The organism is Streptomyces sp. NBC_01296, assembly GCF_035984415.1.
Classification (GTDB): domain Bacteria; phylum Actinomycetota; class Actinomycetes; order Streptomycetales; family Streptomycetaceae; genus Streptomyces.
The window spans coordinates 621,512-1,522,737 of the sequence record NZ_CP130720.1 but is presented as its reverse complement, the minus strand read 5'-3'; the positions used below and the strand labels follow the sequence as shown (position 1 = coordinate 1,522,737).

Annotated in this window: 825 protein-coding genes, 2 tRNA genes and 23 pseudogenes (2 of these 850 running past the window's edge); 415 read left to right on the top strand and 435 right to left on the bottom strand. The window is 72.3% G+C overall.

Features of this window, described 5'->3' with window-relative positions; all coding sequences use genetic code 11:
• Nucleotides 1–377 carry the beginning of an ergothioneine biosynthesis glutamate--cysteine ligase EgtA gene (egtA, locus tag OG299_RS07250; RefSeq protein WP_327360955.1) on the bottom strand. The gene continues 952 nt to the left of window position 1, outside the view, so only the first 377 of its 1,329 coding nucleotides appear in the window; the start codon lies at nt 375–377; its stop codon lies beyond the left edge, outside the window.
• A gap of 130 nt (nt 378–507) precedes the next feature.
• Here egtA and OG299_RS07245 point away from each other — a divergent pair, with 130 nt between their 5' ends.
• Both OG299_RS07245 and OG299_RS07240 read left to right on the top strand, forming a co-directional pair.
• Nucleotides 508–1,350, top strand: coding sequence for a TIGR02452 family protein (locus OG299_RS07245; protein ID WP_327360954.1), 843 nt, complete (start codon nt 508–510; stop codon nt 1,348–1,350).
• Nucleotides 1,351–1,370: 20 nt separating this feature from the next.
• Entirely contained in the window at nt 1,371–1,688 is a 318-nt protein-coding gene (locus tag OG299_RS07240) for a hypothetical protein (protein WP_327360953.1), read from the top strand.
• A 34-nt stretch (nt 1,689–1,722) separates the two neighbouring features.
• Here OG299_RS07240 and OG299_RS07235 read toward each other — a convergent pair whose 3' ends face one another.
• From OG299_RS07235 to OG299_RS07210, 6 genes are all read right to left on the bottom strand, one after another.
• Entirely contained in the window at nt 1,723–2,187 is a 465-nt protein-coding gene (locus tag OG299_RS07235; protein WP_327360952.1) for a type II toxin-antitoxin system PemK/MazF family toxin, read from the bottom strand.
• A gap of 46 nt (nt 2,188–2,233) precedes the next feature.
• Entirely contained in the window at nt 2,234–2,668 is a 435-nt protein-coding gene (locus tag OG299_RS07230) for an ester cyclase (RefSeq protein ID WP_266635387.1), read from the bottom strand.
• Between the two features lie 51 nt (nt 2,669–2,719).
• Nucleotides 2,720–3,394: an O-methyltransferase gene (locus OG299_RS07225; RefSeq protein WP_327360951.1), complete on the bottom strand. Its 675-nt coding sequence runs from the start codon at nt 3,392–3,394 to the stop codon at nt 2,720–2,722.
• 1,344 nt (nt 3,395–4,738) lie between these two features.
• Nucleotides 4,739–6,205: an amidase gene (locus OG299_RS07220; protein ID WP_327360950.1), complete on the bottom strand. Its 1,467-nt coding sequence runs from the start codon at nt 6,203–6,205 to the stop codon at nt 4,739–4,741.
• A 58-nt stretch (nt 6,206–6,263) separates the two neighbouring features.
• Nucleotides 6,264–6,968: an alpha/beta fold hydrolase gene (locus OG299_RS07215; protein WP_327360949.1), complete on the bottom strand. Its 705-nt coding sequence runs from the start codon at nt 6,966–6,968 to the stop codon at nt 6,264–6,266.
• Between the two features lie 141 nt (nt 6,969–7,109).
• Nucleotides 7,110–8,384 carry an MFS transporter gene (locus OG299_RS07210; protein ID WP_327360948.1) on the bottom strand — a complete coding sequence of 425 codons (1,275 nt, stop codon included), beginning with the start codon at nt 8,382–8,384 and terminating at the stop codon, nt 7,110–7,112.
• A 353-nt stretch (nt 8,385–8,737) separates the two neighbouring features.
• On the opposite strand from OG299_RS07210, the gene OG299_RS07205 reads away from it, so the two are divergent.
• From OG299_RS07205 to OG299_RS07185, 5 genes are all read left to right on the top strand, one after another.
• The gene (locus OG299_RS07205) at nt 8,738–9,751 is read left to right on the top strand and encodes a LacI family DNA-binding transcriptional regulator (protein ID WP_327360947.1); all 1,014 of its coding nucleotides are present in this window, start codon (nt 8,738–8,740) and stop codon (nt 9,749–9,751) included.
• 233 nt (nt 9,752–9,984) lie between these two features.
• A complete protein-coding gene (locus tag OG299_RS07200; RefSeq protein ID WP_327360946.1) occupies nt 9,985–11,202 on the top strand; it encodes a thiolase family protein in 1,218 nt (405 codons plus the stop codon).
• Between the two features lie 163 nt (nt 11,203–11,365).
• Nucleotides 11,366–12,805 (top strand): aldehyde dehydrogenase family protein, encoded by a 1,440-nt coding sequence (locus OG299_RS07195; protein ID WP_327360945.1) that lies wholly within the window; start codon nt 11,366–11,368, stop codon nt 12,803–12,805.
• Between the two features lie 111 nt (nt 12,806–12,916).
• Nucleotides 12,917–13,315: a thioredoxin family protein gene (locus OG299_RS07190; RefSeq protein ID WP_266635402.1), complete on the top strand. Its 399-nt coding sequence runs from the start codon at nt 12,917–12,919 to the stop codon at nt 13,313–13,315.
• Nucleotides 13,316–13,486: 171 nt separating this feature from the next.
• A complete protein-coding gene (locus OG299_RS07185) occupies nt 13,487–14,917 on the top strand; it encodes a dihydrolipoyl dehydrogenase family protein (protein ID WP_266635930.1) in 1,431 nt (476 codons plus the stop codon).
• Here OG299_RS07185 and OG299_RS07180 read toward each other — a convergent pair.
• The gene (locus OG299_RS07180) at nt 14,889–15,209 is read right to left on the bottom strand and encodes a DUF2087 domain-containing protein (RefSeq protein WP_327360944.1); all 321 of its coding nucleotides are present in this window, start codon (nt 15,207–15,209) and stop codon (nt 14,889–14,891) included. The two genes, OG299_RS07185 and OG299_RS07180, sit on opposite strands and share 29 nt — an antisense overlap.
• A 165-nt stretch (nt 15,210–15,374) precedes the next feature.
• On the opposite strand from OG299_RS07180, the gene OG299_RS07175 reads away from it, so the two are divergent.
• Nucleotides 15,375–18,131 (top strand): penicillin acylase family protein, encoded by a 2,757-nt coding sequence (locus OG299_RS07175; protein ID WP_327360943.1) that lies wholly within the window; start codon nt 15,375–15,377, stop codon nt 18,129–18,131.
• Between the two features lie 92 nt (nt 18,132–18,223).
• Here the strand turns inward: OG299_RS07175 and OG299_RS07170 are convergent, their stop codons facing one another.
• The 6 genes from OG299_RS07170 to OG299_RS07145 all read right to left on the bottom strand — a co-directional run bounded on the left by OG299_RS07170 (nt 18,224) and on the right by OG299_RS07145 (nt 22,545).
• A complete protein-coding gene (locus tag OG299_RS07170; protein ID WP_266635407.1) occupies nt 18,224–18,874 on the bottom strand; it encodes a hypothetical protein in 651 nt (216 codons plus the stop codon).
• Complete coding sequence (locus OG299_RS07165; RefSeq protein WP_327360942.1) at nt 18,871–19,311, bottom strand: DUF6114 domain-containing protein; 441 nt, start codon at nt 19,309–19,311, stop codon at nt 18,871–18,873. The genes OG299_RS07170 and OG299_RS07165 overlap by 4 nt, the downstream gene beginning before the upstream one ends.
• Nucleotides 19,302–19,952 (bottom strand): DUF6230 family protein, encoded by a 651-nt coding sequence (locus OG299_RS07160; protein WP_442817494.1) that lies wholly within the window; start codon nt 19,950–19,952, stop codon nt 19,302–19,304. The genes OG299_RS07165 and OG299_RS07160 overlap by 10 nt, the downstream gene beginning before the upstream one ends.
• A 107-nt stretch (nt 19,953–20,059) precedes the next feature.
• The gene (locus OG299_RS07155) at nt 20,060–20,884 is read right to left on the bottom strand and encodes a MerR family transcriptional regulator (protein WP_327360941.1); all 825 of its coding nucleotides are present in this window, start codon (nt 20,882–20,884) and stop codon (nt 20,060–20,062) included.
• Between the two features lie 52 nt (nt 20,885–20,936).
• Nucleotides 20,937–22,133, bottom strand: coding sequence for a methyltransferase (locus OG299_RS07150; protein WP_327360940.1), 1,197 nt, complete (start codon nt 22,131–22,133; stop codon nt 20,937–20,939).
• Between the two features lie 61 nt (nt 22,134–22,194).
• Nucleotides 22,195–22,545, bottom strand: coding sequence for a tetratricopeptide repeat protein (locus OG299_RS07145; RefSeq protein ID WP_327360939.1), 351 nt, complete (start codon nt 22,543–22,545; stop codon nt 22,195–22,197).
• 105 nt (nt 22,546–22,650) lie between these two features.
• Here OG299_RS07145 and OG299_RS07140 point away from each other — a divergent pair, with 105 nt between their 5' ends.
• The 5 genes from OG299_RS07140 (at nt 22,651) to OG299_RS07120 (ending at nt 27,832) form a co-directional block, all read left to right on the top strand.
• On the top strand, nt 22,651–23,616 hold the full coding sequence (locus OG299_RS07140) for a pirin family protein (protein ID WP_327360938.1): 966 nt from the start codon (nt 22,651–22,653) through the stop codon (nt 23,614–23,616).
• Nucleotides 23,617–23,712: 96 nt separating this feature from the next.
• Nucleotides 23,713–24,150, top strand: a complete 438-nt coding sequence (locus OG299_RS07135) for an NUDIX hydrolase (RefSeq protein WP_327360937.1) — start codon at nt 23,713–23,715, stop codon at nt 24,148–24,150.
• Between the two features lie 259 nt (nt 24,151–24,409).
• Nucleotides 24,410–24,709 carry a hypothetical protein gene (locus OG299_RS07130; protein WP_327360936.1) on the top strand — a complete coding sequence of 100 codons (300 nt, stop codon included), beginning with the start codon at nt 24,410–24,412 and terminating at the stop codon, nt 24,707–24,709.
• A 154-nt stretch (nt 24,710–24,863) separates the two neighbouring features.
• Nucleotides 24,864–25,262 (top strand): hypothetical protein, encoded by a 399-nt coding sequence (locus OG299_RS07125; protein WP_327360935.1) that lies wholly within the window; start codon nt 24,864–24,866, stop codon nt 25,260–25,262.
• Between the two features lie 86 nt (nt 25,263–25,348).
• Nucleotides 25,349–27,832: a sensor histidine kinase gene (locus OG299_RS07120; RefSeq protein WP_327360934.1), complete on the top strand. Its 2,484-nt coding sequence runs from the start codon at nt 25,349–25,351 to the stop codon at nt 27,830–27,832.
• Between the two features lie 21 nt (nt 27,833–27,853).
• Here OG299_RS07120 and OG299_RS07115 read toward each other — a convergent pair whose 3' ends face one another.
• The 8 genes from OG299_RS07115 to kdpF (OG299_RS07080) form a co-directional block, all read right to left on the bottom strand.
• A complete protein-coding gene (locus OG299_RS07115; RefSeq protein ID WP_327360933.1) occupies nt 27,854–28,414 on the bottom strand; it encodes a hypothetical protein in 561 nt (186 codons plus the stop codon).
• 111 nt (nt 28,415–28,525) lie between these two features.
• Entirely contained in the window at nt 28,526–28,771 is a 246-nt protein-coding gene (locus tag OG299_RS07110; RefSeq protein ID WP_327360932.1) for a hypothetical protein, read from the bottom strand.
• Nucleotides 28,772–28,833: 62 nt separating this feature from the next.
• Entirely contained in the window at nt 28,834–29,328 is a 495-nt protein-coding gene (locus OG299_RS07105) for a hypothetical protein (RefSeq protein WP_327360931.1), read from the bottom strand.
• Nucleotides 29,329–29,354: 26 nt separating this feature from the next.
• Nucleotides 29,355–31,418, bottom strand: coding sequence for a hypothetical protein (locus tag OG299_RS07100; RefSeq protein WP_327360930.1), 2,064 nt, complete (start codon nt 31,416–31,418; stop codon nt 29,355–29,357).
• Nucleotides 31,418–31,627, bottom strand: coding sequence for a hypothetical protein (locus OG299_RS07095; protein ID WP_327360929.1), 210 nt, complete (start codon nt 31,625–31,627; stop codon nt 31,418–31,420). The genes OG299_RS07100 and OG299_RS07095 overlap by 1 nt, the downstream gene beginning before the upstream one ends.
• A complete protein-coding gene (locus tag OG299_RS07090; protein WP_327360928.1) occupies nt 31,624–33,888 on the bottom strand; it encodes an NAD-binding protein in 2,265 nt (754 codons plus the stop codon). The genes OG299_RS07095 and OG299_RS07090 overlap by 4 nt, the downstream gene beginning before the upstream one ends.
• Before the next feature lie 5 nt (nt 33,889–33,893).
• Nucleotides 33,894–36,470, bottom strand: a complete 2,577-nt coding sequence (locus OG299_RS07085; protein WP_327360927.1) for a sensor histidine kinase — start codon at nt 36,468–36,470, stop codon at nt 33,894–33,896.
• A gap of 2 nt (nt 36,471–36,472) precedes the next feature.
• On the bottom strand, nt 36,473–36,562 hold the full coding sequence (kdpF, locus tag OG299_RS07080; RefSeq protein ID WP_327360926.1) for a K(+)-transporting ATPase subunit F: 90 nt from the start codon (nt 36,560–36,562) through the stop codon (nt 36,473–36,475).
• Between the two features lie 212 nt (nt 36,563–36,774).
• On the opposite strand from kdpF (OG299_RS07080), the gene OG299_RS07075 reads away from it, so the two are divergent.
• Complete coding sequence (locus tag OG299_RS07075) at nt 36,775–38,337, top strand: Na+/H+ antiporter (RefSeq protein ID WP_327360925.1); 1,563 nt, start codon at nt 36,775–36,777, stop codon at nt 38,335–38,337.
• Between the two features lie 161 nt (nt 38,338–38,498).
• Here OG299_RS07075 and OG299_RS07070 read toward each other — a convergent pair whose 3' ends face one another.
• Nucleotides 38,499–39,032 (bottom strand): hypothetical protein, encoded by a 534-nt coding sequence (locus tag OG299_RS07070; protein ID WP_327360924.1) that lies wholly within the window; start codon nt 39,030–39,032, stop codon nt 38,499–38,501.
• A gap of 106 nt (nt 39,033–39,138) precedes the next feature.
• Between OG299_RS07070 and OG299_RS07065 the strand changes: the two genes are divergently transcribed.
• Nucleotides 39,139–39,486 (top strand): GntR family transcriptional regulator, encoded by a 348-nt coding sequence (locus tag OG299_RS07065; RefSeq protein ID WP_327360923.1) that lies wholly within the window; start codon nt 39,139–39,141, stop codon nt 39,484–39,486.
• Nucleotides 39,483–40,475, top strand: a complete 993-nt coding sequence (locus OG299_RS07060) for a DUF1648 domain-containing protein (RefSeq protein WP_327360922.1) — start codon at nt 39,483–39,485, stop codon at nt 40,473–40,475. Before OG299_RS07065 ends, OG299_RS07060 begins: the two co-directional genes overlap by 4 nt.
• A 19-nt stretch (nt 40,476–40,494) precedes the next feature.
• Here the strand turns inward: OG299_RS07060 and OG299_RS07055 are convergent, their stop codons facing one another.
• From OG299_RS07055 to OG299_RS07045, 3 genes are all read right to left on the bottom strand, one after another.
• A complete protein-coding gene (locus OG299_RS07055) occupies nt 40,495–41,286 on the bottom strand; it encodes a GNAT family N-acetyltransferase (RefSeq protein WP_327360921.1) in 792 nt (263 codons plus the stop codon).
• Between the two features lie 455 nt (nt 41,287–41,741).
• Nucleotides 41,742–42,968, bottom strand: coding sequence for a hypothetical protein (locus tag OG299_RS07050; protein WP_327360920.1), 1,227 nt, complete (start codon nt 42,966–42,968; stop codon nt 41,742–41,744).
• Entirely contained in the window at nt 42,965–43,954 is a 990-nt protein-coding gene (locus OG299_RS07045) for a hypothetical protein (RefSeq protein WP_327360919.1), read from the bottom strand. Before OG299_RS07045 ends, OG299_RS07050 begins: the two co-directional genes overlap by 4 nt.
• Nucleotides 43,955–44,413: 459 nt before the next feature.
• On the opposite strand from OG299_RS07045, the pseudogene OG299_RS07040 reads away from it, so the two are divergent.
• Nucleotides 44,414–45,099, top strand: a pseudogene (locus OG299_RS07040) (response regulator).
• A gap of 333 nt (nt 45,100–45,432) precedes the next feature.
• On the top strand, nt 45,433–46,836 hold the full coding sequence (locus OG299_RS07035; RefSeq protein WP_327360918.1) for a GlnX family signal transduction membrane protein: 1,404 nt from the start codon (nt 45,433–45,435) through the stop codon (nt 46,834–46,836).
• 88 nt (nt 46,837–46,924) lie between these two features.
• Here the strand turns inward: OG299_RS07035 and OG299_RS07030 are convergent, their stop codons facing one another.
• The 11 genes from OG299_RS07030 to kdpF (OG299_RS06985) form a co-directional block, all read right to left on the bottom strand.
• Nucleotides 46,925–47,620 carry a MerR family transcriptional regulator gene (locus tag OG299_RS07030; protein WP_327360917.1) on the bottom strand — a complete coding sequence of 232 codons (696 nt, stop codon included), beginning with the start codon at nt 47,618–47,620 and terminating at the stop codon, nt 46,925–46,927.
• 570 nt (nt 47,621–48,190) lie between these two features.
• A complete protein-coding gene (locus OG299_RS42700; RefSeq protein WP_371681089.1) occupies nt 48,191–48,265 on the bottom strand; it encodes a 50S ribosomal protein bL37 in 75 nt (24 codons plus the stop codon).
• Between the two features lie 14 nt (nt 48,266–48,279).
• On the bottom strand, nt 48,280–49,086 hold the full coding sequence (locus tag OG299_RS07025; protein WP_327360916.1) for an SDR family NAD(P)-dependent oxidoreductase: 807 nt from the start codon (nt 49,084–49,086) through the stop codon (nt 48,280–48,282).
• A gap of 645 nt (nt 49,087–49,731) precedes the next feature.
• Nucleotides 49,732–52,275, bottom strand: coding sequence for an ATP-binding protein (locus OG299_RS07020; protein ID WP_327360915.1), 2,544 nt, complete (start codon nt 52,273–52,275; stop codon nt 49,732–49,734).
• 39 nt (nt 52,276–52,314) lie between these two features.
• On the bottom strand, nt 52,315–53,004 hold the full coding sequence (locus tag OG299_RS07015) for a response regulator (RefSeq protein ID WP_327360914.1): 690 nt from the start codon (nt 53,002–53,004) through the stop codon (nt 52,315–52,317).
• 98 nt (nt 53,005–53,102) lie between these two features.
• Nucleotides 53,103–53,780 (bottom strand): potassium-transporting ATPase subunit C, encoded by a 678-nt coding sequence (locus OG299_RS07010; RefSeq protein WP_327360913.1) that lies wholly within the window; start codon nt 53,778–53,780, stop codon nt 53,103–53,105.
• Nucleotides 53,781–53,783: 3 nt separating this feature from the next.
• The gene (gene kdpB, locus OG299_RS07005) at nt 53,784–55,889 is read right to left on the bottom strand and encodes a potassium-transporting ATPase subunit KdpB (protein ID WP_327360912.1); all 2,106 of its coding nucleotides are present in this window, start codon (nt 55,887–55,889) and stop codon (nt 53,784–53,786) included.
• The gene (gene kdpA, locus OG299_RS07000) at nt 55,886–57,550 is read right to left on the bottom strand and encodes a potassium-transporting ATPase subunit KdpA (protein WP_327360911.1); all 1,665 of its coding nucleotides are present in this window, start codon (nt 57,548–57,550) and stop codon (nt 55,886–55,888) included. Before kdpA ends, kdpB (OG299_RS07005) begins: the two co-directional genes overlap by 4 nt.
• 6 nt (nt 57,551–57,556) lie before the next feature.
• On the bottom strand, nt 57,557–57,646 hold the full coding sequence (gene kdpF / locus OG299_RS06995; RefSeq protein WP_037789535.1) for a K(+)-transporting ATPase subunit F: 90 nt from the start codon (nt 57,644–57,646) through the stop codon (nt 57,557–57,559).
• 240 nt (nt 57,647–57,886) lie between these two features.
• On the bottom strand, nt 57,887–58,636 hold the full coding sequence (locus OG299_RS06990; protein ID WP_327360910.1) for a DUF4118 domain-containing protein: 750 nt from the start codon (nt 58,634–58,636) through the stop codon (nt 57,887–57,889).
• Nucleotides 58,637–58,671: 35 nt separating this feature from the next.
• The gene (gene kdpF / locus OG299_RS06985) at nt 58,672–58,761 is read right to left on the bottom strand and encodes a K(+)-transporting ATPase subunit F (RefSeq protein ID WP_327360909.1); all 90 of its coding nucleotides are present in this window, start codon (nt 58,759–58,761) and stop codon (nt 58,672–58,674) included.
• A gap of 245 nt (nt 58,762–59,006) precedes the next feature.
• Here kdpF (OG299_RS06985) and OG299_RS06980 point away from each other — a divergent pair, with 245 nt between their 5' ends.
• From OG299_RS06980 to OG299_RS06965, 4 genes are all read left to right on the top strand, one after another.
• Nucleotides 59,007–60,890, top strand: coding sequence for an APC family permease (locus tag OG299_RS06980; RefSeq protein WP_327360908.1), 1,884 nt, complete (start codon nt 59,007–59,009; stop codon nt 60,888–60,890).
• A 260-nt stretch (nt 60,891–61,150) separates the two neighbouring features.
• Complete coding sequence (gene kdpB / locus OG299_RS06975; RefSeq protein WP_327360907.1) at nt 61,151–63,301, top strand: potassium-transporting ATPase subunit KdpB; 2,151 nt, start codon at nt 61,151–61,153, stop codon at nt 63,299–63,301.
• 406 nt (nt 63,302–63,707) lie between these two features.
• The gene (locus OG299_RS06970) at nt 63,708–65,645 is read left to right on the top strand and encodes an APC family permease (RefSeq protein WP_327360906.1); all 1,938 of its coding nucleotides are present in this window, start codon (nt 63,708–63,710) and stop codon (nt 65,643–65,645) included.
• Nucleotides 65,646–65,719: 74 nt separating this feature from the next.
• On the top strand, nt 65,720–65,893 hold the full coding sequence (locus tag OG299_RS06965) for a hypothetical protein (protein WP_327360905.1): 174 nt from the start codon (nt 65,720–65,722) through the stop codon (nt 65,891–65,893).
• Nucleotides 65,894–65,937: 44 nt separating this feature from the next.
• On the opposite strand, the gene lysA (OG299_RS06960) is transcribed toward OG299_RS06965, so the two are convergent.
• Both lysA (OG299_RS06960) and OG299_RS06955 read right to left on the bottom strand, forming a co-directional pair.
• Nucleotides 65,938–67,275, bottom strand: coding sequence for a diaminopimelate decarboxylase (lysA, locus tag OG299_RS06960; RefSeq protein ID WP_327360904.1), 1,338 nt, complete (start codon nt 67,273–67,275; stop codon nt 65,938–65,940).
• A gap of 11 nt (nt 67,276–67,286) precedes the next feature.
• Nucleotides 67,287–67,640 (bottom strand): SAV_915 family protein, encoded by a 354-nt coding sequence (locus tag OG299_RS06955; RefSeq protein ID WP_327360903.1) that lies wholly within the window; start codon nt 67,638–67,640, stop codon nt 67,287–67,289.
• Between the two features lie 255 nt (nt 67,641–67,895).
• Between OG299_RS06955 and OG299_RS06950 the strand changes: the two are divergent.
• Nucleotides 67,896–68,297: pseudogene (locus OG299_RS06950) on the top strand (universal stress protein); the annotation flags it as partial.
• Nucleotides 68,298–68,450: 153 nt separating this feature from the next.
• On the opposite strand, the pseudogene OG299_RS06945 reads toward OG299_RS06950, so the two are convergent.
• Both OG299_RS06945 and OG299_RS06940 read right to left on the bottom strand, forming a co-directional pair.
• Nucleotides 68,451–68,852, bottom strand: a pseudogene (locus OG299_RS06945) (SDR family NAD(P)-dependent oxidoreductase); the annotation flags it as partial.
• A 511-nt stretch (nt 68,853–69,363) separates the two neighbouring features.
• Nucleotides 69,364–70,413, bottom strand: coding sequence for a lytic polysaccharide monooxygenase auxiliary activity family 9 protein (locus tag OG299_RS06940; protein WP_327360902.1), 1,050 nt, complete (start codon nt 70,411–70,413; stop codon nt 69,364–69,366).
• A gap of 503 nt (nt 70,414–70,916) precedes the next feature.
• Here OG299_RS06940 and OG299_RS06935 point away from each other — a divergent pair.
• Entirely contained in the window at nt 70,917–72,560 is a 1,644-nt protein-coding gene (locus OG299_RS06935; RefSeq protein WP_327360901.1) for a flavin monoamine oxidase family protein, read from the top strand.
• 427 nt (nt 72,561–72,987) lie between these two features.
• Nucleotides 72,988–73,155 (top strand): annotated as a pseudogene (locus tag OG299_RS06930) (pirin family protein); the annotation flags it as partial.
• A 485-nt stretch (nt 73,156–73,640) separates the two neighbouring features.
• Here the strand turns inward: OG299_RS06930 and OG299_RS06925 are convergent.
• Nucleotides 73,641–74,030 carry a hypothetical protein gene (locus OG299_RS06925; protein WP_327364696.1) on the bottom strand — a complete coding sequence of 130 codons (390 nt, stop codon included), beginning with the start codon at nt 74,028–74,030 and terminating at the stop codon, nt 73,641–73,643.
• Here OG299_RS06925 and OG299_RS06920 point away from each other — a divergent pair.
• A complete protein-coding gene (locus OG299_RS06920; protein ID WP_266635933.1) occupies nt 73,960–74,340 on the top strand; it encodes a DUF4232 domain-containing protein in 381 nt (126 codons plus the stop codon). The two genes, OG299_RS06925 and OG299_RS06920, sit on opposite strands and share 71 nt — an antisense overlap.
• 110 nt (nt 74,341–74,450) lie before the next feature.
• Here the strand turns inward: OG299_RS06920 and OG299_RS42695 are convergent.
• Nucleotides 74,451–74,741, bottom strand: a pseudogene (locus tag OG299_RS42695) (hypothetical protein); the annotation flags it as partial.
• A 64-nt stretch (nt 74,742–74,805) separates the two neighbouring features.
• Between OG299_RS42695 and OG299_RS06910 the strand changes: the two are divergent.
• Nucleotides 74,806–75,309 carry a hypothetical protein gene (locus OG299_RS06910; RefSeq protein WP_327360900.1) on the top strand — a complete coding sequence of 168 codons (504 nt, stop codon included), beginning with the start codon at nt 74,806–74,808 and terminating at the stop codon, nt 75,307–75,309.
• Between the two features lie 73 nt (nt 75,310–75,382).
• Here OG299_RS06910 and OG299_RS06905 read toward each other — a convergent pair whose 3' ends face one another.
• Together OG299_RS06905 and OG299_RS06900 are read right to left on the bottom strand one after the other, a co-directional pair.
• Nucleotides 75,383–77,578: an eCIS core domain-containing protein gene (locus tag OG299_RS06905; protein WP_327360899.1), complete on the bottom strand. Its 2,196-nt coding sequence runs from the start codon at nt 77,576–77,578 to the stop codon at nt 75,383–75,385.
• Nucleotides 77,579–77,759: 181 nt separating this feature from the next.
• Nucleotides 77,760–80,816, bottom strand: a complete 3,057-nt coding sequence (locus OG299_RS06900) for a LuxR C-terminal-related transcriptional regulator (protein ID WP_327360898.1) — start codon at nt 80,814–80,816, stop codon at nt 77,760–77,762.
• An 80-nt stretch (nt 80,817–80,896) separates the two neighbouring features.
• On the opposite strand from OG299_RS06900, the gene OG299_RS06895 reads away from it, so the two are divergent.
• The 3 genes from OG299_RS06895 (at nt 80,897) to OG299_RS06885 (ending at nt 84,537) form a co-directional block, all read left to right on the top strand.
• Entirely contained in the window at nt 80,897–81,535 is a 639-nt protein-coding gene (locus OG299_RS06895) for a response regulator transcription factor (RefSeq protein WP_327360897.1), read from the top strand.
• Nucleotides 81,536–81,712: 177 nt separating this feature from the next.
• On the top strand, nt 81,713–82,402 hold the full coding sequence (locus OG299_RS06890) for a Pvc16 family protein (RefSeq protein ID WP_327360896.1): 690 nt from the start codon (nt 81,713–81,715) through the stop codon (nt 82,400–82,402).
• Entirely contained in the window at nt 82,399–84,537 is a 2,139-nt protein-coding gene (locus OG299_RS06885) for an ATP-binding protein (RefSeq protein ID WP_327360895.1), read from the top strand. Before OG299_RS06890 ends, OG299_RS06885 begins: the two co-directional genes overlap by 4 nt.
• Nucleotides 84,538–84,657: 120 nt before the next feature.
• On the opposite strand, the gene OG299_RS06880 is transcribed toward OG299_RS06885, so the two are convergent.
• Nucleotides 84,658–86,181, bottom strand: coding sequence for a COG1470 family protein (locus OG299_RS06880; RefSeq protein ID WP_266635441.1), 1,524 nt, complete (start codon nt 86,179–86,181; stop codon nt 84,658–84,660).
• Nucleotides 86,182–86,525: 344 nt separating this feature from the next.
• Between OG299_RS06880 and OG299_RS06875 the strand changes: the two genes are divergently transcribed.
• The 13 genes from OG299_RS06875 to OG299_RS06815 all read left to right on the top strand — a co-directional run bounded on the left by OG299_RS06875 (nt 86,526) and on the right by OG299_RS06815 (nt 100,770).
• Nucleotides 86,526–88,154 carry a phage tail sheath family protein gene (locus OG299_RS06875; protein WP_327360894.1) on the top strand — a complete coding sequence of 543 codons (1,629 nt, stop codon included), beginning with the start codon at nt 86,526–86,528 and terminating at the stop codon, nt 88,152–88,154.
• 81 nt (nt 88,155–88,235) lie between these two features.
• Nucleotides 88,236–88,676: a phage tail protein gene (locus tag OG299_RS06870; protein WP_266635445.1), complete on the top strand. Its 441-nt coding sequence runs from the start codon at nt 88,236–88,238 to the stop codon at nt 88,674–88,676.
• Nucleotides 88,676–89,158, top strand: coding sequence for a hypothetical protein (locus tag OG299_RS06865; RefSeq protein ID WP_266635447.1), 483 nt, complete (start codon nt 88,676–88,678; stop codon nt 89,156–89,158). The genes OG299_RS06870 and OG299_RS06865 overlap by 1 nt, the downstream gene beginning before the upstream one ends.
• A complete protein-coding gene (locus tag OG299_RS06860) occupies nt 89,155–89,313 on the top strand; it encodes a DUF6760 family protein (RefSeq protein WP_266635449.1) in 159 nt (52 codons plus the stop codon). Before OG299_RS06865 ends, OG299_RS06860 begins: the two co-directional genes overlap by 4 nt.
• Nucleotides 89,314–92,555: 3,242 nt before the next feature.
• Nucleotides 92,556–92,933, top strand: coding sequence for a hypothetical protein (locus OG299_RS06855; protein ID WP_327360893.1), 378 nt, complete (start codon nt 92,556–92,558; stop codon nt 92,931–92,933).
• Between the two features lie 155 nt (nt 92,934–93,088).
• On the top strand, nt 93,089–93,526 hold the full coding sequence (locus tag OG299_RS06850) for a phage tail protein (protein ID WP_266635453.1): 438 nt from the start codon (nt 93,089–93,091) through the stop codon (nt 93,524–93,526).
• A gap of 3 nt (nt 93,527–93,529) precedes the next feature.
• Entirely contained in the window at nt 93,530–94,252 is a 723-nt protein-coding gene (locus tag OG299_RS06845) for a CIS tube protein (RefSeq protein WP_123081168.1), read from the top strand.
• On the top strand, nt 94,252–96,150 hold the full coding sequence (locus tag OG299_RS06840) for a VgrG-related protein (RefSeq protein ID WP_327360892.1): 1,899 nt from the start codon (nt 94,252–94,254) through the stop codon (nt 96,148–96,150). The genes OG299_RS06845 and OG299_RS06840 overlap by 1 nt, the downstream gene beginning before the upstream one ends.
• Nucleotides 96,150–96,593 (top strand): GPW/gp25 family protein, encoded by a 444-nt coding sequence (locus tag OG299_RS06835; protein WP_266635459.1) that lies wholly within the window; start codon nt 96,150–96,152, stop codon nt 96,591–96,593. Before OG299_RS06840 ends, OG299_RS06835 begins: the two co-directional genes overlap by 1 nt.
• Complete coding sequence (locus tag OG299_RS06830; protein WP_327360891.1) at nt 96,593–98,551, top strand: putative baseplate assembly protein; 1,959 nt, start codon at nt 96,593–96,595, stop codon at nt 98,549–98,551. Before OG299_RS06835 ends, OG299_RS06830 begins: the two co-directional genes overlap by 1 nt.
• 14 nt (nt 98,552–98,565) lie before the next feature.
• Nucleotides 98,566–99,213, top strand: coding sequence for a phage tail protein (locus OG299_RS06825; protein WP_327364470.1), 648 nt, complete (start codon nt 98,566–98,568; stop codon nt 99,211–99,213).
• Nucleotides 99,214–99,608: 395 nt separating this feature from the next.
• A complete protein-coding gene (locus OG299_RS06820; RefSeq protein WP_323179127.1) occupies nt 99,609–100,613 on the top strand; it encodes an NADase-type glycan-binding domain-containing protein in 1,005 nt (334 codons plus the stop codon).
• A gap of 28 nt (nt 100,614–100,641) precedes the next feature.
• On the top strand, nt 100,642–100,770 hold the full coding sequence (locus OG299_RS06815; protein WP_327360890.1) for a helix-turn-helix domain-containing protein: 129 nt from the start codon (nt 100,642–100,644) through the stop codon (nt 100,768–100,770).
• Nucleotides 100,771–100,845: 75 nt separating this feature from the next.
• Here OG299_RS06815 and OG299_RS06810 read toward each other — a convergent pair whose 3' ends face one another.
• Nucleotides 100,846–101,292 (bottom strand): Lrp/AsnC family transcriptional regulator, encoded by a 447-nt coding sequence (locus OG299_RS06810; protein ID WP_266635467.1) that lies wholly within the window; start codon nt 101,290–101,292, stop codon nt 100,846–100,848.
• A 93-nt stretch (nt 101,293–101,385) separates the two neighbouring features.
• Here OG299_RS06810 and OG299_RS06805 point away from each other — a divergent pair, with 93 nt between their 5' ends.
• Nucleotides 101,386–102,204, top strand: a complete 819-nt coding sequence (locus OG299_RS06805; RefSeq protein ID WP_327360889.1) for an LLM class flavin-dependent oxidoreductase — start codon at nt 101,386–101,388, stop codon at nt 102,202–102,204.
• Nucleotides 102,201–102,641, top strand: a complete 441-nt coding sequence (locus OG299_RS06800) for a nucleoside deaminase (protein WP_266635471.1) — start codon at nt 102,201–102,203, stop codon at nt 102,639–102,641. Before OG299_RS06805 ends, OG299_RS06800 begins: the two co-directional genes overlap by 4 nt.
• A 37-nt stretch (nt 102,642–102,678) precedes the next feature.
• Here the strand turns inward: OG299_RS06800 and OG299_RS06795 are convergent, their stop codons facing one another.
• Nucleotides 102,679–103,269, bottom strand: coding sequence for a TetR/AcrR family transcriptional regulator (locus tag OG299_RS06795; RefSeq protein WP_266635473.1), 591 nt, complete (start codon nt 103,267–103,269; stop codon nt 102,679–102,681).
• Nucleotides 103,270–103,337: 68 nt separating this feature from the next.
• Here OG299_RS06795 and OG299_RS06790 point away from each other — a divergent pair, with 68 nt between their 5' ends.
• Both OG299_RS06790 and OG299_RS06785 read left to right on the top strand, forming a co-directional pair.
• Nucleotides 103,338–104,510, top strand: a complete 1,173-nt coding sequence (locus OG299_RS06790; RefSeq protein WP_327360888.1) for an FAD-dependent monooxygenase — start codon at nt 103,338–103,340, stop codon at nt 104,508–104,510.
• A gap of 255 nt (nt 104,511–104,765) precedes the next feature.
• Nucleotides 104,766–105,671, top strand: coding sequence for a hypothetical protein (locus OG299_RS06785; RefSeq protein ID WP_327360887.1), 906 nt, complete (start codon nt 104,766–104,768; stop codon nt 105,669–105,671).
• Nucleotides 105,672–105,870: 199 nt separating this feature from the next.
• On the opposite strand, the gene OG299_RS06780 is transcribed toward OG299_RS06785, so the two are convergent.
• Nucleotides 105,871–106,521: a LecA/PA-IL family lectin gene (locus tag OG299_RS06780; RefSeq protein ID WP_327360886.1), complete on the bottom strand. Its 651-nt coding sequence runs from the start codon at nt 106,519–106,521 to the stop codon at nt 105,871–105,873.
• Between the two features lie 820 nt (nt 106,522–107,341).
• On the opposite strand from OG299_RS06780, the gene OG299_RS06775 reads away from it, so the two are divergent.
• Nucleotides 107,342–107,785, top strand: a complete 444-nt coding sequence (locus OG299_RS06775; RefSeq protein WP_266635480.1) for an aggregation-promoting factor C-terminal-like domain-containing protein — start codon at nt 107,342–107,344, stop codon at nt 107,783–107,785.
• A gap of 254 nt (nt 107,786–108,039) precedes the next feature.
• Here the strand turns inward: OG299_RS06775 and OG299_RS06770 are convergent, their stop codons facing one another.
• Nucleotides 108,040–108,489 carry a Crp/Fnr family transcriptional regulator gene (locus tag OG299_RS06770; RefSeq protein WP_327360885.1) on the bottom strand — a complete coding sequence of 150 codons (450 nt, stop codon included), beginning with the start codon at nt 108,487–108,489 and terminating at the stop codon, nt 108,040–108,042.
• 315 nt (nt 108,490–108,804) lie between these two features.
• Between OG299_RS06770 and OG299_RS06765 the strand changes: the two genes are divergently transcribed.
• Nucleotides 108,805–109,848 carry a YncE family protein gene (locus OG299_RS06765; protein ID WP_327360884.1) on the top strand — a complete coding sequence of 348 codons (1,044 nt, stop codon included), beginning with the start codon at nt 108,805–108,807 and terminating at the stop codon, nt 109,846–109,848.
• A 49-nt stretch (nt 109,849–109,897) separates the two neighbouring features.
• Here the strand turns inward: OG299_RS06765 and OG299_RS06760 are convergent, their stop codons facing one another.
• The gene (locus tag OG299_RS06760; RefSeq protein WP_327360883.1) at nt 109,898–111,760 is read right to left on the bottom strand and encodes a copper resistance CopC/CopD family protein; all 1,863 of its coding nucleotides are present in this window, start codon (nt 111,758–111,760) and stop codon (nt 109,898–109,900) included.
• Nucleotides 111,761–112,187: 427 nt separating this feature from the next.
• Between OG299_RS06760 and OG299_RS06755 the strand changes: the two genes are divergently transcribed.
• Nucleotides 112,188–112,919, top strand: coding sequence for a CPBP family intramembrane glutamic endopeptidase (locus OG299_RS06755; RefSeq protein ID WP_327360882.1), 732 nt, complete (start codon nt 112,188–112,190; stop codon nt 112,917–112,919).
• A gap of 16 nt (nt 112,920–112,935) precedes the next feature.
• Here the strand turns inward: OG299_RS06755 and OG299_RS06750 are convergent, their stop codons facing one another.
• Nucleotides 112,936–114,630 (bottom strand): alpha/beta hydrolase, encoded by a 1,695-nt coding sequence (locus OG299_RS06750; RefSeq protein ID WP_327360881.1) that lies wholly within the window; start codon nt 114,628–114,630, stop codon nt 112,936–112,938.
• A gap of 154 nt (nt 114,631–114,784) precedes the next feature.
• On the opposite strand from OG299_RS06750, the gene OG299_RS06745 reads away from it, so the two are divergent.
• Nucleotides 114,785–116,122 carry a diacylglycerol/lipid kinase family protein gene (locus tag OG299_RS06745; protein ID WP_327360880.1) on the top strand — a complete coding sequence of 446 codons (1,338 nt, stop codon included), beginning with the start codon at nt 114,785–114,787 and terminating at the stop codon, nt 116,120–116,122.
• Between the two features lie 44 nt (nt 116,123–116,166).
• Here the strand turns inward: OG299_RS06745 and OG299_RS06740 are convergent, their stop codons facing one another.
• From OG299_RS06740 to OG299_RS06665, 16 genes are all read right to left on the bottom strand, one after another.
• The gene (locus OG299_RS06740) at nt 116,167–117,966 is read right to left on the bottom strand and encodes a SulP family inorganic anion transporter (protein WP_327360879.1); all 1,800 of its coding nucleotides are present in this window, start codon (nt 117,964–117,966) and stop codon (nt 116,167–116,169) included.
• A 13-nt stretch (nt 117,967–117,979) separates the two neighbouring features.
• The gene (locus tag OG299_RS06735; RefSeq protein WP_327360878.1) at nt 117,980–120,700 is read right to left on the bottom strand and encodes a cation-translocating P-type ATPase; all 2,721 of its coding nucleotides are present in this window, start codon (nt 120,698–120,700) and stop codon (nt 117,980–117,982) included.
• 63 nt (nt 120,701–120,763) lie between these two features.
• Complete coding sequence (locus tag OG299_RS06730) at nt 120,764–121,753, bottom strand: polyphosphate kinase 2 family protein (RefSeq protein ID WP_327360877.1); 990 nt, start codon at nt 121,751–121,753, stop codon at nt 120,764–120,766.
• A 34-nt stretch (nt 121,754–121,787) separates the two neighbouring features.
• On the bottom strand, nt 121,788–123,200 hold the full coding sequence (locus OG299_RS06725) for an MFS transporter (protein ID WP_327360876.1): 1,413 nt from the start codon (nt 123,198–123,200) through the stop codon (nt 121,788–121,790).
• A gap of 139 nt (nt 123,201–123,339) precedes the next feature.
• Nucleotides 123,340–124,743, bottom strand: coding sequence for a HAMP domain-containing sensor histidine kinase (locus tag OG299_RS06720; protein WP_327360875.1), 1,404 nt, complete (start codon nt 124,741–124,743; stop codon nt 123,340–123,342).
• The gene (locus tag OG299_RS06715; RefSeq protein ID WP_327360874.1) at nt 124,740–125,462 is read right to left on the bottom strand and encodes a response regulator transcription factor; all 723 of its coding nucleotides are present in this window, start codon (nt 125,460–125,462) and stop codon (nt 124,740–124,742) included. The genes OG299_RS06720 and OG299_RS06715 overlap by 4 nt, the downstream gene beginning before the upstream one ends.
• A gap of 9 nt (nt 125,463–125,471) precedes the next feature.
• A complete protein-coding gene (locus OG299_RS06710; RefSeq protein WP_327360873.1) occupies nt 125,472–126,056 on the bottom strand; it encodes a hypothetical protein in 585 nt (194 codons plus the stop codon).
• A 67-nt stretch (nt 126,057–126,123) separates the two neighbouring features.
• Nucleotides 126,124–126,906 (bottom strand): cytochrome c biogenesis CcdA family protein, encoded by a 783-nt coding sequence (locus OG299_RS06705; RefSeq protein WP_327360872.1) that lies wholly within the window; start codon nt 126,904–126,906, stop codon nt 126,124–126,126.
• Nucleotides 126,903–127,526 carry a TlpA family protein disulfide reductase gene (locus OG299_RS06700; RefSeq protein WP_327360870.1) on the bottom strand — a complete coding sequence of 208 codons (624 nt, stop codon included), beginning with the start codon at nt 127,524–127,526 and terminating at the stop codon, nt 126,903–126,905. The genes OG299_RS06705 and OG299_RS06700 overlap by 4 nt, the downstream gene beginning before the upstream one ends.
• Nucleotides 127,523–128,290: a thioredoxin family protein gene (locus OG299_RS06695; protein WP_327360869.1), complete on the bottom strand. Its 768-nt coding sequence runs from the start codon at nt 128,288–128,290 to the stop codon at nt 127,523–127,525. Before OG299_RS06695 ends, OG299_RS06700 begins: the two co-directional genes overlap by 4 nt.
• A 336-nt stretch (nt 128,291–128,626) precedes the next feature.
• A complete protein-coding gene (locus OG299_RS06690; protein ID WP_266635518.1) occupies nt 128,627–129,178 on the bottom strand; it encodes a hypothetical protein in 552 nt (183 codons plus the stop codon).
• Between the two features lie 192 nt (nt 129,179–129,370).
• Nucleotides 129,371–130,168, bottom strand: coding sequence for a CAP domain-containing protein (locus OG299_RS06685; RefSeq protein WP_327360868.1), 798 nt, complete (start codon nt 130,166–130,168; stop codon nt 129,371–129,373).
• 404 nt (nt 130,169–130,572) lie between these two features.
• Nucleotides 130,573–130,929: a UBP-type zinc finger domain-containing protein gene (locus OG299_RS06680; protein WP_327360867.1), complete on the bottom strand. Its 357-nt coding sequence runs from the start codon at nt 130,927–130,929 to the stop codon at nt 130,573–130,575.
• A complete protein-coding gene (locus OG299_RS06675; protein WP_266635524.1) occupies nt 130,926–132,407 on the bottom strand; it encodes an ATP-binding protein in 1,482 nt (493 codons plus the stop codon). Before OG299_RS06675 ends, OG299_RS06680 begins: the two co-directional genes overlap by 4 nt.
• Complete coding sequence (locus OG299_RS06670) at nt 132,404–134,080, bottom strand: NAD(P)/FAD-dependent oxidoreductase (RefSeq protein WP_266635526.1); 1,677 nt, start codon at nt 134,078–134,080, stop codon at nt 132,404–132,406. Before OG299_RS06670 ends, OG299_RS06675 begins: the two co-directional genes overlap by 4 nt.
• Nucleotides 134,081–134,249: 169 nt before the next feature.
• A complete protein-coding gene (locus tag OG299_RS06665) occupies nt 134,250–135,599 on the bottom strand; it encodes a transcriptional regulator (RefSeq protein ID WP_327360866.1) in 1,350 nt (449 codons plus the stop codon).
• Nucleotides 135,600–135,811: 212 nt separating this feature from the next.
• Between OG299_RS06665 and OG299_RS06660 the strand changes: the two genes are divergently transcribed.
• From OG299_RS06660 to OG299_RS06650, 3 genes are all read left to right on the top strand, one after another.
• The gene (locus tag OG299_RS06660) at nt 135,812–136,573 is read left to right on the top strand and encodes a DUF4232 domain-containing protein (protein WP_327360865.1); all 762 of its coding nucleotides are present in this window, start codon (nt 135,812–135,814) and stop codon (nt 136,571–136,573) included.
• Nucleotides 136,574–136,899: 326 nt separating this feature from the next.
• The gene (locus OG299_RS06655) at nt 136,900–139,020 is read left to right on the top strand and encodes a PIG-L family deacetylase (protein WP_327360864.1); all 2,121 of its coding nucleotides are present in this window, start codon (nt 136,900–136,902) and stop codon (nt 139,018–139,020) included.
• Nucleotides 139,021–139,193: 173 nt separating this feature from the next.
• On the top strand, nt 139,194–139,709 hold the full coding sequence (locus OG299_RS06650) for a hypothetical protein (RefSeq protein ID WP_266635534.1): 516 nt from the start codon (nt 139,194–139,196) through the stop codon (nt 139,707–139,709).
• A 30-nt stretch (nt 139,710–139,739) separates the two neighbouring features.
• On the opposite strand, the gene OG299_RS06645 is transcribed toward OG299_RS06650, so the two are convergent.
• A complete protein-coding gene (locus tag OG299_RS06645; protein WP_327360863.1) occupies nt 139,740–141,221 on the bottom strand; it encodes a glycoside hydrolase family 15 protein in 1,482 nt (493 codons plus the stop codon).
• Between the two features lie 249 nt (nt 141,222–141,470).
• Between OG299_RS06645 and OG299_RS06640 the strand changes: the two genes are divergently transcribed.
• Nucleotides 141,471–143,024 carry a hypothetical protein gene (locus OG299_RS06640; RefSeq protein ID WP_327360862.1) on the top strand — a complete coding sequence of 518 codons (1,554 nt, stop codon included), beginning with the start codon at nt 141,471–141,473 and terminating at the stop codon, nt 143,022–143,024.
• A 134-nt stretch (nt 143,025–143,158) separates the two neighbouring features.
• A complete protein-coding gene (locus tag OG299_RS06635; RefSeq protein WP_327360861.1) occupies nt 143,159–143,719 on the top strand; it encodes a hypothetical protein in 561 nt (186 codons plus the stop codon).
• On the opposite strand, the gene OG299_RS06630 is transcribed toward OG299_RS06635, so the two are convergent.
• Nucleotides 143,716–144,459 (bottom strand): amidohydrolase family protein, encoded by a 744-nt coding sequence (locus OG299_RS06630; protein ID WP_327360859.1) that lies wholly within the window; start codon nt 144,457–144,459, stop codon nt 143,716–143,718. The two genes, OG299_RS06635 and OG299_RS06630, sit on opposite strands and share 4 nt — an antisense overlap.
• Before the next feature lie 6 nt (nt 144,460–144,465).
• Between OG299_RS06630 and OG299_RS06625 the strand changes: the two genes are divergently transcribed.
• Nucleotides 144,466–144,873 (top strand): hypothetical protein, encoded by a 408-nt coding sequence (locus OG299_RS06625; RefSeq protein ID WP_327360858.1) that lies wholly within the window; start codon nt 144,466–144,468, stop codon nt 144,871–144,873.
• Nucleotides 144,874–144,970: 97 nt separating this feature from the next.
• Here OG299_RS06625 and OG299_RS06620 read toward each other — a convergent pair whose 3' ends face one another.
• Nucleotides 144,971–146,542: an MFS transporter gene (locus OG299_RS06620; protein ID WP_327360857.1), complete on the bottom strand. Its 1,572-nt coding sequence runs from the start codon at nt 146,540–146,542 to the stop codon at nt 144,971–144,973.
• Nucleotides 146,543–146,621: 79 nt separating this feature from the next.
• On the opposite strand from OG299_RS06620, the gene OG299_RS06615 reads away from it, so the two are divergent.
• The 9 genes from OG299_RS06615 to OG299_RS06575 all read left to right on the top strand — a co-directional run bounded on the left by OG299_RS06615 (nt 146,622) and on the right by OG299_RS06575 (nt 153,897).
• On the top strand, nt 146,622–146,792 hold the full coding sequence (locus tag OG299_RS06615) for a ribbon-helix-helix domain-containing protein (protein ID WP_030301855.1): 171 nt from the start codon (nt 146,622–146,624) through the stop codon (nt 146,790–146,792).
• A complete protein-coding gene (locus OG299_RS06610; RefSeq protein WP_266635549.1) occupies nt 146,789–147,133 on the top strand; it encodes a VOC family protein in 345 nt (114 codons plus the stop codon). The genes OG299_RS06615 and OG299_RS06610 overlap by 4 nt, the downstream gene beginning before the upstream one ends.
• Before the next feature lie 245 nt (nt 147,134–147,378).
• Nucleotides 147,379–148,482, top strand: coding sequence for an NAD(P)/FAD-dependent oxidoreductase (locus OG299_RS06605; RefSeq protein WP_266635551.1), 1,104 nt, complete (start codon nt 147,379–147,381; stop codon nt 148,480–148,482).
• A 296-nt stretch (nt 148,483–148,778) separates the two neighbouring features.
• Nucleotides 148,779–149,744, top strand: a complete 966-nt coding sequence (locus tag OG299_RS06600) for a cucumopine synthase-related protein (protein WP_327360856.1) — start codon at nt 148,779–148,781, stop codon at nt 149,742–149,744.
• Nucleotides 149,737–150,864 (top strand): NAD(P)/FAD-dependent oxidoreductase, encoded by a 1,128-nt coding sequence (locus OG299_RS06595; protein ID WP_266635554.1) that lies wholly within the window; start codon nt 149,737–149,739, stop codon nt 150,862–150,864. The genes OG299_RS06600 and OG299_RS06595 overlap by 8 nt, the downstream gene beginning before the upstream one ends.
• 67 nt (nt 150,865–150,931) lie before the next feature.
• On the top strand, nt 150,932–151,969 hold the full coding sequence (locus OG299_RS06590) for a class I SAM-dependent methyltransferase (RefSeq protein ID WP_266635555.1): 1,038 nt from the start codon (nt 150,932–150,934) through the stop codon (nt 151,967–151,969).
• Nucleotides 151,966–152,346 (top strand): cupin domain-containing protein, encoded by a 381-nt coding sequence (locus OG299_RS06585; RefSeq protein WP_266635556.1) that lies wholly within the window; start codon nt 151,966–151,968, stop codon nt 152,344–152,346. Before OG299_RS06590 ends, OG299_RS06585 begins: the two co-directional genes overlap by 4 nt.
• Nucleotides 152,343–153,407 (top strand): pyridoxal phosphate-dependent aminotransferase, encoded by a 1,065-nt coding sequence (locus OG299_RS06580; RefSeq protein ID WP_327360855.1) that lies wholly within the window; start codon nt 152,343–152,345, stop codon nt 153,405–153,407. The genes OG299_RS06585 and OG299_RS06580 overlap by 4 nt, the downstream gene beginning before the upstream one ends.
• Before the next feature lie 22 nt (nt 153,408–153,429).
• Nucleotides 153,430–153,897, top strand: coding sequence for a VOC family protein (locus OG299_RS06575; RefSeq protein WP_266635560.1), 468 nt, complete (start codon nt 153,430–153,432; stop codon nt 153,895–153,897).
• A 60-nt stretch (nt 153,898–153,957) separates the two neighbouring features.
• Here the strand turns inward: OG299_RS06575 and OG299_RS06570 are convergent, their stop codons facing one another.
• Nucleotides 153,958–155,364, bottom strand: a complete 1,407-nt coding sequence (locus OG299_RS06570) for a M1 family metallopeptidase (protein ID WP_266635561.1) — start codon at nt 155,362–155,364, stop codon at nt 153,958–153,960.
• A 37-nt stretch (nt 155,365–155,401) separates the two neighbouring features.
• Nucleotides 155,402–159,307 carry a Pls/PosA family non-ribosomal peptide synthetase gene (locus OG299_RS06565; protein ID WP_327360854.1) on the bottom strand — a complete coding sequence of 1,302 codons (3,906 nt, stop codon included), beginning with the start codon at nt 159,305–159,307 and terminating at the stop codon, nt 155,402–155,404.
• A gap of 270 nt (nt 159,308–159,577) precedes the next feature.
• Here OG299_RS06565 and OG299_RS06560 point away from each other — a divergent pair, with 270 nt between their 5' ends.
• Complete coding sequence (locus OG299_RS06560; RefSeq protein WP_327360853.1) at nt 159,578–161,125, top strand: hypothetical protein; 1,548 nt, start codon at nt 159,578–159,580, stop codon at nt 161,123–161,125.
• Nucleotides 161,126–161,173: 48 nt separating this feature from the next.
• On the opposite strand, the gene OG299_RS06555 is transcribed toward OG299_RS06560, so the two are convergent.
• Both OG299_RS06555 and OG299_RS06550 read right to left on the bottom strand, forming a co-directional pair.
• On the bottom strand, nt 161,174–161,812 hold the full coding sequence (locus OG299_RS06555; protein ID WP_266635564.1) for a sigma-70 family RNA polymerase sigma factor: 639 nt from the start codon (nt 161,810–161,812) through the stop codon (nt 161,174–161,176).
• A gap of 156 nt (nt 161,813–161,968) precedes the next feature.
• Nucleotides 161,969–162,613, bottom strand: coding sequence for a hypothetical protein (locus OG299_RS06550; RefSeq protein WP_266635565.1), 645 nt, complete (start codon nt 162,611–162,613; stop codon nt 161,969–161,971).
• Between the two features lie 212 nt (nt 162,614–162,825).
• Here OG299_RS06550 and OG299_RS06545 point away from each other — a divergent pair, with 212 nt between their 5' ends.
• A complete protein-coding gene (locus OG299_RS06545) occupies nt 162,826–164,034 on the top strand; it encodes an MFS transporter (RefSeq protein ID WP_442817493.1) in 1,209 nt (402 codons plus the stop codon).
• Nucleotides 164,031–165,095 (top strand): sugar ABC transporter permease, encoded by a 1,065-nt coding sequence (locus OG299_RS06540; RefSeq protein WP_327360852.1) that lies wholly within the window; start codon nt 164,031–164,033, stop codon nt 165,093–165,095. Before OG299_RS06545 ends, OG299_RS06540 begins: the two co-directional genes overlap by 4 nt.
• Nucleotides 165,096–165,109: 14 nt before the next feature.
• On the opposite strand, the gene OG299_RS06535 is transcribed toward OG299_RS06540, so the two are convergent.
• Entirely contained in the window at nt 165,110–166,240 is a 1,131-nt protein-coding gene (locus tag OG299_RS06535; protein ID WP_327360851.1) for an acyl-CoA dehydrogenase family protein, read from the bottom strand.
• Between the two features lie 208 nt (nt 166,241–166,448).
• Here OG299_RS06535 and OG299_RS06530 point away from each other — a divergent pair, with 208 nt between their 5' ends.
• On the top strand, nt 166,449–168,293 hold the full coding sequence (locus OG299_RS06530) for a CoA transferase (protein WP_327360850.1): 1,845 nt from the start codon (nt 166,449–166,451) through the stop codon (nt 168,291–168,293).
• Nucleotides 168,290–169,969, top strand: coding sequence for a class I adenylate-forming enzyme family protein (locus tag OG299_RS06525; RefSeq protein WP_327360849.1), 1,680 nt, complete (start codon nt 168,290–168,292; stop codon nt 169,967–169,969). Before OG299_RS06530 ends, OG299_RS06525 begins: the two co-directional genes overlap by 4 nt.
• A gap of 109 nt (nt 169,970–170,078) precedes the next feature.
• Here the strand turns inward: OG299_RS06525 and OG299_RS06520 are convergent, their stop codons facing one another.
• The 4 genes from OG299_RS06520 to OG299_RS06505 all read right to left on the bottom strand — a co-directional run bounded on the left by OG299_RS06520 (nt 170,079) and on the right by OG299_RS06505 (nt 173,138).
• Nucleotides 170,079–170,900, bottom strand: a complete 822-nt coding sequence (locus tag OG299_RS06520) for a metal ABC transporter solute-binding protein, Zn/Mn family (RefSeq protein ID WP_266635571.1) — start codon at nt 170,898–170,900, stop codon at nt 170,079–170,081.
• A complete protein-coding gene (locus tag OG299_RS06515) occupies nt 170,858–171,724 on the bottom strand; it encodes a metal ABC transporter permease (RefSeq protein WP_327360848.1) in 867 nt (288 codons plus the stop codon). Before OG299_RS06515 ends, OG299_RS06520 begins: the two co-directional genes overlap by 43 nt.
• Nucleotides 171,721–172,356 (bottom strand): metal ABC transporter ATP-binding protein, encoded by a 636-nt coding sequence (locus tag OG299_RS06510; protein ID WP_327360847.1) that lies wholly within the window; start codon nt 172,354–172,356, stop codon nt 171,721–171,723. Before OG299_RS06510 ends, OG299_RS06515 begins: the two co-directional genes overlap by 4 nt.
• A 95-nt stretch (nt 172,357–172,451) precedes the next feature.
• Complete coding sequence (locus tag OG299_RS06505) at nt 172,452–173,138, bottom strand: DUF4389 domain-containing protein (protein WP_327360846.1); 687 nt, start codon at nt 173,136–173,138, stop codon at nt 172,452–172,454.
• Nucleotides 173,139–173,299: 161 nt separating this feature from the next.
• Here OG299_RS06505 and OG299_RS06500 point away from each other — a divergent pair, with 161 nt between their 5' ends.
• Together OG299_RS06500 and OG299_RS06495 are read left to right on the top strand one after the other, a co-directional pair.
• Complete coding sequence (locus OG299_RS06500; RefSeq protein ID WP_327360845.1) at nt 173,300–174,280, top strand: GlxA family transcriptional regulator; 981 nt, start codon at nt 173,300–173,302, stop codon at nt 174,278–174,280.
• 85 nt (nt 174,281–174,365) lie between these two features.
• Nucleotides 174,366–175,013: an isochorismatase family protein gene (locus OG299_RS06495; protein WP_327360844.1), complete on the top strand. Its 648-nt coding sequence runs from the start codon at nt 174,366–174,368 to the stop codon at nt 175,011–175,013.
• A 59-nt stretch (nt 175,014–175,072) separates the two neighbouring features.
• On the opposite strand, the gene OG299_RS06490 is transcribed toward OG299_RS06495, so the two are convergent.
• On the bottom strand, nt 175,073–175,423 hold the full coding sequence (locus tag OG299_RS06490) for a hypothetical protein (protein WP_327360843.1): 351 nt from the start codon (nt 175,421–175,423) through the stop codon (nt 175,073–175,075).
• Between the two features lie 123 nt (nt 175,424–175,546).
• Between OG299_RS06490 and OG299_RS06485 the strand changes: the two genes are divergently transcribed.
• Both OG299_RS06485 and OG299_RS06480 read left to right on the top strand, forming a co-directional pair.
• The gene (locus OG299_RS06485) at nt 175,547–176,743 is read left to right on the top strand and encodes a Gfo/Idh/MocA family protein (protein ID WP_327360842.1); all 1,197 of its coding nucleotides are present in this window, start codon (nt 175,547–175,549) and stop codon (nt 176,741–176,743) included.
• Between the two features lie 115 nt (nt 176,744–176,858).
• Nucleotides 176,859–177,602 (top strand): carbonic anhydrase, encoded by a 744-nt coding sequence (locus tag OG299_RS06480; RefSeq protein ID WP_327360841.1) that lies wholly within the window; start codon nt 176,859–176,861, stop codon nt 177,600–177,602.
• 60 nt (nt 177,603–177,662) lie between these two features.
• On the opposite strand, the gene OG299_RS06475 is transcribed toward OG299_RS06480, so the two are convergent.
• Nucleotides 177,663–180,362 (bottom strand): SpoIIE family protein phosphatase, encoded by a 2,700-nt coding sequence (locus tag OG299_RS06475; RefSeq protein ID WP_266635583.1) that lies wholly within the window; start codon nt 180,360–180,362, stop codon nt 177,663–177,665.
• A gap of 59 nt (nt 180,363–180,421) precedes the next feature.
• Entirely contained in the window at nt 180,422–180,823 is a 402-nt protein-coding gene (locus OG299_RS06470; RefSeq protein ID WP_327360840.1) for a DnaJ family domain-containing protein, read from the bottom strand.
• A gap of 173 nt (nt 180,824–180,996) precedes the next feature.
• Here OG299_RS06470 and OG299_RS06465 point away from each other — a divergent pair, with 173 nt between their 5' ends.
• From OG299_RS06465 to OG299_RS06390, 16 genes are all read left to right on the top strand, one after another.
• Nucleotides 180,997–182,358 (top strand): MFS transporter, encoded by a 1,362-nt coding sequence (locus OG299_RS06465; protein WP_327360839.1) that lies wholly within the window; start codon nt 180,997–180,999, stop codon nt 182,356–182,358.
• A 133-nt stretch (nt 182,359–182,491) separates the two neighbouring features.
• A complete protein-coding gene (locus tag OG299_RS06460; RefSeq protein WP_327360838.1) occupies nt 182,492–183,772 on the top strand; it encodes a lysine N(6)-hydroxylase/L-ornithine N(5)-oxygenase family protein in 1,281 nt (426 codons plus the stop codon).
• Complete coding sequence (locus OG299_RS06455; protein ID WP_327360837.1) at nt 183,772–185,310, top strand: class I tRNA ligase family protein; 1,539 nt, start codon at nt 183,772–183,774, stop codon at nt 185,308–185,310. The genes OG299_RS06460 and OG299_RS06455 overlap by 1 nt, the downstream gene beginning before the upstream one ends.
• Complete coding sequence (locus OG299_RS06450; RefSeq protein WP_327360836.1) at nt 185,307–186,392, top strand: NAD(P)/FAD-dependent oxidoreductase; 1,086 nt, start codon at nt 185,307–185,309, stop codon at nt 186,390–186,392. The genes OG299_RS06455 and OG299_RS06450 overlap by 4 nt, the downstream gene beginning before the upstream one ends.
• On the top strand, nt 186,389–187,711 hold the full coding sequence (locus OG299_RS06445) for an MFS transporter (protein WP_327360835.1): 1,323 nt from the start codon (nt 186,389–186,391) through the stop codon (nt 187,709–187,711). Before OG299_RS06450 ends, OG299_RS06445 begins: the two co-directional genes overlap by 4 nt.
• Complete coding sequence (locus OG299_RS06440; protein ID WP_327360834.1) at nt 187,708–188,985, top strand: ATP-grasp domain-containing protein; 1,278 nt, start codon at nt 187,708–187,710, stop codon at nt 188,983–188,985. Before OG299_RS06445 ends, OG299_RS06440 begins: the two co-directional genes overlap by 4 nt.
• Nucleotides 188,982–190,268 (top strand): lysine N(6)-hydroxylase/L-ornithine N(5)-oxygenase family protein, encoded by a 1,287-nt coding sequence (locus tag OG299_RS06435; RefSeq protein ID WP_327360833.1) that lies wholly within the window; start codon nt 188,982–188,984, stop codon nt 190,266–190,268. Before OG299_RS06440 ends, OG299_RS06435 begins: the two co-directional genes overlap by 4 nt.
• A complete protein-coding gene (locus OG299_RS06430; RefSeq protein ID WP_266635601.1) occupies nt 190,265–191,563 on the top strand; it encodes an ATP-grasp domain-containing protein in 1,299 nt (432 codons plus the stop codon). The genes OG299_RS06435 and OG299_RS06430 overlap by 4 nt, the downstream gene beginning before the upstream one ends.
• A gap of 31 nt (nt 191,564–191,594) precedes the next feature.
• Complete coding sequence (locus tag OG299_RS06425; RefSeq protein ID WP_266635603.1) at nt 191,595–192,809, top strand: acyl-CoA dehydrogenase family protein; 1,215 nt, start codon at nt 191,595–191,597, stop codon at nt 192,807–192,809.
• Between the two features lie 21 nt (nt 192,810–192,830).
• Nucleotides 192,831–194,042, top strand: a complete 1,212-nt coding sequence (locus OG299_RS06420; protein WP_327360832.1) for an acyl-CoA dehydrogenase family protein — start codon at nt 192,831–192,833, stop codon at nt 194,040–194,042.
• 46 nt (nt 194,043–194,088) lie between these two features.
• Nucleotides 194,089–195,810, top strand: coding sequence for a tryptophan 2-C-methyltransferase (gene tsrT / locus OG299_RS06415; RefSeq protein WP_327360831.1), 1,722 nt, complete (start codon nt 194,089–194,091; stop codon nt 195,808–195,810).
• Between the two features lie 151 nt (nt 195,811–195,961).
• On the top strand, nt 195,962–196,729 hold the full coding sequence (locus tag OG299_RS06410; RefSeq protein WP_327360830.1) for a response regulator: 768 nt from the start codon (nt 195,962–195,964) through the stop codon (nt 196,727–196,729).
• 227 nt (nt 196,730–196,956) lie between these two features.
• Nucleotides 196,957–197,367, top strand: a complete 411-nt coding sequence (locus OG299_RS06405; RefSeq protein WP_327360829.1) for a cupin domain-containing protein — start codon at nt 196,957–196,959, stop codon at nt 197,365–197,367.
• A complete protein-coding gene (locus OG299_RS06400; RefSeq protein ID WP_266635613.1) occupies nt 197,364–197,687 on the top strand; it encodes an avidin-fold protein in 324 nt (107 codons plus the stop codon). Before OG299_RS06405 ends, OG299_RS06400 begins: the two co-directional genes overlap by 4 nt.
• The gene (locus OG299_RS06395; protein WP_327360828.1) at nt 197,684–199,057 is read left to right on the top strand and encodes an FAD-binding oxidoreductase; all 1,374 of its coding nucleotides are present in this window, start codon (nt 197,684–197,686) and stop codon (nt 199,055–199,057) included. The genes OG299_RS06400 and OG299_RS06395 overlap by 4 nt, the downstream gene beginning before the upstream one ends.
• Before the next feature lie 75 nt (nt 199,058–199,132).
• Nucleotides 199,133–199,642 carry an ATP-binding protein gene (locus OG299_RS06390; protein WP_266635617.1) on the top strand — a complete coding sequence of 170 codons (510 nt, stop codon included), beginning with the start codon at nt 199,133–199,135 and terminating at the stop codon, nt 199,640–199,642.
• Here the strand turns inward: OG299_RS06390 and OG299_RS06385 are convergent.
• Complete coding sequence (locus OG299_RS06385) at nt 199,581–200,414, bottom strand: RNA polymerase sigma factor SigF (RefSeq protein WP_266635619.1); 834 nt, start codon at nt 200,412–200,414, stop codon at nt 199,581–199,583. The two genes, OG299_RS06390 and OG299_RS06385, sit on opposite strands and share 62 nt — an antisense overlap.
• A gap of 121 nt (nt 200,415–200,535) precedes the next feature.
• Complete coding sequence (locus tag OG299_RS06380; RefSeq protein ID WP_327360827.1) at nt 200,536–201,735, bottom strand: AI-2E family transporter; 1,200 nt, start codon at nt 201,733–201,735, stop codon at nt 200,536–200,538.
• Nucleotides 201,736–202,045: 310 nt separating this feature from the next.
• On the opposite strand from OG299_RS06380, the gene OG299_RS06375 reads away from it, so the two are divergent.
• Nucleotides 202,046–203,146, top strand: coding sequence for a carboxylate-amine ligase (locus tag OG299_RS06375; RefSeq protein ID WP_327360826.1), 1,101 nt, complete (start codon nt 202,046–202,048; stop codon nt 203,144–203,146).
• A gap of 81 nt (nt 203,147–203,227) precedes the next feature.
• Nucleotides 203,228–204,031, top strand: a complete 804-nt coding sequence (locus tag OG299_RS06370; RefSeq protein ID WP_327360825.1) for a VOC family protein — start codon at nt 203,228–203,230, stop codon at nt 204,029–204,031.
• Nucleotides 204,032–204,062: 31 nt separating this feature from the next.
• On the opposite strand, the gene OG299_RS06365 is transcribed toward OG299_RS06370, so the two are convergent.
• On the bottom strand, nt 204,063–204,794 hold the full coding sequence (locus OG299_RS06365; RefSeq protein WP_327360824.1) for an SDR family NAD(P)-dependent oxidoreductase: 732 nt from the start codon (nt 204,792–204,794) through the stop codon (nt 204,063–204,065).
• Between the two features lie 145 nt (nt 204,795–204,939).
• Between OG299_RS06365 and OG299_RS06360 the strand changes: the two genes are divergently transcribed.
• Nucleotides 204,940–205,893 carry a tellurite resistance/C4-dicarboxylate transporter family protein gene (locus tag OG299_RS06360; RefSeq protein WP_327360823.1) on the top strand — a complete coding sequence of 318 codons (954 nt, stop codon included), beginning with the start codon at nt 204,940–204,942 and terminating at the stop codon, nt 205,891–205,893.
• Here the strand turns inward: OG299_RS06360 and OG299_RS06355 are convergent.
• Together OG299_RS06355 and OG299_RS06350 are read right to left on the bottom strand one after the other, a co-directional pair.
• Nucleotides 205,890–206,609, bottom strand: a complete 720-nt coding sequence (locus tag OG299_RS06355) for a YoaK family protein (RefSeq protein ID WP_327360822.1) — start codon at nt 206,607–206,609, stop codon at nt 205,890–205,892. The two genes, OG299_RS06360 and OG299_RS06355, sit on opposite strands and share 4 nt — an antisense overlap.
• Nucleotides 206,606–207,292, bottom strand: coding sequence for a response regulator (locus OG299_RS06350; protein WP_327360821.1), 687 nt, complete (start codon nt 207,290–207,292; stop codon nt 206,606–206,608). Before OG299_RS06350 ends, OG299_RS06355 begins: the two co-directional genes overlap by 4 nt.
• Before the next feature lie 131 nt (nt 207,293–207,423).
• Between OG299_RS06350 and OG299_RS06345 the strand changes: the two genes are divergently transcribed.
• The 5 genes from OG299_RS06345 to OG299_RS06325 all read left to right on the top strand — a co-directional run bounded on the left by OG299_RS06345 (nt 207,424) and on the right by OG299_RS06325 (nt 211,188).
• A complete protein-coding gene (locus tag OG299_RS06345; RefSeq protein WP_266635634.1) occupies nt 207,424–207,858 on the top strand; it encodes a VOC family protein in 435 nt (144 codons plus the stop codon).
• A gap of 18 nt (nt 207,859–207,876) precedes the next feature.
• A complete protein-coding gene (locus tag OG299_RS06340) occupies nt 207,877–208,563 on the top strand; it encodes a Rossmann-fold NAD(P)-binding domain-containing protein (protein ID WP_266635636.1) in 687 nt (228 codons plus the stop codon).
• Nucleotides 208,564–208,624: 61 nt separating this feature from the next.
• On the top strand, nt 208,625–209,839 hold the full coding sequence (locus OG299_RS06335) for an RNA ligase (protein WP_327360820.1): 1,215 nt from the start codon (nt 208,625–208,627) through the stop codon (nt 209,837–209,839).
• A 4-nt stretch (nt 209,840–209,843) separates the two neighbouring features.
• A complete protein-coding gene (locus OG299_RS06330; RefSeq protein WP_266635640.1) occupies nt 209,844–210,776 on the top strand; it encodes a phosphatase domain-containing protein in 933 nt (310 codons plus the stop codon).
• 31 nt (nt 210,777–210,807) lie between these two features.
• A complete protein-coding gene (locus OG299_RS06325) occupies nt 210,808–211,188 on the top strand; it encodes an NTP pyrophosphohydrolase (RefSeq protein ID WP_327360819.1) in 381 nt (126 codons plus the stop codon).
• A gap of 9 nt (nt 211,189–211,197) precedes the next feature.
• Here OG299_RS06325 and OG299_RS06320 read toward each other — a convergent pair whose 3' ends face one another.
• Nucleotides 211,198–211,932, bottom strand: coding sequence for a hypothetical protein (locus tag OG299_RS06320; RefSeq protein ID WP_327360818.1), 735 nt, complete (start codon nt 211,930–211,932; stop codon nt 211,198–211,200).
• A 314-nt stretch (nt 211,933–212,246) separates the two neighbouring features.
• Here OG299_RS06320 and OG299_RS06315 point away from each other — a divergent pair, with 314 nt between their 5' ends.
• Both OG299_RS06315 and OG299_RS06310 read left to right on the top strand, forming a co-directional pair.
• The gene (locus OG299_RS06315) at nt 212,247–212,480 is read left to right on the top strand and encodes a DUF397 domain-containing protein (protein WP_327360817.1); all 234 of its coding nucleotides are present in this window, start codon (nt 212,247–212,249) and stop codon (nt 212,478–212,480) included.
• A gap of 86 nt (nt 212,481–212,566) precedes the next feature.
• Nucleotides 212,567–213,490, top strand: a complete 924-nt coding sequence (locus tag OG299_RS06310) for a helix-turn-helix domain-containing protein (RefSeq protein ID WP_327360816.1) — start codon at nt 212,567–212,569, stop codon at nt 213,488–213,490.
• A 36-nt stretch (nt 213,491–213,526) separates the two neighbouring features.
• Here the strand turns inward: OG299_RS06310 and OG299_RS06305 are convergent, their stop codons facing one another.
• Nucleotides 213,527–214,369: an SAM-dependent methyltransferase gene (locus OG299_RS06305; RefSeq protein ID WP_405699929.1), complete on the bottom strand. Its 843-nt coding sequence runs from the start codon at nt 214,367–214,369 to the stop codon at nt 213,527–213,529.
• Nucleotides 214,370–214,643: 274 nt separating this feature from the next.
• On the opposite strand from OG299_RS06305, the gene OG299_RS42690 reads away from it, so the two are divergent.
• From OG299_RS42690 to OG299_RS06290, 3 genes are all read left to right on the top strand, one after another.
• A complete protein-coding gene (locus tag OG299_RS42690; RefSeq protein WP_442817492.1) occupies nt 214,644–215,204 on the top strand; it encodes a LuxR C-terminal-related transcriptional regulator in 561 nt (186 codons plus the stop codon).
• Between the two features lie 71 nt (nt 215,205–215,275).
• On the top strand, nt 215,276–215,650 hold the full coding sequence (locus OG299_RS06295) for a YbjQ family protein (RefSeq protein WP_266661159.1): 375 nt from the start codon (nt 215,276–215,278) through the stop codon (nt 215,648–215,650).
• A gap of 152 nt (nt 215,651–215,802) precedes the next feature.
• Nucleotides 215,803–219,279: an endo-alpha-N-acetylgalactosaminidase family protein gene (locus tag OG299_RS06290; protein WP_327360815.1), complete on the top strand. Its 3,477-nt coding sequence runs from the start codon at nt 215,803–215,805 to the stop codon at nt 219,277–219,279.
• Between the two features lie 147 nt (nt 219,280–219,426).
• Here the strand turns inward: OG299_RS06290 and OG299_RS06285 are convergent, their stop codons facing one another.
• Both OG299_RS06285 and OG299_RS06280 read right to left on the bottom strand, forming a co-directional pair.
• Nucleotides 219,427–220,299 (bottom strand): helix-turn-helix domain-containing protein, encoded by an 873-nt coding sequence (locus OG299_RS06285; protein ID WP_327360814.1) that lies wholly within the window; start codon nt 220,297–220,299, stop codon nt 219,427–219,429.
• 51 nt (nt 220,300–220,350) lie between these two features.
• Complete coding sequence (locus OG299_RS06280) at nt 220,351–221,301, bottom strand: EamA family transporter (protein ID WP_327360813.1); 951 nt, start codon at nt 221,299–221,301, stop codon at nt 220,351–220,353.
• Nucleotides 221,302–221,330: 29 nt separating this feature from the next.
• Between OG299_RS06280 and pdxR the strand changes: the two genes are divergently transcribed.
• From pdxR to OG299_RS06255, 5 genes are all read left to right on the top strand, one after another.
• Nucleotides 221,331–222,926, top strand: coding sequence for a MocR-like pyridoxine biosynthesis transcription factor PdxR (pdxR, locus tag OG299_RS06275; RefSeq protein WP_327360812.1), 1,596 nt, complete (start codon nt 221,331–221,333; stop codon nt 222,924–222,926).
• Between the two features lie 69 nt (nt 222,927–222,995).
• Complete coding sequence (locus OG299_RS06270) at nt 222,996–224,582, top strand: glycosyltransferase family 2 protein (protein ID WP_327360811.1); 1,587 nt, start codon at nt 222,996–222,998, stop codon at nt 224,580–224,582.
• 131 nt (nt 224,583–224,713) lie between these two features.
• Nucleotides 224,714–225,145, top strand: coding sequence for an LAETG motif-containing sortase-dependent surface protein (locus tag OG299_RS06265; RefSeq protein WP_266635663.1), 432 nt, complete (start codon nt 224,714–224,716; stop codon nt 225,143–225,145).
• A gap of 15 nt (nt 225,146–225,160) precedes the next feature.
• Entirely contained in the window at nt 225,161–225,850 is a 690-nt protein-coding gene (locus tag OG299_RS06260; protein WP_327360810.1) for an RNA polymerase sigma factor, read from the top strand.
• On the top strand, nt 225,847–226,362 hold the full coding sequence (locus tag OG299_RS06255) for a hypothetical protein (protein WP_327360809.1): 516 nt from the start codon (nt 225,847–225,849) through the stop codon (nt 226,360–226,362). The genes OG299_RS06260 and OG299_RS06255 overlap by 4 nt, the downstream gene beginning before the upstream one ends.
• Here OG299_RS06255 and OG299_RS06250 read toward each other — a convergent pair.
• Nucleotides 226,359–226,811, bottom strand: coding sequence for a MarR family winged helix-turn-helix transcriptional regulator (locus tag OG299_RS06250; RefSeq protein ID WP_266635669.1), 453 nt, complete (start codon nt 226,809–226,811; stop codon nt 226,359–226,361). The two genes, OG299_RS06255 and OG299_RS06250, sit on opposite strands and share 4 nt — an antisense overlap.
• 203 nt (nt 226,812–227,014) lie before the next feature.
• On the opposite strand from OG299_RS06250, the gene OG299_RS06245 reads away from it, so the two are divergent.
• The 4 genes from OG299_RS06245 to OG299_RS06230 all read left to right on the top strand — a co-directional run bounded on the left by OG299_RS06245 (nt 227,015) and on the right by OG299_RS06230 (nt 230,969).
• Entirely contained in the window at nt 227,015–228,235 is a 1,221-nt protein-coding gene (locus OG299_RS06245) for an MFS transporter (protein ID WP_327360808.1), read from the top strand.
• A 66-nt stretch (nt 228,236–228,301) separates the two neighbouring features.
• Nucleotides 228,302–228,742 (top strand): GlcG/HbpS family heme-binding protein, encoded by a 441-nt coding sequence (locus tag OG299_RS06240; protein WP_327360807.1) that lies wholly within the window; start codon nt 228,302–228,304, stop codon nt 228,740–228,742.
• 71 nt (nt 228,743–228,813) lie between these two features.
• Nucleotides 228,814–230,475, top strand: coding sequence for a beta-N-acetylhexosaminidase (locus OG299_RS06235; protein WP_327360806.1), 1,662 nt, complete (start codon nt 228,814–228,816; stop codon nt 230,473–230,475).
• A gap of 62 nt (nt 230,476–230,537) precedes the next feature.
• Entirely contained in the window at nt 230,538–230,969 is a 432-nt protein-coding gene (locus OG299_RS06230; protein ID WP_266635677.1) for a GNAT family N-acetyltransferase, read from the top strand.
• 13 nt (nt 230,970–230,982) lie between these two features.
• Here OG299_RS06230 and OG299_RS06225 read toward each other — a convergent pair whose 3' ends face one another.
• Together OG299_RS06225 and OG299_RS06220 are read right to left on the bottom strand one after the other, a co-directional pair.
• The gene (locus tag OG299_RS06225; RefSeq protein ID WP_266635679.1) at nt 230,983–231,294 is read right to left on the bottom strand and encodes a DUF3040 domain-containing protein; all 312 of its coding nucleotides are present in this window, start codon (nt 231,292–231,294) and stop codon (nt 230,983–230,985) included.
• 117 nt (nt 231,295–231,411) lie between these two features.
• Nucleotides 231,412–232,236, bottom strand: a complete 825-nt coding sequence (locus OG299_RS06220; RefSeq protein WP_327360805.1) for an endonuclease I family protein — start codon at nt 232,234–232,236, stop codon at nt 231,412–231,414.
• Nucleotides 232,237–232,497: 261 nt separating this feature from the next.
• On the opposite strand from OG299_RS06220, the gene OG299_RS06215 reads away from it, so the two are divergent.
• Nucleotides 232,498–233,064 (top strand): DJ-1/PfpI family protein, encoded by a 567-nt coding sequence (locus OG299_RS06215; protein WP_266635683.1) that lies wholly within the window; start codon nt 232,498–232,500, stop codon nt 233,062–233,064.
• 166 nt (nt 233,065–233,230) lie between these two features.
• A complete protein-coding gene (locus tag OG299_RS06210) occupies nt 233,231–234,193 on the top strand; it encodes an SMP-30/gluconolactonase/LRE family protein (protein ID WP_327360804.1) in 963 nt (320 codons plus the stop codon).
• On the opposite strand, the gene OG299_RS06205 is transcribed toward OG299_RS06210, so the two are convergent.
• On the bottom strand, nt 234,177–234,992 hold the full coding sequence (locus tag OG299_RS06205) for a glutamate ABC transporter substrate-binding protein (protein WP_327360803.1): 816 nt from the start codon (nt 234,990–234,992) through the stop codon (nt 234,177–234,179). The two genes, OG299_RS06210 and OG299_RS06205, sit on opposite strands and share 17 nt — an antisense overlap.
• Before the next feature lie 471 nt (nt 234,993–235,463).
• Here OG299_RS06205 and OG299_RS06200 point away from each other — a divergent pair, with 471 nt between their 5' ends.
• Nucleotides 235,464–236,021: a TerD family protein gene (locus OG299_RS06200; RefSeq protein WP_327360802.1), complete on the top strand. Its 558-nt coding sequence runs from the start codon at nt 235,464–235,466 to the stop codon at nt 236,019–236,021.
• 151 nt (nt 236,022–236,172) lie between these two features.
• Here OG299_RS06200 and OG299_RS06195 read toward each other — a convergent pair whose 3' ends face one another.
• Nucleotides 236,173–236,805: a TetR/AcrR family transcriptional regulator gene (locus OG299_RS06195; RefSeq protein ID WP_266635691.1), complete on the bottom strand. Its 633-nt coding sequence runs from the start codon at nt 236,803–236,805 to the stop codon at nt 236,173–236,175.
• 231 nt (nt 236,806–237,036) lie between these two features.
• Here OG299_RS06195 and OG299_RS06190 point away from each other — a divergent pair, with 231 nt between their 5' ends.
• The 12 genes from OG299_RS06190 to OG299_RS06135 all read left to right on the top strand — a co-directional run bounded on the left by OG299_RS06190 (nt 237,037) and on the right by OG299_RS06135 (nt 248,830).
• Nucleotides 237,037–237,855, top strand: coding sequence for a phosphatase PAP2 family protein (locus OG299_RS06190; protein ID WP_327360801.1), 819 nt, complete (start codon nt 237,037–237,039; stop codon nt 237,853–237,855).
• Nucleotides 237,852–238,769 (top strand): hypothetical protein, encoded by a 918-nt coding sequence (locus OG299_RS06185; RefSeq protein ID WP_327360800.1) that lies wholly within the window; start codon nt 237,852–237,854, stop codon nt 238,767–238,769. The genes OG299_RS06190 and OG299_RS06185 overlap by 4 nt, the downstream gene beginning before the upstream one ends.
• A 133-nt stretch (nt 238,770–238,902) precedes the next feature.
• A complete protein-coding gene (locus OG299_RS06180; RefSeq protein WP_266635697.1) occupies nt 238,903–239,169 on the top strand; it encodes a GlsB/YeaQ/YmgE family stress response membrane protein in 267 nt (88 codons plus the stop codon).
• A gap of 72 nt (nt 239,170–239,241) precedes the next feature.
• Complete coding sequence (rraA, locus tag OG299_RS06175; protein ID WP_266635699.1) at nt 239,242–239,742, top strand: ribonuclease E activity regulator RraA; 501 nt, start codon at nt 239,242–239,244, stop codon at nt 239,740–239,742.
• 103 nt (nt 239,743–239,845) lie between these two features.
• Nucleotides 239,846–241,582 (top strand): peptide-N4-asparagine amidase, encoded by a 1,737-nt coding sequence (locus OG299_RS06170; protein ID WP_442817491.1) that lies wholly within the window; start codon nt 239,846–239,848, stop codon nt 241,580–241,582.
• A 27-nt stretch (nt 241,583–241,609) separates the two neighbouring features.
• Nucleotides 241,610–243,307, top strand: a complete 1,698-nt coding sequence (locus OG299_RS06165; RefSeq protein WP_327360799.1) for a serine/threonine-protein kinase — start codon at nt 241,610–241,612, stop codon at nt 243,305–243,307.
• A gap of 66 nt (nt 243,308–243,373) precedes the next feature.
• Nucleotides 243,374–244,294 carry a phytoene/squalene synthase family protein gene (locus OG299_RS06160; RefSeq protein ID WP_327360798.1) on the top strand — a complete coding sequence of 307 codons (921 nt, stop codon included), beginning with the start codon at nt 243,374–243,376 and terminating at the stop codon, nt 244,292–244,294.
• A gap of 10 nt (nt 244,295–244,304) precedes the next feature.
• The gene (locus tag OG299_RS06155; protein ID WP_327360797.1) at nt 244,305–245,132 is read left to right on the top strand and encodes a nucleotidyltransferase domain-containing protein; all 828 of its coding nucleotides are present in this window, start codon (nt 244,305–244,307) and stop codon (nt 245,130–245,132) included.
• A 79-nt stretch (nt 245,133–245,211) separates the two neighbouring features.
• Entirely contained in the window at nt 245,212–246,210 is a 999-nt protein-coding gene (locus tag OG299_RS06150; RefSeq protein WP_442817490.1) for an ABC transporter ATP-binding protein, read from the top strand.
• Nucleotides 246,210–246,932 (top strand): ABC transporter permease, encoded by a 723-nt coding sequence (locus OG299_RS06145; protein WP_266635941.1) that lies wholly within the window; start codon nt 246,210–246,212, stop codon nt 246,930–246,932. Before OG299_RS06150 ends, OG299_RS06145 begins: the two co-directional genes overlap by 1 nt.
• A gap of 3 nt (nt 246,933–246,935) precedes the next feature.
• Nucleotides 246,936–248,228 carry a sensor histidine kinase gene (locus tag OG299_RS06140; protein ID WP_442817489.1) on the top strand — a complete coding sequence of 431 codons (1,293 nt, stop codon included), beginning with the start codon at nt 246,936–246,938 and terminating at the stop codon, nt 248,226–248,228.
• A complete protein-coding gene (locus tag OG299_RS06135; protein WP_327360796.1) occupies nt 248,225–248,830 on the top strand; it encodes a response regulator in 606 nt (201 codons plus the stop codon). The genes OG299_RS06140 and OG299_RS06135 overlap by 4 nt, the downstream gene beginning before the upstream one ends.
• A 102-nt stretch (nt 248,831–248,932) precedes the next feature.
• Here OG299_RS06135 and OG299_RS06130 read toward each other — a convergent pair whose 3' ends face one another.
• The gene (locus OG299_RS06130) at nt 248,933–249,685 is read right to left on the bottom strand and encodes a transglycosylase SLT domain-containing protein (protein ID WP_266635711.1); all 753 of its coding nucleotides are present in this window, start codon (nt 249,683–249,685) and stop codon (nt 248,933–248,935) included.
• A gap of 455 nt (nt 249,686–250,140) precedes the next feature.
• Nucleotides 250,141–251,034 (bottom strand): dihydrodipicolinate synthase family protein, encoded by an 894-nt coding sequence (locus tag OG299_RS06125; protein ID WP_266635713.1) that lies wholly within the window; start codon nt 251,032–251,034, stop codon nt 250,141–250,143.
• 71 nt (nt 251,035–251,105) lie between these two features.
• Here OG299_RS06125 and OG299_RS06120 point away from each other — a divergent pair, with 71 nt between their 5' ends.
• The 7 genes from OG299_RS06120 to OG299_RS06090 all read left to right on the top strand — a co-directional run bounded on the left by OG299_RS06120 (nt 251,106) and on the right by OG299_RS06090 (nt 257,544).
• Nucleotides 251,106–252,119 (top strand): LysR family transcriptional regulator, encoded by a 1,014-nt coding sequence (locus OG299_RS06120; protein WP_327360795.1) that lies wholly within the window; start codon nt 251,106–251,108, stop codon nt 252,117–252,119.
• 73 nt (nt 252,120–252,192) lie between these two features.
• Complete coding sequence (locus OG299_RS06115; protein ID WP_327360794.1) at nt 252,193–253,293, top strand: S-(hydroxymethyl)mycothiol dehydrogenase; 1,101 nt, start codon at nt 252,193–252,195, stop codon at nt 253,291–253,293.
• Between the two features lie 321 nt (nt 253,294–253,614).
• Complete coding sequence (locus tag OG299_RS06110) at nt 253,615–254,142, top strand: hypothetical protein (protein ID WP_327360793.1); 528 nt, start codon at nt 253,615–253,617, stop codon at nt 254,140–254,142.
• Between the two features lie 17 nt (nt 254,143–254,159).
• Nucleotides 254,160–254,303, top strand: coding sequence for a hypothetical protein (locus OG299_RS06105; RefSeq protein WP_327360792.1), 144 nt, complete (start codon nt 254,160–254,162; stop codon nt 254,301–254,303).
• Between the two features lie 238 nt (nt 254,304–254,541).
• Nucleotides 254,542–255,846, top strand: a complete 1,305-nt coding sequence (locus tag OG299_RS06100) for an alpha/beta fold hydrolase (RefSeq protein ID WP_266635944.1) — start codon at nt 254,542–254,544, stop codon at nt 255,844–255,846.
• Between the two features lie 42 nt (nt 255,847–255,888).
• Nucleotides 255,889–256,653: a PIG-L deacetylase family protein gene (locus OG299_RS06095; protein WP_266635723.1), complete on the top strand. Its 765-nt coding sequence runs from the start codon at nt 255,889–255,891 to the stop codon at nt 256,651–256,653.
• A 57-nt stretch (nt 256,654–256,710) separates the two neighbouring features.
• Nucleotides 256,711–257,544, top strand: a complete 834-nt coding sequence (locus OG299_RS06090; RefSeq protein ID WP_327360791.1) for an enoyl-CoA hydratase/isomerase family protein — start codon at nt 256,711–256,713, stop codon at nt 257,542–257,544.
• On the opposite strand, the gene OG299_RS06085 is transcribed toward OG299_RS06090, so the two are convergent.
• From OG299_RS06085 to OG299_RS06075, 3 genes are read right to left on the bottom strand one after another with little or no spacing between them, the layout of a single operon-like run.
• On the bottom strand, nt 257,531–258,331 hold the full coding sequence (locus tag OG299_RS06085) for a hypothetical protein (RefSeq protein WP_327360790.1): 801 nt from the start codon (nt 258,329–258,331) through the stop codon (nt 257,531–257,533). The two genes, OG299_RS06090 and OG299_RS06085, sit on opposite strands and share 14 nt — an antisense overlap.
• Before the next feature lie 36 nt (nt 258,332–258,367).
• On the bottom strand, nt 258,368–259,267 hold the full coding sequence (locus tag OG299_RS06080; protein WP_266635729.1) for an SDR family oxidoreductase: 900 nt from the start codon (nt 259,265–259,267) through the stop codon (nt 258,368–258,370).
• Nucleotides 259,268–259,316: 49 nt separating this feature from the next.
• The gene (locus tag OG299_RS06075) at nt 259,317–260,474 is read right to left on the bottom strand and encodes a hypothetical protein (protein WP_327360789.1); all 1,158 of its coding nucleotides are present in this window, start codon (nt 260,472–260,474) and stop codon (nt 259,317–259,319) included.
• 188 nt (nt 260,475–260,662) lie between these two features.
• On the opposite strand from OG299_RS06075, the gene OG299_RS06070 reads away from it, so the two are divergent.
• The 7 genes from OG299_RS06070 (at nt 260,663) to OG299_RS06040 (ending at nt 268,032) form a co-directional block, all read left to right on the top strand.
• A complete protein-coding gene (locus OG299_RS06070; protein WP_266635733.1) occupies nt 260,663–261,640 on the top strand; it encodes an NADPH:quinone oxidoreductase family protein in 978 nt (325 codons plus the stop codon).
• Nucleotides 261,637–262,830, top strand: a complete 1,194-nt coding sequence (locus OG299_RS06065; protein ID WP_327360788.1) for an acyl-CoA dehydrogenase family protein — start codon at nt 261,637–261,639, stop codon at nt 262,828–262,830. Before OG299_RS06070 ends, OG299_RS06065 begins: the two co-directional genes overlap by 4 nt.
• Nucleotides 262,827–263,939: an acyl-CoA dehydrogenase family protein gene (locus OG299_RS06060; RefSeq protein ID WP_327360787.1), complete on the top strand. Its 1,113-nt coding sequence runs from the start codon at nt 262,827–262,829 to the stop codon at nt 263,937–263,939. The genes OG299_RS06065 and OG299_RS06060 overlap by 4 nt, the downstream gene beginning before the upstream one ends.
• Nucleotides 263,940–264,108: 169 nt before the next feature.
• Nucleotides 264,109–265,341 (top strand): FAD-dependent oxidoreductase, encoded by a 1,233-nt coding sequence (locus tag OG299_RS06055; RefSeq protein ID WP_327360786.1) that lies wholly within the window; start codon nt 264,109–264,111, stop codon nt 265,339–265,341.
• 71 nt (nt 265,342–265,412) lie between these two features.
• The gene (locus OG299_RS06050) at nt 265,413–266,654 is read left to right on the top strand and encodes a cytochrome P450 family protein (protein WP_327360785.1); all 1,242 of its coding nucleotides are present in this window, start codon (nt 265,413–265,415) and stop codon (nt 266,652–266,654) included.
• Nucleotides 266,655–266,755: 101 nt separating this feature from the next.
• Nucleotides 266,756–267,121 (top strand): tyrosinase family oxidase copper chaperone, encoded by a 366-nt coding sequence (locus OG299_RS06045; RefSeq protein ID WP_266635743.1) that lies wholly within the window; start codon nt 266,756–266,758, stop codon nt 267,119–267,121.
• Between the two features lie 47 nt (nt 267,122–267,168).
• The gene (locus OG299_RS06040; protein ID WP_266635745.1) at nt 267,169–268,032 is read left to right on the top strand and encodes a tyrosinase family protein; all 864 of its coding nucleotides are present in this window, start codon (nt 267,169–267,171) and stop codon (nt 268,030–268,032) included.
• 144 nt (nt 268,033–268,176) lie between these two features.
• Here OG299_RS06040 and OG299_RS06035 read toward each other — a convergent pair whose 3' ends face one another.
• Together OG299_RS06035 and OG299_RS06030 are read right to left on the bottom strand one after the other, a co-directional pair.
• The gene (locus OG299_RS06035) at nt 268,177–268,455 is read right to left on the bottom strand and encodes a chaplin (RefSeq protein ID WP_327360784.1); all 279 of its coding nucleotides are present in this window, start codon (nt 268,453–268,455) and stop codon (nt 268,177–268,179) included.
• An 81-nt stretch (nt 268,456–268,536) separates the two neighbouring features.
• Nucleotides 268,537–268,887, bottom strand: a complete 351-nt coding sequence (locus OG299_RS06030; protein WP_266635749.1) for a hypothetical protein — start codon at nt 268,885–268,887, stop codon at nt 268,537–268,539.
• A gap of 139 nt (nt 268,888–269,026) precedes the next feature.
• On the opposite strand from OG299_RS06030, the gene OG299_RS06025 reads away from it, so the two are divergent.
• On the top strand, nt 269,027–270,481 hold the full coding sequence (locus OG299_RS06025; protein WP_266635751.1) for a carboxylesterase/lipase family protein: 1,455 nt from the start codon (nt 269,027–269,029) through the stop codon (nt 270,479–270,481).
• Here OG299_RS06025 and OG299_RS06020 read toward each other — a convergent pair.
• A complete protein-coding gene (locus OG299_RS06020; RefSeq protein WP_266635754.1) occupies nt 270,459–271,703 on the bottom strand; it encodes an alpha/beta hydrolase in 1,245 nt (414 codons plus the stop codon). The genes OG299_RS06025 and OG299_RS06020 overlap by 23 nt on opposite strands.
• Before the next feature lie 259 nt (nt 271,704–271,962).
• On the opposite strand from OG299_RS06020, the gene OG299_RS06015 reads away from it, so the two are divergent.
• Genes OG299_RS06015 through OG299_RS06005 form a run of 3 tightly spaced genes read left to right on the top strand, consistent with a single transcriptional unit; the run spans nt 271,963 to nt 275,233 of the window.
• Nucleotides 271,963–272,844 carry an alkaline phosphatase family protein gene (locus OG299_RS06015; RefSeq protein ID WP_266635756.1) on the top strand — a complete coding sequence of 294 codons (882 nt, stop codon included), beginning with the start codon at nt 271,963–271,965 and terminating at the stop codon, nt 272,842–272,844.
• Nucleotides 272,845–272,846: 2 nt separating this feature from the next.
• Nucleotides 272,847–274,157: an MFS transporter gene (locus tag OG299_RS06010; RefSeq protein WP_327360783.1), complete on the top strand. Its 1,311-nt coding sequence runs from the start codon at nt 272,847–272,849 to the stop codon at nt 274,155–274,157.
• Between the two features lie 47 nt (nt 274,158–274,204).
• On the top strand, nt 274,205–275,233 hold the full coding sequence (locus OG299_RS06005; RefSeq protein WP_327360782.1) for a TolB family protein: 1,029 nt from the start codon (nt 274,205–274,207) through the stop codon (nt 275,231–275,233).
• Between the two features lie 83 nt (nt 275,234–275,316).
• Here the strand turns inward: OG299_RS06005 and OG299_RS06000 are convergent, their stop codons facing one another.
• Nucleotides 275,317–276,003: a GNAT family N-acetyltransferase gene (locus OG299_RS06000; protein WP_266635762.1), complete on the bottom strand. Its 687-nt coding sequence runs from the start codon at nt 276,001–276,003 to the stop codon at nt 275,317–275,319.
• 545 nt (nt 276,004–276,548) lie between these two features.
• On the opposite strand from OG299_RS06000, the gene OG299_RS05995 reads away from it, so the two are divergent.
• From OG299_RS05995 to OG299_RS05970, 6 genes are all read left to right on the top strand, one after another.
• The gene (locus tag OG299_RS05995; RefSeq protein WP_327360781.1) at nt 276,549–277,790 is read left to right on the top strand and encodes an MFS transporter; all 1,242 of its coding nucleotides are present in this window, start codon (nt 276,549–276,551) and stop codon (nt 277,788–277,790) included.
• Nucleotides 277,791–277,860: 70 nt separating this feature from the next.
• Nucleotides 277,861–279,123 (top strand): SIS domain-containing protein, encoded by a 1,263-nt coding sequence (locus OG299_RS05990; protein ID WP_327360780.1) that lies wholly within the window; start codon nt 277,861–277,863, stop codon nt 279,121–279,123.
• 35 nt (nt 279,124–279,158) lie between these two features.
• Entirely contained in the window at nt 279,159–279,707 is a 549-nt protein-coding gene (locus OG299_RS05985; RefSeq protein WP_266635768.1) for a hypothetical protein, read from the top strand.
• A 1-nt stretch (nt 279,708) separates the two neighbouring features.
• Nucleotides 279,709–280,383 (top strand): (2Fe-2S)-binding protein, encoded by a 675-nt coding sequence (locus OG299_RS05980; protein ID WP_327360779.1) that lies wholly within the window; start codon nt 279,709–279,711, stop codon nt 280,381–280,383.
• Between the two features lie 76 nt (nt 280,384–280,459).
• Nucleotides 280,460–281,104, top strand: a complete 645-nt coding sequence (locus OG299_RS05975; protein ID WP_327360778.1) for a hypothetical protein — start codon at nt 280,460–280,462, stop codon at nt 281,102–281,104.
• On the top strand, nt 281,101–281,874 hold the full coding sequence (locus tag OG299_RS05970; protein WP_327360777.1) for an alpha/beta hydrolase family protein: 774 nt from the start codon (nt 281,101–281,103) through the stop codon (nt 281,872–281,874). The genes OG299_RS05975 and OG299_RS05970 overlap by 4 nt, the downstream gene beginning before the upstream one ends.
• Before the next feature lie 19 nt (nt 281,875–281,893).
• Here OG299_RS05970 and OG299_RS05965 read toward each other — a convergent pair whose 3' ends face one another.
• A complete protein-coding gene (locus OG299_RS05965; protein ID WP_327364465.1) occupies nt 281,894–283,660 on the bottom strand; it encodes a S8 family peptidase in 1,767 nt (588 codons plus the stop codon).
• Nucleotides 283,661–283,928: 268 nt separating this feature from the next.
• Entirely contained in the window at nt 283,929–285,287 is a 1,359-nt protein-coding gene (locus tag OG299_RS05960) for a cation:dicarboxylate symporter family transporter (protein ID WP_327360776.1), read from the bottom strand.
• 108 nt (nt 285,288–285,395) lie between these two features.
• Between OG299_RS05960 and OG299_RS05955 the strand changes: the two genes are divergently transcribed.
• Nucleotides 285,396–287,000 carry a sensor histidine kinase gene (locus OG299_RS05955; RefSeq protein WP_327360775.1) on the top strand — a complete coding sequence of 535 codons (1,605 nt, stop codon included), beginning with the start codon at nt 285,396–285,398 and terminating at the stop codon, nt 286,998–287,000.
• Nucleotides 286,997–287,743, top strand: a complete 747-nt coding sequence (locus OG299_RS05950) for a response regulator (RefSeq protein WP_327360774.1) — start codon at nt 286,997–286,999, stop codon at nt 287,741–287,743. Before OG299_RS05955 ends, OG299_RS05950 begins: the two co-directional genes overlap by 4 nt.
• Here OG299_RS05950 and melC2 read toward each other — a convergent pair.
• Both melC2 and melC1 read right to left on the bottom strand, forming a co-directional pair.
• Nucleotides 287,695–288,546: a tyrosinase MelC2 gene (gene melC2 / locus OG299_RS05945; RefSeq protein ID WP_327360773.1), complete on the bottom strand. Its 852-nt coding sequence runs from the start codon at nt 288,544–288,546 to the stop codon at nt 287,695–287,697. The genes OG299_RS05950 and melC2 overlap by 49 nt on opposite strands.
• Entirely contained in the window at nt 288,543–288,941 is a 399-nt protein-coding gene (gene melC1 / locus OG299_RS05940; protein WP_327360772.1) for an apotyrosinase chaperone MelC1, read from the bottom strand. Before melC1 ends, melC2 begins: the two co-directional genes overlap by 4 nt.
• Before the next feature lie 293 nt (nt 288,942–289,234).
• On the opposite strand from melC1, the gene OG299_RS05935 reads away from it, so the two are divergent.
• Complete coding sequence (locus tag OG299_RS05935) at nt 289,235–290,626, top strand: glutamate decarboxylase (RefSeq protein WP_327360771.1); 1,392 nt, start codon at nt 289,235–289,237, stop codon at nt 290,624–290,626.
• Here OG299_RS05935 and OG299_RS05930 read toward each other — a convergent pair.
• From OG299_RS05930 to OG299_RS05910, 5 genes and pseudogenes are all read right to left on the bottom strand, one after another.
• Nucleotides 290,623–291,168: an FAD-dependent oxidoreductase gene (locus tag OG299_RS05930; protein ID WP_405706144.1), complete on the bottom strand. Its 546-nt coding sequence runs from the start codon at nt 291,166–291,168 to the stop codon at nt 290,623–290,625. The two genes, OG299_RS05935 and OG299_RS05930, sit on opposite strands and share 4 nt — an antisense overlap.
• Nucleotides 291,169–291,187: 19 nt before the next feature.
• Nucleotides 291,188–291,614, bottom strand: a pseudogene (locus OG299_RS05925) (sigma-70 family RNA polymerase sigma factor); the annotation flags it as partial.
• 147 nt (nt 291,615–291,761) lie between these two features.
• The gene (locus tag OG299_RS05920; protein WP_327360770.1) at nt 291,762–294,257 is read right to left on the bottom strand and encodes a DEAD/DEAH box helicase; all 2,496 of its coding nucleotides are present in this window, start codon (nt 294,255–294,257) and stop codon (nt 291,762–291,764) included.
• Between the two features lie 99 nt (nt 294,258–294,356).
• Nucleotides 294,357–296,141, bottom strand: a complete 1,785-nt coding sequence (locus OG299_RS05915) for a sigma-70 family RNA polymerase sigma factor (RefSeq protein ID WP_327360769.1) — start codon at nt 296,139–296,141, stop codon at nt 294,357–294,359.
• Between the two features lie 76 nt (nt 296,142–296,217).
• Nucleotides 296,218–296,889 (bottom strand): MerR family transcriptional regulator, encoded by a 672-nt coding sequence (locus tag OG299_RS05910; protein WP_327360768.1) that lies wholly within the window; start codon nt 296,887–296,889, stop codon nt 296,218–296,220.
• Nucleotides 296,890–297,002: 113 nt separating this feature from the next.
• On the opposite strand from OG299_RS05910, the gene OG299_RS05905 reads away from it, so the two are divergent.
• Nucleotides 297,003–297,998, top strand: a complete 996-nt coding sequence (locus tag OG299_RS05905) for a hypothetical protein (protein ID WP_327360767.1) — start codon at nt 297,003–297,005, stop codon at nt 297,996–297,998.
• Between the two features lie 77 nt (nt 297,999–298,075).
• On the opposite strand, the gene OG299_RS05900 is transcribed toward OG299_RS05905, so the two are convergent.
• Entirely contained in the window at nt 298,076–298,873 is a 798-nt protein-coding gene (locus OG299_RS05900) for an IclR family transcriptional regulator (RefSeq protein WP_327360766.1), read from the bottom strand.
• Between the two features lie 207 nt (nt 298,874–299,080).
• Between OG299_RS05900 and OG299_RS05895 the strand changes: the two genes are divergently transcribed.
• Nucleotides 299,081–299,722, top strand: a complete 642-nt coding sequence (locus tag OG299_RS05895; protein WP_327360765.1) for a bifunctional 4-hydroxy-2-oxoglutarate aldolase/2-dehydro-3-deoxy-phosphogluconate aldolase — start codon at nt 299,081–299,083, stop codon at nt 299,720–299,722.
• Between the two features lie 2 nt (nt 299,723–299,724).
• On the top strand, nt 299,725–300,714 hold the full coding sequence (locus OG299_RS05890; RefSeq protein ID WP_327360764.1) for a PfkB family carbohydrate kinase: 990 nt from the start codon (nt 299,725–299,727) through the stop codon (nt 300,712–300,714).
• Here the strand turns inward: OG299_RS05890 and OG299_RS05885 are convergent.
• The 4 genes from OG299_RS05885 to OG299_RS05870 all read right to left on the bottom strand — a co-directional run bounded on the left by OG299_RS05885 (nt 300,711) and on the right by OG299_RS05870 (nt 304,627).
• On the bottom strand, nt 300,711–301,595 hold the full coding sequence (locus OG299_RS05885; RefSeq protein ID WP_327360763.1) for an aldo/keto reductase: 885 nt from the start codon (nt 301,593–301,595) through the stop codon (nt 300,711–300,713). The two genes, OG299_RS05890 and OG299_RS05885, sit on opposite strands and share 4 nt — an antisense overlap.
• Complete coding sequence (locus OG299_RS05880) at nt 301,592–302,776, bottom strand: serpin family protein (RefSeq protein WP_327360762.1); 1,185 nt, start codon at nt 302,774–302,776, stop codon at nt 301,592–301,594. Before OG299_RS05880 ends, OG299_RS05885 begins: the two co-directional genes overlap by 4 nt.
• 125 nt (nt 302,777–302,901) lie before the next feature.
• Nucleotides 302,902–304,227 (bottom strand): glycoside hydrolase family 18 protein, encoded by a 1,326-nt coding sequence (locus OG299_RS05875; protein WP_266635806.1) that lies wholly within the window; start codon nt 304,225–304,227, stop codon nt 302,902–302,904.
• Between the two features lie 127 nt (nt 304,228–304,354).
• Complete coding sequence (locus OG299_RS05870; RefSeq protein ID WP_327364464.1) at nt 304,355–304,627, bottom strand: DUF4352 domain-containing protein; 273 nt, start codon at nt 304,625–304,627, stop codon at nt 304,355–304,357.
• A gap of 41 nt (nt 304,628–304,668) precedes the next feature.
• Here OG299_RS05870 and OG299_RS42685 point away from each other — a divergent pair.
• Both OG299_RS42685 and OG299_RS05865 read left to right on the top strand, forming a co-directional pair.
• Nucleotides 304,669–304,866: pseudogene (locus tag OG299_RS42685) on the top strand (ankyrin repeat domain-containing protein); the annotation flags it as partial.
• Nucleotides 304,867–304,978: 112 nt separating this feature from the next.
• Nucleotides 304,979–305,052: transfer RNA gene (locus OG299_RS05865), tRNA-Trp, on the top strand.
• A 71-nt stretch (nt 305,053–305,123) separates the two neighbouring features.
• Here the strand turns inward: OG299_RS05865 and OG299_RS05860 are convergent.
• From OG299_RS05860 to OG299_RS05835, 6 genes are all read right to left on the bottom strand, one after another.
• Nucleotides 305,124–305,519 (bottom strand): VOC family protein, encoded by a 396-nt coding sequence (locus OG299_RS05860; protein ID WP_327360761.1) that lies wholly within the window; start codon nt 305,517–305,519, stop codon nt 305,124–305,126.
• A gap of 123 nt (nt 305,520–305,642) precedes the next feature.
• Complete coding sequence (locus OG299_RS05855; RefSeq protein WP_266635811.1) at nt 305,643–307,265, bottom strand: N,N-dimethylformamidase beta subunit family domain-containing protein; 1,623 nt, start codon at nt 307,263–307,265, stop codon at nt 305,643–305,645.
• Nucleotides 307,266–307,275: 10 nt separating this feature from the next.
• A complete protein-coding gene (locus tag OG299_RS05850) occupies nt 307,276–309,735 on the bottom strand; it encodes a polysaccharide lyase 8 family protein (RefSeq protein WP_327360760.1) in 2,460 nt (819 codons plus the stop codon).
• 87 nt (nt 309,736–309,822) lie between these two features.
• Nucleotides 309,823–310,599 carry a sugar phosphate isomerase/epimerase family protein gene (locus OG299_RS05845; protein WP_327364462.1) on the bottom strand — a complete coding sequence of 259 codons (777 nt, stop codon included), beginning with the start codon at nt 310,597–310,599 and terminating at the stop codon, nt 309,823–309,825.
• Nucleotides 310,600–310,658: 59 nt separating this feature from the next.
• On the bottom strand, nt 310,659–311,822 hold the full coding sequence (locus tag OG299_RS05840; protein ID WP_327360759.1) for a dihydrodipicolinate synthase family protein: 1,164 nt from the start codon (nt 311,820–311,822) through the stop codon (nt 310,659–310,661).
• Entirely contained in the window at nt 311,819–312,943 is a 1,125-nt protein-coding gene (locus OG299_RS05835) for a Gfo/Idh/MocA family protein (protein WP_442817581.1), read from the bottom strand. Before OG299_RS05835 ends, OG299_RS05840 begins: the two co-directional genes overlap by 4 nt.
• A 209-nt stretch (nt 312,944–313,152) precedes the next feature.
• Here OG299_RS05835 and OG299_RS05830 point away from each other — a divergent pair, with 209 nt between their 5' ends.
• Nucleotides 313,153–314,229, top strand: a complete 1,077-nt coding sequence (locus tag OG299_RS05830; RefSeq protein ID WP_327360757.1) for a LacI family DNA-binding transcriptional regulator — start codon at nt 313,153–313,155, stop codon at nt 314,227–314,229.
• Nucleotides 314,226–315,047: a sugar phosphate isomerase/epimerase family protein gene (locus OG299_RS05825; RefSeq protein ID WP_327360756.1), complete on the top strand. Its 822-nt coding sequence runs from the start codon at nt 314,226–314,228 to the stop codon at nt 315,045–315,047. The genes OG299_RS05830 and OG299_RS05825 overlap by 4 nt, the downstream gene beginning before the upstream one ends.
• Here OG299_RS05825 and OG299_RS05820 read toward each other — a convergent pair.
• The 5 genes from OG299_RS05820 to OG299_RS05800 all read right to left on the bottom strand — a co-directional run bounded on the left by OG299_RS05820 (nt 315,035) and on the right by OG299_RS05800 (nt 320,852).
• Nucleotides 315,035–316,021: a hydroxyacid dehydrogenase gene (locus tag OG299_RS05820; RefSeq protein ID WP_327364461.1), complete on the bottom strand. Its 987-nt coding sequence runs from the start codon at nt 316,019–316,021 to the stop codon at nt 315,035–315,037. The genes OG299_RS05825 and OG299_RS05820 overlap by 13 nt on opposite strands.
• 44 nt (nt 316,022–316,065) lie before the next feature.
• On the bottom strand, nt 316,066–316,836 hold the full coding sequence (locus OG299_RS05815; RefSeq protein WP_266637256.1) for a carbohydrate ABC transporter permease: 771 nt from the start codon (nt 316,834–316,836) through the stop codon (nt 316,066–316,068).
• A 170-nt stretch (nt 316,837–317,006) separates the two neighbouring features.
• The gene (locus OG299_RS05810) at nt 317,007–317,855 is read right to left on the bottom strand and encodes a carbohydrate ABC transporter permease (RefSeq protein WP_327360755.1); all 849 of its coding nucleotides are present in this window, start codon (nt 317,853–317,855) and stop codon (nt 317,007–317,009) included.
• Nucleotides 317,856–318,256: 401 nt separating this feature from the next.
• Nucleotides 318,257–319,582 (bottom strand): ABC transporter substrate-binding protein, encoded by a 1,326-nt coding sequence (locus OG299_RS05805; RefSeq protein ID WP_327360754.1) that lies wholly within the window; start codon nt 319,580–319,582, stop codon nt 318,257–318,259.
• A 136-nt stretch (nt 319,583–319,718) separates the two neighbouring features.
• Nucleotides 319,719–320,852 carry a substrate-binding domain-containing protein gene (locus OG299_RS05800; RefSeq protein ID WP_327360753.1) on the bottom strand — a complete coding sequence of 378 codons (1,134 nt, stop codon included), beginning with the start codon at nt 320,850–320,852 and terminating at the stop codon, nt 319,719–319,721.
• A 193-nt stretch (nt 320,853–321,045) separates the two neighbouring features.
• Between OG299_RS05800 and OG299_RS05795 the strand changes: the two genes are divergently transcribed.
• From OG299_RS05795 to OG299_RS05780, 4 genes are all read left to right on the top strand, one after another.
• Nucleotides 321,046–322,833 (top strand): glycoside hydrolase family 35 protein, encoded by a 1,788-nt coding sequence (locus tag OG299_RS05795; RefSeq protein ID WP_327360752.1) that lies wholly within the window; start codon nt 321,046–321,048, stop codon nt 322,831–322,833.
• A 118-nt stretch (nt 322,834–322,951) separates the two neighbouring features.
• Nucleotides 322,952–323,992 (top strand): galactose-1-phosphate uridylyltransferase, encoded by a 1,041-nt coding sequence (gene galT / locus OG299_RS05790; RefSeq protein ID WP_327360751.1) that lies wholly within the window; start codon nt 322,952–322,954, stop codon nt 323,990–323,992.
• Nucleotides 323,989–325,275: a galactokinase gene (gene galK / locus OG299_RS05785; RefSeq protein ID WP_327360750.1), complete on the top strand. Its 1,287-nt coding sequence runs from the start codon at nt 323,989–323,991 to the stop codon at nt 325,273–325,275. Before galT (OG299_RS05790) ends, galK begins: the two co-directional genes overlap by 4 nt.
• A gap of 136 nt (nt 325,276–325,411) precedes the next feature.
• On the top strand, nt 325,412–326,353 hold the full coding sequence (locus OG299_RS05780; RefSeq protein WP_327360749.1) for an aldo/keto reductase: 942 nt from the start codon (nt 325,412–325,414) through the stop codon (nt 326,351–326,353).
• A 34-nt stretch (nt 326,354–326,387) separates the two neighbouring features.
• Here OG299_RS05780 and OG299_RS05775 read toward each other — a convergent pair whose 3' ends face one another.
• The 3 genes from OG299_RS05775 to OG299_RS05765 form a co-directional block, all read right to left on the bottom strand.
• A complete protein-coding gene (locus OG299_RS05775) occupies nt 326,388–327,119 on the bottom strand; it encodes a carbonic anhydrase (RefSeq protein WP_327360748.1) in 732 nt (243 codons plus the stop codon).
• A gap of 142 nt (nt 327,120–327,261) precedes the next feature.
• Complete coding sequence (locus tag OG299_RS05770) at nt 327,262–328,140, bottom strand: ABC transporter permease (protein WP_266660946.1); 879 nt, start codon at nt 328,138–328,140, stop codon at nt 327,262–327,264.
• Entirely contained in the window at nt 328,137–330,875 is a 2,739-nt protein-coding gene (locus OG299_RS05765) for an alpha/beta fold hydrolase (RefSeq protein ID WP_266637230.1), read from the bottom strand. Before OG299_RS05765 ends, OG299_RS05770 begins: the two co-directional genes overlap by 4 nt.
• Nucleotides 330,876–331,027: 152 nt before the next feature.
• On the opposite strand from OG299_RS05765, the gene OG299_RS05760 reads away from it, so the two are divergent.
• The 6 genes from OG299_RS05760 (at nt 331,028) to OG299_RS05735 (ending at nt 335,833) form a co-directional block, all read left to right on the top strand.
• Nucleotides 331,028–332,566, top strand: a complete 1,539-nt coding sequence (locus OG299_RS05760) for an ATP-dependent DNA ligase (protein ID WP_327360747.1) — start codon at nt 331,028–331,030, stop codon at nt 332,564–332,566.
• Nucleotides 332,567–332,629: 63 nt separating this feature from the next.
• Nucleotides 332,630–333,304: a helix-turn-helix domain-containing protein gene (locus tag OG299_RS05755; RefSeq protein WP_266637226.1), complete on the top strand. Its 675-nt coding sequence runs from the start codon at nt 332,630–332,632 to the stop codon at nt 333,302–333,304.
• Nucleotides 333,305–333,319: 15 nt separating this feature from the next.
• On the top strand, nt 333,320–333,442 hold the full coding sequence (locus tag OG299_RS05750; protein ID WP_037635127.1) for a DUF6126 family protein: 123 nt from the start codon (nt 333,320–333,322) through the stop codon (nt 333,440–333,442).
• Between the two features lie 59 nt (nt 333,443–333,501).
• Nucleotides 333,502–334,161 (top strand): MSMEG_1061 family FMN-dependent PPOX-type flavoprotein, encoded by a 660-nt coding sequence (locus OG299_RS05745; protein WP_327360746.1) that lies wholly within the window; start codon nt 333,502–333,504, stop codon nt 334,159–334,161.
• Nucleotides 334,162–334,274: 113 nt separating this feature from the next.
• Nucleotides 334,275–335,357, top strand: a complete 1,083-nt coding sequence (locus OG299_RS05740; protein ID WP_327360745.1) for an NAD(P)H-dependent amine dehydrogenase family protein — start codon at nt 334,275–334,277, stop codon at nt 335,355–335,357.
• Complete coding sequence (locus tag OG299_RS05735; RefSeq protein WP_327360744.1) at nt 335,354–335,833, top strand: carboxymuconolactone decarboxylase family protein; 480 nt, start codon at nt 335,354–335,356, stop codon at nt 335,831–335,833. The genes OG299_RS05740 and OG299_RS05735 overlap by 4 nt, the downstream gene beginning before the upstream one ends.
• 69 nt (nt 335,834–335,902) lie before the next feature.
• Here OG299_RS05735 and OG299_RS05730 read toward each other — a convergent pair whose 3' ends face one another.
• The 3 genes from OG299_RS05730 to OG299_RS05720 all read right to left on the bottom strand — a co-directional run bounded on the left by OG299_RS05730 (nt 335,903) and on the right by OG299_RS05720 (nt 339,792).
• The gene (locus OG299_RS05730) at nt 335,903–337,558 is read right to left on the bottom strand and encodes a GMC oxidoreductase (protein WP_327360743.1); all 1,656 of its coding nucleotides are present in this window, start codon (nt 337,556–337,558) and stop codon (nt 335,903–335,905) included.
• Nucleotides 337,559–337,649: 91 nt separating this feature from the next.
• Nucleotides 337,650–338,276, bottom strand: coding sequence for a DUF6629 family protein (locus OG299_RS05725; RefSeq protein ID WP_327360742.1), 627 nt, complete (start codon nt 338,274–338,276; stop codon nt 337,650–337,652).
• 10 nt (nt 338,277–338,286) lie between these two features.
• The gene (locus tag OG299_RS05720) at nt 338,287–339,792 is read right to left on the bottom strand and encodes an MFS transporter (RefSeq protein WP_327360741.1); all 1,506 of its coding nucleotides are present in this window, start codon (nt 339,790–339,792) and stop codon (nt 338,287–338,289) included.
• A 122-nt stretch (nt 339,793–339,914) separates the two neighbouring features.
• Here OG299_RS05720 and OG299_RS05715 point away from each other — a divergent pair, with 122 nt between their 5' ends.
• Nucleotides 339,915–343,544, top strand: a complete 3,630-nt coding sequence (locus OG299_RS05715; RefSeq protein WP_442817488.1) for a S8 family serine peptidase — start codon at nt 339,915–339,917, stop codon at nt 343,542–343,544.
• Between the two features lie 60 nt (nt 343,545–343,604).
• Here the strand turns inward: OG299_RS05715 and OG299_RS05710 are convergent, their stop codons facing one another.
• Nucleotides 343,605–344,336 carry an ATP-grasp domain-containing protein gene (locus tag OG299_RS05710; RefSeq protein WP_266637208.1) on the bottom strand — a complete coding sequence of 244 codons (732 nt, stop codon included), beginning with the start codon at nt 344,334–344,336 and terminating at the stop codon, nt 343,605–343,607.
• A 198-nt stretch (nt 344,337–344,534) separates the two neighbouring features.
• Here OG299_RS05710 and OG299_RS05705 point away from each other — a divergent pair, with 198 nt between their 5' ends.
• From OG299_RS05705 to OG299_RS05685, 5 genes are all read left to right on the top strand, one after another.
• On the top strand, nt 344,535–345,446 hold the full coding sequence (locus OG299_RS05705; RefSeq protein WP_327360739.1) for a serine hydrolase domain-containing protein: 912 nt from the start codon (nt 344,535–344,537) through the stop codon (nt 345,444–345,446).
• A gap of 54 nt (nt 345,447–345,500) precedes the next feature.
• Complete coding sequence (locus tag OG299_RS05700; protein WP_327360738.1) at nt 345,501–345,659, top strand: hypothetical protein; 159 nt, start codon at nt 345,501–345,503, stop codon at nt 345,657–345,659.
• An 88-nt stretch (nt 345,660–345,747) separates the two neighbouring features.
• Nucleotides 345,748–347,037, top strand: coding sequence for a cytochrome P450 (locus tag OG299_RS05695; RefSeq protein ID WP_327360737.1), 1,290 nt, complete (start codon nt 345,748–345,750; stop codon nt 347,035–347,037).
• Nucleotides 347,038–347,072: 35 nt separating this feature from the next.
• Nucleotides 347,073–347,858, top strand: a complete 786-nt coding sequence (locus tag OG299_RS05690; protein ID WP_327360736.1) for a hypothetical protein — start codon at nt 347,073–347,075, stop codon at nt 347,856–347,858.
• Entirely contained in the window at nt 347,855–348,094 is a 240-nt protein-coding gene (locus tag OG299_RS05685; RefSeq protein ID WP_327360735.1) for a hypothetical protein, read from the top strand. Before OG299_RS05690 ends, OG299_RS05685 begins: the two co-directional genes overlap by 4 nt.
• A 70-nt stretch (nt 348,095–348,164) precedes the next feature.
• Here the strand turns inward: OG299_RS05685 and OG299_RS05680 are convergent, their stop codons facing one another.
• From OG299_RS05680 to OG299_RS05665, 5 genes and pseudogenes are all read right to left on the bottom strand, one after another.
• Nucleotides 348,165–348,923 carry a hypothetical protein gene (locus tag OG299_RS05680; protein WP_266637196.1) on the bottom strand — a complete coding sequence of 253 codons (759 nt, stop codon included), beginning with the start codon at nt 348,921–348,923 and terminating at the stop codon, nt 348,165–348,167.
• Nucleotides 348,924–349,160: 237 nt separating this feature from the next.
• Nucleotides 349,161–349,754, bottom strand: a complete 594-nt coding sequence (locus OG299_RS05675; protein ID WP_327360734.1) for a hypothetical protein — start codon at nt 349,752–349,754, stop codon at nt 349,161–349,163.
• Nucleotides 349,754–350,106, bottom strand: a pseudogene (locus OG299_RS42680) (hypothetical protein). Before OG299_RS42680 ends, OG299_RS05675 begins: the two are co-directional and overlap by 1 nt.
• 149 nt (nt 350,107–350,255) lie before the next feature.
• Nucleotides 350,256–351,653 carry a GntT/GntP/DsdX family permease gene (locus OG299_RS05670; RefSeq protein WP_327360733.1) on the bottom strand — a complete coding sequence of 466 codons (1,398 nt, stop codon included), beginning with the start codon at nt 351,651–351,653 and terminating at the stop codon, nt 350,256–350,258.
• Nucleotides 351,654–351,663: 10 nt separating this feature from the next.
• A complete protein-coding gene (locus tag OG299_RS05665; RefSeq protein ID WP_327360732.1) occupies nt 351,664–352,239 on the bottom strand; it encodes a gluconokinase in 576 nt (191 codons plus the stop codon).
• Nucleotides 352,240–352,344: 105 nt separating this feature from the next.
• On the opposite strand from OG299_RS05665, the gene OG299_RS05660 reads away from it, so the two are divergent.
• Both OG299_RS05660 and OG299_RS05655 read left to right on the top strand, forming a co-directional pair.
• Nucleotides 352,345–353,061, top strand: a complete 717-nt coding sequence (locus OG299_RS05660; protein WP_266637188.1) for a FadR/GntR family transcriptional regulator — start codon at nt 352,345–352,347, stop codon at nt 353,059–353,061.
• A 50-nt stretch (nt 353,062–353,111) separates the two neighbouring features.
• Nucleotides 353,112–354,029 carry a hypothetical protein gene (locus OG299_RS05655; protein ID WP_327360731.1) on the top strand — a complete coding sequence of 306 codons (918 nt, stop codon included), beginning with the start codon at nt 353,112–353,114 and terminating at the stop codon, nt 354,027–354,029.
• On the opposite strand, the gene OG299_RS05650 is transcribed toward OG299_RS05655, so the two are convergent.
• From OG299_RS05650 to OG299_RS05640, 3 genes are all read right to left on the bottom strand, one after another.
• Nucleotides 354,026–354,886: an NAD(P)-dependent oxidoreductase gene (locus OG299_RS05650; RefSeq protein ID WP_327360730.1), complete on the bottom strand. Its 861-nt coding sequence runs from the start codon at nt 354,884–354,886 to the stop codon at nt 354,026–354,028. The genes OG299_RS05655 and OG299_RS05650 overlap by 4 nt on opposite strands.
• Before the next feature lie 67 nt (nt 354,887–354,953).
• Nucleotides 354,954–355,334 (bottom strand): VOC family protein, encoded by a 381-nt coding sequence (locus OG299_RS05645; protein ID WP_327360729.1) that lies wholly within the window; start codon nt 355,332–355,334, stop codon nt 354,954–354,956.
• Between the two features lie 64 nt (nt 355,335–355,398).
• Complete coding sequence (locus tag OG299_RS05640) at nt 355,399–357,300, bottom strand: ABC transporter ATP-binding protein (RefSeq protein ID WP_327360728.1); 1,902 nt, start codon at nt 357,298–357,300, stop codon at nt 355,399–355,401.
• Between the two features lie 129 nt (nt 357,301–357,429).
• Between OG299_RS05640 and OG299_RS05635 the strand changes: the two genes are divergently transcribed.
• Nucleotides 357,430–359,544, top strand: a complete 2,115-nt coding sequence (locus tag OG299_RS05635; RefSeq protein ID WP_327360727.1) for an AMP-binding protein — start codon at nt 357,430–357,432, stop codon at nt 359,542–359,544.
• On the opposite strand, the gene OG299_RS05630 is transcribed toward OG299_RS05635, so the two are convergent.
• Entirely contained in the window at nt 359,469–361,337 is a 1,869-nt protein-coding gene (locus OG299_RS05630; RefSeq protein WP_327360726.1) for a GNAT family N-acetyltransferase, read from the bottom strand. The genes OG299_RS05635 and OG299_RS05630 overlap by 76 nt on opposite strands.
• 127 nt (nt 361,338–361,464) lie before the next feature.
• On the opposite strand from OG299_RS05630, the gene OG299_RS05625 reads away from it, so the two are divergent.
• Nucleotides 361,465–361,887, top strand: coding sequence for a DUF350 domain-containing protein (locus OG299_RS05625; protein WP_266637178.1), 423 nt, complete (start codon nt 361,465–361,467; stop codon nt 361,885–361,887).
• 73 nt (nt 361,888–361,960) lie between these two features.
• Here the strand turns inward: OG299_RS05625 and OG299_RS05620 are convergent, their stop codons facing one another.
• The 5 genes from OG299_RS05620 to OG299_RS05600 form a co-directional block, all read right to left on the bottom strand.
• On the bottom strand, nt 361,961–362,371 hold the full coding sequence (locus OG299_RS05620; protein ID WP_327360725.1) for a hypothetical protein: 411 nt from the start codon (nt 362,369–362,371) through the stop codon (nt 361,961–361,963).
• 170 nt (nt 362,372–362,541) lie between these two features.
• Nucleotides 362,542–363,753, bottom strand: coding sequence for an acyltransferase family protein (locus OG299_RS05615; RefSeq protein ID WP_327360724.1), 1,212 nt, complete (start codon nt 363,751–363,753; stop codon nt 362,542–362,544).
• Nucleotides 363,750–364,793, bottom strand: a complete 1,044-nt coding sequence (locus OG299_RS05610) for an alpha/beta hydrolase (protein ID WP_327360723.1) — start codon at nt 364,791–364,793, stop codon at nt 363,750–363,752. The genes OG299_RS05615 and OG299_RS05610 overlap by 4 nt, the downstream gene beginning before the upstream one ends.
• A gap of 114 nt (nt 364,794–364,907) precedes the next feature.
• Nucleotides 364,908–365,588 (bottom strand): response regulator, encoded by a 681-nt coding sequence (locus OG299_RS05605; protein WP_266637174.1) that lies wholly within the window; start codon nt 365,586–365,588, stop codon nt 364,908–364,910.
• Entirely contained in the window at nt 365,585–366,961 is a 1,377-nt protein-coding gene (locus OG299_RS05600) for a sensor histidine kinase (protein ID WP_327360722.1), read from the bottom strand. The genes OG299_RS05605 and OG299_RS05600 overlap by 4 nt, the downstream gene beginning before the upstream one ends.
• Before the next feature lie 84 nt (nt 366,962–367,045).
• On the opposite strand from OG299_RS05600, the gene OG299_RS05595 reads away from it, so the two are divergent.
• The 3 genes from OG299_RS05595 to OG299_RS05585 all read left to right on the top strand — a co-directional run bounded on the left by OG299_RS05595 (nt 367,046) and on the right by OG299_RS05585 (nt 368,996).
• A complete protein-coding gene (locus OG299_RS05595) occupies nt 367,046–367,993 on the top strand; it encodes an AEC family transporter (RefSeq protein ID WP_327360721.1) in 948 nt (315 codons plus the stop codon).
• Complete coding sequence (locus tag OG299_RS05590; protein ID WP_327360720.1) at nt 367,990–368,535, top strand: HXXEE domain-containing protein; 546 nt, start codon at nt 367,990–367,992, stop codon at nt 368,533–368,535. Before OG299_RS05595 ends, OG299_RS05590 begins: the two co-directional genes overlap by 4 nt.
• Nucleotides 368,536–368,600: 65 nt before the next feature.
• Nucleotides 368,601–368,996 (top strand): hypothetical protein, encoded by a 396-nt coding sequence (locus OG299_RS05585; RefSeq protein WP_327360719.1) that lies wholly within the window; start codon nt 368,601–368,603, stop codon nt 368,994–368,996.
• On the opposite strand, the gene OG299_RS05580 is transcribed toward OG299_RS05585, so the two are convergent.
• The 3 genes from OG299_RS05580 to OG299_RS05570 form a co-directional block, all read right to left on the bottom strand.
• Nucleotides 368,950–369,867, bottom strand: a complete 918-nt coding sequence (locus tag OG299_RS05580; protein ID WP_327360718.1) for a S1 family peptidase — start codon at nt 369,865–369,867, stop codon at nt 368,950–368,952. The two genes, OG299_RS05585 and OG299_RS05580, sit on opposite strands and share 47 nt — an antisense overlap.
• Before the next feature lie 11 nt (nt 369,868–369,878).
• Complete coding sequence (locus tag OG299_RS05575; RefSeq protein WP_327360717.1) at nt 369,879–371,399, bottom strand: FAD-binding oxidoreductase; 1,521 nt, start codon at nt 371,397–371,399, stop codon at nt 369,879–369,881.
• A gap of 242 nt (nt 371,400–371,641) precedes the next feature.
• On the bottom strand, nt 371,642–372,229 hold the full coding sequence (locus OG299_RS05570) for a DinB family protein (protein WP_266637429.1): 588 nt from the start codon (nt 372,227–372,229) through the stop codon (nt 371,642–371,644).
• Nucleotides 372,230–372,434: 205 nt separating this feature from the next.
• Here OG299_RS05570 and OG299_RS05565 point away from each other — a divergent pair, with 205 nt between their 5' ends.
• Complete coding sequence (locus tag OG299_RS05565) at nt 372,435–372,860, top strand: hypothetical protein (RefSeq protein ID WP_327360716.1); 426 nt, start codon at nt 372,435–372,437, stop codon at nt 372,858–372,860.
• A 72-nt stretch (nt 372,861–372,932) separates the two neighbouring features.
• Nucleotides 372,933–374,069 carry a hypothetical protein gene (locus OG299_RS05560; protein ID WP_266637425.1) on the top strand — a complete coding sequence of 379 codons (1,137 nt, stop codon included), beginning with the start codon at nt 372,933–372,935 and terminating at the stop codon, nt 374,067–374,069.
• Here OG299_RS05560 and OG299_RS05555 read toward each other — a convergent pair.
• Together OG299_RS05555 and OG299_RS05550 are read right to left on the bottom strand one after the other, a co-directional pair.
• Entirely contained in the window at nt 374,066–374,743 is a 678-nt protein-coding gene (locus OG299_RS05555; protein ID WP_327360715.1) for a class I SAM-dependent DNA methyltransferase, read from the bottom strand. The genes OG299_RS05560 and OG299_RS05555 overlap by 4 nt on opposite strands.
• Nucleotides 374,744–374,754: 11 nt before the next feature.
• Nucleotides 374,755–376,302, bottom strand: coding sequence for an IucA/IucC family protein (locus OG299_RS05550; RefSeq protein ID WP_327360714.1), 1,548 nt, complete (start codon nt 376,300–376,302; stop codon nt 374,755–374,757).
• 111 nt (nt 376,303–376,413) lie between these two features.
• On the opposite strand from OG299_RS05550, the gene OG299_RS05545 reads away from it, so the two are divergent.
• Nucleotides 376,414–377,997 (top strand): IucA/IucC family protein, encoded by a 1,584-nt coding sequence (locus OG299_RS05545; protein WP_327360713.1) that lies wholly within the window; start codon nt 376,414–376,416, stop codon nt 377,995–377,997.
• A 30-nt stretch (nt 377,998–378,027) separates the two neighbouring features.
• Here the strand turns inward: OG299_RS05545 and OG299_RS05540 are convergent.
• Together OG299_RS05540 and OG299_RS05535 are read right to left on the bottom strand one after the other, a co-directional pair.
• Nucleotides 378,028–378,774, bottom strand: a pseudogene (locus tag OG299_RS05540) (transposase); the annotation flags it as partial.
• Between the two features lie 37 nt (nt 378,775–378,811).
• The gene (locus OG299_RS05535) at nt 378,812–379,207 is read right to left on the bottom strand and encodes a VOC family protein (protein ID WP_327360712.1); all 396 of its coding nucleotides are present in this window, start codon (nt 379,205–379,207) and stop codon (nt 378,812–378,814) included.
• 201 nt (nt 379,208–379,408) lie between these two features.
• Here OG299_RS05535 and OG299_RS05530 point away from each other — a divergent pair, with 201 nt between their 5' ends.
• Nucleotides 379,409–380,227: a GntR family transcriptional regulator gene (locus OG299_RS05530; RefSeq protein ID WP_327360711.1), complete on the top strand. Its 819-nt coding sequence runs from the start codon at nt 379,409–379,411 to the stop codon at nt 380,225–380,227.
• Nucleotides 380,228–380,246: 19 nt separating this feature from the next.
• Here OG299_RS05530 and OG299_RS05525 read toward each other — a convergent pair.
• A pseudogene (locus tag OG299_RS05525) lies at nt 380,247–380,580 on the bottom strand (S8 family serine peptidase); the annotation flags it as partial.
• A gap of 238 nt (nt 380,581–380,818) precedes the next feature.
• Between OG299_RS05525 and OG299_RS05520 the strand changes: the two are divergent.
• The 4 genes from OG299_RS05520 (at nt 380,819) to OG299_RS05505 (ending at nt 385,238) form a co-directional block, all read left to right on the top strand.
• Nucleotides 380,819–381,739, top strand: coding sequence for a SigB/SigF/SigG family RNA polymerase sigma factor (locus tag OG299_RS05520; protein ID WP_266637413.1), 921 nt, complete (start codon nt 380,819–380,821; stop codon nt 381,737–381,739).
• A gap of 179 nt (nt 381,740–381,918) precedes the next feature.
• A complete protein-coding gene (locus OG299_RS05515) occupies nt 381,919–382,980 on the top strand; it encodes a quaternary amine ABC transporter ATP-binding protein (protein WP_266637411.1) in 1,062 nt (353 codons plus the stop codon).
• On the top strand, nt 382,980–384,770 hold the full coding sequence (locus tag OG299_RS05510) for an ABC transporter permease/substrate binding protein (protein ID WP_327360710.1): 1,791 nt from the start codon (nt 382,980–382,982) through the stop codon (nt 384,768–384,770). The genes OG299_RS05515 and OG299_RS05510 overlap by 1 nt, the downstream gene beginning before the upstream one ends.
• Nucleotides 384,771–384,986: 216 nt before the next feature.
• On the top strand, nt 384,987–385,238 hold the full coding sequence (locus OG299_RS05505; protein ID WP_327360709.1) for a hypothetical protein: 252 nt from the start codon (nt 384,987–384,989) through the stop codon (nt 385,236–385,238).
• Here the strand turns inward: OG299_RS05505 and OG299_RS05500 are convergent.
• A complete protein-coding gene (locus tag OG299_RS05500; RefSeq protein WP_327360708.1) occupies nt 385,228–386,019 on the bottom strand; it encodes a hypothetical protein in 792 nt (263 codons plus the stop codon). The two genes, OG299_RS05505 and OG299_RS05500, sit on opposite strands and share 11 nt — an antisense overlap.
• A gap of 191 nt (nt 386,020–386,210) precedes the next feature.
• On the opposite strand from OG299_RS05500, the gene OG299_RS05495 reads away from it, so the two are divergent.
• Both OG299_RS05495 and OG299_RS05490 read left to right on the top strand, forming a co-directional pair.
• Nucleotides 386,211–386,402, top strand: a complete 192-nt coding sequence (locus tag OG299_RS05495) for a hypothetical protein (protein ID WP_327360707.1) — start codon at nt 386,211–386,213, stop codon at nt 386,400–386,402.
• Nucleotides 386,403–386,670: 268 nt separating this feature from the next.
• Nucleotides 386,671–387,189 (top strand): NPCBM/NEW2 domain-containing protein, encoded by a 519-nt coding sequence (locus OG299_RS05490; protein WP_327360706.1) that lies wholly within the window; start codon nt 386,671–386,673, stop codon nt 387,187–387,189.
• Nucleotides 387,190–387,299: 110 nt separating this feature from the next.
• Here OG299_RS05490 and OG299_RS05485 read toward each other — a convergent pair whose 3' ends face one another.
• Complete coding sequence (locus OG299_RS05485) at nt 387,300–388,328, bottom strand: hypothetical protein (protein WP_327360705.1); 1,029 nt, start codon at nt 388,326–388,328, stop codon at nt 387,300–387,302.
• A gap of 419 nt (nt 388,329–388,747) precedes the next feature.
• On the opposite strand from OG299_RS05485, the gene OG299_RS05480 reads away from it, so the two are divergent.
• Nucleotides 388,748–391,972 carry a TIM-barrel domain-containing protein gene (locus OG299_RS05480; RefSeq protein WP_327360704.1) on the top strand — a complete coding sequence of 1,075 codons (3,225 nt, stop codon included), beginning with the start codon at nt 388,748–388,750 and terminating at the stop codon, nt 391,970–391,972.
• A 13-nt stretch (nt 391,973–391,985) separates the two neighbouring features.
• Here the strand turns inward: OG299_RS05480 and OG299_RS05475 are convergent, their stop codons facing one another.
• Nucleotides 391,986–392,615: a DUF6817 domain-containing protein gene (locus OG299_RS05475; protein ID WP_327360703.1), complete on the bottom strand. Its 630-nt coding sequence runs from the start codon at nt 392,613–392,615 to the stop codon at nt 391,986–391,988.
• Between the two features lie 205 nt (nt 392,616–392,820).
• Here OG299_RS05475 and OG299_RS05470 point away from each other — a divergent pair, with 205 nt between their 5' ends.
• A complete protein-coding gene (locus OG299_RS05470; RefSeq protein WP_323179152.1) occupies nt 392,821–393,729 on the top strand; it encodes a LysR family transcriptional regulator in 909 nt (302 codons plus the stop codon).
• On the opposite strand, the pseudogene OG299_RS05465 reads toward OG299_RS05470, so the two are convergent.
• The 4 genes and pseudogenes from OG299_RS05465 to OG299_RS05450 form a co-directional block, all read right to left on the bottom strand.
• Nucleotides 393,667–395,031 (bottom strand): annotated as a pseudogene (locus OG299_RS05465) (MFS transporter); the annotation flags it as partial. The gene OG299_RS05470 and the pseudogene OG299_RS05465 overlap by 63 nt on opposite strands.
• Nucleotides 395,028–395,651 (bottom strand): TetR/AcrR family transcriptional regulator, encoded by a 624-nt coding sequence (locus OG299_RS05460; RefSeq protein ID WP_327360702.1) that lies wholly within the window; start codon nt 395,649–395,651, stop codon nt 395,028–395,030. The pseudogene OG299_RS05465 and the gene OG299_RS05460, both read right to left, overlap by 4 nt.
• Nucleotides 395,652–395,711: 60 nt before the next feature.
• Nucleotides 395,712–396,180: pseudogene (locus tag OG299_RS05455) on the bottom strand (hypothetical protein); the annotation flags it as partial.
• Between the two features lie 154 nt (nt 396,181–396,334).
• Entirely contained in the window at nt 396,335–397,459 is a 1,125-nt protein-coding gene (locus tag OG299_RS05450) for a M20 family metallopeptidase (RefSeq protein ID WP_327360701.1), read from the bottom strand.
• Nucleotides 397,460–397,552: 93 nt separating this feature from the next.
• Here OG299_RS05450 and OG299_RS05445 point away from each other — a divergent pair, with 93 nt between their 5' ends.
• Nucleotides 397,553–397,795: a DUF6158 family protein gene (locus OG299_RS05445; RefSeq protein ID WP_266637387.1), complete on the top strand. Its 243-nt coding sequence runs from the start codon at nt 397,553–397,555 to the stop codon at nt 397,793–397,795.
• 110 nt (nt 397,796–397,905) lie between these two features.
• Here the strand turns inward: OG299_RS05445 and OG299_RS05440 are convergent, their stop codons facing one another.
• The gene (locus tag OG299_RS05440; RefSeq protein ID WP_266637385.1) at nt 397,906–398,070 is read right to left on the bottom strand and encodes a DUF6126 family protein; all 165 of its coding nucleotides are present in this window, start codon (nt 398,068–398,070) and stop codon (nt 397,906–397,908) included.
• 208 nt (nt 398,071–398,278) lie between these two features.
• Between OG299_RS05440 and OG299_RS05435 the strand changes: the two genes are divergently transcribed.
• On the top strand, nt 398,279–399,814 hold the full coding sequence (locus OG299_RS05435) for an MFS transporter (RefSeq protein WP_327360700.1): 1,536 nt from the start codon (nt 398,279–398,281) through the stop codon (nt 399,812–399,814).
• A gap of 46 nt (nt 399,815–399,860) precedes the next feature.
• Here the strand turns inward: OG299_RS05435 and OG299_RS05430 are convergent, their stop codons facing one another.
• Entirely contained in the window at nt 399,861–401,195 is a 1,335-nt protein-coding gene (locus OG299_RS05430; protein ID WP_327360699.1) for a tetratricopeptide repeat protein, read from the bottom strand.
• A gap of 151 nt (nt 401,196–401,346) precedes the next feature.
• On the opposite strand from OG299_RS05430, the gene OG299_RS05425 reads away from it, so the two are divergent.
• On the top strand, nt 401,347–402,714 hold the full coding sequence (locus OG299_RS05425) for a M64 family metallopeptidase (protein WP_327360698.1): 1,368 nt from the start codon (nt 401,347–401,349) through the stop codon (nt 402,712–402,714).
• 15 nt (nt 402,715–402,729) lie between these two features.
• Here the strand turns inward: OG299_RS05425 and OG299_RS05420 are convergent, their stop codons facing one another.
• Together OG299_RS05420 and OG299_RS05415 are read right to left on the bottom strand one after the other, a co-directional pair.
• Nucleotides 402,730–403,881, bottom strand: coding sequence for a serine hydrolase domain-containing protein (locus OG299_RS05420; RefSeq protein WP_327360697.1), 1,152 nt, complete (start codon nt 403,879–403,881; stop codon nt 402,730–402,732).
• 124 nt (nt 403,882–404,005) lie between these two features.
• On the bottom strand, nt 404,006–404,557 hold the full coding sequence (locus OG299_RS05415; RefSeq protein ID WP_327360696.1) for an HPP family protein: 552 nt from the start codon (nt 404,555–404,557) through the stop codon (nt 404,006–404,008).
• A gap of 185 nt (nt 404,558–404,742) precedes the next feature.
• On the opposite strand from OG299_RS05415, the gene OG299_RS05410 reads away from it, so the two are divergent.
• From OG299_RS05410 to OG299_RS05395, 4 genes are all read left to right on the top strand, one after another.
• Nucleotides 404,743–404,967, top strand: coding sequence for a hypothetical protein (locus tag OG299_RS05410; protein ID WP_327360695.1), 225 nt, complete (start codon nt 404,743–404,745; stop codon nt 404,965–404,967).
• 65 nt (nt 404,968–405,032) lie between these two features.
• Entirely contained in the window at nt 405,033–406,106 is a 1,074-nt protein-coding gene (locus OG299_RS05405; protein ID WP_327360694.1) for a GNAT family N-acetyltransferase, read from the top strand.
• Between the two features lie 118 nt (nt 406,107–406,224).
• Complete coding sequence (locus tag OG299_RS05400; RefSeq protein WP_266637369.1) at nt 406,225–407,217, top strand: isopenicillin N synthase family dioxygenase; 993 nt, start codon at nt 406,225–406,227, stop codon at nt 407,215–407,217.
• Between the two features lie 84 nt (nt 407,218–407,301).
• Nucleotides 407,302–407,835 (top strand): GNAT family N-acetyltransferase, encoded by a 534-nt coding sequence (locus OG299_RS05395; protein ID WP_266637367.1) that lies wholly within the window; start codon nt 407,302–407,304, stop codon nt 407,833–407,835.
• A gap of 35 nt (nt 407,836–407,870) precedes the next feature.
• Here the strand turns inward: OG299_RS05395 and OG299_RS05390 are convergent, their stop codons facing one another.
• Together OG299_RS05390 and OG299_RS05385 are read right to left on the bottom strand one after the other, a co-directional pair.
• Nucleotides 407,871–408,170: a hypothetical protein gene (locus OG299_RS05390; RefSeq protein WP_266637365.1), complete on the bottom strand. Its 300-nt coding sequence runs from the start codon at nt 408,168–408,170 to the stop codon at nt 407,871–407,873.
• On the bottom strand, nt 408,167–408,901 hold the full coding sequence (locus OG299_RS05385) for an HNH endonuclease family protein (protein WP_327360693.1): 735 nt from the start codon (nt 408,899–408,901) through the stop codon (nt 408,167–408,169). The genes OG299_RS05390 and OG299_RS05385 overlap by 4 nt, the downstream gene beginning before the upstream one ends.
• A 230-nt stretch (nt 408,902–409,131) precedes the next feature.
• Here OG299_RS05385 and OG299_RS05380 point away from each other — a divergent pair, with 230 nt between their 5' ends.
• The 5 genes from OG299_RS05380 (at nt 409,132) to OG299_RS05360 (ending at nt 422,042) form a co-directional block, all read left to right on the top strand.
• Nucleotides 409,132–410,001 carry a DUF4132 domain-containing protein gene (locus tag OG299_RS05380; RefSeq protein ID WP_327360692.1) on the top strand — a complete coding sequence of 290 codons (870 nt, stop codon included), beginning with the start codon at nt 409,132–409,134 and terminating at the stop codon, nt 409,999–410,001.
• Nucleotides 409,998–414,977, top strand: coding sequence for a DNA-binding protein (locus OG299_RS05375; protein WP_327360691.1), 4,980 nt, complete (start codon nt 409,998–410,000; stop codon nt 414,975–414,977). Before OG299_RS05380 ends, OG299_RS05375 begins: the two co-directional genes overlap by 4 nt.
• Before the next feature lie 101 nt (nt 414,978–415,078).
• A complete protein-coding gene (locus OG299_RS05370; RefSeq protein WP_327360689.1) occupies nt 415,079–416,242 on the top strand; it encodes an ATP-binding protein in 1,164 nt (387 codons plus the stop codon).
• Nucleotides 416,239–420,120, top strand: coding sequence for a DUF5682 family protein (locus OG299_RS05365; protein WP_327360688.1), 3,882 nt, complete (start codon nt 416,239–416,241; stop codon nt 420,118–420,120). The genes OG299_RS05370 and OG299_RS05365 overlap by 4 nt, the downstream gene beginning before the upstream one ends.
• Complete coding sequence (locus tag OG299_RS05360) at nt 420,117–422,042, top strand: hypothetical protein (protein WP_327360687.1); 1,926 nt, start codon at nt 420,117–420,119, stop codon at nt 422,040–422,042. The genes OG299_RS05365 and OG299_RS05360 overlap by 4 nt, the downstream gene beginning before the upstream one ends.
• Before the next feature lie 196 nt (nt 422,043–422,238).
• Here the strand turns inward: OG299_RS05360 and OG299_RS05355 are convergent, their stop codons facing one another.
• Complete coding sequence (locus OG299_RS05355; protein WP_327360686.1) at nt 422,239–422,631, bottom strand: hypothetical protein; 393 nt, start codon at nt 422,629–422,631, stop codon at nt 422,239–422,241.
• Nucleotides 422,632–422,714: 83 nt separating this feature from the next.
• Nucleotides 422,715–423,239: an HAD domain-containing protein gene (locus OG299_RS05350; protein ID WP_327360685.1), complete on the bottom strand. Its 525-nt coding sequence runs from the start codon at nt 423,237–423,239 to the stop codon at nt 422,715–422,717.
• Between the two features lie 77 nt (nt 423,240–423,316).
• Here OG299_RS05350 and OG299_RS05345 point away from each other — a divergent pair, with 77 nt between their 5' ends.
• Nucleotides 423,317–424,009, top strand: coding sequence for a hypothetical protein (locus OG299_RS05345; RefSeq protein ID WP_327360684.1), 693 nt, complete (start codon nt 423,317–423,319; stop codon nt 424,007–424,009).
• 7 nt (nt 424,010–424,016) lie between these two features.
• Here the strand turns inward: OG299_RS05345 and OG299_RS05340 are convergent, their stop codons facing one another.
• The 3 genes from OG299_RS05340 to OG299_RS05330 all read right to left on the bottom strand — a co-directional run bounded on the left by OG299_RS05340 (nt 424,017) and on the right by OG299_RS05330 (nt 426,561).
• Nucleotides 424,017–425,606, bottom strand: a complete 1,590-nt coding sequence (locus OG299_RS05340) for a carboxylesterase/lipase family protein (protein WP_327360683.1) — start codon at nt 425,604–425,606, stop codon at nt 424,017–424,019.
• A gap of 142 nt (nt 425,607–425,748) precedes the next feature.
• Nucleotides 425,749–426,258 carry a mycothiol transferase gene (locus tag OG299_RS05335; protein ID WP_327360682.1) on the bottom strand — a complete coding sequence of 170 codons (510 nt, stop codon included), beginning with the start codon at nt 426,256–426,258 and terminating at the stop codon, nt 425,749–425,751.
• 114 nt (nt 426,259–426,372) lie between these two features.
• Complete coding sequence (locus OG299_RS05330) at nt 426,373–426,561, bottom strand: DUF6381 family protein (RefSeq protein WP_383513136.1); 189 nt, start codon at nt 426,559–426,561, stop codon at nt 426,373–426,375.
• 384 nt (nt 426,562–426,945) lie between these two features.
• Here OG299_RS05330 and OG299_RS05325 point away from each other — a divergent pair, with 384 nt between their 5' ends.
• Nucleotides 426,946–427,359, top strand: coding sequence for a hypothetical protein (locus OG299_RS05325; RefSeq protein ID WP_327360681.1), 414 nt, complete (start codon nt 426,946–426,948; stop codon nt 427,357–427,359).
• A gap of 79 nt (nt 427,360–427,438) precedes the next feature.
• On the opposite strand, the gene OG299_RS05320 is transcribed toward OG299_RS05325, so the two are convergent.
• Genes OG299_RS05320 through OG299_RS05310 form a run of 3 tightly spaced genes read right to left on the bottom strand, consistent with a single transcriptional unit; the run spans nt 427,439 to nt 430,102 of the window.
• Nucleotides 427,439–428,464: an NAD(P)/FAD-dependent oxidoreductase gene (locus OG299_RS05320; RefSeq protein ID WP_266637333.1), complete on the bottom strand. Its 1,026-nt coding sequence runs from the start codon at nt 428,462–428,464 to the stop codon at nt 427,439–427,441.
• Nucleotides 428,461–429,012, bottom strand: a complete 552-nt coding sequence (locus tag OG299_RS05315; protein ID WP_327364460.1) for an isoprenylcysteine carboxyl methyltransferase family protein — start codon at nt 429,010–429,012, stop codon at nt 428,461–428,463. The genes OG299_RS05320 and OG299_RS05315 overlap by 4 nt, the downstream gene beginning before the upstream one ends.
• A 28-nt stretch (nt 429,013–429,040) precedes the next feature.
• Complete coding sequence (locus tag OG299_RS05310) at nt 429,041–430,102, bottom strand: type III polyketide synthase (protein ID WP_266637331.1); 1,062 nt, start codon at nt 430,100–430,102, stop codon at nt 429,041–429,043.
• Between the two features lie 76 nt (nt 430,103–430,178).
• On the opposite strand from OG299_RS05310, the gene OG299_RS05305 reads away from it, so the two are divergent.
• Complete coding sequence (locus OG299_RS05305; protein WP_327360680.1) at nt 430,179–431,117, top strand: UbiA family prenyltransferase; 939 nt, start codon at nt 430,179–430,181, stop codon at nt 431,115–431,117.
• A gap of 50 nt (nt 431,118–431,167) precedes the next feature.
• Here the strand turns inward: OG299_RS05305 and OG299_RS05300 are convergent, their stop codons facing one another.
• The gene (locus tag OG299_RS05300; RefSeq protein ID WP_327360679.1) at nt 431,168–432,220 is read right to left on the bottom strand and encodes a PHP domain-containing protein; all 1,053 of its coding nucleotides are present in this window, start codon (nt 432,218–432,220) and stop codon (nt 431,168–431,170) included.
• Nucleotides 432,221–432,403: 183 nt separating this feature from the next.
• On the opposite strand from OG299_RS05300, the gene OG299_RS05295 reads away from it, so the two are divergent.
• Entirely contained in the window at nt 432,404–433,765 is a 1,362-nt protein-coding gene (locus OG299_RS05295) for an FAD-dependent oxidoreductase (RefSeq protein WP_327360678.1), read from the top strand.
• A gap of 80 nt (nt 433,766–433,845) precedes the next feature.
• Here OG299_RS05295 and OG299_RS05290 read toward each other — a convergent pair whose 3' ends face one another.
• Both OG299_RS05290 and OG299_RS05285 read right to left on the bottom strand, forming a co-directional pair.
• Nucleotides 433,846–434,313 (bottom strand): hypothetical protein, encoded by a 468-nt coding sequence (locus tag OG299_RS05290; RefSeq protein WP_327360677.1) that lies wholly within the window; start codon nt 434,311–434,313, stop codon nt 433,846–433,848.
• Nucleotides 434,314–434,435: 122 nt separating this feature from the next.
• Complete coding sequence (locus OG299_RS05285) at nt 434,436–435,455, bottom strand: AfsR/SARP family transcriptional regulator (RefSeq protein WP_327360676.1); 1,020 nt, start codon at nt 435,453–435,455, stop codon at nt 434,436–434,438.
• A 30-nt stretch (nt 435,456–435,485) separates the two neighbouring features.
• Between OG299_RS05285 and OG299_RS05280 the strand changes: the two genes are divergently transcribed.
• Nucleotides 435,486–436,289: an NADPH-dependent F420 reductase gene (locus OG299_RS05280; protein ID WP_323179151.1), complete on the top strand. Its 804-nt coding sequence runs from the start codon at nt 435,486–435,488 to the stop codon at nt 436,287–436,289.
• A gap of 193 nt (nt 436,290–436,482) precedes the next feature.
• On the top strand, nt 436,483–437,223 hold the full coding sequence (locus OG299_RS05275) for a hypothetical protein (protein WP_266637319.1): 741 nt from the start codon (nt 436,483–436,485) through the stop codon (nt 437,221–437,223).
• A 54-nt stretch (nt 437,224–437,277) separates the two neighbouring features.
• Here OG299_RS05275 and OG299_RS05270 read toward each other — a convergent pair whose 3' ends face one another.
• Nucleotides 437,278–437,859, bottom strand: coding sequence for a TetR/AcrR family transcriptional regulator (locus OG299_RS05270; RefSeq protein ID WP_327360675.1), 582 nt, complete (start codon nt 437,857–437,859; stop codon nt 437,278–437,280).
• 78 nt (nt 437,860–437,937) lie between these two features.
• The gene (locus OG299_RS05265) at nt 437,938–438,828 is read right to left on the bottom strand and encodes an SDR family NAD(P)-dependent oxidoreductase (RefSeq protein ID WP_327360674.1); all 891 of its coding nucleotides are present in this window, start codon (nt 438,826–438,828) and stop codon (nt 437,938–437,940) included.
• 207 nt (nt 438,829–439,035) lie between these two features.
• Between OG299_RS05265 and OG299_RS05260 the strand changes: the two genes are divergently transcribed.
• A complete protein-coding gene (locus OG299_RS05260) occupies nt 439,036–439,650 on the top strand; it encodes a HutD/Ves family protein (RefSeq protein ID WP_327360673.1) in 615 nt (204 codons plus the stop codon).
• Here OG299_RS05260 and OG299_RS05255 read toward each other — a convergent pair.
• The 11 genes from OG299_RS05255 to OG299_RS05205 all read right to left on the bottom strand — a co-directional run bounded on the left by OG299_RS05255 (nt 439,622) and on the right by OG299_RS05205 (nt 453,817).
• Nucleotides 439,622–441,040: a GH1 family beta-glucosidase gene (locus OG299_RS05255; RefSeq protein ID WP_327360672.1), complete on the bottom strand. Its 1,419-nt coding sequence runs from the start codon at nt 441,038–441,040 to the stop codon at nt 439,622–439,624. The two genes, OG299_RS05260 and OG299_RS05255, sit on opposite strands and share 29 nt — an antisense overlap.
• A gap of 43 nt (nt 441,041–441,083) precedes the next feature.
• On the bottom strand, nt 441,084–441,917 hold the full coding sequence (locus tag OG299_RS05250; protein ID WP_327360671.1) for a carbohydrate ABC transporter permease: 834 nt from the start codon (nt 441,915–441,917) through the stop codon (nt 441,084–441,086).
• Complete coding sequence (locus OG299_RS05245) at nt 441,914–442,897, bottom strand: carbohydrate ABC transporter permease (protein ID WP_327360670.1); 984 nt, start codon at nt 442,895–442,897, stop codon at nt 441,914–441,916. Before OG299_RS05245 ends, OG299_RS05250 begins: the two co-directional genes overlap by 4 nt.
• Nucleotides 442,884–444,197, bottom strand: coding sequence for an ABC transporter substrate-binding protein (locus tag OG299_RS05240; RefSeq protein WP_327360669.1), 1,314 nt, complete (start codon nt 444,195–444,197; stop codon nt 442,884–442,886). The genes OG299_RS05245 and OG299_RS05240 overlap by 14 nt, the downstream gene beginning before the upstream one ends.
• Nucleotides 444,198–444,416: 219 nt before the next feature.
• Nucleotides 444,417–445,460 carry a LacI family DNA-binding transcriptional regulator gene (locus OG299_RS05235; protein ID WP_327360668.1) on the bottom strand — a complete coding sequence of 348 codons (1,044 nt, stop codon included), beginning with the start codon at nt 445,458–445,460 and terminating at the stop codon, nt 444,417–444,419.
• A 110-nt stretch (nt 445,461–445,570) separates the two neighbouring features.
• The gene (locus tag OG299_RS05230; protein ID WP_327360667.1) at nt 445,571–446,785 is read right to left on the bottom strand and encodes a glycoside hydrolase family 64 protein; all 1,215 of its coding nucleotides are present in this window, start codon (nt 446,783–446,785) and stop codon (nt 445,571–445,573) included.
• Nucleotides 446,786–446,813: 28 nt separating this feature from the next.
• Nucleotides 446,814–448,247 (bottom strand): glycoside hydrolase family 16 protein, encoded by a 1,434-nt coding sequence (locus OG299_RS05225; protein WP_266637299.1) that lies wholly within the window; start codon nt 448,245–448,247, stop codon nt 446,814–446,816.
• 201 nt (nt 448,248–448,448) lie between these two features.
• Nucleotides 448,449–449,513, bottom strand: a complete 1,065-nt coding sequence (locus OG299_RS05220; RefSeq protein ID WP_327360666.1) for an ABC transporter permease — start codon at nt 449,511–449,513, stop codon at nt 448,449–448,451.
• 56 nt (nt 449,514–449,569) lie between these two features.
• Entirely contained in the window at nt 449,570–451,120 is a 1,551-nt protein-coding gene (locus OG299_RS05215) for a sugar ABC transporter ATP-binding protein (RefSeq protein ID WP_327360665.1), read from the bottom strand.
• Nucleotides 451,120–452,175: a substrate-binding domain-containing protein gene (locus tag OG299_RS05210; RefSeq protein ID WP_327360664.1), complete on the bottom strand. Its 1,056-nt coding sequence runs from the start codon at nt 452,173–452,175 to the stop codon at nt 451,120–451,122. Before OG299_RS05210 ends, OG299_RS05215 begins: the two co-directional genes overlap by 1 nt.
• 115 nt (nt 452,176–452,290) lie before the next feature.
• The gene (locus tag OG299_RS05205; protein WP_327364459.1) at nt 452,291–453,817 is read right to left on the bottom strand and encodes an NPCBM/NEW2 domain-containing protein; all 1,527 of its coding nucleotides are present in this window, start codon (nt 453,815–453,817) and stop codon (nt 452,291–452,293) included.
• Between the two features lie 479 nt (nt 453,818–454,296).
• Between OG299_RS05205 and OG299_RS05200 the strand changes: the two genes are divergently transcribed.
• Both OG299_RS05200 and galT (OG299_RS05195) read left to right on the top strand, forming a co-directional pair.
• Nucleotides 454,297–455,121, top strand: a complete 825-nt coding sequence (locus OG299_RS05200; protein WP_266637294.1) for a DeoR/GlpR family DNA-binding transcription regulator — start codon at nt 454,297–454,299, stop codon at nt 455,119–455,121.
• The gene (galT, locus tag OG299_RS05195; RefSeq protein WP_266637348.1) at nt 455,118–456,164 is read left to right on the top strand and encodes a galactose-1-phosphate uridylyltransferase; all 1,047 of its coding nucleotides are present in this window, start codon (nt 455,118–455,120) and stop codon (nt 456,162–456,164) included. Before OG299_RS05200 ends, galT (OG299_RS05195) begins: the two co-directional genes overlap by 4 nt.
• 24 nt (nt 456,165–456,188) lie before the next feature.
• Here the strand turns inward: galT (OG299_RS05195) and OG299_RS05190 are convergent, their stop codons facing one another.
• A complete protein-coding gene (locus OG299_RS05190; RefSeq protein ID WP_266637293.1) occupies nt 456,189–456,629 on the bottom strand; it encodes a MarR family winged helix-turn-helix transcriptional regulator in 441 nt (146 codons plus the stop codon).
• 137 nt (nt 456,630–456,766) lie between these two features.
• Here OG299_RS05190 and OG299_RS05185 point away from each other — a divergent pair, with 137 nt between their 5' ends.
• Nucleotides 456,767–458,278: an MFS transporter gene (locus tag OG299_RS05185; RefSeq protein ID WP_266637292.1), complete on the top strand. Its 1,512-nt coding sequence runs from the start codon at nt 456,767–456,769 to the stop codon at nt 458,276–458,278.
• A gap of 130 nt (nt 458,279–458,408) precedes the next feature.
• Nucleotides 458,409–458,699 carry a hypothetical protein gene (locus OG299_RS05180; protein WP_266637290.1) on the top strand — a complete coding sequence of 97 codons (291 nt, stop codon included), beginning with the start codon at nt 458,409–458,411 and terminating at the stop codon, nt 458,697–458,699.
• Here the strand turns inward: OG299_RS05180 and OG299_RS05175 are convergent.
• Nucleotides 458,696–459,454, bottom strand: coding sequence for a hypothetical protein (locus OG299_RS05175; RefSeq protein ID WP_327360663.1), 759 nt, complete (start codon nt 459,452–459,454; stop codon nt 458,696–458,698). The two genes, OG299_RS05180 and OG299_RS05175, sit on opposite strands and share 4 nt — an antisense overlap.
• Nucleotides 459,455–459,567: 113 nt before the next feature.
• Entirely contained in the window at nt 459,568–459,927 is a 360-nt protein-coding gene (locus OG299_RS05170) for a DUF6204 family protein (RefSeq protein ID WP_327360662.1), read from the bottom strand.
• A gap of 665 nt (nt 459,928–460,592) precedes the next feature.
• On the opposite strand from OG299_RS05170, the gene OG299_RS05165 reads away from it, so the two are divergent.
• Nucleotides 460,593–461,672 carry a hypothetical protein gene (locus tag OG299_RS05165; protein ID WP_327360661.1) on the top strand — a complete coding sequence of 360 codons (1,080 nt, stop codon included), beginning with the start codon at nt 460,593–460,595 and terminating at the stop codon, nt 461,670–461,672.
• A 234-nt stretch (nt 461,673–461,906) separates the two neighbouring features.
• Nucleotides 461,907–463,610, top strand: coding sequence for an Ig-like domain-containing protein (locus OG299_RS05160; RefSeq protein WP_327360660.1), 1,704 nt, complete (start codon nt 461,907–461,909; stop codon nt 463,608–463,610).
• A gap of 63 nt (nt 463,611–463,673) precedes the next feature.
• Here the strand turns inward: OG299_RS05160 and OG299_RS05155 are convergent, their stop codons facing one another.
• From OG299_RS05155 to OG299_RS05140, 4 genes are all read right to left on the bottom strand, one after another.
• Nucleotides 463,674–464,573, bottom strand: coding sequence for a pirin family protein (locus OG299_RS05155; protein WP_327360659.1), 900 nt, complete (start codon nt 464,571–464,573; stop codon nt 463,674–463,676).
• Nucleotides 464,574–464,677: 104 nt separating this feature from the next.
• A complete protein-coding gene (locus tag OG299_RS05150; protein ID WP_327360658.1) occupies nt 464,678–465,328 on the bottom strand; it encodes a hypothetical protein in 651 nt (216 codons plus the stop codon).
• 116 nt (nt 465,329–465,444) lie between these two features.
• Complete coding sequence (locus OG299_RS05145; protein ID WP_327360657.1) at nt 465,445–467,523, bottom strand: RICIN domain-containing protein; 2,079 nt, start codon at nt 467,521–467,523, stop codon at nt 465,445–465,447.
• A gap of 232 nt (nt 467,524–467,755) precedes the next feature.
• Nucleotides 467,756–468,673, bottom strand: coding sequence for a DMT family transporter (locus OG299_RS05140; protein WP_327360656.1), 918 nt, complete (start codon nt 468,671–468,673; stop codon nt 467,756–467,758).
• Between the two features lie 39 nt (nt 468,674–468,712).
• Here OG299_RS05140 and OG299_RS05135 point away from each other — a divergent pair, with 39 nt between their 5' ends.
• Nucleotides 468,713–469,249 carry a MarR family winged helix-turn-helix transcriptional regulator gene (locus OG299_RS05135; RefSeq protein WP_327360655.1) on the top strand — a complete coding sequence of 179 codons (537 nt, stop codon included), beginning with the start codon at nt 468,713–468,715 and terminating at the stop codon, nt 469,247–469,249.
• Nucleotides 469,250–469,267: 18 nt separating this feature from the next.
• On the opposite strand, the gene OG299_RS05130 is transcribed toward OG299_RS05135, so the two are convergent.
• On the bottom strand, nt 469,268–471,139 hold the full coding sequence (locus OG299_RS05130) for a galactose oxidase early set domain-containing protein (RefSeq protein WP_327360654.1): 1,872 nt from the start codon (nt 471,137–471,139) through the stop codon (nt 469,268–469,270).
• Between the two features lie 217 nt (nt 471,140–471,356).
• Between OG299_RS05130 and OG299_RS05125 the strand changes: the two genes are divergently transcribed.
• On the top strand, nt 471,357–472,028 hold the full coding sequence (locus OG299_RS05125) for a DUF4360 domain-containing protein (RefSeq protein WP_389868286.1): 672 nt from the start codon (nt 471,357–471,359) through the stop codon (nt 472,026–472,028).
• A gap of 85 nt (nt 472,029–472,113) precedes the next feature.
• On the opposite strand, the gene OG299_RS05120 is transcribed toward OG299_RS05125, so the two are convergent.
• Nucleotides 472,114–473,043, bottom strand: a complete 930-nt coding sequence (locus tag OG299_RS05120) for an AraC family transcriptional regulator (RefSeq protein WP_327360653.1) — start codon at nt 473,041–473,043, stop codon at nt 472,114–472,116.
• A 101-nt stretch (nt 473,044–473,144) separates the two neighbouring features.
• Between OG299_RS05120 and OG299_RS05115 the strand changes: the two genes are divergently transcribed.
• Nucleotides 473,145–474,062, top strand: a complete 918-nt coding sequence (locus OG299_RS05115; RefSeq protein ID WP_327360652.1) for an MBL fold metallo-hydrolase — start codon at nt 473,145–473,147, stop codon at nt 474,060–474,062.
• On the opposite strand, the gene OG299_RS05110 is transcribed toward OG299_RS05115, so the two are convergent.
• The 3 genes from OG299_RS05110 to OG299_RS05100 all read right to left on the bottom strand — a co-directional run bounded on the left by OG299_RS05110 (nt 474,044) and on the right by OG299_RS05100 (nt 478,777).
• Nucleotides 474,044–476,002 carry a helix-turn-helix domain-containing protein gene (locus tag OG299_RS05110; RefSeq protein ID WP_327360651.1) on the bottom strand — a complete coding sequence of 653 codons (1,959 nt, stop codon included), beginning with the start codon at nt 476,000–476,002 and terminating at the stop codon, nt 474,044–474,046. The genes OG299_RS05115 and OG299_RS05110 overlap by 19 nt on opposite strands.
• A gap of 32 nt (nt 476,003–476,034) precedes the next feature.
• A complete protein-coding gene (locus OG299_RS05105; RefSeq protein ID WP_327364458.1) occupies nt 476,035–477,408 on the bottom strand; it encodes an MFS transporter in 1,374 nt (457 codons plus the stop codon).
• Nucleotides 477,409–477,637: 229 nt separating this feature from the next.
• Nucleotides 477,638–478,777 (bottom strand): amidase domain-containing protein, encoded by a 1,140-nt coding sequence (locus OG299_RS05100; RefSeq protein WP_405699750.1) that lies wholly within the window; start codon nt 478,775–478,777, stop codon nt 477,638–477,640.
• Nucleotides 478,778–478,996: 219 nt separating this feature from the next.
• On the opposite strand from OG299_RS05100, the gene OG299_RS05095 reads away from it, so the two are divergent.
• Nucleotides 478,997–481,171: a transglycosylase domain-containing protein gene (locus tag OG299_RS05095; protein ID WP_442817487.1), complete on the top strand. Its 2,175-nt coding sequence runs from the start codon at nt 478,997–478,999 to the stop codon at nt 481,169–481,171.
• A gap of 37 nt (nt 481,172–481,208) precedes the next feature.
• Here the strand turns inward: OG299_RS05095 and OG299_RS05090 are convergent, their stop codons facing one another.
• The 3 genes from OG299_RS05090 to OG299_RS05080 form a co-directional block, all read right to left on the bottom strand.
• Nucleotides 481,209–482,531, bottom strand: coding sequence for a polysaccharide deacetylase family protein (locus OG299_RS05090; protein ID WP_327360648.1), 1,323 nt, complete (start codon nt 482,529–482,531; stop codon nt 481,209–481,211).
• A 510-nt stretch (nt 482,532–483,041) separates the two neighbouring features.
• Nucleotides 483,042–483,224: a hypothetical protein gene (locus OG299_RS05085; RefSeq protein ID WP_327364695.1), complete on the bottom strand. Its 183-nt coding sequence runs from the start codon at nt 483,222–483,224 to the stop codon at nt 483,042–483,044.
• A gap of 440 nt (nt 483,225–483,664) precedes the next feature.
• Nucleotides 483,665–484,888: an IS701 family transposase gene (locus OG299_RS05080; RefSeq protein ID WP_327364457.1), complete on the bottom strand. Its 1,224-nt coding sequence runs from the start codon at nt 484,886–484,888 to the stop codon at nt 483,665–483,667.
• A gap of 192 nt (nt 484,889–485,080) precedes the next feature.
• Between OG299_RS05080 and OG299_RS05075 the strand changes: the two genes are divergently transcribed.
• The 5 genes and pseudogenes from OG299_RS05075 to OG299_RS05055 all read left to right on the top strand — a co-directional run bounded on the left by OG299_RS05075 (nt 485,081) and on the right by OG299_RS05055 (nt 487,539).
• Complete coding sequence (locus OG299_RS05075) at nt 485,081–485,389, top strand: type II toxin-antitoxin system PemK/MazF family toxin (protein ID WP_327360647.1); 309 nt, start codon at nt 485,081–485,083, stop codon at nt 485,387–485,389.
• A 154-nt stretch (nt 485,390–485,543) separates the two neighbouring features.
• Complete coding sequence (locus OG299_RS05070; RefSeq protein ID WP_327280728.1) at nt 485,544–486,665, top strand: IS630 family transposase; 1,122 nt, start codon at nt 485,544–485,546, stop codon at nt 486,663–486,665.
• A 16-nt stretch (nt 486,666–486,681) separates the two neighbouring features.
• Nucleotides 486,682–487,251: pseudogene (locus OG299_RS05065) on the top strand (CorA family divalent cation transporter); the annotation flags it as partial.
• Complete coding sequence (locus OG299_RS05060) at nt 487,244–487,402, top strand: hypothetical protein (protein WP_327360646.1); 159 nt, start codon at nt 487,244–487,246, stop codon at nt 487,400–487,402. The pseudogene OG299_RS05065 and the gene OG299_RS05060, both read left to right, overlap by 8 nt.
• Nucleotides 487,399–487,539 (top strand): CorA family divalent cation transporter, encoded by a 141-nt coding sequence (locus OG299_RS05055; RefSeq protein ID WP_327360645.1) that lies wholly within the window; start codon nt 487,399–487,401, stop codon nt 487,537–487,539. Before OG299_RS05060 ends, OG299_RS05055 begins: the two co-directional genes overlap by 4 nt.
• A 115-nt stretch (nt 487,540–487,654) precedes the next feature.
• On the opposite strand, the gene OG299_RS05050 is transcribed toward OG299_RS05055, so the two are convergent.
• From OG299_RS05050 to OG299_RS05045, 3 genes are all read right to left on the bottom strand, one after another.
• On the bottom strand, nt 487,655–487,975 hold the full coding sequence (locus OG299_RS05050; RefSeq protein WP_327360644.1) for an immunity protein CdiI family protein: 321 nt from the start codon (nt 487,973–487,975) through the stop codon (nt 487,655–487,657).
• A gap of 189 nt (nt 487,976–488,164) precedes the next feature.
• On the bottom strand, nt 488,165–488,470 hold the full coding sequence (locus OG299_RS42675) for a chromate transporter (RefSeq protein WP_442817580.1): 306 nt from the start codon (nt 488,468–488,470) through the stop codon (nt 488,165–488,167).
• Between the two features lie 328 nt (nt 488,471–488,798).
• Nucleotides 488,799–489,011, bottom strand: coding sequence for a hypothetical protein (locus tag OG299_RS05045; RefSeq protein ID WP_327360643.1), 213 nt, complete (start codon nt 489,009–489,011; stop codon nt 488,799–488,801).
• Nucleotides 489,012–489,215: 204 nt separating this feature from the next.
• On the opposite strand from OG299_RS05045, the gene OG299_RS05040 reads away from it, so the two are divergent.
• Nucleotides 489,216–489,491, top strand: coding sequence for an isoamylase early set domain-containing protein (locus OG299_RS05040; protein WP_327360642.1), 276 nt, complete (start codon nt 489,216–489,218; stop codon nt 489,489–489,491).
• A gap of 121 nt (nt 489,492–489,612) precedes the next feature.
• Here OG299_RS05040 and OG299_RS05035 read toward each other — a convergent pair whose 3' ends face one another.
• From OG299_RS05035 to OG299_RS05005, 7 genes are all read right to left on the bottom strand, one after another.
• Nucleotides 489,613–490,023, bottom strand: a complete 411-nt coding sequence (locus OG299_RS05035; RefSeq protein ID WP_327360641.1) for a SixA phosphatase family protein — start codon at nt 490,021–490,023, stop codon at nt 489,613–489,615.
• Complete coding sequence (locus OG299_RS05030) at nt 490,020–490,850, bottom strand: cysteine--tRNA ligase (RefSeq protein WP_327360640.1); 831 nt, start codon at nt 490,848–490,850, stop codon at nt 490,020–490,022. The genes OG299_RS05035 and OG299_RS05030 overlap by 4 nt, the downstream gene beginning before the upstream one ends.
• 199 nt (nt 490,851–491,049) lie before the next feature.
• Nucleotides 491,050–491,745 carry an MBL fold metallo-hydrolase gene (locus OG299_RS05025; RefSeq protein WP_327360639.1) on the bottom strand — a complete coding sequence of 232 codons (696 nt, stop codon included), beginning with the start codon at nt 491,743–491,745 and terminating at the stop codon, nt 491,050–491,052.
• A gap of 111 nt (nt 491,746–491,856) precedes the next feature.
• Entirely contained in the window at nt 491,857–492,375 is a 519-nt protein-coding gene (locus OG299_RS05020; RefSeq protein WP_327360638.1) for a LeuD/DmdB family oxidoreductase small subunit, read from the bottom strand.
• Nucleotides 492,375–493,628 (bottom strand): 3-isopropylmalate dehydratase large subunit, encoded by a 1,254-nt coding sequence (locus OG299_RS05015; protein WP_327360637.1) that lies wholly within the window; start codon nt 493,626–493,628, stop codon nt 492,375–492,377. Before OG299_RS05015 ends, OG299_RS05020 begins: the two co-directional genes overlap by 1 nt.
• Nucleotides 493,628–494,518 (bottom strand): isocitrate lyase/PEP mutase family protein, encoded by an 891-nt coding sequence (locus OG299_RS05010; RefSeq protein WP_327360636.1) that lies wholly within the window; start codon nt 494,516–494,518, stop codon nt 493,628–493,630. The genes OG299_RS05015 and OG299_RS05010 overlap by 1 nt, the downstream gene beginning before the upstream one ends.
• Before the next feature lie 26 nt (nt 494,519–494,544).
• A complete protein-coding gene (locus OG299_RS05005; protein WP_327360635.1) occupies nt 494,545–495,879 on the bottom strand; it encodes an MmgE/PrpD family protein in 1,335 nt (444 codons plus the stop codon).
• A 226-nt stretch (nt 495,880–496,105) separates the two neighbouring features.
• Between OG299_RS05005 and OG299_RS05000 the strand changes: the two genes are divergently transcribed.
• On the top strand, nt 496,106–496,792 hold the full coding sequence (locus OG299_RS05000) for a GntR family transcriptional regulator (RefSeq protein WP_327360634.1): 687 nt from the start codon (nt 496,106–496,108) through the stop codon (nt 496,790–496,792).
• Between the two features lie 392 nt (nt 496,793–497,184).
• On the opposite strand, the pseudogene OG299_RS04995 reads toward OG299_RS05000, so the two are convergent.
• Together OG299_RS04995 and OG299_RS04990 are read right to left on the bottom strand one after the other, a co-directional pair.
• Nucleotides 497,185–497,385: pseudogene (locus OG299_RS04995) on the bottom strand (Lrp/AsnC ligand binding domain-containing protein); the annotation flags it as partial.
• Between the two features lie 163 nt (nt 497,386–497,548).
• Complete coding sequence (locus OG299_RS04990) at nt 497,549–498,109, bottom strand: TetR/AcrR family transcriptional regulator (protein ID WP_327360633.1); 561 nt, start codon at nt 498,107–498,109, stop codon at nt 497,549–497,551.
• A gap of 115 nt (nt 498,110–498,224) precedes the next feature.
• Between OG299_RS04990 and OG299_RS04985 the strand changes: the two genes are divergently transcribed.
• The 4 genes from OG299_RS04985 (at nt 498,225) to OG299_RS04970 (ending at nt 501,447) form a co-directional block, all read left to right on the top strand.
• On the top strand, nt 498,225–498,911 hold the full coding sequence (locus OG299_RS04985; RefSeq protein ID WP_327360632.1) for an SDR family oxidoreductase: 687 nt from the start codon (nt 498,225–498,227) through the stop codon (nt 498,909–498,911).
• 48 nt (nt 498,912–498,959) lie between these two features.
• Nucleotides 498,960–499,568: an aldo/keto reductase gene (locus tag OG299_RS04980; RefSeq protein ID WP_327360631.1), complete on the top strand. Its 609-nt coding sequence runs from the start codon at nt 498,960–498,962 to the stop codon at nt 499,566–499,568.
• Nucleotides 499,569–499,769: 201 nt separating this feature from the next.
• The gene (locus tag OG299_RS04975) at nt 499,770–500,774 is read left to right on the top strand and encodes an NADP-dependent oxidoreductase (protein WP_327360630.1); all 1,005 of its coding nucleotides are present in this window, start codon (nt 499,770–499,772) and stop codon (nt 500,772–500,774) included.
• An 88-nt stretch (nt 500,775–500,862) separates the two neighbouring features.
• Nucleotides 500,863–501,447, top strand: a complete 585-nt coding sequence (locus tag OG299_RS04970; RefSeq protein ID WP_327360629.1) for an alpha/beta fold hydrolase — start codon at nt 500,863–500,865, stop codon at nt 501,445–501,447.
• Nucleotides 501,448–501,517: 70 nt separating this feature from the next.
• Here OG299_RS04970 and OG299_RS04965 read toward each other — a convergent pair whose 3' ends face one another.
• Nucleotides 501,518–502,108: a DUF5994 family protein gene (locus tag OG299_RS04965; protein ID WP_327360628.1), complete on the bottom strand. Its 591-nt coding sequence runs from the start codon at nt 502,106–502,108 to the stop codon at nt 501,518–501,520.
• Between the two features lie 170 nt (nt 502,109–502,278).
• Nucleotides 502,279–502,665, bottom strand: coding sequence for a BON domain-containing protein (locus OG299_RS04960; RefSeq protein WP_327360627.1), 387 nt, complete (start codon nt 502,663–502,665; stop codon nt 502,279–502,281).
• Nucleotides 502,666–502,801: 136 nt separating this feature from the next.
• On the opposite strand from OG299_RS04960, the gene OG299_RS04955 reads away from it, so the two are divergent.
• Nucleotides 502,802–503,890 carry an alcohol dehydrogenase catalytic domain-containing protein gene (locus tag OG299_RS04955; RefSeq protein ID WP_327360626.1) on the top strand — a complete coding sequence of 363 codons (1,089 nt, stop codon included), beginning with the start codon at nt 502,802–502,804 and terminating at the stop codon, nt 503,888–503,890.
• 570 nt (nt 503,891–504,460) lie between these two features.
• Here the strand turns inward: OG299_RS04955 and OG299_RS04950 are convergent.
• Together OG299_RS04950 and OG299_RS04945 are read right to left on the bottom strand one after the other, a co-directional pair.
• Complete coding sequence (locus OG299_RS04950; protein WP_327360625.1) at nt 504,461–505,324, bottom strand: slipin family protein; 864 nt, start codon at nt 505,322–505,324, stop codon at nt 504,461–504,463.
• Nucleotides 505,325–505,535: 211 nt separating this feature from the next.
• Entirely contained in the window at nt 505,536–506,168 is a 633-nt protein-coding gene (locus tag OG299_RS04945; protein ID WP_327360624.1) for a CBS domain-containing protein, read from the bottom strand.
• A gap of 269 nt (nt 506,169–506,437) precedes the next feature.
• Here OG299_RS04945 and OG299_RS04940 point away from each other — a divergent pair, with 269 nt between their 5' ends.
• Entirely contained in the window at nt 506,438–507,355 is a 918-nt protein-coding gene (locus OG299_RS04940; RefSeq protein WP_327360623.1) for a universal stress protein, read from the top strand.
• Between the two features lie 130 nt (nt 507,356–507,485).
• A complete protein-coding gene (locus tag OG299_RS04935) occupies nt 507,486–509,204 on the top strand; it encodes a sensor histidine kinase (RefSeq protein ID WP_327364456.1) in 1,719 nt (572 codons plus the stop codon).
• Between the two features lie 9 nt (nt 509,205–509,213).
• On the opposite strand, the gene OG299_RS04930 is transcribed toward OG299_RS04935, so the two are convergent.
• The 7 genes and pseudogenes from OG299_RS04930 to OG299_RS04900 all read right to left on the bottom strand — a co-directional run bounded on the left by OG299_RS04930 (nt 509,214) and on the right by OG299_RS04900 (nt 514,255).
• Nucleotides 509,214–509,903 (bottom strand): response regulator, encoded by a 690-nt coding sequence (locus OG299_RS04930; RefSeq protein ID WP_327360622.1) that lies wholly within the window; start codon nt 509,901–509,903, stop codon nt 509,214–509,216.
• A 43-nt stretch (nt 509,904–509,946) separates the two neighbouring features.
• Nucleotides 509,947–510,432 (bottom strand): Crp/Fnr family transcriptional regulator, encoded by a 486-nt coding sequence (locus tag OG299_RS04925; RefSeq protein ID WP_327360621.1) that lies wholly within the window; start codon nt 510,430–510,432, stop codon nt 509,947–509,949.
• 117 nt (nt 510,433–510,549) lie between these two features.
• A pseudogene (locus OG299_RS04920) lies at nt 510,550–511,007 on the bottom strand (phosphoketolase); the annotation flags it as partial.
• A 129-nt stretch (nt 511,008–511,136) separates the two neighbouring features.
• A complete protein-coding gene (locus OG299_RS04915) occupies nt 511,137–511,562 on the bottom strand; it encodes a nuclear transport factor 2 family protein (protein ID WP_327360620.1) in 426 nt (141 codons plus the stop codon).
• A 492-nt stretch (nt 511,563–512,054) separates the two neighbouring features.
• Nucleotides 512,055–512,864, bottom strand: a complete 810-nt coding sequence (locus OG299_RS04910) for an MBL fold metallo-hydrolase (protein WP_327360619.1) — start codon at nt 512,862–512,864, stop codon at nt 512,055–512,057.
• A gap of 132 nt (nt 512,865–512,996) precedes the next feature.
• Nucleotides 512,997–513,641: a DsbA family protein gene (locus tag OG299_RS04905; protein ID WP_327360618.1), complete on the bottom strand. Its 645-nt coding sequence runs from the start codon at nt 513,639–513,641 to the stop codon at nt 512,997–512,999.
• 119 nt (nt 513,642–513,760) lie between these two features.
• On the bottom strand, nt 513,761–514,255 hold the full coding sequence (locus tag OG299_RS04900; RefSeq protein WP_327360617.1) for a MarR family winged helix-turn-helix transcriptional regulator: 495 nt from the start codon (nt 514,253–514,255) through the stop codon (nt 513,761–513,763).
• A 132-nt stretch (nt 514,256–514,387) separates the two neighbouring features.
• On the opposite strand from OG299_RS04900, the gene OG299_RS04895 reads away from it, so the two are divergent.
• A complete protein-coding gene (locus OG299_RS04895) occupies nt 514,388–515,602 on the top strand; it encodes a sensor histidine kinase (RefSeq protein ID WP_327360616.1) in 1,215 nt (404 codons plus the stop codon).
• Between the two features lie 415 nt (nt 515,603–516,017).
• Here OG299_RS04895 and OG299_RS04890 read toward each other — a convergent pair whose 3' ends face one another.
• On the bottom strand, nt 516,018–517,187 hold the full coding sequence (locus tag OG299_RS04890; protein ID WP_442817486.1) for a serine hydrolase domain-containing protein: 1,170 nt from the start codon (nt 517,185–517,187) through the stop codon (nt 516,018–516,020).
• 178 nt (nt 517,188–517,365) lie between these two features.
• Between OG299_RS04890 and OG299_RS04885 the strand changes: the two genes are divergently transcribed.
• Entirely contained in the window at nt 517,366–518,409 is a 1,044-nt protein-coding gene (locus OG299_RS04885) for a response regulator (protein ID WP_327360615.1), read from the top strand.
• A gap of 220 nt (nt 518,410–518,629) precedes the next feature.
• Here the strand turns inward: OG299_RS04885 and OG299_RS04880 are convergent, their stop codons facing one another.
• On the bottom strand, nt 518,630–520,048 hold the full coding sequence (locus OG299_RS04880; RefSeq protein ID WP_327360614.1) for a cellulase family glycosylhydrolase: 1,419 nt from the start codon (nt 520,046–520,048) through the stop codon (nt 518,630–518,632).
• Between the two features lie 287 nt (nt 520,049–520,335).
• On the opposite strand from OG299_RS04880, the gene OG299_RS04875 reads away from it, so the two are divergent.
• The gene (locus OG299_RS04875) at nt 520,336–520,677 is read left to right on the top strand and encodes a PRC-barrel domain containing protein (protein ID WP_327360613.1); all 342 of its coding nucleotides are present in this window, start codon (nt 520,336–520,338) and stop codon (nt 520,675–520,677) included.
• A 39-nt stretch (nt 520,678–520,716) separates the two neighbouring features.
• Here OG299_RS04875 and OG299_RS04870 read toward each other — a convergent pair whose 3' ends face one another.
• The 3 genes from OG299_RS04870 to OG299_RS04860 all read right to left on the bottom strand — a co-directional run bounded on the left by OG299_RS04870 (nt 520,717) and on the right by OG299_RS04860 (nt 523,114).
• Nucleotides 520,717–520,905: a hypothetical protein gene (locus tag OG299_RS04870; RefSeq protein ID WP_327360612.1), complete on the bottom strand. Its 189-nt coding sequence runs from the start codon at nt 520,903–520,905 to the stop codon at nt 520,717–520,719.
• Between the two features lie 299 nt (nt 520,906–521,204).
• Nucleotides 521,205–522,104 carry a hypothetical protein gene (locus OG299_RS04865; protein ID WP_327360611.1) on the bottom strand — a complete coding sequence of 300 codons (900 nt, stop codon included), beginning with the start codon at nt 522,102–522,104 and terminating at the stop codon, nt 521,205–521,207.
• The gene (locus tag OG299_RS04860; protein WP_327360610.1) at nt 522,101–523,114 is read right to left on the bottom strand and encodes an SPFH domain-containing protein; all 1,014 of its coding nucleotides are present in this window, start codon (nt 523,112–523,114) and stop codon (nt 522,101–522,103) included. Before OG299_RS04860 ends, OG299_RS04865 begins: the two co-directional genes overlap by 4 nt.
• Here OG299_RS04860 and OG299_RS04855 point away from each other — a divergent pair.
• From OG299_RS04855 to OG299_RS04845, 3 genes are all read left to right on the top strand, one after another.
• Nucleotides 523,113–523,307, top strand: coding sequence for a hypothetical protein (locus OG299_RS04855; protein ID WP_327360609.1), 195 nt, complete (start codon nt 523,113–523,115; stop codon nt 523,305–523,307). The genes OG299_RS04860 and OG299_RS04855 overlap by 2 nt on opposite strands.
• Nucleotides 523,308–523,413: 106 nt before the next feature.
• Nucleotides 523,414–524,643 carry a hypothetical protein gene (locus OG299_RS04850; protein WP_327360608.1) on the top strand — a complete coding sequence of 410 codons (1,230 nt, stop codon included), beginning with the start codon at nt 523,414–523,416 and terminating at the stop codon, nt 524,641–524,643.
• Nucleotides 524,627–525,400, top strand: coding sequence for an alpha-ketoglutarate-dependent dioxygenase AlkB (locus OG299_RS04845; protein WP_327360607.1), 774 nt, complete (start codon nt 524,627–524,629; stop codon nt 525,398–525,400). Before OG299_RS04850 ends, OG299_RS04845 begins: the two co-directional genes overlap by 17 nt.
• A gap of 128 nt (nt 525,401–525,528) precedes the next feature.
• On the opposite strand, the gene OG299_RS04840 is transcribed toward OG299_RS04845, so the two are convergent.
• Both OG299_RS04840 and OG299_RS04835 read right to left on the bottom strand, forming a co-directional pair.
• Nucleotides 525,529–528,009 carry a SpoIIE family protein phosphatase gene (locus OG299_RS04840; RefSeq protein ID WP_327360606.1) on the bottom strand — a complete coding sequence of 827 codons (2,481 nt, stop codon included), beginning with the start codon at nt 528,007–528,009 and terminating at the stop codon, nt 525,529–525,531.
• 164 nt (nt 528,010–528,173) lie between these two features.
• Nucleotides 528,174–529,217 carry a hypothetical protein gene (locus OG299_RS04835; RefSeq protein ID WP_327360605.1) on the bottom strand — a complete coding sequence of 348 codons (1,044 nt, stop codon included), beginning with the start codon at nt 529,215–529,217 and terminating at the stop codon, nt 528,174–528,176.
• A 115-nt stretch (nt 529,218–529,332) separates the two neighbouring features.
• Here OG299_RS04835 and OG299_RS04830 point away from each other — a divergent pair, with 115 nt between their 5' ends.
• Nucleotides 529,333–530,553 carry a serine hydrolase domain-containing protein gene (locus OG299_RS04830; protein ID WP_327360604.1) on the top strand — a complete coding sequence of 407 codons (1,221 nt, stop codon included), beginning with the start codon at nt 529,333–529,335 and terminating at the stop codon, nt 530,551–530,553.
• Between the two features lie 216 nt (nt 530,554–530,769).
• A complete protein-coding gene (locus tag OG299_RS04825) occupies nt 530,770–531,834 on the top strand; it encodes a hypothetical protein (protein ID WP_327360603.1) in 1,065 nt (354 codons plus the stop codon).
• A gap of 70 nt (nt 531,835–531,904) precedes the next feature.
• Here OG299_RS04825 and OG299_RS04820 read toward each other — a convergent pair whose 3' ends face one another.
• The 4 genes from OG299_RS04820 to OG299_RS04805 all read right to left on the bottom strand — a co-directional run bounded on the left by OG299_RS04820 (nt 531,905) and on the right by OG299_RS04805 (nt 535,469).
• Nucleotides 531,905–533,092, bottom strand: coding sequence for a cytochrome P450 family protein (locus tag OG299_RS04820; RefSeq protein ID WP_327360602.1), 1,188 nt, complete (start codon nt 533,090–533,092; stop codon nt 531,905–531,907).
• Complete coding sequence (locus OG299_RS04815; RefSeq protein WP_327360601.1) at nt 533,089–534,279, bottom strand: MAB_1171c family putative transporter; 1,191 nt, start codon at nt 534,277–534,279, stop codon at nt 533,089–533,091. The genes OG299_RS04820 and OG299_RS04815 overlap by 4 nt, the downstream gene beginning before the upstream one ends.
• The gene (locus OG299_RS04810; RefSeq protein WP_266637471.1) at nt 534,276–534,803 is read right to left on the bottom strand and encodes a M48 family metalloprotease; all 528 of its coding nucleotides are present in this window, start codon (nt 534,801–534,803) and stop codon (nt 534,276–534,278) included. The genes OG299_RS04815 and OG299_RS04810 overlap by 4 nt, the downstream gene beginning before the upstream one ends.
• Nucleotides 534,804–535,013: 210 nt before the next feature.
• A complete protein-coding gene (locus OG299_RS04805; RefSeq protein WP_266637469.1) occupies nt 535,014–535,469 on the bottom strand; it encodes a helix-turn-helix domain-containing protein in 456 nt (151 codons plus the stop codon).
• Between the two features lie 1,059 nt (nt 535,470–536,528).
• On the opposite strand from OG299_RS04805, the gene OG299_RS04800 reads away from it, so the two are divergent.
• The 5 genes from OG299_RS04800 to OG299_RS04780 are packed head-to-tail and all read left to right on the top strand — an operon-like array spanning nt 536,529 to nt 540,768.
• Complete coding sequence (locus OG299_RS04800; RefSeq protein WP_266637467.1) at nt 536,529–537,980, top strand: ATP-binding protein; 1,452 nt, start codon at nt 536,529–536,531, stop codon at nt 537,978–537,980.
• 20 nt (nt 537,981–538,000) lie between these two features.
• The gene (locus OG299_RS04795) at nt 538,001–538,390 is read left to right on the top strand and encodes a roadblock/LC7 domain-containing protein (protein ID WP_266637479.1); all 390 of its coding nucleotides are present in this window, start codon (nt 538,001–538,003) and stop codon (nt 538,388–538,390) included.
• Nucleotides 538,387–538,743 (top strand): DUF742 domain-containing protein, encoded by a 357-nt coding sequence (locus tag OG299_RS04790; RefSeq protein WP_266637465.1) that lies wholly within the window; start codon nt 538,387–538,389, stop codon nt 538,741–538,743. The genes OG299_RS04795 and OG299_RS04790 overlap by 4 nt, the downstream gene beginning before the upstream one ends.
• Nucleotides 538,724–539,347, top strand: coding sequence for a GTP-binding protein (locus tag OG299_RS04785; RefSeq protein ID WP_327360600.1), 624 nt, complete (start codon nt 538,724–538,726; stop codon nt 539,345–539,347). The genes OG299_RS04790 and OG299_RS04785 overlap by 20 nt, the downstream gene beginning before the upstream one ends.
• Entirely contained in the window at nt 539,344–540,768 is a 1,425-nt protein-coding gene (locus tag OG299_RS04780; RefSeq protein ID WP_266637461.1) for a cytochrome P450, read from the top strand. Before OG299_RS04785 ends, OG299_RS04780 begins: the two co-directional genes overlap by 4 nt.
• Nucleotides 540,769–540,897: 129 nt before the next feature.
• On the opposite strand, the gene OG299_RS04775 is transcribed toward OG299_RS04780, so the two are convergent.
• Nucleotides 540,898–541,980, bottom strand: coding sequence for a terpene synthase family protein (locus OG299_RS04775; RefSeq protein WP_327360599.1), 1,083 nt, complete (start codon nt 541,978–541,980; stop codon nt 540,898–540,900).
• A gap of 437 nt (nt 541,981–542,417) precedes the next feature.
• Here OG299_RS04775 and OG299_RS04770 point away from each other — a divergent pair, with 437 nt between their 5' ends.
• The gene (locus OG299_RS04770) at nt 542,418–543,515 is read left to right on the top strand and encodes a MerR family transcriptional regulator (RefSeq protein ID WP_327360598.1); all 1,098 of its coding nucleotides are present in this window, start codon (nt 542,418–542,420) and stop codon (nt 543,513–543,515) included.
• A gap of 370 nt (nt 543,516–543,885) precedes the next feature.
• On the opposite strand, the gene OG299_RS04765 is transcribed toward OG299_RS04770, so the two are convergent.
• The 3 genes from OG299_RS04765 to aceA form a co-directional block, all read right to left on the bottom strand.
• Nucleotides 543,886–544,755: a 3-hydroxybutyryl-CoA dehydrogenase gene (locus OG299_RS04765; protein ID WP_327360597.1), complete on the bottom strand. Its 870-nt coding sequence runs from the start codon at nt 544,753–544,755 to the stop codon at nt 543,886–543,888.
• Nucleotides 544,752–546,344: a malate synthase A gene (gene aceB, locus OG299_RS04760; protein ID WP_327360596.1), complete on the bottom strand. Its 1,593-nt coding sequence runs from the start codon at nt 546,342–546,344 to the stop codon at nt 544,752–544,754. The genes OG299_RS04765 and aceB overlap by 4 nt, the downstream gene beginning before the upstream one ends.
• A gap of 201 nt (nt 546,345–546,545) precedes the next feature.
• A complete protein-coding gene (aceA, locus tag OG299_RS04755; RefSeq protein WP_327360595.1) occupies nt 546,546–547,829 on the bottom strand; it encodes an isocitrate lyase in 1,284 nt (427 codons plus the stop codon).
• 381 nt (nt 547,830–548,210) lie between these two features.
• Between aceA and OG299_RS04750 the strand changes: the two genes are divergently transcribed.
• Nucleotides 548,211–549,620: a short-chain fatty acyl-CoA regulator family protein gene (locus tag OG299_RS04750; protein ID WP_327360594.1), complete on the top strand. Its 1,410-nt coding sequence runs from the start codon at nt 548,211–548,213 to the stop codon at nt 549,618–549,620.
• A gap of 9 nt (nt 549,621–549,629) precedes the next feature.
• Here the strand turns inward: OG299_RS04750 and OG299_RS04745 are convergent, their stop codons facing one another.
• On the bottom strand, nt 549,630–549,809 hold the full coding sequence (locus OG299_RS04745; protein ID WP_266637453.1) for a hypothetical protein: 180 nt from the start codon (nt 549,807–549,809) through the stop codon (nt 549,630–549,632).
• Nucleotides 549,810–549,899: 90 nt separating this feature from the next.
• Between OG299_RS04745 and OG299_RS04740 the strand changes: the two are divergent.
• Nucleotides 549,900–549,980: pseudogene (locus OG299_RS04740) on the top strand (enoyl-CoA hydratase); the annotation flags it as partial.
• A gap of 65 nt (nt 549,981–550,045) precedes the next feature.
• Here OG299_RS04740 and OG299_RS04735 read toward each other — a convergent pair.
• The 5 genes from OG299_RS04735 to OG299_RS04715 all read right to left on the bottom strand — a co-directional run bounded on the left by OG299_RS04735 (nt 550,046) and on the right by OG299_RS04715 (nt 554,146).
• A complete protein-coding gene (locus OG299_RS04735; RefSeq protein WP_266637452.1) occupies nt 550,046–550,708 on the bottom strand; it encodes a deoxynucleoside kinase in 663 nt (220 codons plus the stop codon).
• Nucleotides 550,709–551,217: 509 nt separating this feature from the next.
• A complete protein-coding gene (locus tag OG299_RS04730; protein WP_327360593.1) occupies nt 551,218–551,880 on the bottom strand; it encodes a DUF4232 domain-containing protein in 663 nt (220 codons plus the stop codon).
• A 184-nt stretch (nt 551,881–552,064) separates the two neighbouring features.
• A complete protein-coding gene (locus OG299_RS04725) occupies nt 552,065–552,928 on the bottom strand; it encodes a hypothetical protein (protein ID WP_327360592.1) in 864 nt (287 codons plus the stop codon).
• Nucleotides 552,925–553,362 (bottom strand): PadR family transcriptional regulator, encoded by a 438-nt coding sequence (locus OG299_RS04720; protein ID WP_442817485.1) that lies wholly within the window; start codon nt 553,360–553,362, stop codon nt 552,925–552,927. Before OG299_RS04720 ends, OG299_RS04725 begins: the two co-directional genes overlap by 4 nt.
• Before the next feature lie 112 nt (nt 553,363–553,474).
• Nucleotides 553,475–554,146: a MerR family transcriptional regulator gene (locus OG299_RS04715; RefSeq protein WP_327360590.1), complete on the bottom strand. Its 672-nt coding sequence runs from the start codon at nt 554,144–554,146 to the stop codon at nt 553,475–553,477.
• A 133-nt stretch (nt 554,147–554,279) separates the two neighbouring features.
• On the opposite strand from OG299_RS04715, the gene OG299_RS04710 reads away from it, so the two are divergent.
• Complete coding sequence (locus OG299_RS04710; protein ID WP_266637447.1) at nt 554,280–555,614, top strand: YhgE/Pip domain-containing protein; 1,335 nt, start codon at nt 554,280–554,282, stop codon at nt 555,612–555,614.
• A 365-nt stretch (nt 555,615–555,979) separates the two neighbouring features.
• On the top strand, nt 555,980–557,179 hold the full coding sequence (locus tag OG299_RS04705) for an alpha/beta fold hydrolase (RefSeq protein WP_327360588.1): 1,200 nt from the start codon (nt 555,980–555,982) through the stop codon (nt 557,177–557,179).
• 260 nt (nt 557,180–557,439) lie between these two features.
• Here OG299_RS04705 and OG299_RS04700 read toward each other — a convergent pair whose 3' ends face one another.
• Complete coding sequence (locus OG299_RS04700; protein WP_327360587.1) at nt 557,440–558,795, bottom strand: (2,3-dihydroxybenzoyl)adenylate synthase; 1,356 nt, start codon at nt 558,793–558,795, stop codon at nt 557,440–557,442.
• Between the two features lie 296 nt (nt 558,796–559,091).
• Between OG299_RS04700 and OG299_RS04695 the strand changes: the two genes are divergently transcribed.
• Complete coding sequence (locus OG299_RS04695) at nt 559,092–559,709, top strand: CatB-related O-acetyltransferase (protein ID WP_266637444.1); 618 nt, start codon at nt 559,092–559,094, stop codon at nt 559,707–559,709.
• Nucleotides 559,710–559,727: 18 nt separating this feature from the next.
• On the opposite strand, the gene OG299_RS04690 is transcribed toward OG299_RS04695, so the two are convergent.
• The gene (locus OG299_RS04690; protein ID WP_327360586.1) at nt 559,728–560,801 is read right to left on the bottom strand and encodes a class I SAM-dependent methyltransferase; all 1,074 of its coding nucleotides are present in this window, start codon (nt 560,799–560,801) and stop codon (nt 559,728–559,730) included.
• Nucleotides 560,802–560,864: 63 nt separating this feature from the next.
• Nucleotides 560,865–561,536, bottom strand: coding sequence for a pyridoxine/pyridoxamine 5'-phosphate oxidase (locus OG299_RS04685; RefSeq protein WP_327360585.1), 672 nt, complete (start codon nt 561,534–561,536; stop codon nt 560,865–560,867).
• 153 nt (nt 561,537–561,689) lie between these two features.
• Between OG299_RS04685 and OG299_RS04680 the strand changes: the two genes are divergently transcribed.
• Together OG299_RS04680 and OG299_RS04675 are read left to right on the top strand one after the other, a co-directional pair.
• Nucleotides 561,690–562,397, top strand: coding sequence for a M24 family metallopeptidase (locus OG299_RS04680; RefSeq protein WP_266637442.1), 708 nt, complete (start codon nt 561,690–561,692; stop codon nt 562,395–562,397).
• Between the two features lie 88 nt (nt 562,398–562,485).
• Nucleotides 562,486–562,923 (top strand): VOC family protein, encoded by a 438-nt coding sequence (locus OG299_RS04675; protein WP_327360584.1) that lies wholly within the window; start codon nt 562,486–562,488, stop codon nt 562,921–562,923.
• A gap of 45 nt (nt 562,924–562,968) precedes the next feature.
• Here OG299_RS04675 and OG299_RS04670 read toward each other — a convergent pair whose 3' ends face one another.
• The gene (locus tag OG299_RS04670; RefSeq protein ID WP_266637440.1) at nt 562,969–563,283 is read right to left on the bottom strand and encodes a hypothetical protein; all 315 of its coding nucleotides are present in this window, start codon (nt 563,281–563,283) and stop codon (nt 562,969–562,971) included.
• A 163-nt stretch (nt 563,284–563,446) separates the two neighbouring features.
• Nucleotides 563,447–564,478: a medium chain dehydrogenase/reductase family protein gene (locus tag OG299_RS04665; RefSeq protein WP_327360583.1), complete on the bottom strand. Its 1,032-nt coding sequence runs from the start codon at nt 564,476–564,478 to the stop codon at nt 563,447–563,449.
• A 170-nt stretch (nt 564,479–564,648) separates the two neighbouring features.
• Here OG299_RS04665 and OG299_RS04660 point away from each other — a divergent pair, with 170 nt between their 5' ends.
• Nucleotides 564,649–565,311 carry a TetR/AcrR family transcriptional regulator gene (locus OG299_RS04660; protein WP_327360582.1) on the top strand — a complete coding sequence of 221 codons (663 nt, stop codon included), beginning with the start codon at nt 564,649–564,651 and terminating at the stop codon, nt 565,309–565,311.
• 6 nt (nt 565,312–565,317) lie between these two features.
• Here the strand turns inward: OG299_RS04660 and OG299_RS04655 are convergent, their stop codons facing one another.
• Nucleotides 565,318–569,520 carry a bifunctional nitrate reductase/sulfite reductase flavoprotein subunit alpha gene (locus OG299_RS04655; RefSeq protein WP_327360581.1) on the bottom strand — a complete coding sequence of 1,401 codons (4,203 nt, stop codon included), beginning with the start codon at nt 569,518–569,520 and terminating at the stop codon, nt 565,318–565,320.
• 250 nt (nt 569,521–569,770) lie between these two features.
• Between OG299_RS04655 and OG299_RS04650 the strand changes: the two genes are divergently transcribed.
• On the top strand, nt 569,771–570,562 hold the full coding sequence (locus OG299_RS04650) for an N-formylglutamate amidohydrolase (protein WP_327360580.1): 792 nt from the start codon (nt 569,771–569,773) through the stop codon (nt 570,560–570,562).
• 121 nt (nt 570,563–570,683) lie between these two features.
• On the opposite strand, the gene katG (OG299_RS04645) is transcribed toward OG299_RS04650, so the two are convergent.
• Entirely contained in the window at nt 570,684–572,870 is a 2,187-nt protein-coding gene (gene katG, locus OG299_RS04645) for a catalase/peroxidase HPI (protein ID WP_327360579.1), read from the bottom strand.
• Nucleotides 572,871–573,147: 277 nt separating this feature from the next.
• Between katG (OG299_RS04645) and qcrB the strand changes: the two genes are divergently transcribed.
• Entirely contained in the window at nt 573,148–574,842 is a 1,695-nt protein-coding gene (gene qcrB, locus OG299_RS04640; RefSeq protein ID WP_327360578.1) for a cytochrome bc1 complex cytochrome b subunit, read from the top strand.
• 13 nt (nt 574,843–574,855) lie between these two features.
• Here qcrB and ctaF read toward each other — a convergent pair whose 3' ends face one another.
• The 4 genes from ctaF to OG299_RS04620 all read right to left on the bottom strand — a co-directional run bounded on the left by ctaF (nt 574,856) and on the right by OG299_RS04620 (nt 578,439).
• Nucleotides 574,856–575,242: an aa3-type cytochrome oxidase subunit IV gene (ctaF, locus tag OG299_RS04635; protein WP_266637939.1), complete on the bottom strand. Its 387-nt coding sequence runs from the start codon at nt 575,240–575,242 to the stop codon at nt 574,856–574,858.
• Nucleotides 575,239–576,876, bottom strand: a complete 1,638-nt coding sequence (gene ctaD / locus OG299_RS04630; RefSeq protein ID WP_442817579.1) for an aa3-type cytochrome oxidase subunit I — start codon at nt 576,874–576,876, stop codon at nt 575,239–575,241. The genes ctaF and ctaD overlap by 4 nt, the downstream gene beginning before the upstream one ends.
• A 176-nt stretch (nt 576,877–577,052) precedes the next feature.
• On the bottom strand, nt 577,053–577,823 hold the full coding sequence (locus tag OG299_RS04625; protein ID WP_327360577.1) for a cation diffusion facilitator family transporter: 771 nt from the start codon (nt 577,821–577,823) through the stop codon (nt 577,053–577,055).
• A gap of 58 nt (nt 577,824–577,881) precedes the next feature.
• Nucleotides 577,882–578,439, bottom strand: a complete 558-nt coding sequence (locus OG299_RS04620; protein ID WP_266637941.1) for a type 1 glutamine amidotransferase domain-containing protein — start codon at nt 578,437–578,439, stop codon at nt 577,882–577,884.
• Nucleotides 578,440–578,669: 230 nt separating this feature from the next.
• On the opposite strand from OG299_RS04620, the gene OG299_RS04615 reads away from it, so the two are divergent.
• Together OG299_RS04615 and OG299_RS04610 are read left to right on the top strand one after the other, a co-directional pair.
• A complete protein-coding gene (locus tag OG299_RS04615; RefSeq protein WP_266637943.1) occupies nt 578,670–579,143 on the top strand; it encodes a DUF6328 family protein in 474 nt (157 codons plus the stop codon).
• A 123-nt stretch (nt 579,144–579,266) separates the two neighbouring features.
• The gene (locus OG299_RS04610; RefSeq protein ID WP_327360576.1) at nt 579,267–579,488 is read left to right on the top strand and encodes a hypothetical protein; all 222 of its coding nucleotides are present in this window, start codon (nt 579,267–579,269) and stop codon (nt 579,486–579,488) included.
• Nucleotides 579,489–579,529: 41 nt separating this feature from the next.
• On the opposite strand, the gene OG299_RS04605 is transcribed toward OG299_RS04610, so the two are convergent.
• The 3 genes from OG299_RS04605 to OG299_RS04595 form a co-directional block, all read right to left on the bottom strand.
• A complete protein-coding gene (locus tag OG299_RS04605) occupies nt 579,530–580,252 on the bottom strand; it encodes a DUF72 domain-containing protein (protein WP_327360575.1) in 723 nt (240 codons plus the stop codon).
• Between the two features lie 12 nt (nt 580,253–580,264).
• Complete coding sequence (locus tag OG299_RS04600) at nt 580,265–581,266, bottom strand: glutathione S-transferase family protein (protein ID WP_327364453.1); 1,002 nt, start codon at nt 581,264–581,266, stop codon at nt 580,265–580,267.
• Nucleotides 581,267–581,338: 72 nt separating this feature from the next.
• Nucleotides 581,339–581,809 carry a hypothetical protein gene (locus tag OG299_RS04595; RefSeq protein ID WP_327360574.1) on the bottom strand — a complete coding sequence of 157 codons (471 nt, stop codon included), beginning with the start codon at nt 581,807–581,809 and terminating at the stop codon, nt 581,339–581,341.
• 324 nt (nt 581,810–582,133) lie between these two features.
• On the opposite strand from OG299_RS04595, the gene OG299_RS04590 reads away from it, so the two are divergent.
• The 3 genes from OG299_RS04590 to OG299_RS04580 all read left to right on the top strand — a co-directional run bounded on the left by OG299_RS04590 (nt 582,134) and on the right by OG299_RS04580 (nt 584,710).
• Nucleotides 582,134–582,850, top strand: coding sequence for a cyclodityrosine synthase (locus tag OG299_RS04590; RefSeq protein ID WP_266637951.1), 717 nt, complete (start codon nt 582,134–582,136; stop codon nt 582,848–582,850).
• The gene (locus OG299_RS04585; RefSeq protein WP_327360573.1) at nt 582,847–584,064 is read left to right on the top strand and encodes a cytochrome P450; all 1,218 of its coding nucleotides are present in this window, start codon (nt 582,847–582,849) and stop codon (nt 584,062–584,064) included. Before OG299_RS04590 ends, OG299_RS04585 begins: the two co-directional genes overlap by 4 nt.
• A gap of 124 nt (nt 584,065–584,188) precedes the next feature.
• Entirely contained in the window at nt 584,189–584,710 is a 522-nt protein-coding gene (locus tag OG299_RS04580; RefSeq protein WP_266637955.1) for a putative immunity protein, read from the top strand.
• A 15-nt stretch (nt 584,711–584,725) separates the two neighbouring features.
• Here the strand turns inward: OG299_RS04580 and iolD are convergent, their stop codons facing one another.
• The 13 genes from iolD to OG299_RS04515 all read right to left on the bottom strand — a co-directional run bounded on the left by iolD (nt 584,726) and on the right by OG299_RS04515 (nt 598,147).
• Nucleotides 584,726–586,654: a 3D-(3,5/4)-trihydroxycyclohexane-1,2-dione acylhydrolase (decyclizing) gene (iolD, locus tag OG299_RS04575; protein WP_327360572.1), complete on the bottom strand. Its 1,929-nt coding sequence runs from the start codon at nt 586,652–586,654 to the stop codon at nt 584,726–584,728.
• On the bottom strand, nt 586,654–587,577 hold the full coding sequence (iolB, locus tag OG299_RS04570; protein WP_327360571.1) for a 5-deoxy-glucuronate isomerase: 924 nt from the start codon (nt 587,575–587,577) through the stop codon (nt 586,654–586,656). The genes iolD and iolB overlap by 1 nt, the downstream gene beginning before the upstream one ends.
• 57 nt (nt 587,578–587,634) lie before the next feature.
• On the bottom strand, nt 587,635–588,558 hold the full coding sequence (locus tag OG299_RS04565) for a Cgl0159 family (beta/alpha)8-fold protein (protein WP_266637971.1): 924 nt from the start codon (nt 588,556–588,558) through the stop codon (nt 587,635–587,637).
• A gap of 5 nt (nt 588,559–588,563) precedes the next feature.
• Nucleotides 588,564–589,637, bottom strand: coding sequence for a 5-dehydro-2-deoxygluconokinase (iolC, locus tag OG299_RS04560; protein WP_327360570.1), 1,074 nt, complete (start codon nt 589,635–589,637; stop codon nt 588,564–588,566).
• Nucleotides 589,634–590,551, bottom strand: a complete 918-nt coding sequence (locus OG299_RS04555; protein ID WP_327360569.1) for a TIM barrel protein — start codon at nt 590,549–590,551, stop codon at nt 589,634–589,636. The genes iolC and OG299_RS04555 overlap by 4 nt, the downstream gene beginning before the upstream one ends.
• Entirely contained in the window at nt 590,548–591,591 is a 1,044-nt protein-coding gene (locus OG299_RS04550; protein ID WP_327360568.1) for a Gfo/Idh/MocA family protein, read from the bottom strand. The genes OG299_RS04555 and OG299_RS04550 overlap by 4 nt, the downstream gene beginning before the upstream one ends.
• 73 nt (nt 591,592–591,664) lie before the next feature.
• Nucleotides 591,665–592,477 (bottom strand): ATP-binding cassette domain-containing protein, encoded by an 813-nt coding sequence (locus OG299_RS04545; RefSeq protein ID WP_327360567.1) that lies wholly within the window; start codon nt 592,475–592,477, stop codon nt 591,665–591,667.
• Nucleotides 592,474–593,550, bottom strand: a complete 1,077-nt coding sequence (locus OG299_RS04540; RefSeq protein ID WP_327360566.1) for an ABC transporter permease — start codon at nt 593,548–593,550, stop codon at nt 592,474–592,476. Before OG299_RS04540 ends, OG299_RS04545 begins: the two co-directional genes overlap by 4 nt.
• Nucleotides 593,547–594,602 (bottom strand): sugar ABC transporter substrate-binding protein, encoded by a 1,056-nt coding sequence (locus OG299_RS04535; RefSeq protein ID WP_327360565.1) that lies wholly within the window; start codon nt 594,600–594,602, stop codon nt 593,547–593,549. Before OG299_RS04535 ends, OG299_RS04540 begins: the two co-directional genes overlap by 4 nt.
• Before the next feature lie 216 nt (nt 594,603–594,818).
• Complete coding sequence (locus tag OG299_RS04530; RefSeq protein ID WP_327360564.1) at nt 594,819–595,562, bottom strand: GntR family transcriptional regulator; 744 nt, start codon at nt 595,560–595,562, stop codon at nt 594,819–594,821.
• A 120-nt stretch (nt 595,563–595,682) separates the two neighbouring features.
• Complete coding sequence (locus OG299_RS04525) at nt 595,683–596,606, bottom strand: alpha/beta fold hydrolase (protein WP_327360563.1); 924 nt, start codon at nt 596,604–596,606, stop codon at nt 595,683–595,685.
• A complete protein-coding gene (locus tag OG299_RS04520; protein ID WP_327360562.1) occupies nt 596,603–597,361 on the bottom strand; it encodes a TetR/AcrR family transcriptional regulator in 759 nt (252 codons plus the stop codon). Before OG299_RS04520 ends, OG299_RS04525 begins: the two co-directional genes overlap by 4 nt.
• A 12-nt stretch (nt 597,362–597,373) precedes the next feature.
• Nucleotides 597,374–598,147 (bottom strand): class II aldolase/adducin family protein, encoded by a 774-nt coding sequence (locus tag OG299_RS04515; RefSeq protein WP_327364452.1) that lies wholly within the window; start codon nt 598,145–598,147, stop codon nt 597,374–597,376.
• A 363-nt stretch (nt 598,148–598,510) separates the two neighbouring features.
• On the opposite strand from OG299_RS04515, the gene OG299_RS04510 reads away from it, so the two are divergent.
• Entirely contained in the window at nt 598,511–599,980 is a 1,470-nt protein-coding gene (locus tag OG299_RS04510; protein WP_327360561.1) for an APC family permease, read from the top strand.
• 75 nt (nt 599,981–600,055) lie between these two features.
• On the opposite strand, the gene OG299_RS04505 is transcribed toward OG299_RS04510, so the two are convergent.
• Complete coding sequence (locus OG299_RS04505) at nt 600,056–600,826, bottom strand: CAP domain-containing protein (protein ID WP_327360560.1); 771 nt, start codon at nt 600,824–600,826, stop codon at nt 600,056–600,058.
• A gap of 686 nt (nt 600,827–601,512) precedes the next feature.
• Between OG299_RS04505 and OG299_RS04500 the strand changes: the two genes are divergently transcribed.
• Complete coding sequence (locus OG299_RS04500) at nt 601,513–602,280, top strand: NPP1 family protein (RefSeq protein WP_327360559.1); 768 nt, start codon at nt 601,513–601,515, stop codon at nt 602,278–602,280.
• Nucleotides 602,281–602,377: 97 nt separating this feature from the next.
• On the opposite strand, the gene OG299_RS04495 is transcribed toward OG299_RS04500, so the two are convergent.
• Entirely contained in the window at nt 602,378–602,743 is a 366-nt protein-coding gene (locus OG299_RS04495; protein ID WP_327360558.1) for a hypothetical protein, read from the bottom strand.
• 293 nt (nt 602,744–603,036) lie between these two features.
• Between OG299_RS04495 and OG299_RS04490 the strand changes: the two genes are divergently transcribed.
• Nucleotides 603,037–603,513 (top strand): DUF4231 domain-containing protein, encoded by a 477-nt coding sequence (locus OG299_RS04490; protein ID WP_327360557.1) that lies wholly within the window; start codon nt 603,037–603,039, stop codon nt 603,511–603,513.
• Between the two features lie 306 nt (nt 603,514–603,819).
• Here the strand turns inward: OG299_RS04490 and OG299_RS04485 are convergent.
• The 6 genes from OG299_RS04485 to OG299_RS04460 form a co-directional block, all read right to left on the bottom strand.
• A tRNA-Trp gene (locus OG299_RS04485) sits at nt 603,820–603,894 on the bottom strand.
• A gap of 49 nt (nt 603,895–603,943) precedes the next feature.
• Complete coding sequence (locus OG299_RS04480; RefSeq protein ID WP_442817484.1) at nt 603,944–605,083, bottom strand: substrate-binding domain-containing protein; 1,140 nt, start codon at nt 605,081–605,083, stop codon at nt 603,944–603,946.
• A gap of 46 nt (nt 605,084–605,129) precedes the next feature.
• Nucleotides 605,130–606,209 (bottom strand): ABC transporter permease, encoded by a 1,080-nt coding sequence (locus OG299_RS04475; RefSeq protein WP_327360556.1) that lies wholly within the window; start codon nt 606,207–606,209, stop codon nt 605,130–605,132.
• Nucleotides 606,206–607,792: a sugar ABC transporter ATP-binding protein gene (locus OG299_RS04470; RefSeq protein ID WP_327360555.1), complete on the bottom strand. Its 1,587-nt coding sequence runs from the start codon at nt 607,790–607,792 to the stop codon at nt 606,206–606,208. The genes OG299_RS04475 and OG299_RS04470 overlap by 4 nt, the downstream gene beginning before the upstream one ends.
• A 169-nt stretch (nt 607,793–607,961) precedes the next feature.
• Entirely contained in the window at nt 607,962–610,706 is a 2,745-nt protein-coding gene (locus tag OG299_RS04465) for a SpoIIE family protein phosphatase (protein WP_327360554.1), read from the bottom strand.
• A gap of 111 nt (nt 610,707–610,817) precedes the next feature.
• Nucleotides 610,818–611,795 carry a cyclase family protein gene (locus OG299_RS04460; protein ID WP_327360553.1) on the bottom strand — a complete coding sequence of 326 codons (978 nt, stop codon included), beginning with the start codon at nt 611,793–611,795 and terminating at the stop codon, nt 610,818–610,820.
• Nucleotides 611,796–611,969: 174 nt separating this feature from the next.
• On the opposite strand from OG299_RS04460, the gene OG299_RS04455 reads away from it, so the two are divergent.
• The 4 genes from OG299_RS04455 to OG299_RS04440 all read left to right on the top strand — a co-directional run bounded on the left by OG299_RS04455 (nt 611,970) and on the right by OG299_RS04440 (nt 617,047).
• Nucleotides 611,970–613,094, top strand: a complete 1,125-nt coding sequence (locus tag OG299_RS04455; protein ID WP_327360552.1) for a PP2C family protein-serine/threonine phosphatase — start codon at nt 611,970–611,972, stop codon at nt 613,092–613,094.
• Between the two features lie 256 nt (nt 613,095–613,350).
• Nucleotides 613,351–614,760, top strand: a complete 1,410-nt coding sequence (locus tag OG299_RS04450; protein ID WP_327360551.1) for a family 2B encapsulin nanocompartment shell protein — start codon at nt 613,351–613,353, stop codon at nt 614,758–614,760.
• Between the two features lie 128 nt (nt 614,761–614,888).
• On the top strand, nt 614,889–616,136 hold the full coding sequence (locus tag OG299_RS04445) for a family 2 encapsulin nanocompartment cargo protein terpene cyclase (RefSeq protein WP_327360550.1): 1,248 nt from the start codon (nt 614,889–614,891) through the stop codon (nt 616,134–616,136).
• Between the two features lie 14 nt (nt 616,137–616,150).
• Complete coding sequence (locus tag OG299_RS04440; RefSeq protein WP_327360549.1) at nt 616,151–617,047, top strand: geranyl diphosphate 2-C-methyltransferase; 897 nt, start codon at nt 616,151–616,153, stop codon at nt 617,045–617,047.
• Nucleotides 617,048–617,108: 61 nt separating this feature from the next.
• Here the strand turns inward: OG299_RS04440 and OG299_RS04435 are convergent, their stop codons facing one another.
• Complete coding sequence (locus OG299_RS04435; RefSeq protein WP_327360548.1) at nt 617,109–617,786, bottom strand: TetR/AcrR family transcriptional regulator; 678 nt, start codon at nt 617,784–617,786, stop codon at nt 617,109–617,111.
• A 164-nt stretch (nt 617,787–617,950) separates the two neighbouring features.
• Here OG299_RS04435 and OG299_RS04430 point away from each other — a divergent pair, with 164 nt between their 5' ends.
• Nucleotides 617,951–620,188 carry an MMPL family transporter gene (locus tag OG299_RS04430; RefSeq protein WP_327360547.1) on the top strand — a complete coding sequence of 746 codons (2,238 nt, stop codon included), beginning with the start codon at nt 617,951–617,953 and terminating at the stop codon, nt 620,186–620,188.
• Between the two features lie 11 nt (nt 620,189–620,199).
• Nucleotides 620,200–620,928, top strand: a complete 729-nt coding sequence (locus OG299_RS04425; protein ID WP_327360546.1) for an LmeA family phospholipid-binding protein — start codon at nt 620,200–620,202, stop codon at nt 620,926–620,928.
• On the opposite strand, the gene OG299_RS04420 is transcribed toward OG299_RS04425, so the two are convergent.
• From OG299_RS04420 to OG299_RS04405, 4 genes are read right to left on the bottom strand one after another with little or no spacing between them, the layout of a single operon-like run.
• Nucleotides 620,921–621,736: a class I SAM-dependent methyltransferase gene (locus tag OG299_RS04420; RefSeq protein WP_327360545.1), complete on the bottom strand. Its 816-nt coding sequence runs from the start codon at nt 621,734–621,736 to the stop codon at nt 620,921–620,923. The two genes, OG299_RS04425 and OG299_RS04420, sit on opposite strands and share 8 nt — an antisense overlap.
• 25 nt (nt 621,737–621,761) lie before the next feature.
• A complete protein-coding gene (locus OG299_RS04415; protein ID WP_327360544.1) occupies nt 621,762–622,733 on the bottom strand; it encodes an antibiotic biosynthesis monooxygenase in 972 nt (323 codons plus the stop codon).
• Between the two features lie 4 nt (nt 622,734–622,737).
• Nucleotides 622,738–625,455, bottom strand: coding sequence for a molybdopterin-dependent oxidoreductase (locus tag OG299_RS04410; protein ID WP_327360543.1), 2,718 nt, complete (start codon nt 625,453–625,455; stop codon nt 622,738–622,740).
• Nucleotides 625,452–626,279 carry an FAD binding domain-containing protein gene (locus OG299_RS04405; RefSeq protein WP_327364450.1) on the bottom strand — a complete coding sequence of 276 codons (828 nt, stop codon included), beginning with the start codon at nt 626,277–626,279 and terminating at the stop codon, nt 625,452–625,454. Before OG299_RS04405 ends, OG299_RS04410 begins: the two co-directional genes overlap by 4 nt.
• Nucleotides 626,280–626,470: 191 nt before the next feature.
• Between OG299_RS04405 and OG299_RS04400 the strand changes: the two genes are divergently transcribed.
• Nucleotides 626,471–628,975, top strand: coding sequence for an MDR family MFS transporter (locus OG299_RS04400; RefSeq protein WP_327360542.1), 2,505 nt, complete (start codon nt 626,471–626,473; stop codon nt 628,973–628,975).
• 33 nt (nt 628,976–629,008) lie between these two features.
• Here OG299_RS04400 and OG299_RS04395 read toward each other — a convergent pair whose 3' ends face one another.
• From OG299_RS04395 to OG299_RS04385, 3 genes are all read right to left on the bottom strand, one after another.
• Nucleotides 629,009–631,909 carry an ATP-binding protein gene (locus tag OG299_RS04395; RefSeq protein WP_327360541.1) on the bottom strand — a complete coding sequence of 967 codons (2,901 nt, stop codon included), beginning with the start codon at nt 631,907–631,909 and terminating at the stop codon, nt 629,009–629,011.
• Between the two features lie 191 nt (nt 631,910–632,100).
• The gene (locus OG299_RS04390) at nt 632,101–633,453 is read right to left on the bottom strand and encodes a cytochrome P450 (protein ID WP_266637856.1); all 1,353 of its coding nucleotides are present in this window, start codon (nt 633,451–633,453) and stop codon (nt 632,101–632,103) included.
• Nucleotides 633,454–633,467: 14 nt separating this feature from the next.
• Nucleotides 633,468–634,400, bottom strand: a complete 933-nt coding sequence (locus OG299_RS04385; protein WP_327360540.1) for a terpene synthase family protein — start codon at nt 634,398–634,400, stop codon at nt 633,468–633,470.
• Nucleotides 634,401–635,190: 790 nt separating this feature from the next.
• Here OG299_RS04385 and OG299_RS04380 point away from each other — a divergent pair.
• Nucleotides 635,191–635,640, top strand: a complete 450-nt coding sequence (locus OG299_RS04380; RefSeq protein WP_327360539.1) for a hypothetical protein — start codon at nt 635,191–635,193, stop codon at nt 635,638–635,640.
• A gap of 309 nt (nt 635,641–635,949) precedes the next feature.
• Here the strand turns inward: OG299_RS04380 and OG299_RS04375 are convergent.
• Nucleotides 635,950–636,825 (bottom strand): annotated as a pseudogene (locus tag OG299_RS04375) (aminoglycoside phosphotransferase family protein); the annotation flags it as partial.
• A gap of 4 nt (nt 636,826–636,829) precedes the next feature.
• Nucleotides 636,830–637,639 (bottom strand): dienelactone hydrolase family protein, encoded by an 810-nt coding sequence (locus tag OG299_RS04370; RefSeq protein WP_266637861.1) that lies wholly within the window; start codon nt 637,637–637,639, stop codon nt 636,830–636,832.
• Nucleotides 637,640–638,063: 424 nt separating this feature from the next.
• Between OG299_RS04370 and OG299_RS04365 the strand changes: the two genes are divergently transcribed.
• Genes OG299_RS04365 through OG299_RS04355 form a run of 3 tightly spaced genes read left to right on the top strand, consistent with a single transcriptional unit; the run spans nt 638,064 to nt 642,165 of the window.
• A complete protein-coding gene (locus tag OG299_RS04365) occupies nt 638,064–639,530 on the top strand; it encodes a lipase family protein (RefSeq protein ID WP_266637863.1) in 1,467 nt (488 codons plus the stop codon).
• Nucleotides 639,531–639,587: 57 nt separating this feature from the next.
• Nucleotides 639,588–641,084, top strand: coding sequence for a cytochrome P450 family protein (locus tag OG299_RS04360; RefSeq protein ID WP_327360538.1), 1,497 nt, complete (start codon nt 639,588–639,590; stop codon nt 641,082–641,084).
• Nucleotides 641,085–641,097: 13 nt separating this feature from the next.
• Nucleotides 641,098–642,165 carry a beta-ketoacyl-ACP synthase 3 gene (locus OG299_RS04355; RefSeq protein WP_327360537.1) on the top strand — a complete coding sequence of 356 codons (1,068 nt, stop codon included), beginning with the start codon at nt 641,098–641,100 and terminating at the stop codon, nt 642,163–642,165.
• 22 nt (nt 642,166–642,187) lie between these two features.
• Here OG299_RS04355 and OG299_RS04350 read toward each other — a convergent pair whose 3' ends face one another.
• The gene (locus OG299_RS04350) at nt 642,188–642,967 is read right to left on the bottom strand and encodes a lysophospholipid acyltransferase family protein (protein ID WP_327360536.1); all 780 of its coding nucleotides are present in this window, start codon (nt 642,965–642,967) and stop codon (nt 642,188–642,190) included.
• A gap of 166 nt (nt 642,968–643,133) precedes the next feature.
• Here OG299_RS04350 and OG299_RS04345 point away from each other — a divergent pair, with 166 nt between their 5' ends.
• The 9 genes from OG299_RS04345 to OG299_RS04305 all read left to right on the top strand — a co-directional run bounded on the left by OG299_RS04345 (nt 643,134) and on the right by OG299_RS04305 (nt 652,751).
• The gene (locus OG299_RS04345; protein WP_266637871.1) at nt 643,134–643,385 is read left to right on the top strand and encodes an acyl carrier protein; all 252 of its coding nucleotides are present in this window, start codon (nt 643,134–643,136) and stop codon (nt 643,383–643,385) included.
• A 119-nt stretch (nt 643,386–643,504) separates the two neighbouring features.
• On the top strand, nt 643,505–645,616 hold the full coding sequence (locus OG299_RS04340) for a SpoIIE family protein phosphatase (protein WP_266637873.1): 2,112 nt from the start codon (nt 643,505–643,507) through the stop codon (nt 645,614–645,616).
• 47 nt (nt 645,617–645,663) lie between these two features.
• A complete protein-coding gene (locus OG299_RS04335; protein ID WP_327360535.1) occupies nt 645,664–646,275 on the top strand; it encodes a nucleoside/nucleotide kinase family protein in 612 nt (203 codons plus the stop codon).
• A gap of 345 nt (nt 646,276–646,620) precedes the next feature.
• The gene (locus OG299_RS04330) at nt 646,621–647,199 is read left to right on the top strand and encodes an RNA polymerase sigma factor (RefSeq protein ID WP_266637877.1); all 579 of its coding nucleotides are present in this window, start codon (nt 646,621–646,623) and stop codon (nt 647,197–647,199) included.
• A gap of 962 nt (nt 647,200–648,161) precedes the next feature.
• Nucleotides 648,162–648,968, top strand: coding sequence for an IclR family transcriptional regulator (locus tag OG299_RS04325; RefSeq protein WP_266637885.1), 807 nt, complete (start codon nt 648,162–648,164; stop codon nt 648,966–648,968).
• A gap of 139 nt (nt 648,969–649,107) precedes the next feature.
• Nucleotides 649,108–649,743, top strand: a complete 636-nt coding sequence (locus tag OG299_RS04320) for a hypothetical protein (RefSeq protein WP_266637879.1) — start codon at nt 649,108–649,110, stop codon at nt 649,741–649,743.
• 107 nt (nt 649,744–649,850) lie between these two features.
• Nucleotides 649,851–650,102 carry a ferredoxin gene (locus OG299_RS04315; RefSeq protein ID WP_266637887.1) on the top strand — a complete coding sequence of 84 codons (252 nt, stop codon included), beginning with the start codon at nt 649,851–649,853 and terminating at the stop codon, nt 650,100–650,102.
• The gene (locus tag OG299_RS04310) at nt 650,095–651,486 is read left to right on the top strand and encodes an NAD(P)/FAD-dependent oxidoreductase (RefSeq protein ID WP_327360534.1); all 1,392 of its coding nucleotides are present in this window, start codon (nt 650,095–650,097) and stop codon (nt 651,484–651,486) included. The genes OG299_RS04315 and OG299_RS04310 overlap by 8 nt, the downstream gene beginning before the upstream one ends.
• A gap of 26 nt (nt 651,487–651,512) precedes the next feature.
• The gene (locus OG299_RS04305; RefSeq protein ID WP_327360533.1) at nt 651,513–652,751 is read left to right on the top strand and encodes a cytochrome P450; all 1,239 of its coding nucleotides are present in this window, start codon (nt 651,513–651,515) and stop codon (nt 652,749–652,751) included.
• A gap of 99 nt (nt 652,752–652,850) precedes the next feature.
• On the opposite strand, the pseudogene OG299_RS04300 reads toward OG299_RS04305, so the two are convergent.
• The 6 genes and pseudogenes from OG299_RS04300 to OG299_RS04285 all read right to left on the bottom strand — a co-directional run.
• Nucleotides 652,851–653,792, bottom strand: a pseudogene (locus OG299_RS04300) (5-methyltetrahydropteroyltriglutamate--homocysteine S-methyltransferase); the annotation flags it as partial.
• Nucleotides 653,793–653,845: 53 nt separating this feature from the next.
• Nucleotides 653,846–653,893, bottom strand: a pseudogene (locus tag OG299_RS42670) (hypothetical protein); the annotation flags it as partial.
• Between the two features lie 48 nt (nt 653,894–653,941).
• A complete protein-coding gene (locus OG299_RS42665; protein ID WP_442817613.1) occupies nt 653,942–654,064 on the bottom strand; it encodes a hypothetical protein in 123 nt (40 codons plus the stop codon).
• Nucleotides 654,065–654,302: 238 nt separating this feature from the next.
• The gene (locus tag OG299_RS04295) at nt 654,303–654,977 is read right to left on the bottom strand and encodes an HAD family acid phosphatase (RefSeq protein ID WP_327360532.1); all 675 of its coding nucleotides are present in this window, start codon (nt 654,975–654,977) and stop codon (nt 654,303–654,305) included.
• Between the two features lie 116 nt (nt 654,978–655,093).
• Nucleotides 655,094–655,852 carry a 3-hydroxybutyrate dehydrogenase gene (locus OG299_RS04290; RefSeq protein ID WP_327360531.1) on the bottom strand — a complete coding sequence of 253 codons (759 nt, stop codon included), beginning with the start codon at nt 655,850–655,852 and terminating at the stop codon, nt 655,094–655,096.
• A gap of 111 nt (nt 655,853–655,963) precedes the next feature.
• A complete protein-coding gene (locus tag OG299_RS04285) occupies nt 655,964–656,995 on the bottom strand; it encodes a CE1 family esterase (RefSeq protein ID WP_266637809.1) in 1,032 nt (343 codons plus the stop codon).
• An 85-nt stretch (nt 656,996–657,080) separates the two neighbouring features.
• Between OG299_RS04285 and OG299_RS04280 the strand changes: the two genes are divergently transcribed.
• The 5 genes from OG299_RS04280 (at nt 657,081) to OG299_RS04260 (ending at nt 661,333) form a co-directional block, all read left to right on the top strand.
• Nucleotides 657,081–658,049, top strand: coding sequence for a LysR family transcriptional regulator (locus OG299_RS04280; protein WP_266637807.1), 969 nt, complete (start codon nt 657,081–657,083; stop codon nt 658,047–658,049).
• Nucleotides 658,046–658,918, top strand: coding sequence for a serine hydrolase (locus OG299_RS04275; protein ID WP_266637805.1), 873 nt, complete (start codon nt 658,046–658,048; stop codon nt 658,916–658,918). The genes OG299_RS04280 and OG299_RS04275 overlap by 4 nt, the downstream gene beginning before the upstream one ends.
• Nucleotides 658,919–659,030: 112 nt before the next feature.
• Complete coding sequence (locus OG299_RS04270) at nt 659,031–660,242, top strand: sensor histidine kinase (RefSeq protein ID WP_266637803.1); 1,212 nt, start codon at nt 659,031–659,033, stop codon at nt 660,240–660,242.
• Complete coding sequence (locus OG299_RS04265; RefSeq protein WP_266637801.1) at nt 660,239–660,904, top strand: response regulator; 666 nt, start codon at nt 660,239–660,241, stop codon at nt 660,902–660,904. The genes OG299_RS04270 and OG299_RS04265 overlap by 4 nt, the downstream gene beginning before the upstream one ends.
• Nucleotides 660,905–661,033: 129 nt before the next feature.
• Nucleotides 661,034–661,333 (top strand): SHOCT domain-containing protein, encoded by a 300-nt coding sequence (locus OG299_RS04260; protein WP_327360530.1) that lies wholly within the window; start codon nt 661,034–661,036, stop codon nt 661,331–661,333.
• 77 nt (nt 661,334–661,410) lie between these two features.
• Here the strand turns inward: OG299_RS04260 and OG299_RS04255 are convergent, their stop codons facing one another.
• Nucleotides 661,411–661,917, bottom strand: a complete 507-nt coding sequence (locus tag OG299_RS04255) for a GNAT family N-acetyltransferase (RefSeq protein ID WP_327360529.1) — start codon at nt 661,915–661,917, stop codon at nt 661,411–661,413.
• A gap of 168 nt (nt 661,918–662,085) precedes the next feature.
• Between OG299_RS04255 and OG299_RS04250 the strand changes: the two genes are divergently transcribed.
• Both OG299_RS04250 and OG299_RS04245 read left to right on the top strand, forming a co-directional pair.
• Nucleotides 662,086–662,847, top strand: coding sequence for a carbonic anhydrase (locus OG299_RS04250; RefSeq protein ID WP_327360528.1), 762 nt, complete (start codon nt 662,086–662,088; stop codon nt 662,845–662,847).
• Nucleotides 662,848–662,957: 110 nt separating this feature from the next.
• Nucleotides 662,958–663,638: a hemerythrin domain-containing protein gene (locus OG299_RS04245; RefSeq protein WP_327360527.1), complete on the top strand. Its 681-nt coding sequence runs from the start codon at nt 662,958–662,960 to the stop codon at nt 663,636–663,638.
• Here OG299_RS04245 and OG299_RS04240 read toward each other — a convergent pair.
• Together OG299_RS04240 and OG299_RS04235 are read right to left on the bottom strand one after the other, a co-directional pair.
• Nucleotides 663,635–664,354 carry a LamG domain-containing protein gene (locus OG299_RS04240; RefSeq protein ID WP_266637791.1) on the bottom strand — a complete coding sequence of 240 codons (720 nt, stop codon included), beginning with the start codon at nt 664,352–664,354 and terminating at the stop codon, nt 663,635–663,637. The two genes, OG299_RS04245 and OG299_RS04240, sit on opposite strands and share 4 nt — an antisense overlap.
• Before the next feature lie 73 nt (nt 664,355–664,427).
• Nucleotides 664,428–664,832 carry a DUF5997 family protein gene (locus tag OG299_RS04235; RefSeq protein WP_266637789.1) on the bottom strand — a complete coding sequence of 135 codons (405 nt, stop codon included), beginning with the start codon at nt 664,830–664,832 and terminating at the stop codon, nt 664,428–664,430.
• A 58-nt stretch (nt 664,833–664,890) separates the two neighbouring features.
• Here OG299_RS04235 and OG299_RS04230 point away from each other — a divergent pair, with 58 nt between their 5' ends.
• Nucleotides 664,891–665,688, top strand: a complete 798-nt coding sequence (locus OG299_RS04230) for a LysR family substrate-binding domain-containing protein (RefSeq protein WP_327360526.1) — start codon at nt 664,891–664,893, stop codon at nt 665,686–665,688.
• Nucleotides 665,689–665,694: 6 nt separating this feature from the next.
• On the opposite strand, the gene OG299_RS04225 is transcribed toward OG299_RS04230, so the two are convergent.
• The 3 genes from OG299_RS04225 to OG299_RS04215 form a co-directional block, all read right to left on the bottom strand.
• On the bottom strand, nt 665,695–666,435 hold the full coding sequence (locus OG299_RS04225; protein WP_266637785.1) for a PP2C family protein-serine/threonine phosphatase: 741 nt from the start codon (nt 666,433–666,435) through the stop codon (nt 665,695–665,697).
• Nucleotides 666,436–666,516: 81 nt separating this feature from the next.
• Nucleotides 666,517–667,650, bottom strand: coding sequence for a site-2 protease family protein (locus OG299_RS04220; RefSeq protein WP_266637815.1), 1,134 nt, complete (start codon nt 667,648–667,650; stop codon nt 666,517–666,519).
• A 120-nt stretch (nt 667,651–667,770) separates the two neighbouring features.
• Nucleotides 667,771–668,127, bottom strand: a complete 357-nt coding sequence (locus OG299_RS04215) for a hypothetical protein (RefSeq protein WP_266637783.1) — start codon at nt 668,125–668,127, stop codon at nt 667,771–667,773.
• Nucleotides 668,128–668,441: 314 nt separating this feature from the next.
• Between OG299_RS04215 and OG299_RS04210 the strand changes: the two genes are divergently transcribed.
• The 3 genes from OG299_RS04210 to OG299_RS04200 all read left to right on the top strand — a co-directional run bounded on the left by OG299_RS04210 (nt 668,442) and on the right by OG299_RS04200 (nt 672,915).
• A complete protein-coding gene (locus OG299_RS04210) occupies nt 668,442–670,559 on the top strand; it encodes a hypothetical protein (RefSeq protein ID WP_327360525.1) in 2,118 nt (705 codons plus the stop codon).
• A 51-nt stretch (nt 670,560–670,610) separates the two neighbouring features.
• Entirely contained in the window at nt 670,611–672,257 is a 1,647-nt protein-coding gene (locus OG299_RS04205) for an ABC transporter substrate-binding protein (RefSeq protein ID WP_327360524.1), read from the top strand.
• A gap of 67 nt (nt 672,258–672,324) precedes the next feature.
• Nucleotides 672,325–672,915, top strand: a complete 591-nt coding sequence (locus OG299_RS04200) for an NIPSNAP family protein (RefSeq protein ID WP_327360523.1) — start codon at nt 672,325–672,327, stop codon at nt 672,913–672,915.
• A gap of 12 nt (nt 672,916–672,927) precedes the next feature.
• Here OG299_RS04200 and OG299_RS04195 read toward each other — a convergent pair whose 3' ends face one another.
• A complete protein-coding gene (locus OG299_RS04195; protein ID WP_327360522.1) occupies nt 672,928–673,860 on the bottom strand; it encodes an alpha/beta fold hydrolase in 933 nt (310 codons plus the stop codon).
• 391 nt (nt 673,861–674,251) lie between these two features.
• Between OG299_RS04195 and OG299_RS04190 the strand changes: the two genes are divergently transcribed.
• The 16 genes from OG299_RS04190 (at nt 674,252) to hypE (ending at nt 690,042) form a co-directional block, all read left to right on the top strand.
• Nucleotides 674,252–674,731 carry a beta/gamma crystallin family protein gene (locus tag OG299_RS04190; protein ID WP_266637774.1) on the top strand — a complete coding sequence of 160 codons (480 nt, stop codon included), beginning with the start codon at nt 674,252–674,254 and terminating at the stop codon, nt 674,729–674,731.
• A 233-nt stretch (nt 674,732–674,964) separates the two neighbouring features.
• Nucleotides 674,965–676,734 carry an enoyl-CoA hydratase-related protein gene (locus OG299_RS04185; protein WP_327360521.1) on the top strand — a complete coding sequence of 590 codons (1,770 nt, stop codon included), beginning with the start codon at nt 674,965–674,967 and terminating at the stop codon, nt 676,732–676,734.
• 98 nt (nt 676,735–676,832) lie between these two features.
• Nucleotides 676,833–677,891 carry an NADH-quinone oxidoreductase subunit B family protein gene (locus OG299_RS04180; RefSeq protein ID WP_266637772.1) on the top strand — a complete coding sequence of 353 codons (1,059 nt, stop codon included), beginning with the start codon at nt 676,833–676,835 and terminating at the stop codon, nt 677,889–677,891.
• 97 nt (nt 677,892–677,988) lie between these two features.
• On the top strand, nt 677,989–679,773 hold the full coding sequence (locus tag OG299_RS04175) for a nickel-dependent hydrogenase large subunit (protein ID WP_266637770.1): 1,785 nt from the start codon (nt 677,989–677,991) through the stop codon (nt 679,771–679,773).
• Entirely contained in the window at nt 679,770–680,291 is a 522-nt protein-coding gene (locus OG299_RS04170; protein WP_266637769.1) for a NifU-related iron-sulfur-binding protein, read from the top strand. The genes OG299_RS04175 and OG299_RS04170 overlap by 4 nt, the downstream gene beginning before the upstream one ends.
• An 86-nt stretch (nt 680,292–680,377) precedes the next feature.
• On the top strand, nt 680,378–680,995 hold the full coding sequence (locus OG299_RS04165; protein WP_405706099.1) for a DUF5947 family protein: 618 nt from the start codon (nt 680,378–680,380) through the stop codon (nt 680,993–680,995).
• Nucleotides 680,992–681,693, top strand: a complete 702-nt coding sequence (locus OG299_RS04160; RefSeq protein WP_327360520.1) for a DUF6084 family protein — start codon at nt 680,992–680,994, stop codon at nt 681,691–681,693. Before OG299_RS04165 ends, OG299_RS04160 begins: the two co-directional genes overlap by 4 nt.
• Entirely contained in the window at nt 681,690–683,129 is a 1,440-nt protein-coding gene (locus tag OG299_RS04155; RefSeq protein WP_266637767.1) for a hypothetical protein, read from the top strand. Before OG299_RS04160 ends, OG299_RS04155 begins: the two co-directional genes overlap by 4 nt.
• Nucleotides 683,126–683,656, top strand: a complete 531-nt coding sequence (locus OG299_RS04150) for a hydrogenase maturation protease (RefSeq protein ID WP_266637766.1) — start codon at nt 683,126–683,128, stop codon at nt 683,654–683,656. Before OG299_RS04155 ends, OG299_RS04150 begins: the two co-directional genes overlap by 4 nt.
• 11 nt (nt 683,657–683,667) lie before the next feature.
• On the top strand, nt 683,668–683,772 hold the full coding sequence (locus tag OG299_RS42660; protein WP_405699583.1) for a DUF6893 family small protein: 105 nt from the start codon (nt 683,668–683,670) through the stop codon (nt 683,770–683,772).
• Nucleotides 683,773–683,928: 156 nt separating this feature from the next.
• On the top strand, nt 683,929–684,336 hold the full coding sequence (gene hypA / locus OG299_RS04145) for a hydrogenase maturation nickel metallochaperone HypA (protein WP_327360519.1): 408 nt from the start codon (nt 683,929–683,931) through the stop codon (nt 684,334–684,336).
• Between the two features lie 3 nt (nt 684,337–684,339).
• Entirely contained in the window at nt 684,340–685,098 is a 759-nt protein-coding gene (gene hypB, locus OG299_RS04140; RefSeq protein WP_327360518.1) for a hydrogenase nickel incorporation protein HypB, read from the top strand.
• Nucleotides 685,098–687,512: a carbamoyltransferase HypF gene (gene hypF / locus OG299_RS04135; RefSeq protein WP_327360517.1), complete on the top strand. Its 2,415-nt coding sequence runs from the start codon at nt 685,098–685,100 to the stop codon at nt 687,510–687,512. Before hypB ends, hypF begins: the two co-directional genes overlap by 1 nt.
• Nucleotides 687,481–687,834, top strand: a complete 354-nt coding sequence (locus tag OG299_RS04130) for a HypC/HybG/HupF family hydrogenase formation chaperone (RefSeq protein ID WP_327360516.1) — start codon at nt 687,481–687,483, stop codon at nt 687,832–687,834. Before hypF ends, OG299_RS04130 begins: the two co-directional genes overlap by 32 nt.
• The gene (gene hypD / locus OG299_RS04125; RefSeq protein ID WP_327360515.1) at nt 687,831–688,964 is read left to right on the top strand and encodes a hydrogenase formation protein HypD; all 1,134 of its coding nucleotides are present in this window, start codon (nt 687,831–687,833) and stop codon (nt 688,962–688,964) included. The genes OG299_RS04130 and hypD overlap by 4 nt, the downstream gene beginning before the upstream one ends.
• Nucleotides 688,965–689,052: 88 nt before the next feature.
• Entirely contained in the window at nt 689,053–690,042 is a 990-nt protein-coding gene (gene hypE / locus OG299_RS04120; protein ID WP_399849549.1) for a hydrogenase expression/formation protein HypE, read from the top strand.
• Between the two features lie 10 nt (nt 690,043–690,052).
• Here hypE and OG299_RS04115 read toward each other — a convergent pair whose 3' ends face one another.
• Complete coding sequence (locus OG299_RS04115) at nt 690,053–690,844, bottom strand: polysaccharide deacetylase family protein (protein WP_327360513.1); 792 nt, start codon at nt 690,842–690,844, stop codon at nt 690,053–690,055.
• A gap of 83 nt (nt 690,845–690,927) precedes the next feature.
• On the bottom strand, nt 690,928–691,767 hold the full coding sequence (locus OG299_RS04110) for a class II glutamine amidotransferase (RefSeq protein WP_327360512.1): 840 nt from the start codon (nt 691,765–691,767) through the stop codon (nt 690,928–690,930).
• 642 nt (nt 691,768–692,409) lie between these two features.
• On the opposite strand from OG299_RS04110, the gene OG299_RS04105 reads away from it, so the two are divergent.
• A complete protein-coding gene (locus OG299_RS04105) occupies nt 692,410–694,338 on the top strand; it encodes a serine/threonine-protein kinase (RefSeq protein WP_327360511.1) in 1,929 nt (642 codons plus the stop codon).
• A gap of 52 nt (nt 694,339–694,390) precedes the next feature.
• On the opposite strand, the gene OG299_RS04100 is transcribed toward OG299_RS04105, so the two are convergent.
• Entirely contained in the window at nt 694,391–694,759 is a 369-nt protein-coding gene (locus OG299_RS04100; protein ID WP_327360510.1) for a hypothetical protein, read from the bottom strand.
• Nucleotides 694,760–695,044: 285 nt separating this feature from the next.
• Here OG299_RS04100 and OG299_RS04095 point away from each other — a divergent pair, with 285 nt between their 5' ends.
• The 3 genes from OG299_RS04095 (at nt 695,045) to OG299_RS04085 (ending at nt 696,850) form a co-directional block, all read left to right on the top strand.
• Complete coding sequence (locus tag OG299_RS04095) at nt 695,045–695,689, top strand: DUF4360 domain-containing protein (protein ID WP_327360509.1); 645 nt, start codon at nt 695,045–695,047, stop codon at nt 695,687–695,689.
• 52 nt (nt 695,690–695,741) lie between these two features.
• Nucleotides 695,742–696,428 (top strand): DUF4360 domain-containing protein, encoded by a 687-nt coding sequence (locus OG299_RS04090; protein ID WP_389873624.1) that lies wholly within the window; start codon nt 695,742–695,744, stop codon nt 696,426–696,428.
• 176 nt (nt 696,429–696,604) lie between these two features.
• Nucleotides 696,605–696,850 carry a hypothetical protein gene (locus OG299_RS04085; RefSeq protein WP_327360508.1) on the top strand — a complete coding sequence of 82 codons (246 nt, stop codon included), beginning with the start codon at nt 696,605–696,607 and terminating at the stop codon, nt 696,848–696,850.
• 10 nt (nt 696,851–696,860) lie between these two features.
• Here the strand turns inward: OG299_RS04085 and OG299_RS04080 are convergent, their stop codons facing one another.
• The 3 genes from OG299_RS04080 to OG299_RS04070 form a co-directional block, all read right to left on the bottom strand.
• Complete coding sequence (locus OG299_RS04080) at nt 696,861–698,264, bottom strand: L,D-transpeptidase (protein WP_327360507.1); 1,404 nt, start codon at nt 698,262–698,264, stop codon at nt 696,861–696,863.
• Nucleotides 698,265–698,564: 300 nt separating this feature from the next.
• A complete protein-coding gene (locus OG299_RS04075; RefSeq protein ID WP_327360506.1) occupies nt 698,565–698,792 on the bottom strand; it encodes a DUF6296 family protein in 228 nt (75 codons plus the stop codon).
• A gap of 72 nt (nt 698,793–698,864) precedes the next feature.
• On the bottom strand, nt 698,865–699,530 hold the full coding sequence (locus tag OG299_RS04070; RefSeq protein ID WP_327360505.1) for a maltokinase N-terminal cap-like domain-containing protein: 666 nt from the start codon (nt 699,528–699,530) through the stop codon (nt 698,865–698,867).
• 187 nt (nt 699,531–699,717) lie between these two features.
• Between OG299_RS04070 and OG299_RS04065 the strand changes: the two genes are divergently transcribed.
• Both OG299_RS04065 and OG299_RS04060 read left to right on the top strand, forming a co-directional pair.
• A complete protein-coding gene (locus OG299_RS04065; protein ID WP_327360504.1) occupies nt 699,718–700,143 on the top strand; it encodes a guanyl-specific ribonuclease in 426 nt (141 codons plus the stop codon).
• Nucleotides 700,144–700,258: 115 nt separating this feature from the next.
• Nucleotides 700,259–701,200, top strand: a complete 942-nt coding sequence (locus OG299_RS04060; RefSeq protein ID WP_327360503.1) for a hypothetical protein — start codon at nt 700,259–700,261, stop codon at nt 701,198–701,200.
• A 37-nt stretch (nt 701,201–701,237) separates the two neighbouring features.
• Here the strand turns inward: OG299_RS04060 and OG299_RS04055 are convergent, their stop codons facing one another.
• Nucleotides 701,238–701,858, bottom strand: a complete 621-nt coding sequence (locus tag OG299_RS04055) for an L-threonylcarbamoyladenylate synthase (protein WP_327360502.1) — start codon at nt 701,856–701,858, stop codon at nt 701,238–701,240.
• Between the two features lie 9 nt (nt 701,859–701,867).
• Nucleotides 701,868–702,590, bottom strand: coding sequence for a TetR/AcrR family transcriptional regulator (locus OG299_RS04050; protein WP_327360501.1), 723 nt, complete (start codon nt 702,588–702,590; stop codon nt 701,868–701,870).
• A 120-nt stretch (nt 702,591–702,710) separates the two neighbouring features.
• Between OG299_RS04050 and OG299_RS04045 the strand changes: the two genes are divergently transcribed.
• Nucleotides 702,711–703,457 carry a DUF4386 domain-containing protein gene (locus OG299_RS04045; RefSeq protein WP_327360500.1) on the top strand — a complete coding sequence of 249 codons (747 nt, stop codon included), beginning with the start codon at nt 702,711–702,713 and terminating at the stop codon, nt 703,455–703,457.
• On the opposite strand, the gene OG299_RS04040 is transcribed toward OG299_RS04045, so the two are convergent.
• The 6 genes from OG299_RS04040 to OG299_RS04015 form a co-directional block, all read right to left on the bottom strand.
• Complete coding sequence (locus OG299_RS04040) at nt 703,382–705,025, bottom strand: FAD-dependent monooxygenase (protein WP_327360499.1); 1,644 nt, start codon at nt 705,023–705,025, stop codon at nt 703,382–703,384. The two genes, OG299_RS04045 and OG299_RS04040, sit on opposite strands and share 76 nt — an antisense overlap.
• Before the next feature lie 207 nt (nt 705,026–705,232).
• Nucleotides 705,233–706,567, bottom strand: a complete 1,335-nt coding sequence (lysA, locus tag OG299_RS04035) for a diaminopimelate decarboxylase (protein ID WP_327360498.1) — start codon at nt 706,565–706,567, stop codon at nt 705,233–705,235.
• Nucleotides 706,568–706,581: 14 nt separating this feature from the next.
• Nucleotides 706,582–706,944 (bottom strand): SAV_915 family protein, encoded by a 363-nt coding sequence (locus tag OG299_RS04030; protein WP_327360497.1) that lies wholly within the window; start codon nt 706,942–706,944, stop codon nt 706,582–706,584.
• A 208-nt stretch (nt 706,945–707,152) separates the two neighbouring features.
• Nucleotides 707,153–709,558, bottom strand: coding sequence for an ATP-binding cassette domain-containing protein (locus tag OG299_RS04025; RefSeq protein WP_327360496.1), 2,406 nt, complete (start codon nt 709,556–709,558; stop codon nt 707,153–707,155).
• Nucleotides 709,559–709,732: 174 nt separating this feature from the next.
• The gene (locus tag OG299_RS04020; protein ID WP_327360495.1) at nt 709,733–710,089 is read right to left on the bottom strand and encodes a VOC family protein; all 357 of its coding nucleotides are present in this window, start codon (nt 710,087–710,089) and stop codon (nt 709,733–709,735) included.
• A gap of 112 nt (nt 710,090–710,201) precedes the next feature.
• On the bottom strand, nt 710,202–711,230 hold the full coding sequence (locus OG299_RS04015; RefSeq protein ID WP_442817483.1) for a cation diffusion facilitator family transporter: 1,029 nt from the start codon (nt 711,228–711,230) through the stop codon (nt 710,202–710,204).
• Between the two features lie 70 nt (nt 711,231–711,300).
• Here OG299_RS04015 and OG299_RS04010 point away from each other — a divergent pair, with 70 nt between their 5' ends.
• Nucleotides 711,301–711,657, top strand: coding sequence for an ArsR/SmtB family transcription factor (locus tag OG299_RS04010; RefSeq protein ID WP_327360494.1), 357 nt, complete (start codon nt 711,301–711,303; stop codon nt 711,655–711,657).
• A gap of 10 nt (nt 711,658–711,667) precedes the next feature.
• Nucleotides 711,668–712,324 (top strand): hypothetical protein, encoded by a 657-nt coding sequence (locus tag OG299_RS04005; RefSeq protein ID WP_327360493.1) that lies wholly within the window; start codon nt 711,668–711,670, stop codon nt 712,322–712,324.
• 44 nt (nt 712,325–712,368) lie between these two features.
• Here OG299_RS04005 and OG299_RS04000 read toward each other — a convergent pair whose 3' ends face one another.
• From OG299_RS04000 to OG299_RS03955, 10 genes are all read right to left on the bottom strand, one after another.
• A complete protein-coding gene (locus OG299_RS04000; RefSeq protein WP_327360492.1) occupies nt 712,369–712,623 on the bottom strand; it encodes a hypothetical protein in 255 nt (84 codons plus the stop codon).
• Nucleotides 712,620–714,542: a peroxidase family protein gene (locus OG299_RS03995; RefSeq protein WP_327360491.1), complete on the bottom strand. Its 1,923-nt coding sequence runs from the start codon at nt 714,540–714,542 to the stop codon at nt 712,620–712,622. Before OG299_RS03995 ends, OG299_RS04000 begins: the two co-directional genes overlap by 4 nt.
• Nucleotides 714,543–714,601: 59 nt before the next feature.
• Complete coding sequence (locus OG299_RS03990) at nt 714,602–715,957, bottom strand: alpha/beta hydrolase (RefSeq protein ID WP_327360490.1); 1,356 nt, start codon at nt 715,955–715,957, stop codon at nt 714,602–714,604.
• 170 nt (nt 715,958–716,127) lie between these two features.
• On the bottom strand, nt 716,128–717,543 hold the full coding sequence (locus OG299_RS03985; RefSeq protein WP_327360489.1) for a cytochrome P450: 1,416 nt from the start codon (nt 717,541–717,543) through the stop codon (nt 716,128–716,130).
• Nucleotides 717,540–718,946, bottom strand: coding sequence for an FAD-binding oxidoreductase (locus OG299_RS03980; protein WP_327360488.1), 1,407 nt, complete (start codon nt 718,944–718,946; stop codon nt 717,540–717,542). The genes OG299_RS03985 and OG299_RS03980 overlap by 4 nt, the downstream gene beginning before the upstream one ends.
• Nucleotides 718,947–718,983: 37 nt before the next feature.
• Nucleotides 718,984–720,591: a benzoylformate decarboxylase gene (mdlC, locus tag OG299_RS03975; RefSeq protein ID WP_327360487.1), complete on the bottom strand. Its 1,608-nt coding sequence runs from the start codon at nt 720,589–720,591 to the stop codon at nt 718,984–718,986.
• A gap of 294 nt (nt 720,592–720,885) precedes the next feature.
• On the bottom strand, nt 720,886–721,272 hold the full coding sequence (locus OG299_RS03970; protein ID WP_266638136.1) for a VOC family protein: 387 nt from the start codon (nt 721,270–721,272) through the stop codon (nt 720,886–720,888).
• A gap of 51 nt (nt 721,273–721,323) precedes the next feature.
• Nucleotides 721,324–721,722, bottom strand: coding sequence for a WD40 repeat domain-containing protein (locus OG299_RS03965; RefSeq protein WP_327360486.1), 399 nt, complete (start codon nt 721,720–721,722; stop codon nt 721,324–721,326).
• On the bottom strand, nt 721,722–722,612 hold the full coding sequence (locus OG299_RS03960) for an nSTAND1 domain-containing NTPase (RefSeq protein ID WP_327364447.1): 891 nt from the start codon (nt 722,610–722,612) through the stop codon (nt 721,722–721,724). Before OG299_RS03960 ends, OG299_RS03965 begins: the two co-directional genes overlap by 1 nt.
• Before the next feature lie 649 nt (nt 722,613–723,261).
• On the bottom strand, nt 723,262–723,735 hold the full coding sequence (locus OG299_RS03955; protein ID WP_266638142.1) for a MarR family winged helix-turn-helix transcriptional regulator: 474 nt from the start codon (nt 723,733–723,735) through the stop codon (nt 723,262–723,264).
• A gap of 123 nt (nt 723,736–723,858) precedes the next feature.
• Here OG299_RS03955 and OG299_RS03950 point away from each other — a divergent pair, with 123 nt between their 5' ends.
• Complete coding sequence (locus OG299_RS03950) at nt 723,859–724,269, top strand: organic hydroperoxide resistance protein (RefSeq protein ID WP_266638144.1); 411 nt, start codon at nt 723,859–723,861, stop codon at nt 724,267–724,269.
• Between the two features lie 145 nt (nt 724,270–724,414).
• Here OG299_RS03950 and OG299_RS03945 read toward each other — a convergent pair whose 3' ends face one another.
• The 6 genes from OG299_RS03945 to OG299_RS03920 all read right to left on the bottom strand — a co-directional run bounded on the left by OG299_RS03945 (nt 724,415) and on the right by OG299_RS03920 (nt 730,508).
• Nucleotides 724,415–725,470, bottom strand: coding sequence for a M4 family metallopeptidase (locus tag OG299_RS03945; RefSeq protein WP_327360485.1), 1,056 nt, complete (start codon nt 725,468–725,470; stop codon nt 724,415–724,417).
• A 104-nt stretch (nt 725,471–725,574) separates the two neighbouring features.
• Nucleotides 725,575–726,300, bottom strand: a complete 726-nt coding sequence (locus OG299_RS03940; RefSeq protein WP_327360484.1) for an alpha/beta fold hydrolase — start codon at nt 726,298–726,300, stop codon at nt 725,575–725,577.
• On the bottom strand, nt 726,297–727,106 hold the full coding sequence (locus OG299_RS03935; RefSeq protein WP_327360483.1) for a DUF1295 domain-containing protein: 810 nt from the start codon (nt 727,104–727,106) through the stop codon (nt 726,297–726,299). Before OG299_RS03935 ends, OG299_RS03940 begins: the two co-directional genes overlap by 4 nt.
• Nucleotides 727,103–728,380 carry a class I SAM-dependent methyltransferase gene (locus OG299_RS03930; RefSeq protein WP_442817482.1) on the bottom strand — a complete coding sequence of 426 codons (1,278 nt, stop codon included), beginning with the start codon at nt 728,378–728,380 and terminating at the stop codon, nt 727,103–727,105. Before OG299_RS03930 ends, OG299_RS03935 begins: the two co-directional genes overlap by 4 nt.
• Nucleotides 728,377–729,165 (bottom strand): DUF1365 domain-containing protein, encoded by a 789-nt coding sequence (locus tag OG299_RS03925; protein ID WP_442817481.1) that lies wholly within the window; start codon nt 729,163–729,165, stop codon nt 728,377–728,379. The genes OG299_RS03930 and OG299_RS03925 overlap by 4 nt, the downstream gene beginning before the upstream one ends.
• Before the next feature lie 8 nt (nt 729,166–729,173).
• On the bottom strand, nt 729,174–730,508 hold the full coding sequence (locus OG299_RS03920; RefSeq protein WP_327360482.1) for an NAD(P)/FAD-dependent oxidoreductase: 1,335 nt from the start codon (nt 730,506–730,508) through the stop codon (nt 729,174–729,176).
• Between the two features lie 272 nt (nt 730,509–730,780).
• Between OG299_RS03920 and sigK the strand changes: the two genes are divergently transcribed.
• The 4 genes from sigK (at nt 730,781) to OG299_RS03900 (ending at nt 734,434) form a co-directional block, all read left to right on the top strand.
• Nucleotides 730,781–731,401 (top strand): ECF RNA polymerase sigma factor SigK, encoded by a 621-nt coding sequence (gene sigK, locus OG299_RS03915; RefSeq protein WP_405699550.1) that lies wholly within the window; start codon nt 730,781–730,783, stop codon nt 731,399–731,401.
• Nucleotides 731,398–732,147, top strand: coding sequence for an anti-sigma factor (locus OG299_RS03910; protein ID WP_266638121.1), 750 nt, complete (start codon nt 731,398–731,400; stop codon nt 732,145–732,147). Before sigK ends, OG299_RS03910 begins: the two co-directional genes overlap by 4 nt.
• A gap of 135 nt (nt 732,148–732,282) precedes the next feature.
• A complete protein-coding gene (locus tag OG299_RS03905) occupies nt 732,283–733,818 on the top strand; it encodes an alkaline phosphatase (RefSeq protein WP_266638120.1) in 1,536 nt (511 codons plus the stop codon).
• 64 nt (nt 733,819–733,882) lie between these two features.
• Nucleotides 733,883–734,434: a hypothetical protein gene (locus tag OG299_RS03900; protein ID WP_266638119.1), complete on the top strand. Its 552-nt coding sequence runs from the start codon at nt 733,883–733,885 to the stop codon at nt 734,432–734,434.
• A 13-nt stretch (nt 734,435–734,447) separates the two neighbouring features.
• Here the strand turns inward: OG299_RS03900 and OG299_RS03895 are convergent, their stop codons facing one another.
• On the bottom strand, nt 734,448–735,107 hold the full coding sequence (locus OG299_RS03895) for a helix-turn-helix domain-containing protein (RefSeq protein ID WP_327360481.1): 660 nt from the start codon (nt 735,105–735,107) through the stop codon (nt 734,448–734,450).
• A 161-nt stretch (nt 735,108–735,268) separates the two neighbouring features.
• Here OG299_RS03895 and OG299_RS03890 point away from each other — a divergent pair, with 161 nt between their 5' ends.
• Both OG299_RS03890 and OG299_RS03885 read left to right on the top strand, forming a co-directional pair.
• Nucleotides 735,269–736,144: a class I SAM-dependent methyltransferase gene (locus OG299_RS03890; protein ID WP_327360480.1), complete on the top strand. Its 876-nt coding sequence runs from the start codon at nt 735,269–735,271 to the stop codon at nt 736,142–736,144.
• Nucleotides 736,141–737,589 carry an MFS transporter gene (locus OG299_RS03885; protein ID WP_327360479.1) on the top strand — a complete coding sequence of 483 codons (1,449 nt, stop codon included), beginning with the start codon at nt 736,141–736,143 and terminating at the stop codon, nt 737,587–737,589. Before OG299_RS03890 ends, OG299_RS03885 begins: the two co-directional genes overlap by 4 nt.
• A 1-nt stretch (nt 737,590) precedes the next feature.
• On the opposite strand, the gene OG299_RS03880 is transcribed toward OG299_RS03885, so the two are convergent.
• Entirely contained in the window at nt 737,591–740,848 is a 3,258-nt protein-coding gene (locus OG299_RS03880; RefSeq protein ID WP_327360478.1) for an amidohydrolase family protein, read from the bottom strand.
• Nucleotides 740,849–741,076: 228 nt separating this feature from the next.
• On the opposite strand from OG299_RS03880, the gene pgm reads away from it, so the two are divergent.
• The 4 genes from pgm (at nt 741,077) to OG299_RS03860 (ending at nt 745,478) form a co-directional block, all read left to right on the top strand.
• Complete coding sequence (gene pgm, locus OG299_RS03875; RefSeq protein WP_327360477.1) at nt 741,077–742,717, top strand: phosphoglucomutase (alpha-D-glucose-1,6-bisphosphate-dependent); 1,641 nt, start codon at nt 741,077–741,079, stop codon at nt 742,715–742,717.
• A gap of 105 nt (nt 742,718–742,822) precedes the next feature.
• The gene (locus OG299_RS03870; protein ID WP_327360476.1) at nt 742,823–744,040 is read left to right on the top strand and encodes an FAD-dependent monooxygenase; all 1,218 of its coding nucleotides are present in this window, start codon (nt 742,823–742,825) and stop codon (nt 744,038–744,040) included.
• 151 nt (nt 744,041–744,191) lie between these two features.
• Nucleotides 744,192–744,419 carry a hypothetical protein gene (locus OG299_RS03865; protein WP_327360475.1) on the top strand — a complete coding sequence of 76 codons (228 nt, stop codon included), beginning with the start codon at nt 744,192–744,194 and terminating at the stop codon, nt 744,417–744,419.
• Between the two features lie 324 nt (nt 744,420–744,743).
• The gene (locus OG299_RS03860) at nt 744,744–745,478 is read left to right on the top strand and encodes an SOS response-associated peptidase (protein ID WP_327360474.1); all 735 of its coding nucleotides are present in this window, start codon (nt 744,744–744,746) and stop codon (nt 745,476–745,478) included.
• A gap of 63 nt (nt 745,479–745,541) precedes the next feature.
• Here the strand turns inward: OG299_RS03860 and OG299_RS03855 are convergent, their stop codons facing one another.
• Nucleotides 745,542–745,790, bottom strand: coding sequence for a putative antibiotic biosynthesis monooxygenase (locus OG299_RS03855; protein WP_327360473.1), 249 nt, complete (start codon nt 745,788–745,790; stop codon nt 745,542–745,544).
• A gap of 137 nt (nt 745,791–745,927) precedes the next feature.
• On the opposite strand from OG299_RS03855, the gene OG299_RS03850 reads away from it, so the two are divergent.
• Nucleotides 745,928–746,509 (top strand): TetR/AcrR family transcriptional regulator, encoded by a 582-nt coding sequence (locus OG299_RS03850; RefSeq protein ID WP_327360472.1) that lies wholly within the window; start codon nt 745,928–745,930, stop codon nt 746,507–746,509.
• Between the two features lie 25 nt (nt 746,510–746,534).
• Here OG299_RS03850 and OG299_RS03845 read toward each other — a convergent pair.
• The 7 genes and pseudogenes from OG299_RS03845 to OG299_RS03815 all read right to left on the bottom strand — a co-directional run bounded on the left by OG299_RS03845 (nt 746,535) and on the right by OG299_RS03815 (nt 752,022).
• Nucleotides 746,535–747,485: pseudogene (locus OG299_RS03845) on the bottom strand (alpha/beta hydrolase).
• Between the two features lie 233 nt (nt 747,486–747,718).
• The gene (locus OG299_RS03840) at nt 747,719–748,924 is read right to left on the bottom strand and encodes an anhydro-N-acetylmuramic acid kinase (protein ID WP_327360471.1); all 1,206 of its coding nucleotides are present in this window, start codon (nt 748,922–748,924) and stop codon (nt 747,719–747,721) included.
• Nucleotides 748,921–750,219, bottom strand: coding sequence for an MFS transporter (locus tag OG299_RS03835; RefSeq protein ID WP_327360470.1), 1,299 nt, complete (start codon nt 750,217–750,219; stop codon nt 748,921–748,923). Before OG299_RS03835 ends, OG299_RS03840 begins: the two co-directional genes overlap by 4 nt.
• A gap of 92 nt (nt 750,220–750,311) precedes the next feature.
• Entirely contained in the window at nt 750,312–750,638 is a 327-nt protein-coding gene (locus tag OG299_RS03830; RefSeq protein WP_266637068.1) for a DUF4288 domain-containing protein, read from the bottom strand.
• Between the two features lie 9 nt (nt 750,639–750,647).
• Nucleotides 750,648–750,950, bottom strand: coding sequence for a hypothetical protein (locus tag OG299_RS03825; protein ID WP_327360469.1), 303 nt, complete (start codon nt 750,948–750,950; stop codon nt 750,648–750,650).
• Nucleotides 750,951–750,953: 3 nt separating this feature from the next.
• The gene (locus OG299_RS03820) at nt 750,954–751,427 is read right to left on the bottom strand and encodes a hypothetical protein (RefSeq protein WP_266637064.1); all 474 of its coding nucleotides are present in this window, start codon (nt 751,425–751,427) and stop codon (nt 750,954–750,956) included.
• A 70-nt stretch (nt 751,428–751,497) separates the two neighbouring features.
• Nucleotides 751,498–752,022, bottom strand: coding sequence for a DUF5133 domain-containing protein (locus OG299_RS03815; protein WP_327360468.1), 525 nt, complete (start codon nt 752,020–752,022; stop codon nt 751,498–751,500).
• A 266-nt stretch (nt 752,023–752,288) separates the two neighbouring features.
• On the opposite strand from OG299_RS03815, the gene OG299_RS03810 reads away from it, so the two are divergent.
• Nucleotides 752,289–752,540 carry an EF-hand domain-containing protein gene (locus tag OG299_RS03810; protein WP_266637060.1) on the top strand — a complete coding sequence of 84 codons (252 nt, stop codon included), beginning with the start codon at nt 752,289–752,291 and terminating at the stop codon, nt 752,538–752,540.
• A gap of 23 nt (nt 752,541–752,563) precedes the next feature.
• Here the strand turns inward: OG299_RS03810 and OG299_RS03805 are convergent, their stop codons facing one another.
• On the bottom strand, nt 752,564–753,118 hold the full coding sequence (locus OG299_RS03805; RefSeq protein WP_327360467.1) for a DoxX family membrane protein: 555 nt from the start codon (nt 753,116–753,118) through the stop codon (nt 752,564–752,566).
• Nucleotides 753,119–753,379: 261 nt separating this feature from the next.
• Nucleotides 753,380–753,664: a hypothetical protein gene (locus OG299_RS03800; RefSeq protein WP_266637058.1), complete on the bottom strand. Its 285-nt coding sequence runs from the start codon at nt 753,662–753,664 to the stop codon at nt 753,380–753,382.
• Nucleotides 753,665–753,885: 221 nt separating this feature from the next.
• Here OG299_RS03800 and OG299_RS03795 point away from each other — a divergent pair, with 221 nt between their 5' ends.
• Nucleotides 753,886–754,776, top strand: coding sequence for a calcium-binding protein (locus OG299_RS03795; RefSeq protein ID WP_327360466.1), 891 nt, complete (start codon nt 753,886–753,888; stop codon nt 754,774–754,776).
• A 40-nt stretch (nt 754,777–754,816) separates the two neighbouring features.
• Here OG299_RS03795 and OG299_RS03790 read toward each other — a convergent pair whose 3' ends face one another.
• Nucleotides 754,817–755,497 (bottom strand): TetR/AcrR family transcriptional regulator, encoded by a 681-nt coding sequence (locus tag OG299_RS03790; RefSeq protein WP_327360465.1) that lies wholly within the window; start codon nt 755,495–755,497, stop codon nt 754,817–754,819.
• A 115-nt stretch (nt 755,498–755,612) separates the two neighbouring features.
• On the opposite strand from OG299_RS03790, the pseudogene OG299_RS03785 reads away from it, so the two are divergent.
• Nucleotides 755,613–757,262: pseudogene (locus OG299_RS03785) on the top strand (FAD-dependent monooxygenase); the annotation flags it as partial.
• 467 nt (nt 757,263–757,729) lie between these two features.
• Here OG299_RS03785 and OG299_RS03780 read toward each other — a convergent pair.
• From OG299_RS03780 to OG299_RS03770, 3 genes are all read right to left on the bottom strand, one after another.
• Nucleotides 757,730–758,137, bottom strand: a complete 408-nt coding sequence (locus OG299_RS03780) for a VOC family protein (RefSeq protein WP_327360464.1) — start codon at nt 758,135–758,137, stop codon at nt 757,730–757,732.
• Nucleotides 758,138–758,352: 215 nt separating this feature from the next.
• Nucleotides 758,353–759,822: a polyprenol phosphomannose-dependent alpha 1,6 mannosyltransferase MptB gene (mptB, locus tag OG299_RS03775; RefSeq protein ID WP_327360463.1), complete on the bottom strand. Its 1,470-nt coding sequence runs from the start codon at nt 759,820–759,822 to the stop codon at nt 758,353–758,355.
• A gap of 91 nt (nt 759,823–759,913) precedes the next feature.
• On the bottom strand, nt 759,914–761,146 hold the full coding sequence (locus tag OG299_RS03770; RefSeq protein ID WP_327360462.1) for a cytochrome P450 family protein: 1,233 nt from the start codon (nt 761,144–761,146) through the stop codon (nt 759,914–759,916).
• 208 nt (nt 761,147–761,354) lie between these two features.
• Here OG299_RS03770 and OG299_RS03765 point away from each other — a divergent pair, with 208 nt between their 5' ends.
• Nucleotides 761,355–761,951 (top strand): GNAT family N-acetyltransferase, encoded by a 597-nt coding sequence (locus OG299_RS03765; protein ID WP_327360461.1) that lies wholly within the window; start codon nt 761,355–761,357, stop codon nt 761,949–761,951.
• 52 nt (nt 761,952–762,003) lie between these two features.
• Here the strand turns inward: OG299_RS03765 and OG299_RS03760 are convergent, their stop codons facing one another.
• Together OG299_RS03760 and OG299_RS03755 are read right to left on the bottom strand one after the other, a co-directional pair.
• The gene (locus tag OG299_RS03760) at nt 762,004–764,319 is read right to left on the bottom strand and encodes a family 20 glycosylhydrolase (RefSeq protein WP_327360460.1); all 2,316 of its coding nucleotides are present in this window, start codon (nt 764,317–764,319) and stop codon (nt 762,004–762,006) included.
• A gap of 134 nt (nt 764,320–764,453) precedes the next feature.
• Nucleotides 764,454–765,869, bottom strand: a complete 1,416-nt coding sequence (locus tag OG299_RS03755; protein ID WP_327360458.1) for a glycosyltransferase family 87 protein — start codon at nt 765,867–765,869, stop codon at nt 764,454–764,456.
• Between the two features lie 113 nt (nt 765,870–765,982).
• Between OG299_RS03755 and OG299_RS03750 the strand changes: the two genes are divergently transcribed.
• Both OG299_RS03750 and OG299_RS03745 read left to right on the top strand, forming a co-directional pair.
• Nucleotides 765,983–767,131: a molybdopterin-dependent oxidoreductase gene (locus tag OG299_RS03750; RefSeq protein WP_266637039.1), complete on the top strand. Its 1,149-nt coding sequence runs from the start codon at nt 765,983–765,985 to the stop codon at nt 767,129–767,131.
• Entirely contained in the window at nt 767,131–767,535 is a 405-nt protein-coding gene (locus OG299_RS03745) for a hypothetical protein (RefSeq protein WP_266637037.1), read from the top strand. The genes OG299_RS03750 and OG299_RS03745 overlap by 1 nt, the downstream gene beginning before the upstream one ends.
• A 73-nt stretch (nt 767,536–767,608) precedes the next feature.
• Here OG299_RS03745 and OG299_RS03740 read toward each other — a convergent pair whose 3' ends face one another.
• Genes OG299_RS03740 through OG299_RS03730 form a run of 3 tightly spaced genes read right to left on the bottom strand, consistent with a single transcriptional unit; the run spans nt 767,609 to nt 769,628 of the window.
• Complete coding sequence (locus OG299_RS03740; protein WP_327360457.1) at nt 767,609–768,268, bottom strand: class I SAM-dependent methyltransferase; 660 nt, start codon at nt 768,266–768,268, stop codon at nt 767,609–767,611.
• Complete coding sequence (locus tag OG299_RS03735; protein ID WP_327360456.1) at nt 768,265–768,915, bottom strand: TIGR04282 family arsenosugar biosynthesis glycosyltransferase; 651 nt, start codon at nt 768,913–768,915, stop codon at nt 768,265–768,267. Before OG299_RS03735 ends, OG299_RS03740 begins: the two co-directional genes overlap by 4 nt.
• On the bottom strand, nt 768,912–769,628 hold the full coding sequence (locus OG299_RS03730) for a glycosyltransferase family 2 protein (protein ID WP_327360454.1): 717 nt from the start codon (nt 769,626–769,628) through the stop codon (nt 768,912–768,914). Before OG299_RS03730 ends, OG299_RS03735 begins: the two co-directional genes overlap by 4 nt.
• A 124-nt stretch (nt 769,629–769,752) precedes the next feature.
• Between OG299_RS03730 and OG299_RS03725 the strand changes: the two genes are divergently transcribed.
• Nucleotides 769,753–770,613 carry a response regulator transcription factor gene (locus tag OG299_RS03725; protein ID WP_442817480.1) on the top strand — a complete coding sequence of 287 codons (861 nt, stop codon included), beginning with the start codon at nt 769,753–769,755 and terminating at the stop codon, nt 770,611–770,613.
• The gene (locus OG299_RS03720; RefSeq protein WP_327360452.1) at nt 770,606–771,721 is read left to right on the top strand and encodes a sensor histidine kinase; all 1,116 of its coding nucleotides are present in this window, start codon (nt 770,606–770,608) and stop codon (nt 771,719–771,721) included. Before OG299_RS03725 ends, OG299_RS03720 begins: the two co-directional genes overlap by 8 nt.
• Before the next feature lie 37 nt (nt 771,722–771,758).
• On the opposite strand, the gene OG299_RS03715 is transcribed toward OG299_RS03720, so the two are convergent.
• A complete protein-coding gene (locus OG299_RS03715; protein WP_327360451.1) occupies nt 771,759–772,784 on the bottom strand; it encodes an NAD-dependent epimerase/dehydratase family protein in 1,026 nt (341 codons plus the stop codon).
• A 180-nt stretch (nt 772,785–772,964) separates the two neighbouring features.
• On the opposite strand from OG299_RS03715, the gene OG299_RS03710 reads away from it, so the two are divergent.
• The gene (locus OG299_RS03710; RefSeq protein WP_327364443.1) at nt 772,965–773,495 is read left to right on the top strand and encodes a MepB family protein; all 531 of its coding nucleotides are present in this window, start codon (nt 772,965–772,967) and stop codon (nt 773,493–773,495) included.
• A 9-nt stretch (nt 773,496–773,504) separates the two neighbouring features.
• Here the strand turns inward: OG299_RS03710 and OG299_RS03705 are convergent, their stop codons facing one another.
• From OG299_RS03705 to OG299_RS03695, 3 genes are all read right to left on the bottom strand, one after another.
• A complete protein-coding gene (locus OG299_RS03705) occupies nt 773,505–774,608 on the bottom strand; it encodes a mechanosensitive ion channel family protein (RefSeq protein ID WP_266637025.1) in 1,104 nt (367 codons plus the stop codon).
• Between the two features lie 218 nt (nt 774,609–774,826).
• Nucleotides 774,827–777,640 (bottom strand): glycoside hydrolase family 2 protein, encoded by a 2,814-nt coding sequence (locus tag OG299_RS03700; RefSeq protein WP_442817479.1) that lies wholly within the window; start codon nt 777,638–777,640, stop codon nt 774,827–774,829.
• A gap of 17 nt (nt 777,641–777,657) precedes the next feature.
• Nucleotides 777,658–778,440 (bottom strand): class I SAM-dependent methyltransferase, encoded by a 783-nt coding sequence (locus OG299_RS03695; RefSeq protein WP_327360449.1) that lies wholly within the window; start codon nt 778,438–778,440, stop codon nt 777,658–777,660.
• A gap of 246 nt (nt 778,441–778,686) precedes the next feature.
• On the opposite strand from OG299_RS03695, the gene OG299_RS03690 reads away from it, so the two are divergent.
• From OG299_RS03690 to OG299_RS03680, 3 genes are all read left to right on the top strand, one after another.
• Nucleotides 778,687–779,856 carry an aminotransferase class V-fold PLP-dependent enzyme gene (locus tag OG299_RS03690; protein ID WP_327360448.1) on the top strand — a complete coding sequence of 390 codons (1,170 nt, stop codon included), beginning with the start codon at nt 778,687–778,689 and terminating at the stop codon, nt 779,854–779,856.
• Nucleotides 779,857–780,046: 190 nt separating this feature from the next.
• Nucleotides 780,047–780,466 (top strand): Ig domain-containing protein, encoded by a 420-nt coding sequence (locus tag OG299_RS03685; protein WP_327360447.1) that lies wholly within the window; start codon nt 780,047–780,049, stop codon nt 780,464–780,466.
• 332 nt (nt 780,467–780,798) lie between these two features.
• On the top strand, nt 780,799–782,220 hold the full coding sequence (locus tag OG299_RS03680) for an NADP-dependent succinic semialdehyde dehydrogenase (RefSeq protein WP_327360446.1): 1,422 nt from the start codon (nt 780,799–780,801) through the stop codon (nt 782,218–782,220).
• A 16-nt stretch (nt 782,221–782,236) separates the two neighbouring features.
• Here OG299_RS03680 and OG299_RS03675 read toward each other — a convergent pair whose 3' ends face one another.
• The 3 genes from OG299_RS03675 to OG299_RS03665 all read right to left on the bottom strand — a co-directional run bounded on the left by OG299_RS03675 (nt 782,237) and on the right by OG299_RS03665 (nt 784,108).
• Nucleotides 782,237–782,590: a PRC-barrel domain containing protein gene (locus tag OG299_RS03675; protein WP_266637013.1), complete on the bottom strand. Its 354-nt coding sequence runs from the start codon at nt 782,588–782,590 to the stop codon at nt 782,237–782,239.
• A gap of 96 nt (nt 782,591–782,686) precedes the next feature.
• A complete protein-coding gene (locus OG299_RS03670; RefSeq protein WP_327360445.1) occupies nt 782,687–783,661 on the bottom strand; it encodes a low temperature requirement protein A in 975 nt (324 codons plus the stop codon).
• 60 nt (nt 783,662–783,721) lie between these two features.
• Entirely contained in the window at nt 783,722–784,108 is a 387-nt protein-coding gene (locus tag OG299_RS03665; RefSeq protein WP_327360444.1) for an STAS domain-containing protein, read from the bottom strand.
• Between the two features lie 186 nt (nt 784,109–784,294).
• On the opposite strand from OG299_RS03665, the gene OG299_RS03660 reads away from it, so the two are divergent.
• The 6 genes from OG299_RS03660 (at nt 784,295) to OG299_RS03635 (ending at nt 787,570) form a co-directional block, all read left to right on the top strand.
• Nucleotides 784,295–784,609, top strand: coding sequence for a helix-turn-helix transcriptional regulator (locus tag OG299_RS03660; RefSeq protein WP_266637010.1), 315 nt, complete (start codon nt 784,295–784,297; stop codon nt 784,607–784,609).
• A gap of 150 nt (nt 784,610–784,759) precedes the next feature.
• The gene (locus tag OG299_RS03655) at nt 784,760–785,035 is read left to right on the top strand and encodes an isoamylase early set domain-containing protein (RefSeq protein ID WP_053789379.1); all 276 of its coding nucleotides are present in this window, start codon (nt 784,760–784,762) and stop codon (nt 785,033–785,035) included.
• A gap of 151 nt (nt 785,036–785,186) precedes the next feature.
• Nucleotides 785,187–786,239: a hypothetical protein gene (locus OG299_RS03650; protein WP_327360443.1), complete on the top strand. Its 1,053-nt coding sequence runs from the start codon at nt 785,187–785,189 to the stop codon at nt 786,237–786,239.
• A 71-nt stretch (nt 786,240–786,310) separates the two neighbouring features.
• Complete coding sequence (locus OG299_RS03645; RefSeq protein ID WP_266637008.1) at nt 786,311–786,700, top strand: GvpU-like protein; 390 nt, start codon at nt 786,311–786,313, stop codon at nt 786,698–786,700.
• A gap of 121 nt (nt 786,701–786,821) precedes the next feature.
• Nucleotides 786,822–786,977 carry a DUF6131 family protein gene (locus tag OG299_RS03640; protein WP_266637006.1) on the top strand — a complete coding sequence of 52 codons (156 nt, stop codon included), beginning with the start codon at nt 786,822–786,824 and terminating at the stop codon, nt 786,975–786,977.
• 227 nt (nt 786,978–787,204) lie between these two features.
• Nucleotides 787,205–787,570 (top strand): SH3 domain-containing protein, encoded by a 366-nt coding sequence (locus tag OG299_RS03635; RefSeq protein ID WP_327360442.1) that lies wholly within the window; start codon nt 787,205–787,207, stop codon nt 787,568–787,570.
• Here the strand turns inward: OG299_RS03635 and OG299_RS03630 are convergent.
• Entirely contained in the window at nt 787,567–788,763 is a 1,197-nt protein-coding gene (locus OG299_RS03630) for an FUSC family protein (protein ID WP_266637002.1), read from the bottom strand. The two genes, OG299_RS03635 and OG299_RS03630, sit on opposite strands and share 4 nt — an antisense overlap.
• 282 nt (nt 788,764–789,045) lie before the next feature.
• Between OG299_RS03630 and OG299_RS03625 the strand changes: the two genes are divergently transcribed.
• From OG299_RS03625 to zapE, 3 genes are all read left to right on the top strand, one after another.
• Nucleotides 789,046–789,783, top strand: a complete 738-nt coding sequence (locus OG299_RS03625; RefSeq protein ID WP_266637070.1) for a VOC family protein — start codon at nt 789,046–789,048, stop codon at nt 789,781–789,783.
• 15 nt (nt 789,784–789,798) lie between these two features.
• On the top strand, nt 789,799–790,014 hold the full coding sequence (locus tag OG299_RS03620; RefSeq protein ID WP_327360441.1) for a hypothetical protein: 216 nt from the start codon (nt 789,799–789,801) through the stop codon (nt 790,012–790,014).
• Nucleotides 790,015–790,196: 182 nt separating this feature from the next.
• Nucleotides 790,197–791,255 carry a cell division protein ZapE gene (gene zapE, locus OG299_RS03615; RefSeq protein ID WP_327360440.1) on the top strand — a complete coding sequence of 353 codons (1,059 nt, stop codon included), beginning with the start codon at nt 790,197–790,199 and terminating at the stop codon, nt 791,253–791,255.
• A gap of 44 nt (nt 791,256–791,299) precedes the next feature.
• On the opposite strand, the gene OG299_RS03610 is transcribed toward zapE, so the two are convergent.
• From OG299_RS03610 to OG299_RS03590, 5 genes are all read right to left on the bottom strand, one after another.
• Nucleotides 791,300–792,805, bottom strand: coding sequence for a glycoside hydrolase family 18 protein (locus tag OG299_RS03610; protein ID WP_327360439.1), 1,506 nt, complete (start codon nt 792,803–792,805; stop codon nt 791,300–791,302).
• A gap of 147 nt (nt 792,806–792,952) precedes the next feature.
• On the bottom strand, nt 792,953–793,594 hold the full coding sequence (locus tag OG299_RS03605; protein ID WP_266636994.1) for a response regulator transcription factor: 642 nt from the start codon (nt 793,592–793,594) through the stop codon (nt 792,953–792,955).
• Nucleotides 793,558–794,829, bottom strand: coding sequence for a sensor histidine kinase (locus OG299_RS03600; RefSeq protein WP_327360438.1), 1,272 nt, complete (start codon nt 794,827–794,829; stop codon nt 793,558–793,560). Before OG299_RS03600 ends, OG299_RS03605 begins: the two co-directional genes overlap by 37 nt.
• Before the next feature lie 11 nt (nt 794,830–794,840).
• On the bottom strand, nt 794,841–795,665 hold the full coding sequence (locus tag OG299_RS03595) for a CPBP family intramembrane glutamic endopeptidase (protein WP_327360437.1): 825 nt from the start codon (nt 795,663–795,665) through the stop codon (nt 794,841–794,843).
• Between the two features lie 177 nt (nt 795,666–795,842).
• Nucleotides 795,843–796,385: a hypothetical protein gene (locus OG299_RS03590; RefSeq protein ID WP_327360436.1), complete on the bottom strand. Its 543-nt coding sequence runs from the start codon at nt 796,383–796,385 to the stop codon at nt 795,843–795,845.
• 222 nt (nt 796,386–796,607) lie between these two features.
• On the opposite strand from OG299_RS03590, the gene OG299_RS03585 reads away from it, so the two are divergent.
• Nucleotides 796,608–797,207, top strand: coding sequence for a DM13 domain-containing protein (locus OG299_RS03585; protein ID WP_327360435.1), 600 nt, complete (start codon nt 796,608–796,610; stop codon nt 797,205–797,207).
• 33 nt (nt 797,208–797,240) lie between these two features.
• Here OG299_RS03585 and OG299_RS03580 read toward each other — a convergent pair whose 3' ends face one another.
• The 3 genes from OG299_RS03580 to OG299_RS03570 all read right to left on the bottom strand — a co-directional run bounded on the left by OG299_RS03580 (nt 797,241) and on the right by OG299_RS03570 (nt 799,528).
• Entirely contained in the window at nt 797,241–797,990 is a 750-nt protein-coding gene (locus OG299_RS03580; RefSeq protein WP_327360434.1) for an MBL fold metallo-hydrolase, read from the bottom strand.
• Between the two features lie 87 nt (nt 797,991–798,077).
• Entirely contained in the window at nt 798,078–799,097 is a 1,020-nt protein-coding gene (locus OG299_RS03575; RefSeq protein ID WP_266636982.1) for a GlxA family transcriptional regulator, read from the bottom strand.
• Nucleotides 799,098–799,333: 236 nt separating this feature from the next.
• Complete coding sequence (locus tag OG299_RS03570) at nt 799,334–799,528, bottom strand: hypothetical protein (protein ID WP_327360433.1); 195 nt, start codon at nt 799,526–799,528, stop codon at nt 799,334–799,336.
• Here OG299_RS03570 and OG299_RS03565 point away from each other — a divergent pair.
• The 3 genes from OG299_RS03565 (at nt 799,512) to OG299_RS03555 (ending at nt 801,818) form a co-directional block, all read left to right on the top strand.
• On the top strand, nt 799,512–800,591 hold the full coding sequence (locus OG299_RS03565) for a glycosyl hydrolase family 18 protein (protein ID WP_327360432.1): 1,080 nt from the start codon (nt 799,512–799,514) through the stop codon (nt 800,589–800,591). The two genes, OG299_RS03570 and OG299_RS03565, sit on opposite strands and share 17 nt — an antisense overlap.
• Before the next feature lie 62 nt (nt 800,592–800,653).
• Complete coding sequence (locus tag OG299_RS03560) at nt 800,654–800,965, top strand: hypothetical protein (RefSeq protein ID WP_327360431.1); 312 nt, start codon at nt 800,654–800,656, stop codon at nt 800,963–800,965.
• A gap of 391 nt (nt 800,966–801,356) precedes the next feature.
• Nucleotides 801,357–801,818: a hypothetical protein gene (locus tag OG299_RS03555; RefSeq protein WP_266636974.1), complete on the top strand. Its 462-nt coding sequence runs from the start codon at nt 801,357–801,359 to the stop codon at nt 801,816–801,818.
• 33 nt (nt 801,819–801,851) lie between these two features.
• Here the strand turns inward: OG299_RS03555 and OG299_RS03550 are convergent, their stop codons facing one another.
• Nucleotides 801,852–802,385 (bottom strand): DoxX family protein, encoded by a 534-nt coding sequence (locus OG299_RS03550; protein WP_327360430.1) that lies wholly within the window; start codon nt 802,383–802,385, stop codon nt 801,852–801,854.
• Between the two features lie 151 nt (nt 802,386–802,536).
• On the opposite strand from OG299_RS03550, the gene OG299_RS03545 reads away from it, so the two are divergent.
• Nucleotides 802,537–802,992: a Rieske (2Fe-2S) protein gene (locus tag OG299_RS03545; RefSeq protein WP_327360429.1), complete on the top strand. Its 456-nt coding sequence runs from the start codon at nt 802,537–802,539 to the stop codon at nt 802,990–802,992.
• 56 nt (nt 802,993–803,048) lie between these two features.
• On the opposite strand, the gene OG299_RS03540 is transcribed toward OG299_RS03545, so the two are convergent.
• The gene (locus OG299_RS03540; protein WP_327360428.1) at nt 803,049–803,630 is read right to left on the bottom strand and encodes a putative glycolipid-binding domain-containing protein; all 582 of its coding nucleotides are present in this window, start codon (nt 803,628–803,630) and stop codon (nt 803,049–803,051) included.
• Between the two features lie 965 nt (nt 803,631–804,595).
• On the opposite strand from OG299_RS03540, the gene OG299_RS03535 reads away from it, so the two are divergent.
• The 3 genes from OG299_RS03535 to OG299_RS03525 all read left to right on the top strand — a co-directional run bounded on the left by OG299_RS03535 (nt 804,596) and on the right by OG299_RS03525 (nt 806,266).
• On the top strand, nt 804,596–804,838 hold the full coding sequence (locus OG299_RS03535) for a hypothetical protein (RefSeq protein ID WP_327360427.1): 243 nt from the start codon (nt 804,596–804,598) through the stop codon (nt 804,836–804,838).
• A 35-nt stretch (nt 804,839–804,873) separates the two neighbouring features.
• Nucleotides 804,874–805,776, top strand: coding sequence for a hypothetical protein (locus tag OG299_RS03530; RefSeq protein WP_327360426.1), 903 nt, complete (start codon nt 804,874–804,876; stop codon nt 805,774–805,776).
• A gap of 109 nt (nt 805,777–805,885) precedes the next feature.
• The gene (locus OG299_RS03525; protein WP_327360425.1) at nt 805,886–806,266 is read left to right on the top strand and encodes a VOC family protein; all 381 of its coding nucleotides are present in this window, start codon (nt 805,886–805,888) and stop codon (nt 806,264–806,266) included.
• Between the two features lie 426 nt (nt 806,267–806,692).
• Here the strand turns inward: OG299_RS03525 and OG299_RS03520 are convergent, their stop codons facing one another.
• The 4 genes from OG299_RS03520 to OG299_RS03505 are packed head-to-tail and all read right to left on the bottom strand — an operon-like array spanning nt 806,693 to nt 809,479.
• On the bottom strand, nt 806,693–807,121 hold the full coding sequence (locus OG299_RS03520; protein WP_266636962.1) for a universal stress protein: 429 nt from the start codon (nt 807,119–807,121) through the stop codon (nt 806,693–806,695).
• A gap of 33 nt (nt 807,122–807,154) precedes the next feature.
• Complete coding sequence (locus OG299_RS03515) at nt 807,155–808,663, bottom strand: APC family permease (protein WP_327360424.1); 1,509 nt, start codon at nt 808,661–808,663, stop codon at nt 807,155–807,157.
• A gap of 10 nt (nt 808,664–808,673) precedes the next feature.
• Entirely contained in the window at nt 808,674–808,994 is a 321-nt protein-coding gene (locus OG299_RS03510; RefSeq protein WP_327360423.1) for a DUF3817 domain-containing protein, read from the bottom strand.
• A 2-nt stretch (nt 808,995–808,996) separates the two neighbouring features.
• Nucleotides 808,997–809,479, bottom strand: a complete 483-nt coding sequence (locus tag OG299_RS03505; protein WP_266636956.1) for a hypothetical protein — start codon at nt 809,477–809,479, stop codon at nt 808,997–808,999.
• Between the two features lie 224 nt (nt 809,480–809,703).
• Between OG299_RS03505 and OG299_RS03500 the strand changes: the two genes are divergently transcribed.
• Complete coding sequence (locus OG299_RS03500; RefSeq protein WP_327360422.1) at nt 809,704–810,663, top strand: GlxA family transcriptional regulator; 960 nt, start codon at nt 809,704–809,706, stop codon at nt 810,661–810,663.
• Nucleotides 810,664–810,748: 85 nt separating this feature from the next.
• Nucleotides 810,749–812,026 (top strand): Nramp family divalent metal transporter, encoded by a 1,278-nt coding sequence (locus OG299_RS03495; protein ID WP_327360421.1) that lies wholly within the window; start codon nt 810,749–810,751, stop codon nt 812,024–812,026.
• 35 nt (nt 812,027–812,061) lie between these two features.
• Here OG299_RS03495 and OG299_RS03490 read toward each other — a convergent pair whose 3' ends face one another.
• The gene (locus OG299_RS03490; RefSeq protein WP_266636950.1) at nt 812,062–813,045 is read right to left on the bottom strand and encodes an ArsR/SmtB family transcription factor; all 984 of its coding nucleotides are present in this window, start codon (nt 813,043–813,045) and stop codon (nt 812,062–812,064) included.
• 117 nt (nt 813,046–813,162) lie between these two features.
• Between OG299_RS03490 and OG299_RS03485 the strand changes: the two are divergent.
• Nucleotides 813,163–813,993, top strand: a pseudogene (locus tag OG299_RS03485) (MFS transporter); the annotation flags it as partial.
• A 260-nt stretch (nt 813,994–814,253) separates the two neighbouring features.
• Here the strand turns inward: OG299_RS03485 and OG299_RS03480 are convergent.
• Nucleotides 814,254–815,258, bottom strand: a complete 1,005-nt coding sequence (locus OG299_RS03480) for an EamA family transporter (protein WP_327360420.1) — start codon at nt 815,256–815,258, stop codon at nt 814,254–814,256.
• Between the two features lie 70 nt (nt 815,259–815,328).
• On the opposite strand from OG299_RS03480, the gene OG299_RS03475 reads away from it, so the two are divergent.
• Complete coding sequence (locus tag OG299_RS03475) at nt 815,329–816,189, top strand: LysR family transcriptional regulator (protein WP_327360419.1); 861 nt, start codon at nt 815,329–815,331, stop codon at nt 816,187–816,189.
• A gap of 64 nt (nt 816,190–816,253) precedes the next feature.
• On the opposite strand, the gene OG299_RS03470 is transcribed toward OG299_RS03475, so the two are convergent.
• The 6 genes from OG299_RS03470 to OG299_RS03445 all read right to left on the bottom strand — a co-directional run bounded on the left by OG299_RS03470 (nt 816,254) and on the right by OG299_RS03445 (nt 819,193).
• Nucleotides 816,254–816,655, bottom strand: a complete 402-nt coding sequence (locus OG299_RS03470) for a response regulator (RefSeq protein ID WP_327360418.1) — start codon at nt 816,653–816,655, stop codon at nt 816,254–816,256.
• Between the two features lie 93 nt (nt 816,656–816,748).
• Nucleotides 816,749–816,982 carry an ATP-binding protein gene (locus OG299_RS03465; protein ID WP_327360417.1) on the bottom strand — a complete coding sequence of 78 codons (234 nt, stop codon included), beginning with the start codon at nt 816,980–816,982 and terminating at the stop codon, nt 816,749–816,751.
• On the bottom strand, nt 816,979–817,110 hold the full coding sequence (locus OG299_RS03460) for a hypothetical protein (protein WP_327360416.1): 132 nt from the start codon (nt 817,108–817,110) through the stop codon (nt 816,979–816,981). Before OG299_RS03460 ends, OG299_RS03465 begins: the two co-directional genes overlap by 4 nt.
• Before the next feature lie 23 nt (nt 817,111–817,133).
• On the bottom strand, nt 817,134–817,568 hold the full coding sequence (locus tag OG299_RS03455; RefSeq protein WP_327360415.1) for a hypothetical protein: 435 nt from the start codon (nt 817,566–817,568) through the stop codon (nt 817,134–817,136).
• A 75-nt stretch (nt 817,569–817,643) separates the two neighbouring features.
• On the bottom strand, nt 817,644–817,904 hold the full coding sequence (locus tag OG299_RS03450; RefSeq protein ID WP_327360414.1) for a hypothetical protein: 261 nt from the start codon (nt 817,902–817,904) through the stop codon (nt 817,644–817,646).
• Between the two features lie 122 nt (nt 817,905–818,026).
• On the bottom strand, nt 818,027–819,193 hold the full coding sequence (locus OG299_RS03445) for a CopD family protein (protein WP_327360413.1): 1,167 nt from the start codon (nt 819,191–819,193) through the stop codon (nt 818,027–818,029).
• Between the two features lie 299 nt (nt 819,194–819,492).
• Between OG299_RS03445 and OG299_RS03440 the strand changes: the two genes are divergently transcribed.
• Nucleotides 819,493–820,029, top strand: a complete 537-nt coding sequence (locus OG299_RS03440) for a hypothetical protein (protein ID WP_327360412.1) — start codon at nt 819,493–819,495, stop codon at nt 820,027–820,029.
• Nucleotides 820,030–820,171: 142 nt separating this feature from the next.
• Nucleotides 820,172–820,690: a hypothetical protein gene (locus OG299_RS03435; protein WP_327360411.1), complete on the top strand. Its 519-nt coding sequence runs from the start codon at nt 820,172–820,174 to the stop codon at nt 820,688–820,690.
• A 347-nt stretch (nt 820,691–821,037) separates the two neighbouring features.
• Here OG299_RS03435 and OG299_RS03430 read toward each other — a convergent pair whose 3' ends face one another.
• The 3 genes from OG299_RS03430 to OG299_RS03420 form a co-directional block, all read right to left on the bottom strand.
• A complete protein-coding gene (locus OG299_RS03430; protein WP_327360410.1) occupies nt 821,038–822,672 on the bottom strand; it encodes a PKD domain-containing protein in 1,635 nt (544 codons plus the stop codon).
• A 230-nt stretch (nt 822,673–822,902) separates the two neighbouring features.
• Nucleotides 822,903–825,029, bottom strand: a complete 2,127-nt coding sequence (locus OG299_RS03425; protein WP_327360409.1) for a SpoIIE family protein phosphatase — start codon at nt 825,027–825,029, stop codon at nt 822,903–822,905.
• Nucleotides 825,016–825,957, bottom strand: a complete 942-nt coding sequence (locus OG299_RS03420; RefSeq protein ID WP_327360408.1) for a DUF5996 family protein — start codon at nt 825,955–825,957, stop codon at nt 825,016–825,018. Before OG299_RS03420 ends, OG299_RS03425 begins: the two co-directional genes overlap by 14 nt.
• Nucleotides 825,958–826,329: 372 nt before the next feature.
• On the opposite strand from OG299_RS03420, the gene OG299_RS03415 reads away from it, so the two are divergent.
• Nucleotides 826,330–826,500: a DUF6194 family protein gene (locus OG299_RS03415; protein ID WP_327360407.1), complete on the top strand. Its 171-nt coding sequence runs from the start codon at nt 826,330–826,332 to the stop codon at nt 826,498–826,500.
• A gap of 60 nt (nt 826,501–826,560) precedes the next feature.
• On the opposite strand, the gene katG (OG299_RS03410) is transcribed toward OG299_RS03415, so the two are convergent.
• The gene (katG, locus tag OG299_RS03410) at nt 826,561–828,792 is read right to left on the bottom strand and encodes a catalase/peroxidase HPI (protein WP_327360406.1); all 2,232 of its coding nucleotides are present in this window, start codon (nt 828,790–828,792) and stop codon (nt 826,561–826,563) included.
• A gap of 217 nt (nt 828,793–829,009) precedes the next feature.
• Between katG (OG299_RS03410) and OG299_RS03405 the strand changes: the two genes are divergently transcribed.
• A complete protein-coding gene (locus tag OG299_RS03405; RefSeq protein WP_327360404.1) occupies nt 829,010–829,420 on the top strand; it encodes a Fur family transcriptional regulator in 411 nt (136 codons plus the stop codon).
• Here OG299_RS03405 and OG299_RS03400 read toward each other — a convergent pair whose 3' ends face one another.
• A complete protein-coding gene (locus OG299_RS03400; protein ID WP_327360403.1) occupies nt 829,421–830,077 on the bottom strand; it encodes a class I SAM-dependent methyltransferase in 657 nt (218 codons plus the stop codon).
• 87 nt (nt 830,078–830,164) lie between these two features.
• Here OG299_RS03400 and OG299_RS03395 point away from each other — a divergent pair, with 87 nt between their 5' ends.
• Nucleotides 830,165–831,073: an aminoglycoside phosphotransferase family protein gene (locus OG299_RS03395; protein ID WP_327360402.1), complete on the top strand. Its 909-nt coding sequence runs from the start codon at nt 830,165–830,167 to the stop codon at nt 831,071–831,073.
• Between the two features lie 19 nt (nt 831,074–831,092).
• On the opposite strand, the gene OG299_RS03390 is transcribed toward OG299_RS03395, so the two are convergent.
• Both OG299_RS03390 and OG299_RS03385 read right to left on the bottom strand, forming a co-directional pair.
• Nucleotides 831,093–832,301: an MAB_1171c family putative transporter gene (locus OG299_RS03390; RefSeq protein ID WP_327360401.1), complete on the bottom strand. Its 1,209-nt coding sequence runs from the start codon at nt 832,299–832,301 to the stop codon at nt 831,093–831,095.
• 10 nt (nt 832,302–832,311) lie between these two features.
• The gene (locus tag OG299_RS03385; protein WP_327360400.1) at nt 832,312–833,256 is read right to left on the bottom strand and encodes a GDSL-type esterase/lipase family protein; all 945 of its coding nucleotides are present in this window, start codon (nt 833,254–833,256) and stop codon (nt 832,312–832,314) included.
• Nucleotides 833,257–833,418: 162 nt separating this feature from the next.
• Between OG299_RS03385 and OG299_RS03380 the strand changes: the two genes are divergently transcribed.
• The 3 genes from OG299_RS03380 to OG299_RS03370 all read left to right on the top strand — a co-directional run bounded on the left by OG299_RS03380 (nt 833,419) and on the right by OG299_RS03370 (nt 836,405).
• Nucleotides 833,419–833,784, top strand: coding sequence for a hypothetical protein (locus tag OG299_RS03380; RefSeq protein ID WP_266637923.1), 366 nt, complete (start codon nt 833,419–833,421; stop codon nt 833,782–833,784).
• A gap of 150 nt (nt 833,785–833,934) precedes the next feature.
• The gene (locus OG299_RS03375) at nt 833,935–835,641 is read left to right on the top strand and encodes a serine/threonine-protein kinase (protein ID WP_327360399.1); all 1,707 of its coding nucleotides are present in this window, start codon (nt 833,935–833,937) and stop codon (nt 835,639–835,641) included.
• A 227-nt stretch (nt 835,642–835,868) separates the two neighbouring features.
• Nucleotides 835,869–836,405, top strand: a complete 537-nt coding sequence (locus OG299_RS03370) for a CAP domain-containing protein (RefSeq protein ID WP_327360398.1) — start codon at nt 835,869–835,871, stop codon at nt 836,403–836,405.
• Nucleotide 836,406: 1 nt separating this feature from the next.
• Here the strand turns inward: OG299_RS03370 and OG299_RS03365 are convergent, their stop codons facing one another.
• Both OG299_RS03365 and OG299_RS03360 read right to left on the bottom strand, forming a co-directional pair.
• Nucleotides 836,407–838,020 carry an FAD-dependent monooxygenase gene (locus tag OG299_RS03365; RefSeq protein ID WP_327360397.1) on the bottom strand — a complete coding sequence of 538 codons (1,614 nt, stop codon included), beginning with the start codon at nt 838,018–838,020 and terminating at the stop codon, nt 836,407–836,409.
• Between the two features lie 56 nt (nt 838,021–838,076).
• Nucleotides 838,077–838,511 carry a DUF7144 family membrane protein gene (locus OG299_RS03360; RefSeq protein WP_389865416.1) on the bottom strand — a complete coding sequence of 145 codons (435 nt, stop codon included), beginning with the start codon at nt 838,509–838,511 and terminating at the stop codon, nt 838,077–838,079.
• Nucleotides 838,512–838,869: 358 nt separating this feature from the next.
• On the opposite strand from OG299_RS03360, the gene OG299_RS03355 reads away from it, so the two are divergent.
• From OG299_RS03355 to OG299_RS03340, 4 genes are read left to right on the top strand one after another with little or no spacing between them, the layout of a single operon-like run.
• Complete coding sequence (locus tag OG299_RS03355; protein WP_327360396.1) at nt 838,870–839,196, top strand: hypothetical protein; 327 nt, start codon at nt 838,870–838,872, stop codon at nt 839,194–839,196.
• Complete coding sequence (locus OG299_RS03350; RefSeq protein ID WP_389865414.1) at nt 839,190–839,444, top strand: helix-turn-helix transcriptional regulator; 255 nt, start codon at nt 839,190–839,192, stop codon at nt 839,442–839,444. The genes OG299_RS03355 and OG299_RS03350 overlap by 7 nt, the downstream gene beginning before the upstream one ends.
• Nucleotides 839,441–840,466: an NAD(P)-dependent alcohol dehydrogenase gene (locus OG299_RS03345; protein ID WP_327360395.1), complete on the top strand. Its 1,026-nt coding sequence runs from the start codon at nt 839,441–839,443 to the stop codon at nt 840,464–840,466. The genes OG299_RS03350 and OG299_RS03345 overlap by 4 nt, the downstream gene beginning before the upstream one ends.
• A gap of 50 nt (nt 840,467–840,516) precedes the next feature.
• Nucleotides 840,517–841,359: a helix-turn-helix transcriptional regulator gene (locus OG299_RS03340; RefSeq protein ID WP_327360394.1), complete on the top strand. Its 843-nt coding sequence runs from the start codon at nt 840,517–840,519 to the stop codon at nt 841,357–841,359.
• Here the strand turns inward: OG299_RS03340 and OG299_RS03335 are convergent.
• Nucleotides 841,342–841,932: a TetR/AcrR family transcriptional regulator gene (locus OG299_RS03335; RefSeq protein ID WP_266637909.1), complete on the bottom strand. Its 591-nt coding sequence runs from the start codon at nt 841,930–841,932 to the stop codon at nt 841,342–841,344. The genes OG299_RS03340 and OG299_RS03335 overlap by 18 nt on opposite strands.
• Before the next feature lie 296 nt (nt 841,933–842,228).
• On the opposite strand from OG299_RS03335, the gene OG299_RS03330 reads away from it, so the two are divergent.
• The 5 genes from OG299_RS03330 (at nt 842,229) to OG299_RS03310 (ending at nt 847,428) form a co-directional block, all read left to right on the top strand.
• Nucleotides 842,229–843,635, top strand: a complete 1,407-nt coding sequence (locus OG299_RS03330) for an amidohydrolase family protein (RefSeq protein WP_327360393.1) — start codon at nt 842,229–842,231, stop codon at nt 843,633–843,635.
• A 168-nt stretch (nt 843,636–843,803) separates the two neighbouring features.
• A complete protein-coding gene (locus tag OG299_RS03325; protein ID WP_327364441.1) occupies nt 843,804–844,679 on the top strand; it encodes a peptidoglycan DD-metalloendopeptidase family protein in 876 nt (291 codons plus the stop codon).
• Nucleotides 844,680–844,725: 46 nt separating this feature from the next.
• On the top strand, nt 844,726–845,472 hold the full coding sequence (locus OG299_RS03320) for an FHA domain-containing protein (protein ID WP_266637905.1): 747 nt from the start codon (nt 844,726–844,728) through the stop codon (nt 845,470–845,472).
• Entirely contained in the window at nt 845,469–846,842 is a 1,374-nt protein-coding gene (locus OG299_RS03315) for a protein kinase domain-containing protein (RefSeq protein ID WP_327364440.1), read from the top strand. The genes OG299_RS03320 and OG299_RS03315 overlap by 4 nt, the downstream gene beginning before the upstream one ends.
• Before the next feature lie 94 nt (nt 846,843–846,936).
• On the top strand, nt 846,937–847,428 hold the full coding sequence (locus OG299_RS03310) for a hypothetical protein (RefSeq protein ID WP_266637903.1): 492 nt from the start codon (nt 846,937–846,939) through the stop codon (nt 847,426–847,428).
• Nucleotides 847,429–847,435: 7 nt separating this feature from the next.
• Here OG299_RS03310 and OG299_RS03305 read toward each other — a convergent pair whose 3' ends face one another.
• Nucleotides 847,436–847,813, bottom strand: coding sequence for a MerR family transcriptional regulator (locus tag OG299_RS03305; protein ID WP_442817578.1), 378 nt, complete (start codon nt 847,811–847,813; stop codon nt 847,436–847,438).
• 74 nt (nt 847,814–847,887) lie between these two features.
• Here OG299_RS03305 and OG299_RS03300 point away from each other — a divergent pair, with 74 nt between their 5' ends.
• Nucleotides 847,888–848,697 (top strand): alpha/beta fold hydrolase, encoded by an 810-nt coding sequence (locus OG299_RS03300; protein WP_327360391.1) that lies wholly within the window; start codon nt 847,888–847,890, stop codon nt 848,695–848,697.
• Nucleotides 848,698–848,711: 14 nt separating this feature from the next.
• Here OG299_RS03300 and OG299_RS03295 read toward each other — a convergent pair whose 3' ends face one another.
• The 5 genes from OG299_RS03295 to OG299_RS03275 form a co-directional block, all read right to left on the bottom strand.
• Nucleotides 848,712–849,068, bottom strand: a complete 357-nt coding sequence (locus tag OG299_RS03295) for a PHD finger domain-containing protein (protein ID WP_327360390.1) — start codon at nt 849,066–849,068, stop codon at nt 848,712–848,714.
• A 139-nt stretch (nt 849,069–849,207) separates the two neighbouring features.
• Entirely contained in the window at nt 849,208–849,813 is a 606-nt protein-coding gene (locus OG299_RS03290; protein WP_266637897.1) for a GOLPH3/VPS74 family protein, read from the bottom strand.
• Nucleotides 849,814–849,855: 42 nt separating this feature from the next.
• Nucleotides 849,856–850,098 carry a type B 50S ribosomal protein L31 gene (locus tag OG299_RS03285; protein ID WP_266637895.1) on the bottom strand — a complete coding sequence of 81 codons (243 nt, stop codon included), beginning with the start codon at nt 850,096–850,098 and terminating at the stop codon, nt 849,856–849,858.
• A gap of 67 nt (nt 850,099–850,165) precedes the next feature.
• Complete coding sequence (gene rpmG / locus OG299_RS03280) at nt 850,166–850,330, bottom strand: 50S ribosomal protein L33 (RefSeq protein WP_327360389.1); 165 nt, start codon at nt 850,328–850,330, stop codon at nt 850,166–850,168.
• Between the two features lie 152 nt (nt 850,331–850,482).
• Nucleotides 850,483–850,977 carry a pyridoxamine 5'-phosphate oxidase family protein gene (locus OG299_RS03275; protein WP_266637891.1) on the bottom strand — a complete coding sequence of 165 codons (495 nt, stop codon included), beginning with the start codon at nt 850,975–850,977 and terminating at the stop codon, nt 850,483–850,485.
• Between the two features lie 249 nt (nt 850,978–851,226).
• On the opposite strand from OG299_RS03275, the gene OG299_RS03270 reads away from it, so the two are divergent.
• Nucleotides 851,227–852,438 carry a serine hydrolase domain-containing protein gene (locus OG299_RS03270; protein WP_327360388.1) on the top strand — a complete coding sequence of 404 codons (1,212 nt, stop codon included), beginning with the start codon at nt 851,227–851,229 and terminating at the stop codon, nt 852,436–852,438.
• Between the two features lie 45 nt (nt 852,439–852,483).
• Here the strand turns inward: OG299_RS03270 and OG299_RS03265 are convergent, their stop codons facing one another.
• Nucleotides 852,484–852,891 carry a RidA family protein gene (locus tag OG299_RS03265; RefSeq protein WP_266638092.1) on the bottom strand — a complete coding sequence of 136 codons (408 nt, stop codon included), beginning with the start codon at nt 852,889–852,891 and terminating at the stop codon, nt 852,484–852,486.
• A 147-nt stretch (nt 852,892–853,038) separates the two neighbouring features.
• On the opposite strand from OG299_RS03265, the gene OG299_RS03260 reads away from it, so the two are divergent.
• Complete coding sequence (locus OG299_RS03260; protein ID WP_266638090.1) at nt 853,039–853,419, top strand: winged helix-turn-helix transcriptional regulator; 381 nt, start codon at nt 853,039–853,041, stop codon at nt 853,417–853,419.
• 42 nt (nt 853,420–853,461) lie between these two features.
• Here OG299_RS03260 and OG299_RS03255 read toward each other — a convergent pair whose 3' ends face one another.
• The 7 genes from OG299_RS03255 to OG299_RS03225 form a co-directional block, all read right to left on the bottom strand.
• On the bottom strand, nt 853,462–854,964 hold the full coding sequence (locus OG299_RS03255; RefSeq protein WP_327360387.1) for a SulP family inorganic anion transporter: 1,503 nt from the start codon (nt 854,962–854,964) through the stop codon (nt 853,462–853,464).
• Nucleotides 854,965–855,067: 103 nt separating this feature from the next.
• A complete protein-coding gene (locus OG299_RS03250; RefSeq protein ID WP_327360386.1) occupies nt 855,068–856,333 on the bottom strand; it encodes a hypothetical protein in 1,266 nt (421 codons plus the stop codon).
• A gap of 29 nt (nt 856,334–856,362) precedes the next feature.
• A complete protein-coding gene (locus OG299_RS03245; RefSeq protein ID WP_327360385.1) occupies nt 856,363–857,727 on the bottom strand; it encodes a pyridoxal phosphate-dependent decarboxylase family protein in 1,365 nt (454 codons plus the stop codon).
• Between the two features lie 71 nt (nt 857,728–857,798).
• Nucleotides 857,799–858,377: a hypothetical protein gene (locus tag OG299_RS03240; protein ID WP_266638082.1), complete on the bottom strand. Its 579-nt coding sequence runs from the start codon at nt 858,375–858,377 to the stop codon at nt 857,799–857,801.
• 56 nt (nt 858,378–858,433) lie between these two features.
• The gene (locus OG299_RS03235; protein WP_327360384.1) at nt 858,434–859,288 is read right to left on the bottom strand and encodes a DUF5995 family protein; all 855 of its coding nucleotides are present in this window, start codon (nt 859,286–859,288) and stop codon (nt 858,434–858,436) included.
• Complete coding sequence (locus OG299_RS03230; RefSeq protein ID WP_266638078.1) at nt 859,285–859,860, bottom strand: hypothetical protein; 576 nt, start codon at nt 859,858–859,860, stop codon at nt 859,285–859,287. Before OG299_RS03230 ends, OG299_RS03235 begins: the two co-directional genes overlap by 4 nt.
• Nucleotides 859,861–859,940: 80 nt before the next feature.
• Nucleotides 859,941–860,930, bottom strand: a complete 990-nt coding sequence (locus OG299_RS03225) for a GlxA family transcriptional regulator (protein WP_327360383.1) — start codon at nt 860,928–860,930, stop codon at nt 859,941–859,943.
• A gap of 96 nt (nt 860,931–861,026) precedes the next feature.
• Between OG299_RS03225 and OG299_RS03220 the strand changes: the two genes are divergently transcribed.
• Nucleotides 861,027–861,845, top strand: a complete 819-nt coding sequence (locus OG299_RS03220; RefSeq protein ID WP_266638074.1) for a dienelactone hydrolase family protein — start codon at nt 861,027–861,029, stop codon at nt 861,843–861,845.
• A gap of 27 nt (nt 861,846–861,872) precedes the next feature.
• Here OG299_RS03220 and OG299_RS03215 read toward each other — a convergent pair whose 3' ends face one another.
• Complete coding sequence (locus tag OG299_RS03215) at nt 861,873–862,634, bottom strand: maleylpyruvate isomerase family mycothiol-dependent enzyme (RefSeq protein WP_327360382.1); 762 nt, start codon at nt 862,632–862,634, stop codon at nt 861,873–861,875.
• A 170-nt stretch (nt 862,635–862,804) separates the two neighbouring features.
• On the opposite strand from OG299_RS03215, the gene OG299_RS03210 reads away from it, so the two are divergent.
• On the top strand, nt 862,805–863,173 hold the full coding sequence (locus OG299_RS03210; protein ID WP_327360381.1) for a hypothetical protein: 369 nt from the start codon (nt 862,805–862,807) through the stop codon (nt 863,171–863,173).
• An 84-nt stretch (nt 863,174–863,257) separates the two neighbouring features.
• A complete protein-coding gene (locus OG299_RS03205) occupies nt 863,258–863,482 on the top strand; it encodes a hypothetical protein (RefSeq protein WP_327360380.1) in 225 nt (74 codons plus the stop codon).
• Between the two features lie 34 nt (nt 863,483–863,516).
• Here OG299_RS03205 and OG299_RS03200 read toward each other — a convergent pair whose 3' ends face one another.
• The gene (locus tag OG299_RS03200; RefSeq protein WP_327360379.1) at nt 863,517–864,461 is read right to left on the bottom strand and encodes a nucleoside hydrolase; all 945 of its coding nucleotides are present in this window, start codon (nt 864,459–864,461) and stop codon (nt 863,517–863,519) included.
• A 178-nt stretch (nt 864,462–864,639) separates the two neighbouring features.
• Between OG299_RS03200 and OG299_RS03195 the strand changes: the two genes are divergently transcribed.
• The 3 genes from OG299_RS03195 (at nt 864,640) to OG299_RS03185 (ending at nt 867,277) form a co-directional block, all read left to right on the top strand.
• Nucleotides 864,640–865,365 (top strand): ribonuclease H family protein, encoded by a 726-nt coding sequence (locus OG299_RS03195; protein WP_327360378.1) that lies wholly within the window; start codon nt 864,640–864,642, stop codon nt 865,363–865,365.
• A gap of 230 nt (nt 865,366–865,595) precedes the next feature.
• On the top strand, nt 865,596–866,969 hold the full coding sequence (locus OG299_RS03190; protein ID WP_327360377.1) for a ferredoxin reductase family protein: 1,374 nt from the start codon (nt 865,596–865,598) through the stop codon (nt 866,967–866,969).
• Between the two features lie 59 nt (nt 866,970–867,028).
• Complete coding sequence (locus OG299_RS03185) at nt 867,029–867,277, top strand: hypothetical protein (protein WP_327360376.1); 249 nt, start codon at nt 867,029–867,031, stop codon at nt 867,275–867,277.
• 22 nt (nt 867,278–867,299) lie between these two features.
• Here OG299_RS03185 and OG299_RS03180 read toward each other — a convergent pair whose 3' ends face one another.
• Complete coding sequence (locus OG299_RS03180; RefSeq protein WP_327360375.1) at nt 867,300–868,421, bottom strand: PI-PLC domain-containing protein; 1,122 nt, start codon at nt 868,419–868,421, stop codon at nt 867,300–867,302.
• 326 nt (nt 868,422–868,747) lie between these two features.
• On the opposite strand from OG299_RS03180, the gene OG299_RS03175 reads away from it, so the two are divergent.
• The 6 genes from OG299_RS03175 to OG299_RS03150 all read left to right on the top strand — a co-directional run bounded on the left by OG299_RS03175 (nt 868,748) and on the right by OG299_RS03150 (nt 877,304).
• Nucleotides 868,748–872,344, top strand: a complete 3,597-nt coding sequence (locus tag OG299_RS03175) for a nitrate reductase subunit alpha (protein ID WP_327360374.1) — start codon at nt 868,748–868,750, stop codon at nt 872,342–872,344.
• Nucleotides 872,344–874,005, top strand: a complete 1,662-nt coding sequence (gene narH, locus OG299_RS03170) for a nitrate reductase subunit beta (protein WP_327360373.1) — start codon at nt 872,344–872,346, stop codon at nt 874,003–874,005. Before OG299_RS03175 ends, narH begins: the two co-directional genes overlap by 1 nt.
• A complete protein-coding gene (gene narJ, locus OG299_RS03165) occupies nt 874,002–874,631 on the top strand; it encodes a nitrate reductase molybdenum cofactor assembly chaperone (RefSeq protein WP_327360372.1) in 630 nt (209 codons plus the stop codon). Before narH ends, narJ begins: the two co-directional genes overlap by 4 nt.
• Nucleotides 874,628–875,335 carry a respiratory nitrate reductase subunit gamma gene (narI, locus tag OG299_RS03160; RefSeq protein WP_266637542.1) on the top strand — a complete coding sequence of 236 codons (708 nt, stop codon included), beginning with the start codon at nt 874,628–874,630 and terminating at the stop codon, nt 875,333–875,335. The genes narJ and narI overlap by 4 nt, the downstream gene beginning before the upstream one ends.
• A gap of 96 nt (nt 875,336–875,431) precedes the next feature.
• Nucleotides 875,432–876,673, top strand: a complete 1,242-nt coding sequence (locus tag OG299_RS03155; RefSeq protein ID WP_327360371.1) for an MFS transporter — start codon at nt 875,432–875,434, stop codon at nt 876,671–876,673.
• Nucleotides 876,674–876,749: 76 nt separating this feature from the next.
• Nucleotides 876,750–877,304, top strand: a complete 555-nt coding sequence (locus tag OG299_RS03150) for a hemerythrin domain-containing protein (RefSeq protein ID WP_327360370.1) — start codon at nt 876,750–876,752, stop codon at nt 877,302–877,304.
• A gap of 57 nt (nt 877,305–877,361) precedes the next feature.
• On the opposite strand, the gene OG299_RS03145 is transcribed toward OG299_RS03150, so the two are convergent.
• Together OG299_RS03145 and OG299_RS03140 are read right to left on the bottom strand one after the other, a co-directional pair.
• A complete protein-coding gene (locus OG299_RS03145) occupies nt 877,362–878,921 on the bottom strand; it encodes a mucoidy inhibitor MuiA family protein (protein ID WP_327360369.1) in 1,560 nt (519 codons plus the stop codon).
• Nucleotides 878,922–878,927: 6 nt separating this feature from the next.
• Nucleotides 878,928–881,069 (bottom strand): DUF4139 domain-containing protein, encoded by a 2,142-nt coding sequence (locus OG299_RS03140; RefSeq protein WP_327360368.1) that lies wholly within the window; start codon nt 881,067–881,069, stop codon nt 878,928–878,930.
• A 466-nt stretch (nt 881,070–881,535) separates the two neighbouring features.
• On the opposite strand from OG299_RS03140, the gene OG299_RS03135 reads away from it, so the two are divergent.
• On the top strand, nt 881,536–882,216 hold the full coding sequence (locus OG299_RS03135) for a hypothetical protein (RefSeq protein ID WP_327360367.1): 681 nt from the start codon (nt 881,536–881,538) through the stop codon (nt 882,214–882,216).
• Nucleotides 882,217–882,425: 209 nt separating this feature from the next.
• On the opposite strand, the gene OG299_RS03130 is transcribed toward OG299_RS03135, so the two are convergent.
• A complete protein-coding gene (locus OG299_RS03130) occupies nt 882,426–883,094 on the bottom strand; it encodes a DNA alkylation repair protein (protein ID WP_266637548.1) in 669 nt (222 codons plus the stop codon).
• Nucleotides 883,095–883,376: 282 nt separating this feature from the next.
• Here OG299_RS03130 and OG299_RS03125 point away from each other — a divergent pair, with 282 nt between their 5' ends.
• The gene (locus tag OG299_RS03125; protein WP_327360366.1) at nt 883,377–884,303 is read left to right on the top strand and encodes a hypothetical protein; all 927 of its coding nucleotides are present in this window, start codon (nt 883,377–883,379) and stop codon (nt 884,301–884,303) included.
• 89 nt (nt 884,304–884,392) lie between these two features.
• Here the strand turns inward: OG299_RS03125 and OG299_RS03120 are convergent, their stop codons facing one another.
• Together OG299_RS03120 and OG299_RS03115 are read right to left on the bottom strand one after the other, a co-directional pair.
• A complete protein-coding gene (locus tag OG299_RS03120) occupies nt 884,393–886,273 on the bottom strand; it encodes an ATP-binding cassette domain-containing protein (protein ID WP_327360365.1) in 1,881 nt (626 codons plus the stop codon).
• 347 nt (nt 886,274–886,620) lie between these two features.
• Complete coding sequence (locus tag OG299_RS03115; RefSeq protein WP_327364439.1) at nt 886,621–887,361, bottom strand: SDR family oxidoreductase; 741 nt, start codon at nt 887,359–887,361, stop codon at nt 886,621–886,623.
• 114 nt (nt 887,362–887,475) lie between these two features.
• Here OG299_RS03115 and OG299_RS03110 point away from each other — a divergent pair, with 114 nt between their 5' ends.
• The 3 genes from OG299_RS03110 (at nt 887,476) to OG299_RS03100 (ending at nt 889,331) form a co-directional block, all read left to right on the top strand.
• On the top strand, nt 887,476–887,970 hold the full coding sequence (locus OG299_RS03110; RefSeq protein WP_327360364.1) for an RrF2 family transcriptional regulator: 495 nt from the start codon (nt 887,476–887,478) through the stop codon (nt 887,968–887,970).
• Nucleotides 887,971–888,061: 91 nt separating this feature from the next.
• Complete coding sequence (locus OG299_RS03105) at nt 888,062–888,448, top strand: VOC family protein (protein ID WP_327360363.1); 387 nt, start codon at nt 888,062–888,064, stop codon at nt 888,446–888,448.
• A 106-nt stretch (nt 888,449–888,554) separates the two neighbouring features.
• Entirely contained in the window at nt 888,555–889,331 is a 777-nt protein-coding gene (locus tag OG299_RS03100; protein WP_327360362.1) for a polysaccharide deacetylase family protein, read from the top strand.
• A gap of 50 nt (nt 889,332–889,381) precedes the next feature.
• On the opposite strand, the gene OG299_RS03095 is transcribed toward OG299_RS03100, so the two are convergent.
• A complete protein-coding gene (locus OG299_RS03095; RefSeq protein WP_327360361.1) occupies nt 889,382–890,005 on the bottom strand; it encodes a TetR/AcrR family transcriptional regulator in 624 nt (207 codons plus the stop codon).
• 101 nt (nt 890,006–890,106) lie between these two features.
• Here OG299_RS03095 and OG299_RS03090 point away from each other — a divergent pair, with 101 nt between their 5' ends.
• Complete coding sequence (locus OG299_RS03090) at nt 890,107–891,141, top strand: aldo/keto reductase (protein ID WP_327360360.1); 1,035 nt, start codon at nt 890,107–890,109, stop codon at nt 891,139–891,141.
• A gap of 19 nt (nt 891,142–891,160) precedes the next feature.
• On the opposite strand, the gene OG299_RS03085 is transcribed toward OG299_RS03090, so the two are convergent.
• Both OG299_RS03085 and OG299_RS03080 read right to left on the bottom strand, forming a co-directional pair.
• Nucleotides 891,161–891,565, bottom strand: a complete 405-nt coding sequence (locus tag OG299_RS03085) for a hypothetical protein (RefSeq protein WP_327360359.1) — start codon at nt 891,563–891,565, stop codon at nt 891,161–891,163.
• A 424-nt stretch (nt 891,566–891,989) separates the two neighbouring features.
• Nucleotides 891,990–893,258, bottom strand: coding sequence for a YhgE/Pip domain-containing protein (locus OG299_RS03080; RefSeq protein WP_327360358.1), 1,269 nt, complete (start codon nt 893,256–893,258; stop codon nt 891,990–891,992).
• Nucleotides 893,259–893,506: 248 nt separating this feature from the next.
• Between OG299_RS03080 and OG299_RS03075 the strand changes: the two genes are divergently transcribed.
• Nucleotides 893,507–894,124 carry a TOPRIM nucleotidyl transferase/hydrolase domain-containing protein gene (locus OG299_RS03075; protein ID WP_327360357.1) on the top strand — a complete coding sequence of 206 codons (618 nt, stop codon included), beginning with the start codon at nt 893,507–893,509 and terminating at the stop codon, nt 894,122–894,124.
• Nucleotides 894,125–894,294: 170 nt separating this feature from the next.
• Entirely contained in the window at nt 894,295–895,080 is a 786-nt protein-coding gene (locus tag OG299_RS03070) for a DUF4190 domain-containing protein (RefSeq protein ID WP_266637513.1), read from the top strand.
• Between the two features lie 20 nt (nt 895,081–895,100).
• On the opposite strand, the gene OG299_RS03065 is transcribed toward OG299_RS03070, so the two are convergent.
• The 3 genes from OG299_RS03065 to OG299_RS03055 form a co-directional block, all read right to left on the bottom strand.
• The gene (locus OG299_RS03065) at nt 895,101–896,615 is read right to left on the bottom strand and encodes a class I adenylate-forming enzyme family protein (protein WP_327360356.1); all 1,515 of its coding nucleotides are present in this window, start codon (nt 896,613–896,615) and stop codon (nt 895,101–895,103) included.
• A gap of 88 nt (nt 896,616–896,703) precedes the next feature.
• A complete protein-coding gene (locus OG299_RS03060) occupies nt 896,704–898,323 on the bottom strand; it encodes an alpha/beta hydrolase (RefSeq protein WP_327360355.1) in 1,620 nt (539 codons plus the stop codon).
• Between the two features lie 233 nt (nt 898,324–898,556).
• Nucleotides 898,557–899,129, bottom strand: coding sequence for a TetR/AcrR family transcriptional regulator (locus OG299_RS03055; RefSeq protein ID WP_266637507.1), 573 nt, complete (start codon nt 899,127–899,129; stop codon nt 898,557–898,559).
• A gap of 123 nt (nt 899,130–899,252) precedes the next feature.
• Between OG299_RS03055 and OG299_RS03050 the strand changes: the two genes are divergently transcribed.
• Nucleotides 899,253–899,702 (top strand): nuclear transport factor 2 family protein, encoded by a 450-nt coding sequence (locus OG299_RS03050; protein WP_327360354.1) that lies wholly within the window; start codon nt 899,253–899,255, stop codon nt 899,700–899,702.
• Nucleotides 899,703–899,807: 105 nt separating this feature from the next.
• The gene (locus tag OG299_RS03045) at nt 899,808–900,644 is read left to right on the top strand and encodes a hypothetical protein (protein ID WP_327360353.1); all 837 of its coding nucleotides are present in this window, start codon (nt 899,808–899,810) and stop codon (nt 900,642–900,644) included.
• Nucleotides 900,645–900,992: 348 nt separating this feature from the next.
• Here OG299_RS03045 and OG299_RS03040 read toward each other — a convergent pair.
• A pseudogene (locus tag OG299_RS03040) lies at nt 900,993–901,226 on the bottom strand (carboxylesterase family protein) (its annotated part continues 234 nt past the right edge of the window); the annotation flags it as partial.

The following is a 901,226-nucleotide window of genomic DNA, read 5'->3' as shown; positions in this document are numbered from 1 at the left end:
CCGTGCAGGACCAGGCCCCGGGACCTCAGGGCGGACCGTACGGCGGTGAGATCGGCCTGCAGGCCGTCCAGGCAGCCGGAGAGGGAGCGGGCGGGGGCCGAGCTGAGCTCGAGCTGGCCGCCGGGCTCGATGCTGAGCCGGGAATTCAGGGGCAGGGCGCGGGCCGCGTCGTGCGCGGCGGTCAACCGGTCGGGCGGCAGTATCCGACCGGGCCGCTCCGCGTCCAGTACGAGCCATTCGAGCTCGGCACCGAGGGTGCGGGGCGGGCCGGTCTTGAAACAGATGCCGTGGATCAGGTCCTCGGCGGCGGTCTCGCTCAGCGCAGCTGAGGCACCCGGTGTCTGGGGGGTGGGTGGTGCAGGTGAGTCCTGAGGCATGGACGGGTCTCCTGTCCAGTGTTGTGACTTGACCATGCCTACCCGTCCTTGTCGGCCTGAAAGGTGGGAACGGGCCACCGCGCGGAAAAATCTCTGGCCGCGGGTGCACCGCGCTGCCGATGATGGCTACGTGAGCAGCAGATTGCGCGAGATCGCGCGGGAGAACGCGACCATAGTGGCGGCCGGTGGATACCGGACGCGATCGGGGCGGCAGGTCTCCCTCGCCACCGCCCTGGCGGAAGCCAGGGCCGGAACCAGGATATATGGGCCAAACCAGGTCATTCCAGACGAGAACCTTCCCGCCGGGCGCCGTGAAACGGCCGTCGAGGTCACGGGAGAGAGCAGCACGGTCGCAGCCCGTAGGCTCGCCGCCGACGGTCCGGCGCCGGTCCACGGGGCTGCGGTTGCCGTCCTGAACTTCGCCTCGGCCCGCAATCCCGGGGGCGGCTACGTCCGCGGGGCCAAGGCCCAGGAGGAGGCGCTGTGCCGCGCCTCGGCCCTGTACGAGACCCTGCTGGAGGCCCCGGAGTACTACGAGATCCACCGCGCGGGCCGCAGCACCTTCTACACCGACCGGGTGATTCACTCGCCCGGGGTGCCCGTCTTCCGCGACGACCGGGGCGAACTGCTGGACACCCCCTTCCGGGCGGGCTTCCTCACCTCCCCGGCGCCGAACGCGGGCACCATCCGCCGCCAGGAACCGGAGCGCGCCGCCGAGATCCCGGCAGCACTGGCCCGGCGCGCGGAGCGCGTCCTGGAGACGGCGGCGCTGCACGGCTACCCGCGGCTGGTGCTGGGGGCGTGGGGGTGCGGGGTGTTCCAGAACGACCCCGCGCAGGTCGCGGAGGCCTTCCGGGCACTGCTGGCGGGACGCTTCGCGGGGGTCTTCGAACGGGTGGTGTTCGGGGTACTGGACCGCAATCCGGGGCCCCGGGAGGCGTTCGAGCGGGCTTTCGCCGGGTTCGGGAGGTAGGGGGCCGCCATACTCGTCCTGTGACGGACCTCGATGCGCTGTTCGACCACATCGCCGCCGACCTCGCGCCGCGCGGCGTCACCGCGGGCGCCATGTTCGGCGCCCGCGCCCTCAAGGCCCACGGGAAGGTCTTCGCCTGCCTCAACGGCGATGCCCTCGCCGTGAAACTCGGGGTGGGCACCCCGGCGCACACCGAAGCCCTGTCCCTGCCCGGCGCCGAACTCTTCGACCCCTCCGGGGCAGGGCGCCCCTTCAAGGACTGGGTCGCCCTGCCCGCTGCGCAGGCCGGCACCTGGCCGCACTACGCCGAGACCGGACTGGTCGGCCTCGGCGGCTGACCTGCGGCCGCGGCTGACCCGCGGCCGGCGCCGGCTACCGCCAGCCGTAGCGCTCGCGGAGCCGGTTCACGACCAGCTGGAACCGGCCCCGGTCCAGGGCGCACGCCTCGCGCCGCATGCCCGCCTCGTGCACGCGCAGCACCCGGTCCACATCGACCCAGGACTCCCGCCCGGCGCCGTCCCACGGCCCGGTCCCGATCGGCACCCACTCCCGGTCGTTGTCGTGCCGCTTGCTGGACAGCTGTACGGCCAGCAGCGTCCGCCCGCCCGCCTCCCGGGCGACGACCAGCACCGGGCGGTCCTTGCCGCGGCCGTCGTTCTCCTCGTAGGGGACCCAGGTCCAGACGATCTCGCCGGGGTCCGGATCACCGTCCTTGTCGGGCGCGTACTCGGTGCGCACCGGCCCGATGGCGTGCGGATCGGCCTCGGTGGTGGCGGTGGCCCCGCCGCGCCCGGGCTGTTCGATGGGGTCGGAGCTGTGGTGGGAAAGTGCCGTCATTCGGGTGAGGTTACTGGTTCGGGCCTGCTCTGCGCGGCAGCGCCGGTCAGTCGGCCTGCGGCCAGTCCCAGCCCAGCTGGAGGAAGATGCCGAGGCGGTCGCTGACCGCCCGGATCTGTGCGATCTTCCCCTCGGCGAGGGTGAAGATCCAGATGGCCTCCACCTCGAAGTCACGCCCGGTCGGCTGCGGCATCCGCGGGTGGGTGCCGTTGTGCGTGCCACGCTGGGTGACGCGGGCGACGACGCGGTCGCCCTCGCCGACGAGTTCGTCCACCCGGACGAGGAGCGGGTCGAAGGCGGCGAGCTGGCTGCGGATGCCGTCGAACGCGGCGCCGGGCTCGTCGGCCTCGCCGTGGATGATCTTGTTGTGGTCGATGACGTCCGCAGCCATGAACTTCACCAGATCATCCGGACGGCGCTCGCTGACGGCCGCGAAGAAGCCGAGGACGGTCTGTTTGTTGTCATCCACGATCGTGCTCATGCGGTTCCCCTGTGAGTCGTTGGTCGACGCGAGCATACGAGGGGGTGCAGGTCAGGCGGTGACCAGGGCCAGGACGAGACCGTCGTAGCCCTTGCTGCCGACCGTCTGGAGGGCGGTGGCGGTCAACCTCGGGTGCTCGGCGATGAGTTCGGTGAACCGGCGGACGCCCTGGACGCGCGGGTCGGCGCTGTCCGGATCGACGACGGCGCCGTCGCGGACGACGTTGTCGCCGATGATGACACTGCCGGGGCGGGTGAGCTCGAGCGCCCACTTCAGGTACTCCGGGTTGGACGGCTTGTCGGCGTCGATGAAGACGAGGTCGAACGGGGCCTGGTCCTTGAGCTCGGGCAGCAGGTCGACGGCCCGGCCGCGCCGGATGTCGACGACCTCGTCCAGACCGGCCCGGGCGATGTTCGCGGCGGCGACGTCGGCGCAGTGCTCGTCGACCTCGAGCGTGACGAGCCGCCCGCCGGCGGGCAGGGCGCGGGCCAGCCAGATGGTGCTGTAGCCGCCGAGGGTGCCGATCTCGAGGATGGTGCGGGCACCGTGGATACGGGCGAGGAGATGGAGTAGCTTGCCCTGATTCGGAGCCACTTGGTGCGCGGGCAGCCCCGCGGCGTCGGAGTCGACGTTGGCCGCGGCCAATGCCTCGTCCTCTTCGACGAGCAGCCCGCCGAAGTAGTCGTCGACGGCGGTCCATAGCTGCTGGTGCTGATGCTGACCCATGAGTGCTCCCGATCTCCTTCGGTTTCGCTTTCGCGGGTGATTAGTTCCCAAAGGGAACTTACATGAGATCGGGGATCTTTCAACGGGTTGTTGAGGGGTGGGGGTGGGGGTGGGGCGGGGCGGGGTCGGGAGAGCTGGTCGGGATGCCGGGGGTGGGGTCCGAGCTGACCGGCGTCGGTGTGGGTACGGGGGCTTCCCGGCAGTCCACTGTCCTTCCGTGTCGTGCCGGCCCGTCAAGGGCGCTCTCTTCGTTCGCGTCGCTTCGCGATGGCCTTCGGCCACCCTTGACCGACCGACCCGCCCCGGAAAGACAACAGACTGCCGGGAAGCCCCCGAAGGATGGCCGGGGGGTTCGTGTTCCGATAAGGGCCCATCAGAGATCCTGACGGCCGCCCCATCCATCCGCGCCCGGCCAACCAGGACCACCGAGCCGGGCCGGTGATCGGGCCGCGGGGAGGGGCGCGGTCCCTGAAGGGCCCAGATGAAGCCCTTTCCGGACCCGGGTAGGGTCAACCTGCACCAGACAGCGACCAGATGCCCATCTCGGTAGCGGTGGGCCCGCAGGCGCCCGAGATCGCTACGTGCTTCTCTCTGCGTGGCGTCCTCGCCCCGCCTTGGGCTGGTCATAGGCCGCCCACGACCGTCGGAGAGGCGGCCGGGCGTGCGACAGCGGGTCGTTTGTCCCCTTTTGGCGCCCACTTGGGAGCCAAGAGACGTCCTGCCGGGGTGAGGGGTTGAGGAATCCGGCATCAGGCTCCTTCTCGCCCTCTTTTCGCCCCAGATAGCGTGCAGACGCTCGAAAACCGCCCCCTGGGAGGCGTCTGGGCGGCCTATGCCCAGCCCCAGACGGCCCCAGGACGCAAGAGATGAGGAGCGCGTAGCGATCTGACGCGTCCACGGGCCCAGGTGGACTGCCATGGGTATCTGGTCGCTGTCTGGTGCAGGTTGACCCTGCCCGGGTCCGGAAAGGGCTTCCCATGGGCCGTTGAGGGAGTCGCGGCCTCCCTGCGGGCCGATCACTGGTCCGGCTCGGTGGTCCTGGTGAGCGGACTCCGGATGGACAGGGGCCCCTGCTCGGCATCTGTGATCTGGGCAGGTCGGAATCCGAACCCCCGGCCATCCTTCGGGGGCTTCCCGGCAGTCTGTTGTCTTTCCGGGGCGGGCCGGTCGGTCAAGGGTGGCCGAAGGCCATCGCGAAGCGACGCGACGAAGGAGCGCCCTTGACGGGCCGGCACGACACGGAAGGACAGTGGACTGACGGGACGCCCCCGTACCCACACCGACGCCGGTCAGCTCGGACCCCGGCCCCGGCATCCCGACCAGCTCTCCCGACCCAGACCCCCCTCACCCCCCGCCCGGCCACCTCTGCGTCCAGGCTCCCGCCGCCTCCGCCTGGGCAGCCAGTGCGAGCAGTAGCGGTTCCGCTCCCTCCGGGCCCAGGAGTTGGGCTCCCATCGGGAGGCCCTCGGCCGTGAGGCCCGCCGGGATGTTGACCCCCGGCCAGCCCAGGACGTTCCACGTCCAGGCGTACGGGCAGGCCGCGATCATCGCCCGGTCCGTGGCCATCGCCCCGAGTCCGGACAGGGCCCCGATCCGGAGCGGTGGAGTGGCCGTCGTCGGGGTCAGGACCACGTCGAACCGGCCGAAGATCTCCCCGATCCGCCGCCGCAGCAGCGCTTCCGCCCGGCGGGACACCCGGAGCGGCAGCCCGCCCAGGATGCGGCCCGTGCGCATCGCCTCGTGCGTGCGCGGGTCCAGCAGGGCGGGATCCGGCACCCGCGACGCCCAGTCCCGTACGCCCCGGGTCGCCCGGGGGACGAAGGTCAGGCCGATCTGCCCGTAGCGCGGGTCCTCCGGGACCACCTCGTGGCCCAGCGCCTCGAGCTGCCCGGCCAGTCGCTCCACGGCCGAACGCACCTCCGGGTCAAGGGACTTCGGAGTCGCCGTGAAGGCCATCCCGAACGACAGGGCGATGCGCAGCCGGCGCGGCGTGCGGCGGATCGCCTCGACCGCGGAGACGGGTGCCGGGTGGTGCCGGTCCCCGGGGTGCTGGCCGCTCGCGGCGTCCAGCAGGAGCGCCGCGTCGGCGACGGTGCGGGCCAGCACGCCGTTCACCGTCAGCCCGTGGAACGACTCCGGCTCCGGCCAGGTCGAGATGCGTCCCCGCTGCGGCTTGACCCCCACCAGATGGGTCCAGGCCGCGGGGATCCGTACCGAACCCGCCCCGTCGGACCCGAGCGCCGCCGGGACCAGTCCCGCGGCCACGGCGGCCGCCGAGCCGCCGGAGGAGCCGCCGGGCGTGTGGGCGGGGTTCCACGGATTGCGGGTCTCGCCGAACGCCGGGCCCTCGGTGAAGGGCCACTGCCCCAGCTCCGGAGTCTGGGTCTTGCCGACGATGATCGCGCCGGCGGCGCGCAGCCTCCGTACGGCCTCGCTGTCGGCGGTCTTCGGCGGGAATTCCCCGGGGCAGCCGAACGCCGTCGGCTCCCCGGCCATGTCCATGTCGTCCTTGACGGCGAGCGGTACGCCGAGCAGCGGGAGCCGCTCACCGGCAGCCAGCCGCCGGTCGGCTGCGTCCGCCTCGGCGAGTGCGGCCTCGGTCCGTACGATCCGGAAGGCGTTGAGCTCGGGCTGCGCGGCCGCGATCCGCTCGAGGGCCTCCTCGGTCAACCGGCGTGCGCAGACGTCTCCTTCGGCGAGTGCCTTCGCCGTGTCCACCAAACCGGAACAGACGGAAGAGACAGCAGAAGGGACAGAAGAAGAGACAGCAGAAGAGACAGTTGAAGCCTTCGTACCTGACGTCACCGACATCGGACCTCCCCGTTACCGCTCGGTAGGACCGACGGTAACGGGGAGGGGCCGAGGGTGGCTAGAGCGGGTGGACCCAGCCTTCCAGCGAGGCCATGAAGCCGTCGAAGTCGTCCCGGTGGATGGTGTGTCCGGCGCCGGCGACCGACCGCACCTCGAAACCGCGCCCCTCGAGGAGCGCGGCGCGCTCCGGGGAGATGAGGAAGCTCGGGTCGGCGAGCTGTACGAGCGAGGGAACCACCGGCGCCGCCGGCATCAGGTCCGTACCGAACAGCGGGGCCAGGCTCAGCGCCGTCGACTCGTCCCACAGGGCCAGGGTCTCCAGCTCGACGTCGACGTCGGCCTCCTCCCAGCGCGGGTTCATCGCCTGGATCTGCTCCCGGGGCGCGGACTTGAACTGCGCGAACACCTGCGGACCCAGGCCCTCGGACGGGCTGGCCAGATGCCAGGCCGGGTCGGAGAACACCGCCCGCGCCGGCTTCAGCCGGTCCGCGGCCAGGGAGAGGGTCAGCCCGCCCAGCGAGTGGCCTATGGCGAGGTCGGCGCCGGTCGGCAGGGTCTCGGCCACGTCGTCCGCGAAGAGCTCCGGGCTGTACTCGCCGCGCCCGCTGGCGCCGTGGCTCCGCAGGTCCACGGCGATGACACGGTAGCCGCGCTCGGCGAGTGCGGGACCGACCCGGCGCCAGGTCCGGTGGTCGGCCATCATGCCGTGGATCAGGAGCGCGACGCGGTCGCCCTCGCCCCAGGTGTGGGTGTGCAGTTGCACGGTGATGCCTTTCTCGGGAAACGGGGTGCACGGCAAAAGCGTGGGAGGGAAGAGCCGGAGGGGGGAGTGGGGGAGTGGGGGAACGTAGGAGTAGGGGGTAGGGGAGATCCCCGGAATCGAGGCGGCGGTCGTCCCCGCCCCTCACCGCACGCTGCGGATCGGCTTCACCGCCAGGGCGCCCGCCCCCGACAGGACCGCTGCGACGACGAACAGCGCGGTGTAGCCGCCGCTCAGCGAGACGATCACCGAGGCGATGAACGGCGCGATGATCTGAGGTCCCGCGTTGGCGATGTTGAGCACGCCCATGTCGCGGGCCGCATCCTGCGCCTTCGGGAGCACCATCGTCACCAGCGCCGTGTCCACGGCCATGTAGCAGCCGAACGCGAGCCCGTTGACGGCCGCGAAGGCCAGCATCGCCGTCCAGCTCGTCGACACGGCCGGGATCACGAGCGCGACGGCCGACAGCAGCGCGGAGGCGCCCACGAAGAGCTTGCGGCGGTCGAACCGGTCGGAGAGGTAGCCGCCGAGGACCGTGGAGACGACCATCGCCACGCTCGTCAGCGGCATCAGTACCGCCACCGCGGCCTCCGGCTCCATGCCGTGGGGCAGCACCGTGTGGTCCTGGAGGATGTACAGCTGGTAGCCGCTGACCGCGAAGTACCCGAGGACCAGCAGCGCCCGCCCGATGAAAGCCCACCGGAAGTCGTGGTCCCGCAGGGCGCCGGCGAAGGCGGCGAGCTGCGCCCTGACGGGCATCGGGGCGCGCGTCGGGAGCCGCTCCTCGCGGGTGCAGGCGGTGAACAGGACCGCGGCGCCCGCCACGATCGCGCCGAACACGAGGTACCCGGTGCGGTAGTCCTCCGAGAACGCCGCGCCGATCAGCGCGCCCAGGGTGGAGCCGAAGGGCAGGCCGAGCCCGACAGCCGCGGAGGCCCTGCCGCGGGCGGACTGCGGGACCCGGTCGGGGACCACGGAGGTGAGGGCGGCCTGGTAGACGTTCATGACGGCCTGGCCGAGGCACCAGGCGATCGTGATCAGCAGGATCGTGTCGGCGAAGCCGAGCAGGAACATCGCCGGTACGGCGGCGAGTCCGCCGCCGAGGATCCAGGGGTTGCGCCGTCCGCTGCGGTCGGACAGCGCGCCGGCGACCGGGTTGAAGACCGTGGCGAAGATCGCCGAGACCCCCGCGATCAGGCCGAAGTCGGAGACCTTGTTCGCCGGGTCGATGTCTTCGACCTGCAGGGCGAGCAGGACACCGGCGACGCCGATGTAGAGGGCGTACATCGCGCCGTTGCCGACGAGCAGCAACGGGAACAGGCCGCGTCCGGGACCGTGCGGGGCGGTGGCGGCGGGTGCGGCGGACGCGTCGTCGGGGGTGGCTCCGGCGGTACCGGCGCCGGGGGAGGAAAGGGCCACGGTGCCCTCCTGGGCGGGTTCTTCGGACGGATGAGGGTGGGTGAGGGTGGGGCGGGAGTGGGGTGAGAGGTACGGGGGAGGGGTGCAGGGAGGTGCTGGGAGGGGGCGTGGAAGGGGACTCGGAGGGAGTGCGGGGAGGGTGCGCGCCGCTCTGTCGTGGCGGCGGGGGTGCGACGGAACACGACAGGGCGACGGCACGGCGGGACATGGTCGGACACGTGCTGCGCGGCCCCGGGGAAGGGGATGTGAGCCGGGGTTACACGTGTCAATGAATCGTGTAACCACTGTGTAGCATTCGTTTCCGGCCATCCGCTAGCCCCCGGGCGCAATCGGTCTGGAAAGATGCCACGGCAATGTCACAGTCATCGAAATCGCCGAAGCCGACCCCCGTGCCGACCAGCGCCGACGTGGCCCGGCTCGCCGGTGTGTCGCGCGCGACGGTCTCGTACGTCCTGAACAACGCGGAAGCCGTACGCATCAGCGAACCGACCCGTCGCAAGGTCCGCCAGGCCGCCGAGGAACTCGGGTACGTGCCGCACGCCGCCGCACGCAGCCTGCGCGCCGGGCACACCCGGATCGTGCTGCTGCCCACCTCGCACGTGCCGATCGGACCGCTCTACAGCGCCTTCCTCAATGAGCTCCAGTGGTCGCTGCGCCGCCTCGACTACACCGTGGTCCAGTACGGCAGCCTCGGCCTCAGCGGCGACGAGGCCGCCCGTGCCTGGGCCGAGCTGCGCCCGGTCGCGGTGATCTCCCTCGGCGAGATCGCCCTGTCCGCGCACAACGTGGCCACGCTCAAGCGGGCCGGCGCCCGCGCGGTGATAACGATGGGCCCGGTCGGCGTCCCCGGGGCCCACGCCCTCGTCATGGACCAGAGCGAGGTCGGCGCCCGGGCCGCCGCCCATCTCGTCGAGCGGGGTCACCGGCGGATCGGCGTGGTCGTCCCCGAGGAGGAGGGGCTTGAGCTCTTCTCCACGCCCCGGCTGGCGGGCGCCCGCTCGATCGGGGCCGCCGCGATCGAGCCGCTCCCGATGGCCTACTCGGAGGAGTCGGCCGCCGCCCTGGCCGCCCGCTGGCGCTCCCTCGGCCTGGCCGCGGTGTTCGCGTACAACGACGAGTACGCGATGCTGCTGATGCGCGCCCTGCTCGACGAGGGCCTGCGGGTCCCCGAGGACGTCGCGGTCATGGGCGCGGACGACCTGCTCATCGGCCGGCTGCTGCGGCCCCGGCTGAGCACGGTGCAGATCGAGCTGCCCACCGGGGACCATCTGGCCGCGCTGGTGGACCAGGCGGTGCGCGAGCCGTCCGAGATCACGCAGCGGCACGACCTGATCGCCGCCGTGGCCGTCCACCGGGAGTCGACCTGACGGCGGGCCCCTGACCGCGGGCCCCTGACGGCGGGCCCGCGACAGCAGCCCGTGACCGTCCGCCCCCGCCGGCCGAGGCCGTCCGCGCATGGCCGACGGAGGGCCGTTGACAGGCGGTGACCTGCGGACGGAGACTGCGGGCGCGCCCCACCGGGCGCGCCCGGCGCCGCACCGGGTGCCGAACCCGGCACCACTCCGGCGCCGCCCGTACGGATCCGCCCAGGAGAGCCCCGATGAGCATCCGCACCGCCCGCGACGGACGCAGCGTCCGCGACGTCTACGTCGTCGACGCCGTCCGCACCCCGATCGGCAAGTTCGGCGGCGCCTACGCCGGGGTCCGCCCGGACGACCTCGCCGCGCACGTCGTGCGGGCGCTGGTGGACCGTACGCCCGACCTCGACCCCGCCCGCATCGACGACGTGGTCTTCGGCGATGCCAACGGCGCGGGCGAGGACAACCGGGACGTGGCCCGGATGGCCGTCCTGCTCGCCGGGCTCCCGGTGTCCGTCCCCGGGGTCACGGTCAACAGGCTCTGCGGTTCGGGCCTCGAAGCGGTCATCCAGGCCGCCCGGGCCATCGCGCTGGGCGATGCCTCCGTCGCCATCGCGGGCGGAGTGGAGTCGATGAGCCGCGCCCCCTGGGTGGTGCAGAAGCCCGAGCGCCCCTTCCCGGCCGGCCACCAGCAGATGTGGTCCACCACCCTCGGCTGGCGGATGACCAACCCGCGCATGCCCGCGGAGTGGTCGGGCTCGCTCGGCGAGGGCGCCGAACTCATCGCGGAGAAGCACGGCATCACCCGCGAGGCCCAGGACCTCTTCGCCCTGGAGAGCCACCGCAAGGCCGCGGCCGCCTGGGCCGCCGGGCAGTACGGGGACGAGGTCGTCGCGTACCCCGGTGTGGACCTCGTACGCGACGAGTGCATCCGGGAGGGCTCCACGCCCGAGTCGCTGGCCCGCCTGAAGCCCGCCTTCCGGACGGACGGCACGGGTACGGTCACGGCCGCCAACGCCTCCCCGCTCAACGACGGCGCCGCGGCGCTGCTGCTGACCGACGAGGAGGGGCTGGCGGCCACCGGCCGGGAGCCGCTGGCCCGGATCAGTGCCTCCGCGGTCACCGGCATCGAGCCGCAGCTCTTCGGCCTGGGCCCGGTCGACGCCGTGCGGAACGCGCTCGCCAAGGCGGGCCGGAGCCTGGCCGATCTGACCACGCTCGAGCTCAACGAGGCTTTCGCTGCGCAGGCGTTGGGCTGCCTCGCGGCCTGGCCGGAGCTGGACCCGGCCGTGCTCAACCCGCGCGGTGGTGCCATCGCGATCGGTCACCCGCTCGGCGCCTCCGGGGCCCGGCTGGCCGGCTCGGTGGCCCACCAGCTGGCCGCGGCCGGCTCGGGCACCGGCATGGCGACGCTGTGCATCGGGGTCGGGCAGGGCATCGCGCTCGTCCTGGAGCGCTGAACGCCCGCCCCGAACTCGCGTACGCGGCCCGGCCGTCGATCGTTTCCGGTCACGGCGGCCCGTCAACTGCCCAATAACTGAACTGATGTGGTGCCTCCGGTCTGGCACGATGGCGCGTGCTGCCGCCCCCCGCCCCGCCCATCCCCACCGGAGGCCCCGCGCCATGCCGCTCCTCGAACCGACGCTCTGGCAGGACGGAACGACCCTGACCGGCGGCTCCGCCCCGGTCGTCGAACCCGCCACCGGCCTTGCCCTCGCCGCCGTCGAGCTGGCCGCCCCCGCCGATGTCCCGGAGGCCGCCGTACGGGCCCGGGCCGCCCAGGAGGACTGGGCGCGGGCCGGCCACATGGAGCGGGCCGCCGTCCTGCGCCGGGCCGGCGACCTGTTCGCCGCCCATGCCGAGGAGCTGCGGGAGTGGCTGGTGCGGGAGTCCGGTTCCATACCGGGCAAGGCCGACTTCGAGCTGCACGTCGCCGCCCAGGAGTGCTACGAGGCCGCCGCGCTGGCCTCCCGTCCGGCCGGTCAGGTGCTGCCGAGCGAGGCGCCGCGGCTCTCGTTCACCCGCCGGGTCCCGGCCGGGGTGGTGGGTGTGGTGGCCCCGTTCAACGCTCCGCTGATCCTGGCGATCCGCTCGGTCGCCCCTGCCCTCGCCCTCGGCAACGCGGTGCTGCTCAAGCCGGACCGGCGCACCGCCGTGTGCGGCGGCCTCGCGCTCGCCGCCGTCCTCGCCGCGGCCGGGCTGCCGGGCGGGCTGCTGCACGTGCTGCCCGGGGGCGCCGAGACCGGGGCCGCGGTGGTCGCCGACCCGCTGGTACGGGTGGTGTCGTTCACCGGGTCCACGGCCGCCGGGCGGCTCGTCGGGGAGCTGGCCGGCCGTCATCTCAAGCGGGTACACCTGGAGTTGGGCGGGAACTCGGCCCTCGTCGTACTCAAGGACGCCGATGTCGAGGCCGCCGTCGCACAGGCCTCGTGGGGCTCGTTCTTCCACCAGGGCCAGATCTGCATGACGGCCGGCCGACATCTCGTCCACGCCTCGCTGTACGACGAGTACGTCGAGCGGCTCGCCGCGCGGGCCGAGGAGCTGGCGGTGGGGGACCCGTACCGCGACCGGGTGCACCTGGGCCCGCTGATCGACCGCGGCCAGCTGGAGCGGGTCCACGGCCTGGTCGAGGCCAGTACGGAGCAGGGCGCGAAGCTCGTCGCCGGGGGCACCCACGAGGGGCTGTTCTACCGGCCGACCGTGCTGGCGGGCGTCGCGGACGACACCCCCGCCTACGCGGAGGAGGTCTTCGGCCCGGTGGCGCCCGTACGGTCCTTCGCGACGGAGGAGGAGGCGGTGGCCCTGGCCTCGGCCGGCCCGTACGGCCTCGCTCTCGGGATCGTGACCCGGGACGCGGCGCGCGGGCTGGAGCTGGCGGGGCGGATCCCGACCGGGATCGCGCACGTCAACGACCAGACGGTGAACGACGAGGCGGTGGCCCCCTTCGGCGGGGTCGGCGCCTCCGGCACCGGAGCCCGGTTCGGCGGCGAGGCGAACCTCGACGCGTTCACGGAGCTGCGCTGGACCACGGTCCGCTCGGCCCCGGCGGGGCACCCCTTCTGAGGGCCGCGGGCCCGGGACCCGCCGCCCGCGGGGCCCGGGCCCGCGGGCGGAATGCACGGGGCCGGCCGATCGTTCAAGGGGCATACGAACCACTCAGGAGGTCTGGAAGCCGTGGCTACTGTCGAGCTCACCAAGGACAACTTCGACCAGACGGTCAGCGAGAACCCGTTCGTGCTGATCGACTTCTGGGCGGGCTGGTGCCGGCCGTGCCTGCAGTTCGCCCCGGTCTACGAGAAGGCCTCCGAGGCCAACCCCGACCTGGTCTTCGCCAAGGTGGACACGGAGGCGCAGCAGGAGCTGGCCGCCGCCTTCCAGATCAGCTCGATCCCGACGCTGATGATCGTCCGGGACCAGGTGGCCATCTTCGCGCAGCCCGGCGCACTGCCCGAGAACGCGCTGACGGACCTCATCGGGCAGGCGCGGGAGCTGGACATGGACGAGGTGCGCGCGAAGATCGCCGCGTCACAGCAGGACGGCCAGGGCGGCAACGGCGGCACGGCGCAGGCCTGAGCTCCGGCGCACCGAACGGCGCACCGACGGGGGCACTGAACGGCCCACCGACCGGCCGACGCGTCCCCGCCGACCGATCGCGGGGACGCGTCGCCGCGCGTCTGCCGCGTCTCCCACGGTCCCCACGTAAGGTGACAGGGACATGAGCCCCTGGAGCCCCGGAAGGTGACTGTGTCGGAAGCGGTGGAGTACGACGTCGTGGTGCTCGGCGGGGGACCGGCCGGCGAGAACATCGTGGACCGGACCCGAGCCGCCGGGCTGACCACGGCCCTCGTCGAGGCCGAACTCGTCGGCGGGGAGTGCTCGTACTGGGCCTGCGTCCCGAGCAAGGCGCTGCTGCGCCCGGCGCTGGCCAGGGCCGACGCCCGGCGGGTGCCCGGCCTCGCGGGCTCCGTCGGCGGGCCGCTCGATGCGGCGGCCGTACTCGCGCACCGCGACTACTGGACCGGCAGCTGGAAGGACGACGGCCAGGTCGACTGGATCGACTCGATCGGCGTCCACCTCTACCGGGGCCACGGCCGCCTGTACGGCGTCCGCAAGGTGGCCGTCACCAGCCCGGAGGGGGAGCACCACGTACTCGCCGCCCGGCACGCGGTGGTCGTCGCCACCGGCACCCGCGCCATGGTCCCGGACGTGCCCGGGCTCGCCGGGGCGCGGCCGTGGACCAGCCGCGAGGCCACCTCCGCCCAGCAGGCGCCGGGCCGGCTGCTGATCGTGGGCGGCTCCGTGGTGGCCGCCGAGATGGCCACGGCCTGGCAGGCCCTCGGCTCGCAGGTCACGGTCCTCGTACGCGGCTCCGGGCTGCTGCCGCGGATGGAGCCCTTCGCCGGAGAGCTGGTCGCCGAGGCGCTGCGCGAGGCCGGCGCGGTGGTCCGTACGGACGTCTCCGTCGAGGCGGTCGTACGCAGCGGCTCGACCGGGCCCGTCCAGGTCGTCCTGGAGGGCGGGGAGATCCTGGAGGGCGACGAGCTGCTGATGGCGACCGGCCGCTCGCCGCGCACCGGGGACATCGGGCTCGAGACCGTCGGGCTGACGCCCGGCGACTGGATTCCGGTCGACGACAGCTGCCGCGTCCAGGGCCACGACTGGCTGTACGCCGTCGGCGATGTGAACCACCGCGCGCTGCTGACCCACCAGGGCAAGTACCAGGCCCGGATCGCGGGCGCCGCGATCGCGGCCCGCGCGGCGGGCGGCGGCGAGCTCGACACCGGCCGCTGGGGCGCGCACGCGGCGACCGCCGATACGCAGGCCCTGCCGCAGGCGGTGTTCACCGACCCGGAGGCGGCGGCGGTGGGCCTCACCCTCGCCGAGGCCGAGCGGGCCGGCCACCGGGTGCGTGCCGTCGACTACGACCTGGGCAAGGTCTCGGGCGCGGGCCTGTACGCCGACGGGTACCGCGGGCGGGCCCGGATGGTCGTCGACCTGGACCGGGAGGTGCTCCTCGGGGTCACCTTCGTCGGCCCGGGCGCGGCCGAGCTCGTGCACGCGGCCACCATCGCGGTCGCGGGGGAGGTCCCGATCGACCGGCTGTGGCACGCGGTCCCGGCGTTCCCGACGATCAGCGAGATCTGGCTCAGGCTGCTGGAGACGTACCGGGGATAGCGGACGTACCGGCGAGGGCCGAGTCCACGACGCAGGCCCGGCGGTAGCTGCTGCCGTCCCGGGTGCGCGTCAGCAGGCCCGAGGTGATCAGGTAGCGGCGCAGCGCCGAGCAGTCCTCGTGCACCGTGCGCAGCGCGTCGTTCACCTCGGGCTCCGTGTACGTCCGGCCCTCCTCGAAGAGGGTCTCGGTGAGGTGGGCGAGCAGCTGCTCGCGGCGGGCGGCCTTGCGCGGGATGGCGGTGAGCCGGCCGCCTGAGAAGAGGTCGGCGACGTGGCGCTCTTTCTGTGACATGAAAGCGAGCCTCTCCGACGTCCCGCATGTCCGGCAACGGATTTATGCCACCGGCCGGGGCCCGGCGCCAACTCCCGCAAAAAGTGACGGTCGTTCATCTTACTGAGTGGTAGACCCGCCAGTACCCTCCCCCGTGACCGCTTCCTGCCCCACGGAGGAGCACGTATGCGACGTCCCACCGCTCGCCTGAGAACTGCCGTCGCCGCCGGGGTGATCGCCCTCGGCGCGGCCCTGCTCTCCCCGCTCGCGTCCGCGGCCGCCGCGCCGTCCGCCGACCCCGTCCCGCTGCCCGTCGCCGACTACTGCGGCGGCCGGTGCGCGGACATCCTGCCGCCCGGCCAGAACGGCAACGCGACCCTCGCCCAGATCCTCCTGCACAAGGCGTTCGGCGCGATGCCCGCCCACGCCTCCGACCAACTGGCCCGCTACGACTCGCTGGCCGCCGGCTACCCCGGGCTCACCGACGCCAAGGTCAACGACTTCTTCAACGACGCCTCCTTCGGCGTCCCCGCCGACCAGGTCGAGTCGACCTCCAGCCCGCGTTCCGACGTCACCATCACCCGCGACAAGAAGACCGGCGTCCCCCACGTCAAGGGCACCACCCGCTACGGCACTTCCTTCGGCGCGGGCTTCGCCGCCGCACAGGACCGGCTCTGGCAGATGGACCTCTTCCGCCACGTCGGCCGCGGCGACCTGACCCCGTTCGCCGGCGGCGCCCTCGCCAACCAGGGCCTGGAGCAGCAGTTCTGGCCGCAGGCCCCGTACACCGAGGCCGACCTCCAGGCCCAGGTGGACCGGATCCGCACCACCGAGGGTGATCGCGGCCGCCTGGCGATGGAGGACGCGCAGGCGTACGTCGACGGGATCAACACCTACCGCGTCCAGTCCAAGAACGGCCGCTACTTCCCCGGAGAGTACGTGCTCACCGGCCACATCGACTCGATCACCAACGCCGGTGAGATACAGCCCTTCAAGATCACCGACCTGATCGCCCTCGCCTCCGTGGTCGGCGGCCTGTTCGGCGGCGGAGGCGGCGGCGAGGTGCAGGCCGCGCTCTCCCTGCTCTCCGCGCAGCAGACGTACGGCCTCGAGGAGGGCACCCGGGTCTGGGAGTCCTTCCGCGAACGCAACGACCCCGAGGCCGTGCTCACCGTCCACGACGGCACGAGCTTCCCGTACGCGCAGAAACCCGCGAACCCGCAGGGCACCGCGCTGCCGGACCCCGGATCGGTCACCGCCGAGCAGCTCGTCTTCGACCGTACGGGCGCCGCGGCCACGGCGGCCGCCGCCAACCCGCCGAAGCCGGTCAAGCAGAGCATGTCCAACGCCCTGCTCGTCTCCGGGGCGAAGACCGCGAGCGGCCATCCCGTCGCCGTCTTCGGCCCGCAGACCGGCTACCTCGCGCCCCAACTCCTCATGCTCCAGGAGATCCAGGGCCCCGGCATCAGCGCCCGCGGCGCCTCCTTCGCCGGTGTGAGCATGTACGTCCAGCTCGGCCGCGGCCAGGACTACGCCTGGAGCGCCACCTCCGCCGGCCAGGACATCACCGACACCTTCGCCGTCGAGCTGTGCGAGCCCGGCGGCGGCGCCCCGACCACGGCCAGCGCCTCGTACCTCTACCGCGGCACCTGCACCCCCATGGACAAGCTGGAGCACACCAACGCCTGGAAGTCCTCGGTGGCCGACCCGACGCCGAACGGCTCGTACCGGATGCAGGTCTGGCGGACGAACTACGGCATCGTGACCCATCGCGCCACCGTCGCGGGCAAGCCCGTGGCCTACACCGCGCTGCGCTCCACGTACCGCCACGAGGCCGACTCGATCATCGGCTTCCAGATGATGAACGACCCGTCGTACGTGAAGGACGCCCGGACGTTCCAGGAGGCCGCCCAGCACATCGGCTACGCCTTCAACTGGTTCTACGCCGACTCGCGCGAAGCGGCGTACTACAACAGCGGGTTGAACCCGGTCCGGCCGGCAGGAGTCGACGCGGCGCTCCCCGTGCACGCCCGGCAGCAGTACGAGTGGCAGGGCTTCGACCCGGCGGCCAACACCGCGGCCTACACACCGCCCGCCGAGCATCCGCAGTCCATCGGGCAGGACTACTACATCAGTTGGAACAACAAGCAGGCCGAGGACTACAGTGCGGCCGGTTTCGGGATGGGCTCCGTGCACCGCGGCGACCTCCTCGACCAGCGGGTCAAACCGCTCGTCGCCGCGGGCGGGGTCACCCGTGCCAAGCTCACCCAGGCCATGGCGGACGCGGCCGTCACGGACCTGCGCGCCGAGAACCTGCTGCCCGAACTGCTCGCCGTGCTGCGCAGTGCACCGGTCACCGATCCGGCCGTCGGCGCCGCCGTCGACAAGCTGGCCGCGTGGCAGGCGGCGGGGACCGAGCGCAAGGAGACCGCGCAGGGCTCGAAGGCGTACGCGCACGCCGATGCCGTCCGGATCATGGACGCCTGGTGGCCGCTGCTGATCGAGGCGGAGTTCAAACCGGGGCTCGGGGCGCCGCTGTACGACGCCCTGCGCGCCTCCCTGAGCGTCGACGAGGCGCCCAACGCGGGCCACGGGCCGACCGGTTCGCATGCCGGGTCGGCGTTCCAGTACGGCTGGTGGAGCTACGCGGACAAGGACCTGCGGACGGTGCTCGGGCGCCCGGTCGCCGGTCCGCTGGCCAAGGCGTACTGCGGCGGCGGCTCGCTGTCCGCCTGCCGTGACGTCATGGCGGCCACCCTCAAGCAGGCGGCTGCCGCCACCCCGGCGGCCGTGTACCCGGCCGACGGGACCTGCGCGGCCGGCAACCAGTGGTGCGCGGACTCGATCGTGCAGCGTCCGGTGGGCGGGCTGAGCCATCCGCAGATCAACTGGCAGAACCGGCCCACGTACCAGCAGGTGGTGGAGTTCCCGGCCCACCGCTGAGGCCCCGTGGGCCCGTTGCGTACGAAAGGCCCGCCGGCCCCGGATCGCTCCGGGGCCGGCGGGCCTCCCCGCACACGGGCTGCCGCCGCCCGTCAGGGGCCGACGGTGATCTGCTGCGCCGGGTCGGTCGTGTCGGTGACCTTGTACACGGCGTTGAAGACGGACGAGGTCGCGCTGGTCGGGCAGCCGAACCCGCCGGTGACCGTGACCGGCACGGAGGCGTTGGCGAAGGTCAGGCTCGGCGGTGCGCCGTTCGCCCAGGTCCCGGCGACGTTCGCCGGGGCGGAGGGGGCCGCGGTGACCGTACAGGTGGCCAGGCCGGACGTCTGCACGACGAGCCCGCCCACCGGGACGGTCATGGTGGCGGTGATCGGGGAGCCGTCCTGCATCGAGACCGACCAGGAGCCGCTGGTGGTGACCGTCGGGGTCACACCCCAGACGCTGGACGTGCACGAGCTGTACGTCGGCGGCGAGATCGGCGACGAGACCGGCCCGGCGGCGTTCTGGTTCCCGGGGGCGGCCGGGACCGTGCCGGTGGAGACGGAGACCGTACAAGTCACCGTGACCGAACCGGCCTTGAGGGTGGCCTTCCCGCTGAGGGTGGCCTTGAAGGAGTGTCCGGCCGGGGTGACGGTGGTCGATCCGGCCAGGGGTGAGGGCGCGGCTGTGGCGGTGACCGAGGCCACCGACAGCGCTCCGGCGGCGGCCAACCCGAGGGCGAGCGCGGTACGCGTGCGGCTCATGGCTGTGCTCCTTGGGGATCGGGGTGCGCGGTGGTGCCGGCTGGGGTGGGGGACTGCGGGACGGGGGACTGCGGGGTGGGGGACTGCGGGGCGGCGGCGTGCGGCTGCCAGGCGAACATCAGCCCGCCGCCGAGGATCCCGAGCAGGGTGCCGATCAGGAACCCGCCGAGGTTCGACAGGACGAGCGCGGCGGTCGCGATGAGTGTGGTGAGGACACCGGCGAGGCTCCGCTGTGCGGGCGAGAACCAGGCGGTGAGACCGAGCACGATCATGACGATGCCCATCAGGACTGACGGGATGCCCGCGACGCCCTGCTGGAGCATCACCTTCAGCGGTGCCAGCGGCAGGGCGCAGATCTCGGCCCCGGCGAGGACGGCGAAGAGCCCTCCCCAGAACGGCCTGCCCCGCCGCCACCGCCGCCAGCGGCTCAGAAGCATTCCTTCTTGCCCTTGCTGATGTTCATGCTGAGCCCGGAGAGCTTGAAGGTGCCCGCGTTCGTGGCCCAGGCCGTCTGCTGCAGATCGCTGATGGTGACGGTGTCCGCCTGCTGGGCGAACAGGTCCTGCATGCCCACGGCTTCCGTCGGTCCCTTGTCGAGGGTCGAGGCGTCGCGGCCGATCTCGATGTTGGTGAAGACGGCGTTGCCGGAGAGCTGGGTGGCGTCGACGAACAGGTTGCTGGCCTCGACGGGGGTCTTCTTGCCCGCGGTGAGGTTCAGCGAGATGTCGCCGACGACCGGGAGCGTGGTCACCACCGATTGGCAGAGGCTGTGGAGCTTGGCCTCCTTGATGGCGGTCACCGCCACCGGGATGAGCTCCTCGCGGGCGTTGACGTCGATGCTGCCGTACTGGGCGAAGCCCTCGCCCTCCAGGCTCGTCGCCGACACCTTGAACTGCTGGCCCGACACGGCGAAGGAGGCGGCGAGCGCGCCCTGCGCGAGGGCGATGCCGAGGCCCGCGGTCACGGCGATGGCGGGGACGGTCAGAACGGCGAAACGGCGCCAGCGGACGCGGCCGCCTCCCTCGTCGTTTCTGCCGGGCGGGGCGGAGGAATCCGATAAGTTGGGGGAATCTGCCATGAGATCGTCCCTTATTTCGGCTGTGCACCGTTGTTACCGACGAGTTGAATGTAAGAGTGCCAATGGGGGTTGGCAAGGTTGTTCGACCGTGCCTTTTCGGCCGACTCCTACTGATCGGTTACTGCTTCTTCCGCATCCTTGCGCAGCAGTTCGGCGACCTCCGCCGCCACCCGCCGGGCCATCGCCCGGGCGAACTCCGCGGCCACGACCTCGCCCGCCACCGGACGCAGCGCCGCCGCCGCGTCCGAGATGTGATCCAGTTGACTGGCCGAAAGCTGCTCCAGCCCGTCCGGGCCGATCACATGCCGCCGGAACAGTCCGACGAACCGGTCGGCGAGCGCGGCCGCCTGTGTCTGTACGAAGTCCCCCGCATCGAGGATCTCCGCCAGCGGCACGCCCTGCCGCACGAGCGTGAGCGTCGCCTCCAGCAGCCGCCGGCTCCGGTGCGTGACCCGGTCGCCCTCGATCCGTACGTGACCCAGCTCGACGGCCCGCCGGGTGTCCTCGGCCGTCGCGGACGGGCCGAACAGCTCGCGCAGTTCGGCCAGGGTCATGGTGACCGGGTCCTCCTGGACCCAGTCCCGGGTCATCGCCCGCTCCAGGCCCAGGAGTTGGGACAGGCCGCCGCCCGCCTCCCAGGCGTGCAGCAGCTCGGCGATCCCGTTGACGGTGTACCCGCGCCCCAGCAGATTGCTGATCAGCCGCAGCCGGGTCAGGTGCTCCGCGGAGTACCACGCGATGCGGCCCTCGCGGCGCGGCGCCGGGAGCAGCCCGCGCTCCTGGTAGTAGCGCAGGTTGCGCACCTTGACGCCGGCCGCGCGGGCCAGGTCCTCCCGGCGGTAGCGCTCGCCGCTGGGACCGCCGGCCGCACGGTCGTGCGTACCGTCGTGCGTGCCGTCGTCCGTGCCGTCTTGTCGCACCAGGCTGCTCACGCGGCCGAGTGTAGGACGTACCGCGCGCTGTACCGACGGGTATACCGGCAGGTCACATGGGGCGCGGTCGCATCTCCTGCTTGACCGCCCGCAGTACGACGAACTTCGGCTCGCTCGCGACGACTTCACTGTTGCCGAAGAGGCGGCGCAGATGCGTGTGGTAGCCCATGTGGCGGTTGGCGATCACCCACAGCTCACCGCCCGTACGCAGCACCTTGCGCGACTGCGCGAACATGCGCAGCGCCGTCGCGTCCGTCGTCGCCTGGTGGGAGTGGAACGGCGGGTTGCACAGCACCAGGTCGACCGAAGCCGGGTCCAGCATGGACACGCCGTCGCCGACGAGGAAGTCGGCCCGCTCGCGCTCGTGCTGGACGTTGGCGCGGAACGTGGCCTTCGCCGAGGCGACCGCCTGGTACGACTCGTCGGTGAACACGATCTCCGCGGCGGGGTCCGCGATCGCGATCGCCGTGCCGACGATGCCGTTGCCGCAGCCGAGGTCAACGACCCGGGCGCCGTTCGTGTTGTTCGGGATGCTCTGGAGGAAGAAGCGCGTGCCGACGTCGAGCCGGTCCGCGCAGAAGATCCCGGCGTGGTTGACGGCGGTCAGGCCGGAGCCCGATCCTGCTTCCGCGTCCAGCGTGTACGTCACCGGCCACGGGTCGACGGCGCGCGGCGACGTGGCGCTGGGCGTGCAGAAGATCAGGCGGGCCTTCTTGTCGGCGAGCGAGGTCTTCGTCGGGCCGAGGATCTTTTCGAAGAGTTTCAGCGTGGAGGTGTGGATCTCCTTGACCATGCCCGTGCCCACGACGACGGTGCCCGCGTGCACGTGCGGGGCCAGCCGGTACAGCTGGTCCTCGAGCAGCGCCAGGCTCTTCGGCACCCGGACGAGGAGTACGTCGATCCGCTCGGGCGGCGCGTCCTGCGTGGTCAGCAGCCGCACCGTGGTCTTGGCGGTGCCGATCCCGGCCCGGTCCAGGTTGGCCGCGGTGCCGGCCCGGGCGAGGTAGGAGTCGGTGATCTGCGTCGGGTGGTACGCGGCCAGCGCGGTCGTCAGCGCCCCCCAGCGGTCCCCGAGGATGGTGATCTGCCCGGCGCCGGCCAGGTCGACCGGGCCGTGTTCCCCGGTACCGGACTCGAGGTGGCGCAGCAGGTACTCGTCGGCTGCGTCCCAGGCGCGGAGCTGGTCGCGCGGGTCTTCGGGGAAGCGGGTGAGCTCGTAGGAGCCGAAAGGCGTGGTCAGACGGTTCATCGTGCCCCCAGGCTAACCGAGGAGGCCGCCCGGCCCGGCACGCACGGGGCCGGTGGGTGCGCTACTCGGGGAATTCGCCGGCCATGGCGGCGGCCAACCGCAGGTAGGGGCGGGCTTCGGCGGCCCGGCCCCGACGCTCCAGTGTCCGGCCGAGCATCAGCTGCGCGTAGTCCTCCACGGGCCAGCGCTCCAGGATGGCGCGGAGCTCGTGCTCGGCGCGCGAGAGCTGGGCGGAGTGGTAGTAGGCGCGGGCCAGCAGCAGCCGGGGCGCCAGCTGCTCGGGGGCCTCGCCGGCCAGTGCGACCAGGATGTTTGCGGCCGTCGCGTACTCCTTGGCGTCGAAGAAGAGCCGGGCCCGGTCCCAGCGCTCGGCTGCCGTCCCGTGCTCGAAATACTCCGTCGGCGCGTTCATCGCGTCCCTTCCGCCGTTCAGGTGGTGCGTCCGTCCCTCCAACACGTGACAGCAGCCGGACATTCCACCGAACGCGGCGCTGGTGGCGGTACTAAGTTGTGAGGCATGAGCAATCTCGATCGCCAGCCCGCTCTCTCCGCCTGCGGCGGCCGCGGCTTCGTCGTGGCCGAACCCGTGCGCGAGCTCCTCAGCCCGCGCACGGTCAAGCTCGGGGAATCCACCGAGGTCCGCCGACTCCTGCCCAACCTGGGACGCCGCATGGTGGGCGCCTGGTGCTTCGTCGACCACTACGGCCCGGACGACATCGCCGGCGAGCCCGGCATGCAGGTCGCCCCGCACCCGCACTCCGGACTCCAGACCGTGAGCTGGCTGCACGACGGCGAGGTGCTGCACCGGGACAGCGTGGGCAGCCTCGAGACGATCCGCCCGCGAGAGCTCGGCCTGATGACCTCGGGCCGCGGCATCAGCCACTCCGAGGAGAGCCCCCGCTCGCACGGCCGCCTCCTGCACGGGGCGCAGCTGTGGGTGGCGCTCCCCGAGGCCCACCGCCATGTGGAACCCCATTTCCAGCACCACGCGGAGCTCCCGCACGTGACCGCCCCGGGTCTGACGGCCACGGTCATCCTGGGCACCCTGGACACGGCGACCTCGCCGGGCACGGCGTACAGCCCGATCGTCGGCGCGGACCTCGCCCTCGCGTCGGGCACGGAGACCCGGCTCCCGCTGAACCCGGACTTCGAGTACGCGGTCCTGTCGATGTCGGGCGAGGCCCACGTGGACGGCGTCCCGGTCCTCCCGGGCTCGATGCTCTACCTCGGCTGCGGCCGCACGGAACTCCCCCTGCGGGCCACGTCGGACACGAGCCTGATGCTCCTGGGCGGCGAGCCGTTCGAGGAGGAGATCGTGATGTTCTGGAACTGGATCGGGCGCTCCAACGAGGAGATCGTACAGGCGCGCAAGGACTGGATGGAGGGCACCCGGTACGGCGAGGTGAAGGGCTACGACGGCCCTCCGATCCCTGCCCCTCCGCTCCCGCCGGGGCCCCTGAAAGCACGCGGAAGGGTGCGCTGACCTGCGATTTTCTTCCGTAGGCCGACCAGCCGACACCAGCCGAGGAGAGGCCGCATCCCGGACTGAGACCGTCAACAAGCAAGGAGACAGACCGACATGATCGAACGAGTCCGCGCCGTCCTCGTCACCGCTGACGACACGATGCTGGTCATCCGCCGAACCAAGCCCGACATCCCCGTGTACTGGGTACTGCCCGGCGGCGGCGTCGAGCCCAGCGACGAGTCACGGGAGGCCGCTCTCCACCGGGAGATCCACGAGGAGATCGCGGGGAAGGCCGACATCGTCCGGCTCCTCCACACGATGGAGTCCGACGACGAACGTCAGCTCTTCTACCTCGCCCGCATCGCCACCTGGTCCTTCGAGGACCGCACCGGGCCCGAGTTCAGCGCCGAGGGCCGCGGCGAATACGCACTGGAGGAGATCCCGCTGACCGTGGCGGGGCTCGACGGCATCGACCTCAAGCCCGAGGAGATCGCCCAGGTCCTCCGGGGCGCCATCGGCGCCGGCACCCTTCGGGCCGAGGCTGCGAAGTAGCTGTCCGTCTTTGTGGACTTGCCGTCGGGACCGACGCCGAGGTGCGTCGGCCCCGACGGCGCCTTCGGTGTGCTGCGGCTGCTGGTTGCTGTGAGCTGCTCGGGTTGGGACAGGTGCAGCTCGCGCTGCACCCTGGTGCCGGAACACCTGCCGTGGTCGGCCTTCGTGCCTCTCCGCGGTGAGCTTGGCCTTGGGGGCTGCACACCTTCCCCATGATCTGCCCTGGCATCATCACACCCACAGAAGGCGGAGGGGTGTTATGGGATTTGGCCTGTATCTTGCGGTACCGATCGGTGTGGTGGCGCTGTTGCTCGCCGTGTCCGGTGTTGCGACACTCAGCCGTGGCTGGCTGCTCCCCTGGCAGCGTCGGCACATCGTCCGCCCGCGCTTGTTCGGTTGGGCCCAGCTGCTCATCGCCGCCGCGCTCGGCGTCGAGCTGGTCGGCCTCCTGGTGGTCGACTCCGGCTACCGGTCCGTCGTCACCATGCCGGGCGTCGTGGGTCTCCTCTTCGCCTTGGTTCTGAGCACACGAGCCCAGCGTCCGCCGCGTACCCGGTGAGATGGGATCAGTGGAAAGAGCACGCCGGACGGTGCTACATCGGAAGTCCTTCATAGCCCTGTCGCTGATGTTCACCGTGTTGCCCGGAGGGTTCGTCCTCGGCGCCCGGGCGAGTATGGCCTGCAGGGTGCCGGACTCGGACACGCTCACAGTCATGGCCGTATGCCTGGGCGGGATCGCGTTCATCCGGCGGATCACAGGGTCGCGTGTTGTGCTCGGCCAGAAGGTGCTGTCCGTGGTGAATCCGGTGTTCACCCATGACGTCCCCTATCGGTACGTGGCCAGGGTCGAGGCTGATAGCGGGGGGAACCTGGTCATCACGACGACGCAGGCCGTCGAGATCGCGGCTTTCGGGTTCGCCGGGTCGATCATCGACCATTTCGTCGGTTCCACCGACAGGGCCGTCGCTCAGATCAAGGCCGGGCTTGCGGAACGGCGGGACCTGAGGGGGAATTCCCGTACGGTCCGGCGCTTCACCCGGGCGTGGATGGCCGACGGCTGCACCGTGGGGATGCTCGCGTGCATTGCCCTCGCCGTGGCCATCGGCGGCTGACCTGGAGGCCTGAGAGCGCGGCCGAGGCGAGCGCGGAGCACCATGGAGGTGGGCGAGCGGTGTGACGGCCGGGCAGGAGCCCTCCCATGGCGCGTGGGCGGTTGCGGATCTACCTCGGGGCGGCCCCGGGGGTGGGGAAGACGTACGCCATGCTGGAGGAGGGGCAGCGCCTTGCCGCGGCCGGTGCCGAGGTCGTCGTCGGGTTCGTCGAACCGCACGGGCGACGGCCCACCGCAGCCCTCACCGAGGGTCTGGAGATCATTCCCCGGCGAACCATGGAGTACCGCGGGGCGACGTTCACCGAGATGGACCTGGACGCGGTGCTCGCCCGCCGCCCACAGGTCGCCCTGGTCGACGAACTGGCCCACACCAATGTGCCCGGCTCACGCCATACCAAGCGATGGCAGGACGTCGAGGAACTCCTGGACGCGGGGATCGACGTCGTCACCACGCTCAACGTCCAGCACCTGGAATCCCTGGGCGACGTGGTCCGGCAGATCACCGGCGTCCCGCAGCGGGAGGCCCTGCCCGACGAGGTGGCACGCCGCGCGGACCAGATCGAACTGGTCGACCTGCCGCCCGAGCTGCTGCGCAGGCGCATGCTGCACGGCGAGATCTATCCCTCGGAGCGCATCGAGGCCGCCCTCACCCACTACTTCCGTGTCGGCAACCTCACCGCGCTACGGGAGCTCGCCCTGCTGTGGCTCGCCGACCGCGTCGAGGAAGGGCTTCAGCGCTACCGCGCCGAGCAGGGCATCACCACCCCCTGGGAGACCCGCGAGCGCATCATGGTCGCCCTCACCGGCGGCCCCGAGGGCGACACCCTGATCCGCCGCGCGGCCCGGATCACGGCCCGCGTCCCCGGCAGCGAGCTGCTGGCGCTGCATGTGGTCCCGAGCGACGGCCTCACCCATGGGGGTCAGGCCACCCTCGCAACCCAGCGCGAGCTGGTGGAATCGCTGGGCGGGAGCTATCACCAGACCACAGGCGACGACATCCCCGAGGCGCTGCTGCAGTTCGCGGAGGCCGAGAACGTCACCCAGATCGTGCTGGGCGCGAGCCGCCGCGGCAGGCTCTCCACGTTCCTCCGCGGCGGCGTCGGGCACCGGACGATCCAGCGGTCCGGCCCCATCGACGTGCTCGTGGTGACCCACGAACACGCTGCGGAGTCGTCTCCCGCCCTGCGGCTGCCGCACCCGAGCCGCGCCACCGGCCCGCGGCGCTTCTGGGCGGCGATCGTACTCGCGGCGATCATGCTTCCCGCCCTGACCCTCCTGCTGGTTCTCCTGGGCGAACACGTGGACCTCTCCCTCGCCCTGGTGCTCTACCTGCTGGCCGTCGTCGTGATCGCCCTGGTCGGAGGCCTCGTCCCCGCACTGCTGGCTGCGCTCGCCGCGGGACTGCTCGCCAACTATTACTTCACCAGGCCCTTGAACTCGCTGCGCGTCGAGCGGCTCGACGACGTCCTCGCACTGGTGGTCTATGTCGTCACGGCCGTCGTCGTCGGCATGGCCGCGGGCACGGCTGCCCAACGTACGTACCAGGCCGTCCGCGCGAGCTCCGAGGCCCGGGCGCTGAGCCGGCTTGCCACCGCCATGATGCGCGGCCAGGACCTCCCGACCCTGCTCGAGCAGGTACGGGAGGACTTCGGCCTGGACGCGGTCAGCCTGCTGGAGAGGGATACCGGGCATGCCGCCGAGCCCCGCTGGTACGTCGTCGCCAGCACCGGCGAGGATCCACCCGAGCGGCCCTATGACGCCGACGTGGAGAGTCCCGTTGGCGACAACGTCACGCTGGCCGCCCGCGGGCGGCCGCTGAGCAGCGACGACCAGCGCGTACTGGCAGCGTGCGCGGCCCAGTTGGGAATGGCGTACTCCCACGGTCGCCTTGCCGCCCACGACGCCGAAACGGGCGTACGAGCCGAGGCCGAGCACACCAGGGCCTCGCTGCTCCTCATCGCGAGTCGAGACCTGCGGGGTCCGCTCCGCACGGCTGACGACGCGCTGAGCAGCCTGGGTACCCCCGCGGACCTCGGGGACGGCCGCCTCCTCGACACGGCCCGATCGGCCTTGCGTCGAGCGGGCCGGCTCGTCTCGGATCTCGACGACCTGAGCCGACTGCACGCCGGCGCACTCGACCTCTACCTGCGCCCGGTCGACCTGGACGAGCTACTGACCGCAGTGATGGACGCCCTCGGTCCCGGCCATACGCTTCGCTGCATGCTCCCGGAGCAGCTGCCCGACGTGATCGCCGACGCGGCCGTCCTCACCCGCGTCCTTACCACTCTGGCGGCCGAGGCCCAGCGGCACAGCCCGCCGGACCGGCGCGCGCGGCTGACGGCCGAGACCCGGCCCGGCCTCGTGGAGATCCACATCACTGACGGAACCCGCGAGGGGGCGGAGGAGACAGCGTCAGGGACGCGCCCGGTCCACACTGCCGACAGCCTGGCGCTGAGGATGTCCCGCGACCTCACGGAGACCATGGGCGGCACCCTCGAACCCACCACCACCGGGCCCGGGTTCGCGTTGAAGCTCACGCTTCCCGCAGCAGCCCGCAGGCGGGATCAGTGACCGGCACGAGGGCGTGAGTGGTCACTGCAAGCCGGAGGTTTTGAAGACCGTGTGGGCCGTCTCGCGGTCGATGCGCTGCGCCAGTTGTCGCAGAGCGGTCGCGCCGTGCAGCAGAGTGCCGCGCCGGATCGATGCGCGGGTGTCGGTGTCGAGGCGGTGCCACATCGCCGGATTGCGGATCATGACGGTCGGGTCGATCTCGACCTGACTTCCCTCCGTGTCTCGGAGGACCATCCGCTGGGCCACCCCGTCGGACCACCGAACCGAGACGAGGGAGTCGGTTCGGACGGTGTCCGTCACCAGCAGTCCACGGGTGATCAGCAGACCGGGGCGCACGGAGACCCGAGGCGGGTGCAAGATCACGAAGAGAAGGCCGGCCAGACCCGTCCAGAGGGCGCCGCGGGAAACATTGAGCTCTCCGAAGCCCGCGTCCATGGCGAACAGGGCCGTGAGCAGGAGGAACGCGACACCGATCGCCGAGCGCCTCTCACCGGCCCAGTGGATGTCCTGTGCGAAGGGTCCAGGAGGCGCCGCTTCGGTGCCCTGTGCACCGGTCGCGGCCTGAGTGAAACGTCTTCCCATGAGAGCGACGTTAGGGCTGGTGGAGGCCTTGGAGGCCGACCCTGACGCATCGCTGATGTGATGGCTACGCCATCTTGATGGGGTTCCCGCCGGGCGGGAACCCCATCGGCGTCATTGGCCCGGTGGGCTGAGCGAAGGGGACGGCCGGGAGTAGTCGTACGGCGGCGGGCTCCACGGTGCGGGGGCGGGCGCGGGCTTGAACGGTCCGGCCCGGTTGGCCATGAGGATCATCATCGTTCCGACGAAGAGCAGCGTGATGATGATGAGGGCGAGCCCGACGGGGTTACCAGGGTTGTAGGAGTAGCGGTTCGTTCCCCACTTGCTCCGTTTGAAGACCGGTTCGTCGTCGTACCGCACAGGCTGCGTCCTAGGTCGAAGGTCTCGGGGACCCGCTGTGCCCCAGCGGGTGGCCCTTCCGGTCAAGAGGTACAGCCTGCCGCCTTCTGGGCCGCCGGCAGGTACGCCGCGATAAAGCGGGTGAGGTCCTTGCGGCGCTCGTCGACGTCGGTCGGCGGATTCTGCATCCATAGCTCCACCACGTATCGGTGCTGTTCACCTTTGTAAGTGCACGCGCTGTATGCCATGGCCGCGTTGTCCGCGATGCGTGCGTCGCTGCCGATATCGGCCTTCTGTGGATTCCCGGCGCGCAGGAGGTTGGTGCTCTTGACCTGGAGCGGGTCCAGATCGGCAGCCACCAGGCTTGCCTGGAAGGTCAGTTCGCGTCGATTGTCGACGTCCATCGCGCAGCCGGTGATGTCTTCACCCCCCTCCTGGGTCTTCCTCTGTTTGAACGAATCACCGGGCGGCAGCAGCGGTTTCAGGAGAGCCGACTGAACCTCGACGCCGCAGACGTCGCCGGGTACGGCGTACTCCTGGCCCTGTGCGCACCCGGCCGTACCGGCGAGCAAGAGCACGACCAAGGCGATGGCGCAGCGGCGGCTCACTGGGCGCCCGCCAGACCCTGGGCCTTCTGGTTTCCGTCGAAGGCAGCCCCGTTGATCTCGGAGGTGAGCACGTAGCGGTTGTTGCCGCCGCTGGGATTGACCTGTGCCCATTCGTCGGCGAGGGCCTGGAGCTGCCGCTCACGGGCGGTGAACGTCTCACCGTTCTGGCGCGTGGTTTCGGCGTTGATCCGTGCCTGTTCGTCGAGCTGCCACTGGTAGGCGAGGGCGTCGACGCCCCGCTGTGCGGCGTCTCCGACGACGGGGATGAAGTTCGCGGCACCGCCGAAGCCGTGGTAGAGCCACTTGGCGTCCCAGGAGGGGTCGTCCTTGTCGGTCTTCAGGGCCTGGTAGCGGGCCTCTTCCAGGAAGCCCACGGTGGCACCGGCCCGGAGCAGGTTCTCCTTGGGGTCGCTGGGGTGGTCCGCGTGGATGTCCTTGATCATTTCGCGGTTCATGGCCTCGTTGAGCATGCCGTAGGAGTCCTGGTCGCGGGATACCTGCTTGCTGACCTCCAAGAGCTGGTGGCGGTCCAGCAGACGGGGGTCGTTGCTGTCGTCGGCGAGTGAGCTGGCTGAGTGGTGGACGACGTCGCTGTGGGTGGAGAGGATCTTGGCCATGTCGTCGCGCATCTCGGAGGGGAAGTCGTCGCCGCGCTCGGAAAGGTACTTCAGGGAGCGGTCGAGGACTTGACGGTGTTCCGGGGTGAGGTCCGCGGGGCGTGCGGTGGGGTCGTTCGGGTTGACTCCTGTTGCGGCGGAGACCAGGGCGGCGCCGGTGGCCTCGCGTGCGGAGTTGCCGTCCTTGCTGTTGAGCGGGGTGTCGTCGAAGGTCTGACGGTCACCGAGGACGTACTGGGCATTGTCGGTGGGCTGGGTGGTGTTGAAGAACTCGGTCGCGGTGTGCGGGCTGGCCGCCAGGCCGGTCATGAAGCCCGTCATGGGGTCGCGGCCGAAGTCCTCGCCGATGAAGTTCATCTTCGGCACCGGCGGGACGCCGCCGTTCCAGTAATTGCCGGGGAGCTTCATCTTCTTCTCGGTGGCGACCAGCGCGTTGCCGTAGTCGTTCAGGAACCGGTTGTCCCAGTCCCCGCTGCGCATGAGGTTGCTCATCACCTGGTAGCCGTAGACCTGGCTGCCGCGGGTCTGGATCCGCTCCTCGCCCAGCTTGACCATGTCGTTCTCCCAGGTGCGCATCGCCGGGCTGTCTGACTGGGTGGCGCCGGCCAGGGTGAGGGAGAGGTTGCGCTGGAAGTCGCCGAACTGGTCGTGACGGGAGCGCTGGAGAGTGCCGCCGTCGGAGGGGTCGGCCAGGTCCGCCCAGAAATCGAGCAGGCCGCGCGGGCCGATGGTGGTGGCGAGCGTCTCCTGGAAGAGGCGGTCGTCCTTGTACTTCGCCAGGTCGGCGCCCAGCTTGTCGAACTCCTCCGGGGACATGTCGTCCCCCTTGGTCTTGAGGAGCTTCGCGATCCGGTCGGCGTCCTTCATCGCATCCGCCGCCCGGTCGCGGTCGCAGTAGGCGGCGTCGGAGAAGCCGTACGGGGTCTGGCTGACCAGCATGGTCAGGGCCTGGGCGGCCGTTGAGTCGCTTTCGGTGGCCCCCTGCAGGATCCGCTGCACCTCGTCGCGGAACGCGGTCGCGTCGGCTTCGGTGTGCTCGGGGACCGTGTGACCCTTGGCCGCGCGGTCGGGGTGGATGTTCATCGTGACGGTGAAACCGCCGTCACCGGTCCCGACTACGGTGAGGTTCTTCTCCAGGGCCCGGGAGATCGCCTCGTTCAGCCGGGTCTTGTAGTCGACGAGTTCACCGCGGGTGTCACGCAGGATGTTCCCGATGCTGGTGGCCTCGGTGGCCGCGTCGGCGAACTCCTTGGCGGTCTTGCCGATGAACTCCCTTGTCACGGTCGCGTTCACCCCCGCCCAGTCGGCCTTCGCCGCTTTCCCGCCGAGATCGCCGCGGGCGTCCGACTCGAGCTCCCACAGCTTGGTCGCCATGGCCGTCCAGTCGGCCACGGCCGTGGACAGCTTCGAGAAGTCCGCGAAGCGCAGTGCGTCCAGATCCATCAGTGCTGCGCCCTTTCCTCGAAGCCCTTGTCCAATTGCGCGAACTTGAACTGGGTCGCGATCCAGTACTCGTCCTCGGCGTGTGCGTTCTGCGTGTAGTCCAGGTGGTTGGAGATGTGAGCGCAGGCATCCAGCAGGGTGCCGACCTGGTCGTGCCATTTGTCCGCGAGCGTCGACAGGGCCCCGCCGAGGGCGAAGTCCTTCTTCAAGGAGCCTGCCGCCTCGTACGTACTGGCCTTGGCGTGGTCCCCGTCGGTGCCGAGTCTCTGGCGGAGCTTGAATGCCGCGTCGCCGACGGCCGCAAGATCCTTCTGCGTGACCACCAGATCCCCCTGCGGCCCCGGCCCACCGCCCCCTCCGGGGTCGAGATGATTGAGCCGCATGGCGGTCTGCCTCTCGACAGCGGCTGACCTGAGCTCCGCCCATTCCTCATCGAACGACATAAGACCCCCATGGTGAAAATGACTTCCCCTGCGTGATCCAGGGTTTGAGCCGGCCGGTGCGGCGATTGCGCGCCATACGAGATCAATGGGCCGGATGCTGTCTGCGGCCTACCGGGATGGGTTGGACTCCCGTCATCAGGAAGTCGAGACCCCGGCGTGTGGTCACCAGCACGACTCGGTCGTCGTGTCGCAGGATCCGTCCGTGTGGTGGGCGCCAGTCGAATGCGGGCCGGTCCGTGCGGAATCCGCCGAGCGTGTCCGTGGACGAGGCAGAATGCCGGCTGGTCGAAGGGCCGACGGCGAGCACGCGCCACTCGTGCTCCTTGAAGGCCTCGTGTATCGAGTGCCCTTCCAGCTCCGGGTGGCCGGCGACGTCCACGACGGTGAAGAGCAGGGATCCGCGCTCCACCCGGCATCACCCCCAGCACGTGGCGGCCCATCATCGCGGCGGCGAAGGACGGTGCCGCCAATGCCGAGACACTGCGGCTGCGGGTGAGAGCGTCCGGGTAGCCGGCGCGCATGGTGCGCGAGACGGTGGCGGCGAAGTCGTCGCCGTACAGGCGCATCACCGCCCGCACCCGGGGATTGCTCTCGCGGGCTGCCATCACGATGTCGAGGTTCTCGCCGTCGTCGTGGGTGAGGACGAGCAGCGACTTGCTGGTGGTGATGCGGGCGAGGTCCAGCACTCCGGGGGCGGCGGCGTCCTCGAGGAGCAGGTGCACACCGAGCTCGCGCGCCAGGGCGACCCCCCGGGCCTGCGGATCACGCTCGATGACCACGACCTTGTGGTCGGTGGTGCACAGCTGCGCCAGGACGCGCGTGCCGATCTTGCCGAGGCCGACCAGGACGATGTGGTCGTGCAGGCTCGTATCCGGTACGTGGTTGGCCGATGCCGTACGGAAGGCCAGGGTGGCGTTCATGGCGGCGGCCACGACGAGCGGTAGTACGGCCAGGCCCACGAAACCCGCGATCAGCTGAAGCACCTGGCGGGCCGTGGACTCCTCGGTGGCCGGGTCGCCCATGGTGAAGATGTCCAGTAGCGGCAGGTACACCGACTTCCACAGCGGTCCGTCCTCCACGACGGCCGTTGCCGTGGCCAGGAGCACCACGGCCGCGCCGAGGACTCCGAAGACGGCCGTCACCTCGCGGGAGACGAAGATCTTCCAGGGCAGGTGCCCGATCCGGTCGCGCAGCCAGCCACCGTAGGCCCGCCGCCGCCGCCGCCGTCGTCGGGAGGGGGACGCCGGCGCATGGTGCTGGGTCACCTCTTCGAGCATGAGGCGGCCGTGCGTGAACTGCCGGTGGTACGCGGTCGCGGTGTCGGGGAGCAGCTGGGTGCCGCTCGCGCCGGGGGTTTCCGCACTGTCCTCGCCCAGCGGATCGTCCATGTGGGTTCCGGAGAGGACGGCGAGGGTGGCGAGGTCCGTCGCGTGGGGTGGCGTTCCGGCCGGGCGTACGACACCGCGGAACACTTTGCCCTCGACCTGGAGCGTGTGGCCGCGTCCGACCGCGGCGGCGGCGACCAGCTCGGGTACGGCGGTGTCGGCGTCGGAGAGGATCGTCGTGGACGCGTCGATGGATGTGTCGTCGTCTCGCGTGTATGCGGCGGCGGCGCGGTCGAGGAGGCGTTCCAGGTGGCGGCCGCGGTCCCGGTTGAACATGCGGATGACCAGGCGCACGGACGGATTGATGCTGCGGGCCAGCAGGGCAGCGGTCATGTTCATCTGGTCGTCGCCGTACGTGAGCGCGAGCGCGGCGGCACGTTCGACGCCGGCCGCCCGCAGGGCCTGCTCGTCCGGCCTGGCGGAGATGAGCAGTTCGACGGGGGAGTGGGGGTCGCGGTGCAGGGCGACGACATCGGCGCCGTGCCCGTCGCGCCGCGACGGCAGCACGACCGTGACGGCCTCACCGCAGACGGCGTCGAGCTCCTGTGCCAGGCGGTGCACGAGTCCGTCGTCCCCGCAGATGATCATGTGCTGGGATCGCTGTCCGAGGCCCGTTCGGAGGTGGAGGGTGGAGGAGGACATACGGGTCAGAGCCGCCCTGCGGCCGCGTCGGCGGCAACGGGCAGGGACAGGACCATGGTCAGACCACCGCCAGGGGTGTCCTCGGGTGTGAGGGTGCCGTTCATCGCCTCCGTGAGCCCCCGGGCCAGGGCGAGGCCGAGGCCGAGCCCGACGGTGTTGTCGCGGTCGCCGAGGCGCTGGAACGGCTCGAAGGCGCGCTCGCGGTCGTCGGCGGCGATCCCGGGCCCCCGGTCGGCGATCCTGACCTCGACCCGGCCGGCCAGGGCGCTCGCCGTCACCAGCACCGGACGGTCTCCGGGGGCGTGGCGGACCGCGTTGCCGACCAGGTTCGCCAGCACCCGTTCGAGCAGAGGTGGGTCGGCCTGCAGCGCCGGTACGGTCTCCAGGTTCTGCACGTCGATGCCGGGCGCTTCCGCCGACGGCAGGTCCAGTGACTCCAGAGCTGCGGGCAGGACCTCCTCGAGGGTGGTGGCCCGCAGTTCGAGGGTGAGGGCGCCGGCTTGCAGACGGCTGAGATCGAGCAGGTTCTCCACCAGGCGGTTCAGCCGGTTCAGCGACATTTCGGCGGATCCGAGCAGCTCCGCCCGGTCCTCCTGGGAGAAGTCCACGTCCGGGGTGCGCAGCGAGGTGATCGCGGCCAGTGCCCCGGCCAGCGGGGTCCGCAGGTCGTGGCTGACGGCCCGGAGCAGGGCGGTGCGCAGGCGGTCGGCAGCCTTGATGGGTTCGACCTCGGCGGCGGCCTCGGCCAGGCGGGCCCGCTCGACTGCGGCGCCGACGTGCGCGGCGAAGGCGGCCAGGACGCGGCGCTCGGAGGACGGCAGCGTACGGCCGCGCAGGACGAGGAAGCCCCCGGGTCCGGCCGCGACCACCAGGGCGGGGGCCGGACCGCCACGTGTGCGGTGTCCGCTCTCGGTACCGGAACCGGCGTCAGGGGCTTCCGGAGACAGCTCGACGGTGTCCATGCCGAAGGTCTCCCGGGTGCGTTCCAGCAGCGCCGGGATCGTCTGGTCGCCGCGGACGATGCTGCCCGCGAGGGAGGACATCGTCTCGGCCTCGGCCGTGGCCCGGGCAGCGCGGCGGGAGAGCCGCAGGGATCTGTCCGCGGCGGCGGCCACGGTGGCGGCGACGACGGCGAAGACCACCAGGGCCAGCACGCTGTCCGGGTCGCTCATGGTGAACTCGCCTATGGGCGGCATGAACCAGTAGTTGAGGAGCAGCGCGGCGGTCAGTGCCGCGATCACCGCGGAGGCGACCCCGCCGATGCATGCCACGCCGACGACGGCCACCAGGAACAGCAGTGCCTCGCTGGTGAGGTTCAGGGTGCCGCGCATCTGGTCGAGGGCGAGGGTGAGCAGTACCGGGAGGACCACACCGACCACGGGTCCGGCGATGAGCCGGGAGGTGGGGAGCGTGCGGCGGCGGGACGGCAGCAGCCGTCCGTGGCCGGCCCGCTCGTGCGTGACCATGTGGACGTCGATGTCCTCGGAGAGCCCGACGACGGTCTCGCCGATTCCCCTGCCGGTGAGGAAACGTTCCAGTCTGCGGCGGCGGCTCGTACCGAGGACGAGCTGCGTGGCGTTCTCCGCCATGGCGAAGTCCACCAGTGCGGTGGGTACTTCGTCGCCGACGACGGAGTGGTAGCTACCGCCCAGGTCCTCGACGAGCGCCCGTTGCGCGGCGAGCGCCGCGTGCGAGACCCCGGCGGCGAGTGCGTCGCTGCGTGCGATGTGCACGGCGAGCAGTTCGCCGCCGGCGGACCGACCGGCGATGCGGGCGGCGCGACGGATCAGGGTCTCGCCCTCGGGGCCGCCCGTGAGTGCCACCACCACCCGTTCCCGGGTCTCCCAGACGTCCCCGATGCCGTGCTCGATGCGGTACTTGTGGAGGGCCTCGTCCACCCGCCCGGCCAGCCACAGGAGGGCCAGCTCTCGCAGCGCGATGAGGTTGCCGGGGCGGAAGTAGTTGGCGAGGGAGGCGTCGATCCGTTCCGGGGGATAGATGTTGCCGTGAGCCATCCGGCGTCGAAGTCCCTCGGGGGGTATGTCGACCAGCTCGATCTCGTCGGCGCGGCGTACGAACTCATCGGGGACCGTCTCGCGCTGCGGTACTCCGGTTATCTTCTCGACGACGTCGCTCAGCGACTCCAGGTGCTGGATGTTGAGCGTGGTGACGACGTCGATCCCGGCGGCGAGTATGTCCTCGACGTCCTGCCAGCGCTTCGGGTGCCGGTCGCCTCCCGGGACGTTGGTGTGGGCGAGCTCGTCGATCAGCACGACCTTCGGACGCCTGGACAGCAGTGCTTCCCGGTCCAGCTCCGCGTACCGGCTGCCATGGTAGTCGTGGCCGGCCAAGGGGAGTATCTCCAGGCCGTCGAGCTTCGCCTCGGTGTGCCGGCGCCGGTGGCACTCCACGAAGCCGACCACCACATCGGCGCCACGGGCCGCCCGGCGGTGTGCCTCGTCGAGCATCCGGTACGTCTTGCCGACGCCGGGGGCCGCGCCCAGAAAGACCTTGAGCCTTCCGAGCCGGACGACCGGCTGTGCCGCCCCTGCTGCCAGGCCGGCCTCGTCCCTGGTCGTCATGCTCAGAACTTCTCGGGAAAGAAGAACGCCAGGATCAGATACCCGACCAGGCAGACCGCAACGATGATGCCGACGACATTCTCCGTACTCACCCGTACCCGACTCCTCCGGACGCCCTCAACCGCACCAGCGAACACCAGCGAAGTCGCGAACGAAACGTCCCTGATGCACTCCTAACGGCACTGGGGTGGGACTTTGACGGTGTATTGACGGCCGTTACATCGATAGGGTGAAGGCGGTGTGCCGGGAAGCCTGGTCGGCGTCGCGTGACCGCATGGTCCGCGTCGACTCGGGTGGGGGCGGAATGCGCAGCGTCGGTACGGTCTTGTTCCTCGTGGTGCTGGCCACGGTCGTGGCCACGGGTGCCCGCCGCTGGCGAATCCCCGCGCCCTCACTGCTCGTTGTCGCAGGCCTCGTCGTCGCGCTGATACCGGGCACCCCCGAGATCAGGGTCAGTCCCGAAGTCATCGGGCTCGTCGTGCTGCCGCCCCTGCTCTACGCCAGCGCGGAGGAACTGTCCTGGCGCGAGCTGCGCCTGGTGTGGAAGCCGGTCAGTGTGCTCGCCGTCGGCCTGGTGCTGGCCTCGGCGGCCACGGTCGGGGTGATCGCGTCGCTGATCACTCCTCTGACGTGGCAGATGGCGCTGGTGCTCGGGGCCATCCTCGCGAGTACGGACCCGGTGGCGGTCACCGCACTCGGCCGGCGCCTCGCCCTGCCGCCCCGCGTCCAGGTCCTCGTACAGGCCGAGAGCCTCTTCAACGACGCCACCTCGCTCGTGCTCTTCCGAGTCGCCGTCGTCGTCGCGGCGGCCTCCGCCGGAGTGTCCTGGCAGGCGGCGGGCACCGAGTTCGCACTGCTCGCCGGAGGTGGCACCCTCATCGGGGGAGCCGTCGCCGGGGTGGTGGCGCTGATCCGCCGCAGGACCGAGGACCCGCTACTGGAAACAGTCATCGCCCTGGTGACCCCGTACGCCGCCTACGTGCTGGCGGAGGCGGTGCACGCGTCGGGTGTGACCGCCGTCGTCGTGGCGGGCGTTGTGCTCGGAGGTCGGGCCGAACGGTTGACCAACGCCCGCATCCGGATCCAGTTGCACGCCGTCAACGGCACCGTGGTCTTCCTGCTGGAGAGCGTCGTCTTCAGCCTGATCGGGCTCACCCTGCCGGGACAGGTCGCCGCGCTGACCGCTGCCGACGGACTCTGGCCGCTGTACGCCCTGGCGGTTGCCGCGACCCTGGTCACCGTGCGTCTGCTGTGGGTTCTGCCGCTCTCGGCCGTCGTCCAGCGGAACGCCGGCGTACGCCCGTCTTGGCGCGTCCCGGCCGTGCTGACCTGGGCGGGAACGCGTGGCGTCGTCCCGCTGGCCGCGGCGCTGTCCATCCCGGTCGCCGCAGACGACGGAAGTCTGCTGGGCCAGCGGCCACTTGTACTCGTACTGACGACGTCAGTGGTGGTGGTCACCCTTGTCGCTCAGGGCTTCACGTTGGCCGACGTGGTACGCCGCTCCGGAATCGCCCTCGAACCGGACCACACCGAACGCGAGGAAGCCTCCGCCCGGTGCGCCCTCGCGGCCGCCGGGATCCGGCGACTGGACGAGATGTCCGACCTCGAAGCGGTGCCGGACGTCGTGGCGGACCGGCTTCGGCGCAGTCTGCAGGCCCGTCTCGAACATGCCCGCGACCGTCTGGAGGAAGCCGACCTGGCCGAGTCCGCGGACTACGTGTACCGGCTGCTTCGTCGCGACCTCATCCGGGTCGAGACGGCCGAACTCCAGCGGCTTTACGACGAACACCGCATCAGCGACACCACCCGCCGGAACCTCCAGCGCTCCCTGGACCTGGAGGAGGCACGGCTGGACCTGGCGAGATGATGATCAGCTGGCTCCGCCTACTCCCCAGGCTTCAGGACCTCGTTGCGGATGCCCTGTCGACGGCCGATCTGTACCCCGGTCCAGCCGGCGAGTCGCGCCGTCAGCAGCGCGCGTTGGCATGGGGCCGGGGTCTGCCGGGGGTAGCAGCCGTTTCACACGAATCACGACGGCGTGGAGTTACGGTCTGCTCGGCGCAGCTCTCCGGCTGCCAGGACGACACATGCAGCACCGACGAAGAGCAAGGCAGGGGTGGCGAACATGCTGCGCTGATCGCTCTCCAGGACAGCCTGGTACTGACTCTGGGAGACCTCGACCGTGCCGCGCGCGTGCGGCGTGGTGTCGAAGGCGAAGTACTGACCGTCCTTCACTTCGGCAGCCTGCAAGTTCCCCTCCGTGGCCGCGCTGATGACCGTGATCCCAACACCCGAAATCGCCAATGCCGCAAGGCCCATCTGGGCCTTGCGAGGAAGGCACCTGAACGCCAGCCATACCGAGTGCCGGTCCGCGCGCGTCAGGAGCATACGCACCAGGGCGGATATGAAGATCGGGAAGAGCAGCACGGCAATCACCGCCATCGGCCACCCCGACACGGTCAGCGACAAGGTCCCGGGCAGCCAGGTGAGCGCGGCCAGCACCAACAGCGCGGCGCCCAGCGCGGCCGCGACACCACCATGAGCTTTGAATGTCCAATCCACGCCCCGCAGCCTGACACAGGTGCCCCTCCAAGTCGTTGCCATATCCCGGCGACGACCAATGGGCCTTTCTCAACTTGAAGATGATGGTGCTAGTGTCATTAGCACCATGCTGTTGAGGCTGAACATCGCAGACAACCGCCCCCTGCACGAGCAGGTGGCGGGCGCCATCAGGCGTGCCATCGCTGAGGGCGAGTGTGGTCCGGGTGACCGACTGCCCTCCGCACGCGACCTCTCCCTGGCGCTGGGGGTGAACGTCAACACGGTCCTCCGTGGCCTTCGCGGGCTGCGTGACGAGGGACTGCTGGAGTTCCGGCGCGGTCGCGGTGTGACCGTGACCGAGGGGGCGGACCAGCGGTCGGTGCTGCTCGACCGCGTGCGCGAACTGGTCGGTGATGCGGCGCATCTGGGCTACAGCAAGGCCGATCTCATAGAAATGATCAGGGGGCTGGAATGAACGAGGTGACGGAGCGAAAGCGCGGAGCATGGTGGGGTGTTGCGGGCTGGGTCGTGGCGATCCTGGCCGCGCTCGTCGCACTTCCCTGGGCCGCGAGCGGCCGGCTGCCGGAGCGGCTGGCGACCCACTGGGGCACAGGTTCCGGCGGACCGGACGGCTCGATGCCCCTGTGGGCAGCCGCGCTCTTCCCGGCCTTGATCTGGGTGGTCCTCGTGCTGCTGATCGTCGCGCTCGGGCGGTGGCGTGGGGGAGCGACCTCCGGGCCGACGGTGCGCGGCCGGCCCGTAATGGGGCTGTTGTCCGGCGGTTTCCTCCTCGTCGGCGCGCAGGCATCCATTGTCAGGGCGAACCTGGATCACACGGACTGGCGGCAGGCCGATTCCGTGAGCCTGTGGACTGTGGCGACGCTCGGGGTGGCGGCCATGGCGGGGCTGGCCGAGTGGGCGGTGGCCCGCCGGGATTGGGCTGCGGCGTCACACGCGGTCGCGAGTGGTACGAGCATGGAGATTCCGGCCGGTGAGAGGTTCGTGTGGCTCTCCCGTACGACGAATCCGTGGCTCCACTGGATCGGGGCCCTGGCCGGGCTGGTCGCGCTGGCCGCTGTGCTGCTCGCGGTGAGCGGACTGGTGGATTTGCCGTGGGCGGTCGTCGCACCGTTCGCCACGGTCTCTGTGGCGGTTCTCTCTTGCGCCTCCGTGCAGGCGCGTGTCACCGAGAAGGGTCTGAGCGTGGCCTTCGGCCCGATCGGCTGGCCGGTGCGGCGCTGGCCCGCTCAGGACATCGAATCGGCGCGTGCCGAAAACCGAACCCCCGCTCAGGTGGGGGGCTGGGGGTACCGGCTGAGTGGGTTGGGCACGACGGTGATGCTCCGCAGCGGCGAGTGCCTGGTGATCCATCCCCGGCGGGGGCGCGAGTTCGCGGTGAGCGTGGACGATGCCGAGCGCGGCGCAGCGCTGCTGAACGCCCTGAGTGCGCAGCGCCCCCACTGAGCTGTCAGCGACGCTTGGCTCACGCGGGGACCGGGGTCGCCCGCACCTCGCGTGCCAGGGCCCGGCCGGTGGCGTGGTGGAGGTATTCGCGGGTCAGCCGGAAGCCGGCCGTCCAGGCCAGCAGTCGGCTGGGTCGGTTGTCGCGCGAGCAGCACCAGCTCGCGGTGCGTCCACGTGCCTGGACATCGGCTGCCAAGCTGGCGACGCAGGCCAGTGCGAGACGTTCGCGGCGGCGATCGGGCACGGTGACGACCGCGATGTCCTGGTATGCGGTGCCGAGAAAGTAGGTGCAGGCGACGGAGAGGATCCGGCCCTTGGCGAAAGCGGCCCAGGCGTGGCCTGAGGCAGCCAGCCCGGAGGGTCCGCCCCAACTGGCGTGGATCCAGGCGTTCTCGGAGTGCAGCTCGGCCAGTGCCGGAACGTCCTCGGGTGTCAGCCGCCGCACCGTCACGCCGCGCGGCGTACGGGGGAGGGATACCGATGCCTGAGCCTGGTGGACGTACAGCATCCGTTCCCAGGGGATGACGCGCTCGAACGCGGAGCCGAGGGCGGGCCAGAAGCGTGAGGGCGTCTCGACGTACTGGTCCGCGAACCGAGCCAGGGCGTCCGGGGTGAGCGCGCTGGGGTCGCCGCGCAGCAGCACGTGGTCCGCGCAGGTGACGGCGAGGACGCGGGGCCGGTCAGGACGATCGGCCCACCAGTAGCCTGCGCCCGTGGTCAGTACGTGCTCGGAGAGTGCCCCGAGACCGGGGGAGCCGGTGGGAAACCAACGGCTCAGGGCAGGCAGTTGCTGCGGTGCGATTTCGATCATCAACGCTCCTCGGTGGCGCAGGCGGCCGGGGCAACGCGCTCGTCAAGGTCGTAGTACGCACCGTTGACGATCTCACTCGCGCCCGTGCGGTGCAGCTAGGACCTCGTTGCCGTCGACCGTGACGTTGTGATGAGGCCCGGTGCCGGCTAGGGGCGGGCAGGCACCGGGTGGAAGCGGCCGCCCGCTGTACGGGTGGGGGCGGGCGGCCGCGGATCGGGAACGGTGCGTCAGCGCACCGGCAGGTGAGCAGCGCGCGAGGCCTGGCGCACCGTATGCGGTGGCCGGTCGTCGTGGCGCAGACCGCTGTTCACATCACTCATCCAACTGCCTTGCGAGGCAGGGCTCAAGACAGTCGACCAGTCCTTGACACAGCTCTGATGCCGGCATGACCCGGACGGGTGATGCCGGCATCAGAGCAGAGCGTGTTCACGCCGTAATGCCGTGTACGGGATCAGTCAGGGCAGCGTGACCTTCTCCTGGCCGCAGCCGATACGGATGGACTCCGCCTCGACGTAGGCGGGCAGTAGGTCATGAACGAACGTGAAGTCGTGCTCCCCGAACCGGTCCTTCTGCTCCAGCATGAAGATCACGTCCCCTGTCTGGCACTGCGCCCGGTACACGGCCCGGCTCACATTGAACGATCCGAAGCCGCTGGTGCCCTTGAAAGAAGTGCCGCCCTTGAGCAGATCCTGGGAGAAGGGAGCAGTTAGTGCCGGGTCCACGACGGTCGTCATCCGAACTGCGGCCCTGGGATAGCTGCCGGCCGCCTCGCAGACCCGGGCAGCGCCGCCGGCGCCGCTGACCCGGTCACGTGACAGGCTCTCGCGGTAGGCAGCCGGGAGGGTAAGACCCTTGATGCCGCAGAAGGAGTCCGGCTGGGTGTCCCGCCACGCGACTACGTCCTTCGGTAGATCCGGTGATCGGTAGACCCCGGAGCAGCCCAGCTTGCGTATGACGCCGTTGGTCGTATCCACCACGGCGTGCGCCAGGGCGGCGCGGTCCTCCCGCTCGTACTCCGACGAGATGTCCAGGCCTGCCGGCCCCATGCCGACGTCGACCACGACCGGGCCCTCGAACTGGTCCGGTTTGCCGGTACAGGACTGGGGGAGCGCCATCCAGGCGCGGGAGGAGGAGGCCATGCCGGGGAGGCCTTCTCCGAGCGCCACCATGCCTGCCGCGAGGAACTCCTCGGGCCACTGCCGCCCGTCGCTTCCGTAGAGACCGTCCAGCTTGTGCACCCGTACAGTCAGCTGCCTTCGGGCCCTGTCGTCCTTGTAGCTGGTGATGCGGCACTGGCCGTAGGACAGTCCTTGGCCGTGGGGGTCGGTCTGCAGTATCTGCTCCTCGACCTCGGTCCTGCGGTCGCCGAAGAGGGAGGACACGGTCGAGTCGCCGAGGGAGTCCCAGCAGGGGGCGGGGCCGAGCAGCGGCAGGGTGTCCGTACGCCAGGCGACGGAGCCGGCCCCGAGGAGGCCGCCGACCAGGACGCCTGCGGTGGTGGCCCGGACGGTGCGGTTCCGCAGGAGCCGCCGCAACAGCGGGGGCCGCGCGGGGGAGGGCTCCTGGTGCTTGTCCTGCTGGTCGGTCGGCGTCGCTTCGCTGTCCACTGCAGGTGACACGTTCTCCCCGTCGTCCGCCACGGTGTCCTTTTCCGTTCCGGCGCCGCTGCTGTCCGCGGTCACCTGTTCTCACCGGCCTGGCACCCGATGCGCTTGCTCACCGACGAGGTGAAGTTCGCGAACACCTGCTGTCCGTCCGGGCGGCTCAGGCCCTTGAGGCCGGGCTCGATGTTCCCGTAGAACACGGTCCGCCGACCGTCACAGGTGGCTCGCACGAGGCCCTGGCCGATGCCTTCGGGAAGCCCGTCGAACAGTGCGGCCATGCGAGGCTCGGAGGCCATCAGGAACTGCGCCGCCGGCTCATCGGGTACCCCTCGGGAGCGCCACACCACCGAACAAGTCTGGAGCCGCTCGCCGACCACGCCCACCTGCTGCTGGTAGGCGGAGTCCTTTCCGAACTCGAAGGTCACCCCGGGAATTCGGCACAGAGTACTGGTGGCCCTTTCGTCCTTCTCGGCGGTGACCACCATCGGCGAGGACAGGCGCAGTGGCTTTCCGTGCTTGCAGCCTGCCTTCGCCGCCGCCGTGTCGGCCGCGTCCAGCAGCATCCGCGCGACGTCCATCCGGTTTCCGATGGTGAAGGGCATGGCCTTCTTCCCCAGGTGGCCGTTGCCCCAGCTCTCGCTGCGGATCGTGACCGTGGACGGTCTGCCGTCCACATCACAGGCCTCGGGCAGCACTAGCATGGCCCGGTCGCCGCCGACCAACCCGTTCAGGCCGTCGGGCAGCGGCGAGGCCGAACCGTCGAAGAAGTGGGCTATCCACTCACGGCGCTCCCCGGCTGAGACCGGTACGGGGCCGTACTGGAGGGTGACGCGCTCATCGAAGGTGAGCGGGTCGGTGGAGTCGTCGTCGGCGACCGACGACGAGACGGCGACCGTGCACGTGGCGTTCGGTCTGGCGGGTGAGGGCGGCGCAGATGCGTTGGCCTTGCGGGCGGATCCGGACTTGGTGAGAGCCTTCTCACCGAGGAAGGACGGACCACTGTCCTCCTGCCAGGCCCCCCAGCAGTAGCTCGCCCGGAACGGCCAACTTCCGGTCGCACTCAATCCGTACAACCCGGCACCCGAAACCAGGACCACCCCACCCGCGACAAGGGCGAGGAACCTCCCTCGTCGCCTGCCACCGACGCCCATGACATTCCCCCTCGTGAACCACGTAGATCAGAGCAAACGCACCGATGGTACGTCCCGTGTTCCGTTCCCTGACGGCATCCACATGCCCGACATCAGCGGCGCGTCAAGAAGTGCAGGCTTGCCGTGAGAGGGGCGTCAACGTGGTGCATCGGCTCCCGGCGGTGATCGCAGACTGAGCGGCAAGGGGGGAATCGGACGGCCGTCCGTGATGCGAGGTTGGAGGGCGCGAGTGATCTCCGCCGAGACCATGCCCGGTCCGTACCGCGGCGGGCCGGACCCGAGCCGGGACGCATCACGGTCCGGCCGTCGCCTCCGGGGGAAAGCCAACGGTCCGGTCCGGATCTCCAACTGCGACAGCAAGGCGGCGCCCCGATGACCCGGGTGCTGGTGGTGGATGACGAACCGCAGCTTGCACGGTTGCGGGTCATCAATCTGAAGGCGCGGAAGTACGACGTGGACTGCGCGCAGGACGGGGGCACGGCCCTGGAGGCCGTGGCGGCCTGCCGCCCGGACGTGGTCCTGCTCGACCTCGGGCTGCCCGACATGGACGGGATCGATGTGATCAAGCGGCTGCGCGTGTGGTCGCAGGTGCTCGTCCTGGTGGTCTCCGCCCGCCACGGCTGCGGGAGAAGATCCAAGCCCTGGACGCGGGTGCCGACGACTACATCACCAAGCCTTTCAGCATGGACGAACTGCTCGCCAGGCTGAAAGCCGTGGCTCGCCGCACCCTGACACAAGGCTCGGCCGCCGCGGACGAAGCGGTCGTCGAGACCGAGGAGTTCACGGTCGACCTGCTCGCCAAGAAGGCCAGGCGCAGGGAGAAGAGCATCAGGCTCACGCCGACGGAATGGCATCTGCTGGAGGTCCTGATCCGCAACCGGGGCCGGCTCGTCAGCCAGCGGCATCTGCTCCAGGAGGTGTGGGGTTCCTCGTACGGAACGCAGACCAACTACCTGCGGGTGTACATGGCTCACCTGCGGCGGAAGCCGGAAGCGGACCCGTCGCACCCGCGCCATCTGATCACCGATCCCGGCATGGGCTACCGCTTCGAGGCGTGAGTGAGGCCAGGCTGACGGGGCGCCGTCAAGGTCCCGTCAATTCCGTGCCTACCGCGTATGGATCGCGCCAACGTAACTGGTGAGTCGCACTGTTGAGCCAGATGCTGGCGTGCACGCGGGGCCGTACGAACGGCCCGGGTGGGGGCTGGAGCGCGAGTGACGATCACCGCCGGTACGGAACAGACTCAGGGCGCGGGCGCGCCGGAGGCCGTCGCCGAAACCCCGATACCTGACGTACCGCGCTGGCTGCTCCCCGGGTCGTCGAGCCATGGGGAGGAACCGCCAGGACGGCAGCCTTGGCGTTCTCACCAGGCCGTCGCCCGGGTTGCCCGCTTGCTCGTCAGCCGCTTCTGGGACACCTTGCCCGGCCGGCTGCGCCTCGTACGTGCGGCGTGTGTGCTGCTCGCAGCCGGGCTGCTGATCCTGCTCGCGGTCGCGGCGACGGGTATGACCACCGCGTGGGATGAGACAGTGCAGCGCGACGCGCCCCGCACGATCTCGGCGACACAGCTCAGCCTCGCCCTCAACGACATGGACGCGCAGACCGCCAACATTCTTCTCTCCAGCGGAGATTCAGGTACCGGCAAGGGCCGTTTGGAAGAGTCGTACGCCAAGGCGAACGGCTTCTACCGGGAGGCACAGGAGACCATCAGCCGCTCGCTGCGCACGCTCGCCGCCGCCTCTGAGGGAGATCCCGCCACCGAGGCGACCGTCGTGACGCTCACCGACGACTTCGCGCACTACCAGGAACTGATCGGGCGGGCACTGGAGAACGACAATCGCCCCGGCGGGAAGGACGCCGCCCGGGAGGACTACCGGACCGCGACAGACCTCCTCGCCGGCCGTCTGCTCCCGGAGGCCCGCAAGCTCGTCGACGCCAACAACGCCGTGTACGAGCGCCAGTACGCCGCGGCGCGAGGCGACCTCGAAGTGCAGCGAACCGCGGAAGCCGTGCTCGGCGTGTTGCTGATCGCGGCGCTCGTAGTCCTCCAGATCCACCTCGCCCGCCGCTTTCACCGAGTCTTCAACCCGGGACTGATCGCCGCCACCCTCTGCGCCGCGGTCGCGGTCGTTTCCGCCGCCCAGCTGCTCACGATCACCCACGACCGGATGAAGGTCGCCCGCCGGGACTCCTTCGACTCCGTCATCGCGCTGTCGCGGTCCAAAGCGATCGGCTACGACGCCAACGCCGACGAGAGCCGCTACCTCCTGGACCCGGTCCGCCGAGCCGCGTACGAGCTCTCATTCCTCAACAAGTCTCATCAGCTGTACGGGATTCAGAGCGCCGGGCTCGACACGTATGACAGGAAGCTCGCCGACACGTGGGCCGCCTACCGGAGCAACCACGAGGACAAGACCTTCACCGGAGAGTACCGGCGCGAACTGGACAACATCACCTTCGCGGGGGAGCGGGAAGCCGCCGAGAAGACGGTCGAGGCGTACGCCGTCTACCAGCGCGACGACCGGACCTTCCGGCGACTTGTGGCCAAGGGGAAGCAGCAGGAGGCGACGGTCTTCTGCATCGGCTGGGCGTCGGACACCTCCAACGCCCACTTCGGGGAGTGGATGAAGGCCCTGGACCAGGTCACGGCCATCAACCAGCGACACTTCGACCTCGCCGTCCGAGAGGGCCGCGGGGCACTGACCACCCAGGCTCCGATGGCCGGCACGGCGCTGCTGCTCACGGCAGGTTTGACTGTGCTGGGGCTGCGGCGACGGCTGGCCGAGTTCCGGTGAGAGGGACCCGTCAACGTGTGCCCTGTAGCTCGTCGCGCGCTGGCTGACTGTGGCGCGCGGCCGGAACCGGGCCGCCCCGCACGTCGCGTCATACGCCCAGTTGTGTGCGAATGAGCGTGTCGAGCCGCTGCCATGCCGGGGACGAGGCGTTGACCGTGCCCTGGATGAGGGAGGGGATCTCGGAGGCGGTATCCAGCCCGGGTAGAGCGTCGGATCCGTAGCGTTCCCGGGTCGCCCCGGCGATCCGGTGGGCGAGGTCGTCGATGCGTGGGTCGTCGGCGTCGAGGTCGTACGCGTGGTCGTAGTCGAGGTAAAGCTGTCGTAGCGCTGGGTCGGCCGTGGTCTCGGCCTGGTCGTGGAACAGGGTGAACGCGCGGTCCGGGTGGGTGGCGAACACGAGGATCCACAGATCGCGTTGCAGGTCCACCCAGCGAGGCGTGAATCCCCAGCGAGCCAGGCGCTCGAGATGGGCCCCGACCTCGGCGGGCAGCGGCGCCAGCTGCCCGGCGGCCAGCTGGCGCAGGCGCCCTTGCGTTGCCCGCAGACCACGGATACGGGCCGTGAGCTCGTCGTCGTTCTCGCGCAACGCCTGCTGGAACTCCTCGTCGGTCGCCGATCTCAGGTCCCGGATACGGGCCAGCGGGATGCCGGCTTCGGCGAGCGTCCTGATCTTGATCAGGTCGACGGCGTCGTTCGCGCCGTACCGGCGGTAGCCGGAAGCATCGCGGTCGGGTTCGGGGAGCAGGCCCTTGTCGTGATAGACGCGGATCGTCTTGGTCGACACTCCGACATACCTGGAGGAAGTAGGTGCAGGTCACGGCCACGATGCGGTCGCCTTGGAATGTGGCCCATGCGTAGCCGGAGCGGGCGAGGGCCTCGGGGCCGCCCCAGGTGCGGTGGATCCAGCTCATCGAGGGCGGAAGCGTGGTGAGCGCCCGGACATCCCGCGCGGTCAGCCTGCGCACGGTGGCACCCCTCGGCGGTCGGGCGGCCGGTACGGGGGATCGCTTGACGTACACCACGCGCTGGAAGCGGCCCGGAGCCTCGACGTAGTGGTCCGCGAATACCGCGAGATCCCTCGGTGTGAGGGCCTGCGGGTCTCCGCGCAGGAGTAGGTGGTCCCCGCACTCGGCAGCGATCACGCGCGGCTGGATGACGCGGTCCACCCACCAGCGGCCGGCCTCGGTGGTCAGCACGTGCTCGGTCAGGGCGGCCGAGCACGGGGCACCTATCGGGAACCAGCGGACGAGGGCCGGGAGTCGGTGGGGCGGCAGGTTGATCACGAGACTTCCTTGCTGGGACATGGAAGTGGGGCGGACCTGTCGCAGGGCCGCCCCACGGGGTGGGCTGATGACTAGCAGTTGGGCTTGCTGCCGTGGTTGGAGCCTTTCTTGCGGCGGGCCCTCTTCTTGCGTGCGCGCTTGGACATGTCCGTGGATCCCTTCAGGCGGTGTGGCCGACGAGCAGGTCGGCGAGCTTGTTGAGGCGCTTGACCGTGCGGTCCTCCGTGGCGGCCGGGGCCGGGGCGACCCGCTCGGAGCGGTCGTAGTACGCGCCGTTGACGATCTCGGTCGCCGGGTCGCAGAGGCGTACGACGTGCTGGGCGCCCTCGGCGGCCGGCGCGCCCTCGTGGCCGTACAGCGGGAGAAGACCGGTCTCGCAGACGCCGGGGTTGACGGAGACGGCGGTGACGCGCGGGTCGGCGGCGAAGACGGTCAGCGCCAGCTGCGACTGCGCGTACGCGGCGAGGCGGGAGTAGCGGCGCACGCGCTGCGGGTCGTTCCACTGGATGGCGCCCGAGCGGTGGAGGGCGGAGGAGACGTTGACGACGCGCCCGCCGGGGTCGCTGGTGAGGGCGGGCTCCAGGAGGTTGGTGAGGAGGTAGTGGGCCAGGAAGTTGACCTGGAAGGAGATCTCGTTGCCGTCGGCGGTGAGCGTGTGGCGCTCGGGTGCGGCGATGGCCGCGTTGTTGACGAGTACGTCCAGGCGCGGGTGCTCCCGTACGACGGCGTGGGCGAGGTTCTCGACCTCCTCCAGCCGTACGAAGTCGGCGGCGAGCGGCCGGAGACGGGCGCCGTCCACACCGGCGGTGGCAACGAGCCGGTCGGCGGCGGCCTGGGCCTCCTCGGGCGTGCGGCCGTGGAGGAGGACGGTGGCACCGCGCTGGGCGAGCTGACGGGCGGTCTCGTAGCCGATGCCGGAGGTGGCGCCGGTGACGAGGACGGTACGTCCGGACAGGGATGAAGACATGTGGGATTCCTGGAAGCAGGCATGGCCGAAGTGCCCGGCGCCCCAGCGAGAGGCTGGTGCGTGGGCTTGGACCATGCGGTGAAGGTGAGGATGCGTACGAGGCCTCGGTCAGCGCCCTTCAGGGGGCTGACGGCAGGTACGCCGAGGACGGCGCGGCCGAAGTCAGAAGGCCGGGCGGACAGCGGGCGCCGTCGGCTGCACCGGATTCGGTGGCCGATCGTCATAGCGCGGACCGCTGTTCATGGCGCAATCCCAGCGCATCGGGGACCCGGAGGCAAGCGCTCGAAGGCTTCTTGACGACCTTCTGATGACCTTTCGTCAGAGCCGCATCAAAGATCGACTTCCGCGCGGAAGGAACCCGTCAAGGAGTACTGCCGGAGCTGTCTGCCTGGCGCAGACTGGTTGGAGCGACGGAGCCGGACGACGGACCGGCGGCACGCGGCTGGTGGGCGGTGACCTGAACACTGCCCGAGAGACGCATGGTCCCACCGTGGGGGTACGGACCGATGCGACCGCGTGTCGGTCACCCGTCGCACAACACATGAGCCGTCCGGCTCTCCGGTGTGGGGATACCGGGGCCGGACGGCTCGCGTGTTTCGGTCGGCAGCCCGTATTCGGGGAGTCGCCCTGCCGGTCGCCTCGTTGTCAGGTGACCGCAGACGTCGGGAGCTCCGGTGACACCTGGGGGACGTCCCCTGCTATGGGGAGGGTGATGACCATGGTGAGGCCGCCGCCGGGGGTGTCCTCGGCGGTGAGGGTGCCTCCGATGGCCTCGGTGAAGCCGCGGGCGACCGCGAGGCCCAGGCCCACGCCCGCGCCGCGCGGGGCGTCGCCGTGGCGCTGGAACGGCTCGAAGATGCGGTCTTTGGCTTCGTCCGGGACGCCGGGCCCGCGGTCTACGACGCGCAGCTCGACGCGGCTGGCGAGGGCGCTGGCGGAGACGTGCACGGGTTGGCCGTCGGGGCTGTACTTGACGGCGTTCTCGACTATGTTGGCGACGGCCCGCTCCAGGAGGCCGCGGTCGACGGCGACCATCGGCAGGGTCTCGGGGATGTCGAGCGCGACGCTGTCCTCGGGTACGCCGCCCAGGGCCATGGGGACGACCTCGTCGAGGTCGGTCTCTCGGATCAGCGGGACGACGGTGCCGGTGTTGAGGCGGGACATGTCCAGGAGGTTCCCGATCAGGGCCGCGAGACGGTCGGCTCCGTCCTCGATGCCTTCGAGGAGTTCGGCCTTGTCGTCCTCGGACCATTCGACGTCGTCGGAGCGCAGGGAGCTGACGGATGCCTTGATGCCGGCGAGCGGGGTGCGCAGGTCGTGGCTGACGGCGGCGAGGAGCGCGGTACGGATGCGGTTGGCCTCGGCGAGTTCGCGGGACTTCTCGGCCTCGTCGACGAGACGCTGGCGGTCGAGTACGACTGCGGCCTGGGCGGCGAAGGCGCCGAGGACGCGGCGGTCCTCGGCGGGCAGGACCCGGCCCGTGAGGGCGAGGGCCATGTTGTCGCCTATGGGGAGGTCGACATCCGCGTCCTCGGGGCGGCTGACGGGACCGGTGCCGACGGACGCCGCCGTCGTCCAGGGGTCCACCTCGCTGCTGCGTTCCAGCAGGACGACCGACTGCATGGCGAAGGTCTCGCGGAGCCGCTCGAGGAGCGCGTCGAGGGAGTTCTCGCCGCGCAGGACGCTGCCGGCGAGGAAGGAGAGAATCTCGGATTCGGCGCGCAGGCGGGCCGCTTGGTGGGTGCGCCGGGCGGCCAGGTCGACCACGGAGGCCACCGACACCGCCACGCCGACGAAGATCACGATGGCGACGATGTTCAAGGGGTCGGAGATCGTGAACTCGTGCAGCGGCGGCGTGAAGTAGTAGTTCAGCAGCAGGGACCCGAACGCCGCCGAGGCGAGCGCGGGGAGCAGCCCGCCGAGCAGGGCCGCCGCCACCGTGAACGTGAGGAAGAGCAGCATGTCGTTCGCGAGCCCGAGCTCGGGGACGAGCTGGCTCAACAGCACGGTGAGCAGGGCGGGGCCGGCGATGCCGGTGAGCCAGCCCCAGATGATGCGCGAGCGGCCGAGCCGCGCGCCGCGGGCGACGGGCAGTCCGCGGCCCTTGGCGGCCTCGTCGTGGGTGACGATGTGCACGTCGAGGTCGGGCCCGGATTCGCGGGCGACTGTGGCGCTGACGCCCTGGCTGAACGCGTACTGCCAGGACCGGCGGCGGCTGACGCCGAGCACGATCTGGGTGGCGTTGACGCCTCGGGCGAACTCCAGCAGGGCGTCGGAGACGTTGTCGCCTATGACGTGGTGGAACGTGCCGCCCAGGTCCTCGACCAGGGTCCGCTGGACGGCCAGCTCCTTGGGGGAGGCGGAGGTGAGTCCGTCGCTCGCGGCGATGTAGACGGCGAGGACCTCGCCGCCCGCGCCCTTCTCGGCGAGGCGGGCGGCGCGCCGGATGAGCGTACGGCCCTCCGGGCCGCCGGTGAGGCCGACGACGATGCGTTCGCGGGCCTGCCAGGTGGAGCGGATGTTGTGCTCGCCGCGGTATTCCTGGAGATACTCGTCCACCCGGTCGGCGACCCACAGCAGCGCCAGCTCGCGCAGCGCGGTCAGATTGCCGGGGCGGAAGTAGTTCGAGAGGGCCGCGTCGACCTTGTCGGGCTTGTAGACGTTGCCGTGTGCCATGCGTCGGCGCAGCGCCTGCGGCGACATGTCGACGAGCTCGATCTGGTCGGCGCGGCGCGCGACCTCGTCCGGAACGGTTTCCCGCTGGCGGACGCCTGTGATCGTCTCGACCACATCACCCAGCGATTCGAGATGCTGGATGTTGACGGTCGAGACGACGTCGATGCCGGCCTGGAGCAGCTCCTCCACGTCCTGCCAGCGCTTGGCGTTCCGCGAGCCCGGCACGTTCGTGTGCGCGAGTTCGTCCACGAGCGCCACCGCGGGGCGACGCGCCAGGATCGCGTCGACGTCCATCTCGGTGAAGGTGCTGCCCCTGTACTCGATCTCGCGCCGCTCGATGAGCTCAAGGCCGTGCAGCATCACCTCAGTCCGCGGCCTGCTGTGGTGCTCGACGAAGCCCACGACGCAGTCGGTGCCCCGCTCGACCCGGCGGTGCGCCTCGGACAGCATCGCGTACGTCTTGCCGACGCCGGGTGCCGAACCGAGGTAGATGCGGAGCTTGCCGCGTCCCATGTTCAGACTCTTCTTCTCTGTTGACGATCGGGCAGGTGGTCAGGGTTCGAAGCGGTAGCCCATGCCCGGTTCGGTGATCAGGTACCGGGGGTGCGAGGGGTCCGCTTCCAGCTTGCGCCGTAGCTGAGCCATGTATACGCGCAGGTAGTTGGTGTTCTCCCCATAGCTCGGGCCCCAGACTTCCAGCAGGAGCCGTCCCTGTGTGATCAGCCGGCCCGGGTGGGTGATGAGGATTTCCAGCAGGTGCCACTCGGTCGGGGTCAGCCGTACAGTGCGGTCGCCCCGGTGTACCTTCTTCGCGACCAGGTCGACGGTGAACTCGTCGGTCGTGATGACGGCGACCTTGTCGGCCTGGGAGGCAGCAGTCGGCTCCTGCCTACGGGCTGCCGCCCGCAGCCGGGCCAGGAGCTCGTCCATGCTGAACGGTTTCGTCACGTAGTCGTCCGCGCCGGCATCCAGCGCTCGGATCTTGTCCTCCGAGGTGTGACGCGCGGAGAGGACCAGGATGGGGACCCGGCTCCAGCCGCGGACGCTCTTGATGACTTCGATGCCGTCCATGTCCGGGAGGCCGAGGTCCAGCACTATGACGTCCGGCTTGCGGGCGGCCGCGAGCCGCAGGGCCGAGCCCCCGTCGGAGGCCTCGTCGACGTCGAACTTGCGCGCCTGGAGATTGATCTTCAGTGCGCGGACGAGCTGAGGGTCGTCCTCCACCACCAGCACCCGGGTCATCGGTGTGCAGCCTTTCCTTCGTTGCGGGCACGGTAAGGGGCCGGCGGGACGCGAACGTTCCGCGTCCCGCCGGCCCCCGGTTCGTGCGATGTGGAACATCAGCTCTTGGTCAGTGCCTTGAGTGCGGTGTTGAGTTCGAGGACGTTGACGCGGGGTTCGCCCATGAAGCCGAGGGTGCGGCCGGTGGTGTGGTCGGCGACGAGCTTCTCGACCTGCTTGACGTCGAGCTTGTTCTGCTCGGCGACCCGGTGGATCTGCAGCTTGGCGTAGGTGGGGGAGATGTTCGGGTCGAGGCCGGAGCCGGAGGAGGTGACGGCGTCGGCCGGGACGTCCTGCGGCTTCACCGTGTACGAGGCCGTCGTGTTGTCCGCGATGACCGCGGCCTTGGCGTCCTCGACCAGCTTGACCAGGTCCGGGTTGTCGCCGGCCTTGTTGGTGGCGCCGGAGAGGATCAGCGAGTACTGGGTGTTGACGCTGTTGGAGCCGAGGCCGTTGGAGGGGCGCGGCTGGAACCACTTGAGGTCCGGCTTGGCGGTCTCTTCGGGGTCGTCGGGGTTCTGCTTGGGGAGGTTGTAGGTCTGGCCGATGAGGGAGGAGCCGACGACCTGGCCGCTCTTGTCCTTGATCTCGGAACCGTTGGCCTGGTCGCCGAAGGCGACCTGAGCGATGCCGGTGACGGCCAGCGGGTACAGGACGCCGCAGACGATCGTCAGAACCAGCAGCGCGCGCAGACCGGCCCACAGCAGACGAGCGGTGTTTCCTACGGAGTTGTTCATGGCTCAGCCGATTCCGGGGATGAGGGAGATGAGCATGTCGATGATCTTGATTCCGATGAACGGGGCGATCAGACCGCCCACGCCGTACAGCCCCAGATTGCGGCGGAGCATCTTGTCGGCGCTGGTCGGCTTGTACTGCACGCCCTTGAGGGCGAGCGGGACCAGGGCGATGATGATCAGCGCGTTGAAGATGACGGCGGAGAGGATCGCCGACTCGGGCGAGGAGAGGCCCATGATGTTGAGCTTGTCCAGGCCGGGGTAGACCACGGCGAACATCGCGGGGATGATCGCGAAGTACTTGGCGACGTCGTTGGCGATGGAGAACGTGGTCAGGGCACCACGCGTGATCAGCAGCTGCTTGCCGATCTCAACGATTTCGATGAGCTTGGTGGGGTTGGAGTCCAGGTCCACCATGTTCCCGGCCTCCTTGGCGGCCGAGGTACCGGTGTTCATCGCCACGCCCACGTCCGCCTGCGCGAGCGCGGGGGCATCGTTGGTGCCGTCGCCGGTCATCGCGACGAGCTTGCCGCCGGCCTGCTCCCGCTTGATGAGGGCCATCTTGTCCTCGGGAGTGGCCTCCGCGAGGAAGTCGTCGACACCCGCCTCCTCCGCGATCGCCTTGGCCGTCAGCGGGTTGTCACCCGTGATCATCACGGTCTTGATGCCCATGCGGCGCAGCTCGTCGAACCGCTCCCGCATGCCCTCCTTGACGACGTCCTTGAGGTGGATGACGCCCAGGATCCGGGCGCCCTTCTCGTCCTCGACGGCGACGAGCAGCGGGGTACCGCCGGCTTCCGAGATCTTGTTTGCGAGGAGGTCGGCGTCGTCGGAGACCTCGCCGCCCTGCTCCTTGACCCAGGTGATGACCGAGCCGGCCGCGCCCTTGCGGGTCTGCTTGCCGTCCACGTCCACACCCGACATACGGGTCTGGGCCGTGAAGGCGATCCAGTCGGCGTGCGCCAGCTCGCCCTGGTGACGCTCGCGCAGCCCGTACTTCTCCTTCGCCAGGACGACGATGGAACGGCCCTCGGGCGTCTCGTCCGCGAGGGACGACAGCTGGGCGGCGTCCGCCAGCTCGGCCTCGGTCGTGCCCTTGACGGGTACGAACTCCGACGCCTGGCGGTTGCCGAGGGTGATCGTGCCCGTCTTGTCGAGCAGCAGGGTCGAGACGTCACCCGCGGCCTCGACGGCTCGGCCGGACATGGCGAGGACGTTGCGCTGGACCAGGCGGTCCATGCCCGCGATGCCGATCGCGGAGAGCAGGGCGCCGATGGTGGTCGGGATCAGGCAGACCAGCAGTGCCGTGAGCACGATCATCGACTGCTTGGCCCCCGCATAGATCGCGAAGGGCTGCAGGGTGACGACCGCGAGCAGGAAGACGATCGTCAGCGAGGCGAGCAGGATGTTCAGCGCGATCTCGTTCGGCGTCTTCTGCCGCGCAGCGCCCTCGACCAGGGCGATCATGCGGTCGATGAAGGTCTCGCCGGGCTTCGTCATGATCTTGACGACGATCCGGTCGGAGAGGACCTTGGTGCCGCCGGTGACCGCCGAGCGGTCGCCGCCCGACTCCCGGATCACCGGGGCGGACTCGCCCGTGATGGCGGACTCGTCGACCGACGCGACGCCCTCGACCACGTCACCGTCGCCGGGGATGACGTCCCCGGCCTCGCAGACCACCAGGTCGCCGATCTTCAGCTCGGTGCCCGGGACCTGCTCCTCGCCCTTGCCGTCCTTGGTCAGGCGGCGGGCGACGGAGTCGGTCTTGGCCTTGCGCAGGGTGTCGGCCTGGGCCTTGCCGCGGCCCTCGGCGACGGCTTCGGCGAGGTTGGCGAAGATCGTGGTGAGCCACAGCCAGGCGGTGATGGCCCAGCCGAACCAGTCCGTCGGGTCCTTCAGCGCGAGGACGGTGGTGACCACCGAGCCGATCAGGACCACGAACATGACCGGAGACTTGATCATGATCCGGGGGTCGAGCTTGCGCACCGCGTCAGGGAAGGACTTCAGCAGCTGCTTCGGGTCGAACAGGCCGCCGCCCACGCGTCCGGCGCCCGGCTTGTGGCCGGTGGGCACGTCCTGGTGCGGAGCCCTGGTGGGTGTGGCGGTGCTCATGATGCGAGCCCTTCGGCGAGCGGACCCAGCGCCAGGGCCGGGAAGTAGGTGAGTCCGGTGATGATGAGGATCGTGCCGACGAGCAGGCCGGTGTAGAGCGGCTTGTCGGTGCGCAGGGTGCCGGCGGTCTCGGGGACGGGCTTCTGCTCGGCGAGCGAGCCGGCCAGCGCGAGGACGAACACCATGGGCAGGAAACGGCCCAGCAGCATGGCGATGCCGATGGTGCTGTTGAACCACTGGGTGTCGGCGTTCAGGCCCGCGAACGCGGAGCCGTTGTTGTTGGCGCCCGAGGTGTAGGCGTAGAGAACCTCGGAGAACCCGTGTGCGCCGGAGTTCAGCATCGAGTGGGGCGGGGTGGGCAGGGCCATGGCCGCGGCGGTGAAGCAGAGCACCAGGGCGGGGGTGATGAGGATGTAGCAGGCGGCGAGTTTGATCTCGCGGGTGCTGATCTTCTTGCCCAGGTACTCGGGGGTGCGGCCGACCATCAGGCCGGCGATGAACACGGCGATGATCGCCATGATCAGCATGCCGTAGAGGCCGGAGCCGACGCCGCCGGGCGCGATCTCGCCGAGCTGCATGCCCAGCAGCTGGATGCCGCCGCCGAGACCGGTGAAGGAGGAGTGGAAGGAGTTGACCGCACCGGTCGAGGTGAGCGTGGTGGCGACCGAGAAGATCGCGGAGGCGCCGATGCCGAAGCGGGTCTCCTTGCCCTCCATCGCCCCGCCGGCGACCTCGAAGGCCGGGCCGTGGTGGGCGAACTCGGTCCACATCATCAGCGCGGTGAAGCCGAGCCAGATCGTGGCCATCGTCGCGAGGATCGCGTAGCCCTGGCGCAGGTTGCCGACCATGCGGCCGAAGGTCCGGGTCAGGGCGAAGGGGATGACGAGGATCAAGAAGATCTCGAAGAGGTTCGAGAACGGGGTGGGATTCTCGAAGGGGTGGGCGGAGTTGGCGTTGAAGTAGCCGCCGCCGTTGGTGCCCAGCTCCTTGATGGCCTCCTGCGAGGCGACCGCGCCGCCGTTCCACTGCTGGGTGCCGCCCAGGAACTGGCCGACCTCGTGGATGCCGGCGAAGTTCTGGATCGCGCCGCAGGCGACCAGGACGATCGCGCCGATCACGGCGATCGGCAGGAGGATGCGGAGGGTGCCGCGGACCAGGTCGGACCAGAAGTTGCCGAGTTCGCCGGTGCGGGAGCGGGCGAAGCCCCGTACGAGGGCCACGGCGACGGCCATGCCGACCGCGGCCGAGACGAAGTTCTGCACCGCGAGGCCGCCGGTCTGTACGACGTGGCCCATGGCCTGCTCGCCGTAGTACGACTGCCAGTTGGTGTTCGACACGAAGGAGGCGGCGGTGTTGAAGGCCTGGTCCGGGTCGATCGCGGAGAAGCCGAGCGAGCCGGGCAGGATCCCCTGGGCCCGCTGCAGGGCGTAGAGGAAGAGGACGCTCACGGCGGAGAAGGCGAGGACGCCGCGCAGGTACGCGGGCCAGCGCATCTCGGCCGAGGGGTTGGCGCCGATGGCCTTGTAGATCCACTTCTCCGGGCGGTAGTGCTTCTCGGAGGAGTAGACGCGGGCCATGTAGTCGCCCAGGGGGCGGTAGGCCAGCGCGAGCGCGGCCATCAGTGCGAGGAGCTGGAGCACACCAGCGAGAACGGGACTCATCGGTGGCTAGAACCTCTCCGGGTACACAAGGGCGAGGACGAGGTATCCGAGCAGGGAGACGGCCACGACGAGGCCGACGATGTTTTCGGCGTTCACAGCTTGGTCACCCCCCGGGCGATGAGAGCCACCAGCGCGAACACCGCGACCGTGGTGACGACGAAGGCCAGATCGGCCACCGTGAGCTCCTGGATGATGTGGAAGAAATGAAATCGGCCAGATGGCCGATGACGAGATAACCGTGTCTTCAGCCCGGCGTTAAGACACCTTGACGGGGTCCATACGGGCGCACGGGAACTCTTAACGCCACCCTTACGGGAAGCGCCGGAGAAGGCCTGGTCAGCCCTGGTGGGACAGGCCGGCCGTGTCCAGGGCGGCGCCTGCCTGTGCGGCCAGCGCGACGGCCACCAGGCGGTCCTGTTCCGGGGGCAGCGGGCCGGGGAGGGGATCCAGCAGGAAGCGGCCGTAGTAGTGCCCGCCGCCGACGACTCGCAGTTCGGTCTCGCCGTCCGGCCAGTCGGCGTACTCCGTCACCCGGCCCGGGCGGTGCAGCCACAGGCCGCCCTCGTGCCCAAGGCGCGGCAGGTTTCCCATCAGGGTTCCGTATTCGAAGCGGCAGCCGCGCAGCCCCAGCAGGCCGACGAGTTCCCGGCGTACGTACTCGACCACCGCCTCCGGCGAGCGGCCGTCCTCGGTCAGCCGGGCGGTTCCCTGGAGGCTCGACAGATGGGCGGCGTCGGTGATCACGGTCGTCTGGAGCCGGCGTGCGCGTACCGCCAGCTGCGAGACGATCAGGCCGACAACAAGCAGCAGGACCGCCGTCTCGATGTCGTCGCGGTCAGCGATCACGAACCGCTGATAGGGCTCGGTCAGGAAGAAGTCGAACCAGACGGCCGCCGACAGCGCGGCCGCCGCTCCGGCGACACGTGTACCGACGGCGGCAACCGCTACCACCGCGACGGCAAGGATCAGAGCCGCGTTCGGCGCCGAAAGATCCGTGCGGAAGGGCACGAGTACGAACGCCACGAGGAACGGGACCACGAGGGCCGCGAGCAAGGCGGCCGTGTCGTGAAATCGATACCCGGACATGTGATGCCTCCTGTCCGGACACGAGGGGTTCGAAATCAGAACTTCTCGGGCCTGATCAGTGCGACCACGAGATAGCCGAGCAGAGCAAGGGCGATGACCAGCCCGACCACGTTCTCCGCTTCCATCTGGACCTTCTCCCTCTTCCGGGGGCGGGGCGGGGTACCACCCTCATCAAACCCTGCCCCCTGTCGGAGGGACAGCCACACACCCCGGCCAGGTTTTGACGCACCTCATACGGCTGTCCCGCCTCGGCATCAAAGGCGCGTGAAGACTCGAGTGGCGACCGTATGGATAACGCCAAGAACACTGGCAATCCGGCCACGGCGTTCCGACGCTGTCCTCACTTTGTCCAACGGAGGAACAGCGAAAGATGTCCATAGACATGGGAGAGCCGAGCACGGCAGGACAGGCCCCCGGCACGGAGGAACCTCCTGATACCGGCGTACGGACACCGGCGGCTGGGGACCGGCACCGGCTGACCGCCCTCCAGGGACTGGCCGCGCTGTCGCTGGACGCCATGGCATCCGTGGCGTACGGGCCGGAGTCGATCGTGCTCGTCCTGGCCGCGGCCGGTGCCTATGGGATGGGTTTCACCCTCCCCGTCACCCTGGCGATCGCCGCCCTGCTGGCGGTGCTGGTGGCCTCGTACCGGCAGGTCATCGCCGCGTTCCCGGACGGCGGCGGCTCGTACGCCGTGGCCAAGAAGCACCTCGGCCGACGTACGAGTCTGGTCGCCGCGGCCTCGCTGATCCTGGACTACGTCCTGAACGTGGCCGTGTCCGTCACGGCCGGTGTGGCCGCCCTGACCTCGGCGTTCCCGGAGCTGTCCGGGGAGCGGGTGTGGATCTGCCTGGGCATCCTGGTTCTGGTCACCGCGGTGAACCTGCGCGGGGTCGTGGAATCCGCCAAGGCGTTCCTCGTACCCACCGCCGTGTTCGTCGGGTCGATCCTCGCGATGGTCGTCGTGGGACTCTTCCGCGACGGTCCCGTCAGCACCGTCTCCGCTGCCGGGCACGCCTCCGCCCTCGGCGAGGGCGCGACCACCGTCGGCGCGCTCCTGCTGCTGAAGGCCTTCGCCGCCGGCTGTTCGGCCCTGACCGGCGTCGAGGCCGTCGCCAACGCAGTGCCCTCGTTCCGGGCCCCGGCCGCCCGCCGCGCCCAGCGCACCGAGGTCGCCCTCGGCGCGCTCCTGGGCGTGATGCTGATCGGCCTGTCGATCCTCATCGGCCGCTTCCACCTCCAGCCCGTCGAGGGTGTCACCGTCCTCGCCCAGCTCGCGGACGCCTCCTTCGGCCACAACCTCGCCTTCTACGTGGTCCAGTTCGCCACCATGGTGCTGCTCGCGCTGGCCGCGAACACCTCCTTCGGCGGGCTGCCCGTCCTGATGAGCCTCCTGGCCCGCGACAACCACCTGCCGCACGTCTTCGCCCTCAAGGCCGACCGCCAGGTCCACCGCCACGGCGTGGTCTGGCTGGCGCTTGTCTCGGCCCTCCTGCTCGTCTTCTCCGGCGGCGACACCAACACCCTCGTCCCGCTCTTCGCCATCGGCGTCTTCATCGGCTTCACCATCTGCCAGGTCGGCATGGTCCGGCACTGGTACGGGGAGCGGCCGCGGGGCTGGCAGGCGAAGGCGGCGCTCAACGGCTTGGGCGCCCTGCTGACCGGGGTCTCGGCCGTCGTCGTCACCGCCACCAAGTTCACCGAGGGCGCCTGGATCATCGTCCTCGCCCTGCCGCTGCTCGTTCTCGGCTTCGAGAAGATCCACCGCGCGTACACCGAGATCGGCGAACGCCTGGAGCTCGGCCGGATTCCGCAGGCCCCGCGGCGCTCCGGCTCCGTGGTCGTGGTCCCCGTCTCCGGTCTGTCCCGCCTGACCAGCCAGGCCCTCACCGCCGCCCGCTCACTCGGCGATGACGTCCTCGCCGTCACCGTCACCCACCCGACCCCCGAGGACCGCCAGACCGCTGAAGCCCTCAGGCGTGACTGGGAGTTGTGGAAGCCCGGCGTCGAACTGATCGAGCTTTCCTCGGAAACACGCTCCCTCGGCCGCCCCCTGGCGGCGTACGTGCGGAAGCTGTCCCAGTCCCACCCGGACGCCCAGGTGACCGTCCTGATCCCGGAGACCGAACCGGCCCACCTGTGGCAGCGGCTGCTCCAGAACCAGCGCGGCTCCGTCGTGGCCCACGCGGTCCGCCGCGACACCGACGCGGTGATCTGCCGGCTGCGCTTCCGTATCACGGCCGACGCACGCTGACGTGCGTTGACGTCCCTCTGACGGCGGCTTGACGCGTCTTGTGCGCCGCCATCAAGAAGGTGCCAATTCCCGCGCCCACATGGGAATTTCCCATGGAACGGGCAGTAGTTTCCTGCCTGTTGCGCCGCCGGGGACCTCGAATACTCACATGACGGCCGAGGGGGTCCATGGAGACAGTCCCCGGCGGCGACACCCTCTCCCGCACCCTGGCCACGACTGCCGGGGCTGCCACGCGTCGAACCCATTCAGAAGGTCGCTTCATGCCTCCCGCCGCCGCGCAGCACGTTCCTCCGGGTCTCGGGACACCTCCGCGGACTCCGACCAACCGACCCTCCCGGAAACGCTCCGGCCAGGTGAACGTGGTGGACCCCGAGCTCCTCGCCGCCTCTGCACGGGAGGCCGTCGGCAAGCTCCACCCGCGCGAACTGGTCAAGAAACCGGTGCTGTTCGTCGTCGCCGTAGGATCCGTGCTGACCACGCTCTCGGCGCTCATCCACCCGTCCGTCTTCACCTGGGTGATCAGCGTCTGGCTCTGGCTGACGGTCCTGTTCGCCAACCTCGCCGAGGCCGTTGCCGAGGGCCGGGGCCGCGCCCAGGCCGAATCGCTGCGCAAGGCGCGTACGGACACGGTCGCGGTGCGGCTGAACCACTGGACGTACGGGGCGAACCTGAACCGGGCCGAGACCGAGGTGGTCACGCCGGCCGAGCTCCAGCCCTTCGACTTCGTCCTCGTCGAGGCCGGCGAGCTGATCCCGGCCGACGGCGACGTGGTCGACGGGGCCGCGATGGTGGACGAGTCGGCCGTCACCGGCGAATCGGCCCCCGTGTTGCGGGAATCGGGCGGCGACCGGTCCGGTGTCACCGGCGGTACGACCGTGTTGTCCGACTCGATCGTCGTACGGGTCACCTCGCGCCCGGGGAACAGCTTCATCGACCGCATGATCGCCCTGGTCGAGGGCGCCACCCGGCAGAAGACCCCGAACGAGATCGCGCTGAACATCCTGTTGGCCGCCCTGACCGTCATCTTCATCCTGGTGGTCGTCGCCATTCAGCCGATGGCCGCTTATGCGCACGCTGCACAGTCCACGACCGTCCTGGTCGCCCTCCTCGTCACCCTCATCCCCACCACGATCGGCGCGCTCCTGTCGGCGATCGGCATCGCCGGCATGGACCGGCTGGTCCAGCGGAATGTCATCGCGATGAGCGGACGAGCCGTCGAGGCGGCCGGCGACGTCAACACCCTGCTGCTCGACAAGACCGGAACCATCACTCTCGGCAACCGCGAGGCCGCGGCGTTCATCCCGCTGCCCGGCGTGGACCACATCAAGCTTGCGGACGCCGCCCAGCTGTCCTCGCTCGCCGACGAAACGCCCGAGGGTCGGTCCGTCGTCGCTCTAGCCCAGCAGTACGGGCTTCAGCCGGCCGCCGCGGAGGACCTCAGCAATCCGCGGTTCACCGAGTTCAGCGCCCGGACCCGGATGAGCGGCGTCAACCTGAGCTGGGACAACGGCGCCGGCTGCGCCATCCGCAAAGGGGCGACGGCTCAGGTCTGCGACTGGGTGACGATGCGCGGGGGGACCGTACCGCCGGAAGCAGCGGCGTGGTCGGCCACCGTGTCGGAGTCCGGGGGCACGCCTCTGCTGGTGGCGGTCCACGACTGGGACGGCCCGAGGGTGCTCGGGATCATTCACCTCAAGGACGTGGTCAAGGAGGGGATCCGGGAGCGCTTCGAGGAGCTGCGCCAGATGGGGATCCGTACGGTCATGGTGACGGGCGACAACGAGCTGACGGCCCGCGCCATCGCCGCCGAGGCCGGTGTCGACGAGTACCTGGCGGAAGCCACCCCCGAGGACAAGCTGGCTCTCATCAGGCGGGAGCAGGCGGGCGGCAAGCTCGTCGCGATGACGGGCGACGGCACCAATGACGCCCCGGCCCTCGCGCAGGCGGACGTCGGCGTGGCCATGAACACCGGTACCTCGGCCGCCAAGGAGGCAGGGAACATGGTGGACCTGGACTCCAACCCCACCAAGCTCATCGACATCGTCGAGATCGGCAAGCAGCTCCTCATCACCCGAGGCGCGCTCACCACGTTCTCCATCACGAACGACGTCGCGAAGTACTTCGCGATCATCCCCGCCATGTTCACCGCGGCCTACCCGGGACTCGAATCCCTCAACATCATGGGCCTGAGCAGCCCGACCTCCGCCATCACCTCGGCGATCATCTTCAACGCCCTGATCATCGTCGCCCTCATCCCGCTGGCCCTGCGCGGCGTCCGCTACCGCCCCGCCTCCGCACACGACCTGCTGCGCCGTAACCTCGGCGTCTACGGCCTCGGCGGCCTGATCCTGCCGTTCGTCGGCATCAAGCTCATCGACCTGCTGGTGTCCACCATCCCCGGCCTCGGCTGAACCTCCTCTCCTCTTGCCCGGCTGCATCCAGCGGTCGCCGAGTGGCCCGCAGCCGTTCCGAAGCCTCTTTTCTCACCACAGACCACGGCCGTACGAGGCCGGCCAGCGTTGATCCACATTCCGCCGGTTCCCCTGCGGGGGCGGCCCCCGTCCGGGCCCGCCCCCGCTCCTTCGTCCGGCGCCCTCCCAGCCCAGCTCCCGTGACGACCGCAGTGGTTGCCCGCTTGTCCGGGAATCAGCCTCCCCCCTGAGCGTGAGTGCCTTCACTACGCCACAGGTGGCACTGTTCGCGTTAAGGACGCGTCAGGGTTTGCTCGCTCGCGTGCATGAGTGATCAGCCTGCGTACGCTTGCTCAGCCGTCGATGTCGATGGCTGATTCTTTGCGTACGACAGGAGCACCCCACGATGGCCACCCCTGCCCGCTCCTCGCGCCTGCGCGCGTGGATGCTGGAAGGCTTGACCGCCCAGACGAGTTCGCCCGCCGCCAAGGAGGCGGCGGCCCAGCCCCACGGCCGGCCGTGGTGGCGCGTCATGTGCCTGACCGGTCTCGACTACTTCTCCACCCTCGGCTACCAGCCTGGCATCGCGTTCCTGGCGGCCGGTCTGCTGTCGCCGCTGGCGACCATCGTGCTCGTGTTGTTGACCCTGTTCGGCGCGCTGCCCGTCTACCGGCGGGTGGCCGAGGAGAGCCCGCACGGCGAGGGTTCCATCGCCATGCTGGAGCGGCTGCTCACCTTCTGGAAGGGGAAGCTGTTCGTCCTGACCCTGCTCGGATTCGCGGCGACCGACTTCCTGATCACCATCACCCTCTCGGCTGCGGACGCGACCGCGCACCTGGTGGAGAACCCGCACCTGACCTCCACCCTGCACGGCCACGAGGTGCTGATCACCCTGATCATGATCGCGCTCCTGGGTGCGGTGTTCCTCAAGGGGTTCAGCGAGGCCATCGGCGTCGCGGTGGTCCTGGTGGCCACCTATCTCAGCCTGAACGTCGTCGTGGTGGCGGTGGGGTTGTGGAACGTGTTCGCCGAACCGCAGGTCATCACCGACTGGACGACCGCGCTGACCGCCGAGCACGGCAACGTTTTCATGATGATCGCCATCGCTCTCGTCGTGTTCCCGAAGCTCGCGCTCGGCCTCTCCGGGTTCGAGACCGGCGTGGCGGTCATGCCGCACGTCCACGGCGACGCGGACGACACCGAGGAGAAGCCCGCTGGCCGGATCCGTGGTGCGAAGAAGCTGCTGACCACGGCCGCCGTGATCATGAGCGTCTTCCTGATCTGCTCCAGCCTGATCACCACCCTGCTGATCCCGGCCGCCCAGTTCCAGCCGGGCGGCGAGGCCAACGGCCGCGCCCTCGCCTATCTGGCGCACGAGTACCTGGGTTCTGCCTTCGGCACGGTCTACGACATCTCGACGATCCTGATCCTGTGGTTCGCCGGCGCCTCCGCGATGGCGGGCCTGCTGAACCTCATGCCGCGCTACCTGCCCCGCTACGGCATGGCCCCGCACTGGGCCCGCGCCCTGCGCCCGATGGTCATCGTGTTCACCCTGATCGCCTTCCTGGTGACGTGGATCTTCGACGCCGACGTCGACGCCCAGGGCGGCGCGTACGCCACCGGTGTCCTCGTCCTGATCACCTCGGCGGCCGTCGCCGTGACCATCGCCGCCCGCCGGGCCGGCGAGCGCGGCTGGACGATCGGCTTCGGCATCATCTCGGCCGTCTTCATCTACACCACCGCCGTCAACGTCGTGGAGCGCCCCGACGGCGTGAAGATCGGCGCCTGCTTCATCGGCGGCATCATGGCGCTGTCCCTCCTGTCCCGGCTCGCCCGGGTCTTCGAGCTGCGCGTCACGCACGTGGAGTTCGACGACATGGCGCAGCGGTTCATCCGTGACACGGCCAACCGCACGATCCGTTTCATCGCCAACGAGCCCGACAACCGGGACCTCGACGAGTACCGGCTGAAGAAGGCGCAGATCCGCGCGGACAACGACATCCCGGCCGAGGACGACGTCATGTTCGTCGAGGTCACCGTCCTGGACGCGTCGGAGTTCGAATCCGGCATGCGGGTGCGCGGTGAAGTCCTGCACGGCCGCTACCGCGTCCTGACCCTGGAGAGCTCCAGCATCCCCAACGCGCTGGCCGCCCTGCTCCTGCACGTACGGGACGAGACCGGGCAGCGGCCGCACATCTACTTCGAGTGGACCGAGGGCAACCCGATGGCCAACTTCTTCCGTTTCTTCCTCTTCGGGCAGGGCGAGGTCGCCCCCGTCACCCGCGAGGTCATCCGCGAGGCCGAACCCGACCGCGCCCGCCGCCCCCACGTCCACGCCGGCTGACACGGCGTAAGGACACCAACAGGAATCCCGCTGGACCCTCGCCATGGCGAAGGTCCAGCGGGATCCTCACTACTGTGACCGCTCGCTCGCGCCCAGACCGCGAAATCCGCCGGACCGTACTCGCGCTCGGGGCGGCCGGACTGACCGTCATCGCCACCGGCGCCGTCCTCGACGCCCTGTGGCTGCTCGGGATCGGGGTCTGGGGCGTCATTGCCGCGATGGTGATCGAGCTCGTCTACCGGCCGTAGACGAGCACTTCACAGCCTGCTCCGCCGGATCGACGAGGTCGGCCCTAGCCGCCGATGTTCCGGCTGCGGACGTCCTTGAGCGTCTCGCGCCGGACAAGCATCCGGGCCGCGCCCTCGTGGACCGCGATGACCGCGGGGCGGCCCACGAGGTTGTAGCCGGAAGCCATGGACAGCTGGTACGCACCCGCCACCGGTACGGCGAGCAGGTCGCCGGGGTGGATGTCGCGGGGCAGTTCCACGTCGGCCGCGAGGATGTCGCCGGCCTGGCAGTGCCGGCCGACGACCGTGGCCGTACGGGGTCCGGCCGTCGAGGCGCGGCCGATCAGACGGGGCGCGTAGCGCACCCCGTACAGGGCGGGCCGCGGGTTGTCGCTCATGCCTCCGTCGACGGCGACGAACACCTTCTCGCCGGTGTGCTTGACGGCGAGCACCCGGTACAGGGCCACTCCGGCCGGTCCCACGATGGCCCGCCCGGGCTCGACGACGAGCCGGGGTACGGTCAGCCCGGCGGCCGCGCAGCCTTCGATGAGCTCGGCGCGCATCCTGAGTGCCACCGTCGTGAGGTCGAGGGCGGGTTCGCCGGGCCGGTACGCGATGCCGTGGCCACCGCCCATGTCCAGCTCGGCCAGGACGACCCCGTGAGCGTCACGGACACGGGCCATCAGCCCGACCATGCGGCGCAGCGCCACCAGATAGGGCTTCACGTCGGAGATCTGGGAGCCGATGTGGCAGTGCAGCCCGGTGAGTTCGAGCCGCGACTGACCGAGTACCCGGGTGATTGCGTGCTGTGCGCCCCCGTCGGTGAGGGAGAGACCGAACTTCTGGTCGCCGGTACCGGTACGGATCTTGTCGTGTCCGCCGGCCGCGACGCCCGGCACCACCCGCACCATGACCTTCTGGCGCGTGCCGGGGCCGACGGCGGCCGCGATCCTCGCGATCTCGGATGGGCTGTCGATGACGATCCGCCCCACGCCGAGGCGCAGCGCCGCCTCCAGGTCGCGGGGTGACTTGGCATTGCCGTGCAGCACGATGCGGTCGGGCGGGAAACCGGCGGTGACGGCGAGCTCCAACTCACCCGCCGAGCACACGTCGAGCCCCAGGCCCTCCTCATCGACCCAGCGCACCATGGCACGGGAGAGGAACGCCTTGGCGGCGTACAGGACGTCGGCTTCGGGGAACGCATCGCGATAGGTTCGACAGCGCTCGCGGACCTCGCCCTCGTCCAGGACATAGGCCGGAGTGTCGAACCGCTCGGCGATCTCTGCCAGCGATACTCCGCCGACGGCCAGCCCACCATGCGATACCTGAGTCGTGGATGCAGGCCAGATCGACAGATCATCCGCTCTGGCCTTGCCCTCGGACAGAACGGCTGTGGCCACCATGTGATCCCCCATCAGGCGACCCGGGCTGCGATCGGGGAGGCCTGGGGCAGTGGAGCCGCGACCGGAGGTCCCGCGGCGACCGCCGGAGCGGTGAATGTCGGGTCGACGGTCAGAAGGGATACACCGAGCGGCTCGGCCATCGCGCGGAGCGAGGACTCGGAGAGCCGGATCCACGGCTGCTCGACGCCGAGTGCAGCGACCAGACGGTCCGGGCTGGTGTAGCCGACGGCGGTGCGAGCTCCCAGCGGGGTGCGGAACAGGCGCACCACCACCTCTGCTCCTCCCGGCCGGACAGGCACGTACAGAGGTCCGGCCGGGTCCTGTTCTTCAGGCTCGGGATCGTCGTCGTACTGGAACAAACACATGGGGCCCTCCCTGAGGAACCACGAGCAGCAGGTGACGCCCCGGGTGCGGGGAGGCAGTCCGGGGCGCGGGTTCGAAGCTATCCCCGCGCCCACGCACCTATGGCCACCCCGTAACGAGACCCATACGGGGGCGGGCCAAGTCCTGACGGATCACTGACGCCGGAGCGTTGTGGCATCAGAAACCCGTCATGGTCGCGGATCTCCGCGCTAGAGGCCCATCAGCAATCGCACCTCATCTTCCGATGAGGCCCTTTCATGGGGACCGTCGGACGAGATGAGAGGGAAGAGGCCATGCGGAGAGTCGTGGTCGGTGTGACCGGAACGGCGGGCAATCTGACCGCGCTGCACCGGGCCGCCGCGGAAGCGCGCGTGCGCGGTGCAGACCTGTGGGCCGTCCTGGCCTGGCAGTCACCGGGCGGCGAATTCGGAAGCCGCAACGGCCTCGGGCCCAATGCCCTGGCCCAATGCCGTGCCGCGGCCGTCGAAAGACTCCGCGAGGTCCTCGATACGGCCTTCGGTGTAGTGAAGCCCGGTGTCACCCTCGAGGGCTGCACGGTACGGGGAACCCCGGGCGCGGCCCTCGTGGACACCGCACGCGATCCGGAAGATCTCCTCGTGGTCGGCACGGGATCCCGCGCCGCGCTGCGCCGCCTCGTCCGCCCCTCGGTGGCCCGCTACTGCCTCGCGCACGCCGCCTGCCCCGTGTTGGTGGTTCCCCCGTCCCCGCTCCAGGCCGAACTCGCCGCGGCGCACCGCCGCAACTTCTGGAGAATGCCGTTGGACCCGCGGGAGCGGAGCTTGCGCAGTGATTCGCAGTCCACTGCCTCTTCGCATCATCAGGGGCAGCGCAGCGCGCATGCCCAAGAAGACGCCGGTCTGGTTGACCGCCACCACTCGGTTGTAGTCCTCCAGCGACGTGCTGTGGAGCGGGCTGGGGCGCACGGTGCCGGCATTGTTCACCAGGACGTCCAGGCGTCCGAAACGCTCTTCGACCTCCCCGATCACACGGCTCCAGGCGGTCTCGTCGGCAACGTCGAGCTCACGCAGTAGGCACCGATTGCCGGAGTCGGGGGCGATGTGCCTGTCTTCGCGCGGTGACAGGTCGGTGGCGACGACGGTGGCGCCGCCGTCCAGCAACGCCCGGGTGACAGCGGAGCCGATCCCGCCGCACGCACCGGTGACCAGGGCGATCCGTGGAGCGATGTCGTTCATGACTGGTCTCCCGCGGGAGGGCAGATCTGCTGCATGAAGTCTGCGACGTTCCAGTAGACCTCTTCACGGTCGAAGAGCCCGTCGTCCGTGAGATTCAGAATGCTCACGCCGTCGATGCTGAAGCGCGCACCGTTGACGGCTGACGAGGGCCCGGCGGGCGGACCGAACGCAGGGCGGCCCGTACCCGCAGCTGGATCCCGCTGCGGGTACGGCGACGTCCAGGAGCCGGTACGCCTCCGCGCGGCTGATGCCGAACTCCGCGTCAGTACGCCTCCCACGAGCCGTAGCCGAGCGAGAGCCACACCCGGGCGGGGCGCGTGTCACGGACCCAGGTAGTGAGCACCGCCACGGAGCGCCGGACGTCGTCCGCCTCATAGACCTCTCGGTTCGGGCTGACGTGACATCAGGTGCGCGTGTCCTCTGACACCGAACCCGGATCGTTTGCCAGCGATGTTGGACAACCACCGGGCACTACGGCTTGCTGTGAGACTGGTGGGCTCGCAGCGCGGGCCTAGCGGAATTCGACGTCGGAGACGCTGACGAAGAACTCGCCCTTGAAATCGTGTCCGGCGTCGCCGCCGCCCCAGATGTTGACGATGGCGTGCCGTCCCTGCCGGGATGCCAGTGCCTCGGTCGTGTAGTGCAGCTGCTGGTCGGCGTGGGTGCCGCCGCCGTGGTACTCGACCATGAAGGGCGTCGGCTCCAGCACGTCCCAGGAGATTCCTTGGGCCGGGTCCCAGTCCTCTGTGGTGATGAACCACTGGTGAGTCCACTTCGGGCCCATGTGGTTCTGCCTGTAGTTGTAGGTGAAGGTGTGTCGGCCGTCGACGGCCTCTAGCGTGCTGGTCGGCCAGTCACCCAGGCCGTCCCCGCCGGGCAGGTCCAGGCCCTGGAAGGCGGGATTCGCTGCCGATGCCACGTCGGCGCCCTGGAAGAACTTGCGGTACTCCAGGTACCCGCGGGCCTCGTTCCACGGCGGGTTGCCGGCCGTGCCGGGAGGCACCACTTCCTGCCAGGTGGTCGAGGTGTTCAACTCGCGCGCCTTCTGGCAGATCGGCGCATCGTCCTCGTCACGGATCGCCCGGATCGCCCGGCTGACCGGGAACTCCAGACTCCCGTGCCGCTCCCGGCCGTCATCCCCACGCTCCTCGGCGCGCTGGGGGATGTGCACGTTGTAGGGCGTGGACGTGGACGTGTCGACGGTGACCTCATCCGTGAACGGCCCCCAGGCGCCGTCGGCGTGCCGGGCCCGGACCTTCACCCGGTACTCGCGAGCAGGGGCCTCTCCGAGGCACACCCAGTGCCGGTTGGCCGACTGCCAGTGCGGATACCAGGCCGCCCAGTACAGGTCCACCGTCTGCGCGGGACGCCCGTCCAGCCACACCTCGTAGTGGTGCGGGTAGTCCGGGCGCCCGTTGTTCCAGTCGGACGGCTCCGTGGTGCCCTGGTCGGGGGCGTTCGCGCCGATCTGCCAGGTGAGTGAGATGCCTTCAAGCTTGACGTCACCGTCATCGCGGTAGGTCGCCACCGCGCGCAGGTCCGCCGGGTGAGACTGCTGCATCTTGGGAACTCCTCCAGTCGCACGGAACGGGTGGTCCAGCGCGAAACCACGCACCGAACCACCCTTATTGCCACTAATCAGACTATTGACGGCAGCATATGCCGCAAGCGCGGTGAGCCACAGGTGGCATGCAGGGGCTCTCTGAAGCGTCAGGCCGGGGTTCCGGACTGCTCCTGGCCGTGCCCGGCACCGCAGTCACCTCCCTGCGGCCGCACACGGCTTCTTGCAGGTTGTCCGCCGCGGGCCGGCAGGCGCGGGCGCACACCGGCGTGCGCCCGCTTCCGCTCCGTGCGCTCACTCGGACGGTCGGCGTCCGCTCTCGACAGACCGGGAAGGACCCCCTTGCACAGGCCGAACTCGCACTTCGCGCGGCACTTCATGGCCAGGTCTCGTCACCTTCGGGGCCATCCCGCGGCCGGTCCCACGGGCTTCTTCACCGCACAAGCCACAGGAGCCAGACGAACCGGGAGCGGCACCGTCCCGCCCGACCCAAGAGGTGAGCCATGAGTACACGCACGTCCGCCGCCCCCTCCGAGTCCGCACAGTCGCTCTACCACGCCATGTCCGGCCTCGCCGGCCCGCTGAGCTCCGGCGAAGGCACCGCGCCGGACTTCGCCGCCGCACCACGCCCGGCGGCCGGCGAGGAGCCGTCGGTACTCATCCTCGGCGCAGGCGTCGGCGGACTCACCACTGCCTACGAACTAGGCAGGCTCGGCTACCGGTGCACGGTCCTGGAGCCCCAGACCCGCACCGGCGGCCGCAACCGCACCGCCCGCAAGGGCGACAAGCTGTACGAACTCGACGGCGAGGGCAACAGCCCGGTGCTGACCCACACCTGCGCGTTCGACAAGGGCTTGTACCTCAACCTCGGCCCCGGCCGCATCCCGTACCACCACCGCCGAGTCCTCAAATACTGCACCGACCTCGGGGTGCCTCTGGAGCCGTACATCATGGAGACGACGGCGAACCTCCTGCACAGCGCGGGACACACCCCGCCCGGCCAGCCCTGGCGCAACCGGCGGATCGCCAACGACACCCGCGGCCACCTCGCCGCGCTCCTGTCCGCCACCCTGACCGAGAGCGACGAGTTCACCGGACTGCTGCGGGACCTGCTGCGCAAGTTCGGCGACCTGGACGAGGAAGGCGAGTACCACGGCTCCACCCGCTCGGGCTACGACGAGCCCCTCGACGTCCACGAATTCCCCCGGCCCGCGCCCCCGCTGCCCCTCGCCGAACTGATCCAGTCGGAGTTCTGGAAGCACAGGTTCTACCAGCCGGTGGACTACCTGTGGCAGGCCACGATGTTCCAGCCGGTCGGCGGCATGGACAAGATCGTCCACGCCCTCACCGAGCGGATCACCTCCGAGTACGACGTGACCGTCGAACTCGATGCCGAGGTCACCTCGATCGACCTGACGGGCGACGGGGTCAGCGTCACCTACCGCACGGGCGGACAGGAACTGACGACGACGGCCGACTACTGCGTGAGCAACATCCCGCTGCCGGTCCTGAAGCAGCTCACGCTGACCGGCTTCTCCACGGGGTTCCGGAACGCCGTGGAGGCGGTGGGCTTCGCGCCGACGTGCAAGGTCGGCTGGCAGGCCAACCGGCGGTTCTGGGAGGACGACCACAACCAGATCTACGGAGGCATCAGCTGGACCGACCACCCCATCACCCAGTTCTGGTACCCGTCCAACGACTACTTCTCCAAGACGGGCACCCTCACCGGGGCGTACAACTTCGGCGACCACGCCGAGCACATGGGCAAACTCGCGCCGGCTGACCGGCTGCGCCTGGCCCGGGACGGCGCCGCACAGATGCACAGCGAGTTCCGGGAGAAGACCACCGTGCCCCAGGACCTGGGGGTGACCATCGCCTGGCACAAGGTGCCCCACCAGCTCGGCGGCTGGGCCGACTGGGACCCGGCCGACCCCGACCACCAGGTCGCCTACAAGCAGCTCCTGCAGCCCGAGGGCGACGGCTGCTTCTACGTCGTCGGCGACCAGGCATCACCGCTGCCCGGCTGGCAGGAGGGAGCCATGATGTCGGCACAGTACGTCGTCGCTCAGATCCTCGGCCTCCTCCCCCGCACCGCCCCCGAGACCGTCCAGGTCCCGGACGCCGTCTTCCTGACGCAAGGTCTCTGAACACACGCTCGGGGCCCGGTCCACAGCAGCCGGGCCCTGACCGACCCGCTGACAGCCAGGTCATTCCCGCTGGTTCAAGGCCCTGGTCACTGGAGACCGACCCGAGGTCTCGTACATAGCCGAGCACCTCGGCGCCGCCTCCATCCCCACATCCAGCAACGACGTCCACCGGTACCTGGCGTCCGTCCGCCACGAACTCGCACCCGGCAAAGCGGCCCTGGACACCGTCGAGTTCCTGCGCGGCCTGGGCGCGGACGGGGCCGGCGGCTACCGTCTTCAGCGCTCCTCTTTTTTGGAAGGTGCCCATGCCGTGGGGCAGAGACTTCGTTGCCATGCGGTGCGGGACTCCTCGGGCGCCAATGCTGACCTTTTGCTGGCGCCGGAGGGTCCAATACGTTCCTGACCTGCACGAAGACGGATATCTCGTGTTACGTTCTGGAACTGGATCGGGCGCAGCCAGGCGGACATCGAGGAGTTCCGGGAGGACTGGATGACGGGCACCCGCTACGGCGAGGTAAAGGGCTACGACGGCCCCCCGATTCCTGCCCCGGAGCTCCCTGCAACTCGCCTGAAAGCACGCGGAAGAGTCCGCTGATCAGGGATCTTGTGTGGTGAGTGTCCATCCGGCGTGCGGAGGCCGTGCCCTCCGCTTCGGATGGGCCAGCTGGTGTTGACTCGACCCCCTGTCTGAGCCGAACGTTCACAGCGCCGGGGATCACAGCCCCGGCGTCCAGGGCGCCGGCGATCGGCCGCGGGTGCTGCGGCAACTGCTCACTCGAGCACATGGCCCGACGGTATCCATTCCGCGAGTAGACCCGCAGCACCCCACCGCCCGCCGGGACGTCCGGTAGCAGGCGGCAATGGCCAATCGCGTCGAGGGCCCCGTGGTGGGATGCGCGCCGCTGGTCTGCGCGAGGGCCCGTCATCGTGATTCCTGCCAACTGGCCTCGCAGAGATGTGACTTCAGCCTGCCGGGCGTGTTGGTGCAGTCGATGTCCGTCCGTAACAGAACGAAGACGTAGTGGGGAAGCTTCTGTAACTCGGTGCGGGATACAAAGAGTGCTGACCGTTTGTATCGCGCTACCTGCTGGGGATCATCATGAAGCTGTCCCGTACCGCCGGGCTCGCCGTTTTCGGCCTCGCCGCGGCTCTGTCGCTTACCGCCTGCAACAACGGTGAGGATTCCGCGCAGGCCCCGGCAGCCAAGAATCCCTCGTCCTCGTCTTCGCCGTCTTCGTCGTCGGGCGGTGGGTCGTCCCCGGACAGCGGGTCGGGCTCCGGTGGTGCGAAGACGGGCAGCCCGAAGCCTGGCTCAGGGACGAGTTCCTCGTCGTCTTCCGGTGTCGCGAACGGCCGGGCGGAGAGCGGTGGCCAGACTACGTTCTGCAAGACGGAGGACCTGGCCTTAGACGCCACGAACGCCGCGCCTGACCAGAGCTCCGGCAGGATCAACATAACGATGGTCAACAAGGGTTCGGCGACCTGCTCGGCGACAGGCTTCGCGGGCGTCGACATCAAGGACGCCGACCACACCTCGAACCCCGTCGAGCGCGGGCAGGCCCAGCCGCGCGTCACCACTCTGAAGCCCGGCGACGCCGCTGTCTTCGATCTCGCCTACACCATCGACGGCAGCGGCAAGAGCCTCGCACACCCGACCGACATCCTGGTGACGCCGCCGAACGAGACCCACACGGTGAGCCTGAAGTGGCCCGCGGGCGCGGGCGGGATCAAGGGCGCCTACACTGACGTCCAGGTCTACCCCACACACACGACCAACTAGGCACGAATGCCGCTCTGGCATCGCCGGGAGCCTGGCCTTCTCCTCGTATCGCATGTGCTCATCGTGCTGATCTTCGTTGTCGCTTGTCAGCCTGTTCGTCGGGGTCTCGCGTCGACCTTGTGGTGTGCGGGGCGGGTGTAGGACTCGCCGGTGGCGAGGACTCGGCCCACGTCGTGACGGGTGGCGGGGCGGTGGGCACGAGTGGAGGCACCAGCCGAATGCTGATGAGCGCTGCAAGTCGTGGAATCGACGCTGACCATGCTCCAGTCGATCCGGCCTTCAGCGTCAGCATCAGCGTCAGCGTCGGCCTGGACAGCCCGCGGGATTCGCTCCCACGTTCCGTTCGCCGAACATTTTCGATGACGGTCGTGAACCGTCTTCCACCTGCCCGGATGGGGCGGCCGAAGGCCGAGTTGACGCTGTCGGATCGTTCTGGCGTGTGCTGACGGTGTCTCGAACAAGGACGTGGCTGCTCAACTCGGTTCCACACCACAGGCAGTGGGGCGCTGGCCGGCCCGGTTTGTGCGGTACCGGATTGCCGGCCCGGGTGACATGCCGCGTCCGGGTGGCCCCAGGACAGTGACGGACGAGCAGGTCGACACGGTGGTCACCAGGACGCTGGAAGCCACGCCGAAGAACGCGACGTACAGGTCGACCCGTTCGATGGCGAAGGAAAGGGGCTTGTCGCAGTCGTCGGTGTCGCGGATCTGGCGGGCGTTCGGCTCACCTGCAAAGGGCCAGACGGCGAAGCCGCCGCCCGGGGCATCGGCGTCGCTGCCCTCTGCACAGCCGCCCCGTCCTTGCCCGGGTTCGCCCTCCACGCACAACTGCTGTGCCGACACCGCACCATGGCGTATATCGCCATTGCCCGCGGATCGGCGGCTGCGGCGTTGGTCGCCCTTGCGGTGGGCCGGAGGGTCACCCGGCGGTGCGGGGCCCGCTGATGGCACGGCGCGGCCGCAATCGTGATCCTGGCCGGCGCTGTGTGGGCGGCGCGCGGCGCGGCGGGGTTTGCCTTCCCCGACCAGTCGTGGTTGCTCCCTTACCTGGGCCGGCGGCTGCGGCTGCGCTTCGGCGGAGCGGCGTAGAGGTCTTCCTCGACGTCGGATTCCGCGTAGCTGGTGGGGACGACGGTGGGGCGGCCGCTGTCCGTGAAGAAGGCCATCTGGCTGGACGAGGGGCGGCGGCTGCGGTTGCGCTCCCGCTGCGGTGCGGGTTCGGAGGGGCCGCCGGAGAAGGCGTCCCTCGTGTCGACGGCGCGGCTGCTCGACCTGAGGCTGTCCGGTGCCCGGCTCGACGTCCGGTGGCGCCCGCGCTCCCGCTCCCGCTCCCGTTCCCGTTCGGGCGCCGGTGTGGGTTCGGAGGGGCCGCCTCCGTACGAGTAGGCGCCTTCGATGCTGACCGAGCCGCGGCGACTCCTCCTGCCGGAGCGCGCCCCCTCGTCCCCGGAGTCGTAGGCGAAGTGGTGGCCGCCGCCGCGGTGGCGGGACTGGCTGCGGCTGGGGATCTGACTGCCGACGGGGTAGTCGTCCTCGTACTCCGGCGCCGCGTAGTTGACGGGGGCGGCGGCGGGGGCGGGAGGACGGCCCGACCTGCTCAGGGGCGGGCGGCTCGACCTGCGCCGACGGGCGGGGGCAGGGGCGGGAGTCTCGCTGACGCGGCTCCTGCTCTTGCTCCTGCTGCGGTACGAGGAGGGGCCGGCCTCCTCCTCGGGGCTGTTGCTGCGCGAGGCCGCCTCGAACCGGTAGGTTTTCCGGCGGGCGGCCACGTCGGCCCCCTTGTCCTTCGTGGTCTGCCGGTGACCGTAGCCGTACTCCTCCAGGTCCGCGTCCTCGTCGGAGACGCCGCCCGCGTATCTCATGCCCTCCGGCACGGCCTTTCGGTTCAACACCCCGTAGAAGCTGTTGTGCGTCGACTCCCTCTCGTACATGGACGGATGGGGAAGGGTCTGGCTCACCGTCACATCGGGCCGAGCGGCGTTCTTGGGGAGCTTGTTGGTGTCTCTCACGAGCTTTTGGGTGGAGTAGCCCGCCTCTCGTCCCGTGCGCGGCATCTGGACGTGCACGTTGGCGTTGGGGGCGAGCTTGCGGACGAGACCGGCGGCCTTGCGCTCTCGCATGTCGACACCGTTGATGACGGGGACGTTCAGGCGCCGCAGGTCCTCGCGGTTGGTCTCGTACTGCTGGTAGTCGGGCTGCTCCTCGAACGTGGTGACGGCGGTCCTGCCCGCTTCGCGCGGGTTCTTGCGCAGCCGCGCCCGCACCCCTGACAGGTCGGCCTCGGACATGAGGAGCTGGCTGCGGTCGTGCAGGTTCTCCTCGGGCGGGCGGACCTGGCCCGGCGGGTGCAGGTTGCCCACCGTGGGCCTGACGCCGATGATCTGGTCGGGGTACACCGATATGCGCCCCTGCTCGGAGGTGTCGAAGATGTGCATCACGCCGTCCGACGAGGCCCTGACGTACCGGCCCATGACCGAACCGCGTGCGGTCGCGATCTCGAACATCTGGCCCCGGTCGCTCGGATACATCCTCCGGCCGTCGGTGGACCGCGCGCGGGCCACAGAGATCCTGTCACCGGTGTGCACGGGCGCGGGGGCCGGCGCGGAGGCACCGGATCCGGGGCCCGACAGGTCGGGCATGGCGCCCTGGGCCATGCGTCTGCCGTTCGCCGTGGCGTGGCGCTCGAACGGGTCGTCCTGATGGGAGAGCTTCACTCCCGCCCCGTTGTCGGTCCCTGAGACGGAGCCCAGGGACTGCTGTCGGACGTGGTCGAGTTCGTGGAACATCGTCTCGTCGTCCGTGCCCTGCGGGCCGACGACGATGTCACTGCCGGTGGTGTAGGCGCGGGCGCCGAGTGCCATCGCCGACCGCTGTGCGACCGGGTCGCTGTGGACGCGCACGTGGCGGAAGGACATGCCGTAGCCCTGCTCCGCCCTCGCCAGGAGACGCGGGTCCAGCGGACGCCCCGGGGAGCGAACGGCGTCGAGCACGGACGACTGGTCGGCGGAGGCCTGATGGACGGGCGTCTGGTCGGCGATCGGCTGCTCGGCGGCGGGCCGGTCGTGACCGCAGCCGGCGGCGTGCTCGTGTTGCTCTTCCTCGATGGCGCGGCTCACGCTCGCGTTTCCAACCGAACGCTGGAGCGTCAGTACGCGCTGCGCGAGCGTACGCGGTCTCTCCGTGCGTCCGCCGCTCTTGCGGCCACCGGACTGCTCGGCCTGTGCCTTGTATGCGCGCACGGTGCTCCTCGCCACTCGACGCCCGATCAGGAATGGTCACCCGCACCGCGGCGGGAACGAAAGGTCCGCGAGGGCAGAGTCTCGGCGGGCCCGGATGGACGGGAGGGCCGTAAGGGCAACGTTCGCGGTCGAGGCGACCCCCGGACCGGCCGGGTCCGGGGACTCCGCCGGATGGGTCGGTTCAGGCGGGCTCTTGCGCATCGCTGTTCAGCACGGCGCGCAGGTCCACCCGCCGCCGTATGCCGAGCTTGCGGTACGTGCTGGTCAGGTGGGTTTCCACGGTACGCAGCGCCAGGTGCAGAAGCTCGGAGATCTCGGCGTTCGTGCGGCCGTCGGCGGCCAGTGCGGCGATCCGGCGTTCACCGGCGGTCAGTGAACCCGGGCCGGTGAGGGAGGTGTTCCAGCGGCGGGAGCCGCTGGCGCGCAAGGCCCGTTCCGCGCTGCCCGACAGCCGGATCGACCCGAGCCGCTCGGCCGCCGTCGCGGCCTCCCTGAGCAGCGGGCGGGCCCGGCGGGGCTGCCCGGCGGCCGTGAGCTGGAGGCCGTGGGTGACGAGCGCGGGGATCAGCTCGACGTCGAGCGAGGTGCCGCGCAGGATGCCGACGGCCTCGGCGGTGAGTTCGAGGCCGCGTCGGCCGCCGGTGGCCGCGCCCAGGACGCGCAGCGCGCGGCCCCGGACCCGGGGCGTGCCCCAAGCGGCGGCGTACCGGCTGTCCTCCTCGGCGAGCGCGAGCGCCTGCGGCGTTTCCCCCAGAAGGAGGAGGCATTCGGCGGCAGCCGAGCGCCACGGTGTGATGACGAGGCTCTCCACGTCGCGGCCGAGTTGGCGCCTGCCGCACTCCCGGAAGTCGGCGAGGGCGCCCGCCGGATCGCCGACGGACGCACGCAGAACGCCGCGCGCGTAGAGGAACCGGTTCAGCTCCCCACTGTCCTTCGCTTCCTCGACATCGATGTCGGCGATGAGCCGCTCGGCCTCGGCGGCGCGGCCGCACTCGGCGAGTGCGATGACGCGATGGGCCAGGAAGTTGCCCACACCGGTACGAGCCGCGTCGGCCGGTGTCCGCAGCTTGTCGGCGGTCTCCTCCAGCAGCCACTGGTACTGGCCGCGTGCGGCGGCGGTGTCCGCCCGCGAGTCGAGCAGGGAGCGGTGGACGGGGTGCAGCGGCGTCAGCAAGTGCTCGGTCAGCCCGGCCCTGACGAGCCGTTCGGCGTCGTCCGGCGCGTCGGCCCACTGGGCCACGGCGGCGGCCGTTGCCAGTAGGTACGGCACCAGCAGGGGATCCTCCGGGGCGGCCATCAGTTGCCGGATCTGTTCCACGGCCGACTCCGCGGACAGCGCTCCGGCCGCCGCCCTGTGGCGGATCAGCAGGGCGCGCAGGGCCGGGCTGATCCAGTCGGGGGATCGCTCGGCGCGCTCGCGGAGCCGGGTGTGGACGGCCCTGCGGATTTCCGGATCGTGGTCGGAGAAGAACGCCGATGCCGTCTGGACGGTACGGGCGAGGACGGGTTCCGCGTCCAGCGGACCCAGATCGCGCAGGACGTCGAGCGCGGCGTGCGGCCTGCCCTGGTTGGCCAGGGCGTTGCCCAGGTTGACGGCGGCCAGCACCCGCCCCCTGGGCTGCTCCTGCAGTCGCAGCGCTTCGGCGAGCCGGGGTATCCCGCCCGTCCGCTGGGTGGTGAACTCCAGTTCGCCGAGTTCGGTGAGGACCGCGGACCGTCGCTCTCGCGGCAGCGGTTCGTCCAGCGCGCGGCGCAGATAGAGCGCGGCGGCGTCGGTCCTGCCGGCCCTGGACGCTTCGGCCGCCGCGTCCAGGAGGGCTCTGTCGACGGGCGCCCCGCCTCCGGCCGCACCGGGCGGCGCTGTCCTTCCGGCCGCGCCGGCGGGGGAGGTGCGCAGCAGATGCCCGGCCACTGCTTCGGCCCCGTCGCCCCGGCGTCGGCGCAGTTCGGCCGCACGGTGGTGCAGGGACTGCCGGTGCGAGCGGGGCCAGCCGTCGAGGACCGCTCCGCGCAGCAGCGGATGCGCGAAGCGCGGGACGCCGGTGCCGGGGGAGCGGCGCAGCAGCCCGAGCCGGATCATCGCGGCGACCCAGCCCGCGACGCGGTCGGGATCGGCCCCGGTGAGCTCGGCGAGGAAGTCGACGAAGTCGTGGCCCGGGTCGGGCTCGCCGTGGCCGGCGGCCCCCGGGCGGAGGTCGGACGTTCCGGCCCCGTCGGGGAACCCGCTTTCCCCGACTCCCTGTTCGCCGTCCTCCTGCCTTCCCTCGTCGTACTGCTGCGGAGCCGAGCCCTCCAGTTCTGCCAGCGCGCGGGCCACCAGGGTGTTTTCGTGACCCGCGCTCTTCAGCCACCACGAGACAGCCGCGACGAACGCCCCCGGGTACAGCTCGGCGCACCTTTCGGGAAGCCGCGGCTCCGGGCCGCCGCTGTCCGACGCGCCGTACGGGAAGACCGCCCGCAGGTCGTCGAGCAGCGAGTGCAGCAGCAGCGGATTGCCGGCGCCGGCCCGTACGCAGCCGTCAAGCCAGGCGTCGCCGGTGTCCGGGCCCAGGGCTGCGCGGACCAGTTCCTCGGCGGCGGAGCGGCTCAGCGGCGCGAGCGCGTGCATCCGCACCGTGTCGGGGGGCAAGGAGTACGCGAGGCCCGCTCGGGGCGGGGTGATGTCGTACTGCCCTCGTTCGGTGACCACCATGAGGACCGGCATTCCGGTCAGCCGCCGGGCGGCCTCGGTCAGCCAGTTCCGGGAGGCCTGGTCGGCGAGGTGCACGTCCTCCACGGTGATCAGCAGGGGGGACGCGGCCGCGTGCTCGCACAGTAATCGCCACAGGCGGGACGAGTGGCTCGAGAGCTGCAGAGTCTGCGGGGCGCTGTGGAGGTCGCCGGGATCGGACTCCGCGTCGAGAAGCCGCTGCACGAGGGCGAGGGGGGCGCCGGGGCAGTCGGCCGAGGCGTGGGCCCGCAGGACCTGCATGCCGAGCTTCGCGCCCTGTTCGGCGGCGACCTCCAGCAGTGCGCTGCGGCCCGTTCCGGTGGGCGCGCGGAACAGGACCAGCCGACCCGATCCGTTCAGGGCTCGATCGGTCTCCGCCGCCAGCAGCTCCAGCGCGCCGTCGCGTTCCAGGAGCCCGGCGGAGCCGGGACCCGGGATCGACGGTGTGGCCGGAACAAGTGGGTGACGCCGTGGCCGGATCGATCCCGCTGTCACGCCGATCTCGTGGTCGGTCTCGTGGTAAGCCACGGTGGTGGTCGTCCCCTCGGCGAAGGAAGGATGTAGCAGGCACGTTTTGTTCTGTTGAGTTAGACGCGAGGACGTATGGCATGGTTCTTCGAAGCCCGAACAGAATCCCGGTGGAGGTCCACGCGTCGGACCCGCTGTCCCTGGACGGAGCGGTCAGCCAACTGCGCCGCCACTCCGAGGTGGAGCTCGTCGAGGAGGGCGCGAGCCGGCCGGGCACGGTCGCGGTCCTGCTCGCGGAGGTGCTGGACGAACCCACGCTGTCGCGGCTGAGGCGGCTGACGCGCGCGGACGGCATCAGGGCGGTCCTCGTCACGAGCCTCATCCGCGAGGCGGAGCTGCTCCAGGTGATCGAGTACGGGGTCGGCGCGATCGTCTGGCGGCGCGAGGCCACCGGACACCGCCTTCTCCAAGCGGTCCTCGCGGCCTCCCGGGGCGATGGGGACCTGCCATCGGACCTGCTGGGACGGCTGATGGCCCAGGTCGGCACGCTGCAGCGCGGCACGACCAGCGTGTCGGGAGCCACGGTGTCCGGCCTGGCGCCGCGTGAGATCGATGTGCTCCGACTGGTGGCCGAGGGGCTGGATACCGCGGAGATCGCCGGCAAGCTCTCGTACTCCGAACGCACGGTCAAGAACGTCATGCACGGCCTGACGACCCGCCTGCAGCTCCGCAACCGGGCCCATGCCGTGGCCTACGCCTTGCGCGAGGGCTACATCTGACGTCTCGCGCCGGTACCGCGCCGGTACAAGGTCCCCGAGGACAGGAGCAGGGCGACGCGGGGGCAGCGGAGTTGCCCCCGGATCGTCCCCCGGGTGCCTCGCGGGCCGGCGCCCCGGCGGCCACGATGGACCGGGCTCCTCCATGCCCGGGCGTCGACGACGAAGGGCAGCGCGACCGTGATTCACGAGGTGGACGACATCCTGAGAGGGCTGCTCATCCGCGGCTCCTTCGCGGGGTCCGATGTCGAAGTCACCTTCGACGCCCCGACGCGAGACTGGGCGGCCCGGCGCAACGCGCCGACCATCGACGCGTACCTCTACGACATCCGCGAGGACACCAAGCGGCGCCAGCGCGGCAGGATCGGGCTCCGCGACGAGCAGGGGATCATCGTCAAGGAGCACCAGCCGCCGCGCTGGTTCCGGCTCTCGTACCTCGTCACGGCCTGGACCAAGCGTCCGCAGGACGAGCACCGGATGCTCTCCGCGGTACTGCACACGCTGCTGCCCAAGGAGATCCTGCCGCCGGAGGACCTGACGGGCACCCTCGCCGGACTCGGCCTGTCCGTCCAGTTGACCGTCGCGGGGCTGCACACCGAGGCGCGCTCGCTCGCGGACATCTGGTCCGCGCTGGGCGGTGAACTCAAGCCCTCGCTCGACGTGGTGATCACCGCACCCTTCCTGGCGTCCCCCGACTACCGCGTCGGTCCGCCGGTCACGGAGGGGCTCGGCGTCCGGGTCCGGGGCACGGACGGCGGGTCCGACGACGGTCCCACGCGCCACCACAGCGCGAAGAGCGTGGCCGCCGCCAAGGAGGACTTCGTGCGGAGGAACGGCAGGACGGGAACGGTTCAGGAGCAGCGGAAGTGAACGACTCCTCCCCCCTGCTCGAACGGCTCGCGGAACTGCGCGCGCGGGTGGCGCTCCTCGTCGATCGCCGCAGCGCCAAGGACCCGACGGCCACCGACCCGATGCGCGGGATGTATCTGACGGAGGAGGCGGTACAGCACCTGCTGTTCGGGCGGACGGAAACGAAAGGCCTGATGCCGTCCGGCCCGGACGAGCGGCAGGGGTCCGGCGAACCAGGCGCGGCAGAAGAGCCGGAAACCGAGGACGCGGCGGAGCCGGACGAGACCTGGCCGTCCGAGGACGACCGCCTCCACTGGCTCGCCCACTGGCTGCGCCTGAGCCCCCTCGACACCCAGATCCTGCTGATCGCGCTGGCGCCCGACCTGGACCGCTCCTTCGAGGCGCTGTACGGCTACCTCAACGACGACGTGACCCGTCGCCGGGCGACCGTGGCGCTCGCGCTCGACCTGTGCGGGGTGCCCACGCACTCCGCCGCCGGACGCTCCCGGTTCCATCCGGCCGCACGGCTGCTCGCGCGCGGGCTGATCGAGGTGGACGACCCCGAACGCCCCTTCCTCAGCCGCTCCTTGCGCGTCCCCGACCGGGTCGTGGCGCATCTGCTCGGTGACGACACCCCGGACCCGGCGCTGCAGGGCACCGTACGTCCGCTTCCGTACCGGCCCGGCGCGGCGGACGAGGAGAACGCGGTGGCCACCGTCACGCCGGACGGCGGCGACCCGCTGACCCGGAGACTGGCCGGGCACCTCGCGGCGCGCCCGCTCACCGCCTACCTGCGCGAGCACCGCGACGGCGACGGCCTCGCCTGCGCCACCGTCGCCCTGGGCGCGGCCGGCATCCCGGCCCTGCACTTCGCGCCGGCAGGACGCCCCGAGGAGCACCGCCCCGAGGAGCACGCTCCGGAGCACCGTCCGGCGGGGGAGCGCCTCCCGTACCGGGAACTGCTGCGCGAGGCACGGCTGACGGGACGCGCGATCGTGGTGACCTCGCTGCCCGAGAAGCCCGGGGAACTGATCCGGGCGCTCACCGTGAAGGACGTCCCGGTCCTGTTCGCGGATCCGCGCCCGTACGACCCGAAGTGGTGCGACAGCGGACGCGACCCGATCGTGCTGGACGCGCCCCGGCAGCGGGCCGGCGATCTCGACGCCTGGCGGGCGGCGCTCGGCCCCCAGGAGCCGGCGTTCGACCTGGCGCCGGTCGTCGCCGCGTACCGGCTCGGGCCCGCCGGGATCGACCGTGCGTCCCGCGCGGCGCGCGACCTCGCCGCGTTCGACGGTACGGAACTGTCCGCCGCGCACCTGCGGTTCGCGGCCCGGCAGCAGTCCGCGTCGGGCCTCGAGCGGCACGCCCGCCGCATCCGGCCCGACGTCGGCTGGAACGATCTGGTCCTGCCCGCAGGCCCGCTGGCGCAGCTGCGGGAACTGGTCCTTCGCGCCCGACACCGCGACCGGGTGCTCGGCGACTGGCGGCTGAGCACGGGCGGCGGGCGCGGGCGGGGCGTGGTGGGGCTGTTCGCGGGCGACTCCGGGACCGGGAAGACGCTCTCCGCCGAAGTGGTCGCGGGGGAACTGGGCCTGGACCTCTACGTCGTACAGCTACCGTCCATCGTGGACAAGTACGTCGGCGAGACGGAGAAGAACCTGGAGCGGATCTTCACCGAGGCCGACCGTACGGACACGGTGCTGCTCTTCGACGAGGCGGACGCGGTCTTCGGCAAGCGCTCCGAGGTCAGCAGCTCCAACGACCGCCACGCGAACATGGAGAGCGCCTACCTCCTGCAGCGTCTGGAGTCGTTCGACGGAATCGCCCTGCTGACCACCAACCTGCGCTCCAACATCGACGACGCCTTCACCCGCCGGCTGGACCTGGTGGTCGACTTCCCCTTCCCGGATGAGAAGCAGCGCCTGGCGCTGTGGCGGCACAGCCTCGCCCACGTCCCCTGCGCCGAGGACATCGATCCGGCCTTCTGCGCACGGGACTTCGAGCTGGCGGGCGGCTCGATCCGCAGCGCGGTCGTCACGGCCGCGTACGCGGCGGCGGGTCGGGGCGACGGTGTATCGACGGCGGATCTCCTGGCCGGCGCCCAGCGCGAGTACCGCAAGGCGGGCCGCCTCGTCCTGGACGACGCGTCCTGGTAGACCGTCTTCGGACGGCGTGTCCCGGCCAGGCCGCGTCCCGGCCGAACGGTTACGTGCCGCGGGCCCGCTGCGGCCGGACCGCGAGGGTCCGGCCGCAGCGGGCGACGACCCGGGCCGCGGCTACTTCATCGGTGCCGGGAGCCAGTCCTTGGCTGTCACCGTGCCCGGCGTGCCCTGCTCGTGGACCCAGCCCAGTTTCGTCTTCGTGAGAGTCGGCTCGTCGAGGACCCCGGTCTGCTCGGCCCCGAACTGGGCCTGGTACTCCTTGATCCGGTCCGTGTCGGCCTGAGTCGGCTTCTCCTGGAGCTGTACGTGCTTGCGCAGGTAGTCGATGTTGGCCTTCGTGTACGTGACCGTCGTGGCCAGGTCGCCGTCGTCGAACTCGCCCTGCGTGCCCCAGAGCAGGATGTTCCGTACCCAGGGCACCTCCGGGCTGGCCTGGTTCTGGTTCAGCGACAGGTTCTTGCTGGCGACGAAGTGCGCTGCCAGGAGCGCGGTCATCGTGGTGCGGCCCAGGTTCCCGGGCCCGTCGGTCTTCGCCATCTGGCTGAACTGGCCGTACTTTGAGTCGTTGGACTGCTGGAAGCACGTCAGCGCCTGCTGGGTCGCCGCGTCCAGCTTGCCCACGGTGTAAGGGGCGGTCAGCTTGCAGTCGGCCGCCCCCTCGGCCAGCCGTACCTGTGCGAACTGCACGAAGAGGTTCGGCTTGTCCTGCGACGTGATGGGCAGCGGACCCCGCGCGGGCTTGGCCCCCTCCGGGGGCTTCTTCTCACCCCCTCCACCGCCGGCGTCCGGTCCCTCGGGCTGCGCCGTGGGCGAGACCGCCGGCGTCGGCTTGCCGGTCGGCTGCTCCGGCAGCGCGGTGGCCGCCGCCTGCTGCAGCTTCTCCTGCGCGAGAGTGCGGACCGGCGCCTTGTAGGTGAGCCAGAGTATGACTCCGGTGACGGTGAGGGCGAGCAGCAGGCTCAGCGCGGTCATCATCCAGACCGGCAGCAGCGTGCGCTGCACGTATGTGCCGTTCACCACCAGGGGGTCGAAGCCCGAGCGCCGCACCGACAGCTCGTACGGCCGCTGCTGCTTCTGCCCCACCCAGGTGATCTGCCGGGGCTTGAGCGTCGCGTCGACGAAGGCGGCACGACCGGGTTCGATCTGGACGTTGGACGGGACGATCTCGTACGAGAGGTCGTCGCTGGTCTTGTCGCCGCCACCGATCGACGCCGTGAGCACGGTGTTGCCGAGGTTGTCGACGGCCAGCTTGGGCCGGCCCCTGAAGCGACCCTTGACGGTCTGCGGGACCAGCTCGGCCCGCACCTCCATGAACGTGGTGAAGGTGACGTTCCCCTCGGCGACCGTGGCCGACCCGGGGTGTTCGGTGGGCAGGATGCGCACACCGTACGGGTGCGGGCCCGCGGTCGCGTCCGGGGTACGGGGTGGGGCGACCGTCAGCTCCACGATGCCGGTGGTGCCCGGAAAGAGCCTGATGGTCGGCGGTTCCACCGAGACGTACGGGGCGATGTCGCCGACCGCCTCGAAGCGGTACTCGTCGACGACGTCGCCGGTGTTGCGCAGACGCAGTCGTACGGTGGTGCTGCTGCCCGGGTCGACCGTGGTCGAGGCGGGCTCCAGGGATGTCCAGGTCGTCACCCGATGGACGCTACTGCCCACGGGAGGGCCGGCATCAGGGGCCGCCGGGTAGCGCCGCTGCCCGAAAGGTAACGCCCGCTGCCCTCGAACACTCCTGCGTGCGCCTGCCGTCGAGGGACGCGGGACCGAGCCCGCGGCCGCGTTCCACGGCGCTCCGCCCGGCGCCGCCCCGGTACGTCCGCGCCGCGGGCACCACGCGGCGGCCCGGCCTCGCGGTCATCCTCCCGTTGCCCCTGGGGACATGGCCACTGCCCCCGACAAGGCACCGGAGGACGTATCCCCGGTCGTGTGCGGGGCGCGAGGGTGAGTCTGGTCTTGTCTTGGTACCCCGAGGAGAGCAGAGCATGCCGTCTTACCTGTCGCCGGGCGTATACGTGGAAGAGGTGGCCAGCGGCTCTCGTCCGATCGAGGGGGTCGGCACCTCGGTGGCCGCATTCGTCGGGCTGGCGCCGGACGGTCCGCTGAACGAGCCGACGCTGGTCACCAACTGGACGCAGTACGTCGCCTCCTTCGGCGAGTTCACCGACGGATACTTCCTGGCGCACGCGGTGTACGGCTTCTTCAACAACGGTGGCTCCGCGGCCTACGTGGTACGGGTGGGCGGGGCACGCGACGGAGTGGCGGGCGCACCCGGCGAAGGCACCGAATCGATCGGCGGCCGGCGCGGCCGCGCGGTCGCCGCAGGCGGTGCGTCGGCGCCCGCCGCGCTCACGCCCGGGCCGGCGCAGGTACTGGGGACGTTCAAGGTGTCGGCCGTCGCGCCCGGCGAGAACGGCACGCTCAGCGTCGAGGTCGCGGACGCGGAGGGCGAGGGCCCCGCCGAGCGGTTCCGGCTGGTCGTCAAGGACGGCTCGAAGCCCGTCGAGACCTTCGACGTCTCGGCGAAGAAGGGTGCCCGCAACTACGTGGTCACCCAGGTCAAGGAACACTCCAAGCTGATCTCCGTACAGGAGGGGGCCGCGGCCGCGCAGCTCGCCCGCCCCGACAACCAGACGGTCGCGCTCGAAGCGCCCGTCGCCGCCGCGCAGGCCCCCGCGGTCCCGGACGCGGCGCAGGGCGAGCCGGTCGGCATCGCCGAGTACCTGGGCGACTCCGCGGACCGCACCGGCTTCGGCGGCCTCGAAGCCGTGGACGAGATCTCCATGGTCGCCGTCCCCGACCTGATGGCCGCCTACCAGCGCGGCGCGATCGACCTGGAGGCCGTGAAGGCCGTCCAGCTCGGTCTGATCGCCCACTGCGAACTGATGGGTGACCGGCTCGCGATCATCGACCCGCCGCCCGGCCTCAACGCCCGGCAGATCCGGGTGTGGCGCCAGGAGACGTCCAACTACGACTCCAAGTACGCCGCGCTCTACTACCCGTGGATCAAGGTCTTCGACCCGGCCGGCGGTCAGACCCGGTTGATCCCGCCGAGCGGCCACGTCGCCGGCATCTGGGCCCGCAACGACTTCGAGCGCGGCGTGCACAAGGCCCCCGCCAACGAGGTCGTGCGCGGCGCCGTCGACCTGGAGCTGCAGATCACCCGGGGCGAGCAGGACCTGCTCAACCCGGTCGGCATCAACTGCATCCGCACCTTCCCCGGCCGCGGCATCCGCGTCTGGGGCGCGCGCACCCTCTCCTCCGACCCGGCCTGGCGCTACCTCAACGTCCGCAGGTACTTCAACTACCTGGAGGAGTCGATCCTCAACGGCACCCAGTGGGTGGTGTTCGAGCCCAACGACCAGGCGCTGTGGGCCCGGATCAGGCGGAACATCTCCGCGTTCCTGGTCACGGAGTGGCGCAGCGGCGCGCTGTTCGGCGCCACGCCGGAGGACGCCTACTACGTGAAGTGCGACGCCGAGACCAACCCGACGGAGTCGGTGGACCTCGGGCGGGTCATCTGCCAGATCGGTGTCTCGCCGGTCAAGCCTGCCGAGTTCGTGATCTTCCGGCTGGCGCAGTTCTCCGGCGGCAGCGGGGAGTTGGAGGAGTAGCGGTCCGGCCGCCTCCGACCCTCGCTCGACAGCGCGTAACAGCCACAGGTCCCCGCATCAGCAGATGGAAAGGCTTCTTTCATGGCCGCTCAGGGTGATTCCCTCACCACCAACAACTTCGGCCTCCAGATCGACGGCGTCATGGTCGAGTACCTGCACGGCGTGGGCGAGATCGGGATGGAACAGGACGTCATCGAGTACCAGCAGGTCTCGGCGAACGGACAGCCCATCACCAAGAAGATGCCCGGCGTGAAGAAGGCCGGTGAGACCACCGTCACGCGCGGTATGGAGCAGTCCACCGCCTTCACCGAGTGGATCAACGCCTCGCTGCGCGGCGACATGGGGTCGGCGCGCAAGAACGCGAGCATCATCTACATGGACTCCCAGTACAACCCGGTCAGGCGTCAGCATCTGCGCAACGCCTGGTGCAGCAAGGTGATGGGCGCGGCGGCGACGGCGGGCGAGGCCTCCGTGATGACCGAGACCGTGACGATCGTCTACGAAGAGCTGGTCACCGAGTAATGCGCCGCGGACCGGTCAGGCCCGCCACCGACGCCGCTGCCGCCACCTCCGCATTCGCGGACGTGGCGGTCCCGGCCGTCGGGCCGGCGGAAGCACCGCCCGCACGACAGCAGTTGCGGACCGAGTTCGCGTTCGAGCTGCCACGCGGGTACGTGGACGACATGGGCACCGTGCATCGCGAGGGCGTGATGCGACTGGCGACCGCCCGGGACGAGCTGATCCCGCTGCAGGACATGCGGGTGCAGCAGAACCCCGCGTATCTCTCCGTGGTGCTGCTCGGCCGGGTCATCACCCAGTTGGGCACCGTGGCACACATGCACGACGGTGTGGTGGAGAACATGTTCGCCTCCGACCTCGCCTTTCTGCAGGACTTCTACCGGCAGGTCAACGCCGAGGGCCACACCAGGGCCGGCGTCTCCTGCCCGCACTGCGAGCAGCCGTTCGAGGTCGAGCTCGGCGGGAGCCGCCTGGGGGAATCGTGACGTACGCGACCGACCGGATCCATGACGAGATCGCGTACATCGCCTACCACTTCCACTGGAATCGGGACGACATCCTGGACCTCGAACACCGTGAGCGGCGGCGATATGCCGAGCAGATCGCCACGTTGGTGACGCGCGCTGCAACGGAGCGGTGATGGGTATCTTCGACCGGCTCAAGGGCCGGGGCCGGGAGCGCGGCGCGGGCGGGAACGGCACGGCGGCGGGCCCCGCCCCCGAGGCGGCCGCAGGGAGCGGGGCCATTGCCGGTAACGGTGCTGCTGCGGGCACCGGTGCTGCCGCGGGTGCCGGCGGCGATGCTTCCGGAGGGGGACGTGGCTGGGCTGCTCTGCCACCGATCCAGCGCGCCATGCTGGCTCCGGCGCGGCAGACGGTCGCGTCCGCGGATTTCGGCGGCTCCCTGACCACCTGGCAGAACCACTCCTTCTCCGGGACGCTCTCGCACGCCGTGCTGGACGGCGCCCCGACCGGTCTCATCAAGGACACGCTGTCGTTCGCCCGAGGATCCGGGCCGGGCGGCCCCGCCAAGGAAACGCTCTTCCCGGCGCCTGCTGTCGTCGACGGCGGTGACGGAGTGAAAAGTGACCGAGGGGGAAGTGACGGAGGCGGCGGTGACGCGCGCCGGCCGGTGCCTTTCGTGCAGCGCGCCCAGGGTCCGCGGATCGCTCCCGTACGGCCCCGGCCGCCGCGACCCGCGCCCTCGGCGCTGACGCGGGCCTCCGCCCCGCGCACGGGACACCGCAGGGTGCTTCCCGCAGTGGCACCGGGCAGCGTGACGGCCGCCCCGGCAGGCGCTGGGGGAGCGGCGCGGACGGCTGCGCCCGCGCCCCTTCCGGCGCCGGCGTCCTCGTCCTCGCCTTCCGGTGCCGACTCGCCGAGGCCCGCTCCCAGATCTCCCCTCCGTCCCCTCCCTCCTTCCTCCGTAACCGCGGCTGCCCCGGTGAGCGTCCAGCGCTCCGGGGGAAGCCAGGACGGCCCCCGGCGGTCGGGTCCGGCGGCCCCGCCCGCGGCAGCGCCCCCGGCCGACCGGACCCCGCCGGCTCGCACCTCCTCGCTCCCCGTACAGCGAAGTACGGCGAGCGTTCCCGGGCCGGCGACCGGGCGGGCCGCCGTCACGCCACCTCGGCGCCCGCTGCTCGGGCCCCCGCTGTCAGGACCTGTGGTTCCGCCGGCCGCTCCGCCGACGCCCGCTCCGCAGACGCCCGCCGCTCCGCCGACGCCCGCTCCGCAGACGCCGGCCGCTCCGCCGACGCCCGCTCCGCAGACGCCCGCCGCACCGGTGCAACGGCGTCGTGGCATCGCCGGCCCCGTCGTGGCACCGTCCCCGCCAGGACCGGCCTCGCCCGTGGCTCCGGCGGACCGGGTGCCTGCGTCCGGCAGCGTCGCGAACAGCGGAACGCGGCCCGTACAGAGGACACCGGCGGCCGGGCCGGAAGCTGCGGTGCGTTCGGCGGCAGGAACGTCCGGGTCAGGCGTGTCGTCCGGAACCGGTACACCCGCAATGCCTGCGCCCGTCTCCCGCCCGGCCGCACGGCCGAGGCTGGGCGCTCCGTCGAGTGGACCTGTCGGCGGTCAGACGGCGATCCCGCCGTCGGCTGCCCCGGCGGCGCGTCGGCAGACGGGCGCCCCGGCTCCCGGCCGCGCCCCTCTCGTGCAACGTTCCCCGGCGCCGCCGACCACCCGTCCGGTGGCGGGCCCCGTGACGCCCGCCACCGCACCGGCGTCGCCCGTGCAGCGGCGCGATTCCGCCGGGCACGACGGTTCCTCCGAGTCGACCACCTTCCCCAAGTCCTCCGGACCCTCCAGTCCTTCCGGCTCCGGTGCGGGTGCGGGTGCGAGCGCCGGGGGACCGGGATCCGGCACGGTCGCCGGACTACCCGTCGCTCCGACGCGTGCGCCTGCGGAGCGGACCGGCGGGCCGGCGCCGGTGCAGCGGCTCGCTGCCCCGGGGACATCCGGCCGTGGTGGTACGCCGACGCCGAGCCGTCCCAGTGGTGGGTCCGGTCCTGCGGGCACAGCGCCCACCGGCTCCCGTGCGAACGACCCTGCCGTACCTACGCGTCCGCCCGTGGTGCGTACTTCCGGTCCGCCGGCTTCCGGTCCGGCGTCCAGCGGTCCGGTGGTCGGTAGTGGCGCGCCGGTGCCCGGCGCTCCCCTTCGGCCGTCCGGCGTCTCCGGCGGGAACCCTGCCGATGAGGCAACCCCGTCGACGCGCCCATCGCCGCCCATGGCGGGCGGATCCGGAGTCGCCCGGTCCGCCGCTGTGCTTCCGGTGCAGCGGGCAACGGCGGCGCCCTCCGTACCGGCGCGACGGCCGGCCTCGACCGTACCGCCGGCGGGCGGCCCACGGCCGGTGCCCGCACCCGTAGCCGTGTCCGCGCCCGGCGTCCGTCCCGCTCCCGCTTCGCCATCCGGTTCCGCGGCGGGAGCGCCGGTGCGCCCCGCGGTGAACAACGCGTCCGGATCGGTTCGTTCGGGTGGCGCGCCGCCCGTGCAGCGGTCGTCCCTCGCCCCGGCGTCGGTCCAGCACCCGGCGTCGGTCCAGCACCCGGCGTCGGTCCAGCGCCCGGCCTCGGCCCGGACCCCTTCCCGTGCCCGGACCGCTGCCTCCGCTGCGGCCCCCCGCACCTTCGCGGCCCCGGCGGCGAGTGCCGGGCCATCCGTGACGCGGTCGTCCGCCGTGTCCGTTGCGTCTGCCACACCCCTGGCGTCGGCCGCGGGGCGGGGGCTGCCGCCCGTCGCTCCGCTGCTGGGTTCCTCACGGCCGGTCACGGCCGCCGGGTTCACGCCGCCGCCGGTGGGGCGGCGCTCCGCGACTCCTGCTCCGGCAGCCGTCGCGCCGCGACGTGTTGATCCCCCCGTGGTCGGTGCCCCTCCGGTCGTCGCGCGGCGGCCCGTCGCTCCCGGGGCGGCCGCGCTCCCGGGCGTCCGCAGTGCCGTACCACCGTCCTCGCCGTCGCCGGCTCCCGCACCCATCGCGAAGGGCACTGCGGCCGCCGTGCGTCTGCACCGCGTTCGGACCGCACCTGCCGCTGCTGCCGGCGCTCCTCGTCGGCCTGCCGTACAGCGTGCCGTGCCGCGTGCCGTGGCGCAGCCGTCCGCCGCCCGGCCTGCCGCCGCCCGTCCGCTGCCGCGGACAGCCGCTCGTTCCCCGGCCGCTCCCGCCACGGCGCCCGCGCCCGTGCGACCCGGCGGCTACGAGGGATCCCGTCCCTACGGCGCACCCGCAGGTTTCCCGGTCGTTCAGCGCGCCGCGGCCGCGGCCGCGTCCGTATCGGCATCGGCGGCGCCCGTCCCTGGCGGGATCGCCCGCATGCCGGTGCGGGACGCTCCCGCTGTCCCGACCGCCTCCGTGGCCCGGCCGGTCCGGAGCCCCGTCGTGTCCCTCGCGCCGGTCCGGTCCGCTCCGGCCGCCGCGCTCCCGGTGCAGCGGGCCGCGCCCGCCACCCCGGCCGCGCTGCCCGCCCTTCCCCCGGTCGCGATACCGGCGTCGGTCCGTACACCGGCGTCCGCCCCCGCGCGGGTGTCCGCCCCGCACCGCGCCCCGTCCGTCGAGGTGCGGCGCAGTAGCGACGGCGGGGGCTCCTCGGGCCGGCCCGCGCCCTCCGCGACGAGCCAGTTCACACCGCGTGATCTGAAGGAGGACCAGGTGGCCGAGCTGGCCCACCGGCTGATCGGGCCGATGACACGGCTGCTGCGTACCGAGCTACGGCTCGACCGCGAGCGGATCGGCAAGCTGCGCGATCCACGCCACTGACCCCCGCGCGCGAGCCCGAGCCGTGCGAGCTGCCATGTGAGCGCGTCAGCGCGTGAGCCCCGAAGGCCGTGAGCCCGAAGGCCGTGAGTCCCGACACCCATGCCCCATGCCCCATCGCCCCAGCCCCACGTGGAACCGCAGGAAGGCCCCACCCGATGCCCCAGGAACTCGACGCAGGCTCCACCATCTTCTTCAACCTCACCATCGACGGTGAGAGCCTGGGCTACTTCAACGGTTGCGAAGGGCTCGCCTCCCAGGTCGAGATCGAGCAGCGGCAGGAGGGCGGCAACAACGGATTCGTCTGGCAGCTGCCTTCCCGCGTCACCTTCTCCAACATCACGCTGACCCGGCCCCTCACCGAGGAGACCGCGAAGGTGGCGGAGTGGATCTCCTCGGTGACCACGGGGGTGACCCGTCCCACCGGACAGATCGCCGCGCTGCGCGCCGACGGCTCGACGGTCGCGCAGTGGGGGTTGATCGACGTACTCCCGGTGAGCTGGCGCGGTCCTTCCTTCGACCCGGCGAACCCCGCCGTGGCCACCGAGATCCTGGAGATCGCCCACCACGGATTCACGGACGCGGGGGAGGCGTAGCCGATGGACCTCTCCAGCTTCGGCATAGGCGACAGCCTGGTGCGGGCGACGCTCGCCATCCATCAGCCGCCGATCGGCAGCAGCACCAGCCCCGGCGCGCTCATGAAGACGTTCCACTTCGACTTCAACCCGTCCCAGCTGTCACTCACCCGCAGGGCCCAGTGGAAGACCACACCCACCGCCGCCGTGCGGGACGGTGCGGTCCCTGAGTTCATGGGGCCCGAGCCCCGGGAGATGGCGGTGGAGATCTTCCTCGACCGCTCGGACGACCCGGACAGCAACGACGTGCGCAAGAAGGTCGAAGCCCTGTTCTCCTGCTGCGAGACGACCACCGCCAGCATCGCGGCGAACCAGCCGTCGACCCCGTGGGTGGTCTTCGAGTGGGGTGCCTTCTCCACCGCCCGCTTCAACGCGTACGTCAGTTCCGTGGAGGCCCAGTACACCCTCTTCAACACCAACGGGATGCCGATCCGGGCCGTCTGCCAGGTGAGCCTGCACGAGATCCCGAGCAGCACGCTCGGCCAGAACCCCACCTCCGGCGCGCTCACCACCCGCCGCGTGCACCGGGTCGTGGCCGGCGACTCGCTGCCGCTCCTCGCGTGGCGCGAGTACGGGGACGCCACCGTGTGGCGCACGATCGCCGAGGCCAACGACATCGACGACCCGAAGACGCTGACGCCCGGCGTCGAACTGATGCTGCCCGCCGCGGAAGAGGTCGGCGCCTGATGTCCGACATCGGCTTCTCCAACATCCTCACGGTGCAGATCGCCGGAACCAAGCTCAAGTCCCCGGAGAACAAGGACCTGGTGGCCGGCCGGGTCGATTTCGGCGCGGGCGTTCCCGGCGCCTTCCAGCTCACCTTCCGTGACGACGCGAAGGACATCCTCGCCAAGCTGAACGTCGAGATCGGTGTTCCCGTGGTCATCGCGCCCTTCTCCGACGGCAAGGGCACACCGCTGATCACGGGAGAGGTCACCGCGCTGGAGACCGACTATGACCGCCTCGGCACCTTCACCGTCATCCGGGGCTACGACAAGGGTCACCGCATGCTGCGGCAGCGCAGGGTGGCGGCGTACAAGAACAAGACCGCCACCGAGATCGCCGTCGAACTGGCGCGGGAGAGCGGCATTCCGCTGGGAAGGACCCAACGGACCAAGGGCCAGTACGCGTTCATCAGCCAGGCCAATGTCAGCGACTGGGACTTCGTCCAACGACTGGCGGACGAGAACGAGATGGTGATGTCCATCAACTCGAAGGGGAGGTTCCAGTTCGTCAAGCGGCAGAGGGCGATGACGGCTCCACCGGAGAGCATGCCGAGCTCGCGGAGCCCGCTCCTCCTGAAGGGCGGCGAGGAGATCCTGCGCTGCCGCGCGGCGGTCACCTCCGCCGACCAGGTGACCGCTGTAGAGGCGCGTGGCTGGAACGTCACCACCAAGCAGTCCCTCGTCTACAAGGCGCCCGCCCTGGACAACCCGGGCTTCGTCATCGGTACGAAGCCGTCCGAGGCGTCCAGGAGGTTCGGTAAGGCCGAACTCGTCGACACAGCAACGCCCTACGACAAGCTGGACGAGGTCAAGCACGCCGCCGACGCCCTGGCGGAGGACGTGACCTCGTCCTTCGCCGAAGTGGAGGTCACGGCGCGCGGCAACACGGAACTGCGGCCGGGCGTCGCCGTCACCCTCAAGGGCGTCGGCAAGCCGTTCCAGGGCAAGTACACGATCACGGCCGCCCGTCACACCTTCGGTGACCAGGAGCACTACCAGACGTTCCTGAACGTCAGCGGCCGCCAGTGGCGTTCGCTCTACGGGCTCACCTCCGGAGGCGGAGGGGCGGGCCCGGCCAGGCTGCCCAGCGTTGCCAATGCCCTGGTCACCGATATCAAGGACCCGCTGCGGCAGGGCAGGGTCAAGCTGACGTTCCCCTGGCTGGACGACATGTACGTCAGCGACTGGACCCGGACCGTGCAGCTCGGCGGGGCCAAGGGCGGCAGCATGATCTCCCCGGACGTCGACGACGAGGTGCTGGTGGCCTTCGACCGCGGCGCTCTGGACCACCCGTACGTCATCGGCGGCCTCTACAACGGCGTCGACAAGCCGGACCCCGTCGATGTGCCGGTCTACGACCCGACGCGCGGCAAGGTCACCCGGCGCACCCTGTCCGACCGCAGCAACAACCGCATCGACCTGCTCGACCAGAGCGTCGGTCTCAAGCGCGGGGTGCGGCTGTCCACCGGAGACGACCGGCTCACCATCAACCTGGACCGCACGAAGACCGAGATCGTCGTGGACAGCAAGGGCGCCGTCTCCATCAGGGGATCCGCCGGGGTGGCCGTCAACGCGGGAGGCAACCTCTCGCTGAACGCGGTGGGCTCCCTGACGATCCGCAGCGGCGGGCCGATGAACATCAACGCGGCGTCCGTCCTGTCCGTACAGGCGGGCGGCGTCGCGTCCGTGACCGCCGGCGGGGCGCTCACCATGACGAGCACGGCGGCCATGACCTTGACCGCCGGGGTCTCCCTGCAGATGACCGCCGCCATCAACATCGGCCTGCAAGCCATCACGATCAAGTCCAGCGGCCTCCTCACCTCCAACAACAACAAGGTGCTGACCATGGGGGCGGGCTGATGGCAGAGCAGTTCGTCGGCTCCGGATGGGCGTTCCCGCTGCGCATCGGCCCCACCGGCGGTATCGCCCTGGTCAGCGGGGAACGCGAGGTCGAGGAGGCCATCAGGCTGGTCCTGTCCACCGCGCCCGGAGAACGGCCGATGCGCCCCGAGTTCGGCTGCGCCATCCACGACATGGTTTTCGCCCCGGTCAACGAGGCCACCGCGGGCCGCATCCAGCACGAGGTGCACAGCTGCCTGGACCGCTGGGAACCGCGCATCGAGGTGGACGAGGTCGCGGTGACGGCCGGCGCGGACGAAGGCGTGCTCTTCATCGACGTCCGCTACTCGATCACCGGCACCAACAACCCGCGCAGCCTGGTCTTCCCGTTCTACGTGATCCCCTCCCACGACGGACCCGATGGGTCCGCCGCGCCCGACGAGCACCTTGGAAGCGACCGCTGATGGCCCTGCCCTCCCCGAACCTCGACGACCGGCGCTTCCAGCAGTTCGTCGACGACGCCAAGCGCTACATCCAGCAGCGCGCTCCCGAGTGGACCGACCACAACGTCTCCGACCCGGGCGTGACCCTCGTCGAGACGGTCGCCCACATGGCGGACCAGATCGTGTACCGGCTCAACCGGGTGCCGGAGAAGAACCACCTCGCGTTCCTGGACCTCATCGGGATCACGCTCTTCCCCCCGTCCGCCGCGCGCGCCGGCGTCACGTTCTGGCTGTCGGCGCCGCAGAAGCAGCCCGTCGTGCTGGCGACGGGTACCGAGGTCGCCACGGTCCGCACCCAGACCGAGGACGCGGTGGTGTTCGCCACCGAGCGCGAACTCACCGTGGTGCCCTGCGAGCTGTCGTACCTCGTGGTCCAGCGAGCCGATCAGGAGGCGGCCGACCGCACCTCGGACCTCGCGGGGGCGAAGGACGTGCACTGCTTCTCGGAGGCTCCGCGCCCCGGTGACCGCATGCTGTTCGGGCTCAGCTCCGCCGTTCCCCAGTGCGTGGTCGTCCTGGAACTCGACAGCCAGGTCGACGGTGTCGGTGTCGACCCCAGGCAGCCGCCGCTGGTCTGGGAGGCGTGGACCCCCGACGGCTGGGCCGGCTGCGACGTCGACCGGGACACCACCGGCGGGCTCAACCGCCCCGGCGAGGTGGTGCTGCACGTCCCCGGCGGCCACGCGCTCTCCCGCACCGGGCGGCGCGAGGCGGGCTGGTTGCGCTGCCGGGTCACCGATCCGGAGCAGGGCCAGCCGTTCTACACCACCTCGCCCACCATCCGCTCCGCCGAGGCGTTCACCATCGGCGGCAGCACCGGCGTCGTGCACGCCGAGACGGTCCGCGACGAGGCGCTGGGGGAGGCCACCGGCCTGCCGGGCCAGCGGCTGCGGCTGGCCAACAGCCCCGTCGTCGGCGACGCGCAGCCGCTGCTCCTCGAGGTCGCCGAGCGCGACGGCTGGGTCGGGTGGGAAACCGTCGGCCATTTCGCCGCCTCGGGGGCCGACGACCGGCACGTCACCCTGGACGCGGCCACCGGTGAGATCGCCTTCGGCCCGTCCGTACGCGAACCGGACGGCACCCTGCGCCAGTACGGGGCCGTACCGCCCAAGGGTGCGCCTGTCCGGGCCCGCCGCTACCGCACGGGCGGCGGAAGGGTGGGCAATGTCGCCAGGGGCGCGATCCAGGTGCTGCGCGACTCCATCCCGTACGTCTCCGACGTCGTCAACCGGGAGGCCGCGCGGGGCGGGGTCGACGGTGAGACCGTCGAGGAGGCGAAGGTCAGGGCGCCCATCGCGCTCAGGGCGCAGGACCGCGCCGTGACCCTGCGGGACTACGAGGAACTCGCGCGCCGCGCGGCACCCGAGACCGCACGCATCACCTGTCTCGCGGCCGAGCCGGACGAGCACGGCGCACACGCCGTACGGGTACTGGTCGTCCCGCAGGCCGTGTCCGACCCGGGCGGCCGGCTGCGCTTCGAACAACTCGTCCCCGGAGACGCCCTGTTGGGGCGCATCACCCGTTACCTGGACGAGCGGCGACTGATCGGCACCCGGCTGGCGGTCGGTCCGCCGTTCTACCAGGGGGTGACGGTCGTCGCGACGGTGCACGCCTTCCGCGGCACCGACACCGACCGGGTCAGGCGACAGGCGCACGACGCCCTGTACCGCCATCTCGACCCGCTGACCGGGGGAGCGCACGGCACGGGCTGGCCCTTCGGCCGCCCGGTGCAGGCGGGCGAGGTGTTCGCGGTGCTGCAGCGGGTGCCCGGCGTCGAGCTGGTGGACGAGGTGCTGCTGCACCCCGCCGACCCGCTCAGCGGCCGGCGCGGCGACCCCACGGAGCGGATCGACCTCGAACCCTCCGCGCTCGCCTTCTCGTTCGACCACCGCGTCCGGGTGATAGGAGACGCGTCGTGAGCGCCGGCGGGAGCATGCGCGGCTCCGTCGACGGACTCGGCTCCTCCGCGCCGCTGGGCGTGATGCTGCCGGCGGTGTTCGCCGACGACGATCTCGCGCAGCGCTTCGTCGCGGGTATCGACGAGGCCCTCGCACCGCTGCACAACGTGCTCGACTGCCTGGACGCCTATTTCACGCCGTCGCTCGCGCCAGCGGACTTCACCCGCTGGCTCGGCAGCTGGGTGGGTGCGGAAAGCGACGGGCCGGACGCTGCCGGGGGCGCCGACGGCCCCGCAGACGCCGAACCGGCGAAAGCCGCGTCGGCCCCACCGGCCGCCGGCCGTCCGCAGGACACGGAAGCGACGGTCGCGCTGCGCGCCGCGGTGACCGCCGCGGTACGGCTGCACCGCATCCGCGGCACCCGGCGCGGACTGTCCGAGACGATACGGCTCGCCTTCGGCGTGGAGCCGGAGATCATCGAGAGCGGCGCGGCCGCCTGGGACGCCCGGCCCCTGGGCCCGGTCCCCGGCGAGCGGCGCCCGCATCTGCACGTCACCGTACGGCTGCCGGAGCCCGACCCGGCCGCCGAACACCGGCTGGAGCGCCTCGTCGCGGCAGCTCGCCCCGCCCACATGCCTTACACGGTCCAGGTGACCGCCCCCGAAAGGACTCCCGACAGGTGACCGATCAGCAGGGTTCCCCGTCCACCCCGTCGTCCGCAGCTGTCGGCGCCGACGCGGGGAACGCGGGGAACACGTCACATCATTGTGCTGAATGCGGCACGCGCTCGACTCCGGGGCAGTCGTTCTGCGACGGCTGCGGCGCGGTACTGAGCTGGACCCCGGGTCAGGAGGAACGGGGTACGGGTACGGGTACGGGTACGGGTACGGCAGGCCGGCAAGGCGGCGCGGGTGCGTGGGGTTCGTCGGGCTCGGGCGGGGGTACGTCGGCCGACGGCGATACCGAGGCCGATCCTGAGGGCAGTCCGGGTCCCGACCCCGGCCTCGGTCCTGATGCCGGTGATCCCGCCCCCCGGGCCGGGAGCGCGGGCCCGGTGCGGGAAGCCGTCCACGGACCCGTGAGCGCCGCATCGCCGACGACGGCGCGCCCGGAGGAGGAGACCCCGCCCACGGTCCCGGTGGATCCCGTCGCACCGGCCGCCTCCCCGGCGGCCGCGACCCCGGACGCGAGCGCGCGCGCCAGGGCGCTGCTCGTTCCGGTCGCCGACCAGCGCGCCGCCGCACCGGCACCGGATGTCGCGCCGGTCCTCCCCGGCGTGCCCGCCGCGGCCCGCCCCCGCGTCCAGGCTCCCAGCGCGGAACCGGCCGACGAGACCGGTCCGCCGTGCCCCTGGTGCGAGGTCGGCAACCGCCCGGACCGGCACTTCTGCCGGCGCTGCGGCATGTCACTGGCGGAGCGTCCCGGTGCCCCGGAGGCTCGGCACCCCTGGTGGCGCCGGATCTGGAACGTCGGCGACCGCCCGGTCCCGTGGGCGGGCGAGCGCCCGCGGCTGCGCCGAGGCATCGGCCGCGCCTTCACCTGGATCGCGTACGGCCTCGTGCTCGCGCTGGTGATCTACGGGGCGTTCACCGTGGATACGGCGTGGAGCGCGGCGCGCGACCACTTCGCGAAGCGGGCCCAGGTCACCCCGGATTCCGCCGCGGCGTCCCGTTCCTTCGACGGTCACCCGCCGAAGGTGCTCTTCGACAAGATCAACAACAGCTGGTGGGGCCCCGGCGTCTCGCAGTCCGCCGACGGGGAGTGGATAGAGGCGCGCTTCAACGAACCCACCCGCCTGCTGGACATCCTGATCACGTCCGGCATCTCCACCAAGGCTTCGGACCTCTCCGAGGCCGCGCTGCCGCACCGCATGGACGCGATCATCACCACGGCCGACGGGAAGCAGACCACGCGCCAGATCACACTCGACCAGGTGAGCGGGCCGCAGCAGCAGAAGTTCCGGGCGCAGAACGTCGTCAGCGTCAGGTTCGTCATCCGCTCGGCGTTCAACGTGGGCGCCGACAAGCAGGTTTCGATAGCCGAGATCGAGTTCTTCACCCGCGCCGCGACCAGCGGCTCCTAGTGTTCTGAGTCGGAAATTCTGTACAGATGTGTGCCGGATCGTTCTGGCGTGTGCTGACGGTGTCTCGAACAAGGACGTGGCTGCTCAACTCGGTTCCACACCGCAGGCGGTGGGGCGCTGGCGGGCCCGGTTTGTGCGGTACCGGATTGCCGGCTGACAAGGGTTCGGCAGCATCCGTGACGTTGCCGGACCCTTCCGCGCCCCGTACGTCCCCACCCGGTCAGCCGTTCGTTCAGGGCCGGTTGGGTCCTCGATACGGCAGCGTCTGGCTGTAGACGACGCTGGTGGTCGTACTGCCGAATCCTGCCAGCTCGTCCATGAGTGTCTCCAGGTGTTCCATGGAGGTTGCGGCCACCTTCAGGGTGTAACAGTCGTCGCCGGTGGTGCGCAGACACTCCAGGATCTCGCGCCGATCGGCGAGTAGCCGGCGCAACGGTTGGTGGCGGTTGCCCGGGTACTTCAACCGGACGACGGCCAGCACGGGGTAGCCGACCTTGGCCAGGTCGACCACGGCGCGGTAGCCGGCGATGACGCCCGTCGCCTCCAGCTGTCGCACCCGTTCCGTGGTGGCTGACGAGCCGAGACTCACGCGCCGCCCCAACTCGCTCATGGAGATGCGCGCGTCCCGTTGCAGCTCGTCAATGATCGCCCAGTCGATGTCGTCAAGATTCCCGGTCATTTCGCGACCCTACCGGGAAATTGATGGAAGAGTAGCAAGCCTGCCGGGAGAAGCGTCTTTCAAATTTCTTGATCACCGAGATAGCCTCCGATCATGCAACTTGGCGTGAACGTACCGAACTTCGGGCCTGGAACCGCTCCGGGCGTGCTGAGCGAGTGGGCGCGGATCGTGGAGGGGCTCGGCTTCGACCTCCTCATGGTGTCGGATCACGTGGTGAACACTCCGGACGTGGCCGGGCGCTATCCGGCACCGTTCTACGAGCCGTTCACCACGCTGTCCTGGCTTGCCGGCATCACCACCAGAGTGCGGCTGGGCACGACCGTGCTCGTGCTGCCCTACCGGCATCCGCTGCTGGTGGCGCGCATGGCCACCAACCTCAACCAGCTCAGTGGCGGCAGACTCGTGCTCGGGGTGGGAGTCGGCTGGGCACGTCAGGAATTCGACGCGCTCGGCGTGCCGTTCACCGCACGTGGCAGGCTGACCGACGAGTACCTCGTCGCTCTGCGGAAGGCCTGGCTCGATGAGGCCGACGGGCACACCGCCCCGGTTCCCGTCTGGGTCGGCGGCAACAGCGAGGCGGGAATCCGGCGCGCCATCAGGTTCGGCGACGCCTGGCATCCGCTGCGGGGCACCCTTCCCTGGATGCGTTCGGTCGTCAGGAACCACTCTCTGCCGGCGTTCGCGCCCCGCATCGCCCTGCGGCTGACCACCGCACCCATCAGCGACCCCGAGCGGCTCGCGGGCACCGGCACCCTCGATCAGATCCTCGACGATCTCGACGAGCTTCACCGCCTCGGGGCCCACACCGTCGTGCTCGACCCGTACCACGGAGACCCGGAGGAAACCCGCCGGCCCCATGAGGCGTGGCAGGCGCTCACCGCCATTGCCGCACGCTGGAGGACATCCTCGTGATCACCACTGCCGACGCCGCACTGCTGCGGCGGGCCATCGCCGTCGCAGCCCATGCCGCCACCCACGGCGACGCACCGTACGGTTCCCTGCTGGTTGGCTCGGACGGCACGATTCTCGCCGAAGCCCACAACACGGTACGACGCGACAACGACATCACCGCCCACCCGGAACTGAAGCTCTCCCGCTGGGCGGCTCGCGAACTCGACCGTGACGCGGCCGCACTCACCACTCTGTACACAAGCTGCCAGCCGTGCGGCATGTGCGCCGGCGCCATCGTTCGCTCCGGACTCGGCCGTGTCGTCTACGCGCTCTCCACGGCGCAACTCGTGGAACTCAACCCGGATTCGGGCGCATGGCCGACGGTGGCACAGGACGGCCCGGCCCTGTTCGACGAGGCACGCGCTCCCATCGACGACTACTACCGGCCAACACGATGAAGGCCGGCCAGCGGCCGTCTCGGCGGCCGTCGGTGCGTCAGGCGGGGAGGTGCGGATTGAGGCCATCCAGCAGGACGGTGAGGTAGGCGTGGACGAGGCCGGGCGAGGACGGCTCGGCGCGGGCTACGGCCAGGGCGGTGGCGCTGATGAGGGCGGTGGTGACGGCGGGGTCGAGGTCGGCGCGGACCCGCCCATCGCGGCGTGAGCCCTCGATCATTTCCTCGACAGCGCCGACCAGGCCGGCCCGCAGTGCGGTGGTGGCGGGCAGGTCGAGGCCGGTGAGCTGGTCGTTGATGGCGTGATGTGCAGTTTGGAAGGCGATCAGCTCACGCAGGAACGTGCGCAGGGCCTCGTAGGGGGTCGTCGCGGCGAGCAGATCGCGGGCGCGCTGGACGAGGGGTTCGAGCAGCCGGGAGACAGCGGCGTCCAGCAGCGCGTCCTTGCCGCCGAAGGCGCGCACGACGGTGGCGGCGCCCAATCCGGCGCGCTTGGCGATGGCCTCGACGGTGAGGGACGCACCCGGTTTCGCCAGTAGCGCCATGGCGGCGCCCACGGCCAGGTCTCGGTTACGCACGGCATCGGCGCGGCGCTTCGGCGCGGGCCCCGGCTGCTCCGAAAGCGTTGACAACTGAAATGCTCCTTCCACATAGCTATCTGGAATGCATGTTTCACTTGAGTCTAGCGGGAGGAGCCACCATGAACGAGCGGATCCTGATCTCCGGAGCCGGCATCGCCGGACTCACCCTGGCCTATTGGCTGGCCCGGCACGGCTTGCGGCCCACCATCGTTGAACGCGCCCCCGAGCTGCGCACCGGAGGCAACGGGGTGGACGTGCGCGACGACGCGGTCACCGTGGCCGAGCGAATGGGCCTCATGAACCGCATCCGCGAACTGGCCACCGACGTGAACGGCATGAAGTTCGTCGACGCCGCCGACCGCGCCGTCGCTCGGATCAGCATCCGCGAGACTGCCTCGGTCGAGATCATGCGGGGCGACCTGGTCGCATTGCTGCGCGAAGCGGCCGATGACGTGGAGATCCGATTCGGTGACTCGATCCGGGCCCTGAAGCAGGACGCCCACGGTGTGACGGTCGCCTTCGAGCGCGCTCCCGTCCGCCGCTTCGACCTGGTGATCGGCGCCGATGGAATGCACTCCAACCTGCGGCGGCTCGCCTTCGGCCCCGAGGAGCGGTTCGTCCGGCACAAGGACCACTACTTCGCCTTCGCCAACGCCGACGGCAGGCTGGGCGAGGACCGCTGGGTGACGATGTTCAACACGCCAGGCAAGATGACGGGGATCTACCGGTCGGGCACCCACACCCAGGCCAAGGCCTACTTCATCTTCCGTTCCGAGCGGCTGAACTGCGACCACCGCGACATCGCCGAGCACAAGAGGCTGGTCGCCGAGGCATTCGCCGACCAGCCGTGGCAGCCCACCCGGGGCTTGCTGGAAGCGGCCCTGGCCGACCCCGACTTCTACTTCGACGCCCTTGGCCAGGTACGGATGGACTCCTGGTCCAACGGCCGCACAGCGCTGATCGGTGACGCCGCCTGGTGCGCTTCCCCGGCCTCGGGCGCCGGCGCCGAACTGGCCCTGGTCGGGGCGTACCGGCTGGCGGGGGAGCTGGCCGCGGCAGGCGGCGACCACCGGGTCGCCTTCGCCCGCTACGACGCCGTCCATCGGCCTCTGGTCGACCGCAAGCAGCAGATCGGCCCGAACCTGCGCCTCATGGTGCCCAGGACCGAGGGCGGCCGGCGCGTGCGCGACGCTCTGGTCCGGCTGCCACTCATGAAGGCTGTCGGAGGGATCGAACGCCGCCTGCAGTCCCGCGCCGCCGAAACCCTGCCTGTCTACCGCCGTGCCGCGTGAAACGACGAGCCCGGCGTCGGCAGGCCCGTCGCTGTCGGGCGGCTCCCGCCGGTGCCCCTGAAGGCGCGCGGCCGAGTGCGCTGACCTGACGGGTCACCTGGATGTCGCACGGGTTCGCCTGGACGGCGCACATCCTGTCGGCGTGCTGTTGCGTGGTGCACGGGACGCGTTGAGGCTCGACGCATGGCCTGGATCGCGTGTGTCGAGGCGGCCCGGCGTTCTCAGAGCGACGGGGGAGAGCCGTGACGGCTCCGGATGCGTCGGACGACGGTACTGGATCGCCGCCTGAGGGTCTCGGAGACCGAGGGCCGGCAGCGCACCCTCGCCGAAGTCGGGAGCGAGGCGCGAACTCCCCCGGACGCGAGGCAGGAACTCGCGGTCGACACGCTGGTGGCGGACGTGTCGGACCGGAATCGGATCACCGTCCGCACCCTGCCCTCGCTGCGCCGAGTGGCCGAGTTCACCACCGCGGAACCACCCACCGTCCTGGAGGGAAAGCCGCAACCACTGCAACTCGGCTTCCTCGACGACGATCAACTCTTCACGGTCTCCGGCACGCTCGTCGAGTACTGGGACGCCCGCGACGGCCGCGCCCTGTCGCAGCCGATCGATCTCAAGAGCCTGCGGCTCACCACGAAGGACCGACCGACCTACTTCCTGAGGAGCGACCCCAGGCCGGGGTATGTGGCGGTCACGGTGGATGGCGAATCCGAGATGCACACTATCGATCTGCGCACGGGCAAGGAGAACGAGGCCCTCGGCGTACGTCTCGGCGACGGCCTCATCGCGGCCTTTCCCCTGCAAGACCCGCGCTACGTGGCCGCGTTGACCACAGGCGGCATGGTGGAGCTGTGGTCGTTACAGCCGGGGAAGCCGGCGAAGAGGGTGGTGGGCCCGCTCGGGCCGATGAACGCGGATCGGTATGTGGTGGGAATCATCGGAGACTCCGGGTTCTTCCTGGCCAATGGCAGTTCCGTGCATTTCTTGAAGGCGGACGATCCCGGGTACCGACAGACGTACCAATTTGCGCAGGACCGAGGCTTCCTGGCTGCTACCAGGGACGACGAAGGTCACCCTCGCCGTGCACGAGATGAAGCGGCTCGGCCGCGGCGCCATCGAACTCCTCAAGGTCGCCGAGGAACTGCGCGACGCCGAGATTGATCTTGACTTCCTCACCGGCCCGCTCCAGGGCAAGCGCGACCCGGCTGGACACGACGCCGCCCTGTTCGCTTCCTTCGCCGCCGGACCTGCTTTCGCCGGGTCCGCCCGGGGCGGGCCTGGCGCATGTTGTGACGTCGACGTTCCTCGGCCCCCGCACCGGGTGTGACCGGGAGCAGGGGCCGGGAGACGGCGGGGTGCGTTACGAGGGCTTGCCGTGGTTCTCGATCAGTGCGGTGTATTCACCGGAGTTGTCGCCGTACATTCCGGCGCGGTCGTTGTATGCGACGGTGATTTCGCCGTCCTCTTGGGCGCAGAAGGTCTGGCAGCAGCCGGCTGCGAACCACGGGCCCGTACCGACGCGGGCGATCAGTGTCCCCACCGGCACTCCGGGAAGGACGGTGGCCGCCACGTGCGCTCCGGCGAACTTGTCGTTGATGTATCGGGTCCCGTCGGGGTACGTCACGCGCGGGGTCTGGTCGTACTCTGCCCGCCCGCTTCCCGAGATGGTGAAGACGTCGTCGCGCCGTACCATCACGCCGGACTTCACCCCGCCCTCAACCTTCGCGGGCACGGCGACGATATTGAAATCACCCATGGTGACACCTCCTGGTTGGTTACTTTCGGTAGTCATTGTGTCACCTTGAGTGACGACGATGTCAAGCGCATCGCCGGACCACCGGCAGAAGACGACGAGCGCGCCGTCGCCGATCGGGTTGCGCGCCCCGGCACTCCGGCCCCGCAGCGTTGCGCGATCACCGGCACTCTCGCCCGCCACGATGATGCGAGCCGGTTGCGCACGGTCGGCCTCACTGTGGTGCTGCGGCCGGGTCGGTCGGCGACCATCCTCCATGCCTACGAGGTATGTGTGCAGGCCGCCCGTCGGGTCGTGGTGGCCGGGATTCTCGTACGCGGGAGGATGGGAGGGCGTCGAGTTATGCACCGATTCGGCGGGCGCCGATGTCCCTGTCCGTGCCCTGCTGCTCGCGGGCGGAAACAGCCGGTCACGGCGACCAGGACCACGCACTGCGCCGCATGCAGCGCGGCGTCACCGTCCCCGCGGCGTTCACACTGCCCGCCGCGCCCGACGGAGCACCGGTCGAGCCGGCTTGACCTGGGGGGCACCGTTGTCGACGCCGTACACGTGGACCCGGCCAGCCATCATTGTCCGTCTCAGTCCCTGTACGTACCGCAACTGCAGCTTGTGTGACCGCCCCTACGACCATGTCCCGGCCGTGGTCTTCAGCGAGGCGGCGCGCAGTGCGCCCTGCTGCTCGGTCGAGCGGACGGAGGTCGTCGGCCGGGCGTGGTTCGCGCAGCACCTGCGGCGGAGGCCGGCCTGACCGCACGCCCCTCCCGTAGCGGGCCGGCACCTGGGCCTGCCGGGTATGAGTGGTGACGTTCGGTGAGGTTCGGGCGTCCTGGGGGTGAGCCGTCCCATAGGGCGCACGTCACACACGAACCGGGGTAGTAGGTCTTGTAGGGGTTGATTCCGGTCCCTTGTGCGCCGGTCCGGGGGTGGGGGCGGTGGGCTGCGAGGGTGGCTAGGTGGGGTCGTTGTCAGGGGGTGGGGGTGTGGGTAGAACTGGATGTGTCGCCGGGCGGCCCGGGTGGTTCACCCGCCGCTGTCGATCCCCTCTCCTGTGTGTGAGTGGCTCTCGCATGTCTTCGGCATGTGGCGATCGTCCTTGTTCCCGTCGGAAGGTTCGTCCGTGTCCCACGCTGTCATCCGCCGCATCGCCGCTTCGAAGAAGACCCTCGCGGGTGCCGTCGTCGCCCTCGGTGTCGCCGGTTCCATGCTTGCCACGGTTCCCGCCCAGGCGGCCCCGACGAGCGCGAAGGCGATCGCCCAGCAGATGATCAAGGACCCGGCGCAGTTCGCGGCGTTCAACAACATCGTTTCGCGTGAGAGCGGCTGGAACCACACGGCCACGAACGCCTCCTCGGGTGCCTATGGCCTGGTCCAGGCGCTGCCGGCCTCGAAGATGGCTTCGGCGGGTGCGGACTGGAAGACCAACCCGGCCACCCAGATCAAGTGGGGCCTGGACTACATGAACTCCCGCTACGGCAGCCCCGTCGGCGCCTGGGACTTCTGGCAGACCCACCACTGGTACTAAGCCGCCAGCAGGTAGAGCAGACGCACGCAAACGCCCGGCCGGGACCTCCCGGCCGGGCGTCCTTGCGTATCCGGGTGGGGGCGGCTCGTCCGTGCGCTGCTCTCGTTCATGCCCCATGGCCGGCCCTCACCACAAGGCAGCCGCGTACGCGGCGGTGCCCAGCAGCAGGCAGCACACCGCCGCGCGCATCCACCGGTACTTGACCGCCAGGATCGCCCAGGATGGCGACGTACCGGCATGCTGTATGTAGCCGTTTACACACCCGGCCGCGATGCGGGCGGGCCGCCGTCGGCGAGCAGCCGCAGCGGTTCGAGGTCGGTGACGACCAGCCGGCGGGAGCCGGTGCGGACGATGCCCCGCTCGCGCAGCAGGCGCAGGGCCTTGGCCACCGCCTCGCGGGTCGAGCCCACGGACGCGGCCAGGTCGTGCTTGGCGCTGCGTGGCCGCAGGTCCATGGCGGCCAGCTCGCCCACCAACTCCCCTGCGCCGCGCAGGGCGAGGAGCAGGCGGTTGCCGCGCTCGGTGGTCACGGACACCACCGCCCAGCCGCCGGTGATCGCCACGACGTGGGAGGTGGTGGCGCGTTCCGACAGGATGACCGCACCGGGCTCGTAGCGGCGCGGTACGCCGAGGGCCAGCAGCGCTGCCCGGTCCTGCGGGCGTAACCCGTGGAGCAGGGGCTGCTCCTGTTCGATGAGACTCACGTCGACCGCTCCCCGTCCCGCACCGGCCCGCCGCTCTCGTGGCGGGCCCAGGGAATGACACATACACGTCAATGGCGCCGGCCGTACGGCAGTTTCCGGAATCCGCCGGGATGTTCCCGGTGATCCGCCGCGCTCGCTCGACGGCGCCGAGCACCCATGGAGGGCGCCCTGATGAGGGTGTCGCGCGGCATGAGTTCCGGTTGCAGGCGCGGCCGAAGGGGTCATGCTGAGGAGGGGGAGCGCACCACGATCGGTGTCCTGCCCCGGCACGCGTGGTTCACGGCCCGCCTGACGCACCACGGACAGGAGGCCGCCATGAGCACCCTCGATCCCCACCGCCGGTACTCGGTCCTTGCGGGCCTGTCCGGGCGCTGTGCGGTCCGGTTCACGCTGGCGGTCCTGCTCGCGCTGGCCGGCGTGCTGATGCCGCCGTGGGCAGTCGCCCCGAGTGCGGTGGCCGCCGGCCCCGTCTTCATCAGCGTCGGCGTCAGGCCGCTGGGCGTCGCCGTCACGCCGGACGGCCGCCACGTCTACGTCACGGACTCAGCGCTGTCCAGGGTGTTCGTGGTCGACACGGCGACCGGCAAGGCGGTCGGCCGCGTGCACGTCGGCAGCTCTCCCTCCGGCGTGGCGGTCACGCCCGACGGCCGTCGTGTCTACGTCACCAATGCCGGATCGGACGAGGTGTCCGTGATCGACACCGCGACCGACGAGGTCGTCGCCAGCGTGCATGTCGGCGACTTCCCCTTCGGGGTGGCGGTCACGCCCGACGGCCGTCGTGTCTACGTCACCAATGCCGGATCGGACGATGTGTCCGTGATCGACACGACGCGCAACGAGGTCGTCGGCAGCCCGCTGCGCGTCGGCAGCACCCCGGTCGACGTGGCGGTCGCGCCCGACGGCCACCATGCCTACGTCACCAACGCCGGCTTCGGTTCTCCCACTCCCGTTTCGGTGATCGACACCAGCACCGGCGTCGTCGTCGGCCTGCCCGTCTCCGTCGGCAACTTCCCGTTCGCGGTGGCGGTGACGCCCGACGGGCACCACGCCTACGTCAGCGACCGGACAGGTACCGTCTCCGTGATCGACACGGGGACCGGCAAGGTCACCGGCGCGCCCATCCCCGTCGGCCTCGAACCGGCCGATGTCGCCGTTTCCCCCGACGGCCGCCGCGCCTACGTCACCAGCGTGCAACCGGGGAAGGTGTCCGTGATCGACACGAGCACGGGAAAGGTGACCGGCACCGCCCTCTCCCTCGACATGGGCGTCTCCGTGGACCGCGTCGCGGTGAGCCCCGACGGCCACCACGCCTACGTCACCGTCTCCTCCGGCGGCGTGCTGGCGGTGCTCGACCTCTGAGTCCCCCCGCTACGGCGAGGTCAAGGGCCACGACGACCCCGACCTGCGGTCACGGCGTGACGCGCAGCGTCGTGCTCACGGTGACCTGGTCGATGTCGGTGGTGCGAATCGTGACGTCCAGGTTCCACGTGCCGGCCATCGGCAGCCTCAGGTCGTACGTGGCCCAATAGCCCTTCCGGTTCTCGAGCTTGGCGTCGAGCGGGCCGATTTCCCGGTCGCGCTGGGTGAGGGCGAGCCGTAGCTCGGGGACGCTGGAGATGCCGCCGTCCGGCGTGAACACCACCGCTTCCACCGTGTTCTCGCCGACGTGGCCCGGCGCCAGAGTGATCTGCACCGTGCCGCGATGTTTCGCCGTCCCCATGTCGAACGGGAGCGTGACCACTTTCACCGCCGGTTCCTGCCCGGGTGCCGTGGTGGCGGCGGCGCGGCTCGGCTGGCTGCCCGTGAGCAGGGTGGAGAGCACCAGGACGACGGCGCCGACGGCGGCCTCGGCACCCACGGTGCGGCGCAACCGGCGCCGGTACCTTTCGGCGTCGAAGACCGGCTGCTCGACGTCGTCGCCCGGCCCGCTTCGACCGGACGCGACCTCCTTGCCGCCCGGCCCGGTTCCCTCCGGCGCACTCGGCGCGCCGACGGTCTGCGGGACACGCACCTGCTCGAGTTCGACGGCAGCCGGCTCCGTCGCGCTCGGCGCCGCCCCGCCCACCAGGCGGCCGGTCCACCGTCGGGAGAGAGCCGCCACGCACAGCATCAGAACCACCGCGGCGACTTTGAGGCCCAGGGTCCTCCCGTACGAGGTGGTGGTGAGGGCCGTCCAGGAGCCCACCTGCCGCCATGACTGGTAGACCCCGGTGCCGACCAGAACGACCACGGCGCCGAAGGCCAGCGCAGAGAAGCGCGAGATCGCGGAAGCCGGGACCTCAGGGCCGTCGGGCCCGCGGTGGCGCAGGGCGCTCAACAGGGTGATCAGCCCGCCCAGCCACACGGCCATCGCCACCAGGTGCAGCACGGCGACGGGGATGGCGAGCGGCACCTGGATGCCGGCGGACGCGTGCTCGGCGCCGGCCCAGGTGAGCGCCAGGCCCAGGGCGAGGGCCGGCCCGGCGACGAGCCGGAGACGGACACCGAGTCGTACGCGCGTCTGCCGCCAGAACAGGGCGGCGAGCACGAGCAGTACGAGCCGAGCGGTCAGGGCGATCCCCGGTCGCCCCGCGAGCGTCCGGCCCAGCAGGGACGGGTCGAACGCCGACGACAGGGGGCCGCCCGCCTCGTACGGGCTGCGCAGCAGCAACAGGGCCACCGTCGACGCCAGCAGCGTCGCCCAGCCGACGACCAGCAGTCGGCGCAGCGGACGGATCCCGCTCGCGCCCGGCCAGCAGACGAGGACGAACGCCGCGGCTCCGACGAGCAGCGCCAGGCCGCTGTAGGCGACGTAGCGGAAGAACCCGTACAGGCGGCTGGCCGCCGTGTCGTCCGGGGAGGTCTTCGCCGGCACCGCGGTGGTCCCGGACGGCTTCCCGACGGAGAAGACGAGCGCGCCGGAGATCGGGTGACCGTCGGCGGAGACCACCCGCCAGGCCACCGTGTACGTGCCCTGGGCCAAGTTCTCCTCCAGCGGCACCTGGGCCGTGTTCGCCCGGCCGTCCGCATGGTGTGCCGGGCGCGGGCTCACGCGGTCATCGGCGGGCGACAGCACGCGCAGGGACCCGTCGAGGAAGCTCACCGATTCGGTGAACGTGAGGGTGACCTGCTTCGGCGCTGCGTCGAGGACGGCGCCGTCCGCAGGGTCGGAGCCGCTGAGCCCGGCATGCGCGAGGGCGGGGCCGGCCCCGCCGAGGACCAGGGCGCACAGGGCGGCGACGAGCGACAGGACCGCCGCGAACTTCCTTGCGAGGCTTGATCCGCTGGGCATGGACGGCGGCCTCCGGGGTGGTCGTCATCGACGGCGTCGCCGTCCGTGCGGCCGCTCGGGGCCGCCGTCGGACGGTATGGCTCGCCTGAGGGTGCAGGGAACTACGGCAGGTAGGGGCCTCTGCCGCAGTGGTGGACGATAGCCCCGCCGACCACGGGACAGGACGGGTTGCGCAACTTCCGCCAAAGGCCACCGCCTTGTTCGCGGCCGACGCCTCCCTCCTGCTATGGGTCCGGCCGTCGTGCGGACTCCTCGGGCGTCCATGCCGACCCGCTGCCGACGGCCGGGGGTGCAAGAAGATGCCGACCTGCACGGAGACGGAAATAATGTGGAGCGTCCTGGAACTGGATCAGCCGCAGCCAGGCGGACATCGAGGAGTTCCACGCCGAATGGATGACCGGCACCCGCTACGGCGAGGTCAAGGGCCATGACGGTCGACGCCACCGGGCCGCGGCGGCGCCGACGGCGGATCGGTACCTGGCCTGCCGTGGGAGTCACGGTGGTCGTCCTCGTCGCCGCCAACCTGGCCGTGCACCGCTGGCCGGGCCTGTGGGGCCTGGTGACGGCCGTCGTGGTCAGCGGCGTGCTCCTCGGTGTGCTCCGCTGGGCCGGCGGTACCCTCGCGGACGCGGGTCTGGCGCCGGGCACGCTGGCCCGCGGTGCCCGCTGGGCGCTGGCCCTGATCGGCCTGGTCGCCGTCGTCTACCTGGCCGGGGCCCTGCTGCCGGCGACCCGGACGCTGTTCGAGGACCGGCGGTACAGCGCGATGGACGGGGGCGAGGTGATGCTCCGCGCCTTCGTGCTGGTCCCCGTCGGCACGGTCCTCGTGGAGGAGATCGCCTTCCGCGGCGTGCTCTACGGTCTGGTGCGCCGCGCCCGCGGGACGGTGTGGGCCACCGCCGTGTCGAGCCTGCTGTTCGGCCTGTGGCACGTGCTGCCGTCGCTGCACCTGGCGACCGCGAAACCGGCCGTGACCTCGGTCGTCGGCCAGTCCGAGCTCGGGGCCGTTCTGGCGGTCCTGGGGGCCGTGCTGTTCACGGCGGCAGCGGGCGTCCTGTTCTGCGAACTGCGGCGCCGCAGCGACAGTCTGCTGGCTCCCATGGGCCTGCACTGGGCGGTCAACGCGCTCGGCTACCTCGTCGGGTTCCTGCTGCGCTGACCGCACGGCGGTGCGCTCACTTCGGCGGCGAGACGATGTCCCTCAACCGGTCCAGGTCCTGCGCGGTGAACCCCTCGGGCCGCATGGTGGCGTTCCAGGCGTCGACGTACGAGGCCTTGTACGTGTGGCCGTGGCCGTCCGGTACACCCGTGGCGAACGGCAGGTCGGCGGTGACCTGCCAGAAGGTCACGAACGGGATCCAGAACATCGAGCCGAGCACGTCCGAGCCGGGATGCTCGCCGATCCAGTCGGGCTCGGAGAGGGCCAGCTTGGGGCTCCACCAGACGATCGGATCGGACGGGTGCATCAGGTACAGCACCCGCGTGCCGTCCCACGGCCGGTCCGTGGGAGAGATCCCGGCGGTCGGGTCGTCGGTGAACCGGACGGTCCGGCCCTCCCGGTAGACGGGCTCGATCTCGGGGCTTCCCGCGTCGCGGTGGTCGCTGAACTTGCGGAAGAGGGTGTTGAAGTTGGGCGGGCCGGCGAACAGGGTGCCGGCGGTGCGGTTGCGCAGGTCGGCCTCCCCGCTGAAGGCCGTCTCACCGCCGAACGAGCCCAGGCTCTCGCCCGCCACGAACAGGCGCGGACGCCGGTCCTGGGGCAGCTTGGACCATTTGTCGTAGACCGCGTCGAAGAGGTCGCGGCCCGCCTCGCGCGCCTTGGACTGGTCGACCAGGTACGACATCCACGACGGCAGGTACGAGTACTGGATCGCCACGCTGGCCGCGTCGCCGTTCGCGAGGTACTCGTACGAGTCCACGGCGGCGGGATCGACCCACCCGCTGCCCGTGGTGGTCATCACGAGCAGGTTCTTGCGGGCGAAGCCGCCCGCCCGTTCGAGGTCCGCGACGGCCCGGGCCGCCCGCGTCTCCGTGTCGTCGGAGGTTTGCAGCCCGGCGTAGGCCCGGATGGGCTCCTGCGCCGTACGGTGGGTGAACGCTCCGATGCTCTGGGCCGACGGTCCGCTGCCGGTGAACGCCCGGCCCTGATAGCCCAGCGAGTCCCACGGCACCAGCGAGTCGGGCCCGCCGGAGCGCAGCATCGACGTGGGCTGGTGCACGCCTTCCGGGGTCTCGTTGTCCCGCAGCGAGAACGCCTCGTTGGCCGCGTTCACGATGCCGCTCAGCAGCAGCCCGGAGAACGCGGCCCACGCCAGAGCCGCCACCAGGATCCAGCCGACCACCCGCGCCGCCCGCATGCCGATCCAGCGCCCGAGCAGACCGGAGGCCCGGCGGTACAGGGCCCGGAGCCCCCGCCCGGCCAGGAGCAGCAGCAGGAAGACGAGGGCGGCGACGAAGGGGCAGGCGACGGTGGCGAGGGCGCTGTAGTCGGTGACGTCCATGAGCCGGCGGATCTGGTGCTGCCAGTACTGGCCGAGCCCGAACGAGACACCGAAGAGCACGATCGCGCTGACGAGCAGGACGAGCCATGACCTGCGCGAGGGGCTGCGCGCCTCCCGGTCGGCGAAAGCGCGCCACACGTAGGCGGCGACCACGCCCAGCCCGTACCCGATGGCCGCGCTGATGCCGCAGATCAGCCCCTGCAGTACGCCTCCGCGGGGAAGCAGCGACGGGGTGAAGGACAGGCACGCCAGGAGGAGGGCGCCCCAGCAGCCGGGCAGCGTGAAGCGGAGCCGTCGGCGGTGCTTGCGCGGTGCCGGCTCCTGCGACGGAGGGACGGTCGGGGGGACCGGCGGGGGGTCAGGGGTCATGGTGTCCTCCGCGGTCATCGTCCCAAGGCCGGGTCGGTCGTGCCATCCGACGCGGGCGGCCGCTGCCGACGGGCCGCGCGGGGTCGGCGCTCGTAGCCTGAGGTGGATGTCCGACTTCTGTCCGGCAGCCGGTGAAGCGGCGGGAGGTGGTCCCATGAGCAGGCGTTGGACCGCACGTCTGGCCCTGGCGACGGGCCTGGCGGCGCTCGCGGTACTGGTGGTGTTCGGCGGCCTCGCGAGCCTCCTGCTGATGGCGGTCGGGTGGGCAGGACTGGTCCTCACCGCGGCAGGTGTGTGGTGGATGCTCACCCACACGGGCTGGATCAGGGTGCTCGCCGGGCTGCTGGTGGTCATCGCACCGCTCGCCGTCCTGCTCCTCTACTCGGCGGCCGGGCTGCTGTGGGTCGTGCTGGTCTCGCTCGCCCTGTGGGCGCTGGCCGTTGCCGCGGGCAGCGCCGCCCTCGCCGAGGACGCCTCGAGCATGCCGGAGCGCGCCGTCGTCCGGGCCGAGCGGCCCTTCCTGATCATGAATCCCCGCTCGGGTGGCGGCAAGGTCGAGAAGTTCCGCCTGGCGGAGCGGGCCAGGGCCCTGGGCGCCGAGGTCGTCGTACTGGATCCGGCCCGGCACCAGGACGTGGCCGAGCTGGCGCGGCAGGCCGTCGAGGACGGGGCCGATCTGCTGGGCGTCGCAGGCGGCGACGGGACGCAGGCCCTGGTCGCCGCCGTGGCCGTGGAGCACGACATTCCGTTCATGGTGATCAGCGCCGGCACGCGCAACCACTTCGCCATGGATCTGGGTCTGGACCGGCAGGATCCCTCCCGGTGTCTGGAGGCCCTGACCGACGGAGTCGAACTGCGCGTCGACCTCGGCTACATCCATGAGGGGGAACCGGCGGACGGGAACACGGGGCGGGTCTTCGTCAACAGCGCCTCGTTCGGCGTGTACGCGGAAGTCGTGCAGAGTCCGGCCTACCGCGACGACAAGGCCCGCACCATTCTGGAGATGCTGCCGGCCCTGCTGACCCGGGACAGCGGCTCGCGGCTGAGCGTCCGTGCGGATGCGCTGGTCCTGGACGGTCCGCAGGCCGTGTTGGTGAGCAACAACCCTTATCAGAAGGGCGATTCGGCGGGGCTCGGGCGCCGGGAGCGCCTGGACTCCGGTGAGCTGGGGGTGCTCGGCGTCGAGGTCTCGAGCGCCGCCGAAGCGGCGGGGCTGCTGCTGCACGGCAGGCAGGGCCGCGGGCTGACCGCCGTCACCGCCCGCGAGGTCGTCGTCGACACGGACGCTCCCGCCATCCCGGTCGGTGTCGACGGCGAGGCGCTGGTGCTGTCCACTCCCGTGCACTGCCGTATCGCGGCCGGCGCCCTGCGCGTGCGCGTGCCCCGGAACCGTCCCGGGGTGCCGCGGACCGCGCCGCCGATGGACTGGCGCCGGGTGCGGCGGCTGGCGCTGACCATGGGACGGACCGCGGCAGGACACGGCGCCGCCTGACAGGCGGCCGTCGGGGCCTTCGGGGTCCTTCCACCGGCGGGCGGTCACTTCCCGCCGGTGGGCGCGGGACCGATGGACCCGGGTTCGGGCCCGGCGGGCGGTCCGGCGGTGTCGGGAGAGGTCCACTGCGCTCCGGTGCGCAGGCGGAAGGCGGCGACGGCGGCCTCCACCGTGGGGAAGAAGTGACGGGGGTCGATGGTCCGGGTGAGTTCGTACCGCTCGATCTTTCGCCGCACCGGGTCCTTGATCTCGGCGAACACGAGGTGGACGTCTTCCGCGTTGAGCGCCTCGTCGAGCTCTTCCAGGACGTCGGCGGCAGTCGTGTCCACGTCCGTCATGGGTTCGGCCGCCACCACGATCCAGCTCGGCCGCGGATCCGCGCCGGCCAGCCGCCTGATCTCGTCCCGGAAGGCCCTGGCGTTGGCGAAGAAGAGCGGGGCGTCGAAGCGGTAGATCACCAGGCCCGGCAGCTGTTCGGCCTGCGGGTAGGAGCGGAGGTCGTGGTAGCCCTCCAGGCCCTGCACCCGCCCCAGGACGGTGTCGTACGGCCACCAGGCGCGCCGGAAGACGTTGAGGACGGACAGGCCCACGGCGATGGCGATCCCGGGCAGCACGCCGAGCAGGGCCACGCCGGCGAAGGCCGCGAAGCACAGCAGGAACTCCGTCCGGCCCTGCCGCCACAGCCGTACGGCTCCCGGTACGTCGGCCAGGGACAGCGACGCGGTGATGACCACGGCGGCCAGGGCCGGCTGGGGGAGGTTGCGGAACAGCCCCGGAGCCAGCACGAGCATGAGGACGATGAGCGCGGCTCCGACGACCCCGGTGAGCTGGCTCCTGGCCCCCGCGCGCTCCGCGACCGCCGTCCGGGACCCGCTCGTGCTGACGGGGAACCCCTGGAACAGGGCGGCCGCCAGGTTGGCCGCACCGACGCCCGCCATCTCCTGGTTGCCGCGGACCTCCTGCCCCGTACGGGCCGCGAAGGCGGACGCGTTGGAGATCGTGTCGGCCAGGGACACCAGGGCGATGCCCAGCGCACCGCCGAGCAGCGGCGCGAGGTCGGCGAGGCGCACGTCGGGGATCGTGAACGGCGGGAAGCCCTCGGGCAGTACCCCGACCAGGCCGACGCCGTGCTCGTCCAGGTCGAAGGCGGCGGCCGCGGCGATCGCCAGGACCACCATCACGAGCACCGCGGGGACCTTCGGCAGGAAGCGCTGCAGGACGAGGATCAGGGCGATCCCGCCGAGGCCCACGGCGGCGGCGGCCGGCACCGTCGCCCCGTCGGCGATCTTCTGCACGAGGCCGGCGCACTCGCCGATCAGGCTGTCCGCCTCGACCTTGAAGCCGAGCAGCTTGGGCAGCTGACCGATCAGAATCGTCAGGGCCAGGCCGTTCATGTAGCCGATCATCGTCGGTTTGGAGATCAGGTCGGCGATGAAGCCGAGCTTGGCCACCGAGGCCAGGATCATGATGGCCGCCACCATGACGGCGAGCATCGACGCCAGTGCGACGGCCCGGTCGGGATCCCCGCCGGCGGCCACCAGGGGCAGCACGGTGGCGGCGATCATCGGCCCCAGCGAGGAGTCCGGGCCCAGCACCAGGATCCGGGACGGGCCGAACACCGCGTATCCGAGCATGCAGAGGATCGTCGTGTACAGGCCGGTGATGGCCGGCAGGCCCGCCAACTCCGCGTACGCCATGCCCTGCGGCACGAGCAGCGTTGTCAGGACGACTCCCGCGACCAGGTCCTTGACCAGCCACGCGCGCCGGTAGGACGAGGCGGCGCGGATCCCGGGAACCGCGCGGAAGAGGGAGAGCACCCCGTGGCCCTCGCGCCGGGTGGTCACGGACAGGCCTTCCTCAGGCGGCCTTCGAGTGGCGGGCCACGAGCTTGCCCAGTTCCCATACGAGCAGGAGCGCGACGGCGGCCAGCAGCGCCCAGCCGAACTGCCGCGCGTCGATCTCGGTCGTCCCGAGGATGTGCTGGAAGCCGTCCAGCTGGGTCACCAGCACCGAGAGCACGAACTGGGCCAGGGCGACCCAGTTCATCTGCTTGCTGTCGAAGGTGGAGGTCGTCAGCACGGATTCCGTCTCGCTGCGGCATTCGAAGGCGGCCACGATCAGACAGAGCGAGAAGGCCGTGAACGCGATCGACTGGCCCGTCGCGACGCTGTCGTAGTGGGTCTGGCCGAGCCGGATCAGGCCGAGCAGGAGGATGGTGATCGCCAGCCCGCCCAGTCCGACCGTGATGAGCACGGGCCGTGTGAGCACCGATTCCCCGCGCGGGCGCGGCCTGCGCCGCATGAGTCCGGCGCTCTCGCGGTCGAAGCCGAGCGCGAAGCCGAAGGAGGCGTTGACGACGAAGTGGATCCACAGCACCTGCGGCGGAGTGAAGGGCTCACCGGCGGCGATGTTGAAGACGGTGGCCCCGAGGAAGGTCAGTACGAACGTGACCAGCAGGAGCAGCACGAACCGGATGTACTTGGTGAGGTTGTCGTAGATCGTCCGGCCCTGCTCCACGGCGTAGACGATGGTGGCGAAGTTGTCGTCGGAGAGGATCATGCGTCCGGCGTTCTTCGCCACGTCCGTGCCGCTGCCCATGGCGATGCCGATGTCGGCGGCCTTGATGGCGGGCGCGTCGTTGACGCCGTCCCCGGTCATCGCGACGACCTCGCCCTTCTTCTTGAGCGTGTTCGCGAGCAGCACCTTGTGCTCCGGCGCGACCCGCCCCACCACGCCGATCCCCTCGATGCGGGAGAGCTGCTCGTCCTCGCTCATGGCGGCGAAGTCGGAGCCGAGGACGGCCTCGCCGGGGATGCCGATCTGCCGGGCGATCGCCGCCCCGGTGGTGACGTCGTCCCCGGTCACCAGGCGGACCCGGATGTGCGCCGCCTGGGCGTCGGCCACCGCGGCCTTGGCCTCCTCGCGGGGCGGATCGACCATGCCGACGAGGCTGGTCATCCGCAGCTCGGTGACGTACGCGAGCAGGTCGCCGTCCGGGTCGAAGCCGGCCGGGTCCAGGTCACGGGTGGCCGCGGCCATCACGCGGCGGCCCTCGCCGCCCATCCGCTCGCTCGCCGCCTCGGCCCGGCCGAGCAGTTCGGCGTCCCACGGCACCGTTTCGCCCGCCGCGAGCGCGGTGGCGGCCCGCGCCATCACCGCCGGGGCCGCCCCTTTGACGAAGCAGCGCACGACCTGCCGCCCGGAGGCGTCGGCCGCCGCGTGGAAGGTGGCCATCAGCTTGTACTCGGGGTCGAACGGGAGGGTGGCGAGCCGGGGCAGGGCGTCCCGGGTGGCGTCGGTGTCCAGGCCGGCCTTGTGCGCGAGCACCAGCAGCGCGCCCTCGGTGGGATCGCCCACCACCGCGCCGCCCACCAGCTTGGCGTCGCTGGCCACCACGTACGGGAGGATCGCGTCCTCGATCCCCGCGGCGGATCCGGCGGCATGGTGGATCTTCCCTTCGAGCCCGTAGCCCGTGCCCGACACGGTGTACCGGTCGGTGGGACTGAGCACTTCGACGGCGGTCATCTGGTTCATCGTCAGGGTGCCGGTCTTGTCCGAGTTGATGGCCGACGTGAACGCCAGCGTCTCGACCGACGGCAGTTCCTTCACGATGGCGTGCCGCTTCGCCAGGTTCAGGCTCCCGACGGAGAGGATCGCCTGGGTCACCGTCGGCAGGGCCTCGGGGATGGCGGCGATGGCCAGCGAGACCGCGCTGACGAACAGGACGTCCCAGGCCTGGTCCCGCTGGCGTCCCAGGGCGAACATCACGATCATGGTGAGGCCCGCCGCCGACGTGATCCACAGGGTCAGCCGGTCGAGCTCCTTGGTGAGCGGCGGCACCTCCTTCTCGGTGGCCGACAGCATCCCGGAGATCTTGCCGAGCTCGGTGTCCGCACCCGTCGCGGTGACGACCATGACGCCGCTGCCGTGGGTGACCGGCGTGTTCATGAACGCCGTATTGGTCTGGTCGCCGGGCGACAGCCGGCTGCCCGCCAGCGGGCCGGTGTCCTTCGCGGCGGGAACGCTCTCACCGGTGAGCGCCGACTCGTCGATCTGCAGGGCGCTGGCCTCGATGAGCCGTCCGTCGGCCGGCACCTGGTCACCGGCGGAGATGAGCACGACATCGCCGTCGACGAGCTGTTCGGCGGGGATCTCGGCCTCCGTACCGTCCCTGCGCACCCGCGCCGTCGCCTTCATCATCGACTTCAACGCGTTCATGGCGCTCTCGGCCTTGCCCTCCTGGCGCAGGCCCACGACCGCGTTCAGCAGCGTCAACACGATCAGCAGGATCGCGGTGGTCCACTCCTGGATGAGCAGCGAGACGATCGCCGCGGCCACGAGGACGATCTGCATGTAACTGCGGTACTGCGCGAGGAACCGGCGCCAGGCCGGGGTCCGCTCCTCCTCGGGCAGCGCGTTCGGGCCGTGCGCGGCCAGGAGTTCCGCGGCCCGCGCCGCGGACAGGCCGACCGCAGGATCGACACCGAACGCCGCCACGACCTGCTCGGGAGAGCGCGTGTACCAGCCGTCCCCGCCAGCCCGGGGCGCTTCCGCCACGGAATCCGACCGCACCGTCATGGTTGTGCCTCCGATCCGGGGCCGCGGACGCATCCGGGCCGGTCGCGCGCCGTACGAGGGTCGCTAGCCGCGCGTCTTTCCCCGCTTCTTCCCGTGCCCATGGCCCCGGGCCGCCGACGGGTGTTCGGCGGCGTACGGATCGGCCGGGGCCCCGGCCGGGGCCTCCCGCTCCAGGCTCCGCTTCGTGACGAGGAGGTCCTTGCGGGCCTCCTGCGCCATCTCGGGGTACTGCGGATCGATCTCCATCAGGGTGTGCGCGAGGACCGCCGCCGCGCAGATCCGCGCGAACCACTTCCGGTCCGCCGGTACGACGTACCACGGCGCCCACCGCGTACTCGTGGCGGACAGCATCTCGGAGAACGCGTGCTGGTAGTCGTCCCACCGGCGCCGTTCGCGGACGTCGGCGGCGGAGAACTTCCAGTTCTTCTCCGGCAGGTCGATCCGCTTCAGGAAGCGGGTGCGCTGCTCCTCCTTGGACAGGTTCAGGAAGATCTTCACCACCTTGAACCCGTTGTCCGTGAGATAGCGCTCCCAGCGGTTGATCTCCCGGTAGCGCTGCTCCCAGATGCCTTCGCCGAGCCCGTGCTCGGGGAGCTTCTGCCGCAGGAGGATCTCGGGGTGGACCCGTACGACGAGGACCTCCTCGTAGTGCGAGCGGTTGAAGATGGCGATCTCGCCGCGCGAGGGCAGCCGCTGGGCGTAACGCCACAGGTAGTCGTGGTCGAGTTCCTCGGAGGAGGGCACCTTGAAGCTGCTGACCCGTACGCCCTGGGGGTTGACGCCGCTCATCACATGGCGGATCGTCCCGTCCTTGCCCCCGGCGTCCAGCGCCTGGAGACAGAGCACTACGCCGTACGTGTCCTGGGCGGCCAGCCGCTCCTGGTACTCGGCGAGCAACGACACCCCGGACTGCAGCAGCTCGGCCCCGTCCCGCTTCTTCATGCCGCCCTTGTAGCGGGGATCGAAGTCCCGGGCCAGGTGCACCTTCGACCCCGGGCGCACCCGTAGCGGCCCGATGAACTCCGCGATGCGTTCGGCTCTCTCGTCAGACATCAGCCGTCACCTCACCTGAGGATGTCCGTCCTGGTCATTCTCTGCTCGGCCGGACATGATCGCTCTCCAGGCGCGGTTTCCTCGGAAGGAGCAGCGCGGCGGTGAGTCCGGCGAGTCCGATCACCGCCAGCGCGATCATTGCGGCGGCGTAGGCACCGCTGGTCAGGCCGGCGACGAGGATCGTGCCGGCGACTGCCGTACCGAGGGAGGAACCGAGGTTCGACACGCTGCGGGAGAGGCCGGATATCTCGCCCTGCTGCTCTTCGGGGAAGCTCGACTGGACGACGTTGACCGAGGGGGTCAGCATCACGCCGAGGCCCAGGCCGATCAGCAGGAGTCCGGGGGCGAGGGCCCAGGGGTTCGGGGAGCTGCCGGCCAGCGCGATCAGGACGACGATGCCGGCGACGGTGACGAGGAAACCGGTCACGATGAGGGTCCGCTGGGGCCGCCGCTCGGCGAGCCGTTCGGCGGCGAGCGAGGACGCGAGCAGGCCGACCGTGGCGGCCGTGAAGATGACGCCGGTCTGGATGGCGTCGTAGCCGCGCACGACCTGGAGGTACGTCGCGACGGTGAACGAGGAACCCATCAGCAACAGCCACTGGACGTTCTGCGTGACGAGGCCCAGGTTGGAGGTGCGGTCGCGGAACAGACTGGTGGACAGCAGAGGTTCCTTGCCGGCCCGTTCCTTGGCCCGTACGGACCGGAAGAACCACAGGAGTACGAGGGCGCCCGCGGCGAGCAGGCCGATCATGAGCCAGACGTTGTTGTCGGCCGCGAGGATGCCCATGACGACGAGGATGAGGCCGGCGGCCGACAGGACCGCTCCGGTGGTGTCGAAGGGACGCGTCGGATCGGCCGGCAGCGGGTCCTCGAGGTTCCGGCTCAGCACGATGATCACGAGGATGACCAGGGCCTGGAACACGAAGGCCGCGCGCCAGCTCAGCCACGAGGTGATGAGCCCGCCGATCAGCGGCCCGGCGGCGGCGCCGATGCCGCCCAGCGCCATGATGACGCCGAAGGCGCGGGCCCGTGAGGTCAGGTCCGTGAAGATGAGCGTGGTGAGGATGTAGACGGGCGGGATGAGCAGCGCCGTTCCGATGCCTTCCAGGATCGAGTTCCCGAGGATCAGCACGCCCAGACCCGGGGCGGCGGCGCTCAGCAGGGCGCCGATGCCGTAGACGACGAGGCCGACCAGGAGACAGCGCTTGCGGCCGTAGAGGTCGGTCAGCTTGCCGCCGGGGATCATCAGCGCGGCCATGACCAGCAGGAAGATCGTGATGGCGATCTGCACGCCCTGGACGGTGGTGTCCAGGTCCTCGCTGATGTCGTTGATCATCACGTTCATGTTGGACCCGGCGAAGCTGCAGATGAACTGCGCGAGCGCCAGCGGGGCGAGGACGCGTCGCTGTGCGCTGGACGGTCGCTGCGGGGTTCGTGTCTCGGCCACCGGTATCACCTCCGGACGTCGGTCCGCCGGCCACCGGTCGGCCGTGCCTCCGGAAGACACCCACGCTCCAGCGTGCGCCGCATCAGCACCCGGCGCATGCCGGAACAGGAAGGGGGTGCCGGGGTCCCGGTGGCCGGTCCTACCGTCCGCGCGGGCGGGTCGGGCGGCGGCGGGAGATGCGGGGCCTGCGGGCGGACGGGGCCGGTGGGGCCAGGGCGAACGTCACGGTGATGTGCGCGCCCCCCAGCGGGCCGCGGCCGATGTGCATGGAGCCGCCCGTGACGCTCGCGGCCCGTTGCGCGATGTCGAGGCCCAGCCCCGTGGAGCCGGTGCTGCTCCCGCGGGAGAGGGCCCGGTCCGGATCGGGGATGCCCGGTCCGCCGTCCTCCACCACCAGCTCCACGGCCTGTGCCGTGCGTACGACGCGGACGGCGAACGGGGTCCCGGGCGCGGTGTGCCGGAAGATGTTGCCGATCAGCGCGTCCACCACCGCGGCGATGTCGTCGTCGGAGAGGGCGATGGCCGTGGGTTCCTGGGTGAGGTCGAGGGAGCAGGACCGGTTCTGCTGCTCGGCCAGGACCGTCCAGAAAGCCGTGCGGCGCCGGACGACGTCGGCGGTCTCGCAGCGGGGGCCGGACGCCCCCGCGCCGACGGAGTGACGGTCTGCGGGCGGTTCCGTGCCGAGCAGGCCCTGAGCCATGGGGCCCACGGCGAGCGGGGTGCGCGCCGCCGCGATGATGGCCCGGAGTTCGGCCTCCAGTTCGCCGACCGCCGCCTCCACCCTGGCCGACTCCGGTGTGCCGGCCATGCGCTCGGACGCCAGGTGCAGGGCGGTCAGCGGGGTGCGCAGCCGGTGGGACAGGTCGGCGACGAGTTCGCGTTCGACGGCGAGCAGCTCCGTCATCCTGTGGGCCATCGCGTTGAAGGCGACGCCCGCGTCGCGCAGTTCCCTGGGCCCCATGGGGTCCACCCGGGTGTCCAGGTCGCCCTGGCCGAGGGCGCGCGATGCCCGCGCGAGCCTCTTCGAGGACCTGACGACCTTCGCGCCGAGGCGGTCGGCGACGAGTACGGAACCGCCGACCAGCCCCACGGCAAGAAAGGCCATGACCGCCCACGACTCCTTGACGCCGCGGGTCAGTTCCGCCTCGGGTACGAAGTTCTCGATGACGGCGACCCGGTCGCCGGGGAGCACCACCGGCTGCAGGCATATCCAGCCGCCCGGGATCGCCTGGGAGATGGACTCGCGTGCCTGCTGGGCCCGTTCGAGCAGGTTCGCGGGGGCCTTCGAGCTGCCGAGGGCCCCCGAGTCCGGCAGATGCACGACCAGGTGCTCGGACGCGTCCAGGCTCGCAGCGGACTCCTGCAGGGCGGCGGGATCCGTCGTCAGGGTGAGGACGGGGGCCAGGGCGGCGGCACGCTGCTGGGCCGCGGTGACGCCCTGCTCCTTGACGAGCGACATCACCAGCGCGGCCAGCGGTATGAGGAAGGAGAGGGCGACCATGGAGGTCACGGCGAGCGCCACTCCGGCCAGTGAGCGTCTCAACGCGGTGCCACCAGCTTGATGCCGACGCCCCGGACGGTCAGCAGGTAGCGCGGGGCCGCTGCGCGTTCCCCGAGCTTGCGGCGCAGGGACGACAGGTGCACGTCGACGGTCTGGTCGTCCACGTACGGCTCGCGCCAGACCTCGGTCAGCAGACGGCGTTTGGAGACGACCTGGCCGCAGTGGTGGGCGAGGAACGCCAGGAGGTCGAACTCCCGGCGGGTGAGACGGAGCTCCTGGCCGGCCAGGTACGCCGTGCGCGCGCCCGGGTCCACCGCCAGCTCGCCCACGGTGGTGGGCCGCAACGGCTCGCTCGTCGCCGCCACCGGTGCACCCGCCGGGGCACCGGCAGGGGGGACGTGGCTGGTGCGCCGCAGCACGGCGGTGAGGCGCGCGATGAGCTGCCCGCCGGAGAAGGGCTTGACCAGGTAGTCGTCGGCGCCCGCGTTCAGGAGCTTGATGATCTCCCTCTCGTCGTCGCGGGCGGTGGCCACCAGCACGGGTACGGAGGAAATGCCCCGGATCATGCGCAGGGCGTCGCCTCCGTCCAGATCGGGCAGTCCCAGGTCGAGGACCACGGCGTCGACGGGGGCCTGGGTGACCTCCCGCAGCGCGCCGAACCCGTCGGCAGCGCTGCGTACGGCATACCCGTGCTCCGTCAGGACCTCGATCAGCGACTGGCGGATGCTGGGGTCGTCTTCCACGATCAGGACGCTCGGCATGGGGACACCTTAGGGTGCGTCGAACGCCGGGCCGTCGTCGGTGACGTGCAGGTGCACGGGGTGGTCGGACACCGGGATGGTGCAGCCGTCCTGTGTGCTGCAGCTCGCGTAGCCGAGGAGCACCGTCGCGTCGCCGTCGGTATCGGCGCGGACGGGCAGGGTGGTGGTGACCGGGCCGTCCGGGTAGACGGGGACCGGGGCGTCGACACCGGGCACGCTGATCGACCGTACGTCCGCGCCGGCCGTCAGCCTGCCCCGGGCCTTCAGGGCCCCGTTGACGGCCATCGCGGTCGGTCTGCCCACGCCCTCGATGCCGGTGGGCGGCAGATCGGTGCTGTAGAGGTGGAACCCCTTGGCCTCGGGCGTGAACACCGCGGTGAGGGTGCCTTGCGAGGCCTGCCAGTCGGACACCGAGAGCGTGACGGTGACGCCGTTCTCCGTGAAGCGCGCCGTGCGCGTCGCGGGTGCGGAGCCGCCGGCGTCCTTGGCGGGCTGCCCGCCGCAGGCCGCGAGCGCGGCGAGGGAGACGAAGGTGAGCAGGGCGGCCGCGACGGGGGCCTTCCGGGAAGGTCTCGTATGCGTGGAAACGTTCATATGTGCCTCTGTGTCATGTGTCGGGGAGGGAAAAGGGTTTTCGACCCGGGAGGGGCGGGCGGCGGCCCTAGAAGGCGGTGGTGAAGTTCGCGCTCCACAACTGCATGCGGTACACCAGGTCGTTCCACACACCGCAGACCAGCAGCACGCCGACGAGTACGAGCAGCCCTCCGCCGAGCCGCAGGACCGCCGGGTAGTGGCGTTTGACCAGGCCGAAGGCGCCCAGGGCCCGCCGGAAGGCCAGCGCGGCCAGGATGAACGGCAGGCCCAGCCCCAGGCAGTAGGCGGCCATCAGCAGGGCTCCGCGGGCCGCGCTCGCCTCGGTCCAGGCGAGCGCCTGGACGGCGGCCAGCGTCGGGCCGATGCACGGGGTCCAGCCGACCGCGAACACCGCGCCGAGCAGAGGTGCCCCGGCGAGCCCGAGCGCGGGGCGCCGGTGGCTGCGGAACTCCCGCTGTGCGAAGCCCGGCAGGAACCCCATGAAGGACAGCCCCATGAGCACGGTGAAGACCCCGAGCACCTGGGTGACCGCCTCCTGGTGGGCCATGAAGAGACGCCCGGCATGGCCGAACAGCGCGCCTCCGGAGACGAGGACCGCCGTGAAGCCCAGGACGAACAGCAGCGCGCCCGCCGCCATCCGGCTGCGGCGCCCGCCCTGCGCGTCCGCCAGATCGGCGACCGACAGGCTGGTCACGTAGCTGAGGTAGCCCGGTACGAGCGGCAGCACGCAGGGCGAGAGGAAGGAGACGAGCCCCGCGGCGAACGCCACGGGAGCCGCGATCGTCAGGGTTCCGTTCACGAGGGAAGGGGCGTCCGCGGCGGCGAGCGCCCAGTCCGTGGCCGTCGTCACGAGTCCTCCTCCACCACGCGCGTGAGCAGGGGCCGCAGCTGCTCCTCCGTGACGGCGCCCCCGATGCCGACGGCGATGCGTCCGCGGCGGTCGATCACGAGGGTCGAGGGAATCGACTGCGGATTGAGCAGCGCGGGAGGGAAGCGGAGCAGGAGTTCGCCGGTGGGGTCGTGGAGGCTGGGAAAGCTCAGCCCGTGCGCCCGGACGAACGACCGGGCCGCAGTCCGGTCCCGGTCCCGCGTGTTGATCCCGAGGAACCGGACCCCCTCGTCCCGGGTCTGCCGGCTGAGCCGCTCCAGGCCGTCGGCCTCCGCCCGGCAGGGGCCGCACCAGGAACCCCAGACGTTGAGGACGACGACCTGGCCCCGGAAATCGGTGAGACCGACGGGCTGCCCGTCCAGGTCGGCACCGGCCAGTGCGGGCGCCTCCTGCCGGGCACCGGGATCCACGACCGCCGCCCCGGCGGCGGCCCGGACGGCGCTCCCCCGTCCGTCCGGCGCCCCGGCGCCCGTACCGCCGGAGGCGAGGACAGCGCCGACCGCGACCGCGAGGCCGCCCCCGGCGAGGAGGGCGGCGCAGAGCCGGCCACGCCCCGGGAGCTGCGGGGCGGGTCGTCTCACGGCGCCCACTTGCGCAGGAAGGAGTTGATGCCCTCCGAGGTCAGCGACGGATTGCCCGTGACGTGGGTGTCGGTGCGCACCGAGCCGGAGGGCGAGACCACGACCAGTACGGGCATCGTGTAGGTCCCGCCCGAAGGGCTGTACTTGCGCAGCAGCGCGGAATTGGCGGAGCTGTTGCCGCCGATGTCCACCTTGACCAGGTGGTACGAGGCCCCCAGGATCGCGGCGGTCTGCGACTGGCCGAACACCTTGTCGGCGGCCTTGCAGTTGCCGCACCAGTTCGCGCCGAAGTCGAGCAGCACCGTCCGCCCGTCCGACTTGGCCGCGCGCAGCGCCGCGTCGATCTGCTTCTGCGCGTCGGCGGCACTGTCGTAGCCGGGGCCGGGTATCCGGGCCGGCTCGGGCGGGGCGGACGTACGCGGCGCCTTGGCGGGCGTTCCGGCGGGGGCGGCGGAACCGCTCCGGGCGCTCGAGGGGCTCGGCGAGGAGCCGGGCAGTGCGGTGGCGGACGCGGACGGCGAGGCCGAAGCGGTCGGCGACGCCTCGGGGGACCCGGTCGCGGACTCCGCTCCGGCAGCGAGGGCCTGCGAGGACTGTCCGGGCGCGGTCGGCGCCGCGGATCCGGCGGGCTGGGACGACGGGCCGCAGGCGGCGGTCAGGCCCGCCGCGACCACGGCCGCGGCAACCAGCGGCAGCCGCGTCCCCAGGGGCGCGGGGGAGCGGCGCGGGGTCGTACCGCGGTCGGCAGGGACGGGTCGGAGCATGTGAGGACGCATGGCGAGGACACCCCAAGGCACGGTTCGGACTGCGGGAGGGCAGAGCGCCCCCTCGGCTCGGTGAAACCGGCGGCCCGACGGTCCGCCGGGGTGTCACGCCCCGGCGCCGAGGGCCGCTCGGCTGACGCGAGCATAGGACCGCTGCGGGTGGCCGGAAACGTATCGGCGTGATCTTGAGGTTGCCCTAAGGTGCCCTAAGGAACAGCTCACCTTCCGCTGGGCCGGAACCCGGTTCATCAGCCCATATGGCGGGGTGAATTGGGTGAAAGGGACCGAAGCGGCCTCGTGCTGCGGATCGGTCGGGACGGCTGGGGGGACCGGGCCTCAGAACGACGACTCGCGGACGCTGGCCTTCGCCCCCGGGTCGACCGTCGCCGTGATGACCGACCGGTGGTCGGCGCTGGTGAACGTGACGGTGAGGGTGTCGTCCGCGGTCTGCGAGGTGGTGGCCTTGAAGCCGAGGGCGGGGATCGCCGAGATGAGGCACACGCCCCGGCTCCCGTACCGCACGGTGGCCTTGCCGCCCTGCGAGGGGACGGTGTACAGGCCCGCTCCGCCGTCCTCGCAGTCGACGGCGGGTTTCGGCGCGGCGGGCCGGGGGGTCTTCGACGAGGCCTTGGCGGGGGTGGGGGCCGCGGCCGAAGGGGAGGGCTTCTGCGACACCGTGGGCGAGGGGCTCGCGGACGCGGTCGGGGGCGGCGGGCTCTGGCCCGCCTGCCAGGCCGGCGGCGTTTCGATGACCGTCGGGGCGGACCGCGCGACCGGGGGCGTGTGCCTGGTCGTGCCGACCACGAACTGGACCGTGACGAGTACGGCAGTCACGCTCGTGGCCGTGCACGACAGCCATATGAACAGGTAGCGCGGAATTCGAGGCACGGCCCCATAGTGGCCGACGCGCCGGCCGGCCCGTCACCCGTCCCCCCTCGGAGGGGCGGCCGGGATCCCTCGCGCGGCAACGCCGACGTCCTCCGCACCCGCGTACGGGGTCGGAGGACGTGGACGCCGCTCGGGCGCCGGTGGGGGGTTCGGTCGGCGGCCGGTGGAGGTCTGTTCGAAAAGCGGGGTCGGCTACCTCGGGGTCCCGAAGTCCTGCGTCCACCACGGGCCGCCGTCACCCTTGTGGACGCCGATGCCGATCTCCTTGAACGAGCAGTTGAGGATGTTCGCCCTGTGGCCGGAGCTGTTCATCCACGCGTTCATGACCGCGTCGGCGTCGGACTGGCCGCGGGCTATGTTCTCGCCCAGGCCGGACCACCCGTATCCGGCGGCCTCCACCCGGCTCGTCATGGTGGACCCGTCGGGTCCGGTGTGGGACATGACGCCGCTGCGGGCCATCGTGTCGCTGTACGTCCGCGCGGCGGCGCTCAGCTTGGCGTTCGTGGCCAGCGGGCCGCATCCGGCAGCGGCCCGCTCCTTGTTGACCAGGGCAAGGACCGCGGACTCGGAGTTGGCGTCGACGGTGCCGGAACCACCGGAACCGCCGGAGCTGCCGGAGCCACCGGATCCGCCGCCCGTCGTGGTGGCGGGCTTGCGCGGGGCCTTGCCGGCCTCGCCCGACGCCGACTTGGCCGCAATGCTGCTCTCCGATGCCGCGGGCTTCGTCGGAGCTGCGGAGGCCGAGGCACTCGCGTCGGGCGTCCCGGACGGACTCGGGCTCGCCGTGGCCGAGGCGTCGCCGGCCGGTGTGGGGGCGGCGGGGGTGGAGGTTCCCGTCCCGGCACCGTTGCCCGCCGTCGGGGACGCCGTACCGGCCGCACCTTCGGTCCGCCGGTCCGCGCGGGCATCGCCGCCGGAGTCGGCCACCGCGACGCCGACCGCCACCGCCGCGGCGGCCGCGGTGACGGACAGCACGATGCGCGTACGCACCGTCTTCCTCCGCCGAGCCTCGACGCGGGACGGCGTTTCGGGACCGGTAGTTCGGCTGCGGCTCATGCCGGTAACACCTCACAGGAGAGGGGGAAGAGGGGAGTCCGTTCGAGCCTAGGCCGGTGATCAGCGAAAAGGGCCGCCTGGAGGGGTTCTTCAAGTTCCCTTAAGGAAGCCCGCAGGGTCAACACAGGGACGATCCCGACATTGCCCCCAACACGACCGGCCCGGTCCGGCGGGGGAGCCGCCGGACCGGGCCGGGGGAGTGCGGATATCAGGCCACGAGGTGTTGGTGCGAGGGCCTCTCCGAAGACGTTGCGTCCTGCCGGGTCGGCTCCTCGCCTTCGACGTCGATGTTCGGTACAGGGATGGGACCGGGGTGATCGCGATGTGGCGCCGTACGGTCAGCCGTGCAGCCGTCTCGTCCAGTCCTGCGGGACCCGGCCGGCCGGGCCCGGGGTCGGCTGGTCCGCCGGGTGGGCCGCCGGTGGCTTCAGCTCGGGCCCGGACTCGTACAGCTCGTCGGTGGCGTAGTCCCAGAACCACTCCTCACCCGGCTCGAAGCTCTGCACCAGGGGATGCCCGGCCGACTTCCAGTGGGCGGTGGCGTGCTGGGCCGGCGAGGAGTCGCAGCAGCCGATGTGGCCGCACTGGGCGCAGCGCCGCAGATGGAACCACCAGCCGCCCACCGCGTCGCAGTCGGCGCAGCCGGTTCCGGAGGGCGGGACGCTCGGGTCGATTCCGTTGATGTCGTCGGTCATGCCGGCTCCTCGGCGGTCTCGGATACGGGGGAGGGCTCGGGTTCGGGGTCGGGGGCGGTCAGCGGCAGCAGCACCTGGAACCGGGTGTCACCCGGAGCGGACTCGACCTGGAGGCTGCCGTGGTGCTTGTTGACCACGATCCGCCAGGAGATGTCGAGCCCGAGCCCGGTGCCCTCGCCGACCGGCTTGGTGGTGAAGAAGGGATCGAAGATGCGGCTGCGGATGTCCGCGGGGATGCCGGGCCCGGTGTCGCGGAACTCCACCAGCAGCCGGTCGCCCTCCCGCGCCGTGCGGACCGTCAGCGTGCCCTCGCCGCCGGTGCTCCCGATGGCGAAGACGGCGTTGTCGATGAGGTTCGTCCAGACCTGGTTGAGCTCGGCCGGGTAGGCGGGCACGTCCGGCACGGAGCGGTCGTAGTCCTTGACCACCCGCACCCGGGAGCCGATCTTGCCGGACAGCATCAGCAGGGTGCTGTCCAGGAGTTCGTGGACGTCGACGACTCGGTACGGGGCGCGGTCGAGCTGCGAATACTGCTTCGCCGCGTCCACGAGGTGGGAGATGCGGGTGGTGGAGTCGTCGATCTCGTCCATCAGCAGCTCTGTCTCGACCGTGTAGTTGAGCCAGCCGATGGCCCCCGGCAGGATGTCCTCGGCCACGGTCGCCGCGACCTGCTCCAGCCAGTCCGTGTCCAGCCCGGCCTGGACGAAGGTCGGCGCGATCCGCCAGCCCTCCGCGATGCCGTGGTCGTCGAGCCAGTCGGCCAGCTCGTCCTCCCGGTCGGAGGCCTCCAGCGGGCTGAGCGCCGTGGCCTTCGCGACGCGTTCGGCGGTGCGCTCCTGGATCTCGATGAGCTCGGCGAGCGCCTCGCGGGAGTAGGGGCCCTGGGCGATGACGGCCAGCTTGTGCCGCATCTTGCCGACCCGTTCCCGCAGCGTCGCGGTGGCCCGGACGGCCGCCGCGGCCGGGTTGTTGAGCTCGTGGGTGAGACCGGCGGACAACGAGCCCAGGGCCAGCAGCCGTTCGCGCTGCCCGATGGCCCGCTGGGTGTTCCTCGAACCGAAGAACAGCCCCTCCAGCAGGTGCGCCGCCATCGGGAACCAGTCCCGCATGACGTCCGCGAAGGACTGCGCGGGCAGCACGAAGAACCGGGTCGGCTCCGTCACCCGCATCGAGTTGTTGTACGTCTGCGGCACCTGGTCGCCCAGGTACGCCTGCATCGCTCCCGCGTACACGCCGCGCTGCGAGGTGCGGCTCACCTCCACGTCGTCGCCGCCGACCCGGCGCGACAGTACGACGGTGCCCTCGATCATCACGTAGAAGCAGGTGGCCGGGTCGCCCTCGGTGTACACCGGGCCGGCCTCGAACCGCTCCACCCGCCCCTCGCCGCACAGCCGCCCGAGCTGCTCCGGGGAGAGCTTCTCGAACAGGAACAGCGAGGCGATCTCCTGCGGACTGCACGGCATGGCCCGTCCGCTCATGACTGCTCCAGGTACCGGTGGACGAGCATGACGGCCATGGCTCCCTCTCCGACGGCGGACGCGACGCGCTTCGCGGACCGGGCGCGCGCGTCGCCCGCCACGAACACGCCCGGAACGTTGGTCTCCAAGTGGTAGGGCGGCCGGTCCAGTTCCCACTCGCCCGGCGGCCGCCCGTCGGGCGTGAGGTCCGGCCCGGCCAGGATGAATCCGTGCTCGTCGCGCAGCACCGTCCCGTCCAGCCAGTCCGTCAGCGGGGCCGCGCCGATGAAGACGAACATCCACTGGGCGTCGACGAGCTCGGTCGCACCGCTGTCCACGTCCCGCAGGGTCAGCTGCTCGAGGTGCCCCTCGCCGTGCGCCGCCTCGACCTCGGTCCGGGTCCGCACCGTGATGTTCGGCGCCTCCTCGATCTGCTGGATCAGGTAGTACGACATCGAAGCCCGCAGGGACTCCCCGCGTACCAGCAGCGTCACCGACTTCGCGCCGCGCGCCAGGTACATGGCCGCCTGTCCCGCGGAGTTGGCGCCGCCCACGATGTACACGTCCTCCCCCTGGCAGGAGGAGGCCTCGGTGAGCGAGGAGCCGTAGTACACGCCGCGGCCCGTCAGGTCGTCGCAGCCCGGCGCCCGCAGCTGCCGGTACGACACGCCCGTCGCCAGGATGACGCTCTGCGCGGCGACCGCCGAGCCGTCCGAGAAGCGGACGACACGTGCCGCCCCGTTGACCTCGAGGCCCGTGACCTCGCGCGCCGTGAGGATCTCGGCGCCGAACCGGCCGGCCTGGCGGCGGGCGCGTTCCGTGAGCTGCGCACCCGACACGCCGTCCGGGAAGCCGAGGTAGTTCTCGATGCGGGAGCTCTGGCCGGCCTGCCCGCCGGTCGCCGACCGCTCGACCAGTACGGTCCGCAGCCCCTCGGAGGCCCCGTACACCGCCGCGCCGAGCCCGGCCGGGCCGCCGCCGATCACGACGAGGTCGTAGAAATCGGCCGTCGGCGTCGTCGCGAGCCCCACGTGGGCCGCCAGCTCGGGCGCCTCCGGCTCGATCAGCACGGTGCCGCCCGGTGTGACCACCAGGGGCAGCCGCTGTCCGTCGGCGCCGGCTGCCGCCAGCAGGCGCCGTCCCTCGGGCTCGTCGGAGGAGTACCAGCGGTACGGCACCTGGTTGCGGGCCAGGAACTCCCGCACGCTCGAGGAACGCGCCGACCAGCGGTGCCCGACCACCTTGGTGGCGGGTACCGGCCGGTAGTCGCTGGAGCGCCAGGCCGTGAGCAGATCGTCCAGGACCGGGTAGAGCTTCTCCTCCGGCGGGTCCCAGGGCTTGAGCAGGTAGTGGTCGAGGTCGACGACGTTGATCGCGTCGATCGCCGCGCTGGTGTCGGCGTACGCGGTCAGCAACACGCGCCGCGCGCCCGGGTACACGCCGAGGGCCTGCTCGAGGAACTCGATGCCGTTCATCTGCGGCATGCGGTAGTCGGCGAGGATCACCGCCACCAGGTCGCCCCGCAGCTTCAGCTCGCGCAGCGCCTCCAGTGCGGACTCGCCGGACTCGGCGCGCACGATCCGGTACCCGGCGCCGTAGTGGCGCCGCAGGTCACGGGCGATGGCCCGGGAGACCCCCGGGTCGTCGTCCACGGTCAGGATGACGGTCCGCGCTGTGTCGGCGGGCTGTGCCATACGTCTCCACCCCGAGTGCTCTGGGCGGGCAGCCCGGCGAGGCGCCCGCGCCGGTTCCCGCCCATCGTATGTTCGATCGTCCGGGACCGCCCCGGGACGCCGCGGGATCCCCGGGAACCCCCTGGGCGTCGGGGCCGTGCGCTCCGGGTACCCGCCCGGTCGCTCCTGGTCAGCGGGAAGTCGTCCCCGCCTTGACCCATCCGTCGCCGCCGAGGGGGAACTCGTGGCCAGGCCGCCCCTTGCGGCCGCTGGTGCGGAAGGGCTTGCCGTTGTGGTCGATTTCGAGGGTGCCGTGGCGGGAGCCGCTGGACCAGGAAAGCTCCAGGTACCAGCTCACGTCGTACGCGGAGGCGCCGGCCCTGATGTGGAACACCTCCGGTTCGGACTCGCTCACCTTGAACGGGAAGTCCGGCTGCCCCGCCTCGGGCACGACGGCCGGGCGCGCGGCGTCCAGGGCCACGGTGAAGGAGCGGGTCGGGACGCCGGAGCCGCAGCCGACCCCCGGGTAGCCCATGGCGTAGTCGTTCCAGGCCAGGGGCGTGCGCTTGCCGGCCGTACGGACGGTCAGGCTGTCCAGGACCACCGTGTCCTTGCCGGAGCCCTGAAGGGTGAGCGTGACGTACTGCTCGCCCGCGGACACGGCTCCGGACGCCGCAACCCATGCGGGCGCGTCCCGTTCCACGGGCGGCGGGCCCACCTGGGCCGGAGGCTTGTCGATCAGGTAGTGCTGGCCGCAGGGCGCCTCCCAGGTGTAGGGCTGGGTGGTCACCTTCACCGGCGTACCGGGCGCGGGGTCGTCGCCGCGGCCGGCAGGTGACGGGGTCGCGTCGGCGCCGGTACCGGCAGTCCCGGGACCGGCGCCGGCTCCGTCGGCGGCGGGTGCGGAGTCCGAGGGCGAAGCTGCTGACGGATCTGCGGACGCTGCGGAGGCCGTACTGCCCTGCGTACGTGCCCCCTCGCCCTGTGCGGCGGATGCGGCGCCGACGGGGCTGTCCCGAGCGTCGGCGTGCTGTCCCGCCAGGCTCGCGGTGAGCGCGACCGCCCCGGTGACGGCGGCCACGGCGATCCCGGCGAGAACGGCCCGGCGCAGACGACGCCGTTCCTTCGGCGAGGGGCGGTCCGAGGGGACCGTCGGGTCGGCCGGAGGCATCCCGGTACCCGTCGGCGTCTGCGCGGTCGGCTCGGGTTCCACCTCCGCCGCACGGGGCTCGGCGGCCACCGGGGCGGCTCCGGCCTGCGCCTTGGCTCCGCTACCACCGCCCTTGTGACTGCGGTCGGTGTCCGCCAGCACCCAACTCCGGTGCAGTGCGACGAGTTCCTCGGGCGATGCCTTGCAGAGGCGGGCGAGCCGTTCGACCGGCGCGTAATCCGTCGGGACGACATCGCCGTTGCAGTACCGGTGCAGCGTCGACGTACTCATGTGGAGCCGTTTGGCGAGCGTCCCGTAGCTGTGACCGGACCGGTCCTTCAACTCGCGCAGCAGCCGGGCGAACCCGGCCGCGGCAGTGTCTTCCGACACCGTTCCTCCCACCCCGTGTCCCGTCCCGCGTCCCAGGAACAGGTTGTTTCAGCAGCTCAGCGCCTGTTTCGGCGTTCCAGCGTCCCTGACCGCCCGTCGTGTGTGGCGGCTGGGACGGATCACCGCACAGCCTTGGGCCATCCAAGCACACCGCTCCGGGAGACCGGCCTCGACCGGCCCCCGGAGCCACGCCACATGAGAGGCCGTCAGCCATGACCGCATTCCGCAGCACCCCCGCCACGAACAGCGCCCGCCCGTCCCGGGCCCGCGCCTCCCGCCGGCTCGTGGGCGCAGCCGTTGCCGCCCTCGCCGCACTCGCCCTCACGGCGTGCCAGAACGGCACGGGCATCAAGGACGGGGGAGCCGTTGCCGCATCGGAGTTCGCCACGGCCACTCCGTCGGCGACGGGCGGTACGGGCAATGGCCAGGGCACCCCGGCCCCGGGCCCCGCGGCGCCGACCGGCGGGGCCAAGACGACCGGCGGCGCGAAGACCGGCAGCGGCCAGGGGGACGCGAAGGGTTCGGCGGACCCGTCCGCCGCGGGGAACCGCGTCCTGTGCAACGGCTCCAACACCGACGTCACCGTCCAGACGGTCCCCCGTCCGCTCAACCACATGCTGATCACGGTGAAGAACACCGGCTCGAAGATGTGCGACCTGCCGTACCACCCGGAGCTCCGCTTCGACGAGATGCAGTGGGCGCCGACCGCGCAGGAGGGGACTCGGCCCCAGGCGGTGGTGTCCCTCGCGCCCGGCGAGTCGGGCTACGCGGCGGCCGTGCTGTCGGCGGCCGACGGCAGCGGAGAGGGCGGTACGACCGCACACCGGCTCACGATCGCCTTCCAGGGCCGGACGCCGCACAGCAGCGGCGGCGCTTCCGCCACCCCGTCCCTCCCGGCGGCGGGTGTCCACTACGACAGCTCGCTGACGGTCACGTACTGGCAGCAGGACATCGAGGACGCACTCGGCTCGTGATCAGAGGTTCTGTCCTCCGCAGACCTCGGTGTTCCGGGCGGTGATCCAGCGGCTTCCTCGGAGACCAGGGTGGCGATCACCATCCCGATGTGATCCGGCTCACCGACCCGGCCGAGCGTGAATGACCCCATAGGTAATAAATCGGGCAAGTGGTGCATTGTTCCCATTCAACTAGGTTTCCGTCATATGCCCCTTGAGGGTGTGTCAGGTGCAAACGTGCGAGGCATAATCGGCCCCGGTCGTCTCCGGAAGCAGTGGAGCCATCGGGACATCGACCGACCTCCCAGGCGGAACACCGCACCGGACCGACCCTCAAGGCGCCGTACATGTCCCTGGCCAGCCGCACCCGCATCGCGGCCCTGCTCGCGGCGGTCTCCGTCGGCGTCGCCGGCGTGACGACCTGGGCCTACGGATACGGGACCGACCAGCAGTCGGCGGCCGCCGAGGCGGTCGTCAGTCCGAGCGTGACCGAGGGCTCGGCCCTCCAGGTCGTCGCGCACCCCGACGACGACCTCTTCTTCATGAACCCCGACCTGAGCCGCTCCATATCGACGGGCATCAAGGTCACCACCGTCTACCTGACCTCCGGCGAGTCCGACGGCAGGAACGAGGCCCACAGCCCGCACCTCGACGACGCGGCCGGGCCCGCCGACCGCGCCGCCTATGCGGAGGCCCGGCAGAACGGCATCCGGGGTGCCTATGCCCAGATGGCCACCGGCGACCGCACCAGCGCCTGGCAGCGGAAGTCCGTGCCCACCGCCGGCGGGGGCAGCGCCGAGGTGGACGTCCTCGTCGCCAGGCCCGAGGTCAACCTCGTGTGGATGCAGCTCCGCGAGGCCCGCAGCATCTCCGGCGACAATCCGGACAGCCTGCGCGGCCTGTGGGACGGCCGGATACCCGCCCTGGGAGCCCAGCTGACCTCCGGGACGCCGGTCAAGGACGCGTTCTCGTACACCAAGGACCAGGCGACAGCCTCCATCGCGGGCGTGTTCGCGCTCTACAAGCCGACGACGATACGGACGCAGGACCCGACCCCCGGCAGGTCGGGAGGCGGCGCCTTCCTCGACCACCAGGACCACATGTACGGCGCCCGCTTCGTCCAGGCCGCCGCCGAACGCTACGCGCAGTCCACGGACCGGCCGCACTTCTCGGTCCAGAACTACATGAGCTACCCGAACAGCTCGCTGCCGCCGACGCTCGACCCGCAGACGGCCGAGGAGAAGCTCGGCTACCTCAAGACCTACGCCTGGACGGACCACGAGGACTGGTGCGGCAGCCCTGCGGGCTGCGGTGACCGCAAGACCGCGACGAGGCCCACCGGCGCCGGCTGGAACCAGACCATCCGCTACAGCCGGGGTGACAGCACCTCCTGGATGGCCGAGGGCGTCTCCGGACGGCTCTGGGCCTTCGCCGTGCTCGACAACCGGATGGCGTACTGGTCGCGCAGCGGCCCGCAGGCCCCCTGGCAGGGCCCCCGGTTCCTGTCCGACGCCGGCCCCGGCACCGGAATCGACGCCGGCGCGACGGCCGTCCGGCTCCCCGACGGCAGGATCGCGGTGTTCGCCACCCGCACCACCCTGGGCACGACGCCCCAGGGCTACGGCCGGGACATCGTGTACGCCGTCCAGGCCAGGGCCGACGGCGCATTCGGCCCGTGGCAGTCGCTGGGCACCCCGGACACCACCGACAGGTCCGTCACCTCGGCGATCAGCGGACCGGCCGTCTCCGTGGACCCGGCCGGCCGGATGACGGTGTACGTACGCGACTCCGGGCGCACGCTGCGCGCCCGGGCCCAGACGACCCCGGGCGGCATGTTCGGCGCATGGCAGGCCCTGGGCGGCGCCGGCCTCCTGGGCGATCCGGTCACCGCGACCGACGGCTCGGGGCGGCGGCACGTGTACGCCGCGACGGCCGGCTCCGTACTGGCCTGGGTCCAGCCGACGCCGGGCGCCCCGTTCGGCGGCCCCTTCCCGACCGGGCTGCCGCAGACCACGGGCGTGCTCTCGGTGCGCCCGGAGGGCGACGGGGTCCGGCTGTTCTTCCGCCGGCCCGGCACGGGCTCCGTCGGTACGAGCCTGGCCACCGCGGGCGGGCCCGCACCGCAGTTCTCCCGGGTCGCCGCGGCCGGCGGTCTCGGCGGGTACGGCGCGGTGGGCGTCGCGGGCCACCTGCTCGCGGGCCGCGCGGGCGCGGGCACGGTCAGCGTTGCCGGCACGGGCGGTCCCGAAGCCTGGCAGGAGTCCCAGATGCTGTACACGGGGGCCCCGGCAGGCGTGGCCGACCCGGGGGCCGGAACGGCCGTCGCGGCGGCCCTCGGCCTGGACGCCGATCTGCACGTCGTGACGACGGTCCCTGCGGCCCGATCCGAGCAGATCGACAGCCGGCCCCCCACCCCCTGGCACCGGGCGGTCCAGCCCCGGACGCTCGCGCAGGCCGGCGGCCGGTAGCGGTGGTGACCTGCGCCGCAGTGCGCGCCCGCGGCCCCTGGGCCGCCGGGTGGCAGTGCGGATCGGGGCGGGCGAGGATGGCGGCCAAGGCCACCTTGCCGGTCAGTGGCGGGGATGCCGCCCCGGCGGCGGCCGGACTCTGACCCTCTGACCCTCGGGCGATCGGGGCTCACATGACCCCTCTCTTCCTCTCGTGCCGACGCGTCCGCATACGCCTGCCCCGAGGAGCGGGAACGGTCCGCGCCGTGGCCGCCTGCGCGGCCCTCACAGCCCTCACGGCCCTCGCGACCGGATGCAGGAACGACACCGCGCCCCCCTGGGAGTACCCGGAGCTCGGCGCGACCCTGAGATCGCTTTCCCATGATCTGGACGAGGGCTGCGCCGAGACGGCCCCCGCGCGCTGCGTGGACGAACTCGACCGGCTCGGCGTGCTCGCGGAGCGGGCCTTCGCCGAGGTCCTCGACCACAAACTGCTCGCCGGCGGATATGTGGCAGCGATGGACGACCTGGCCGGAGCGAGGGAGCTCCGCCTCGCCGCCGCCCAGGAGGCCCTGGCACGCCGTGATCCGCACTACCTCCCGTTCCGGCAGGCGGTGCGGGCGGAGCGGCTCGCGTACGGGCGCCTTCTCGCCGAGCTGGAGAGCCTCCGTACCGCTCCGCCCCCGGCTGACGGGACCGAGCCGGTCTGAGGCGGCGCCCGGAGCCCGGGACGCCAGGACCTACCGGGACCGCAAGGGCGGGGTGGGGAGGGGCCTGCCGTCGAGTGCCACGAGGGACAGGAGGGTGATCGAGCCCGTCCAGGCCAGCGGTGCGACCGACGAGGGCCTGCCCGCTCGGTTCACCTTCTCGGGCAGCTCCCCGAGCGAGTTCCGCCGGGAGAGGACCCAGTCCAGGACCTGCCTCGCCTTCGCCGTCTTCCCCGTCCCGGCCCATGCGAGGGCGAAGAACGAGGTACTGGGCGTCCAGGCGTTCCCGCCCCAGGGCGCCGTCGGATCGTTTCCGGGCGTGAGGCCCCCGTTGGGCAGGAGCAGCGCCTTGTACGTGGTGTCGAGTGCCCGGGGCAGATCGGCCGGCGCCGCGTTGAAGGGCGGCGCCATGAACGCCACCGCGCTGTCGTGTCCGTGCTGCCCGTCGACGGTGCGCTGGTAGCCGAGGGGAGCGAACCTCTTCGATATCCCGGCCGAGAGCCGCCCGGCGGCAGCGCTCCAGCGTGCCGCATCGTCCGGACGGTTCATCTCCCGGGCGAGGTCCGCGGAGGCGTTGAGCCCGGCGAGCAAGGGGGCGGCCGTACCGATGTTCGCCGTGGTCGTCATCAGCTCCCAGTAGTCCGGGGAGGCCGGGGGCAGCCCGTCCGCAGCCAGGGAGGCCGCCGTGCGGTCGGCCGCCTTGCGGACCATCGGGTAGAGGGCGGCCAGCCGGGCGTGCCGGGTGGTGGGGGGCGCCGTCTGGTACCACTGCCAAGTGGCCCAGGGGACCCAGCCGTTGGCGTCGAGCTGCCACCGCCTGCCGTCCGGCGGTCCGGAGCCGTCGAGCTTCGTCCGCGCGTCCCAGGTGCCGTCCTTCCGCTGGGTCGCGGCGCTGTAGCGGAGGATCCGGTAGGCCTCGGGGTCATGGCCGGTGTGCGCGAAGGCGGCCGAGGCGAAGCTGGAGTCGCGCGGCCAGGAGTACATCCAGCCCGGCGTCCACGCCGCCGCCATGGCACCGTTCGGCCGGAGCAGCGCACGCATGGTCAGCAGGGCCCGCTCGGCCGCCGCGCGCTGCGCGGGCGAGCTGCCCGGGACCCGGCCGGCCGCCAGCCAGGCGCGGCTCTGCGCGATCTGCTGCCGGGCCGTCGGATCGTCGGGGGCCACCACGGCCGACGCCGTCCTGCCGACGGGGAGGTACTTCCACCGGCCGGAAGGAAGCCGCAGTACGTTGCTCCGCTCGACGTACCGCGCGTCCTGCGCGACGGCCCGGGTGATGCCCTCGGTGGCGGTCGTGTTGGAGAGGAGGCCGACCGTGGGCGCGGCGAGCACCGACAGGGGCGCGTAGCTGCCCTCGGCATCGCCACGGCTGTGGTGTCCCGGCGGCCTGACCAGGAACACCGGCCGTTCCTCGCCGGTGTGCCGGCCGGCCGGGGCTCCTGCGACGCACACGGGAAGGGCGACGCTCGCGAGGGACGCGGTGACGACCGCCCAGCGAAAGAGCCGGACAGCAGGCATCGCCACTCCCTCCGTCGGGCTTCCGCGAGTCTCCGTGCGTCTGCGTGCGTCTGCGTGCTTCCGTGCATTTCCGTGCTTCCGTGCATTTCCGTGTGCCCGGCACTCCGGAATTCCCATCGTGGCCGACCGCTCCGGAGCCCGCCACGACATGCCCGCCGCTCGGGTGACCGACGGGCCACGACCCACCTCGTGTCATCGCATGGCGTAGCAGCCCTGGCAGGGACGCAGGCCCGCGCAAAGGATGGGTGAATGAGCACTGCTCCGTTGCTGTCCGAGGGCGAGGGCCGTCGAACGCATTCCCCCGGAGCGGACGGGCGGGGAAGCCGCCGTCGCCCGTCCGTCCGCAGGCTCTTGCTGGGCGCGGGCGGCACCCTCGTGGCGGCGGCCGGTGCCCTGGTGGCCGTCGGGTGCTTCCTCGGGCTCTACGTACGGCCCACGTCGGACGACTGGTGCGCCGCGTGGAAATCCCGTGATCTGGGAGTCCTCGGCATCACGTCCGACTTCTACACGACCCAGAACGGGCGGATCGCCAATGCCTTCCTGAGCGGCGTCATCTACGGCGGCGGACTCGGCGGAGTGAAGATCCTTCCGACCGTCATGGCCGTCACGTTCACGCTCGGTCTGGTTCTGCTCGGGTGCCGGTTCGTCCGGCTCCTCGGTGGAAAACCCCAGGTGTTGACCCTGTTCGCCTGCTCCTTGGCCATCCAGGCGCTGATCTACTACGCCGGAACGCGCAGTTATCAGGTATTGCTGTGGGCTCCTGCGACCATTTCCCACACCATTCCCAGCGTCATCGGGGTGTGGGCGCTCCTGCTCGGCATCTGGACCGTGCGCCAACCCCGTGCCGCCCTGCGTGCGGGCGGCTTCGCCGCTGCATTCCTCATCGCGTTCGGGCTCGGCACCCTGAGCGAGCCGTTCGCACTCGTCAGCGGTCTGCTCGCGGCCGGAGTCGGCCTGCTGGCCCTGCCCCGCCTCAAACTGGCGCAGACCTGGCGTCCGTTCACCTGGTGCGCGCTCTGGTGCTCCGGGCTCGCCTGCGGTCTGATCGTGCTCTACACCTCCCCCGGCGCCCGGTGGCGCCGTGCCCAACAGCCGGACCGGGAGTCCGTGCTCTCCGCGGGCGAACTCAGGGGCACCTTCGAGGACTGGCTGCACATGTGGGACGCCGTCACGGGCCAGTGGGCGTACCTCGGAGCCGCCGCCGTCGGTGTCCTCCTCGGCTGGGGAGCAGGTCTGCGGGCGCGTGCACCCGGGTCGCGGGGGTGGAAAGGGCGCCGGTCCGCCCCGCGGAACATGCTGATCGCCGTGTTGCTGCTCCCCGTGCCGGTGGTGGTGCTGGGGTCGTTCGCCGTGGTGCTGGGCCTGCGCAGCGGCTACGGTCCGAGCGGGTGGACGTACGCCCGGACCTGGACGAACTACCTCGTGCCGATGGAACTGGCGCTGTGCGCCTACGGCGCTCTGCTGGGGGAGTGGGCCGGCCGGTTCCTGGCCCGCCGAGGCGCCTCCGCCCTGGTCGTGTCGGCCGGCATCGTGGCCGCGGGCGGCCTGGCGCTGGCCGCGCTGGCCGTACTGGTCCCGAGCGTCCAGCAGCTCACCACGGCCACGGTCACCCGCGCCGCGGCCTGGGACGCGCAGAACTCCCGCATCCGGAGCCAGGCCGCGCAGGGCGCCGCCGATGTCGGATACCGGCCCTTGTATGTCGGGAGCCTGGCCGAGCCCTTCTACACCTCCGACTACACGCGGGACTGGGTCGCCGCCTGTGTCTCGAAGTGGTACGGCATCGACCGGATCCACCGCCTCTGAGCCCGTGTTCCGCGGAGGCCGGACGGGCGGTGCTCCGTTGCGGACCGGTCGGCGAGCGACCCCCGGGGTACCCGTTGGAGTGATCATCGGGGTGTCCGCGTGTCAGGGCACGGCAGGGTCGCCAGGATGCGGGCATGCCTCCTTCCCCCTCCTTCTCCCGCCGCGCCCTCCTGCCGTTCGTGGCTGCCGTCGCGCTGCTGGCCAGCGCCTCCTCGTCGGTGGCCGGCGCGGCCGAAGCATGCGGTTCGATCATCACCGCGCCGCTCGCCCGCCCCGTCCCCGCCGACGATCCGTGCCCCAGCACCGACCCCGTCGTGTGCCGCATCCGCGTCCTGCCGATGGACGAGAAGGTCGAGGCCCAGCGGACCCGGATGAGCTACCACGGGCTCCTCGAGGACATGCACCGTACGGAGGCCGACATGCGCGCGGCCGGGGCCACCGACGAGGAGATCGCCCGGGAGCTGGTCGACATGCGCAACCAGGCCAAGGCGATCACCCGGGCCGGCATGACCCCGGAGGAGGTCCGCATCCTGGAGGAGCGGAACACCGCCAAGTACGGCAACCCCCTCGGCCCCACCGCGGACCAGCTCTACGCCAAGTACGGCTCCTGGCAGCAGGTCATCGACGCCTCGATGCGCACCAGTTACGCCGTCGACCGCGAACTCGGCCTCGAGTACCGCCCCTGCCCGGTCTAGGCCGTCAGGCCGAGCAGGCCGGCCGCATTGGTGTCGAGGATCATCGCGGCCTCCTCCCGGGTGAGCCCGGCGTCGCGGACATAGTCCACGGCCCGCAGGAAGACCTCCCCGTCCAGGATCCGCATCCCCGGATGGCGTGCGGGGATGCCCGCGAGGATCAGGTGCATGAGGGCCACCGTGTCCTCGACCGGTGCTCCCACCATCCAGGTCATGCCGTGCTCGGTGATCAGCGGGCTGCCGGCCCCCTCGCCGGCCGGGTGGATGCTCAGGACGGCGCCGCGCCGGTCGAGCTCCTCGTAGACGGGGCGGAAGAGCGGATCGTCGAGGGTGCGGCCGAGCACGGTCGTGGTCACGCCGGCCCCGACCGCGCCGAGGTCGTCGAAGGCGTGGGCGATCTCGCGCAGCGCCGCGTCGACGTGGGGGAGGGGCAGCGCGGCGAAGGCCCGGAAGCGTCCGGGGTGGCGGGCCACCAGCTCCGCGTACGCCTCGTTCGCCGTACGGGCGACCGCCACGGCGTCGGACTCCCTCGCCAGGTGCGGGGACTGCGGTGCCACGGAGAGCACCTGGAGGTCGATGCCCGCCCGGTCCATCAGAGCGAACCGGCGCTCCAGATCGGCCTCGGTGGCGTCGGCGCCGATCCCGCGCTGGGTACCCGTATCGGCCTTCCCAAGCCGCTCGAGGCGGTCGAGGTACTGCGCGGTCCACAGGTGGGCGTGCACGTCGATGCGCAGAGGGCTCACCCCTCGATGGAACGCCTCCCGCACGGCAAGGGCCAGTCGGGCACCGCGGTGTGGGTGCTGGGCTCGCTCGTGGTCGAACCCACCGGCCTGGACGACCTGACCGCCACCGACGGTGCCGGCGGAGCCGCCCGCCAACTCGCCGTGTCGGGAGGGGTCCTGATCGTGGTCCTGGCCGGCTGGCTGGCCGTGGGGGTGAAGATGCGGGCGGGCCGCCGCTGGGCCCGTACGGTCCTCGGCATCGCCGGCGTCGCATCCCTGGTCTTCGCGGCCACCGACCTCGGCACGGACGGGCTGTGGCCCGACGCCTGGTCGGTCCTGGCCACCCTCCCCGACCTGCTCACGGCAGCCGTCGCGGTCCCGCTGTACCTTCCCGCGGCCCGCGCCCACTTCCCGGGCCCTGCACGCCGAGCCTGATCCGGCCGCGGCACCTGCCCCGCTCGACGCGTTGATGGCCGCGGCGGCCCGTCAGTGCCGGCGTGCGGGGCCGGGTACTGACGGGCGCCGGGGTTGGTCAGCTCGGTTGCGGGGCCTGCGTGGTCTGGGCCTGGGGCGGCCGGGCCGGCTGGCCGGGGCCGCCCTGGGGGGCGACGAAGTCCTTGCTGCGGATGAGGGCGAACGCCAGGACGCCGCCCACCAGCGCCACGATGCCGCTGACGACCAGCAGGTCGTTCATCGACGTCGCGAAGCCGGCCTGGACCGCCTGCTCCACCTGTCCCCGCAACTCCGCCGGGGCCGAGGCGATCGCCTGCCCGGGGGAGCCCATGCGGATGGAGTCCGCGATCTGGTCGCTCTGCCCCTGCAGCGCGGGGACACTCGAGAGCCGCTCCCGCAGGGCGTCGTGCAGCGAGGCGGTGAAGAGCGAGCCGTACACGGCGATGCCGACGGCGATGCCCACCTGCCGGAAGGTCTGGTTCACACCGGAGGCCATTCCGGCGCGCCACACCGGGACGACACCGATCGCGGTCGAGGCCAGCGGCGGGTTGACCATGCCGGCCCCGATGCCCGTGACGATGAACCCCGGGATGAGGTGGGTCCAGTCGGAGTCGGCGGAGACGCCCGTCATGAGCAGGAGGCCGATCCCTACGATGACCAGGCCGGGGCCGATCAGCCACCGGGTCGGGACCTTGCTCATGAGGCGGCCCGCCGCCATGGCGGCGACGAGCGTGCAGCCGGAGCTGACCAGGAGGCGGACGCCGGTGCCCATCGCGCTGTAGCCGAGGTCGTTCTGCAGGTACAGCACGAGGTAGATGAACATCGCGAACAGCGAGGCGTTCATCGCGAAGGCGGCGATCGAGCCGCCGAGGAAGGTCGGGGTGCGCAGCAGCTTCAGGTCGAACATCGGCTCGGACACGCGCGATTCGATCACCGCGAACGCCACGAGGAACACCGCGGCCAGGCCGAAGCAGATCAGCACGCCCTGCTCGCCCCATGCCGTGTCGCTCGCCCTGATCAGGGCGTACACCAGGCTGAACAGGCCCGCGGTGAGCGGCACGATGCCCAGCCAGTCGATCTTGGAGGCGCGCGGCGGACGGGACTCGTCCACCAGCCGGAGGGTGATGAAGATCGCGGCGATGCCGATCGGCAGGTTCACGAGGAAGATGCCGCGCCAGCTGATCCCGCTGGTGATCACACCGCCGAGCACCGGGCCGAGCGCGGTGGCGACACCCGCGACGGCACCCCAGATGCCGAAGGCCGAACCCCGCTCCCTGCCCTGGAACGTGCCGGCGAGCAGCGCCAGGGAGGTGGCGAACAGGATCGCGCCGCCGATTCCCTGCACCGCGCGGGACAGGATCAGCATCAGCTGGTCCTGCGCGACGCCGCACAGCAGCGATCCCGCGGTGAAGACCGCCAGCCCGATGACGAACAGGCGCCGCCTGCCGTACAGGTCGGCCAGGGAGCCCGAGGTGAGCAGGAGCGCCGCCAGGCTTAACGCATAGGCATCCGTTGTCCATTGCAGGCCGCTGAAGCTCGCGTCCAGCGAGTGCTGGATGTCGGGGAGCGCGACCGCCACGATCGTGACGTCCAGCAGCAGCATGAACGTGGCGGCGCACACCACCAGCAGCGTCCACCATTGGCGTTTCATTGTTGAGAGCCCTCCTCGGTTCGTAACTCTTGTTCGATCAGCCCTAGTTGAACGAGCGGACGGATGCTAGCATCCTAGTATGCGTGCAGAAGTAAAGCAGTTCAACGTCTACTTGCCGGTGGAACTCATCCGGCAGATCAAGCACCATGCAATCGAGAACGAGTCGTCGCTCTCGGCCCTGGTTGCCGAGGCGTTGCGCACGTATCTCGCCGTCCACGAGCAGGAACCGCGGAAAGGAAAGCAGGCATGAGCACCGAAGGTGTCGAAGGCGTGTACCTCGAGACCCATAACTGGGGCAAGGCGGCCAAGTTCTTCCAGTCGCTGGGCTACAACGTCGAGTTCGCGACCGAGGAAGGCTCGGGGATGCTCCGCAACGGGGACGGCCCCTACCTGCTGCTCGCCGAGATCCCCGAGGACCAGAAGCCCGACTTCCAGGTCGTGCTGCGGGTCGGGGACGCCGGCGAGTTCGCGGTCGACCCGTCCGTCGAGGTGGTCGCGCCGTTCGAGGAGACCCACTACGGAACGCAGGAAATGAAGGTGCGCGACCCCGACGGGCGCGTCTGGAGCCTCCAGGCGCCGCTCAAGAAGTAGGTGCGGGGCAGCTGTCCTCATGTGCCACATGGTCCGCCTCTTCGGCGCAGCAGCCGACGAAGAGGCGGACTTTTCGTCAACTCGGGGGCGGGCCGCCCCGTTGACCTGACAGACCCGCGCCATTTTTCCCCGTACGGCTGCGTACCGGCTTCCATGCTGCACTCCGTCGGCCACACCACCACTCGGCATACCCGGCTGTTCGAATTCCGGGCCGACGCGGGCAGGCCACGTTACGGAGATTGCGGATGTCTGAGCAGAAGAACACGGCGGAATTGCTGGTCATCGGTACCGGGGTGATCGCGATGTCCGTCGCCCACCACTGCGCGGAAGCGGGCGTTGACGTCGTCGTGCTGGGACGGGATCAGCCCGGCGCCACCGCGACACAGACCGCCGGCGCATTTCGCACCTATTTTCCCGGGCGCGTGTACGACTCCGAACTGGTGGCGCGCAGCCTGGCCGATTTCCGTTCGTTCGGCGCCACCACGGGCGCCGATCTCGAGGTGACGGAGACCGGGATGCTCGTGGTGGCGGCCACCGCGGACGAGGCGGACGAGCTGCTGGCGGAGGTGCCCGACCAGCGCGAGGCCGGGGTGCAACTGGAGCTGCTGACCGCGGCGCAGGCCGTCGAGCGCAATCCCTGGCTGGATCCGGCCGGCGTCGAAGCGGCGGTCTGGTGCCCGCAGATGATCCGCCTCAGGGCGGACGAGGTGCTCCGGGGCTACACCGAGGGCGCACAGAAGCACGGCGCGCGCCTGGTCAGCGGCGCCACCGTGACCGGGCTGGACGCGTCCACCGGCCACGTCGCCACCACGGCGGGCGATTTCACCGCGGAGGCGATCGTCCTCGCGGACGAGCACGGCAGCGGTGACATCGCCGCGCTGGCCGGCTTCGAGCTCCCGGTGTGGGGCCAGTTCGCCGAGCTGTTCCACACCGACCCGGTGGGCGACGGCGACGTCGCATCGCCGTTCACCTTCCACCCCGCTGCCGGACTGAAGACGATGGGGATGGGGCCGTCCTTCCTGGTGGGCCTCGAGCGTTTCTCCCGGCAGCCGGGCATGCGGGACATCTGGCACGAGGCGGCCATGGACGAGGTGGCGCAGCGGTACCCGCGACTGCGGGACGTCACGCTGCACAGCGCCTGGACCGGAACCCTCGACATCACGCCCTCCAGGAGCGCCCTCATCGGCCGGGCGGGCGGCCGCCACGAACGGATCCTCTTCGCCACCGGCTTCACCGGCCACGAACTCGGCCAGGCCCCCGCCACCGGCAAGATCATTCGGGACCTCCACCTCGGCCGCCACCCCGGCGTCGACATCACGCCGTTCTCGCTCGCCCGCAACGGGGCGTAACCCGCCCGGACTTCACCCCCGCGCCGTTGCCGGCCCGGGCTCTCCCCCATGGCCGCCGCACTGTCCACAGTGCGGCGGCCATGTGTTTTTCACGCGAATCCATGAATTCCGCATTTCTGGAATCGGAATTCCGAATTCCCGAGAATCGGCCGGGACGTGCGAAGTGACAGGGAATCGGCAATGTGACAGAAAAGCGCCCCCTGTCGGCCGATCGAATGTCGCCATTCGTATATTCGATTTGCGACGGCAGCGTGGCCGTCGCTCGTATTCCAACCCCGATTTGAGGTAGGAGCACAATGCGGCAAATCGAGATCTCCTGGGAGCCGATCGGCGCCAAGGTTCGCGTCACCCTCCTCGAGGGGCGCAATGCAGAACTGGTGGAGCCGTTGTGGGCGGCATTGCCGTACACGACCCTTCAGGGGCATGCGCTTGTGGCCGGCGACTGCATGTACCACGTACCGCCGGCGCACGACTTGCTGCACGCGGTTCCGGATTGCAAGGTGAATCGCAAGATCCAGCCCAATGGCACGGTGTTCCTTTCCCCCGTGCAGCACCTGACCATCAAGTACGGCGAGCTCACCGAGCCGATGCCGACCTCGCCGATCGGGCACGTCGTGCCCGAGGACGTCGACCTGCTGCCGAAGATCGGTCAGCTGGTCTGGGAATCCGTCCACGGCAACGGTGTGCCCGTGATCGCCCACGTACGGCGGGTGGACGGGCCGGCCGGCCAGGGCGTGCAGCGGCTCGCCGCCGAGTCCGAGCTGGTCCGCGAGCTGATCGAGAAGATCGCCGCGGAGACCGAGCGGGTGCTGGTCGACCCGACGGACGAACTGCTGGACATCCACGAGGGCAAGTCCCGGGGCACCTCCGGAGCCGGGACGAAGAACTCGGTCCTGACCACCCTCGTCGCCGTGAACGGCGAGACGCGGCCGCTCGGCTACGTGAACTACAGCACCCTGGTGCGGGCCGGCCGGAAGATCGACATGCCGTTCCCGTCGCTGGTCGAGCTGGCCAAGATCCTGCTGGTGAAGCCCACCGAGTTCCTGGGCTACTGCGGAATGAACACCCTCTGGGACATCACCAAGGAGGTGGTCGCCGCACTCGACGTCATCACCACCCGGGAAGAATTCGTCGCTCTGATGGCGCAGATGGCCACGTACGTCAACGCCCTCGGTGCATGGAATCTGCAGCTGTTCCCGTGGGATCTCACGGGAGACGACTGGACCTACCGTCCGAACGTTGCGAGGAGCACGAATGTCTGAGCAGAAGAACACGGCGGAAATGCTGGTCATCGGCGGAGGGGTGATCGGCACTTCCATCGCCTACCACGCGGCCAAGGCGGGCATCGACGTCGTCCTCGTGGAAAAGAACCAGTTCGGTGCCGCGACCACGTCCCAGACCGCGCGCGCATTCCGTACCTATTTCCCCCGCAAGCCGCACGACTCCGAGATGGCGACGCGCAGCCTCGCCGAGTACAAGCAGTTCTCCGCGGCCATGGGCGTCGACGTCGGGCTGCAGAACCTCGGGCTGCTGACGGTGCTGACCAGCCCGCAGCAGGCGGCCGAGCTCGAGGCGGACCTCGCGGACCACCGCGAGGCCGGAGCGACGGTGGAAATGCTCACCGCCGCCCAGGCGGTCGAGCTCAACCCCTGGCTGGACCCCGACACCATCGAGGCCGCGGTCTGGAACCCGGACACCTACCGCATCAAGCCCGAGCTGATCGTCCAGGGGTACGCCGAGGGCGCCAGGCAGCACGGCGCCCGGCTGTTCTCCAACGTCGCCGTGACCGGCCTGGACGGCGAGAGCGGCGTGGTCAACACGACGGCGGGTGACTTCACCGCGGACGCGATCGTCATCGCGGCCGGACCGTGGAGCGGCGACGTCGCCAAGCTGACCGGCCTGGACCTGCCGGTGTGGGGGCAGTTCGCCGAACTGCTGCACACCGACGCGATCCGCACCGACCGCGACGTGCACAACTCCCCGTTCACCTTCCACCCCGTGTCCGGGCTGAAGACGATGGGCATGGGCAAGGCCTTCCTCGTCGGCCTGGAGCGCATCTCCAAGCAGGACGGGCTGCGGGACATCTGGTACCAGGCGGCCGTCGACGAGCTGCCGAAGTGGTACCCGCAGCTGGAGGGCGTCAAGCTCTACAGCGCGTGGACCGGAAGCCTGGACGTCACGCCTACGAAGTCGGCCATCATCGGCAAGGGCACTGGTCAGCATGAGCGGATCCTCTACGCCGCCGGCTTCACCGGTCACGGACTGGCGCAGGCGCCCCTCGCCGGCCAGATCATCCGCGACCTCTACCAGGGCCGGCCGCCGGGCGTCGACCTCACCCCGTACTCGCTGGGCGTCAACCTGGCCCGGCTCGAGGCCTTCTGACCAGGTCAGTCTCGCGGCGGGCGGCGCTCCCACGGCCCGCCCGCCGCATTCCCGAGAGGTGTAGACGATGCCGCCGGTAGACACATCGACCGCACAATGGCTAGGCGAGGCGCCGACGCCACTGAACCCCGACACCGCCTTCAACGGCTTCATCTGCGCGCACGTGCTGCACGCGCTGGAGCGCCTTGGGCTGCTGCGCACACTGCAGGACGACGGCTCCGCCGACGTGGCCCCGTTCTGCCGGGAGAACGGCCTGGACGAGGCCGTCTTCCGCTCCCTGATCCGCGCCGCGGAGTCCTTCGGATACCTGGAGGTGCACGGCGACCGCGTCCGGGCGACCCGGACCGGTGAGGAGGCCCGCCAGAAGCTGGGCTTCTTCACCTGGGGCGTCGGCGGTTACCACGACGTCTTCGCGAACGCCGCCGCCGTCGCCCGCGGGGACCGCCGCTTCGGCGTCGACCTCCACCGCGACGAGGGGATGGTGGCCCTCGGCTCGGCGCAGGCGGACACCGCCCTCATGCGGCACATCCTGGACGAGGAGATCTCCAGGCTCGACTTCACGACGCTCGTCGACCTCGGCGCCGGCGTCAGCGAGCGGGTCTCCCGGCTGGTCCAGGCCCGCCCCGGAAGCCGCGGACTCGGTATCGACATCAGCAAGTCCGCCACCGAGCTCGGGGCCGACACCGTCGACCGGTACGGCCTCAAGGGCACCGTCGAGCCCGTGTGCGCGGACGTACTCGACATCCTGTTCAACGGGCAGCGGATCGACGGCGCCGACGAAGCCGACGTCGTGATGAGCTTCATGTTCCTGCACGACCTGCTGGTCGACCCGACCCGCCGCGACGAGGTGATTCCCCGGCTGCGTGCGTCCTTCCCCAAGGCCAACACGTTCCTGCTCGGCGACACCACGGTGCGCCCGCGGGGCGGGGAGAGCACCCTGCCTGTGTTCTCCAGCGGCTTCGAACTGGCCCACGCACTGATGGGCGTCCCCATCTACACGCTCGAGCAGTACCAGGAACTCTTCGACAAGGGAGGCATGCATCTCCGACGCGCGGTGCCCTTCGGTGCGCCGCACACCTATCTCTTCGTGCTGGAGGCAGCGTGAGCCGCACGGCCACCCCCGAAATCGTCTCCGCCCTTCCCATTCCGCTCGCGGTGGCGGGGCACCACCAGCCCGCGCCCTTCTACCTCACGGCGGACATGTTCGGCGGCATGCCGGTGCAGATCGCGGGCGGTGAGCTCAGCACGCTCGTGGACAAGCCGGTGGCCGCACCGCACACCCACGAGGTCGACGAGATCTACTTCCTCGTCTCGCCGCTCCCCGGCCAGGCGCGCATCGAGGTCCATCTCGACGGGGTCCTTCACGAACTGACCTCGCCGGCAGTGATGCGCATCCCGGCGGGCAGCGAGCACTGCTTCGTCACCAAGGAGGCGGCGGTGGGGAGTTACTGCTTCGGGATCCTGTTGGGATCCCAGCTGTGAGTGCGCCCGCGCGGCCGGAGCCGAAGGTCTACAACACCAGCGTGCCGGATGCGGACACGATGGTGCGGCTGCACCTGAGCGAGAGCCCCTACGGGGCGAGCCCGGCGGCCGTCACCGCGGCGGCCGGAGCACTGGAACGGGTCAACCGCTATCCCGCACCGCAGCGGGAGGCCCTTGTCAAGGCCCTCGCCGTGCACTGGGGCGTGTCGGAGGACCAGATCGCCGTGGCCAACGGCAGCGACGAGCTGGTGCTGGCGACCGCGTTGACGCTCGGTGACCTCTCGCGGCCCGGTCTGGTCGCGGCCGGCACGTTCCCCGGCTACCCGGAATCCCTGGAACGCACCGGCCGGGGGTCCGTGGCCCTCCCCTTGCGGGACGGCGCCCTCGACGTCAAGGAGTTCGCGAACGCCCTGCCGGAGCACGGCATCGGATACGTGTGCAATCCACACAACCCGTCCGGAACCGCACTTCCGGAGGAGGCGTACGCCACTCTGATCGACGCGGCGCAGGCCGGCGGGGTACCTCTGGTCTTCGACGAGGCGTACCAGGAGTTCAGCGATCAGGGCCTGCCCCAGACGAGGGACTTCCTCGACCGGGACGCCCCGGTGGTGGCGCTGCGCACCTTCTCCAAGGCGTACGGGCTGGCGGCCCTGCGGATCGGCTATGCCGTCGGCCGGGCCGATCTCATCGCCGAAATCCGCCGGACCCTGAACGTCCTTCCGTTCAGCGTCAACCGGGTCGCACAGGCCGGAGCACTGGCCGCGCTCGCCGACCAGCAGTTCCTCGGCGAGGTCCGCGAGGGCACCGCGCAGCGGCGGGCGTGGTTCACCGCGGAGCTGGAGCGGCGCGGGTACCGGTACCTCCCGTCGGTGACGAACTTCGTCGCCGTCCGGGTCGACGCCTCTCGGGAGGCCCAGGACGCCCTCGCCAAGGAGTTCGGGATTCTCGTACGGGACACCGGCCTGTTCGGATTTCCCGGCCACCTGCGCGTATCGCTCGGCACCGAGGAGGAGTTGCGCAGCTTCCTCGACGCACTCGACCAGCTCAACGCCCGCAAGTAATCGAAGATCACGGAGGTCCAGAATGGTCAAAGCAATCCCGGACGGGTACGCGGAGCTGACGGCGTACCTGTCCGTCGACGGGGCGAGCGAGGCGATCGCCTTCTACACCGAAGCCTTCGGTGCGAAGGAGCTGGCCCGTTCCACCGCTCCCAACGGCAAGATCATGCACGCCCAGATCCAGATCGGCGGCACGATCGTGATGCTGTCCGACGAGCTGCGGGAAGCCGGCCTGCTCGGCCCCCACTCCGTCGGCGGTACCCCGGTCACGCTGTACCTGTTCGTCGAGGACGTCGACGCCACCTTCGCCCGCGCCCTGCGGGCCGGGGCGAAGCAGCAGCGAGAGGTCCAGGACCACTTCTTCGGCGACCGGGCGGGGCAGGTACTCGACCCGTTCGGCCACCGGTGGACGATAGCCACCCACATCGAGGACGTGTCCCCGGACGAGTTCGAGCAGCGCGCCGCGGCGCACATGCGCAAGGCAGCCGGCTGACCGGCAGCTACGGGGCGAACCGGCCCTGCGCCGCAACCGCGGTGCAGGGCCAAACCCGTGTCAGGCGGAGGTCCGTCCGCGGCGCGCGGGCTCGCCGTTCGTGGGCGGGTACGCGGGCTTCGCCGGTGTCGTCAGCCGCGCGGGCGGCGAGGGCAGCGGCGGGAGGGCCGGCTCGTACAGCCAGGCCGAGAACAGGTCGTCCAGCGACTCGCCCGTATAGCGGGCCACGTGCTGGGTGAAGCCCGCGGTGGTCACCACACCGTGGCGGTGCACGGTGGGCCAGTCGCGCAGCATGCGGAAGAACGCGGCGTCGCCCAGGGCGCAGCGGATCGCGTGCACGACCAGACCGCCGCGCTGGTACAGACGGTCGTCGAACATCAGCTTGCGGCCGGGGTCGACCAGCCGCAGGTCCTGCGGCTGCGAGGCCAGCAGCCGGTGCGCGGCGGCCGCCAGCGCATGCGCGGTGCGGCCGCCGGAGCGCTCCGACCAGAGCCACTCGGCGTACTTCGCGAAGCCCTCGTTCAGCCAGATGTGCCGCCAGTCGGCGATGCTCACGCTGTTGCCGAACCACTGGTGCGCGAGCTCGTGGGCGACGAGGCGCTCCGAACCGCGGCCGCCGTCCACGTGGTTGGCGCCGAACAGGGACAGTCCCTGGGCTTCCACCGGCACGTCGAGTTCCTCGTCGGCGATGACCACCGCGTACTCGCCGAAGGGGTAGGGCCCGAACAGTTCCTCGAACAGCTGCATCATGGCGGGCTGCCGGGCGAAGTCGCGGGAGAACTGCGGCAGCAGGTGCGCCGGCACGTGGGCGCTCTGCGGAACACCGCCGAGCCCGGGGTCGCCGAGCAGCACCGTCTGGTACACGCCGATGGACAGCCCGACCAGGTAGCTGGAGGTCGGCGCGGACTGCTCGTACACCCACGTGGTCGTGCTGGCCCGGGTGGTCCGGGTGAGCAGCCGCCCGCCGGCCACCACCGTGTAGGCGGACGGGGTGTTGATCGAGATCTGGTACGAGGCCTTGTCCGCGGGCCGGTCGTTGCACGGGTACCAGGAGGGCGCGCCGACCGGCTGGCTGGCGACCAGCGCGCCGTCGCTCAGCTCCTCCCAGCCGAGCCCGCCCCAGGGGCTGCGGACCGGCTTCGGATTGCCCGCCCAGTGCACCTCCACCGTGAAGGCGGCGCCGGCGGGCAGCGGCTTGGCCGGCCGGATGCGCAGCTTCCCGCCCCGGTGGGTGTAGTGCGGCGCCCGGCCGTTCACCAGCATCCGGCCTATCTTGAACTCGGCCAGGTTCAGTTGGAACTCGGTGAGCGGCGCCCGTCCGGCGATCGCACTGAGCCGGGCCGTCCCGGCCAGCCGGTTGGGGCCGGGACGGTACTCCAGAGCGAGTTCGTACCGGTGCACGCGGTAACGGGAGTCTCCGTTGTCCGGGAAATACGGGTCCGATGCCGCTGTTCTCTGGCCGCTCATTGCCGCTTCCGCTCCCTGCGCTGTGCCCGGGCCCTTGTCAGGTCCGCCATGCCTCGATCGGGTTGCCCAGCCAACGCGTGTCGGCGGGGACGGATTCCCCGGCCATCACGAGAGAGGCCGGACCCAGTGTGCTGTGAGCCCCGACCGTGCTTCCGGGCAGGACGATTCCGCCCGGGCCCAGGGTGGCACCCTCACGGAGGACCACAGTATCCGTCCTCAAGATCCGGTCGTGGAAGAGGTGCGTCTGCAACACGCAGCCGCGGTTCACGCTGACCGCATCGCCCAGCACCACCAGGTCCGTCTCGGGCAGCCAGTAGCTCTCGCACCACACGCCCCGGCCGATCCGCGCCCCGAGCCCGCGCAGCCACAGGTTCAGCAGCGGCGTACCGGGAACCGCTCCGGCCAGCCACGGCACGGCCAGCACCTCGACGAAGGTGTCGGCCAGCTCGTTGCGCCACACGAAGCTGCTCCACAGCGGGTGCTCGCCCGCCCGGTGCCGGCCCACCAGCAGCCACTTCGCGGCCACGGACACTGCGCCCGCGGCCAGACCGGCGGTCAGCAGGACCGCTCCGGACAGCAGCGCGGCCTCCCCGGTGCCGAGCCCGCTCGCCGTGCTGAGCGCGCAGAGCGCCGCCACGGTCAGGACGGCCAGCGCGGCCGAGCAGAACACCGGGACGAGTCGGCACAGCTCCACCAGTCCGCGCGCCCACAGCAGCCGCGCGGGCGGGTCGTACGTCCGGCTCTGGTCGGCGTCGGCGGCGGACCGCGGCAGCCGCACGGGCGGCAGGCCCAGGTACGAACTGCCCTTCTTGGCCTTCTTCGGGGTCGCCGACAGCACGCCGACCAGCCCGTCGTCCGGCACGCTGCGGCCCGGCGCGGTCATGCCGGAGTTGCCGAGGAACGCCCGGCGGCCGATCTCGGAGTGGCCGATCCGCATCCAGCCGCCGCCCAGCTCGTAGGGCGCGGTCAGGGTGTCGTCGGCGAGGAACGCGCCTTCGCCGACCGTGGTGAGGCTCGGCAGCGCGAGCACGGTGGACACCTCCGCGCCCCGGCCGATCTTCATGCCGAGCAGCCGCAGCCACACCGGGGTGATCAGCCCGGCGTACAGCGGGAAGAGCGTCTCCCGGGACAGGTCCATGAGCTGCGTGACGGTCCAGGCCTGCCAGCCGACCCGGCTGTGCGTCGGATGGGTCCCGGTGCGCAGCCCGAGGCTGAGCAGGCGTACGGAGACCAGCAGGAGCAGCGCGTACGTGAACCCGTACGCGAGCGCCCCGGGCACCACGGCGAGCAGGGCTCCGCGCAGTGCCTCCACCAGCCCGGCGTCGGCGGGCACGAACCGGCTCACCACGAGCAGCGCGGGCAGGGTGGAGAGCACGGGAAGGGCCGTGAGGCCGAAGCCCGCCGCCCCGTAGGCGGCCCGCCAGGGGAGCCCGCGCGGCGGGCGCTCCTTGGGCCAGTTCCGCTTGGCCCTGCCGAGCTTCACGGCGGGCGCGCCGGCCCAGCGCTGCCCGGTCGGAATCTGCCCGACCACGGCGGAGCCGGGGGCCACCTCGGCCCGCTTGCCGACCCGCGCACCGGGGAACAGCAAGCTGCGGGTGCCGACCACCGCACCCGCGCCGACCTTGACCGGGCCGATCTCCAGCCGGTCGCCGTCCAGCCAGTGCCCGCACAGGTCCACCTCGGACTCCACGGCGCAGCCGCGGCCGAGCTTGAGCATGCCCGTCACGGGCGGCAGCGAGTGCAGGTCCACCTCGGGGCCGACCTTGGCGCCGAGCGCCCGCGCGTACCGCTCCAGCCAGGAGCCGGTGAGCGAGGTCGCGCCGACGTACTCGGCCAGCCGCTCGGCCGTCCACAGCCTCAGGTGCACGCTTCCACCGCGCGGGTGGCGCCCCGCCTTCACCCCGCGCAGCAGCAGCCGCGCGCCGCCGGCCGCGATCGCGAGCCGGCCTGGCGGGCTGAAGAGCAGCGCCGCACCGGGGACGACGAACCACCACGAGGCGGTCGGCGCCCACGGATACGCCCCGAACCAGTGCAGTGCGTTGCCCAGCGCCAGCAGCGCCACGCTCCAGCGCAGACCGACCAGGGTGAACAGCGGCAGCAGCAGGAGCGACTGCACCACCTTGGACCGCAGCGGAACGGGCGCGACGGTCCGGGCCGCGTCGTCGTCCCGTACGGACTTCTCCAGCCGCCGGGCCAGCTTGCGCAGGACGGGCTGCTGGTAGATGTCGAGGACGGCCGCCCGCGGGTAGCGGGTGCGCAGCCGGGTGGTGAGCTGCGCGGCGGCGAGGCTGCTGCCGCCGATCGCGAAGAAGTCGTCGGCGGCGCTCGTGACGGCCACGCCGAGGGTCTCGCTCCACTGCTCGGCGAGCCAGGCCTCGGTGCCGTACAGGTGCTCCGCCGGGCCCGTGGTCTCCAGCTCGGGCAGCGGCCAGGGCAGCGCGTCGCGGTCCACCTTGCCGGAGGTGCGGGTGGGCAGCTCGTCGACCGGTGCGAGCAGGGGTACGAGGGCTGCGGGCAGCTCGGCGCGCAGGCGCTCGACGGCCGCCGCGTGGTCCCAGCCCTCCTGGGCGACCAGGTAGCCGACGAGCAGCTGGTTGCCGCTGCGCGCCGTACGGACGGCCGCGGCCGCTCCGGCGACGCCCGGCAGGGCCTGGAGCGCGGCGTCCACCTCGCCCAGCTCGATCCGGCGGCCGCCGAGCTTGATCTGCTCGTCGCCGCGGCCGAGGAAGACCAGGCCCTCGGGTTCCGCGCGCACCAGGTCGCCGCTGCGGTAGGCGCGCTCCCAGCCGAGGGATTGCAGCGGGGCGTACTTCTCCGCGTCCTTCTCGGGGTCGAGGTAGCGGGCCAGGCCGACGCCGCCGATCACGAGCTGGCCGCTGCCGCCCATCGGCACCGGCTCGCCGGACTCGTCGACCACGGCCAGTTCCCAGCCGTTCAGCGGGAGGCCGATCCGGATCGGCTCCTCCCCGGTCAGGAGCGAGGCGCAGGCGACGACGGTGGCCTCGGTGGGGCCGTACGTGTTCCAGACCTCGCGGCCCTCGGTGACCAGGCGCTGGGTCAGCTCGGGCGGGCAGGCCTCGCCGCCGAAGATCAGCAGCCGGACCTCGTTGAGGGTCTCCGGCTCCCACAGCGCGGCCAGGGTCGGCACGGTGGAGACCACGGTGATCTCCTGCTCCACCAGCCAGGGGCCGAGGTCGGCGCCGCTGCGCACCTGGGAGCGCGGGACGGGTACGAGGCAGGCGCCGTAGCGCCAGGCCAGCCACATCTCCTCGCAGGAGGCGTCGAAGGCGACGGACAGGCCGGCCATGACCCGGTCGCCGGGGCCGATCGGCTCGTCGGTGAGGAACAGCGCGGCCTCGGCGTCCACGAACGCGGCGGCGCTGCGGTGGCTGACGGCGACGCCCTTGGGCTTGCCGGTGGAGCCGGAGGTGAAGATGATCCACGCATCGTGCTCGGGGCCGGGCCGCGCGGCGGACACGGCGGCGTCCGCGAGGCCGGTGGCGTCGATGCGCCCTCCGGCGCCGAGCACCGCCCGCACCCCGGCCTCGCCGAAGACCAGCTCGGCCCGCTCGTCCGGGTCCTCGGCATCGACCGGCACGTAGGCCGCGCCGGCGGCGAGCACGGCGAGGATGGCCGAGTACAGCTCGTTGGTCCCGGAGGGCACGCGTACGCCCACCCGGTCGCCGAGGCCCACGCCGGCGGCCTCGAGGGCGCGCCTGCGGCGTTCGACCTCGACGGCCAGCGCCCGGTAGGTCAGCCGGGTGGTGCCGTCGTCCAGGGCGAGCTCGTCGGGGCAGGCTCGTACGGAGGCCTCGAAGATGTCCACGAGGGTGCGCGTCGGGGCGGCGGGTCCGGCGCAGAACCGGGCGGATTTGCCGGACTCGTCGTGCAGGTCCCCGTCGTCGAGCAGGGTCATCTCACCGCGCTCAGGTGTGGCTGCCATCGGCCCTCGCGTCTCGGTCCCGGAAGAAGGTCCGGGTCGCCGGCGGAGCCCAGGTTTGCCCGGGTTGTTCCGGTCCAGCGCCAAACAACCGGCCAGTCTAGTGCGTCATCAAGGATTTTCCCGCTGAAGCCTTGCGGGTGGCGGAGAAGGGACGGTATGGCGGTGGCGCCCGTGACGGATGCGCCGAGTGACTGGCCGACTCCGGTGCGGGGTACACACGCGGGGTACGCGGTCGAACGAATCGAGCGGGTCGACGTCGGGGGGGCGCTGATGGGCCGGGCACTGCGGGTGGGGATACCCGTCCTTCTTCTGGGACTGTTCTTCTGGTGGGCTTCGTACGCCACCACGATCATGGTGTGGGAACTCCGGAAGATCCTTTCGTGGCTGGCTGCGCCGCTGCTGGCCGCCGCCCTCGTCACCCTGCTGTGGCTGGTGGTGAAGGTGCTCCGCGGAAAGCGGGACGGGCCGGGCGGTGCGGGCCGGGGGAGCGGGGGCGCGACGCTGACCCTCGGATGGCTGGCCGGCATCCTGGGGCTGGGCATCGCGATCTGGTGGCTGGTGTACGGCTCCTACCTCCAGGATCGCGCGTACATGCAGAACGTGCAGATCGTGGCCGAGCCGGTGCCGGAGCTGGCGGCCCGGGCACCGTACGTGGTCGGAAAGGCGCAGGCCGCGCCGCACCTCGGCGATGTCACCGGCGAGATCTCCGACATCACGTACCTGCCCGACTCGAACCGGTTCGCGACCCTGGTCGAACGGCGGGGCTGGCTGTCCGGCTACGAGGTCGGCCTGGTGCAGGACATTGCGCTCGGCGGCAGCAGCCGCAGCCGGCAGCGCTGTTCGTTCGACGTGGAGAGGGCGGACGCGCGGATCGGCGGCTGGTTCACCCACAACCTCGGCCGGAAGATATCGGCGCAGAAGCGCTGGCTGCGCTTCGAGGCCGACGACGCCTACGTGACCTGCTCGGGCGACACCCCGATCGTGGTCGTCCCCCTCAAGCGCCAGACCGGGATCCTGGTGGTGACCGAACGGCCCGCCGGGGTCGCGCTCTACAACGGGCGGACCGGGAAGCTCACCCTCACCGACGACACGGCCGCGGTACCCGGCCCGTCCTATCCGCTGAGCCTCGCGGCCCGGCAGCGCGAGGGAACGGCCGCGGTCGGCAGCTTCAGCGACTGGTGGTTCGAACGCAGTGGCTGGGACGCGTCCGAGGACGGCGCCAACGAGGGCAACGAGTCGGAGTTCACCCTCCAGTACCGCGACGCGACCGGGAACAGCGCGTACGTCACCCCCCTCACCCCGCAGGGGGAGGCCAGCTCGGTGGTGGCCGTGTCCACCGTGCCGACCCGCCATCAGGGCGCCGGGCTCGCCCCGATGACCGTCCACCGGCTCAGTCCGACCTGGTCCTCCCCGAAAGCGCTCGTCGCGCTCATCAAGGCCGAGTACCGGGACGTCTGCTGCTACAACGACGACAGGGTCTTCGAGGTCGTCCCCACCGGCGGCAGCACCTGGACGGCCACGGTCGGCAGCGAGCAGGACATCCGCTACCGGGTGGAGGGCAGGGGCCAGGTGGGCGGGCGCGAGGCGACCTGCCTGAAGGCCGCCGACGGAGCGCTCATCCGGTGCGCGTACGCGGCCCCCGGCTCGCCGGAGGAACAGGAACTCCAGCGCAGGGAGCAGGAGAAACAGAAACAGAAGGAGCAGGGCGCGGGCGGCCCCGGGGCCCCGGGCGACCTGACCGCGTACACCCCCGAGCAACTCGCCGACCTGCAGCGGCGCGTGTCCGACGAGGTCGTCCGCCGGCTGAAGGGCGGATAGGGGCGGGCGGTCGGGCCGGGGCAGGGTCCCTGCCCCGGCCGGTGGCGGTCAGGCGGCCGTGGCCGCCAGGGCCGGTGTTTCGGCGTCCGCGAGGAGCTCCATGAGCGACGTACGGGCGCGGGCCACCCGGGAGCGGATCGTGCCGATCGGGCAGCCGAGGGCGGTCGCCGCCTCGGCGTAGGGGAGCCCCAGGATCTGCGTGAGGACGAAGACGTCACGGCGTTCGGCGGGGATCGTGCCCAGCAGATCGGCGAGGGCGATCCCGTCCTCGAACCCGGGCAGGCCGCGGGGCTGCGTCCGTTCGGCGGCGGTCTGCCAGTCGTCCCGGTCCGAGATCCTGGGACGGGCCGCCTTGTGGCGGAGGCTGTCGATGACGGTGCGCCGGGCGATGGACAACAGCCAGGTGCGGGCGGAGGAGCGGCCCTCGAAGCGGTGCAGGCTGCCGAGGGCGCGCAGGAACGTCTCCTGCGTCAGGTCGTCCGCCGCCTGCGGGTCGGCGCTGAGGTACGCCACGTAGCGCCGGACGTCGCGCTGCAGGGCGCGCACGAAGCGGTCCACCGCGTCGGGGTCGCCGTCGCGCGCGGCGAGCGCCAGCAGGGTGGTCGGCTCGTCCGCACCGCCCGTGCGGCGGGCGGGCGCCGTCGCCGTCTCGGCGGCGGTCGGACGGGGATGCAGGGCAGGGGTCATCGCCTGATGTCCTTCTGGGAATCCGGGATCCGGAGCCGGCACCGCGCACGCGCTGCGGGGCGAGGCGGGCCGGTGAGCGGTACGGCCTGCCGGACGGCGAGGCCGATGACCGAGGCGGGCGGTGCAGCTGCGTCGCGCGCGTCGGTGAGCCGGCTGTCAGCTGACAGCGGTCCCGGGGGGCGGACCCCGTGAGGTGAGGGCGTGGACGAGCAGGAGCCCGCGCAGACGGCGCGGTCCGAGGCCCCGGCGGGCGCGCAGGCGCGGCCGGTGCGGGGGCGCGGGGAGGCGGAGGGCCGGCCGCAGCGGTACGAGGAGCAGACCGGCCACGGCGCGCAGGACCCGGAACGCGCCCCGCTCCCCGTACGCGAGCCAGAGCCCGCAGAGCAGGGCGGCGAGCAGGTGCGCGGCCGGCATGCCGGTCGGTGACATGGAGCCCATGTCGTGTCCGGCGGGCACGGCCATCCGCACCGGCATCCGCACGGGCATCGGCACCTGCATCGGCATCTGCAGGGCGGTGCCGCCGTCCGTCATCGCCTGCGCGGCGTGATGCGCGTGGCCGGCGCCGCCCGGCGCGGACGGCCGGGCGGCCGCCTGGGCCAGGGAGAACCCGGTGTGCAGGGCGGCCTGGACGGCGACCGTCGCCGAGAGGACGGCCAGGAGGCCGCGTTCGGACGCGGCGAGGAACCACGCGAGCGCGCCGGTGGTGCCCGAAGCCGTCGCCACGGCCCACCAGGGGACTCCCGTCCCCGTCATGAGGACGTGGGCGAGGGAGGCGAGCAGCACGCAGGTGGCCGCGAACATCGCAGCCCGTACCGCGCGACAACAGCGTCCCTGGGTCATGGCGGGCTCATCGTCGCATCCCTCTCAAGGCGGCTACAGAGGGGCGAAGGGAATTGGCATCACCGGACAAAACCATATGTGTCGCACGCCACAACAGGGCCTGGGAACCCGGCCGTTTCCCCTTCCGACTCCTGCCGTGGACCGAAATGACAGGTGGGGGAACGGAGTCTGCAGTGGCAGAACGGACGACCTCGGCGAAGGTGGCCGGGGCAGGGGCGGAGGGCCGCCTGACGGCGCTGCTGACCGGCGCCATGGCCTTCTCGATGCTGCAGCTGTTCCTGCTCGGGGCGCTCGGCCCGCGGCTGGTGGGCGAGCTGGGTGTGTCGCCGACCGCCCTCGGCCTGACGACGGCGATCGGCTTCGCAACGGCGGCCGTGCTCTCACCGGTCGGTGGGCGCATGGTGGACCGGACGGGTCCGCGCCGCTCCCTCGTCGTCCTGCTGCTGGTTTCCGCGGCGGCGCTCGCGCTGATCGGCGCCGCTCCGGGGCCGAGGTTCCTCCTCGCCGCCGTCGCGCTGGGCGGACTGCCGCAGGCGCTCGCCAACCCCGCGACCAACAAGGCGATCCTGGCCGCCGTTCCGCCCGCCCGGCGGGGGTCAGTGACCGGGATGAAGCAGTCCGGAGTGCAACTGGGCGCGTTTGCCGCCGGGTTGCCCCTGGCGGCGCTGGCCGGCGGGGTCGGCTGGCGCGGGGCGGTGTGGACGGCGTCCGCCGCGGCCGCGCTGGCCGCGCTGTGGGCGCATCGCGCCCTGCCCGCCGATCCGCCGGCGAAGGCGGCGGCGCCGCGCTCGTCGCTGATGCCGCGGGGCGCCATCGCCTGGCTGGCGGTCTTCTCCCTCTTCCTGGGCTGCGGAATCGCCTCGGTCAACACGTACGTGGCACTGTTCGGAGCCCAGCGGCTCGGCATGGGGCCGACGGCGGCCGCGGCCCTGGTCGCGGTGCTCGGCATCGCGGGCATCGCCGGCCGGGTGGGCTGGTCGAAGGCGGCCCGGCCGGGGCGCGCCGAGTGGCTGCCCGGCCTGCTGGCGGCCGGGGCGGTCCCGGCGGCGGGCCTGCTGGCCGCCGCGCTGTACGTACGGCCGCTGGTCTGGATCGCGGCCGTCGCGGTCGGGGTGTTCGCCGTCTCCGGCAACGCCGTCTCGATGGTGCTGGTGATGCAGCGGGCCGCTCCGGGCCGGGCCGGCCAGGACTCCGCCCTCGTGGCGGCGGGGTTCTTCGCCGGCTTCGCGGTCGGGCCGCCGCTCTTCGGCGTGTTGGCGGAAGCGGGCCGGTACGGGCCGGGCTGGCTGCTGGTCGCCGCCGAGTTCGCCGGGGCCGGCGCCGTCGCGACGACCTGGGCCGTACGCGAACGGCGCCGCCCGCGTACGGAGGCCGCAGCGTGACCCGGACACCCCCGGAATGGGCCGGGCGGGCGCTGGGCGACGTACTGGACCGCGCGGCCGCCACCTGCACCGAGACCGGCGACCGGTTCCCGCTGTACGCAGACCCGGACACCGGCCGCTGGACGACCACCGGCCGCGGCGCGTGGACCGGCGGCTTCTGGGCGGGGCTGCTGTGGCTGCGGGCCCGGCACACCGGCAACGCGCAGGACCGGGCGGCCGCGGCCGCGTGCACCGCACGGCTGGCCGACTGGGTGGAGGCCGACACCGCCACGCGCGGGCTGATCCTCTGGTACGGGACGGCGCTCGCCGACGCGGACACCGGGGTCCGGGAGCTGCGGACCCGGGCGGCCAAGGCCGCTCTCGCCGCGCTGGACCCCGAACTCGGCCTGGTGCCCTGGGGGTCGGCCTTCGGCGGCCCCCGGCTGCTGGCCCGCGTGGACGGCGTACCGGGCATGGTGGCGCTGCTCGCCGCCGGGGGCCCGGAGGGCGAACGGGCCGCCGCGTCCCACCTGCACCGGCACCTCGACCTGTGCCTCGGCGGGGGCGGTCGCGTCGTACCGGCCCGGGAGTTCGACGCCGCGTCGGGCTGGCAGACGTACGGGGAACCGCCGGCCGGCTGGAGCCGGGGCAGCGCATGGCTGCTGCTGGCCGTGGCCGACGCCCTGCACCGCCCCGAGGTCTCCCGCAGCGCCCCGGACCGGCTGGAGGCCGTCGCGGAGCGGCTCGCCGACACGTGGACGCGGCCCTGCACCCCGCTCGTCCCCCTGGCCGACGAGGCGCGGCCCGCCGGCCCGCTGGACACCTCCGCCGCCGCCATCGCGGCGGTGGCGCTGCTGAAACTCGCCCGCCTGCCGGGCTGCCGGGCCGCGCAGTACGCGTACCGGGCAGTGGCGATCCTGGAGCGCCTGGTGGGCGAACACCTGACCCGCGGCATGCTGCTGGACGGCTGCTACGACGCCGGGAAGGGCGTCGCGGTGCGGCACGAGCTGGTCTGGGGCGACTTCTTCCTGGCGCTCGGACTGGCCGCGCTGACCGGGCTGGTCGAGATCCGGGACGTCTGACCGGCCCCGTAGGGCTATGTCGCGTACGTACGGAGCACCCGGCGGGCCACCGAGGTGATGTGGAGCTCGTCCGGGCCGTCGAGGATGCGGGCCGCCCGTCCGGTGCGCAGCAGCGCGGGCAGCGGGGTGTCGGGGCCGAGTCCGGCCGCGCCGTGGACCTGGACGGCCGCGTCCGCGACCTGCTGGAGCATGCGGGCCGCGGCGACCTTGGCCAGCCCCACCTCCACGTGTGCGTCCTCGCCCGCGCCGATCCTCGCCGCTGCCTCGTGGACCAGCGGGCGGGTGGTCCGCAGGGCGAGCAGCGCCTCGAAGACGTGCTGCTGCACGAGCTGGTGGCCGGCGAGCGGACCGCGGGATCCCGTACGGGAGTTGGCGCGCTCGCACATGAGGTCGAAGGCGCGCTGGGCCTGGCCGAGCCAGCGCAGACAGCGCAGGGTGCGGCCCAGCCGGAGGCGTTCCGCGGCGATCGCCAGGGCCTGCCCGCGCCTGCCGAGGAGGTGGTCGGCGGGTACGGCGACCCGGTCGAACTCGATCTCCCACTGCCCGGTGGCCCCGAACACCGGCAGCTCGCGTACGACGCGGAAGCCGGGGGAGCCGGTGGGAACCACCAGGAGGGAGAGGCCCTCGCGGTCGCCGGGCTCCCCGTCGGTCCGTGCGAGGACGGTGACCAGATCGGCCCCGGCCGCCCCCGAGATGAACCACTTGCGGCCGCTGACGCGCCAGCTGCCGTCCGGCTGTTCCTCGGCGCGGGTCGCCGTGCACAGCGGTTCGGTGCCCGGGGCGTCCGGTTCCGTCATGGCGTAGCAGGCGCGCAGCTCCCCGGCGGCCAGCCGCCCCGGGTACAGGCCGCGGACCCGGTCGCCGCCGTGCCTCCGGATCATGGTCGCGTCGAGCAGGGAGGCGGAGCCGAGGGCCGCCGGTCCGTGCTCGCTGGCCCCCTCGGCCTCGGCGATGCCGACGTACTGCGCCAGGGGGAGTCCCTGGCCGCCCAGTTCGGCGCCGAGCGGCAGCGCCCACAGGCCCTCCTCCCTGGCCTGCGCCTGCAACTCCCGCAGGACCGCGGCAGCCCGTGGGCCACCCGCGTCGAGTACCGGCTCGCAGGGCATGACCCGGCTCCGGACGAACTCCGCCACCCGGTCACGCAACTCGGCTTCCCCCGCAGGCGGTTCGGGACAGGCGTGATCCGTATCTCCAAAGCTGTGCACCACTTTCCTCCAGCTTGCCGGGAACCCGTGGGAACGACAGTCCGACTGCCTCCCCGAGGAACTGGTCGGGTGCGCACCCTCCCCGGTTCCCGTGTTGCGCACATCCGGGGCGCCGGCCACCGCCGCGCGCCACGAGAAAAGGAGAGGCATGGCGTCACCAGCCGTCACTCGGACCGTCCGGCCGCTCGAAGGACTGCACCTCGCCGCCTCGGGTCCACCCGGGCTGACCGGCCTGGTCGTGGAGCACCTCACGCTCCTCGGCGCGAGCACGGGAGCCCGCAGCGGAGCCCGCGCCGGAGCCCGTACGGGAGCCGGCTGGGGAGCCGGTACGAGAGCGGGGCAACACGAGCGGGGCGACGGCGCCGCGACGCGCCTCACCCTGTCCGGCAGGGGGTTCGACCGGCAGGACGCGTCCATGAGCTGGGCGGCGCATCCCGCGAGCGGCGTGACGGACGAGGCCACCGTTCAGGCGGCCACCGGCATCATGGCCGTGCACGGGCGCCGCGACGGCGCGCCGCGCGGCCTCGCCGTCGACTACGCCGCCACCGCCACGGGCGTACTCGCCGTGCAGGGGGTGCTCGCCGGGCTGCTGGCCCAGGCCCGGGGCGGCGGGGCGGGCCGGGTGGACACGAGCGCCGACCGGGCCGGGCTGCTGACGGTCTCCCAGTACCTCGCCGCCGCCGGGGCCGACGAGGGCGAGGCAGCCGAACTCGCCCCCGGCGGACCGCCGTTCACCTCCGCCGACGGTGTCCTCTTCGAGCTGGAGACGCTGGACCCGGGTGCCTGGGCCGCGTTCTGGCGGGCCCTGGAGGCACCCTTCGACGCCCTCCGGGCCGGCTGGCGGCCGTTCCAGTTCCGGTACGCCACGGCCTGCGCCCCCTTCCCGCCGGTCCTGCACACCACGGCGCGCTCGCACACCTGGCAGCGCATCGAGGCGGCCGCCGCGACGGCGGGCGCCGAAGTCTGCCGGCTGCGGACCCTCGCCGAGCGCGCCGCCGAACACGACGGCGCCGCGCCCTGGTCCCTGGCCCCGTACGGATCCGGCCACCGCCCGCTGGCCGCACCCCCCTCCGCCGCACGGCCGCTGGCCGGGCTGACCGTGCTCGAGGCGGGCCGCCGGATCCAGGCGCCCCTCGCCGCCCACCTGCTGCGCCTGCTCGGCGCCGATGTCGTACGGATCGAGCCGCCGGGCGGCGACCCGCTGCGCGCAATGCCGCCCGCCTGCTCGGGGATCTCCGCCCGCTGGCTCGCCCTGAACCGGGGCAAGCAGGCGGTGGAGGTGGACATCAAGTCCGCCGCCGACCGCCGCCGGCTGCGCGAGATGGCCGCCGAGGCCGATGTCTTCCTGCACAACTGGGCCCCCGGCAAGGCGGCCGCACTGGGACTCGACTCGGCCGATCTGGCCGCCGTGAACCCGGCTCTCGTCTACGCGTACACGGGCGGCTGGGCGGGCCGGATCCCCGGCGCCCCGATGGGTACGGACTTCATGGTCCAGGCCCGCACCGGCGTCGGCGAAGCCGCGCGTCCGCAGGACGAGCCCCCGGCTCCGTCCCTCATGACCCTCCTCGACGTCCTGGGCGGGCTCATGGGAACCGAGGCCGTACTGGCCGGACTGCTCCTGCGCGAGCGCACCGGAGCGGGCGTCCGCGTCGACTCCTCGCTGCTCGGGGCCGCCGACGCACTCACCGTCCCCGCCCTGCGCCGGGCGCGCCGTGGTGCGGACCCGCGCCGCCCCGCCGGATTCCGCCGCCCGCTGCGCACCGCGGACGGCTGGATCGCCCCCACCGACACCTGTGCGCCGGCGGCCGCCGCGTACGACCTGCGCGAACTGCCGACCGGCGAGGCCCTGGCGCAGCTGCGCAACCACGGCCTGTCCGCGACCGCGGTCACCACCGATCCGGCCGACCTGCACCACGACCCGCGCTTCACCGGCTCGATCAGCCGCGACGCGCACGGTGCCCCTGCCGTTCCCGACCCCTGGAGCTTCGTATGACCGTCGCCCTGCACGACCTGCTGCCCGCCGGCCTCCGTCGTACCTGGGCGGTCGACGGGACCTGCCCCGACCTCGACCTCTACAGCCTGTTCCGGGCCCGGCAGATCGCCGACCTGCACGCCACGGCCGTCATCGACGCCAAGGGCAAGCTCTGCTACACCGCGCTGGACCGCAAGGTGCGCGCGCTCGCCACGGGGCTCCGGGATGTCGGCGTACGGCCCGGCGACGTGGTCGGCGTCCAGCTCCCGAACGGCCGGGGCGCGGTCATCGCCGAACTGGCCCTCGCCGCCGTCGGCGCGGTGGCCCTCCCCTTCCCCGTCGGCCGGGGCATCCGGGAGGCCGCGTCCCTGCTGCGCAAGGCGGAGGCCGTCGCGGTCATCGCCGCCGTCGAGCACCGCGGCGACCACCACGCCGCCGGCCTGCGGGCCCTGCTCCCCGCCCTGCCGGCGCTGCGCCATGTCATCGCCGCCGGGCGGGTCGGCACCGCACCTGAAGGAACGATTCCGCTGTCCGCGCTGCTGCGCTCCGACCCGGCCGCCTTCGTGCCCGCACGGCCCGATCCCGACAGCGCCGCCCGCATCCTGGTGTCCTCCGGCTCCGAGGCGGAGCCCAAGATGGTGGCGTACTCCCACAACGCGCTCGCCGGCGGCCGCGGCAACTTCCTCGCCTCGCTCATGCCCGACGGAACCCCGCCCCGCTGCCTGTTCCTCGTACCGCTGGGGTCCGCGTTCGGGTCCCACGGCACGGCCGTCACGCTCGCCAGGCACGGCGGAACACTGATCCTGCTCGACCAATTCACCCCCGAGGCCGCCCTCGCCGCCGTGCGCGAGCACCGGCCCACGCACGTCCTGGGCGTCCCCACGATGGTCCGCATGATGCTGGACCGGCTGGAACACCGCGGGTCCGACAGGGGCGAACTGCCCCCGCCCACCGCCCTGGTCCTCGGCGGCTCGGCCCTGGACGAGACCACGGCCGAGGACGCCGGCCGTGCCTTCGGCTGCCCGGTCGTCAACCTGTACGGCTCGGCCGACGGAGTCAACTGCCACACCGGACTCGGCGCCGAGGCCCTGGAGGCCGACGGCCCGGGCATCGTCGCCGGGCGGCCCGACCCCCGCGTCTGCGACATCCACATCACCGACCCGGACACGCACGAGCAGCTCCCGGACGGCGAGATCGGCGAGATCCTCGCCCGCGGCCCGATGACCCCCATGTGCTACGTCGCCGCCCCGGACCTGGACGCCCGCTACCGCACCCCCGAGGGCTGGGTCCGTACCGGAGACCTCGGCCTGATCGACGGGGACGGCGTCCTGCACCTCGTCGGCCGCCTCAAGGACATCGTCATCCGCGGCGGGGCCAACATCAGCCCCGCGGAGGTCGAGCGGGAGCTCGCCTCCCATCCCCTGGTGCGGGACGTGGTGTGCGTCGGCGTCCCGGACGAGCTGATGGGCGAACGCCTCGCGGCCTGCGTCGTACCGCGCGGCCCCGAGGCTCCCACCCTCGGCTCGCTGGGCGCACACCTCACCCGCCGGGGGCTCGAACTGCGCAAGCACCCCGAGCGGCTGCTGGTACTGGCAGAACTTCCGCTCACCCCGGCCGGCAAGCCCGACCGGACGGCCCTGCGCGAGCGGCTGGCGCAGCAGACGCCCGTCGCACCTCCGCTCGCCCACGCGGGCTGAGTACGCGGCCCGCGGCACGGTGTGGACACCGCCCGCGGCCGGGCGCCCGTAAACGCAGGAAGGGCGGGGAGCACGCTCAGCGCTCCCCGCCCTCCGGGTGTGCCCCGGGTCAGGAACCCCCCATGGCCTTCTTCAGCTCGGCCGCCGCGTTGCGGTAGACCGGCAGCAGATCGAGGTCCGCGCCCGGGTAGTTGACGATCTCGACCTGCCGGGCACCCGAGTCGGGCAGGACGGTCCCGGTCGACATGTGGGCGTTGTCCAGGACCAGGGCCGGCTTCTTCCCCGAGAGCTCGGCGAGCTGCGCCGGGGTGACGGCCTCCGGACCGTACGTGCCGACCGCCGTGGCCCCGGCCAGCTTCGCGGACCAGGTGGTGAACACCTGGCTGACGACGGCCGGGCTCTTCCCGCCCGGCCAGGAACCCTCGACGTCCTTCGACAGCTTCGCGTACTCGGTGTCGAACGAGGCCGACCACTTCGTGGCGGCTTCCTCGGTCCCGAACAGCTTGCCCAGGCGCGCCACTTCGGCCCTGACCTTGTCGGCGTCGTTGTCGAGGTTCACCTCGACCAGCTCGGCCTTCGAGCCGGCGGCCTCCTTGATCTTCGCCGCGTAGGGCTCGAAGGGCGCGTAGAGGACGAAGTCGGCCTTGCCGACGGCGGCGAGGTCGGAGGGCTTGGGGTCGTAATCCGGCGCGTGGTGCACCGACTGGGGCACGATCACCTTGACGTCCTCGGCTCCGGCGGCCTTGGCGAAGGCCCCCTCCCAGGTGGTGGTGACGACAACGACCGGCTTCCCGCCGTGGTGGCCGGGCGGGCCGTCCTTCGAGGCGGTGTCGCCGTTGCCGTTGCCGTTGCCGTTGCCGCAGCCGGTGACGAGGGCCAGTGCCGCGCTCAGTGCGAGGAGGGAAGAGAATCGGACGCGGGTGCGCGCCATGAGCTGATGCTCCGTTCGGGGACGAGATGGACCGCGAGGACGAGCGTCCCCGCGGTGAGGACGAGGACCGGCCCCGGCGGCCAGTCGAGCCGCAGGGCGAGGAGGAAGCCGGTCAGGTTCACGGCGACCCCGATGCCGACCGCCCACAGCGTGATGGACCGCAGCGAGGTGCCCAGGCGGCGGGCGGCGAGCGCCGGGAGCAGCGTCAGGGCGTCGACCAGCAGCGCGCCGGTGAGCTTGATCGCCCCGGCGACGGCCACCGCGACGAGGACCAGCAGCACCGCGGTCAGCGCCCCGACCGGGACGCCGGAACACTGGGCGAGCTCACGGTCGTACAGCAGCAGCGCCACATCGCGCCGCCGCCACCAGAACAGGCCCGGGACGAGGACCGCCAGCGCGCCGAGCACCACGAGATCGGCGGTGCCCACGGACAGGATCGAGCCCCACAGCAGCGCGAACGCACCGGAGGCGTTGACCCCCGACACGGCCAGGACGAGCAGGGCTGCGGCGATGGCCAGGCTCATCAGCAGGCCCATCGCACCGGACAGCCCGTCCGGGGTACGGGCCAGCGGGGCCACCCCCGCACCGGCCAGGGCGCAGGCCACCAGCGCGCACAGCATCGGGTCGAGCCCGGTCAGCAGCCCCACCGCGATCCCCAGCAGGGCGACGTGCATCATCGCGAAGCGCACCGGCATGATGTCGAGGCCGACGATGACCACCCCGATCACCGGCAGGCCGACCGCCGCCAGCAGCAGGGCGAACCCCGCCCGCTGTACGGGGACCAGCTGCAGCAGCTCGCCGAGACCGGCGGTCGCGAGGATCACCCGACCTCCCGCAGCCGGCCCGCAGCCATCTCCAGTACGCGGTCACAGCGCTCCGCGAGCGCCCGGTCGTGCGTCACGACGACGAGGGTGACCGGCAGGGCGGCCAGTACGTCGGCCGCCTCCTCCTGGCCGCCGAAATCCAGCGCGGCGGTCGGCTCGTCGGCCAGGAGCACCTCGGCCCCCGCGGCCACCGAGCCGATCGCCCGGGCCAGGTACATGCGTTGCAGCTGGCCGCCGGACAGGGTGTGCAGCGGCCGTCCGAGCAGCGCCCCGACCCCCAGCTTGCGTGCCGCTTCGGCGGCTTCGGCCGGTGCGCCGCCGCTGGCCAGCAGTTCGTCGCCGAGGAGCGGGAAGCGGCCGGCCGCCGGCTTCTGCGGGATCCAGGCGCAGGAGCGCCGCCGCCAGGCCCATTCGGCGGCCGATCCGGTGCCGCGGCCGCCGACCAGGATGCTCCCGGACACCTGGCGGTGCAGCCCGAGGACCGCACGCAGCAGCGTGGTCTTGCCCGAGCCGTTGGTCCCGGTCAGCGCGACGCGCTCGCCCGCCGCGATCTCCAGGTCCACGTCGGCGACCGCCTCGACCCGGCCGTGGCGGCAGGCGACCCCCCGCATGCGTACGTCCAGCCCGCCCATCCGTCGCCCTCCCGTCGTCCGGTGCCGGGTGGTTCCCCGCACACGGAGTTGGTCGGACGCGGGCGCGTCCCGGTTCCGTCGGCGACGGAACGGGTTCAGGTCATTGGCGATGAGGCAGGGGCCTCGGCCGGGGCGGGTGCCGGGTCGTCGCCGCCCTGGTCGAGCCGGAACGGCGGGTACTCGTCCGTCATGAGCGCGGCGTACGCGGCGACGCGCAGCACCCACCGGTGCAGCCCCACGATCAGGTCGAACACGTCACGCGGGTACTTGGCGGTGAAGGCGAGCACCACGGCCGCGATGATCGCCAGCAGCATGATCAGACCGCCCCCGCCGCACCAGCCGTGGCGCATGCCGCCGGTGAAGAAGGCGATGACCAGGTAGTGGGGGATCGCGAAGAGCCACCACTTCACCAGGACCAGCGGCCGGGACAGGCGCTCCGGGTAGGCGATCTCGAGGCGCGCCGGATAGCCGGGCTCGGGGCCCAGGCTGAAGGGCGGGTACCGGTCGGTGGCCAGGGCTCCGTACGCGTAGTACGAGACCCGCCACGACCAGCGGAGCACGCCGACGTTGAAGTCGAACAGGCCGCGTGGGTAGCGCTCGGTGAACAGGATCGCGAAGAAGGCGATCACGCTGACCACGATGAAGCCGATCCACAGGAACAGCAGCACGATGTAGTGCGGGATCGCGAGGAGCCACTTGAACAGCCACAGCCAGCGCGACAGCGGGCTGTCCAGATCGGCGTTCACCCTGACCGAGCGATACGAGGAAACGTTCGCGGACATGATTGCGTCACCGTCCCGTGTCCGGCGTCCTGAGCCCCCCCGACCTTGTGCCCCTCCATCATCCGCGCCGCACGGGGCATGCTCCAGTCGGCACCTGCGGAGTCCGGATGTGACAGACAACCGTCATTGCGGACACCTGCCCGTCCGGCCAGGATGGACGCATGTCCACGCCCCACCGCGTCGTGATCGCGGTCTTCCCCGATGTCGACCTGCTCGACGTCACCGGCCCCGCCGAGGTCTTCGCCCTCGCGAGCCGGGAGGCGGGGCGCCGGCTGTACGACGTACGCCTGGCGGGCCCGGAAGGCGGCCAGGTCACCACCTCGGCCGGCGTCCGGCTGGTCACCGACCTCTCCTTCGGCGAGGTCGGCGGCGCCGTGGACACCCTGGTGGTGCCCGGCGCCGTCGAGCAGACGCAGGACGGCCCGGTCGCTCACGTGGACGACGCGGTGGTCCGGTGGATCGCGGCCACCGCCCCGCACGCCGGGCGCGTGGCCTCGGTGTGCGTCGGCGCCCACCTGCTGGCGGCGGCCGGCCTGCTGGACGGGCGCCGGGCCACCACCCACTGGTCCACGGCCGGCCAGCTGGCGGCCGAGCACCCGCGGGTGGAGGTCGACCCGGATCCGATCTTCGTCCGGTCGGGCCGGGTGTGGACCGGGGCCGGGATCAGCGCCTGCATGGACCTGACGCTGGCCCTGGTGGCCGAGGACCACGGCGAGGAACTGGCCCTCGCGGTCGCCCGGCAGCTGGTCATGTACCTCAAGAGGCAGGGCGGACAGAGCCAGTTCAGCGTGCCGCTCAGCCGCCCGGCGGCCTCCCGCCGGGACATCGACGCCCTGCGGGTCTACATCACCGAGCACCTCGGCGCGGACCTGTCGGCGGCCGCGCTCGCGGCGCGGATGAGCCTGAGCGAGCGCCATTTCGCCCGTACGTTCCGCAAGGAGCTGGGCACCAGCCCCGCCGCCTACGTGGAGGCCGTACGGGTGGAAGCCGCCCGCCGGCTGCTGGAGACCACCGACCAGCCGCTGGAGCAGGTCGCCGCGGCGGCCGGTCTGGGCTCGGTGGAGACCCTGCACCGGGCGTTCCGCAAGCAGATCGCCACGACCCCGGCCGCGTACCGCCGCCGCTTCCGCACCGCCCACTGACCGTCCCGACCCACTGACTGCCCGGCGCGACTCCGCGCCGGCGCGGCTTCGCCGTGCCCATTTCCCAAGAGAAGGACGCTTCAACATGTCTGCATCCACTGCATCCACTGCATCCACTGCATCCACTGCATCCGCGCCCTCGACCACCCTGCGCGAGGTGATCGGCCTGCCCGGCACGCTGCCCCGCCTGGCCGAGGCCGCCCTGATCATGGTCGACTTCCAGAACACCTACCGCTCCGGCGTGATGGCCCTGGAGGGCGCCGAGGAGGCCCTGGCGGCGGGCGCCCGGCTGCTGGCCGCGGCCCGCGCCGCCGGAGCGCCCGTCATCCACATCGTCAACGACGGCGGCGAGGGGACCCCGTACGACATCCGGGCCGAGATCGGTGCCATCAGCGCCGAGGTCGCGCCGCGCGAGGGGGAGGCGGTCGTGGTCAAGCAGTTCCCGAACGCCTTCCACGCCACCGGGCTCGAGAAGACCCTCCAGCAGCTGGGCGCCGGCCCGGACCTGGTGATCGCCGGGTACATGACGCACCTGTGCGTCACGTTCACCGCCCAGGGCGCCTTCAACCTGGGCTACCGCCCGACGGTCGTCGCGGAGGCCACCGCGACGCGCACGCTCACGGCGCCCGACGGCACCCTGATCCCCGCCGCCACCCTCCAGGCGGCGAGCCTCACGACGATCGCCGACCTCTTCGCCCCGGTGGCCCCCACGGTCGACTCCCTCCCGGCCTGACGCCCCGGCACACGGAAGGGCCCCGGACCGAACGGTCCGGGGCCGCCCCTGGACCGGGGTCAGTGGATGACGCTGAAACTGCGCCAGGGGAGGCTGACCGGGGCCGTCACGTTCGAGAGCGTGGTGCCCACGTAGATGCCGTCCGCCCCGTCGGCCTTCTTGCAGTCCAACGTCCGGTACAGGACGACGTCGACGAGGGTGTTGTTCTCGACGTGGGTGGCGCCCGCCGGGAGGGCGATCTTGTGGCATCCCGTCACCAGGGTGTTGGAGTAGCTCAGCTCGACCGGCGAGTCGTGGCCGCGGAAGGTGAGCACGCCGACGGTGCTCCGGCCCAGGCCCGAGCAGGCGGTGGCGGTCAGCAGCAGTGCTGCGGCCGCAGTGATGACGCCGGTACGCCGGCTGTGGGACATGGCGCGGTCCTCGTCTGTGCGGTGGTGACTGGCCTTGCCCACAGCCTGCCCCGGCGGCGTGCGGGCGGCATCCGGTGCTCGGCCGGGCGGATGAACGCGGCCGGGACGGGAAGGGAGTCGGCCATGACTGACCTTCGCATCGGCGTCCTCGGATTCGGGCTGCGCGGCAGCATCGCGCGCACGGCACACCGCCCCGGCCGCGGGTCGGCCGTCACCGCGGTCGCGGACCCCGATCCGCGGGCCCGGGCGGATGCCGCCGCGGCCTTCCCGGGCGCGCACGTCACCGCCGGCCACCGGGCGGTGATCGAGGACCCCGAGGTCGACGCCGTCCTCGTGCTGACCCCCGACCACACCCACGCCGACCTGGCCTGCCGGGCACTCGTCGCCCGCAAGCCCGTCTTCGTCGAGAAGCCGCTCGACATCTGCGTCGACCGCTGCGACGAGCTCCTGCGCACCGCCCGTGAGAAGGGCACCCGCCTGTACGTCGGGCACAACATGCGGCACATGCCCGTGGTGCGGACGATGCGCGCGTTGATCGCGGCCGGCGAGATCGGCCGGGTCAGGACGGTCTGGGTCCGGCACTTCGTGGGGTACGGCGGTGACTGGTACTTCAAGGACTGGCACGCCGAGCGCCGGTACACCACGGGCCTGCTGCTCCAGAAGGCCGCGCACGACATCGACGTCCTGCACTGGCTGGCCGGCGCCTACACGGACGACGTCCAGGCGATGGGCGACCTGATGGTCTACGGGGACAACCCGCACCGCCGCGTGCCCGGCGAACCCAAGGGCGAGGACTGGTACACGGAGGAGGGCCACTGGCCCCCGCACACCCAGCGCGGCCTCAACCCGGTCATCGACGTCGAGGACGTCTCGCTGCTCAACCTCCGGCTCGCCAACGGCGTGCTCGCCGCCTATCAGCAGTGCCATTTCAGCCCCGACTACTGGCGCAACTACACGGTCATCGGGGATGCCGGACGCCTGGAGAACTTCGGCGACGGCCCGGGCGCCCAGGTCCGGGTCTGGAACACCCGGCGCTCCGGATACCGGGCCGAGCCGGACGCGTCCCACACCGTCCCGGACGCGGCGGCCGCGGGCGGGCACGGCGGCGCCGACCCGCTCCTGATCGACGAGTTCCTGCGCTTCGTACGCCACGGGGGAGCCACGGACACCTCGCCGGTCGCCGCCCGCATGGCGGTCGCGGTGGGCTGCCTGGCGACCGAGTCCCTGCGGGCCGGAGGCACGCCCCGGCGGGTGCCGCCGCTCGACCCGGAGCTGGCGGCGTACTTCGACCGCGGCCAGCGGCCCGCCGAGCACCGGTGAACGGCCCGGCGACGCCCGCCGGCCCGCGCGGTGTCAGGCGGCATTTGTCCAAGAGTTCCCCAAGGGCGGGCCTGCCTCCGGCCCCCGCGCCCGCAGGGCCCTAGCTTGGGCCCGTATGAGCGTCGTTGCTGAGCGATACCGCGCCGACGGGACTGCCGGGCGGCGCGGACTCGTGCGGGGCGCCCTGACCGGCGCCGTGGCCCTGTGTGCCGGCCTGGCGTCCGGGGCCGGCTCCACGGCGGGCGGTGCGCGTACCGGTCTGCACGGCCCGCGGCCCGACACGCCCGAGTCGGCGCTGCGCGCGCTGTCGGCCGGCAACATCCGCTGGCGGACGTTCCACGAGCGGCATCCCGACGCCACCCGGACCGTACGGCAGGCGCTGGTCGGGAGCCAGCACCCGTTCGCCGTCATCTTGGGCTGCGTCGACTCCCGCGTCCCGCCGGAGCTGGTCTTCGACCAGGGGCTCGGCGATCTGATGACCGTACGGTCGGCCGGTGAGGTCCTGGACGACGCGGTGCTCGGAAGCATCGCGTTCGGGGTCGTGGAGCTGGCGATCCCGCTGGTCGTGGTGCTCGGGCACCAGTCCTGCGGGGCCGTGACCGCCGCGGTCCGCGCCGTCGAGGGACTGGAGCAGCTGCCCGGACACCTGCGCTACCTGGCGCAGCAGATCCGTCCGGCCGTCGACCGCAGCCTGCGCCGGGAGGCCCGCGTCGATGCGGCGGTCACCGAGAACGTACGGCTCGTACGCTCCCGGCTGGCGGCCGAGCCCGATCTGGCCGCCCGGGTCACGGCCGGGAGGCTGGCCGTGGTCGGCGCCCGGTACGAACTCACCACCCAGAGGGTGCGCCGGATCCGCTGAGGCCCGCACCTCGCGGACCTCGTGGACCTCGCGGACCTCACCCGAGGCCTGCCGGGGGGTTCAGGTCTCCTCGGGTTCCGGCAGGGGCTGCTCGCACCAGATGACCTTGCCCTCCGGGGTGTACCGGGCCCCCCAGCGGCGGCTGATCTGGGCCACCAGGAAGAGGCCGCGGCCCCCCTCGTCCGTGGTCGTCGCGTAGTGCAGCCGCGGCGAGCTGCTGCTGCCGTCGAAGACCTCGCAGGTCAGCACCCGGTCGTGCAGGAGCCGTACGCGGACCGGCTCGGCGCCGTGCCGGATCGCGTTGGTGATGAGCTCGCTGAGCACCAGCTCCGTGCCGAAGGCCAGCTCCGACAGGCCCCATTCCTCCAGCTTCTCCACGGCGAGGGCCCGCATGGTTCCGACCGCGCTCGGCTCGAACGGCACCTCCCATTCGGCGATGCGGTCCGCCGACAGCGCCGACGTCCGCGCGACCAGCAGCGCCACGTCGTCGCGCGGGCGCACCGGCAGCAGCTCCGCGAGGACCGCCCGGCAGGTCTCCTCCGGGCTGCGGTCCGCGTGGGCCAGGGCCGAGCGGAGCAGTGCGAGCCCCTCGTCGATGTCGCGGGCGCGGTCCTCGATCAGCCCGTCGGTGTACAGCACCAGCTGGGTGCCCTCGCTCAGGTCCAGCTCCGCCGACTCGAAGGGGAACCCGCCGAGCCCCAGCGGCGCCCCAGCGGGCAGCTCCGGGATCTCCACCGTGCCGTCGGGGCGCACCACCGCCGGCGGCATGTGGCCCGCCCGTGCCACCGTGCAGCGCTGCGTCACCGCGTCGTACACGGCGTACAGGCAGGTGGCTCCGATCAGGCCGCCTTCGCCGCCGCCGCCCTCCACGCTCTGGTCGATGTACTGGACGAGGTCGTCGAGGCGGGCGAGGAGCTCGTCGGGCGGCAGGTCCAGGGACGAGAAGTTCAGTACGGCCGTACGCAGCCGGCCCATGGCCGCGGCGGCGTGCAGACCGTGCCCGACGACGTCGCCGACGACGAGGGCGACGCGGCTGCCCGGGAGCGGGATCACGTCGAACCAGTCGCCACCCACCCCGGACTGCGCGGGCAGGTAGTAGTGCGCGACCTCCACGGCGCTCTGCTCCGGCAGGTCGCGCGGGAGGAGGCTGCGCTGGAGCGTCTCGGCCAGGGCGTGCTCCCGGGTGTAGCGGCGCGCGTTGTCGATGCTGACCCCGGCCCGGGCGACGAGCTCCTCCGCCAGCGACACGTCCTCCTCGTCGAACGGCTCCCTCTCCGCGCGCCAGAAATTGACCACGCCGAGGGCGACCCCGCGGGCCTTGAGCGGAGCGGTGATCAGGGAGTGGACGCCGTAGTCGATGATGGCCTGCGCCCGGGGCGGGTCCTGGGCGTGCCAGCCCGGTGCGTCGGTCAGGTCGGTCACCACCTCGGCCCGGCCGCTGTTGAGCCCGCGCGCCTGCGGGGTGGAGGGCAGGAAGTCGATCAGCCTGCCCTTCGGGTAGAGCGGGACGTCGTCCCGGATGCCGCTGACCCCGGTGCGGCGCAGGTCGGCCGCGACGGCGGTGGGCTCGTCGCCCAGGAGTACGGGCTCCGCCAGGTCGACGGTCACGAAGTCCGCGAACCGGGGTACGGCGACGTCCGCGAGCTCCTGGGCCGTCTTCTTCACGTCCAGGGTGGTGCCGACGCCGACGCCCGCGTCGTAGAGCAGCCTGAGCCGTTTGCGGGCCGCCTCGGCGCGGGTGCTGAGCACCTGCATCTCGGTGGAGTCCCGGATGGTGACCGCCGTGCCCTCGGGCCTGCCGCGGGGCCGGGTCGGGCGCTGGTTGACGACCAGCAGCCGGTCGCCGGCCTCGTGCACCTCGTCGGTGGCCACCCGGCCGGACAGCAGGAGGTCGGCCATCTGCCGGTCGAGCTCCGACAGCTCCCGGATGTGCTGCCCCTCGGCGTCGGGCGGCAGCCGCAGCAGCCGTTTCGCCTCGTCGTTGGCGAGGAGGAGCCGGCCGCCGCCGTCGGTGATCAGCACCCCTTCGCGTACGGAGTGCAGCACCGCGTCGTGGTGCTCGTACATCCGGGTCATCTCGAGGGGGCCGAGCCCGCGGGTCTGGCGGCGCAGGCGCCGGCTGATCAGTGCGGCGCCGGCGGTGGCCAGGGCGAGGGCCGCCGCGCTGGTGCCGAGGATGACGGGCAGCTGCCGCTGGAACACACCGGTGACGTTCTTCACCGTGAGGCCGGCCGACACGAGGGCCACGACCGGGCCGCCGTCCTTGTAGGGGTCGGCGAACACGGGGACCACGGCCTGGATCTCCTGGCCCAGGGGTCCCTTCACGCTCTCGGTGTACACCTGGCCGGCCAGTGAGGGCGCGATGGTGCCCACGAACTGTTTGCCGATGCGGTCGGGGAGCGGATGGGTGTAGCGGATCCCCTGGTCGTTCATCACGACGATGAAGTCCACTCCGGCGTCCTTGCGCGTCACCTCGGTGAGCGGCTGGAGGATCTTCGAGGGATCGGGGGTGAGGAGCGCCTGGCGCAGTCCGAGCGAATGGGCGAAGGTCTGCGCGACCGCCACCGAGCGCGTCCGGGCCTCCCGGTCCACGTCGTGCCGGGACTGGAGTACGAGGGCCAGTACCGCCCCGGCGGCGAGCAGCACCACGATCGCCACCTGAAGGACGAATACCTGTCGGGCGACGCTGCGCGGGCGCTTTCTGCTCAGTGACCGCACCGACGTCCCCGGCACGGGTTGCAAGGATGGGCCACGAACCATTTGTAGCACTGTCGGTGCTCCGCAGCCGGGAGAGCCGCGACCGCCGCCCGGGCGCGCCGTCACTCGGTCCGGCTCTCCCGCCAGGTCCTGAGCACTTCGTCGACGTCGAATTCGGTGAGCCGCAGGGGCGGCCCCGGCGGCGGCATGCGCAGGGCCGCGCGGATCTTCTCGTTGATCTCGGCGAGGACCGCCCGCGCCTGGCGCTCCGAAGGGGCCGCCCGGACCGCCTCCAGGGCGTCCTCGGCCTCCTTGCGCAGGGCGAGCGCCGGGGGCAGGGCCGCGAACCCCTCGCGGTGCATCTTGTCCCGGATCCACCACAGCTCGTCGTACGGGGCGTCGATCGAGGCCAGCGGCTTGCCGTAGCCCGGCAGCTTCTCGAACTCGCCGCGCTCGGCGGCCTCCCTGATCTGCCGGTCCACCCAGGACTCGAAACTGACGCCCGGCGGCTTGCGCTCGGTCACGGTTCCCTCCTCGGCACGCTCTGCGGATCAGCGTATCGCCGGGTCGGCTGTAGGCGGCAGGTCGCCGACCGATCACCGCAAGAATTATCTTGACGTCAAGATTAATCTCGGGCAGGCTACCGCGAGGTATCTCGACATCGAGATACTTTCGCGGGGGATGCGGAGGCGCGGGGATGATCCGGCGGCGCGGTGCGGGGAACCGGAAGGACCGGCGGGACGGGGGACTGCTGGCGCAATTGCGCCGGCCGCCCGGCGGCCGGGACGCGCGCATCATGCTGTTCGCCCAGCTGCTGGACCGCACCGGGACCGGGGTCTGGGCCGCCTCCTGCGTCCTCTTCTTCACCTTCGTGGTCGGCCTGGACGCCCGGCAGCTGGGCCTGCTGCTCGGCGCGGCCGGCGTGGCGGGCATCGCGGGCTCCCCGCTGGCCGGCCACTTGGCCACCCGCTTCCCCGTACGCACGCTGCTGATCGGCAGTCACCTGCTGCGCCTCGGGACGGTCTGCGTGATGCTCGTGATCACCCGCTTCGACGTGCTGCTGCTCGTGGTCGCCGTCACCTCCCTCGGCGAGCGGGCGGCCAAGATGCTGGAGATGCTCTTCGCCACGCGGGCGGCGGGCGAGCAGCGCGCCACGTACCAGGCGCTGTCCCGCAGCGCGGCGAACGCCGGCTTCGCGCTCGGCGCGGGCATCGCCGCCATCGGTCTCGCCGTGGGCACCCGCGAGGCGTACCACGTCCTGATCCTGGGCAACGCACTGTCGTTCCTCGCGGCCGCGGCGCTGGTGTGGCGCACCCGCGAGCAGGACGGGCACGGGCCCGGCCACGGGAGTGCCCAGGTGGCCCCAGGGGCCGGGGAAGCGGCCGCGGAGGGCCCGACGGCCGCCGCGAACCCGTGGCGGGACCGCGGCTACCTCCGCTTCGTCCTGCTGGACATCCCGATGTGCCTGGACGACTCGATCCTCGGGGTCGGGCTGCCGCTGTGGCTGGTCGACCACACCCAAGCGCCGCACGCCGTGGTTCCGGCCTTCCTCTTCCTCAACACCGTGCTCGTCGTGGTCCTGCAGCTGACCGTGTCGGCGAGGGTCCGGCGGCCGCGCCAGGCCGCCGGAGCGGTCGGGCTGTACGGGCTGGCGACGCTCGCATGCTGCACGCTCCTGGCCCTCACCCCCGAACACGGGGCCTGGGCCGCCTCGATCACCCTGCTGGCCGCCGCCGTGCTGGTCACCGCGGCGGAGCTGATCCGCTCCGTGACCTCCTGGGAGCTGGCCGTCTCCCTCGCGCCGCAGGAGGCGAGGGCCTCGTACCTGGGGGTGGCGGGCATGTCCCAGTCCATCCAGAAGTCCGCCGGGCCGCTGCTGCTGACGGGCGCGGTGATGGCCGCCGGGCCGGCGGGCTGGCTCGCGCTCGGGGCGGCGGTGGCGGGGCTGTCCGTCGTCCAACGGCGGGCGAGCCTGCGGCGGCTGGACGCCCTGCAGACCCCCGCGGCCCCGGCCGGCTCCCGCACCGCGGCAGGGAAAGGCTCCGCAGCGGTGTCCTGACCCCCAGGGGGAACTTGTCCCGTCGCAGATTCCCCAGTCGACGGGACAAGTTCCCCTATCTCTCGGGAACGGCAGAAATCTAGCCTCGCTACTGCCTGACCGGGACTGGGATCACTGTGAGCGAGGGGGAAGTGTGACTGTTCGGGAGGTCGGTGTTCTGGCGATCGGCGCGGGTCCGGCGAATCTGGCGCTGGCGGTGGCCATCGAGGAGTCGGGTTCGGCCGAATTGGCGGACGGCACGCTGCTGTTGGAGCAGAGTCCGGACGTCACGTGGCAGCGTGATCTGCTGATGCCGTGGGCGCGGAGTCAGGTGTCCTTCCTGAAGGACCTGGTGACGTTGCGGAACCCGTCGAGCAGGTTCACGTTCCTCAATTTCCTGCACGAGCAGGGGCGGTTGGACGAGTTCGTGAACCTGGGGACGTTCCATCCGTTCCGGTGGGAGTTCTCGGACTATCTGCGGTGGGTCGCGAAGTCGCTGGAGCGGGTGGAGATCCGTTACGGGGCGCGGGCGGCGCAGGTCGATCCGGTGTGCGGGCCGGACGGGGCCGTCTCCGGGTGGAGCGTGCTGCTGACGGACGGGGACGAGATCCGCTGCCGGGACCTCGTCGTCGGCGGCGGCCGCGACCCGCGCGTACCGGAAGTGTTTTCCGGCCTTCCGCGCGACCGGCTGATTCACAGTGGGCAGTACCGGACGCGGATCGCGAAGATTCCACGGGACGAGCCGGTCCGGGCCGTGGTCATCGGCGGAGCGCAGAGTGCGGCGGAGATGTTCTACGCGCTGCACGAAAATCTGCCGCAGAGTCACGTGACGATGCTGGTGCGGTCGATCGGCCTGCAGACCTACCAGACGAGCAAATTCGTGAACGAGTTGTTCTTCCCCTCCTTCGTGGACGAGTTCTACGAAAGTCCGGCGGAAGTCAGGGCGCAGCTGCTCGACGAAATGCGCTTCACGAATTACGCCGGTCTGGCACCGCCGTTCCTCGACGAGCTGTACACGATGCTCTACCGGCAGAAGACGCTCGGCCCGCAGCGCTCCGAGGTCCGCGCGATGACCGAGGTCGTCGGGGCCCGGCTCGAGGACGGGGAAGTGGTCCTGGACCTGCGGGACCGGATGAGCGGGAAGACCGAGCCCCTGCGTTGCGACCTCGTCCTTCTCGGCACCGGCTACGACCCCCGCAAGCCCGCCCTCGTACGGGAGCTGGCGGCCCGCGTCGGCATCGACGAGGTCGCGGTGAGCCGCGCTCACCGGGTGGAACTCGGGGAGTCCGCCTGGGGCGCCGTCTACCTCCAGGGCGTCAACGAGGAGACCCACGGCATCGCCGACTCCCTCATCAGCGTCCTCGCCCACCGCTCCCAGGACATCCTCACCGACCTGCTGTCCCGCCGTGCCGGCGCCGAATCCAGGAGCGCCTGATGCAGCAGCGGACACTGGTGATCGCCCCCGGCCCGACCGCGAACGGCGATCTGCACCTGGGCCACCTGGCCGGCCCCTTCCTCGCCGCCGACGTCTGCGCGAGGTACGCCCGCGCAGCGGGCCACGACGTGCTGTTCGGCACGGGCGTGCACTTCACGCAGAACTACATCGTGACCACCGCCCGCCGACTGGGTGTTACGCCCGAAGAGCTGCGCGTCCGCTCGGCCGGGCAGGTGGAGCAGACCCTCGCGGCCATGGGCATCCGGCCGGACGGGTTCGTCCGGTTCGGCGACCGGTACGTCAAAACCGTCCGGACCTTCTTCGAGCGCCTGCACAGCAGCGGCAAACTACGGCTGCAGGGCGTCATGTTCCCGTACGCGCCGCGCACCGGCGAGTTCCTCACCGACGCGTACGTCCGCGGCGGCTGCCCGGTGTGCCTCGCCGAGGGGTGCGCCGGACTCTGCGAGAACTGCGGGCACTGGATCGCATCCGGCGACCTGATCGGGCCGCGCTCCACCCTGCACCCCGAGGACCCGGTCGAAATGCGCGAGCAGCAGGTCCTGGTGCTGCCGCTCGAAGACCACCGCGAGGCGCTCGTCGCCTACTTCGCCCGGCAGAGCGCGACGATGCGCCCGCGCCTGGCGCAGATGATCGAGGAGATCCTCGCCCGGCCGCTCCCGGACTACCCCGTGACCCTCCCCATCGCGTGGGGCATCCCCGCTCCCTTCCCGGAGGTCGCGGGCCAGGTGATCTACGCGGATGCCGAGACCATCGCGTGGAGCATGCACTGCACCGCGCTCGCCGCCGAGGAACGCGGCGAAGTGCTCGCGGCCGACGATGAGTTGTGGTTCTCCGAGACCGGCAACAAGGTCGTGTACTTCTTCGGGTCGGACGCCGGCTTCGCCTTCGCGGTCGTCGGGGCGGCCATGCTGGAGGCGCTGGGCGGCTACACCCTGCCCGAGCACTTCGTCACCAACGAGTTCTACGAGCTGGACCACGACAAGTTCTCCACCAGCCGCGGCCACGTCGTATCGGGCCGGGAGCTGGCCGCCGAGGTGCCCCGGGACGTCATCCGCTTCTACCTCGCCGCGACCAGCCCGGACTTCCAGCGCACCAACTTCACGCGCGAGGCGCTGGACCGGGTGACCGGCGAACGCCTCGTGAGGCCGTGGAACCGGGTCGCGGACCAGGCCGGCAGCTGGGCCGGCCGGGGTCCGTTACCGGTGTCCGGGCGGTCCCGGGAGGCGGCCGCGCGCCTCCTGGAGCGCTTCGCCGCCGCCTACGACGTCCGCCGCTTCAACCTGACCGCAGCCGCGTTCACCCTGTCCGAGCAGCTGGCACGGCTGGACCGGTGGGAGGTGGGACCGGCCGACGCGGGCGACTTCTGCCACGAGGTCGACGTGTTCCTGCGCTGCGCGGCGCCGCTGCTGATCGACCTGGCCGAGGCGGGCCTGCCCGACGGCGCGATCCCCGCCGAGCCGCACGCCACGGAGTTCACCCCCGTACGGCTGCCGCGCCTGGCGGAGCCGGGACGGTGAAGGCGGCGCCTTCCGCCCGGCAGACCGGGGACCGGGCCGCGGTCGTGGTGGTCGGAGCCGGCGTCACCGGGCTGCTGACCGCCGTGGAGTGCGCGCTCGCCGGCCACCGCGTGACCGTGCTGGACAGGGGCCCGATCCCCAACCCGCACGCCAGCTCCTTCGACCAGCACCGGGTCATCCGCACCTTCAGCCCGGACGACCCGGACGCCACCCGGCGGATGACCGCCGCCCACCGCCGCTGGCAGGACCTGGAGACGCTGCTCGGCGCCCGCTTCCGCCGCCGGGTCGGAGTGGTCACCGCCCGGCCCCGGGAACGCCTCGCCGCGCTGGCCGCCTCGGCCGCCGAGGCGGGGGTCCGCGTACGGACGGTGGAACCGGAGACGCTGCCGCACCTGGCGTTCCCGCCGGACTCGGCGGGCCTCCTGGAGGTGGACGGCGGGGTGCTGCTCGCGCAGCGGGCCCTGCACGCCGCCGCCCGCCGGCTCGACGGGCATCCGGCGGTGACCCTGCGCCCGTACACCGCGGTGACCGGGATCGACACGGACTCCGGGAAGGTCCGGCTCGCCGACGGCGAGCGGCTGGGCGCCGACCTGGTCCTCATCGCGGCCGGCCCGTGGACACGCGACCTGGTCGGGCCGCCGGTCGTACTGCACCGCCAGACCATGGTCTACCTGCATCCGCCGGCCGACGCGGCGCGGTGGTGGGCACACGCACCCGCGGCCGGCGGGCTCGGCGCGGACGGCCGGGCCTGGGCGGTGCCGCCCGGGGACGGCACGCTCCTGAAGATCAGCTCCGACGCGGTCTGCCGCACGGTGGACACCACCGCGGACTGCGCCGCCGAGGACCAGGAGCCCTGGGCCGAGCGGCTCGCCGCTGCGCCGCCGCTGACCGGCCTGCACCGCTACACCGTGGCCGCCGTGAAGCCCTGCCACTACGCGGCCGACGCGGACACCGGCGGCGCGCTGCTGGCCCGGGTGGGTCCCGCCGTCTGGTCGCGGGCGGCGTGCGGCGGATCCGGATTCAGTGCGGCCCCGCTCGTCGCGGACCGCATCGTCGATGTCTTGAGGGAAGGGGCGGCATGACGGAGGATGCTCCGGTCCGGGTGTTCGATGCGCTGAAGGCGACCCCGACACCGGTCCGATATCTCCTCGGCGGCGTACTGGTCAACCAACTCGGTGCGTTCGTCCAGACGTTCCTCGTGCTGTACCTGACCTTCCGCGGCGCGTCGGTCAGCGCGGCGGGGCTCTCGCTCGTCGCGTACAGCATCGGTTCGATCTTCGGCACGATGCTGGGCGCCGAGATCACCCAACGGTTCGGCCCGCGCGCCACCATCATGGCGGCCATGGGGGCCTCGGCCCCGCTGGTGGCGTCGATCTCCTGGCTGAGCGGGCCGGGGACGCTGGGGGCGCTGCTCGTCGTGGTGGGGCTCGCGGGCCTGTTCACCCAGGCGTACCGGCCGGCGGCCGCCGTGATGCTCAGCGACCTGATGCCGGAGCGGTACCAGGTCATGGCGTTCTCGATGATGCGGATCGCACTGAACATCGGCGCCGCCCTGGCCCCGCTGATCGCCGCGGTGGTCATCCTGGTCGACTGGGACCTGCTGTTCTGGATCGACGGCGGGACCGCGCTGGTCTACGCCCTGCTGGCGTTCGCCCTGCTCCCGAAGAAGGCCGTGGAGGCGGAGGGGGAGGCGGAGCCGGAAGCCGAGGCCGCGGGCGCGGCCGAAACCGGAGCCGCAGCGTCCGGAGCGGCCGCCGACGGCCGTTCGGCGTACGCCACGATGGTCCGCGACCGGAAGTACCTGCTCTACCTGGGCGCCATCCTGCTCGGCTCGCTCACCTACGCGCAGGGCCACATCGCCCTGCCGCTGGAGCTCGCCGCGGACCACTACCCGACCAGCTTCTACAGCACCGTGCTCACGGTGTCCTCCGTCGTACTGATCACCTGCGAGCTCAAGATCACGGCCTACCTCAGCAGGCTGCCGAAGCACGTACGGGTGATCACCGGCCACCTGGTGGAGGCCGTCGGCCTCGCCGTCTACGGGCTGACCTCCCGGTCCGGTGCGTTCACCATCGCCGGTGCGGTGCTGGTCGTCTTCGGGATCATGATCGCCGCGCCGAGCATGTTCGCCCATCCGGCGACGTTCCCCGCGGCGGTCAAGGCCCGCTACATCGGCACCATGCAGGCCGTGGGCGGAGCGGCCTCGGCACTCGCGCCGCTGTTCGGCGTCTTCCTCTGGACCCGGCTCGGCGGCGGGTTCTGGCTGCTGTGCGGCGTCGTGACCGCCGCCGCCGGACTGCTCGCCCTGGCCGGTGTGAAACAGCCGCCCGAGCCGTCCCCGGCGAAGGACGCGGGCGCCGGCACCGAAGGACAGCCCGAAGTCGTCGGAGGCACGTCATGAACGAGCAGCAGCCCGGCCCGGCCGCCGGGCCGGTCCTGATCGTCGGGTTCGTCGGCGTCACGCTCGCCGCCATCGGGGAGTTCCAGCCCGACGACTCGGTGATCTACATCGAGGAGCCCGACGTCGTCCGCAAGCGGCACGTGCACGAGCAGCTCGACGGGGTGGCGTTCGTCCGCGGCCTGATCGAGTGGGAGTACCACCTCGCGGGCAAGGCCGACGAGTTCCACAACGCCCACCCCGACCTCGCTCCCGCCGCGGTCGTCCCGGCGATCGAGTACGCGACCCCGTTCGCCGCGCGCCTCGCGGAGCGCTACGGCCTGCCCGGAGCCGGCCTCGGCGCCGCCCAGATCCTCCGCGACAAGGCCCTGCTCCGGCAGGTCAGCGCCGGAGCCGGGATCGCGAACCCGACCAGCGTCCGGGTGAGCGGACCGGCCGACGTACGGGACTTCCTGCGCGGCCAGGCCGGCCCGGTCGTGCTCAAGCCCGCCAACCGGCAGGCCGCCGTGGGCACCCGGGTGATCCGCGACCCGGCCGAGGTCGAGCAGGCCTGGGCCGACTGCCTGGTCCAGGACGAGGGCGTCTTCGTGCCCGACCGGCCCATGGAACGGTCCATGCTCGCCGAGCAGTACGTCGACGGACCGGAGTTCAGCGTCGAGATGCTCGTGCGCGACGGGCAAGCGCTGTTCGTCAACGTCACCGGCAAACAGCTCTTCCCCGGGCCCCACCCGGTGGAGATGGCGCACACCGTCCCGGCGGACATCCCCGAGGACCTCGCGCAGGTGCTCGGTGCCCAGACGGCGCGCGTCGTCGGGGCCGTCGGCTTCCGCGACGGGATCGTGCACTGCGAATGGATCGTCGCCGACGGTGTCCCGTACCTCGTGGAATGCGCGGGCCGGCTCGCCGGCGGCGGGATCGTCGACACCATCCAACTCGCCTACCCCGTACAGCTCATGCGCAGCTACTACGCGGTGCTGAAGGGCGAGGAGCCGCCGGCCGAACTGCCCCGGCGGGCCAAGGGCGGAGCTGCCGTACGGTTCCTGGCCGCCGGGCCGGGCCGGGTCACGGCCGTGCACGGCGTCGAGGACGCCCGGCAGGTCGACGGCGTGTTCCTGGTCGCGGTCACCGCCGGGCCGGGGGACCGGTTCACCGGGCTGCGCCACTCCTGGGACCGCGCGGGGATCGTCATGGCCACCGCGGACAGCTCCGCCGAGGCACTGCTGCGGGCCGAGGCCGCCGCGGCCGCAGTCCGGATCGACATCGAGGGGGAAGCATGACGGTACGGGAGGTCGGTGTCCTGGCGATCGGCGCCGGTCCGGCGAATCTGGCGCTCGCGGTGGCCATCGAAGAATCGGGCTCGGCCGAACTGGCGGAGGGAACGCTGCTGTTGGAGCAGAGTCCGGACGTCAAATGGCAGCGGGACCTGCTCATGCCGTGGGCGCGCAGCCAGGTGTCCTTCCTCAAGGACCTGGTGACGCTGCGCAACCCGTCCAGCAGGTTCACGTTCCTCAACTTCCTGCACGAGCAGGGGCGGTTGGACGAGTTCATCAACCTGGGAACCTTCCACCCGTTCCGGTGGGAGTTCTCCGACTACCTCCAATGGGTCGCCACCTCGCTGCGGCGGGTCCGGATCCGGTACGGCGCCCGCGCTGCGCAGGTCGACCCGGTCGTGGAAGCGGACGGCTCGGTCTCCGGGTGGAGCGTGCTGCTGACCGACGGGGACGTGATCCGCTGCCGGGACCTCGTCGTCGGCGGAGGCCGCGACCCGCGGGTGCCGGACGTCTTCGCCGGCCTGCCGGCCGACCGGCTGATCCACAGCGCCCAGTACCGGACCCGGATCGGGCTGCTCCCGAAGGACGAACCGCTCCGCGCCGTGGTGGTCGGCGGGGCCCAGAGCGCCGCGGAGATGTTCTACGCGCTGCACGAGAACCTGCCGCAGAGCCGCGTGACCATGGTCGTACGCTCGGTCGGGCTGCAGAACTACCAGACGAGCAAGTTCGTGAACGAGCGGTTCTTCCCCTCGTTCGTGGACGAGTTCTACGACAGCCCCGCGGAGGTCCGGGCACAGGTCCTGGACGAGATGCGGCTGACGAACTACGCCGGTCTGGCACCGCCGTTCCTCGACGAGCTGTACACGATGCTCTACCGGCAGAAGGCCCTCGGCCCGCAGCGCTCCGAGGTCCGCGCGATGACCGAGGTCGTGGGCGCCCGGCTCGAGGACGGGGACGTCGTACTCGACCTGCGGGACCGGATGAGCGGCAAGACCGAGCCCCTGCGTTGCGACCTCGTCCTCCTCGGCACCGGCTACGACCCCCGCAAGCCCGCCCTCGTACGGGAGCTGGCGGCCCGCGTCGGCATCGACGAGGTCGCGGTCACCCGGGCCCACCGGGTCGAGCTCGGCGAGTCGGCCCGGGGCGCCGTCTACCTCCAGGGCGTCAACGAGGAGACCCACGGCATCGCCGACTCCCTCATCAGCGTCCTCGCCCACCGCTCGCACGACATCCTCACCGACCTGCTCGCCCGCCGCGCCGCCGCCGGCGGAGCCGGGAGCGCCCGATGACCGCCGACAAGGGCGCCCTGCTGGTCATCGGCAGCGGGCTGAAGGTGTACCGCGAGTACCTCGTCGCGCCGATCCGGCGCCGCGCCCGCGCGGCCGGCCTGGACATGGTGCTGCTGAACAACCTCAACCCCACTTGGCAGCACGAGTACTTCGACGAGATCATCGTCGCCAACGTCTTCGACTCCGAGGCGATGGGCGCGGCGGCACGCGAGGTCGCCGCGCGCCGCCGCATCGTCGGCCTGATGTGCTGGGACGAGCCGCTGGTCCTGGACGCCGGGCTCCTCGCCGCCGAGTTCGGGGTGCCGGGGCTGTCCGTGCCCGGCGTACGCGGCTGCCGGGACAAGCAGCTCACCCGGGCCGAGCTCACCGCGGCGGGCCTGCACCAGCCGGGGTTCGAGCTGACCACCACCGTGGAGCAGGCCAGGGCGGCCGCCGGGCGGATCGGCTATCCCGTCGTGATCAAGCCGCGCGCGATGGGCGCCAGCATCGGCGTGGTGTTCGCGGCCGACGAGGCCGAGCTGGACGCCGCGTTCCGGATCGCCCTGGCCGCGAGCCGGGTCGACCCGGGCCCCTACCGGGCGAGCGCCATCGTCGAGGGGTACGCGCCCGGGCCGGAGATCAGCATCGACGGCGCCGTGCACAAGGGCGAGTACCTGCCGCTGTTCGTGGCCCGCAAACACAGCAGCGACCAGCCGTACTTCGAGGAGGTCGGACACCTCGTCGACGCGGCCGACCCGCTGATGGCGGACGCCGAGCTGATGCGCACCCTGGCCCGGGCCCACCAGGTGCTCGGCATCGAGGACGGCATCACCCACAGCGAGGTCCGGCTGACCGGCCGCGGCCCGCTGATCATCGAGATCAACGGCCGGCTCGGCGGGGACCTGATCCCGTTCCTCGGCCGGACCGCCACCGGCATCGAGCCCGGCGAGGTGCTGTTCGACGTGGCCACCGGGCAGCGGCCGGACACCCGCCCCAGCCGGCGGGCCGTCGCCGGCATCCGGTTCGGCTACCCGGAACGGGACTGCCTGCTGCGCTCGGTCACCGTTCCGGCCGAGGGGCCCGGCCTGGTCGCCGCCGCGCCGATGGCCGAGCCCGGCACCACGCTCCGGCTGCCCCCGGGCGGCTACCTGGCACGCCACTCCTTCGTGGTGTGCGAGGCCGACGACACGCAGACCTGCCTGGAGCGGCTGGACGCCGCGGCCGCGCGCGTCGCACTGGACGCCGAACCGATCGGACCGCCGGATCCGGACGCGCCGTTCGAGATGCCGGCCGGTCTGCTCGACGTGGACGAATGACCGGCACACACCACCACTTGAGGGGGAACGCATGAGCACGACCCGGAACCCGGGCACCGAAGCACCCACGACCGCGGCAGAGATCCTGCAGCGGGCCAAGGCACTGGCTCCGCGGCTGCGGGAGCGGTCGGCGGAGATCGAGCAGGCCCGGCAACTCCCGGCGGACGTCGTGGACATGCTGCGCGAAACCGGAGTGTTCCGGATGTGCTTCGGGCCCGAGTGGGGTGGACCCGAGCTGACGTCGATGCAGCAGGCCGAGGTCGTGGAGACGCTGGCCTACGCAGACGCCTCGGCCGGCTGGTGCGCGGCGATCGGCGCGATGACCGGGGCGATCAGCAACTTCCTGGACCCCGCCGTGGTCAAGGAGGTGTTCCCGAGCCTGGACATGATCACCGCCGGGCTGATCGCGCCGGCCGGGCACGCCGAGCGGGTTCCCGGCGGCTTCCGGCTGACCGGCCGGTGGTCGTTCGGCAGCGGGATCACCCATGCGGACTGGGTGACCTCCGGGGCGTTCATCTACCAGGACGGCAAGCCGTGGGCGAGTCCGGACGGCAGCAACGCGCACGCGTCGCGCCAGTTCCTGGTGCCGGCCCACGAGGTCGGGGTCGTCGGGAACTGGGACACCACCGGCCTGTGCGGCAGCGGGAGCAGCGACTACACGATCACCGACGTGTTCGTGCCCGAGGAGCACACCTACACCTTCTACAAGGTGCGGGGCCGCACGGACACCCCGATCGCCCAGCCCGACTCCTTCATGCGCAGCCTGTGCGCGGTGCCGCTCGGGGTGGCCAGGGCCGCCCTGGACCACGCCCGGGAGACCGCGCTGACCCGGGTGGACAAGATGACCGGCACGGTGTGGGCGGACACGTTCCGCGTGCAGGTCACCCTCGCCGAGTGCGAGGCGGAGTTCAACGCCGCCCGCAGCGGCGTCTACAGCAGCTCGCAGCGGCACTGGGACGTACTGGCCGGCGGCGGAACCCTGGACGATCTCACCGCCACCGAGCGGGCCGCCTCATCGCTCGCCTGGGTCCACGCCTTCCGCACCTCGCGGGCGATCGTGAACCGGCTCTACGACCTGCTCCAGGCCTGGTCGATCAACAGGTCCTCGCCGATGGACCGCTGGATGCGCGACACCGCGACCATGTGCCAGCACGTCGCCGCCTCGGACCTGATCCTCGAATCCGGCGGCGCCTACCTGCTGGGCCGGCCGCCCAAGTTCCGGATGAGCCTCGGCATCGTCAAGTAGGGCCAAGTGAAAGGCGATCACATGACCATGACCCGGACCCCGGGGGCCGAGGTGCCCGCCACGGCGGCGGAGCTCCTCGCCCGCACGAAGGAGCTGGCGCCGCTGCTGCGGGAGCGGTCGGCGGAGATCGAGGAGGCGCGGCGGCTGCCCGCGGACGTGGTGGACATGCTGCGCGACGCCGGGGTGTTCCGGATGGCCTTCGGCCGTGAGCTGGGCGGCCTGGCGCTCACCACGATGGAGCAGACGCAGGTCGTCGAGACGCTCGCGCACGGGGACGCCTCCGCTGCCTGGTGCGCGGTGATGGGCGCGAGCGGCGGCATCTTCAGCGCCTTCCTCGACGAGACGGTGGCCAAGGAGATCTTCCCGACCCCGGACACGATCATGGCCGGGCTGCTGCAGCCGACGGGTCGCGCCGAGCGGGTTCCCGGCGGTTTCCGGCTCTCCGGCCGCTGGTCGTTCGGCAGCGGCATCACCCACTGCGACTGGGTGACCTCGGGCGCGTTCGTCTACCAGGACGGGAAGCCGTACGCGAGCGCGGACGGCAGCAATCCGCACGAGTCGAAGCAGTTCCTGGTGCCCCGGGCCCAGGTGGAGGTCATCGACAACTGGCACACCATGGGGATGCGCGGCACCGGCAGTTGCGACTACACGATGGCCGATGTCTTCGTCCCCGAGGAGCACACGTACAGCTTCGGCAAGGTACGCGGCCGGCCCGGCCCGCTCGCCCAGCCGGACGCGTTCACGCGCAGCATGTGCGGGGTGGCGCTCGGGGTGGCCCGGGCCGCCCTGGACCACGCCCGGGAGATCGCCCGGACCCGGGTCGACCGGATGACCGGGGTGGCGTGGAAGGACCACTTCCGGGCCCAGGTCACGCTCGCCGAGTGCGAGGCGGACTTCCTCGCCACCCGGTGCGGGGTGTACGGGAGCCAGCGGCGCCAGTGGGAGGTGCTGGCCGCCGGGGGCACCCTGGACGACCTCACTCCCGAGGAGCGCGCCGCGTCGCCGCTCGCCTGGGTGCACGCCTTCCGCACCTCGCGGTCGATCGTCAGCCGGCTCTTCGACCTGCTCCAGACCTGGTCGATCCACCAGTCGTCCCCGATGGACCGCTGGATGCGCGACACCACCACCATGTGCCAGCACGCCACCGCCCAGGACCGCATTCTCCAGTCGGCCGGCGCCCATCTGCTGGGCGGGAAACCCGAGTTCGGGATCAGCCTCGGCATCGTCAGATAACGCAATTCGCCTGCGTGAGCGTGCAGGCCAGGGGGGAGAAATTCCGATGGGCCGAGGCCTGGTGCTTTTGGTCAATCCCAACAAGGTGCACCCACCGATCGCGCCCTATGCGCTCGATGTGCTCACGACCTCGTTGGAGGCCGCCGACTTCGAGGTCGAGGTGGTCGACCTCACGTTCCACCGGGAGGACTGGAAGTCCTGCCTCTCCGAATACTTCGGAGCGCGCAGTCCGGTCCTCGTCGGTGTCACGATCCGCAACACCGACACCGTCTACGCCTTCGAGCAGCGCCCCTTCATCGGGGAGCACAAGGAGATCATCACCGAGATCAAGCGCCTGACGGACGCGCCGATCGTCGGCGGCGGCATCGGCTTCTCGTCCATGCCCTTCGCGCTCGTCGACTACTTCGGCATCGACTTCGGCGTCAAGGGCCCCGGCGAGCAGATCATCTGCGATCTCGCCGACGCGCTGGTCACCGGGCGCGACACGGGCACGGTGTCCGGTCTGCTGTGCAACACGGGGGAGGGGGTCGTGCGGGTACCGCCGCCGGCGCTCTCCCCGGCGCCCCGTCACGCCTTGGCACCGCGGCCCGCCGGGCAGTTCGAGGACCGGGTGTGGCAGGTGGACCAGGCCGGTACGTATCTGCGCCGCTCCGGCTCGCCGCACAAGGTGGACAACCTGCTCTACTACCAGCGCGGCGGGCTGGCCGGCATCCTCACCAAGAACGGCTGTACCTACCGCTGCTCGCACTGCGTCGAACCGGACGCGAAGGGCATCCGGTTCGGCCGGCGCGACGTCGCCGCCGTGGTCGACGAGATGCAGTCCCTCGCCGCGCAGGGAATCCTCGACCAGCACACCACCGACAGCGAGTTCAACCTGTCGATATCCCACGCGAAGCAGCTGCTGCGCGAGATCGTCCGCCGCAGACACGCCGACTCCGGCAATCCGCTGAACGAGCTGCGGCTGTGGGTCTACTGCCAGCCTTCGCCGTTCGACGAGGAGTTCGCCGAGCTGCTCGCGGCCGCGGGCTGCCGAGGGGTGAACGTCGGCTCCGACCACGTACGGGCGGACATGCTGCGCGGCTGGAAGGTCACCGGGAAGGGCACCACGTACTACTCCTTCGCCGACACCGAGAAACTGGTCCGGCTCTGCCACGCCAACGGCATGATGACCATGGTCGAGGCGCTGTTCGGAATGCCGGGCGAGACGCCGCAGACCATGCGCGAATGCGTCGAGGCGTTCATGGCACTGGACGCCACCGTGACCGGGTTCTCGCTCGGGCTGCGGCTCTTCCCCCACACACCGCTCGGCATCGCGATGGCAGAACAGTGCGACGGGGTGCGGACGGTGCCCGGACTGCAGTCGAACACGGCCACCGGGCCGATCGTGCTGAAGCCGCTGTCCCGGTGCTCGGGCCCGGTCGAGTACGAGCGGCAGTTCATGTTCGACGAGTCGGGCAACTTCCGGCTCGTCTGCTACTTCTCGCCGGATCTTCTCGAGGACGCCGAAACGGTCAAGGACCCCTCCGGGCGGTGGAGCCGGTCCGTGGAACTGCTCTGGGAGCTGGTCGACCCCTCCGACCACCACCGGGTCATGCTGCCGACGCTGGCAGGATCGAGCGAGCACGACAACAACTACGCGGACAATCCGTTCCTGACGAGTCTCAGTGGACTCGGATACACCGGAGCATTCTGGGCGCATTGGCGAGACCGGGAGGCAATTCTCCGTCAAGCGCAAGAGGTAGGAATGGCAGAGTCCGCAGAAAACTGACATGGCCGGATGTGAATGTCGCTGCCGACATGGCGACCGCACCGCGCGGATATCCCCCTGACCGTTGCGGTAAGACTGACCCGTGCACCATTCTGGTGACGGCCGGTCGGCCTGGGCCACCGTAAAAGATCGATTCGGGGGGAAGGTAGAAATGCATCAGACGACAAACATCAAGGGGCTGCTCTGGCCGCTCTCGTCACAGGGTGAGGCGCAAAGGGAGTTCACGGGCCGACGACCCGACGGTGATCTCGCGGTCGTCGCCAGACCCATCGCCACCGTCACCGTCGTGCTCGCCGACGCGCAGCCCGCGATTCGCCACGGAGTCCGTTCCGTCCTGGAACGGTCCGGGGGGATATCCGTCGTCGGCGAGGCCGCCACGGCGGACGAGGTGATCGCGGAGATCTGCCGCTGCCGGCCCCACGTCCTCGTGGTCGACCCGCTCATGGATGAACGCGCCGGTATGCGGGTGATATCCGAAGTGCTCAGATTATGGCCCGAAACGGGCATCCTCGTCTTCAGCTCGGTCGACGACGACCGCGTCATCACCGCCGCCCTCCAGGCCGGTGCGCGCGGCTATCTGTTCAAACGGGCCGACGCGGACCGGATCCTGCGCGGCATTCAGGCCGTCGCGGCCGGTGAGGGAATCGTCGACAAGTCTATCGCCAACAGGCTCGGAGCCCTGATGTGCCCGGAGTCGACCGGGCGGTATTACTACCCCTTCCCGCAGCTGACCGACCGGGAGCGGGACGTTCTGGAACGCATCGCCGCGGGCAAGTCGAATGCCGCCATCGCCCGTGAGCTCGTGCTCGCATCGAAGACCATCAGCAACCGCGTCTCCACGATATTCGGAAAACTCGGCGTGGCCGATCGGTCCCAAGCCATCGTGCTGGCCCGCGACGCGGGTCTGGGGCACGGCTGATCGGCCGATATCACCACATGCGACAGCGTGCGGCAGATTCCCTTTCGATGAGGGAACAATTCCCCTGTCGAAAGGGAGCCGCCTTCTCCTAGCCTGATCGGCGTCGCCCGCCGCCGGAATGCCGCAGTGCCGGAAATACCGCAACGCCGCAACGCCCCAACGCCCCAACGCCGCAACGCCGCAATGCCGCAATGCCGCAATGCAAAGACGTCGAACGGAGCGGAACGTTGACCGACCAGGAACACCCCGACGTGGAGATCCGCACGGCGGAGCCGGACCACCTGCTCCGGGAACACGGCCTGGACCTCAAGCTGCTGTACCCCTGGCCGGGGCTGGAAGCGCCGTTCCGCGGGGCATGGTGCGTCCTGCGCCCCGGCGACGTGTCGCAGGCGCACGCCCACCGCGAACGCGAGATGTTCATCGCCATGGCCGGCCGCGCCGAGGTGGTCTGCAACGGCCGCCGGTGGAAGATCGCGGCGGGGGACATCGCGTTGATGAAGGGCGGAGCCGAGCACCACATCGTCAACGAGCACGACACGGACTTCTCCTACTACGCGATCTGGTGGGGCCGGAGCATGTCGGCCGAGTTCCTCGCCGGGCAGCCCGCGCAGGACACCGAAGCGGACACGGCCCCGTGATCGACTACGACGGCCGCAGGTTCCGCAAACCGCAGGGCGACATCCGCACCGTCGCCGTCTACCACCAGCAGGGCGACCTGGTCTGGGGCGAGGTCGTCGGCGGCGAGGTGCGGCGCGGGTGGACCGTCGGCACCTGCACGCCGGACGGCACCCTGTCCATGGGCTACACCCTCGTGTTCGCGACCGGCGAGGTGGTCTGCGGGCGCACGGTCAACACACCCGAGGTGGCCGAGGACGGCCGCCTGCGGCTGCGCGAGGTCTGGGAACGCTACGGCCCGCACGCCGCGACGGGGATCTCCTACATCGAAGAGGTGCAGTGAACGGCGCATCCGAGGCGGACTGGCAGCGTCTGGAAAAGACGGTGGCGGGCCGCGTACTGCGGCCCGGCGATGCCGGTTTCCGCGAGTCCAGCACCCCGTTCAACACCCGCTACGCCTCGACCACGCCGAACGGCGTCGTGTCCGCGGCGAACCACGGCGACGTACGGCGCGCCCTCGCATGGGCCCGCGACACGGGCGTCGGCCTCGTCGCCCGCAGCGGCGGCCACAGCTACGCGGGCCACTCGGTCAACACCGGCCTCGTCCTCGACCTCAGCGCGCTGAACACCGTCGTCGCCGACGGCTCCACCGGGCTCGTCACGGCCGCCGGAGGGGCCCGCATGGCCGACGTCCACGCGGCGGTCCAACCCCATGAGATGGCGTTCGCGCTGGGCAACGGAGCCTCCGTCGGCATCGCCGGCCTCACGCTCGGCGGCGGCTCCTCCGCCACCTCGCGCAAGCTCGGACTCACCGCGGACGCCCTCGTCCGGACCACCCTCATGACCGCCGAGGGCGAGGTGCTGACCTGCGACGCCCAGGAGAACCCGGACCTGTACTGGGCCTGCCGCGGCGGCGGAGGCGGGAACTTCGGCATCAACCTGTCCTTCACCTTCCAGGCCACCGCGGTGCCCGACGTCTCCACCTGCCTGCTCCTCTGGGACGGGGCCGACGCCCCCGCTGCCTTCGCGGCGGTGCAGGAGGCCGCCCGCCACGCACCGGACGAGTTCTCGCTCCGGCTCGGCGTCGCGGCCGCCGACGGCGACCCCGTGGTGTCGGCCGTCGGACTGCACCTGGGACCCGCGAGCGAACTGCGGGAGCTGCTCGCCCCGGTCCTCGCGGCGACCCGGCCCGTACGCGAGGACATCGCCGACCGCACGTTCTGGGAAGCCAAGGACTACCTGCTGCACGAGACCTCCGCCGGGGCGTTCGCCGTACGGACGAACTTCGCCGCCGAGCCGCTGCCCCCCGAGGCCATGGCCGCCGTCATGGCTCGGCTCGCCGGCCGGCCGGGCAGCGGCAACCCGGACGGCTGCGGCCTGGCCCTGTACACCTGGGGCGGCGCGATCAACCGGGTGGCCCCGGCCGACACCGCGTTCGTCCACCGCGACGCACAGTTCCTGGTCACCATGGACACGTCCTGGACCGGGCAGGACGGTCCGGACACCGTGGAGGCGAACCTTCGCTGGCTCGCCGGTCTGCAGGAAGAGGTCGCGCCGTACGCAGGCGAGGGCGCGTACCAGAACTTCATCGACCCGGACCTGCCGGACTGGCGCACCGCGTACTACGGCGCCAACTATCCGCGGCTCGTGGAGATCAAGAAGCGCGTGGACCCGGACGGCTTCTTCACCTTCGGGCAGGGCATCGGATCGTGACGGGACCGTGTCGGTCCCGCCGGTAGCCGTGCGCATCCTGCGCATCTTCTGTACCGGCCTGGGTAGGCGGCTTCCATGAGCGAGGAGACCCGCACGCTGCTTCTCGGCGGCGGGACGCACGGAGTCGTCACCCGCTGCCGGGACTTCACGCGCCAGGCGCTCACCGAGTGGCGCTGGATCACTGACGAGCCCGCCGGCGGGCCCGGCGCGCAGCACCCGTACGGCGCGGACCGGCAGGAGGCCGCCGAGGACGTCCTGCTGCTGGTCTCCGAGATGGTGAGCAACGCCTGCATCCACGCCGGCGGCCCCCGCGCGCTGGTGCTGCGCCGCAGCGCCGGCCGGCTCCGGATCGAGGTCGGCGACGGGAGCCCCGAGCACCCCCGTCGCCTGCGGACGACCGGTTCCGCCCTGCCGGGCGGGCACGGCCTGCTGGTCCTGGAGCGACTCGCCCGCAGCTGGGGCTGTGAGCCCTACGCCGACGGGCAGGTCGGCAAGACGGTGTGGGCGGAAGTCCCGGCGCCGCTCACGGCTCCGGTGGCCCGTCCTCGAGGAGGCCCGACCGCAGAGCGGTCAGCGTCCGGTTGAGCAGCCGCGAGACGTGCATCTGCGACAGCCCCAACCGTTCGCCGATCTCGGACTGCGTCAGCCCGTGGCCGAAGCGCAGCGACAGCAGGGTGCGCTCCCGCGCGGGCAGTTCGGCCAGCATCGGCTTGAGCGACTCCAGACACTCGATCGTGTCGTACGCCGGCTCCTCCTCGCCGAGCGAGGGCCGGTCTGCGTACGCGTTCCGGTCGCCGTCCTCCTGCACCGGCGCGTCCAGCGAGCGCGCGGAGTACGCGTGCGCCGCCTTCTGCCCTTCCACGAGCTCCTCGGGCGAGACGCGCAGCCGGCCGGCCAGCTCGGCGTCCGTGGGCTCGCGGCCGAGGTCCTGCTCCAGCGCGTCGTGTGCCTTGGCCGCGTCGATCCGCAGTTCCTGGAGCCTCCGGGGCACCTTGACGGCCCAGCTCGTGTCGCGGAAGAACCGTTTGATCTCGCCGACGATGGTCGGCATCGCAAAGGTGGTGAACTCCACGCCGCGCTCCGGGTCGTACCGGTTGATGGCCTTGATCAGGCCGATCGTGCCGACCTGGACGATGTCCTCCATCGGCTCGCTCCGGCCGCGGAACCGGCGGGCGGCGAATTTCACCAGGCTCAGGTTGAGCTCGACGAGGGTGTTGCGCACGTACGAATACTCGGCGCTGCCCTCGTCGAGGGCCCGCAGCCGGTGGAACAGCGCCCCCGACAGCGTCCGGGCCTCACCGGTGCTCACACTCAGCGTGTCCTGCGGAATGCTTTCGGTGATGTCTGCGTACGGCATCTCTGCTCCTCCGACGGATGGTCGCGTCGCAGAGGGCTGCGGCACGGCCGTCTCGTGAGCTGTCCTTCGGGGTATACCCCCGTCCGGGTGATATGAAGCGGCGCATTCCGGAAGCCGCAGCTCAGAGCCCTGCCTCCGGGGAGCGCAGGGCCTGGCGCACCGACCAGACGACCGAGACCAGCGGTACCGCGACCACCGCGCCCAGCACGCCCGCGGCGATGGCCCCCGCGACCACCGACAGGGCCACGACCACCGGATGCAGCTGCACCGCCCAGCTCATCAGCATCGGGTGCAGCACATGCCCCTCGATCTGCCCGATGATCACGATCAGACAGACCACCAGCGCCGCGACCAGTGGCCCCTTGGCGGCCAGTGCGACCACGACGGCCACCGCGAGGGCCACCGGCGAGCCGATCAGCGGGACGAACGCGGCGAAGAACTCCAGCAGCGCGAGCGGCACCGCCAGCGGCACGCCCAAGGCGTAGAGCGCGATCCCCACCAGGATCGCGTTGGTCGCGGCGACGAGCACGATGCCGTGGGTGTACCCGGTGAACGTGCGCCACGCGGCCCGCCCGGCGACCGAGATCCGCTGCTGCGCGCCCTGCGGGAACTGGGAGCACAGCCAGCGCCACTGCCTGTCACCCGAGTAGATGAAGAAGACCGAGCAGAACAGTGACAGGGCCACCACGGTCAGGGCCGCCACCAGCCGCCCGGCGCCGGTCACGGCCGTGCTGAGCAGGGTCGCGCGATGGCTGGAGAGGTACACGCCGATCTTGTCCCGCAGATCGCCCAGCGCATGGGGGCTCAGCCGCAGGGGCGGCCGCTCCAGCAGGGGCTCGAGCCGGTCCAGCCCCGCCCGGAACTCCGCCACCAGCGAGTTCCACTCCGCCGCCACCGTCTCGCCGACGAACGCGAGCGCGCCCAGCCCGAGCACGATGCTGCCGACGAGTGCGCAGGCCACGGCGAGGGAGCGGGGAATCCACCGGGCCAGCAGATCGGCCACCGGGCGCAGCAGCGCGGTGGCGACCAGGCCGAGGAAGACGGCCACGCCGACCTCGTGGAACCGCCCCAGCACGATGAACACCGTGTACACGACCGCGCCCACCACCAGCAGCCGCCAGGAGTAGGCCGCGGCCGTCCGCAGCGGGGGCGACACAACCGAGGGCACGTACGGCCTGACGGCGGGCCTCCCGCCCGGGCGGCGGCCGCGGGCACGGGCGCGGCGCGCCGCCACCCGGCCGCGCGGGCCCTGCGTACGCGGCCTCTCCGTACGCGCCCCGGCCGGGCGGGACTCCGGCCGCCCTGCGGATCGCCTGGTCATGTACCGCCTCTGCCGGTGGCCCGATGGGTGCATTTCCCTGTGAACTGCCACGCTGGATCCGGTACCCCACGCACGAGGGGCCAGATTCGCCCGAAGGAACCGCCGAATGCCCGGGCCCGAGGCCGGGTCCGCCTCTCCGGCTTGAGGCGCTCCCCGCGGGGCAGGAGCAGGGCCCGCGGGACCGCGGACGGACGGGCGCCGACCGCGCCGGGGCCTTCCGGACCACAGGAGGTGAAGCTGGTGCGCATCGCTCTTCCGACGGCGTCCACAGGCGCCGAGGAGCCCGAAGAGAGCAGGAGTCCGGCGCGACATGATCACGATCGGGGTTGAGGAAGAGTACGTCCTGCTGGATCCCGTCACCCATCTGCCCGTGGCCCGGGCGGAGGAGGTGCGGGCAGCGGCGGGTCTCGTGTCATGGGTGGGCGAGGGCGAGGTGCAGAACGAGCTGCTCCAGGCCCAGGTCGAGGTCGCCACACCCATCTGCACGGACCTGGACGAGGTCGCGGGCCACCTGCTGCGGCTGCGACACGCGGTCGGCTCCGCCGCCGAGGAGTACGGCTGCCGCCTCGCCAGCTCCGCCGCGGCGCCCCTGCGCGACACGGTGCCGGTCCCGGTCACCCAGACCGCGCGGTACCTCAAGATGCGGGACGAGGCCTGCCGGCTGGTCGACGAGCAGCTGATCAACGGCATGCACGTGCACGTGGCGGTGCCCGACCGGGAGATGGGCGTGGCGGCCCTGAACCGGCTGCGCGTCTGGCTTCCGACGCTGCTGGCCATGTCGTCGAACTCGCCGTTGTGGGACGGGTGCGACACCGGATTCGCGAGCTGGCGCACGATCGTCTTCGGCCGCTGGCCGGTCAGCGGCCCGACACCCTTCTTCCGTACGCTCGCCGACTACGAGGAGCGCATCGAGGCGCTGCTGGACGCGGGCCTGATCGCCGACCGGGGCCAGCTCTACTGGCAGGCCAGGCTGTCCGAGCGCTACCCCACGCTGGAGGTGCGGTGCCTGGACGTGCAGCTGGACGCCAGCGACGCGGTGCTGCTCACCGGGATCGTGCGTGCGCTGGTCAGCACCGCGATCGCCGAGGAGAAGGCCGGAATGGCGCCCCCCGAGTGCTCGCACGAGCTGCTCCAGGCGGCCATGTGGCACGCGGCCCGGCACGGCTTGGACGGCACCCTCATGGACCCGCAGGGCCACCGGCGCAGCGCCGGCGACGTGCTGTGGCTGCTGATGCGGTACATCACGCCCGCCCTGGAGGAGGCCGGGGACCAGCGCGAGGTGGGCTCCCTGCTGCACCGGCTCCTGCAGCAGGGCACGCCCGCGGACCGGCAGCGCCGGGCCCTCGCGGACGGGGGCATGGCGGCCCTCGCCGACCTGATCACCGGGCAGGGCGCCGTGACCGGGGGCTGAGACCTGCCCGGGCCGCCCCGCGCCGACGTGCGGGGCCGCCGCCCGGACGCGACGATGAGCGGGACGAAGGACGGAGCGTGCATGGTGGAGATTTCTACGAGGGAGGTCTTCGGCGCCCCCTGCTGGGTCAGCCTGATGGCCCGAGATCTCCAGGGAACCCAGCAGTTCTACGGTGCGGTCCTCGGCTGGAAATTCCGGCCCGCGCGGCTCGGCGAGGGGTGGACGGTCGCCGAGCTGGACGGGCTGCCGGTCGCCGGGATCGGGACGCTGACCGCGGACCTGGCGGTCGCCGTGGCGTGGACCCCGTACTTCGCGGTCGACGACGCCGATGTGGTCGCGGACCGCGTCCGCGAGCGCAGCGGCACCGTCGCCGTCGGTCCGGTCTCCTTCCCCTCCGGCGGCCGCGGCGCGCTCGTCGCCGACCGGGACGGCGCGGTCTTCGGCATCTGGGCCGGCGGGGTGTCGGCCGACTGGCGCGTGGGCCACGGCCCGGCGCCCGCCTGGCTGGAGCTGCGGACGAGGGACGCCTTCGAGGCGGCGATCTTCTACGGCGAGGTACTGGAATGGGCCACCGGCCGTCCCGGCTGCTGCGAGGTCTCGTACGAGAACGACCAGGTCGTCCTGCGGCAGGCGGGCGAGCCCGTCGCCCGCCTCGACGGCGGGATCACCGAGGCCGCTGCGCACGCACCGGAGACCAGGCCCCGCTGGCACGTCTACTTCCGCGTCCCGGACCTCGACGAGGCCATCGAGGCGGCCACCGCCGCCGGCGGGACCACCCTGTCGACCGTCGTCTCGAGCGCCACCGACCGCTGGGTCACCCTGCGCGACCCCGAGGGGGCGATGTTCACCGTCACGGCCGCCCGCGAGGAGCCCGGGACGGGCTGAGCACGGGCGGCGAGGTGCACCGGGCGGCGGGTCAGACCTGGGCGGCTCCGCCGTCCACGAACAGTTCGATGCCGGTGATGTAGCTGCTCTCCTCCGAGGCGAGGAACAGCGCCGCCGCGGCCACTTCCTCCGGACGGCCGGTCCGCCCCATCGGCACCCCGGACGTCACCTCCTCCAGGATGGCGGCGGGAGCCCGGGACAGCGCGGGAGTGTCGATCGGACCGGGGCTGAGCGCGTTCACCCGGATCCCGCGCCCCGCGAGCTCCAGCGCCAGGCTGCGCGCCATCGAACGGACGGCCGCCTTCGTGGCTCCGTAGATGCCGAACCGGGTGGACCCCGCCGAGCCTGCCGTCGAGCCGAGCAGGATGACCGAACCGCGCTCCCCGAACAGCGGCAGCGCCCGCTGCACCGTGAAGAAGGTCCCGCGGAAGTTCAGGTCCGAGACGGTGTCGAACTGCTCCTCCGTGAACTCGGCGACGCCGCCCGCCTTCCCGCCGCCCGCGTTGGCCACCAGGACGTCGATCGCCCGGCCTTCGGCCGCGACCGCCGCGAACAGCCGGTCGAGGTCAGCCGCCTTGGTGACGTCACCCGGCACCCCGACGGCTCCGCTCCCCAACTCCTCCACCGCCGAGGTGAGTTCGGCCTCACGGCGCCCCGAGACGAACACCCGGGCACCCTCCCGTACGAACCGGTGCGCCGTCGCCAGTCCGATGCCGGCCGACCCGCCCGTGATCACCGCGACCTTGCCGTCGAGCTGTCCCATGAGCGCAGAGAGTCCGGCAGCCGCCCGCGGAAGTCAAGGGCCGCGCGCTGCCCACGCGGGCCGGAGCCCGCCCGCCCGCGCGGCCCTGTGGGCCCAATGGCCCACCGCGCTCGCGGGCCGCGGGCGGGCGGTGTCCGCTGGCAGGGTGAACCAGGTGTTCCCCCTGCCCGGCCGCCGATGGTGGACGGGGCTGCCCCCGGCCGCGGGCGCCCCCGTCATGGCCGCCGGCATCCTCTCCGTCGGGCTGCACCTGATCGGGTCCGACGTGCTGTCCCTGGCGGCGCTGGTCGTCGCCGCCGCGCTGTGGCTCGTACTCGCCGCCGATTTCACCGCCCGGCTCGTGGGCGACCGGGGCCGCTTCCGGGCCGAGGCGGACACCCCGGCAGCCCTGACGGCCGTGGCCGCCACGACCGTGCTCGGCTGCCGGTTCTCCCTGCTGGGGTGGCAGGGCCTCGCCGCCGCCCTGCTGGTGCTGGCGACTGCGCTGTGGCCCTGGCTGCTGCTCGCCGTCCTCCTGCACTGGAAGCGGCGGATGCCGGGGGCCGCGTTCCTCGTCTGCGTGGCCACCCAGGGGCTCGCCGTCCTGGCGGCGATCCTGGCCGCCGCCGTCCACCGCGACTGGCTCGCCCGGGCCGCGCTGGGGGCCTTCTGCCTCGGCCTGCTGCTGTACGCGGTGGCCCTCGTCCACTTCGACTTCCGCGAGGTGGTGCGGGGCGCGGGCGACCACTGGGTGGCCGGCGGCGCACTGGCCATCTCGGCGCTGGCGGGATCGAAGCTCACGGCCTCACCCGTATGGACCGGTTCGGTGCACACGGCGCTGCGTACGGTCACGCTGGTGACACTCGCCCTGTCCCTCGGCTGGTACGTGCTCCTCCTCGCCGCCGAGCTGCACCAGTGGCGGCCGCGCTACGACATCCGGCGCTGGGCGACCGTCTTCCCGCTCGGAATGACGGCCACCGCCTGCCTCTCCGCGGCCGACCCCACCGGGGTGGGATGGCTGAGCCCGCTGGGCGAGGTCCTGCTCTGGATCGCCGTGGGCGCATGGCTGCTGACCTTCGCCGCCCTCGTCGCCGACCGCTCCGGCGCGCGGCAAGGCTAAGGGGCCTCGGGGCCGGCCCGCTCGGCGGCTGTCACGGCGCCCGCCGCCGCGATCCACAGGAGCAGGGCCACCGCCAGCGCCAGCGCCCAGTGGGATCCGTGGTGGAGCGTCAGCAGCCCGCCCGCCAGGGCCCCGCAGAACAGCACCGCCACCGACACGAGCCGGCGTACGGCGGTGCGGTCCCACGGCTCGGCGGCCAGGCCCGTCAGCGTCCGGGTGACGACGGTGGTCGTCAGGTCGGGCACGCCCAGCCGGAGCACGACGGCGTTCTGCAGGCCCATGCCGAGCGCGAGCAGCCCCACGACCGGCAGCGGCCCGCCCCCGCCCGCCGTCAGCGCGAGCGCCCCGGCCACCAGTACGGCCTGCACCGCCACCAGCGGCGCGAACATCCGCACCGGCTCCCGGCCGCGGCGCAGCCGCCCGGCGGCCGTCGCACCGGCCAGGAAGGCGGCGAGCGCCAGCAGGGAGGCCGTGGCCGACAGTTCGCGGTCCCCGGCGAGCGCGAAGCCGAGGAAGACCACGTTGCCGGTCATGTTGGCGACGAAGACGTGGTCGAGCCCGAGGAAGCTCACCGCGTCGACCACCCCGCTCACGAAGGTCAGCGCGACCAACAGCGTCGGCAGCACCCCGTGCGGCCCGCTCCCGCCCTGCGGCCCCGGCGGGAACAGCAGCGCGGCCAGCGGCCGCAGGAACCCGCGCCGGGCGGCGGCCCTCACCGCGGCGGACCTTCCCCCTCCGGGCCGGCGGTATGGGCCAGGAGGGCGAGCTGAAGCCGGTTCGCGGCGTCCAGCTCGGCCAGCATCCGGCCGACCAGGTCCTTCACCGCGTCCCGCGTCAACTGCAGCCGCTCGCCGATCGCCCGGTTCGCCAGCCCCTCGGCGACCAGGCCCAGTACCTCGGCCTCCCGCGCCGAAAGGACCTCCAGCCGCTCCCGCGCCTCCCGGCGCTGCGCCGCGGCCGGGGTGCGCAGGCCGTCCAGGACGCTTCGCAGCACCGGCGGGGACAGCGCGGCATCGCCCTCCTGCACCGCGCGCAGGGCGGCGAGCAGTTCCTCGCGCGGGGCGTCCTTGGGGAGGAAGGCGTCCGCGCCGAGGGCCAGGGCCCGCTCCACGTCCGCGTCGAGCCCGAGGCCGGTCGTGACGACGATGTGCGCGGCGGCACCGGAATCCGGTGCGCGCAGCGCCGCCGTCGCCTCCAGCCCGTCCATCCGCGGCATGTGGATGTCCAGCAGCAGGATGTCCGGCAGGTGCGCCCGTACGGCCTCGACGGCCTCGTGCCCGTCGGCGGCCTCGGCGACCACGTGGAACGCGCCGGTCGACTCGACGGACGTCCGCAGCCCCCTGCGGACCACGGGCTCGTCGTCGGCGACGACCACCCGCCCCACGCGGCCGAATTCCATGCGCGAACCCCGTTCGGAAAGGGACGTCCGGCAGAAACCGTACCCGCCGCAGGAGCGGCATCGACCGAACGACCCGAGTCGAGGAGGCTCGCCGCGTGGCGACTGCCAGTGGCCGTCAGTAGGGTCCCCTCATGGCATACACGTTCCAGGTGACCATCGATTCCGCCGACCCGCACCCCCTCGCCGACTGGTGGGCCGACGCCCTCGGCTGGGAAGTGGAGCAGACCGACGCAGAGTTCATCCGCAAGATGGTCGCCGAAGGCCACGCCACCGAGGACGACACCGCCACCCACCGGGGAGCCCTCGTCTGGAAGGTCGGCGCCGCCATCCGCCACCCCGAGGGGATCGAGCGCGCGCCCCGCGTCCTCTTCCAGCTCGTCCCCGAGCCGAAGACGGCCAAGAACCGGGTCCACCTGGACGTCCGCACCGGCTCCGACAACCCGCAGGAGGTCGTCGGGCGACTGCTCGCCAAGGGCGCCCGGCACCTGCACGAGGGCCGCCAGGGCCCCTACACGTGGACCACACTCGCCGATCCGGAAGGCAACGAGCTCTGCGTCTCGCACTGAGAGATCTAGGCTGTACCCGTGAACGTCATCCTCTTCGGCGGAACCGGAATGCTCGGCCGGGGTGTTCTGCGTGAGTGCCTGCGCGACGACACCGTCACGGCCGTCCTGTCCGTCGGCCGCACCCCGCTCGGCGTCTCCCACCCCAAGCTGCGCGAGCGCATCCAGGACGACCCGTCAGACCTCAGCGCACCGGACCTGGACCTGGCCTCGTACGACGCCTGCTTCTTCTGCCTCGGCGTCTCCGCCGTCGGCATGAAGGAGCAGGACTACCGCCGCATCACCCACGGCCTCACCCTCGCCGCGGCCCGTACGCTCGCCGCCGCCAACCCCCGGCTGACCTTCGCCTACGTCTCCGGGGAGGGCACGGACAGCACCGAGCAGAGCCGCACCATGTGGGCCCGCGTCAAGGGGGAGACGGAGAACGACCTGCTCCAGCTGCCGTTCCAGGCCTACATGTTCCGCCCCGGCCTCGTGCAGCCCGTACGCGGCATGCCCTCCAAGACCCTCCTCTACCGGGCCGCCTACCTGGTCACCGCGCCGCTCTTCCCGCTGCTCCGCCGCTTCGCGCCGAACCTCGTCACCACCACCGAGGCGCTGGGCCGCGCGATGATCAACGTCGCGAGGCCCGGAGCCGACGTCCGCACCCGCATCCTGCGGCCCCAGGACATCAACCGCCTCGCCCAGAGCCCTCCGGACCAGCGATAATTCAGTACCGGGCAGCTCCTCCCGCACGTGAGAATGAACCATCTCGAACCGGGAGGAACCCATGGGCCACAACCAGGCCTACCCGACGCTGCACGACCTGCTGCCGCAGCAGGAGCTGGCGGCAGCCATCGACGCCGGGCACGTCACCCGCAAGCCGCACCCCGAACTGCCGCTGTCCATCTACACGTACACGCGGACGGCACAGTACGAGCGCGTGTGGAACCGGGTCACCATGTGCTGCCGCGGACTCGTCGCCGACGATGCCACCGGCGCGATCGTCGCCCTTCCGCTGCCGAAGTTCTTCAACGTCGGCGAGCACGAGGAGGGCCGGCCGTACGCACCGGCCCTGCCTGACGAGCCGTTCGAGGTGTACGACAAGGTCGACGGCAGCCTCGCGGTGGTCTTCCACTACGCCGGCAGCTGGCGCGTCGCGTCCAAGGGATCCTTCATCAGCACCCAGGCCACCTGGGGCCAGCGCTACCTCGACGGCCGCGACACCTCGGCCCTCGACCCCCGCGTGACCTACCTCGCGGAGATCCTGTACCCGCAGAACCGTATCGTCGTCGACTACGGGGACCGCCGGGACCTGGTGCTCCTCGCCGCGTACGGCCTGGACGGCACCGAGGTCCGGCTCGCCGAGGCCGCGGTCGACTGGCAGGGGATCGGATCCGTCGTCACGGTCTGGCCCGCCATGCCGCTCGCCGAACTGCTGGCGCTGGCCGCGTCGAACACCCTGCCCGGCGGCGAGGACGCGGCCGGCACCGACGCCGAGGGCTTCGTGCTGCGGTTCGCCTCCGGCGTGCGCGCGAAGGCGAAGCTGTCCGAGTACGTACGCCTGCACAAGCTGGTCACCGGAGTCACCGAGCGGGACATCTGGCGCACCCACGGCATCGAGCGCTTCGCCGGCCTTCCCGCCAAGGAGCTGGCGCAGGGCCTGAACTGCACCGCCGCCGACATCGAGGCCTCGGGCGGCAAGCCGCTCGAAGCGCTGCTGCAGCAGGTGCCCGACGAGTTCGACGCCTGGGTGCGCGAGGTGGTCGGCCGCCTCGAGGACGCGGCGGCCGCGCGCGAGCGCGCCATCGACGAGGCGTACGCGGCGCTCGCCCACCTGGCGGGCGACCGGGGCGCGTTCGCGCGCGCCGCCAAGGCCCTGCCCGACCGCTGGATCCGCGCCGCGATGTTCCTGCGGCTGGACGGCCGGTCCACCGAGCTCGTCGTATGGCGGCACGTGCGGCCGGAGGCGTCCGACCCTTTCACGACCGATGAGGAGAACTGAACCAGTGTCCGAAGACCCCGCCCGCCCCGTCGTCCACGTCATGACGGGGCTGCCGGCCTCGGGGAAGACGACGGCCGCGCGCGCCCTGCAGGCCGAGGCCGCGGGCCGGATGCGCCGCGTCAACCTGGACGACCTGCGGGCCATGCTCGACCTGCCCGACCCGGAGCGCGGCCGCTCGTACCGGCACGAGCAGACCGTCCTCGCGGTCCAGGACGCGGCGGTGCGCGCGGCCGTCGACGGCGGCTTCGACGTGGTCGTCGACAACACGCACCTGACCTCGCACATCCCCAAGCGGCTCAAGGCGGCGGTCGCCGGACGGGCCACCTTCGTCGTGCACGACTTCACCGACGTGCCGGTGGAGGAGTGCCTGCGCCGGGACGCCGCCCGGGAACGGCCGGTCGGCGAGGAGATCATCCGGATACTCGACGACAAGCGCAGGAACGCCAAGAAGGGCGGCTGGCGGCTCACCGCGGAGTGGCTGAACGACCAGCCCACGGTCGAACCGTACGTGGCCGACCCGGCGCTGCCCTCGGCGGTGATGTGCGACATCGACGGGACGCTCGCGCTGACCGGCGACCGCAGCCCGTACGACTTCTCGCGCTGCGGGATCGACGTGCTCAACGAGCCGGTGCGGTACGCGCTGGACGCCTTCCGGCGCGCCGACGGCGACACCATCGTGCTGCTGTCCGGGCGCGGCGAGGAGCACCGGCCGCAGACGGAGGAATGGCTGCAGCGGCACGAGGTGCCGTACGACGAGCTGTGGATGCGCCCGCTCGGCGACACGCGCCGCGACGACGTGGTGAAGGCGGAGCTGTTCGACGCGCACGTGCGCCACCGGTACGCGGTACGGGTGTCGCTGGACGACCGGGACCGGGTGGTCGCGGTCTGGCGGCGGATGGGCTTGCCCACCTGGCAGGTCAACTACGGCGATTTCTAGGCGCCGGCAGCCGCGGGCCCATACTGGGGCCATGACCGTGTTGATCGTGGACGCCGCGAACGTCGTCGGTTCCGTACCGGACGGCTGGTGGCGGGACCGGCGGGGCGCGGCCGAGCGGCTGCGCGACCGCCTCGCGGAGCGGGACCCGGCGGGGGGCGGGGAGATCGAGGGGATCGGCGCGATCGAGGAGATCGTCCTCGTCGTCGAGGGCGCCGCCCGGGGCGTCGAGTCCGTGCCCGGAGTACGGGTGGACTCGGCGCCGGGGAGCGGTGACGACCGGATCGTGGAGCTGGCCGCCTCCTTCGCGGAGCGCGGGTGTGTCGTGGTCACGGCGGACCGGGAACTGCGCGAGCGGGTCCGGGCGTACGGGGCGGAGTGCGTGGGGCCGCGTACCGTACGCCCGGCGGCCTGACCGGAGGGGTCAGTCGCACCACTTCACGTGGTCCAGGTTCTTCACGTAACGGGCGGTGATCCACGCCTTCTTGTGCTCCTTGCGGTCCTTCCGGTCCTTGTCGTCCTTCCGGTCCTTGCGGTCCTTGCGGTCCTTTTCGTCCTTGCGGTCCTTCCGGTCCTTCCGGTCCTTGCGGTCCTTGTCGTCCTTGCCGCCCTGTCCGTTGCGCAGGCCGTCCTCGTCCTCGTCCTCGTCCCGCGCGTCCTGCCGTCCGTCGTGCTCACCGCGCCCGCTGTGCTCATCGCGCCCGCTGTCTTCATCGCGGCCGCCGTGCTCACCGCGCCCGCTGTCTTCATCGCGTCCGCTGTCCTCGTCGCGCCCGCCGTCCTCACCCCGTCCGTCCTGCGACTTGTGGTCCTCCTTGACGTGAAGGCGGTACCAGATGTTGTTGCCGTCGATCGACTCGCCGTACGCCTTGCACACGATGGCGACCTTGTGGTCCGGCTTCACGTGGCCCACCACGTCGGCGCGGGTGTTCGGCTTGCTGCGGACTTTCAGCGGGCCCCGCGAGATGATCTTGCCGACGGTGTACTTCTTGTCGTCGTAGGTGCCGGACTGGTCGTTCTCCGGCTCAAGAAGGACGGCCTCGTCCGACGGCGTGTGGGCCTTCGGGCCGTCGTCCGCGGCGGCGGCGCCCGCGCTGACCAAGCCGAGCACCAGGCTTCCGGCGGCGAGAGCGAGGACGGTCCTGGTGGGCTTCTGCATGTGCAGGCTCCTCTGCGAAGACATCCGCCCGGCCGCGGTGTGCCGCGGGCCGGGGCGGCGACCAGTCGGTCGCCACGGTCGACTATGGCGAGGGCGGGTCGTACCGGCCCGGTGGCGCACCGCCGTTTAGCCCGAAATGCCCAATGAGTTCCCCTCGGGGCGGGGGTCGGGCCGTCGGGACGCCGCTCAGCCGAGGCACCCGTTCGAGGGACTCCGGTGTCCCCTACATCTGGCTAGCATTTCTGTCAGCGCTCGCCGTGCGGTCCCACACGGGTTCGCACGGGCGTGCGCGTCCGACGAGGAGGGGTCCGATCATGCAGATGAACAACGGCGTGGTGGCGAGCGAGATTCCCGGCGCGGTGTGGGTCAAGAGCAGGGCCAGTGTGGGCAACGGCAACTGCGTGGAGGTCGCCGCCCTGGCGGGTGGCGCCGTGGCGCTGCGGAACTCGCGCTTCCCCGACGGTCCGGCCCTGGTGTTCACGACCGCCGAGATCGAGGCGTTCATCGACGGCGTCAAACATGCGGAATTCGACCACCTGACCGGATGACACCCCAAGCCGGGGCCATGGCTTGAGGGGCAGGGGGAGGCGGCCCATGCTGTGACGGACCATTGCCCCAGTCATAGGGAGTTCTGATGCCCGCCCTCCCTGAGCCGCTGCCCGAGCCCGTCGCTCCCGTCCTGCCGATGGGAAACGATCCGGCCCGGGCGGCGGCCGACCGCCTGCTGGGGCGGGAACTGCGCAGGTGCCGCGAGGCCCGCGGCCTGACCCTGCGCCAGGTCGCACCGGTCATCCGCGGATCGGTGTCGAAGATCAGCCGGCTGGAGCGCGGCGAGAGCCCGCCGAAGCCGCGCGACGTACGCGATCTCGCCCGGCACTACGGCGTCGACGCCGAAGAGATGTGGGCGATCGAACGGCTCCTGGAGCACGCGCAGGACTCCGAGTGGTACGAGCAGTTCAGCGACGTCACCCCCGACTTCCTCAGACGCCTCATCCAGCTGGAGGGCGACGCCGAGGAGATCTGCGTCTACGAGAACCTCGTCGTCCCCGGCATCCTCCAGACCCGCGACTACGCCCGGTACATGGTCCGGGCCGTCATGCCCAGCGCCGAGCCGCAGGAGGTCGAACGGGTCGTCGAGCTGCGCACCGAACGGCAGCTGCGGCTGATGGACAGCCCGCTGCCCCGGGTGACCGCCCTGCTCGAGGAAGGCGTACTGCACCGCCGCTGCGGGAACGCGGCCGTGATGCACGAGCAGCTGAACCACCTGCTGCGCGCCGGCGACACCGACAAGGTCAGCATCCGCATCCTCAGGATGACCCGTGAGTACGGGGCCACACCGCCCTACCCGATCACGCACCTGAAGTTCCGCGACGGGGAGCACGCCGAGCTGGCGTACGTGGAGCACATCAACGGCGCGAACTACGTGACCCGGCCGCGGGCCCTCGACGACTACCGCCACGCCCTGAGCAACCTGCGGAACGTGGCGTCCTCCAAGGACGAGAGCGTCGGCCTGATCCTCGAGGCGAAGCGCCAGTTCCGCGACAGCGGTGACGACTAGGACGCGGCCGGCACCGGCAGGGGGGTCGGCCGCCTCTCAGAGGCGGCCGACCCCGCCCCACTCCACCCAGTCCCGCGGCCGGCTCCCTGCGGGCGGCGGCGCGGTGTCGGGCCGCCAGTCGACCACGTCGACGAGCCCGGGCCCGAGGATCTCCAGCCCGTCGAAGTACCGGCGCACCTCGTGGGTCTCCCGCACCCGGCCCCAGGTGCCGTGCGTGGTCACGTCCATGAGCCGCGTCACGTCGCGGCGTACGACCGGATCGTCGCTGACGAGCTGGCAGATCACCATGAAACTGCCCGGCGGCAGCTGCGCGGCGGTGGTCCGTACGACCGCGGCGGGATCGTTCTCGTCGTCCGTGTCCCGCAGGCAGTGCAGCACGGACACGAACAGGGCCGCGATGGGCCGGTCCCAGTCCAGGAAGCGGTCGGTGTCCTGCCGGATCTGCCGGGTCAGCCGCAGGTCCTTGGACAGCACGAGCGTGCGGCCGTCCTCGTGCAGTGTGGTCTGGGCGTGCGCCAGGACCATGGGGTCGTTGTCGATGTACGCGACCTTGCAGCCGGGATCGGCCCGCTGCGCCACCTCGTGCACGTTGTCCTGGGTGGGCAGACCGGAGCCGTGGTCGAGGAACTGCCGGATCCCGTACTCCTCGACCAGGATGCGCACGACGCGCCGCAGGAACGCCCGGTTGTTGCGGGCCAGGAGCTGGGTGCTGGGGGCGATCTCCAGCAGCCGGGCACAGGCCTCGCGGTCGCTCGCGTAGTTCTCCACCCCGCCCAGCAGCCAGTCGTACATCCGGGCGACGCTCGGGGTGTGCATGTCGACGAGGGGGGTCTGCGGGCGTGCGGGCGGGTGTCCCGACGGATTCTGCGGCGACTCCATGGGCGCTGTCCTCCACCTGAGGGGACCGCCCATGGTAGGCAGTCGGCCGCGGGCCGGCCACCACCCGTACGGACGTACGCACGGCCGTGCCCGCCCCCGTGGGGCACGGCCGCGCGGCGGGGCCCCCGGGGGAGCAGGGCCGGTGCCGGTCGGTCCGGCTCGGGGAAATCTACGCGCGGGGGTCCGCCGCTCTCGCCCCTCCACAGGGTGAAATCCGCCTACCCCGTGGGGAGGTCACCCTGTACAACCAGGGGGTGTACTCAGGGGGGTTGACGTGCAGTCGTCCGCGCATCCGGCGGTGGTCCGGCTCCGCGCCGTGCTGCCGGCCGTCGCCGTGTGCGGCCTCGCGCTCGCGCTGTACACCGTCGCCTCGCTCCGCGAGCGGCGAATTTCGGCCAGATGTGCGGTCGGCGCACTGCTCGTCCTGCTCTGGGGGAGCCGGCTCGCCGAACATGGCATCGGCCCGCTCAGCGTCGGCTTCGTGACCGTCACTACCATCGTCTGCTGGGTGACCGGCGACGGCGCCCGGCGGCTGCGCGAGCTCACCCGGCAACTGCGCCGGGAACAGGAGGAGAAGGCCCGGCGGGCCGTCATGGAGGAGCGCATCCAGATCGCCCGCGAGCTGCACGACGTCATCGCCCACCACGTCTCGGTGATCTCCGTCCAGACCGGCCTCGCTGGCCTGTCCAAGTCCGACATCGCCGAGCGGCTCGTCCCCAGCGCCGCCACCGTCAAGACGCACGTGCACCGCTGCATGAGCAAGCTCGGGGTGTCCGGCCGCGCCCAGGCCGTGGTCCTGGCCCACGAGTCCGGCCTCGTCGCCCGCCTGCCCTGACCCCGGTTCCGGACGGCCGGAACGGCCCTCTCCGGATGCGCGGGCCCGGGCCCGCCGCCACAGTGGGTGCCATGGGTATCGATGACTACAGCGGCGGCCCGGGGGCCCAGCAGACCGGCGTCCTGGTCGTGACGACGAACGACGTCCCCGGCTACCGGGTCGAGCAGGTCATCGGTGAGGTCTTCGGCCTCACCGTCCGCTCCCGCCACCTCGGCAGCCAGATCGGCGCAGGCCTGAAGTCGATGATCGGCGGCGAACTCAAGGGCCTGACCAAGACCCTGGTGGAGACCCGCAACCAGGCCATGGAGCGGCTCATCGAGGCAGCGAAGGCCCGCGGCGCGAACGCGGTCCTGATGATGCGGTTCGATGTGACCGACGCCTCCGACGTCGGGACCGAGGTGTGTGCGTACGGGACGGCCGTCGTGATCACCCCCGCCTCCACCTGATCCCTCATCCGCCACGTAAGTCCAGGACCGGGCTCTGCTTTGTCCATGGGCCTGCGGCGGTGCGGTCCGCAAGCTGACAGGTCAGTGAGCGGACCGCTGGCCTCCGGGCCGTGCGGTCTTCCGCCAAGGAAGCGCCGACTCCCGGAGGCCCGATGCGTACACCCTTCCGGCCCACCGCAGCAGCCGCGGTCGCCGGTCTCCTCGCCACCCTGGTCGTCTCCGGGCCCGCGCCGGCCGCGGCGGCGGCCGCCGCACCCGTGACGATCAGCTCGGCCGAGCTGTCCGTCGCCGTGGACAGCGGTTTCCCCCGGGTCGTCGGCTACACCCGGCGGGCCACCGGCGACGTGCTGAACGGCAACGAGGACGCCCTCTCCGCGATCGTCGTGAACGGGACCGCGTACACCCCCGCCGTGACCTCCACCCCGTCCGCGTCCGCGGTGGACTACGCGCTGTCCTTCTCCGGGGTGACCATCAGATCCCGGCTCTCGGTGACCGGTTCGGTCGTCGAGTTCAAGGTCACCGCGATCGAGGACACCCCCGCCCTGCGCGTCCGCAGCCTTGCCATCCCCGACCACAGCCTCGTCAGCGTCCGCAGCGACCAGCCCGGCGCCGCGCTGGCCACCGCGACCATGCACACCGCCACCACCGGCACCGGGGACACCTTCACCCCCGTCACCTCGAGTACCCCCGTGGACCCCGCCGCGACGACGGTCATGTACGGGCTCGCCAACACCGCCAAGCTGGCCGCGGCCATCGACTCCAACTCCCTCTACGACACCCCCTCCGGCGGCACCGCCCGCGAGAACGGCCGGATCAGCAAGCGGGTCACCGACAAGGGGGCCTACCGCCGCGCCGGCCTGTGGAGCGGAGCCTGGCTCTACCGGGCCGCGGGCGCCGCCGACACCGACACCGAGCCGCTCCCGTACGCGCGGATCGCGATCACCGGCGACCGCAACGGCGACGGAGCCGTCGACTGGCAGGACGCCGCCGTCGCCTACCGCGACATCTGGACCCCGCCCACCGGATGGCAGCAGACCGCCGACCGGGTCGTGCAGCGCATCCCCTTCAACTTCGCCTCCCAGGCCACCCACCCGTTCACCGAGACCCTCGACGAGACCAAGCGCGTCAGCCTCGCCACAGACGGCCTCGGCCAGTTCGTCCTCCTCAAGGGGTACGCCTCCGAGGGCCACGACTCCGCACACATGGACTACAAGAACATCGGCTCCAAGCCGGGCGGCGCCGCCGACCTGAACACCCTCACCACCGCCGGACACGCCTACAACGCCGACTTCGGCGTCCACATCAACGCCACCGAGGAGTACCCGGTCTCCGCGACCTTCGACCCGGCCCACCAGAGCGGCGGACTCGGCTGGGACTGGCTCGACCAGTCGTACTCCGTGGACACGCGGAAGGACGGCCAGTCCGGCGAGCGGCTGAAGCGGCTCCAGGACCTGAAGGCGGCCGTGCCCGGGCTCGACTTCCTGTACGTGGACGTCTGGTACGGGGACGGGTACGTATCGCGCAAGCTCCAGCGCGAGATCGGCGGACTCGGCTTCCAGCTCGCCACCGAGTTCCCCAACACGTTGACCGAGCAGTCCCTCTGGCACCACTGGGCGGCCGACGTCAACTACGGCGGCAGCGACCTCAAGGGCATCAACTCCACCATCGCCCGCTTCATCGCCAATCACACGAAGGACGACTGGATCGCCGCGAACCCGCTGCTCGGCGGCGCCGAACTCACCGCGTACGAGGGCTGGCAGGGCAAGAAGGACTACACCGCGTTCCTGAACACCACCTTCGCCGTCAACCTGCCGACCAAGTACCTCCAGGAATCCCCGATCGTGAAGTGGACCGCCGACTCGGTCACCCTCGCCAACGGCGCCACCGCCACCACCACCGGCAACACCCGGAAGATCACCACCGGCGGACGCACCGTGCTCAGCGGCGGGAGTTACTTGCTCCCGCGCGACGGCAAGCTGTACCACTGGAACGACAAGGGCGGCTCCACGACCTGGACCCTGCCCGCAGGCTGGTCCGCGCCCAGGCTGTACCAACTGACCGACACCGGGCGACAGTTGGTCGGCGACCTGCCCGTCACCGGCGGCCAGGTCACGATCAACGCCACCGCGAAGACCGCCTACGTCGTCACCGACGGCGGCGCGCCCGCCCAGGCCGACCCGAAATGGGGCGAGGGCACCCCGGTCAAGGACCCCTCCTTCTACGCGGGCAACCTCGACGCCTGGACCGTCACCGGGACCGGGGCCGCCGTCGCCCGCAACGCCCAGGGCCAGAACGAGCTCACGTTCGCCGCCGCGACCGCCCCCGCCGTCTCCCAGCAGCTCGCGGGCCTGACGCCCGGCACCTACGCCGCCTCCGTCTGGGTCTCCACCCCGACCGGCCGGGCCGCCACCCTCGGCGTCACCCCCGCAGGGGGCAGCGCGGCCTCCGTGTACGCCGACTCCTCGCCCCTGACGAACGACCTGGGCGGGAGCGAGAAGAACGGCACCAGGATGCAGCGCATGAAGGTGTTCTTCGACGTCCCGGCAGGCCGGTCCACCGCCACTCTGAAACTCTCCGCCGCGGCCGGGTCCGGCACCGTCCACCTGGACGACGTACGCGTGGTCCGCTCCGCCCGCACCCCGCTCGGCGGCCACACCTTCGCCGAGGACTTCGAGAACGTCGACGCCGGCTGGGGCCCCTTCGCCTTCGGCGGCGCAGGCGGCTCCGCCACCGACCCGCGCACCCACCTGGCCCAGCGCAACGCCCCGTACACGCAGGCCGGCTGGGGCGGGAAGCTCGTCGACGACGTGATCGGCGGGCAGAACTCCCTCAAGTCGCACGAGGAGCGCACCGGACTCGTCTACCGCACCCTGCCCCAGACGCTGCGGCTGACCCCGGGGCACGCGTACAGGGTCGCCTTCCGCTACGAGAGCGGCTTCGGCGGGGACTACCGGTTCATCACCGGCTCCGGCAGCACCGAGACCGCCACCGCGCTGGACCAGGCCCGTACGCCCACCGCCCTCGGTACCACCTTCACCGCCGGGGCCGACGCCTGGATCGGCGTACGGAAGGTGACCCCGGAGGACTCGCACGACGAGGCCGACCTGGTCCTCGACGACCTGACGGTGGACGACCTCGGGCCGGCGGGCGGCGGTGAACTCCTCGTGCCGCAAGGGCAGATGAGCGTACAGGCCGTCGACAGCCAGGAGACCGCCGGCGAGAACGGCGCCGCCGCCAACGTCCTGGACGGCGACGCCTCCACCCTCTGGCACACGCAGTGGTACGCGGCCACCGCGCCGATGCCGCACGAGATCACCCTGGACCTCGGCGCCTCGTACGACGTCTCGGCCCTCCACTGCCTGCCCCGGCAGACCCAGAGCAACGGCCGCATCGCCGACTACCAGGTGTTCACCTCCGCGGACGGGGTCACCTGGGGCACGGCGGCCGCCGCCGGGACCTTCCCGAACACGACGGCCCGGCAGGACGTCACCTTCACGCCCCGCACCGCGCGCTACGTGAGGCTCAAGGCCACGAGCGAGGTGTCCGGCAACCCGTGGACCTCGGTCGCAGAACTCAACGTCGGCTACCGGCCTCCGTCCGCTACCGCTTCCAGAGGGTCACTTCGGTGAGGTACGTCGGGACCTTGTACCGCGTGTCGGTCGAGTCCTCGACCGTGACGGCCGTCCGGCCGAGGGCTGGCTCGGGAGACGCGTAGTGCGCCGTGCAGCCGATCAGCTGGAAGACCGCGGGCAGCGGTGGCGCACGGTCGGACTGCGTCAGCTGGCCGGGCTTCGTGCGGACTGCTGGGCGCGGAAGCGGACCGGAGCCATGCCCACCCGGCGGCTGAACAGCCTGCTGAAATACGCCGGATCCTCGTAACCGACCCGCCGGGCGACCCCGGCGACCGGCAGGTCGGTCCGGGCCAGGAGCTCCTTCGCCCGGCTCAGCCTGATCCCGAGGAGGTACTCCTTGACCCCCTCCCCGGTGCTGCGCCGTACGGCCCCGCGCAGTTCGGGCAGCGGTATCCCGAGCCGGGCCGCGTGCTCGGCGACCGAGATGGGCAGCAGCGCGTCCCGGGCCAGGGCGTCCATGACCGCGTCCCCGTGCCGGGACACCTCGGCGCGGGCGTAGCGCAGCGCCACGAGCAGTCCGTGCACGGCAGCTGCGGCCTCCACCTCCAGCAGCGGCCCGCCGCGCCGGGCCGCCCGGACGATCCCGTCGACCACGTGCCGCACCCCCTCCGTGCCGCTCAGCGGCACCAGCGGGCGATCGGGGGTGACGTAGCCGAGGTCGGTGTAGGCCTCCACACTGCGGCCCGCGAAGTCCACGAAGCACTCGTCCCAGCCGGTCTGCGGATCGGGCCCGTAGTGGTGCTCCACCCCCGGCACCAGCCAGAGCAGCGCGGGTGCGGTGACGGGTTGCGGCGGGCGCCCGGCGTGGCTGAACCAGCCCCGCCCGCGGGTGACGACGACGGCGACGTGGTGGTCCAGGGCCCGCGGCCCGACCACCGGCAGCAGGCCCTGCTGGATCCCGACGCCGAGGCAGACCAGCCCGAGCCGCCGGTGGTTGGCGGTGGGGGAGAAGTACCGCATCCAACTGCTGTACGGGGGGCTGCTGGAGGGGACACTGGGGTGCGCGGGCGTCGGCATCTGCGGATTGTGATCCACCGGGCCCGGGCTCTCAAGGGGAGGCGGCCGCCCTCAAGGGGACGCAGGCGCCCGGTCCTTCGGCTGCCGCGGCTCGTTCCGCCGCCGCGGCTCCTTCCGTACGCTCGGCCCCTGCTGCGGGCTCCGGAGCCCGCCCGCCAGTCCGGCGACCACCACGACCAGGCCGATCCACACCGGCAGGCCCGGCATCCCGCCGCCCGAGAGCGCGCCGATGGCGGCTGCGGCGAGGGGCGCGACCCCGGTCAGCAGCCCGGCCCGGCCGGCGCCGACGGCGGCCACCGTGCGGTACCAGAGGAGGAACGCCACCGCGGTCACCATGACGGCGAGGTACCCGGCGGCGGCCCACTGGGCCGGACCGACGGCCGGCAGATCGGCCGGGCGCTCGGTGAGCAGCGTCAGCACCCCCAGCATCACGGCCCCCAGCCATACCGCGTGCACCGACACCCCCCACGGCCCGTGCCGCCGCAGCACCGGTACGGCGAGCAGCGTGAAAGCCGCCTCGCATGCGAGTGCGAGCGCAGCCCAGGCCACCCCGGCGGCGTCCGTCCGGCCCGTGCCCTCCACCAGGACGGCTCCGGCCACGACCACCGCGGCGGCGAGCAGGATCCTGGGGCGGGGACCGCGGCCCTCCAGCAGCGGGCCGAGCACCCCGAGGACGACCGGTACGGAGGCCACCGCGACGGCGATCACGGCCGGTTCGGCGTGTGCGACGCCGCGTACGACGGCCACGTTGAACAGCACGAGTCCGGTGGCCGCGATCCCGGCCAGCCACAGCCACTCCCGGCCGCGAGGCCGCAGGATCGGCACCCGGGCGGCCCGGGCGAACGCGAGCAGGAGCAGGGTGGCGGCCGCGTAGCGGACGGCCTGCGTGGCGAACAGCGGGGCGTGGACCAGGGAGCGCGAGACGGTGACGCTGCTGCCGACCAGCACCATGCCGATGGTGCCGGGGGCGAGGTCGCGCAGGGCGCCGGGGGAGGTGTTCATATGGCCCAGGCTCTGTCAGCATTGGACCCATGGACAGTGCCGAAGAGCATCGATCCAAGGGGTCCAAAAGAGCGGAGGCCGTCAGCGGCTCGGACTTCCTGCAGCTCGACGTCGGCCAGGCGCCGCCGGGCGGCCGTACCGAGTGGCTGACGGACCGCATCCGAGCCGCCATCGCCGACGGGACGCTCCCGGTGGGCAGCAGGCTCCCGGCGGGCCGGGTGCTCGCGGCGGAGCTCGGCGTCTCCCGCGGGCTGGTCACCGAGGCCTACCAGCGACTGGCCGACGCCGGCCAGGTGCTGGGCCGCGGCCGCGCGGGCACGACCGTGGTGGCCGGGCCCATGCCCGCGTCCGTGCCCGCGCCGGTGCCCTCGCCGATGCCCGCGCCCGTGCCGCGCGCACCCCTGTCGGCCGCCCCGACCGGACCGGCCGCCCCGACCGGGCAGCTCGGAGCGATCCCTTCCGGCGGATCGCACGGTCCGGCCGGGCCATTCGCCCCGGCCGTACCGAGCGCGCCGGTCGTCGATGCCCTGCGGGGCGTGCCCTGCCGCATCGACCTCTCGCCGGGGGTACCCGACCTCACCGCCTTCCCGCGTACGGCCTGGCTCCAGGCCGAGCGCCGCGTGCTGGCCGGGCTCACCGCCGCCGACTTCGGCTACGGCAACCCGCAGGGCACGCCCGCCCTCCGGGCGGCGGTCACCGGCTGGCTGGCCCGCAACCGCGGGATCCGCGCCGACCCCGACGAGGTCGTCGTCGTCGCGGGCGTCGCCCAGGCACTGGGCCTGCTGGCGCACGTGCTGCGCGAGAACGGCGTACGGCGGGTCGCGGTGGAGGACCCCGGCTCGCTCGGAGCACGGCAGCAGCTGGAGTACGGGCGGCTGGAGACGGTGCCCGTACCGGTGGACGGGAGCGGGATCGACACCGCCGCGCTCCGGGCGGGCGGAGCCGGGGCGGTGCTGCTGACCCCGGCGCACCAGTTCCCGACCGGGGTCGTCCTCGACGGCGAGCGCCGCCGGGAGCTGCTCGGCTGGGCGGCGGCCGGGGGACTGGTCATCGAGGACGACTACGACGCCGAGCACCGCTACGACCGGGCACCGGTCCCCGCCCTGCGCGCCCTGTTCCCCGAGGGCGTCTGCTACGCCGGGAGCGTGTCCAAACTGCTCGCCCCCGCGCTGCGCCTGGGCTGGCTGCTGGTCCCGCCGCGCCTGCGCGACGCGGTGGTCGCCGCGAAACGCTACGCCGACCTCGGCAATCCGATTCTCGCCCAGCTGGTGCTGGCCCGGCTGATGGACTCGGGCGAGCTGGAGCGCCACCTGCGCTTCGTCCGGCGCCGCCACCGCCGCCGGCGCGACGCCATGCTCCGGGCCATCGCCGCGCACCTGCCCGGCGCCCGGATCCACGGAGCGGCGGCGGGCCTGCACCTGATGGTCACCTTCGACGGTGCGGACTTCGAGGACACCGCCCTCGCGGCGGCGGCCCTGGCCCTCGGGGTCAAGGCCCACCCGCTGTCCTGGCACCGCATCCGGCCGGGCTCCCCGGGGCTGGTCCTCGGCTATGCGGCAGGGCCGCCGGGCGAGCTGGAGGAGGGGATCGCCCTCCTCGGCCGCGCCCTCGGCCGGCTCCGCTGAACACCGCGCGCTTCCGGCCACGGCATACCCCCTCGGGAGCCGAAGAAGCGGAACTTTATGCTCGGGTGCATGCACCACGCGTCCGCCCCCGACATATCCGTGATCATCGCCGTCTACAACGCGATGCCTTACCTGAACGAGTGCCTCGACTCGGTGCTCGGACAGACCCTGGGGGCCGACCGCCTGGAGGTCATCGCGGTCGACGACGGTTCCACCGACGGCAGCGGCGCCGAACTGGACCGCTACGCCGCCCGGTATCCGCAGCTGCGCGTCCTGCACCAGCCCAACTCCGGCGGCCCCGGCGGGCCCCGCAACCGGGCCCTGGACCTGGCCCGCGGCCGGTACGTCTTCGTCCTCGACGCCGACGACCACCTGGGCCCCGAGGCGCTCGAGCGGCTGCTGGACATGGCCGAGTCCCAGGGCAGCGACGTCGTGCTCGCCAAGCAGGTCGGACTCGGCCGGACGGTGTCGGACAAGGCCCACCGGCACGCGGAGGAGGCCGACCTCTACACCTCGGAGGTCTACCGCTCGCTCCACTCGGCCAAGCTGGTACGCCGCCAGGTCATCGAGGACGCGCACCTGCGCTACCCGGACGACCTCTGGTACGGCGAGGACCAGGTCTTCGTGACGGAGGTGTTCCTGGCCGCCGGGAAGATCTCGGTCGTCGGCGACTACGACTGCTACTTCCTGCGCCTGCGCGACGACGGGCAGAACATCACCTCCCGCGCCCGCACCGCGGGCGAGACGGTGGTGCACATCGAGCGCGTCATGGCCCTGGTGGCCGAGCGGGTGCAGGACCCGGTGGGACGGCGCCGCATGCTCGGCCGGCACTTCCGCAGCCTGCTGCGCACGGCGCTGCGGCCGGCCGTCGAGGCCCGCCACGGGAACCCCGGCTTCACGGCCGAGGTGTACGAGCGGTCCCGGGCGCTGGTGCAGACGTACTGGCGGCCGGACATGGGCGGCGAACTGCCGCGGATCGACTGGATCCGGCTCTACGCGTTCGCCTGCGGCCCGCTGTCCGCCTTCGAGCAGCTGATGGAGTACGACCCGGCGAAGGAGCCGGCGCCGCAGGAGATCGTCGACAACGGCCGCGTCTACCGCTGCTACCCGCTGTTCCGCGATCCGGCGGCGGGCCTGCCGGACGTGCTCTTCGACGTGACCGAGAAGCTCAAGACGCTCCACCGGCTGGCCTCGCTGACCTGGCAGGGCGGCCGCGTACGGCTGACCGGCCACGCGTACATCCAGACGCTCGGGACCGGCCGCATGGAGAGCGAGCTCGTCCTGCGGGCGCGGGAGACGGGCAGCGAGCACCTCGTACCGGTCCGGGCCCGCCCCGCGCCGGAGCTCACGGAGCTGGACCCGGAGCTGGCGATGGCCGGCTTCCTGGCCGAGCTCGACCTGACCACGGTGGCCGGGGGCGGGCCGATCCCGCCGGGCACCTGGGACTGCTTCCTGAACGTCCGGGCCGACGGGGTCACGCGCACCGTCCGGCTGGGCCGTCGGCACGCGCCGGAGCTGGACAGGACGGCCCGTCGGGCCAAGGTCGTCGCCCGTGACCCGGGCGGCGCCACCGAACTCGCGGCCGCCGCCTTCTTCACCGCGTACGGGAACCTGAGCTTCGAGGTGGTCCGCAGGATCCCGCTGCCCACGGCCTGACAGAAATTCTTCGCCGGAAAGTTTTTCGCAATCGGCGGCAACCTCGCGGGGGGTCGCGCGTCGTGCGGGGGTGAAGGGCGGCATTCCGCGTCCTCGCACCGACCGTGACCCGACCGTGGAGAACCACTGTGATGAACCTGAAGCGCGTCCCCCTGACCGTCCGCCGGGCGGCCGTCACCGCTGCCGCCGCCGGGGCGGTCCTCGCGCTCGCCGGGCCCGCCTGCGCCGCACAGGGGGCCTCGGCCACCCCGTCGCCCGCCCCGAGCGCGCCGTCGAGCGCGATGCCGAGCGTCTCGCCCACCCCCTCGCGCAGCGTCCCGCCGACGGCGGCGCCGAGCGCCCACCCGACGCCGTCGCGCAGCGTTCCGCCGACGTCCGCGCCGAGCGTGCAGCCCACGGGCCAGCCCAGCGCGGCGCCCTCGGCGGCCCCTTCGCCGGCCGGGGACGAGCTCGCGCACACCGGCTCCTCCGCCACCACCGCCGCCATCGGAGCCGGGGCCGCCACGCTCATCGCCGCCGGGGCCGGCACCCTCTACGCCGTCCGCCGCCGCGCCAACGGCTGAGAACCCGGGAACACCGTGCTCCACCTCGCTCCACCCGCACCCTCCGCACGCCCCTTCACGCTCGGCCTCGGCCGGGCGTGGCGGGGCTTGTGGTCGTCGGTGCTGCGCCGCGAGCGCGCCACCCCGCCGACGCCGGTGCAGCCGTACGGTTCCGGGTACCAAGGGACCGTGCCCGGGCCCGGGTCGGCGTACGACGCCGTCCTGCGCGGGGATGCGCCGCAGCCCACCGTCACCGAGCTCTACCACGCACACCGCCTGCGCATGGTCCGGCTGGCAGTGCTGCTCGTCGATGACCTGGCCACCGCCGAGGACGTGGTCCAGGACGCCTTCACGGCCCTGTACCGGCGCCACGGGGAGCAGATCAGCGAGGTCGACAACGCGCTGGGCTATCTGCGCACCGCCGTCGTCAACACCTCCCGGTCCGTGCTGCGCCGCAGACGCACGGCCCGGGCCTGGACCCCGCCCGCGGCGGCCGACATCCCGTCCGCGGAGGACCACGTCGTCCTCGATGAGGCACACCGCGAGGTCCTCGCCGCACTCGGCCGGCTGACCCCGCGCCGCCGGCAGGTCCTCGTCCTGCGCTACTGGGCCGACCTCAGCGAGGCGGAGATAGCGGCCACCCTCGGGATCAGCCGGGGCGCGGTGAAGTCGAACGCGAGCCGCGCCCTGGACGCGCTGGAACGCATTTTGGAGGGACGGATATGACGCACGGCGAACGCCCCGTCGAACGCAGGCTGCGCCAGGCCCTCGACACCCGCGCGGCCGGGATCACCGTGCGCGAGCTGCGCCCCGCGGATCCGCCGGGCCCCCCTCTGCGGCGGCTGCCGGCCGTGCGGCTGCGGCTGAACCTGCGCCGGTTCGCGCTGCCGCTGGCGGGGCTGGCCGCGGCTGCCGCCGCCGTGGCCGGGTACCTCGTACTGGCCCCGGACTCCGCCCCGCCCCGCCCGGTGCCGCCGGCCTCGCCGCCCGAGCTCACCGGACCGGGGCCGACACCGGATTCCCCTACGGGCACCGGTGCTCCGCATCCCTCGGTGGCGCCGTCCCCGCTGCCCTCCAGGGCCCCCGGGAGCCGCTCGGCGCAGCCGCCCGGGACGACGCCGACCCCGTCGGGTGCGCGTCCGGCCCAGCCGTCGAGGTCCGCACCCCCGTCCGCCGTACCGTCGTACTCGCCCGTGCCGTCGTCACCGCCCCCGAGCCCGGGACCGTCCAGGAGCTAACTCCGGGTGTTCTCCACCGCCGCGACCAGCGGGGCGAGTTCGGGGTTGTGCGCGGCCGCGTCCAGCGCCTCGCGCAGCGCCGTGTCGTTGGTCGGCCGGGCGGCGGCCAGCAGGGCCAGGCCGGCCTCGCTCACGTCGGTGTAGATGCCCCGCCGGTCCGTGTCGCAGATGTAGCGGTTCAGCAGCCCGCGGTCCTCGAGCCGGCTGACCAGCCGGGTCGTCGCGCTCTGGCTGAGCACCACCGAGTCGGCCACCTGGTGCATCCGCAGGTGGCCGCCCGGGCCGCTGTGCTGGCGGCTCAGGACGTCCAGCAGTGAGTACTCGCGCACGCTCAGGCCGTGTCCGGCCTGCAGGGCCCGCTCGATGTGCGCCTCGATCCGCCCGTGCAGGAGCGAGAGGGCGCACCAGCCCTGGGCGAGGCCGGTCAGTGCGCTGTCGGTGGCCGTCATGGGCTGCTCCTTCGAACCGTGTCCCCGTTGCCCGGTTTCCCTGTGTTCCCACAGGTGCCCTTCCAGAATAGGCCACTGCCGCAATAGCCCGCGTTTGCAAATATCCCGCGTCTGCAATTAATGTGGACGCACGTAAACGGCGATGGCAAGTGCCGCGACAGCGCCACCGCACCACCACCTCCCCCCTTGAAGGGCACCCCCTCATGCCTCTCGCACTCCTCGCCCTGGCCATCGGGGCCTTCGGGATCGGCACCACCGAATTCGTGATCATGGGCCTGCTCCCCGAGGTCGCCGCCGGCTACGGCGTCTCGATCCCCACCGCCGGCTTCCTGGTCACCGGATACGCCCTCGGCGTCGTCCTCGGCGCCCCGCTCATGACCGTCCTCGGCACCCGCGTCCCCCGCAAGCGCATGCTGATGCTGCTCATGGGCCTGTTCATCGCGGGCAACGTGCTCTCCGCACTCGCCCCCGCCTTCGGCGTCATGCTCGCCGGGCGCGTCCTCGCCTCCCTCGCCCACGGCGCCTTCTTCGGCATCGGCTCGGTGGTCGCGGCCGGGCTGGTCGCCCCCGAGAAGAAGGCCGGCGCGATCGCCATTATGTTCACCGGCCTGACCGTGGCCAACGTCGTCGGCGTCCCGCTCGGCACCCTCGTCGGCCAGAACCTCGGCTGGCGCGTCACCTTCCTGATCGTCGCCGCCCTCGGCGTCCTCGGCCTGCTCGGCATCGCCAAGCTGGTCCCCGAACTGCCCCGGCCCGAAGGCGTCCGGATCCGCCACGAGCTGGCCGCCTTCCGCAACGTCCAGGTGCTCCTCGCCATGGCGATGACCGTCCTCGGCTTCGGCGGCGTCTTCGCCGCGATCACCTACATCACGCCGATGATGACCAACGTCGCCGGCTTCGCCGACACCTCCGTGACCTGGCTCCTCGTCCTCTTCGGCCTCGGCATGGTCGCCGGTAACCTCATCGGCGGCCGGTTCGCCGACCGCGCCCTGATGCCGATGCTCTACGTCTCCCTGGGCGGCCTGGCGGTCGTCCTGGCCGTCTTCACCCTCACCGCCCACACCAAGACCGGCGCCGCCGCCACCATCGTGCTGATCGGGGCGCTGGGCTTCGCGACCGTGCCGCCGCTGCAGAAGCGGGTCCTCGACCAGGCCGCCAGCGCCCCCACCCTCGCCTCCGCCGTCAACATCGGCGCCTTCAACCTCGGCAACGCGCTCGCCGCCTGGCTCGGCGGGCTCGTCATCGCCGCCGGGCTCGGCTGGACCGCCCCGAACTGGGTCGGCGCCGCCCTGGCCGCCTCCGCCCTGGTCCTCGCCCTAGTCTCCGGCGCGCTGGAACGGCGTACGGCCTCCCGCACGGGCACCGACGGCCGGGCCGTCACGGCCGCAGCCCGGGCCTCTGCCCCCGTGCCCGCCCACCGCTGATCCACGACCCCTCGTACGGCAGCCCCCGTACGACACATCCCGCCCCACGATCCAGGAGAACCCCGCATGTCCGGCGCCACCACCACCCCCGCCCGCACCGCCGTCGCCCCGCTGACCACCGAAGACGCCGAACTCCTCCTCTCCGCCGCCCGCGCCGCCGCTGAGCGGGCCGGGGCCACGGTCAGCGTCACCGTCCTCGACGCCGGGGGCCACCTGCTCGCGTTCCGCCGCGACGACCGCGCCGTACTGATCTCCGGCGAGACCAGCACCCGCAAGGCCTTCACCGCCCTCCAGCTCGACGCCCCGACCGCCGACCTCGTCGACGCCGTCCGGCCCGGCGGGCTCTTCCACACCCTGCCCACCGCCCTCGACCGGCCGCTGCTGTTCATCGCGGGCGGGCTGCCGGTCCACCGCGACGGCCGCCTCATCGGCGCCATCGGCGTGGGCGGCGGCGCCCCCGACCAGGACCACGGCTTCGCCGCGGCCGCCCTCGACGCGCTGGTCTGAAGCTCCCGACCCGGCCTCCGGGTCGCGCCCCCCTGTCCCCCGTGCCACTTTGGTACGGGGGACAGGGGTGCATGATGCGAGAGTCCAGTCAGGTCCGGTCCAGGCAGGTCAGGCGGAGCCACGCCATCGCCACGGCGGTCGCGGCCGCGCTGGTCTCCCTCGCCGTGCCGGGATGTACGGCCGCCTCCGACGAGGCCCGCAGCCCCGGGGACGCCATCACCACCGGCCCCGCCGCCCCCGCCACCACGGCCTCCGCGCGCAGCGCCCCGGCCCCCTCGCCGACCCCGTCGTACGCGCTGTCCACCGCCCCGCGCACCATCCCGGCCGTACGGGAGCACACCCCGGCCCGCGGCCCCGGCTGGAAGCCGGCCGCCGCCGCGCGGGTCGTCGTACCGCCGGCGAACGCCGCGGCCCTCGCCGACGAGGGCAGGCTGCTCGCCGGCGAACTGCGCATGGGCTTCGCCGAGACCGCGGATGCGCGTCCCGGCGACGTGGAGCTCGCCCTCGGCGCCAAGAACTCCGGGCCGCCCGAGTCGTACACGATGACCGTCCAGGACGGCCGGGTCCGGGTCACCGGCCCGGACGAGGCCGGGGTCTTCTACGGCACGCGCACCCTCAAGCAGGCGGTGAAGTCCGCCGGTTCGGCCCCCGAGGGCACCGTGCGCGACGGCCCGGCCAAGCCCCAGCGCGGCCTGAACCTCGACATAGCCCGCAAGAACTTCACCGTGGGCTGGATCGAGAACCAACTGCGCCGGATGGCCGACCTCAAGCTCAACCAGCTCGGCCTGCACTTCTCCGACGACCAGGCCTTCCGGATCCAGTCCGACACCCACCCCGAGATCGTCTCCACGCCCCACCTCAGCAAGGCCGACGTCCGGCAGATCACCGCGCTCGCCGCCCGCCTGCACATCACGGTCGTCCCCGAGCTCGACTCGCCGGGCCACCTCGGCGCCGTGCTGCGCGCCCACCCCGCCCTCCAGCTGCGCGACGTACAGGGCAGGGCCGTCAAGGGCGCCGTGGACATATCGAAGCCGGCCTCGGCCAAGCTCATCGACGAACTGCTCCGCGAGTACCTGCCGTTGTTCCCCGGCGCGTTCTGGCACCTGGGCGCCGACGAGTACCAGGCGCTGGTCTACCGCGACCCGCAGGCCTCCTTCCCGCAGCTCGCCCAGGCGGCCCGGCAGAAGTACGGGCCTTCGGCGCGCATCCAGGACCTGGCCGAGGGCTGGCTGAACGACCGTGCGGACGTGGTGCGTCCGGCGGGCAAGGTGCCCAAGGCGTGGAATGACGGCTTCTTCACCGGAGGCGTGGTCCAGGCGGCCAAGGACATCCAGGTCGAGTACTGGACGGGCAAGGAGCTCGGGGCCCGGCCGCCGCTGGAGTACCTGCGCGAGGGCCGCAAGCTGGTCAACCTGAACGACGAGTACCTCTACTACGTGCTCGGCCAGCCGAACCAGTTCACCTACCCCACCGGCCGGCGGATCTACGAGCAGTGGACCCCGCTCGTACTGCGCGGCACGACCCCGGTGCCGGCCCGGTACGCGGCGCAGATACTCGGCGGACGGCTCGCCGTGTGGTGCGACCTGGCCGGTGCCCAGACCCAGGCCCAGGTCGCCGAGGGGATCCGGCTGCCCCTGGCGGCGCTGTCCCAGAAGGTCTGGGACGCCCGCCCGCCGCAGCCCGCCTGGGCCGACTTCAAGGCACTCGCCGACCGGCTCCAGCCTCCGGGCTGACCCCTCCGGACGCCGCGTAAATTCGCTGGCCGGAGCCCTGCCCGCGTTGCTTGGATGCCGGGATGAACACGGAACTGCCGGACGGCTGCGAGTTGTCCACCGACCCCGCCCGACTCGACGCCGAGCTGATCCACCGCTGGCTGTCGGAGGACTCGTACTGGGCCCTCGGCCGGAGCAGGGAGAAGCAGGACGAGGCCATCGCGCACTCCCTGAACTTCGGCGTCTACGACACGGCCTCGGGCACCCAGCTCGGCTACGCCCGCGTCGTGACCGACCGGACCACCTTCGCCTGGCTGTGCGACGTCTACGTCGACCGCGCCGCACGCGGCAGGAACCTGGGAACGAGCCTCGTCGCCGCGATCCGCGACCACCTGGCCCCGTACGGGCTGCGCCGGGTGATGCTCGCGACGGCCGACGCGCACGGCGTCTACGCCAAGGCGGGCTTCGAGCCCCTGGCGGACACGGAGAAGTGGATGCTGCTCGGCGAGCAGTAGCGCAGCGGTCGCGCTACGAGCGCTCGGCGGGCTCCCGGCGCTGCCAGCTGCGGCGGATCCACCGGCCGACCAGCGGCAGGGCCAGGACCACGGTCAGGGTCCAGGCCGCGGCGAACCCCCAGATCAGCGGGAGGGACACGGTGACCGCGGCGGCCACCAGCAGGGCCAGGGTCAGCGCGGCGAGGAGGCAGGCGGCCACGGCGCGGTACCGCGGGCGGGTATGTGCGGCGCGCAGGATCCGCTGCAGGGAGCGGTCCGCTTCGAGGTCGGCCTCGATCGCCGACAGGGCGCGCCGCTCGTGGTCGGACAGTCCCGCTCCGTCCATGACGACCTCCATCGGCCGGCGTCGCCGGGCGGCGCGCACCACAGCCTCTGGCCTGCGAATACCCGACCAGGGGGCGGCCCAACCCTCGCGGGCCGTCCCCTGGCTGCCGGGAGAGGGTCACCAGATGGAGTTGACCCACTCCGGGTGGTCGATGAACGGGTTCCGGTTGTGCTGGAAGGTGTCGAATATGACCTGGTTGCGGCGCTGCTCGAAGGCGTCCGGCGGGTCCTGCTGGTTCCACTGCTTCAGCAGGCTGATACGGCCGAAGAGCGGGGCGGTGCCGTTGTTGACCTTGTCGTTCATCTCGAGGTCGGCGAAGCCGTCGCCGCCGTCGTAGCGGACGGCCATGTAGAGCAGCATGCGTGCGACGTCGCCCTTGACCGCGTCGCGCGGCTCGAAGGAGTCGGAGTCGGTGAAGCTGCCGGGGGCCTCGGCGACCGGGCTGCCGCCCATGTCGAAGTCCTTGTTGCCGCGGGTGCTGTTGACCGTGACGTCCTCGGGGCGCAGGTGGTGCAGGTCGGTGCCCGGGCCGGTCGCGGTGCCGAAGTCGCCGTGGCTCTTGGCCCAGACGTGCTCGCGGTTCCAGTCGTTGGCCCCGCCGCCGTTGGTGGACTTGGACTGGGAGCGGCCCGAGTAGACGAGGATGACGTTGTTCGGGTTCGCCGGGTCCTGGTCGGTGACCTTCAGGGCGTTCCACACGCCGTCGTAGGTCACCTTGGACTGGTTCTTGATGATGTCGTGGAGCGCGGTCTTCAGCGCGGCTCCGGTCTTGCCCTCGGCGGCCGCGTAGTACGCGTCGACCGAGGTCGCGGTGGTCGTGGCGGCCGCGTCGGCGTGGGGAGCAGCCGTCCGCTGCGAGCCGGCCGACGCAGTGGCCGGAATGAGGACCAGGGCCGCTACGGCGAGCCCGGCGACCCAGGGGGTACGTGGGGAGATTCTCATGGTGTGGGGGATACCTCTTCGCAGGCACCGCCCCCGCCATGGCAGTTGGCGGGGCATCAGGTGGCAGAGCAGAGGCTCACATTGTCATGTGCCTTACAGGTAAAATCCATGTGTCGGAAGGCTGGATTCTGCTCCTGGTGGCCGCTGGGCCGAACGGGTGAGGACCTCTTGGCAGAACGCGCCGCTGCGGGCACGGTGGCGGGGGCCCCGGCCGGGGCCGCGCGGACCGTGCACCGTGAACACCCCTACCGGGAGCAGCCCATGGCAGCGAAGATCCTCATCGTGACCGGCGACGCGGCGGAGTCGCTGGAGGTCCTCTACCCGTACCAGCGCCTGCGCGAGGAGGGGTACGAGGTGCACATCGCGGCGCCGGCGGTGAAGAAACTGCGGTTCGTGGTGCACGACTTCGAGGAGGGCTTCGACACGTACACCGAGAAGCCCGGCTACACCTGGCCCGCCGACGTGGCGTTCGCCGACGTGGTTCCCGAGCAGTACGCGGCCGTGGTCGTCCCGGGCGGCCGGGCGCCGGAGTACCTGCGCAACGATCCCGAGGTACGGCGGATCCTGGCCGCCTTCACAAGCTCCGACAAGCCGATCGCCCAGATCTGCCACGGCCCGCTGATCACGGCCGCGAGCGGCGGGCTGGACGGCCGCCGGGTGACCGCGTACCCGGCGCTGGAACTCGACATGAAGGCCGCGGGGGCGGCGTACGAGGACTCCGAGGCCGTGGTCGACGGCACCCTGGTCTCGGCGCGCGCCTGGCCCGACCACTCCGCCTGGATGCGGGAGTTCCTGAAGGTGCTTCGCGCCAAGGCGCCGCTGGCCTGACGTACGCAGAGGGGCGGTGAAGGGGAGGCTCCCCATTCCCTTGTGAAGGGTCCGGGCCCGGGACTGACGGGGCGGCTGCGGTGTGCTGAGGTGGCAGGGTCAACCGATGTGGTTCAACTCCCGCTGTTCGCACGGCAGTTGGTGCGGCCGTTGAAAGGACACCACCGTGACTGGACCCTTGGGCCGGCGCAGCTTCCTCGGCGCGGCCGCAGCCCTCGGCGGCGCCGCGCTCGTGGGGCCGCTCGCACCGCTCGCCCAGGCCCGGCCCGCTGCGTCCCGGCCGGACACCCTTCCCACCCCGCCCGGATTCCAGCCCGAGGGCATCGCCGTCTCGCCGGGCGGGCTCGCGTACACGGGGTCGCTGATCGACGGTGCGGTCTACCGCGTGGACCTCGCCACCGGGGCCGGGCGGATCCTGACCGAGGGGCAGGGTCCGGGCGCGATGTCCGTCGGGCTCAAGCTCGACGGGAACGGCCGGCTGCTCGTCGCGGGCGGTGCGGACGGCCGGATCCGCGTCGTGGACGGCGGGGACGGCCGGGTGCTCGCCACTCACCAGGCGGCCACCGGGACGGCCTTCGTCAACGACGTCGTCGTCGGCTGCGGCGGAGCCTGGTTCACCGACTCCTTCAACGACGTGCTGTACTTCCTGCCCGCCGGGTCGGGCGCGGGCTCCGGCCGGGCCCCGCGCGCCGTGGCGCTCACCGGTGACTGGGTCCCGACCCCGCCCGGCGGCCAGGTGTGGGGCTCCAACGGCATCGAGCGCACCCCGGACGGCCGGGCGCTGCTGGTGGTCAACGACAACGTGCGGGCGCTGTTCCGCGTCGACCCGCGCACCGGCGCCGCCGCCGAGGTCCCGCTCGACGGGGGATCGGTGGCCAACGGCGACGGGCTCGTGGTGCACGGCCGCACGCTGTACGTCGTCCGCAACCGGGACTACGCCGTCGAGGTGTTCACGCTCAGCGCGGACGGCCGCCGGGGCCGGTTCGTCAAGCGGATCACCGATCCGCGCTTCGACGAGCCGACGACCGCGGCGGTCCACGGCGGACGCCTCTACGTGGTGAACGCCGCCTTCGACTCGGACTGGTCGAATCCGGCCACCGCGTCGACGATCGTCAGCTGCCCGTCGTGATCACGGGAGCGGGCTCGTTCCGGTAGTTGGCCGGGCCGAAGTTCTTCTTCACGGCCGCGTCCCAGGACCCGTCCTGGACCATCTTCTTCAGGGCGGCGTTGATCTTGCCCTGCAGCTCCTTGTCGCCCTTCTTGACGCCGATGCCGTAGTTCTCGTTGCTCAGGCTCAGCCCGACCAGCTTGAACTTGCCCGTGTTGCCCTTCTGCGCGGCGTACCCGGCCAGGATGGAGTTGTCCGTGGTCATGGCGTCGACCAGGCCGTCCTGGAGCGCGATGACGCACTCCGAGTAGCCGTCGAGCTCCAGGACGCTCGCCTTGGGGGCCAGCTTCTCCTTGACGTTCTGTGCCGAGGTGGAGCCGGTGACCGAGCAGAGCTTCTTGTTGTTGAGGTCCTCGGCCTTGGTGATCGTGGCGTCGTCGGCGCGGACCAGCAGGTCCTGGTGCGCGAGGAAGTAGGGGCCGGCGAAGTCGACCTTCTCCTTGCGCTTGTCGTTGATCGAGTAGCTGGCCGCGACGAACTTGACCTCGTTGTACTGGAGCAGCAGCTCGCGGTCGGAGCTGTCGACCTTCTTGAACTCGATCTGCTCGGGCTTGTAGCCCAGCTGCTTGGCGATGTACGTCGAGACGTCCACGTCGAAGCCGGAGAAGGTCCCGCCCGGCTCGCGCAGCCCGACACCCGGCTGGTCGAACTTGATGCCGATGGAGAGGTTCCCCTCGGGGCCGCCGTCACCGCCGCACGCCGTGGCGGTCAGGGCGAGGCCGATCACTGCGGCCAAAGCACCGGCCTGGGGAACCTTCATGCTGCACTCTTTCCTCGGGAACGCGGGACGCGCTGCGGGATCGCCGGCAGCGTGTGGAACCGCGGGTTCGTAAAAAGCGTCAAGACGCGTGTACGAGGAAGCTAGGAAGCCGGTGGGCGCGGTGTCACTGGAATTGAGCAAAGCTTGAGGTAACGATCCGGCGTGACCGGCGTTTCTATGGTGCATTGCGCTCCGAACGGGATAAAAGGGGCCGCGCGGGGTGTGGCGATCGGAGCCGGCCGGTGACGGAGAGTGGCGGGTCGCCAGGGGGTTTTGTCGAACAAATGGTCGATTCCGGCTCGCGGATGCGTGTGCTCTCCCGCAGCAGACCGGGACCTGCGCGGACGGCCCCGCCGAGCATGCCGGGCGAACCGGCCCAACTGGCCGGGAACGTACGCTCGTCCGGACCGGCAGGGCCGCGGCGTGACAGCATGGCCGGGGGCAACGCCCGTCAAGCGGAGGGGGAGTTCGGTGAGTACGTCGACGGCGAGCGGAGTACGCAAGAGCCTGGCCAAGGTGGAGATCGCCCTGCGGTGGGATCCGAGCCCGTCGGGTGCACCCGCCCACGACCTGGACATCATCGCGGCGGTGTACGGCGCCGCGGACCCCTACGGGGAGCCGGTCCACCTCGTGCACTTCGGCAGTCGTTCCCCCGACGGCACCATCACGCTGAACCGCGACAGCCACACCGGTCAGGGCTTCGGGTTCGACGAGGTCATGACCCTCGAGCTGAACCGGATGTCCTCCGCGTTGGGGCGCGTGGTGGTGGGCGTGGTGATCCAGGAGACCGGCCCGCGCGGTGCCCGTACGAAGACCTTCGCGGCCATAGGCGGTACGGGGGTCCGGATCCGGGAGGGCTACACCGACCTCGCGGTGTCCGATTTCGCAGGGGTCCCGGCCGCCACCGCGGCCACGGTCGCGGAGTTCACCCGCGACGCCTCGGGGGTCTGGTCGCTGGACGCCGCCGTACGGGGCTTCGACGCCGATCCGGAGGAGTTCGCCCGGGTCATGGGCGCCCTGCGGTCCTGACGCAACGCGCGCCGTGGGGCCGCACAGACCGGGCGGTGGCCACTCCCTCGAGTGAGTGACCACCGCCCCGTCCGGGTGGCGCGCTGCCGCCGTCCCCACGAGGCAGCGCGGGCGGGTCGCCGTCAGGTCATCAGGGCGGCGGCCCACCGGTTCAGGGGGCCGGAGCCCGGTTCCGGTCCGGGACGGGGATCGGGGCCAGGCCCAGGGCGGGCAACAGGGCCCCGTCGACGAACCGGACCAGGTAGTCGGCGTCGGCGTAGCGCCCCTCCAGTACCGGCCGGATCCGCAGCACGCCCATCAGCTGGGCCGGCAGGAACTCCAGGGCCGGGTGGTCCGCCGCGATCTCGCCGCGCGCCACGGCCCGCGCCACCATCGCGTCGAACGCGGCCAGCTCCGGCTCGACCAGCGCCTCGCGCAGGGCCGCCTGCAGCTGCTCGTCGCTGAGCACGGCATGCCCGAGGGCCTGGGTGAGGCGGGTGTCGCGGCCCGAGTTGCCGGCTGCGATCCGGGCCGCCTCGCGCAGGTCGCCGGCGAGCGTGCCGGTGTCCACCGCGACCAGAGTGCCCTGCCGGTTCGCCCGCAGGGCGGCCGCGACCAGCTGGGGCTTGGTCTTCCACTGCCGGTAGAGCGTCGACTTCCCGCAGCAGGCCCGGGCGGCGACGCCCTCCATGGTCAGTGCCTCGTACCCGTGCTCGCGCAGCTGCTCCAGGACGGCGTCGTAGAACTCCTGCACCCGCTCCGGGGTGATCTTGGAGCGGCGCGCGGTGGGCGGCGTCGACGTCATGGTGAGCGGCTCTCCTCGGGGGCTCCGCGGCGGTTGGTTCCGTAGGGAAAGTGTACGGGAACGCGAGCGTATCGGTACACCAGCGTATCGATACGCGAATGTATCGATACACTGGCGTGTCGATGTGCACGCGGCCGGCTCCGGACGCCGTACACCGGCGCATCAGCGCGCGACCATCCGCACCATCCGCGTTCGAGCGGCGCGCGAGTACAGGAAGAGAGAGTTGGGGGAATGAGCTCCCACACGACACCTGGCGGGCCGGCCGACGGCCCGGGAACCGGGCAGCGGCGACGCCTCATACGTGAGCTGTTGCTCGTCGCGGGTCTGTTCGCCGTCTACAAGGCGGGCCGGATGCTCTCCACGGACCGCACCGACGAGGCCTTCCGCAACGCCGGCCGGATCTGGGACATCGAGCGCACCCTGCACCTGCCCGGCGAGGGCGTGATCCAGCGGCTGCTCCTCCACGGGGACGCCCTCGTGCACACCGCGAACACGTACTACGCGGCCGTGCACTTCCCGGCGACCGCCGTCTTCCTGATCTGGCTGTACCTGCGCAGACCGGGCCACTACCTGTGGGCCCGGCGCGTACTCGCCGTCCTGACCGGCGCAGCCCTCGCGCTGCACCTCGCCTTCCCGCTCGCACCGCCGCGGATGCTCGGGGCCGCGCACCTGGTGGACACCGGGCTGGTCTACGGGCCCTCCGTCTACCGGGCCGCGCCCGCCGCCGACACCATGGCCAACCAGTTCGCCGCGATGCCCTCACTGCACTTCGGGTGGGCGCTGATGCTGGCGCTCGGCATGATCGCCGCCACCCGGTCCCGCTGGCGCGTGCTGTGGCTGCTGCACCCGCTGCTGACCCTGCTCGTGGTCGTCGGCACCGCCAACCACTACTGGCTCGACGCGATCGTCGCCACGGTGCTGCTCGGCGGGGCGCTGCTGCTCGTCCCGCGCCCGCAGGCGCGCACCGGCTCGCTGCCCGTCGTACGGCACCTGCCGCGCCCGCGCAACGCCGTGGGCGCCGGATCCGACGTCGTGGGGGTCGGCCGATGAACGCCACCGTCCTCGCCGTCGCGCTCTGCCTCGCCTCGGCCGTGGCCTACGCCTCCGCCGCCGTGGCCCAGGAGCGGCTCGCCCGGGCCGCGGTCGCCCGCAGCGCCGGTGCCCTGTTCGGGAACGGAGCCTGGTGGTGGTCGGCCGGGCTGAACGCCGGCGCCGCGCTGCTGCACGCGGCCGCCCTGCGCTACGGCCCGCTCACCCTGGTCCAGCCGCTCGGCGCGCTCACCCTCGTCGCCGCCGTCCCGCTCGGGGCCCGCGGAGCCGGCCGCCGGGTCGCGGCCACCGAATGGCGGGGCACCCTGGCCACCGTCGTCGGGCTCGGCCTGCTGCTGCTCCCGGCCTCCGGACCGGCCCCCGACGACACCCTCACCCTGGCCGAGGCACTCGCCGTGTCCGGGGCGACCGCCTTCGCGATCGTGGCGCTGACCGCGCGCCGGGACGTGAGCTCGGGGCTGCGGCACGCGACGGCGTCCGGGCTGGCCTCCGCCGTGGCCTCCGCCCTGACCCAGACGGTGGCCGTCGCGGGCGGCCGCGGCGGGGCCCTGCTCAGCGTGCGGGTCGTCTCCGTGGCCCTGCTCGTCGTGGTGTTCGCGGTCGGCGGGATGCTGCTGTCGCAGCGGGCCTACCGGGGCGGACTCGGGGCGCCGCTCGCCGTCGTGAACCTGGCCAACCCGCTGGCCGCGGCCGCCATCGGCACGGTCCTGCTCGGCGAACGCCTCCAGGGCGGCGCGATGGGGATCCTGCTCGCGGCGGCCGGCGCGCTCGCGGCGGCGCGCGGGGTACTGCTGCTGACGCGGACGGCCCCGAGCGCGGCGCCCGCCCCCGCACCCGCCCCCGCACCCGCCCCCGCACCGGCGCCCGTACCGGCATCGGCCGGCGCCGTGTCGATCACGCGTGTACCGGTATGACGGCTGTGGCCGGGGTCGTGCGCGTACGGACCCGCCGCAGCTGAGAACCGTTTAGCCGGTGTTCGCGTCCTCCCCGGTGAACGCGAACATCACGCACGGAACGCGCACGCACGACGAAGCGGAGTGAACACACATGGGGATCGTCAGCTGGATCGTCCTGGGACTGCTGGCCGGCTTGATAGCCAAGGTCCTGCTGCCCGGCCGCGACCCCGGCGGCCTGATCGGGACCACCCTCATCGGCGTCGCCGGAGCCTTCGTCGGCGGCTGGCTGTCCGCGAAGTTCCTGGACAAGCCGATCGCCAACGAGTTCTACGACCCCGCCACCTGGGGCTCCGCGATCGCGGGCTCGCTGGTCCTGCTCATCGGCTACCGGATCCTGTTCGGCAACTCCCGCGACTGAGCGGCGCCGGGAGCACTGCTTAGGCTGGGGCCGCACGGCGCGACGTACGAGCTGCGAGGAGCCCCGAGTCACATGAGCGTCACTCCCGACACCCCCATCAAGCCCGTTCCCACGAGCGACCTGTACGACGAGCACGGCGAGGGCCTGGCCATCTGCACCACGCCGTTCCGCCAGTTCGGCGGACGCCGGCTCTTCGCGGGCCCGGTACGGACCGTCACCTGCCACGAGGACAACGCGCTGCTGCGCGAGCTGGTCAACACCCCGGGGGAGGGAGCGGTCCTCGTCGTGGACGGCGGCGGATCCCTGCGCACGGCCCTCACCGGCGACCTCATCGCCGGGGCCGCACGGCGCAACGGCTGGGCGGGCCTGATCATCAACGGCGCGGTCCGCGACAGCGTGGCCCTGGGCGGACTCGACCTCGGCATCAAGGCACTGGGCACGGTCCCCCGCAAGAGCGGCAAGACGGGCGCGGGCACGGTGGACGAGCCGGTCACGATCGGCGAAGTCACCTTCCGCCCCGGGGACACGGTCCACGCGGACGACGACGGCACGGTCGTCCTGCGCACCTCGTAACCCCGCGCGGAGCCGTACGCGGGGTCCCGGGGGGCGAGATTCGGCCAGGGGCGGGGCAGGAGCCCTGGTGCCCACCCGGTCGGGCGGGATTCACTGCGGGGCCATGAGACGACACAGGATCATGGGCCTGCTCGGCGCGCTCGCGCTCGCCGCAGGCACCCTGGCCGGCACCGCGGGACCCGCGGCCGCGGCCGACACCACCGCGCACGCGGGCGGGGCCCGCCACGCCACCGAAGCGGTCCCGGGTGACCCGGCGGTCCCGGCGGCCGGACCGGCCGCGCCCCGGCCCGGCGCCGGCGCCGAGCCGCCCCCCGAGTTCGGCACCGACTGGCACGACCCCCTCACCGCCGCCCCGCCCGTCGCCCGCCCCGCGACCCGGTCCTGCGAGGTGACCGTCGCCGAGGCACAGTTCCGCGACTACACGCCCTACCTGGGGAACTACACGCCCCCGACCGCATGCGGCAGCGGGTCCTGGGCCAAAGTCGTCCTGCGCCTCGACGGCAAGGTCAAGGGCCGGCAGTACGACCGCCTCGGCCACCTCTCCCTCGGCGGCGTGGAAATCCTGCGCACCTCCACCCCCGAGCCCTCGCCCGACGGCATCACCTGGTCCGTCGAGAAGGACGTGACCCGCTACCGCGACACCCTCAGCCGGCCGCAGCCCGTCGAGATGCTGATCGGCAACGTCGTCAACGACACCTACACCGGCGTCATCGACGTCAAGGTCACCCTCACCTTCTACGCCGCCGACCGGGACCGGCACACCCCCGCCCCCGACACCCCCGACCGCGTCCTCCCGCTCACCACCCCCTCCGTCACCACCCCGCGCAACACCGAGCGGCTCCTCGCCGAGGTGTACGCCACCGGCTCCGGCGGCGGCTGCGAGGAGTACTGGTACATGACCGCCCCCGATGCCGCGCCGTACTCCTGCAAGGCCGCCGACGGCCCGTACCGCGAGGTCCGGATCTCCGTCGACGGGCAGCTCGCCGGCATCGCGGCCCCCTTCCCGACCGTGTGGACCGGCGGCTGGTCGAACCCCTTCCTCTGGTACGTCACCCCCGCGCCCCGCGCCTTCGACGTCCAGCCGGTCGTCTACGACCTCACCCCGTACGCCGCCCTCCTCAACGACGGCCGCCCGCACCGGATCGAGGTGTCCGTCGCCGGGGTCCCGGCCGGACAGAGCGGCTGGAGCACCCCGACGAACCTCCTCCTGTGGCAGGACGAGGGCCGTACCGTCGTCACCGGCTCCCTCACCCGGCACGAGGAGGGCGACACGGCCAACTCCACCCGCTGGACGCCCGCCACACCCGGTGCGCCCGGTGCGCAGCACCGCCTCGACACCGAGGGCGGCCACCGCCTGACCGTCGCAGGCCGCCTCGACACCTCCCACGGCCGGGTCACCACCACCGTCACCCGCGCCGTCCACAACACCTCGGTGCACCGCTGGACGGAGGGCGAGAACCAGGACGCCCTGACCGCCGCCTGGACCGACGAGGAGAGCGTCACCCGCGGGCCCACCACCGTCCGCACCGCGCGCACGTACACGATGGACGGCGAGACCACCCTCGGAGCCGGGGACCGGCTGCGCACGGTCATCGCACTCGGCGACCGGGCCGAGACGAGCACCCTGCGCGGCGGCCGGACCGTGGACCGGACCCTGCTCGACGACCGGTACACGGGCGACGCCGCCTACACGGCGAACGTCCCGCGCGAGCAGCGGCACGCGGTCGGCACCAGCTCCGAGCACTACCAGTTGTACGGGTCGGACACCGGGCGCGGCTGCTACGACCGCACCCTGTCCACCGCCCAGGGCACCGTGACGGTGGACCGCCGACGCTGCTGACACCGGCTGCGCCTACGATGACCGGCCATGGACATGAGTGAGGCCGGCAGACAGCTGGTCGACGGCCGCTTCGAACTGATCGCGCCGCTGGGCGCCGGCGGTATGGGCACGGTGTGGCGCGCCCGCGACATCGCACTGCACCGCGACGTCGCCCTGAAAGAGGTGCGCCCGCCGGACCCGGCGACCGCCGCCGCCCAGCCCGGGCTCACCGTCCAGCTGCGCGAACGCGCCATCCGCGAGGCCCGGGCGCTCGCCCGGCTGGCGCACCCGCACGTGGTGACGATCCACCACATCGTCGAGCCCGCCGCCGGCACGGACGGACATCCGTGGATCGTGATGGAGCTGGTCAAGGGCGGCTCCCTGTACGACCGGCTGGAGTCGGGGCCGATGCCCGTCGCCGACGTGCTGCGGCTCGGCCTCGACGTGCTGTCCGCGCTGCGGGCCGCCCACGCCGAAGGAGTGCTGCACCGCGATGTGAAGCCGGCCAACGTGCTGCTGCGCCCCGACGGCTCGGCCGTGCTGACCGACTTCGGCATCGCGGCCCTGCACGGCTCGACCGCCCTCACCTCCACCGGCGTGCTCATCGGCTCGCCGGAGTACATCGCCCCGGAGCGAGCGCGCGGTGAGGAGGGCCTGGCGGCCTCGGACCTCTGGTCGCTCGGCATGCTGCTCTACGTGGCCTCGGAGGGGGCCCATCCGCTGCGCCGGGCCACCACCCTGGCCACCGTCGTCGCCGTGCTCGACGAGCCGATCCCGGCTCCGGTGCGCTCCGGTCCGCTGGGGCCCGTACTGGAACGGCTGCTCGTACGGGACCTGTCCGTACGGCCCGACGCGGCGCAGCTGGAACAGCTGCTCCGGGACGCGAGCGCTGCTCTCGGCGGTGCCACACCGGTCGTGCCTCCGGTGGTCCTGGGCCAGTACGGGCCGCCGAACCCGCAGCCGGGGATCGGCGTCGGTCAGACCGGCCCCGCGCAGCCGCAGATCCCGCAGCCCTACGCGCCGGCGGCGCCGTTCACCCCCGGGGGCGGGTCCCCCTACTCGGTCACCGCGCCCGTCCCGGCGGCACACGCGCCGCGCCGCCGTCCGGTGCTGCTCGGCGCCCTCCTCGCCCTGGTCCTGGCGGGCGGCGTGATCGGGCTCGTCAAGTGGATCCCCGACGGCGAAGGCGGCAGCGGCGCCGCGAAGGGCGGTGACACCGTCGCCAGTACGGGCCCCTCCACCGCCTCCAGCTCCAAGCCGAGCCTCCCCAAGTCGATCGGCAGCCCGGTCGCCGCCCCCAAGGGCAGCCTGCTCACCCCGGCCAACGTGCGCACCGCGCTCGAAGCCCTCAAGCAGAAGTCCGGCACGACCGAGTTCGTGGAGATGACGGTCTACGAGGAGTACGTGCTCGCCTCCATCCCCACCGGCCCCGGAGCCAAGACCTACGACCGCTACCAGTACCGCGACGGCGAGGCGAAGCGCACCGGACCCGGCGGCACCGTCGAGGCGGACGAGCCGCTGATCGACATGGCGGCCGTCAACTGGGACGCCCTGCCCGGCCTCCTCGACAAGGCCAAGCAGGAGCTCGGCGTGGCCAACCCGACCTCCCGCTACGTCATCGTCGAGCCGTGGATCCTCGATCCGACCTCCCTGTCCATGCGGCCCTACCTCAGCGACGAGTACGGGCAGGGCGGCTACGTCTACGCCGACACCCAGGGCAACGTGAAGAAGGTCTACCGCTCCTGACATCGTGTACCCGCACGCATGCCGCACCTGCGTACGGCCCTTCACGGTTCGAGGAGTACCACCACCATGCCCAGCTGGCGCACCACCCTGACGGCGGCCGGTATCGCGGACCCCCGGCTGCGCGACGACTACACGAGCGTCGCCCGCCGGGTCCTGCGCCGAGAGCCGGCCCCGTACCTGACGCTGCGCCTGCTCGCAGCGCCGCCGCTGGTGCCCTGGCTGACGGCCGGGGTGGGCTTCATGAACCTGGTCGACGACGTGGCCGAGACCGGCACCCCGCAGGAACGATCCGCCGGTCTGGCCGCGCTCGCCGGGCAGGTGGAGGCGGCCCTGAAGACCGGCGACAGCCCCGACCCGCTGCTGCGGGCGTACGCCCACGCCGTCGCGTCCCGCGGCCTGCCCGAGCACTGGGTCTCCCGGTTCCTGGCGGGCGCCGCCACCGCCGAGGCCTGCTTCGACGGCTTCGAGACCGACGAGGACTTCCAGGCCTACCTCGACGCCTACGCCTGGCCCGGGGTGCTCGTGTTCACCGGACTCCAGTACCAGGGCGGCCCCGACGAGGAACAAGCTGCCGGATGGCGGCGGTTCGTCGACGCCGCCCAGCGGGTCGACTTCCTCGCCGACCTCGCCGGAGACCTCGCGGAGGGCCGGCTCTGCCTCCCGCGGGCCCGCCTCGCCGAGCACTCCGTCACCCGGGCCGACCTCGAACAGGCCCGCGACACCCCGGCCGTACGCGCGCTCCTCGCCGCCGAAACCCGGCTCGCCCGGACCGCCCTGGACGCCACCGACGGCATCCTCGACCTGGTCGAGCCTGGCCTGCGCCCGGTGATCGCCACCATGTCGGAGCTGATGGGCCACCAGCTGACCGCCGTGGAACGGGCCGGCGTCCGGGCCCTGCGCAAGGACGTCGGCTACGGCCTGGCGGCCCCCGTCCGCACCCTGATCCGCGCCCGCGCCCGCGCCCGGCGGGCCCGCAGCCTGGGCTAGCGTGATCGGCATGTCTTCGCCGTCCGTCCCCGCTGAGGTCCTCCGTTCGGCCCGCGCCTACAGGGAGTTGACCGACCGGGCCGCACCCGGCCTCGTCGAGGGGCTGTACCTGGTCGGTTCACCCATCTACGGGGACTACCGTCCGGGACGCAGCGACATCGACTTCGTCGCGGTGCTGAGTGAGCGGCCCGCCGATCACCTCGTACGGCGTCTGGGCGACGCCCTCGCCGAACTCGGCCGCCGCCACCCGCGACCGTACTTCGACGGACTCCATGTCACCCGCGCCGATCTGGCCGGCCCGCCGGACGACTGTCCGGACGTGCCGTGCATCGGGGAATGGGAGTTCCGGCCCGCCGGCCGCCTTGCCGTCGATCCCGTGACCTGGCACGAACTGGCTCGTGGTGCGATCACCGTGAGCGGTCCTCGACCGGGGCCGGGCGACGTGTGGACCGACGAGACGGCGCTGCGCGCCTACTCCCACGCCAACCTCGCCGACTACTGGAGGCCGGCGGTCGAAAAACTGCGCGCCGGTCAGGGGACCGTCGCGACCGGGCCGACGGAGCGGGCGGAGCTGATGACCGAGTGGTTCGTGCTCGGTGTCGCCCGGCTGCACCATCTGCTGGCCACGGGCCGCCTCACGTCCAAGGGCGGCGCCGGCCGGTACGCCCTGGGTGCCTTCGACAGGGCTTGGCATCCGATCGTGACCGAGGCCCTCCGCATCCGGAACGGAGCCGGTACCCGCTCGCCCGGTTACGACGCCGACCCGGCCGCGCGGGTGCGGGACACCATCGCGTTCGCCGAGACGGCTCTCGAGGCAGGTCTCCGGCTGGGCGCCTAGCGGTCGGGACATTTGTACTGGTGGGGTCCGTACATGCGGATCTGCCGGGGGACCCCGCCCGGTCCATAGCGTGGTGGGCATGACGAAGACGACGCCCACCACGCAGACGACGCGGCCGACGCGGACCGCGAAGCCGCCGAACGACGAGCCCGCCATCCGGTTCCGGCACGCCGCCAAGTCCTTCGGCCCCGTCCACGCCGTCTCGGGCATCGACCTCGACGTCCGGCGCGGCGAGACGGTCGCCCTGCTCGGCCGCAACGGCGCCGGCAAGTCCACCGCCATCAGCCTGCTGCTCGGCCTGAACGAGCCCGACGCGGGCAGCGTACGGCTCTTCGGGCAGACCCCCGCGCAGGCGGTCCAGAGCGGCCGGGTGGGCGCGATGCTCCAGGAGGGGCGCGCCGTACCGCGGATCACGGTGCGCGAGCTCATCGGCTTCGTGGCCCGGACCTACCCGGCCCCCCTGCCCGTCGCCGAGGCGCTGGAGCTCGCCGGGCTCACCGACCTCGCCGGCCGGCGCATCGACCGGCTCTCCGGCGGCCAGGCCCAGCGCGTCCGGTTCGCCGTCGCCCTCGCCGGCAACCCGGAGCTCATCGTGCTCGACGAGCCGACCGCCGCCCTCGACGTGGAGGCCCGCCGCGCCTTCTGGGAGTCCATGCGCGGCTACGCCCGGCGCGGCAACACCGTCCTGTTCTCCACGCACTACCTGGAGGAGGCCGACGCCCACGCCGACCGGATCGTGGTCGTGGACGCCGGCCGGATCGTCGCCGACGGCACGGGGGAGCAGCTGCGCCGCGCCGCCGGCGGGTCGCTGGTCTCCGTCGACCTCGCCGGGCGCCCGACCGAGGGCCTCGGCGAACTGCCCGGGGTGGTCTCCCTGGAGGTACGGGGAGACCGCGCGCGGCTGCGTACGGAGGACCCGGACGCGACGGTCGTCGCCCTGGCCGGCCTCGGCGCCGTCCGCGGGATCGAGGTCACCGCGCCCTCGCTCGACGACGCCTTCCTCGCGCTCACCGCGACCCACACCCGCACCCACACTCACGCCCACACGCCCACCGCTGCCGCCGGGAGCGCCCGATGATCACCGCCTACGTCCGCCTGGAAGTCCGCCGGACCCTGCGCGACACCTCCTACGTCGTCTTCGGCATCGGCATGCCGGTGCTGATGTACCTGCTCTTCACCAACCTCGGCACCGACGCCGACACCGGCGACTGGCAGACGGCCTCCATGGTGGCCATGGCCGCCTACGGGGCCCTGGGCGCAGCCCTGTCGACCGGGAACGGCGTCGCCGAGGACAAGGGCATCGGCTGGCTGCGCCAGCTGCGGGTCACCCCGATGACCCCGCGCCAGGTGGTCGTCGGCCGGGCCCTGACCGGCTCGGTGATCGTGCTGCCGGCCGTCGCCGCGGTGCTCGCGGCCGGCGCGTTCGTCAACGGGGTCCGGCTGGAGGCCTGGGAGTGGGCGGCCGTCGCCCTCGTCCTGTGGCTCGGCGCGCTCCCCTTCACCCTGCTCGGCATCGGCAACGGCTACCGGCTCACCGGCCAGAGCACGGGCGTGGTCAACGTCGGGTGCAGCCTCGCGCTCTCCATCGCCGGCGGACTCTGGTTCCCGGTCGAGCTGTTCCCGGACTGGCTGCGCTCCGTCTCCGGTTTCACCCCCACGCGCCGCTTCGCCGAGATCGGCCAGTCCCTCGCCGCCGGCGCCGCCCCCGGCCTGAGCGCGGTCGCCGTACTGGCGGTATGGGCCCTGCTGTTCGGTTCGTACGCGGTGCTCTCGTACCGTCACTCCGCGAGGACGGTGTAACGCATGAAGCAGGGAACGGGAATGAAGACGAACTGCAGGCGAGCGGCCAAGGAGGGCCGGAAGGCCGACTGGGCGGTCCGCAAGGCCGAATGGCGGGCGCAGGAGAAGCTGCGCAAGGCGCGCGGCGAGGCCCCCGACTACGGCCGCGGCCCGATGGGCCCGCCCCATGCCTTCGCGCTGCTGCCGTGGCTGCTGATGGGCATGGGCGCCATTTCCAACGTCATCAAGGGCGAGACCCCCAACCCCTGGATCGGCGCCCTCGGCCTGCTGGTCTTCAACTCCCTCTACATCACCCTGGTGTTCCGCGCCTTCGACCGGCGGGCCCGGGAGGCGGCCAGTACCCGCTGGTGCCTGGCCGCCCTCGGCGCGGTCACCTGCGCCCTCGCGCTCGCCTACGGGGGCAACTGGCTGCTGTTCTTCCCGCTGTGGGGCTTGGCCACCGGCGCGGTGGTGAGGGGCCGCAAGCTCGGCTTGGTGATGTTGGCCGGCACCGCCCTGGCCGGGGCGATCTCGGCAGGGGAGGAGGGCTGGGTCACCCTCGGCATCGTCTACGGGACCCTGCTGTCCGGCATGGTCACCGCGTCCATCCTCGCCCTGTCCGAGACGGTGAAGGAACTGCGGGACACACGGCAGGAGTTGGCCCGGGCCGCCGTGGACCAGGAGCGGCTGCGCTTCTCCCGCGATCTGCACGACCTGCTCGGCCACACCCTCTCGGTGATCGTCGTGAAGTCGGAGGCAGCCCGCCGGATCGCCCCCCGCGACATGGACGCGGCCCTCGCCCAGGTCGCGGACATCGAGTCCGTCGGGCGCCAGGCGCTCACCGAGATCCGCGAGGCCGTCACCGGCTACCGCGAGGCCAGCCTCGCGGCCGAACTCGACCGGGCCCGCGGCGCGCTGACCGCCGCCGGGATCGAGCCCGTCGTACGGCAGTCCGGGCCCCCGCTGCCCCCGCAGGCGGCGGCCCTGCTCGGCTGGGTGGTCCGCGAGGCCGCCACCAACGCGATCCGGCACAGCGGCGCGACCAGCTGCGAGATCGAGGTACGGAGCTTCGCGGAACGGGTCAGCCTGGTGATCACCGACGACGGGAACGGCGTAGGCTCGACCCCGCCGGGCAGCGGCCTGACCGGCCTGACCGAACGGCTCGCCGCAGCGGGCGGCACCCTCGTCGGCGGCCCGGTCGCGGGACCGGGCCGTGGCTTCCGGGTCACCGCCGAACTCCCGGTGGAGCCGGCCGGACCGGAGGGCGAGGGGAGCGCAGAGCACCCGGAGACCCGGGAGAACGAGGAGATCCGATGATCAAGGTCCTGCTCGCGGAGGACCAGGGCATGATGCGCGGTGCGCTGGCCCTGCTGCTCGGCCTGGAGGAGGACATCGAGGTCGTGGCGCAGGTCGGAGCCGGGGACGAGATCGTGCCCGCAGTGATCGCGACGCGGCCGGACGTGGCCCTGCTCGACATCGAACTCCCGGGGCTCAGCGGGCTCGACGCCGCCGCCGAGCTGCGCACGCGCTGCCCCGACTGCAGGGTGCTGATCCTGACCACCTTCGGGCGCCCCGGCTATCTGCGCCGGGCGATGGAGGCGGGGGCCACCGGGTTCCTGGTCAAGGACGGGCCGGTGGAGGAACTGGCCGCCGCGGTACGCCGGGTGCTCGCCGGGGAGACCGTGATCGACCCCTCGCTCGCGGCCGCCGCGCTCAGCGCCGGCCCGAATCCGCTGACCGCGCGCGAGGCCGACGTACTGAACGCCGCGGTCGACGGGGCCACCGTGGCCGACATCGCGGCCCGGGTCCACCTGTCCGAGTCGACGGTACGGAACTACCTGTCCTCGGCCATCGGCAAGACCGGCACCCGCAACCGCATGGAGGCCGTCCGGGCGGCCCGCCGCCAGGGCTGGCTCTGACGGCGCGGACGGGGTGCGGGAACGACGCGGACGTACGGGGCAGACGCGGAGGATGCGGGGCCGCGGGGTTCTCGAGCGGGGCGGCCCCTGCCTGCTGCCGGGTCAGTACGGGCCGTTGACGTTGTCGATCGAGCCGTAGCGGGCGGCCGCGTAGTTGCAGGCGGCCGTGATGTTGGCGACCGGGTCGTACGAGTCCGTGGACGTGCCGGGCACGTGGTAGGCCCGGAACGTCGGGTCGATGACCTGGAGCAGGCCCTTGGAGGGGATGCCGGCCGCGGCGTTGGAGTCCCAGTTGTTGATGGCCAGCGGGTTGCCGGAGGACTCGCGGATCACGTTGCGGTGAATTCCGTTGTAGCTGCCGGGGATTCCGTGCTGGGCCATGATGTCCAGCGACTGCCGGATCCAACCGTCGAGGTTGTTCGCGTACGTGGTGGCGGTCTTGGCCGCAGCCGTCGTCGCGGTCGCCTTGGCCACGGCCGCCTTCGCCGCCGCGCCGAGGCTCAGCTTGAGCCCGGGGCGAATGATCGAGGGGTTGCCGCCGATGGCGTTGCGGTTGCTCTCGTAGAGGGCCTGCCAGCCGCCGCTCACCGAATGCTCGACGGCGATCTTCGAAAGGGTGTCGCCGACGGTCACCGAATAGGTCAGGGGAGCGGCCGCCTTTTCCACCGCCGGCTTGACGGCGGGCAGCGTGACGGTCGCCGCGGCGGGCGCCGAAGCCGGCTGCGTCACGGCCGCCCCGGCGGTGGTCGCGCTGATCAGCGGCAGGGCGAGGGCGGCTCCGCCGGTGCCGGCGAAGGCCAGCTTGCGGGCGATCGGGCGCTGCTTCGGCCGACGGTGCTTTCCGAGTCCGGGCATGGCGGAATTCCTCACGTGCGGAGTGCGGGGGATCCCTGGCGGCGACCGGTTTAGGAAGCTGCCCGCTGGGAACGACGTGACCGTAAGCGAGCCCGCCGGGCCGGAACAAGGCTTGAATTCCACCGGGTGATCGACTTCCCCGTACCGGGGTCGGAAATGACCTTGGGGGCACCTTCCGGGAATGACGAAATTCCTTTCCGGGAAAAGGGAATAGTCAGCTCCGCATAAATGATGTTGTCCCTATTCGAGTGACCCACATCACCAGCCCTCGAAGCCCCCCGGGGGAACGGACAAGTCGCCCACACTCATGCCTGATTCGGGCATCTCGCCCGTTGTTTGTGAATCGCCCACAGTGCACCCTTCCCGGCATGCCCGGCATGATCCACAAGGTGCGGACACCTCCCAGGGGGTGTCTTGCCGATCGGGCCGGGCTCGCCCGATCGACAAGACGCCCCCTAGAGCTCCGCCAGTCGCGCCAGCGCCACCGAAACCGCCTCCTCGCCCGCCGGCAGCAGCGGGAGCCGCACGTCGGGTGTGGGGATCCGGCCCCGGGCGTGGAGCACCGCCTTGACCACCGCGGGATTGGGCTCGGCGAAGAGCGCCGCCGACAGCCGGGCCAGGCCGTGGCCCAGGGCGCGCGCCCGCGGCACGTCACCGGCCTGCCAGGCCGCCGTCAGCTCCGCGTACCGGGCCGTCGCCAGGTGGGCCGAGGCCAGGATCCCGCCCGACGCGCCCAGCGCCAGCAGTGGCGACAGGTACACGTCGTCGCCCGCCAGCACCGCGAACCCGTCCGGCGGCGCGCCGAGCAGCGCCACCGCGTCCTCGCCGATGCCGCCGCCCGCGTACTTCATCCCGGCCACCCCGGGCAGCTCCCCGAGCGCCCGCAGCGCGGCCGCGTCCAGCGGCTGCCCGGTCCGGTACGGGATGTGGTAGACGACCAGCGGTACGGGGCTCACCTCGGCCAGCCGCGCGAAATGCGCCAGCACCCCCGCCGCCGCCGGCCGCACGAACGACGGCACCGTCACCAGCGCCGCCCGCACCTCGGGCCACCTCGCCAGCCGGCCGAGCGCCGCCTCGGCGGCCCGGGTGCCGTTCGCCCCGGCGCCCACGGTCAGCATCGCGCCCCGCTCCCGGCAGACCCGGGCGCAGACGTCGGTGACGAGGTCGCGCTCCGCCTCGTCGAGGGCGGCGGGCTCGCCGGTGGTGCCGAGGGCGACGATCCCGGTGGCGCCCTCGTCGAGCACCGTGTGGGCGAGTGCCTCGAGTGCGTCGGCGGCGACGTCCCCGCTGCGCGTGAAGGGGGTGACGAGCGGTACGTGAATCCCGTGGAGGGAGAGGTTCTGTGCCATGCCCACGAGCTTCATCTGCCCGGAGCATCAAATCCAGTTCGCGTTTCTTACCGGAAGCGTAAGCTGAGCCGATGCTCGACGTACGACGCCTGCGCCTGCTGCGCGAACTCGCCCGCCGCGGGACCATCGCCGCCGTGGCCGAGGCGCTCGCCTTCAGCCCTTCGGCGGTGTCCCAGCAACTCGGCGTCCTCGAACGGGAGGCGGGCCTGCCGCTGCTCGAGCGCACCGGCCGCCGGGTCCGGCTCACGCCCGCCGGGCAGAACCTGGTCCGGCACGCCGAGGCCGTGCTGGAGCGGCTCGAACAAGCCGCCGCCGAACTCGCCGAGGCGCGCAGCGGCCCGGCCGGCGCCCTGCGCATCGGGGCCTTCCCCACGGCCATCCGGGCCATCGTCCCGGCCGCCCTGGTCGCACTGGCCCGGCGCCATCCCGGGCTGGAGCCGATGGTGTCGGAGACCGACCCGGCGGCGGTCGCGCACGCGCTGCGCGCCGGGGACCTGGACGTGGCCCTGATCCACGAGTACGACTTCGTCCCCGCGCAGAAGGAGCCGGGGCTCGCCACGGAACCGCTGTACCGGGAGGCGATGTACCTGGCCGCCCCGACCGGCACGGCGGCGGACACCGCGACCGCCGAGCGGGACCTCGGCGAGGATGTCGGCGAGGGCGCCGACCGGAGCCGCGACCGGATCCCCCGTCAGGGTTCCGGCCAGGGCTTCGACCAGGGTTCCGTGCTGCGGGCCCACGCCGACGCCCCCTGGATCACCGCCACCCCCGGCACCCTCTGCCACACCATGGCCCTGCGCGCCTGCCAGGCCGCCGGTTTCACGCCGCGGATCCGCCACCAGGTCGACGAGTTCCCCACCGTGCTCGCCCTGGTCGCGGCCGGCCAGGGCGTCGCGGTGGTCCCGCAGCTCGGCATCATGGGGTCCGCCGGCCCGGCCGTCTCCCTCACGCGTCTCCTGATGGAGCGGCGTACCAAGGTCGCCTTCCGCAGCGGCGCCGCCGCCCACCCGGCCGTGGCCGCCTTCGGTGCGGCACTTCGCGCCGCCGTGCCACCGGAACTCGCCACTCCGGCTTCCGCGGCTTGACGCAACTCCCCTCCGCCGCCGCGTCCGTGTACGTTCGTTGATCCAGACAGATCCGAACAGAGCGGGGTACGACGTGACGCATCGCGTACGAGGGGTCATCGCCCGGAGCAAGGGCGCACCGGTGGAGACGACGACGATCCTCGTGCCCGACCCCGGGCCCGGCGAGGCCCTGGTCAAGGTGCAGGCCTGCGGGGTCTGCCACACCGACCTCCACTACCGCGAGGGCGGCATCAACGACGAGTTCCCCTTCCTGCTCGGCCACGAGGCCGCCGGGATCGTCGAATCCGTCGGCCCGGACGTCACCTCGGTCGCGCCCGGCGACTTCGTGGTCCTCAACTGGCGTGCGGTCTGCGGCACCTGCCGTGCCTGCAAGCGCGGCCGCCCCTGGTACTGCTTCAACACGCACAACGCCACGCAGCCCATGACCCTCGAGGACGGCACCCCGCTCTCCCCGGCGCTCGGCATCGGTGCGTTCGCCGAGAAGACCCTGGTCGCGGCAGGTCAGTGCACCAAGGTCGACCCGGCCGCCGCGCCGGCCGCCGCCGGACTCCTCGGCTGCGGGGTGATGGCCGGCCTCGGAGCCGCCCTGAACACCGGCAACGTCGGACGGGGCGACTCCGTCGCCGTCATCGGCTGCGGGGGGGTCGGCAACGCGGCCGTCGCCGGCGCCCGCCTCGCCGGCGCGGGCCGGATCATCGCCGTCGACCTCGACGACCGGAAGCTGGAGTGGGCGCGGGGCCTCGGCGCCACCCACACCGTCAACGGCCGCACGGAGGACGTGGTCAAGGCCATCCAGGGGCTCACCGGCGGAAACGGTGCGGACGTGGTCATCGACGCCGTGGGCCGCCCCGAGACCTACCGGCAGGCCTTCTACGCCCGCGACCTGGCCGGCACCGTGGTCCTGGTCGGCGTGCCGACGCCGGAGATGAAGCTCGAACTGCCGCTCCTCGACGTCTTCGGCCGCGGCGGCGCCCTCAAGTCCTCCTGGTACGGGGACTGCCTGCCCGAGCGCGACTTCCCCCTCCTCATCGACCTCTACCTCCAGGGCCGCCTGGACCTCGACGCCTTCGTGTCCGAGACCATCCCGCTCGACGGGGTCGAAGCCGCCTTCGCGCGGATGGAGCGGGGCGAGGTCCTCCGCTCGGTGGTGGAGTTCCAGGCGGACACCCACTAGACCCGACCCGACCCACCTGACCCACCCGACCGGCCCCGGCGCTCACGCGTCGGGGCCGGTGCCGTTCCCCCGTTCCCCCGCGTCCGCCGGCCGTCGTCCGATCCGGTACGGCCGGGCACTCGGCGTCAAAGGATCGTGCGCGCAGCGCCAAGGCCCCGGGGCCGGGGCGTGTCCATACTCGTGACCAGGAGCCACCGACCGCCGACGGCCGCACGCCGAGGCGGAGCACGACACCCGTGCAAGCACCGGCGTTCCCCGGCTCACCCTCATGTTCGCGCTTCCTCGGGCATCGCATGCCCGAAAACAGGAAGGAACGGCTGAATGTTCAAGAAAGCGGCACTCATGGGAGCAGCCCTCGGGCTGGTCCTCGCGTCGATGGCGGGCACCGCCTCGGCCGAACCCGTCCGATCCGACCCCCTCTCGGCCGTCGCGCCCCGCCCGGACGGCGCACTGGACCCGTCCGGGGCCGCCGGTCTGTCCTGCGGATGGGGCTACCAGTGCGACGACAAGGATCCCGCCACCTACTCCTGGGACGCCAAGGACACCGACGACCGGGCGAGCGACCCCGGCTGCGCCACGGTGGAACTGCGCTCCGCGAAGAAGGACGGCGCCTGGTACGCCTGGGCCCGGCTCACGGTCGCCAGCGGCTGCGGCTACTACGAGGGCTGGATAGACCGCTCGTACGACGGCGGCAAAACCTGGTCCCCCTGCGCCTGCGGCTTCTTCGAGACCCAGGACTCCAACTACGGCAACATGTTCTACTGGCCGGACAACGCCCTGATCAGGGCCGGGTTCAAGCGCCGTGGCGAGCCGTGGAGCAAGTCCGGGCTGACCAAGTGGCACGGTTGAGGCGGGCCATGCGGAAGATGCGCAGCACCGCGCCCGCCCTCGCCGCGGTGGCCCCCACCCTGACCACGGTGGCCCTCGCCGTGCCGGCCCTGGCCGGCCCGTCCGCGCTGGAAGGCCCCAGGAGGCTCGTCGACGCGGCGACCGGCCGGTTGCTGCCGTGAGGGACCCGTGATCCCTGCCGCTGGGTCAGGTTCAGGTCGGTGCGGTTCCTTCCCCGCGGTGAACTCGGAGCACACGGACCGGCGAGCGCGGCCGGGCCCGGCAGGGCAGGCCCTCGGCCGTCGCCGGTAAGGTGCGGGGCAGCCGGTGGGTCCGTACTACACTCGGCCGGGCCGCCAGACCCGTGACCCGGTCGCGATCCGCCCGGGACAGCCGCACACCCAGGGGCCGTTCGTGACCATCGACCGCAGCTACCGCCAGCCCGGTGTCGTCCTCACCGACCACCGCTTCACCGTCCCGCTCGACCACACCCGCCCGGACGGCGAGCACATCGAGCTGTACGCCCGCGAGGCCGTCGCCACCGGCAAGGACCCCGCGACCCTGCCCTGGCTGCTCTACCTGGAGGGCGGCCCCGGCTTGGGCGTCCGCCGCTTCGTCGGCCGGCAGGCCTGGCTGGAGCGGGCCCTCACCGAGTACCGCGTCCTCCTGCTCGACCAGCGCGGCACCGGCCGCTCCACCCCCGCCAACCGGCAGACCCTGCCCCTGCGCGGCACGCCCGCGCAGCAGGCGCAGTACCTCGCCCACTTCCGCGCCGACTCCATCGTGCGCGACGCCGAGGCCATCCGCCCCGGCCTGACCGGCGGCGCCCCCTGGACCGTGCTGGGGCAGAGCTTCGGCGGCTTCTGCACCACCCACTACCTCTCCACCGCGCCCGAGGGCCTGACCGCCGCCCTGATCACCGGCGGCCTCCCGTCCCTGAGCGCCACCGCCGACGAGGTGTACGAGGCCGCGTACCCCCGCATCGAGCGGAAGAACCTGGCCCACTACGCCCGCTACCCGATGGACGTCGAGCGCGCCCGCCGCATCGCCGCCCACCTCGTGGAGCGCCCGGCCGAACTCCCCGGCGGCCACCGCCTCACCGCCGAGGCCTTCCAGTCCCTCGGCATCCTGCTCGGCACCGGTGACGGCAGCCACCAGCTGCACTACCTCCTCGAGGACGCCTTCGTCCCGACCCCGGCGGGCCCGGCCCTCGCCGACGCCTTCCTGGAACACGTGCAGGGCCTGCTCTCCTTCGCCGCGCACCCCCTGTACGCCTTGCTCCACGAGCCCATCTACGCCCAGGACCCGGCCGCGCCCACCGCCTGGGCCGCCGAACGGGTCCGCGCGGGCCACCCCGCCTTCGACGCCGACAAGACCCTCGCGGGCGACGGGCCCCTGCTCTTCACCGGCGAGACCATCCACCCCTGGCACTTCACGGCCGATCCCGCGCTGGCCCCGCTGCGCGAGACCGCCGAGCTGCTGGCCGCCCGTACCGGCTGGCAGCCCTTGTACGACCCGGCCCGACTCGCCGCCAACGAGGTGCCGGTGGCCGCGGCGGTCTACCACGACGACATGTACGTGGACACCGCGCACTCCCTGCAGACCGCCCGGGCGATCCGGGGCCTGCGCACCTGGGTGACGGACGAGTTCGAGCACGACGGCGTACGCGCCGGCGGCCCCCGCGTCCTGGACCACCTGCTGGCCCTCGTGCGCGACGAGGTCTAGAACACCGCTTCCGGTGCGCGGGGTACGTCTATTGTGCGACGCATGACCGAACAACTGGATCAGCCCGCGCCCCTGGAGCCCATGCCCACCGACTGGCAGCGCGCCCTCGCGGTGGTCGCCCACCCCGACGATCTGGAGTACGGCGGCGCCGCGGCGATCGCCGACTGGACGGACGGCGGCCGCGAGGTCGTCTACCTCCTGGCCACGCGGGGCGAGGCCGGCATCGACACGATCCCGCCCGAGGAGTGCGCCCCGCTGCGCGAGGCCGAGCAGCGCGCGAGCGCCGCCGTCGTCGGGGTCTCCACGGTGGAGTTCCTCGACTACCGCGACGGCATCGTCGAGTACGGCCTCGACCTGCGCCGGGACATCGCTGCCGCCATCCGCCGGCACCGCCCCGAACTGCTGATCACCCTCAACCACCGCGACACCTGGGGCGGCCAGGGCGGCGGGGGCTTTTGGAACACCCCCGACCACAAGGCCGTCGGCCGGGCCACCCTGGACGCCGCCGCCGACGCGGGAAACCGGTGGATCTTCCCGGAACTCCAGTCCGAGCAGGGCCTGGAACCCTGGAACGGGGTGCGCTGGGTCGCGGTCGCCGGGTCCTCGACGCCGACTCACGCGGCGGACGCCGGCCCCGGCCTGGAACGCTCGATCAAGTCGCTGATGGAGCACAAGGCGTACATCGAGGTGCTCACCGACCAGGACCCGGAGGAGTACTGCCGGAACTTCCTCACCGGCTTCGCCCAGCAGGCGTCGGCGCGCTTCGGCGGCCGCCCGGCGGTGACGTTCGAGGTCTTCTCGCGCTGAGCTGCGCCCCTCTAAACTGACGGCTCATCAGTTCTCGTCAGGGGGGCGGGTCGTTCGGTGATCGACACCATCGGCAACGACATCGCGGAGGGTGAGGAGCGCATCCGTCTGGAGGTCGCGGACGGGATCGCGGTCCTCACCCTCTGCCGCCCCGACCGGCTCAACGGCTGGAGCTGGGAGTCCACCCGCCAGCTGGGCCTGCTCGCCGACCGGATCCGCTTCGATCCGGCCGTACGGGTGGTCCTGCTGCGGGCCGAGGGCCGGGCCTTCTGCGCGGGCATCGACGTGACCGCCCCCGGCGGTGACATCACGGGGGCGACGGCCGCCGAGCGGACCCGCAACTACTACGAGGGCATCCGCTGGGTCCACGAGCGCTTCGCCGTGCTCTCCCGGCTCCCGCAGCCGGTGGTGGCCGCCGTACAGGGCTACTGCCTCGGCTTCGGCTTCGAGCTGGCCCTGATGGCCGACCTCCGCGTCGCCGCCGAGGACGCCGTCTTCGCCCTGCCGGAGGCGCAGCTCGGCGTGGCGGTGGACGCGGGCGGAGATCTGCGGATCGCCCGCGAGGCGGGCGCGGGCTGGGCCAAGTTCCTGGCGCTGACCGGCCGCCGCATCGACGCCGCGACGGCGTACCGCCTGAACCTGGTCCAACTGCTCGTCCCCCCGGCCGAGCTGGACACCACGGCCCGCGCGTTGGCCGCCGAGATCGCGGCCAACGCCCCCCTCGCCGTCCAGGGCATCAAGCGTGCGATCGACGCCTATGCCGACGCCGCCCTCGCCCCGGCCCTCGACCGCGTCGCGATGACGGCGGCCCTCACCCTCACCTCCGAGGACTGCCGCGAGGGCTACACCGCGAAGGCGGCCCGCCGCCCGCCCCACTTCAGCGGAGGCTGAACACGGGCCGGGTCGAGAACTCCTCGTACATCCCCTCGCCGTCCGGTCCGTACACGAACTCGGCCATGGACGGGTTGCGGTTGGCGGTGGCCAGCGGCAGCCACGCGAGCAGGTCGCCGTATCCGCCGCACACGGCCTCGCCGCCGTCACCGCCGTGCACCGCGGTCCGGTCGCTGCTCAGCTCCGTTCCGTAGCTGTCGTACGCGATGTGCAGCCCGAAGGCGTTCGGTCCGTGCCGCAGGGCGCTGTCGCCCCCGTACGGGGGCTCGTCCAAGGGGCACTCGTTCCCCCACCGGAACAGGGTGCCCGCACCGGCCCCGCAGGCGTGCTCCCACTCGTCGGCGCTCGGCATCCGCAGCCCGCGCGCCGCGAGAGCCTGCGCCATCGCGTCCGGGCGCGCGGTCAGCGTCTCGTCCTCCACGGCCATGAGCACGGTGGCCGGTGTCGCGGTACGGACCGGGCTGAGCACCTCGGCGAGATAGGACTTCAGGTCGAGCTCGTACCCGTACCCCTCGTCCGCGCTCTGCGCGTAGTCGGCGCTCTGCGCGGGCGTCGGCACCCAGGCGTCCGGATCGAACCCCAGCCGCACCGGCCCGCCGGGTATGAGGGCGAACTCCTGCCCCCGGCGCTCGATGCGTACGCGGTGCAGCGGCCCGCCCAGGTGCTCGACGGTGTCGAGCAGCACCACCCGGCCGCCCGCCTGTGCGGCGGCCTCGTGGGCGATGCGCCCGGCGGCGGCCGGGTCGAGCGAACGCCAGTGGTCAAGGGTCAGATCGGCGAGAGACATGACCGGATCCTCGCACCGGCCACCGACAACCGGCGCTCAGGGGGTGAACGGGCCGCGGCCCAGCTGGGTACGGATCGGGATCACCTCGGGGTTGACCAGGGCGCGGCGCTGCCAGTTCGCGCCGTCGACCACCAGCGTGTGGCCGGTGATGAACCGGGCGAAGGGGGAGGCCAGGAAGGTGGCGGCCCAGCCGAGTTCGCGCGGGGCGCCGACCCGCAGGGCGGGTTGGCGGGAGTCCTTCGCGTCGGGTGCGGCCCGCTCCAGCCCGCCGCGGATGTCCTCGGTCATGTCGGCGTGCGGGAACAGGCCGGGGACGAGGCCGTTGACCTGGATGCCGTACGGGCCCCACTCGACGGCGAGCGTCTCCACCAGGTTCTTCACCCCCGCCTTGGCGGCCGCGCTGTGGGCGAAGCCCGGTCCGCCCGTCCAGGCGTACGAGGCGCCGATGTTGACGAGGGAGCCGGGTGTCGCGGCGGCCAGGTGGCGGCGGCCGAACTCACGGGTCGTGAACCAGGTGCCGGTCAGGGTGGTGTCGACCACCGCCCGCCAGGCGCCCGGCGTCAGGTCCTCCGCCGGGCAGGGGAAGTTGGCGGCCGCGTTGTTGATGAGGACGTCCGGCAGGCCGAGCGCCGCCTGCGCCGCGTCGAAGACCTCCGCGATCCGCTCCGGATCCCGGATGTCGCAGACGGCGGACGTCACCCGGCCCGCGCCGGGGACGGCCGCCAGCTCCTCCTGCGCCGCCTCCAGCTGCTCGGCGCGCCGGCCCGCGATCACCAGGTCCGCGCCGAGCCGCGCGAACTCGGCGGCGATGGCCTTGCCCAGCCCGGTCCCGCCGCCCGTTACGAGGACCACCTGCCCGCCGTACGTACCGGGGGGCAGCGCGGCCGTGCCGAGCGGCGGGGGCGCGGGCAGCCCGCGCGGGATCTCGTCCGTCATGGGGCATCGATAGCGCGCGGGCGCCGAGATCACCATGCCCGGGACGGGGTCAACTCTGCGGTACGTAGGCCTGCTTGCTCGCGCAGGTCCAGACGACGGCGCTGCCCGTGCCGGATTCCCGGTCGCTGAGGCTGCCGCCGACCCGGTCGTCGTCGGTGGCGGCGAAGGCGCGGCTGAGCGGCTTGGCGCCCGGGGCGCCCGCCGGGAAGGGGAGTGCCTTCGGGGTCCCCTGGCCGGGCCAGTAGACGGCCTGGAAGCTGCTGGGCCAGCTCTCCTCGAAGGTGGTGGCGGTGCCGACGGCCGCGTTCGTGGTCGGGCTGCTGCCGTTGAACTCCAGGTGGCCGAAGCCGGCCAGCCGCCCCGGGTCGGTGGGCAGCGCGTCGTACGGCTTCTTCCAGACGGCCGGGGTCAGCCGCGGGTCGTTGCGGTAGTAGTAGTCCTCCAGGCCGACCACGCGCCCGCGGTCGTCGATGTCCCGGCCGATCGTGGAGAACGAGGAGTGGTAGCCGTTCCACACCTGGAGGCTGTACGGCGGGTAGCCGCCCCCGGCGGGCCACACGACGGGGAAGGTCTTGGTGACCTCGATGTCGTTCTCGGCGTCGAAGTAGGAGCCGCTGGCGGTGCCGACGATGTCACCGCGCTTGTTGATGCCGCTCAGCGAGACGACCTTGGTGCCGGGGATCGCGTCGGCGGGAACCGGCAGTTCGCGCACGGCCGTGCCGTTCACCCACTCCTTGGCGACGCCGTTGTCCACGGCGACGACCCGGCCCGACTCGTTGACGTCGATGTCCACGGCGCGGCCCTCGGCGACGGGCGTGGTGAGCGCCTCGGAGGTCGCGGCGCCCTTCTGGTGGGTGAAGGTGACCCGGGCGCGGTCCGCGTCGCGCGTGGCCGTGCCCACCATCAGGCCCTTGGCGCTGACGGCCTTGATGCTGCCCCGGTCGAAGCCGGCGGGCAGCGGAACGGCGTGGACCGTGTGCTCGGCGCCCGTCCAGTAGGCGGGCCGGTCGCCGCTGTCGCCGACCACGAGCCCGCCGGCGCCGAACCCCGCCACGGCGCCCCCGCCGGCCCCCGGCAGGGCGGGCAGCAGCTCGATGGCCGGGCTGCACGCCGTCGTACCGGCCGCGGCCGCGGCGGCCGGTCCGGCGGCGGTGACCAGCCCCGCGAGCACGGCGGCGGCCCCTGCCGCGGCCGTCACGCTTCTCATCCCGATTCCGCTCACTGGTGAAGTCCCCCTGATGATGCGTGTCATATGCCGTACGGCATCTGCATGTTGATCTACGACGGCCATGATGCCCGACCGGTGGATCACCCGCACCAGGGTTCACAGGATGGCAAGCGACCGCTTAGTATGCCCGCGGAGCGTGGTTCCTCGACGGCGGCTGGAGGCCCCGGATGCAGGCTTGGCGAGTACATACCCCCGGCGAACCCCGAGAGGCCCTGCGCCTCGAGGAGATTCCCGAACCGGTCCCCGGCGAGGGCGAGGTGCGGCTGCAGGTGCTCGCGGCGAACCTCAACTTCCCCGACGCGCTGCTCGTGCGCGGCCAGTACCAGATCCGCCCGCCGCTGCCCTTCACCCCCGGCGTCGAGATCTGCGGCCTCACCGACGACGGCCGCCGCGTCATCGCCACCCCGAGCCTGCCCCACGGCGGCTTCGCCGAGTACGTGATCGCGTCCGAGCGGGCCCTGCTCCCGGCCCCCGAAAGCCTGAGCGACGCCGAGGCCGCGGCCCTGCACATCGGCTACCAGACCGGCTGGTTCGGCCTGCACCGCCGGGCGCGCCTCCAGCCGGGCGAGACCCTGCTCGTGCACGCCGCCGCCGGCGGGGTCGGCAGCGCCGCCGTCCAGCTCGGCAAGGCCGCCGGGGCCACCGTCATCGGGGTCGTCGGGGGCAAGGCCAAGGCGCGCACCGCCGAGGAACTCGGCTGCGACCTGGTGATCGACCGTACGACCGAGGACGTCGTCTCCCGGGTCAAGGAGTTCACCGGCGGGCGCGGGGCCGACGTGGTCTACGACCCCGTCGGCGGCGACTCGTACACCGCCTCCGCCAAGTGCGTGGCCTTCGAGGGCCGGATCGTCGTCGTCGGCTTCGCGAGCGGCAGCATCCCCGCCCCCGCCCTGAACCACGCCCTCGTCAAGAACTACTCGATCCTCGGCCTCCACTGGGGCCTCTACGCGGCCAAGGACCCGGCCGCGATCCCGGCCTGCCACGCCGAACTCACCCGGCTCGCCGCCGAAGGCGCCATCAAGCCCCTGGTCAGCGAACTCATCGCACTCCCCGCCGTCGCCGACGCCGTGCAGCGCCTCGCCGACGGCGCCACCACCGGCCGGGTCGTCCTGGCCATGCCCCGGCAGCCGGGTGTGTCCCGATGACCGCGATCACCGCCGACCAGCTGCTCACCCGCGTCCGGGACCTGCTCGCCGCGCACCCGCCCGCCGACACCGGCCGCGCCGACTTCCTGCGGGCCCGCTTCGACGCCGGCCTCGCCTGGGTGCACTACCCGCAGGGCCTCGGCGGACTCGGCGCACCCCGCTCCCTCCAGGCCGTCGTCGACGCCGAACTGGAAGCCGCCGGCGCCCCCGACAACGAGCCGCGCCGGATCGGCATCGGCCTCGGCATGGCCGCGCCCACGATCCTCGCGTACGGCACCGAGGAGCAGAAGCAGCGCTTCCTGCGCCCCCTGTGGGTCGGGGAGGAGGTCTGGTGCCAGCTCTTCAGCGAGCCCGGCGCCGGCTCCGACCTCGCCGCGCTCGGCACCCGCGCGGTCCGCGAGAGCGGCACCGGCGACTGGATCGTCGACGGGCAGAAGGTGTGGACCTCCAGTGCCCACACCGCCCGCTGGGCCATCCTGATCGCCCGCACCGACCCGGCGCTGCCCAAGCACCAGGGCATCACGTACTTCCTCTGCGACATGCACGCCCCGGGCGTCGAGGTCCGGCCGCTGCGCCAGATCACCGGCGAGGCCGAGTTCAACGAGGTCTTCCTGACCGGCGTCCGCATCCCCGACAGCCACCGGCTCGGCGCCGTCGGCCAGGGCTGGGCGGTCGCCCGCACCACCCTGATGAACGAGCGCGTCTCCATCGGCGGCATGCGGCTCCCCCGCGAGGGCGGCATGATCGCGCCCGTCGCCGCGGCCTGGCGCGAGCGGCCCGCGCTGCGGACCCACGCACTGCACCAGCGGCTGCTGCAGCTGTGGGTCCAGGCCGAGGTGGCCCGCCTCACCGCCGAGCGGCTGCGCCAGCAGCTCGCCGCGGGGCAGCCCGGCCCCGAAGGGTCCGGCATGAAGCTCACCTTCGCCCGCCTCAACCAGGAGATCAGCGGCCTCGAGGTGGAACTCCTCGGCGAGGACGGCCTGCTGTACGAGGACTGGACGATGCGCAGGCCCGAGCTCGTCGACTTCACCGGCCGCGACGCCGGCTACCGCTACCTGCGCGCCAAGGGCAACAGCATCGAGGGCGGCACCAGCGAAATCCTCCTCAACATCGTCGCCGAACGCGTCCTCGGCCTGCCCGCCGAGCCGCGCGACGACAAGGACCTCGCCTGGAAGGACCTGGCCCGATGAGCGACGCCTTCGACCTGCTGTACTCCGAGACGGAGGAAGAGCTCCGGTCCGCCGTACGGGCACTGCTCGCCGACCGGTGCACACCGGCGGACGTGCTCGCCCGGGCGGAGACCGGCCGCCCGCACGACCCCGAGCTGTGGCACACGCTCGCCGCCGAGATCGGCACCGCCGGGCTGCTCGTACCGGAGAAGCTCGGCGGCCAGGGCGCGGGCCACCGGGAGGCGGCCGTGGTCCTGGAGGAGCTGGGGCGGGCCGTGGCGCCGGTGCCGTACCTGACGAGCGCGGTGCTCGCCACGGAGATCCTCCTCGGGCTCGGCTGCGAGGTGCCGGAAGCGGCGGGCCTGCTCGGGGAGTTGGCCGCGGGCCGGCAGGTGTGCGCACCGGCGCTGCCGCTGACGCAGGCCCCGGGCGCGCCACTGCCGGGCGCCGTACGGGACACCGGGGGCGGGGTCTTGACGGGCACCGTCACCTCGGTGGCGGACGCGGTGGCCGCCGATGTGCTGCTGGTCCTCGCGGACACGGGGCTGTACGCGGTCCCGGCCGCGGAGGTCGCGCTGACCCCGCTGGTCCCGCTGGACCTGACCCGCCCGCTCGCCACCGTGACGCTGGAGGGGGCCGCGGGGACCCGCCTCGCGGACCCGGCCACAGCCCGCGCGGCGGTCGCCGGAGCACTGCTCTCGGGGGCCGGACTGCTGGCCTCCGAGCAGGTCGGGCTCGCGGAGTGGTGCCTGACGGAGACGGTGCGGCACGTGCGCGGCCGCCACCAGTTCAACCGGCCGGTCGGCTCGTTCCAGGCGCTGAAGCACCGCCTGGCGCAGCTCTGGCTGGACGTGGCCTCGGCCCGGGCGGCGGCCCGCGCCGCGGCGGACGCACTGGCCACCGGGGCCCCCGACGCCCCGCTCACGGTGGCCGTCGCCCAGGCGTACTGCTCCGGGGTCGCGGTCCGCGCGGCCGAGGAGTGCGTACAGCTGCACGGCGGCATCGGCATGACGTGGGAGCACCCGGCGCACCTGTACCTGAAGCGCGCCAAGGCCGATTCGCTGGCCCTGGGCACCCCCGGCCACCACCACGCCCTCGTGGCGGACTTCGCCGAACTCCCGTCTCCTTAGGTCGTGTCCTTCTCGCCGCGCGATCGGGTTCGTACCGCGGCCGGGTGGGGGAGGGATGCGTGCGGTGACAGCGCCTCGCGGCGCGTCGCCGTCGCTGCCGTCCCCGCCGCCGCGGGTGCGGTATACGTCCTGTGGGGCTTGCCCGATGCCGGCGAAGGGAGTGGTTGCCGTGGAACATACGGCCTGCTGTGTGGTGGGAGGCGGGCCCGCCGGGATGGTGCTGGCCCTGCTGCTGGCCCGGGCCGGGGTGGAGGTCACCGTCCTGGAGAAGCACGGCGACTTCCTGCGCGACTTCCGCGGCGACACCGTGCACCCGTCCACCCTGTCGCTGCTGGACGACATCGGCCTCGCCGACCGGTTCGCCCGGCTCCCGCAGCGGCGGGTGACCTCGGTGCAGCTGCCCATCGGGCCGGACCGGTCCCTCGTCACGGTCGGGAACATCGGGGCGCTGCACGGGAAGTACAACTACATCGCGATGGTTCCGCAGTGGGACCTGCTCGACCTGCTCGCCGACGAAGCGGGCAAGGAGCCCTCCTTCCGGCTCCGCATGGAGACCGAGGCGACGTCCTTCCTGATGGAGCGCGGCAGGGTCGCGGGCGTGCGGTACCGCACCGCGGACGGCGCCACCGGCGAGCTCAGGGCCACGCTGACCGTGGCCTGCGACGGCCGCGGATCCTTCGCCAGGGTCCTGCCCGAGCTCGGCCTGGAGGGCTTCCCGTGCCCGATGGACGCCTGGTGGTTCCGGCTGCCGCGCCACGAGGACGACCCCAGCGGCCTCGTGGGAGGCCTGGGCGAGCGGTTCTTCAGCGCGCTCATCGACCGCGGGGACTACTGGCAGTGCGCGGGGCTGATCCCCAAGGGAACCGATGCCGAACGCCGCGCCGAGGGCCTGGACCGTTTCATGTCCCAGTTCACGGAAGCCGTCCCGTGGCTGGCCGACCGGGCGCACTCCGTCACCTCCTGGGACGAGGTCAAGCTGCTCGATGTACGGCTGGACAGGCTGCGCCGCTGGCACCGGCCGGGGCTGCTGTGCATCGGCGACGCCGCCCACGCCATGTCGCCGGTCTTCGGCATCGGCATCAACCTCGCCGTGCAGGACGCGGTGGCCGCGGCCCGCCATCTGGTGGGCCCGTTGCGCGAGGGCGCCGTGGGGCTGCACGACGTACGCCGCGTACAGCGCCGCCGCATGCCCACGACCGTGGCGACCCAGCGCCTCCAGCGCCTGGCGCACACCCAGGTCATCGAGCCGCTGCTGGCCGGCCGCACCGCTTTCGGCCACCCCCAGCGGGCCGAACGGCTGACCGAGCTCGTCACCGACTCGCGGTGGCTGAACCGGGTGCCCGCCTACTTCATCGGGTACGGGGCGCTGCGCGAACGGCCCCCGAAGGAATCGCTCCGCTGAAACGGCATCCCGGATACCGGTGCATATACCCTCATTCTTCGTAGAGAGGAAGATCCGCTTCGGGAGGCGACATGAGCGAGCAGCCGGTCCTTCTGCCCTATGGCGACCCGGCCTTCGTAGCGGACCCGTTCCCGCTGTACCGGCAACTGCGCGAGGACGGCCCGGTGCGCCGCACCGTCATCGCGGGCGGCCTGGAGGCCTGGCTCGTCACCCGCTACGAAGACGGACTCGCGGCCCTGTCCGACTCCCGCCTCAGCAGCGACGTGCGCGACGCCTCGGACACCCGCATCCTGCGCCAGCTGCCCGCAACGGAGCGCGAGTCGATGCTGAGCAACATGCTCCGCAGCGACCCGCCCGACCACACCCGCCTGCGCCGCCTGGTCTCCAAGGCGTTCACCGCCCACCGCGTGGCCGGGATGCGGCCGCGGATCCAGGCGATCACCGACCGGCTGCTGGACGCGGTCGTCCCGGCCGGCCGGGCCGAGCTCGTCGCGGACTTCGCACTGCCGCTCCCGGTCGCGGTGATCAGCGAACTGCTCGGGGTGCCGGTGGACGAGCGGCACGACTTCCAGCACTGGACCGACCGCATGATCAGGCGGGGCCCGGAGCTGCCGGATCCCGCCGTGGTGGACGAGGCGTGGCAGCACATGCGCGGCTACGTCACCGAGCTCATCCGGGACAAGCGGGCACACCCCGGCGACGACCTGCTCAGCGCCCTCGTCACCGCCCGCGACGAGGAACAGCAGCTGACCGAGGACGAGCTCGTCGCCATGGTGTTCCTGCTGCTGGCCGCCGGATATATCACCACGGTCAACCTGATCGGCGGCGGCATCGCCATGCTGCTCGCCCACCCGGGCCAGCTCGATCTGCTGCGCTCCGACCCGGAACTGCTGCCGGGCGCGATCGAGGAGTTCCTGCGCTACGACGGCCCGGTCAGCCCCGGCATCGCCCGGTTCGCGCGCGAGGACGTCGAGATCGCGGGCGTGACCATCCCGCGCGGCGCGACCGTGCTGATCGGCTCGGCCGTCGCCGACCGCGATCCGGCGCGGTTCCCCGACCCCGACCGGCTGGACATCACCCGGCAGGACAACGCCCACCTCGCGTTCGGGCACGGCATCCACTACTGCCTGGGTGCCCCGCTGGCCCGGCTGGAGGGGCAGATCGCCATCGGCACCGCCCTGCGCCGGCTCCCCGGGCTCGCTCTCGCCGTACCGCCGGACGAGATCAGCTGGCGCCCGGGCGGACTGCGCGGCCCCCAGAGCCTGCCGGTGACCTTCACCCCCGGCGGCCAGGACCCGTCCCGGGGAACGTAGCCCCGCGATCCTCTTCTGCAAGCACCCTGAGCAGCCGAGGTGACCTCGCCCGCCGCGCCGCGTTAGACCCGTAGCGCGGACCACCGAGCGAGGGAGACCACATGTACGCCACACCCGCCTCCGCAGTACCGTCCCGCCGCACGTTCCTTCGTACGGCCTTCACCGCGGCGGTGCTCGCCGGCGCAGCCGCGGCCCTGGCACCCGTACTGCGTGCCCGCCGCCCCCGGCAGACCCTCACCCCGGCGCCCCTCACCGAGGAGACGTACCGCGGCCGGCACATCGCCGTCGACCTCGCCGGGGTCCGCATCGACGGCCGCCCCCTGCACGTCATGCGCCGTGCCGACGGCAGCTACCTCAGCGGGATCAACCACTTCCAGTCGTTCGAGAGCCCGCTGGAACTCGCCCGCGCCGCCGTCGACGAACTCGGCACCAACCAGCTGGCGCTCGCAGCCCCCCACCACGGCTGACGGACGGACGGACGGGACGGCGCAGGACGGAACGGGAGGAGCCCCGCATGTACACCCGGCAGAATCAGAAGGACCTGACCAGCGCTCAGAAGAAGCGGTTCACGGCGGCCGTGCTGGAGCTCAAGCGCAACGGCACGTACGACCAACTCGTGCGCACCCACGGCAAGTACTTCGTGCCCGACAAGGACAGCAAGCTCCGCGTCGGGCACATGTCCCCGTCCTTCTTCCCCTGGCACCGGCGCTACCTGCTCGAGTTCGAGCGGCTGCTCCAGGACGTCGACCCGGGCGTCTCGGTCCCGTACTGGGACTGGACCACGGACAGCAGCCCGGTCTCCTCCCTCTGGGCCGATGACTTCCTCGGCGGCACCGGCCGGGAGAGCGACCGCCGGGTGCTGACCGGTCCGTTCGCCCACGAGAAGGGCAACTGGGAGATCACCGTGGGCATCACGGAGGCCCGCTTCCTAACCCGCAACCTCGGCCGGCCGCAGAACCCGATCGCCCTGCCCACCGCGGCCGAGCTCCAGTGGGCGCTCGACGACCCGACGTACGACACCTCGCCCTGGGACTCCACGGCGCAGGGCGGCGGCTTCCGCAACAAGCTGGAGGGCTGGGCCGCGCCGAAGAGCGAGCGCTGGCGCAACCACAACAAGGTGCACCAGTGGATCGGCGGCCACATGACGGGCGGTACGGCCCCCAACGACCCGGCGTTCTGGCTGCACCACGCCTTCGTGGACCTGCTCTGGGACCGCTGGCAGCTGAAGCACCCGGTCTCCGGCTACCTGCCCGCGGCCCCGCTCGAACTGGGCGACCTCCAGCGCGGCCGGGTCATCTCGCTCGACGAGCCGATGCCGCCGTGGAACATCACGCCGCGCGACATGCTCAGCCACCAGGGCATCTACCGCTACGAATGAAAGGCCGGCCGTTCAGCCGGACGGCGGAACGAAAGACGCTTCAGCCGTACGGCGGAACGGAAGAAGGGCCCCCGCCGTACGGCGGGGGCCCTCAGTCCTCAGTCCTCGGTCCAACCGGTCAAGCCGGCCGACAGGCGCAGACGATCAGTTGCCGTAGCCCTCGGTGTGGTGCTTGTCGCCGCCCGACGCGTTGACGCAGGTGTTTCCGAACGCCGGGTTCAGCAGGGCGATCACGTTCACGGTGTTGCCGCAGACGTTGACCGGGACGTGGACCGGAACCTGGACCAGGTTGCCCGACAGGACACCGGGGGAGCCGACCGCCGCACCGTGCGCTCCGGCATCGGCGACGGCCAGACCGGCACCGGCGGCCAGGGCGCTACCGGCAACAGCGGTGACGGCGATTGCCTTCGCGATACGCGACATCAAGATCTCCTCGTGAGATTGGGGTGCCACAACGGAGCTGCGGCATTTGACATGGCATACAACGCAGCGGGAGCCCAGCGGTCACGGCCGCTGGGCCTTACTGATGAAGGAAAAGCGCACGGAGGCGAAGAACGGCTCGATCTGGCCCCCGGCACCCGGCTGCAGGACCGCCACGACGTCACCCGTACAGCCCGCGCCGCGGTAGAGGGTCGCGGTGCTGCGGGTGGCGTTGGTGACGGCCTTCTGACCGCCGCCCTTCGCCGCGACGCAGCCCCGCGGGTCGGTCAGCCCGTGGACCTTGTCGTCCTGGCCGACGTACTGGAAGTCGGGCCCTGCGGCCTGCGCCGCGCCCGCGGCCGCGAGCAGGAGCAGGGGGACCGCGCCGGCCCGGGCGAAGCCGCGGACGCCGGGGTGGATACGCATCGATCGCATGGCCGGTCCAACCCGGCCCGCACCCGACCGGGTCACGCCTTGTCACCCGTCGCAGGCCTGTGCGACCGTGCCCGGGAAGAGGAACAGCGGATTCACCGGATTCACCGGATTCACCGGAGTCGGCGGAGGAGCGGAAACGATGAGCGCAGCGGGCGGCAGCGGCCGGCCCCGGGTCAGGACCGGGTACGGCACGGTCGAGGGCCGGACCGGGCCGGACGGCATCGCCGCCTTCCGGGGCATCCCGTACGCCGCCCCGCCCGTCGGCGCCCTCCGCTTCGCCGCGCCCGAGCCCCCGGCCGCCTGGGACGGCGTACGCGACGCCGGCGCCTTCGGTCCCACCGCGCCCAAGGTGCCCTACCCGCCGAAGTTCGCCGCGCTGCTGCCCGACCCGGAGGTCCCCGGGGACGACTGCCTGAACCTCAACGTGTGGACCCCGGCCCCGGCCCCCGGAGCCCGGCTGCCGGTCATGGTGTGGCTGCACGGCGGGGCGCTCACCCGCGGCTCCTCGGCCGTCCCCGTCTACGACGGCTCCGCCTTCGCCCGCGACGGGGTCGTGCTCGTCTCGGTCAACTACCGCCTCGGCGTCCTCGGCTACGGCCTGTTCCCCGACGCCCCCGCCAACCGCGGCCTGCTCGACCAGATCGCCGCCCTGACCTGGGTCCGGGAGAACATCGAGGCCTTCGGCGGGGACCCCGCCCGCGTCACCGTCTTCGGCGAGTCCGCCGGGGCCATCAGCGTCGGCGCCCTGCTCGGCGCCCCGCGTGCCGCCGGGCTCTTCGCGCAGGCCGCGCTGCAGAGCGGCGCCCCCGAGGTGCTGCCGCGTGAGAAGGTGCGCGCCATGGTCCGGCGGATGGCCTCCCTCCTGAAGGTGCCCGCGACCGCGGAGGCCTTCGCCGCCACCGCCCTGCCCGACCTGCTCGCCGCCCAGGGCGCCGTGCTGCGCCGCTCCAGCCCGCTGGTCGCAGGCCCCGCGTTCGGCCTGGTCGCCGACCAGGCCACGCTCCCCGGCGACCCGCTCGAGGCCGCGGCGGCGACGGAGGTCCCGCTGCTGCTGGGCTGGACCACCGAGGAGTACCGGCTCTGGCTCGCCCCCACCGGCGCGCTCCGGCTGATGGACCGGTTCGGTCCGCTCACCGTGGCCCTGGCCCGCGCCCGCAGCGGCAAGGACCGGGCCGCCGTACGGGCGCTGCGCGCCGCACGGCCCGGGGCGGGCCCGGCCGAGCTCGCGGGGCAGCTGCTGACCGACCGGCTGCTGCGCGACCCGCTGCGCCGGCTCGCCGGGGCGCGGCGGACCGCCTCGAGCTTCCTGTACGAGTTCGGCTGGCCGTCCGGCGTTCCGGGGCTCGGCGCCTGTCACGCCCTGGAGCTGGGCTTCGTCTTCGACACGCTCGACGTGCCGGAGGCCTCCTGGCTGGCCGGGCCGGACGCCCCGCAGGAGCTGGCCGACCGGATGCACGCGGCCTGGGTGCGCTTCGCCGCGACCGGGAACCCGGGCTGGGCGGCCTGGGACGGCAACGGCCCGCCGATGGTGTTCGGCGGGCCGCAGCGCGTGGAGTCGGTCGAACCGGCGGTTACTCCACCGGTCCTTCCATGACCTTGCTGATGAACTCGATCGGGCCCTCACCCATGTTCGGGACGTAGGTCTTGGCGTTGTGCTGGCCGCCGGGGATGACCCTCAGGCTGGTGTGGATCGGCCCCTTGCCGTACGTCGCGACGAACTTCTGCACATCGGGCAACGTCTTCTTGTTGCTCTCGTTGTCGCCGACCTGGAAGGCGAGGTAGACGTCCGGAGAGCCCTTCTTCTCGAGCATGGCCTTCGCCAGCAACTCCGGGTTGTTCTCGGCCTTCTCCTTCTCGTGGCCCTTCCAGAGCGAGGAGTCGGGCACGATGTCCGGGCCGGAGCAGATCGCGGCCTTGAACTTGTCCGGGTACTTGAGCACGGCCTTCAGGCTCGCGAAGCCGCCGGTGGAGGAGCCCATGTAGGCCCAGCCGTCACGGGACTTGATGGTGCGGAAGTTCGCCTTCATCAGGTCCGGGACGTCCTCGGTCAGCCAGGTGCCCATCTTCGGCTGGTCGGGGATGTCGGAGCCGTCCCAGTAGATGCCCTTGTCGTCCGGGCCCGGGTTCAGCACGGGCATGGCGAGGATGAACGGCTTGCTCTTGCCCTCGGCGTACCACTTGCTGATGCTCGTCTGGAGCCCCAGGTCGGTGCCCATCCAGTAGTTGTTCGGGTAGCCGGCGCCGCCCGGCAGGGCGATCATGACCGGGAAGCCGCTCTTGGCGAACTTCGGGTCGTTGTACTCCTTCGGAGCCCAGACCCACACCTTGCCCTTGAAGCCGGACTTCTTGCCGTCCAGCGTGGTGACGGCCACGTGCGTGCCGTCGGCCAGGGTCATCGAGTTCTTGAACTCGGACTTCGGGCCGGTGGGCATCAGGGCCTTGGAGTTGGCCGCCTGCTTCGCAGTGCCGTCGGCGCCGCCCGCCTGGCCGCCGCCCGCGGCCGGCTGGCCGAAGGAGATGTCCTTGCCCTTGTCGGTGAAGGGGGGTATCTCGAAGTGGTACATCACCCCGGCGGCTATGCCGGCGAGCGCGAGGACGGAGACACCCGCGATCAGCCAGCGCCTGCCCCGGCGCGGACGGCGGCGGTCGTCCTCGGGCTCCTCATACCCGCCGTACGGCGGCTGCGGTGGCCCGTACGGGGGCTCGTGGTGCTGTTGGGGTTCGTACGGCTGCGCGTACGAAGTGCCGTAGGGCTGCTGCTGGTACTGCCCTTCCGACCGGTACGGCTGGTGCTGTCCGTCGGGTGAGTACGACATGTGCGGTTGCTCTCCGGCTGGTGCTGCCCCGTCGGGGGGTGGTCTCTTCTTGTTCGAAGGATGAGCCTACGTGCTCAGTGGTTCCCCATTTTCCCTGCTCTTGGGTTGACCGAGGGCCGGACGTTGCCTAACACCGGGATGGCCACCGGAGTTCCCGGTCTGTTCGCCGCACGTCCCTGGCCCATGCACATGCCCCTGGGTATGGTGCGTCCGCGCCGCCCCCAGACCCCCCTGCCCGGAGGTATCTTCCGTGTTTGGCATGCCCTCTTCACGGTCCCGCCGCAAGACCGCCCTCGCCGCCGCCTTCGGCCTCACCGCCGCAGGTACGGCCCTGTGGGCCGGCATCGGCTCCGCCCAGCCCGCGCACGCGGCCGGCCTGCCGGCCCCCGACCACGTCGTCGTCGTGGTCTTCGAGAACCACGCCTACAACCAGGTCATCGGCAGCTCCAGCGCCCCGTACATCAACTCCCTCAAGAGCGGGGGCGCCAACCTCACGCAGTCGTTCGGCATCACGCACCCCAGCCAGCCCAACTACCTCCAGCTGTTCTCCGGCTCGAACCAGGGCGTCACCGACGACAGCTGCTACACGCCGGGCTTCAGCTCCGCGCCCAACCTGGCCTCCGAGCTCATCGCCGCGGGCAAGAGCTGGGGCAGCTACAACGAGACCCTCCCCAGCCAGGGCTCCACCACGTGCAGCAGCGGCAAGTACGCCCGCAAGCACAACCCGTGGTTCGCCTTCTCCAACGTGCCCACCAGCACGGCCAAGACCATGACCCAGTTCCCGACGGACTACACCACCCTGCCCAAGGTGTCCTTCGTCGTCCCGAACCTGTGCAGCGACATGCACGACTGCTCCGTCGGCACCGGCGACACCTGGCTCAAGAACAACCTCAAGGCCTACGCCGACTGGGCCAAGACCCACAACAGCCTGCTCGTCGTCACCTTCGACGAGGACAACCGGCTCTCCGGCAACAAGATCCCGACCGTGCTCTACGGCCAGCCCGTCACCCCGGGCAGCACCTCGGGCACCACGTACAACCACTACGACATGCTGCGCACCCTGGAGGGCCTGGCCGGCCTGACCACCCACGCCGGGAACGCGGCCACCGCCAAGGACATCACGGGTATCTGGACCTCCTGACCATGTACGTTGCGGACAGTCGCGGTACTCCCGCGCCCGCCGTGACCCCCGAGCCGCAGGCCGTCGCCCCGGGCACCAGCCCGGGGCGGCGCGCCGCGCTCGCCCCCACGGTGCTCGCCCTCGGCACGGTCAGCCTGATCACCGACGTCTCCTCCGAGATGGTCACGGCCGTGCTCCCCCTCTACCTCGTCGCCGGCCTCGGCCTGTCCCCGCTCGGCTTCGGGCTGCTCGACGGGCTCTACAACGGCATCAGCGCGCTGGTCCGGCTCACCGGAGGCCACCTCGGTGACCGCTTCGGCCGCCACAAGGCCCTCGCCGGCCTCGGCTACGGCCTCTCGGCCCTGTGCAAACCGCTGCTCCTGCTCGCCCACACCCTGCCCGCCATCGGCGCGGTGCTCGCCCTCGACCGCACCGGCAAGGGCCTGCGCACCGCCCCCCGCGACGCGCTGATCTCCCTGGCCGCCGCTCCCGAGGACCGCGGCCGGGCCTTCGGGGTCCACCGGGCCATGGACACCGCCGGCGCCCTGATCGGGCCGATCCTCGCCTTCCTGATCCTGCGCGGCGCCGCCGACGGCTACGACGCCGTCTTCACGGTCAGCGGCTGCGTCGCCGCCCTCGGCGTGCTCGTCCTCGTCCTCTTCGTCCCCGGCCGCCGCACCGCACCCGCGCCCGGTGCGGAGCCCGTCTCGCTGCGCGCCGCCCTCGGGCTGCTCGGCCGCCGGGACCTGCGCCGGATCGGCCTGTGCGCGCTGCTGCTCGGGCTGTGCACCGTCAGCGACGCCTTCGTCTTCCTGCTGCTCCAGCGCGCCACCGGGATCGCCGACCGCTGGTTCGCGCTGCTGCCACTGGGCACCGCCGCCGCGTTCTTCCTGCTCGCGCTGCCGCTCGGCCGGCTCGCCGACCGGATCGGCCGCTGGCGCGTCTTCCTCGGCGGCCACCTCGCGCTGCTCCTCGCGTACGGGCTCCTGCTGGTCGGCGGCGCGGGCCACGCCCACGTCACGGCGTTGCCGTACGCCGTGCTCCTGCTGCACGGCGGCTTCTACGCGGCCACGGACGGCGTCCTGATGGCCGCGGCCGCCGGAGCCGTGCCCGAGGAGCACCGCGGCGGCGGCCTCGCCCTCGTCCAGACCGGCCAGGCCCTCGCCCGGTTCGCCGCCTCGCTGGGCTTCGGCGCAGCCTGGACCGTCTGGGGCGCCCGCCCCGCCCTCGCGGTCGCCGCCGTGCTGCTGGCCGCCGCGGCCGGCGTGTGCGCCCTGCTGCGCCCCGCGGACGCGATGGCCGGCGAGTCCGCCGCCGAGGCGCGGGCCGGCTGAGGGCTCAGCCGCCTCCGAAGTTCCCCCACATCCCCGAAAGGCCCCCCATGACCCTCCAACGCCGGATCCTGATCCTCGTCTCCGCCGTCGTACTGCTCGCCGCGGTGGGGGTGCTCGCCGTCGTACGGGCCTCCTCGCGGGCCGAGGAGAAGAACCAGACCCGGGCCGGCGGGCCGCAGATCACCCGGGGCGAGGTGACCCTGGCCCCGGGCGGGGCCGAGCGGCGGATCGTGTTCCGGAACATGGCGTGGGGCCCGCACCGCGACGAGCTCGCCACCGTCCCCGCCGATGCCCCCCAGGGCCCCCGTACCGCCTCCGGCGTGAGCTGCCTGCGCTTCTACGCGGCCGCCGGGACCGGGATCTGCCTCCAGGCCGACAAGGGAGGGGTGCAGGAGAGCTACCGGGCCGTCGTCCTCGACGCGCACCTCAAGGAGGTCTCCGCGCACCCGCTGGCCGGCATCCCCACCCGCGCCCGGGTCTCGCCCGGCGGACACCTCGTCGCCTGGACGGTCTTCGTCGGCGGGGACTCGTACGCCGGGACGAACTTCTCCACCCGCACCTCGCTGCTCGACCTGCGCACCGGCAAGCTCGACGCCTCGCTGGAGGACTTCGCGATCCGCAAGGACGGCAAGGCGTACCGCAACACCGACGTCAACTTCTGGGGCGTGACCTTCGCCGCCGACGAGCGGACCTTCTACGCGACGCTCGCGACCGGCGGCCAGACCTACCTGGTCCGCGGCGACCTCGCCGAACGCACCGTGACCACGCTCCGCGAGAACCTGGAATGCCCGTCGCTGTCGCCCGACGGGACCCGGCTGGTGTTCAAGAAGCGGGTGCCCGGCCTGTCGGCCGACGCCCCGTGGCGGCTGTACGTCCTGGACCTGGCCTCGATGCAGGAGACCCCGCTCGCGGAGGAGCGCAGCGTGGACGACCAGGTGGTGTGGACGGACGACAGGACGGTCGTCTACTCCCTGCCCGGAGACTTCGGCGCCGACCTGTACGCCGTACCGGCCGACGGCAGCGGGACTCCCGCCCCTCTGATGACCTCGGCCCTCGCCCCGGCCTTCCTCGGCTGACGCCGTGGGGAAGGGCCGGGGCGGGGGCCGCTGCCGGGACCGATGCGCCGCCGCGCCGGACCGTTACGCCGAATGCAGGACCGTTACGCCGGGATCAGCGTCTTGCGTCGCCGCTTGCGCTGGGCCCCCGCGGACAGCCTCAGCTCGATGATCGACCGCACGGCCGGCCACTCCTCGTCGAGGATCGAGTAGAAGGCGGTACTGCGCACGGCACCGTCGAGCCCCCGCGAATGGGCCCGGCGGACCCCCTCGCAGGTGAACCCGAGCCGCTCCATCGCGGCGCGCGAGCGCCCGTTGCGGGCGTCGGCGCGCAGCGAGATGCGGCGCACGCCCCAGGTCTCGAAGGCGTGGCGGAGCATGAGCAGCTTCGCCTCGGTGTTGATGCCCGTCCCCTGGGCGCCCGGGGACAGCCAGGTATTGCCGATCTCGGCGGCATCGGGGATCGCCGTCGCCGGATCGCCGAACGGGACGCCCGGCACCGCGGGCCACACCAGCGGTCCCTGCCAGTAGTCGAGTTCCAGGAACCGGGTCGAACCGACGACCCGGCCGTCGGTGGCTCTCACCACCGCGAAGGGGAGTGATCGACCCGCCGCCTGATCTGCGAGGGCGCGGTCGATGTACTCGTGGGACGCCTGCACCCCATGGGGTACGGGGGTGAAGGCGTAAGTCGTACGATCCTCGGCCCCGGCCAGGGCCAAGGCCTCGGTGTGGTGGGGGGCGAGGGGCTCGAGCCGCACGCTGCGGCCGGCGAGGAGTACGGGTACGGGCACGGAGCCTTCGGTCCTTCTGGGCGGTGGGGTGGTTGCACAGTGTGCGCTCCTGACGTCGCCCCCCGTGCAAAACACGAGTGAAAGGCAACGGGCTGTCAGGTGAACGCGAGTGGCTCAATGTAGCCCCTAAATCTCCTCTCATGAACCCCCAAATTGGCAACGTCGCGGCCATCTTTTTCGATCACTTTGGTCCCCGGCCCGGAGTGCCCGTAATCCTGGTCCGCGGACGTCCGTTCCACCACACGGCAAGGGCCCCCCGGACGGCGGTCCCGACGGCTTCCAGCTGCCGTACAAACAACCTCTGACCTGTGAGGATGTGAGAAAGCCCGGACGTGCCCGCGGAAGGCCCCGGCCGTCGGCCGGGCGGATGATCCCGGTCCCCTCCCCGACCGCCCGGAGATCGAACGGACGGCCGTCGGTGACGTGTCCGCGGGCAGGTGCCGGGGCCGTGCCCGGCAGCGCTTGGCGCCCTGCACCAAGTGGCCCGGCAGGACGGGGTCGAATTGGACCGATCCGTTGGGCCATCCGGCTGGTCCAATGGGCAGGTGACGATACGGATCCTGCCCCCGCCCGGGGCCCCGCGCCGACTGGCCGCCGCCCAGCTGAGCAATTCCGTCGGAGACGGCGCCTACTACGTGTGTTCGGCCCTCTATTTCACCCGGGTGGTCGGTCTCTCGCCCACCCAGATCGGCCTCGGGCTGACGCTCGCGTGGGCGGTCGGCTCGGTCGCGGGCGTTCCGCTGGGGGCGCTCGCCGACCGGCGCGGCCCGCGCGGCACCTCGGTGCTGCTGGCGCTGGCCACCGCCGCCTCCGTGTCCTCGTTCCTGTTCATCCGCTCGTTCTGGGCCTTCCTGCTCGCCGTCGTCGTCTACGCCACCGCCCAGTGCGGGCTGGCGGCCGCCCGGCAGGCGCTGCTCGCGGGGCTCGTGGCCCCGCAGGAGCGGACGGGGGTGCTGGCCCACCTCCAGTCCGTGCTGAACGCCGGGCTGGCGCTGGGCGCCGCGCTCGGCGGGCTCGCCCTGAGCGCCGACACCGAGCGGGCCTACCTCGCGGTGTTCGTGCTCGACGCGGTGAGCTTCCTGGTCTGCGCCGCCGTACTGCTGCGGCTGCCCGCGGTGGCCCCGGTACCGCAGCGGGCGGCGGGGGAGCCGCGGCTGGCGGTGCTCCGCGACCGGCCGTACGCGCTGGTCACGCTGCTGAACGCGATCCTGCTGCTGAGGATGCCGCTGCTGAGCCTCGCGATCCCGCTGTGGATCGTCGAGCGCACCAGCGCCCCCGGCTGGCTGGTGTCGGCCCTGTTCGTGCTCAACACCGTCGCCGTGATGCTGTTCCAGGTGCGGACGGCGCGGCCCGTGACCGACCTGGACCGTGCCCGCCGGGCGGTCCGGACGTCCGGGCTGGTCATGGCCGCCTCGTGCGCCGTGTTCGCCCTCTCGGCGCTGCCCGGGGCGGGCTGGGCGGCCGCGGCGCTGCTCGTCGCGGGGGCGGTGCTCCAGGTGGACGCCGAGATGCGGCAGTCCGCCGGGTCCTGGCAGATCGGCTTCTCGCTGGCCCCGGCCGATCGGATCGGCCAGTACCAGGGCTTCTTCGGGACCGGGGTACCGATCGCGCGGACCCTGGGACCGCTGGTGCTGACCTCGCTGCTCCTGCTCTGGGGGATCCCCGGCTGGCTGCTGCTCGGCGCGGTCCTGCTGGCCGCCTCGTACGCGATGGGCCCGGCGGTCCGCCGGGCCGGGGCGGTGCACCGGGGGACCGAGCCCGCGGGGGCCGTCGTAGGGGCGCCGTAGCCGCAGGCGGCGGCGGTCCGGCCGGGGACGGTCGTCAACTTCGCGGGCACCGGTCATCCTTGGCTCCACCGTGGCGGGCCGCGCCTTCGCCGCGGTCGCCCGCGCGCTCTTCCGCTGGGCGTTCGCGACGTCCGGCCCGGCGACCGCGGGCCGGGAGCGCGCGCAGGACGCGGCGGCCGGCGCCCGGTCCCGCCGCCTGCCCCTTACCGTCCCCAACACACCGTTCCCGCACAGCGCTTCACGGAAAGACGAGACACCCCCCACCATGTCCGGATCCCGCATCACCTTCCTCGAGGGCCAGGCCGGCCAGGGCGCCGCCCTCGCCCGGATCGCCGACCGCGTCCGCAGCCAGCTGGCCGCCCCGGAGCGCGCCGCGCTGCGCGCCGCCCGTCGCCCCCTGTTCACCGGCATCGGCGCCTCGTACGCCGCCCTCGCCGTCCCCGTACAGCAGTTGCGGAAGGCCGGGGTCGTCACCCAGCGCGTCCTGTCCAGCGAGATCGAGACCGGCACCGCCGGCTTCGACACCGACTGCCTGATCGCGGTCTCCCAGGGCGGCCGCAGCCGCGAGACCGTCGCCGCCTGCCGGTCCGCCGCCCCCGGCATCACGCGGACCGCGCTGCTCAACGTCTTACCGTCGCGGCTCGGCGAGCTCGCCGACCTCACTGTCGGCCTCGGCAACGAGCCCGACTCGTACGCCTCGACCATCGGCTACACCGGCACGGTCGTCGCCCTCGACCTGATCGCCGGGGCCGTCGCGGGCCGCGCGCAGGACCCGTGGGGCGACATCGCCGAGCAGACCGCGGCAGTCCACGGGCAGGCTGCCGAGGTGGTCGCGGGCCTGCGCGAGCGCGGCGCCCGCTGCATCGCCTCCGACACGGTGGCGGCCGGGGCCTCGTGCGCCTCGGCCGAGGAGGGGGCGCTGCTGCTGCGCGAGGTGGTCCGGATGACCGCGGCCGCCTCGGCGACCCGCAACTACCTGCACGGGGAGATGGAGTCGGCGGGCAACACCCTCCACCTCGTCTTCGGTGACGGCCGCGAGATCGAGCTGGCCCGCTCGCTGGCCGGCGCCGGGCACCTCACGCTGCTGCTGACGACGGCCCGGGTCGAGCCGGCGGACAGCCTGTCGGTGATCCGCCTGCCCGAGGTGCCGGACGCCGTGCGCGTGGTGCTGGAGACGGTGGTCCTGCAGGAGCTGGTGGCCCGGCTCAGCGCCGAACGGGGCGTACCGATCGAGTCGTTCGTCTTCGCCCACGACGACACGAAGTGGCCCGACCCCAGGGCTGCCGCGAGGAACGCCCGGCCTCCGGCGCCGGTCGCCCCGTGCAGGCCGTGAGCCGCCGGACCGTGGCCACCTGAGATCATCCGTGCATGGACTTCGTGACGGAACTGGCCCGCTTCGCGGCCACGGGGAGGCTCGGTGCCTTCCACGTCGGCGCGCACCTGCACGACCTGGTGGCCGTGCACGGCGAGCCGGACTGCTCGTGGCCGGTGCACAAGGGGCGGCGGTGGCCGCACTGGTTCCATCACGGGAGCCTGGAGAACGTGTACTGCCGGTGCCGACTGCTGCACTCGATGAGCGTGGACACCTGGCGGGACGCGCTGGAGATCCCGGGCCCTGGCGCGGGGGAGTCGTACCGCGGACCGGTGTCCGTCACCGAGTCGCGGCTCACCGCGGCGCTCGCCGACGCCGGGGTCGCGTGGCGTACCGAGTGGTCCGAGCGGCTGCCCGAGCAGCGGACCCTCTACGCGGAGCCCGTGCCGCAGACCATGGTGAGCTTCGTCTTCGTGGCCCGCTGCTGTGACACGGAGCCGATCGCGGAGGACTGGCTGCTGCACACGGTCTCCTCGTACGCCCTGGACCACCGGGAGTGCCCGGCGGCCGACCCTGCTCTGCCCGACGACGGATACGGAGCCTGAGGTGGAGGACGTACTGCGCCGGCTGGCCGCCGTCGGGCCCTTCTTCGCCGTGCCGTACGGGAAGGAGCCGCCCGGGGACGGTTTCCGGCCGCTCGGCGAGCTCTACGGGGCGCAACTCGAGCCGTACGTCGCCGAGGTGGGGCGGCGGATCCGGAGCGGTTCCGGCCGGGTCGCGGCGTCGACCGCGCAGTTCGGGATCGCCTCGCGGCTGTGGTCGCTGGGCCTGGGCTGCGCCGCGCTGGGCGGGCGGATCCCGGACCTGGGGGCCGAGCGGGTGTGGTGGCGGCTGCCCGCGGCGGGGTCGCTGGAGCTGTGGCTGCCCGAGCCCGCTGCGGGAGCGCTGCCGGCCGCGGCGCTCGGGGAGAGCGTGCTCGGCAACCTCGGTGTCCTGGACGCGCGCCTGCGGGAGCGGTACGGGGTGTCGCCCAAGGTGCTGCGCGGGAACGCCGCGTCGGGGCTGGTCGGGGCGCTGCGGGTGCTGATCGACCGGGTCCCGGGCGGCCCGGCGGTGTCCATGGCCGCCGAGCTGCTGGCCGAGGGCGGGGCGCTCGGCGGGACCGGCACCTTCATCCACGAAGAGGGGCTCGGGGTGGCCTTCGTACGGCGCAGCTGCTGCCTCTACTACCAGGTGCCCGGCGGCGGACTCTGCGGCGACTGCGTGCTGCGGACCAGGTAGCCGGACAGGGCCGTTCGGAGCAGCCGAGGGTGTGGCGGGCACCGATCCGCCGGGGCCGCCTCCTACGGTCCCTGCCATGACGCACGCTCGCCCACCGCAGCCGCAGCCCCGCCCGGAGACCTCCTGGGTGCTGTCCCGGCGCGCCGCCCTGACCGGCCTCGCCGCAGGCGCCGGAACCCTCGCCGTCGGCGCCGCCGCCGGCTGTGCGGCCGCCACGCCCCGGGCGGCTGCGGCGGCCCCCGACCCCTCGCCGGGAGCCATGAAGCTGTTCGACGACCCCGGGTACAACTTCGCCGGGCTCCTCGCGCTCGGCGCGGCCGGCATGCGCGCCTCCGAGGTGGGCGAGGTGCTCACCGCCGTCAACGCCATCAATACCGCCGGGCTGTCCGCGCAGACCTTCACCGACACCTTCCGCGCCTGGGGCGACCGGCTCGCCGCGCCCCCGGCCGCAGGCCGGCACGGTGGCGAAACCCCCTCGCAGACCCGCCGTTCCGCTCGCTGCGGGCCGCGCAGTACTACGCCCAGGCCCTGTTCTACGTCCTCGGCACCCGCAGCCCCGGCGACGAGGAGGCGGTCTACCTGGCCGGCCGCAAGGCCTGGGACGCCTTCGCCCGGCTCTGCTCCCCGGCCGCCGTCCGCGCGCAGGTCCCGTACGCGAAGACCCGCCTGCCGGTCTGGTTCTTCCGGCCCGACGACCGGGACGAGCCCCGCCCGACGGTGATCCTCACCAACGGCAGCGACGGGCAGAACCTGGACATGTGGACCTACGGCGTCGCGGCCGCCCTCGGGCGGGGCTGGAACGCGGTCGTCTACGACGGCCCGGGCCAGGGACAGCTGCTGTTCGTCGAGGAGATCCCCTTCACCACCCGGTGGGAGCAGGTGGTGGCCCCGCTCGTCGACTGGCTCGATGCCCGGGGGGACGTCGACAGCAGCCGGATCGCGATCACCGGCCTCAGCATGGGCGGGAACCTGGTCGCCCGGGCCGCCGCCTTCGAGCCCCGGCTCGCGGCCGTGGTGTGCATGCCCGGAGCGCCGAACCCCTGGCTCGGCTTCGACAAGGAGATCCGCGACATCGTCACCGCCGACAAGGCGGAGACCAACCGCGTCTGGAACGAGGACGTCGTCCCCGAACTCACCCCGGAACTCGCCACCACGGTCAAGAAGCGCTTCGAGATCTTCTCGCGGGAGGCCCTGCGCGAGGCGCGCGCCGGCCGGGTGTTCAAGGACCTCTGGACTCCCGCGCAGGTCGCGATCGGGCTCGACATCACCAAGGTCGTGCCGCGGATCAAGGCGCCGACGCTGGTCCTCGACTACGACTTCGAGCAGTTCTACCCCGGCCAGCCCCGGCAGATGTACGAGCTGCTGCGCTCCAAGCGCGAGTACGTGAAACTGACGGCGGCCACCGGGGCGCAGTTGCACTGCTCCCCGATGGCCCCGCAGCAGCACTGCGACGTCGTCTTCGACTGGCTCGCCGACGTCCTGCAGCGTTAGTGCTTCAGCTCGACGGACCTCAGAACGTGAGGTTCCAGGCGTCGATCTTGCCGGTGTCCGCGTTGGCGTTGTCGTTCACACGGAGCTTCCAGAGGCCGCCTGCGACCTCGGAGGAGGCGTTGACGGTGAAGCTCTGGACGATGTTGTCGGTGCCGCCGCCGGCCCGGTTGCTCAGGGTGTAGACGGTGCCGTCCGGTGCCACCAGGTCGACCTTGAGGTCACCGATGTAGGTGTGCTTGATGTCCACGCCCACCTTGAGGGTGGCCGGCGCGTTGCCGGTCACCCCGCTGACGGTGATGGGGCTCTCCACGGTGGCGTTGTCGTTGATCGCGAAGTCGCCGAGGTTCTCGAAGTACTTCCCGGGCGGCGGGGTGGAGCCGACCGCCTTCAGCGCGTCGACCTGGCCCTCGCCGAAGAACGAGTTGTTGGCCGCGGTGCCGGTGCAGCGGTTGTCCGAGGGGCAGGCGATGTCGTTGGCCTGGGTGGCCAGCTTGTCGCGCAGCTGCGCCGGGGTGATGCCGGGGTTGGTGCTGGCGAGCAGCGCCGCGACGCCCACGACGTGCGGGGTGGCCATTGACGTGCCGCTCTTGGTGCCGTACTTGCCGCCCGGCAGGGTGGAGTAGACGTCGCTGCCCGGGGCCGCGACGTCGATGACGCCCGAGCCGAAGTTCGAGAACGAGGCCTTGGTGGTACCGGTGCCGTTCGCCGCGACCGTGACGACGCCCGGGAGCTCGGTCGGGATGTCGAGGCAGGCGTTGGTGATGGTGCGGGTGACCGGCGTCGAGTCGTTCGGGCTCGCGGAGTCGGTCGTCTTGTGGGCGAGGTCGTAGTCCTCGTTGCCCGCCGCGGCGACCTGGAGGGAGCCCTTGCCCTCCGCGTACTCCTGGGCGCGCTTGACGCCTTCGATGATGGCGGCCTGGTCGATGTTGTCCGGGCAGTTGAACTGCCACGGGTCCGTGTAGTAGCTGTTGTTGGTGACCTTGAAGCCGTGGTCACCGGCCCACACGAAGCCGCAGATGGTGTTCTCGGCGAAGAAGAACGAGTTGCCCGGCTCGGCGACGCGGACCGCGGAGATCTTCACGCCGGGGGCCACGCCGACGACGCCCTTGCCGTTCTTGGCGGCCGCGATGGTGCCCGCGACGTGGGTGCCGTGGGTGTCCACGTCCCGCCAGGCGCCCGTACGGGTGTCCGGCTTGCCGTACGCGCAGGAGACGGAGTCGGCCGCGTTGAAGTTCGGCGCCAGGTCCTGGTGCTGGTCGTCCACACCGGTGTCCAGGATGCCGACCTTGACGGAGGCGGAGCCGGTGGTGACGGCCCAGGCCTGGTCCGCCTTGATCTGGCTCATGTCGGCGCGGACGGGCTCGCCGGCCGGGGTCGCCGACTGCGCCGGGTTGGCGGGCAGCGCCGGGTTGTAGGCATCGGCCGGAACGTCCGAGGTGCGGGTGGCCCCGACCTGCTGGACCCCGCCGACCCCGCGCATCGCCGTGGCGAAGCCGGCGGAGGAGGAGTGGGCGACGATCACGCCGATGGCGTCGAAGTTCGAGAAGACGGTGCCGCCGTTGGCAGCGACGGCGGAACGGACCGCAGAGCTGTCACCGGGGGCGGTGATCACCAGGTAGGCGCGGGTGCCGGCAACCCAGGTCGCACTCTGGGAGGTCGGCGCCGCGGCCGCAGCCTTGGCGGGGGCGGACGGGACGGACTGGCCGGACGGGGAGACCGGGGCGGTGCCGGCGAGCGCGGCGGGTGCCCCGAAGGCGAGGGCTGCGCCGAGCGTGGCGGCGAGCACGAGAGTGCGTCGAGGTCGGCTGGATATGTGGGGTATCAATGCGTCCTCCGAAGACGGCCCGGTGGTGCTCATGGCACCTACCGGGCCGTACGAAACGAGTGGTGGACGCAAGATGTCAGACGCGTGCCCCGGTATGGAAGTACCTTTTACCGCACGACACTTCACAGCCCCATGGCCGAAAATCGACCATGGGGCTGCGTGAGGGCCGACCGGGCTGGGCACCATGGGGGCGAGCCCTGCCCGGCCGGCCCCTGGCGGGGCGTGCCGCTTACACCGGCACACCCTCCTTGGCGTCGGCCGGCGACTGGCCGGGCACGGTGGGGAGCTCCGTGCCGTGGCCGTCGTCGACCAGCGTGGTCTCGTCGAACTCCAGGCGTCCTGCGAGGACTTCGGTGGCCCGCTCGCGGTCGAACTCCTTGGTCCACGTACCGATGAGCACCGTCGCCACCGCGTTGCCCGCGAAGTTCGTCAGCGCCCGGGCCTCGCTCATGAAGCGGTCGATGCCCACGATCAGCCCGACGCCGTCGACGAGTTCCGGCCGGTGCGACTGGAGCCCGCCCGCCAGCGTCGCGAGCCCCGCACCGGTCACGCCGGCCGCGCCCTTCGAGGCCACGATCATGAACAGCAGCAGCGAGATCTGCTCGCCGATGGCCAGCGGCTTGCCCGTCGCCTCCGCGATGAACAGCGAGGACATCGTCAGGTAGATCGCGGTCCCGTCCAGGTTGAAGGAGTAGCCCGTCGGCACCGTGATGCCGACGACCGGCTTGGAGACGCCCAGGTGCTCCATCTTCGCGATCAGCCGGGGCAGCGCCGATTCCGAGGACGAGGTGGAGAGGATCAGCAGGAACTCGCGGCCCAGGTAGCGCAGCAGCGAGAAGACGTTGATCCCGGTGCACACCCGCAGCAGGGTCCCGAGGACCACGAACACGAACAGCAGACAGGTCGTGTAGAAGCCGATCATGATGACGGCGAGCGACTTCAGCGCGTCGATGCCGGTTGCGCCGACCACCGCCGCGATGGCGCCGAACGCGCCCACCGGCGCCGCCCACATGATCATCGCCAGCACCCGGAAGACCAGCTTCTGCACGTGCCCGATCCCGCGCAGCACCGGCTCGCCCGCCGTGCCCATGGCCTGGAGCGCGAACCCGCACAGCAGCGCCACGAGCAGCGTCTGGAGCACCTGGCCCCCGGTGAACGCGGAGACCAGGGTGGTCGGGATGATCCCCAGCAGGAACTCGGGCGTCGTCTGCGCCGCGCCCGCCTTGGCCTGCGCCTCTCCCGCGTGCTTGACGGCCTCCGTCAGGTGCAGTCCGCTGCCCGGCTCGAGCAGGTTCCCGACGACGAGCCCGATGGCCAGCGCCACCGTGGACATGATCATGAAGTAGCCGAGGGCGAGGCCGCCCACGGCGCCGACCTTCGCGGCCTTGCGCACCGACCCGATGCCCAGCACGATCGTGCAGAAGATCACGGGCGAGATCATCATCTTGATGAGGTTCACGAAGCCGGTGCCCAGCGGCTTGAGCTCCACGGCCGTGTCCGGCGCGGCGAAGCCGACGGCGATGCCGAGGAGCACCGCGGCGATCACCGCGATGTAGAGATAATGGGTCTTGTCGCGTCTGCCGGCCACGGCTCGCCTCCTGGTGGTGAATACGTCCCGGGAGGACCATCGCCCGAGGCTGTGACCCCGGTCACCCTTGCGTTCATTGAGTTCACGGCCGGGTGCACACTGAACGCCATGTTCCGGTTCCCTCGCCCCCCGCGAAGTCTCGCCGGCCAGCTCTTCGCCATGCAGGTGCTGCTGGTCGCCGTGGTCGTCGCCGGCTGCGCGGTCTTCGCGTACGCCACCGCCCGCGGGCAGGCCGAGGAGTCCGCCCGGCGCCAGGCGGGGGCCGTGGCCCGCGCGGTCGCCGACTCCCCGTCCGTCCGCGAGGCCGTACGCGGCGCAGCCCGGGGCGCCGACCCCTCGGCGGCGCTCCAGCCCTACGCCGAGCGGGTCCGGGTGGATTCCGGGGTGGACTTTGTGACGATCATGGCCCCGGACGGGCGGCGCTGGACCCACCCCGACCCCCGCCGCATCGGTGAGCCCTTCATGGGGAACACCGCCCGCGCCCTGCGCGGCGAGACCTTCAGCGAGACCTACACCGGCACCCTCGGGCCCTCCATCCGCGTGGTCACCCCGCTGATGGACGACGGCAAGGTCATCGGCATGGTCAGCTCCGGCATCACCGTCCGCGCGATCAGCGCCCGGCTCGCGCAGCAGCTCTCCGTCCTCGCCTGGGTCGCGGCCGGTGCGCTCGCCCTCGGCGGAGTCGGCACGTACATCGTCAACGCCCGGCTGCGCCGGCACACGCACGGGATGAACGCGGCCGAGCTCAGCCGGATGTACGACTACCACCAGGCGGCCCTGCACGGGGTCCGCGAGGGCCTGCTGATGCTCGACGGTCAGCGCCGGATCACCCTGATCAACGACGCCGGGCGCGAACTGCTCGGCCTGCCGGGGGACATCAGGGGCACCGGCGCCGCCGACCTCGGCCTGCCCGCACCGCTCACCGGCGCCCTGCTCGCCGACCGGCCCCGGGTGGACGAGGTGCACCTGACCGCGGACAGGGTGCTGGTCCTCAACAGCTCGCCCGTCGCGGGCGGCGGCCGCCGCGGCACCGTGGTCACCCTGCGCGACCACACCGAACTCCAGTCGCTCACCGGCGAGTTGGATCAGGAGCGGGGATTCACCGAAGCGCTGCGGTCCCAGGCCCACGAGGCGGCCAACCGGCTGCACACCGTGGTCTCCCTCATCGAACTCGGCCGCGCGGACGAAGCGGTGGAATTCGCCACCGCCGAACTGGAGCTGGCCCAGGCCCTCACCGACGAAGTGGTCACCGGCGTCGGAGAACCCGTCCTGGTGGCGCTGCTGCTGGGCAAGGCCGCCCAGGCGCACGAGCGGGGCGTCGAGCTGGTCCTCACCCCCGACAGCCGCGCCGTCGACGGCCGGACCGGAACCGTCCCCGCCCGGGACCTCGTCACCGTGCTCGGCAACCTCCTCGACAACGCCGTCGACGCCCTCACCGGCGTCCCCGCCGCCAGGATCGCGGTCACCGTCCGGCCCGAGGGGGACGCGCTGCTGCTCCGCGTCACCGACAACGGGCCCGGCCTGCCCACGGGCGCCGCGGCCGATGTGTTCCTGCGCGGCTGGTCGGGCAAGGGAGAGGGGCGCGGCCTCGGCCTCGCCCTGGTCCGCCAGGTGGCCCACCGGCACGGAGGCAGCGCGGTCGCCTCCGAAGGGCCGGGCGGGGGAGCGGAGTTCACCGTACGACTGCCCGTGCGAAGGGAGCCCACGCCATGAGCGACGCACGCGAGGTGCGCGAGGCACGCGAGGCGCCCGCGGTATCCGGGGTGCGGGTGCTGGTGGTCGAGGACGATCCCGTCGCCGCCGACGCGCACGCCCTGTACGTCGGGCGGGTGCCCGGCTTCACCGCCGTCGGCGCCGTCCACTCGCTCGCCGAGGCCACCCGGGCCCTGGAGCGGACCCGGGTGGACCTGCTGCTGCTCGACCTCACCCTGCCCGACGGGCACGGGCTGCGCTTCGCCCGCCGGCTGCGGGCGTCCGGGCATCCCGTGGACGTGATCGTGGTGACCTCGGCGCGGGACCTGGCCGTGGTGCGCGAGAGCGTCTCGCTCGGCGTGGTCCAGTACGTACTGAAGCCGTTCGCCTTCCCGACGCTGCGCGAACGGCTGCTGCGCTACGCCGAGTTCCGCGCGACGGCGGGGGAGGCGGCCGGCCAGGACGATGTGGACCGGGCACTCGCCGCCCTGCGCGCCCCGGGCCCCGCCGAGCTCCCGAAAGGGCTCAGCGCGCCGACCCTGGACCGGGTCGGCGCGCTGCTGCGGGCGGCGCCCGAGGGGCTGACCGCCGCGGGGGCGGCCGAGGCGGCCGGGATCTCCCGGATCACCGCCCGCCGCTACCTGGAGCACCTGGTGGACACCGGGCGGGCGGACCGCACCCCCCGGTACGGCCAGGTCGGCCGCCCCGAGCTGCACTACCGCTGGCTGGCGGCGGCCGGGACCGGCTCGGTGTCGAACGTGTAGAACTTCCGGTGGTCCAGCATGTCCGCCGGGGTCACGTCGTTCCACGGCCGCATGGTGTCGTGCAGGTCGACGACGTTCGTGGTGCCCGCGGCCGGCAGGTACGCGGACTTCGGGTTGCGGGCCTGCCACTCGGCCCACAGCTTGTCGACGAAGGCGTGGTGCATCCAGAACACCGGGTCGTTGGGGGAGACGCCGGTGCCCATCTGGCCGCCGACCCACACGTGGACCCGGTTGTGGAGGTTGGCGCCGCGCCAGCCCTCCAGGTGGTTGCGGAAGCCGTTCGAGGAGCTGTTCCAGGGGGCCATGTCGTACACCGGCATGTTGAGCACGGCGTCCACCTCGGCCTTCGTCGGCAGCTCGGACACTCCCGCGCCGAGCGCCCGGCGCAGGTACGCGCGTCCGTCCACCCGTACGTTTATCGGCCACTTGCCGTTGGCGGACGCGAACGGCCCGTCGAGGACCTGTCCGTCGCGGGCCCGGCCGGTGCCGCCCAGGAAATCGGCGGCCCAGAGGGAGGAGCGGGTGGTGCGGTCCGCGCTCCAGTCCCAGTACGGGAGCGAAACCTTCGGGTCCACTTTCTGCAGCTCGGCCTCGAACTCCAGCAGGAAGCGGCGGTGCCAGGGCAGGAACGAGGGCGAGCGGTGGCCGACCCGGTCGCCCGAGTCCGTGTCGGCCATGATGAACCCGTTGTGGGTGGTGACGAACCGGTCGTAGGTACCGGTGCGCTTGAGCTCGAGCAAGGCGCTGGTGAAGGCGCGCTTCTCCTCGGCGCTGAGGGCGGCCTGGTTCTTGCGGACGGTCATGCCGTGCCTCCCATGGGCGCGAACGGGGCGAGGACGGCGCCCTGCAGCTCGCGCACGGCGGCGCGGGCGAGCGAGGTCGGATCGGCGAAGGTCTCGTAGTGGTTGACCACGCTGATCCAGGTGTCGTCGGCGTTGCGCATGACGTGCAGTTCGCTGCCGTCTATCCGGACGGTCGGCAGTCCGTCGTGGCCGCCCCCGTGGTGGCCGCCGTGGTGGCCGCCCCCGCCCGGGGTGATCTGTATGCGGCGGCCCTGGTACACCTCGTCGACCGTGCCGGTGGGTAGGGAGGCGCGGGAGTCGGTGGCGGCTGCGTGCGCGGTGGCGCCGGCGATGCCGAGGACGGTGAGAGCGCCGGCGGTGGTGCCCAAGGCCTGCCGGCGGGTGATCTTGTTCATGGGTCGAAGAAGTATCAGGACGGCAAAGGCCGTTGACCGGTATCCGGACATCCATGGATAAGTTGCCCGTAGAACCAGTTGGCTGATCTTCCCGTCCGCACCGGTTTCAGCGGCCCGGACGGAAAGATCTTCGAACAGAAGGCTACTCGACAGTAAGTTATCCCGTCGCGTGTGGCTCCTATGGAGAGGGTCACACCGCGGAGTCGGCCGGAAGCTCTCGGTGTCGGCGCCCGAATCCTCCGCGGAGGGGGTTGAAGCGGTCCTTGTGATGATCAGTCACCTATAGTCCGGATATGGCTCTTCATGAGACGAAAGACGTACCCGCCGGTGACACCGACACGGACGTGTTCACGTCCGCGCTGAGCGGCCAGATCCTCCCCAAGTACCGGATGCCCGACGATCACTCGCCCACCGAGGTGGTCTACGAGCTGCTCAGCAACGAGCTCCTCCTCGACGGCAACGCGGCCCAGAACCTGGCCACCTTCTGCACCACCTGGTCCGACGACGGCGTACACCGGCTGATGAACCAGTGCCTCGACAAGAACATGATCGACAAGGACGAGTACCCGCAGACCGCCGAGATCGAGGCCCGCTGCGTCAACATCCTGGCCGACCTGTGGAACGCGCCGGTCGGCGGCGCGGCCACCGGCTGCTCCACCACCGGGTCCAGCGAGGCCGCCATGCTCGGCGGCCTCGCCCTCAAATTCCGCTGGCGCACCCGCCGCCAGGCCCAGGGCCTCCCCGTCGACCGGCCCAACCTGGTGTGCGGGCCCGTCCAGATCTGCTGGGAGAAGTTCGCCCGCTACTTCGACGTCGAACTGCGCCCGGTCCCTCTCGAGCCCGACGCCACCGGCCTGCGCCCCCATCAGCTCGCCGAGTACGTCGACGAGAACACCATCGGCGTCGTCGCCATCGTCGGCGTCACCTACACCTGCGACTACGAGCCCGTCGCCGAGATCGCAGCGGAACTCGACCGGATCCAGGCCGAGCACGGCTGGGACATCCCGGTCCACGTGGACGGGGCCAGCGGCGGCTTCGTCGCCCCCTTCCTCCACCCCGACGTGGTGTGGGACTTCCGGCTGCCGCGCGTCGCCTCCATCAACACCTCCGGGCACAAGTACGGGCTCGCGCCCCTCGGCGTCGGCTGGATCGTGTGGCGCACCGCCGACCTGCTGCCCAAGGAGCTCGTCTTCGACGTGGACTACCTCGGCGGCGACATGCCGACCTTCGCCCTCAACTTCTCCCGCCCCGGCGGCGAGGTCATCGCCCAGTACTACCTGTTCCTCAGGCTCGGCCGCGCCGGCTACCGGCGCGTCCACGAGGCCTGCGTCGCCACCGCCCAGTACCTGGCCGGGGAGATCGCCGCCATGGGCCCGTTCACCCTGCTCTACGACGGCCTCGGCGGCCTCCCCGCCGTCTCCTACCGGCTCACCGACCCGGCCGCGGCCGGGTTCACCCTCTACGACCTCTCCGACCGGCTGCGGATGCGCGGCTGGCAGGTGCCCTCGTACCCGCTGCCGGCCGCCCGCGACGACACCGTCATCCAGCGCGTGCTCATCCGGCACGGCGTGACCCGCGACCAGATCGCCCTGCTCGTCCAGGACCTGCGCCAGGCGGTGGACCACCTCACCGCCACACCCCCGCCGGTCCCGGCGACCGAGCCCCGCTCGGGGTTCCATCACTAGGGTGCGGTCGGGCTCGCCGCCGGGCGGTTGCGGCTGCCGCCGCGGGTCCACATCGCGCGCGCGGGGATCACGTACCGCCGTGCCATGCGGAACGCGGGGAGCGGGCTGCTGCTGACGGACTCCTTGTACGCCACGGCGGCCCGCCCCGTGAGGTACCAGCGGCGCGGGGTGTCGTCGCCGCGGGCGAACTGGATGACCGCGTCGCGGCGGCCGAGGCTGACCGGCTGGTGGACGTACCCGAACCGCAACGGCCGGGGCTCGCGGCCGGCCAGCCGCAGGGCGATGGCGTCGGCGGCGTACACGGCCGTGGGGATGCCGCTCTGGCACGTGCCGTGCACGACCCCGTACGCCTGGCGGACGGCGGCCGCGTCGCCCACCGCGTAGACCGACGGGTGGGAGACCGAGCGCAGGGTGGGGTCGGTGACGATCCGGCCCCGCCCGTCGGTGGTCAGGCCCGCTTCGGCGGCCAGTGCGGGCACCCGTACGCCGGTGGTCCACACGACCGCGTCGGCGGCCACGTGCGCACCGCCGGCCAGCGCCACACCGTCCGGCAGGACCTCGATGACCTCCGCGCCGGTGCGCACCCGTACGCCGAGCCGCGGCGCCCGGGACGGCGCCGGTGTCGCCGATCTCCGCGTAGGCGTACCCGAACGCCTCGCGCAGGACGAACACGGCCCGCTCCAGCGGCGACAGCGACTCCAGGATCAGCAGCATCGCGGTGGAAACGGTGTCCGCCAGGGCCACGTCGTCCGCGACGTCCGGGCCGGTCAGGAGCGGCTCGGGCAGCCAAGGCCCCACGTACGACTCCCGGCGGGCCTGGGCACTGCGCAGCCGGTCGATCGCCAGCCGGGTGGACGCGGACCAGATACGCCTCGGGGTCGGCCACCTGCTCCGCGTCCACCCGGCTCCAGCGCAGCCAGGCCTCCTGGACGACGTCCTCGGCGTCGGCGGCCCGGCCCAGGACGCGGTACGCGACCGCATGGAGCAGACCCCGGTGCTCGTGGAAGGCGCGATGCGCCTCGCTCTCCGCCGTTACAGCCGAAGCCCCTCCGTGTCCCTGTCCCTGTCCGTGCCCGTGTCGGTCCCGCGCACCCGGTGCATCGTAGTCAGCACGTCCCCGGCCGGACGGCGCCGCTCAGGCGGACGCCGGCCAGCGCATGCCGAGCGCGTCGAGGGCCGCGACCCGGTCCGGGGCGAGGGCCGATGCGCGCGAGCGCTGGTTGGCGATCCACGCGCCCAGCTGCAACTCCCGGCCGCCGACGCGTTCCACGTGCTTGCGGGGGACCCGGAGGTGCTGTTCGCGCAGGTGGAACTGGCGGGCCGCGGACAGGTGTTCCGCCCATTTCTCGGCCTGCGTGCGCCGCGGCTGCGGACGCTCGGCCGCGCTCGCCTCGGTCACGCCCAGCGTGTGCTCCAGCAGCCAGCGCTGCGCCCAGGTCAGTTGCTCCCAGGCCAGCCGCTGGGTGCGCACCCAGCGGCCCAGGTCCTCGCCCTGTACGACCACCTCGCCCGGGGTGAGCGGCAGCCGGCCGCCCGCGTCCAGGTGGACGCGGGTCAGGTGGAAGGCGCGCTGCCAGGAGATCTCCCAGGCCGGGCACCAGGACGCGTCGACGGCGTCCAGGGCCTCCCGGCGCTCCTCGGACAGGGCGCCGGGGCCCTCGCGACGGGCGGCGGCCCGCTGGTTCTTGACCCACACCCCGACCGGCGCGCCGCGCCAGGTGGCCTCCACGGGCGGCAGCAGGTGGCCGTGTTCCGCCGCCCAGCCGCGGGCCGCCGCGAGGCCCTCGTCGAAGGCCACGTCGAAGTGGCTCCACACCATGCCGAGTTCGTCGAGCTGCGCGATCCGCTCCCGGCCGAGGGCGCCCCGGCGGTGGGTGCGCCGCACGTCCGCGATCCACTGGCCGAGCGGGAACCGGGCCAGCCCGGGAGGCCAGGCCTCGGCGGCCGGCTGCGTGCCCGGCAGGGCCTCCGCAGCGGGCGGGGTCCGGGGCGTCTTCGGCTCCTTCGGGACCTTGAAGGCGAACGGCACGCGCAGATCCCCGGCCCCGGCCGCGTAGATCCGGGCGGCCTCCACCCCGCGCCGCCAGTGCTCGCGCTCCGGGTGCAGCACGCGCAGCCGGATGAACGCCGCCAGCAGCGCCGGATCCCGGGGTGTCGAGAAGCTCAGCAGGGCCTGCGCCCCGGTCCGCATGCCGGCGCCCGTCACGGCCTCGGTCGCGGATTGCGCCCGCGGCCGGCTCGGCGCCTGCGGCTGCGCCAGCGATTCGACGAGCCGGGTGTCGTGCGCCCGCAGTGCCTCCAGCAGCCGCGCGAGGTCCCCGTACGCGCGCGAGGTCAGCATCGACTCGGGCGTCTCGCCCGGCCCCAGCAGCACCGGGACCACCAGCGAGGCGACCTTGCCCTCGCCGGGTTGGATGCGCAGCGCCCGCCCGACGGCCTGGACCAGGTCCGGCATGGCACCCCGTACGTCGGCCCAGTAGACGGAGTCGCACTCCTTCGTGTCCACGCCCTCGCCCAGCACCCGGACACTGCCGAGGAAGGCCTTGTCGGCGGCCCCGTCCGCCGCGAACGCGTCCAGCACGCGCCGCCGCTGCGCCGCCGTGTGCTGCCCGCACAGCCAGTCCGCCCAGACGGTACGGGGATACGCCGGCTCCGGCGCGTCACGTGCGGCCCGCAGCCGCTGCGCCACCGCCGGCAGCCCGGCCGCGAAGGCCTCGGCCTCCCTGGTCAGGTGGTGGAAGACGAGGGTCCGCCGGAACCCCTGGTCGGCGGCGGCCTTGATCAGCGCCGCCTGCAGGGCCGCCAGCCGCGCCCCGCGCACGGCGTCCGAGCGCCCGTCGGCGCCCAGCAGCACCGCCGCCTGGAACCCCGGATCGCTGACGTCCACGCACACCACCCGGTAGGGGGCGCAGATGCCGCGGTCGATGGCCTCCGCGAGGGACAGGGTGTGGCAGCGCGCGCCGAAGGGGCCGTCCGGGTCGTCCTCCATGGACGCGACGAGATCGCCCCGCCCGCGGCCGCCCTCCTCGGGCTCCGCGCCCTCCTCCGCCTCCGCGCCGTCCTGCCAGACCCGCGGCGTGGCCGTCATGTACAACCGCCGGACGGAGGGGATCCGGGTGTTGTCGTGCACCACGGCCCAGGGTTTGCCGATCCGCCCGGACGTACGGTGCGCCTCGTCGACCACGACCAGGTCCCAGCCCGGCAGGCCCGCGAGGTGGGCGCGCTCGATCGTGCCGAGGCCCAGCGAGGCGTACGTGGCGAATACCGTCAGCCGCTCCGCCGACCGGCCGGCCCAGCGGGCCAGTTCGGCCGGATCGGTGGTGGCGGGCACGCCCGCGTCCTCGGCGCGCAGCGAGCACACGGCGAGGGCGCGCCCGGTCCGGCCGCCCTCCTGCCAGGCCGTCACCGTCTGCACGAGCAGGTCCAGCGAGGGCACGAGGACCAGCACCCGCCCGGCCCGCAGCTCCTCGGCGGAGCGCACGGCGACCAGGGACTTCCCGGATCCGGTGGCCATGATCACCTGGGTCCGCAGCCCGGTCCCGGGCACCCGGCCGCCGGCCGGCAGCTCGAGGGCCCGGAGTACGGCGTCGACGGCCTCGCGCTGGTGCGGCCGGAGCTCCTTCTTAGCCATGTGCCGTACTCCGTCCGCTCTGATCAGCCTCTTCGGCTCCAGTCTCCATCCTGCACGAAGTTTGAAGCATTCGGGGCCTGCTCGGGCGGAGCGTTCGGGTCACATCTTGGCGCCGAAGTTCTGCGTCCACCAAGGGCCGCCCGGGCCCGTGTGGATGCCCACGCCGATGTCCTTGAAGGAGCAGTTGAGGATGTTGGCGCGGTGGCCCGGGCTCTTCATCCACGAGTCCATGACCGAGGCCGCGGTCTGCTGGCCCTTCGCGATGTTCTCCCCGTACGTCGACCAGCGGTACCCGGCGGCGGTCGTGCGCTTCCCCGGGTCGGCGCCGTCGGGGTTGGTGTGCGAGAAGAAGTCCCGGGCCGCCATGTCGTCGGAGTGCCCCTGGGCGGCCGTCCGCAGCTGCGGGTCCTCCTTCAGGGGGCCGCAGCCGGCCGCCGCGCGCTCGGAGTTGACCAGCGCGATGACCTGGCCCGCGACCCCGGCCGGGGCGGGCGCCGGAGCCGGCGCGGGCGGACGCGGCGCCGGCGCCTTGGACTTGGTCGGCGACGGGCTCGGACTCGGGCTCTCGGTCGACGGGCTCGGGGAGGCGGAGGCCGACGGCGAGGGGGAGGCGGACGCGGAGGGCGAGGCGGAGTCCGAGGGGGACGCCGAGCCGTCGGGCGCCGACAGTGCCGAGAGGGGGGCGGCGGGCGCGGCGCCGGTTTCCTTGTCGTCCGAGCCGGGGAAGCCGCCGAGGTAGGCGAGCCCGCCGCCCGCGACGCACGCGGCGAGCACGGCGCCGCCGACCGCGCGGCGGCGGCTCTGCCGGCGCTTGCGCAGGACGCTGCGGCCACCGCCGGGGGCGGCGTCCGGTATGCCGCCCTGACCGGAGACGGTGGGGGTGAGCTGGGTCGCGGCGTCGGAGAAGTCCGTGCCGCCGAAGCCCGTGCCGTCGAAGCCCGTGCCGTCGAAGCCCGCGCCGCTGAAGTCCGTTCCGTCGAATCCCGGGCCGGTGCCGGTGCCGGTGCCCGTCCCCGGACCGCCGGGGCCGCCCGCCTGGGCGCCCGCGCCGCCGTCGTAGGCGTACGCCGCCCCCGCCGGGACGATGCCGCCCGCCGTGGCCGCCCGTACGCCGGCCAGCAGGGCCACCGAGACCGGGACCAGGGCCAGACCCGCCAGCAGCCCCTCCGCCGGGAGCAGCCCGCTCCACAGTCCTGCGCACCGTACGCACTCGCGCGCGTGCCGGGCTATTCGCTTGCGCCACAGCGTCGACGGCGCCCCGTCCCAGGTGCCCGTCACCCCGCGCAGACCCTCGCACGGCGGCTGCGCGTCCAGCGCCCGCTCGACCACCCGGGCCGATTCCAGCTGCGCCTTCATCCGCTGCACCCGTACCGCCGTGTGCTGCGGGGACAGTTCGAGCGCCGCGGCCACCTCGGCTCGGGTCAGCTCACCGGCGCATTCCAGCCACCACAGCGACAGCAGCGCCCGGTCGTCGGTCTCCAGCCAGCGGGTGGCGCGGGCCGTCTCCCGCTGCTGGCCTTCGAGCTGGAGCCGCAGGACGGTCAGATCCACGAAGTCGGCGCCGGGGTCGGCCAGTTCCCAGGCGGCCTCGAGTCCGCTCTCGCCGGGGGCGCTGTGCCGGGCCTGCCAGTGCGCCCGCACCCGGTTCATGGCGATGGCGACCAGCCAGGACCGGAAACTCTCGTCCGACCGCAGGGTGCCCAGCCCGTCGAGCGCCCGCAGCATCGTGTCCTGCACCACGTCGTCCACGTCGACGGAGCCGTTCAAGGCGCGCCCGACGACGTTGTAGACGAGCGGCAGGTAGGTGCCGACCAGCTCGTCCTGCGCGCGGGGATCGCCCGCGCGGGCGGCTGCCACCAGCGCTGCCGTGTGCTGTGTAGTCATGTGAGGTTCCCTGTCCGTACCGGCGGTCGATGATGCCCGATACCTGGGAGACCGTCGAGCACGGCCCGGATAACGGTTATCCGGAAGAAGAACCCGAAGAATTTTCCGGAGCCTGCGGAGGATAGCGCCGCGCCGAGGCATCCACCTGGGCGATCCGACGCAGTGCCGCGAGCATCGCATCCCCCAGTACGGTGCCCACCACCACGCGTTCGACCAGGTCCTCCGGCTGCTGCCGGCGGGCCACGAAGGCGAGGTCGGCGGCGGCGATCAGCTCCCCGGCGGCCGCGAACTCGTCCAGGTGGTCGAGGTAGTCCCCGTGTCCGACCGACAGGACGGAGGCCATCGCGGTGGTGAGGGCCTCCACCGCCGGGTGCTCCGGCCCGATCTGCCAGCCGCGCCGTGCGATCAGCTCGTCGGCCATGGCCCGGGCCCGGGTCCGTACGGCGCTGTCGGAGTCGACCGGGTCGGGGACGGCGACGTCCACCGCCCGCGCGGCCGCACCCAGGAGCTTGTGCACCGGGCGCTCGTGGTCCTCCACCGCTTCGACCACCTTGCCGACGGAGGCGAGCGGTAGCCCGCCGACGTCGGTGAGGGCCCGGATCAAGTGCAGTCGGCGCAGGTGGGCCTCGCCGTAGCGGGCCTGGTTGGGGCTGGTCAACTCCCCGGCGGGGAGCAGTCCTTCGCGCAGATAGAACTTGATGGTGGGCACGGGGACACCGCTCGCACGGCTCAACTCTCCTATGCGCACAGTGAATTCTCTCCTTCGGGCGGGCCGGGGCCTTGCGGCGGCCGACCTCGGTATGGATAGTGTAGCTATCGGAAAGTGGACAGTGTGACTATCCATTACGGGGGGATCGTAGGATGCGGATCCACATAGCAGGATGGCATCGGCCACTGCTGGTCTTCGCGGCGGCCATGGGGGTGATGACCCTGGTCTCGGGAGTCGGGCTGCTCGTGGACGACCGGATGCTCGCCGGGTCGCCGATCTGGCACAAACCCCTCAAGTTCTCCGTCTCGTTCGTGCTGTACGGGCTGACCCTGGCCTGGATGCACTCGCTGCTCACCCGCCGGCAACGGACCGGCTGGTGGGCCGGGATCGTCGTCGTGGCGGCGAGTGTGTTGGAGATGGCGATCATCGTGGGGCAGGTGGTGCGCGGCAAGCGCAGCCACTTCAACACCGAGACCTCGACGGATGCCGCCCTCTACAGCCTGATGGGCACGACGGTGGTGGTGCTCTGGCTGGCCACCCTGCTGATGGCGGTCGTGCTGTGGCGCCAGCCGCTCGCCGACCGGGCCACCCAGTGGGCGATCCGGCTCGGCACGGTCATCGGGCTGGCGGGGCTCTCCGTCGGGTTCATGATGACCCAGCCCACCGCCGACCAGTCGGCGGGACGGATCACCGGCGCGGCCGGCGCGCACAGCGTCGGGACCGCGGACGGTGGACCGCACCTGCCGGTCACCGGCTGGGAGTCCACCGGGGGCGACCTGCGGATCGCCCACTTCGTCGGCATGCACGCGCTCCAGGTGCTGCCGCTGCTGGCGCTGGCGCTCGCCCACGCGGCCCGGCGGTACGGATGGGCGGCCGACGCGGGGGTGCGGCCGCGCCTGGTACTGGTGGCGGGGCTCGGGTATGCCGGGGCGGTCGGGCTGGCGACCTGGCAGGCCCTGCGCGGGCAGGCGCTGACCTCGCCCGACGCGCTGACGCTGGGCGCCGCCGGGGCGCTGGCCGCGGCGGTGGCCGTGGCGGCGGCGTTGGTCCTGCTGGCCGGGGCCGCGCGGCGCCGGGGCGGTCCGGGCGCGGCCGGCGGCCCGGGTGATCGGCCCGAGGCCCTGGCCGGTTCCGGGCTGCGCGGCTGAGCGCACACCGGGCCGACCGGTGAGGGGTCCCGCGTCCGGGTCCGGGCGGGGGACCCCTTCCGTGTCCGGGCCCCGTTCTACAGCAGCGGAGCCAGCGCTTCGGTGGCCGCGCGCAGGGCGGGTGCGTACGCCTCGATCTCCTCGCGGGAGACGAGGAAGGTGACGGTGGTGACGCTGACCCCGCCGACCGGCCGGCCGGCCGGGCCCGGGATCGCGGCGCCGATGCACCGGATCGTCGGCTCGTTCTCCTCGTCGTCCACGGCGAAGCCCCGGGCCCGGACCGCCGCCAGCTCCGCCAGCAGCGCCGCCGGGCCGGTCAGGGTCCGCGGCGTGCGGCGCGGCAGCCCCGCGTCCGCGATCAGCGCCCGCACCTCCTCCTCGGGCAGGCCCGCCAGGATGGCCTTGCCGATGGCGGTGCTGTGCAGCGGCATCCGCATCCCGACCCGGGAAGCCGTCCGGAAGGGCTGGCCGCTCTCCAGTTTCCGGATGTAGGTGAGCGTCTCCCCGCTGTGCAGGGCGAGGTGGACCGTCTGGCCGGTGGCCTCGCGCAGCTCGCCGAGGATCCGCCCGATGCTCGGTGGCTCGCCGCCGCTGACCAGGGCGGACAGTCCGCGCAGCCGAGGGCCCACCCCGTACCGCGCTTCGCTTTCCGGGCGTACGAAACCCTGCTCGATCAGCGAGGAGAGGATCCGGAAGGTGCTCGACTTGGGCACGGCCGTGGCCGCCACCACGTCGGTGAGCCGGTGCGGACCGCCGGGCGCGGCCACGGCCTCCAGGATCCGCATCGACTTCTCCAGCGCCGTGCCGGCCGCCGAGGTCCGGCCGCCGCGCGCGGGGCCTGCGGCCTCGTCCGTCGTGACCCCGTCGTCGGGCATGCGCTCTCCAAAGGCAGGGCGGGTGGGGGTAGGGTCTGCGGGAAGCGTTCCGGTACACGGTACAGCGTTCCGCTACGTGGAACAACTGCCCTGCGCGGGACCGCTGTCCTGCGTGGAACGACTGGCCAGCGCGGAACGACTGGCCAGCGCGGAACGACTGGCCTGCGTGGACGGCACCTGCCGCCGGGAACAGATGGAGGGGTCCTCTTGTCCTGCCACCCGTACGACGCCCTGGCCGCCCAGTGCCTGCTGCCGGTGCTGCGCAACGCCGACGCGGACGAAGCCGTCCGCCGGACCACCGCCCTGCTGGCCGCCGGCTGCCGCACGGTCGAGCTGACCACCTCCACCCCCGGCTGGGCCGAGGCCGTCGCCCGGACCGCCCCGCTCGCCGACGCGTACGACCGGCCCGCCCTGGTCGGCGTCGGCACCGTCACCACCGCGACCGCGGCCGAGACCGCCCTCGACGCGGGCGCGGCCTTCCTGATCTCCCCCTACCCGGCCCCCGAGGTCCGCGCCGTCGCCGCCCGCCGCGGGGCGGTCTTCATCGAGGGCGGTTTCACCCCAGGCGAGATCGCCTCGGCCGTCCGGTCCGCGGGCGCCGCCAAGGTGTTCCCGGCGCACGTCGGCGGCCCCCGGTTCATCCGCTCCCTCAAGGCGGTCCTGCCCGAGGCACTGTTCATCCCGACCGGTGGCATCCGGCCCGGCGAGATCCCGCAATGGCTCGCCGCCGGGGCGGCCGCCGTGGGCATCGGCAGCGGCCTGCCCGACGATCCGGGTGAACTGGCCGCCGTCTTCGCCGGACTGGCCCGGCCGTGCTGCTCCGGCTGCGCCGCGGCCGCGGGGAGCTGAGCATGGCGCCCGCGCCCCGTACCGGCTACGACGTACTCGTCCTCGGCGAGGTCCTCGTCGAGATCCACGCCGACACCGCCCTGAGCGAAGCCGCCGACGGCACCGGGGCCCGGATCTCCTACTCCGGCGACGCCCTCAACGCAGCGGCCGCCGCCGCGGCCGCCGGGGCCCGGACCGCCCTGCTCGCCGTCGTCGGCGACGACGAGCTCAGCGTTCCGCTGCTGCACCGCGCCGCCGAGCTCGGCGTGGACGTCTCCCACGTACGCCGCGCCCCGCGCCCCAACGGCGCCTACCTGCTCGGCTCCGACACCGAGGGCGACCGGGCCTTCGTCTACTGGCGCACCCACAGCGCCGGTTCGACCCTCTCCACCCGGCACATCGAGTCCTGGCGGGACCTGCTGACCGGCGCGAAGGCCCTCGTCACCAGCGGGATCACCGGCGCGCTGTCCCCGAGCAGCCGGGACGCGGTGGTGGCCGCCGCCGAAGCCGTGCACGACGCCGGCGGGCACGTCTCGTACGACCCCAACTTCCGCTCCCGCCTGACCGGTCGGGCCGAGGCCCGCGAACTGCTGGCCCGTATCGCCCCGCTGACCGGGCTGCTCAAGACCTCCTGCCCGGCCGACGCGCAGGCCCTGGTCGGCACCGGCGATCCGCGCACCGCCGCCGCCCGCTACCGGGCCCTGGGCGCCCGTACGGTCGTCGTCACCGCGGGCGCCGGGCGGCTCCTGCTCGACGACGGCACGCGGGCGGAACACCACCCCGTACCCGTCAACCCGGCCCCGGTCGACGCGACCGGGGCCGGGGACTGCTTCACCGGCACCGCCACGGCCCGGCTCGCCCTGGGCGACCGCCTTGCCGACGCCGTCGCGTACGGCATGGCGGCCGCCTCCCTCTCGGTGTCCGGCCGCGGCGGCACCGGGCGCGTCCCCACGTTCCCCGAAACGGCAGCCCTGGCCGCCGAAACGGCAGACCTGCCGCCGCCCGCCTGCTAGGCAGTTTCGAGTAGCGCCATCTCCTCCGGGGACAGCCGCAGCGCCCCGGTGGCGATGTTCTCGACCAGGTGGTCGGGGTTCCCGGTGCCCGGGATGGCCAGGACGTGCGGACCGCGGTTCAGGGTCCAGGCGAGCCGCAGCTGCGCGGTCGACACGCCGTGGGCCTTGGCTGCGGTCCGTACCTGCTCGGCCTCCTCCGCGACCACCCCGGCCTCCTTGCCCGCGCCGGCGATGGCGAAGAACGGCACGAAGGCGATGCCCTGCTGCCCGCACGCGTCGAGGAAGGCGTGGTCCTCGGCCGGGGAGCCGATCCCGTACGGGTTCTGCACGCACACGACCGGCGCGATGGCCTGCGCCTCGGCGAGGTGTTCGGGCTGCACGTTGGACAGGCCGAGGTGGCGGACGAGCCCGGCCGTACGCAGCTCGGCGAGGGCGCCGAAGTGCTCGGCGATCGAACCGGTCGTCTCGCGCCGCGGTACACGCAGGTTGACCACGTCGAGGTGGTCCCGGCCCAGCTGGCGCAGGTTCTCCTCGACCTGCCCGCGCAGCTGCTCGGGGGTGGACCACCACCACTCCCCGGCGAAGTCCCGGCCCGGCCCCACCTTGGTGGTGATGACGAGGTCGTCGGCGTACGGGGCCAGGGCCCGGTTGATCAGCTCGTTGGCGGAGCGCAGCGCAGAGAAGTAGAAGGCAGCGGTGTCGATGTGGTTCACGCCGAGCTCGACGGCCCGGCGCAGTACGGAAGTCACCCGCTCACGGTCGCTGGGGGAGCCGTCGGCGAGATGGGTCAGGCGCATGGCGCCGAAGCCGATGCGGCGGACGGAGAGGTCGCCGAGCCGCCAGGTGCCGGAAGCTGCCGCGGTGATCGTTTCGGAGGTCATGGCGTGAGGGTAACCGGCTCGGCGACCCACCCCGCGGCGAGCACCAGGCGGGAGGTGCGGTGGACGGCGAGGAAGCCGAAGGGCCGGTGGAAGGTGACCTCGGCCTGGCGGACCCGGTACCGGTAGCGGGGGAGGGCGCAGCCCGCGGCCAGAGCGACGGCGGTCACGGCGGTGGCTTCGAAGCCTTCGGCGTGGAAGCGGGCCATCGCCGACTGCCGGGCCGATCCGATGGCCAGGGGTTCGGGGCCGATCCCGGGGAAATGCCCGGACCGCGTGTCCGTGGCTGTGTGCAGGCCGAACAGCCGGGCGTGGGCGAGGAGATCGTGGTCCGCGCCGACATCGAAGGCCACCGTCTTGACGTGCAGGCGGGGTTCACGATCCGTCGACCGGACCGTCCCGATGCGCAGCCCCGGCCCCGGGTTTCCCTCGGGCAGCAGGCTCGCGCCCGTCGACGGCACGGCCCGGGTGACGGCGGCGGCGCCGGCGGCGAGGACCTCCCCCGGGTCGGTGTCGGGCTCGCCCAGCACCAGGTGGACGTCCACCCCGCCGTCGCCGACCACTTCGAGCAGCGTCACCGGGCCGGTCGGTGTGTGCGCCACGCGGACGCGGTCCAGGAGGGAGGTGCTGCGGTACAGCGCGAGCGCCGACCGCCCGGCCCACGGGCCCTCGGACAGATCGGCGCATCCGGTTCGGAAGGGCTGGATCCACTTCAGCCGCAGCGCGAGCGCCGAGGCGAGGACCAGCCGGGTGTCCTCGTTCAGCGGGGCGGGCATCTGCTCGATCAGCCCGCCGGTCCGGTCCGCCGCCCATCCGTCGAGGGCCTTGCGGTCGGTGTCCTCGTCGCCGGTCAGGGCGGAGCGGGCGCCGTCCGGGAGTCCCGTCAGCCAGGATTCGTACAGGGGGAGATCCGCCCTGGTCCAGAGCCCGGTGGCCGCCTGGAGGCCCCGTACGCCGGCCAGGCCGGTCAGCAGCTCCCGGGCGGCCGCGGTCGCGGACCCGGCCGGTATGCCCAGGGCTTCGGCGAGTTCGGCGCGGGCCGGGCCGCCCGCGCCGTCGGCGAGGAAGGCCAGCAGGGGCCATACCCCGGCCGCGGTGAGGACGGTGCCCTTCTCGCCCGTCACCGCCTGCCGCGCCCAGCGCGTGGTGAGTCGGTTGACCGCCCGTACCGTCGTGTTCCTCATGGCGGGGAGCGTACGTGGTGGGGCGCCGCCGGGCCGGGTCGTTTTCCGCGGCCCGGCGGCGCCGGTCTCGTGGCCGATCGGCCGGTCTGCCGGTCTGCCGGTCAGCCGGTTAGGGGGTCAGCCGGTCAGCGGCCGTGCAGGCCCCGGTCGACGGCCGTCATCAGCTCGCCGTCGGCGGTGTCCGCGTCCAGCGACCAGAACATCGCGCCGCCCAGGCCGTTCTCGCGGACGTACTCCGCCTTGGTCCGCAGCACCTGCGGGTCGTCGTACGTCCACAGCGTGCTGCCGTCGAACAGCCAGGCGTGGCCGCCGCGCCGGTCGCGGTACACCTTGTACGCGCCCGAACCGGCGAGCTTCTCCAGCGCCTTGTAGTCCTCGTACCCGGCCGCCCAGGTCGCCGGCGCCGGGCCCGTCGCCGGCTGCCCCATGCCGTCCCCGCCGCCGCTGACACCGGTCCAGCCCTGCCCGTAGAACGGCATGCCCATCACCAGCTTGTGCGCCGGCGCCCCGCGGTGGCGCCAGGCCTCCACCGTGCCGTCCACGCTGAAGTCGCCGCGGGCGCGGAGCGCGGACTGCTGGGCGGTGGTTCCCTCGCCGGATACGTGGAAGTCGTAGCCCTGGAGGGTCACGAAGTCGAGGTCGCGCATGATGCGGCGGACGTCGAAGCCCGCGTCGATCTTGGCGGGGGCGGTCGGGACGAACGCCGTCAGCTCGTACGTCTCCTTCCGCTTCTGGCTGCGTGCGTACGCGTCGAGCTGCGTACGGAACTCCTTCACCAGGGCCGTGAAGTTCTGCTTGTCCTCCGGCCGGAACTTCGTGTCCGTGTCACCGGCCGAGCCGGGCCACTCCCAGTCGAGGTCGATCCCGTCGAAGACGCCGGCCGCCGCCCCCGCGCCGCCGCGGGCGCCGTCCTGCGGCAGATTGCCCTTGATGTAGAGGTCGATGCAGGACTGTACGAGGGCCTTGCGGGAAGCGGGAGTGAGCGCGGCGTCCGAGAAGTGCGTGGACCAGCTCCAACCGCCCAGCGAGAGCAGGACCTTGAGGCCCGGGTGCTTGGCCTTGAGCTCGCGCAGCTGGTTGAAGTTCCCGGCCAGCGGCTGCTCGGCGCTGTCGGCGACCCCGTCGACGGAGTTCGCGGCGTCGAGCGGGCGCACGTAGTCGGCCCAGGCGTCGGCCTCGCCCGGCACGTTGCCGGTGAAGCACTTGCCCTCCGCGCTGATGTTGCCGAAGGCGTAGTTGATGTGGGTGAGCTTGCCGGCGGTGCCGCTCGTCTCGAGGTCCTGGACCTGGAAGTCCCGTCCGTAGACGCCCCATTGGGTGAAGTACCCGACCCGCTTGTACGAGCGGTCGTGACCGCCGTCGCCCTGCGCGGCAGCGGACGGCGCGAGGGCGGTGAGCAGGGAGAGGGAACAGGCGGCGACGGCCAGTCTGCCGAGCATGCTGCGGCGCATGGGCTTCCTTTGCGGATGCGGGAGCGGTGCGGGGACGCGTGCGCGGTGCATGCCGGAAACTATTGGTCTGGACCAGAGCGGTCAAGGGGGCGTCCGCAACTCGGGCCGACAGGCCTCAGGGGAGGCTTCAGTGGCCGACGTCGTCGGCGAGGCCGGAATTCAGCGCGAACTGGACGGCGGCGAGGGCGGCGTCGTTCGGCAGCCGGAAGGTGACGAAGCCGAGCGCCGAGCCGCCGGGAGCCAGGGTGACGGTGTCCGGGAACGCGGGACCGGCGGTGGTCGTGGTGTTGGAACCGGTGAACCGCCGGCCGTCGGAGTCCACAAGGTGCGAGGACTTGGCGGGGGAGTCCTCGTACGCGTCGGTCCCGGTGTTCTCCAGCCGGAACCGTACGGCGACCAGCCGATCGGGGTCGGGGTCGGCGGACCCCGTCAGGGTCCCCGCTGCACTGGTCCGCCGGCAGCGACGACGCGGAGGCGGCCGACGCCCTCGTCACGGCCGGCGCCTTCCGGTCCGCCTGCCACGGGGGTCAACTCCCCACCGCCCAGTACCCCCTGTCTCACGGGGTGGACGTGGACCGGCTCGGGCGCGGCCGCCCTACCCCGCTGAACATCGCTCTGACCAGCGGAAACGAGTCCCTGATCGACTGGCTTCGCACTGCCGGCGCCGACATGCGGGCCGAACTTCCACCCGCATCACCCATGAATTCATTTGGATCTCCGCTGCGCTCCGTGTCAGAGTTGGCCTCACCGAAGGGGTGTAGCTCAGCTGGTCAGAGCGCTGGTCTCCAAAACCAGATGTCGCAGGTTCGAATCCTGCCGCCCCTGCAAGCAGTACGCGCCGTCGGGCCCGTCCCCTCCACAGGGGCCGGGCCCGACGGCGTTCTCATCGCAAGTGGCTAGGCCTTGGGCTCCACGTAGCCGTAGGGGCGGGTGATGATCTCCATGCCGTGGCCCGACGGGTCGAGGAAGTAGACGCCGCGGCCGCCGTCGTTGTGGTTGATCTCGCCGGGCTGCTTCATGTACGGGTCGGCGAAGTACGGGACCCCGCCTGCGCGGATCTTCCCGAACGACGCGTCGAATTCCTCCTCGGAGACGAGGAACGCGTAGTGCTGGATGGTGATGGACTCGGCCGGGGCGGTCGCGAAGTCGAGGGTGACGCCGTTCGCGGTCTCGACGGGGATGAACGGGCCCCACTCGGTGCCGACCTCGAGGCCGAGGATGTCCGCCAGGAACTCGGCGGCCTCCCGGTGGTTCCGGGAGTGGACGATCGTGTGGTTGAGCTGTACTGACATGAGTGAATGCCTCCGCAAGGCACATCACGGGCGCCTCCATGCCTCACCCGGTCGGTGACCGACACGCGATGCCGTGATCACGATCCTAAACGCCGCTTCCGGGTCGAGTCCACCGCAATCCGGTCATGGCGAACCCCCGTACACCTCCTTGACGTTGTCCTGAGCGGGATGCGTCCGCCCCGCCGGGCCCGCCGCGAAGATCCGCAGCAGGTTCTCCGTCACACGGGTGGTCAGCGCGCCCGCCTTCGCGTCGAGGCCGTGGTTGGCCCCGCTGCGGCCGTCGCCCGTGGCGTCCAGGGCCTCCACCCAGCGCATGGTCCCGGTCGCGAAGACGCCCGCGCCGCTCGCCGCCGTGTAGTACGCCGTGTCCTGGTGGCTGGGCCGGCCCTCGCACACCACGGGGGAGTGGGCCAGGATCTCGATCGGCCGGGGCGTCGGAAAACCGGTGTTGACCTTGTCGTACTCCACCCCCACCAGGTGCGGGAAGTGGTCGTCCGCCTTGACTCCGGTGCCCTCGAACAGCCAGTGGCCGGGGTGGGTCACCACGTAGGGGGCGTCCACCGGGTAACCGTCGTAGATCACGCCGAGCAGCGAGCTCTCCGGGTCGGCGCCGGGCGCCGAGCGGAAGTCGACCGTAGCCGGGTGGCCCCGCTTGAATCCGGGGTCCTGGTCGTAGGAGGACTTGTAGCAGACGACCGTGCGGTCCGGTCCGAGATCGGAGGGCTCCAGCCGGATCCGGCGGAAGCAGCAGTTCGCCCCCAGGATCGCGATGTTGGTCCCGGCGTCCCGGGCGGCGGTGAAGTGGGCCCGCTGCTCGGGCGACCAGTACTCGTCGTGGCCGAGCGAGAGGACCGCCGCGGCCCCTTCCAGCAGCCGCTTCTCCCGCGCCACGTCGGTGGTCGTCGTGTAGGCCAGCGGTATGCCGAGCCGCTCGGCGAGGGCGAGCAGCGGGGCCTCGTACACCAGGAACAGGCCGGCGCCGTCGTCGTACTCGTACGGCCGGTCGAACGTGACGGCGAGGGAGCGCGAGGCGTAGGCGCCGTTGGGCCCGTCGTAGCTGCCGTATCCGCCCCACCGGTTGTACGCCTGCCAGGTCGCCACCGAGTTCACCACCACCGTACGGCCGGCCGTCGCCGCCGAGCGCACCGTCACCGGGACGAAGCGCTGGCCCTCGCCGCCCTGTGCGTCGAGCCGCAGCAGGTAGCAGCCTTCCGGCCACTCCTTGGTGTCGACGGTGGTGGTACGGGGCCAGCGGGTGCGGACCATCCGCGTCGCGGAATCCACCGTGTGTTCGGGCTGCCGTACGCCGGGCAGGGCCTCGGAGCGCCACACCAGCCGGGCCCGGGCGCCGCCGTACCAGCCCATGCGGTAGGCGGAGACGGTGAACCGGGGCGCCGTGGTGGACACGTGCAGGCCGAAGGACTCGCCGGGCAGGACGCTCACCTTGTCGGCGAAGCCCTCGATCGCCTTGGCCGGGCCGGCCTTGGCCACGTGCCAGTCGGCATGCCCGGGCTTGGCGTTCTCGGCCTTGACGTCGAATCCGGCCGGTCCGCCGGGCGTGGGGCCCTTGCTCTTGCCCGTTGCCGCCCCGCCCGTCCCGCCGTCCGCTCCGTCGGCGGCACCGTGGGCGCAGCCGGCCGTGGCCCCGAGCCCGGCGGCGGTTGCCGCACCTGTCGCGATCGCGAGGAACCGCCGCCGTCCTGCGCCGTCGCCGTCCCCGGTCCCGGCTGTGTGCTCCTGATCCATGGAGGGCACGTTATGTCACGCTTGGCTCCCCTCTGATACCGGCCCGGCCCTGCGCCACCGCTGTCGACGAAGTGGCCGATCCCAGCCGCACCACCACCTCCTGGCCGGCACCCGCCGCCGTGGTGAGGTCGCCGAAGCCGAGCCGCAATTGCGCACCGGTGGCCTGCGACACCAGACTCGACGGCCGGGTCAGCACCGCCGCGACGGGCCGGTTCCACACCACGGTCAGCGAGGTCAGCACCCGGGCCGGGTCCGAGACGCAGACGGCGGCCGTTCCGTCCGGTCTCTCCCGCACCGTGACCGAACAGGGTGCTCCCGCCTCCAGCGGACCGGCCGACCCGGCCTGCCAGAAGTTGACCCCGGTGAAGCCCAGCGACGGCACCGAGACGCCCTGGGCCGTCTCCGAGTTGGCGAGCACGGAGAGCCACCCCGGAGCAGCCGCCCGGGCGGCGGTCCGGGCGGCCGTCGCCCCCGGCATCACCTGGTGGACGAACCCGGCGCCGGCCGGGGCCGTGCCGTGGTCGTACCAGAGGGTGAGGTAGCGCCGGGTCAGGGCCGTGGCGGACCCGCCCCGGTTGACGTCGCTCCACCGGCCGGTGCGTGCCTCCCGCAGGGCCTTGAACGACCCCGAGCCCGACATCACGTATCCGCCGAAGCCCGCCAGGTGCGCCCAGCCGGGGGAGGGGAAGGCCGCCGACCAGCCGAGGGCGCCCGGCTGGACCGCACCGCCCACGGTCAGCGCATGTGTGCCGGAGGCGCCGAGATTGCGGTTGTCGATCACCGTTTCGACCGCGGCCCCGTCCGTGCAGCGGATGCCGGCGCCCAGGCAGACGATCGTGTCGTCGAGGAAGAACCAGGACTTGTGGGCGGTGAGCGTGCTGCCCAGGCCCCGCAGGTGCTGGCCCACCGAGGCGAACTCCCCGTCGGTCGTCCCGCCCACCCAGGCCGCATCGGGCCGGGACGCCCCCCAGTCGCCGCCCGCCCCGTCGGCGAGCACCTTCCGCGACACGGTGGTCCCCGGCAGCCGGTACGGGTCCACCGTGGGCCAGAAGGCGTCCGAGTACTGGCCGTTGCCGTACGTGGCCCCCCACCAGGAGAGCATCCCGCTCCCGGTGTGCCAGCCGCGCAGGTTCTCCCCGTTGCCCGTCTCGTAGTGGGCGATCCGCTTCGAGGCCATGGACAGCGACGCCGCCCAGCCGGGCCGCCGGTGCGTGGCCCGGTCCATGGACGCGAACAGCCTGTGCCCTACCGGCTCGGGCAGCGCCGTGACCGACGCGTCGGACTCGACCTCCGCCAGCCGGGCGAGGGAGGACAGCGCGAGCGTTGTGTCCGCGAGGGGGCGGCTGTAGTGGTCCCGGGCCGTCCAGCCCTTCACCAGCCCCCGCCAGCGCGCCCGTTCGGCGGCGCTCGCACCTTCCGCGAGGAGGAGGATCGCCGCGAGCACCGCATGCCCCCGGGCATGGTCGTCCTGCTGGACCTGCCGCGGATCGGCGACCATCAGACCCCGGCTCACCGCCCGCCCCGACACGGCGTCCATCACGAGCCCGTTGAACAGGAACGGCGCCCAGGCCCGCTCCACCGCGTCGAAGGCGATCTGCGCCCCGGGATCCGTGACCTGCCACGCAGTGCCCTTCAGCAGAGCGAACAGCATCCCCAGCCCGCCGAGCAGCACCGCCCCGTACGTCCCCGTGTAGGGCACCCACGTGTGCTGGACGAACGACCCGTCCCGGTAGAGCCCGTCGCCCGCGGTGACGTACGGGAACACCGGCCCGAGCGCGTCCCGGGCCAGGGCGATCTTCGCCGGGTCCCCGCCGACCACGCCGCGCAGCGCCAGCACCCGGCACAGGTCCACCCGGTTCGCACCCGTACTGGTCCCGGTGTACGAGCCGACGGCAGAGTCGGGGACGAAGTGGTCGACGGCCGCACACGATTCGGCGAGCCGGGCGGCCGGCAGCTCCTCGTACAGCAGCACGCACAGGTCGAGCAGGGCCTGCGGGGCGCCGATCTGCCAGCAGTACCAGTTGCCGTACCGCACCTGGCCGGCGTGGTAGACGTCCGCGTGCAGATGGTCCAGCCCGGCCAGCAGTGCCGCGCGCAGAGAGCCGTCCCCGGTGAGCCCGGTCCCGGGCCGGACGTAGGCCTCCGCCATCGTCCGCAGCCGGTAGTGACTCTGCATCATCATCTCGGGGTCGGTGCCGTACCCCAGGTCGGGCCAGAGCGAGCCGGCCGCCGGCGCCATGGCGGAGCGCCATCCGCCGGCCAGGGCGCCGAGATCGGCGAGTCTCGAGCGGAACGGCTCGGCCGCGGCCGGGATGTCACCGCCCAGGAAGAGACCGCGCCACACCGCCCTCATCGCGTCGTGGACCCCGTCCGCCGGCGCGGCGCTCGCCCGTGCGGCGGGCGCTCCCACCAGGAGCGCACCCCCGCCCGCGGCGGAGAGGAAGGCACGCCGACTCCACACGTCTGTCATCGCTTGCTCCTTGTCCGATCCCGTACCGATTCCCGTGCCGATTCCCGTACCGGCCCCGGCCGGCCCGTCCATTGCCCTCGGCCTGCTTCACGCCACGTGCTCGCGGTAGCGGTCGATCACCTCCCTCAGCACCTCGGCGCCGTCCCGTTTCCACAGACCCGTATGGAAGATCTCCACCTCCACCGGGCCCCGGTAGCCGGCCTCGTCCGCCAGCTCCCGGAACGCCCGCAGGTCGATGCAGCCGTCGCCCAGCTGCCCCCGGCCCAGCAGCACCCCCTCGGGGAGCGGGGTCACCCAGTCGGCGACCTGGACCGACACGATGCGCCCACCCGCACCCGCCCGGCGCAGAGCGGCCGGCAGCCGCTCGTCCCACCACAGGTGGTACGCATCGGCGACCACCCCCACCTGCCGCGCCGGGAACTGCTCGGCGATGTCCAGCGCCTGGCCGAGGGTGGAGACCACACAGCGGTCCGAGGCGAACATCGGATGCAGGGGCTCGATCCCGAGCCGTATTCCGTGCGCGGCGGCCCACGGGGCCAGTTCGCCCAGGACGTCGGCGATCCGCCGCCGCGCCCCCACCAGGTCCCGGTCGCCCTCCGGCAGGCCCCCCGAGACCAGGACCAGCACGTCGGCCCCCAGCTCGGCCGCCTCCTCCACGGCCCGCCGGTTGTCCTCGAGGGCCGCCGCCCGCCCCGCCGGATCGGCGGCGGTGAAGAACCCGCCGCGGCACAGCGAGCTGACCCGCAGCCCGGCCCCGGCGACCAGCTTGGCCGTCTCGCGCAGCCCGAACTCCCGGACCGGATCCCGCCACAGCCCGACGGCGCCCACCCCGGCCTCCGCGCACCCGGCGACCAGCTCGGGCATCGACCACTGCCGGACCGTCTCCTGGTTGAGGCTGAACCGGGCCGGGGCCGGCCTCCGGCTCACGACGCCGCCCCGTACACCGCGAGGAGCCGGCGCATCCGCGCCTCGGCGAGCTCCGGATCGGGGAACAGACCCAGCAGATCGGCCTGTTCGTACGCGGTGGCCAGATGGGGGAGCGGCCGGGCCGACTGCAGCCCGCCCACCATCGTGAAGTGCTCCTGGTACCCCGCGAGCCAGGCCACCAGCACCACCCCCGTCTTGTAGAAGCGGGTCGGCGGGGCGAACAGGTGCCGCGACAGCGCCACCGTCGGATCCAGCAGCTCCCGGAACCCTGCGGGATCGTCCCGGTCCAGGGCGAGCGCAGCACGGGCGGCCAGCGGGGCGATCGGGTCGAAGATGCCCAGCAGGGCATCGCTCGCCAGATCTCCGGCCCCCTCCCCGGCGATCAGTTCCGGATAGTGGTAGTCGTCGCCCGTGTAGCAACGGACGCCCGCCGGGAGTCTGCGCCGGATGTCCCGCTCCCGCTCCGCGTCCAGCAGCGAGACCTTGACCCCGTCCACCTTCTCCGGGCAGTCAGCGATGATCTTCAGGAGCACCTCGGTGGCCGCGTCGAGGTCGGCGTGCCCCCAGTACCCGGCCAGTTCCGGGTCGAACATCGGGCCGAGCCAGTGCAGTACGACCGGCCGGGCGCTCTGCCGCAGCAGTCTGCCGTACACCTCCAGGTAGTCCTCCGGGCCGCGCGCCGCGGCCGCCAGGGCCCGGGAGGCCATCAGTACGGCACCTGCCCCGCACGCCTCGATGTGCGCGAGCTGTTCCTCGTACGCGGCGGTGATCGCGGCCGGCGAGTGCCCGCCGCCCGAGGCGAGCTGGTCGGTGCCCGCGCCGCAGACGATCCGGCCGCCCACCGCCCGGGCCTCGGCGGCCGACCGGCGGATCAGCTCCGCCGCGGTCGGCCAGTCCAGGCCCATCCCGCGCTGCGCCGTGTCCATGGCCTCGGCGACCCCGAGGCCCTGCGCCCACAGCCGGTGCCGGAACGCCAGCGTCGCCTCCCAGTCCACCACCGGACCGGCCTGCGCCGAGGCGGTGAGGGGATCCGCGACCACATGCGCGGCCGCATAGAACCTGCGGCTGCGCGCCGGACCGCAGACCAGCGGCGCGAGCGGATCGGTACAAGGCCGGTGCAGGCGGTACCCGCCGTCCGCCGAGGGGAGCCGGATGCTCACAGGACCACCTCCGGCACCGGCAGCCGCCGGCCCTCCGCCGAGGACCGCAGCCCCAGCTCGGCGAGCTGCACCCCGCGCGCACCGGCCAGCAGGTCCCACGGCCAGGGCTCGTCGAGCACGACATGGCGCAGGAACAGCTCCCACTGCGCCTTGAAGCCGTTGTCGAAGGGCGAGTTGTCCGGGACCTCCTGCCACTGGGTGCGGAAGGACTCCGTCTGCGGCAGATCGGGATTCCACACCGGCTTGGGCGTCGCCCCGCGGTGCTGGATGCGGCAGCCGCGCAGCCCGGCGACCGCCGACCCGTGCGTCCCGTCCACCTGGAACTCCACCAGTTCGTCCCGGTGGACCCGCACCGCCCAGGAGGAGTTGATCTGCGCGACGGCGCCGCCCTCCAGCTCGAAGACTCCGTACGCGGCGTCGTCCGCCGTCGCCTCGTACGGTTTGCCCTCCTCGTCCCAGCGGCGGCCGATGTGCGTACGGGCCAGGGCCTGCACCGTCCGGACCCGGCCGAACAGCTCGTGCAGCAGGTACTCCCAGTGCGGGAACATGTCGGCGACGATGCCCCCGCCGTCCTGCGCCCGGTAGTTCCAGGACGGCCGCTGGGCGGGCTGCCAGTCCCCCTCGAAGACCCAGTACCCGAACTCCCCGCGCACGGAAAGGATCTCCCCGAAGAAGCCGCCCTCGATCAGCCGCTTCAGTTTCAGCAGACCCGGCAGGAAAAGCTTGTCCTGGACCACGCCGTGCTTGACCCCGGCCGCCGAGGCCAGGCGGGCCAGCTCCAGTGAGGACGCGAAGGTCAGGGCGGTCGGCTTCTCGCAGTACACGTGCTTGCCCGCCGCCACGGCCTGCCGGACCGCGGCCGCGCGGGCTCCGGTGACCTGCGCGTCGAAGTAGATCTCGACCTCGGGGTCGGCCAGCACGGCAGCCAGGTCCGTGCTGACGTGCTCCAGTCCGTGCTCCTCGGCGATGGCCCGCAGCGCCGGCTCCCGGCGCCCGACCAGCACCGGCTCGGGCCACAGCACCCTGCCGTCGCCCAGATCCAGCCCGCCCTGCTCGCGCAGGGCGAGCAGCGAGCGGACCAGATGCTGGCGGTACCCCATCCGCCCGGTCACGCCGTTCATGGCGATCTTGATCTTCCTGCGCTCCACGGTGTCCCCTCCTTCAAGCTCGTCGTCCGATAGAAAGCGCTTTCACTCACATCAGGCTAGGGTCGGAATCAGTGGCGGCGCAACAATCGTTCGAGTGATGGAAAGCGCTTTCTGAATCGTGGAGTATGGAGATCCGCACCCGGATGAGACGATGACCGGGGACGAGCAGGAGGGGGTGCAGGATGGCGGTGACTCTCGCCGAGGTGGCGGCGCACGCGGGCGTATCGCCCGCGACGGTCTCGCGGGTGCTCAACGGCGGATACCCGGTGGCCGGGGGCACCCGGACCCGCGTGGAACAAGCCGTCGAAGAGCTCGGATACGTGGCCAACGGCCCCGCCCGCGCCCTCGCGGCCGCCACCTCCGACCTGGTCGGCGTCCTCGTCCACGACGTCGCGGACAGCTTCTTCGGCATCCTCGCCGGATCCCTGCAGAGCGCCCTCGCCCCGGCCGGCCGATCGGACGCCCGCCGGCTCGCCGTCGTCTGCAACACCGAGGGCGACCCCGCGGCCGAACTCGCCTACCTCACCCTGCTGGAGGGCCAGCGGGCGGGCGGGGTCGTCCTGACGGGCGGCGCCGTGGAGGAGCCCGGGCACACCGCCGCGCTCACCGCCCGCATCACCCGGATGGCGGGCACCGGCGCTCCCGTCGTCCTGTGCGGCCGGCCCCCGCTGCCCGTACCCGCCGCCCTGCCCGTCGTCACCGTCATGTTCGACGACCGCGGCGGCGCCTTCCGCCTCGCCGAGCACCTGCTGACACTCGGCCACCGGCGCATCGCGTACGTCGCGGGCCCGCCGGGCCTGAGCACCACGCGGGAGCGGCTCGGCGGACACCGCGAGGCGCTGCGGCGCCACGATCCCGGACTGCCCGCAGCCTGCGACCCGCTCACCGTGCACGCCGGCTTCGAGCGCTCCGCCGGCTATGACGCCACCCGCGAACTGCTGCGCCGCGCAGAACCCTTCACCGCCGTCGCCGCGGCCAACGACACCGTCGCCACCGGCGTGGCCGCGGCCCTGCGCGAGGCCGGACTGCGCATCCCCGAGGACGTCTCCGTCGCCGGCTTCGACGACCTCCCCTTCTGCGTGGACACCGCCCCCGCGCTCACCACCGTCCGGGTGCCGCTGCGCGAGGCGGGCATACTCGCAGCCCAGCTGGTCACCGGCCGCAGACCGCTGCCCCCGGGCGGCATCACCACCCTGCCCACCGAGCTCATGGTGCGCGGCTCCACCGCGCCGCCCCCGGCCGACGGGGGCCGACCGTGAGGTACGCCTTCTCGACGCTCGGCCTGCCCGGCACGCGGCTCGACCGGAGCGCCGCCCTCGCCGCCGCCCACGGCTACGACGGCCTCGAACTGCGCGCCCACCCCGAGGAGCCCCTGCACCCCGACAGCCCGCCGGCCGACCGCGCGGCGGGTCTGCGCACCCTCACCGCCGCCGGGGTCGGCGTCCTCGGGCTCGCGGGCTACACCCGGGTGGCCGCCCCCGGCGCGGACGAGCCGGTCCTCGCCGAACTGCACGGCCTGGTCCGGCTCGCCGCGGACCTCGAAGCCCCCTACGTCCGCGTGTTCCCCGGCGGAGCCGAGCAGTCCGCGGCCGTCGCCGATGCACATGCGGTACGCCGTCTGGCCGCCGCCGCGCCGTTCGCCGAGCGGCTCGGGGTGCGGATCCTGCTCGAGACGCACGACTCGCACCGGACCGGAGCGGCCGCCGGGCGGGTCCTGGACCGGGTCGCGCATTCCGGCGCGGGCGCGCTGTGGGACGTACTGCACACCTGGCTCGGCGGCGAGTCCCCGGCCGAGACGCGGCGGGCCCTGGCCCGGCACCTGGGCTACGTACAGGTGAAGGACGTGGCGTCGGCGCAGGAGCTCACGCCCCTCGGGCTCGGCGCCGGAGTGCTGCCGCTCGCCGAGGCGGTGGCCGCCGTACCGCAGGACGGCTGGCTCTGCTGGGAGTACGAGAAGCGCTGGTATCCCGGCGCCGCCGAGCTGCCGGGGCAGCTCGCGCGGGGCCGGGAGCACCTGGAGAGCCTGGTGGCGGCGACGACGGCGACGGCGACGGCGGCGGCGCCTCACGCCGAGTAGGCGAGCCGCCCGCGGTCGACGGCGTAGCGGAAGCCCAGGCCCATGGCGTACCGCTCCAGCTCCTCGACCGCCGTCGCCGCCAGCCGGTCCAGCTCCCCGCCCAGTGAACCCGCCACGTGCGGGGTGAGCAGCACGTTCGGGAGGTTGTACAGCGGGGAGCCGGTGGGCAGCACCTCGGGCTCGGTGTGGTCGAGCACGGCGTGCAGCCGTCCCGCGACCAGCTCCTCGGTCAGCGCCACGGTGTCGACGAGCGAGCCCCGCGCGGTGTTGACGAGGGTCGCGCCGTCGGGCATCAGCGCCAGCCGGGCGGCGTCCAGCAGGTGGCGGGTCTGGGGGAGCGCCGGGGCGTGCAGGCTCACCACGTCGCTGCGGCGCAGCAGTTCGTCGAGCGCGCAGGACTCCCCGCCCAGCGCGGCCAGCTCGCCGGGGTCGGCGTACGGATCGTGGACGAGCACCCGCAGGTCGAACGGGCGCAGCAGCTCCATCACGCGGCGGCCGATGAGCGAGGCGCCGACGATGCCGACGGTGCGGTGGTAGTTGCCGACGGCCGGGTAGCGGCGCAGCAGGTCGATCGGGCCGCGCGCCGCCCGGTAGGCGTGGGCGGATTCCAGGACCCGCTTGTTGGCGAACAGGATCGCGGCGAGCGTGTACTCGGCGACCGGAACGGCGTTGGCCGCGGCCGCGCTGGAGACCAGCAGCCCGCGCTCCCAGCAGGCCTCCGTGACATGGTGTTTGACGCTGCCGGCGGCATGCACCACGGCGCGCAGCCGCGGCATCCGCTCCAGCGCCCCGGCATCGAGCGGCGGGCAGCCCCAGCCGGTGAACAGCACCTCGGCCTCTGCGAGGCGTCGGTGGAGCTCGGGCTCGTCGTGGTCGAAGCCGGTCAGCAGCAGATCGGCGTCCACATCGGCGACCCGGACGAGCTCGGGCAGCATCCGGCCGCTGAGGACGGCGGCCCGAGTGCCGGGGCTCATGGCGAGCACGGTGGCGGGGCGCCGCCGGGGGAGGAGGCGGTGGGTCACTTGACGGCTCCTGCGGTGAGACCCGAGCGCCAGAACCGCTGCAGGCCGAGGAAGGCCAGCAGGAGCGGGACGACGGCGACGAGTGAACCGGTGATCACCAGGGGATAGAGCTCGGGCTGCTGGTAGACGCTGCGGTTCCACATGAACAGGCCCAGACTGACGGGGTAGAGCCGCTCGTCGTTCAGCATGGTCAGCGCGCCGTAGAAGTTGTTCCAGATGGCCGTGAAGGTGAACAGGAAGATGGTCACAAACCCCGGCCACAGCATCGGGAACGACACGTGCGCGAACAGCCGCAGTTCACCCGCCCCGTCGACGCGGGCGGCGGCCAGCACCTCGTCGGGGACGTAGCCCTCGGCGAACACCCGGGCCAGGTACACCCCGAAGGGGTTGACCAGGGCGGGCACCAGGTAGGCCCAGTACGTGTTCACGGCGCCGGCGGCCGAGGCCATCAGGTACAGCGGCAGCTGGAGCACGGTGGCGGGGACCAGGATCCCGGCGAGGACGACGGCGAAGAGCTTCTCCTTGTGCCGGAACTCGTAGGCGTGGAAGGCATAGCCGCAGGCCACGCTGACGAGGGCCGAGAGAGTGGAGCCGACGACGGTGTAGAGCAGGCTGTTGGCGAGCCAGCGGCCGAAGATGCCGTCGTCGTACGTGAAGACCTCGCCGAGGTTGGCGAGGAGGCTGAAGTCCCCCGGGGCGTAGGGATCGGTGGCGAAGAGGTCGCGGCGGTTCTTGGTGGCGGCCAGAACCAGCCAGGCGAGGGGCATGAGGGTGTAGGCCGCGACGAGCAGGAGCGCCGCGTTGACGGCGGTACGGGAGAGCAGGGCGCTCCTCGGTGCGAGGCGGGTCGGGGCCGTGCCGGAGTCCGTGCCGGAGGCCGTGCCGGAGGCAGGGCCGCGGGTCGGGGGCGCGGCCTCGGCCGGGGCGAGCGAGGCGGTCATGCGGACCTCCAGCGGTTGCCGAGCTTCGTGACGAGGTAGGAGGCGGCGCCGGCGACCAGGGCGAGGAGCAGCGCGCTCGCGGCCGCCAGCCCGTAGTCGTGGCCCTTGAACGCGGCGCTGAAGATGTACATGGTCGGGGACCAGGACTCGCCCATCTCGGTGGCCCGGAGCTGGAGCAACTGCGGGGCGTCGAAGAGCTGGACGGCGCCGACGCAGGTGAACAGGACGGTCAGCACGAGGGTGGGCCGGATGCTCGGCACCTTGACCTGGAAGGCGGTGCGGATGGCTCCGGCACCGTCCATCCTGGCGGCCTCGAGGGTCTCGCGGGGGACGGCCTGGAGCCCGGCGTAGAAGATGATCATGTTGTAGCCCGTCCACTGCCAGGCCGAGATGTTGACCACGGACAGCAGGGCCTCGTCGCGGCCGAAGAAGTTCCAGGAGATCCCGGCCGAGTCGAGGACGTCGAGGACGGGGCTGAGGCCGGGCGTGTAGAGGTAGAGCCAGATCACCGCGGCGATCAGACCGGGGACGGCGTGCGGCAGGTAGAAGGCGATCTGGAAGAACCGCCGGGCACGGGCGAGGGCGGAGTCCAGCAGCAGGGCGAGGAGCAGGGCGCCGCCGACCATGACGGGGATGTAGAGCAGGCAGTAGACGGCGACGTGGCGGAACGAGGCCAGGAACAGGGGATCGGACAGGGCCTCGGTGTAGTTCCCGATTCCGCTGAAGACCTGCCGGGCTCCGCCGAATCCGAGGCCGGACTGCTCCTCGCGGAACAGGATGAGCCAGGCGGCGTACCCGACGGGGGCGAGGGTCACGAGCGCGAAGAGGAGGAAGAAGGGCGCCATGAACCCGGCGGCCGCCCCAGCGCCGGTGCCTCCGGCGGTTCGACCGGGGCCGGGTGACTGCGCCGGGCGGGATGCGCCTGCCGGTCGGGGCGCCCGTGCGGGCAGGCCGACGCCGGTGCCTCCGGCGGTTCGGCCGAGGTGGGACGGCTGGGCGGTGCGGTGTCCGGCTGCCGAACCGGTGGGCCCGTGGGTCGAATCCGCCGCCGGGGCCCCCGCCGGTTCGACGCGCGAGATACGCGCTCCCGCGCCTGTGCCACCCGCCGGGCCGTCGGCGCCCGCGGTCGGGCTGGTGCCCGCGCCTGAGGTGGACCCTGCGCCCAGGGTGGAGCCCGCGCCTGAGGTGGAGCCTGTGCCCGGGGCGGTCGGTTCCGGGGGCTCGGGCCGGGGCTCGGGGGTGGGCATCAGCCCGCCAGGCCCAGGCCGCGGTCCTTGATGGCCTTCTCGGCGGCCGACTGGCCCTCGCCCAGGGCCTTGACCAGGTCCGGGCCGGCCGCGTTCTGCGCCGAGTTGACCTGGAGGTGGACCGGGCCCCAGGTCCAGCCCGGCACGATGGTGTCCGCGGCGGCGCCGGCCAGGCCGTACGGGTCCTGTCCCTCGAAGTACGTCGTGTCGAACAGCTTCGCGGCCTCGGCCCGCATCTCGGCATTGGCCGGCAGGGCGCTGCTCGGTGACTTCAGCGAGCTGAGCCGGGCCTTGATCGCCTCCGGGTCGGTGGTGACCCACGTGATGAACTCTGCCGCGGCCTTGGTCTGCTTGCTGCCCTTCGGCACGATGTACGAGGTGCCGCCGTACATGCCGGTCGCGGGCCTGCCGTCCCAGGTCGGCAGCGGCGCGATGCCCCATTTCCCCTTGAGGTCGGGGTAGTTCGCGAGGAACGTGCCCGCCGTCCAGGCGGCGCCGATGACGGTCGCGATCTGCCCGGAGGAACGTTCCTTCACCTCACCCTCGCCCCATAGCGGGGTCTTCGACGCGACCCCCGAGGCCATCAGGCCGTTCCAGTACTCCGCCACCCTCTTCGAGGCGGGGTCGTTGATCGCGACCTTCCACTTCTCGCCCTCGGTGCCGTACCACCGGGCGCCCGCCTGCCAGGAGAGGCCCGCCAGCACCGCCGGGTCGCCGCCGCCGAAGTTGGTGATCCGCACCGACGGGTCGGCCTGGTGGATCTTCTCCGCGGCCGCCTTGTACTCGTCCCACGTCTTCGGCACGGCCACCCCGTGCTTGTCGAAGATGTCCTTCCGGTAGAAGAGTTCGAGCGGGGTGACGTCGAAGGGCACGGCCCACGTCTTGCCGCCCAGCTTCACCAGGGACTGGACCGCCTCCGGGAACTTGTCCGAGACGAGCTTCCCGTAAGTCCCGCTCAGGTCCTCCAGATTCCCGCCGCTCGCGAACTCCGGGAGCGCCGAGTAGTCCATCGTCGCGATGTCCGGCGCGTTGCCGCCCTTGACCGCATTGGCCAGCTTGGCCGCCCCGTCGGGCCCGCCCGGCACCGCCGAGAACCGCACCCGGATGTTCGGGTGCGTCCGGTTGAAGGCGTCCGCCGTCTGCTGCGCACCCGCGGACGAGGACCAGTACGTGACGGTGACCGGCTGCTCCGGCGAGCCGCCGGCCGCCCCGGCCGCGCCCGGTGCCGCTTCCCCGCCGCACGCGGTGGCGAGCAGGGCGAGCGAGGCGGCCGAGGCGGTCAGGGCGCATCGGGGCATGCGGAAGGAACGGAAGGTGCGCGACATGGAGTGACTCCTACGGACGACCGCAGACGGCGGCGGATGGGAGAACGCGGCCCATCTTTTGTGCGGACGAGCACACCGTCAAGAGCGAATGCGCAACTCGATCGAAATGATCAGTCCGAGAGTCCTTTCCTGTTCCTTATGAGCGGATCGTCAGTCGGGGCAGCAGCTCCAGATGCTGCCGCGACCCCGTCTGCCGTCCCGCGTCCCGTCCTTCGCCCGCCGCCGTCAGCCGGTCCAGCAGCAGCCCCGCCGCCCGCGCCCCCACCTCGTGCTTGGCCGGCGCCACCGCAGAGAGCGGTACGTCGGCCAGCCCCGCCACCTCGTCGTCGTACGTGATCACGGCCAGGTCCTCCGGCACTCGGACCCCGCGCGCCTGGAGCCTCGGGATCAGCATGATCGCGTCGGTGTCGCTGTGGATCAGGGCCGCGGTCACCCCGCCCGCCGTCACCGCCCCGCACAGGTAGTCCAGCGTCCGCGCGAACAGGTCCGCGTCCGAGAGCGGACCGGGCCCGGCCGTCGGCCACGGCGGCGCCGGCTCCAGTCCGAGCGCGGCCACCGCGGCCTCGTACCCGGCCCGCAGCCGCGGCGTCGTCGGCGTCGCACGGCTGGCCAGCGCGATCCGCCGGTGGCCCCGTTCCACCAGGTGCTGTACCGCCGTCGCAGCCCCGTACGCATGGTCGGAGGCCACCCGGTCCAGGGCCGCGGCCGGATGCCCGGGCGGGGCCCACCGCTCCACCAGCACCGTCGGAACCGGCAGCTCCGCCGTCCAGGCCCCCTCCCCGGGGCCGGGCGAACCGGCGTCCCAGTTCGGGGTGAGCAGCAGCCCGTCCGCCCCGGTGGACAGCAGCCGGTCGGCCTGCGTCCGGTCCTCGCCGGGCAGGTACCGGGTCAGGCCCACGGTCAGCCGCGCTCCCCGCGCCTCGACCACCTCGCGGGCTCCGCGCACCACTTCCGCGTAGTAGTACTCCGTGGTCGGCACCACCATCCCGATCACCAGCCCCGCGGCCCCCGCCGGGGCCGGCGACCGGCTCCCGCCGGGCCCGGGGGCCGGCGCCGAGGCCGCCGCAGCGCCGGGCCGCCCGGCCTCCACCCGGCTGATCACCCCGTGCATCCGGTGGATCTCTCCCCGGGCCGCCATCGCCTCGATGTCGCGCCGCAGGGTGACCGGCGAGACGCCCAGCTCCTGTGCCAGATCCGCCACGCGCACGCTGCCCCGTGCCCGGACGAGCGCGAGCACCTGCGCCTGGCGCTGGTCCACATGTGGTCTCAAGGTTTCCCTACCCCCTGCGGTCTTCCGACGGCGTCCGTCTGGGCATCCGTGTCTGCACCGCCATCATAGAGAACCGAACCGATCGTTTCGATCGTTTCTGTTCAACCGGTCATTGACGGCGTGGACGGTGCGTTCATATATTCGGCGGCGTCCGGCACCTCACGGCATCACGACCTCTCTCGGGAGTCAGCGCATGCTCACGTACGACCAGGACGGATTCCGGCGCGCAGGCCGCCCCCACCGCATCGTCTCGGGCGCCCTGCACTACTTCCGGGTCCATCCCGGCCTGTGGGAGGACCGGCTGCGGCGGCTGCGCGCCCTGGGTGTCAACACCGTGGACACGTACGTCCCCTGGAACTTCCACGAGACCGCCCCCGGCAAGGCCGACTTCACCGGACCGCGCGACCTCGGCCGCTTCCTGCGCACCGCCCGGGACCTCGGTCTCGACGCCGTCGTCCGCCCCGGCCCGTACATCTGCGCCGAATGGGACTTCGGCGGCCTGCCCGCCCGGCTCCTCGCCGTCGACGGCCTCCACCTGCGCTGCTCCGACCCCCGCTTCGAGGCCGAGGTCGACGGCTGGTTCGACCTCGTCGCCCCCGAGCTGCTGCCGCTGCTCGCGAGCCGCGGCGGTCCGGTCGTCGCCGTACAGATCGAGAACGAGTACGGCTCGTACGGCAACGACACCCGCTACCGCGCCCATGTGGAACAGGCCCTGGTCGAACGCGGCGTGGACTGCCTCCTGTTCACCGCCGACGGGCCCGAGGACGCCATGCTCCAGGGCGGCATGCTCCCGGGCCGTCTCGCCACCGCCACCTTCGGCGCCCGGCCCGCCGAACGCCTCGCGCACCTGCGCCGCTACCAGCGGACCGGCCCGCTCGCCGCCATGGAGTTCTGGATCGGCTGGTTCGACCACTGGGGCGAGGACCACCACGTCCGCGCCGTCGAGGACGCGGCGCAGTCCCTCGACGAACTCCTCGCCACCGGCGCCTCCGTCAACCTCTACATGGCCCACGGCGGCACCAACTTCGGCTTCTGGGCGGGCGCCAACCACACCGGGTCCCGGCCCGGCGACCCCGGCTACCAGCCCACCGTCACCAGCTACGACTACGACGCTCCCATCGGCGAGGCCGGCGAACTCACCCCCAAGTTCCACGCGCTGCGCGAGGTCATCGGCAAGTACGTGCCGCTGCCCGACGGGCCGCTGCCGCAGCCGCCGCCCCGTATCACCCCCGCCCTTGCGGTCCCCGCCGGCGCCGCCCCGCTGCTGGACCACCTCGACCTGCTCGGCGGGGAGCCCGTGCTGCGCCCCGCGCCCGAGTCGATGGAGAAGCTCGGCCAGGCCCACGGCATGATCCACTACCGCACCACCGTCACCGGCCCGCGCCCCGCCATGCCCGTCCGGATCGACGGCCTCGGCGACCGCGCCTACGTGTTCGCCGACGGGGAGCCCCTCGGCATCCTCGACCGCAACCGGCCCGACGAGGGCCTCGACCTGCCCGTCGGCGAGGCGGGGGTCGTCCTCGACGTCCTCGTCCGCGCCCAGGGCCGGGTCAACTACGGCCCGCTCCTCGACGACCGCAAGGGCATGTGGCGCGGTGTCCGCCACGGCCACCAGCAGCTGTTCGAGTGGGAGATCCGGCCGCTCCCGCTCACCGACCCGACCGGCCTGGACTGGTCGCCCGACACCCCCGACGCGGGCCGCCCGGCCTTCCACCGCTTCACCCACGCCCTCCCGGGCGCCCCCGCCGACGGATTCGTCGACGTGTCCGGCTGGGGCGCCGGCCTCGTCTGGCTGAACGGTTTCCTCCTCGGCCACTACGACACCCCGCGCGGACCGCAGCGCACCCTGTACGCCCCCGCGCCCCTGTGGCGGAGCGGCCGGAACGAGATCGTCCTCCTCGAGCTGGAGCGCCCCGGCGCCGACCTGCCGCTGCGCGACCGCCCCGACCTCGGCCGCCCCACCGTCGTCACCCTCGAGTGAACCCCGGCGAGCCGCGCGAAGGCCGCGAGCCGGGCGAGGCCCGCGAACCGCGAGGACCCTGCGAACCGCGAGGACCCCGGTGAACTCCAGTGACCATCCCCCGAGAGAAGCTCTTCCTGTGAAGCGAACGAGCACCCGCCTGGCCGACGGCCGCGAGATCCTGTACTACGACGCCGACGACGGCGCGGCCCGCGCCGTCCCCGACACCCGCCCCCTCGACGCGTCCGCCACCTCCTCCGAGGTGCGCCGCGACCCGCTGCTCGGCGACGCCGTCGTCATCGCCTCCCATCGCCAGGGGCGCACCTACCTCCCGCCCGCCGACGCCTGCCCGCTGTGTCCCTCCACCGAGGGGCACGCGAGCGAGATCCCGGCCCCCGACTACGACGTGGTCGTCTTCGAGAACCGCTTCCCCTCCCTCGCCGGCGACACCGGCCGCTGCGAGGTCATCTGCTTCACCCCCGACCACCTGACCTCCTTCGCCGAGCTCGACGAGGAGCGCGCCGCGCTGGTCCTGGCCGCCTGGACCGACCGCACCGCCGAGCTCTCCGCCCACCACCGGGTCCGTCAGGTCTACTGCTTCGAGAACCGGGGCACCGAGATCGGCGTGACCCTCGCGCACCCGCACGGCCAGATCTACGCCTTCCCCTTCCTCACCCCGCGCACCACCCGCATGCTCGCCACCGTCGCCGCCCACCGTGCCCGCACCGGCGGCAACCTCTTCGAGGAGGTGCTCGCCGCCGAACGCGCCGAGGGCACCCGGGTCGTCCTCGAAGGGGAGCACTGGACCGTCTTCGTGCCCTACGCCGCGCGCTGGCCGTACGAGGTCCACCTCTATCCGCACCGCCGCACCGCCGACCTGACCACGCTGGACGACGCGGCCCGCGCCGAGTTCCCCTGCCTCTACCTGGAGCTGCTGCGCCGCTTCGACCGGCTGTTCGGGAGGCCCGGGCCCACCCCGTACATCTCCGCCTGGCACCAGGCGCCGACCTCAGGCGAGGGCCGGGACGACTTCGCGCTCCACCTCGAGCTCTTCACGGTCCGCCGCACCGCTGACAAGCTCAAGTACCTGGCGGGAACCGAATCCGGGATGGAGGCCTACATGAACGACGTCCGGCCCGAGGACGCGGCCGCGCGGCTGCGGGAGGTGGCGAGCCGATGAAGGACCGCGAACCGATGAAGCACGGCGAGCCGATGAAGCACGGCGAGCCGATGAAGCACGGCGAACCGATGAAGGACGGCAAGCCGGTGAAGGACGGCAAGCCGGCGAAAGGCGGCGAGCCGGCGAACCAGGCCGCCGCAGACGGGTTCCGCCGGCTGTACGGGTCCCCGCCCGAGGGGGTCTGGGCGGCTCCGGGCCGGGTCAACCTCATCGGCGAACACACCGACTACAACGACGGCTTCGCCCTGCCCTTCGCGCTCCCGCAGCGCACGGAGGTCGCCGCCGCCCGGCGCTCCGACGGGATCCTGCGGCTCCACTCCGCCGACGTCGCCTCCGGCGTGGTCACCGTCCGCCCCGCCGACCTCGACCCGGCCCGCCCGCCCACCGGCGCCGCAGGCTGGGCCGCGTACCCGGCCGGGGTGCTGTGGGCCCTGCTGGACGCCGGCCTTCCGGTCGGCGGCGCCGATCTGCACGTACGGTCCGACGTGCCGGCCGGGGCCGGGCTGTCCTCCTCAGCCGCCCTGGAGGTGGCCACCGCCCTGGCGCTCACCGACCTGTACGGGATCCCGCTCACCGGGACCGGACTGGCCGCGCTCGCCCGGCGTGCCGAGAACGCCTACGTCGGCGTGCCCTGCGGGGTGATGGACCAGACGGCCTCGGCCTGCGCCACCGAGGGCCACGCCCTCCACCTGGACACCCGCACCCTCGAACAGCGGCACATCCCCTTCGACTGCGCGGCGGCGGGCCTGCGCCTCCTGGTCATCGACACCCGGGTCAAGCACGACCTGGCCGACGGGGCCTACGCCGAGCGCCTCGCCTCCTGCCACGGGGCCGCCGCCGAGCTCGGGCTGCCCGCCCTGCGCGACCTCCCGTACGAGGCGCTGGACCAGGCCCTGGCCCGCCTCGACGACCCGGTCCGGCGCGCACGGGTCCGGCACGTCGTCACCGAGAACGAACGGGTCGTACGGGTGGAGGAGCTGCTGCGCGCCGGTCGGCTGCGGGAAGCGGGCCCGCTGCTGACCGAGGGCCACGCCTCGCTGCGGGACGACTACGAGGTGTCCTGCGCGGAGCTCGACCTGGCAGTCGCCACCGCCAACGCGGCGGGCGCGTACGGGGCCCGGATGACCGGGGGCGGGTTCGGCGGCTCGGCCCTGGCCCTGATCGACGCCGACGCCGAGCCGGCCGTGACCCGGGCGGTCACGGAGGCCTTCGTCGCGGCGGGGTTCAAGCCGCCGCGCATCACGGCGGCGGAGCCGTCGGCCGGGGCGGAGCGCATCCGCTGACGGGGCGGGACGCGCGCCCGCTGCGCTGCACGTCGTCGCACGCGTCGTCCACCGGCACGTGCCCGGCCGAACCCGGTCCTCCTAGACTGATCACTTGGTCGATCATGTGCCGGACGAGTGCGGAGGAACGAAACGCATGCGCTACATCCCGCTGGGCAGTTCAGGTCTTCAGGTCTCCGCCGTGGGGCTCGGCTGCAACAACTTCGGCGGCCGCCTCGATGCCCGGGCGACCCGCGCCGTCGTCGACGCCGCGCTCGACGCGGGGATCACCCTCCTCGACACCGCCGACATCTACGGCGGCCGCGGCGGCTCCGAGCGCCACCTCGGACAGGCCGTCAAGGGCCGCCGCGACCAGATCGTCCTCGCCACCAAGTTCGGCTACGCGGGCATGGACATGGAGTACGGGCCCGCCGCCGGATCCCGCGGCGGCCGCGCGTACATCCGACGGGCCGTCGAGGAGTCCCTGCGCCGCCTGGACACCGACCACATCGACCTCTACCAGCTGCACAGCCCCGACCCGGCCACCCCCGTCGCCGAAACCCTGGCCGCGCTCACCGAGCTGGTCACCGAGGGCAAGATCCGCTACATCGGCCACTCCAACTTCAGCGGCTGGCAGCTCGCCGAAGCCGCCCACGTCGCCCGCGAAACGGGCGCGGCCCCCTTCGTGTCGGCGCAGAACGAATGGTCGCTGCTCCAGCGGAACGCGGAGGCCGAGCTGGTCCCGGCCGCCGTGCACTACGGCCTCGGCGTGCTCCCGTACTTCCCGCTCGCCAACGGACTGCTGACCGGCAAGATCCGCCGGGGTTCCCCGGTGCCGGCCGGCTCCCGCCTGGAGGGGCGCGACGCGTACCTCACCGAGGAGCGGCTCGACACGGTCGAGGCACTGGCCGCCGTCGCCGACAAGCACGGCCGCAGCGTCCTCGAGCTCGCCATCGGCTGGCTCCGCGCCCAGCCGGGCTGCGCCTCCGTCATCGCGGGCGCCACCAGCCCCGAGCAGGTACGGGCCAACGCGGCCGTCGCCGACCGCCCGCTGGAGCCCGAACTGCTGGCGGACATCGACGCGATCGCGGGGGCGTGAGCCGCGGCGCAGTGCACTGCTCCGGCGGGGCGGCTCAGACCGGCGCACCCGTCAGGACCTCGACCTTGCCGGTGTCCAGCGAGTAGTAGGCACCGACGACGGCCAGGGCGCCCTTCTTCACGAGGGGCCCCAGGTCGGCGTTGGCCCGCAGATCGTCCGCCGTCACCTTGATCTGGTGGTGGGTCATGGTGTCGACGGGGTCGGCGCCGGGGTTCTTGGCCGTCAGCTCGTACGCCGGCACCATGGCCTTGGCGATGGCCTGCAGATTTCCGGGCAGCGGCGTGCCGCCCTTCAGCGACTTGTACGCGGCCTCGATCGCGCCGCAGCGCTGGTGCCCGAGCACGACGACCAGCGGAGTGCCGCCCGTCATGGGCCCGTACTCGACGGAACCGGTCACGACCGGGCCGACCGCCTGCCCGCCCGTGCGCAGGACGTACAGGTCGCCGAGCCCGGTGTCGAAGATCAGCTCGGGCGCCACCCGCGAGTCGATGCACGAGAGGACCACCCCGAAGGGGTCCTGTGCCTCGGCGACGAGCTCGCGCCGCTCGGGGTCGCGGTCGGGGTGTTCGAGGTTTCCGCTCACCCAGCGCTTGTTGCCTTCCATCAGGCGCGCGAACGCGGCCTCGGGTGTGGCCGGCCGCGGCGGTGGGGCTGCGGTCGTCAGCCGCGGCGCCCTCGGGGACGAGCATCCCGAGAGCGCGACGACGGCGGCCACCAGGCCACCGGTCAGCACGGCCCTGCGAGCCGGAAGTCCTGATGTGTGCATCGGTGGTACCCCTCGGTGCCGCGCAGACGCATCCGTACGTCGCGACGACCGCGATTGTTCAGCGCGCCGGGGGCGCCCCGACGGCAGGCGCACGCGGGCGCGCACCCCATTGCCACGGACGGCCCACACACCGGGCGACGGCTCAGGACACGATGTCCTTGCGGGCGAACCCGCGGAACGCGAGCGCGAACAGCACCAGCGCGTACGCCACCGACACCGCCGTCCCCTTGACCATCCCGCCCCACTCCAGCTGCGGCTGCAGCGCGTCCGCCCACGCGAACTGCCAGTGCGCGGGCAGGAACTCCCGCCACGATCCGAGCGCCGTCACCGCGTCCAGCACGTTGCCGACGATCGTCAGGCCGACCGCCCCGCCCACCGCGCCCAGCGGCGCGTCCGTCCGCGTCGACAGCCAGAACGCCAGCCCGGCCGTGACCAGCTGCGACACGAAGACGAACGCCACCACCAGGGCGAGGCGCGGCACGGTGTCCGCGGCCGCCAACGAGCCGCCCGTGGGCAGCTTCAGCGGTCCCCACCCGTACGCGGCCGTGCCTGCCGCCAGCGCCACCACCGGCAGCAGCACCATCGCCGCCAGGCTGAAGCCCAGCGCCACCACCAGCTTGCTCCACAGCAGCCGGGCCCTGGGTACCGGCGAGGCCAGCAGGTAGCGCAGCGAGGACCAGCTGGCCTCCGAAGCCACGGTGTCCCCGCAGAACAGCGCCACCGGTACCACCAGCAGGAAGCCGGCGGACACGAACAGACAGGTGGCCGCGAAGTTCGCCCCCGAGGCCGTCGCCGTGTCGATGAGCGTGATCCGGCCGTCCCCGCCGCCCCGGCCGCCGTCCTGTCCGCCGCCCACCGCGAACGCGATGATCATGACGAACGGGAGGGCGGCCAGTACCCCGGCCATCACCAGCGTCCGCCGCCGGCGCCACTGCCGCAGCGCCTCCACGCGCAGCGGCAGCGTACGGCTCGCCCGGTAGCCGGGGGCCACCTCGGTCACGGTCTCCGTCACGGCGCTCACGCCGCACCTCCGATCAGGGTGAGGAACGCGTCCTCGAGCCGGCGGTGCGGCCCCACTGCGGACACCGGCACCTCCAGCCGTACCAGCTCGGCGATCAGCCCGGCGGCCGTCGCTCCCTCCAGCCGTACCAGCAGTCCGTCGTCGGCCGTCGCCACGGAACCCACTCCCTCCAGCGCGGCCACCTTCCCCACGACCACTTCGTCCACCGGTTCGGCCAGCGTCACGAGCAGCACGTCCCCGCCGCCTGTGATCTCCGCGACCTCGCCCGCCTGTACGAGCCGTCCGCGGTCCATGACCACCAGGTGGGTGCACGACTGCTCGACCTCCGACAGCAGATGGCTGGAGACGATGACCGTCCGCCCGCCCGCCGCGTACCGGATCATCACGTCCCGCATCTCCCGGATCTGCGGCGGGTCCAGACCGTTCGTCGGCTCGTCGAGGATCAGCAGGTCCGGCATCCCGAGCATGGCCTGCGCGATGGCCAGCCGCTGCCGCATGCCCTGCGAGTACGTGCGCACCGCGCGCTCCAGCGCATCGCCCAGTCCGGCGATCTCGAGGGCATCCGCCATGTGCGCGTCCCCGGCCGGCCGGCCGGTGGCCTGCCAGTACAGCTCCAGGTTGGCCCGCCCCGACAGGTGCGGCAGGAAACCGGCCCCCTCGACGAAGGCGCCGACCCGCGACAGCACCGGAGCCCCGGCCCGTACCGCGTGCCCGAACACCCGGATCTCCCCGGCGTCCGGCGAGATCAGCCCCATCAGCATCCGCAGCGTGGTGGTCTTGCCGGCGCCGTTGGGCCCGAGCAGGCCCAGGACCTGCCCCTTCTCCACCCGGAACGACAGGTCCCGCACCGCGTACCGGTCCTGTGCCTTTGCGTACCGCTTCGTCAGACCGGTGATTTCAAGCGGTACGTCGGCCAGCGCGGGGTCGGGCTGCGGTCCCCCGGCCCGCGCCCCCGCACCCTCCCGGCCGGTCCTCCGGATCCCCAGCAGCGCCGCGGCCAGCAGCGCTGCACCCAGCGGCAGCCCCCAGGTCCACGCGGGCAGCCCCGCCGAGGCCGTCCGCACCCCGTCGGCCACCGGAACGGCCAGGGCGCCCTGCGCCGTGACCGTATAGGTGGCCGGCGCGGCTGGGGACGCGTAGCCGAGGTCGGTGGCGGCGACGACCAGCCGCAGCCGGTGCCCTGCCTCCACGGCGTGGTCGACGGCGGGGAGCCGCAGCTCCACGTTCGCCCCCTGCTGCGCGTTCTCCACGCGTACCGGCGCGACCAGCTGACTCGGCAGCACCGCCTGGCGCCCGTCGGGCCCGACGTCGTACAGCTTGCCGAACAGGACGGCCGAACCGTCCGCAGCCGTCGACCTCACGTTCAGGGTGACGGTCGGCGTCCCGGTGATCCGGACCTCCTCGGCCAGCGGCTCCGACTCGAACCGGGCGTTCTGCCCGGGGAAGTCCAGCGAGAGCCCGGCCCCGAACGCGGCGAGCTGCCCGCCTATCCCCGGCAGGGAGGACAGTGCGGGCGGAGCGCCGCCCGCCGGATTGGCGAAGCCCTGCTCCCGGCCGCTCAGTGCGAACTCCCGGGGACCGGACGTCAGCCCCGGGTAGCGCTCGCCGCTCGCGCCGCGCAGCCGGACGGCCCCGTCGGTGGAGTCGATGCCGCCGGAACGCGAGACGCGGAAGGCCGGGCCGGTGTCAGCGCCGTGGTCCTCCTTCAGGTAGCGGTCGAACCAGGCGGCCACCCGGGCCTCGACCCGGCCGGATTCGCGCAGGCCGCCGTCGTGCCCGCCGGCCGCCCAGTCCACGGAGACGGGCGCACCGTTCGCCGTGATCGCCTTCGCCATGGCGTCGGCCTGGTCCAGCGGGAAGAGGGAGTCCTCCTGGCCCTGCACGATCAGGGTCGGCACCTTGATCCGGTCCCCGACCGCCGACGGGCTGCGCCGCTCCAGCAGCGCGCGGGCTTCGGCGTCGGGCTTCCCGGCCACCGCTACCCGCTCGTACATGGCGCACAGCTCGGGCTGGAACCGCCCGCAGGCGGTGGCGGCCTCCGGGGAGCCGGCGGCGGCTGCCGCCCCGGCGCCGCCCGTCGGCAGCGCCCCGGGCTGCATCCCGCCGGCCGAGCCGGTGGTGAAGAACAGCCCCGCCCACAGCTTCTTGAACACGCCCTGCGGGAACAGGGAGTCCGCGAGGTTCCAGTACGTGATCTGCGGGGCGATCGCGTCGATCCGCCGGTCGTATCCGGCGGCGAGCAGCGAGATCGCCCCGCCGTACGAGGCCCCGGCGACGCCGACGCGCGGATCGCCGTCCCCGTCGAGCCGCACCTCGGGCTGCTGCGCGAGCCAGTCGACGAGCCGCGACACGTCCTTGACCTCGTGCTCGGGGTCGTTCAGCCCGATCTGCCCGCCGGAGCGGCCGAAGCCGCGGGCCGACCAGGTCAGGACGGCGTACCCGTCCCGGGCCAGCTGCTCGGCCTGCGCGCGGACATCGTCCTTGCTGCCGCCGAAGCCGTGCCCGAGGAGCACGGCGGGCCGCTTGCCCCCGCCGCCGGCCGTGAAGTACGAGGTGTCGATCCCGGCGCCGGGCATCTCCACCGTCCGGTCCTGGCGGTGTACGGGGGGCGCCCCGCCGGACGCGGCGGCGGTCCACGTACCGGCCCCCGCGACGACGGCGAGCGCGGCGGCGCCCGCGAGCAGGCGGCTTCGGCGGCGCCGTGGCAGCCGGAGCTTCGGCGATCGGAGCTTCATACGGGAACCCTAGACGCCGGGCCGTCGAGTCCTGAGCGCCCCCAGGCGGAACCGCCCACCTCCTCGAGGAGTACACGGGCAGCCCGGCATACCGCACCTGCGGTACCCGGACCCGACCTGCGCCGTGCGCCGAGCGGCGGGAGGATGACGGCATGCTGCTCGCCGAGGTCGCGCGCGTGTCCCGGGAGGTCGCCGAGACCTCCGCCCGGTCCCGGAAGACCGCGCTGCTCGCGGAGCTCTTCGCCGCGGCGCCCCCCGAGGAGGCCGGCCTGGTCATCTCGTACCTCGCCGGGCGGCTCCCGCAGGGCCGGCCCGGGATCGGCTGGCGCGCGCTCGGCCGGGAGGTCGAACCCGCCGCCGAGCCCACCCTGACCGTCACCGCCGTCGACACGGCGGTGACGGAACTCGCCGGCGTGGCGGGCGCGGGCTCGCAGGCCGAGCGGCGCCGGATCCTCGACGCCCTGCTCGGCGCGGCCACCGGGCCCGAGCAGCGGTTCCTGCGCAGCCTGCTCTCCGGCGAGGTCCGCCAGGGCGCCCTCGACGCGGTCGCGCTGGAAGGGGTCGCCGCGGCCGCCGGGGTGCCGGCCGCCGAGCTGCGCCGGGCCGTGATGCTCGACGGCTCGCTGCCCCGGGTCGCCGCGGCGGCACTGGCCGACGGCGCGGCGGCCCTGCGCGAGGTCACCCTGCGCGTCGGGCAGCCCGTACAGCCGATGCTGGCGAACACCGCCAAGTCGGTGGCCGAGGCCCTGGCCGCGCTCGGCCCCTGCGCGGTGGAGGAGAAGCTCGACGGGATCCGCGTGCAGGTGCACCGGGACGGGGACGACGTCCGGGTGTACACGCGGTCCCTGGACGAGATCACCGACCGGCTGCCGGAGGTGGCGCAGCGGGCGCGGGCGCTGCCGGGGGAGCGGTTCATCCTCGACGGCGAGGTGATCGGGCAGACGCCGGACGGCCGGCCGGTGCCCTTCCAGGAGGTCGCGAGCCGGGTCGGATCGCGGGTGGACGTCGAGACCGCCCGGCGGACGCTGCCGGTCGTCCCCTACTTCTTCGACGTGCTGGCGGCGGGGGACGAGGTGCTCCTCGACCTCCCGGTGCGCGAGCGGTACGCGGCGCTCGCCGCGCTCGTGCCGGAGGACTGTCGGGTCCGCCGGCTCGTCGTCGAGGACCCGCAGGAGCAGGGGGCCGCCGCCGAGGAGTTCTGGGCCGAGACCCTGCGCCGCGGCCACGAGGGGGTCATGGTCAAGGCCCTCGACTCCGCCTACGCGGCCGGGCGGCGCGGCAAACACTGGCTCAAGGTGAAACCGGTGCACACCCTCGACCTCGTGGTGCTCGCCGTCGAATGGGGGCACGGCCGGCGCACCGGACTGCTGTCGAACCTGCACCTCGGGGCCCGGGCCGCCGACGGCACGTACGCCATGCTCGGCAAGACCTTCAAGGGGCTCACCGACGAGATGCTGCGCTGGCAGACGGGCCGGCTGCGGGAGCTGGCGGTGGAGGACGACGGCTTCACCGTGCGGGTGCGGCCCGAACTGGTCGTGGAGATCGCGTACGACGGCCTCCAGCGCTCCCCGCGCTACCCGGCCGGGGTCGCCCTGCGCTTCGCGCGGGTCCTGCGGCACCGCCCGGACAAGAGCGCGGAGCAGGCGGACACGGTGGAGACGGTGCTCGGCGAGGGCCGGCACGGCGACTGAACGCTTTTTGCCTCAGAGGCAACGGAAATTGCCAGGCAGGCAGGATTCTGGCTCAATCGGGGTATGACATCCGGTCCTGCCCCCGGCCCCGAAGGTCTTGAGCGTCCCGACGAACCCGTCGGCCCCGACCCCGGCGCCGCAGACGAGCTGCCCTCCGTGGCTCCGCAGCTGCGTGAGCTGCGGCGCCGCGCCGGGCTCACCCTGGAGGCCGCCGCCGCGCGGGCCCGGCTCTCGCCCGCGCACCTGTCCCGGCTGGAGACCGGGCGGCGCCAGCCCTCGCTGCCGCTGCTGCTCGGACTCGCCCGCACCTACGGTACGACGGTCTCGGAGCTGCTCGGCGAGACCCCCGCCGTCGCCGATCCCATCGTACGGGCGGGCGGTCCGGGCGCCCGCGAGGCCGACGGGTGGACGTACTGGCAGGCCGGCGGCTCCGGCCGCGGGATGCAGGCGCTGCGCGTGCACGTCCCCCACGGCCGGAGTCAGGGCGAGCTGGTCCGCGTCCACCCCGGCGAGGAATGGCTGTACGTCCTCAAGGGGCGGCTGCGGCTGCACCTGGCCGAGGCCGAGTACCTGCTGGAGCCGGGGGACAGCGCGCACTTCGACTCGCTGACCCCGCACCGGATCGGCGCGGCCACCGCGGGCGGAGCCGACCTGCTGTTCGTCCACACCCTGCTGCAGAGCAGCCTCGCCGGGCTGTGCCTCGGCGGCGGCGCCTCCGGCGCACTCCACCACACCTAGCCCAGGAGCCCCACCATGAACATCCAGTCCAAGTTCCCGCGCGGTCTGGTGATTCGGTTGATCGCCTACCTGTTCGTCGGCCACCTCTTCGCGTTCTTCGTCTACCTCCTCTTCGTCCTGGGCGGCCAGAACCAGTAGCCTGCGCCCCGCCCCCACCGGCCAAGATCAATCGCAGTCGGCTCGTTAGGGTCGGAGGCATGACGACACCCCTTGCCGGCAGTGCCTTCGACTCGCTCCGCCTCGATGCCGTGCCCGACCAGGAGGCGTTGCGCCGGGCGTACGAACTCCCCGGCGACGCGGCCGTACGCAAGCAGATGACCGAACTCACCGAGCACACCCGGCGGTTGATCGGCTGCTCCTCGCTGGTCCTGATCGCCAGCACGGACGCCGAGGGCAACTGCGACGTCTCGCCGCGAGGCGGCCCCGCCGGGTTCGTCGCCGTCCTGGACGCACGGACGGTGGCGATACCGGACGCGACCGGCAACAAGCGGCTGGACACCCTGCAGAACGTCATCGCCACCGGACGGGCCGGGCTGCTGTTCGTCATCCCCGGGCGGACCACCACCCTGCGGGTGAACGGCCGGGCCGTCGTCTCCACCCGCCCGGAGCTGCTGTCGCAGCTGACCGCCGTGGGAAAGCCGCCGGCCAGTGCGCTGGTGCTGGGGATCGAGGAGGTCTACCCGCACTGTCCCAAGTCGCTGCTGCGCAGCGGGGCCTGGAAGCCGGAGCAGTGGCTGCCGGCGGACGCCCAGCCGACCTCGGCCGAGGTGACGCTGGCCCAACTGCGGATGCCGGAGCTGACGATCGCCGACATCGAGCAGGCGGAGGCGGACTCGCTGAAGTACCGGTACGAGTAACGGGCCGATCTCCGAGCGAACACCAGCCGGCCGAACCCCCAGGCCGGCACGCCCCGGGAAGGCCGGGGCCCGCGGCTCTGGAAACGTGCAGGTCCTGTCGCTACCCTCCGCGCATGATTTCCACGGTTGTCTGGGGTACCGGCAACGTCGGCCGTTTGGCCATCCGTGCCGTAGAGGCCCATCCGGCGCTGAAACTGGCCGCCGTCATCGTCCACCATCCCGACAAGATCGGCCGCGACGCGGGCCGGCTCGGCGAACTCGACCACGACACCGGGGTCCTGGCCACCGACGACATCGAGGCGGTCCTCGCCGCCGGGCCGCAAGCCGTCGTCTACGCGGCCTCCGGCGACACCCGCCCCGACGACGCCCTCGCCGACATCACCCGGGCGATCCGGTCCGGCGCGGTCGTCGTCAGCCCCGCCCTGTACCCGCTCTACGACCACCGGAGCGCCCCGCCCGAGTTCCGCGATCCGGTGGCCGCCGCCGTCGCGGAGGGCGGCGGCTCGCTGTTCGCCTCCGGCGTCGACCCCGGCTGGGGCAACGACGTACTCCCGCTCCTGCTCAGCGGACTCGGCAGCACCATCGACGCCATCCGCTGCCAGGAGATATTCGACTACTCCACCTACGACCAGCCCGACTCCGTCCGCTACCTCGTCGGCATGGGACAGCCCATGGACTTCGAGCCGATGATGCTCATGCCGTCCGTCCCGACCATGGTGTGGGGCGGGCAGATCCGCATGATGGCCCGGGCGCTCGGCGTCGAACTCGACGAGATCCGCGAGACCGTGGACCGCCGGGCCCTCGACACCACCGTGACCACCCGCACCATGGGCGAGTTCACCGCCGGCACCCAGGGCGCCATCCGCTTCGAGGTGCAGGGCATCATCGAGGGCGAGCCCCGCATCGTCATCGAGCACGTCACCCGCATCCACGCCTCCTGCGCCCCCGACTGGCCGACGCCCCCCGGCGGCGGCGACGGCGCCCACCGGGTGATCATCGAGGGCCGCCCGCACATCGAGGTCACCATCGAGGCCACCGACGAGGGCGAGAACCGCTCGGCAGGCGGCAACGCCACCGCCGTCGGCCGTCTGGTCGGCGCCATCGACTGGCTGGTGGAGGCCGAACCGGGCCTCTACGACGCCCTCGACGTCCCCCTGCGCCCCGCCATCGGCAAGCTCGGAAGGAAGAAGCCATGAGGATCGACATACCCGAGGGCCAGCACCCGATCGAGTACGTGTGGGGCGACATGGTCCCCGGGATCGGGATGGCCGCCGCGAACTTCTCCCTGTCCGTGTACGCCCACACCACCATGGGGCTGCGCGAGTTCGAGGCGGCACGGCTGCGCGTCGCGCAGATCAACGGGTGCGTGTTCTGCCTCGATTGGCGGACCGAGCGGGACGGGGAGAAGGTCGAGGAGGAGTTCTCCGACGCCGTCACCGAGTGGCGCACCACGGACCGGTTCGACGAACGGACCCGGCTGGCCGCGGAGTACGCGGAGCGCTACACGCTCGACCACCACCACCTCGACGAGGAGTTCTGGGAGCGGATGACCGCGCACTACAGCCAGCTCGAGATCGTGGAGCTGACGATGAGCATCGGGTCCTGGCTGGCCTTCGGCCGGCTCAACCACGTGCTCGGCCTCGACAGCGTCTGCGTGCTGCCGGGGCACTGAGGTTGGTTGCGGCAACGGGTCCGGGGCCGGTCGGTACCTCCGACGGCCCCGGGTCTGCGGACGGACCACCTACAGGTCGGTGGCGATGATCTTCTCGATGTTGCGCTCGGCGAGCGCCGTGATGGTGACGAACGGGTTCACGCTGGTGTTGCCGGGGATCAGCGCGCCGTCGATCACGTACAGGCCGGTGTAGCCGTGCAGGCGGCCGTAGTTGTCGGTGGCCTTGTCCAGGACCGCGCCGCCGAGCGGGTGGTAGGTGAGGTGGTCGCCCCAGATCTTGTTGGTGCCGAACAGGTCCGTCCGGTAGATCGTCCCCTCCTTGGAGTTGATCTTGTCGAAGATGCTCTTGGCCATGTCGATGGACGGCTGCTTCCATGCCGTCTGCCAGTTCAGCTCGACGTTGCCCGAGGCCGCGTTGTACGTGAACTCGGCGCGGTTCGGGTTCTTGGTGATCGACAGGTAGAAGGAGGCGTACGTCTCGATCCCGGTCGGCAGCGGCGCCACCTCGGCGAACGCCCCGCCCGCGTCCCAGTTGTCGATGCCGCCGCAGGGGATGGAGGCCTGGACCTTGCCGGTCGGGTCCCACAGGTGGTTGGCCCGCCCGCACATCACGTTGCCGTTGTCGCCCCAGCCCTTGCCGATCTCGCCGTTCAGCGCGGGCAGCGCTCCGGTGGCCTTGAGCCTGACGAGCAGCTTGCTGGTGCCGACGCTGCCGGCCGCGAAGAACACCTTGTCGGCGATCACGGTCTTGGTGGCGGTGGTGGCGCCGGTGGTGTCGATCTGGTCGATGGCGACCGTGTAGCCGCCGCCGGCCGCGGGGGAGACGGAGGTGACCTTGTGCAGCGGGGAGATGGTGACCTTGCCGGTGGCCCTGGCCTGGGCGAGATAGGTCTTCTGCAGCGATTTCTTGCCGTAGTTGTTGCCGTAGAGGATCTCCCCGGCGACCGCGGACTTGGGGGCGGTCCCGGCGGCCTCCTGCTTCATGTAGTCCCAGTCGTACACGTCCGGGACGAAGACGAACGGGAAGCCGGAGCGCTGGGCGTGCATGCGGCCGACGCGGGCGAACTGGTAGCAGTCGACGGTGTCGAACCAGGCCGGGTCGACCAGGCCGACCCCGAGCCCGGCGTTGGCCCGGGGATAGTAGGTGGTGTACATCTCGTCGGCGTTCACCGACGGGAGGATGGCGGCGAAGTTGGCCCGCCTCGGCGTGACCGCCATACCGCCGTTGACCAGGGAACCGCCGCCTACGCCGCGGCCCTGGTAGACGATGATGCCGCCCATCTCCTCGGCGTCCAGGATCCCGGTGTAGCGGGGGATGTCCCTGTCGATCGGGAAGCCGAGGAAGTTGCTCAGGGGCTGTTTGGTCTTGGTCCGCAGCCAATAGGAGCGCTGGTCCGGACTGGTCGTGTTGCAGAAGATCTTGCCGTCCGGACCCGGGGTGTCCCAGGCCATGCCCATCTCGATCATGTGGACGTCGACGCCGGCCTGGGCGAGCCGCAGGGCGGCGACGGAGCCCCCGTAGCCGGTGCCGATCACCAGGGCCGGGACGTGCGCCCCGTTGTCGATGGGGCCGACGGCCGCTGCCGCCGCGGCGGCGGTCTGCGCGTGGGCCGGGGTGATCTGACCGGCGAGGGCCGCGGCCCCGAGAATGGAACTTGTTCCAGCTATGAATCCACGGCGTGAGATTCCATTGGAGCCGGATTTGTGCAGGCCTTTGTCACTCATGTGACGTTCCTCACTCTTGGCGGAATGGGAACGAGTTCTACTGCCGGGTGCATGGGAAGTCACTACATACGTCTAGGTAACTTTCGGCCTGTCATGTCACAGGGGCGCCGGGCCGGGGGCGTCGTACCCACCCCAGGACGAGCAGGGACGCGACCGCCGCGAAGGCGCACCAGGTGGAGGCGAATTCCAGCCGCCACAGCGCTGAGCAGGCGAATGCCCCGGCGCCGAGCACCGCACCGAGGAGCCGCAGCCGCCGGTCGCCCGACAGCAGCAGGGCGCCCAGCGTCGCGAACAGGTAGCCCGCGAGGACGAGCGGCATCCACGGAACCTTCACGCCGTAGCCGAGGGTGTGCCCCCGGATCTCGGCGGTCGCCGGCCGGGTCGCGAGGCAGTATGCGAGCACCGCGGTCGTGGCGAGACCGGCGGCGAGCGGCCCCCACAGGCGGCGGCGGTCCGCCGGAGCGGCCGCGAGCAGCACCCCGAGCGGCACCCACACCGGCAGCACCGGGAGGGCGATCACCACCCAGGCCGTGGTGGCCGGGCCGCAGCCGCCGCCCGCGTGCCACACCGCGGCCTCCACCAGCTGGTGGACGCCCAGCAGCAACGGCAGCGCGGCGACGGGCAGATCGCGGGCCCGCCGTACGCGCGCCACGCACACGATCCCGACGGCGGTGATCACCGCGCCCGCCGTCAGATCGGCCGTGGCGTTCCAGCACATGGCGGGCCGGTCACGGCTCGGCCGTCCTCGGGGGTTCGAGCGGCGGAGAGGTCGTCGCGCAGTACGTGTGGCACTGCGGGTGGCACGCCGCCCCCGGGGCGGGTGTGCGTACGGTCGCCCAGGCCACGGCGGCGCCGAGCAGCAGCACCCCCGCGCACCACAGCATGGCCCGCCCGAAGGCGGCGTCGAACTCCGCCGGCTCCCGGTACGCGTCCGGGCCCATCCCGGCCAGCAGCGGCAGCGCCGCCACCGCCAGCAGCCCGGCCGCCCGCGCGGCCGCGTTGTTGATGCCGCTGGCCAGGCCCGCCCGGCCGGGGTCCACCGAGGACAGCACGGTCGCCGTCAGCGGCGCCACCAGGGTCACCATCCCCATGCCCATCACGAGCAGCGCCGGCAGCACGTCCTGTACGTACGAGGCGGCCGGCCCCACCCGCAGCATCAGCAGCATTCCCGCCGCGCACAGCAGCGGCCCCACCGTGAGCGGGATCCGCGGCCCGATCCGCTCCCCGAGCGCTCCCGACCGGGCCGACAGCAGCAGCATCAGCGCGGTCGTCGGGAGCAGCGCGGCGCCGGCGGCCAGCGCCGAGTATCCGGAGACGACCTGGAGCTGGAGCACGACGAGGAAGAAGAACCCGCCGAAGGCCGCGTACACGCACAGCGTGACCAGGTTGACGGCGGTGAACAGCCGGGACGCGAAGATGTCGAACGGCACCATCGGATCGGCCCGGTGCCGCTCCACGTACACGAACGCGGCGGACAGCAGCACGCCCCCGACCGCCGAGGCGATCACCAGCGGGGACCCGGACCGGGCCTCGATCAGCGCGTACGTCAGCAGGGCCAGGGCCGCGGCGCCCAGGAAGGCGCCGAGCACGTCGAACCGCCCGTGCGCCTGCGGGTCCCGGGATTCCGGTACGTGCCGCAGGGCGACGGGCACGCACAGTGCGGCCACCGGCACGTTCAGCAGGAACACCCAGCGCCAGCCGGGCCCGTCCACCAGCCAGCCGCCGAGGAACGGCCCCACGGCCGCGCCCACCCCGCCGAACCCCGACCACAGCCCGACGGCCCGCGCCCGGTCCCCGGGGGCGATCGAGCCCTGGATCAGCGCGAGTGAACCGGGGGTCAGCAGTGCGCCGCCGATGCCCTGGAGGGCCCGCGCGGCGATCAGGATCCCGGCGTTCGGCGCGATTCCGCACAGCAGGGAGCCGGCCGCGAACCACACCACGCCGAGGACGAAGATCCGGCGCCGCCCGTACCGGTCGCCGAGCGCCCCGCCGACCAGGATCAGCCCCGCCAGGGTGACCAGGTACGCGTTGGCGGTCCACTGGAGCACGGCCAGATCGGCGTCGAGATCCTCCCCGATCCGGGGGAGGGCGACGTTGACGACGGTCGAGTCGAGCAGGGCCATGGTCGATCCCAGCACCGTGGCCAGCACGATCCACCGGCCCCGGGCGGACGCGAGTGCGACACCGGGTCCGGCCGGAACGTTCTCTGCCGCTCCCGGCGCTGGATCGCTCATGCCTTCAGGCTGGCCCGCCCGGCCCGGAAGGGCCAGCCAGGCGCGTGGCCGGAAGGGCGGTCCGGGCGCGCAGCATACGGCTCATTAGGCCCCCTTGTAATGAGCATGACCCATCCTTCACCATGACCGCGCACGTCACGCACGCCCTGCCCGCACAACCTGCACACGGCGTCCGAGGAGGACCACACGTGGCCCAACGCAACAGACGACGATCCTTACGCGCGGCGCTCGCCGCTCTCACCGCAGTCCTGCTGTTACCCGTCGGGGCGGGCGTGGCAGCGGCCGCGCCGGAGCCCGGGCCCACCCCGAAAGCCGCCGAGCGCAAGATCGAGCCGAAGCTCCGCGCCCAGCTCGACGACTCCGCCAAGGCCGCCTTCTGGGTCTACCTGGACAGCGCGGCCGACCTCACGGCGGCGGGCACGCAGAAGACCCGGGCCGCCAAAGCGGAAACGGTTCTGCACGCCAAACAGCAGCACGCCGCGCGCAGCCAGGCCGAGGTGATCAAGGCCCTCGACGGAGCCAAGGCCGAGTACACCTCGTACTGGATCGTGAACGCCGTCCGCGTCGTCGGCAGCCAGAAACTCGCCGGGACCCTCGCGCAGCGCCCCGAGGTCTCCCGGATCGACGCCGACGACAAGGTCACCCTCCCCAAGCCCGCCGAAGGCACGCGGGAGAAGGCCGCCGCCGACGCCGTCGAGTGGAACATCGACCGCATCAAGGCCCCGCAGGTCTGGGACCAGCTCGGTGTGCGCGGCGAGGGCATCGTCGTCGCCAACATCGACAGCGGCGTCGACTACACGCACCCGGCCGTGAACGGCCAGTACCGCGGCAAGAACGCCGACGGTTCGTACGACCACAACTACAACTGGTTCGATCCGGCCGGTGTCTGCCCCACCGCGGCCCCCTGCGACAACAACGACCACGGCACCCACACCATGGGCACGATGGTCGGCGACGACGGCGGCGCCAACAAGATCGGGGTGGCCCCCGGCGCCAAGTGGATCGCCGCGAAGGGCTGCGAGACCAACTCCTGCTCCGAGGCCTCCCTCCTCGCCGCCGGCCAGTGGATCGTCGCCCCGACCGACCTGAACGGCCAGAACCCCCGCCCCGACCTGGCCCCGCACGTCGTCAACAACTCCTGGGGCAGCGCGACGCACGACGAGTGGTACCAGCAGATCGTCGACACCTGGCGCGCCGCAGGCATCTTCCCCGCCTTCTCCAACGGGAACTCCGGCCCCGGCTGCGCCACCAGCGGATCGCCCGGCGACTACGCGAGCTCCTACAGCTCCGGCGCCTTCGACATCAACGGTGCGATCGCACCGTTCTCCTCGCGCGGCGCGGGCCCCGGCGGCATCATCAAGCCGAACATCGCGGCCCCCGGCGTGAACGTCCGCTCCTCCGTCCCGGGCGGCGGGTACGAGTCCTTCTCCGGCACCTCCATGGCCTCACCGCACACCGCGGCCACCGTGGCCCTGCTCTGGTCCGCCGCACCCGCCCTCGAAGGCGACGTCGCGCAGACCGAGCAGCTGCTGAACGGCACCGCCCAGGACACCGACAACGGCCAGTGCGGTGGCAACGCCGCCGACAACAACGTCTTCGGCGAGGGCAAGCTCGACGCGCTCGCCGCCGTCTCGGGCGCCCCGCGCGGCGCCATCGGCGCCGTCTCCGGCACCGTCCGCTCCGGCGGCGAGCCGGTCGCGGGCGTGAAGGTCACCGCCACCGGACCGATCGGCCGTACGACGACCAGCGCAGCAGACGGCACCTACGCCTTCCGCTCCCTGTCGGTCGGCGCCTACACGCTGACGGCCGCCAAGTTCGGCTACGGCCAGGAGACCGCCACGGCGACGGTGACCGAGAACGCCACCGCCACCGGCGACTTCACCCTCACCCAGGCCCCCTCCGGCAAGCTCACCGGCACCGTCACCTCGGCCGCCGGACCCGCCGCGGGCGCCACCGTCACCGTCACGGACACCCCGGTGACCGCGACCGCCGATGCGCAGGGCCGCTTCGAGGTCACCCTGCCGCACGGCACGTACGAGGTACGGGCCGCGCACTCCTCCCGCTGTGTCACCGGCGGCAGCGCCCAGGCCACCGTCGCAGGCGACACCACGGTGGCGGTCACCCTGCCCGAGCGCACGGACGGCTACGGCTACGGCTGCTCCACCGCCGGGGGCCGCCCGTACGCGACGGGGGACCGGCAGCTCGCGCTGACCGGAGACAACACCACCGAGCGCGTCGACCTCCCCTTCCCCGTCCCGCTGTACGGCAAGACGTACGGCCAGGCCTGGATCGGGACGAACGGCACCGTCAGCTTCGGCGGCAACAACACCGGTGACATCAACGGGGACATCCCGAGCACGGCCACGCCCAACGCGGCGCTGTACCCGTTCTGGGACGACCTCGTCGTCGGCGCGGCCGGCAGCGGATCGGGCGTCTTCACCGGCGTCACCGGCACCGCCCCGCACCGGACGTACGTGATCGAGTGGCGCGAGGTGTCCCACTGGTCGGCGCAGACCGACAAGTTCTCGTTCTCGGCGGCGATCGGCGAGGACGGCACCGTCGCGTACACGTACAAGGGGACCGGCGGCACCGGCATCAAGGGCGGCTCCACTGCCACCGTCGGCGTGGAGAACGCGGCGGGCACGGACGCCTTCAAGTACTCCTTCAACCAGGCGGTCATCACCGACGGCCTCGCCATCGCCTTCAAGACCACCAAGAGCGGCGTGGTCGCGGGCCGGGTGCTCGACGCGAACGACGGCAACGGCGTCGCGGGAGCCACGGTGACCGTCGGCACCGGTGACACGGCGGTGTCGGCGACCACGGCGGCGGACGGCGGATACGTCGTCCAGAGCCCGTCCGGCGGGCGGGCGGTGTCCCTCACCGCTCCCTCGTACGAATCCGCGGCGGCGACCGTGGACGTCAAGGCGGCCGACGTCACGACGGTCACGCAGTCGCTGCGCACGGGCCGGGTCACCGCCGCCAAACCGGCGGTGGAGGTCGTCCTCCCCGCGGACCAGCAGCGGACCCGCACCCTCGACCTCACCAACCCGGGCCTCGGCACGGACTTCACGGTGACCGAGGACGCGGCCTGGCTGACGGCCACCCCGGGAACGGGGAACCTGCCGACGGGAGGCAAGGCCGCGGTCACCCTGGCCGTGGACACCAAGGGCCTGGCGGCCGGGACCGTCCTGACGGCCGACCTGAAGATCACCTCGGCCAGCGGGCGGGCGCCGGTACTCACGGTGCCGGTCAAGGTCGTGGTCCCGCGCTACCAGGTCGCCCTGGACGCGGGTTCCGACTACACGGCCACGGACACCCTGGGGGACAGCTGGTCCCCGGACCGCAAGTACACGGCCGGCTCGTACGGCTACCAGGGCAACTCCTCGGTGCACGCCACCGGCCGGACGATCGCCGGCACGGCCGAGCAGAAGCTGTTCCGCAACGCCCGTGAGGGCATGTACGAATACCGCTTCGACAACGTCCCGAACGGCACGTACACCGTGGAGCTCGGCTTCGCGGAGCTGTCCTCGACGAAGCCGAACAAGCGCGTCTTCGACGTCCTGGCCGAGGGCACGCAGGTCCTGCCCTCGCTGGACATCTCGCTGGAGGCGGGCACGTACACCGCCCTGACCCGGACGTACACGGTCACGGTCACGGACGGGGTGCTCAACGTCCGCTTCGTCGCGCACGGGGGCTACGGCAAGCCGTTGCTGAACTCCCTGCGGGTGACGGACCGCCCCGACAAGAGCTGACGCGGTCGGGCGGGACTTCCGGGGGCGGGGCGCCGTGGGCGCCCCGCCCCTTCCGGCCCGTCAGCGAAGGAACGCCCGGTCGCGGTCGGCGAGGGAGTGCACCGGGGCGGCGGCGCGCAGGACGACGTCGAGGGCGCGTTGCGGATCGCAGGCGTACGTACCGCTCGCCCAGGCGGCGTTGGCCTCGATCACCGACCAGCGGCCGTCCGCGACACCGACGTCGACGACGATCGCGGACGGGAGGGTGGCGAACGGGAGCCGTTCTGCGAAGGCCACCGCCTCGTCGGCGGCCGGGCCGAGGCTCAGACGGCCGCCCTCGGCGTACCGGCTCGCGGTGTGCACGGCGCCGTCGAGGAGGTACATCCGGTACTCGGCGGTGAAGCGTGCGACATCGCTGACCAGCACCTCCGTCTCGGGATCCACGGCGTCCGGGCCGGGGAGGCGGGAGCCGTCTGCGTAGACCAGGGCCGGGATGGACTTGTCGTTGGGCGACTTCACGAAGACGGGCCGGCGCAGTGCGTAGGCCTCCCGGATCGGGACCAGGCGGACCTCCCGGCCGGTGAACTCCCGCGGCAGCCGCGCCAGCCAGTCCGCCGGGGCCTCCAGCAGCCCGATCCCGAGCCGGGGCGCCACGGCGTCGGCGAATCCCGGCCCGGCATGCAGATGCCGGGCCCGCAGCCCTTCGGGCACGGCGAAGGTGTCCAGCCGTACGGTGCCCAGCCCACGCAGGTGGGCGGCGTCCCGGAGCCGGGCGGCGGAGTCGGTGATGCGGGGCGGCAGGATCAAGGTCACGGACAGACCCTGCCAGCCGCCCTGCCGGCCGGCACATGGTTTTCCGGCCTGCAGGGCCGCCTGGTCCGGCAGGTCGCCTGGGGCGCAGGACGGCACGTGGCACGCGGCTGGCATTCGGGTGGCCCCGGGGCGAATCCGGGCCGACTTGTTGGCGACGCGCCCGCGAGGGCGGTCGGCGGGTGGCTAGCGTGGGGAACCATGACGCTCCAGAGCGACCATCCCGATGCGGCCGACGCGACCGAGGCGGGCGACCGGGCCCGTGCGGCCCGTGCAGCCGACCGCGCGGGCGCGCCCGATGCCGTCGACCAGACCGGGGTGGTCGAGCCGGCCGGGGTGGTCGAGCCGGCCGGTGTGGCCGGCGTGGCCGCCACCGACCGGACCGAGCGGACCGGCCTGGGCCGTGCGGCCGACGTGGCCGAGCGGGTTCGGGCCGTACTGCAAGCCGCGGACCCCGATGCGGTGTGGGCGGTCGGAGGGCCGGACGGGCTGCACACCGGATCGGCGGCCGACGGTGACGGTTCGCCCCTCGACGTCGGCGGACTGGTGCCCGTGCTCGCCCTGTGGCCCGTGATCGGGAGCCTCGTCGCCGAAGAGGCCCTGCGGCTGCACACCCCCTTCACGGCGTACGGGACCGAGGCCCCCGCCGGGACCACCGCACACCACCTGCTCAGCCACTCCACCGGCCCCGCGGCCCAGGCCGCCCTCACCCGTCTCGCCGAGCACCTCACCGGCAGCCCCCTCGCCGAGCTCGCCGCCACCCGCATCTGGCACCCCCTCGGGATGACCGGCACCCGCTTCGCCGACGGCACCCTGCGCGCCCCCCTGGCCGACCTCGTCCGCTTCCTGAGCCACCTCCTCTCCCCGGCGGACCACCCCGTCTCCCGCGCCTGGATCACCGAGTCCCTCCGCATCCGGACGGGCGAGCTGACCCCCGCCCGGGGTCTCCTCTGGCACCCGGCCCCGCACGGCACCTGGGCGTACGGCGAAACCCCGACGGCCTGGGTCTCCCCCCGCCACCACCGCTGGGCGCTCCTCCTCCCCACCCACCCCCCGGGCCCCCTCCGCCAGACCTTCCGCGACGCAGCCCTCGACCCAACTCCCTCTCCTTGAGCCCGCGTTGACGTGACAGGGGGAGTGGGCCGGAAGGGGCTCTCTCGTTCGGGGGTGGCGGCGCTCGACCGGGGGTGGCCGGTCGACGAGGCCGTGGCGCTCGTGCGGCGCCGGCGGTCGCCCTGGGAGCCGGGCAACGACGCCTTCACCTCCTACCTCTCCGCCGGGCTCGATGTGGCCGCGCTGCTCGTGGGGCCGGATCCGCTCGGGTAGTGCTCGGGGCGCGGTCGCCGCGCGGCCGACGTACGGTGAGCTCGATGTCACCGACCGTTGGTTTCCGGCTGCGCGCGGAGGTACACGGATGCGCACGCTTCACGAGGCCGCCCTCGACGCGCTGCGCGTGCGGCGTCGGCGCCCGCCGGAGGACCCCGCCGCCCGGACCGGCCGCCGCGCGCGGCCTGCGGCGGCCCGATCCCAGGGAGGCGGTGCAGCCATGACCGGTCCCGGTACGACCCAGTCGGCCGTCTCACGCGGACAGCAGGCGCGGGCCGGGCGCGCCGGATCCGGCCGGTTCGTCGCCGGCCGCGCCCTCCCGCTGTTCGTCCGCGGCTCCGGCGGCGTCCGCCCGGTCTTCTCCGCCGATACGCTGCGCGCCCTGCGGGTCCGCCACGGCGGGGCGCCCGTCCTCGTCCGCGGGCTGTCCGGGGCCGTACTCGTCCTCCTGGACCGGCAGGAACTGCGGCAGTTCTACGCGGCCGAAGCCGAAGCCGAAGCCGAAGCCGAAGCCGAGGCCGAGGCTGCGGCCGAAGCCGCCGTGCTGTCGCCCGGCGCCGGCGAAATCCGCCCGTGCGCAGCGGTCCGCAGGATCATCGCCGAGGAGGCCCGGCACCTGACCGCCGCCGCCACCCTCGACCTGGCCCGCGCCCGGCACACCGTGGGCCGCGCCGCCCGGCGTATCGTGCTCGGCGACGCCGCGGCCGCGGGGGACGACCAACTCACCGGCCTGCTCGGCCGGCTGCGCCGCCGCGGCCGGGAACGCGCCGGCGCGGCCGAAGGGCACACCCGGCTCGGCGGGGCCGGCGCGTACGCCGACCGGGAGGAGCGGGCCCTGCGGGCCATGGACTGCATCCCCGCGACCCTGCTGCGCACCCTGCTCCTGCTCGCGGCCCATCCCGCCGAGCAGGACGCGGCGGCCGCCGAAGCCGCCGGATCGGCGGCCGCGGGGGAACTGCCCCGGCTGCGCGCCTGCGTAAGGGAGTGCCTGCGCCTGTACCCGGCGGTGCCCGACCTGCTCCGGGTCACCCGCACCGAGACCGAATGGCGGGGCGTGCGCCACCCGGCCGGCACCTCCGTCCTGCTGCCCGCCCACTTCCACCAGCGCGACCCGGAACACGTGCCCGCCGCGCACGTCTTCGTACCGGGCCGCTGGAAGACCCCCGGCGCGGACGAGGACATCCGGATGGCCCCGTTCGGGCACGGCCCGGGCCGCTGCCCGGGCGACCGGATGGGACTGCTGATCACCACCGCACTGTGCGCCGAGGTCCTGCGCCGGCGCCGCATCACCGGCACCCGGCCGGTGCTCGACCCGCCCGGACCGCTGCCCGTGGGGCTGGACCCGCGCGGCATCCGGCTCACCCTCACCCGCCGTTGACGCCACCCTCCCCACCGACATCCCGAGAGGATTCCATGTCCGACGCCGCGACCTCCGCGCCCACCGACCCGGACGTCGAACTGCTCGACGCCCTGTGCCGCGAGCTCGCCGAGGCCGCCGACGCCGTCGGCGAAGCCGCCCGGCACGCCTCCGAACTGGCCCTCGGCCCCCGTCTCCCGGCCGCCGCCCTGAGCCGCCGCCGGGCCCGTGCCCGCGCCCGTTCGCGGCTCGGCTGGCGCACCCTGCTGCGCACCCTCACCGATCCGGCGGGCCTGGGCTGGGCCCCGCGCGGCCGGGGCGTCGCGCGGGCCGGCTGGTTCGCCGGGATCCTCACCGGCCGCGAGAGCCTCGCCGTCAGCCTCGCCGTCTGCGGTCTCAAGGCCCGGATCCGGGTGGCGAGTGCGGGCCGCCCCGATCTGCTGGACGACCCCGACTGCGCGGCGATCCTGCGCGCCGTGGACGAGGACCGGCAGGCGGCGGCCGTCCGCGTGTTCCGCCGGCTCGTGCGGGACCGGGGGGCGGAGCGGGCGTTCGCGCTGCTGTCCCCGTCCTTCGCCGACCTGTTCGCCTGGAACGCCCTGACCGACGTGAACCCCTTCAACGACCACGCCGGCTGGCAGGTCGCCACCGGCCGGGCCGTGCCCGCCGAACCACTGCTCGGACTCGGCGCCGCCGTACGGGCGTTCTTCGACCGGGACCGGGAGTCGCGCCACCGGCCCACCACGACCGCCCCGGCCGCCCCGCACAAAGGCTGCGTCCACACCATCGGCCTCATCGGCACCGGCGGGATCCTCCTGGTCCAGCCCTGGCGCAGCCGGTGAGCCCCGCCACCCGGCTGCGGTCCGGTCCGCCGGACCCGGCCGACGGCCTGCGCAGCCACTCCGCCGTCCTGCGCGGCCACGCGCTCCGGCTGCGCGCCGCCGCCGAAGCGCTGGACTGGCAGGGCCCGCAGGCCGATGCGTTCCGCGCCGAGGTCGCCGCCCTGGCCGACCGCTGCGCCACCGCCGCGAACGGGCTCGCCGTGGCCGCCGCGCAGTTGGAGGACGGCGGCCACTGAGGCCGGGGTTCACCCAAGGGCCTGGTGACCGTCCGTCACCGTCGCGCGCCGGCCGCCGTCGACGGTGAGGTCACCGGTTCCCGTAGTCCTCCACCAGCTCGGCGATCAGCGAGTGCAGGGCGCCAACGCGGTGCCGGTCGTCGTTCTGGCTGCGCAGGGCTTCGTCCAAGGCCCGGAGCCGCTCCAGGGCGGCCGGGACCCGGTCCCGCACCTGGTCCAGCAGCTGCGTGGTGACCAGGTCCATGCATGCGGTGAACAGGTGCCGGGTGGCCCGGGTCGGAGGAGCCGGGTCGGGGTCGGTGAAGGCAACGGTCAGGTACCGCACGGGGTCGGTCAGGCTCCAGCCGACGACGGCGCCGTGCTGGACCAGGAGCGCCACGTCGGGGGCGATGCCGACGCGGGCCTCCAGCGGCTCGTCGAGGACGTCGAGGTCGCGCAGGCAGGTCAGCACGGAGTCCCCGGGACCGCGGCACAGGTCCGAGGTCACCTCCAGGCGGAAGTCCCGGTGCTCGTCGGCCCGGAGACCACCTGGGCGGACGGGGGGTGCGGCGGGAACGCGGGCCGAGTCCTCGGCGGCGGCAAGCCAGGCGGGCACCCGGAACTCGGCGCCGACCAGCTGCAGGCCGGCAGGATCGAAGCGGAGTTCGTCGGGGGTGTCCCACACATGGTCCTGGCTGCCGAAGGTGTCCAGCTGGAACCGCTCGCGCTCCTGCACGTCCGTGTAAGGCGCGATGGACACGATGAAGTCCCGGAAGACGAAGCGCGGCGCGATGCTCAGGGGTTCGCCCGTCACTGTCGCGGTCCAGTCGTCGTCGAGGATGAGTCTCATGGGGAATGCCGCCTCATCGGATCTGTACGGCCGGAGCCATGTAGCCTTGCTTGGCCGGAATTCTGCCCTCCACAACGTCTTCGTGGGTAATCGGATTGCCGCGGTCGGTGGGCAAGCCACCCGTGGCCTTCGCCCCGGACTCGCCGAGGACGCCTGACGGACCGTACGCCGTGATGGCGTTGCCCGCTCCCGGAGGACCACCCGTCGTCACCACGACGTCCTCGCCCTGCCTGAAGATCAGGTTTCCGCTGTTCGCCGTCGAGTGGTACACCGCGTCGGGGTTCTTGAGGATCTCGAGGACCCGTTCGTCGGTGAAGCCGTGCCGGGTGTCCCCGTGGTAGTTGCCGGCCTTCTTGATCTTCCCCTCCTGCGCCTGTCCTGCGCGCCCTTCTCGAACGACTCGGCGCTGTAGTCCGGCTTGTAGACGTCCGCGCTGAAGATGTCGCCCCAGGACTTCTGCTCGATCTCGTCCTCACTGGCGTGCGGATTGCCGTACGAGGCGTTCGCGGCCACCTTGAACGCGCCCTGGACGTACTGGTCCTCCTCCCACATCGTCCCCGCGGCGATGCCGAGGTTCGCCGCCAGGGTGGAGGCGTCCTGGATCAGGGCGCGTACCCCCCATTCCCAGCGCTCGCAGAAGTCCTCGAAGTCCGTGGCCAGCCCCGCGTGCCCGGTTTCCATCCCCGTCATCGACAGGTTCTCGAACCCCGAGCCCTGCGAGGCCCCGGCCGCATCGCCGGACTCCCGCAACTCCGCTATCGCCGCCCGCAGACCGACTTGGATGGACGCGACCGCCGCCGGCGAGACCTCAAGGTCACCATCGCCCGCCATCAGGCCACCGCCCCGTCGGGCGCGACGTCGACGGCGCAGGCGTCGGGAACGATGCCGGCCACCGGCGGGAACAGCATCGACCCGTCCTGGTCGGCCACGTTCACCGCCACTCCCGGCCGTCCTCCCCGCGGGCCCTGGCGAACCGGAACAACGACTCCTCGTCAGTGAACCCGTAGAACCAGCGGATCCCGCCCGACAGAGCCGACATCAGACCGCCGGCGGCGTCACCGGCACCCGCTCCCGCTCGGGTGGCGCCGGTGACCGGAACGAGCAGGGCCGTGCGGTGGAACTCGCCGACCAGCCGCCCTGGATCCCCCCGGCCTTCCCGGTAGTCGGATATCTCCTCGCTCAGTCCCGTGGTGGTGCGCCCCCTCCGCGTGGTCCATGTACGAGGAGCGAAATAGTATCTTGATCGCCAAATGGCCTAAAGCAGCGGTGGCCCAAGGCGGCGAGGTGTCGCAAACACCCGCGGCCCGCGGCCACGGGCGGCCGGTCCTCTCCTCACAGGACCAGTGACAGCAGCAGGACGAAGCCCAGGCCGACCACCGAGATGATGGTCTCCATCACCGACCAGGTCTTGACCGTCTGTCCGACCGTCATGCCGAAGTACTCCTTGACCAGCCAGAACCCGGCGTCGTTGACGTGGCTGAAGAACAGCGAGCCCGATCCGATCGCCAGCACCAGCAGCGCCGTCTCCGTGCTCGACATGCCCGCCGCGAGGGGGGCGACCAGGCCGGCCGCCGAGATCGTGGCGACCGTCGCCGAGCCCGTGGCCAGGCGGATGGCCACCGCGATCAACCAGGCCAGCAGCAGGGCGGGGATGGACCAGCTCTGCGACAGCTCCAGGATCATCCGGCCGACACCCGCGTCGATCAGGGTCTGCTTGAAGCCTCCGCCCGCGCCCACGATCAGCAGGATGCCCGCGATCGGGGCCAGCGACTTCTCCACGGTCGTGGAGATCCGCGCCTTGGTGAACCCGGCCGCCCGGCCGAGGGTGAACATGCCCACCAGCACTGCCGTGAGCAGGGCGATCAGCGGGGATCCCGCGGCGTCCGTGACCCGCTGCAGGCCGTTCTCGGGGTCGTCGACAACGATGTCGACCAGTGCCTTGATCAGCATCAGCGCCACGGGCAGCAGCACGGTGAACACCGTCGCCCCGAACCGGGGGCGGTGCTCGAGCTCCGCCGACGGCCGCTGCGGGATCATGTGCTCGGGCGCCGGGATGTCCACCCAGCGGGCCGCGTACTTCGAGAACAGCGGCCCGGCGATGATCACGGTCGGGATCGCCACCACCACGCCGAGGGCGAGGGTGACGCCGAGGTTCGCGTGGAGCGCGTCGATGGCGACGAGCGGGCCGGGGTGCGGCGGGATCAGCCCGTGCATCACGGAGAGCCCGGCCAGCGCCGGGATGCCGATCCGCATCAGCGAGTAGTTGCCGCGCTTGGCCACGAGCAGCACCACCGGGATCAGCAGCACGATGCCGACCTCGAAGAAGAGCGGCAGCCCGATCACCGAGGCGATCAGCACCATGGCCCAGGGCATCGCCCGGCCCTTGGCCTTGGCGAGGATGGTGTCGACGATCTCGTCGGCGCCGCCCGAGTCCGCGAGCAGCCTGCCGAGGATCGCGCCGAGCGCGATCAGTACGCCGACCCCCGCGACCGTGGCGCCGAGCCCGGCCGTGAAACTCGCGATGGTCTTGTCCAGCGGGGCGCCCGCGAACACCCCGAGGGCGAGCGAACCGACCGTCAGCGCCAGGAAGGCGTGCAGCTTGAGGCGGGTGATGAGCAGGACGATGACGGCGATGCCCGCGAGGACGGCCACGCCCAGCCGGGCGTCCCCGGCCGAGGTGATCGGGGCGGGCGCGGCCGCGGCCAGTATCTCGACGCTGAGACCTGTCACGGTGGGTTCCTTAGCTTTCTCGGGAGGGAGCGGCGGGCGGGCACATGCCGGGCAGCGCGGACAGCGCGGCCAGGGCCCGTTCGGTGATCTCCTCGGGTGATCCGGACACGTCGACGACGACGCCGAGTTCGTCCTGCTGGAGCGGCTCCAGCGTGGCGAACTGCGAATCCAGCAGGGCGGCCGGCATGAAATGGCCCGTGCGGGCCGCCATCCGCCGCTCGATCAGCGGGCGTTCTCCGGTGAGGTGCACGAACACCGCGTCGGGCGCGGCGCTGCGCAGCCGGTCGCGGTAGGCGCGCTTGAGCGCCGACGAGGCCAGCACCGCGCCCCGGCCCGCGGGCCGGGCGCGGATCCACTCCCCGATGGCGTCCAGCCAGGGCCACCGGTCGGCGTCGTCCAGCGGAATCCCGACGGACATCTTGGCGACGTTGGCCGCCGGGTGGAACGCGTCGCCCTCCACGTACGGAAGGCCGAGCGCGTCCGCGAGCAGCCTGCCCACGGTCGTCTTGCCCGTGCCGGCCACGCCCATCACCACCAGCACGCGCTGGGTGCCGCTCACGTCGTACCTCGCTGTCTTCGTCGACATCGGTTCGTGCGCCCTCACTGAAACCTATTAAGTAGTACTTATTCAAGAGTCCGGCGGCAAACATCACATCTTTGGTTCGCCGAGACGTCACCGTACGCTTGCGCCATGACCACTGAAGGCCAGGGACTCCACTCCCACGTGCTGGACACCCTCGGCCTGGCGATCACCGCGGGGGAGCACCCGCCGGGCAGCGTCCTGCGCACCGACGAGATCGCCGAGCGCTTCGACGCCTCGCGCACCGTGGTCCGCGAGGTCGTCCGCGTGCTGGAGTCCATGCAGTTGGTCGAGTCCCGCCGCCGGGTCGGCGTCACCGTGCGCCCGACCGAGGAGTGGAACGTCTACGACCCGCGCGTCATCCGCTGGCGCCTCGCCGGCACCGACCGCCCCCGCCAGCTGCGCTCCCTGACCGTGCTGCGCTCCGCGATCGAGCCGGTCGCGGCCGGCCTCGCCGCCGCCCGGGCCACCCCCGACCAGTGCGCCGCGCTCACGGAGGCCGCCCTCGGCATGGTCCGCACCTCGCGCGGCCACCAGCTCGACGGCTACCTGCACCACGACGTCGCATTCCACCGGATCGTGCTGAACGCCTCCGGCAACGAGATGTTCGCCCGGCTCGGCGATGTCGTCGCCGAGGTCCTGACCGGCCGTACGCAGCACGCGGTGATGTTCCACGACCCCGATCCGGCCGCCGTCACCCTGCACGTCCAGGTCGCCGAGGCCGTACGCGAGGGCGACGCGGCCCGCGCCGAGGCGCTGACCCGGCAGATCGCGGTGGGCGCCCTGGAAGAACTCGACGTCCTCGCGCCGGCGCCGACCACCCCGTGACGGGCCTCCCGGCCGACAGAACGGAATAAGTCATTCAATAGAGTCGGGCCATGAAGTTCTTCCGGTCCAAGTCCGCCACCTCGTACGATCCCCACCTGCCCGCCCTGACGACCCACCAGGCCGAGCACCTCCGGGAACTGGTGCACCGTCACCATGCCGCCCAGGGCGTACAGGTCACCGTCGCCGGTGACTCCGTCCACGCACCCCAGGGCACCCGGGCCCTGCACAACCTCGCCGAGTTCGTCCGCCGCGCCGACCCGCGGGACTGGCCCCGCATCGTGGAGCAGCACTTCACCGCCCTCGACAACGCCTCCCGGTCGACGGCGGACGCCCCCGACCGGACGCTGCGCAGCGCATACCTGCGGCTCGTGCCCGAGGACTCCATCCCGCCGCAGGCCGCCCCCTCCTTCGGCTACACCCGGCGCATCGCGCCCGGACTGCTGGAGGTGCTCGCACTCGACCTCCCCGACGCCGTGCGGATCCTCGACGACCAGGACGTCGCCGGCATCGGCCTCGAAGCGCTGCGCACCGCCGGCCGTGCCAACCTGGTCGCCGAGCCCGTCGAGTACGAGACGACGCGCACGCAGAGCGGCGGGCTGCTGCACATCGTCTCGGGCGAGTCCATGTTCGTCGCGAGCAAGGCGCTGGTCCTCGACGAGCTCGTCCATTGCGTGACGGGAAGTCGTCTCCCTGCCGACGGCGCCCTGTTCACCGTGCCGAGCCGGCACCACCTGGTCTTCCACCCGCTGGCGGACCACCACGTGGTCGACGCCGTCAACGACCTGGCCGCCTTCGGGCTCGGTGCCTACCAGGACAGCAATCCGGGCCCGCTTTCACCGCGGCTGTACTGGTGGCACCAGGGCGCCGTGACGAGCCTGACGCAGATCGACGACGCGACCCGGTCCTTCTCCGTGGTCCCGCCCGACGAACTGATGGCGGTCATGCGCCGCCTGGCCGCGAACGCCTAAGGCTTGTCGGCGAAGCCGGCGAAGTAGGCGGCGGCCATGTCCTGTTCGGCGTGGCCGCCGGCCGCCGCGCGGTGGAGGCGGGCGGCGGTGGCCCGGGCCAGGTCGACGGCCACGCCCGCCCGGTCCGCCGCCTCCGCGATCAGACCGGTGTCCTTCTCGGCACCGTGCACCGTGAAGCTCGGGGCGAAGTCCCGTTCCAGGACCGCCTTCATCTTCGCCTGGAGGTACGGGTTGTCCATCGGGCCACCGGTCACCGCCTGCGCGAACAGGCCCGGGTCCACCCCCAGGCCCTCCGCCAGCGCGATGGCCTCGCCGACCGCAGCCGTCAAGGTGATCGCGTACCCGACCGTCGTCAGCTTCAGCCGCGTCGCCGCCCCCGCCTCCTCCCCGGCCCGGAGCGTCTTGGCGCCCACCGCGGCGAACACCGGCTCCAGCCGCGGATCCGCCGGCCCGGAGGCCAGTACCACCAGCGTCCCGGCCTCGGCGGGCTGCCGGGTCCCCTGCACCGGGGCGTCCACGAACACCAGGCCGTGCTCCCGGGCGAAGGCGGCCAGTTCCTCGAGCGCGGGCACGCCGACCGTGCTCATCTGCGCCCACACCTGCCCGGCACGCAGCCCCGGCGCGGCCGCGGCCATCGCCTGAGCCACCGCCGGGCCGTCCGTCAGCATGGTCAACACCACATCGGCCCCGGCGACCGCCTCGGCCGGGCTGTCCGCGACGACCGCGCCCTCCGCGGCCAGCGGCTCGGCCTTCTCCCGGGTCCGGTTCCACACCCGCAGCCCGAGCCCGGCCCGCAGCAGGTTCCGGGCCATCCCCGAGCCCATGATCCCGGTGCCCAGCAGTGCGACAGTCTCCATGGCGCCACTTCCCTTCCGGATGCGTCCAGTTGCCCGCCCAGTCTGGACGCCGCGCGCCACCGGTGTGTCACCCCGCGCCCGTCGGGCGCGGGGTCGTCTGCTGCACCGCCCAGCCGTTGCCGTCGGGGTCGGAGAAGTAGACGAACGAGCCCCACGGCATGTCCTGGATCTCCGTCACCTCGACGCCCCGGCCGCGCAGGTCCTCGTACGCCTCCTCGATGTCGGTGACGACGACCTGCAGGTTGTCCAGCGAGCCGGGGACCATCCGGGTGAGGCCCTTGCCCAGGGCGATCGAGCAGGCCGACCCCGGCGGGGTCAGCTGCACGAAGCGGATGTCCTCGCTCACGGTGACGTCGTGATCGGCGTGGAAGCCGACCCGCTCGTAGAAGGCCTTGGCCCGGTCGACGTCGGTGACGGGGACGGCGACCAGCTCCAGCTTGATGTCCATCGGTGCTCCACGTGCTCCACGGTCGGTGGTCGGCGGCGGCCCGCCGCTCGCGGGCCTCCCGGCATCATGCTCCCGCAGCCGGTACGGCGCCGCCCGGAGCGGTGGCGTCCGCCGCCGCGAACTGGGTCCGGTACAGCTCCTCGTACCGCCCGCCCGCGGCCAGCAGCTCCGTGTGCGTCCCACGCTCCACGATCCGGCCCTCCTCGACGACCAGGATCAGGTCGGCCGCCTGCACGGTCGACAGCCGGTGCGCGATGACGACCGCGGTCCGGCCCGCCAGGGCCTCGCCCAGGGCCTCCTGCACCGCCGCCTCCGAGGTGGAGTCCAGATGCGCCGTGGCCTCGTCCAGGATCACCACCCGCTGCCGGGCCAGCAGCAGCCGCGCGATGGTCAGCCGCTGCCGCTCACCGCCCGAGAGGCGGTAGCCGCGCTCGCCGACCACCGTGTCCAGCCCGTCCGGCAGCGAGGCGACCAGCCCGTCCAGCCGCGAGCGGCGCAGGGCCTCCCAGATCTCCTCCTCGCCCGCATCGGGCCGGGCCAGCAGGTTGGACCGCACCGTCTCGTGGAACAGGTGCCCGTCCTGGGTGACCATGCCCAGCGTCTCCCGGATGGAGTCGGCCGTGAGGTCCCGTACGTCGACCCCGCCCAGGCGGACGGCGCCCGCATCGGCGTCGTACAGCCGCGGCAGCAGCTGCGCGATGGTCGACTTGCCCGCGCCGGACGAGCCGACCAGGGCGATCATCTGCCCGGGCTCGGCGCGGAACGACACCTCGTGCAGGACCTGCGTACCGCCGCGCGCGTCGAGGACCGCGACCTCCTCCAGCGAGGCGAGCGAGACCTTGTCGGGGGAGGGGTAGCCGAAGGAGACCCGGTCGAACTCCACGGCCACCGGCCCGTCCGGCACCCGGCGGGCGTCCGGCTTCTGGGCGATCAGCGGCTTCAGGTCGAGGATCTCGAAGACCCGCTCGAAGCTCACCAGGGCGCTCATCACCTCGACGCGGGCCCCGGCGAGCGAGGTCAGCGGGGCGTACAGCCTGGTCAGGAGCAGGGCGAGGGCGACGACGCTCCCGGCGTCCAGGGTCCCGCGCAGGGCGTAGTACCCGCCGAGCCCGTAGACGAGCGCGAGCGCGAGGGCCGAGACCAGGGTGAGCGCGGTGATGAACGCCGACTGGGCCATCGCCGCACGGATCCCGATGTCCCGTACGCGCGCCGCCCGCGCCGCGAATTCCGCGGACTCGTCCGCGGGCCGCCCGAACAGCTTGACGAGGGTGGCGCCCGGAGCGGAGAAACGCTCCGTCATCTGCGTTCCCATCGCCGCGTTCAGCGTCGACGCCTCCCGCTGCATGGCGGCCATCCGCGTCCCCATCCGGCGCGCCGGCAGCACGAACACGGGCAGCAGGACGAGGGCCAGCAGGGTGATCTGCCAGGAGATGCTCAGCATCACGGCCAGCGTCAGCAGCAGGGTCACCGTGTTGGCGACCACGCCGGACAGGGTGTTGCTGAACGCCCGCTGGGCGCCGATCACATCGTTGTTGAGCCGGCTGACCAGCGCGCCGGTGCGGGTCCGGGTGAAGAAGGCGACCGGCATGCGCTGCACGTGGTCGAAGACGGCCGTGCGCAGATCCAGGATCAGCCCCTCCCCGAGCGTGGCCGACAGCTTGCGGGTGAGCAGCCCGAGCCCCGCCTCCGCAACCGCGATCACCGCGATGAGCACGGCGAGCCGGGTGACCGCACCGCTGTCCCGGCCGTCCACGATGGCGGTGACCACCCGGCTCGCGAGGACCGGGGTGGCCACCGCGAGCAGTGCGGTCACCACGCTGAGCAGCAGGAACAGGGTGAGCCCGCGGCGGTGCGGGCGGGCGAATGCGGCGACCCGGCGCAGGCTCGCCCGGGAGAGCGGGCGCCGGTCCTGCTGGGCGTTCATCGCGCTGTGCAGCGATGTCCAGGCGGTAACTTCCATGTCCATGGTGGGAACGCTAGGACCTCAACCAAACTTGAGGTCAACCTTTTGGCCGGATCGGTACCGAACTCCAGCTCGTACGGGGGATGTTCGGACCTCCTGCCCACTGTCGGCAGGGGGTGCCATCATCGGGGGATGACCCAGGCATCGACGCAGGGATCGCCGCAGGAACCCGGGTCCGACCGCTCCGGTCGGACGGCCGCCGACACCGTCCTGCACCTGTTCGAGGAGCAGGCGCGGGACACCCCGCAGGCATACGCCGTCATCGCCGACGCGGACAGCCTCACCTACGGGCAACTGGACGTCCGCGCCAACCAGTTGGCGCACCACCTCATAGCCGACGGACTGCCGGCCGGCGCCGTCGTGGCCATCGGGACCCCCCGCCGGACCGAGATCGTCGTCGCCCTCCTGGCCGCCCTCAAGGCCGGCGGTGCCTACGCCGTCATCGACGTCGAGGTGCCGTTCACCGGGCAGCGGCAGCTCGCCGCTCTCACGCCGTACGTCCTGCTCACCGACGCCGCGCACCACGCCCGGCTGGACGACGGCAGCGGGCTGCGGGTGATCCGCCTCGGCGCGGAGGCGGCCGAGATATCCGGCCGGCCCACCGAAGCACCGCAGCGGCCCGAGCCCGGGGTGACCGCCGCCGTCCTGTTCACCGGAGCGGCGCTTCCGCGCGCCGTCCCCGTCGGGCACGCCCGGCTGCTCGCCGCCCACGAGGGCTGGGCCGAGGTCGTCCGGCCGGTCCCCGCGGACCGCCACCTGATCACGCAAGGCCCGGCCCTGACCGCCTTCTCCGCCGGCTGGACCCGGGCCCTGTGCTCGGGCGGCGCCCTCGTCGTGTCCGCGCGCGCGCCCTGGAGGCCCGAGGGGATCCGGCGGGCGGTCCAGACCGAGCAGGTCAGCGTGGTGCACACCGACCCGGTGGGTGCCACCCGGCTGCTCATACGGGACGCCAGGGCCGCCGGACCCGGCGAGCGATCCGCGGCAGGCGGCGCGCGCGGCCGCCGCGACTCCGACCCGGCCCTGCGGTCGCTGCGCCTGGTCACGGTCACCGGCGACCGGCTCTTCCTCGACGAGCAGGACGCCCTGCAGTCCGGGCTCCGGGCCGGCGCCCGGCTGCTCAACGTGTACGGGCTCACCGAGGCGGCGGGCACCGGAACCTGGTTCGAACTGACCCAGCTGCCCCGCCCGTTGGACGACACCGAGCAGCTCTCCCTGCTCGGCTCCCCCTTCCCCGGCTGCCGCGCGGACGCCCGCGACGGGCAGCTCGGCCTCACCCCGCCCGACGGCGGCGACGCGATCCCCACCGGCGACCTCGCCGAGCTCCGCCCGGACGGGCTGCTGGAGTTCCACGGCCGGATGCGTGACCGGATCACCACGGCCGAAGGCGCGTTCGACCCGCACGCCGTCGAAGCCGTCATCCGCAGCCACCCCGACATCGGCGCCGCACTGGTCACCGAGGTCCCGGAGGGCAGGACCGGTCAGCCCCGGCTGGTAGCCCACCTGGCACCTCCCGCCGACGCGCAGTCCTGGCCCCCGGCCGTCGACCTGCCGGACGGTGGGAAGCTCCGCGAACACCTTCTGGGGAAGGTGCCCCGGGAGCAGATACCGCAGGCCGTGATCCGGCTGCGCGCCCTCCCCCGCAACCGCGCGGGCCAGGAGAACCGCAAGGCCCTGCCCCAGCCCGTGCTCACCGGAAAGCCGGGCCAGGGCGGCGCGGGGGTTTCCGGAAAGTACACGGCCGTCGGCAGCGGCAGCCTCACGGCGTTCGAGGCCGCCTGCTTCGCCCTTCTGTTCCTGGTCGGCACCGGCATGGTCTTCTTCGTCCTCTCGAAGATCTTCTGGCCGGGCGCGACCGACCTGAGCGGTGTGCCCTACCCGTGGGCGTTCCTCTTCTTCGTGCTCTACCTGTTCGAGGGTGCCGCGTTCGCCGCCGGGCTGATCTTCCTCTTCGCAGGCCGCGCGGTGATGCTGCGCCACGACCCGGGAGTGCGCCCCGGCCAGAGCCCCGGCTTCACCACGGCCGCGCACCTGGCGGTGGTCTACCTGCTCATGGCCTGGTGGCCGCAGGACAATTTCTACCGGCTCGCGGCCAAGCGCGACTGGCCGGTCCAGGCCGCCCTCGTCTACGTCTTCAACATCCCGCTGATGATCGCGGCCGTCGTCCTCGCCTTCTACGTCACCCGCAAACCGCCTTCGCCCTTCGACTTCGAGGAGGCCGACGCCCCCGAAGGCTCCTCCGGCCGCTGATCGTCGGCGAACGCCGCCCCCACGGCGAGCGCCTCCGCCCTCACCAGTGCCTCGGCCGCGTCCAGCACCTCCCCGCTGTACGCGGCCACCAGCACGCCCAGCCAGGGCGCCGGGTCGAAGGCGCCCGTCGGGATCGCGGGCAGGAACACCGCCCCGAGCTCCGCGCAGCCCCGCTCCAGCGTCTCGCACAGCTCGTCGAGCGCGGCCCCGGGCAGCCTGGCCCCCAGCTCCACCCGGTCCGCGATCCGTACGAAATGCCCCGCGCCCCGCAACGCGTCGAGCCGGGCCGCCACCATGAAGGCGATCGACGGCCCGGTGAGCCGCAGGTTCGCCTCGGTCGGCGCCAGCCGGCCCGCCCCGTCGGCGACGAAGTCCACGTCGAACCAGCCCCGGTAGCCGGCGGCCGACAGCTCGCGGCCCACCGCCTCCCCGAACGCGAGCAGCGGTTTCTCCGCCCACGCGGGCACCACGCCCGGCCCCACCGTCGCCCCGCGGTACCCGGAGCCCGCGACGTCCATCACCGCGCCGCCCACCTCGTGCACCCGGCCCGCCTCGTCGACGAACCCGTCGTACGTCAGGTCCCGCGGCTCGTGCGGCTCGGCCGGGCCGGACACGTACTCCTCCACCAGCAGGGGCCCGCGCGGGAGCGTGCGCAGCACCGCGCGGGCGCTGCCCGCGGCCCGGATCCGGTCGGGCGTCACCACGGCGGTGCCCGAACCTCCGACACCGTGCTCCGATTTCAGAACACTGCTCTCGCCCGCCATGGCCCGGGCGGCCAGGAGCCTGGCCGCCGCCCGCCGGGTGGGGGCCGGCCACTGCTCGGGGAGCAGGATCCGGGGGTGCCCGCCGCCCGCCAGGATCCGCCCGAACAGGCCGTGCGACGCCGACTTGGACTCGTAACGCAGCTCGCGGGGCCGCCACGGCCGCCCGGCCAGCCGCGCGAAGCCGGCCGTCCGCCCCCACGGTACGAGGGGCAGCCCGGCCGAGGCCAACCGCCCGGCCAGCGCCGGCCGGGCCCGTACGGCGTCCGACAGTCCACCACCGGCCGGCAGCCCGGGACCCCCGTCCGCCAGGCCGTCGTACACCTCCACCCCCTCCCATTCCAGGAGGCGTCCGACCCGCTCGATCCACCCCAGTGGCACCACCGCGGGCAGCACCAGCGCCCCCGGACACGGGCTGTAGAAGGCGGCCAGGCAGGCGTAGTGACGGGCGGCCCGCTGCTCGCGGTCCAGGGAGGCGTCGGCGAACTGGGCGTTGTATTCGGCGACATTGCCCACGTGCACGGCCGGTCCGCCGCCGGTCCAGGCCTGCGCCCAGCCGGCGAGCGGCGCGGGCGCCGCCTCGAACCGCACGAGCCCGGCGGGCGGTTCACCGCCGCCGGCCGCGCGGGACTCCGGCGAACTCAGCGCGCCCATCGCCCGGTAGAACCCCGCCGCGTACGGATCGGCTTCGATGAGCAGTCGGCGGAACCCGAGTCCGGCGGCCCGGCGGAGCGCGTCCCGGTACAGCCGCCGCCCCACGCCCCGGCCGATGGCCTCCGGCTCCACGAACAGCAGTCCCAGCCGGGCCACCGGCGCCGTGCCCTCCAGAGAAGCGAGCCCCAGCACCCGCCCGCCGGAGGCGTCTTCGGCCACCACGATCCGGCGGGCCGCCACCTCCCCGGCCCGGATCCGCAGTTCCGGCGCGCACGAGGCCAGGAACGCGGCGTCGTATCCCCAGTACGCCTTGGAGCGGAGCACGAGTCCGGTCAGCTCCTCCGCCTCACCGGGCCGCGCCGCTCTGAGCTTTACCATTCCCTGACCTCCCCATGGCCTGTCGCGGGACCGTGCGATAGATTCGGCCACCCTGAGCCCCCCTGACGGGAGGTGTCCCGTCACGTACGGCAGGTCCTTCCTACCCTCCGCGGAGAACGGCTTCTCAATGAGCGACATCATCAACGGACTTGGCCGTACCAGCGCCTTCGGTGCCCTCGGCCTGGTGCTGCTGATCCTCGGCATCGTCCTGGTGGACGTGCTGACGCCCGGGAAGCTCCCGAAGCAGATCTGGGAGGAGCGCAACCGGAACGCGGCCGTCATGCTGAGCTCCGCGCTCATAGGCGTCGGCGGGATCGTCTTCACCTCGATCTGGACGACGTACGACGACTTCGGCAAGGGCCTGCTGTCCACCGCCGCCTTCGGCCTGCTCGGCCTGGTCCTGATGGGTGTGGCCTTCCTGGTGCTGGACTGGGTGACCCCCGGCAAGCTCGGTGCCATCGTCGTCGACCCGGAACCGCACCCGGCGGTCTGGGTCACGGCCTGCTGCAACCTGGCGGTGGCCGCCATCGTCGCGGCCTCGATCGCCTGACCTGCTCGCCGACCACGCCGAGAGCGCCGCTCCCCTCAGGGAGCGGCGCTCTCGGCGCGGGCCACCGGGTTGCCTACGTGGCCACGGTCGGGGCCAGCGACGGGGGACCACACGGAGCGGCGACGCAGATCCATACGGGTTCCCTGTACGGGTTCGTCACTCCGGTGTTCTCATGGCGGTCGGTCTTGCCGGGGCGGAGCTTGCCCAGGTCCGGCTTCACCGCATCACCCTTGCCCTGTCCGTCCTGGGCGTCGGGCTTGACGACGATCCTGCCGTCGTCACTGTCCTCGGGAACGATCAGGAGCAGGGTGGAGTTGCTGTCGCTGTGCGCGGGATTGGGGCCGGGTTCGCCCTGCGCTACGACGGTGTGCGGCGTCGCCGCAGTGGCGGCGAAGGCCCCGGTGGGCAGCAGTACGGCGCCTGCAGCCGCGGCGGTCGAGGCGGCGAAGACGAACATGCGTCGCATCCGAAAGGGGTGCGTCATGGGGATTCTCCTAGAGTGAGTAGGCCGGTCCGGGTGGGCCACTTCGCTGCGTGAGCCCATGTCCAGTAAGGCCCGGCCCTCGCGTCGCGTCATGCCCCTGCATCCCGTGGCTTGACGGACGGCAACGGTCCTGTTGGATCCCCGTACTCACGCAGCCCCGCGCCGGAGCGTCAGGCCAGACCCAGCGCGAACACCGCGAACCCGGCCGCCAGCAGCCCCGCGAGCGTCCGCCGCACCGCCGTGGCCCGCTTCCACGGCTCCTCGAACCGGCGCGCGTACCGGGCGATGCCCACCAGCAGCGCCGCGAACACCGGCATCCACGCCAGGCGCGCCGCGATCCACCCCAGGCTGTCCGGCGCGGTCGTCAGACCCGCCAGCTCTCCCGCGAAGGAACCGGGCACGGCCGCCGCCAGCATGGCCGTCTGGTGCCAGCACAGGATCGTCATCGCGCACAGGTTGATCACGACCACCGGCGCCCACAGCGCCGGCCGGGCGAGCAGCCCCGCCAGCCGGTCCCGCAGCAGCATCGCCGCCCCCGACTGCGCCGCGGCCAGGGCCAGCACCAGCAGCGACGGCGGGTGCGAGTTGGTCCGCGCCTCGCCCGGCACCCCGACCATCGACGCCGGGTAGTGGAAGACCATCAGCAGGGCCGCGAACAGCACGGTCCCGCCCGCCAGCAACAGCCAGGCCCCGCGCCGCCCGATCCGCCGCTCGCCCCACGACACGCCCAGCTGGTACGCGAACAGCCAGCCCGGCAGGATGTTCACCACCGCCAGCCACGAGGGCACGGAGTCCGCGAGCGGCCCGTAGCGCAGGAAGTCCACCACCGCGACCGAGGCGAGCAGCGGGGCCGCCGCCCAGCCGCCGAGCCGGCGGGCCGCCCGTACGCAGTACGGGGTCAGCGCGGTGACCACCACGTACACCCCGACGAACCACAGCGGCTGGATCACCAGCGTGGCCCCCGTCCGCAGCGTGGCCTCCGGCACCCCCGCCGCGTACAGCACCGGCGCGGCCAGCGCCCACACCGCCGTGACCCCGAGCACCGGCCGCCCCAGCCGGGCGATCCGGCCCTTCAGCCAGGCCCCGGCGGATCCCGTGCGGCGGTGGTACGAGAGCACCGAGGCATAGCCGCCGACCAGGAAGAAGATGCCCAGCATCTGGAGCACCCAGCTGGCCGGCGCGAGCCCGCCGAACGCGGACAGCGGGCTGGCGTTGTGCAGGCCGCCCTCGGCGTCGAGGGTGAATCCGCCGAGCAGCCAGTGCCCGGCCGGCACGGCCAGCAGGGCGAGGGCGCGCAGCCCGTCGACGGCCCGGTCGCGGTGGGCGGGGGTCTGCCGCTCGATCCGGTCGGCCGTCCCCTTGAGCAGGGTCAGGGTGCTCATCGGACCTCTCCCCTCGCGATCGCGGCGAAGGCCGCCAGGGACTGGCTGCCGGGTGCGAGGTAGCCGGTGTGGCCCCGTACGTCGGCTGCGGGCACCTTGCGGGCGCCGAAGGCGGCGGAGGCCGGATCGGCTCCGTGGCCGATCCCGGCGAGCTGCACGTTCGGCACGTCGGCGATCCAGTCGGAGGGCCCCCGGGCCGCCCAGACGCGGGCCCCGGTGTGCAGGCCGGCCGCGTTGTCGGCGCGCATGCCGGGGGAGCCGAACACGACGATGTCCGTGGCGTCCGTGTGCCGGGCGGCAAGGCCCCCCACGACCGAGCCGTAGCTGTGGCAGAACAGCACAGGGTCGGGCGCACCGACCGCGTCGAGCCCGGCCGTGAACCGGGCCAGCCGGTCCGCGCCCGCCTTCGCGAGCCGCCCCGAGGCCGCGTCCAGCCCGACCCCGACGGGGGTGGTGTAGCCGGTCCAGGCCACCACCGCGGTGTTCTCGCCGGCCGCGGCGTGCAGCGACCGGGCCATCCCGGCCGGACCGGTGTTCGGCGCGCGCTTCGCGTCGTACGTGGTGGCGTCGCTGTCGGAACCCGGCACGATCACCGACACGTGCGCGGCCCGCTCCAGATCCCCGAAGACCTCGACGACCTGCCCGCGCCCGCGCGGGTCGAACGCGAGGATCTGCCGCCCCGGCGAGGCGAGCGAGGCGTAGCGGGCCTCGCCGGTCGCGAGGACGGCCAGCCGGTTGGCCTCGTACCTGAGGGTGACCGGAGCTCCGTCGAGGTTGCCGACCACCAGCGGGTGGCGCCTTGCGAGCTCCCGGCGCTCGGCGTCGTCCAGTCCGGCGAAGAACCGGGCCGCGTCGTGCGGCGAGGCGCTCGCGGGATCGGGGAGCGGGCGGCCGGACGCGGTGTCGGCCCGCCAGGCGGCGGTGCCGGGCGGCGGTCCGGTGACCGCGTGCTGGCTGTCGCCGGAGGCCCATCCCGCGGTCCCCCCGACCACGGCCACGGCCAGTGAGACCGTGACCAGGGTCCTTCCGAAGCGGCGCATGCCCCTTCTCCTCTCCTCGTGACGAGGGAGAAGGTAGGAAGGAGGTGTCGGGCCGGACGTCGGACCGTGGAGCCAAGTCGGATGTCATACCCCGGTAGGGGGTGGAGGAGATGTTCAGTCCGAGTCGCCGGGGCGCACCAGCCCCGCCTCGTACGCGAAGATCACGGCCTGCGCCCGGTCCCGCAGGTCCAGCTTGGCCAGCACCCGCCCGATGTGCGTCTTCACCGTCTGCTCCGCCAGCACCAGGTGCCCGGCGATCTCCTGGTTCGACAGCCCGCGCGCGATGAGCTCCAGTACCTCGGTCTCCCGCGGGGTCAGCCCGTTCAGCCGCAGCGCCGGGTCCTTGCGCGGGGCCGGCCGCTGCTGGACGAAGTCCGCGATCAGCCGCCGCGTCACCGAGGGCGCCAGCAGCGCCTCGCCCGACGCGACCACCCGGACCGCCGCGATCAGATCGGCCGGCGGCGCGTCCTTCAGCAGGAACCCGGAGGCGCCCGCGCGCAGCGCCTCGTACACGTAGTCGTCGATGTCGAACGTGGTCAGCATCAGCACCTTCGGCCGGTGGATCACCCCCGGCGGCGGGCTGAGCAGTTCCCGGGCGGCCGTGAGCCCGTCCATCTCCGGCATGCGCACGTCCATCAGCACCACGTCGGGATGCACGGTGCGCGAGACCTGCACTCCCTGCCGCCCGTCGGGGGCTTCGCCTACCACGTCGATGTCGGCCTGCGCCGACAGCAGGGCGGCGAACCCCGCCCGCACCATGGCCTGGTCGTCGACGATGATCACACGGATGGTCAACTGGAGTCCTCGGTCAGGTCGTTCGGCGCATCGTCGGTCGGGTCGTCCGTCGGGTCGTGCAGGGGCAGGCGGGCCGCGACCCGGAAGCCGCCGTCGGGCAGCGGACCGGTGTCCAGCGTCCCGCGCGTCAACCGTACGCGTTCCTGCATGCCGACCAGCCCGTGCCCGGTGCCCGAACTCTCCAGTGCCACCACGGCATCCCGGGCCGCCGGCCCGTTCACCACGAGCACCAGGACCTCTTCGGCGTCATGCGTCACCGACACCCGGGTCTCGGCCCCCGGCGCGTGCCGCACCACGTTCGCCAGGGCCTCCTGCACGATCCGGTACGCCGACAGGTCCACGGCCGGCGGCGCCGCCTGCGCCGCCCCGGCGGCGAGCGACAACTCCACCGGCTGCCCGGCCCGTACGGTCGCCTCCACCAGCTGCTGGATCCTGCCGATCCCCGGCTGCGGGGCCGGCGCGCCCCCGCTCTCGGCCGTCCCGTTCCGGCCGTTCGCCTGGTCGCTGCGCAGCACCGTCAGCAGCCGCCGCATCTCGCCCAGCGACTCGCGCGCGCTGGCCGCGATCGCCGCGAACTCCTCCTGCACCGGCTCCGGCATGCCGGGCAGCCTGTACGGCGCGGAATCCGCCTGCACGGTGATCACCGACATGTGGTGGGCCACCACGTCGTGCAGCTCCCGGGCGATCCGGGCCCGCTCCTCGAGCAGGGTCCGCCGGGCCCGTTCGGCCTCGCTGATGCTCTCCTGCTCGGCGATCCGCTGCTGGGCGTCGCCGATCCCGCGCAACGCCCCGGTCACCGCGAGGAAGCTTCCGCTCAGCACGAAGAGCAGCGCGACCGTGGTGGTGACCCCGTCGGGCTCGAAGAAGCCGAGCACCACCCCGACGGCGCCCGTCACCAGCCACACCCCGATCAGCGTCCGGATGGACTCGCGCAGTCCCAGGCAGATCATGAGCAGCAGGTAGCCGACGATGGCCATCGGGGTCCACGGCCAGGCGTGCCCGGCCATCTTGTCGGCGTGGGTCAGCACCACCGCCCCGACCGTGTCCGCGAACAGGATCAGGGCCCACGCGAGCAGCGGCCGCGTCACCGCCAGCAGCAGCGGGAGCGTCTGGGCCACGCCCAGCGCCCCCGCCCAGCCGCCGCCCACCTTGTAGTCGTTGGTCAGAACGGAGATGGTCGTCGGCAACAGCGACACCACGAAGATGCCGGCGACGATGTACGGCAGCATCCGCTGCCAGGCCTTCGGCGCCTGCGCGAACAGGGGCTCCGCCGCCCGGGCGGGCGTGCGCAGCACCACCGTGAACCGCACCGGCGCCCGGGCCGCCTTCGCGGGGGCCGGCGTACGGGGGCGGGCTTCGTCGCGATCGCTCATGATCGGTCCAGCCTATGCTCCGGAGGTCCTCCAGGAAGGCAGGAGTACGCTGCTCGCGGTCGATCACAGGGGGAGCCGGTACACATGGGCACGGCAGCCGCACTCGAGAAGCTCGTGCCGGTACTGCTGGCCTTCGGAGGCGGCGTACTCCTCGCCCGCCGCAAGATCGTCCCGGCCGAGGCCTCCAAGGCCTTCGCCGACTACGCCTTCCTCTTCGCCGTCCCCTGCTACCTGTTCGGCAACATCTACGCCAGCGACCTCGGCGCCCTCTTCAACTGGCGGGCCATCGGCGCCTACGCCGCGGCAGCCGCCCTCGCGGTGCTCGCCATTGCCTTCGTCTCGGGTGCCCACGGCGTACGGGAGCCCCGCGACGTGGCGCTGCGCGTGATGGCCGGAGTCCAGGTGAACACGGCCTATTTCGCCGTCCCGGTGTTCATCACCCTCTTCGGGACCGCCGCGCCGATCTTCCCCGTCCTGCTGTTCCAGGTCTGCGTGCTGTCCCTCGTCGTCATCTCCATCATGGAGCTGGGCCGCGCCGGCCCGGCCTCGGGCGGTCCCGGACGGCGGCTCCTGCGGGCCGTCGGCGCCTCGCTCTCGACCCCGCTGGTGCTGGCCTGCAATGCCGGGATCCTGCTCAACCTGCTCTCGGTGCACGTCCCGAAGGTGGTCCTGGACGGGGCCGCCTTCGTCGGCGACAGCGCCTCGCCGATCGCCCTGTTCGCCCTCGGGCTCCACCTCGGCGGCCTGGGGCTGGACATCCGGGGCACCGGCCGCGAGGAGCTGGCCCTCATCGCCTTCAAGTGCCTCGGCTTCCCGCTGCTGGCCTGGGCGGTGTGCGGACTGCTGTTCGGCGTACGGGGGGAGTGGCTGACGTACCTCGTCCTGATCGCCGCGATGCCGACCCCGCAGAACCTGTTCGTCTTCGCCCAGCGCTACGACGTCGGCGTGGACCTCTCCGCCTCGCTGGTGATCAAGAGTTCGGTGGTCTCCCTGCTGCTCCTCCCCGTCTGGCTGCAGACCGTGGCCTCATGAGTGCACCGACGCGAACCGCCGCTGCCGCTGCCGCCGCCGCCGCCGTCACGGGCTTGGGGCTCCTGGCCGCCTGGGCCGTGCACGACCTGGAGGAGGTGGCGACGATGGGGCGTTGGTCCCGTACCCGGGTCCCCGTACTGCGTGAGCGCCATCCCCGGGTCCCCGACCGGATCTGGGACCGGCTGGGCAGCACGGACGGCCGGGAGTTCGCGCGCGCCGTCGGGGTCATGGGCCTCGTGGTGGCCGCGGCGGCCGCGGACGGGTACCGCACCGGTGGCCGGTCGGCCTTCTACCAGACGAGCCTGAACGCCTTCGGCCTGCACGGCCTCGTCCACCTCGCGCAGGCGGCCGCCACCCGCGGCTACACACCGGGCGCGGCCACCTCGCCGCTGGTGGTGGTCCCCTTCACCCTCTGGGCGCGGGGCCGGCTGCGGCGCGCCGGGGTGCTGCGGCCCGCGCGGGCGCGCGACGCGGTTCAGGGACTGGCGCTGGCCACGGCGGCCGCCGCGGGGGCGCAGGCCGTGGCCCGGCGGCTCGGGTGAGCCGCGAGCTGCGAACCGGCGGCCGACCGGTCGTTCCCCGCGGGGGCTTCGGTCGTTGACCCGGCATGGATCTGCTGCCGACCATCGCGGCGCCGGGCGTCGGTGAACGGGCCGATGCCGCGGCCGATGCCGCCTGCCACCTCTACGACGCCGTCGCCCCCTGGAGCTCCGCCGAGCCCGGCGGGTGGAGCCGTACGGCGGCGGAGGACGCCGCCGAGGCCATCGAGACCACCGCGCACGCACTCGCGTACGCCGACCCGCGCGCCGAGGTCATCCTGGCGCCGGTGCACGCCGCCCTCGCCGACCTGCGGCGCGGGCTCGGACTCCCGCCCGCCGACCCGCTGACCGCCGACGGGCTCCCGGCCGCCCCGCGCACGGTGGGGAACCCGCGGCGCACCCGCTGGGTGCGGGTGCTCACGCCGCCTTTGCCCCGGCAACCGCCTGCTCGTACAAATTCTTGATCTCCGGGCCGAAGTAGGAGCTGTACGAGGTGTCGGCGGTGTCCCCGCCCGTCTTCCAGCCGCCGATGACCCCGACCACGTCCCCGGTCTCGGTCACCTTGTCGTAGTTCTTCAGGAACGGGCCACCGCTGGTCCCGCCCGGGTATCCGGTGCAGTCGATGCGCAGGAACGATCCGGGGATGCCCGCATCCTTGCTGGTGAACTTGGTCGTACTGTTCACGCACAGCCGCGGGCGCGCGGCCGATGCCGGATATCCGATCAACGAGACCTTCGCGTGCTCGTAACCGGCCCCCGTGACCAGGCGGTTCCCGCCGACCACGTCCTCGACGGGGAACCCGTCGGCGTCCGGCCCGACCTGCGCGAAGGCCACGTCGAGCGTGGCCCCCTTGTCGGCGCCCAGGCTCTTGTAGCGCGGGTCGATCCACACCTTGGACTTTCCGTCCGCGGCCCGCAGCACCGGGAACATCCCGTACGGCTGCGGGTTGTCGGCCGTGTACAGCGGTACGAAGGCCACCTGGCGGGCGTCGGTGCCGAGCAGGCAGTGGGCCGCGCTCAGCACCAGGTTGCGGCCGGGGGAGGCGACCACGCTCGCGGTGCAGAAGTACGCGCCGCCGTCCTTCATCACGAACATCCGGCCGACGACCGGGATCCCGTCGAAGTCCTGCCCGGTGCCGGGGTCCGTGGCCGGAGCCGCCGACGCGGGGGTCATGGGGGCCGCAGCCGCCATCCGGTCGGCCGTCCAGAAGTTCTCCGCCTCGCGGGCGGACCACTTTCCGGGCGGCAGGGCGCTCCCGGCCTCGGCCACCGGCAGCGGCCCGGCGGGCAGCAGCAGGGCAGCCGTCGCCGCCGCCACGGTCAACGTACGTCGCATGTCGAGCTCCTCTAGAGGGCCTGTGGGAAGCGGAACAGCCGGTCCGGGTCGTAGGTGCGCCGGACCTCTTCGAGGCGGGCGAGGTTCGGCCCGTAGTAGGCCTCGCGCCAGGCGGGCAGTTTTGGATCGATGTAGTTCTGGTACGCGCGGCCGCTCGCCCAGGGGCGCAGGTCCTGCCACAGCCGGTCGAGCCAGCCCTGGTGCCCGGCCACCTGCGCGGGCGTCGCGGACGCGGGCCAGTAGGCGAGGTACTGGGTGAGGAAGGTGCTGTCGCGGTGCACGAACGCGGTGTCGGTGGCCGCCGGCCGGTTCACCGCCCCGCCGCATTCGCCGCTGAACTGCACGACCCCGAGCCCGCCGGCCGGCACGGTCTGCCCGTACCGCCGCACGGCGGCCAGCACCGCCGAGACCCCCGCGTCCGGCAGCCCGGCACCGCCCCAGAAGTCGGAGCGCCCGCCGTACGAGTCCCGGCCGATCCGCCCCTCGGGGGTCCGGCCGGGCAGGGTGCCGGGCAGATGGCACTGGGCGGAGCTCCGGTCCTCGCAGCCCGACATGGCCCGCAGCGTCTCCTCGTAGGTCCGTACGACGATCCAGCTGTCCCGCAGCGGCCTGCCGACCAGGTCGGAGAGCCGGGTCAGCTCCCGGTCGAGCTCGGCGCGCCCGTCGAAGCACAGGATGCGTACGGCCGGGGCCGGGGCCGCAGTCCCTTCGACGAGGAACTCGACCTGGCTCCAGAAGGGGTCGGGCAGGGCGGCCAGCCAGCGCTGCCAGGCGCGCAGGACGGCGGCGGAATCGGCTTCGGTCCAGTGGAGTTCGGCGTAGGCGCAGTCGGTGGCCGGGTGGGTGCGGAAGCGGAACTCGGTGACCACGCCGAAGTTGCCGCCCCCGCCGCCCCGCAGGGCCCAGAACAGCCCCGGGTCCCGGGTGGCGTCGACCTCGCGCACGACCCCGTCGGGGGTGACCACGGTGGCGCCGGTGAGGGCGTCGGAGGTGGTCCCGTACGCCCGGGAGGCCAGACCCAGCCCGCCGCCCAGGGTGAGTCCCGCGATGCCGACGGTGGGGCACAGCCCGGTCGGGATGCCGAGGCGCTGCGCGGCGAGGGTCCGGTTGACGTCGCCGAGCCGGGCTCCGGCGCCGATCCGCACGCCTTCCGCTCCGTCGGCGACGAGCCCGGCCATGGCGCCGACGTCGACGACGAGCCCGCCGGCGCAGGTGGACCAGCCGGCGTAGCTGTGGCCGCCGCCGCGCGGCACCACGGGGACGGCGGAGCGCCGGGCGAAGTCCAGACAGACGGCCACGTCGGCGGCGTGCGCGGGATAGGCCACCGCGCCCGGCGCGACGGTGTCGTACCGGGGCTGGAACAGCTGCCGGGCCTCGGGGTAGTCGCGGTCGCCCGGCAGCACCACCCGCCCGTCGATCCCGCGGGCGAGCGCCGCCCAGTCGGGTGCGCGGGCCGGCGCCGCCGTGACGGCGAAGGCGGCCAGCAGGGCTGCGGGTGCGCTGCCCAGCAACCGGCGGCGAGGGAGGCTCATCCCTCCTTCCTGCCATCGCCCGGCCCGATCGCAGCGAAGGCGGGCCCACGGGAACACCGCTGCCCCCCGAACGGCCCACGGCATCGGGCATCGAAGGAGGCGGAGCCGGTGGCGGTGCCGGTGTGCGAGTGGATGCGGGTCCGGACGGAGCGGGGCGAAATCACCCCGCGCCCGGGGGCGTTGACCGAGACGCCTTGGTCAGCGGCTTGGTGGGCGACCGACGCGTCGCCGCCGACGTTGCGCTACGCGTCCCGGTCGGCTTCCTTCGCCGCGCGTTCCAGCCGGGCCCTGTGGTTCTGCCAGTAGGCAGCGTCGCCGGGGGCCACGCTGCCGGATCCGATGCGGAGCCCGACGGTTCCGTCGACGAGTTCCCGGACGATGTCCGCGTGGCCGGCGTGCCGGTCGGTCTCGGCGATCAGGTGGACGAGCGTCCGGTGGAGCGTCACTTCGCTGCGCGCCCCCCAGGGCACCCGGCCGACCGCGTCGAGGGCCAGCGAATCGATGGTCCGGTCCGAGTGGTCCCATACCCGGCGGTACAGCCCGACGATCTGCTCCCGCGTCTCGTCGGGCCTGGCCCACAGGTCGGAGTTCGGCTCGGCGTTGCCCGTGATCCAGAGCCCCGGGGCCTCGAACGCCCGCCCGAAGGCCTCGCCGAAGTACACGGCCTCGGCGCTGGTCACGTGCTTGACCAGCCCCAGCAGATTGGTGCCGGTCGGGGTCATGGGGCGCCGGACGTCGTATTCCGACAGCCCTTCGAGCTTCCACAGCATGGCGTCGCGGGCGTCCTGCAGGTATACGCGGAGGTCGTCCTTGGGATCGGTTCCAGTCATACCGGCAGTCTGCGGCTGCGGTGACCTCCGCTCACGGCAATAGTCCACGGCTCGAGACGACTTGGCCCGGCCAGCCCGGCACCGTGGTCGAGGGGCTGCCCCGGGAATTTCGTCGCCGACAGCGGGGCGGCCGTGGGCGCTGTTCGGTGTCCGCGACACCGCGCCCTTCCTGCCCCTTGCCGCCGACCGCGGGCTGCCGCGGGACGTGTCGGACGAGGCCCGGGCCGGCTTCGACGGCTGGGGGCGCGATGCGCACGGCGCGACCTGGATCACCTGGGCCGAGCTGACGGCGGTCGACTGGGACGAGGGCGCTGCCGAGGTCGACGAGTGCGTCCACGAGTACCGCCGCGGCCCCGACGGCTCTTGGGAGCTGTACGGCCGAAACAGCAGCCTCACCCGCTTCGCCGAGGTGTCCGGCCTGAGCGGTCCGCGCGATCTGTACCGTGCGGGGCGCACGCAGCCGGAGGGGAGTGAATGGTACGACGGCGACCGGCTCTTCCGGGTCGGCAGGCTTACGCGGAAGCAGGCCGTACCGGACTCCGACTGGGGAGCGGTCTGGGCCGTCATGCGCACTCTTGCGGGCCTCCACGGTGACGAGGGCGTCCGTCTCGTCGTCTGGTTCGACTGCTGACCCCCTCATCGGGTTGGGGGAATGCGATCACCCGGGGCTGCGACCGGGGCGGGAGGTGAGTACGGTCTGCCCATGCAGATCGACGGAGCCGGCAGGCAGCAGCGGGGGCATGTTCTTCTCATAGCGGGCGACGCCGCCGTACGGCGGCGGGCCGTTCAAGTCGCGCCCAGTGCGAATCTGGCCGCGCTCGGAGTGCTGCCCGCAGCGGCGCTGCTGAACAGCCAGGTCCCGGCCGACACCACGTACCTCGACGGGGCCCGGGATCCGAACACCGTGCTGATGCGGCTGCGCACCGCCGCCGCCACGCCGGGGCCGCTGCTCGTCTACCTGTCGGGGCGGCTCACGCTCGACCGCCGCGGGCACCGTCTCCACCTCGCGCTGGCGGGGACCACGGCCTCCACCGTCCGCTACACGGCCCTGCCTTGGGACTGGCTGGGTACCGAGCTCGGGGCCCGCCCCACCGGCCCGACCGCGGTGGTGCTCGACCTCGTCGCCGACAAGTCCGCCTGGCCGGTGCTCCAGGAGTACGGGAGCCTGCCCGCGCCGCCCTCCGCCGAGGTGTACGGGGTCGTCGTCCCGCCCGCCTTCGCCGGCGGGCCACAGCAGGTGAGCGCGTACACCCGGCAATGGATCGACCAGTTGCGCCGCAGCCCCACCCGCCCCGCCAACCTCCAGCTGCACGCCTTCGCCGTCGGAGCCGCCGCCCTGCCGCCCGGCACCCTCGTCCTGCCCGCCACGCGCGAACTCAGCGCCACCGCCGCCCAGCAGGTGCCGCAGGAGCAGGTTCCCGACCCGCGGCCGCACATCCACGCCCTCGCCTCCGGCGGCCGGCACCAGGAGGCCGCCACCCTCGCCCAGGCCTGGGAGCAGCACGTCCTGCAGACCCACGGGTACACCTCACCCGAGGCCACCCACTGGGCCGAGATCCGGGCCGACCTCGCCCGGATGGCCGGGAACTACCGCTCGGCGACCCAGCTGTGGATCAACGCCGGGCACACCCGCCTGGAGCACCAGCCGCCGGACGCCCCCGAGGTCCTCGCGGCCGCGGCGGGCGCCCTGTACTGCTGGACCCAGCTCAAGGACCAGGCGGAGGCCCGCGACGCCGGCCCCGAACTCGTCCGCCTCCTGCGCGCCCTGCCGAGCCTCGAACCGCGGCTCCTGCGGCTGACCCAGCAGCGGCTGGACGTGCTGGAGGGCAGCAGGTCCTAGGTGTGTTGTTCGGGCAGGTTGGCATGCTTGCGGGCCAGGAGGAAGCCCTGGGGGGATTTCTCGTCGTCCGCGGGCTGCCGGACCAGGCGGGCCACTTCCTCCAGGCCGGCCCCGGCGAGCAGGCCGGCGATCAGCTCCGGCGGGGTCCGGTACACGTCCAGGTCGACGGGGTGCCCGTACGCGTGCTCCAGCCGGATCCGCTCGTCGCCCGCCTTGAACGCGATCAGCAGATGGCCGCCCGGCGCGAGCACCCGGGCGAACTCCGCGAACAGCGAGAGAAGTTCCCCCGGCGGGGTGTGCACCGTCGAGTACCAGGCCAGGACCCCGCCGAGCACCCCGTCCGCGACGTCCAGCGCCGCCATCGAGCCCACCTCGAAGCGCAGGCCCGGATACGTCCGCCGGGCCACCGCCACCATCGCCGGGGACAGGTCGACGCCGAACGTCCGTACACCGAGCCCGTCCAGATGGGCCGTCACACGTCCCGGGCCGCAGCCCAGGTCCGCGACCGCCCGGGCCGCGCCGCCCTCGTCGCCGCGCACGCACTCGGCGAAGGCGGCCAGCATGGCCCGGTCCAGCGGCTTGTTCGCCAGCTCCGCGCCGAGGAGCCGGGCATAGTCGACGGCGACGGCGTCGTAGGACGCTCGTACGGAGTTCAGGTCCGAGGTCTCCTTCATGCCCTCGGACACTATCCCGCCCGCCCCCGTCCGTCGGCCCCGGCCAGCGGATTGTCCAGCTCCGCCCACTGGTCGCCCGGGATTCCGGGGCTCAGCCGCATCAGTGTCAGGGCCTTGGTCGGCAGCGGCGCGGTCAGCAGGGCCTCGGTGTCGGCGGTGGCCGGGAGGCCCGCGGCCTGGGCCAGCGCCTCGCCGAAGGCCGCCGCGGAGCCCGTCGTGGCCCCCAGCGTCCCGGTCAGCAGGGAACCGAACAGTTTGCGCCGCAGCAGGGCCACGTCGTCGGTGATCAGCCGGCCCGACAGCGGCGGCACCGGCAGGCCGTGCCGGACGAGCCGCTCCGGGCTGATCCGGATGTCGGCCAGATCGCGGTAGACCAGCCGCAGCGGGTCCCCGGCCGGGGACAGGACCACGAGGAGGTTCTGGCCGTGTGCCTCCAGCGCCACCCCGAGGTCCAGCACCCGCAGGCACACCGAGAGCGCGAGCCGGGCGAACTCGGCCCGCCAGGCCGCCGAGCGCGCGAACGGCGACAGGGCCAGGGCCGCCACCGGGGCGACCCACTCGCCCGCCGCAGCGTCCGCGTACACCTCGGGCGGCTCGCGGAGCACCGCGGCCAGGTCCGGGCTGTGCGCGGTCGCGGCGCCGAGGGTCCGGGTGATGTGCAGCCGCCCGTCGAGCCGTTCGGACAGCGCCTGCGCGAACGCGGACACCGCGGCCGCCGTCTCGATGGAGTACTCCGAGATGTCCCGTACGGAGGAGGTCAGCCGGGTGCTCAGCGCCGTCTTGACGTGGGCCCCGCCCGCCACCGGGGCGAGGGTGCGCAGGGCCATCAGCGGATGTGCCGCGAAGCCGGGGCGCACCGCCCCCGGCCCCCGGCCCGTCTGTTTCAGGACGTGTTCCGCCTGCCACGGGTGCACCGGCAGCAGGAGCCGGCCGCCTGCCCGCAGCTCGGCCGGCCAGGCGCCCGTGACCAGGCATTCCTCGGCCCGTACGGCCACCAGCCCGAGCTCGACCACCGGCCGGTGCTCCGGCGCGTACGCCAGCTGCTCGGCCACCGAGAATCCGGGCCGGGAGCGGCAGTTGGGGTGGTACGGATGGCCGTCGACCACCCGCTGCTCCCACTCCCAGCAGGCCTGCGGGGCCTCGTCCTGAGCCGTCGGCCGTCCGGCCCGGGACAGCGCGAGCGAGGCCGTGCTGTCGTCCAGCTCGGCGGCGAAGGCGTCCCCGTGCGGCACCCGCAGCGCCGCCACCAACCGCCCGGCCTGCCGGTACGGGGTGCCGTCGAGCAGCACCTCGGCAACGTACGGGTCGGTCGCGTACGGGTCCGGCAGCGGGCCCTCCAGCCGTCTGCCCCCGGACAGCAGGAGCGCCAGCCCGCCGGGCCCGCGCTCCCGGCGCTCCACCCACGGCAGCGGTTCGAAGGCCAGCGCCCGCCACAGCCGGGTCAGTACGGCGGCCCGGGCGCCGCCGAGCGCGGCGCCGTAGGCGGCACCGAGCGCGGGGCGCACCTCGGCCAGCTCGGCGGAGACGGCCTCTTCGGCCGGGGAGGCGGGAAGGTTCATGCTGGGGTCCAGGGCCCTGTTCCTCTCACGGGTGACGTGGTGATCACTTCATCATCGCGGATACTGAAGATCACGGCCGGTGGTACGCCCCGCGAACTCCCGGCGCATTGGATGGACCGAATGGAATCCGTGGACCTCAACGCCGCCGCCGACGCGTACGCCGGCACCCCTCTGCTGAACTGCCTGCTGCGGGAAGCGGCCGATCCCGCCGAGGAACTCGCAGCCACGACGGAACACGCCGACGCAGGGCGCGTCCACCGGCTGCGCGGCAGCGGGCGGCTGCTGCGGGTGCGGGGCGGGCGCCGGCCGGTGCGCCCCGAGCTGCGCACGGCGGAGGGCTGGCATCCGCTCAGCCACACCGAGCTGGTCAAACTGACCGCCGACGAGCTGTACCGGTACACGGGCGCGGCGAACGACGAGCTCCCGGTCGAGATCGCCGACAGCCGCGAGGCCGTCGCCGCGCTGCTGGCTGCCCGCGCCGCGACCGCGCCCCCGCAGGACCCGTACGTGCTCTCCGAGCAGTCGCTGGTCATGGGACACCCGTACCACCCCGCCCCCAAGGCCCGGGGCGGCGCGCCCGCCGCGAGCTGGCTGCCGTACGCGCCGGAGGCGTACGCCCGGTTTCCGCTGGTCTTCCTGGGGCTGCGCGAGGACCAGGTGGCCGAGGAGGGCGGGCCGGCCGCAGCCGGTGCGATCGACTCGCTGGCCGGGCTGCTCGACGGACCGCGACCGCCCGCCGGGTACCGGCTGCTGCCCGCGCATCCGTGGCAGCTCGACCTGCTGGGCTGCTCGGCGGCCGTACGCGAGGCCTTCGCCGACGGGCGGCTGCTGCGGCTCGGCCCGGGGCGGCTCCCGGCCTGGCCGACCGCCTCGATCCGGACCCTGTACGTACCCGGCGGGAGCGGCCGGGAGCGGGACCTCTTCGTGAAGTTCAGCCTCGACGTCCGGATCACCAACGACGTGCGCCGGCTGTGGCGGCACGACCTGCTGAAGCTGCGCCGTACGGACGCCGCGGTCGAGGCCGGGTTCGCCGATCTGCGCAGCTCCGGGTCCAACGCGGTCTGGCTCGCCGACCGCGGCTACCGGACGGCGGCCTTCGCCTTCGAGGAACTCGCCGTCCTGGTCCGCGACGGCCTGCACGCACAAGTGGAGCCCGGGGCCGCGCCGTTGGCGTCCGCCGCGCTCGCCGAGGGCTTCGCGGGCAGCCCGCTGGCCGCGACGAGCGATCCGGGCGGCTGGTGGCGGGCGTATCTGCGCCATGTCGTCCCGCCCGTGCTCGAGTTGTTCGCCCGGCACGGAGTCGTCCTGGAGGCGCACCTGCAGAACACCCTGGTCGCGGTCGACGCCCGGGGCCTGCCGGTACAGGCCCTGTTCCGGGACGCGGAGGGGGTCAAGCTCCTGCCGGACGTGGAGCGCGAAGCCGCCTGGCAGCGGCTGGTGTACTGCCTGGTGGTCAACCACCTGACCGAGGTGGCGGGGGCGCTCGCCGAGGCGCACCCGGACGCGGCCGCCGCGGTGTGGCCGGCGGTGCGCGAGGAGTTCCTGCGCTACGACGCCGAACGCGGCCTTCCCGAGATCGCGGAGCTGCTCGCGGCCCCCGCCCTCCCGGCCAAGACGAACCTGCTGCTGCGCTGGACCCGCGCCGACGGCGCGGACGCACGCTACATCCCGCTCCCGAACCCGCTGCGCGGCTAAGGCGTTTCCTTCGGATCGTCTTGTTGACCGGATGAAGATGGCGGCGAGGTGGAGCCCGGCAAGGTAGACGGTGGCAGGCTTGTCATCCCGAGTGGCCAAGCCTCGCCACTGCTTGAGCTTGTTGATGCGCCGCTCGACGGTGTTCCGCTGCTTGTAGGCCTCGCGGCCGAAGGCTGGCGGGCGGCCACCGTGGCGGCCGAGTCGTTTGCGGTTGGCGGCCTGGTCGGCGGGCTGTGGGATCACCGTGCGGATGCCGCGTCGTCGCAGGTGGCGGCGGATGGCCCGGGATGAGTACGCCTGGTCCGCCACGACTGCGGCCGGTGTCGACCGTGGTCGGCCGACCGGCCGGGGCACCGGATCCGGGCCATGACCCGCTCGAACGCGGGCGCATCACCGGCCTGGCGCGGCGTGAGGACAAATGCCGGCGGCCGGCCGCAGCCCCTTTTGACGGGCTCCGACGGCGTGTTGGTGAGCGCGGACGGTCGTGGAGTCCACCGCGACGGCCCAGTCGAGATCACCCTCGGCATCCGCCTGGGCAAGCAGGGCGCTGAAGGCCCTCTCCCAGGCCCCGTCGATCGCCCACATCCGCAGCCGGTTGTGGGCACCCTTCGACGACCCGAACTGCTCGGGCAGGTCCATCCACGGAGTCCCGGTGCGGTACTTGAACGCGATCGCGCCGATCACCTGACGGTGATCCCGCCACCGGCCACCCCGCCGAGGCGTCCGGTCCGGCAGCAACGGCTCGATCCGCGCCCACTGCGCGTCAGCCAACGACACACACCAACCAACGCTCAGATGATCGGAAGGGAACGCCTTAGGTCTGCGGTGCCAGGGTGCGCACGACGTCGAACTCGTTGCCTTCGGGATCGGCCATGACCACCCAGCTGCGGTCCGGGCCCTGGCCCACGTCCACCTTGGTGGCGCCGAGGCCGAGCAATCGGGTCACCTCGTCCTGCGTGCTGACGTCGATCGGGCTGACGTCGAGGTGAAGCCGGTGCTTCACGGTCTTGCCCTCGGGCACGCGGATGAACACCAGGGTGGGCGGCATCTGACGAGCCCGGACATCGTCGACGGTCGGCACCCAGGAGCCGATCTCGACCTCGGCCTCGCTCCGGTCGATCACCTTGAAGTCCAGGACCTCGCACCAAAAGGCCGCGAGCCTCTCCGGATCGTGACAGTCAACGGTCAACTCGGTGAACCTACTTGTCATGCTTCTCCCAGATAGTGCGGACGGGCTCAGAGTAGGCCGCACGTCCCACAGATCCGAGATCGGTGGCGTCGGGGCCTCGGGGCGTCGGGATCCGGCCAAGGTGGGTGGGGATCCCGGAGCCCTCCCACCGAGAGGTATAGACCAATGCTAGGTTGGTCGGGCAGAGCGAGCAGTCCTTGACCACCCGTCAGAGGAGAAGCCATGCCCTCCCCTTCGCGGGACGGCGGCCCGGCCGCCGTGCCCAAGTACCAGCGGATCGCCGCAGCACTGCGGCGCGAGCTCGAGAGCGCCGCGGCCCCCGGCGGCAGACTGCCCTCCGAACGCACCCTGGCCGCCCGCTACCAGGTCAACCGGCAGACCGTCCGGGCCGCGCTCCAGCACCTGCGCGAGGACGGCCTCGTCGTCACCGAACGCCGCGGCACCCGGTCGGCCGTCGAGGCCCCGGCAGCGCCGCGGCGCAGAGCAGCCGCACAGGCGGCCGGACCGGTCGCCGTACCCGGCGCCGCGCCGGTCGCCGCAACCGCCGCCGTGCCCGCCGCCGAGACCGCCCAGAGCCGGCTCACCCTGGTCACCGTGCCGCCCTCGCTCGCCGCGCTGCTCGGCATGCAGGGCGGGGACCGTACCCTGGTCCACCACCGCCGAGAGCGCGGCCCGTCGGGGGAGACGCTCCGGCACGCCGTCACGTACCTGTGCCCGCGCGTGATCGCCGAGAGCCCCGAACTCGCCCGCTACCGCTACCGCTACCGCTACCGCGACCGCTCGGCCGTCCGTGACGAGGACCTCGGGCCGCTGCACCGGTGGCTCGAGCGGGCCGCCGAGCAGGGCCGGGTCGCCGAGACCCTCACCATGACCCGCAGCAGCCACCCGCAGGCCGCCGCCGCGGTCTGCGGGCTGACCGTGCGCCGCACCCTGCACGACGGCACCGGCCGGCTGCTCGCCGTCACCGACCTCGCCTTCCCCACCTGGGACCGGCTGACCTTTCACCGGGACCGTGAGGCGGCCGGGTTCCGCGTCACGTGAACCGGACCCTTCGGAAGCGCAGATCCACCAGGGGGCCGTGGTCGGAGTGCGAGGCGCGCGCGTCGCCGTCGTCGGTCGCCCCGACCGTGAGCGCCGCGGGCACCCCGCGGGGAAGTGGGTGGAGGCGTCCGCGCTCCGGTTGCCCGCGGCCACCGCGTACGTGATGCCGGAGGCGATGAGTTCCGTACGGCGGCGTCCGGCACGTCGTCGGGGTCGCCGCCCAGGCTCATGTTCGCGACGGCGGGCTTCCCGGCGTTGCGGGTGACCCGGTCGATTCCGGCGACCACCTGCTCCGTGGTGCCCTGGCCCGACCAGTCGAGCACCCGTACGGACACGAGCTTCGCCTCCTTCGCGTGTCGAGGACGTACGCGGTCACGCCCTGCCCCGCCGCACGAGGTAGCTGCCGGCAACGGTTCCGCTCCGTCGCCATCCGAACCGCCGGTCGCGCGCGCGGATGCGCCTCGCGTGCGCGCGCGGGTAAACGGACGGCCGCATTTCCGGCAATTCTTGACGTATAAGATGAAAGAGACCACCATCTACGGCAGTCAAGGTCCCGCGCCGCAAGCCGACAAGCCCAAGGAGCGAACCCCCATGCCCGCCTTTGCCCCGTCCTCCACTTCCGAAACCGTCTCAGTCGTCCCGCGTCCGCGCCGCGGCATCCAGGCCGCCCGGATCGCGGACCTGCCGCGGATCGAGGAGCCTAGGGAGGTGGCTCCCGCCGATGCGAGGGAGCTCTCACGGGTGTTCTTCCGGCGGCTGCACGAACTGCCCGAGGGCACCCCGGAACACCAGTACGTCCGCAACGCGCTCATAGAGATGAACGCCTCACTCGTCCAGTACGCCGTGCGCCGCTTCCGCGGCCGGGGTGACGGAGGCGACATCGAGGACATCGTCCAGGTCGGCACCATCGGCCTGATCAAGGCGATCGACCGGTTCGACCCGGCCCGCGAGAACGAGTTCGCGACCCTCGCCATGCCGTACATCACAGGTGAGATCAAGCGGCACTTCCGCGACACGTCCTGGGCCGTCCGCGTCCCGCGCCGGCTCCAGGAGCTGCGCATCGACATCGCCAAGGCGAAGGAGCAGCTGACCACCACGCTCGACCGCTCGCCCACCGTCGCCGACCTCGCCGACCACCTCGGCCTCTCGGAGGAGGAGGTCATAGAGGGTCTCGTCGCCGCCAACGGCCACACCAGCGGCTCGCTGGACGCCCCGCACACCGCGCACGCGGAGCGCGGCGAAGGCTCGGCCGACGGCCACACCCTCGCCGACGTCATGGGCGAGGAGGAGCCGGCCCTGGAGCGCGTCGAGGACATCCAGACCCTCGCGCCGCTGCTCGAGCAGCTCACCGACCGCGAGCGCCGCATGCTGCAGATGCGCTTCGGCGAGGAGCTGACCCAGGCGCAGATCGGCGCCGCGCTCGGCATCTCGCAGATGCAGGTCTCGCGCCTGCTGACCCGCCTCCTGGCGCACCTGCGCGCCTCCATGCTGGAGGACCCCGACCCGGCGTGAGGTGGATCACCTCGGCGTTTACCCCGGAACACCCTGGGCACCCGCGGATCCGGAGCGGACCCGTCCGCCGGCCGTGACACGGCCGGCGCGGGGACGGGCGGATCCCGTACCGCTCCACGGCTGCGCCCGGCCCCACCGGCCGGGCGCGCGCCGTTCCCGGTACGACCCGCGAGGTGTATGTGTCCACGCTCCAGGCCGAGCACGTCTACAAGGTGTTCGGAAGGCGACCCGGCGACGCCGCGGCCGCGGTCCGCGCGCTCCGATCCGGAGCCGGCCGCGACGAGCTGCGCGCCGACGGTACGACGGCCGCTGTGATCGACGCCACTTTCCGCGTCGAGCCCGGCGAGATCTTCGTCGTCATGGGTCTGTCGGGATCCGGCAAGTCCACGCTGCTGCGCATGCTGAACGGACTGCTCGAACCCACCGAGGGGCGCATCCTCTTCGACGGCCAGGACCTCACCTCGCTCTCCCGGCGTGAGCTGCGCCACGTCCGCTCCACCAAGATCAGCATGGTCTTCCAGCACTTCGCGCTCTTCCCGCACCGCAGCGTGCTCGAGAACGCCGCCTACGGGCTGGAGGTGCAGGGCGTCCCCCGCGCCGACCGCGAGCGCCGCGCCGCCGAGGCACTGGAGCTGTGCGGGCTCGCCGGCTGGGAGGCCTCCTGGCCCGACGAGCTGTCCGGCGGCATGCAGCAGCGCGTCGGCCTCGCCCGCGCCCTGGCCACCGACGCCGACCTGCTCCTGATGGACGAGTCCTTCAGCGCGCTGGACCCGCTGATCCGCCGCGACATGCAGGACCAGCTGCTGGAGCTCCAGCAGCGGCTCAAGAAGACCATCGTGTTCATCACGCACGACCTCAACGAGGCCATGCGCCTCGGCGACGGCATCGCCGTCATGCGCGACGGCCGCATCGTCCAGCAGGGCACCGCCGAGGACATCCTCACCCGCCCCGCCGACGACTACGTCGCCTCCTTCATCCAGGACGTCGACCGCTCCCGGGTGCTCACCGCCGACGCCGTGATGACCGACCCCGACACCGGCAGCCGCGCCTGCGACTGCCCCAGCGTCACCGCGGACACCCCGCTCGCCGACCTGTGTGCCGTCAGCGCCGTCGTCCCGCACCCCGTCGCCGTCACCGACGACGCCGGGACCGTCGTGGGCTCCGTACCGCAGGACCGCCTCATCGCCTTCATCGGCGACGAACAGCGCCCCCCGATGGCCTGCGTGGAGGTGGCCGCCTGATGCCCCGCCTGCACCTCGGCGCCTGGGTCGACAGCGGAGTCGACTTCCTCCAGCGCCACCTCTCCTGGCTGTTCGACGCCGTCAGCGCGCTCGTCACCGGCCTGTACGACGGCATCCACGCCGTGCTCGACGCACCCGCCCCGCTGCTGTTCGCGGGCATCCTCGCCGTCGCCGCCTGGTGGCTGCGCGGCCTGCTCGCCGCGCTCCTCGCCTTCGCCGGCTTCGCACTCGTCGACTCCGTCGGCCTGTGGGCCGACGCGATGTCCACGCTCTCCCTGGTCCTGGTAGCGACCCTCGTCACCCTCGTGTTCGCGGTCCCCCTCGGCATCTGGGCCTCCCGGTCCGACCGGGTCAGCGCCGTCCTGCGGCCCGTCCTGGACTTCATGCAGACCATGCCGGCCATGGTCTACCTGATCCCCGGCATCATCTTCTTCGGGGTCGGCGTCGTGCCCGGCATCATCGCGACGATCATCTTCTCGCTGCCGCCCGGCGTCCGGATGACCGAGCTCGGCATCCGCCAGGTCGACACGGAACTCGTCGAGGCCGCCGACGCCTTCGGGACCACCCCGCGCGACACCCTCGTACGCGTCCAGCTGCCGCTGGCCCTGCCCACCATCATGGCGGGCATCAACCAGGTCATCATGCTCGGCCTGTCCATGGTCGTCATCGCCGGTATGGTCGGCGGCGGCGGGCTCGGCGGCGCCGTCTACCGGGCCATCGGCAACGTCGACATCGGCCTCGGCTTCGAGGCGGGCATCTCCATCGTCATCCTCGCCATGTACCTGGACCGGATGACCGGCGCCCTCGGCCGCCAGGTCTCCCCGCTCGGCCGGCGCGCGCTCGCCAAGGCGCGGGCCGCCACGAGCGGCGCCGCCAGGCTGTGGAACCACCGCCCCCAGCCCGCCTACGCCGTCACCGGCGCCGTGGTCCTCGCCCTCGTCGCGGGCGGCCTGAACACCTTCGGCGGCTCCGGTCAGCCGGCTGCGGCCGGGGCCGGCGCCGTCGGCAAGGGCCGCAAGATCAGCATCGGCTACATCCCCTGGGACGAGGGCATCGCCTCGACCTACCTGTGGAAGGAGCTCCTGGAGCGCCGCGGCTTCCGGGTGGAGGCGAAGCAGCTCGAGCTCGGAGCCCTGTTCACCGGGATGGCGGGCGGCCAGGTCGACTTCCAGACCGACGCCTGGCTGCCGGTCACGCAGGCCCAGTACTGGGAGAAGTACGGGAACAAGCTGGACGACCTCGGCTCCTGGTACGGACCGACCTCCATCGAACTGTCCGTCCCCTCTTACATGAAGGACGTCACCTCCCTCGCCGACCTCAAGGGCAAGGGCGGCGAGTTCAAGGGCCGGATCATCGGCATCGAGCCCAGCGCGGGCGCGATGGGGATCCTGAAGGGCAAACTGCTCAAGGAGTACGGCCTCGACGGCGAGTACCAGGTCGTCGACGGATCGACCCCCGGCATGCTCGCCGAACTGAAGCGGGCCTACGAGAAGCAGGAGCCGGTGGCGGTCGTGCTCTGGTCGCCGCACTGGGCGTACGCCTCGTACGACCTGAAGAAGCTCGAGGACCCCAAGGGGGCCTGGGGCAAGGGCGACGGCATCCACACCCTGGCCCGCAAGGGCTTCGCGGCCGACGAGCCGGAAGTGGCCTCCTGGCTGCGCTCGTTCAAGCTGACCGAAGCCCAGCTGACCGGACTGGAGGCGAAGATCCAGGAGGCCGGCAAGGGCAAGGAGCAGCAGGCCGTCCGCGCCTGGCTGACGGAGCACCCGGAGATCGCGAAGGCCGCGTGACCGCCGCGAGGCCGTGAGGACGCCGGCGGTCGGTGGGGAGTGCGCGCCACCGACCGTCGGGCTCCGGATCTCCGCGGCGGGGGCCGAGCCGGTTCGGCGGGTCTGCACGGGGAACGCACCCCTGACCAGCCGAGATCCTGGAGGATCGGCCCGTGCCCCGGAGGGGCGGTCCATGGCACAGTGCCAGGAGCACAACCGCCGGACCAGGGAGCCCCCATGCGCGAACCGCCCCCCGTGCCCCGGCTCGCGTCCGCCCCCGCAGCCCCGGCGGAGCCGAGCCCGCTGCCGCGCTGCCCCGAGTGCGCGAGCGCACCGGAGCGCATCTCCTGGCGCCAGCGCCCGGGCTGGCCGGTGGTGCTGGTCTTCGACCCCTGCGGTCACCGGTACACCTCGCCGGCCCCGCCGGTCCTGGCCGTCACCCCGCCGCCGCCCGAAGCGTACGAAGGGCCCGCACCGCTCAGCTGGTGAGGAACGCGCCGATCCGCTCGGCGAACGCCTCCTCGCCGACGATCTCGATGCCCGCCTCCTGCGCCTTGGCCACCTTGCTGTCGGCCTTGGCGCCCGCCACGAGCAGCGTCGTGCGCCCCGCTATGCCGCTCGCGGCCCCTCGGCGACGAGGAGCTGTGCCCGGGCTGCCGCCAGGAGCGTCCGGAGGTGCCGCCCCGCCGACCGCCGACCGCCGACCGCCGACCGCCGCACGGGGCGCGTCAGCCGCGAGGACGGCGATGCCCTTGGGCGGGCACCTCACGCCCCCCCTTGGCAGACGACTGATGATCGCTCCAGGATGGTGTGCGACGAACTCGAACAGGTCGTCCGCCCAGGCAGTCCCCTTGGCCTTGACCCTGTCCACGAAGTCGTCCCAGGCGTTCGCAGCCCTGGGGGTGCGCTGTGCGGGCGGTGGATCGAATGCCTCGTGGATCGGCTTGCATGCCTCCACGGTCTCCGAGGCGGTGGCGAGGTGGCCAATGACGTCTTGCATGGGCGCCGGCCGATCGGTGGTGCTGAGATGCTCCCAGAGTGCGGTCGCGGCGGAAGCGCACTCTTCGACGTTGCGCCGAAGGTTGATGCGTGCGTCGAGCCAGGTCGCATACGGGATTCTCTTGAACGTGAACTCGCTGACCTGGACAGCGAACTCGGCTCTCCACTGGGTCTGGCGATCCGCCATCCAGAAGGTGAAGCGAGTGGGCAGCTCGTTGTACTTGATCACCGCATAGCCACCGCTGAGGATGGGCACTTGGGTGTCACTCATCCCCCCGATGGCCTGAGCACCGGCGTCCTGTGACGAGCTCTTGTGGACTCGGCCGACGATGCTTCCGCATACCCCGGCCACCGGGGCACACCGGACCGGCGAGGACGTCGTCGCGGACATGCGGAGGCACCGCAGCCGGAGGAGGATGGAACCTGGCCTGACCCCCGGTGCCGCTGTGGGCAGGGGCGACTGTGACGGACCGCGCTGCTTCCGGAGCCGAGGCCGACAGCGGCTTCTCCTTCGAACCCTCCCGGTTCGAGCTCTCCCGGCACTGGCCGTCGGCGGCCGTGGTCCTCGACGCGAAGTACGCGGCCCTGGCCCTGCTGCCTGCCGCCATCGTCTGGCGCTCTCCATCGGGAGGCTCGACGTCGTGGCCGCCTTGATGGACGTCAACGAGAGGATCGCCGGCGTCGATGTCGGGTGGTCCCCCCCGGGCTCGGGCTCGGGCTCGGACTCCTGTTCTCCGCAGGGACGGTGGCCTTCCTGCCTGGTGGCCGTGCGGCTCGACCGGAGACGGCGGGCCGGCGAGGGCGGGACGCGCCAGGTGCCTCCGTGCCCCTCGTACCCGCGGGAGGTCCCGGCCGAGGGCCGAGGCCGAACCGGCCGACCCGATTCCACCGGGTGAGGTGACTCGGCGAGGGGATGGTGCAGATGAGCACGACCGGACAGAAGGGCAGGATGCTTCGCCGGGCGGCGGTTGCCGCGTGCGCGGTGCTCGCCGCAACGTTCACCGGGACCACCACGGGTGTCGGCACCGCGGCCGAGCCGAGGCCCGACGTGGTCTACCTGATCGCCGCCGCCCCGCTGGACGGGGCCGTCGTGCGGGGCGGGGCCGAGGTCAACGGACGGGTCTACCCCCGCAGCATCGTTCAGCGCGTCGGCCCCGCCGACCCGGTGAACCAGGTCGAATACCATCTCGGCCGACACTGGAAGAGCTTCCTCGCGACCGTGGGGCTGCGCGACGACTCCCCGACCGGAGGCACGGTGTCCTTCGAGGTGTCACTCGACGGAACGCCCGTCCACCGCACCGAGCTCACCGTCGGCCAGTCCCGCGACATCGTCGTCGACACCGGCGGCGCCTTCCGGATGAAGCTGACGGTCACCGGACCCGGCCGGCAGGGAGGGATCAACTACGGTGCCTGGGGCGATGCCCGGCTGACGACCTCGTGAACGCCCCCGGCGGCCCCTCGTCCGGGAGGTCCCGGCTGCGTCCGGCGTCTGTGCGAGGCCATGTACGCGCTGTTCCGGTACCGCACGCACTTCCAGGACTGGACCGCCGCCTACGGGCTGGGCATTGAGGCCGCGGACGGATGAAACGCCGAGAGAAAACGACCTAGAACCGTCAGCTTGTGCGCGGTCGCCCCGTGCGGGTGGCGCGAGCCGGTCCCGGCAGCTGCCTGCTCGGCCAGGGAGTCCAGCTTGACGACGACCCCGTCGATGCCGAAGGGCAGCCGGGCGCGCAGGGCCGCGATCCGGTCGACGTGCTCCTGCACTTCGGCGACCGTGGCCACCACCGTCAGCCCGGCGGGGGTGGCCGCGGCCGTCTGGACGCCTGCGGCGGCGACGAAGGCCATCACCTCCGCATGCGTGCTCCCGGGCAGCACCGCGGGGCCATCGGTGCGTTCGGGGCCGTCGAGTTCGACCGCCCCGAACGCCCAGAACGTCATCTCCACCGTGTACGGACGGCCCTTGGCCCGGAGCGTGCCGGCCGCGCCGTTGCGCGCGTTGGAGAACGCCCCGGCGCCGTGCGCGGCGCGTATCTCATTGGCCCGTGCGAACTGGACCGTGGTCAGCAGGGCTTCGCCGCGCACCTCGAAGGAGACGTCCGAGGCCAGCCGCTCCGGCAGCCCGACGATGGTCCCGATCGCATGGGACACGTCCGCGCCGCTCGTCCCGTTGTCCCGGGTGACGAGCTGCACCAGCCGGCCGTTCCGGTACCGGGCCGCCAGCGAGGCCCCGTCGAGCTTCGGCTCGACGACGAAACCGCCCCTGACCGGTGCGCCCAGCCGGCGAACCACCGAGGCCTCCCAGTCGAGCAGGTCCTGCGAGCCGAACGCGTTCGCCGGCGAGAGCATCGCCGCCGTGTGCGCCACCTCCCCGGTCGGCGTGGCCGGGTCGATCTGCTGCGGGTACCGGTCCTCGTACGCCTGAATCAGCGAGACGAGGAGGTCGAACGAGGCGTCGTCGAGCGGCGAATCGCCGGACCCGTAGTACGCGGCGGCGGCCCTGATGGCCGTACCGATCGCGTCGGCGTGATCGTCCCGGGTACCGAGGGCGGAACCGGCAGGAGCGCCGGTGGTGATCGTCATGCCCCGATCCTCGCGCAGGGGTCTGACAAGGCCCGCCGAGTGCCGGGAGACGTGCCAAGGTGGCGGTGAAGAACCGCCGCTGCCGGCTGTTGTCGTCCTGGTTGCGGCAGCTCCAGTGTCCGAAGTGTTCCAGTGTCTTCACCATCTCGGATGAGTACGAGGCCGCCAACCGGCCGGTCCTGCGGTAAGGCCGGGTTTCGCCAATCGCGCACGCGCAGTTCACCCGGCTGCGCCGCGACCAGAGCCCCGAGTCCCTGCGCCTGATGCGCCGTCCTCGGGCGTCCTGACACATGCTCAAAGATGCTTGATTGGAGACTACTTCGAGCAGCATCCTTCAAGTGATCTCCGTGGGCCGCTATCTTGCCAGGCGCATGCCAAAGCGGTGTGTCCGCAATCCGGACCGCACGAGGAGCTGCCCCATGAGACTCATCCGCATCCCCAGGCGCACGCACAGCCGTATCCCCACCCGCATACGCAAGAAGGCCAAGCGGCAGCGCGCGTCCCTCGCCGCGCTGCTCGCCGGGGCCCTCGCCGTGGCGGGGCTGGCCGCCGCCGGGCCGATGACCTCGCCGGCCGCCGCGGCTCCCGCGCCCGCCACGGCGGGCAATGCCACCGGGCTCACCCAGTCCGGGAACACCTTCACCGTCAGTACGGCCAGCGGAGCGAAGGCCCGCGTGGTCGTCGCCCGCGCCGACATCTTCCGGCTCTGGCTGTCACCCGACGGCGCGTTCACCAACGACCCGGCCGGCTCCGACCTCGCCCCGACCACCGACTTCGGCTCCGTCGACACCGCCTTCACCGACGCGGGCGCGTACTACCGGATCAGCACCGGAGCCCTGAACATCCGCGTCAACAAGACACCCCTGCAGTTCTCCGTCTACCGCGCCGACAACTCCACCCTGATCTGGCAGGAGACCCGGCCCACCTCCTGGACGGCCGCCCAGACCACCCAGTACCTGGCCCGCGGCGCCGACGAGCAGTTCTACGGGACCGGCCTGCGCCTCGGCGAATGGGCGCTGCGCGACAAGACCGTCCCCGTCGCCGTCGACAACAAATGGCGCGAGAACAACAACGCCAGCCCCGCCCCCTTCTACATGTCCACCAACGGCTACGGCGTCATGCGCAACACCTGGGCCCCGGGTTCGTACGGTTTCAACGCCCCCACCACCCTCACCCACGACGAGAAGCGCTTCGACGCCTGGTACTTCACCGGCGATTCGCTCAAGTCCGTACTCGACGCGTACACCGACGTCAGCGGAAAGCCCTTCATGGCGCCGATGTGGGGCTTCGAGCTCGGCAATGCCGACTGTTTCAACGCCTCCAACCCCGACTACCAGGGCGACCACAACCGCCTGCGCCACCAGACCACCCCCGACGTGGTCGGCTACGCCACCGACGCCCGCGCAGCCGACATGCCCTCGGGCTGGTTCCTGCCCAACGACGGCTACGGCTGCGGCTACACCGCCCCGCTCAAATCCACCGTCGACGCCCTGAAGGCCAAGGGCTTCCAGACCGGACTGTGGACCTCCACCGGCCTCGGCTCCATCGCCGACGAGGTCGGCGTCGCCGGCACCCGCGGCGTGAAGACGGACGTCGCCTGGATCGGCGGCGGCTACAAGAGCGCCTTCACCGGCGTCCAGCAGGCCGTCGACGGCATCGAGAAGAACTCCGACGCCCGCCGCTACGTCTGGACCGTCGACGGCTGGGCCGGCACCCAGCGCAACGCCGTCGTCTGGACCGGCGACACCAACGGCACCTGGGACGACATGCGCTGGCACGTCCCCGCCATCGCCGGCGCCGGCCTGTCCGGCCTCAACTACGCCTCCGGCGACGTCGACGGCATCTTCGGCGGCAGCCCCAAGACGTACACCCGCGACCTCCAGTGGAAGGCCTTCACCCCCGCCTTCATGACCATGTCGGGCTGGGGCGCGACCAACCCGTCCGCCGGCTATCAGGACAAGCAGCCCTGGCGCTTCGCCGAGCCGTACCTCTCCATCAACCGCAAGTACCTCCAGCTCAAGATGCGGCTGATGCCGTACCTCTACACCATGAGCCGCACCGCCCACGAGAGCGGCGTGCCGAGCACCCGCGCCCTGGTCCTGGAGTACCCGGACGACCCGGTGGCCCGCGGCAACCTCACCAGCGGCCAGTTCATGGCCGGCGACTCCTTCCTCGTCGCGCCCGTCGTCTCCGACACCTCCGTCCGCGACGGCATCTACCTCCCCGCCGGGACCTGGACGGACTACTGGACCGGGAAGACGTACGCCGGCCCGGGCTGGCTGAACAACTACCAGGCGCCTCTCGACACCCTGCCGCTCTTCGTCAAGGGCGGGGCGATCGTGCCGATGTGGCCGCAGATGAACCACTCGGGCGAGAAGCCCGTCTCCACCCTCACCTACGACATCCACCCGCGCGGCAACTCCTCCTTCAGCCTCTACGAGGACGACGGGCTCACCCGCGCCCACCAGTCCGGCGCGTACGCCCGCCAGCAGGTGGACGTCACCGCCCCGGCCGCCGGCTCCGGCACGGTCAGCGTCTCCGTCGGCGCCCCCACCGGCAGCTACACCGGCAAGCCGGCCTCGCGCGGCTACGAGTTCACCCTCCACGTGGCCTCCGCCCCGGGCACGGTGACGGCGGACGGCAGCGCCCTGGCCCGCCAGAGCTCCAAGGCCGGCTACGACGCGGCCGCGTCCGGCTGGTACTTCGACCCGGCCGACCGCGGCGGCATCCTGTGGGTCAAGACCGGTACAAAGTCGGGCGCGTTCGCCGTCACGGCCACCGGCACCTCCGTCCCGGCCGCCGACCCGATCCCGGCGACCTCCGCCCCGATCCCGCAGTCGGCCTGGACCCTGGTCTCCGCCGACAGCCAGGAGACCGCCGCCGAGAACGGCGCGGCTGCGAACGCCTTCGACGGCAACCCGGCCACGCTCTGGCACACCGCCTGGTCCTCGGGCACACCGGCCGCGCTCCCGCACGAGATCCGCATCGACCTCGGCGCCCGCTACGCGGTCGACGGCCTCGGCTACCTGCCCCGCCAGGACGGCGGAGTCAACGGCCGGATCGGCGGCTACGAGGTGTACGTCTCCGACACCGCCACCGACTGGGGCTCCCCGGTCGCGACCGGAACCTTCGCCGACACCGCCGCCGCCAAGTCCGTGTCCCTGCCCGCGAAGACGGGCCGCTACCTCCGCCTCAGGGCCCTGACCGAAGCCGGCGGCCGCGGCCCCTGGACCAGCGCCGCCGAGATCAGCCTCACCGGGCGCGCCGCCCCGCTCCCGGCCGACGCCACCCTCGTGAACGCGGCCTCCGCCCGCTGCGCGGACCTGCCGCACAGCGCCACCGCGCCTGGTACCGAACCCACCCTGTACACCTGCCACGGCGGCCCCAACCAGCGCTGGAGCCTGAAGGCCGACGGCCACGTCACCGGCCTGGGCGGGGTCTGCCTCGACGGTACGAGCGCCTCCCGGATCACCGTCCAGACGTGCAGCGGGGCCGCCGGCCAGACCTGGCAGCCCGGGCCGGACGGCAGCCTCCGTACGCTCGGCCAGTGCCTGGCACCCGTCGGCGCCGCCGCGAACGGCACCGCACTCACCCGCACCGCCTGCGACAACGGCCCGGCCCAGCGCTGGACCTTCACACCCTGACACCGGTCACGGCTCAGGGCGCCGCGCCGCCGAGCACGGCCTGGCAGTCCCGCCAGGCCGGCTCGGTCAGCAGCCCCCGCAGCCGGGTGAACAGGGAGAGGAGCCCCGGCCCGTGGGCCGCTCGGAACGCCGGGTCGATCCGGGCGAGATCCAGCTCGTTCGCCGCGGACAGCTCGGCGAAATCCCGCCGGGACTGCCGGTCGGGGGAGTGGACGTGGCCGGTGAACCGGTCGCGGAACGCCGGCGCCACCGACGACACCGCCTCGTTGTCGGCGGCGCCGGCCCCGGCGGCGTCGGCGCCCGCCGGGTCATCGGCGGCGAGCGTCGGATAGGAGGCCGCGCGGTCACAACTGGCGTAGAAGTAGACGATCTCCTCGGCCCCGGCCCCGATCACCGCGGCCAGTTCGGCCCGCCGGCCGACCGGCAGCAGGGCGGTGGCGAAGCCGTCCGTCCCGTAGAACGCGTGGCACAGGCCCGCGAGCCGGAGATCCGGCCGGGCTCCCCACACCCCGAGCCGCGCGTGGACGCGTTCCAGATGCGCGAGCAGGGTGCCACCGGGGTGGTCCAGCTGCCCGGCGCCGAGTTCGCGCAGCAGCGCGAGGGCGCGCGCCTCCCGGTGCTCGGCCTGAGTCGGTGCCGGCATGGGCGTGGTCCTTTCCCGCGCGCGTGAGTGAGGTGGGCGGGTGGGTCGACACCCGTCCGCGCCCGCGCCGGGTCCGGACCGTGGCGCGGGCGCGGACGGGTTGCCGCCCTGGGCCCTGAATTGATCGTTGTCCACCCGCAGACCCAAGTCAATCCTCTGATTCCCTATCAAGACCCAAGCTGGAGCTTGGAGTAGCCTGGAATCCATGACTCTCGACGATCTCCGCGTCTTCGTGGCCGTCTGCCGGGCCGGCAGCCTCAGCGCCGTCGCCCGCGACCTCGGCTGCACCCAGTCGGCCGTCAGCCAGCACGTCCGCCGGCTCGAGAAGCAGACCGGCACCGATCTGCTGGAGCGGCACGCCCGCGGCGTCGTCCCCACCGAGGCCGGGCGCATCCTCCAGGCGGCCGCCGCCGACGGCATCGCCGGGCTCGACGGCGCCCTGCGCCGCCTCGACGACCTCGTCCGCGGGGACACCGGGTCGGTGCGCATCACCACGGGCGCGACGACCGTACGGCACTTCATGTCCGAGGCCGTCGTTGACTTCCGGCGCCGCCACCCCCAGGTCAGCCTGGAGTTCCAGACCGAGAACTCCAGCCGCAGCTGCTTCGACGCGCTCGCCGCCGACGACCTGGACCTCGCCTGGATCACCATCGGCAGGCCCGTGCGCGGCATCGAACAGCGCCCGGTGATGGAGCTGCCCTGGGTGCTCGCGGTCTGTGCCGACGATCCCCTCGCCGACCGGCCCCGGATCGAGCCGGCCGACCTGGCCGGCATCCGCCACATCAGGCTCCCGGAGAACTCCGCGTCCCGCGCCCACCTCGACGCCGCCTTCGCGGAATCGGGCATCCGGATACGGTCCGACACCAGCGTGGCCGACTGGGACACCGCCCTGCTGCTGGCCGAACTCGGCCTCGGCCACGCCGTCGTGCCCGCCCTGCCCGGCTGGCGGGTCCCCGGATCAGACGGCCCGCTGCGCCTCGTCCCGGTCCCGGCCCTGCCGCCGCTCGCGGTCGGCTGGGCCGTCCGCCGCTGGTCGGCCCTCTCCCCGCTGGCCCGCGTCTTCGCCGACGACGTGGCCCGCAGCTGTACGGCGCGCGCCGCGCGGCAGCAGTGAGGCCGGCAGCAGTCCCACGGCGGCCAGCGCCGCCAGTACGAACAGGGCGGTCGGCGAGGCTCCGGCGCCCGCGGCGACGGCGATGCCCAGGGTCGGCCCCACGTTCATCGCCGTCTGCTTGAGCCCGCCCACCACCCCCGCGTACCCGGCCGGGGCGTCCCCGACCACCGTGCCGGTGGCGGTCACCATGACCGCGGCGAACCCGGCGCCGAGCACCGCGAAGGCCGCCATGACCGCCGGGCCGGACCACACCCCCAGCCCGCCGACCCCGAGGACGACCAGGCCCGTACCGGTGAGCGCCGTCCGGCGCGGCCCGTACCGGCGCAGCGCCGTCGCGGCCAGCGGCGCGCCCGCGACCATGCTGCCGGTCAGCGGGAGCACCAGCAGGCCGGTGGCGAGCGGGTCGAGACCCCGTACGTCCTGGAGCAGGAAGGTCGCCGTGAACAGCGCCCCGAACATGCCGCCGGAGACGGCCAGCAGCAGCGCCATCGAGGCCGCGACCGGCCGCGACCGCGCCACGGCGGCCGGTACGAGGGGCTGCGCGGCCCGCCGTTCGTACCGTACGAGCATGACCGCGAGGGCGGCGGCCCCGCCGAGCCCGAGCAGCGTCGGCGGCCCGGTCCAGCCGTGGGCGGGTACGCCGGCCAGCGCATGGACGAGTACGGCGAGGGCCGCGGCCAGCAGCGCCGCACCGGTCAGCGCGGGCCGACCGGATCCGGGACCGTCCGATCCGGTCCGGGGCGGCGGGGGCACCCGTACGGCGAGGGTGAGCGCGGCGAGCGCGAGGGCGATCGGCACGTTCAGCACGAACACGGAACGCCAACCCGACTGCGCGACCAGTACGCCCCCGAGCAGCGGACCGGCCGCGGCGGCCACGCCGATGGCACTGGTCCGGACGGCCACCGGGGTGGCGAGCCGGTCCGGCGGGTAGGCGAGGCGCAGCAGCGCCAGGGTCGCCGGTTGCAGCAGGGCCCCGAACACCCCCTGGGCGGCGCGCAGGGCGATGACCCAGCCGATCCCGGGCGCGAGAGCGATCCCGGCGGAGGTCGCGGCGAAGCCGAGCACGCCGATGAGCAGCAGCCGCCGATGCCCGTACCGGTCGCCGAGGCGGCCGGCGATGACGAGGAACGCGGCCACGGCGAGGAGATAGGCGGTGCTGGTCCACTGGACCTGGGCCACGCTCGCTCCGAGATCGTGGCGCAGGCTGGGCTGCGCCACGCTGAGGACGGTGCCGTCGAGGGCGACGAGCATCGCGCCGCCGACGCTGACGAGCAGCGCGATCCGTTGTCCGGGTCCGGTCATGGGGTGACCGCCCCGAGGTGGGCGTCGAGGGCGGCGTCCACCAGCCGTTCGACGCCGGCCCGGTGGCCGGCCGCGTCGCCGAGGACCAGGGGCAGGCTGCCCCAGGCCCACAGCTGGGCCACGCCGTGCAGGTTGGCCCACAGGGCGGCGGCGGTGACCTCGGGGTCCCCGCCGGCCCGGCAGCGGGAGACGAGACCGACGAGCAGGCGGAACAGGGGGAGGGTGGACTCGCGCAGCTTCGGCTGTTGCCCGGATTCCCCCTGCCCGGCGCCCTCCTGTCCCTCGCTGTCGAGCAGGTCGTGGCGGAACATCAGCTCGAACATCCCGCGGTGCTCCAGCGCGTAGCCGACGTACGCGCACCCGAGCGCCCGCACCTGCCCGCGCGGCGAGGACGCGCCGGCGGTCGCGGCCACGAACCGGCCGCCGAGGTCGGCGAATCCGCGCCGGGCGATCGCCGAGAGCAGGGAGTGGTGGGTGGGGAAGTAGCGCCGGGGTGCGCCGTGCGACACCCCGGCCCGGCGGGCGATCTCGCGCAGGCCGAGGGCGGCGGTGCCCTCGGTCAGCACGAGGTCGACACCGACGTCGATCAGTCGTTCCCGGAGCGGGCTGTGCTGTTCCATGGACAGTGTCTACCAGGCGGTGTAGACACTGTCTACTCCCTGCCGTTCAGCCGATGGAGTGATGGTGCGCAGTTCGTCCTCGGTCAGCGGCTGCGGGCTGGGCCGGCGGATCCGGTACGCACGCACGCTGAGCATGACCATCGCCCGCAACTCCGGGGCGATGAGCACCGGTTGGTCCAGCCAGGCTGCCATGCGCCGCCGGATCGCCGAGGGTGTCGACCGCGAACACCGGCCGCTCGGCGCTGAGGGCGGCGAGATTCGGGTACCACATCGAGGAGTCGGAGCCGGCGCCGTGGAGCACCACCGGGGTCCGGGAGGCGGCCTGCGGATCGGCGGGGCCGAAGCGGCAGACGTGCGTGCTCCCGAAGCTCGTTTCGACGTCCGTCTCGGCGTCCGAGGCCGGCGCGAGGGCGTAGACGGCCCCGCAGGCGGCGAAGTGCCGCTCGCGCAGCTCCTCGTTCACGTAGCGGCCGACGTCGGCCGGGCCGCGGTTGCGGTCGCGCGTCGTGGTCTCGGGCGCGGTGGGCACCTCCGGCGGCGCAGCCAGATCGCGGAGGCGCTGGGCCTCGGCGCCAGCATCCTGGTGGGCCGGCGCACCCACGAGTCGGCCGCATCGGTGCTCCGTCACCACCTGGACCGCCTCGTCCCGCTCCCGCCTTCGGCGGTCAACTGAGGGGCAGGCGCTACGCGTTCCCGCTCCCGCCCGCCTGCGCGTTCTGGATCGCGTGCACCAGCCCGGCGACGAGGTTCGCCCGTTCCGCCATGGCTTCGATCACCACGTACTCGTGGTCGGCGTGGGCGCCGCCTCCGACGGCTCCCAGGCCGTCGAGGGTCGGCACCCCCAGCGCGGCCGTGAAGTTGCCGTCGCTTCCGCCGCCGACCGACCTGCCTTCGAGGCCGGGAAGCAGCTGCCGGGCCACGGCGAAGAGACCGGCCGCCGCCGACTCCGGCATCGGGGGACGGCCGATGGATCCGTGCACGGTGATCCGGGCGTCTTCGAGATGCGGAGCGAGCGCTGCGAACGCGGATTCGATGCGTTCCTTCTCGTCGGCCGACTCGACCCGGACGTCGACGATGACCGTCGCCTCGGCCGGGACGACGTTGTCCAGGGTTCCCGCGGACGCGACGGTCGGGGTGACGGTCGTGCCGATCCCGGGCCGGCCCAGCGCCGCGATGTCCAGTACCTGGTGCGCTGCCTCGATCAGGGCGTTGACCCCGGCTTCGGGCTCGAGGCCCGCGTGCGAGGCCCGGCCGGCGACGGATACGCGGAAGGTGCCGCAGCCCTTGCGGCCGGTCTTCAGGGCCCCGCCGTCGGCGGCGCCTTCGAAGACGAGGACGGCGCCGCAGGCGAGGGCCCGCTCCTCGATGAGGGAGCGGGAGGAGTGGGAGCCGACCTCCTCGTCGGCGGTCACCAGGATCTCGACGCCCGACCGGTCCTCGAGCGCCGCCAGACCGTGGATCGCCTGCACCAGACCGCCGAGCATGTCGAAGACCCCGGGGCCGGTCGCGTGCCCGTCTTCGACCGCGAACGGGCGGCGTGCGAGGGTGCCGAGCGGGAACACGGTGTCGTGGTGACCGAGGATCAGCACCTTGGGATCGCCGCCGGCCGACCAGTGGACGTGCGGTCCGGCTTCGCTGTCGATGAGGACGGCGTGTCCGCCGAGGCGGCTCTCGATGACGCCGGCGACGGTTTTGGCCGATGCGGCCAGGGCCTCGAGATCGCGCGACGGAGACTCGGTTTCGACGAGTGTCCGGAGGTCCTCGATCATCGCGTCAACACTCACGTTGACGGTCGTGCGCAGCGTCATGCGGCAAGGGTAGCCGGGACGCCGCGGCGGAAGGCCGCGGCCGGGACGAACGCGGCGGTGGAGGGGATGATGGAGTGGAGGAGGTGCAAGGCCATGGCGGAGCATGACGGCGGTCCGTCGGCTGGGAAGCTGGAGGAAGGCAGGCTGCTCAAGGAGCTGGAGGCCATCCACCGGACCCGCCACGAGACCCTGCTGTACGGGTCGGACGAGGCGCTGGTCACCCATACGCAGCGGATGAACGAGCTGGAGCACGAGTACGTGCGCCGGCACCCGCAGCGCGCCCAGACGCCGGGGCGGACCCGGTCGGGCGCCCGCGCCCGGACCGGCGAGCCCTGAGGGCCTGCGGACCCGAGGGCTTGAGGGCCTGCGGACCCGAGGGTCTGAGGGCCTGCGGACCCGAGGGACTGAGGGCCTGAGGGTCCGAGAGGCCTGAGGAGCCTGGGGCCTTACTTCTTGGCGTGCTCGCCCAGGTAGAACAGCAGCCAGACGAACCCGGCGAACACGTGCGTCCCGAAGATGTAGAAGAACGCGCGCAGTGCGACGCCCTTCTCCTTCCACTTCTCGTGCTCCGCCACCGCGGAGGCGTGATCCTCGGTCTTGTCGTCCGGCACAGCGGATCTCCGTTCGGGGGCGGGGCGGGGTCAGAGGCAGGGGCAGGGGCAGGGCGGGGCGGGGCGGGTCGGAGAAACAGCGTACGTGGATCCCCGATATGAGCCTCCTTTGCATCGAATGAGACAAATTTGTATCATTTGAGGCGAGGGGGGCTCACTGTGATGCGATGCGACCGCCTCCTCGCCGCGCAACCCCGAACGGAACCCCATGCACGCCCGCCGCACCGCCGCTCCACTCGACCCGCGTCGGTGGATCGTCCTCGCCATCCTGTCCGGCAGCCTTCTGCTGATCTCGATGGACACCACGATCCTGAACGTGGCCTTCCCCTCCCTCGTCGGCGACCTCCGGCCCGGCGCCGTGCAGCAGCTGTGGATCATCGACGTCTACGCGCTCGCCCTCTCCGGCCTGCTGGTCACGGCCGGCGCCCTCGGCGACCGCTGGGGCCGCAAGCGGCTGCTGATGGCGGGCTTCGGGATCTTCTCCGCCGCCTCCCTCATCGCCGTCTTCTCCACCGAGGCCTGGCACGTGATCGCGGCCCGCGCCCTCCTCGGCATCGGCGGCGCGGCGATCATGCCGTCGACCCTGTCGATCCTGCGCAGCGTGTTCACCGACGCCAAGGAGCGGGCCTTCGCGCTCGCCGTCTGGGCGGCCGTCTTCGGCGGCGGCATGGCCTTCGGTCCGGTCGTCGGCGGGCTCCTCGTCCAGGACTACGGCTGGCACTCCGCGTTCCTCCTGAACCTCCCCGTCGTCGCCGTCATCGTCGCGGCCGGCCTGCGCTACCTCCCCGAATCCCGCTCCGCGCGCAGCGCCGGCCGCTGGGACCGGTGGGGCGTCGGCCAGTCGATCGTCGGCATGCTCGCCCTCGCGGGCGGCATCAAGCAGCTCGGCAAGAGCGGGGTCGCCGATCCCCTCCCGTGGGCCCTGCTCGCCCTGGCCGCCGCCGCGCTGACCGTCTTCGTACGCCGCCAGCTGCGCGTGGAGAACCCGCTGCTGCAGGTACGGCTGTTCGCCAAGCCCGCCTTCAGCGTCGCCGCCACCGCGATCTTCCTGCCCATGGTGGGCATGGGCGCGATCCTCTTCCTCGTCACCCAGTGGTTCCAGTACGGCCAGGGCTACACCCCGCTCGAGGCCGGGCTGCGCCTGCTGCCCGCCCCGCTCGCCCTGATCTGCGCCTCGATGGTCGCCCCGACGCTGATGCAGCGCTTCGCGATCCGGCACGTGCTGGGCGCCGGACTGGTGGTGCTGGCCGCCGGCATGGCCCTGCCCTGGACCTTCCAGCAGTTCGCCGACCTCGGCTACCCGGCGTTCGCCGTCGCCCTGACGGTCATGGGCCTGGGCGCGGGCATCGCCACCACCGTCGCCTCGGTCACGCTGATCTCGGCCGCGCCCGCGGACGAGGTCTCCAGCGCGGCCGCCATCGAGGAGACCTGCTACGAACTGGGCTCGGCCATGGGCGTCGCCGTCCTCGGCAGCACCGCGGCTGCCCTGTACCGCGGCAACCTGCCGGCCCTCGACCTGGACGGCTCCACCGTCGCGGCGGTCCGCGAGTCCGTCGGCGAAGCCGCCCACATCGCCGAACAGCTCGGCGGCACGGTCGGCAAGGGCCTGATCGAGGCGGCCTCCCAGGCCTACACCCTCGCCATCACGCCGGCGTTCCTCATCGCGGGGCTCCTCGCGGTCGCCGCGGCGGCCACCACCTGGACGGTGATCCCGCGCGACCTCCGGCCCACCGAGAACCACTGACGAGGCCGGCCCCGCATTCGGCGGCCCGCATCACCGCATCGCCGCATCACCGCCGCAGCGGTGAGGCGGGCGCCGGGCCCAGCGTGGTGGTCCCCGGCGCCGCGCGGTGGCCCAGCCCCGTGCGGTAGGCGTCGAGCGCGGCCTCGGTCCGACCCGTACGCCGCAGCAGGTCGCCCAGCAGCCGGCACAGGTCCGCGAGATCGCCGCTGGCCCCGCTGCGCTCCAGCAGGGTCAGCGCCTGGACGTAGTGCTCCTCGGCGGCCTCGGTCTCCCCGCGCTCCTCGGCCATCAGGCCGAGCAGCCGGTGCGCGCCGCCCGCATGCACGGCGCCGTGGCTGTCGCCCAGCTCCAGCAGTGCGGAGAGCAGCCCGGCGGCCTCCTCGCAGCGGCCGAGCCGGCGCAGTACGTCGGCGAGCTCCACCTCGACCTGCGCCGTGAACAGGGCGGCCCGCCGGGCGGAGAGCATGTCCCGGGCCGTGCGCAACTCCGCCTCCGCCGCCACGAGATCACCGTTCTGCGCCTGTACGTAGCCGCGCATCCAGTGGCAGTGCGCCAGATCGGTCCGCAGCCGCAGCTGCCGGTAGATCGCCTGCGCCTTGGCGAGGGAGTCATCGGCGTCGGCCGGCCGCCCCGCGGTGAGGAAGGTGCGCGCGACCTGCCGGTGCATCCCGGCCACCAGCGCCGGATCGGCCACCTCCGGAGCCAGCGCCAGGGCCAGTTCGGCGGCGTGCGCGGCCCGGGCGTGGGCGCCCATGTCGATGTACGGGCCGATCACGGCCGCGTACAGCAGCACCAGCGCCTCCGGATCGGCCAGCCCGCTCGCGTTCAGCTCGTCGATGGCGGATTCGAGCAGGTAGCAGGCGTAGCGGAGCTCCCCGGCGAGCAGATGCGCGACGGCCCGGCCGCGGATCGGGCGGGCCCGGCGGGGCAGCGGCTCGTCGGCCAGCAGCCGCTCCGCCGCCTCGAAGTGGCCGATGGCGTCCGGTAGTTCCCCCGACTCGATGGCGCAGTCGCCGAGGCCCAGCAGCGCCTCCGCCCGCTCGGCGTCGAGGCCGAGCCGTTCCGCGTCCGCGAGGAGCTGCCGGTAGCGGACGGCGGCCTCGGCGGCGTCGCCGGTGGCCAGCGTCTGCTGGGCGTCGGTGAGGGCGAGGCGCACCTCGGTGGCCAGGTGGGCGGGCCGCCCGGTGGCCAGTTCCTCGTACGAGGTGCCGAGCCGCCCGGCGAGGAAGCGCAGCGCCGTCTCGGAGGGCCGGACCTTGCCCGACTCCAGCGTCGAGATGTAGGCGGAGGTGTACGAGGGCTCCGCCAACGCCCGTTGTGTCAGGCCGAGTTCCGCGCGCATGCGCTGAACCCTGCGGCCGATCTCGGCCGGTTCGTCCATGAAGACCCCCTGGTTGCTCCAACTCCCCATGGTGCAGGGGCGGCAGGCCATTGCGCACGTCCCGTGCGCCCCTTAGTTTAAGCAACTGCTTCAGCCCACTTATCAAGCCGCTTAACTTGCGGCAATTTCCGGCTCCCCGGGGGAGAACTCCATGGACGCGTCCCTTCGCCTGACGCTGCGCGCCGCCCTCGCCGCGGTCTGTACGACGGCCCTGCTGCTGGCCGCAGGCCCCCTCGGCACGGCGGCCGCGGCCCCGCCGCCGATACCCTCGCCGACACCGGCGAAGAGCGGGACCGAGGTGGAGATACCGGGGCCGGAGGACGGCACGGCCGCCGGATCCGGCCACACCCGCGTCCCCGTCGCCGGGCAGGCGAAGAAGGCCCCGCAGCTGTCCGAGGCCGAGCGGGCGGCCGACGGCGACGTCGCCAAGATGGTCGACAACGGCCCGACCGCCGACCGCCTGGACATCGTCGTCATCGGCGACGGCTACACCGCCGCCGAGCAGGACCGGTTCCACGCCGACGCCCGGGCCAAATGGGCCGAGATCGCCGCCGTCGAGCCGTACTCCACGTACCGCAACCTCTTCAACGTCTGGACGGTCGACGCCGTCTCCCACGACTCCGGCGTATCCGGCGACCCCACGCCGGCCACCGTCCGTGACACCGCCCTCGGCTCGTACTTCTGGTGCGAGGACATCGAACGGCTGCTCTGCATCGACCAGCCGAAGGTGGACGCGTACGTGGCGAAGGCGCCCGAGGCCGACCTGGTCCTCGTCCTCGCCAACAGCGCCAAGTACGGCGGGGCCGGCTACAACGAGCCCAGCCCCACCCTCGGCTACGCGGGGATATCGACGGCGTCGGCGGGCAACGCGAAGTCGGGCCAGGTCGCCATCCACGAGACCGGCCACTCCCTGGGCAAGCTCGCCGACGAGTACTTCTACCCCGGCACCCCGGGCTACGAGAAGTACGAGGGCCCCGAGCCCGCCGACTCCAACACCTCCACCCTGCCCGCCGACCGGATGGCCGCCGAGCAGGCCAAGTGGTACCGCTGGCTCGGCGCCCCGTCGCCCGACGGCGGCACGGTCGGCGCGTACGAGGGCGGCGGCTACTACGTCACCGGCCTGTACCGGCCCACCGACAACTCGATCATGCGCGTGCTCGGCAAGCCGTTCAACCTGCCCGGCACCGAGGCGATGATCGCCGGCTTCTACCAGCACGCGAAGCCCGCCGCCGCGCTCACCCCGACCGGCCGCACCCTGCGGCTGCGAGGCACGGCCAAGGTCTCCGTACCCCGGCTGGCCGGAGCGGACGGCCGGCAGCTCGACGTCCGCTGGTACCTGGACGGGCGGGAGCTGAAGCGGTTCGCGGGCCGGACCGAGGTCGCGGTGTCCGAGCTGTGGCTCTTCGACCTGCGCACGCACAAGCTGTCGGTCACGGCCGAGGACCGCACGCCCTCGGTCCGCGACCCGAAGATCGCCCGCAGCCTCAAGTCCACGGTCGTCTGGAGCGTCCGCCTGTAGGGGCGGCCGGGAGTTTCAGGCGCCGGACGCGTACGTCCAGAAGTCGCGCATCACGGCGGGCGGGGTCGGGCCGGTCATCTCCCGCTGGGTGAGCAGGACGGAGACGGCGCCGGTGGCCGGGGTGATGTGGGCCGCGGTCCCGGTGCCGCCGACCCAGCCGTACCGGCCCGGCACGTTCCACGGGTCGCGGGCCGTGACGTCCACCGAGCCGCCGAACCCCCAGCCCTGGCCCTCCAGGAACAGTTCGCCGCCGGACCGCTGGGCCGCGGTCAGCCAGTCGGTGGTCATCTGCCGCACCGACTGGGCCGACAGGAGCCGGCCCCGGTCCCCGTCCAGCGCGCCCTGCGCGAGCATCATCCGGCCGAACGCGTACCAGTCGTCGGCGGTCCCGACCAGGCCGCCGGTGCCGGAGGGGAAGGCCGGGACGCTGCTCCACTGCCCGTGGGGGGCGTCGGCCAGTTCGAGGCCGCCGTCGCCCCCGCGGTAGAAGCTCGTGAACCGGCCCAGGTCTGCCGGCAGGACGGCGAACCCGGTGTCCGCCATGCCCAGCGGCTCGAAGATCCGCTCGGCCAGGAACTCGGGCAGCGACTGCCCCGACACCCGGGCGATCAGCACGCCCAGGATGTCCGAGCAGGTGTTGTACAGCCAGGCCTCGCCCGGCTGGTACAGCAGCGGAATGCCCGACAGCGCCTTCATCCACGCGTCCGGCCCGGCGATGTGCTGCGGCTGCGGCGGCCCCTGCTTCAGCTCGCTGACCAGCAGACCGACCGCGGGCAGCGAGAAGTCGGACGGGAACCCGTACCCGGCGCGGAACGTGAGCAGGTCGAACACGGTGATCGGGCGGGCCGCGGGCACCACGTCGTCGACCGGGCTCGCGGGCGTACGGACGGCGACGCGCGACGCCAGTTCCGGCAGCCACGGCTCGACCGGGTCCTCCAGCGCGAACCGGCCCTCCTCGACCAGCATCATGACCGCCGCGGCCGTCACCGGTTTGGTGAGCGAGGCGATGCGGAAGATCGAATCCCGGACCATCGGAGCCGTGCCCTCGACGTCGGCCGAGCCGACGGCCTCGACCTCCACCCGGTCGCCCCGGGCCACCAGGCCCACCGCCCCGGGCAGCGATCCGCTGCTCACGTGCCGTTCCAGGATGTCGCGCAGGCCGGTCATCACTCCACCTCTCCCGATGCCTCTCCCGAGGCGGGGGCCGGCCGAGCGGGCCGGCCCTCGCAGACAAAGACTCCCGCAGCGGCGTGGATTCATCGGCCGGACGCGCGGCGCACGACCGGACGGGTCACCACCAGTAGGCGGGATACCGCGGTGCCTTGCGCCGGATGCGCGAAGCGGCGTAGCCGGTCAGGACGAGCAGCACCGTCGAGCCGAACAGCAGGGGCACGAACCGGGCCGGGGCCGGGGTCTGCAGCACGATCACGACGGAGGTGGCACAGGCGGGCGAGTGCGGGGTGCGGGCGACCAGCAGCAGCGCGAGCGTGACGCCGACCGCGACGGCCGCGGCCCAGGCGCTGCTGCCGGCGGCGGCGAGGACGCCGTATCCGACGGCCATGCCCAGCAGGTGGCCGACGACCACACCGCGCGGCTGGGCCAGGGGCAGGGTGGGAGCGCTGTGCACGAGGGCGACGCTCGCGGCCAGCGGCGGTATCAGCACCGGCTCGTGGAGCATCGCGCCGATCCCGACGAGCCCCAGCAGGACCGCCGTGACGGCGCTGATGCTGTGGAACGCGGCTGCGGGGGTGGGACGCGCGGGAGCCCGGCCGGCGGCGGTCCGGGACGGGGCCGGCTCGGCGGCGGATTCGGGGGCGGACGGGGAGGGCAGGACGGTGGTCATGTGCGGTTTCCGGGGCAGGACGACAGGGCGAATGCGGTCGAGGCGGCACTGAGGCAGGGTGATCAACCGCCGCCTCGGCCTCGCGCCTGTCCCTGGTACGGCCGACGCAGACCGGGTACGACCTTATCCGCCAGGTGTGCGAGGGCCGCCTCGGGGGAGGAACAGGGGTACGGGAAGGACGGAACATGACGACGCACGCCCACGGCGCAGAGGTGCACGGCCCCGAGGGCCCGAGGGACTGCGACCAAATGACCGCGCCCCCACCCGCGCCCGCCCCCGCCCCCGCCTCGGGCGGTGAGCCGGCCTGCCTGCTCCACCTGGTCTGCCCCGACTGCGGACGGCTCGCCACCGGACGAGGCGCCCCGGCCTGCTCCCACTGCGGCAGCCCGCTCCCGGACCCCGGCCCCTGACGGCTCCGCGGCCGTCCCGGATATCCGCTGGCTCGGGCGGCGGGCGCCGACCTAGGGTTCCGCCCATGACGATCATGGGCTCCGACGCCGTAGACCGATCCGTTTCCCTCACCGCACAGGCGCTCCGACGGGTGGCGCAGCTCGACTGGTCCGCCCCGGCGGCCGACCTCGAGTGGAGCTGTTACGACACAGCCGTCCACGTGGCGAGCGATTTCACCGGGTACGCCACCCAGCTGACCGGGCGCTCGACCAGCGGCTACGCCCCCTTCGACATCAGCGCGGACCCCGGCACCACCCCCACCGGCCTGATCCAGGTCATCGAGGCCACCGGAGGCCTGCTGTCCGCCGCCGTGGCCGTGACCGGCCCCGAGGTCCGGGCCTGGCACCCTTACGGCATGGCGGGCCCGGACGGCTTCGCCGCGATGGGCGTCGTCGAGACGCTGCTGCACACCCACGACATCCTGGTCGGCCTCGGCGTCCGCGACTGGGAGCCCGACGCGGACCTGTGCGAACAGGTCCTCGTCCGGCTCTTCCCGCAGGCTCCGCGCGACCTCGCCGCTCCCTGGCCGACCCTCCTGTGGGTGACCGGCCGGGCCGGACTCCCGGGCCTGCCCCGCCACCGGGCCTGGCGCTGGTACGCCGAACCCATCGCCACGGAACGCGTCGTGCTCTGCGAGATCTCCCCGCTCGTCGCGGGCGACCTCCGCGACGGCGGCACCGGCGGTTTCGCCTGGGCCGAGGACGGCCCCGGCGAGGGCACCCGGGTCGCCTCCGGGATGGTGGCCAAGGCGCGGGAGGAGGGCACGTTCCGCCCGGGGTGGGGCGCGTACGCCATCGTCCGTACGCAGGACCGGCGCGCCATCGGCGGGATCGGCTTCCACGGCGCGCCCGACGCCGAGGGGAACGCGGAGATCGGCTACGACCTCGTACCGGCCGCCCGCGGCAACGGGTACGCCACCGAGGCGCTGAAGGGGCTGATCGGCTGGGCACTCGGGCAGCCCGGTGTGACCGCGCTGCACGCCCGCGTCGACGCGGACAACGCGCCCTCCCACGGGGTGGTCGTCCGGGCGGGGTTCGAGCGGACGGGCTCCACCGGGGAGGGCGAAGCCCGCTACACCCTGCGGGCCGCAGCTCGGTAGCCGCAGCCGGAGACCCGCGTGCGGCAGGAGACGCGGTCGTTCCACTCGGGCCCGGCGGGTGTCCGGGGCGATAGCCTCGCAAGCGGACGCCCGACACCGGCTCGGAAGGCAGGTCCCGATGGCGAGTTCTCCGATTTCCTCCGCCTCCGCTCGTTCCCAGGTGCCCGTGATCGACCTCGGACCGTGGCGGTCCGGGGAGCCTGGGGCGCGGGAGCGGATCGCCGCCCGCGTCGACGAGGCCCTCCGGGCCGCCGGGTTCCTGCTGATCACCGGGCACGGTGTGGACCCGGAGCTGCCCGCACGGATCCGGGCGGCCGCCAAGGAGTTCTTCCGGCTGCCGGCGGAGGCGAAGGAGCCGTACGCGGTCGCGGTCGGCGGCCGCGGCTGGCTCGGCCCGGGCGCCGAGGCCAACAGCTATGCGGAGGGGGCCGCCTCGCCGCCCGACCTCAAGGAGTCCTGGTCGTGCGCGGCGGACGAGCCGACCGGGGACCCGTCCGTGGACGCGGAGTGGTTCCGGCCGAACGCCTGGCCGGCCGAGGTGCCCGCGCTGCAGTCGCCGGCCGTCGAGTACATCGCGCAGATGCGGGCCCTGTCCGACGAGCTGCTGGAGCTCCTCGCCACCGCGCTGGGCCTCGCCGAGGACCATTTCACCCGCCACACCGGGCACCCCACCTGGGGGTTCAACCTCAACTGGTACCCGGGCACCGAGGTGCTCGGCGAGCCGCTGCCCGGCCAGTTCCGCATCGGGGCGCACACGGACTTCGGGACGGTCACGGTCCTCGACCGCGAGCCGGGCGCGGGCGGGCTCCAGATCCACACCGACGCCGACGGCTGGCAGGACGCCCCGTACGACCCGGCCGCGCTCACCGTGAACATCGGCGACCTGATGGCCCGCTGGACCGGGGACCGCTGGCGCGCGGGCCGCCACCGGGTGCTGCCGCCGCCCGCCGACGCACCGGCCGAGGAGCTCATCTCGCTGGTCTACTTCTACGAATGCGACCCGCACACCCGGGTGGAGTCCCTCCCGGCGCCGGTCGGCCGGGTGGCGCACGACCCCGTGGACTCCCACACGTACCTGCGGGGCAAGCTGGACGCGATCACCGTCTCCTGACGCCTCCCACCCTCGCCGGGTGCGTGCCGTTCGCCCGGGAGGGGCCGATTACCGCTGGTCGGCGGTGTTCGGCAGGATGGGGGCATGACCGAGATCCGTACCCCCCGACTCCTCCTCCGCCGCTGGACCGACGACGACCTCGTCCCCCTGTCGGAGATCAATGCCGACCCGGACGTGATGCGCTGGATCGGCGACGGCTCCACCCTCGACCTCGAGCAGACCGCCGAGGAGATCGAGCGCTGGGAGGACGAGTGGGACGAGGAGGGCTTCGGCCTCTTCGCCGTCGAACTGCTGGCTTCGGGGGAGCTGATCGGGGCCGTCGGCCTGTCCGTGGCGCAGTCCCCGGCGCAGGCGCGGGACTTCGTGGCGGTCAGCTGGCGGCTCGGCCGGCAGTACTGGGGCCAGGGCTACGCCTCCGAGGCCGCGCAGGCCACCTTGGAGTTCGCCCTCCAGGACCGCGGCCTCGACCGGGTGATCGCGGTGAACAGGTCGGGCCACGAGGAATCCGAGAACGTGATCCGCAAGCTCGGCATGGTGATGGACCTCGACACGACGGACCCGGAGCACGGCCACCTGATCCAGATCCACAGCATCGACCTGTCGGAGTACGAGGGCTGACCACCGGCTCCGCACGGGGACCGGGACCGGGCCGGTCAGGCGGGGGCCGCGCCCGGGGCCTCGGCCGCACGCCCCGCGCGGACCGCGGCGAGCGCGGCGGCGTGGACGGCGGCCGGGTCGCCGTGGTGGGGGACCGGGCTGCCGGTCAGGGTGTACCACTCCTCCGCGTCCGTGTACTGGATCTCGATCCGGACCCGGCCGCCCGCCACCGCCGTCGTCCGCACGGTCAGCGGGCCCGTGATGACACCGACCTCGTCGGTCATCGCCCCGCCGGGCCCGGCCGGGACCTCGTCGCACCACTGCTGCCGTCCGGTCATGTGCTGTCGTCCGGTCATGCCGCGCAGCTGTCCAGCATCGTCCCGAGCATCTTCTTCTCCGGTTCCGTCACGGTCAGGCCGTACGTCGATTTCACGGTGGTCCAGGCCCGCCCGTACTGGCACCAGCTCGACTTGTCCGGCGGCTGCCACAGGTCCGGGCTCTGGTCGCCCTTCGACCGGTTCGTGGCCGCGGTCACCGACAGCAGCTGGGGGTGGGTCAGGTCGTTCGCGAAGGCCTTGCGCTGCGCGGCGTCCCAGCCGGCCGCACCCGAGCGCCAGCCCTCGGCGAGCGGCACGATGTGGTCGATGTCCATCTTGGACGCCTCGGTGACCACCGCCCCGTCGTACAGGCTCTTCCAGGTGCCGGAGACCGCCTTGCACTCGGAGTCCTGCTTGACGTCCGTGCCGTCCCGCTTGAGGACGACCTCGCGGGTGTCGCACTTGTTGCCCTGCTCGGCCCAGTGCGTGAACTTGGCCCGGCTGTAGCCGGCCATGGTGCCGGGCGCCGCGACCTTCAGCGCGGCCAGTCGGGTCCGGGCCACCTGGACGGTGACCATGCCGGGCAGTACGTCCCCGGCGGCCGGTTTGGCATCGCCCGCCCCCGGAGCGGAGGGCGACGTGCCGGCCGGGGCCGGCGGCGCCGAGGCCTTCCCGTCCTTGTCCGTCGTGCCGGTTCCCGAGCACCCGGCCACGGCCAGCAGCACCGATGCCGCCAGGACCGCACCGCGTACACGTATCTGACGTCCCATGAACCCCACCCCGAGCCGGCTCCACACCCTGTCCGGGAAAGACTACCCAGAACCGGACATTCAACCGGACACCCAACCGGCCGCGCCCACGCCGACGTCGAGCAGGGCCCCCTCGTGAGGCGTTGTCAGTGGCCCTCGCTAGTCTCCCCGCATACCGCAGCTCAGGGGGTCCTTTCCCCCTGGTCGACGCTGCGCGCATCCGGATCGGGCAGGCGGAGGGGCACGTACTGATGGCATGGCTGGCGGCGGGCGAGGGGTACGAGATCGCTCTGGTGGAAGGGAAGGTGGCGGCGAGGTCCGCCACGGGCCGCACGGCGGGACGGCAGTTGAAGACGCTGCCCAAGGCGCTGCGCGACCACCCCGAGGTGGACCGGCTGCGCCGGCTCGCCGAATGGCTGGATCGACACGAGGCCGCCTGCATCGCCCAGGTGGACACCTGGATGGTGTCCTCGCTGCCCGTGCCGACGGCGCTCCTCGCGCAGGTCTGGCCGGACGAGGCCTGGCAGAACGCGCTGCGCGACATGGCCGTCGTCGGCGAGGACCCGGACGAGGTGGGCTTCCTGCGCGACGCCACCGCCTCCGGCGAGCTGAGGGTGGTCAACCTCGACGGCGAGACCGTACGGCTCTCCCCGCGCACGGTGACGCTGCCGCACCCGGTGCTGCTGCCCGACCTGGACGACGTACGGGACTTCGCGGCCGAACTCGGCATCGTGCAGCGCGTCGAGCAGATCCACCGGCCGACCTGGCAGAAGCCGCAAGGCCTGGCGGCCACCGCCACCGAGGTACGGGACTACGCGGGCGGGGTCTTCGCGAGCAGGTTCGGCCTGGCCGCCCGGGCGACGGGCCTCGGCTACCGGGTCTCCGGCGGCTACGCGACCTGCAAGGTCCGCGACACGGGCGGGGGCACGGAAGCGGCGGTCTGGATCGGCGAGCCGTACTACGAGGACGAGACGAGCACCGGCGCCCTGAGCTGGCACGACGAGAACGGCCGGGCGGTGCGCCTGACGGAGGTCGGACCGGTCGCCTGGTCCGAGGGCATGCGGATGGCCGCGGCGCTGTACGCCGGGCGCAAGATCGAAGAGGGCGGGGACGCACGATGAGCACCACCACCACCGGCACCACAGGGGCGACCGACACCGCGGCCGACGCCGAACTGCTGCTCAAGGCGGGCGCCGTGCTGCCCCGCGGCACCGACGACGCAGGCCCGTCGGCCGTCGACCTGACCGCGCGCATCTACCGCCACCCGGCCCTCGACGACGAGCGCGTCGTCGTCCGGCTGGCCGCCGCCGAACTGGGTCCGGCCGAGGACCTGGCCGCCGGGTTCCTGGGACTCGTACGCGACGAGGGCGAGCCGCCCGTGGTCGGCCTCGGCCAGCGCCAGGCCCTCGGCTTCCCCGAATGGGTCCTCGTGCACCACCCGGAGGACGGACACCACGCCCTCGCCGTGGTTCCCGAACTCGACCGGCTCGCCCGCCAGGCCAAGACCAAGCCCAAGGCCGCCCTCGACGCCTGCCACGAACTGGCCGGCCGGCTCGCCGCCGCCGTCCCGCACTTCCTGCCCGTCTTCTACGAGCAGGCCGCCCGCGTCTTCCTCGCCGTCGAGAACACCACGTACGCCGCGCAGCTGTTCGGCCGCGCCCGGACCAGCGAGGCCCAGCACGGTCTCGCCGTCGACGAGGACCGCCTCGACGGCGTGTTCCTCGAATTCGCCCTGGTCGGCGCCCTCCCGGTGAAGGTGCTCACCGGCTACGCCAAGGAGCTGTCCGGCCGCGTCAGCCCCGCCGAGGCCCATGAGCGCTTCCGCCGGCTGTGCGTGCGCCGCACCGCGGGCGGACTGCCGCCCTCTGCGCAGGCCGCGACCGAGCTGCGCCGCCTCGCCCGGGCCGCCGGCCTGACCGGCACCGAGGCCGAGCAGGACTACCTCGCCGAGCTGCTGCCGCTGCCCGCCACCCTGCGCGCCGCGTTCGGCTGGTGGAAGGCGCACCGCACGGCCCTGGTCGCGCTGGCCCGCCGGGTGCCGGCCGTACGGGGCACCCTGCTCGGTCTGATGCCGCCCGGCGGCGGCGACGGCGAACTCTCCGCCCTCTGGCTGGGCGTGCTCGAGGAATCCGGCGCCACCGCCGGTCTGATCGCGGCCGAACCGCCCGCCGAGCAGCGCTGCTCCGACGGCGCCGCCGGCTGGCTCGAACGCTTCCACGCCGCCCGTCACACCGGCTGGGGCTCGCGCCCCACGCTGCCGGCCCTGCTCGACCTCGTCACCCGGGCGGCCGACCGGCTGCGCGCCGAACTCGCCGAGCCCGGCCGCGAAGCAGGCCTGAAGGTGGGCGTCGAGGACGCCGACCTGCTGGACCTGCTGCTCTCCCTGGACATCCCGGTCACCGACCCCGAGACCGAGTCCCGGTCCCACCGGCGCCACGTCCAGCTGAACCTGACCGACTGGGCCGGCTCCGACCAGCGCCGGGACCTCCTCGCCATCGCCGCCGACCCGCGCTTTTGGCCCGCCTTCCGGCGCGCCGCGTACAGCCTCGGCGGTGACGCCGAAGCGGTGAACGTCATGCGGCTGCTCGCCGCCTCGCCCGGCGGCCGCCCCCTGCTCACCGAGTGGATGCACAAGGTGGCCGGAGCCTCCACCGCCGCCGGTCTGCCCGGCCTGCCCGAGGCCATCCGCCGGCTGACCTGGCTGCCCGCCGAGGCCCTCGAACTCGCCCGCGAGGAGGTGGCCGCCGCGGCCGCCGCCGACCTCGGCGAGACCCTCGCCCGCACCCTGCGCGCCGGCCTCTTCGAGGAGCTCTCCTGGCCCGCCTGGGAGTCCGCGATCGCCGAGCTGAAGCCCGCCCAGGGCGGGCACGGGCTGACGGTCGTCGAGGCCTGGCCGTACCTGATCGTCGCCAACTCCACCCAGGTCCGCGTCATCGACGCCGACTCCACCGTGCTCACCCACGACCTGCGGGTTCCGGTCGACAACGCGCGCCGGTGCGGGTTCCACTACGTCGACGGCGAACTGCTCGTCTTCTGGGCCCACTACGGCTCCGGGGGCGCCGAGGGCTACTGGCACACCGCCCCCGGCGACGTCTTCACCCTGGACTTCGAGGGCAGCTACTGGAACCTGCGCTCCGAGGACATCAGCCTGCCGCTGCCCGGCGGCGGCCGCACCACCGGCGGCGGCGTCCTGCACGCGGGAGACACCAGGCTGCCGAGCGGGCGGGCCCTGCTGTCGGACGGGACCTCGTACTGGGTGTGGCAGCGCCGCGACCAGGAGAACGACGGCGGCTGGCGCGAGTACGACCCCGTCAGCGGAGCACTCGGCCGGCTTTCGCTGCCCGGCTTCCTCGCCGACGCACTGCGCGCGCACCCCGCAGACGGCACCGGGAACGACGCCACCGTGCCCGCCCAGTCCTGCTGGCTGCGGCCCGCGCCCACCGTCGAGGGCTCCGTCCTCGGCGCGCCCGTGGACGGCCTGCTCGGCTGGCGTGCCGTACGCGTGGCCGGCCGGGGCTGGCAGGCCTCCGACACCGGCGGCCGCAGCGTCGGCGCCCCCGAGGGCGCCGAAATGCCCGTCGCGGCGCTCCTCTTCCCCGGCGACGAGCGGCCGCGCGCGCTGACGCACCGCTGGCGCGAGCTGAGCATCAGCGACCCGGACGGCGTGGTCACCGCCCAGTCGCGCAGCGACTACCGCAACGCCGCCTTCTCCACCGGCAGCGTGGACCTGCCGCCGCTGCCCTTCTGGTACGCGCTGCGCCCGCGCGACCCCGAGGGATCGGCCGCCCTGCGCGCCGCCGAAGGCGCCCCGGTCGGCGCTCTGCTCAAGGCGGCCGGCGCCGCCGAGACGGCCACCGGCCTGCCCGACCTGGTCCGTGCGGCGCTGCCGCAGGTCACCGCCCCGGAGCTGATCGGGGGCATCGTCGAGGTGCTGCGCTTCGCCCTCACCCAGCAGCTGGCGCTGGACGAGGTCGCCGCCAGGCTGGACCCCGACACGTGCGCGGCCGCCGACCGCGAGCCCGAAGGCCCCACCGACGAACTGATCGCCGACGCACTGCGCGGGCTCGCCGGCACCGGCTACTACCGCCACGGCGCCCAGACCGACGCCGCCTACCGCTACCTGGGCGGGCTGGCCCGGGCGGCCGCCGACACCGACGCCGAGGCCGTCCCCGGCCGCCTCCACTTCGACCTGCCCGAACTTCCCTACTCCGCCTTCCCGTTCACGCAGCTGCTGGACCAGCCCGCGGCGATCGCGTACCGGGCCGTCGCCGTCGGCACCACCGACGAGCAGCGGACCGCCCTGTGCACCCTGCTCGGCCGGGTGGACGCCCTCGGGCTCGCCTCGGCCGAGGGCTCCGCCGACCGCTGGCGCCGGGTCCTGGTCCACCTCGACCAGCGCCATCTGCGCACCCCCGACGGCATCGAACGCAACACCTCGCACCGCAGCGTGCTCCCGCTCGGCGGCGGAGCCGTCCTCGGCCTCACCGAGCACTGCACGTCCGTATCCGACGGCCACGAGTTCGGGGCGCTGTTGTACGACCCCGCCGGCCGTTTCGCCGTGCCCGGCCCGTACACCCTGCGCGGTGACGCCCCGCTCGGCGACCGGGAACGCGGCCCCGGCTGGCTGACGGCCTTCCTGGCGGAGGCCGCAGACCGCGGCTCCGCGCCGTTCTTGCCCGAAGCCGCCGAGGAGTTCGCCCGCCTCACCGGCATGTCCGGCACCGTCGCACGGCTGCTGCTGGCCAGCCTGCCGAACATCGAAAGCTGGCAGCACGATTTCCTGCCGACCGCACTGCGCACCGCCGTGGGCGTCAAGGTGGCCGACGCGAAGCGCGCCCGGGCCGAGCTCCAGGGTCTCGACGCCGAGGTGCGGCGTGCCGTCGTCGCCGCGCTGCTGCCCGCCGACCCGGCGCGGCTGTGGACCGAAGGACCGGACGTGGCCGCCGCCGCGCAGGAGTGGAACCGCCGCGTGGGCCGCCGTACGCCCGTGCCGGAGTGGCTGCTCGCCGAGGCCGCGCGCGCCAAGGCCACGCACGCGAGCACCGGCTGGTCCACCCACCGGGCCCTCTCCGCGATCCTCGAGCCGGCGACCTCCCCGCCGCTGAGCGTGGATGTCGCCTGGGAGGTGAAGGGGGACCACGTCGAGCCCTGCGAACCGGCCACCGAACCCTTCACCTCGGCCATCCTGACCGGTGCGCTGACCTTGACGGCCTGGATGGCCCACCGGCTGCCCGCCGGCGACCCCCTGCGGACGGCCCTGCCCCCCACCCTGACCGCCGTACGGCAGCGGCTGGCCGCGCCCGGACTGATGCTCACCATCGGGCACTTCACCAGCCTCCCCGACTTCCGGAAGGCCGCGGGCACGCCGACCGAGACGGGCGAGGGCTACGAGCGGTACGGCGCGGTGGTCATGGCCACCCACGACGACCGGCCCAAGCCCGCACTGCGGACGGCCCTGCTCGACTCCACCGGCTCCGACCCGTACCTGCCGGCGCTGCGCGGCGACGACCAGCTGCAGTCCCCGGTGGAGACGGCGCTGCGGGCCGTCCACGACCCGCGCTTCGCCGCGCTGCTCGCGGATCCGGGCGCCCCGGCGGCGGGGGCCGCGGTCGACAAGGACGGCACGTGGTGGCCGCAGGACCCGAGCCGCTCGGTGCCCGAGCTGGTCGCGGAGGTCTCCGGGGCCCACGGCCTGGGCGCCGACGCGGCCGCCCTGTACCTGGCACTGCTCGCCATGCCCGACCCCACCGACCGCAACGTGGCGCGCTGGACGGGCTGGAAGCCGGTCCGGCTGAAGGCCGCCCGCGCCGAACTGGCCGCCACCGAGCTGGTGGTGACGGCCTCGCGGACCCGGGCGGGACGCTCGCTGTTCCTGCCCGGCGGCTGGGCGGAGATGTCCTCGCCGGTGCTGCCGGTGGAGCAGTGGAAGCTCCCGATGTACGGGCTGGCCCCGGGCGGTCGGCCGGTGCTGGGCGTGCTGGTCCCGGACGAGCCGGCCGCGGAGCTCTACCGGCGGGCCTGGCAGCGGGTCCGCGAGGGCGACGTACCGCGCTTCGAGGCCCTGAAGGTCAAGCGCACCCGCACGCGCCGCCGCTGACGGTCGACCGCCGGACCGGCCGGGCGGCGCAGTGCGCCGCCCGGCCCGTCCGCACCCGTCCCACTGACTTCGCACCTACTCCGAAGGACACGACACACCTCATGACCGCGACCGAAACGGCCGCCCCGGCCGCCACCCGGCAGGCCCTGCCCGCCGAAGAGCGCCACGCCGCCGAACTCGCCTTCCTCGTCGCCCAGGACACCGGCCCCCGCCCGCCCGGCTGGGCGCTCACCCCGCGCGCGGTCGTCACCTTCGTGTGCGGCAGCGAGGGCGTGGAACTGGCCCTGCCGGGGCGCCGCCGCGCCGGGCTCCCCGCCAAACTGGCCATCGCCCCGAAGTTCGTCGGCGAACGGGCCCTGGTGGAGCGCTGCGTCGTCACCCTCGCCGGCGAACGCGGCCTGCTGCTCACCGGCGAGCCCGGTACCGCGAAGTCGATGCTGTCCGAACTGCTGGCCGCCGCCGTCTGCGGTACCAGTGCGCTGACCGTGCAGGGCACCGCGGGCACCACGGAGGACGCCTTCCGCTACGGCTGGAACTACGCCCTGCTGCTCGCCCAGGGCCCCACCTCCCAGGCGCTCGTCGACTCCCCGGTGCTCTCCGCGATGCGGACCGGGCGCGTGGTGCGCGTCGAGGAGATCACCCGCTGCCTGCCCGAGGTGCAGGACGCGCTGGTGTCGATCCTGTCCGACCGGCGGGTGAGCGTGCCCGAACTGACCGCCACCGAGGACGCGGTGGTCTCGGCGGCCTCCGGGTTCACGGTCATCGCCACGGCCAACCTGCGGGACCGCGGGGTCTCCGAGATGTCCGCCGCGCTCAAGCGGCGCTTCAACTTCGAGACGGTCGCGCCGATCGCGGACGCGGACGCCGAGGCCACGCTGATCCGCCGCCAGGCGGTGGCCGCGGTGCAGCGGGCGGGCGCGGCGTTCGCAGTGGACGACGCGGTCCTGGACGCGCTGGTCACGGTTTTCCGGGACCTGCGCTCCGGGCGCTCGGCGGAGGGCTGGGACGTGGAACGCCCCGGTACGGTCATGTCCACCGCCGAGGCGGTCCAGGTGGCGGCCTCGCTGGGCGTCGCCGCGGCGTACCTGCCGGGCGGCGACGTGCTGGACCTGCTGCCGGGCCACCTGCTCGGCGTGGTCCGCAAGGACGACCCGGCCGACCACGGCCGCCTGCTGGGCTACTGGGACGGCCCGGTCCGCCGCCGCGCGGAAGACGGCTCGGCGATGTGGCGCCGCCTCTGGGACCTCCGCGGAAACCTCCGATGACCGAGCCGATGCCGGGCGCTCGGCCCGGGGAGCCCGCCGTCCCCGCCGTCCCCGCCGCCTCGGGCGCGGGGGCTGCCCCGGATGCCGATCCGCGGGACGCCGTGGACGCGCTCGCCGCGTCCCGTGCGCCGTACCTGCTGGGTGTGCGCCACCACAGCCCCGCGCTGGCGGCGGTGGTTCCGGCGCTGCTGGACGCCTCGGAGGCGGAGGTCGTGTGCGTCGAGCTGCCGACCGACTTCCAGCCGTGGCTGGAGCACTTGGCGGATCCGCAGACCGTGGCCCCCGTCGCCCTCGCCGGCACGGTCCGGGAGGGCGGGCCGGCGTTCTACCCGTTCGCGGACTTCTCCCCGGAGCTGGCCGCGATCCGCTGGGCGCGTGCGCGCGGTGTGGAGGTCCGCTGCTGCGACCTCCCCCTGGCCGACCCCGGCTGGACCCTGCGCTCCCCGGACCAGGACACCTCCGAGGGCTCGGCCCCCGGCCGCCGGCTGTTCGCGCAGGCGCTGACCGCGTCCGGGACCGGCCGCGACGGCGATGACCTGTGGGACCGGGCCGTGGAGGTGCTGGCCCCCGGCTGCACCCCGGAAGCCGTCCGGCGGGCCGCCCTCGGCGTCGGCTGGGCGCTGCGCCAGGACGGCCCCGTCCCCGCGACCGACCTGGCCCGCGAGGCCCACATGCGCAGCGTCGTCAACGCCGCCGCCGTGGGGGGCCGGAAGGTCGCCGCCCTGATCGGCGCTTTCCACGCCCCGGCCCTTCTCGTCGCCGACCCGGCACCGGCGGGTGTCGCCCCCGCCCCGACGGATGCTGCCGTACGGGCCGTCCAGGGCGCTCCGTCGACCCCGTCCCGGACCGCCGATGCGGACCGCGCGCCGGGCATGGAGCCCGCGGCCGTCGTGGTGGCGCAACCCTCTCCCGGTACGGGGAACAGCGCCCCGGCAGCGGACGAGGTGCCGGTGCCCCGTTCCGGGGCGGACGCTTCCGCCTCGCACACGCCGGCGCCCGGTGGTGGGCGCGGGGCGGGCTCCGTCACCCGCAGTGGCCCGGGCACGGCCGTCCGCGCAGTGGCCGCGGGGCCGGCTCCCGTGCCCGAGGCGGACGCCGGCGAGGGGGCCGTCACCTCGTTCGTGCCGTACTCCTTCGACCTGCTCGACTCCCGCTCCGGGTACCCCGCCGGGATCCGGGATCCGCTCTGGCAGCAGGCCGTGCTCGAGGCCGGTGGGGATCCGGTGCGGGTGCGGGATGCCGCCTCCGTAGCCGTCACCGGCATCTGCCGGGAGCTGCGCCGCGCCGGGCACACCGCCGGGACCGGCGAGGCCGCCGAGACGCTGCGGCTCGCCTGCGACCTGGCCGTCCTGCGCGGGCTCCCCGCCCCCGGCCGGGGCGAACTCCTCGAGGCCGTCACCACCGTGCTCGGCCAGGGCGAACCCCTGGGCCGGGGCCGGGCGTTGGCCCGCGCGCTGGAAGCCGTGCTCGTCGGCACCGGCCGCGGCCGGACCACCCCGCACGCCCCGCGCTCCGGACTCGGCCCCTCCGTCGAGGCCGAGCTGGCGGAGCTGCGGCTGCCGGGCCCCGAGGAGCCCGCCTCCCGCGAGGTCCGCCTCGACCCGCTCCGCTCCCCGCTGGACCGGCGGCGCGAGGTCCTGCTCCAGCGGCTGGCCGTCTGCGGGGCCTCGTACGGGGAGCCCCTCGACGTGGCCGCGACCGGCGACGGCACCGCCCTCGGCACCAAGTGGCGGCTGACCTGGACGCCTTCCGTCCCGGCCCGCCTCGACCTGGCCGGCGTCCGCGGCGTCACCGCCGCCCAGGCCGCGGCCGGGACCCTGCGCGAAACCGCCCGCCGGGCCGCCGCCGACGGCGGTCCGACCCCGGAACGGATCCTCACCGGCCTGGCCGCCGCCGCGCGGTGCGATCTGCCCGAGCTGGTCGACGTACGGCTGGACGAGGCCGCCGAGATCCTTCCGCAGACCGCGACCCTGCCCGAACTCCTCGCGTCGCTGGATCTCCTGGAGGGGCTCGCCCGCGGGCACTTCCCCGGTACCTCCGACGGCTCCCGCACCGCCGCGGCCGCGCTCACCGGCCGGCTGCTCGAAGCCGCGGTACGGTCCCTGCCCGGTCTCGCCGGCAGCGAGGACCACGCCGACGCGCGCGCCCTCGTGGCCCTCGCCGACCGGGCCGCCACCCTGCACCTGGGCCTGCGGATGGACACCGCCCTGGCGGAACTGACCGCCACCGCGTCCCCGTTGATGCAGGGCGCGGCACTGGCCGTGCGGGTCCTCCTCGATCTCGACCCGGCCGCCGCTCTCGGCGAGCGCGCCGCCGGATGGATCGACGGCTCCGCCGCCCCCGACGGCCGGCGCTCCCTGGCCCGCCGCCTCGGCGGAGTCCTGGCCGCCGCCGGACCGCTGCTCGACTCCTCCGCGGCCGCCCTCACCCCGGTCCTCGACCGGATCGACGGCCTCGACGACCAGGAGTTCCTCGACCGGCTCCCGGCCCTGCGCGGCGGTTTCGACGTACTCGCCCCGGCCGCCCGCGACCGGCTGCTGGACACCGTCACCGAGCGCCTCGGCGACCGCATCGACCTGTCCCTCGACGCGCCGCCCGCCCTGCTCGCCCTCTGGGCCGCCGCCGACGCCGCCGGCGCCGCGGCCCTCAAATCCCTTCCGCTGCCGGTCGCGGACACCCCGGCTCCCGCACCCGGCGCCGATCCGGAGGTACCCGTACCGCCCGTACCCGCGCCCCTGCGCGCAGAGCACCGGCTGGCCCCCGCCGACCGCTGGCGACTGCTGCTCGGCCGCCAGCGCGACCGGCTTCCCGCCGGCGCCCGCCGCTACGCCCACGCCCTCGACGAGCTGTACGGCAACGGCCGCGGCGAAGGCGCCACCGACCTCGAAGGCGGCCGGGGCAACGGCGGCAACGGCGGCGGCCAGGAGCCCTCGTTCCCGACGGCCCGCGAATGGTCGCAGGAGCTCGAATCGCTCTTCGGCGCCGACGTACGCGAGGAGGTGCTCGCCGACGCGGCCGACGCGGGCCGCTCCGACGTGCTGAGCCAGCTCGACCCGGCGGCCGTCCGCCCCTCCGTGGAACTGCTCAGCTCGGTCCTGTCGCTGGCCGGCGGCATGCCGGAGGCCCAACTCGCCCGGCTGCGGCCCCTGGTCAGACGGCTGGTCGACGAACTCGCCAAGGAGCTCGCCACCCGGATGCGCCCGGCGCTCTCCGGGCTCGCCACCCCGCGCCCCACCCGCCGCCCCGGCGGCAGGCTCGACCTGGCCCGGACCCTGCGGGCCAACCTCGCGCACACCCGCCGCCAGGGCGACGGCCGGGTGGTCGTCGTCCCGGAACGGCCCGTGTTCAGCACCCGGGCCGGCCGTGAGGCGGACTGGCGGCTGATCCTCGTCGTCGACGTCTCCGGCTCCATGGAGGCCTCGGTCATCTGGTCGGCCCTCACCGCCGCCGTCCTCGGCGGTGTACCCACCCTGTCCACCCACTTCCTGGCCTTCTCCACGCAGGTCGTGGACCTCACCGACCGGGTCGAGGACCCGCTCTCGCTGCTCCTGGAGGTCCGCGTCGGGGGCGGTACGCACATCGCGGCGGGTCTCGCTCACGCGCGCTCGCTGATCACCGTGCCGAGCCGCACCCTCGTCGTCGTGGTCAGCGACTTCGAGGAGGGCGCGCCGATCGGCGGACTCCTCGGGGAGGTCCGCGCGCTGGCCGCGTCCGGAGCTCATCTGCTGGGCTGCGCCGCGCTCGACGACGCCGGAGCCCCCCGGTACTCGGTCCCCGTCGCCCGGCAGCTCGTCGCGGCCGGCATGCCGGTGGCCGCCCTCAGCCCGCTCGCCCTCGCCCGCTGGGTCGGCGACCGCCTCCGTGGAGAACCCCGTTGAGTACCGAGACGAACGCCGATACCGAGCTGAGCGCCGATGTGAACACCGTGCTCCTTCCGCCCGTCGCCCCCGAGGTCCTCGCCGAGGCCGTCGAGAACCTCACCGCCCGGCTGCGCAAGAAGCTCGACGCCGCCATCGAGGGCTGCGCCGCGGGCGCCGCCCGGGCGGACGACGGGAGCGTCGCCGTCCGCTTCGGCGAGGACGCGCTGGTCACCCTGCGGCCGGGCCCCGCCGGTACGGTCACCGCGGCCGAACAGGCCCTCTGCACCTGCCTGCTGGCGCCGCGCTGCCTGCACCGGGCCGCGGTGCTCGGCGCGGCGCCGCTCGCGGACGCGGAGCAGCTGCCGCCGGAGCCCGATCCGGAGCCTGTTCCCGCGCCTGATCCCGCGTCCGGCTCGGTGCCGGGGGCTGCGCCCGCCGCCGGTCCCGGAGCGGCCGAAGCCGCCTCGGGGCCTGCGGCCGCCGCTCCGCCGAGCACGCCCGAACCGGTCCCGGATGCCCTCACCGCCGCCCAGCTCGGCGCTGCCGCCGCGCTCTGGCAGGCCGCCGCCGAGGCTCTCGCGGCCGGCGTCACGGCCGGCGGCGCCGTGGTCCAGGCCGAGCTGCTGCGGGCCGCCCACACCGCGCGCCTCGCCGGGCTGCCCCGGGCCGAGGCCGCCACCCTGCGTGTCGTACGGGGCCTGCGCGCCGCCCGGGAGCGCAGCGGCGCCCACCGGCTCGGCGACCTCACCGGAGCCTTCCGCGAACTCCTGCACACCGCCGGACTGCTGGCCTCCGGCACGGCCGGCCCGGCGCTCACCGCCGCCGTACGCCGCGCCTACCAGCCGGGCGGCAGCCTGCGGGTGTACGGCCTGTGCCGGGAGCCGGTCCTGTCGGCCACCGGCTACGGGGGAGTGGTCACCCATCTGCTCGCCCCCGACGGCGCCCGCTACTCGGTCTCCGACGTCCGCCCCGGCGGCCTGGCCCGCGCCCGAGGCGCCGGCTCCGCCTCCGTGGCTCTCGGCGGAGCCGCCCTCGACCACGCGGGCCTCGCGCGCGGGGGACTGCGTATCGCCGGGGCCACGGTCTCGGCCGACGGCCGCCTCGGCGCCGGACGCGGGGTCCAGGCGACCCCGCTGCGCGGAGTCCCGTGGACCGAGGAGCCGGCCGCCGCGCTCTTCGCCCGCCCGGCGGCCGAGGTCGTGGCGGCCCGGCTCGCCGACCGGGACACCGACCCGGACGGGGCCGCGCCCGCCCTCCTCGGCTGCGAGGTCACCGTCGTCGGGGCGGCCGGCGAGGACCTGCTGGTCCGCGAGGCACGGGCGGACGCGCCCCTGCTGCGGCTGCGCGCCGCGCACCCCCACCCGGAACTGCCGCACACGGCCAACCTGCGCCGTATCGCCGCCCATCCGGGGTTGGCGCTCCGCGTCCTGGGCCGGCCCGACCTGGACCGCGCCGCCACCCTGCGCCCGCTCGCCGTCGGGCCGGTGCCCGGCGCGGAGTACACCCTGCGCCTGCCCGAGGAGTGGCTGGGCCGCGCCGACCTCGGCTACGACCTGCTCCAGGGCAGCCACTTCCCGCCGGGGACGGCCGCGGCCCCCGCTCCCGCCGGTGCTGCGGAAGGCCCGGACCTGCTGGCCGACTCACCGCTGTGGCGGGTACGCCGGCTGCTGGAAACCGGGGTCGCGGGCGGCCGGCGCGCCGTCGCCGAGGCGGCACGCACCGCCGAGCCGCTCACCTCGTACGGGCCGCTGCGCCGGGCCGGCTTCACCGCGGCGGCGGAGCTCGCCACGGCCCTCGCCGCGGAGGCGGACCGCCGCCCCCGCGACTCCTTCGGCCGCCTGACGGACCCCTCACCCGACGCCTACGCCTGGGCCTGGCTCGCCGCCTCCACCCACCTGGCCGCGGCGGAACGCTCCTTGGTGGCGGCGTCCTGGTCCTAGGGGGTGTCGTCAAAGTCCCTCCCCCAGCTACCGCTGGGAGGTGCCCCCAGGCCGGCGGGGTCTGGCACGCGCGCTCGCCGCGTTGTCGTCGGTCGCCGACGCGAGCGTCGCCTCCCTCCTCCGCCTTGCGATCACACGCACCAGACCCCGCCGGCCCCGCCCTCACGGGCGGCCGACGCTACTTTGACGACACCCCCTAGCGCCATTCCCTCGAGGTTCGCGGAGGGTCGTTGAGCCGGGCGGCGTAGGCGTCGGTGAGGATGCCGCAGGTGCACCAGTCGCCTGCGCACGGGGTGCCGGCCTCGGTTCCGTAGGGACCGAGGCCGGTCATGAGGGCGAGTACCTCGACACGTTCCGACGCGGTCAGGGCGGGAAGCGCGGAGCCGGGCCACAACTGCCAGGTGTCCGGCACGTCATCCACGTCACCGATGACCTGTCCGTCGATGAACAAGGTGCAGAGGGGGTGCTCGGGGAAGTCGTTGAGCCGCAGGACCCACCAGCGCCCTTCGGTCCGGGCCGCCCAGCGGAAGACGCGTGTGTCCGTGTCGTGCCAGGTGACCTGGGCGGGCAGGGCGGGGACAGGCTTCATGCCCGGACCTCCTGGGGCCGATGTGTGCCGCCGTCGAGGCACAGCGCCCCATCCTGCAGCCTTTCGCCCGCCCCGGGCCAGGCTCACGGTCCGGCGTGGGCGGGTCCGCGCAGCCATGCGGTGAGTGTGGCGAAGTCCGCGGGTGTGAGGCCGAAGCGGGGATCCACGCGGTGGAGCAGGGACCGGCCCGGGTGGTGTGCGGCCACCCAGGTCCGGTCGGCGCCGGTGATCTCGTCGTCGACCCAGGCGAACGGGCGGCCCGCGGCGCAGTCCACGAGGGCGCGGGTCTTCCAGTGGATCCGCTCCCGATGGCCCTCCTCCTCGTACGGGTCCGGCCACGCCACCACCGGCAGATCCGGCAGTCCGATGCGCGGCGCGATCCACTCGTTCGCGTCGTCCATCCAGGTCGTGGCCCACACCAGTTCGCACGGCAGCGCCAGCAGACGGGGTCCGAGCGCGGGATCGATCCTGGCGAGGAGGGGGTTTGCGTCGGGCCGCGTCCCGTACGTCGGATAGCCGTCCGGCAGTTCGTCAGGCGTGGCCCCGAACGGGATGAGCGGTCCGTCGACGTCGAGGAAGAGGAGAGGGTGCTGCCCGGGGCCGGTCATGGCGGCACGATAGCCGCCCCCCGGACGGGGAACCGCGGGTGGCGCGATCCCCTCTCCCTGGGCAAAGGGGGAGGACCATGACGAGGACAGCTGTGTCCATGGCCGGGAGGGCGGCAGTGGCGGGGCTGCTGTGCGCCGCGCTCGCGGCCTGTGGCACGAGGCACGCCGGGGAGGCCGCCGCGCCGCCCGCGCCGGCGAAGGAGACCTGCGGCCTCGACCGGACGACGGGCGGCGGCACGGGTCTGCCGGATCCGCCGACGGAGGAGCAAGGCGGCGGGTACGCCGGTCCGCCGACGGATCAGGAGACGGGTGGTTACGCCGGTCCCCCGACCGACCAGGAGACGGGCGGCTACGCCGGTCCGCCCACGGATCAGGAGACGGGCAGCTACGCGGGGCCGCCCACCGATCAGGACACCGGGGCGCCGAATCCGCCCACCGACGGGGACATCACCAACGGCGCCGGACCCTGCGGCGGTGCGGGGTGGTTCGACATGACCCGGGACTTCAACGCCTACTACGCCGAGCGGCGCACCCGAGCGGACCTCTTCCTGCCCGAGCAGGCCGTCAGGGAGGCCCGGGTCCGCAAGGGGCGGGACGCCGGCGAGGCGCTCGTGACCTTCACCACCGGATCCGTCGGCAAGGGCCTCGCGGAGGACGGCCGCCGGGTGGCGCAGATGTTCGTGTCGTGGCGGCAGCAGGTGTACGGGGACCACGGCACGGTGTCCGTCCGGACGCCCGACGGGGAAGTCGTCACCACCGCGCCCTGGTGAGTGGAGCTCAGGGCCACTGCGCGTCCCAGAACGCGCAGTGGTGCTCCGCAGGCCCGTCCACCACGTGGATCCCGCCCGATCCCGGGGCGAGCGACCGTACGGATCCGTTGGAATCGAACCGCGGCCATGCGGCGGGCGGCCTGCCGGTGCGGGCGAACGCCGTCCAGTCGCCGGTCATCCGCTTCGACAGCTCGCGCTGCGGTGCGGTCAGGGCGGCATCCATCGTGAACAGGTAGGGCAGTTCGAAGCCGTGCGAGGCGCCGTACGGGAACCCCGCCACCTCCGGCAGGCCGGTGAAGTTCGGCGCGTCCCGGTCGCTGAACCGGTACACGTACGTCGGCACGTGCCGGGCCAGCGCCCTGCTGTCCCGCAGCGCCGGGCAGGTGAACGAGGCGTCGGACAGTACGGCGGCCCAGGCCAGCGCCGGTGTCGGGTAGGCCGCCACCGGGTACTGCGCCTCGACGGCCGGGACGGCAGCCGCGCCGAACGACTGCTCCACCCGGGCCCGGTAGGCACCCGCGTCGGGGAGGGGGAACGCCGCCAGGCTCTGCGCCAGGAAGATCCGCATCTCGTCCCGGGTACTGCCCTCGATCACCGGCACCCGGTGGAAGCGGCCGGCCTCCAGGGCCCGCCGGGGCTCCTCGGGCAGCAGGCGGTTGCCGTAGGAGACGAGGGAGAACTGCTGCATCAGCTCCGGGGTCGCGAGCTTCGCCGCGTCCCTGCCGCGCAGGCAGTCCAGTACGGCGCCGGGCTCCGGCCGGTCGTCGCAGCCGAGCGCAGCCGCTGCCGCGACCCCGGCCGCGACGGTGCGCCGCTCGGGCACGAAGGGCTCGTACCGGCCCTGGGTGGGCAGCAGCGAGCGGGGCGGCATGGTGGTGGAGCACGAGCCGCTCTGCAGGATCGCCCGCTGGAACAGGCCGCCCGAGGCCGGTGAGGTGAGGTGGGCGCAGATGCTCAGGCCGCCCGCGGACTCCCCGAACAGCGTCACGTCGGACGGGTCGCCGCCGAAGCGCGCGGCGTTGGCCCGTACCCAGCGCAGCGCCGCCTGCTGGTCGGCGATGGCGAAGTCGGGGGCCCCGCCGAGCGCCGGATGCCCGAAGAAGCCGAAGATTCCGAGCCGGTGGTTGACGGTGACGACCACCGCATCGCCCTGTACGGCCAGCCGCTCGGGCTGGTACAGGTCCCCGGCCCCGTTGACGAAGCCGCCGCCGTGGAACCAGACCATGACCGGCCGCCGCTGCCCGCCGGAGGCCGACGAGGCCGACGTGTTCGGCGAGGTGACATTGAGGTACAGGCAGTCCTCGGAGCCGCTCGGCCCGCCCGGTCCCACCGGCGGCAGTTGTACGCAGCGCGCCCCCGGGACCCCGGCGTCGCGTACGCCGGTCCAGCGCGCCGCGGGCTGCGGGAGCCGCCAGCGCAGCGGCCCCGTCGGAGGAGCCGCGAACGGGATCCCCTCGAAGGTGCGGTACGCGCCGTGCGCGGTGCCGCGTACCGGCCCCCGGTCGGTGTCCACGACGGGCCGGTCCGTGGCGGATGCGCCCGCCACGGCGGACGCCGGTCCGGCGCCGGCGGCGAGCAGGAGGAAGGCACACCACACGGCGCACCACCGGGCGCTCCGGCGTCGTGGGCAACGGGCACGGGACACGGGCCACCGCCTTTCGTCTCTGCCATGCCTTCCCCGAAGTCGGCCGGAGATCCGGCCAACGCCCGGGCTGTGCACGGGCTTTCGGCGCCGGCGGCTACCGCCGCTGCAGCGCGCCCCGTACGAAGGCCGCCTGGCCGGCGTGCTGCAGGTCGTCTGCGATGACGCTGACCAGCCGCACCCCCAGGGTGACCGGCGGGTCCCAGCGCTCGTCGACCACCCGTTCCAGGTCGGCGGCGGCGAGTCCGCGGATGAACGCGGTGCTCTGCTCATGGACGGCGTCGTAGTACCCCAGCAGCAGTTCGCCCGACTCGACCACGACCTTTCCGACCTGCGTCGCGGTGTGCCCGAAGCCGGTGGCCTCGGCGGGCACCGGCAGGGCGAAGCGGGCGAACCAGTCCTGTGCCGTCCAGACCTGTTCCTGGCCGGACGCGTCCGCCACGTGGTCGTCCTGTACCCGGGCCAGATGCCACACCAGCCAGGTGATCGAGTTCGCCTTCGGGTCGATGCGCGCGTTCAACTCCTCGGTCGAGAGCCCCTCGACCACGTCGTGCACCACCTCCCGGACGCGCCCGTAGGCATCGGCCAGTACCTCCGTAGCCTTCATGCACCGTCCCCAGACGTGTCCGCGAAACCACCGATATGACGTGAAGTGACGTGACGTGACGTACGGCATCGGCCGGTGCCCGTGGCCACCGGCCGATGTGTGGGGCGACCGGGGCTACATGGGATCCATGCCCCGATCGTCGATCTTGCCTTCCTTCTCGCTCTGCTCCTGGAGTCGGCGGGCCTTCTCCTGGAGCCTTCGGCGCTCTTCCGGATCGGTGGAGCGTTCCGCCGCCTTGCTCAGCTCCTGTGCCTTCTCGCGCAGTTGCCGGACCCGGCCTTGGGTTTCGCCAGCGCTCATGATCACTCCTCGGGTGTGGGGGGTAAGGAGGCCGGATTCAGCGAACCAGCAGCGCCGCGCGGGCGCATCTCGAACCGTCTGCTCCGGTGACCGCCGGGAGGCCGGCTCCCCCGTTTGCCCGCCCCGAATGGCGCAGCGGAGCGGGGTGCCGATGAATGTGACTGAGCATGCACTTCCGATGACGCACGTTGACCGGCGCGCGATGTGCAGACCCGCGCGGCGGCGAACGGAGCTTTCCATGAATGACCCCGTCGCGCTCGCGGCGACACAGGGCGACAGCCCCCGCGCGTTCCCCGCCACCACCGGCGCAGCGACAGCGACAGCGACGAGTGCCGAGCCGATACGCACCCTGCTCGAGACGGCCGGCACTGCCGGCCGCTCGAGGAGGTGGCCGAGCCGTACGAGTCCGTCGAGCAGTACCGGCGGCGGCCGTACGGGCGCATCGCGAACGGCACCCCGGCCGCCCCCGCCCGCGCCGGGGCGCTGCGCCACGTCCTGCGCCGGCCCGTGGCCGCCGCCCTGCTGGTCTGTGTCGTCCTGCACCTGCCGGGCGACCTGACGGCGCTGTGGTCCCAGACCCCGACCGCCCTCCTTCCGCTCCTCGCCACCGTGCTGTGCCTGGGACTCGGCGCCCTGCCGGCGGTGCGCGACACCGCCGCCGCATGGCGGGCGGGTGCGGCGAGCGCCTCCCCGGCCTGGGCGGGCGTCACGGCGGTGCTCTGCGCCGCGGCCGCCGCCGTCCTGGCCGGCCTGGCGCTCCTGAACCGGTCGCCGCAGGCCCGGGCGGGCGCCGACGGCTGACCGCGCGACGGGGGCGGGACCGGCGGTACGTGCCGATCCCGCCCCCGTGGCATGCGTACGCACGGCCGGTCCCGCCGTCCTACGCGAGCAGGTTGACCCCGTGCGTGAAGACCCTCGGCAGCCGGGCCGCCAACGGGACGATCCGCCCCGCGAGCCGGGGCTGTTGGCGTGCCCAGAGCAAGGACGCGGTGAGCGTGCGGTAGCTGCGCGACAGCTCCCGCCAGGCCCGCTCGTACGCCTGCGGCCGCCCCTCCCGTACGCAGCGGACGAGAGCGCCCGCGGCGGTCACGGCCAGGGTGAGCCCCTCGCCGGTCAGCGCGTCCACGTACCCGGCGGCGTCCCCGACGAACAGCACCCGCCCCGCGACCCGTACCCGGGCCTGCTGGCGCAGCGGCCCGGCGCCGCGCACCGCCGAACCGGAACACCCGGCCAGCCGCTCGCACAGCAGCGGGAACCGGGCCAGTTGTACGTCGAAGGGGGCGCGTTCGGTGGTGAGGACCGCCACGCCGACCCGGCCGGGCCCCAGAGGGGTCACGTACGCCTCGCAGTGCGCCGACCAGTGGACCTCGACCAGGTCGCTCCAGGGCTCCACGGCGTAGTGGCGGCGCAGCCCGTAGCGGGGCGGCCGGCCGGGGGCGGGCGGCGCCGCGAGGCCCAGACCGCGCCGGACGGGGGAGTGCAGGCCGTCCGCCGCCACGAGGTGCCGGGCCGTCAGGCCGGCCGCACCGACCCGGTCCTCGTCCTGGCGGACCTCGCCGACGCGCCGCGCGAGCACCCGTACGCCCAGCCGGTCGGCGCGTTCGGCCAGCGCCGCCTGGAGGACGGTACGGCGGGTGCCGAGACCCGGCCCGGTGCGGAACAGCCCCTCGGCGTGCAGGCCGCTCACCCCGTCCAGGTAGCGGATGCCGCGGAACGGGCTGCCCGGAACACGGACGCCGAGCTCCTGGAGCCGGCGGACGGCCCCCGGCATCAGGCCCTCGCCGCAGGCCTTGTCGATCGGGGTGGGGCGCGGCTCCAGGACCACGACCTCCATCCCGGCCAGCGCCCCGTGGATGGCCGTGGCCAGCCCGGCCGGGCCGCCGCCGGCGACGAGCAGGTCGATCACCGGGCCCTGCCCTCCGCCGGTACGGCACTGCGGTAGACCGGCGCGGCATGGGCCAGTGCGTCCTCCTCGCAGCGGATGCGTACGCCGAGCAGCAGGAGGTTCAGTACGGTGAAGCCGGCCGCCGTCATCCAGGCGGTGTGCACCAGCGGCAGCGCCGCACCCTCCACGACGACCGCGATGTAGTTCGGGTGGCGCAGCAGCCGGTACGGCCCCGCCGCCACCAGCGGCAGCCCCGGGACCACCAGCACCCGGGTGTTCCACCGCGGGCCGAGGGTGCTGATGCACCACCAGCGCAGGCCCTGGGCCGCCAGTACGAGGGCGAGTGCGGGCCAGCCCAGCGCGGGCAGGAACGGGCGGTCGGCGACGAGCGGCTCCACCACACAGCCGGCGAGCAGCGCGGTGTGCAGGGCGACCATGGCGGGGTAGTGGCCGCGGCCGTACTCGATGGCGCCGCGGGACAGGCTCCAGCGCGTGCCCCGGCGGGCGACGGCGAGTTCGGCGAGCCGCTCGGCCACGACGAGGGCCATGAGCAGCAGGTACAGGTCCATCGGGTTGATCGGGTTCATCGGCATGAGGTCACCAGCGCAGGAGGACGAGTTCGGAGGCGAAGCCCGGTCCGAAGGCGATCATCAGCCCGACCGAGCCCGGTGCGGGCGGCCCGGCGGCCTGGACCGCGTTCAGGACGTGCAGGACGGAGGCGGAGGAGAGGTTGCCCACCTCCGCCAGCGAGCGCCGGCTCGCCGCGAAGGCGGAATCCGGCAGCGCCAGCGCGTCCGCCAGCACGTCGAGGACCTTCGGCCCGCCGGGGTGGACGATCCACGCGTCGACGTCCGGCGGCTTGAGGTCGTGCCCGGCGAGGAACGTCTCGATCTCCTCGGCCACGTGCAGCCTGACCAGGGCGGGCAGTTCACGGCCGAGCACCATCCGGAAACCCCAGTGGCCGATGTCCCAGCCGAGGAGCCCCTCGGTGCCGGGGTACAGGCGGCTGCGGGCGGCCACCACCGAAGGCCCCGGCCTGGTGCCGTGCAGCGGATGGCCGCGGCCCACGGCGAGCAGCGCCCCGGCCCCGTCGCCGAAGAGGGCGCCGGCCACCAGGTTCGCCACCGAGGCGTCCGAGGGCTGCAGGGTGAGGGAGCAGAGCTCGGTGGACAGCAGCAGGGCCGCGTGGTCCGGGCGGCCCGCCAGGTAGTCGTGGAGGTGGCCGAGTCCGGCGGCGCCGGCCGCGCAGCCGAGGCCGAAGAGCGGCAGCCGTTTCACGTCGGGGCGCAGACCGGTGCGGGCCGCGAGGCGGGCCTCCAGCGAGGGCGTCGCGAGCCCGGTCACCGTGGTCGACATGACCAGGTCGATCTCGCGCGCCGTCAGATGGCCCGCGGCCAGGACGGTTTCGATGGCGCGGGCTCCGAGCTCCTCGGCCGTCTCCACGAAGAGGGCGTTCGTCCCGCCGAAGTCGTTCGACGGACCGTAGCGCTCCAGCGGGAGCGCGAGGTGGCGGGAGCCGACGCCCACCGAGGCGTGCAGCCGGTGGAGCAGGGCGGTGTCGGCCCCCGGAGGCAGGAAACGGGCGAGCGCCGCCGCGATCTCGGACTGGCGATAGCGGTGGGGCGGGAAAACACTGCTCACTGCCAGGACACGCGTCATTGATTCAACATAGGGAACAACTGACACTTCGTGATGAATCCCGCATACCGGGCGCGGCGCGGCATAGCGTGATCGCGTGCCCCCAGCCCGAGCCGCAGACGGAACTCCGCCGACTCCCGCCGCGACCCCGCAGACCGGCCGGCCCGCGCCTGCCGGCGGCCCGTCGTCGGCCGCCGCGTCCGGTCGGTCCGGCCCGTTCGGGCTGCTGGGGGCCTGCCATCCGCTGCCCGCGGCCGCCGTGACGCTCTTCGCCGCCGCCCTCGCCGCGGCCGTGGGGCGCAGCCTCCCGGGGGCGGCGCTCACCGTGGCCGCGGTGGCTGTGGGCCAGCTGTCGGTGGGCTGGTGCAACGACCGGGTGGACCTCGGCCGGGACCTGGCGACGGGCCGCCGCGACAAACCCCTGGTCCGCGGGGCGGTACGGCCCGCCGCGGTGACGGCCGCGGCGCTCACGGCCCTGCTGCTCTGCGTCCCGCTGTCGCTGGCCTGCGGATGGCTCGCCGGCTGTGCGCACCTGTGCGGGGTGGCCGCCGCCTGGGCGTACAACCTGCGGCTGAAGGGCACCGCCGTCTCCTGGCTCCCGTACGCCCTCGCGTTCGGGCTGCTCCCCGCGTTCGTCACCCTCGGCCTGCCCGGTGCGCCCTGGCCGCCGTGGTGGCTGACGGCCGCGGCGGCCCTGCTGGGTGCGGGCGCGCACTTCGCCAACGCGCTGCCCGACATCGACGACGACCTGGCCACGGGCGTGGTGGGCCTGCCGCACCGGCTCGGCGCCCGGCGCTCGGCGGCCGTCGGGGGGCTCCTGGTCCTCGGCTCGGCCGTGGCCCTGGTCGCCGGACCGCCGGGCCGGGTGCCGCCGTACGGCTGGGTGCTGCTCGCGGCGACCGCTGCGGCGGTACTCCTCGGGGCCGTCCTGCCGACCGGCCGGAGCCGGATCCCCTTCCTGGTCACGATGGCGGTCGCGGGGGCCGATGTCGTGCTGCTGCTGGTGCGCGGGGCGGACCTGGCCGGGCTCCGCTGAGGCGGTCTGCGAACGCCGGGGGGCGCCCGCGGCGCCGCGCCGCCCTCGGCTCAGGCCGCGGCCGCCGAGGTGGGCGGGCGGCGGGTCCGGGTCCACTCCAGCAGCTGCTCCCGCGGCCAGGTGTTCACGACGCGCTCGGCCGGCACCCCGCACTCCACGGCCCGTTCGCAGCCGAGCAGCTGCCAGTCCAGCTGGCCCGGGGCGTGCGCGTCCGTGTCGATCGCGAACAGGGTGCCGGCCTCCACGGCCGACCTCAGCAGCCGGCGCGGCGGGTCCAGCCGCTCGGGCCGGCTGTTGATCTCCACGGCGGTCCCGGACTCCGCGCAGGCGGCGAAGACCGCCTCGGCGTCGAACCGGGACTCGGGGCGGGTCCGGCCCGTCACCAGCCGTCCCGTGCAGTGGCCCAGGACGTCCATCAGCGGGTTGCGTACGGCCGCCAGCAGCCGCCGCGTCATCGCGGGCGACTCCATCCGCAGCTTGGAGTGCACGGACCCGACGACCACGTCCAGCTGATCCAGCAGCTCCGGCTCCTGGTCCAGCGAGCCGTCGAGCAGGATGTCGCATTCGATACCGGTGAGCAGCCGGAACGGCGCCCACATCTCGTTCAGCTCCGCCACCGCCTCCAGCTGCTCGCGCAGCCGCTCCGGTGAGAGACCCCGGGCGACGGTCAGGCTCGGCGAGTGATCGGTGAGTACGGCCCACTCGTGGCCCAGCTCTGCCGCCGTCCGCCCCATGGCCTCGATCGGGCTGCCGCCGTCGGACCACTCGGAGTGCACATGGCAGTCCCCGCGCAGGGCCGCGCGCAGCGCGAGGGCGGCCGGGCTCGCCGGGGGGCCTTCGGGGTGCGCCGCGACCTCGTCCTCGAGGTTCTGCAGGTACGCGGGGATCGACCCGCCGAGCGCCTCCCGCACCGCCTGGGCGGTTTTCGGCCCGATGCCCTTGACCGCTTCGAGGGTTCCGGCCCCGACCCGCTCCCGCACCTCGCGTTCGCCCATTCGGGTGAGGGCTGCGGCCGCCGTCCGGAAGGCCTGTACCCGGTAGGTCGGTGCCTGCCCGCGCTCCAGCAGGAAGGCGATCCGCTCCAAAGCCGCGACCGGATCCATCGGCGTACCTCCTGGTTCCAGTGTGACGGGCCGGTTCCAGTGTGACGGGCAACCCCAAGGATGTCTTGGGAAGGTCATAAGTTTTGTTTATAGGGTCATAACCAGGGGGCGGGTGCCGGGTTAGGGTCGCCTTAGTTTAGGGTTCTCTTGATCCAGTCTTTTGTCGGTCGAAGGGAACCTGTCATGCCTCGCCCCCTGCGGGTAGCAATCGTCGGTGCCGGCCCCGCCGGAATCTACGCCGCCGATGCGCTGCTGAAGTCCGAGGCGGCCGCCGAGCCGGGTGTCTCCATCGACCTGTTCGAGCGGATGCCCGCCCCCTTCGGCCTGATCCGGTACGGCGTCGCCCCCGACCACCCGCGGATCAAGGGCATCATCACCGCCCTCCACCAGGTGCTCGACAAGCCGCAGGTCCGCCTGTTCGGCAACGTGGACTACCCGAACGACATCAGCCTCGACGAACTCCACTCGTTCTACGACGCCGTGATCTTCTCCACCGGCGCGACCGCCGACCGCGCGCTCGCCATACCCGGCGTCGAGCTCGAGGGCTCCTACGGCGCCGCGGACTTCGTCTCCTGGTACGACGGCCACCCCGACGTTCCGCGCACCTGGCCGCTGGAGGCCGAGAAGGTCGCCGTGCTCGGCGTCGGCAACGTCGCCCTCGACGTCGCGCGCATCCTGGCGAAGACCGCGGACGAGCTGCTGCCCACCGAGATCCCGGCGAACGTCTACGACGGCCTCAAGGCCAACAAGGCGCTCGAGGTGCACGTCTTCGGCCGCCGCGGCCCGGCGCAGGCCAAGTTCAGCCCCATGGAGCTGCGCGAGCTCGACCACTCGCCCAACATCGAGGTCATCGTCAACCCCGAGGACATCGACTACGACGAGGGCTCGATCGCCACCCGCCGCTCCAACAAGCAGGCGGACATGGTCGCGAAGACGCTGGAGAACTGGGCGATCCGCGACATCGGCGAGCGCCCGCACAAGCTCTTCCTGCACTTCTTCGAGTCGCCCGCCGAGATCCTCGGCGAGGACGGCAAGGTCGTCGGCCTGCGCACCGAGCGCACCGAGCTCGACGGCACGGGCAACGTCAAGGGCACCGGCCAGTTCACCGACTGGGACGTCCGGTCCGTCTACCGCGCCGTGGGCTACCTCTCCGACGAACTGCCCAAGCTGCCGTGGGACGTCGACAGCGGCACGGTCCCGGACGAGGGCGGCCGCGTGATCGAGGCGGGCGGGCACCTGCAGTCGACGTACGTCACCGGCTGGATCCGGCGCGGACCGATCGGCCTCATCGGCCACACCAAGGGCGACGCGAACGAGACGGTCGCGAACCTCCTCGAGGACCACGCGGGCGGCCGCCTGCAGACGCCCGCCGCGCCTGCGCCGGAGGCCGTCGAGGCCTTCCTGGCCGAGCGGAACGTCCGCTTCACGACGTGGGAGGGCTGGCACAAGCTCGACGCGGCCGAGAAGGCGCTGGGCGAGCCGCAGGGCCGCGAGCGCGTGAAGCTCGTCGAGCGCGAGGACATGCTCAAGGCGAGCGGCGCGTAGTCGCAGCGCTTGGTCACAGCGCGTTCTTGATCGGGTGGGGGCCGCCGGCGGTGGCCCCCACCCGCATGTCCGGAGCGTCGTCAGTCCGTGATGGAGAGGATCTTCCGGGTCTTCAGGTCGGCCTGGACGTGGAGCCGGGTGGTGTCGGTGCCGCTCCAGGTCAGGGTGACGGTGGCATTGGTCTTGCCCATGCCGCTGTCGACGTAGGTGACCTTCCACTCCAGCGGCACGTTCTGGGCGCGCAGGACGCCGTCCGCGTGGTTGGTCTCCTCCCACTTCGCCAGCTCGCGCTGGAGCGGCGCGGAGAGGTAGGCGGCCCGCAGCTGCTTGGCGCGCGTGCCGTCGTTGTCGTAGACCGCGTCGATGTACGCACCGTAGAAGGTGGCGATCCGGGAGAACGCGCCCTCCGGGCTGCCGGACACGGACGGGGCCGCGGCGGCGGTCGCGGAGGCGCTGGTGACGAAGGCGAGGGTGAGTGCGGCCGTCGCGGCGGTGGCCGCGAGGGCGAGGGAAGCGGTGCGCTTGGCCTTGGCCGGAGACTTGAACATCGTCGGGACCTTTCGCCGTGCTCGGTTGCCGAGTAGCTGAACCCACCGACGCCGCCACCCCGGCGGACGGTTCTCGGAACGTGCGAAATGGCCTGAATGCGACGCAGATGGCGTACAGCCGCCTATCGGGGCGAACCCAGGCAGGCCGGCGCCGCCGCCCGCAGGGCCCGTACGCCCGCCGGGAGCGCCGTGCGCACGTCCGGCGCGAAATCCGGGGCATGGTCGGCCGGCAGGACCTGTCCGGCGCCGGCCGCGTCGTCGAGGACGAGGAGCCGGCGTCCGCCGTCGCCGGGGCCGGGCAGGAGTTCCTGTGCTTCGTCCGGGCTCAAGGGGCTGCCGTCGGGCCGGGTCAGTGCGAAGGTGAAGACCCCGCCGGGGAACTCGTCCCGGACCTCGTAGGCGCACTGGTGGGTCGGCGCGGACTTCCCGCTGCCGGGCGCTCCGGAGACCACGACGCGCTGCGGCCCTTCGGCCGAGGTCAGACGTGCGGCGATGGCCGCGCGGTCGGCCTGCCGTTCGGCGAACCTGGGCGCGGGCGACAAGCCCGGGCGTCCGGGGCGGGTTCTGGGCACCCCGCGCCAGCCGCTGTCCGACGCGGGTTCGGCCGGCGGGGCCGGCACCCCGGGGGCGGCGGCCCGCGTCAGGGCGGGCCGTGCGCCTGCCGGTTCGGGCCGTCCGAGCTCCTCGGAGCGCAGGATCGCCAGCCCCGGGCGGCGCAGCCCGGCGCCCGGGTCGACGCCGAGCTCGTCGCGCAGCCGGTCCCGTACGGTGTGGTATTCGGCGAGGGCCTGCGCCTGGCGCCCCGTGCGGTAGAGGGCCTCGATGAGCTGCTCGGTGCACCGCTCGCGCACCGGATGCCGGCGGCCGCTCTCGTACAGGTCGACCAATACCTGATGGCAGTTCCCGGCGGCGAGTTCGAGGTCGCAGACCCGCTCCGGCACGCGCAGCCGCTCCTGTTCGAGCGTCGGCGCCGCGTCGAGCCGGAGCATGCCCGAAGCCACGTTGGCCGGCGGTGGCCCGTGCCACGGGGACAGCGCCTCGCGCAGGCGGTACAGCTCCTCGCCCGGGCCGAGCCCGCGCGCCGCGTCCCGGGTCGCGATCCCGAGGGAGAGGCCGTACGGGCCGGCCGAGGCCAGGGCCACGGCCTCCTCAGGTCGGCATGGTCGAAATACATGGCTGAATCCGTGTGGCGTGGATCCGGCCACTCGAACGGGGGATCCGCAGACGGGAGGGCCGTACCCGGAATGCGCGGCGGCTGCCGGTGGTTCGGACTCCACGCGGAACCCGACCACCCTGCACGCACTGGAGAGCTCATGAAGATCGGCATCATCGGCGCAGGCAACATCGGCGGCAACCTGACGCGCCGCCTGACCGCGCTCGGACACGACGTGTCCGTGGCGAACTCCCGTGGCCCCGAGACCCTGTCCGACCTCGCGAAGGAGACCGGAGCCACGGCGGTCACGGTGGCGGAGGCGGCCCGCGGGGCCGAGCTCGTCGTGGTCACCATCCCCCTGAAGAACGTGCCCGAGCTGCCCGCCGGGCTCTTCGACCGGGCGGCCGAGGACTTCGTCGTCATCGAGACCGGGAACTACTACCCGAAGCAGCGCGACGGCCGCATCGCCGAGATCGAGGACGAGGGACTGACCGAGAGCCGCTGGAGCGAGCGCCACATCGGGCACCCGGTGGTCAAGGCCTTCAACGGGACGTACGCCGAGGACATCTTGGACCGGCACCGGCCGGCCGGGGACCCGGACCGCATGGCCCTCCCGGTCGCCGGCGACGACGGGGCGGCGAAGCAGACCGTCCGGGTGCTCATCGACGCACTCGGCTTCGACTCCGTCGACGCGGGCGGCCTCGACGACTCCTGGCGCCAGCAGCCGGGCACCCCCGTGTACGGTCTGCGGGCGGGGACCGACGCCGTGGTCAAGGCCCTCGCCGAGGCCTCCCCGGTCCGGACGGCGGACTTCAAGGGCTGACGGCCCACGGCCGGGCGCGGGAGCGCGGGGGCTCCGGTGCCCGGCCAGGGCGTCGGCGCGGGATCCGGGCGCCGGCTCCGGGCGGCCCCGGGCCCGGTCGACAACCGTGACCGAAGTGTCATGCGCCGCGCCGCTGTACGGGCGCGCCGCCCTTGCTACCGTCCTGCCGTCACAGGAGTCGTAGGAGGGCACATTGCACGTCAGACCCCGTCTGCTGATCGCCTCGGCCGTACTGGCGGCGCTGTCGGCCGTCCTGACGGCCTGCTCCGGTCACCCGGACGCCCCGGCCGCTCCCGCCCGGTCGTCCGGCGCCTCGCCCTCGGGCCCGGCGTCGCCGGCGGCGACCGGGTCGGGGACCCCGGCCGTGTCCTCACCGGCGCCCACGCCCACCTCGACCACCGCACCCACGTCCTCGGCGACGCCCGCGATGACGCCGACCGCATCGGCGGCCCCCGCCCCTGCGACCCGGCTGTCCCTGACCGCGGCGGCCGCGGGCGGCGGGCTGAACCTGGTCCGCGGCGGCCCCGCCCAGGAGTTCACGGTCACCGTCCGCAACGGCAACTCCCGGGCCTACGGGCACCTGCTGATCGCCTTCCAGATGGAGCCCCTGACCGGCGAGCCCGGCGACCTGCCCGGACCCGCGTCACCGTACGTACTGGAACGGCGCGACCCGGCCACCGGCACCTGGCGCGCCGTGGACCTGCGCATGGCCACCGACGCCAAGCCGGCCCACTTCTACGAGGGCGGCGCCCCCCTCGCCCGCGACGCCGTCCGCACCGAGCGCTACCGGCTGCGCGCCACCGCCACGGGCCCCAGCGGCAGCAGCCCGCTCATGGTGTACGCATTCGACACGGACGCCGCCGAGGGCGCCCCGCTCGATGCGGGTCGCCCGGGGTACTTCTCGCTGCCGCACACCACCCGGCGCATCCTGTAACTCCCGTTCCCACCCCCGTACGCACCGCGGCCGGACCGAAGCGGTCCGGCCCCCTCAGGCGTGCGGTGGCGCGGCCCGCAGACCCCCGAGCAGGGTGGCCAGATAGCGGCGGGCTGTGTCGATGCGGTCATCGGCGGCGCTGCCGTGGACCTGCACCGCGTAGGCGATGCCGCACATGAGCGGGACGAGGTCCGCCGGGGCCAGGTCGGGACGTACCGCCCCGGCCCGGCGGGCCCGGTCGAGGAGTGTGGTGCCCGCCGACCGCAGCGACTGCTTGAGTTCCGTGGTGCGCGGCAGGGTGTCTTCGGAGGCGGCGGTGACCGGGGCCAGGGAGGCGTCGGTGACCTGCGCCTCGACCGTGCGGGTCAGGAAGCCCTCCAGCGCGCGCCAGGGGTCGGTGTCGGCCAGCGCCTGCTCGCCGTGGGCGGCCAGGGCTTCCAGGCAGGGGGTGGCGACGGTCTCCAGCAGCGCCTCGGGCGTGGCGAAGTGCCGGTAGACGGTGCCGACACCGAGGCCGGCGCGGCGGGCGACGTCGTTGAGCTGCAACGGCGTGCCCTGGTCGACCAGGGCACGGGCGACGTCGACGATCCGGTCCCAGTTGCGGGCCGCGTCCTTGCGCAGTGGCGTCGTCGTCATGGGGTCATGCTAAGGGGATGGCCCATCCGGATGCTCCCGCCGCCCGTGCCGCCGCCGGCCGGCAGATCGGCCGGCAGATCAGACGGCAGCCAGGGGCGCGTGCCGTTCGCTGAGGCGGCGTACGGCTTCGGCGACGCGGGGGTCCGTCGCGGCGCGGAACGGCGCCACCGGGCTCGCCTGGGCGCCGATCACGACGCCGGTCCGGCCCGTCAGGGCGGCGTCGGTGGCGGCGACGATCGAGGGCCTGGCCGCCACGGACGCCGGACCGGACGTCGACCGTGCGAACGTGCGGCGCACCAGCGGCCACATCAGCCGCAGCGCGGGCGAGACGATCTTGGAGTCGGTCATGGTGCCGTCGGTCATGTCGGTCGCGGCGCCTCCGGGGTCCGCGGCGAAGACCGACACGCCCGTGTCGTCCAGCCGCTTCGCCAGGTCGAGCGTGTAAGCGAGGTTGGCGAGCTTTGCGCGGCCGTACCAGTGGAAGCCGTAGTAGCCGCCGGGCGGCTCGACGGCGTCGAACACCCGCTTCGCGACCCCGACCGCGCCCGAGGTCACGTTCACGATCCTGCTCGGCGCACCGGCCGTCAGTGTGGGCAGCAGCAGCTCGGTCAGCAGGTACGGCGAGAGGTGGTTGACGACGAACGATGCCTCGAGCCCGCCCCGGTCCCGGCGGTCCGCGAACATCGCCCCGACGTTGTTGACCAGTACGGTCAGCGGTTCGCCCGAGGCGGCATGTTCCGAGGCGATCCGGCCGGCGAGTCCGCGCACCTCCTCGAGCGAGGCGAGGTCGACGGACAGGAAACGGCCCGGGTGTGCCGGGTCCGTCGCGTCGATCCGGTCGACCGCCCGGGCGCCCCGCTCGGCGTTGCGTCCGATCACGGTGACCGCGTACCCGGCAGCGGCCAGCCCCAGCGCCGTCTCCAGGCCGATCCCGCCGGTTCCGGCCGTGACCACAGCAGTCCTCTTCATGGCTTCCATCCCCACTCGCTATCCGGATAGATCATCCGCTTGATGCGACCGTAACACATATGCGGATGACCTATCCGGTTATCTGGTCGGCCGCCGCGCTGGTCTCCGGGACGGTCGCGGTCTGCCCGCGGGACGCCCTCCCGTCCGGGGTGGATAGGCTCGGCCGGGCCGCAGGAGCGGCGCGTACCCGACGCGAGGAGCAGTGCCATGACCGGCGGCGACGAGGTCCGGATCCTGCGCGCGGGCGACCGCGCAGCCGTCGCGTGGAAGAACGGCGGCGGCGTGACCCGGGAGATCGCGGCCTGGCCCGAGGACGCCGGCATGGCCGATTTCGGGTGGCGGGTCAGCCTCGCCGAGGTGGCCGCGGACGGGCCCTTCTCGGCCTTCCCCGGCGTCGACCGCACCCTGACCCTGGCCGAGGGGGCGGGCATGGACCTCGCGGTGGCCGGCGCCCGCCGCCTCGTCGACGAGCGCTACGCGCCGCAGGACTTCCCCGGCGACGCCCCCACCGCGTGCCGGCTCCTCGACGGGCCCGTCGTGAACTTCAACGTGATGTACCGCCGCGACCGCGTGCACGCGCAGACCGCCGTCGTACGGGGCGCCCTCGCGCTCACCGCCGCGCCGGGGGAGACCCTGCTGGTGGTCGCGCTCCAGGGCCCGGCGGAACTCGAACGCGAAGGCGCAGCCGGCCCCGCAGTCGCTGCCGGCCCCGTCGCCCTCGGCCCTTACGACGCGGTCCGGATCACCGGCGCCGGCACCTGGCGCCTGCGTACCCCGGGGCGCGCGGCGGTGGTCAGCCTGGCAGGGCGCCCCGGGCGATGACGTCGGCGTACCAGCGGGCACTGTCCTTCAGCGTGCGCCGCTGGGTCGCGAAGTCGACGTGGACGAGGCCGAACCGCTGGCTGTACCCGTACGCCCACTCGAAGTTGTCCAGCAGCGACCACACGAAGTACCCGCGCACATCGGCCCCGTCCGCGATCGCCCGGTGCACCGCGGCCAGATGGCCGTGCAGGTACTCGATCCGCTCCGGGTCGTGCACATCGCCCTCGGGGTCGGCGTAGTCCACGTACGCCGCACCGTTCTCCGTGATCAGCAGCGGTACGCCGGGCAGTTCGTCGCGCAGCCGGACCAGCAGCTCGTGCAGGCCGTCCGCATCCACCGGCCAGTCCATGGCCGTCCGCGGCCCCGGCGCGGGCAGGAAGCGCACGTGTCGTTCGGCACCCGCCCAGGGCGAGGGCCCGGCGGAGGGCTCCGGGTCCCCCGGCTCGGCGGCCGCGACCACCGTCGGGGCGTAGTAGTTGAGGCCCAGCCAGTCGATCGTCGCCGCGGCGGCGGCCAGATCGCCGTCCCGGACGAAGGACCAGTCCGTCACCCCGGCGGTGTCGCGGACCAGGTCCTGCGGGAGGCGCCCGTGGAAGACCGGGTCGAGGAAGATCCTGTTGCCCACCGCGTCGATCCGGCGCACCGCGTCCAGATCGGCGGCGGAGCGCGTCCGCGGCCGCAGCGCGTGCAGGTTCAGCGTCAGCGAGACCTCGGCCGACCGGGGGAGGACCGCGCGCAGCGCCGCCACCCCCATGCCGTGGGCCAGGTTGAAGTGGTGCGCGGCCCGCAGCGCGGACGCCGGCTCGGTGCGGCCCGGGGCGTGCACCCCGGACGCGTAGCCGAGGAAGGCGGCGCACCAGGGCTCGTTGAACGTGGTCCAGTCGGCCACCCGGTCGCCGAGCGCCCCGGCCACGAGCCCCGCGTACTCGGCGAACCGTTCGGCGGTCTCCCGCCGCGGCCAGCCCCCCAGGTCCTCGAGCTCCTGCGGCAGGTCCCAGTGGTAGAGGGTGGCGACGGGCCGGATCCCGGCCGCCAGCAGCTCGTCGACGAGCCGCCGGTAGAAGTCCAGGCCCTGCTGGACGGCGGGCCCGCGGCCGGTGGGCTGGACCCGCGGCCAGGCCACCGAGAAGCGGTAGTCGCTCACGCCGAGCCTGCGGAGCAGGGCCACGTCCTCGCTCATGCGGTGGTAGTGGTCGGCGGCCGTGTCCCCGGTGTCGCCGTTGTGGACCTTGCCGGGGGTGCGGCTGAAGGTGTCCCAGATGGAGGGCGTCCGGCCGTACAGGGCGGCCGCGCCCTCGATCTGGTACGCGGCGGTGGCCGTGCCCCAGCGAAAGCCGGCCGGGAAGGAGAGGCCCGTCTTCGTGACGGGAGACGTGTCGAGCGTGGTCATGGGAGGACTCCAGGAAGGTGAGGGGAAGGCCGGGGCGGCCGCGTCAGCCCTTGACCGCGCCCTGCATGATGCCGCCGACGATCTGCCGGCCGAGCAGTCCGAAGACCAGCAGCACGGGCAGCGTGCCGAGCAGGGTGCCCGCCATGATCACGGACTGGTCGTGGACGTATCCGCCGCCCAGCTGGCGCAGCGCGACCTGGACGGTCGGCTCTTGCGAGGACAGCGCGACGATCGGCCAGAAGAAGTCGTTCCAGGCCGTCATGAAGGTGAGCAGGCCCAGGACCGCCATCGCCGGACGGGCGATCGGCACGACGATCGACCAGAAGATCCGGGCGTGCGAGGCCCCGTCCACCCGGGCCGCCTCGATCAGCTCGTCCGGCAGCGACTGCACCAGGAACTGCCGCATGAAGAACACGCCGAACGCAGAGACCAGTCCGGGCAGTACGACGGCCTGCAGCTCGTTCACCCAGTGCAGTTTGACGATCAGCATGAACAGCGGGATCACCCCGAGCTGCGGCGGGATCATCATCGAGGCGACGACGGTGCCGAGCAGCGCCCCGCGGCCCCGGAAGCGGAGTTTGGCGAAGGCGAACCCGGCCAGCGTGGAGCACAGCACCGTGCCGAGGGTGATCGCCCCCGAGACGATGAGCGAGTTGAGCAGCGCCGTGCCGATCGCCGCCTCGTCCAGGACGGCCTGCAGATTGTCCAGGAGTCGCGGACCCGGCAGCAACGCCGGCACGGGACGCGCCAGTTCGGCATTGGAGCGGCTCGCGGCGACGAGGATCCAGTACAGCGGGAAGGCCGAGACCAGCACCGCGCAGATCAAGACCGCGTACGTCAGCCTTCCGCCGCGCCGCGCGGAGACGTGCGCGCTCATCGGCCGGCCTCCTTACGGGTACGGCGGCGCACACTGCGCCGATGAGAGAAGGAGGCGTTGGCCCCGACCAGCACCACGATCAGCAGGAACATCACCCAGGCGATGGCCGCCGCCCGGCCCAGGTGGAAGAAGCCCCAGCCCTGCTCGTACATGTACAGGCCGAGGGTCTGGTACTGGTGCGAGATGCCGCCGGACATCGACCCCTCGAACAGCAGCGGCTCGCCGAACAACTGGGTGGCGCCGATCGTCGAGACGATCGAGGTGAAGACGATCGTCGGGCGCAGCCCCGGCAGCGTCACGTGCAGGAACTGCCGCAGGCGGGAGGCCCCGTCGACCTCGGCCGACTCGTACAGCTCGGCCGGGATCGTCTGCATGCCCGCCAGGTAGATCAGCGTGTTGTACCCGGTCCAGCGCCAGACCACGATGGACGAGACGGCGATCTGGGAGGCCGCCGTACCGTTCTGCCAGTCAACCGGATGGATGCCCACCAGGTCCAACAGGCGGTTCACGAGCCCGAAATCGTGCCCGAAGAGCTGCGCGAAGATCAGCGACGCAGCGGCGACCGAGGTCGCGTACGGCAGCAGCAGGGCGGTACGGAAGAACGTGCGGGCGCGCAGCCGGTAGTTGAGCAGGTGGGCCAGGCCCAGCGCCATCAGCAGCTGGGGCACCGTGGACAGGACGCCGATGGTGAACGTATTGCGCAGCGCCGTCCAGAAGAACGGGTCGGTGAACAGCGCCGTGTAGTTCCCGAGGCCGCGCCACTCCAGCTCGCCGGGGGTCTGGAGTTCGGCGCGGTAGAGGGAGACGTACGCCGTGTAGAGCAGCGGGAAGATCCCGAACGCGGCGAACAGGGTGAAGAAGGGGGCGAGGAAGGCGTACGGGGACAACGCGGCCGGCCGCCCGCGCCGCCGGGCCGGCGGCCGCGGCGGCCTACGGGCGGTCAGGGGCGCCGGCGGTGCCGGCGGCTCAGCCGAGGGCATTCTTGACGGCCTTCTTCGCGTTGGACCAGGCCGTCTCGGGAGCCGTGCCCTTGCGTTCCACCTCGCTGAGCGCGTTGTTGATCTGGTCGGCGATGTCCTTGTCGTGCAGGCCGAGCACCTGGACGGGGGCCTGTTCGGCGGCGTCCCCGAAGATCCGGCCGATCGGCGCGTCGGAGAAGTACGGGTCCTTGGCGTCGGCTATCTGGCTGATGGACCCGGTGGCGGAGGGGAAGTTGCCCTGCTTGCGGAAGACCTTGGTCTGCTGCTCGGGCGCGGTGAGCCATTTGATCAGCTCGTACGCCTCCTTCTTGTGCTTGGCGGCGCTCGGGACCGCCAGGTAGGAGCCGCCCCAGTTGCCCGCGCCGCCGGGCAGCTTCGCGACGTCCCACTTGCCCTGGCCCGCGTCTGCGGCCTGGCCCTTGATGTAGCCGAGCATCCAGGCGGGGCAGGGCAGGGTGGCGAAGGAGCCGGACGCGAACGCCTGGTTCCACGGCGGCGACCACTGGTCCAGTTTGGCGCTGAGCCCGTCGCCGGCGGCCTTGACCGAGGCGTCCCAGGCGGCCTTCACGGCGGGGCTGTTCTCGTAGACCAGAGCGCCCGAGGCGTCGTAGTAGCGCTCCTTCTGTTGCCCGACCATGACCGCGTTCAGGCTGCCCACGCTGTCGAGCCAGGCGCTGCCGGCCGGCGCCTTCTCCTTGTACTGGCGGCCGAGTTCGAGGTATCCGTCCCAGGTGGCCCACCGCGCCGCCAGTTCGGTGCGGTCGGTGGGCAGCCCGGCGGCCTGGAACAGGTCGCGGCGATAACACATCGCCTCGGGGCCGACATCGGTGCCCAGGCCCAGCACCTTGCCGTCCTTGGTGGCCGCGGCGGACCACTTGGCGGGGGCGAACTCCCCCTTGAGCGCCCCGGCCCCGTACTGGTTCAGGTCCACGAACTTGCCGGCCTGCTGCTGGGCGACCGAGGCGATGCGGCCGACCTCCACGGCCTGGACGTCGGCCAGGCCGCCGCCGCCCGCGAGGCGGGTCTGGAGCGACTTCCAGTAGTCCTGCTCGTCCTCGGTGTCGGTCTGCTTGATCTTGACGCCGGGGTGGAGCTGCTCGTACTCGGCGTAGAGCCCGGACTCCTGGTAGCCGAACGCACCGAACAGGTCGACGGTGAGCGTGACGTCGCCGCCTGCGGCGTCGCCGGAGGACGCACCGCCCGACCCGGACCCGGATCCGCAGGCGGCCAGGAGCACTCCGGTGAGCGCGACGGCGCCGAGTCGGACCATGGCTCTGGGGGTGGTTCGGGGGATGGACATGGGGCGGCCTCCTTGGCCTGGACGGGCAGGGTGCGGGGGTGGGAGTGCGCCAGCGTTGAGAGCGCTCTCAGAGCGCGACTGGAGCGTGCACCCGCAGCCCGGGCCCCGTCAAGAGTTGTACGCACAACAGCACGCCTTCGTCCACAATCTTCCCTGCGGCACGACGAGTTCACGCCGCGCCGGCCCGACGGACCGGGCGGACGGGAGGGATCGGGCGGATCACGCGGAGGCGCGCCGCACCAGCGCCGTCGGAGTGACCACCGAGGCGGGTACCCCGCGCTCGCCCTGGACCTTGTTCAGGGTGCGCAGCAGCAAGCGGGCCATCAGATGCCCCATGCCCTCGATGTCCTGGCGCACGGTCGTCAGCGGCGGATCGGCGCTCTCCGCGACCGGTTCGGCATCGTCGAAGCCGACCAGCGCCACGTCCCCGGGCACCGCGAGGCCGCGCTCCCGCAGCACCCGCAGGGCCCCCGTCGCCATCAGGTCGTTCGCCGCGAACACCGCGTCGAGGTCCGGGCAGCGCTCCAGCAGCCCTGCCATCGCGCGGGCCCCGCCCTCCGCGGTGAAGTCCCCCTCCGCGATCAGCGCCGGATCGGCGTCGAGCAGGACGTCCCGGTAGCCGTCGAGCCGGTCCACCGCCGAGGTCTGGTCCAGCGGGCCGGCGATGTGCGCGATCCGCTGCCGACCCTGCTCCAGCAGGTACCGTACGGCCTCGCGGGCGCCCCCGCGGTTGTCCGCGTCGACGTACGCGACACCGCCGTGCTCCCCGGATCCGGCGGTCCAGCCCGGTCGGCCGCCGTAGACCGTGGGCATCCCGATGCGGCGGGTGATCGCGGGCAGCGGGTCGTCGGTGTGCAGCGAGAAGGCGAGCGCCCCGTCGACGTGGCCGCCGGCCAGATAGCGCTCGATGCGGTCGTAGTCCCCCCGGTCCTCCACGAGCAGCAGGACCAACTGCGTGTCATGTGCGGTCAGTTCCTTGCTGATGCCCCGGATCTGGCGGGAGAAGAAGGGGTCGGAGAAGATCCGGATCTCCGGCTCGGCGATGATCACCGCGACGGCCCCGGTGCGCCGCGTGACGAGGGTGCGGGCCGCGGGATTCGGCACGTACCCGAGCTCCCGTACGGCCTCGCGGACCTTCTCCACCAGATGGGCGCGCACACCCTCGCCGCCGTTGACGACGCGGGACGCGGTGGCCCGGGACACCCCGGCGCGCTCCGCCACGGCCTCCAGGGTGGGCCGGCGGCCGGGAAGCTGTTCGGGCACGGGCGCTCCTCCTGCATGTCCGGGGGCTGTTGGCTGCCGAACAGCAGGGTAACCCGTGCCGCCGGGAGCCTGAGAGCGCTCCCGGTGGCACGGGCAGGACATGCCCCGAGTCACCAGCCGATGCCGAGGGTCAGACCGGTCGGCGGCTCGGCGTTGCCGAGGATCTGGACGGAGGACTGGTCGTTGACGTCGTCGTAGGGGAACCCGTAGGCCCGCTTGTCCAGGCCGACGGTGTGGAAGAAGCCGGCGTAGTCGTTCTTCGCGGTCCCGGCGTAGTACGCGGCCGGGGCGTACCAGGCGGTGGTGTCGAGGGCGACACCCCGGTTGAACGCGGCACAGAACTCCGCGCCGAGCTGTTTCTCGGTGTCGTTGCCCGAGGCGAGCGCCCCCGCGCAGGCCATGACGTCCGGCGAGGTGGGCTTGCGGAGGGTGAAGGGGCCGGTGCCGTTCTTGCTGAAGGTGAGCGTGGAGCCGGAGACCCGCCCGGAGAAGGTCTCGCCGAGCCGGGTCAGGGCGAACGGGTGGGCGGTGTAGTAGGACCAGGCCCGGTCGATGGCGGTGGTGAGGTGGTTCTGCTGCGCGCCGCCCGCGAGGAACAGGTTCGAGGAGCGCGGCGCCACGATGCGGTAGCCGTTCTGCAGCGGCTTGAAGGCGGCCCCGACGGAGGCCGCGTACTGCTGCATGACCTCGGCGCGGGTCCGGGTGATGCCGCGGGTGGTGTCGTAGCCGCTGGAGGTCTGGCGCAGCCGCGAGGTCATCGGGAAGCCGAACTGGTCGACCTGGGTGGTGTTCCCGCCGAAGGCGACCTGGCCCTGCACGTAGGTGTACTCGTACCAGTCGTAGTACACGTCGCTGTTCGGGGCATCGGGGTTGCGCAGGTCGGGGCCGCCCCAGCCCTGGTCGTCGGGGGAGACCGGGAGGTAGAGGGGCGAGCCGAGGGAGATGTAGATCCGGCCCCCGCGGATCGATGCCGGGGAGGGCACCGTCCCGCCCACCTGGGCCAGGGTGAAGGACATGTCGGGGTAGCTGACGCCCTTCTTGACCAGGTGGCCGGGCGCGGTGGCGTCGAGGTGGTCGATGTGGGCCATGGAGCCGTCGGGCTTCATGTACGACCACTGGCCCGGGACCACCTGGCCGAGCACGGTGACGAAGATCTGTGAATCGGCGTACGTGCCACGGGTGTTGTTCTGGAAGGTGATCGGGAAGCTCCCGGGCCCGCCCTGAGCGGAGTTCGCGGCGGCGCCGGTCGGGGCCGGCGGGACGAGCCCCAGCAGGGCGATCAGCACGGCCGGCACGGTCAGCGCGAGCCGTTGTCGGATGTTCACGGGTGTCTCCTCGGTCCGCTCGGTGCGGTCAGTGGCCGAAGCCGAACCAGTTGACGTTCACGTAGTCGGCGCCCTGGCCGCTGGTGAAGGTCAGGTAGACGTCGTGCGTGCCGGTGACGGCGCTGATGTTGGCCGGGACGGTCCGCCAGCTCTGCCAGCCGCCGGTGTTCGCGACCGAGAAGCTGCCGATCGGCGGGCCGGTCCGGCTGTCCAGCCGGACCTCGACGAGCCCGCTGACCCCGCCGGCCGCACCGCCCGCGACCCGTCCGTAGAACTGCTTCGCCGGGCCGGAACCGAAGTCGACGCCCCGGTAGAGGGCCCAGTCGCCGTTGGCGATCGTGCTCAGGTTCTGGCCGCCGCCCGTGTCGGTCGTGGTCTCCTTGGCCAGCCCGGCCTGCTCGTCGTACGACTCGGCCTCGATGGTGCCGTAGGCGTCGCGGTGACCGGACGGAGGTGTGGTGGGCGGCGTCGTCGGGGGCGTGGTGGGGGGTGTCGTCGGCGGGGTCGTGCCGCCCGTCGACTGCAGTACGGACACGTAGTCGACGGCCATCGCGTAGCCGGGCTGCGTGCCGGCGTCGGGTCCGCCGCCGAAGGCGTCCGGGAAGCCGCCGCCCATGGCGAGGTTCAGGATGATGAAGTAGCCGTGGTTCGTGGCGTTGGCCCAGGTGGCGGCGTCGACCTGGTTCGCCCGTACGGTGTGGAAGGTGTTCCCGTCGACGGAGAAACGTATCTCCTCGACGGCGGTGGACCGGTCCCACTCCGCGGCGTACGTGTGGAAGCCGCCCTGGCAGCTGGTGCCCGGGCAGACGCGCTGGCCGCCGATGCCGGAGGTCTCGTTGCACGGGCCGCCGGGGCTGGTGCCGCAGTGCAGGGTGGCCCAGACGTTGTTGATGCCCTGGACGTTCTCCATGATGTCGATCTCGCCGATGCCGGGCCAGTTCCACCAGTTGCCGCGGTAGGGCGCTCCCAGCATCCAGAACGCCGGCCAGTAGCCCTTCGCCGCCGCTCCCGTGACGTTCGGCATCTGTATCCGGGCCTCGGTGCGCAGCTTCCCGCCCGCCGGGGGCTGGAAATCGGTGCGCCGGGTCTCGATGCGGCCGGAGGTCCAGTTGCCGGCGGCGTCCCGGCGCGGGGTGATCCGCAGGTTCCCGGCGCCGTCGAGGGAGACGTTCGCGGTGCTCGAGGTCATCGTCTCGACCTCGCCCGTACCGAAGTTGGCGGGCCCGCCGGGGTAGCTGGTCCCGGTGGTGTACTGCCAGTCGGCGGTGTTCACGCCGGAGCCCGCGGCCCCGTTGAAATCGTCCAGGAACACCTGGGACCAGCCCGCCGGCGGCGGGGGAGCGGCGGCGTTGGCGGGCAGGGTGACCACGGCCGCGGCCGCCGCGGCCACGCCCATCGCACTGAGCGCGGCGACGACGGCCCGGCGGACGGTCGACCGTTTTCTACCGGATGTGGGACGCATGGGTGTGCCCTCTCTCGGGGGGAGCGGTCCGCAGTATGAGAGCGCTCTCAAGCGGAGCCGCTGGCCACTGTGCTCCCGGCGTCCACGGGCGTCAAGACTTCGAACCGTCAACGGCCATATGGACGGACGGAGTTCAACGCTTGAAGGGCGGTTGGGGGGCGGGCCGCGTGCGTGCGGCGCCGCCCTTCGTGCGGGCCCCCGTCAGGTGGGCAGCCCCACTGCCCGCTCCCCGGCACGCCGCTTCTGGATCACGACGGCCACCACGAGCAGGGCGCCCTGCGCGACGTTCTGCCAGAACGGGTTGACGCCCTGCACGGTCAGGCCGTTGTCCAGCGCCCCGAGCAGGGTGATGGCGAGCAGGGTCCCGCCGACCCCGCCCTTGCCGCCCGCCAGGAGGCAGCCGCCGAGGGCGGCGGCCGTGATCGCCTTCAGTTCGAGGCCCTCGCTGCCGGAGACGGGGTGGCCGAATCCGGTGCGCGCCGTCAGCAGGACGCCGGCGACCGCGGCGACCACCCCCGCCAGGCCGTAGACGGCGATCAGGTACTTGTTGATGTCGATCCCGGCCAGCCGGGCGGCGGTGTCGTTGCCGCCGATGGCGTAGATGTTGCGGCCGATGTCGGTCGACTTGAGCAGCAGGTGGATGGCGAGGGTGACCACGGCAAGCACCCACAGCAGCACCGGGATTCCGGCGATCGAACCGTTCGCGAGGAAGACGAAGACGTCGTCGTTGCTGACGTAACCCTGCGCCGCGCCCTTGGACAGCAGCTGCGCGACCCCCTTGTACGCGGCGAGGGTGGCCAGGGTCGCGATGACCGGGTTGACCCGGCCGAAGACGATGACCGCGCCGTTGAGGAGCCCGGCCAGCAGGCCCGCGCCGAGCGCGGCGGCGATGCCGAGCAGGGCGCTCCCGCCGGTGGAGGTGAAGACCATGGCGCAGACCACGGAGGCAACGCCGACCTGCGAGCCGACGGAGATGTCCAGCGCGCCGCAGATGATCACCACGGTCTGGACGAGGGCGAGCAGCCCGGAGATGGTCACCGCGTCGCCGATGACCTTGATGTTGGCCCAGGTGAGATAGGCGGGGTTGAGCCAGCCGAACAGGGCCAGCACCAGCACCAGGGCGCCGATGAGACTGAGGTTCTGGCCGCCGACGGAGCCGAGGAGCGAGCCGATCCGCTGCCCGCGGCCCGCCGCCGGCCCGCCCTGGTCGGTGGCGGCCGGAGTGCCGCCCGTAGCGGCCGTCGTGTCGGCCGTCCCGTCGGACATGCCGCCTCCTGCGGTAGCCGTGTTCGCCGTGTCCGCTGTGTCCGCTGTGTCCGCGTTCACTTCGCCCCTCCGTTGCCCGTCGCCGTCGTGGTCAGGTCGTCGGCCATCGCCAGGGCGAGGACGGCCTCCTCGGTGGCCTCGGCCCGGTCGAGCGCGCCGGTGATCCGGCCGCCCTGCATCACCAGCACCCGGTCGGCCAGCCCCAATACCTCCGGCAACTCCGAGGAGATGACCAGGAGCGCCACCCCGGCCTCCGCGAGGTCCGCGATGATCCGGTAGATCTCGGCCTTCGCGCCGACGTCGATGCCGCGGGTGGGCTCGTCGAGGATGAGCACGGCCGGCCGGCGGGCCAGCCAGCGGGCGAGCACCACCTTCTGCTGGTTGCCGCCCGAGAGGGTGCGTACCTCCCGTTCCACGGACGGGGTCCGCACCCGCAGCAGGCCGGTGTACTCGCGGGCGAGCTCCTGCTCCGCCGCCCGGCGTACGAAGCGCAGGCGGCGCAGCCGGTCCAGCACGACCAGCGCGATGTTGTCGCGGACCGACCGGTCGAGGAACAGCGCCTGCTCCTTGCGCTCCTCGGGGGCGAGGCCGATGCCCGCGCGGATCGCGTCGGACGGCCGGCGCAGCCGCAGTACCGCCCCCTGCACCGAGACCGTTCCGGCGCGCAGCGGGAGGTCGCCGATCAGGGCGCGGGCCAGCTCGGAGCGCCCGGCGCCGACCAGCCCGGCCAGGGCCACCACCTCACCCGCCCGGACCTGGAAGGTGATCCCGCGCACGGCGTCGGTGGTCACCCCGCTCACGTCCAGGACGACCCGGTCGGTGGCCACGTGCGGGCGGGCGAACACGGCGGAGAGGTCCCGGCCCACCATCATCCGTACGAGGTCGCCCTCGTCCGTGGCGTCGGCGGCCTTGACGCCGACCAGCGCCCCGTCGCGCAGGACGGCCACCCGGTCGGCCAGCCGGAAGATCTCCTGCATGCGGTGGGACACGTAGACGACGGCGAGGCCCTGCGCGCGCAGTCTGCGGATCAGCGCGAACAGGGCCTCCACCTCGTGTTCGGAGAGGGAGGACGTGGGTTCGTCGAAGGCCACCACCTTCGCCTCGCCGGTCAACGCCCGCAAGATCTCCACCAGTTGGCGCTGGGCCGGAGTGAGGCGGATGCCGGGCGTGTCCGCGTCGAGGACGTGTCCGAAGCCGATCCGGACCAGGTCCTCCCGGAGCCGGCGACGCAGCGCCGCCCGGTCGAAGCGGCGGCCGCCGCGGGTGGGCAGGGCGCCGAGGTAGACGTTCTCGGCGACCGTGAGGTGCGGGACGATCTCCGGCTCCTGGGGGATGAGCCGGATGCCGGCGGCGCGCGCGTCGGCCGGGGAGCGCAGCCGCACCTCGGCGCCGTCGACGTGGACCGTGCCGGAGTCGGCCGGGTGGTCACCGCAGACGATCTTCAGCAGGGTGGACTTGCCCGCGCCGTTCTCGCCCATCAGCGCGGTGACCGAGCCGGCCGGGAAGTCCAGGCTGATGTCGCGCAGGGCCGGGACGCCGGCGAAGCTCTTGGCCAGCCCGGCCACGCGCAGTCCGGCGGCCATCACGGGGGCGGGGGCGGGGGCCATCACTTGCAGCCGAATCCGGCGTCCCGCCAGGTGCCCGCGTCGACCATCCTGGTCGGGGCGAAGGCCTCGGGGGCGAACTCCGTACCGTTCTTGAGCCGGTCGTACATGGCCTGGACGGCCAGCTTGCCGACCTCGTCGCCGGGGATGTAGAGCGCGGCCTTCATCCCGTTGTCGGCGCCCGCCTGCCAGTCCTTGCAGGCCAGATAGGCGCCGAGGCCGACACCGACGATGTCCGCGCCCTTGACGCCCGCGTTGTTCAGGCCCTTGACCCCGCCGGAGACGTTCTCGTCGTTGCAGCCCATGACCACCCAGTGCCTGACCCCCTGGTTGGCCGTCACCGTCGCCTCGACCTTGGCCTGCGCGCCCGCAGGGGTGTTGTCCGTACCGAGCTCGATCGCCTGGACCTCGGGGCCGCCGGCCTCCTTCCACGCGGCCTTGGCGCCGTTGATCCGGTCGGTGCAGACGGTGGTGTCCTGCTTCCAGGCGTAGACGATCCGGGTGTCCGCGGGGTTCCAGCCCGTCTTGGCGAACTCGGCCGCGGCGCGTTTGCCGACCTCGCCGCCCATCTGGACCCCCGAGAAGCCCACGCGCGCGACGAGATCGGCCTTGCCGCACGCCGCGGGCTTGGGCCCGCTGACGCACACCTGGTCGTCGGAGGTGAGCAGCGGGATGCCCGCCTTCTTGGCCTCGGCGGCGACCTGCGGGCCGACCGCCGACTCCGGTACGACGATGATGATCCCCGAGTTCTTCTGCGCGATCGCCGACTTGACCTCGGTGATGGTCTTCGAGGCGTCGTTGCCGAGGTTGACCACGGTGAGCTTGATGCCCAGTTCGTCGGCCTTCTTCTTGGCGCCCGCGGCCTCGGAGACGAAGTACTCCTGGTCGCCCTGCTTCTGGAGGTAGGCGATGGATATCGGGCCGTCCGTCTTCTTGCCAGTTCCCGTTCCCGCTCCCTGGGCGGGAGCGGGCTTGCCGGAGGAGCAGGCCCCCAGGGTGAGCGCCAGCGCGAGGGCGCCGGTCAGGGCGGCGCCGCGGCGATACCGGATCATGGACATGTACGAGTGCTCCCTCATCGGGCCGGGTCGGTGGATCGGCGGATCGGCGGATCAGCAGGTCGGCGGATCGGCCAGTCGCCAGGCTGACAAGTCGCCAAGTCGCCAGGTCGGTGGGTCAGTTGCAGGTGAGCCGGGGCGCCGCCCAGTCCGCGTGGTCGTAGTCGATGCCGTTGCCGCCGTCGGTGACGACGAGCCTCAGCGTCTGGCCGCCGGTCAGATCGGCGGTGAGCTTCCTGGCCGCGTCCGCCGTGGTGACGACCCCGCTGTCGGCGACCTTGGTGGCGTCCCGGTAGATCTGGAAGGCGACCGCGCCGGTGCGGGAACTCTCGTCGTCGACGCCGACGTCCACCGTCAGGCCGGTGCACCTGCCGCCGAGGTGGTAGGTCACGGTGCTGGCCGCGTGGACGCCCAGGCCCTTGGCGTACATGGCGCCGCCCACGGTCAGGGTCCTGCCGTCGCCGGCGGCCTGCTCGCCGTTGCTCCGGTCCTTCTCCACCGGGCCCCAGCCGCTGCTCACCCCCGTCCAGGCCAGGTCGGACAGGTGGGAGGTGCCGGCCGGCGGGAGCGGCGCCGGCCCCGGGGTGATCCGGTAGACGACGGTGGCGTGCGGGGCGACCGACGCGCTGATGGTGCCGCTGGTGTTGGTCGAGGAGGCCTTGGTCCACAGCTCCTTGAGGGCGTACGGGGCGCGGTTGCCGATGCCGAGGGCGTCCGTCCTGGCGGAGATCGTGGCGGTGGAAGCGGTCTCGTTGGTCAGGGAGAGCGCCCGGTCGCCGTTCGCCAGCTCCTTGGCCATCACCACCAGGCCGCCCGAGCCGGAGACCACCGTGCCCTGCTTGCCGAGGCTGTCCTGGTCCAGGGCGATGACATCGGGGTTGGACAGGATGTCGAAGGTCTCGGCCGTCGCTTTGCGCAGGTCGCTACCGATCAGCAGCGGCGCCGACATCATCGACCAGAGGGTGAAGTGCGTGCGGTACTCGGCGGCGGTCATCCCGCCGTTGCCGACCTCCAGCATGTCCGGGTCGTTCCACCGGCCGGGGCCCGCGTACGGCGCGAGCGGCTGGTTCTTGTGCGCGATCCCGATCATCGAGGACCAGCTGTCGCCGATGTCCCCGGTGGTCCGCCACAGATGGCCGAGATCCGACGCCCAGGTCCACGGCTGGTTCTCGCCCCACTCGCACAGCGAGAAGACGATGGGACGGCCCGTCCTCTTCAGGGCGTCGGCCATGTCCGTGTACCGCTTCTTCGCGTCCACGCCCTGGTTGTTGCAGTTGTCGTACTTGAGGTAGTCGACGCCGAACGAGGCGAACAGATCGGCGTCCTGCTGCTCGTGACCGAGGCCGCCGGGGAAGCCCGCGGTGTCGCAGGTCTTGGTCCCGGCGCTGGTGTAGATGCCGAACTTCAGGCCTTTGGAGTGCACGTAGTCCGCGAGGGCCTTGATCCCGCCGGGGAAACGGACCGGGTCGGCGACGAGGTTGCCCGAGGCGTCGCGGTTCGGCAGGGCCCAGCAGTCGTCGAGATTGACGTACCGGTAGCCGGCGGCCTTGAGGCCCTTGGCGACGAAGAGGTCGGCGATCCCCTTGACCATCGCCTCGTTGAACTCGGCCCTGCAGTGGGTGGAGTTCCAGTTGTTGAAGCCCATGGGCGGGGTCAGCGCCTGCCCGTCGGGGACGGCGGCGGCGGGGGAGGCGGCCGCGACCACGGCGGTACCGGCCAGCGCGGCGGCCCCCGCCGCCGGGACCAATAAGGGCAGGGCCGCGAGCGCCGCGGTCAGGCGACGGGCGACGGCGCTTCGTAACGTGTGCACAGACGGCTCCTGGGGGGAGTGGGGCCCGGGGAATCCGGGAGAGCGTGTGCGGAAATGCGCCCTGACGGTGCGTAGGTCCCGCAGAAGTCCTCAGGAACGAACGGACTCCAACGGGAAGGCCCACATCACACTGCCGCCGCAGGGACATGTCAAGACGGCGGACGATGCCGGTCCGCCGCCGTATCAGCGGCCGGCGGGCCTCAACTGCGTGTTTGTCGAGGTCTGTTGACTTCTGTTGGATCCGTCAGGATGCTTCTGTCGACCGGGGACACGGGTACCCCAGTGCCCCAGTGCCCCAGGAGAGGAACCGCCGCATGGCCGATCCCGGCAGTCTGCTGGCCCATCAGCGCCGCGCCCTCATCCTCGACGAGGTCCGCCGGCGCGGCGGGGTGCGCGTGAACGAGCTGACCCGCTCCCTGAACGTCTCCGACATGACCATCCGCCGCGACCTGGACGTCCTCGACCGCGAGGGCCTGCTGCGCAAGGTGCACGGCGGCGCGGTGCTCGGCGACGAAGCCAGCAGCCACGAGCCCGGGTTCGAGGCCAAGTCGGAATGGGAGACGGCGGCGAAGCACGCCATCGCCAAGGCGGCGGCCGCCCTCGTGGCACCGGGTTCGGCCATCGCCCTGTCCGCCGGGACCACGACCCATGCGCTGGCCCGGGAGCTCACCGAGGTCACCGACCTGACGGTGGTCACCAACTCGGTCCGCACGGCCGAGGTCTTCGAGGCCGCCCGCCGGGCCGGCAGCGCGGGGAGCGCCACCACCGTGATCCTCACCGGCGGCATCCGCACCCCGTCGGACGCCCTCGTCGGGCCCATCGCCGACCAGGCCATCCGCTCCCTGCACGTCGACCTTCTCTTCCTCGGCTGCCACGGCCTGGGCACCGACACCGGGCTGACCACGCCCAACCTCGCCGAGGCGGAGACCAACCGGGCCTTCCTGCGCTCCGCGCGGCGCACCGCGCTCCTCGCCGACCACACCAAGTGGTCGACCGTCGGGCTCACCACCTTCGCGGCCCTGGAGGAGGTCGACGTCCTGGTCACCGACTCCCTTCCGCAGGAAGAGGCCGCCCCGGTCACCGAGCGGGTCGGCGAAGTGCTGCTGGCCGCAGGTCCCGCGCAGGAGCACCCGTGGTGAGGAAGACCCGTACGACCCTGTCCGACGGGCGCGAGCTGATCTACTACGACGCCGAGGCCGCCGCCGAGACTGCTGCCGGGGGATCCGTACGCGACCACGCAGACGCCCGCGGCCTGCCGCCCACCGCGACGCTCTCCGAGCGGCGCCACGACCGGCTCCTCGACGAGTGGGTGGTGATCGCCTCACACCGCCAGGGCCGCACCCACCTGCCGCCCGCGGACCAGTGCCCGCTCTGCCCTTCGGCCCCGGGCCGGCCCACCGAGATACCGGCTCCCGACTACCAGGTCGCCGTCTTCGAGAACCGTTTCCCCGCCCTGTCCGGACCGGGCGCCGGCCGCTGCGAGGTCGTCTGCTTCAGCCCCGACCACGGGGCCTCGTACGCCGACCTCGGCCCGGCCCAGGCCCGTACGGTCCTCGCGGCCCTGGCCGACCGCACCGCCGAGCTCGCGGGACTCCCCGGTGTGGAACAGGTGTACTGCTTCGAGAACCGGGGCCCCGAGATCGGCGTGACGCTCGCCCACCCGCACGGCCAGGTCTACGCCCTGCCCGTCCTCACCCCGCGCACCCGGCGCATGCTGGACACCGTCTCCCGCCACCACGCGGCCACCGGCCGCAACCTCTTCGACGAGGTCCGCGACGAGGCGCTGGCCGACGGGCGCAGGGTGGTGGTCGCGGGGGAGCACTGGAGCGCGTTCGTACCCGAGGCCGCGCGCTGGCCGTACGAGGTGCACCTCTACCCGCACCGGCGCGTCCCCGACCTGCCCGCCCTGACCGGGGCCGAGCAGGCCGAGCTGGCCGGCCTCCACCTGGATCTGCTGGGCCGCTTCGACCGGCTCTTCCCCACGCCGGCCCCGTACATCTCGGCCTGGCACCAGGCACCCGTACGCACCGGCCGGGACCTGTACGCACTCCACCTGGAGCTGTTCACCACCCGGCGGGCCGCCGACAAGCTCAAGCACCTGGCCGGGACCGAGTCCGGGATGGGCCAGTTCGTCAACGACATCACCCCCGAGCACGCGGCCGCGACCCTGCGCGAGGCCTGACGCCGGTCGGGCACGCCTGATGGGTCAGGCGTCCTTCTCCATGGTCGGGCGCAGGCGTTCCAGCAGGGCGTAGAGGGTCGCGCTCTCGGTCGCGTCGAGGGTGTCGAGCGCGCCGTGCGTGGCCTGCATCTCCTCGCGGACGCGCCGGATGATCTCGCGGCCCGCGTCCGTCGCCACGACGTTCTTGACGCGGCGGTCGGCCGGGTCGGGCTCGCGGCGCACCAGCTGGCGGGCTTCCAGCCGGTCCACGATCCCGGTGACGTTCGATGCGTCACAGACCAGGAGGGTGGCGAGGCCGCGCATCGGCAGCGGGCCGTTGAGCTGGGCGAGGACGCGGGCCTGCGTGGAGGTCAGGCCGTAGTGGGACGCCGCGGCCGCGAAATCGCGCCACTGGGCGGTTCCGATCGCGGCGAGCAGCTCCAGGAGCTGGAGCTTGGTGGGGGCGTGGGGGGTGGTGGCGCTCATGCCGTCGAGCGTACTCGGGTGGTTGACATTGTCAATTGTTTACTTGACCTCCTTAACTATCGACGTTTACCGTCTACGGAGTTACTTGATGACATCAAACATCTGCGATCTGAAGCACTAAGAAGGTCCTGCCAGACATGAGCACCGCCGCCGCCCCCCTCCCCGCCGAGGCCAAGACCAGGAACGAGACGGTCATCGTCTTCGCCCTGAGCCTTGCCGCCATGGTCGTGTCGATGATGCAGACCCTGCCGGTCCCGATCCTGGGCCTCATCCGCACCGACCTGGGCACCTCGACCGCCAACGTGAGCTGGGTGACCACCGCCACGCTGCTGTCCGCCGCCGTCTTCACCCCGCTGCTCGGCCGCTTCGGCGACCAGCACGGCAAGAAGCCCACGCTGGTGGCCGTGCTCGGCGTCATGGTCGTCGGCTCCGTCGTCGCCGCCCTCGCGACCTCGCTCCCGCTGCTGATCCTGGGCCGCGTCCTCCAGGGCGCCGCCACCGCGATCTTCCCGCTCGCCCTCTCGGTGCTGCGCGAGGAAGTCCGCCCGCAGAAGCTCCCCGGAGCGATGGCCCTGGTCAGCGGCACCCTCGCCTTCGGCAGCGGCCTGGCGCTCGTCGCCACCGGCCTGCTCACGTCCGGCTCCGACGCCGACTACCGCAACGCTTTCTGGATGGCGACGGGCTTCGCGACCCTCGCCCTGCTCGCCGTCGCGTTCCTGGTCCCCGCGACCCGGCACAAGACCGGCGGCCGCACCGACTTCCTCGGAGCGCTGACCCTCGGCATCACCCTCCTGCTGCTGCTGCTGCCGATCTCGCAGGGCCACGAGTGGGGCTGGACCTCCGGCCGTACGCTGGGCAGCTTCGCCGGCGCCGTCGTCATGACCGCCGTCTGGGTCTTCACGGAGCTCAAGGTCAGCGAGCCGCTCGTGGACATGCGGATGTTCGTCCACCGCCCGGTGCTCATGGCCAACCTGGCCGGCATCCTCGTCGGCTTCGGCATGTTCGCCAACTTCCTGGGCGTCTCCTACCTCGTCCAGATGCCGGAGAAGCTCACCGGCTACGGGTTCGACGCGTCCATCCTGCGTGCCTCCGTGCAGTTCCTGCTGCCCGGCGCGATCGTCTCGCTGCTCGCCTCGCCCGTCGGCGGCCAGCTGGTCCGCCACCGCGGCCCGCGCGTGGCCCTCGGGCTGGCCGCCGCACTCGGCGCCGTGGGCTTCGGCTGGCTCGCGCTCGACCACCAGCACAGCTTCTCGGTGATCGGCGCAGGCCTGGTCGTCGGCGCGGCCGTCAGCTTCGGCTACGCGGCCATGCCCGCCGTCATCATGGCGAGCGTCCCGCACCACCAGAGCGGCATCGCCAACGGCATCAACTCGATCTCCCGCTCCACCGGCAGCGCGATCGGCAGCGCCATCGTCACCACGATCCTGGCGTCGAAGACCATCGAGCACCTGCCCGCCGGCGTCCCGGCCCTGCCCGCCGAGTCCGGGTTCACCCTCACCTTCTGGATCGGGGCCGTCGCCTTCGCCCTGGTCGCGGTGATCAGCTGGATCGGCCTGCGCGGAGCGCACGGACCGCGCACCGTCGAGGCGGGTGCCCCGGCTGAGGCTCCCGCGAAGGTGGCGCAGCCGGAGCCGGCCGAGACCGTCTGACCCGGCCCTTCGAGGGGACGGCGCCGCTTGCGGATGCCGTCCCCTCGTTCGCGTGCTGTCCTGTCCCCGTGGACAGGGGCCGCCACCGGGCGGCGGGGGGCCCGGCCCCGCAGGCGAGGAGTGATCTGCCATGGCGATCCTGATGCACGCCGTCGTCCCCGGCATCACGGCGGACCAGTACGACGCCCTCCACGCGAAGCTCCTGCAGACCCCCGGGATGTTCGAGGGCTGCCTCTCCCACGTCTGCGTCGCGACCGCCGAAGGCCTGGACATCTACGACGTCTGGGAGAGCGAGCTCCACATGAACGTGTTCGCGGAGAAGATGCTGCCCGTCGCGGAGGCACTGGGCTGGCAGACCACGGGCGGCCGCCCCGAGGTGTTCCCCGTGTACAACTACGGCTTCCCCGCGGTCGACCGCTAAGAAGCCGAAGCAGCCGTTCCCTTCGCGAACTTCTCCCACTGCCCGGCGACGATCTCCTGCGGCACCCCGCCGAAGTCCTTGGTGTCGATGACGTCGGACCGGAACGCGAGCGTGACCGCCCCGGAGCGGACCAGCGTGAGGTACTTGTACAGCGAGATGCCCGGGTCCTTCACGTCCTGCGTCACGATGCGGTACGCACGCGCCTCGTCGCCCAACGCCGGAGCCCGGACCGCCTCCACCTTGAGCACCTTCGCCTCCGCGAGCGCACGGTCCTCCGTATAGCCGCCGGCGCACCGGCCGCCGGCGTCCGCCAGCGACTTCACGGCGGCGGCCGCGGCGCCGGCGTCCCGGTACGAGCGCAGCAGGATCTCGGTGCCCACCGCCTGGAACTGCCCCGGGACGCTCGCCTTGGCGTACGCCTGGGCCGTGTGGCCCGCCTTGCCGAGACTGGTCAGCGGCAGGCATCCCGCCGGCCGGGCCTCGTAGAGCTCGCTCATCGGCTCGTCGAGCAGCGGCTCGGTGACCTCGTACGGGCCGAACTTCTCGCCCTCCGCGACGACGAGCTCCTTGAGCCGCTCCACGCCCGGCCCCGGCGCACCGGCCGGGCTCGCGACGGCGCTGCCGGTCGGCGCACCGGCCGCGGCCCCCTCCGTTGCGGGGCCGCTGCATCCGGCCGTTCCCGCCAGCAGTGCGGCGGCGCCGATGACGGCTCCTGCCGCGCGCCGCAACTGCTGCCCGTTCCCCACCCCGTACATGTGCTGTCGTCCCCCGAAATCATGTGGAAAGCGCGATTATCGCAGGCCGCAGCGGTGCCCCGGGCGGGTCGCACGCCTCCGCCTCGAGGACCCGAGGCTGCGCGCCGACGGCGTCAGGCGGTGCCGCGGGCGGCCGCCTGGCGCTGGCGCTTGCTCAGCGGGGCCAGCGAGAGGTCCTGGGCCCGTGAGGTGAGGCGCTTGAAGCCGTAGCCGCGCTCGCCGAGCCGGCTCTCGGCCGCCAGCTCGGCGCGGGCCGTCGCGTCGAGGATGTCCTCCTCGGCCTCGCCCGAGTCGAGGAAGCGGAAGGTGAAGAACGGGCCGAAGCCCAGGTCGTACGCGAGGTGGCCCTCGGCGGTGTAGGCCGCATGCAGGACCTCGTGCTCCGGCGCGGCGGCGAGCAGCTCGGCGTGCTGGTCGGCGGTGAGGGCGTCGAAGGAGCCGCGGACGGTGATCCGGAAGGTGCGGGTGCTCATCCCGGCGGCGTAGGCAGGACGGACCGGCCGGCGCACCGGGATTTCCGCGGGCCGGCGGGGGCGCATGCGCCGGAGTGAACGGCGATGTACGCGCCTCACCGTGCGCCCCCACACCTCCGAGGCGGCCGCAGCCGGACACCGCGGACGGCAGGTGCCGTTCCGCCCCGGCCGGGTCCGCCGCACAGGGCATTCCGCTTGGTGGCCGCCGGCCCGGCCCCGCCGCCGTGACCTGCGGGAGCCGCCCGGTACGCGCAGACCGCCGCCCCGCGGCTCGGGGGCTACTGGAAAGTCACATAGGAGCCCGCCCCGCCCGCCCCGCCGTATCCGCCGCACAAGGAATTCCACGCTTCCGCATCTGCCAGTTCATCCTTCGAAATACCTATGTAGATGCCGGGCTCGGACCCTGTTAGAGTCCGCATGCGCGACTCCGAGACGAGGGTGGCGATATGGCCGGTCCGCACCCGTGATCTGCCCCTGAGCGGCCTACATCCGCGAAGCAGGCAGCCGTTGTGATGCCGTGGCACCTCCGCACCGACGACGTCGGCGCCCCCGTCACCCCGGGGCGTATCCGTCGTGGCGTTTCAGTACTTCCGCCCAGTCCGGTTCTCAGCCGCCGGATGCCGAGCCATGCCGCCTTCATCGCCTATCAGATGGGGAGAACACAAGTGAACACGGGACTTCTGCGGCGTCATGCCGCAGGCAAGGCGCTCGTCATGGGCGCCATACTCGCCCTGGCCCTGCCGGGCACCGCATACGCGAACACCGTGAGCGTCACCGTGAAGACCCCCGGGGCCACCGCCGGACCCGGGACGACCTTCTCCGAGATATCCACCCACGCGGACTGCAGCAGCGGCCTGATCTCCGGAGGCGGGATCAACCAGGCCATCGGCACCGGCACCTCGTCGAACGGCAACAAGATCAACGGCACTTCGCCGAGCCCCGACGGCAGCACCGAGTACCTCGGCACGACCGGGGTCGTCGGCACCGACGTCACCCACTGGCTCGGCATCGGCGGCAGCGGCGGAGCGGTCAACGCCTCCTTCTCCAGCACCCCGTACGCGATGTGCTTCACGAGCAACCTGATCAACCACACCCAGGTGGTCATGAACAAGATCACCGGACCCGCCGGCAGCGGAACGGTGGGCCTGGTCGTCGCCACGTGCCCGGCCAACACCCGGCTGATCGGCGGCGGAGCCCGGATCACCCCGGCCGGCGTCGGCAGCCTGAAGCCGATCGCCAGCTTCCCCACCTTCAACGACTCCGGACACGCCTTCGGTCAGAAGGCCGCGGCCGACGGTGAGACCAACCCGGACTCCTGGGCCGCGGTCGGCTGGAACGGCGGCGGAGGCGACAGCAGCAACACGACGTACGCCTACGCCATCTGCAGCGGCAACAACATCAACATCAGCGGCACCACCGTGAAGGTCCGCTTCAGCGAGGCGAGCGGCCCGACCTCGGCGACCACCGGCCAGACCCTGACGGTCGGCTGCGGCCAGAACGACGGCAAGCTGGTCAGCGGGGGCGCCGCCATCAGCGGCGGCAGCGTGACGACCACCAACTTCACGGGCCCGGGCTCCGTCGGCGACCACCTCAACGGCAGCTACCCCAGCGACTCCGGCGGCACCCCCGTCAGTGACGGGGCCACCACCGCCTCGTACTGGACGGCGTTCACCCACACCGGGGGCACCAGCTCACCGAGCACGTACTCCGACGTCTGGGCCCTCTGCGCCAACGACGGCGTCTGACAGATCGCCTGACACGGCGCCCGATCCGGCGCGTGCAATACGGCGCGCCCGATACGGCGTCCGGTACGGCATCGACCCCGATCGGCGGGCGGGCACGGCATGCACCCCTGCCCGCCCGCCGGTCACCCCATCCCACCTCGGGCATCCCTCAGCGGGCCCGGAGAGGCAGCGTCACTTCCCATGAACCGCCGTTTGACCCCACGCTCCACCTCGCGCGCCACCCCTCGTACGCGCATGTCCACATCGAAGACGGCGATCGTGCTCAGCGCGACCGGCCTGCTCGCCGCCGTCCTCGTACCCTTCGCCGCCGCAGACCCGGCGGCCGCGTCCTCGCCCTGCGGCTCCGGCGGGACCTTCACCGCCTCGCCGCCCACCTGCACGTACGCCACCGCCGGGACGGACACCTTCACGGTGCCGGACGGGGTCGGCGCCATCAGCGTGGACCTGTTCGGAGCCGAGGGCGGCAGCGCGGCCGGCTTCGTCTCCCCGAACCCGCCGAACACCGGAGCCCCGGGCGGACTCGGCGGCGAGACCCGCGCGACCCTGGCCGTGAGCGCCGGGCAGAGCCTCCAGATCACCGTCGGCTCCGTCGGCAGCTCCGGCACCTCCCGGCACGGCGAGTACGCCCGGCCCGGTGGCACCGGCCACGGAGCCGGCGGTGGCGGCGCGCACGGCGGCGGAGGCTCCGGCGGCGGCGGTTCCGACGTACGGGCCGGCTCCTTCGGCCCCACCGACCGGATCCTCGTCGCGGGCGGCGGCGGGGGCGCCGGCAACGGCGGCCCGCTGCTGCACGGCGGCAACGGCGGCGGCCCCGAAGCGCAGGACGGCGGCGAGGGCGGCGGCCCGGCCGGCTCCGGCGCCGCCGGCCGCGGCGGCACCCAGACCGCCCACGGCGCCCGCAACCCGAACTCAGCCCAGGGCGGCCCGGGAGTCGCCGGCGGCGACATCGACCCCAACACCGGGCAGCCCAACCCCGGAAGCGGCGGCCCCGGCGGCAACGGCGGGCAGGGCGGCAACGGCGGCGGTGGCGGTGGCGGCGGCTACTACGCCGGCTCGGGCGGCTCCGGCGGCGGCAACATCGGCAACCTCTACGGCGCCGGCGGCGGCGGGGGCAGCAGTTTCGCGGTGACCTCCGCAACCGACGTCTCGCTCCTGCAGGGCGTCAACCACGGCAACGGCAAGGCGGTGGTGTCCTTTCGGTACGGGACGACGCTCTCGCTCACCGCGGACACGAACACCCCGTTGTTCGGGCATGCGCTCACGCTCACCGCGGCCGTCGACCCGGCGAACCCCGCCGCGGGAACCCCGGGCGGGACGGTCACCTTCTCCGACGGGACGAAGCAGCTGGCGACGGTGCCGCTGACCGGCGGCCGGGCCGAGTTCAGGACCAGCGCGCTGCGCCCCGGCACCCATGCGGTCACCGCCACCTACAGCGGTGACCCGGCGAACGCGGCGAGCGCCACGGCGGGAGCCACGGACGTCACGGTCGGATTCAGCCGCCCGTGCATCACGACGGCCCACCGCGGCCCGCTGAGCGTGGCCACCGGCGAGTCGTTCTGCATCGCACCCGGCGGCAGCCAGACCGGCCCGGTCACGGTCCGCTCCGGCGGGGCGCTGGCCGTGACGGACGCCGAGATCACCGGCCCCGTCTCCGCTGACGGCGCCCTGGCCATGGCGTTCTGCGGTTCGAAGTTCACCGGCCCGGTCACCGTCGGCCGGACCACCGGCTCGGTGCTGATCGGCTCGGACGATGCCGCTGCGGGCTGCGCCGGCAACACGGTCCGCGGTCCGGTGAGCCTGAACGGGAACACCGGAGGCGTCGAGCTCTCGGCCAACACGGTCGTCGGCCCGCTGAACTGCGACGCCAACGTCCCGGCCCCGCAGCAGGGCGACAACACGGTGGAGGGCCCGCGCTCCGGCCAGTGCCGCCAGCCGTGAGCCGCTGACCGCGGCAGGACAGGGCCGCCCCGGCCGGGGTGGCCCTGTCCCGTCTCGGACGTCTCAGATGTCGATGTGCCCCATCAGGCCGTGCTGGTAGTCCAGCTGCGCCTGGCGGATCTCGGCGGCGGTGTTCATGACGAACGGGCCGCTGCGGGCCACGGGCTCGCCGATCGGCTCGCCGGCCAGGACCAGCACCTCGGCCGCATCGCCGGGGGCCTCGACGGTGAAACGCTCCGCGTCCCGGCCGAGGATCGCGAGGTGGCCGTCGGGGAGCTGGGCGTCGGGGGTCGCGGCGGTCCCGGACAGCACGTACAGCATGGCGTTGTGCCCGGCCGGGACGGTGAACTCGGCGCGGCCGCCGGCCCGGAGGCGGGCGTGTACGACGAGCACCGGGGTGTGGGTCTCGAAGGGACCGCTGACTCCGTGGGTGCTGCCGGTGATCACGGTGAGCTCGGCGCCGCCGTCCTCGGTGGTGACCGTGGGGATGTCGCCGGTGGCGGAGCCGTACTGGACCCGCGGGGGCGTCGCCTTGAGCCGGGCCGGCAGGTTCACCCAGATCTGCAGCAGGTGCTGCGGGCCGCCCTCGGCGAGCAGTTCGGGGGTGGGGCGGGCGAGGTGCACGAGCCCCGACCCGGCGGTGAGCCACTGGACCTCGCCGGGGTTCATGACGCGCTTGTGCCCCTCGGAGTCGATGTCCTCCATCGCGCCCTCGATGACGTACTGGATCGTCTCGAAGCCGCGGTGCGGGTGCGGCGGCGCGCCCTTGGCCTCGCCCGGGCCGAGCACGTGCGGGCCGACCTGGTCGACCATCAGGAAGGGGTCGACCAGCGGCAGTTCCGGCTGCGGGAACGGGCGGCGGACCGGGAAGCCCTCGCCCTCGAAGGTGTGGAAGGGGCGGACGACGCGGGTGGTGGAGCGCACGGCGGCGGTGGTGATGTCCATGTACCGAATGAACGGCACGGCGAATTCCACTGTCAACGCGGACCCGTTTGGTTGTCAGGTCGTGCCGACGGCTTCAGCCACCCGTCTCCCGTCCCCTCTCGCGCTGCCCCCTTCCGCAGGCCTCAGCGCCTGCGGGCCCGGGCGCGCCGCAGCAGCACACCGGCGGCGGCGCCGGCCAGGGCGATCACGGCCACACCCGCCGTGGTCCACCAGACGGTGCTGTCCTCGCCTTCGCCGGCCGGGGCCGCGGACGGGCCGCTCGCGGGCGACGGGTTCTGCGCCTGCCCGGGGGCCGGCGACGCGGACGACACGGGCGGGACCGACGCCGTGGAGGGCGCGGACGGCGCGGCTGCGCTCGGCGTGCCCGCGGACGGCGCCGGGTCGACCACCGGTACGGCGATCTCCTTCTCCCCGTGGCCGAGGGACGGGAACCCCACGTCGACGGTGACCTTCCAGTTGCCGGGCGGCAGTACCTCGGCCGTGCTCCAGCCGGTGCGCGTGCCGGCGTCGCGGACCAGGCGCCAGGGGCCCATCGTGCGGGAGCCGTCGGGACTGGCCGAGTTCACCGTGGCGCCGACCGCCTCCTCGATGGCGTCCCCGTCGTTCTCCCAGGTGATTTCGGTGGTGACATGGCCCTCCCGCTGCCCGGTGACCACGACCTTGACGGTGTCGCCGTGGGCGTGGGCAGCGGTGGGTACGGCCAAGGCCTGGGCGAGGAACAGGAACAGGAAGCCGAGTCCGGCGCGGACCGGGAAGGCGGGGCGTGTACGCATCGTGGGGTGCTCCTGGTGCGGTGGGATGCGATGAGCTGTGGTGCGGGAGATGAGGGGGCCGGTGGACGGCCGCGCAGGGCGGCCGTCCACCGGCGGAAGGCGTTGGATCCGGGAGGTCAGCCGACCTTCTGGACCGTCCACACCTGGGTCGCGCGGCCGTCCGCGCGCTGGAGGTCGAGCAGCCAGGCGCCGTAGTACGGGCGGTTGCTCAGGGTCAGGGCGTAGCCGCCGCTGGAGTCCGTGACGTTCACGCCGCCACCGCGGGACGCCAGCTTCCACTGCTGTGCGGAGCTGTTGCCGCACGGCTGCTGCGCGATCCACATGCCGGCGGCGGGAGCGCCGCCCGTCTGCAGGCACTTGCCGGAGACCGCGGACTTGATGCGGACGAGCCCGCTGCCCGCGTCCTCGAAGAGCCACTGCTGCTGGGCGTACCCGTTGGAGCGGCTTCCGACGAGCACCGTGCCGTCGGCGCTGCGGCCGCCCCACAGCTCGGCGGCCATGCCGGTGCTGCCGTTGCCGAGGGTGTAGCGGGTACCGGGAGTGGTGGTGCCGCCGCCCGCGCCCGTCGTACGGAAGGCCGTGGTCGGGCCGGCTCCGCTGTCACGGCCGGAGGTGTCGCGGACCGAGACGGCGACCTTGTACTCCGTACCGGGCTGGAGGTTGTAGATGCGCAGGGCCTGGGACTGGACCCAGGTCAGGTGCTTGCCGTTCAGCAGGACCTGGTACCACGCGGCCCCGTCGACCTTCGGCCAGCTCACCACGACGGAGTTGGACTGGAGCTGGGCCGCCGTCACCTTCGGGCCGCCCGTGGGCTTCTTGGTCGGCGTCGGGGTGGGCTTCTTGGTGGGGCTCGGTGTGGGCTTCGGGTTCGGGTCGGGGTTCGTGCTCCCGTCGCCGCCGTTGGCCTTCATCAGGAACTGGTTGTTCGCGATGTTCCAGTGCGTGGCGAGGTAGCTGCCCGCCTTGGGATTGGTGTGGAAGTAGTCGTCGTGGTTGCAGTCCAGGATGTTCTCGGCGGCCTGGTTGGAGCACATGATGCGCATCTGCGGGTAGTACGGGGTGTCCGAGTAGCACATGACGTCGTACTCGTCCGTGCAGTGGGCGCCGCGGCTGGTGTTGGGGGCGCTGTTGTTGACCGCGCCGAGGTTGTGGCCGAGTTCGTGCGCCGCGGTGTGGCCGCCCCAGCAGCCGGAGTCCGTACGGCCGTAGGAGGGGCCGAAGTTGCTCTGGTTGTCCTGGCCGGGCCGCTCGTCGCCGGCGAAGGTGCCGATGCCGCAGTAGACCTGGGTGTCCGAGAAGATCATGTACTTGCGGTCGCGGCGGTTGAGGCCCTTGTCGGCGAGCGCGTTGTTGGTCGCGCTGAACTCGGAGAGCGCAGAGGCCGGAAGCTCGATGTTGAGCACCGTCGGCGTGCAGTCCGCGGCCGTGACGAAGCGGATGTGGCGGATGCCGCCGGTCTCCTGGGCGCTCGTGGAGTAGATGAGGTCGGCGTCGGCCGCCCACTTGCGGAACGAGCCGAGGTACTCGGAGTAGCGGTCGCGGTCGGAGCCGTGGACGTACACGACCTGGACGCGGTTGCCGGTGCTGCCGTCGCCGTCGCACTGGACGGTCTGGCCGGCGGGACCGGCGGCGACGGCCTGGCTGCTGCCGGACGCGGCGGGCGCGGGCGCGGCGGCGGGGGCCCCCTTGGCGGAGCCGGCGTCGGCGGCGGGCGCGTCCTGAGGACGCCCGCTGCCTTCTGCGGCGGCCGCTTCGCCGGCCTCCGGCTTCGCCGGGTCGGCGGCCGGGGCCTTCGTCTTCACGACGGGGGCGACGTCGGCCTTGATGTCGACGTCCTTCGGCGGGGCGTCGGGGCCGTGCGTGCAGAGCCCGGCCTCCGTGCGGTAGACGCCGACGCAACGGTCGCCCTTCGGCGCAGCCTTGAGGCCGTCGAAGACCATGCCCTTGGCGGTCTCGTTGGCGGGCTCGCCCACGATGGGCGCCGGCTCCGCGTCGCGGGCCGGTGCGGCGGCCGGTGTGAGGGAGTCCGCGGCCGCCTCGGCCAGTGCGGGAGTCCCTGCCTGGGCGTCGTCGCCGAGCCCCGAGTAGGCGATGCCGCCTGCTATCACCGCCGCCGTGGCCATGGCGGCGGTGAGGAGTATCAACCGGCGCGGTTTGCGCCGGTGTTCGCGCTGCTTCCTGCGATGTCTAGTCATGCGCACCTCAAATCCTTGGTCGGAGGAGTGGGTGCGCTGGAGCCTGCCAGATGGGCGCGGTGGAGAATTCGGACAAACGGGAATGCGGCCCGAGATACCGGACTGTTACCTGCTGGCCAGATTTGATGAACAGTCAGTTCGCTTTAAAATTAGGCGAGTTACGCGCGTAGGCCGTTAATGGTCCAGGCCATTTTAAGGATCTCGTTATCAAATCGAGATACGACTCAAATCCTTATTGACGGTAATTCAGCCGCGAATTTACGTTATCGCTACCTACTGAATTCCTCCCGTTACGAGCGGTGAGGAATCCTCCCCTCCGCCCGAGTAGGATGCCCGCCACGGTCAGCAGGAGCCCACAGATCTGTCGGAAGGTGAGCGTTTCCCCGGCGATCGCCGTGCCCAACAGGACGCCAGTGACCGGGTTCAGCAGCCCCAGCAGGCCGACCGTCGCGGCCGGCAGCCGCCGCAGGCCGGCGAACCAGGCCGCGAACGCCAGCGCCGTCGCGACGACCGTGACATACCCGAATCCGAGGAGCTCGCAACCGTCCAGGGCCGGCGGAGATCCCTCCACCGCGGCGGCGAACGGCAGCAGCAGGAGCCCGCCGCCCAGCAGCTGCCACGCCGTCGAGGCGAGCACCTCGACCTCGGCGCTCCACCGCTTGGCGAGGACGTAGCCGAACGAGGACATCGTCATGGCGGCCACGGAGGCCGCCACGCCGAGGGCGTCCATCGGCGCGGACCCGGTCAGCAGCATCAACGACACCCCGGCCACGCCGAGTCCTGCGCCCGCCAGCTGGCGCGGCCCCGGCCGTTCGGATATCAGCGCCCAGGCGAACAGCATCATCACCAGCGGCGCGGTCGCCATGACGGTCGAGGCCGCGCTCGTCGGCAGCCGCTGCGCGGCGACGTAGACCAGCGCGAAGAACCCGCCCATGTTCAGGAAGCCGAGCAGCAGGGACTTCCACCACCAGGATCCGGCGGGCAGCTTCCGGGAGGCGGCCAGGAGCAGCAGCCCGGCGGGCAGCGCCCGGAAGCCCGCCCCGTACAGCGGGTGGTCGGCGGGCAGGAACTCCCGGGTGACGTAGTAGTTCGTGCCCCATGCGATCGGCGCGACCGCCGTGATCAGCGACCACCGTAGATTAGCTTCCATGGAAGATATAATACCTTCCATGGAAGGTATACTGGGGTGGTGAAGCAGGAACCGTATGGAACGCAAGCGGCAGCGCCCGCCGACCACGTCGCCCGCATCCAGGCCGAGTGGGCCCGTGAACGCCCGGACGTCGACGTCGCCCCGCAGGGCGTGATCGGGCGGCTGCACCGGCTCGGGCTGCTGCTGACGGACCGCCTCTGCCTCGTCTACCGCCGCTACGGGCTGAGCGAGGGGGAGTTCGACGTGCTGGCCGCGCTGCGCCGCGCGGGCGAACCGTACGAGCGGGCGCCCGGTGAACTGGCCGTGCACACCATGGTGACGACGGGCGCGATGACCAAGCGGATCGACCGGCTCGAACGGGACGGCCTCGTCGCACGCCGCCGTTCCGCCGCCGACGGCCGGGGCCGGGTGGTCGCGCTCACCCCGGCGGGGCGCGAGCTGATCGACCGGGCGTTCAGCGAGCACATGGAGAACGAGCGGACCCTGCTCGAGGGCCTCACCCCGCAGCAGGCCGCACAGCTCGAGTCGCTCCTCACCGCCTGGCTGGCCCGGGTCGAGCCGCCGCCCGCGCCCTGAGAGCGGGGTCGCCCCCCGTTATCGGCGGGCGCCGAGCTTGACCCACTTCGCCGTGCTCGGCACCCCTTTCCCGTCGAGCAGGAACAGCATGTAGTACCCGGGCGGGGCGTCGGCCGCACTCGGCGGTGTCCGCAGCCCGATCGCGTCGCCGTGTACGCCGGTGATCGGGAGTTCCAGATGGCGCTGGCTGGTGTTCACCGCGTGGGTGACGGTGGTCGGCGCCAGGAGCACGGCCCGGGTGACCCGGGCGGCGGTGGAACTGCGCACCTCGAAGCCCGCCCCGTAGCCCAGCTCGCCACCGGGTGCCCGGTCGAGCGCCGGCCGGACGCCCCGGTGCAGGTACGCGGGCTCGTAGAGCTCGATGCTGCCGTCCATCTTGTCCCTGATGTCAGGGTCGTTGGCGATCTGCTGGAGCTCGTCGCCGGTGACCATCATCCGGCCGTCCGGCAGTACGAGGGCGTTGGAGTGGTAGCCGCGGGGCAGCCGCTGCGCCGGTCCGAGCCGCCAGCGGCCCCGCGCGTCGCGCAGTTCGATCTGGCGGTAGGAGAGGTCGGCCTGCGGATTGAACGGCCCGTGCCCGTAATTGCGGGTGTCCAGGGCGCCGTTGACCGTGAGCAGCGTCCCGTCCGGCAGGATCAGCGTGTCGTCCTGGGTGCGGCCGAAGGCCCGCGGCTCCTCGGTGGTCCACCGGCCGCCGGACAGCCGGTAGGTGTTCGGGTCGTGCGGATCGCCGCCGAGCACCAGTACGGAGTCGGGGCCGCGGAACCCGGCCGGCAGCGGCACCGCCGAGCCGTAGCCGCGGAAGTCGGCGGGCCGCCGGGGCAGATCGGTCCGGGTCTCCTTCACGGGGTCGAACAGCCACTGCTGGTCGGCGTCCCGGCCGAGGCCGTAGATCATGCCGTCGCGCAGCGAGAACAGGTGCGGATAGTCGTTGCGGAACGGGGCGTCCGCCCGCAGCCGCTCGGAGGCGAGGTCGATGGGGATGTCGTACGGCCCCCAGGGCACGGGATGGCGCAGCGCGGGGAAGCGCTCCACGACCGGGGTGGGCGTGCCCGTACCCCGCTCGGACTGGCCGGACATGATGATCTGCCGCCCGTCCGCCCCCGTCACGACCGAGGGGTACCAGCGGCCGACGGACATGTCCTGGTTGCGGAACCACTTCTCGGTCCACGGGTCGAACACGAACGACAGCTTGGCGCCGCTGCCGCCTTTGCCGCCGGTGTTGCCGCCGAAGACCCCGACCATGCCGTTGGGCAGGAAGGCGTGCCCCGCGCAGAAGAACGGCGCCGGGCGCGGTGTGTGCGTACTGTCGGGCATCAGGACGGTCGGCGGTTCCACTTTCTTGAACGCCCGGGCTCCGGTGCCCCGGGCCGGGTCCCACAGGAAGGCGCGGCCCGCGTTGGTCCGGCCGATGCGGTCGGTGGGCCCGGTCTCCTTGGTGGGGTTGACCTCCACGCGTTCGAAGGAGAAGAGCAGCACCTTGCCGGTGGGCAGCAGGGCGGTGTGGACGCCGAAATCGGGGGAGGGGAAGAACTCCGTGAACCGGCCGAACCGCGCAGGGGGAAAAGCGGCGTTGGCCTTCTGCTGGGAGGCTCTGAGGGAGGCGAGGCTCTTGGTGCGCTTCTCCTGCGGGTACTCCTTGGGGCCCTTGGCGTCGTTCCGCCGCTGCGCGTGCGCCCGGGCGTGCTCCTCGCCGATCACGGCGGCCTCGTCGGCGTCCGCCTCGACCCGGGCAGCGCCCTCGTCGGCCCGGTGCTGTCCCGGCGGGGATTCGTGGCCGACCGCCGCGGCGGAGGCGGGCGGTGCGGGGGCGGCGAGGGGTGCGAGAGCGGCGGCCACGGCCACGCATGCGGACAGCACGGCGGACCGCCGTACGAGCGGACCGGGCATGAGCTCTCCTCGATCGACGGGATGTCCATCATAGGAAAAATGCCTGATTTGGCAGGGAGGGGCGCGGGTGTGGCGGGTGAAGGTGCGTCACGTGGGCCATTCGGGCGCCCGGTCCCGAGCGCTGAATCGTTTCTTCGGTGAACCGGGCCGTCCGACCGGGTGATGCTGCGTACCCGGTCGGGCTCGGCCACCCTGCGCGGCGGCTATCCATGGCGACGTGATCAAGTCACTTCGCACCGCTCGCACCGTACTGACCGCCGCCGCCGTGACCGGATGCCTCGTCACGCTCACCCCCTCGGCCGGGGCCGACGCCACGACCGCCGCCGCACCCCCCGGCCGGGTGGCCGTCGACGTCGCCTCGGTCAACGGCTCGGGCTGCCGTCCCGGCAGCGCCGCCGTCGCCGTGGCTCCCGACAACTCGGCCTTCACCGTCACCTACAGCGAGTACCTGGCCTCGGCCGGCGGCGGCGTCGCCGCCACCGAAGGCCGCAAGAACTGCCTCCTCTCCCTCCTCGTGCACGTCCCGCAGGGCTACACGTACGCCGTGTCCCACGTCGACTACCGGGGCTACGGCAAGCTGGAGCCGGGCGCGACCGGTACCCAGAAGGCCAGCTACTACTTCCAGGGCATGAGCCAGACCGCCAACCGCACCCACCAGTTCCACGGCGAGCTCGACGACAACTGGCAGGTGACCGACACCACCGGCATCGAAGCCCTCGTCTTCGCCCCCTGCGGCGAGCAGCGCAACTTCAACATCAACACCGAGCTGCGCGCGGACGTCGGGACTTCCGACAAGAACAAGACGAGCTACATGACCGTCGACTCCACGGACGGCAGCATCAACAGCGTGTACCACTTCTCGTGGAAGCAGTGTCCGGTCCGGCGCTGAGCCGGCCGGTTCCCCGGACCCCTGAGTGGCGGTGGCGGCGATCCGTCCCCGCCGCTCACGGGCGTCCGGCCGGCCGGCCGGCCGTCTACCAAGCCTTCGCCACCGCGTCCCGGTAGCGGCCCGGTGTGGTCCCGAACTCCCTGCTGAAGGCGTGCGAGAAGGCGTACGGCGTGCCGTACCCCACCCGGCGCGCGATCGCGGCCAGCGGATCCGGGGTGTCCCGGAGCAGGGTGGCGGCGTACGTCAGCCGCCACCACGTCAGGTACGCCATCGGCGGGCGGCCGACCAGCGCGGTGAACCGGCGCGCCAGCGTGGGACGGGAGACGCCCGCCTCGGCCGCCAGCCGGTCGTTGGTCCAGGGCGCGGCCGGATCCGAGTGCAGCGCCCGCAGGGCGGCGGCCGCGACCGGGTCGCCGAGGACGGCCGACCAGACTCCGCCCGGGCCCTCGGCCATCCAGGAACGGATCATGTAGACGAGCAGCAGGTCGAGCAGGCTGGGCACCGCCATACAGGCCCCCGGCCGCGGCTCGCCGCCGAGCTCGCCGCCCAACAGGGAGATCGCCGCCCGCAGTTCGGGGTGCACTCCCACCCGGTTCGGCAGGTGGACCACCTTCGGCAGCTCCAGCATGAGCGGGTGGACCCGGCTGCGGTCGAGCCGGTACTTGCCGCACAGCATCTCCACCTCGCCCGGGGCGGCCGCCGCGGCCCGGCCCGGCAGCGTCCCGGCGGGCCGCAGCTCGAACGGCACCGCCCGCGCCACAGCCGCCGCATCGGCGGGGGAGTCGGCGATCACGTGCCCCGTACCGTGCGGCAGCAGCACCGCATCGCCGGGGCCGAGGGAGACCGGCGGGCCGCCGTCGTCGGGCAGCAGCCAGCAGCAGCCCTCCAGCACCACGTGGAAGCCCGCACCCTCGTACGGGGCGAAGCGCGTGCACCAACGCCCGCTCACCCGGACACGGTTGGAGGAGGGTCGGCCGATCCGTACGGCCGCGATGGCGTCGCTCACCACATCCATGAGGCCAGCTTAGCCATAGGCCTCAGGTGTGAGACGAGCACGTATCCATATGAGCCGGACGGGCATTGAGAGGCTCAGTGGCGCTTCCTAGACTCGACGACATGAAGAACGAGAGCAGGCAGAGCATCATGCTGGGCGACGTCGAGATCACCCGGGTCATCGAATGGACAGGGCCGTTAGGGCCGCCGCGCAACCTCGTGCCGGGCGTCGGGGCAGAGGTGTGGAAGGAGAACGAGGACTGGCTGTCGCCGGACCACTGGGAGACGGACAGCGACCGGACGGTGCTCGCCCTGCAGACCTGGGTCCTGCGCAGCGCCGGGAAGACCGTCCTGGTCGACACGGGCGTGGGCAACGGGCGGGAGCGGCCCGGCTCGCCGCTCTTCCACCACCGGCAGGGCGATTTCCTCGGGGAGCTGGCACGGGCCGGAGTCCGGCCGCAGGACGTGGACATCGTCGTGAACACCCACGTGCACGGCGACCACGTCGGCTGGAACACCGTGGCCGCGGACGGGGGTTGGGTGCCGGCCTTCCCCAACGCCCAGTACCTCATCCCGGCCGCGGACGACCACCACTTCGGGCCCGGCAACGGGTACGGCGGCGGCCTCCGGGAGGACGACCGGCTGATCTACGAGGACAGCATCGCGCCCGTCCACCACGCCGGGCAGGCGGTGCTCTGGGACGGCGCGCACCGCATCGACGAGCACCTCACCCTCGAGTCCGCGCCCGGACACACCCCCGGATCCGCCGTCCTGCGGCTCGCCTCCGGGACCGACCGGGCCGTCTTCGTCGGCGACCTGCTGCACAGCCCGGTGCAGATCCTGGAGCCCGCCTGCAACAGCTGCTTCTGCCTGGATGCCGGGCAGGCCGCCGCCAGCCGCCGCCGGATCCTCGAACGCGCCGCCGACGAAGCCGAGTTGCTCGTACCCGCTCACTTCGGCGGGACGGGAGCGGTGGAAGTGCGCCGCCAGGGGCAGAAGTTCGCCCTCGGGGAGTGGGCGGGCTACGTCGAGGTCGGGTAAGGCGAGCGGGGGACCGGCGCCTTCGGGAGCGGGCGGGGCCGGGACGGCCCGGCCGCCGTCACCCGCAGGATCCGCAGGGCCAGCTGGATCTCCAGCGCCCCGGCCGGGGTGTTCCAGTCCTCGCCCAGGATCTGCCGGACCCGGTCCAGGCGCTGCACCACGGTGTTGACGTGCACGTGGAGCGCGTCCTTGGTGCGGGCCAGGCCGGCCCCGTGCGCGAAGTACGCCTCCAGGGTGCGCACCAGTTCCGTCCCGCGCTGCGTGTCGTACGCGATGACCGGCCCCAGCACCCGCTCGACGTAAGCGCCCACGTCCGCCCCGTCACCGAGCAGCACCCCGAGGAACCCGAGGTCGGGCAGGCCCGCCCCGCCGCCGGTGTGGCCGAGGGCGTGCAGGGCCTCGAGGCAGCGCAGCGCCTCGGCGTACACGCCCGGCAGCCCCTCCGGTCCGGCGGCGGGCCCGGCGGAGCCCGCGGTGACCGGGGCGCCCAGGGCCTGACCCAGCTCGGCGGCGAGCGAGCGGGCGAGCGGGCCCGGGCCGTCGGTCGGGGCGAGGAGGACGACGCGGCCCTGGTGCAGCCCGGCCAGGCCGTCGCGGGCGCGTGCGTGGCGGGCGGCCTCCGCCGCAAGCCGGGGCCGCAGCGCGGCGTCGCAGTGCAGCACCACGAGGGCGTGCGGGCGGGTGAGGTCGACCCCGAGTTTGCGGGCCCGCAGGGTCTGGCTGTCGGTGTCGCGGACACGGCCGGGCGCCGCCGGAGCCAGCAGGTCGCCGAGCAGTTCGCCGCGGACCCGCTCCTCGGCGTGGGCGACGGTCCGGCGCAGCAGGAGCAGGAGGGCCGTCACCAGGCCGGCCCGCTCGAACAGCCGCCGCTCGGTGTCGGGCAGGTCGCCGCGTCCGCCCAGGGTGATGCTGCCCAGCAGCTCCGGCCCGGCCAGGACCGCGCAGACCCATACCCCGTCCACCGCGACGGCCCGGCCGCCGGAGCGCGACGCCGCCAGGCCGCGGGCCGGCGGGCCGACCGGATCCGTGCCGACCCGCGCGAGCTCGGTGCCATCGCCGTCGTGCACGACCAGGCTGCCGCCCAGCAGGGCGGCGACCTCCTGGGCGACGTCGGCCACGTCGCCGCCGCGCAGGACGAGGCGGGTGAGGCGGTCGTGGGTCTCGGCGGCGAGCCGCATCGCCTCGCTCTGGGCGCGGGCCGTCTCGGTGGCGACCCCGAGTTCGACGAGGGCGGCGCGGGTCTCTTCGAGCAGCCGGGCGCCGTCGATGGCCACGGCGGCATGGGCGGCGAGGGAGGAGAGCAGCGCGACCGCATCGGGGGCGAAGTCGCGCACCGCCCGATCGGCCGCGTACAGCACCCCGATCACGCGGGTGCCGACGCGCAGCGGGACGCCGAGGATGCCGCGCAGGCCCTCCTCGCGGACCCCGTTGTCGATGGTGTCCGTGTGCCGGAAGCGGTCGTCGGTGCGGTAGTCGGCGCTGGCGTACGGACGGGCGGTCTGGGCGACCAGACCGCCGAGCCCCTCGCCCATGCCGAGCCGCAGCTGCTGGAAGGCGGCCGACACCGAGCCGTCGGTGACGCGCATGAACGTGTCCCCGACGACCGGGTCGTTGAGCGTCATGTACGCGATGTCGGTGCCCAGCAGCATCCGGGCGCGGTGGACGATGGCCCGGAGCACCGCGTCGAGATCGCGCAGGGCGGCGAGGTCGCCGGCCGTGTCGAACAGGGCCGTGAGCTCGGCCTCGCGCCGCCGGTGCTGATCGAGCGTACGCCGGATGTCCAGAGCCACCCGCGTGGCCTCGGCCACGAGGGCCTGCTCGGCAGGGCCCGCCCCGGCGGTACGTGCGTCCGCCGCGGGGCGGTCGAACTGCTCGACCGGCGCGCCGCGGCGCAGCAGACCGAGCAGTTCGAGCAGGGCGGATGCGTGTCCGGAGGTCATGGGGGCATTCTTCCGTGGCCGGCCGGAGCGTATCAGGCCGGGTCCGCGGCGGCCGGGAGCGGAGCCGCCTGCCCGCCGGAGGCGGCGGCGGGCCCGCTACCCGCCTGTGCCAGATCACGGCCGCGGGTCTCCCGGGCGAAGGCGACGGTGAGGGTGGTCACCACGGCGGCCGCACAGAGATAGAGGGAGACGGGAACGGAGGAGCCGTAGTCCTTGAGGAGTTCGACGGCGATGAGCGGAGCCAGCGCTCCGGCGACGATCGAGGCGAGCTGCGAGCCCATCGAGGCACCGGAGTAGCGCACGTCGGTGTCGAACATCTCGGAGATGAAGGCCGCTTGGGGCCCGTACATGGCGCCGTGCAGGAGCAGTCCGGCGGTGACGGCCACGGTGATGACGGCGAAGGACTTCGAGTCGACGAGCGCGAAGAACCCGAACGCCCACAGGGCCATGCCGACCGAGCCGATCAGGGTCACCGGGCGCCGGCCGATCCGGTCCGAGAGCGCGCCCCAGGCGGGGATGGTGACGAAGTGGACGGCAGAGCCGATCAGCACGGCGTTCAGCGCGGTGCTCTTGGGCAGCCCCAAGTGCACGGTGACATAGACCAGCAGAAAGGAGGTCAGTACGTAGTAGGAGATGTTCTCGCCGAACCGGGTGCCGATGGCGGTCAGCACCTGGCGCGCGCTCTTGCGGAACACCTGGACGACGGGGGCCTCGTCCTCGCGCCCCTGCCGGGCGGCCTGCGCGGCGAGGAAGACGGGGGACTCGGAGACCGACAGCCGGATCCACAGTCCGACCATCACCAGGACACCGGAGAGCAAGAAGGGGACGCGCCAGCCCCAGGCCAGGAACGCGGCATCGGACTGCACACCGGCGAGCAGCGCGAGCACCCCGGTGGCCAGCAGGTTCCCGCCCGGCGCACCGGACTGCGGCCAGGAGGCCCAGAACCCGCGGTGCTCGGCCCCGCCGTGCTCGGACACGATCAGCACCGCCCCGCCCCACTCACCACCGAGGGCGAAGCCCTGCACCAGCCGCAGGACGGTCAACAGTACGGGTGCCCCGACGCCGATGCTCGCGTAGGTGGGCAGGAGCCCCATCGCGAAGGTGGCCCCGCCCATCATGAGCAGGCTCAGCACCAGCAGCTTCCTGCGCCCGACCTTGTCCCCGAAATGCCCGAAGACCACCCCGCCGAGCGGCCGGGCCAGGAACCCGATGGCGTAGGTGATGAAGGCGATCAGGGTCCCGGTCAGCGGATCGCCGGTGGGAAAGAACAGCTTGTTGAACACCAACGCGGCGGCAGTGCCGTACAGAAAGAAGTCGTACCACTCGACGGTGGTCCCGATGAGACTGGCGGCGACGATTCTCTTGATGGATCCGGCGGTCGGGGGAGCGGTCTCGGGGGAGGCCATGAACACCACTTCCAGGGGGTCTGCGGGGACGATCGGTGTCGCCACAACGTAGAAGTCCCCAGCTCACCGGCATATGTGGCCGGTCATCATATTCAGCCCCGGCCAAGTGTGCCCGCACACCACATCACCCCTACCGCCCCTCTCCGGGCTCGCCAGGAGGAGGTCGGCAAGCCCTGCCGGCTGCTCCTGCCGCGGGGGTTCCGCGGCAGGAGCAGCCGAAGGGCACCCGTCAGGTGCGGTACGCGTAGTAGATCGCGTCCGGGTAGGACGCGATGATGCTCGCGAGCGACTTGCGGTAGGTGTTGGTGGAGTGGTACGTGAGGTACGGCATTCCGGCGTTGCTGCGGTACGTCACCATCATGGAATGGTCCTTGGACCCGTCCCTGTTGAAGTCCACCTGCACGATGTCACCGACGTCCGTCTGGTAGACGTTGGCCAGGTTGGCGGCCCGCTGGTTGGACAGCGTGAACCACGCCCACTCGTTCGCGCCGACCCAGGAGTCGGTCTGGCGGGTGCCGTCGTACGACCAGTTGCGGTAGTCCGTCGTGGGGCCCGGAACGGTCTTCCAGCCACCCGCCTTGAGCGCCTGGCTGATGAAGTTGGTGCAGTCGCCCCCCGCTCCGCCGAACTTGCGGTACGCCGGGTTGTAGTTGCTCCAGTACTTCTCCGCGTACTTCGCCATGGCCGTGTAGTCGTACGCACCGCCGGTCTTCGCCTTGGGCTTCGCCGGGGCGGGGTACTTGGTGGACGCGGGAGTGCCGTCCGGATACTGGTTGCCGTCGTCCTTGGCGACCTTCGTCTTGGCCGCCACGGGCTCGTTGATCGCGACGGGGCCGTTGTCCAGGGACTTGATCGAGGTCAGCTCCCAGGCACCGCCCCGCTTGCTGGTGAGGGTCAGTTCGTAGCGCGTCCGGAAGTCGGTCGTGGCCGGCTCGTCCCCGCGCAGTTTCTTGTAGGCGAGCGTGGTGTCCTCGGAGACCTCGACGGTCGCCTTCCCGCCGGTGACCGTGGCCCGGTCCACGGCGACGTGGGTGGTGGCACCTGTGTAGGCCTCGCCGAGCGCCGCCAGGCGCGTCTTACGGGACTGCAGCGACGAGATCGCGGCGTCCTCGTCCTTCTTCAGCTGGGCCGTCATGCGCGTCTTCGCGGAGGACGGGCCGGAGTTGCGGTGTCCCGGCTGCTCCTCGACCAGAGCCTGGGTGCGCTGGGAGAGCACGTCGTCGGCTATGCGGGCGAAGGCGTCGACGGTCGCGCGGTCGGCTGCCTCGGGCCCGGAACCCGCACTTGCGGAGTAGGCGAACAGCGTCGCGGACGACAGGGTCACGGTCAAGGCTGCGCCGACGGCAAGCCTGAACCTCTTTGGTATCACTGCTTTTCCCCTTGTCACCCGGTCCACACGAACCGGGGGACGGAATCTTCGCACAACCAGGCGGCTCCTTCGTCTCCTTCGGCGCGTTCCGCTTCGTAGACGGTCACCTGACAGGAATCGCCTCGAGCGCAGGGCGACCTGCCTCCGGTTGTCACCCTCCGCCACTGGCGCCGTACCTCGCGGCCGGAAGCCGATGCCACCACGCCGACCTCACAGCAAATGCCTCTAGGGTATGCAGGAAAGCGCAGCAAGGGGGCATTCCTAGTGGGCAGGCAGGATACGTCCGCAAGAGGGCGATCGTGGGGCAGGCGGGCGGCACCGGAGGGCAGCGGAGCAGCCCCGTCGGGCCGCCGGAGGAAGACCGGGACGCGCCGTCGGCCCCAGGCGGCGGCCGGATTGCCGGGCGCCCTCGCGCCGGCCGCCGCTGCGGCGCGCACACAACTGCGGCGCCTGCGACCCGCCTTCCCGAGACCGGGCCGCAGTGGCTGGCGCCGGTGGATACCCTCCTGGCGCCAGTGGCTGGGTGCCTGCCTGTACGCGTTCATAGTCCTGGCGGGCTTCATCACGTACGCCTACGCGACCACGGACATACCCGAAGACCTCAACTCGTTCGCCACCCAGCAGGACAACGTCTACTACTGGGCCGACGGCTCCACGATGGCCCGGACGGGCTGGGTCAGCCGGCAGGAGATGCCGCTGGACAAGGTGCCTCCCAAGGTCCAGGGAGCCGTTCTCGCTGCCGAGAACGCGAGCTTCTACTCGGATCCCGGCGTGTCACCGTCCGGCGTCCTGCGCGCCCTGGGCGCCGCGGCGACGGGGGGCGAGACCCAGGGCGGGTCCACCATCACGCAGCAGTACGTGAAGAACGCCTACCTGAGCCAGGACCGCACGATGTCCCGGAAGTTCACCGAGCTCCTGCTCGCCGTGAAACTGGACAACCAGCGGAACAAGGAGCAGATCCTCCAGGACTACCTCAACACCAGCTGGTTCGGGCGCGGGACCTACGGCATCCAGCGCGCGTCCCAGGCGTACTACGGCAAGGACGTATCGCAGCTCAATGCCGGCGAGGGCGCCTTCCTGGCCTCCCTCCTCAAGGGCGCCGGGCTGTACGACCCGGCCCTCGGCAAGGAGAACCACGAGCGGGCCGTCGAACGCTGGGCCTGGATCCTGGACCGCATGGTCGAGACCGGCCGGCTCACGCGCGCCGAGCGCGCCACCTACACCACATTCCCCGAGCCCTTGGGGGCCGCCCTCCCCGGCACTCCAGGCGCGCAGACCGGATATCTGGTCGAGCTGGCCAAGGCCTACGCGATCAAGGCGGGCCACATCACGGACTCCGACTTCGACCTCGGCGGCTACCAGATCTACACGACCTTCGACCGGACCCGCATGACGGCCCTGACCTCTGCCGTCCAAAAGGCGCAGAAGGACTTCGACGCCGAGCGGCGTCCCGACACGGACAAACACGCGAAGATCGGCGCGGCGAGCGTCGCCCCCGACGGGCGGCTGCTCGCCGTGTACGGCGGCCCCGACTATCTGAAGCAGGGCTTCAACGAGTCGAACGCGACGACGATCCCGGTCGGCACGGCGTTCACACCGATCGTCTACGCCGCCGCGCTCGACGAAGGGGTGCTGCGCTCACGCGGCAAGACCCGTACGCCCGTCTCCCCCTCCACCACGTACAACGGCGACGACCAGGTCACCGTGCAGACGCCCGAGGGGCCGTACTGGGACCGCAGCGGCAAGGTGGTGAAGGGACGCAACGACGAGGGTCGCAACTGGGGCCAGGTGACGTTGCGCCAGGCCGTCGCCAACTCCGTCAACACTCCCATGCTGCAACTCGGCCTCGATGTGGGCCTCGACGGGGTGCAGTCGTTCGCCCAGCGCGCAGGCCTGCTCGGATCGAGTCTCGGGCCACGGATTCCCACGTTCGCGCTCGGAGAGAATTCGATGCCCAGTGCGATCCGCATGGCCGGCGCCTACGAGACCTTCGCCGCCGACGGCATGCACACCGACCCCTACTCGGTGCGCTCGGCCAGCCGCAACGGCTCTGCAGTCCCGCTCGACATGCCGCAGCCGAGCCGGGCCGTGACGGCCAAGACCGCCCAGGCCGTGACGGACGCCTTGCGGGATGCGGTCACCGAGGGTTCGGCGAAGACGGCGGGCGAGGCGCACGCCGGGGCGGCGGGCAAGACCGGAACGACGGCCGCGAATACGGCGGGCTGGTTCGTTGCGAGCACCGAGCAGGAGTCCACGGCCGTGGTGGTCTACCGGATGTCGCTGACCGACCTGGTGCCGCTGCCGCTGACGGGACTGGGCGGCGACGCCCCGGGCACGCCCGGCAGCGAGCGGGCGGTGCGTCTGTGGACCGACTACATCAAGGCGGTGAAGTAGGCCGGGCAGCGCACGCTGCCCGGCCCCGGGCCCCCGTCTACTTGATGAGCGAAGCCCAGTCCGGTGCCTGCGCGGGGTCGAGCGTGCGCAGTTGGGCCAGGACCTTCGGGTCCTGCGCGTCGAGCCAGTCCGCCAGCTCCCGGAACGACACGCAGCGGACGTCCTGGCGCGGGCAGACGTCCTTCATCACGTCCTCGACGGCCTTCATGTAGATGCCGCCGTTCCAGTCCTCGAAGTGGTTGCCGACGAACATGGGCGCCCGGCTGCCGTTGTAGACACGGTTGAAGCCGTTCAGATACGAGGCCCGGGTCTGCGCCTGCCACGCTGCGAACTTCGCCGGGTCGCCCTGTGTGCTGTCGCCCGACTGGTTGAAGAGGAAGTTGAAGTCCATGGAGAGGACCTGCACCTCCTTGCCCTGCAGCGGTACGAGCTGCAGGGGAAAGTTCCAGATGCCGTCCTGCTTGGACGGCCACAGCTGGAAGTCTCCCGCGGAACTCGCGTCGTAGCGCCAGCCGTACGGCTTGATCGCGGTCAGGAGGTTCTTCTGGCCCTCCAGGCAGGGCGCCCGGCCTCCGACCACTTCCCGGTCCGGGTCGAAAGGCAGCGGCGCCTCCTTGGTGAAACCGGTGTTGGTCTTCCAGTTCTTGACGAACGAATACGTCTGGTCGATCTCGCTCTTCCATTCGGCGGGGCTCCAGTCCCCGCCGCCCTTGGGCCCGCAGAAGTGCCCGTTGAAGTGCGAGCCGATCTCGTCGCCGTCGCCCCAGGCGCCGCGCAACTGCTCCAGCGTGCCCTTCACGTGCGGGACGGTCGGGTAAGAGATGGCGGCCGAGCCCGGGTTGTGCTGCGGCGGCCGGTAGAGCGTCTTCTTGCTTTCCGGGAGCAGGTAGATGCCCGTGAGGAAGAAGGTCATGTGAGCCTTGTTCTCGCGGGCGACCTGGCGGAAGTGAGAGAAGAGGTGGTCGTCGCCCTCCAGCGCGCCGTCCCAGGAGAACACCACGAACTGCGGCGGCTTCTCCCCGGGTTTCAGCCGCTCGGGCTTGAGCTGTCCCGGCTGTGGCCCGGTGTAGGAGGTCGAGCCGTCTCCCAGCACCTTGACCTTGCCGTCCCAGGCCTCCTCGGCCTTCTTCGCGGCGGCGGCCCCGTCGGCCGCACCGCCCGGAGCCCCGAGCTTCGCATCGCCTTGGGCGGCCCCCTCGGAACCGCTCCTCGTGAAGGCGAACGCGGCGGCGGTGGCCCCGGCTATGGCGATCACGGCGACGCCCAGGCCCAGGCGTCTGCGGTTCTGCGCCTTCCTCCGTACTTTGCGGGAACTCCGGGACTCCGCCCGGGCAGCCGGAGCGGTGTCGGTGTCGGCCATCGCAGTCGTCTCCCTGAGATCCCCGCAGCCGGGCCGCGTGTGGATGGTTCATACGAATATAGAACTTGTCCGCACTCATCCCACACTCCAGCCTCCTCAACCCGTCGCTTCACAGCCAACTCACAGCCCCACACTGGCTACCCGCCTCGGGGACGGGGCCCCGGCCTCAGGGGCTGTGGCCGTGCTCGGACGAATGCGACCCGATGTCGTCGTCACTGGCGAGTGGTCAGGTGAGTGTTGGCCGGGGGCGTCGACCTGTCCGGCGAAGGGCGGCGCTGCCGACGCGCTCGCCGACTGGAGCGGGCCGAGGCTGATCAGTTCGTCCGGCCGGTCGCTGGCGTCCATCGGCCACACCCGACCACGAGTGCGCCCAGCCACCCCTGTCCGCGTGGTCGACCACCTGGGGAGGTCATGAGCGACGGTGTCTTCGTGCTGCTTCAGCTGTGCGGCCTCACGGCGCCACAGGGCCACGCCGCTTTCCGGTGCTGGTTTCGTGCTGACCTTTCTGTCTCAGGGGTGGGGAAACCGCAGGTCGTAGCTCTGGTTGGGTGAGTTGTCGTACCACTCGATGGTGGTCCCGATGAGGCTAGCGGCGACGATCCGTCTGATGCCGGACGAGGCCTTCGGGGCGGTTGCGGGGGAGACCATGTGCACCACTTCCAGGGTGTCTTCGGGGACGTCGGGTGTGGCCACAACGTAGGAGTCCCCAGGTCAACCGCATATGTGGCCAGCCATCACAATTAGCCCACGACTAATGTGTCCACACACCACATTGCCCGAACACCTGCCCCGCAACCCCTCCGGAACGGGGTTGCGAAGCCCTGTTGGAATTGCAGAGTTACACCTGGTTTGGGGAGGTTGTGCTGGCTCCCGTGCTGGTTTGGTGCTGACCTGAAACCCCACGTCAGCACCCCTCGCAACCCACCCCGTGCTGGTTCGGTGCTGGTTACGCTGCGTTGAGCACGACCTGTTTATGGTCGAGGTGGGGCAAAGTGGATGCGCAGGGAATCAGGCTGAGTTCTGCCTCTTGAGCCCGTTTCGCACCGGGCGTTGGTTGGCGCGCCTTGTTGATCAAATGCGAGTGCACGACCCACCCCGGCATGCCCTAGTACTCCAGCCGTAGATCGTGATCTTCATGCCTGAGTGGCTTGTCGACGGTAGTGGCTGGCCTGGGATCGGGCCTGGTGGCGGCGCCGCCAGTCGGACCAACCGAGCCGGTGGGCGGCATCGTGGACGGGTCGGACAACGAGTGTGATGAACAGGCGCTGGATCTCGTTGCAGGTGAGCGGAATGAGGGCATCGGGTGCGGGGCGGGTGTGCTCGTCTGCGCGTACGACGGCGAGGAAGGCGTGCGCGAGCATGGCGAGGGTGACCCAGCGGGACCAGGAGGCATAGCGGCGGACCTGGTGCTCCTCGAGTGCGGCCAGGCCCTTGCCCGACTGGAAGAACTCCTCCACCCGCCATCTTGATCCAGCGACTCTGACCAGCACGGTCAGCGGCACGGGTGCGCGCGAGTAGCAGCGGTAGTAGGCGAGTTCGCCGGTGCTGCGGATCAGCAGCTGACGACTCCCGGGTCGGGGGTCGGCGAGGTCGATGACTGCCCAGTCGTAGAGACGGTGGCCCTTGGCCCCGGCCCCTGCGGAGAGCTTCTGCCAGGCCCGCTTGGGCACCTTCTTGGTCAGGGTGTCCGCACGGAACCTCCCCGCCCCGGTGGTGACTTCGTGCGAGCAGGCCACCGCGAGGACGTAGCCGGTGCCGCGTTCCTCCAGTGTGGTTCGCAGCTTGGGGTTGCCGCCGTAGACCTCGTCGCCGGCGACCCATGCGGCCTGGTGGCCGGCGTCCAGGCACCGGCCAACCATACGAGTGGCCAGTTCCGGCTTGGTGGCGAAGGCGGTGTCCTGGTCGAATCCGGCATCCCGGCAGCGGTCAGGGTCGGAGGTCCATGAACGCGGGACGTACAGTTCCCGGTCCACTGCCGCGTGCCCGCGCCGGCCGGCGTAGACCAGGTAGACGGCGACCTGGGCATTTTCGATCCTGCCCGCGGTACGGGTGTACTGGCGCTGGACGCCGACCGTGTCGGTGCCCTTCTTCACGTCCCCGGTCTCGTCGACCACCAGTACCGCCTGGTCGTCGCGCAGGTGGTCCACCACGTAGTCACACACATCGTCGCGGACCCGGTCGGCGTCCCACTTGGCCCGGCCGAGCAGGTGCTGCATGCCGTCCGGGGTCCTCTCCCCGGCCCATTCGGCGATGGTCCAGCAGTTCTTGCACGGCAGGTCCGACAGCAGTCCGAGCACCAACTTCCGGACCCGGAACCGAGGTTCGACCCGTGTGAACCGTCCCGCTATCCGGCTCATCAGGCCCTCGAACGCCTCCTGCCAGCGGGCAGGGTCTACGCTGTGACCTGCGGCCACCGCGTGATCGTTTGTCTTCACACACCGATGATCAACGGGTGGCCGCACCCGTCTCCACAGCGCGTCGGGGTCGCCCAGCATCCGCCCGCCGTTCCTGTGTCAGGAGGACATGTGCAACGTGGCGAAGTCTGGTGGGTGGAGTTCGACGAGCGGCGGCCGGTCGTGCTGCTGTCGGGAGACGACGCGTCCGGGATCCGGGTGATGCAGGTCGTCGCTCGGGCGGGTGTCGACATCACCGGTCTGGGCGTCGAAGTGGCAGTAGGCGCCGTGGAAGGACTGCCCTTTGAAGGCGTGCTGCGGTTCGCGTTGCCGCGTCCGGGCTTTACCCCTTGCACGTGGCTGACCACCGTGTCCCGGGACGACCTGATCGAGCGGGCGGGCGCCCTGTCCTCCGCGAAACTCAGCGAGATAAGGAACGCCCTCCGTCTGGGTGGACTCGGGTAGGCGGAGAAGGAACCGAACGCCCGCGACGGCGTGGTCGGTCTCGTCCAGATGATCGACGCTGCCAGCTGCCTCCTCGGCGCCCCTCACGATCGAGATCACGAACTACGGCTGGAGTACTAGTGTCCTGCGCCGGAGATCCGTCGTTAGTTTATGTATGACTGCTTCTGCGGATGTGCCGGTGCCTCGTCGTGGTCCGAAGTTGGAACCGTTGTTGTTGTCTTCCGATGAGCGTGTGGTGTTGGAGCGTTGGGTCCGCAGGGCGTCATCTGCGCAGGCGGTGGCCTTGCGGGCCCGCATCGTGTTGGCGTGTGCCGGTGCTGATGTGCCGCCGATTGTCGTGGTGGCACGGGAGTTGCATATCGCGGCCGACACGGTCCGCAAGTGGCGTCGCCGGTTCCTGGCGGCCCGGCTGGACGGGCTGGTCGACGAGCCCCGGCCTGGCCGGCCACCCACCATCAGCGTTGATCAGGTGGAGGCGGTAGTGGTCGGCACGCTGGAGGAGATCCCGAAGAACGCCACTCACTGGTCGCGTTCATCGATGGCCGCCCGCAGTGGCCTGTCGAAGTCGACAGTGGGCCGGATCTGGCGGAAGTTCCAGCTAAAGCCCCATTTGAGCGACACGTTCAAGCTGTCGACGGACCCGCTGTTCGTGGAGAAGCTCTACGACGTGGTGGGGCTGTATTTCAACCCGCCCGAAGGAGCGGTGGTGCTGTCGGTGGACGAGAAGTCCCAGATCCAGGCTCTTGACCGCTCTCAGCCAGTGCTGCCGATGATGCCCGGCATGCCCGAGCGCCGCACTCACGACTATGTTCGCAACGGGCTGACCACCTTGTTCGCGGCCTTCGACGTCGCGACCGGTGAAGTCATCACCTCACTGCACCGTCGCCACCGGGCCGCGGAGTTCAAGAAGTTCCTCATCAAGATTGACAAAGAGGTCCCCGAACACCTTCAGGTCCACCTGATCTGCGACAACTACGGCACCCACAAAACCCCGGCCATCAAGACGTGGCTGGCCAAACACCCACGGTTCCACCTGCACTTCACACCCACCGGCTCCTCCTGGATCAACCAGGTTGAGCGATGGTTCGGCTTCCTCGCGGACCAGAAGATCCGCCGTGGCGCCCACAAGAGTGTGCGCTCCCTGGAAGCCGACATCCGAGCCTGGGTCAAGCAGTGGAACGAAAACCCGACCCCGTTCACCTGGACCAAGACAGCCGAAGAGATCCTCGACTCACTCGCCCGCTTCTGCCAACGGATCTCCGGCGCAGGACACTAGGGGCGAGGAGCAGCTCCAGGAGGTCGCCGGGGCCTTCGGTCTGCACCCCCTCGCCGTCGAGGATGCCGTCCACGCCCACCAGCGGCCCAAGCTGGAGCGCTACGGCGACATGCTGTTTCTCGTGCTGAAGACGATCGTCTACGTCGACCACGACAAGGCCAGCGCGACCAGCGAGATCGTCGACACCGGCGAGATCATGGTCTTCGCCGGCCCCGGCTTCGCGATCACCGTCCGCCACGGCAGCGCCCCGCCGCTCGATGACGTGCGCCGGCAGCACCAGGACGATCCGCAGCAACTGGGCTCCGGCCCCGCGGCCGTCCTGCATGCCGTGTCGGACATGGTCGTCGACCGCTACGTCGAGGTCGCGGACGCCTTCGCCGGCGACAGCGACTCCCACTCCCTGGAAGCCGAGGTCTTCTCCCCGGACCGCCCGGTGGACGCCGGGCGGATCTACCAGCTCAAGCGCGAGCTCCTCGAATTCAAGCGAGCCGTGATGCCGCTCGACGGCGCCCTGCAGCGCCTCAGTGAAGGCAACGGTCCCCGGGATTCCGTCGAAGGTCGCCACGTACTTCCGGGACGTGGCTGACCACCACCAGCGGGTCAGCGAACAGATCCTGTCCTTCGATGAACTCGTCTCCGGCATGCTCAGCGCCAGCATCGCCCAGCTCGGCGTCCAGCAGAACGCCGACATGCGCCGCATCCGCGCCTGGGCCGCACTATCGCCGTCCCCACCATGATGGTCGGCGTCTACGGCATGAACTTCGAGCACGTGCCCGAACTCAAGTCCCCGTACGGCTACCCCGCGGTCTGGGCCTTCATGGCGATCGTGTGCACGGTCATCTACCGCGCGCTGCGCCGCAACAAATGGCTCTAGCGACCCGCCCGGTGTAGGGGTAGGCAGCCGCCACGATGACTTCTCCATGGTCGAAGGGCTGTGACTGAGCATCACGGTTGGCCAGCCGAGCACACCTGTTGGCCACAAGTGAGGATCAGCCCCGTCGGTCCTCAACCGTCCAGTCGTCTCCGAGCTCGCGACGCAACGCCTTCAGCGCCGTGTCGGCCTCACGCCGGAACGATTCCTGCTGCTCACAGGTCCAAGGCGAGGGGCCCGATGGGTGGTCCCAGTCGAGTGAGGACTGGTACAGGTCGGCAAGTCTCGTGAGCTCGTTGCTGGTGGTCGGAGTGATGGGCAGTCTCTCCAGGGCGCAGGGGTACCCGTAGGGGCTGTCGAGGTCGGGCATGCCCGACGGGCCTGGCCACAACGGAGTGTCGACTCCGTACTCGAAGAAGAACCGCAGGTGATAGGGCATGCCACAGCCTTGCACGGCGCTGAGCACACGGGCGGCCAACTGAAATGCTCAGTGGCCAACTGTGGCGCTCAGTCACAAGGGCTGACAGCTCCACAGCGATCACTGCCGGGAACTCGCACGTTAGAGCATCTGTCCACAATCTCTCTCGATGGGGGCGAGGGCTGCGCGGAAGAGGTGACGTCACTGTCGTCACAAGGCTTGGACAGCCGCGCTTGCGAGGCCTAGTGCGGCGCAGACGCCGAGGGTGCGCAGGACGCTCCACCGCAGCCTGAAGATCATCAGCAGGGCTGCCGCCGTGATTGCCAGCGCGCTCGGGCGGATGCTCGCCAGGTCGGGGAGGAGGAGGTGCAGTGAGCCCCAGCCAGTCTCGTCCACCTCCTTGAAGAGGGTGTGGAAGGCGAAGTACAGGCCGAGGCTGGCGATGACTCCGACGACGGCGGCGGTGATGCCGCTCAGTGCGGCGAAGACGGAGCGGTTGCCGCGGAGGCGCTCGATGTAGGGGGCGCCGAGGAAGATGAAGAGGAAGCAGGAGGGTAAAGGTCACCCATGCGCCACCGGCTCGAAGAACACTCCAAGGAGACCGAACACCCTGGCCACGGGGACAAGGACTCAGCAGGGCTCAGGGGAACTCACGGGATGTCGCGCATTGCAGGGTAGATCCGCCCTCCGCTGGTGGCTTCCCGGACAGCGCAGGCCTGCCGTGGCGTCGACGTCGTGTGCAGCTGCGGGCCTCAGGGACGGCATCGGGCGCGACGTGACAGAGCCCGGCCGGGGTGACTGTGGACCGGCCGGGCTCTGCGTACGGGGACGAGTCGTGCTCTGGTCAGAACGTCTCGTCGTGCAGGTCCTCTTCGCGCAGCAGGTCGTCCTCGCGACTACGTGTCGCCTCTTCCTCGCCCGGCTTCTGGACCGGCTTCTGGCCCTGCTCGCGGGACGGCTTGCCCGGCTGGGGCTGCGCAGGGTCTCCGGGGCGACGGTGCTCCTGCGCCTCGCGGCCCTTGCCCGGCGCCTGATGCTTGTCCTGCGTACCGCCCATGACGGCGACTCCTCTTGATGCGTGGGGTACGGATTCCTCTCGGATCACGCTGACACGCAGCGTGACGGTCTGCATCATGTCGACTGCGAAGCGAGGCACACGGGTGACGCCCGTCCCTCGATGTGGCGGCGTCGGAAGGCGGGCCATCCCTTCAGGTCCGATGGGCACGACCTCCACCCCCACTTGCTGTCAGGAGCCCGCACCATGCTGGAGCGCACGCTGCGCAAGAACCGCACGGAGGTCACCTTTGTCCTGCCCGCTGACACCCCACCCGGCCCCGTCAGCGTGGTGGGCGATTTCAACGACTGGCAGCCCGGTGCCCACACCCTGCGGCCCCGCAAAGATGGGAGGCGGGCCATCACGGTCGAGCTGCCGAGCAAGAGCACGCATTCCTTCCGGTACCTGGCCGCCGGGGATTACTGGTTCAACGACGAGAGCGTGGGCGACCAGGACGCACCCAACAGCCGCCTGCACACCTGATCAGCCCAACCAGGCATGACCGGGCACGGCTCGTCACGTCGAGCCCGTCATTGCTCGCGCCTCGTCTGCGGGCGGGTGGGGTCGGACCTGGGCGATGACGAGGGCGTAGGCGTCGGCGGCATCAGGGCTCCAGCGCGTAGCCGTCAGCCTCATCGGCAAGCGTCAGCACCAGCTCTTGCACGCCAGGGTTGTGCCCGATCAGCATCAGCGTCCCGACCTGCGCGGGGATCTCCCGTACGACGCTCAGCAACTCCTCCGCGCTCGCCCCGTAGAGGCGTACCTCGTAGATCACCGGCATGCTGGCGCCGAACTCGGCCTCAGCTGCGACGAGGTCCCACGTCTGGCAGGCACGCCGGGCGGAGGAACACACGACGAGGTCGGGAACACAGCCGGCCTCACGCAGCCAGTGGCCGGCTGCCGGGGCCTCGCGGCGGCCGCGCGGGGCGAGCGGCCGTTCGTGGTCGGCCGGCAGTGGCCAGGCGGACTTGGCGGGCCGCAGGACGACCAGGCGCCGGGAGTTGCCTGACGTCATGGCATCGCCGGGTGCTGGTGCCCCACCTCGCGCGCGAGGTCCAGCCCGAGGATCCGGTCGAGGAAGGCGAACGTCTCGAATTTGGCACCGGCCGGCACATCGGCGCGCCCGGCCACGATGCGCAGCATGTCCAGGACGACGGGGACGCCGAGATTGTCGGCGAGTGCGGCCTGGGCCTGTCGCAGCACGTCGGCGGGGATCGGCCTGGAGGGCTCCTGCGCCCAGTCGGCCACCTGCTGCCGCCAGCGCCGCAGCATCCGCCGGGCCTCGGTGAGCCCTGCGCCGGTGACCGTGACCGGCGTGTGGTGGGCGTGCCCGAGCAACAGCATCCTTACAGCCAGCGGATCGGTCCCCGCCGGGGCGAACTCGTCCAGAAGACCCGGGGCGAGGAGAGGGGCTCCGTCCGGGACATCCCCGTCCGGAGGTGCCGGGCTGACCTGGCCCACGTCGACCCGGACTCCGCCGACCCCGTCCTGAGTGGCAGCGCCGTACGCGAGAAGGTGCACGTCGGCAGCGGCGCACAGTGTCTCGGTGAGTTGGTGTGCACCGACAGTGGCGGGCGGGTGGATGCCGAGAACGGCCATGGCGCGATCGAGTGCCTGGCCTTGCTCATGTGGCAGGTCCGGTGTGATGAGGACCGTGAGGGCCTGCAGACCACGCAGCTCCGCGGTACGCGCCAGCACGTCACCGACCAGGGGCGCCCGCAGGTCCACCGCGCCGACCCGGGTGCCGATGGCCGGCAGGTGGACACAGACGCGTAGCAGGTGGCGGTGTCCGGAAGGAATCTCCACGAAGCGGCCAGTCCGGGTGTCGGCAATGCGCAGCATGATGCGAAGGCTAGTCCTGAAAACCTCCGGTACCGGGGAGGACCTGAGCAGAACGCAGACGTTGCCGCTGCGCCCGCCAGAGGGAGGCGCAGCGACGCCCCGCCTCAGTACTCGATGGTCACTGCCCCGGCGTTTCCTCGGGTACCGTCGGCGCCCGCGGATTGGCCACCTCTGCCGCTCGCGCCGCCACCCTCCGCGTTCAGGTGCTGCTGTGAAGCTGTCGGAGGAACTGCTGGAAGGCGTGTACCTCGCGGCCGGCAAGGGGGGCGCCGTGGGCGAAGCCGACGGCCTTCACGTCCTGTGGAATGCGGGCGAGGCTGCCGGGCCGCAGATCCGGGTCTGCGGCCAGAGCCGACGGGCCCAGTGCGAACGTGCCGCGGTTGAACGCCGCGTCGCCCATGAGCACGGTGCAACTGGGTTCGTGGAGGAGGACGACGTGCCCGGGGGAGTGGCCGGGGGTGTGGACGACGCGCAGCCCGCCGCTGCCCTCCACCACGTCACGGTCGGCAACCGTGCCGTCGGGGTCCGTGGGGTTCCAGTGGAGCTTGGGCAGTCGGTCGATGAGGCGTCCCACCGGGCCGGAGCGGCCCTCGGCCGGGACGCGTCCGGCCTCCAGCCATGCCCGGTCCGCGGCGTGGATGAGGATCTGCGCGCCCGTGTGACGGCGCAGTTCGGCCGCGCCCTGGACGTGGTCGGGGTGGGCATGGGTGAGGACGACGCGTCGGATGTCGGAGGGCTTGCGGCCCAGGTCGGCCACCGCGTTCAGCAGGACGCGCGGGGCCTTGGACCAGCCGACGTCGACCAGGGTGAAGCCGTCGTCGCCGTCGACGAGGAAGGCGTTGTCGCGCTTGCTGGTGGCGATGCGGGTGACGCCGGGTGCGAGCTGGCTGTGCATGGAGCGGTTCCTAGGGTCGTGGAGTGCGGGAGTGCGGGAGCGCGGCCGGGTGGCTCCCGAAGAGGGCAGGGCGAGTTGGCGGGGTGGCGCTTGGGCACCCCGCCACCGGACTCAGCGGCCCGAGCCTGCTGGGATGGGTACGTAGCCTTCGCGGGCGAGTTTCGGCACTATGCCGCCCGCCGCGAGGATGTCGAGGACCAGCGACGGCAGTGCGCCCCCCGCCAGACGGGTTCCGGACCCGAGGTTCTCGGCCCAGCCCTCGGCGAAGTCGAGGCGGGCTGTATCGCCGTCCGTGAAGGACCGGGCGACGCCGGGCACGGTGAGCGCGGGGAGCCCGTGGTTGATGCAGTTGCGAAGGAACAGGGAGTTGAACTCCTCCGCCATCAGTGCGGCGACGCCCAGTTCACGGAAGAGAGCCGCGACGGGGCGGGAGGAGCCGAGCCCGAAGTTGCGGCCGGCCACCACGATGTCACCGGGCTGGACTTGGTCCGTCCAGCCGGGCCGCAGCTCGTAGAAGACGTGGCGCGCGGCCTCGGCCACGGGCAGTTTCATGGCGAAGGCGGGGTACATCGCGTCGGTGGTGACCGAGTCGCCGACGACCCATACGCGGCCGGTGACGAGGGTGTCCATCAGTTCAGCTCCCCTCGGGGGTCGGTGACGTGGCCGGTGAGGGCAGAGGCGGCGACGGTGGCGGGTGAGGCCATGTAGATCTCGGCGTCGGGGCTGCCCATGCGGCCGGTGAAGTTGCGGGTGGAGGAGGTGAGACACACCTCGCCGGGGGCGAGCAGGCCCATGTGGTAGCCGAAGCAGGCGCCGCAGGTGGAGTTGGTGACCACCGCTCCGGCATCCGCGAGGTCCTGGAGGTAGCCGGCGCGCATCGCGTCCTTGTAGACCTCCTGCGAAGCGGGTGTGATCAGCAACCGCACGCCGGGGGCGACCTTGCGGCCGCGCACGATGTCCGCGGCGATCCTCAGATCCTCCAGCTGTCCGTTGGCGCAGGAACCGATGAAGCACTGGTTGACCGGACGCTTCCCGATGGCCGACACCGGAAGGGAGTTGTGGCTGACGGTGCCGGGACGGGCGACATAGGGCTCAAGCGAGGACAGGTCTACGGTGCGCACCGCCGCGTACCCGGCGTCCGGGTCGGCGTCGGCGGCCCGGTACGTGGCGGGGGCGGCGCCGTGGTCGGCGAGGAAGTCGCGGGCCAGGTCGTCGATGGGGAAGGTGGAGAAGTCTGCGGAGATCTCAGCGCCTTGGGTGGCGATGGTGCGCCGGTCGTTCATCGGTACCGAGGCCAGGCCGGTCCCGCCGTACTCGATGTTGTGGTTGGTGGCGTCTCCGTAGGTACCGGCGATGTACAGGAAGATGTCCTTGCCGGATACGGCGGTGGGCTTGGTGCCGGTGAACTCGTAGCGGATCGTGGGGGCGGCCTGGAACCAGGTCTTGCCGGTGCACAGGATCGAGTACACCTCGGCCGGGCCGAGGCCGCGGGCGGCGGTGTTGTACGCCCCGGCCGCGCAGGTGTGGGAGTCGGTGCACGCGAGGATCTCGCCGGGGCGGGCGAGCCCGTTCTCGGCGATGACCTGGTGGCAGATGCCGTGGCGGCCGACGTCGTAGAACCTCTCGATGTCGAAGTCGCGGGCGAAGGCCCGGGCGTGGGTGCCGCCTATCGCGTCGTGCACGTTCGGTGCGGGAACCGCGTGGTCCATGATGACCGCGACCTTGTCCGGGTCGTTGATCTTCAGGGGCTGGACCCAGCCGGTGGCGAACTGAAGGTCGATCATGGCCGTCATGTCGACGTCGCAGACCACTGTGTCGCCGGGCTTCACGTGTTCCACGCCGGCCTTCCGGGCGAGGATCTTCTCCATCATGGTCATGCCCATCAGGCGACGTCCTTCGAGCGATCGCGGTAGCGCTCGCCGATCGAGGCCCATTCGCGCAGGCCGACGAGTTCGAACAGGCCCTGCGGGTCGGGGGTGGCCTCGGGGATGGTGCCGCCGAGACGGTCCAGGGCGTCAAGCCCGTGCAGGACGTAGGGGGCGAGGAGGGCGCCGGGGTGGATGGCGATGCGGTAGCCGAGTTCGGCCAACCGGTCGGGCGCGGTGTCGGGGGTGAGCCCGCCCTGCACCATGTTGATCAGCAGGGGGACGCCGACCTCGGCGGCGATCCTTTCGATCTCCTCGGCGCTCTGCGGGGCCTCGACGAAGATGACGTCGGCCCCCGCCTCCGCGTACCGGCACGCCCGGTCGATCGCCTCGGTCAGCCCCAGCGGACCGCGGGCGTCGGTCCGGGCGATGATGACGAAATCGGGGTCGGTACGGGCCTGCAGCGCGGCGTCGAGCTTGTCCGTGAACTCCGCCGCACTGAGCAGTTCCTTGTCGGGGAGGTGTCCGCACCTCTTGGGGAACGCCTGATCCTCGAGGTGGAGGGCGGCCACGCCGGCCCTCTCGTACTCGCGCACGGTACGGGCCACGTTCATCGGTGCTCCGTAGCCGGTGTCCGCGTCCGCGATGAGCGGGATGCCGTCGAGTACGGCGGCGACGGCTCGGGCCCGGTCGGTCATCTCGGTCTGGGTGAGCAGCCCGATGTCGGGCAGCCCGTACCCGGCGACGGACACGCCCGCGCCGCTCAGATAGGCGGCCTTGAAACCGGTGCGCGCGACGAGGTGGGCCGAGAGGCCGTCGAAGACCCCGGGAGCGGTGATCAGGCCGTCCTGGGCCAGCAGCGAACGCAACCGGCCGCCGGCGGTGAGAGGAGAACTGGGCTGGGGCATGAGGAGTCCTTTGGGGTGAATGGCGTTCAGCCGAGGGCGCCGCGCGCCGGGGCGGCGAGGAGATCCACCAGGGGGCCGAGGTCGGCCTGGCCTTCGAGGTCCAGGACGATCTGCTCGATCCGTGCCGCCCGGCCGGGATCGACGACCTGGGCGGTCAGCGCCCGGTACTTCTCGCGGATCTCGGCGTTGGTGAGTGGGTCGTCGGGGCCGCCGTGCGGCTGGTTGAGGGCCCGCGTGAGCACCTCCCCACCGCGCAGGGTGAGGGTGAGGCGGGTGTTGTAGCCGGGCTGGCCCCAGGCCGGTTCGTGCTGTTCGTCGACCTGGTGGACCTGGGTGCGGCCGATCAGTTCCCACAGGTCGTCGGCGTCCAGCCGGGAGGGTGTGAACTGTTCGGGGCGCACATGACCGTCCAGGAGGGCGGCGGCAGTGGCGTAGGCGATGTTCATCTGGGCGCCGATGGCGGTCAGCGGGCGCTCCGGGGTCCACCAGCCGTGGTGGTAGATGGCGTGCGGCACCTCGATGCGGATCGCCTCGATGCCCCGGGCGGTCAGTTTGCGTCCGTCCGTGAGCGCGATTGCGGCGTCGATCGCGGGATGCAGGCCGCCCATCGCCGCGTGGATCTTCACGGTGATCTTCTCGGTGTTCCACTCCGACCCCAGGTTCTTGGTGATCTGGGAGGCGTCAGGGTCGTGGCCCTCGCCGAAGGTCGAGAGGAATCCGCCGTACTCGCGTTCGAAGACCCGCTTGATGCCGGTGTAGCCGCTCTGTGCGAGCCCGGCGGCGTAGAAGCCGTTGCGGGAGGCGAAGCCGTGGTGCATGCGCTTGGACATGGCCTCGTACTGGGCGGCCATCAGGCCGGCGGACTGGGTGCCCGCGAGGCCCAGTGCGTCCTCGAACTGCGCGGCGTTCAGGCCGCGGAGCACGCCGGAGGCGGCGGCCGCCGCGTGGGTGCCGAAGACGGATCCGGAGTGCCACCCCCGCGAGAGCATCTCCGGGCCGCCCAGGGCGAGACCCACCCGGGTGCCGGTCTCGAAGCCCAGGACCGTCGCCCGGAGGAAGTCCGCGCCGCGTACCGGGACGCCCTGGGAGGCGGTGGACAGCAGGGCGGGGAGCACCAGGGAGGTGCTGTGCAGCGGGGCTGCCGGGTAGTAGTCGTCGAGTTCGAAGCCCTGGATGAAAGTGCCGTTGAGTACGGCGGCAGCCGGGCCACTGGTGGTGCGACCCCAGCCGATCACCGGGGTGTTCCCGCTTCCTTCCAGGGGGAGGACTGCCTCCACGGCGGTCCTCGACCAGGGCAGCTGGGCCCCGATCAGCGCGCAGCCCAGTCCGTCGAGGATCAGGTGTGCGGCCCTCTCCCGCACCTGCGCGGGGATCGCTCCAGTGTGGTCTCCGCGAGCCACGTGGCCAGCCGGCCGGTGGGGCCCTCGGGGTCGGTGGAGTGCCGTGTGGTCGTCGGCGTCGGTGCGGGCACCGCGCTCACCTCCAAGTTCGTGCAGCGGGCGGACCGGACTGTTGCGGTTCACGATAACCGCTGAGATTAGAATTTATAACATCTAGTTTCGCAGGGATGCTGGGTAGCATGAGCGCGTGGCACTGAAACGAACCTCTCTCCCGCGCACGGCCGAGGCCGTGGCCCTCGCCGAGCTGCGCGACGCGATCGTCCGCGGCGATCTGCCCGCCGGCGCTCCGATCCGCCAGTCCGCAGCCGCGGAAGAGCTGGGGCTGAGCGTCATCCCCGTGCGCGAGGCCCTCAAGACGCTGGCGGGCGAAGGCATCGTGACCTACGTTCCGCAGCGGGGGTACACGGTCACCGAGCTCAGTCCGCGCAGCGTGGACGACATCTTCCGGATGCGGGAGCTCCTGGAGGGCGAGGCGGAGCGGAACGCCTCAGGTCAGCTGCGTCCCGAGGACGTCGCCGCCATGCGCGTCGCGCTGGACGACCAGCGTGCCGCCGTCGCAGCCGTCAACGTGCCGGGCGTCATCGCGGGTAACCGCCGATTCCACTTCGCGTTGCTCGACCACTGCGACAACGAATGGCTCCTGCGCTTCGTGCGCCAGCTCTGGGAAGCCCTGGAGCCCCACCGTGCCCTGTCCTACCGGCGCGCGGCCGTCGCCGGAGGCCTAGCTCGGGCCGAGGTGATCCTCGCCGAGCACGACGGCATCGTCACCGCCTTCGAGGGCGGCGATACCGCTCTGGCGTTGAGACTGCTGGCCGACCACCGATCCGGCGGCCTCGCGGACTTCCACCGGCTGCTGGCCTCCGGCGGGAACTGACGGCCGCCGAACGGGGAAACGGGTCGGCGCCACCAGGGGGCGCGGGTGCATGCCCCGCGCTTACGGCTCAGATGCCTTCGAGCCCCACGGTATTGCTTCTGCGGCCGAGGACCGCGACGGCCGGGCTCACGCCGACGACGAGGACGGAACGGATCAGGTGCGCCGGCGCCGCGCCCAGGCCCCTGCTTCGGTGACGTCGATCCGAACGAAGCGGGCGCCGAGCCTCGCGGCCGCTTCCTGGCCGCGTTGGCCGTCGCGTGCGCCGACGTAGACGGTGTGCCCGGCCTCGGTCAGGCGGCGGCCGTCTCGTATCAGCTGGCGGGGAGCGTCATGCGGAACGTGCGGTATTCCGCGGGCCCCGTTTCACGGCCGCGCGGTGTCCCGCATGACCGCTACGCGGGCAGCGGGCGGTCTTGGACGACGTTCCTCATGACGAGGGTGGAGGTCAGCCGCTGGACTCCGGGCAGCCGGGCCAGCTGCTGGTCGTAGAGCTGCTGAAAGGCGGCGAAGTCGGCGGTGGCGACACGCGGGAGGTAGTCGGGTTCGCCGAGCAGGCGCGGGGCCCGGATGACGTGCGGCACCGCGCTTACGGCCTCACTCGCCGTGGGCGCGGCGGTGTTCGCGGCGTTCCCGGGTTGGTGCGCCTGGCCGCCGTTCCCAAGCCCGGTCGCGGGGGCGTACGGCGGCGCGCGTACGCAGCTGCTCCTGACGGGCCGGTGAATTCCTGCGGCGTGGTGCCCGGCGTCGTGTCCCTGGTCAGCCGGTCGCCGTCAATGCCGCGCGCGCGGTGGTGAGGATCTCCTCGGAGAGCGGGGAGCCCGTGGTGGCTCGGGCCAGGACGAGAGCGCCGAGCATGGTGCACAGCCGGGTGATGCCGTCCTGGTCCTCGGTAGTGAGCCACTCGGCGAAGTCGCTCACTCCTTCGGTGTAGACGCGGCGGGCCTCGCGATCTCCGGGTTCGCGCGCGATGTCGGTGGCGAGGGCAGCTGCCGGGCACCCGTCTGCCGCGCTGTCGCGATGCTCGATGGAGAGGTACGTGTCGATCAGCGCCTGCTGGGCGGCTTCGCGCTGTCCAGCGTGCTGCTCGAGTCCGTCATTGCGGAGACGGGTCAGTTCATCGAACGCGTGGGCGGTGGCTTCGTCGATGAGCGCCTCCTTGGAGGCGAACTGCTTGTAGAAGCCGCCGTGGGTCAGGCCGGACGCCTTCATGAGGTCGGCGACGCTGACCTGGGTTCCCTGCTCCCTGAACAGCCGGGAGGCGGTTTCCACGACCCGCCGGCGATTCTCCTCCGCTTGTGCCTGCGTTACGCGGCCCATCAGCCACCTCCCGAGTGGATGTCGATTGACATCTATCCTACGTCAGGGTTTAGATTGTGTTCGTAATCTAATTTTAGCGGGCCGCAGGTCGCCCGCGACGACGCTGGGAGCGGGCATGGAACTGAAGGACGCGGTAGCGGTGGTCACCGGCGCCAACCGGGGGCTCGGGCGGCATCTGGCCGCCCAGCTCGTGGAGCGTGGGGCGAAGGTGTACGCGGCGGCTCGCCGCCCTGAGACGGTGGACCTGCCGGGCGTCATCCCGCTGCGGCTGGACGTGACCGACGAGGAGTCGATCCGAGCTGCGGCCCGCATTGCGTCGGACGCGACGCTGCTGGTGAACAACGCGGGCATCTCCACCGCCACGCCGCTGATCGCGGGCGGCCTGGATGCGGTGCGCCTGGAGATGGAGACGAACTTCTTCGGTCCCCTCGCCGTGACGCGGGCTTTCGCCCCCGTCATCGAGGGCAACGGCGGCGGCGCCGTGCTCAACGTCCTGTCCGTCCTGTCCTGGCTGCACCCGGCCGGCCTCGGGTCCTACGCCGCGGCCAAGGCCGCGGCGTGGGCGCTGACCGACGCGGCCAGGGAGGAACTGGCGCCCCGTGGCATCACCGTCTCGGCGCTGCACGTCGGATACATGGACACCGATATGGCTGCTGGTGTTCCCGCCGATCAGAAGACCGATCCCGCCGATGTTGCCTCCCAGGCCCTGTACGGCATAGAGGCGGGCCTGCCCGAGATCCTCGCCGACGAGACCACCCGGTACGTCAGGCAGAGCCTGGCTGCTTCACCGAACGCAGGGTGAGGCACGCCCCGCCGCCTGCCCCTTTCGACCTTGGAGCAAGGACACCTGATGCGTTACGCGACCTTCGGACACCGGACCGGACTGCGCGTGTCCGAGTACGCGCTCGGCACGGCGAACTTCGGCACCGGCTGGGGCGCGGGCGCCGAGCCGGACGAGGCGCGCCGTATCTTCGATCGGTTCGCCGAAGCGGGCGGTACCTTCCTCGACACCGCGGACACCTACCAGTTCGGCGAGCGGGGACCACAGGGCGGCGCCGATTCCGAGGCTCTCGGCCATGGGCAGGAAGGGCGCCACAGTGACCTGGGGGCGGTCGTCCACACGGAGAGCACCGGCCAGAAGAGCGCCGTAGTCGATGCCGTCCTGGCCATTGCCGAGGAGATCGGCGTGACGCCCGCCCAGGTGTCGGTCGCCTGGGTGCGGGAGCGCGCCGCCCGGTCCCGGGCCTCGCTCATCCCGATCATCGGGCCGCGCAGCCTCACCCAGCTCGACAGCTACCTGGGCGCTCTCGACGTCCAGCTGACCCCCGAGCAGTTCGCTCGCCTGTCGGAGGTCAGTGCGGTGGCCCTCGGAGTTCCCCATGAGGCGATCGCCGGATCCCTGAGCGGCATCCAGGGCGGCAACACCAGCTGCATCATCGCCCCGGCCGCGGTGGGCTGACACCCAAGGGCGTGGCGGCTGGTACCCGGAAGCGGCGCCGCTCTTGAGGCCGACGGCCGATGCCGCGTCGGTGATGGCTGCCCGCCGCACAGGCGAGGGGGTCCAAGAGGCTGAAGCAAACACCACAAAGTGTCTCGTACTGGGAGAACCTCAGGATGAGCAGAGATCCCGTCCCCTCGTGGACGAGAAACGGAGACGACGATGAAGGCCTTCATGGTCGAGCGGTACGGCGACACTGCCGGCGTGCGCGCCGGTGAGATGCCCGACCCGCAGGTGGGAGCCGACGACCTCCTGGTCCGGATCCACGCGGCGGGCGTCAACCCGCTGGACCTCAAGATCCGCGACGGGGACTTCAAGGCGATCCTGCCGTACCGGCTCCCGCGCATCCTGGGCAACGACCTCGCCGGGGTGGTGGTCCAGATGGGACCGGCCGTCACCCGGTTCGCGGTGGGCGACGAGGTCTACGCGCGGCCCGACAAGGACCGCATCGGCACCTTCGCCGAACTCATCGCCGTCCACCAGGACGACGTGGCGATCAAACCGGCCACGCTCACCATGGCGGAGGCCGCGTCCCTCCCCCTGGTCGCCCTGACCGCCTGGCAGGCGCTGGTCGAGCGGGCACGGGTGCGGCCGGGTCAGAAGGTCCTCATCCACGCGGGCGCCGGCGGCCTCGGCACCATCGCCGTCCAGCTGGCGAAGCAGCTGGGCGCGCACGTGGCCACCACCGCGAGCACGGCCAACGTCGACCTGGTGAAGGAGCTCGGCGCGGACGTCGTCATCGACTACAAGAAGCAGGCTTTCGAGACGGTCGTTGACGGCTACGACGTCGTCCTGGACACCCTCGGCGGCGAGACGCTCGAGAAGTCCCTGCGGGTACTCAAGCCCGGCGGGAAGGTCATCAGCGTCGCAGGCCCGCCCGATGCGGCCTTCGCCCGCCAGCTGGGCGCGAACGCGATCCTCCGACTGGCGATGAGCGCGCTGAGCCTCAAGACCCGGCGCCGCGCCAAGCGCCTGGGCGTGACGTACTCGTTCCTGTTCATGAGGGCCAGCGGCGACCAGCTGCGCGAACTCACGCCGCTCATCGACGCCGGGAAGATCCGTCCCGTCGTCGACCGTGTCTTCCCGTTCGAGGAGACCCGGGAAGCGATGGAGTACGTCGAGAAGGGCCGCGCGAAGGCCGGCAAGGTCGTCGTCGCGATGACGTGAGGGCAGGCCCTCGCCGGACGACCGGTGAAGACCCCCTCAGGCAACGAGAAGAACCCGCACCCCACTACCCGTAGGGACCCCCTCATGAGTGCAGCTGTTCATCCGGGCCCTCGGGTTCGACCGGGCCGACCTGCTCGGCCTGTCGATGGGCGGCTTCATCACGCAGGTCATCGCAGGGCAGGAACCGCACCTCGTGCGCAAGGTCATCCTCACGGGCACCGGCCCCGCCGGAGGCCCCGGCATCGACAAGGTCACGGCACTCACCATCCGAGCCACGCTGAAGGGGGCTCTGACCCGCCAGGATCCGAAGCAGTTCCTCTTCTTCACCGACACCGAGGGCGGCCGACGGGCAGGGCGCGCCTTCCTGGAACGGTTGAAGGAGCGCACGGGCAACCGCGACAAAGCCATCTCGCTGTCGTCGTTCCGTGCCCAGCTGAAGGCCATCCACCGATGGGGGCTCCAGGCGCCGGCAGACCTGTCGCGCATCCACCATCCAGCCCTCGTGGCAAACGGTGGGAGCGACCGGATGGTGCCAAGCGAAAACACCCTCGATCTGGCCGCACGACTGCCCCAGGGCCGACTCGTACCCCTCTACCCCGACGCCGGACACGGCGGGATCTTCCAGCACCACGCCGAATTCGTCTCACAGGCGATTGAATTCCTCGAATCCTAGTCAGGGCGGGGCTCGACACCGATCCGCCCGTTGCGCAGAAGGCGCTACGGCGACATCCTGCAGACGAGGCTCACCACCATGCGCCGGCGGACAGCGGCCCGACCGGCAGCCTGGCGAGGGAGCCGATGTCGGATCTGCGTGCCCCGCCTTCGCTCTCCCAGGCGTCTTCCCGGTTTCGGAGGTCGGGCCTTCGGCCGATGACGGCTTCGGCGGCGATCAGCGCGCGGGAGGTCAGGATGCTGCCGGGGACGGCGGCGGCAGCCATCAGCCGGGCCGCGGCGGCGGGTGCGGTCTGGGGTGGGACGACGAGGAGGTCCCAGCGGCCGACGGTGTAGGAGAGCAGGATCAGCTTGTCGGGGTCCTGTTCGGTGAACCAGCCCACGTGCACGGCGTGTCCGGCCACGGGGACCTTGTGCGGGACGACGGGCCATCGGGTGGGGTTCACGGTGACGCGGGTGATGCGCCCCCAGGGCTCCGCCAAGGCGGCGACGAGGACGGGGAGTTCGGCTGCGAGGTCACGGGAGCGGGGCCACCAGGCGCCGTCCAGTTGCCCGGCGAGGGTGGTCTTCGGCGTGAGCACGAGGCGAGCGGGGCGAGGAGGTGCGGCAGCGGAAGGCGCGCGCGGCGTGGCAGGTGTGATGCGTTCCAGGGCGATGGTCATGGTGGAGACCTGTCCCCGGGCCGTCCGCAGTTCGACGGTCCGGCGTATTGATCGCCGGAAATGACACCTGAGTTGCATCCGATGCGCGAAATACTCCCGGTATGTCCATCCTACTCCGGTGCGGAGATCAAAAGGGGTTCTGACCAGGTGCTTCTGCTGAGGCAGAGGGTTCATGCTCCGGCCTTCTGCGCGGCCGACGCGGTCAAGGCGCAGTTGACGTCGACCACGCCTTCCACGGCGAGTGCGAGACGTGCTGCCAGCGGAATGAGCGATGCGTCGAGGATGCCGCCGGACAGGGTGGCCACGCCGTGATGGACATCGACCCGCACCCTGTGCTGTGCGAGCGGGAACAGCCGGCCGACCACCTCGCGCCGTATGTCGTCCGCGAGTTCACTGTCCGGGCGCAGGAACACCTCGAGCAGATCGGTGCGGCTGACGATGCCCTTGAGGGTTCCGGCGGAGTCGACGACCGGTAGTCGTTTGTAGCGAAAGATTCCCCGAGCTCTCCCGGAGATCGGCGGCCGTCCCCCGGTGAAGGAGACCCCGCCATCCACCATCACACGTCCAGGGCACGGGCCGGACGGGCCTGTCGGGCCCCGGTGCGGGACCGTCCGGCCCTGTCCGGGAACCGAGCGGCGGGGGCAGCCTGAGGTGACCTTTGCCGGAGCACGGGAGACATGGAGAGGTGGCGTCATGAAGGCACTCGTCTTCCAGGGACCGGGGCGCACCGCGTGGCAGGAAGTGCCGGATCCGGGCATCAAGGATCCCGCCGACGTGATCGTGCGCGTTGATGCCGTGACCATCTGCGGTACGGACCTGCACATCGTCAAGGGTGACCTGCCGGAGGTGACTCCAGGCCGGGTGCTCGGTCACGAGGCCGTGGGCACGGTGGTGGAGAGCGGGGGTGACGTCCGCTCGGTGCGGACCGGCGACCGGGTCCTGGTCTCCTGCATCTCCTCGTGCGGCCGGTGCCGGTTCTGCCGTGAGAGCCGCTACGGGCAGTGCCGCGGGGGCGGTGGCTGGGTACTCGGCCACACCATCGACGGAACCCAGGCCGAATACGTCCGCGTGCCGTTCGCCGACCTTTCCGTGCACCCGCTGCCGACCACGGTCGACAGCGCCGATGCGGTCCTGCTGGCGGACATCTTCCCCACCTCCTACGAGGTGGGAGTGCTGAACGGCAATGTGCGGCCCGGGGATACCGTCGTCGTGGTCGGCGCCGGCCCCGTAGGACTCGCGGCCATCGCCACGGCCCGGTTGTACTCGCCGGCCCGCGTCATCGCCGTCGATCTCGCACCGTCCCGGCTGGCGAAGGCGCGCGAGCTGGGGGCGGACGCGGTCGTGAACGCCGCCGAGGAACCGGAGATGCTCGTGGGCGACCTGACCGACGGTCTCGGCGCGGATGTCGTCATGGAGGCCGTCGGCGTGCCAGAGTCCTTCGAGATGTGCACCCGCATGGTCCGCCCGGGCGGCCGGGTCGCGAACATCGGCGTCCACGGCAAGCCGGCGACCCTGCACCTCGAAGACCTGTGGATCAAGGACGTCACCATCACCACCGGGCTCGTGGACACCTGCTCCACGCCGATGCTGCTGCGCATGCTGACGGCCGGCCGACTGCCGACCTCGTCGCTGATCACCCATCGTTTCGAGCTGGGACGGATGGAAGAGGCGTACGAGGTGTTCTCCCGTGCCGGTGAGACGGGCGCGCTGAAGGTCGTGTTGGGCGGGCCGAGCCACGGCGACCTGGCCGTATCGAACCCGTCGCGCGTCCAGAGGGCGTGACGGCCCCGGTGCGCCACGTCGACGGTGCTCACGCGGGGGCCGGTCGGCCCCCTCCTCTGTCCCCGTCGACCCTGCCACGTCAAGGTCCCTCGGGGTGACCCTGGAGTGCGGACCCCTTCCGGTTCCGCTCCCGAAGAGGCGATCCGCCATGCCTCGGATCCAGATCTCGGCACCCCGGCCACGGCCGCACCGCCCCCTGCCCCTCGACCTGCGCACGCCGTCGGGGCGCGTCCTGCCCTACTGAGAAAGCAGGAAAGGAGGCAGGCCCATGAGCGCACAGCGGGTACTGGTCGCCCACGGCAACAAGCACGGCGCGACCGCCGGATAGCGGAAGAGATCGGCGCCCACGAGCACGTCACGTTCGGCGGCAGCATCACGGCCACACCCCCCGGCTTGCTCGCAAGGATCCTGGTGCGTCGGGCAGGGCCGGGGACTTCCGCGATCCTGAGCGGATCCGGGCCTGGGCCCGTCGGATCGGTGCCGAACTCGCGGCGACCCACTGAACGGGCCGCACCGCAGTCGGCGCCGCCGTACGGAGAACGTCCTCCGCACGGCGGCGCCGAATTTCGGTCACACGGTCTTGACCGCTCGCGCTCCGTTCGGCGGGGACGGGCTGGGGAGCGGCGTGGTGATCTCCGCCGTGCGCGGGGTCTGGAGCGTCGCGGCCGCGGTTTCGCGGGCGAGGAAGGCGCCGAGTTCGCCGATGGTGCTCATGAGCGGTGCGGGGAAGACGACGGTGGTGTTCTTGTCGACGCCGATCTCCACGAGGCTCTGGAGGTTGCGCAGTTGAAGGGCGAGGGGGTGGGCCATCATGGTGTCGGAGGCGTCGCCGAGTGCGGCGGCGGCCAGCGACTCGCCCTCGGCGTTGATGATCTTGGCTCTCTTCTCCCGTTCGGCCTCGGCCTGGCGGGCCATCGCGCGCTTCATGCTGTCGGGCAGCTGGATGTCCTTCAGTTCGACCAGGGTGACCTCGACGCCCCATTCGGCGGTGGCGACATCGAGGATCTCGCGGATGCCGAGGTTGATGCGGTCGGTCTCCGACAAGGTCTCGTCGAGGGTGTGCTGGCCGACGACCTTGCGCAGGGTGGTCTGGGCGATCTGGTTGATGGCGGCGCCCACGTTCTCGATGGCGATGACCGATTTCACGGCGTCGACGACGCGGAAGTAGGCGACCGCGGAGACGTCGACGCTGACGTTGTCCCGGGTGATGATGCCCTGGGACTGGATGGGCATGGTGACGATCCGCAGGGACACCCGGTGCAGGACGTCCGCGAACGGCACGATGACCCGCAGGCCCGGCGCACGGGTGCCGACGAGCCGGCCGAACCGGAACAGCACACCCTGCTCGTACTGCTTGACGACCTTGACGGCCATGGCGAGTAGCAGCAGGACGAGAACGGCGAAGACGACCAGGAGAACGATCAGAACTCCCATGGTGGTGCTCCTCCCAGAAAGGACGGCACCCCGAAGGGGGTCCCGAGTGTGTGGCGGAGCAAGGAGGGATGACCCGGATCCGTCGCAGGGCTGCGCACCTGTACGGCTTGGTGCTGCGAGCCTGCCTGACTCCAGCGTCGCTCTGTTCCGGCCTGCGGGGCAGGGGCCGAACGGTCCACGGTTCCAGCGGCTTTCCACCGGGCCCGGTTCCTCACCGGGGGACGCTGTTGGTACTGCTGGTACTGCGATCCGGCTGGGAGAGACGGGAATCGTCGAACCGGGCGGTGAGCCGGTCGGCCACTGCGACGACTCCGTCCAACTGTCCGGCGAGCCGCAGGACGATGGGAATCTGGCTGCTCCTCGCCAGTCGGCCGTCCAGGGTGACGACCCCGTCCACGACGTGCACGTCCACAGCGTCCGTGCCGAGCCCCATGGTTTCCCCGAGCACCTCCTCGATCAGGCGCCGGTGTATCTCGTGGTCCGGGCACAGGAACACACGGAGTAGATCTCGTCTGGTCACTATGCCCACCAGACGGTCCTCTTCGTCGATGACGGGGAGCCTCTCAACGCCGCGCCGGGTCATGAGGCGGGCGGCCTCCGTGACGGTCTGCTCGGCGTGGACGGTGACGGCCGGCGCTGACATGAGTTCTTGGGCGGTGAGGTCGCGGCGGGCGATGAGATCGGTCTGCGAGACGATCCCGATGACGCGATCGTCCTCGTCCACGACCGGCACTCCGCTGATGTCGTGTTCGACGAGCAGCCCGGCCACGTCCGCGAACGGAGTCCGCCCGACGACCGAGACGAATTCGTCGGTCATCAGGAAGCCGACTTCGGCGTGCTTCATGTGCGACCCTCCTGTCGGCCTCGGCCGGTGGGCGCACCTTACGGAGCACCCTCACCAGCCACCATCCGCCGTGGCCCGCCCGCGGTGCGAGGGCCGAACGGTCCTGTGTCAGGACTGACCGGTCCCCGGCTGCGTGCGGTCGATGAAGTGGCGCGTGGCGGGCAAGGGACCTTCGGTCCCTTGACTGACCCCTGCGGCCCACTCCTCGCGCCGGCCCGGGTGACAGCGTGAGAGCACACCCCCGACGCCGTTCGACAGAGGAGGAAACGATGGAAGGCGCAGCCCCACACCGTTCGGACCTCGGCTCGGTCGTCGTCGGTGTCGACGGATCAAGCACCGCGCTGACAGCGGCACTCTGGGCCGCCGCCGAGGCAGCCCGACGCAACCGCACCCTTCACATCTTCTACGCGGCCGACACCGCCGACGGGGTCTTCTACCTGTCGGCGAAGATCGTCGAACGCGTCCACGTGGAGGGCCGTGACCTGTTGGAGGTCACGGCCGCTGCGGTCTCGGAGCGATTCCCGACGCTTCACGTCACCACGGAATACAGCCGCCGGGACCCCGTCTCCGGCCTGCATCGGCTGGCGGCGAAGTACGACGGCACCACTGTGGTCGGTCACCGCGGGCGGGGTGGTTTCGAGTCTCTGCTGCTGGGTTCGGTCGGTCTGCGGGTCGCGGCAGGCGCTACTACGGCTCCCGTCATTGTGGTGCGCGGCGGCGAGGACCCTGCCGAGAGCGGCGTGGTGCTGGCCGCGGTTCGGGACGAGTACGACCTCGAATGCGCGCGAAGTGCCGCCCGCGAAGCAGAGCTGCGCAAAGCAACGCTGCGCCTGCTGACCGTGTGGAACGTACTCCAGTACGCCGGAACCGTCGTCACCATGCTCGACGACGTCAACGAATTCGCCGGCCGCCATGTCCGCAGTCTGAAGTCCGTCGCCGACCGCGTACACGACGAGTTCCCGGCGCTGACTGTGAACGCCGATGCCGAAAAGAGCGTGTCGGTGGCTTCAGCACTGGTCGAGGCATCACGCCACGCGGACCTGCTCGTCATGGGAGGACGGCGATCACCCGGGTACTTCGGGCCCACCCTGGGACGTACGACGCACAGTCTCCTGCACCACTCGCACTGCCCCGTGGAGCTCATTCCGCGACACGATGACCAGCAGGGGAGTGACGCGTCGGCCTGACCGGATCCACTGCGGTCCGGGCCTCTTACGCCCTTCACCCATGGCTCCGACCGTGACCGGGCGGCGGGCGGAGGATTACGCTGAAGGCTGGGCGGGTGCGCAGAGCCCCTCGACGCCGCCGGAGGTGTCCATGGCCGGGGACGATCGAGATGCGTCGGCGAGCCGGATTCCGCAGCTGAGGACGGACGCACTCCACGTACACATCACTGACGTGCGGGGTACCCGTGACCGGCTGAAGGGCCTCCTGGAGGCGGTCATGTCGCTGGGGCAGGAGCTGGACCTGTCCCAGGTGCTGCGCGGGATCGTGGAGGCCGCGGTGGTCCTCGTGGACGCGGAGTACGGTGCGTTGGGCGTGGTGGGGGACGACGAGAAACTTGCCGAGTTCCTCCCGGTGGGCATCAGCGACCAGCTCCGGGCGCGGATCGGGGCCCTGCCCACCGGGCACGGACTGCTGGGCGAGCTGATCAGGCACCCGCGGCCGCTGCGCCTGGGAGATCTCTCGGAGCACGCGGCCTCCGCCGGGTCACCGGAGCACCACCCGCCGATGCGCTCCTCCCTCGGCGTACCGATCAGGGTCCGGGACGAGGTGTTCGGCACTCTCTACCTGACGGGGAAGCGGGGCGGTACGGACTTCGACGCGGAGGACGAGGAGGTCCTGTCGACCCTCGCGGTCGCTGCGGGCGTCGCCGTGGACAACGCCCGTCTGTACGAGGAGGTCCGGCTCCGGGAGCGCTGGCTGGCGGCCAGTTCCGATTTCACGAGCGCGCTGCTGTCGGGCTCATCCGAGATCCAGGTGCTGGAGGGCATGCTGGAGCGGGCCCGGGACATCATCTCGGCCGAGATGTGCGTCTTCTACCAGGTGGGGCCCAGCGGCGAGCTGCGCGGCTCGCTGGCCCTGGGGGAGGGCGCCGAAGCGCACCGCGGGATCGTGCTGCCCGGCAGCGAGGGGATCCTGGCCGCGGTGGTCCTGGCGCGGGACGGACTGATCACCTTGGCGGATGTGGCCGCCGACGCCAGGGTCGCGGCGCAGCCGGACGCCTGGACGGGCTTCGGGCCGGCCGTGGCCGTCACGGTGGGTACCAAGGCGAAGCTGCGGGGGGTGCTGATGCTCGCGAGGCGCACCGGGCGGCCGGCGTTCGCAGCGGCCGAGGTCGCGCCCCTGCCCGGCTTCGCCGGGCAGGCGGCCCTGGCGCTGGAGCTGGCCGACCGGCGCCGGGACACCGAGCAGGTGAGACTGCTCGCGGACCGCGACCGGATCGCCCGCGACCTGCATGACCTCGCGATCCAGCGGCTCTTCGCGACGGGGATGACTCTGCAGAGCGCGCAGCGCTTCGTGGAGCATCCGGAGGCCTCCGAGCGGTTGGACCGTGCGATCGACGACCTGGACGAGACGATCAAGATCATTCGTACGACCATCTTCGGACTTCGCGATCACGAGGCGGCGCCGGGCCAGACCCCGAGGCTACGGGTCCGCGCGGTGCGGGCCGTGGGTGAGGCGGCAGCGGTTCTCGGTTTCGCGCCCGCCCTGCGCATGGAGGGGCTGATCGACACAGATGTACCGGCCCCGGTCGCCGACGATGTGGCCGCTGTCCTCGGCGAGGCCCTCAGCAATGTGGCCCGGCATGCGCGGGCGGCGCGGGCGGAGGTCGCGATCGTCCTGGCGGACGGCGTGCTGGCCGTGACGGTGAGTGACGATGGTGTCGGCGTCACGGACGGTGGCCGTCGGAGCGGTCTGCGCAACCTCGCGGAGCGCGCCGAGACCCGCGGGGGCGGATTGTCCGTCTTGCCGGGCCCGGATGGCGGCGGAACCCGTCTGGACTGGCGGATCCCGCTCGGTCCTCCTCGCTGAGCGCGGGCTTCAGCGACCGGTTTCGTCGTGCTCGCGGACCTCGGCGGCGATCACGGCTGCCTGGACGCGGCGTTCGACCCCGAGCTTGGCGAGCAGCCGTGAGATGTGGTTCTTGACCGTCTTCTCGGACAGGAAGAGGCGTTTGCCGATCTGACGGTTGGTGAGGCCCTCGCCGATGAGCTCGAGTACGGCTCGCTCGCGCTCGGAGAGCACCGTCAGCCGCTGGTCCTCAGGCGGCTTCCCGGCGGTGGGGTCCCGAAGCGAACGCATCAGGCGCGCGGTCGTCGCCGGGTCGAGCATCGATTGCCCTGTCGCCACCGTCCGGATGGCGGCGACCAGGTCCGAGCCCTTGATCTGCTTCAGGACGTACCCGGCGGCGCCGGCCATGATCGCGTCGAGCAGCGCATCCTCGTCGTCGAAGGACGTCAGCATGAGACAGGCGAGATCCGGCATGCGCGAGCGCAGCTCACGGCAGACGGTGATGCCGTCGCTGTCGGGAAGCCGGACATCGAGCACCGCTACGTCCGGCCGCAGGGCGGGCCCCCGGGCCAGGGCCTGCGCGGCCGTCGCCGCCTCACCCACCACCTCGATGTCGGGCTCGGCGTCCAGCAGGTCGTGCAGCCCGCGGCGGACGACCTCGTGGTCGTCGAGGAGGAACACCCGGGTGGGTGCCGGAGCGGCAGCCGGTGCATCGGACATCCACGCCACACCCTCGGGTCGGGTACGTCTGGGAACAATTGTCTCAGATGTGGCTTCCGCTGCCGTGGGGTGCGTACAGGTCGAGCAGCCGGATCTCGGCGGAGATCAGCCGGTGGGCGAGCACCTGCCCCACCCACTGCCACATCGCGGAGGCGAGTGCGGGGTCGGCGTCCATCAGCTCGCGCACGGCGGCGGCATCGAACTCGTCGGTGCGCACCGGCGTCGTGGTCTCGGCGCCGAAGTGCCAGGTGTAGGGACGGAACAGCCAGGACCAGCCGACGAGCTCGCCCGAGCCGACCGTCTCGACCACCGCCGCCTGCCTGCCGGGTACGTGCACGTCCATGCCGACGGTGCCCGACCGGAGGACCCAGAACCGGCCGGCGTGTCCGCCCTGGTTGAACAGTCGCGTGCCGGCGGCGAAGTTCGCCTCGTGGGCCAGGGCCAACAGGCTGCCTCGATGCTCCGGGGAGAGAGCGTGGTCGAAGCGGATGGAGGAGGAAGTGAGCCGGTGGGGGGACGAGGTGCTCATGGCGGTTCTCCGTTCGGGTGCGCCTACCACCCTCCGCCGGTGGCGGCCGGCCCCGGAAGGGCCGTTCGGTACCCTCTCCGGCCCGGACGGCCCACCCGTACCGCCCCGGGCGGGCGATCAGTGGCGCCAGAACCGGTCGGCGACCTCCGGCAGGTCCGTTCCGTGGAGGCGGATCCAGTCGCGGTGGCGGATCCGCTGGTCGCACAGGCTCAGGAGCAGGGCCGCCGCGCGGCCGGCGAGTCCGGGGACGCGGTCGATGACGTCCATGACGAGCCCGTACCGGCCGAGGTCGTTGTGCACGACCATCTCGAAGGGGGTGGTGGTCGTGCCGGACTCGTTGTATTCGCGGACGTGCAATTCGGATGGCCGGTCTGGCGGTACGCGAGGCGGTGGATCAGCCACGGATAGCCGTGGTAGGCGAAGACCACTGGGCGGTCGGTGGTGAAGAGCGTGTCGTACTCCGTGTCGGTCATCCCATGGGGATGCTCCTCGGGCGGCATCGGACGGGCGATGTCGACGACCTTGATCACGCGCACGACCGGCTCCGGGAGGTGCCGGCGCAGCAGCGGCGAGGCGTGCCCTCGCAGACGGCGCTTCTTCGTGGTCTTCGCGATGCGGGAGTCTTCGGTATCGGGGGGATGCGGATCGTGCCACAGGTAGGTGCTGCGGCGGCGCAGCCTCGGTGCGGGACTGGGTGGGTGCGGTTATGTGCTGGGGTTCATGGCGTCGCGGACCAGGGCGGTGTCGACGAACTGCTCGAAGCGGACGATCTTTCCGCCGCGTACGACGAAGTGGTGGGCGACGCGCACGTTGAGCGGTTTGTCGGTGGCCTTGTTGGTGGCGGTGTAGCGGGCGAGGACGACGACGTTCTCGCCGTCGACGACGTAGGTGTCGTCGTGGGCGGCCCAGCCGTCCCAGGACTTGCCGAGCTGTTCCATGACGGCGGAGGTGACTCCGGCAGGGGTGCGGTAGGTGCCGGCCAGGGGGAAGCCGGCCATCTCGGTCCATTCCACGTCGTCTGCCATGGTGGCCCGCAGGGCTTCGAGGTCGCCGTTGGCGGAGGCGATGTACTGGCGGCGTACCACGTCGGCGGGGGCGGTGGAGGTGTGGAAATTGGTGGTCTCCTGCATGGGACACGGCCTTTCTTAGATGGGGTCGGGGGTGCTGGTGGGGCACAGGCGGCAGGTGGGGACGCGCCTGGCTCCTCCGTAGCGCTGAAGCAACTGGTGGATGCCCGCGCCGAGGGCGGCGCCGAGGACCGGCGCGACCAGGTACACGACGAGGTAGCCGTAGGTCCCGGACAGGAGCGCGGGGCCGGAACTGGCGGGCAGGGTTCGTCGCGCCGCCGCTGCGCGGTCCGAGCACGCCGATGATCAGTGCCGTGGCGAGGGAGAGCGGAAGCCGGCGGCTCCGTGCGGGATGGGCGAAGAAGAAGCCGATCAGCGGGGTGACGGCGCGGCAGTGCCGTGGTCAGGGCGAACTCGTACAGCGGGTAGGTGCGTGCGACGGCGGGCGCGGGGCTGCCTGCCTGGGTGTCGCGGGCGGTGGTGCTCATGAGTTCTCACTGGGCTCGGCGGGCACGGTCCGGCCGGTGTCCCGGGCCCGACCGTGGTCAGGGCGGGTCAGCCCCAGGTCATTTCACCCTTGGCGACCTTCGCGCCGAGCTGGGCCGCGATGAGCATGCCGGATCCGGGGTAGCGGGTGACCAGGGCGTTGGTCAGGGCCTCGCCACTGTCGGCCTTGTCGAGCTCGTCCTCGAAGGCGGTGAGGTAGTTCCGGGTGTAGGCGATCGGGCTCGCGTCGAGGGCGGCGGGCGTGGGCAGCCGGTGGCCGGGGACGGCGAAGGCGGGGGCGAGGGCCGTCATCTCGTCCAGCAGCTCGATCCACACGGCGCGGTCCTGGGGCTTGGCGGTGTCGGCGACCCAGACGTGCTCGTTCTGGAAGAGCAGGACGCCAGCGACGATCGCCCGGTGTTCGGCCTGCCACAGGTAGTGGCGGTCGGGCAGCCCCGGGTGGCCGCCCTTGAGCTGGAAGACGTGGCCTTCGAAGGTGAGGTCGCCGGTCAGCTCGGCCATCTCGACCAGGCGGGTGGGGCGGTTGGCGCCCACTGGCTCCCAGGCCTTGAGCTTGCTCTCGTACGCGGCCTTGATGTGCTCGATCACCAGCGGTGTCGCCAGGATCTCGGCATCGGGGAAGGCGTCGGCGATGACCTCGGCGCCCCAGTAGTAGTCGGGGTCGGCGTGGCTGATGAAGACCTTGGTGAGGTTCTTTCCGGAGTCGAGGATCTCGGCGGCCACCCGGTGTCCGTCGGCGCGGGTGAATCCGGTGTCGATGAGGAACGCGTCGCGCTCACCGGTGATGAGGGTGGCGGTCTTGTTCTGCGAGCCGACGGGGAAGTCCAGGTCGATGACCTTGAAGTCGAGAGTGCTCATCATCATGTCCTTTGCCGGGATCAGCGTGAGAGGTGGGGAAGGGTGTGAGGTGGGGCTGCTGGTCGTGTTGGGATTCAGGTTCGCCCCGCCGTGCCTGGACGGCACCGACCGTGCCGGTGTGTCGGCGGGGATTCAGCGGCCGGACGCGGTCGAGCGGGTGCGGGCGGCGGCGAACTGCTCCAGCAGTGTGTCGATCTTGTCGGGGCCGGCGTGGCCGACGGCGAGGACCGTGGTGCGGTCACCGTCCTGGGCCAGGAGTGTCGGGTAGGCGTTCGCGCCCAGGGCTGCCGCCCGCCGGAAGTCGGCCTCGGCCACGAGGGGGGCGGCCGGTGCGGCGAGTGCGGCGCCGACTTCCAGCGGGTCGAGGCCGGCTGCCGCGGCGATCCGGGTGAAGGTGCCGGGGTCGGACAAGCTCAGGCCGTCCTGGTAGAACGCGGCCTGCACGGCGATGGCCAGCTCCACCGCCCGATCCGGGGCCGCCTGCCGCAGCGCCGCCATGCCCCGGGCGGCGTCCAGGGAGTCCATGACGAACGAGCCGTCGGCGATCAGCCGCTCGTACCCCGCCCCGAATTCGACACCGGTCAGCTCGCCGATCTTGGTGTTGGCGCCCTGGACGTAGCCGAACTCGCGGATCGGCACGGCCCGCGGCCCGGTGAACAAGCCGCCCGATACGACCTCGACCGGCAGTCCCGGGTGACGCAGGGTGACCTCGGCCAGGGTGGGGGCGAACCCGTAGGACCAGCCGCAGTAGGCGTCGAAGACGTAGACGAGGTTCATGGGGAAGGCCTTTGCAGAGGGAGTCGCTCCGCACCGAAGCGATGTACCTGCTTGAACAGTATCTGCTGTGTCAGGCATTCCCGCATGGCGAAAGGCCCCCACCCTCGGGACTTCCGCCCTTACCGCAGGCGGGGCAGGGCGTCCCGCGCCGAGTGGGACAGGATCCGCAGGCACTCCATGAACTGCTCCCGGGCCTCCTCTGGCAGCGGAGCCAGGAAGTGGCGGCGGATGTTCTCCACGTGCAGCCGACTGGCCCGCACCACGATGTCCTCGCCCCGCGCGGTGAGCCGTACCAGCTTGCCCCTGCGGTCCGCCGGGTCGTCGGCGCGCACCACCAGGCCGGCCGCCTCCATCCGGTCCACCAGGCGGGTCATCCCACCCGTGGTCAGGACCCGCTCCTGCGCGACGGCCCGCATCGACATGCCCGCACCGCCCGCCCGGCCCACGATCAGCAGCACCTCGTACATCAGGTGGCTGATCCCGAACTCCTCCTCGATCGCACCGCCGAGCAGGTACTCCAGCCGCCCCGCGGCCCCCTGCAGCCGTCCGAACGCGAGCACCAGCTCGTCGTTCGCCGCCTCCTGTGCCGAAGTGATCCCCGCACCTTCGCCCACCCGCCACACCCTTCGCTCATCAGATCCGGTCTCGCCACGATCATCGCCCCTCCCGGCCGCCCGGCTCGCGGCGACGTCGGTTCCGTAGGGTCACATGGGGGAACGGCCATGAGATTTCTGGGGGAGCGGTAGATGGGGCTTCGGCTGAAGATAGGCGCAACGATCACCGCGACCGCCGCGCTGGCGGTGTTGGTCATGGGGGTGCAGGTTCCGCAGATGCTTGCGGACCGGGAGCGGGAAGAGATGACCGCGCGGCTGGCGTTGCTGGTGGAGGCTTACGAGACCTCGGGGAAGACCGCGATGGGCGCGCAGCTCGGCCGGACGGACATTCCGGACGAGCTGCGCAAGGAGATGGCCCACGGTCGGCGGGCGTTCTACGTCGAGGACACCTCCGACGGCGTCCGCTGGCTGTGGGCCGGGCAGCCGGTCAAGGGCGGCACCACCCTGACGCTGGTAGTGGCCAGCCGCCCACTGATCGGCGAAGTGAACCGGGTGATGTTGCAGTCGGGTGTGATCGGCGTCATCGTGGCGTCGGTGATCGGCCTCGCCCTGGCCAGCCGGTTCGGCCACCGCTTGCGGACCTCGGCGCGTTCCGCCCGCAGGATCGCCGACGGCGACCTCACCGCCCGGCTACCGGAGTCGGGCAACGACGAGATCGCCGCTCTCACCCAGGCGGTCAACGCCATGGCCGAGGCCCTGGCCAGCCGTCTCCAGGCCGAACGCGAGGTCACCGCCAACATCGCGCACGAGCTGCGCACCCCGGTCGCCGGCCTGATCGCCGCAGCCGGGCTGCTGGCGCCCGGTCGCGTAGAGGGCATGGTCCAGGAACGAGCGCGCAGGCTGCGGGACTTGACGGAGGACGTCCTTGAGGTGGCCCGCCTCGACAACGGCGGCGAGGAGGCTGACCTGCGCTGGGTCGAGCTGGGCGGGCTGGCCAGGCGGGTGGTGCGCGCCGCGGTCGAGGAACCTGCCCGGACCGGCCCGCCGCTCGTGCGACTGGAGGTGATCGCCGACGTGACGGTACGCACCGACCCTCGGCGGGTGGAACGTATCCTCAGCAATCTGGTGAGCAACGCCCTGCGGCACGGCGCCGAGCCGGTGCTGGTCCAGGTCGAGGGAGCGCTCGTGCGGGTGCGCGACCGGGGCGCCGGCTTCCCTGACCATCTCCTCACCCACGGCCCGCAACGCTTCCGTACGAGTGCGGAGGGCAAGGGCCTCGGACTCGGCCTCACCATCGCCGCAGGCCAGGCCGGACTCCTCGACGCCCACCTCGCGTTCGAGAACCACCTCGACGGCGGCGCGCAGGCAACCCTTCATTTGGACGCCGCGCCCACACCCGAACCCTGAGGACGGGTGCGGGGGAAGGAAGCGGCGCCGCCCCAGAGTCAGTCCTGGGCCAGGTGGGTCAGTACGACCAGCTTGCCGACCGCGTTTTCCAGTCGAGGGTCGTCCCGCCCAGACCCTTTACGACGGTCGGCTTGGCGCCGGGAGGCACCTGGGGGCCCGCGTGCGGTTCGCGTCCGCGCAGGGACCGCCCCTGCGGTCGGTTCCCACGTCGTCCGGCAGTGCTGCGGTAGCGCGTCGGCTTCACCGGGCTTGTGATTTCTCGTTCTTCCTCGCCCTTGGTCGCAGCCGTCCACGGTGCCTTCGTGCATCGCCAGCTGACTGGCCCGGTCCAACTCTAGGGTCGGTGGTGCCCTCGCTCGCCGCGGCTATCACGGGACAGCACCCTGTTTCCATCTCGTCCGCGACCCGCACCGGTTCAGCGGCACAAGGCCGTGTCCACGACCTTTTCCAGATGCCTGATGGGTTCGACGGTGACCGGAATGCTGGTCACCGCGAGGCTGACGGCACGGCCGTCATCCGTGACCCCGCCCCGGGTCTCGTATCCGGCGATATCGCCGCCGTGGCCCCAGTAGACACCGCCACACGAGAGCGGACGGCTCATCAACCCCAGGCCGTACCCCGCGCCGGTGTCCCCGACGGGAACGGTCGTGCGCATCTGTGCGAGCTGGGCATCCGGGAGGAGACGGCCGCCAAGGAGAGCGCCGAAGAACAGATTGAGGTCGGAGTTGGTGGATATCATCTGGCCGGCCGCCCAGCCCGCGGAGGGGTCGATCTCGGTGAAGTCGCGCAGCGGCTCATCCGCCGTCTTGCGGTGGTAGCCCTTGGGGTGAGGCTCCCGGATCGTCTTGTCGCCGGGCGCGGGGAAGTACGTGTGGCGCAGTCCGATGCGCTGGATGACGCGCTGGTCTATCAGTTCGGCGAGGGGCCGGTGGGTGATCTTCTGGACGATCAGGCCGGCCACCACGTAGTTGGTGTTGCTATAAGCCCATTTCTTGCCCGGGGCGAAGTCGGCCTTGTGCTGGAGGGCGATGTCGAGGAGATCGCGGGGTTCGAAGTACCGGTCCGGAAGGACGTTGTCGTCGATGTGCAGCCCGTAATCGGGAAGCCCGCTGGTGTGCTGGAGCAACTGGCGGACGGTGATGTGATTTCCGTCGATTCCCTCCCCGCGTACGAGACCGGGCAGGTAGGTCTCGACCATCGTGTCGAGGCCTATCTTCCCTTCAGCGACCAGTTGCAGCACGACGACCGCGGTGAACGTCTTGGTGTTGCTGCCGGCCCTCACCTGACCATTGGCGGGCACCTTCGCTCCGGTGGCAAGATCGGCCACCCCCGCCGTGTAGGTACGGGTACGGCCCGCACGGTCCTTGACGCTTCCCAGGGCGGCCGGCTGGCCGTCGGCGCGCACCATGGCGTTCAGGCCCTGCTGGACGGGGTCCGGTCCGGCGTCGGCGTACGCCGCGGGCGGAGCCAAGGCGCCCGCCGTGATCACGGTGACGGCCAGAGCGGCCGCGGCCGACACGGCAACGCGGCGGCCGCCGCGTGGCCGCCGGGACGGAAGAGCGTTCTGCGATGCCTGGTCACGCATTTTGCAACCCCTGAGGATCGGTGGGAGCCGGCCGCGGTTCCTGTCGGTGCCGACTGACACGATCATGGGCTCGGAGGTATCGGCCCCACATCGCGGGAAAGCGGGAGAATTACCTCCCTCGATCGGGGGAGGCCGGCGGCGGCGCGCCCGGCAATAACCGGCGCCGCCAGCAGTACAGGTGCCTTCCCGACGTCCGGGCACGGCTTGCCTGGCCTGGTCGAGCGCGGCCGGCTGCTGCACGGCGAGATCCACGACCGTTGCCACCGGCGCAGCCGCCAGCGCCGGCCCCGTTGGTACCCCCATCACGCTCCTGATCGCCGCCGACGACGAGGTGACCCGCAGTGGCCTGCACACGCTGCTCGCCTCCCAGCAGGGGATCACGGTGGCCGGAGAAGCCGCCGACGGCGTCGAGGCGCTCGAGCAGGCGCTGCGGCTGCGGCCGGACGTGGTCCTGATAGACGTGCGGATGCCACGCCGCAACGGCATCGAGGCCACCCGGCTGCTGCTGGCCGAGTCGGCCGATCCCCCGAAGGTCGTGGTCATCACCACCTTCGAGAACGACGACTACGTCACCGCCGCGCTCAGCGCGGGGGCCAGCGGCTTCGTACTCAAACGCCTACCGGTCCGGCAGATCGCGCAGGCGGTGCGCGTCGCGGCGGCGGGGGAAGCGATCCTCTTCCCCGCCACATTGCGCCCTACGGGTTGTCGCGTAAGTGCTGGTCATGGGTGTGGCTACGTGGTTGGGTCAGCTGCCTCGAGGGATTCATCATGGCCGCCGTCACCGCGCTCGTCGTCATGGCGGGGGACTGGAACGACGCCCGGCCCGTGCAAAAACGGCCGAAGCGCGACGCCCCGCTTGCCGACGCCCTGTTCCTGCTGGAACGCTACGGCCCCAACGCCCGCTTCCTGCGGCTGGACCGGCCACAGCCACCGGCTCCGGCACACTCCCGTCCCCGAGCAGCCCTCCGACCGCGCCCTCGTGGGAGGCGCCCAACTCCTCCGTCGTCCGGGACTCCCGCTCGCTCTCACCATGCCCCCTGCCATCCGCCCCTTGATCCCGGCGACTCGGCTCTGGCCGCTGAGGCTCCTCTCCCGCAACGGCGATCCGACATTCGAGGAGACCGCGGGGGTCGCCCAGCAGACGCAAATCGGCAGCCGCGACGACCAGCTGCAGCGTTGGACTCGTCTCGCCCTTGCCAGGCCGTCCATCAACCAGCCGTAGCCGTTGACCCCGCTCCCTCCAGAGGTGGCATGCGCACTCGGCCGGGTCGGCGCGCCTTCCCTCATGGCGAGTACCGAGTCGATCACCCCGATCCGGAAGGAGTGCTCGGCGACGGATTCGGCGCCTTGCTGCCGGCGTAGTTGAGTTCGCGGCCTCGGTGGCGTGCACCGCTTCAACCGCCCCGAATGATCCGCACCCACCCCCCGACGCCTCGGCCGGGCTACCTCGGGCTGATCGTGACCTCGTAACGGGCTCCGGCCCCGGCGCGGGTGCGTACGGAGACGGTCTGGCCGTGGCTGTCCCAACTGGCCCTGTCGCCCCGGACGTCGACGCGGTAGCCGCTCGGGTACGCCTCCTTGGGCACGATGATCTGGGTGGCCCCCACGGCGTCGTCGCGGGTGCGGAAGGTGAGCGTGTAGGTGCGGGTGACCGGGGCGTACGCGAAGCCGAGCGGGTCGCCCGCGACCGCCCGCGCGTACGGCTGGACGAGCAGCCGGGCGCCCGGCTTCACGGCGCCCGTCTGGTCGAGGAAGCAGTAGCCCCCGCCGCGGCACCACTGCCACCACGTCCAGCCGCTGGAGAAGCGGTCCAGTGAGGCCGTCATGTCGGTGACGAACTGGCTCCCGTGCGGGACGTAGGGGTTGCCGCCCCACTCACCAACGATCACCGGCATGCGGTTCCGGGTCGGGTAGTCGCTGATGGCAGCCTCGTAGGCGGGGATGAAGGTGCCGTTGGGGTCGTAGTCTGCGCCGGTTTCCATCGCGGTCTCGTAGAAGTGCGGCGCGTACCCGGCGTGCGGGTCGTCGATGCGGCCCATCCGGGTCGGGACGCCGAGACCGACGATGACGGTGGGCTCGACGAACACCCACGACGTGCGGTCGACCAGGCGGATCGCCCGGGCAAGTCGGTTCCACAGCTCCGTGAGCTCGGTGGCCTCGAAGCGGGCCGCGGCGGCGGGGAGGTCCTCGCCCTCGAGGAACTTGGCGAACGGCTCGTTCATCAGGTCGTAGCCGAGCAGCGCCGGGTGCCTGCCGAGGGCGGAGGCGACCGTCATCCACATGCGGGCGTGGGCCGCGCGGAGGTCCGAGTCCTTGTACAGGTGGTCGAAGGCGGTCTGCACGGACGGCTCGAAGTACTGGGAGAACCAGTCGTCGGGGATCGGCGTGAACGGCAGTCCCTCGTCGCGGGTGGCCCAGTCGGGGACGCCGCGGGAGCCGAAGTGAGGACCGTAGACGTCCTGGTGGGCGTCGAGGATGACCTTGATGTCGTAGCGCTCCGCCCAGTCGAGGATGCGGCGCATCTTCGAGAGGTAGCCGCGGTCGTAGTGGCCCGAGGTGGGTTCGAGGTCGTCCCAGAAGAAGGCGAGGCGCGCGAGGTTGAAGCCCCGGGCGGACATGTCTGCGAGGTCGCTCTCGTGGATGTCGGCGAACGCGTCGGCGCCGCGGCTGCTCTTGTCCGCGAGGTTGAAGCCGCGCCACTGGAGCGCACGGCCTTGGCCGTCGGTGATGAAGGTACGGTCGCCGACCGTGACCCGGTCGGGGACGCGGCCGGGCCGGGCCTGGGCCTGCGCGGGGAGCACGCCGAACAGCAGGGCGGCCACGGCGAGGGCTACGGGTGCGACGCGGGAGGTCAGGCGCATGCGGGGGACCCCTTCGAGGGCGACTGCTCGTACGGCGTGCTACCGGGCGGTCGGATGTTACTGACGGGAAGCCCAAGTTCCCAGGATTCAGCGAAAGTTGGCGGAACTTTCCACCCCGCCCCACCCCGTCCCTCCCCGGCCCGTGCCCGCGGACCTCCTGCCGACACCGCTAGGGGTGCCGAGCACGGCATCGCCGCAAACGCGGAGCGGATGTATGGAGTCCGGCCCACGGGGCAGGCGGGACGGAGCACGACACGAAGACGCTGACACCATGAAGGAGCTGCGGCATGACGGACGACATGTGGGCCTACCGTTCCGGCATCATCCATCCGACGGGCGAGGACCTGACGGGGTACCGCGTCGAAGCCGTCGACGGCCACATCGGCAAGGTCGACAGGCACTCCAGCGAGGTCTCCGACGCCTACATCGTGGTGGACACCGGGGTGTGGATCTTCGGCAAGGAGGTCCTGCTTCCGGCGGGGACGATCCTGCGCGTGGACAGGGAGAACAAGACGGTCCACCTGGAGCGTACGAAGGACCAGATCAAGGCCGCTCCGGAGTTCCACCGCGACAACCACCTGCGCGACCCGGACTACCGCCAGGAGATCAGCAAGTACTACGCAGGGTGAGCCCGGGGGACACCGCGCGCGGTGACCGACACCGTCACGTCACCCGTCGGCCGGGCCGTGCTCGCCTCGCAGGGATGCGAGGGCTTCGGCGCGGACGTACGGGCTCGGGTGGTGGGCGTGGCGCAGTCCCACGGCCTCGCGTTCGGGGTGCGCCAACTGAGCCAAGGCCGACAGCACCTCGGCCAGGATGCGCGGGTCCGTCTCCTCGCCGTCCGTGGCCCAGACCACGAGGGCGTCTGCCGTCTCCTTCCCGAAAGGGATCCCCTGCCGGGACCAGACGGCGCGGTAGGCCTCCTGCCAGTAGGAAGGGAACAGGGAGAGGACGAACCGGCGTCGGACCGGGTTCGGATCGTGCCGGTGCGGGGCGAGATCCAGCCCGAACGAGGCTCCGACGGGCGCCGGCCCTGACGGGCCACCGCCACGCCCGGCCCGCGCACGGACGACCGGTCGCGGCGTCGGGTTCGACCTCGGCCCCGAGGCGGCCAGCCCTGAACGACGCCGCGGCCGGACTCACCCCCGGCGGGTGGTCACGTGACCAGGCGCAGGGAGATCTCCGCGATGCCCAGCCGTACGCTCTGTCCCCAGGTCAGCTCAAGGGCATCGGCTTCCATCCCGTCCCCGAAGACCACGATCCTGTCCGACTCGACGGTCAGCCGCAGCCCCTGCCCCCGCCCCAGTTCACCTGCGACCCTCGTCGTTCCGGTCACGGGCGAGGGCCACGCTTCGCGTACGAACCACAGCAGTCGCGCCTCGGAGCGTGCGGGCAGCTCGGTGGTGCTGCCGCGTTCCAGCCACACCGAGCGCAGCCAGCCGGTGGCGCCCGTGCCGGTGCCCACCAGCACCCCGGAGGATGCCTGGGCCTCGCCGGGGCCGTCCTCCGTGTCCGGGCCCAGGCGGTAGCGGGCCGTCTGGTGGCCGGGTGGGCCCAGGTAGATCTCGTTCAGCGCGAGGAGGCGCTGGGTGTCGTCGGCGACGGCCTCGACCATCGTCAACTCTTCCGTCCGGCTCCCGGCGGCGGTCGCGGCACGCAGCAGGGCGGCCGTGTCGGCGCAGCGGTGACGGACCAGAACGCCCGGGTTGCGCCCCGGGTCGGTGTCGATGCCCACGACCGGCTGCCCGCTCAGGTATTTCGCGGTGTTGGCGACCAGGCCGTCCTGGCCGACGACGACCACCACGTCCTCAGGGGCGAACAGGAAGCGGTCCAGGTCCGCCCGTTCCACCCGCGAGCTGCGCCAGGTGAGCGGCACCGCCGCCGCCACCTCGCGCAGCGCCTGTTGCGCGAGGTCGTGGCGGCGGACCACCTCGGCGATCGAGCGGCCCCGGCTGGAGAGGAAGAACGCGGCCTGCCCGTGCGTCCCGTGCCGGGCCAGCAGCTCCTCGTACTCGGTCCTGCGGTGCACGAGTACCGCCCGCGGGGCCAGGCTCACGCGCCCGTCCCGCCGTCCGGACGTCCGAGCCGGGTGAGGAGGCCGGTCAGGACGTCCGGGGAGATCGTGATGCTCTCGATGCGCGGCAGGTTCTCGGCCAGCCGGGTCGCCGCCATGGCGTGCAGCGTGCCCGCGTCGGCTTCGCCGTGCACGTGCAGCCAGGCGGCCTGGGCCTCGGCGCGCGCCGCGCCGGTCTCGCGCGCCGCTTCGGCTTCCGCGCGGGCCAGGCGGACCTTGCGCGCCGCCTCGGCCTCGGTCCGTACGGCATCGGCCGCGGCCTGCTCCTCGGCCTCACGGCGGGAGTTGATACCGCGCTGGTCGACCAACTGCTCCTCGCGCCGGGCCAGTTCGATCTGACTGGCCAGCTCGTTCTCCGCGATGGCGCGCTCGCGCTCGACGGCGACGGCCCGGCGTTCGTAGGTGGCCCGGTCCGCCTCCTGCTGGATCTGCTCGCGGGCCGGGGTGCGCAGGGCGCGCTCCACCTCGGCCTCGGGGCGGATCGCCACGACGCGTACGGCCACCACGTCGATGCCGGTGTCGGGGAGTCTGGGCTCGGCGGCAAGACCGTCGGCGACCCGCTGCCGTACGGAGGTGACGCCGTCCACCAGGGCGGCGGCCAGCGGGGTCCGGGCCAGTACGTCCAGCGCGTGCTGCTGTGCCGTCTCGGTGAGGAGGGTGGCGATCTGCTCCAGGGGCGCGCCGCGCCAGCTCCCGGTGTCCGGGTCGACGGAGAAGTCGAGCCGGTCCGCCGCCTCGGCCGGTCCGCTGATCCGGTAGGTGACGGTGGCCTGCACGGTGACGTCCTGGAAGTCCGCCGTACGGGCGTGGAACGCCATGGCGAGCTCCCGGTCGTCGACCGGCACTTCGGACAGCGCCGCCGACAGTGACCGGTACCAGAAGCTGAGCCCCCGGCCGTCGTGGACGAGCCGGCCGCGCTTGTGGTGGCGGATGTGAGCGGTGGGCGCGGAGCGCAGATGACGCCATCCAAAGCGCCGGGTGATGTCGGCCATGGCGAACCCCCTTCATTTCGTCAGGGCGACGATAACGGGCGACCGCCAATATCGTCAAGATGACGAGAAAAGATGGCCGACCGGACCGACCACCCGCCCGCGTACCGCCGCGGCGGATGCGGCGGCCCACCTTGCCGACGCCGGGCATCTGGAGGTCTGGGAGGCGGCCCGACGCGAGATCGGCGCCCGCTGACCGCGTTGGCAGCGGCCTGGCCGGGGCTCGCGCTGCCCTCCCGGACGCACTCCAGGGCTGCGATGATGTGATCATGGCGACGACTTCGGTGGACAGGTACCGTCCGATGCACACAACAGGGCTGACAGAAGCCTCCGTCGACGATGCGAACAACGTCCTGGTCGCGCCTCCGGCGGCGCAACACCACGACCTGATCAGGGACTTCTTCGGATCGACGATCACGCCGCAGGACCTTGCCTCCGGTTCGCCGGACCTCACCGGGAAGAACGTCTACCTGTGCGGCGACCTTTCCGCGGTCGACGACCGCTGGCTGAACAGCGCTTCCGGGGTGTTCGTCGTCCGGGAGCTGTCGTACGGCCACCGCGATGAGATCGACGGAACCCGGGCCGTCGTCGGCGCCGGGCGGGTCCCCCGCCGCGTGCACGGGGTCGGCGTGTACTACCCGCGCTTCTTCGCGCCCGACGCCGATCACTTCGGACGGGTCCGTGCGGAGCACGAGTTCCAGTCCCTGACGGAGTCCACCAAGCCCGGAACGGCCCACCGCAGCGGCATCTATCTGACGCCCGTCACCCGGGACGGCGACGAGCTGCATTTCCGCTTGCTCCGGTGCTCCACGAACCTCTCCGGGCCGACCGAGAACTTCCGCGCGACGGACACGCACATCGTCGAGGCCCTGAACCGCGAGGCGGCCGCCGTGTTCCGGAACCAGGCGCCGCTGAACCACGTCCTCGCGCAGATGTACCACAACACCCCGGCCACCGCCGAGCGCAAGCAATCCAAGGCCAGGATCTCGGCCCATGCCGACAAGACCAAGGACATGCCCGTCAACGGGATCATGGCTTTCTGCACCTTCTACGACGGGCTCGACCGGCTGCGGCCCCTGGCCGACGACGCCTTTGACTACGGGCTGAAGGGCGCCAGCGGGCTGACCAGGCTCCGGTTCCGCCTCAAGGAGCCGGCCGCTGGACGTGACGGGGTCGCGCTCCCCGAGGAGTTCAGCCTGACCCTCCACCCCGGCTCGGTGTTCTTCATGCCGCTGTCCACCAACCGCCTGTACACGCACGAGGTCCGGCCCTCGGCCCTGGACGCCGCCTCGCTCCCGACCCGCCTGGGCTACGTGGTGCGCTGTTCGAGCACCGAAGCCGTCCACAAGAACGGCCGAACGTACCTCAAAGCGCCCGGGGACCTGGTGGAGCTGGGCCCGCCCACCCAGGCCGGGATGGAGGAGCTGCGCAGGCTGTACGCCGAGGAGAACAGAACCACGTCCTCCATGGACTACGGCGACCGGTTCCTCTTCAGCATGAACACGGGTGACTACGATGCGCCGCGGGTCTGACCTCTCCGACGAGGTCCGCTCTTACGCCCTGCCGGCCGACGCGGACCCCTTCGCGGAGCTGTCCGCCTCGGCCCGTCTGGAGGACGTGGGAAAGGGCCGGCGGGGCGCCACGCTGGCCAGGGTCGACGGGACCGGCGCCGTGCCCCTCGTACGCACCACCACGCGGTACGGCAGCCCGACGCAGGCCTTCCGGGCGGTTCACGAACGGCTGGCGCGGCAGGTGCAGGAGCGTGCGGCGCTTCCGGTCGGCTTCAACAACGCGCTCATCGAGAGCTACACGAACGCCTACCGCACCATGGGCAGCCATTCCGACCAGGCCCTCGATCTGGCCGAAGGGTCGTACATCGCCGTCTTCTCCTGCTACCGGCGTCCCGAGGCGGGCCCGCCGCGGAAGTTGGTCTTCGAGTCGAAGGAGTCGAGTGGCGAGAGCTTCGAGGTTCCCCTTGCCCACAACGGAGTCGTCGTGTTCTCCGTCGTGGTGAACAGGCGCCTCCGGCACAAGATCGTCCTGGACGCGCCCGCCGCCCAGGGGGCGGCGAACGAGTGGCTCGGGGTGACCTTCCGCACCTCGAAGACCCTCGTACGGTTCCGCGACGGCCAGGCGTACCTCCCACAGGGTGCGCGCCTCACGTCGGCCGACGAGGAACAGCGGCAGGAGTTCTACCGCCTGCGACGCCGCGAGAACAACGAAACGGACTTCGGCTACCCCCCGTTGACGTACACCGTCAGCGAGAGCGATCTGATGCCGCCCGTCTGACGGCCGTGTCATCCGGCGCGGGCCAGGCTCACGGCCGCGGCCAGGGCGGGGATGTGCGGGGCACGGCCCAGTCTCCGGTGCTGGTTCGGTGCTGGGGCGGGGGCGATCCGTGTCGCCACAACGTGTCGTCATCCATTGAGCGCAAAGATCGCCGCAGCCGCGGAGTGCCCCTCGGTGGTTGTGGCCAGGGGGAACTCCGTCCAGACGGTCTTGCCGTCCCGGGTGTAGCGGGTGCCCCACCGTTCGGTGAGCTGGGCCACGAGGAAGAGACCGCGCCCGCCCTCATCGGTGGTGCGCGCCCGCCGCAGGTGCGGAGCGGTGCTGCTGCTGTCGGAGACCTCGCAGATCAGGCTGCGGTCGCGGATGAGCCGCAGGACCAGCGGCGTACCGCCGCCGTACCGGTAGGCGTTGGTGACCAGTTCACTGACGACCAGTTCGGCGGTGAAGGCCATCTCTTCCAGGCCCCACCTGGTCAGTGTGGCCTCCGTCAGTTCCCGTGCCCGGGCGGCGGTGGTCGGCTCTGCGGGCAGTTCCCAGGAGGCGACCTGCTCCGGTGCCAACACGCGGGTGCGGGCGAGGAGCAGTGCGACGTCATCGCGTGGGTGATCTGGCAGCAGGGCGTTCTGCACCGCCGTGCAGGTCTCCTCCAGCGAGCGGCTGGGCCAGGACAAGGCCTCTCGCAGCCGCTCAAGTCCCTCTTCGAGGTCGTGGCTACGGGCCTCCACCAGGCCGTTCGTGTACAGGGCCAGCAGGCTTCCCTCGGCGAGCTCCAGCTCGGCGGACTCGAATGGGAGTCCGCCAAGGCCCAGCGGCGGCCCCTGGGGAAGGTCGGGCAGGCTCACCGTGCCGTCGGAGGTCACCACGGCGGGGGGCAGGTGGCCCGCTCGGGCCAGGGTGCAGCGCCGGGAGGTGGGGTCGTAGACCGCGTAGAGGCAGGTCGCGCCGACGATCTGCTGGCCCTGCGAGCGTCCGTCGGCAGGCTCCTGCTCATCCGCCAGGCGGTTGACCAGGTCATCCAGGTGGGAGAGGACCTCGTCCGGGGCGTAGTCGAGGTTGGCCAGGGTGTGCACGGCCGTGCGCAGGCGGCCCATGGTGGCCGCCGCGTGCAGACCATGGCCGACCACATCGCCGACGACGAGGGCGACGCGGGCTCCGGAGAGGGGGATGACATCGAACCAGTCGCCGCCGACGCCGGTGGCGGGATCGGCCGGCAGATAGCGGTGCGCGACCTCGACCGCGCTGTGCTCGGGCAACTCCCGCGGCAGCAGGCTGCGCTGCAAGGTCAGCGCAGCCTGGTGCTGCTGGGTGTAGCGGCGGGCGTTGTCGATGCACAGGGCGGCGCGCGAGGCGAATTCTTCCGCGAGCGTGAGGTCGTCCTCCTCGAACGGTTCGGGCCGCTCCGCCCGCCACAGGCTGAGCAGGCCGAGGAGCAGACCGCGGGCCGTCAGCGGTACGACGATCAGTGAGTGAGCGCCCAGGCCGAGGGCGCGCTGGGTGCGCTCTGGATCCTGGAAGTACCAGCCGAGGCTGCTCCGGAGCACCGGTTCGAGGATGGGCTGCTGTTCGGCGAGGCACCTGGCCTGCGGGGTACGAGGGTCGAAGTGGAAGACCTCTCCGGCGGAGTACATCACCTGCAGCGCCTCTGCCGCGACCGAATGGACGGCCATCCTGCGGACCGGTCCGCTCGCCCCCTCGGCGGTCTCCTCGCCGCGGGCCACCGGCTCCAGCAGATCCACCGAGACGGTGTCGGCGAGGTCGGGGACGGCGACGTCGGCCAGCTCCCTGGTGGTCTGGCCGAGGTCCAGTGTGGTCCCGATGCGGGCGCTCGTCCGGTTGAGCAGGGCAAGCCGTCGCCGGGCCCGGTAGCGGTCGGTGACGTCCTCGACCAATTGGGTGACTCCGAGGATCCCGCCGCCGGGGTCCTCGATCCGGAACGCCGACACCGACACCACCCGCTCGCGGCCGGGGTCGCTCCTGGTACGACAGGACTGATCGGTGAAGATCAGGGGTTCGCCCGTCTCCAGCACCCGTCTCAGCCGAGTCTCGATGGGCTCCACGTCCGGACCGTAAAGGAATTCGCCGATGCGTCGGCCCCGCATCTCCGCCGCGGGAAGTTGCGCGAAGCGGGCCAGCGCCCGGTTGACCCGCAGGAGGGACAGGTCGGGGGCGTGGACGGACAGGCCGATCGGAGAGCGCCGGAACAGACCGTCCAAGACCGACCGATCCGTCTCCCACCGGAGCACCTCCTGCGCCGGGGCGGCGACGAGGAACCACTCACGGGCCGAGCCGGCGCGGATGACAGCGCGGGCGCGGAAGCCCAGCTCCACCCGTCGCCCGCTGCGGTGCAGGAGGGGCAGGACACCGGACCAGCCCCGGTCGCGCTCGCACGCGGCCACTGCGTCCAAGACCGCCTCACGGTCGCCGGCGTCGAACAGGAACTCGATCGCCGCCCGGCCGAGCACCTCTTCGGGCCGGTAGCCGAGGTGCTCCTGTGCGCGCTCGCTCCAGCCGACGACCCTGCCGTGGTCGTCCAGTACCGCCGAGGCGGAGTGGTGCAGCGCGAACGGGTCCTCGGGCCCCTCGCCCAACCCCGGCGCTGGTGCGTCCATCGCTACCACCCTTCGACCTGCCGAGCGGAACGTTCAGCGGGTATTCCCGCAGCGACTACCCAGGGTGATCAGACACCAGGGGCTGAGTCGTCTGCCTAGGTTCAGTATCGCCGCGCCGCTGCACGTCGGCAGAGGGTCGTCCGCTGCGGCTGCCGTCCGTCCGGCTACTGCATCAGTTCGATGTGGGGATGCTCCGGCGCCGCCGGGCAGACGTAGAGCTGCTGTTTGTAGCCGCTGCCGATCTGGACACCGGTCGGTCGCCACATGTCGCGGTGGCGGTCGCCGGTGGAGGACGCGGCGGCCTGGTCTTCGTACGGGATCCAGCTGCGGCTGCTGCCGTCCCATTCGAATGTGTCGATGGTCAGCAGCGGCTCCATCGCGGTGTCGCAGGCGGGGCACTGCCGCGGGGCGGGGTCGGTGTAGCCCCACTGGGGCCAGCCGCCGGCCTTCCAGCCGGGGGCGACGGACAGATCGCTGCGGTAGTAGGACTCCGGGAAGGGAGCGTAGGAGCTGTCCACAGCGGCGTCGACCGCCTCCCACCTGCCCCAGTCGCCCAGCTGCTCTCGCAGCTCCTTGCTCAGCTCCAGGGGGTTGGGGTGCTCGGTGACCTGCTCCGGCGCGAGCACGCACGGCTTGGGCACGTATTCCTCGAACTCCACGTCGAACGATTCCGGGGGTGAGGTGAGGATGTCGGTGACGGCGGCCGCGGACCGCCAGAACACAGCAGTGCGCGGCATGTACATATCCGGGTGGTCGAAGGGGCACCACAGCACCTGGAGCAGATCGGCCTGTCCGGGCGGGCGCAGCACGGGTACGTCACGCACGTACAACTGGGCGACGGGCAGCAGGGGGATCGGGCCATCGGGTCGCTCTTGGTCCCAGTCGATCTGCGCCAAGACCGCTTCCTCCTCCGGCGTGCGCGAGGAAACGCCGGGAGTGCCGTCCGGGTGCGCCGCCGCTCTCGCCCGCACGCGCTGATCCACCCGCACCGCGGCCAGCAAGCAGCCGCCCCCCTCGTGCGGGGCGTCGCAGTGCGGCCACGGCTCGTCGGCGGGCCACAGCAGCGGCCCGCCGATCGAACTGTCATGCGGCGTCGGCGCCCCCGGGCGGGGGTGCAACCGGGTCGCCGGGCGTGCCAGCGGGGCCAGTTGGGGGAACACCGCGGTGACGTCGACCGCCCGCGATGGGGTGGTACGGATGAAGGTCATGACGCGATGCTGCCAGCAGCCTCTGACACCGGAATCAACCCCCTGCGTCCTGTCGGGCGTCTCTTCGAGAGCAGGGGCACACCGGTGCTCCAGTGGCGCTCCGGAGGTTGCACCCATGAAGCAGTGGTCGTTACGCACAGCCGTACTCGCGCTGCCCCTGGCCGCTGTTGTCGGCGCGGCCGTGCTCACACCGACCGCGAATGCCGCGACCGCCGCACAAGGGGGACACGGGCACGACGCCACGCGCGCCGCCCTGCGCGCCGTCGTCGAGTCGGGCGGATTGCCCGGAGCGGCCGCGCACATCCAGGACGGCAGGGCCAGGTGGTTCGCCGCTGCCGGCTACGCCGACACGGCGACGAGCCGTGAGCGTTCGGCCGGTGAGCACTTCCGGGGGGCCAGTATCACCAAGACGTTCATCGCGACCGTTCTCCTCCAACTGGAGGCCGAGGGGCGACTGCGCATGGACGACACGGTAGAGCGGTGGCTGCCCGGCCTGATACGGGGCAACGGCTACGACGGCTCCACGATCACCCTGCGCCAACTGCTGAACCACACCAGCGGCATCGCCAACTACACCGACGACCCCGCGTTCGTGCACGACGCCGCCGGCCCCGGATTCCCGGAACATCGATACGACTCCCACACGCCCGAGGAACTCGTTGCGATCGCGCTCAGGTATCCGCCGCGGCCCGACCCGCAAAGGGCGCCGTTCTACTCGAACACCAACTTCGTGATCGCCGGCATGGTCGTCGAGAGGGTGACCGGCCGTTCGTACGCCGACGAGGCCACGCGCCGTGTCATCCGCCCGCTGAAGCTGCGGGGAACGTCGTTCCCCGGTACCGCTCCGCAGATGCCGAACCCGCACCCCGTCGGGTACTCGCGACTCCACCGGAGCGAGCCCGACGCCGAGATCCACGATGCCACGGAACAGAACATGACCTGGCTGGGCGCCGCCGGCGAGGTCATCTCCACCGCCGGCGACCTGAACCGCTTCCACCGCGCCCTCATGGACGGTGAACTTCTCCGCCCCGCTCAGATGCGGCAGATGCTCGACGAGGTGCCGGCGGAGGAGGGGTTCGGTTACGGACTCGGGGTCGAGTTCGCGACCCTGTCCTGCGGCGTGAAGGTGGTGGGCAAGAGCGGACGTACGAACGGCTCGTTGTCCGGAATGTTCGGAACGCCGGACGGGGACCATCAGCTGACGTTCAACGTCAACGGCGATTGGCTTCGGGACGGTTCGCTCTACCTCAACGTGATCGAAGCAGAGTTCTGCGGCAAGATCCGGCCGCCGATCCCCGGGGACAAGCTCGCCGACGCCGTCCTCCACCAGGGGTAGAGGCCGCCTGCCCGGGGAGCCGCAGAGCTGACCGAGACCTTTCGGTGCACTCGGCGAATTCCGGTACGAGATCGGGACGTTGTCGGCACGTCACCGGGCTGGACCTCGTGGCCGAAGAGTGGCTGAGTATGAGCAGCCTCGTCGTCATGGGCCGTGTCCGTGGCAGCGAGACCTGTTCCGACCGCACATCATGTGGCCAAAGGGGGACTTCGCGCCATGAGCGACGGTAGAGGTGAGCCGGACGTGCCTCGTCCGGAGAACAGCGCACACACGGAGGGCATGGATCCGCACGCGACGGACCATGCGGGTGGCGAGCACGCGTCGAGCGCGTCCCCGGGGACCACCCCGGGGGCCGACGGGGGATACACCGACCCGACCCCGGGCCAGGACGGCATCATCGTCCAGGGGGGACGCGAGGCTCCAGACTCCCACGGCTCGGCGCAATCGATCGGCCCCAAGCAGGACGATCCTCGGGCGATCGGTCCGAAGCAGGACGATCCCCGGGCGATCGGTCCGAAGCAGGATGATCCCCGGGCGATCGGTCCGAAGCAGGATGATCCCCGGGCGGTCGGCGACGGCATCATCGTCCAGGGCGGACGTACGGGGCATCCGGAGAAGAAGTCGCATCAGAAGCGTGCCAAGAAGAAGATGAAGACGATGGCGCTGATCATCGGTGGCGTCATGGTGGTGGCTCTGGGCGGGGTGATCATCGGCCGGCAGCTGGGCCATGAACCCGCAACTGCCCTGCCGCAGGCGACGGCCACGCCGACCAGTGCCCCGTCGGCCGATGCGCCCGGCGCCCCTGCCCCTTCGGTCTCCTCCGACAGCAGCAGCCCGGCGCCCGTCCCCAGCGGGAGCGCCCCTGCCGCGGAGGTGGACCCGCCGACGCCCGCCGCCTCCAGCCCGCCCGCCCGCAGCGGTAGCAGCGCCTCGCCGGTCCGGACGACGCAGCCGGCGCAACCGAGGCAGTCGAGCACGCCTGCTCCGGCCGCCCCGCCGGTGCTGACGCTGAGTCCGACCAGCGTCCAGGAGTACTGCGCGAACGGCGGGTGGCCGAACACCCTGGTGGTCCGTAACAGTGGAGGTGGCAACCTGAACTGGTCGGTCGGTCAGCTGCCCGCCGGGGTCACCATCAGTCAGGGCGGTGGGTCCCTCGCCGCCCATGCCTCGCAGGTGATCACACTGGGCGGTCGGGCCGAGCAGCCGCCCGCGAACGGCCGGTTCACGATCGGCATCTCCAGTAACGGGGGCAGCGGCCAGGTGACCGTCAACTGCGCCTGACGAGCCGGTGCCCCCGCCCGGAGAGCGGGCACCGATCCACGGCGGGGGTCGTGGGCCGGTGGGTCTTGGGTCAGAGGGTCAGAGGGAGGGTGGACAGGCCGCGGGTGAGGCGGGTTCGGCGCCAGGTCAGGGATTCTGCGGGGACGGCCAGGCGGGTGTCCGGGAAGCGGGTCACCAGGGTGCGCAGCGCGATTTCCGCCTCGGCGCGGGCCAGGGGGGCGCCCGGGCAGCGGTGGATGCCGTGCCCGAAGGAGAGGTGGCCGCCGGCGTCGCGGTCGAGGTCGAGGCGGTCCGGGCCCGGGAACGCCGCCGGGTCGCGGTTCGCGGCCCCGGGGGCGATGAGCACCGGGAAGCCCGCCGGGATGTCAACCCCGCCGACGCGCAGGTCCTCCGTGCTGTGACGGAAGGTGGCCACGCTCACCGGGGAGTCGAAGCGGAGCAGTTCGTCCAGGGCACCGGGGATCAGGTCCGGGTCCCGGCGCAGGCGGTCGAACGCCTCCGGGTGCCGGAGCAGGGCCAGGACGGCGTTGCCGATGAAGTGGGTGGTGGTCTCGTGCCCGGCGACCAGGAGGAGGGCGGCGAGGGAGACGGTCTCGTCCCGGTCGAGGCCGCCCTCGTCGCAGTCGCGCAGGAGGGAGTGGAGCGGGCCGTCGCCGGGGGTGGCGCGGGCCGTGTCGACGAGGTGGGTCAGGTAGTCGCCGATCCGGTGCGACGCGGCGTCGACGCGGTCGGTGTCGGTCGCGTCGAAGAGGTCGTGGGACCAGCCCGCGAGCGTGGCGCGGTCGGATTCCGGCACGCCCAGCAGCTCGCAGACGACGGTGACCGGCAGGGGCACCGCCAGTTCGGCCACCAGGTCGACCTCCGCGCCCGGTCGCCACGCGGCCGTGAGGTCGTCGACGACGCGGGTGATGAAGGGCCGCAGTTCCCGGACGCGTCCGGTGGTGAACAGGGGCGTCGCCACCCGCCGTTGGCGGGTGTGCTCGGGAGGATCGCTCGCGAGCATGTTGCGGGAGATCGCCGGGTGCAGGTCGCGGTTCGAGGGCTTGTCGGCGAAGAAGCGGGCCGTGTCCTTGGACAGGCGCGGGTCGGTGAACGCCTCGCGGGCCTCGGGGTGGCCGGTGATCAGGTACGCGTGGTGTCCGCCGGACCCGGTGGGGATCCGTTGGACGGGACAGCCCTCGCGCAGCCGGTCGTAGGTGGGGTACGGGTCGGCGAAGAAGCGCGGGTCGCGCAGCGGGTCCTGCCGCGGGGCGCTCACGAGGCCGCTCCCGCGTTCTCGGGGGCGGGCCGTCGCGCGTAGGCCTCCGCCACGAGCAGCAGCCACGCGGTTTCCGCCGGGAGGTCGCCCTTGCGGGAGCGGGTGCCGGCGGCGGGCGGGGCCTCGTCGCCGTCGAGGGGGAGTCCGGCGTGTTTCGCGGCGACGGCCGCGGCGATGACCGCCGCCTCCACCTCGGCGTCGCCCTCGGGGGTGTCGGCCGTGCCCCGGCGGGCGACCTCGGCTGCGGCGGCGTCCCGTACCGATGCCTGACGGTACCGGCGCAGGGCCAGCACGCAGTCGTTGATCTCGATGACCCGGCGGTGGAGGTGGAAGTCGAGGTCGTGGGTGTCGGCCTCGGTGTTGCCCGGGTCGAGCACGACCTCGGGGACCCCCGAGGTGACCTCCCGCCACAGGGGTTCCAGCGCGGTGAACGAGTTCCGTTCCCAGCGACGGCGGCGCAGTTGGCTGAGCGGCCACAGCAGGGCGGGGAGGGTGAGTCCGACGGTGATGAGGAGGACGGCGACGGCGGGCGCGGTCACGCTGAACGTGCAGCGGAAGGGGGTCAGCGGGCTCGAGCACCGGGCGTGGTCGGGCACGAGCCCCAGGCCGAGCCCGATGGAGACCAGGGCGAAGAGCTTGTACGCGGCGTAGACGAGGGCGAAGCCACAGCCGACCGAGGTCGTGCGCAGGCCCCAGCGCTGACTGCGGCGGGTCGAGCGCTTGGACTGGGCCCAGGTCTGCAGCAGGAAGTCCTTGGCCGTGTACCCCAGGTAGGAGATGTAGATGAGCACGTAGCACGCGTACAACACCGGGTTTCGTCCGGTGAGCTGCTCGGCGACGAAGAAGGCGGTCATGCCGGCGACGGAGAGCGCGAGGGCGATGACGCGCAGTCGGATCTGCCGGTGGGCCCCTTCGCGGTCCAGGTTGAGCTGGAAGAGGAAGGCGAGGACCGAGGTGGCCGCCGTCAGGGTGAAGGTATTGCTGAGGAGTCCGGCGACGTGGGGGACCACCGATTCGACCGCGCGTTCCACGGCGGGGGTGTAGGAGGCGAAGGCGAGGGCGAACGAGGTCAGCAGCGCCGCCACCGCCCAGGTGCCCGTGGGACGGTGTCCGCCGCGTCCTCGCACCCAGTAGGCGGCGAAGCACAACAGCACGACGGCCGTGCCCGTGAACAGGATGTTGATCATTTCCGGTGGCGTTTCTTCCTGTGTGGCTCGGCGAACAGTGCGTCCCAGCTCTCGGCGCCGCTGGCGGGCCGGCTCGACGGGCTTTCGCGTCCCCGGTACATGAGTTGTCGGATCACGCTGGCCATCACCTCGGCCTCGCGTTCGTCCTCACTGGTATAGCTGGTCCGGCCGGACATGCGCTGCACGAGGGTGGGGTTGAACCCGATCGCGCGCAGGGTGTCCTGGTCCAGTTCCAGGCTGCCGGGGTGGTCGCAGATGATGTGGCTGATCTCGTGGGCGAGGATGTGGTTCTGGTGGAGGGGGGAGGTGGCCTCCTCGTAGAACAACAGGTCGGCGTCCGGGGTCTCCAGGCGGATGCCGCACGGAGCGTCCATGGCGCCCAGGGTGCTCAGGGGGCGCAGGATGATGGGGCGTCCGCGTTGTTCGGCCACGGCGTCGCGGAGGTCGCGGGTGCTGAAGCGGTGCGGGAGTCGAAGCGCCTCGATGCGCGCCTCACACGTGGCGCGAAGCTGCTCAAGGTCCATGTCCTCACCCTGGTGACGCCGGTCGGGGCGCACCCCTCCCTGGAAGCCCGGTACGCGCGCCCAATGTTGACATGTTCGCGACTCCGCTTCGAGGGCGGGGTGCCGCCGCGTCGGGCCGTGCGGATCGGGATGCCGGGCTTGTGCCGGGAAGCGCCTGATGCCCCCTGTCGTTGAACGACCACCAGGGGGTCTGCCGTGTCGGGGCGCGGTTCAGTCGTCCAGGTCGAGGTCCTGCGCGGGGTCGTCGGTGGTGAGCCCTTCGAGTTTCCGGGCCTGTTCGATCACGGTGGACAGCATCTTCAGGCTGTCGACGCTCAGGCCGTTGGCGCGCAGGGCCACCTTGCGGACGTCCTGGTCGCGCATGGCGGCGAGGAGGCCGATCTCCGCCTTGGTGCGTTCGGCCGCCGCGCTGTCGACGAAGTAGCCCGCCGGTACGCCGAAGAAGTCGGCCAGGGCCTTGATGGTGTGTCGCGTCGGGTTCCGCTTGGCGCCGGTGCGCAGTTGCTGGATGGCACTCGCCGTCACCCCGCGCCCCTCTCCGGTCGCGGCCTTGCGGATTCCCTCGGCGACCTCCGCGTAGGTGTAGGGCCCCCGGGAAGGCGGGTGCACCTCGCGGAAGAGGTGGTCCAGGAGTTGGGCGAAGGTGGGCGACTGGTCATCCTCCACGTACACGACCTCCTTGGTGTGATGCCGAGTCTTTGCCCACCACAGTGTTTCTCGAAGCCCCTAGGGCCGGCCCCGGCAACACTTTGGTTGACGCCGGGCGGTCACTCTGGTGTACGTTACCAATGCTTCGTCGCCACTGGAGTGTCGAGGACGCAAGTGGTGGCGGTTCCGGCCGGGTCGAGGTCGAGCTTCACGGGGGTGAGCTCGGCCGCCGGCCCGGAGCGCCGTGGCCGCGCCGGACGGGTCCGCCCCGGCCTGGCGCGCGACCCGGCGTTCCCCGTCTCGATCGGCATCCCGCTCACCCTCGTGTGGGTCCAACGGGCGTGCGGTTCCCCCGCCCGTGAGACGAAAAGTCGGCAGGATCCCGCCGCCGCGCAGGCGTCGACGGGGAACAGCCGTCAATGGGGGTTCGCGGTCGTCACTTGAACGGGGGAACCCTGGGGGCCGGTCGTTGACCGTCGCCGCCCGGCTCCCGTCCGGCGCCGCGACGAGCGCCTGACCCGTCGCACCGTCCGGGCGGCGCGTCCGGTCCCTCGCGATCCGGCCGATGACGAGGACATGTCCGGACCGGCCCCCGCGCCGACGGATCCCGGGCGTGGCGCCCCACGGGAGATGGTGGCGGACGTCGAGGGCGGGGAGCCGCGGCCGCCAGGCTGTCAGATGTGGTCGATTCCCTGCGTTTGCAGTGTGCGCCATGACAGCGATCGATCAATTGCGGGTCCAGGTCGGTCAACGCGGAGCTTCCCGTTCCAGCAAGGTCACATGGTGTACCCGAACTGACTATTCTCCCCTGCGTGTTGCGCTGCACTCACAGCGAGTAACCGAATGCTGTGTCGCGCGTGGATGTGGATGGAGACCCGGCCGCAGGGAGACGTGACCACCGATGCGATCTCGAACCGACCCGTCGGGGGCACCCATGGCATCACCCGCGCTCGGCCGGGCGACGTCCCGACCGCTCCCGCCGCCGCACCGCACCACCCCCAGTCCATTCATTCCAGAGTGTTTAGGGACCCCTCGATGGTTCGTACCGGTTCAACCCCCGGAGGCTTGCCACGTGCAATGGCTCCGGCATGGCTCATCCCTCCCGGCCTTCTGGCCGGGGCCTGCGGCATAGCGCTGGTCTCCGTCCCCGCGCAGATACGTACGCCGGTTGCCTGGTGCGGTCTCGTCGCGGTCGTCCTGACGGCCATCACCTCGGCGGAGACGGCACGCCGGGCGCGCGCGGCGGAGCAGACCCGGTACGCGCGGGTGACTGCCGAGGTACAGCAGTACTACGCGCAACGCGAAGCAGCACTGTTCGGGCGCCTGTCCGATCAGCGGGCCACCATGGTGTGGCTCGCCGAAGAGCTGCTCCCCGCGGCCGTCGCCCGTATGCAGAAGGGCGACCCTGCTGCGGAGATCCTGCAGGCCGTCACGTTCGGGGAGCATCTCGACAGCGACTTCGCCGAAGCCCTCCGGGCGGCTCTGCGGACGCTCCTGGAAGCGGTGGAGGCCGAGGAGCGGACGCGGGACTCCTCGCAGCGGGCCCTGGTGGCGATCGCGCGCCGGGTCCAGGCGATCGTGCACCAGCTCGCCAAGGACCTCCGTGACATGCAGATCCTGCACGGTACGGATCTCGTCGTCTCCCACGGCCTGCAGGCCATCGACCATCGCAACGCCCTGATCGGGCGCCTTGCGGCCAGCGTCGCCGTCCTCGGCGACGCCCGGCCCGGCCGTCAGTGGTCGAAAGCGATCCCGCTCTATGACGTCGTACGGGGCGCCATGTCGCGCATCGTGGACTATCCCCGGGTGAAGCTGCAGTCGGTGACGGAGGTCGCCGTCGTCGGTCCGGGAGCCGAGCCCTTGATCCACCTGCTCGCCGAACTGCTCGACAACGCCACGACGTTCTCGCCGCCGCACACCCCGGTCGAGGTGAGCGCGAGCGAGGTGCCGTCCGGCATCGCCATCGAGATCGAGGACCGCGGGGTCGGGCTCACCGAGGAGGTCCGGCAGCGCATCGACCGCGTGATGGCACAGGCGTCCTCCAGCCTGGACCTGGCCGACCTGGGCGAGGCGACGCAGCTCGGCCTGCCCGTCGTCAGCAGGCTGGCCCGTGAGAACGGCCTCGAGGTCGATCTTCGCCCCTCCGCCTACGGAGGAGTACGGGCCGTGGTGCTCGTCCCGCGGCGCCTGATCACCACGGTCGAGCAACAGCCCCAGAAAGTCCAACCGTTCGCGCCGAAGCGCATGGGCGCTCCGGTCGTGCCGAAGCCGACGATGACGCGCGAGCCCGTCGAGGTCAGGCAGAGCGCGAACGGGCTGCCGCAGCGGCGACGGGAATCGCCCGTCCCGACACCGGTCGTCCGCACCAGCCCCCCTCCTCCCACTGCCCCGACCGCCTCCCCCGGATCGGCCGGCGCGGCCCGGCAGCCGGGCCTGATGTGGGAGGCGTTCAACGGCGAGAAGAGATCGGGCACCGGCCCTTCCAGCCAGCCCCGCCAGCCCAGCGAGCCATCAGATGAGGATGAATAACCGTGACGCCACTGCCCAACATGGACTGGATGCTCAAGGAGCTCGCGTCCAGCGTCCCCTACGTGCGACACGTGGTCGCGCTCTCGTCGGACGGTCTGTGCATCGGTCAAGCGAACACGGAGACCGACACCGCTGACGCGATCGCCGCCGCCTGCTCGGGGATGCAGAGCCTGGCGAGGGCCATCGCGCAGAAGTTCCCCCACGGAGACGGCTCGACGCGCATGGTCGGGATCGAGGTCGACGGCGGGTACTTCTCCCTGATGGCGGCCGGACCCGGGGCCTACCTCGCGGTACTGGCCGATGAGGAGGTGGACGCGGGGCTCCTGGGCGACCGCATGCGTACGCTCGTGTTCAGGATCGGCCAGCACATGACAAGCCCCCCTCGTGATGACGTAGGGCAGGCGATGTGACGTCAGAGCACTACGGCGCATGGGACGAAGGCAGTCCCGTACCGCTCTATGTCATCTCCGGTGGCCCCGGTTCGTCGGCCAAGGCCTTCAACCTGGTCACCCTCATCACATCGAGGTCCGTACCCGAACCCGCGATGCAGCCCGAGCAGGCGGCGATCCTCGCCATGTGCCAGTACCCGCTGTCGGTGGCCGAGATATCCGCGTATCTCAGTCTGCCGTTCAGCGTCCTCACGGCGCTGCTCTCCCAGCTCGTCGAGGACGAGCGGGTCGAGGCGATCGCCCCGGTTCCTGTCGCTGCGGTCCCCGAACTCGGCCTTCTGGAGGCGGTGATCCATGGACTACGCAATCTCTGACGTACCCGCCGCGGGCCCCCGCGGCACCGACGTGCTGCTGCCGCACGGCGCCAGGGGCGTCAAGGTGGTGATTGTCGGCGGCTTCGGGGTCGGCAAGACGACGATGGTCGGGGCGGTGAGCGAGATCTCGCCCCTGACGACCGAAGAGACCATGACGCAGGCCGGCGTCGGGATCGACTACAATCCCGGGGCCGAGGGCAAGAACACCACCACCGTTGCGATGGACTTCGGCCGCATCAGCATCAACGAGGAGCTGATCCTCTATCTCTTCGGGACACCGGGCCAGGAGCGCTTCTGGTTCCTTTGGAACGGCATCTTCGAAGGCGCGCTCGGCGCCGTGGTCCTCGTCGACACCCGCAGGATCGAAGTCTGCTTCGAGATCATCACCCGCCTGGAAGACCGCCGCGTCCCCTTCGTCGTGGCCGTCAACTCCTTCCCCGAGGCCCCGCAGCATCCGCTGACAGCTCTGCGGACCGCTCTGGACCTCAACGAATCCGTGCCCATCGTGACCTGTGACGCGCGCGACCGATCGTCCTGCCGCGACGCCCTGCTCTCGCTGATGGGCTACCTGTGCACCCTCGCCGCCGCCCAGGAGTCAGCATGACCGTTCCGCCCGCCGACCGCGCCACGACCGAACCGGGGCTCGTCCCGCCCCCGGGTTGCCCGGCCCACACCGCCACGGGCGCCGGGGGAGTGACCCGGCTCCACGGCGCCGCTGCCGAGACCGATCCCATGGGGCTGTACGAGAAGCTGAGAGCCGAGCACGGTCCGGTGGCGCCCGTCCTGCTCGAAGGGGACGTACGAGCCTGGCTCGTCCTGGGGTACCTCGAGAACCGCGACGTGGCCACCCGCTCCACCCAGTTCTCCCGCGACCCCCGCACCTGGCACGGCTGGAGGAGCGGCGAGATCGACCCGGAGACCTCGCCGCTCGTGCCGATGATCGGCTGGCGTCCCGACTGCGTGTGCGCGGACGGCGAGGAGCACCAGCGCCTGCGCGGCGCCGTCACCGCCGGACTCAACCAGTTCGACCAGCGCGGGATCCGCCGTCACATCACCCGCTTCGCACACCAGTTGATCGACAGGTTCAGTGAGAGCGGCGGGACGGAGCTGGTCGGTGAGTTCGCCGAGCCCCTGCCGATGCTCGTCCTCACCCACCTGCTCGGCATGCCGGACGAGGACGGCCCCAAGCTCGTCCACGCCGCCCGGGACCTCTTCAAGGCCACCGAGACGTCGCTCGCCAGCAACGCCTATGTGCTGGAGACCCTCAAGGAGCTCGTCGCCGCCAAGCGTCTCCTGCCCGGGCAGGACATCGCATCCGTGCTGATGGCCCACCCGGCCGGTCTCAGCGACGAGGAGGTGCAGCACCACCTGCGCCTCATCCTGCTCGCGGGCTACGAGACCACCGCCAACCTCATGGCCAACGTGCTGCGGATGTCGGTCACCGACCCGCGGTTCCGCGGGTCGTTGGCCGGTGGCCAGATGACCCTGCCCGAAGCGGTGGAGCAGGTGCTGTGGGACGAGCCGCCGCTGATGGTGTGCCCGGGCCGATGGGCCACCGGTGACACCACGCTCGGAGGGCAGGAGATCAAGGCGGGGGACATGCTGCTGCTCGGCCTGGCCGCCGGCAATGTCGATCAGGCGGTCCGCCGGGACCCCTCGACCCGCGTGCACCACAACCGCGCGCACCTGTCCTTCAGCGCGGGCGCCCACGAGTGCCCCGGCCAGGACATCGGCCGTGTCATCGCCGATACCGGCATCGACATCCTGCTCACCCGGCTGCCCGACATCAGCCTGGCCGTCCACGAGTCCGAGCTCACCTGGCGTTCCTCGACCTGGGCCCGGCATCTGACGGCGCTGCCCGTGAAGTTCGCCGCCCGTCCTCGTGAAGCCCGTGAGCTGCGGGCGACTCCCTTGCCGGCGCCGCCCCCGCCGACCACCGGGATGCCCATGGCACCGCGCATGCCGGATTCCGTACCCCGCGTCTCGTGGCGGGCGCGGCTGAGGCGGTTCCTGCGGATGCGATAGGCCCGGTACGGCGCATCAGCGCCGAGCCCACGGCCGAGGGGCCGGCGGACCACATGGTTCGCCGGCCCCTCGGTTCGTTCCCGACCCCGCGTCCCGACCCCGCGTCCCCCGACCCCGCGTCCTGGTGCCTTACGACGCCGAGGGATGCCGCGCGCGGGCGGGCACCGTGGCGCCGGCCTTCCGCTGCTCCGGTACGGAACCGCTCACGGGGGCGTAGCGGGGTGCCCCGGTGTACCAGGCGTGGAGCCCGGACAGGAAACTCCTCGCACCGCGGAGCCAGGCCTCCAGCTCGATCCGTTCGCCCTGGTCCAGTCCGGCTCGCTGGACGAGTGGGGGCAGTTCGCTCTGCACGAGGTGCTCGAAGTGGCGCAGCCGGGCGGTCACCAGATCCGCGGCGGCGTGCATCGCCTCCTGGACGGTGCTGCCCCGAGACGTCGCGAGGACGACGACGAGGTTGTTGACGTCGTACTCGTCGTGGACTTCCCGCTGGTAGGAGGCGATGTCGTTCGCCAGGCCCATGTAGTCCATGAAGGCGTCGAGGAGAGCGCAGACGGGCCGGGTGTGCCGGATCTGCTCGGGGATCCGGGCGCCGGTGGCGAGCTCGACGGAGTAGGGGGCGGTGTACGCGGCGAAGCTCTCACGGCGGAACTGCGCGTACTCGATGAGGTCGGGGACGCGGCCGGAGCGGCTGTTGACCAGTTCCTGGACTCCGGCGTCGATGTAACGTGCTAGCGCCCTGTTGAGCCGCTGTCTCCAGTGCGCGAGTCTCGGCGGGAACAGGCGTTGCTGGAGGTCGGCCAACCCCTTCTCGACGGCATTGACCGACTCCGGCAACCGGGCTCCCGGTTCCGCAGGCAGGAAGGCATGGAGACGGGCGGTGAAGGCCTGCGCGCCCGCGAGGTCGCCCGTCTGCTTGAAGGCGGAGGCGAAGTAGTCGTCCCAGGCCAGAGCCCAGAGGTTGAACCGGTGATTGAGCCGGAGGCCGAGGAGCGAGGCGTCAGGGAGGGTCCACGCGGTCAGCTGGTCGACAGCCATGGCATGGAACTGGGACCGGGTCCATATCGGCCGGTCCGACGGCGTTTCGTCGCCGGCCAGCATGCCCATCTCACGCGCCCACGTCTCGGTCTCCTGGCGCAGGACCGGCAGGTACGGATTCAGCCGCACCGGGTACGGCATCCGCGGTATGGGAAGTTCGATGTCCTGCACTTTCATGGGATCCCTACCTCCCTTTCGGCGCACATCAGTGTGCGGACCACAAGCGCGAGCGGGCTGCCCTTCGAAGGAAACCCTGCACCGATCCGCTACTGCCACGGGGACGAACATCGAGCAATTCTCGCCATTTGGCGCACCAAACCTTCCCACTGTGGCCGATCTGCAACCCCGTGCGGTTGTCTTCGGCCACGATCAGAGCAGGGTTGCGGGAAGGAAACGATCATTCTGGTCGGGTTTGGCTCAAATTCGATCCCAAAACGACTCCGCCGACAGCCGATGGACCGGCCAGCACGTGGACGGCGGCTGGACTTGCCAGAAGGCTTGCAGGAGTCGCCTCGGACCGCTGCTTCGCGTCGGCGCTTGCCGCCGCGAGTGAGGCTCTTGACCCTCACGTGACGTCAGGCTGCATGGTCGGTCCCGTGGAGGATCACTGGACCGTGGGACGCGTGGCCGAACTGGCCGGGGTGAGCGTCCGCACGCTGCATCACTACGACGAGATCGGACTCGTGCGTCCGTCGGCGCGGACCGCGGCCGGGTACCGGGCCTACTCGGCGGGCGACGTGGAGCGGCTGAGGGAGGCGCTGGCCTACCGGCGGCTGGGCTTCGGGCTGCGGGAGATTGCGGAACTGGTTGGCGACTCGTCCACCGACGCGGTCGCGCACCTGCGCCGACTGCGCGGCCTGCTGCTGGAGCGGCGTGATCGCGCTGACGCCATGGTGGCGGCCATCGACAGGGAACTTGAGACACGGGCGAAGGGACTGAAGGTGACACCGGAGGAGCAACTGGAGATGCTCGGTGCACGGCTGTACGACGCGATCGGCGGCGCCTACACCACGACACGGTGTACCGAGCCGCGGTTCGCCGCGCAGATCTTGGACGCGCTCGGGGACGCGCAGACGGTACTGAACGTCGGGGCCGGCACCGGCTCCTACGAGCCTGCTGATCGTGACGTGACTGCCGTGGAGCCGTCGGCGGTCATGCGGGGGCAGCGGCCCGCCGGCTCGGCGCCGTGCGTGGCCGCCGCCGCGGAGAGCCTGCCCTTCGAGGACCAGTCCTTCGACGTCGCGATGGCCGTCTCCACCGTTCACCACTGGGGGGACCCGATGGCGGGGCTGCGCGAGATGCGCCGCGTGGCCCACCGCGTGGTGGTGCTCACGTTCGACACCGACGAGCCCGGATGGCGGGACCGGTTCTGGCTTACCCGCGACTACCTGCCCGAGTTCGCCGCAGTCCTCGCAGATTTTCCCTCGCTTGCCGGGATGGCCGACGCGATCGGCGCCCGTGCTGAGCCGGTGCCCGTCCCGTGGGACTGCGCTGACGGTCTGTTCGAAGCGTACTGGCGCCGACCGGGGGCGTATCTGGAGGAGCACGTGCGCCGTGCGATGTCGGTGTGGACGCGGGTCGGGCCGGAGGCCGAGCAGCGGGCAGTGCGAAGCCTCAGCGACGACCTCCACTCCGGCCGGTGGGCCGAGCGCAACAGCGACCTCGCCGACCTCGACGCGGAAGATCTCGGCCTCCGCCTGCTCATAGCGTGAAGGGACGCCGGTCGCGGTCCTTGAACCGAGACCGTCGGCGCGAACCTGGCGGCGCCGTTCAGCCCGTACCTGGCCTGCGGCATCCGGATGACCCTGCTCCCACCGTCACAGGTGGAGGAGCCGGCCACTGATTCGCATGCGTCCAGAACAGCGGGGAGAGCGCACGGCGGTCCGCGGCGGTGAGCTTGTCCGCCCCTTTCGGATCGGCCGGGGCCTCCTGCATCAGCAGCGTGTTGACGTGCACCGACGTCTGCGGATTCAACCTGCAGACCGGAGCCCGCGCGCGTGCGGGGCGTGACGACACCACTCGTCACGCCCCGCCGTTCCCCAGCAGCCGGGACCCTCAGCCCGGGCCGCGAACCGGGGCCCCTCAGCCCCGGTCGTACGTGTGGAACCCGCGGCCGCTCTTGCGGCCGAGCAGCCCTGCCTGGACCATCCGCCGGAGCAGCGGGGGCGGGGCGTGGAGGGGTTCCTTGAACTCGGCGTAGAGGGATTCGGCGATGGCGGCGACGGTGTCCAGGCCGATGAGGTCGGCGAGCTTGAGCGGGCCCATGGGGTGGGCGCAGCCGAGCACCATGCCGGCGTCGATGTCCGCCGCGCTCGCGTACCCGGACTCGGCCATCCTGATCGCCGACAGCAGGTACGGGACGAGGAGGGCGTTGACCACGAACCCGGAGCGGTCCTGGGAGCGGATCGCGGTCTTGCCGAGCACGTCCCGGACGAAGGACTCCACCGTTTCGACGGTGTCCGTCGTGGTGTGGAGCGAGGAGACGATCTCGACCAGGGACAGGACCGGTACGGGGTTGAAGAAGTGCAGGCCGAGGACGCGGTCGGCGCGGCCGGTGGCCATGCCCAGGCGCATGATCGGGATGGCGGAGGTGTTGGAGGCGAGGATGGCCCCCGGGTCTTCCACGATCTTGTCGAGGGCGGTGAAGATCCCGGTCTTCACCTCGGCGTTCTCGGTGACGGCCTCGATGACCAGCTGCCGGTCGGCGAGGTCGTCGAGGTCGCCGGTGAAGGCGAGCCGGGCCTGTGCGTCCTCGGTGGAGATCCGGTCCAGCTTCCCGCGCTGGACGGCCCGTTCCAGGGATACGGCGATGCGTTCCCGGGCGGCGCGGGCGGCAGTGGCGTCCGACTCGGCGACGAGGGTGTCGAGTCCGGCCCGGGCGCAGACTTCGGCGATGCCGGCGCCCATCTGGCCGCCGCCGACGATGCCGACGCGGCGGATCGAGGTGCTCATGAGCGGGTCTCCGTCCGGTGGACGAGGTGGCGGGTGTAGGCCTCGGGGGTGAAGAAGGCGGGCAGGCGCGGGGTGAGCGCGGTGTCCACGAAGAGGTCCCGGGCCTCGGTGACCAGGGCCTGCGGATCCTCCTGCGCCAGCCCCTCGCATGCGGCGTCGAGGAGCGTGAGCACGGTGGAGCGATCCACCCGGCCGTGGCGGAGCCACTGCCAGATCTGCACGCGGGCGATCTCGGCGGTCGCGGCGTCCTCCATCAGCCCGTTCAGGGCGACGGCTCCCCGGCCGCGGAGCCAGGCGTCGAAGTAGCGCAGGGCCACGGCCACGTTGGAGCGGATGCCCTCGGAGGTCGGCGGGGCGGCGATGCGGCGGACCGACAGCAGGTCGGCGGCGGCGACTTCGACGTCCTCGCGGGTGCGGTCCAGCTGGTTCGGCCGCTCTCCCAGGACCCCGTCGAAGACCTCGCGGCAGACCGGGACGAGGCCGGGGTGGGCGACCCACGAGCCGTCGAAGCCGTCCTCGGCCTCCCGCTCCTTGTCGAGGCGCACCTTCGCCAGGGCGGCGGTGCGGGCCTCCGCGTCCTTGCCGGGGACGTGGGCGGCCATGCCGCCGATGGCGTGCGCGCCGCGCCGGTGGCAGGTGCGGACGAGGAGTTCGGTGTACGCCCGCATGAACGGTGCGGTCATGGTGACCGCGGCCCGGTCGGGCAGCTGGAAGTCGGTGCGGTGGCCGAAGGTCTTGATCAGGCTGAACAGGTAGTCCCAGCGGCCCGCGTTCAGGCCCGCGCTGTGCTCGCGCAGTTCGTAGAGGATCTCCTCCATCTCGAACGCGGCCGTGATCGTCTCGATGAGGACGGTCGCCCGGACGGTGCCGCGCGGGATGCCGAGCAGCTCCTGGGCGAACAGGAAGATGTCGTTCCAGAGGCGGGCCTCGTACCGGTTCTCCAGCTTGGGGAGGTAGAAGTACGGGCCGTGGCCGGCGTCGATCTGCCGCTGCGCGCAGTGGAAGAAGTACAGGCCGAAGTCGACGAGCGAGGCGGACAGAGGTCGGCCGTCGATCTCCAGGTGCTCTTCGAGGAGGTGCCAGCCGCGCGGACGGACCATGATGGTCGCGAGATCCGTGCCGAGGCGGTACTCCTTGCCCTCCGGGCTGGTGAAGTCGATCCGCCGCTCTATCACGTCGAGCAGCGTCAGCTGGCCGCCGATGACGTTGTCCCAGGTGGGCGAGGTGGCGTCCTCGAGGTCGGCCATCCACACCCGGGCACCGGAGTTGAGGGCGTTGACCGCCATCCGGCGGTCCGGCGGTCCGGTGATCTCGACCCGCCGGTCGCTGAGGCCCGGCGCCGGCGGCGCGACGCTCCACTCCCGGTCCTGTCGGACGGCGCGGGTGGCGAGGGGGAAGACGAGGGGGGCGCCGCCGGCCAGGTGGGCCGAGCGACGGGTGCGCTCCTTGAGGATCTCCGGGCGGCGGGTGGCGAACGCGTCGTCGAGCCGGGCGATGAAGTCCAGGGCCTCGGGGGTGAGGATCTCTTCGTGGCGGTCGCCCGGTGTCCCGAGGACCTCGACGCGGCGGGTCGGTGCGTGGATGGACATGCGGGTCTCCTCCAGGAGAGGGGAGGGCCGGACGGAGGTGGTTCCTCCGGCCTTCGGGGAACGCGGGGTGAGGGCGCCGGCGGGGCGCCCGGGTACCGCGTGTACTCGGGCGCCCCGGGCCCTGCGGCGAGGTGGTGCGTCGGACGCTCCGGGCGGCCTGCGGCCTGCGGCCTGCGGCCTGCGGCCTGGACGGGCGGTGTCCTAGTGGAACTGCTCTTCCTCGGTGGAGCCGGCGAGCGCGATGGTGGAGGAGGCCGGGTTGACCGCGGTGGAGACCAGGTCGAAGTAGCCGGTGCCGACCTCGCGCTGGTGCTTGACGGCGGTGAAGCCCTGGGTCTGGGCGGCGAACTCGCGCTCCTGGAGGTCGACGTACGCCGTCATGCCGTGCTCGGCGTAGCCGCGCGCCAGGTCGAACATGCCGTGGTTGAGGGAGTGGAAGCCGGCCAGCGTGATGAACTGGAAGCGGTAGCCCATCGCGCCGAGCTCGCGCTGGAACTTGGCGATCTGGTCGTCGTCCAGCGCGGCCTTCCAGTTGAAGGACGGCGAGCAGTTGTAGGCCAGCATCTGGTCGGGGTACTGCGCGTGGATCGCCTCGGCGAACTCGCGCGCCTGGGCCAGGTCCGGAGTGCCGGTCTCCACCCAGATCAGGTCGGCGTACGGGGCGTAGGCGAGGCCTCGGGCGATGACCGGGGCCATGCCGCCCAGGACGTGGTAGAAGCCCTCGGCCGTGCGCTCGCCGGTGCAGAACTCCGCGTCGCGCTCGTCGACGTCGCTGGTCAGGAGGGTGGCGGCGAGAGCGTCCGTACGGGCGATGATCAGGGTCGGGGTGTCGGCGATGTCAGCTGCCAGGCGGGCCGCGTTGAGGGTGCGGACGTGCTGGGAGGTCGGGACGAGGACCTTGCCGCCGAGGTGGCCGCACTTCTTCTCGGAGGCGAGCTGGTCCTCGTAGTGGATGCCGGCCGCGCCCGCCGCGATCATGGCCTTGGTCAGCTCGAAGGCGTTGAGCGGGCCGCCGAAGCCGGCTTCGGCGTCCGCGACGATCGGAGCCAGCCAGTCCGTCGTGTCGCTGCCGCCCTCGGCGGTGGCGATCTGGTCGGCGCGCAGCAGCGCGTTGTTGATCCGACGGACCACCTGCGGGACCGAGTTGACCGGGTAGAGGCTCTGGTCCGGGTAGGTGTGCCCTGCCTGGTTCGCGTCGGCGGCCACCTGCCAGCCGGAGAGGTAGATGGCCTGGAGTCCGGCCCGCACCTGCTGGACCGCCTGGCCGCCGGTGAGCGCTCCGAGGGCGTGGATGTAGTCCTGCTCGTGGAGCTGTCGCCACAGCCGCTCGGCGCCGCGCCGGGCCAGGGTGTGCTCCTCGCGGATGCTGCCCGAGAGCCGCACCACGTCCTCGGCGGTGTAGGTGCGCTCGATGCCCGCCCACCGGGGATCCGTCGACCAGCGCTCGGCGAGGGCCGCTGCCGCCGTGTTCTTCGTGTCTGCCATGACCGTCACCGTCTCCATGGGTAGCTGAGCAACGCCTTCGCACCCGTCATGAGTGCGAAGCTTTGGCACCTAGTGCCATCTTGTTGGATCGCGGCCCGCCGTACCGGTGTGGAACGAGCTGAGCAATGTTGCCGGTCCACTCGCCAGAACCTGCCGAATCGCCGATATCAGGGCGTGAATCGGGGCCGGTTGGTCCTGTCGCTGCCGCCTGTTCCGGCGGGCCGCAGGACGACTCTCTCAGCGACACCCAGTGCCATCAATCATGGACGTCTGCTAAGTTCTGCGAATCTTTTCGCGTCCGTTTGCCAAGTCTGCGAAGACCCCGGGGCTCGGAAGCGTGCGTAGGGTGAGTCCGGTCCCGGCGACGAGGGAGACGACGCGGTGAGCAAGACGTATGCGGGCGCGCGGCTGCGGCGGCTGCGCGAGGAGCGCCGGATGAGCCAGGCCGACCTGGCCCGGGTCCTGGCCATTTCGCCCAGCTACCTGAACCAGATGGAACACGACTCCCGCCCGCTGACGGTGCCCGTACTGCTGCGGCTCACCGAGGCGTTCGGGGTCGACCCCGGCTTCTTCTCGGAGCGGGACGCGAGCCGCCTGGTCGCGGACCTGCGCGAGGCGCTGGCCGGCGAGGTGGCCGAAGCGCGGGTCTCGGCCTCGGACCTGGCGGAGCTGGCATCCCGGATGCCCGCCGTCGCCCAGGTGCTCCTCGACCTCGGCCGGCGCAGCCAGCTCCTCGCCGAACGGCTGGCCGGCGCCGACGGCGACCGGGAGGGGCTGCCGGGGGCCGGTGGGCCGCGCTCTGCGCACGAGGAGATCCGGGAGTTCTTCTACCGCCGCCAGAACTACCTCCACGACATCGACCTCACCGCCGAGGACTTGGCCCGTACTCTTCGCATCCGGCCCGGGGAGGTCGTCCGGGCCCTGTCGGCGCGCCTGTCCGACCACCACGGCGTCCGCGTGGCCGCCGACTCCGAGCGGCTGCACCACTACGACGACTCCGCCCGTGTCCTGCACCTGTCCGCAGGGCTGCGGCCGGGCCAGCAGGCGTTCCGGATGGCCACCCAGCTCGCGCTCCTGGAGCACGCAGGCGAGTTGGACCGGCTCGCGTCGGAGGACTTCCCGGCCGGATCCACGGCGCACGGGCTGGCCCGGATCGGCATCGCCAACTACTTCGCCGCGGCGCTGATCCTCCCGTACAGGGCGTTCCACACCGCCGCGGAGGAGTTCCGTTACGACATCGAGCGGCTCACCGACCGGTTCGGCCTGGGGTACGAGACGGTCTGCCACCGCCTCAGCACCCTGCAACGCCCCAGGCTGCGCGGGGTCCCCTTCTCCTTCGTCCGGGTGGACCGGGCGGGCAACATGTCCAAGCGGCAGTCCGCGACCGGATTCCACTTCTCCCGCGCCGGCGGCACCTGCCCGCTGTGGAACGTCTACGAGGCCTTCGCCGCGCCCGGCCGCATCCACGTCCAGGTCGCCGCCATGCCCGACGGGCAGCGCCACCTGTGGACCGCCCGCGCCGTCACCCGCCACCGCGGCGGCTGGGGCGAGCCCGGCAAGACCTTCGCCATCGGTCTGGGCTGCGAGATCCGGCACGCCTCGCGGCTCGTCTACTCCGACGGCCTCGACCTGGACAACACCGCGGCCGCCACTCCGATCGGCATGGGCTGCCGCCTCTGCGAACGGCTCGACTGCCCCCAACGGGCCGTCCCGCCGCTCGGACGCCCGCTGGCCGTGGACGAGAACACCAGCACCTTCGTCCCGTACCGGGTTGCCGACCGCGCGGAGTAGGGCCCGGCCTCAGGAACCGCCCAGCCGGAAACCCTCCGCCGCCGCTGTTTCGGGCGGCGTGACGGGCGCCGAGGCGGCCACGCTCACCTTGATGGCCGGCGGCATCGAGGCCGGCCTCGGCCTGCGCGCGGCCGGCATGTACGCCGCGTTCGCCGAAGCGGGCGGCGCCGCACAGGACTTCTCCGGCATCGTCCACGTCCTGCGCGACGCGGCGGCCGAAGCACCGAAGGGACCACCCCGTGACCGAGGCCATCGACTACGAGACGATCCTCGTCGAGCGCCGTGTTCGCCACCGCCGACCAGAAGGAGGGCATCAGCGCCTTCGTGGACAAGAGGTCCCCGGACTTCACCCACCGCTGATGTCATCCCCTGAGCGGCTCCTCAGCCCTCCTGGAGCGAGGAGCCGCTCAGGGCCCGGTCCGAGCTCAGCCCCGGTGCGCGACCGCCGCCAGGGCGTCCTTGACCTGCTGCGCCACGCGGGCCGCGTCCTCGGGGTTGTGCACCACATCGGTCTGGTTCATGTCGATGACGAGGACCTCGCTGGCCGAGTAGTGCTCGTGCACCCAGTCGTCGTAGCCGGACCACAGCGTCCGGTAGTACTCGACGAGGCTCTCGTCCTGTTCGAAACCGCGGCCCCGCAGCCCGATCCGGTGCAGCACCGTCTCGAAGTCCGCCTTGAGGTAGACCATGAGGTCGGGTGCCTTGCGGTACGGCAGGCCGTCGATTTCGCGCATCATCTCGTCGAGCAGCCCCTCGTACACCCGCATCTCGAGGGAGCTGATCCGGCCCAGGTCGTGGTTGACCTTGGCGAAGTACCAGTCCTCGTAGATGGAGCGGTCGAGGACGTTGTCGCCCTGCTTGTACGCCTCCTTGATCGAGGCGAACCGCGTCTGCAGGAAGTAGAGCTGCAGCAGGAAGGGGTAGCGCTTGGCCTCGATCTCCTCGGGGCTCGCCGTGTAGAAGAGGGGGAGGATCGGATTGTCTTCCACGCTCTCGTAGAAGACCTCGCTGCCCAGCTCCTTGGCGAGCAGTTCGGCCACGCTCGTCTTGCCGATTCCGATCATGCCTCCGACGCAGATCACTGGCATACCTCACTTCTCCCTGGGGATCTTCTGTTCGTGGGCGGGTGAGCCGAGCGCCCCACACCACTGGGAAGCACGCCGGTGGTCACGTGAATCCCCGGGATCTTCATGATCAGCGCCATGCGGTCGCCGTCGGACCAAGGCCCTGAGCCAGGTGCCGCTCTCCTCGACCGGCCTGACCGTTCCGCAGCCGTCGCGCACAGCGACGAGCCGCAGCCCAGCGGCCGCCTTGAATCTTAAATGACGATCCGCCCCATGCAGGCCAGAGCGCCGGAGCGCTCCCTGGCACTCCGGCGCTGCCACCGCCGGCCGCCCGTGAGGGCGGGGCCGGCGGGGTCTGGTGCGTGTGATCGCAAGGCGGAGGAGGGAGGCGACGCTCGCGTCGGCGACCGACGACAACGCGGCGAGCGCGCGTGCCAGGCCCCGCCGGCCTGGGGGCACCTCCCAGCGGTAGCTGGGGGAGGGACTTTGACGACACCCCCTAGGCACCTGTCTGGTGCTCCCGGGCGGGCGGGTCAGCCGCCCTGGCCGGCGCTTCCGATCGGGCCGACCTTCACCGGGGAGTCGGTGCCGTCCGTGACGGGCAGCGTGGCGGCGCCCGGCCAGTCGAGGGTGACCGACTTCGTCTCGTCCGGCGGGGTCACCACCAGCCCCGTGATGCGGACGCCGGAGCCGCCGGACTTGTTGATCGGGTAGTTGATGCCGAAGGCCGTCGACTGCCCCTTCTTGAGGACGGCCGTGGTGGCCTGCTCGCCGGTGCGCTTCGCGGACAGCGACCCCGAGCTGGTCTTCAGGTCGACGCCCGGGTACCCGGAGATCGAGCAGTCCCGGCCGCCGCGGTTCTTCAGCTGCACCGCGACGGTTCCGTCGGGGTCGCCGTCGATGGTGTTGTCCATGGCCGTGATCGCCAACTCGTCGGTGCGGCACTTGCCGGCCTTGCCGTTCTCATTGGAGCCGGTTGCGGCAGCCGTCCCCTTCCCGCCGGCGCTCGGCGCGCCCGAGGCCTTCCCGCCTCCCTGGTCCGAGCTGCCCGAGGACGATGCGGTGGGAGCGGACGATGCGGTGGACGCGGAGGACGGGTCGGTGCGCCCCGTGCCGTCGTCGCCGTTCTGGCAGGCGGTGAGCGAGAGACTCGCGGCAACGGCCACGGCTGCGAAGGTGAGCTTGTGAACGCGCATCGCTTCTTCCTCAGGATCGATCGGTTGGCAGTGCCGGGCGCTCGGTACGGGTCGCTACGAGCGGGCGTTTCTGATCACCAAGACCCGCCCGGCCCGCCTCACCGTTCCGCCCAACCGCCCCCTAATACATTCCTGTTACATACACAGCCGAGCCGAACGCGCACCACCGTCGGGTGAACCGTGCCTAGCCGCCAACCAGCGGGTCCCGTCCGCCTTGGCGTCGCCGGACGCTCACCACCACGGCGGCGACGAGCAGCAGCGCGAGCAGACCGGCGAGCCAGGTCACGTACAGCCCTCCGGGGACCACGCCGAAGTACAGGAACGGCAGGCCCGAGAGCAGCACGGCCGGCGCGGTGCGCAGCCGGGCGAACGCCTGTCGGCCGGCCAGCAGGAGTCCGCCGGCCACCGGTACGGCGAACCGCAGTCCGCCGAGTGGACCTGGCAGCGGGACCACCACCAGCGCACCGGCGACCACCGCCGTCCATGCCATCACGGCGATCACCCCGGTCCTGGTGTGGATGCGCGGAGCCGGCCGCAGGTCGGGCGGGCACACCACCGTCACCAGGGTCAAGGCGAGCAGAGGCACGCTGAAGTAGGCCCCGAACCAGAGCAGATCGGCGCCCGACCGCACCGTACCGACAGCGATCTCCGTGACGATGCCGGCCAGCGCGATCCAGCTGCCCGCCGCCCAGCGTCCGGCCAGCGCGAGGAACGCGCCCAGCACCGTGACGAGTTGCGTCGCCGCCAGCAGGGGGAAGACCAGGCTGTCGTCGGTAAGGACGGCGTGGCCCATCAAGCGGGCCCAGCCCAGCGAGGTCGCCCCGACCGCGACGGCGGCGAACGGCGCCGACGCCGCCAGGAACCGCCCGGCGCGCCCTGCCGAGCCCAGCCCGAGCCGCATGCGCAGGGCGTGCCCGACGACATCGACACCTTCGCGCACGCGGGCGGGCCAACCCGCCGCTCGCGTTGCCTCAAGGTAGGCATCGGAGATCTCGTCGCCGAACTTCTGCCGGTAGGCAGCCGGATACAACCTCACCAGCGCGGTCACGAGTTCACCACCCCACCGTCGAAACCGAGCCGCGGCCCGAGCAGCCCGCTCGTACGGAAGGAGGCATCGAACGACGCCACGGCCGCCCCTGCCGCCCCTGCCGCCCCGAGCCCCAACCGCCGAGTCGCCTCCTGCGCGGTACGCGCGATCCGGGCCGCCTCGGCGGCCAGCACCTCACGGCCGCGCGGCGCGAGCGCGTAGCTGCGCCGCATGCGTCCGTCGACCACCTCTTCCTCGTGGACGGCGATGAGTTCCTGTTCCAGGAGCCGCTCCAGGGCCCCGTAGAGCGTTCCGGTGCGCATTTTCGTGCGCCCTTCCGAGATCTTCTCGACCTCCTGGGCGATCGCGTAGCCATGCCGTGGGGCATCGGCGATGGCGGTGAGGATGAGCAGAGTTGGCTCGCGCAGAGCTTGATCATTCACATGCGTCACCATAGCTCGGTCTCCGACATATGTCGATGACCGACCTATCTGCTTCGCGGAGGCCGCGGTGGCGGCCCCGACCCCGGCCGCAGCCGGCGCCTTCCGGCCGTCCGCAACGGCTGCGCTAGCGGGGTGTCTCGGAGGCGGTGCCGCCGCCCGCGACGCGGCGCCGGACCTGGTCCTCCTGGGCGAGCCGGCGCAGCAGCTCGAACACCGGGGCGCAGATCGCGAACACGATGACGGCCCGCTCCGCCAGGGCCACCGGGTCGTCGAGGCCGGCCGCGCGCTCCAGGTCCAGCCGGGCCACCGACTCGGCGAGCCTCGCGTAGGCGGCGAGCTCGCCCGGGGCGTACTGCGCGTCCAGTCGTCGCAGTTCCTTCAGGGCCGCCGTCAGTCCCTCCACGTGCGGTGAGGTGCCGGGGGCCTGCCAGTCCAGGGCCGCGAGCAGCTCCGCCACCTCCGCCCCGGCGCTCTCGTCGGCCTCGGCCTCCTCCTCGGGGCCCGCAGCGGGCTGGGCCGCCACCGGCACCGGAAGGGCGTAGCTGACCGCTCCCAGGGCGCCCTCGGAGCTGTGGGCCTGGTCGACGGCCCCGAGCACGTCCCGGGTGGCGGCGATGGACAGGCCGCCGAGCGTGGTCAGCGCCTTGATTAGCCGCAGCCGCTCCGCGTGCTCCTCCCCGTACTCGGCCAGGGTCGCGGCGGTCGCTCGCCCCGCGGGCAACAGACCCTGCCGCCGGAAGTACTTGATGCTGGCGACCGGCACGCCGGTCCGCCGGCTGAGCTCCGAGATCTTCATGCGGCTTCCCTGCTGGTCGTGTGGTCCGGAATCCGTCATCGGCGATTGGACACCACAACAAGATACTGCGACTATCCAGTAGCTGGATACCTGAAGTATCCAGCTCAGAAAACGCAGCCGCGCCGGAGAATCGATGCCTCATCCCACGCCCCCCTCCGTGCTCCGCCGACCCCAGTTGTGGATCGGAACGGGACTCATCGCCGCAGTGGTCTCGATGTTGTTCGCCCTGCTCTACGTCGGGGGCAACGTCAACCCGAGGGGCAACCTGCACGACCTGCCCGTGGCCCTGGTCAACGCCGACAGCGGCGCCGACGCGGGCGGCCGCCACGTCAACATGGGCGAGCAGATCGTCGCGGGCATCCAGAAGGCCGCCAAGGGCGACAAGAGCATCGACTGGCAGCTCGTGAGCCGCGAGGAGGCCGACAAGCGGCTCGGCAAGGGCAAGGTCTTCGGCGCCCTCGTCATACCCAAGGACTTCACCGCCACGGTGACCGCGCTCGGCGCCCCGCAGCCCGCGCCCCAGGGCAAGGCGGCCCCGCCGACCCTGACCGTGCTGACCAACCAGGCCGCCGGCAGCATCGGGTCCTCGATGTCCTCCCAGGCCGCCCAGAAGGCCGCTCACGCGGCCTCCGCCCAGCTCGGCCAGGAGCTCCTCAAGCAGGCCGGAGCCCAGAAGGCCCCGCTCCCGACGGCCGCCCAGCTCAAGCTGGCCGACCCGGTGACCGTGGCCGTCGCCGACGGCCACCCCGTCGGCTCGCGCAGCGCCATGGGACTGAGCGCCTTCTATTACGCGCTGGTCCTCGTCGTCTGCGGCATGCTCGGCGCCAACCTGGTCAACTCCCAGGTCGACACGGCCCTCGGCTACCTGCACACCGACTACGGCCCGGTCCGCAAGCGCGAGCCCGTCCAGCACACCAGCCGCGTCCGCACGCTGGCCATCGGCATGGCGCTGATGCTCGGCATGTCGCTCGTGATGGGCACCCTGGTCGAGGTCGCCACCGTCACGATCCTCGACATGGACGCCTCCCACCTCGGCCTGCTGTGGCTCTACTCGGTCGCCACCATCGCGGTGGTCGGCATCGGCAGCCTGGCCCTGTTCGCGGCCTTCGGCACCCCCGGCATGCTGCTGGCCACCATCGTCTTCGTCGCGATGGCCGTCCCCTCCTCCGGCGCCACCGTGCCCGTCCAGGCGCTGCCCGGGTTCTTCCGCGCCCTCTCCGAGTTCGAGCCGCTGCGCCAGATCACCGAGGGCTTGCGCTCCCTGCTCTACTACGGAGCCCAGGGCGACGCAGGCCTGACCCGGGCGTGGGCGTCGATGGGTGTCGCCCTCGTCGCCGCGCTGGTCTTCGGCTTCGCCGTCACCTCCCTCTACGACCGCAGGGGGCTGCACCGCATCCCCCTGCCCGGCGCCGGGACCCCCGCCGAGACCCCCGCGTCTCCCGAGGCCGCAGCACCCGCCACGGCCTGAGGCGTCCGCCGGAAGAGTGCGACGGTCGCGGGTCCTGTACCGGAGCCGGACTCGTCGCAGCGGCGGCGTCCTACTCGAGGGGGAGCGGACTACCGGGGGCTCGTGCCGTGTCCGCGTCGAGTGCCGAGGCGGCCGTCGCACCCCGTGTACCGGCGGTGATCGCGTCCGCACCCGGCCGCTGCCGTGGTGGCGCCCGATCCGCCGAGCGGAGGGATCGCCGAGCCGGATTTCGGCCAACTGCCCGGATGCCACGTGGTACGGGAGAGGGACCCCAGACCGCTCCTCCAGGGGATTCGCCGGTGCCCACCGATCCAACAAGGTGGGCACACAAGCGATTTCACCCGGAGAAGGGCGGCATCCCACGTATGAAACGCCTCGCACCGCTGCTCGCCACCGTCGGACTCGTCGCGACCTCCCTGTCCCTGCTGACGGCGCCCCAGGCCGCCGCCGCCCAGACCCCCGGCTACATGCGCCAGAAGCCGGCCTGGCACCGCTGCAGCCCCGACCGGCCGGTGGATTACGAGTGCGCGACCCTCAAGGTGCCGCTCGACTACCAGCACCCCGAGGGGCGCACCCTCGACCTCGCTATCTCCCGGATGAAGAGCGAAAACCCCGCCAAGCGGCGCGGCGTCCTGCTCTTCAACCCGGGCGGTCCGGGCGCCAAGGGGCTGATGCGGCCGGTGGGCCTGAACGCGAGGATGCCCAAGGACGTACGGGAGCGGTACGACCTCATCGGCTTCGACCCGCGCGGGGTCGGCGAGAGCAGCCCGATCACCTGTGGCGGGCTGAGCCAGGCCGAGCAGGGCATCGGCGGTGCGTACCGGCCCGAGACCTTCCCCTCGGACGTGGCCTGGGCGCGCGGCATCGCCGACAAGTGCCGGGAGAAGTCTGGCGACGTCATCCCGTACATCACGACCCGCAACACGGCCCGCGACCTGGACGTGATCCGCGCGGCGCTCGGCGAACGGAAGATCTCGTACCTGAGCTTGGCCGAGAACGGACCCCGGCCGACGGGCGGCGACGCGCCGCAGCTGAAGCGGCCGCTCGCAGGCGCCCCGGCCTCCGAGCCGAACACCTCCGGGCCGAACTCCGAGTCGAACTCCGCGGCGCCGGGCACGGTGGAAGCCCCCGGTGACTACGCCACCGCGGTCTACTGGTCCGTCGTGTGCGGGGACACGGACGCCTGGCCGCGCGACCCCGATCAGTACGCGCGGGACGCGGTGCGGGACAAGGCGAAGTATCCGCTGTACGGGGACTTCGCGTCGAACATCAAGCCCTGCGCCTTCTGGCAGCGGCCACTTGAGCCGGCGGCGCCCATGAAGACCCGGGCCGACGTACTGACCGTACAGAACGAGTGGGACCCGACGACCCCGCTGGTCAGCGGCCAGGGCCTGCACAAGGCGCTCAAGGGCTCGAGGATGGCGCTCGCGCTGGGCGGCGAGAGCCACGGCGTGTACCTCTCGAACCCGGCGCCCTGCACCGACGCCACGGTCAACGAGTACCTGGCCACGGGCCGGCTGCCCGCCGAGGACGTGACCTGCCAGGACCCGCCGCCCTTCCCGTAGGCATGCCGAATGCCTTACGCGGGAGTGGCGTTCCGGTGGTCTCGCGGGGAGGGATCCTCGGGGGTGTCGTCAAAGTAGCGTCGGCCGCCCGTGAGGGCGGGGCCGGCGGGGTCTGGTGCGTGTGATCGCAAGGCGGAGGAGGGAGGCGACGCTCGCGTCGGGGACGGACGACAACGCGGCGAGCGCGCGTGCCAGGCCCCGCCGGCCTGGGGGCACCTCCCAGCGGTAGCTGGGGGAGGGACTTTGACGACACCCCCTAGCTAGGGGCGGGCGGTCACCACCAGGTTGCCGTCCGGGGTGCGCCGCGCGAGTGCGCCGGTGCGGAAGTACCCGTCGGGGGTGAAGGAGCGTGCGTTGTGCTCGGGCGCCCGGTAGTAGCCGCGCAGGGTGTACGGACCGCGGGCGAGGAGTTCGCCGGGCTCCCCGTCGGGCACGTCCTCGCCGTCGACGCCGACGATGCGGACCTCGTCGTCGGGCGAGAGCGGTCGGCCCTGAGTGGTGAGCACGGTCTCGTCCGGATCGGCGGGCCGGGTGAGCGTGAGCAGCCCCTCGGCCGGGCCGAAGACCTGCTGAAGGCGGCAGCCGAATTCGGGGCCCATCCGATCGGCGGTCGCCCGGTCCATGGGCGCGCCGCCGATCTGGAGGAGACGCAGACTGCTCACGTCGGCCTCCACCGTGGGGAGTACGTCGAGCCAGCGCCGGGCGGCGGCGGGCACCAGCGACGTGACGGTGACCCGTTCCTGTTCGATCACCGCGAGGCATTCGGCGGGTTCCAGGTCCTCGGCGAGGACTACGGTGCCGCCGGCGGAGAGGGTGCCGACGATGCCGGGACAGCCGAAGGTGAGGTTGAACCCGGCGGGCAGTGCGGCGAGGTACACGTCGTTCTCGGTGAGCGACACCAGCTCGGCGGCGGCCCGCGCCTGGTAGGCGTAGTCGTCGTGGGTGCGCGGAACGAGCCTGGGAGCCGCGGCGGCACCGCCGGAGGTACCGCCGGAGAGCAGGAAGAACGCCACCTGGGCGGCGCTCTGCGCAAGCGCCGGCTCGGGCGCGGCGTCGATGGAGCCCAGCGGGGAGTACTGGCAACCCGACGGGTCGGTCGTCAGACCGCCGTACGGGGACGACTCGCCCGGCGCATCGAGGGTGAACACCCGCCGCAGGAAAGGCCATCGGGCCGCGATGTCCGCCGCCATCGCCGTGTGGTCGAAGCCCTGGTACGTCGAGGGAGCGACGTACCCGACGGCCTGGGTGGCCCGCACGAGCTCGGGCACCTCGGACGCGCGGTGCGAGAGCGGGCAGAACACGGGGATCACGCCGACGCGCATCAGCGCGAACACGGTGATGACGAACTCGGGCACGTTCGGCAGCTGGACGACGACCCGCTGCCCGGGCCGGAGGCCGCGCAGCCGGAATCCGGCGGCCATGCGGTCCACCCGCCGGTTCAGGTTCGCGTACGAGAGGCGGGCGCCGCCGTGCACGAGCGCGGTCCGGGGCCCGTACTGCAGGGCCCAGCCGCGCAGCAGGTTGTCCAGCGTGTTGCCACGCCAGTGCCCGGCCGCCCAGTAGCGGTCGACGAACTCCTGGGGCCAGGGCGTGCAGCCGGCGAGCATGGATGCCATTCGTTTCCTTCTGTACCAGTTCCTGAGCCGGAAGCCCTGCGGTTCGTGTTTCGCCGCGACGGGGGTTCGCGGCTCCCGGGCTGCTGATCACTCTTGGCCCTTCCGCTGGCCGCGAGCAATGTGCTTTCCGAACCATGGACGCCGAATTCCCTCAGCGGATGGTCCAACCAGGACCGCTGACCAGGTCCTCTGACGCGACGTCCGGGATCATGGACGTACCGTCCACGCACGCACAGACCGTCTGGAGTGGTTCCACCGTGAATCCTGTTCCGCCCGACTCCTCGGTTCTCCATCCGATGCCCGGACAGCCGCGCGTCGTGCTCCTGAAGCCGCTGGTGACGTCGCCGCTGATCGAGGTCGGCGCATACTCCTACTACGACGATCCGGACGAGCCCACCGCCTTCGAGACCCGCAACGTGCTCTACCACTACGGGCCGGAAAAGCTGATCATCGGGAAGTTCTGCGCGCTGGGCACGGGCGTCCGGTTCATCATGAACGGTGCCAACCACCGCATGGACGGCCCTTCGACGTTCCCGTTCCCCATCATGGGCGGAGGCTGGGCCGAGCACTTCGATCTCATCACCGGCCTCCCCGGCCGAGGAGACACCGTCGTCGGCAACGACGTCTGGTTCGGCCACGGTGCCACGGTCATGCCCGGAGTGCGCATCGGCCACGGCGCGATCATCGCCTCCGGAGCCGTCGTCGTCGCCGACGTCCCCGACTACGGCATCGTCGGTGGCAACCCGGCCCAGCTGATCCGAACCCGCTACAGCGAGGCGGACGTCGCCCGCCTGCTCGCCCTGGCCTGGTGGGACTGGCCGGCCGAGCACCTGACCCGGCACGTGCGCACCGTCATGTCCGGCAGCATCGACGACCTGGAAGCCGCCGCCCCGGCCGGCCCCCGGGGCATGTGAGCGCCGTCCGCCACGTGGTCAGGGCCTGCCGTCAGGGGGCCGGTGTGCGTGTCGGCCCGTCGTCACGCCAGGTCCAGCAGTCGCTTGTACCGAAGACCACGGTCGAGGTGAACTCCGTCTCCGATGCCGCGAGGACGGGCCCGAGGTCGGCGACGACGATGTCGTCCTCGCCGATGACCCGGTCCGGCAGTTCCTCCCCGTACGGAAGCACGGCGTGCGGGCCGGAGCGGACGATCCGGCCGGGCAGGCGGGCGGCCGCGGGGGACACGGCCCGCGCCAGGTCCCCGATCCGGTCGCTCGCCTCGCGTTCACTAGGCCCGGTGCCAGCAGGCCACGGGCCGTGGTCTCGGCGAACAGCGCCTCGGCCATCCGCTGCGCCTCCACCAGGCCCAGGGCCCCGGACTCCAGGTCTGCACGCAAGGGCTTGTCGAAGTGCTCGCGGACCCGGTCGTCGACGAAGCTCCAGGCCGAGCACGCCTGGCGGGCGGCCGGGTCGAGCAGTGTCTCGGGGCGCCCGTAGTAGGCCTCGTTGAATCCGTCGGTGCAGTCCAGGGGAATGGGCACGGTGTGGACGGTGCCGGTGGCGCCCAGGGCCGCGGCCAGCTGTTCGACGGCCGGGTAGCGGCGGGCCTCGGTGTCGATGACCTCGGGCGCGTACCGGTGCAGCCAGAAGTCCCGGACCAGGGCGGGGTCGCAGGTCAGGATGACCACCGGGCCGCGGGTCACCCGCCGCATCTCCCGCAGGCCCGCCCGTACGTCGGACCACTGGTGGACGCTGAACAGCGTCATCGCCGCATCGAACTCCCCGTCGGCGAAGGGCAGGTGCTCGGCGAGGGCGTCGATCGCCCGGGCGAGCTGGGACGGCCGCTGCGCACGCATCGACACCGAGGGCTCGACGGCCGTCACCGTACGCGCCGCGCTCTCGTACGATCCCGCGCCGGCGCCGATGTTGAGAACGGTCCGGGATTCGCCCAGGGCCTCGGCGATGAACCGGGCGATCCGCTCGTCCGGGCGGCGGTAGGAGGAGTGGCCGGAGCCGATGGCCCCGTGGTCGACGTCGCCGGCGCTGCCGTCCTGGATGCGTGTGGTCATACGGTGTACCTCGCCTCGTGAGCAGGAACAGGGGGGGTGCAGGTGTACGTCATCGGCCGGGGGCTACGACCAGAGCGGGAACCGTTCCCAGCGGTCGCCGGCCCGCTCGTAGCGCAGCCGTGTGTGGACGCGGCTCTCCGCCGCCTGCCAGAACTCCACCTCCGCCGGAGCGAGCGTGTACAGCGTCCAGGCGGAGTCGACGAGCGACGGCGCCTGTTCGATCAGGGCCAGGGACTTCGCCAGGGCCTGATCGCGCTCCCCGGGGTCCGCCAGGTACTGGCTCTGCCGGGCCAGGAGCGATTCGGCACGGGCGGTCGCCGACCGGCCGAGGAAGTCGGCGGCGTTGTCCTGCGCGGACCCGGGCGTCACGGCGCCGCGCAGGCGCACCTGCCGGCCGTGCTCGGGCCAGTAGAAGGTGAGTGCCGCCCGCGGGTGGACGGCCAGCTGGTGCCCCTTGGGGCTGAAGCAGTGCCCGGCGAACTGCCATCCCGAGCCGTCCACCCCCTTGAGGATCAGCACCCGGGCGTCCGGATCACCGGCCTCGTCGACCGTGGACAAGGTCATCGCGTGCGGATCGCGCAGACCGTCCGCCACGGCGTCGGACAGCCACGACAGGAACAGGTGCAGGGGATCTGCCGGAGCCCGCTCGAGGGCGAACTCCGGAAGCGGTCCGTCGAAGACCTCGATGCCCCGCAACCATCCGCGGACGGCTCTGCCGTTGTCTCCATCGCCCACCAGACCGCCTCCTCTGCATGCAACCTTCCCGCACCATCCTGCATCTGCGGCTAATGTTCGACAATCACCTGGCAAATGCTTAGTCGATTCGCCAAATCACCCCGCGTGTGAGCGGGCTTGATTGGAGGTAGCGACAATGGGAGGGACGATCTCGTGACGGTGGGGGCGACGGACGCGCCGGAAGCCCGGCGGATCCAGGGTCTGATAGCGGCGCAGGAGAAGGCCATCGCACTGTTCGCCGAGGCGGAGGCGCGCGGACTGGTGGCGCCCGGCCGCGGGGAGCGCGAGGCCGGCGATCTGATCCGCGACCTGGCCAACGAGCTGTTCGGCACCACCAAGCACTGGCACAAGCGGATCATCCGATCCGGCCCCAACACCCTGATGCCGTACCGGGACAACCCGCCGGACCGGGTCATCGGCCCCGACGACATCGCCTTCGCCGACTTCGGTCCGATCTTCGAGGAGTTCGAGGCCGACTTCGGTCGCACCTACGTCTTCGGCGACGACCCGCACAAGCACCGCCTGCGCGAGGACCTGCCGCGCATCTTCGACGCCGGCCGCGCCTTCTTCGCCGCGGATCCCGGCATCACCGGCCGACAGCTGCACGCCGAGATCGAGCGTCTGGCCGCCGAGGCCGGCTGGACCATCGGAATCTGGCACGCCGGCCACCTCGTCGGCGAGTTCCCCCACGAGACCAACGACGGCGCCAAGGCCGAGTCCTACATCACGCCCGAGAACGACGCCCCGCTGCGCCGCACCGACCGGGCGGGCCGGACCTGCCACTGGATCCTCGAACTCCATCTGGTCGACCTGCAGCGAGGCTTCGGCGGCTTCCACGAACAACTCCTCGACCTCGCCTGACCTCGCCGAGCCCGGTCGGCCGGCCGGCCACGACGGCCGAACCGGAAACCGGGGCGACGACGAAAGATCCCGTCCCTATGCTGGACCGATGCCATCGATCAAGCAGGTCCAAATCACCTTCGACTGCGCGGAACCCGAGCGCGTCGCGCGTTTCTGGTCCCAGGTGTTGGGATATGTCGTACCACCGCCGCCGGAGGGGTTCGCCACGTGGGACGACTTCGATCAGGCCACGCCGCCTGACCATCGGGGTCCGGCGTTCGCGGCATGCGCCGATCCCTCAGGTGCGGGCCCGCGGCTCTTCTTCCAGCGCGTTCCCGAAGGCAAGGTCGTCAAGAACCGGGTGCACCTTGACGTTCGGGTCGGCACCGGGCTCGTGGGCGAGGAGCGGCTGGCCGCGCTCGAGGCCGAATGCGCACGACTGATCCCGCTCGGCGCGGTACGCGGGCGACTGCTGCTCGCCGATGACGAGAACGAGTCGTGCCTCTTGATGCAGGACGTCGAGGGCAACGAGTTCTGTCTCGACTGAGTGGCCGCGACGGGTCACGAGCGGGAACGCATACTGATCGCGGTGCTATGCCGGCCCTGCCCCACCCCCGTGGGCGTCTGCGGGCAGGTTGCGGGGGACGGTGGCGGCGCCACCTGTACGTACGGCGTCCACCACCGCCTGGTGCAGGAGGCGGCTGCTGTCCTCGGAGGCACAGGGCACCGGACTGCCGGTGACGGTGAACCAGTCCGAGCCGCCGCTGTACTGCACGGCCACCTGGGCCTCCTGGCCCGACCACGTGGTGTGCACGGTCAGGTCCCCGCTGAGGAGCCCTGCCTCGTCGGTGCTTACTCCGCCGCGTCCGGCGAACACCCCTGTCGTTGTCCACGAAGCCCAGGTCATGGCGCATCGCCCCTCACCGCGGAGTCCTTTGACCCTTCCACGTTACGGCGGGTCCGGCGATCCTGCGTGGTCGCCGCCGCGCCGGACGGTCTTCGGCCTTGGCCTTCAGACGGTGGAGCCAGGTGTCGAGGGAGGCGTCGAGCGCCTGCTGGAGGGCGGCGGGTCAGGGGACCAGGACGACCTTCCCGGCGACCGTCCCCGACTCGGCCAGGCGCATCGCCTCGGCGACGCGGGCCAGCGGGATCTGCGCCGCGACCTGCGCGGTGATCTCGCCGCGCTGCAGCGCCGTGAACACCTGGGTCAGGTCGGAGCGCAGGCGCGCCCGGAAGCGGTTCTTGGCGTAGGCGCGACCGGCCCACACGTTGAAGAAGTACGCACGGCGGCCGTTCGGCAGCGCGTTCCACAGCCACACCCGGCCCAGGAGCTTGAGGATCGGCGACGAGCCGGAGCCCTCGTCGTCGCGGGTGGCGGCGCTGCCGTACGAGACGAGCGTGCCGCCCGGGGCCAGGAGCCGCCAGGAATCGACGATGCCCTCGCCGCCGACGTGGTCGAACACCGCGTCCACCCCGCCGGGCGCAAGGGCCCGTACCCGTGCGGGAACGTTGCCGGAGCGGTAGTCGACGGGGGCCACCCCGAGGGCGCGCAGCGCATCGTGGTGACGGGCGGAGGCGGTACCGATCACCTGGGCGCCCGCGGCGAGCGCCAGCTGGACCAGGATCGAGCCGACACCGCCGTTGGCTCCGTGGACCAGGACGGTCTGCCCGGCGCGCACCCGGGCCTTGCGGTGGAGCATCTGCCAGGCGGTGATGCCGTTGACGACCGCGGTCTCCGCGTCCACCGCGCTGACGCCGTCGGGCACGTCCACCACGTCGGCGGCGTCGAGCGCGATGTGGCTCGCCCAGCCGCCGGTCTTCGTCAGCGCGGCCACCCGCCGGCCGAGCAGGCCGGAGCCGACGCCCTCGCCCGCGGCCAGCACCGTGCCGACCAGGTCGTATCCGGGGACGAAGGGGAACGCGGGCTGGTCGTAGTACCGGCCGCGGCGCATCTGCTGCTCGGCGAAGGACACGCCCGTCGCCTCCATCGCGACCACGACCTGCCCGGCGGCCGGTACCGGGACCGGCCGCCGGTGCAGCTCCAGGCCTTCCGGCTCGACCTTGCCCGGCAGAACGATCTCGATCAGCTCGGCGGTGTTCATCATGACCTCCAGGTGGTTTTGTCATCTCGCGTTTGTTAGAAGCTGTAACCAGAATGAATGGCTGTATCGTCGATGTCAAGGGAGCGGTTCGTTCGATCGCGAGAGGCCTTGCCGATGGTGATAGCCTCTAACAAACATCTGGCGTGATGGGCGACGAGAGGGTGGCGGGCATGACCGGGAGTACGAAGACCCCCCGTGAGCGGTACCGGCAGCAGGTGCGCGAGGAGGTCAAGGGAAAGGCCTGGCAGCAGATCGCCGGCTCAGGCACCTCCGCGCTCTCCCTCAACGCGATCGCCAAGCAGATGGGCATGAGCGGACCGGCGCTCTACCGGTACTTTGCCAACCGTGACGAGCTGATCACCGAGCTCATCCGCGACGCGTACCGCAGCCTCGCCGACGCTTTCATCGCCGTCGGGGAATCGGGCCGACCCGGCCTCGCCGCGCTGGCGCACGTGCTCCGCCGCTGGGCCCTGGAAGACCCGCACCGCTACTTCCTCGTCTACGGCACCCCGGTACCCGGCTACCACGCGCCGCAGGACATCACCGTGATCGCCTCGGAGATGATGTCCGTCCTGCTCGACGCCTGCACCGCCGCGGGACCGGGCCCCGCCCCGGGTGCGGAGCCCCACGGCTTCGAGGGGCACCTGGCCGGCCACCGGGTGTGGGCCGCGAGCCACCCGGACGCCCCGCCGTCGGCCCTGCGCCTGGCCCTGGCCTTCTGGACCCGCATGCACGGCGTGCTGTCCCTGGAGCTGGCGGGCCACTTCGCCGGCATGGGCCTGGACCCCGCCCTCCTCTTCGAGGCCGAGGTGGACGGCCTGACCACGCGCTGACCCGTATCAATACACGTCGCGGCCGTACCGCTTGTCGGCGGAGAGCTGCTTCAGGTAGGCGGCGGCCTCGTCCTCGCCGAGGCCGCCGTGCGCCACCGCTATGTCGCGCAGCGCCTGGTCGACGTCCTTCGCCATCCGGCTCGCGTCCCCGCACACGTAGAAGTGGGCGCCGTCCTGGAGCCAGGACCACACCTGGGCGCCGTGCTCGCGCATGCGGTCCTGGACGTAGATCTTGGTGCGCTGGTCGCGGGAGAAGGCCAGGTCGAGCCGGCTGAGCGTGCCGTGCCGGTGGAGCTCCTCCAGCTCTTCGCGGTAGTAGAAGTCGGCGGCCCGGCGCTGTTCGCCGAAGAACAGCCAGTTGCGGCCGTGGTGGCCGAGGGCGCGGCGGTGTTCGAGGAAGGCCATGAACGGGGCGATGCCGGTTCCCGGACCGACCATGATCGCCGGTGTGTCCGCGCCGGCGGGCGGGCGGAAGTGAGCCGAGCGCTGCACGAACAGCGGTACCGGGGTGCCCGGTTCGGCATCCGCGAGGAAGGCGGAGGCGACGCCTTTGCGCTGCCGGCCCGCAGGCCCCTCGTAGCGCAGGACCGAGACGGTCAGGCTCACCTCGCGCGGGTCGACGAGGGGGCTGGAGGAGATGGAGTACAGGCGCGGCTGGAGGCGTTTGAGGCGCTCGGCCCACTCCTGGGCGCCGAGGCGGACGGGGAACTCGGCCAGGATGTCGACGGGCTGCCGCCCCCAGGCCCATTGGGCGAGCCCGTCCTTGTTGTCGGGGCGCGTCAGCTGCTTGAGCCTGCGGTCGCCGGTGTGCTCGGTGACGAAGCGCAGGAGGTCCGGAGTGAGGCGGGTGATGTCCAGGTGCCGGTGCAGCGCCTCGGCGAACGACATGGGGGCGTGTCCGGGCACGGCGACCTCCGCGTCCGGGGCGAGGCCGGTGGCGGCCAGCCATTCCGTCACCAGGTCGGGGCAGTTGACCGGGAGCACGCCGAGGGCGTCCCCCGCCTCGTACGCCGGGCCGTCCTCGCCCAGGTCGAAGGTGAAGCGGCGGACCTCCTTGGTGGCGCCGGGCAGACTCAGCAGCCGGTTGCCGGACAGCCGCGCGGTGTACGGGGAGTTCTTGTCCGGTACCGGACGGGACGGCCCGGCGGCCGCCGGGTCCGGGGTGGCCGGGTCCGGGGCGGTCGCCAGGGCCTCGCGCACCCGCTCCAGCCACCGGGCGGCGGGCTCCTCGTAGTCGGGCTCGCAGTCCACGCGCGGCAGGAGGCGCCGGGCCCCCAGTTCCTCGAGGCGCCGGTCGAGCCGGCGGCCGTGACCGCAGAACGCGTCGTAGTTGGAGTCGCCGAGCGCGAGGACCGCGTACCGGACGTCCTCGAGCGGAGGTGCGTCGGACGCCTCGAGGGCCTCCCAGAACGGGGCTCCGTTGTCCGGGGCGTCGCCGTCGCCGAAGGTGCTCGTGACGACCAGCAGATCCGTGCCGGGAGCGAGGGAGGCGGGGGTGCGGTCCGCCATGCTGTGCACGGTCGCCGCTGAGCCGCCGGCGGCCAACTCCGTGCTGATGGTGGCGGCGAGGTCCTCGGCGTTCCCCGTCTGGGAAGCCCACAGGACCACGGTCTGCCGGGTCGGCGTACCCGGTGCGGCGGGGGCCGGAGGCGTGGCGGCCAGGGCCGTCGCCGTACGCGAGTAGGTGCCGGCGAGCACCCCGTCGACCCAGAGGGCGTGTCCGGCCTCGAAGGGGGCGCCGGCGGGAAGCGCCGGGACGCCCGTGCCGGGCGGGGCGGAGGCGAGCCCGGCGAGGAATCCGGCGAGGTACTGGCGTTCCCCGTCGGAGAGGGCGGGCGGGGTGTGGCCGTCCAGCCCGAACAACGAGGTGAGGGCGGGCGCCGCCGCACTCGCGGCCGTCACCGGGGCGGCCACGGGCTGCGTCAGCGTCGCGAGGGCGCCGCCCGGGTGCGCCCCGGCGGCGACGGGGCTGGCGAGGGCGGGCTCGGCAGCGGGCAGGGCGGCCGCGGGAACCGGAACGGGGGCACGTGTCTTCGCCAGCGTCACCGCGCACATCTTGAACCCGGGCTGGAAGGAAATCGGGTCGACGGCGTCGCCGGTGACGGCGTTGACGCTGAGGTATTCCCCGAACAGGTCGTTCCAGTGGAAGGGGGCGAAGCAGTTCCCGGGCCGGACCCGGTCGGTGACGACGGCGGGCAGCACGGCGCGGCCGCGCCGGGAGGCCACCTCCACCCCGTCGCCGGTCGCGATCCCGAGAGCGGCCGCGTCCTGCGGGTGGATCTCCACGAACGGCCCGGGGTTGAGCTTGTTCAGCTTGGCGACCTTGCCGGTCTTGGTCAGCGTGTGCCACTGGTGCTGCAGGCGGCCCGTGTTGAGGACGAACGGGTAATCGTCGTCCGGAAGTTCGGCGGCCGGAAGATGGGGGCGGGCGAAGAAGACGGCTCGTCCCGTCGCCGTGGGGAACACCAGACGGGGCCGGCTGCCGTCCGGGCGCTCCGCCAGGGTCTGGCTGACGCCGTCGTTGAGGTACCGGACCGGGTTGCGGTCCGGCCCGCCGGGGGCGGCCGGCCACTGCACCGGCCCCGTGCGCAGCCGCTCGTAGGTGACACCGCGCAGGTCCCAGCCGGTCTTCGGGTTCCAGGCCTGCCGCAGCTCCTCGAACACCTCCTCGGCGCAGCCGTACGTGAACGCCTCGGCGAATCCCATCGCGCAGGCGACCCGGGCGATCAGCTGCCAGTCGGGCAGCGCCTGGCCGGGCGGGTCGGCGGCCCCCTGCACCAGGGTGAGGTTGCGCTCCGAGTTGATCATCACGCCGTCCGCCTCGGCCCAGAGGGTGGCGGGGAGCACGATGTCCGCGTAGGCGTTGGTCTCGGTCTCCGCGAACACGTCCTGCGTGACGACCAGTTCGGCGGTCTCCAGCGCCTTGATGACCGTGCTGCGGTTGGCCACGGAGACGACCGGGTTGGTGCAGATGATCCAGCACGCCTTGATCTCGCCGGCGGCCATCTGCTCGAACATCTCGATGGTCCCGCGCCCGACGTCGGTGCGCAGGGTGTTCTGCGGCAGGCCCCACAGCTTCTCGGTGAAGTCGCGGTCCTCGTCGACCAGTACCGAGCGCTGGCCGGGCAGGCCGGGCCCCATGTAGCCCATCTCGCGGCCGCCCATGGCGTTGGGCTGGCCGGTGAGGGAGAACGGGCCGCTGCCGGGACGGCAGAGGGCGCCCGTGGCCAGGTGCAGGTTGACCAGGGCGTTGGTGTTCCAGGTGCCGTGGACGGACTGGTTGAGCCCCATGGTCCAGCAGCTCATCCACTCGCCCGCCTCGCCGATCCAGCGGGCGGCCAGCCGGAGGTCCGCCTCCGGTATGCCGGTGATCTCGGCGACCTTCGCCGGCGGGTACTCCCGCAGGAAGGCGGGCATGTCCTCCCAGCCCTCGGTGTGCTCGGCGATGAAGCCGGGGTCGGTCCGGCCGTCCTCCACGAGCAGGTGCAGCAAGCCGTTGAGGAGGGCCAGATCGGTGCCCGGCCGGATCTGCAGGAACAGGTCCGCCTTGTCGGCGGTGGCGTTGCGCCGGGGATCCACCACGATCAGCTTGGCTCCGGCGGCCTTGACCCGGTCCATCATCCGCAGGAAGAGGATGGGGTGGCAGTCGGCCATGTTGGCGCCGATGACGAAGAACGCGTCCGCCCGCTCGAAGTCCTCGTACGAGCCGGGCGGCCCGTCGGCGCCCAGCGAGAGCTTGTAGCCGCTGCCGGCGCTCGCCATGCACAGCCGCGAATTGGACTCGATCCGGCTCGTCCGCAGGAAGCCCTTGGCCAGTTTGTTGGCGAGGTACTGGGCCTCCAGGGACATCTGGCCGGAGACGTAGAGCGCCAGTGCGTCGGGGCCGTGCGCGTCGAGGATCTCCCGGAGGCGGCGGGCCGTCTCGGCGACGGCCGCGTCCACCGGGACGGCGGCGGGCCCGGCGCCCCGCTCGCCGCGGATCAGCGCGGTCTCCAGGCGGCCGGGCGCGGCCAGCATGTCGGCGTGCGTGGCCCCCTTGGTGCACAGGCGCCCGGCATTCGCGGGGTGCTGCTTGTCGCCGCTGACCTTGGCCACGGTACGGCGCCCGTCGCCGGCCTGGGCGATGTCCAGTACGACCCCGCAGCCGACGCCGCAGTAGGAGCAGACCGTCCGCACCTGCCGACCGGTCGCGGCCCTCGCCTCCGCCACAGCAGACCTCCTCGCGCCGCCGGCCGACCCCACCGCTCGGGGCCGCTGCGGCCGTGTGCAGGTCGATCCCGTTGCGGCCCAACGTAGAAAATCCGTGTTGCATGCAGGTGACGGGCGGCGCCACCCGGGGGTTACAAGCGTCTGCGCCAAGGTCACCACGGGAGGTGAGGCACCCGCCACGGGATCCCGGCCGACCGGACATCATGGCGGTGGCACCTTGATCCGTACGCGACACGCAGCGAGGAACCATATGAGCGACGCAGCCGCCCTCCTCCACCCCGGGGCTCCCGATTCGCCCGTGATACTCCACGTCCCGCACTCGTCCCGCGCCGTACCCGCGGACGTCCGCGCCGGGATCCTGCTGGACGACCGGGCACTGGAAGGGGAGCTGGACCACATCACCGACTCGCACACGGCGGAGATCGCGGCGCGGGCGGCCGCGGCCGCCCGCATCACCCCCTGGCGGTTCGAGAACCGGTTGTCGCGGCTGGTCATCGACCCCGAGCGGTTCCCCGACGAACGCGAGGAGATGCTGGCGCGGGGGATGGGCGCGGTCTACACGCGGACGACGCACCGCGACGAGCTCCGCCCGGCCGACTTCGACGGACGTCCGCTGGTCGAGCGGTACTTCCACCCGTACGCACGGGCGATGACGGACGCGGTGGAGGAGCGGCTGGAGGCCGCCGGGCGGGCCGTCATCCTCGACGTGCACTCGTACCCGGCGAAGGCACTGCCCTACGAGCTCCACGGCGACGGACCGCGCCCGCCGATCTGCATCGGCACGGACGCCTTCCACACGCCCCCTCCGCTGCTCGAGGCGGCGCGGCAGGCGTTCGCCGGCTTCGGCGGCACGGGGCTGGACAGCCCGTTCGCGGGAACGTACGTACCGCTGCGCCACTACGGGAAGGACGCGCGGGTCGGCGCGCTGATGGTGGAGATCCGGCGGGACCTCTACATGAGCGAGCCGGGAGGACCGGCAGGACCCGGTCTGGACGCGCTGGCGGGCGCCCTGGCCGCTCTCGTCGAGTGGGTGACGGGGTGACGGGGTGACGGGGTGACGGGGTGACGTGGTGACGTGAAGAGCCTGCCGGACGTCCCGGCCGGCCGGTGCGCGGCCGGCCGGGACATCGGGCCGGAGCAAGGGCCCGGGTTCGGGCCCGGCCTCAGGAGAGGTCGAACCGGTCGAGGTTCATCACCTTGTCCCAGGCGGCCACGAAGTCACGCACGAGCTTCTCCCCACCGTCCCCGGACGCGTAGACCTCCGAGATGGCCCGGAGCTGGGAGTGCGAACCGAAGACGAGGTCGACGGCGGTGGCGGTCCACCTGGCCTCGCCCGTGACGCGGTCCCTGCCCTCGAACACGTTCTCCGTCGCGGTGGACGGCTTCCACTCCGTGCCCATGTCGAGCAGGTTGACGAAGAAATCGTTGGTCAACGTCTCCGGCCGGTCCGTGAACATGCCGTGCGTGGACCGCCCGAAGCCGGTGTTCAGGGCCCGCATGCCACCGATCAGCACCGTCATCTCGGGAGCGGTGAGCGTCAGCAGGTTGGCGCGGTCCAACAGGAGGGTCTCCGGCGACAGCTTCTCCCCCTCCCGCAGGTAGTTGCGGAACCCGTCCGCCGGGGGTTCCAGCACGGCGAACGACTCCACGTCGGTCTGCTCCTGCGAGGCGTCCGTACGCCCCGGCGCGAACGGGACCGTGATGTCGTACCCGGCGTTCTTCGCGGCCCGCTCGACGGCCGCGCACCCGCCCAGGACGATCAGGTCCGCGAGCGAAACCTTCTTGGCACCCGCCGAACCGTTGAACTCCTGCCGGATCTGCTCGAGGGTCTGCAGTACCTCGGCCACCTCGGGTACGGCGTTGACCTCCCAGTCCCGTTGCGGCGCGAGCCGGATCCGCGCCCCGTTGGCCCCGCCCCGCTTGTCGGTGCCGCGGAAGCTCGCCGCCGCCGCCCAGGCGGTGGTGACCAGCTGGGGGACGGACAGCCCCGAGGCGAGGACCTTGCCCTTCAGGGCGGCGATGTCCGCCTCCCCGACCAGCTCGTGGTCGACCGCGGGGACGGGGTCCTGCCACAGCTGCGGCTCGGGAATCCAGGGGCCGAGGTAGCGCGTCAGCGGCCCCATGTCGCGGTGCAGCAGCTTGTACCAGGCCTTGGCGAACGCCACCGCGAGCTTGTCCGGGTTCTCGTGGAAGCTCTTGACGATCGGCGCATAGACCGGATCCATCTTGAGCGCGAGGTCCGTCGTCAGCATCATCGGCGCGTGCCGCTTCGACGGATCGTGGGCATCAGGCACGGTGCCCTGGGCCGACGGGTCCGTGGGAGTCCACTGGTTCGCACCGGCGGGACTCGTCGTCAGCTCCCAGTCGTACTTGAAGAGGTTGTCCAGGTACCCGTTGTCCCACTTCGTCGGCTCGGTGGTCCATGCGCCCTCGAGCCCACTGGTCAGCGCGTCGACGCCCTTGCCGCTGCCGCAGGTGTTCCGCCAGCCGATGCCCTGCTGCTCGATCGGGGCGGCCTCGGGCTCCGGTCCGATGCAGGCGGGGTCGGTCGCACCGTGGCACTTGCCGAAGGTGTGGCCGCCGATGATGAGCGCAGCCGTTTCTTCGTCGTCCATGGCCATGCGCGCGAACGTCTCGCGAATGTCCTTGGCGGCGGCCATCGGATCCGGGTTGCCGTTGGGGCCTTCCGGATTGACGTAGATCAGGCCCATCTGCACGGCCCCGAAAGGACCGGTGAGTTCCCTGTCGCCGACGTAGCGCTCGTCTCCGAGCCAGGTGCCCTCGGGCCCCCAGAAGATTTCCTCGGGTTCCCAGGTGTCCTCCCGCCCGAATCCGAATCCGAACGTCTTGAACCCCATCGATTCCATGGCGCAGTTTCCGGCGAAAATCAGCAGATCGGCCCAGGAGATTTTCCGGCCGTACTTCTGCTTGACCGGCCAGAGCAAACGGCGTGCCTTGTCCAGGCTCGCATTGTCCGGCCAGCTGTTGAGGGGGGCGAACCGCTGGGATCCGGCGCCGCCGCCGCCCCGGCCGTCGGCGATGCGGTACGTTCCCGCGGCATGCCAGCTCATCCGGATGAAGAGCGGCCCGTAGTGGCCGTAGTCGGCGGGCCACCAGTCCTGGGACGCCGTCATCACCTCGAAGACGTCCCGCTTCAGCGCGTCGACGTCGAGGGTCGCGAATTCCTTCGCGTAGTCGAAGTCCTCGCCCATCGGATCGGACAAGGGCGAATTCTGGTGGAGGACCTGCAGGTCCAGCTGATTCGGCCACCAGTCCCGGTTCGTTCTGGGGCGGGTCGGCGCGGGGGTGGGGGAGGGGATTGCTGGGTTCTCGCTTTCGCTGCCGGACACGTCCGCCCTTCTTCCTGTCTCGGTGTTTCTTCGATGGTCGCGCACCGTGGACCGCGCGGCGGCGAGAACACGCAGGGCGCCGCTTCGTATGAAGAACTCGCGCGCGAGAAGGCCGGTTCATTCGGATGATCGGGATCATTGCGCGGTCCGCGGCGGGGCTGTCCGCGTGCTTCCGGCCGGCGGGCTGCGTGCCTACCGGGCCCTGGGGCGCGGGCGCGCGATGCTCCTCCCATGCCGTTCGGGCCCGGTCGGCCGATGTGAGGAGGGCGTGGAGCCGGTGGTTCTCGAGAGGAAGAAGGCCCGTGCGGTCCGCGGGCTGCGACGCGCGGCCGGACGTACGGTGCTCGGCCTCGACGCCCGGCTGCCCCTGCTGGACGTGGCCAAGGGCGGTGTGCGGAAGGCCTTTCCGGACCACTGGGCGTTCCTGCTCGGCGAGATCGCCCTCTACAGCCTGGTGGTGCTGCTGCTGACCGGCACCTACCTCACGTTCTTCTTCGACCCGTCCATGCGCGAGGTCACGTACAAGGGCTCCTACGGCCCCCTCGGCGGCGTGCCCGTCTCATCCGCCTACGCCTCCACGCTGCGCATCAGCTTCGACGTGCGGGGCGGTCTGCTGATCCGGCAGATGCACCACTGGGCGGCCCTCGTGTTCGTGGCCGCGATCGGCGTCCACCTGCTGCGGGTGTTCTTCACCGGCGCGTTCCGCAAGCCCCGCGAGGTGAACTGGACCGTCGGCGTCACGATGCTGCTGCTCGCGCTGGTCGAGGGTTTCGCGGGCTACTCGCTTCCCGACGACCTGCTGTCGGGTACGGGCCTGCGCACGGCCCAGGGCATCATGCTGTCGCTCCCGGTCGTGGGCACGTACCTGAGCCTCTTCGTCTTCGGCGGGGAGTTCCCGGGCGAGGACATCGTGTCCCGGCTCTACCCGGTGCACATCCTCCTCGTGCCAGGACTGCTGCTCGCCCTGGTCTCGCTGCACCTGTTGCTGGTCGTGCACCTCAAACACACCCAGTGGGCGGTGCCCGGCAGCAGCGGCCGCAACGTGGTGGGCAAGCCGTTCTTCGCGCAGTACACGGCGAAGTCCGCGGGACTGTTCTTCATGGTCGCCGGCGTGCTGTCCGCGCTCGGGGCGCTGGCGCAGATCAACCCCGTGTGGGCGTACGGGCCCTACCGCCCCGACCTCGTGTCGACCGGGTCCCAGCCGGACTGGTACGTCGGGTTCCTCGAAGGGGCCCTGCGGCTGATGCCGGGCTTCGAAACCCGCCTGTGGGGCCACACGCTGAACTGGAATCCGCTGATCGCGGGCGTCGTCCTGCCGGGAGTGCTGTTCGCCGGCCTGTACGGCTATCCGTTCTTCGAACGCTGGATCACTCCCGAGGGCGGAGAACAGCACCTGTGCGACCGGCCTCGCCACCGGCCTGCCCGCACCGCGCTGGGGGTCGCCGTGCTCACCGCCTACACGGTCCTGCTGGTGGCAGGTGCGCAGGACATCGTCGCCTTCGTCTTCGAGGTCCCCCTCCCGGCGGTCACCTGGTCGCTGCGCTGCGCCGTGCTCGTCGTGCCCCCGGCAGCCTTCTGGCTCACCCGTCGGATCTGTCTCGCCCTCCAGGAGGAGGACGTCAAGGCGCTGAAGAGCGGGCTGCCGACGGACGAAGTACGCCAGTCGGTCGAGGGCGCCTTCCACCCCGCGCACCGGCCGCCGACGGGGGCGGAGCGGTACGTACGGTCCGTCCACCGCGTGCCGGCGCCCGTACGGGTACCCCAGCCCGGGCGGACGACAGCGGAGCGGCGGACGGCAGGCGAGCGGCGTCCTGCCGTACGGGGCTTCGCGGAGCGGCTGAGGCAGGGCCTGAGCCACTGGTACTACCGAGACCAGCTGGCGCCGCCGCTGACCGAGACGCAGCGTCGCCGCGTCGCCGCCGTGCTGGCAGGCCCGGACGGCGAGGGAGCCGGGGCCGGCGGCGAGCACTGACCCGGTGCCGGGATCAGGCGTCCCGGCCCGGGCGGAACACGAATCCGTAGAGTCCGGGAATCACCACGCCGCCGCCGATGAGGGCCAGCCATAGCCCCTGAACGGCGCCGATGCCCATGAGCGCCGTACCGACGGCGGTGATCACGGGCGCGAAACTCCTCGCGGGGAACGAGAACTCCCTGCCCCCGCCCGTACGGATCTCCGCATCGGCGGTGTCCTCGGGCCGTCGGCCGCCGCGGCCGTACTGCCGCCACAGGAACGCGGCGACCAGCGCCGACATGAGGAACGACACCGCCAGGGCGGCAATCCCCGCAGGATCACCGGAGAACACCGCGTAGACGCCGCCGGTGACGGCGAAGAAGACCGCCACACCGCTGAACAGCCAAGCCTCCGCCTTCATCGGGGCACCACTTCGGGGTGGTGCAGGTCGAAGGCGGGCGAGTCCGACCGGATCCGGGGCAGGGCCTCGAAGTTGTGCCGGGGCGGCGGGCAGGAAGTGGCCCACTCGAGGGACCGGCCCCACCCCCACGGGTCGTCCACGTCCACGCGCCAGCCGTGGCGATGCGTTTTCCACACGTTGTAGGCGAACGGCAGCACGGACAGCCCCAGGAGGAAGGATCCGATGGTGGAGAGCGTGTTGAGCAGGGTGAACCCGTCGGCCGCCAGATAGTCGGCGTACCGGCGGGGCATGCCCTGCTCGCCCAGCCAGTGCTGGACGAGGAACGTCAGCTGGAAGCCGGTGAACAGGGTCCAGAAGTGCATCCGCCCCAGGCGTTCGTCGAGCAGTCTGCCCGTCAACTTGGGCCACCAGAAGTAGAACCCGGCGAAGGTGGCGAACACGATCGTGCCGAAGAGCACGTAATGCAGGTGAGCGACCACGAAATAGCTGTCGGTGAGATGGAAGTCCATGGGGGGCGAGGCCACCAGGACCCCCGTCAGACCGCCCAGCAGGAACGTGACCAGGAATCCGATGCACCACAGCATCGGCGTCTCGAACGACAGCGACCCGCCCCACATCGTGCCGATCCAGTTGAAGAACTTCACCCCGGTCGGAACGGCGATGAGGAACGACAGCAGGGAGAAGAACGGCAACAGCACCGCGCCGGTGGCGAACATGTGATGGGCCCACACCGTCGCGGACAGACCCGTGATCGCGATCGTCGCACCGACCAGGGCGGCGTAGCCGAAGATCGGCTTCCGGCTGAACACCGGGATGATCTCGCTGACGATCCCGAAGAACGGCAACGCCACGATGTACACCTCCGGATGGCCGAAGAACCAGAACAGGTGCTGCCACAGCAGCGCGCCGCCGTACGCCGCGTCGAAGACGTGCGCCCCGAACTTCCGGTCCGCCTCCAGAACCAGCAGCGCCGCCGTGAGCACCGGAAACGCCAGCAGCGCCAGAATCGAGGTGAACAGCACGTTCCAGGTGAAGATCGGCATCCGGAACACGGTCATGCCAGGCGCTCGCAGGCACACGATCGTGGCGATGAAGTTCACCGCACCGAGGATCGTGCTCAGCCCCGACACCGCCAGCCCCATCACCCACAGGTCGGCGCCCACACCGGGGGAGTACGCCGCCGCGTTCAGCGGGGCATAGGCGAACCAGCCGAAGGCGGCGGATCCGTTCGCGGTCAGGAGCCCGCTGATCACGGTGAGACCCCCGAAGAGGTACACCCAGTACGTGAAGGCGTTCAGGCGGGGGAAGGCCACGTCCGGGGCGCCGATCTGCAACGGCATGATCGCGTTGGCGAAGCCCGTGAACGTCGGGGTAGCGAACAGCAGCATCATGATCGTGCCGTGCAGGGTGAAGAGCTGGTTGTACTGCTCGGCGGAGACGATCTGCAGGCCGGGCCGGGCCAGCTCCGCCCGCATGACGAGGGCCAGCACGCCGGCGAACAGGAAGAAGCCGAAGGCGGTGACCAGGTACATGTTGCCGATCACCTTGTGGTCGGTGGTCGACAGCAGGCGCAGCACATGTGACCCCGCCCGCACCCGTCGACCGGTGACCCGCTCTTCGTCCTGCTCCTCCACCGCTGCCGACAACGGGTCAGTGAGCGACACCAGGGCCTCCAGAAGCGACGACGGACCGGCCGGCCGACGGCCTGTCGGCCAGCCTGGCACCCGGCGTCACCACCACCGACCAAGCGGGACGGCGCGCCGCCGAGAGTTACCCGCATCGAGGAGCGGACGCGGTACGGGAGAGCGGTTCAGGCCCTCGCCGGGCCCCGGTCGCGGCCCGCTGCGCGGCGGGCTGCCGCGGCGTCCGTGACATCGAGGAACACCCGGTCCAGCTCGGGCCGGCGCCCCTGCAGCTCGGCCCTGATGCGGACCATCGCGTCCTCGACGGTCTCACTGTCGTACCCGGCCGTCAGATCGACGCTCGCAGCCAGCAGCACGGAGTCCGGACCCAGGCGCATCGTCAGCAAGGAGGTGACGGAGTCGATCTCCGGCTGCTGCTGCAGCAGCTCGTTCACCGCGCGCTGCACCTCGGGGTCGGCCGCCTCGCCGATCAACCGGGCGCGGGCACCCTTGCCGAGCGTGTACGCCACGTAGACCAGCAGGACGCCGATCAGGATGGAAGCGGACGCCTCGTACGCCATCTGCCCGGTCGCCATGTGGAGGCCCGTCCCGGCCATGGCCAGCAGGACGCCCGTACAGGCCGTGCTGTCCTCCGCGAGGACGGTCCGCAGCGCCGGGTCGCGGCCCGCCCGGATCTCCTCGCGGATGCGGTGTCCGGCGGCCGCGGCCTCGGCGCGGACCTGGCGGACGGCACGGACCAGGGCAGGGAGGCCCCCTCGGCGAGCAGTGAGCTCTTCTGTCGTCGCGTGCACCTTCGGTGCGGCCGGCCGCCCGCCCTCCTGCTCGACCGTGCGCTCGTACTCCGGTCCGAACCGGTCCTGCAGATGGCGTCGCCGCGACAGCATCCACAGCACGACCGCCACGGGCACGATGACGGCGATGAGTGTGCCTGTTGACATGGTGGGCCTCCGTTCGGGGGCCTCGTCCATGGGGTGTTGCGGTGGCGGTGGCGGGCCGTCAGGTGCTGCCGACCGCTGCGCCGGATGCGGCGAACTCCTTCACGAACGCGCCGCAGAAGGCCTCCAGGTCCGCCGGTTTGCGGCTGGTGACCAGCGTGGCGGGCTCCGCGTGGCAGACGTGCACCTTCTCGTCCACCCAGGTGCCGCCCGCGTTGCGGATGTCGGTCGCGAGGCTGGGCCAGGACGTGAGGGTCCGGCCCCGCACGACGTCCGCCTCCACCAGCGTCCAGGGCGCGTGGCAGATCGCCGCGACGGGCTTGCCCGCCTCGAAGAAGCTCCGGGTGAAACCGACGGCCAGCTCGTTCATCCGCAAGGCATCGGGGTTGGCGACGCCGCCGGGCAGCACGAGTGCGTCGAAGGCCTCCTCCGCGGCACCTGCCAGGACGTGGTCGACGCCGTACGTGTCCCCGGGGGCGAAGTGCCGGAACGCGCGGACGCGGCCTGGCCGGGTGGACACCAGCCGCGGGTTCCAACCGGCGTCGAGAACGGCCTGCCAGGGCTCGGTCAGTTCGATCTCCTCGACGCCCTCGGGCGCCGTGAGGAAGGCGATACGCATCGGGGGACACCTCGTTCGGTCGCGCGGCTTCGCCGCCGCGGGCTCCTCTCGTACCGGGGGCGCCTGCCCGGGCGGAAGCGTCTCAATCAGCGCCGCCCGGCCGGGAGCAGCCGGCGGAGGCCCAACTCGCCGACACCGTGTCGCCGAGGCCCCGGCACGCCGTCGGATTAGGCTCGCGAGCGGCGGGTACGAGTGACCGGCCGTTCCCTATGCGGAGGAGGTCGGCTCCCATGCCGGACGATCGGGACGAGACGCCGGCGGAGCGGGCCGACCGCCGCTGGAACGAGACGCTGCAAGAGGTCCGCGTCGCCCAGACCGGGGCCCAGATCCTGTTCGGGTTCCTGCTCAGCGTCGCCTTCACGGCCCGCTTCGAGGAGCTGGGCCACTTCGACCGCGGCCTGTACGTGGTGACGGTGGCGCTGGGCGCTCTGGCGACCGGGACGCTGATCGCCCCGGTCGCGTACCACCAGCTGCTGGCCGGGCACCACCTCAAGCCGCAGCTGGTCAGGGCGGCGGGCCATCTCGTGTCCGTCGGCATCGTGCTCCTCGCGCTGACCGTGACCTTCTCGGTGCTGCTCCTGCTGCGGGTCGCCACCTCGCACTGGATCGCCTGGCCGGTGACCGCATGTGTCACCGGCTGGTTCGCGATCTGCTGGCTGGTCATGCCGAGCCTGCTCCTGCGCAGCAAGGCCGGGAACGGGTGAGGCGCGCCGCCTCGTACGCCGCGTGAACGGCCGGCCGCGCAGGGTGGCCGCAGGTTTTCGGCCGCGGCGTCGGGGCAGGCGCCGGGCATCGGGGACCGTACGACGTACGAGGAGGGACGGGCCATGGAAGACCAAGGCGGCGCCGGAGGCGTTCCCCTGCACGGCCACGACGACAAGGACCGGCGTCGCGCCCCGCACGTGGCGCCCCGGGCCGGCGCCGACGGCAAGGACCTGCCGCCCGTCCGAGCGGCGGACACCGACGAGGCGAGCCGACTGGACCGGCCGAACGAGGCGACCGAGCCGGCACGTGCGAACCGCCACCGGGAGCGGGGCTCCGCAGGCTGATCCCGTACTCGGATCCGCCGGTCGGAGGGGCGCCCGGCCGGTCACCGGACCAGTCGGGTGAAGGCGCGGGCGTTGACGACGGCGGCCCCGCCCGCGTCGTTGTTGAAGTAGGCGAAGACAGCGGCGTCGGGGGGCCAGGTGTCGGCGATCCGGTCTGCCCAGGAGCGCAGCGCCGTCCGACCGTAGCGGGGTGCCGGATCGGCCCGCCCCTCGTGGAACCGTACGTATCCCCAGTCGGCGGTCCGCCACAGCGGGGCCACGGGGCGTGAACCGCGGTCGGCCCAGCACAGGGCGGCCCGGCGCTCGGTGAGGACCGTGCGCACATCGGCGGTCCACCACGACTCGTGCCGCGGTTCGACGGCCACGCGGATGCCGGCGGGGAAACAGGCCAGGCAGGCGTCCAGCACCTCCGGGTCGGCCTGCAAGGTGGGCGGCAGCTGGAGCAGGATCGGCCCCAGCCGGTCGCCCAGGGCGGCCGCGTGGGCCATCAGCCGGTGGACCGGTTCCTCGGGGTCGTGCAGTCGCTTGATGTGCGTCAGGTACCGGCTGGCCTTCACGGCCATGACGAAGCCCTGGGGCGTGCGTTCCCGCCACTGGGCGAACGTCTCGGGGGAAGGCAGCCTGTAGAACGCGTTGTTGCACTCCACGGTGCCGAAGTGCTCCGCGTACGTCTCCAGCCACAACCGCCGGGGCCGGTCTGGGGGATACAGGACCCCTGCCCAGTCCCGGTACTGCCACCCGGAGGTGCCGACGTGCACGGGCATGTCGTCACCGGCTCACGGGGTGAGCGGGGTGTGGTCGGCCGGGACGGCCTCCGCGGCCGTGACGGGGCCGGGTGGTGTGCCGTCGCCGAACGGCCGCCCGCCCAGGGCTGCGCGGCCGTGGGGTTCGAGCCAGCCCGACAGGTCCGGGCCGAGGGGTACGATCCCGGTCGGGTTGATGTCGTCGTGCACGGTGAAGTAGTGCCTCTTGATGTGGTCGAAGTCCACCGTGTCGCCGAATCCGGGTGTCTGGAACAGGTCCCGGGCGTAGGCCCAGATCACCGGCATCTCGGACAGCTTCTGCCGGTTGCACTTGCAATGGCCGTGGTAGACGGCATCGAACCGGACGAGCGTGGTGAACAGCCGCACGTCCGCCTCCGTGATCGTGTCCCCGACGAGATAGCGCGAGCCCTGCAGCCGTGTGGAGAGCCGGTCGAGCCGGCCGAACAGCCGCTCGTACGCATCGGCGTACGCCTCCTGCGACCCGGCGAACCCGGCCCGGTAGACGCCGTTGTTCACGTCCCGGTACACGGCCTCGTTCACCGCGTCGATCTCCGGCCGAAGCGCGGGCGGGTAGAGCGCCGGCGCGCCGTTGCGGTGGTACGGCTTCCATTCCCGCGACAGGTCGATCGTGATCTGCGGAACGTCGTTGGTCACGACCTGACCGGTCGGTACGTCCACGATCGCCGGTACGGTGATGCCCCGGTCGTAGCCCGGATCGCGGGCGAGGTACGCCTCCTGCAGGCGCTCGATCCCGAGCACCGGGTCGCGGCCCCCCGGATCGAGGTCGAACCGCCAGCTGCGCTCGTCGTGCAGGGGTCCGGCGACGGCCATGGGCAGAGCCGCCTCCAGCCCGAGGAGCCGCCGTACGATCACGGCCCGGCCGGCCCAGGGACAGGCACGGCTGACCACCAGACGGTAGCGCCCGGGCTCCACGGGGAATCCGTCGCGTCCGTCGGCGGTGATCCGGGTGGTGAGGTACCGGTCGTCGCGGGAGTACTCCTTGCCTCGCGTCACATAGCTCACGCGAACCGCCTACCCGGGAACCACGGCGGCGAACGCGGATGCGGCCCGGAACCCGCCGCGGGTTCAGTAACGCAGAGCGGTTCCCATGTCGGCTTTGACGTCGCCCGACAGCCCCCGGTTGCTGCGGGCCGTTCCCTCACCGGCTGCCCCTGGGGCGACGTCCGAGAGGGTGACCACGACCGTGTCGAGCAGGTTCCCGCCGGTGTCGCGGAAATCGACCTGGACCGCGAACGACTTCGTGCTCGTGGCGGTGTTGGACACCGTGACCCGTACGGAGGCGTGCCCGTCGGCGTCCTTGGACGGTGTTCTGAGCCGGACGTCGCCCTTCGCGTCCACCCCGTCCTTCACGCCGTCGAGCTTCTTCTTCGCCTCGGCCGCCGCGGCATTCAGATCCGCTCCCACCGAGGCCACGGCGGAGGCCGCCTTCGACGCGACGTCGGAGGGCGTGGTGTCGCCCGAACACGCCGTGGCACCCGGCGCGAGAGCCGCGATCACGGCGGCCGCAGGCAGGATGCGCCTGCGCACACGGGTCATTCGGGCCTCCACGGAGTGGGTCGGTGTGCCGCCGGACCGACAGGCTACAGACGGGCGGGTCGCCGACCGCGTGACGACGCGCGGCCAGGTGCCGGAATCCGCAGATCCGGGCGAATGTCGAGCAGGTGACCTGTGGGTAAACCGTCGGTGCCGTCAGCGCCCGCCCGCCTTCGGGGCATGCCGCCGACCACAACGAAATCCGTAGAGTAACCAGCCGGTAGCTCTAGATCATCTGATGGTTTCTCGGCTACCGTCGTGTCTCGCGCCGCCACACCCAGGGCACAAGGCCCTGTTGGGACTCGCGGTGCAGGGGAATTACTCACGTTGACGACTGCCATTCAAGGCATCTTCGCCGTCCGTCCCTATACGCCTCACTGCCAGGTGATCCACGACGAGGGTGACCACGCCGTCATAGGCATCTCCTCCGGGAACTCGTACTTCACCCACGACCGGGTGCTCGATCTCGCCCGGTGGGGGCTCGAACACTTCCGGCAGGTCGATCTCATCTGGACCGACATGCACGTGGCCGAGATGTTCGTGGCCCTCGGCTATCCCGAGGTCGAAGCGCAGCGCAAGGCGGTGAAGAACCTCCGCGGCGTCCGCGCCAAGGTCACCGCTGCCGTCGCCACCCTCGACCCCGAAGGAGAGCGGCTGCGCGGACGGCCCATGTCCGCGCTCCTGGAGCTGCCGGCCTACCAGCGCATCCGCTCCCGGCTCGACACCCTCATGACCGACGACCCCGAGTTCCGCGAGGTGTGCGACCAACTCGCGGCACGCTTCCTCGCCGACAAGCTGAACGGCCAACCGCCCACCGAGCTGCAGCGCGAGGTGTGCATCAAGTACGTGTGCGCCGAGGTACCCCTGTTCCTCGACACCCCGGCCATCCTCGGGGTCTCCTCCTCGCTCAACTGCTACCACCAGGCCCTGCCGTTGGCAGAGCTGCTGTACGCACGGGGCTGGGGTCTGCGTGCCTCGCGCAATCAGGGCCACGCCGTCATCACCCCCGCCGAAGCACCCGAAGAACAGGACCGCTCCGCATGACCACCACCATCGACCCCGCCCCGGCCGCCGCGGCCGACGAGCTCACCCGGTTCCCGTTCGACGCCAACGGCACGCGACTGCCCGACGAGATCGCGCACCTGCTCACCGACGAGCCGGTCAAGAAGGTCCGCACCATCGCCGGAGCAGAGGCCTGGCTGGTGTCCTCGTATCGCCTGTGCAGGCAGGTGCTCGACGACCCCCGGTTCTCCCTCAAGGACACGTCCGCCCCGGGCGCGCCCCGCCAGTACGCGCTGACCATCCCCCCGGAGGTGGTCAACAACATGGGGAACATCACGGGCGCCGGACTGCGCAAGGCCGTGATGAAGGCCCTCAACCCGAAGGCCCCCGGGCTGGAGGAGTGGCTGACCGGCCACGCGCACGAGCTCGTGGACCAGTTGGTCGCGACGGGCGTGCCCGGGGACCTGCGCCGCGACTTCACCGTCCCGTATTCCACCGGGCTGCACTGCCACATCCTCGGCATCCCCCAGAGCGACGGCCCCGACCTCTACCGGTCGCTGCACGTCGCGTTCATGAACAGCCCCCGCACCATCCCGGCGGCGGGCATCAACTGGGACCGCGACATGGGCCACATGATCGACCGTCTCAACGACCCGGCGACGACGGGCCTCATGGCCGAACTCGCGGCCCTGCGGGACGACCCCGACTACGCGCACCTGACGGACGAGATGCTCGCCACCGTCGGCGTCACGATGTTCGGCGCGGGCGTCATCAGCGTCATGGGCTTCCTCAGCATGGCACTCGTGTCCCTGATCCAGCACCCCGAACTCAAGGACCGGTTGATCGCCGACCCGGCCCTCATCCCGGCCGCAGTGGACGAACTGCTGCGCATCAACCTGTCGATCGCCGACGGCCTGCCCCGCATCGCCACCGAGACCATGCAGCTCGGTGACGTCACCGTGCAGCAGGGGGAGCTCGTCCTCGTCCTGGTCGAGGCCGCCAACCACGACCCCGCCGAGTTCGAGGACCCGCACACCGTGCGCCTCGACCGGCCGAACCCGAACGCGCACCTGTCGTTCGGCGGAGGCGGCCACTACTGCCCCGCCACCGCCCTCGGCAAGCGGCACGCTCAGATCGCCGTCGAGGTCCTCCTCGAGCGGCTGCCCGGCCTCGACCTCGCCGTGCCGATCGAGCAGCTCGTGTGGCGCACCGGGTTCATGAAGCGCATCCCCGAGCGGATGCCCGTGCTCTGGTGATACCGGGCCGGGGCCCTTCGGACACCGGCAGCCGGGTCGCCCGGCTGCCGGTGTCCGGCACCCCCGCACCCCGGCAGGACGCAATTGCGGCGACAGGGGACACCGCAACCGGCAGGATGTGCGGGTGAACAGTGTGACCATCAGCGAGGAAGACCGCAGGTCCCTCGGACGCTGGGCCGCCGACTGCGCCGAGCGGGTGCTCCCGCTGTTCGAGGCGGAGGCTCCCTCCGACACCCGCCCGCGCGAGGCCGTCGAGGGCATCCGCTCCTACGCGCGCGAGGAGCTGCGGAAGGGGCCGCTGCGCTCCCTCGCCCTCGCGGCCCTCACCGCCGCACGCGAAGTCGGCGATCCGGCTGCCACTGCCGCCGCACGCGCCGCGGGCTACGCGGCGGCGACCCCATACATCCATGCCCTGGCCACCCCGCACCAGGCGAAACACGCCCTGGGGCCCGCCATGTACGTGGCACGCGCTCGCGAGCTCGCGGCGGACGAGGACACCGGCGCCGGCGACGAGGAGATCCGGTGGGCGATCGCACACGCCCCGCCGGAAGTCCGCGGGATCCTGCGGCAGATGCCGGTCTTCACCCCGGGGCGCAGCCGGCTGGACCGGCTCCGCCACGAGCTCGACGCAGCTCTGCGCCACTGAGGGCCGCCGTGCCGGTCACAGGTGCCGGCGCTGGGCGCGCCTCTCGGTCTCGTAGCGCTCCCGGGCCTCGCGGGCGGCGGGGGACGCGGAGACCTCCGCCACCGCGACCTCCCACCAGGCGTGGGACTCCAGGGCCGGCAGGTCCGGCGCCGGGGGAACGGTCTCGACGTAGATCGCCGTGGGCCGCTCCGCCTTCCTGGCGTCGAGCACTGCCTGCCGCAACTCCGCGACCGTGCGCGGGCACAGCACGTCGACCCCCAGGCTCTCCATGTTCGCGGCGAGGTCGACCGGCAGCGGAGGGCCCGCATAGCGGCCGTCGGCCGTGCGGAAGCGGTAGTCGGTGCCGTAGCGTTCCGCGCCCACGCTCTCGGACAGGGCGCCGATGGACGCGTAGCCGTGGTTCTGCACCAGCACCGGGATGATCTTGATGCCCTCCTGGACGGCCGTCACGAGTTCCGTCGGCATCATCAGGTACGTGCCGTCGCCCACCAGCGCGAACACCTCGCGCTCCGGCGCGGCGAGCCGGACCCCGAGCGCGGCCGGGATCTCGTAGCCCATGCACGAGTAGCCGTACTCGACGTGGTACTGACGGCGCTCGCGCGGACGCCACAGCCTGTGGAGGTCGCCCGGCATGGATCCGGCCGCGTTGACGACGACGTCGGTCGGCTCCATGAGTTCGCCCAGGACGCCGAGCAGTTGGGCCTGCGTGGGCGGGCGGTTGCCGTCGGGGGCGGCGACGGCCTCGTCGACGGCGCGCTGCCAGCGGGCCACCCCGTCGCTGTACTGCGCGCGATGGCTCTCCGGGACCCGGTACGTGCCCAGGCGCGCGGTCAGCGCCTCCAAGGCGACGCGGGCATCGGCGATCAGCGGCTGCCCGGCGAGCTTGTGCCCGTCCGAGGCGGCGACGTTGACGTTGACGAACCGGACGCCGGGCTCGGCGAACAGCGTGGCCGAGGCCGTGGTGAAGTCGCTCCAGCGGGTGCCGACCCCGATCACCACGTCGGCCCGTCGCGCCACCGCGTTGGCCGCCGCCGTCCCGGTGTGGCCGAGGCCGCCGAGGGCGCACGGATGGTCCCAGTCCAGCGCGCCCCGGCCGGCCTGGGTCTCGGCCACCGGGATCCCGGTGGCGTCGGCCAGCGCGCGCAGCGCGTCCTCGGCGTCGCTGTGGTGGACGCCTCCGCCGGCCACGATGAGCGGGCGCTCGGCGGCGCTGACGAGCCGTACGGCGCGCTCCAGTTCGCCGAGGTCGGGCTGCGAGCGGCGGATGTGCCAGACCCGGTCGGCGAAGAACTCCGCAGGCCAGTCGTGGGCCTGCGCCTGGACGTCCTGGGGCAGGGCCAGGGTGACGGCACCGGTGTCCACGGGGTCGGTGAGCACCCGCATCGCCTGGAGCGCCGCCGGGATCAGCATTTCCGGCCGCCAGATGCGGTCGAAGAAGCGGGAGACCGGCCGGAGCGTGTCGTTCACGCTCACGTCGCCGGCCCACGGGGTCTCGAGCTGCTGCAGTACGGGGTCGGCCGGGCGGCCGGCGAAGACGTCACCGGGCAGGAGCAGTACCGGGATCCGGTTGATCGTGGCGAGGGCGGCCCCCGTGACCAGGTTGGTCGCACCGGGGCCGATCGAGGTGGTCACCGCGTGCGTGCTCAGGCGCCCGCTCTGGCGGGCGTACCCGACGGCGGCATGGACCATCGACTGCTCGTTGCGGCCCTGGAGGAAGGGAAGGCACGCCGGGTCCTGCGCCGCCGCCTCGACCAGCGCCTGGCCGAGGCCGGCCACGTTCCCGTGCCCGAAGATGCCCCAGCAGGCCGTGATCAGGCGCTGCCGGTGGCCGTCGCGCTCCGTGTACTGGCAGGAGAGGAAGCGTACGAGCGCCTGGGCGGTGGTGAGCCGGACCGTGCCCGCGGGGGAGCCGGTCGCGGGGGTGGTGTCGGGCGGGGTCAGCATCAGCGCGTGCCTTCCGTGGACGGGGCGGTGTAGAGGGGCAGCCGGGGGTCGGCGGGCTCGTCCGGCCAGGTCGCGCGGACCCAGGCGTGCGCGGGGTCGTCGCAGATCAGCCAGCGCCGTTCGGCGCCCGGGCCGGCCATCACGTTGAGGTAGTACAGGGGGTAGCCGGGGGCGGCCATGGACGGGCCGTGCCAGCCGTCGGGGACCAGGACGGCGTCACCCGTGCGGACTTCGGCCAGGACGTCCGAGCGACCGCCCGCGCCCGAGGGGTACACCCGGTGGTACCCCATGCCCTTGTCCTCGGCCGTGCCCTCGCCCTTGCCCGCGCTGCCGAGCGGACCCCCGCCGATGGCGAACCAGTAGATCTCCTCCAGTCGGCACTCCTCGCCCGGCCGGTCCTCGTCGTGCTTGTGCGGCGGGTACGAGGACCAGTTCCCGGCCGGGGTCAGGACCTCGACCGCGATCAGCCGGTCCGCCTCGAAGGCCTCGGCGGAGGCGAAGTTGTTGACCTGGCGGGCGGCCCGGCCCGCCCCGCGGACCTCGACCGGCACCCCCGACGCCGGTCCGTAACGAAACGGCAGCTTCGAGGCGCACCGGGCCCCGCAGAGCGCGAAACGGCCCCCTTCCGCCGAGTCGATCCGGGCCGTCGCGTCCCGCGGCAGGTACGCGAAATCGCTGACGGCGCTGAACACGTCCGGACGGCCGTGGAGCCGCAGCCTTCCCCCCTCGCACACGACCTCGGCCGCGCCGGAGAGCGGCAGCAGGATCCACTCGCTGTCGCCGGTTTCGAGGGTGTGGGAGCCGCCCGGTGCCAGGTCGAGGATGCGCAGGGACGTGTGGGTCCAGCCGGCGGACTCCGGGTCGATCCGGCAGCGGTACCCGTCCCGCGCGGCGGCGCCGTCGGGCAGGTGGAGATGCGTCACGTGGTGCTCCAGGTACGGGGGCGGGGCGAGGGCGGGGCGGGACGAGCGGCAGGGGGTTCAGCGGTCCAGCAGGCCGACGGCCGTGTCGACGGCCCGGGCGACGTCCCCGTCCGGCGGATACAGCACGGTGCGCCCGATCATGAGCCCGCGCACCTGCGGGATGCGCAGGGCCTGGCGCCAGGACTCGTACATGGCGTCGCGGTCCGTGCCCCCCTCGCCGCCCAGCAGCATCGTCGGCAGCGTCGTCGAGGACATCATCCGTTCCATGTCCGCGACGATCGGGAGCTTCAGCCAGGTGTGCGCGGTCGTACGGCCCAGGCCCTGGGCGATGTTGTTCGCCCACATCTGCTCGTCCGCGGTCAGCAGGTTGACGATCCTGCCCCGCTGCCGGCGCGAGCTGAACGGTTCGATCATGGCCATGAGGGATCGCTCGTTCAGGGCGTCCACCGCCCGGGCGGCGCTCTCCAGGGTCCGGATGGTGCGCGAGTCGTGCGGATCGATGCGCAGCAGCATCTTCCCGCCGTCGAGACCGGAGTCGGCGATGCCGGCGGCGTCGTACCCCGTGAACCGGTCGTCCATCTCGAACGTGGCGCCGCTCAGACCGCCCCGGTTCATCGAGCCGAGCACCAGCTTGCCGTCGAGGGCCCCGAGCAGCGTCAGGTCCTCGACCAGGTCGGCGGTGCCGAGGAAGCCGTCCACACCGGGACGGGCCAGTGCCTCGGCGCAGCGGGCCAGCAGCTCGTGCCGGTCGCCCATGGCGGCGGGGTCGCCGCCGGCGGCCATGGCGCCGCGCGCCGGATGGTCGGCGGCCAGGACGAACATCGGGCGGGCCAGCCGTTCCCGGTCGAACCGCGGGCGCTGGCGGACCAGCCGCCGGACGGCCTCGGGATCGCAGGCCCGCAGCTCGGTGAGGGAGCTGAGGTCGAACGGCCGCCGCAGGACGGGCGGGGAGCATGCGGTCGGCGCGGCGGCCACGGACATCTCGGTCATACGATCATCTCTCGGTGGCCTTCGGTACGGGAGTCCTTGAGCCGGTGTGCGGCCGGCGGAACGGCCAGGACCGGATCGTCGGGGCGCCGCCGCCAGTGGCGGGCGAGCAGCGCCTGGATCTCGTGGGGTTCGGGCATGTCGTCGGCGCACGCGAGGCGCCCGGCGACGAGGGCGCCGGCCGCGTTGGCCGTCTCGACGACCTCCCGCAGCGACCGGCCCCGGCGCAGCCCGGCGGCCAGCGCGCCGCCGAATGCATCACCGGCGCCCAGTCCGTTGACGACCTTGACCGCCAAGGGGGAGACCCGGACCTCATCACTGGCGGTACGGGCCAGGACGCCCGCCGGCCCCTGTTTGACGACGGCGAGCCGTACGCCCCGCTCCAGCAGCAGGTCGGCGGCCCGGTCGGGGTCCCGGGTACCGACGGCGACCTCGGTCTCGTCGCGGTTGCCGACGGCCACGGTGGCCAGTTCCAGCCCCCGGGCGTACCAGGCGGGGGCCTGCGACGGGTCGTCCCAGAAGGACGGGCGCCAGTCGAGGTCGAACACCACGTCGGCCTCGGGCGCGCGCTGGGCCGCCGCGAGCAGGGTGGTGGTCCGTGACGGGTCGACGGCCAGTCCGCCGCCGGTGATCCAGACGATCGCCGCGGCACGGACGACGTCGAGGTCCAGGGCGTCCGGGGCGATGCACTGGTCGGGGGCGACGGGCCGCCGGTAGAAGACGAGCGGGAAGTCGTCCGGCGGGTGCATCTCGCAGAAGACCACGGGGGTCTGCGTGCCGGGGACGGTGACCACCTGGCGGTCGTCGACGCCGAACGCGCGCAGGGTCTGCCGTACGTACGGGCCGAAGGGGTCGTCCCCGACCCCGGTGACGACCGCGGTGCGCAGACCGTGCCGGGTGGCGGCCACGGCGACGTTGGTGGCCGTGCCGCCGAGCGATTTGGCGAAGGTCCGCACGTCGGCCAGGGGCACGCCGGTCTGCTGCGGATAGAGGTCGACCCCCACGCGCCCCAGGGCCACCAGGTCGTACGACGGGGTCCGGCCCCCGCCCCCGGCGATGCCCGCGGCGCTCATCGGCCGACCGCCCACTGGCCGGCGCCCGGGCCGGCGAGGAACCGCAGCCCCGCGGTGACGTCGCGGACCGGCCCCTCGCCGGGCGCGGGCTCGGCGGTGAGGACGGCGTCCTGCTCCATGACGTACCAGCCGTCGTAACCGCTGCCCTCCAGCACCCCGACCAGTTCCGCGATCTGTGCGTCGCCCCGGCCGAGCGGTCGGTACATGCCGGCTGCGACGGCGGCGGTGTAGCCGAGCCGTCCGGCGCGGACCTGCTCGGCCGTCGCCGCGTCGACGTCCTTGAGGTGGACGTGGGCGATCCGGTCGGCGGCCCGGCGGGCCAGCGCGAGGGGGTCCGTGCCGCCGACGAGGAGGTGGCCGGTGTCCAGGCAGAGCGGGACGTCGCTGCCGTCGAGCACGCGCAGGACCTCGTCCACCCGCTCGACCATCGTGCCCACATGGGGGTGGAGGGTGGCGGTGATGCCGTACTCGCGGGCGACGGCGTTGATGGAGTCGAGACGGGCGAGGAGGGTGCGCCAGCCGTCGGCGCCGAGGCCCGGGCGGCTGTCGTACCCGTCCAGGCCGGTGGCCGCGGCGAGCACGAGGGTGTCCGCGGAGCAGGCGGCGAAGGCGGCGAGGGCGGCGCGGACCGCCGGGAGCGGATCGAAATCCGGATCGTGCAGCACGGCGGGGACGAAGCCGCCCACCGCGCGCATGCCGTGCGCGCCGAGTACGGCGAGGCGCTGGTCGGGGGCGTCCGGAAGGAATCCGTCGGGCCCGAACTCGGTGGCCGCGATGCCCAGTTCCCGCATCTCGCGCAGCACCCGGGCGGGCTCCATCTGATGGCCCCAGCCGGGGACCTCGCACACGCCCCAGGAGATCGGGGCCGCGGCGATCCGGCCGGCCAGGGGCCGGGAGGTGTCCGTCGTGTTCATCGGGCGTCCCCTTCGGCTTCGGCCTCGGCGCGGACGTCGTCGACGCGGACCGGGCTGCCGAGCCGCCGGGAGCGTTCGCAGGCCTCGGCGACGAGCAGTGCCTCGAGGGCGTCGTGCCCGGTGCACGGGCTGGGGCGCACGCCCCGCGCGACATCGAGGAAGGCGTCCAGCTCGGCGACGTACGCGTCGTGGAAGCGGGCGAGGAAATCGGGCCAGGGATCGGCGGGGGCCTTGGGGCCTTCGGGTTCCGCCGAGGTCAGGGGAGCCCGGGCGTCGAGGCCGGCGACCAGGGTGCCCCGGCTGCCGGAGACCTCCATGCGCACGTCGTACCCGGCACCGTTGTAGCGCGTGGCGTTGCAGCTGACCAGGGTGCCGTCGTCGAGGGTCAGGAGCGCGGCGGCCGTGTCGACGTCACCGGCCTCGGAGAAGAACGGCTCGCCGAGGTTGGAGCCGGTGGCGAAGACGCTGACGACCTCGCGGCCGGTGACCCAGCGGACGATGTCGAAGTCGTGGACGCAGCAGTCCCGGAAGAGCCCGCCGGAGGTGGGGACGTACGAGGCCGGGGGCGGGGCCGGGTCGGCGGTGACGGCCCGGATGGTGTGCACGAAGCCGAGGCCGCCGCTGCGGACCGCCTCGCGGACGGCGACGTACCCGGCGTCGAAGCGCCGCTGGAAGCCGAGCTGGAGGGCGGTGCCGCAGCGTTCCACCTCGCGCAGCGCCGCGATCGTGCCCGGGACGTCGGTGGCGATCGGCTTCTCGCAGTAGGTGGGGAGCCCGGCCCGGGCGGCGCGGATGATCAGATCCGAATGGGCGTCCGTGGCGGTCGCGATGACCACGGCGTCGACGCCTGCCCGCAGCACGGCCTCGACCGAGTCGAGCGCGGCGACGGATGCCGGGGCGTCCGCGAGGCCGTCCGCCGCGTCGTGCGCGCGGGCGGGATCGGTGTCGGCCACGAGCAGCTCGGTGACCGCGGGGTGGGTGGCCAGTGTTCTGGCGTGGAAGGAGCCGATACGGCCCGTTCCCAGAAGACCGACGCGCATGGTGTCGCCTTTCGACGGAGCTTCGATGGAGCGGAGATCAGGGGAGGGGAGGAGGGAGGGAGCGGGACTGTCGTCAGTCGGCGGGCGCCGGGGCGGGCGCGCGGAGCTCGTGCTCCAGGGCCTCGAGTTCGGCCCCGCCGGCCATCTGGCGGGTCAGCTCGGCCAGCGAGATGTCGGCCTTCTCGAAACAGCCCAGGCTGCGGCCCCGCTTGAGGAGCAGGAACCGGTCGCCGACCGGGTAGGCGTGGTGCGGGTTGTGCGTGATCAGGACCACGCCGAGACCCCGGTCCCGTGCCTGCGCCACGTAACGCAGCACCACACCGGCCTGCTTGACGCCGAGCGCCGCGGTCGGCTCGTCCAGAATGAGCACCCGGGCTCCGAAGTGGACCGCCCGGGCGATGGCGACGCACTGCCGCTCGCCGCCCGACAGCGTCCCGACCGGCTGTTCGACGTCACGCAGGTCGATGCCCATCTCGCGCAGTGCCGTACGGGCCGTCTCCCGGCCGTACTTCCGGTCGAGGAGGCGCACCGGCCCGAAGCCGCGTACGGGCTCGGAGCCCAGGAAGAAGTTGCGCCACACACTCATCAGCGGCACGACCGAGAGGTCCTGGAACACCGTCGCGATACCCCGGTCGAGCGCCGCGCGCGGTGAGGGGAAGTGCACCGGCTTCCCGTCGAGGAGCAGTTCGCCGCCGGTGTGCTGGTGCGCACCGGCCAGGATCTTGATCAGCGTGGACTTGCCGGCTCCGTTGTCGCCCAGTACGCAGGTGACCTGGCCGGGATTGACGACCGCGCTCACGTCGCGCAGGGCGATGACGGAGCCGTACGACTTGCCGATGCCCTTGGCCTCCAGCAGCGGGCGTACCGCCCGGGATGCGTCCTTCATCGCCGTACCCTTTCCGCCCGACGCCGGAACGTGTTGTTCACCAGGACGGCGGAGAGCAGCATCACGCCGAGGAATGCCATGAACCAGTCGCTGTTCCACTGGGCGAAGACGATGCCCTGGCGGGCCATGCCGAAGATGAGCGCGCCGATCGCGGCGCCGACCGCCGAGCCGTACCCGCCGGTCATCAGGCAGCCGCCGATGACCGCGGCGATGATGTACTGGAACTCCAGCCCGACGCCCTGGTTGGCCTGAACGGTGGTGAACCGCAGGATGTTGATGGTGCCGACGAGCCAGGCCGCGGCCGCCGTGGTCATGAACAGCGTGATCTTCGTACGCTCGACGGGCACGCCCACCTGACGGGCACTCAGTGCCGAGCCGCCCACGGCGAAGATCCAGTTTCCGCCGCGGGTGCGCATCAGTACGAGCGAGGCGAGTGCCGTCGCCACGACCCACCACACCAGCGAGATCTGGAACGACGTGCCCCCGATGTCGACGGTGGAGGCGAACACGTAGCCTGCCGATTCGAAGCCCTGCGCGCTGCGCATACCGCTGACCTGCACGGTCCCCGTCACCGCGCGGGTCACGCCGAGATTGAGGCCCTGGAGGGCCAGGAACGAGCCGAGGGTGACGATGAAGCTCGGCAGGCCGGTGCGCATGACGAGCCAGCCGTTGAGGGCTCCCACGCCGAGGGCGAAGGCCAGCGAGACGAGGAGCGCGAGCCAGACGTTCCAGCCGAGCTCGACGGAGAGCAGCGCGGTCACCAGGGCGGTCGAAGCCGTCATCACACCGGCCGAGAGGTCGAACTCGCCGCCGATCATGAGCAGTGCGACGGCCACCGCGACGATGCCGAGCGTCGCCGAGTCGTCGAGCCAGGTCGCCGCGCCCAGCGGGCTGAGGAACTGGCCGGTGACCGCGGAGAAGAAGGTGAAGACGAGCAACGCGCCGAGGAGGGCGCCGAGTTCGGGCCGCAGCAGCAACCGGCCCAGCGGGCCGCGCCGGGCGAGCCGCTCGTCGGGGGCGGAACCCTGCTGCGGGGCGGCGGGGGTGGTCGGGGCGGGGGAGGTCGCCGTCATCGGGTGCCCCGGGCCGCGTACTTCGCCACCTGGTCGACGTTGGACGCATCGACGAAGGCGGGGCCGGTGAGAACGGGCAGGCCCCCGCCGACGGTGTTGCCGTTGTCGTGCTGGAGCTTCAGCATGACGACGGGCAGGTAGCCCTGCTCGTACTGCTGCTGGTCCACGGCGAAGGCGATGGTGCCGGCCTTGACGGCGCCGATCACATCGGCGTTGAGGTCGAAAGTGGCGACCTGCGCCTTGGAGCCCAGGGCCTTGACCGCCTCGGTGGCCGTCGCGGCTATCTGGGCGTTGAGGGTCAGGACGCCGTCGACCGCGGGGTCGGCCTGGAGGGCGCCGCGGATCCGGGACAGTACGTCGGTCGGGTTGGCCGCGTCGACCTGGAGGTTGACCACGTCGCCGCCGAAGCCCTTGCGGGCGCCGTCGCAGCGCTGGTTGAGGCCGATGTTCCCGGCCTCGTGGATCACACAGAGGACCTTGTGCCGCCCGCTCTGCTTGAGCTTGGCGCCCGCGCCCTCGCCGGCGACCGATTCCTCCTGGCCGACGTGCCCGATGGCACCGAACTCCCGGCTCTTGGCGGATCCCGAGTTGATGGTGATCACCGGGATGCCGGCTGCGACGGCGGCCTTGACCGAGCTCTGCAGTGCGTCGGGGTTGGCCATCGAGACGACCAGGCCGCCGACGTGCTGGGCCACCGCGTTGTCGATCAGTTTGGCCTGGCCGGACGGGTCCGGGTCGGAGTTGTAGTCCACCTGTACGCCGAGCTGCTTGCCCGCGTCGGTGGAACCGTTCTTCACCACGTTCCAGAAGGCGTCGCCCGGACCGCCGTGGCTGATCACCGCGATGTGCAGGGATCCGTTTCCGGGAGCCGGCTTGGCGCCGGACGCGTCGGCGGCCGGACTCTTGGCCGAACCGCCCTCGGCGGCGGGGCCGCTGCAGGCGGCGGCGAAGGCGAGTGCCACGGCGACCGCGGCGGTGGGCAGCAGGCGGGGCAGGGTGCGTCTGCGGGACGCGGAGGGGCGGTGTGCGGGTGCGGAGTGGTTCACGTTCATGGGGTGCGACCTCCGATGAGGGGCTGCGGGGCCGGAGGCGAGGTGTCGGCCCTGAAGGGGAGTACGTGCGCCGGCCGCTGGGGCACCCCGGGTGGCGGGTGGGTGTGCCGCAGCGATGTGGCATCACCTTCGTCCCGCGCAAGTCAGTATGTCAAGACATACGGACTTGGTTCTTGGGTGTGTGAGATCGAACCGTGACGGGCGCGGGCGTACGCCTCAGCGCGCCATGAGGGTGATTTCGAAGGAGTAGAGCGAGGCCCGGTAGAGGTGGTCGCCGTACTCCACGGGGCGGCCGTCGCTGTCGTACGCCGTGCGCCGCATGGCCAGCAGCGGGGCGCCCCGGACCTCGGAGAGCAGCCGGGCCTCGGCGGTGGACGCCCGCCGCGCGGTGATCGACTGGTCGGCCAGGCTCAGCCGGGTACCGGCCGCGCGCAGCAGCTCGTACAGGCCCCGGTCCGCCAGGTCCGCCACCGTGAACCGGCACAGCTCGACGGGGACGTGGTTGCGCAGCAGGGCGAGCGGCTCGCCGTCCGCGTAGCGCAGCCGCTCGAGCGCGACGACCTCGCTGCCCGGCGGCAGGCGCAGCGCCGCCGCCACCTCGTCCGCGGCGGGGACGCGCTCCATCGACAGCACCTCGGTGTGCGGATGCCGGTCGGCGCGGAGCAGGTCGTCGTGGAGGCTGGTCAGTTCGACCTGGCGGCGGACCCTGCTGTGCACGACCTGCGTGCCGACGCCGCGCTTGCGGACCAGCAGCCCCTTGTCGACGAGATGCTGGATGGCCTGCCGCATGGTGGGACGGGACAGGCCCAGGTCACCGGCCAGGGCGACCTCGTTCTCCAGCCGGGATCCCGGGGGCAGCTCGCCGCCGGCGATCAGCTCCTCCAGCCGCACGGCCACCTGGAAGTACAGGGGAACCGGGCTGGAGCGGTCGATGCTGATCAGCGAGGCGAGCGAAGACATCCTGGGCTCCAGCGGCCGGGGGCGAGAGTGCCATTATCCCTCGCGCCGCCTCGTTGATCGGCATGATGTCCTGACGTCCTGATGCCCGTACGCCTTGACCGGTGGAACCTCGGGGCCGGCTCAGGGCGCCAGGAACGCCGTGAGCGCGGCCGCCACCGCTTCGGGATCCTCCAGCTGCGGGTAGTGCCCGACGGGTGGCGGCCCGGCGAGCTCCACGACCCGGGCCTGCGGCATGCGGGCCCGGATCCGGGGGAGTGCGTGGGCCCCGCTGATCGGGTCGGCGGGTCCCCACACGAACAGCGCGGGTCCGGGGTGGCCCTCCAGGGCCGAGGTCCAGCGCGCGGCATGCCGGCGGCGCTCGTCGATGTAGCGCAGCAGCCGCGGGGCGAGGCGGTGGCCGCCGGCCCGGGACGCGGCCGCCCACAGGTCGTGCAGGTCCTCGTCGTGGACCGGCCGCCCGAACACGGCGCGCAGGGACGCGGCGAACCGGCGCTCCGTGGTGAGGGGCGCCAGCAGCGGACCCAGCGGGCCGTGCAGCAGGCGCTGGATCGGCACGGGGCGGTGCAGATCCGGGTAGAGGCCGCCGTTGAGCCAGGCCATGCGGGTGATCCGGGCCGGGTCGCGGGCCAGCAGCTCCTGGCCGACGCTCACCCCGTAGTCGTGTGCGACCAGAGCGGTACTGCCGATTCCGTACCGCCGCCAGACCTCCTCGACCAGCGAGGCCTGGTCGAGCACCGAGTAGCGGTGGCGCCGGGGCTTGTCGCTCTCCCCGAAGCCGAGCAGGTCCAGCGTGGTGACCCGGAGTCCGGCCGCGACCAGCGCGGGGACGACGGCGGCCCAGTCGTGGGAGGAGGTCGGGAAGCCGTGGACGAGGGTGACGGGCGAGCCGTGCGCGGGCCCGTCCTGGCGTACGAAGACCGAGTGGCCGTCGACCCGTACGGTGCTGCCGCCCTCGGTCCAGCGGCGCAGCGGCGGCAGGACGCGCGGGCCGGTGATGCGGCCGGTCGTGCCGTCGCTCATGTCGTCCGCAATGCCGTAGGTCATGCGTGGGCCTCCTCGTCATGGAGGTGGCCCACCCCGTACAGGAGCGCCCGCAGGCCGAACGTGAACTCGGCTTCGGCGTCGAGCGAGTTGAGCAGTTCGGCGTGGCGGTGGACCACCGGGTGGGTGCGCGGGGAGAGGGAGGCGAACAGTCCGGCCATCGCGGCACGCTGATCGGCGGTACGGGCCGCTCCCCCGGAGTCGAGCACGGCGGCGCCGATCACGAAGTGGGTGACCGTGAGGTAGACGTGGACGGCCGACCGCGGGGCCCACCCGTGGGCGAGGAGCTGTCCGAGGGCGTGCTCACGGGCCCGCAGGGCGTTGGGGCCGAGCAGCTGACCGGCGGTCAGCAGCGGGACGACCGCCGGGTGCGCCGCGAGGACCCGGCGGAACTCCCGGGCCCCGCCTTCCAGTCCGGCCCGCCAGTCCCCGTCGAGCGAGGGCAGCCGGATCTCCCCCAGCATGTGGTCGACCGTCTCGATCAGCAGTTCCTCGCGGCTCGCGACGTGCCGGTAGAGCGAGGTGTGGCGGACCTGGAGGTGGTCGCCGAGCCGGCGCATCGTGAGCGCCTCCAGGCCCTCATGGTCGGCCAGTTCGAGCGCGCCCGCGGTGATCCGGTCGAGCGTGAGCCCGCCCTGGCGGGGCCTGCGCCGGTCGCGTTCGGCGTACCGCGCCTGCCACCAGGCGGCGGAGCCGGGCTCGGCGGGGGCGGGCTCGGCGGGGGCGGGCTCGGGCCCGGCTTCGGGCTGGAGTGTCATCGGTGGTGGCGCCTATTCGAAGAGGTCGGGTTCCGTGCGGGAGATCTCGTCCCAGAGGGGCTGGAAGGAGAACCAGCCCGCGAGCGGGAATCCCGTCTGGTCCCGGGTGTGCCGGGCGGCCTCGGGTTCGATCAGGTGCGGGGTGCCCGCGGCCTGCGCGAGCAGCTGGGCCTGGGCGCTGCGCTCCATGGAGATGAACCACCAGGCCGCCTCGTCGACCGATTCGCCGACGGTGAAGATGCCGTGGTTCTGGTGGATGACGGCCTTGTGCGGCCCCAGCCCCGCGGCGAGCTGCCGGCCGGCCTCCTCCTCGACCACCACGGCGCCGGCGCCGTCCCGGTGGACGGTGTGCTGCTCGTACACGGCGCACGCGTCCTGGGTGATCGGGTCCAGCAGGCGCCCCAGGCTGGAGAACGCCTTCCCGTGGACGGCGTGGGCGTGACAGGCGGCGATCACGTCGGGGCGGGCGGCGTGGATGGCCGAATGGATCACGAATCCGGCCCGGTTGACCGGGCGCCTGCCGTGGCGGACCTGTCCCTCGTGGTCGACGAGGATCAAGTCGCTGACGCGGACGTGCCGGAAGGACATGCCGAACGGATTGACCCAGAACATGTCCGGGTACTCGGGATCCCGCACGGTGATGTGTCCCGCGACGCCTTCGGAGAAGCCGAGGCGGCCGAAGATGCGGCAGGCTCCGGCGAGCCGCTGCTTGCGGTGCTCGCGCTCCTGCGCCAGGTCGGTGAACACGGGCGGCAGGGGCAGCTCGAGGTTCTCCTGCCGGGGCACGAACGCACTCCCGCGCAGCCCGGCGCCCGCCGCCGCGCCCGACCCCGAGTTCCCTGCCGTATCCGTTTCCGTACCCGTCTCCGTGTCCGTGCCGTGCTGCACTCGGGTGCCTTTCGTCCGGTCCACGCCCGCCTCCCTCTGTTATGCGTCCATTGGACGCACATAATGAGTCCAATGGACGCATGGCGCAAGACCTGGGTGCCGGCCGGGTCCATCGGCGGCCGACGGCGCCGCGCGCCGATCCCTTGACGGATTAAGTAAACGTTCCTAATTTTATCGCGTCCGCCGCGCCGCGAGGCGCCCCGCGACGCGCCCGCCCCCACGGTCGAGCCCCCGATGCCCTCATCAGTCCAGGGAGTCCCCATGTCCGGATCGCCACCCCCGAGCGGCGGGTTCGTCCGCCATGTCGGGCTGTTCCAGGCCACCGCCATCAACATGAGCCAGATGTGTGGAATCGGACCGTTCGTCACGATCCCGCTCATGGTCGCGGCCTTCGGCGGCCCGCAGGCCGTCGTCGGCTTCATCGCGGGCGCCGTCCTCGCCCTCGCCGACGGCCTCATCTGGGCCGAGCTCGGGGCGTCGATGCCGGGTTCCGGCGGCAGCTACGTCTACCTGCGCCAGGCATTCCAGTACCGTACGGGGCGGCTCATGCCCTTCCTGTTCGTGTGGACCGCCATGCTCTTCATCCCGCTGATCATGTCCACCGGAGTCGTCGGGTTCGTCCAGTACCTCGGCTACCTGGTCCCGGACCTCGGGCAGACCGGCGGCGACCTCGTCGGGCTCGCCGTGATCGCACTGGTGGTCCTGCTGCTGTGGCGGGGCATCGAGCACATCGCCAAGATCACTGCCGTCATGTGGGCCGTCATGATCGCCGCCGTGAGCCTGGTCATCGTCGCCGCGGCCACGCACTTCAGCGCCGACCTGGCCTTCAGCTACCCGGAGGGGGCCTTCTCCCTCACCGACAGCACGTTCTGGGTCGGTTTCGCCGGCGGCCTGACCATCGGCATCTACGACTACCTCGGCTACAACACCACCGCCTACATGGGCGCGGAGATCAAGGATCCCGGGCGTGCGATCCCGCGCTCCGTCGTCCTCTCCATCATCGGCATCATGGCCATCTACCTGCTGCTCCAGATCGGCTCGCTCGGCGTGCTCGACTGGCACCGGATGCTCGACCCCAAGGACATCGCGTCGACCTCCGTCGCCTCCGCCGTCCTGGAGGAGACGTGGGGCAAGGGCGCCGCCCAGGTCGTGACCGTCCTCATCCTCGTCACCGCCTTCGCCTCCGTGTTCGCCGGACTGCTCGGCGGCTCCCGGGTGCCGTACGACGCCGCCCGCGACCGTGTCTTCTTCCGCCCGTACGCCAAGCTCCACGCGAAGCACCGCTTCCCGGTCCTGGGCCTGGCCACCATGGGCGCCGTCACCGCCGTCGGCTTCCTGATCGGCCGTCACACCGACCTGGTCACCCTCATCCAGCTGCTCACCACGGTGATGGTCCTGGTGCAGGCGCTGGCCCAGATCCTGGCCCTGAGCGTGCTGCGCAGGCGGCAGCCCGGGCTGCGCCGCCCGTACCGGATGTGGCTCTACCCGCTGCCCAGCCTGATCGCCCTGGTCGGCTGGCTGGTCATCTACGGCTTCGCCGACCGGAACGCGCCGGGACGCCACCCCATCGAGTGGTCCCTGGCCTGGCTCGCCCTCGGGGGCGTCGCCTTCCTCGTCTGGGCGAAGACCGAGAAGGTCTGGCCGTTCGGCCCCCGACACATCAGCGAGGAGTACCTGAGCGACGCCGTGACCGAGCAGGCCGAGCCCATCGGGGGCACCACCGTCGGCTGAGCGGGGGTGGGGGCGGCGCGGTCCCGGCCGCCCCGGCCCCGGCCACGCCCTCCCTCGGGTGCTCGATACCTCCCGCTAGCGGGCCGTGCCGAAGTCCTGCGTCCAGAAGAAGTTCGGCTGCGCGAGGCCGACGCCGATCTCCTTGAAGGCACAGTTGAGGATGTTCTCCCGGTGCCCGGGGCTGTTCATCCAGCCGGCCATGACCTGCTCGGGTGTGTTGTAGCCGTACGCGACGTTCTCGCCGTAGGTCGTCCAGGTGTAGCCGACACGGGTGATGCGCTGGCCCGGGTCCGAGCCGTCGGACCCGGTGTGCGACATGTTGGCGTGCGCGGCCATGTCCTCGCTGTGCTTCAGCGCGGCATCCGTCAGCTTCGCATTGACGGTGAGCGCGGAGCACCCGACCTTCGCGCGTTCCTTGTTCACGAGGGCCACCACCTCGGCGGCCGGGCCGGAGGGCGCGGCGGTCGGGGTGCTCGGCTTCTGCGGAGTCGCCGGGGCCGTCGGCCGGGCCGGGGCCGGCTGCGCGGGCTTCGGCGCCTCGGGGGCGGTCGACGGTTCCGTGGGCTCCGTCGTCTGGGGAGCCTGCTCGGTCTGCTCGACCGGCACGGCCGGTGCCGTCTCGACCGGGGCGTCCACCGGATCCGCCTGGGTCTGGATCGACTCGCTGGGGGACGGGGCGCTGTGGGAGGGGCGCATGCCGTGGTGCCGGCCGGCGGACCTCGCCGAGCCCGCCTCCTGGGTGTTCAGGCACGCCATGGCGGCCGTGGGTATGCCCACGATGCCGAGCGTGACGGCGGCGATGGCTATTTTCTTGTAGTGCGTCCGCTTTTTACGGTGCTTTTGCATGCGTGACCTCACTTGGTTTCTGCGATGCGTCCTGCGCCTGAGCTGCTGGAGCGCCGGGGCCGGGCCGCCATTCTTAGAAGCCCCGGAACGGGCTGGCAAGTCTCGCCGCAGGCCCGCGCGGCACCTCCGTACAGCGGGCTTGAAATGGGCGGACAGTCATGCTGGCCGTCCGGTCGGCCGGCTGCGCGAGACGAATATCGACCATCAGGCACGCCTGTGACGGGGCGAGTTGCCGCAGAACGTCCCGCTCCTCGAAATGCCCATTTCGATGAAGAGGGGAATGTCGATTCCAGTGGGACAAATATCGACATGTCGGGGAAGCGTGAGCGGACGTAATGCTTCCGTCATCCCTTGGAGCGTAGTGATGCATATCACTGTTTCGCGCGGGAACCAGGTGTCGGTAACAGGCGTCCGGCAGGTCCTGTCACGGCACCGGCGGACGGCTCGCGGCGCCGCTCGGCGCCGCTCACCCCGTCGGCCGCCGCGCGGCGGGGGTGCTCCGGGTCCCCCGTACGGCGTCAACTCGCCCTGAAACCAACCCTGTTGCGAGGATCGATCACGGGTGAACAGCTGGTGTCACGACCCTTGCCGTGCCGTCGGGGTTCGCGAATGATGCTCGCTGTGCCACGCCGGCCACACAGCCGGGATCCGACCGCCCCCCGAATCGACCGGCCCGGAGGCCTGCTTTGCGGACGAGCCAGCACATCCGGAGATCATCCCTCGTCGCCGGCGCCGCTCTCGCGCTGGTCGTTGCCACCGCCCAGACGGCCTTCGCGGCTCCGCCCCCGGCGCTCCCCGCCAACGCCGAAGCCATCGAGCTGACCTTCCAGCCGGCGTACGACTACGACACGGACGGCTGCTACCCGACACCCGCCATAGGCCCGACCGGCGTCCTGAACGGAGGTCTCAAGCCCAGCGGCGCCCTCGACGGCGGCTGCCGCGACGCCTCGGACCTTGCCAACACCAACGGCTACTCCCGCGCCACCTGCAACAACGGCTGGTGCGCCGTGGTGTACGCGCTGTACTTCGAGAAGGATCAGGCCGTCCCCGGCATCGGCCTCGGCGGCCACCGCCACGACTGGGAGCACGTGGTGGTGTGGATCCAGGGCAACGAGGCGAAGTACGTCGCCACCTCCGCCCACGGAGACTTCGAGATCCACGCGCGCGACCAGATCCGCTGGGACGGCACGCACCCCAAGATCGTCTATCACAAGGACGGCATCGGCACGCACTGCTTCCGTGCGGCGAACACGAACGACGAACCGCCGGAGAACCACCGCCGCACCTGGCAGTTCCCCGCGCTCGTCGGCTGGTCGGGCTACCCGGCGACGCTCCGGGAGAAGCTCAGCCAGGCCGACTTCGGCAGTGCCCACTTCGGCCTGAAGGACGGCGCCTTCTCCTCCCACCTCGCCAAGGCCAAACCGCCGGGCATCCCCTTCGATCCGTACCAGTGAGCGGCGCACGCACCCGGGGGGCCTGGCTGCTTCACCGCCGCCCAGGTGCTCTCCGTCGCCCTCCACCCGCGATAGCCGGACATGGGTGAAGGAGCGATCACGTCTCCCTGCGGCGTCGCCGGGCGGCGAAGACGATCACGACGATGACGAGCAGAACGATGAGGACGGTGCCGACAAGAGCGGCGGTGCCCAACTTCTTGAAGAAGCCCTTCTTCTTGCTCTTCTTGTTCTTGCTCTTGTCCTTCTTCTTGTCGCCCTCGACGAGGTTGGCGGAACCCACTGCCGAGTGCTGGACCTGCGCAGATGCTGCCTGCGCCGGAAGCTGCGCCACAGCGGCGGCGACCGCGACCGGACGAACCGTCACCGGCGCAGCCTGAGCCGCCGCCTGCGGGCTCAGCAGCAGCCCGGCCAGCGCGAGAGCGGGTATGGCACGGAGGATCCTGCGACTGATCACTTGCTTCATCCCCTTTGGCTCATTGTTGTGTCCACGATCATCGCAGGCCGGTCGGCCGGCTTTTACAGGGCCCTTATACCCGGCCTGCGCCGGCCGGATGCCGAGCGGTGTCGCTGCGACAGCGACAGCGACTGGTTGACGGACCGTTCGGCGGGTGAGGGCGAGCCGCAACTGCGAGCAGCGCTGCATCTACACTCTGGGCTGACAGTGGGGGACGCTCCCGTGCGACCGTTGGCGACGTCTTCGCGGAGGCGACGCCCGCCGGCCCGCGCGGGGCGGCGGCGAGCGGTGGTGGGGGCGAGATGGCACCGAATGGTCCGGCGGAAATAGGTCTGACGCCGGCGGAAGCCGCCGGCCGCCTGCTCGACAAGATCCGGCAGGGCAACGCGTACGCCCACGGGAAGAAGAGGCGCTTCCGCCGGTCCTCGTCGGTGATCAAGATGCTGACACTCACGCTGTCCGCAGCGTCCACTGTGATCCTCGGCCTGCAGAACCTCGACGTATGGGCGGGTTTCGCGTTCGCGCTCGTGGCGCTGGGGACCCTGCTGGGGGCCATCGAGCCGTTCTTCAACTGGAGATCGCGCTGGGTCCTCATGGAAGAGACGCAGTACCGGTTCCAGCGTCTCGCCGACGAGCTCGAACACTTTCTGGCCACGACCGCCGTCGACGACCTCACACACGACGGGCTCCACCCGATCCATCTGCAGTACCAGGAAGTCTGGACAGACCTGAGTCGACGCTGGCTGGAACACCGCACAGGACCGATGTCGTCCGAGTAGGGATCGGCACTGACGCCGTCCGGGCCGGTACGAGCCCGACCGTCAGCTCCCGTCGTCCGGCGCCAAGCCGGGCACACCGGCCGACTCGGCAGCATCTCGCCGAGCGCGGCGTTGATCAGGAAATCCGGCCCGACCACCGCGTCCTCGTGCACCTTGAAGCCGACCGCCACCGCGGTCGACGCCGAGTCGCTGACCCGGGTCCAAGACGTCATCACACGCAGGCCGACGACACCATCGCCCGGTGCCGTTGGCTGCCGGGCCATCGGCAGGACGGTGCCCCCGGGCGCCGCTGTCGTGTGCCCGAGGCGGAGCCGGCCGGAATCGAACCGGCGTCCTCGCGGTTTTGGAGACCGCGCGCGACGACCTCTGCGCTACGGCCCCGCCCGAGCCGACATCGTACGAGATCTGCCGGCCACCGCAAGGCCGTCTCTCAGCCGCGCCAGATCTTTTCGTACGCCTCCTGGTAGCCCTGGGGGTTCCAGGAGGTGGCCCCGCTGCTGTTCGCCGCCGTGGCGATGTGGACGGGAGCCACGTAGCCGCTGACGGGTTGTCGGGCGAAGGCTCGGTTGAACTCGTCGACGATCTGCCAGCCCTGCTGCGAGAGCGGCTCCGGGACGGTCGCGGACTGGAACTGCTTGTTGTTGATGCGCCGGAACGCGGAGGGGTCGCCGTCACCGGCGCCGATGTTGAAGGGCGGCCCGGCGCCGGGCCTGCCGACGGCGCGGAAGGCCGGGGCGGCATCGTCGAAGTACAGGTCGTTGATGGCGACGGAGTACGTCCAGTCCTTCGGGAAGCGGGACAGGAGCGAGGAGACCTCCTGGGGGGTGCGCCGGCTCGCGTCCGGGATCGGGATGTTCGCGTGAGCCAGGAGCTTCACGCCGGGGCAGGCGGCGAGCCGACGCTCGATCAGCCGGGACTTCGTAGCGGCGAACGGGATCGAGTCGTCGGTGAAGACGACGACCCCGGCATCGCCCTCGGACTGGGCGATGACCCAGTCCGCACTGGCCTTCGCCACCTCCTCCACCTTCGTGGTGATGTTGGTGAAGAGCTTGGGGCTCGTGCTCGGGCCGGGGGAGCTGACCGCGTGCCAGCCGATGAGCGGGATCCCCGCCTCCTCGGCCCGCGCCACCTGCTGTGAGGTCAGACGGGGATCGAAGCCGCCGATGACGATGCCCGAGGGCTTGAGGGTGACGGCCTGGCTGAGCGCCGCCTGGATGCCGGCCGGGGTGCCCTCCCCGTCGATCACCCGGACATCCCAGCCGATGGCCTGCGCCGCCTCCTTGGCGCCCTTCGCGACTCCGGCGACCCCGGGGTTGGTCATGGTCTGCGCGACGTAGACGATGGTCTTGCCGGGGACCGCCTTGGGCCCGGTCGTGGGGCCGTTCCACGAGGTGCCCTTGCTCTCGGCCCGCTGAACGGCCGCCTTCGCCTCCTGGAGGACGGCCGGGCAACCGGCGGCCGACGAAGGGCCGGTGGCGTTCGACGAGCCGCTCTCGCAGCCGGCGACGGCGGTGGCGGCTGCTGCCAGCAGGGCTGCGGCCGCGAGGGCGGTCTTGCGGTTCGGGTACACGGTGCTCCTGACGCCGGTGTGCGCTGCGAGGTGTTCTCCGGGAGGTTCAGGGGGCGCCCCCGCCTTCGTCGCCCGCCGCGGCGGCCGGCTGGTTCGCGGGTGGCCGGCCGGTGGCCGTGGTGTCGGGGCGCAGCCGTCGGCGGGCCGAGTAGCCGGCCAGCCCGACCGCGATGAGCAGAGTGCCGCCGTTGAACAGCGGGGTGGCCCAGAATTCGGCGCCGAGCTGGCCGATCCCGGCGAGGCCGACCGCGAGTACGGTCACGGCCACCAGCGTGCCCAGGGCGTTGGCCCGACCCGGCTTGATCGTGGTGGAGCCGAGCAGGACGCCGACGAACGCGGGCAGCAGGTAGTCCAGGCCGACGCTCGGGTTGCCGATCTGCTGCTGCGCGGCGAGCAGCACACCGGCGAAGCCCACGACCGTGCCCGATCCGGCGAAGGCGTAGACGCAGTACCGGTGCGTGGGGATGCCGATGATCTCGGCGGCGCGGGGATTGGAGCCGATGACGTACAGGTACCGGCCGAACGGCAGCCGCTCCAGCACCAGCCAGAGGACGACGACGAGTCCGAGTACGTAGAAGGCGGGTAGCGGCAGGCCGAGGAACCGGGAGTCGTAGAGGCCGGTGAAGGCGGCCGGAAGACCGTCGGGGCCGGGGACGATCCGGCTCCCGTCGGTGATCCAGCCGGTGACGGCGTACATCATGCTGCCGGTGCCGAGCGTGGCGATGAAGGAGTCGATGCGGGCGAACTCGACGACGACACCGTTCACGGCGCCCGCCAGGGTTCCCCCGAGGATCACCGTGAGGCAGGCGAGCGGCCACGGCCAGCCCGCCTCGACGATGAGGTACAGCACCAGGACGTGCGCCAGGCCCAGGCCGTAACCGAGGGACAGGTCGAACTTGCCGCTCGCGATGGGGATCGTCGCGCCGAGCGCCAGGACGGCCGGGATCGACTGGTTGGAGAGGATCGAGGAGACGTTGTCCCGCGTCGGGAACGTGTCGGGCAGGACGAGGGCGAAGACGAGGAAGAGCAGGACGGTGAGGGCCAGGAGCCCGTACGTGCCGATGAAGTGCCCGTGCAGGCGACCCGACAGGGACCGCCGCGAGGACGAGGAGGGTGCGGGGCTCACCGGCTCCCCGCGCTTCCGGTGATCGCGGGCAGGGCCGAGGCGGTACGGGTGAGTTCGGTGACGCTCAGCGTCTCGCCCGCCAGCTCGGCCACCACGCTCCCGCGCCCGAACACGAGCGCGCGGTGGCACACGTCGGCGACCTCCTCGAAATCGGTGGAGATGAGCAGGACCGCCAGACCGGCGGCCAGCGCCTCGTCGAGGAGCCGGTGGATCGCGGCCTTGGCGCCGACGTCCACGCCGGCCGTCGGCTCCTCGAGGATCAGCAGGCGCAGCTTCCCGCGGAGCCGGCGGCCGACCATCACCTTCTGCTGGTTGCCGCCGGACAGCGTGGCGATCGGCACCTCGCTGTCGCGGGGGAGTACGTGGAACCGCTCGATCAGGGCGGCGGCCTCGGCGCGCTCGCGCCGGGGGGCGACCCAGTGCCACGCAGGCACCCCGGCTGCCCGGGGATTGGCCAGGAAGTTCTCCCGTACCGTCAGTTCCGCGGCGCAGCCCTCCTCCTGCCGGTTGCCGGCCACGAAACCGACGCCGGCGCCGAGGGCGGCGGCGACCGTGCGCGGGTGGTACGGACGGCCGTCGAGCAGTGCCCGGCCGCCGAGGAGCGGCAGTGCGCCGGCGAGGGCGCGGCCCAGGTGCATGTGGCCGGCGCCGGTCAGCCCGACCATGGCGAGGATCTCGCCTTCGCGCAGCTCCAGACCGACCGGGCCGGTGCGCTGCGTCGTCACGCCGTCGAGGAGCAGTACGGGCGGGCGGACCGGCGCGGAGCGGGACGCAGGGGCGGGAGGGAAACCGGGGGCCGCTGCGGGCGGCGGGCCGACGGCCGGTTCGGGGCCCACGATGTCGTGCACCAGACGCGCGGGGCTGTACGGCGCGAGGGGACCGTGGCTGACGAGCCGTCCGTCGCGCAGGACGGCGAAGGTGTCGGCGACCTCGTACACCTCGTCGAGGCGGTGGCTGACATAGAGGATGCCGTGCCCCCGGTCGCGCAGGGCGTGCAGTACGTCGAAGAGGCGGGCGCAGTCCGCGGCGGGGAGGGTGGCGGTCGGCTCGTCCAGGACGAACAGCTCCGCCCGTCTGGCCAGGGCGCGGGCGATCGCGACCAGTGAGCGTTCGGCGGGGGCGAGGTCGACGATGCGGGCGTCGGGGTCCAGGTGTCCGGCGACGATCCGCAGCGCCTCGGCGCAGTTCCTCCGGGTCTCGCGCCAGGAGATCAGGCCGCGGCGGCGGGGGTATCCGGTCCCCAGGGCGATGTTCTCGGCGACGGTCATCCACTCGACGAGACCGAGGTCCTGGTGGATGAAGGACATGGCGCGGCGGGCCGCGTCGGAGCCGAGCGGGTGCCCGGCGACGGTCACCTCGCCCGTGTCGGCGCGGTGGACCCCGGCGAGCACCTTGATGAGCGTGGACTTCCCGGCCCCGTTGGGGCCGAGGAGGGCGAGGACGCTGCCGCGGTGGACGTCGAGGCCGACCCCGTCCAGGGCGACCGTGCCGCCGAACCGCTTGCCGAGACCGCGGATGCGGACGAGGGGTTCTGCGCCGGAGCGCGGGGGCGGGCTCGTCGAGGTGACGGGAGTGTCATGCACGGACTTCTCCGGGGCCGCCTGGGGAGGTGCTTCCCGAGGCGATGAGGGCATCGCCGGGGGACATCGCTGAGGGACATCGGTGATGCTACTGGTGGCTGTGGACATATGGGCGATATGCCGCTGTCTGTGCCTCCGATGGTCGAGTGCCGAGAGGACCGAGGGGTGAAGGTCAGGCCGCGTCCAGGGCGCATTCGGCCCAGATGACCTTGCCGTGGGTGGTGTAGCGGGTGCCCCAGGCGTGGGCGAGCTGTGCGACGAGGAAGAGCCCGCGTCCGCCCTCCTCCGTCGTGGCCGCCCGCCGCAGGTGCGGGGCGGTGCTGCTGGCGTCGGCGACCTCGCAGATCAGGGTGCGGTCGTGGACCAGGCGTACCTGGATGGGCTCGGTGCCGTAGCGGACCGCGTTGGTGACCAGCTCGCTGAGCATCAGCTCGGCGGCGAACGCGAGGTCGTCCAGCCCCCAGTCGGCCAGCTGGCGGGTGGCGGCGGCGCGGATGCCGGAGACGAGGGCCGGGTCCGCGGGCACCTCCCACGTGGCGATCCGGTCGGCGGGCACGGTCCGGGTCCGGGCGACGAGCAGGGCGATGTCGTCCGCGGGGTGGTCGGGCGCAACGGCGTCGATGACCGCCTGGCAGGTGTCCTCCGGCGTGCGGTCCGGGTGGGACAGGACACGGCTCAGCTGGTCGAGGACGACATCGATGTCGCGATGGCGGCCCTCGACGAGCCCGTCGGTGTAGAGGACCAGCGTGCTCCCCTCGGGGAGCTGGATCTCGGCCGTTTCGAAGGGCAGACCGCCCAGGCCCAGGGGCGGTCCGGCCGGCAGGTCGGGGAACGTCACGACGCCGCCGGGGTGGACCAGGGCGGGCGGGGGGTGGCCGGCGCGGGCCATGGTGCACTGCCGCGTCGTGGGGTCGTAGACGGCGTAGAGGCAGGTGGCGCCGACGATGCCGGTGCTGCCGGAGTCGTTCTCGCCGCCCTCCTCCCGGTCCAGCCGCACCAGGAGGTTGTCCAGGTGGGTGAGGAGCTCGTCCGGGGCGAGTTCCAGTTCGGCGAAGTTGCGGGCGGCGGTGCGCAGCCGGCCCATGGTGGCGGCGGCGTGCAGGCCGTGGCCCACGACGTCTCCCACGAGCATGGCGACCCGGGTGCCGGAGAGCGGGATGACGTCGAACCAGTCGCCGCCCACCCCGGATTCGGCGGGCAGGTAGCGGTGCGCGACCTCGACGGCGCCCTGCTCGGGAACGCCGTGCGGGAGCAGGCTCTGCTGCAGGGTCAGGGCCAGGGTGTGCTCACGGGTGTAGCGGCGGGCGTTGTCGATGCAGAGCGCGGCGCGGGCCGCGAGTTCCTGGGCCAGCCAGCTGTCGTCGTCCCCGAAGGGAGCGGGGTCCTCCGAGCGGTAGAAGCTGGCGACCCCCAGCAGGACGCCGCGGGCGAGCAGGGGGACGCAGACGAGGGAGTGCACGTTGTGGGCGAAGATCTTCCGAGCGTGCTCGGGCTCCTGGTCGATCCAGCCGACGCCGTGCCGCAGATCGGCCTCCAGCACCGCCTGGCCGCTGTCCAGACACCTCATGTGGGGAGTGCCGGGGCGCAGCTCCACCCGCTGCCCGACCGGGTAGAAGGGGCAGTCCTCGCGTATGCCGTGGACCACCGTGCGGTGCAGCTCGGTCCGGGGGTCGGCCGACTCCTCACCGCGCAGCACGGCCTCGGGCACGTCGATCGTGACGTAGTCGGCCAGGCGCGGAACGGCCGTCTCGGCGAGCTCCCAGGCGGTGCGGGCCACATCCAGCGTGGTGCCGATACGGGTGCTGGCCTCGGCCAGCAGCTCCAGGCGGCGGCGTGCCGCGACGGCGTACTTGCCCACTTCCGGCTCGCCGACCAGCACCAGTCCTCTGACCTTGCCGCGGGCGTGGCCGGCGGCGGCCGGAGCGGCGGGAGGGGCGAGGGGTCCGGGCGGCGGACCGGAGGGCGGTCCGCCGTGGGGCAGCAGGGAGAGGTGGTGCACCGGCGCCGCATCGCCGCTGAGCACGGCCTCGACGACGACGCCCTCCACACCCGAGCGGCTCACGAGCGGGCTGCTCATGAGGGTGACGCCGCGCCCGTGGGGCAGGGCCACCTCCACGGCGGCCCGCTGGGTCGAGGAGATGAGCTCGGTGGCCTTCTCCTTGAGGATCATCTGATCGCTCCGGTCCAGACCGCTGTCGCCGAGCTCGTCCAGGCCGATCAGGTGCCCGTTCCCGACGGCCGAGCCGGTCCGGGCGAGGTGGCTGGCGTCGAGGTACGTCCGCAGCAGGGCGCGCTCGCGCTCCGAATGCTGCTCCATCAGCCGCCGCTCGATGGTCTCGGCCGCCCGGCGGACCAGGGCGGGCAGTGCCGGGTCCTCGTAGCCGTGCGGGTATCCGAAGCACAGGACGCCGACGACGTGTCCGCTCAGCTGGTCGCGGATCGGGATGGCGGAGCAGGCGTTCGACTGGGAGCGCTCGGCGAAGTGCTCGGCGCCGTAGACCTGGACGAGCCGCCGCTCGGCGAGCGCGAGTCCGATGCCGTTGGTCCCCGCGAAGCGCTCGGCGAAGACGAAGCCGGGCACGCTCTGGATCGGCGGGAGGTCATGGGCAAGGGCGGGCTCCCCGAAGCGGCGCTCCAGCACCGTTCCGTTCCCGTCGGCGAGGGAGACGTTCATCTGGCTGCCCGTGAAACGCGAGGCCAGTTGGTCGAGCACGGGCGCGGCCGCACGGACGAGCCGGCTGTCCGGATCGAAATCGTCCCGGTAGGGAAGTTCGGTCTGGTCCGGCGACAGTCCCAGGGACCGGCAGCGCAGCCAGGAGTTCAGGATCGGGCTGCGTACCCCGCTCGCGACCGGCTCACCCAGCAGGAACCGCTCACGGGAGCGTGCGGGGCCGATCTCGTCTCCCGTGACCCCCATACGCATCACTTCTCCTTCACCGGGCCACCTCAGCCTCGGTCGTACCGGAGCACTTGCCCCGAGTAAGCGTCTTTCGAGTATATTCCTCCCGGTTTATTCGGATCATTCGAATCAGAGGATCCCGACCGGATTGACCGGCGAGCCCGTCCCGCCCGGCACGTTCAGCGGCGTCACGACGATCATGAACTCGTACCGCCCCGCCTCGGCGCAGGCGGCGGAGAGCGCCTCGAGGTCCAGGTTGTCCAGCAGCGGCACCCCCATGGCCGCCACGGCGAGGGCGTGGACGGGGGAGTGGACGCCCTCGACCGGCGAGGGGCGCAGGTCGCTGTCCCCGTCGCCGCCGAGCAGCGCGACGGCGCGCTCGGCCAGCAGGGGCACGGCGTCCACGTGCAAGCCCGCGCTCGCGGCGTCCGAGTCCCACGGGCCGATCTCCCGGCTGCGCCGGAAGCGGCCCGAGCGCAGCAGCACCGCGCAGCCGTCGTCGATCGTCACACCCAGTGCCCGCTCCGCGGCGACGACGTCCCGCGCACGGACCGCGTGCCCGGGCTCCAGCCAGTCGACCCCGAGGACGGCCGGCAGATCGAGGAGCACCCCCTTGGTGACGAGGGGGCCGAGCGCCGCCACCGAGCCGAAGCGCGCCCCTGCGGCGCCGACGGCCTCACGCGCCGGGCGGCCGTCGTAGAGCCGCCCGCCGTACGCGACGTGCGACAGGGCGTCCAGGTGGCTCACGGCCTTGCCGTGGTAGTCGACGCCGATGAAGTCCTTGTACGTGGAGGGTTCCGGGGCTTCCACGTCACCGAGATCGGACATGTAGTGCAGGGCCGGCTTGGCGTTGTCCGGTCCGGGCCGGGTGTCCCAGGGCAGGCCCAGCGGGACCGCCGTACCGGAACGGATCAGGGCGGCGGCCCGCCGTACGTGGTCCGGGGTGACCCGGTTCCAGGCGCCGCGGTCGGCCGGGGCCCAGCGGCCCCACGTGCGGACCGAGGCGAAGAGGGCGTCGAACTCCTGACGGGAGACCGCAGGCTCACTGCCGGCAGGGGCCGGCGGCGGTGTCGGCGGCGTCCGGTCGTCCGCGGGGCTGCTGCTCATCCGAACTCGGCGCTCCAAGGCTCGCAGGGGCCCTCGCCCTGGGGCGGGACCGGGGGACGAGCGCCCCGACGCCCGCACGGCATCACATGCCCGGCGGCCCCGGTCCCTACGCCTGAGAGGCCCCGCGCGGGCGAACGGTGGCGGCAAACAGCTCCGACGGCGCAGGCTGGATCCATGCGGGTGCCCTTCCGCTCACCTCCCCGGCCGGGAGCCGGCGGCTACCACCAGGCCCTTTTCGTACTCGCGGAGTGTCTGCCCTTCGTGATCGCGCTCTCGGTGCTGCTCATCGAATTCACGCCCCTGCACGTGCTGTACACCGGCCCCCTCCTGGTCGCGACGCCGGCGCTGGCCGCGGTGACCATGGGCCCCAAGGGCACCCTGGCGGCGGTGGCGCTGGCCGTGGCCGTGAGCGTGACCACCGCCACCTACAACGGGGCGTGGGGCAGCCAGCAGGTCTACACCAACTTCCTGGCCCTCTTCCTGGTGTCGCTGGCGAGCCTCGCGACGAGCAGTACCGCCCGCAGGCGGCGGGAGGGCGAGCTCGAACAGGTCCGCCGGATCGCCGTGGCGGCGCAGGAGGCCGTGCTGCGGCCCGTACCGGCCCGGCTGGGCCCCCTACGCGTGGCCGGCATGTACCTCGCGGCCGAGACCGGGGCGCAGATCGGAGGCGATCTGTACGAGGCCGTACAGACGAAGTACGGGGTCCGCGTGATCGTCGGTGACGTCCGGGGCAAGGGGCTGCCGGCGGTCCGGGCGGCCGCGGCCGTGCTCGGCGCGTTCCGGGAGGCCGTGCACTACGAGGACGAACTGGTGGGGGTCATCCACCGCTGCGAGGCGGCACTGCTGCGCGATGCCGTGCCCGGCGTGATCGCACCGGACGTACTCGTGGAGGGTTTCGTCACCGCGCTGGTGGCCCAGGTGCCGGACGGGCCCGTCGTCGAGGTCGTCAACCGCGGCCATCCGCCTCCGCTGCTCCTGCGGGACGGAACGGCCGGCGCCCTGATGCCCACCTGCCCGCTGCCGCCGCTCGGACTGGCCGAGTTCATCACCGGTCCCCCCGGCAGGGCGGACCGCTATTCCTTCGCACCCGGGGACCGTCTGCTCCTGTACACCGACGGCGTCATCGAAGCGCGCAACGGCGGCAACGACTTCTTCGCCCTGCCCGAGGCGATGGAGGCGGTGACCGCGATGCCCGCACTCGGTCCGCAGGAGTTCCTGGACCAACTGCACCGGAGACTGCTCCGCCACACCCAGGACCGCCTGGCGGACGACGCGGCGATGTTCCTCGTCGATCGGTGACGATTGGTCAGGTCGGGCCCGGAGGGCAGATGTTCGACCGGGTTCGAACCTCGCCGAAGCGAGCCGTAAACGCCCTGCCGCAAGATCACCGCATCGAGGTAATGGCAGTGACTTCCCGGGCTGATCTGCTGCTCCGACGGTTAGTGTGCTCCCGGATCCGGTCGGAATGCCCGGATATTCGCCCCCTTCTTTCTTCTTTCACCGGTGACGTGTGCCCGCATGCCGTTCACCGCCCTTACGAAGGAGAACCAGCCCGATGACCGTGGACACCAGCCCGGAGGCGCAGCTCGAGCCTCCGCAGACCAGCCTGGGCACGGCGGCCGCCCGCAACCTTGCCACCACGACCAAGTCCGCCCCGCAGATGCAGGAGATCACCTCCCGCTGGCTGCTGAAGATGCTCCCCTGGGTGGAGACCAAGGGCGGCACGTACCGGGTGAACCGGCGGCTGACCTACACCGTCGGCGACGGGCGCATCGACTTCGTCCAGGACGGTGCCCAGGTCCGGGTGATCCCCCGCGAGCTCGGCGAACTCGCCATGCTGCGCGGCTTCGACGACATGGACGTGCTGACCGCGCTCGCCGGCCGGTGCGTCCAGCGCGACTTCCGCGCCGGTGAGGTGCTCGTCGAGCGCGGCACCCCCGCGAACGAGATCCACCTGATCGCCCACGGCCGGGTCAACCAGACCGCCGTCGGCAAGTACGGGGACGAGGTCGCCGTAGCCGTGCTCGCCGACGGCGACCGGTTCGGCGAGAACGCCCTGCTGGACGGTGCCGGGGGCTGGGACTACACCGCCACCGCCGCCACGCCCGGCACCCTGCTCACGCTGTCCCGCTCGGACTTCGCCGCCGTCCTGTCCTCGGCGCCGCACCTCCGGGCCCACGTAGAGCGGTTCGGCTCGCTTCCGCAGCAGCGGCAGAACAAGCACGGCGAGGCCGAGATCGCGATGTCCGCCGGCCACACCGGCGAGCCCGAGCTGCCCGGCACCTTCGTCGACTACGAGCCCCACCCGCGCGAATACGAACTCTCCATCGCGCAGACGGTGCTGCGGGTCCACACGAGGGTCGCCGACCTCTACAACGAGCCGATGAACCAGACGGAGGAGCAGCTCAGGCTCACCATCGAGGCGCTGCGCGAGCGCCAGGAGCACGAGCTGGTCAACAACCGGGAGTTCGGCCTGCTCCACAACGCCGACTTCAAGCAGCGGATCCAGACCCACTCCGGCCCGCCGACCCCGGACGACCTCGACGAGCTGCTCTGTCGCCGCCGCGGCTCCAAGCTCTTCCTCGCCCACCCCAAGACCATCGCGGCGATCGGGCGTGAGTTCAACGCCCGCGGGCTCTACCCCGACCACGTCGACCTCGGGGGACAGCAGGTCCCGGCCTGGCGCGGGGTCCCGATCCTGCCCTGCAACAAGATCCCGATCAGCAAGGAGAACACCAGCTCGATCCTGGTGATGCGAACCGGCGAGGACAACCAGGGCGTCATCGGCCTGCGCCAGACCGGTCTGCCGGAGGAGTACGAGCCGGGCCTGTCGGTGCGCTTCATGGGCATCGACGAGAGGTCGATCATCTCCTACCTGGTCTCCACCTACTACTCCGCCGCCGTCCTGGTGCCCGACGCGCTCGGTGTGCTCGAGAACGTGCAGATCGCCCGCAGGCACGACTGAGCGGACCTGCCCCACGGCCACTTCACGGCGGCCACGACAGCCACGCCGGCCACGGCCCGGGCCCTCCCGGGCCGGCCGGGCATGCCCGGGATCCGGGACGGCCCAACCACCTCACCAAGGAGTTACGGATGCCCGATCCCGGGCCTTCCCCTCTGCAGTCGAGTCTGCCTGCAGCCGCGGCCCGCTTCGGGGCCCACGGTCACGGCCGCGGCATCGAAGCCGTCGGCTGCGTCCGGCCTGCCCTGTTCGCCCCGCCCGCCCAGCCCTCGGCCCCGGTGGGCACGCCGGGCCCCGCCCTGGAGCGGATCCTGCGCGGCCCCAGCGGTCTGGGTTCGGCGGGGCTGTCCCTGGCCCGGCGCGGGGAGCCGCCCGCGCCCGAGGAGGAGCCCCCGGTGGCGGGCCGTCCGATCCCGGGTCTCTACCACCACCCGGTGCCGGAACCCGACCCCGTACGGGTCGAGGAGCTGAGCCACAGGATCAAGGCGTGGGCGGTGGACGAGGTCGAGCTGTACCCCCCGGAGTGGGAGGACCAGTTCGACGGCTTTTCCGTGGGCCGCTACATGGTCGCCTGTCATCCGGACGCCCCCACCCTCGACCACCTGATGCTCGCCACGCGGCTGATGGTCGCCGAGAACGTCGTCGACGACTGCTACTGCGAGGACCACGGGGGCTCGCCCGTCGGCCTCGGCGGACGCCTGCTGCTGGCGCACACCGCCCTCGACCCCCTCCACACCACGACGGAGTACCAGCCGCAGTGGGCGCAGTCGCTCCACTCGGACGCCCCGCGGCGCGCCTACCGATCGGCCATGGAGTACTTCGGCCAGGAGGCCACCGCCTCCCAGGCCGACCGGTTCCGGCACGACATGGCCCGTCTGCACCTGGGGTACCTCGCCGAGGCCGCCTGGGCCGAGACGGACTACGTCCCGGAGGTGTGGGAGTACCTGTCGATGCGCCAGTTCAACAACTTCCGCCCCTGCCCCACCATCACCGACACCGTCGGCGGCTACGAACTGCCGGCGGACCTGCATGCCCAGCCCGCCATGCAACGGGTCATCGCGCTCGCCGGGAACGCGACCACCATCGTCAACGACCTGTACTCCTACACCAAGGAGCTCGCCAGCCCCGGCCGGCACCTGAACCTGCCCGTGGTGATCGCGGAGCGCGAGGGCTGCTCCGTCCGCGAGGCCTATCTGAAGGCGGTCGAGGTCCACAACGACCTCATGCACGCCTTCGAGGCCGCGGCCGCCGAACTGGCCGCCGCCTGCCCCGTCCCGAGCGTGCTGCGCTTCCTGAAGGGCGTGGCCGCGTGGGTCGACGGCAACCACTACTGGCACCAGACCAATACCTACCGCTACAGCCTGCCCGACTTCTGGTAAGGATGGATTTATAAGTGACCAACACCGATCTCACCATTGCCCCCGCCGTTGCCGCTGCCACCTCGGCGTTCATTCCGGCCCCGGCGACGCCCTACCAGGGTGACATCGCCCGTTACTGGGACCACGAGGCCAGGCCGGTGAACCTGCGTCTCGGCGACGTCGACGGCCTCTACCACCACCACTACGGCATCGGTGACGTCGACCACGCAGCCCTCGGGGACACCGACGACAGCGCATACGAGAAGAAGCTGGTCGCCGAGCTCCACCGCCTGGAGTCGGCGCAGACCGACGTCCTTCTGGACCACCTGGGCGCCATCGGCCACGGCGACATGCTCGTGGACGCCGGCTGCGGCCGCGGCGGCTCGTCGGTCATGGCCCACCAGCGGTTCGGATGCAAGGTCGAGGGCGTCACGCTGTCCGCCAAGCAGGCCGAGTTCGCGAACGAGCGCGCCCGCGAACTCGGCATCGAGGACTCGGTCCGCGCCCGCGTCTGCAACATGCTGGACATGCCGTTCGAGACGGGGCAGGCCGCGGGCTCGTGGAACAACGAGTCGAGCATGTACGTCGACCTGCACGACCTGTTCGCCGAGCATTCCCGCGTGCTCGCCGTCGGGGGCCGCTACGTGACGATCACCGGATGCTGGAACCCCCGGTACGGCCAGCCCTCGAAGTGGGTGTCCCAGATCAACGCGCACTTCGAATGCAACATCCACTCCCGCCGGGAGTACATGCGGGCCATGGCCGACAACCGCCTCGTACCGCAGGCCGTCATCGACCTGACGCCCGCGACCCTGCCCTACTGGGAGCTGCGGGCCACGTCCTCCCTGGTCACCGGTATTGAAGAGGCGTTCATCAACTCCTACAAGGACGGCTCGTTCCAGTACGTCCTGATCGCGGCCGACCGCGTCTGATCCGCAGCGAGCCCGCAAGGGCAGCCGGGCCCGTGACCCACGGGCCCGGCTTTTGCGTGCGTCACGCAGACCCCTGCGGGGCCGCCGCGGGCGGGTCGACCGAGGCGAGCAGGATCAGTACGGTGGCCTCCATGGCGTGCCGCGCCTCCTCGGGGCCGAGCCCGGTGGAACGCCAGTGGTGCCAGGCCCCCCACGTGGTCACCGCGTCGAGCCCGTTGGCCAGGTCCGTACGCCGCCGGCCGGACAGCCGGCCGAGTTCCTCGGCGAGCACGGCTTCCATGCGTCGGCGAGCGTCGGCGAAGGTCTCCTCGGTCACCTGACGGATGCGCTCCGAGGGGTGGTCCATGCGGATCATCGCCAGCCGTGCCGGGGTGATCCATTCGAGGATCCGGGCCCGCTGTTCGACCAGGGCCGCCACTCGGTCGGCGCGCGGCCCCTCGGTGGGCAACGGCCTTATCTGCTCCGCCAGTTGTTCCAGGCGCCGGGTGATGGCGGTGTCCACGAGCTGGGCCATGTCGTCGAAATGGTGGAACACCGACCGCCGCGAGACCTCCGCGTACCGGGCCACCCGCTCGGCGGGGAAGTCCGTCATGCCTTCGTCGAGGAGCACGAGCAGTGCATCGGCGATCTTCTCGCGGGTCTGCCGGCCGCGCTCGGTCCGGCCGTCCGTGGCGCCCGCGGCCGGCGGGCTGCCGTGCTCCGGCCGCTGCGGGGTGTCCTGCTCGGGGTGCCGTCCCACCTGGGGCTCCTCTCTCCGATTGACATTATTGCACTCCAAGTGCAACGGTGAATGTGCACTCAGAGTGCAACTTCATTCGTGGAGGGAAACGCAGCACGATGTTCCTTGCCCTGGGCCGCTGGTGTGCCCGTAGACCGAGACGGATCCTTGCCGTCTGGGCGGCCGTGACGATCGCCGTCGCCGCCGTCGTGATGCTCCACGGCCGGGTCACCAGCGAGGCGGTGGCCATCCCCGGCAGCGACAGCCAGGCGGCCCGGGACGCGGCCGAGTCCTTCCACGGGCCCGTCTCCGGCAACCAGCCGCTCGTCCTGCACACGGCCCCCGACGGGCCCGTGCTCACCTCCGCCGCCGCGCAGCAGGCGGTCGAGGCGGCGGCCCGGGACGTGGCCCGGGTGGACCACGTGGTGAGCGCCGCCGCGCCGTACGGGCCTTCCGGCCTGGCGGCCATGAGCCCGGACGGCCACACCGCCTACCTATCGGTCGGGCTGGACGTGACCGGGCGCGACATCACCCCGAAGATCAGCGAGGCCGTGCTGTCGGCGGCCACCGGGCCCGCCCGGCAGGCCGGCATCGAGGTCACGGCCGGCGGCGACCTCGCGGCCGCCGCCGACAAGGGGTCCACCGCCCACAGTGAGCTGATCGGTCTCGCCGCGGCCGCGGTCATCCTGTTCCTCGGGCTGCGCAGGGTCCTCGCGGCCGGCCTTCCCCTGCTGATCGGGATCGTGGGGCTGGTGATCTCGCTCTCGGCGATCGGGCTGGTCGGGCACGTCCTCGACATGCCCTCGGCGGGCGCCACGATCGCGGCGATGATCGGCCTCGGCGTGGGCATCGACTACACCCTCTTCTGCCTGACGCGGTTCCGTGAGCTCCTGGCCGAGGGGCACGGGGTGGTGGACGCCGCCGGATACACCACGGCGAGTGCGGGCAAGGCCGCCGCCTTCGCCGGCTGCGCGGTGGCCGCCGCGCTGGCGGGTCTGGCGCTCGGCGGGCTGCCGCTGCTGTACGCGCTGGCGCTCGCCCCGGCGATCGCCGTACTCGTCGCGGTCCTCGCGGCCCTGACCCTGCTGCCGGCCCTGCTCGCGCTGCTCGGCCACCGGCTGGGCCGGAAGGCGGGCCACCGGCCGGCCCCCGCGAAACCTGCCCCCGACGCAGCCGGTGCGGCCGACGCGACCGGGACGGACCCGGTGCCCGACCCCGCGGGCGTGCGCTGGCAGCGGTTCGCCGCGCACGTGGCGGGCCGTCCCTGGCGCTATCTGCTCGCGAGCCTGCTCCTGGTGGGCGTACTGGCCGCGCCGGCCGCCGGGTTGACGTTCGGCCAGCTCGACGCGGGGGACAAGGCGGCCGGCACGTCGAGCCGTACCGCGTACGAGCAGCTGGCCGAGGCCTTCGGACCGGGCGTGAACGGCCCCCTCCAGGTGACCGGGACCTTGCCGACGGCGGCCGACGGACCGTCCGACCCCCGCGTCTCGACGGTCACCAAGACCCTCGGTCGGACCCCCGGCGTGGCCGCAGTGAGCCCGGCCCGGCTCGGCCCGGACGGTCGTACCGTCCTGTGGCAGGTCACCCCCACCACCGGCCCGGGCGACCCGGCCACCGTCGCGCTCGTGGACCGGCTGCGGGACAGCGCCCTGCCCGGGGCCACCGCCAACACCGGGGCCACCACCCACGTCGGCGGGCCGACGGCCGCGCAGGCCGACCTGAACGCACGGCTTGCCGCCCGGCTGCCGGCGATCATCGCCACCGTCGTGCTCGTCGCCGGACTGCTGCTCCTCCTCGCCTTCCGCGCACCGGTGGTCGCGGTCAAGGCGGCCGTGATGAACCTGCTCTCGGTCGCGGCCTCGTACGGCGTACTGACCGCCGTGTTCCAGTGGGGCTGGGGGGCGGGCCCGCTCGGCCTCGACGGCCCCGTGCCGATACCCGGATACGTCCCGCTGCTGATGTTCGCGGTGCTCTTCGGGCTCTCCATGGACTACGAGGTGTTCCTCCTGAGCGCCGTGCGCGCGTCCTACCTCCGGCACCGGGACAACACGCGCGCCGTGGTCGACGGACTCGCAGGGACGGCCCGGATCATCACCTCGGCGGCGATGATCATGGTCTGTGTGTTCCTCAGCTACCTGCTCTCCGAGGACCCCGTGGTGAAGATGTTCGGCATCGGACTGGCCACGGCCGTCGCCCTGGACGCCACCGTCGTCCGCGGACTGCTCGTCCCGACCAGCATGGTGCTGCTCGGCGAGCGCAACTGGTGGCTGCCCGCCCGGCTCGACCGCATGCTCCCCCGGGTGGACATCGAGGGCACCCCGACACCCCCCGTGCGCGGCCGGTCCCAGGCCGCCGCCACCGCTCCGGCTCCGCCCACCGCATCCACCGCCGCGCCCGGCCCCGACCGGCTTCCCGCTCCCTGAGGTACACGCCCATGCCCCTGAAACCCCTGCACACCCTGACCCCTCCGAAAAGCCGGACCGTACGTACCGCTCCGCCGCGGCGCCGGGCCCGGCGCGTCATCGCCGTGGCCGTGCTGGCGGGCGCCCTGCTGCTCGCGGTCGACGCCCTCGCCCGTCAGGTGGGCGAGGAGAGGTTCGCCGACCGGATCGCCGCCCGCCAGGGCAGCGGTCTCACGTCGCCGGAGGTCACCATCGAGGGCTACCCCTTCCTGCTCGACGCCGCCCGGGGCAGCCACCCCGAGGTGCGCGTCAAGGGCGACGCCCGGACGAGCGACGGCATCCCGGTGAAGGCCGCGGTCGACCTCCACCGGGTGTCCGAGCACACCGGCGGCTACGCGGCGGAGTCGCTGGACGCCGCGTTCACGGCCCCGTTCGCCTCGCTCGGCTCCCGAGGCGACCGCAGCGTCCGCCTCTCCGATGCGGGCAACGGCCGGGTACGGATCGAGGCCGCCGTCGTGGGCATGCCGCTGGTCATCACGGCCGAACTCCGCCTCGACGCAGGCGCCGTCACCCTCAGCGCGGACAGCGCCTCCCTGGCCGGCCGCCCGATCGACCCGGCCACCCCCGCCATCGGCAGGGCGCTGTCGGAGCGCAGCCGGGAGATCCCGCCCCTCCCGATGGGCCTGCAGCCCACCGCCGTATCGGTGGGCCACGGCGGGGTGACCGTGCACGCCCGAGCGCAACGCACGGACCTCACCTGACGAGGTCGGCCTGCCTCCGGCCCCAGGCGGTGAGCATTCCGGGCGACAGCGCGGCGCAGTCCGGCGAGTCGAGATACCGGATCGCCTCGTCGACCGTCGCGTCCTCGACCAGTGCGGTGGCCACGATCGCCTCTCTGGCCCGGTCCCATGTCCCGGCCCAGAAGCGGCTGATGGGGCTGTGCGGGACCAGGGGCGGCACCCGTATCTCGGCGGCCACCGACACAAGTCCCGCATCGCGCATGTGCCGTGGGTAGTCCGGGACCCACGAGACGTCGGTGCCGATGGTGTCCCGCAGCCCTTGCCACATGGCCTGCATGACCCGGGTGTACGGGGTCGGCGGCGCGGCAGCGGTCGTCAGGTCGACCGCGTCGCTGAGGACCAGCACCCCGTCCTCGGCCAGCAGGCCGGCGAGCCCGGCGATCAGGCGCCGCCACGACCGCAGGTGCATCAGGACGAACCGGGCGTGGACGAGCTGGAAACGGCGGCCGGGGTCGAACCCCGGCCCGCTGATGTCCGCCTCCAGGAGGTCGAGCCCCGGCAGTGGACGGGAGCCGAGGAACCGCACGTCGCGGTCGACCGCGAGTACGTTGCGCACCCCGGCCTCCTCGATCAGCCGCCGGGCGATCGTTCCGGTGCCGGCCCCCGCCTCGAGGCAGTTCCAGCCCGGCCCGGCTCCCAGGGCGCGCAGGCGGTCCATCGTCATGTCGTCGTACGTGAGTGCCCCGAGGTCGATCCGGTCGTCCTCGCCCGCCTGCTCGGGCCGGAACACGGCCTCACCGTAGCGGCCTTGCCTGTCGCCTGTGCTCATGCGTCGCTCACCACCTCTGCGCAGCTCAGGGCAGTGTCCAGATCTTGGTCGTCACGACGTAGAAGACGAAGACCCAGAACAGGTTCGCCACCGCGACGATCCCGAGGCCGATGAGGTTGGTCTTCAGCGCCGGTTGGTCCGGGGCGGGGCGCAGCCACCGCTTGAGCAGCGGGTTCACGTAGAACGGCATCGTGAAGAAGCTCATGACCAAGCTCGAGAGGAGGTTTCCCACGAGCAGCCCGATCCAGAGCGGCAGCTTCAGCGGCGACAGGGCGAGCGCCAGCAGTACGACCGTCGGGTACAGGCCGACCCAGATCGCGATGGCGGTCTTCGTGACCGACGGCGGCGGTGCTTCCTTGCCGTTCTCGTCGAAGGCGAACCAACTGCCGAACGAGTTGTCGACGGTGCGCATCTTGAAGTCGCTGAACTTCTCGCCCTCGGCGAGGACATCCTGCCGCTCGGTCGACGTCAGCCAGGCGTCGAGGTGCTCGGCGTTGTCGAACCGGTACAGCGTGGTCCATTCGTCATGGACTCCCTCGACCGGCCGGAAGAGCTCGGTTCCGCGGAATCCTTCGAAGTTGCTCTCGGCCTCGCTGATGTGCCGCTGCCATGCGAGGAAATCATCGACGGAATCCGGGTGGACTCGGTGGCTGACCACCACGGTCACCAGCGGATCTGCCGGCCGGGTGCCACCGCTGAGCACCTGCTGGGTCGCCGGGCCGTCGAAGAACTCGCTGCCGGCGTCGAGGAGCCGCTGCCTGGTGGCGCTGTTGATCCACGTCTGCAGATGGGCTATCGAGTCGAAGCGGTACACGGTGACCCAGTCGGGCTGCAGTGCAGTCGGCGGGGAGACCTCGGAGCCGAGGGCCCCGGGGTAGTCGGCGGCCGCGGCATTGACCTCCTCCTGCCACGTCTCGTACTCCCGATCCCGTCCGGGCAGAACCTTCTGGCCGATGATCGCGGTCGCCGTGGCTTCGTCGTGTCTCTCGGTGTTCATGTTCTCAGGCCGTCTGTACCGGCCGGCTCTCGCCCAGCCGGCTGTAGATGCGTTCAGGAGTCAGGGGCAGCGCGCGGAACCGGACGCCGGTGGCGTCGTGGAGTGCATTCGCCAACGCGGGGGCCACCGGGTTGATGCAGCATTCCGCCATGCCCTTCGACCGCATGGGCCCCACGGAATCCGACGAGTTCACCAGGAGCACGTCGGTGCGCGGGACATCGGCGTAGGCGGGGATGCGGTAGTTGCGGAAGTTGGGGTTGACCATGACACCGTTCGCGTCGACGTGGAAATTCTCGGTCAGTGCGAAGCCGATTCCCTGCGCGACGCCGCCCTCCACCTGCCCGCGGACTTGCGCCGGGTTGATCACGACGGCGGCGTCGGTCGCCTGGACGCTGTACAGGATGCGGATCTCGCCCGTCACCCGGTGGACGGCGATCCGGAAGCCCTGCGTATTGGAGACCACGCTCCGGGGCGAGCCGTAGGCCTTGCGGGCAGCGGTGAAACGGATCCCGCGCGCCCGGGCCAGGGCGACGAGTTCGGCCAACGACACGCGCTGGTCCCCGCAGACGACGCAGTCGTCGGCCATCGAACACATCACGAGGTGGACGCCCGTATGGGCGGCGGCGAATTCCAGGATGCGGTCGCGCACCGCGTTGGCCGCTCGAAGTACCGCATTGCCCGATACGAAAAGGCCCGCACTCGCGAAGGCGCCGGTGTCGAATCCCGTGCGGTCGGTGTCGGACTGCACCAGACGGATCCGCGACGGCGTCGTGCCGAGCTGGTTGGCCGCGATCTGGACGTGGGCGGTCGAGGTGCCCTCGCCGAATTCCACGGTCCCCACGGCCAGTTCGTAGACGAGGTCGTCGCCGAGCGTGACCCAGGCCTCCGACACGTGTTCGGTCGGGGGCGCGGTCTCGTGCAGGGAACTCGCGACGCCGGCCCCTACGAGCCACCCTGGGCCGGGCGACGGCTGATCGGCAGTCCGGGCCATGGCCCGGTCCACCAGGTCGATGCACTTCGAGAGTCCGTCCTCCGAGAAGATCACGTCGTCCGGGCCGTCGTGCAGGGCGACGAGCGGCTCGCCGGGCCGCACGATGTTGCGCCGTCGCAGTTCGAGCGGATCCATGTGCAACGCGCGTGCCAGTTCGTGCATCGCCGATTCCACGGCGAACGCCGGCTGCGTCATCCCGTACCCGCGCAGCGCCCCGCTCGGCACGGTGTTCGTGTAGACCGAGTACGCGTCGTACTTCTTGTTGGGGCAGCGGTAGATCATGACGGCAGCGCCTCCCGCGTACAGCGTTTCGCCGCCGTGGTTGCCGTAGGCGCCCGTGTTCGACACGTTGCGGACCTGGAACGCCGTGAGCCTGCCGTCCGCCTTCGCACCGAGCTTGACCGTCAGCTTCATCGGATGCCGCGGTGACGCCGTGGTGAACTCCTCCTCGCGGGTGTACTCGAAGCAGACAGGCCGCCCGGTGTCCAGGGTGGCGAGCGCGGCCAGATCCTCCGAGATCACTTCCTGCTTGCCGCCGAAGCCGCCGCCGACGCGCTTGCAGAACACGCGGAGCTGGTCGGGGCGCAGTGCGAACAGATAGGCGAGTTTGACCTTCGCGATCGACGGCGACTGCGAACTGGTGCGGACGTTCAGGCGGCCGTTCTCCATCCAGGCGATCGAGCCGTGGGTCTCGAGGTGCGCGTGCTGCACGCGCGGTGAGAAGTACGTGCCTTCGTGGATCAGGTCGGCCTCGGCGAACCCGGCGTCGACATCACCGATGTGGGAGTGGATCTCGAGCAGGACGTTGCGGGCGGGATCGCGGGCGAACGGATCGTCCGTGCCGTGCAGCTGTGGCGCGCCCTCGGTCATCGCCTCTTCGGGGTCGAACACCGCCGGCAGCACCTCGTAGTCGACGTGGACCCTGCGGCAGCCCTCCTCCGCCGCGGCGACCGTGTCGGCCAGGACGGCGACGACGCGCTGGCCGACGAAGCGGACCGTGTCGTCGAGGATGAAGGTGTCGTCCGGATCGACCAGGTGGTCGGTGTGGATGGCCGTGGTGAAGCGCCTGCGCGGCACGTCCTCCCAGGTGTAGACGCGGTGCACGCCGGGAACGGCGAGTGCGTCGGTCTTGTCGATCGAGACGATCCGGGCGTGCGCGTGCGGTGAGTGCAGCACCTTGAGGTGCAGCATGCCTTCGATGTAGGTGTCCATCGTGAACTCGGCGCGACCGGTCACCACGTCGTCGGCGGCCGGCGCGCCGACGCTCGTCCCGACGGCTCTTCCCGGCGCGGCGCTCTCCACGCCGACGACGCCCTGCACGGCGTCCTCGATCCCCCGATAGCCGGTGCAGCGGCAGAGGTTGCCCTTCAGCGCCCGCGGCAGGTCCGCTTTCTGGGCCTCGGTGAACGTTGCCGAGGTCATGATCATCCCTGCGGTGCAGAAACCGCACTGGAACCCGGGGGCGTCGCGGAACCGGCGCTGCATCGGATGCAGGTGGCCCGGCGATCCGAGCCCCTCGATCGTGGTCACCGCATGACCGTCCGCACGGAACGCCGGGGTGATGCAGCTGTGGACCGGGGTGCCGTCCAACCAGACGGTACAGGCGCCGCAATCGCCGGCGTCGCAGCCCTTCTTGACGCCGTAGTGGCCGAGGGAGCGGAGGAAAGTGCGCAGGCACTGGCCGGGTTCCGGCTCCTCGTCGAAGGTCTTGCCGTTCACGGTGTACGTCATTGCGGACCCCCGGTCATGAGTTCGCGACGCATCTCCTCGGCGAAGTGCTTCGTCAGGTGGCGACGGTGTTCGGGAGTTCCGTTGGGGTCCGCGAACCAGACGTCGGCGGGGATGACGTCGATGCTCTGCTGCAGGGTTGCGGCATCGGGCATGGAGTCGAACGCCATGCGCACCGGGCGTGTGGTGCCGGCCGTGACGGTCAGCAGCAGGTCGCCCCTTCCCGGCGTCTGCGTACCGAGGAGGAACACCGTCGAACGGCCGAGGTGGGTCAGGGTGAAGCGGCGGTGCGCGGTGCGTTTGCGCAGGGCGTGCGCCGGGATGTCGATGCGCCGCAGGATTTCCCCGGGAGCGAGGACGTTGCGATGGTCGCCGGTCACGAAATCGAGGGCATCGACGATGCGCGTGGACCCGTCGGGAGCCCACAGCTCGTACGTCGCCTCGAGGGCGACCGTCAGCGTGATCATGGGGCCGGCCGGCAAGGACATGCAGATGTTGCCGCCGACGGTCGCCGAGTTCCAGACCTTGAAGGAGGAGAGGAACGCCTCGCAGCTCGTCGCGAAAAGGCCGCCCGCGATCCAATCCGCCGGCGGCGTGAAGGCATGGAGGTCGCGGACGGTGCACGTTGCACCTATCTCGAGGCCCTTGTCGTGCGGGACGAGCGGATCCCAACGCAATGCCGTCAGGTCGATGAGGCGGTGCAGGCCCGGCTGCTCCGCAGAGAACAGCCAGGTTCCGCCGGCGAGCCAGGCGTCGCCTTCGCGCCAGTCCACGCCCGGACGGTCGGACGGCCGCCGGACGACTTCGGTGACGGTGTTCAGATCCATGGGAACTGATCTCCCTCGATGCTCTTCAAAGGATATCGCCGTACGTGTCAGGCTGGCCAAGCGAGCGTCGGGGCCGACATGCGCAGCGCATTCCATGCTCATATGAGCATGGAATGCGGCTCTTCCCGGCCACTGATCGAATTCGGCCGATGTCCCCACCGGTGTTGGATAGTTGGACTATCCTTCCCCCCGTGGACCAGCTGATCGCCGAAGACCCGCCGCGCATAGGCCCGTACCGATTGATCGCCCGGCTGGGCGCAGGCGGCATGGGCCTGGTCTATCTGGGTCGCTCCGAGGGCGGCCGTACCGTCGCCGTGAAAGTCGTGCAGGCCGAGTACGCCGGGCACCCCGAGTTCCGCAAGCGCTTCGCCCGCGAAGTGGCCGCTGCGCGCAGGGTGGGCGGGAGTTGTACGGCGGCCGTGCTCGATGCCGATCCCGAGGCCGCCATCCCCTGGGTGGCCACCCAGTACATCCCGGGGCCCGACCTGCACGCCGTGGTCGCCGAGCACTTCGGGCCGCTGCCCGAGCACTCGGTGCACACCCTCGCCAACCGCCTCGCCCTCGCCCTCCAGGCCGTGCACGGGGCGGGCCTGATCCACCGCGACCTCAAGCCGTCCAACGTCCTCGTCACCGTCGACGGGCCCCGCGTCATCGACTTCGGCATCGCACGGGCGATGGACAGCCTCGCCGACGACCACAGCCTGCACACCCGCACCGGCATGCTGATCGGTTCCCCGGGCTTCATGTCGCCGGAACAGGTCCGCGGCCTCGAACTCACCCCCGCCAGCGACGTCTTCTGCCTGGGCGCCGTTCTCGTCTACGCGGCCACCGGGCGGCTCCTCTTCGGCGCCACCGACACCGGGCTCAACGCCCACCTCTTCCGGGTCGCGGAGGAGGAGGCGGACCTGACCGGCGTACCGGAGACGCTGGTCGACCTCGTACGCGCATGCCTGCACAAGGACCCGGCCCGCCGGCCCACCCCCCAGGAGGTGGCCGAGCGCACGGCGACGGACCAGGCCGCGGAGTGGCTGCCGGGCGCGGTGCTGGCACAACTCGGCCGCCATGCCGCCGAGTTGCTGGACTTCGCCCCCGCCGCGCATGCCCCGGCCCCCGCCGAGACCGCCGCCCCGCAGCCCGGGCCGCCGGCGCCCCCGCCGCCCGAGTACGCCCCGACGGCCGCCGGGCCCTTCGATCCCTCGCAGGGATTCGGCCCGCCCCCGGGCCCGCCCCCGGGCGCCTGGACCGTACCCCCGCCCCGGGCCCCGCTCCCGGACCCGGCGTCCCCGCACCCCAGGCGCTGGTGGGGCTTGGTGGTGATCGCCCTGGCGCAGCTGATGGTGCTGTTCCAAGGGGCGAACTTCAACATGGCGATCCCGGCCATCCAGGCCGACCTGGGCCTCTCCGCCGACGCCCTGGAACCGATGACCAACGCCTATTTCATCGCCTTCGCCGCGGCGCTGCTGATCGGCGGGCACATCGCGGACCTCGTGGGACGCAAACAGACCGTGATCGTCGGCCTGCTCGGATGCGCAGCCGCCTCGGCGCTCGGCGGATCGGCCGGCGAGCCCGGCACGCTGGTCTGGGCCCGCGCCCTGCAGGGCGTCTTCGGCGCGCTGCTGACTGCGGCCGCCCTGTCCCTGGTGGCCACCGGCTTCACCGAACCGAAGGAACGCGGCAGGGCCTTCGGGATCTACGCCGCGGTCACCGGCGGCGGTTGGGCACTCGGGCTGGCCGCGGACGGCTGGCTCCTCGAGACCATGTCCTGGCGAGGGTCCCTGTACGCCGCCGTCCCCGTCGCCGTGATCGCCCTGATCGGCGCACTCACCCTGCTGCCCGACCGCGCGGCCGGCACATCCGGCCACTTCGACCCGCTCGGCGTGGTGCTCGGCGCCGGCGGAGTCGCCGCCCTCGTCTACGGCCTCGGCGGGGGCCAGTCGAGCGGCTGGACCACCCCCCTGGTCCTGGCCGTGCTCGCGGGGGGCGTCCTCCTGCTCGTGGCCTTCGTGTGGTGGCAGACGGCGACATCGGGCCCGCTCCTGCCGCCGTACGTCTTCAAAGACCCGAACCGCGCCGGCAGCATCCTCGGCATGATCCTGGCCGGCGCCGGCATTTTCGCCCTGTACCCGGCCGTGGGGTACTACCTCCAGAGCATCTGCGGATACGACCCCCTCATGGCCGGGCTGGCCTACCTGCCCATGGTCGCCGCCCTCGTCATCGCCTCCACCCAGGTCTCCGCCCGCCTGCTGCGCCGCGCCGCACCCCGCGTCCTTATCCTGGCGGGCATGGTGCTCACGGCCGTCGGGCTGCTCCTGCTGACCGGTCTGAGCGTCGACGGCTCCTACACGACCGAGGTCCTGCCCGGCACGCTCCTCGCCGGCTTCGGCATCGGCCTGGCCTTCGTACCGGTCTTCGCCATCGCGACCGGGGGAGTCGCCGCCGAGCACTCCGGTGGTGCTTCGGGCGCGATCACCACGGCCCAGGAGGTGGGTGCGGCGATCGGCGGGGCAGTGCTCAGCAGCGTCTTCTCGAGCCGCCTGAGCGATGCAGCGTCGTCCGACACGGCCGGCGCGGACGTGCTGGGCGGCTACACCGCCACCCTCTGGTGGGCGGCCGGCAGCGTACTGCTCGCGGGCCTGGTCGCCGCCCTGATGGTCAGGGACCGGGCACCCCGGAACGGGGCCCGCCTTCCGCTGTGACGTCCACAGCGCAAGGCGGGCGGCGTCCGGCCGTCAGATTCCCAGGGCCCGGCGCAGGCCGAGCCGGTCGGTGCCCAGCTTGGTGAAGACCGCCGAGAGCAGCTCCGACACCGCTTGGGCGTCGGTGTGCATCTTCGCCGCGATCGCCGTGTTGTCGAGGCCGAGGGCGGCGTGCCCGGCGGCCGTGTTCTCGGCGACCGTCAAGGTGTCCTGCTCGAACGTGTGCAGACGGCGGGGGCGCAGTCCGGCCGACGCGAGCTGGGAACGGGCGCGGCGTGCAAGAGCATCGGCGCCGCAGGCGGCGGCCGTTTCCATGCCCCGGTAGAGCTGCTGCGCCGCCCGGTGCGGGTCACCGAGGGTGTGCAGGGCCGTGCCGTGATCGATGAGCGCATGGGCGAGTTCGCAGGCGGCCGGGGACTGTTCGAGATGGTCCACCGCCTCCTGCAGCAGGACGGCCGCCTGGGCCGGCTCGGTGGCCGCCGCCGACACCCGCAGGGCGTGGCCGATCACGCTCGACGTGCCGAACGCACGGGCCCGGGACACCGCTTCGGCCGCCGTGGCGCGCGCCTGCTCGGGCTCGCGGGCCACCTGCGCCAGCGCCAGGTCGAGTTGCCAGGGACTCCAGGACGGGTTGCGGGTGCCGCGCAGATCCAGGCGCTTGCCCGCCGCGGAGAGGTTCTGCACCGCCTCCTCCACCCTGCCCTGGGCCAGGAGGAGTTTGCCCCACACGGCCTGCGGGTCGGGGTAGACGACCGCCTGCGGGAAGCCGTCCCCCAGCTTGTACGTGTGGGCGACCTGCTGTGCCTCCTCGGTGTTCCCGCGGGCGAGCAGCGTCTCGATGAGGGTGCCGATCGCGTACCACTGCGCCGGGGTCCCGTGTCCGATGCGGTCGGCGATCTGCAGGCCGTTGCGTACGAAGTCCTCGGCCTCGGCGAGGCGTCCGCGCCGGTAGCGGACGTACCCCAGCAGCGTGTACACGAACGACAGGTGCGCGCCGCGCCAGCCCTTCGCCTCGAACTCGACGATGCCGGTGTTGAACAGGTCCTCGGCGCGGCCCGGCTGGTCGCAGTACATGAGGGTGACGGCGACGGAGGCCGGCACCTCGAATCCGAAGTCCTGGTCGGTCCAGCTCATGCCGCCGTCCAGCGCCTGCTCCGCGTACTCCAGTGCCGTGGCGGCCGGTTCGCCGCGCATGGCGGCGTCCCAGGCCCGCAGGCCGAGGATGTGCCGCTCGGCGAGGCCGCGGCCGGTGATCCGCTTGGCGAACTGGGCGAGGAGCCGGGAGCGTGCGGGCGAGTTCTCCTCGTCGACCCGGACCGAGTTCCACTTGAACTGTTCGGCCTGCATGCGCAGCCGCGTTCGGGAGCTCGTGGCGCGCTTGGCCTCGTCCGAGAGGAGGTCGGAGGCATCCGCCAGCTGACCGGTGTGGGCCAGGGCCTGGGCGAGCCGGTACGTGATCGCCTCCCGCAGGCCCTGTTCGGCCTTGGGCTCTTCCAGCGCGGCCCTGAGCTGGTTGATGGTCGTCGCCGGATCGTGGAGGAGGTTGGCGGAGCCGAGTTCGAACAGCACCTCGGCCCGGTCCTCGACGTCCGGCGGTTCGCGCAGCGCGCGGGCCAGATAGCGCCGTGCGGCATCGGGCGCTCCCGCGGAGAAGCTGTCGCGTGCGGCCTGGCGCAGCTGCTGCACCACCCAGGGATCGCCGTCGGGGTGCATCTCGAGCAGGTGGCGGGCCGCGGCGGCGGCGCCCTGCCCGTCGTCGACGAGGGCCTGGGCCGCCATGCCGTGCATGGCGACGCGGACACTGGGCGGGATCGAACGGTAGACGGCGGTGGCGATGAGCGGATGGAAGAACTCCACGACCTCCTTGCGCCGCAGGCTGGTGAGGACGGTCAGGATGCGGGCGCTGCGCAGTTGGTCGATGGCCTCGCCGACCTGGGCCTCACCGAGGGCCGCCACACTGCCGACGATGCTGGTCGGGACCGCGGTGCCGAGCACAGCGGCGGCCCAGGCGAACCGGACGGTGGACGGTCCGAACTGTTCGAGGCGGGTGATCAGGCCGCTGCCCTTGACGGCGGAGGCCAGATCGCGCAGCTCCGGGATGCTGTCCTGGTGCGGCTTCAGCTCGCGGTCGCGGCCCTTCATGGCCAGCTCGACGACCTCGAAGGGGTTTCCGCCGGTGATCGCCCAGCACTCCCGGCAGAACACGTCGTCGGCGCTCTGGCCGAGGGCGTCGCGCACTATGCGGGCCACCGCGCTCGTGGTGAGGGGAGCCAGCTCGTGCGGACGCGTTCCCTGGCGCCCCATCAGGGCGCGCAGGGCGCCGGCGCCGGCGGGGATCTCGTCCGGCCTGCAGGCCACCATGATCAGCATGGCCAGTTCCTCGGCCCGCGCCGTGAACGCGGTCAGCCACGCCAGGGACTCGGCGTCCGCCCAGTGCGCATCGTCGAGGACCAGGACGACGGGCGCGCTGCGCACCGTCAGATGGGTGACGACCCAGTCCAGGCCGTCGCGCACGCCTTGAGGGTCGGGCGCGGTGGGGACTTCCGGGGCGGCGGTCAGCCCGAGCGCCGGGGCCACGATGTTGTACCAGGTGCCCAGGACCTCGTGCCGTTCGGCCTCGGTCATGGCGGCGAGCGCCGGCTGGATGAGCTGCCGCATCACGTGGAACGGCACCTGCTTCTCCTGCTCGCCGCCGCGGGCGAACAGTACGGTGCAGTTGCGCTCGGCGGCGTGCCGGCGGGCTTCGGCGAGCAGCGTGGTCTTGCCGATGCCGGCCGACCCCGCGAAGGTCAGCACACCCCCGCGGCGGGCGGCGGGACCGGTGTCCGTGATGCCGCAGAGATCGTCCACCGCGCGGTGGATCGCGAGAATCTCGGACTCACGTTCGAGCAGGGGCTGGGATGCCCACCCTCGCGGTTCCGTGACATGTGACATTCCTGCCCCCTCCTGCGCGTGCGGCCGAGTGTACGACCCGGGGGACGAGAAATTGCTGCTTAAGCACATTATTGCGGGATCACGTCACTCAAACGGGAGCGACGCTGTATCCTCCGCTGACGCCACGAGCGGTGTGACGTCAGCGGATCGGTGAACCCGCCCTGAAATGAACCGGATCGACCGGCCCCTGGTCAATGGCGTGAAACAGGGATCATGGGCAGCTCGCTGGGCTGGGGTATGCCCGCCGGGAGTTCACGCACCGTCACACCCGGGGCGGGGACCAGCTTCCACCGGGACGCCACGGTCGCCACCGCGGTCAGGATCTCCGCCACGGCGAACGCGTCACCGATGCACTTGTGCTGGCCCGCCCCGAACGGGATGAACCGGTGGGGCCGGGGCAGCTCGTCCCCGCCCTCCTGCCAGCGGTCCGGATCGAACGCCGTGGGATCGCGGAACAGCGCGGGGTCCCGGTGCAACGCGTACGGGCTGTAGGCCAGTTCCGCCCCGGCCGGGATGGAGACACCGCCCAGGGTGACGGGCTCCAGGGACCGCCGGGTGAACAGCAGCGGAGAGTGCAGGCGCAGCGCCTCCTGGAACACGTTGTTCGTGTACGTCAGCCGGGGGAGGTCGTCCGGGCGGACGGGGCGCGCGCCCACCACCGCGTCGACCTCGGCGTGGAGGCGCTTCTCCACCTCCGGGTGCCGGCCGAGTTCATGGAAGATCCAGGCCAGGGTGGTGGCCGGGGTCTCCGTCCCCGCGAACATGATCGCGATGACCTCGTCCCGTACCTGCTCGGCGCTCATCGTCGTGCCGGTCTCGGCGTCCACGCTGGACAAAAGCAGGGAGAGGAGGTCGTGCCGGCCCTCCTGCTCGGCGCCGTACTGCGCGATCACCTGGTCGATGACGCGGCGCAGGCGGGCGGCCGCCGAGTCGAACCTCCGGTTGGGCGGGATGGGCAGCCGGTCCAGGGACTTGGGCATGACGACGCGCAGCAGCATGCCCTCCAGGACGACGGGCAGGGAGCGGTGCACCTCCGCGATGGCAGCCCCGCTCAGGCCTCCCGAGAAGGTCATCTCGGCGACCGAGGACAGGGCGTACCGGCGGGTCTCCGTGAGCATCGAGACCTGGCGGCCCGCCGTCCACGAGGCGCACATCGCCTCCGCCGCCCGGCCCATCACCTCGGCGTAGTCGGCGATGTGGTTGCGGTGGAAGGCCGGTTGCACCATCCGGCGCTGTTTGCGGTGGAAGTCCCCGTCGGTCGTCACGATGCCGTTGCCGAACATAGGACGGAGCCGCTCGAATATCCTGCCGCGGCCGAACTGCTGGGCCTGCTGGACCAGTACGGCGTTGACGTGGTCCGGGCTCGTGAGCACGTGGACGGGCCAGGTGCCGATGTCGAGGCGCACGATGTCGCCGTACTCGCGCAGCGATTCGAGGAACGCGATCGGCTGCCGCCACAGGGGGATCGCGTGACCCAGGAGCGGTAACCGTCCCGGGGCCGCGGGGGCGTGGACCACGGGGCCGGGATGTTCCGCGTGGGTCATGGACCGACTCCCTGTCATGCCACCGAGACCAGGTCCGGGCGGATGTACGCAGACTCCAGCCCGGCTGCGAACCGTTCGTCGCTGTACCGTGTGCACTCGTAACGCTGCCACAGATCCGTGCCGATCATCCAGTCCTCGTAACTCCGCACGCACCGGGTGACCGCTGCGCGTACGGCCGGGTCCATCTCCCCCTGGGCGTCGATGACTTGAAACAGCCGTCGTTCCGCTGCCACGTAGTCCTCTATGCGGTCCTGGATGCGCCCCCAGGTCGCCTGGACGGCGTCCGGGAGGGAGCGTCCCTCCCAGGAGGAGATGAGGGAGACGAGGTTGTTGTTGTCCCCGCAGGCGTGCTCCTTCGGCAGGGAGAACATGTCGTTGCCCCACGAGATGATGTCGACGGCGCTCTCGACGACCGCCTGGAAAGCGGGGAGGTCGTGGACGGGCTGCGGCAGGTCGATTCCCAGCCCGGCCTCGACCATGTCCATCATCGGCAGCAACTGGGAACTGTGCCGGCGCATGAGGACGTAGTGCTGGATCGACGGACGTCCACCAGCCCCGCGATTGCCCGCCTCCTGGTCCAACGACCGCAGCATCAGCGGCACATGGGCCCGGTAGCGGGCCGCGGTCCCCGGGGACATCCCGGCGAGGATCCGGTCGCACAGGTCGACGAATCCGCTCACCAACGGATTGCGGCGCGATGAGGCCCTGCTGGTCCTGCCCGTCTCCAGGTATTGGGTGATGGCATCGGTGACGGGCCGCCAGGCCGCAAGTTCACCCGTCCTGATGAGATGATCGTGCTGATCGTCCAGGACGAACGACCAGGCCATCCACTCGGCGAGCAGGACGATGGTGTCGTACGGCACCTCGCCGCTCACCCGGCCCGCAAGGTGGCCGCAGCCGATGCCGGCGAACTGCTCCGAGGCGTTGGTGACGAGCTCGTGGCGCAACGCCCATGACGTGGCCTCGGCGTTGGCCCGGGCGGCCAGTGGATGCTTGGAGTTCCCGAACGGGAGATGAAAATCGGGAACAGGGAATGGGTCGAGCCGGGCCATTGATCCCCCCACGGAAGAGTCGGATTCGCCAATACCCGCTCAATGTACGATCGTCATGGCACGTGCGATTTCAGAGCGCCCTGCTGTTGCGGCACCGTCACGGCTCCACAACCGCGACTGTTCGGAATGAACCGGTCGCCAACTGACCAGATCCCGCCCACACACGACTACATCAGGCCACCCGTGAACTAATTAACTCGCAGGGCGCAGCGCACTGTCAATGTAGGAAGTGGGGAGATGCTGAATTCACCGTGGAATTACCGAAGGAATATTCGCGGCGGACGTGCGGGTGGCATAGTCGCCCCGAAACGGACGTTCGCGTGAGGGGCGCGGGGGGCTCCCGGACCGGGACTCCGTCGACGCACGTTCGGCCCCGGAGGTGCTCATGGGCCTCTTCCGGCCACTGATGCGATCGCGCGAGCGCCGGCCCCGGGAGCGCAGGTGTGCAGCGCGGGGTGGTTGCTGCGCACGGGGCGCCTGACCTCCTGTGTGACGAGGTCCCTGTCGGATCGGGTGGGCATGAACTCTGCCGGGATCAGCGGCCGTTGCGAGGCTCGGGGCGGTCCGAAGATGCCAAGTCGATGGATCACGCCACGGGTTGGAGGATGGCCGAAGACCGCCGTGCACCTCCCGCAGGCTCCCTACACTGCGAAGGGACGCGGCCGTCCGGGAAAGGGCGGGGAACATGATCGAGCACCATGCGGCAGACCCGGGGGACGGCCAGGAGGACGATGTTCTGGGCCCCTACCTGGAGGTCCTGCGGGCACGCCTGAACGGGGAGCGGTTCGAGGTGCTCATCAGGGCCGTCCAGGCCACCTGCGCACTGCTGGCCGACGGACGGGAAGCCGTCCTGGAGGTGCCGGGCGACGCCGACCTCGCCCCCGATCTGCAGCGCGAGTACCTGTCCCTCATGGCGGTCATGATCACGGGCCACCTCGACCACCGCCTCGTCGAACTGGCCGCCCCCGACGGCGGCAAGGGCTGGGCGGTCGTGGACAACACCGGCCCCCGACACCAGTTCGCGCCGTCGGCGCCCTTACCGACCTGCGATGCGGCCGAGCAGGCCTGGATCGCCCAGGAGCTCGACGGCATCGCCCGCGCCACCGACGACTCGAACAGCACGCGCGGGGGCTGACGCACCTTCGGACGGCTGCCGTGTCTTCGTGGCCGGCTCATCGCCGACGGCGCCGGGCACGCCCGACCTGCCGTGGAAGGCCGGAGCCACGAAGTCGCCCTTGGAGTTCTCGAAGCCGAAGGCGATCGACCGGCCCTCGCCGCTGCACGTGCCGGTCCGCTGGGCGCCTTGCGCGTGCGCTTGGGCGGGGCTGCCCTTGACGCCGGACTCGGTGGTGCCGTCACCCTGGTCGACCGAGGGAGAGCCCGACGGCATGGCCGAACGGGTTCCTGCTCGCCCAGCCGATCGCGGGAGGCAACGGGCCCTCGAAACCCGGTCAAGAGCCGCCCTGCCGACGCGCCCCCACGTGGGCTGCCCGCCGGGGAGACCCCGTTCCCACGCCTGGCCGATGCCGATCAGGGAAACGGCGCGCAGGGCGGCCCACCCTCGGGCCCGCCGGACCATCGCTTCGTCCGCGTCGGCGTAGGCGTCGAGGAATCGCCGGCCCGCGCCATCGGGAAGGAGCAGCCAGGCGGCCGCGAGATCCGTCGCCGGATCACCGGCGCACAGTTCGCCGAAATCGATCACACCGGACAGTGTTCCCTCCGACACGACCACGTTCGCGGGATGAAGGTCGCCATGGATCCAGACCGGTGCACCCCGCCATTCGGGAGCCGCCACGGCATCGTCCCACACGGCCCGGACGGCATCGGCGAAGCTGCTGGAAGCAACCGTTCGGATCCTCTCTTCGAACTCGTGCGTGAGCGTTGCGAGGGGGACGCCGCGGTTCGCGCCTGCCGGTGCGTCGACGGGCGCGAGCCGGTGCAGCGCCCGCAGGAAGTCTGCAAGAGCGTCTGCCGATTCGTGCGCGTGGCCGATCTCGGCGTGGTCGCCCGGCTCGCCCGGAACCCAGGTCGCCACGGTCCAGGGGTGCGGGAAGCGTGCCGATGGCGCACCGGTGCGGACGGGGACCGGTACCGGGAGCGGCAGCCGGGGGGCCAGAACGGGCAGCCAGCGATACTCCTTGCGCAGGAGCGCCGGGGCCCGCTGCGTGCGTGGCAGACGTACGGCCAACGCATCGCCGAGGCGCCACAGTTCGTTGTCCCAGCCGCCGGGCACCCGGCGCAGGCTCAGCTCTGACAGGCCCGGATGCTGATCCCGCAGCAGAGAGCGCACCAACGGCTCGTCGATGGCGAGGCGTTCCATCGGGTCAGCCGCCCAGCCGGTCGTGCAGGAACGCCGTGACCTCCGCCCGGGCCTTCAGGGCGGGGTGATCCGCCGGGGTTTCGCGGACCTCCAGGGTCAGGACCGCGTGGGCCAGGCGGCCGAAGCCGTCGCCGTTGTCCGGGGCGGAGCTGATCCGGATGACCTTGAAGGCGTCCCCGAGCCGGGAACGCAGGGTGTCGAAGCGCTCCTCAGGGGCCATCCAGTCCCCACTGAAGCGAAGCCCCATGACGCAGAGGCCGTTGTTGCGCGTGCGGTCGACGACGCGCCGGAGCTCGTCCTCGGAGACACCGGCGTCCGCGCGCTGGGCGGCGGTCAGCGCGATCGGGGCCGACGGCTGGCTCATGACGGGGGCCAGGACGGAGTCGTCCACGGCCGCGGCCAGGGCGAAACCGCCCGTGAAGCAGAGGCCGATGACACCGACCCCCGCGGCGGGGGTACGGGCCGCGAGGTCGCGGGCGAGGGCCCGGAGGTAGTCGGCGACGGGCCGGTGGGCGTTCGTGGCGAAGGCCCGGAACTCCGCGGAGACGCAGACGCGGGCGAAGACGGCCGCGGTCCGGGCGACGGAGACGGGTTTGCCCGGAGTGCCGAACAACGACGGCATCACGACGGTGAACCCCTCGCCCACCAGGTGCTCGGCGAGACCGAGCACCTCGGGAGTGATGCCGGGCAGTTCCGGCAGGAGCACCACGCCGGGGCCCTCGCCCTTCTCGAAGCAGTCGTACGTGAGCCCCTCGGCGGAGAAGGGGGCCCGGCGCCATCCGGCGAGGGTGGCGGTCGGTGCGGTGCCTGTCATTGCTCCTGCTTTCGGGCGGCGTCGAGGGGCGGTCGGGTCCTGGCGTCGGCAGCCCGACTGTACGCCGCGTGCATGCCAAGCAGTGCGCCGGAGGCCCGACCCGCCGGGCGGCGTCCCGGAGCTCATCGCGCCGACCCTCGCCCGGTCTGTGGCCGAGGCCGCGGTGGGGCGTGTCAACCGGGAGGGGGTGGGGTCATCCTCCCGGGCGCGGCCAACCCCGTCGGGTGAACCGGGCCCCTGCCGGATGCGGCGTCGCCCCCGTGGGCAGCGGCCCGCGAGGGGGTCCGGGCCGGCGGTCGCACGGCGGCTGACACGCGGAAACGAGGGTCCGGCCGCGCGGAAAGGATCACATTCGGTGCCACGATTCCCCCGCACACAACGGGCAAGGCTGCAAAGCCCTTGCACAGGGATGAGAGGTAGGAAAGTGGCGCCTCAGGTGGTCGACGAAACGGCTCAGCGTCTCCCCGCGCGGAAGGGTCCGGATGCCGCTGCCCAGAGCGCGGCCCCGGCCGTACCCGCTCCGGCCGCTCCGGAACCGGCCCCGGAGCGGATCGACTCCGAGCTCCTCATCGCGGCGTCGGTCCTGCTCGCGGACGCGGCCCTGACGGCCAAGCAGTCCGGCGCCGAGCTGACCGGAGCCCTGTGCAGCTGGCGGTTCGGGCTGGAAGCGCTGCGCCGCCCCGGCTGGGCGCTCGGTACGGCCGCTTCCTGCGCCCAGGCGCTGACCGCCTCCACCGGGCTCGGGTTCGGGGCCAACGGCGGCCTGATCGGCGAACTCGCCCGGATGGCCGGGAGCATGACGTACCGCCGCCCCGCCAAGGTGGCCATGGCCGTGGACGCCTTCGCCCTGCGGATCAAGGCGGCCGCGGCCGATCATCCCAACCTCGATGCGCCGGCCGCGCGCCGCCTCACCGACGCCATGGTGGCCGGGAACCGGCTGGAGGCACTGCGGGCGATGTACGGGCTGATCGAGCTGTTGGGCGTGACCCGCGCCCTGACCACGGTGAGCCCCGTGATCATGGAGCTGATGGCCCTGCTCGGCATGCTCGACGAGAACCCGGTCAACGACGACTTCTCATGGGTGACGCTCGCCGGCGGCGTGCCGACCACCGACCCGTTCCTCGGACTGCCGAGTTCGGTCCTGAAGTTCCTCAACCCCGGCCCCGGCCGCGCAGAACGCACCGAGCCCGACCCGATCCTCGCGAAGGTGCTCGCCACCTCCCGCAACGACATCGTCAGCTACGTGAACGACATCGGGGCCCTGGGCAACCACGGCCTGGTGCTGCTGCGCCGCGTCGCGTGCGCCGACGGCGCCGTACGGTACGTGCTCCTGCTGCCCGGCACGAGCTTCGGCCTGCTGAGCAACAGCACCCCGCAGGACCTCGTCGGCGCGTTCGACGGACTGCTGCGCACCGACACGACGTACACCCGTGCCGCGAAGAAGCTGCTCCGGCGGGCCGGGTTGCCCACCGGTTCGGACCTGATGATCGTCGGGCACAGCCTCGGCGGGATGACCGCCATGAACCTCGCGAGCGACGTGGAGGTCTCCTCCACCTACCGGGTCACGCACGTGGTCGCGATCGGCTCCCCGATCGACAGCAAGCGGCCCGCCGACCACACCACCCAGGTGATCAGCCTCGTCAACAAGCACGACGTGATCCCGGGGCTGGACGGGCGCGGACCGGCCTCGCCCAACGACATCCCCGACAGCTGGGTCGAACTGGCCTGGCTCGACGAGTCGTACGACTACCCGCTGTCGCACGCCCCGCAGGCGTACTCCGACGCGCTGCGCGGGGAGTTCACGCACCACCGGGAGCAGGTCAACAAGCTGATCGGCGCATACGACGGCGAAGTCGTCGGCAACCAGCCGTACATGCTGCGCGACAAGTGATCGCAAGTGACCTCCGTGATCACAAGTGACCCAAGGGACCACAAGGGAGACCGACCGATGACCACTGCCGACAACCCGGCCGCCAAGGAGCGACGCCCCGCGACGGCCTGGCCCCTGGAGAACGCCGTGTTCAGCGCGGCGATGGTCGCCCAGCGCCTGCCGTGGGTGGACGCCCCCGCCCGCGCCCTGGGGCTGGACGTGCTGACCCGGGAAGGGGTGACGCGCCGGCTGCTCGCGTTCCTGCGGCGCACCCGCTCCGGACGGCCGGTGCAGCTGCGCACCCCGTTCGGGCCCTTCCTGCTGCCGCTGGCCACGGCCGACGCCGCGGGCCTGCTCGCCCGGGCGGACGAGGCGGGTGCGCTCGCACCCGCGGTCGGCCTCACGGCCGGCGGGCAGCGGTACGGACTGTCGCCGCACGTGCCGCTGCCCCGGGACGCGGCGGTTCCGGCCGCCGAGCTGGGCGCCCTGCTGACCGAGGACGTGGACCGGGTGATCGCGGCCCGGCGCGGGGACGGCACGCTGGAGTGGCACGACTGGCAGCGCGGCATGCAGCGGCTGGGCCGACGCGTGGTGGCGGGCGCCGCAGCCGTCGAGGACACGCTGCTCAGCGAGGTGCTCGCGGCGGCGACGGCGGCTGCGGACAGCAGGTCGTACGAGGGCCGGGCCGAGGCGCTGCGGCGCCGGCTGGCACCGTACCTGGCCGACCCGGACCCCGCCTCGCTGGCGGGCCGGATGACGGCGCAGGGCACGGGCGGCAAGGGCACCGAGCCGGAGGCAGCCGTACCCGCCGTCGCGCACGCGCTCGCGCTGGTGTCCGAGGCAGCCGCCGGGACGGTGCTCCAGGCACTGGCCCTGATCGCCGTGGGCGCCGCGGCGACCCCGGAGGCGGCCGTGGGCGAGGCGCTGCGCCGCTGGCCGCCGGTGGCCGCGGCCGTGTACCCCGTACGGGCCGACTTCGTATGGCAGGACCTCGCGGTCGGGGCCGGGACCGAGATCCTGCGGGTGCCCGGCTGGCTGCGCGGCCTGGACGGCGAGGACCGCCCGGACCCGGGGCCGTCGGGGACTTCGGCGGCGGCGCTGGCTTCGGGGATGCCGCCGCTGTGCGGGGCACCGACCGGGTGCGCGGCGACACGGTTCGCGGCGCTCGTCGCCGAGCAGATCGTACGGGCCGTCACGGAGGCGGCCCGCCCGGTGGTGATCGCCCCGCAGTTCACCGCGGACCGGCTGCCGGACACGCTCGATCCGCGGACGCTGGTCGTGGCGCTCGAGGACCTCGCCGCCCGGCCGGGCGACGGGCGCGTGACGGTCGGCATGCCGACGGCGGTGCCGGTCTCGGCGTTCGGCTACGCCCCGGCGGCGTACGGAGCCCTGGCGCACGCCAGCGCCGACCGGCTGGAGCGGCACGCGGAGAGCCTCGCGGCCTGTGCCGGGAACAGCGGCTGGAGCACCGACGAGGAGGGGGAGCGGTTCCGCATGGCCCTGCTGGGCCACGCCGAGCGCTGTGCGACGGCGGCGGACGGCGTACGGCGGGCAGCCAAGCGGCTGACGGACTGAGGCGGACGGATTCATGGACATCTCGGCAGACATCCCCGCGGACGCGGCCGCGTCCGGGTCTGCGCGCGGCCGCGGCGCCGTCCTCGCGGGGCTCGGCGCGTACGTCCCGCCGCGCGTCCTCACCAACGCCGAGCTGTGCGGGCAGCGGCCCATCGGCGACGAGTGGATCCGCACCCGCATCGGCGTGGCGAGCCGGCGCATCGCCGACGGGGAGGCCACCGTCGACCTGGCCGTACGGGCCGGCCGGCACGCGCTGACGGCGGCCGGGGCCTGCGCGGTCGGCGCGGTCGTCCTGGTCACGGTCTCCCCGGACCGGCTCCTGCCGGCCGGAGCTCCGGAGGTCGCGGCGAGGTTGGGGCTGGGTACGGTACCCGCCTTCGACCTGACATCGGGCTGCAGCGGATTCCTGTACGGCCTGGGAGTGGCCTCCTCGCTGTTCACCGCCGGGACGTTCGACAGTGTTCTGCTGGTCGCCTCGGACGTGTTCAGCGCATTCCTCGATCCGCAGGACTGGCTGATGTCTGCCATCTTCGGCGACGGGGCGGGGGCGGTGGTGCTGCGCGCGGGCGAGGCCGGAACGCCCGGCGCGCTCGGGCCCTTCGACCTGGGCAGTGACGGCACACAGGCGGATCTCCTGGAGATTACCGGCGGCGGTGCGCGCGCGAAGAAGCGGAAACCGGCGGCTCCGGACGAGGGGTCCTCCCCGTACTTCCGGATGGACGGGCCCGCCGTACTCAAGCAGGCCGTCGTCGGCATGTGCGACTCCGTGACACGGGCCGTGGACCGGGCCGGGTGGCTGCCGGGCGATCTGGACCTGCTCATCGCCCATCAGGCCAACCAGCGGATCCTGGACGGTCTCACCGCCGAGCTGGGCCTGGCGCCCGGGCAGGTGCTCTCGCACATCGAGAGGTACGGGAACACGGCGGCCGCCTCGGTGCCCGTACTGCTGGCCCAGGCGGCCGCCGCCGGAACGCTGTCGCCGGGCCTGCGGGTGGCGCTCACCGCGTACGGCGCGGGGCTGGCCTGGGGATCGACCACCCTGGTCTGGCCCGACGTGCGGGCGGTGGCCGAGGGAGGGTGATCCGGCCTCCAGGGCGCGGCGGTTACCAGAACGGCGTGTCCCGCCTGCGCCGTTCCCGGTCCACCAGGGCCTGCACGGCAGCCTGGGCTTCGGCACACAGCAGGCGGGCCGCGGCCGAGCGGGCGGCGTAGGACTCGGGCCGCCGCGGTGCGGGGATCGGCTCGCCGATGGTGACGAGCCATTTCGAGGGCAGCGGGAAGGCCGGGGTGATCGGGAAGTAGGGGAGGCCGAAGAGGCGTGCCAGGGCCGGGATTTCCCCGATCCGGGGGCACGCTTCCTCGGCGCCGATGACGGACACGGGCACGACGGGGGCACCGGCCCGGACGGCGGATACCGCGAACCCCGGGCTGAAGGGACGGAGCTGGTAGCGCTTGCGAAAGGGCTTTTCCAGACCGGTCATTCCTTCGGGAAACACCCCGACGAGTTCCCCGGCGGTCAGATGTTCCACTCCCAGCGTCGGGTCGAGGGGAATGGCGCCTTTCTTGCGGGCGTACGAACCGATGACCGGGATCCGGAATACGAGGTGCGCCGCGGGTACGTGCAGGGGCCGGCCGAGACCGCGGGTGAGGACCTTCTGGAGAACGAAGCCGTCGAGCCCCCAGGCGCCCGAATGGTTGGCGACGACGACGGCCGGCCCTTCGGCCGGAATGTTCTCCAACCCGGTGACTTCGAGCCGGAACCAGTCGTCGACGAGCCAGTCGAGGAAGCGGTCCCAGGTGCTCTCCCCGGCCTCGCCGAGCAGCCGCTTCGCGTACCTGAGTTCGGCTCCTGCCACCTCGATCACCTCGGTCACATCGGCCATGCTTTCCGACACGAATGATCACCACTCTCACGTTTGGAATCATCAACGAGCGTGGCAGGGAAGGGTTTTGAGTAAATCCTCTGCCGTGGTACTTATTTGAGCACGAGAAGGGTCTCCCCTCGCCGCCCTGCTGCACATGGCACCGATACCGCAAATGAGAGAATCCGTGACTACTTCCGCCCCGGAATCCGTCCTCGACGTGATCAGCGAACTGCTCGTCGAGAGGCTCGAAATCCCCTCCGACGAGGTACGGGCGAACGCGCCCATGCGTGACCTGCTGACCGATTCGCTCATGATCGTCGAAATGGCCATCGCCGTTCACGACATGCTGGGCATCACGGTCGAGGAGGAGGAGCTCCGCGACGCCACGCTCGAGGAATTCGCCGCATCCGTCGAGGCACGGCGCACGGACCGCTGATCCGGCGCCGCCACCACGTCGCGGCCGCGGCCGCGTCCGCCGCACCGGAGCACGCCCCGGACCACGCCGGGAAGCGGTTCCGGGCCGCCAGAGCGACCATGGGTGGTAGTGGAGGCCGGATGAACGAGCAGACGCCGATCGAGGATCTGATCAGCGGCGCCGCCCAGGACGCCGGCGGGTGGCTCGGCCCGCTGGCCGTGGCGCAGCTCGCCACCAGCGCGGACGGCACCATCGTCCGCTGGAACCGCGCGGCGCAGGAGCTGCTCGGCTACACCCCGCCACAGATCGTCGGCCGGCACATCGCCGACCTCCTCCACCCCGGAGCCGACCGCAGCCTCGGCCGCGCGCTGTGGGAGACCGCCGTCACCGGGCGCGGGGTGATGGGCACCGTGACCGCCTGGCACCAGGACGGGCACCCGCTGGAGCTGGAGATCTGGGCCAGCCCGGTGCCCGGCCGGCGCCACGGCGCCTCCGCGGTCCTGGTCTTCGCCGCCGACGCCCACGCGGCCCGCCGGATCCGGGGATCGTCGGCGGTCTGGGACGGGCTGTTCGCCCGCTCGCCCGTCGGCATCGCGATCCTCGACACGCAGCTGCGATTCCTGCAGGTCAACCCGGCCCTCGAGGTGATGAACGGCCTCTCGGAGTCCTCGCACGTGGGACGCCGCCTCGCACAGGTCCTGCCCGAGGTGAACGCGGAGGACATGGAGGACGCGATGCGGCTGGTCCTGGCCACGGGGGAGCCGCTGCTGGACCGGCGCCGCACGGGCCGTACCCCGGCCGACCCGGTCCATGACCGGGTGTGGTCGTGCTCGTACGTCCGGGTGGAGGACCCCGGCGGCCGCCCGATCGGCGTGATCGCCTCCCTGCTCGACATCACCGAGCAGCAGCACGACCACGTCGAGGCCGAGGCAGGCCGCCGCAGGCTGGCCCTGCTCAGCGAGGCCAGCGTCCGCATCGGCGCCAGCCTCGAGCTGGAGCGCACCGCGCAGGAACTGGCGGACCTGGCCGTACCGCAGCTCGCCGACGCCGCCACCGTGGACGTACTGGACACCCTCGCCCGCGGCGACGAGCCCGGCATGGGACTGGCCGGGGGCGTGGGGCTGCGGCGCCTGGGCAAGGCCCCGCTGACCGGCTCCGCCGTGATCGGCATCCTCGCCCCCCTGGGCAGGACCCTCACCTTCCCGTCGGCGGCCCCCTACACCCAGGCCCTCGCCGCCCGCCGGCCCTTCCTGATCGCCCACCTGGACGAGCAGGTCATCGCCTCCGCCGCCCGCCACACGAACCGGCCCGCACAGCTCCTGCCCGTCGGAGTGCACTCGTTCATGATGGCGCCGCTGATCGCCCGGGACCTCGTACTCGGCGTCGCCACCTTCTACCGGACCAGCCCCGTCGGCCCCTTCGGGCCCGACGACGTCACCCTCGCCGGCGAGCTCGCCGCCCGCGCGGCCATCAGCATCGACAACGCGCGCCTCTACCACCGCGAACACGAGACCGCCGTCATCCTGCAGCGCAGCATGCTGCCGCAGCACATCACCCCGCCGCCCGGCATCGAGGTCGCCCACCGCTACCTGCCGGCCAGCGACGTCAACGAGATCGGCGGCGACTGGTACGACGTCCTGCACCTGCCCGGGGGCAAGGCCGCCCTCCTCATCGGGGACGTCATGGGCCACGGCATCGCGGCCGCGGCGGTCATGGGACGGCTCTCCGCCAGCGTGCGCGCCCTGGCCCGGCTCGACCTCGCCCCCGAGGCCCTGATGAACCAGCTGGAGGCGACCCTCGACGACCTCGCCGAGCCGATGATCGCCACCTTCCTGTACGCCGTGGTCGATCCGGAGACCGGCCGCTGCCGGATCACCCGCGCCGGGCATCCGCCGCCCGTGGCCGTGGGGCCCGACGGCACGGTCCGCCTCCTCGACCTGCCGCCCGGCATCCCGCTGGGGGTCGGCGGTACCACTTTCACCACCACCGACCTCACCCTCGCGCCGGGCAGCCTCCTCGTCCTGTACACCGACGGCCTCGTCGAAGCCCGCGGCAGCGACATCGACGAGCGACTGAACGAACTGACCCGCCTGCTCACCGAACCCCAGCGCTCGCTGGACCACCTGTGCGATTCGCTGATCACCCACCTGGTCCCGGCCTCCGCGGACGACGACATCGCCCTGCTCGTCGCCCGCGTCGGCACCGACCCCCACACGCCCCCGCACCAGCCCCCGCCCCCGGCCGGAGCCTGAGCCGCACCCGGCACCCGGCACCCGCACGGCCCGGGCAGGATGGGCGGATGGATTTCACCGAACTGGAGCGGCGCGCCCGCGCGCTCGCGGCGTCGGGCACCCGTCGGATCCTCGGCATCGCCGGGCCGCCCGGAGCCGGCAAGTCGACCCTGGCGGCCCGCCTCGCACGGGCGCTGGGCCCCGAACCGGCCGTGGTCGTACCGATGGACGGCTTCCACCTCGCCCAGGCCGAACTGGAGCGGCTGGGCCGGGCCGACCGCAAGGGGGCGCCGGACACCTTCGACGCCGCCGGGTACGCGGCGCTGCTGGGCCGGCTGCGCACACCCGCGGACACCGCCGTCTACGCTCCGGCTTTCGACCGCTCCCTCGAGGAGCCGGTCGCGGGGAGCATCCCGGTGGACCCGGCGGTGCGCCTGGTGATCACCGAGGGCAACTACCTGCTGTACGAGGCGGGGGAGTGGGCGGCGGTACGGGCGCTCCTCGACGAGGTCTGGTTCCTCGCACCCGAAGACGCCGTACGCGTCCGGCGGCTGGTCGACCGTCACGTCCGCCACGGGAAGGCACCGGCGCACGCCGAGGAGTGGGTGACGCGCTCGGACGAGGCGAACGCCCGGCTGATCGCCGCGGGCCGGACCCGGGCCGACCTGGTGGTGGAGTAGTGGGGTAGGGGCGTACACGGCGGCAAGGGGGGCGCGCAGCGGAGCAGATGCGCCATTTCCCGAAAGATTTCCGTCGACAGCCGTGCACATTCGGGCGTCTTTTCCGATGGGGTGGTGTTGGGGGAGCAGCCGGTCCGGCCGGCTGCTGGATGTGGGGGGCAGGCATGCCCGTTCCGTTCATTTCACCGGAAGGCTTCCCGCCGACGTGAATCCTGTCCAGACCGTCACTCCCGTGCTGATACTCGTCGCTTTCGATGCCGTCATGAGACACCCACGCCACACGGGTGCGAGGACCCGGGCCGCGACCGCTCGTACCGGCGACGACCGGCATCCCTGGAGGAGCGCATGAGTGAGGGCGAGTTCGACCCGTCCGGGGACCGGGCGGTCTCCAGCGAGCTGGCCGGCGTCCTGCCGGTGGAGTTCGGCGCGTTCCACTCCCAGCACCACCGCGCCTACCTGCGCTACGCACACCTGCAACTGGGCTCCCGCGAGGACGCCGAGGACGTCGTCGACGACGTGTTCACCTTCCTGCTGAAGGTGTGGCGCCAAGCGCTCAAGGAGGCGAGCCTGCACAGCTTCGCCTGGGCGGTGCTGCGGGAACACGTCGAGCGCCGGCTGGCGGTCCTGGGCCGGCCCGCCGCGATGGTGGAAACGGCCTGGTTCGCCGCCCTGCGCCGCGCCTCCCGGCAGCGCATGGAACTACTGGAGTCCAAGCTCGGCCTGTACGCGGCGATCGCGTGCCTGCCCGAACGGCACTACGACGTGGTGCTGCTGGCCTTCCTGCTCGGGTACGACAACGGAGCCGTCGGCCGGATGATGGGGATCTCCCCCGCGACGGTCCGTTCGCACATTCGAGGCGCAAGCCGAATCCTGTCCCAGAAACTCGGGGCGGACTGGGCGCCCGGACAGGAGAAGGGCCAGTGAGCGACATGACGGCCGACCGCGACGCCGTGTTGGGGGAGGAGCTGGCGGCGGCACTGGAGCAGGCGCAGGTGCTGATGGAGGAGTACGCCGGCTACGACGAGGACGCCGCCCGGCGGCGCATCGCCCGCAGGATCGCGGCGGACCGGGCCCGCTCGGCGACCGGCGCCGCCGGCCGGGGCGGCTTCCCGGCACCGGCCTCCCTCGCCGGACCCGCGCCCCTGCCCGCGCCGGTGCCCACCCCGGCGGACGACCTCGTACTGGACGCGGCCTGCCACGTACGGGCGGCGCGGCTGCTGGACGACCTGGCCTGGTCCCTCGCGGAGAGCCGGTCCTTCGCCGAACTCGCCCTGGCCGCCGGAACCTGGCCCCACGGTACGGAACCGGCGCTGCTGTTCGGCTGCCTCCTGCACCTGGCCGACCGGATGGAGGGCGCGCAGTTCTGGTTCCAGTACGCGGCAGGAGCCGGCTCGCAGACCGCGGCCCGCCTGCTCCACCTCCACCACCTCGCACGCGCCGAGGTGGCCACCGCCCGGCACTGGAAGGCGCTCGCCGGGGCGCTGCCGCCGGACGAGGGCCTGCCCCACCTGCCCGAGATCCCGGAGAACCTGGAGGAGGCCCTCGGCGCCTCGGTCATCTGGACCTCGCCGCCGATCACCACCCAGGACCTCACCACCCTCTCGGCGCTGCGCGGCCACGGCGGGCGGCCCCCCTACCGGATCCCCGCCCGGTTGCACCGGGCCGTGACCGCCCAGAGCTGGAGCGACGACCCCGATCTGGGCGAGGTGTTCCTCCTCGGCCCGCAGGTGGCGGTGGCGGTGGCCCGGCACGCACGGCTGAACCTTCTGCACCTGACGGACGAGGCGAACGCGAACGCCTGGGCACTCGAGGCCCTCAGGCAGCCGCAGCCGCAGCCGGCCCGGGCCGGCCGCAGCTGCGCCGAAGCGCGGCCGGCCCCGGTCGCGATGGAGACCGTCCACCGGGCGCTGCGCGTCCTGGAGATCGTCAACCGCTATTCGGGGGGCGTGAGCCTCGCGCAGGTCGCCCGTGAGACGGGGTTGCCGCAGCTGGCGCTGGCGCGGGTGATGGAGCAGCTGGTACGGGCGAACCTGGCGGTCCCGACCGGCCCCGGCGCGTACATCGCGGGCCGCGCGCTCTTACTGACCGAGGCGGCGTCCGGTGACGGGAGCGGACACCTGCAGGAGACCCTCGCCTGGGTGCGGGACGCGGTCGGCGCCGCCGTCTACGTGGCCCGCTACACAGACGGCGAGGTGTGCATCACCCAGTACGCCGACGGTCCGGCGACACCGCTCGTGGAGGAATGGGTCGACTTCCGGGCCGCCGCCCACGCCTCGGCCGTCGGCAAGGCCCTGCTGGCCCAGCTGGGCCCCGACGGCCGCAAGGACCACCTGTCCCGGCACCGGGCGGAGCGGTTCACCGCCCACACCCTCACCCGTCAGGAGGACCTCTTCCGGCAGCTCGACACCCGCCGGCCGGGCACCCCCCTGCTGGACCTGCAGGAGTACGCCCTGGGCACTGTCTGCGCGGCCGTTCCGATCACCTCGGGCCCCCACGCGGAATGCCTGGCCCTGTCCATTCCGGCCCCGGACCCGCACCGCCTGGTGCAGGCCGCCCGGATCCTGCAGAGCGAGGCCGCCGCCGTCCTGCTCGCGCTCATCGTGGCCGGCACCGGCCCGGGCGGACCCCGGACGGCGCCGCAGCAGGAGGAGGGAGCGGGCGAGCCGGGCAGCATCCTGATCACGGCCACGTAGCCGGCCGTCCGGGATCCGGGGCGCGGGCCGGCGCACACCCGCCCGGCCCCCGCCCCGGATCCTCGAGGCCCGTACCGCTCCGTCACCCGACCGCGCCGTCCCGCTGGCACGCGGACCCGGCGGGCGGCTTGCTGGAGCCATGACACAGGGAGCACCCGGGACGGCCCGGGACAAGAACCTGAGCACCCCCAAGGCCGCGGGCCTGGCCGGGGTCGTCTTCGCCGTCCTGCTCGCGGCGGCGATGGTGCTCGCACGGATGGCACTGCCCGAAGGCGCAGGCGGCGACCAGGTCGCGGTCTCCCCGGGCAGGGAGGGAGAGCTGCGCTGGGCGCTGGAGCTCGTCCCGTTCGCCGGCATCGCCTTCCTGTGGTTCATGGGCGCGCTGCGCGAGCACACCGGGGACGCCGAGGACCGGTTCATCGCCACCGTCTTCCTGGGCAGCGGGCTGGTTTTCGTCGCGTGCCTCTTCTGCGCCGTCGCGGCCGCCGGGACCGTGCTCGACGCCGAAGACCCCACCGGCTTCGGCCGCCATTTCGCGTACACGCTGCTCACGACGTACGGGATGCGGATGGCCGCCGTCTTCGTCCTCGCGACCTCGAGCATCGGACGCAAGCTCGGGGTCTTCCCCAGGCCGCTCGTCATGATCGGGACCCTGGTGGGGCTGCTCCTGCTGGTGGTGGGCTCCAGCCTGCCCTGGTCCGAGCTCGTCTTCCCGGCCTGGGCCCTGCTCCTGAGCCTGTACATCCTGCGCGCCGCGCGCCGCCGCACCTCGTGACACCTGTCCGGCCGTCACCCCGATGGCCCCGCCGGACGGGCCCTCCCGCTCCGCGCGCCGCACGCTGGCCGGGGAGTCGGAGGGGTCAACGAAAGGACTGGACCTTGCTGAGGCTTGTCGTCGATCTCAACCGGTGCCAGGGATACGCGCAGTGCGCCTTCCTCGCACCCGACGTCTTCGCGATGCACGGAGACGAGGGCCTGCTCTACGACCCGCAGGCCCAGGACGCCCACCGCGAGCGGGTGGCCCAGGCGGTCGCCGCCTGTCCCGTCCAGGCCATCCTCGTGGACGAACTGGACATGGCCGCGGCCGCGCCCGGCGCCCCCGGCGCCGGCAGCGGGGAGGCATCCGATGGCTGACGCAGCTCTGGACCGCCTCAAGGCGGACGGCCGGATCGTCGTCGTCGGAGCCTCGCTCGCCGGTCTGCGCGGCGCCGAGACCCTGCGCGACAAGGGCTTCAAGGGCTCCCTGACCATGATCGGCGACGAGCCGTACGAGCCCTACGACCGCCCGCCGCTGTCGAAGCAGGCCCTGCTCGGCAAGGGCGCTGCCGAGCGCACCGCGCTGCCCCGCCGCCGCGAGCTCGACGCCGAGTGGCGCCTCGGCGTACCGGCCAGTGGCCTGGACATGGCGGCCAAGCGGGTCAAGCTGGCCGACGGCGAAGAGGTGTCCTACGACCGGCTGCTGATCGCCACCGGCGTACGCGCCCGGCCCTGGCCCAACCCGGCCGAGGCGGAGCTCGACGGCGTGTTCGTCCTGCGGACCCGCGACGACGGCGCCGCCCTGGCCCGGCGGCTCGACGCCGGCCCCCGCCGGGTCCTGGTCATCGGCGCCGGGTTCACCGGCTCCGAGATCGCCTCCGCCTGCCGCGAACGCGGACTCGAGGTCACCGTCGCCGAACGCGGCGACGCGCCCCTCGTCGGCGCCCTGGGCGGGGTCATCGGCGCGGTCGCCGCCGAAATGCAGCGGGAGAACGGCGTCGACCTGCGCACCGGCGTCATGGTCACCGGCCTCGAAGGCGACACCACCGGACGGGTCCGCGCCGCGCACTTCTCCGACGGCACCTCCCTGGAGTGCGACGTCGTGGTCGTCTCGCTCGGCGCCCAGCGCAACACCGAGTGGCTGATCGGCTCCGGGCTCGGCGCCGGCCCGCGCGGCATCGCCTGCGACGCGGGCTGCCGGGCCTTCGACATCCGCGGCATCGTCACCGACGACATCTTCGTGGCGGGCGACGTCGCCCGCTCCCCGCACCCGCTGTTCGGCTACCAGTTCCTGTCGCTGGAGCACTGGGGCAACGCCGTCTCCCAGGCCGAGACCGCGGCCCACAACATGCTCAGCGAGAGCACCGAGCGCCGCCCCCACATCTGGGTGCCGGCCTTCTGGTCCACCCAGTTCGGGGTGAACATCAAGTCGGTCGGCGTGCCCTCGATGGGGACCGAGATCCTGATCGCCCAGGGCTCGCGCGCCGAGCGCCGCTTCACCGGCGTCTACGGCTACCAGGGCCGCGTCATCGGGGCGGTCACCTTCGACAACTCGCGCTGGCTGCAGTTCTACGAGCAGCAGATCGAGGCCACGGCCCCGTTCCCGCCGCCGTTCCCCACGGTCGACCGGCGCCCCGAAGGACAAAAGCCCCTCCCCGCGGACTTCCCCGACCCCTCCGTGCCCACGCACGGACCGACCATCACCCTCAGCGGATATTCGCCGGCCGACCGGCGGATGACGTTCACCCCCGCCGGGCACTGACCCGCCCGCCCTCCGGAGGACCCGGCATGAAGCAAGGCATCCTGAGCGACATCCTCGACTACTCCAACCGCGCGAACCCGTACCCGCTGTACGCGGAACTGCGCAAGACCCCGGTGTTCCACGACGGGGACGGCCCGTACGTCATCAGCACCTACCACGACATCCAGAGCCTGCTGCACGACCCGCGGCTCAGCTCGGAGGCCCGCAACCTGGCCGCGACGGCGGGGGATCCGCTGGCCGAGGGCGAGGAGGAGGGGGCCGCTGCCCTGCCGCCGAGCTTCCTGAAGCTGGACCCCCCGGAGCACGACCGGCTGCGCCGGATGACCAACCGGCCCTTCGGGCCTCCGCACTCCCCCCGCCGCATCGACGGGATGCGCGACGACCTCAAGGGCATCGTCACCGGTCTCATCGACAACCTCGGCGACCCCGCCAGGATCGACCTGGTCGACCAGTTCGCCTACCCGTTCCCCGTCACGATGATCTGCCGGTTGCTCGGTGTGCCGCGCGAGGACGAGCCGCGGTTCCACGTCTGGGCCGACACCCTGGCCGCGAGCCTGGACCCCGACCCGGGCGCCGACCCGACGGAGCGCGACAAGACCACCCACGACGCCCGGATGGAACTGGGCATGTACCTGGCCGGGCTGATCGAGGAGCGCCGCAAGAACCCCGGCGACGACATGCTCTCGCAACTGGCCGTCGGGCACGGCCAGGACGAGTCGATGAGCACGATGGAGCTGCTCAGTACCGCCGCCCTGCTGCTGATCGCGGGCCACGAGACCACCGTCAACCTGATCACCAACGGGATGCTCACTCTGCTGCGCAACCCGGACGTCCTGCAGCAGCTGCGCGAGACGCCCGGACTCGCGGTGCCGATGGTGGAGGAGCTGCTGCGGTTCGAGCCGCCGGTGCAACTGCTGCCGCAGCGCACCCCGCTCGTCGACATCGAGGTCCGCGGGGTCACCATCCCCAAGGGCTCCTCGATGTGGTTGATCCTCGCTTCCGGCAACCGGGATCCGGGCCGCTTCGAGAACCCGGACCGCTTCGACCCGTACCGCAAGGACATCCAGCACCTGGGCCTCGGCAGCGGCATCCACAGCTGTTTCGGCGCCCCGCTGGCCCGCCTCGAGGCGCAACTCGCGCTGACCGAGCTGGCCCGCCGCCTGGAGAACCCGCGCCTGCTCGAGGACCCGCCGCCCTACCGGCAGAACGCGGTCCTGCGCGGCCCGCGCCACCTCCAGGTCACCTGCGACGGGATCCGCCCCTGAAGCGGTGGACCTGAGCCCCGCAGCGGGCACGGCGGAACGTATGGCTCCGGCCCGCGGGACGGGCCGGAGCAGACGCATCGTACGGGCAGTCAGGACCGCTCAGGAGGCGGGGAGTTCACCTCGGACTTCGCGGGCCGCCGCCACCAGGTTCGCCAGGGAGGCACGGGTCTCGGGCCAGCCGCGGGTCTTCAGACCGCAGTCGGGGTTGACCCACAGCCGCTCGGCCGCAATGGCCTCGAGCCCCCTGCGCAGCAGCGCGGCCGCCTCCTCGGCGGACGGGATGCGCGGCGCGTGGATCTGCGTGTCCGGCCGCACCCCGGAGACGGTGAGCCGGAAGGCCTCGGTGGCCCACGCCAGGTACTCGGCACGGTCGGCGGCGCGCAGCGGCAGCGTCTCCCGCAGTGCGGGCTCGTCCACCTGGATCACCGAAGTGCCCGCGGCCTCCAGGTCCTCGACCTCGTCGCGCAGGGCGAGCGCCACCTGCCGTGCCGTGTCCCCGAGCGGTTGGTCGTCCCGTACGAAGGACCACGCGAGCATGGTGACCGGGCCGGTCAGTATGCCCCTGACCGGCCGGGCCGTCTGCGCCGGGGCGTACGTCGTCCAGCGCACGGTCATCGGATCGGGACGGGAGATGTCCCCGGCCAGGAGGGGCGGGCGGACGTAGCGGGTGCCGTACGACTGGACCCAGCCGTGCCGGGTGGCCAGGTACCCGGTGAGCTGCTCGGCGAAGTACTGGACCATGTCGTTTCGTTCGGGCTCGCCGTGCACGAGGACGTCCAGGCCGGCCTTCTCCTGGAAGGCGATGACCTCGCGGATCTCGTCCTCGATGCGCTCCTCGTAACCGGCCGTGCCGATCCGGCCCGGGCGCAGGTCGGCGCGGGCGGTGCGCAGTTCGGCGGTCTGCGGGAAGGAGCCGATGGTCGTGGTCGGCAGCAGCGGCAGGCCCAGGAGGGCGCGCTGGGCGGCGGCACGTTCGGCGTACGGCTGGGGACGGCGGGCATCGGCTTCGCCGATCGCCGCGGTACGGGCGCGGCGGCGCGGTGGCGGGCGGGGACGGCGCCGACCATGAGACTGGTGTCCAGTACGTGCTCGTAGTACGAGAAGTCGCCGGTCGGGACCTCGTGGATACCGGCATCGGCCAACTGCTGCCAGGCGCTCCGGCGCAGTGCGCGGGCGGTCTCCCGGAGCGCTTAGGCGCCGACGCGGCCGTTCCAGCAGCCCTCGACGGCCTTCTTCAGTTCCAGGTTCGGCCCCTGGCGGGGGTATCCGTACACGGTGGCGCGTACGGCCGTGGCAGCGGAATCGGTTGTCACGTGACTCTCCTTCGCGAGCATGCGTGTGCGTGTCTTGCGGCGGATCCCGGGGACGGAGCCGGGGCGAAGGGGTGACGAACCGGACGGACCGACAAGTGGCCGCCTGAAGGTGCACGCCGACCCGCCCACGAGGTCACCGGAATCAGGAGAGGTCCCGCTTCTTCGGCGCGCCGCCGCCGGCCGCCTCGGCATGCGGGCGGCTGGCGGCGGGGACCCCGGGCGGCGGGGCCGAAAACGGCTAGGAGAGCTTGCCGTCGTAGTCCGGCAGCTTGAAGGTGCGCTCCGCGTGGCCGCCGACCAGATCGCTGTTGTTGTTGCCGATGTTGGCGATGATCGTGTAGCCGCGGGCCTCGATCTCGGCGCGCTTGGCCGTCTTGTAGGCGCTGACCTCGCTGAAGAGGTCCGGCAGGTCCCGGACGTACAGGTCCGAGACGGGGTAGCCGACCGCCTTGAGGTTGTGCTCGGTGAGGGACTGGATGATCCCCGGTCGGGCGGTGACGAAGATGATGGCGACACCGCGCTCGTTCGCGTACCGGGTCAGGTCGCGGACCTCGGAGATCGCCGGGGTCGGGAACGTCCAGAACCAGTGGAAGTCCGTCTCCAGCGAAGAGTTGTCGATGTCGAGGACGATCGCGGGCTTCTCGCCGGCGGGCGACTGGGCGATGCGCTGCTCGACGTACGGGCGGGCCGTGGCCATGACGGCGGCGACATCGCGCTTCCACGTGCCGTAGTCGATACCGCGGATGAGCGCGTTGCCGCCGGGCGCGGAGGCGGTCGGGGCGGCGGCCGGAGCCGGGGTGGGAACCGGGGCGGCCTGGGCGGAGGCGACAGGGGCCAGCATCAGGACGGCGGTGGCCGCGGCCGTGCCGGTGGCGGTTCCGAGCGTGCGGATGCGGGCGCGGGTGCTGCGCATGTGGGGGCGCTCCTCATTGGCTTCATTGGCTGAAATGACATGTACGGGGCCAGAATCCGCATGCTCGCCCTCCCGTGTCTACTGATCGGTAGTTAATTTTTGGTGGCCGTCCCGCTTCAGGTGGCGGTCCACCCCCCGTCGAGGGGGATGGAGGATCCGGTGAGGTACCCGGCATGGGGCCCGCACAGCCACACCGCGGCCGCCGCGACCTCCTCGGGCTCGATCAGGCGCTTGATCGAGGACCGGGTGAGCAGCACCTCGGACAGCACGTCGCCGGGGCCGATGCCGTGCGCGGCGGCCTGCTGCTCGATCTGGGCCTCGACCAGGGGCGTGCGTACGTACCCGGGGCTGATGCAGTTGCTGGTCACGCCGTACGGGGCGCTCTCGAGCGCGGTGACCTTGCTGAGCCCCTCCAGGCCGTGCTTGGCGGCCACATAGGCGGACTTGTAGGCGCTGGCGCGCAGCCCGTGGACGCTGGAGATGTTGACCACCCGGCCCCAGCCGGCCGCGTACATGTGCGGCAGCACGTGGCGCAGCAGCAGGAACGGCGCGGTGACCATCACCTGCTGGATCCGGGCGAACCGCTCGGCCGGGAAGTCCGTGATGGGGGCGACGTGTTGCAGGCCGGCGCTGTTGACCAGGACGTCCACCGCAGCGGGCAGCCCCTCGATCGCGGCGGGGTCGGCGAGGTCGACCGCGTGCGCCTGCCCGCCGACGAGCGCGGCGACGCTCCGGGCCGACTCCTCGCCGATGTCGACCACGTGCACGGTGGCGCCCGCCTCGGCCAGGGCGATCGCACAGGCCCGGCCGATTCCGCTGCCGCCGCCGGTCACCAGCGCGACGCGCTCCCGCAGGAAGGGAAGTTGGCTCGTCATGGCTGAACAGTAGGGAGGGCGGGCAGCCGCGCCCATGGCGGCGTACACCACACTCGTGTTTCGGAGTGTGGTGTACGCCGCCATGGGCGTGCTCTCAGGCGAAGCCTGCCGTCAACGCTTCTGCGCGGAAAGGAAGTCGAGCAGGGTGCCGGTCGCATCCAGTGCGGTGCTGACGGAGCCGAAGCCCGCGGGCGGCGGGGTGGCCGAGCCGGGCCAGGTGTGGCCCGCGCCGTGCATGACGAGCAGCCGTACGGCTGCCCCCGCGGGGCCGGGCTGCCAGGTGACGGAGTCGTAGCCGGGCTTGCCCTCCTCGGCCGGACCGCCCGCCCCGGCTGCGGTGGCGAATGCCTCGGCGCTCTCCCGGGCGGACATGGTCGCAGTGATGGGTTCCTCCCCGGGAGCGGCCGGCCCGGGATCGGGCAGGCCGGCCAAGGGCCGTACGGGGTCCTCGGCCCCGTAGACGATCAGCACGGGGACCGGCCCGGTGGGCTTCACGGCGGCGGCTCCGGTGGGCAGTTCACCGGACACCGAGGCCGCGCCCGCGACCAGGTCCGGACGCTGCGCGGCCATCCGCAGGGCCATGGAGCCGCCGTTGGAGAACCCGGCGACGTAGACCCGGTGCGGGTCGGCCCGGCCGGTGCGCACCATCTCGGCGATCAGGGCCTCGGTGAACCGGACATCGGCGTCCGGATCCGGCCGCCGGCTGTTGGGTGCGGCGCCGGCGCCCCAGGCCTTGCCCAGGGCCTCGGGGTAGACGAGGAGCATGCCGCGGGCCTCGGCGGCCCGGTCCAGGCCGCTCTGTTTCCGCAGGTGCTCGGCGTCGGCGCCGCGCCCGTGGAAGGCGATGAGGAGCGGCCGGGGTCCGCTGCCGCCCGCGGCGGGGCGGTGCAGCAGGTACTCACGGGTGCCGCCGTCGACGGTCAGCCGCTCCCGGCTGTCGACGGCGGAGGCGGAGGCGGACACGTTCATGCTCACGGTCGGCCCGGCCGCGGCGGGCGGCCGCGAGTCCGCCGCGCAGCCGGTGAGCGCGGCGGCCAGCGCGAGGCCGAGGGCCAGGGCGGCGGCGCGCGCGGCGCGCCGCGGGCGATGGGGGCGATGGGGGGCGGGCAATGAGGTGGAGAAGTGCGAGGAGTTCGAGGGCATGCCGTGAGCAGAGCACCGCCGCCCGGTCTCCGTCCAAGATCCATATTGATCTCGGATCGATCAATCTCCGATATCGTTGCCGGTCGTGGATCTGATCCGGCATCTGCAGTGCTTCGTGGCTGTTGCAGAAGAAAGACATTTCGGCCGTGCCGCCGAGCTGCTCGGCATGGCCCAACCACCCCTGTCCCAACGCATCCAGCGCCTGGAGCGCGAGCTCGGCGTACGGCTCTTCGAACGCACCAGCCGCCAGGTGACGATCACCGCGGCCGGCACGGTGCTGCTGGAGGAGGCCCGCTTGCTGCTCGCCCGTGCCGACGCCCTCGCCGCCACCGCCCGCCGCATCCGCGACGGCGAGAGCGGACTCCTGCGCGCCGCGCTGCCGCCCGACCTCGCCGGCGAGGCCATCGCCGCGATCCTGGCCGCCTTCCGGCAGCACCACCCCGGCGTGGAGCTGGAGCTGCACGAGCTGTCCACCGCCGAGCAGCTGGCCCGCTTCGCCTCCCGCGAACTGGACGTCGGGCTCGTCCGGCACCCCTGCGACCTCGCCGGGCTGGAGCTCGGACCGGTCCTGCGCCGCGAACTCGGCGTGCTGCTGCCCCGCGAGGCCCCGGCCGCCGGGCTGGACGAGGTACCCCTCGCCGCCCTCACCGGATACGGCCTGGTCCTCTTCCCGCGCGCCGAGGCCCCCGCCCTGCACGACGACGTACTCAACACCTGCGCCCGGGGCGGCTACACCCCCGCCGCCGTCCGGCAGGGCCGCGGCCCCAGCTTCGTCCGCGGTCTCGTCCTCTCCGCGAACGCCGTGGCCTTCGCCCCGCGCGACACCGGGTCGGCCGACGCCGAAGGCCCGCACGACGACATCGTCTGGCGGCCCCTCGCCGGCTCCCCGCTGGCCTGGCGCCACAGCGTCGCCTGGCCGCAGGGCCGCGGCGACGCCGCCGTCGGCGCCTTCACCGAAGCGACCACGCGCGCCCTGTGGAACACTGCGGCGGTGACCGCCGACGTACCCGCACGGCCGCTCCACCTGCGCCCGGCAGCGGAGTACTGGCTGTGAACCACACCCTCCACCGTATTCGCGCAGCCTTCGCCGAAGCCGGCGTCACCGGCCGGCTGCACGCCGTCGACATCGATTCCGGTACGGAGATCGACGCCGGCGCGGACCAGCAGGTCGTCACCGCCAGCGTGCACAAGCTCTGCCTGCTCGTCGCCCTCCACCAGCACGCCGCGGCCGGCCGGGTGGACCTCGGCGAACAGGTCGAGTGCCCGCCGGGCGACCGCACCGCCGGCCCCACCGGGCTGGCCGCGATGCTGGATCCCGTGCGCATGTCCCTGCGCGACGCCGCGTACCTGATGACGGCCGTCAGCGACAACGCCGCCGCGGACCTGCTCCTCGCGCGCATAGGCATCGACGGCGTCAACGAGGCCACCGCCCGGCTCGGCCTCACCCGTACCCTCGCCGTCCACACCTTCCGCTCGCTCTTCGCCACGGTCCGGGAGGACGCGGGGCCCGCAGGCGCCCGGGCCCTCGCCGATCCGCACGTCCTCGCCCGGCTCCGCGCCCTCGACCCGGCCCGCAGCAACCGCAGCACGCCCCGCGACATGACCCGGCTGCTCGGCGCCGTCTGGCGCGACGAGGCCTGCATCCCCGAACACGGCGCCGCGATCCGACGGCTGCTCGGACTCCAGGTGTGGCCGCACCGGATGGCCGCCGGATTCCCCTTCGACGACGTCCACGTGGCCGGGAAGACCGGCAGCCTGCCGACCGTACGCAACGAGGTCGGCGTCATCGAGTACCCCGACGGCGGCCGCTACGCCGTCGCCGTCTTCACCCGGGCCGCCAACCCCGCGGCCACCCTCCCCGCGGCCGACGCGGTGATCGGCACCACCGCCCGCATCGCCGTGGACGCCCTGCGCGCGAGGTAGCGGGATCGGCGCCGGGCCCGGCCGCACGAGGCGCACGTACTCCCGCGGGAGTACGCCCGATCGGCCCGCCCGGCGGACGACGACGGCGGTCGCGGCGGTCTAGCGTGGCCGCATGGCGGAGCGGCGGCGGGTGTACTGGGCGGAGCGCGCGGGCGCCGGGCGGCTGCCCTGGCGGTCCTCGCTCCTCGTGGCCGTGTTCGCGCAGGCGGCCACCGGATGGGTCCACCACCTCCAGCCCGACCGGGAGCCGGTCGGCGCGCTCGGACGGCTCCTGCTGCTCCTCGGGCCGGCCCTGCTGGTCCTGCGGCACCGGTATCCGGTGCCCGTCCTCTACGGCGTCTGCGCGGTCACGCTGGCCTACCTCGCCGGCGGATACCCGTACGGCCCCGTCTTCATCAGCGTCGCCCTGGCCTGCTTCGCCGCCGTCGTCGCCGGACACCGCTACGCCGCCTGGGGCGCGGTGGGAGCCCTGTGGGCCGGCCATCTGCTCATCGGGCACTGGCTGTACCGCTGGCTGCCCCCGCCCGGCGACGGCCCGGCGCCGTGGGGGACCGAGGGCGGTGTCACCGCCTGGGCGATCGCCGTACTCGCCGCCTCCGAGGTGGTCCGCGTACGACGGGAGCAGTGGGCCCGGGACCGGGCCGAGCGGAAGGCCGCCGAACGGCGCCGGGTGGACGAGGAGCGGCTGCGGATCGCCCGCGAGCTGCACGACGTACTGGCCCACAGCATCTCCGTGATCAACGTGCAGGCCGGCGTGGGCCTGGCGCTGCTCGACACGGACCCCGAGCAGGCCCGTACGGCGCTCACCACCATCAAGGCGGCCAGCAAGGAGGCCCTCGGCGAGGTCCGGCAGGTCCTGAACACCCTGCGCGCCCCCGGCGAGGCCCCCCGCACGCCCGCCCCCGGACTCGACCGGCTCTCCGAACTGGTCGACCAGGCGGCCGCGGCCGGGCTCACCGTCTCCGTGGAGGGGGAGGCCGCGGGGCGGGGGCTGTCGCCGGGCACGGATCTCGCCGCGTTCCGGATCCTGCAGGAGGCGCTCACCAACGTGGTGCGCCACTCGGGCTCCCGGAGCGCCAGGATCCGCATCACCCGGCCGCCCGGCGCGCTGGAACTGCGGGTGGACGACGACGGGCCCGCCACCGGCGGCGACGCCGGCGGCAGCGGCACCGGCCTGATCGGGATGCGCGAGCGGGCCGCCGCGCAGGGCGGCAGCATCGAGGCCGGACCCCGGGCGGACGGCGGCTTCCGGGTGCTGGCCCGGCTCTCGCTGGAGGACACGGGATCGCCGGGGAACCCGGCATCGAGGGAGGACCAGGAGTGATCCGCGTACTGCTCGCCGACGACCAGGCACTGGTACGGGCCGGCTTCCGCGCGCTGCTCGACGCGCAGCCGGACATCGAGGTGGCGGGCGAGGCCGCCGACGGGGCCGAGGCCGTGCGGCTGGCACGCGAACTGCGCCCGGACGTGGCCCTGATGGACATCCGGATGCCGGTGCTCGACGGGCTGGCGGCCACCCGAACGATCACGGGGGACCCGGGGCTTTCCGCGGTGAGGGTGGTCATGCTGACCACCTTCGAGCTCGACGAGTACGTCTTCGAGGCGATCCGCTCCGGTGCGTCCGGCTTCCTGGTCAAGGACACGGAACCGGAGGAACTCCTGCGTGCCGTACGGGCCGTGGTGGCGGGCGACGCGCTGCTCTCACCCGGGGTGACGCGCCGGCTGATCGCGGAGTTCGCGGCCCGGTCGAAGGCTCCCGAGGCGGCGGGGGAGCTGGACCGGCTGACCGAGCGGGAGCGCGAGGTGATGGCCCTGGTGGGGCTGGGCCTGTCCAACGAGGAGATCGCCCGCCGACTGGTGGTGAGCCCGCTGACCGCGAAGACGCACGTCAGCCGGACCATGATCAAGCTCGGCGCCCGGGACCGCGCCCAGCTGGTGGTGCTGGCGTACGAGTCGGGGCTGGTCCGGCCCGGCTGGCTGGGCTGAAGCCACTCCCGCGGTGGGCTACTCCCGCGGTCGTATGCGCACTGCCGCCGGCCGTACGACGACCGGGGCCCCCTCCCGGAGCGAGTCTCGGAAGTGACACGACAACCCCTTCCGAGGAGCTGAACCGAGATGAACACCCTGGCGTACGACGGGCCCGGCCCGTGGATCCTGTTCGTCCCGCTGATCTGGGCGGCCGTCGTCTTCGGCGTCGTCACGGTCCTGCGCCGTACGGTGTGGCGCGGTGGCCGCGGCCCGCGCGGACCGTGGGCCGCGACCCGGGGCTCGTACGGCGAGAACTCGCCGATCGCGATCCTGGGCCGCCGGTTCGCCACCGGCGAGATCGACGAGGACGAGTACTGGCGCCGGCTGTCGGTCCTGGACGAACAGTTCGGCCGCACCCGCCTCGACGGCAAGGACGGCCGCGTCTGACCGCGCCGTCCGGGACGCAAGGGGCGACGGGGTGAGGAGGTCCGCGCACCCGCGGACCTCCACCCCCGTCCCGCGCGTCACAGGACCCGGCGCATGCAGATCCGCGGCCAGCGGTCCAGGCCGTGTTCCGCTTCGCGGTCGCGGATGTCCTTCAGGCCGGGGCTGAGCTCGCCCTCGGCGACGCGTTCGAAGCCGCAGCGGGCGTAGTACGGGGCGTTCCACGGAACGTCCTCGAACGTGGTGAGGGTCAGTGCCGGTATGGAGTCGGCTGCCGCCCGGGCCGCCAGATGTTCCAGCAGCGACCGGCCGATACGGCGGCGCGCCCCGTCCGGATGCACGGAGACCTGCTCGATGTGGAGGTTCCCGTCGATGCGGTCGGCGATGAGGTAGGCCAGCGGAGCATCGGCCTCCGTGACCGCGACCCAGGCCAGTCCGGCCCGCTGGTAGCGGGCGAGTTCGTCGAGCGGCAGCGGTTCGTCGTCGGCGATCTCCGGCATGCCGATGCCGCGGAAGCACTCCCCGGCCGCCCTCTCGATGGCCTGGAGGAGGGGCAGTTCATCGATGTGCACTGCTCGAATACGCATGGCGCCCATTGTCGCCGCCGGGCGGGCGGTGCCCCCGTCGGGGCCCGTTCGTCCACAGGATGAGACGTGCATCTCGGCGCGGTTCGTTTCGGCCGGATCCGGGCGGGCATCCCGCCATTCCTTCCCCCGTCCGGCCGGGCGGCCCGGACCCCGGGTTACGGTCCCGCGATGTATTCGAACACGCAGACAGCCGACGTCCCTTCGCCCAGCCGTCGCGGCCTGCTCCGCGCCGCGGTGGCGGGCTCGGCGGCCGTGGGGTCCGTCCTCACCCTCGGTTCCGCCTTCCCCGCCTCCGCCGCTCCGGCTCCCGGTCCTGCATCCGCCGCGCCGGAGGCCGCCGGGCGGCCCGTCTCCCCGGAGGAGGCCCTGCGCCGGCTGGCCGCCGGGAACCGGCGCTGGCGCACGTACCGCCAGGAGCACCCGCACGAGTCGCCGTCCGTACGGGTCCAACTCACCCGGGCCCAGCACCCCTTCGCGATCGTCCTCGGCTGCGTCGACTCCCGCGTCCCGCCGGAGCTCGTCTTCGACCAGGGGCTCGGTGACCTCCTGACGGTGCGCTCCGCGGGCGAGGTGCTCGACGAAGCCGTGCTCGGCAGCATCGCGTACGGGGTCCTGGAACTGGAGATCCCGCTGGTGCTCGTCCTCGGCCACCAGTCCTGCGGGGCGGTCGGCGCCGCCGTCCACGCCGACGAGACCGGCGAGAGGCTGCCCGCGCACATCCAGTACCTCGCCGACCAGATCCGGCCGTCCATCGACCACGGCCAGCACGGCGACGCCCGTATCGACGCCACCATCGACGCGCACGCCCGGCGCACCCGCGGCCGGCTCGCCGCCGAACCCGACGTCGCCCGCCGCATAGCCACCGGCAAGCTGGCCGTCGTCGCCGCCCGCTACGACCTCCGCGACCAGAGGGTCCGCACCCTGGCGTAGACCAGGCTCCCCCGGGGGCGCTGGAGCGCCGCCGTGCGCCCCTGGTGGAGACGGCAGGCCGCCCCGCACGCTGGGACCCGGTACACCCACCAGGACGGGGGGCACGGGCGATGTCGACGTCGAGGGAGAACCAGGGAAAGCCGATCACCACGCACGACATGGTGGTGGTCCACCGGATGTTCCGGCGCGAGTTCCGGGAGGCGGCGGGCCGGGTGCGCGGGGTGCGCCACGGGAGCCGCGCGCAGGTCAGGCTGGTCGCCGACCGGCTGGCGCTGCTGCTGGACACCCTGCGCCGCCACCACGAGGGCGAGGACCGGCTGCTGTGGCCCAAGCTCGCCGAACGCGCGCCCGGGCACGACGAGTTGTGGAAGCGGATGCGGGGCCAGCACGCCGACCTGGCGGCCCACCTCGGACGGGCGGACGCCCTGCTCGGGCCGTGGACGGCCGGCGGGGCGAGCGCCCGGGGAGAGGAGCTGGCCACCCTGTTCGAGCGGGTGTCGCAGGCCGTCGAGGAACACTTCGACCAGGAGGAGGGCGAGGCGCTGCCGTTCGTCCCGGGCGTGGTGTCGCAGGCGGAGTGGGACGAGATCGGCGACGCGGCCAGCGCCGCCGTGCCCAAGAGAAAACTACTCACCGTCCTCGGGATGATCCTCAAGGACACGGACCCGGGGGAGCAGATCCTGATCATGGCGCATCTGCCGCTGCCGCCCCGGGTGATCTGGCGCGCCGTCGGCGAGCGCAACTTCCGACGGCTGGAAGAGCGCCTGGCGGCGGCGGTGGGGCACGGTTAGGAGCGGTACACGCGGAGCTCCGAGACCTCGTAGGACATCTCGGAGACGTCCGGGTCGGGGGCCGGGTGGTAGCGGCCCGCGCTCACCGACAGGTTCACGATGACGTACGCCCGCCAGCGCCGGCCCACCCCGCTGCGGTCGGCGAACGCGCGCGTGCCGTTGACCCACCAGACGACCGAGTTCGCACCGAACTTGACCTTGAGGTCGACCCAGGCGCCGGGCCGTACGGCGGCGTCGCGGAAGTAGAACGATCCGCCGCCCCGCACATGGTTGGAGAGTTCCAGCAGGTCCGGGTTGTCGGGGTGGTACTCGAAGACGTCGACCTCCTGGCCGCCGTCCCGCCAGGTCCAGATCGCGGGCCAGGCGCCGACCGCCTCCGGCAGTCTGACCCGGGCTTCCAGCACGTCCTCCGCGCGCAGCAGGAACCCCTCGTCGCTGCCCTCGGTGGTCAGTAGACCGGTGTCCCAGTTGCCGTCCGGCCGCCGGGTGGCGCGGAAGGTCCCGGTGCGGCTGTAGGCGGGATCGTCGGTCAGATGATCGAGTTTGCTGTCGCCCGGATTGACCGGGCCGCCGTCGGGATAGGCCCAGGACCGCCCGGCGACCCACCGGGACGTCGAGTCGAAGTCGGCCGAGAAGACGAGTGCGCCGGGGCGCCGGAACTTGGACAGGAGTTGCGAGATCACCCCGCAGCTCTGCCCGCGACGCGCCGTCCGCATTCCGGTGATCTTTACCTGATCGGCCCGGGTTGGGGTGTTTCGGGGCGTCGGGGGCGCCCGCGGCGCACGCCGGTCAGGAGCCGGACTGCTGGATCCGCTCGGCGCGCTCCGCGTGCTTCTCCTTGATGCGGACCGCTTCCTTGCGGACCTCGGCCTGGGTGGCGCGCTCCTTCTGGAGCCACTCCGGGTTCTCCTGCTTCAGCGCGTCGATCTGCTCCGTGGTGAGGGCCTCGGTGACCCCGCCGCGCGCGAGACCGGCGATCGAGACGCCGAGCTTGGCCGCGACCACGGGCCGGGGGTGCGGGCCGCCCAGTCGCAGATCCTGCAGCCACTGGGGCGGCTCGGCCTGCAGCGCGTTCAGCTCGCTGCGGGTCACGACACCTTCCTGGAACTCAGCGGGGGTGGCTTCGAGGTACACACCCAGCTTCTTCGCCGCGGTGGCGGGCTTCATGGTCTGGGTGGTCTTGTGCGACGTCATGGGGTCAAGAGTATCGAGCGTGTGCGCTACTTCTGACCACGGCCGGTAACCTGGCCGGGTGACAGGCTCGGAATCATCTCCTTCAGCATCTCCTTCGTTCCGGCTCGCGTACGTCCCGGGAGTGACGCCCAGCAAGTGGGTGCGGATCTGGAACGAGCGCCTGCCCGACACCCCGCTGACCCTCCTCCAGGTGTCCGCCGCCGAAGCCCCCGACGTGCTGCGGGGCAGCGGCGCCGACGCCGGGTTCGTGCGGCTGCCGATCGACCGGACGGGCCTGGCCGCGATCCCCCTCTACACCGAGACCACGGTCGTCGTGGTCCCGAAGGACCACATCGTGGCCGCCGTGGAGGAGGTGTCCACCGGGGACCTCGCCGACGAGATCGTCCTGCACCCCCTCGACGACACCCTGGACTGGGAGGGCCTGCCCGGGCGGCCCGCGCTCGAACGCCCCGCCACCACGGCCGACGCGATCGAGCTGGTGGCGGCCGGGATCGGCGTCCTGATCGTCCCGCAGTCCCTCGCGCGGCTGCACCACCGCAAGGACCTCACGTACCGGACGGTCACGGACGCCCCCGAGTCCCGGGTCGCGCTGTCGTTCCCGGACGGCGACCCCACCGAGTTGGTCGAGGAGTTCATCGGGATCGTGCGCGGCCGGACCGTCAACAGCACCCGCGGACGTGCCCCGACCCCGCCGCAGCCGAAGCAGCGCAAGCGCCCCGAAGCGGCCGGCGCGGGGCGCAAGCCCACGGCCGGGAAGTCGGGCGGCAAGAACCCGCGCGGCGCTTCCGGCGGCTCCGGCGGTGCGAAGGGCGGAGCCAAGGGCGGCAAGGGCGGCAAGCCCCGCCGCCCGCGGTAGGCGGCGCTATACGCCGATCCTGACCAGCGCGAGCGTGATGTTGTCGGGGCCGCCAGCGTCGATGGCCGCCTTCCACAGCTCGAAAGCGGCCTTGCCGTCGTCGTGCACCCGCAGCAGCTCGTCGAGCTCCTCGGGCGGCACCGGGTCCGTCAGCCCGTCCGAGCACACCAGGTAGCGGGCTCCGGCGGACAGCGGCTCCGTCGAGACGTGGGGCGTGATCGCGCTGCGCCGGCGGGCGCCGCCGAGCGCCTGGGTCAGCAGGGACGTGGTGCGCTGCCCCGGTTCCAGCGGCGGATTGTCGTCCACGCTCACCTGCCGGAGCTCCTCCGCCGTGGCGTCGAACACCCTGCTGTCGCCGACGTTGAAGGAGATCAGCGAGTCCTCCAGTACGACGGCGCCCGCGACCGTGGTGCCCATCGTGGCCAGTTGCGGATCGCTGTCGGCGGCCGCGTACACCGCCTGGTTGCACAGGACGAGCGCCTCGCGGACGGCTCCCTCGCTGTCCAAGGAGGGCCCGAGCATCGCGAGTTGGCGGGCCACCAGCGCGCTCGCCACCTCGCCGGCCGGCTGCCCGCCGATCCCGTCGGCGACCGCGACGACGAGCGGCGAACCGGTCGGGAAGACGAGCGTCTGCGGATTGCGCGTCACACCGGCGCACAGCGTCCACGGCCCGACGACGAGGCTGTCCTCGTTGTGGTCCCGTACCAGCCCGGCATGGCTCAACGCGCTCACGGCTATGTACGTCATCGCACCCCCATTGTCGCGCCGCTCACCCGAAGCCGCCCTCGGAGCCGGCGCGCCGCAGCCGCCGCCCCGGCGCCCATCGCCTCACTCGGGCTCCCGGCCCCCGCGCAGCGTCTGCCGCTGCACGAGCCGGGTGATGTCCTTCGCGGTGACGATCCCCACCAGCCGGCCACCGTCCACCGCCAGGACCGGCAGCCCGGTCCCCGGCCGCAGCTCGTCCAGGGCCTCGGCCAGCAGCTCGTCCGGGGCGGCGACCGCACACTGCGCCAGAGGCGTCGCCACGTCGCGTACGCGCAGTGCGTCCCGCTGCGCATCCTGGATCCGGGCCAGCGCGCGTACGTGCACCACCCCGCTGGGGCGGCCGTCGAAATCGAGCAGCGGCAGTGCGGAATGCCGGGATTCCACGGCCACCTCCTCGATGAACTGCCGCACGCTCAGCCAGTCGGCACCGGTCGCCACCGGGCTGGACATGGCATCGGCCACGCGCACGCCCCGCAGCCCCGTACGCAGCACGGCGTGCTGGCGTTCGGCGCCCGCGACGAACGCGATGAAGAGCCCGAGGAAGACGAGCCACAGCCCGCCCGACGACCCGCGCACGAAGGAGATCCAGCCCACGGCCGTCAGCAGCACGCCCATGACCTGCCCGCTGCGCGAGGCCGCCCGATCCGCCCGATCCCGGTCGCCCGTACGCCACCACAGCAGCGCCTGCAGCACCCGCCCGCCGTCGAGCGGCGCGGCCGGCAGCAGGTTGAAGACGGCGAGGAACAGGTTCGTCCAGCCGAGCCACACCAGGACGGCCGCGGGCACCGCCCAGCCGAGCAGGGCGTGCAGCCCGATCCCCGCGCCGAGTGCGGCGCCGCCGAGCACCAGGCTGGTGAGCGGGCCGCTCACCGCCACCACGAAGGCCGCCGCGGCGGTCTGCGGCCGGCCCATCCTGGTCATCCCGCCCAGCGCCCACAGGGTGACGTCCTCGACGGAGATCTTCCTCCTGCGGGCCGCCGCGGCGTGCGCCGTCTCGTGCAGCAGCAGACTGCCCATGAGCAGCAGTGCGCCCACGACACTGGCGAGGGTGTAGACGGCGTTCGAGCGCCCCGGAGTCCACACGGGGAGGGTCTGGCGGCCGAGCCCGTACGCGAACAGCACCACCAGCAGCGGCACGCTCCAGTGCATGCGCAGCGGCACCCCGACAACACGTCCGATAGGGACCGAGCCGTTCATCGTCGTCTCCTGCCGGCTCGGCAGCGGGTCCACACACCCATTGTCACTCCGGGCGCGGACCTGCGCCGGGCGCCGCCCCGGCCCGCGGACGCGGCCGGCGGGGGCGGCACCCGGCGGGGCTCATCCCTCCGTGGCGGCCGGAGCGGCCAGGGCCCCGTCGAGCTCCCACGCGTGGCGCTTGAACTCGCGCCGGAAGTCGGCGTGGTCCTCCCACTGGCGGGCGATGCCGCGCAGTACGTCCCAGTGGTGCTCCACCGACTGGTCGATGACCCGGCGCAGCGCCGGCTCGGCCTCCGCCCGCTTCTCGACGAGCCCCTTGACCGCCGAGGCCTCCAGCACCGCGTTGCGCAGGGCGCGCAGCGCACGGGAGGTGTCGTCCATCGCGAAACCGCGCTCGCTGCCGGTGGCCTCGTCGAACAGCGGGGTGAGCCGCGCCTCGATGAATGCGGTGATCCGCTCGAAGTGCTGCACGTCCATCGGGACTCCATCTCCTGCCGCGCGCGGTGCGGCCCGGCACATCGGGTGTTGCTTCTGCTCCAGGCGTTCTGGCTCCGCCTGCGTGGACGCAGAATATCCGTTGAAGATCGACCGCAGGATCACGGCAGGATCCGCGTGCGCTCCCGGAATTGCGGGAAGGAGATCCGCGGTATTCGCCGTCGCTCCGCGTCCTTGCGGTGTTACCTTCCGTTGCGTCGGCGCGTGCGTCGCGCTTTCGGTTGGGGGGCGGGGGAATGGTGAGCGCAACGGCGGAGCTGGGCCATGCGGAGGGGACCGACGCTTTTCTTCGGCACATGATCTGGCGGTATCCGGACCAGCGGCAGCCCGTGGTGGCGCTGCTCGGGCCCCGGCAGTCGGGCAAGACCACCATGCTCCGCTCCCTGTCCCAGGGCTGCGGCTCCACGGTGGTCCACGCCCACCTCGACTTCCACGAGAACCCGCTGGACCCGGTGTCGGCCGCGGCCCTGGTGGCCTTCCAGATGATGCGCGGCTGGGACACGCTGCGGCGCAGCCCCGTCTTCCACCGGTTCGCCCTCGGGCTGCTGGCCCTCAACGAGAACCTCGAGGAGGACCGCTCCCGGGCCACGGACCAGATCAAGGGCCTGATCCAGCAGTACACGCGCAACACCCGCCGCGGCCGGTTCGCCACCCGGCTGGAGGAGGCCGTGGACACCACGATGGACGTCGTGGTCACCGGCGCGCTCAGCCCGCTCGTCCAGGGGCAGGCGCGCGAAGTCGTCACCGCCGTACGGGAACGGGCCCGGCCGGTGATCGGATCGCTGCTGCAGAGCACCGCCCGCTGGGGCCTGCGCGACGCACTGCGCTGGCACGTCGGCATCCCGGAGGCCGAGGCCGCGGGCTCCCTCGACGCGCTGATCAGACTGAGTTCCGCGTCCAGGTCGGCCGCGGTCGGCCCGCTGCTGGCCGCGTTCCTCGCCGACGCCAAGGACCAGGCGGAGCGGCACCCGGCGCTGCGCTCCTCGTGCTCCTGCGAGCTGCCGCAGGAGCACGCGGGCCGGGCCGCCCGGCACGACCACGCGTGGGTCCTCTTCGTGGACGGCGCCCAGACCCCGGCCGGCCGCCGGTTCCTCGCCGCACTGGTCGCGGCGCGCATGCGCAACGAGCACAACGAGCCGGGCTCGGGGGCCGCCGCCGACCCGCTCGTCGTCCTCGCCGCCTGCGACCAGTGGCAGCCGGAATGGACCACCCGCTGGTGCGAGCCCTGGCGCACCACCCCGCTGCCGGACACCCCGCAGCGCCGCGTCCCCCTCCTCAGCCGGGCCACCCGTACGCGCTGGACCCGGCAGGACGAGGCCGGCGCCGGACCGGACCCCGCCTCGGCGGCGCACTACTGGTATCCGGTGTGGCTCGATCCGATGTCCGAGGAGCGGGTCTCGTACCTCACCGACGACGCCGCGCCGCTCGCCGCACCCGTTGCGGCGTCCGTCGTCCACGCCCTCACCGGCGGCCACTGGGGCGCCGCCCTCGCCCTGCAGGAACAGCGCGAGAGCACCCCGCCGGACGCGGAAACCGGCGTACCGGAGAGACCCCTGCCCGCCGCGGTCGACGCGAGCGGAAGACCGCTGTGGTCGCGGGCGCTGGAGACCAGCCTGCCCGAAGGGCTGGCCGCACCCGCACCGGGACGGACCAACCCGCCGCCCGTCGTACTGGCGGCCGGCTACCTGGCGGACATGCGCACCGCCGACGACCCCCGCGTACCGCAGGACATAGCCGACCTGCCGCGCAGCCTCGAGCTGTTGCGCCGCAACCTGTGGGTCAGCACCTTCTTCCACCGCCCCTCCCGGATCCGGGAGGTCGGCTGGGGCGAGGCGGACAGACCTCCCGTACTGCACCCCTGGCTGAGCCGCTGCGCGCTCACCGCCCTCTCCGCCGCCGCCCCTGCCGGCGCTCCCGCCGCCGCGGCGCAGGGGGAGCGGCCCGCAGACCCGTGGCACGACGTCTTCACCCGCCAGGCCCGGGCCCTGGCCTCCCTCGCCGCCACCCACAACGGCTCGGGCCCCGCACGTGAGGAACAGCAGCTCTTCTACGACCTGGCCCTGGGCAAGTTCGCCCCCGTGGCCGAGGCGCTGGCCGGCCGGTTCGACCGGGACCACCGCGCATGGGTGCGCCTCCTCGACTACCTGGCCTCGGCGCCGTGCCGCCTGGTCCACGAGCAGTCCGCCCAGGAGTCGTACGCGCTCCTCCTCGCCGGGATCGAGCAGAGCGGCCGGGACGTCGTGGCGGTCGCCACGGCCAAGCTCCTGGCCCTGCTGTGGCTGTACAACGATCCGCTCACCGAGCGCAGCCGGCGCTGGGACGCCCAGATCGAAGAGGGCTTCGAACGGCTCTCGCACAACTCCCGTCTGCTCGACGTCAGCGCCCTCCAGCAGGCGGGCGCGCTGTTCGCCTGACCCCTCCGCGCCACGCCGCCGGCGTGGCCGGGCGCACCGCAAGGAGTCCTCATGCCCGCAGGTGTACGCAACCCACGGCTCGGCCGGCTGCGCCGCCATCCCGTGTTATCGCTGACCGCCGCCCTCCTGCTCCTGGCCGGTGCCGTGTTCGGCGGCATCTGGGGCTACGGCGTGCTGTTCCCGCCCGCGCTGTCCTGCGGTCCCGGAATGACCGCTGCCGGCACGCCGTTGGCCTGCGTCGGCGTGAACCTCGGCAGCACGCCCTTCACCAAGGGCGAACCCGAGCGGATGCGCAAGCTGCAGGACAGGATCCGCACGGCCAACGACGCGGTGCAGGGGAACTCCACCAGTGTGGTGCTGATGCTGAACCTCTCGCCCGTCGAAGACGTGGACACGCTGACCTACGAATCGCTCTACCACAACGTCGAGGGCGCCATAGCCGCCGTCTGGCGTGCGAACAACACGGCCGCGTACGGCAGTACACCCGGCGTGAAGCTGTACCTGGCCAACATGGGCAGCCAGTACGGGTCCTGGCAGCAGGCGGTCGCCAGCGTCAAGAAGAACGCGGCGGCCGAGCACATCTCGGCGGTCGTCGGCCTGGGCCAGAGCACCGAGCAGACCCGGCAGGCCGCCGCGGCCATCTCCGCCCAGCTGCACATCCCCGTCATCGGATCGACGGTCACCGGCAATTCGATGAACCTGGACCCCGCGGACCCGGCCGGCAAGCGGACGATCCCCGACATGTTCCGGGTCTCGCCCACCAACTCCGACTCCGTGATCGCCGTCAACCAGTACGTGTCCGGGCTGCGCCCGGCCGTGAGCTCGCTCGCCGTGGTGGCGGACAGCGTCGCCGACGACGACTACACGGCCACGCTGGCGGCGGAGGCCAAGACCCGCTTCCAGGCACCGGACCGCACGGTGACGGTGCTCCCGTACACCTCGCCCCGCAGCCTCCCGAGCGGCGCCGGCCGCCGGGACTACCTGATCCAGCAGTTCAACCTGATGCACGCCAACCTGTGCCAGGCCGCACCGTCCGTCGTGTACTTCGCCGGACGCGGCCGCGACCTCGGGGCGTTCGTGCAGAACTGGGTGCAGGGCACGCCCTGCGGCATCCCGCAGCTGCGCATCCTGGTGGGGGACGACGCCTCCGAGGCCATCCGCGACGACGCGGTCCTCAAGGGCGTCGCCTCCGGCCGGGTGACGGTGGCGTACACGGCCCTGGCCAGTCCGGACGAGTGGGGCACCGAATGCCCCGGATCGGACGCCAAGCGCAACTACGACCAGTTCTGGTCGGCGTTCACCGGGCGGCCCGACCCGTGCACGAAGCAGCCCCTGGCCACCACCCAGTCCGGCGCGGCGCCCCTGGCCTTCGACCCGGCGGACCTCGCCAGCGGACAGGCGATGCTCACGCACGACGCCGCCGTCGCCGCGATCAGCGCGGCCCGGCACGACGAGGCGGGCCTGAAGAACCCGGGGCTGGAGACCGGCATCCTCCACCAGTTCTACTGCGCGCAGATGCTCCCGGGGGCGAGCGGCTGGCTGTCCTTCGGCGCCGACGGCAACCCGGTCGGCAAGCCCGCCCCCATCGTCCAGCTCAACGCGGACGGGACGACGAAGACGGTCACCCTCACCTGGCCGAGCTCCGCCCCCAACCTGAGCCTGCCCCAGCGCGGCGGTACGGGAGCCCCGGGCTGCTGACGAAGCCGGCGACCGCGGACCGGTCCACTGACAGGAGGTGTCAGTGGACCGGTCCTAGCCTGCGGCAATGATCGTCGAACTCCGGCAGTACACCTTGCACCCCGGCGCCCGGGACACCTTGATCGCACTCTTCGAGCGAGAGTTCGTCGCAGGGCAGGAAGCGGCGGGCATCACCGTCGGCGGACGCTTCCGGGACCTGGACGACCCGGACCGTTTCGTCTGGCTGCGCGCCTTCCCGGACATGGAGCGGCGGGACCGCTCGCTGCGCGCCTTCTACGAGGGCCCCGTCTGGCAGGAACACCGTGACCGGGCCAACGCGACCATGGCCGACTCGGACGACGTCCTCCTGCTGCGCGGTCCGGGATTCGCCGCCCCGACCGACGCAGGCCTGGTCACGGTGACCATCTGCCACCCCGCCGCCCAGTCCTTCGCCGGCCACTTCGAGCGGAGTCTGCGCCCCCGGCTGGCCGCCGCTTGCTCCGCTCCGACGGCGGTCCACCGCACGGAGCACGCCCGGAACACCTTCCCCGCCCTGCCCGTGCGCACCGGCGAGGACGTCCTGCTCTGGTTCACGGCCGGGGAGGCCCCGCCCCTTCCGGACCTCTCCGCACACCTGACACGTCCGCCGCAGCACCTGAGGCTCGCGCCGGTGGGCTGATCCGCCCGGCGGTCAGTGGCAGAGCCGGGCCGCCTGCTCCAGCTCGTCCGCCAGCAGCGCCGGGTCGCGCGGGCCGATGTGCGGGGCGGCCAGGGACCGTACGCGGAAGCGGTTGTGCGGGGTCGTCTCGTCGGCCTCCCGGATCATCAGGTCCTGGAGCGCCGGCGGGATCGTCCGGTCCTCGGTGAACCGCAGGAACGTGCGCGGGACCCGGCCCCACTGCTGCGGCAGGCCCCGGGAGTCGCAGACCCCGATCGCGGCCGACTCGTCGGGTTCGAGGATGTTGAGCAGCGTCCGGACCTCGGTGTCGGAGTGGTCCGCGGCCAGCGCCTCCTTGGCGACCTGGAGGAACGCGGGGTCGCCGGTCCGCCAGTTGACCCGGGTGACCCCCAGCTCCGGCGGCGTGGGGACCGGGGTCATCTTGAACATGGAGCTCGTGGCCGCCTCCGGGGCGCTCATCAGCTCCACCACGGAGGTCCGCTTCGTGGGGCAGAAGGCCGAGATGTACACGAGGTGCGAGATCAGCTCGGGCACCAGGTTGGCCACGGCGTTGAGGGTCACGCCGCCCAGGCTCTGGCCGGCCAGGACCACCGGGCCGTTGCGGTGCGCCCGCCGCACCACCGCGGCCACGTGCTCGGCGGAGTCGGCCAGCGTCCTCCCCGAGAGGGGGGAGGGCTCCGTACGCAGCCGCTCCAAGTCCTGCGGAGCCTGGTACGAGAGCGGGAAGTAGGCGTCGGGGCCGTGCCCGGGCAGATCGACCGCGACCGCGCGCTGCCCGCGCAGCCCCAGCTCGGTCAGTACGGGGGACCAGGCGTACGCGTTGCTGCCCGACCCGTGGACCAGGACGAAGGTGACCGGTTCGGCGGGGCGGGACTGCCCGCCACTGCCGTCGCCGGTCGTCGTCCGGCCAGCCGTCGGTTCATCTCCACCAGTTAAGTTACTCATGAGTAGATCCTACGACTCCGCGATCAAGGGGGGTTGAATTCAGGCCAACTGCTGTCCGGTCAGGTCCCCTTGGGTGTCCGCCTCGTTCGTTGAGAAATGGACAATCGGCTGTGCAGTGCCGATTCGTCCGTATGGATGCCACTTCGGCCACCCCGGAGACAGCCGTCCGGAGCCGCCGTCGGTCATCGGCAGGCCGGGCCGCCGGCCCGGCGGGTCCGCCGTTTCGATCGAGCCAGTCGTAGGCGCCCGCCGCGCCGCCGCCGACCCCCATGAAATTGCCACCGGCACCTTCGCCCCCTCGACGGACCCCCGCGGCGGCTTGTTGAGTCATGTCGTGCTTCAGACGCACATAAGGAACTGAGCGCCCCATATTCTGATTTGAGGAGCATTCATGCGCATCTTCCGATCGGCCCTCGCACTCGGCGCGGCCGCCCTCGCCGTCACGGCCGCCGGTGTCGGCCCGGCGGCCGCCGCCGAGCAGGCGCCGGCCCCCAAGGCCGCCAAGTTCTGCACCTACATCGCCGACACGGGCGAGGGCGGCTGTTTCGCGACCCGCGCTCAGGCCGCGGAGCTCGGCGCGCAGGCCGACTACAAGGACCTCGGGAGGATATGGAGCGACTCCAACTCCGGCGGCAGCGAGATGACCTTCCGCGGCAGCGTCGGCTGCAACTGGCGCTACCCGGAGTTCAACGACCTCGCCTCGATGGGCTGGAACGACAACGTGAGCTCGGCCCAGGGCATCAGCTGCCCGATCACCCTCTGGGAGCACAAGGACTTCCGCGGCGCCCACCAGACGTACTACGGCTACAACGCCTACGTCGGCGACGGCATGAACGACAAGGCCTCCTCCATCAGCTTCGACGTCCGCTGACCCACCGGGGCCCGGCGGCGGTGCACCGCCGCCGGGCCCTCCGGCCGCCGGGGACCCGGCCCCGCGTCCGTCCCGCGTCCGTCCCGTATCCACCAGGTGGCGGCCCGGGCGCCCCCTTCCGAGTGACACCCCCGTAGGTCGAGCCGGCCTGCGGACGCCCGTGGTCGACGATCTCCAGCGGCCGTACCTGTTCCGGCCGCAGGTCGCCGGGGACCGGACGCTTGGGAGATCACGTGCACATCCTGCTCGCCGCCAGCGCGTTCAACAGTCTCACTCAGCGTGTGCACGCTGAGCTGAGGGACCGCGGGCACAGTGTGGCGGTCGAGCTCGCCCTGCCCGGCGCCTCCCTCGCCGAAGCCGTCGAGCGCCACCGGCCGGACCTCGTGCTCGCGCCGATGCTCAAGACGGCCATCCCCCGGGACGTCTGGTCCGCCCACACCTGCCTGATCGTCCACCCGGGACCCGTCGGCGACCGCGGACCCTCCTCGCTCGACTGGGCCATCACCGAGGGCGCGACCCGCTGGGGCGTCACCGTCCTGCAGGCCGGCGAGGAGATGGACGCGGGCGACGTCTGGGCCACCGCGGACTGCCCGCTGCCGGCCGTCGGCAAGAGCGACGCCTACCGCGGCGAGATCTCCGACGCCGCCCTGTCCGCCGTGCTCACGGCCGTCGACCGCTTCGCCTCGGGCACCCACGTCCCGCAACGGCAGGATTCGGGCCGCGCCCGGCCCTACCTGCGCCAGGAACTGCGCCGGATCGACTGGCACGCCGACTCCGCGCAGAGCGTCGTCCGCGCGCTGCGCGCCGCCGACTCCCAGCCCGGCGTACTCGACGAACTCCTCGGCGGCCAGTGGTTCCTGCACGGCGGGCACCCCGAGGAGCAGCTGCGGGGCCGCCCCGGCGAGCTGCTCGCCACCCGGGCGGGCGCCATCTGCCGGGCGACCGCCGACGGAGCCGTCTGGATCCCCGAGCTCCGCGCCCGGCGCGCGCCGGGAGAGCCGGCCCCCGTCAAACTCCCCGCCACCCTCGCCCTCGGCGACCGGCTGCCGCCGCTCCCCGAGCTCTCCGCACCCGCGTACGCCGACGGGGCCCCGCGCACCTGGTCCGACATCACCTACCGGGAGCAGGGCGGGGCAGGCTTCCTCACGTTCTCCTTCCCCGGCGGCGCGATGAGCACCTCGCAGTGCCGGCGCCTGCTCGCCGCCTACCGGGAGGCCTGCACCCGCCCCGTTTCCGTCCTCGTCCTCGGCGGCGGCCGGGACTTCTTCTCCAACGGCATCCACCTGGGCGTCATCGAGGCGGCCGCCGACCCCGCCGAGGAGTCCTGGGCCAACATCAACGCCATGGACGACCTGGTGGAGGCCGTGCTCACCACCACCGACCGGTTCGTCGTGGCCGCCCTCGGCGGCAACGCGGCCGCCGGCGGGGCCATGCTCGCGCTCGCCGCCGACGAGGTCTGGTGCCGCAGCGGCGTGGTGCTGAACCCGCACTACCGGCTGATGGGCCTGCACGGATCCGAGTACTGGACCTACACGCTGCCCCGCCGCACCGGGACCGGCGTCGCCGAGCGCCTCACCACCGATGCCCTGCCCCTCAGCGCCGAAGCCGCCCGGCGGCTCGGGCTGGTCGACCGCACGATCGACTGCGGCCCGCAGGCCTTCGCGGACGAGACCGCCCGGCTCGCCGTACGGGTGGCGGACTCGCCCGCCATCCGGTCCCGGATCGCCGGCAAGAAGGCCCGCCGCGACGCGGACGAGGGCGTGCGGCCGCTCGCCGCCTACCGGGAGGCGGAGCTGGCGCGGATGCGGGAGACGTTCCTCGACCCGCAGGCCCCGTACCACGCCCTGCGCCGCGCCTTCGTACGCAAGGAACCCCCGGACGGCACCCCGGCCCACCTGGAGCGGACCGTGCCCGGCCGGCGCACCGCGCCCCTGCCCTCGCGGCGGCCCGCAGTCACTGGACCGGCCGAACAAGACAGGGCACCGGGCCCGGCCGGCTGCTAGCAAGAAGGGTGAGGCCGGCGCGGAGCACCCGCCCGTCCGCCGTCCCCGTCCCCGCCCCACCCACCCCCCCCCGCATCCCTCCCCAAGGAGCGATCCTCATGGATGCAGCAACGCCGAGCACGGCAGTAGAAGACCCCCCGATCCACATCCTCTGGATCAACGCCGGACTGAGCTGCGACGGCGACTCGGTGTCCCTGACGGCAGCGATGCAGCCCAGCATCGAAGAGATCGTCATGGGCGTCCTGCCGGGCCTGCCCAAGATCGCCGTGCACTGGCCGCTGATCGATTTCGAATGCGGACCGGTCGGCGGCGCCGACACGTTCATCGAATGGTTCTTCAAGGGGGAGCGCGGGGAGATCGACCCCTTCGTGCTCGTCGTCGAAGGCTCCATCCCCAACGAGAAGATCAAGCCCGAGGGCTACTGGTGCGGCTTCGGCGACGACCCGGAGACCGGCCAGCCCATCACCACCAGCGAGTGGATCGACCGCCTCGCACCCAAGGCCCTCGCCGTGGTGGCGATCGGCACCTGCGCCACGTACGGCGGCATCCACGCGATGGAGGGCAACCCCACCGGCGCCATGGGCGTGCCCGACTACCTCGGCTGGGACTGGACCTCGAAGGCCGGCATCCCGATCGTGTGCGTTCCGGGCTGCCCGATCCAGCCGGACAACTTCTCCGAGACCCTCACCTACCTGCTCTACCAGGCGGCCGGCTCCGCGCCGATGATCCCGCTGGACGACAAGCTGCGCCCCACCTGGCTGTTCGGCAACACCGTGCACGAGGGCTGCGACCGGGCCGGCTACTACGAGCAGGGCGAGTTCGCGCAGACCTACGACTCGCCCAAGTGCCTCGTCAAACTCGGCTGCTGGGGCCCGGTCGTCAAGTGCAACGTCCCCAAGCGCGGCTGGATGAACGGCATCGGCGGCTGCCCCAACGTCGGCGGCATCTGCATCGCCTGCACCATGCCGGGCTTCCCCGACAAGTTCATGCCGTTCATGGACGAACCTCCCGGCGCGAAGCTGTCCACCAGCGCCAGCGGCGTCTACGGCGCGCTGGTCCGCAAACTCAGGGCGATCACGGAGCACACCGTCGACCAGGAGCCGAAGTGGCGCCACCCGGGGCGGCAGCTGACCACCGGTTACCGCAAGCCCTGGTGACCCCGCCCGCGGCCCCGCGTCCGTCCTGCTTCCCGCCCACCGCCCCGCCTCCAAGAACCCCCAGCTCCCGCCTCCCAGAAGGGTCACGGCAGACAAGATGACACCGAAGACGAAGGCGGCCGGTGACGGCAGCGGCCTGGTGGAGATGGCCTGGGATCCGATCACCCGGATCGTGGGCAGTCTCGGCATCCACACGAAGATCGACTTCAAGCAGAAGAAGGTCGCGGAGTGCTACAGCACCTCGTCGGTCTTCCGCGGCTACAGCGTCTTCATGCGCGGCAAGGACCCCCGCGACGCGCACTTCATCACCAGCCGCATCTGCGGGATCTGCGGCGACAACCACGCCACCTGCTCCGTCTACGCCCAGAACATGGCGTACGGGGTGAAGCCGCCCCACCTCGCCGAGTGGATCATCAATCTCGGCGAGTCGGCGGAGTACATGTTCGACCACAACATCTTCCAGGAGAACCTGGTCGGGGTCGACTACTGCGAGAAGATGGTCCGCGAGACCAACCCCGGCGTCCTCGAACTCGCCGAGCGCACCGAAGCCCCGCACGCCGGGGACCACGGCTACCGCACCATCGCCGACATCATGCGCTCGCTCAACCCCATCGAGGGCGAGTTCTACCGCGAGGCCCTCCAGGTCAGCCGCTACACGCGCGAGATGTTCTGCCTGATGGAGGGCCGCCACGTGCACCCCTCCACCCTCTACCCGGGCGGCGTCGGCACCATCGCCTCCGTCCAGCTCTTCACGGACTACATGAGCCGCCTCATGCGGTACGTGGAGTTCATGAAGCGGGTGGTCCCGCTCCACGACGACCTCTTCGACTTCTTCTACGAGGCCCTGCCCGGGTACGAGGAGGTCGGCCGCCGGCGCGTCCTGCTGGGCTGCTGGGGCGCGCTCAACGACCCCGAGTACTGCGACTTCACGTACGCCAACATGACCGACTGGGGACGGAAGATGTTCGTCACCCCCGGTGTGATCGTGGACGGCAAACTCGTCACCAACGACCTCACCGAGATCAACCTCGGCATCCGCATCCTGCTGGGCAGCTCGTACTACGACGACTGGGCGGGCCAGGAGAAGTTCGTCACCCACGACCCGCTCGGCAATCCCGTCGACGCCCGCCACCCGTGGAACCAGCACACCATCCCCGCCCCGCAGAAGCGCAACTTCGACGACAAGTACAGCTGGGTGATGTCCCCGCGCTGGTTCGACGGCAAGGACCACCTCGCCCTCGACACCGGCGGCGGCCCGATCGCGCGCCTGTGGTCCACCGCCCTGTCCGGGCTCGTCGACGTCGGCTACGTCAAGGCCACCGGCCACAGCGTGATCATCAACCTGCCGCGCACGATGACCAAGCCCGAGACGCGCTTCGAGTGGAAGATCCCGCAGTGGAGCAACGCGCTGGAGCGCAACCGCGCCCGCACGTACTTCCAGGCGTACGCGGCCGCCATCGCACTGCACTGCGCCGAGAAGGGCCTGGCCGAGGTCCGCGCCGGACGCACCCAGACCTGGGAGAAGTTCGAGGTCCCGGACGAGTCCATCGGAGTCGGCTTCACCGAGGCCGTCCGGGGCGTGCTCTCGCACCACATGGTGATCCGCGACGGCAAGATCGCCAACTACCACCCCTACCCGCCGACCCCGTGGAACGCCAGCACCCGCGACACCTTCGGCACCCCCGGACCGTACGAGGACGCCGTCCAGAACACCCCGATCTTCGAGGAGAACACCCCGGAGAACTTCAAGGGCATCGACATCATGCGCGCCGTGCGCAGCTTCGACCCCTGCCTGCCCTGCGGCGTCCACATGTACGTCGGCGGCGGCAAGACCGTGAAGCAGATGCACGTGCCCACCGGCCTGAGCGGACTGGGCGGATGAGCGCGGTTGCGACCGACGCCCGCGAGGCGGGCCGGCGGGTGGACGAGGTGCTCGACCGGCTGGCCGCCACCGGCGACCGCGAGGCGTGCGCCGCGGCCGAGGAACTGGTGCGCGTGCTCATGGACTTCTACGGGGCCGGGCTCGCCCGGATCGTGGAGCGGCTCGGCGTGGAGCGCCTCGGCGGGCTGCTGGACGACGAGCTCGTCGCCAGCCTGCTCGCCCTGCACGACCTGCACCCCGAGGACGTCCACACCCGGATCGCCCGCGCCCTGGACGCCGTACGGGACCCCCTGTCGCTCGTCGGCTTCGACGAGGCCACCGGCGTCCTGCGGCTGAGGTCCGCGCCGGGCGGCGGCTGCGGCTGCGGTTCCGGTGGTGACACGGTCCCGCAGAGCGTCGAGGACGCCCTGGCCTGCTTCGCGCCCGAGGTGACCGCGGTGGAGCTGGAACCGGCCGAGGCGCCGCTGCCCCTGCTCCAGATCGGCACCCGCCCGCAGGCCCCGGCACGGGCCCGGTGAGCGCGCGGCACCCCTGGGCACCGGCGGAGCCGCGCACCGGCTCCGCCGGCCCGTCCGGGCCCGCCGGGCTGCGCGGCCCGCGCGGCCTGCGCCGGTTCACCGGGCCCCGGCCGCCCCGGCCCGAGCGCTGCGAACTGTGCGGGGTGGCCGTGCCCGAGGGCGGCCACCGCCACCTGGTGGAGGTCGAGAAGCGGGCGCTGGTCTGCGCCTGCACCGCGTGCGCCCTCCTGTTCGACCGGCCCGGCGCCGCCACCGGGCGCTTCCGCGCCGTGCCCGACCGCTACCTCACCGACCCGGAGCACCGGCTCGAAGAGGGCGCCTGGGAGCAGCTCCAAATCCCGGTCGGCGTCGCCTTCTTCTTCCGCAACGCCGCCCTCGACCGGCTGGTCGCGCTCTACCCGAGCCCGGCCGGCGCCACCGAGAGCGAGCTGGACCCGGCCACCTGGCAGGACGTACTCGGCGGCGGGGCACTCGCCGCGCTGCTCGAACCCGATGTGGAGGCGCTGCTGCTGCGCCGGGCCGAGGGCCGCACCGAGTGCTACCTCGTCCCCATCGACATCTGCTACGAGCTGGTGGGGCGGATGCGGCTGCTGTGGCAGGGCTTCGACGGCGGGGCCGAGGCGCGCGCCGCGCTGAAGACCTTCTTCGCCCAGGTGGAGCGCCGGGCGAAGGTCCCCTCCGCGGCGGGGGAGGGGCGGGCATGACCGACTTCGCCTTCGCCTGCACCGGCGTGCGCGCCGACCCGTACGCGGCCGGTCCCACCCTCGTGTTCCGGCTGCGCATCACCACCGCCGCGGACAAGCGCGTCCACGCCCTCGCGCTGCGCTGCCAGATCCGCATCGAGCCGGCCCGGCGCAGCTACGGCACCGGCGAGGCCGCGGCCCTCCACGACCTGTTCGGCGAGCGGGCCCGCTGGGGAACCACCCTGCAGCCCCTCCAGTTCGCCCAGGTCTCGGTGATGGTCCCCAGCTTCACCGGGGAGACCGAGACCGACATCGTCGTACCGTGCACGTACGACATGGACATCGCCGCCGGCCGCTACCTCAGCGCCCTGGAGGACGGTGAGGCGCCGCTGCTGATGCTGTTCTCCGGCACCGCCTTCACCGGCGCCGGGGGCTTCCAGGTCGAGCCCGTTCCCTGGGACCGCGAAGCACCGTTCCGGATGCCCGCCGAGGTGTGGCGGGAGATGGTCGAGCAGCACTTCCCGGGCTGCGGCTGGCTGCGGCTGCCCCGGGACACCATGGCCGAGCTGCTCGCCTACCGCTCCCGTCACGCGCTCGCCTCGTGGGAGGCGACCGTACGGGCGCTGCTGGACGCGGCGTTGACGGCCGAGCCGCCGCCCCCGGACCCCGCCTGGGCCGGCGCCGTACTGCCGCGGGCCGCCGAGAGGACCGCCCCATGACCACGACGGCCCTGCCCGAATCCCGGTTCGCCGTGGCCCGCCAGGTGGCCGACGCCGTCCTCTTCGAGGGCTACGTGCTCTACCCGTACCGGGCCTCGGCGGCGAAGAACCGGCTGCGCTGGCAGTTCGGCGTACTGGTCCCGCCCGCGTGGGGTCCCGCACATGACGAGCACTCCTTCCAGCGCACCGAGCTGGTGATGGAACCGCGGGGCGCGGCCACCCTCGCCGTCGAGCTGCGCTTCCTGCACGCGCAGCGGCGTACGGTCGAAGAGGTCCGGGCGGACGGCTCGTTCGCGGCCGTGCCCGAACTGCACCTGCCCGACCGGGTCCTGGTCCCCTGGGACGAGGGAACCGAGGAGCGGGTCGAAATGACCGTCCCCGTCGCCGAGTTGGAGGAGGGCGAGGTCTCCCTTCCCTTCGTCCGGCCCGCCCGCGAGGAGACCGAAACCGTCCTCGGCCCCGACGGCCGGGAGGTGGGCCGCCTCGTCCGCCGCACCGAACGGGCCGACGGTGTGCTGCGGCTGCGCGCCGAGCAACTGGACGTCGCCTACCGGGCGTTCAAGCTCACTGTGGTGGTCGAGAACACGAGCGACTGGACCCCGGGCAGCGACGGGGCGGACGGGGCCGACGGCGCCGACCGTGACGCCGCCCTGCCGCACTCCCTGGTCGCGGCCCACCTCCTGCTGGGTCTCAGCGCCGGATCCTTCCTCTCGATGACCGACCCGCCCGAGTGGGCCAAGCCCTCCGTCGCGACCTGCGCCAACCTGCACACCTGGCCCGTGCTCGCCGGCGAGCCGGGCAGCGCCGACGTGGTCCTCTCCTCGCCGATCATCCTCGAGGACCACCCCGGCATCGCCCCCGAGAGCATCGGGGCCATGTACGACGCCACCGAGATCGACGAGATCCTCGCCCTGCGCACGGCGGCCCTGACCGACCAGGAGAAACGGGAGGCCCGCGGGACCGACGCCCGCGCCGCCGCCGTGATCGACCTGGCCGAGACGATGCCCCCCGAGGTGCTGGAACGCCTGCACGGCGCCGTCCGGGCGCTCCGGGAGATCACCGACCCCGGTGCGCCCACCCCCGAGTCGTTCCCCGAACTCTTCGACGAGGACGCCGTGTTCAGGCCCGACACCCCCTGGTGGGACCCGGCGCACGCGGACCCCGCCGACCCGGCCCGCGACCGGATCCTGATCGACGGCACCTCGGTGGGCCCCGGCAGCCGGGTCATCCTGCGCCCGGGCCTGCGGCGCACCGACGCCCAGGACCTGTTCCTCCAGGGCGCCGCCGCCCAGGTCGAGGCCGTCCTCCACGACGTCGACGGCGGAGTGCACCTCGCCGTCACCGTCGAAGGCGACCCCGGCGCCGACATCCGCCGCGAACAGGGCCGGTTCCTGTACTTCCAGCCCGACGAGGTCGCCCCCCTGGAGGACGCGTGAGCGGCCGCATCCTGATCGCCGGCATCGGCAACGTCTTCCTCGGCGACGACGGCTTCGGCGTCGAGACCGTCCGGAGGCTGTCCGAGCCCGGCTGCGGGCTGCCCGACCGGGTCGAGGTCGTGGACATCGGCGTACGCGGGGTCCACCTCGCCTACCAGCTCCTCGACGGCTACGACACGCTCGTCCTGGTGGACGCCACCGCGCGCGGCGGAGCCCCCGGCACCCTCTACTTGATCGAGGCCGCCGGAGCCGGCTCCATCGCCCCGCAGAGCCCCGTACTCGACGGGCACCAGATGTCGCCCGACGCGGTGCTGGCCCTGCTGGACACGCTGTGCGCCGGAACCGGCGGGACACCGCCCCGGCGGATCTGGGTCGTCGGCTGCGAACCCGAATGCCTGGACGAGGGCATCGGTCTGAGCGCCCCGGTGGCCGCAGCGGTCCCGGAGGCCGTACGGATGGTCCTGGACCTGGTCCGCCGCCCGGACCGGGAACTGCTCGACGAAGAGCGCAACGCCACCGCCAACTGAGGAGAACCCCCATGAAGAAGGCCATCATCGGAGGCGTGGCCGCCGCCGCCCTCGCCGCCGCACTGTGCGTGGTGCTCCCCGATGTCCAGCGCTATCTGAAGATCCGCCGCATGTGACCCGCGCCTGTGGCAGATGCGGCCCGTGACACCTCTGATCCCTGATGTGCCGCCGCCCCGGCGCCCGAATGGCGTACGGGGCGTCGGCGCGTCGGCGTGCCCGACCGCCCCGTACGGCGCCGGCCGGTCTAATGAGGCCCGGCAGGACGGAGTCCCATGCACGAGATGTCGATCGCCATGGCCGTGGTGGCCCAGGTGGAGGAAGCCGCCGAGGCCGGCGGCGCGAGCGCCGTCACCTCGGTCCGGCTCCAGGTCGGTGAGCTGGCCGGGGTGGTGCCCGACGCCCTCGCCTTCTGCTTCGAACTGGCCTGCGCCGGAACGGTCCTGGAAGGGGCCGAGCTCGTGACGGAGTCCGTCCCTGCCCGCGCGCACTGCCGTTCCTGTACGGGCGACTGGGCGGTCGGCATGCCGCCCCGGCTCGTCTGCCCCGGCTGCGGACAGGCCACGGAGGTCGAACTCCTCGCCGGGCGCGAGCTGCAGATCCTCAGCGTGCACTGGGAGGACGGCCCCGCCTGCGACCGGCATCCCGCCCCCACCCGCGAACCGATCTCCGAGGAGCGCTGAACCATGTGCCGTGTGGTCGACCTGAAGCAGGCGGTCCTCGCCAAGAACGACTCGGCCGCGCACATTCTGCGCGCCGAACTCACCGCCCGCGGCACCACGGTGGTCAACCTCCTGTCCAGCCCGGGAAGCGGGAAGACCGCCCTGCTGGAGCGCGAACTCGGCCTGGCGCGCGAGCGCGGCGTACCCGTCGCCGCGCTCACCGCCGACCTCGCCACCGAGAACGACGCGGTACGGCTGGCGCGTTCGGGCGTCCCCGTCAAGCAGGTGCTCACCGACGGGCTCTGCCACCTCGAGGCCGGGATGCTCGGGCGCCACCTCGACGGCTGGATGCCCGAGGACACCCGGCTGCTGTTCGTGGAGAACGTCGGCAACCTCGTCTGCCCCGCCTCGTACGACCTCGGGGAGACGCTGCGCGTGGTCCTCGCCTCGGTGACGGAGGGCGAGGACAAACCGCTCAAGTACCCGACGGCGTTCGGGCTCGCCCACCTCGTCGTGGTGACGAAGACGGACATCGCGCAGGCCGTGGAATTCGACGAAACCGCCTTCCGCGCGCACGTCCAGCAGGTCAACCCCGGGGTGGAGGTGGTGCTGACCTCGGCCCGCGGCGGCGAGGGCGCGGGCATCCTGCTCGACCGGGCGCTGGCGGTCGGCGCCGGCGGCGCGGTGCACGCCCCGGTCATGGCCCAGCAGCCCCCCGCGCATCACCATCACGATCACCACGCCGAGGGCCACGCGCACTCCGCCGTGGTGCAGTCCCGCTGATGGAAGCCGTACAGCGCCGCCGGGTCGTCGTGCGCGGAGTGGTGCAGGGCGTGGGCTTCCGGCCGTACGTGTACACCCGCGCGACCGGGCTCGGCCTCGCCGGGCACGTCACCAACACCCCCGAAGGGGTCGTCGCCGAGGTCGAGGGCGCACCGGCGGCCGTATCGGCCTTCTGCGAGCGGCTCGCGGCCGACGCCCCGCCCCTGGCGGTCGTCGATGCCGTCGACCACCACGAGGTCCCCGTCGCCGGCGGCGCAGGCTTCACCATCGTCGCCTCCCGGTCCGGCGGCCCCGCGCGCACCCTCGTCTCCCCGGACGTGGCCACCTGCGCCGACTGCCTCACGGAGCTGGCCGATCCGGCCGACCGGCGCCACCGGCACCCCTTCATCACCTGCACGCACTGCGGACCCCGCTTCACCATCGTCACCGGGCTGCCGTACGACCGGGTGCACACCACCATGGCCCGCTTCCCGATGTGCCCCGACTGCGCCCGCGAGTACGCGGACCCCGCCGACCGGCGCTTCCACGCCCAGCCGGTGGCCTGCCCCGCCTGCGGACCCCGCCTGCGGCTCCACGCCGGTTCGCCCCCGCGCGAGGGGGCGCACGCCGACCCGGTGGCCGAGGCCCGCCGGCTGCTGGCCGGCGGGGCGATCCTCGCGGTCAAGGGCCTCGGCGGCTACCACCTCGCCTGCGACGCCGCCCACGCCGGCGCCGTGGCCGAGCTGCGGCGCCGCAAGGCCCGCGGGGACAAGCCGTTCGCCCTGATGGCCCGCGACGTCGCCGACATCGAGCACCTCGTCCACCTCGGCCCGGCCGAACGGGACCTGCTCACCGGGCCCGTCCGGCCGATCGTCCTGCTGCGCCGCCGCCCCGGCGCCGCCGCGCAGGATCTCGTCGCCGACGCCGTCGCCCCGGGCAGCCCCGACCTGGGCGTGATGCTCCCCTACACCCCCGTGCACCATCTGCTGCTCGGCCTGCCCGGCGACCCGCCCGGCCCCCGGCTGCTCGTCATGACCAGCGGGAACCTGTCGGGCGAGCCCATCGTCACCGACGACGACGAGGCCCTGGACCGGCTCGCCCGGCTCGCCGACGGCTGGCTCACCCACGACCGGCCGATCCACGTCCCGTGCGACGACTCCGTGGTGCGCGTCTGCGACGGCGAGGCGCTGACCCTGCGCCGCTCCCGCGGGTACGCCCCGCTGCCCCTCACGCTGCCGCTGTCCGTACCGGCCGCGCTCGCCGCCGGGGGAGACCTCAAGAACGCCTTCTGCCTCGGCGAGGGCCGCAAGGCCTGGCTGTCCGCACACATCGGCGACATGGACGACCTGGCCACGCAGTACGCCTTCGAACGCGCCGAACAGCAGCTGGAGTCCATCACCGGCGTACGACCCGGGCTGCTCGCCGCCGACCGGCACCCCGGCTACCGCTCGGGCCGCCTGGTCCGCGACCGGGCCGCCGGCCGCCCGGTCGTGGGAGTCCAGCACCACCACGCACACATCGCGTCCGCGATGGCCGAACACGGCCAGGGCGGCGCCCGCCGGGTGATCGGCGTCGCGTTCGACGGCACCGGATACGGCGACGACGGGGCCGTCTGGGGCGGGGAGGTGCTGCTGGCGGACTACGCCGGGTACACCCGGTTCGCGCACCTCGCCTACGTCCCGCTGCCGGGCGGCGACGCCGCCGTGCACCGGCCGTACCGGATGGCCCTGTCCCATCTGCGCGCCGCCGGGCTCGACTGGGACCCCGACCTGCCCTGCACGGCCGCCTGCCCGCCCGAGGAACTACGGCTGCTCCGACGTCAGTTGGAGCGGAACCTGCACTGCGTCCCGACCTCCAGCATGGGCCGCCTCTTCGATGCCGTCTCCTCCCTGGCGGGCGTCTGCCACCACGCCGGGTACGAGGCCCAGGCCGCCATCGAGCTGGAGGGCGCGGCGCTCACCGCGGCCGTGAGCGGAAGCGCCGGCGGGGCCGGGGCCGGAGATGCCGCCGGACCGGACTACGCGTTCGCCCTCCGGCTCCCCGCGCACGGCGGCGACGCCCCGCTGACCGCGGACCCCGCTCCCCTGCTGGCGGCGGTGGTCCGCGACGTGCGCGCGGGCACCGCCCCCGGCGTGATCGCCGCGCGCTTCCACACGGCCGTCGCCGACCTCGTGTCCGAGCTGGCCGTCCTCGCGCGCGAGCGGCACGGGATCGACACCGTCGCCCTGACCGGCGGGGTCTTCGCCAACACCGTGCTCTCCTGCGCCTGCGCCCGCCTGCTGCGCGAGCGCGGCTTCACCGTACTGCGCCACCACCGCGTCCCGCCGAACGACGGCGGGCTGGCCCTCGGCCAGCTCATGGTGGCGGCCTGCACCCCGCACCACCCACAGCAAGGAGAGGGCCATGTGCCTGGCGGTACCCGGCAGAGTGCTTGACATCGGGGAGAAGGACGGCACCCGCATGGCGACCGTCGACTTCGGCGGGGTGGTCAAGGAGGTGTGCCTCGAGTACCTCCCGGACCTCCGGGTCGGCGAGTACGCCATCGTCCACGTCGGCTTCGCCCTGCAACGCCTCGACGAGGAGTCGGCCAAACAGACGCTCGAGCTATTCGCCCAACTCGGCATGCTCCAGGAGGAGTTCGGCGATCCGTGGGAGCGGGCGGCGGCCGAGGCGGGCACGGGGGACTGGCCCTTCGCCGACGACATCGCGCAGCAGCCGCACACCGGGGACGCCGTACAGGAGGCGCAGCAGCAGTGAAGTACATCGAGGAGTTCCAGGACCCCGAGCTGGCCCGCCGCCTGCTCGACGACATCCACGCCACCGTCACCCGCCCCTGGGCGCTGATGGAGGTCTGCGGCGGCCAGACCCACACCATCATCCGGCACGGCATCGACCAACTGCTGCCCGAACAGGTCGAGTTGATCCACGGCCCGGGCTGCCCGGTGTGCGTGACCCCGCTGGAGGTCATCGACAAGGCACTGGAGATCGCCTCCCGCCCCGAGGTGATCTTCTGCTCGTTCGGCGACATGCTCCGCGTCCCCGGGACCGGCCGCGACCTCTTCCAGGTGCGCAGCGAGGGCGGCGACGTACGGGTGGTGTACTCCCCGCTCGACGCCCTGCGGATCGCGCAGCAGAACCCGGCGCGCGAGGTGGTGTTCTTCGGCATCGGCTTCGAAACCACCGCGCCGCCCAATGCCATGACGGTGCATCAGGCGAAGAAGCTCGGCATCCCCAACTTCAGCCTGCTCGTCTCCCACGTCCGGGTGCCCCCGGCCATCGAGGCGATCATGACCTCCCCGAGCTGCCGGGTGCAGGCCTTCCTGGCCGCCGGGCACGTGTGCAGCGTGATGGGCATGGGGGAGTACCCGGAGCTGGCCGCGCGCCACCGCGTCCCGATCGTGGTCACGGGCTTCGAGCCGCTGGACATCCTCGAAGGCGTACGCCGGGCCGTACGGCAGCTGGAGCGGGGCGAGTACACCGTCGACAACGCCTACGCGCGGGCCGTCCGCCCGGAGGGGAACCCGGCCGCGCTCGCCATGCTGGAGGACGTCTTCGAGGTCACCGACCGCGCCTGGCGCGGCATCGGCGTCATCCCGGCCAGCGGCTGGCGGCTGTCCGCCCGCTACCGCGACTACGACGCCGAGCACCGCTTCTCGGTGACGGACATCGCCACGCAGGAGCCCGCCGAGTGCCGTAGCGGTGAGGTCCTCCAGGGCCTGATCAAGCCGCACGAGTGCGAGGCCTTCGGCACCACCTGCACCCCGCGCAACCCGCTCGGCGCCACGATGGTCTCCAGCGAGGGCGCCTGCGCCGCGTACTACCTCTACCGGCGCCTCGACCTCGCGCCGGCCCGGACCGCACCGCTGGAGGCGAGCCCCGTTGTCTGAGACCGTGACCGACGCCGTGTCCGGGACCGGACTCGACGTCACCGGCTGGACCTGCCCGGCCCCGCTGCGCGACCGCCCCCGGGTGGTGATGGGCCACGGAGGCGGCGGCGCGCTCTCCGCCGAGCTCGTCCAGCACGTCTTCGCACCCGCCTTCGGCGGCGAGGTGCTCGCCCAGCTCGGCGATTCCGCGGCGGTCACCCTGGGCGGGGCCCGACTGGCCTTCTCGACCGACTCGTACGTGGTGCGGCCGCTGTTCTTCCCCGGCGGCAGCATCGGCGACCTCGCGGTCAACGGCACGGTCAACGACCTCGCCATGAGCGGGGCCCGGGCCGCCTACCTCTCCTGCGGGTTCATCCTCGAGGAGGGCGTGGAGATCTCGGTGGTGGCCCGGGTCGCCGAGGCCCTCGGCAAGGCCGCGCGCGCCGCGGGCGTCGAGGTGGCGACCGGCGACACCAAGGTCGTCGAGGCCGGCCACGGCGACGGCATCTACCTCAACACCGCGGGCATCGGGCTCATCCCCGACGGGGTGGACCTGCGCCCGCAGCGCGTCGTACCGGGTGACGTCGTCATCGTCAGCGGGGAGATCGGCCTGCACGGCGTGGCCATCATGAGCGTCCGCGAGGGGCTCGGCTTCGAGGCCGAGGTCGAGAGCGACTGCGCGCCGCTGGGCGGTCTCGTCCAGGCCATGCTCGCGGTCACCCCCGATCTGCACGTGCTGCGCGATCCCACGCGCGGCGGGCTCGCGGCCGCCCTGAACGAGATCGCGGCCGCCTCGGGCACCGGGGTCGTCATCCAGGAGGGCCGGGTTCCGGTCCCCGAGGCCGTGGGCAACGCCTGCGCGATCCTCGGCCTCGACCCGTTCTACGTGGCGAACGAGGGCAAGCTGGTCGCCTTCGTGCCCCGGGAGCACGCCGACGCCGTCCTCGACGCCATGCGCGCCCACCCGCTGGGCCGCCGCGCCACGGTGATCGGCGAGGCGGTCGAGGCCCATCCCGGCCTGGTGGTGGCCCGCACGGGCCTCGGCGGCACCCGCGTGGTCGACCTGCCGATCGGGGAGCAACTGCCCCGCATCTGCTGAGGCCGGCGCCCTACTGAGTGGCCAGCAGGGTGCGGAGGTCGGTGATCCGGTAGCCCCGCGAGCGGACCGCGTCGATGATCTGCGGCAGGGCCTGTGCATCGAGCACGGGCCCCTGCCCGTCGAGCGAGCCGACGTGCATCTGGACGATCTCGCCCGGCGCGAGCACGTCCAGCGCCCGCTTGACGGCCTGCTGGGTGGTCATGCCGCCCGCCGTGCCGCGGTAGCCGTTGGTGTCGGTGGTCCACTCGACGTCCGCGAAGCCGAGCGCGTTGACCTCGGCGATCCGCCCGGCCGTGGTGTCGCCGTACGGGAAGCGGAAGAACGGCAGCGCCGCCGGCCCGGCGGCCTGCCGGATCGCCCGGTCGGCGAGCGTGACCTCCTGCGCCCGCTCCGCGGCGGTGAGCTCGCCGAACGGCGCGTGGCTGTGGGAGTGGTTGCCGATCCCGTGCCCGGCTGCGGCGATGGCCCGGACCGCATCGGGGTGGCGTTCGGCGAAGTGGCCCGTCACGAAGAAGGTGCCCGGTGCCTTCTGCTGCCGCAGCACCGTCAGGACGGTGTCCAGCCCCTCCTCGTCCCACGCCGCGTTGAAGGTCAGCGAGACCTCCTTCTGCGCGGTCGGCATCGCCCGGACCGCCGCCCCGTACAGCTTCTCGACGGGTGCCGGGGCCGCCCTTCCCACGACGGTACGGGGCTGCCCGGCGGCCGGGAGGGAGGCCGCGGCGAGGAGCGCGGCCGCGGCGGCCAAGGCGTGCAGCAGCCGGCCCGCCGCGCGGGCGCGTACGGGAAGGAACGCAGTGCTCATGGGCCGAGAAGGTAGCCCGGGGGCCGCGCGCCGGAACCGGTGGCGCGCGGAGCAGGGTCATCCTGAGGCGGCGATCTGTGACATCAGGGCAGCTCGGGGATGAAAGGAAGGTAGTCCTCCGTGGCCGCGGAGGGCACGACGGCGTAGCTCGCCTCGGGGAGTTCGTTCCACACGCCCGGGAGGTCGCCCAGCGGCTCGGAGACCACCAGCCGGGTCGCGTCGGAGACCTCCCGCAGGAACGGCAGTTCAGGGTACAGCTGGCGTACCGTCTCGGCCTTGCTGCTGTAGTACAGCGAACGCGACTGGCCCGCGCTGGAGTAGCGGAAGGCCCACACGCGCTCGCCGTCGCTGACCGCGATCGTCATCTGCAGCGGGTCGGCGACGCCGTGCTCCTTGCCGAGCCGCTCCACCAGGCCCGCCATCCGGGCGACCGCGCCGGGGGCGTCCTGGTCGAGGCCGAAGGTGACGGCCAGGTAGAACATCACCTCGGAATCCGTGGAGCCCTCGATGCACGAGAACAGGGCCGGGTCGACGGCCATGTACAAGTCGCGCTGCAAACGGTGGAAGTCGGTGATCGCGCCGTTGTGCATCCACAGCCATCGGCCGTGGCGGAAGGGGTGGCAGTTCGTCTGCTGGATCGCCGATCCGGTGGAGGCACGGACATGGGCGAAGAACAGCGTCGAGCGGACGTGCGCGGCCAGTTCCCGCAGATTGCGGTTGTTCCAGGCCGGCCCGATGTCCCGGAAGATCGCCGGGGTTGAGCCGCCGTCCGGGCTGTACCAGCCGATGCCGAAACCGTCGCCGTTGGTCGACTCGACACCCATCCGGGCGTGCAGGCTCTGGTCGATCAGCGAGTGTTCCGGCTGGTAGAGAACCGCGTCGAGCAGCATCGGCGAACCGGAGTAGGCGAGCCATCGACACATCAGCATCATCCCTCTCCTGAGCCTCGTACGAGCCTATCGCGGCCGGGGTCCCGCTGCCCCGTGGCCGTCACGTGTCCGCCCCGGCGGGCGCTCACCGGGCCCCGGATCCGGCCCGCGACGGCCCCCGGCGGGCCGGAGCGCTCCGCGGCCCGCCGGGACGGCACACGGCGGGCGCCGCCCCGCAACAGGCCTGGTCGGCAGCCCGCAGCAGCGCCGTACGGCGGCCGGCGGGCCGCCGACCAGGCGGGCACGGTGACGGCGCCGTGCCCCTGCTGCTGCAGACGGCGTACGGCCGGTCCTCGTACCGGTGCCGTCCCCGGCCGGGGTGCCGGTTTCCACCTGCTGCGCGGGCGCCGACGCGGACGCCGGGGACGGCTGAGACGGCCGTGGGGCAGGCGCCGGCGTCCGTACTGCCGTGGCCGGGCGTCGCCCGCCCTGCCCGCGGGCGCGGGGTCGCGCGCGCAAGATCAGCCGCCCGCCTGCCGAGCAGCCTGCCCCCGAGGACGGCCAGCAGGCAGCCCACCCGGGTACGGGTGCGGATACGGTGGCCGGCGACGGGGACGAGCCACGAAGTTGGGTACCCTCTCGGTTGGCTTCGGGGCTTCGGCGGGCTGAACTGCCGTGACAGGGGATGGATTTTTCATGAGTACACCTTCTACCGACCTTTTCCAGCCGCTCAGGCCCGAAGACCCGGCCACGGTGGGCGGTTACCGTCTGTCCGCCGTGCTGGGCGCGGGCGGCATGGGCAAGGTGTACCTCTCCTACACGCCGGGCGGGCGGCCCATCGCCCTCAAGGTGATCCGGCCCGAGTTCAGCGAGGACCCCGAGTTCCGGCGGCGCTTCCAGCAGGAAGTACGGGCGGCGCAGCGGGTGCAGGGCCTCTACACCGCGCCCGTCATCGACTTCGACACCGAGGGCTCCCAGCCCTGGCTGGCCACGGCCTATGTACCGGGCCCCTCCCTCGCACACGCCGTGGCCCGGCACGGGCGGCTGCCGCTGCGCAGCGTGCTGCTGCTGACCGTCGGGGTCGCCGAGGCGCTGCACGTCATCCACGGCGCGGGCATCGTCCACCGCGACCTGAAGCCCGCGAACGTACTCCTCGCCGGCGACGGTCCTCGCGTGATCGACTTCGGCATCGCCCGCGCGGCGGACGCCACTTCCCTGACCGGCAGCGGCGTCAGCGTCGGCACGCCCGCGTTCATGGCACCCGAGCAGGCCTCCGCCGGTACGGTCACCGATCGCACCGACATCTTCGCCCTCGGCCAGATCGTGGCCTACGCGGCGATCGGTGCGCCCGCGTACGGCGAGGGGTCCTCGCACGCCGTGCTGTACCGCATCGTGCACGAGGACCCCGACCTCAGCGCGCTGCCGCAGGAGCTGCGGCCCCTGGTGACGCGGTGCCTCAACCGTGACCCGGCGGACCGGCCCACCCTGACCGAGGTCATCCAGATGTGCCACGACCTCTCCCCCGTCCCGCTGCGCCAGGGCGAGGACTGGCTGCCCCAGGCGGTCGCCGGTTCCATCACCGAGCGCCTCCAGCTGCCCGAACCGGCGAAGACCCCGCCGCCGCAGCCCGCCGTGGCCCCCACGCCGACCGAGGTCTCCCCGCAGCCTCCGGCGCAGGGCGCGCCCCCGTACACGCCGACCGGTCTCGGCGTGGCCGCCGCGCCGACGCAGAGCGCCCCCGCCGCTCCGCCGCACGCACCGACCGGTCCCGCCGCTCCGGGCGCGGTGCCGGCCGCTCCGACGCATTCCGCGGCTGCTCCCGCGGCTCCGGGCACGGTGCCGCCGGGCTATCACACGCCGCCGCCCGGTTACCAGACGCACCCCGGTTACCAGACGCCGCCGCCCGGCTACCAGACCCAGCCCGGTCACCAGACGCCGCCGCCCGGATACGTGCCGGGCTACCACGCCCCGTCGCCCGCCCACCACCCCGGCTACCCGCCCCCCGCGCCGCAGCGCAAGCCGAAGGGGCTGATCATCGCCGGTGTCGTCGTGGCAGCGGTGATCGGCCTCGCGGTCATCGGTTCCCTGCTGCCGGACGGCTCCGGCAACAAGGCCAAGGACGGCGCGACTTCCAGCGGCGGAAGTCCGAGCGGCGCAGCCCCCAGCGGCGGCTCCCAGGACAAGGGCCAGAAGCGCTCCGACCCCACCCCGGCCTCGTACCAGGGCATCAACCTGACGGCCAACTACCAGCTCATGCTGGCCGACAACCCGCCGCGCCCCGCCACCGGCGGCAACGCCGGCGTGCTGTACAACCACGGCGACCTCTACTTCTATCTGGACACCCTCTTCGGGGACACGAAGGTCGGGACCGACAACGGCAAGCTGGTCGTGCTGAACAACTCGCAGAAGGGTTCGCTGGAAACCTGCCGCGCCGAGACCCGCTACACCGAGAAGATCGGCCTCGACCAGCTCTCGGACGGGACGGAGATCTGCGTGCTCAGCGACGCGGGCCACATCGCGGTGGCCACGTACCGCGGCAAGTCGGGCGCGAAAGATCCGAGCACCTACATCACGCTCGACCTCACGATCTGGCGCAACGCCGAGGAGCCGCAGAAGCGCAGCTGAGGCTCCCGGGGCACTCGCGCGGCGAGTGTCCCGGGCGCGGGCCCTCCCCGCTCTACAGCCGCTCTTCCATGCCGATGGCCGATTCCAGGTCCTCGCGGGCCTTGCCCTTGCCCTCCTGCTGCTCCAGCAGGGCCGCGGCGATCGCGTCGAGCTTGCGCTGGATGGCGTGCTCGGCGCGGCGCTCGGAGTTCTTCAGCAGGGCAAGCAGCAGCAAGGACACGGCGCCCAAGGCGTCACCCGCGAGGTGCTGCCACTCAGTGGACAGCCCTGCCACGTGGGTGGCCACGTAACCGGCGACCAGGAGCACGCACAGCAGGGAGAAGACGGCGGAGCTCGTGAAGTTCGACGCGAGCTCGGCCAGCTTCTCGAAGCGGGCGGTACGCCCCTCGCTCGTGCGCTCCGCCGGGTGCTGCAAGGCCATGCCCTGCGCCTGCCCATCCCGTACGACCGCACACACTCCTTCTGGTCATTGTCCTGCCACGGCCGTGTGCCGGGTTCTGCGTGCGGGGCGGGGGAGTGGGGCTGATGGGCGGGCGCGGGGGACGGCTCCGGGGGCTTGCGGAATTCGGCCACCACGGGTGGGCCGGGGGCGTTGTCCATATCGCGTCCTTCCCAGCAGGCAGCCGCTGTGGTGGCATGTGCATGCCGAAATTCCCGGTTCCGCGGGACGATTTTCTCCGCGGGACGAATGAATGGAGAAACGAAGATGTTGCTCCGCAGGCTCACCGTCGGCGCGGCGGTCGCGGCGTTATCCGCCCTGGCCCTGCCCGCGCAGGCCCATCCCGTGTCCACACCGCCCGGAAGAATCACCGTCGACGTGGTCGGCGTCAACGGATCGGGATGTCCTCAGGGGACCGCGAGTGTCGCCGCGGCCTCCGACAACACGTCGTTCACCGTCACGTACAGCGACTACCTGGCCCAAGCCGGCGCCGGCTCCGGCGGTACCGAGTTCCGCAAGAACTGTCAGCTCGCCCTGCAGATCCACGTACCGCAGGGGTTCACGTACGCCATCGCCCGCGCCGACTACCGAGGCTTCGCCCACCTCCAGCGCGGGGCCTACGGCCAGGAGCGCGCGAACTACTACTTCCAGGGGATGGGCCAGACGGCCCGCACCGCCCACCAGTTCAACGGCCCGTACTCCGACAACTGGCAGGCGAGCGACCAGACCGAGTACCAGGACCTGGTCTATGCACCCTGCGGCGAGGAGCGCAACCTCAACGTCAACAGCGAGCTGCGCGTCTACTCGGGTTCGTCGAACCCGCAGGCCCTGAGCTTCATGAGCATGGACTCGACGGACGGCAGTGTCAGCACGGTCTACCACTTCGCGTGGAAGGAATGCCCCGCGGCCTGACGCGGCGTGAGTGAGCGCAGGAAACACCGATCGATGGTCAGGAGTGACAACGATGTCTCATTCCCTGTCTCGTACCCTGCTCACCGGCAGCGCGGCGGCCGTGCTGATCGCCACGGCGACGACGTCCGCCGGAGCCGCAGGCCACACCCCGCAGATCACCGCACCCCCCGACAAGATCGTGATCGAACTCGCCACGGTCAACGGATCCGGCTGTCGCGAAGGCACCGCCGAAGTGGCCGTCGCCCCGGACAACACCGCCTTCACGGTCACCTACAGTGAGTACCTCGCCCAGGTGGGCCCCGGCGCGCCGCCGACGGCATTCCGCAAGAACTGCCAGCTCAATCTGCGCGTCCACGTTCCTTCGGGATTCACCTACGCGATTGTCCAGGCGGACTACCGCGGATTCGCATTTCTCCAGTCCGGCGCATGGGGGCAGGAGCGGGCGAACTACTACTTCCAGGGAATGCCCCAGACGACTCAGCGCACCCACCAGTTCAACGGGCCGCACAATGACAACTGGCAGGCGAGCGACAAGACCGAGTACGCGGATCTGGTCTGGGCGCCGTGCGGAGAGAAACGCAATTTCAACATCAATACGGAACTGCGCGTGAATGCGGGCACGTCCAACCCGCAGACCTCCACCAGCTTCATGGCCATGGACTCCACGGACGCGAGCGTGAGCACCCTCTACCACCTCGCCTGGCAGGTCTGCCCCACACCGAAACGTCCCACCCCCTGACGGCCCGCTCCCTCCCCTGACGCCCCGCGCTGTGCCCGGCGGATTCGCCGGGTACGGCGCGGGGCGTGGCCGGTCGTGATCTGGTGGGCGGCAGCCGACGCCACTACCCTGACGGCACGTCACGGGGTGGGGCATACAGACGCGTGTCCGCGGCCAGTTCGGGGGATCAGGATCTGATGGTGCTTTCGTCGGCTGTCGAGACATGGCCCGTGTGGGGGAAGGTCATCGCGGGACTCCTTCTGCTCGGAGTCATCGGCCGGGTGACCCAGTTCTTCTTCGGGACGGACGTGTCCCGCCCGACCTACCTCAAGCGCGGAGACGCCTATGTGCCGGTGCGCACGAGGGGGAGCTGCGCGATGCAACTCGTCACGCTGGGGCTCTTCCTCGTCGGCCTCGTCGCGCTGGGAATCTGGCGTCCCTGAACCGGCGCGGTCACGTGAGCGGGCGCAGCCGGGACGGGGTGTGGCGGGACACCGCCGGGAGGGCGGCGGGCGGGGCGGAGGCGGACGTGAGGGCGCTGCCCGCCTGCCAGGCCCGCCAGTCCAGGTTCCAGTCGCCGAAGCCGTTGTCGAAGGGCGCCATCGGCTCGCCGCCGCTGTTGACGACCTGCACGATGTCCCCCTCCCGTACCGTCTGGAAGAACCAGGCGGCGTCCGTCGTGCTCATGCCCGTGCAGCCGTGGCTCACGTTCTCCTCGCCCTGTGACGCGACCGACCAGGGCGCGGCGTGCACGTACTCGCCGCTCCAGGTCACCCGCGTCGCGTAGAACACCGGCAGGTCGTAGAACTCGCTCGTACCGCGCTTGATGCCGACCGTGTCCCCGCGCATCCGGACCTGGTACTCCTTGCCCAGCACGACCTTGACGCCGCTGCGGGTCCGGAAGCCCTCCTTGCCGGTGGTGACCGGGATCGTCCGGATGGCCCGGCCGTTGCGGCGTACGGTCATCTCGTGGGCGGCGGAGTCGGTGACCGCCTCGATCCGGTCCCCGATGGTGAACTCCGTGGAGTCGGAGGGGCCGCCGTAGTCGTGGTCGCCGACCTCGACCCCGTCGAGACCGCTCGTCACGTGCACCTCGGCGTGCGCCGGCCAGTACGTACGCGGCCGGTAGTGCAGCGTCGAGTCGTCCACCCAGTGCCAGCCACCCTCCACCGCGGGCTCCGAGGTCACCTGGAGCGCCCGCTCCACCCGTCCCCGGGCGGTCCGGTCGGTGGCGGGAACCGGCCGGCTCAGGGCGGCCGTCACGATCTGCCCCGCGCCGTACGTCCCCGGCCTCGGCCCGAACTCCGCCGTGAGCCTGCCCCCGTCCGGGAGCGGCGCGGTCCGGAAGGCCATGGTGACGCCGACCGGGGTCCCGGCCGCGTCCTGCGCGCCGACCCGTACGGTGTAGAGCTCGCCGGCCCGCAGCGGCTCGGTGTTGGTCCAGTGGCGGCTCTTCGCGGAGAGTGCGCCGCCCACGTAGCGCCCGTGGCCGTCGCGGACGGTGACATCGGTGAGCTGCCCCGCCTCGGCGAGCGCGATCTGGAGCGGACCGCCCGCGTTCGTGGGGAGGACGACCGTACGCGGCGGCCCGTCGGCCTCGCGGGAGGCGGGCCCCCGCAGCACTGAGCCCGCGCCCCGGGCGGTGGCCCGTACGCGCTGCTGCCGCCAGCCGGTGCACAGGCCGTCCCGGAAGCCCTCCACCGCGCACCGCGCCGCGATGCCGCCGTCCCCCTCGTCCAGAGCCCGGCCGACCAGCAGGGTCACGGAGGCGTCGTGGCCGCCGGCCGCCGACCCTTTGGCATCCTGCTCCGGCGCCCGGTCCGGCGCCGCGGCGACGACGAGGACGGCGCCGGTCACGGCGGCCACCACGCTCCACGCCCTGATCCTCCGTACCCGTCTCGCCTTTCGCTCCTGTTGTGCACGGTGCGTCGATGACATCGCCACGCAGCCCTCCAGCTCGCCAAGCCCGATGGGAGTATCAAAACGATTGCGCGGCTAAATGATGATCATGCGCTCGGAGGGTGCGACCGAACGGGCACGCAAGAGAACTCGTACGGAGCAACGGGCCGCGGGCAACGCGCAGCGGGGCAACGACGTCGGCCCGGCCGCCACTTGCCGGTGCGGCCGCGACTTGCCGGTGCGGCCGCGAGCGCGCGGTCAGGGCAGCGGCCGCAGCCGGACCACGCGGGCCGGGTTCTGGCCGCCGCCGGAGGCCAGGATGCGTACCTCCTCCTGGTCGCTGATCTCCGCCCGGACGATGCCGGTCGCGTCCGTGTAGACCGGGTGGCCACCCGGGCCGGCCTGACCGGTGGCCGTCACCACGACGACGTCCTCGCTCGTGTCCGGTCCCTCGGAAAACACCAGCTCGTAGCGCTCGGAACTCATCCGCGCCCTCCTCTGCCGGGCGAAAGAGCGTCCCCCACCTCCATGATGCGCGCAGCGCCCGGTGCGCGCCGCCTACGCGCGGACGACGGCGTACCGGCCGCGGGCCTTCGCCCCGTCCGGCAGCGTCCAGTCCGCGGTGACGTGCCCCAGCAGCTGCCCGGCGGAGTCGGCCTGCGCCGGTGCGGGCCGCAGGATGCGCTGCACGCTGATGGTCAGCTTCCCGGCGGAGGTCTGCACGAGCACATCGGACGTGTCCGGCCCGGCGGACACCTCCAGGAGCGCCGCCGGCCCCGGGTGGCCGGCCCTCGCGGACCAGCCCGTGACCGAGGGGTCGGGTGCGTGGCTCTCGCTCTGGGCCTGCGCCTCGGCCTCGCCGCGCACGAGCGCGTACAACCGGTCGACGAGGACCGGGTCGTGGGTCCCGTCGTAGATCCACCGGCGCCCCAGCACCCCGTGCTCGGAGGTGCCGATGAGGGCGTCCTGCGCCCCGTTGAGCGGGGCTCCGCGGTAGGTGAGCGGCACGAGGTACGTGACCGGCCGGTCTCCCGCACCGTCGGTGACCGCCATGAACTCGATCCCGACCTCGCCCTGCGGGTCGTCGAGGCGGAAGCCCCCGGCCTTGGCCGGCTGCGGCGCACCTCCTGCGTCCGGGCCCTGGTACCAGGGCTGAGCGGGAAGCCAGGAAGCGAGCAGCTCCAGCTTGCCGGGGGTCATCGTGGTCCGGTGGACGACGGCCATGGTGGGGCACCTCTCTCGGTCGACTGGTGATCATCCTGCCATCGGCGTCGTACGGTGCCTCAGGTTGCGTCCGTCTTAAGCTGCGGCGGCATCCGTGCCAAGGGCTGCACGCCCCCGGTGAACAGGCAGGAAACTCAACGGAGTCGGCGTTGACGGCCGCCGCTCTACGCGCGTCATCATGGGCCGCATGAGAATCCCCCCACGCATCGTGGCCCTCGCCGGCGCCGCGGCAGTCGCCGCCGCGCTCCTCACCGGACCGGCCGCCTCGGCGGCCCCCGCTCCTGCCTCCGCGCCCGTCTCCCTCGCCGCGGCCGCCTCCGCGGCCTCGGTCGGCAGCATCTGCTACTCGGCGCTGCCGTCTCAGGCGCACGACACCCTCGACCTCATCGACGAGGGCGGTCCGTTCCCCTACTCCCAGGACGGCGTCGTCTTCCAGAACCGTGAGCGGCTGCTGCCGATCCACGGCAGCGGCTACTACCACGAGTACACCGTCGTCACCCCGGGATCGCCGACCCGCGGTGCGCGCCGGATCATCACCGGACAGCAGTGGGAGGAGGACTACTACACCGCCGACCACTACGCGACGTTCCGGCGCGTCGACTTCGGCTGCTGATCCGGCTGTTCACCGCCTCCCGGTGGGCCCCGGCCTGTGCGACGCCACGGGCCGGGGGTTCCGCCGGGAGGCGGTGTGACGGTACAACTTCCCCTGGGATCAAGGGGGATGCGCAATGAGCGAACGGCGTACGGGCCGGACCGGCGCGATCGGAGCCTGGCTGTTCGGCGCCGCCGGACCGGGCGAGCCGCGGACGATGGCCGAGGCCCTCGGCCTCGCCGAGGAGGCGCCCGGCCTCCAGCGGCTGCGGGACGCGGAGCCGCGGCAACTGGCCCGGATCGAACGCCTCCACACGGCCGCGCAGCGCGCGTTCGAGCAGCGTACGGGTGAGTCGGTGGCCCGGGCCCTGGAGGCGGCCGTACGCGCCGGCATCCGCGAGTCCGCGGCCGGGCCCGCCGGGCGGCCGCCCGGCACCGGCACCGACCGTCTCCAGGCGGAGGCGGATGCCGCCGCCCAGCGGCTCGCGGCCGACGCGGCACTCGCCGGCGGGCGCGGGCTCAACACGGGCCTTGCCTTCGGCATCGTCCTCAGCCCCGTGGTGCTCGTACTGGCCCTGCTCGTCGGCCGGTACCTGCCTCCGCTGTTCCACGGCGCCATCGGCTGCCCCGAAGAGCTGATCCTGATGGACTCCCTGGTCTGCTTCGCGGGCGGGGCGATGGGTGCGGTCTTCAGTGTGATCATCCGGCTGCGCGACGCCTACCAGCTGATCCGGCCGGCACCCGGCCCCTCCGCGCCCGCCGACATCCCCGCGGACCCGGTGCAGCTCGCCCGGATGATGCGTCAGGAGGGCTGGTACCGGGTGGTGGTCGGCTGGTTCCTGGCCAGTTCGCTCTTCCTGCTCATCAACGGCGGCATCCTCACCCTGCTCACCCCGCCGGCCGCCCCCGAGGACATGTGCGGGCCGCTGCCGCTGTCCGTGGCCGGCCACCAGGCCCTGATCAAGGCCTGGTTCTTCTGGGGCAGCGTCGGCTTCCTCGCCGGCCTGAACGAGCGCTGGGCGTACGGCCTGGTCCGCCGCGGAGGCGAGCCCCGGCCCGCCGATCCGCCCGCCGCGTGAGGTAGCGCCCCGTCGCGCGGCAGACGGGAGGGGTCCGTCACTCGAAGCGCGTCGTGTCGCCCGCTCCGCGGCGTACGATCTCGGCCTCGCCGCCGGAGAAGTCGATGACGGTGGTCGGCTCGGTGCCGCAGTCGCCCGAGTCGACGACGATGTCCACGAGGTAGTCGAGCCGCTCCTTGATCTCCCAGCCCTGCGTCAGCGGCTCCGGCTCGTCGGGCAGGAGCAGGGTGCTGGACAGCAGCGGCTCGCCGAGCTCGGCGAGCAGGGCCTGGGTCACCGCGTGGTCGGGGATGCGCACGCCGACCGTCTTCTTCTTCGGGTGCAGCAGCTGGCGCGGCACTTCCTTCGTCGCGGGGAGGATGAAGGTGTAACTCCCCGGCGTGCACGCCTTGATCGCGCGGAACACGTCGTTGTCGATCTGCACGAACCGGCCCAGCTGGGCGAATTCCTGGCACACCAGCGTGAAGTGGTGACGGTCGTCGAGATCGCGGATGGACCGGATCCGGGCGAGGCCCTCACGGTTGCCGAGCTGGCAGCCCAGCGCGTAGCAGGAGTCCGTCGGGTACGCGACGAGCGCGCCGGAGCGGATGCTGTCAGCGACACTGCCGATGGTGCGCTGCTGGGGGTTCTCGGGGTGCACGTCGAAGTACTTGGCCATTGGCCGAGCCTACGCGATCAGGCCACCGCCGGTGAGCGGGCGACGGGCGCCGGACGTCCAGCCCTGCTGCCGGAGGCGTTCGAAGCCGTCCAGGAGCAGATCCAGTGCGAACTCGAACTCGAACTGATCATCACAGCCGCCGCCCACGACGGAGTCCCCGTCGTGGGCGGCGGCCATGGCCAGCTCGGTGACGTGGGGGTAGGCCGCCGCGGCCTCCGGGGGCATGGCCGCCTGCCCCTGCGGGCCGGGGCCCGGGGCGGCGTCGAACAGCTCCTGGGTGAATCCCAGCATCCGGCTGCCCAGTGCGTGCATCACGTGGTGGGTGAGGTCGACCGAGAAGCCGCCGGCGCGGAACATCCCGATCACCGAGTCCATGTACGCGAGCACCGCCGGCGTCGGGCCGGTGCGCGACCGGATCACCTGAGCCGCCCACGGATGCCCCAGCAGGGCCGCCCGCGCCGAGAGGACCCGCCGGCGGACCGCGCCCTGCCAGTCGGATCCGGGCGCCGTGGGATCGATCTCGCCCACGACGGCCTCCACCATGCCGTCCAGGAGCTGTTCCTTGTTGGCCACGTGCTTGTAGAGCGCCATCGGCACCACGCCCAGTTCCTGGGCGAGCCTGCGCATGCTCAGCGCCTCGATCCCGATGCCGTCGGCCAGTGCGACGGCGGCGCGCAGCACCCGGTCCCTGCTCAGGGGCGCCCGGGGCGCCGCCTCCGTCTGCCGGGTCATCTCGATCAGCTCCTCGTGGTCCGCGCCCGGGCGGGACTCCCGGCTTGACGAGTGTACGGCGTACACCTAACGTACGGCTCAGGTGTACGCCGTACACCTGAGGAGAGGGGTCGGTTCCGCATGAGCTCAACCAGGAAAATCGCCGTCGTGACGGGTGTGCTGTTCCTCGTCACCGAGGTCGCCGCGATCGGCGGGCTCGCGCTCTACGGCCCCGTGCTGCACGACGCCGACTACGTCCTCGGCGCCGGCGCCGACACCCGGGTGGTCCTCGGTGCGCTGTTCGAGTTCGTCCTCGCGCTGGCGGTCGTCGGCACCGGGGTCGCCCTGTACCCGGTCGTCAGGAGACAGAACGAAGGCGCCGCACTCGGCTACGTCTGCGGGCGCCTCCTGGAGGCCGCCGTCATCGTCGTCGGCATCATCAGCGTCCTGTCGGTGGTGACGCTGCGCAGGGACTTCGCGGGAGCGGCGGGCGCCGATGCCTCCTCCCTCGTCACGGCCGCCGACACCCTCGTGGCGATCCACGACTGGACGTTCCTCTTCGGCCCCAACTTCGTCCTGGGCGCCAACACCCTCGTCCTGGCCTGCCTGATGTACCGCTCACGGCTCGTCCCGCGGCCCATCGCCGCACTGGGGCTGGTCGGCGGCGCCATGATCTGCGCCTCGGCGACCGCCGTGCTGTTCGGCCTCTACGAGCAGGTCTCGGTCGCCGGATCGCTCGCCGCCCTCCCGGTGTTCGCCTGGGAAGTGACCCTGGCCGTCCGGCTCCTCGCCAAGGGGTTCACCGGGCCCGCTCAGCCGCCGAACACCGCCGAGAAGTGGGCGAGCAGCCCCGCAGCGGTCGGCGGGCACAGCCTGGCGCCGAGGTAGCCGTCCGGCCGGACCACGAACGCCGCCGGCTCCCGCACCCCGTACAGCCGGGCGAACTCGCCCCGGCCGTCCCGGTACACGGGCACCAGGGCCGACGCCGGCCGGTCGGGCTCGGTCTCCGCGAGGATCGCGCACACCCCGACCCGGCCCGGGGCGAAACCCCGTACCGCGGAGGTGAGTTCGGCGAGGCCGTCCAGCGCCGGGCCGGGCCCGTACAGCAGCAGCACGTGCTCGCGGCCGCGCAGCAGGTCGAACAGCCGCAGCGGGTAGGCGGCGAGGTCCCCGCAGAGCCCGCCGCAGTCCGGTGCCCGGTCGCCGGGCTGCGGCCCGGGCCCTGCGCCCGCGTCCGGCTCGGCCCGCTGCACGACGGGGCTGCCCCGGTAGCCGACGAGCAGCTGGGCCTGGCGCATCATCAGCGTCTGCGCGTCCTCCGGATCGGCCTGGACGCCCTCGGTGGCGTGCCGGACGGTACGGCCGACGACCTCCTCGCCCACCGGCCGGCGCTCCGCGTCGTAGCTCGCGACCAGCCCCGGAGCCGCGGCGCCCTCCACGGCCAGCGCCAGCTTCCAGGCCAGGTTCCAGGCGTCCTGGATCCCGGTGTTCATGCCCTGCGCGCCGGTCGGCGGATGGATGTGCGCCGCGTCCCCGGCCACGAAGACCCGCCCCGCCCCGTACCGGTCCACCAGCCGGTGGCTGATCCGGAACACGGACGACCAGCGCATGGCCGACGCGGTGGTCGGCTGCGGAGACAGCCGGTCCAGGACGGCCTGGATGTGGCCGAGTTCGGGAGCCCGGCTGCCCTCCAGGCCGTGCACCACCCCGTCACCGCCCTCGGGCGCAGCGGCGGAGAGCTCGGGCGGCACCATCATCGACACCCGGTAGCGGCGTTCACCCGGCAGCGGGATGCACACCAGCACGTCGTCGACGGAGCCCCGGGCATCGTGGTGCATCGCCCGCACCCCGTACCCGTACGGCAGGTCCCAGTCGACCTCCACGTCGGCGAGCATGTACTCCTCGGGGAAGGCGCCTCCCTCGAAGGCCAGCCCCAGCCCCTTGCGGACGATGCTGTGCGCGCCGTCGCAGCCCACCAGGAAGCGGGTGCGGACCTCCTCCTCCCCGGCCGCAGTGGTGAGCCGGCTGGTCACCCCGTCCGCGTCCTGGACGAACGACACCAGCTCGGTGCCCCGCTCGATGCGCGTCCCGAAGCGCTCCAGGAACTCCTCGATGATCCGCTCGGTCTCGTACTGCGGCAGCGCGGCGAAGCGGTACGGCACCTCGGGCGGCAGCACCAGGTCCAGCCGGGGCTGCTCCACGCCGTTCACGTACGTCAGCTGCCCGCGCATCGGGACGGCCGCCTCGAGGGCGGCCCGGACGAAGCCCATCCGGTCCCAGATCTCCAGGGTCCGCGGCTGGATCCCCACCGCCTTCGCGTACGGCAGCCTCGCCGGGAGCCGGTCGACGATGCGGCAGGCGATCCCGCGCCGCCGCAGCTCGGCGGCCGCCGTCAGCCCGACCGGGCCGGCGCCGGCCACCAGCACGTCCGCAGCTGCTCCATCGGTGTGCACCATCGGCGCCTCCCGGGCGGTTCCCCGTGCGGATCCCCTCCATGGTGGCCCGCAGGCCCGCTCCCGGCGATCGGTGCGAAGGCCGGAGCGCGCCGTCAACGCGGCCTCCGCCCCGCCGGAGGTACCGCCCTGGGCCGTCTCTTTCGGATCACGCCTCGCCCGCGGCGCCTGGCACCGCGGGCTTAACCGGCGAGATCCGAAAGAGACGGCCTAGTCGCCGATGTCGCGGCGGCGGAAGTCGTCGAGCGTCTCGCGTCGTACGAGGAGCCGGGCGGCGCCGTCGTCGACCGCGACCACCGGGGGGCGGCCGACCATGTTGTAGCCGGAGGCCATGGACTGCTGGTAGGCGCCGGCCACGGGTACGGCGAGGAGGTCTCCGGGGTGGACGTCGCCGGGGAGTTCGACGTCGGCGGCGAGGACGTCTCCCGCTTCGCAGTGCCGGCCGACCACGGTGGCGGTGCGGGGTTCGGCGCCGGAGTGGCGGCCGATCAGGCGGGGCGCGTAGCGCGCCCCGTACAGGGCGGGGCGGGGGTTGTCGCTCATCCCGCCGTCGACCGCCACGAACGTCTGCTCTCCGGTGCGTTTGACGGCGAGGACCCGGTAGAGCGCCACTCCGGCGGGGCCGACGATGGCGCGGCCGGGTTCGATGGCGAGGCGGGGCACGGTGAGTCCGGCTGCCGCGCAGCTCGCCACGAGCTCGGCGCGGAGGCGGCGGGCGAGGGCGGTGAGGTCGAGTGCGGGTTCTCCGGGGCGGTAGGCGATGCCGTGGCCGCCGCCCATGTCGAGCTCGGGGAGCGTGGTGCCGTGGGTGTCGCGGATGCGGGCCATCAGGCCCACCATGCGGCGCAGGGCGCAGACGTACGGTTTGACGTCGGTGATCTGGGAGCCGATGTGGCAGTGCAGGCCGACGAGTTCGAGTTGCGGCTGGCCCAGGATGCGGGTGATGGCGTGCTGGGCGGATCCGTCGGTGAGGGACAGGCCGAACTTCTGGCCGTCGGTGCCGGTGCGGATCTTCTCGTGGCCGCCGGCCGAGATGCCGGGGACGACGCGGACCAGGACCTTCTGCCGTCCGGTCGGGCCGACGGCGGCGGCGAGGCGGGCGATCTCGGAGGGGCTGTCGATGACGATCCGGCCGACGCCGAGCCGTAGTGCGGTGTCGATGTCGCGGGGTGACTTGGCGTTGCCGTGCAGGAGGATGCGCTCCGGCGGGAATCCGGCGGTGACGGCGAGTTCGAGCTCGCCGGCGGAGCAGACGTCGAGTCCGAGCCCTTCCTCGGCGATCCGGTGGGCCATGGCGCGCGAGAGGAAGGCCTTGGCGGCGTAGAGGACTTCGGCCTCGGGGAAGGCATCGCGGTAGGTGCGGCAGCGGGCTCGTACCTCGCCCTCGTCCAGGACGTAGGCCGGGGTGTCGAAGCGGTCGGCGATCTCGCTCAGCGAGACCCCGCCGACGGCGAGGCCGCCGTGCGGGAGCCGGGTCGTCGAGGCCGGCCAGACGGACAACTCGTCGGCGCCCGAGGAGATCTCGGACAGTGTGGCAGTGGTCATGGAACTCTCCCCCCTCAGACGGCCCGGACCTGGAGCCGGCCCGGCCGGAGCGGCGCGGCCGGAGCCGCAGGCGCGGGAACCGGAGCGGCCGACGCGGCCGACAGCGTCGGGTCGACGGTGATCAGGCCCGCGCCGAGCGGTTCGCACAGCTCACGCAGCACCGACTCCGACAGCCGGATGTACCCCTGGCCCTCGCCGAGCGTCGCGGCCAGCCGGCCCGTACTGGTGAAACCGACGGCCGTACGGGCGCCCAGCGGAGTGCGGAACAGCCGGATCACCGCCTCCGCTCCCCTTCCCGGCCGGACGGGCACGTACAGAAGCCCGGCCGGGACCCGTTCCTCGGGCTCGGGGTCGTCTTCGTACCGGAACAGACACATGGGGCCCTCCCTGAGGAACCGCAAGTAGCGACGGGTGACGCCCCGAGTGCGGGGAGGCAGTCCGGGGCGCGACACCGAAGCTATCCCCGACGGCCCACCCTTCGCGCCGCTCCCTGACGCCACCTTGACGGAAAACGGCCGAGTCCATACACGCCGCTGACGCGCGCCCGCCCGGCTCGGAGGGCCGGGTGGACGGTGCCCGCCCCGGTCAGGCGCCGACGTAGGCCGCGAGGTGCTCGCCCGTGAGGGTGGAGCGGGCGGCGACGAGTTCGGCCGGTGTGCCCTCGAAGACGATCCTTCCGCCGTCGTGGCCGGCGCCGGGACCGAGGTCGATGATCCAGTCGGCGTGCGCCATGACCGCCTGGTGGTGCTCGACGACGATGACCGACTTGCCGGAGTCGACCAGCCGGTCGAGCAGGGCGAGCAGCTGCTCGACATCGGCGAGGTGCAGGCCGTTGGTCGGCTCGTCGAGGACGTAGACGCCGCCCTTGTCGGACATGTGCGTGGCCAGCTTGAGCCGCTGCCGCTCGCCGCCGGAGAGGGTGGTGAGCGGCTGGCCGAGGCTGAGGTAGCCGAGCCCGACGTCGGCGAGCCTGCCCAGGATGCGGTGCGCGGCCGGGGTGTGCGCCTCGCCGGCGCCGAAGAACTCCTCGGCCTCGGTCACCGACATCGCCAGCACCTCGCTGATGTCGCGGCCGCCGAGGTGGTACTCCAGCACCGATGCCTGGTACCGCTTGCCCTCGCACTCCTCGCACGGGGTGGCGACCCCGGCCATCATCGCCAGGTCGGTGTAGATGACACCCGCACCGTTGCACGTCGGGCATGCGCCCTCGGAGTTGGCACTGAACAGGGCCGGCTTCACGCCGTTGACCTTCGCGAACGCCTTGCGGATCGGCTCGAGCAGCCCCGTGTACGTCGCCGGGTTGCTGCGCCGCGAGCCGCGGATCGCGGTCTGGTCGATCGACACGACCTCCTCGCCCGCGGGCCCCGAGCTTCCGGGCAGCGATCCGTGTACGAGCGAGCTCTTGCCCGAGCCGGCGACCCCGGTCACGACGGCCAGCACGCCGAGCGGGATGTCCACGTCGACGTCCTGCAGGTTGTTCGCCGTCGCACCGCGGATCTCCAGCGTGCCGGACGCCGTACGCACCTTCTCCTTGACGGCCGCCCGGTCGTCGAGATGGCGGCCGGTGAGGGTCCCGCCGGCCCGCAGCCCCTCGACGGTGCCCTCGAAGCAGACGGCGCCGCCCGCTTGACCCGCTCCGGGGCCGAGGTCGACGACGTGGTCAGCGATCGCGATCATCTCCGGCTTGTGCTCCACGACGAGCACCGTGTTGCCCTTGTCCCGCAGCCGCAGCAAAAGGTCGTTCATCCGCTGGATGTCGTGGGGGTGCAGGCCCGCCGTGGGCTCGTCGAACACGTAGGTGACGTCGGTGAGCGAGGAGCCGAGGTGGCGGATCATCTTGACGCGCTGCGCCTCGCCGCCGGACAGCGTGCCCGCCGGCCGGTCGAGCGCCAGGTAGCCGAGCCCGATCTCCACGAACGAATCGAGGGTCTGCCGGAGCGCGTCGAGCAGCGGCGCCACCGACGGCTCGTCGAGGCCGCGGACCCATTCGGCCAGGTCGCTGATCTGCATCGCGCAGGCGTCGGCGATGCTGATCCGCTCGATCTTCGAGGACCTGGCCCCCTCGCTGAGCCGGGTGCCTTCGCACTCGGGACAGGTGGTGAAGGTGACCGCCCGCTCCACGAACGCCCGGATGTGCGGCTGCATCGCCTCCTTGTCCTTGGACAGGAACGACTTCTGCAGCTTGGGGATCAGACCCTCGTAGGTGAGGTTGACCCCGTTGACCTTCACCTTGACCGGCGCGCCGTACAGGAAGGCCTGCATCTCCTTCTTGGTGTACTTGCGGATCGGCTTGTCCGGGTCGACGAAGCCGGACTGGGCGTACACCTGGACGGTCCACTGGCTGTCCGACTTCCAGCCGGGGATCGTGAACGCGCCTTCGGAGAGCGACTTGGAGTCGTCGTACAGCTGGGTGAGGTCGATGTCCGAGACCGAGCCGCGGCCCTCGCAGCGGGTGCACATGCCGCCGGTGCGGTTGAAGGTCGCCTTCACCGTCTGCCTGGCGCCGCGCTCGACGGTGATCGCACCGCTCGCCCGGACCGAGGGGACGTTGAAGGCGTAGGCGCTGGGCGGGCCGATGTGCGGGGTGCCGAGCCGGCTGAAGAGGATGCGCAGCATCGCGTTGGCGTCCGTGGCGGTGCCGACGGTGGAGCGCGGGTCGGCGCCCATCCGCTGCTGGTCGACGATGATCGCGGTCGTCAGTCCTTCGAGGACGTCGACCTCGGGCCGCGCCAGTGTCGGCATGAAGCCCTGGACGAAGGCGCTGTAGGTCTCGTTGATCAGCCGCTGCGACTCCGCGGCGATCGTGTCGAACACCAGGGAGCTCTTGCCCGAGCCGGAGACACCGGTGAACACCGTCAGGCGGCGCTTCGGGATCTCGATGCTGACGTCCTTGAGGTTGTTCTCGCGCGCGCCGTGCACGCGGATCAGGTCGTGGCTGTCGGCACCGTGCAGCGCAGGCGACCGCGTGTCCGTCCCCGTGGCCTTGCTCATCGTGTCTCCATCTGTTCAGCGGAGGCCGGGTTCGCGGTCTCCGTCGTCGTCGCCCGGCTCGATCCAACCAGCTTCCGGCCCGTACGTCCGGCCCTTGTGCGCTTCGGCCCGTGCAGCCGCCGACGCCCCGGCCGTGTGGTGCGCCCGGCCGGGGCGTCGCAAGGCATGCGGTCCTCAGCGGTCCTGGAGCAGCCCGAGCACGTTGCCGTCGGGGTCGGTGAAGGTGGCCACCAGGCGGCCGCCGCCGACGTCGTGCGCGGGCTCCTTCACGGTGGCGCCCGCGGCGGTGACCTCGGCGAGCTTCGCCTCGATGTCCGGGACGTGCCAGTAGGCCACCGGCGAGGTCATGCCCTGCGGTCCGCCGCCCGGCACCAGCCCGATGTGCTGGCCTTCGGCCTCGAAGCCCACGTAGTACTCCGAGTCGGCCTGCGGCTGCACGCCGAGCAGTGCGGCGTAGACCGCCTTGGCCTTCGCCAGGTCGGAGACGGGATGCAGCACAGTCTTGATTCCCTGGGTGGAAGAGCTGGTCATGGTCGCTCCTGAGGTAGCGGGGGTCGGGGGACGGTGACGTCCATGACGGCCACGCTAGCCTCGGCCGCCGGGCCCGCGCTTCTCGAATCCTGACCGGTCCGGTGGCCCGTTCTCAGCGGCCGCCGTGGTGGGCGAGGGCCGCGTGCGGGTCGCCGTGGTCGGCGGTGTGGTCGATGTGCACGGTGGCGGCGGTCAGCCGGGGGACGGCGTGGATGAGTGCGTGCTCGGCCTCGACGGCCAGGGCGTGTGCCTGCACCACCGTGAGGTGCGGATCGACGACGATGTCGGCCTCGGCGCGCAGCGCGTGCCCGATCCACCGCATGCGGATCTGCCCGGTGCCCCGTACTCCGCTCACGCCGAGCAGCGCGTCGTGCGCGGCGTCGACCAGGGCCGGATCGACCGAGTCCATCAGGCGCCGGCAGACCTCGCGCGCGGCATCCCGCACCACCACGAGGATGGCCGCGGTGATCAGCAGGCCGACGATCGGGTCGGCGCTCTGCCAGCCGATCGCCGCGCCGCCCGCGCCGAGCAGGACGGCGAGGGAGGTGAACCCGTCGGTACGGGCGTGCAGCCCGTCGGCGACGAGCGCTGCGGAACCGATCCGGCGGCCGGTGCGGATCCGCAGCCGGGCCACCCACTCGTTGCCGAGGAAACCGACCACCGCGGCGCCCGCGACGGCCCACAGCCCGGTGATCTCGCGGGGGTGCAGGAGCCGGTCCACGGACTGGTAGGCGGCCAGGGCGCACGAGGCGGCGATGGTGAGGACGACGACGATGCCGGCCAGGTCCTCGGCGCGCCCGTAGCCGTAGGTGTAGCGGCGGTTCGCCGCGCGCCGGCCGAGGACGAAGGCGATGCCGAGGGGTACGGCGGTCAGCGCGTCGGCGGCGTTGTGGACGGTGTCGCCGAGCAGGGCCACCGACCCGGACACGGCGACGACGCAGGCCTGGACGGCCGTGGTCAGGCCCAGGACGCCCAGGGACAGCCACAGCGTGCGCATGCCCTGGCGGGAGGTCTCCATCGCCGGGTCGACCTTGTCGGACGCCGCGTGGCCGTGCGGGGTGAACGCGTGCGCGAGAGGGGAGAGCCGGCGGCGCAGCCGCGCCCGGAACGACCCGTGGTGGTGCTCGTGGTGGTGGCTCACAGCGCGCTCGCTTTCGACGAGGACGGCAGGGAAGGGTGGACGCAAGCACCCACCCGCCTATTGTGTGCGTATGAGCGCACGCATGCACCTATCACCTGCGCAGGGTTCGCACCCGCAAGAACCGGGCCCGCCGGCCTTCGAGGCCGCGGCCGGGATCCTGGGCCTGCTGGCCGACCGCACCCGCCTCGCCCTCCTGCACGCCCTGGCCTCGGACGAAGCCGATGTCGGCACCCTGGCCGCGGCAGTGGGAGCGGCCCGGCCGGCCGTCAGCCAGCACCTGGCCCGGCTGCGGATGTCGGGGCTGGTGACCACCCGCAAGGAGGGCCGCCGCGTGGTCTACGCCCTGACCGACGACCACCTGCGACGCCTCGTCGCCGAGGCGCTCGCCGCAGCCGGGCCCGATCGCCCCGGTCACGGCACGGTGTGAGACCGGGTGGGTGTCCGGAGGAAGCCGGGTCCTGGCTGGTGCGGCCACCGTCGCGGGCGGCAGCCCGGCCACGGATGCCGAGCCGACGGAGGCGGCCGTGGCCTCGGACGGCCCTTCCGGCGATTTCGCGCGCCTGGTGCCCATCGGCGGCGGCCGCCGCATCCATCTGGAGTGCCGGGGAACCGGATCCCCGACCGTCGTGCTCGTGTCCGGTGCGCGCGGAGCCGCGGACGAGTGGGCCTCCACCATGGACCCCGCCCACCCCGCTGCCGGGTTGAAACCCAGTCCTTCGGCGGTGCTTGCGACGGTCGCCTCCTTCACACGGGTGTGTGCCTACGACCGCCCCGGGACCACTCGGCTCGACGGGAAGCCGAGCCCCTCGACCCCGGTGCCCCAGCCCACCACGGCGGAGATCCGCAGCGCCGCGCCCCCGATGCCGCACCCCCTGCCCGCCGCCGTGCTGACCGCCGACAAGCCCTGGAACCTGAAGGTCGGCGACAGCGGATCGACCTGGCCGGCCTGGCTCGCCGCCCAGGACGACCTCGCCCGCGAACTCCACGCCCGGCACATCACCGACACCCGCAGCGGACACGGCATCGCGGTCGAGCAGCCCCGGCTGGTCGCGGACGCCGTGCACGAGGTGGTGGACGAGGCGCGCAAGCAGTGAGGCGCCCGTGGGCCCGGTTCGCGGGCGGAGCCGGGCCCCGGCCGTCAGCGGGTGCGGGCGGCCGCGTCCAGTTGCTCCGCGGACCGGGCCAGGCCGGCCGCCGCCGTCGCGCAGCGGTCGGCCAGGGCTTCGATCCGCCACCGGAAGGCCTCGGCCTGCGGACCCTTCCAGTCCAGCGCGACGGCCCCAGCCCGCAGCCGTTCCGCGTGCCGGAGCAGCGCCGCGGCGTGGGTCCGCAGCCCCTCGGCGGGCTCGTACCGCTGCTGCTGCTCCGTGCGCGGCGCGGGAAGGGCGGTCACAGGGCCCTCCAGGGGGCGAAGGCGTTGGTCACGCCGTCGAGGGCCGGGGCCAGCTCGGGGTGGTGGCGCAGGAGGACGGACACCATCCCGGCCCGGTCCACCCACTCCAGCCCCTCCGCCGTGTAGACCTCGGCCCGGTAGTCGGTGGTGAAGAAGCGGTCGCTCTTGAGCCGCCTGCTCGCCATCAGGATGAAGATCCGGAACAGGGAGTCGCTGAAGCCGAAGCCGGCCGGCCGCGGCTCCGCGAGATTGCCGACCAGCGTGTCCACCCGGTCCAGGCGCCCCTCGTACAGCTCCTTCAGCAGCGGCGTGTCGCCCGGGTGCCCGCCCGTCAGCTCCTCGAAGGAGGTGACCGGCCGCTTGCGCAGCATCTGCCGGTACGCGTTGTAGCGGGGGATCCCGCGCTCGCGGTCGCGCAGGATGTCGACCGTGCCCAGGTCGATGTGCTCGCCGGTGAGCCGGGCCAGATTGCGCAGCGCGTCCGGGTGGTTGTGCAGCACGAGGGCGCCGGGGTGGGCCGTGCCGAAGCTGTAGAAGAGGTCGCTCATGCCGTACGCGTCGACCGCCGTACGGGTGGTCGCACCCTGCATGTCCTCGAAGCCGATGGTCGCGCGCACGGCGCCCGCGCGGTGATCGCGCACGGCCAGCTCGTCGGGGATCAGCGGGTGCAGCCGGTACGCGGAGACGAACTCCTCCGTCATCGAGAACGGCGCCGCGTGGTGCTCGGTCGGGGAGCCGAGGATGCCGCTGAGCATCTCGCCCTTGCCGAGCCGCCCGTACGTCCGGCTCACCCAGCGCGGCAGCACCCCGTACCAGTTGGCGTCCATCGCGTGCCGCAGCACCGGCGTGTCGAGGATGCCCGGCGTCCACTCCACCGTGTGGATCTTCGCCATGAGCGCGGTGTTGACCAGCCGCGCGGTGTGGAAGAGCCGCTCGTCGTCCCAGGTCGGGTAGTGGGCGCGCAGGTAGTCGCAGATCGCGTTGTGCTCCTTGGCGAACAGCGTGTGCAGCAGCGACAGGCCCGTCCAGTAGTCGCTGTTCATGCCCGTCCAGTCCAGGCAGGACTTCCCGGGCCGCGGATCGGCGGGCAGCCGGCCGTCCTCGACGATCAGCCGCCCGTGCTCGCCCGTGCGCAGCGCCCGGCAGCGGGCCTCGTCGGAGCCGTAGAGCTGCGAGCCGTCCCACCAGTGCGTGACGGTGTTCTCGTACGTGGGCGGCACGTCGGCGGCGGTGTGCGCGACCGGGTCGGGGCGGGTGCGGTTCACGCGCATCGGGCAGCTGCCGCCGTGCTCGGCCCAGTCGTCGTCCTCGGCGAGCGGGACGGTGAACGGCTCCGCCTCCTCGTTGTCCCCGTGGTTGGCCCAGCCGTGGTTCTCGAACTGGATCCAGGCGGCGGCGAGGAGGTTGAGCGTGGGCGCGGGCACGAACCCCTTGCGGGCCAGCAGCTGCCGGCTGATCTCGCGCGGGCTCGGCGACATCAGCTCCTCGTCGGAGTCCGGGAAGACCAGGTGCAGCGGGGCGTTGCGGTCGAGCCGGGTGCCGACCCGGCCCATGTCCTCGTCGTACGGGTCGTAGCCCGAGCCGTCGTACGAGCGGTAGGGCGCGAGCGCCGCGGTCGGACGCCGGCGGCGCTCCCCGCCCGCGTCGTGCGTGTCGTACAGGTTCTTGCGGCGCAGGTCGTCGCGGAGCACCCGGAGGTTCAGCAGCCCCAGGGGGAGCGGCAGTTCGTGCCATTCGCGGGTGCGGTTGACACGGGCGAAGGCGGCCGAGCCGAGGCGTTCGAGGAGCCCGGGCGGGCCGTAGGCGGGGGCCTGACCGGGGCGGGCGGCCTGCGCGGGGACCCCCGCGTCGGCGGCCGGGCCCGCCGGGGTCCCCTCGCGCGGGGCCGCGGTCTGCTCGGTGGAGGTGGAGTCGGTCATCGTGTTCCTCAGCGGTCGGCGCAACAGGGGCAACGGGTGGGAGGGCAGCGGCGGCGCGGTCAGCGGTCGTAGAGCCGGAAGAAGCGGGTGGCGGTCACCCGGCCCCGGAACGGTGCGAGGTCCGCGTCCACGAGCGCGCTCGCCTCGGGAACCTCGTACTCGAGGTTGTGCGCGTACCGCTCGGCGGCATGGCACAGCGGGAAGGCGTGCGTGTCGTCGGTCCAGGTGAACTCGGTGAACTGCGCCCCAAGCGCGTACGGGGAGACCGAGGAGCGCCCCTCCAGGCTGGGCACCACGTCGTGCTCGTTGACCAGCGAGTACACCCGGGTCCGGGGATCCGCCGGGCGCTTGCCGTCGATGGGGGAGCCGACCGCGACGACGTGCGTGACCTGGTGGACCGCGCAGAAGTCCCGGTCGGCGGCCAGGTTCATGGCGGTGATCCCGCCCAGGCTGTGGCCCACCAGCGCCAGTTCGCAGCCCGAGGGGATCAGCTGGCGCAGCGCCTTGGCGACGGCCCTCGAGTACGGGGTGGCCGGCCTCGCGACCGCGTGCACCGCGCCCAGCAGGTCCTGGGGGCTCTCGTCGCTGACGCCGGACATGCCGGCGAGCTGGACGACGTACCGCTGCACGCCGTCGGGTCCCACGACCTGCTGGACCAGCAGCGTTCCGTCGGTGCCCACGGCGTCGATGTTGCGGACGTACCCGGCGATGGTGCCGGTGGTGTCGAGGCCCCCGGCGAGCGCCGGTGAGGGGACGAAGGGTTCGGCCCGGCCGGGGCCGCGGTCGAGGAAGGCCCAGACCCGGGCGCTGACGCCGAGGATCGGCTCGGCGCCGGTCAGGGTGCGGCCGGTGGCGACCTCCCAGCCCGCCGCGTCGTTGAGGGGGTTCTCGTCGGTGAGGGCGTTCCAGGCGAGGATGTCGGCGAACGAGGGGGCCAGCAGGGCGAAGGTGCGCTCGGCGCCCTTGTTCCCGAGGATGGAGCGGAAGACGCGGATCGCCTCCCGCTGGCGGTCGCCCTCGACGGCTCGCAGCACGCGCGCGGTGTCGGGGTCGGCGAGCAGCTCGGGGTGGGTCACGGCGGCGGCCCGGATCCGGGCCTTGAGCCCCGTCACGGCCAGGCTCACCGCGAGGCTCTCGCGGCTGGTGAACACCCCGGCGAGCCGGCCGATCCCGGCGAGCCCGCGGCCGCGCGGGGCCCAGCCCAGCCCCTTGGGGTCGGTGATCGTCCGCAGCAGGGTGCGCCAGGCGGCGCCGCCTCGGGCGGTTCGCGGCAGCCGCGTGCCGAGGGCGAGTTCGGACGCGTACCGGGAGGCGTCGCCCACTCCTTCGGCGGCCTCCGCGAGCAGGCGGCACATGTGGTGCAGGGAGTCGACGTCCGGTCCCTGCCCGGTGACGGCGGTCATGGCATCGGTCATGCAGGTGCCCTCCGGGGCATGGTGGGGGAGGCGTGGGGGGTGGGCGAGGCGCGGGGCACGGGTGAGGTGCGGGCGGGGTGCGGGGACGTGCGGGGAGGTGCGGGGACGTGCGGTGCGGGGCCCGACGGCGGCCCGGCCCCGCGCCGCCGCACGTGCGCGGCGCCGGCTGCTCAGCGCTGCGTGAGGGTGAGCCGGATGCCGGCCGAGGAGAGGATGCCGGGCAGCGGAAGGCACGGGTCCACCGTGGGCCGGCCGCCGGTGACCCGGTGGCCCCGCAGCACCGCCGCGGCCAGCTCGGCCGCCGTCAGCACGCCCAGGTGCTCGCCGGGGCAGCGCCCGCCGCCGTGGCTGAAGGGCGCCATCCGGATGTCCTGCGCCGCCCCGGGCCGCAGCCACCGGCCGGGCACGAACTGGTGGGCGGCCGGGACGTGTTCGGGATCCCGCTGGTGGAACAGGGCGGGCACGAGCACCGCCGTCCCCGCCGGATAGTGGACCCCGCGCCACTCGGTCTCGGCGCGGGTGACCCGTACGAGGTCCGGCACGATCGGGAACAGCCGCAGGGTCTCCTGTACGCAGGCCCGCAGTCGGGGCAGTTCCGCACCCCCGCCGTCCACCTCGGCCCGCAGCGCCTCCTGCTCGGCCGGATACGCGGCGAGCAGCAGCAGGGTGCGGGCGACGATCGGGGCGACCGTGTCGAGGGCGAGCAGCCAGTGGTGGGCCTGCCCCACCGCGTCCAGCGCGGCCGCGTCCGGTCCGGCGGCGGCCGGGTGGCTGCGGGCGAGCGCGGCCAGGGTGTACGGCTCCGCCCGGGCGGCGTACTCCTCGACGCGGGCGGCGGCCTTGCGGTACAGCGCCTCGGCGGCCACGGCCCGACCCTTGCGCATCCGCATCCAGTTGGCCTCCTCGCGGATCGCGAGCAGCCACCGGGCGAGCTCCTCGTCGCCCGCGGCCGCGTCGCCGAGGACCATCCGGCGCCCGATCCGGGCCACCGTACGGCGCAGCAGCGGGAAGTCGAGCTCGGAGCCCTGGACCAGGGCGGGCGCCTCCTCGGCGATCAGGGCCTGGAACTCCGTGCACGAGGGGTGCACGGGCCGGTCGGCCGCGAGCACGTCGTCGTTGACGCGCCGGCGCTCCTCGCGGGTGTCGCCGTGGGAGCAGATGACGCCCGTGGGCTCCAGCAGCGACAGGCCCTTGTACTTGTCGGGCGCGTCCATGGCGAGGGTGCGCACCGGCAGTTCGTAGAACCGCTGCACGTCGGCGTGGTCCAGCAGGACCAGCAGCGTCCCCGACAGGCCGCGCACCTCCACGGGCGCCCCGCCGTGCCGGGCCCGCATGGCCCGCAGGGTCGCGGCCGACCAGCCCTGCTGGCCGAGGGCCGCGTACGCCGCCACGACCCGGGGCCGCAGGTGGAAGGCCCCGCGGACGAACGCGGGCAGCGTGTGGGTGGCGGCGAAGCGGACGGTCTCGGCGCGCCCGGCCCGGGCGGGCCGCGGTACGGCGAGGGCCGGGGCGGGGGCCCCGGCGGTGGTCCCGGTCCCGGTTTCGGCGTCGGTTTCGGCGGGGGTGCCGGCTGCGGCCTCGGTCATGCCTCCACGACCTTGCCGGGGTTGAGCAGGTTCTTCGGGTCGAAGAGGCGCTTGAGTCCGCGCTGCAGCTCCAGGCTGACCGGGTCGAGTTCGCGGGTCAGCCACTCGCGCTTGAGGGTGCCGATGCCGTGCTCGCCGGTGCTGGTGCCGCCGAGGGCGAGGCCCGCCGACATGATGTCGTCGTAGGCGGTCTGTGCGCGGCGGAACTCGTCCGGGTCCGATTCGTCGAAGACGACGGTCGGGTGCAGGTTGCCGTCCCCCGCGTGGCCGAGGGTGAAGATCCGCAGCCGGTTCCGTACGGCGATCTCCTCGATGGTGCCCATGAACTTGGCCAGTTCGGAGCGGGGCACGGCCACGTCCTCGATGAAGGCGGTCGGCCGCCCGCCCAGGGTCGCGGCGAACGCCCCCAGGGCCGGGGTGACCAGCCGCCGGGCCTCGATGACGTGCCGGGACTCCTCCGCGCTGGCGGCGGTGACCACGTTCCGGGACCCGGCCTCCTTGCACAGGAGGGCCATCTCCGCGAGGTCGCGGCCGGGGTCGGCGGTGTCGCTCTCGATGATCAGCGTGGCGGCGGCGCCCGGGGCCAGCATCGGGTGCCCGTGGTCGGCGACGGCCTGGGAGGTGGCCCGGTCGAGGAGTTCGAGGGCCGACGGGACGTGGCCGGCCTTGGTGATCGCGGCGACGGCGTCCCCGGCCGCCGTGAGGGTCGGGAACTGGGCGAGCAGGGCCAGCGCGGGCGGCCGTACGGGACGCAGCGCGAGCGTGGCGCCGACGATGACGGCCAGCGTGCCCTCGGAGCCGACGAGCAGACGGGTCAGGTCGTAACCGGCGACCCCCTTGGCGGTGTCCCGCCCGGTCCGCATCCGGCGGCCGTCGGCGAGGACGAGGTCCAGGCCGCGGACGTAGTCGGCGGTGACCCCGTACTTGACGCAGCAGATCCCGCCGGCGCCGGTGGCGATGTTCCCGCCGATGGTGCAGTGCTCCCAGGAGGCCGGGTCGGGCGGGTACGAGAGCCCATGCTCGGCGGCGGCGTCGTTCAGGCGCTTGGTGACCACGCCGGGCTCGCAGCGCACGAGCCGGTTGGCGGGGTCGATCTCGAGGATGCGGTCCATCCGGGCGGTGCTCAGCACGACGCAGCCGTCGATCGCGTTCGCGGCGCCCGCGAGACCGGTGCGGGCGCCCTGCGGGACGACGGGGACGCCGAGCTCGTACGCGGTGCGCATGATGTGCCGGACCTGCTCGGCGGTGCGCGGGAGGGCGACGACGGCCGGGGTGCCGGCCTCGGAGAACGGCGCCGCGTCGCGGGCGTGCGCGGCGAGGGTCTCGGGGTCGGTGTGCAGGACGTCGGCGTGGTCGGTGAGGAGGGTGCGCAGGCGGGACAGGAGGGGGGTGTCGGGGGACATGTGGGGCCTTCTGGTGGTGGGGGGCTGGAGCCGGGGCTCAGAGGGAGGGGAGCTCGGTGGTCACGGGCACGTCGATGAGCACCGGTCCGTCCTGCTGGGACGCGGAGTCCCGTACGAGCTTGGTGAGTTCACCCGCGCCGTGGGCCCGGTGGGTGCGCACCCCGTAGCCGTCGGCGACGGCCGTGATGTCGAGACCGGGGATGTCGAGGCCGGGCGCGCCCTGGGCGTGCTCGAGCTGCGCGAACCACTGGAGGATCGCGTACTTGGCGTTGCTGAGGACGACGAAGGTGACGGGGATCTTGTACGTGGCCGCGGTCCACAGCGCCTGCACGGCGTAGTGGATGGAGCCGTCGCCGATGACGCAGACCACGGGCCGCCCGGGTGCGCCGAGCTGGGCGCCGACGGCCGCGGCGGCCCCGAAGCCGAGTCCGCCGCCCGCGGAGAACAGGTAGGAGCCCGGGGTGCTGATCCGGGTGGCCGCGTGGAACTGCGGGACGTTGGAGGGCGATTCGTTGACCCAGAGGGTGTTCTCCGGGGCGCCCTGCGCGATGGCCGTCATGGCGGCGAGCGGGGTGAGGACGCCGTCGGCCGCCTCGGGGAACCGCACCTGCTCGTGCGGCGCGGGCGCGGTCCCGCCGCCGGCCGGGAGCCGGTCCGCGAGCGCCCGTACGGTCAGCGCCAGGTCCGCGACGACCGCATCCCCGACGGGGGCCTTGGCGGCCTCCTCGGCGTCCCGGGTGAGGAGGACGAGCTCGGTGCCCTCGGGCAGGTGGGACCCGGGGATGTAGGGGTAGTAGCGGAACACGGGCGCACCGACCACGACGACCAGGTCGTGCCCGGCGAGCTGGTGGCCGAGCGGGCCGATCGCCGGGGTCAGTTCCCCGCGGAACTGCGGATGGCTGCGGGGGAAGGAGACGCGGGCCGAGACGGGCGCCGCCCAGACGGGCAGCCCGGTGCGCTCGGCGAGCGCGAGGACCGCGTCCCAGGCGCCGGAGGCGTCGACGTCGTCGCCGACGACGAGGACCGCGGAGCGGGCGCGGGAGATCCGCTCGGCGAGCGCCGCGACGGCGGCCGCACCGGGCGCGGCGGCGTGCGTGATCCGGCGGGCCGCGGCCGCCTGGCCGGCCCGGTCCTCCTCCGCAGTGAGCTCCGCGTCGAAGTCGTCCATGGGCAGGGAGAGGAACACCGGTCCGTGGGGCGGGGTTTCGGCCACCTGCACGGCGCGGGCGAGCGCGGCCGGGACGTCCGCGGGGCGCGGGGGCTCGTACGCCCACTTGACGGCGGGCTGGGGGAGCAGCGTGGCCTGCGGATTGGAGAGCAGGGCCTCCATGGTGAGCATGGCGCGCACCTGCTGCCCGGCGGTGACGACCATCGGGGTGCGGTTCGCACGGGCATTGAGGATGGCGCCCATCGCGTTGCCGGTGCCGGGGCCGGTGTGCAGGTTGACGAGGGAGGTGGTTCGGGAGGCGAGGGCGAAACCGTCGGCCATGCCGACGACGACGGCCTCCTGGAGGCCCAGCACGTACCGGAAGTCGTCGGGGAACCGCTTGAGCATCGGCAGTTCGGTCGAACCGGGGTTGCCGAAGACCGTGGTGATACCACGTGCTCGTAGAACGTCCAGGACTGATTCTCGAACCGTGCGCATTCGGTGTCCTTCCGCGCAGCCGGGGGCACTGTCGGTGATCAATCCAGCACACTGAGTTGATCTTTACAAAAGGCCTCCACGGTCCATCCGCGTCTGCTACGTGCCCACGACGGATCCGCCCCGGTAACGGCCCCGCGCCCGGGCGCGGTTGACGCCGCGTCCATGGGCCGGGCCGGATGTCCCCCCGATGGGTGGAGGGCACATTCACTCCACCGGCGGGGGCGCGCCGGATTCGTCCGTCACGCCCCCTGCCCCGCGGAAGCCGGCGCACGCCGGTCCAGCCGTACGGAGCGATCAGGGGCGAAACCGCAGGGGGTGGTCCGCCGGGACCTCCACCACCGCGATGCGGACGCCGTCCGGGTCGGCGATCCACATCTCGATCAGGCCCCAGGGTTCCCGCCGGGGCGGCCGCAGCACCTCGGCCCCCCGCATCCGCAGCTCCTCGTACGCCGCCTGCACGTCGGCGACTTGCAGCCACAGCCGGAGCCCGGGCGGCGACGGGGTCTCGGCGCGGCCGGAGACCTCGAGGAAGCCGCCGCCGAGGAAGTAGACCGTGCCGCGGTCCGGCCCGGTGCCGAACTCCCGGTGGACGGCGAGCCCCAGAGTGCCGCCGTAGAAGGCGCGCGAGCGCTCCGGGTCCGTGGGGGTCAGCAGGACCCTGCTGCCCAGTACATGCACCATGCCGACGAACCTACGGCTTCCGCGCAGGATGTGCCTTGGCGGTGGCGCCCGTCAGCCACGGCCCGGGGCGTACGGGGTGCCCGGTACGTGGAGCTGCCACAGCTCCCGGTCGTGCGGCCCGGCGGTGGCCGCGCAGAGCCGGGGCAGCAGCCGCGCCGGGTCGGTCTCCCAGAGCCGGACGGTATCGTCCCAGCCGGCCGTGACGAGGGTGCGGCCGTCCGGGCTGAAGGCGAGGCTGCCCACCTGGTTCTGGTGGCCGGTGAGCCGGCCGGCCGGGGTGATGCCCCGGGTCGGGTCGGCCGTGTTCCACAGCCGGACGACCCCGTCGGCGCTCCCGGTGGCCAGCAGCCGTCCGTCGGGGCTGAAGGCGAGGCTCATCAGCACCCCCCGGTCGCTGACCTGGGCGCCGGAGAGGGACTGCGGCCGGGCGGGGTCGCTGACGTCCCACATCAGGACGTTGCGGTCGATGGTGTCGTTGATGCGCTCGCACTCTGCCGCGCGGCGAGGACGGCGGCGCCCGAGGCCAGGACGGCCGGCGCCGTGAGCACGGCCACGAGCGTCCGGCGCCGCCGCGTCGCGCGCCCGGCCTGGCGCTGCGACGCGGCCAGGAACTCCCGTGCGGTACCGGGCGGGGGAGCCGCTGTCACGGCCTTCCGGGCGTCGGCCAGCCGGTTGCCGCGGTAGAGCAGGTTCGCAACCCGGCTCCGGGTCCACAGGTCGGCGTCCTGCGCGAGGCGCTGGCGCAGCAGGTTCCCGGCCCGGTCGTCGTCGACCCAGGACCGGAGCCTGGGCCAGGCGCTGATCAGCGTCTCGTGGGTGATGACGACGGAATCGCGATACGGGGTGAGCAGGCGGGCCCGGGTGAAGGCGTGCAGGACCGCGGCCACCGCGTCGCGGTCGATGCCGTGGGTGCCGCGGGCGGCGGACAGGAGGCTCTCGGGGTTCCGCGGGGCGCGGGTGTCCGCCGTACGGTCGCCCACGTTCACCAGCTGGACGAAGACCCGGGGCGCGGCCCGGCGCGCCGCCTCGTCGAGGCCTTCGTACACGCGGTCGGCGGTGGTGGCGACGGCCTTGCGGATGCCGCCGGTGCGCCGGTACCCCTCGACGGTGAGGGTGTGGCCGCGGCGGACCTGCCAGGTCGCCTGGAGCGCGTGCGCGAGCAGCGGCAGCCGGCCGGCCTCGGCGGCGTTCGCTCCGGCGCCGGTCTCGGCCGTGGTTCGCCCTGGGTCGGCCGCCCCGCCGGGGTCACCCGGGCCGCCCGGGTCCCCCAGGTCGCGCAACAGCAGCTCGACCAGGCCCGGTTCGACGACCAGGTCCTCGTCACGGGCCGGCAGCAGGATCGCGGCCCGCAGGGGTACGGACAGCGGGCCTCGGCGTCACGGGCGTCGCGGGTGCGCAGTGTGCGGACGCCGTCCTCGATGTACACGTGCAGATCGCGGCCCGCGAGGTACGCACGGGCGTTGCCGCTCACCTCGGCGTGCAGGGACGGGCGTTCGGGATCCTGCGGACCGGCGGCGGGTTCGCTCATCTTCGTGGATGGTGATGTCCCGGCCGGCGAGGTAGGCCCTGCCCTGGCCGGAGACACGAGCGGTCAAAAATGCGGCGGCTCCGCCGCCGTCCGGCGGGGCGGCCGGGGCGGGTCCGAGCTCGTCGATCAAGTCCCGCACGGGCTGGGCCAGTTCCGGATGCCGGCGCAGCAGCTCGCGGAACCGCTCCTGCCAAAACCGGGTTCTCGAGGCCGCCAGTTGGGTGTCGAGTTCCGCTTCATGCGGTGCCCGGCCCGTACGGACCCGTCTCCACAGGGCGATCACGCCGTCCCGCGCCTGTCCCCAGGCGTCCGTCGCCATCGCCCCCAGCAAGGACGCGGCCGCAGACATCACGATCTCTTCCACGGTGAACCACTCCCCTCGCGGACGAGGGCAGGAGCCCCCGCGCCCCCCGGGAAGCGGTTCGCCCGCTTGCGCGCCGACCGATGGCGCCGCGCGCCCGTCAGACCTCCGGGACGGCGGCGTCGAGCGCGGCGGTGAGGCGGTGCAGGCGGGTCTGGAGGTCGCGGATCTCGGCGAGCTCGAAGCCCGTGGCGGCCGCGATCCGGCGCGGTACCTCCGCCGCGCGTGTGCGCAGCGCCGTACCTGCCTCGGTGGGGCCGACGTGTACGGACCGCTCGTCCTCGGTGCTGCGCTCGCGGTGGACCAGCCCTGCGGCCTCGAGGCGCTTGAGCAGGGGGGACAGCGTCCCCGAGTCGAGCCTCAGGTGGCTGCCGAGCTCCTTGACGGGCGTCGTGCCGTGCTCCCAGAGCACCAGCATCACCAGGTACTGGGGGTAGGTCAGGCCGAGGTCCTTGAGGACGACCCGGTAGAGGCCGTTGAAGGCCCTGCTCGCCGCGTTCAGCGCGAAGCAGATCTGGCCGTCCAGGCGGAGGAAGTCCTCGTCGCGGAGGGTTTCGGTGGGCTGCTCGCTCATGGAGGCAAGTGTACCCGGGCAAAGCTTGCGGGTCATTTAGTTGTGCACAACTTAATTGTGTGCTCTAGTAGTGGACGGCAGCCGATCACCGGCTGACACGGTCACCCCGCGAGAGGAACCCCGATGGACGCGCTGTACACCGCTGTCGCCACCGCCAACGGCCGCGAAGGCCGCACGGTCAGCTCCGACGGCCAGATCGACCTCGCGCTCGCCATGCCCCCGGCGCTCGGCGGCAACGGCCAGGGCACCAACCCCGAGCAGCTCTTCGCGGCGGGCTACGCGGCCTGCTTCGCCAGCGCTCTCGGCCTGGTCGGCCGGCAGGCCAAGGTCGACACCGGTGAGGTGTCGGTCACCGCGGAGGCCTCGATCGGCAAGGACGACACGGGCTTCGGCCTGGCCGTCACCCTGCGTGTCGAGCTCCCGGAGGCCCTCGCCGGCGAGACGGGCGCCCTGCTGGTCAAGCAGGCCCACGAGGTCTGCCCCTACTCCAAGGCCACCCGCGGCAACATCCCGGTCGAGCTGGTGATCGAGTAGTCCCGCTCGGGGGCCCTCCCGTGAGGGCCCCCGGCCCGTCTCCACTGCGAGACGGGGGCCCACCCGGCCGGGCGCGTGACGGGGCGCACCGGACCCCGGTACGGCCGCCGGCTCCGGGCCGGAGCCCGGAGCAGGCGGACGGGTGCTACTCGATTCCCGGTATCTGCCGGGCCTTGAAAGCCGCGCGGACCGCGTCCGCGGCGCCCTTGCCGTACATCCGCTGCGCCGTCGCGATCGTCGTCAGCGCCGCGTCCTGGAAGCTCGTGTCGGCGCGGAAGCCGAACTGCGCGTTCACGATGATCCGGTCGGCCGTCCGGGCGCCCAGCGCCCCGCGGATGTCGAAGAGCGCGCGCGACCAGATCTCACCGTCCGCGTGGACCTCGCCGACCCGGTCGGCGTACACCTTGTTCCCGTCCACCCTGCGCAGGCAGTGCGGGGCGGTGCTGTAGGAGCTCGAGTCCCAGTCGGCAACACAGCCCAGGTCCGTTTTGCGCGGCCATCCGTACGCGGCGTCCGCGTGGTCACCGACCTCGACCGCGAGGTAGTCGCCGAACGCCTCGCCGATCGCACCGGCCTCCGGCGACGTACCGAAGCCGGGAACCTGCGCGTTGTGCACCGCGTGGCCGTACTCGTGGACGATCACTTCGGCGTCCTCGGCGTCGTCCACCCCGCCCTTGCCGAAGCGGATCTCGGCCTTCTTGTCGGTGAAGAAGGAGTTGTCGGCTCCGTACTGGTTGATGCGGACCGGCTGCGCGCGGTCGTTGGCGCCCGGCAGCTCGCTTCCGAAGCCCAGGCCCTGCAGGTACTCCTGCGCCTCGTTGACCCAGAAGTACGCCATGACCTGCTCGAACTGGTCGTCGGTACGACCGTACGCACCCACGTCCGCGAGCTTCGCGGAGGCGCCGGTCTCCGACCGGACGTACGCCCACTTCCCCGACAGCGAGCCGCTGCCGTCCAGATTCCGCAGCGCGGCGAGCGCGTAGGCGGAAGCGGGCACGGCCCCGGCGGAGTCCTTGCCGTCGACGAGGGTCTGATCGCCCGACGACTGGACCGGGTTGACCATGAAGAGACGGGCCTGCGGCAGCACGGCGGAGGCCGTTCCGGCCGCCGAGGGCAGCGCCGAGACCGGGCCGGCCAGGGCGAAAAGCGCTGCGGTGGTGGTGGCCGCGGCGATCAGGCCGCGGGATGTGCGGCGAGCCATAGACATCCTCCCGTAGTGGGGTGGGGGCGAGGTGCGGCCGTGATCCTTGCGCATCCGCAGCCCCGTTGACCAGGGCCTGGACCGATTTCGCGACCACCCGCCGGTCACTGCCGCCGCATACCGGACGAGTCGCCCGTGCCGACGGTCAGCCGGGACCCGGCCTGCCCGGGAACTCGGTCGGTGAACAGCTCCTCGGGCAGGGAGGTCAGGCCGAGCAGGCCCAGCGTGGTGTCGGTGGCGATCCGGTGCCAGGTACGCGCCTGGCGGAGCATCGCGTGCCGCCCGTGCGGCATGACGATGCCTCCGGCCCGGGCGCCCCGCGCACGGGCCCGCCGTACGTAGTCCCACGACGCCTGCGCATCGGTGACGCGGTCCGCCTCGTCGTGCAGGAGCACCACGGCCGTCTCCCCGAGATGCACCACCGGTTCCCCTCGCGGGCACCACGGCGCGAGCCCGACCACGCCGCGGACCAGCGGGTCGGCGGCCGCCCGCAACGCGGCCCGCCCTCCCATGGAATGCCCGACGAGCACCACGGGCAGCGCTCCGGCCACGGAGCGCAGTTCGCGCAGGGCCTGCCAGACGTCGTGGACCGGATCCGCGCGGTGGCCGTTCCAGCCCCGGTGCACGTAGCGGACCTCCGCCACCACCACGTCCTGCGCCGGCCCGGAGTCCGCCATGGCCCGCGCGAACGGAAGCATCCGCAGCCCCGGCAGGTTCGGCCGCGGCGGCGCCTCGAGCCCGTCCGGACGGCCACCGTGCAGCAGGAGCACCGCGGCGGTCGGGTTCCGCGGCACCCGGCGCAGCGCCAGCGCGCCCGTCGGCTGCTTCATGCGTGGCCCCGCCGGGGCGGCAGCGGGAGGAACCCGCTGGTACGGGCGGCGTAGCCGGCGTAGCCGGGACGGTCTGCCATGTGGGCCTCCAACAGGCGCTTGCCGCTCCCCACGATCAGCAGCAGTGTCATGACCACCGGCGACACCAGGCACAGCAGGGCGGCCTGCCACGTGCCGCAGGCCATCAGGTAGAGCCCCCACCAGACCAGGAAGTCGCCGAAGTAGTTGGGGTGGCGGGTCCACGCCCACAGCCCCCGGTCCATGACCGTACCGCGGTGCGCGGGATCGGCCTTGAACCGGGCGAGCTGGAAGTCCCCGACGGCCTCGAAGACCAGACCCACCGCCCAGAGCCCGCCGCCGAGCACGGCGAGGGCGCCGATGGGGGAGCCGGCGTACGAGGCGCTCTGCACGGGCAGCGAGACCAGCCAGACCAGGCCCGCCTGGAGCAGGTACACCTTGAGCAGGGCGCGCAGATGCGGGTTGCCCCGCCCCCGGGCGAGGAGCTTCGCATAGCGGGGGTCCTCGCCGTGACCGCGGCCGCGCCAGGCGATGTGCGCGGCCAGCCGCACCCCCCACACGAGGGTGGCGGCGGCGACCAGCAGCCGCCGTCCGCCGTCCCCGTACCCGGACGACAGGGCGTACGAGACCGTCGCGACCGCGGCGAAGGCGAGGCCCCAGGCGATGTCCACCGTCCGGTGCAGGCGGCGGGCCGTCCCGACCGCGAAGGCCAGCAGCAGCACGGCGACGGCCGTGGCGGCGGCAGCGGCCAGGTTGGTCCCGAAGGCTTCCCCGGAGGCCGGGTTCACGGCCGTGCTCCCAGTGAGACGTCCCCCGTCAGGAGCAGTTGCCGGACGTCGAGGTAGCGGGCCCGGAACCCGGCCTCGCAATAGGCGAGGTAGAACTCCCACATGCGCCGGAACGTCGCGTCGAAGCCGAGCGCCGCGACGGCGCCGGCCTGCTCCGTGAAGCGTTCCCGCCACAGGCACAGGGTCTGCGCGTAGTGGTCGCCGTACCCCTGGTCGGAGACGATCTGCAGCCCCGCACCGGCCGAGTGCGCCTCGATGGCCTCGCGGGAGGGGACGAGGCCGCCGGGGAAGACGTACTTGCTGATCCAGGTGTGCGTACGGGAGGTGTGCAGCATCTGCTCGTGGCCCATCGTGATGGCCTGCAGTGCGATCCGCCCGCCGGGCGCCAGGGCATCGCGCAGGGCGGCGAAGTACGCCGGCCAGAAATCCCTGCCGACCGCCTCGATCATCTCCACGCTCACCACCGCGTCGTACCGGCCCTCGAGATCGCGGTAGTCCCGCAGCTCGACGTCCACCCGGTCGGCCAGCCCCGCGGCGGCGATACGGCGGCGCGCGAGGTGCTGCTGCTCGGCGGAGAGTGTCACGGTCGTCACCCGCGCCCCGCGGGCGGCCGCGCGCAGGGCCAGTTCGCCCCAGCCGGTGCCGATCTCCAGCAGGTGCTTGCCCGGGCCGACGCAGGCGAGGTCCAGCAGCCGGTCGATCTTCCGGTGCTGCGCGGCCGGGAGGCTCTCGCGGCGTGCGGGGAACGCCGTGAACACGGCGGAGGAGTACGACAGGGTCTCGTCGAGGAACAGCGCGAACAGCTCGTTCGACAGGTCGTAGTGGCGGTGGACGTTCTGCCGGGCCCCGGTCCGGGAGTTCAGCTGGGCCTCGGGCCTGCGCTGCACCCATGCCCCGCGCAGCCGGCGCAGCGGGGCGGGAACCAGGTCGTCCACGTGCGCGGTGAGGACGGTCAGCAGGCCGGTCAGGTCGTCGCTGTCCCATTCGCCCGCCATGTAGGACTCGCCGAACCCGATCAGCCCGTGGGCCCCGATCCGGCGGAAGAACGCGGCCGGGTCGTGGACCGTCAGCGACGGCCCGCTGCCCTGGGGCGGTTCGGTGCCGAACCGGCAGCGCAGGGGCAGCGCCGTCACGGCGCGGCGCACCAGCCGGCGGGCGACGGCAGCGTGCCCGAAGTGCGCCGCCGGCGGGCGTGCCACGTCCGGCCACGCCTGTGCGTCGATGGAGCACCGCTCCAGGGATCGGTCGGCGGGGCGGGGGAGGGAAAGGGTCACGGGGCGATGCCTTCCTCGGGTGCGCGGTCGGGCCGGGGCTGGACGGGCAGCCCGCGGAGCAGCAGGTGGATGCCGTGGCGGCGGATCCCGGCCCAGACGGCGGCGGTGGACCACGGCCGCCGGGCGGCGGCGCGCAGCAGGCCGAGGGGGGTGGCGGGGCGGTGCCGGCCGCGCAGGGTCGCGGTGAACGGCCGCTGCCCGGCGCGCTCGAGCCGGACGGTGACCTCCAGCTGCTCCCGGGGCTCCGGCAGCCGCATGCGGTAGCGGCCGTCGACGGGGAAGAACGGGGAGACGTACAGCTCCTTCGCCGCCTCGGCCCGGCCGGCTCCGTCGGTCCGCAGCAGGTGGCAGTGGCGCTGCCCGTACGTGTTGTGGATCTCGGCCACCACGCAGACCAGGGCGCCGGAGCGGTCGTGGCACCAGTACAGGGTCAGCGGGTTGAAGACGTACCCCAGGACCCGGGCGTGGGCCAGCATCAGGACCCGCCCGCCGTCGAGGTGCACGCCCCGGGAGGCCAGGTACGCGTCGAGGCCGGCCCGGACGGTCGGTGCGTCGGCGTCGAAGTGGTCGCGGGCGTCGAAGCGGGCCAGGGGGCGCAACGGCCACGGGAGCCGGGGGAGGGCGTCCAGGTCCACGAGCCACATGTACGTGCGGTGCCGGAAGGCATGCCGCACCGGGGCCGTCCGCGCATGCGAGACGACGCAGTCGTACAGGGCCGGTACGGCCACGGCGGGCTGGGCCGGACCGGTTCCCGGGGCCACCGCCGGGGCCACCGCAGGGGTCACCGCCGGAGTCACCATCGGACCCCCAGCGCGGCGGCGGCCCGTACGCCCGACCGGCAGCCGTCCTCGTGGAACCCCCACCCGTGGTACGCCCCGGCGAAGGCGGTGACCGAGGTGTTGAGGCGGGGCAGTGCACGCTGCGCGGCCACCGACTCGGGCGTGTAGACGGGGTGCGCGTACTCCATGCGGGCCAGGACGTGCTCGGGGTCGATGCGGCCGCCCGCGTTCAGGGTGACGACGTAGCCGGTGTCGCCCGGCAGCCGCTGCAGCCGCGTCATGTCGTAGCTGACCCGGACCCCCTCCGCTCCCGGGCGGCAGTCGGTGAGGTGGTAGTTCCAGGAGGCCCGGGCCCTCGGCGAGCGGGGCAGCAGGCCGGTGTCGGTGTGCAGGACGGTCGGGTTCGCCTCGTACCGGAAGGCGCCGAGGACCCGCTGCTCGTCCCGGGTGGGGTCGGCCAGCAGACGCAGCGCCTGGTCGGGGTGCGTGGCGATGACGACGGCGTCGTAGGCGTCGGTGATGCCGTCGTCGCTGCCCACCAGGACGCCGCTCGGTATGCGGTCCACCCGGACGACCGGGGTGGCGGCCCGGATGTTGCTGATCTCCTTGGCGACCTTGTCGACGTAGGCCGCGCTGCCGCCGGTGACGGTCTTCCACTGCGGGGAGCCCGTCACGGACAGCAGCCCGTGGTGGTCGAGGAAGCGGAACAGGTACGCGGCCGGGTACTCCAGCGCGGTGTGGGCGGGGCAGGACCACACGGCCGACACCAGCGGGGTGATGAAGTGGGTGACGAAGTACGGGGAGAACCCGCCGTCGGCGAGGAACGCCCGGAGGGTGTACCGCTCCGGACTGTCGCCGCGGGAACCGTCACTGCCGGAACCGTCCTTGCCGGATCTGCCGCCCCCGGGGCTGTCGCCGACCGGACCGTCCCCGTCCAGCATGCGGCGCGCACGGCGGTGGAAGAGCGGTACCTCCGCCAGCAGCCGCAGGTACCGGGCGCGCAGGGCCGCCCGCCCGGTGAACAGGCCGAGGGGCCCGCGGGCACCGGCGTACTCCAGGCCGCAGCCGTCGCACCGCACCGACATGCTCATCTCGGAGTCCTGCGTGGCCACTCCGAGCTCGCTGAAGAGCCGGAGCAGCAGGGGGTAGGTACGCGCGTTGTGGACGATGAACCCCGAGTCCACGCCCATCGTTCCGCCGCCCGGGGCGGGCAGTTCATGGGTGTGGGCGTGGCCTCCCAGCCGGGCGTCCGCCTCGTACAGCGTGACGTCGCACGCCTTCTGCAGGACGTAGGCGGCGGTCAGTCCCGCCACACCGCCGCCGATCACGGCCACGTTCCTCGTACGCACAGTTCTTCACTCCCCACCGTTCGCCAAGCCGTCGTCCGTGACGGCGGTTCACCCCTGGTTCGCAGCCGGGGCGTCCCCGGATTGGTGGCAGTTGCCGAAACCGGAATCAGCTGCGGCGCAGCTGGTGCACATTGATCGGGAATTGGCGAGCGGGTTGACCAATCCGCACAGATGTCTGCTCCGAAGACCGGTCAAGAACGCGGACCTGGCACCATCCGGAGCGGTCGGCTCTCTTTGTGGAAGGGCCGGTCCCTTCGACAGGAAGGACTGTCATGCGACGGACCGACCCCGGCGGACCATCCGCCACCACCGGGCAACCGCTGCCCTTCGGCGTCCCCGACGCCGTGGGCCCCCGGCTCGAGGACCTGATGTCCCGGGTGGCCCGCGGTGACAAGGACGCCTTCTCCGCCCTCTACGACGCCCTGTCCGGGACCGTGTTCGGGATCGTCGTCCGGGTCGTACGCGACCGAGCCCAGTCCGAGGAGGTGGCACAGGAGGTGATGATCGACCTGTGGCGGCAAGCCGCCCGCTACCGCCCCGAACAGGGCAGCGTGCGCACCTGGGCCGCCACCCTGGCCCACCGCCGGGCCGTCGACCGCGTCCGCTCCGCCCAGGCCGCGATCAACCGCGAGCACGACCAGGCCGCCCGCGAGCAGGCGCGGCCGTTCGACGAGGTCGCGGAACAGGTCGAAACCCGCCTGGAGAGCGAACAGGTACGGCGCTGCATGCGCGGCCTGACCGAGATCCAGCGCCAGGCCGTCACTCTGGCCTACTACCAGGGCCTGTCCTACCGCGAGGTCGCCGAGACCTTGCGCACTCCACTGCCCACGATCAAGACACGCATGCGCGACGGGCTCATCCGGCTGCGCGACTGCATGGGGGTGACCACATGAAGCACGACGGGGAACTGCACACCCTCACCGGCGCGTACGCCCTCCACGCACTCACTCCTGCGGAGCACGAGGTGTTCAGCGCACACCTCGCCGACTGCCCTTCCTGCGGGCAGGAGGTGGCCGACTTCTCCGCCACCGCCGCCCGACTGGGCGCGGCTGCCGCGCTCCCGCCGCCCGCGCGCATGAAGGACGAGGTCCTGTTCGCCATCGACTCCGTCCGCCAACTGCCGCCGCTGCTGCCCGCGGTGGGCAAGTCGATGACGTTCACCGCGATCCTGCGACGCAAGGCCATCACGCTGGCCATCGCCGCAGGCCTCGCCGGGGTGGCGGTGCTCGGGGGCGTCGCCCTCTGGCAGAACCAGCGCACCGACCAGGCCCTGCAGCAGGCGGAGGCCTCCGAACGCCGCCTCCAGGACCTCACCGCCGTGATGGCCGCCCCCGACGTCCGTACGGTGCACGGCCGCACCACCGGCGGCGCCGCCACCTCCGTGGTCAGCTCCAAGCTGCAGAACAGGGCGGTCTTCATCGGCTCCGGGCTTCCCGACCCGGGCGAGGGCAGGACGTACCAGCTCTGGTTCGACGACCACGGCACCATGCGCCCCGCCGGGCTCCTCACCGCGGAGGGGGCCACGCTCATGCAGGGCGGCATCCGCGGCGCCACCGGGGTGGGTCTCACCGTCGAACCCGCCGGCGGATCCGCCCAGCCCACCAGCCGCCCCCTGATGCTCCTTGCGCTGCCGACCTGACCCGGGCCTGCGCCACGAGCGGGGTACGGGCCTGCCGCGTTCGACTCGGCGCCATCCTTCGATGGGGAGGTGTTCATGTCGCCCTCCTACCGTCGGCATGCCCGAGCAGCACCTTCCGAGGGGGATCTCCCACACATGCGTCGCAGTCCCGCGAAGACACTGACCGTCCTTGCCCTAGCCGGCGCCGTGGCCGCCGGAACGGCCGTCACCGCCAACTCCGCCACCCAGCAGGGCGACCAGGGGAGGGAGATCCACAACGTCATCTACCTCCTCGGCGACGGCATGGGCCGCACCCATGTCACCGCCGCCCGTGACCGCTACTACGGGCCCGGCGGCAAGCTCACCATGGAGTCCCTCCCGTTCACGGGCGCGGTCGCCACGTACGCCGTGGAGAAGGGCAGCCAGAAGCCCGCGCTGGTCACCGACTCGGCCAGCTCCGCCACCGCCTGGTCCTCCGGCGTCAAGACGTACAACGCGGCCATCGGCGTCGACTCGTACGAGAAGAAGACCGCCACGCTGATGGAGCAGGCCAAGGCGGCCGGCTTCGCCACCGGCAACGTCTCCACCGCCGAGATCACCGACGCCACCCCGGCGGCGCAGTTCAGCCACGCACTGCTGCGCGGCTGCCAGGGCCCGGTGTACTCCGAGGCCGCCTGCCTCCCCAAGAAGGAGGACGGCACGTACGAGCCGGCGCCGCAGGACAAGACGCTGGTCACGCCGATCGCCGAGCAGATCGCCCGCAACGGCACCGCCGACGTCATCCTCGGCGGCGGCCTCGCCCGCTTCGAGCCGGACGACCAGAAGGCGCTGCAGGCCCAGGGCTACCAGGTGCTCGGCAGCTTCGGCGACCCGGCGCTGCCCGCCCAGACCGCCGCCAGCCAGAAGGTCGCCACCAAGGGCGACCTGGACAAGGCCAACGGCAAGAAGGTCGTCGGCCTGTTCAACCGCGGCAACCTGACCGTCGAGCAGGCCAAGGCCGGCCTGCCCGCGGAGGCCCCGCAGAAGCAGGAGCCGACCCTCGCGGAGATGGCCAAGAAGTCGATCTCGCTGCTGACCGACCGCAAGCAGCAGGACCGCAAGAAGAACAAGGGCTTCTTCCTCCAGATCGAGGGCGCCCAGATCGACAAGCGCTCGCACGCCAACGACGCGGCGCAGACGCTCGGCGAGATCAAGGCCTTCGACGACGCGGTCAAGGCGGCGTACGAGTTCGCGAAGAAGGACGGCCACACCCTCGTGATCGTCACGGCGGACCACGAGTGCGCCGGCTTCAACATCATCGAGAAGGGCACGTACACCAACGCCGAGGCCGTCGCGCCCCCGGCCAACGTGGACGCCGGCAACGCGGCGAACAACAGCGCCCCCTCGCGCGCGGCCTCCGGTGCCAAGGACCCGGCCCGCTCGAGCGGAGCCGTCAACGGCGCGGGCTCGGCCGACGCGAAGAACTTCGCGCCCGCCACGTTCCGTACGCCCGACGACCCGGCCGGCGTCAAGGACGGCAGCCCGGACGCGAGCCTGTGGCTGACGTACCTGTCCGGCAACCACACCGGCGCCGACGTGCCGATCTTCGCCTACGGCCCCAGCGGCAGCGTGTTCGCCGCCAGCCAGAACAACACGGAGCTGTACGGGAAGATGTACCGCGCGCTGTTCAGCCGGGCTCCCCAGCAGCACTGACCTTCGGGCAGCCGGGGCCGGGAGGGCAGGTCCCTCCGGCCCCGGCCCTTTCAGGAGCGTACCGATGAGAAACCTCCCCCGCGGAGCGGCCGCCGCGCTGGCCGCCACCGCCTTCCTCGTCCTCGCCGCCGGCTGCTCCGGCGGTACGCAGGCCGACGGCGCCCGGGGCGGCGCCGGGAAGCCGGCCGGTTCCGCCGCCCCGGTCGCGATGCCCGCGCCGAGCGGCGCACCCGCACCGGCGGCCGTCCTCGTCCCGCCCGCCTCGCCGGGTGAAATCCGCGTCGAGCCGGGCCCGTTCACCGACCGGGTGCAACTGACGGCGCTCACGCTCGCACCCACCGGGAAGCCGGGCATCACCGGGCACCTGGCCATCACCTCCGACGTCAGCGACGTACTGAGCCTGGAGCTGCGCGCCGCGTACTACGACGCGGACGGCCGGCTGCTGGGGACGGGTACCTTCCGCTACCAGGAGGAAGGCGCGGACGCGCCCGCAGGCGACCACCACGACGGCCCGCGCGCGGCCGGCAACGGGATCGACTTCACCGTGCCCGCGGAGCAGCTCACCGGGACCCCGTCGAGCGCCGTCCTCTCCCTCCCGGTCCTGGTCAACGAATAGGCCCCGGCCGCCGTCAGCCGAGGGGCTTGGCGCGGACGTGCATGCGCTCGCCCTGTCTCCCGAAGAGGCTGAGGATCTCGACGGGCCGCCCGTCGGCGCTGCTGAACCAGTGGGGCAGCCGGGTGTCGAACTCGGCCACCTCCCCGGGGCCGAGGACCAGATCGTGCTCGGCGAGCACCAGCCGGAGCCGGCCCTCCAGCACGTACATCCACTCGTAGCCCTCGTGCGTACGCAGGTCCGGCTCGGCACCCCGGTCGGAGATGACCATCTTGTACGCCTGGAGGGGGCCCGGGCCCCGGGACAGCGGGACGAACGAACCACCGTTCGGCAGCTTACGGGGCGTCAGCCGGACCCGGGGATCGCCCACTTCGGGGGCGCCGACCAGGTCGTCCAGGGGTACGTGGTACGCACCGGCCAGCGGCAGCAGCAGTTCCAGGCTGGGGCGGCGCTGCCCGGACTCCAGCCGGGACAGGGTGCTCTTGGAGATGCCGGTCGCCTCGGAGAGCGCGGCCAGGGTGAGGCCGCGCTGGGCACGCAGCCGTTTGAGCCGGGGGCCGACCTCGTCCAGGACCGCCCGGTACGGCAGCGGCGGAGTGTCCGACGGCGCGTCGGATGGTGCGTGGGACGGGGTGTCGGACGGGGTGCCGGACGGGGTGTCGGATGGGGTGTCCATGGAGGCATTCCACCCCGCTGTCCCGGAAACGGCAACAAGAGTTGTCACCACGGGGCCGCGGGGGCAGGCTCCCCGGCATGAACCCACACAGTGATTCCCGACCCGGTCATGGACACGGGCCTGGTCACGGACACCACGCCGCCGACATCGACTGGGACGCTATGGCCGCCCACCTGGAGAACGGCGGCGAACTGCAGCTCCCGGTCCTCCACCGGACGGCGGACCGCCTGGGCGAACTGCTCGGCCCCGGGGCGGAGGTCCGGCGGATCCTCGACATCGGCAGCGGGCCGGGCGTGATGACCTGTGTCCTCGCCGAAGCCTTCGCAGGGGCCGAGACCGTCGCCGTGGACGGCGCCCCCGTGCTGCTGGAGCGCACCTCGGCCCGCGCCGAGCGGCTCGGACTCGGCGGCAGGGTGACCGTACGGCACGCGGAACTGCCCGAGGGCCTGCACGGCGCAGACGGACAGGGGACGGACCGCGGCCTCGGCACGGCGGATCTGATCTGGAGCAGCAAGACCGTGCACCACCTCGGCGATCAGCAGGGCGCGCTGAACGCACTCACCGCTCTGCTGAGGCCCGGCGGGCTGCTCGCCGTGGCCGAAGGCGGCCTGCCGATGCGCTTCCTCCCGCGCGACATCGCGATCGGCGCCCCCGGTCTGCAGACCCGGCTCGACGCCGTCCAGGAGCACTCGTTCGCGAGGATGCGCGCCGAGCTCCCCGGCAGCGTCCCCGTCGTCGAGGACTGGCCCGCGATGCTCCGCCGCGCCGGGCTCACCGGCGTCGGCGGCTTCACGTACCTCCTCGACCTGCCGGCCCCCCTGGGCGGGACGGCCCGCACCTTCCTGCACGCCCAGCTGACCCGGCTGCGGGACAACGCGAGCGACCTCCTGACCGCGGACGACCTCGGCACGCTCGACGTGCTGCTCGATCCCGAGGCGGAGCAGGGCATCCTGCACCGGCCCGACGCCTTCCTCCTGTCCGCCACCACGGTCTTCACCGGCGTGCGCGCGGCCGATGACGAACGCAGAGCACGGTGAAGCGCCTCGACGCAGGGCGCGTCGAGGCGCCGGCCGGGAGCGCCGGAGGGAAGACGGCTTCGGTCCGGTGGGCGCTCGCCGGCCTGTCCCTGTCCATGTTGCTGTCCTCGCTCGGCACCAGCACCGCCAACGTCGGCCTGCCGACGCTGGCGCAGGTGTTCAGCGCCTCGTTCCAGCAGGTCCAGTGGATCGTCCTCGCCTATCTCCTTGCCATCACCACCCTGATCGTCAGCGTCGGCCGGCTCGGTGACATGATCGGCCGCCGCAGGCTGCTCCTGTCAGGGATCTCCCTGTTCACGGCGGCCTCGGTGCTGTGCGGCCTCGCCCCCACGCTCTGGCTGCTGATCGCCGCCCGGGCCGCGCAAGGCCTCGGCGCGGCCACCATGATGGCCCTGACCATGGCGTTCGTCGGCGAGACCGTACCGAAGGAGAGGACCGGCAGCGCCATGGGGCTGCTCGGCACCATGTCCTCGATCGGCACGGCCCTCGGCCCCTCGCTCGGCGGTCTGCTGCTCGCCGGACCGGGCTGGCGGGCGATCTTCCTCGTCAATGCGCCGCTGGGCGTCCTCGCACTCGTCCTGGCCCACCGCCACCTGCCCGTCGACGAGCAGGGCGCGAAGGCCGACCGGGGCCGCTTCGACCACGTCGGCACGCTGCTCCTCGCGCTGACGCTCGGGGCCTATGCCCTGGCCATGACCGTGGGGCGCGGCAGTTTCGGTCCGCTCAACACAGCTCTCCTGGCGGCCGCCGCCCTCGGAGTGGGCCTGTTCGTACGGGCCGAGGCGAGAGTGGCATCCCCACTGATCCGGTTGGCCGTGTTCCGGGATCCGCTGCTGAGCGCGAGCCTCTGTACGAGCGGGCTCGTCTCCACCGTGATGATGACGACGCTGGTGGTCGGGCCGTTCTACCTCTCGCGTGCGCTCGGGCTCGGCGAGGCCCTGGTGGGACTCGTCCTGTCGGTCGGTCCGCTCGTCGCCGCGCTGACCGGTGTGCCGGCCGGCCGTATCGCGGACCGCTTCGGCGCCCGGCGCATGACCGTCGCCGGGCTCTCGGGCGTGGCCGTGGGCTGCGGCGCCCTGTCCCTCACGTCGGTGACGCTCGGAGTGGCCGGCTACATCGTCCCGCTCGTGGTCACCACCGCCGGCTACGCGGTGTTCCAGACGGCCAACAACACCGCCGTCATGGCAGACGTCGGCCCGGACCAGCGGGGCGTCATCTCCGGAGTGCTCAACCTCTCCCGCAACCTGGGGCTCGTCACGGGCGCATCCGTGATGGGCGCCGTGTTCGCGCTCGCATCGGCCACGACCGACGTCACGACGGCGCAGCCCGAGGCCGTGGCCCACGGGATGCGGATCACGTTGGCCGTCGCGGCGACGCTGATCGTCGCCGCGATCGCCCTCACGGTGGGAGGCCGTACGCTCGCGCGGCGCCGCCCGGGCGGCTGACCTACCCGGTGGCGTGACAGCAGCCGTCGCGGAGCATCAGGTGCCGTTCGCCGAGCCAGTCCACGGGTTCGGCCTGCCGGTGGGCCGGGCCGCCGGCCGCGGGGGTGCCGGTCGCCGGGGCTTCGGTCAACGGGGCACAGGCGGCCACGAGCTCTTCGGTCGTGTGCGGTACGCCGCCTCTGAGGACGCCGGAGGTGCGGACCAGGGTGTCGAAGTCCGTGAACGGGTCCCCGTCCACGATCGTCAGGTCGGCGATCCTGCCGGGCCGCACCGTGCCGAGTTCGTCGCCGAGGCCGAAGAGCCGGGCCGGCAGGACGGTCACCGTGCGCAGGGCCTCGGCCGGGGACAGCCCGCCCCGGTGCAGGGCCCTCAGGCCCAGGTGCAAGGAGAGCCCGACCGGGACCAGCGGCGCGTCCGTGCCGAGGGCGACCAGGCCTCCCGCGGCCAGCAGCCTCCGGTAGATGTCGGTCTCCCTGCGCAGCGTCGCCAACTGGGCGGCCGTCGGGGCGGCCGCGGCGGACCGGCGCACCAGATCGGCGTCCCAGGGCGCCATGACGGCCGTGACCCGCCGGTCGTCGGCCAGGCCCGGATCGGCCCCGATCAGTGCGGTGGCCGCGAACGGGGTGGCGATCATCGCGAGCCGCCCGTCGCCCCCGCCGTAGATCTCGCTCACGTCCTGGTGGGAACAGCCGGAGGCGGTGAGCACGTGCCCCGCCTCGGCGCGTTCGGTGGCCTGCAGATGGGTGGTCAGATCCTGGCCCGACGGCATGGCCAGGGAGGCCAGGTGGCTTCCGCACCGGACCCCGAGCCGGTCGTGGGCGAACCGGGCGGCCTGCTCCATCACCCAGAACGGGGCCCGCACATAGGTCTTGACGAAATCCCAGTCGAGCGCGGCGCCCCGCTCCAAGGACCGGCGCAGACCCTCCGCCGTGCGGTGCGCGCGCCCCATGCTGTACGCGACGCGCGCCCCGTCGAGGAGCTCGCCGCTGGTCAGCAGCCGCGGCCCGGCGAGCTGCCCGGACGCCACGGCCTCGCGGATCCGGGCCTGTTCGTACGCGAACCCGCCGAGCGAGACGGCGGTCGTGATCCCGTACGTCAGCTGGCCCACGCTCTGGCGGCCCCCGTACGTGCTCTGCCACGGGTGGGTGTGGGTGTCCCACAGGCCCGGGACGACCGTCCGGGCAGAGGCATCGACGTACCGGGCGCCGCCCGGTGCCGACACCCGGGACGCGCGGTGGGGTTCGACGGCGGCGATGCGTCCGGAGCGGACGAGGACGTCCACGTCCTCCCGCACCGTCTCGCCCGTACCGTCCCACAGCCGCCCGGCGTGCACCACGGTGTCGGGCGGCGTGGGCCGGCGCTGGTCGAGCGTCAGGCGCACGGTCCTCGGCGATCCGCCGTCCACGCCGATGAGGCGCAGCCGTGTGCCCGAGAGGTACAGCAGGGTCTTCGAGTCACCGGACCACGAGGGATGGTCGGCGGGTTCGGCCGTCAGGGTGCGCAGGGCACCCCGGGGGGAGCCGTCGGGCGCGACCGGCAGCAGGCACAGTGCGGATTCCACGATCACCGCCATGAAGCGGCCGTCGGGCGACCAGACCGGCCCGCTGTCGTACCGGTCGGCCACGGAGGCATGGGGGGCGACGGGATGGAGCCGGTCGGAGCCCGACGCCGCGTCGACCACCCGGATCAGGTTGTAGCCCTCCCTGAACCGCATGTTGAGCCGATTGCGGTCACACAGGGCGATCCGGGAGCCGTCGGGCGACCAACTGGGCCGGCCCGGCAGTCCGCCCCCGCCGAGCGGCGCGGCGAGGACGCGCTCCGTGCCGCCGGCCAGGTCGCGTACGAGGAGCCGCCCGACCAGATCGAGGCAGGCGAGCCGCCGCCCGTCGGGCGACAGCGCGGGGAAGACCCGGCCGCCGGTCGCGACCGTGCTCTCGGCACCCGTGGCGAGATCCTGCCGGTGCACGGCCATCAGTCCGTCGCGGTCCTCGCAGTACAGCAGGGACCGCCCGTCGGGCGCCCACGAGGGGGCGAGCAGGTAGCGGGTGGGGGCCGCCCGGCGCAGCCGCCGGGGCGGGCGGCCGCCCGAGGTGCTGCCGAGCCACAGCGTGTTCAGGGCGGCGAAGGCGACGTACCGTCCGTCAGGGGACAGCGCGGGAAGATGAATGCCCCGGACCGGGCGCACGCGGCTTTCGCCGCCGAGGTCGTACTGCTTGGTCCGGTAGCGCGGACGGTCCGCCGCCACCCGTGCGCGGAAGGGGATCGTCCGGAGCGCCTGCGGCTGCTGCGGCCGGACGAGGGTGAACCGGCCGTCGACCGTGACCAGCAGCTCCCCGGCGGCCGTCCAACGCGGCGGCTGGGCTGCGACATCCCCGGTGACGGGGACCGGCCGGCCGTCGACGACGAGGACGCAGGAGGCGTTCGGCGGGGGCGTGGTCCGCAGCCAGGCCGTACGCCGGCCGTCCGGCGCCACCGCCGGGGCCAGGAGCTGCGCCGCCGGTTCCTGCTCGGTGAAGGCGACGGTGACCGGACCCGAGCCGTCCGCGGGGACGGAGGCGATGGTCCGCGCATCCGCCCGGGGCCCGGTCGCGGCGGCCGTCACCGTCGCCCGGACGAACAGGATCCGCTCCCCGTCCGGCGACCACGTGGGGTCGAAGTCCTCCCAGGCACCGCCTTGCAGGGGCCCGTCCTGCCCGGCCCGGCCGGTCATCCGGGTGACGGCGCCACTCGCCAGCTCCAGCACGTGGATCCGGTACGGGGCCCCGCCCACCGGATCCCCGGCGCGCTCGGAAGTGAACGCGAGGCGCGTCCCGTCGGGCGACCAGGCCGGCCCGCGGTGGTCGAACGGGCCCTCGGTGCGCTGCCGCAGCCCGGTTCCGTCGGGGCGCATGGTCCAGACGTGGTAGGTGCCGCTGCCGAAGGCGCAGAAGGCCACCGACGCGCCGTCGGGGGAGTGCACGGGCCGGTTCGCCTCCAGCGCCGCTGCGGTGAGCGGCACGGCGTCGCCCCCGGAAGCCGGCACCGACCACAGCACGTTGTGGATCTCGGCGATCAGCCGGTCCCCGCCCGGAGACAGGCTCGCCGCGCCGTTCGTCGCCGCCGTGAAGGACAACGGTGCGGGCGCGGCCGGCGGACTGCCGGTTCGGGCCGCTGCCGAGGGTCCCGCCCCGAGGAGCTCCGCCGCGCCGACGGCGCCCGCTGCCGCGAGCAGCCGGCGGCGGGACAGGGTGCGCGGGTCGATGCCGTAGGGGGCATTCATCAGCTGCCACGTCTCCGCAGTCGGGGTTCGGGGGCCGGGGTTTGCGCCGCCGGACTCAACGACCGGCCGGCCCCGCGGTCACCCGCAAGACACCGGAGGGCCGCGTGACCGGGCGCACAGGTGCGGGCCGAGTGGCGACGCGGCGGTGCGGGCACGTTCAGGGGGCGACACAATGACCACGGTTGTTCTCTTTGATTCAGTTCGGATCCACTACGGAGGAATGGGCGGATGCTCAACGAAAGAGCGGGGCAGCAGGCGCGCCCGGAGGACCTGGTCGACGTGGCCCGGCTGGTGACCGCGTACTACGCCCTGCACCCCGATCCGGCGGATCCCGGCCAGCGGGTCGCCTTCGGCACCTCGGGACACCGCGGCTCCTCCCTCGCCACGGCCTTCAACGAGGACCACATCGCCGCGACCAGCCAGGCGATCTGCGAGTACCGGGCCCAGCAGGGCATCGACGGCCCCCTGTTCCTCGGCGCGGACACCCATGCCCTGTCCGAGCCCGCCCGGGTGACCGCCCTCGAGGTCTTCGCCGCCCATGACGTGACCGTGCTCGTCGACGCCGCCGACGGCTACACCCCGACGCCCGCGGTCTCGCACGCGATCCTCACCCACAACCGCGGTCGCACCTCGGCCCTGGCCGACGGAGTGGTGGTCACCCCCTCGCACAACCCGCCCGCGGACGGCGGCTTCAAGTACAACCCGCCGCACGGCGGGCCCGCCGGCTCCGAGGCGACCGGCTGGATCCAGGAGCGCGCCAACGAGATCATCAGCGGCGGCATGAAGGAGGTCCGGCGGATCCCGTTCGCGCGGGCGACGGCCGCCTCGACCACAGGTACGTACGACTACCTCGGCACGTACGTGCGCGACCTGCCGTCCGTGCTCGACCTGGACGCCGTACGCGCCGCGGGCGTGCGCATCGGGGCCGACCCGCTCGGCGGGGCGTCCGTGGCGTACTGGGGGCGGATCGCCGAGGAGCACCGCCTCGACCTGACCGTGGTCAACCCGAACACCGACCCCACCTGGCGGTTCATGACGCTGGACTGGGACGGCAAGATCCGGATGGACTGCTCCTCCCCGTACGCGATGGCCTCGCTGATCGAGGGCCGGGACCGGTTCCAGATCGCCACCGGCAACGACGCGGACGCCGACCGGCACGGCATCGTGACCCCGGACGGCGGTCTGATGAACCCCAACCACTACCTCGCCACGGCGATCGAGTACCTCTACGGCCACCGTCGGCAGTGGCCGGCGGCTGCGGGCATCGGCAAGACGCTGGTGTCCTCGAGCATGATCGACCGGGTGGCCGCCGACCTGGGCCGCGAACTGGTGGAGGTGCCCGTCGGGTTCAAGTGGTTCGTCGACGGACTCTCCGCGGGCACCATCGGCTTCGGCGGCGAGGAATCGGCCGGAGCCTCGTTCCTGCGCCGCGACGGCTCCGTGTGGACCACCGACAAGGACGGCATCATCCTGGCCCTGCTGGCCTCGGAGATGCTGGCGGTCACGGGGCAGAGCCCGAGCGAGCGGTACGCCGGCCTGACGGCCCGCTTCGGCGAGCCGGCGTACGCCCGCATCGACGCGCCGGCCACCCGTGAGGAGAAGGCGGTACTGGGCCGGCTGTCACCCCGGCAGGTCACCGCCGACACCCTGGCGGGGGAGCCGGTCACGTCGGTGCTGACGGAGGCTCCCGGGAACGGGGCCGCCATCGGAGGCATCAAGGTCACGACGGAGCACGCCTGGTTCGCGGCCCGCCCGTCGGGCACGGAGGACGTCTACAAGATCTACGCCGAATCCTTCCTGGGCCCCGACCACCTGACCCGCGTACAGGAGGAGGCCCGCTCCGTCGTATCGGCGGCTCTCGCCGACTGACCGGCGCGCACCGGCCGGGTGTCCGGCATCGGACGAACCTCCTGCCCCGGCCGGAAAGTCCCAGTAGGGTGGCGGGCCCCGGGAGAGCGCGCGGAGGGAACTCGTATGCGAGGCGGTACGGTCGCGGTGGTGGGCGGCAGCATTGCGGGCTGCGCCTTGGCGTCGGCAGCGGCCCGGGCGGGCGCGGACGAGGTGGTGGTGCTGGAACGCACCCACGGACGGCTCGCGGACCGCGGACTCGGGCTCTGCATCCACGACGGGCGCGCCGCCGAACTCACCGCCACCGGCGCGCTGCCCGCCGGCATCGCCGCGCACCGGCTGACCCGGCGCAGCTGGGTGGTCCGGGACGACGCGGCGGCCGGTCCGGCCGGCAGGGTGTTCTGGGAGCAGCCGTTCCCGTTCCACTCGTACCACTGGGGTCTGCTGTGGAGAGGCCTGCGCGAGGCGACACCGGCTTCGGTGGTCTACCGGCAGGGCGCGGCGGTGACGGGCGTGGCCGGCGACGGCGGGCGCGCCGAGGTACGGCTGGCACGGGGCACCGCCGAGGCGTTCGACCTGGTCGTCGGCGCCGACGGGTACCGCTCGGTGGTCCGCGAGGCGGTCTGCCCCGAATCCCGGCCGGCCTACGCCGGGTACGTCTGCTGGCGCGGGAACTTCGACGCCCGGCGGCTGGAGGCGCTCGGCGACGGCGGCCGGCCCGCCGATGCGGTGACCACCGTCTGCTTCAGCCGCGGAAGCTGCGTCATCTACCCCATTCCCGGGCCGGACGGCCCCCGCGTGAACTGGGTCCTGTACGCCATGCCCCCGCAGACCGGGCGGCTGCCGTTCGACGACCCGACGAGCTTCCCGCCGGGGCGGATCACCGAGGAACTCACCGCGCACCTGGGCGCGTTACTGGACCGGGAGTTCCCGCCGTACTGGGCGCAGGTGATCGCGCTGACCGAGCCCGCGGACACCTTCGTCCAGCCGATCTACGACCTGGAGACGGCGCGCACGACGGCCGGGCGCCTGCTGCTCGCCGGTGACGCGGCCACCGTGGTCCGCCCGCACAACACCAGCGGGGCGGCCAAGGCCCTCCAGGACGCCACCGCGTTCGAGGACGCCTGGCGCCGGGCCGGCACCTGGGACGAGCTGCTGCACAGGTACCAGGCCGCGCGGGGCGCAGCCGGGCGGGAGATGGTAGCCCTGGCCCGCCGCCTCGGCCGGGGCCAGGTGGAGCAGACACCCGCCTGGGCCGCGATGGACCACCGCGAGGCGGAGTCGTGGTGGCAGGGGCAGCTGGGCGGCGCCGCGGACATCGGCGGCCAGGCCATGACGCCGTAGACCCGCAACTGACCGGACGGTCCTGCCACTTGTTATCGGCCAAGCGGAGCGTTGCCGCGCGCGGCGCCGTGCCGCAGGCCCTGCCCGGCCGGGGGCGTCGACCCTGCTCACCTTCCGCTGCCTGCCGCGCACGGCACCGGACACCGACGCGGTGGAGATCCAGGCACCCGGCGTCTGCGCGACCCGGCTCCGCGAAGCGCTGCTCGCGAACCCCGAGGCCCGCGAACGCCTCGGCGGCGGCTCGGTCACCGTGGGCGGCCGCCTCGTCCTGATCACCCCGATCGCCGGCCTTCCCCTGGCCCGCCGGCTCACGGCCGAGCTCGGCGTCGACTGGAACACCGCGAAGGTGCGCTACGGGGACGAGGAGTTCGTCGAGTGACCGCCGAGCGGGCCCGTCACCGGCCCGGGCCCCGTCCGGGAAGGCGCCGTACCGGGCCCCGCGCGCGCAGCCGGTGCCGGCCGACGGGCTCCGGCCGGTCCGACGGCTCCGACCTGCGCCGACGTCGGCCGATCCCGCTCGGCCGGGCGCCCGTCGCTGAGCGCGGCTGCGGCATCGCGGCCTACGCTGGAGACGGCGGCCGTCCGCGGTGAGCGGCCCGGGCGGCCGCCCCGGTGGCTGCGGGCACGTACCCCTCCTTGAATCCCGCGCCCGCGGCGCCGGCCCGGCGGCCGGGGGAGCCGTCGCGGTGGGAGAGTGGAAGCCATGTGCGGTCGATATGCCTCCAGCCGAGCCCCCGAAGACCTGGCCGGCCTGTTCGAGGCCCGATGGGATCCCCGGGAGACGCTGGCGCCGAGCTGGAACGTGGCACCCACCGACCAGGTCTGGGCCGTCCTCGAACGCCCCGACCGCGGGACCGGGGAGGTGGAGCGGCGGCTGCGCACCCTGCGGTGGGGCCTGGTCCCATCGTGGGCGAAGGACCCGAACGGGGGCGCCCGGATGATCAATGCTCGGGTCGAGACGGTGCACGAGAAGCCGGCGTACCGCCGTGCGTTCACGCGGCGCCGGTGCCTGCTGCCCGCGGACGGCTTCTACGAGTGGCAGTCGGTGGCCGCCACGGCCACCGCGAAGGCGTACAAGCAGCCGTACTTCATCGCCCCCGACGACGCCGGGGTGATGGCCATGGCCGGGCTGTACGAGTTCTGGCGCGACCCGGCCGTGACCGACGAGGACGACCCGGCTGCCTGGCTCCTCACCACCACGATCATCACCACCGAGGCCGCCGACGCGGCCGGCCGGATCCACCCCCGCATGCCCCTGGCCGTGTCCCCCGAGGACCACGACGCCTGGCTGGATCCCGCCCACCAGGACGTCCACGGCCTCCGGGCCCTCCTCCACACCCCGGCCGACGGCCGCCTCGACGTACGGGCGGTCTCCACGGCGGTCAACAGCGTCCGCAACAACGGCCCGGAGCTGCTGGACGACCCGGCCCCGCCATGATCCGGAAGACGCGGCCTAGGGGACCGGGCACTCTCGGGAGGACCGGCACCGGGTCTGCGGCGGTCAGGCGCCCGCGGACCGGCGGGGGAGCGACGCCGTCACCTTCATCAGGGTCGGAATCAGCCAGTAGGCCACGATCGGGACCACGACCGCCGTGAGTATCAGGGTGCGCAGGACCAGCGGGAGGTCGTTCATGAACGGGCCCAGGAGGGCGAGGGTGAGGGTGATCGTCGGGTAGACCGCGAGCCAGGTGATGAACGCGCGGCGGTGGGCGGAGGGCGGGGCGGGCGGAGTCGTCGGAGCTGCGGACATGAGGCTGTTTCCCCCTGGATGCGTTACGACGGGCGGCGGACCGAATTTCCAACCAAGCGGTTGGAGTCTTGCACGGACATGATCTTAAGTCCAACCATCAGGTTGGAATTCCGCTCGAGGGCACTACAGTGCATGCCATGGCCTGGGACACAGCACGCACCAAACAACTCCTGCTCGACGCGGCGGTGGAAGAGTTCGCCGAGCACGGGTTCGACGGCGCCCGGGTTGCGCGCGTGGCCGCCGGTGCAGGTGTCAACAAGGAGCGGATCTACCAGTATTTCGGCAGCAAGGAGAAGCTGTTCTGCGCGGTGCTGGAGACCGAGTTGAAGAAGCTCGCGGCAGCCGTCCCGCTGACGGAGGCGCAGGCCCGCGACCTGGGCGACTACGCCGGCCGGGCCTACGACTACCACCGCGCCCACCCGCACTTCATGCGGCTCCTGGCCTGGGAAGGCCTGCAGTGCCAGGACCAGCTGGCCGCCCAGTGCGAGCGGACGGATCACTACGCCGAGAAGATCGCCGCGATCGCCGCGGCCCAGCAGGAAGGCGCACTCACCGGCGAGTCCAGCCCGGCACGGCTGCTGCACACGGTGATGTCGTTGATCGCCTCGTGGTTCACGCTACCGCAGCTCGCCCGCATCCTGGTGCCGGAGGACCTGGACGCGGGACCGGACGCGCAGCGGGCGGCCCTGGTGGCGACGGTCCGCCGGTTGACGTCCTGACTTCCTGGCCTTCCGGCCGCCGGTGTCAGGCGCCGATGGCCGCCATCAACCCGGGGAAGGAGAAGACCAGCTCGCGCTCCCAGTACGGCCAGGCGTGGACGCCCCGGTAGGAGCACACGGCGGCCGGAACGCCGAGCTGGGCGAGCCGCACCAGCATGTCCTGGTTCATGCCGTGGATGAGGCGCTCGACGCGCTCCGCGCCGCCGGCGATCGGGTTGGTGCAGCGCGCGGGGCTCGCCGGCGGGTGGCCCCACTGCCAGCCCGTACCGGCGTCCGTACCGTCGCCGTACGAGATGTACAGCGCGGTGCCGGCGAGCCCGGCGGCCTGATGCAGCGGGTCGTTCCGTTCCCACACGCTGCGCCGGCGCAGATCGGTCGGGTCCGTCGTGTCGAACGGGAAGCCCGGCTCGCCCCAGATGCGCCGCCAGTCGGTGTGGCACCCGGCGCCGGCGCCCTTCACCAGGTCGGGCCCCGAGAGCCCGCCGTCGAACGACAGGTGGAGCGTGCTCACCGCTCCGCTGTACGAGGCCACCGCGCGGAACATGCCGGGGTGCAGGGCGGCGAGTTTCATCGCGCCGAGCCCGCCCATGGACAGGCCCGCGACGGCCCGCTCCGTCCCGGCCCGTTACTGGCTCTCCAGCAGCGGCCGCAGTTCGTCGACCAGGTACGTCTCCCACGCCGGCGGGCCTCCGCCGCCGGAGTTGTACCAGTCGCTGTATCCACTGCACGGGCTCGTCTGCGGCAGCACGACAAGGACGTCCCGAGGGGCGGCGAGCTCCTCGATGTGGGTGTGGGCGGTCCAGTCCGTGTGGTCGCCCGAGCCGCCGTGCAGCAGCCACAGCACGGGCCAGGTCCGGGTGGCGGTCTTCGACCAGGAGGGGGGCAGCAGCAGCCGCACGGCGACGGGCGCGTCGATCTCGGGCGAGGTGACGGTGAGGTCGAGCGTCCGCGCGTCGATCCGCTGCTCCTGGACCACGCGGGCCGGATCGTCGGCCACGCGGGTGGCTGTGGCTGCGGCTGCGGCTGCGGCTCCGGTTCCGGGCCCGATGCCCGCCGCCGATCCCACCCCCGCCGCCGGCAGCAGGAGTACGAGCCCTGCCAGTGCTGCGACCGCGTGGCGGCTGATCCGATGCACGAGACTTCCCTCCGTCGGCTGGTCAACGAGGCGCGGAGCTGCGGGTTCCGGGCCCAGGCCGCCTCTGGCGCCGTTCACACCGCGGCTTCTGCGGTCGCCGGACCCCGTACGGACAGGGCGTGCGGAGCGCGGCCCGGATGCGCGGGCAGACGCAGCGGACGGCTGCCCGGAGTGAGCGAGCCCAGCACGCGCGGGCCGGCGGCTCCGGTGCACGCCGGGGCATTGCCCGGGAGGCCGTGCAGGCTGAGGTAGCCGAGCACCGCGAACGCGTACGCCTCCTTCGCCTCCGCGGGCAGCCCGAGCTCCCGCGACGCACGGACCGCCGTGCTGCCCGCCAGCTCGTCGCGGAGCATCGCCATCAGCGTCGGGTTGCGTACCCCGCCGCCCGACACGAAGACCTCGGTCGCCGCGAGAGGGCGCAGCGCATCGGCCACCGTACGGGCGGTCAGGCGCGTCAGCGTGGCGACGAGGTCCTGGGGCCGGAGCTCACCGCACCCCGCGAGCCGCGCCCGGAGGTAGCCCGCGTGGAACAGCTCCTTGCCCGTCGTCCGGGGCGCCGGCATCCGGTAGTACGGCTCCCCGGACAGCAGCCGGTCCAGCAGCCCCTCGTGGACGCGCCCGGCGGCGGCGAGCACGCCGTCCTCGTCGTACGCGCGCCGCCCGGCGCTCAGTTCCCGGACCGCGGCGTCGATCAGCGCGTTGCCCGGGCCGGTGTCGAACGCCACGGGATCGGCGCCCGCCGGCAGCACGGTGACGTTGGCGATCCCCCCGATGTTCAGGGCCGCGGGCACGCCGGGGCGCCCGCGCAGGAGCATCAGGTCGATCAGGCTAACCAGGGGAGCCCCCTGCCCGCCCGCCGCCACGTCCCGCGTCCGAAAGCCGGAGACGACCGGGCAGCCGCTGCGCTCCGCGATCCAGGCCGGTTCGCCGAGCTGCAGCGTGCCGTGCACCCGGCCGTCCTCGGCCCAGTGGTACACCGTCTGCCCGTGCGAGGCGACCAACTCGGCGCGCCCCGCGCACAGTTCCCGGTCGGCGCGGGCGGCGACGGCCGCGAAGGCCTGGCCGATCCGGGTGTCGAGGCGGCAGACGTCGGCCAGGGTGGTCGGCGCGGGCGGCAGGGCGGCGGCGAGGGCCTCCCGCACGTCGGCCGCGTACGGCTCGCTGACCATGCCGAGGGGCACCAGCTGCAGGGTGCCGTCCTCGGCGGACGGTTCCAGGTCGGCGGCAGCGGCGTCGACGGCGTCGTACGAGGTCCCCGACATCAGCCCGATCACCCTCATCGCAGCGGCTCCCGGTGGGCGCGCCCGCGCAGGGCCAGCAGCGCGGGACAGCTGAGGGCGCAGGCCCCGGCGGCGTAGTACGCGGGCACGGCGGGGTCTCCCGTCCGGGCGATCAGGGCGGTGATGACGAGTCCGGCGCAGCCGGAGAACACCGCGTTGGCGAGGGAGTAGGCCAGGCCGAGCCCCGTACAGCGGACCCTGCGCGGGAACATCTCGGCGAGCATCGCCGGTCCGGGCCCGGCCAGCAGGCCGACCAGCGCACCCGCGAGCAGCACGGCACCGGCTCTGGCCCACGGCGACGCCTCGGGGGACCGGAGCAGGTGGACGAGGGGGAGGGCGAGCACCACGACGCCGAGGGCTCCGCACAGCATCACCGGGCGCCGGCCGATCCGGTCGCTGAGTGCCCCGGCGGGCAGGATCGACGCGGCGAACCCCGCATTGGCCAGGGCGGTGGCGAGCAGGGCCTCGCGGAGGGAGGCGCCGAGCGTCGCCTGGAGATAGGACGGCAGGACGACGAGGAAGGTGTACCCGGCCGCCGACCAGCCCATGATCCGCCCGATCCCGAGTACGACGGCGCGCGCGAGCTCCCGGGCGCCGAGCGGACCGTCCCGGCCGTCTCCCGGGGGAGCCCCGGGCGGTTCCTCCAGCGACGTACGCAGCCACAGCGCCACCGCGCCCAGCGGCAGGGCCAGCAGGAACGGGATCCGCCAGCCCCACGCGTACAGGGCCTCGGCGGGCAGCGCGCTCGCCAGGGTGGCGGCCGTACCGGCCCCGGTGAGCAGGCCGAGCGCGACGGTGAAGGACTGCCACGCGCCGTAGAGGCCGCGGCGGCTGTCGGGCGCGTACTCGGTCATGAGGGAGACGGCCCCGCCGAACTCGCCGCCCGCGGAGAGTCCTTGCAGCACCCGCAGGAGCGTCAGGAGCCAGGGGGCGGCGCCGCCGATGGCGGCGCGGGTCGGAAGGAGGCCGATCATCGCGGTGGCGAGGGTCATGAGGCCGACGACCACGATGAGGGTGGGCCGCCGCCCGAGGCGGTCGCCGAGCCGCCCGAACAGTACGGCGCCGACGGGCCGGAAGAAGAACGCGAGGGCGAACGAGGCGTACGTGGCCACCAGTGCCTCGGCGCCGCTGCTCCCCTCGTGCCGGAAGAAGTTCGCGGCGATGACGGTGGCCAGGCAGCCGTAGACGCCGAACTCGTACCACTCGACGAGATTGCCGACCGAACCGGCGAGCAGCGCCCGACGGGACGTGGTGGTGCGGCGTGCAGCCGCGGGACGCAGCTCGAGAGGTCTCACCCGTGCTCCGTGCCCCCTCGCCGCCACGGCGACGCCTCCGCCGGTGCCGTTTCAGCAGTTCGGCGGCCCCCCGGCCGGCCGCGTACGGAGGGTCAGAGGTCCTCGCCGGACAACAGGGGTTCGAAGGCCGTGTAGGCGGCGAAGTTGCGGAAGTGGCGGGTGTAGATCTCCGTGCCGTCGCCGAGGGGGTCCTCGGGCACCTCGGCGACATCCACGAGCTGCCGGAACGTCCAGGTGATCAGTTCACCCTTCTCGTTCCGGTAGCCCGTCTCGAGGGCTTCGCCGTGGGCCTGGGCCTTGGACCTGGCCTCGTCCTCGGTCCGGGCCGACAGCAGGACGAAGCTCTCCCGGTACAGGGGCGCCTGCCCGCCGGCCGTGGCCGTGGCGACACAGACCAGAACCGCGACGTAAGTCCTCATCGGCGCACGCTACTTCTTGAACCGGTTGTCATTCAGCAGCTTCCACGCCGTCTGGCAGGACTTGAGCCCGCACCCCCGGATGGAGCCGAGCGAATCCCCGTAGTGCTCCCCGGGGAACGCCTGCCGGATGGATCCCTTGCGGCATCGCGAGATGAAGTTGTTCGCGATCTCGCCCAGGTTCTCGCTCGCCACACAGACGTCCGACGGCTGCACCGGTACGGCAGCCAGCCCGGCCGCCGGCAACCCGAGCAGGACGCCCCATGCGAGGACGAGCGCGCTCGCACCGCGCGCCAAGGTCCCGTTGACCCCCATCGGTCAGCAGCCCGCGAGCTTGCCGTAGGCGATCCAGACCTCGCCCTTGCCGTTGATGCTCACGTTGCCGGTCTTGTGCAGTCCGGTGTACTTCCCGCGGTACTTCCTGAGCTGCCCGAACTGGGATTCCAGGGACAGGTAAGGAGAGTCGGGCCGCCAGTCGCCGGAGAACTCGGCGTACACCCCGTCGGTTCCGTCGGTGCCGCTCGCCCAGCAGGCGCGATCGCCCGAGTAGAGGACCAGGTTGCCGTCGTACTGCATGTCGAGGCGGTAGCCGCCGTTGCCGATGCACTGTCCGGGGATCAGCTTGTCCGTGAACGACGTCCCGATGTTGCGGCACGTCGCCGCCTGCTCCGTCGCGGCGGAGACCTGCCCGGCCGACACGGTTGCCGCCGCCAGCAGGCTCACCACCGCGCACGTCAGTGCACGGGTCGTCTTCCCGACCGTCTTCCCGACCGTCTTCCTGACCGTGTTCATGGGACGCACCCCTCTACGCATGATCACTTCCATCGGCGATCACGAAAGGTAGCAGCTCGACTACGGGAAGTCACAACCCGTGGCGCTCTGTTGACGCGTCCCGGACCCTTCCCCGCACCGGGGCGCCGAGCCACTCGGCGCCGACGAGCAGCTCGGCCGAGCGGAGCGCGGTGCAGGCGTTGCGTTGGCCCATCAGGATGCACAGGGTGTACGTGGCGTCGTCGAGCTCGTTGCGCAGGGTGAGGTCGTGCGGAGCGGCCAGGGCGCGGCGGCGCAGGCCGCGGTGCCGCTTCAGCAACACGCCGATGGTCTGCGGATCGGGGAGGAGCCGGGTGTACGGCTGCGGCACGGGCGGCGCGGTGGCGGTCCTGGCACCGTCCATCGCGGCCTTCAGGGCCGTGCCGAGGGCGGCCGGCAGCGCGCGGCAGCCTCCCAGGGCGAGCACGGCCTCGGCCGTCTCGAGCAGGGCGATCTCGGCGGCCCGTGCCGTGTCCGCCAGGATCTGGCGCGCGGTGTCGGAGCCGCACGGCACCACCGCCATCAGGACGGTCACGGCCTGCTCCGTGGCGGCGTGCCCGGGTGTTGTCTCGCTCATCCGCGTGATTCCTCCGGCTGCTGGGTCGGCTTGCGCCGGCTGTGCGCGTCATTGCCTGGGATGGGGCACGGCCTCGTACGCCGAAAGGTTCGGATCCCGCTGGGGAAGATGCCGCGGTCCGGCCGGTCGGCCCCACGGCCCGTGACCGGACCGGGCGTCCGCCGCCGCTCGCGCTCCGGGGGGCCCGCGCCCGCCGGCCGGGGTGGGCGGCGCCGTAGGCTGGCGGCAGGCAGTTCCTGCCGACTCCTCCCGGAAGGACGTACGTGATGAGTGCGAAGGCCCGCAAGCTGTTCGAGGCGCTCGATCTCAACCATGACGGCACCCTGACCCGCCTGGAAGTGATCACCGCCCTGCGGACGAAGGGCCCGACCCTGGCGGCCAACGGCGACTTGCCGTTCTGGGCCCTGGGCGATGTCGACGCCTCGTCCGCGCTCTTCGACGCCGCCGACAAGAACGGCGACAACGTGCTGACGTTCGAGGAGTTCGCCCGGGAGGTCGACCGCCGCTTCGGCTGGTAGCCCCTGCGAGCCGGCGATGGCGGCTACGCCGTCTGGCTGTCGGAGTCCTGGCCCGGGCCGGACGCTTCGGCGGCGGCGAGCGTTGCGGCCCGCCGGTTGAGGACGACGGTGGCCGCGGCCGCGCTGAGCGTGAACGCCATCACCACCGTGGCCGGCCGGTCCAGCCGGTGCCGGGTGACATGGTCGAGCGAGTAGCAACCGGGCCCCGAGAGGCCGAGGCAGGCCGCGACGAAGCCGAGGAAGGCCGGGTACTCGAAGCCGCCGCCCTGGGCGAAGAACCCGGCGGGCGCGTGCACCGCGGCGGCGCCGGCCATGGCGCCCGCCGCGGCCGCGCCGGCCGCCGGGGTCGCGAGCCCCAGCGCGAGGAGCGCGCCGCCGCCGGCCTCGCCGAGCCCGGCCGCGATCGCGCTCTCCCGTCCCGGCGTGAATCCCATGTGCTCCATGCCCCGGGCCGTGCCCTCGATACCGGCTCCGCCGAACCAGCCGAAGAGCTTCTGCGCCCCGTGTGCGATCAGCACACCGCCTGCCCCAAGGCGCAGGGCGAGCAGTCCGAGGTCCTTGCGATGGGTGAGCGACATGAGGACAGACCTTTCCTTGGGCGCGGTCGCCACGACCTGGTGGTGCGGGGTGGTGCGTGTCACCTGGTCTCAAGCTTCACGTGAGCACACCGCGTGCGCATGCGGTGTGCCGCCACCGGCGCGTCCTGGACCCCGTCCGGACGCGAGGAAGCCGGTGACGGCGTACGGCCGGATGGTCGGCCGGGCGTCCGGGAAAGAGCTCCGCCGTCCGGGCGGCGGCAGCCGCGGTGAGCCACGGATCGGCGTGGAGCGGGGGTCCGATCAGCTGTCGTCCATCACCGCATCGCAGGAGGAGCACACCAGGCTCGCCTCCTGCGGCGGGTACCACGGGGAGCCCGGCTGCCCGGACGGGGTCCAGCGGGCCGGCTCCATCGCGAAGGTGTCCTTGCCGCAGAGCGTGCGCGGCCCCGGCTCGGTGGTCGTACCCGGCGCGGCAGGTGCGGCATGCACCCGGCGGACGGGTGTCTCGGTGCCCTGCGCCGGCCCCTTGCCGGCGCGGGTCGCATGCGGCGTGTCGAGCTCGTGCACCACGATGATCCCGCTCATACCTCGACGGTAGGCGACCGTCCGGGGACCCGCTCCCTCGAGGCGGAGCGGACCCGTCCGGGTGCGCGGCCCGCTCCGGAGAGGGGCCAACCGAGCGTAAGACATACAAAAGGCTATGCATTTCATTGCCTTCGAGGCTTTCACACCATATGTTCCCGACGGATTCGAGCCTGGTCCCTCGGACGGCCGGGCAGCTGTGACCACTCCCACCGGAGGTCTGAATGCCTTGTCGTAAGTCACTCACCCTGCTGACCGCAGCCGCGCTGCTCTCCTTCGGCGTCCCGGCAGCGGCCGCCGACGCGCCCGAGGCCACCTGCTTCGGCCGCGCGGCGACCATCACGGGGGCAGGCACGATCGCCGGGACGGAGGGCAATGACGTCATCATCGGGTCGGCGGGTGCGGACACCATCGACGGGCTCGGCGGGGACGACCTGATCTGCGGCCTGGCCGGCAACGACACGATCGCCGGAGGCCTGGGCAACGACCGGCTGGACGGCGGCGAAGGCGCGGATCTCCTGCGCGGCGACCTGATCGCCACCGGAACCTCCGTCGCCGGCGGGGGCGATGACGTCCTCTTCGGCGGGCCGGGTGACGACCGCATGGGCGGGGACAGCATGGCCTTCGGCTCCAGCGCGTCCGGCGGCGGCAACGACGTCCTGTTCGGCGAGGACGGGAACGACGCCATCATCGGCGACAGCCGCGGCGGCATCAACGCGACGGGCGGCGGCAGGGACGTCATCGACGGTGGGCCCGGTGACGACAGCATCACCGGCGACTCCTCCGCCGAGGCCAGCGCGGTCGGCCACGGCGCCGACGTACTCATGGGCGGGCCCGGCGTCGATGCCATCATCGGCGACAGCAACTCGGGCCACGCCGCGCACGGCAAGGGCGAGAACGGGGTGGCCGCGAAGCCGGCCCGGCCGGGCCGCCAGAGCCGCCCGACCTCCTCGGCGAAGCCCGCTCAGGGCGCGCCGGTACCGCTCTCCCCGGCGGAAGAGGCGGCGAGCGGCAATGACGTGATGGACGGGGGCGACGACCTGAAGGACACCTGCGACGGCAATGACGGAAGCGACGTGGCCGTCCGCTGCGAGACCACGAAGAACGTGCCGTAGCGGACGGGCGCGGACGGGCGCGGACGGCCCGCCCCGCGGCTCAGCGGATGCCGTAGCGCGCGGCGATGCCGTCGATGACGATCTGCAGGCCCTCTTCGAAGTGTTCGTCGTACTCCTGGAAGAGGTGCGCACCGGCGGCCGCCGCGAGCGGGTAGTCGGCCAGGCGCTCGCTGCGTTCCGCCACGTCGTAGCCCTCCCGGCGCTCGCCCGGGACGGGGTGGACGCCCTGTTCCTCGATCACGAACCCGAGCGTGTACGAGAAGGCGGTCGCCATGGCCCGTACGGCCTGCGGCAGTTCGAACCCCTGCGCCAGCAGGGCCGCCAGGTAGGCCTCGGACTGTTCCGCGTGCTCGGTTCCGGTGAAGCGTGACCCGGTGAACACGCGGGCTCCGTCGCGATAGGCGAGCAGGGCGCGGCGCAGACCGTGATGGGCGACCAGCATCCGCTCGCGCCACGGCGTCGAGGAGTCGTCCGCCCCGGATTCCGCCGGTCTCACGGTCATGCGCCGGAACATCTCGGTGGCCATCTCGTCGATCAGCTCTTGCTTGTTCTTGAAGTGCCAGTAGAGCGCCGGCGCCTTCACGTCCAGCTCCTGCGCGATGGCGCGGAGCGTGAGCTTGTCGAGCCCGCCCTCGTTGAGCAGCCGCAGCGCGGTCTCGGCGACGGTCAGGCGGCTCAGCGGCGGGACGCGAGGGGGTGTCTGCTGCGGCTTGGCGTTCATCGTCTGCCTGTCTCCCGGGCGGTGCACTCGTTCGAGGGTTGACAGCTTAACAACGTTAAGGGCACTCTTGCGATACGGGCCTCCTTAACGTTGTTAAGGAGAAGTCCTCGCTACGGGAATGGGGAGATCGATGACGCAGTACGGACACGAGCACCGGCACGAGAACGAGCACGAGGAGGAGCGGCAGCGGGGCGCCGCCCTGGGGATCGCGGCCCTGGGGGACCGGCGGAGCGATGTCCTGATCGTGGGCGCCGGGCCCACCGGCCTGGTGCTGGCCTGCGACCTCGCCCGGCGCGGCGTGCGCGCGCTCGTCGTCGAGCGGTCGCCGGAGCTGTTCCCCGGTTCCCGGGGCAAGGGGATCCAGCCGCGGACCCTGGAGGTCTTCCACGACCTCGGCATCCTCGAGGAGATCATGCGGTGGGGCGGCCACGCGCCGATCGGCATGACGTGGCAGGGAGGCGCCCGCGCGGGCGAGTACCGGATGTTCGACGACGCCGAGTCGACCGAGGACGCGCCCTATACCGGGCCCTGGATCCTGCCCCAGTGGCGCACCCAGCGGATCCTGCTCGACCGGCTCCGCGAGCTGGGCGGTGACGTGGTGTTCGGCGCCGAGCTGACCGGGCTCACCCAGGATGCCGAGGCCGTCACGGCCACGCTCATACCGGTGGGAGGCGGAGGTCCGGTGACCGTCCGCGCGGGGTACGCCGTCGCCGCGGACGGCGGCCGGTCCACGGTCCGCCGGCTCGTCGGCGTCAAGATGACCGGCGAGCGCGTCGACCCCGCCCCGATGCTCGTGGCCGATGTGGTCATCCCGACGCTCGACCGGGAGAACTGGCACATCTTCCCGCCCGCCGCGGGCGGCACGGGCTTTGCGGCCCTGTGTCCCCTGCCGCATTCGGGGGAGTTCCAGTTCGTCGCACAGCCGGCGCCGGTAGGGAACGAGATCGCGGCGGACGACGTGCGCGCGCTGGTTGCCGCATTCACCCATATACCGGCCGAGGAGGTCACCGAGGTCCGCTGGGCATCGGACTTCACGGTGAACGCCGCTCTCGCCGATCGCTTCCGCGAGGGCAGGGTCTTCCTCGCGGGCGATGCCGCCCACATCCACTCACCGGCAGGCGGCCAGGGACTCAACACCAGCGTCCAGGACGCCTACAACCTGGGCTGGAAGCTCGCCGCCGTCCTGCGGGACGGAGCCCCCGAGGCGCTGCTGGACACGTACGAGGAGGAGCGCCTGCCCAACGCCGCCGCGATGCTGGGGCTGTCCACCCGCATCCACCGAGGCGAGGAACGGCGCGGCGCCGCCACCCGCCAACTCGGCCTCGACCAGAGGGACTCGTCGCTCACCTGCGAGACACGCACGGGTCTGGCCGAGGACGCCCTCACCGCGGGAGACCGTGCACCCGACGGACGGCGCGACGGGCTGCGCCTCTTCGACCTCTACCGAGGCCCCCACTTCACGCTGCTCGCGGTCGACACCCCGCTGCCGGACCGACTGCCGCCCCTCCCGGGCCTGCGTACGGCACGGACAGGCCCGTACGAGGCGTACGGGCGCGGCCTGTACCTGGTCCGCCCGGACGGCTACATAGCCTGGGCCGGCTCCGCCGATGCCCCGGTCGATGCCTCGGCCGACGACCTGCACGCCTGGGCGACCCGCGTTGCGCAGCCGGACCGGGGCGGGTCGCACGGTGAGGGGCCGGCGGCGAGCGGCGCGGGCTGTTCACCCCGCGAGGCGGGTGCGGCGGTCTCCTGCAGGCCGGCATGATCGGCCTCCGCCGCCATGAACACGGCCCGGAGCCCGAGCCGTTCAGCCTCCTCCGCCGATGGTGTCGAGGACGACGTCCGCGTCCGTGACGGTCTCGGCGAAGTCGGCCGTGCGGTGGTCGACCACCAGGTCGCCGCTGCCCGGGCTGCACCCGGTGTCCACCAGGTCCTGCCGGCCGGTGCGGCCGACCGGCTCGTGGGCGAGGTGCCGGGCGTGGGCCGGTCGGTCCCGGTGAGCCGGAGCGCCTCCGGGCCGCCGAAGGCGGTCTGCGTGATGGCCCGCACGGCGTGCGGGACGGACAGGTCGAGGCCGACGCAGACGTGCCGTTCGTGGATGGCGGTCAAGTCCTCACGGCCGCCGGGGGCGCCGACCAGGGTGCGCATCGAGCACACGCGGCGGCTGCTGGAGGTGACCGACCGGCCCGAGGGCAGGCTCACCAGCAGCCCACGCTGAGGCCCGCCTCACGGCTATGGGCGGGCGTAGGGGCGGGTCATGATCTCCATGTTGTGGCCGTCCGGGTCGGCGAAATACGCGCCGCGACCGCCGAACAGGCGGTTGATCCGCCCGGGTTCGGTGTGGTGGGGGTCGGCGTAGTAGGTGACCCCGACCGCCTCCAGGCGGGCGATCATGGTGTCGAACCGCTCGTCGGGCACGAGGAACGCGTAGTGCTGCGGCTGGATCGGCTCGTCGGTCATCGCGTAGTAGTCGAGCGTCACGCCGTTGCCGAGGTCGACGGGCAGGAACGGCCCGAACGGAGCCCCGACCTCCAGTCCCAGGATCACGGCGAGGAACTCGGCCGACAGCTGCCGGTCCCCGGCATGGACGACGGTGTGGTTCAACTGGACGGCGTTCGGATACTGCTGAGTGTTCTGCACGAGTGGGGTGTCTCCGGTTTCGGGATCCGCTGGAACGGCGCCACACGCGGGCGCCGGGGAACGAAAACGCGGAGAAGCGGCGGGCCCCTGGCCCGCCTCGTGCTCACGCCGAGGCCGGGAACCCTACTCGTACATGGCTCAAGGCCGACCCGGCAGTCACACGGCCGACCTTAGTGATCACCACGGGCCGGGACAACCCCGTTCCCCCGCCGGGCTCACCGGCGCGTTCTGGCCGCCGCGCGCACCCACGCGCGCTCCTGCAGCAGGAGGCGGGGCACCGCCCCCAGCCGCAGCGGACCCCACGCCACGAGTGCCGCCACGGCCGCCGACGCCCCCGTGACGGCCGCGAGCGCATAGGGCCAGGTGGGCGCCGTCCCGCTGGGCAGCACGATCACCAGCAGCCCCAGCACCGCCAGCCTCGCCCGGGTGTCCTCCAACAGCCGCCAGGCGACCGCCGCCAGCGGCACCATCCCCCACAGCACGTACCAGGGCTGTACGACCGGGGCGGCCGCCACCAGTCCCAGCAGCGCCATGCCGGTGGCGTACTCGGGACCCGTACGCGGGGCACGCCACGCACAGAAGACCACCGCGCACACGCCCAGCAGCATCCCCACCGACCGTGCGGCGGCGATCGCACCGGCCGCCGTACCCACGCCGAACCCCTCGGCGAACAGCCCCAGCACCCGGCCCACGTCCGTGCTGGGCGAGAGCACCGTGTACACCTGCGTCGGGCCCTTCAGCGTCGACAGCCACCCCCAGCCCTGGCCGCAAACACCCACGCCCAGCACCAGCGCCGCGAGGGCCACCAGCGAGATTCCCGCCGCCCGCGACCAGCCCGAACGCCGGTCCGGCCGCCCGCCGACGGACCACGCGGCGGCACACAGCAGAGCCACCGCGGCGGGAACCTTCACCAGCGCGGCCGACGCGAGGACGACGGTGCCCAGCACCCATCGGCCCCGGCGGAAGGCCACCAGCCCCGCCACCATCAGCCCGATCATCAGCGCCTCGTTGTGGGCCCCGCCCACCAGATGCACCAGCGCCAGCGGGTTGAGCACGGCCGCCCACAGCGCCCCGGCCTCCCCGGCGCCCCACTCGGACGCAAGACGGCCGATGCCCCACACGATCAGCCCCAGCCCCACCAGGGCCACCAGCCGCATCCCCAGCACCGCCGCCACCGTGTGGTGTTCGCCCGTGACGGCCACCACGGCCCGCGTCGCCGCGACGGCCAGCGGCCCGTAGGGCGCCGGTGCGTCCTGCCACATCTCCGGCACGTTGTCCGCGAGCGGACCGCCGAGCGCCGACGGCCCCAGCCGGTACACGTCCCAGCCCCGGCCCGCCAGCGCGCCCTGCGCGACATAGCTGTACGCGTCGTTGCTGAACAGCAGCGGGCCCGGTACGAGGGGCAGAACCCAGGACCACAGCACGGAGCGCAGCTGCCTGCGGCCGACGGGCTCCCCGTCCCGCAGCAGCCCGCCCAGCCGCCACCAGGCGAGCATGAGCAGCACCAGCCCGGCGTACGAGGCCGCAGCTCCCAGCACCGTGTGGGCCGGGCTCCGCTGCGCCCACACCCCGTCGGGGACCCCGAAAGGCAGTGCGCCGGCCGACCAGCTCCCGGCCGCCAGCAGCACCGACCCGAGCGTTCCGAGCAGCCGGCAATCCCGGACCGTGACCCCCACCTCAGCCATGGCGGCAGCCTAGGGCGGACGTGGTCGGTGATCGGCCCGCGGGAGGCGTCGGGGAAGTGAACTTCGGGGGTCGTTCCGCCCTCTCAGCAGGTCATGCCGAGGAGGCGAGGCGGACGGGCAGGGTCCGGTGGCCGTTGCTGATCAGGGAGGCCACGGGCACCAGCTCATCGGCGGGGACCGCCAGTTCGAGGGCCGGGAAGCGGTCGAAGAGCGCCTCGAGCGCGGCCGCGACCTCGAGCCGGGCCAGCGGGGCGCCGAGGCAGAAGTGGACGCCGTGCCCGAAGGCGAGGTGGTCCTTCGTGACCCTCGTGACGTCGAAGGCGTCGGCATCCGCGCCGTGCCAGTCGGGATGCCGGTTGGCGGCGCCGTACGAGGCGAGGATCGCCTCCCCCTTGGCGATGGTCCGTCCGTCGGGCAGGGGGATGTCGGCCAGGGCGAAGCGCATCGGCAGGTGTTTCACGGCCGGCTCGTGGCGCAGGGTCTCCTCGACGACGTCGTTCCAGCTGCTGCCGCCGGCGCGGACGTGGCCGAGCTGTTCGGGGTGGGTGAGCAGGCTGGTCACCGCCTGGTCGATGACGTTGACCGTCGTCTCGTACCCGGCACTGACCATCAGGAACAGCGTGTCGGCCAGTTCGGTGTCGGACAGCGCGGAGCCGTCGCCCTCGTCGTCGCGGGCGGCGATGAGGAGCGAGGTCATGTCGTCGCCGGGCTCGGCGCGCTTGGCGGCGATGAGCCGGCCGAGCACTTCGTAGGCCCGAACCGCGTTCGCGGCGGCCTGTTCGGGGGTCAGGGTCGTGTCGAAGACCCCGTCCACCACGGAACGGAACTCACCGCGCTCCTCGTCGGGGAGGCCCATGAGGCGGCCGATGACCGCGATGGGCAGCGGGTAGGCGAGCCGTTCGCGCAGGTCTGCCACCGCACCGGGCGGGAGGGCGGCGAGCTCGTCCAGGAGGCCGGTGACGATGGCCTCGATCGTGCCGCGGAGCAGGGAGACACGGCGCGCGCTGAACGCGGGGGCCACCATCCGCCGGAGCCGGCGGTGGTCGGCCCCGTACGCGGTGAACATGTTGTTCACGGCCACCCAGAGGGCGAGCGGCCACGTCTGAACGGCCTGTTCGAACTCCGGCCAGTGCGCGCGGGCGTCCTTGGACACGTCCGGGCTCGTCAGCAACTCCTTGAGGAGGGCCGGGTCGGTGACGGACCAGGCCGTCACGCCGAGGATGTCGACGCGGGCCGCGGGTCCCTGGGCGCGCAGCAGCCGGTCCTCGGCGTGCCGGTCGGCGCCTGCGGGGTCGAGGACGAGCGGGGCGGTGGGGCGATTCACGCGTGACTCCTTCGAGAGACGGTCGTGACGGTAGGACGATCCTCCATCTCCCGCACAACGCGCGTGGTGGACAAGGTGTTCCACGGACGAGGACAGCCTTCGACGCGGGCCGTGGCCGGTGCGGCGCGTGTGAAACGGATGCACCGGAGGGCGCCCGTGAGAAGATCCTTTCGCCGGTGTGCGCTGGTTCCGACCGTGGAAGGTGACGATGTTCGCGATATCCCTGGGCGACGACGGCGCGGAGCTGAGCCCGCTCGAACCGTGGCAGGCCGAGGAGTTCCTCTCCCACGTGGACCGCGGACGGGCGTTCATCGGGCAGTACAACGGGCTCCCCGACGCCGTCACGGACCTGGACTCCAGCCGGGCGCTCCTGCAGGCGTACGCGGAGAAGACCGCGGCCGACGCCGGGCGGCTCTCCGGCATCCGGACCGACGGCAAGCTGGTCGGAGCGGTCCTCTTCCGCAGGTTCGACGTGGCCCAGGGCGTGGCCGAGGCGGGCTGCTGGCTGGAGCCGTCCGCGGTGGGCAAGGGGTTGGTGACCCGGGCCGTGCGCGCGATCATCGACTGGGCCGTCGAGGAGCGGGGCATCCACCGCGTGGAGTGGGTGGTCTCGGTCGGGAACGAGCCCAGCATCGCCGTGGCCCGGCGGCTCGGGATGACCAAGGACGGTGTGCTGCGGGAGAGTTACCTGTACCGCGGGAAGCGGCACGACGAGGAGGTCTGGTCGGTCCTCGCCCCGGAATGGCGAGCGCACCGGGCCGACCGGGTCGACCGGGCACTGCGGCCGCACCGGGCGGAAGGCTGAACGTCCCCCGGCACGGGCCGTCGCCGGGAGACGTCCACGAGCTGTCACACCGTCAGGTGATCTGCCACCGCTGGTAGCCCGAACCGGAACTCGGCTGCTGCGTGACCAGGGCGCCGTCCGTACCCGATGCGGTGGTCAGCAGGAGCGCGCTCTTCTTGTTGGACACCATGTACTCGCCCCCGCCGAGGGCGGTGACCATCCAGCGCTGGCTGTCGCCGCCGTTGCACGTGGCCTGGACGACGGCCGCACCGGGCGCGGTGGACCCGCCCGAGACGTCCGCGCACATCCTGGACGAGCCGTTGACCATCGAGTAGGAGCCGTCGGTACCGAGTGCCAGCTGCCACTGCTGGTTGGGACCGCCGTGCGGTGTCCAGGTGATCAGCTGGGTGCCGGACGCGCTGGAGCTCGCCGGGTCGTCGAGGGCCTTGCCGGCCGCGCCGAGCGTACGGGCGCCGCTCAACTGGCCGCCGTACACCTCGAACTCGTACAGCGAATAGCCGTACCCGGTGCCGCGCCCGGTCCCGTACACGCGGATGTAGCGCCCGGATCCGGACAGCCCGGTGAGCTCCTGGACCCCGCCGGCGCCGGTCGTGGTGGAGTACACGGTGCGCCAGGTGGCGGCGTCGTCGGAGAGCTGGATCTGGAAGGCCTTTCCGTACGCGGCCTCCCAGCGCAGCACCACCCGGCTCACGGCCTGGCCGGAGCCGAGGTCGACCTGGAGCCACTGCGGGTCGCCGTAGGCGCTGGACCAGCGGGTTCCGGGGTCCCCGTCGGTGGCCGAGGAGGCCGGGAAGTCGGCGGTCTCGGTGCTGGAGGCGCTGGTCGGCCGGTTGCGGGCGAGATTGCCGGGCTGGGCGAGGCCCGGCCAGGCGGGGTTGTGCCCGACCGCGGCCGCAATGGGGGTGAAGGCGGCGTACGTGCTCGCCGGCTTCGGGGAGCCCCAGGTCTGCTGGGCCAGGGCGCGCAGCGGGTACATGATGCCCGCCGCGATCTGCTCCTCCGTCTCGGCGGTCGGGTTGTCGCACCACACGTGGATCAGCGAGCCGGGGTTCTTCGAGGGGTCGGTGAGGGTGGCTCCGCCCTCGAAGCGGTCGGGGGTCCAGGTCTCGTACATCCACTTGGTGTCGGGTTTGGCCCCGCCGAGCACGTAATAGGTCGGAGTCCAGGATTCGTTGGCGACGGTGTGGCCGGCCGCGGCCAGTTGCTGCGGGGTGAGCCCGTAGCTGTACCAGTACTCGACGAGGATGCCCGCGTGCGCAGTGACGGTCCCGTCCCCGGCCTTGATGCCGTCGTTCCACATCCGGGTGGTCTTGCCGGCCGCCCGGACCAGGTCGTCGGCCCAGTTCACGAATCCGTAGTAGGTGTCCTTGGCGGTGGCGCCCGCTCCGTAGTGGGCGCGGGCATAGCTGAGCAGCTGCGGGTACTTGGCGTAGTCGGTGACGTATTCATCCGCGCCGATGTGCCAGTACGGAGCCGGGAACAAGGGCAGGTACTCGTTCACCAGGTCCTTGATCAGGGTGTACGAGGCCGGCAGCGAGAGGTCGATGAAATCGGGGCTGGCCGTGCCCGCGCTGTTCTTGAGCTTGAGCTCGGGGTGGGCGGCCAGGACGGCGTTCATGTGCCCGGGGGTGTCGATCTCGGGAACGATCGTGACGTGGTACTTCTGCCCGAGCGCGACCAGGTCGGCGATGTCCTGCTTGGAATAGTGGTCGGCGGAGACGATCTCCGGGTGGGTGGAGCTCTCGAGGCGGAAGCCGAACGTGTCCGACAGGTGGAAGTGGAAGTAGTTGAGCTTGAGGTAGGCCAGTTCCTTGATGTGCTGCTCGACCCAGTCGACGGTGAAGAACTTCCGGCCCTGGTCGATCATGAGCCCGCGCTCCGCCTTGGCGGGCCAGTCCACCGCCGTGCCGGCGGGCACCGTGGCCGACTGGTGCAGGAGCTGGAGCACGGTGCGGGTGCCGTAGAACGCGCCGGTGTCGGTCCCGGCCTGGATGCCGACCCACTGGCCGACGGCCAGCCGGTAGCCCTCGGCGGGCAGTCCGGGGTCACCGAGGCTCAGCGCGATGTCGCCGGGCGCGGGGCTCCCGGTGACGACGGCGACGGGACGCCCGGCCAGCGCGCCCAGATCCTCGGCGAGTGTGGCGGCCTCGTCGGAGAGCTGGGCGGTGTGGGCGGGGTCGACGGTGATACGGCTCGCGGCGGTGAACGTGTACGTACCGGTCCCGGCCGTCCACTGCCGCAGCGCCGGGACGGTCCGGGGCGGCCCGGCGGCGGACTGTGCGGGCACGGGTCCTGCGGCGGCGACGCCGGGTAAGGAGAGCGCGGCCACCGCGCAGACGGCGGCGATCAGCAATCTGAACAGACGCATGGCAAGTCCCCAAGTCATGGGAGGGAAGGGGAGTTCAAGGGGAGTTCAGGGGGTCGGCCAAAGTGCAGCCAAAGTGCAGCGCAGAGCGGGATGCATGTCAATACCTGCTCGAAACTCCGTCCCACCGAGCAGGATCACGCATCCGTACGGGCAGCCCTGACGGGTCGACAGCGGCGATCGGCCGTGCGAAGCCTGCGCCGGCGTACCGCGCTGACCACCAGCACCAGGAGCACCGCGAGGCCGTACGCCGTGGCGCTCACCGCCTCGCGCGAGCCGAACACCTGGCCCGTGACGTACACGGCGGGGCCCGCGACGGCGATGCCCAGCCACTCCCAGCGTCCGTCCAGCGCCACGAGCGCGACCAGCAGCAGGGCGTACCACGAATAGCCCGGCGTGAGCAGCGCGAACGCCCACCCGGTCACCAACAGCGCCCCGCTCCACGGCCGTCGGGGATCCCCGCGCCACAGCACGTACCCGCACACGCCCGCCATCACGGCGATCAGCACGGGCAGCGCCCAGTCGTCCGGCAGCACCAGCCGCAGCAGCGCATAGCGGGAACCGGCCGAGGCGTCCTCGTACCCCTCCTCCTCCACGTAACCGCCGAGGTAGCCGAAGACGGAGCCCCGCGAGAGCAGGACGTACGGCAGGTACGCGAGCGCCGTGAAGGCGGCGGCCGGCAGCAGCACCGCGACCGCATCGCGCACCCGGCGGACGCCCGACAGGGCGCCCGGGAGCACGATCGCCGGCATCAGCTTGGTGGCGACGGCGGCGCCCAGGACCAGCCCGCCGGCCGCCCGGCGCCCGAGGCGCTCCGCGGCCACGAGCCCGAGACCGACCACGGCCAGCAGCACGCCCAGGACATCGACGTGCGCATTGTTCACCGCCTCGATCGGTACGGCCGGACACCACGCCCAGTACGCGGCCCTGCGCGGGTCCGTGCCCCGCCGGCGCAGGATCAGCAGCAGCGCGCCGCTCACGCCGAGGGACAGCACCCCGGCGCCGATCTGGAGCGGCTTGTGCCGGGCGCCCTCGGGGGAGAGCCGGTCGACGGCCAGGAAGTACGCCTCCGCGACCGGCGGATAGATGGTGTGCACGGCCGGCCGGTTGATCCGGGTGCAGTGCGGGGTGTCCCCGGCGTACGGGATCCGGGCCCGGTCCGGGCCGGTGCAGGCGGCGCCCGTGGGGAAGAGCCACGGATCGCGCAGCCGGGCCAGCGCCGGGTCCTGCGGCGCGTGGTCGTACGGGGAGATGCCGTCGGACTGGACCCGGCCGTCCCAGGCGTAGCGGTACGAGTCGGTGCTGGTCCGGGGCGCCGCCACCAGCCCCGTCGCCGTCACCGCGACGGCCCCCGCCAGCACCAGCGGTACGACGACGGCGGCCGGGACCCGGCGCAGCGCGAGCACGGCGACCGCGAACAGCGCCCAGCAGGCCGCGTAACGCCAGGACAGTGCGGCGGGGTCGGTGAAGTAGCCGTCGCGGCAGATGGTCCACACGAGGGCGGCGACGAGGGCGGCGAGGGCGGAGAGGCCGAGGGCGGTACGCAGGTTCACAGCCGCAGCGTTCCAGGCGAAGGCCGCACATCGGGCTCCGGCGCCGCTCATGTCCGTGTTTCGTAAGGTGTCCGAACCGCCTCCGAGAGCCCGGTCGGGGGTGTCATGGGTCCATGCGCTTCCCTCTCCGACTCCCTCCCGACCCGCCCGTCACCTTCAAGGCGCGGTTGCACGACGCCCGTACCGCGACCGCCGTCGGCCGCTGGCTCGGGCTCGCCTTCGCCGTGTGTTTCGCGACCGGCGTGCTCAGCCACTACTTCCAGCACCCGCCGGTCTGGCTCGCCGACCGGCTGCCGAGCCGCCCGTACTGGGGTTACCGGTTCACCCAGGGACTCCACGTGGTCTCCGGGATCGCGGCGATTCCGCTGCTGCTGGCGAAGCTGTGGGCGGTGTACCCGCGGCTGTTCGAGTGGCCGCCGCTCAAGTCGGTGCGCCACGCGCTCGAGCGGGCCTCCGTGGCGGTGTTGGTGGCGGCCGGCGTGTTCGAGCTGTTCAGCGGGCTGCTCAACACCTTCCAGTGGTACCCCTGGCCCTTCTCCTTCGTGCCCGTGCACTTCGCTCTGGCCTGGCTCCTGGTGGGCGCGCTGATGGTGCACATCGCCGTGAAGTGGCCGGAGATCCAGGCGCATTGGACCCGCCGCTCCCCGGGGACGCTCGCGCTGCCCGAGGCCGACGGTCCGGATCGGCGCGCGCTGCTGGTGGGCGTCGCGGCGGCGGTGGGAGCGGTGACGCTGACGACCGCCGGGCAGTCCGTCACCGCGCTCGGGCGGCTCGACCTGTTCGCCCCGCGCGATCCCGCCGTCGGACCGCAGGGGCTCCCGGTGAACCGTACGGCGAAGGCCGCCGGGGTCACCGCCGCCTCCGTACGGGACTGGCGGCTGACCGTCGCCGGCCCGCGCCCGTACACCCTCACCCTCGAAGAACTGCGCGCGATGCCGCAGTACGAGGTGACGCTGCCCATCGCGTGCGTCGAGGGGTGGAGCAAGAACGCCCGGTGGACCGGGGTACGCGTGCGCGACCTGCTGGACCGGGCCGGAGGCGGCCCGGGCGCCCGCGCCCGGGTGGAGTCGCTGGAAGCGGTCGGCGCGTACCGGGTGACGGAGATGGGCCGCGAGTACGCCCAGGACCCGCTCACCCTGCTCGCGCTGCGCCTCAATGGCGAGGAACTCTCCCCGGACCACGGCTACCCGGCGCGGATCATCGCCCCGAACCGGCCCGGCGTGCTCCAGACCAAGTGGGTCGGCCGACTGGAGGTGGCGTGATGGCGTACCGGTATGCGGTGGCGGGCCTCGGGCTGGCCCTGATGGGCCTGGGCGGCGCCCTGCTGATCCAGCAGCCCTCGCCCTGGCGGATCGCGCTGTGGCTCGCGGGCGCGGTGGTCGTGCACGACGGACTGATCGCGCCCCTCGTGATCGCGGTCGCCGTGCTCGCCGGCGCTGCCGGCCTGCGCCTGCGCGGGACCCCGCGCGCGGCCCTGGTCGTCGCGGGCTCCCTGACCGCGATCGCCCTCCCGCCGCTCCTGCGCCCGGGCGGCGCGGCCAACCCGACGGTCGTGCCGCTGGACTACCTGCGCAACTGGCTGCTGACGATGGCGGCCATCGCCGTGGCCGCGGGCCTGTGGACCGGGACGCGCGCGGCGCTGCGCGGCGCTCGCCGACAGCCCTGAGCGACGGGACGCACAAAAGCGGCTGACGCGGTTCCACTTCGCGTCAGCCGCTTACGTGTGCCCCGGTCCGCGGTCAGCGTCGCAGCTGCACGAACGCCCGTCCCGCGGCATGCCAGGTCACCGCTCGGCTCCAGCCCGCTTCGGCCGCCGCGACGCGGAGCGCACGCGTGCCGAGCCGGGCCCACAGGAACGGAGCCCCGCGGCCGCCGTGACCGTCGTCGACATGGACCTCGACGCACTCGTCGACGTCCACGGTGGCCACCTCGACCAGCAGCGAGCCACCGGGCGCCGCGAGCCGCGCGGCGCGCCGCAGCAGTGCGCCGGGGTCGCCGCCGATGCCGATGTTGCCGTCGATCAGCAGGACCGTGCCCCACCGGCCCTCGCTGGGCAGCGGGTCGAACACGGACCGGCACAGCGCGCTGCCGCCCGCGCGTACGGTACGGGCCACGGCCTCCGGGGTGACGTCCACGCCCAGCGCGGGGTGCCCGCGGCGGGCGAGGGCGGCGACCAGGCGGCCCGGTCCGCAGCCTATGTCCAGGACCGGGCCGTCGCAGCGGGACAGGACGGTGGCGTCGGCGGTGTCGGGCTCTGCGCACCAGCGCTCCACCTCCAGCGGCAGCAGCCAGCCGTCGGAGCGGCGCAGGTAGAGAGGGCCCTGGCCGGTGCGCAGGGCGTCGGAGTACGGATCGGCCCGCCAGGCCCGGGCGGCGGGCTCCGCCAGTTGCGCGGTCATCGGACGGCCGCGCACAGCTCGGCGTGCAGGACGGCGAAACGGGTCCCCGGCGCGGCGGCCGCGACCAGCGCCGCATCGTCCGGGGTGTCGACGTCGCGGAGCGCCGGGAGATCCCGTACGGCCCGCCCGGACGCGGTCAGCCGCCGGCGCTGCACCTCCCCGGTGTGCGCTACGGACATGGGGACGCCGCGCAGCAGCGCCGGGTCGGGTTCGGCGAGCCCGAGGGCCCAGAACCCGCCGTCCACGGCCGGGCCGAACCACGCGCCGGTCCGGGTGAAGTCGAGGCCCTGGGCGAGCAGTTCGGGGGTGACCTGGGGGGTGTCCATGCCGATCAGGAGCGCGGGGCCGCCGTACAGGGCGAAGGCCGCGGCCAGTCGGGCGTCGAGCCCGCCCGCGCACTGGGGGACCACCTCGATGCCGTCGGGCAGCCACTGCCCCGGCGCCCCGTCGAGGTAGAGGACGCGCCGCCGGGCCGGCGTGGCGAGGACGGCGTCCAGGGTGTCCTGGAGCGCCGCGCGGGCCAGGGCGGCGGCCTGCTGCGGGGTGAAGTGCGGGGTCAGCCGCGTCTTGACCCGGCCCGGGACCGGGGCCTTGGCGACGACGAGGAGAGTGCCCTCGTCGTCGCAGTCGCTCTCGAAGGTGCTCATGCCGAGACCCCGCCGGACGGTACGGACCGGGTGCCGGGCGCCTCGGCCAGCACCCGCCGCATGTCCCGTACCGCGTGCCAGGTGCCCCGCCAGGTACCGGTGACCTTCGACTTCCCGGAGCGCGGCAGGTACGGGACGTCCGTCTCGGCCACCCGCCAGCCCGCGTCGGCGGCCCGTACGACCATCTGCAGCGGGTAGCCGCTGCGCCGGTCGGTCAGGTCCAGGCTCAGCAGCGCCTCGCGGCGCGCGACCCGCATCGGTCCGAGGTCGTGCAGCCGCAGCCCCGTACGGCGGCGCAGCATCCGCGCCAGTGCGAGGTTTCCGGCGCGGGCGTGCGCGGGCCACGCGCCGCGGCCCTGCGGGCGGCGCCGGCCGAGCAGCAGATCGGCCTCGCCGGCCGCGACCCGCGCCGCCATGGGAGCGAGCAGGGCGGGGTCGAGGGAGGCGTCGCAGTCGCAGAAGCAGACGAGGTCGGCGCTCGCGGCGAGCAGCCCGGCATGGCAGGCGGCGCCGAAACCGCGCCGGGGTTCATACACCACGGTCGCCCCCAGGCTGCGGGCGATGTCGGCGGAGCCGTCGGTGGAGCCGTTGTCGACGACGATGGCCCGCCAGCCGGCCGGCACCCGCGCCAGCACCCAGGGGAGCGCCTCCGCCTCGTCGAGGCACGGCAGTACGAGGTCCGCCCGGGGCGGCACACAAGCAGAATCAGTCACGGTCCACACCGTAGGAAGCCGAGGCGGACGAAAGGGGCTTTGAGTCCTTACGAAACGCGGACGCCGTGCGGGATCGGGGGAGGGCGCATTCCGCGCGGCCCGGGGCGGATGTCAGGCTGGGGCCATGGCAGTCAGCAATGTGCAGAGCACGGACGAGGGCCCGGGCGCCGTCGGCCCCGGCGGGGCGGGCACCCCGGAGCGGTCCATGGGCAGCGTCCTGATCGTGGAGGACGACCCGACCGTCTCGGAGGTGGTGGCCGGATACCTCGACCGGGCCGGCTTCGCCGTGCGCCGGGCCGCCGACGGACCGGCCGCGCTCCGCGCCGCCGAGGAGCAGCGCCCGGACCTGGTGGTCCTCGACCTCATGCTCCCGGGCATGGACGGGCTGGAGGTCTGCCGGCGGCTGCGGGCGCGCGAGCGCGGCGCCGACCCGCGCGGCGGTCAGGGCGGCATCCCGCCCCTCCCGCCCGTCCCGGTCATCATGCTCACCGCACGCGGTGACGAGGACGACCGGATCCTGGGCCTGGAAGTCGGCGCCGACGACTACGTGACCAAGCCCTTCAGCCCGCGCGAGCTCGTGCTGCGCGTGCAGTCGGTGCTGCGCCGGGCCGTACCCGCCCCGCCGGCCGCCGGCCCCCGGCTCACCGCGGCGGGCCTGAGCCTGGACCCGGCGGCCCGCCGGGTGAGCAGGGACGGCCAGGAGCTCGCCCTCACCCTGCGGGAATTCGACCTCCTCGCCTACTTCATGCGCAACCCTGGCCAGGTCTGCGACCGGGAGCGGCTCATGCGCGAGGTCTGGGGCTGGGACTTCGGCGACCTGTCCACCGTCACGGTCCACGTCCGCAGGCTCCGCGGAAAGATCGAGGACGATCCGGCGAGCCCGCGGCTGATCCAGACCGTATGGGGCGCCGGCTACCGCTTCGACGCCCACCCCGCCCCGGCGGCCCCCGCGACCGCCCCCCGGACGGAGGACGGCCATGCGTGACCAGGACCTGCTGCTGATCGCCCTGTACGCGCTCCTCGGCGCGGGCGGCGCCGGAGCGCTGGGCGCCGTCGTCCTGCGGATGCTGCGGCGGCGCAGCATCGCCGTCTCCCTCGCCGTCGTGACCGCCGTCGCCGTGCTCGCGATGCTCGCCGGAACGCTCACGGTGGCCTGGGCGATGTTCCTCTCCACCCACGACCTGACCGTGATGACCACGGTCGTCGCGGTGGCGGCCGCCGTCTCCCTGGGCACCGCGCTGCTCCTGGGCCGGCAGGTCGTACTGCGCTGCCGCGAGCTCGTCGCCGCCGCGCGGGTCTTCGGCGAGGAGGGCACGTTCACCACGCCCACCGTGCCCGCCCCCGCCGAACTCGCCGCGCTCAGCCGCGAACTGGCCCTGACCAGCGAGCGCCTGGAAGCGTCCAGGGAGCGCGAGCGGGCGCTGGAAACCTCACGGCGTGAGCTGGTGGCCTGGATCTCGCACGATCTGCGCACCCCGCTGGCCGGTCTGCGCGCCATGTCGGAGGCGCTGGAGGACGGCATGGCCGCCGACCCCGCGCGCTACCACCGGCAGATGCGCACCGAGGTGGACCGCCTCAACTCGATGGTCGGCGACCTCTTCGAGCTCTCCCGCATCCACGCGGGCGCCCTCAGCCTCAGCCCCACCCGGATGTCCCTGTACGACCTGGTGGGCGACGCCCTGGCCGGAACCGACGCCCTCGCCCGCGAGCACGGCGTACGGCTGGTCGGCGACGGCATCGCACCGCTCCCGGTGGAGGTGGACGGCAAGGAAATGACCCGCGTCCTGTCGAACCTGCTGGTCAACGCCATCCGCCACACCCCGGCCGACGGTACGGTCGCGATCGCGGCCGAATCCCGCGAGGGAGCGGTGGTGCTGTCGGTCACCGACGCCTGCGGCGGCATTCCCGAGGAGGACCTCACGCGCGTGTTCGACACCGGCTGGCGCGGCACGCAGGCCCGCACGCCTCCGGGAGGTGCGGGCCTGGGCCTGGCGATCGTCCGCGGCATCGTGGAGGCCCATGACGGGCACGCTCACGTCCGCAACGTCTCCGGCGGCTGCCGCTTCGAACTGACCCTCCCGGCCCCCGCCTAGGTCGGCCGGAAGTCCGCAGGCCTGGCGGCCCGGCGGCTCAGGGCGTGTCCGCCCCGGCCGCCAGCTCCGCCATCCCGGCGGCGAACGGCACCACCGGACGCCAGCCCAGTTCCCGGCGCAGGCGCGCCGAGTCGGCGGTGATGTGCCGGACGTCGCCCAGCCGGTACTCGCCGGTGACGACCGGGTCCGGGCCCCCGCACGCGGAGGCCAGGGCCTTGGCCATGTCCCCGACGGTCCGCGGATCGCCGCTGCCGACGTTGTACGCGGCGAAGCCGCCCGCCGCGGCCACCGGGGACTGCGGCGACTCCAGTGACCCCAGTGACTCCAGGGCCACCGCGTTGGCCACCGCCACGTCCCGTACGTGGACGAAGTCCCGCCGCTGGCCGCCGTCCTCGAAGACGCGCGGCGCCTCGCCCCTGGCCAGCGCCGACCGGAACAGCGCGGCGACCCCCGCGTACGGGGTGTCGCGGGGCATCCCCGGCCCGTAGACGTTGTGGTAGCGCAGCGAGATCCCGCGCCCGCCGGTGGCCCGCGCCCAGGAGGCCACGAGGTGCTCCTGGGCCAGCTTGGTGGTGGCGTAGACGTTCCGCGGATCCATCGGCGCATCCTCCCCGACCAGGCCGGGCGCCAGGTCGGCGCCGCAGGCCGGGCAGCGCGGCTCGAACCGGCCGGCCGCCAGATCGGCCTCGGCACGCGGTCCGGGCCGGACCACGCCGTGGGCGGTGCACTCGTACCGCCCCTCGCCGTAGACGACCATCGACCCGGCGAGCAGCAGCCTGCGCACCCCCGCCTCGGCCATCTCGGCCAGCAGTACCGCCGTACCGAGATCGTTGGCCGAGACGTAGCCGGGTGCGTCCCCGAAATCCTTGCCGAGGCCGACCTTCGCCGCCTGGTGGCAGACCGCGTCGACGCCGGCCAGGGCCTCCCGCACCTGGCCGGGATCCCGTACGTCCCTCCCGTCCTCCGCCAGGTCGAACACCACCGGGTCGTGCCCCCGGCCGGCCAGTTCGCAGACGATGTGCGAGCCGATGAAGCCCGCTCCTCCAGTCACAAGTACGCGCATGATCCGACGCTATGCCGCTCCAAGGCCCGGGAGGCGCTTACCCGGCCGGACGTCACGGATCCGTAAGACCGAACCCGGGCCCGGCCTCTACCCGACCGCATGTTCGAATATCCGGGGGATCCGTGACAAGGTGGTCGGGTGACGGAACACCGCGAGAGCCCAGCCCCTCAGCACCCCGGTATCGGCCCCGAGCCGTGGTCGGACACGGTCGGGGTTCCCGGCGAGCTCCTCGCGGCGAAGTCGCGGGTCTACGACCCCTGCGGATTCACCTGCTCACAGCCGGTGCCCGAGGCCGAGAGCGCCGAATACGCCGCGCATGCCTTCACCCTCGACGGCCGGCGCATCCGGTTCCGTGCGGCCAAGACGACGCCCACCAAGGTCGGCCAGTTCGTCACCGTGTGGAAGAGGTCCGCGCGCGGTCCCATCGAGCCCTTCGACGCCGCGGATCCCGTCGACCTCTTCGTCATCAGCAGCCGCGACGAGGACGGCTTCGGCCAGTTCGTCTTCCCGGTGGACGCGCTGCGCCGCAACGGAGTCGTATCGGTGGACGGTTCCGGCGGGAAGCGCGGCTTCCGCGTCTACCCGCCGTGGGTGACCACCGCCAACCGACAGGCCGGGCGGGCGCAGGCATGGCAGGTGGAGCACTTCCTCCACCTGCCACACGACGGCCCCGCCGACCCGGCCCGCGCCGAGGCGCTGTACCACCTGTAGGCCCGCAGGTCAGCCGGTGGTGGCCGGCGTACGCGTCGGGGCCTCGCGCTGGTGCGGGACCGGGGGAGGCGTCGACGCCTGGAGGTCGTCCCGGTGGAGTGCGACCGTCCGGGTGGGAGCGGGGATGGTGATGCCCTCCGCCCGGAAGCGCCGGTGCAGGCGCTTGATGAACTCGTGCTTGATCCGGTACTGGTCGCTGAACTCGCCGACGCCCAGGATCACCGTGAAGTTGATCCTGGAGTCCGCGAACGTGTGGAACCGGACGGCCCCTTCGTGGTCGGGAACGGCGCCGTTGATGTCGGCCATCACGCCGTCGACCACGTCGAGGGTCACCCGCTCGACCTGCTCCAGATCGCTCTCGTAGCCCACGCCCACCTGGACCGAGATCGACAACTGCTGCTCGGGCTGGGTGAAGTTGGTCATGTTCGTCCGCGCAAGACGCCCGTTGGGGATGATGACCAGGTTGTTCGACAGGTTGCGGACCACGGTGTTGCGCCAGTTGATGTCGACGACGTACCCCTCCTCACCACTGCTGAGGCGGATGTAGTCACCGGGCTGCACGGTCTTCGAGGCGAGGATGTGGACGCCCGCGAAGAGGTTGGCGAGCGTGTCCTGCAAGGCCAGGGCCACCGCCAGACCGCCGACGCCGAGGGCCGTGACCAGCGGTGCGATGGACACGCCCATGGTTTCGAGCGCGACGAGCACACCCATCACGAGCACCACGATCCGCGTGATGTTCACGAAGATGGTCGCCGATCCGGCCACTCCGGTCCGCGCCCCCGCCACCGACTGGACGAGCCCGGAGACGACCCGGGCGGCACTCAGCGTGGCGATGAGGATGAGCAGAGCGGTCAGGGACTGGTTCACGAACCCCAGCACCCGAGCGTGAAGCGGCAGGGTCGAGGCGGCCACCGCGGCGCCGGCGATGACCGCCGCCCAGGGTGCGAGCGTGCGCAGCGCGTCGACGATGATGTCGTCCCCGCTCCACCGCGTCCGCTCGGCGTGCCGGCCCAGCCAGCGCATCAGGGCGCGCAGCAGCAGCCCGGCGAGGGCGCCGGCGGCGATTGCGATTCCGGCCACCAGCCAGTCGTGCAGGACGAGTTCCCGGTTCAACGGACGCCCTCCGCTTCGCGCCGGACCGGGGGAGCGGCGACGGGCGCTGCGGGTCGTCGTATGAGGTGTGTCGTCACCTTGTCACCTGTCAGTTTGTCGTGCATGGAGCCTCGTTCGGGCGCATGTACGCATTCCGGAACGGGCTGCCATCCTGCCCCATGGGGCAGGGGACCACTGCAGGCGGGCCGGTGTCCGGCGCCCCGGCCGGGGCGACCGGCCTACCGGCGTGCCGCGGCCGGGACCGTGGCCGTGGGTGTGTTCCAGCCCGAGACCCTGATCCGGGGCGCGGACCCGTGCAGATCGGCGGTCCGGTACGTCGCCGTCAGGGTCGCCGACTCACCGGGCCAGAGACTGATCTGGTTGTCGGACCACTGGACGGGCAGGACCGGGACGTCCTTGCCGTCCACCAGGTGGAGGTCGGTGAGCAGGGCCGGGGTGTTGCCGGTACCGGTGTTCCGTACCGTGACGGTGGTCGTGGAGGTCGCCTGCTCATCGGCGCCCGCGGCCGTCGTCGCCGTGGCGGACACCGAGGCCTGCGCCATGGACCGCAGGCCGGTGAGGTCGGCGTAGGCGGTGGTCGGGGTGTGCCACCAGTCGCTCTCGTCGTAGTCGAGGACGTCCCGGCGCGTGGAGAGCCAGTACACGTTGCGGCTCACCTCGCGCCCGGCGGCGTCCGTCAGGACCAGCCGTGCGAGATGCGTGGTGGACAGCCCCTCCACCGAGGCAGGGAGGGTCAGCGCCGTGGCCTTCGCGCCGTCCCCGCCGACGCCGAGACCGGTCACGGTCCGGTCGTACTTCTGCGTCCCGTCGGTGTTGAAGAGGGAGACCCGCGCGGTCAGCCCCGACACCGCCGCCCGGCGGCGGTTGACGACGGCCACCGTGCGGTCGTCGTAGGAGTACTGGATGTGCAGCGGCTCGTTGGCCTTCTTCGCGCCGAAGTAGGCGCCGCCCTGGTCGAGGAAGCGGTCCACGAGCTGCCAGTGCAGCGAGGTCCAGCCGCTGTTGAACATCCAGTAGATCACCCCGGTCGACGGCTTCGAGGCGTCGGTGGCGTTGCGCCCGTACGCCTCGAACTGCGCGCGGACGTTCTCGTACTGGGCGAGCTGCGCCTTGGCGACGTAGTCCTCGAGGCTGCGCGGGGCGCCGTACCGGGCGGTCAGCGCATCGTCGTACAGCTTGAGCGTGGCGTAGGTACGGGAGGGGGAGCGGTGGTACTGCGGCGCGGCCGGATCCTTCCAGAGCGCGGTCAGCTCGGCGGGGGACATCATGCGGCGCAGGGTGTCGAGGGTGGGGACGTCGGGGCCGGCGCTGGTCTCGGAGTTGAAGCCGGTGGCTCCGCCCTCCCGTTTGTCGTACCAGTAGCCGGGCGGCACCCAGTCGTAGGGGCCGGGCATCCGCATCCCCGAAGAGCCGCTGAGAGGTGCGGATTTGGCGGATGCGGCGGGGATCACCGGGGTGGGCCAGTCGGCGGCCTTCAGCGCGTCGAGGTAGCCCTTCTCGATCTCCGCGTCCGGGGCGAAATCGCTGCCGATGAGGAAGGAGACGACGCTGGGGTGATCGCGCAGGCGCGCGGCCTCGGCCGCCATGGAGGCCTTGGCGACCGGGTGGTCGGCCGCGGTCCAGCTCTCTCCGGCCTCGGTGCCGTTGACCTCGCCCTCCCACTTGGTACAGCACTGCCAGCCCGGCAGGGTGAGGATCCCGTACCGGTCGGCGAGGTCGAAGAACTCGTCCTGTTCGAGGTGCCCTTCCAGGCGCAGGGTGTTGAGGCCGAGGTCGCGTGCGTACGCCAGCCGGTCCTCGGCGTAGGTCCGGTCCCAGCGGAGCAGCTGGTCGGGGGACCAGCCGGCGCCCCGGACGAGCAGCGGCCGGCCGTTGACGGAGTACTGGCGGGCGCCGTCCTTGTTGAGCGGGGCCTGCACGCTGCGGATGCCGAAGCCGTGGCGGGAGCGGTCGGAGACGGCCCCGGACTCGGCTCCGGCCCGTGGCACCGTCACCGTCAGGTCGAGTGCGTAGAGCTCCTGCGCGCCCATCCCGGCGGGCCACCACACGCGCGGCGAGTCGAGGTGCAGCTCCGGCGTGTCGGCCGGGGCGAAGGCCACCGTCTTCGTCTCGTGTGCGCGCAGGGGCACGTCCCGGCGGAAGGCGACGCCGGTGCCGCCGGGGCCGGTGGGGCCGGTGGGGCCGGCGGGGTCGATGGTGCCGGAGAGGGTGGCGGTGACGGCTTCGGCCGAGTCGTTGCGCACCTGCGCCTTGACGGTCAGGTCGGCGGTGGCCAGGGACGGCAGGGCCAGGCCGGTGACCACGTGCGCATCGCGCAGGGCGACGGGTCCGCCGCGCCGTACGAGCACGTCGCGGACGATGCCCATGTTCTCGTCCGGAGGCGGCTGCAACCAGTCCAGCCAGCCCATGGTCAGGTTCTTGCGGGGGTTGTTGGGCTCGATCCGGAAGGCCACCGCATTGGCGCCGGCCCGCACCAGGCCGGTGACGTCGATCTCGTGACGGGTGTACGCGCCGGCGACCGCGGACGCGGTGGCGACCTGCTTGCCGTTGACGAACACGTCGGCTGCGGAGACCACCCCGCTGAAGTCCAGGTACGTGCGCGAGGAGGTGTCCTCGACGGTGAACCCGGCGCGGAACCACCACGGCACGGTGAAGTCGGCGGCCGGGATGCGCTGCTGGTTGGTGGAGTAGAAGGGGTCGGGGTGCTTGCCTTCCGCGACCAGGGCGGCGAGCACGGTGGAACGCGGCCCGGCCGGGTACCAGCCCGTCGTCCGGTAGCCCGGGGCCGAGACGACCTCCGCCGCGTCGGAGACCTCGGCCGTCGACCGGATGGCGTACCCGGACAACGGGGTGGCGCTTCCCGGCGCCGCGGGGACGGCGGTCACCGCCCGTACATGCGCTGCCCGGGGGGAGGGAGCCGCGGCCGGAGCACCCGCGACGAGCGCACCCAGCAGGCCGAGCACGGCCAGGGCTGCCGCTTCCCATCGGGCGACCCGAACAAATCGAACAACACGGACAGGAGAGGGGAACACAGTGGTCTCCGGGAGGCTCAGGCGGCGAGGGCGGAGGTGATCACCAGCGGCGGTTCGGCCCGCTCCGCGTCCCACGCGTACCGCTGCACGAGAGCCGGGTCGGCGATGGCCAGGGCCTTGTCCACCGTCGGCCGGCGCTGAGTGGCATCCCGGAACCGGGCCCGCTCCAGCAGGGCCGGCAGCAGGCCCACGGGCCAGGCGTGATTGCGCACCTCCTGCCAGGAACCGTCGGTGCGCCGCAGCCGCAGCGGCATCTCCTCGCCCGGCAGGTACGCGGCCCCCGGCGCGCCCACGCGCAGCGAGGCGTACTCCAGCCCCGTACAGGCGGGGTCGGTGGTCAGCAGCACGAGCGGGGCCCCGGGCCGCAGCAGGCGGCGGATCTCGGCGAGCACCGAGAGCACGGCCTCCTCGGTCGGCAGCGAGGCCAGGACGTGATTGCACATCACCGCGTCCGCGCACCCGTCGGGCAGGCCGGTCACGCGGCCGTCCCTGACCAGGTGGAACTCCGCCACCTCCGTCGCCGAGCTCCGGGCCAGCGCCAGCATCTCGGCGGACGTGTCCACCCCCAGCACCCGTGCGCCCAGCACGCGCGCCGCCCGGTCGGCCACCCGCCCCGGCCCGCAGCCGTAGTCCACGAGCACCCCGTCCTCGCCGATCCGGTGGCCGGCCAGGGCCTCGAACACGAACGGGTAGCCGAGCAGCCAGTCCGTGGCCGCCTCCACCGCCGCGAACGCCTCTGCCCCGGCAGGCCCGGACCAGGCGCCGCCCTCTTGCATGTGTCCCTCTGACCCGTTGCTCACAGCTCCCCACTATCGGCCCGGCGGGCCGGGCGACGGCAGCGGCGCGCCCGTCCCGTACGCGGCGCAGGGCCGCGGGAGCGCAACCGGCGGCCGATCCGCCCCGGCCGCGTACGGCGGGTCGGCCAAGTGGGGCGAGTGCGCACGTGCGCCGGGGCGGCTGATGTTTCCGGCCCCGGAGGCCGGGCAGTGTGGTGCACTGCGGCCCAGACCCGGCTCAGCGGAGCCGCACGTCTCGAAAGGCATGACATGACCTCGCCTGTCGGCAGCGAGCTGCTCCCCAACGCCCGTGAGCTGTTCGACATCCCCGACGGCATCGCCTACTTCAACACCGCGAGCCTGGCACCGACCCTGCGCACCGGCCTCGTCGCGGGCGAGGGCGCCCTCCTCAAGCGCGCGCAGCCGTGGCGGATCCAGGGCGCCGACTGGTTCGGCGCGGCCGAGGAGCGCAGGGCGCTGTTCGCGGAGCTCATCGGGGCGGCCGCGGACGACGTCGCCCTCGTGCCGGCGACCAGCTACGGGTTCGCGGTGGCCGCCGCCAACCTCACGGCGCCGCCCGGCAGCCGGATCCTGGTCCTCGCCGGCGAGTACCCGTCCGGGATCTACACCTGGTGGCGGTTCGCCGAGCGAACGGGGGCCTCGATGCTCACCGTCGACCGGGAGCCCGGCCGGACCTGGACCGAGGCCGTCCTCGACGCACTCGCCGCGCACGACGACGGCGTGGCCGTGGTCTCGGTGCCCCGGGTGCACTGGACCGACGGCGCCCTGCTCGACCTGGACCGGATCGCCGAGGCCACCCGGGCCGCGGGCGCGGCCCTGGTCGTCGACGCCAGCCAGTCCGCCGGGGCGATCCCGATCGACATGCGCACGCTGCGGCCCGATTTCCTCGTCAGCGTCGGCTACAAGTGGCTGCTCGGCCCCTTCGGGCTCGGCTACCTGTACGTGGCTCCGGAGCACCAGGAGGGGCGGCCGCTGGAGGAGAACTGGATCCTGCGCAAGGACTCCCAGGATTTCGCGCGGCTCGTCGACTACCGCACCGAGTACCAGCCCGGGGCCCGCCGCTTCGACGTGGGTGCGCGCACCGCCTTCGAACTCACCCCCATGGCCCTCGCAGCCCTGGAACAGCTGTCGGCCTGGACCGTCCCCCGCATCGCCGTCACCCTGGCGGCGACCACGGCCCGTATCGCCTCGGCGGCCCGCGAGCGGGGCCTGCCCGTCCCCGCGCCTCGGGGACCGCACATGCTCGGCATCACGGTCCCCGAGGGGCTCCAGCGGCGCGTGGTGGCCGCGCTGGAGGAGGCGAACGTGTTCGTCGGGGCCAGGGGCTCGGCGATCCGCGTCAGCCCGCATCTCCACACCACCGGCGCCGACATCGACCAGCTGCTCACCGCGCTGGACGCCGCCCTGAACCGGCCCTGAACCGCGCCGGCGGTTCGACGGCGCCCGGCAGCCCCGCGAAGCGGCCCGGCCGGACCGTGCCGCCCCGGCCCGGCCCGTACGCCGGTACTGCCCTCCGCGGCCTTCTAGAGGAAATCGCCTACCCGTGCGTAGGATTCCGATGTCCCATCGCACTTTGAACACAGCTTCTCCACAAGCGAGTTCGGAGGTCATGTTGAGATCGAACAAGCGTGTCCCGCGTCGATTAGCGGTCCTGGCCGTCGGCCTGACGGCCTTCCTGGTCGCCCCCGTCGGCTCGTCGGCCGCGGTTGCCGCCGTGCAGCCCGCCACACCCGCGGTCAGTTCCGTGGCCGCAGCACCGGTGGTGGGCTTCCCCGGAAACCAGGTCAACTACCAGTACGACAGCGTCCGGCTGCAGATGACCGCCGGCGGTGGCACGGCCCCGTACACCTGGTCGGCAGTCAATCTGCCGCTCGGCCTGACGATCAACACATCAACCGGGCTGATCTCCGGCCTGTTGCGCGGCAGCGGCACCCGTACCGTGACGGTCACCATCAAGGATGCGAAGGGCGCCACGGGCTCCACCACGTTCACCTGGCGCGTGATCCGCGACGCCTGCCCGCTCTGCTGACCCGCCGCCCCTGAGAACCCCGTCGCGGGCGGGGCGGTCGGCGCTCACCGCGCCCCGCCCCGCCCGCGACACCGGGGGAGCACCGGCCGGCCGTGGCCGTGCACGCAGGGGTCCAGTGGCGCTACGGCGGCACCTCGGCGCCGTCCGGCCCGGACGCGTAGCCGGCGCAGACCGTGTCCGCGGCGGTGCACGACGCTCGGGCAGAGGTTCCGGCGGCTCCGGCGATCGAGTGAATCCGCTTCCCGGACTGACACGCCACGGCGCCGTCCCGGGCGGACCGGGCAGGCCCGGTACGGTCCGATGCGACATATCGAGGACGAGGAGAGCCCGACGTGCCCATCGCAACCGTCAACCCCGCGAACGGCGAGACGCTCAAGACGTTCGACGAGCTGGGGGCCGAGGAGATCGAGCAGCGCCTGGCGGCCGCCGACTCGGCGTTCCGGAGCCACCGCACGACGGCTTTCGCCGAGCGCGCCCGCCTCCTCGACCGCGCCGCCGACCTGCTGGACGAGGACCGGGACGCCATCGCCCGTACGATGACCATCGAGATGGGCAAGCCGCTCGCCGCCGCCCGGGCGGAAGCGGCCAAGTGCGCGAAGGCCATGCGCTGGTACGCGCGCAACGCCGAGGAGCTGCTGGCCGACGAGCACCCCGCCCAGGCCGAGGTGGCGGACGCCGGAGCCTCCCGCGCCCGGGTGCACTACCGCCCCCTCGGCGTGGTCCTCGCCGTGATGCCGTGGAACTTCCCCCTCTGGCAGGTCGTCCGCTTCGCGGCGCCCGCTCTGATGGCGGGCAACGCGGGCCTCCTCAAGCACGCGTCGAACGTGCCGCAGACCGCGCTGTACCTGGGCGACCTCTTCCGGCGCGCCGGCTTCCCCGCCGGGGTGTTCCAGACGCTGCTGGTGTCCTCCCGCGCCGTCGAGGGCATCCTGCGCGACCCCAGGGTCGTGGCGGCCACCCTCACCGGGAGCGAGCCGGCCGGCCGGTCCGTCGCCGCGATCGCAGGCGACGAGGTGAAGAAGACCGTCCTGGAGCTGGGCGGCAGCGACCCGTTCGTGGTGATGCCGTCGGCCGACGTGGAACGGGCCGCGGCGGTCGCCGTCACGGCCCGGGTGCAGAACAACGGGCAGTCCTGCATCGCGGCCAAGCGCTTCCTCGTGCACGCCGACGTCCACGAGGAGTTCACCCGCAGCTTCACGGCCCGGATGGCCGCGCTCACCGTCGGCGACCCCCTGTCGGAGTCCACGGACGTCGGTCCGCTCGCCACCGAGCAGGGCCGCGCCGACGTCGAGGCGCTCGTCGAGGACGCCGTACGCCGCGGAGCCACCGTGCTGTGCGGCGGGCAGCGGCCGAAGGGCCTGCCGCAGAACCTGTCGGGGGGCTGGTTCTACGAACCGACCGTGCTCACCGGGATCACCCCCGAGATGCGGATCCACCGCGAGGAGGCGTTCGGCCCGGTGGCCACCGTGTACCGGGTGCAGGACCTCGACGAGGCGGTGGAGCTCGCCAACGACAGCCCCTTCGGCCTGAGTTCGAACGTCTGGACCCGCGACGAGGCCGAGCAGGAGCGCTTCGTACGGGACATCGAGGCCGGCGGGATCTTCTTCAACGGCATGACCGCCTCCCACCCGGCACTGCCCTTCGGCGGGGTGAAGCGCTCGGGTTACGGGCGCGAGCTGTCGGGCCACGGCATCCGCGAGTTCTGCAACGCGACGACGGTGTGGCACGCGGCCGAGCCCGGCAACGCCTCGTAGTCCCACCGGGCCGGGGTCAGGCCCGGTGGGAGAAGCCCCCGTAGTAGCCGCCGAGCGCGCGGTGGTAGTCCGCATCCCCGAGGTTCTTCTCCTTGTCGAACTCCGGGGCGGACTTGATCTGGTCCTTGGTGAGGCCGACGTGGATCCTGCCCTCGTCCGTGTCGATGCGGGTGACGGTGCCGGCCGGCAGCAGGACGTGTTTGCCGAAGATCCACGGGCCCGTGTCGACGACGACGTAGGAGGCGTCGACCTCGTCGGAGTGCTTGTCGACCTTGCCGATGCCGCCGTCGAGGGCCTCGACCCGGTAACCGGTCAGGTCGGTTCCGGCCAGGCGTCCCGTCGCCTCGCGGTAGATCCACACGTTGGTCATCGCGGTTCACTCCTTCGTCCCCGGGCAGGGGTTCCCGGGGGCGCCTGCCCAGCCCGCTGCGATCCACACCTCGGTCCTCCGCCGGACCGGGAGCGCTCAGGACGCCGCGCCTGCCCCCAGCCGTGTTCCGGCAGGTCGACGGAGTCCGCTCAGCCGCCCCGGCACGTCCGACGCGCACACGATCTGCCAGACCACCGCCGCGACCAGCCCCCAGAGCAGCCACACCGCGCCGAGGCGGCCCGCCGCGAGGGCCAGGAGCAGCGTCAGCAGCAGGCAGGGCAGCGCCCACAGCAGGATCCGGCGCCAGGACGCACCGGCCACCACCGCGGCCAGGGCGAAGGCACCGGCCGCAGCGCCGATCAGGGCCGCGTCCCAGACGGCTTGCCCGGCTGCCGAGGTGATCCGGATGGCGCCTTCACCCAGCACGATGATGACGAACAGGCCCAGGCGTTCCACGAGGTGCGGTACGTCGGCGTACGCGGCCTCGACCACCGGTACGTGCTCGGAGGATCCGTACCTCTTGACGGTGCGGGCGACCCGCTCCTGCGCACTCTGCACCATCCGGCTTCCGGATGCGGTGAGCATGATCAGCAGATCGACGGCGAGGCCGATGGCCCACAACCAGTACCGCACGGGCGGGTCGACCCACACCGAGACGATCCACGGCGCCGTGCCGCCGCCGATGTGGGCCAGGGGCCAGTCCACGACGATCCGACCGGGCCGCCAGAGCCGGCCCGACAGCCACCTCAGGAAGACGTACGCGCACACGAACGCCGTCGTGTGGTCGGTGCGGATACGGGGCACCGCCGAGACCATGACGGCCAGCCCGGACATCGCCAGCAGCAGACCGGGGGTCCCCGCCGGGATCCCCTCGACGTTCCCGTAGACCGTGAAGCAGACCCACGAGATCCAGAACGCCAGGTAGAGCAGCACGTACAGACCGAGGTCGGCGGGGGCCGGGCTTTCGTGCAGCAGATGGGAGAGCTGGAGGACGCCCGCGACGACGACCAGGTCGAAGGAGAGCTCGATCCAGGAGGCGTGGCGCTCGCCGGGCGGCTGGTGAGTGCTCATGAGCACAAGTCATCGGCCGCGTGCCCGCACCGCTGGAGGCCCGCTCGGTCGGACAGGGTCTCAGCCCTGCGGGGTGTCCGCGGGCCCGTCGCCGTTCGGGAAGTACGCGAGGGTGTCCGTCAGCGCGAGCAGGCGGGCAACGCGGGCGCTCATGTTCCGGACCTTGAAGCGTCGGCCGGGACCGGCGCCCGCTTTCAGACGGGCGTGCAGCAGGACGTTCAGGCACGAGCAGTCGCAGAAGGTCACTGCGGCCAGATCGAGCACCACCCCTGCGGGATGGGCGCCCAGGGCGGACATCAGGATGTCCTGAACCTCCGCGGCACGGTCCTGATCGATCTCTCCGGCGAGGACGACCACTGCGCCGCCCGCGCCGTCCGGTTCCACGTTGACGGTCGACCGTGCTTCGTCCGTCCGTGCCGTTGCTGCGCCTTGCCGAGCTGGGGGCATCTCCGACTCCCTTGGCCCAGTCGGATCGCTGTCATCTCGATCGTGCGCCGCATCCTGTCATGCGTCAAGAATTTCGGGAAAGATATTTCGCGTCTTCTCTTGCACGTCTTCCGTCTCGCGTCTTGCTTTACGGGATATGCCTTACGCGACTTGTCTCACGCGAATGGAGCGGCGCATGATGGAGACATGGAAAGCAGCTCAGAGCGCCGCCCCACGTGGACGTTCCTGACCAACCATGCACGGGTCCTCGTCGCCATCTCACGGGACCCCGGGGTCCGGCTGCGCGATGTCGCGGCCACCTGCGGACTCACCGAGCGGACGGTCCAGGCGATCGTCGCCGACCTCGAAGCGGACGGATACCTGACCCGCTCGCGCGACGGCAGGCGCAACCGGTACGAAATCGCCGAGGGGGCGATGTTCCGGCACCCCGCCGAGGCCGGCCATGAGGTCGCGGGCCTGCTCGCCCTGCTCGCCGAGGACGTGTCCCCGGCGAACCGATAGCGGGTCGGCGGCCGGATCCGGAGCGGCTTCCGGAAGGCGGTGAGCAGCCACACGAGTGGTGTGGCGGCCGTGTTGCCGGGTGTGGAACCCCGCGGGCGACACGATGGACAGGGCTCCATGCCCGTCCGTGTCTTCGTGGGAGGCCTGTCCATGCTGGAACGCAAGCTGCGCAAGGACCGTACCGAGGTGACGTTCGTCCTGCCGGGCGACGAGCCGCCCGGCCCGGTCAGCGTCGTCGGTGACTTCAACGACTGGAAGCCGGGTACGCACACGCTGACTCCGCGGGCCGACGGCTCGCGCGCCGTCACCGTCAAGCTGCCGACCAAGCAGGTGCATTCCTTCCGGTACCTGGCGGCCGGCGACTACTGGTTCGACGACGCCCACGCGGACGCCCACGACGGCACCAACGGCCGCCTCCACACCTGAGGCTCCTCTTCCCGATCGAGACTCGGGGAGACCTGAACGCCTCCCGGCACCACGCGGGTGCTCGGGAGGCGGGCCCCATGGCCGTGGCTGAGGGCGGGCATCGCCCTGCGCCTTCTCGGCGCGGCCCTCGGCCGTCAGCCGTTCCACCCGGATGTTCGAGGAGCCGGTCATCGTCCTGCCTCCCGCGATCCGCGAGAACCCGTCCGAGGGTGTGGGACGCCGTTCGCTGCTGCTGGGTACGGCGGCCTGGTGCGCGGGGGCGGCAGGCTGCTCGCGGGGTACCGAAGCGTCGTCGCCCGCCGCCCGGCGCGCCACACCTGCCGGGGCCGCGCGCGCATCTGCCTCGCCCGCGCCCTCGACGGGTCTTCCGGCCGTGGTTCCGTGGCGGCCCGGACCGGGCGAGATCGAACCCGCGGCCAAACTCGCCGCCGTACGGCTCGTCGAGGCGCTCGGGACCTGGCCGTCGGGCCGAGGCGGCCCGCGCAACGCGGCGCAGCGGGTCACGGCGCTCGGCATCGCCGGCCCCCTGGCGGCCCGGCTCGCCGCCGAAGCGGGGCCGTTGACACCCCCGGCGGACCAAGCGGTCGTCCGCGTGATCGACGCCCAGTACGGCGGCCTCCTGCCGCAGACCGCGAGCGTCCTGATCCCCTGCACCCAGACCACCCGCACCGGCGGGGTCGTCCGCCAGGGCGGAACCACCGTCGACGTCCGCCTCGACCGCACCTCCGCGGGCTGGGCCGTCACCGCTCTGCACCCCGGCCGCCCAGGCCCCGCGGCGCCGCTCGGGGCCTCGGCACGGGCGGTGCTCGCCCAGCCCCGCATCGAACTGCCGCCCGCCTCCGCCGCGGACATCCGCAGCGGGACGGTGCACGAGAACGTGCTGCGCGCGATGCTCCGGCTCGCCGAGACCTACCGGATGTCGCTCAGCGTGGTCCGGTCGGGGCACCCGCTCAACGTGTTCGGCACGAGCCGGCCGAGCGACCACCCGCTCGGGCGGGCCTTCGACGTCTGGGGCATCGACGGCCGTCCGATCGTCGACCCCGCGACCCCGCGCAGCCTGATCACCGCGTTCATGCGCTCGGCAGCGGCCACGGGCTCGTACAACGTCGGCGGCCCCGTACGCCTTTCGGGCGGAGCCACGCCGAACCAGTTCTTCTCCGACGACACGCACCACGACCACGTGCACGTCGGTTTCACCGGCTGACGCCGCGCCCCGTCTCGCCGCACGGGGGGACACGCCCGGGTTCCGCGGCGGAGCTTGTAGCATTCCTGCCCATGTCGAAGCCTGACGACCTGCTGGTTGCCATCGCCGCCGCGGTGGAGTCGCAGCAGACCAATCAGATGTCGTTGACCGTGCTGGTGCAGGGCGCCGTGATCACCGGCCGCCTCGCTCCCGAGAGCGTATGGCGGCGGCGGGTGGCCGAAGTCCTGGCGGATTCGGACCGGCTCGGTCCGTTCGCGAGCCTCTTCATGGATGCCGAAGGGGCCGACGGGACGGACGTCCCCCCGCGCAGCGCACCACATTCCCCCTCCTACTTGCACTTCCACGTCGCCAGGATCCTCCAGGGCACCGTGGGCATCCCCGAGACCGGCGGCATGTACCGGATCGCGATCAAGGACGTCAGCGCCTGGACGATGGGCGACTTCAGCTACTCCGAACCGTGAGGGTGCGGGGGCGGCACCTCGCGCCTCGCCTTCGCTTTCGCTTCGAGGCATGAAATGCGGCATTCATGGTAGACGCAGGGTGTCCTGGTGCACTCAAGTGCCGGGGCACCGGGAGGTTGTCGTGATTGTCCTCGGAGTGATCCTGCTGGTCATAGGATTCGTCACCGGAATCTCGATTCTGTGGACGATCGGCCTGATCCTCGTCGTGGTGGGCCTGGTCCTCTGGCTGCTCGGCGCCGTCGGGCACGCGGTCGGAGGCCGCAAGCACTACTGGTGACGCGGGCCCGTGCGGCCCGCGCGTGTGGTCCCCGGCAGGGCGGGTGTCCCGCCGGGGATGCGCCATGCCGGGTGCAGTTCCGACGTGCGGCGAAGTCGCTGCGCCGTACGGGTGAGTGGGCGGCATGCCGCCGGGACCCGACGGCCGTTGCCGAGGCAGTGTCGATCGCAGGCCCGGCCGCGCAAGGCAGTCCGGGGCGTTCACGCACCACGGAACGGGAGCAGCGCATGGGGCAGCGGAACATGCAGGCGGCGGTGGCGATGGCGGCGGTGGGCCTGGGGCTGCTGCTCCAGGGGGTGCCGGCGGCAGCGGCGGAGGCCGCGCCCGGACCGGCCACGCCTGCCGCGGGCGCCCGGGACGCCCACGTGAAGGGCGTGGTGGTCGCCCGCGCCCCCCTCCACGTACGGAACACGCCGACGACTTCGGCGAAGGTGATCGGAACGCTGGGCCCGAACGAGAAGGTCGAGCTGTCCTGCCAGGCCAAGGGCTCCTGGGTGGAGGGCAACAACATCTGGTACCGGCTGCACGGCAAGCCCGGCTGGGTCGCGGCCCGCTTCGTCCACAACTACACCCCGGTCCAGTGGTGCCGTTAGCTGGCGCGGCCCCGCCACAGCCGCTGGAGCTGCGGGCGCCGGGCGCGCGCCGTGCGCGAGTGCCGGTCGAGCTCCTCCACGAGCCGTTCGGAGCGCTTCTCCACCCCCAGTTCGTCCAGTACCCGGTCGGCTTCCGCGAGCAGGGCCCCGTACAACTGCCACGTCTCCGGCCGCGAGCGCGCCTCCTCCTGCAGAAGATGCGCGGCCCGGTCGCGGCTGATCCGGGCCGCCGCGAGCTCCTGAGCCAGCCGGAGTTCCGCCTCCTGCGCACTCGCGGTGATCTGCGCGGTGATCAGTACGGCGAAGTTCTCGAGCGCGATCCCCATGTGCACGAACAGCTCTCGCAGCGCCTGCGCGACGTGTTCCGGGAAGAGCGGACCGTCCGTGCGCGTCGTGGCCAGGTCGGTCAGCGTGCGGCAGCAGACCCGCAGGACCACGGCGCAGATCTCCAGCGTGTCGAGTCCCGTACGGAGCACCAGGCGGAAGAGGAGCGCCTCCTTCACCCGGGGATTGAGCCGCAGGCTGTCCTCGGCCTGCCGCAGCGCCGAGTCCACGTGCGCGATGTCGTTGTCCAGCCGCCGGGCCTCGTGCAGTCGTGCTGCCGCCTGCTCCACGGGCGTGTGCTGGTCCAGCTCGTCGCCGATGTGGACCAGCAGGTCACGCATGCGGCCGGCGAGCGAGGTGATCGCTTCGCTTGCCGGCGCCACCCATACGGGTGGTGCGAGGAAGAGGTTGAACAGGAGCCCCACGACGGCTCCGATCAGGGTCTCCAGCACGCGGTCCCAGGCAGTGGCCGCCACCTGTGTCACCCCGAGCACCAGCATCGCGCTGATCGCGACCTCGGGCACGAACTCGTCGACCCGCACCAGATGACCCACGACGAGCGAGGTGAGGATGACCAGGCCCAGGCTCCACCAGGTGAGACCGACGAGGGCGCTGAACCCGATGGCTACCAGGACGCCCGCGACGACCGAGTTCACCCGGCGGATACCGGTGGTGAGGGTGGTGTAGAGCGTCACCTGGACGACGAGCAACGCCGTCAGTGGTGCGGTCAGCGGCGCCGGTTCGCTGCTCAGCCAGAGCGCGACGACGTAGGACACCACGGCTGCCGCCGTCGACCGGAAGGCCTGTACGACGACAGGTTCCCGACGGCGGCGGACGAGCGAGCGTACGGTGACGATGACTTCCGGCATACGTGCCTTCCTTCCCGGACTCAGCGGCCCCACGCGTCACAGGGATCAAGAGGCCACGTCCGGCCGCGCGGCCGCTGCCCGCATCCGCACCTCACCCGGACCCCGTACGCCGTACGCTGTTTCTCGGCCGCGGCCGCGGCCTTGCCCGTGACACGAGCGGCCCAGCCTCGGAGCCGGTCACCCGGCCCCGGGCTAGTGTGGGTCGGGGGAGGTCGAGGGAGGTCGGTGCCGGTGTCGACGTCAAGCCATGAGGTGTTCGGCGCGCCGTGCTGGGTCACCCTGATGGCACGCGATCTCGATTCCGCCCATCAGTTCTACGGCGCCGTACTGGGCTGGAAATTTCGCCCGACCCGCCTCGGCGAGGGATTCTCCGTCGCGCTGCAGGACGGCGTACCGGTCGCCGGAATCGGTGCGCTGGCCCCGCGCCTCGGCGTCCCGGTGGCCTGGACCCCGTACTTCGCCGTCGACGACGCGGACGACACCGCCGCCCGGGTGCGCGAGCGCGGCGCCACGATGGCAGTGGGGCCGCTGGCCTTCGGCACCGGGCGCGCCGCGCTCGCGGCCGACCCCGACGGCGCGGTCTTCGGCTTCTGGCAGGGCGAGGTGATCCCGGACTGGACGGCGCACCCCGGCGGCGCTGCCGGATGGCTCGAACTGCGCACCCGGGACGCCTTCGCCGCCGCCGTGTTCTACGGCGAGGTGCTCGACTGGGCCTGTGAGCGGCCCGGGTGCTGCGACGTCTCGTACGAGCACGGCCACGTCGTCGTCCGCCGCGGCCGTGACACCGTGGCCCTGATCAGCGGCGGAGCCGTCGAAGAGGCCCCGGATCCGCAGGTCCGGCCGCGCTGGCACGTCCACTTCCACGTGCCCGACCTCGAAGCCGCCGTGGAGACCGCCGTCCGGCTCGGCGGCCGGGCCGTTTCACCCGTCCACACCACGGCCACGGGGCGCCGGATCACCCTGAGCGACCCGGACGGCGGCCTCTTCACGGTGGTCGCGCCCCCGGACACGCCCGTTTGACGAAGGAGAAGAACCATGGCCATGGACGAGCTCTTGCGGTTCCTGAAGGCCCTGACCCCGGCCCGCCGGGAAGAGATCGAGCAGTTGCCGCGTGAGCGGCAGGAGGAGCTGGCGGCTGCCTGGGAGGCGGAACTGCGCGACGACCACGCGCTCGACACGCTCTCCGAGCTGTCACCGCCCGCTGCCGAGAGCGAAGCGGCCAAGCGCGTCACCGGAGGCTCGTCCGACTAGCGCCGCGCGACCGGGAAGGATCACCGGGCGGCGCGGAAACGCGCCGCCCGTCGCGCACGGACGCGTCGTGTCGTCGTCAGGGGGCAGGGCTGTTCACCCGTTCGGCCAAGGTGCATCATGATCCTTTCCCCGAGGTCGAGTTGGGGGAGCGACCTCTTGGCATGGAACGGAAGAGCTGAACGGTGCACAAGCGCGACCAGGCCATGCGCAGCCATTTCCACGAGGCCGCGGCCCGGCGGGGATTCTCCGTCGCCCCTGCCCAACAGGCCGCCGTCGGACGGCTGTCCCGGCTGGCGGCCGAACTCGCCCGCCCGACCTGGACCTTCCCCAAACCACCCCGCGACCTCTACGTCTGGGGCCCGGTGGGCCGCGGCAAGAGCTGGCTGGTGGACACCTTTTACGAGGGCCTGCCTTCCGGACGCAAACGCCGCCTGCACTTCCACGACTTCTTCCGGCGCCTGCACGACGGAGTGACCCGGCCGGGCGGCCGCCACGACGGGCAGAGCGCCGTCGACAGGGCTCTGGACGAGCTGATCGGGGACAGCCGGATCCTCGTCTTCGACGAGTTCCACGCGCACGACGCCGGCGACGCGATGCTCATCGCCCGCCTCTTCCGCACACTGCTGGACCGCCGGATCACCCTGGTCACGACGTCCAACTACCCGCCCGCAGGCCTGATGCCGGACCCGCTCTACCACCACTTGTTCGAGCCGACCATCAAGCTCATCGAGGAGCGGATGGACGTCCTGGACGTCTCGGGCCCGGTGGACTTCCGCCGGCTCGCGGCGGCGCAGCCGACGGGTGGCCGCCGGTTCGCCACGGGCCTGTGCCTGCCTCCCGGGCACACCGCCCTGGAGGCGCTCGGCCTCACCGTCCCGGCGCCCGCGGAGGCCGCCGGCGTCCCGGCCCACCTGCGGGAGCTGCCCGCCCGAGCGGTGCGCGGCGAACTCGTGTGGTTCGGGTTCGACGCACTGTGCGAGACGGCGACGGCGGTACCGGACTACCTGGCGCTCGCCGAACGGTTCGGCACCCTCGTACTGGACGGCGTACCCCCGCTGGCCGCTGCCTCCGCGGACGGACGGCAGCGGTTCGCGAACCTCGTGGACGTCGCATGCGACCGGGATGTCCGGCTGATACTCATCGGCTCCGACCCACTGGCCGCCCTCCCCGCCGACCAGGCCCTGACGCGCGACCTGGACCGCACGGCGAGCCGCCTGGCGATGCTCCGACGGGCGGCCTGAGCCTTCGCGTCGTGGGCGCGGCGGCTCTCGCCCCTCAGGTCGCCCTAGCCGCGGGCGGCGAAGGCCTTCGTGAAGGCGAGGGGTTCCTGGACGATGGACGAGCACGTCGCGTCGGCGGAGTTCTTCGCGCCGCCCGGGCACTGCTTGTCACGGGCGCCCGACCACATCGCGAGCCAGCCGAGACCCTTGGACCGGGCGAACTCCACGAGCTGGGTGGCGTCGTCCACCTTGAAGATCTCGCTGGAGACGTCGTTGACGCCGATCATCGGCGTGACGGCCACCGTCTTCCACGCCGCCGCGTCGCTCAGGCCCAGTACTCCCTTGATCTGCGCCTGCGTCGCGGTGGCTGCCTGGATGGCGTAGCCGCCCATGTCGCCGCTGTACGCCGGGCCGTAGTCCATCGCCATGATGTTGACGGCGGAGACCGCCACACCGTTCTGCCGGGCATTGCCGATCAGGTCGACCCCGGGCTGGGTGAGCCCCTCGGGCATCACGGGCAGGGTGAACGAGACGTCGAGCCCGGGGTGCGACTTCTGCAGCTGCGCTATGGCTTGCGCGCGCCGGGTGTTTGCCGCCGTGTCGGGCAGGGCCGCGCCCTCGATGTCGAAGTCCACCTTGGTCAGCTTGTACGTGTCCACCACCTTGCCGTACGCGGCGGCGAGGTCGGCGGGGGAGCTGCACGCCAGGCCCAGCTCGGAGCCGGCCGCACCGCCGAACGACACCCGGACGTCCCCGCCCTTGGCGCGCAGCGCGGCGATCTGGGAGGCGACCCGGTCGTCTCCGAGGGCCGTGACGCCGCCCCAGAGCGGGGAGCAGCCGCCGCCGGAGGTGATGAAGGCGAGGTTGAACTCCTTCACTCCGCTCTTGGCCGCCGTGTCCAGGAGATCGAAGGCCGGGTAGAGCGAGGTGTCCACGTACGGTGCGAACCCGGCGGACGTGGTGGTGCCGCCCCCCGGGGGCACGGTCGGGGTCGGCTTCGCGGTGGCCGTCGCCGTCGCCGTCGCCGTCGCCGTGGCCGTCGCGGTGGGGGCGGCCGTCGGCTTGGAGCTGGGTGAGGCGGAGGCCGTCGGCGCGGTGGTGGGCCGGCCGCTGGGGCTGGGCGTCGGCCCGGTGGCCGGGGAGCACTTCTCCTTGTTGATCAGGCACCCCGTCGGGCTGCCCGGGTTGCCGCTCGCGCTGGTCACGAACCCGACGGTGACCGAGCCGCCGGCCGTGAGCCCGGCCGTGTCCCACCGGGGCGGCTTGACCGTCACATGCTGCCCGTTGACGGTCTGCTCGCCGTTCCAGAGGGAGGAGAGGGCCGTGCCGGCGGGCAGGTCGAACTCGAGGGTCCAGTCCTTGAGCGTCCCGCCGCTGCGGTTGGTGATGACGTACTGCCCCGTGTAGCCGGTGTTCCAGCTGCTCGCCTTGGTGAAGGTCGCGCCGACCGACGCCGCCTGCGCGGTACCGGTCAGCACCAGGGCGGTGCCCCCGACGGCCGCCGCGACGGCCACTGCCGCGGCAGCCTTCGCCTTGGCGTTCATCGTACGGCGATGGGAATTGCCAGCCATGAGGACCTGCCTCTGTGTGGGGATGAGGTTCGAACAGCACGCTAGCGACCGGAAAACGGACAAACGTGCGGTTCGGGCCCTGCTCCCGTGTTCTTGAGGCCGGCTTAAGGAACGGATCGGGGAGGGTTAATGACCGCCCCGCCGTGCTCACCGTTTCAAGTGGGCCAGCACGGCCAGCACGCGGCGGTTGTCGTCGGCCGACGGCGCGATGCGGAGCTTCGCGAAGATGCCGGTCGTGTGCTTGGCCACGGCGCTCTCGCTGATGTGCAGCCCGCCGGCTATCGCCGCGTTCGACCGGCCCTCGGCCATCAGCTCCAGGACGGCGTGCTCCCGCGCAGTCAGCCCGTCCGTCAGCCCGCGGGCGTCACTGCGCGCCAGCAGCTTCGCGATGACCTGCGGGTCCATGGCCGTACCGCCCGCCGCGACGCGGCGGACGGCGTCGACGAACTGGCCGGTGTCGGTCACCCGGTCCTTCAGCAGATAGCCGATGCCCCCGGCGCCGTCCGCGAGCAGCTCGTGGGCGTAGAGCTGCTCGACGTACTGGGACAGCACGAGGACGGGCAGGCCCGGGCGCCGGCGCCGTGCTTCCAGCGCTGCCTGCAGACCCTCGTCGGTGAACGTCGGCGGCAGCCGTACGTCGACCACCGCGACGTCCGGCGCCTCGGCCAGCAGCGCCCGCAGCAGGGCCGGGCCGTTGTCCACCGCCACCACCTCGCAACCGTGGTCCTGGAGCGTGCGCACCAGCCCGTCCCTCAGAAGGAAGAGGTCTTCGGCGAGGACAACACGCATGGGATCTCCATCGTCACGGTGGTCGGGCCGCCCTGCGGACTGTGCAGGACGAGGATGCCGTCGAACGTACCCAACCGGCGGCGGACACCGCGCAGTCCGGTGCCGCCGGCGCGGTCGTCCGCGCCGCCACGGCCGTCGTCGACGACCGCGATCCGCAGCAGCGCATCCTCGTGGTGTTCCAGGAGCACGCTGACGCGCCGGCCGCCGGAATGCTTCGCCGCGTTGGCCAGCAGCTCGTTCACCGCGAAGTACGCAGCGGACTCCACCGGCGCCGGCAGTCGGCCCGGCAGCCGGTTGTCCACGTGCACGTCGAGGAAGCTGTCGAGCGCCAGCGACCGGACGGCGTCGCCGAGACCGCGGTCGGCCAGTACCGGGGGATGGATGCCCCGGACCAGCTCCCGCAGATCCTGCAGGGCCCTGGCGGAGGTCTCCCGGCCGGCCGTCAACAGGCCGCGGGCGGCGGCCGGATCGGTGTCGATGAGCCGGGCCGCCCGGTCCAGGGCCATACCCAGCGCCACGAGGCGGGCCTGGGCGCCGTCGTGCAGGTCCCGCTCGATACGGCGCAGCTCCGCCGCCTGGATGTCGAGCGCCTCCGTACGCGTATCGGTCAACCGCTCGACGCGCCGGGTGAGTTCGGCGGTACGCGGTGCGGACAGCAGCCACCGGCTCCAGCGCGCGTGGAGCCGGAGCACCGCGGGTGCGCCGTACACACCGGCGGCGATGAACGCGAGGCCCAGCACCAGCGCGGCGAGCATCGTCGGGGTGCTGTGCACCGGAACGAACGCATACCAGTTGCCGTCACCCAGTCGCCGCCACACCAGCGGCTGCACCAGCGCGCCGAACGCCCCGTACTCGACGAGCGCGAGGGGAACGGCCACGAGCAGCCCGCCGATCAGCGGTTCCAGCCAGGCCCAGACGAGGTCGCGCCAGAACCCCTCGCTCCCGAGGACCGCCGCGACCCTCGTACGGCGGGACGCGGTGCGGTCCGTGGTCAACGGCTCGGGCGGGCTGATCCGGATGCCGCTCCACCCGGTGGCCCACCGGCGGGAGCGGTCCGACAGGGTGCGCAGCGCCTTCGCGGCGGTCGGCAGCAGCGGGAATCCGGCTCCGACCGGCAGGAGCAGCAGGGCGACCACCACGAGCCCGCCGACGCAGGACGCGGCGAGGGCGAGCAGGCTCAGCAGCTGGCAGCGCACGACGGCGGCCCAAGGCCGCGGGGCCGGCCATGCCCTCACCGTGTCCTGCGTCAACGCGCCGGACCCGCAGCCCGCTTGGTCCCCAGGGTCCATACGACGGCCGCCGTCAGACCGGCCAGAGCAAACAGCACCATCGGGAGAACAGCTCCTGATTCCTCGTCCATGAACAGCAACAGGCCCAAGTTGATCAGCATATGAAATCCTCCGGCGAACAGCAGCCGCGATCCGCGCATCCGCTCCAGGGCCGACCCCAGGACCACGGACAGGGACACGGTCGCGAGGAGGAACGCCCCTGCATACGCCGGGTCCTGCGCGAAGACCTGAACGTGCCAGACGCCCCACAGCAGACCCACCGTGACCGAGGACGCGAGCGGGCCGCAGCGGGTTCGGAGCAGGGGTTGGAGCAGACAGCGCCAGCCGAGCTCCTCGCCGCACGCGCCGATGAACTGCGCCACCACGATCAGGGCGAGGGGGTTGTCCAGCACGCTCGGGCCGGTGAACCGGACGTCGCCGGTGACGAGGCCGTACACCGCCGCACAGAGGGCGACGATCAGGGGCGCGGTGGCGAGCAGCAGTGCGCCGCGCGCGCCGAAGCGCGCGCCGCCGCGCAGGACCCCGGTGAGCAGGCTCCGGATCTCGCCCCGCCAGAGCACGGCGACCACGGCGACTCCGAGGGCCGGTCCGAACTGCGTCAGCTGGACGACCTCGGTGGGGATCGGTGTCCCCGCCTGAGCGGCGCCGAGCGCGCCGGCCGCCAGGAAGGCGACGGTGAGGAACACCGCCGCCTTCGCCGTGATCCGGCCGCGCGGCCCGGTGCCGGGGAGCGCTCCTGCCGCGTCCGGTCTTGCCAGGGTCTGTCCATCAGCGTTTCCCATGTCCTCAACCTCCGTCGGCGGGCAAACTGTTACGCCGTCGACGATGCCTCCTGCCGAGGCCGCAGCCACTGCACCTGGTTGCCGGGTGGGGTGTACCCAGGTACACCCCACCCGGCGGATGAGGCGGTCGGACGTGCCGTGGCGGGAATCCCGCCCTTCAGGGCGGGGAGCGGAAAATCAGTGCTTGTTGTTGGCGAGGTCTTCCTGGAAGGCCTTCGCGCACGTCGGACCGTTGTCCGTGGCGATGAACGAGACGACCAGCAGGGCGCCCGCCTTGCCCTGGTGGCTCGCCTTCACGCTCCAGCCGCTCTTGTCCAGCGCCTTGATGACCGCGGCCGGCTGATCGACGGTCCGGGTCTCCTTCCAGCCGCCCTTGGCCAGCGTCGCGACCGTGGCGTCGTAGGACTTCCTGGAGTCGGAAACCTTCTTGCTGTCCGCGGTCCACGAGACCATGCAGGACTTCAGGTTCGCCGGTACTTCGTCACCGGGCTTCTCGGCGAAACCGGCCGCCGTGGCCGCGGACTCGATCTCCTTCTTCACCGCGGCGGCGTCCAGGGTGCCGGAGCCGCCCGAACCCGCTCCCGCGCCGACCGCCGGGGCCGAGGAGCCGGACGCGGGCGCCTCGCCGCCCTTGCTCTTGTCCGCGCCGCCCTCGCTGCCGCAACCCGCGACCAACAGCACCACACCAGCAGCCGCAGCCGCCCACTTCGCCTTGCGCACTACTCTCCCAATTCGCCGTGCACGGGAGCCTGATGCCCCCGCGATCAAGGAGGCAGTCTGTCATGCGGCACCCAGGGTGCCGGCTCGACGTCCGTCGGACCGCGGCCGTCCGGCCGCCCGGCCTGCGGCGGACGTAAGACTTTCGTCATCAGGGGATCATGGCGCTCGGATCACCCGCCCGCGTTGAATGACCAGGGAACGCATCGACGAAGAGGGGCTGTCATGACGAGGACGGGGGCCGGGACCGGGGCCGGGGCCGCAACGGGGACGGCGACGGGGCCGCGCCGGCGGCGCGGCCGGCTGCTGGCCTGGGTGCTGATCGCGGCCACGCTCGTGCTGGGCGCCGGGCTGTACTGGGCCCAGCCGTGGAAGCTCTGGCAGAACTCCACCGTCGACGAGGCACTGCCCACCGCCTCCACCGCCCCGGGGCCCGGCTCCTCGCGGCCGGGGGCCGCCCCCGCGCCGGGACCGCAGACCGTTGCCCAGGGTTCCCTGATCAGCCACGAGCACAGCACCAGCGGCACGGTGAAGCTCATCAAGCTGCCCGACGGCTCGCGCACGCTCCGGCTCGAGAACCTCGACACCAGCAGCGGTCCCGACCTGCGCGTGTGGCTGACCGACGCCCCGGTGAAGGAGGGCTCGGACGGCTGGTTCGTCTTCGACGACGGCAAGCACGTGAGCCTGGGCAAGCTCAAGGGCAACAAGGGCGATCAAAACTACGAGATCCCGGCCGAGGTGAACCTCGCCGACTACTCGAGCGTCACCATCTGGTGCGACCGTTTCAACGTGTCCTTCGGCGCCGCGGCCCTGCAGGCCGCCTGAACCGACCCCCGTACGTCCTCGCCCCCTTCCGGCTCAGCCGAGGGTTTCGCGAGCGCCGGGCGTGAGCCAGCGGAGGCGGTCGCCGACGCCGGCCGCGGCGAAGGCCGCGGTGATCCCGGCGCGGTCCTCGCTGAAGTGCTCCCACGACGCGTAGTGGATGGGGACGGCCGTACGGGCGCCCAGCGAGCGGGTCAGGGCCGCGCCCTGGGCCGCGTCCATGGTGATGAGCCGGCCGTTGCCGAAGGCGGCGATCCGGGCGGCACCGAGGTGGAGGAAGGCGGTGCCGATGCTGAACCGCTCAGCGATCCGGTCGAGTTCGTCGACGTAGACGGTGTCGCCGGATATGTAGAGAGCCTCCTCTTCGCCTTCGGCCTCGATGACGAAGCCGATGACGTCGCCGACCGGCCCGTGGACGCCGGGGGTGGCGGTGATGCGCAGGGTCGTACCGCGCACGGTGAGCTCGTACGCGGCCCACGGCGCGAGGCCGACGGCCTGGCCGCCGAGGCGGCCCGCGCCGCTCTGCGTGGTCAGGACGGGCCGTCCGGCGAGCAGGGTGCGGCCGGCGGCGTCCAGGTTGTCGGGGTGGTCGTCGTGGCTGAGGAGCACGGCGTCGATCGGGGGCAGGTCCGCGAGGGCGATCGCCGGGCCGGCCGTGCTGCGCAGGACGACCGGATCGTGGCGGTACTCGGCGGGCGCGTCGAAGACCGGGTCGGTCAGCAGGCGCAGGCCTGCGATCTCCAGCAGGACCGTGGCGGTGCCGATGTGGGTGGCGGAGAACTTCACGGTGATGGCTCCAAGGTGGGTGAGGGCGTGCGGGATCGTCGCCGCACCCGGGATGCCCGGGCGCGGCGTGGTTTAGGTGCCGGGGGTTCAGGCGGTGGTGCGGAACCGGCTGCGGTACTCGCCCGGAGAGGTGTCCAGGCGGTCGCGGAAGACGCGGTGCAGGGACTCGACCGAGCCGAAGCCGCAGGCGCGGGCGATGTCGGGTGCGAGCCGTGCGGTGCGTTCCAGGAGCCGGCGGGCCGCCTCCAGCCGCATCCTCTCGACGTAGGAGCCGGGCGTGCTGCCGGTCTCGGCCCGGAAGACCCGGGCGAAATGCCGCTCGCTCATGGACATCCGCGCGGCGAGCGCGGGCACCGACAGGTCGGCGTCCAGGTGCTCGCCGATCCACCGCCGCAGCGCGCGCAGATCCTCGCGGCTGCCGGCCGGGTGGGCCAGGGGAACGCTGAACTGGCTCTGGCCGCCCGGCCGCTGGAGGTACATGACCATGATGCGGGCGACTTCGAGGGCCACCTCGTCGCCGTGGTCCTCGGCCACGAGTGCCAGGGCGAGATCCATGGACGAAGTGATGCCGGCGCTCGTCCACATCCGGCCCGAGCGGACGAAGATGGGATCGGGGTCGACCTCGACGGCGGGGTGATCCGCGGCGAACCGTTCGGCCGTGGCCCAGTGGGTGGTCGCCCGGTGGCCGTCGAGCAGACCGGCGGCGGCGGTCACCTGCGCGCCCACGCACACCGAAGCGACCCGGCCCGCGGCCGGTCCGACCTCACGGAGCCAGGCCACCACGGCGGGATCGACCTGCGGTTCGGGACCGCCGGCGCCGATTCGGATCCGGCCCGGCACCACCAGCGTGTCGATCGTGCCCTGCTCGCAGAACAGTTCCTCCACGTGCAGGCGCACTCCGGCGGAGGTCGCCACCGGACCGCGCCGCTCACCGGCCAGGTGCACCTCGTAGCCGCGGCCGACACCCGAGTGGTTCGCCCCCAGCACGAGGTTCGTCATGGCGAAGACCTCGGCCGGACCCGTCACGTCGAGCGCGTCGATCCCGGGGAACATCGCGAACACGACCACGTGGGGGCCGGAGAGAGGGGAGTGCGAGCCGGAGTTCATGACCCCCAATATCCGGGTCCGGCCCATGCGTCTGCAATGACGGGCATCTGCAGGATCCAGACATCGCTGCCGCACAGCACGGTTCGGCGGGGTCCGCAACCCGAGCTTCCGCGCCGCGATCTCCATGGCGGTGGTCAAGGTCGACAGCCTCGGCAACGGCCAGCTCGGCTTCAAGACCTTCGCGGGCGACGGCTGGAGCACCAGCGTGGTCTGCACAGCAGGCCTCACCCGCGTCGTCAGATGGAAGGCAGCACGGAGATCGCGAGCACAACCGAACCCGGCAGCGTCGACACGGTCGCCTTCAGCGTGAAGCGCACCTGACCCCCGCCCCACCGCTCCGGGGCCGCCGCCACCACTCGTCTGCCCGACGTGCCGTCACCCTGCGGGCACCCGGATGACGTCAGGGTCGTGGGCATGAAGAACGCGCTCACCGGCCTCCTCGCGGCCGCCGTGCTCACCCTGTCGGGGGCCGCCCCCGTGCCGCCGTCCGCCGAACCCCCCGCACCCGCCCGTACGGTGTCCGCCTGGCTGCCCTGGTGGAACATCGAAGCCGGCTACCAGGACGCCCTGGCCCACGCCGACCAGCTCCACACCGTCAGCCCGTTCTGGTACGCGACCTCCGGCGAGAGCGCCGTCAAGGGTGAGACGGGCGCGGGGGACCGCCGGATCGTCGACGGCCTCCGGGCCAAGGGCATCAAGGTGGTCCCCACCGTCACGGAAAGCCTCGGCGCCCCCGCGATGGCGGCCCTCCTGCACGATCCGGCCCGGCGCGCCGCGCACGTCGAAGCCCTGCTCGACATCGCCACCAGCCGACGGTACGACGGGCTCGACCTCGACTACGAGCGGATGACCGAGACCGAGGACACGGTCCTGCGCGAACAGGTCCGCACCGGCTACAACGCGCTGACCACCGAACTCTGCGCCCGCCTGCACGCCTTGGCCAAACAGTGCGTGATCACGGTCATGCCCCGCACCCGGGACTCGGGCCAGGCCTTCGACTACGCCCACCTGGGGTCCGTCGCCGACCGGCTGCGCATCATGGGCTACAACCTCCACAACGCCCTGCAAGCACCCGGCCCGCTCTCCTCCCTGGCCTGGTACGAGGAGTTCCTCGCCTACGCCACCGCCAACGTGCCCCGCGGCAAACTGGAGGTGGCCCTGCCGGCCTACGGCTGGAACTGGACGGTGGGCTCCACGGCCCGGGCCGGGCACGTCACCACCCGGGAGGCCGAGGCCCTGCGCCGAGCGGTGGGCGCGCAGTACACGTACGACACCGCCTCCGGCACCCCGCACTTCACCTACACGGACGACGAGGGCGAACGCCACGAGGTCTGGTACCAGGACGCCCGCGGCAGCGCCGCCCACCTCGAGGTCCTCGCCCGCTTCGAAGTCCGCGCCCCCGGCCTCTGGGCCCTGGGCTTCGAGGACCCCGCCCTGTGGAAGACCCTGGCCGCACAGCGGCCCACCCGTACGGCGTCGACGGACTTCCGGTGACGATCCGGTCTCGGATGCGGTGGTCGCCGTTGCTTCCGCGGCAGGCGGTCCGTTTGGCGGTCATGGAAGCTTCCACGCGTCCAGTCGTGTCCCCCGATGTTTCTTTCGCAGAGCTCAACGGCGCGTACTGGATCGACTCCGACTCGTCCCTCCACGGCACGGAGGAGTGCGGCCAGTGCGCCCTCCTGCGCGAAGCCGACGCCACCGTGCGCCCGACGGCGGGTGCCGACGGGCCCGCATTACAGGAGGGCCCGGCCTCGGGCACCGCCGGATGCCGCGGCATCGGGTGGGTGCTGAGCGCCGGGCGGCCGTTACTGCTGACCTGCGCGGCGCTCACCATCACCGCGGCGCTGTTCACCGTGACGCTGGGCTGAGCGGTCGGCCCGAGCGCGGTCGCCCAGCAGTGCGGCGAGCGCGCCGTCCGGCACCAGGTCGAGCAGCGGTCTCATGTCGGGCCGCAGGCCTTGGCGGGTGCGCTCGCGCCAGCCGCCGAGGGCGATGCCGCCGAACTCCCCTGAACGACGGACGGCACACCATCAGGAACCGGGTCACCGGGCTCTGCCTGGAGGACGCGGGCATGCCGGCCGGCAGTCGCCGCGAGGTGCGCCAGATGCCCTGCAACGGCGGCCCCGGACAGCTCTGGCAGCGGCGCTGAACCGCGGGTGCGGCCGAAGCCCTGTGCATGCGGCCGCACCACCGCCGTCGTCAACCCCTCGGGCCCTGAGGCCCTTTCGGAGAGTCCGTCCGTGCGCGTAGCGTGTTCGCATGACTACGACACCGGCTGAGGCGGGCGGGTCGAACGTGCCGCCGGACCGGCCCCGCCCGCGGATGGAGATCCGCAACCGGCAGACCGCCGGGCTGACGTTCCGAGCGGACCCGTGGGCCGCAAGGAAAGCCGGCGCCCAGGCGACGGCCACGGTCCGGGCCTGGGGATACGCACACCTCGACGAGCCGGACCTCGAGACCGCCGTACGGCGCCTCGTCGACGCGGCGGTCGCCGACGGCGGCAAACGGATCAGCGTCCACCTCGCCGACCAGGACCACCGCATCCTCGCCGTGGCCCTCAGCCACGTGGCCGGTGCCGCGCCCGACGAGGGCGCCGTCCTCACCGAACTCGCGGCCCTGCGCACCGTCGTCGGCTGCGGCAGCGACGTCGGGCCTGACGGGCGCCGGGTGTGGGCGCTGCTCGACGCCGCGCCGCCGCGCCGCCGCGCCCAGGAGGTCTGACGCAGCGGCACCTGGCTCAGCGTCCCCGGCGGCTCAGGACGGGACGGCGGTGGCGGCCGGGTTCGGCCCGGACCTCGCGTGCGCCGACGCCGGCCGGCGCCGCCGGCGGTGCAGCAGTGCGTCGAGGGAGAGCGCAGGCGCACCCGCGAGGACCAGCGGGATCCAGGCCATCAGGTACACCAGGTCGTTGCCGTAGTAGTACGGGGTGGTCGGCCAGCTGATGGTCAGCCACAGGCTCAGCGAGATCAGGGCGCCGCCGAGGGCCGCGACCCGGGTCAGCAGCCCCGCCAGGGCGCCCAGCCCGACGGCCAGTTCGCCGAGGGCCATCGCGATGCCGAAGCCCACCGGGTTCTGCGAAGAGAGTTCGATCAGCCCGGGGAGGGCGGCCGAGTCCCGTACGGCTTCCATCTGCTGTCCGATCGAGCCGTCGCCGCCGGCGGACAGGAACGCCGCGTCGGTCAGCTTGTCCAGGCCGGCGTAGACGAAGGTGATGCCGAGGAAGAGGCGCAGCGGCAGGAGTGCGTACTCGGCCGCTCGGGTGCGCAGATCGGGGGATGTCGTAGTCACACCCTGGACACGCAGGAACCCGGGCTCCGGTTCGGCCGAAATTCCGCGCAGGACGCGTTGAACCGCCCGCCGCTTCCCTGCGTGTTCCTGCTGAGGCTGGAGTGGCAAGGGATGCTCCGGTCCGCTTCCGGTACGAGAAGGAGATACGGCCATGGGTGACACCACGCGTCGGCGCACGGTTCTCGCGGCGGGCGCCGCCACGCTGGCAGGCACCGTCCTGAGCGGCTGCGGCAACGACGGCGGGTATGACGCAGCAGCCGACAACGCGCCTGCCGCACCCTCGGCGGGCGGTGACAGTGGCAGCGGCGGCGCCGGTGGCGGCCAGGCGCTCGCGCAGACCTCGGAGATACCGGTGGGCGGCGGCAAGGTGTTCAAGGACCAGAAGGTGGTGGTCACCCAGCCCATGGCGGGGCAGTTCAAGGCCTTCTCGGCGACCTGTACGCACCAGGGCTGCTCGGTCGCGACGGTGAAGGACGGAAACATCGTCTGCCCCTGCCACCAGAGCCTCTTCAAGATCGCGGACGGTACGGTCGCCGGAGGCCCCGCCACCCGTCCGCTGGCGGCGGCGAAAATATCCGTGGAGGGCGACAAGATCACCCTCGCCTGAACCCGTCCGCCGCCGGACTCGCCCGGTCCGGCGGCGGGCGCCCGAACCGCTCGGCGTCAGCCGTCGTCGCCCAGATGGGTGGTGGCCAGCCCCGGGTAGTCGAGGACGAGTCCGGTGCTGTCGAACTCCACGTCACTGCGGAAGCTGTCGGAGGAGTACCGCACCAGGTGACCGCCGAGCGGGGTGTAGGTCTGTGCGGACGGTGTCACGGTCAGTTCCGGTACGGCCACCCAGGCCATCAGGAACCGCTGCTCGGGGCCCTGTTCGCGGGCGAGGTGGAGCCCGTGGCGGCGTACGGGCATGGTGTTGGTCAGCGGGCAGAGCCCGAGGTCGCAATCGAGGGCGCCGTCGAATTCGGCGCGCGGCTGCCCGTTGACCGTCCACCCCCCGTCGTCGCCGCGGCACAGCGCGAGTTCGCGCCTTGCGTGGCCCGGCCCCTCCACGCTGACGTGCAGCGAGCGGGTGACGAAGCGCGGCCCGGTCCCGAGCCGGTAGGCGACCCAGTAGGGGCCGCCCTCCAGAGCGAGTGCCCGGCCCCGCGCGTGGAGCCGCTCTCCTTCGAACTCCCCCCATGCCGTGTCGTATCCCTGGCCGGCCGAGACGTGCCAGGTACGGGTGAACCGTACGAAATCGTCCATGAAGCGATCTTCCCGCACCACGCTGACGGCGGCGGGGACTCGGAGGCCTCAGCCGGCGATGCGGTATCCCACTCCCGGCGTCGTCGTGACGACCTGTGGACCCCCGAGCCGCGCGTCCTTGACCACCAGCACCCTCATGCCGCGCCCCCGCCGACCGCGGCAGTGCGACGACGGCCCGTAGCCCTCCCTCGGGCCGGGGCAGCAGCTCCAGCCCCCCCACGATGGGTGTCCGTGACGGCCGCAACGATCGACAGCCCGAGTCCGGGCCCCCGTTCCGGTTGTGCCGTACGGCGTTGTCGAGGAGGTTGTCGACGACGCGGCGCAGCAGGCTCGCGCGGCCCCACACGTACGCGGGGCCGCCGGTGCCGTCCTCGTGCTCCGCCGCGAGGTCCCTGGCCGCGATCTCGTCCGCCCGTACGGCCAGGCTCTCGGCCACGAGCCCGTCGAGCCCGACCCGGCCGGAGCCGTACTGCGGGCGAGCACCAGAAGGGCCTCGAGCAGCCCGTGCACCCGGTCCGGTTCGGTGCGCATCCGGCCCGCCAGGGCGAGGGTCTGCGCGGGCACCGGCCCCGGCTTGGCCACGAACCGGCGCGCCGCGTTCGGCTCCGTGCTCTACCTCGTCCTGATCGCGCTGCCGGGCCTCGGCGTGGCGACGGCGATCCGGGAGGCCGCGAGCGCCATCGGGATCGTCCTGGGGCTGCTCTCCCTCTTCCCGCTGGTGGCGCACGTGGTCACCGACCCGGCGTGGCAGCGCCGCCCCGATGGCCGCCGGGCTCGCCGTACAGGCCACGACCGGCCACGACCACCTGGCCATCGGCCCCTGGGCCGGGCTCGGCGTCCTCGCGGGACGCGGCGGCATCACTCGTCCGTGTGGTCCCGAGCGGGCCTCGCCCGGAGGTACCGGGCATTGGCGTCGTCGGCCCCGTCCACCGTACCCGTGCCGCATGCATCATCACCGTCGATCGATGGCGCACGAGGGGCGGGTGGGGAGCGTGGGAGAGCTGGCGCTGGGCCTGGCCCTGGGGACCAGCGCCGGGCCGCTGCTCGCCCTGGCTGCCGGCGCCGGCGCCGGCAGCGGACTGCGCGACGGCTGCGACGCGCGCGACACTGCCGCCGAGGTCGATGCGCTTGCGGCGCGGCCGGGCTCGGCCCGGTCGGTACGGGAGGCCCGCCGGCTGCGCGACGCACCGGCAGGGCGCTGCCCGTGACGCCGCGGAACCCGGTGTGCGGCATGGTGGGTGTCGTGGACGTCGATGCTGATGTGGATGCGGTTGCCCACGAGCTGTACGGACTGGTCCCGGGCCGCTTCACCGCTGCCCGGGACGAGCGGGCGGCCAGGGCCCGGGAGGCCGGACAGGCGCAGGCGGCCAGGGCCATCGCAGGACTGCGGCGCCCCACACGTGCGGCGTTCGCATCGAACCTGCTGGTGCGGCGGCGCCCGAAGGAGGTCGCCGCGTTCCTCGAACTCGGCGAAGCGCTGCGCCAGGCCCACCGGTCGTTGGACGGCACGCAGCTGAAGGACCTGTCCCACCAGCGGCACGTGGTGGTGGCCGCACTGGCGCGTACCGCCCGGCAACTGGCCGAGGGGGAGGGCCAGGTGGTCAGCGAGAGCGTCGCGCACGAGGTGGAGCAGACGCTCCACGCCGCCCTCGCCGATCCGGACGCCGCCGAGCAGTGGTCGGACGGACGCCTGACCACCGCGCTGACCCCACCGGTGGGTTTCACGGGCCTTCCCGCCGCGGCCCCCGTACGCCCGCAGCCCGCGGTCACCCGGGCCGACGCCCCGGCGAAGCCGAAGCCGAAGCCGAAGCCGTCCCGCGAGGCGGAGCAGCGTCGAGCCCGTCTCGAACAGGCCCGCCGCACGGCCGAGGAGACCGGCGCCGAGGCAACGGCGCGGGAGGCGGAACTGCGCGGGGCCGAGCAGGAACAACGCGACCACGACCAGGCGCTGGCCGAAGCCGACGCGCAGGTCGCCGAGCTGGAGCGGCAGCTGCGCGAGGCGCGGACCGGGCAGGCCGAGGCGCGGCGCGCCCTGGCCGAAGCCACCGTCCGGGTCCGGGACGCCGCCCGCGCGGCGGGTGCGGCGCGCCGGAAGGCCGATGCGGCCGCCGATCGGTCGGCGGAGCTGGCGGGGGCGCAGGAGTAGCCGCAGCGCCCCCGGTCGCCCCGCCGCCGGGCAGCAGGCGGTGATCGGAGGGACACTGGAGCCAGGGGGCCGATGCCGGATGAGCTGCGGCGAACGGAGGGCAACCACCATGCTGGGAGACAGCAAGGGCTTCAGCGGTTACTCGGTGGACAACATCGAGGGCGCCAAGGGTTTCTACGGCGAGACGCTCGGATTGCGAGTGTCCGAGGACAACGGCCTGTTGACCCTGCACCTTGCGGGGGACACCGAGGTCATGCTGTACCCGAAGGATAATCACGAGGCCGCGACCTTCACCGTTCTGAACTTCCCCGTGGACGACATCGACCGGGCCGTCGACGAACTGGCCGCACGCGGTGTGGCGTTCGAGCGGTACGAGGGATTCGACCAGGATGCGAAGGGAATCGCCCGGGAGACGCCGGGCCCCGCGATCGCATGGTTCAAGGACCCGGCCGGGAACATCCTCTCCGTGCTCCAGCCGAACGGGATGTAGGCCGGACGCAGGTCAGGCCAGTACGGTCCCGCCGTCGACGGTCACCACCGTGCCGGTGGCGAAGGTCTGGCGCAGCAGGTAGACGTACGCCTCGGGGCTCTCCGGCGGTGAACACCAGGTGGTCGAAGGCGCCCACGCGCCGGAACACCGCGGAGACCTGCGCCGGGTCGCGCAGGTCGGCCACCTCGGCCGAGGCCGGCCACCGGCTGGTGGGCAAGGAGTCCCCGTCCGCATCGCCGAACTCGCCGCGGCACGTGGCCGCCGAGGAGGGCGTTCTGGTCCTGCCCCGGTCCGTCGTGACGCGGCCCGCGTACCGGTCGAGGACATCGCCGACAGCCAGGTCCGTCTGGCGTGGAGCGCGGACCGTGCATCGGAACTCGTCCGGGATTTCACCGAGTTGGCCACGTCCCTCACTGCGTGACACACCTACTCCCCGTTGTCGCCCCGCGTCGGGACGCACAGCACCGGGACCGGCGACAGGTGCAGCAGTTTGTGCGGGGTGGAGCCCAGCAGGGCGCCGCGGATCGGGCTGTCCCCCCAGCTGCCGACGATGATGACCCGTGCCCGGTGCCGTTCCGCGGCGTCGAGCAGGGCCTGGGCCGGTTTCTCGTCGACCACCTCGACGGTCGACGGGACGCCCGCCTCGTCGGCGGCCTCGACGGCCCGCGCGAGGGCGCTGCGCCCGGCCTGCCGGACGGCTTCCCGGTGCGCCACGTACTCCTCGCCGGCAGCGCCGGGCGCGGCGGCACCGTAGACGAGGACGAGCGGTTCGCCGAAGGCGGTGGCGACCTCGAGAGCCACCTGCAGGGCCCGTTCCGCGCCGGGTGACTCGTCGTACCCCAGGACCACAGACATCAGGGACTCCTTCCGGACGCCGGGCTCGCCGGACTACCGCTTCCTGCCGTGGACGAGCTCCGGATCGACGACGCCCCGCCGCTCCCGCCAGAACCGGCCGTCCCGTACCCGCCAGAAGCACATGATCAGTACGCCGGCCACGGCGATCCCGATCCCGATCACCAGCGGCGGGCCGAGACCGAACCAGGAGACCCCGCTCGCCGAGTTCTCCGGATTCGACATGTCGTTGATCGACTCCTCCAGAAGCCAGGCCAGCATGCCCGCCCCGACCAGCGGCCCGAGGCCGATGAGCAGGAAGTTGTGCACGTTCTCCAGTAGGTGGCGGCGGTAGTAGACGGCGCAGGCCACGCCCGTCAGCGCGTAGTAGAAGGCGATGAGCAGGGAGAGCGCCGTCAGCGAGTCGAGGAGGGCGTTCTCGCTGATCTGGTTCACGGCCAGGTACCAGGCGATGGCGATGCCGGCGACCCACCACGTGCTCACGTCCGGGGTCCGGAACCGTGGCTGGATGTGCGCGAGCCGATGCGGCAGCGCGTGCCGGCGGGCCATGGACAGGGCGGTGCGGGAGGCCGGGATGATCGTGGTCTGGGTGGAGGCGAGCGCGGACGTGCAGACGGCCAGGAGCACCACCCAGTCCCAGCCGCCCATCACCTCGTGCGCGAGGACGGCGAAGATGGCCTCCTCCTCGCCCGCGTTCTCGGCGAGGAAGGCGGTTCCGGCGTAGCCGACGATGGCGAATCCCACGGCCAGGTAGGTCACCAGCAGCACCACGGTCGACCAGATCCCGGCCTTGCCGGGCGCCGTGGCGGAGTTCTCCACCTCCTCGGTGAGGTTCACCGCGGACTCCCAGCCCCAGTAGATGAACACGCCGAGCAGCAGCCCGCCGGTGAGGGCTGCGCCGCCCGCGCCGAAGGGGTTGAGCCAGGTGAGGGACGGCTCGATGGAGTCGAGGGTGCTGGTGTCGGCGTAGATCCGGTAGATGGCGACCACCGCGAAGGCCAGGAGGAAGAAGACCTGGGCGAGGATCAGGATGTCCTGGAGGTGGGCCGACAGTTCGGTGCCGATGACACAGATGGCTGTCATGGCGAGGATCACCACGACGGCGAGGGTCTGCCGGATCACCGGGTTGGCGGCCCAGCTGTCCAGGCCGGCGGCGAGCAGGCCGAAGTTGACGGCGACGTCGGCCAGCGAGCCGATGACCAAGACGCCGGTCATCGTGATCGCCCAGCCGCCGAGCCAGCCCGCCCAGGGGCCCATGGCCCGCGTCACCCAGGAGAACGTCGTCCCGCAGTCCTGGTCGACCTTGTTGAGGTAGTAGAAGGCGGCGGCGATCAGCAGCATCGGAACGAACGACGCCAGCATCACGCCCGGCGCGTAGATGCCGACCAGGGCCACGATCGGCCCGATGACGGCGGCCAGCGAATAGGCGGGCGAGGTGGAGTTCAGGCCGATGACGAGCGCGTCGAGGAATCCGATCGCGTTGTGTTTGAGCTCCGCGTCCGGGATGTCTGCACCCGCTGCGCCGCCGGCACTGTCCTGAGCCATACCGGCATCGTCATGCACCGGGCGGCGCTGCGCGAGGCGCGTGCGCTGTCCGGGGGGCCGCGGCCAGGCGACGCAGGGCGAGCATCCCTCCGATGCCCGGGATCAGGGCGAGGAGCGTCGCCGTACGGTCGCCGGCGGGCCCGCGCTCGCCGGCGGTGGCGGTCGCGGTCGCGGTGGAGATGACGGCGATCAGGTAGGCACAGCCGTGGAGCGGGCCGAGGAGCGCGGCGAGGGCCTGCTGGTGCACGGTGGCGAGGTTGGCCAGCAGGACGGCGAGGGAGAGCAGCTCGATGCGGGCGCTGACGCGCAGGAGCCGGCTGGGCGGTTGCACGTTCAGACTCCTGTGGTGGACCCGGGGCGGATGATCATCAGAACGGTCACGGTGGCCCACAGCAGGTTGAACAGGCCCGTGTACATGCCGAGCTGTCGGGCGGTGCGCAGTACGGCATCGGATTGCGCCGCGCCGCGGGCCGGCCCGCCGAGGGCCGAGAGGGCGGCGCCCTGGCGGGGCAGGATGCGGGCGCCGAGGACGGCAGCGGCCAGCGCGGTCAGCACGATCGAGGTGATCAGCCAGGCGCTGCCCAGGACGTGGAGGCTGCCGGCCGTCGCGAGCCCGAACACCGGGACGGCGACGGCGATCCCCGCGTAGACCCGGCAGATCCGGTGCAGGGTGCGCACCGTGGCGAGGCCGGCCGGGTCGTCGGGGGCGGCAGCGGCCCGGCGGGCGGCGGGCGGAAACATGCCGGCGGCCACGGTGACCGGGCCGATGGTGATGATGGCCGCCAGGACGTGGACGGCGAGGAGGAGTTTCGTCACGGGTGCGATTCCGGGGTGCTCGGTAGGCGGATCGGGCGGGGTGGCGGGGTGGCGGGTCGGCGGGGGGTGCCGGAACCGACGGTATGCAGCGCCGGGGCCGATCAAACAGTGGCGGAATGGCCAGGGCCCAACAGATTCCCGCCAAGGGGATAAGGAAGGCGGTACGAGCCATCCGGCTGCTGAGCGGGCTTGGCCGGAATCCGGCCAAGGCCTAGAGTTCGGCCATGCACACCGTGGCCGTACTCGCGCTGGACGGGGTCATCCCCTTCGACCTGTCCACCCCCGTCGAGGTGTTCGGGCGTACCCGGCTGCCCGACGGACGCCCGGCCTACCGCGTCCGCGTCTGCGCGCCCGCCGGCGAGGTGGACGCCGGCGCGTTCGCCCTCAGGGCCCCCTGGTCGCTGGAGGCCCTCGCCGAGGCGGACACCATCGTGCTCCCCGGCATCGCCGACCTGGATGCGCCCGTCCCGCCGGAGGTCCTCGACGCCCTGCGCTCGGCCGCCGCCCGCGGCACCCGGATCGCGTCGATCTGCGTCGGCGCCTTCGTGCTCGCCGCCACGGGGCTGCTGGACGGACTGCGCGCCACCACGCACTGGGTGGCCGCCCCCCTTCTCGCGGCCCGGTACCCGCAGATCGAGGTCGATGCCGATGTGCTCTACATCGACAACGGGCAGTTCCTCACCTCGGCCGGCGCCGCCGCCGGACTCGACCTGTGCCTGCACCTGATCCGACGCGACCACGGTTCGGCCGTGGCGGCGGACGCCGCCCGGCTGGCGGTCATGCCGCTGGAACGCGAGGGCGGGCAGGCACAGTTCATCGTGCACGCCCAGCCGCCCACCCCTCAGGGTTCGACGCTGGAGCCCCTGCTGCGCTGGATGGAGGACACGGCCCACCACGAGCTGACCCTCGACGAGATCGCCGCCGAGGCCGGGATGAGCGTACGCACGCTCAACCGGCGTTTCCGCGAGCAGACCGGGACCTCGCCCCTGCAATGGCTGCACCGCGCCCGGATCCGCCAGGCCCAGTACCTGCTGGAGACCACCGGCCACCCGGTGGAGCGGATCGCGTCGCAGGTCGGCTTCGGCTCGCCGACGGCGTTCCGGGACCGCTTCCGGCGGATCACCGGCACCAGCCCCCACGCCTACCGCCGTGCCTTCCAGGGCCAGGCCGCCGCCCTGCAGTGACCAGGGAGGGCCTCTTGCGCGCCCGCCGCCGAGCCGCTTTGGTGACCGGGTCCACCGCAGGTGCGAACGGAAAGGCGGCACACGCATGGCGGAGACCCTCCAGACCGGCACGGGGGAGAGCGAGAACAGCGCCCCGCGCAAGGCGAGTTGGCGCTACATAGGCCCCGGCATCGTCGTCGCCGCGACCGGCGTGGGTGCCGGCGACCTCGTGGCCACACTCATCGCGGGCAGCAAGTTCGGCTACACGCTGCTGTGGGCGGCGGTGATCGGCTGCCTGGTCAAGATCTCCCTCGCGGAGGCCGCCGGCCGCTGGCATCTCGCCACCGGCCGCACGCTGTTCGACGGCTGGCGCAGCCTCGGATCCTGGACCACGGTGTACTTCGCCGGGTACGTCGTCGTCTGGGGCTTCGTCTACGGCGCCGCCGCGATGTCCTCCAGCGCCCTCCCGCTCGCCGCGCTCTTCCCGGACACCATGGACCTGAAGGCCTGGGCCGTCCTGTGCGGCCTGGTGGGCCTGGTGTTCGTCTGGTTCAACCGGTATGCCGTCTTCGAGAAGGTCATGACGGTGCTGGTCGGCGTCATGTTCCTCGTCACCGTGTATCTCGCGATCCGGGTCACGCCACACCTCGGCGCCGCCTTCGCAGGCCTCGCGCCCGTCCTTCCGGACGGTTCGCTGATCTACACGCTCGGCCTCATCGGCGGCGTCGGCGGCACCATCACCCTGGCCGCGTACGGCTACTGGATCAACGCCAAGGGCTGGACCGACGCGGGCTGGATGAAGGTGATGCGCCTCGACAACCGGGTCGCCTACGTCACCACCGGCATCTTCGTGGTGGCCATGCTCTTCGTCGGCGCCGAGCTGCTGCACTCCTCCGGCGTGGCCATCGCGAAGGGCGACCGGGGGCTGCTCGACCTCACCGACATCCTCGCGGACCGCTACGGAACACCGACCGCCAATCTCTTCCTCGTCGGCTTCTTCGCGACGTCCTTCACCTCGCTGATCGGCGTGTGGCACGGCGTGAGCCTCATGTTCGCCGACTTCGTGACGAAGTACCGCCCGTCCCTCGTCCCGGAGGGGACGAGCCGCGAGAGGTCCCTGCCGTTCCGGGCCTACCTGCTCTGGCTGACCTTCCCGCCCATCGGCCTGCTCTTCCTCGACCAGCCCTTCGGGCTCGTCATCGTGTACGGGGTCATCGGCGCGTTCTTCATGCCGTTCCTCGCCCTCACCCTGCTGTGGCTGCTCAACAGCTCACGTACACCGGATGCTTGGCGCAACGGACTGCTGAGCAACGGGATGCTGGCGGCCGCCGGTCTGCTGTTCGTGGTGCTGTGCGTACAGCAGGTACGGGAACTGCCCTGGTAGCAGGCCGCCGCGGGGAGCGGAGCCGGCCGGGGCGATCAGGAATGCGGGCCGGCCAACTGGTCGCCCAGCGGACTGCGCCGGTACAGCACCTGCCGGCCGTCACGGGCCCGGGAGACCAGGCCCGCGGCGTGCAGGACGCCCAGGTGCTGGGACACGGCGCTCGGGGTCACCCGGAAACGGCGCGCGATCTCGACCGTGGGCAGCGGCTCCGTGAGGAGGCGGAGCAGCCGGGCTCTGGGCGCGCCGAGCAGCGCCACGAGAGCGGACGCGTCGGCCGCCGGCGCAGGGGCCCACAGCGTCGCCACCCCGCGGCTGGGGTACATCAGCAGCGGTGGTTCCTCGGGGCTGACCGGGGGCGCGGGCTTGTGGGCGAACACGGAGGGCACGAGCAGCAGCCCGCGACCGGACGCCGCGACCCGGTGCGTACTGATCATCTTGTCGATGTGCAGCACACCGTCCTGCCAGCGCAGGTTCGGATGCATCCCGGCGAACAGCAGGCGGGCGCCGCCCATGGCCAACTGCCGGGCCCGGTAGGTCATGTCGGCCTCCAGCAGCAGCCGCATCTGCGGCCACATCGGCTTGACGGCGATCTCCCAGTACCGCTGCAGGAGCTCGCAGATCGCATCGCGGAGGCCGAGGACCGGCGCGTCGTCCGCGGCGGAGGCAGCGCGCAGGGCCTCGGGCAGCGGATCCGGTGCGTGGGCGGCCGACAGGTCGCGGCGCACCAGTTCCGGGGAGGCCCGGCGGACGACGGCCAGTTCCTCTTCGAAGGCGGGGGAGAAGCCCGTAGGCCGCGGGGTCAGGAAGTCGGGAAGGGTGAGCCGCTGCGCCACCAAGGACATCAGCAGGTCGGTGTCGAGCGCGTCGAGCCGGCCGAGCACGGACCTGCGCCACGGGAGGTGCACCGCGGACAGGCCCGGGTCGCGCAACACCCGCAGAGTGAAGACGGTTTCGCTCAGGGGCGAGACCGCGAACCGGGTGTCCGCGAGGTCCTCGACGCCGAGCACGAAGCTGATCATTAAGCAATACGCTACATCGATTGGCAGCGGGCCGCGCGTGCCGTGGACTTGCGCACATGACACACACCACTCCTGCATGGAGCACAGCCACGCCCGACGACGGCCCGGTGAACTGACATGACCCGCCGGATGGTTCTGATCCTGTCCGTGACCTGCGCCGTCGCCGTGGGCAACCTCTACTTCCCGCAAGCGATCGTTCCGCTGATCGCCGCAGGACTGCACACGACTCCCGATGCCGCCTCCATGGTGGTCACCGCCACCCAAGTCGGCTACACGGCGGGGATCTTCCTGCTGGTGCGGCTGGCCGACCGGCTCGCGTACCGCCCGTTCCTCGTCACCCTGCTCGCCCTCACCGGCCTGAGCCTTCTCGCCGCGGGCTGCGCACCGACCCTGGCGCTCCTCGTCGCCGCCAGTGGTCTCATCGGGGTCACCACCGTGGCTGCGCAGGTCATCGCCCCGCTGGCGGCCGGGCTCGTGGCCGCCGACCGCCGCGGCGCGGTGATGGGCACGTTGCTGAGCGGGTCCATCGGCGGCATGCTGCTGGCCCGCACGTTCAGCGGAACGCTCGGCGAATGGCTGGGATGGCGGGTCCCCTACCTGGTGGCCGGGACGGTCGTCCTGCTCCTGGCGGGCCTCCTGGGGTTCACGGTACCGGCCACGGCTACGGCTACGGCTACGGGCACGGCCGCGCCCTCGCGCGTGCCGTACCGGACACTGCTGACCGAGCCGCTGCGCCTGCTGCGCACCGAGCCGGAGCTGCGCCGCTCCTGCATCTACCAGGCTTCGGTCTTCGCCGGGTTCTCCGCCGTCTGGACCTGCCTGGCGCTCCTTCTCACCGGCCCGTCCTACGGCTTGGGGAGCCAGGCGGTGGGGATGCTGGCCCTGGTCGGCGCGGCCACCATGCTCTGTACCCCGCTCGCCGGACGCGTGGTGGACCGCAGGGGGTCCGACCTGGTGAACCTCGTCTGCCTGCTCGGGGTGCTCCTCTCCGCCGTGGTGCTCGCCGCCGGCGCCTCGGGCGGCGTGGCGGGGCTGACCGCCCTGACGATCGGCACGCTCCTGCTCGACCTTGCGATGCAGTCCGGCATGGTCGCCAATCAGGCACGGGTCTTCGCGCTGCGTCCCGACGCCCGCGGCAGGCTGAACACCGCCTACATGACCTGTGTCTACCTGGGCGGCAGCGCGGGTTCCTGGCTCGGAGTGCGCCTCTACGGCCGGGCCGGGTGGTGGGGCGTGTGCGTGCTCGTGGCCCTGCTCGCCGTACTGGCCCTGGCCCGCCACCTCGCGGAGCGCCCGGTGCGAACCCCGGTGCGAAGCCCGGTACGGACCGCCCCTGCGCTCGCCGCCACCACCAGTGCGATGGCCGCGCAGGCCGGTCCCGACAGCCGCTGCCCCAGCACCAGGAACCCCGCCAGCGCGGCGAGCGCCGGCGCCAGGCTCATCAGCACCGCGAAGGTCGCCGCCGGCAGCCGCCGCAGGGCCAGCAGCTCCAATGCGTACGGCAGCCCCGAGGACAGCACCGCGATCGCGAACCCCAGCGCCAGTACGTCCGGCTGAAGCAGCGCGCCGCCCGCCGAGCCGATGCCGAGCGGCAGGGTCATCAGCGCAGCGACGGCCATGGCGACGGCCAGGCCGTCCAGCCGTGGAAAGCGGGCTCCCGCCCGGGCGTTGAAGATGATGTACGCCGCCCACATGGCCCCCGCCCCGAGCGCGAAGCCGGCCCCCGCGAGGTCGAGTCCGGCGAATCCGCCCCCGCCCAGCAGGACGACCCCCGCCAGGGCCAGGCCGGCCCACAGCAGGCTGAGCACGCGGCGCGCCGCGACCACGGACAGCAGCAGCGGACCGAGGACCTCCAGGGTGACGGCCGGGCCCAGCGGGATCCGGTCGATGGCCTGGTAGAAGAGGATGTTCATGCCGCCGAGGGCGACCCCGAAGGCGCCGGCCACGGCCCAGTCCGTACGGGAGTGACCGCGCAGCCGGGGGCGGCATACGAGCAGCAGGAGCAGCGCGGCGAGCGTCGCGCGCAGCGACACCACGCCGAGGGCGCCGACCCGTGGGAAGAGCAGGGCGGCGAGGGCGGAGCCGAACTGCACCGAGACCGTGCCCGCCAGCACCAGGCCGATCCCGCCGAGGCTGCCGACACCCGGGGGTGTGCGGACGAGGCTGCCCGCCGTCGACCCCTGCGCGGGAGAGGTGACCGTCGAATTCGTCATGCCCCTCACGCTAGGGACCCGGCCGCGCGACGTGAAATGCCGATGTGTGCAGTGGTTATGCTTGGCAGGCATGACCATGGAACTGCGCCACCTGCGGGCCTTCCTCGCGATCGCCGAGGAGGGCGCGATCACGCGCGCCGCGGCCCGGCTGCACACCGGGCAGCCCGCCCTCTCCCGTACCCTGCGTCAACTCGAGGACCACCTGGGCGTACGCCTGGTCGACCGCTCCACCCACCACCTGGAGCTGACGGCCGAAGGCCGCACCTTCCGGGACAGGGCCGCCGCGGCACTGGCCGCCGTCGACGCCGCCCTCGACCCCCGCGCCCTGACGGCCCGGCCGCTGAGGCTCGGGCACCCGTGGGCCGCGCTCGGGGACCACACCATTCCGCTGCTGAGGCGCTGGGACGAGCTGCACCCCGACACACCGCTGGAGCTGCGCCGCATCGACGACCGCCTCGCAGGGCTCACCCAGGGCAAGGTGGACGTGGCGCTGCTGCGCGGGCCGGTGACGGAGCCGGGGCTGGTCACCGTGCAGCTGCTCACGGAGGAGCGGGTGGCCGTGGTGCCGGCCGGCAGCGACCTCGCGGACAAGACCGCACTCACGCCGGCGGACCTCGCCGCGTGGCCGGTCGCCCTGAACACGGTCGCCGGGACGACCACGCTGGACCTGTGGCCGGTGGATGCGCGCCCGACGGCGACGATCGAGGTCGCGAACACCGACGAGTGGCTGACGGCCATCGCCGCGGGCCGCGCGGTGGGCATCTCGACGTCGGCGACGCCGCGCATGCACACGCACCCGGCGATCGCCTACTGTCCGCTGACGGACGTCCCGCCGGTCCCCCTCCTGCTGGCCTGGCGCAGCGGCCCGCCGGGGCATCCGGCGATCCCGGACCTGGTGGCGCTGGCGCGGGAGGTCGTGGCGGGCGGCTGAACAGGACGTACGGGCCCCAGCCTTCGGACCGGACGCGTACGGTCCGCGCGCGAACGGGTCCTGACTAGCCGGTGCGGACGTGGTGTCTGCTGCTGACGACACCCGACTCGTAGGCTGCGATGACCAGTCGGGCGCGGTCGCGGGCGATCAGTTCGAGCGCTTCGCGTTCCCGGTCCGTCACCCCCGTCAGGGTGGGGGCGGGAGCCGGGCGGGCGGTGAACTCCTCGATTGTCTGCGGGGATCCGCAGATCCGCCGCGTCGCCTCGATACCGTCCATGACGGGCATGCGGACGTCCATCAGGACGACGTCCGGGCGGAGCAGGAGGGCCGTCTCCACCGCCTCGGCGCCGTCGCCGGCCTCGCCGACGGCGCTCAGGCCGGGTTCGTTCTCGACCAGGATGCGGAAGCTGCCCCGCAGCAGGACCTGGTCGTCGACGACGAGCACGCGGATCGATGCGTCGCTCACTCGCTCCTCCCGATGCGGTCGCGCGGCAGACGGACGGCGACCGCGAAGCTCCCCTCGGGGCGCGGGCCCGCGCAGTGTTCCCCCCGTACATCATCACGCGCTCGCGCATCCCGACCAAGCCGTGGACTTCACCGACGGGCCGGAAGCGGGGGAGCGGCGCCCGTCGTCCGTGACCTCGATCCGGACCTCCTGCCCGTCGGCGTCGACGGCCACCCGGCAGTGGGCGGGCGCCGCGTGCCTGACCGCATTGGTCAGGCCCTCCTGGACGATGCGGTGGATCGTCAGACCCAGGCCCGCCGGCAGATCCTCGTACGGCAGCCGTGTCACCAGGGCTGGGCGTCGCTGCTGCCCGTGGAGGCGAAGCCGGCGTAAACAGCCGTCAGGAGCAGCGCGGCGGCCACGTCGAGCGCGAGGAGGTGGTGGTGGCTGCCGTACGGGCGCCGCAGGAGAGCCATGATCCGACCGTACACGGGCGGCCTCAACCGGCCTGGCCCAGCACGGTCATGGCGATGGCGACGGCCACGACCAGGGCGGTCCAGCGCAGCACGGTGCCGCGGCGCGGGGCCGCGCCGTCGCGCAGGATGCTGACGCCCAGCGGGACGAGGGCGAGGCACAGGCCGGCGGCCGCGACGACGGAGAGGGGGGTGGTGCCCTTGAGCACGCCGAGCGGCAGGGCGGCGGTCGCGGCGAGGGCGGCGGCCCGCAGCGGGCCGAGGACGCGGGCCCGCCAGGCGCCGGCGGCGAGCAGGAGCCAGCCGCCCATGATGGCGACGTTGAGGGCACTGAAGATGTGGAACGCGCCGTATGCCCCGTCCACGAAACGGGTGGCTGCGGCTGCGCCCTCCCGGTCGGCGAACCGGAAGGCCAGGTGGTCCAATCCGGCGTGGAAGGTGCGGGCGAAGAGGCCGAGCACCGCGAACACTCCGCCCCACAGGGCCGGTCCGGGCCGGGTGCGGCCGGTACGGGCTGCGAGAACGGCGACGGCGGGTCAGAGCAGGACGGTGCCGGCGGCGAACGCGCCGTAGGAGGCGGCCATCAGGGTCGGATGGTCGGCGCGGGCGGCGAGCTGGGCGGGAAAGAGGAAGTGGAAGGGGAGGCGGAGCAGAACGCCGGCGGCCAGTAGGAGCGGTGCGATGACGAGGGCGACCCCGCCGACCCAGCGGCAGGGGAACGGGGCCTCGCCGGACCAGTCCACGGGGTGGGCGGCGGTGCGGGGGGAGCCGGTGTCGGTGTCGTGTGTTGTCGTCATGCCGCCACCCTCCCGGTGAGGGGGCCGTCCCCGCGTCGGAGCAGGGGCCGGTTCCCGGCATCGGACCGTGGTCTGATGCCGGGCCTAGCAGAAACGATTCACCATGAGGTCTCGGCGTCGGATCAGGAACTCGCGGCGACCTGGCGCTGCGCGAGGGCGTCGGAGGCCTTGGCCGTGATGTACAGCGATGCGGCGAGGGTGAGGACGAGCAGGGCGCCGACGGCGAAGATGCTGCCGGTCGCGACGGGCGCCGGGCTGCCGGCCTCGGAGCGGGCGGAGCCGGCGAGGAAGGGGACGACGCCCAGGACGGCGGCGCCGAGAGCGACCTCGGCGCAGACGACCTTCGGGAAGTGGCGCAGCGTCAGGTGCAGGAGGGAGGCCGTCGCATCGGCCTGACGGGCCTGGACGATGCGCGGCATCAGCCAGAACTGGTTGAGGGCGCCGGCCGCGACCATCGCGAGCACCAGCAGGATCTTGACGAGGAGGAAGAGGCCGTAGGTCGTCGTCCAGAGCTGTCCCACGCTGCCCACGTGCTTCCAGGACAACCACAGGCCGGATATCAGCACCGCCGCGACGCTCACCAGGGCCACGAGGCCGAACCGTCGCCAGATGTCCGCCCACAGCAGGCCGGCGTTCTCACTCAGACGGCGACGGGCACCGGTGAGGGCGAGGAGCACCGCCAGGCCGCCGATCCACACGGTGCCGCTGATGATGTGGGCCTGGCCGAAGAAGAGGTCGAGCCACTTCTCGGAGTTCTTGGGCGCGGTGGCCGGAATCGCCCCGACGAGGGTGATGGCCAGGGACAGCGGGAGTGCGGTCAGTGCGACGGCATCGAGATGACGGCGGCCGGCTGCGGTGAACAGCGAGATCAGGGCGGCGGCTGCGAGCGCGAGGAGGAGGTTCTGGGCGATGTAGATCGTGCCCTGGGCCACCCAGGCGCCCTTGGCCGCCGGTGCGTTCAGGAAGTCCGAGATCTGCCCGGGGGCGAGGGCGTCACCGAAGGGCATGCCCTTGCCGGCCCGTGCCACACGTCCGGCGAGCTGGAAGTAGCCAGCCACCAGCAACACCACTCCGGCCCACGCCAGGTACACCGACGTCCGCCGCTGCAGGGCCACGACGTCGTCGGCCTCGCTCTGCGGGGCGCGCAGGCTGGGACGAACCGACGCCGCGTACGTGACGGTGGAGCCGATGGCGCCACTCAGACCGACGAAGTAGCCGGTTTTGGTGAGAATCCGCCAAAGGGGAGGCGTGGTGTAGCCCGCAGCTGCTGCGAGGTCCGCATGAATCATGAGGTGAGGCTAACCTAAGTAAATGCAGTGTGAGTGTAAAGCCCAGGCAAAGAGCAACGAAGCCTCCCCAGCCCGACTCCGGCTCGCCGTCAGGCCGGTCATGGGTGGGCATGCCGGTTGACGAGGCATAACGCCGGGCGGCTGTCCGGTTCTTGGTCAACGGCGAGCACGCGCACTGCCTCACCGATACGCCTCCAGGCGCCCCGCTGACGGAGCTCAACCCGACCGCAGGTGTGGGACGGCCCGGCAGGCGGTGGCCGGGGAGATCCCGAACGGCGGGCCGAGCCTAGACTCTGACGATGATCGAGATCCTCGACAACCTGGACATGCTGTCCCGGCCACACCTCGACCTCGCGAGCGTCGAGATGGGCGGCACGGCCCTGGGAGCACCAGCCACCAGCGTTCCACGCCGGAGCATCATCCAGGCCCAGTCCTCCGTAGTCGCCCGGTACCGCGGTGGGACCGACATGGACAGCGAGTACCACGACGCCGACGGGCGGCGGCTGTCCCTCGACGAGGTCGTCGACCACGCTGCCCGGTCAGACGGATTCTTGTACTGCGCTGACGAACTCACCTACGAGGTTCGAGCCGGGACGGTCGTCGGCTTCGCGATCTACGGTCCGCACCTGTCCCATTTCGCTCATCTGACCTCGTACGAGGAACTCCTGGCCGCGTTCGGCAGACCCGATCGGGCGCATGAGGACGAGGCGTACGGCGACCTCATGGGCTACGTCAACTACTACTGGGAGGCGCAGAAGTCTGTGAGGTGGGACGCCTGGGACCACCGAGTGAGCCTGATCAACCTGGGCGACTTCGAAGGAAACACAGGCCCGTGACCGGATGCGTCATCGACCACCTCGGGCCGATGGTCGCGCTCCGAGCCCGTAGGCGGTCCGCCAAGAACACCGTGACCAGCCCGACGGCGGGCCGGACCCGCCGCTCACGGCAAGCTGCGGCCTGAGTGTGAGGGTGTCCGGCATGGGTGTGCAGGGGCGGTTGTATCGCTATGTCGGGCCGGCCGAGTTGAGGGCCCTGGTCCGTGTCGGAGGTGAGGGCTGGGCCGTTGGGTCGCCGCGAAGGCTCGAGCAGTGGGTTTCGGGGCTGCCTGCGGCGGATCTGGCGGAGCCGTTCACCTTCGTCGTCGGCGCGGACGGTGTGCTGCGGCTCGCGCCGCGGCGTAGTGAGCATGTGGTGTGTGCGGGTGGCGAGGCCGTTCTGAGTGCGGGCGAGTTGAGCCTGTGCGAGGAGTCGGGGCGGTGGGTGGTCGGTGAGGTCAGCAACCAGTCGACCGGCTACTGCCCGGACGTGGAGTCGTGGCCGGCCGTGGCCGATGCGCTCGACCGGGCGGGGATCGAGGGTCCGGCCGGGTTCACGCACGAGGTCGTGTTCCGCCGCTGTGTGTCCTGCCGGCAGTTGAACGTCGTGCGTGAGGGCGACTTCGTCTGTGTCTTCTGCGACGCGGACCTGCCGCGGCGGTGGAACGTGGACGAGGGCTGACCGGACCTCGTCCTCACCGGTTCGTGGTGGGTGCGAACGCGGTACCGACCGGATGAGGCGCGGCCTCAGCCTTCGTACGGGTGCAGGACCTGGGCGTCGGGACCGTCGGCCCCGCGCTCACGGTGGCGAACCTCGCGCTGATCGCGGCCGCCGCGCCCCGCTGTTCGCCCACTACGCGGTGGCCCTGCCCGCCCCCGTGGCCGTGCCGGGCACCCTCCTCAGCCGCACCCGGGCGCCGGCCTGACCGGCCGAGGCCGGGGGAACACGCGCAGCGCCCCGGGTGGCGGCCGCAAGGGCCGTCCCGAGGCGCTGTCGTTCACACCTGCTGGCGGATCGTTTCGCCTGGATCAGTTCGTCTGGTAGACGCCGAAGATGTCGACCACGAGGTCGATGTTGTCCCAGCCGCGGTTCCAGAAGTCGACGATGCCGTTGTTGCCCATGCCCGCCTGGACCAGGTTCGGGACGGTGTTGCCCTTCTTCCAGTTCAGGTTGGAGGAGTTGGGCGGCGTCGGCCAGATCTCCCAGCCGTTGTCGTAGTCGTACAGGCTGTTCGGGTCCGGGGACACCGTCAGGTAGCCGTCGCCCCGGGGGTTGGTGACCGTGGTGTTCAGCACGTACGCCGTGTTGCTCGGGCGCGTGGTGGACAGCGGCATGTAGATGTAGCCCTGGCCCTCCAGCTGGCCGTACGGCCAGTCCGCCGGGTCACGGGTGTCGAGCAGTCGCTCCGGCAGGAACGGCAGGTAGGCGCCCTGGCTGTCCTGGCTGTAGTAGCCGACCACGTCGACGATGACGTCGGTGCCCTTCCAGGCGCCGTTGCGGACCTTGATCGAGCCGTCGGGACCCACCGGCACGATGACGGAGTTGGCGACGGTCTGGCCACCGCGGAAGTTCAGGTTGGACGTGGTCGGGACCGACCCGCCGCTCGGGAAGACCGTCAGGTGGCCGTCTTCGCGCGGGTTGGTGACGGTCACGTTCAGCGCGACGGCCGTGGCGCCGGACGGGATGCCGCCCTTGCCCGTGATCTGGACGCCGATGGTGCCCTGGCCGGCGACCTGCCCGAGGCCCTCGCGGGTGTCGAGGAAGCGCGAGGGGGTCAGCGGGGTGTAGCCGCTGGAGGAGGTGCGGGTGAAGTAGCCGGTGATGTCGGCGATCAGGTCGACCGACTCCCAGCCGCCGTTGTACAGGTCGACGTAGCCGTTCTTGTTGACCGGCACGATGACCAGGTTCGGGACCGTCTGGCCGGCCGAGAAGTTGACGTTCGACGTGGTCGGACGGTCGCTGCCCTCGGGGTAGACCGTGACGTGGCCGCCGCTGGTGGTGTTGGTGGCGGTGACGTTCAGGACCACGGCCGTGACACCGGCGGGGATGGCGCCGTTGCCGGAGATCTTGACCCGGGTGGTGCCGTACGCGGGGATCTTGCCTTGCTCCGTACCGATGCCGCTGCGGGTGTCCAGCAGACGGGTGGGGGCGTACGGGGTGAAGTCGGAGCCGGGCGTCACGACCTGCAGCTGGTTGACGGCCCGCTCGCCCGAACCGTCCGACAGGGTGACCTTGACGGTGTACGAGCCGATCTCCGGGTAGGAGTGCGTCTCCGTCGAGTTGGTCGGCCCGTTGGCGCCGAACGTCACGCTGGTGCCGTCACCCCAGGCGACGTTGACCGAGAGCGCGGTGCCCGGGTCGCTCACGACGGCGATGTCCAGGCTGATCCCGCGCGCGCTGACGCCCTTGGCGGTCAGGCCGACCGTCGGCTCCGACGCGGCGATGCCCTCCGCCTGCGGGGAGGCAGCGCCCTTGCCGTTGGCCTTGGCGGCGGACGAGGTCTGGACCGTCTGCTCGGCAGGGCTCTTGAAGGTCGTGAAGTTCGACGCCGCGGCCTTGTTCAGGTCCACGTCGGGCACGGTCACCCCGTGCGGGCCCGCGGTGCCCGGCGTGGCCGGCCCGGCCTGGGCCACCCCCGGTATGAGACCCACACTGGCTGCCACGACGGCAGCGGACATTACGAGTCGGCGATTGCGCACCGGCCCCCCCATTTCGGTTCACGCTTGAACAGGTTCGAAAGCTCGCTCAGAGTACACAGCCGCAGAGCCTTGATCACGGGGGTGGCCCTCTTTGACCACTGCGATTCCAGGAGGCCCGTCGGGGCCCGGTGGACAATCGGGGCGAGGCGGTACCAGGCGGGCGGGCGAGCGGTAGGGCCGCCTCGTGGGGCACCCTACCGGAGCGTCTGCTCGGTCCAGATGGTCTTGCCGTCCGCCGCGTACCGGGTGCCCCAGGCCTGGGCGAGCTGCGCGATGATGAACAGCCCGCGGCCGCCCTCGTCGACGACACCGGCGTGGCGCAGGTGCGGAGCCGACCGGCTGCTGTCACGTACCTCGCACGTGAGGGCTCGGTCGTTGATGACGCGCAGCTCCAGTGGCGGGGTTCCGTAGCGGACGGCGTTGGTGACGAGCTCGCTGACGATGACCTCGGTGTCGAAGGCCGTCTCCTCCTCCACGTTCCAGGCGATGAGCCGGCCGCGGACCAGGCGCCGGGCGGTGGCGGCGGCCGTCGGGGTGTCCGGGAGCTGCCAGACGGCCACCCGGTCGGCGGGGAAGGGACGCGTACGGGCGAGCAGGAGCGCGGTGGGGCCCGTTTGGGCACCAGCCGCGAACGCGTACAGGACGTCGTCGCGCAACTCCTCCAGGGAGCGGTCCGCCTGGGCGAGCAGGCGCACGAAGACGTCCGGGTCGGCGGGCGGCTCCAGCGTCGGCATCGGTGTGTCGGAGAGAATCAAAAGACTGCCCTCCGGGATCTCGAACGCCGTCGCGGCGAAGGGCGTTCCCTCGGCGCTGCCCAACCGGGCCCCGGACGGCACGGCGCGGAACTCGGTGCTTCCGTCCGGGTGGACGACGACGAGGCTCGGGGAGCCGGCTCCCGCGACCGTGCAGGTCCGGGTCAGCGGGTCGTAGACGGCGTACGTGCAGCGCGCGGCGAACGCCTGGTGGTGCACCGGGTCGGCGGTCGGCAGGGCCGCACGCTCGGCTGCCAGGAACGTCGCGGTGTCGTTCAGCCGGGCGAGGAGTTCGTCGGGTTCCAGGTCGAACGCGGCCAGGGAGCGCACGACCGTCCGCAGCTGTCCCATGACGGCCGCCGAGTGGACCCCTTGGCCGACGATGCCGCCCACGACCAGTGCCGTACGGGCTCCGGGCAGGGGGATGCTGTCGTACCACTGCACTCCGCTGTCGGACGGCAGGAGCAGATACGCCGTCTCCAGCGCCGTGTGGGAGGCCGGGCGGCGGGGGAGCAGCTGCCGCTGGACGGTCGCGGCGATGGTGTGCTCGCGCGTGTAGCGGCGGGCGTTGTCGATGCACAGCGCCGTGTGGTCGGCCAGTTGGAGCACGAGCGCGACATCGTGTTCGTCGTACGGATCGGGCTGCTGTGTCCGGTACAGGCTGATCAGGCCCAGCACGGTGTCCCGTACGGTCAGCGGAGCCGTGATGAGGTGATGGGCCCCGGCTGTGCGGATCGCCTCCGCGCGGTCCGGATCCGCGGCGAGCCACGGGAGGTCGCCGTCCAGGGCGACCGTGCGGGGCCGCAGGTCGGAAAGGGCCTGGGTGTAGGGCGTGGGGGCGGGCAGGGCGCGTACGTCGCCCAGCGGATGCGCCTGTGGTTCGTCGGCGCCGCCGCCCCGGCGGCCGCTGCCGGCGCTGCTGCGGAACGCGGCGCGGCGCAGCGGAACCTCGTGCGGGAGGGGAGCGAGCGGGGGCTCGTCGCCCCGCAGTACGGCGTCCACCACCTCCACGACCGCCACGTCGGCCACGCGCGGCACCATGACGTCCACGAGTTCCTGGCAGGTGGCCATCACGTCGAGCGTCCGCCCCACCTGCTCGCGGGCGATGCGGAGCACCTCCGTGCGGGCGCGCCCCTTCTCCCGCTCGGTGACCTCGACCACGGCCACCGCGAGGCCGAGCACCTCCCCGGACGGCGACTCGAGGCGGAAGACGGAGACCTCGTAGAAGTGCTCCGTGTCGGGATCGGCCAGGCGGTGTGCCCGCAGGAGGTGCCCCACCACGGCCACACCGCTCTCCAGCACTCCACGAGCGAGGTCCATGGCCGCGTCGGGGTCGACGACCCCGTAGACCTCGTTGAAACGGCGCCCTACGACGTCCTGCGCGCGCACGCCCTGCATGGCGGGCGTGGCGGTGTTGATGCGTACGATGCGCAGTTCGGTGTCCAGCAGGTGCAAGCCCACCGGGGACTGGCTGAACAGGGCGTCCAGCATCGCGGCCTCCGGCGCGTTCAGAGGTGCGGCCGACTCGCTCCGGGTCACCTGGAACACCCCACTCTCATGCTTGTCCACGGGCCAGGGGATCGGTGATGCCACCGGGGCAGGATTGGCGCTCGATGTCCCAGCCGGCCAGGCCTGCCGCGGTCCGGTACAGGGACGCGTAGAAATCGAGGACGGTCTCCCGGGGGTTCGCGCTGCCCCGGACCTCGTCGTAGTCCAGCACGGCCAGGCGGCTCATGCCCCGCTCGGCCCAGCGCGCGGCCGCCGGACGCAGCGGATGCCCGGTCAGGCCGTCCGGCTCCGGAGCGGCGTACGCGTAGAAGGCCGGCCGGGGAGAGGTGTCGTCGCCGAACCAGAAGCCGGAGCTGATGACCTCGCGCGAGTAGGCCTCACGGGTCACGGGGTCGACGCTCGCCCCCAGCTCGACGAAGCGGTCGGAGAACCGGGTGACCGCGATGTCGTAGGAATGCCAGAAGAGGTGCACCGGGCTGGTCTTCCCGGCGAAACCGGAAGCGAACTCCTCCAGGACGAGGCTGACCTGGCTGAGCACCTGCCAGTGGCGGTTGACCCAGAACGGATCGTAGGAAGCATGCTCCGTGTCCTCCGCGAACGGCCGCTGTGCGCCGGGCAGACCGTACGGGCGGGGGTGCGCGACGGTCACTGCCACGCCGACCCCGTCGAGAGCGGCGAGCGTTTCGCGGTAGAACGACGCCACGGACTGACCGGCGAGCGGGAAGGAAGCGGTCGATCCGTCGAGGGACGAGACGGTCAACTGGTGGTCGACGAAATCGAAGTCCATCGTGAAGAGCGGATTGCCGTCGGTCCCGCCCATCGGGCGGGTCGTCACACCCCGCCCGGAGACATGGAACGGGACGTTCCACCAGTGGTTGCGCCGCGCGCTGTTCGCCAGCCGGATCTTGCCGACGATCTGGGTGAACCGGTGCAGTGTCTCCTTGGAGTCTCGCCACTCCGACAGCGGAATTGCAGGGAACAGGTCCACTGAGCAACCTCAGCTCGTTGCACTACGCCTCGCGGCCCGGACACCGACATCTTCACCCCGCCGCACGGCAAATCCCCGGCACGGCGTACGGCGCGCGGATGTGTCACGCCGAAGTCGGCCGGTCCGGGGGTACGTCGGTGATCGGCTCGGCCGAGATCGCCCCGGCGGCCTGCCGGGCGAGCCCCAGAGCCGTACGCTCCCGGTCGAGCCGGGCGTGTACCGCGTCGAGCAGCGCGAGCAGCCGAGCTGTCGGCCCCTCGTGGTCGGCGCACGATCCTCTTGGCCTCCACCGGGCCCGTACCGGCCGCCAGGGCCCGGTAGGCCAGCGCGGAGTTCAGGTGGACCTCTCCGTAGACCCGGTAGCCCGCAGCGGTGCGCGCCGCGGGCGGCAACACGCCGTCGCGCTGGCTCGCCGTGGTGAATCCGGGCCGGCGCACCGAGGCGGCCCTGCGTGAACTGCTGTGCCCCGCGCACCACCTGGCGCGTGCGCGCCACGAGCGGCGCACGGGCGCGGCGACGGAGGACCGCGGCCCGCAGGGGTGAAAGGGAAGAGGACGCCCGGGTCGGTCGGCCGGTGAGGGCCGACCGACCCGGACGCCGCGATCAGACGAGGTCGAACCGGTCGAGGTTCATGACCTTGTCCCACGCGGCGACGAAGTCCTTCACGAACTTCTCCTTCGCGTCATCGCTCGCGTAGACCTCGGCGAGCGCACGCAGCTCGGAGTTCGATCCGAAGACGAGGTCGGCGCGGGTTCCGGTCCACTTGACCTCGCCCGTGGCGGCATCGCGGCCCTCGAACGTGTTCGCGTCCTGGGACGTCGCCGTCCACGTGGTGCCCAGGTCGAGCAGGTTGGCGAAGAAGTCGTTGGTCAGCGACTCGGGGGTCGTGGTGAGCACGCCCAGCGACGACTGCTGGTGGTTCGCGCCCAGGACGCGGAGCCCGCCGACGAGGACCGTCAGCTCGGGGGCGCTCAGCGTCAGCAGGTTCGCCCGGTCGATCAGCAGGTACTCGGCCGGCAGCCGGTTGCCCTTCCCCAGGTAGTTGCGGAAGCCGTCGGCGACCGGCTCCAGCGCCGCGAACGACTCCACGTCGGTCTGCTCCTGCACGGCGTCCGCGCGGCCCGGGGTGAAGGGGACCTCCACGTCGAAGCCGGCATTCTTCGCGGCCTGCTCGACGCCCGCACCACCGGCGAGCACGATCAGGTCGGCGAGCGAGACCTGCTTGTCGCCGGCCTGGGCCGAGTTGAAGGACTGCCGGACGCCCTCCAGGGTGCGCAGCACCGTCGTCAGCTGGTCGGGCTCGTTGACCTCCCAGCCGCTCTGCGGCTGGAGGCGGATGCGCGCACCGTTGGCGCCGCCGCGCTTGTCGCTGCCGCGGAAGGACGAGGCCGACGCCCATGCGGTGGAGACGAGCTGGGACACCGACAGGTCCGAGGCGAGGATCTTGCTCTTGAGGGAGGCGACGTCCTCGGCGTCGACGAGCGCGTGCGTCACGGCCGGGAGGGGGTCCTGCCACAGCAGCGTCTCGGACGGGACCTCCGGGCCGAGGTAGCGCACGATCGGGCCCATGTCACGGTGGGTCAGCTTGAACCACGCCCGGGCGAAAGCGTCCGCGAACTCCGCGGGGTTCTCCAGGAAGCGCCGCGAGATCGGCTCGTACGCCGGGTCGAGGCGCAGGGAGAGGTCCGTCGTCAGCATCGTCGGGGCGTGGCTCTTCGACGCGTCGTGGGCGTCGGGGACGGTGCCCGCTCCGGCGCCCGCCTTCGGCCGCCACTGGTTGGCACCGGCGGGGCTCTGGAACAGCTCCCACTCGTAGCCGAAGAGGATCTCGAAGAAGCTGTTGTCCCACGTCACCGGGGTGTTGGTCCAGATGCCCTCGAGGCCGCTGGTGATCGCGTCGGCGCCCTTGCCGGTGCCGAAGCTGTTGCTCCAGCCAAGGCCCTGCTGCTCGATCGCAGCGCCCTCGGGGTCGGCGCCGACGTGGTCCGCGGGGCCCGCGCCGTGGGTCTTGCCGAAGGTGTGGCCGCCCGCGATCAGGGCGACCGTCTCCTCGTCGTTCATCGCCATCCGGCGGAACGTCTCACGGATGTCGCGGGCCGCGGCGAGCGGGTCGGGGTTGCCGTTCGGACCCTCCGGGTTGACGTATATGAGGCCCATCTGGACCGCGCCGAGGGGACTCTCCAGCTCACGGTCGCCGGTGTAGCGCTCGTCGCCGAGCCAGGTGGTCTCGGGACCCCAGTACACGTCCTCGTCGGGCTCCCAGACGTCCGCGCGGCCGCCGGCGAAGCCGAAGGTCTCGAAGCCCATCTGCTCGAGGGCCACGTTGCCCGTGAGGATCATCAGGTCGGCCCAGGAGAGGCTCTGGCCGTACTTCTTCTTGACGGGCCACAGCAGCCGACGGGCCTTGTCGAGGTTGCCGTTGTCCGGCCAGCTGTTGAGGGGGGCGAAGCGCTGCTGTCCCGCCCCGGCGCCGCCGCGGCCGTCGCTGATCCGGTACGTGCCGGCGCTGTGCCACGCCATGCGGATCATGAACGGGCCGTAGTGGCCGAAGTCGGCGGGCCACCAGTCCTGCGAGGTGGTCAGCACCTCCGCGATGTCCTGCTTGACCGCGGGGAGGTCGAGGGTCTTGAACGCCTCGGCGTAGTCGAACTCCTCGCCGAGGGGGTTCGCCACGGCGGGGTTCTTGGCGAGGATCTTGAGGTTGAGCCGCTCGGGCCACCATTGGCGGTTCCCGCCGCCCTGCGTCGGGTGTGCGGCGCGCCCGTGCGCAACAGGGCACCCGCCTCCACCCTCCGTCTTCGCGTCTACGGCGTTTGCATCATGGTTCTCAGACATGGAAATCCTTCCAAACCGGGCGGATCGCGCTGCTAAGGAAGTGCGGGTGACGGAAGCGGTGTACGGGCGCGGCTGTCGTGAGGGTTGGCTGCCGACCGAACCGATCCTACGATGGACACAATCCAAGTCAAGAAGCACACCAAACCCATAACCAATAGGGATCCGGACGGTTCTGCCAACTCCGGGTGTCCCACCGAGCATGAATGGGTGAACCGACATGAGTGACCTGCTGGAACGACTGCGTGGGCGTGGCTGGCGGATGACTTCCCAGCGGCGCGTCGTTGCGGAGGTACTCGACGGGGACCACGTGCACCTGACGGCCGACGAGGTGCATGCCCGCGCGGTGGAGCGGCTGCCGGAGATCTCGCGGGCCACCGTCTACAACGCGCTGGGCGAGCTGGTCGCCCTGGGCGAGGTGGTGGAACTGTCCACGAACGGCCGCGCGAAGCGGTACGACCCCAACGCGCACCACCCGCACCACCACCTGGTGTGCTCCCGCTGCGGCACCATCCGCGACGTCCACCCGACGGGCGACCCCCTGGCAGGCCTCCCGCCGGAGGAACGCTTCGGCTTCACGGTGTCCAAGGCCGAGGTCACCTACCGCGGCCTGTGCCCGTCCTGCGCCTAGTCAGGCCCGGGCGATCAGCGCGTACCTCTCGTCGGTGACGGGTCCGCCCCACAGCTCGGGGTCCCAGCCGAGCGGTTCGATGCGCAGGTTCGATACGAGTGGACGGACGGCGGCGGCCAGGTCCTCGGCGGTGACACCGCCGTGCCAGGGCAGTGACCCGGCTCCGGCGACGTACGGCACGCCGCTCTGGCCCGCCTCACGCCACCGCCCTTCGACCAGCACCAGCCGGCCTCCCGGGCCGAGGCGCGCGACCCACTCCCGGAGTGCGGCCTCGGGGTCGGGCAGGGTCCACAGCAGGTGCCGGGAAAGAACGACGTCGTACCGCTCCTGCCCGGTCGGCGGAACGGCGGCGTCGCCGACGAGGAAGCGGCCCGCAAACCCCGCGGCCGTGAGCTTGGCCTCGGCCTGCTCCACCATCCGGGGCGCCAGGTCCACGCCCGTGACCCGGTGCCCGGCCTCGGCCAGCAGCAGGGACAACGACCCCGTGCCGCACCCGACATCGAGGACATCGGCCGACCCGAGGGGGAGCCAGGACGTCAGGCGCCGGGCCCACGCGGTGCGGGTGTGCTCCTGGCGCAGGCCGTGATCCGGCTCATCGTCGAACGCAGCCGCGGCAGCGTCCCAGTACTCGGCAATGGCACGGGTTGCATCAGACATGCAGGGATCATGCCAGCCGTCACTGACAACGCGCCGTGGAACGAAAATCACTGGCCCGCCGTCCCGTTCGGCAGAGAAGCTGCGCCCATGACGCTTCATCACCATGAGGTCCCGATCGACCGGGCGCTCGTCAGGTCACTGCTGGAGGCGCAGCGCCCGGAGTGGGCCGGCCTGCCGTTGTCGCCCGCCGGCGCGGGTACGGACCACATCATGTACCGGCTCGGGGACGACCTCGTCGCGCGACTTCCCCGAACCGCCGACAACGCCCGGTCCGTGCACAAGGAGCAGGAGTGGCTCCCGCGGCTGGCACCCCGCCTCGCGTGTCCCATCCCCGAGCCCGTCCACGCAGGGACGCCCACCGACGCCTTCCCGCTCCCCTGGTCGGTCTACCGCTGGTTCGACGGCGACGAAGCAGGTCCGGACACCGTCCGGGACTGGACCGCCTTCGGAGCCGATCTGGCGGCGGTCGTACGGGAGCTCCACGGCATCGGCCTCATGGGGGCGACTCGCACGGACGACCTCAGCTGGTACCGCGGAGGCAGCCTGCAGCCGTGCGACGAGTGGTTCGGCACGCGCCTTGACGACTGCCGCACCACCGTGGGTTCGGAGCTCGACGTCGAGGCGTTGGAACAGCTGTGGCGCACCGCGCTCGTGCTGCCCGAGCCTTCCGCGCCCCACGTGTGGCTGCACGGTGACCTCAAACCCACCAACCTCCTGGTCCGGGAGGGCAAGCTCCACGCGGTCATCGACTTCGGAGCCCTGTCGGTCGGCTTTCCCGACGCCGAGCACGCCACGGTCTGGGACCTGCCGCCCCGAGCACGGCAGGCCTACTGGAACGCCCTCGACCTCGACGAACCGACCTGGACCCGCGCCCGAGCCTGGGCGATAGCGGTCGCCGTGAGCGGGATCTCGTACTACTGGCACACCTACCCCGCCTTCGTCGCCGAATGCCGGGCACGCCTCGAAGCCGTTCTCGCCGACGCCGCTGCACGCTGAACAGTGGCCCTAGGGGGTGTCATGGTGTGCTGCTCTCCAGGGCGGCGCTTCGCCGGCGGGAACGGACGGTGGCCGACCTGGTCAGCGCCTGGGACATCCGGACCAGGCCCAGGGGGCTGTTCGGCGAGGCCAGGACCGGGCTCGCGGCCCGTGACACGGGCTCCTCTTCCGGCGCGTTCTGCGCCCGGTTCCAGAGGACGACGGCATTCGCCAGGGCCGCGGCATCGGCCACGGCCGCAGCCTCTTCGGCCGGACGCCCGGCTTCCAGTTCCTCCCGGAGCGCCTGTTCCCGTACGCCGGCGTGCAGGTACGGACTGACCGCGAGGATCCCGTCGTGGATGTCCGACTCACGCTGGGTCAACCGGATCTCGATGGACGTCCAGGGCCCGTTGGCCAGCTCGATGCTGCGCCGTGTCGCACCTTTCAGTTCCTGGGACAGCGGCCGGAGCCGGCGGTAGCGGCGCCACATCCGCCATCGGTCCGTCACGTGCTGGGAGACGAGCGGCAGGACGAATCCGGTCGCGATCAGGAGCGCGGACACGGAGGCGAGTGCCGGTGCGATCTCGGAGCTGAGGACGTCCCAGTCGCTGCTGCCCGCCCAGCGGGCCCCGATCGCGGTGAACTTGGCGATGTCGTACAACAGGTTGAGCACGTACCCGACGGCGATCAGCCCGAGCCCCGAACGGAGCGCGCCCTGCACCTCCCGCGCCCATCTCCAGCACAGCAGCGTCATGGTGACGGCTGCCGTGGTGTGGGCCGCGAGGTAGAGGAGGATCATCTCCCTGATGTACGGCGTGGACGCGTAGTAGGTGTCCAGATCGCGCAGGCGCTCGACGGGGGCGTCACCGAGCGCGAAGAGCACGTTGATGACCGCGATCACCCCGAGGGTGACCACGTTGCACAGGCGGGAGCGCCGCCGTGTCCGCTCGGCGTCCTCCGGGCCGCTGCTCCAGCGGAAGATGAGCACGATGTTTGCCCCGGAGAAGGCCGTGAGCAGCGAGAACACGAGCGGGGCGGCGGCGTTCGGGACTCCCGTGATCCGGTTCACCGCGACGATGGTGGGAATCGCGGTGAACCCGAACACGGCGGTCGCCAGCGTGAGGAGGATGCAGACGGACCGCAGGAGTTCGTCGCGGGGGTTGCGCAGGAGGGCGGGGAGCTTGAGGCCCGCAGCCAAGAGCAGCAGGACTCCGGGTACGTAGAAGCCCAGTCCGTTCGAGTCGTTCACGCCGTGTTCCTCAGCGACTGAGGGCGTTGAGATGCCGATGGACCGCCTCGTGCCCTTCGGGGGTGGGGTGCAGGCCGTCGACGAGCAGTTCGCTCTTCTCGCGCAGCGGCTCCCACATGTCGAGGAAGTCGACGTGGTTGCCTTCGCACCAGGCGCGCAGGGATGCGCGCAGGTCCAGCGCTCGTGCCTGGGTGAATCGCAGGCCCTCGTAGTCGTGGGTGCGTGCTTCGTCGATCCATGTCGGTCCCGCGACGACGAGTCGCGCATTGTGGTCGAGGGCCGTGGCAGCCAGCGAGCCGAGACGGTCCGCGAGGCGAGCCGGCGCCGACCCGTCGACGTGGGTCTGCGTGACGGCGAGGGGCAGGGCGGAGTCGTTGATGCCGGCGGCGACGAGGAGGGTGTCCGGCAGGCGCGGGCCCAGCAGTGCGGGTGTCTGTTCGCTGACATCGGTCAGGGTGCTGCCGGGTACGGCCAGGTTGAAGACCCGGTGTTCAGTCTCGTTCCCGGCGATGTGGGCAGCTGCGAGGCGCCCCGCCCACCCTCCCTGCGGATCACAGCGCCCGTACGCGATGCTGTCGCCCACGATCACGATGCGCCGTGCCGGACGCAGCGGCTTCGCGTCCAGGTAGGCCCAGGTGCTCTCCCCGGAGGTGAGGACCACCCGTCGGCGTGCGTAGTCGTCGACTTCGTAGTCGTCGGCCGCGGCGAGGTCCTGATCGGTGAGGTGCAGGACGGCGCCCTCGACCGCGGCGCCGGTCTTGCGCTCCAGGATCAGGTGTACGTCGAGGCCGCTGGCGGCGATCACGGCCGGGTCGGTGATCGGCAGGGGCCGGGTGGTGTGGCCGGCCAGCGACGCCGGAGCAGTGGGCACGGCCCGGCCGAAGAGAGTGGTCTGCACCCTTTCGTCCATCAGCGTGCCGAAGGAGAACAAGGTGTGGGGGCGTGATTCGGTCACTGTGAGCCGCGTGGCCTTTCTGGAAGGGGTGATCAACTCACCCTAACGGCCGATTCGGGCCACCGAACGGGCCCTCCCCGGTCATCATGCGCCTGTCGCCGGCGCAGGGGGAGATCCGGGAACGCGGGCCCGGTCCGAGCGGGCTGGAGCTAGGCTCCGGAGATGGAACGTGCAGAGGTCCTCAAGCGAGTCATCGGCATCCTCACGGAGGCCCAGGAGATCCGCCGGGCAGCCGAAGCCGGCGAGGACGACGACGGTCCCGAGACGGAAGCCGGGGTCGTCACCCAGCTGCTGAACGAGATGCTGCCCTCGATCAGCGTGCCGGCCGACTCGTCCCCGCAGCAGGTGGCCCGCCTCGTCGCGGAGGCGCTGGGACCGGCGCTGCACACGATGGTGGCCGGATTCAGCCTGGCGTTCACCAGTCTGGCCATGGCGCACGACGGCGGCCGGACGGACGTCTCGTCGATCGAGGTACTCCAGCAGCTCGCCCTCGAAGTGGAGGCGGGAACGTACGACGAGGGACCCTGACCGGCGGCTGTCCGCGGAACGGCTCCCAGTCCTTCAACGCGTCCGACCCGACGCGCCGGGCTCGGGCACGCGCCCGTCCGAATGTGCGTGCCATTACGCTGGGGCCTGCTCAGTACGTGAGTTGACCAACGGCGAGGGACGGAGCGTGTGGTGACGGCGGGGGAGGCGAACGGCTCGGAGCTGGTCGGCAAGGTGCTCGGCGGGCGGTACCGGGTGACCGCGGTCATCGGACGCGGCGGCATGGGCGTGGTGGCCCGCGCGGTGGACGAACTGCTCAGCCGAGAAGTCGCCGTCAAGGTCATGCGGGCCTACACCGACGCCTCCGGGGTCGAACTGGCCGATCTGCGGACCCGGATGCAGCGGGAGGCGCAGGCCGCCGCCCGTATCCGGCACGCCGGTGTGGTCACCGTGCACGATGTCACCGAGGAACAAGGCCTGCCGGTCATCGTGATGGAACTCGTCGACGGGCCCTCGCTCGACGACGTACTGACGCAGCGCGGCCCGCTCGAGCCGCGCGACGCCGCGGCGATCGGCGCCAAGCTGATGGACGCACTCGACGCCGCGCACCGGGCCGGGGTCCTGCACCGCGACGTCAAGCCGGCCAACGTGCTGCTGGAGCGCGACGGCCGGGTCGTGCTCACCGATTTCGGCATCGCCACCCTGGACGCCTCGGGCGACGAGGCCATGGCCAAGCTGACCCGCAGCGGTGACATCATCGGCTCCCTCGACTACCTCCCGCCGGAGCGGGCGCAGGGTACGGAGCCCGGTCCCGCGTCGGACATCTGGTCGCTCGGGATGACGCTGTACGCCGCCGTGGAGGGCACGTCACCGTTCCGCCGTACGTCCGCGTGGTCCACGCTGTCGGCGATCGTCACCGAGCCGCTGCCGGAGGCCCGTCGAGCCGGAGCGCTCGCGCCCGTGCTCCAGGCGCTCATGGCGAAGGATCCGGCGAACCGGCCCACCGCCGGGCAGGCGCGCGAGATGCTGGAGGCGGTGGCCCAGGGCCGGAGCGTGAACCGGGCCGCCCCGGTGACCGCCCCTGCGACCGCGACCGCGGCCTACCCTGTTGCTGCCCCTGTTGCTGCCCCGCCCGCGACGGCGGGCGCTGCTTCGGCCGCGCACCCCGGCGTCCCGGTGCCTCCGCCCGGCTACGGCCCGGCTCCGGTGGCGTACCCGCAGCCCTCGCTCCAGCCTTCCCCGCAGCCCCCCTACGCCGGCTACCCGGCCCCCGGCGGGCCGGGCACCTTCCGGCAGACCGGTACACCGACCGCCCCTCAGGCTCCCGGCGCCGCAAGAGCGGCCCGCGGGCGCATCGTCATCGCCGCGGCGGTCGCCGTCGTACTCGCCGGGGGCGGCATCACGTACGCCGCTGTGGGCCGGAACGGCGGCAAGAGCGGTCAGCAGCAGGCACAAGCGACGTCGCCCCAGGGCGCCCGCAGCCCCTCCGTGTCCGCGTCCGAAGGCTCCCGGCTTCCGGAGCCGAAGAAGACCGGCGGCAAGGCCGGCAAGTCGCCCTCACCGGCGCCGACGACGAGCGGCAAGGGCGGCTCGGCCCCGGCCTCTCCGACGGCCGAGCCCAGCCCCGTGTCCACGAGCTGCACCGGTTGGAGCCATCAGGAGCGGAACCCGGGTACTTACGGCTACATGACCGGCAGCTACCACATCGTGACCGGGCCCTACCAGACGTGTTCCTCCGTGGCGACGGCCAAGTCCGGCACGAAACTCCTGCTCCACTGCTACATCGTCAACGCGTACGGCAACAAGTGGACCTTCGTCCGCGCCGCCGACTCGAGCGCATCCGGCTGGATGTCGAACGACAACCTCACCCGCCAGAGCGGCCCGTCGACCCGCTGCTGACGCCTTCCTGCCGGTCACTGCGTTCGCCGCACGGACGCCCGGGTCATAGGCTGGTCCTACGGAGGGCGGCCGGGTGCGGCCGCCGATCAGACCGCTTCGTCGCCGATGGCCCCTCTGCCATCGCACAGCCGGCCGTGCGGCCCGCTACCGACGGCCGTGACCCCCGCCGGCACGTCCCAGCAGCCCTTGTTCCTGCTGCTGTTTTTCTGTGCGACCAGGGAGTCGCAATGAAGACCCTTCCTCGAGTTCACCATCGGGCCCAGGCCCTCGTCGCAGCGGCGCTGATGACCGGAGGCATGGTGCTCGCGACGGGCGCCACCGCGGGCGTGTCCCACTCGGCGGTCCCCGCCGAACTCAGTCCCGCCGAGCAACAGGCCATCGTCGCCGAGACGAACACCGTACGCCAACAGGCCGACCAGCAGCCCTTGACCTGGGATGCCGCGCTCGCTGCCGAGGCCCAGGCCTGGGCCGACGACCCGGCATCCACGGCGGGCGGCCGGCTGAACCACGCCCCGATCAACAACGCCGCCGAGAACATGTCGGGCTATGCGCCGGGCCAGGCCACGGGCCAATGGGCCGCAGAGAAGAGCGCGTACGACGCCGATCCCAACCATGACTACGTCAGCAACCGCGCCGGCTACCAGGAGTGGGGCCACTACTACAACATGATCGACAGCAAGTACCAGAAGATCGGCTGCGGTGCGAAGAGCGGCGTTCCCATTCCCGGTGGCGGGTGGGTCGTCGTGTGCCGGTACGCAAGCTGATTCACCGGCCGCCGCCGGGGCGTGTCGAGCGCGTGGTCGTGCTCACCACGTGGCTCACCGCGTGGCGGAGGGCGGCGTCGTTCGGCGGGCGCTCGCGCCACCGGGCGCCGATGTGACCGTCGGGCCGGACCAGGAGTGCGCCGTGGGGGCGCAGGCCGCAGCTCACGAGGCGCTCCTCGGGAAGGAGCTCGACACGAAGCGGCCACGGTGCGTCGGACTGCTGCTCCCACCGGGCGGGGTCCGGGGTGAGCAGCGTGAACCATTCGCCGAATGCGTCGAGCGTGGAGCGGCCGTGCGTCAGCCAGAGGTGCGGCATCCGGTGGCCCGGCCTCGTGGTGGGGACGTAGTCCGTGCCGCTGTCGGACGGTTCGGGCGGGGTGCCGTCGTCATCGCCGAGGACGGCTGCAGAGCGGTAGCCGATGCCGAGCACGAGACCGAGTTGGGCGAAATACCTTTCCGACCAGGGAAGTCCGACCCGGGCCGAAGCCCGCTCGCCCGCTTCGAGCTGGTCGCGGCGCCGGTTCAGTACCTGGACCATGAGCCGGGTGTTGGCCACTGACTGGCGCAGCGTCCCGTGGGCGACGGGGTGTCGCTCCGTCTCGTACGTTTCCAACAGGCCCGGCCCGGCCCACCCGTGGAGGACGCCCGCCAGTTTCCAGCACAGGTTGTGCACATCGGCGACGCCGGTGTTCATGCCCAGGCCGCCGATCGGGGGGACCGCGTGCGCGGCGTCGCCCGCAAGCAGGATCCGGCCGTGGCGGAAGCGTTCTGCGACGAAGGCGTTCATCGTCCACTGCTGGACCCGCAACACATCGGCCCGTACGCCGGAGCCGGGGCCGAGGGCGCGTGAGACCAGGTCGGGCCAGTCGACGTGCGCAGCGTCCTCGGGTGTCGGACCGAACCAGGACCAGCCTCCTTCGGGGTAGAGCGGTCCGAACGATCCGTGCGCGGTGAAGTAGACCCCGGCGGGCTGGCGAGCGCGCCAGCGGTCGAGGTCGGCGTCGAACACCACGGTGGTGAAGCTCCCCAACGCCCCTGGGCCGGCGGTGTCGATGGCCAGGCGCCGGCGGACGCAGGAGTTCGCGCCGTCGGCGGCGACCACGTAACGGGCCCGGACGCGAGTCTCCCGACCGCGGCCCTGTCGGTGGTCGACGAGTACGGCCACCACGCTCCCGGCCTCCTCGACCAGGTCGATCAGCTCGACCCCGAACCGCACGGGGGAGTCTGCTGCGGCCAGCAGGGTGGGTTCCAGCCGGTCCTGCGAGGTGACCACGCCGATGGCGGGACTTTCCGGCACCGGCGCGTGGACACCGACCATCGCCGCCGTGGCGAAGTCTTCACCGCGCAGGGTGTCGCGGAAGCGGACGCGCCCGTACTCGGGTGCGAACGCGTTGGCCGTGATCTCGGCAGCGAGCCCGAGCCGCCGGTAGATCTCCATCGAACGCACGTTGACCAGCCGGGACCGGGGGAAGGGTGACAGTTCGACGTGTTTCTCGACCAGCAGGGCCCGTACGCCCCAGCGTTCCAGCAGCGCTCGCGCGGTGAGCCCGACGGGCCCGCCCCCGACGATCAGGACGGCCACCTCGGCGTCCACCTCGGTGTCCGCTCCGGGCATGTCGAACTCCTCCTGTTCGCGCTGGGGTTGCCGAGAGGACCGGCGACGGGCGACCGTCAGCCGGCGGCCTCTCGGTGCATGCCGTGGCACAGTGCCCAGATGATGAAGAGGTTGACGGCGACCAGAATCGTGGCCCACAGGGGGTAGTACGGGATCCACAGGAAGTTGGCGACCGCGCCCAGGCCCGCGACGAATACGCCGAAGTAGCGCGCCCACAGGGCTCCGCTGAGCACGGCGCAGCCTGCGAAGACGAGAACGATGCCCACGATGAGGTGGACCCAGCCCCAGCCCGCCAGGCTGAACTCGAACACGTAGTGGCGCGTGGCGATGAACAAGGGGTCCTTGACGACGGCCGAGATCCCCTCGAAGATCGCCATCGCCCCGCCGAAGATCATCAGCGCTCCGGCGAGGACGGTGCTTCCGGACGTGGGCCCGTGCCACGGGCTCGGGTTGGCGTCGGCCGCTGTGGGCCGGGTGGAGTCACTGGCCATGTCGGCCTCCTTGCTTGGCAGCGGCGCCCGGTCAGCCGTGCATGCCGGAGCCGGCGCGATCCCCCGTCTCAGCGTGGCATGGGGGCAGTGCGTCGGCATTCCGAAGCCGTGGCGCCGCTGTGACCACCGGAAATGCGGATGCGTCAGGGGCTCTGGACGTGGCAGCGCCAGTGAGGTGGTGGTCAAGAACGCTTGACATGGTGTCGCGGCTGCTTGACACTCCCCATGTCTGGTTTTCTTGACATGGGGAGTGGTAGTGGCAGTCGAGGAGAAACGTGCCTGGAGCATGTTGGTGGTCGCGGTCGGGTCCTACGCGGTGTACTTGTGGGTCGTGCTGGGGCGCCCCGCAGGAGTGCCGTTGACCCGCGCGCCGTACGCGGGAGCCCTGCTGTGGACGGTCGGCCTGTCGATCGTCGCGTCCATCGCGGCCCACACCGCGATCGCCGCCTCCTCGCCGAAGGAGGCGAACGTCAAGGACCAGCGCGACCGCGAGATCCACCGCTTCGGCGAGTACGTCGGGCAGTCCTTCGTCGTGATCGGCGGGGTGGCCGGCCTGCTCCTGGCGATGGCCGAGGCCGCTCCGTTCTGGATCGCCAACGCCATCTATCTGGCCTTCGTCCTGTCGTCGCTGCTCAGCTCGGTGGTCAAGGTCATTTCGTACCGGTTCGGATTCCACCCGTGGTGAAGGCGACGCGGGTCACCAACACCATCCGGGCCCAGCGTTTCGCCCACGGCGAGATGACCCAGGCCGAGCTCGCCCGCCGCATCGGCGTGAGCCGCCAGACGGTCATCGCCATCGAGCAGGGCCGCTACTCGCCCTCGCTCGAGATGGCCTTCCAGATCGCCCGGGTGTTCGGGGTCCCACTCGACAGCGTCTTCCAGTACTCGGCCCCCACCAGCGGCAGCACGGACAACGAGGGAGACGGCCGATGAGAGCCATCGTCCAGGACGCGTACGGACCGCCCGACGTCCTGCGCCTCGAAGAGACCGAACAGCCCGTCCCCGGGCCGGGCGAGGTCCTCCTGCGGGTGCAGGCGGCCGGCCTCGACCAAGGGGTCTGGCACCTCATGACGGGCATGCCCTACGCCCTGCGCGCAGCGGGCTTCGGCCTGCGGGCGCCCCGACAGCGGATCCGCGGTCTGGACGTCGCAGGCCGCGTCGAGGCGGTCGGACCCGGCGTCAGCCGCTTGCGCCCGGGCGACGAGGTGTACGGCACCTGCACCGGCTCCTTCGCGGAGTACGCCTGCGCCAAGGAGGACGAGTTGGCGCCGCGGCCGGCCCGGCTCACGCCCGAAGAGGCGGCCGTCGTCACCGTCTCGGCGACCACGGCCCTCCAGGCCCTGCGCACCGGCCGGCTGAAGCCCGGCCTGCGGGTCCTGGTGATCGGCGCCTCGGGCGGGGTCGGGACCTACGCCGTCCAACTGGCCAAGGCGCTCGGGGCCGCACACATCACCGCGGTGTGCAGCGCTCCCAAGGCGGACCTGGTCCGCTCCCTCGGCGCGGACCAGACCGTGGACCACACCCGCGAGGACCCCACCGACGGGGTCCACCGCTACGACCTCGTCCTCGACATCGCCGGCAACCGTCCCCTCCACCGGCTGCGCCGGGCGCTGACCCCGCGCGGGACGCTGGTCATCGTCGGCGGCGAGACCGACGGCCGCTGGATCGGCGGCCACGACCGGCAGCTGCGGGCCCTGCTGCTGTCGCCGTTCACCCGCCACCGCCTGCGCGGCCTCGCCTCCACGCCCCGCCCCGAGGACCTGCGCGTCCTGGGGGAGCTCCTGGAGTCCGGCGCGCTCACCCCGGTGGTGGACCGTACGTACCCGTTGGCCGAAGTCCCGGACGCGATACGCCGCCTGCGGGAGGGTCACGTACGCGGCAAGATCGCGATCCGCGTCCAGGGGCCCGCCGCCGCTCACCCCGATGTGACGGGCGCCGAAGCGCCGGACCGGTAGCTGCCGGCGGCGCCGGACAGTCGGCATCCTCCGTCCAGTACGTTGACGTCATGCACGACAGCAGTCCCATGGGAGAGTTCCTCAGAGCACGGCGCGAAGCCCTCAAGCCGCAGGACATAGGCCTGCCCGCGCACGGCCGCCGGCGGGTGCCGGGGCTGCGCCGCGAGGAGGTGGCCCTGCTCGCGGGCGTGAGCTCCGACTACTACATGCGCCTGGAACAGGGCCGGGAGACCGGCCCGTCGACCCAGGTCGTCGACGCGATCGCCGCCGCCCTGCACCTCGACGACGAGGCATTCGACCACCTGCGCCGACTCACCCGGGCACCCCACGAGCGCCGTGGGAATCCCGCCGCTGGTTCCCGGGTCAGCCCCCAGCTCCTGCAGTTGCTCGACAGCTGGCCCGACACCCCCGCCTTCGTCCTGGGGCCGGCCCTGGACGTCCTGGCGCACAACACCCTCGCCGCGGCGCTGCACAGCGGATTCCGGCAGTTCGACAACCTGGCCCGCATGGTCTTCCTCGACCCGGCCGGCCGCGGCTTCCACCAGGACTGGGAGAAGGCCGCGAACTCCTGCGTCGCCGAAATCCGTGCCGCGTACGGATACGAGCCCGAGTCCCCGCGGATCACCGAGGTCGTCGACACGCTGTGCGCGAAGAGCCCGGAATTCGCCGCCCGGTGGGCGCGGCACGAGGTGCGGGGCAAGACCCGGCAGCCCAAGCACCTCGTACACCCCGAAGTCGGCGCTCTGGAGATCCGGTTCTCGGCCTTCACCGTCAACGAGGCCCCGCACCAGCAGCTGGTCGTCTATCAGGCCGAGCCCGCCAGTGCCACCGCGGCCGCCTTCGCGGAACTGCGCTCCGTGCGGCGCGCGCCGCAGTCAGCAGGGCCGGCGTAGTCCGGCGACGAGCAGCGCGACCAGTTGGCGTGCGTCGTAGCGGGGGTCGCTCTCGGCGCCGATGCAGAGGTTTCCGATGCCGCGCATGAGGGGGTACGCGGTGAGGTCGGAGCGGATCTCGCCCGCGGCGGCGGCCGCGTCGAGGAGCTGGGTGCACACCGGCACCAGGCGGTCCAGGAAGTAGGCGTGCAGCGCCTCGAAGCCGGAATGGTCGGCCTGCATCGCGGCCGCGAGGCCGTGTTTGGTGACGAGGAAGTCGACGAAGAGGTCGGCCCACCGTTCGAGGGCGGCGTGCGGTGACGGGCCGGCCGCCAGCAGGGCCGGGCCGGCCTCGGCGCAGGCGTCGACCTGGTGGCGGTAGACGGCGATGACGAGGTCCGCCCGGGTGGGGAAGTGCCGGTAGATCGTGCCCATCCCGACCCCGGCGGCAGCCGCGATGTCCCGCACCGGCGCTTCCACCCCCGAGGCGACGAACACCGCGGCGGCCGCCTCCAGCAGGGTCTGTTGATTGCGCCGGGCGTCCTTGCGCTTCGATCCGGCGGCGCTTCCCGCGCCCCGTCCGCCGTCGTCCACCACAGCACTCCTTCCAAGACCGACCTTGTAAAGCGGAACCGTCCTCCGTATTGTTGCCGCGGAGCAAGGTTCCGTTTCGTTCATGATGGCAGACCGGGGACCGGCGACCAAGCGCGGGAACGGCCGCAGCCCTGCACGCGACGACACGTCCGCATCCTGGGTGCGCGACACCAGGGAACACGGCGGCCTGGCTGCCGCAGCCGGCGCAACCGAGGCTGATGGCAGAGCCGTTCCGGTCGCCGCCCGGCAGCCGCGGCCGGCCATCTCCCTCTTCGGCGTACGGAAAGAGCCCTGTCATGAACCTCCAAGCCAACGCCTTCGATGCCGTCCTCACGCGGATCCGGCGCCGGCCCACAGGTCAGCGGCGCATCCTCTTCTCCGGCGCGACGATCGTCACCATGGACCCCGCCCTCGGCGTCATCGACCGCGGCGACCTCCTCGTCGAGGGCGACACGATCACCGCGGTCGGCGGCGACCTCGGCGGGGGCGACCTCGGCGGGGGCGACGCCGTGGTCGTCGACGCCACCGGCACGATCCTCGCCCCCGGCTTCGTCGACACCCACCGGCATGCCTGGCAGACCCAGCTGCGCCGGATCATGCCGGACGTCGACGACCTGGGCGGCTACGTCATGGCCACCCTGGCTGGCCACGCGACCGTCTACCGGCCCGAGGACATGTACATCGGCACCCGGCTGGCCGCCCTGACGGCGATCGACAACGGTATCACGACGATGCTCGACTTCTCCCACAACTCCCGCACCCGCGAGCACTCCGACGCCGCGATCCAGGCCCTCCTCGGCACCGGAATCCGCGGAGTGCACGCCTCCATGGGTCCGCACTTCGGCGACTGGGACCGGCAGTGGCCCGGCGATCTCGCCCGTGTCAAGGACCGGTACTTCAGCAGCGACGACCAGCTGCTGACCCTGCGACTGGCCGCCTTGGCCACCGACGAGATCGCCGGACCCGGACTCGCCTACGGACCCGGACTCGCCGAAGCGGCCGAAGAACTGGGCATCGGAGTGAGTGTGGACGCCGTCTTCGGCACGGCGTCCTCCAAGGCGGTGCTGCGCTGGGCCGAGGAAGGCATCCTCGGCCCCGACGTGACCCTCATCCACTCCACCGGACTCAACTCCGAGGCATGGAAGGCCATGGGGGAGACCGGCACCACCGTGTCGCTCGCCCCCACCTCCGACGCCCAGATCGGCCTGGAGACCGCGGTTCCCGCCGTCGACGAGGCCCTGTCCGCCGGTATCCGCCCCGGCCTCAGCATCGACGTCGAAGTCGCCCTGGCCAGCGACATGTTCACCCAGATGCGGACCCTGCACGCCCTCCAGCGGATGCGCGCGGTCAACGCCGCCTACGGCACCGACCGGCAGCCCTCCCGGATCACCACCCACGACGTCCTGGACTTCGCCACCCTCCAGGGTGCCCGGACCAACGGACTCGCGGGCGTCACCGGCTCGCTCACACCGGGCAAGAAGGCCGACCTGCTGGTCATCCAGGCCGAGGACCTCAACAACATGCCGCTCAACGACCCCATCGGCACCATCGTCCTGGGCTCCGACCCGCGCAACATCAGCGCGGTCCTGATCAACGGCGAACCCCGCAAGTGGAACGGACAGGTCCTCGACGTCGACCTCCCCGCGCTGCGCAGTGCCGTACACGCCTCGCGCGCGTACGTGCTGAACACCCCGGCCGCCTGACCACCCCTGCCCCTCACGGACCTGCGCTGCGGGCACACACGCGGCGCGGGCACCCTCGTACCTGCGAGGTGCCGTGACCGTCCCCCGCCCCCGACCATGGTGCGCGACAACGCCCGGCAGGGCGCCGTCCACAGGCCGCGAGGGGGAGACATGATGCGGTACGTGCGCATGCTGCGTGCGCTGGTGCTGATGTCCGTGGCGGGACTCGTCCTGGCGGCCGTGCCCGCCTCGGCCGCGCCCCCGAGGGCGGCGGCCGGGGCGAAGCCGCTGTTCCAGCTGCCGTTCCCGTGCGGCACGAACTGGGAGCTGGACACCTGGGGCCACGACCCCGCACTGGACATGGTGGTGGAGGGGAACACCGGATCCGACGGCCTGCCCGTCCTGGCGTCCGCCGCCGGTACGGTGTCCGCCACGTACTGGAACGACGGCTCGGGCAACACGATCCAGATCAGCCACGGCAACGGCTGGTTCACGGCGTACTACCACCTGAAGGACGATCCGGACACCTACGTCAAGAAGGGCGACGCCGTCCAGCCGTCCACGCGGATCGGTCGGATCGGCACGTCGGGCGCCTCGGACTGGGCCCACCTGCACTACGAGCAACGCTTCCTGGCCTCCGGCGACTTCACCGACGAGAGACACCGGGTTCCGGCCTACTTCGACGGCGTCGCGTACACGGGCGCGGGGAAGGACTGGCCCAGCGTGACGAGCCGCAACTGCACCGGCACTCCTGCAGCGTGGCAGGACTGCCCCTCCGGCTCCGTCTGCTTCTATTCGGGAGCCGACGGCACGGGCGCCGTCTGCCGCTCCGCCTCCGACGAGCCCGAAAGCCGCTGCGGCCTGCGCAGATCCTTCTTCAACAACGGTACGCCCCAGCCGGGTTACGACCACGTCCAGGTGTACTTCGGGGAGGGCGGTACGGCCTGCCTGCACTACGGCTGGGACGAGGGGCGCGGAAACCTCCCCGCCGGCGGCCGGACCATCGAGCGCTTCGAGTGGCGCGGCGAGTGTGGAGTACCGGCCAGTCTTTACAGAAACGATTGATTCCGCTGGCTAACCTGCCCCCGGCACCTTGGGGGAGGGGAGCAGCGTGTACAGCATCGTCGTGGTTCCGGGACCCACCATGTCCCCGGCCGCACAGATCCGCCTGGCACCGGGGCAGACCCTCCGGTTCGGCCGCGAGAGCGCGGGCGACGGCCGCCTGCACGTCCCGCACGCCGGCGTCTCGCGCTCCGCGGGGGAGATCACCGCCACCGGCACGTACTGGTCGCTCAGCAACCTGAGCCGTGCGTCCACTTACGTGGTCGAGAACCCGGAGGGCGCCGGCGAACACATCAAGATCGCGCCCGGCCGGCTGGGCGCACCCGTCCCCTTCGAGTTCGCCCGCCTCGTCCTGCCGGCCGGCTCCGAACTGCTCACGCTGGACGTCTGGGCGCCGCGCCACGACTACGCCGACCAGGACGAGCCCGCCGAGCCCGGCGGGGAGCCGACGGTGCTCGCCTTCCCGCTCGACCGCTCCAGCCGGTACTTCCTGGTCCTGACCGCCCTCTGCGAGCCGCGGCTGCGCGGCGAACCGCACGCTCCACTGCCCACCGTCGAGCAGGTCGTCGAACGGCTGAGGCCGTCGTGGCCGGGCGCGAACCGGGCCGCCGTGCAGTGGAGCATCGACTACCTCGCGGTCAAGCTCCGCCTCAAGCCAGGCCCCGACACGGCGGATCCGGGACCGCGGCTGGTCGGCAAGAAGGACACCCTGGTGTCACTGGCCCTGCGCTTCGACCTGGTCCGCGAGCACGACCTGGCGGCCCTGCCGGCCGCCCCGACCGGTACCGCCCCCTGACCGGGCGGGCCGGGCGGCGGGGCGCCCTCGCCGTCCCGCCGGGCTACCGGATCGGCCCCTGGGTCGTCGGCCGGCTGCTCGGGGCCGGCGCCTTCGGCAGCGTGTACGCGGCTCGACGCGCCGTCCCCGAGCCGGGACTGCCGGGACGGGCCGCGCTCAAGCTCCTCCCGACCGGCACCCGTACCCCGCGCCAGCTGCGCCACCTGAGCGAGCTCGCCGCCCGCGAGACCGAGGTGCTGCGCCGGGTGTGCACGCCCCGGCTGATCCGGATGTACGAGGTGCTCACGCTGGACGACCCCGGCCGCCCCGAACTCGACGGCGCCACCGTGCTCGTCCTGGAGCAGGCGAAGGGGTCCCTGGACGCCCTGCTGGCCGGCGGAGTGCCGCCGGCGGGGCCCGCCCTCCTGGCCCAGGTCTGCGAGGGGCTCGACCAACTGCACCGGGCGGGCTGGGTGCACGGCGACCTCAAGCCCGGGAACGTCCTGCTGATGCCCGACGGGACGGCGCGCCTCGGCGACTTCAACACGGCGGCGGAGCTGGAGGGCACCCACGCGTACTCGCCGGCCTTCGCGACGCCCGACTACACCCCGCCGGACCTCCTCTGGTCGGAGGTCGGCGAACGCGGGACGAAGATCCGTCCCACCGCCGACATCTGGGCCTTCGGCGTACTGGCCCACGTCGTCCTGACCGGCTCGCTGCCGCTGCCGGGCGGCACGTCCGCGGCCCGCCGGGACGCGGCGCTCCGCTACGCCAGGGGCGAGGAGGAACTGCGCCTGTCGCCGGAACTGCCGGAGCCCTGGCGCGACATCGTCGGCGACTGCCTGGCCCGCAGCCACGCGGACCGGGCCCGGCACACCGCGGCGTCACTGCTGGGCCGGGTCGAGGCGGCGGCCACCGGCCGGGCCGCGCCGAGGCGCACAGCGAAGGTCTCGCGCGCCCACGACCCGCGACGACGGCGGCGCCGCATGCTGATCACGGCCGGGACGGCGGCGCTCGCGGTCCTGGGGGTCGTATGGGGCTCGGGCCTGCTCCCGTTGAGGGGCGCAGCCGAGTCGGGGTACGACCGGTGCCGGCGCGGGGCCGTCTGCTTCTTCGCGCAGGAGGACGGCCGGGGCGAGATGTGCTCCTGGGTCGACGGCGACACCGACTGGAGCGACGGCCAGGGACCCTGCCCGTGGGCGGCCCGCAGCGGGCCCCGCTCGGTCTACAACAACGGCTTCGACCTCGCCGAGGGGGCGAGCCAGGTCGACGTCCTGTACTACGCGCAGCCCGACCGGCGGGAGCTGCTGGGCTGCGTGAAGGTGCGCACCAGGACGAACCTCACCGGCTCGGACCGGCCGCGCTCCCACGCCTGGGTCCCGAACTGCTGACCCTCGCAGGTGCGAGGTACTGCCGGGACGGCTCCTCCACGAGTCTCGAGACACGTCACACGGCACGTCACACCGCTCTGACAAGGAGTCCACGATGCGCGTCAAGCGTTCCGTTCTCGGCATGGTCGGCGTCACCACGATGCTGCTCACGGCGGCCTTCACCACCGGGTCGGCCGAGGCCGCCACGCCCTCGGATCAGGGCGCGAGCGCCCGCGTCCTGGTCGCGCCGGCCGCGCCCGCGAACACCCGGCCGGCGTCCCTCGCCGCTGCCTCGTCCCCGGGCATCTCGCCCGGCGTCCGCACCTCTCACGTGCCGGCGAGCGGCAGCTACGGCTGCGACAGCGGGAACCTCTGCACCCTCGTCTGGGATCCGACGACGTCGGACTGGAAGATCTTCTACCTCTACAACTGCAACCGGTACTCGGTCTACAACTGGGAGGGCAACGGGTTCTACTTCGACAACCAGACCGGGAATCCCACCTCGTACCTGTACTACCAGAACGGCGGAGTCCAGAATTCCTTCCAGCCCGGCGGCGGCCAGCAGGGCCAGAACTGGTCGCCGATCTACTCCGTCCGCAACTGCTGATCGACCGTCACTCATGCCCGCCCCCGGTCGCTTCCGACCGGGGACGGGGCGGCATCAGGACGGAGTCGAGGAGGGTGCGGGAAGCCTGCAGCTCCTCGATGGAGCGGGTGATCCGCTCCCGTTCCTGCTCCAACCGGGTCAGCAAGTCGGGGCAGGTGGGCACCAGGCGGTCGTCGTCCGGGCGGAGGCAAGGCAGCACCTGGGCGATCATCGCGGTGGGAAGTCCCGCCGCCAGCAGGCAACGGATACGGCGCACGGTCTCCACATCCGCCTCGCCGTAGACCCGGTAGCCGCTCGACAGGCGTTGGGGAGCCAGCAGCCCTTGCTGTTCGTAGTAGCGCAGCAGCCGTTCATGGACTCCCGTACGCCGGACCATCTCCTTCATCAGCACGTGACCCACCCCCCCCTGCAGCACGGCGACTTGACTCTGACACCGGTGTCAGAGTTTAGCGTCGGGGCATGAACACCGAGCACGCGCTTCCTCCCTCTCACCTCGACGTCGTCCTCATGGGCAGCGGCCCCGCCTTGCTGCTCGCCCACGGCGCCGGCGGCGGCATCCACGGCAACTTCGGCATCGGGATCGACGACCTCGCCCGCGACCACACGCTCATCGGCCCTCACTACCCGGGGGCGGGCGGCTCTCCGGTGGCCGCCGCGCCCTTGGATCTGGACGAACTCGCCGACCAACTGGTCGCCTCCGCTCTGGCTGCGGGGCAGGAGTCGTTCGCCGTGCTCGGCGAGTCGCTGGGCAGCGCCGTGGCCGTCCGTGTCGCCGCCCGGCATCCCGAGCGGGTCACGGCGCTCGTCCTGACCGCCGGGTTCGCCGTGGCGGACCCCGTCGTAGGGTTGGCTGCGCGGCTCATCAAGACCCTGGCCGGGGCAGGCCAGTGGAGCGACGTGGCCCGGCTCGCCTGCCTTTCGTGCATGTCGCCGACCGACCTGGCGACCATCGCTCCGTCCGAGCTCGAGGCACTGGTGGCCGGGACCCGGGCCGGGATGCCGCCCGGCACGGTGGACCACTTCGACCTGGTGTCCCGCGTCGACGTCCGGGCAGACCTCGAGAACCTGTCCGTGCCCACCCTGGTGGTGGCGCCCACCGGCGACCGGCTGGTGCACCCCGAGAGCTCGCGGCGTCTGGCGGCAGGCATCCCGGGCGCCAGGCTGCTCGAACTGCCCGGCGCGGCCCACGTCCTGAACGACGCCGACCGCGCGACGTGGCTCCGGCACGTCCGTGCGTTCCTCGGCGCGTTGCCCGCGGTGTCGGCCTGACCGTTCGACTCGTCTCAGGCGCTGTCCTCGGTGAGGGGCCCGTAGTGGTACGTGAGCTCCTGCCAGGTCAGCGCGCCGCCGGGCTGCTCCTCCTGTTCGGGACGGTTGAACCGTGCCATTCGCCACGCGCCGCGGTTCGGGCCGTCGCCGAGGCGTGTCCACGCGTCGAGGTCGGCGTCGAGAACGCGGGTGGGCCCGTCGTCTCCGGGATCGGCGTTGTCCACCGGGGACCAGTGGCGCAGGTCGGGGCGCTGTGCCATCCGTTCTTCGTAGGCGGCGGCCCGGGCCATGAAGTCGCGTCCGCCGGCCGGGGCACGCCGGACGCGCTCCAGTTCGTAGGCACTGGCGAGGCTGGTGAGCGTGTGGCGCATGTGACCAGCCTAGAAGCTCGCGCCCCGGTCCGGGAGCCGGTTCGGCGACCTGCTGCATTTCGGCCGTCAAACAGCCGAGGTCGTCGAACCGACGGCGCCGGAGCCGGGACCGCTCGCACGGCGGCCGGTCACCTACCCGTCACGGACCGCGCCAGACGTTGGAGAACGCCGCCTTCTCGATGGATCGCCTCTGGCGCACGGCTTCCAGCTCCATCACCGCGTCGTTGACGACGGCCAGCACGGTCGTCACCGCTTCGTCGTCGAGGCCCGGCTGCTCCTCGGTCGGCCCGCTCGCAATCCCCACGACCGCCGCGAGGGCGGCGAGCACGGGTTCGTCCGCCTCCCAGCGGCCGACGGCCTCGCGGCGAGCAGGTGAATCGACCACTTCCAGGCGCTCGGCCCCGAAGAGCGACCGGCCGCTTCGCCCCCGAGCCAGTTGACCGTCCGCCTCGAGGGCGGCCTGGTACGCCGCCGCGAGGTCGCGGCCCCTGCGCCACAGCCAGTCCTCGACCTGCTCGTACGGCACCTGCCGAACCAGCGCCGCCGACGCCTCGCCCAGCTGGCGGTCATCCAGCGCCGGCTGCTGACCCGGCACGATGCTGTCCCCGTCCAAGGCGACTGCCTGTGCGCCGATGAGATCGATCAGCTCGGCTCCCGCGAGTGCGAGCGACAGGTCCCCCTGCCCCACCGAACGGTCCGGCTGCGGGTCCATGGCGATGATGAACAGGTCTTTCGCCGTGGTCATGAACGGCTCCCCTCGGAGTCATCGGCACTGCTGCGACCGCGCTCAGCGGCCGTAGCGACGGTTGAAGCGCTCCACGCGGCCCTCGGTGTCCACGATCCTTGAGGTCCCCGTGTACTGCGGGTGGCTCGCCGACGAGATCTCCACGTCGACCAGCGGGTAGGTCTTGCCGTCCTCCCACTCGATCGTTCCCGACGGGTGGGCGGTCGACCGGGTCAGGAACGCCACGTCGGCTGCGCGGTCGCGGAAGACGACGGAGCGGGATTCGGGGTGGATACGGGGCTTCATGCGATTTCCCTTCTCATGCGCGTGTGCCGAGTGCATGCGTGCGTGCCCGGCGGTGTACGGGCGGGCCTCAGCGTTCCTCTCGGAAGGCGACGTGCCTGCCCGCCAGCGGGTCGTACTTCCGCAGGACCAGCCGGTCGGGGGTGTTCCGGGTGCTCTTCCGCGTCGTGTAGGTGGTTCCGGTCCCGGCCGTCGACTTCAGCCGGACGACGGGGCGTATGACGTTGCGTGCCACGTGGTGCTCCTCTCGGCGACATTGGCGCGATATTTGACTCGCGCATGCCAGCTGCCTGCTGTAACAGAAGCCCCGGTCCGCGCATTCCCGCCCCGCCGCGGCCCCGGCGCACTGCGCGCCGAGGAGACCGTCCGTTCTGCGGATCGTGCAGGTCAGCCGCGTTCGCTCCGCTGCCGGACCAGTTCCTCCACCGCGCTCGGCAGGGTCGTTTCGAAGTCGATCAGCTTCGCCCATGCCGGGGTCACGACGATCCGGACCATGCCGTCGTACAGCGATCGGACCTCGGCCTCCCAGGCGACCCGCTGCTCCGGCGTCATCGCCTGGCTGCCGTTCGCCCGAAGGAACTCGTCCGGGATGCCGTCGACCACGTCCAGCTCGGCCCGACCGCGGAGCAGCAGGATCTTCGGCGGGTGCACCTCTTCGGTGTCCATCGTCAGGGCGACGGCCGGATTCTGGCGCAGGGCCGGGAGCTTCGGGGCGTTCGTCGGTGTGCACATGACGATTTCCGAGCCGTTCCAGACGAAGCTGATCGGAACGACCCGGGGCGTGCCGTCCTTGGCCACGTAGGCCAGGCGGGTCACGTCGCGGGCCAGGAGTTCCCGGCTGGCCGGACGGTTCAGGACCTCGGTGATCTCGCTCGGCTGCACGGTCGGACCCGCCTTCCAACGGTCGTTTCGCCAGGACTGCCCAGCTTAGGAGATTTCGCGAGCCGAGCCCGAAAACGCGCGCGGGTCGACGCGCTCGAAGTGCCCGCAAGTCGCCGGACGTCGCCCTGACATGGAGGTGGCCGCGCATGCGCGGCCACATCCGCCGCCGGACGGCTCACCTCGCGACCGGCGTGGCGCAGGCCTAGGCTTGTAGAGTTGCCGGGTCCTCGGACGGCAGGAGAGCGTGCCGTGAAGCCAACCCACGTCCGGCTGCGCCGGGCCTGCGCGGCTGCTGCCGTCGCAAGCGTGCTCATCGCCCCGGCGGTCGCGGGCTCCGCATCCGGGGCGACTTCCTCGGCGCGGTCCGTCACCGCCGACACGCCCTTCCCGCAGCTCACGCCGGCCGTCGCGGCGCAGCTGGACGCCGCCATCCGTCAGGTCATGCGCCAGACGAAGGTGCCGGGCGTGACCGTGGGCCTGTGGGCCCCCGGCAAGGGGAGTTACGTGAAGACCTTCGGGGTGGCGGACAAGGCGACCGGCGCGCCCATGACCACCGGGCTCCACGTGCGCATCGGCAGTGAGACCAAGACGTTCACCGTCACCGCCCTGCTCCAGCTGGTCGACCGACACAAGGTCGGCCTGGACGACCCCATCGGCACCTACATCGCGGGTGTTCCGAACGGGAACCGCATCACCCTGCGCGAACTGGCGGGCATGCGCAGCGGGCTCTTCAACTACACCCTGGACGAGAACTTCAGCAAGAAGCTCGAGGCCGATCCCGAACAGTCCTTCACCACCCGGCAGTTGCTCGGCTACGCCTTCGAACACCCCGTGCAGTTCGCGCCGGGCGCGAAGTTCGACTACTCCAACACCAACCTGATCCTGCTCGGACTGGTGGTGGAGAAGGTCACCGGCCGGCCGCTCCACGAGGTCATCACGAAGGACGTCCTGGCGCCGGCCGGGCTCCGCCGTACGGTCTTCCCCACGAGCGCGGCCATGCCGGTGCCCTACGCGCACGGCTACACCGACCAGACGGCCTCGGGCAAGATCGAGGACGCGACCGGCTGGAACCCTTCCTGGGCCTGGGCTGCCGGGGCGATGGTCTCCGACCTGGAGGATCTGCGCAGTTGGGCCCGCACCCTCGCCACCGGCAGGCTGCTGACGCCCGCGACCCAGGCCGAGCGCTTGAAGACCACCCCGATGAACCTCGAAGGTGACGGCTACGGGCTGGGCATCTTCAACGTCCAGGGCTGGATCGGTCACAACGGCTCGATCCCCGGATACGAGGTCCTGCCCGTCTACCTGCCGCAGGCCCGGGCGACCATGGTCATCCTGCTCAACACCGACGACAGTTACCATGGCCAGGAGCCCAGCACGCTCTTCGGTGAGGCGGTCACCGGCATCGTGACCCCCGATCACGTGTACCCCGGCCACAAGCCGTTCGTGGGCAGAAGCGGTTGACGGCGGCCCGGCGGGGGCGGCCCGGCGGCGGAGCGCATCATCCCGTCAGTCGATCACCGCGGTGGCTTCGATCTCGACCAGGTGCTCGGGTACGTCCAGTGCCGCAACGCCCAGCAGCGTGGCCGGGGGTGCCGCGGTGACGCCCAGCTTGGTGGCCGCCCGGGCGATCCCCTCCATGAGCAGGGGCATCTTGTCGGGGGTCCAGTCGACGACGTAGACGGTCAGCTTCGCCACGTCGTCGAAGCCGGCACCGGCCTCGGCCAGGGCGGTGGCGACGTTGAGATAGCACCGGGCGACTTGAGCGGCGAGGTCACCCTCGCCGACCGTGACCCCGTCGGCGTCCCAGGCGACCTGTCCGGCCGTGAACACCAGCTTCGACCCGGTCGCGATCGACACCTGCCGGTAGGCGTCGATCTCCGGCAGTCCGCCGGGGTTCACCAGGGTGATGGCCATGCTGTCCGCCTCCTTGTCAGCAGAGCCCGTGGGCCCGCTCGCTTCCACCGGACCGAGGGATTTCACGGTCTCTTGTGGTTACTCGGAAACCGTAGGAGAGTGACCTCTGACATGGAAGAACGCACTTTTCGGTGACTGGGGAACCTCATGGTGACCAAGCAGTTCGGGGACTCGCCCGACGAAGCGGACCTGAGGCGCGCGGACTCCCTGGGACGGGAGATATTCTCCGACGTCGCCAACAAATGGGCGCTCCTCATCATCGAGGCCCTCGGCGAGCGCACCCTGCGCTTCAGCGAGCTGCGGGACCAGGTCGACGGCATCAGCCACAAGATGCTCACCCAGAACCTGCGCATGCTGGAGCGCTACGGCCTGCTCGAGCGGACCGTGTACCCCACCGTGCCGCCGCGGGTCGAGTACACCCTCACCGAACCGGGCCAGGCCCTGCGCGTGACGATCGACGGCCTCTGTGACTGGACCCACCGGTACTTCCGGCACATCGAGTCCTCCCGCCGCCGCTTCGACTCGTGACGGCCGGCGCCCCGCATGCCGTCCCACGCGACACGGGCTCGGTCAGCCGGCGGACGCGAGCTCGCCACTCAGGGTCTTGTGCAGGCGGGCGCTGGGCTCGTTCAGTCCCGTGATCTCGACGCTCTTGCCGCGCTGCGCGTACCGGTGCTCGATCGCGTCCAGCGCGGCGACCGATGAGGCGTCCCAGATGTGCGCGGCGGACAGGTCGATGACGACCTTCTCGGGATCGCCGGCGTAGTCGAAGCGGCCCACGAGCTCGTTCGAGGAGGCGAAGAACAGCTCGCCGGTGACGGCGTAGACGACCTGCCCGCCGTCGGGGTCCGTGACCGCCGTGACGTCGGCGAGCCGGGCGACACGCTTGGCGAAGATGACCATGGCGGTGACGGATCCCGCGACGACGCCGACGGCGAGGTTGTGGGTGGCGACGACGCAGGCCACGGTCACGGCCATGACGGTGATCTCGCCCGCCGGCAGCCGCTTGAGCGTCTTCGGCGCGAGCGAGTGCCAGTCGAAGGTCGCGAAGCAGACCATGATCATGACGGCGACCAGGGCGGCCATCGGGATGTCGGACACGACCGGCCCGAAGACGATGCACAGCACCATCAGGAACGCGCCCGCGAGGAAGGTGGAGAGCCGGGTCCGTGCGCCGGAGACCTTAACGTTGATCATGGTCTGGCCGATCATCGCGCAGCCGCCCATGCCGCCGAGGAAACCGGTGACGATGTTCGCGATGCCCTGCCCGACGGACTCGCGGGTCTTCGACGAGGGCGTGTCGGTGATCTCGTCGACCAGCTTCGCCGTCATCAGGGACTCCATCAGCCCGACGAGCGCCATGGCGAAGGCGTACGGGGCGATGGTGGTCAGGGTGGCGAGGGTGAACGGTACGTCGGGCAGTCCGGGCACCGGCAGCGACGACGGCAGTGCGCCCTTGTCGCCGACGGTCGGCACGGCGATTCCCGCGGCCACGGTGATCACCGTAAGGATCACGATCGAGACCAGCGGGGCGGGGACCGCGGTGGTGATCCTCGGGAACAGCACCATGAGCGCCAGACCCGCCGCGAGCAGCGGGTACACGGCCCACGGCACGTCCCGCAGCTCCTTCACCTGGGCCATGAAGACCAGGATGGCGAGCGAGTTGACGAAGCCGACCATCACCGAGCGCGGGATGAACCGCAGCAGCTTCCCCACCCCCAGCGCGCCGAGGACGATCTGGAACACCCCGGCCAGGATGACCGCGGCCACCAGGTACCCGAACCCGTGCTCCCGGTTCAGCGGGGCGATGACCAGGGCCACCGCCCCGGTGGCGGCGGAGATCATCGCGGGCCGGCCGCCGACGACGGCGATGGTGACGGCCATGGTGAACGAGGCGAACAGGCCGATCGCCGGATCCACCCCGGCGATGATCGAGAAGGAGATCGCCTCCGGGATCAGCGCCAGCGCGACCACCAGTCCGGCCAGTACCTCGGTGCGCAGCACCTTCGGCGACAGCCAGGACGGCCGGACGCCGCGCAGCCGCGCGGGTATGGAGACAGCAGAGTGAGGCAAGAGGAGCAGACCTGTCAGGCGGGCACACCGCCAACCGGCAGGCGGACGTACGGAGGGACGGAACGACCCTCCAAGGTACCGTGCCGACGCCGCCGCGGGGCGGTCACACCAGCACCCCGGAGAAGAACATCGCCCCCAGGAGGGCGTACTGGATCGTGCAGAAGGCCAACAGCGGTACCTGCACCCATCGGGACATGTGGGTGACCAGGATGAGCCCGACGAACATTTGTGCATGATTGCGGTACCACGACATTTCCGCGCCGGCGAAGAACGGCAGCAGGAAAATCGCCGCCGTCAGAATCAAGGCGGCCCACTCCCCGGTGCCGAGCCGGTGGTTACGGATGAGCCGGACCGCGGCCGTCGCCACGACGAGCAGGAAGAAGACCGCATTCAGCCAGAGCTGGGTCCTGTGCGCGGTGAGGCCGTCCTCCACCAGCCATGGCAGGTGCCCTTTGGGCCGGTACCAGCCGCTGAACGGGAAGTCGTACGCCCTCCTCATCTCGTCGAAGGGCTGACGCAGGCCGCCTTGCTGGTAGCTGGACTTCTGGATGGCCTCGTACGCGTCCCAGCGGCCCGTCGCCTGCCACATCAGCCATGTGGCCCAGAGGACGCCGCAGCCGGCGACGGCCGCTGACGCCCCGGCCTTCGCGAGCCGTACGGGCCACGTGTCCCGCTGCCATGCGAAGAACGCGCTCAGCAGCAGCATGCCGACGGCGACTGCGCCGACCGGATGGCAGGAGGCCGCCACGAAACCACCAGCAGCGGCTATGCCCCAGGAACCGCGCTTCACTCCGGCGGTACAGACGAGCAACGCCAACGTTCCGGTGGCGATCGGGAACATCGCATGGAAATAGACGCCGCCGGGGAAAACCGCACCGATGGCGAGGGTGAGGCCGGTCGCCCAGGTGAGCCGGGCGCCGATCAACCACCACAACACCGCGAACATGCCGAACAGGGACGCCTCGGTGACGACGACAGCGGATGTCTCATAGGAAAGACCGGTGGCGGAAACAGCCCGGACCGACATCGGGTAACCGGGAAACCAGGCGACATTTCCGCACAGCACATCGGGAAAGTTCGGGTAGCGGTCCCGGCACCGAAACATCTCGTAACCGGTCTTGGCGATGGACAGATAGTGTTCGGAATCCCAGCGGCGGCGACCGTCCGTGGACCAATACGCCACGTGGGATCCATCGCCGGAAACAGAGGCTTTCGCGATCAGCCAGGTGATGAGGTTGGCCATCAGCCACGCGACGACCGGGGGCAGCAGACGGTGCGGCCCATCGCGGCGCGACGGCCGGATCCGCGCGGACAGCCCGCCGGGCCGGCCCGACCCCTTGGCCAGGAGGCGCTGAGTGATGCTCTCCACGCCGTCATGGAACCACGGGCGGAGCCCCGTCACGTGATGGCTGCCCGCCGGATCGCGTCGAGCGTGCGCGTCACGTCGTCGTCGGTCGTCGACCAGTTGCTCACCGAGATCCGCATGACACGACGACCGTGCCAGGTGGAGCCACTGATCCAGGCCGTGCCGTCGTCGAGCAGCCGGGTGAGCACCCGCTCGGTGCGTTCGTCGCTGCCGAACTCGGCGCAGACCTGTGTGAACACCACGTCGTTGAGGACGGTCGCGCCCTCGATCCCGGCGATGCCGGCGGCGAATGCGCAGGCGTGTCGGCACAGCCGCTCCACGAGGTCGGCCACACCCGATCGGCCGAGGGACCTGAGTGCGGCCCACACGGTGAAGGCCCTGCCACGTCGGGAGAGCTCGGGCACCTTGTCGATGGGGTCGCCGTGCTCGTCCTGGATGAGGTAATCGCCCTGCAGGCCCATGGCCGCCCGGAGCGCGGACGGGTCGCGCACGATGGCGAGCCCGCAGTCGTAGGGGACGTTCAGGGTCTTGTGGGCGTCCGTCGCCCAGGAGTCGGCGTCGGTGCAGCCCGCGGTCAGGTGTGCGTACGTCGCAGAGGCGGCCGCCCACAGCCCGAAGGCGCCGTCGATGTGCACCCATGCGTCCGCCTCGCGAGCGGCACGGATCGTTTCGACGAAGGGGTCGAAACCGCCGGAGTGGATGTCTCCTGCCTGGAGGATCACGATCGTCGGGCTCTGCCCCCCGCCCGCCAGGGTGCGCCGCAGGGCCTCCGGCTCGATGCGCCCCTGATCGTCGGCCCTCACCAGTTCCGGACTACCGAGCCCGAGATAGCGCAGCGCCAGGTCGACGGCCATGTGGCGGTCCTCGCCGGCGACGGCGCGTACACGCGGACCACCTGCGAGGCCGTCGTGGGCGACGTTCCGGCCGGCGCGGCGCAGCACCGCGTCGCGCCCGGCGGCGAGGCAGGTGAAGTTCGCCATCGTGGCACCCGTGGTGAAGCCGACGGCGCTGCCGCTCGGCAGGCCGAGCAGATCGAGCAACCACCCGCCGGCCACGTCCTCCACCGCCGCGTACGCGGGTGAGGCGGCGCGCATCACGCAGTTCTGGTCCCAGGCACTGACCAGCCAGTCAGCGGCCAGCGCGGCCGGTTCGGTGCCGCCGACCACGAACCCGTAGAAGCGACCACCGGGGAACGCGGTGAGCCCCGGGTCACAGGCCGTGGCCAGGAGGTCGACGACGTCGTGCGGTGTGCTCGGTCCGTCGGGCAGCTCGGCACCGAGCGCCCGCACGATCTCGTCGACCGAAGCGCGGGCGGGGACCCCGCGCTCGTCCAGGCCCGCCAGCCAGCGCGTGGCATGGCCGTACGCTCGTTGGAGCGCCTTCTCACGCGCGTCCATACCTCGGACTATGGGACCGCCTCGGCTGCCCCGCAAGCCACGCCCCGCTCGGCGATCGCGTCGCGCCAGGCTCAGGGGTGCGCCGCCGGGCGGGTGAGCGGGCCGCCGTCGACACCCAGGTCGGTGCGCATCACGGCGCGGAGGTCCTGCCCACGGCTCCAGAGTTCCTGCAGCTCGTCGTGTATCTCCTGGAAGGAGCCGCCCGGCACCGGGTGGCCCTCCTCCAGCCGCATCGTCCGACCGTAGAGTTCCGACAGCGCCGTGGTCATGGCGTCCAGCTCGTCCATCACCGCCGTGGAGGCGATCATCTGCGCCTCGGCAAAGGCGGCGTGGTGCGCATGCCGGGCGGCCTCCATCGCCTGCCGGCCCTCCGGTGTGACCTCCCCCTTCTGCACCAGCCACAGGAAGTTCATCAGCTCGACCCGGTGGCGGCGGTACGCGGCGTTGGCCGCCACGTAGCAGCCGCGCCGCCGCTCCTCCTCGGCGATCTGCCGCTCGTGGAGCCGTACGGCGTGGTCCGTCCGCTGCTGGCGGTCGAACTGCTCTGCCTGGGCACGGGCCGTCACACGCTGGGACAGCACGGGGGCGAGGAGCGTGCCGACCACGCCGACGGTCGCGGCGGCCAATGCGACCAGAGCTGTGCCCACCATGCCTCCACCTGATCCGGGACGGTTCCCCACGACCCTAACGGCCCGTGGACCGCACCTCAGACGGACCGCAGGGGCGCCTCCACGGGAGTGCCCGGTGGCGGCCACCGCCGCCGGGAGGGGACCACGGCCCGCAGGACCCGGAACGCCTGGCGGCGCCTCCAGTCGTCCGGCGAGCGGAACTCGGCGATGAACGCGGCAGTCGACCTGCTGATGGAGCCCTTCGCCCCGGCGGTCGCCCGCGGATCCCGGAGCCTGTCGCAGTTGAACCAGGCCATGCCCCGCGCGACCCGGATCCCGTAGCTGGTGAACAGTTCGTCGTCGCCGGTGAACAAGCGGTCCAGCGCATGCAGTCGACGGCAGTACCGGGCGGAGATCTCGTCCTGGACCACGTCCACGGAGGAGGCCAGGAGGTCGTTCATCCGGTGGAAGTCGGCGATGTGGTCGCGGAGTTCCCCGTGGCCCGCCCGGGCCAGGGCCTGGAGGGCCAGCGGCAGGTCGTACGACATGTGGGCCATCATCGAGAACAGCACCTCCTCCAGGACGTAGGAGTGCCGTACGGTCGAGGCGGCGTACACGTCCCGCCAGGGCTTCGGGATGCTCTCCGGCATGTCGGCGGAGCGGACTTCCCCGCGGGGACGGGGGCCGGTGGCCCGCCAGGTGTCGATGGCGTCCATCGACGTGAAGTAAGCCGTGGCGAGGGAGACGGAGAGCTCGGCGACCCACTCCGGCGTCCTGAAAGCCAGCACGTTGGTCCGCAGGTTCGCGGCGAGGTCCGAGCTCAGCCGGAAGTACGTGTACGCGAACACGGCGCGGGGGTCCCGCGCGGCGTCGTACCGCATGACGCGGGAGGTCAGTTCTGCGACGACCCCGAGAACCCTGTCGGCGGCCACAGCCGTGGCGTCCTCCGTCATGAGATCCGGCGGGCGCTCTCCGTCGCCTTCGCCCAGTCGCACACGAGCTCGCCCGCGAGGCTCTGCCGATCGGCTCCCACCTCGTACGTCGCGGTCCAGGGGCTCCCCAGCAGCGGCATGTGGTAGGTGGAGCCCAGGCCCGAGGGGTGGATCTCCGCGGGGTAGGTGAACTTCCGCGTCAGGATGGCCGGGACCGGACTGAACTGCTCGTTCGCCTCGACGGTGACACCCCTGCCGTCAGGGGCGAGGACGTACCGCTCCTTCAACAGGTACAGCGTCACCCCGAACTTGGAGACCCTGACCACGTTGTCGGCGACGCCGAAGGCGCCCGCGGACGGGCTCGCCACGATGGTCGAATCCAGCCTGGACGGCCCGGTCAGCCGCTGCGTGAGGTCCATGGCGACGACGAGCGCCCGGTTCAGCAGCCCGACGCCGCGGGTCCGGCGGAGGCGTCTCCAGGACGTGACCCGGAAGGTGAACAGCCCCCGCCAGTCGCCTGTCCCCACGTCGAAGTAGTAGACGTGACTGGGGGCGTCTGAGCGGGACGGTGAACCGTCCACATGGTTCGTCACGTTGTGTAGCGTACCGGCCGCTGTGCGCACGAAGTGTGAGGGGAGAGCGTGTCTTCCCCTCGGTGCCCGCTTCGCCGAGTTCAGCCGCCGCGGTCATCGTGCCGACGGAACGTCGCGCGGTACTCCCTCGGCCGCCGGCCGGTGTGTCTGGCAAAGATTCCGCTGAAGGTACCGGGGTCGCGGTACCCGACGTCGGCGGCGATGCCCGCGACGCTCCGGTCGGTCGTCTCCAGCAGGTGCCGAGCCCGACGTACCCGGGCCGCCTGCAGGTAAGCGAGGGGCGTCCGGCCGGCTTCGTCGCCGAAGCGGCGGAGCATGGTCCTCGTGCTCACGCCGAAGGCCAGGGCGAGGGCGGGCAGGTCGTAGCGGGCTTGGAGGTTCTGGTCGAGCCACCGCTTGACGTCGGCGGAGAAACCGCTGCCCGGCGCGGGCAGGAGCCCCGGGTCGACGTACGGAGCCTGCGTGGACCGTGCGTCGTCGACGAGGGCGATGCGCGCCGTGCCGCGGGCGATGTGGGGGCCGTCGTGCTCGCGGATGAGGTGCAGCGCGAAGTCGAACATCGCGGTGAAGGCCGCGGTCGTCGTCACACCGCGGTCCGTCACGACCAGCTCATCCGCTCGGACACGCACGTCGGCGTACCGACGGGCGAACCGGTCGGCGAACAACCAGGACGTCGTCGCTTCGCGCCCCTGGAGCAGGCCGGCTTCGGCGAGGAGGAAGGCGCCGACACAGATCGATACGACAGCGGTCCCGGAAGCCGCCTGTGACCGGATCACCGCTGTTTCCGGCCTCAGGTTCGCGAGCGTCGCATCGAGATCGAGCGTGGGCGGCGCATCGAAGCCCGGAACGATCAGAACGTCAGCGGGGCGAACCGCCGAGACGTCGATGGCGGACCCGCCGGACGCGGTCACCCGCCGCCTCGGGGAGACGACCGACGTCTCGTACGACGGCTGCGCCGTGCCGTGCGCTGCGGCGACATGAGTGGCCATGGTCAACAGGTCGGGGACTGCGAACACCTCCGACGCGAAGCAGCCCGGGTAGGCCAGCACACTGATGCGCAGCGGACTCATGCGGCTCCTCCGGTGCCCGGCGGGTGGCGGTATCACCGTGATACATGGCGATACCGCCGCTTCTCAAGGGGACAGCCTCTCGTCATGATCTCGGTCATGACAACCATGCGAGGGCAGAACGACCCCTTGGACGACTTCTCGCGGAGAGCCGTCAGCGTCGACGACGTCAGCAAGACCGTGTACGTCGCCGGGTCGGGACCGGCAGTCGTCCTCATGCCCGAGATGCCGGGCATCAGCCCCGACGTCGCACGGCTGGCACGCTGGGTGCGCGACGCCGGCTTCTGCGTGTACGTGCCTTCTCTCTTCGGCATCGACGGTGCCTATCCGCTCGCCGAGGCGGCCGGGACGATCGTCCGGCGCGCCTGTGTCAGCGCCGAGTTCCGGGCGTTCGCCGGCGGCGGCACCAGCCCCGTCGTGTCATGGCTGCGAGGCCTCGCCCGCATCGCGCACGCCGAGCGGGGCGGACCCGGCGTCGGCGCCGTGGGGTTGTGCTTCACCGGCAACTTCGCGTTGACCATGGCGCTCGAACCCGCCGTCATCGCACCCGTGGTCAACCACCCCTCGCTTCCCCTCGACGACCCCGGCGGTCTGGAGATCGGCGACGAAGACGCTGCTGCCGTGGCGGAACGCATCGGGCGGGACGGGCTGAAGGTGCTCGCCTACCGCTTCGAGAACGACAGGTGGTGCACCGGCCGGCGGTTCGCGGCCTACCGGGCGCTGCTCGGCGATGCATTCGACGGCCGCGTCCTGCCGGCCGACGCGGCGCACACGAACCCTCCGCCGTTCTTCCGTGACGTCGTCGGGTGCGCCCACAGCGTCGTCACGGCGCATCTCGTGGACCAGGAAGGTCACCCGACGGTGCAGGCCCGCGACGAGATCATCGCCTTCCTGGCCGACCGGCTCGGGCGGAAATGAATCGCCCGGGCAGCCCGCAGGCGACGTCTAGAAGGCCGAGTGGGCGAACCAGTGGGTGAGCAGGTCCGGGTCGCCGAGCAGGCGGAAGGCGTCGCTCCGGCGGTCCAGGCGGCCGTAGAGGAGCAGGAGCAGGTCTGCAGCCGAACCCTGCACCGTGGCGTCCGCCGCACGGGGCTCGGCGCTGTCGGCCACGAGCCCGAAGCCGTCGGGGTGCAGGCCGATCAGCCAGTCGCCGGCGCCGTCCGTGCAGCTGAAGCGTACGGTCCGGTCAGGGGCGCGCAGTTGGCCGGTCAGCGGTGCGAAGGAGGATGCGAACGGCAGGTTGGTGAGGAACTCGTCGATGCCGTCGACCGCCAGTACGCGGTCGATGTGCGGTGAGATGCCGAGTGCGAGCTCTGCGTCGGCGCGGTGGACGAGGGTCTCGAAGAGCATGCGCCGGACCCAGAACCGGGCATGCTGGTCGACTCCCCAGGCCCACATCGGTGCGTCCAGGTCGGTGGCGGCGAACACCTCGGCGGCCTCCGCGGCGCTCGCGGCCAGCCAGTCGGGGAGGCCCTCGGGGTCCTCCGGCAGGCGCAGGTCCACCTCTCGGCTGGTCGGCGGCTGCTGGATGCGCCGGCGAAGCAGCGCGGTGAACCAGCGGTGCACGCTGCCGACGTGCTGCGTGAGGTCGGCGAGGGTCCAGCCGGGGCAGGTCGGCACGGGGGTGGAGAGGTCGGCCGCCTTGACCGTGGCGACGAATCGGGCGGTCTCGGCTGCGACGGCCGCTCCGTGCTGGGCGGGGTTCATGTCCGGCCTTCCTCTGGTGGTGCGCCCCGGGTGGCGAGAATGCTTAAGGAGCTAGATGATTGATACCCTTAAGTAATGGTGAAGGTATTTCGCAAGCGCTGAGGATGTCAACTTCAGCCTGCACCGATCCGAGGGACGAAGAATCAATGACGCTGAAAGAAGGCCAGCGGGTGAAGCTGGCCGCGGACACCAGGCTGACCGATTGGGTTGCGATGACGGGGGAGCCCGCGACGCCGCCGGACGCCGTCGCCGGGTCCGTGTACCTGGCAGCAGGCACCGAGGGCACCGTCGAGCGGGTGGTCGAGCACCAGCATCAGAGTCACGAGGCTCGCGAGTACGAGCGGCTCAAGTCGCTTCTCGACACCTTCGGCCGCGAAATGCCCACGGAAAGCAGGCGGCAGCTCGAAGAGCAGGTCGGCTCCCTCGAACCCGCGTGGATCGCCTACGAGGAGCAGCGGCACCGCGTGACCGTCCGCGTCCGCCTCGACCTCGGGTTCATCCTTGACGACACCCGTGAGGAAGTCTTCACGCCCGCCTGACCAACTCCGCCCGGATCGCGCCGTCGTGGGCGTCCCGTTCACATGACCCGTGTCGATCCGGCGCAATTGTGAGACGCTCGCAGGGTGAGTGATGTCAGGTGCACGTACTGCGGGACCGTCGGCCTCGAGATCGGATTCGTCGAGGACACCGGCGAGGGGTCGCGGGGCTACGCCCGTTGGATCGTAGGGCCGTTGGAGCGAGGCCTGTTCGGCGGCGCGAAGCGGTTGGGGCGGCCCCGCCGCCAGATCGACGCCTACCGCTGCCCGAAGTGCGGCCACCTGGAGCTCTTCGCCACCCAGCCCGTCTGACGGCCGGGCCGCGCCGTGACGACCTGCGGACCGGTCAGGCCGTACGGTCGCCGAGAGCCGTCACGGCGGCGACCATCCGGTCCCAGAACAGGCCGCTTTCCAGAGTGAGCGCCACCTGCGCGTTCACCGGTCGGTCCGTGTACCGGTGCAGATCCACGACGGTGGCGCCCCGTGTGTACCGGCCCTGCAGCTCGACGACCACGTTCGCATCCACGCAGCCCACGATGCCCGGGTCGATCACCCGGGCGACGGCGACCGGATCGTGCAGCGGCGGGTCCGGGAACCCCCACAGCGTGCGGTAGGTCGACCCGAAGAAGGTGAGCAGCTCGGCGCAGACGTGCCCCAGTTCGGTGCCCAGCCGCTCGAATCGGGCGACGATCTCGGGTGTGGCGAGCGCTTGGTGCGTGACGTTCAGACCGCACATGGTGAGCGGAACACCGCTGCGGAAGACGATGTCCGCGGCTTCCGGATCCGCTTGGATGTTGAACTCGGCGGCCGGGGTCCGGTTGCCCCGCTCCGTCGAGCCGCCCATGAGGACGATCTCCCGGATGCGGGAGGCGACATCGGGATGGCGGGTCAGCAGCAGGGCGATGTTGGTCAACGGCGCCGTCGGGACGAGGGTGACCGGCTCCGGGTGCCGGGTCAGGATCCGGTACATGAGGTCCACCGCGTGCTCGGCGACCACGTCCACGGTGGGTTCGGGGAAGCGCGGCCCGTCGAGACCGGACACGCCGTGCACGTCGTCCGCCACCTTCAGTGCCTGGACCAGCGGGCGGGCGCAGCCGGCCGCGATGGGCACATCGGTGATGCCCGCGACCGTGCAGACCCGGCGCGCGTTCAGTGTGGTCTTCTCGAGCGTCTGATTGCCTGCGACCGTGGTGATGGCCAGCAGGTCGACTGCGGGGTCACCCGCCGCAAGCATGATCGCGAGGGCGTCGTCGTGTCCGGGGTCGCAGTCGATGATGATCGGTACGGGCACGCACTCTCCTGCCGGGCGGCGGTGACCCGGCCCATTGTGCCGCTCGGGCACCCTCGAGGCCAGGAGGCTTTCGGCCCGGCTGCGGAGAATTCCCGGCCGACGCCCACCGTCGGCTCGCTCCCGTGCCGTCCCCACGAGCCGAATGCGCGGCGGGGCGGCGGTGGTGCATGATCGGGGGATGTCTGATCGCATCATTGCCGCTTGTGACGGCGCGGCCAAGGGGAACCCCGGACCGGCCGGCTGGGCGTGGGTCGTCGCCGACACGCAGGGCCGACCGGAGCGCTGGGAGGCCGGACCGCTGGGCCGGGCCACCAACAACGTGGGTGAGCTCACCGCCCTTCAGCGGCTGCTGGAGTCCCTGGCCCCGGCGACCGCCGTCGAGGTCCGGATGGACTCCCAGTACGCCATGAAGGCGGTGACCCAATGGCTCCCGGCCTGGAAGCGCAACGGGTGGAAGACCGCGGCCGGCAAACCCGTGGCCAACCGGGAGCTCGTCGAGCAGATCGACGCGCTGCTGGCCGAGCGGGACGTGGAGTTCCGCTATGTCCCGGCGCACCGGGAGGACGGCGACCACTTGAATGCGATCGCCGACCAGGCCGCCAGTGACGCCGCCGTCACCCAGCAGGCGGCCGGCACGGCACTCGGCAGCGCGTCGATGCCCGTGCCCGCTCCCGCCCGTACGTCCGCGTCGCGCTCGAAGCCTGCAGCCGGAGCCGGAGCCGGAGCCGGAGCCGGAGCCGGAGCCGGAGCCGGAGCCAAGAAGTCCACCCGCAGCCGGAGCTCGATCAAGGCGAAGTTCCCCGGCAGCTGCCCCTGCGGAACGCCGTACGCGGTCGGCGACATGATCACCAAGCTCGACAGCCGCTGGGGGCACCCGGGCTGCGCCAGTGCCCTAGAAGCGTAAAAAATTGCCCAAAATGCGCGGCCGCATGTGCTAGGCGGTCAGTCGCCACGTGTCTGTACTGCAGGAATGCAAAGCCGAAACGGCGGCTGCGCAAAGCCGTCAGCCCGTCGATAGGGGGCACCTATATGTCTCAGGAGCGGACATATAGCCCTTATCGCCGTCCGTGACGCAAGTCATCGCCATTGCTTGATGCGAGCGAGTTTGCACATAGTTGCCGATGTGAAACGGACTTGGCATGGCTCTCCCGCGCGTCCTCCCGGCCCCTCGACCGCCGCCGGCCCCGGCGCGCGGCGGCGCAGATGAAGACCGCGCCCGCGCGGCTGCGCGCCGGCCTGGCCGGCGGGGCGGCCGCCGTCACCCTGCTGTGGGCCGTGCAGGTGCATCCGTCCGCCCGCCCCGACGAACTCATCGGGGCGGCCGCACACCTCACCGGGCTCCTCGCCGGCTACGGGATCCTCGCCATGCTCTTCCTGATGGCGCGCGTGCCCGCGGTCGAGCACGGAGTGGGCGCCGACCGCCTCGCCCGCTGGCACGCCTTCGGCGGCCGGTGGGTTCTGGTCCTGTGCGGCGCCCACGGGCTGTTCGCCCTCCTCGTGTACGCCCTGCGCACCGGGACCGACCTGCTGACCGCCACCGGGGCCCTGTTCCGGTACCCGGCCGTCACCGCCGCGTTCGCGGGAGCCGTGCTGCTGGCCGGGGTGGGGCTGTGCTCCGCCCGGGCCGTCCGCCGCCGGGTCTCCCACGAGGCGTGGCGCGGCATCCACCTCCTCACCTACCTCGCCGCCGCGCTCGGCTTCGTCCACCAGCTCGCCGGCCCCGATGTCGCCGCCACCGCCCTCACCGCCTGGTTCTGGGCCCTGCTGCACACCGTCGTCGGCGTACTGCTCGCCTGGTACCGCGGGATCGTCCCGGTCCGGCAGGCACTGCGGCACGGGCTGCGCGTCGCCACCGTCGAACAGGAGGGCCCCGGGGTGGTCTCCGTCACCGTCCAAGGCGGCCGGCTCCGCGAACTCCGGGCCGAGCCGGGTCAGTTCTTCCGCTGGCGATTCCTGACCGGTGGCCTGTGGCACACCGCCCTGCCGTTCTCGCTCTCCGCACCCGCCCGCGACGACCGCCTCCGCATCACCGTGAAGGCGCTCGGCGGGCACTCGCGGCGCGTGCGCGGGCTCCGGCCCGGCACCAGGGTCCTTGCGACCGGCCCGTTCGGTGCCCTCACCGAACGGCGGCGCACCCGCCCCAAGGTGTTGCTGATCGCCGGCGGCATCGGGATCACTCCGATGCGCGCCCTCTTCGAGTCCCTGCCCGGGGGCCCCGGCGACCTGACTCTGCTGTACCGGGCGGGCGACGCCGATCAACTGGTCCTGCGGGATGAGCTGGAGGCCATCGCCGCCGACCGCCAGGCCGCACTGCACTACCTGGTGGGGCGCTCCGACGCCGCGTACGACCCCCTCGCGCCCCAGGCCCTGCGTGCGCTCGTTCCCGACCTGTCCGACCGTGACGTCTACCTCTGCGGACCGCCCGGCATGGCCGATGCGACCACTGCCGCACTGATCAGGGCAGGCGTCCCCGCCGCGCGCATCCACACGGAGTGCTTCACCTACTGAGCCCGCTGCATCCGCTGCATCCACTGAGCCCACTGGACCTACCGAGGACCCGATCCGCGATGAACCGGTACCCCGCACGCCAGGAGCCCCGTCCGCAGGGCGACACCGCCCCCCGCCCCGCCCCGTACCCGCGGACCCGCCGGGCGGCCGCCCGGCACCGGAAGGGCCCGCGCTCCAGGTGGCTCGTCGCCGGGCTCGCCCTGGCCAGCGTGCTGACCGCCACGGTCATCACGGCGACCGTCGACCCGGCAGCGCCGTCCCCGTCCCCGTCCCCGGACGGAAAGGCGAGCCTGCAGTCCGCGCACTGACCGACTGCTCGATCACCGGCACTCAGGGACTCCCGTTGAGCTCCGCCACGATCGAGGCGGGTGTGTGACCGCTGCCGTCCGACAGCCGGTGGAAGTCGACGGAGACGTAGTTCGGGTTGCGGCCCCCGGTCGCGGTCCGGCACTGCTCGGCGATGCGACTGCGCAGCTTGGTGCCGTTGTCCAGGGCCGCCGTGAGGACGGTGGGCACGTTGCGGTGGTGGCTCATCGTGAACAACCGCCGGAATCCGGGCTCCTGGCGGTCCAAGGGCACATCGGGCCAGCGGGTGACGCATGCGAGGTCGTTGCCCATGTCCCCGAGGCTCCAGTAGTTGCTCACCGTCCAGGACTTGTCGTACATGACGCCCAGGTGCTCACGGTCGGACCGGTCGGAGAAGATCAGCAGGCGCTTGCCGGCGGTGACGAGGTCGGCCACCTTCGGCCAGCCGTTCTGCCGTACGCCCCAGTCGTCAGGCCGGAACAGCAGCTCGGGCAGCCCCCTGACCCGGCCGAGGGACTGGCCCAGCTGGTCGGCGCCGACGTAGTCCTCGAGGAAGACGGTCACGACCTCCTGCGGATGGGAGGCGAGGAAGTCCACCACGGTCTGCATCGTGCCCTGGAAGGACTGCCGCGGCAGGGCGTACGTGGCACCGGCGAAGGTCTTGCAGTCGCCGTGGCACAGGTAGACGTCGCTGGGGTAGCAGTCGCTGCCGAAGCTGATGACGCACAGCCAGGTGCTGTGCTCGTACCAGTGCGTGTCCAGGCTCAGGCCGCGGACGCCGTTGTCGAGCTGAGCGCGCACCGACTCGGCCTGGTTCACCGAACTCCACCGGGAGTCGTCGTAGTTGGTGAAGGCGTTGTGGGTGGTCAGGAAAGCGGCCTCGTCGAGGCGGCGGTCGCCCCAGCGGGCGGCCGCGGCCTCGGCCGCCCGCGTACCGGGGGAGACCGGGGCGGCGGAGGAGGTTCCGGCCGGGGCCGAGGCGGACGCCGCGGTCGCCGCGCCCAGGAGGGCCAGCAGGAGGAGGCAGACGAAGGTGCGCCGGCGGGCCCTTCTCACGCGTGCGGCGGGGGCGGTCCGCGGGCCGGGCGCCGGTGCGCTGCGCAGGCGCCCACGGGACCAGATTCGGAGCGTGTCCATGTCAACCATGCGCAGGAGGGTAGCGCGCGGGGCGCCGATCCGCTGCCCCGGGAACGTCCGCGGCTCCACCGGGTCGCCCGACCCGCGGGGGCCGCTCCACCCCAAGAGCTCGCCAAGATACGTTCTCGATACATTCAACCGGCGGTGGGCGATCCGCGTCGCAGACGTTCACGGGTGCAATCTGTGCGCGACCCACCCACGGTCGGCCTGATCCCACAGCGGGTCGGCTGCGCCTGCCTCCCGGAAGGGGCCACCACGTGAAACGCGGCAGGGCCAGGGCTACGACAGAACGCGCGGCGGACGCCGTCTCCGACCGGTTGCTGCAGGCGGGGCGCATGCTCAGCAGAGCGCCCGGGACGGCGGACGGCCGGGCGGTGTTCCGGGCCGATCAGGGGGTCAACGACACCCCGTACCGCGAGCGCTGGGCGCACGACAAGGTGGTCCGCTCCACGCACGGCGTGAACTGCACCGGGTCCTGCTCGTGGCAGGTGTACGTCAAGGACGGCCTGATCACGTGGGAGACGCAGGCGACCGACTACCCGTCGACGGGCCCCGACCGGCCGGAGTACGAACCCCGCGGCTGTCCCCGCGGAGCCTCGTTCTCCTGGTACACCTACTCGCCCACCCGCGTCCGCTATCCGCACGCCCGAGGCGTCCTGGTCGAGATGTACCGCGAGGCCAAACAGCGCCTCGGCGGGGACCCGGTCGCGGCCTGGGCGGAGCTCACCACCGATCCCGTCAAGCGGCGGCGCTACCAGGCGGCCCGCGGCAAGGGCGGCCTGGTCCGCATCGGCTGGCAGGAAGCCCTGGAGATCGCCGCGGCTGCGCATGTGCACACACTGGCGGAGCACGGCCCCGACCGGATCGCCGGGTTCTCGCCGATCCCCGCGATGTCGATGGCCTCGCACGCGGTCGGGGCCCGCTTCCACGCGCTGATCGGCGCTCCGATGCTGTCCTTCTACGACTGGTACGCGGATCTGCCCATCGCGTCGCCGCAGGTCTTCGGGGACCAGACCGACGTACCGGAGTCAGGGGACTGGTGGGACGCCGCCTACCTGATGCTGTGGGGTTCCAACGTTCCCGTCACCCGGACCCCCGACGCCCACTGGATGGCCGAGGCCCGCTACCGCGGACAGAAGGTCGTGGTCGTCTCGCCGGACTACGCGGACGCCACCAAGTTCGCCGACGAGTGGCTCCACCCGCATCCGGGCACCGACGGCGCCATGGCCATGGCGATGGGCCACGTCATCCTCAAGGAGTGCTTCGTCGAGCGGCAGGTGCCCTACTTCACCGACTACGTGAAGCGGTTCACGGACCTGCCCTTCCTGGTGGAGCTCGAGGAGCGCGAGCCGGGGCGGCACGTGCCGGGCCGCTTCGTGACGGCCGCGGACCTGCGCCACGCCCGGGACGCGCCGGACGAGGCGACGCGCCGGTGGATGCCCGTCCTGCTGGACGCCGTCACCGGCGGCCCGGTGGTCCCCAACGGGACGCTGGGCGACCGCTGGTCCAAGTTCAGCGAAGGCCGCTGGAACCTCGACCTGGGCGACATCGAGCCGCTCCTCAGCCTCTACGAGGGCGAGGACGGGCTCAGTGCCCGGGTCGTCCTGCCCCGCTTCGACGAGCAGGGCGCGACGCTGGAGCGCAGCGTTCCCGTACAGCGCCTCGGCGACCGCCTGGTGACGACCGTCTTCGACCTGATGCTCGCCCAGTACGGGGTGGGCCGCGGCGGCCTCGACGGGCAGTGGCCGGCCTCGTACGAGGACGCCGCCGTCCCGTGCACCCCGGCCTGGCAGGAGGCCATCACCTCCGTGCCCGCGGGCGCGGTGGTGCGCGCGGCGCGCGAGTTCGCGCGGACGGCCGAGCAGACCCGCGGCCGCTGCATGATCGTGATGGGTGCCGGCACGAACCACTGGTTCCACTCCGACACGATCTACCGCTCCTTCCTGTCCCTGCTGCTGCTCACGGGCTGCCAGGGCGTCAACGGGGGCGGCTGGGCCCACTACGTGGGCCAGGAGAAGGTGCGGCCGTACGCCGGCTGGCAGCAGCTGGCCACCGCCTCCGACTGGGTGCGGCCCTCCCGGCAGATGGCGGGCACACCGTACTGGTACCTGCACACCGACCAGTGGCGCTACGAGGGCTACGCCGCCGACGCGCTCACCTCGCCGACGGCGCGCGGCACCTTCGCCGGCGCGCACACGGCTGACCTGGTGGCCCGCTCGGTGCGGCAGGGATGGATGCCGTCGTACCCCACCTTCTCGGCCAACCCCCTGGAGCTGGGCCGGCAGGCCCACGCCTCCTGGAGGGAACCGGCGGCCTGGGTGGAGCAGCAGTTGGAGGCCGGCCGTCTCGCCTTCGCCTGCGAGGACCCCGACGATCCGGTGAACTGGCCGCGCGTGCTGACGGTGTGGCGGGCCAACCTCATCGGCTCCTCGGCCAAGGGCAACGAGTACTTCCTGCGCCACCTGCTGGGCGCGGACGACAACGCCTCGGCCGCGCAGGCTCCGCAGGAGCACCGGCCGCGGGAGGTGGCCTGGCGGGAGGAGGCACCGCGGGGGAAGCTCGACCTGCTGCTCGCGCTCGACTTCCGCATGACCTCCACCACCCTGTTCGCCGACCTCGTCCTGCCCGCGGCGACCTGGTACGAGAAGCACGACCTGTCGAGCACGGACATGCACCCCTTCGTGCACGCCTTCTCGCCGGCGATCGACCCGCCGTGGCAGGCCCGTACCGACTTCGAGATCTTCCACGGCCTCGCGGCCAAGGTCGCCGAACTGGCGCACGGACGCCTGGAGGACGCCTGGGACCTGGTCGCCACGGCCCTGCAGCACGACACCCCCGGCGAGGCTCCGCCCGAGGGCCCCACCCAACCCCAGTACACGCTGGTCAAACGGGACTACACCGCCCTCGCCGACCAGCTCGCGGCCTTCGGGCCGTTGCCCGACGAACACGGCATGCAGGTCCGCGGCATCACGGTGCACACCACCCCGGAGTCCCACTGGCTCGCCGAACGCTGCGGCACGGCCCGGGAAGGAGCGGCCCGGGGCCGCCCGCTGCTCGACACGGACGTCAAGATGTGCGAGGCGATCCTGGCCCTGTCGGGCACCACGAACGGCCGCGTCGCCGCCGAGGGGTTCCGGCAGCTGGGCGTGCGCTGCGGACCGGGGAGCGGCCTGGAGGAGCTGGCCGCCTCGCTGGCCGAGCGGCGCATCGTCTTCTCCGACACCCAGGCCCGCCCGGTGCAGGTCGGCGCCAGCTTCGAATGGTCCGGCAAGGAGGGGCCGGAGCGGCGCTACGCGCCCTTCACCATCAACACCGAGCACCGCAAGCCCTGGCACACACTGACCGGCCGCCAGCACTTCTACCTCGACCACGAATGGATCGCCGAGTACGGCGAACAACTGCCCGTCTACCGGCCTCCCCTGGATCTCGCCGCCCTGGGGGACCGGCCCCGCCAGGACACGGCGGACGCCGGACGGTCGGTGACGGTCCGGTACCTGACCCCGCACTCGAAGTGGTCCATCCACTCCGAGTACCAGGAGAACCTCCTCATGCAGACCCTGGCCCGGGGAGGCCCCGTCATCTGGCTCGGCCTCGAGGACGCCGCGGCCATCGGGGCCGCGGACAACGACTGGATCGAGGCCGTCAACGCCAACGGCGTGGTCGTCGCCCGCGCCGTCGTCTCCCACCGCATGCCGCCCGGCACGGTGTTCATGTACCACGTCCAAGAACGCCTGGTGAACGTGCCCACCTCCCAGACCACGGGGCGGCGCGGCGGCGTCCACAACGCCCTGACCCGCCTTCTGATCAAACCCACCCATCTGATCGGCGGACACGCCCAGCTCTGCTTCGCCCCCAACTACTACGGCCCCACCGGCAACCAGCGCGACGCCGTCACCGTCATCCGCCGCCGCTCCCAGGAGGTCACGTACTGATGCCCCGAAGCGAAGCGACCGTCGGACGCGTGATGGCACAGGTCGCGATGGTCATGAACCTCGACAAGTGCATCGGCTGCCACACCTGCTCGGTCACCTGCAAGCAGACCTGGACCAACCGGTCGGGCAGCGAGTACGCATGGTTCAACAACGTCGAGACCCGCCCCGGCCAGGGCTACCCGCGCCGCTGGGAGGACCAGGAGAAGTGGCAGGGCGGCTGGCGGCTCAAGCGGGGCCGCCTGGTGCCGCGCAGCGGCGGCCGGGCCCGCCGCCTCGCCACCCTCTTCGCCAACCCCCGCCTTCCCTCCCTGGCCGACTACTACGAGCCGTGGACGTACGACTACGAGAACCTGATCAACGCGCCGCTCGGCGACGACGTTCCCACCGCCGCCCCCCGCTCGTTGATCGACGGCCGTCCCACCGCGGTGACCTGGGGTCCCAACTGGGACGACGATCTGGGCGGCGGCCCGGAACACCTCGCCGCCGACCCCGTACTGGAGAAGATGAACGAGCGGGTCCGCCTGGAGTACGAGCAGGCGTTCATGTTCTACCTGCCACGGATCTGCGAGCACTGCCTGAACCCGTCGTGCGTGGCCGTGTGCCCGTCCGGGGCGATGTACAAGCGGATCGAGGACGGCATCGTCCTCGTCGACCAGGACCGCTGCCGGGGCTGGCGCATGTGCGTGACCGGATGCCCGTACAAGAAGGTCTACTTCAACGACCGCACCGGCAAGGCCGAGAAGTGCACGCTGTGCTACCCGCGCATCGAGGCCGGGCAGCCGACCGTGTGCTCCGAGACCTGCGTCGGCCGCCTGCGCTACCTCGGAGTCATCCTCTACGACGCCGACAAGGTCGGCGCCGCCGCCGCCACGCCCGACGAGAAGGACCTGTACGAGGCCCAGCTCGACTGCTTCCTCGACCCCGACGACCCCGGCGTGCAGCACGCGGCGGAACAGGCGGGGATCCCGCACGACTGGATCACCGCCGCCCGGCGCTCACCCGTACGCACCCTCATCAGCGAGTACAAGGTGGCGCTGCCACTGCACCCGGAGTACCGCACCATGCCGATGGTCTGGTACATCCCGCCGCTGTCGCCCATCGTGGAGTCCCTGACCGCCACGGGACACGACGGCGAGGACCCGGCGAAGCTCTTCGCCGCGATCGACTCGATGCGGATCCCCATCGGCTACCTGGCGGAGCTGTTCACGGCCGGCGACCCGGCCCCCGTGGAGGCGGCGCTGTGCCGCCTGGCCGCCATGCGGGCCCACATGCGCCGGATCAACCTCGGCGAGGAACAGGACCCCGCCATCGCCGGCTCGGTCGGCATGGACGCCGACGGCATCGAGGCCATGTACCGGCTGCTGGCCGTGGCCAAGTACGAGGACCGCTACGTCATCCCCACCGGGTACACCGCCCGGCACTCCGAACACGCCGACCCCGGGACCGGATGCAGCCTCGACGGCGAGGGCGGCCCCGGGATGTACACCGCCGACACCTTCCACGCCCCGCTCGCCGGCCCCGATCCCGAGCCCGTGCCGGGGGCCACCGGATCGACCGGATCGACCGGCCCTACCGGATCGCTGAGCGGCCGCGTCAACCTCCTCAACTGGAACGGCCAAGGCGCCCCGGCCGGACTCTTCCCCCGCCGGGAGCAGGCATGAGCAACACCGCCGCCCTCCACCAGGCCGCCTCACTGCTGCTGTCGCATCCCGACGAGGACTGGCCGCAGCGCCTCGGCCTCGTCCGCACCTGCCTCGGCGACCTCGCCGGTGAGGAGGCCGCGCTGCTGCTGGGCTTCTGCACCGCGGTCGCCGACGTACCGCAACTGGAACTGTCCGCCCGCTACGTGAGCACCTTCGACCACAGCCGCCGCCGCACCCTGCACCTCACCTACTACACGGACGGCGACACCCGCCGCCGCGGCCAGGCCCTGCTGCGCTGGCAGCAGCTGTACCGCGATCACGGCTGGCAGCCGCCCGCGGACGAACTGCCCGACTTCCTCCCGCTGGCCCTGGAGTTCGCCGCCCGCTGCCCCCGGGCGGGCCGTCGGGCCCTGCAGGAACACCGCGCCGCCCTCGAACTGCTCCGCATGGCCCTGATCGACCACAAGACTCCCTACGCCGACATCCTGACGGCCGTCTGCCGCACGCTGCCGGGCCCCTCGCCGGCCGACCGCGCAGCCGCCCTGCAGCTGGCACGCAGCGGCCCGCCCACAGAGACCGTGGGCCTGCTGCCCTTTCCCACGCTGCGCCCGCAGGCAGCCCCAGCCGAGGAGACCCGACGGTGAACCACGTGCACACCGCCCTGTGGGGCGTGCTGCCCTACCTCGTCGCCGTCGTACTCGTCGCAGGCACCGCCTGGCGCTACCACTACGACCGCTTCGGGTTCACGACCCGCTCCAGCCAGCTGCACGAGCACCGGCTGCTGAGCATCGGCGCCCCGCTCTTCCACTACGGACTGCTCTTCGTCATCGGCGGGCACGTCGTGGGACTGCTCGTCCCCGAATCGCTCACCGAGCGCCTGCACATCCGCGAGCCGATCTACCACGCCAACGCCGTGTTCGCCGGGGGAGCCGCCGGCCTGGCCACCCTCACCGGCCTGGCGCTCCTGGTGTACCGGCGCGTCAAGGTGCCCGCGGTACGGAACGCCACGAGCACCAGCGACCGCGCCGTCTACCCGGTCCTGGCCGCCGTCCTGCTGGCCGGCCTCGCGGCCACCGCCACCACGCTCGTACCGCATCCGTACGACTACCGCCTCGGCGTGTCCGTCTGGTTCCGCTCCCTCCTCGCACTCGACCCCGACGTCCCCGCGATGGCCCGGGCCCCCCTGCCGTACCAGCTCCACGCGTTGCTCGCCATGACCCTGTTCGCCCTGTGGCCGTTCAGCCGCCTCGTGCACGCCTTCACCGCACCACTCGGCTACCTGACCCGCCCGTACGTCGTCTACCGCTCCCGCGGGACCCAGCCGCACAGCAGTCAACGGGGGCAATAGCCCCTCTGGTGACGGAGCCGGGCCGACTGCTAGAATGATCGCGTTGGCCTTCGGCGCCGCACCCGACCGACGGGTGTGTGTCCGGAGGCTTTTTTTATGCCTTCCGACCTTTCCAAGCCCGCCGCCCCTCCGACCACCGGCTATCTCGCCCTCCTCCGCAACAGGGAGTTCGCCGGCCTGTACGCAAGTTTCACCCTGACCGTCGCCGCGAACACCCTGTCGGGCTTTGCCCTCGGCACACTGGTCCATCACCGCACCGGATCGCCGTTCCTGACAGCCGTGAGCATGTACGGCGCCACGTTCGCGACGGTGCTCGGCGCCCTGACGCTCATGTCGGTCGCCGACGGGGCCCGACCCCGCCGGACCCTCGTCACGCTCCAGTGGGCCGCGCTGGTGGGCGTTGCCGCGCAGGCGGTGCCGGGGCTGCCGTTGGCGGCCCGGTTCGGTCTTCTCCTGGTACTGGGGTTCTTCCAATCCCTGGGGACCGGAACGCGGATGGGACTGCTCGCCGAGGTCGTGCCGAACTCCACGTATGCGGCGGCACGTTCGCTGATGAACATCACCTCCGGCGGCATGGCCGTCCTCGGCTACGCGGTCGGGGCCGCGCTCCTGCGCTACCTCAGCCCGCAGGAGGTCTTCGTCATCGCCGCCGTCCTGACCGGACTCGGCCTTGGCGTCGTGGCCGCGACCGTCAGGGAACGCTCGATCCGGCTGACCCGCCGACCCGGACTGCGCCAGACCTGGACGACGAACACCGCGCTCTTCTCGGACTCAGGCCGACGAGCGCTCCTGCTGAACCTGTGGGTCCCGAACGGCCTGATCGTCGGCTGCGAGGCCCTGTTCATCTCGTACGCACCGGATCAGGCGGGCGCCTTCCTGGCCGCCGGATCAGCCGGCATGCTCCTCGGAGATCTGGCCGTCGGGCGCCTGCTGACCGCCGACCAGCGCTGCCGCTGCGCGTTCGCCCTGAGACTGCTGCTCGCCGCTCCGTACCTGCTGTTCGCCGTCCATCCGCCCGTGCCGGTGTTGATGGCCGCGGTGTTCCTTTCGAGTGCGGGCTTCGCCGCCACCCTGCCGCTCCAGGAGCAGCTCCTCGCCTTGACCCCGGACGCGGTCCGCGGCCAGGTCCAGGGCGTCGAGTCCGCCGGCCGGATGACGTGGCAGGGCATCGGAGCCGCCATCGCCGGCGGCCTCGCCCAGCAGCTCACCCCCGGCACGGTGATCGCTGCTCTGGCCGCGGTCTCCGTTGCCGTCACCGTCTCGTCCCGGCCCTACGTGGCCCGAGCCCGCGCCGTCCGCGTCGGCCCGGCAGCCCGATCGGCGCCGCCGTCTCGTTAGGGCCGCGTCTTCCCGGGTACGCGCGCAGGGACCGGCGCGCACCGCCCGGTCGTGGCCGATCGGGAAGGAAGAACGCATGCGACACGCACGGGACATCATCGCCGAACTGACCGTCGACCACCGGGAGGTGGACGGGCTGTTCGTCAGGATCGAGCACACGACCCCGGCCGGCGAGCGGCAGAAGGCGGCCGAACTGCTGACCATCGAACTGGTCCGGCACCAGGTGGCGGAGGAGGAACACCTCTATCCGGTCGTCCGGGAGCACTTCCCGGACGGCGACCTCATCGCGGACAAGGAACTGGCCGACCATGCCCACGTCGAGGAGCTGCTGAAGGACCTCGAAGGACTGGACGCGGCGGGACCGGAGTTCGACCGGGTGCTCGCCTTGCTCAAAGCGGAGGTCATCGCCCACGTGCACGACGAGGAGGACAACCTGTTTCCCCGGCTCCGCCATGCCTGCGCGCCGGAGGCCCTGGACAAGTTGGGCGACAAGGTCCGCAGGGCCAAGAGGTTCGCGCCGACCCGGCCCCACCCCGGAGCGCTCGCCTCGAGGCCCCACAACCGGCTGCTGTCCGCCGGTACCGGACTGGTCGACCGGGCACGGGACCTCGCCACCGGGCGCGGCGAGTAGGCCCCGGAACGAAACCGCCCGGCCGTCCAGGTTCAGCGGGGCAGACCCCCTTGGTCCTCAGATCCCGGCGACCTTGGCGCTCGCCGACAGTTCGTAGACCAGGGTGACGCTGCGCCGGCCGCCGGGTGGGAGCGCGACGTCCCAGCGGACGATGCCCTCGGCGTCGACCACGTCGGGTGCCGGCGAGCAGGCCTCCTTGCGCAGGCGCACCTCCACCGCCGAGACCTCGGAAACCGGGATCCGCTCCCGGAGGGCGACCACCCGTTCGCCCTGTTCCCCGGGAGCGGAGAACCGGGACAGGTACAGCTGGACCGTGCGCGTGACCACCGTCCGCTGCGTGATTCCGGCGGTGGCGCGGGACTCCTCGGCATGCCGGACCACCCGGTGGTCGTCGCAGCTGCCGAAGGCGAGCTCGACCGCGGCGCCGGGAGCGGTGAAGTCCAGCGTGCCGCGGCCACTGAACCCACTGCTGCGGACCAGGTCCACGGGACCGGCGAGCAGTGCATGGCCGGACACGTTGGCGAACCGCGCCACCCGGGTCACCAGCGGGGACAGCTCGGGTGAGCAGGCGTACTCGCTGCTCGCGGCCGTGGTGAAGGCGGACACCGGCACACGGTGCGCGCGGCCGTCCCCGGGCACCGAGACGGGTGCCGGGACGCTCAGCACCCGCGCCTCGCCGCCGTCGTCCACCCCCGGCAGGCCGAGCACCGGCGCCGGGCCGAGGTCCCCGATCTCCTCCTCGCGCAGCTCGACGTCGACCGTGCGGCGCTCCGCCGCGGAGCGGTCCTTGAGCGTCAGCCGGTCCTCGTCCAGCCGTGGCGGATCGGTGGCCGACGCCGACCGGGCCGTCGACAGCGTCAGCCGTACGTCCGACCAGTCCTCGCCGGTCCGCTGCCAGACCATCGCTTCGGTCTCCAGCGCCAGGGAATCCCCTTCGAGCACGGCCCGGTAGGCGGGCCGCCACAGCGCACACGGGGCGAGGTGGCTCAGGCGCAGACCGGCCGGCCCGGCGGCCGCAGCCTCCACGGTCAGCTCGACATGTCCGACCAGCTCGGCGGGCTCCTCCTCGGACAGGGCCATGGCCCGCTGGACCGCCCCGAGTTCGGCATCGAGCGTGGCCAGCCGTGCCTCTGCGGCGCGCAGTTGCTCCCCGTACGCGTCGCGCTCGGCGTCCACCCGGTCCAGTTCGCCGGCCCAGCGCGGTCCTTCGCTCTCTCCGGAGCCGGCCCCTTCGCCGATCTCCCGCAGGAGATCGGCGGCGAGACGGCCGAGCACGTCGAGGCGGGAGTGCAGCCGATCGCGGCGCTGCTCCAGGACGAGCCGCTCCTCCTCGAGGGTGTGCACGCTCCGACTCAGGGCGGAGTCGTCGGTGGACGGCAGCGGCCCGCGCGGTGTCCAGGTGCGGACGATCCGTACGTCGAGCACGGTCGCGGGGTGATCGGCGGTCAGCTCGGCGTGGAGGGTGCGGTCGACGGCCAGCGCGGTGACCGGCCCGAGGCGCAGCCGCTGGACTCCGGCTCGAAGGTCGAGCACGACGGCGCGCTCGATGTGGGCCCGGTCCTCCAGGCAGGTGACGGCGGTGACGGGAAGGGCGATCGGCTTCGGGGCGGTGGACATGGTGTGTCAGCTCCTGCGGTTGCCGTCGACCAAGGCCTTGCCGGCCGGGATGCGGATCTCGTAGCCGCCGTCGAGGGCGGCGGTGGCGCCGGCGGGCAGCTCCACCCGCCAGACGCGGGTGCCCGGGGCATGGTGCTCCGGCCCCGTTCCGGCCTCGGGTGCCGTCCAGTCGGCCCGTTCCTCGATCCGGACGTCCGATTCGGTGGTGACGGGCACCCGCTCGCGGACCTCGACGGTGACGGGCCGCGCGAGCCGGTTGGCCAGCTCCACGTGGACGCGGTGGTCGAGCACGGTGGTGTTGCCCCGCAGGCCCGAGGTCGACTCGTGCAGGTTCGTACGACGGGTGACCGCGATGCCCTCGGCCGGCCCGAGCCCCACCCGGCGGACACCACCGGGGGCGAGCGTGGGGAGTGCGGCGGTCAGCAGGAACTCGCCGTCGACGGTGATCTCGACCGGGCCGGCCAGCAGGGCCTGACCGGTGGCGTTGGAGAGCAGCAGCGTCGCGTACACGGTCGGCTCGACGGACGGCACGCAGAGGTACTCGGTACGCAGACCGACCGGGATCTCACCGACGGTGACGGTCTGCCAGGTGCCGTCCGACGGGATGTCGACGCGGGCGGCGGCATCGAAGCGGTGGTCGAAGGAACCCGCCGATGTACGGGGACGCACGGCGTGCCGGGGCAGCGGCAGCCCGGCCACCGCTTCGGCGCGGCGGCGGTACGCGGCCGCCTCCGGATCGAAGGGAGAGCCGGGGAACAGCCTGCCCCGGCGGCTGCCCTGCTCGTCGGGGCCGCACAGCACGAGGGCGGCGTAGTCGAGTTCGGCGCCGCTCGGCTGCGGCGGACCGGCCGGGGGCGGCGCAGGCTGCGGTGGCGGGGCCCCTCCGGGAGCCGCGGGGGCCGCCGGGGCCATCGCGGCGGGGGCCATGGTGGCGGGGGCCCCGCCGAAGCCGCCGCCGGCCGGCCTGCCGGCCGCTCGGGACCGGCCCGGCTGCGCGGGGGCGGGCATGGAGGCGCCGAAGACCGCCGGGGTGGCGCCGTCCGCACCGCCGGGGACCGGGAACGCGCCGGGCGCCGCGCCGTAGCCCTGCGGCGCCTGGGGCTTCGGCACCGACGGCGGTGGGGGCGGTGGTGGTACGGGACCGGATGCGGAACCGACCCGGAGGGCAGCGGGTGCCGGGCGCGGGGTCGGCGGGGCCGGGCGGGGGCCGGCCGCCAGGTACCCGGTGAACAGGTCGGCGAGCCCCGCCGGAGGCTCGCGCCAGCCGGAGGGCGCGGGGGCGGGCTGACGGCGTCCGATCCGGACCGAGCGGAGCCTCGGCAGGTCGGTGCGGCGCTGCAGGTCGGCGGTGGCCAGGGCGATGCGCACGCCGGTCCAGTCCTCGCCGGTGCGCTGGGCGACCGAGGCGCGCAGGACGAGACGGCCGGTGCCGTCGCCCTGGCGGTGGGTGAGACGGTAGGCGGGCACCCAGACGGCGCCGGGCACGGCGTATTCGAGCTCCAGCTCCAGCTCCGCGTCCGTCTCCGCCTCCGCCTCCGCGTCACCGGTGGCGTCGAGGGTCAGGACCGCACAGACCGTGGTCTCCACGTGCGCTGACGGTGCGTCGGTGGAGGCACGGGCGAGTCTGTCCGCGGCGACGGCGAGCTCGTGCTCCACGCGGCGCAGTGCCGCCTCCAACTCGGCGAGGCGGGTGTGCAGTTGTGTCAGCCGCTCCTCGACGAAGTCGGCGAGCCCGAGCCATGCGTCGACGGGCGTGCGGCGGTGCGGATCACCGCGCCTGCGGGGCGGCGGCACCGGGTGTAGAACCCTGACCTCCTCGATCAGGCCCAGTTGCCGGTCCCGGCGCCCCTGCGCGGCCGCGCGGTCGTCGCGCAACCGTACGACCTCGCGCCGCAGCGCGTCGGGTGCGCCGGTGTCGGGCAGCCCGGCCTCGACCTCCACCCGGGCCTCGGTGACGCGCACCCCGGGGGCGCCCAGGACACGGACCCGCAGTGAACCCGGGTCCAGCGAACGGGGCAGTCCCGTCACCCGCAGCCGGCCGTTCGCGGGCACGCTGCCCCGGACCAGTCGGCGGCAGACCGCGCCCTGCGCATACACCACGACCGAATCGAGGGTCGACCTCCACGTGTGTGGTGTCTCAGCCGTCATGTACTCCGCCCCCTTGCTGCGCCCGTGTTGAGCGAAGCCTACGCCTGCGCGGTCCGCCCACCGTGTCGAGGCCCGATGCCGGGGACCGTCGTACGCGCGGGCCCGCGCCGGGACGGGACCTCGGCGCGGGTGCTGTTGTGTCTCCGCCACCAGCGCTCGAGGCATCGGCCTGCGAACGGCACGCGGATACGGGGCCGCAACGACGCTGGCTCACCGGCAGGTTGGAGATCGCGTCCACCACCCTGCACGCACACACCTCCATCCCCGTACGAGCGATCACCCGAACTGACCTGCGGGAACAGGGCGCTCGTCCAGCACACCGGGGGATGGACACCCACCCTCCCCGATGCCCTGCTCCAGCGCGCCTCGTCCCCAACAGGCGAGTATCCGGTATCGCTCAAACCCACACACCTCACAGGTGACCTGGGTAGAGTCCGCAGACAACACCGTCTATCGAGGAGCCCTCATGACCGCACAGGAGCCCACTCTCAAGTCCCAGTACGCCGAAAAGGTCACCGCCGACCTCGCACTGAACACCGCCGAGCAGGAACGGATCCGCAAGGAGATCTCCTCCCTGCAGGAGGACCTGACGGGTCTGGAGCAGGACCACGAACTCCTCGTCGGCATGCGGGCGGCCATCGGCGACACCGCGACTGCGGTGCCCGCGCCGCGCACCGGCAAGAAGACCGCGGCCTCGGTGAGGAAGCCGGCGGCGAAGACCGCAACCACGGCCGACGCGAAGAAGGGCACCACCAAGAAGGCAACGGCGGTGAAGGCTGCGGCGAAGAAGCCCGTGGCGAAGAAGCCCGTGGCGAAGCAGGCCGCGGCGAAGCAGGCGCCTGCGTCCAAGGAGAAGCCGGTCCCGCTGACGGAGCTCATCCACCGGCACCTGAGCGGTCAGACGGAGCCGAAGACGGCCCGCGAGATCGCCCAGGCCCTGACCACCGCGCACCCGGACCGCAACCTCAGCGACAACCTCGTGCGCACGACCACCGAGCGTCTGGTGGCCCGCAGCCTGGCGGAGCGCGCCAAGCAGGGCTCCACCGTCTACTACACGGCGATCCAGCACACCGCCCCGGCCGCCGAGGCCCCGGCCGCCGTACCGACCCAGACCGAGCACGCACCGGTGACCGCCGCCACCGCCTGACCGACCCCCGGGTGCCCGTGCTGCACACCGCCACCACTACAGGGCGACGGCATGCGTCAGTGCGGCGGCCGGCCGTCTGTGTCCACCCCGCATGCCATGGCGCCGGCCGCCACCGTGAGGTGACGGCCAGCGCGGGGTCCGTGGTGCGTGCCGCTGCCGGCGTCCGGGATCCGACGGCCGGCCATGTCTGCGGCGAGCGCCCCCACCCCTCAAGCCGGCGTCTCGTCCTGCTGCCGGCGGACCAGCTCGGTGATCCAGACGGGGGCGAACGGAGACGTGCAGCCCGGGGAGGTCGGGTAGTCCTTGAGCACCTCCAGACGCTCACCGATGTCGATCGCCCGGGCGCGGTGCTCGGGGTGGTCGATCCCGATCTGAGCCAGGCAGTGGTTCATGGCCCACTGCAGGCGATCCGGGGCGTCCTTCATCTCCGCCTCGATGATGTCGAGCAGTCCCGCGAGGTCGAGGCCCTCGGGCTTCTTCGCCACGCGCTCGGTGGTCAGCGCCCAGCCGGCACTCGCGACCACTGGATCCGGATCGGCGAACCAGGCCACGCGCAGTTCTTCGGCGTGCGGGTTCTTCTTCACCACGTAGTTCACGAGCCAGTCGTGCACCTTGGGCGTGCGCGCCCGGCGCAGCATGACGTCCAACTCGTCGCGCTCGAACGCCTTCGGGCGGCAGATCAGGATGGCCAGCAGTTTCGCCGCGGTGTCGTCCGTCTCCCAGAGCTCGCCCGCCAGTTCCTGCTGCGTCTTCAGCCGCTTCGCGAGCGCGCGCAGCCTGCCGAGGTTCACACCGTGATCGTCACCGTGTTTCTCGTTCACCTCGCGTGCCCTCGGTTCCTCGAGCGCGGCCAGCTCGGCCATCACCTCGGCCACCATCGTCCCGGCCACCCGAGCACCTCCTGTCCACCACGTGCGGGATTCAGCCTACGACGGAAGCCCGGCGGCGGCGACGGACACGGATTCCCGCGACGTCGGCGATTGCGCCGGGACCCGACGGACGCCCTGGTGGGGCTCGGCCGTCATTGCGGCCGACGTCTGTGCCGAATACGTCAGTTCGAGCGTCGGTGTCTTGGAGTGAACCCGTAGCGTGCGTGGCTGACGCCGCCCGGGCTCCGAAGGTGCCGCCCTGTCCGGGGGCCGTTCCACGACAGGAGACCCATGCGTAGCGCACTGCTCAAGCACGGGGTGCGAGCGACGGCCGCAGCCGCGCTCGTCCTCGCCACCTCCCTCGGCGCTCCGGCCGTCGCCGACACTGCAGACAACGGCGACCCCCAGGGCCAGGTCGATGTCGGGCTGCGTGCGCCGAGGCCCGTCGACGTGCAGATCACGGCGTCGGGTATCGAGGCGCCGCAGTCCGCGCAGGCGGGCCTGGTGTCCTTCCGCGTCAGGACCGACGACCCGAACGGGCACTTCCTGCAGGCCTTCCGGCCGCACCCCGGCGTGACGGTGGACCAGGTGCTGGCCGACCTCGCCAAGGCCGTCAGCCACCAGCCCGTCCCCACCGCCGAGGGCATATCCGCGGTGCGCGACGAGGCGGACCTGTTCGGCGGGGCACAGGTCACCCCATCGGTCCCGGAGACCTTCACCGCGCCGATCACCGCAGGCGAGCTCGTCCTGCTGGACTTCGGCGCCTTCCTCGCGGATCCGGCCCACCCGGTCACCCGTACGCTTCAGCTCCAAGGCCACAGGATGTCCGGGAGCCCGACGGACTTCGCCGACAGCCTGGTGATCGAACGGGACACCGCGGACGGCCCCCGCTTCGACGTCCACGGCCTGGACCGGGCCGCGGACGGCATCCTGGTGCACAACTCCTCGAGCGAACTGCACGAGATGGCGGTGCAGCCCGTCGCACCCGGCACCACGGACGCCCAGATCCAGGCCGTCTTCGACCGCACCGCACCCGGTCCGCTGCCCTACACCGGGCGGCCCGTCGGCCTCGGTGTCCTCTCGCCCGGCCGCTCCGCACTGCTGGAGACCCGGAACCTGCCCCCGGGCACGTACGTACTGCTCTGCTTCGTCCCGGACGACAAGACGGGACTCCCGCATGCGATCAAGGGCATGCACAAGGTCGTCGTCCTGACCTGACGCCCGACCCCCTGCGCGCGACCGCAGGGACGTGGGGGGAGCACAGCGGCTGCGCCGTGCATCAGGCCCACGCCCCTGCGGGAAGCCGGCTACCGGTCCTGGGAGAGCCGCACGAGCTCGGCGAAGGAGCCCTCCAGCCGCACCAGTTCCTCGTACGTGCCCTGCTCCGCGATCCTGCCGGCGTCGAGGACGATGATCCGGTCGGCGAGGCGGCAGTTTTCCATCCGGTGCGTGACGATCACCGTGATCCGGTCGTCCTTCATGTCCCGCAGCCCGGAGAACACCCTGTGCTCCCCGCGCGGGTCCATCGCCGACGTCGGCTCGTCCATGACGAGGAGCGCCGGCCGCCGGTGGAAGGCCCTGCCGCACGCGAGGCGCTGCCACTGGCCGCCCGAGGGCTCGTGGCCACCCCACAGGGACCGCGCCAGCAGTGTGTCCAGGCCATCGGGGAATTCCTGCACGGCCTCCTTCATGCCGACCGCGGCCAGGGCTTCCCAGACGGCCTCTTCACCGCGGGCATCGGGCTGGCCGAGCGTGATGTTCTCGCGGGTCGAGAAGGGCCAGTTGCCGTACGACTGCGTGACGAGTCCGACGTGGGTCCACGCCGAACGCTGGTCGGCATCCGAGGTCGGCACGCCGTCCCAGGACACGCTGCCGGCCGTCGGTGTCGTCAGCGCCGTCAGCAGCCGGATGAACGTGGACTTGCCGGCGCCGTTCTCCCCGATGAGGGCGACGACCTCCCCGCGGTTCAGGGTGAGGTCCACCGGCCCCAGCGCCGGGGTGTCCTTGCCCGGATACGTGTACGAGGCCCCCTCCATCCGAATCTTCTGCGGGGCGTCCAGCACCTGCGCCCCGCGCGGTACGGACTGCTCGGCCGAGTGCGCGATGAAGGCGGCGTAGTCGCCGAGGTAGAGGGCGTGTTGGAACATCGCCGCGCCGTACACGACGAGTTGCGACAGGGCCGCGGTGGACGTCCGCATGGCGACAATGGCGGTGCCGGCCGCGGCCACGGCCATGTAGCCGCCGATCACCAGGGCGCCGAGGGACATCCAGGTCAGGGCGATGAACAGACCGGACACGGCGGCTGCGGCCAGGTACACGGCCAGGTAGCGCGGGGCGGAGCTGACCATTTTGGAGTCGATCCGCGCGCAGACGGCCGCGTACCAGTGGTGCGCGTACGCCCGCATGCTGTTGCCGCGGAGCTCGTCGGCAAGCTTGGGAGTCGTGAGGTGCCAGCGCATCATGTGGCGGATGTTGCGGGAGGCGACCGTCTCGTTGTGGAGGCGGTAGTCGAGGCGTGCGGCGAAGACCGAGCCCAGACCCCGGGGGATCACCGACAGCAGCAGGAGCGGCAGGAGCAGCGGGTGCACCAGGGACAGCACCGACGCCACGGCGAGCATGTCGATCAGCCCGCCGGTGAAGCCGAGCGCGTCCTGCAGCAGCATGGAGGAGCGGGCGGATCCCGTTTCCGCCGCCTCGGAGCGCTCGGTGAAGTCGGGGGCGTCGTAGGCGGCCAACTCGACGTCCATGTGCGCGTCGACCATGGCCAGGTCGGCGATGGTGGACATGCCGGGGTTCAGGCGCCGGGCGGCGCTGCCCGCGGCGATGGAAGCCAGCGCCCCCACGGCCGTCATCGCTGCTGCGGCGGCCAGGGGCCACGTGGCGGCGGCGATGCGCTGCTCGGCGGTGCCGCCGGCGAGCAGCGGACCCATGGCCCTCGAGACCGCGGCGAGGGAGGCGGCGGTGCACACCCCGCCGAGCAGCTGCGCGCACACGAGCCAGAGGAACGCCGTGCGGTTCACCGCCCAGGCCAGCTTCGCGGTCTGCGCGAGGGCGGAGGGTACGCGGCGAGCCATCTGGGCGAGCGACAGCCGTTCCATCGCCTTGTTGTGCTGGCCCCAGGTGAACTTGAACTCCGGTGGCGCGGGCAGCGCGGTGTCCTTCGGCTTTCCGGCCTTCTGCTGCGTCATGCTGCGGCTCCTCCAACTCGACTGTGAGGGAACCCGGTTCACCCGGCGCAAGGCACGGCGGCGCGGCCCGCCGCCCGTGGTCGGGGGAGGCGCCGCTGAGCTGTCCGGGGAACTGGAGGGAGTGAGTACACCGCAGTGCGAAGGCCGGAGCAGCCGGATCTGGCCGACCTGCCTAGGCAGTCGGCTCGGCCCTGTTGGCTGATCGTTTCGGGCGTCGGCCGGGTTCCGGGGGTTCCTGGAACGGAGGTTTGGCTGGAACCGGCGGGTCGGAACGGGGGGCAGAAGAAATCGCTTGCCTGCCCCCCTCGTGCTGTGACTGGGCACGTTCGCCGGGGCGTCGGGGCCCCCTAGCGTCGGCCGTCGAGCCAGTCCTTGTAGTGGGTGGGGGCCAGGCGTGCGTCGGGGCCCGCGACGAGGACGTCGCCGGCGACCGCCGCGAACATGCCCGCCTCCGGGTCGGTGACAACGGTGCGCTGCTCCTGCCGGGCGGACAGGGTGAGGCGGCCGAGCTCGTCCAGCGTGAAGACGTCGGGGCCCGCGACGTCGACGGTGCCGTTCAGCGGCTCGGCGGTGGCGACATCGGCCAGCGTCTCGACCACGTCGGCCGTCGCGATGGGCTGGATGGGCGTGGCGGGCAGCCGGACGGTGTGGTCGTCGGCAGTCCAGGACATGACCGCGTCCATGAATTCGAAGAACTGGGTGACGCGCACGATCGAGTACGGGGTAGGCCCGGTGCGCAGCAGGTCCTCCTGGAGCGCCTTCGCGCGGTAGTAGTCCAGTTGCGGCACCTGGTCGACGCCCACGATGGAGAGGACGACCTGATGGCGGACCCCCGCGCGCTCGCCCGCCGTCAGAAGGTTCCCCATGGTGGTACGGAAGAAGTCCGGGGAGGCTTCGTCGAACGTGGGGGAGTTCGTCACGTTGACGACCGCGACCGCGCCTTCCAGCGCCTGGCCGAGCCCGGCACCGGTGAGCAGGTCGACCCCGCTCGACAGGGATGCGCCGACCACCTCATGTCCGGCCTCGCGGAGCCTGGAGACGAGCTGGGAACCGATCAGTCCGGTGCCGCCGATGACCGTGATCTTCATGGCCGTGCCCTTTCCCTGGGCCGAGTGCCGCGACCGGTCGCGCATGCAAACTCGGATAAGTCTTGTCCGAGATGATACTCGGATATTCTGGGTCCGAGTCAAACGGGAGGGTGAATGAAGCTGTCCGGTGGCGTGGAGTGGGCGCTGCACTGCTGCGTGGTGCTGACCGCGGCGACCGAGCCGGTGCCGGCTGCCCGGCTGGCGCGGCTGCACGACGTCTCGCCCAGCTACCTCGCCAAGCAGATGCAGGCGCTGTCCCGGGCGGGCATCGTCACGTCCGTCCAGGGCAAGACGGGCGGGTACGCCTTGACCAGGGCCGCCTCCGAGATCACGGTGCTGGACGTGGTGCAGGCCGTCGACGGGGCGAGTCCGGCGTTCGTGTGCACGGAGATCCGCCGCCGGGGCCCGCTGGGGACCCCGCCCCAGGACTGCACGAAGCCGTGCGCCATCGCCCGCGTGATGGCCGCCGCCGATGCCGCCTGGCGGGCGTCCCTGCAGGGGGTCTCCGTCGCCGACCTCGTGGGCTCGGTGGAGCGGGACAGCGGGCCCGAAGCACTGCCGGCCGTCGGGGCCTGGCTGAGACTGGCCAAGGCCTCCGACGGCACCTGACACGGCAAGGGCACACTTGTCAGGCAAACACCGGGCCCCTCGAGTGCATCGCGACCCGGTGGCTCAGGCCCGAGACCCCGGAGAGCATCCCATGAAGATCCACCGGACCAGCGTCTTCGTCGACGACCAGGAAAAGGCCCTGCGTTTCTACACGGAGGTGCTCGGCTTCGTGAAGAAGCACGACGTTCCGCTGGGTGAGGACCGTTGGCTGACCGTGGTCTCGCCGGAGGCTCCCGACGGGACCGAGCTGCTGTTGGAGCCGGCCGGCCATCCCGTGGTGAAGGCGTACCGGGACGGGCTGGCCAAGGAAGGCATTCCGCTCGCAGCCTTCGTCGTGGACGACGTACCCGCGGAGTTCGAACGGCTGCGCGAGCTCGGCGTGCAGTTCGCCCAGGAGCCGCTCGAGATGGGCGCGGTCACCACTGCGGTCCTGGACGACACCTGCGGCAACCTGATCCAGATCCTGCACAGCAAGTAAGTGCCCCGTATCGGCCGATCGGAGGAACGAGGCCCCCGAACGCGTGACCTACCCTGGATCGGAAACGTGAGATCCGGGGGCCGAGCGCAAAAGGAAGAGCGCGTCCATGGGCATCATCATCCATTCCGTACGTCGTCGGCGGGCGGGATTCGCCGTGACGGGGGCCGTCCTCGGCCTTCTGGCGGCAGCCGGTACACCGGCGCTCGCCGCTGCGGACGGCTCGGCGGGCCGGTCGTCGGCCACCTCCGGGTCCGCCCGGGGCGCCACCCCGATCCCGGCGGGGATCTCGCGGGTGGCCCAGGGCCCGGGCCACAACGTCGCGATCACCATCGACGACGGTCCGGACCCCCGCTGGACTCCGCAGGTCCTCGAGGTGCTGAGGAAGAACCACGTCAAGGCCACCTTCTGCATGATCGGAACCCGCGCGCAGGAGTACCCCGCGCTGGTGCGCGAGATCGCCGCCGACGGGCACCAGCTGTGCGACCACTCCGTCGACCACGACGTGACGATGGACCGCAAGCCCGTCGCCTATCAGCGGCAGCAGATCCTGGACGGCAAGGCCATGATCGAGAAGGCCGTGCCGGGCGTGGCCGTGAACTACTACCGTGCGCCGGGCGGTGCCTTCACCCCCGACAGCCGGGCGATAGCCACCGCCAGCGGGATGCGGCCGCTGGGCTGGAGCGTGGATCCCAAGGACTGGAGCCGGCCGGGCCTGCCGGCGATCGTCGCGGCGCTGGAGGGCAAGCTGCCGCAGCAGCCGACCGTCCTGTTCCACGACGGCGGCGGCGACCGCAGCGAGACCGTCGCCGCGCTCAAGCAGTACCTGCCCTGGCTCACCGCCCAGGGCTACACCTTCACCTTCCCGGCCCGTACCACCCCGTAAGGACTCCCTCGGTCTCGGAGCCCGGGATCCCATCCACGGCAGCGGTACCGCTACGCCTCCCGTACGTACGCCCCCGCACGCGCCGCCACTGCCGCGGCCGTCGCGCAGCGATCGGCGGCGGCCTCGTCGAGCGGGAGGGCGGTGGTGAGGAGGCGGTGGTAGAGCGGGGCGGACGCCGCGCGGATCACCTCGTGCGCGTCGGTGCCCTCGGGTACCTCACCACGGACGGCGGCCTGTTCGACACACGGCGCCCACTCCTCGACGCGGGCGGTGTAGAAGCCGTACAAGGCCTCCGCCGCCTTCGGGTCGCAGGTGCCGGCCGCGATCACCGCCTTGAACAGGGCTCCCTGCCGGGGGTCGGCCAGCGTCTGCTGCACCAGGCGGGTGTTGGCCCTCAGGTCCCCGAGCAGTGAGCCCGTCTCCGTGCGCGGGACGGACTGCTGTGCCATGTCCAGCAGCAGATCGGTCACGAGACCGGTGACCGTGCCCCAGCGGCGGTAGACGGTCGTCTTCCCGACCTCCGCGCGGCGCGCGATGTCCGTGAGGTCCAGATGGGCGAAGCCCTGCTCGGCCAGGACGTCTTCGGCGGCGCGCAGCACCGCCGCCCGCACCCGCGCCGTCCGCCCTCCGGGCCGGGTGGTCCCCGGGTCGGACTCGGCGTCCGCAAACTCCATAACGGGACTCCTGTTCCATTAGCCGTCGCGCCTTGTTACGCTCGTGGCATCTTAACGGAACCGCAGCCCCATTAACTGCGGGCGGGAGAGGCGGATTCGGCATGGAGTACAGGCGACTGGGTACATCCGGGCTTCAGGTGCCCGCGCTCAGCTTCGGCGCAGGAACCTTCGGCGGCCGGGGACCGCTCTTCGGTGCCTGGGGCAACACGGGTGTCGAAGAGGCGCGCCGCCTCGTGGACATCTGCATCGACGCGGGGATCACCCTGTTCGACACCGCGGACGTCTACTCCGACGGCGCGTCGGAGGAGGTGCTCGGGGCCGCTCTCAAGGGGCGTCGGGACCAGGTGCTCATCTCCACCAAGGCCGGCCTGCCCACGGGCGACGGCCCCGGCGACGCGGGCACCTCACGATCCCGCCTGATCACCTCGGTCGACAGCGCCCTGCGCCGCCTCGACACCGACCACATCGATCTCTTCCAGCTGCACGCCTACGACGCCGGCACCCCCGTGGAGGAGGTGCTGTCCACCCTGGACGACCTGGTCCGGGCCGGGAAGATCCGTCATCTCGGCATCTCCAACTTCTCCGGCTGGCAGGCGATGAAATCCCTGGCCACCGCCGACCGCCGCGGCCGCGAGCGCTACGTTGCCCACCAGGTCCACTACTCCCTCGTCGGCCGCGACTACGAATGGGAGCTGATGCCGCTCGGGCTCGACCAGGGGCTGGGTGCGATCGTCTGGAGCCCCCTCGGCTGGGGCCGGCTCACCGGCAAGATCCGCAGGGGTCGGCCGCTGCCCGCCGGCAGCAGGCTGCACGACACGGCCGACTACGGTCCGCCGGTGGAGGACGAGTACCTCTACCGCGTGGTCGACGCCCTGGACGAGATCGCGGAGGAAACCGGGAGGGCGATCCCGCAGATCGCCCTGCGGTGGCTGTTGCAGCGGCCGACCGTCTCCTCCGTCATCGTCGGTGCCCGCAACGAGGAGCAGCTGCGCCAGAACCTCGGGGCAGTGGGCTGGGCGCTCACCCCCGACCAGATGGCCAGGCTCGACGCGGCGAGCAGCCGGCCGGCCCCGTACCCGTACTTCCCGTACCACCGACAGGAGGGCTTCGCCCGGCTCAACCCGCCGGTGGTCTAGGCCACTGCGTTCGGACGATTCAGTTGACGACGGGGCCGGACCGGGGATCGGGGCCGACCCAGCCGCCGTAGTCGATGTCGTCGCGGAGGTCGCTAGAGGTGCCGGTGTCGCCGCCCGTGGGGGGTTCGGTGTCGCCGCCGGTGGCGGCATCGGTGTTGCCGCCCTCGGGGGGCTCGGTGTCGCCGCCCCGCGCGCCACCACCGGCAGGGGCCTTCGTCAGGGCGGCGGCGCCCTTGGAGATCTTTGCGAGCTTGGAGTACTTGAGGAGCTTCAGCGGGCCGGGGTCGTCGGCGTCGGTGGTGACGTGTGCGGGTGCGGCGCTGGGGGCGGCGAAGGCGGTGGTGCTCAGCGAGACGCCTCCGGTGGCCAGGGCGCTGGCGATCATGAGGGCGGGGACGATGCGTCGGGTCCTGGTGACGGCCATGGGAGAGGGTCCTTACGGGGGTCGAGGGGGGCCGGGCTCCGGGCGGGGCGAGGGGCGCTGTCTGCATCGCCGTGCCGTCGTCCGGGCTTCCATTGCGCCCCGGTCGGGCTCCCCGGTCACGTCACGGAAAGTCGGGACTGGACAATCCGGCGCCCGGGGACCCGCTTCCCGAGCCCTCCCGGACCGGATCGTGCGGCCGGCGCAACCGGTCCATCATGGAAGAGGCAGGCCGGAGCGTGGTGCGACCACTGCGCGTGCGCGGGACGTGCGCGTCAGGCGGGAGGTGATCCCATGGAGATGAACATGGACGAATCGCGCAGGGCTTGGGCCATGATGCTCGGCATCCTCTTCGTCATCCTCGCCAACCTCACGGCGATCGTGCTGATGAACACCGTCGGAAAGTGACTGCAGCGGCTTCACCGGGTCAGGCGGGCTGCGGGGTGAGGCGCTTGTGCCCCTTGCGGTCGTAGTACATGGTCATGGCGAAGCCGAAGAGCAGCGCAAGGACGGTGCCGACCGCGATCATGATCCAGGAGCGGGTGAGACCCGCATCGCCGCGGGCGTCGAAGTACAGGATCGCGCGCACCCCGTCGCTGAGCTGGCGCATGGGCTCGAAGTGGGACAGGAAACGGTAGAAGCCGGGGACGGCCTGGAGCGGCACGGTGGCGCCCGACGAAGGCAGGCCCAGGACGATGAACACGAACATCGACACCAGTTGGCCGATCCCGCCGAACGCGGCATTGATGGCCTGCACGCCCAGGCCGACGGCGAGGGCCGCGCAGTACGAGTAGATCCACAGCAGGGGCAGGTGGGACGCGTCCATGCCGAGGATGCCGACGCAGGCGACGAGGACCAGCGAGGCACTGAGGAGCGTGATGCCCGCGGTCATCACCATCTTCAGCAGCAGCGTCTGGGTGCGGCTGATCGGCACGGTGGGGCGGCGGGTGTGCCACGGGCCGATCTCGTTGTCCGCGTAGCCGAGGGCGGTGTCGACGCCGTTGCTGATCACGTTGCCGCCCATGAACCCGGCGAGCACGAGCAACAGGGTGTAGTAGAAGGCGGTCAGGCCGAGGCCGCTGTGGACGCCGATCGGGTGCCCGACCTGGGTGACGACGTTCACCGGGTCGGCGAGCAGCAGCTTCGCGGTGGGGCTCGCCTGCGCGCCGACCGCTGCCGAGAGCTGTCTGCCGATGGCCTGGGACGACTGGTGCGCGGCCTTGGTCGTGATCTGACTGGCGAGGGAGGAGCCGAGGCTGCCCTTGCCGGGGTTGGTGAGCACGGTGATCGTCGGCGCGCGGGTGGCTCCCTGCGTGGTGAGGGCGGTGACGTCGTCCGTGAAGCCGGCCGGGACGATCAGGGCGCCGTAGACCTTGCCGGAGTCGAGCTGGTCCTGGGCCTGGGCACGGGTGAGCCTGCGCCACTCGGCCTTGCCGCCCCCGCTGTCGGCTGCGAGGGCGGCCGTGACCTGTGTGCCCAGGTTCTCCTTCTGCCCGGGCGGCGGCTTGCCGCTGTCGTCGTTGACGAGGGCGATGGGCAGGTCGCGCAGGTCCCGGTTGGGGTTGACGATGCCGCCCATGTACAGGAGGGACAGCAACAGGGCGAGCAGCCCGGTGAGGACCGTGGGCACCAGCCACAACTGCGGGCGGCGCAGCAGCGTCGCGGCAGTGGCCTGAGGGGCGGCGGGCTCGGCCATGGTTCTCCGTGGGTTCGGGCGGTGCGAACGCCGCACAGCGGGTGAGGTGGGCCGAACGGGTGATGCCGTGGCGACCGTACGAGAGGCCAGCATGCGGCCCGTACCCGCGCGGGCCGTCGCACGCCTCGCGTTCCTCCCCCCGTTGCAGTACGCGTACGGCAACGGGTGGCGCGCGAACTCCCGCGGCCCCGGGCGGCGCCGGGCAATATTCCGTGCGGTGCCGGTCCGTGGACGTGCAGACTTGCTCCATGGCGGACATATGGGCGTTCCGGGACGCAGTCGACCGGTGGGCGGCCGGCGGTCCCGGTGGACCGGCGAGTGATCTGGCCGTGCAACTGGGGCTGCGGACGGCGGTTCTGCTGGAAGGGCTGAGCGACCTTGCGGCCGTCGAGGCGCTGTCCGCACGGCGCGGCCGGGACCTCGCCGCGGAAGGGGTGTGCGTCCTGTCGATGGGCGGGGCGATGAACGTGGGGCGCTACGCCGGACTTCTCGGGCCGCCCGGCCTTGGCCTGCGCCTGACAGGACTGTGCGACGAGCGCGAACAGGGCTACTACGACCGCGCCCTGAAGCAGGCCCAGGCGGCGGGCCCGGATTTCTTCGTGTGCGTGGCGGACCTGGAGGACGAGTTCATCCGCGCGCTGGGTACGGCGCGGGTCGAGGAGATCATCCTGGCCGAGGGCGACCTGCGTCCCTGGCAGACGTTCCTGCGCCAGCCCTCCCACCACGGCCGGCCCCGGCAGCAGCAGTTGCGGCGCTTCCTCGGTACGAAGAAGGGCCGCAAGATCCGCTACGGCCGTCTCCTGGTGGAGGCCCTCGACCCCGGACAGGTACCGGCCCCGCTCGCAGACCTGTTCAGGAGCCTGTGACCGACGCGCGCCCCGACCTTCCAGGCCCACGCCGAGGTCATGGCCGCGCACCCGGGTGTGTTCCGTTCGATCCGGTCCGAGCGCTGCGCCCATCGGACCCCCGAACCGGTGTTGTCATGCCCTGGCTGTAAGTTGCTGCTTCACCCTCTGTGCAAGGAGCACCCACACGCATGTCCATACCGCCGCAGCCGCCGTCGTCCCCCGAGCCCTACCCCCAGTCGGGACCGTACGGACAGCCGGGGCAGCCCGGGCCGTACGGCGGCCAGCAGGGCTGGTACGCGCCGCCCCCGATGTCGCAGAAGACCAATACGCTGGCCATCGTGGCGTTCGTCATGTCGGTCGTCTGCGGGGTACCGCTGGTCCCGCTGATCCTCGGCATCATCGCCCTCTCCCAGATCCGCGACCGCGGCGAGAAGGGCAAGGGCTTCGCCATCGCGGCCATCGTCATCCACAGCCTGGCCATCGCGTTCTACGCGATCGTGCTGGTCCTCGGATTCTCCGGAGCACTGGGCGACGGCCCCGCGCCGAAGCGCGACACCAGCGGCCAGGCCACCACCCCGGGCTCCGTCCGCGTGGAGGACATCCGCAAGGGCGACTGCTTCAACACGGGAGGCAAGCTGGCGGAGTACGACGACGAGGACGGCGGTGACGCCGGCTTCAGGGTGAAGATCGTGCCGTGCGGCGAAGCCCACGAGGGGGAGGCCTACAGCGTCTTCAACCTGGACGGCGGGGCGTACCCGGGCAAGGACAAGGTCATCTCGATCGCCGAGGAGAAGTGCGCCGGCCCGGCGCTCACCGGTTACGTGGGCACCGACGCGAAGCTCGCGGAGACGCTCGAGGTGTACTACTACTACCCGCAGCCCACCACTTGGATCCGCGGCGACCGAGAGGTCACCTGCTTCATCGGCGACAGCAGCGGCTCGAGCACCGGCTCGCTCCGCGCCGCCGGTTCCTGATCCGCAGCCGTGGGCCCGGGCTACCGGGTGGCGGGTGCAGGACCCGGTCCGGCAGCCCGCGTGCGCAGCAACCGCTTGTCCGGCTTGCCGCCGTCGGTCAGGGGAAGGGCCGGCTCCCAGAAGACGGTGGTCGGCCGGTGCGCCGGTGACAGCGCCTCGGCCGCCAGCAGGCATGCCTCCGCGGCCGTCGCGCTCGTGGGAGGGTGACCCGGCGCCGGCACGAGGAAGGCGCACACCTCCTCGCCGGTGAGATCGCTGACCCGGCCCACCACCGCGGCCTCGGCCACCGCGGGGTGCCGGGTCAGGGCCGCCTCGACCGGACCGCAGTAGATGTTCACACCGTCCACGATGACGACGTCCTTGACCCGGTCGTCGAGGTAGAGGTACCCGTCGGCGTCGAAGTGGCCGAGGTCCCCGGTCCCGAGCCATCCGCCCCGCACCACCTGGGCCGTCAGGCCGGGCTGGTTCCAGTAGCCGGCCATCACCATCGCGGACCGCACCCATACCTCTCCGGTACGCCCTTGCTCCGACTCCGCCCCGTCCTGGTCGCGCACCCGCACGTCCACACCGGGCGCGGGACGGCCGACGGACCCCAGCAGGTACGGCCGGTCGCTCGCCCCCGCGTCGTGATCGGTCGCCGACAGCCTGCAGATCACCCCGGCCTCGTTCATCCCGTAGCCCTGCCGCCATCTCGTCCGCGCACCCCAGCGCGTCAGCGCCTGCCGCAGCCGCTCCGGGTGGATGGGAGCGTTGCCGTACGACACCTGGACGAGCCCCGGCACGCCGTCGGCGGTCGTCGGGTCGTCCAGCAGCCGGTACACCATCGAGGGCGTCAGGTACGTGGACACGGGCCCCAGGCGCCGGCAGGCGGTGGCGAACTCCCTTGCGCCGAAGGGGCCGAGGATCTCCACCCGGCCTCCCTCACGCAGGTGTTCCAGGCACCGGCCCCCGGAACGCTGCGCGAGCGAGGTGACCGACAGGTAGACCGACTCCGCAGGACCGCCTCCCTTGCCGCGAGTACCGCTCCGGTCCGCCATTGCGGCGAAAGTGGAGGCCACCCCCTTGGGCCGGCCCGTCGTGCCGCCGGTGTACGTCACACGCGCCACGTCGTCCTCACGCGCCTGCAGGGGAACCGGCCGGACTTCCCGGGCGCGGGCCCGTCGCAGCAACGCCTCCAGCCCGATGCGCGGAACCCCTGTGTCCGGCACCGGGCTGTCGTTCACCACCACGACCGGCGCGCAGTCGCGCAGCAAGAAGTCCAGGCCGTGGGTGGCGGGGCCGACGATCACCTGGGTCAACCGCGCGCCCAGCACGTGCGCGGCCAACCGGACGAGCAGTACCTCGGGCCGGTTGCCGCTGACGCAGGCCAGCCCGGCCCCGCGCCGCACCCCCAGCTCCCCGAGGACGCCCGCCAGCCGGTACGTATCGGCCAGCACCTCGGAGAATCCCGCGACCACGGGGCCGGCCCCGATCGCGGGCCGCCCCGCGTTCCGTTCCAACGCGCCGATCAGGTCGGCGACATACCGTGCAGTCATCTCCACCGCCACCGCATCGAGGCCCGTCCCGTCAGTGTTCCGCCCGGCCGCAGCCCCGCTCGGAGGCCGGCGCACACGGGCGGTGTGCTCAGCGCAGGACGGGGATCACATCGCGCGTTTCGTCGACCTCGATGCCGGTGGTACGGCGGGCGAGCGCTTCCGGGGGCGCCTCGTCCGCACAGACGGTGCCCCGTGCAGGGAGCGTCCTGGTGGCGAGGTAGTCCGTGACGAGTGCGCTGACGCATGTGCTCCGGTTGTAGGCGGTGTGTCCTTCGGCGGCGAAGGTCAGCAGCCGTCCGTTGTCCAGCGTCCCGGCGAGGGCCACGGCGTCCTGGTACGGGGTGTCCGGGTCCCCGGTCGTACCGAGGACCAGGATCGGGGCGGAACCGGCCGCCCGGTAGGAGCCCTCGTAGCGGCTCGGGCGCTCGGCCGGCCACTGGGCACAGGTGGGTGCGTGGTTGTGGTCGTACGTGGGCGGCCCGAGGCCGATGGGGGGTCCCAGCAGCGGAGCGGCGGCGACGTGGGCGCCGACCAGCGTGCCCAGGAGCAGACGGCTGGTCGGGTAGACGCGGTCGGCGCACTCGACGGCCATGTTGACGTTCAGGAAGTCGAAGGACGCGGGGGAGGGCGGTGACAGCAGGAACGAACCCTGGTGCGCCTGGGCCGCCCGGAGGGCCTGTCCCAGGTAGGGCCAGATCTCCTTGCCCGCGTTGATGTTGAACATCAGGCGGTAGGCGAGGGTGTAGCCGGTGGCCGGGCGGCCGCTCGCGGTGATGACGGGGTCGGCGTCCAGCGCCCGCTTGAGTTCCTCGAAGGCCTGCCGCGGCCGGCCGTCTCCGAATCCGCAGGCACCCGCGTTCTGCGCGCACCAGTCCAGGAACCGGCCGACCGCCGCGTCCAGGGCGACGAACTGCCCGGCGTCGTAGGCGTACGGCACGTCGGCGTAGCGATGCGGATCGTAGGCCCCGTCCAGGACCATGGCGCGCACGCGCCGCGGGAACTGCGCGGCGTACACGGTACCGACGTAACTGCCGAAGGAACGGCCGTAGAAGGAGAGCGTCTCCTCACCGAGGGCCTGGCGCAGCAGGTCGATGTCCTTGGCGTTCGACCCGGTGCCGACGAACGGCACGAGGTCTCCGGACCGTTCCCGGCAGGCGGTGGCGAAGTCCAGGCCCTGCCGGACGGCGGTCTGCAGGGCTCCCGGCCCGGGCACGCCGCGCGCGGCGTCGACGGCGGCGGAGTACTCCTTGTCGTTCCAGCACTCCACCTGTCCGCTGCGCCCCACGCCGCGCATGTCGTACCCGACGACGTCGAACGCGTCGCGGAGGGAGGCGGGGAGTGCGTCGTAGCTGTCACGGGCGAAGTCCACACCGGAGTTGCCGGGTCCGCCGGGGTGCAGCAGCAGGACACCGGTGCGGTGAGCCCGGTCGGCCGCCAGCCGCCGGGTGACCGCGAGCGGGATCGTACGCCCGGTGGGCCGGCGGTGGTCCAGGGGCACCAGGGCGGTCGCGCACTCGAAGCCGCCCCCCGGGTCATCGGCGCCCGCTCCGTCGCAGGGACCCCAGGACAGGACGGGAACGGGCGGGGCCGCGAGGTTCGTCGCCGTGGCGGCCCCGGGCGCCCCGAGGAGCGCGGTGACCACGATCAGGACGAGGGATATCCCCCACGCCACTCGTGTGCGGGGGCCATCGGCCGAACGGGTCTGCATGCGGCGATCCTCCGTCATGGGTCTTGCGGAACGGGCGACAACGCAGCCGCTGGCTGCCGCCGGTGTGCGGCCCACCAGGAGTTGATTCCTCCTTACCACCAGGAGGTGACCCCTACTCCCCCCAAGGGAGGCGTTCGGTCTGCAACCAGGGTGGTACGCACCCGGAAAGGGCCCGCCCCGACCCAGGCCCGGCCGCGGTGTGTTCCGTTGCCCACCACCGGCGGCGTTGCCGGTCAGCGTGGCCGCAGGCCGTCGAAGACCACCTCGAAGATCCGCTCCCGGGCCGCCGGGTCCGTGCCGAGCTGCTCCAGCATGGCCCCGGTACCGACCAGCAGGGCGAGCAGCTCCGGCAGGCGCAGCTCCGGGCGGACCACCCCGGCCTGCTGGGCCTCGGACAGCAGGCCGGCCAGCCGGGTCTGGATCTCCCTGGTCGGCTCGTGCAGCGACGCGTGCACGTCCACACCGGCCGCTGCGAGCGCCTGGGCGAACTCGTTCTTGCCCGCCGACTGCTCCACCACCAGGCGGAAGCAGGCGAAGAAGGCCTCGGCCGGATCGGCCTGAGCCGCCAGCTGCGCGGTCATGGCGGCGATCGCCTCCAGCCGGCGCACCATCACCGCCTCCAGCAGCGCCTCCTTGGTGGGGAAGTGCCGGAAGACCGTGCCGACCCCGACCCCGGCGGCCCGGGCGATCTCCTCGGTCGGCACGCCGACGCCGCGGGTGGTGAACACCTCCGTGGCGACATCGAGCACCCTGGCCCGGTTGCGGGCGGCGTCCGCCCGCAGCGGGCGCTCCTGAGCGCCAGTCATCCCTCTTCTGCCTTCCTCTGCATGCGGCGAAAGAACGTCTGGACAACCGGAGTTGCCAGTCCGTATCGTTGGAAACGGAGCCGCTAGTCCGATTCTAGTGGCTGATCCCGCCGGAGGTTGATCATGCCCGAAACGCTGTCACCGCGAGAGGTCTTCCACGAGCTGCTGGAGCGCATCGGCGAGGGGCGGTTCTCGGAGCTCGCCGAACTCTACGCAGAGGACGCTGTCGTGGAGACCGTCTTCGAGCCGGTCGGGCCGCGCCGGTTCGAGGGCCGGGCCGTGCTCGAAGCGCGGTTCGCACAGGTCGCCGCGAGTACGCCCGTGGGGCTGACCCCGGTGAATGTGGTCGTCCGGGAGACCGATGACACGGAGGTGGTCGTTGCCGAGTGGGACTACCGGGTCCACCACCGCGTGACCGGGCGGACCTTCGAAACCGCCAACATCCAGGTCCTGCGGGTCCGCGACGGCCTGATCGTCGGCAGCCGGGACTTCCATGACCACCTGGCCCTCATCGTGGCCGGCGGCCATCTGCCGCAGCTGGTGAAGGCGTTGGAGGGTGAGCGGCCCGAGTAGGGCGGTCCGCCAGGACTGCCCGGACACGTGACATGCGTTCGACCAACGCGGTGAGCCGGCGGGCTCACGCCCGGAACCGGGGGCGCCGGAGGCTAAGGTCGGCGGGTGAGCCAAACCGAAGGGCGCTCCGGGGGAGCGGGACCATTCACCACCCGGCTGACCTGGCACCCCGTGGAAGGGGGCACGGCGGTCTGGGAGTCCCGCCCGGCACGCAAGCGCGGTCTGATCACCGTAACGGCTCCGGGCGAGCCCGAGTCGCGTCCCCGAAGCGCCGACGGCGTGTCGGTCGCCCGCCTGCGCAGGCTGAACACCGTCGCCGCCCTGGCTTTCACCGTCGGCGGGGCCCTCTTCGCCCTCGGGGCCTGGGTCGCCCAGTTCGGCTCGAGCGGCGCAACGGGCGCCTGGATCTACTTCGCCGGCGGCCTGTTCTTCAACACCGGCGGCTACGCCTCGCTGCTCCAGGCGATCAACGCCCCTCGCCCGGAGGCCGGAGGGGGCCCGCCGACCGCCCGAGCCTGGGCCTGGTGGAGCTACGAGCCCTACCGGATCGACTGGCTGAGCACCTTCGTGCTGTTCGTCGGCACCCTGGTGTTCGGCATCAACCTGCTGAGTTCCCTGCTGCACGGGCTCTCGCTCCAGCAGGTGAACAGGCTGATCTGGGCCCCCGACATGGTGGGGTGCACCCTGTTCCTGATCTCGGGACACCTCGCACTGCTCGAGGTCTGCCATGGCCGGCCGGCCGTGCGCGCCCGCGACCTCGGCTGGTGGATCGTCGCGATCAACCAGCTCGGCTCCGTCCTCTTCCTCGTCTCGGCACTGGCGGCCTTCACCCGCCCCGCCACCGGAAGTCCGGTGAACGGGGACATCGCCAACTGGGGCACTCTGACGGGGGCGCTCTGCTTCTCGGCCGGGGGAATCCTCCAGCTCTTCGAGCGCCCCTGAAAGGTGGCCCGGAGGGCTCCGCCCGCAGGTTTCGCCCCGCGTGCGTTCACGTCCGTGCCTCGTCAGAGTCCGCAGTTCTTGCGCCAGATCCGGCGGGATGCCGGGAGCGGGTCCTCGGCGAGGGTCGGTTCGACGTCCCAGATGCGGGTCGTCGGGCGGTCCGCCGTGAACGGGGGCCAGCCGGGATCCCCCGAAGTGGCGAACGAGATCCACGAACGAGGTGATCGCCTCGGGGGTCGTCCACTTCGCCGGGTCGGCCCGCATCGCGGGCAGGGCCACGTCCTGTACGGACAGCAGGGCTTGCGGGGGTACGGAGGCCAGCTGATCGAGGCCCTTGCCGAGCGCTTCCGCGGTCAGGGAGGCGATGCGCCGAGCCTCCTCCTCGGGCAGGAACCGCCCGGCCGTGCTCTGGACGATGGCGCGGCGGAACAGGCCGCGCGCGGCGGGAGCGGACAGCAGGGCTGCGACGGAGGCGCCTCCGCCGGACTCGCCGAAGAGCGTCACGTTGTCCGGGTCGCCGCCGAAGGCCGCGATGTTCTCGTGCACCCACATGAGTGCGGCGGCCTGGTCGAGGAAGCCGCG

What these genes read in the sequence shown, in the direction of transcription:
- OG299_RS07100 (WP_327360930.1), bottom strand. Translation starts at nt 31,418, where the DNA reads ATGGATCTGGACGCACTGCGCTTCGCGGACTTCTCGAAGCTGTCCACG.
- rraA (WP_266635699.1), top strand. Translation starts at nt 239,242, where the DNA reads ATGAGCGTCACTCCCGACACCCCCATCAAGCCCGTTCCCACGAGCGAC.
- OG299_RS07130 (WP_327360936.1), top strand. Translation starts at nt 24,410, where the DNA reads ATGGGATTTGGCCTGTATCTTGCGGTACCGATCGGTGTGGTGGCGCTG.
- OG299_RS03100 (WP_327360362.1), top strand. Translation starts at nt 888,555, where the DNA reads ATGGGCATCATCATCCATTCCGTACGTCGTCGGCGGGCGGGATTCGCC.
- kdpF (WP_327360909.1), bottom strand. Translation starts at nt 58,761, where the DNA reads ATGGAAGCGGAGAACGTGGTCGGGCTGGTCATCGCCCTTGCTCTGCTC.
- OG299_RS03175 (WP_327360374.1), top strand. Translation starts at nt 868,748, where the DNA reads ATGCTCAGCAGAGCGCCCGGGACGGCGGACGGCCGGGCGGTGTTCCGG.
- OG299_RS04425 (WP_327360546.1), top strand. Translation starts at nt 620,200, where the DNA reads ATGCCCCTGAAACCCCTGCACACCCTGACCCCTCCGAAAAGCCGGACC.
- OG299_RS04945 (WP_327360624.1), bottom strand. Translation starts at nt 506,168, where the DNA reads ATGAAGCACGCCGAAGTCGGCTTCCTGATGACCGACGAATTCGTCTCG.
- OG299_RS05070 (WP_327280728.1), top strand. Translation starts at nt 485,544, where the DNA reads ATGACTGCTTCTGCGGATGTGCCGGTGCCTCGTCGTGGTCCGAAGTTG.
- OG299_RS03300 (WP_327360391.1), top strand. Translation starts at nt 847,888, where the DNA reads ATGAACACCGAGCACGCGCTTCCTCCCTCTCACCTCGACGTCGTCCTC.
- OG299_RS05150 (WP_327360658.1), bottom strand. Translation starts at nt 465,328, where the DNA reads ATGCGTACACGCCCCGCCTTCCCGGTCCGCGCCGGACTCGGCTTCCTG.
- OG299_RS06865 (WP_266635447.1), top strand. Translation starts at nt 88,676, where the DNA reads ATGCGCCGCGGACCGGTCAGGCCCGCCACCGACGCCGCTGCCGCCACC.
- OG299_RS05915 (WP_327360769.1), bottom strand. Translation starts at nt 296,141, where the DNA reads ATGACTACACAGCACACGGCAGCGCTGGTGGCAGCCGCCCGCGCGGGC.
- OG299_RS06490 (WP_327360843.1), bottom strand. Translation starts at nt 175,423, where the DNA reads ATGTCCCACAGCCGGCGTACCGGCGTCATCACTGCGGCCGCAGCACTG.
- OG299_RS05860 (WP_327360761.1), bottom strand. Translation starts at nt 305,519, where the DNA reads ATGTCAGTACAGCTCAACCACACGATCGTCCACTCCCGGAACCACCGG.
- OG299_RS06220 (WP_327360805.1), bottom strand. Translation starts at nt 232,236, where the DNA reads ATGAGAATCTCCCCACGTACCCCCTGGGTCGCCGGGCTCGCCGTAGCG.
- OG299_RS04825 (WP_327360603.1), top strand. Translation starts at nt 530,770, where the DNA reads ATGAGCGACGGTAGAGGTGAGCCGGACGTGCCTCGTCCGGAGAACAGC.
- OG299_RS05610 (WP_327360723.1), bottom strand. Translation starts at nt 364,793, where the DNA reads ATGCGCCGCTTCGGAAGGACCCTGGTCACGGTCTCACTGGCCGTGGCC.
- OG299_RS06250 (WP_266635669.1), bottom strand. Translation starts at nt 226,811, where the DNA reads ATGACGGCCACCGACAGCGCACTGACCGGCCTCGCCCAGGGCTGGTGC.
- OG299_RS05885 (WP_327360763.1), bottom strand. Translation starts at nt 301,595, where the DNA reads ATGACCTCCGAAACGATCACCGCGGCAGCTTCCGGCACCTGGCGGCTC.
- OG299_RS06375 (WP_327360826.1), top strand. Translation starts at nt 202,046, where the DNA reads ATGATCACGATCGGGGTTGAGGAAGAGTACGTCCTGCTGGATCCCGTC.
- OG299_RS07225 (WP_327360951.1), bottom strand. Translation starts at nt 3,394, where the DNA reads ATGGGTCAGCATCAGCACCAGCAGCTATGGACCGCCGTCGACGACTAC.
- OG299_RS05175 (WP_327360663.1), bottom strand. Translation starts at nt 459,454, where the DNA reads ATGTACGGGGTGGGGAACGGGCAGCAGTTGCGGCGCGCGGCAGGAGCC.
- OG299_RS06970 (WP_327360906.1), top strand. Translation starts at nt 63,708, where the DNA reads ATGGCCACCCCTGCCCGCTCCTCGCGCCTGCGCGCGTGGATGCTGGAA.
- OG299_RS06895 (WP_327360897.1), top strand. Translation starts at nt 80,897, where the DNA reads ATGGTTCTTCGAAGCCCGAACAGAATCCCGGTGGAGGTCCACGCGTCG.
- OG299_RS05740 (WP_327360745.1), top strand. Translation starts at nt 334,275, where the DNA reads ATGATTTCCACGGTTGTCTGGGGTACCGGCAACGTCGGCCGTTTGGCC.
- OG299_RS05395 (WP_266637367.1), top strand. Translation starts at nt 407,302, where the DNA reads ATGACCGAGATCCGTACCCCCCGACTCCTCCTCCGCCGCTGGACCGAC.
- OG299_RS05450 (WP_327360701.1), bottom strand. Translation starts at nt 397,459, where the DNA reads ATGACGCTGCGCACGACCGTCAACGTGAGTGTTGACGCGATGATCGAG.
- OG299_RS06380 (WP_327360827.1), bottom strand. Translation starts at nt 201,735, where the DNA reads ATGACCAGGCGATCCGCAGGGCGGCCGGAGTCCCGCCCGGCCGGGGCG.
- OG299_RS03880 (WP_327360478.1), bottom strand. Translation starts at nt 740,848, where the DNA reads ATGAATGCCCCCTACGGCATCGACCCGCGCACCCTGTCCCGCCGCCGG.
- OG299_RS06195 (WP_266635691.1), bottom strand. Translation starts at nt 236,805, where the DNA reads ATGACGTCGACGCCGCCCACCGCGCGCCGCTCCAAGATCACCCCGGAG.
- OG299_RS04915 (WP_327360620.1), bottom strand. Translation starts at nt 511,562, where the DNA reads ATGCAGGAGACCACCAATTTCCACACCTCCACCGCCCCCGCCGACGTG.
- OG299_RS04890 (WP_442817486.1), bottom strand. Translation starts at nt 517,187, where the DNA reads ATGCGTGACCAGGCATCGCAGAACGCTCTTCCGTCCCGGCGGCCACGC.
- OG299_RS05170 (WP_327360662.1), bottom strand. Translation starts at nt 459,927, where the DNA reads ATGAGCACCCGCACCTTCCGGATCACCGTCCGCGGCTCCTTCGACGCC.
- OG299_RS03620 (WP_327360441.1), top strand. Translation starts at nt 789,799, where the DNA reads ATGGCCATGGACGAGCTCTTGCGGTTCCTGAAGGCCCTGACCCCGGCC.
- OG299_RS03150 (WP_327360370.1), top strand. Translation starts at nt 876,750, where the DNA reads ATGCGACACGCACGGGACATCATCGCCGAACTGACCGTCGACCACCGG.
- OG299_RS04250 (WP_327360528.1), top strand. Translation starts at nt 662,086, where the DNA reads ATGTATTCGAACACGCAGACAGCCGACGTCCCTTCGCCCAGCCGTCGC.
- OG299_RS05315 (WP_327364460.1), bottom strand. Translation starts at nt 429,012, where the DNA reads ATGGACCTGTACCTGCTGCTCATGGCCCTCGTCGTGGCCGAGCGGCTC.
- OG299_RS04830 (WP_327360604.1), top strand. Translation starts at nt 529,333, where the DNA reads ATGAAGCAGTGGTCGTTACGCACAGCCGTACTCGCGCTGCCCCTGGCC.
- OG299_RS03980 (WP_327360488.1), bottom strand. Translation starts at nt 718,946, where the DNA reads ATGTCCCCCGACACCCCCCTCCTGTCCCGCCTGCGCACCCTCCTCACC.
- OG299_RS05190 (WP_266637293.1), bottom strand. Translation starts at nt 456,629, where the DNA reads ATGAGCGCCACCACCCCCCACGCCCCCACCAAGCTCCAGCTCCTGGAG.
- OG299_RS06150 (WP_442817490.1), top strand. Translation starts at nt 245,212, where the DNA reads ATGACGAAGACGACGCCCACCACGCAGACGACGCGGCCGACGCGGACC.
- OG299_RS05835 (WP_442817581.1), bottom strand. Translation starts at nt 312,943, where the DNA reads ATGAACGGCGTGACCGGGCGGATGGGGTACCGCCAGCATCTGGTCCGC.
- OG299_RS05520 (WP_266637413.1), top strand. Translation starts at nt 380,819, where the DNA reads ATGCCCGCCTTTGCCCCGTCCTCCACTTCCGAAACCGTCTCAGTCGTC.
- OG299_RS05295 (WP_327360678.1), top strand. Translation starts at nt 432,404, where the DNA reads ATGCCTCGCCCCCTGCGGGTAGCAATCGTCGGTGCCGGCCCCGCCGGA.
- OG299_RS05260 (WP_327360673.1), top strand. Translation starts at nt 439,036, where the DNA reads ATGACCGGCGGCGACGAGGTCCGGATCCTGCGCGCGGGCGACCGCGCA.
- OG299_RS04745 (WP_266637453.1), bottom strand. Translation starts at nt 549,809, where the DNA reads ATGCCGGAGAAGTCCTGTGCGGCGCCGCCCGCTTCGGCGAACGCGGCG.
- OG299_RS05890 (WP_327360764.1), top strand. Translation starts at nt 299,725, where the DNA reads ATGGCGCCCGCGCCCCGTACCGGCTACGACGTACTCGTCCTCGGCGAG.
- OG299_RS04615 (WP_266637943.1), top strand. Translation starts at nt 578,670, where the DNA reads ATGCCGGACGATCGGGACGAGACGCCGGCGGAGCGGGCCGACCGCCGC.
- OG299_RS06835 (WP_266635459.1), top strand. Translation starts at nt 96,150, where the DNA reads ATGGCAGAGCAGTTCGTCGGCTCCGGATGGGCGTTCCCGCTGCGCATC.
- OG299_RS04305 (WP_327360533.1), top strand. Translation starts at nt 651,513, where the DNA reads ATGAAGCAAGGCATCCTGAGCGACATCCTCGACTACTCCAACCGCGCG.
- OG299_RS07015 (WP_327360914.1), bottom strand. Translation starts at nt 53,004, where the DNA reads ATGACCCGGGTGCTGGTGGTGGAGGACGACCCTCAGCTCGTCCGCGCA.
- OG299_RS06345 (WP_266635634.1), top strand. Translation starts at nt 207,424, where the DNA reads ATGGCATACACGTTCCAGGTGACCATCGATTCCGCCGACCCGCACCCC.
- OG299_RS04335 (WP_327360535.1), top strand. Translation starts at nt 645,664, where the DNA reads ATGGATTTCACCGAACTGGAGCGGCGCGCCCGCGCGCTCGCGGCGTCG.
- OG299_RS06030 (WP_266635749.1), bottom strand. Translation starts at nt 268,887, where the DNA reads ATGCGATCGATGCGTATCCACCCCGGCGTCCGCGGCTTCGCCCGGGCC.
- OG299_RS04045 (WP_327360500.1), top strand. Translation starts at nt 702,711, where the DNA reads ATGAGCTCAACCAGGAAAATCGCCGTCGTGACGGGTGTGCTGTTCCTC.
- OG299_RS05425 (WP_327360698.1), top strand. Translation starts at nt 401,347, where the DNA reads ATGGACGCGTCCCTTCGCCTGACGCTGCGCGCCGCCCTCGCCGCGGTC.
- OG299_RS06190 (WP_327360801.1), top strand. Translation starts at nt 237,037, where the DNA reads ATGAGCTCCCACACGACACCTGGCGGGCCGGCCGACGGCCCGGGAACC.
- OG299_RS03955 (WP_266638142.1), bottom strand. Translation starts at nt 723,735, where the DNA reads ATGAGCGAGCAGCCCACCGAAACCCTCCGCGACGAGGACTTCCTCCGC.
- OG299_RS03725 (WP_442817480.1), top strand. Translation starts at nt 769,753, where the DNA reads ATGGCAGTCAGCAATGTGCAGAGCACGGACGAGGGCCCGGGCGCCGTC.
- OG299_RS03245 (WP_327360385.1), bottom strand. Translation starts at nt 857,727, where the DNA reads ATGGACGCGCGTGAGAAGGCGCTCCAACGAGCGTACGGCCATGCCACG.
- OG299_RS05500 (WP_327360708.1), bottom strand. Translation starts at nt 386,019, where the DNA reads ATGAGTGACACCCAAGTGCCCATCCTCAGCGGTGGCTATGCGGTGATC.
- OG299_RS06095 (WP_266635723.1), top strand. Translation starts at nt 255,889, where the DNA reads ATGACCGAACAACTGGATCAGCCCGCGCCCCTGGAGCCCATGCCCACC.
- OG299_RS05245 (WP_327360670.1), bottom strand. Translation starts at nt 442,897, where the DNA reads ATGCCCTCGGCTGAGCCGCCGGCACCGCCGGCGCCCCTGACCGCCCGT.
- OG299_RS03260 (WP_266638090.1), top strand. Translation starts at nt 853,039, where the DNA reads ATGGTGACCAAGCAGTTCGGGGACTCGCCCGACGAAGCGGACCTGAGG.
- OG299_RS05400 (WP_266637369.1), top strand. Translation starts at nt 406,225, where the DNA reads ATGGCGAGTTCTCCGATTTCCTCCGCCTCCGCTCGTTCCCAGGTGCCC.
- OG299_RS03645 (WP_266637008.1), top strand. Translation starts at nt 786,311, where the DNA reads ATGTCGAAGCCTGACGACCTGCTGGTTGCCATCGCCGCCGCGGTGGAG.
- OG299_RS03800 (WP_266637058.1), bottom strand. Translation starts at nt 753,664, where the DNA reads ATGAGCGGGATCATCGTGGTGCACGAGCTCGACACGCCGCATGCGACC.
- OG299_RS05355 (WP_327360686.1), bottom strand. Translation starts at nt 422,631, where the DNA reads ATGAAGCCTGTCCCCGCCCTGCCCGCCCAGGTCACCTGGCACGACACG.
- OG299_RS06670 (WP_266635526.1), bottom strand. Translation starts at nt 134,080, where the DNA reads ATGGCACAGCCCGCCGACACAGCGCGGACCGTCATCCTGACCGTGGAC.
- OG299_RS03195 (WP_327360378.1), top strand. Translation starts at nt 864,640, where the DNA reads ATGTCTGATCGCATCATTGCCGCTTGTGACGGCGCGGCCAAGGGGAAC.
- OG299_RS03115 (WP_327364439.1), bottom strand. Translation starts at nt 887,361, where the DNA reads ATGAAGATCACGGTCATCGGCGGCACCGGACTGATCGGTTCCCAGCTC.
- OG299_RS04495 (WP_327360558.1), bottom strand. Translation starts at nt 602,743, where the DNA reads ATGAAGCAAGTGATCAGTCGCAGGATCCTCCGTGCCATACCCGCTCTC.
- OG299_RS03650 (WP_327360443.1), top strand. Translation starts at nt 785,187, where the DNA reads ATGTTCGAGGAGCCGGTCATCGTCCTGCCTCCCGCGATCCGCGAGAAC.
- OG299_RS06695 (WP_327360869.1), bottom strand. Translation starts at nt 128,290, where the DNA reads ATGCTCCGACCCGTCCCTGCCGACCGCGGTACGACCCCGCGCCGCTCC.
- OG299_RS03070 (WP_266637513.1), top strand. Translation starts at nt 894,295, where the DNA reads ATGTCCATACCGCCGCAGCCGCCGTCGTCCCCCGAGCCCTACCCCCAG.
- OG299_RS04665 (WP_327360583.1), bottom strand. Translation starts at nt 564,478, where the DNA reads ATGAACACCGCCGAGCTGATCGAGATCGTTCTGCCGGGCAAGGTCGAG.
- OG299_RS07195 (WP_327360945.1), top strand. Translation starts at nt 11,366, where the DNA reads ATGCCGCTCCTCGAACCGACGCTCTGGCAGGACGGAACGACCCTGACC.
- OG299_RS04730 (WP_327360593.1), bottom strand. Translation starts at nt 551,880, where the DNA reads ATGCGCGTTCACAAGCTCACCTTCGCAGCCGTGGCCGTTGCCGCGAGT.
- OG299_RS03525 (WP_327360425.1), top strand. Translation starts at nt 805,886, where the DNA reads ATGCTGGGAGACAGCAAGGGCTTCAGCGGTTACTCGGTGGACAACATC.
- OG299_RS04340 (WP_266637873.1), top strand. Translation starts at nt 643,505, where the DNA reads ATGAACGAGCAGACGCCGATCGAGGATCTGATCAGCGGCGCCGCCCAG.
- OG299_RS06485 (WP_327360842.1), top strand. Translation starts at nt 175,547, where the DNA reads ATGACTGACCTTCGCATCGGCGTCCTCGGATTCGGGCTGCGCGGCAGC.
- OG299_RS04195 (WP_327360522.1), bottom strand. Translation starts at nt 673,860, where the DNA reads ATGAGTAACTTAACTGGTGGAGATGAACCGACGGCTGGCCGGACGACG.
- aceB (WP_327360596.1), bottom strand. Translation starts at nt 546,344, where the DNA reads ATGTCCATCCACGCACCGACCCGCCGCGTCGAGGTCCTCGGGACACCG.
- OG299_RS07175 (WP_327360943.1), top strand. Translation starts at nt 15,375, where the DNA reads ATGCGACGTCCCACCGCTCGCCTGAGAACTGCCGTCGCCGCCGGGGTG.
- OG299_RS04670 (WP_266637440.1), bottom strand. Translation starts at nt 563,283, where the DNA reads ATGACCTGGGCTTCGTGGACAACGACAGGGGTGTTCGCCGGACGCGGC.
- OG299_RS05655 (WP_327360731.1), top strand. Translation starts at nt 353,112, where the DNA reads ATGAAGTTCTTCCGGTCCAAGTCCGCCACCTCGTACGATCCCCACCTG.
- OG299_RS04360 (WP_327360538.1), top strand. Translation starts at nt 639,588, where the DNA reads ATGACCACTGCCGACAACCCGGCCGCCAAGGAGCGACGCCCCGCGACG.
- OG299_RS04710 (WP_266637447.1), top strand. Translation starts at nt 554,280, where the DNA reads ATGCCTCATCCCACGCCCCCCTCCGTGCTCCGCCGACCCCAGTTGTGG.
- OG299_RS04565 (WP_266637971.1), bottom strand. Translation starts at nt 588,558, where the DNA reads ATGTCCGTGGCCGCCGCGCCGACCGCATGCTCCCCGCCCGTCCTGCGG.
- OG299_RS05505 (WP_327360709.1), top strand. Translation starts at nt 384,987, where the DNA reads ATGCGCGAACCGCCCCCCGTGCCCCGGCTCGCGTCCGCCCCCGCAGCC.
- OG299_RS06810 (WP_266635467.1), bottom strand. Translation starts at nt 101,292, where the DNA reads ATGACCGGGAATCTTGACGACATCGACTGGGCGATCATTGACGAGCTG.
- OG299_RS06980 (WP_327360908.1), top strand. Translation starts at nt 59,007, where the DNA reads ATGTCCATAGACATGGGAGAGCCGAGCACGGCAGGACAGGCCCCCGGC.
- OG299_RS04530 (WP_327360564.1), bottom strand. Translation starts at nt 595,562, where the DNA reads ATGTCTTCGCTCGCCTCGCTGATCAGCATCGACCGCTCCAGCCCGGTT.
- OG299_RS05905 (WP_327360767.1), top strand. Translation starts at nt 297,003, where the DNA reads ATGCGGATCCACATAGCAGGATGGCATCGGCCACTGCTGGTCTTCGCG.
- OG299_RS03585 (WP_327360435.1), top strand. Translation starts at nt 796,608, where the DNA reads ATGACGAGGACGGGGGCCGGGACCGGGGCCGGGGCCGCAACGGGGACG.
- OG299_RS05290 (WP_327360677.1), bottom strand. Translation starts at nt 434,313, where the DNA reads ATGTTCAAGTCTCCGGCCAAGGCCAAGCGCACCGCTTCCCTCGCCCTC.
- OG299_RS07230 (WP_266635387.1), bottom strand. Translation starts at nt 2,668, where the DNA reads ATGAGCACGATCGTGGATGACAACAAACAGACCGTCCTCGGCTTCTTC.
- OG299_RS04130 (WP_327360516.1), top strand. Translation starts at nt 687,481, where the DNA reads ATGTGCCTGGCGGTACCCGGCAGAGTGCTTGACATCGGGGAGAAGGAC.
- melC1 (WP_327360772.1), bottom strand. Translation starts at nt 288,941, where the DNA reads ATGAACAAGATCACCCGCCGGCAGGCCTTGGGCACCACCGCCGGCGCT.
- OG299_RS06570 (WP_266635561.1), bottom strand. Translation starts at nt 155,364, where the DNA reads ATGAGCGGCCAGAGAACAGCGGCATCGGACCCGTATTTCCCGGACAAC.
- OG299_RS06680 (WP_327360867.1), bottom strand. Translation starts at nt 130,929, where the DNA reads ATGACCGACGACATCAACGGAATCGACCCGAGCGTCCCGCCCTCCGGA.
- OG299_RS03750 (WP_266637039.1), top strand. Translation starts at nt 765,983, where the DNA reads ATGCGCTTCCCTCTCCGACTCCCTCCCGACCCGCCCGTCACCTTCAAG.
- OG299_RS04240 (WP_266637791.1), bottom strand. Translation starts at nt 664,354, where the DNA reads ATGCGGACGGCGCGTCGCGGGCAGAGCTGCGGGGTGATCTCGCAACTC.
- OG299_RS03240 (WP_266638082.1), bottom strand. Translation starts at nt 858,377, where the DNA reads ATGGTGGGCACAGCTCTGGTCGCATTGGCCGCCGCGACCGTCGGCGTG.
- OG299_RS07140 (WP_327360938.1), top strand. Translation starts at nt 22,651, where the DNA reads ATGAGCAATCTCGATCGCCAGCCCGCTCTCTCCGCCTGCGGCGGCCGC.
- OG299_RS05675 (WP_327360734.1), bottom strand. Translation starts at nt 349,754, where the DNA reads ATGGCGGGCGATGGTGACCTTGAGGTCTCGCCGGCGGCGGTCGCGTCC.
- OG299_RS06050 (WP_327360785.1), top strand. Translation starts at nt 265,413, where the DNA reads ATGAGCGAGCAGCCGGTCCTTCTGCCCTATGGCGACCCGGCCTTCGTA.
- OG299_RS05405 (WP_327360694.1), top strand. Translation starts at nt 405,033, where the DNA reads ATGACGATCATGGGCTCCGACGCCGTAGACCGATCCGTTTCCCTCACC.
- OG299_RS07160 (WP_442817494.1), bottom strand. Translation starts at nt 19,952, where the DNA reads ATGGCAGATTCCCCCAACTTATCGGATTCCTCCGCCCCGCCCGGCAGA.
- OG299_RS06475 (WP_266635583.1), bottom strand. Translation starts at nt 180,362, where the DNA reads ATGGTTCGTGGCCCATCCTTGCAACCCGTGCCGGGGACGTCGGTGCGG.
- OG299_RS03290 (WP_266637897.1), bottom strand. Translation starts at nt 849,813, where the DNA reads ATGACCACGGCGAAAGACCTGTTCATCATCGCCATGGACCCGCAGCCG.
- OG299_RS06550 (WP_266635565.1), bottom strand. Translation starts at nt 162,613, where the DNA reads ATGTTCGCGGCCACCTGCGTGCTGCTCGCCTCCCTCGCCCACGTCCTC.
- OG299_RS06600 (WP_327360856.1), top strand. Translation starts at nt 148,779, where the DNA reads ATGCGGCAAATCGAGATCTCCTGGGAGCCGATCGGCGCCAAGGTTCGC.
- OG299_RS04065 (WP_327360504.1), top strand. Translation starts at nt 699,718, where the DNA reads ATGAGAATCCCCCCACGCATCGTGGCCCTCGCCGGCGCCGCGGCAGTC.
- OG299_RS06130 (WP_266635711.1), bottom strand. Translation starts at nt 249,685, where the DNA reads ATGCCCGGACTCGGAAAGCACCGTCGGCCGAAGCAGCGCCCGATCGCC.
- OG299_RS04205 (WP_327360524.1), top strand. Translation starts at nt 670,611, where the DNA reads ATGCCCGCAGGTGTACGCAACCCACGGCTCGGCCGGCTGCGCCGCCAT.
- OG299_RS04505 (WP_327360560.1), bottom strand. Translation starts at nt 600,826, where the DNA reads ATGCAAAAGCACCGTAAAAAGCGGACGCACTACAAGAAAATAGCCATC.
- OG299_RS03360 (WP_389865416.1), bottom strand. Translation starts at nt 838,511, where the DNA reads ATGGCCAGTGACTCCACCCGGCCCACAGCGGCCGACGCCAACCCGAGC.
- OG299_RS07125 (WP_327360935.1), top strand. Translation starts at nt 24,864, where the DNA reads ATGGCCGTATGCCTGGGCGGGATCGCGTTCATCCGGCGGATCACAGGG.
- OG299_RS03295 (WP_327360390.1), bottom strand. Translation starts at nt 849,068, where the DNA reads ATGCGCCACACGCTCACCAGCCTCGCCAGTGCCTACGAACTGGAGCGC.
- OG299_RS04845 (WP_327360607.1), top strand. Translation starts at nt 524,627, where the DNA reads ATGCGCCGCGGGTCTGACCTCTCCGACGAGGTCCGCTCTTACGCCCTG.
- OG299_RS05705 (WP_327360739.1), top strand. Translation starts at nt 344,535, where the DNA reads ATGACGCTCCAGAGCGACCATCCCGATGCGGCCGACGCGACCGAGGCG.
- OG299_RS03805 (WP_327360467.1), bottom strand. Translation starts at nt 753,118, where the DNA reads ATGTCGCTCACCCATCGCAAGGACCTCGGACTGCTCGCCCTGCGCCTT.
- OG299_RS04040 (WP_327360499.1), bottom strand. Translation starts at nt 705,025, where the DNA reads ATGGTGCACACCGATGGAGCAGCTGCGGACGTGCTGGTGGCCGGCGCC.
- OG299_RS03690 (WP_327360448.1), top strand. Translation starts at nt 778,687, where the DNA reads ATGACCTCGCCTGTCGGCAGCGAGCTGCTCCCCAACGCCCGTGAGCTG.
- OG299_RS05530 (WP_327360711.1), top strand. Translation starts at nt 379,409, where the DNA reads ATGCCCTCCCCTTCGCGGGACGGCGGCCCGGCCGCCGTGCCCAAGTAC.
- OG299_RS03515 (WP_327360424.1), bottom strand. Translation starts at nt 808,663, where the DNA reads ATGGCTCAGGACAGTGCCGGCGGCGCAGCGGGTGCAGACATCCCGGAC.
- OG299_RS06390 (WP_266635617.1), top strand. Translation starts at nt 199,133, where the DNA reads ATGAGCGAGGAGACCCGCACGCTGCTTCTCGGCGGCGGGACGCACGGA.
- OG299_RS04180 (WP_266637772.1), top strand. Translation starts at nt 676,833, where the DNA reads ATGGATGCAGCAACGCCGAGCACGGCAGTAGAAGACCCCCCGATCCAC.
- OG299_RS06075 (WP_327360789.1), bottom strand. Translation starts at nt 260,474, where the DNA reads ATGAGAAGCGTGACGGCCGCGGCAGGGGCCGCCGCCGTGCTCGCGGGG.
- OG299_RS05210 (WP_327360664.1), bottom strand. Translation starts at nt 452,175, where the DNA reads ATGTCCATGATCCGGTATCGCCGCGGCGCCGCCCTGACCGGCGCCCTC.
- OG299_RS05820 (WP_327364461.1), bottom strand. Translation starts at nt 316,021, where the DNA reads ATGAGCCCCGGCACTCGGGCCGCCGTCCTCAGCGGCCGGATGCTGCCC.
- OG299_RS07135 (WP_327360937.1), top strand. Translation starts at nt 23,713, where the DNA reads ATGATCGAACGAGTCCGCGCCGTCCTCGTCACCGCTGACGACACGATG.
- OG299_RS04235 (WP_266637789.1), bottom strand. Translation starts at nt 664,832, where the DNA reads ATGACGTCGCACAAGACCACCCAGACCATGAAGCCCGCCACCGCGGCG.
- OG299_RS05935 (WP_327360771.1), top strand. Translation starts at nt 289,235, where the DNA reads ATGGCTCTTCATGAGACGAAAGACGTACCCGCCGGTGACACCGACACG.
- OG299_RS06385 (WP_266635619.1), bottom strand. Translation starts at nt 200,414, where the DNA reads ATGCCGTACGCAGACATCACCGAAAGCATTCCGCAGGACACGCTGAGT.
- OG299_RS04255 (WP_327360529.1), bottom strand. Translation starts at nt 661,917, where the DNA reads ATGCGTATTCGAGCAGTGCACATCGATGAACTGCCCCTCCTCCAGGCC.
- OG299_RS03900 (WP_266638119.1), top strand. Translation starts at nt 733,883, where the DNA reads ATGAGAAACCTCCCCCGCGGAGCGGCCGCCGCGCTGGCCGCCACCGCC.
- OG299_RS05110 (WP_327360651.1), bottom strand. Translation starts at nt 476,002, where the DNA reads ATGACCTCCGGACACGCATCCGCCCTGCTCGAACTGCTCGGTCTGCTG.
- OG299_RS06785 (WP_327360887.1), top strand. Translation starts at nt 104,766, where the DNA reads ATGCGTCGGACGACGGTACTGGATCGCCGCCTGAGGGTCTCGGAGACC.
- OG299_RS03545 (WP_327360429.1), top strand. Translation starts at nt 802,537, where the DNA reads ATGGGTGACACCACGCGTCGGCGCACGGTTCTCGCGGCGGGCGCCGCC.
- OG299_RS04245 (WP_327360527.1), top strand. Translation starts at nt 662,958, where the DNA reads ATGTCGACGTCGAGGGAGAACCAGGGAAAGCCGATCACCACGCACGAC.
- OG299_RS06560 (WP_327360853.1), top strand. Translation starts at nt 159,578, where the DNA reads ATGGGCCGGGCACTGCGGGTGGGGATACCCGTCCTTCTTCTGGGACTG.
- OG299_RS04905 (WP_327360618.1), bottom strand. Translation starts at nt 513,641, where the DNA reads ATGAACCTCGTCTACGTCTTCGACGCCTACTGCGGCTGGTCCTACGGG.
- OG299_RS06290 (WP_327360815.1), top strand. Translation starts at nt 215,803, where the DNA reads ATGCGTACACCCTTCCGGCCCACCGCAGCAGCCGCGGTCGCCGGTCTC.
- OG299_RS04860 (WP_327360610.1), bottom strand. Translation starts at nt 523,114, where the DNA reads ATGGCCGACATCACCCGGCGCTTTGGATGGCGTCATCTGCGCTCCGCG.
- OG299_RS05215 (WP_327360665.1), bottom strand. Translation starts at nt 451,120, where the DNA reads ATGGCCCCCGCCCCCGCCCCCGTGATGGCCGCCGGACTGCGCGTGGCC.
- OG299_RS07060 (WP_327360922.1), top strand. Translation starts at nt 39,483, where the DNA reads ATGAACGAGGTGACGGAGCGAAAGCGCGGAGCATGGTGGGGTGTTGCG.
- OG299_RS06235 (WP_327360806.1), top strand. Translation starts at nt 228,814, where the DNA reads ATGATGCGAGAGTCCAGTCAGGTCCGGTCCAGGCAGGTCAGGCGGAGC.
- OG299_RS05775 (WP_327360748.1), bottom strand. Translation starts at nt 327,119, where the DNA reads ATGCACACATCAGGACTTCCGGCTCGCAGGGCCGTGCTGACCGGTGGC.
- OG299_RS03745 (WP_266637037.1), top strand. Translation starts at nt 767,131, where the DNA reads ATGGCGTACCGGTATGCGGTGGCGGGCCTCGGGCTGGCCCTGATGGGC.
- OG299_RS04835 (WP_327360605.1), bottom strand. Translation starts at nt 529,217, where the DNA reads ATGACCTTCATCCGTACCACCCCATCGCGGGCGGTCGACGTCACCGCG.
- OG299_RS05715 (WP_442817488.1), top strand. Translation starts at nt 339,915, where the DNA reads ATGACCGCGCACGTCACGCACGCCCTGCCCGCACAACCTGCACACGGC.
- OG299_RS04735 (WP_266637452.1), bottom strand. Translation starts at nt 550,708, where the DNA reads ATGCCAGTGATCTGCGTCGGAGGCATGATCGGAATCGGCAAGACGAGC.
- OG299_RS04370 (WP_266637861.1), bottom strand. Translation starts at nt 637,639, where the DNA reads ATGACAGGCACCGCACCGACCGCCACCCTCGCCGGATGGCGCCGGGCC.
- OG299_RS06500 (WP_327360845.1), top strand. Translation starts at nt 173,300, where the DNA reads ATGTCCACGCCCCACCGCGTCGTGATCGCGGTCTTCCCCGATGTCGAC.
- OG299_RS06755 (WP_327360882.1), top strand. Translation starts at nt 112,188, where the DNA reads ATGACGGTCGACGCCACCGGGCCGCGGCGGCGCCGACGGCGGATCGGT.
- OG299_RS05780 (WP_327360749.1), top strand. Translation starts at nt 325,412, where the DNA reads ATGCGCTACATCCCGCTGGGCAGTTCAGGTCTTCAGGTCTCCGCCGTG.
- OG299_RS05830 (WP_327360757.1), top strand. Translation starts at nt 313,153, where the DNA reads ATGGCGGTGACTCTCGCCGAGGTGGCGGCGCACGCGGGCGTATCGCCC.
- OG299_RS06240 (WP_327360807.1), top strand. Translation starts at nt 228,302, where the DNA reads ATGTCCGGCGCCACCACCACCCCCGCCCGCACCGCCGTCGCCCCGCTG.
- OG299_RS03185 (WP_327360376.1), top strand. Translation starts at nt 867,029, where the DNA reads ATGAACCGGTACCCCGCACGCCAGGAGCCCCGTCCGCAGGGCGACACC.
- OG299_RS07205 (WP_327360947.1), top strand. Translation starts at nt 8,738, where the DNA reads ATGTCACAGTCATCGAAATCGCCGAAGCCGACCCCCGTGCCGACCAGC.
- OG299_RS03910 (WP_266638121.1), top strand. Translation starts at nt 731,398, where the DNA reads ATGAAGCACGACGGGGAACTGCACACCCTCACCGGCGCGTACGCCCTC.
- OG299_RS05690 (WP_327360736.1), top strand. Translation starts at nt 347,073, where the DNA reads ATGTCCGACGCCGCGACCTCCGCGCCCACCGACCCGGACGTCGAACTG.
- OG299_RS06185 (WP_327360800.1), top strand. Translation starts at nt 237,852, where the DNA reads ATGAACGCCACCGTCCTCGCCGTCGCGCTCTGCCTCGCCTCGGCCGTG.
- OG299_RS06465 (WP_327360839.1), top strand. Translation starts at nt 180,997, where the DNA reads ATGATCCGGCGGCGCGGTGCGGGGAACCGGAAGGACCGGCGGGACGGG.
- OG299_RS04610 (WP_327360576.1), top strand. Translation starts at nt 579,267, where the DNA reads ATGGAAGACCAAGGCGGCGCCGGAGGCGTTCCCCTGCACGGCCACGAC.
- OG299_RS03440 (WP_327360412.1), top strand. Translation starts at nt 819,493, where the DNA reads ATGATCGAGATCCTCGACAACCTGGACATGCTGTCCCGGCCACACCTC.
- OG299_RS04855 (WP_327360609.1), top strand. Translation starts at nt 523,113, where the DNA reads ATGGCGAACCCCCTTCATTTCGTCAGGGCGACGATAACGGGCGACCGC.
- OG299_RS05955 (WP_327360775.1), top strand. Translation starts at nt 285,396, where the DNA reads ATGTTCCGGTTCCCTCGCCCCCCGCGAAGTCTCGCCGGCCAGCTCTTC.
- OG299_RS04880 (WP_327360614.1), bottom strand. Translation starts at nt 520,048, where the DNA reads ATGCGCCTGACCTCCCGCGTCGCACCCGTAGCCCTCGCCGTGGCCGCC.
- OG299_RS03760 (WP_327360460.1), bottom strand. Translation starts at nt 764,319, where the DNA reads ATGCGTCTGTTCAGATTGCTGATCGCCGCCGTCTGCGCGGTGGCCGCG.
- OG299_RS03055 (WP_266637507.1), bottom strand. Translation starts at nt 899,129, where the DNA reads ATGACTGGCGCTCAGGAGCGCCCGCTGCGGGCGGACGCCGCCCGCAAC.
- OG299_RS04675 (WP_327360584.1), top strand. Translation starts at nt 562,486, where the DNA reads ATGCCATCGATCAAGCAGGTCCAAATCACCTTCGACTGCGCGGAACCC.
- OG299_RS03850 (WP_327360472.1), top strand. Translation starts at nt 745,928, where the DNA reads ATGGCCTGGGACACAGCACGCACCAAACAACTCCTGCTCGACGCGGCG.
- OG299_RS04070 (WP_327360505.1), bottom strand. Translation starts at nt 699,530, where the DNA reads ATGGCCGTCGTCCACCGGACCACGATGACCCCCGGCAAGCTGGAGCTG.
- OG299_RS04465 (WP_327360554.1), bottom strand. Translation starts at nt 610,706, where the DNA reads ATGGGGGTCACGGGAGACGAGATCGGCCCCGCACGCTCCCGTGAGCGG.
- OG299_RS05460 (WP_327360702.1), bottom strand. Translation starts at nt 395,651, where the DNA reads ATGGAACAGCACAGCCCGCTCCGGGAACGACTGATCGACGTCGGTGTC.
- OG299_RS04625 (WP_327360577.1), bottom strand. Translation starts at nt 577,823, where the DNA reads ATGTCAACAGGCACACTCATCGCCGTCATCGTGCCCGTGGCGGTCGTG.
- OG299_RS03090 (WP_327360360.1), top strand. Translation starts at nt 890,107, where the DNA reads ATGGAGTACAGGCGACTGGGTACATCCGGGCTTCAGGTGCCCGCGCTC.
- OG299_RS05205 (WP_327364459.1), bottom strand. Translation starts at nt 453,817, where the DNA reads ATGGGCTTCAACAACTGGAACTCCACCCACTGCAGGGCCGAGTTCAAC.
- OG299_RS03940 (WP_327360484.1), bottom strand. Translation starts at nt 726,300, where the DNA reads ATGAAGCAGCCGACGGGCGCGCTGGCGCTGCGCCGGGTGCCGCGGAAC.
- OG299_RS03120 (WP_327360365.1), bottom strand. Translation starts at nt 886,273, where the DNA reads ATGACGCAGCAGAAGGCCGGAAAGCCGAAGGACACCGCGCTGCCCGCG.
- OG299_RS04350 (WP_327360536.1), bottom strand. Translation starts at nt 642,967, where the DNA reads ATGGCCGATGTGACCGAGGTGATCGAGGTGGCAGGAGCCGAACTCAGG.
- OG299_RS06070 (WP_266635733.1), top strand. Translation starts at nt 260,663, where the DNA reads ATGCAGGCTTGGCGAGTACATACCCCCGGCGAACCCCGAGAGGCCCTG.
- OG299_RS03720 (WP_327360452.1), top strand. Translation starts at nt 770,606, where the DNA reads ATGCGTGACCAGGACCTGCTGCTGATCGCCCTGTACGCGCTCCTCGGC.
- OG299_RS05585 (WP_327360719.1), top strand. Translation starts at nt 368,601, where the DNA reads ATGGATCTGCTGCCGACCATCGCGGCGCCGGGCGTCGGTGAACGGGCC.
- OG299_RS03535 (WP_327360427.1), top strand. Translation starts at nt 804,596, where the DNA reads ATGGCGCACGAGGGGCGGGTGGGGAGCGTGGGAGAGCTGGCGCTGGGC.
- OG299_RS06020 (WP_266635754.1), bottom strand. Translation starts at nt 271,703, where the DNA reads ATGTCGTACTCACCCGACGGACAGCACCAGCCGTACCGGTCGGAAGGG.
- OG299_RS03870 (WP_327360476.1), top strand. Translation starts at nt 742,823, where the DNA reads ATGCGAGGCGGTACGGTCGCGGTGGTGGGCGGCAGCATTGCGGGCTGC.
- OG299_RS05725 (WP_327360742.1), bottom strand. Translation starts at nt 338,276, where the DNA reads ATGTGCTGGAACGCCACGGCCGATCTGACGGCGGGCGCGGTGATCACC.
- OG299_RS04955 (WP_327360626.1), top strand. Translation starts at nt 502,802, where the DNA reads ATGAAGGCACTCGTCTTCCAGGGACCGGGGCGCACCGCGTGGCAGGAA.
- OG299_RS05140 (WP_327360656.1), bottom strand. Translation starts at nt 468,673, where the DNA reads ATGGAAGCTAATCTACGGTGGTCGCTGATCACGGCGGTCGCGCCGATC.
- OG299_RS04965 (WP_327360628.1), bottom strand. Translation starts at nt 502,108, where the DNA reads ATGACCATCGCCCTGGAACGCATCACACCTGCCACGCCGCGCGCGCCT.
- OG299_RS06160 (WP_327360798.1), top strand. Translation starts at nt 243,374, where the DNA reads ATGCCCAGCTGGCGCACCACCCTGACGGCGGCCGGTATCGCGGACCCC.
- OG299_RS03895 (WP_327360481.1), bottom strand. Translation starts at nt 735,107, where the DNA reads ATGGACACCCCATCCGACACCCCGTCCGGCACCCCGTCCGACACCCCG.
- OG299_RS03080 (WP_327360358.1), bottom strand. Translation starts at nt 893,258, where the DNA reads ATGGCCGAGCCCGCCGCCCCTCAGGCCACTGCCGCGACGCTGCTGCGC.
- OG299_RS04720 (WP_442817485.1), bottom strand. Translation starts at nt 553,362, where the DNA reads ATGGTGACGCATGTGAATGATCAAGCTCTGCGCGAGCCAACTCTGCTC.
- OG299_RS03995 (WP_327360491.1), bottom strand. Translation starts at nt 714,542, where the DNA reads ATGACCGACTCCACCTCCACCGAGCAGACCGCGGCCCCGCGCGAGGGG.
- OG299_RS05365 (WP_327360688.1), top strand. Translation starts at nt 416,239, where the DNA reads ATGACCGAGCCGATGCCGGGCGCTCGGCCCGGGGAGCCCGCCGTCCCC.
- OG299_RS05695 (WP_327360737.1), top strand. Translation starts at nt 345,748, where the DNA reads ATGCGCACGCTTCACGAGGCCGCCCTCGACGCGCTGCGCGTGCGGCGT.
- aceA (WP_327360595.1), bottom strand. Translation starts at nt 547,829, where the DNA reads ATGGCAGACACGAAGAACACGGCGGCAGCGGCCCTCGCCGAGCGCTGG.
- OG299_RS04110 (WP_327360512.1), bottom strand. Translation starts at nt 691,767, where the DNA reads ATGTGTCGATGGCTCGCCTACTCCGGTTCGCCGATGCTGCTCGACGCG.
- OG299_RS06750 (WP_327360881.1), bottom strand. Translation starts at nt 114,630, where the DNA reads ATGACCCCTGACCCCCCGCCGGTCCCCCCGACCGTCCCTCCGTCGCAG.
- OG299_RS05490 (WP_327360706.1), top strand. Translation starts at nt 386,671, where the DNA reads ATGAGCACGACCGGACAGAAGGGCAGGATGCTTCGCCGGGCGGCGGTT.
- OG299_RS04020 (WP_327360495.1), bottom strand. Translation starts at nt 710,089, where the DNA reads ATGACCAGCTCTTCCACCCAGGGAATCAAGACTGTGCTGCATCCCGTC.
- OG299_RS05345 (WP_327360684.1), top strand. Translation starts at nt 423,317, where the DNA reads ATGACGAGGACAGCTGTGTCCATGGCCGGGAGGGCGGCAGTGGCGGGG.
- OG299_RS06555 (WP_266635564.1), bottom strand. Translation starts at nt 161,812, where the DNA reads ATGACCCCTGCCCTGCATCCCCGTCCGACCGCCGCCGAGACGGCGACG.
- OG299_RS06645 (WP_327360863.1), bottom strand. Translation starts at nt 141,221, where the DNA reads ATGCCTGCTGTCCGGCTCTTTCGCTGGGCGGTCGTCACCGCGTCCCTC.
- OG299_RS04555 (WP_327360569.1), bottom strand. Translation starts at nt 590,551, where the DNA reads ATGAACACGACGGACACCTCCCGGCCCCTGGCCGGCCGGATCGCCGCG.
- OG299_RS06180 (WP_266635697.1), top strand. Translation starts at nt 238,903, where the DNA reads ATGGGGATCGTCAGCTGGATCGTCCTGGGACTGCTGGCCGGCTTGATA.
- OG299_RS04450 (WP_327360551.1), top strand. Translation starts at nt 613,351, where the DNA reads ATGACCGTGGACACCAGCCCGGAGGCGCAGCTCGAGCCTCCGCAGACC.
- OG299_RS06850 (WP_266635453.1), top strand. Translation starts at nt 93,089, where the DNA reads ATGCCCCAGGAACTCGACGCAGGCTCCACCATCTTCTTCAACCTCACC.
- OG299_RS04910 (WP_327360619.1), bottom strand. Translation starts at nt 512,864, where the DNA reads ATGAGCACTCTCGACTTCAAGGTCATCGACCTGGACTTCCCCGTCGGC.
- OG299_RS05805 (WP_327360754.1), bottom strand. Translation starts at nt 319,582, where the DNA reads ATGTCGCGCACCTTCCGTTCCTTCCGCATGCCCCGATGCGCCCTGACC.
- OG299_RS06575 (WP_266635560.1), top strand. Translation starts at nt 153,430, where the DNA reads ATGGTCAAAGCAATCCCGGACGGGTACGCGGAGCTGACGGCGTACCTG.
- OG299_RS07165 (WP_327360942.1), bottom strand. Translation starts at nt 19,311, where the DNA reads ATGCTTCTGAGCCGCTGGCGGCGGTGGCGGCGGGGCAGGCCGTTCTGG.
- OG299_RS05845 (WP_327364462.1), bottom strand. Translation starts at nt 310,599, where the DNA reads ATGCCCGAGCTGGTCGCCGGGTGCGCGGAGGCCGGGGTGGGCGCCGTC.
- OG299_RS06745 (WP_327360880.1), top strand. Translation starts at nt 114,785, where the DNA reads ATGAGCAGGCGTTGGACCGCACGTCTGGCCCTGGCGACGGGCCTGGCG.
- OG299_RS06510 (WP_327360847.1), bottom strand. Translation starts at nt 172,356, where the DNA reads ATGGGCGGGCTGGACGTACGCATGCGGGGGGTCGCCTGCCGCCACGGC.
- OG299_RS04935 (WP_327364456.1), top strand. Translation starts at nt 507,486, where the DNA reads ATGGCCGGGGACGATCGAGATGCGTCGGCGAGCCGGATTCCGCAGCTG.
- OG299_RS04030 (WP_327360497.1), bottom strand. Translation starts at nt 706,944, where the DNA reads ATGTGTCTGTTCCGGTACGAAGACGACCCCGAGCCCGAGGAACGGGTC.
- OG299_RS05660 (WP_266637188.1), top strand. Translation starts at nt 352,345, where the DNA reads ATGACCACTGAAGGCCAGGGACTCCACTCCCACGTGCTGGACACCCTC.
- OG299_RS04695 (WP_266637444.1), top strand. Translation starts at nt 559,092, where the DNA reads ATGCCCGGACAGCCGCGCGTCGTGCTCCTGAAGCCGCTGGTGACGTCG.
- OG299_RS05485 (WP_327360705.1), bottom strand. Translation starts at nt 388,328, where the DNA reads ATGACGATCACCACCGGCGCTCCTGCCGGTTCCGCCCTCGGTACCCGG.
- iolD (WP_327360572.1), bottom strand. Translation starts at nt 586,654, where the DNA reads ATGCTGACCCCGCCCGACACCACCCCCGCGACCGGCTCCCCCGCGGGC.
- OG299_RS04025 (WP_327360496.1), bottom strand. Translation starts at nt 709,558, where the DNA reads ATGAGCAAGGCCACGGGGACGGACACGCGGTCGCCTGCGCTGCACGGT.
- OG299_RS05745 (WP_327360746.1), top strand. Translation starts at nt 333,502, where the DNA reads ATGACGACACCCCTTGCCGGCAGTGCCTTCGACTCGCTCCGCCTCGAT.
- OG299_RS06615 (WP_030301855.1), top strand. Translation starts at nt 146,622, where the DNA reads ATGCGTGCAGAAGTAAAGCAGTTCAACGTCTACTTGCCGGTGGAACTC.
- OG299_RS03665 (WP_327360444.1), bottom strand. Translation starts at nt 784,108, where the DNA reads ATGCCCCCAGCTCGGCAAGGCGCAGCAACGGCACGGACGGACGAAGCA.
- OG299_RS03655 (WP_053789379.1), top strand. Translation starts at nt 784,760, where the DNA reads ATGCTGGAACGCAAGCTGCGCAAGGACCGTACCGAGGTGACGTTCGTC.
- OG299_RS04285 (WP_266637809.1), bottom strand. Translation starts at nt 656,995, where the DNA reads ATGCCCTCGAACTCCTCGCACTTCTCCACCTCATTGCCCGCCCCCCAT.
- OG299_RS05270 (WP_327360675.1), bottom strand. Translation starts at nt 437,859, where the DNA reads ATGACGACGACGCCACTGCGCAAGGACGCGGCCCGCAACTGGGACCGG.
- OG299_RS06595 (WP_266635554.1), top strand. Translation starts at nt 149,737, where the DNA reads ATGTCTGAGCAGAAGAACACGGCGGAAATGCTGGTCATCGGCGGAGGG.
- OG299_RS05765 (WP_266637230.1), bottom strand. Translation starts at nt 330,875, where the DNA reads ATGAAGCTCCGATCGCCGAAGCTCCGGCTGCCACGGCGCCGCCGAAGC.
- OG299_RS04715 (WP_327360590.1), bottom strand. Translation starts at nt 554,146, where the DNA reads ATGAAGATCTCGGAGCTCAGCCGGCGGACCGGCGTGCCGGTCGCCAGC.
- OG299_RS03215 (WP_327360382.1), bottom strand. Translation starts at nt 862,634, where the DNA reads ATGAACCCCGCCCAGCACGGAGCGGCCGTCGCAGCCGAGACCGCCCGA.
- OG299_RS04510 (WP_327360561.1), top strand. Translation starts at nt 598,511, where the DNA reads ATGTCCGGATCGCCACCCCCGAGCGGCGGGTTCGTCCGCCATGTCGGG.
- OG299_RS07075 (WP_327360925.1), top strand. Translation starts at nt 36,775, where the DNA reads ATGCGCAGCGTCGGTACGGTCTTGTTCCTCGTGGTGCTGGCCACGGTC.
- OG299_RS04980 (WP_327360631.1), top strand. Translation starts at nt 498,960, where the DNA reads ATGCGTTACGCGACCTTCGGACACCGGACCGGACTGCGCGTGTCCGAG.
- OG299_RS04290 (WP_327360531.1), bottom strand. Translation starts at nt 655,852, where the DNA reads ATGACGAGCCAACTTCCCTTCCTGCGGGAGCGCGTCGCGCTGGTGACC.
- OG299_RS03050 (WP_327360354.1), top strand. Translation starts at nt 899,253, where the DNA reads ATGCCCGAAACGCTGTCACCGCGAGAGGTCTTCCACGAGCTGCTGGAG.
- OG299_RS03065 (WP_327360356.1), bottom strand. Translation starts at nt 896,615, where the DNA reads ATGACTGCACGGTATGTCGCCGACCTGATCGGCGCGTTGGAACGGAAC.
- OG299_RS04775 (WP_327360599.1), bottom strand. Translation starts at nt 541,980, where the DNA reads ATGAAAGTGCAGGACATCGAACTTCCCATACCGCGGATGCCGTACCCG.
- OG299_RS03310 (WP_266637903.1), top strand. Translation starts at nt 846,937, where the DNA reads ATGCGCGTCAAGCGTTCCGTTCTCGGCATGGTCGGCGTCACCACGATG.
- OG299_RS04595 (WP_327360574.1), bottom strand. Translation starts at nt 581,809, where the DNA reads ATGACCCGTGTGCGCAGGCGCATCCTGCCTGCGGCCGCCGTGATCGCG.
- OG299_RS04105 (WP_327360511.1), top strand. Translation starts at nt 692,410, where the DNA reads ATGAGTACACCTTCTACCGACCTTTTCCAGCCGCTCAGGCCCGAAGAC.
- OG299_RS05680 (WP_266637196.1), bottom strand. Translation starts at nt 348,923, where the DNA reads ATGAGACTCATCCTCGACGACGACTGGACCGCGACAGTGACGGGCGAA.
- OG299_RS03495 (WP_327360421.1), top strand. Translation starts at nt 810,749, where the DNA reads ATGGCGGAGACCCTCCAGACCGGCACGGGGGAGAGCGAGAACAGCGCC.
- OG299_RS04585 (WP_327360573.1), top strand. Translation starts at nt 582,847, where the DNA reads ATGACCACCACCATCGACCCCGCCCCGGCCGCCGCGGCCGACGAGCTC.
- OG299_RS03825 (WP_327360469.1), bottom strand. Translation starts at nt 750,950, where the DNA reads ATGGGGGTCAACGGGACCTTGGCGCGCGGTGCGAGCGCGCTCGTCCTC.
- OG299_RS06285 (WP_327360814.1), bottom strand. Translation starts at nt 220,299, where the DNA reads ATGCCGACGCCCGCGCACCCCAGTGTCCCCTCCAGCAGCCCCCCGTAC.
- OG299_RS04060 (WP_327360503.1), top strand. Translation starts at nt 700,259, where the DNA reads ATGAGCGAACGGCGTACGGGCCGGACCGGCGCGATCGGAGCCTGGCTG.
- OG299_RS05025 (WP_327360639.1), bottom strand. Translation starts at nt 491,745, where the DNA reads ATGCACAGCCAGCTCGCACCCGGCGTCACCCGCATCGCCACCAGCAAG.
- OG299_RS04160 (WP_327360520.1), top strand. Translation starts at nt 680,992, where the DNA reads ATGACCGACTTCGCCTTCGCCTGCACCGGCGTGCGCGCCGACCCGTAC.
- OG299_RS04520 (WP_327360562.1), bottom strand. Translation starts at nt 597,361, where the DNA reads ATGACACTCCAGCCCGAAGCCGGGCCCGAGCCCGCCCCCGCCGAGCCC.
- OG299_RS06870 (WP_266635445.1), top strand. Translation starts at nt 88,236, where the DNA reads ATGGCCGCTCAGGGTGATTCCCTCACCACCAACAACTTCGGCCTCCAG.
- OG299_RS03890 (WP_327360480.1), top strand. Translation starts at nt 735,269, where the DNA reads ATGGCCGCCCACCTGGAGAACGGCGGCGAACTGCAGCTCCCGGTCCTC.
- OG299_RS06110 (WP_327360793.1), top strand. Translation starts at nt 253,615, where the DNA reads ATGTTCAAGAAAGCGGCACTCATGGGAGCAGCCCTCGGGCTGGTCCTC.
- OG299_RS03685 (WP_327360447.1), top strand. Translation starts at nt 780,047, where the DNA reads ATGTTGAGATCGAACAAGCGTGTCCCGCGTCGATTAGCGGTCCTGGCC.
- OG299_RS03305 (WP_442817578.1), bottom strand. Translation starts at nt 847,813, where the DNA reads ATGAAGGAGATGGTCCGGCGTACGGGAGTCCATGAACGGCTGCTGCGC.
- OG299_RS03110 (WP_327360364.1), top strand. Translation starts at nt 887,476, where the DNA reads ATGAAGCTGTCCGGTGGCGTGGAGTGGGCGCTGCACTGCTGCGTGGTG.
- OG299_RS04410 (WP_327360543.1), bottom strand. Translation starts at nt 625,455, where the DNA reads ATGACGTACACCGTGAACGGCAAGACCTTCGACGAGGAGCCGGAACCC.
- OG299_RS06315 (WP_327360817.1), top strand. Translation starts at nt 212,247, where the DNA reads ATGCAGATGAACAACGGCGTGGTGGCGAGCGAGATTCCCGGCGCGGTG.
- OG299_RS05595 (WP_327360721.1), top strand. Translation starts at nt 367,046, where the DNA reads ATGGGCACGGCAGCCGCACTCGAGAAGCTCGTGCCGGTACTGCTGGCC.
- OG299_RS06650 (WP_266635534.1), top strand. Translation starts at nt 139,194, where the DNA reads ATGACCCCTCTCTTCCTCTCGTGCCGACGCGTCCGCATACGCCTGCCC.
- OG299_RS04605 (WP_327360575.1), bottom strand. Translation starts at nt 580,252, where the DNA reads ATGCCCGTGCACGTCGGCACCTCCGGGTGGCAGTACCGGGACTGGGCA.
- OG299_RS05200 (WP_266637294.1), top strand. Translation starts at nt 454,297, where the DNA reads ATGGCCGATCCCGGCAGTCTGCTGGCCCATCAGCGCCGCGCCCTCATC.
- OG299_RS04535 (WP_327360565.1), bottom strand. Translation starts at nt 594,602, where the DNA reads ATGAACGTGAACCACTCCGCACCCGCACACCGCCCCTCCGCGTCCCGC.
- OG299_RS06495 (WP_327360844.1), top strand. Translation starts at nt 174,366, where the DNA reads ATGTCTGCATCCACTGCATCCACTGCATCCACTGCATCCACTGCATCC.
- OG299_RS03085 (WP_327360359.1), bottom strand. Translation starts at nt 891,565, where the DNA reads ATGGCCGTCACCAGGACCCGACGCATCGTCCCCGCCCTCATGATCGCC.
- OG299_RS04100 (WP_327360510.1), bottom strand. Translation starts at nt 694,759, where the DNA reads ATGGCCTTGCAGCACCCGGCGGAGCGCACGAGCGAGGGGCGTACCGCC.
- OG299_RS06935 (WP_327360901.1), top strand. Translation starts at nt 70,917, where the DNA reads ATGAGTACACGCACGTCCGCCGCCCCCTCCGAGTCCGCACAGTCGCTC.
- OG299_RS05370 (WP_327360689.1), top strand. Translation starts at nt 415,079, where the DNA reads ATGACCGCGACCGAAACGGCCGCCCCGGCCGCCACCCGGCAGGCCCTG.
- OG299_RS06170 (WP_442817491.1), top strand. Translation starts at nt 239,846, where the DNA reads ATGAGACGACACAGGATCATGGGCCTGCTCGGCGCGCTCGCGCTCGCC.
- OG299_RS05640 (WP_327360728.1), bottom strand. Translation starts at nt 357,300, where the DNA reads ATGGACATGGAAGTTACCGCCTGGACATCGCTGCACAGCGCGATGAAC.
- OG299_RS05435 (WP_327360700.1), top strand. Translation starts at nt 398,279, where the DNA reads ATGCACGCCCGCCGCACCGCCGCTCCACTCGACCCGCGTCGGTGGATC.
- OG299_RS03790 (WP_327360465.1), bottom strand. Translation starts at nt 755,497, where the DNA reads ATGAACGCCAAGCCGCAGCAGACACCCCCTCGCGTCCCGCCGCTGAGC.
- OG299_RS03670 (WP_327360445.1), bottom strand. Translation starts at nt 783,661, where the DNA reads ATGAGCACTCACCAGCCGCCCGGCGAGCGCCACGCCTCCTGGATCGAG.
- OG299_RS06605 (WP_266635551.1), top strand. Translation starts at nt 147,379, where the DNA reads ATGTCTGAGCAGAAGAACACGGCGGAATTGCTGGTCATCGGTACCGGG.
- OG299_RS04415 (WP_327360544.1), bottom strand. Translation starts at nt 622,733, where the DNA reads ATGAACACCGAGAGACACGACGAAGCCACGGCGACCGCGATCATCGGC.
- iolC (WP_327360570.1), bottom strand. Translation starts at nt 589,637, where the DNA reads ATGAGCGCCGCGGGCATCGCCGGGGGCGGGGGCCGGACCCCGTCGTAC.
- OG299_RS03840 (WP_327360471.1), bottom strand. Translation starts at nt 748,924, where the DNA reads ATGAGGGTGATCGGGCTGATGTCGGGGACCTCGTACGACGCCGTCGAC.
- OG299_RS03605 (WP_266636994.1), bottom strand. Translation starts at nt 793,594, where the DNA reads ATGCGTGTTGTCCTCGCCGAAGACCTCTTCCTTCTGAGGGACGGGCTG.
- OG299_RS05590 (WP_327360720.1), top strand. Translation starts at nt 367,990, where the DNA reads ATGAGTGCACCGACGCGAACCGCCGCTGCCGCTGCCGCCGCCGCCGCC.
- OG299_RS03400 (WP_327360403.1), bottom strand. Translation starts at nt 830,077, where the DNA reads ATGTCTGATGCAACCCGTGCCATTGCCGAGTACTGGGACGCTGCCGCG.
- OG299_RS03625 (WP_266637070.1), top strand. Translation starts at nt 789,046, where the DNA reads ATGGCACGCGATCTCGATTCCGCCCATCAGTTCTACGGCGCCGTACTG.
- OG299_RS06350 (WP_327360821.1), bottom strand. Translation starts at nt 207,292, where the DNA reads ATGGAATTCGGCCGCGTGGGGCGGGTGGTCGTCGCCGACGACGAGCCC.
- OG299_RS05030 (WP_327360640.1), bottom strand. Translation starts at nt 490,850, where the DNA reads ATGCTGCGCATTGCCGACACCCGGACTGGCCGCTTCGTGGAGATTCCT.
- OG299_RS04270 (WP_266637803.1), top strand. Translation starts at nt 659,031, where the DNA reads ATGGCGGAGCGGCGGCGGGTGTACTGGGCGGAGCGCGCGGGCGCCGGG.
- OG299_RS06225 (WP_266635679.1), bottom strand. Translation starts at nt 231,294, where the DNA reads ATGGACGGAGCGGGACTGTCCGACCACGAGCGGCGCGCCCTGTCGGCG.
- OG299_RS03330 (WP_327360393.1), top strand. Translation starts at nt 842,229, where the DNA reads ATGAACCTCCAAGCCAACGCCTTCGATGCCGTCCTCACGCGGATCCGG.
- OG299_RS04765 (WP_327360597.1), bottom strand. Translation starts at nt 544,755, where the DNA reads ATGAGCACCTCGATCCGCCGCGTCGGCATCGTCGGCGGCGGCCAGATG.
- OG299_RS06010 (WP_327360783.1), top strand. Translation starts at nt 272,847, where the DNA reads ATGTACGTTGCGGACAGTCGCGGTACTCCCGCGCCCGCCGTGACCCCC.
- OG299_RS04325 (WP_266637885.1), top strand. Translation starts at nt 648,162, where the DNA reads ATGGAGACCGTCCACCGGGCGCTGCGCGTCCTGGAGATCGTCAACCGC.
- OG299_RS03820 (WP_266637064.1), bottom strand. Translation starts at nt 751,427, where the DNA reads ATGAACACGGTCAGGAAGACGGTCGGGAAGACGGTCGGGAAGACGACC.
- narH (WP_327360373.1), top strand. Translation starts at nt 872,344, where the DNA reads ATGCCCCGAAGCGAAGCGACCGTCGGACGCGTGATGGCACAGGTCGCG.
- OG299_RS05880 (WP_327360762.1), bottom strand. Translation starts at nt 302,776, where the DNA reads ATGAGGAACACGACGGTACGGGCGGTCAACCGACTCACCACGCGCTGG.
- OG299_RS05615 (WP_327360724.1), bottom strand. Translation starts at nt 363,753, where the DNA reads ATGAGCACCCTGACCCTGCTCAAGGGGACGGCCGACCGGATCGAGCGG.
- OG299_RS07065 (WP_327360923.1), top strand. Translation starts at nt 39,139, where the DNA reads ATGCTGTTGAGGCTGAACATCGCAGACAACCGCCCCCTGCACGAGCAG.
- OG299_RS04405 (WP_327364450.1), bottom strand. Translation starts at nt 626,279, where the DNA reads ATGGATCTGAACACCGTCACCGAAGTCGTCCGGCGGCCGTCCGACCGT.
- OG299_RS05920 (WP_327360770.1), bottom strand. Translation starts at nt 294,257, where the DNA reads ATGGCTAAGAAGGAGCTCCGGCCGCACCAGCGCGAGGCCGTCGACGCC.
- OG299_RS05730 (WP_327360743.1), bottom strand. Translation starts at nt 337,558, where the DNA reads ATGAGTGACAAAGGCCTGCACAAATCCGGCTCCAATGGAATCTCACGC.
- OG299_RS04550 (WP_327360568.1), bottom strand. Translation starts at nt 591,591, where the DNA reads ATGCGCGTCGGTCTTCTGGGAACGGGCCGTATCGGCTCCTTCCACGCC.
- OG299_RS03075 (WP_327360357.1), top strand. Translation starts at nt 893,507, where the DNA reads ATGGCGGACATATGGGCGTTCCGGGACGCAGTCGACCGGTGGGCGGCC.
- OG299_RS06040 (WP_266635745.1), top strand. Translation starts at nt 267,169, where the DNA reads ATGTACACCCGGCAGAATCAGAAGGACCTGACCAGCGCTCAGAAGAAG.
- OG299_RS06660 (WP_327360865.1), top strand. Translation starts at nt 135,812, where the DNA reads ATGACCGCATTCCGCAGCACCCCCGCCACGAACAGCGCCCGCCCGTCC.
- OG299_RS07180 (WP_327360944.1), bottom strand. Translation starts at nt 15,209, where the DNA reads ATGTCACAGAAAGAGCGCCACGTCGCCGACCTCTTCTCAGGCGGCCGG.
- OG299_RS03140 (WP_327360368.1), bottom strand. Translation starts at nt 881,069, where the DNA reads ATGACGGCTGAGACACCACACACGTGGAGGTCGACCCTCGATTCGGTC.
- OG299_RS05550 (WP_327360714.1), bottom strand. Translation starts at nt 376,302, where the DNA reads ATGAACCTTCCCGCCTCCCCGGCCGAAGAGGCCGTCTCCGCCGAGCTG.
- OG299_RS06675 (WP_266635524.1), bottom strand. Translation starts at nt 132,407, where the DNA reads ATGAGCGGACGGGCCATGCCGTGCAGTCCGCAGGAGATCGCCTCGCTG.
- OG299_RS06425 (WP_266635603.1), top strand. Translation starts at nt 191,595, where the DNA reads ATGAGCACGACCCGGAACCCGGGCACCGAAGCACCCACGACCGCGGCA.
- OG299_RS06085 (WP_327360790.1), bottom strand. Translation starts at nt 258,331, where the DNA reads ATGTCTCTCGCCGATCTGACCCTTGACCACTGGCGTTCGCTCGACCCG.
- OG299_RS05535 (WP_327360712.1), bottom strand. Translation starts at nt 379,207, where the DNA reads ATGACAAGTAGGTTCACCGAGTTGACCGTTGACTGTCACGATCCGGAG.
- OG299_RS06105 (WP_327360792.1), top strand. Translation starts at nt 254,160, where the DNA reads ATGCGCAGCACCGCGCCCGCCCTCGCCGCGGTGGCCCCCACCCTGACC.
- OG299_RS03970 (WP_266638136.1), bottom strand. Translation starts at nt 721,272, where the DNA reads ATGGTGCATGTACTGGGCAGCAGGGTCCTGCTGACCCCCACGGACCCG.
- OG299_RS06845 (WP_123081168.1), top strand. Translation starts at nt 93,530, where the DNA reads ATGGACCTCTCCAGCTTCGGCATAGGCGACAGCCTGGTGCGGGCGACG.
- OG299_RS03555 (WP_266636974.1), top strand. Translation starts at nt 801,357, where the DNA reads ATGACTACGACACCGGCTGAGGCGGGCGGGTCGAACGTGCCGCCGGAC.
- OG299_RS05045 (WP_327360643.1), bottom strand. Translation starts at nt 489,011, where the DNA reads ATGGGCGGTACGCAGGACAAGCATCAGGCGCCGGGCAAGGGCCGCGAG.
- OG299_RS05815 (WP_266637256.1), bottom strand. Translation starts at nt 316,836, where the DNA reads ATGCCCCTCGCCTGGCTGGTTCTGGCCGCCACCAAGAACCGCCGCGAC.
- OG299_RS05750 (WP_037635127.1), top strand. Translation starts at nt 333,320, where the DNA reads ATGAACATCCAGTCCAAGTTCCCGCGCGGTCTGGTGATTCGGTTGATC.
- OG299_RS06265 (WP_266635663.1), top strand. Translation starts at nt 224,714, where the DNA reads ATGAACCTGAAGCGCGTCCCCCTGACCGTCCGCCGGGCGGCCGTCACC.
- OG299_RS04700 (WP_327360587.1), bottom strand. Translation starts at nt 558,795, where the DNA reads ATGGCATCCATGCTCGCCGGCTGCACGCCCTGGCCCCAGGAGTTCGTC.
- OG299_RS06525 (WP_327360849.1), top strand. Translation starts at nt 168,290, where the DNA reads ATGACCGTCGCCCTGCACGACCTGCTGCCCGCCGGCCTCCGTCGTACC.
- narJ (WP_327360372.1), top strand. Translation starts at nt 874,002, where the DNA reads ATGAGCAACACCGCCGCCCTCCACCAGGCCGCCTCACTGCTGCTGTCG.
- OG299_RS04810 (WP_266637471.1), bottom strand. Translation starts at nt 534,803, where the DNA reads ATGGACCTTGAGCAGCTTCGCGCCACGTGTGAGGCGCGCATCGAGGCG.
- OG299_RS06205 (WP_327360803.1), bottom strand. Translation starts at nt 234,992, where the DNA reads ATGAAGGTTCCCCAGGCCGGTGCTTTGGCCGCAGTGATCGGCCTCGCC.
- OG299_RS05145 (WP_327360657.1), bottom strand. Translation starts at nt 467,523, where the DNA reads ATGACTAGACATCGCAGGAAGCAGCGCGAACACCGGCGCAAACCGCGC.
- OG299_RS05545 (WP_327360713.1), top strand. Translation starts at nt 376,414, where the DNA reads ATGGACCGAATGGAATCCGTGGACCTCAACGCCGCCGCCGACGCGTAC.
- OG299_RS04260 (WP_327360530.1), top strand. Translation starts at nt 661,034, where the DNA reads ATGAACACCCTGGCGTACGACGGGCCCGGCCCGTGGATCCTGTTCGTC.
- OG299_RS05555 (WP_327360715.1), bottom strand. Translation starts at nt 374,743, where the DNA reads ATGAAGGAGACCTCGGACCTGAACTCCGTACGAGCGTCCTACGACGCC.
- OG299_RS05160 (WP_327360660.1), top strand. Translation starts at nt 461,907, where the DNA reads ATGTCCACATCGAAGACGGCGATCGTGCTCAGCGCGACCGGCCTGCTC.
- OG299_RS04850 (WP_327360608.1), top strand. Translation starts at nt 523,414, where the DNA reads ATGCACACAACAGGGCTGACAGAAGCCTCCGTCGACGATGCGAACAAC.
- OG299_RS05050 (WP_327360644.1), bottom strand. Translation starts at nt 487,975, where the DNA reads ATGCCCTATCACCTGCGGTTCTTCTTCGAGTACGGAGTCGACACTCCG.
- OG299_RS03950 (WP_266638144.1), top strand. Translation starts at nt 723,859, where the DNA reads ATGGACGCGCTGTACACCGCTGTCGCCACCGCCAACGGCCGCGAAGGC.
- OG299_RS06825 (WP_327364470.1), top strand. Translation starts at nt 98,566, where the DNA reads ATGCGCGGCTCCGTCGACGGACTCGGCTCCTCCGCGCCGCTGGGCGTG.
- OG299_RS05625 (WP_266637178.1), top strand. Translation starts at nt 361,465, where the DNA reads ATGAGCGACATCATCAACGGACTTGGCCGTACCAGCGCCTTCGGTGCC.
- OG299_RS04705 (WP_327360588.1), top strand. Translation starts at nt 555,980, where the DNA reads ATGAAACGCCTCGCACCGCTGCTCGCCACCGTCGGACTCGTCGCGACC.
- OG299_RS06610 (WP_266635549.1), top strand. Translation starts at nt 146,789, where the DNA reads ATGAGCACCGAAGGTGTCGAAGGCGTGTACCTCGAGACCCATAACTGG.
- OG299_RS03220 (WP_266638074.1), top strand. Translation starts at nt 861,027, where the DNA reads ATGACAACCATGCGAGGGCAGAACGACCCCTTGGACGACTTCTCGCGG.
- OG299_RS06790 (WP_327360888.1), top strand. Translation starts at nt 103,338, where the DNA reads ATGAACGAGCGGATCCTGATCTCCGGAGCCGGCATCGCCGGACTCACC.
- OG299_RS05415 (WP_327360696.1), bottom strand. Translation starts at nt 404,557, where the DNA reads ATGACCACCGTCCTGCCCTCCCCGTCCGCCCCCGAATCCGCCGCCGAG.
- OG299_RS05095 (WP_442817487.1), top strand. Translation starts at nt 478,997, where the DNA reads ATGCCTCTAGGGTATGCAGGAAAGCGCAGCAAGGGGGCATTCCTAGTG.
- OG299_RS03395 (WP_327360402.1), top strand. Translation starts at nt 830,165, where the DNA reads ATGACGCTTCATCACCATGAGGTCCCGATCGACCGGGCGCTCGTCAGG.
- OG299_RS05310 (WP_266637331.1), bottom strand. Translation starts at nt 430,102, where the DNA reads ATGACGCGTGTCCTGGCAGTGAGCAGTGTTTTCCCGCCCCACCGCTAT.
- OG299_RS05080 (WP_327364457.1), bottom strand. Translation starts at nt 484,888, where the DNA reads ATGAGCCGGATAGCGGGACGGTTCACACGGGTCGAACCTCGGTTCCGG.
- OG299_RS05350 (WP_327360685.1), bottom strand. Translation starts at nt 423,239, where the DNA reads ATGACCGGCCCCGGGCAGCACCCTCTCCTCTTCCTCGACGTCGACGGA.
- OG299_RS04840 (WP_327360606.1), bottom strand. Translation starts at nt 528,009, where the DNA reads ATGGACGCACCAGCGCCGGGGTTGGGCGAGGGGCCCGAGGACCCGTTC.
- OG299_RS04085 (WP_327360508.1), top strand. Translation starts at nt 696,605, where the DNA reads ATGGTGCTTTCGTCGGCTGTCGAGACATGGCCCGTGTGGGGGAAGGTC.
- OG299_RS06775 (WP_266635480.1), top strand. Translation starts at nt 107,342, where the DNA reads ATGTGGCGATCGTCCTTGTTCCCGTCGGAAGGTTCGTCCGTGTCCCAC.
- OG299_RS06025 (WP_266635751.1), top strand. Translation starts at nt 269,027, where the DNA reads ATGAGCGCAGCGGGCGGCAGCGGCCGGCCCCGGGTCAGGACCGGGTAC.
- OG299_RS06765 (WP_327360884.1), top strand. Translation starts at nt 108,805, where the DNA reads ATGAGCACCCTCGATCCCCACCGCCGGTACTCGGTCCTTGCGGGCCTG.
- OG299_RS05380 (WP_327360692.1), top strand. Translation starts at nt 409,132, where the DNA reads ATGGCATGGCTGGCGGCGGGCGAGGGGTACGAGATCGCTCTGGTGGAA.
- OG299_RS06715 (WP_327360874.1), bottom strand. Translation starts at nt 125,462, where the DNA reads ATGCCGAGCGTCCTGATCGTGGAAGACGACCCCAGCATCCGCCAGTCG.
- OG299_RS06215 (WP_266635683.1), top strand. Translation starts at nt 232,498, where the DNA reads ATGGCAGCGAAGATCCTCATCGTGACCGGCGACGCGGCGGAGTCGCTG.
- OG299_RS05020 (WP_327360638.1), bottom strand. Translation starts at nt 492,375, where the DNA reads ATGGACACCCTCGTCACCGGCCGCGTATGGGTCGTCGGCGACTCGGTC.
- OG299_RS06015 (WP_266635756.1), top strand. Translation starts at nt 271,963, where the DNA reads ATGCCCTCTTCACGGTCCCGCCGCAAGACCGCCCTCGCCGCCGCCTTC.
- OG299_RS03860 (WP_327360474.1), top strand. Translation starts at nt 744,744, where the DNA reads ATGTGCGGTCGATATGCCTCCAGCCGAGCCCCCGAAGACCTGGCCGGC.
- OG299_RS03675 (WP_266637013.1), bottom strand. Translation starts at nt 782,590, where the DNA reads ATGACCAACGTGTGGATCTACCGCGAGGCGACGGGACGCCTGGCCGGA.
- OG299_RS05760 (WP_327360747.1), top strand. Translation starts at nt 331,028, where the DNA reads ATGCTGCTCGCCGAGGTCGCGCGCGTGTCCCGGGAGGTCGCCGAGACC.
- OG299_RS06255 (WP_327360809.1), top strand. Translation starts at nt 225,847, where the DNA reads ATGACGCACGGCGAACGCCCCGTCGAACGCAGGCTGCGCCAGGCCCTC.
- OG299_RS07090 (WP_327360928.1), bottom strand. Translation starts at nt 33,888, where the DNA reads ATGTCCTCCTCCACCCTCCACCTCCGAACGGGCCTCGGACAGCGATCC.
- OG299_RS03945 (WP_327360485.1), bottom strand. Translation starts at nt 725,470, where the DNA reads ATGGCTCGCCGCACATCCCGCGGCCTGATCGCCGCGGCCACCACCACC.
- OG299_RS06830 (WP_327360891.1), top strand. Translation starts at nt 96,593, where the DNA reads ATGGCCCTGCCCTCCCCGAACCTCGACGACCGGCGCTTCCAGCAGTTC.
- OG299_RS06310 (WP_327360816.1), top strand. Translation starts at nt 212,567, where the DNA reads ATGCCCGCCCTCCCTGAGCCGCTGCCCGAGCCCGTCGCTCCCGTCCTG.
- OG299_RS04690 (WP_327360586.1), bottom strand. Translation starts at nt 560,801, where the DNA reads ATGACCACACGCATCCAGGACGGCAGCGCCGGCGACGTCGACCACGGG.
- OG299_RS05665 (WP_327360732.1), bottom strand. Translation starts at nt 352,239, where the DNA reads ATGTCGACGAAGACAGCGAGGTACGACGTGAGCGGCACCCAGCGCGTG.
- OG299_RS05755 (WP_266637226.1), top strand. Translation starts at nt 332,630, where the DNA reads ATGACATCCGGTCCTGCCCCCGGCCCCGAAGGTCTTGAGCGTCCCGAC.
- OG299_RS05390 (WP_266637365.1), bottom strand. Translation starts at nt 408,170, where the DNA reads ATGACCGGACGACAGCACATGACCGGACGGCAGCAGTGGTGCGACGAG.
- OG299_RS06430 (WP_266635601.1), top strand. Translation starts at nt 190,265, where the DNA reads ATGACCGCCGACAAGGGCGCCCTGCTGGTCATCGGCAGCGGGCTGAAG.
- OG299_RS04355 (WP_327360537.1), top strand. Translation starts at nt 641,098, where the DNA reads ATGGACATCTCGGCAGACATCCCCGCGGACGCGGCCGCGTCCGGGTCT.
- OG299_RS03480 (WP_327360420.1), bottom strand. Translation starts at nt 815,258, where the DNA reads ATGACGAATTCGACGGTCACCTCTCCCGCGCAGGGGTCGACGGCGGGC.
- katG (WP_327360406.1), bottom strand. Translation starts at nt 828,792, where the DNA reads ATGTCTGAGAACCATGATGCAAACGCCGTAGACGCGAAGACGGAGGGT.
- OG299_RS03630 (WP_266637002.1), bottom strand. Translation starts at nt 788,763, where the DNA reads ATGCCGGAAGTCATCGTCACCGTACGCTCGCTCGTCCGCCGCCGTCGG.
- sigK (WP_405699550.1), top strand. Translation starts at nt 730,781, where the DNA reads ATGCGACGGACCGACCCCGGCGGACCATCCGCCACCACCGGGCAACCG.
- OG299_RS05985 (WP_266635768.1), top strand. Translation starts at nt 279,159, where the DNA reads ATGGACTTCGTGACGGAACTGGCCCGCTTCGCGGCCACGGGGAGGCTC.
- OG299_RS03740 (WP_327360457.1), bottom strand. Translation starts at nt 768,268, where the DNA reads ATGACCGCGCAACTGGCGGAGCCCGCCGCCCGGGCCTGGCGGGCCGAT.
- OG299_RS04115 (WP_327360513.1), bottom strand. Translation starts at nt 690,844, where the DNA reads ATGAGCACTGCGTTCCTTCCCGTACGCGCCCGCGCGGCGGGCCGGCTG.
- OG299_RS03765 (WP_327360461.1), top strand. Translation starts at nt 761,355, where the DNA reads ATGTTCGCGATATCCCTGGGCGACGACGGCGCGGAGCTGAGCCCGCTC.
- OG299_RS06245 (WP_327360808.1), top strand. Translation starts at nt 227,015, where the DNA reads ATGCCTCTCGCACTCCTCGCCCTGGCCATCGGGGCCTTCGGGATCGGC.
- OG299_RS05300 (WP_327360679.1), bottom strand. Translation starts at nt 432,220, where the DNA reads ATGGATCCGGTCGCGGCTTTGGAGCGGATCGCCTTCCTGCTGGAGCGC.
- OG299_RS04330 (WP_266637877.1), top strand. Translation starts at nt 646,621, where the DNA reads ATGAGTGAGGGCGAGTTCGACCCGTCCGGGGACCGGGCGGTCTCCAGC.
- OG299_RS05430 (WP_327360699.1), bottom strand. Translation starts at nt 401,195, where the DNA reads ATGGACGAACCGGCCGAGATCGGCCGCAGGGTTCAGCGCATGCGCGCG.
- OG299_RS03560 (WP_327360431.1), top strand. Translation starts at nt 800,654, where the DNA reads ATGGAAGCTTCCACGCGTCCAGTCGTGTCCCCCGATGTTTCTTTCGCA.
- OG299_RS04175 (WP_266637770.1), top strand. Translation starts at nt 677,989, where the DNA reads ATGACACCGAAGACGAAGGCGGCCGGTGACGGCAGCGGCCTGGTGGAG.
- OG299_RS06420 (WP_327360832.1), top strand. Translation starts at nt 192,831, where the DNA reads ATGACCATGACCCGGACCCCGGGGGCCGAGGTGCCCGCCACGGCGGCG.
- OG299_RS03325 (WP_327364441.1), top strand. Translation starts at nt 843,804, where the DNA reads ATGCTGCGTGCGCTGGTGCTGATGTCCGTGGCGGGACTCGTCCTGGCG.
- OG299_RS07055 (WP_327360921.1), bottom strand. Translation starts at nt 41,286, where the DNA reads ATGATCGAAATCGCACCGCAGCAACTGCCTGCCCTGAGCCGTTGGTTT.
- OG299_RS06625 (WP_327360858.1), top strand. Translation starts at nt 144,466, where the DNA reads ATGGAACGCCTCCCGCACGGCAAGGGCCAGTCGGGCACCGCGGTGTGG.
- OG299_RS03340 (WP_327360394.1), top strand. Translation starts at nt 840,517, where the DNA reads ATGCACGACAGCAGTCCCATGGGAGAGTTCCTCAGAGCACGGCGCGAA.
- OG299_RS04930 (WP_327360622.1), bottom strand. Translation starts at nt 509,903, where the DNA reads ATGTCCGATGCACCGGCTGCCGCTCCGGCACCCACCCGGGTGTTCCTC.
- OG299_RS05335 (WP_327360682.1), bottom strand. Translation starts at nt 426,258, where the DNA reads ATGAAGGCTACGGAGGTACTGGCCGATGCCTACGGGCGCGTCCGGGAG.
- OG299_RS05220 (WP_327360666.1), bottom strand. Translation starts at nt 449,513, where the DNA reads ATGTCCGACGGGACGGCCGACACGACGGCCGCTACGGGCGGCACTCCG.
- hypA (WP_327360519.1), top strand. Translation starts at nt 683,929, where the DNA reads ATGCACGAGATGTCGATCGCCATGGCCGTGGTGGCCCAGGTGGAGGAA.
- OG299_RS06455 (WP_327360837.1), top strand. Translation starts at nt 183,772, where the DNA reads ATGCAGCAGCGGACACTGGTGATCGCCCCCGGCCCGACCGCGAACGGC.
- OG299_RS03145 (WP_327360369.1), bottom strand. Translation starts at nt 878,921, where the DNA reads ATGTCCACCGCCCCGAAGCCGATCGCCCTTCCCGTCACCGCCGTCACC.
- OG299_RS06280 (WP_327360813.1), bottom strand. Translation starts at nt 221,301, where the DNA reads ATGAACACCTCCCCCGGCGCCCTGCGCGACCTCGCCCCCGGCACCATC.
- OG299_RS07145 (WP_327360939.1), bottom strand. Translation starts at nt 22,545, where the DNA reads ATGAACGCGCCGACGGAGTATTTCGAGCACGGGACGGCAGCCGAGCGC.
- OG299_RS03490 (WP_266636950.1), bottom strand. Translation starts at nt 813,045, where the DNA reads ATGATCAGCTTCGTGCTCGGCGTCGAGGACCTCGCGGACACCCGGTTC.
- OG299_RS04215 (WP_266637783.1), bottom strand. Translation starts at nt 668,127, where the DNA reads ATGGACGTGCAGCACTTCGAGCGGATCACCGCATTCATCGAGGCGCGG.
- OG299_RS03285 (WP_266637895.1), bottom strand. Translation starts at nt 850,098, where the DNA reads ATGAAGCCCCGTATCCACCCCGAATCCCGCTCCGTCGTCTTCCGCGAC.
- OG299_RS06410 (WP_327360830.1), top strand. Translation starts at nt 195,962, where the DNA reads ATGCATCAGACGACAAACATCAAGGGGCTGCTCTGGCCGCTCTCGTCA.
- OG299_RS04170 (WP_266637769.1), top strand. Translation starts at nt 679,770, where the DNA reads ATGAGCGCGGTTGCGACCGACGCCCGCGAGGCGGGCCGGCGGGTGGAC.
- mdlC (WP_327360487.1), bottom strand. Translation starts at nt 720,591, where the DNA reads ATGCGCACGGTTCGAGAATCAGTCCTGGACGTTCTACGAGCACGTGGT.
- OG299_RS06165 (WP_327360799.1), top strand. Translation starts at nt 241,610, where the DNA reads ATGGACATGAGTGAGGCCGGCAGACAGCTGGTCGACGGCCGCTTCGAA.
- OG299_RS04960 (WP_327360627.1), bottom strand. Translation starts at nt 502,665, where the DNA reads ATGGTGGATGGCGGGGTCTCCTTCACCGGGGGACGGCCGCCGATCTCC.
- melC2 (WP_327360773.1), bottom strand. Translation starts at nt 288,546, where the DNA reads ATGACCGTCCGCAAGAACCAGGCCGCCCTCAGCGCCGAGGAGAAGCGC.
- OG299_RS06230 (WP_266635677.1), top strand. Translation starts at nt 230,538, where the DNA reads ATGAACACGGAACTGCCGGACGGCTGCGAGTTGTCCACCGACCCCGCC.
- OG299_RS04990 (WP_327360633.1), bottom strand. Translation starts at nt 498,109, where the DNA reads ATGGGCCGCGTAACGCAGGCACAAGCGGAGGAGAATCGCCGGCGGGTC.
- OG299_RS03540 (WP_327360428.1), bottom strand. Translation starts at nt 803,630, where the DNA reads ATGGACGATTTCGTACGGTTCACCCGTACCTGGCACGTCTCGGCCGGC.
- OG299_RS06325 (WP_327360819.1), top strand. Translation starts at nt 210,808, where the DNA reads ATGACCGTGTTGATCGTGGACGCCGCGAACGTCGTCGGTTCCGTACCG.
- pdxR (WP_327360812.1), top strand. Translation starts at nt 221,331, where the DNA reads ATGGACAGTGCCGAAGAGCATCGATCCAAGGGGTCCAAAAGAGCGGAG.
- OG299_RS03405 (WP_327360404.1), top strand. Translation starts at nt 829,010, where the DNA reads ATGAGTGACCTGCTGGAACGACTGCGTGGGCGTGGCTGGCGGATGACT.
- OG299_RS06760 (WP_327360883.1), bottom strand. Translation starts at nt 111,760, where the DNA reads ATGCCCAGCGGATCAAGCCTCGCAAGGAAGTTCGCGGCGGTCCTGTCG.
- OG299_RS06445 (WP_327360835.1), top strand. Translation starts at nt 186,389, where the DNA reads ATGACGGAGGATGCTCCGGTCCGGGTGTTCGATGCGCTGAAGGCGACC.
- OG299_RS03610 (WP_327360439.1), bottom strand. Translation starts at nt 792,805, where the DNA reads ATGGCTGGCAATTCCCATCGCCGTACGATGAACGCCAAGGCGAAGGCT.
- OG299_RS03855 (WP_327360473.1), bottom strand. Translation starts at nt 745,790, where the DNA reads ATGTCCGCAGCTCCGACGACTCCGCCCGCCCCGCCCTCCGCCCACCGC.
- OG299_RS03460 (WP_327360416.1), bottom strand. Translation starts at nt 817,110, where the DNA reads ATGGCTCTCCTGCGGCGCCCGTACGGCAGCCACCACCACCTCCTCGCG.
- OG299_RS06480 (WP_327360841.1), top strand. Translation starts at nt 176,859, where the DNA reads ATGAGCGTCGTTGCTGAGCGATACCGCGCCGACGGGACTGCCGGGCGG.
- OG299_RS04795 (WP_266637479.1), top strand. Translation starts at nt 538,001, where the DNA reads ATGGACTGGATGCTCAAGGAGCTCGCGTCCAGCGTCCCCTACGTGCGA.
- OG299_RS03370 (WP_327360398.1), top strand. Translation starts at nt 835,869, where the DNA reads ATGAAGACCCTTCCTCGAGTTCACCATCGGGCCCAGGCCCTCGTCGCA.
- OG299_RS06505 (WP_327360846.1), bottom strand. Translation starts at nt 173,138, where the DNA reads ATGTCCGCGAACGTTTCCTCGTATCGCTCGGTCAGGGTGAACGCCGAT.
- hypB (WP_327360518.1), top strand. Translation starts at nt 684,340, where the DNA reads ATGTGCCGTGTGGTCGACCTGAAGCAGGCGGTCCTCGCCAAGAACGAC.
- OG299_RS05115 (WP_327360652.1), top strand. Translation starts at nt 473,145, where the DNA reads ATGAAGAACGAGAGCAGGCAGAGCATCATGCTGGGCGACGTCGAGATC.
- OG299_RS04545 (WP_327360567.1), bottom strand. Translation starts at nt 592,477, where the DNA reads ATGAAGGACGCATCCCGGGCGGTACGCCCGCTGCTGGAGGCCAAGGGC.
- OG299_RS06940 (WP_327360902.1), bottom strand. Translation starts at nt 70,413, where the DNA reads ATGCAGCAGTCTCACCCGGCGGACCTGCGCGCGGTGGCGACCTACCGC.
- OG299_RS05090 (WP_327360648.1), bottom strand. Translation starts at nt 482,531, where the DNA reads ATGGCCGACACCGACACCGCTCCGGCTGCCCGGGCGGAGTCCCGGAGT.
- OG299_RS04190 (WP_266637774.1), top strand. Translation starts at nt 674,252, where the DNA reads ATGCGCATCTTCCGATCGGCCCTCGCACTCGGCGCGGCCGCCCTCGCC.
- OG299_RS05055 (WP_327360645.1), top strand. Translation starts at nt 487,399, where the DNA reads ATGATGGTCGGCGTCTACGGCATGAACTTCGAGCACGTGCCCGAACTC.
- OG299_RS05280 (WP_323179151.1), top strand. Translation starts at nt 435,486, where the DNA reads ATGGCTGAATCCGTGTGGCGTGGATCCGGCCACTCGAACGGGGGATCC.
- OG299_RS06005 (WP_327360782.1), top strand. Translation starts at nt 274,205, where the DNA reads ATGACCCTCCAACGCCGGATCCTGATCCTCGTCTCCGCCGTCGTACTG.
- OG299_RS05580 (WP_327360718.1), bottom strand. Translation starts at nt 369,867, where the DNA reads ATGCGACGTACGTTGACCGTGGCGGCGGCGACGGCTGCCCTGCTGCTG.
- lysA (WP_327360904.1), bottom strand. Translation starts at nt 67,275, where the DNA reads ATGGTGGCCACAGCCGTTCTGTCCGAGGGCAAGGCCAGAGCGGATGAT.
- OG299_RS06080 (WP_266635729.1), bottom strand. Translation starts at nt 259,267, where the DNA reads ATGACGGACGAGATCCCGCGCGGGCTGCCCGCGCCCCCGCCGCTCGGC.
- OG299_RS06655 (WP_327360864.1), top strand. Translation starts at nt 136,900, where the DNA reads ATGTCCCTGGCCAGCCGCACCCGCATCGCGGCCCTGCTCGCGGCGGTC.
- OG299_RS05950 (WP_327360774.1), top strand. Translation starts at nt 286,997, where the DNA reads ATGAGCGACGCACGCGAGGTGCGCGAGGCACGCGAGGCGCCCGCGGTA.
- OG299_RS07115 (WP_327360933.1), bottom strand. Translation starts at nt 28,414, where the DNA reads ATGGGAAGACGTTTCACTCAGGCCGCGACCGGTGCACAGGGCACCGAA.
- OG299_RS04650 (WP_327360580.1), top strand. Translation starts at nt 569,771, where the DNA reads ATGAGCGACGCAGCCGCCCTCCTCCACCCCGGGGCTCCCGATTCGCCC.
- OG299_RS07025 (WP_327360916.1), bottom strand. Translation starts at nt 49,086, where the DNA reads ATGTCTTCATCCCTGTCCGGACGTACCGTCCTCGTCACCGGCGCCACC.
- OG299_RS06635 (WP_327360861.1), top strand. Translation starts at nt 143,159, where the DNA reads ATGCCTCCTTCCCCCTCCTTCTCCCGCCGCGCCCTCCTGCCGTTCGTG.
- OG299_RS05375 (WP_327360691.1), top strand. Translation starts at nt 409,998, where the DNA reads ATGAGCACCACCACCACCGGCACCACAGGGGCGACCGACACCGCGGCC.
- OG299_RS04380 (WP_327360539.1), top strand. Translation starts at nt 635,191, where the DNA reads ATGATCGAGCACCATGCGGCAGACCCGGGGGACGGCCAGGAGGACGAT.
- OG299_RS06320 (WP_327360818.1), bottom strand. Translation starts at nt 211,932, where the DNA reads ATGCAGAAGCCCACCAGGACCGTCCTCGCTCTCGCCGCCGGAAGCCTG.
- OG299_RS04925 (WP_327360621.1), bottom strand. Translation starts at nt 510,432, where the DNA reads ATGAGCACCTCGTCCCCCCACCGGCTCACTTCCTCCTCCATCCGCTTC.
- OG299_RS03635 (WP_327360442.1), top strand. Translation starts at nt 787,205, where the DNA reads ATGGGGCAGCGGAACATGCAGGCGGCGGTGGCGATGGCGGCGGTGGGC.
- OG299_RS05645 (WP_327360729.1), bottom strand. Translation starts at nt 355,334, where the DNA reads ATGGACATCAAGCTGGAGCTGGTCGCCGTCCCCGTCACCGACGTCGAC.
- OG299_RS04220 (WP_266637815.1), bottom strand. Translation starts at nt 667,650, where the DNA reads ATGAACGGCTCGGTCCCTATCGGACGTGTTGTCGGGGTGCCGCTGCGC.
- OG299_RS05120 (WP_327360653.1), bottom strand. Translation starts at nt 473,043, where the DNA reads ATGGATGTGGTGAGCGACGCCATCGCGGCCGTACGGATCGGCCGACCC.
- OG299_RS06135 (WP_327360796.1), top strand. Translation starts at nt 248,225, where the DNA reads ATGATCAAGGTCCTGCTCGCGGAGGACCAGGGCATGATGCGCGGTGCG.
- OG299_RS06590 (WP_266635555.1), top strand. Translation starts at nt 150,932, where the DNA reads ATGCCGCCGGTAGACACATCGACCGCACAATGGCTAGGCGAGGCGCCG.
- OG299_RS06710 (WP_327360873.1), bottom strand. Translation starts at nt 126,056, where the DNA reads ATGAACGTTTCCACGCATACGAGACCTTCCCGGAAGGCCCCCGTCGCG.
- OG299_RS04660 (WP_327360582.1), top strand. Translation starts at nt 564,649, where the DNA reads ATGACCGGGAGTACGAAGACCCCCCGTGAGCGGTACCGGCAGCAGGTG.
- OG299_RS03520 (WP_266636962.1), bottom strand. Translation starts at nt 807,121, where the DNA reads ATGTCTGTGGTCCTGGGGTACGACGAGTCACCCGGCGCGGAACGGGCC.
- OG299_RS04785 (WP_327360600.1), top strand. Translation starts at nt 538,724, where the DNA reads ATGGACTACGCAATCTCTGACGTACCCGCCGCGGGCCCCCGCGGCACC.
- OG299_RS05420 (WP_327360697.1), bottom strand. Translation starts at nt 403,881, where the DNA reads ATGACCGGCCTGCGCGACATCCTGGAACGGCACGTGAGCAGCGGATCG.
- OG299_RS05735 (WP_327360744.1), top strand. Translation starts at nt 335,354, where the DNA reads ATGAGGATCGACATACCCGAGGGCCAGCACCCGATCGAGTACGTGTGG.
- OG299_RS03225 (WP_327360383.1), bottom strand. Translation starts at nt 860,930, where the DNA reads ATGAGTCCGCTGCGCATCAGTGTGCTGGCCTACCCGGGCTGCTTCGCG.
- OG299_RS05130 (WP_327360654.1), bottom strand. Translation starts at nt 471,139, where the DNA reads ATGCCCGGTCCGCTCGTACGGCGGTCCGCCGTGCTGTCCGCATGCGTG.
- OG299_RS04985 (WP_327360632.1), top strand. Translation starts at nt 498,225, where the DNA reads ATGGAACTGAAGGACGCGGTAGCGGTGGTCACCGGCGCCAACCGGGGG.
- OG299_RS06125 (WP_266635713.1), bottom strand. Translation starts at nt 251,034, where the DNA reads ATGGCACAGAACCTCTCCCTCCACGGGATTCACGTACCGCTCGTCACC.
- OG299_RS03345 (WP_327360395.1), top strand. Translation starts at nt 839,441, where the DNA reads ATGAGAGCCATCGTCCAGGACGCGTACGGACCGCCCGACGTCCTGCGC.
- OG299_RS06565 (WP_327360854.1), bottom strand. Translation starts at nt 159,307, where the DNA reads ATGGCAGCCACACCTGAGCGCGGTGAGATGACCCTGCTCGACGACGGG.
- OG299_RS05570 (WP_266637429.1), bottom strand. Translation starts at nt 372,229, where the DNA reads ATGACTGGAACCGATCCCAAGGACGACCTCCGCGTATACCTGCAGGAC.
- OG299_RS07010 (WP_327360913.1), bottom strand. Translation starts at nt 53,780, where the DNA reads ATGAACAACTCCGTAGGAAACACCGCTCGTCTGCTGTGGGCCGGTCTG.
- OG299_RS05600 (WP_327360722.1), bottom strand. Translation starts at nt 366,961, where the DNA reads ATGAGCGATCGCGACGAAGCCCGCCCCCGTACGCCGGCCCCCGCGAAG.
- OG299_RS03795 (WP_327360466.1), top strand. Translation starts at nt 753,886, where the DNA reads ATGCCTTGTCGTAAGTCACTCACCCTGCTGACCGCAGCCGCGCTGCTC.
- OG299_RS06805 (WP_327360889.1), top strand. Translation starts at nt 101,386, where the DNA reads ATGCAACTTGGCGTGAACGTACCGAACTTCGGGCCTGGAACCGCTCCG.
- OG299_RS05650 (WP_327360730.1), bottom strand. Translation starts at nt 354,886, where the DNA reads ATGGAGACTGTCGCACTGCTGGGCACCGGGATCATGGGCTCGGGGATG.
- OG299_RS06990 (WP_327360910.1), bottom strand. Translation starts at nt 58,636, where the DNA reads ATGTCCGGGTATCGATTTCACGACACGGCCGCCTTGCTCGCGGCCCTC.
- OG299_RS07200 (WP_327360946.1), top strand. Translation starts at nt 9,985, where the DNA reads ATGAGCATCCGCACCGCCCGCGACGGACGCAGCGTCCGCGACGTCTAC.
- kdpB (WP_327360907.1), top strand. Translation starts at nt 61,151, where the DNA reads ATGCCTCCCGCCGCCGCGCAGCACGTTCCTCCGGGTCTCGGGACACCT.
- OG299_RS04895 (WP_327360616.1), top strand. Translation starts at nt 514,388, where the DNA reads ATGGGGCTTCGGCTGAAGATAGGCGCAACGATCACCGCGACCGCCGCG.
- OG299_RS03365 (WP_327360397.1), bottom strand. Translation starts at nt 838,020, where the DNA reads ATGCCCGGAGCGGACACCGAGGTGGACGCCGAGGTGGCCGTCCTGATC.
- OG299_RS06520 (WP_266635571.1), bottom strand. Translation starts at nt 170,900, where the DNA reads ATGGCGCGCACCCGCGTCCGATTCTCTTCCCTCCTCGCACTGAGCGCG.
- kdpB (WP_327360912.1), bottom strand. Translation starts at nt 55,889, where the DNA reads ATGAGCACCGCCACACCCACCAGGGCTCCGCACCAGGACGTGCCCACC.
- OG299_RS03965 (WP_327360486.1), bottom strand. Translation starts at nt 721,722, where the DNA reads ATGTGGGACGTCAGCGACCCCGCCCGGCCGCAGTCCCTCTCCGGCGCC.
- OG299_RS05385 (WP_327360693.1), bottom strand. Translation starts at nt 408,901, where the DNA reads ATGGGACGTCAGATACGTGTACGCGGTGCGGTCCTGGCGGCATCGGTG.
- OG299_RS06295 (WP_266661159.1), top strand. Translation starts at nt 215,276, where the DNA reads ATGGGTATCGATGACTACAGCGGCGGCCCGGGGGCCCAGCAGACCGGC.
- OG299_RS04540 (WP_327360566.1), bottom strand. Translation starts at nt 593,550, where the DNA reads ATGACGGCGACCTCCCCCGCCCCGACCACCCCCGCCGCCCCGCAGCAG.
- OG299_RS04395 (WP_327360541.1), bottom strand. Translation starts at nt 631,909, where the DNA reads ATGTCACATGTCACGGAACCGCGAGGGTGGGCATCCCAGCCCCTGCTC.
- OG299_RS03985 (WP_327360489.1), bottom strand. Translation starts at nt 717,543, where the DNA reads ATGACCGAGGCCGCAGCCGGCACCCCCGCCGAAACCGACGCCGAAACC.
- OG299_RS04390 (WP_266637856.1), bottom strand. Translation starts at nt 633,453, where the DNA reads ATGACCCACGCGGAACATCCCGGCCCCGTGGTCCACGCCCCCGCGGCC.
- OG299_RS05015 (WP_327360637.1), bottom strand. Translation starts at nt 493,628, where the DNA reads ATGGGCATGACCATGATGGAGAAGATCCTCGCCCGGAAGGCCGGCGTG.
- OG299_RS03380 (WP_266637923.1), top strand. Translation starts at nt 833,419, where the DNA reads ATGGAACGTGCAGAGGTCCTCAAGCGAGTCATCGGCATCCTCACGGAG.
- OG299_RS03990 (WP_327360490.1), bottom strand. Translation starts at nt 715,957, where the DNA reads ATGACCGATGCCATGACCGCCGTCACCGGGCAGGGACCGGACGTCGAC.
- OG299_RS05255 (WP_327360672.1), bottom strand. Translation starts at nt 441,040, where the DNA reads ATGACCACGCTCGACACGTCTCCCGTCACGAAGACGGGCCTCTCCTTC.
- OG299_RS06045 (WP_266635743.1), top strand. Translation starts at nt 266,756, where the DNA reads ATGTACGCCACACCCGCCTCCGCAGTACCGTCCCGCCGCACGTTCCTT.
- OG299_RS05105 (WP_327364458.1), bottom strand. Translation starts at nt 477,408, where the DNA reads ATGGCCTCCCCCGAGACCGCTCCCCCGACCGCCGGATCCATCAAGAGA.
- OG299_RS05180 (WP_266637290.1), top strand. Translation starts at nt 458,409, where the DNA reads ATGGCGATCCTGATGCACGCCGTCGTCCCCGGCATCACGGCGGACCAG.
- OG299_RS04800 (WP_266637467.1), top strand. Translation starts at nt 536,529, where the DNA reads ATGGCTCCGGCATGGCTCATCCCTCCCGGCCTTCTGGCCGGGGCCTGC.
- OG299_RS06335 (WP_327360820.1), top strand. Translation starts at nt 208,625, where the DNA reads ATGGGCCACAACCAGGCCTACCCGACGCTGCACGACCTGCTGCCGCAG.
- OG299_RS07120 (WP_327360934.1), top strand. Translation starts at nt 25,349, where the DNA reads ATGGCGCGTGGGCGGTTGCGGATCTACCTCGGGGCGGCCCCGGGGGTG.
- OG299_RS03815 (WP_327360468.1), bottom strand. Translation starts at nt 752,022, where the DNA reads ATGAGCGAGACAACACCCGGGCACGCCGCCACGGAGCAGGCCGTGACC.
- OG299_RS04075 (WP_327360506.1), bottom strand. Translation starts at nt 698,792, where the DNA reads ATGAGTTCCGAGCGCTACGAGCTGGTGTTTTCCGAGGGACCGGACACG.
- OG299_RS04320 (WP_266637879.1), top strand. Translation starts at nt 649,108, where the DNA reads ATGACACAGGGAGCACCCGGGACGGCCCGGGACAAGAACCTGAGCACC.
- OG299_RS06875 (WP_327360894.1), top strand. Translation starts at nt 86,526, where the DNA reads ATGCCGTCTTACCTGTCGCCGGGCGTATACGTGGAAGAGGTGGCCAGC.
- OG299_RS04155 (WP_266637767.1), top strand. Translation starts at nt 681,690, where the DNA reads ATGACCACGACGGCCCTGCCCGAATCCCGGTTCGCCGTGGCCCGCCAG.
- OG299_RS03125 (WP_327360366.1), top strand. Translation starts at nt 883,377, where the DNA reads ATGCGTAGCGCACTGCTCAAGCACGGGGTGCGAGCGACGGCCGCAGCC.
- OG299_RS03435 (WP_327360411.1), top strand. Translation starts at nt 820,172, where the DNA reads ATGGGTGTGCAGGGGCGGTTGTATCGCTATGTCGGGCCGGCCGAGTTG.
- OG299_RS06440 (WP_327360834.1), top strand. Translation starts at nt 187,708, where the DNA reads ATGAACGAGCAGCAGCCCGGCCCGGCCGCCGGGCCGGTCCTGATCGTC.
- OG299_RS04050 (WP_327360501.1), bottom strand. Translation starts at nt 702,590, where the DNA reads ATGACCCGGCAGACGGAGGCGGCGCCCCGGGCGCCCCTGAGCAGGGAC.
- OG299_RS06620 (WP_327360857.1), bottom strand. Translation starts at nt 146,542, where the DNA reads ATGAAACGCCAATGGTGGACGCTGCTGGTGGTGTGCGCCGCCACGTTC.
- OG299_RS05225 (WP_266637299.1), bottom strand. Translation starts at nt 448,247, where the DNA reads ATGCGTCCCACATCCGGTAGAAAACGGTCGACCGTCCGCCGGGCCGTC.
- OG299_RS04950 (WP_327360625.1), bottom strand. Translation starts at nt 505,324, where the DNA reads ATGGGAGTTCTGATCGTTCTCCTGGTCGTCTTCGCCGTTCTCGTCCTG.
- OG299_RS05620 (WP_327360725.1), bottom strand. Translation starts at nt 362,371, where the DNA reads ATGACGCACCCCTTTCGGATGCGACGCATGTTCGTCTTCGCCGCCTCG.
- OG299_RS03180 (WP_327360375.1), bottom strand. Translation starts at nt 868,421, where the DNA reads ATGGTTGACATGGACACGCTCCGAATCTGGTCCCGTGGGCGCCTGCGC.
- ctaF (WP_266637939.1), bottom strand. Translation starts at nt 575,242, where the DNA reads ATGAAGGCGGAGGCTTGGCTGTTCAGCGGTGTGGCGGTCTTCTTCGCC.
- OG299_RS04055 (WP_327360502.1), bottom strand. Translation starts at nt 701,858, where the DNA reads ATGGCCAAGTACTTCGACGTGCACCCCGAGAACCCCCAGCAGCGCACC.
- OG299_RS03500 (WP_327360422.1), top strand. Translation starts at nt 809,704, where the DNA reads ATGCACACCGTGGCCGTACTCGCGCTGGACGGGGTCATCCCCTTCGAC.
- OG299_RS04210 (WP_327360525.1), top strand. Translation starts at nt 668,442, where the DNA reads ATGATCTGGCGGTATCCGGACCAGCGGCAGCCCGTGGTGGCGCTGCTC.
- OG299_RS03830 (WP_266637068.1), bottom strand. Translation starts at nt 750,638, where the DNA reads ATGAGGACTTACGTCGCGGTTCTGGTCTGTGTCGCCACGGCCACGGCC.
- OG299_RS07235 (WP_327360952.1), bottom strand. Translation starts at nt 2,187, where the DNA reads ATGACGGCACTTTCCCACCACAGCTCCGACCCCATCGAACAGCCCGGG.
- OG299_RS04620 (WP_266637941.1), bottom strand. Translation starts at nt 578,439, where the DNA reads ATGCGTATCGCCTTCCTCACGGCGCCCGAGGGCGTCGAGGAGATCGAA.
- OG299_RS07020 (WP_327360915.1), bottom strand. Translation starts at nt 52,275, where the DNA reads ATGGGACGCGGCAAGCTCCGCATCTACCTCGGTTCGGCACCCGGCGTC.
- OG299_RS04095 (WP_327360509.1), top strand. Translation starts at nt 695,045, where the DNA reads ATGTTGCTCCGCAGGCTCACCGTCGGCGCGGCGGTCGCGGCGTTATCC.
- OG299_RS03135 (WP_327360367.1), top strand. Translation starts at nt 881,536, where the DNA reads ATGACCGCACAGGAGCCCACTCTCAAGTCCCAGTACGCCGAAAAGGTC.
- OG299_RS03445 (WP_327360413.1), bottom strand. Translation starts at nt 819,193, where the DNA reads ATGATTCATGCGGACCTCGCAGCAGCTGCGGGCTACACCACGCCTCCC.
- OG299_RS03565 (WP_327360432.1), top strand. Translation starts at nt 799,512, where the DNA reads ATGAAGAACGCGCTCACCGGCCTCCTCGCGGCCGCCGTGCTCACCCTG.
- hypF (WP_327360517.1), top strand. Translation starts at nt 685,098, where the DNA reads ATGGAAGCCGTACAGCGCCGCCGGGTCGTCGTGCGCGGAGTGGTGCAG.
- OG299_RS04010 (WP_327360494.1), top strand. Translation starts at nt 711,301, where the DNA reads ATGAGCGCACGCATGCACCTATCACCTGCGCAGGGTTCGCACCCGCAA.
- OG299_RS03105 (WP_327360363.1), top strand. Translation starts at nt 888,062, where the DNA reads ATGAAGATCCACCGGACCAGCGTCTTCGTCGACGACCAGGAAAAGGCC.
- OG299_RS06735 (WP_327360878.1), bottom strand. Translation starts at nt 120,700, where the DNA reads ATGACGGTGCGGTCGGATTCCGTGGCGGAAGCGCCCCGGGCTGGCGGG.
- OG299_RS06305 (WP_405699929.1), bottom strand. Translation starts at nt 214,369, where the DNA reads ATGGAGTCGCCGCAGAATCCGTCGGGACACCCGCCCGCACGCCCGCAG.
- OG299_RS03660 (WP_266637010.1), top strand. Translation starts at nt 784,295, where the DNA reads ATGGAAAGCAGCTCAGAGCGCCGCCCCACGTGGACGTTCCTGACCAAC.
- OG299_RS05475 (WP_327360703.1), bottom strand. Translation starts at nt 392,615, where the DNA reads ATGCCGGCACCGACTCAGGCCGAGCACCGGGAGGCGCGCGCCCTCGCG.
- OG299_RS05720 (WP_327360741.1), bottom strand. Translation starts at nt 339,792, where the DNA reads ATGAGCGATCCAGCGCCGGGAGCGGCAGAGAACGTTCCGGCCGGACCC.
- OG299_RS04780 (WP_266637461.1), top strand. Translation starts at nt 539,344, where the DNA reads ATGACCGTTCCGCCCGCCGACCGCGCCACGACCGAACCGGGGCTCGTC.
- OG299_RS04875 (WP_327360613.1), top strand. Translation starts at nt 520,336, where the DNA reads ATGACGGACGACATGTGGGCCTACCGTTCCGGCATCATCCATCCGACG.
- OG299_RS04310 (WP_327360534.1), top strand. Translation starts at nt 650,095, where the DNA reads ATGGCTGACGCAGCTCTGGACCGCCTCAAGGCGGACGGCCGGATCGTC.
- OG299_RS07170 (WP_266635407.1), bottom strand. Translation starts at nt 18,874, where the DNA reads ATGAGCCGCACGCGTACCGCGCTCGCCCTCGGGTTGGCCGCCGCCGGA.
- OG299_RS07220 (WP_327360950.1), bottom strand. Translation starts at nt 6,205, where the DNA reads ATGTCGGTGACGTCAGGTACGAAGGCTTCAACTGTCTCTTCTGCTGTC.
- hypE (WP_399849549.1), top strand. Translation starts at nt 689,053, where the DNA reads ATGGGCCACGGAGGCGGCGGCGCGCTCTCCGCCGAGCTCGTCCAGCAC.
- OG299_RS04445 (WP_327360550.1), top strand. Translation starts at nt 614,889, where the DNA reads ATGCCCGATCCCGGGCCTTCCCCTCTGCAGTCGAGTCTGCCTGCAGCC.
- OG299_RS06140 (WP_442817489.1), top strand. Translation starts at nt 246,936, where the DNA reads ATGAAGCAGGGAACGGGAATGAAGACGAACTGCAGGCGAGCGGCCAAG.
- OG299_RS04975 (WP_327360630.1), top strand. Translation starts at nt 499,770, where the DNA reads ATGAAGGCCTTCATGGTCGAGCGGTACGGCGACACTGCCGGCGTGCGC.
- OG299_RS05185 (WP_266637292.1), top strand. Translation starts at nt 456,767, where the DNA reads ATGAGCACCGCCGCCGCCCCCCTCCCCGCCGAGGCCAAGACCAGGAAC.
- galK (WP_327360750.1), top strand. Translation starts at nt 323,989, where the DNA reads ATGAAGGACCGCGAACCGATGAAGCACGGCGAGCCGATGAAGCACGGC.
- mptB (WP_327360463.1), bottom strand. Translation starts at nt 759,822, where the DNA reads ATGGCTGAGGTGGGGGTCACGGTCCGGGATTGCCGGCTGCTCGGAACG.
- OG299_RS05040 (WP_327360642.1), top strand. Translation starts at nt 489,216, where the DNA reads ATGCTGGAGCGCACGCTGCGCAAGAACCGCACGGAGGTCACCTTTGTC.
- OG299_RS04295 (WP_327360532.1), bottom strand. Translation starts at nt 654,977, where the DNA reads ATGCGCAGCACCCGCGCCCGCATCCGCACGCTCGGAACCGCCACCGGC.
- OG299_RS03130 (WP_266637548.1), bottom strand. Translation starts at nt 883,094, where the DNA reads ATGGTGGCCGAGGTGATGGCCGAGCTGGCCGCGCTCGAGGAACCGAGG.
- pgm (WP_327360477.1), top strand. Translation starts at nt 741,077, where the DNA reads ATGCTCAACGAAAGAGCGGGGCAGCAGGCGCGCCCGGAGGACCTGGTC.
- OG299_RS03595 (WP_327360437.1), bottom strand. Translation starts at nt 795,665, where the DNA reads ATGGGAAACGCTGATGGACAGACCCTGGCAAGACCGGACGCGGCAGGA.
- OG299_RS05410 (WP_327360695.1), top strand. Translation starts at nt 404,743, where the DNA reads ATGACGACGCACGCCCACGGCGCAGAGGTGCACGGCCCCGAGGGCCCG.
- OG299_RS04090 (WP_389873624.1), top strand. Translation starts at nt 695,742, where the DNA reads ATGTCTCATTCCCTGTCTCGTACCCTGCTCACCGGCAGCGCGGCGGCC.
- OG299_RS03735 (WP_327360456.1), bottom strand. Translation starts at nt 768,915, where the DNA reads ATGAGCACCTTCGAGAGCGACTGCGACGACGAGGGCACTCTCCTCGTC.
- OG299_RS04225 (WP_266637785.1), bottom strand. Translation starts at nt 666,435, where the DNA reads ATGACGTACATAGCCGTGAGCGCGTTGAGCCATGCCGGGCTGGTACGG.
- OG299_RS05795 (WP_327360752.1), top strand. Translation starts at nt 321,046, where the DNA reads ATGCTCACGTACGACCAGGACGGATTCCGGCGCGCAGGCCGCCCCCAC.
- OG299_RS07085 (WP_327360927.1), bottom strand. Translation starts at nt 36,470, where the DNA reads ATGACGACCAGGGACGAGGCCGGCCTGGCAGCAGGGGCGGCACAGCCG.
- OG299_RS03450 (WP_327360414.1), bottom strand. Translation starts at nt 817,904, where the DNA reads ATGACGACAACACACGACACCGACACCGGCTCCCCCCGCACCGCCGCC.
- OG299_RS05975 (WP_327360778.1), top strand. Translation starts at nt 280,460, where the DNA reads ATGACGCACGCTCGCCCACCGCAGCCGCAGCCCCGCCCGGAGACCTCC.
- OG299_RS03810 (WP_266637060.1), top strand. Translation starts at nt 752,289, where the DNA reads ATGAGTGCGAAGGCCCGCAAGCTGTTCGAGGCGCTCGATCTCAACCAT.
- OG299_RS42660 (WP_405699583.1), top strand. Translation starts at nt 683,668, where the DNA reads ATGAAGAAGGCCATCATCGGAGGCGTGGCCGCCGCCGCCCTCGCCGCC.
- OG299_RS05470 (WP_323179152.1), top strand. Translation starts at nt 392,821, where the DNA reads ATGACTCTCGACGATCTCCGCGTCTTCGTGGCCGTCTGCCGGGCCGGC.
- OG299_RS03265 (WP_266638092.1), bottom strand. Translation starts at nt 852,891, where the DNA reads ATGGCCATCACCCTGGTGAACCCCGGCGGACTGCCGGAGATCGACGCC.
- OG299_RS06370 (WP_327360825.1), top strand. Translation starts at nt 203,228, where the DNA reads ATGGTGGAGATTTCTACGAGGGAGGTCTTCGGCGCCCCCTGCTGGGTC.
- OG299_RS03715 (WP_327360451.1), bottom strand. Translation starts at nt 772,784, where the DNA reads ATGCGCGTACTTGTGACTGGAGGAGCGGGCTTCATCGGCTCGCACATC.
- OG299_RS03235 (WP_327360384.1), bottom strand. Translation starts at nt 859,288, where the DNA reads ATGACGGAGGACGCCACGGCTGTGGCCGCCGACAGGGTTCTCGGGGTC.
- OG299_RS06155 (WP_327360797.1), top strand. Translation starts at nt 244,305, where the DNA reads ATGTCTTCGCCGTCCGTCCCCGCTGAGGTCCTCCGTTCGGCCCGCGCC.
- OG299_RS06530 (WP_327360850.1), top strand. Translation starts at nt 166,449, where the DNA reads ATGGCGTCACCAGCCGTCACTCGGACCGTCCGGCCGCTCGAAGGACTG.
- OG299_RS03475 (WP_327360419.1), top strand. Translation starts at nt 815,329, where the DNA reads ATGACCATGGAACTGCGCCACCTGCGGGCCTTCCTCGCGATCGCCGAG.
- OG299_RS05240 (WP_327360669.1), bottom strand. Translation starts at nt 444,197, where the DNA reads ATGTCCATCCCCCGAACCACCCCCAGAGCCATGGTCCGACTCGGCGCC.
- OG299_RS05010 (WP_327360636.1), bottom strand. Translation starts at nt 494,518, where the DNA reads ATGCCCCAGCCCAGTTCTCCTCTCACCGCCGGCGGCCGGTTGCGTTCG.
- OG299_RS05265 (WP_327360674.1), bottom strand. Translation starts at nt 438,828, where the DNA reads ATGAAGAGGACTGCTGTGGTCACGGCCGGAACCGGCGGGATCGGCCTG.
- OG299_RS04490 (WP_327360557.1), top strand. Translation starts at nt 603,037, where the DNA reads ATGGCACCGAATGGTCCGGCGGAAATAGGTCTGACGCCGGCGGAAGCC.
- OG299_RS05575 (WP_327360717.1), bottom strand. Translation starts at nt 371,399, where the DNA reads ATGAGCCTCCCTCGCCGCCGGTTGCTGGGCAGCGCACCCGCAGCCCTG.
- OG299_RS05900 (WP_327360766.1), bottom strand. Translation starts at nt 298,873, where the DNA reads ATGCCCGACGACGGGGTCACGACGGACGAGGCCGCAGGCCCCGCGCGC.
- OG299_RS06060 (WP_327360787.1), top strand. Translation starts at nt 262,827, where the DNA reads ATGAGCGACGCCTTCGACCTGCTGTACTCCGAGACGGAGGAAGAGCTC.
- OG299_RS04525 (WP_327360563.1), bottom strand. Translation starts at nt 596,606, where the DNA reads ATGACCTACGGCATTGCGGACGACATGAGCGACGGCACGACCGGCCGC.
- OG299_RS05630 (WP_327360726.1), bottom strand. Translation starts at nt 361,337, where the DNA reads ATGGTAAAGCTCAGAGCGGCGCGGCCCGGTGAGGCGGAGGAGCTGACC.
- OG299_RS05855 (WP_266635811.1), bottom strand. Translation starts at nt 307,265, where the DNA reads ATGGATCAGGAGCACACAGCCGGGACCGGGGACGGCGACGGCGCAGGA.
- OG299_RS05850 (WP_327360760.1), bottom strand. Translation starts at nt 309,735, where the DNA reads ATGACAGACGTGTGGAGTCGGCGTGCCTTCCTCTCCGCCGCGGGCGGG.
- OG299_RS03905 (WP_266638120.1), top strand. Translation starts at nt 732,283, where the DNA reads ATGCGTCGCAGTCCCGCGAAGACACTGACCGTCCTTGCCCTAGCCGGC.
- OG299_RS04420 (WP_327360545.1), bottom strand. Translation starts at nt 621,736, where the DNA reads ATGAGCACAGGCGACAGGCAAGGCCGCTACGGTGAGGCCGTGTTCCGG.
- OG299_RS06840 (WP_327360892.1), top strand. Translation starts at nt 94,252, where the DNA reads ATGTCCGACATCGGCTTCTCCAACATCCTCACGGTGCAGATCGCCGGA.
- OG299_RS07150 (WP_327360940.1), bottom strand. Translation starts at nt 22,133, where the DNA reads ATGAACCGTCTGACCACGCCTTTCGGCTCCTACGAGCTCACCCGCTTC.
- OG299_RS05875 (WP_266635806.1), bottom strand. Translation starts at nt 304,227, where the DNA reads ATGCGCCGCAGCATGCTCGGCAGACTGGCCGTCGCCGCCTGTTCCCTC.
- OG299_RS05560 (WP_266637425.1), top strand. Translation starts at nt 372,933, where the DNA reads ATGCAGATCGACGGAGCCGGCAGGCAGCAGCGGGGGCATGTTCTTCTC.
- OG299_RS05810 (WP_327360755.1), bottom strand. Translation starts at nt 317,855, where the DNA reads ATGGCGCCCTTCTTCCTCCTCTTCGCGCTCGTGACCCTCGCCCCCGTC.
- OG299_RS05445 (WP_266637387.1), top strand. Translation starts at nt 397,553, where the DNA reads ATGGCGGAGCATGACGGCGGTCCGTCGGCTGGGAAGCTGGAGGAAGGC.
- OG299_RS06365 (WP_327360824.1), bottom strand. Translation starts at nt 204,794, where the DNA reads ATGGGACAGCTCGACGGCAAGGTCGCGGTGATCACGGGCGGGTCGGCC.
- OG299_RS03095 (WP_327360361.1), bottom strand. Translation starts at nt 890,005, where the DNA reads ATGGAGTTTGCGGACGCCGAGTCCGACCCGGGGACCACCCGGCCCGGA.
- lysA (WP_327360498.1), bottom strand. Translation starts at nt 706,567, where the DNA reads ATGACCACTGCCACACTGTCCGAGATCTCCTCGGGCGCCGACGAGTTG.
- OG299_RS03155 (WP_327360371.1), top strand. Translation starts at nt 875,432, where the DNA reads ATGCCTTCCGACCTTTCCAAGCCCGCCGCCCCTCCGACCACCGGCTAT.
- OG299_RS04940 (WP_327360623.1), top strand. Translation starts at nt 506,438, where the DNA reads ATGGAAGGCGCAGCCCCACACCGTTCGGACCTCGGCTCGGTCGTCGTC.
- OG299_RS06065 (WP_327360788.1), top strand. Translation starts at nt 261,637, where the DNA reads ATGACCGCGATCACCGCCGACCAGCTGCTCACCCGCGTCCGGGACCTG.
- OG299_RS06120 (WP_327360795.1), top strand. Translation starts at nt 251,106, where the DNA reads ATGCTCGACGTACGACGCCTGCGCCTGCTGCGCGAACTCGCCCGCCGC.
- OG299_RS04815 (WP_327360601.1), bottom strand. Translation starts at nt 534,279, where the DNA reads ATGATCAACATCCTGTTCACGGGCACGGCCGTCGTGCTGTTGTGCTTC.
- OG299_RS04200 (WP_327360523.1), top strand. Translation starts at nt 672,325, where the DNA reads ATGATCGTCGAACTCCGGCAGTACACCTTGCACCCCGGCGCCCGGGAC.
- OG299_RS05510 (WP_327360710.1), top strand. Translation starts at nt 382,980, where the DNA reads ATGCCCCGCCTGCACCTCGGCGCCTGGGTCGACAGCGGAGTCGACTTC.
- OG299_RS06435 (WP_327360833.1), top strand. Translation starts at nt 188,982, where the DNA reads ATGACGGTACGGGAGGTCGGTGTCCTGGCGATCGGCGCCGGTCCGGCG.
- kdpA (WP_327360911.1), bottom strand. Translation starts at nt 57,550, where the DNA reads ATGAGTCCCGTTCTCGCTGGTGTGCTCCAGCTCCTCGCACTGATGGCC.
- OG299_RS03575 (WP_266636982.1), bottom strand. Translation starts at nt 799,097, where the DNA reads ATGAACTCCGGCTCGCACTCCCCTCTCTCCGGCCCCCACGTGGTCGTG.
- OG299_RS03060 (WP_327360355.1), bottom strand. Translation starts at nt 898,323, where the DNA reads ATGCAGACCCGTTCGGCCGATGGCCCCCGCACACGAGTGGCGTGGGGG.
- OG299_RS06640 (WP_327360862.1), top strand. Translation starts at nt 141,471, where the DNA reads ATGAGCACTGCTCCGTTGCTGTCCGAGGGCGAGGGCCGTCGAACGCAT.
- OG299_RS05250 (WP_327360671.1), bottom strand. Translation starts at nt 441,917, where the DNA reads ATGAGCGCGCACGTCTCCGCGCGGCGCGGCGGAAGGCTGACGTACGCG.
- OG299_RS06730 (WP_327360877.1), bottom strand. Translation starts at nt 121,753, where the DNA reads ATGTCTGACGAGAGAGCCGAACGCATCGCGGAGTTCATCGGGCCGCTA.
- OG299_RS06780 (WP_327360886.1), bottom strand. Translation starts at nt 106,521, where the DNA reads ATGGAGGATGGTCGCCGACCGACCCGGCCGCAGCACCACAGTGAGGCC.
- OG299_RS05635 (WP_327360727.1), top strand. Translation starts at nt 357,430, where the DNA reads ATGACCCAGGCATCGACGCAGGGATCGCCGCAGGAACCCGGGTCCGAC.
- OG299_RS06270 (WP_327360811.1), top strand. Translation starts at nt 222,996, where the DNA reads ATGCACCACGCGTCCGCCCCCGACATATCCGTGATCATCGCCGTCTAC.
- OG299_RS04460 (WP_327360553.1), bottom strand. Translation starts at nt 611,795, where the DNA reads ATGAGCAGCAGCCCCGCGGACGACCGGACGCCGCCGACACCGCCGCCG.
- OG299_RS04455 (WP_327360552.1), top strand. Translation starts at nt 611,970, where the DNA reads ATGCGGGTGCCCTTCCGCTCACCTCCCCGGCCGGGAGCCGGCGGCTAC.
- OG299_RS06955 (WP_327360903.1), bottom strand. Translation starts at nt 67,640, where the DNA reads ATGTGTTTGTTCCAGTACGACGACGATCCCGAGCCTGAAGAACAGGAC.
- OG299_RS05035 (WP_327360641.1), bottom strand. Translation starts at nt 490,023, where the DNA reads ATGACGTCAGGCAACTCCCGGCGCCTGGTCGTCCTGCGGCCCGCCAAG.
- OG299_RS06035 (WP_327360784.1), bottom strand. Translation starts at nt 268,455, where the DNA reads ATGTCGCGTATCGCGAAGGCAATCGCCGTCACCGCTGTTGCCGGTAGC.
- OG299_RS05480 (WP_327360704.1), top strand. Translation starts at nt 388,748, where the DNA reads ATGAGACTCATCCGCATCCCCAGGCGCACGCACAGCCGTATCCCCACC.
- tsrT (WP_327360831.1), top strand. Translation starts at nt 194,089, where the DNA reads ATGGGCCGAGGCCTGGTGCTTTTGGTCAATCCCAACAAGGTGCACCCA.